Genomic DNA, 922746 nt, shown 5'->3' on the forward strand with positions numbered 1-922746 from the left:
GCGGTGTTTCTTCCACGGTGGAATATGCCGTGGTTGCCCTGGGCGTGCGTGACATCATCGTGTGCGGCCATTCCGACTGCGGCGCGATGAAGGCGCTGGCCGCCCCCGAACCGCCGCAGGGCATGCCCAACGTGGTGGCCTGGCTGCGCCATGGCGCAGCGGCAGAGCATGTCGTGTCGAGCTGCTCGCCCCACCTCCACGGCACCGAGCGCGTGCGCGCGGTGAGCCTGCAGAACATCATCGCCCAGATCGATCATCTGCGCACCCATCCGTCGGTGGCCACGGCGATTGCACGCGGCGAAATGTCGCTGCACGGCTGGTTCGTCGATATCGGCGCGGGCCAGGTGCTCGGCCTCGATGGCGATACCGGCCAGTTCGTGCCGTTGCGTGAAGACCGGCCCCTGCCGGTGGCGCTCGCGGCGCGCACCCGCTTCGCCAGCGAACCCGCTCTGGCGGAGGCGGCCGAATGAGCCAGGCAGCCACCGCTGCATCGCCCGAGGCTGCCCCCCAGAGGGGCGGCCTCGTTCGCGATTTCACCGCGTCGATCGTGGTGTTCCTGGTGGCCATGCCGCTGTGCATGGGCATCGCCATCGCTTCGGGCGTTCCACCCGAAAAGGGCCTGGTGACGGGCATCATCGGCGGCATCGTCGTGGGCCTCTTGGCCGGGTCGCCGCTTCAGGTGTCCGGTCCGGCCGCCGGCCTGGCCGTCATCGTCTTTGAATTCGTGCGTGACAATGGCCTGGCTGCGCTGGGCCCGGTGCTGCTGATTGCCGGCCTGATCCAGCTGGTGGCTGGCCTGGCACGCCTGGGCGGCGTGTTCCGCGCGATTTCGCCTGCCGTGGTGCATGGCATGCTCGCGGGGATCGGTGCGCTGATCGTGGTGGGCCAGTTCCACATCCTGTTCGATGCCAAGCCGATGTCCAACGGCCTGTCGAACCTGTCGATGATCCCGGCGCGTGTGCTGGGCCTGTCGCCGTTCGATTGGCAGGCCAGCGAAATGGCGCTGGTGCTGGGCTTGATCACCATCGGCGGCATGCTCGCCTGGGAAAAGTTCAAGCCCAAGGCGCTCGCCCTGGTGCCTGGCGCACTGATCGGCGTGGTCGCGGCAACGGTCGTGGCGGCGGTGTTCAAGCTGCCGGTCGCGCGCATTGCCGTGCCCGACTCGCTGGCAGCGGCCTTTGCCGCGCCGGGTGGCGCGTTCCTCGATCCGCTGCTGGCCAAGCCCGCGCTGCTGGTTTCGGCCGTGGCGATCGCGTTTATCGCCAGCGCCGAAACCCTGCTCTCGGCCGCCGCGGTCGATCGCATGCACAACGGCGTGCGCACCGACTACAACAAGGAACTGCGCGCCCAGGGCGTGGGCAACCTGCTGTGCGGCATGGTTGGTGCCTTGCCGATGACCGGCGTGATCGTGCGCTCTTCGGCCAACGTCCAGGCTGGCGCGCAAAGCCGTTGGTCGGCCGTGCTCCACGGCGTGTGGATCCTGGGTTTCGTGGCCCTGCTGCCCTGGCTGCTGCGTGAAGTGCCGATGGCGGCGCTGGGCGGCGTGCTGGTCGTCACCGGCTGGAAGCTCGTCAGCCTCAAGCATGTGAAGCACCTGTTTGCCAACTATGGCGCGCTGCCGGCGGCAATCTGGGCCGTCACGTTCGCCCTGGTCGTTTCGACCGACCTTCTCACCGGCGTGCTGGTGGGCATGGCGCTCTCGCTGGTGGAACTGCTGCCGCACATGAAGCATCTCAACCTCGGGGTGCATCGTCACGAACATGATGGCACCACCAATGTGGAGTTGAAGGGTGCGGCCACGTTCCTGCGGCTGACCAAGCTCAACGCCGTGCTGGAAGACCTGCCGGCCGATCGCCGCGTCCACCTCGATCTGGGCCGGGTCAAGGCGATCGACCACACCACCGCCGAAACCCTGGGCGAATGGCTGTCGCGCCGCCGCCAGCAGGGCAATGCGGTCACCGTGTCGGGGCCCGAGCCGATCCTGCGCGCGGTGCCGCACGCGGGATGACCTGACCAAACGCAGATTCCTTTGAGCCTACCCCCATCCGGGCTCTCAGGATGGCGCTACGCGCCCGCTGCCCCCACTGGCCCATGGCGCCGGTGGGGGCAGTTTCGTTGTCAGGAACGGGCGGCCAGTTCCTGGCGCAGCACGGCGATATGTTCAGGGCCAATGCCGCAGCATCCGCCCAGAATCGTCGCGCCCTCGCCGGCCCAGGCGCGGGCAAAGGCGGCATAGCCTTCGGGCGTCAGGTCGGCGCGAATGGGGCTGAGGCCGCTGTTCGCTTCGGCATCGGCGCCCTGCGGAGGAAAGGCATTGGCATAGACGCCGATGGCCACGTCGGTGCCCGCCAGCGCGGTTTTGGCCTGTCCCACCGCAGCGGCCATCACTTCGGGCTGGCTGCAATTGAACAGCAGCGCCTTGGCGCCCAGCCGCTGTGCCGCCGCCGCGGCATCGGCCACGCTTTCGCCCGAGCGCAATTGCACAGGCGCTGCCGGGTCTTCGTCGGCCAGGGTGAACGAAAGCCACAAGGGCTTGCCCGTGGGCGCGACCAGGTCGGCCACCAGTTCCGCTTCGGCAATGGCGGAAAGCGTTTCGGCCTGCCAGTGGTCGACATGGGGCGCAAGCGCGGTCACCAGCACCGACAGCACCGTGCGGCTGCGTTCCAGGTCGATCAGGTCGGGGCGGTACGATCCCGAAACCGGCGGCAGCGATCCGGCCACCGCCACCTGGCGCGGGGCGGCATCGGCCACGTCGCGCGCCAGGCGCCCGGCCAGCCCGGCCCATTCCAGGCCGTGCGCGTCGAACCGGTCCTGCTCGATATGAAACGGCACCACGGCATAGCTGTTGGTGGTGATCACGTCGGCCCCGGCATCGACATAGCGCTGGTGCACCTGGCTCACGAATTCCGGCGCCTCGATCAGCGCCAGGGCAGACCATTCGGGCTGCTGGAACGGCGCGCCGATGCGCGCCAGTTCGCGGCCGGTGCCGCCATCCAGGATCAATACGCTCACAGGCTCACCGTCAGGCGCAGGTAATAGGACCCGCCGTTGATGCCATAGGGCGCGACGTGCGAATAGCGGTCGTAGTTGAGCGCCTGGCCGGTCGCGGTGTCGATTGCGCGCGGGTGCACGTCGAACAGGTTGTTGGCACCCACCCCCAGCCGCACTTGCGGGCTGAAGCGATAGCCGATGTCGATATCGGTGATCACGCGGCTGCCAGTGTCGATGATGTAATAGGGTTCGGCATAGCCCTGGGCCTGGCGGGCATTGCTGTAGAACGTGTTGCGCAGCGTGAAGTCCCACTGCCCGCTGCTCCACGCCGCGGCAAGCGAGGCTTTCCACGAAGGCGTCGCGGTGGTCAGGTTGGTGCGCTGCACGGCGTCGACCAGGGTGAGCCCCGCATCGGCCAGCACGGCGGGCGCGGCGTGGACGCGGCGGATCGTGGTATCGACATAAGCCAGGCCCGCATCCCAGCGCACAGTGCCCAGCACGGACGTGGGCATCGTCCAGCTGGCGGTCACGTCCACCCCTTGCGTGCGGGTGTCGACGCCATTGGTAAAGAACACCGCGCTGACGTTGTCGGCTTCCAGCCCGGCGGGGATCGTCGTGCCGTTGGCGGCAATCGCCGCCTGGGCCAGATCGCCATAGAGATAGGCGCTTTCGATGATCCGGTTCTTCACGTCGATGCGATAGGCATCGACCGTGATGGCGAGGCCGCGCACCGGCTCCGCCACAAAGCCCAGGCTGGCGCTGGTGGAGGTTTCGGGCTTGAGCGCGGGGGCGCCCAGCAGGTTGGCGCCGGGCGAGCCGAGCGGCAGCTGGATCGAGGCATAGCCGGTGGTGACGGTCGTGGCCGAATAGTTCTGCTGCGCCAGGGTGGGCGCGTGGAACCCGGTGCTGACACTGCCGCGCAGGGCAAAGCCTTCGCTCACGTCATAGCGGCTGGCGATCTTGCCGTTGAGGCGGCTGCCCACGCCGTTGTAGTGCTCCCAGCGCAAGGCGCCCGAAAGCTCCCACGCCTTGACCGGGCGCAGCGTCAGGTCGGCATAGCCGGCCACGCTGTTGCGGTGCACGTCGGCCGCGTCCGAAGGGCGGAAGCCGGGGAACGCCTGCGGCCCGCCGGAATAATAGGAGTTCGCTTCGCCGGCGCGGATTTCGTAGGTTTCATAACGATTTTCCGCCCCGAACGCGAACGTTGCCGGCCCGGCCAGGCCCACGTCGAACTGCTTCTTGACGTCAATGTTGCTGGTCCATTCCGACGCGGCAAAACCGCCGACATAAAAGTCGGTCTGGGCATTGCCGGTATCGGCCAGCAGATCGGGGTTGATCGTGCTGATGTTGCGCAAACGCACCACGTCGCGGCCATAGGTGGTGGAGAGGTCCACGGCCCAGTCGCCATGGCTCTTGATCCCGCCGGTCACGCTGAAATCGTGCTCGTTCAGCGTTTCCTGCGGAGTGAAGCCGTTCGGATAGATTGCATCCACCGCATCGGAGAACCAGCCCGGCTGGCGGGGATTCTCGTTGGCGCGCGCCTTGCGCCAGGCATAAGTGCCGAAGCTGTAGAGATCGAGCGTCTCGCCCAGCGGGCGGGTGTAGTCATAGCCGCCGCTGATCACCACCGAACGCGGCAGGCCCTGCACCTTGGCCGGCTGTACCCCGCCGCTGTCGCCACTGCGATTGGTGAAATCCTGATAGCGATAGCCGGCCGACAGATGCAGCACGCTGCCATCCTTGAACCCCACGCCCTTGTCGGCGTTGGCCTGGATCGCCGTGCCGTCGCCGGCATAATACTTGCCGCCCTGCACCGAGACGCCGCCGGAATTGGCATCGTCCTTGAGGATGACGTTGATCACCCCGGCGATGGCGTCAGAGCCGTATTGTGCGGCCGCGCCATCGCGCAGCACTTCCACCCGGCCCACCGCGGCCAGCGGGATCATGTCGAGATCGACGACGTTCGAGCCCTGCGAGGGGTCGCTGTCGGCATAGATGCTGGATGAAAGGTGCCGCCGCTTGCCGTTGACCAGGACCAGCGTCTGGCTGGGGCTGAGGCCACGCAGGGCAAAAGTGCGCGCCAGGGCCCCCACGTCATAGCCCACTGCCGGCGCGCTGAACGAGGGCAGCACGTTGCGCAGCGAATCGACCAGGTTCGATTGGCCGGTGGCGGTGAGGGTATCGGCCTTGACCACGTCGATCGGGGTGGCGCTCTGCCGGGCCAGGCGGCCGCTTTCGCGCGTGCCGGTCACGATGATCGCATCGCCGCTGGTGCCTGCGTCCACCGCCGGCGCATCGGCCTGGGGTGCGGCAAGCGCGGGTAGACTGACGGAAAGGCCAAGCGAAACCAGCGCCAGGCGCAGCGGCATACGATGATAAGCTACGGAAAAAGCCACACAAACCCCAGATGCAACGGAGAGCGGAAAATTCCACCTAGGGACTTGAGTATTATTCGGTCAAATGAGCTCTGCAAAACTGGCCAATCCTTGCGCATACTGTGGCAATCGCGCACTAGGGACATTCCCGATCATGGCCCCCAGCCTTGAAAGTGCCTGCTTGACCACGTCCTCCCCCGCTCGCCCAACTCGCTCTGGCCCCCGCGCGCACCTGGGCGTGCCGCAGGCCATGCTCGTGGCCCTGGGCATGGTGATGTCCACCGACAGCCTCAAGACCGCGCCCACGGTGGCGGCCAATGCGCCGGGCGGCCACGTCCTGCTGCTGTGGATCGCGGGCGCGCTGGTCACCATGGTGGGCGCGCTGTGCTATGTCGAAATGGCCGCCGCCTTTCCGGATTCGGGCGGGGAATACAGCTTCCTGCGCCGGGCCTGGGGCGGGCGGCTGGCCGCACTCTATGCCTGGTCGCGCTTTGCCATCATGCACACCGGGTGGATCGCGCTGATGGCGCACTTGCTGGCCGATTATGCCGCCGCGCTCTGGCCACTGGGCCATGGCGGGCGGACCGTGCTGGCGCTGGCCATCGTCGCGGCGATGACCGGGCTCAACCTCGTTCACGTGCGGCTGGGATTCCTGACGCAGGCCCTGTTGGTGGCGACGGTCGCCGTCGGCTTCGCCTGCGTTACGGCGGCGGGGCTGCTGGTGCCCGCGCCCGCCTCCGCCCCGCTGGCCCATGGCGGCGGCAGCGTGGGCGTGGCGCTGATCTATGTGTTCCTGGCCTATGGCGGGTGGAGCGACATGGCCACGCTTTCGGGCGAAGTGCGCGGCGGCAAGCGGGCGATGCTGGCGGTGGTGATCGGCGCACTGGCGCTGCTCATGGCGATCTATTGCATGATGAACTGGGCGCTGCTGCGTGGCCTTGGCCTGGCGGGGCTGGCAGCCAGCACGGCCCCCGGCGCCGATCTTGCGCGCACGGCGTTTGGCCCGGCAGGCGCCTGGCTGACCGTGGGCATCGTGGCGATCTCGGCGATCAGCAGCATCAATTCCACGCTCATCGTCTGTTCGCGGGTCACCGCCTCGGCGGCGCGCGATCTGCCGGCGTTGAAGGCACTTGGCAACTGGCATGATCTTCGCGGCACGCCGGCGCGCGCCACCTTGGCGGTTGGTGGCTTTTCCCTGCTGCTCACCGCCATATCCGGCCTGTCGCAAAGCGGCTTTGGTGCCATGGTGGACTATATGACGCCGGTCTACTGGCTGTTCGTGATCCTGGGCATGGCCGCGCTGATCCGTCTGCGCCGCACCATGCCCGGCCATGATTGGCCGGTGCGCACCCCGCTGTTCCCGCTGTTCCCCGTGGCATTCATGGCCCTGTCGGCGGCGATGCTGTGGTCTTCGCTCACCCAACTGGGGCCCGGCGCCCTTGCCGGTGCCGGGGTGCTGGCCCTGGGCCTCGTGCTGGGGCGGATGGCCGAGCGCGGGCGGCCGCTTACCCGATCTGTCCAACAAACCTGAACAATTTGAAGCGTCATATCAGGATTTCCTTGAATGCTTTGAACGCCTAAATCGGGGGCACGGCCCGGCAAGGGCGCAAACGAGGAACTCTCCCATGACCATCCGCACCCCCGATGTGCCGGGCATCGAATTTGCCCTTTTGCCCCCGGTTCGCGATCTGGGCGAAGGCTTCAAGGTGCGCCGCGCGCTGCCTTCGGCCCACCGCCGCATGGTGGGGCCGTTCATTTTCTTCGACCAGATGGGCCCGGCTGCCTTTGCCGGCGGGGAAGGGCTGGACGTGCGCCCGCATCCGCACATCGGCCTCGCCACGGTGACCTATCTGGTGGAAGGCGAAATTCTCCACCGCGATTCGCTCGGCTCGGTCCAGGCGATTCGCCCCGGCGAGGTCAACTGGATGACCGCCGGGCGCGGCATCACCCATTCCGAACGCACCGGCCCGGAGATGCGCAGCCGTGGCGGCCCGCTGTTCGGCCTCCAGGCCTGGGTCGCGCTGCCCACCCATGCCGAGGAAACCGATCCCGCCTTTGCCCATCACAAGGCCGATGAAATCCCAACCGGCCAATACGATGGCACGCGGCTGACGCTGATCGCCGGGCAAGTCGATGGCCTGGCCTCGCCGGTCAAGACGCTGTCGGACCTGGTCTATGCCGAACTGGTGATCGCGCCCGGCGGCCGGTATCGCGTGGCGGCAGAGCATGTGGAGCGCGCGCTCTATGTGGTGAGCGGCGAAATCGCCGTGGGCGGCCAGACCGGCCAGTTCGCCACCAACGAACTGATCGTGCTCAAGCCCGGCGCGGAAGTGCTGATCGAAAGCACGGGCGGCGCGCGCGTGATGCTGATGGGCGGTGAGCCGTTTCCCGAAAAGCGCCACATCTTCTGGAACTTCGTCTCCTCCCGCCCGGATCGGCTGGAGCAGGCCAAGCTGGACTGGAAGGAAGACCGCTTCGATCACGTGCCCGAAGAGCACGAGTTCATTCCCCTGCCCGCGTGATCGGACTTTTTGGGTTTGCGGCCGGTGCCGCAGGCCTACCACTGTGGCGCCAAAGCCACAGCAGAAACACAGCAATACTTCGTCTCAATCGGGACAAGGAGCAGACAGCATCGCAGCCTAACCCCGGTCTCATCGGCGCAACCTGCTGCCGGAGATGACCGGGGTTTCCCTTGCCATCATCCGAGACGGGCAGGCGCCGATACGCAGGCGGAACCGTTTTCGATGACCGTGAGGGAAGGACGATTCCGATGATTCAACGCTCTGCACGCCGCCGGGCCGGCCGACTTGCCCTGGCCGCCACGCTGGCCGGTGCTTCCATGGCCGTGGCGAGCGCCGCCAAGGCGGAAGACACCGCGCCGCCTTCGGCCATCACCATTTCCGGCAGCGCTGCCGTGGTGACCGACTATCGCCTGCGCGGCGTATCGCAGTCGAACAATGGCTTTGCGCTTCAGGCCGGTGTGACGATCGCCCATGAAAGCGGCTTTTATGTCGGCACCTGGGGTTCGAACCTGGCCGGCTGGGGCACGTTCGGTGGTCCCAACCTGGAACTCGATGCCATCGGCGGGTTCAAGAAGACCTTTGGCGCGGCCACGCTGGACGTGGGTCTGACCTGGTACATGTATCCGGGCGGCGCCAACAAGACCGACTTTGCCGAACCCTTCGTCAAGCTGTCGGGCACCGTTGGCCCGGTCTCGGCCCTGGCCGGCGTGGCCTATGCGCCCAAGCAGCAGGCGCTGGGCCAGTGGTATGATTCGGGTGCCAGCTATGTCGAAGGCACGCCCGATCACCCCGGCGCCAAGAACGACAACCTCTATGTCTGGGGCGATGTCAGCGGCGCTATCCCGTCCACGCCGGTCACGCTCAAGGGGCACCTGGGCTATTCCAAGGGCAATCCCGGCCTTGGCCCCAATGGCACCAGCGTGGCGCCGACCGGTTCCTATTTCGACTGGCTGGTGGGTGCAGACCTGGCGCTGGGCAAGGTCGTGCTGGGCGTCGCCTATGTCGATACCGATATCAGCGATGCCGATGCGGCCTATCTGCGGCCCAACTTCACCAAGTTCCAGACGCAGGACGGCGCCTCGATCTCGTCCTCGCGCGTGGTGCTGACCGCTACGGTCAACTTCTAAAGCCAATTCTACCAGGTACGCACGACTGTCCCCCGCCCGGCATGCCAGGCGGGGGACTTTTTGTTCAGCCCAGCAGCGCCAGGAACTTGTCCAGCGGGCAAACCATGGGCTGGCCTGGCAGCGAGCAGGCGGGCAGCGGCACGGGCACGCTCACCGGCGCGCGCGGCGCCAGGGTGCGGATCGCGTCGAGCGTCTGCGCGCGATAGCGCACGCGCACCAGGGGCCGGCCGCCGGTGCCGCGCAGCCGTTCGATAATGAAGGCACCGCCCGGCGCCGGATCATCGGCGGCAAAGCCCGGCACCTGCCAGTGCGCGTCGATCAACCCGGCCAGGTTGGCCACGTTGGTATCGTGGCCGGCGATCATGGTGATCCGCGCCGGTCCGGTAAGGCCTTTCCGCACGATCGGCGCCAGCCCGGCAAAACCGGGCGCTGCCACCGCACGCGGGCGCGCCAGCAGCGCGAATTCCAGCGCATGGAATTGCGATAGCGCCGTCACGTCAGCCGCGCTGGCCCGGCCCCAGCCCACATCGTGCATCGGCTTGCCCTCGGCATATTCCAGCAACAGGATCTGCGCAGCAGTAGACGCGCGATCGAGCGTGCCGGCCAGCTTGGGCTTTTGCCCCGGCGTGGCCGGCGCGATGCTGGTGGGCTTGTGGTCCACGCCGCAGCCGGTCTTGGCCGCGCCGCACAGAATGGCATTGAGGCGCGCGGTCAGCGGCTGCATCTGCGCGTCGCGCGCGGCCAGGCCGCCAGGGCCCACGGCCTGGGCCACGCCGGCATCCACTACGGCTGGATCGAACGGGGCCAGGCCATGGGCAATCGCGTTGAAGCGCGGGTCTTCCACGTCCTGTGCCAGATGGTCCGCCTTTATGGCGCAGCCCGGTGCCAGGGTGCGCGTCCAGGCCTGCGCCGTGGCAATCGTGCGCTGGTCGCTATCGGCCACCACCACCAGGCGCCCCGGTGCGGGGCAGCCGCGCGCGGGCAGCAGGCCCTGGGCCTTGAACTGGCGCGCATCGGCCGTGCCCAGCAGGCCCACGGCGCGGGCACCGTGGGGCGTGAGCCAGCCGGGCGCCACGGGCCAGGCCGGCCAGGCCTGGCTGGCAAAGCCGGCGGGCATGGCCGGGTCCTTGGTCGGCGGGCGCACGCCATGGCGCATGACCACCACCACTTGCTCCACCGTGGGCGCGGGCGTGGGCGCCGGCGCGCGCGCGCCGGCTGCACCCGGCAGCGCGAGCAGGGCAAGCCCTGCCATCCAGCGTGCGCGCATCAGAAGTGCACCTGCACGCCGCCGCGCACCATCGATCCATAGTGCTCGCGTTCGATCAACTGGCTCTTCACGCCCTGATAACGGCGCCAGGGCGCATCGGTCAGGTTGGTGGCATCGCCGAACACCGTCACCTCCGGCTTGATCTGATAGGCCACATGCACGTCGAGCTGGCCATTGCCATCGGTATACTGGTCGGTTGCCGCGCTGTCGCCCAGGGTATCGAGGTACGACGAGCGGTAGTTGAACGCCACGCGCGCCGACAGGCCGTACTTTTCATAGAACACCTGGACGTTGCCCACGTTCTTGGACTGGTAGGCCAGCGGAATGGCCCCGCTGCGCACCTGCCCGCCATGCGCGTCGCCCCACACGTGGGTATAGTTGGCCGAGATGCCGAAGCCGCCGAGCAAGCCGGGCAACTGGGTGAACTGGTACTGCACGTTGAATTCCACGCCCGAAAGCTGTTCGCGGTCCACGTTGATCGGCTGGGTGACCAGCGCGCTGGCATAGAGCGTGCCGCCCAGCGTCACGTTGGTTTCGGTCTGGCCATAGCTGTAGATCGGGTTGTGGATATCCTTGTGGAAATAGCCCGCCGAAAGGATCGCGCCGGGCGCCGGATAGAATTCCACCCCGGCGTCATAGTTGATCGCGCGATAAGGCTGGAGATCGGCATTGCCGATCGAGACGGCCGGCACGGTGCCGCTGGTATCGGCAATCACATAGGGCGCGAGATCGGGATAGTTGGGCCGCCCGATCGAGGTGGTCACCGCGCCGCGGATGACCAGGCCACGCGCCGCATCGATGCGCGCGGTCAGGCCGGGGAAGAAGTCGGTATAGCTGTTGCGGCCATAGCTGTTGTAGCCATCGGCCAGCGTGGAGGTGGCATCGACGATCTTGGCATAGGCCTTGTCCACCGTGTGCTCCATGCGCACGCCCGGCACCAGGGTGAGTGCCCCGGTCTTGATCGTGGCCATGGCATAGCCGGCCACGATATCTTCCTTCACGCGATAGTCGCTGGAAAGACTGTCGGAAATCGTGCCGCTGCTATCCAGCGCATATTGCGTGGGATTGGCATCGAACCAGGCCTTGGCCGCGCTGTAGTCGATCCGCGTGCCGAACGGAAACTGTCCGCCCATGAAGCTGGTGTCGCCGGTATAGTCCACGTCGCTGAGCGCGCCGCCGGTCTTGCCGATCTTGCCGGTGGTCTTGTAATCCTGCCGGTCGTGGTCGTCGGTCTTGTCGCGCGAGAGCAGCTTGGCGCCCACGGCCAGCGTCATGCTTTCGCCCACCGGGTGGGTATAGTCGATCCGCCCCTGCCAGATTTCCTCGGCCGCGTGGCGCGTTTCGAAATTCACCTTGCTGAAGGTAAAGGCCGAAGGCGTGTTGAATACGTCGGTGGTGGCAGCCAGCGTATAGGGATAGGTGCTGCCGTTATAGGCCGTGGTCACGCCGCCCTTGGCCGTGGAATAGGTGAATTCGCTGCGCAGCGGGTCATTCTTCACCGCGCGTGTCCACCCGCCCGAAAGCGACAGGGTGCCGCCCGCCACTTCGGAAAATTCGCCACCCAGCGTGGCCGAGCGCGTGTTGTCGTTCTCGATCCGGCGGCGCACCAGCACTGTGGCCGTGGCGGCCATCGTGGTGGAATTGGTGATCGCCAGCCGGTTCTGGTCGCGGGTTTCGTTGTCCTTGTATTCGCTATAGCTGGTGCGCAGATAGATCTTGGCCGTGGGCGAAGGGTGCCAGTCGAAATTGCCGACCACGCCCAGGCGCGTGCGCGTCAGGTTGTAGTCACGCAGGCCATTGCCATCGGGCAGGCCGCCCGACCAGGCGCTCGACCCCTGGTAGTTCTCGCTCTCGATATTGCGGCGCGAATAGTTGACCGAGACCACCGCGCCGAACTGCTCATCGGCGCCAAAGCGGCCGCCCACGGTGCCGTCGGCTTCCCAGGCCGTCTTGTGATTGAGGCTATAGCGGCCCAGCGCGCCGCGCGCGTCGAACGTGAAAGGGGCCTTGCTGTCGAACGCGGTGCGCGTGCGGATGGCCACTTCGCCGGCAATGGCATTGGCATCCTGGTTGGGTAGCACCGACTTGGTGACAGTCACCGCCTGGATCATCGCCGAGGGCAGGTCGTCCAGCTTGACCTGGCGACCATCGGGCTCGGGCGCGGGCAGGGTCTGGCCGTTGAGCGTCACGTTGAGCAGGCCCGGATCGATGCCGCGCACGATCGCATAGCGGCCTTCGCCCTGGTCGTTGGCAACAGACAGGCCGGGCAGGCGCTTGATCGCTTCGGCCACGTTCTGGTCGGGCAGCTTGCCCACGTCGTTCGCGCGCAGCGTTTCGGTGGTGTTGAGCGCGCCCTGCTTTTCGGCGGCCGCTTCTTCCTGGGCGGCGCGCACGCCGGTCACGATGATGGAGCCTTCGGGCTCACCTTCGGCTGCGCCCGGCGCGATCGCGGCATCGGCGGCCGCGGGGATAAGGGCCCCTTTTTCGGCGACGATCACGAACACCCCTTCGCCAGTGCGCCGGGCGACCAGGCCGGTGCGGCCCAGCATGCGGGCAAGGGCAGTGGGCACGTCCATCGTGCCGTCCACGGCCACGCTGCGGTGCCCCTGGGCGACCGTCCCGGCCACCACGATCTGGACATGGGCCTGGGCGGCAAACAGGTGCACGGCGTCGGCCACGCCCTGGGCGGGAACATGCACGGTCACGGCCGGCATGGTGGCCGCCGGCAGCGGCATGCCTTGGGCTGCGGCGGAAATGGCGGAAAGCCCGGCCACGGCCAGGGCGAGCGTCGAAACGGAGCGAAACGGCGCAGACATCGTGGAAAACCCCTCATACGATCCCGCTCAGGGCAGGGACACTGGCGTGACGAAGGGCCGGGTCGGTTTCCTTAAGGGCGCTCGCAAAAAATGTGGTTCAGCGCTCGATCACCAGGCCATCGGTCGTCAGCCGCGCCCGGCCACCCACGCTTGCGGCCACCGCCTGGGCAAAGGCCACGGGATCGTTGAGGCGAAACGCGCCATAGAGCGGTTCTGCCCCCAAGGCGGGCGTGCCCAGCGCGATCTGCAACTGGTTGTGCCGGTTCATCTCCGCCACCGCTTCTCGCAGGGCTTCCCCGTTCAGGTCCAGCCGGCCTTCCGTCCAGCCGGCGGTGCGGGCAAGGGTGGCGGCGTCCACGGCCTGGGCCGGCGGGGGCGGCGCGCTGGCCGCAAAGCGGCCGCGCTGCCCGGCCACCAACAGGCGCGTGCCCAGCGGCGTTGCCACGCGCACTGCGCCTTCGCTGACGATCACGTCCACCGTCCCGGCATCTTCGTCCTGCGTCACTTCGAACACGGTGCCCACGTCGGTGATGGTCACGCCGCCGGCCACCACCTGAAACGGATGGGCGGCATCGTGCGTCACGCGAAACAGCGCGCGGCCGCCCGCCATGGCCACCTGCCGCCGGCCGCCACGCACCACGTCGACCGTCAGCCGCGATCGCGCGTCGATGGCCAGAGACGATCCATCGGCCAGGCCCAGCCGCCGTACTTCGCCCGTGCCGGTGGCCACGGCTATGCCCCCGCGCGGCAGCAGCGCCAGCGCCAGCGCGGCTGCCACCGCGCCCAGCCCGGCCAGCATGGCAATGCGGGGGTGGCGGCGCGGGGGTGGCGGGCTTTCCAGCGGCACCGGCTCGGCCGGCGCGGCTTGCGCATCGGGGGCAAACATCGCCAGCACGGCCCGCGCGCGCAGCAAGGCGCCGGCGTGGCGCGGATCGGCGTCCAGCCAGGCGGCCAGGTCAGGGTCGTGTGCGCTGTCGGGCTCTGCATCGATGCGGGCAGCCCAGTGGGCCGCCCAATGGGCGGTGCCGTCTTCAACCGGTTGTTCTGGCCCGCCCTTGATCAATTCCCGTCCATTCCTTGCCTTCAGGCCCAGTGCCTTCGCGGTTGCCGATGGCCCGTTGAATGGCCTTCAGTCCCTTTTGCACATCGTTTTCCACGATGCTTTCGCTGACGCCCAGGCGTGCGGCGATGGCCTTTTGCGGCAGACCTTCGATCCGCTTCAACCGGAAAATCGTGGCACAGCGCTCGGGCAGGGTGGCCAGCAGTCGCTCGACCAGCCGCAATTGCATCCGCGCCGCCACCACGGCTTCCAGCCCCAGTGCTTCTTCGGTGACGAACAGCGCGGCATTTTCCGTAATGTCTTCGAATTTTACCACCGCCGCGCGGCGCAAGGCATCGCGCCGCAGGTTCTTGACCATGGTCATGAAATAGGCGCCAGGCTCGGCAATGTGGGTCACGTCGGCCATTGCGGCAAAGCGGCAATAGGCTTCCTGGACAAGATCGTCCGCGTCGGCCGGGCTGACGCCGGCGCGCAGCAATGCTGCCCGCACCCGTGGCTCTGCCGGCACCACGTGCCGCGCCACCCAGGCGACAACTGTCGGCGGGGTCAGCGCGGCTCTGGCCGCAGCGCTGGGATGGGATACAGATTGGGCTGGCACGGGGGGCGTTCCTTCCGTGCCGGGGCGCTATAACCCCATCAAGACGTTTTCATGACAGGCGCATCACGCCGCCCCGTTCCCGCGCGGATAGACGATGATCGAAAGATAGCGCAGCGTGCCCGGCCCCATCGTCTCGGGCCCGTGCTGGGCCTGGCTGTCGAACAGCAGGGTGTCGCCCGGCGCCAGCTCGAACCGCCGGTCGCCGTGGCGATAGACCAGGTTGCCTTCCAGCATGTGGATCAACTCGGTCCCGGCGTGGGAAAAGCTGGTATACGGGCTGGCCCCGTCCGACAGGGTGATCAGATAGGGCTCCACCGCCACGTCGCCCGCGCGCAGATGGCCCAGCAATTGATAGACGTGGCCCGATTTGGTCCCCCGCCGCTCGATCTTCACGCCCTGGCTCGCCGCCACGAACGACACGTCGTGCCGCTCTTCGGCCAGCGCGAACAGCGACGAGATCGGCACGCTGAGCGCATGGGCGAGCGACTGGATCGAGGTGAGCGAGGCGGAAATCTGCCCGTTCTCGATCTTGGAGAGCATGCCGGTGGAAAGCCCGGCGGCCGCGGCCAAGTCCGCCACCGACAGGTCCTGCTGGCGGCGCAATTGCCGCACGCGCAGGCCCAGCGCCTTTTCCAGCGCACGCGGATCGTTGCTGGGCGCGCCCGAAAGCGTGGTGAAACCGTCGATCAGCCCATCGGCCACTTCGGTTTCGGCGTCGGGCTTGTCGTCTTTCTTGGCGCGTTTGGGCATATCTTCTCCTGGCGCCCTGCATGGAACGAGGGCGCGGCAAATTCAAGGCAACCCCATGGTCTTTTGACAAAGACCACTGGCCCGGCGCATGAGCGCGTCCATGCATCTTGCCCACTTCGACATCGCCCGGTTCCTGGCCACGGCCTGGCAGAAACAGCCGCTGCTGATCCGCAATCCGTGGGGTGATTGGGCCAATCCGCTCGAACCCGATGAACTGGCCGGCCTGGCGTGCGAGGCGGGGGTGGAATCGCGCCTGATCGTGCGCGGGCCGGCCGGGCTGACGCTGGAACACGGGCCGTTGGCCGAAGACCGCTTTGCCAGCCTGGGCGCCGATCCCTGGACGCTGCTGGTCCAGGCGGTGGATCAGCATGTGCCCGATGTCGCGGCGCTGATCGAACCGTTCCGCTTCGTGCCCGATTGGCGGATCGACGATGTGATGATCAGCTATGCCACCGACGGCGCCGGGGTTGGCCCGCACTATGACCAGTATGACGTGTTCCTGATCCAGGGGCTGGGCCGCCGCAAATGGCGCGTGGGGCCGCGCTGCAATGCCGCCACGCCGCGCCAGCCCCATGCCGATCTGGCGCTGATCGCCGATTTTGCCGCCACGGGGGAATGGGTGCTGGAACCGGGCGATATTCTCTATGTGCCGCCCGGCTTTGCCCACGATGGCGTGGCGCTGGGCGATGATTGCATGACTTATTCCATCGGCTTTCGCGCGCCGGCGCGTGGCGAACTGGTGGAAGGCTGGGGCGCCCACGTGGCCGATGCGCTGGAAGAGATGCCCGATGCCGCCGCCGATCGCTATGCCGATCCCGATCTGCCCTTGCAGGACCATCCCGGCGAGATCACCCCGGCCGCGCTCGACCGGCTGCACGCCATGGCGCTGGAGGCGCTGGCCGACCGTGCTGCCTTTGCCCGCTGGTTCGGGCAGATGAACACGCAGGCCAAGTATCCCGAAACCGACTGGCGGCCCGAGGAACCGGCCGATCCCGCCGAAGTGGCCGCGCACCTGGCGCAAGGCGGGGCGTTGCGGCGCAATCCCGCCCACCGCCTGGCGTTCATCCGCGATGGCGCGGCGGCGCTGCTCTTTGCCGATGGCCAGTGCCACGCGGGCGTGCAGCCTGCCCTGGCAGAGGCCCTGTGCGGCGGCGCGCTGGTGCTGCTCGATCCCGCGCTCGCCGGGGCACCGGGCACGGCGGCGCTGGTTACCGCGCTGATCAACCAGGGCACGCTGGTCCTCGATCATGGCGACGATGACGATGATGATTGGGCGGATTGACCGGCCATGGCGCTGATCGCGTTCAACAAGCCCTATGGCGTGCTGTGCCAGTTCTCGGCCGAGCCCACCGGCCCGGCGCGCCCCACGCTGGCCGATCACATCGCGATGCCCGGCGTCTATCCTGCCGGGCGGCTCGATCTCGATAGCGAGGGGCTGTTGCTGCTGACCGACGATGGCCGGCTCCAGGCGCGGATTGCCGATCCCCGGTTCAAGGCCGCCAAGACCTATCTGGTGCAGGTGGAGGGCGAGCCGGACGAGGCCGCGCTCACCGCGCTGCAACGCGGGGTGCGGCTGAAGGACGGGATGACGCTGCCCGCCGGCGCGCGCCGCATCGATCCGCCAGACCTGTGGCCGCGCGTGCCCCCGGTGCGCTTTCGCAAGAGCGTGCCCGATTGCTGGATCGAAGTGACCTTGCGCGAAGGCCGCAACCGCCAGGTGCGGCGGATGACCGCCGCCGTCGGCCACCCCACGCTGCGCCTGGTGCGCTGGGCCATCGGCGACTGGACCCTCGATGGCCTGGCGCCGGGCGAATGGAAGCAGATCGGCTGAGCGATCAAGGGGCCGGACTTGGGCCAAACCCGGCCGGCGGTGTCAGGCCATAGCCGGCCCAGGTCTTGTCCACGCCTGGCGAAAGGCTGCGCGCGCGGGAAAGATCGGCCAGTGCGCGGTCACGCTCGCCCAGCCGGGCATAGGCCAGGCCCCGGCCATAAAGCGAGGCGATCAGGTTGGGCGAAACGCGCAGCGCGGCATCGTAATCGGCAATCGCCGCCTTGGCATCGCCCTGGCGCAGATGCAGGAAGCCCCTGCTGTCAAGAAAGTCGGGCCGGGCAGGAGCCAGGCGCACGGCCGTGTCGCAATCCGCGCCAGCCGTGTCGAGCGCGGCGCCATGCGTCGCCTTGAACCAGCACACCAGGTTATAGGCCTCAGGATCCTTGGCATGCGTGGCTTGCACCTGGCTGGCAAGGCGCAGGGCATTGTCGATCTGCCCCTGATCGGCCAGGGCGTCCATCCGCGCAGAGGCCAAGGGCAGCGAAGCCGGCGCCAGTTTCGCCGCCCGCGCCAGGTCGGCATCGGCCGCCGCGCCATTCCCGGCATCGCGGTTGATCCGCGCGCGCAGGATCAGCGCGTCGACATGGTCGGGATCGATCTGCAAGGCCTTGTCCAGGTCGGCCAGGCGCGCGGCGCGGCCCTCTGCGGGGCGAAGCTGCGCGCGGCTGACGTAATCCCTGGCCTTGCCGTCATGAGCCACCAGCCAATCGGCATCGGCGAGCGCGCTGGTCGTGTCGCCTTCATCCTTGCGTATCTGGGCGCGCATGCCGCGCATCATGCGGTCATCGGGGTTGACGGCCAAGACATTGTCCGCCGTGGTCAGCGCTTCGGCGTTGCGGCCCAGCATGGACAGAGCAACCGCGCGCAACGGTTGCAAAGGCATGCTTGGTTCGAGTGCCAGGGCCGCGTCGGCATCGGTCAGCGCAGGGGCGTAATGGCCCAGCGCCAGATGCGCGCTGGCCCGGCCGGCCAGGCTGCGCGGGTTGCGGTTGTCCAGCGCGATGGCGCGGTCGAACGCACCAACCGCGTCGCCCATGCGGTTGTTCTGCAAGGCCACCAGCCCCTTTGCGGCCCAGGCCATGTCCTGCTTGTCATCGGCGGCCAGCGCGGCGTCTGCCTCGGCCAGGGCCTGCGGATCGCGCTTGGCGGCATAGGCAAAGGCCAGCAGGCTGCGGGCGTAAAGCTGCTTGTCGTCCGCCGCCAGCGCGGCCTTGAGCGACGGAATGGCGCCGGCCATGTCGCCCTTGTCGAACGCCACCGCGCCGCGCATCAGCCAGGCATGCGCGAGCGCCGGCTTGTCGTCGGCCAGCGCGGCCATATCGGCATCGGTCGCTTCATAGGACGTGGGCAGGCGGATGAACTGCCCGTGGTTGCCCAGCTCGGCCATGCGATCGCGCACTTTGGGCGCATCGGCGGCGGGCAATTCGCCTTTCAGCGCGCGGGTGTCGTTCTCCATCGTCACCGTGTCGCCCTTGAGCGCCACCTTGCGGTGAAACGTGTAAAGCCCGCCCACCGTCTCGTCCACGTCGCTGGCCTGCAAGGCAAAGTCCTTGCCGCCGCGCGGCAGGTGCACGGTTTCGCGGTTGGCCCACCAATCGGGATAGTCGAACGCAAACGGCGCATCGGCCAAAAGCGTGCCATCGCGCTCGATGTCGGGTTTCCACCCCACGCGGGCACGGTCCAACTCGTACCAGCGGGTCGTTCCGCTCGATACCCATTCCATCTTGGCGCTGCCGGTCATGGTCAGCACATAGTCGCCGGTGGCTTCTTCCAGGCCGGCGGAAACGGTCTGCGGGGTGATGAAATCATAGACATCGCGCCACAGCTTGCGCAGCTGGCGTTCGCGCTCAGCCGGGGCAAGGCCGGCATATTTCATGCGCCAGCGCGCCGCCGTCTCGCCGCGCCCGCGCATTTCCGCCTTGGCAGGGGCAGGCACTTCCACCCCGGCGCTGGCATCCAGGTCCAGCGTGGTCAGTACCGTTGGCGCGGTGGGCAGCGTGGGGGCCAGCGCCAGCAGCGTGCTGCCCTGCGCCGTGACCGGCAGGCCGGCGTGATAATCGGGCACTTCCAGCCGATCGAGCCGGGTATCGCCCTGGCGCGTGCCGTCCAGCCAATAGCTGCGCCCGCCGATCCGCGCTTCCACCAGCACGTGATCGAACAGGCTCATCGCCGGCAGCCGCGCTGGCACCGCATCGCCGCTCTCGGTATCGACATAGACCGGCCGCGCATCCACCCCCAGGCCCTTGAGCAGCGCCACCAGCAGCGCCGTCTTGCCCTTGCAATCGCCAAAGCGGCGCTGCCACGTCAGGTCGGCCGGTGCGGGGACAAAGCCGCCATCGTTCATGCCGATGAACAGATAGCGCACCTGTTCCTGCACCAGGATCAGCGCCAGTTCGGCGCGGCGCACCGGATCGGGCGTGGCAGCGGCGATCCGCGCGATCTCGGCCTTGAGCGGGCTGTCGGCCTTCAGCGCCTCGGCCGTGTCGAACAGGGCATGGCCGGTGCGCGAAACGCTGGGCCAATCGGCAAATTCGGTCAGCTCCACTAGGTTGACCAGGCCAAAGCGCGCCGGCGCCCCGGTGGGCGCGCGCTGGGTGACGAAATCGGTCTTTTCGGCCAGCAGTTCCATCGTGTCGCCCTGGCGGGTGAGCTTGGGCTGGACCATGCCGGGCCAGGCACGCCACTGCACGGCCCGCGAAGCCGGCCAGGTCACGCGCAGGCGATAGTGCCCCAGGGGAAAGCCATCGGGCGGCCCCAGCACCAGTTGCGCGCGCCCGCCGATCGCCGGATCGCGCCGCGTGAGGGTATAGGCAATGTCGATCACGTCGCCCACGCGCAAGTCGTCGGGCTGGAGCGAGGCGGTCAGCTTGCCGTCCAGCATCGCGTCTTCCAGGTTCTTTTCCCGCCGCACCACCGACAGCGGGCTGCCATCGCCCAGCAAGTCGATCACGCTGTCGCCGCGCAGGATGCGATAGCGGTGCAGGGTCAGCGTCTCCAGGCTGGGGTCCCAGCTCAGTTGCAGGGCGGCATTGTCCAGCCCTTGCGCCGTGGCGATGCGAAAGCGGTTGGCGCGATAGGTGCTGGTGCCGCCTTCGATCAGGCGGGCCTGCTCGTCCATCAACAGGTCGACCGTACCGGCACCTTGGGCGGCGCTTGGTTCTGGCGCGGCACCGGGAGGCAGCACCCATGGTTCGGGTGGGGCAATCGCCGGGCGGGCCAGCGTGTCGCGCGCAGGGGGCGTGCCATGCTCGGCCACGGGCGCGGCGCGTGCGGGCGCAATCGCCACCGGCAGCAGCGCCGCCAGCGGCAGTGCAGAAACCGCGGCCAGTGCCGCAGCCTTGTTGAAAACGCCCAAGCAACCCCCCGGAAGAACAGGGGCGGTCCCTTGCCCCTGTGCCCAAGCGTATCGCCTGGCCAAGCCGCCGTCCAGCAGGGCAAGCCCTCAAAATTGCTTCAAGTTTCGCGGCAAATCGGGCAGCAATGGACCAGCGCCCGGTGCGCGCGACAAGGAATTTTCCGGCATGGCCGTCTCTCATCTTCCCGCCCGCCCAGGTGGCCGGCCTGTCGGTCGGCCGATCGGCCGGGGCCGGCTGGTGGCGGGCATCGCGCTGCATTTCCTGGCGCCCAGTTATGGCCTGGTGCTGGTGGCCGATGCGGCGCTGGGCCATGCGCCGGGCACTTGGGCGGCGTGGCTGCCGCATGCGCTGGGCCTGGGCGGCTGGTTCCTGGCGGCCTATGGCGGCGGGGCAGTGGTGGCCAGCGGCCTTGCCGCGCTGACCGACCGGCGGGGCAGGGCCAAGGCCCGGTCCGATGCGCCCGATCTCTACGCCACCATGGCAGCGGCGCGCGGCCGCTTTGGCGCGGATGCCGATGCCCAGCTCGATCGCATTGCCGCGCTGGCGGCGCAGGCCGGCAACGGCCCGATCGCGGCCGACATCGTGCGGCTGCTGGCTGCCAGCAGCGCAGCGCCCGCACCCGATGCGGCCTTGCAGCGCCACACCGCACAGGCGCTTGCCACCTTGGCCGATGCGCTTGACGCGCAGGTGCGCGCGCAAGTGGGCCAAGCGCAGGATCAAGCGCTGGTCATGGCGCGCTACATCGATCTCAAGTACCGGGCCGATCACGACAGGCAGGATACTTTGTGACATTGCGATTCTTGTGGATTTCAACTTGAAACAGGCATAGAAGAGATGCCGGTCGCATTTCGCGGCTTTTATCAGGGCAACAGCACCCATGGGTGTGCACTTCTTCCCTTCGGCCTGGACGATCGTTCGGCCAACTTCCGCCAAGCACAAGTTTGAAAGCCCGGGCGCCTTGCGTCCTTAAGAGCTGAACTGCGCCTGGCGAGAGCCGCGCCGCGTGCGCGCTCCGCACCCCCTTACCGGTATTCCCCGCCAATCGGCGCGGTGTCATGCGGCCTTTGCCGCTGCACGCCGCGCGCGATGGGGTGCCGTGTGCCCCTGATTTTCCAGACACCACAGGATGTCCTTCATGCCAGATTCCATCATGCTCGGCAGCGGTGCCGTGCTCGTCGCGTTCGTCTTCGTGCTGTTCGTGGCCTCGCGCTGCGTGCGCTATGTCGGCAACAACCGCGTTGCGGTGGTTGAAAAGCTGTGGAGCGGCGCCGGTTCGATCACCGATGGCCTGATTGCGCTGCGCGGCGAAGCCGGGTTCCAGCCCGATGTGCTGCGCGGCGGCTATCACTTCTTCTTCCCGTTCCAGTATCGCATCCACAGCCAGCCGCTGGTGACCATTCCCCAGGGCCAGATCGGCTATGTCTTTGCCCGCGACGGTGCGCCGCTTGGCCCGACGCAGACCCTGGCGAGCAATGCCCGCACCGCCGATTTCCTCGATGTGCGCGCGTTTCTGTCGGGCGGCGGGCAAAAGGGTCCGCAACGCACGATCCTGCGCGAAGGCACGTATGCGATCAATTCCGCGCAGTTCGTGATCGTCACGCGCGATCGCATCTATGGCCTGATGCTCAGCGCCAACGATGGCGACCTGTTCGATCAGATGCAGGCGCTGATTGCCGGGCGCAACGGCTTTGAAGCCGTGGTGATCAAGGATTCGTCAGACCAGATCGGCATCGTCACCGTGCACGATGGCCCAGCGCTCAACGCCGATCACATCATCGCGCCCGAAGTGGGCACCGAACAATCCGATGCCGCCACGTTCCACAACTCGTTCCAGGACCCGGAAAAGTTCATTGCCGCTGGCGGCCGGCGCGGGCGCCAGCTGCAAGTGCTGGTGGAAGGCAGCTATTACATCAACCGCCTGTTCGCCACGGTGGAAATGGTGGCCAAGACGGTGATCGAGGTGGGCCATGTCGGCGTGGTGATCAGCTATACCGGCAACGACACGGCTGACACCTCGGGTGACGACTATCGCCACGGCGAACTCGTCGCGCGTGGATCGCGCGGGGTGTGGAGCGAGCCGCTGCTGCCGGGCAAATATGCGTTCAATACCTATGCCGGCAAAATCCTGATCGTGCCCACCACCAACTTCATCCTGAAGTGGGAAAGCGACACGATCGGCCAGCACAAGTTCGATGAAAACCTGTCCGAAGTCTCGCTGATCACGCGCGATGCGTTCGAACCCACTCTGCCGCTTTCGGTGGTGGTGCACATCGATTATCGCAAGGCGCCGCTGGTGGTGCAGCGCTTTGGCGATATCAAGAAACTGGTCGAACAGACGCTCGATCCGATGGTTTCGGCCTATTTCAAGAACATCGCCCAGAAGAAGACGCTGATCGAACTGCTGCAGGAACGCAGCGACATCCAGGAACAGGCTGGCGCGGAAATGCGCACCAAGTTTGCCACCTATAACCTGGAAATGCAGGAAGTGCTGATCGGCACCCCGCGCGCCAGCGCCGGCAACGACCAGATCGAGAAAGTGCTGCAACAGCTGCGCGAACGCCAGGTGGCCGAGGAACGCGTAACCACGTATGAAAAGCAGCGCATCGCCGCCGAAGGCGAAAAGGCCCTGCGCGAGGCTGAGGCACGCGCCAACCAGCAGACCGCGATCACCCAGTCCGAACTCTCGATCATCGTGCGCGAAAACGAAGGCAAGGCGGCCCTGCGCCAGGCCACGCAACAGGCCGAGCAGACCCGCACCCTGGCCAAGGCCGAAGGCGAACGCGTGCGCCTGATCGGCGAGGGCGAGGCGGCCAAGATGATCGCCCTTGCCGCCGCTGACGCTGAGCGCATCACCAAGACCGGCCTGGCCACGGCCGAAACCATCGCCAAGCAGGTGGAAGCCTCGGGCGGGGCGCACAACCAGCTGACCCGCCAGATCGTGGAACGCCTGGCCGAGGCGCTGGAAAAGTCGGGCGTGGACATCGTGCCCCGCATCCAGATCAGCACTGGCAGCGATGGTGCCGCCGGTGGCGGTCCTTTGGCGGCGCTGATCGGCATGATGCTGGGAGAAAAAGGCCAGGACCTGCTGGCCGAGCAAGCCACCGCAGAACCCGCGCAGACCCATTGACCAAAGCCTGCGGCCCTGTTCCGACAAAAACGGAACGGGGCCGTTCCATTTTTTTGCGGGTAATTTGGAAGAATGGCCGGGCTATCCGGCCAAGAGAGAAAGTGGCAGGAGAGGACTCGAAAATCGCGCTAGTGAATTGAGAAATAATCATTTTTTCATGACGTCATCAGCCGATACCCTCATCGATACCCCACGACTTTTTGTTTATGAGGTTCGAGTCCCTTTGCCGGCATTTTTAGCTGCCAGCTGTCTCGTTCACCGTGATTCGGATATCACGTTTCCGCATCAGATCCGGCCGCCTTCGTATCGTCCAATTGAAGTAGGCCCGCGCTGATCTCTCACAGTCGATCCGCATACTCCTGGATGCGCCCGAGGATGTCGTCGAGGCTGGGTTGCCCGCTATAATAGAGCGCAGACGTGGCGGCATAGGCGCGGGCGAAGCGATCCCGTATGCTCTGGTCCGAAAGATCGAATGCGGGATTTTCGGCGATCACTTTGTTATCTGCAGCCGGGAAGCGCGCGTCTTTGTGGGCCACATAGGCTTCGGTGCCGATGAGGTCCAGAAATCAACTCGCTGGATCGTCGTCCCTGACGGTCTGCTCGCGGCAATCCCGTTCGACACCCTCTTCATCAACGGGGCACCGATCGCTGCGCACACCGTCGTTTCGTACGCGCCGTCGCTTGGGCTCCTGATCGACCTAACCGATCGACTGAAAGCGCACCAGTCGCTGAGACGGGACGCGGTTATGGTCATTGGAGCACCGGCGTTCGACCGCACGCCGGCTGCGTCTCCCCTGCAGGCGTGGGGTGCCCTTCCAGGCTCCAAGACCGAGGTGTCGGACCTTGCTCGCCAATATCGGCTGACGCCGGGGAAGACCGTCTTCACTGGCACCGATGCGACGGAGGCGAGGCTCCGTCAGCTTGACGAGCGCGGCGCGCTCATGCGCTACAAGCTGATTATCTTCTCCACGCATGCGATCGTTGACCCGGCATCTTCCGAACGCAATGCGATCATCCTGATAGATGCCAGGCGCGTGCGCTCGCGGCTGATCCGCTTTGCGTCTTCGGCTTCTGGTGTTGGTACCGGTACAACCCGACAAACGCTGAGATCGCCAGCCAGGTAAGCGCGAAGGGTGAAAGTCATAGCCTCCACATCGATCCGGTCAGTCTTGGTCCGACGGCCGCGTCGTGACACAAGGAAGCTGGCAGCATCCAGTACAAAGACGTCGATGCCGCGATCACGAAGGAAACGCGCAAGCCAGAATCCGTCATACCCGGCTTCGAAGCAAACCTTCAATTCAATCCCCTGTCCGAACTCACGGGCAAGCCGGGTCTGGATCTTGTTGAGGTGTTGCACGAGACGATCGGTGTCACCGCCAGGTACCGCGCCGACGGAAACCTTGTTGCCCGTTGGCGGCAGAGCGCCGACTACCCAGCGCGCGCGGCTAAGCTCAATTGCGACAGTGCAAATCAGGGATGCATCGGTCATGACAGGTCTCCGGCTTTGCGCCGGACCGCCCGGCGCGCGTCCGAGTCGGACACCCATAGGATCTACAACGAGGATCGGCCGCACGGTGCCATCGGCAACAAGCCCCCGATCACGCTGATGAATTCCGGTGACGCACCCAGCCCGTCACCGTGACCCTGACCGGGAAACTCTAACCCGGAGTGGTCCAGAGAATGGTGGCGGATCACAATTGGCCAGAATCTAATCAAGTTAGGTGGAGAATAAGGGAGCGCGTCAACTGGACAAAAGAGCCTCCGCGCTTGAGATTGCACCCTTTCCCTCAATCTCCGAGGCCAAAAATCTAATAGAAGATGCGGTTTCCGTGGTGACCTATTTCTAGATAATTATATAATCGAGCCGGATCGCGACTTCCAAATCTTACGGAACTACCCTGAAAATCTCAATTTTTATATTAAATTATTAAATTTTCTGCGAATTTGTCCGCAACCCATTCTTCTGGCGATCCACAGGGAGGGTTGGCGATGCCACCACATTATTTCTCTACCAATAGCCGCCGCAACGCAGCGTGGGGATCGCTTTGCACGCGCGATTCCAGGTTGAATATCATGGTTTGGCGTCGTGCCAGATCATAGGCGGGCCAGGGCGGGATGCCAGCGTGTTGCGGGTTTCCGGTCTTGGCAAAGGCCACCCAGGCCGGGTGCATCTGCACGGCCATGCGATCGGAGCCAGGGCCGGGGCCGACGAAGTCGCGAATGTTGTCCTGCGTGCCGAAGACAAAAGACAGTTCGACCGCGTGTCCGGCCTTGAGTCGACCCCCAAATACCGGGGTTTCCCAGTCCATGCGATACATCCACACCGGTGGCCCCTGCCGCACCTTGCGCTCAGCCAGCAGAATGGTGTTGGTCCAGAACATGCGGTTGCCGTTGAACGCGGTGATCAGGTCGCCGGGACTATAGCCTGGATAGGTCTCGCGCAGGGTGGCGACCACTTCGCCGGCCTTGCGGGGCAGAACCTTGCGCACGGCAGCTTCAAGGTCTGTGTCCGTTGCGGTCGCCAGGCTCTTGTCGCCCAGGGCGAACATCGTGCCTTCGTCCTTGTTGGTGCCGATAAGCAGCGGAATATCGGCGCAGAGCGGCGAGGCATCGGGCGTGAAGGGGCCGCGTGGCAAGGCCTTGCCATCGATGCTGGGGGTGAAGTCCCCCGCCAGGAAGCCGGTGGGGGCGAGCTTGGCGACCGCATCGACAGCCGCTTGCTGGATGTCGAAGATCGTCTGGGTCGGCACGGCGGCGAGGCCCTGGACGTCGCCCGGCCTGACCCCGAGCTTGTCGATCAGCGCGCCGCCGAGCGCCGTGGCATAGGCGCGCGGCGTGGCGTCGAGATCGGCGCCGCTCTGGATCGCCGCCTTGTGGAACAGGCCCTTGGCATCGGGCATGCCCATGAGCAGCGAGACTTTCGCACCGCCACCACTTTCGCCAAACAACGTGACATTGGACGGATCGCCGCCGAACTGCGCGATATTGTCGCGCACCCAGCGCAGCGCCGCCACGATGTCGAGCAGACCAGCCACGCCCGACGATCGGTAATCGGGGCCCCAGCTCTCGGGCAGCTGGGCATAGCCGAAGACGTTGAGTCGATGGTTGATGCTGACCAGCACGACGCCATCGCGCGCGAAATGATCGCCCCAATAGGTCGGACGCGTGCCGGCGCCCGACGAAAAGGCACCGCCGTGCAGCCAGACCATGACCGGCTTGGGCTGGTCAAGCCCTTGCGTCCAGACGTTGAGGAACAGGCAGTCCTCGCTTTGCGTCTCATCGAACGGGGCATCGCGCTGGCCTTGGGCCTGGATTGCCGATGCCCCGAAGCGTCCGGCGTCGGCCACGTTGGTCCAAGGCTGGAGCGGCTGGGGCGGGCGGAAACGCAGCACGCCGACGGGTGGCGCGGCATAGCGCAGACCCTTGAAAGCCAGCGTCCCGCTCAATTCATAGCGGCCGCGCACCGGCCCGTTGGTGGTCTTCACGATTGGCGTGGCTGCGCCGAAGTCTCCGCCAAAAGCAGGGCTCGTGAACGAACGGCTGGCGAGGCTCGTGGCGAGAGCGGCCGTGGCGCCCAGCAGGTTGCGGCGGGAAACGGAAGATGTCATGCGAATGGGGTCCTCTCGCAACCGAAAGCGGCTTCTTTTATTTTCGAAGCGATCGAATATGAAGTTATTCGAAAGTGGTCAATCGGCTTTTCATCCGACGCCGCGGGCTTGGGATTGTGGCGGCCGAAGATTGCCGCATTCCGCAGATTCGTCGGTTTCAACAGACTGCGCAGGATGCGTGAGACGTCCCAGCGCAAATGACACCGTGGCGTCACGTCGCACGGCCGGAATAGGGACGATCGCGATGGATCGGTTGTCGCAAACGAAATCAAACGAAAGAATTAGTTGATCGATTGGCAACGAGTCGTTACGAGTCGCGACAGAAAGCACCCTTTTTCAAATGGCCAAAGCCAGGTGCGAACCAGGAGAGGAACTGCATGAAATCGCCACAATTTCGTGCCGCCGCGCTGTCAGGCAGCGCCATGGCGGCAGGGCTTTGCGTATCTGCGATGGTCAGCCCGGCTGCGGCCCAAGCCGTGCCTGCTGCCGATCCGCCAGCCGCCTTGCCGTCGACGGCTGCCAGCGCCGATGCGACCAGCGAAGCGGACAACACGCAAGTGCGCGAAATCGTCGTGACGGGCACGCTTATCCGAGGCGTCGCTCCGGTTGGCACCAATGTGATCGGCGTGTCCACCGCCGACATCCGCGCAACGGGCGCCTCTTCGACCAACAACCTGCTGGCGACCATTCCCCAGGTCAGCAATTTCAACTCGTTCCCATCCGGTTCAGCCAGTTTCGGCCAGCCCATCGCACAGACCAACTTGCGCAACCTGGGCGCTTCGGGCGGCACCACCACGCTGCTCCTGCTCAACGGGCATCGTTTGGTCGGCTCGGGCATTCTGCAGACGTACGCCGATCCCACGATCATCCCGCCCGGCATTATCGAGCGGGTCGAAGTCGTGCCCGATGGCGGTTCGTCGATCTATGGCTCGGATGCCATCGGCGGGGTCATCAATATCATCACCCGCAAGCGCAGCTCTGGTGTTGACATCGCTGCTAATTATGGTTTCGCCGATGGCTACGCCACGCTCGATGGCAACGTCACGGCGGGCAAGGATTGGGGCAGTGGCTCGTTCACGCTGTCTTATGCCTATGCCTGGCACAACAATATCCAGGGCATCGAGCGCGACTACGTTACGCAGAACAACACCGCCAATGGCGGTAGCGATCGCCGCGTGACCACGTGCGCGCAGCCCAATCTGATCGTGGGCGGCGTCACGTATGCCATGCCCGGTCTGGTGGCCGGCACACGCAACCTCTGCAGCAACACCGATTATGCAGACATCTACCCGCGCGAGCGTCGCCATACCGTCTTCGGCACACTCGACCAGGACCTGAGTGACAAGCTTTCGTTCAACCTTACCGGCTATTTCTCGGAGCGCGTCACGCATACCCTGACAGCGCCTCTGTCCACCAACAGCACGATCACGTCGGCCAACCCCTATTTCCGTCCGATCGGCACCGAAACCAGCCAGCAGGTGCTGTTCGATTACAGCCCGGTCTTCGGCAAGGGCACCGACAATCCCGCGCGCTTCAATTCCTGGGGCTTTACGCCGACTTTCACTTACAGCCTGCCGCACGACTGGAAGCTGCGCGGCATGCTCAATTATGGCCAGAGCTACAATTCCACGACCGAACGTTCGATCAACACCGATGCGGTCAATGCGGCGCTGGCTGCCATGACGACTTCGGCAGCGCTCAATCCCTATGATCTGAGCCAGACCAACCCGGCCGTGTTGACCGGCATTCGCGGTTACACCAACTTCTCGGAAGCCACCCAGAAGTTGGCCGAAGCGCGGATCGTGGCCGATGGCGCGGTGATGAGCCTGCCGGGCGGCGATCTTCGCCTGGCCGTGGGGAGCGAATATCATTGGGAAAAGATCGACGCCCACATTGCATTCGGCGCCGACGCCAGCCCCAAGCAGAACCGCGCCATTGCCTCGCGCAACGTCGCGTCGATCTATGGCGAAGTGCTGGTGCCGTTGGTCGGGCCCGGTAACGCCATGACCATGGTCCAGGCGCTCGATCTCACCGGCTCGGTCCGCTATGACCATTACGACGACGTGGGCGGCACCACCAATCCCAAGATCGGGTTCACTTATCGCCCGGTTCACGGCATTTCGTTCCGCGGCAACTGGGGCACTTCGTTCCACGCGCCCAGCCTGGCCGATACCACCGGCGCGGTTGACGCGCGCGTCTCGTCGATCCCGATCGTGCTGAACCTGGCGCCGGGCAGTTCGCCTGCCGATGTGTTCCGCCCCATTCTCTACATTTCCGGCGGCAACCCCAACCTGCGGCCCGAACGCGCCACGACCTGGTCGCTCGGCACCGATATCCAGCCCGATTTCTTCAAGGGCCTGACGATCAGCGCGACCTATTACAACGTCGATTTCAAGGACCAGATCAGCGTCAATATCGGCGGGCTGTTGGGCGGAGCCAGCTTCTATGCCGATCCCACCAATGCGCCGTTCTATATTCTCAATCCCACATTGGCCCAGGCAACGGCGTTTTCGGGCGGCGTTCGCGCGGACAATTTCACTTCGCTGGCCTCGTTCTTCGCCGCCAACAATCCTTATGCAATCTACGACTTGCGCCGCTACAACCGTGGCCGGCTCAAGCAGGACGGGATCGACTTCAATGTCACGCTGCGCCGTCCCGTCGGCTTCGGCACGATCAATGCCGGGTTCGCCGGCACCTACACGCTTCATCGCAAGACCAAGGATTCGCCGACTTCGGCCTATGTCGAGCGCCTCGACAACGGCGTCAGCCGCTTCAACTTCGTCGCCTCGCTGGGCCTCGATTCCGGAGCACTCTCGAGCCGAGTCTCGCTCAACCACTCGGGCGGCTACCCGATCATCGGCGAACCGCTGCAGCCGCGTGTCGGCGCATTCAACACGGTGAACCTCTTTGCCGCGCTCGATCTGGAAAAGCTGGGGCTGAAGCGGCCGGTGTCGCTGTCGCTGACGGTCAACAACCTGCTCGATCAGGATCCGCCGTGGCGCAATGCCGGTTCGGGCTATGCCAATGGCTCGACGCTGGGACGCCTGGTGCAGTTCGGGCTGCGCACGAAGTTCTAAGGAATGTCGGACGGCGGGGGCAACCCCGCCGAAAGACTCTAGGCCGGGGGCAGGCGGGACGGGGAAACCTCGCCTGACCCCGGCTTTTTGCGTGGCGCTATTCCGCGACGGTCACCACCACGCGGGCATAGTGGGCCAAGGCCGGCGTGCCATCATCGGTCGCTTCGGCAATCAGGTGTAGAGTCTGGCCCGGCTTGGCATCGGCGGGCACCTGAAAGCGCAAGGCAGGGCCGGTGCCGAGCGTGGCGGGCAGCGTCCCGGGATAGGTTCCGGCGGCGGCATAGGGCCACCAGCGCAAGGCCAGGCGATTGCCATCGGGATCGCTGGCTCGCACCGACAGGTCGAGCCAGGCACCGGCGCGCGCGCTGCGCTGGACCGGACCGGCAAGCTGCACCACCGGGGCATGGTTGGCATCGGCGCGGCGCGGCGTGACGGCCCAGAGGAGGCGCGCGGCAAAATCGTTCTGCACGGCGCGGAAGAAGGGTGACGTCGGCGCGCGCGGCACGGTGACCTGCGCAGCAGGATTGGCCAACATGGCCCGGATTGCCGCTGCGGCCTCTGGCGAGACACCGTACGTCTCGCTGTGGGAATGGACCCCGCCCCATCCGCCGAAGCTGCTGTCTCGCCAGCCTTGCAGGCCATTGTCGACCAGGTTGAGGAATGTGGGCGTATCGCCTTCGGAAATGAACGACCCGGGCGCCATGATCGGTGCCCAGACGTGATAGCCTTCGGCGCGCAATTGTGCTGCGGTCTCGCTGGCGATGCCGAAGTAATCGTACTTGTCGCCCGGCACCATCTGCTTGCCATCGCCCCAGACGCGATAGGCCGCGCCGATCGGGCCGCGCGATGAGATCCATCGGCGCGTCCAATCGGCGCCCAGCAGCGCGGCATCTTCGGCGCTGAGAGTCAGCTGCGAGAAGTAGGCCAGGCTCGCGCCATCGGATTGCTGGTTATAGCGGATCTCGGGCCAGTGCGGCTCGATGTATTTGGCATAAGTATCGTCCTGATCGCCCGAAGGCTGAATCACCGCCTTGCGGATAACCTTGGCGCGGATTGCCGCCCATTCGGGCTTGCCGGCATAATCGTCCTCGATCCGCTTGAGCGCGCGGGCGATCGTGCTCTGGCCGCCCCAGGCGTGAAGATAGACCGGCGTTTCCTGGTCATCGAGCAGCAGCTTACGGATCAGTTCACTGCCCGCGGTGTCTTCGCTTATGTCGCCATCGAACGCGACGTTGCCCCAGCGCACTTTGGCGCGCAGCGCGGCCGGGCTGGGATAGGCGGGGTTGTGGACGCGCAAGTTGGGCCAGGCCTGGGCATAGAGATCCAGCGCCTTGTCGATGAACCGCTCGCCCTTGGCCCAGCGCCACGAGGTGCAGGGGCAGGCATCCACCCCGCCACGGTTGTATTCACGACCGGGAAACGTGCGTGCGGTGCCCTTGCCGTCGCCCTTCCAGTGGAACTGGCTGCTGGCGTAGACCAGGCCTTCCACTTTGAAATCGGGCGCGTAGAGCAGGAAGCGCAAGAGCGAGTTGAAATCGTCCAGCTCGGGATCGGTGGTGATCACCACGCGCGGACGCGCGCCGGCGGGTGGCTCGGCATAAGTCGGCGCAGACGCTGCGGCATGCGCGGGTGTCGCGGCAAGAACGCTTAACGGCAGCAAGGCTGCCAGTGCGGTGCGGACCAGGGGGAATGCAGGCATCGGATGTCCTCTCCTTGCGACGGCGTCCACGGCCGTTCGTTGTTGTCGCGGGTTGGCTGGGGTCAGATCGGCGGTTCCATCGTGGCGCGCGCCACCGCCAGGCGCCACGCCGCGCGCGCGGCCTGGCGCAGTGCTGCGGAAAGTTCGGGCGCAAAGCTGCGGTCGCGGGCGCGCAGGCTTTCGGCCAGCGGCCGGCCGATTGTTTCGGCCGCGAGCATGGCGGCACCCAGCGCGCTCAACGCGGTCTGCGCGGGCCGTTCGACCGTGCGGCCCGACAGGTCGGCCAGCATCTGCATGAGAAGATCGTTGGCCGCGGCCTGACCATCCACGCAAATCGCGGCGAAAGGCTGGCCTAGGTCCGCTTCGAGCGCGGCAAGCACGTCGCATATCTGGTGTGCGATGCCTTCGAGCACCGCGCGTGCGACATGGGCCGGGCGCGATCCCAGCGACAAGCCGCAGACTAGGCCGCGCGCATCGGCCTGCCAGTGCGGCGCGCCCAAGCCCGCGAGCGCGGGCACAACATGGACGCCGCAGGCATCGGGCACGCTGGCAGCCAGGATGGTCAGGTCTTCCGGCCCGTTCAGCCCCAGCAATTGCGCGCCAAAGCTAGCGGCATGGCCCGACACGATGATGTTGCCTTCGAGGGCATGAACAGGCGTCTCGCCGCGCTGCCAGGCGATTGTGGAGGAGAGCCCGTGGGTCGAGCGGGTGCGGGTGACGGTAGGCGCCATCAGCGACGAACCAGTGCCCAGCGTGACCTTGACCCGGCCCGGTCCATCGATCGCATGGCCGAACAGGGCAGCGTGGGAATCGCCCATCATGGCGTGGATCGGAATGCCTTCGGGCAGTCCGGCAAAGCCGCCGGCAGTAAGGCCGAACAGCGCGTTCGAGGCACGCACCACAGGAAGGATGCCGGCGGGAATGCCGAACAGGTCGAGCAGGCGCGAGTCCCAGTCGACCATGTCGAGATTGAGCAACTGGGTGCGCGACGCATTCCCTGCGTCGCAAGCGTGGTCGGCGCCGCCGGTCAACGTCCAAAGCAGCCAGGCATCGACAGTGCCGGCGCGCAATTCGCCTGCGTCGGCCAACTGCCGCGCGGTGCCGCGTGGGCCGGCTCCATAGTCGAGCAGCCAGCGCAGCTTGCCTGCCGAAAACATCGGATCGAGCCCCAACCCCGAGCGCGCGGCCACATCGTCGGCATGGCCGGCCTGGCGCAAGGCATCACATAAGGGTGCGCTGCGCAGGCACTGCCAGATCACGCAAGGGCCCACCGCTTCGCCGCTCACTGCATCCCAGGCCACCACGGATTCTCGCTGGTTCGAAATGCCGATCGCCAGGATCGCGGCATCGCCCGCCTGCGCGCGGGCGGCCATGACCGCGGCGGCCACGCTGTCGCGGATCGTTTCCGCCGGGGTCTGCGCCCAGCCTGGCTCGGGATGATCGACTCCGGTGGGAACGGAGCCGGTGCCCAGGATCATGCCATCGAGGCCCACCACCAGGGCCTTGGTGTTGGTCGTGCCCTGGTCGATCGCCAGGATGGCTGGCGCGCTGGCCATCAGCGACCCAGCAGCGTGCGCACGGCCGAGGCGATCGACGGCCCGGTCAACCCGGCGCGTTCCATCAGGAATTCGGCCGAGCCGGTCGGCTGGAAGCCTTCGAAGCCCAGGATCTTCATGCGGCAGGGCTGGTTTTGCGACACGATTTCAGCAACGGCGCTGCCCAGGCCACCTCGCACGCTGTGCTCTTCTGCCGTGACGATCGCGCCGGTCTGGGCGGCGGCCAGGATCGCCTCGACATCGATCGGTGACATGGACGCCATGTTGATCACGCGCGCGGCGATGCCCTGTTGCGCCAGTTCTTCGGCAGCAGCGAGCGCGCGGCACACGACCGTACCATTGGCCAGGATCGCCGCGTTGTTGCCCTCGCGCAGCACTTCGGCCTTCCCGATCGTGAATGTGGCGTCGGCCGGGCGGGGTAGTGCGGGCACGCCCATGCGGCTGATGCGCACGAAGACCGGGCCATCGAGCGCGGCGGCGGCGCGAATTGCCTGTTCGGTTTCCCAGGGATCGGCCGGCACGATCACCGTAATGTCTCCCATGGTGCGCAGCCAGGCCACATCTTCGATCGAATGGTGCGTGGGGCCCAGTTCGCCATAGGCGACGCCGCTGGAAATCCCGCAGAGCTTCACATTGGCTTGCGAATAGGCGCAATCCGCCTTGACCTGTTCCAGTGCGCGGCCGGTGAGAAAGCACGCGGCGCCGCTGACGAACGCGATCTTGCCGCCATTGGCCAGGCCCGCGCCGACGCCGACCATGGCCTGTTCGGCAATGCCCACGTTGATCAGGCGCTCGGGAAACTTGTCACGAAAGCCGCCGAGCTTGCTCGAACCGACGCTGTCGTTGACGACGGCGACCACGCGCGGATCGGCGGCACCCAGGGCTTCGAGCGTGGCAACATAGGCATCGCGGCAGTCATACAGACCGGCCTTGGCCGGGGCGGGGCTGCTCATGCGTCGAGTTCCTTCATCGCTTGTGCGTACTGCTCGGCATTGGGCACACCATGATGCCAGCTGGCCTTGTTTTCCATGAACGAAACGCCTTTGCCCTTGATCGTGTTGGCCACGATGCAGAGCGGCCGGCTGCGGGCGACCGACCCATCCAGCAGCGGGATCAGCGCTTCGACATCGTGCCCGTTCACTTCGACCACGTCCCAGCCGAATGCGCGCCACTTGTCGCCCAGGGGTTCCAGACCGACCGTGTCCTCCGTGCCGGCGCCCTGCTGCAAGCGATTGCGATCGACCACCACGGTCAGGTTGGAGAGCTTGCGATGGCCGGCGGTCATCGCGGCTTCCCAGTTGCTGCCTTCCTGCAGCTCGCCATCGCCGGTGATCACGAAGACGCGATAGTCCGCCCTATCGATTTGACCGGCAATCGCGATGCCCACTGCCACCGGCAACCCGTGGCCCAGCGGACCAGTGTTGGTTTCGACGCCTGGGATCTTGACGCGGTTGGGGTGCCCATTGAGCCGCGAGAGCGGCTGCATGTAGGTGGTCAATTCTTCCTCGGGAAAGAAGCCGGCCTTGGCGAGGGTGCTGTAGAGCGCGCCGGTTGCGTGGCCCTTGGACATGATGAAGCGATCGCGCGCCGGGTCGGCCGGCTGGCCGGGATCGTAACGCATCGAATCGAAATAGAGGGTGGCCAGCACGTCGGTGGCCGAAAGGTCGCCGCCGGGGTGTCCCTGGCGGGCTTCGAATACCATCCGCAAGGCGCGCTTGCGGATCCAGCGAGCCATTTCGCGGACATGAAGGACGCGTTGTGCGAGGTCTGGGCGGCGTTCTGCCAGCGCTTGCGGCATGGACTCTAATCTCCCCTTTTGCCGGCTGGCCATTATCGTAACCGAAAGAGGGGGGCAAGGTTTACCCTTTCGATTTTTTTCGAATTTCTTTCATTTAGCGAGTCTGGCGCTTGAAGCCGCGGTGGAAACTCGGTAACGCCAACTCCAACGCGGCAGACGAAGGACCGCAAGGAGAGGTGGCTGGATGGCAAGCGCAGTTCCCCGGATGCAAGCGATGACGCGATCGGGGACACGATCGGGACGATTCGCGCTGGCCATGATTGCCGTGTTGTTGTCGGCCGGCTGCAAGGTGCTGACGGTCGAGGAAAACCGCCGCCTCAAGGCTGCGGCCGGACAGGGCTTCGATGCAGTCGCGCTGGTCGATCACGATTGGCAGAGCAAGATCATGCCCGCCGTCACCCAAGGTGCCGTGCCCTTTGCCGATCTGGCGAATGCTGCGCGCGCCGGGCAACTGAATGCGTTCGGCGCCGCCCATGGGCATCGTCCCTCCGATACCTCTGCCTACCGGTTTCTGGTCAAGGGCCAGGGCGTGGTTGCCAGCAGCGACCTGGCCGATCCGGCGGGCGGCATCGATCTGCGCGTGGACGGTGTGGGCGACGTCCGCCTGGAAATGGGCCCGGTGCTGATCGACACGGCGCTGCGCGATGCGCTGCCGCTCTATCCCTTCAACGACATGCCCGACCAGATGGCGTTCGGCGCGGTGGCGAGCCAGCTGAATCTGCATGCGCTGGGCCAGACCCGCCCGGTGGCGGCGCATCTTGCCCCTGGTTCGGCGGTCTCCTTTATCGGCGCGGTGCGTGCGCCAGAGGAGCCGGGCGACGGCTGGCGCGTGGTCCCCGTGCGCCTTGTGGCGGGCACCGCACTGTGAATCCGCTGACGCGGGCACAAGGCGGGGGTGAGCGCCCGCTGATGCGGGCGCAGGGCGTGGTTAAGCGCTATGGTGGCGTGACGGCGCTGCACGGCGTGGACTTCGTGGTGGAGCCGGGCCAGGTCCATGTGCTGATCGGCGAAAACGGCGCGGGCAAGTCCACGCTGATGAAGATTCTCGCCGGCATCGAGACGCCCACCGAAGGCGAAGTGCTGGTCGACGAGCAGCCCGTGCGCCTCGCCGGGGTGCGCGATGCCGCGGCGCGCGGCATCGGCATGGTCCACCAGGAACTCAACTTGTGCCCCAACCTGACAGTGGCGGAAAACATCTTCCTGCTGGGCACGGGCCGCGAAAGGCTGGGCCGGCTCGACCGCGCGCGTGAGCGCGACATGGCTCGCGCGGTGCTCGCCCGGCTGCGCCAGGACATAGATCCCGATCGCCGCGTCGACAGCCTGTCGATCGGCGAGCAGCAGATCGTGGAAATTGCCAAGGCGCTGGCCGAGGAATGCCGCGTGCTGATCCTGGACGAGCCCACTTCGGCCTTGAGCGAAGCCGAAGTCGAGGTGCTGTTCGAGGTCATCGCCGATCTCAAGCGGCAGGGCGTGGGGCTTGTCTATATCTCGCACCGGCTGGAAGAACTGCTGCGTGTGGGCGACCGCATCACCGTGATGCGCGATGGCCGCGTGGTGGCGACGGCCGCGGCGGCGGACGCTTCGGTCGCCTGGATCATCGGCCAGATGCTGGGCGAGGAAGGCCAGCTCGAACGCGCCGAATCCCTGCCCATCGATGGGCTGGCGGTTCTTTCGCTGGAAGGCATTCGCTCTCCCCGCGATCGGGTTTCGGCGGCGCTGCACGGCATCGACCTGGATGTGCGCGCGGGCTGCATCCTGGGAATTTATGGCCTGCTTGGCGCGGGCCGGACCGAATTGCTCGAAGTCGCTATCGGCGCGCGCAAGGCGGCCGAAGGCCGTGTCACGTTTCAGGGTGCGGACATCTCGCGCCTTTCGGTGGCCGACCGGATCGACCGCGGGCTGCTGTTCGTGTCGGAAGACCGCAAGCAGCAGGGCATTTTCGCCAATCTCGACGTGGGCCGCAACATATCGCTGAGCGACCTGGCAAGTTGCGCCCGCCACGGGGTCGTGTCCGATCCGGCCGAGGCCCGCGCGGTCGACGGGATGATCGCCCGCCTGGGCGTCAAGGCTGCCTCGCGCCTGTCGGCAATCACCGCGTTGTCTGGCGGCAACCAGCAGAAGGCGCTGATTGGCCGGGCCCTGTTGCCCGGGCCCAAGGTGCTGCTGCTGGACGAGCCGACGCGCGGCATCGATGTGGGCGCGCGCGCTGAAATCTTTTCGACGATCCGCGAGCTCGCCGCCTCTGGCCTTGCCGTGGTGTTCACCAGTTCGGACGTGCTGGAAGTGCTCGCGATTGCCGACCGCGTGGTGGTCTTGTCCAAGGGCCACCTCACGCTCGACCAGCCGGTGCGCCAATGCAGCGAAGAGATCTTAATCGCGGCGGCCAACCAGGCCGCGCCGGCGCTCGTGGCGCCGCAACCGGCAATCTAGGGATGAGTGCGAACGTGAAGGATCAAGTCGTGAACGGGAACGGCGCCATGGCGATCATGCTGCGGTTTCGCACCCTGCTGGCGCTGGCCCTGGTGCTGGCCATCTTTTCCGTGCTGGCGCCCAATTTCCTCACCGTGGCCAATGCCATGATCATGCTCAAGCACATCGCCATCGTGGCGATCCTGGCGATCGGCATGACTTTCGTGATCCTCACCGGCGGCATCGATTTGTCGGTGGGCTCGATCGCCGGGCTTTCGGGCATGGTCGCGGGCGCGCTGATCCTTGACGGCTTGCCGCTGACGGCGCTTGGCTATGTGATCTATCCCTCAATCCCGCTGGTGGTGGTTCTGGTGGTGGCGCTGGGCGCCGCGCTCGGGTTGATCAACGGCGTGCTGGTCAGCCGCCTCAAGGTGGCGCCGTTCATCGCCACGCTGGGCACGCTCTATATGGCGCGCGGCGCGGCGCTGCTGCTTTCGAACGGCGCCACGTTCCCCAACCTTTCAGGCAATCCGGCGCTGGGCAATCAGGGTTTCGGCTGGCTGGGCGCGGGCGTGGTGCTCGGCGTGCCAGTGCCCGTCTGGCTCCTCGCGGTGCTGGCGGTGGGCGCAGCGGCGGTGGCTGGGGCCACCACCTTTGGCCGTCGCGTCTATGCTGTGGGCGGCAGCGAGCGCGCGGCACTGCTTTCGGGCGTGCGGGTCGATCGGATCAAGTGCGCGGTCTATGCGATTTCCGGCGCGACCGCCGCGCTGGTGGGCCTGCTGGTCGCTTCAGACCTCGTTGCCGCGCATCCCGCTTCGGGCGAGGCTTTCGAACTCAACGGCATTGCCGCGGTCGTGCTGGGTGGCGCCTCCCTGGCGGGCGGGCGTGGTACGATCGGCGGCACGCTGGTGGGTGCCTGCGTGATCGGCGTGCTGGGTGACGGCATGGTCATGGTCGGCATCAGCGAATTCTGGCAGATGGTCATCAAGGGGGCCGTGATCGTGGCCGCCGTGGTTCTCGATCGTCTGCAGGAAAGGCTTGGTTGACAGATATGGCGCAGGGCAAGCGTGACACGGAAGGTTCTGTTGAGGCGCGTCGGGCCGATGGCAACGTGCGCTTTGCCGAAGGCCGCCGCGCGGAAATCCTCGAATGGATTCGCGAGGAAGGCAGCGCGCGCGTGCGCGAATTGTCCAAGGCTTTCGGCGTATCGGAAGTGACGATCCGCCAGGATCTCGAGCGACTTGAATCCGACGGCCAGATCGAGCGCGTACACGGCGGCGCGTTCCTCAAGTCCGTGCCCCAGCAAGTGCGCGCCATGGCGCTGCAGCATCACGAGAACATGGACGCGAAGCACCGGATCGGCCTGGCCGCAGCAGCGCTGGTGGAGGATGGCGAGACGATCACGCTCGACGCTGGCTCCACCACCACCCAGGTGGCGGCGAACCTGCTGGAGCGGCGCGACCTGACGGTGATCACCAACGGGCTCAACATCGCGCTGCTGCTTGGCGCGCAGCAGGGCGTTTCGGTCCACATGCCCAGCGGCCATTTCAAGGCGCCGACCCTGTCGCTCAGCGGGGAGGGATCGGCCGACTATTTCCAGGGCCTGTTCGTCAAGCGGCTGTTCCTGGCGGCGGCAGCGGTTTCGATCGAGGATGGCATGAGCATCCCTTCGCTGGCCGACCTGCCGATTAAGCGCGCGATGATCGCCAGCGCGGAAAAGGTCTATCTCGTCGTCGATTCCTCCAAGATCGGGCGGCGTTCGTTTTCATCGGTCGGGCCGATCGGCATGATTCATTGCCTGATCACCGACAGCGGCATTTCCGACAGCGACAAGGCGCGCTTCGAGGATGCGGGCATAGAGGTCATCGTGGCATGAAGCAGGTGCGGGGTGGTGTGAAAGCCTGGCTTATCGGCCTGGCCTTGGTCTTGGTCGCGGGCCTGACCTGGTGGGGCACCGCTGGGCACAAGGCATCGCGGCTGATCGTCATCATCACCCCTTCGCTCGACAATCCGTTCTTTGGTCAGGAAGCCGCCGGCGCGGAGGAACGCGCGCACGAGCTCGGCTATGATACGCTCAAGTTCTCGCATGGCGACGACGCCTTCAAGCAGAGCGAACTGATCGATACCGCCATTGCCCGCAACGCCGCGGCGATCATCCTCGACAATGCCGGCGCCGAAGCCAGCGTGGCGGCCGTGCAAAAGGCCCGCAACGCCGGCATTTCCGTCTTGCTGATCGACCGCGAAATCGCCGCGCGCGGCGTGGCGAGCGCGCAGATCGTTTCGAACAACTATCAGGGCGCGATGCAGGGCGCCCTGGCCCTGGCCCAGGCGATGGGCGGCAAGGGCCCCTATGTCGAACTCGTCGGCAAGGAATCCGATACCAACGCCACCGTCCGCTCGCGCGGGTTCCACGAAGTGCTCGACCAGTATCGCGGCCTTGTGCCGATCGCGCGACAATCGGCCAACTGGAGCCAGTCCGAAGCCTTTACCCGCATGCAGTCCATCCTCCAGGCGCACCCCGAAGTGAAAGGTGTGATCGCGGGTAACGACACCATGGCCATGGGCGCGCTCGCCGCGCTCCAGGGTGCCGGGCGCAGCGACGTGCCGGTTGTCGGTTTCGACGGTTCGAACGACATGCGCGACGCCATTCGTCGCGGCCAGGCCGTGGCGACCGTGTTGCAACCCGCCTGGCACCAGGCGCGCTATGCCGTCGATCTGGCCGATCGCCAGCTGCGCACCGGCAGTACCGGGCAGGCGGAAAAGCTGATCATGGACTGCGTGCTGGTCACGCGAGACAACGCGGCGCGCGTTGCCGATTTCGCTCTGCAGCCAGCGGCACAGTCTGCCGCTGCGCACTAGCTTTCCTTCCCACTTTCCAAGGGGATTCCCGATGAGCAAACTGACCTTCGGTGCCGGCATCTGGCACTTCGCCACGTATGTCGATCGTTATGCCACCGATGGCTATGGCCCGCCACGCAACCTGATCGAGATGATCGACCTGGCCGGCCAGGTGCGCGATCTCTCGGTGGTCGACATCAACTTTCCCTGGAGCGCCGACGTCTCGGTCGACGCGGTGGAAACTGCGCTCAAGCGCAACAATCTTTCGGTGATCGGGATCACGCCCGAAATCTACAACCGCGAGTTCTCGCGCGGGGCTTTCACCAATCCCGACGCCGGCGTGCGCCGCCGCGCCAACGAAGTGTGCAACCAGGCCGCAGACCTCGTGCGCCGTTTCGGTGCGTCCTACGTCAAGCTCTGGCCGGGCCAGGATGGCTGGGACTATCCGTTCCAGGTCGATCACCGCAAGCTGTGGCGCTTGTCCATCGACGGCATCGGCGAGCTGGCCAGCCAGAACCCTGACCTCAAGTTTGTGATCGAATACAAGCCCCGCGAACCGCGCGTGCACATGGCTTTCGATTCGGTGGCGCGCACGCTGCTGGGGATCGAGGCGATGGGCCTGCCCAACGTGGGCATCCTGCTCGATTTCGGCCACGCGCTGTTCGCCGGGGAAAGCCCCGCGGATTCTGCCCAGCTCGCAATCGACCATGGGCGTCTGTTCGGCATGGATGTGAACGACAACCTGCGCGCCTGGGACGATGACATGGTGGCCGGCACCGTGCATCCGATCGAATTGTTCGAGTTCTTCTACACTTTGCGCAAGAACAACTGGGAAGGCGTGTGGCAGCTCGACCAGTTTCCGTTCCGGGAGAACGGGGTGGAAGCGGCCGACATGGCGATCGATTTCCTCAAGCACATCGACACCGCGCTCGACCGGCTCGATTTCGAGGCCTTGCAGGCCGCGCAGGATCGCCAGGATGCGCTGGGCGCGCAGAAGCTGGCGCGCAAGGCCTTGTTCGGCATCTGAACCGTTTCATGTGAACGAGACTTCAAGGCGGGCGTCGGCTGGTACAGCTGGCGCCCCTCCTGATTCTGGCAATCGGGAGGGGCGGGGTGATGCAAAATAGACACGTTTCGGTATAGCGCTAAATTGTCTTTCGTTTACTTTCGATTTTAGCTTGTCTGCCCTTTCGTAGCGCGTATATCGGCCACCAAGCGCCGGGCCCGAGGGCGGGTCCGCAAGGTGCGCGTTACAAGGAGGGAGGGTGACATGAACTCTCGAATTCTGATGATCGGTGCATGCATGCCGGCTCTGCTTGCCGCCGTTCCGGCCCTGGCGGCCGAAGCCCAACCGCAAGACCAATCGCAGGCTGTCGATAGCCAGGAGATCGTCGTTACCGCGCAGAAGCGTTCGGAAAATCTTCGCGATACGCCGGCCGCCGTCGCTGTGGTGGCACCGGTGCAATTGACCCGCGCCGGCGTGACCACGATCGACGATCTGGGCAAGGCCGTGCCTTCGCTGGTCGCGCAGCCAGCTTCCACGACGCTGCGTCCCTTCTACACCTTGCGCGGCATCAGCACTGCGGTTGTGACCGTCGGTTCCCCCAGCGGCGTCGCGGTCATGCTCGATGGCGTCACGCTCGCTCCGGAATCGCTGGCCGCGCGCCAGCTGTCGGATATCGCCAGCGTGGAAGTGCTGCGTGGCCCGCAATCCACCCTGGGTGGCCGCGCCGCCTCGATCGGCGTGATCAACATCGTGACGCGCAAGCCCACTGACACATTCCAGGGCCAAGCCAACGCGACGATCACCGAAGACGGCGAATATCGCGGATCGGCCTTCATTTCCGGTCCTTTGAGCGAGACGGTTGGTTACACGCTGTCTGGCTTTGGCTCGCATACCGATTCGATCACGCGCAATCTCACAACCGGGCAGAAGGACTATTCCGAAAACTTCGGCGTGCGCGGCAAACTGCAGTGGCAGCCGCTCGACGGGCTGAAGGTGACGCTCTCGGGCAACTACATCGACACCCGCGATGTCGGCGCGTTCCAGGCCTATTCCTATGTCGATCCGGCCGCCAAGTTCCGTGGCACTTATGCTCAATCGGCAGCGCTTCCGGGCATCACGCCGAGCAGCAGCAACACCGACTATGCCACGATCACCACGCCGGGCCAGCACTCCAAGGATCAACTCTACAGCCTCGCGATCGAATATCGCACGGGCAAGGTGACGTTCACCTCGCTCAGCGCCTATTCCCGCGAAAAGCGCGACCTGCGCTATGATACCTATATGCAGGCGCTCGATTGGGCGTCGCTGGGCTCGGGCGGCACGTATAGCTGGAACAACATCCAGCGCTCGCAGCTGGACATTCGCGGTTTCAACCAGGAACTGCGCTTTTCGACCGACCAACTCGGCCCGGTGCGCCTGCTTGGCGGCGTGTACTATGACTATAGCAAGACCGGCTTCCAGTTCGACCGGCCGGCCTTTGGCACGGCCATTCCCTTCGGCGCCTATCGCGTGGCGGAAAACAATTCCTATGCTGCCTATCTGCGCGCGGATTGGACGCTGGCGCGGGGCACGACGCTGACCACCGGCCTGCGCTTCAACCGCGACAAGATCGCGTATCAGTATGATTTGCAATACAACACCACGCCCGCCAGCGCGACCAACCAGTTCAGCCGTACCGGTTCCGACAGCTTCAGCACGCTGGTGGGCGATGTCACGCTCAAGCAGCAGATGTCGCAATGGGTGAATGTCTATGCGAAGTATTCGCGTGGCTACAAGCCCAAGGTCTATAACCTCGATGGCACGTTCACGGCCACCAACACCATCACGCCCGTCAACAAGGAACGGGTCGATGGCGCCGAACTGGGCATGAAGGGCGACTTCTTCGATCGCCACCTGTCGCTCAACATCGCGGCATTCTATGCCGTCTACCACAACTTCCAGGTTCAGAGCGTCGATCCCACGGTTACCGTGCCCACGTTCCAGATGACCAACGCGGGCAAGGCGAGCACGCGCGGCATCGAAATGGACGCCACGGTGCGCGCCGGGCAGGGCCTGTCGTTCAATTTCGCCGGCGCCTATACCAATGCCCGCTATGACAGCTTCGTGGGCGCCAACTGCTATTCGGGCCAGACCGCGGCGATGGGTTGCACCACTTCGGGCGGCGCCAGCTATCAGGATCTGTCGGGCAAGCGCCTGCCCAGCGCCCCGCTGTGGAAGTTCAACGCCGGCGCCGAAAAGAGCGTTGCGCTGAACGATGCTCTCGATGCCAACCTGGGTGGTGTGCTAACCTACCAGTCGGCGATTGCGTTCAGCTCGAACTGGAACACCGGATCTGTGCAGGGCGCCTATGCCTTGCTCAACCTGTCTGCGGGCATTGCCGACCACGACGAGCGCTGGAGTGTCACGGCCTTCGTCAACAATGTCACCGACAAGCGCTATGCTTCGTCGATCTCCGATGTCGGCGGGCGTTGGGGTAACAAGCCAGTGTTCAATAGCTGGTATGGGCGAGACGCGCATCGTTATGCAGGACTTCGCCTTGAAACAAAGTTCTAGAAATATTTTGTAAGAAAAGACGCGATTTTTGGGGTTTACAAGGCATGAAATCGCGAATGCATAGTGAGCCTGTGTTCGAGCATACTAGTGATGGTGACCTGTAACGGGACTTTCTCCCAGCTCTGATTAGGGCCGCGGCGATTGTGGTTATGCCTTTCGGCGCGTTGTTTGCAAAGCGGGCAGGCATGCCTGCCCGCTTTGCCGCAATCCTTTCCGCGTAGCTGGCCGCGCGCTCGCGTCCGATCAATGAGTGCGGGCGGCAGGTGTTGTAATCGGCTGTCCGCTCTCGGATCACGGCGTGGGCGTGGTTGAGATCTTGAAACTGGGTTTCGTTCAACAGCTCTTCCCGCATTCGCCCGTTGAAGAAGTCCAGGTAGCCGTTCTTCATCGGCTTCCCAGGCGCGATGCCGTGCCACTCGATCTCGTTATCCTTGCACCATGCCAGGACAGCGTTCGCCGTGAACTCGGTGCCGATGGCACTGCCGATCAGTCCCGGCTTGCCACTCCTTGCGATGATGTAGGTCAGTTCGCGGCTGTACTCGGCGGCCAGAGATCGATGCGCCAAGGACCGCGGCGAGGCATAGCCTGGTCACTTCTTCGTCGATGCTAAGCACTCGGAACGCCGGGCACAGCAACTGGTTGTGGACGAAGTCCAGGCTTCAGCAGGCATTGGGGCGCGCTTCCACTAGGACCGGTGCCCGTGTGCCAACCGCCCCGTGCCGTGCCTGACGCCAGCGAACGCCAAGACCTTCCTCTCGCTAGAGCCGGTAAACACGGTTGACGCCTGAATGCTCTCCTTCCCGCCGCAGCAGGATGCGCGTCCGGCGATAGCCGAGCTAGCCGCGCTCGTTGGCAGGCTCGCGCAGGCGGGCGCGCCACTCCGTCTCCGGCGGGCCCAGGACTTGTAGCGCGTGCTCTTGCGATCAGCATCTATCACACCACGTGCCCGTTATTCCCTCATCCCTTGATGATCCCGGAGATAAGCAACCGCTTCCCGATGTGCGACGGGCGTCACCATTTTTTGCGACAAGGACCTTCAGCACCGCGTTGTCCAGGATGGCATCGGCCAGAAGGCGCTTCAGTTTCGTGTTCTCGTCCTCCATCGAAGGCAACCGCTTCGCCTCGGATAACTTCATGCTGCCATTTTTGCCATTCCAACTATAGATCGTCGCCTCGGATTTGCCATGCCGCCGGCGAGATCGCCGGTCTTGGCACCGGCCTCTGCCTCCTTCATCACACCGATGATCTGCTCTTCCGTAAACCGCTTACGCTTCGTCTCGTCCGTCCTCGTTCAGGCCGGACTCCAATCGCAACTTGAGGAAATTGTCCGTGGAAGGTCAAAACGGGCCGTGAATGGCGAAAGCTTGCAGGGCGCAGGAAAATCCGCCCGCTTGATCAGCCGGTAGATCATCGTCTTGCCGAGGCCCAAGCGGCGTTTGACCTCGTCGATCCTCAATAACTGATCACATTCCTCCGACGGCCGCGTCATTTTGACTTCTCGCGAGAGAGGGCTTCGCGGGCACGGAGGAAGCCGCGATCGCTGTCCAGAAAGGCGGATAGTATGGCCGGGATCAGCTCGGCGACGGGCTCCTCGCGGCCATAAGTGTCGGCGTAGATCCGGGCATAATCGGTCAGGGCAAGGTGCAGGTCGGGCATGACCATGACGGTCAGTTTCACCGGTGTGCGATCGGGGATGCGGGCCAGCTTGAGTTCGGGCATCTAAGGCCTCCTATGGCTTCCAGGGTGCCAGGATCAGATCACGATGCACGACAAGCCGGATGGGGGCTCCTGGGCGTATCGTTATCGTGGGTTGGATCTGCAGATTTCGGGATGTGATCTGGTCGCCGGCGCGCGAGACATTCTGTTGCGTCGATTCCCGGATCGCCTGGACGAGATCGCTTTCGCCGGTGAATGTCAGGTTTGCACCCACCCCGAGCACGGTTGAGACCGCCACTCCCTTGAGCAGCGACCAGGTGTGGTAATCGACTTTGTCCGAGAGGCCTGCATAGCCGGACGGATCGGTTGCCGGCACATTGTCGATCCGGATCGAACTGCCGTTTGGCAAGATGATCCGCTGCCAGACCACGAGCGCGCGGCTCTGCCCGAACGCCACCACCGAATCATAGCTGCCGATCAGCCGCGCCCCCTTCGGAATGAGCAGCATACGCCCGGTGGCACTGTCATAGGTGTTCTCGGTAACCTGCGCGGTGACCAGCCCCGGCAGGTCGGAGCGCAAGCCGGTGATCAGGCTCGCTGCAATCACGCTGCCGGCCGACAGGGTGTATGGTGATGGCGGTGGCGTCAGGACATGCGAATTGATGTCGCCACGCGGATCGAGGCTCCCGACGAACGCTTCCTTGCGTCCCTGCGCATTGGGATCGGTGACCGGATCGAGCGCCAGTTTCGACGGACTGGGCTGGGTGCCCTCGGTGGCAGGTACGCTTGCCGCGGTTGCCTCTGGAGCAGGGGCTGATTGCCGGTTCTGCACCAGCAAGCCGGATTCGCGCGCGGCTTTCACTTCGGCGAGCTGGCGCTCATGCTCGGCGACCTCGGCCTGCTGGCGTTGCTGGTCGCTCGGGTTGACGTCGGCCGCCAGTTGTTGCTGGCGATCGAGGATCGGTTTGCCGAGGTCACCAGGCAGTGGCGGCCCGAGCCGTGGCACATCGCCGTAGGTTGCCGGCAAGCCGTTGAGCGTGTCGCTGGAAGGGTGCTGGTCGGGTTGCGACAGTTCCTCCTGCTCCGAGGCGCCGTGGAACAGATGTGGCTTGAGCGCCAGCCAGGTCACCGTCACGAGGCCGATCGATCCCACGGCCGCGATGGCGATGATGACGCTGCGCTTGAATCGGATCGCGCGCGGTGGTCGCGAGCGCAGTGCCAGGCTCTCGGGGTCGAGCTTGGCAGGCGACGTCGCCGCCGCTTCGCTCACGACGGCCTCCGCAGGCTGGCCGCTTCACCCGTCCGGCTGATCCGCACCACATCCTGGTGCTTGAGCCCGAGGCGCAGCTCTGCCGCATCGAAGATCCGATCGACGATGTAATAGCGACCCTGCACACGGTAATTGACCAGTTGGGCGTCGCCCTTGGCGTCGACCAGGAACAGCGGCGGCGCCTCGCTTTCGCCGAGGTTGGCCGGGAACTCGATGAACGTCTGCCGTCCGTCATCGAACGCGCGCAGCGGCCGCCACCCAGGCTTGTCGCCGGTTATGACATAGCCGAAATGCAACTGGTCGACGGACAACCCCGAAGCCGCCGGCTGCGTCGCGCGCGCCGCTTCGGCCGCAGCCTTGAGCGCGATCAGCGCGTCCTGCGGATACGTCCACGATAATGCCGACATGGCGGTGCGCGCCGTGCTGGTCAGCGCGAGATGATAGGTCCGGCGATCGGTTGTCACGACGATGTTGGTGGCGAGCCCGGCCGAGAAGGGCTTCACCAAGACATGCGTGCGTTTGGCTTCGCCTGAATTGCTGACATTCCCTCCGGACGTCGTGTCGCCGATAACCCAGCGCACGGTGTCACCCGCCGCCACCGCCACCAGCGTCTCGCCAGGCTGTAGCGCGATGTCGGTGACTTGCCCGGGCGCGGCCAGCACGTGGTAGATCACGCCATCGCTGTAGGGAAAGACCTGAACCGCGTTGAGATAGCCGCCGGTTGTCGGCTCGAGCGTTGCAGCGCGATTGGCGGCGCGGACACGCCGTTCGGCTGGGGAAGGGAATAAATGCCGACGACGCGATACCGGCTTGGTTGCCTTCGGTGGTGGCGAGACGACCGGGGCACGAAGCGGCGTCGCCACCGCTGCCGTCTGCACCGCTGGCTTGGCCGGCAAGGATGGGACGCTCGACGGGGTGTGGACCGGCGTGGGAGCCGCGACGGCTAGGGCCGTTGCCGCGAGAAAGGCGATTTTCATGGCTGGGTCTCCTGGTTTGCGGCGCCGCCGAGGGTGGGATCGAGCGGCGATCCGGCGGGGATGCTGGCGGGCGGCGGTAGCGCCGCGCGCGCTGGCGCAACGGCGGTTGGCGTCGCTGGTGACGAACCGGTGGGCTCGAGCTCGCGGCTCCAGTCGATGGCGTCGACATAGATGCCGAGAGGGTTCTTCCGCAGCGTATCGGCGCTGGTCGGCGGTACCATCTGCACGGTCAGGATCGCGGTCCAATGCGAGCTTCCTGCCTGGGCGCCGCGCTCGTAAGCGGTCTCGACCCACTTGATCTGGAACGACTTGTCCGAGGCGCGCACCACGCTGGTGACCTGCACCGAGACGGTGCGCTCGCCGATATGAGCGAACGGATCGGCGGCGCGGGCGTAATCGCCAAGGAATAGGCTCCCGCGCTTCGTCGTGAAATCATACGCGGAAAGCCAGTCCTGCCGCATCAGCACCGGATCGAGCGAGACCGACCGGACATGCTCGATGAACCGGGAAAGGAACCAGGCCACCTGGCTGTCGGTCGGCTGGTAATCCTTGTCGGCGGGCTGGACCGCGCGCGCTTCACCCAGCTTGTCGACCTCGACCACATAGGGCACGACACGGCTTTGCAGCGACTGCCAGAGCAGGCCGCCCGACAGCACGGTGGCTAGGCCGAGGCAGCCAAAGGCCATCAGCCGCCAGTTGCGGGCCTGGACGCGGGCCGCGCCGATGCGCTCATCCCAGAGCTGTCCTGCCCGTTGATAGGGCGTCTCGGGCTCGGGTGTATGGCCGTATCGCTGCACGGCGCGTCGGAACAATGTCGAATGCGAAAGCATGGGGATCAGTCCTCCCTTTCCTTGATGTCGGGGGTCGCGCCGTGTCCGCCACGGTCGCCCGATTGGATGGCATGCAGGGCGGTCTGGCGGTGGTGGCGGGACCTCTGCTGGGCTTGCATCGCGCGCGCCCAACCGGGCATCGCCGACGCGCTGTCCGTGGTTTCCGGGGCAGTGGCGGTCGTCTGCCCGGTCATCGCGTTGAACGCGGCCCGGCGCCCGGACTCGGCCGCTTCGCCCAGACCGAACGCGGCGGAGAGGCGCGACTGCGCGGCACCGGCCGCAGCGCTTGCCATGCCCCCAATCCCAGCGCCGACGCTGGACGAGCCGGCGCCTTGCTGCCCAAGGGTGTAAGCGGTCGAGGCGGCCGAACCCATCGCGGTGCCGGCCCGCACGGCGCCAAGGCCGGCTGCGGCGAGACCGCGCGCCGCACCGGCCACCCCTGCGCCGCCGAGATACAGGGCTCCGCCTGCGCCAAGTGCGGTACCGAACGCTGCGCCCGCGCCTAGCTGTGGCGCACCGGCGACCAAGCCCGATGCGATACTCGGGCCAAAGATGCCAAGCCCGAGCAGAGCCAGGCTGGCCAGCACCAAGCTCATTGCCTGGCCGATGTCGGGTTCCTGGCCCTGCAGCGCGGTGGTGAACTGGGTGAAGTAGTTCGAGCCGATGCCGACGATGACCGCGAGCACCATGACCTTGATGCCCGAGGACACCACATTGCCCAGGACGCGTTCGGCGAGAAAGCTGGTGCGGTTCCACAGCGCGAAAGGCACGAGGATGAAGCCGGCGAGGCTCGTCAGTTTGAACTCGAGAATCGTGACGAACATCTGCACGGCGAGGACGAAGAAGGCGAGGATCACGATCAGCCAGGCGACCAGCAGCACGACTATCGTCAGGAAATTGTCGAAGAAGGTCGTGAAGCCGAGGTACTGGTTGACCTGCTGCAGCAGCGGCCAGGCAGCGGAGAAGCCGGTCCCGGCAAGGCGGCCGGGCTTGAGCAGATCGGCAGCGGTGATCGTGCCGCCGCCTGCGGTCACGCCGGCCTGGGCGAACGAGCGGAAGATGATATTCGACAGCGTCGCGAAGCTGTTGATGATGAACGCGAAAGCGCCGATGTAGAGGATCTTGCGGATCAGCCGGCCGAGCACATTGTCCTCGCTGCCCAGCGCCCAGAACAACCCGGCCAGCGTGACGTCGAGCGCGATCAGCGTGCGCGTCAGAAAGCTGACATCGCCGCCCAGGAGCCCGAACCCGCTGTCGATAAAGCGGATGAAGGCCGCCATGAACTGGTCGATGATGTTGAGGTCGCCCATGTGCTTCGCGTCCTGATGCTGGCTTCAAAAAGGTGCCGCGGGACCCAGTCTTGGGGAGCGGGAACCGGATCCCGCGGCGACGGCGGCGAGAGGTGCGCGGTATCGCCGCCGCCCTGGCCGGCCGTGCCTAGTGGGGGGTATAGGCACGGCCGGAGCCGAGGAATTTCGTCGAGGCACTCTGGGCATCGCTGCGCGACTGGGCCTGGTTCGCGCGTTCGATCGCCTCGGCGCGATATTGTGCTGCCATCAGCGTCTGGATCTGGAATTGCTGCTTGGCGACCAAGGCGAGGAGCTGGTTGGTCGCCTGGCTGGCCTGCAGCGCTCCTTCGGCACCTTGGCTGCGCGCGACGATGCCGGTCAGCGCCGCCTGGTCGGCGGCGATATTCTCGACGACCTGGGACTGCACGGCCATGGTCTGCGCGAAGGCTGCGCGCGCAGTGTCCATGCGCGTCCGGGCGCTTTGCACCTGCTGGCTGGTGGTCAGGCTCTGCGCGAAGCTGCCGGGGTAGAGCGAACGGAACTGCTGATCGAGGTTTGCGACCTTGAACTGGATGCCCTGCGCCTGGCCCATCAGCTGGTCGATCTGCTGCATGGTCTGCTGGAGCGCCTGCAACTCGGGGAAGCTGATCGTCGTCAGGTTTTTCGCCTGGTTGACCAAGCTCTGCGCCTGGTTCTGCAGCATGCGGATCTGGTTGTTGATCTGCTCGAGCGTGCGCGCGGCGGTGAGGATGTTCTGGCTGTAGTTCGAGGGATCGAACACGGTCCATTGCGCCCGGGCCGGCTCGCTTGGCGCGAGTGTGACGAAGCCGAGCGCAGCGATGACGGTGCTGCCGATTGCGCCAGCGATGAGGGTTTTCTTGATAGTCAGCATTCTGGCCATGGTCATTCTCCGGGGGCGGGAGTTCAGGAAGGGGTGGATGGGGCGGCGCCGGGAAACGCGCCGATCAGGTCGGCCGCCCAGGCTAGATCGACAGAGCGCAGGAAGTGGTCAGCGAAGCCCTCCGTGCCGTGTTCGGCGAGAATAGCGTCTATGCGCTTCTGGCTGGCGGGATCGGACGCGCCGCAGAGCGCCAGCGCAATCGGACCCAGGCCGAGTTCGAACAAGCGGTTGCCGCGTGCCGATTGCAGGTAATAATGTCGCTTCGGCGTGGCGCGGCTGACCAGTTCGATCTGTCGGTCGTTGAGGCCGAAGCGTTCATAAGCGGCGCGCGACTGCGGTTCGATGGCGCGGTCGTTGGGCAGCAATATCCGCTGCGGGCAGCTTTCGATGATGGCCGGCGCTATGCTGCTATCGGCGATGTCGGCCAGGCTCTGTGTCGCGAACAGCACCGCGACATTCTTCTTGCGCAGTGTCTTGAGCCATTCGCGAATGCGGGCGGCAAACAGCGGATGGTCGAGGAAAATCCAGGCCTCGTCGAGGATCAGCAGGGTTGGTCGCCCGTCGAAGCGTTCCTCGAGCCGGTGAAAGAGATAGGTCAGCACCGGCGCGACCGCTGCCCCCATGCCCAGCAGCGTCTCGGTCTCGAAGCATTGCAGGTCGGCGAACGCAAGCCGTTGCTCGGCGGCATCGAGCAGCCCGCCGTATGGTCCCTCCAGCGTATAAGGCTGGAGTGCGACGCGCAGCGCGTTCGACTGGAGCAGTAGGGCAAGCCCGGTCATGGTCCGCTCCTCGCGCGGTGCCGAGGCGAGACTGCCCAATGCCGTCCACAGAGCATCCTTCACGGCAGGATCGACGGCGACACGCTCGTGTTCGAGCAGCGCGGCGATCCATTGTGCCGCCCAGCCGCGTTCGGCCAGGTCGTCGATGCCGGCGAGGGGCTGGAAGGCGAGCGCATGCCCGTCGGTTTCGATGCTGCCGAGCGGATGATGCGCACCGCCCATCGCCAGCACCGCCGCGCGGGCCGAATTACCCTTGTCGAAGATGTAGACCTGCGCGCCGCGATAGCGCCGGAACTGTAGCGCAATCAGGCTGAGCAGCACCGACTTGCCTGCGCCGGTCGGCCCCACCACCATCATGTGGCCGACATCGTCGACATGGGTCGAGAGGCGAAACGGTGTCGATCCGGCCGTCTTGGCCAGCAGCAGGGGTGGGCCGGCAAGGTGGCGGTTGCTTTCTGGTCCGGCCCAGACCGCCGAGAGCGGCATGAGATGGGCGAGGTTCAAGGTATGGACGAGTGGCTGGCGCACGTTCGCGTAGACTTGTCCCGGCAGCGACGAGAGCCACGCCTCGACCGCATTCACGCCCTCGCGGATGCAGGTGAAGCCGAGACCGTTGACGATGCGCTCGACGCAGCGGACTTTCTCTTCGACGGCGCCCAGCTGCTCGTCGGTGACGGTGATCGTGGTGGTGAGATAGCCGAAAGCGACGTGATCGCCGCCCAGGGCCTGCAGCGCCGCGTCGGCATCGGCCACCTTGTTGTCGGCGTCGCTGTCGAGCAGCTGCGCGGGACTGTTGTAGAGCACTTCGCGCAGCAATGCGGTGATCGATTTGCGCTTGTTGAACCACTGCCGGCGCAGGCTCGTCAGGGTCTTGGTCGCGAGCGTCTTGTCCAGGGCAAGGAAGCGGGTGACCCAGCGATAACCGAAGTCCTGGTGATTGAGCGCGTCGAGAATGCCCGGGCGGCTCATGTTGGGAAAGCCGAGGATGGTAAGGGTCCGGACGTGCAGGCGGCCAAGCCGGGGCGCGAGACCGCCCGTGAGCGGCGTGTCGGCGAGCAGGCCGTCAAGGTACATCGGTATGTCGGGCGCGCGCACCGGGTGCGGTCGATCCGAGATGGTGCCGTGCAGGAATGTCAGCGTGGCGTCGTCGTCCAGGGGACGAACATCGGCCATGAACCCGGACAGCAGGTCGCACAGGCGATCGGTTTCGGCGATGAAGTGCGCGAGGGCGCCGCGCCAGTCACGCCGCTTCTCGGCTTCGGGACGTTCGACGAGCGAACGCCCGGCGCCGTCCTGCGCGTCGCCAGGTGGCAGCCATGTGAGCGTGAGATGGTAGCGGCTCTCGAAATGCGCGCCTTCGGCCTCGAAGGCCGCGCGCCGTTCCGCGTCCACCAGCCAGCTTGCGGCATCCGGAAAATCGCTTTGCGGGTAGGCGCAGCTTTCGCAGCGCTCGGCCTCGAAGAACAGGGCCCAGCCGCTGCCCAGCCGCTTCAGGGCGTTGTTGGCCCTGGCGCAGGCTGCGACCAGCTCGGCTTCTGTCGCGGACTCGAGATCGGCCCCGCGGAAAGCGAGCACGCGCAGGAAGCTGCCATCCTTGTTGAGGACGACGCCAGGTGCCACCAGCGCGGCCCAGGGCAGATGGTCGGCAAGGCGCTCCGCGCGGTCGCGATATTCCCGCAGGCTCAGCATGCCAGATAGCCCTTCTGGACAAGATGGCGGATAAGGACAGGGGCGAAGCTCGGGTCGCGGCGCGCGGCCATGACCGCGACGCTGTGCCCGACCGCCCAGAGGGCGAGGCCGGCAAGCCATTGCTGGAGACCCAGGCCGACTGCTGCCGCCAGCGTGCCGTTGACGATCGCGATCCCGCGCGGCGCGCCGCCGAGCAGCAGCGGACTGCCCAGGGCGCTATGGATCGGCACTTCGAAGCCGGCGATATGCGAGGTGCTGGCGGGGTTCGGGGCGATCATGCGATGAGCGCTCCGCCGCCGAAGCTGAAGAAGGAGAGAAAGAAGCTGGACGCGGCAAACGCGATCGACAGCCCGAACACGATCTGGATGAGGCGGCGAAATCCCCCGGCTGTCTCGCCGAAGGCTAGAGTCAGGCCCGTGACGATGATGATGATCACCGCCACGATCTTGGCCACCGGGCCTTGTACGGATTCCAGCAGCTTCTGGAGCGGTTCTTCCCACGGCATGCCCGAGCCGGCCGCCTGGACTTGGTTGGCAAACGTCAATGCGAGCGCGATGCACGCGGCACGCAGGCCATGGGTGCGTACTTGGGAAAGCGTCATGATCATGTCTCCTGGGTTGGGGGGATGTTGAGCTCGGTGAGTTCGTAGAGTCCGGTCACGTTCGAGAGGCCGGTAACTTCCGCGACGGTCGCGACGCGGCGGTCGATGCCGCGGCCGGCGATGAACACGATGACATCGATCGCTTCGGCAATAAGCGGGCGCGGGACGGTGATCACCGCCTCCTGGCACAGCTGTTCCAGGCGGGTGAGCGCCGCTGTCGCGCTGTTGGCGTGGATTGTCGCCACCCCGCCGGGATGGCCCGTGTTCCAGGCCTTGAGCATGTCGAGCGCCTCGGGGCCGCGGACTTCGCCCACGACGATCCGATCGGGCCGCAGGCGCAGCGTCGATCGGACCAGGTCGCTCATCGTGACGTGTGGCGGGCGGGTGCGCAGGGCGACCGTATCGGGCAGAGGGCACTGGAGCTCGCGCGTGTCCTCGATCAGGATGACACGGGCATCGCGCCCGGCCCGGCCCGGCGCCATCTCGGCGAGCAGCGCGTTGGCCAGCGTGGTCTTGCCCGAGCTGGTGCCGCCGGCGACAAGGATATTGCGGCGCGCGGTCACCGCCGCGCGAAGGGCATCGGCAACCGCCTTGCTCATCATGCCGTCCGCGACATAGTCGGCGAGGGTATGGAGGCGCCGCGCCGGCTTGCGGATCGCGAAGCAGGGCGCGGGCGACACCGGCGGCAGGACGCCTTCGAAGCGTTCGCCGGCGCGTCCTTCGCCATGGGGCGGCAATTCGGCCGAGATGATCGGCCAGTCGCTGTGGACTTCGGCCCGGGCGTGGCTGGCAACCAGGCGGATGATGCGCTCGACCTGATCGCAAGGCAGCTGGCGGCCCGTGTCCGTGCGCCCGTCGCCAAGCCGGTCGAGACGCAGGGCGCCATCGGGATTGACCATGATCTCCACCACGGCGGGATCGGCCATGGCACCGGCAATGTCGGCGCCGAGCGCGGTGACAAGCATGCGCCTGCGGCGCTGGGCAGACAGGCTTTCCGTCATGGCTGCTCGTCCGTCATCGGCTGGAGCGTGCGGCGTCCGGTGGCAACCTGGCGACGAACCTGGTGCACGAAGGCCTCGAAGCGCCTGGCCGCCAGCGCCCGGCCCGCCTGGTCGTCTTCGGCCAGCGGCGCCTGGATGGAGAGCTCGAAGCGGATGAACAGGGCGAGCGCCTCGAGGACGACGTGGGTGTCGCGTTCGATCCGCCCGATCGCCAGGCTCATCCGGTCCAGCCGGATCGCGAAGCGATCTTCCAGCGCGGAGGCACCGCGCCGATCGAGCCAGGCGGTGACGGCATCGGCGAGAATCGCGGACTTGGATGTCCCCGGCCTGGTGGCAAGCGCCTCGAGCCGCTCGCTCAGCGGCGCGGGCAGGAACAGCTGGTGTCGGACCTTCTGCGCCATCGTCAGAAATCCAGCCGCAGGTCATCGGGCCGGGCGCTGCCGGCATCGAGGCCGTAGACCGTGCGCGCGGCACCCGTGGCCTGCACCCGGTCCATGGTGTGGCGCTCGACAGTGCCGTCGCCATCGTCATCACCCAGGCCGAGGGGATCGACCGGCTCCGGCGCCGCCGGCGATGCCGGCCCGATCTCGGGCGCCGGATGGCGTGCTTGCTCCAGGCCGCCATCTTCGGCGGGGGCCTGCGTATCGGCTACGATGGCCAGGCGCTCGTCGGCCCCTCGCACCTGTCCGGCCCAGGGGTTGCCGCGGGCCGGCGGCAGGTCGGGATAGTCGCTGTGGTCCAGCGCCGGCGCGGCAAGTACCCGCTCGGCGAACGCTTGATCCTCATAATAGCGCAGCTTCCTGGCGCGGATCGGCGGATGCCCCGAAACCAGCACGAGTTCGTCCGCCGGGCTGAGCTGCATCACTTCGCCAGGCGTCAGCAGGGCGCGCGCCGTCTCCTGGCGGCTGACCATGACATGGGCCAGCCAGGGGGCGAGGCGATGGCCGGCGTAATTGCGCATCGCGCGCTGTTCGGTCGCGGTTCCAAGCGCGTCGGAAATGCGCTTGGCGGTGCGCTCGTCGTTGCTGGCAAAGGCAATGCGGACATGGCAGTTGTCGAGAATGGCGTTGTGCTCGCCATAGGCCTTCTCGATCTGGTTGAGGCTCTGGGCGATCAGGAACGCCCGGACGCCATAGCCGGCGAGAAAGGCCAGGCTGGTCTCGAAGAAATCGAGGCGGCCCAGTGCGGGGAATTCGTCGAGCATCATCAGCAGGCGGTGCCGCTTGGTATCGCCGCGGTGGTTCGGCTCGCCCGTGTGCAGCGTCTCCGTCAGCCGCCGCCCGATCTGGTTGAGGATCAGGCGGATGAGCGGCTTGGTCCGGCTGATGTCGGACGGGGGCACGACGAGGTAGAGCGAGACGGGATGGGGCGCTTGCGTGAGATCGGCAATCCGCCAGTCGCTGGCGGACGTGACTTCGGCGACGGTGGGATCGCGGTAGAGGCCGAGGAACGACATGGCGGTCGAGAGCACACCCGAGCGCTCGTTCTCGCTCTTGTTGAGCAGTTCGCGCGCGGCGGAGGCCACGACCGGATGAACCGCCGGCGCCTCTTCGCTGCCCAGGTGATTGGTGGTCATCATACGGCGAAGCGTTGCTTTAAACGGACGCTGGGGATCGGACAGGAACGTCGCCACCCGCGCCAGCGTCTTTTCTTCCTCGGCATAGAGGACGTGAAGGATCGCACCGACCAGCAGGGCGTGGCTGGTCTTCTCCCAATGGCTGCGCCGTTCGAGCGCGCCTTCCGGATCGACCAGGATATCCGCGATATTCTGGACGTCGCGCACTTCGTCTAGGCCCCGGCGCACTTCCAGGAGCGGGTTGTAGCGCGCCGAGCGCGCGTCCGTGGGGTTGAACAGCAGGCAATGGGAGAAACGCGACCGCCAGCCGGCCGTGAGTTCCCAGTTCTCGCCCTTGATGTCGTGGACAATGGCCGAGCCGGTCCACGACAGCAGGGTCGGCACGACGAGGCCCACGCCCTTGCCCGAGCGGGTGGGGGCGAACGCCATCACATGTTCGGGGCCATCGTGGCGCAGATAGTGGTCGCCGACGCGGCCCAACGCGACGCCCCTGCTGCCCAGCAGCCCGGCCTTGGCAATATCCTTGAGACCGGCCCAGCGCGCCGAGCCATAAGTCGTGACACTGCCCGACTGGCGCGCGCGCCAGAGCGAACCGAACACGGCCGCGCCGCAGCCGAGGAATCCGCCCGTGGCCGCCAAGGCCCCCGCCTTGTCGAAGATCGCCGGGGCGTAGGCGTCGTAGGAAAACCACCAGGGGAAGATCGACCAGGGGTGATAGATCGGCGTGCCGAGCAGCTCGAACCAGGGATGCCCGAGTTCGGATTGGTAGAGCAGCCGGGCGGCGGCCCATTGCGTGGCCGTCCACATGCTCGCGACGACGATCGCGAAGACGACGAGAATCTGGCCGATGAGCAGTTTGGTCGGGGTCATGCGTGCCTCCGACCGCACCCGAGATTCCATAGGGGCGGTCATGGGTGAGGATCGCACGGGCCGGCTGCCAGGGTGAGATGCTGGCAGGGGTCGCGAGCCTTCTCGCCGATGTCCGCCGCGACCCGGGCGCGGCGCCGCCACGGGCGAGGGGGTGCGCCACGTCTTGCTTGGCGCGGATGATTGCGTATCATGGTCGGCGGAGGCGTCGATCGCCGGCACCCGCCTTCCTCCTGTTCTGCCAGGCATCACTACATCCGACCCGGTGGTCGGATGGCAGGGGTTCTTTCGAAGACCTCGCGCGTCGCTCCGCTATCGCCAACTCCGGATTGTCCCGGGGCGCGATGCCTGCCGGCCCGTCGAGGTCTTGCGTTTCCATGCCAATGCGACATGCCCGGGCGCTTGCGGGCGAACGCCGACTTGCGGCGCCGGCCGCCGAGCCGGAGTCCGGGACCGCTCCGGATGCAGAGCAGGAGGGCGATGCCGGCCGGATCGACGGGCTTTACCGCACCGAAGCGCCGCGCCTCGCGCGCTTCTTCCGCCGCCGGCTTGGCGAGGCGGACGAAGCGCCCGATCTGGTCCAGGAGGCTTTCACCCGGCTTGCCGCTTTCATGGCGCGCGAAAGCCTTGCCCATCCCGCGCCCTATCTGCAGCGGATCGCGCGCAACCTGCTGTTCGAGCGAAGCCGGCGCCGCGCGCGCCGCATGGCGGCATCCCACATTCCCATCGAGGCGGCTGGCGAGATCGCCGTGGCGCCGTCGCAGGAGGACGGTCTTGCCCACGCCGATGTCATGGCGCGCTACGCGGCGGCGGTGCAGAGCCTGCCCGAGCGAACCCGCGCGGCCTTTCTGCTTCACCGCCTCGAAGAGCTGACCTATCGCGAAATCGCCGAGCGGCTCGGCATCAGCATTCCGACCGTCCAGTATCATGTCGGGCGGGCGCTGGCCCACATCTCCACGGCTCTTGAAAACGAATGACCCAGATCGATCGACTGCGGATGCGCGAATTGCGCGAGGATGCGGCCATGTGGTTCGCGCTCATGCGCGGACCCGAGGCCGAAGCGCAGCGTGCGCATTTCGAGACCTGGCTCTTGGCCGATCCGGCGCATCGCCAGGCCTACAACCATGTCAGCGAAGTGTTCAGCCTGGGAAAAGGGCTCAAGCCGTCATCCCCTGCGGCCGATCCTGGCAAGGCCGCCCGGCGTCTCGGCACTGCGAAGCTGGGGCGGCTCATCGGCAACCCGGTCCTCGTGCTGGTCCTCTGCGTGGTGGCCGTGCCTGTGGTGATCGCGCTGACCACGAGCGCCATGCGCGCCATCGGACCGCGCCATCCGTTGATCGCGGCGAGCAGTCCTGCAGCGCCGGGCAGTGAGGCCACCAGTCTCGTTACCGCACCTGGCGACGTGCGCGAATTCCGTCTTGCCGACGGGTCGCGCGTGATCCTCGATGCCGACAGCCGCGTGCAGGTGGCTCTCTCGGCGCAGCGGCGCGATCTGGCTCTGCTCCGCGGCCGCGCGCGCTTCTTTGTCGCGCACGAGCCGCGTCCTTTCGTCGTGACCGCCGGTGGAGGTTCGATCCTCGCTCGTGGCACGATCTTCGACGTGGCGCTGCGCGGCGCTACCGGTGCCAGTGTCAATCTGATCGAAGGCGTGGTGGAGGTTCGCCAGCCGCCCGCCGTCGGCACCACGGCCGTGTCGTCCCGGAGCGGCGGGGCGGTCATCCGGCTCAGCGCCGGCCATGGCCTCGCGATCGGCGGCGTTGGTGATAGCGCGCCACGCATCACGCCGCTGGCTCGCACGGATTGGCCAAGCCCGTTGCGCGATTTCACCGACGTACCGTTGCGCGAGCTTATCGCGGAAGCCAATCGCTACGCCGCCAGGCCGATAGAACTTGCCGACCCAGCGCTCGGCGATCTGCGCGTCTCGGGCACATTCCGCATCCGCGAGCCTGACCGCCTTGCCGGCAACCTCGCCGCCCTGCTCGATCTGTCGCTCGAGGAAAGCCCGTCCGGCATCGTGCTCGCCCACCGATGCAAGCGCGACACAAAAAATTCCTGCCCACCCTCATAAATTCCGCTGGGCCGGCATGGATACCCCCGAACGGCCTGCAATGGCGCCAGGGGGGTATCCATGAAACACCAGAGATCGAATGCATTCTTGCTTGCGGCGAGCCTGTGGGCGCTGGCCGTTCCTGCTGCGGCCCAGGAAGCGCGCCAAGAGCTGCACTTGCCCGCGCAAAGCCTCGGCGATGCGTTGCGCGCGCTGGGCAGCGCATCGCGGCGCGAGATCATTTTTACCCCCGAGGTGGTCGCCGGCAAGACGTCCGGCCCGATCGATGGTGCCTACACGTTCCGGGAGGCGCTCGACCTGCTGCTCGCGGGCAGTGGCCTCGTCATCGTGGAGCGCGACGGGAGTGTCCTTGTCGTGGGGCGATCGCAGGCGCCGCAAGCGGTAGCGGACCACGCGGGGGAAGCTGGCGCGATCGTGGTGACCGGCTCGCGCATCCGGGGGGCCCCGCCGGCCTCGCCGGTGATCACGCTCAGCAGCACCGACATCGCCCGGGCCGGCCAGAGCGATCTCGGCGAAGCGGTTCGCACCCTGCCGCAGAGCTTTGCCGGAGGACAGAATCCGGGGGTGGCGCCGGGCGCGCCGGGGAGCAACAACAACCAGAACTCGGCATCGAGCATCAATCTGCGCGGGCTCGGACCCGATGCCACGCTGACTCTGCTCAACGGCCACCGCCTGGCCTATGGTTCGTTCACCCAGGCGATCGACGTCAACGCGATCCCGCTGGTCGCGGTCGAGCGCATCGAGATCGTCGCCGACGGTGCCTCGGCAATCTATGGCTCGGACGCGGTCGGCGGCGTTGCCAACATCATCCTGCGCAAGGACTATGACGGGGTTTCCACCACGGCGCGGGTTGGCGGCGCGACCGATGGCGGCGATACGCAGCAGCAGTACAGCCTCGTGGCCGGAACCAAGTGGAACGGTGGCGGTCTCATCGCGACGTACGATTTCGAGAAGGACACCGCGATTACGGCGCGGCAGCGCAGCTTTACCCAGTACATGCCGGGCAATACCACGCTGCTGCCCGGCCTGACGCGGCACAGTGCCGTGCTGAGCCTCCACCAGGCCCTTGCGCCCGACCTGACGTTCAACATCGATGGACTCTACAACTGGCGGCGCTCGGCCACGGTCCTGCAGGTCCCCGGCAGCTCACGCTATACGACCGAGCCGACCAACCAGTCGTTCTCGATCGCGCCGTCGCTGACGTTCGCCGCGTCGCCTTCGCTCACCTTTGCCCTGAGCGGTGTCTATGGCGAGGACCATACCGACACCAAGCAGTTCACCATCACGGCCGCCGGTGCGGTCAGCGCCTATCCCTACTGCTACTGCAATTCGGTGAAGTCGCTCGAAGCAAGCGCGCAGGGCGACCTTGTCGATATTCCGGCGGGCGCGATCCGTTTTGCTGCCGGGGCGGGCTATCGCGACAATGGTTATCTCAACCGCTCCGTCAGCTTGCCTGCCCCGATCGACGCCCATCAGGACAGCTACTATGGCTTTGGCGAGATCTACGTCCCGCTGGTGTCGCCCGGGCAAGCGATCACCGCCATTCACCGCCTGTCGCTGAGCGGCGCCCTGCGCTACGAGAGATATCCCGGCATCGACGCGGTGCTGACGCCCAAGCTGGGTGCGATCTACGCGCCGAGCCCGGATATCGATGTCAAGGCATCCTGGGGCAAGTCCTTCAAGGCGGCCACGCTCTACCAGCAATACCAGCCGCAATATGCCTTTCTCTATGCCGCAACGACGCTCGGCGGCACGGGCTACCCCGCCGATGCCACCGTGCTGCTCATCAACGGCGGCAATCGCGCGCTCAAGCCCGAGCGCGCCACGTCCTGGTCGGTGACCGCGACGGCGCATCCGCGCGCCGTGCCCGGGCTGCAGGTGGAAGGCAGCTATTTCGAGATAGCCTATCGCGACAGGGTGGCCCAGCCGTTCCAGGGGACCGACTTCTACACGGCGCTCAGTGGTCAGACGCTCGCGCGCTTCGTCGATCCCTATCCTTCAGCTGCCGAGCAGGCCGCGCTGATCGCGGCAGCGCCGGTGCCGCTCTACAACTACTCCGGTCTCGCCTATGAACCCAGCGCTGTCGTCGCTTCTGTCTACAACGCCTTCTTCAATGTCGCCCGCCAGAAGATCCGGGGTGTCGATGTCACGGCGCGCTACGAGGCGGACCTTGGCGCGGATGAAAAGCTGGTGTTCAACGGCTCGGCGTCCTGGCTGCAATCGCGCCAGCAGCTCGACCCTTCGCTGCCGGTGACCGAACTGGCCGGGACGATCTTCAACCCACCGCACTGGCGCGGTCGCGCCGGCGCGACATGGACGCGCCGCTCCCTGAGCGCGTCGGCCTTCGCCAATTACACCGGCGCGGTCCAGGATACCCGCAGCAGTCCGTCTGTCAGAGTCGCATCGCAGACGACGTTCGATCTCGCGCTGGTCTATCGCGCATCCCCGCAAGGGCCGATCCCGGGACTGGGCTTTGCGCTCGCGGTGCGCAACCTGTTCAACGACAAGCCCGCCTATGCCCGTGCCGTGGCCGACTATTATGTCAGCTACGATTCCACCAACCAGTCCGCGATCGGGCGCTTCATCAGCGTTTCGCTGACCAAGGATTGGTAGGCGATGACCGACCCTTTTTCTTCGTGCGAGAGATCAGACCGGGTCCGCGGCCCAGCTTGGTGGCAGCGGGCGCAGTCCCATGAAAGGAGGATCACGCTGCACGCGGCGCTGGGCGGCCTTGCGCTTGGTCTGGCACTGGTCCCGGGGCTATCCTGGGCTAGCCAGGCGCCCTGCGACCTGATGCCGCCCGCGCCGACTTCGGCGCCCGCCGGGACGCAGCGTGCCATCACCGCGCTCGACCTCGTGCGGCTGCGCGATTTCGGCGGCATGCAGTTCGATGCCTATCCTGGCCCCCCAGCCGCGCTGTCGCCCGATGGCCGGCATATCGCGCTGCAACTCCGCCGTGGCGATCCCATCGCCAATCGCTATTGCACCGGCATTCTCGTCAAGGACACGGACAGCCCTGCGCCGGCGCGGCGCATCGCCGATGGCGGCGAAGTGATCAAGCTGTCCTTCGACAAGTATGGCTTTGCCGGACTGGTGACCGGGGCACCGGTGCCCTCGGTGCTGCGCTGGTCGCCCGATGGCGGCCGGCTCGCTTTCACCAAGGCGATCGGCGGTGTGATGCAGCTGTTCGTGATAGGAGCCGATGGATCGGACGAGACGCAGGTGACCCATTCCGGCGTGTCGATCGACGATTTCCAGTGGCTGCCCGACGGCCAAGCGATCGTCTATCGCAGCCGCGACGCCCTGCTTGATGCGGAAAGGCAGATCGACGCCGAGGGACTCCACGGTTGGCGCTATGATGGACGCTTCTGGCCGCTGGTCGGGGGCCGGCCGCATCCGCCATCGCCGGTCCCCAGCCGCGTCGAGGTGATAGGGCTGGCGGAGCGCAGCCTGCGCCCAGCGACGGAGCGCGAGCGCCTGGTGCTCGACCCGGCGGGCACCCCCGGTTGGCTCGATGGCGCCACGCAAGCGGTGCTGCTCGACACGGGGGACGATCGTGCCTGGCTGGCGCCTGCCGAGCCCCACGCCTTTTTTGCGCCCGACGCTCTGCATGTCATGGTCGACGGCCATGAATTGCCTTGTCCGCAAGCGCTTTGCACCGACGTCGTCGCGCTGTGGAAACGCGATGCCCACACGATTCTCTTCCTGCGCCGCCAAGGCGTCGCGCGCAGCGAGACGGCACTGCTGCGCTGGGATCTGGGCAAAGGCGCACCACAGCTGCTGCACCAGACCACCGACCCCTGGCTCGGTTGTCAGCTCGGCCCGCGCGAACTGGTCTGTACCGCGGAAGCCGCCACGGTGCCCCGCCATGTGATCGGCATCGATCCGGAAACCGGCCAGGTCCACACGATCTACGATCCCAATCCTGAATTCGCGGCGATCCGGCTTGGCCAGTCCGAGCGGCTGGCCTGGCGCAATGCTTTCGGGATCGACACTTTCGCCGACCTGGTCCTTCCCCCCGCATATCGTCCGGGCCATCCCGTGCCGCTCATCGTCGTGCAATATGATTCACGCGGCTTCCTGCGCGGCGGGACCGCCGATGAATTCCCGATCCAACTTTTCGCAGCCAGGGGGTTCGCTGTGCTCAGCTTCACCCGACCGCCATGGTATGCCCTGCGCGACAAGCCGCGCGACTTGTTCGGATTTCTCCAGGCCAATCAGAAGGACTGGTCGGACCGCCGCAGTGTCCAGTCCTCGCTGCAAATCGTCGTCGAGCGCCTGATCGCGCGCGGCATCGCCGATCCTGCCCGCATCGGCATCACCGGACAAAGCGACGGTGCCTCGACCGCAACGTTCGCCCTCATCCATTCGCGGCTGTTCAAGGCTGCCGCGCTCAGCACTTGCTGCGAGGACCCCGCGATGATGGCCAGTCTTGGGCCGGGGTTCGAGGACTGGTACGCCAAGTCGGGCTATCCCAGGTTCAACGCGGATCGGCCCGACTTCTGGAAGCAGGGATCCCTGGCACCCAATCTTGGCGCACTGCCGCCGGTCCCCTTGCTGATCCAGGCGGGGGAAGAGGAGTTTCGCCTGGCTTTGCCGACCTATACGGCCGTGAAGAATGCCGGTTGGCCGGCCGAGATGTACGTTTTTCCCGGCGAGGCCCATGTGAAGCTCCAGCCCGCGCATCGGCTCGCGGTCTATGAGCGCAACCTCGCCTGGTTCGAGCGCTGGTTTAAACCTGAGGAGACAGCAGCGCCATGACGTTGCGCCGCGTCAGCCGCGCCGTGCCGCCAGCCAGGCCTCGACATCGACGAACCGCATGACCCGCACATAGGTGTGATCCGCTGCCACCGGCGGCCTGGCCAGAGCGGCCTCGAGTGCCTGGCGGTCGACGATTCCCTGCGCGCAGAGTTCGCCGTCGAGCAGCATGCCGCGGATCTGGGCCAGGTTGTCGAGATAGAGGCTGCGCACCAGACCGGTAAACCCGCCTTTCGACGCGCGCTGGACGACTCTGCCGGGGAGCTTTTGCGCATAGGCGCGACGGATGATCGCACGGTTGATGCCGCCCTCATACCAGAGCCAGGTTGGCTGGCGCAGGCAGGCTTCCAATACCGGCTGCGACAGGAGCGGATAGACGGTCGGCAATCCGCCTGCACTGTCGAGATAATCGACCAGAGCGAGGCCGCGCATGATCGCTGCGACATGCTCGCGCTTGCCGACGGGCAGGTCGGCGAATTCGGCAAACCATGGGTGCGCCGGATGCGATCTGTGCGTCTCGAGCAGCGCGGGAGCAAGCAGGCGCTCGTCGCGTGGCCAGGTCCAGGCCTGGCGGCGGCGCAAAAGTTTTGCCAGCGATCGCCGGGCAATCAGGAACGGCGAGCATTCGGTCACGGCAGCGACCTCCATCACCGTCTTCCAATAACCCGCGCCCGGCCCTTGCACGGCCAGCCTGTCGCTGGCGGGCGTGGCCGAGCGCAGGAAGCAGAAGACGTTGTCGCCGCCACTGCCGTAGGCGAACGCCTTGGCGCCGACATCGTCGGCGAGCGCCAGGGCATGCCTGACCAGGCTCTGCGTGAAGGCACGCGCCGACGGTCGCGGGCGCTCCGCGGCCTCCGAGACGGATAAGCTGACGTCGGCGGGAGAAAGTTGCAGCTCATGCAATTGAAGATCAAAATGCCGGCATACGTCGCCGGCAAAGGCCCGCTCGTCGCCGCTGCCGCTGCCGCTGATCATCGTGACGGCATGACGAAGGCCGGGGAGCGTTGCCGCGAGCACCGAAGAGTCGAGCCCGCCGCTCAGCGTCAGGGCCAGCGGCCCGATATGGTGCGACCATGCCCGGCACGCATTGTCCACCGCCCGCGTGACCTCGTCCTGCGCCGCTTCGGACGAGGGCACGGCTGCCGCGTCGATGAATTTGGCCGGGCTCCACAGCGCGTGATGGGAGACTCCGGCCGGTCCGATGCGCAGGATTTCACCTGGCAGGACCTCCGCGATATCGCGCAGCGCGCTCGCCCGCCCGACAAGGTCCGGGTAGAGCAGCTCGTCGGCAACGACCGCCCAGTTGATGGCCTGGGCGCGGCCGGTCAGGGCCTCGATGAACGGCACGTGCGAGGCGATGACCACTTCGTCGCCCCAGCGCCGGTAGTAGCAGGGACAGCGTGCCGACGGATCGCGATAGACAAAGACCTCGCCGGTTGCTTCGCTGCTGGTCCAGGCCACGAAAGCGCCCCATTTCGCTTCGATCGTCTCGAGAAAATGGGCGGGGGCGGCGTTGCGGTCGATGGTCCCGACGAACGGGGAACCGCCGGGCGCGCGGGCGAACGCCGGTCCCACCACGTGGGTTGCTGCGGGAAAGCCGTCGATGGCTTCACCTGGACCGGCAGCGTAGAGGACGTGCCTGGTCGCTGCGGCACATGGTGCCAGGCCCAGTTGCGATGCGACGTTGCGCGACGCCGCTCGGGCCGGACCTGGCCGGTCCTGTCCGAGCAGGACCACGCCCAGATAGCGCGCGAGGCTCATAGTTGCAGGATCGGGGTGAAGCAGGCGACGCGCTCGTGGGTATCGCCGAGGATGGCATCGGCGCTCTGGATCCAGCAATGCGCTTCGAACGGATCGAGCCGAACGCCGAGCACCATGTGGCAGGCGATCCCGCGCGCGCGCAGGAAGTGCAGCAGCGCGATCGAGTCGGGCAGGCAGGTTCCTTGCGCGGGCACAAGCTGCCGCGCCCGGACGAACAGGACGGTCTGGACCGCTTCGCTGTCTGGCGGTCGGGATGCCGATGGTTGGGCCTGGAGGCGCCGGATCCACGCCACCAGCGCGCGCAGGGGGATGACGCGGACCGCGATACGCGCGATGACGATCCGGGCCAGCGCTGTCCCTACCGCCCATGGCGCGCGACATCGCGCGTTGATGCTGCGCGGCGGCAGGTCGCGTTCGGGCACGGCAAGGCTGGTCGGCGCCACCGGGCGGCCGAAATCCGGGTCGCAGAGGCCGATCCTGGCTAAGCACTCGAACCGATCAGCCAGTCCGTCGCCAAGGGCGCTGCCGCTTCGAAGCGCATGCAAGGCCTCGACCAGATGCGGTGATAATTGCAGATAGATATCGCGTGCAATGTCGATGACGACGATCCGCGCGCCGACCTGGCACCAGGCAATCTCCGGACGGGCCATGGGGCATTCTCGCTTCCGGCAGGCGGGCGTCGGCAGCGGCCGGCCGCGCCATTCGCAGTGGCACAAGGCTTGGCGCATCCGGTGAGGGATGCGCCAAGCGGTCGCTCAGTCGTCGAGGATGCCGGCATGGCCCTGACCGGCGGGCAGATCCACCTGGCCACCGGCGATGCCCTTGGTTTCGACGCTCACGGCGCCGAGTTCGACCACGTCGTCACGACGCTCTTCGCTGGTACGTTCCATTTCGTCTTCTCCTTTTCGCTGCCCTAATGCAGCACAGGAAAAGTATGATGACGCCGGTTCAGACGCGAACTTATATTGTCCCAGATTGAGAGTCGGTCGGCGGGAATGGGAGGTACTATTGCTGATCGGCAAGGCCGTATCTTGCGCCTTGTCCACGATACGATCGCTAAACATGTCCTGATGGTATCATCTTGTGGAGTGTTGGGCTCAGTCGGATGCGCTTGCGGTGATAGCGCGCCATCGCCTGGCGCGCCGCGCTCACAGCCTCGCCTTCGATTGTGACCATGAGCTGCGACAGCTCGTCGCGAAGACCGGGGAGCAGACGATGCTCCAGCGCCCGGGCGCGGGCGAGGGCCTGCGACGCTGCGGTGAGCGCGTCCTCGAGTTCCGCATTGCCGGCGTCCGATGCCAGAACGGCGAAGAGGGCGCTGGTCGCGGTGGCGAGCTGATCCGGCCGACCCAGGTCGCGCCGGAGCGCGCCGATGCGCGCCTTTGCCGGCTGGGAGACGCCGGTGCCAAGCCCAAGCTGCATCAGTTGGCCATGCCATTGGTAGAGGGTTGCCAGCCGCGCGGGACTGAGCGGCCGAACGCGGAAACCGCCCCCCGGCAGCAGGTCGACGAACCGCTCACCGACCAGCCGATTGAGAGCGTCGCGGACAGGGGTCGCACTGGTGCCGAATGCGTCCGTCAACTGGCCGAGCTTGAGCACCTGGCCGGGCAAGAGTGTGCCTTCGACGATCTCGCGCCGCACACGCCGATAGACGTGATCGGCCGTCGCAGGCTCAGGGGCCATCAAGCTGCTCCTTCGCGGATAACGATGCATCGGTGTTCTGTCTTGTGATCAGGCTGCCACCTGGCGGGCGCTTGCCACCGTCTCGCGCCCAGGTTGTGCCGGTCATGCCTGCTGCGCCGCTGATTTGCCGGCATGTGGTTGCGACCGCGTGCTATGGCGTCATACGGGTCGCGTCCTGTCGGCCGGTTCCGCTCCAGATCTGCAGCAACTGGTCCAGCAGCCGGCATGTCTTCTCCCGGCCTTCCGGTGTCAGGCGGACGCGCCTGTAGCGGTTGTCGCGCCGGGTCGCGCTGCCATCGCTGTCCGGGGCCGCGCCGCGACGGCTGCTCACCAGGCCGCGCCGCTCCAATTCGCCGATCTTGCGATGTGCTGTCGACGGCGGCGCCTGCAACGCGAGGCACAGGCTCCACGCGTGGAGCTGGCGATCTTCGCACTCGGCGAGATAGAGCTCCGCCAGCATGTCGAGGCGCAGGGTCGCGGCAAAACCGTTCCCAAAGCAGGCGCCGGTGGCCTCGCGCATCCTGGCAAGGATGCGACATGCCTCGGCTCGCATGGCCGGCCCTGGCGATCCGCTCAACGCGGCCATGCCCACGCCTCGTGGCCTGGCCAGCCAGGTTGCGTCCCGTCCTCGGACGCGGACGGATCGAATCGGGTGCAGTTGTCCGATCCGCGCTTCACTGTCGCGGCGTGGTTGGGTCCAGAGACGGCGAGCCCTGCCATCGCGCCGCTCTGGTCGCTTGCCCATCGACTGTGCCACGACGGCTGCGCCGATGGTGGCGCTCGGTCCCGATGACGAGCAGCGACAGCATCGGGTAGGCGAGTTTGCCGAGGATGAACCAATAGGCGAGCGGCAGGATATCGGACGCGAAGGCGCGCGATGCGTGGGCGCCAAGCGCCAGGCACTGGATCGCCGCGATCCACAGCGGCCAGAAGCGGTTCGCGGTGAGCGCGATGAAGAACAACACGGCAAAGAGCGCCGTGTCGATCCAGACCAACTGCCACTGCACGGTGCGGAACGGCAGCGGCGCCTTCAGGTTCGTCAGGCTTGTCGCGATGGCCGCCAGCAGCATGGCCACTGCCGCATAGCGTTCCGGCGCGCCTCCGCGCCAGCCGGCATGGATCGTGACCGCCGCGATCAGGAGGAGGAACACGATGATCTCGGTCATCGGGGACTCGCAAGGTCGGCACCACGCTCGCTCATCCGCTTCCCCCCGATGGCATTTTGAGCGTCGCACTCGCGGGGGGCTTGAGGACGTCGCCAAACGCATCCACGTCGATTCCCAGCTTGCGCCCCAGCGCTTCCAGCATGCGGTGGGCCTCGGCAATATGCCCGAGCGCATTCGAGGTCTGCAGCTGGGCATGGCTGATGGCGGTGAGGACCTGATGGCCGGCGAGGGGAGACAGATTGCCCCCGACTTGCGCGAGGATGGCCGAGGTCGACAGCTCGCCGCCTTTCGCGAACAGCGCCTGGAGCAGCTTCTCATAGGCGTGTAGGTCGCCCGCCAAGGCGGCAATGCCAGGTGCCGGGCCCGGTGCCGGTTTGCACTGGCCGGCCTCAGGCTTCCGCAAGAAGCCGGGAGAGGACTTCGAGCCCGACGGCGAGCATGCCGAAACTTGCGGCGCCGGCGAGGACGATGAGGATGAACCAGAACAGGCGGTGGATAGGTCCGAGGTCATTGCGCTGTGCTCCCTTGTAGCGGAAGGGCAGCAGGACATGCCATTCGCCGACCTGCATCCCTGGGTCGGGCAGTGGGGGATCGTCCAGGCTGGCCGCTACCCCCGGAGTTTCGCCCTCGATTTTCCCGGGGGTCGTCCCATCGCGGCCGCCGTAGAGCAGTTCGGCGGCGCGACGGCGGTTCGGCGCCCCCAGGATCGCCACCGCTTCGGCGATGTAGGAATCCACCGTGCCGACGCCGATGCCCAGCGCGATGGCGATTTCCTTGGACGTCCGCAGGTGAAAGACATGCCACAGGCATTCGCGGTGCCGTGGAGAAAGGCGAAGTGCGAGCGTGTCCACGGCGTCCGTCATTGCGGCGACCTTGGCACGTCGGGCCGGAGACGATGACAAGCGAGGGTCTGCGCAGGCGCGGCGATGGGCCTCCCAGGCATCTTGTCAGATGTCGTTCGCACCTGCTTTGCACCTCCTTCCGCCCGTCTGCGCGCAAGCGGTCTGCGGTATCTTTGGCAACCAAACCAACCCCTTGCCGCGAAGGACGAACACCATCGCGAGCCGGTGACGGATCGGGGAATTGCCCTTTTCCAACCCGCTCCCGCCGCCGCGCAAGGCCAGCGACACCCGCCGGACAAGGTCGCGCGCCCAAAAGTGGCAAGCTCGGGATGAGATGAGCCGAAGACTCGTCCTGCCTCCGTCGCTGCGGATGATTCGGGCTTGGGCGGTCGGCTCCCACCGCTCCGCAGCGACATGGCAACCGGAACGCGCGAGTGATGGGATCGGGACGGATTGCACCGTCGTTGGCTTCGCCTCCGGTATGCGCCGGGAGCGCGGCCGGTATCGGCGTGATCGGCCGCCGCAGACAGCCCGTGGGGAAATGCCCCACGATCTTCGGGGGGTGACGCGCGCCCGCCTCGGGGACGATGAGCGCATGCGGCGCGGGGCGTGCTGGGTGATGCGGCCGGCATCCCTAGCGGACCCTGGGCGCGTCATCACGGCAAAGGGGGGTGCATGCACGGGCTGTCTACAAGCCTGTTCTTCGCGATGGATGCCGGCGTCCTGCCGGTACCGCCGCCTTGCGCGTCTCGCGCGCGCCTGGTTGCGCGGTCGCGGGCTCTGCCTGGCCCAAGACCATGAGCGGCAGCGTCTTGGCGCAGCGCATCGCGGCTTTGTCACGTCGCGGGCGCGCCGGGCTTGCCTGGGAAGTCTTGCGACGCGACCCGGCCTATCGCGCCGCCTGGCACAGTGCGATGGGGCTGTCGCGTGGCTTGGCCGGTGGGATCGACCGATCGGCCGCTGCGCCCGGGACCAACCTGGCCCGCCGCTGGGGGCTGCACTTTTGCCGCTGATCCGGGGGCGGATTCTACCCAGGTCGTGCCGGTCTGGTCGGTCGAGGCGGATCCTTGCGTCCTGCGCGCACGGATCGTGTCGCAGCAAACGGGCGCGTCGTTGCTCTTCGACGCCCGGGCCCGCAGCGCGCGGCGCATTGCGGACGCGGAAGGGGAGCACATCGCTTTCGACTGCGAAGGCGATGTCGCCCGCATCGATCTCGTCGCGGGACATCTGCCCACACGCCCCGTGTTGCTTGGTTTCGAGATCGTCGCCGACGCACGGCTCGGGCGGCAGCTCGCCGCCCTGCGCCGCATCTATCTTTCGGCCAGAGCCTGCGCGCAGCCGCAGCGCCTGCGCCGCCAGCACCTGGCGCTGCTTGCCGCCGATGCCCGAGCTTCGGGTGCGAGCCTGCGCGAGATTGCCGACCTTGTCCTGGGACCGGGCGACTGGCCCGGGGCCGGCGAGCACCGCAAGTCGCTGGCCCGCCGGCTGGTGGCGGCCGGGTCCGCCCTCTGCGCCGGCGGGCCAGCCGTGATTCTGCAATCCTGGCCTGAGGGAAGCCCATGACAGGTCGGCAACCAACCTGACGCACGCCATGTCCCGGGGCGCTTGGCGGGCCTGCGTTGGGAAAAGGCCAGGGCCATGCCTTCGTTTGTCGCGGGAAGGCACGGTGCAAGGCCGCAGGGGGTCTTCGGCGGGGGCACATCGGCAAGGCGGCAGCAACAGGGCCAAATCGACAGGGCCACATCAACAGGGGTGGGGCGCCTCGCGGCATGGCCGCGACCGCGCTCCAGGGCTCACCGGGTTCGCCCCCGAGCCCCTTGGCGGGTCTCGGCCGGACGGTGGCGATCGCTGGCGCACGATCATGGACGCCGCGCGATCCGCGCGGCGGCGTTGTTCGCTTTGCCTCTCCCGGCGCGGCGGAGGTGGCCGGCGCTCCCGCCTAGGCCCGTCGCGGCCAGGGACAACCCCGCCCGCTGCGCTTTGCGCGGGGTGCTCCACGTCCGTTCCGCCCTGACGGTGTCCCTGTCCGCTGCAGCCGGGCCTCTTGGTCGCGTTTCGCCGCCCACCCCCGCCTTCGCGGGGAGGCTTCGTGCCTTTTTCAGGGTGGTTGGAAAGGAACGGTCATGCCGAGATCATCGCGCCACAGTGCGGCCCGCAAGGATCGCAGCGACAACAGGGACGAACGCGCCAGCCTCTATGACGAAGTGACCGCGCGCATCGTCGCGGAACTGGAGGCGGGGCGCTTCCCGTGGGTCCAGCCCTGGGCCAAGGCCGAACAGGCAGGGCTGGGCATCGGGCCCGGCTTGCCGCGCAATGCCGTGACGGCCCGGCCCTATTCTGGCGTCAACATTCTCATCCTGTGGTGCGCCGTCATCGCCAGCGGCTGGCCTTCGCAAGGCTGGCTGACCTTTCGCCAGGCGCGCGAGGCGGGGGGCTGCGTGCGCAAGGGCGAGCGCGGCGTGAGCGTGGTCTATTCCGACCGCTTCACCCCCAAGGCCGAAGCCGAACGCGCCGCGCGCGATGGCGACGAGGCCCAGGCGGTTCCCTTCCTCAAGCGCTTTACCGTGTTCAACGTCGCCCAGTGCGATGGCCTTCCAGCCGGCCTTGGCGGCGATCCCCTGCCATTGCCCGAGTGCGACATTCCGCCTCTTGCCCAATCGGTGATCGCGGCATCGGGCGTCGATTTCCGGGTGGGTGGGGACACAGCCTTCTATGCGCCCGATGCCGACCTTGTCGTCGTGCCGCCGCAGGCCGCCTTCTTCGAGCCGGTCAACTGGCACAGGACCGCGTTTCATGAACTGTGCCACCCGACGGGCCATGCCAAGCGGCTGAACCGCGACCTGACCAACCGCTTCGGCAGCAAGGACTATGCCCGCGAGGAACTCATTGCCGAAATGGGTTCGGCGTTTCTTTGCGCGGCGCTCGGCATTGTCCCGACGGTCCGGCATGCCGATTACCTCGGCGCCTGGCTCGACGTTCTGCGCGAGGACAACCGCGCCATCTTCCGCGCCGCCAGCGCCGCTTCCAAGGCGGCCGACTGGCTGCTGTCCCGCCATCATGCCGCCGCGCGGGCCCGGGAAGACGAAAGGATCGCGGCATGATCCTGCTGCCCGACGATCTGCGCGCGGCCCTGCGCGCCAACGCCATGCGCCATGACGCCGCCATGCGCGGCGGCCTTGCCGAACCCGATTTCCGGCCCGTGCTCAAGCTGTTCAACCCCATGGGCGCAGCGACATGGCTGGCGACCGAACTGGCCGAGGATGGCGATACGCTGTTCGGCCTCGCCGATCTTGGCTTCGGTTGCCCGGAACGCGGTTCCTTCAGCCTTGCGGAAATCGCATCCGTGCGGCTGCCCTTTGGCCTCGCCATCGAACGCGATTGCGCATTTTCGACCGCGCATCCGCTCTCGGTCTGGGACGCCTGGGCGCGCCGTTCCGGCTCGATCCTCGGCGCCCAGGCGATGCTCTGGCGCCTCGGCCCGGATGCGGGCGAGGCACCGGCGGCGCCCGAGTCTCCCCCGTCCTGACGGGGGATGACCCACGGCGGCGCACCGCGCCGCCATCCCCGTGCCGGTCCCGCCACAAACTTGGCAAATCGCGTGACCGGCACCTTGTGCAAGAAAGGTGATGACCCATGAAACTCGACCATATCCCGCTCGACAAGCTCTACGTCGACAAGACCAACATGCGCTTTGGCCGCAAGGCCCCCGATGTCTCCGACCTCCTGCCGACCATCCGCGCGCGCGGCGTCATCCAGGCGCTGCTGGTCCGCCCGCCCGACCCGGATGGCCGCTGCGGCATCGTCGCGGGCAGCCGCCGCTTTCACGGCAGCCGCATCGTCGCGGACGAACGGCGGGAAGCCGGTGACATCGATCCCGATGCGCTGCTCCTGCCGTGCGCGATCCTCGAGGAGGGCGACGATGCCGCCGCCATCGAGGCCTCGATGATCGAGAACATGGCCCGGCTCGATGCCGACGAAGTGCGGCAATGGGAAAGCTTCGCCCGGTTGGTCAGGGAAGGGCGGAGTGCCGCCGAGATTGCCCTCACGTTCGGCTTGCCCGAACTCTCCGTCCGGCGCGTCCTCGCGCTCGGCAACCTGCTCCCGCGCATCCGCGAGCTCTACCGCGCCGAGCGGATCGACCGCGTCACGGTGCGACACCTGACGCTGGCCAGCAAGAGCCAGCAAAAGGCCTGGCTGTTCGGCGGCCAGTCGATCCCGGTGCGCTTCGCGTTGTTCGACCTGGCTGATTTCGGCGGCGCGACCATCGCCGATCTGTTCGGCGAGGATCGCTACTTCACCGACCCCGATGCGTTCTGGGCCGCGCAGCATGCGGCGATTGCCGCCGCGCGCGATGCCTATTGCGCCGCAGGCTGGGCCGATGTCGTCGTGATCCCGCCCACCGAGCACTTCCACGCCTGGGAATACGAGAAGGCCGCAAAGCGCAAGGGCGGGCGGGTCTACATCGATGTGCGCGCAACCGGCGAAGTGACGTTCCACGAAGGCTACATGACCCGGGCCGAAGCCCGCCGGATCGCGCGTGGCGAAGCGGCCCTCTTGCCCGAGGCGCGCAAGCCGTCCCGTCCCGAACTGACCTCCACGCTCCAGACTTATGTCGACCTGCACCGCCATGCGGCGGTGCGGGCCGCGCTGATCGGTCAGCCCGGCCTGGCCCTGCGCCTCATGGTCGCCCACGCCATCGTCGGCTCGCCGCTGTGGAGCGTTCGGCCCGAACCGCAGGCAACGCGCCATGATGCCGTCCGCGAAAGCATCGCAACCGCTCGCGCCGAAGCGGTGTTTGGCGCCGAGCGGCGGGTGGTTCTCGACACGCTGGGCCTTGCTGCCGAAGAACCGACCGTCACCGGCGGCAACGGCGACGACTATGGCGTGGCCGGACTGTTCCTGCGTCTGGTCGCCCTGCCGGACGCGGCCGTGATGCGCGTCCTGCCCATCGTCATCGGCGAAACCCTCGCGGCCGGTTCGGCGGCGGTCGAGGCCGTGGGCGGCGAACTCGGCATTGCCATGGCCGACTGGTGGCAAGCCGATGACGCCTTCTTCACGCTGCTGCGCGACCGGGACGTGCTGGGCCGGATCACGGCAGAGGTGGCCGGCGAGGTGGTTGCCGCTGCCAACGCGGGCGAGAAGGCAAAGACGCTCAGGCAGATCATCGCCGACCATCTCACCGGCGCGCAAGGCCGGGACAAGGTCGCGCGCTGGGTGCCGCGCTGGATGCAGTTCCCGCCCTCGGCCTATACCGAGCGCGGCGGCGTCGGCACGGTTGCCGCCCATGCCCGGGTCGTCGCCGCGCGCCACATGGCTCGTGGCGATGGTTCGGCAGAGCCGGAGGCGGATGGAGAACAGCCGCTGCCCGAGGCGGCGTGATGGGGGCGGGCGGGAGGCATCCCGCCCGCCTTTCCCCTGCCGGAAATTTGCGCCGCGCGGCCTCGCCCAAAGGGCTCGGCCGCGCGGCGATGATGTGTTCGCACCCGCGCTGGATCAGCCGGTGCGGGCGCTTTATGCTGGACCGGCGGCGCTGGCGACGGGCGCGCGCGAGGGCACGGGAGAGCGGCGATGAAGCGGACGGACACCACGGAAATCGCGATGCGGATCGTGATCGACCGGCCCGTACCCGGCGTGCGGCACAGTCTGCAATCCAAAGATGGCCATCCGCTGGACGCCGCACAGTCCAGCGAGGGGGAAGCGCTTGCGTTCGACTTCGCCGTGCGCGTCGGACCCGGCCCCAGGTTCTTTGGTGATCAGGTGCGCGCCGAAGGGCCCATCCGACGCTTCGTCTATGTGCGCGTGGGCCAGGCGGCCGGCGATCCTGCCTCGCCCTGGTCGCGCCGGATGAAGATCGACATCCACGATATCGCGCCGGAGCTGCTCGCGCGCGCGAAGCAAGGTGGGATCATCGTCTCCACCGTCTGTGGCACCGGCAAGGATGGCAGCCCCGCTTGCGCCACGGTCCCCGTGCTGCACCGGGTGCTTGTCGCGCGCTAGGCTGCCGAAACCGGCCGCACGCAGAGCCTGGGAGCGTTCCCCGACGGGCCTTTCCTGAACGGGGATGGGCTGCTCTATCGTGCCAGCGGGCGGGTCCCTTTTTCGCCTGGCCAATGCCGCCCCTGGCCTCTCTTCATGGCTGGTCTGGCGGCGTGCGCGCCTTGTCCGTGCAACGGCTTCGCCCCGGTTTCTTCCCCGCCCTGGCGGGCTCCTCGCGGGCCAAGAAACAGGAGCTATGCCGTCCTGCGCTGGCGCTGCGGCCGTCCCGGTGCACGGCGGCGCGACGCCGCCCGATCGACCGCCATCGAGGCCGCATCGGGCGGCACTCGGATAGGCGAAAAAGGAGATATACCATGGCACAGATCGGCAGTTTCACCCGCAACGAGGACGGCGTCTACAACGGGGAAATCCGCACCCTGACCCTGCGCGCCAAGGCCACGATCCGGCCGGTCGAGCGCGAGCACGACAAGGCCCCCGACCACCGCGTCAGCGCCGGTGGCGTCGAGTTCGGGGCGGGCTGGACCAAGACCGCGCGCGAGACGGGCACCGACTATCTCAGCCTCAAGCTCGACGACCCTTCGCTTCCCGCGCCGATCTACGCGACGCTGACCCCAGGCGAAGGCGGCGCCTTCAAGCTCATCTGGTCGCGCTGAGCCCAACGATCCCCGCGCCGGACGCGGCGCGGGGATGCGGCGGCCCCTGTGTCGAATATGCAGGGGCCGATTGCGACACTCCCCGCGCAGTGTCGGTCCCCGCATCCTCGATATCGCGAACCGGCTGTTCCGGCTCGCATCGATCGAAGGATAGCGACCCATGACAGAAGACGACCAGATCGCCCGGGCGGCGCGCGCCAAGCGCGGCTCGCCTTTCCTCAACACCGAGCAGGCGGCGGCCTACCTCAAGATTTCCGCGCTGCTGCTGCGGCGCATGCGCCGCAACGGCACCGGCCCGGTGTTCCGCCGCCATTGCCGCTACGTCCAGTACCATATCGACGATCTCGATGCCTGGTCGCGCGCGCAGAGCTCGCGGGGACTTGCCAAGTGAGCGGGCGTCGCAACGCGGCACCGGATGCGCCGCTGCTCGCCTGGGGCGAGGCGCTGCGTGCGCGCAAGCAAGCGCGCCGGCGGCAGTGCCGCCGCCTGTTTGTGCTGGGTCTGGGGAGCGGACTGGTCGTGGGATCGGCCCTGCTCCCGCCCGTGCCGTGTCTCGTCTGGAACGCCAGCGCGAGCGCACCGGTCGGGCTCTACTGGCTCAGTCCCGGTACCTCCGCTGCAACCGGCGACATGGTGGTGGCGCGCGTGCCCGAACCGTTCCGCACGCTCGCCGCTACCCGACGCTATCTGCCCCGCAACGTCCCTCTCGTGAAGCGTGTCGCGGCGGAGGCGGGTGATAGGGTCTGCGCGCGCGGTGTCGAGGTCTTGGTCAATGGCAGGCCAGTCGCCACGCGCCAGCAACGCGATGCCCTGGGCCGGGTTCTGCCGTGGTGGCAGGGCTGTCGCGTGCTGCGGCTTGAGCAGGTCTTCCTGTTGATGGACAGCGCGGATTCGTTCGATGGGCGCTATTTCGGGGTGAGCGAGGGCGTCGATCTCATCGGCAAGGCGCGGCTGCTGTGGCGCCGCTGAGATGGGCTTTGGCGCTCCTGGCTTTGGCCGCGCAGGGCTCGGCAAGGGCTGAACCTGCCGGCCAGGACGTGTCACCCACCATCGCCGCCTGGCGGCCCTACACGCGCGAAGCCTCGCGGCGTTTCGGGGTGCCCCTGGCCTGGATCGAGCAGGTGATGCAGGCGGAAAGCCGGGGGCGCACCGTCCAGGGCGGCCGCCCGATCCGCTCGCGGGCCGGGGCCATCGGGCTCATGCAACTGATGCCCGCGACCTGGTCGGCCATGCGCGCGCGGCTCGGGCTTGGCCCCGATCCCGACGACCCACGCGACAACATCCTCGCCGGTACGTTCTTTCTTCGGCTGCTATATGACCACTTCGGCTATCCTGGGCTCTTCGCGGCCTACAATGCGGGACCAGCGCGCTATGCCGCCTACCTGGCGGGCGGTAAGCGCTTGCCGCCCGAAACCATCGGCTATCTCGCCAGTGTCGCACCACAGACGCAAGGGCCGTGGCAGGGCTCGGCAACGGCACGGCCTTCGGACGGGCTCTTTGCCATCCGCCGGCTCCCGGCATCGCTGCCTGCCATGGGCGCCGCGACACCGTCCCAAGCCTCGCTCTTTGTCGCCCTGTCGCAGGGGCAATGACCGGCGCACGCTGGGGCGGGGGAGTGGCCACATCTCAAGGATCTGAAAGGATCCTGCGCGCCAGTGCGGCGCGGGTGCTGCTTTGTCTTTCTCATTTGCATTGCCCCCGAAATCACTGCCTCTGAGCTGCGCCGTTCCGGCAGTTGTCGTCGTTCCTTGGCGCTAGCGGGATGAGGTCTTGTTCGGCACCTGCTAGCGTTTTGTGCTTGGCAAAGCGCCGTTTTCCCGCGATTCTGCACCCATGAAGAGCGACCTCGACCATCTGCCTGCCAGCAAGCAGCGCGACCTGGACCGCGTGGTCCAGATCCTGTTCGAGGAGTTCGCCGCCGCGCACGAGAACGCCACCGCACGGCGGCGCCGGGGGCGTATTCTCAAAGTCATTCTCTACGGCAGCCATGCGCGTGGCGGCTGGGTGGACGAGCCCCATACCGCCAAAGGCTACGTCTCGGATTTCGACCTGCTGGTGATTGTCAATCAGAAGGAACTGACCGACCGCGCCGCCCACTGGACCGCTGCCGACCAGCGACTGATCGAGGAAAAGATCGCCGGCACGCTGCGCACGCCCGCCAATTTCGTCGTCCATACGTGGCAGGAAGTCGGCGATGGCCTTGCCCATGGGCGCTACTTCTTCATGGACATCGCCCGCGACGGCGTCCTGCTGTTCGAGGCCGACGACAGGCCCTTGCCAGAACCCAAGCCGAAGACGCCAGAGCAGGCGCTCGCCATGGCGCAGGAATACTTCGACGAGTGGTTTCCAGGTGCAATGCGCCGGTACGATTTCGTTCGCTTTGGTTTGGAAAAAGGGCACCTCAAGGAAACCGCCTTTGAGCTTCATCAAACTGCTGAAAGTCTTTACCACTGCGTCCTATTAGTCCGCACCTTCTACACCCCACACAACCACAATTTGGCCTTTCTGCGCACGCAGGCCGAGGGGTTGGACATACGCCTCGTTGATGCTTGGCCGCGCGATACACGGCGCGAGCGGGCATTGTTCGAGAAGCTGAAGGACGCCTACGTCAAGGCGCGCTATTCCAAGCACTACAGCATCTCGAAAGAGGATTTGCTGTGGCTCGCAGGCCGGGTCGAGAAGCTCGGCCAACTCGTGCAGGAAGTCTGCCAGGAGCGGTTGGCGCTGCTCGCTGCGGAAGTCCGCGAGGCAGGCTAACTCGTTAGGCGAGGGGAGGTTCTTCGCTGCCTTGCCGAGGGCCCATCAAGCGTCCTCGCGCAACTCAATATCGAGCGTCACTTGCGGCACTTGCTCTTCACCAGCCTTGGCCTCCGGCTGCTGCGTCTGCGTGCCGCCGGACAGCGTGATCCTAGCAATGTTCCCGTCCAAATCGAGTGCCTCGCCCAACCCGTGAGGGGTAATCCTGATCGTCAGCGTACCCTCATTGACGATGCCGAAACGGCACGCATGGCCGCCCGGAATCCAGCGTCCAAGCACCAATGTTCCATCTGAAAACGCCAGCGAAAACCCTTCGACAATCCTGCCTGCCGATACGTCCAAGACCGTCTCGATGTCCCCCGACAATTGCAGGCGATGTCCCGCTTTGGCTTCGATCCGGATGGCCATAGACCGGTCCTCATAGCGACTCATCTGACCAGGCTTGCATAGAACGTGTCGCGAACATCAGGAAGGGCGATGATGGTCGAAGAGAGGGTGGCGGGCAGAGGTTGGCAGGAAGAAAGGCTATGGCAAGATAAAGGCCCCTATCTCGCGATGGGGACTAAGCTGTTGTCTGCACGTCGTTTTGTTTGGAGGTAGGCGGGGTATGCGCCACGTGACTCGCGCCGGTCGCGAGATTCGTGCCGAAGAAACCGTTTCCCTGCAGGCATTTGCCGCGAGACAAAGGTGGAGGCCCTTGCAGCCTCGCGCGCGCCACCCCTGATTGCTGGTTCCGGCAGGAATATCCAGCATCAAGGAAGCGGCAATGGACGATGGGTTCGACGTTTGGCTGGGTCACATCGGCAAGGAACGGCCCATGCGCCATGACCTGCGCCGCGCGGTCAACCAGGCCGGTGGTTCGCGCGTGGCGAAGGGGCAGGCCAAGCCCCGCTTTACCGGCGCCCGGACCGGGCGCGGCGTCGCTGCTGGACGGATGCTTGCCGGTGCGCCGCGTCAGGTAGGCGCGGGCACCCGCCGCGTGGTGGTGAAAGCCCGCTTCGTGAAGCTTGCCGGCAAGGGGTTGAAAGCGGCAAGCGCGCACCTGGCCTACCTGCAGCGCGACGGCACCACGCGCGAAGGTGAGCGCGGTAAGCTGTATGGGCCGGACAATGACCATGCCGACGGCAAGGCTTTCCTTGAACGCGGGGCTGGTGATCGCCACCAGTTCCGCTTCATCGTCGCGCCCGAGGACGGCGAGCAATATGCGGATCTGAAGCCGGTGACCCGTCGGCTGATGGAGCAGATGGAGAAGGATCTTGGCACCCGCCTCGAGTGGGTGGCGGTCGATCACTTCAACACCGGCCATCCTCATACCCATATCGTCGTGCGTGGCGTCGACGAGGCAGGCAAGAACCTCGTCATCGCCCGCGACTACATCAGCCAAGGCATCGCCGCGCGTGCCTCCGAAATCGTCAGCCGTGACCTTGGGCCTCGCACCGAGCATGAGATCGCCGTAGCTAACGCACGCGAGGTGACGCAGGAGTGCTTCACCCGCATAGACCGCCGCCTGCTGCGCGATCTCGACGGACAGGGGCTGGCTTCCGCATGGCATGCCGACCCGGCCGAGCAAGCCTTGCGCGCCGCGCGCCTGGGCACGCTGCACGCGATGGGCCTTGCGGAGAAGGAGGGCAAGGGTCGCTACCGCCTCAATGACGACCTGGAAGCCACGCTGCGGGCGATGGGCAAGCGCGGCGACATCATCGCCACCATGCACGAGCGGCTGCGCGGCCACCCCGAAGTCCTTCCCCAGGACTATGCGATCTACGCCCCCGCCGAGCGCAAGGCCATTGTTGGACGCGTGCTCGACCGTGGTCTCTCCGACGAGCATGGCGATCGCCATTACCTGATCGTCGAGGCGACCGATGGGTGCACGCATTTCGTCGATCTCGGGCACGATCTGGCGGAAGGGGCGATGAAGGATCGGCTGGTCCGGGTGTCTCCGACACCGGTGGCGGTGCGGCCTGCCGACAAGGCCATCGCCGAAGTCGCCGGCGCGAACGGTGGGCGTTACAGCGTGGACCTTCACCTGGCGCATGATCCTTCCGCTACCGATCGCTTTGCCCAGGCCCACGTGCGCCGTCTCGAAGCCCTGCGACGGGATGGCGCGGCCGTACAGCGCGAGCCCAATGGCACCTGGACGGTCGGCCCGGATTACCTCAGCGAAGCGCTTCGCCATGAAGAGCGGCAAGCGCTCCGGCGCCCGGTCACCATCGCGGTGCTGGCCGACCGGCCGCTCGAACAGCTGATCCATCACGATGGCGAGACCTGGCTCGACCGCCAGTGCGTCGCGACCAACCCCGAGCGGCTGCAAGGGCGCATCGGCACCACGATCGGCCAGTCGCTGCAGCAGCGGCGGCAATGGCTGATTGAGCAGGGCCTGGCGGTGCAGGAGGGGGATACGATCCGCTATCGGGCCAATTTGCTGGCGACGCTCCGCCAGCGCGAACTGAACCGTGTCGGAGCCCAGCTCGCGCAGGAGCTTGGCTTGCAGTTCACGCCGCAGCAGGGCAACCATGTCGAGGGCACCTACCAGCGCGCCATTGCCATAGGCGGCGAAAAGTTCGCCGTGATCGCCAAATCACGCGAGTTCACGCTGGTCCCGTGGCGTCCGGTTCTGGAGAAGCAACTGGGTCGTCAGGTCACCGGGACCATCGAGCGCGGCGGCAGCATTGACTGGACCTTTGGGCGGCAACGTTCGGGGCCGCAGATCGGCTGAGCCGTCAAAGCACCCGTCGGGATACCGGAGAGGGTCTGTTGCCAAGCCTATGCGCCGCGCATCATCGCCGGCATGCAAACGCGCAAGACCCGCCACCAGTTCTACCTGCCAGACCATCTTTCGGCGCGGCTGGATGCCATGGCTGCAGAGCCAGGGGCGTCGAAGACGACGATTCTGAGCAAGGCGCTCGGCGCATGGTTTGAGCAAGCCTGCGACGAGCAAACAGGCGCGCAATTCGGCAAAGCGCTTTCCCGGCAGGTGCGCGCCGTCGAGCGGCTCGAGCAACGGCTCGATTACCTGACCGAAGTGCTGGGCCTGTTCGTGCGGCACCAACTGACGCTGACCGCGCATCATCCCGCCTTCGATGCCGAGACGCAGCGCTTGGGCCAGCGCCGCTACGACCAATTCGTCAGGACGGCGGGTGAACTGGCTGCGCGAAAGGTTAAACCCCAGGCCAAGGCCGCCCCATCCAACAGCCAGGAGAACGAGCCATGAGCATTCCCTTCGGGCAGGCCAAGCCCGCTTCCTACAGAGTCGATCCGCTGACGGTCCGAATTCCCGAGGCGTGCCGCCTCACCGGCATCGGCCGTTCGAAGCTCTACGAGCTCATTACCGACGGCAGCATCGAGATCGTCAAGGTCGGGGGCATGACGCTCATCCCCTTCGAGAGCCTGAAGCGGCTGATTGCTGTTGGTCGCGAAGGGCATGGGCTATGACAAGGCGGATGATTCAGTTCAGCGTGTGTGGGATCTTGACGCTTCTCGCCGGCCCGGCGCAAGTAACTGCTGTGCGCTATACAGCGATCGGGGAATGAAGCCGAGCAGTTCGCGGGCGAGATAGCCAATCGGGCCCACCGCCGCGCTACAGCGCCGCCCCGCCTCGCCATGGACCCAGGCGCCCCACAAGGCTGCGTCCAGGCCGGTCGCGCCCCTAGCCAGTAAGGCACCGATGATCCCCGCCAGGACATCGCCCGATCCGCCCGTGGCAAGGCCTGCACTGCCGCCGTTGTATGCGAACAGGTGGCCCTTGGGCGTGGCAATGAAAGTCGTCGGTCCCTTCAGGACGGCGACCGCGTTGAATCGCTTTGCGGCGTGCCGCACCGCGCCGGGGCGATCGGCCTCGATGACGCTGGCTTTGCAGGCCAGCATGGCCGCCATTTCGCCGATATGCGGCGTCAGCACCACATGCCCTGGCGTGGCGGCAAGGTGCTCACGGTGGCACTCCAGCCATAGCAGTGCCGCAGCATCGAGAACGATTCCCTGCAGCGCGGTGACAAGGGCGAGCGTTTGGCGGGCCAGAATGGCTCCATGCTCGCCACACGACATCGCCGGACCGACAACGACGGCATCGGCAGCGCGCACCGCCTCCTCCAGCAGCGCCACCGTTGTTGCAATTTCACCTGCCGGGCTGATGGGCAGGGCCTGCACGGCGGCTTCGGGCACCAGGCAGCCAACTGTGACGGCCGCTGGCGCGATCGTGCCGATGCGGACTTTGCCGGCGCCTGCCCGCAATGCGGCTTCGGCGGTCAATGCCACCCCGCCAGGCACCTGGGCGGACCCACCCAGGACACAGACGCGTCCCCGGCTGTTCTTGTCTGCCGCTTGGGCAATTTCCGGCAGCGGCCTTTGCGCCAGCAAGTCCAGGTCGATACGCTGCGGCGTGGCATCTCGTGCATCAGCCACGCGCACCCACCATGGGATCGGGCGCGCAGGTGGCGGGCGTACCTTCGCGCAGCATGGGAGCCAGTGCATTGTATTTCTGCAAGACGAGACGGCAGGTCGCGGGATCGAAGCCGTACTCGGTCACGCTGCAGTTGGCGATGTCTCCCGCAGCATCGATTGCCAGGATCTGGGCTTCGTCCATCTGCTCCAGGATATAGCGCAGGCACAGGATCACCACCTGGTGGGCCACGATCATGACGCGCTGCCCCGCATAATGCAGCGACACCGTATCGAGCAGCGCCCGCAGGCGGAAAACGACATCGACCCAACTCTCGCCACCGGGCGGACGATGGTAGAATTTCCCAAGGACTTCCCGGAAGCGCGCCTGTTCGGGATGGCAGGCCCTGATGCCTTCCGCCGTCAACCCGTCTAGGATGCCGAATTCCTTCTCGCGCAGGCGCTCGTCGATGCAGATGCCGGTTTCGGGGCTGCAACCGCCAGCGTCGCGGAACAGCCGCGCGGTGTCGACTGCGCGCTTGTAGGGGCTTGCCAGAATGGTGTCCGGATATTCTCCCTCCTCGCCGCTGCCAAACCAGTGTCCCAGGGTTCGGGCCTGCTCCTCGCCCAGCGGGGAGAGCGGCACATCGACATCGCGCTGTGCCAGATCGATGCGGTGATGGCCTGCCTGAAGGGCGAGGGTTCGCGCCAGGTTGCCGGCGCTTTCGCCATGGCGAACCAGCCACAGGGCCTGCGGCCATCGCGCAGCCGAGGCATTTGGGCCTGGCGTGGTATCGTGGGGTGTGGTCATATTGTCCTGGCCGGTGCCTTGGGGCGCAGGAGACAGGAAGCGCGTGATCATGCTGGCCAACGACCCGCCGTGCCACGCGTTTCCCATAAGCCTAACCTTGGTTGGCGATTTGAAGCAGATAATTGAATAACAAGCATAAATCCCCCCAAACGACGGCTGTGACGCGGAAACCGTCCAAACGTCGCTGCGTTCTTCGTCCAACGTGGCATTGTGCCGGCACGGGGATTGCGATGGCAGGCGACACGCTTGACGATACATTGACAGCCGAGATTGCATCTGCCCGCGACTTTGTTTGCGCTCGCACGGGGTTGCAGCTCGTGCAAGCGCGGCAGGGCGGATTGACGATCGCGATCCGCTTCGGCGGTGGCGCCGTGTGGGTCGTTGTTCGGCGCGACGACGATGGCGGCATCGCGCTGCGCTTTCCTGTCTTCGGGCACGACGCGACCGCTCGGGTGCTGCCGCGCGAGGACCACGAGATTGCGGCCATCGAATGGCGATCTGGGGTGGGGCGCGCCACCCTGCGCCTGAGTGGCGACCCCATTGGCCTAGAGCAGTTGCGCGCGCGCTATGATTTCACGTCGTCGGTCGATCTGCGCATTGGGCGGTTGCCGCGGGACGTGATCGTTTTCGACCAGGACGGGCAACCCGCGCGCGATGGATTCTCGCTCGAAGCCCAGCAGCGCAAGATGAACACCGGGCTGCTCTATCTCAAGCTGGGCCGCCCGGCGCTGGGCGCGATACTCTATGTTCAGAACCTGTCTTCGCTAAATCCCTATTTCAATGCAACGGGTTCAAAGCCCGAAAACGCGGTGCGGTGCGATTGGCCGGAATTGGGCTATGCGCCGCCGCTCGATCCAGAGACCGGCCAGGCCATGCTGGCGCGGGGGAAACCTCTGGCCCTCTATGACACGATCCTGGCGATCCGTGCCTACCCGCAGTGCGAGGAGGGCGACAGCGCCTGGCAGTTCCTCGACATGATCGGGGCGATCTATCCCTGGCTTTCACCACCCCAGGCCGAATTCCGCGATTGGCCGGCACGCGCGCGGGCGACAGTGCAGGATCTGCTCCATGCGCCCGAGGCGCGGATCGAGCACTTTGGGCACACGTATTTTCACCCCTATACCGCCAGCGAATATCCCGACGTGATGGTGCAGCTGGCCATCGCCGCGGCGGTTGACGACTGGGCGCGCTGGCAGGGCTTGCGCCATCCCTTGGTGCGGGAAATCCTTGCCGGCCTGGAGGCGTTCCACGACCGTTCGCTGGGAACCTTGCGCCGCTACCTGCCCAATGTGGGCAAGGACAAGAACCCCAATGCCGTCGATAGCTGGTATCTCTACCACCCCATGCTCAACCTGGCGAATCTGGCGCTGGCCGGGCACGAGGACGCGCGCACGCTGTTTCTCGACACCATCGAATACGGCATCCGCGCGGCCCGGCATTTCTCCTATCGCTGGCCGATCCTTTACGATCTGCGCGACTTCTCGGTGATCCAGGCCGTGGCCGAGGCGGACCGGCGCGGGCAGACCGACGTGGGTGGGATCTACGCCTGGGTCATGCTGCAGGCGTTCGAACTGACGCTCGAGCGCCGCTATGTGGACGAAGCGATGCGCGCCATCGACGCGGCGCGCGGCATGCGCTTCGAACTCAACTACCAGGCCAATCTCACCGCCTGGGGCGCGGTGGCCTGCATTCGCCTGTGGCGGATCACCGAGCGCAAGGACTATCTCAAGCAGAGCTATGTCTACCTGGCCAGCTTTTTCCACAACAGCCAGATCTGGCAGAGCGACATCGGCCTGGCGCGGCACTGGCGCAATTTCCTGGGCGTGACCTGCCTGCAGGATGCGCCCTACATGGCGGCTTACGAATGCTTTGACAGCTTTGCCGCGTTCGAGCGCTATCTCGATTACGGTGGCCCCGACCTGATCCCGTCGGTACGCCTATTGCTCAACGAGTACTGCCGGCATGCATTGGACAGGGCTTGGTTCTATTACCCCGATGCCCTGCCGGAAGAAGGCGTGGCGCACAAGGACATCCGCAACGGCTTTATCAACCGCGCGCTGAATTTTCCGCTGGAGGATCTTTACCCGGATGGCCAGCCCGCCGGCCAGGTCGGGCAGGAAATCTATGGCTGTGGCGCCGCAATGATCTATGCCACGCGGGCCTTTCGCCGGATCGAGGGCGCGCCGTTCTTGGTGTGGTCCGACGTCTTCGTGCGCGCGCTGCACCAGATCGATGCCTCTACGCTGTCGCTGCGCATCGACGGGCCGGCGGGATCGGAAGCGCGCGTCGTACTGGTGCCGGTAGCCGGAGCCTTGCCGGCCGCGCTCGGGGCGCGGCTGGCGAGCGCCGATGGGCGCATCGTCGCATTCCATGCCCAGGACGGCCGGCTGGAAGCACGGGTTCCGGCCGATACTTCGCTCTTGTTGACCTGGCGCCAGGGGGTGGACTGACCAAGCTATTGGCTGAAAACGGCAGAAGGGAGACGGCGCGCCGTGTTGCACTGCGCCTTTCCCTTGCGTGCAAAAGCCCTGGCCTATTGGACAAGGCACAGGAGAGTGAAATCCGGTGGCATGGTCAGGGTCGCCTCGGTGCGCTTGTGCGCAGTGCGATGCGGCAGGAAAGGCCACGGGGCGCAAAATCGCGATCCAGCGTCCAGTGCTGTTGGACCGCGAACATGCGGCTGCCTAGGCCCCTGCGGCGGGGGGGTACCACCGGCGGACCATCGCTTTCGTGCCATAGCAGCACGCCATCGGCATCCCAGCAGATGGATACGCTGCCGCGCGGATCGGACAGGGCCCCGTGCTTGAGCGCGTTCGTGCAAAGCTCGTGCAACACCAGCAGCAAATGATAGGCGGGCGCGCGTTCGAGCAGGATGGGCGGGCCCTCAATCCGAAACGCCTCGTCCTTGTGAAACGGGGCTATCGCGGTGTGGATCAACTGGTCGAGTCCCATGCGGCCATCGGCCACCTGGCGCCCTTCCACCACGACACGGGCGCGAGAGGCGCCGGCCTCGCGCGGCGGGGAATCGAGCAGGCGATTGGCATTCGCCAGAGCCTGCACGCGGCCCAGCAGATCCTGCCGGAAGCGTTCGGGATCGTCACCGGCATGCGATACGCCGATCAGCGCCTGGACGACGCCCAGGGCATTTTGCACGCGATGATACATTTCGCGCGCCACGATGTCCTGCTCGCGGGCCAGGGCATCGAGCTGCCGCACGGTGCGGCGCAGCGTATCTCCCACCGCGATCAGAGCAAGGTTGGCCACCACGATCAGCAATGCCAGCGTGAGGCGATGGAGATCGAACAGGGAAAGCGATGCTGCCAGGAACATCCATTCCACCACCACAGTGGCCGCGATGCACACCGCCAGCGCGGCGCGCCAGCCCATGAACACGGCGGCAAGCAGCACGAAGGGAAAGAACGGGGCGAACGGCACCGCGCTGCCCAGGGGGCCCAGCAGCCAGCGCAGGGCCGCAGGCAAGGCAATGGCAAGGGCAATGCCCGCAAGCCGCTGCCAAGGTGAAAGATCCAACAGGATGGCACGGCGAACCGCTTCGATTCGCGTCACCTGACTGCCTTGCCGATGGCCGCGCCAGTCCCGGCAACAGGACTGACCGCGATCGAAACGCGCAAGACCGGCCCCACCTGGGGGCCGGTCCGCGTGATGGGAAAAAGCATCAGTGGCGGCTTTCCCATCCCTTTCGCGAGGCTTCGGAATGGCCGCGGGAATCGCCGAACCAGCCACCGTACCCACGATCGTCATCGCGGTCACCACGGCTGCGCCCGCGATCGTCGTCATCGTCATGGCTCATGCGGCGCGAGCGGCTGCGGTCATCGTCGTCATCACGGCTGCGGCTGCTGCGGCGATCGTCGTCGTCGTAGCGTCCGCCGCGCGAAGAACTGCCGCGTTCGTCCCAGCCCCGGCGCGACGCTTCGGAATGGCCGCGCGGATCGCCATACCAGCCGCTGCCTTCGTGGTCGGAATTTTCCCACCCCTTGCGCGAGGCTTCGGAATGGCCACGGGAATCGCCGTACCAGCCGCTGCCTTCGTGGTCTGAGTTTTCCCAGCCCCGGCGTGAGGCTTCGGAATGGCCACGGGAATCGCCATACCAGCCGCTGCCTTCATGATCGGACCGGTCCCAGCCCTTGCGCGATGCCTGCGAATGGCCTGCGGAATCGCCGAACCAGCCGCCCCGGCCCCGATCGCCATTGTCGTCGCGGTCGTCGCGCCCACGGCTGCTGGCACCGCGGCTGCGGTAATCGCGGTCGTCGCCCTCGCGGCCACGGCTCGAACGGCCGCGATCATCGCTCATGAAGCGGCCTTCCTCGTCGCGTGGGCGATCCTGGCTGCCGCGTCCACCGCGACTGTCATCTTCTTCGCTGCGGCGCCCGCCCTGTCCGGCAAACCGGCCACGGTCGCCGCGGCCACCGCGACCATAGTCGCCGTTTTCGCGTCCTTGATAACTTGCCATGGTTCTCTCCTGACTATTGCGGGCTTTTGCCCGTGGAAAGGCGTCGAACGAGACCGGCGCCTGGGGCGGAAGCCGATCTTCGGCTTCCAGTTCGCCACGCAGTTCCTTGAGCTGCGCGGCAAGCTCGGGGGTGTCGACGCCGGCTTCGCGTGCCTTGGCAAAGATGCCGTCGTCGCCTTCCTCTTCCTTCACGTGGTGCCGGATCTGTTCGGCCAGCACGGTGAACTTGGCATCGCGGAACGGATCGTCGCGCGATGCCTGCGCCAGATCGGCGATCAGCACCTTGGCGCTATCGTGCTCCACTTGCGCTTCGTCGAGATCGTCTTCATCGCGCGCCGCCTCGCGGCAGGCCGGGTAGAAGACTTCCTCTTCCAGCATGGTATGAAGCGTCAGGGCCTGACACGCCTCGATCACGATAGCGGCCTTTCGCGCGTCGCTGGCGCTTTCGAATTCCTTGAAGAGTTGTTCCACCTGGCGATGGTCGTTCTTGAGCATCGCGATGGCTTCGCCGTCACTCTTGCCAGTGCCGCCGTTTCGCTGGGTCTTGCGGCTTTGCCTCTCGGCGCTGCCTTTTGCTGCGGCATCCTGGCCGCGCCGTGCCTGCGCCGGCTTGGCGGCCTGGGTCTTTTCGCCATCGGCCTTCGCGCCCTCGGCCTTGCCGGCGTCTGCCTGGGCGGTCGTGGCCTGGCCCGAGGCACCTTGAGTACTCTGCGCGGGCTGGGAGGAGGGGGAAGGGGTGCTGTTGCTGGCCATCGGGCCGATCTCCTTCGCGTTGAAACTGGACTGTGCCGGAGGGCAAGCCCAACAGGCGGCTGGCACCCGTTGCGAAGGTAGGAGCGTGCGTCCGGCCCGGAATGTCCGCGCGGCTATCCCATGTATGCAACTTGCAATCTGTCTCTTCGGGCAATCTGCGGCCCGTCCGTCGCGCGCCACGGCTGGTCGAATGAAACGGCGAAAGCCAATCTATGTGAATTATCCACAATGAATGTAATTTAGAAATTCCACAGATCCGACAAAGGCATCGTTCCGCGACTCAGGGGAAAGGATATGACGCAGGATATGCAGCGCACGCCCAGTCAGGTGTGCACTTTCCGCCGCCACGAATTTCTCGCCCGCGCAGACGAACGCAAGGATTGCGTGCTGCGCATCGAGGAAGGCTGGGCGGCGCAATACCGCCTGCTGCCCGATGGGCGGCGCCAGATCATCACGCTGTTTCTGCCCGGTGACTATTGCGAGCCGCAATGGCTGCTGCAAGGTCGTGCGACTTTGCCGATCGTGGCGCTCACCCGCGTGCGAGCGCGGTTGCTGCCGCACAGAAGCATCCAGGCGCGCGCGCCGCACGAAGAAGACAGCATGACCCGTGTGCTCGATGCTGTGCTGGCGCTGCTGCGCAACCGTGAAAAGTGGATATTCATCCTGGGACGCATGACTGCGACAGAGCGCTTATGCAATCTGATCTGCGAACTGCAAAGCAGAATGGCAGCGCGCAACTGCGTGGCGGTCCAAGACCGCTACTCCGTGCCGCTGACCCAGTATGACCTTGCCGACATCGTCGGCATCTCGCCGGTGCACGTGAATCGGGTGCTGCAAAACCTACGCAACGATGGCTTGCTCGAACTAAGGAACCGTTGGATGCAGGTGCTCGATATGGTTCAGTTAAAGCGGTTGGGTGAAATCATGCCCGGTCAAGGTGAGCATGTGCCCCGCGCGGCATGAGTGCCAGGACCAAACAGCTACTCCCCAAAATCGGCAGCAGCACAGTGGTTATAAGGATCATCCTTTCGCGCCCGCATGGGCAATGAGCGCCAACATCCCATGCGCGAGGCGCCAACCAGCCTTTGCCAATTGCTCAGCCGCAACGCGCGATTGGGCGTCATAGCCGGCCGGAAGCGTGATCGGCGCGCGCGTGTCGTCGCAACTGGGCGGAAACTGCAGGGCTTACACAACTTGCTTGGCGAGGCCGAACGATTCGCTCGCCCAATGTTCGGGCGTGCCTGTTGACCAGGCGGGCATCTCCTGCCGCGTGATCCGCTTGCTCAGTTGCTTGGCCAGGGCTACGCAGTTGCCATCCCTATCGTGGTTGTCCGACGCATGCAGGGGCTGGTGCAAATCGCACACAATATGCAGCACGAACTTGAGCGCCAGCAGGCGCGCTTGCGGACGGGTGGCGGGCGCGGCCCGTCCGCAGGAGAACTTCTCGAGCTTGGCCACGATGCATGCTGTGGCCGGGCCGGCAATGGCCGGCGCGTCGCTGTGCGGTCTTTCGGGGCACACCTTGGTAACTTCACCGTAGTCGAGCTGGATTTCGGCGAAGTGGCCGTTCTCGGTATCCTTGTGCTCGCGGCGCCAAGCATCCGCCTAAGTGGCGCGCGCGGCCATATACAGGGCGGTCAACGTGTCCTCGTCGATGGCAAGGATCGCATCGACGCAGCGTCGCGCCTCTGGCTTGAGATACTGGCGCGCGATCAGCACGACGACCTGGTGTGATGTTGGGCGGAATGACCAGTGCGGCTGATCCATGCCATCCTGCCGCATCGAGAATGACCACGGCATGGGCACCTGGCGCGACGTGAAAGGCGATTTGCTCGAGATGCATCGTCATCGTGTCGCTATTGCAGGCTGGCATGACGATTTCGGCAGCCTTGCCCCCGGCGGGCAGATCGCACTGAAGATCCAGGCTGAGGATCGGCGCTGATCCCTCGGTAAAGGTCGAGTGTCGTGCTTCGCCCGGTGCCGGATCAACTTGGTCTGCTGGCCGATCCGCACCTCGTCTTGCCACCACAACTCTACGAGCGCTCCTTCAGGAAGGTGGTGAGTGATGCTTGCTAGACGGGTGGCAAAGCTTTATTAAAATTAGCGAAATCGCCAGTCTTTTGGCGATTGTGGCGCGGGCGCCGACAGCTTGCAGTAGCCCAGAGCGCCCATCTCCTGGCTCAGCGATCGCGGGGAATTCGACAAGCCGAACTCGTCCCGCACCGATTGTGGACCTGCGTGCAAAAGGCCCCCGTTAGTGGGGTGATCGGCGTCTAAAATTGGGTCTGACTCAAATTCCGTGCAAATTTGACATTTCCGCGCTGTGTCCGGCCCACTCCACCGGGGTTCAGCAAGGGGTGAACGTCGATGGCCTCGAAAGCATGGGACAGTAGCCTGCGGCTACCAGGCCTGATCTTGGAAAGCCGAACTGTGATCGACGGGATTGTCGAGATGTCGGGCCGATTGGCGGCGGAGGGGGCGAACTGCCCGGACTGCGCGACGCCCTCGAAGTCGCTCCACAGCCGATACGACCGCAGGCTGCCGGATTTGCCAGTCAGCGGCCGCACCGTCAGGCTGCGGCTGTCGGTTCGACGGTTTCGTTGTCTGCACACGCCTTGCTCACGGCGCACATTCAGCGAGCCGCTGGCTCCGCCTGTTGGCCGCCGATATGGCCGCAGGGTGGAGCGTTGCGACGCGCTGGTGTGCGCGGTGGCGGCGGCTTTGGGAGACCAGATCTAGGCGGCGTGCCGCCATAATTAGATGACATCTACATTGCGACGGTCCCGGGCAACGAATCGCCACCTATCCGAGTCCGTGGCAGTCCAATCGCAGCCGATGATTCCCGGGTTCAAATTGGGGGATTACATGAAATGGCGTTTTCACTAAAGAGCTGATTACGCTAGTTTAATTTCTTCCTGTTGGATTCCCGCTACCCGATGCTTAGGGCCGCCTCCAAGCGATTGGCAATATCGCGAATTTTGGGCCCGACTTTTCCTGCTGTTGAAAATTCAACGAGCTTCGCACGCGGGGGCGTATCAAGGGAAAAGGCGTCAGCGCAAAGCCCGCGACTGTCGCTTCCACTCCCGCTCCGGCGGCATCGGCAGCACCACCGCTGTGTTGCACTCATTCACCGTCTCGACCCGCACCGGCCGCACCTTCTGCCGCAGCCCGGCCATGCAGACGATACACCAGAACCGGCGGCGCACTTCGGGCAGGTGGTCATTCCATCCGCGCCGCTGGAAATGCCACCACAAGCCGTGGGGATCGAACGTCATGGAATGCCCGCAGCGACAGACCGGGCGCACGACCAGGCGCAGCGCGGCGGCATCGGTGAGCGAGGTGGGCTCCATCAGGCCCGCCGCATTCCAGCGCGGCATCTTGCGTCACAGTTTCAGGCCGAGTTGCTCGGCTTTGGGCGGCGCGGCCTGCAGGCGTTCGGCGATGGCGCCGGCGAGCTCGCGCGCAGCGTCCTCGCGCAAGCTGGGGGAAGGGGCGGTAATGCCGACGCGCGCCCAGCCTGGGGCCTCGAGGATCGCGTCCGCCATGATGTCGAGGTCGATTCGTTCCATGGCGATATTGGAACATAATAGGAACAAACGCGCAAGCCGGCCCGCGATTTGACTCTGCGCGGCGGGCGGCAGACACCGGGGCGATGTGCAATTTGTATCGCCTGCGCGCCAACCAAGCCGAAGTCGCCCATATCTTTGCGGCCGAGGCCGTGCCGGGCGTGAACCATGCCGAGGAGGTCTATCCGGGCTATCCCGGCCTGGTTGTCGCGCATGGTCGCGTGGGCGCGATGAATTGGGGCTTTCCCTTGGTGCTCAAGGGCAAACAGGGCCAACCGCTCAAGCCCAAGCCGGTCACCAATGCGCGCGACGACAAGCTGCACACGCCGTTCTGGCGCGACAGCTTCGCCCGGCGACGCTGCTTGATCCCGGTGAGCCAGTGGGCCGAGCCAGAAGGCGAAGCGGGCCGCATGACGCGCACCTGGTATGGCATGCCGGGCGGCGAGGTCTTTGCCATCGGCGGGATCTGGCGCCAGACCGCCGAATGGGGGCAGACCTATGCCATGGTCATGGTGGAGAGCAGCGCCTTGATGACCGACGTGCACGATCGCATGCCGGTGGTGCTGCGGCCGGATCAATGGGGCGCCTGGTTGGACGGCGAGCCCAAGGCGGCGTTTGCGCTGTGCCGAACCTGGCCGGGTTCGCTATCGATCGAGCGCACCGGGGATCGATGGGCGGGCAGATGAATGGATGCGCCCACTTTCAAACATCACGCGATCTTGGCTTTAAACTTCTGCCAGCGCCTCTCCAAGCCTGCATCAGTAAGCTTGGCTGACGGACGATCCATTGATGTTTGCCATTTAGCGACAGCCTCGCGTGCAAATTCTTTGCCTTCGGCTGTCAATTCGGAGAACTTGATGGTCAGCATGGGCGTAAGCTCGACGTTTGTCGTTCCGAGGATAAGCCCCTTTGCGACAAGAAACTTTGCAAGAATATAGTCAGTCTCAACGGCCCTTCGGTGCCACTCACCATCATCGGGAACTTGCCTGCCGGCACTGTCGTAGCTCGAAACAGGCGTGGCCAGCAGCGCTGGCACATCTATAATGTTGAAGTCGTGCATATCGCCTTTGTGCCAATACTCCATTGGGCGCGCAACTTCTGCTTTCCATCAAGTAGGTCAGCTGTGCGGAGCGGCGATGAGGGTTATCCTCTTGCACCGGCGTCCGCCACAGGCGCCAACGCCCGATTGAGTACCTGCGCGAGGCGCCAACCGGCCTTTGCCAATTGCTCAGCCGCAACGCGCCGCGCCTGGCCATCATAGCCGGCCGGCAGCGCGATGGGCGCGCGTGTGTCGTCGCAACCGGGCTGGGACTGAACCGTGTAGACAACCTGCTTGGCGAGGCCGAACGATTCGCGCGCCCAATCTTCGGGCGTGCCGGTTGACCAGGCCGCCATCTCCTGCCGCGTGATCCGCTTGCCCAGCTGCTTGGCCAGGGCTTTCGCGTCGGGATCGATCTCGCCGACCACCACGGTGTCCCAATAGCCGTGGAGGTTGACCGTGCGCGGGCCACCAAGGGCCAGGGCCACGCAGTTGCCGCCCCGGTCGTGGTTGTCCGACGCATGCAGGGGCTGGTGCAGATCGCCCACGAAATGCAGCACGAACTTGAGCGCCAGCAGCCGCTCCTGCGGACTGGTGGCTGGCGCGGCCAGTTCGCGGGTGAATTGCTCGAGCTTGGTCACGATGCACTCGGTGGCCGGGCCGGCGCTGGCCGGCGCGTCGCTGGGCGGGCTTTCGGGGCAGGCCTTGGCCAGGTCGCCATCGTCGAGCTCGATGTCGGCGAAGTGCCAGTTCTCGGAGTCCTTGTGCTCGCGGCGCCAGGCGTCGGCCCAAGTGGCGCGTGCGGCCATGTCCGGGGCGGTCAAGGTGTCCTGGTCGGTGGCAAGGATCGCATCGACGCGGCGCCGCGCCTCGGGCTTGAGATACTGGCGCGCGATCAAGGCGACGACCTGGTGCCCTTCGCTGCCCCAGGCAAGCGCTGGGGCGGGGGAAAGGATGAGGGCGGCAAGGCACGAGGCGAGCAGGGGGATGCGCATGGCGCCGCCCTGCCACAGCCCCGGCCGGGCCGCCTAGGGCCTTGCGACGGACTGCGCAGTGGAACGCCGTTGCCGGCGATCGTGACGGCCATGTCGACGAGATGCCGCAGGTCGCTGGGTCGGAGCTCAGGCGCGGCTAGAGCGCGGCTAGAGCGCGGCTGCGCCACAGGCGGGGCAGCGTCAACACCTTGGATCAAATGGCATAGCCAAAGGCAACTTGAGCACGATTGTGAAGCGCTAACGATCGCTTCAGTCTCAGGACAAATCCGCCGTGGCGTGGCATATCTTGCATAAATCTGAGCACTGAGGTTTCGGAGGGGCTATCCCGAGGCGAAAGACTTTTGGCCACCGAAGTTGGGCTTGAGCACCTTTGCGCCATTGCGCAAGCGGTCCAGCTCGTCCGACCAGAACTGCATCAATGCCACTCGCTCATTCCAGTACTCTCCCCGCGTATACGCGCGGCGGACCCCGTTGTTTTCCATATGCGCCAACTGGCGCTCAATCGCATCTGGATTGAAACGTCCGGTCTCGTTGAGAAGCGTGGCCGCCATTGCCCGAAAGCCATGCGCGGTCATTTCGTCTTTCCCAAACCCAAGGGCCCTCAATGCAGCATTGACCGTGTTTTCCGACATGGGCCGGGCAGAGGTGCGGAATGATGGAAAGCAATAGCGGCCTTGGCCTGTCAGGTCCCACAGGTCCTCAAACAGACCTGCAACCTGTGATGATAAAGGGACGCGGTGCGGCCGACGCATTTTCATCTTCTCGGCTGGAATATTCCACACGCTCCGGTCGAAATCGAACTCTGCCCATTCGGCCTGCCGAAGTTCGCCGGGGCGCACGAAGAGGTGTGCTGACAGCTTCAAAGCGAACAGCGTGATGGCATGCCCGGAATAGCCTTCGATCGCGCGCATGAGATCTCCGGCCCGATCCTCGGTGGTGATGGCGGCAAGATGTTTGGCTTTGGGAACAGCCAATGCGCCGCGTAGATCGCGCGCCGGGTCCCGCTCTGCCCGCGTTGTGGCGATAGCGTAGCGGAAGACTCTGCTGAGTACGCTACGCATGCGCCGAGCGCTTTCATGGCGGCCTGTCGCCTCGACCGCGCGCAGAACGGCTAGGACCTCTTGCGCATTGATCTTGGCTACTGGGCGATTTCCGATTCGTGGATAAGCCTTGTCGAGGAGCCAACGCAGTTTGCTGAGCGTTATCTCGGCCATGCCCTCGCGCACGTTCTTTGCCACCCACTCCTCGGCGACAATCTTGAAAGTGTCGTTTTCTTCGACGCGAGCGCGGGCGGCATCGACTTTCTGCTGGTGTGAAGGATCGATGCCTGCTGCGAGCAACCGCCGCGCGTCATCTCGGCGAGCGCGGGCGTCAGCGAGGCTGACTTCGGGCCAGGCTCCGAATGCAAGCGTACGATGCTTTTCAAGATAGCGGTAATTGAGGCGCCACAGCTTCGTGCCGTTGGGGCGGACGAGGAGATAGAGGCCACCGCCGTCCGACAGCTTATAGTCGCGCTCATGCGGTTTGGCGCTGGCGATGGTGGTGACAAACAGGGTTCCCATGAGGGTATCGTCCTAGCTAGGGACGAATATCGATACCCTCGGATATACCCGCATTGTTCCCGATTGGTGCCGAATTCGCCCGGATTTGATCGGACGATCATAGCACAAAATTTGGCTGATTTCAGCCACTTCACGGACGTTTGCGGACGTCCGTGGAATGCGAGATGGTGCCCAGGAGAGGACTCGAACCTCCACGCCCTTACGAGCGCCGCCACCTGAAGACGGTGCGTCTACCAATTCCGCCACCTGGGCACTTTCTCTTCGGAAGAGGCTGGAAGCGCTCTCCGTCGGTGGAGTGGGCCAATACGGGTGAGGCCGGGGGGTGTCAACACGGGTTTTGCCATTTCGCTGTCATCTTTTTTTCCACAGCCGCACAATTTTGCCGCTGGTGGGCACCCGCGTTGATACGGAGCATTGAAGCCGGGGGCGGGCCTGTGCCAAAGGCTGGCCATGTGTATTGCGGGTTGGCGGCTGTGCCGTTTCCCGTGGCGTGACATGAACTCGGCGAAATGGACAGGCAGGCAATGAGCAACGCAAATCCAGGCAAGGCAGGCGGGCGCGATCTGGCAGACAAGCTGGTGGTGCTGGTGGGTGGCAGCGGCTTTTTCGGCAGCCATCTGGCGCAGGAACTGCTGGCGCGCGGCGCGCGCCTGCGCGTGTGCAGCCGCCATGTCGAGCGCGGCTATGCGATCAAGGCGCTGGGCAACCTGGGGCAGGTGCAGTTCCTGCGCGTGAACGTGCAGAACGAACGCTCGCTCGCCGCCGCGTTCCTGGGCGCCGATGCCGTGGTCAACCTGGTGGGTGCGTTCAAGGGTGATCTCGATGCCGTGCAGGGACGCGGCGCCGGCCGCGTGGCGGCGCTGGCCAAGGCGGCCGGTGCCCAAGCGTTCGTGCATGTTTCGGCGATCGGCGCCGATCGCACGTCGAACGTGGGCTATGCCCGCACCAAGGCCGAAGGCGAAGTGGTCGTGGCCGAGGCTTTCCCCGGCGCGGTGGTGGTGCGCCCTTCGATCCTGTTCGGCCAGGACGACACGTTCCTCAACCTTTTTGCCAAAGTGATCAGCCAGTTCCCGGTGGTGCCGGTGTTCGGGCCGGACGCGCGGCTGCAGCCGCTGTTCGTGGACGACGCCGCCTGCGCGGTGGCCACGATCCTCGACGATTTTGCCAGCCATGCCGGCAAGACTTTTGAACTGGCGGGCCCCGAAGTGCTGACCATGCTGGAAATCAACCAGCGCATTGCCGCGGCCCAAGGGCGCAAGCCGGTGCTGGTGCCGGTGGGCGATGCCGCGGCTGGCCTTTTCGCCAGCCTGCCCGGCACGCCGCTTTCGCGCGACCAGCTGGCCCTGCTCAAGGCCGGTAGTGTTGCCAGCGGCACTCTGCCTGGCCTGGCCGACCTGGGCCTGCGCGCACGGCCGCTCGGGCTGCTGCTCGACCGCTGGATGCTGCGCTATCGCAAGGCGGGGCGTTTCGGTGTGAAAAGCCTGGGGTAAGAGGCGCCATGGCCGATCCTCCCTGCTGCGTAGCGGCGGGGAGGGGTACCGCCCGCGAAGCGGGTGGTGGAGGGGGCTCTTTCCCGCGTTGCGCGAGCGTTCACCCCTCCGTCAGGCCTGCGGCCTGCCATCTCCCCATCCGGGATGGGGAGGATCTTGGCGCATCCAGGCCCCTTACGCGTTCACATCGGCATAGTGCGCGGGCGGCTGGATCACGTCCATCCGTTCGGACAGCAGCGGGCGAAAGCTTGGCCGGCTTTTGAACACGGCATACCAGTCGCGCGCCTGTTCGTGGCCGTTCCAGTCGATGCCGCCCAGGTAATCGGCCACCGAAAGCTGGGCCGCGGCCGTCAGGTCAGCCAGGCTCATCGTCGATCCCGCCAGCCAGGGCCGGTTATCGATCAGGTGGTCGATATAATAGAGATGGTCGTGCGCCAGGCGCAGTGCTTCGCGCAGGGCGCGCGAATCGGGGGACTGGCGATAGACCAGCCGCTTCTTCATCCGCTCTTCCAGCAAGGGCATGGTCACGTCGGCGAAGAAGTTTTCATCGAACAGGGCCACGAGGCGGCGAATCTCGGCGCGGTTGGTGGCCGTGCCGTTGATCATCGGGTTCTTGTCGTTGGTCTCTTCCAGGTATTCGCAGATCGCCCGGCTATCGACCAGGGTGATGCCGCGCCCTTCGTCGCGCAGCACCGGGGTGCGCACGGCAGGGTTCAGCTTCTGGAATTCTTCGCGATAATCCCAGGGATTTTCACGGATCAGTTCATAGGGGATGCCCTTTTCCGCCATGAGCAGCCGAACCTTGCGGCTGAACGGGCAAAGGGGAAACTGGTAAAGTTGCCACATGCCATCTCCATGGACGAGGGGCACGGGCCAAGTCCAGCACCCTGGCGCGCCAGCGACGTTTTTTTACGCCGGCTGGCCTGCGCTGGGCACTGGCCGCATCAATGGAACATGCGCATGCGGTCGCGCAGCACGTCGATCCCGATCTGCTCGATCGCCTTGACCGGGCAGTCGGCTTCCAGCAGCTTGGCGAGCGAGCGCTGCTTTTGCGCGATCAGGTCGATCGCCTGAAGCACGTCCATGTGCCGCGTGGCGATCTCCATGTCGGTGCACAGGCGCCCGCCCAGGTCTTCCACTTCCAGGGCCAGTTCCTCCAGCACCACGGCGATCTGCTGGTGCGTGGCATCGCGCAGGTCGGCTGCATGCTGGTCGGTTTCGGCCTGGCTGGCACTGGGCACGGGCACGGCGTCGAAAGGCACGAAGCCGTCAGCATCGACCGCTTGCACGGATTGGCCGCCGGCCGCGGCTCCACCCGGATGCGCGCCCGGATCGGGCTCGGGCCAAAGGTCGGTCGTGTCGATGGGCATCGAAAGGCTCTCCGGGACGTCGCGTCAGATGGTGTCGGATCAGGCCGCTTCAGCCATGGAATCGCTGTCGGCCAGGGCCGCCAGGTTGAGCACCATGACCATCTTGTCCTCGATCGCGGCAAGGCCATCCAGGAACGGAACCACCGTGTCGCTGCCCGAAGAGGGCGGCGGGGGCTGCATCGCCTCGTCCGGCACGGTGACGATGTCGCTGACCGAATCGACGATCCAGCCGCCGATCTGGCTGCCCAGCTGGGTGACGATGATCGCGTGGCGCGGCGTTGGCTCGGTGGCGCGCCAGCCCAGCCGCGCGGCGAGATCGACCACCGGCAGCACGGTACCGCGCAGGTTGACGACCCCGGCCACATAGTGCGGCACGCGCGGCAGGCGCGTGGTTGGCGTCCATGCGCGAATTTCGCGAATGGCCATGATATCAAGCCCGAAGACCTGGCCTTCCACTTCGAAAGTGATCAGTTCGCGGATCATTGCATGTCTCCCATCGGGGTTGCGGTGACGGTCAGTGCGAGACGCGGCGCACGGCCGCGACCAGCTTGGCTGGATCGAACGGCTTGACGATCCAGCCGGTGGCCCCCGCCGCACGGGCGCGGGCCTTTTTCTCTTCCGAGCTTTCGGTGGTCAGCACCAGGATCGGGCGGTCGCGGTGGCGGCTGCCCTCGCGCAGGCGCTCGATGAGGCCGAACCCGTCAAGCCGGGGCATGTTGATGTCGGTGATCACCACATCGACTTCATTGAGTGCCAGCCAGTCGAGCGCGGCCATGCCGTCCTCGGCCTGGGACACGTCGAAGCCTTGCGAGGTGAGTGCGTGGTTGAGCAGGGCCCGCATCGACGGGCTGTCGTCTACGGTAAGGATCCGGGTGGTATTGGTCATGCCTGGACTCGCTTTTCCATTCAGAACAGTTCGACGTCGCCGAGCGATACGGCCGGACGTGCGGTGGGTTGGACAGGGGGCGCAAGCCGGTCTTCCACAGTGCGGAGGCGGACCTGGCCCGATGCCGGGCGGAAATCGACACGCCGCGCCTGCGTTCCGCCCAGGTCCTCGCGCATCAGCGCGATCCCTTCGTTGGCCAGGAACTTGCGCGCGAACTCGGCATTGACCGAGCCGATCTTCATCATGTTGCGGTTGACGTTGGCGCCGCCATAGAGGTGGGCCTTGAGCTTGGACTTGCGGGCACCCTTGGCCAGCATCTCGTTGACCAGAAGTTCCATCAGGAAAAGGCCATAGTGTTCGTCGACTGCCGTGTCGTAGCCGGCGGGCGGCTCGGCGAGCAGGAAGTGGTTCATGCCGCCCACCCGCGCATCGGGATCGAACAGGCATGTGGCCACGCAACTGCCCAGCACGGTGGAAAATTCCACGGTGCCGTCGGCACTGGCCAGCGCCTGACCCTGCATCACCGTGACGCGTTCGAGCCCACTGGGATTGGGCAGGATGGGTTTGTGGAACATGGCTCAGGCCGCCTTGCTGAATGCGTGGCGGGCGATATGCCCGATCGGCGCCACCACTTTGGCCGCACCCAGTGAGATCGCCGCGCGCGGCATGCCAAAGACGGTGCAGGTCGCCTCGTCCTGGGCAATGGTGCGCGCGCCTTTTTGCGCCATGGCCAGCAGGCCCTTGGCCCCGTCGGACCCCATGCCGGTGAGCAGGATGCCCACGGCCTGGGCGCCGACGACTTCGGCGACGGAGGAAAACAGCACGTCCACCGAGGGCAGGTGCCCCGAAACCGGTTCGCCCCGCCGCAGCTTGGCATGCAGGTTGGTGGTGCCGCCGATGCCCAGGTGCCGATCGTCGCCCGGTGCCAGGTAGACGTTGCCCTCGCGCAGCGGCATGTCGGGTTCGGCCAGCTGGATGCGGGGCGGGCAGTTCTGGTCGAGCGTGCGCGCCACGGCCGGGGCGAAGCGTTCGTTGATGTGCTGCACGATCAGCGTGGGCGGGCAATCGGCCGGGAAATCCGACAGCAGGATCTGCAAGGCTTCCACCCCGCCGGTGGACGAACCGATCGCGATCAGGCGCGGCCGATCGGCAATCGACAGGCGTGCCTGGCTGGCGATGCGGCTGGTCGGCACGGCCGGCGCGGGGGCACCGCGCGGGGCAAACCGCACTTTGGACGCGCTGCGGATCATGTTGGCCAGGCGCCCGCTGTCTTCCAGCGTCATGCCCTGGCCCATCTCGCTCTTGGCATAGCAATCCACTGCACCCAGCGCGAGCGCGCGGGCCGTGGTATCGTTGCCCTGCTGGGTGGCGCCCGAGACGATGATCACCGGGGTGGGTCGCAGCTGCATGATCTTTTCCAGGAAATCCAGGCCGTTCATGCCGGGCATTTCCACGTCGAGCGTGACCACGTCGGGGTCCAGCTCGCGGATCATCTGCCGCCCTTCGGCGGCATTGGCGGCGGCGGCCACCACTTCGATATCGGGTTCCTTGGACAGCCGGTTCATGAGGATGGCCCGCATCGTGGGCGAATCCTCGACAATCACCACGCGGATGGTCATGCTGCCCTCCTCGAATAGATCGTTGGTCCCATGTTGGACAGCGTCTCCAGAGCCGGGCCAGTGACCCGCTCGCTATGGCCGATGTAAAGATGGCCGCCACGCACAAGCTTTTCCGCAAAGCGCGCCACGAGCCGTTCCTTGGTTGGGTTGTCGAAATAGATCATGACGTTGCGGCAGAAGATCACATCAAAGGCGCCGGCCATCGGCCAATCGCCCAGAAGGTTGAGGTGGCGGAAGCGCAGCAGGGCTTGGGCTTCCGGGGCGATCGTGGCGTCGGTGCCGTCGGGCACCGTCCAGGCCCGGCGCAGCGGCTCGGGCACGGGCTTCAAGTCTTCCTGGCGATAGCGCGCCGCCTGCGCCTTGGTGATGGCGTGGGTGGCGATGTCGCTGGCGAGGATGCGGATGTCGCGCCGCGCCAGCTTGAGCCCTTCGCCCCGGTCGGGGCCCAGGAACGTCATGACCAGCGACCAGATTTCCTCGCCGCTGGAGCAGCCGGCCGACCAGATCCGCACTTTGCCGCCGCGATCGAGTTGCTCGATCAACTGCGGGCGCACCACTTCGGCAAAGTGTTCGAAATGATGGGCTTCGCGATAGAAGAAGGTGTGGTTGGTGGTGAGCGCGCAGATCGCCTTGGTGCGTTCGGCCGCATCCTCGCGGATGCGCAGGACATAGGCGCCAAAGGTCTGGCAACCCGAATCGCGCACCAGCGGGGCCAGCCGCGAATAGACCAGCATGGCCTTGCCCGGCGGCAGCACGATGCCGGCCTCGCGATGGGCGATCTCGCTCACCGCCTTGAAGTCGGCGGCGTCGTAGACCCCCGGGCTCACGCCGGGCAGGCTCGCTTCAAAGGCGGATTGAACGCTCATGCCGCTTCGGCCAGGCCATGCGGATGCGAGAGGTCCATCTGGCCGTGTTCGGCCAGGCTGCGGGCGACCAGGCCATCGACGTCGACGATCAGCGCGACGCGGCCATCGCCCAGGATCGTGGCGCCGGCCACGCCCTCTACCGAGCGGTAGTGCGTGTCGAGGCTCTTGATCACGACCTGGCGCTGGTCGACGATCGAATCCACCAGCAGGGCCGCGCGGCCCGCGCCTTCGGTTTCCACCACGATCAGCACGCCATCCTGCGGCAGTTCGACCGCGCCATTGGCGCCCACCGCCACGTGCAGCGGCACCACGGGGATGAAGCGGCCGCGCACGTTCATCATCGCGCGGTTGGAACCCAGTCCCTTCACGTCTTCCACCGAAGGGCGCAGCGATTCCACCACGTTGGCCAGCGGCACGACCAGCGTCTGATCCCCGACGTTGACGACCATGCCATCGGAAATGGCCAGGGTGAGCGGCAGGGTCAGCGTGAACGTGGTGCCCACGCCGTGTTCGGATTCGATGGTGATGCGCCCGCCCAGGTCCTTCACGTTCTGGCGCACCACGTCCATGCCCACGCCGCGCCCGGAAATGTTGGACACGGTCTGTGCCGTGGAAAAGCCGGGAGCAAAGATCAGCAGGTCGATCTCTTCCTTGGACAGCTGCGCATCAGGGGCGACCAGGCCCTTTTCGATCGCCTTGGCCAGCACGCGCTCGCGGTTGATGCCGCGCCCGTCGTCACCGATGCGGATGAGGATGCGGCCCGAACGATGCTCGGCCGAAAGGGTGAGCGTGCCTTCCGCGCTCTTGCCCGCGGCGATGCGTTCCTCGGGCTTTTCGATGCCGTGGTCCACCGCATTGCGGATAAGGTGGGTGAGCGGTTCGCCCAGGCGTTCGATCACCGTCTTGTCGAGCTCGGTGCTTTCGCCCGAAACTTCCAGCCGCACGTGCTTGCCGGTGCTGGCAGAAAGTTCGCGCATGATGCGCGGCACGCGGCTGAACACCGAGCCGATCGGCTGGGCGCGGATGGCCATGGCGCTTTCCTGGATATCGCGCGTGAGGCCGTCGAGCACGGCGATTTCCTCGCTGGCGGCCAGGCCCTCGCTCGACAGGCGCTGGGCCATCATCGCCTGGGCGATGACCAGCTCGCCCACGGCGTCGATCAGCTTGTCGAGCTTGGACAGTTCGATGCGGATCGATTGGCCGGGAGCAGGCGGCGCGGGCGGCGCGCCGGCGGCCGAAGGGGCCGCGGCGGCGGGCGGGGGCGGGGCTGCAGCCGGGGTGGCCGCAGCGGCCGGCGCGGCCGGCGCCTCGGCAGCCGGGGCCGCCGTTGCAGGGGCTGCGGGTGCTGCCGGGGCAGGCGCGGGTGCGGGGGGCGGCGCGGCCGCGGCCGGGGCCGGCGGCGGCGCGGCCGCGGGCAGGCGCACCGCCGGCATGGCGGCATCGGCACCGATCGCGATCTCGCAATCGTCACCCACGAAATCGAAGATGTCGCGCACCGCCGCGTCGTCGACGCTGGCGGGCATGCGGAACGTCCAGCCCAGATAGCCGACGCCGGGATCGAGCGCATCGAGATGGGGCACGGCGGACACATCGCATTCCGCGCAGACGCCGCCCAGTTCGAGCACTTCGCGCAGCATCAGCATCGGTTCGCTGCCATTGCGCATGGCGCCGGCATGGGGGCGGATCTTGACGATCCACGTCGACGCGGCCTGGTCGGCCTGGTCTTCGCCGTCGTCGTCGGCCGTGCCACCACCGGCCATGGCGCCGGCAATGCTGTCGAGCATCGAATCGAAATCGAGGCCCATGTCGTCGTCGAAGCTGCTGCTGCTGGCCGGTTCGGCCGGCGCCGGCTCTGCCGCCGGGGCATGCGCGGCCGGCGCTGCGCCACCGGCGTTGGCGGCCATGGCGGCGGTGAGTTCGGCCTGGAGCGCGGCATCGTCGGGCGTCTCGCCCTGGCCGCGCGCGGCCATGACATGGTCGCTGAGCGTGTCGAGCGCGCGCAGCAGCAGGTCGATCAGCGGCTCGGTAATCGCCACGGTGCCATCGCGCACGTCAGACAGCAGCGTTTCGAACGTGTGGGTATAGGCCTGCAGCGCGATGAAGCCGAATGCCCCGGCGCCGCCCTTGATCGAGTGGACGCCGCGGAACACCGCGTTGACGGTGTCGGCATCCTGGGTGCCTTCCTTGCAGGCGGCCAGGCCCTGTTCGGCCGCAGCGAGCGATTCTTCGCACTCGGCGAAGAAGATCGCCTGGATTTCCTCGGCGTTCATGCTTGGGCTCCATCGAACAGTTCGGCTTCCAGTCCGATCTGGCGGGCCGTTTCGCGCAAGGCGGGCGAGGGATCGATCACCGCGCCATCGCCACTGCGGCGGGCGCTGACCAGCACCTGGAACATGGCCTGGCCCACGTGGGTGCAGGCCGTGCCGTCGATCTGCATCGGGCCGGCGCCCAGCGCGGCAATCAATTCGGGCAGCAGCGCTTCGGCGGCCGCCCGGTCGCAGCGCGGTGGCAGGGTGATCGTGGGCATCGCGTCGGTTTCCCCTCGATAACGCAAGGACATCTTCATCGGCCGCGGCGTGGGCGAATCGGCCATGTGCCAAGGGTTTGGCGCGGGCCGTGGCGACACGGTGGCGGGCGTTCGACAAAGGCTTAGCGGGAATGGGGAAAGGCGCGCTTTCCGCCGACTTAGGGTGAGATACCTAGGGGCGCGGATGGAATTTGCACTGGCCTGCCTCTGTAAGGAAGTTGGGCAGATGGCGCCGGGCAGTTGGCGCCCAGACGAAGGTTTCACGATCCATGCACGAAGCTCGCGTTCTTGTGGTGGACGACTCAGCGGCAATGCGCGCGCTGTTTTCGGACATCCTCGATCAGACCAAGAATGTCGTCGTCGTCGGCGCTGCCTCCAGTGCGGCCGATGCGCGCGATCGCATCGCGGATCTCAAGCCCAACGTGATCACCCTGGACGTTGAAATGCCCGGGATGAGCGGCATCGAGTTCCTGGAAGAACTGATGGGCAGCAATCCGCTGCCGGTGGTGATGCTCTCCAGCCTCACGCAGGCCGGCACCGAAACCTCGCTCAAGGCGTTCGAGCTGGGCGCGGTGGAATGCTTTCCCAAGCCCTTGAAAGCCACGCCCGAACAGTTTGCCAAGACCGTGGGCAAGCTGGGCAAGATCGTGCTGGCGGCGGCCAACAGCAACGTGCGCGACCGCTCGAAGCTGCAGGCCAAGCGCGAAGCGGCTGCTGCCGAAGCGCCCAAGTTCAGCTGGAACGGCCGCTTCGTGGCGTTCAGCGCCTCGATGGGCGGGATCGACGCCCTGACCACGATCCTGTCGGAATGGCCCGACGAATGCCCGCCCACGGTGATCTGCCTGCAAACCGAACCGATGCTGGCCGAAACCTTCATCAAGCGGCTGGATACCGATCTGGGGTGCAGCGTGAAGATCGCCCGCGATGGCGCGGCGCTGGCGCAGGGCACGATCCATATTGCCGCCGACCCCGAACGCCACGTGGTGATCGAACCGGGCCAGCCGCCCAAGATCCGCCTGATGGAGCGCGAGCCGGTGGAAGGTTCGCGGCCTTCGGCCAACCTGCTCTATGGCTCCATCGCGCGGGCCGGCATCCCCGCGGTGGGCGCCGTGCTGACCGGCATGGGCAACGACGGCGCCAAGGGCCTGAAGCTGCTGCGTGACAGCGGCATGGACACGATCGTGCAGGACCCAAAGACCGCGCTGGTGAACGAAGCGCCCGCCGCCGCGATCGACCTGGGTGCCGCAGGCCGCCAGGTTTCGCTCGACGACCTGGGAGCGGCCGTCATCGCGCTGTGCAACCAGAACTGACCGCCTTCGCGTTTTCTGGCCAATCCCCCTCCTGGCCATAGCCGGGCATGGTCCGCCCCCGGACCATGCCCGGATCTTGCCCGGCGCTGCGTGCCCCCGCAGCGCCGGGCTTTTCTGTGGGCCGCCGCGCTGCATGTGCCAAGGCCCGGGGCAGGATCGCTGCACCGGGCCTTGGCCTGTGATCGGGGGATGAGGACGAGAGGGCGAGAGGGCCGGCGGGCGATCAGTGGCCCATCATGGCCTGGCGGATTTCCAGGAAATCCTTGCGGATGGTTTCCATCTTGGCACCGTCAAAGCGCAGTGCGCTGTCGAGCACGGTGCGGCGGGCCGACTGGTAGAGCTGGATCAGCGCCGGCCCGGCCGGGCTTTCGCCATCGACACCCATCTGCAACGCGGTGAGCGCGGAAACCGCGCGGGTGAGCGCGGCGCTTTTGGCGGCGTTGTCGCCGGTGCGTTCGGCATAGATCGCGCGGCCGAGCGAGCCTGCCACCTGTTCCAGGCACAAGTCCACCAGCTGGCGCGGGTTGGCGCCGCGCACCCGCGCTTCGAAATCGACGCGGCGATAGGCTTCCCCAGGATCGCGGTGATGGCGCATGTCAGCTCGACTTGTTGTTCCACGCCGTGATCTGGTTGGTCAGGAACGTCAGCGTGGATTGGGAATCCGAAACCTTGGTGGCCAGGGTGGCATAGCGCGTGACCAGCTGGGTGCGCAGCGTTTCCTGCTTGGTCTGCAGATCGGAAAGCTGGGTGGCCAGCGTGGTCTGCTTGGTGCTGAGCGACGCGATCACCCCGCCCAGCGAGCCCGGATCGGTGGTGGACGCCACGTTACGCGAAATCTTGTCGAACGTGGCGTAGACGCCATAGACGCCGTTGGTGAACATCGCCGTGACGCCGCTGGGGCTGTTTGTCATCGTCTTGGTCAGCACGTCGGTATCGAGGGCGAACGTGCCGTCGCGGTTGATCTTGAGGCCGAGGTCACCCAGCGTTTTCGGCTGGCCAGAGGCTGCATTGGGCATGACCACCGTGCTCGACAGCGTGCTGAGCGTCTGGCGCAGCGATCGCGCGCCGGCGTTGTTGTTGAGCGAGCCGCTGTTGGCATCGGTATCCGATGTCAGCGTGCTGACCACTTCGTTCAGCGCGCTGACCAGGTCGCTCATCGCCGTCTGGATCGCGCTGGACGGATCGGAAAAGCCGATCGTGGTGGGCGCGCCGACGTTGGTGCCGGTCAGCTTGAGCGAGACGCCGGGCGCGGCGTCGGTGATGGTATTGGACGTGGACGTGCGCGACACGCCATCGAGCGAATAGATCGCATCGGTGGCCGTGGACTTGATCCGCGTGGTGTCGCTGGGCGTCCAGGCCAGGGTGGACAGCGTGGTATCGCCCGCGTCGGGCGTGGTTTCGATCTGGAAGCCGTTGGCTGCGCCGTCCGCCCCCTTGATCACCAGCTGCGCGCCCGATGCCCCGGTGGCGACATAGGCCGAAACGCCCGCGTTCGCGGCATTGATCTTTTGCGCCAGGGTGGTGAGCGTGTCGCTGCTGGTCAGCGTGATATCCACCTGGTTGCGGCTGCTGTCGGCGGTAAAGGCGCCGCTGGCCACCGTGCCGAAGCGCAGCGTGAACGTGCCCGAACCCACCGCGCTGGCCGCCGAGGCCATGGTCGGGCTAACCAGCGTTTGCCCCTTGGCCAGCTGAGTCACTTCCAAGGTGGAGGTGCCGCTGCCGCTGAACGTGCCCTTGGTCACCGTGGCCACGGCCGTGTTGGTGATGGTGGGGGTGATCGCCAGATCGCCTTCGCGCACGCGCGTGCCCAGCGACGTGGCCAGCGAGTTGAGCATCGACTTGAGCGTCGAGGCATCGGAGATCTGCGTGGCGATCTTGTTCTGCTTGGCCGTGACCGCATCGATCCGCGCGGCGAATTGCGCGGCGGAAAGCTGTTCGGCAAGGCCGGAGCTGTCGATCGTGCTGCTGCCCAGCGACGCCAGCAGCTTGGCCGTGGCGGAGGACGACGAGGTGGACGACGTGGTGGTCGATGAGGTCGTGGTCATACCGCCAAGAACGGCCGTTTGTTGAGCGGATTAAGGGGTAATCGTCTCGGGCCGTCCATCGGCATCGAAACGCAGCGACACCGGCACATTGACCATCGGGGCAGGCGGCGTTTCCCCGCGCTTGAGCGACATGACGAAGGCCAGGATTGCCGCGATCGGGCCATAGAGTTCCTCGCGGATCACCTGGCGTTCGCGCGTGGTGTAATAGACCGAGCGGGCCAGCGCCGGATATTCCAGCGTGGGCACGGAAAGTTCGGCGGCCAGTTCGCGCATCGCCAGCGCCTTTTCCCCGCGCCCCTTGGCGAGCACGATCGGGGCGGGCGCCACTTGCGGATCATAGGCCAGCGCCACGGCAAAGTGGGTGGGGTTGGTGATCACGAACTGCGCATCGCGCATCGCCTTGTTGACGCCGGCCATGGCGATCTGGCGCTGGCGGCCGCGGATGGCGGCCCTCTTTTCGGGCGACCCTTCGCTTTCCTTGGTTTCGTCGCGAATGTCCTGAAGGCTCATGCGCAGGCGCATGAAGCGGCGCACGAACTGCACCGGGAAATCGATCAGCGCGATGATCACCAGCCCTGCCGAAAGCAGCACCAGCAGCGACAGCACCGCGTCCCAGGCATAGCCGAGCTGGCCTGCCAGCGCCCCTTGCGTGATCTGCCCGCCGCCCAGCCCGACCAGCGCTGCCAGCCGCCCACGCAGCCAGATGTAGGCCAGCACCCCCAGCAGCATTACCTTGGCCAGGCCCTTGCCCAGCTCGATCAGGCCCTGCATCCCGAACATGCGGGTGAGGCCCTTGAGCGGATCGAGCCGCGAACCCTTGGGCGCCAGGTTTCCCGCGTTCCACCGACCGTTGGAAAAGGCCAGTTGCGACACCAGCGCCACGGCCATCAGCGCCACGCCGAGCAGCAGGACCGGCGGCATCACCGCGATCAGCGCGCCGGCAATCCGCTGCGCCGGATCGAAATGGTCGAGCGTATCGCGATCCCAGGCAAAGCCGCTGCGCGTGACCTGGCCCAGTTGCCCCAGCATCCACGGCCCGGCCAGCCATAGCCAGGCAACGCCCGCCAGGACGCCGGCCGCCGTGCCCAGTTCGCGCGAGCGCAGGACATCGCCATTACTGGCTGCATCGCGTTTGCGCTTTTCGGTTGGGGCGAATGTCTTTTCGCCGCTGCCTTCGCCTTCGGCCATGGCGCTATTTCACCAGCAGGGCCTGCGCCTGGCCCAGGCCGAGCGCGACGAGATCGGTCAATGCATCGGCGACCAGCGGTGCCGAGGCGACGAGCGCGCCGATCCCCGCCAGCACGCCCAGCGGCAGGCCCAGCGCAAAGATGTTGAGGCTGGGCGCCGAACGCGCCAGCACCCCGAACGTCAACTGGACGAGCAGCAGCAAGAGCACCAGCGGCAGCGCGATGGCCAGCGCCGAAACGAACATCTGCGTGCCGAACCCGGCGATCAGGCCCATGCGATCGGGCGTGAACCACCCGCCACCGGGCGGAAACGCGCGATAGCTTTCCACCAGCAGGGCAAACCATTGCAGATGCGCGCCAAGGCCCAGGAAGATCACCGTCAGCAGGACCGAGAAATACTGTCCCAGCGCGGGCGAATGCGCGCCCGAAACAGGATCGGCGGCGGTCGCGATGCTCATGCCCATGCTTGCCCCGATCAGTTCGGCGGCAATGACCGGTGCGGCAAAGGCGAATTGCAGGACAAAGCCCAGCGCCAGGCCAATCACCACTTCGTCCGCCACATCGAGCAGGCCGGGCAGCGAGAACAGCGCCGGTGGCGCGGCAATCGCCGTCCAGTTGCACAAGAGCACCGCCAGCGCGCCGGCCAGCACCACGCGCACATTGGCCGGCACTTGCTGGCTGCCGAACAGCGGCACGGCGAACAAGGCAGCGCCGCAGCGCGTCATCAGGAAGACCATGCGCCAGAATTCCGCTTCCAGCGCGCCGAACCCGAAGTTGAGCGCAATCATGGCGCCATTGCCCCCTTATTGCCCGGTAGCCGCGATCTGGGCGAACACGTCTTTCATGAAATCGCCGATCAGGCCCAGCATGGCCCCGCCCAGCAGGACCAGGATCACGGCCGTGACCGCCAGTTTGGGCACGAAGGTGAGCGTCTGCTCGTTCACCGAGGTGGCCGCCTGGATAATCCCCACGACGAGGCCCACGGCGAGGCTCGCGATCAGCACGGGGGCGGCGACCAGCGCGGTGATCCACAGCATGCGATCAGCCAGGGCGAGGAGCGATGCGGTATCGTCCATGGTCTTGCGCCCCTATCCGAAGCTCGATGCCAGGCTGCCCATCAAGAGCGCCCAGCCATCGACCAGCACGAACAGCAAGAGCTTGAACGGCAATGACACCACCGTGGGCGACATCATCATCATCCCCAGGCTCATCAGCACCGAGGACACCACCAGGTCGATCACCAGGAACGGCAGGAACAGCATGAAGCCGATCTGGAACGCGGTTTTCAGCTCGCTGGTGACGAAGGCGGGCAGCAGGATGGAAAAGGGAATGTCGCGGCTGGCGGTGAAATGCGGCGCCTTGGCCATGTCGGTGAACATCAGCAAGTCGCGCTCGCGCGTCTGGTGCACCATGAAGGCGTGGAATTCCATGCCCGCCGCCCCGATCGCCTGTTCGGCGTTGATCTGCCCGGCCGAATAGGGCTGGATCGCGATGGCATTCACCCGATCGAGCGTGGGTGCCATCACGAACAGCGAGAGGAACAGCGACAGCCCGATCAGGATCTGGTTGGGCGGCGATTGCTGCAACCCCAGCGCCGTGCGCAGGATCGAAAGCACCACCAGGATGCGCGTGAAGCTGGTCATCATCAGGATCAGCGAGGGCAGGATCGTGAGCAGCCCCATGATCAGCAGGAGCTGCAACGAGAGCGACAGGCTGCCCTGCGACTGCGCCCCGGCAATCTGGCTGAACGCGCGATCGAGCGCGCCGGGGATGGCGGTTACGCCGGGGGTGCTTTGGGCCAGGGCCGGGGACGGGAGGAAGAGGAGGGCGAGCAGGATGCTCCCCCTCCTCTTCAGAGGACGGGGCTGGGGGGTGGTGAAGGCCTGACGCGCCGGCGCAAGGGCGCGCACCACCCCCCGACCCCCTCCTCTGAAGAGGAGGGGGAGACGATCGGCCGTTTTCGTGGAAGCGGGGTGGTCGAGGTTCATCGCGCTCACGCGTCCTGCTCCCGCGCGCGCGCGGGCGCTTCGGCCAGGCGGACGAGGCCGGTCTTGGAGGTGGAGACCAGAATCTCGCGGTCGTGGAATTCGATCACCGCCAGGCGCAGGGTGGGCGAGAGCATCTGCGTTTCGATCACCTTGACGGTGCGCTGCCCGGTGGGGGTGCCGAACTTGCCTTCGAAACGCTTGGCCAGGCGCAGCGAGCCCCAGGCGAGGCCGCCGATGAGCGGCAGCACGACGAGCAGCTTGAGAATGTACCAGACCATCACGCCACGTCCTTGCGCGGGGCGTTTTCGGTGCCGGCCAGCTCCACGATGCGCAGGCCGAAGCGATCGCCCTGGGCGACCACTTCGCCGCGCGCGATCAGCTTGCCGTTGACCATCACGTCGAGCAGTTCGTCGGTCAGCCGGTCGAGCATGACGACGCTTTCCTCGCCCAGCGCCAGCACGTCCTTGAGCTTCATCTCGGTGCGGCCCAACTCGACGGTGAGGCGCACGTCGACATCCTTGAGGAAATCGAAACCGCGCGGTTGAAACGACATTGTGAGAACCCCCAAAAAGAGAAAGCTAGAAAACCTGTGAAAGCTGCACCGCCAGGCGATCATCCACCGCGCCCACGGTGCCATGGGCGATGGTTTGCCCGGCCACGCGCAAAGGCACGGCGCGCGCCACCGGCACGGGCAGGATCTGGCCCACTTCCAGCGCCGAAATGGCCGCCAGCGGCAGGCGGATATCCACCAGCACCGCGCTGAGCGGCAGCGGCACATCGGCAAATGGCTGGTCACGCGGATCGGCCGGGGCGTGTTCGCTGCTGGCGGGCGGACGCTCGCCATTGGCAAAGAGCGCAGCCAGCGTATCGTAGGGAAACGCCATTTCGATCGCCCAGGCCGGGCGGCCCGGCTCGGTGATCGAAAAGACCAGGGCCACGATGTTCTCATCGTTGCCGAAGGGCGCCAGGTGATCGATATTGCCCTCGCGGCGCAGCGGGCGGATGGCGCCGGCATCGTCCGCGCCCAGCGCTGCGGCCAGGCGCCCGGCCAGCATCGCTTCCAGGCGCTGCACCATCAGCTCGGCCGACAGTGGCAATTCGCGCGGCAATTGTTGCGGGGCAATGCCGGCGCCGCCAAAGGCGCGATCCACCAGGCGCAGCACCGCTTCGCCCGCCACCATGCCCAGGATGCGGTGCTGCCCCGGGCCGGCACCAAACAGCGTGTAGGCGCCCAGGTTGCGATGCCCCATCACCTGCATCGTGGCATAATCGGAATAGACCGTGCGTTCCGGGCGGCTGCATTCCACCGACGGCTCTTCCCCGCCCAGCAAACCGGCCAGGGCCCCTGCCAGCTCGCGTGAGAACCGTTCGGCCGTGCGCGTCAATGCCGTCACCAGGTCTGCCTGGCTCGGGCCGGGGCGCAGCAGTTGCGCGCAGTGGCGGGCCACCACGCGCTCTGCCACGAATTCCCGTTCAGGCTTCATCGTCTTCGTTCCCCATTGCCCCCAGCGGGGGATTTCCCGTGTGTCACTGCACGATGAACTGCTTGAAATAGACCGCGTCCACGCCGCCAAAGCCTTCGGTGTCGGTCAGCACCTTGTTGATCGCGGCGGTCATGCGCGCTTGCAGGCGCTGCTTGCCCTGGGTGGTTTCCACATCGGTATCGGGCGTATCGGCCAGCACGGTGAGCAGCGCCGAACGGATCGCCAACTCGTGCTTCTTCATCCACATCACCACGCGATAGTCGCGCCGGGTGGATGCCGCGATCGAGGCCTGGATCAGTCGGTCGCTGTCCTTGAGATTCGAGGTGAAATCGTCGGAGAACGAATAATAGACGGTGCGGTATTCGCTGCCGCCTTCGCCTTCCACTTCCTTGGCGCCGCCTTCGCCTTCGCCGCCTTCCTTGGCCACGGGGGCATAGGGGTCTTCCTCGCCCTTGCGGATCAGCTTGGGCTTGTTGTCTTCGTGCACGATCACTTGCGGACCGCCCAGGATGTGCATGGCAAACAGGGCATAGACCCCGCCCCCGCCCAGCGCGAGGGTGGCCACGACCACGCCGATGAGCACCATCGGACCGCCCTTCTTCTTCTTGGGCGCGTCCTTGTCCTTTTCCTTCTTGTCGCTCATGCCGGATCCTTGATCTTCAAATCGCCATCGGGTTCACACCAGCCTTGCGGGTGCAAAGGGCGCGAGGGGCGCAGGGGCGGGTTCAGGCGAACACGCCGCCCTGCGCGGAATCGGTTTCATCGCCACTGCCGCTGCCACGCCGTGCGGACTGGCTGGTGGTTTCGGGTGCGGGCGCGCGCGGCGCCGGGCGGCCATCGCCCCCCTGGCTGCCGGCATTGGCCTGGCCTTGCGCCTGGCCCTGCCCGGGGGCCTGGCCTTGCGCGGCATTGCCGGAGGTTTGGGACCCGGCGGTTTGCCCACTGCCGTTCTGGTTCGCCAGGGTGCCGGTATCAGCCCGGCTGGCCGCCAGCACGGCCGGGGCAAATCCGGGATCGGCGCTCGCCATCGTCACCGTGAGGCCATCGTCTTTCTGGCGAAATTCCAGATCGATGCGCCCGAACGTGCCGTGGGCCAGGGTCGCGGCCACCGCAGCGCCAGGGCCATCCTCGCGGGCGCGGGCCACGGCATCGACCAGCGCGGCCACTTGCGCGCCAGGGATGGCGGCAGTGGCTGTTGCGGGCGAAGCGGCCGGTGCCGCGCCGAAATCTGGCGATGGCACGGTGAAGGCGGCGGCCGGCGCGGCGGGCAGGGCCGCCGTTGCGCTGGCGGGTGCCGGCGCTGCAGGCGTTTCCGGAGCATCGCCGGGGTCTGCCGCCGCCAGCGGCGGGGTGGCCGTGTCGGTAGCGGCCGCCATGGCGGGGAGGGTGGCTGCGGCAGGCTGCATGGTGGTTTCGGTGGTGTTGGTGGCCGGCCCCTTGGCCACGCGCGCGGCCAGCACCTGCTGGATCGATGGGATGGGCGCGGCCTGCGCTGGGGCCGGTGCCACAACCTGGGCCTGTACTTGTGCCGGCAACTGGCCCTGCAGCGGGGCGGCAGCAATGGTGCCGGCACTATCGGGCGTCAGCGCGATCGTTGCGGTCTGGCCCTGGGCGTCCTGCGCGGGCCGGAAGGTGGCGACGAGCGGGGCGAGCGGCACGGCGGCCAGGGTCGCTTCGACGGGATCGGCGGGGACCGCCGCCGTCTTTGCGGAAACCGGAGCCGGGGCGGCCACCGATGGCTCGGTGCGGGGTGATGGCACGCTTTGGGCAAGCGCGTTCGGCGCAGGCAGGTTTGCGGCTGGCGCGCTGGTGGTGGGCCCGCTGGCAGGCGCAGTGCCGGGCAGCGCTGGCGCGGCCTGCGAACCGGCCAGCACCAGGGGCACGGGCGCTGTGGCGGCGTCGGCCAGCGGCAGCAATGTGGCATCCTGCGTTGTCGTGGCAAGGCTTGGCACATCGGCCAGCGCTGCCGGTGTATCGGGCGCCTCGGGTGCTTCGCGCGCGTCGTCCGCCACCTTGGCCACGCCATGGTTGGCGGCGTGGCGGCTGGCAAGCACGCTGGCCATCGCCTGTGCCGGAGCGGCAGCCGGGGCTGTCTGGACCGCCGGGACGGGCGCGGGTGCAAGCACGACCGGGGCAGCCGGTGCTTCGCTTGGCGCGGGGTCTGCCACGGGCACGGGCGTTGTCACCGATGCCGCCGGCGCGGGCTTGGGCACGGGCAAGGATGTGGCCAGCGGCGCTGCGACGGGCAGCGTTGCCGCACCCGCAGCCGGCTGGGCCGGCGCGGCATTGGCCGGCGGCGTTGCGGGCAGGCTCGCTACAGGGGGGGCAATGGTGAAGGGGCTGCCGCTTGCCGGCAAGGTCTTGCCGCTTTCCGGCAAAAGGGTTGCCGTGGCGGTCAACTCTGGCTTGGTGGCAAGGGCGGCGTCAGCCAGGGGTGCGGGCAAGGCTCCCGGCGGTGCCTCGGCCAGGGCCGGGGCCGCTGGCGGCGCGGCGAAGGCGGGATCCGCATTGTCTAGAAACGCTGCAAATGCGCCGGTTTCGCCGGGCGGAGTCATGCCCGCCAGGGTTGACACGGTTCCACCCGCCAGGCTGGCAGACGGGGCAGAAGCGGCAAGTGGGGCAGCAATCGAAACCATCGCGGGGCAAGCTCCTGGGCGGGTTGAACACGGTTAATTCAAGAGCCGTGCCAATCGCGCGAAGGGGGCGTAGGGATGGTTTCGGATGAGGGCTCTTCGCGGTTGCGCGTGGGCCCCAGCGGGGTGCTTGCCTGGGCTTGCGCTCGCGCCAGCAGCCGCGCTTCGGCGGTGATGCGATCGGCGACGGCGGCACGGCGACGCTCGGCCGTGGCCACTTCGGCGGCGCGGGCATCGGCGATGCGGCGGGCGGTGTCGATCTCGCCGGCCGTGCTGCGCGCGATGTGCTCCAGACCGGCGCGAAATGCGCCCAGGTGCGCGAGCGCCGCACCATCGCGGGCATCGGTGCGCGCGGCATACGTATCTGCCAGGGCGCCAGTGCGGCTGGCCAGGTTCTGCAACTGGGCCAGCGTGCCTTCGGCCTGGCCGGCCGCGACCATGGCCTGCCGATGGCCGATCTCGCGCAAGCGCTCCAGCCGGCGCAGCCGCGCCAGCCTTTGGTGTTGGGCCTTGATCGACATGGGAGGATCAGCCGGCCAGCAACTGGGTCAACTGGGCAATCCCGATATCCATCGGCACGACTTCGCGCGCCTCCTGCATGAGGAAATCAGCCAGCGCGGCATGCATGGCGATGGCCTGGTCCAGCTGCGGATCGGCGCCCTGGCGATAGGCGCCCATCAGCACCAGGTCGCGGTTGGCCTCGTATGCGGCGACCAGCGCGCGGAACTGGCGAGCCAGGGCCTGGTGCTGCGGGCTGGTGATGTCGGTCATCACGCGGCTCAAGGAGGCGGGAATGTCGATGGCGGGATAGTGCCCGCGTTGCGCCAGATCGCGCGAGAGCACGATGTGCCCGTCCAGGATCGAACGTGCGGTATCGACCACGGGATCGTCCTGGTTGTCGCCATCGGCCAGCACGGTGTAGATTCCGGTGATCGAGCCGCCGCTCGCCGCCGAATTCCCGGCGCGTTCCACCAGCTTGGTGATCGTGGCCAGCGCCGAGGGCGGATAGCCGCGCGCCGCGCCCGGTTCGCCCAGCAGCAGCGCAATCTCGCGCCCGGCGTGGGCCACGCGCGTCAGGCTGTCCATGATCAGCAGCACGCGCCGCCCCTGGGCACGGAAATATTCGGCCAGCGCCGTGGCCATCATCGCCCCGCGAATGCGCAAGTTGGGGGCGTGGTCTGCCGGCACGGCGATCACCGCGCTGTGCGCGCGTTTCGATCCGGCCATGTGGCGTTCCACGAAGTCGGACACTTCGCGCGCGCGTTCGCCGATCAGGCCCACGATCACGATCTCGGCCTGGGCGCCGTGGGCGATCATGTCGAGCAGCACCGATTTGCCCACCCCCGATCCGGCCATGATGCCGATGCGCTGGCCCACGCCGAAGGTGGTCAGCGCGTTGAGCGCGCGCACGCCGGTATCGAAGGCCTGGCGCACCGGGCTGCGATCGAGCGCGCCGGCGCGCACGCCGCCCGCTGGCCATTCGTGATGGGTGGCGAGCGGTGGGCCGCCGTCGATGGGATGGCCTTCGCCATCCACGGCGCGGCCCAGGAACGCTTCGCCCACCGGCACCATGCCGGGCCGCCCTTCGGGTCGCACCCTTGCGCCGGGGCGCAGCAGGACCGGATCGCCCAGCAGCATCATCAGGCTGCGCCCGTTGCGAAAGCCGATCACTTCGGCGGCCAGATCGCCGCGCCCATGGACAATACGGCATTGCGTGCCGATCGGCACCGACAGGCCCGATACTTCCAGCAAGCCGCCATCGCACGCGCTCAGCAGCCCGAAACGGCGCGGCGCCAGATCGGGATGGGCACCGGCCAGCCGCGTCAGCAATGGCAGCGCCGGGTGCAGCATGGCTGCAGCATCGTCCTTGCGCATCAGCATTGGCGCAGGGCTTCATCCAATGCGCGGCGCCATTGCGCGGGCCCGTCTTCCACGCCGCCCATTGCGCCGTCCACCCGCACCGTGCCGCGCTCCAGCGTGGAATCGGGCTCGCAATGCCAGTCTTCGGGCAAGTGATTGCCCACCAGCGCCAGGTCTTCCGGATGCAGGCGGATCACGCGTGCATCTTCGGCGCGGGCCAGCATCTGCGCGGCCCGGCGCACGCGCGCCTCCAGCCCGACAGGATCGATCGCGGCATCGGCCAGCACCACGTCGCACAAGGCCAGCACGGTCTGGCGCAGGCGGCTTTCCAGCACGGCCACCTGGCTTTCGTCCATGCGGCGCAGCGCGGTGTCGATGCGATGGCGTTCGGCATCCTGCGTGGCGGCCAGGGCCTGCGCCTCGGCCAGGGCGGCGGCATGCCCGGCGGCAAAGCCATCGGCATGGGCGCGCTCGATCGGGTCCTCATGCTCGGGATCGGGCATGGGCGCGAAATCGGCGGGCGGTGCGGGCGCCTGGCGGGCAAAGCGCGGATCGAGCGTGAACCCGCCCGATTGGCCCGGCACCGCGCCCCAGGCGCGCAAGGCGCGCTCGGGCACGGGGATGCGCAGCAGATCAGACATAGTCATCGTCACCCGAACCGAACACGATCACCCCTTCGGCCGAAAGACGGCGGGCGGCGGTGATCATCGCCTTTTGCGCCTCGGTCACTTCGGCGCGCTTGAGGCGGCCACGCGCGGCGATTTCGTCGCGCACGCCATCGGCGGCGCGGCTCGACATGGCGCGGAAGAACACTTCGCGCTGTGGCTCGTCGATGCCCTTGAGCGCGGCGATCAGCGTGTCGCTGTCCACTTCGCGCAGCATGGCACCCATCGATTGCGGATCGAGCACGTAGAGATGTTCGAACTTGAACATCTCGTTCTCGATTTCCTTGGCCAGCGCTTTGTCCATCTTGGTGATTTCGGGCATGACCCGTTTTTCCACCGCCTTGGCCGCCGCGTTGATGATCTCGGCCGCCTCGCGCGGGCCACCCATGGTGAGCGCGGCGCGGCTGTGCACGGCCACGATGCGGCGGGTGAGCACTTCCTCCAGCATCACCAGCGCCTCGGCCGAAACCTTGCCCAGGGTGGCCACGCGGTGCACCACCTGGGTCTGGATGGTTTCGGGCAGGCCGTGCAGCACGGCGGCGGCCACATCGGGGTCGATCTGCACCAGCAGCACGGCGATGGCCTGGGGATGCTCGGCCTTGACCAGCGGGATCAGTACTTCGGGATTGAGCCAGCGCGCCAGTTCCAGCGCCGAGGTATCCTGCGCCGCTTCGGGCGCGATGCGGTGCATCAGGTTGTCGGCCTTCACCTCGCCCACGGCGCGGGTCATCAACTCGCGCACCTGGCCGACGCGATCGTGCGCGGTCAGGCCCAGGCGCTCGGTGCGTTCGACGAAACCGGCGATCGACTGGGCGATGGCAACCGGGCCGATTTCGCCCAGGGCACACATCTTTTCGCCCAGCAGGCGCAGTTCCTTGGGTTCCAGCTGGGCGAGAAGGTCGGCCGCCTGCTGGTCTTCCAGCAGCATGACCATGACCGCAGCCAGTTCGGGGTCGGTCAGGGCGTCGAGTTCGTCTTCCATGTCACTCGGCGCCTTCCTCGGTCGGTTCCTTCAGCATCTGGCGCAGAACGGCCACGGCGCTGTCGGGCTTTTCCTGGACGAGGCGCTGGGCCAGGCCCACCTGGCGGCTCAGCAACTCGGTATCGATCGCGCCGGTTTCATCCTGCGCGGGGGCGAGCATCGGCTTGATCACCCCGGTGGTGGGGCCTGGGCCGATGGTGCGGCTGGGGCGCGGGGTGTCCGGATCGTCGGCGGCGTCCTCATCCTCGTCCTCGTCGTCGTCTTCGGCGCCCTTGCGGCTGCGCGCGGCCTTGCTGCCGGCAGCGCCGGGCTCGCGGCGCAGCGCCTTGATCAGCGGGCGCACGCCCAGCAGCAGGGTGAGCAGCACGGCCAAGAGCGCCACGCCGTTGCGCACGGCCATGGCAAACCACGGCTGTTCATAGAACTGGGGCGGGGTAATGTCGGCCGGGTTAAACGCGCGCACCGCCACGGCCACCTGGTCTCCGCGTGCGGGATCGGCACCCACGGCCGCGCTGACCAACTGCTTGATCTGGTCGATCTCGGCCGGCTTGGCCTTGGCCAGCACGGCCGAAGACAGCGCCACGGCCACGGTCAGGCGACGGATCTTGCCGGGCGTGTTGTTGGTCACGGCCACTTCGCGGCCCAGTTCGTAGTTCTTGGAAGACGAGCTTTCGCCATTGCTGGGGGCCGCGCCCGATGGCGTGGGCGAGGGCGTGCCCTGCGGCGCGCCCACGGCGGCCGTGGTGGGCGCGGGTGGGGTGTTGGACAAGACGCCCGGCACACCCACCGCGCCGTTGCCGCTGGTTTGCGATGCGGACTGGGTCTCGCTGCGCACCGCGCCCTGCTTGTCATAGCTTTCGCGTGCAGACGTCACCTGGTCCATGTCGAGATCGACCTGGACTTCGCTGGAGAAGTTGCCTTCGCCCAGCATCGGGGTGAGCAGCTGGGAAACCTGTTCGCGCAGCTTGTCTTCCAGCCGGCCCTGGATTTCCAGGCGATCGGCGTCACCCGGCTTGGCGGCAGAGAGCAGCCGGCCATGCTGGTCGATCACCTTGACCGCATCGATCGAGAGTTCGGGCACCGATCCGGCCACCAGGTTGACGATGGCCGAAACCTGGCTGGTGGCCAGCTGGCGCCCCTTGGCCAGGCGCACCATGACCGAGGCCGATGGCGCCGCCGTATCGCGCACGAACACCGATTTTTCGGGCTGGGCCAGGTGCACGCGCACTGCCTCCACCCCATCGATCTGCATGATCGTGAGTTCCAGTTCGCGCTCGCGCGCGGCTTGCAACCGTTCGCCTTCCAGCGTGCGGCTGGCGCCCATCGGCAGCTTGTCGATCATCTGCTCGCCGGTTTCGGGCGTGGCGACGGCGCCATCCGAAGCGGCGACCATGCGTGCCTTGTAGAGGTCGTTCTCGCCCACGGTGATCGCGCCGGTGGAATTGTCGATGCGATAGGCGATCGCCGCCTTGTCGAGCGCGGCGGTCACTTGCGCGCGTTCGGCGTCCGACAGATCGGAATAGAGCATGCGTTGTGGCGCGGGCGCCATGGTCAGCCACAGCAGCCCGGTCAGGCCTGCGGCGGTAACGCCGCCGAACCACGGCAAGGCGCGGCGCAGCGGTGGCTGGCGCAGGAACGCGCCCATGCGGGCGGGCAAGGTGCCGCCGGCCGGATCGGTCAGCGGCGCCAGGAGCGAAGGTGGCGGGCTGCCGCCGGCCCCGGCGGGAACAAGGTCTGCCATCTATCAGACCCCCATCCGCATGATGTCCTGATAGGCGGTCAACAGCTTGTTGCGCACCTGAAGCGTGGCTTCGAACGCCACGCCGGCTTCCTGGCGGGCGAGCATGACCTTGGCGACATCGACCGTCTCGCCCTTTTCATAGGCTTGCGACAGGCCTTCGGCCTTGGTCTGGCTGGCGTTGACCGTTTCCAGCGCGGATTTGAGCGCATCGGTAAAGCCGCCCGCCGGCGTGCTGCCTTCGGCCGAGGTGCCCGGATCGGGCGTGCGGATCTGTTGCAGCAGGTTGGAACGATCGATGATCTGCTGGCGCATGGCCATGATCTGCTGGATGCCGCCGCCGGCACCGATGGAACTGATCCCGCTCATCGCCGGCCTCCTGCAACGGCGATGCCGGCTTCACGGAAGCTGGCGAGGCGATAGCGCAACGTGCGTTCGGAAATGCCCAACTGGCGTGCCGCGGCCACGCGGCTGCCGCCGCAGGCCTCCAGCGTGGCCAGGATTGCGCGGGCTTCCGAAAGCTGCACGATGTTGGACAGCTTACCCCCCTGCGGCGAATGCACTTGCGCCAGCGCGGCGTCGCTGGCCGGGCTGCGCGCGGGGCGATCGAACACGATGTGTTCGGGCCCGATCTCGGCCTGGTTGCCGGCGAGCAGCAAGGCGCGGCGCACGACGTTTTCCAGTTCGCGCACATTGCCGGGCCAGCCATGGCAGGTCAGCATGGCCAGCGCCGCATCCGACAGCCAGGGCAGCGGCCGGTCGGCCGGTGCGTGGCGCATCATCAGGGCAAAGGCCAGCGGGGCGATATCGTCGAGCCGCTCGACCAGGGCCCGCAGGGTCAGGGGGAAGACGTTGAGGCGGTAATAGAGATCGGCGCGAAACCGGTTTTCTTCCACTTCGGCGGGCAAGTCGCGGTTGGCGCAGGCAATGATCCGCACGTCCACCTTGATCGGCTGGGTCGCGCCGAGCGGCACCACTTCGCCTTCCTGAAGCGCGCGCAGCAGCTTTGCCTGGAGCGAAAGCGGCATTTCGGCGATTTCGTCGAGCAGCAGGGTGCCGCCATCGGCCGCGCGGAAAAAGCCTTCGCCCGCGGCGCTGGCGCCGGTGAACGCGCCCTTCTGGTGGCCGAACAGCAGCGCTTCGAGCATGGTTTCGGGCATGGCGGCGCAATTGACGGCAATGAACGGCTTGTCGTGGCGCGGGCTGGCGGCGTGGATGAACCGGCTCAACACTTCCTTGCCGGTGCCGGTGGGGCCGTTGATCAGCACGGGAATGTCGCTGGCGGCCAGGCGTTCGGCCAGGGCCAGGATCGACAGGCTTTCCGGATCGGCGGCAATCGGCGCACCGGGCGCGGCAGCGCAGGCGATCACCGCCGCCAGCGCGCTTTCGGAAAGCGGATCGGCATAGCGCACCACGTGCCGCTTGCCATTGGCCATGCGAGCCAACGCCGGATGCGCGCCGCGTTCGAGCACGATGGCGGGGCGGCGCGGATCGAGCGTGGCGACATCGGCCGTATCGGCGAGCATGGGCATCGCCCCCATGCCGGGCGCGGCCAGCACCGATGCAGCGCGCGCAACCAGCGCGCCATGGCGCGCCTTTGCTTCCCCGCTGATCGGCAATCGTTCGCCGCAATCGCTGCTCATCACTTTGACCCCCGTCTTAACCATATCCACGAGGGAGGTTTTCGCGCGAAACCGTCAAATGGTGTGAAACTTTAAGATCAGCGGACCTGCTAAGGGCAAACCACTAGGTCTGGCCGCCGAAAATCCCGCGGGCGGCAAGATTTTGCCCTTAAATTGCCGCCCATCCTGCCGGTCTTTGCCGTGCAGCCGGTCAATCCCTGGACTGGCGGCGATTGGGGTCTATCCCGAAAATCGGAGAAACATCATGGCGGTAATCAATACCAACGTCAGCGCCATCAAGGCAGCCAACGCTTCCAACTCGGCAAGCAAGCTGGCTTCGACTGCGATGGAGCGCCTTTCGACCGGCAAGCGAATCAACAGCGCCAAGGACGACGCTGCGGGCCTTGCCATTTCCACGACCATGACCGCGCAGATCACCGGCATGAGCCAGGGCGTGCGCAACGCCAACGACGGCATCTCGCTGGCGCAGACGGCCGAAGGCGCGCTGAGCGAAGTGACCAACATGCTCCAGCGCGTGCGCGAACTGGCGGTCCAGGCCAAGTCGGCGACCTACCAGGATTCGGACCGTGAAGCGATGCAATCGGAAGTGGGCAACCTCAACGCCCAGATTTCCGACGTGCTCAACAACACCAAGTTCAACGGCAACGCCGTGTTCAAGGTGAACTCGGGCGACGATGTCGACACCACCGACGATGCCAACAACGCCACGTTCTCGATCCAGACCGGTGCGAACACCGGCGATACCGTGACGCTGGTGAGCAAGGGCTTCTCGGGCGACAACCTCTTCGTTGCCGGTGACACTGCCTATGATGCCACGGCCGACGTGGCAGACCAGGCGCTCAACGTGACGGACACGACGTCCGCATCCACCACGATCGACAACGTCGATGCCGCGCTCAAGGAAGTGAACGCGACTCGCGCTACGCTCGGTGCCGGCCAGAACCGTCTGGAATCGGCGGTGAACAACCTGAACGACAACATCACCAACCTGTCCGACGCGCGTTCGCGCATTCAGGACACCGACTACTCGGCCGAAACCACCCAGATGGCCAAGGCCCAGATCCTGGCCCAGGCTTCGACCGCGATGATCTCGCAGGCCAACCAGAACCAGCAGAACGTGCTGACGCTGCTGCGCTGATCGACTGCCAAGTTTTCGGTTCTCCACGTTGCCGGCGGTCCTGCAAGGGATCGCCGGCTCTTGTGTTTCCTGGGCGCTCGGCAGCGTGGATGGGGCTGGCGCAGGGCGCCGTCGTTCAGCGCGCGGGGTTCAGCAGGCCGTGGGCAAAGATCCGCGCGGCATGGGCGGCATGGTGGCGAATCGTTTCCGGATCGGGCGGCGGCATCACGCCGATCGCCACGCGCATGTGCAGCTTGCCGCGCACCATGCCCAGGAACTGGTCGGCCGCAAGGCGCGGATCGGGCAGGGGCACCCCGCGCTGGCTGGCCATGCGCGCCAGGATCGCCGCCAGCGTCGTGCCGGCGCGCTCGGGCCCGCAGCGAAAGAACATTTCCGCCGCTTCGGGAAATTGCAGGCCGGCGGCATGCACCATGCGATAGACATCGAGCGAGCGCTGGCTGCACAGGCCGGTCAGGAACTGCGTGCCGAAATCGGCCAGCATCGCTTCCAGATCGTCCGAATCGCTTTGCGCCAGCGCTTCGAGCGCGCGCAGCACCACGCTGCACCCCCGCATCAGCACCGCTTCGAACAACTGCTCTTTGGAAGGAAAGTATTTGTACAGCGTGGCTTTCGATCCGCCCAACTCGGCCGCGATGGCCGACATCGACGTGGCGCCAAAGCCGGTCTGGGTGAACACTTGCGTGGCCACGGTCAGGATGTTTTCCCGCCGCTCGTCGGGCGAGCACCGTTTTAGCCGGCAGTTTGACGCGCTAGTGACCATTCCGTACACATAGCTGTTGACAGGCGCAGTGCAAGAGCGCAGTTGGAAGTTAGTGACCGGTCCGTACACGGTCATCCTCTCCCGATTGCGTAAAGGCCCTGAATGACTGCCTTCCCCGCCGGTCTTTTCCGCCGAGCGTCCGTCCTGTCCCTTGCGGTGGCATCGGGCATGCTGACGGGCTGTGCCGCCACGCCCGATCTGGGCCGGACGCCGGCCATGCGCCAGGCCGCTGCCAGTGACCTTGCCGCCAGCGATCTTGTCGCCGCCAATCAGCCCGCTGGTGCCACCATCCCCGCCGATTGGCCGGCAAGCGACTGGTGGCAAAGCCTGGGCGATGCCCAGCTTTCCGCGCTAATCGCCGAAGGTATGGCCAATGCGCCCAGCCTTGCCATTGCCGATGCCCGCCTGCGGGCGGCGCGCGGGCTGGCGCAGGCCAGCGGCGCTGCCTTGCTGCCGCAGGTTTCGGCAAGCGGCAGCGTGGCCGAAGCCAAGCAGAGCTACAACAACGGCATCCCCCCCGCCTTCGTGCCCAAGGGCTGGAACGATACCGGCAGCGCCTCGCTCAGCGTCAGCTACGAACTCGATTTCTTTGGCAAGAACCGCGCCGCCCTGCGGGCCGCCACGTCGGAAGCGCAGGCGGCCGGGTTCGAAGCCCAGGCCGCGCACCTGGCCATCGCCACGGGCGTGGCCGATGCCTATGCCACGCTGGCGCGCGCGGCCGCGGCGCGCGATGTGCGGGCGCAAGCGCTGCAACTGCGCGAGGATACCGCGCAATTGGTGCGCCAGCGCGTGCTCAACGGCCTGGATACCCGCGCCGAACAGCGCCAGGCCGAAGCGGCCATTCCCGTGGCCCGCGCCGATCTGGTGGCGGCCGACGAAGCGATCGCATTGGCCCGCCATGCCCTGGCCGTGCTGATCGGCGCGCCGCCTTCGCGCGGCGATGCGATTGCCCTGCCGCAGCCGGCCGCCCTGACCGCGCAGGCGCTGCCGGCCAACCTGGCACTCGACCTGGTCGGGCGCAGGCCCGATGTGGCCGCCGCCCGCGCCCGGGCAGAGGCCGCAGCCGCGCGGGTGCGCGTGGCGCGCGCCGCGTTCTATCCCAACGTCAACCTGATGGGCTTCATCGGCGTGCAGGTGCTGGGCCTGGGCAACCTGACGGCGAGCGGATCGGAGGCGGGCTCGGTGGGCCCGGCGATCAGCCTGCCGCTGTTTTCGGGCGGGCGCATCACCGGGAACTATCGCCAGGCGCGCGCCGGCTATGACGAAGCCGTGGCCAGCTATGACGATACGCTGCTCAAGGCGCTGCGCGACGTGGCCGACGCGGCCGCATCGCGCCGTTCGGTTGATGCGCAGCTGGCGCAACTGGGCGAAGCCGTGGCCGCTTCGCAAGATGCCTGGCGCATTGCCCGGCGGCGCTATGAAGCCGGCCTTTCCCCTTATCTGTCGGTGCTTTCCGCGCAGGATGCACTGCTCGCCAACCGGCGCTTGCAAGCCGATCTCCAGGCCCGGACGCTGGCCGCCCATGTCGCGCTGGTGCGTGCGTTGGGCGGCGGCTTTCGTGCCGGTTGACGCCGTGCCCGCTGCCCAGCCGTTTTCCTTCCTCATCTCCCTGATGCCGAGACACCCCGCCCATGGCTGATATCGACCCCAAGTTCACCGGTGCTGCCGACAGCGAAGCCGATGCCGATACGGCGCGCAAGGCCAAGCGCAAGCGTGGCTTCCTGCTCTTTGCCGGCGCGCTGGCGCTGGTGGCGGCGGGCTTTGGCCTTTACGAATGGATCGCGGGCGGGCGCTATGTCGATACCGACAACGCCTATGTCGCGGCCGAAGTGGCGCAAGTGACGCCCCTGGTTTCGGGCCCGGTGCGGCGCGTGGCGGTGAACGACACGCAAGTGGTGCGCCGGGGCGATATCCTGGTGGAGCTTGATCCCACCGACGCCAAGATCGCCCTGGCGGCGGCCGAGGCCGACTATGCCGATGCGCTGCGCAAAGTGCGCCAGACGGTGGCCACCGGCACCGCGCTTTCGGCGCAAGTGGGCGAGCGGCAGGCCGATATCGCCCGCATGGCCGCGCAGGTCCAGGTAGCCACGGCCGATTTCCAGCGCGCCGAGATCGACTTGAAGCGCCGCCAGTCGCTGGTGTCTGACGGCGCGGTGTCCGGCGAGGAACTGACCACCGCCCGCAACGCCTATGCCGCCGCCCAGGGGCAGTTGGCCGCCGCGCGCGCCAGCCTGGCTTCGGCCCAGGCGGCACGCGGCACCGCCAACGGCCAGGAAGCGGCCAACGCCGCGTTGGTGAGCGGCACCACGCCCGAAACCAACCCGCAGGTGCTGGTCGCCAAGGCGCGGCTTGACAAGGCGCGGATCGACCTGGCCCGCACCGTGATCCGCGCGCCGGTGAGCGGCGTTGTCACGCAGCGCAATGTCCAGGTGGGACAAAGCGTGGCCGTGGGGACAGTGCTGATGACTGTGGTGCCGATCGGCCAGGCGCACGTCGACGCCAATTTCAAGGAAAGCCAGCTTGCCCATGTGCGCCCCGGCCAGCCGGTGACGCTGACGTCTGACCTCTATGGCGACGATGTGGTCTATCATGGCCGCGTGGTGGGCTTTTCGGGCGGCACGGGTTCATCGCAGGCGGTGATCCCGGCGCAGAACGCCACGGGCAACTGGATCAAGGTGGTGCAGCGCCTGCCGGTGCGCGTGGCGCTTGATCCGCACGAGCTGGGCGCGCATCCGCTGCGCATCGGCCTGTCGATGACGGCCACGATCGATACGCGGCCGGAAAAGGACCAGACCGCACAGGGCGGCAACTGACATGGCCGGCGGACCGCCCATGGCCTTGGGCGCGGATGGGCCGCCGCCGCTGAAAGGCGCGCGGCTGGCGCTGGGGGGATTTGCCCTGGCGCTGTCCAACTTCGTCGTGGTGCTCGACATCACCATCGCCAATGTCTCGGTGCCGCACATTTCCGGCAGCCTTGCGGTTTCGCCCACCCAAGGCACCTGGGTGCTCACGTCCTACGCCGTGGCCGAGGCGATCTGCGTGCCGCTGACGGGCTGGCTGGCGCGCACCTTTGGTGCGGTGCGCGTGTTCCTGATGGCGCTGATGGGCTTTGGCATCTTTTCCATGCTGTGCGGCATTTCGGGCAGCCTGAGCGCGTTGATCGCGTTCCGCGTCTGCCAGGGGCTGTGCGGCGGGCCGATCATGCCGATGACGCAGACCCTGCTGATGCGCATCTTCCCGCGCGACAAGGGCGGGGCGGCGCTGGGCCTGTGGGCGATGACCACGGTGGTGGCGCCTATCGCCGGGCCGATCTGCGGTGGGATCATTTCCGACAACTGGTCGTGGCACTGGCTGTTCTTCATCAACATTCCGTTGGCGGTGTTCTGCCTGGTCGTGGCCTGGCGGTTGGTGCGCCGGTTCGAAACGCCCACGCAGAAATCCCCGATCGATTTCGTCGGCCTGGGGTTGATGGTGCTGTGGGTGGGCGCGCTGCAGATCATGCTCGACAAGGGCCGCGAGGAAGACTGGTTTTCCAGTGCGTTCATCGTCACCCTCGCCGTGGTCGCGGTGGTCGGCTTCATCGCCTTCCTGATCTGGGAGCTGACCGAGAAGCACCCGATCATCGACCTGTCGGTGTTCCGCAACCGCGGCTTTACCATCGCGGTGGTGACGCAGAGCGTGGCCTATGGCGCGTTCTTCACGTTCATCGTGCTGATCCCGATGTTCCTGCAGACCAACCTCAACTACACCGCCACCTGGGCCGGCCTGGCGATGGGCTGGGTGGGCGTGCTGGCGGTGGTGTTCTCGCCCATCGTGGCAAGGCTGGTGGGCAAGGTGGATACCCGCGCGCTGATCAGCTTCGGGGTGGCCTGGCTGGGCTTTGTTGCCGCGCTGCGCACGGTGTGGGTGACGGACATGGGCTATTGGACCATCGCCTTTCCGCAGATGATCCAAGGCATGGGCATGCCGTTCTTCTTCGTGGGCTCCACGGCGCTGGCCATGGCCTCGGTCAGGCCCGACCAGACCGCATCGGGCGCGGGGATCCAGAATTTCATGCGCACGATGGCCGGCGCCTTTGCCACATCGATGTCCACCACGCTGTGGGAGCACCAGGCCAAGGTCAACCGCGCCGAACTGGTCGGCCTGGTCCATCCGCCCATGCACACCGGCCTGCCGGTGGCCCAGGCGCGCATGGCCTTGAGCCAACTGGTCCAGACCGAAGCGGTGACGCTGGCCACGCGCCAGGTGTTCCTGTTGTGCACGGTGATCTTCTTCGTGGCGGCAGGCATGATCTGGCTGGCGCCCAAGCCGGGTAAGCGCAAGGGGTAGGCAGCCTAGGATAGGCTCTGCGCAACGGCGGGTGATTCTGTTGGCGTGCGTAGAGGCGCAGAGACGGTTCAATTCTCTGCGCCTCTGCGTGCATCAGAATTCGGCCAAGTCGTCTGCTTTGGGCTGGGCTGGCGGCATGGCCAATATTGGCGGGAATCGCCCCAGTTGCGGCCATTCGTGAAAAAAGCGAAACATGTTGCCGGAGGCGTCATGGCAAGCCGCGAATTTCGAATAGTTTCAAACGGCATTCACCCCCTGCTGCTCGGCATGACTCGTGAGCAGCTCGATCGCGTGATGCGCGAAGAGCCCAAAGTCAGCCCTTCGCGCATAGCTGGCGAGGAAGTTCTACAATTCGAGAGTGCAAATGCGCGCGTGGTGATGCGCAAGGGTCGGACTGTCGAGATTGCCGTAACTCCACCAGCGAACGTCATTTTCAAGGACAAGCCTCTTTTTCAAGACCCATCGGTCTGGCGCGCAGTCGTAGCAGAGGACGGCGACGCCCAAGAGTGCTTGGGATTTATCGTGCTGCAGAAATCTGGACTTACTCTGACAGGTTTCCACGACAACGACCCCGCGCAGCTTGCCATAACCGCTTTCGAGCGAGGACGATGGGACGCCATGCAAGGTCGGATGAAACCCCTTGGCATGCAAGCGAACGGAGGCTGACCATCACTTCTTGACGTCGCAACCCTCTGCTAATTCGTCCACGCCGCCCGCTCAATCCAGCAGCAGGATCGACATGCGGCGGTTGCGCGGGTCGTTGGGGCTGTCGGGCACCAGCGGGTCGCGGTCGGCCACGCCTTCGATGCGTTGGAAGCGTTTTTCGCCCACGCCGTTGCGCATCAGGGCCAGGCGGGTGGCTTCGGCGCGGCCAGCGGAGAGTGACCAGTTGTTGGCTGGATCGCCGGGTTTCCATTGCAGCGCATCGGTGTGGCCGCGCACCGTCAGGTTGCCCGGATCGGGGGCGATGGCCTGGCCGATGGCGCGCACCAGTTCCAGGGCATCGGGGGTGAGGATCGTGGTGCCCAGCCGGAACATCGAGAAATTGGCATCGTCGAGCATGTCGATGCGGATGCCCTCGGGCGTCATCGTCATGTGCACCTGCTTGGCCAGCTGGCGCAGCTTTTCGTTGGCTTCCAGCTTTTCCTTGAGGCGCTGCTGCATCACGGCGGTGCGCTTGACTTTCGATCCGCCGTCCTTGGGGCCGCCGGTGGCGTCGCGCGGGATGGTCATCGTGCGCGTGCCGGTCTGGCCGGCGCGGTGGGCATAGTTGTCGGCATCGGTCAGCGACGAGCCGCCGAGCAGGCCGTAAGACCCGGCGCTGCCCTTGCGCGTTTTCACCAGGGTGGGGGTGAAATAGTCGGCGATGCCCTTGCGCTGCTTTTCGGTGGTGGCGCCCAGCAGCCACATCAGCAGGAAGAACGCCATCATTGCGGTCACGAAATCGGCATAGGCCACTTTCCAGGCGCCGCCGTGGTGGCCGCCGGCCACCACGGTGATCTTCTTGACGATGATCGGCTTGGGCGCTTCCTTGCCCTTTGGCGGCTTGGCCATGGCACACCCTCCTTAGCGGCCGCGCAGCGCGTCGAGCAGTTCCGAAAGGCCGGGACGAAAGGCATGGCCCAGGCCCGAGCGCGCGCTTTCCACCACCAGCGGCTGCGGCCAGCCATGCAGCGAGGAGACGATCACCTGCTTGACCGCCTGGTAGATCATCGCATCCTGATCGAGCACCTGCTTGAGCCTGCCGGCCAGCGGCGCCACGATGCCATAGGCCAGCAGCACGCCCATGAACGTGCCGACCAGGGCCGAACCGATCATCGCGCCCAGCACCGTGGGCGGCTTGTCGATCGAACCCATGGTTTTCACCACGCCCAGCACGGCGGCCACGATGCCCAGCGCGGGCAGCGCGTCGGCCAGGCCCTGGAGCGCGTGCTGCGCTTCCTCTTCCTCGTGGAAATGGGTCTTCATCGCGTGGTCCATCACGTCTTCCACGGCGTGCACTTCCAGCGTGCCCGAAGACACCACGATGAGCGTGAGCGTATCGCAGATCAGCGAAACCAGCGCGCCATGGGCCAGGATGCGCGGATATTCGGCAAAGAGCGCCGAACTCTTGGGGTCGGCGACGTGGCTTTCCAAGGCCACCGGGCCATCGCTGCGCAGGATCTTCATCAGCTTGGCGCACAGCACGATGGCGTCCACATGGTCCTGCTTGTTGTGCTTGGGGCCCTTGAACACCTTGCCCAGGCCCGCGCCGATGCCTTTCAACTCGTGCAGCGAGTTCCCGGTGATGGTGGCGCCCAGGGCGGCGCCGCCGATGATCAGCATTTCATGGGGAATCGCCTCGGCCACCGGGCCGATTGCGCCCCCGGTGATGATGAACCCGCCAAACACCATGGCGAGCAGGACGACGATGCCGATACCAGCGTACATGAAGCGATAACCTTGTCGATAAACCGTGAGGGCCAAAGGCGCTGCTTGCGCCGTGCTGCATTGCAGAACGGCGCAAGCGCGCCGGCTTTCAGGACATCATGTTGAACAGCGACAGGCCGGATATCTTGGTGAAGCTGGCCTGGCTGGCCTGGAGCACGGTGGCCAGCTCCTGCAGCCGGGTATAGGCGGTGGGAATATCGGTGGCGCCGAGCGTGCTCTGGTCCTGGCTGCGCGCCTCGCTCATCGTGGTCTGCCGCTCGGTGTTGAGGTCGATCCACGACAGGCGCGCACCCACCACGGTCTGCCCGGTGGATACCGAGGTGATCGCATCGTCGAGCGTGGTAAGCGCGGTGCTTGCCGCGCTTTGCGCGCCACTGCCACCGGCGCTGATCGCGTCGGTGATGGCCTTGAGCGCGGCAAACACGTCGGTGCTGGTGGTGCCGGTGCTGAAATTGAGGAATTCCGGCCCGGTCAGGCTGCGCTTGACGCTTTGCCCATCGCCCAGTTCCAGGCTGCCCGCGCTGCCGCTGCCGACATAGCTGACCACCCCGGTGGTGGCGTCCACGCTATAGGCATCGCCAGAAGCATCGCCGCCGAACAGCGCATTGCCCGCGCTGTCGCGCGTGTTGGCCAGCGAAACCAGGTTGTTGCGCAGTTCAACCAGTTCGTTGCCGATGCTGGTGCGCTGGGCGTTGGACAGCGTGCCGGTGGCGGCCTGGTTGGCCAGCTGGCGTGCGCGCTGCAACGAGTTGATCATCTCGGTCATCGCCGAATCCGTGAGGTTCAGATCGGCCGTGGCGCGGTTTGCCGATCCGGCATCGACCTTGGAGATGGCGTCCTGGCGCTGCAGGTTGCGCAGGCGCGAGGCGGTCAGCGGATCGTCGGACGAAGCCGCCAGGCGGTTGCCGCTCGATATCTGGGTCTGCACCTGCTCCATCTGGGCACGCAGGCTGGTCAGGTCGAGCGAAGACCGCTCGTAAAAGGCGGAAGTCGTGGTCGAGACGCTGGTGGACATGATGGGCCTACTTGATTGCGAGGATGGTGTCGAACAGGTTGCTGGCAACCTGCATGACCCGGCCAGAGGCCTGGAACGCTTGCTGGAACCGGGTCAGGTTGATCGCTTCGGTATCGAGATCGACGCCGGCCTGGGCCGAAAGCGCGGTCTTGGCAGCATCGGAGATGGTCTTGAGCGCATCGCGCGTGGTGGTGCGCGCCTGGACCGTGCCCGAGGTCTGATACAGCAGGTTGTCCATCGTGCCGGCCGGATCGGCGCTGGTCAGCGCGTTGCGCAAGGCGGTCAGGTTGGTGGTGTCGCGGCTGTTGGCCGTGGCGCCCGCGGCAGCGGTGGCGATGGCGCTGCCATCGGTGGTCGTCAGCGCCATGTCTGCCGCGCCGGTGCCCGAAAGCAGCGCGGCGCCGGCACTGCCGTTCAGCGCGGCGCCATTGCCCTGCGCGGTGTTGACCGTGTCGATCACGGTCTGGGCCAGATCGTCGAGCTGGCTGTGCACATCGGCCACGCGCAGCAAGACCTGCTGCTGCCCGGCGAGCGAGCCGGCCGACAGCGTCACCGCGCCGGCTGCCACGGTGAAGCTGATCGTCCCGTCGCTGGCCGTGGTCATGGCCAGGGTCTGCGCGGTGTTGCCGGTCACCAGCGGCGCGCCCGAGGTGCCGCCCAGCGTCACCCCTACCGTGCCGTCGCTGGCAAAGCTGGTGGCGATATCGGCATAGCCCGACAGCTTCTGCAACAGCATGTCGCGCTGGTCCATCAGCCCGGTGCGATCGCTGGTGGCATCGGCCATGCGCGATAGCCGGCCATTGACCTTGGCCAGTTCGGCCGACAGCGTGTTGACCTGGGTGACGCCATCGGCCGCGCCGGTCTGCTGGCCCGTAGCCACGGCATCGAGCTGGTTCGAGGCGATGTTGAAACTGTTGGTCATGGTCTGCGCCGCCGCGATCACCGAGGCGCGCAGCGGCGTATCGGTGGGACTTTGCGCCAACTGGGTCAGTGCGGTTTCAAAGCCGGTGATGGCCGAATAGATGCCCGGGTCCTCCAGCGCGGCCTGCACGTCTTCAAGGCCGGTGACTTCGGTATCGACCCGCGCGGTATCGGCGCTGGTGCGGCGCACTTCGGCCTGGCGAAAGGAATCGGCATTGCGCTGCACCCCGGTGACGCGCACGCCCGAAAGCGACACGTCGCGATTGTTGGCGACATAGCCGGGCGTCATCACCTCTTCGGTGGAAACGCTGCGCCGGACATAGCCCTCGGTGCCCGCGTTCGCGATGTTCTGGGCCGTCACATCCAGCTGGATGCGCGCGGCGCGGGTGGCGCTGCGGGCGATGGAAAGAAGATCGGATGCCATGGCGATCAGGCTCCCTTGCCAGTGCTGGTGCCACTATTGGCGCCGGGGCCCGTGGCAGCGGCGCTCTGGCCGGCTGCCTGCGCGAGCTGGCTTTCCAGCCGGGCAGCCAGGCCCAGGGTACCGGCTTGCGCGGCGATTTCGGCAAAGCGTTCATCGCGCATCTGGGTAAAGGTATCGTCCTGTTTCTTGCCGAACAGATCGTCTCCACCCAGGTCGGTATTGCGCGCAGTGCTGAGCATCTGGCGCAGGAACATGGCTTCGAACCCCTGTGCGGCCTTGCGCAGCGCGGCGCGGTCGATCGGCGCCGATGCGGCCGAAGTGCCCGATACGGCAGCGGAATTGAGCGATTGCGCAGTCATCAGATCACCACCATTTCGGCCTTGAGGGCGCCGGCTTGCTTGAGCGCTTCAAGGATCGCCACCAGGTCGGACGGCGAAACGCCCAATTTATTAAGGGCATTGACCAGCGAAGAGAGCGAGGCGCCGGGCTTGAACAGGGCCACGTGGTTGCCTTCCTCGGTCACGCTGATCTGGCTGTTGGGCACCACGGCGGTCTGCCCGTTGGAGAACGGGCCGGGTTGCGACACGCGCGGCTTCTCGTCGATCTTCACCACCAGCTTGCCGTGGCTGATCGCGGCGGGCGACAGGCGCACCGCGCTATTGATCACCACCGTGCCGGTGCGGCTGTTGACGATCACCTTGGCGGCGGCTTCGGCCGGGTTCACTTCGATCGCCTCGATCGCGGCCATCGCGCTGGCGCGGGCATCGGCGCCGCTGGGCAGGCGCAGGGCCAGGGTTACCCCATCCTCCACGCTCGCGGTCTTGGGAAACTTGGTGTTGATCGCATCGCGCACGCGTGCAGCGTTGAGGAAATCGGCGTCGAACAGGTTCCAGCGCAGCACGTCGGCGCTATCGAACCCGGTATCGACTGCACGTTCCACCGTGGCGCCTTCGGCGATGCGGCCGACGGTGGGCACGTTGACGGTCAGTTGCGAGCCATCCTTGGCCGTGATGCCGAGGCCACCCACGGCCAGGTTGCCCTGGGCCATGGCATAGATCTGCCCGTCGGCACCATAAAGTGGGGCCAGCACCAGCGCGCCGCCGCGCAGCGACTTGGCCTTCCCGATGGTGGAAACCGTCACGTCGATGCGCTGGCCCGGCTTGGAAAAGGCCGGCAGATCGGCCGTGACCATCACCGCCGCGGCGTTCTTGAGCCCAGGCGCCACGCCGGCCGGCAATTGCACGCCCAGCCGCCCGGACACCCCGCGCATGGCCTGCGTCAGGTATTCCAGGTTGTCGTCCCCCGTGCCGGCCAGGCCCACGACGATGCCATAGCCGGTGAGCTGGTTCGAGCGCACGCCCTGGAATTCGCCCAGATCGCGCACGCGCTCGGCATGGGCGGCCTGGGCCAGCACCGGCAGGGTGGCCATGGCGGCCGCCAGCACCAGCAGCATCGGGCCGGGGCGAAGGATGCGGCGGCGCAACAGCGGCCGCACGGCAAGGCCGGCGAGCGCGGCAGCCGCCAGATCGGCCGCAAAGGGAAATTCCATGATCATGATGAAGGCCTAGAACGGGCTGACAAGGTTGAAGAACTTGGTGAGCCAACCCTGGCGCGCGGCGCGGCTGACATCGCCGTTGCCGGCATAAGTGATGCGCGCATCGGCCACCTGGCCCGACTGGATGCGGTTTGTGGTGTCGATATCGGCCAGGCGCACGATCCCCGAAACCTGCACCCATTCCTGGCCCTGGCTCAACGTCAGCCGCTTTTCGCCTTTGACCAGCGCGGTGCCGTTGGGGCGCAATTGCGCGATCGTCACCGAAACCTCGCCGCCCAGCGTGCTGGTCTGCGAGGCATTGCCGGTGCCGGAAAAGGCGCTGGCGCCCGAATTGTTGATGCCGTTCTGCGACAGGATCGACAGCGGCCCCTTGTTGGGCGGGGTAAACGTGAACGAGGACGACTTGGCCGTCTTGCTGGCCGCCGATTTCGACGTGGTGAGCTGTTCGGCCAGCACGATGACCAAGCTGTCTCCCACGGCATGGGCACGCGCGCCTTCCACCAGGCCGGCATAGCCATTGGCCAGGTTGAGAATGCTGCCATCGGCAGGCTTGGGCGTGCCGGCGGCCGGCAAGGTCGGGTCAAAGCCCGCGCCCGGGCGATTGCGCGCCTTGGCCGGCTGGGCCGCCACCAGCATGGCGGCGGTGATCAGCGCCGGTACGGCCAGAACGGCCAGCAGTTTGAGGCCCAGACCGGGGCGGGGCGCCAGACCGGTGCGGGAAAGTCCGCGCAGCCGTTCGGTGCGCAGGGCCTTGTCGAACAGGGCGTCGAAAGGGGAATCCATACAGATCAGCGCTTTCCCGCCTTACAGCGTCTGGTTGGCGTTCTTGAGCATGTCGTCGATGGCCGAGATCATCTTGGAATTGATCTCGTAGGCGCGCTGGCACTCGATCATGTCGACCAGCTCTTCCACGACGTTGACGTTGGACGCTTCGAGATAGCCCTGCTGGATATGGCCGCGCCCGGCATCGCCCGCATTGCCCACCTGGGCCGCGCCGCTGGCGCCGGTTTCCACCAGGAAGTTGTCGCCAATGGCCTTGAGGCCCTGCGGATTGGCAAAGCTGGCAATGGTGATCTGGCCCAGCGTGGTCGCCTCGGTGGCGCCGGGCAGCGTGGCCGTCACGGTGCCGTCCTGCGCCACGGTGATGGCGCTGGCGCCTTCGGGCACGGTGACCGCCGGCTGCAGGGCATAGCCTTGCGAAGTGACGAGCGTGCCTTCCGATGACCGGCTGAAATTGCCCGCGCGGGTATAGGCCAACTGGCCACCGGGCAGCGTCACCTGGAAAAACCCGTCGCCATCGAGCGCGAGGTCGAGCGCATTGCCCGTGCTTTGCAACTGGCCCTGGTTTTCCATCCGCGCGGTGCCCTGAAGCGAAACCCCGGTGCCCAGGTTGAGCCCCGTGGCATAGGCGGTTTCGTTGGACGATTGCTGCCCGGCCACGCGCGTGTCCTGATAGGCGAGCGTGGCGAAATTGGCGCGATCGCGCTTGAAGCCGGTGGTGCTGACGTTGGCCAGGTTGTTGGCGATCACGCGCATCCGCGTGTCCTGGGCTTCCAGGCCGGTGCGGGCGACGTGCAGGGCGGAACTGGGCATGGCAGGATCTCTCCGATTGGATTTTTCAGGTGTTCAGGCGCATCAGGCTGGCGGATTTCTCGTCCACCTCGCGCGCGGTGGAGGCCACTTTGGTGCGCATTTCGAACAGGCGCTGGGCTTCGACCATTTCCACGATCACCTGGGTGGGATCGACGTTGGATTGCTCCAGCGCGCCGGGGGTGAGGCGCGCTTCCTCGTCTTGCGGCAGGGTGCCCATGGTGTTGTTGGCGCCGGTCACGTGGAACAGCCCGTCCAGCCCCTTGCCCACCTGGCTGCCCGCCGTCGAAACCAGCTTGATGCGGGCAACGACCTGGGGCGGGGTGGAGGGGTTCTGCGGGTCGGCGGCCATCACGCTGCCATCGGGCGCGATGGTCACGATCGTGCCGGTGGGCACGGTGATCGGCCCCCCATCGCCGATCACCGGCCGCCCATCGCCGTTTTGCAGCACGCCATCGGCGGTGATCGTCAGATCGCCGCGCCGGGTATAGGCCTCGCTGCCGTCTTCGGCCTGCACCGCCAGCATGGTGTCGCCGCTGAGCGCCACGTCGAGCGGGTTGCTGGTGGCGATCGTGGCACCTTGCTTGCTGCTGGACCCCTGCACATAGCCTTGCGTCATCGCGCGCGCTTCGAGCGCTTGGCCCTTGAGCGTGATCGGCGTGGCGCTGAGCATTTCCTGGCGGAAGCCGATGGTCTGCGCGTTGGCCATGTTGCTGGCGATCACGCGCTGGCGCACCATCGACCCGGCCATGCCGGAATAGGCGGTGTAGATCAGCCGGTCCATGGCCGGTTACCCCCCTTAGCTGCGCAGGTTGAGAATGGCCTGGGTGGCCTGGGTGGCTGTGTCGATCGCCTTGGCATTGGCCTGGTAGGCGCGCTGCGCCACGATCAGGCCGACGAGTTCGTCCGACACTTCCACGTTGGAGCGTTCGAGATAGCCCGACATCAACTTGCCGTACTGGCCGTTGGTGGGCTCGCCATAGTTGGCGAGGCCGGACAGGTTGGTGGCGGTCCAATTGGCCGAACCCTGCTGGCGCAGCCCTTGCGCGTTGAGGAACGTGGCGAGGCCGATCTTGCCGATGATGGTGTTCGAGCCATCGGCATAGCTGGCCGCGACATTGCCGTTTTCCGAAACCGTGAATCCGGCAAATTCCGAGCCGGCAGCATTGGTTGTAGGCACCAGAGCGTCGGTCATCGTCGTGCTGGTCACGGCGCCGGTGGAGTCGGTGGGAAACATCTGCACGCGATTGCCCTGGGCATCGGTGACATAGCCGCCCGAATCCATCTGGAACGCGCCATTGCGGGTATACATCGTCTGGCCGGTGGAGGGCGAAACCACGGTAAAGAACCCATCGCCGCTGACTGCCAGGTCCAGCGAAGAGCCGGTGGAATCGAGCGCGCCCTGCTTGAAGTTCTGGGTGATCGCCTCGACCTTGGCACCGATCCCTTCGATCAGGCGCGGGTTGGTAAAGGCCGTGCCGGCGACCACGTCGGCAAAGCTGACGGTGCTTTTCTTGAAGCCGTTGGTTTCCGAGTTGGCGATGTTGTTGCTGACCACGTTGAGATCGGTCTGCGCATTCTTGATGCCGTTGAGCGACGTGTAGAACGACATGGGCTGGTTTTCCTGTCGGTTGGGGGAGGGAGGGTCAGGCGGTTGCCGTGGTGGCTGCCGTGCCGGAGGTAGATGCCGCCGTCTGCGCGGCGCTGATCGCGGCGAGTTGCTGCGAAATCGTCTGCAGCGTCGCGGCGATCTGGCTGTTCGAAGCGTTGGCGGAATTGAGCTGATCGAGCTTGTCGGAAATGTCGGTGAGCGTGTTGTTCATCTCCGTCGAGTTCGACAGCGAGGAAAACTGCGCGAGCTGCGCCACCATCTGGGTGTTGTCCACCGGCGAGGTGGGGTCCTGGTTCTGCAGCTGCGCGGTCAGCATCTTGAGAAAATCGGTGGCGCCAAGGCTGGCCCAACCGGTCTTGGCCGTGCTGGAGGAACCGGTGGTTGCGCTGGTTGATGTTACGGTGGTCATGTCACTTCATCCTCATCGTATCGAGCATCAGCTGCTTGGCGGTCTGCATCGCCTCCACCACGTTCTGGTATTGGCGGCTGGCTTCCATCATCTCGACCATCTCGGCGTTCTCATCGACCGGGGCGGTCCAGACATCGCCGTTGGCGTCTGCCAGTGGATTGTCGGGATCGTGGGTGCGCACGGCGGTGGTGTCGGTGCGGTAGACGCCCTGGACCTTGACCGTGGAAAGGCCGGTACGGCGATCGAGCTCTTCGGCAAAAACGGGGCGCAGCGGGCGATAGGCCGCCGCGTCGCTGCTGGCGACGTTGCCGGCATTGGCCAGGTTCGAAGCCGCTGCGTTCATCCGCACCAGCTGGGCCGACATGGCGCGGCCGGTCACGCCGAACAGGGTGAGGGGGGAATTGCCGTTGCCCGCCATGGTCAATCACCCTTGAGCGCGCGGGTCACTTCGCCCACGCGGCCCTTGATGAATTCCAGCGTGGCCGAATAGCCCACCGCGTTTTCGGCAAAGGCGGTCTGTTCCGTGGCCAGTTCTACCGTGTTGCCATCGAGGCTGGGCATCACCGGCACGCGATAGAGCGTGGCGCCCGCTTCAGCCTGGCCCTGGCTGGCGCCGGCAAGGCGTGCCTTGAGCGCGGCGCCGAAATCGATGTCGCGCGCCTTGTACCCGGGGGTGGCGGCGTTGGCGATGTTGGAGGCCAGCAGGCCCAGGCGCGTGGCGCGCAGTTCCAGCGCGGCGCCGTGGATGCCGAACAGGCCATCGGTTGATGCACTCTCGCTCATCGGTCGTGCTCTCGCTTTCCTTGGGCAAACAAACGATGCCGATGGTTCAGCAAGGGGCGTGCCAATTGCCGCAAAACCCGCAAACGCGGCGTTCCGGGGCGGCCGGCCGGCGTTGGCGCGGCAAGCCCTTGCCGATCGCGCTTGCCGATCGACGGCAGGCGCTGCCGCCCGCCCTGAAAGCGTGGCGGTCCCTGCCGTCCTTGCCGCCAAAGGTTTCGCGAAAAACCCGAGTTTCACGAAAGACAAGGCGCCGATGGATCCGACCCACCTGTTCGATGGCCAATCGGCCGTGATCGTCGTTGGCGGCACGCTGGTGGGCACCGTGCTGCGTTGCGGCTGGCGCGACAGCATGACCGCGCTGCGTGCCGTGCTGGCTTTGCTGCGCCCCGGCTTCGATGCCGATGCCATGCGCGCCGAACTGGCGCATGAAGTGGCGCTGATCCGCCAGGACGGTGTGATCCGCGCCAATCCGCGCCGGCTGGCCGATCGCGAATTCGATTCCGCCACCACGGCCTTGCTGCGCACCCGGTCGCTCGATGGCTTGATCGAACAGCACGAAGCCTGGCGTCGCACGCGCCTGCGTCGCGCCACGGCGGCGGCGCGCACCCTGGCCCAGGCGGCGGATCTCTCGCCCGTATTCGGCCTTGCCGGAACGCTTGTGGCGCTCAGCCAGCTCAAGGTAGAGAGCCTGGCCCACGGCAATTTCATCGGCGCCATTGCCATGTCGGTGCTGACCACGCTGTATGGCCTGCTGCTGGCGCATATCGTCATGGGGCCGCTAGGCCGCGCGGTGGAGCGCGCCTCTCAGGCCGAGGAAGAGGCGCGTGCCGAGGTCATGGCCTGGCTGACGCGCCAGGTCGGCCCGGCTTGCCCCGATCGGCATCGCAGCACACCCCAGGCGCCACACGGCACCCACGCGCCTTATCCCGTGACCGCACCCCCCTTGGCCGAGGGCACGCGGCCGATCGGGTCACCCCCCCACGATCCGCGCGAAGTGGCATGATTGCGCGGCCCGGGCAGACGGGATGGCAGACCATCCTGGCCGATCTGGCGCTGATCCTGTTCATGATCTGCGCTTCGGCCCTCTCCGTGGCGGAAGGGCCGGCGCCAGCGGCGGTCAAGGCCCAGGCCGCGCCCTTGCGCGCGCCCCCGCCACCCCCGCCGCATCCCGTGGCGCCCTCGCAGCAGGCAGAGCCGGTGGGGGTTTGGCGCGATGGCCCCGGCGCACCGCCGCTGGCGCAGTGGCTGGCCGACCAGGCCGCCGATCCGCGCCTGCGCCTGTCGATCGTGGTGCGCTATGGCGCCCGGTCAGCCAACCCGCAATCCGCGCGCGAGACGGCGCTGGAGCAGGCCGCGCGCCTTGCCCGCACCGCTGGCCCGCGTGCCGGCAGTGCCCGCGTGGTGGTAGAACCGGGCGCACAGCCGGGCGCCAGCGTGGCGCTGGGCTATGACGAGGAAAGCCTGTGAGGCAGGAAATGGCATGGCTTTTGCTGAAATCCGGGCAATCCGCCTCGTTTCAGGAAAAGCTCCATGCCCGCTGCCCCGTTCCGGCCCGTTCTTGCCGCCAGTCTTGCCGTCTCGCTTGCCGTTTCCGCCCTGGCGCAGGCCCAGGTGGCGCGCGCACCGGCCACCCGCTTTGCCGATATGGCCGCGATCGACCAAGCCGTGGCCCAGTTTACCGGCCGCGCCATCGGCGTGCCCGGTGGCGCGGCCCAGCCAGTCGACCGCCGCTTGCGCCTGGTGGCGTGCACGGCGCCGCTGGCGCTGGGTTGGCGGGCCGCTGCGCACGACAGCGTCTTGGTGCGCTGCCCCGATGCGGGCGGTTGGCGCCTGTTCGTGCCCGTGGCCGCGGCGCGGGCCGAGGCGGCCGCCACCCCCGCACCGCCCGTGGTGCAGCGCGGCGACGCGGTGACGATCGCCATGGTTGGCGATGGCTTTTCGGTGGAGCAGGGCGGCGAAGCTATGGATGCCGGCCCCTTGGGCGGCTGGATCCGCGTGCGCACCGATCCTGCCAAAGCCGGACGCAGCGATGCCCTGCGCGGACGCGTGGTGCGCCCCGGCCTGGTGGAAGTGCCGGTGGATTGAAGCCCGCCCGGCGCATGGGATCAGGCATCCCCAGCGCATCCGGCAAAATTCCGCCGCATGGCCTTAAACTCTCAGGACCGGCGCCGTTCTTCCCGGCATAACCCCCGAGGAGCTCGACCATGTCCAACATCGAAATCGGACCGTCGCGGCCGGTTGGTGCGGTCCAGGTCAAGATCGCCACTGCCGATACAGCGGCGCCCCAGGCCGTTGCCGAAGCGCCCGCCAGCCCAAGCGCCGCGGCCACTGCCGCGCCGTCTGCGCCGGCCGCGATCGCCAGCGCCGCATCTGCCACCGTCGCCACCAGCGGCGCCACTCGCGCCGGCGATGTGCCGGTGAGTAGCGATCGCGTTGCCCAGATCCGCAAGGCGATCGAGGAAGGCCACTATCCGGTGATCCCCGCCCAGATCGCCGATGCCATGATTGCCGCCGGCATGCTGCTGAGGACCCCCCAATGACCGTTGACGCACCGATTTGCCATCCCAACGATCTGCGCCAGGCCCTGGGCCAGATGATTGCTGTGCTGAATGACGAACGCCTGGCCCTGGCCGGCCTGGATATGGATGCGATCATGGGGTGCGCGGTGGACAAGGCGGCCCTGTGCAGCCGTCTGGAAGCGGTGGCCACCGATGCGATCGACGAGGAATGCCGCGGCATGGTGGATGCCGCGCGTCGCCTCAATGAAGCGAACCGCCGCGTGCGCAACCTGATTGCTGCCAATGTGGCCGCCCGGCTCGAAGCGTTGACCGGCGCTCCTGCGATCTATCGCGCCCGCGCTGGCGAAGTGCGGGCCCATCACGCCCGCACCGCCCGGGTGCGCTAAATCATCGGTTTGCCGGCGCGGCCAAGGGCTGTGCCGGCAAACCGGCAAATCCTCTCCGGCGCCGCGTGCCGTTGCCCTTTCAGGGCCGGCACGCGGCGCTTTTTTGCGCGGCAAATCGTTGAGAATAAGGGAATCCGTCCCAAGAATGCGAAACTGGCACAACCTTTGCTGAACCATCCTTGTCGCGGCACGCCAACCAAGGCGTGCTGCCGCCAGCACAAGGATACGGGCGTTGAGTTCAGTGCAAACTTCTGCCGCGAGCCTTGCCGATCCGGCAATCGGCACGATCGCGGCCAGCGCGGCAACCGCCAGCCCGGTGCATGCCGCCATTGCCAATGCGGCCAATGCCACGGGCGTGGACTTCGGCTATCTGCTGGCCCAGGCGCGGCTGGAATCCGGGCTCGATCCCCGTGCTCGCGCCCGCACGTCGAGCGCTGCTGGCCTCTACCAGTTCACCGGGCAGACCTGGCTCAAAACCCTGGCTCGCCACGGCGCCGATCATGGCCTGGATTGGGCTGGCGATGCGGTGGACGATGCCGCCGGCAATCCGGCGCTGCGCCGCCAATTGCTGGCGCTGCGCCACGATCCGCAGCTTTCCGCGCTGATGGCCGGTGACTTGGCCAACGACAACCGGGCGGCCCTGGCTACCACGCTGGGCCGTGATCCCGACAATGCCGAGCTTTATCTCGCGCATTTCCTGGGTGCGGATGGCGCGTCCCGGTTCCTTGCCGGCCTTGCCGGCAATCCCGAGGCCAGTGCCGCTGCGCTGCTGCCCAAGGCGGCCGCAGCCAATCGCACGATTTTCTATGACCGTAGCGGCGCGGCGCGTTCGCTGGGCGCGGTGATGGCCCTGCTGCGCAGCCGGTTGGAGGCGGCCGGCAGTGACGCGGGCGGCCTGCCGGCATTGCCTGGAACGCCGCTATCGGGGCAATGGCCGCTGGCCACCATGCCCTATGGCGATCTGTCCGGGCTGGATGGCCCCTGGGCCAACCTGCCTTCGGGCGCACCCGATCTGGGCGCGGGGCGGCAAAGCTATACCGGCGGCCCGGTGGCGCAGGAATTCCAGCAGGCCGCGGCTGCCGCAGGCCAGGCCAGCGGTGGCGCGGCCGGCAATGGGGGCCACACGTCGATGGCCGATACCCTGCGCGACACGTTTGCCCTGGCGAGCAGCGGCACGCCGGGCAGCGGCCACGTGGCCCGCGCCTATGGCCGGCTCAAGGCGATGGGGCTCTAACCCATCATGTTCAAGCGATTTGGCTCGCCCGGTGCCATGGCCCTTCCGGCCGGCATCCTCATGCTCATCGTGCTGATGATCGTGCCGCTTCCCTCGATGCTGCTCGACATGTTCTTCGTGCTCAACATCGCCTTGTCAGTGGCGATTCTGATGGCGGCGATGAACGCAGAAAAGCCGCTGGATTTCAGTTCTTTCCCGTCCGTCCTGCTGTTTGCCACGCTGTTGCGCCTGGCGCTCAACGTGGCGTCCACCCGCATCGTGCTGGTGCGCGGGCACGAGGGCGAAGCGGCGGCCGGCCACGTGATCGAGGCGTTCGGCGCGTTCCTGGTGGGCGGCAATTTCGCCGTCGGCCTGTTCGTGTTCATGATCCTGATGATCATCAACCTGGTGGTCGTGACCAAGGGTGCGGGCCGCGTTTCGGAAGTGTCCGCCCGCTTCACCCTGGATGCCTTGCCGGGCAAGCAGATGGCGATCGATGCCGATCTGGCAGCCGGCCTGATGAGCGCCGACGAGGCCAAGTCCCGCCGCCGCGAGGTTTCGACCGAAGCGGATTTCTATGGTGCGATGGACGGCGCCAGCAAGTTCGTGAAGGGCGACGCGATCGCCGCGCTGCTGATCCTGGGCGTCAATATCCTGGCCGGCTTTTGCCTGGGCATGATCACCCATGGCTTGAGCGCGGGCGAAGCGGCGCAACGCTATGTCACCCTGGCGGTGGGCGACGCGCTGGTGGCGCAAGTGCCCTCCTTGCTGCTGTCGATCGCGGCGGCGGTGATCGTCACCCGCGTTTCGGACACGCGCGACCTGGCCGGCCAGATCGGCCACCAGTTTGCCAACCCCTCGACCTGGCTGCCCGTGGCGGTGATCCTGGGCGCGATCGGCGCCATTCCCGCCATGCCGCAAACCGTGTTCCTGCCCGCTGCGGCGGGCGCGGGCTGGCTGTGGTGGGCCCTGCGCCAGCGCGCACGCCGCCCCGAGCCGGTGCTCGAACCCGAAGCGCCGCCGAGCGACCCTGCGCGCATCACGCTGGAGGAAGTGAGCGACCATACGCTTGTCACCATCGAGCTGGGCTACGGCCTGGTGCACCTGGTGGACGAGCGGCGCGGTTCGCCGCTGGTCACTCGGATCACCGGGGTGCGCAAGCAGTTGAGCCAGGCGTTCGGCTTTGTCGTGCCGCAGTTCCGCGTGCGCGACAGCCTGGATCTTGGCCCCAACGATTATCGCATCATGCTGGGCGGGGTGCCGCTGGGCGGGGCGACCGTGCGGGCCGATCGCGTGCTGGCGATCGACGCGGGCGAGGCACGCACCGATCACGGCCTGATGGGCGAGGCGACGCGCGACCCCAGCTTTGGCTGCCCGGCGCTGTGGATCGAGAACCACTTGCGCGACCAGGCCATCGCCGAAGGCTTTTTGACGGTGGACGCCAGTACGGTGATCGCCACGCATCTCAACCAGTTGCTGAGCGAACGGCCGCAACTGCTGCTGGGACCGGACGAAGTGCGCGCGATCCTGGAGGCCGTGCGCGAGCGCGCGCCGGGCCTGGTGGAAACGCTGCATCCCCAGCCGCTGTCGCTGGCAGCCCTCACCCGCCTGCTCCACGCCTTGCTGGAAGACGGGGTGACCATCGCGCACCCGCTGCCGATCCTCTCGGCGTTGAGCCAGGCGGTGCTGCAAACCACCGAGCACGAAAAGCTGGTGGACCTGCTGCGCGCCGAACTGGGCGGGCTGATCGTGGCGCGGGTGTGCGGCCCGGCCGAGCGGCTGCCGGTGCTGACGCTTTCGGCGCAGCTGGAAGGCATGATCGTGGGCGGGATGCACGATCCCGTCACCGGCCAGCCGGTGATCGAGCCAGATCTTGCGCGCACTATCGGCGAGCGCGTCAACCTGATCATCGCGCAGCGCGGGCCAGGCGCGATTTCGCCCGCGCTGATCGTGCAGCCGCGCGCGCGGCGGGCGCTCGCCGCGCTGATGCGCCAGCGCGCCCCTGCCTGCCTGGTGCTGTCGATCGCGGAATTGCCGCCCACCCAGCCGATCGAGGTGGTGGCCGTGATCGGCGAGGAGACGCCCACCGGCCCGCCGCAATTGCCGCCGCCAGAGCCAGCGATGGCGGCCTGATCCCTGCACCTGCCCCCTTCTTCAAAAAAGAAAACGAGCTTTCATGAAACACGATCACCGCAGCTTTGCCGCCTCGCGTGCCTATCGTGACGACACCGCCGACCGCATCCGCCGTTTCCTGCCGATGGTGCGACGCCTGGCCTGGCACGTTCACGGCTCTGGCCATGCGGGGGTGGATGTCGATGATCTGGTCCAGGCCGGCCTGGTGGCGCTGACCGAATGCGCGCAAAAGCATTCGGGCCCCACCGAGGATGGCTTTGCCGCCTATGCCAAGCTGCGCGTGCGCGGCGCGATGGTGGACCTGTTGCGGCGCACGATGCCGCTGTCGCGCACCTCGTCGGATCGGCGCCGCACCTTGCGGGAAAAGACCAACCAGCTGACCATGGAACTGGGCCGCATGCCCACCGAACCGGAACTGGCGCGTGCCCTGGGCCTGTCAGACACGGAACTGGCCGAACTGCGCGCGGCGAGCGAACCGGTGCGGATCGAGGCGATCGACGATGCCTATTCCGACAGCGACGCTGCCTTTGCCGACGACCGGCCCGATGCCTTTGCCCAACTCGCCGATGCCGAAAGCCGCCAGATCGTGGCCACCGCGATCGCTGCCCTGCCCGAACGGCTGCAACTGGTGATCCAGCTCTATTTCGTGGAGGAACTCAACCTGGCGGAAATCGCGCAAGTGCTGGAAGTTTCGGTGCCGCGCGTCCACCAGTTGAAAGCCCAGGCGCTCGACAAGCTGCGTAGCGGCCTGGGCAGCGGGTTTGATGTGTTGTGATCCTCCTCGTGCCGGGGAGGAAACGCCGCGCGAGTCAGCCCCCCGGGTTGATCGAACCGCCCACGCCCAGCCGCTTGCCATCAGTGATGATCACCTTGTCGCCCAGGCTGGCCACCTTGAACAGCCGCTTGGCGAATTCGTTGGGCACGCCGACGCAGCCATTGGTGGCATAGCCTTTTTCCACCTTGGACCCGTGGATCGAGACGCCATCGTTGGTCAGCCGCAGCATGTAGGGCATCGGCGCGTCATAGAGGTTGGAGACGTGGGTGGCATCTTTCTGGGTGATCGGAAACACGCCCAGCGGGGTGGGCTTGTCGCCATAGCCCTTGAGAATGGCGGTGGCGCCGATCTCGTGCCCGTTGCGAAATACAGAAAGCACGCGCGCCGTCAGGTCCACCGTGATCACCACCGGGCCGGGCTCGCCCTGGCTTTCGTCCCAATAGAATTGGCCAAAGCGGATGGGGCCGTCGATCTTGAGCACGGACTTGACCACGAAGGGTGTATCGACGGCGGCTGTCTGTGCGGGCGCCGGGGCGGCAGCCGGCGTTGGCGCAGGTTGGGCCTGGGCCAGCAGTGCCGCGGGCTGGGTGGCCTGTGCGTCGTCATCGCCGGCAAGCGCGCGCGCCAGGTCCTGTCCCACGTGAAAGGCCAGCAACATGGCCAGCCCTGTGGCGCTGACGCCCACGGCCAGTACCGCCAGGCGCTGCCATTGCGGCCTGCCTTTGCGTGTGGGCCATAGCGCCTTGCGCCACTGCGCCAGCTTTCCCGCCATGCCTGACGATCCTTTCATGCGTAAACGATAGCCGTTGCGCGCGTCTCGGCCAAGGCACGCGGCCACGCTGTCTCGGCTAGGGACACAGCATGGCGGTATCGTTAATCACCGTGGTTGCGAAATGGTTGCACTGCAAGATCCACCCCTCTCTGCGGGGAGGGGAACCGCCGCAAAGCGGTGGTGGAGGGGCCTGGGTCGCGCCTGACACCTCCCCATCGGTGATGCGGAGGATCATGCGGACGGGCGGCGTGTTTCAGCTTGGGGCAAGGTTGGCTATGCCACAAGCACGGCGATGATCGATCCGGCCCCCCTGCTCGGCGCGCTCCCGCCCTGGCTCACCAGCCCGCCGCCCCTGCTGGCTGCGGCCCTGGTGGCCATGGTGCTGGTCACCCTGGCCGGATTGGGCCACGGCGTGCTGGCGCGGCTGATGCGGTTTTGCGGCAACCTGGTGCTGGTAGCGGTGCTGGCGGTGGCGTGCCTGCGCTTCGTCCATCTCGATCCCTCGTTCGCGCACTTCATGCCGAGCATCGGCATGCCCGAAGCGCAGGTTTCCGGCGGGGAAGTGCGCGTGCCGCTGGCGGCCGACGGGCATTACTGGATCGAGGCGAACGTGAACGGCACGCGCACCCGCTTCATGGTCGATACCGGGGCCACGATCACCACGCTCTGCGCCGAAGGCGCGAGCGAGGCCGGCATTGCGCCTGATCCGCTGCGCCTGCCGGTGGTGATGCACACGGCCAACGGAGACGTGGAAGCACAGACCGCGCGCGTCGAAACCCTGAAGTTCGGCTCCATCGTGGCGCGCGACATGGACGTGATCGTGAGCGAGACCACCGGCGGCCTCAACGTGCTGGGCATGAATTTTCTCAACCGCCTGAAAGGCTGGCGGGTGGAAGAAGGCGTGCTGATCCTTACCCCGCGCCATCCGCAGAGCGTGTAACGCCGGCAAAAGTCAGCCGGCGCCACAGGGCTTCCAATGGTCCCTGGCCAAAGCGCGCCAGCCACGCCTGTGGCCAGGCCAGCATCAGCGCCCAGCCCAGCCCCACGAACAGCGGCAAGCTGCCGCGCTGCACTTCATGGGCATTCCCCCAGCCCAGCCCGGCGCCCCAGCCGCAAAACAGCGCGCTCATCACCAGGCTGGTGCCCAGGTAATTGGTAAAGGCACAGCGACCGGCGGCGGCCATGGCGCGGCCCGGCGCGCGGTCGGCCAGCGCCGGCCAGGCCAAAAGAAGCGCCGCGGCATAGCCCAGCGCCATGGCCAGGCGCGGCAGGGCGGCCATGTCGGTGGTGACGGCAAAGGTCAGCTGCGGCGGCCAGCCGGCATGATCGGCCCATAGCAGCAACGCGGCGGTGGCCGCGCCGCCCAGAGCCGTGCCGCCCAGCGCAACGGCCGCCATGGCCCGGCGGGGCCAGCGCGCGGTGAAGAAACCGCTTTTGAACAGGGCCATGCCGATCAGCATTAGCGGGAAGGTTTCGCTGAACGTGTTGAGCGCGGCGGTGATCGGGAACGTGGGCGTGCCGATCACCCGCAGCGCCACCGCCTGGCCCCAGCCGGCGTGCAGCACTTGGGCGTCGGCGGCCAGCGATTGCGCCACGCGCGTGGCGATATCGGCCATGGCGGCGCGATCGGCAGGCGTGCCCAGGCCGGCCAGCACGCGCTGCTCACCCGCAATCGCGGGCAGCGCGGCCAGGGCATCTAAGGCATGGGCCAGCACGAAGACCGGCAGGGCAATCGCCAGCAGCGCGCGGGGATCGAGCCGGCGCAGCGCCAGCGCCAGAAGGCCGCACAGCGCATAGGCGAACAGGATATCGCCCCACCACAGCAGCGCATAATGCAGGTAGCCGAACAACATCAGCCACAGCAGGCGGCGCACTTGCATGACATCGCTTGAAAGGCCGCGCCGCTCCACGCTTTGCGCAAACAGCACCATGCTGGCCCCGAACAGCAGCGTGAACAGGCCGCGCATCTTGCCATCGAACAGCATGAAGCTGACCACGAACCAGCCCAGCCCGGCGCCATCGGGCCGGGGCAGGGCCGGGCTCAGGCTGGCCAGCTGCGGCCCCCAGAACCCGGTGATGTTGATCGCCAGGATGCCCAGCACGGCAAAGCCGCGCAGGAAATCCAGCGCGGCGATGCGTGCAGGCGGGGAGGGCGCCGGGGAGACAGGATCGGGCGTGGTCATCCCCGCCGCCATGCACCGGGCGCGGCTGGCGGAAAAGCCAAAACCGTCAGGGTTTCAGGGTGATGCAATCCACGCCGGCGCCCTTGAGCGCGGCACAGGCGCGCGAAGCCTCTGCCTGGCTGGCAAAGCCGCCAGCCAGCACGCGGGTGACCGCGCCCTGCGCCAGATCGATACGCGGGTGCCCGGCCATTTCCGGCCGGCCGCGCACGCGCGCCCACAGGCTGTCGGCATTGCTCTTTTGCGCAAAGGCACCCAACTGGATGCGCCAGGCGCCCGTCGCCGGGCGCGGGGTCTTTTCCACCGCAGGACGCGGGGCAGACGCAGGCTTGGCCGGTGCCAGCTTTGGCGCGGGTGGCGTGGGCGGGGCCGGGCGCGGCGCGGGTGTTGCGCGCGGCACTTCCACCGGATTGGCATAGCTGGCTCCCGCCATGATCGGGCCATTGCCGTCTGCCGGCGTTCCCGGCTGCGATGCCGGCAAGTCCACCCGCGTCAAAGGCGTGGGGCCGGGCCGCGGCGTGGGCGCCGTGGGCGGCGTGGCGCTCGCCACGGCAACGGGCGCAGCGGCAGGGGCGGGGGCGGGGACGGACGGGCTGTCTGTCGCGGGCACACTCACGCCCAATTCGGCGGCCGCCAATTCGCGCGAGCGCTGCTCGCTGGTGCGCGATTCCAGGTCGCTGGCAAGAGAGGCGCCCATCTGGCGCTGTTCCAGCGGGATCACCTGGTTCATGGTCTTGAGGCTGTCGATCGCCTGGGGCAGGCCTACGGCGGCCGCCCGCGTCATCAGCGCATAGGCGCGCACCCAGTCCTTCGGCTGGAAATCGCCGTTGAACGCGGCCACGCCCAGCACATACATCGCGCGCGGTTCGCCCCGGTCGGCCGAGGCGTTGAGCCAGGGCAGCGCTTCGCTTTGCCGCCCGGTCTGGAACAGCAGGATGCCATAGTTGTCGGCAGCGCGGGCGTGACCCTGGCGCGCGGCCTTGTGAAACCAGTCTTCGGCCCTGGCCATGTCCTTGGGCATGCCGCGCCCCAGCTTGGCCGCCTGGCCCATGTTGAACTGCGCGTCGGCGTCACCCTTGGCCGCCGGCCCCTGCCACTGCCTGACGGCGGCGGCATAATCGCCGCGCGACCAGGCGTTCACCCCATCGCGCACATCGGCCCAGGCCGCGGTGGGCAACAGCGAGGCCGCCACAGCCAGGGCCGCCACGGTGCGAAAGGAACCGGTCTTGATGCGCGAATGAGTCATGACGAATGCGAATCTCTTGCCCAGGCGGTCCATTTGCGGGTTTCCCCTCAGATGTCTTGCGTGAAAAATGGTAAACAAGTTTTCCTGCATCGTCATCGCCGGCGTGAACTTGGCGGGTCTTTCGTTCTATTTCGGAACACGATTGCGCTGATGCTGTGGCAACTTTGTGCCGTGCCGGGTGCAGGGCCTGCAAAAGCGGGGGTGTTAACCAAAATTTCAGCGCAATCTGCGAATCCCTGATGCCTGACCGCACGGCAGTTTCAGGGGGACACATTGCGCGTACTGGCCTTGGCTTCGCAAAAAGGGGGATCGGGCAAGACCACCTTGTCTGGCCACCTTGCCGTGCAGGCGCAGCGCGCCGGAGCCGGGCCCGTGGTGCTGATCGACATCGATCCGCAAGGTTCGCTGGCCGATTGGTGGAACGAGCGCGAGGCCGATTTCCCCGCCTTTGCCCAGACCACCGTGGGCCGCCTGGCCCAGGATCTTCAGGTTCTGCGCCAGCAGGGCTTCAAGTTGGCGGTGATCGATACGCCGCCGGCCATCACCATGGCGATCCAGTCGGTCATCGCGCTGGCCGAGCTCATCGTGGTGCCCACGCGCCCTTCACCGCATGACTTGCGCGCCGTGGGGGCCACGGTCGATCTGTGCGAGCGGGCGGGCAAGCCGCTGATCTTTGCCGTCAATGGCGCCACGCCCAAGGCGCGGATCACCGCCGAAGCGATCGTCGCCCTGTCGCAGCATGGCACGGTGGCGCCGATCACGCTGCACCATCGCACCGATTTTGCCGCCTCGATGATTGACGGGCGCACGGTCATGGAAGTTGATCCCACCGGCCGGTCTGCGGCCGAGATCGCCCAGCTGTGGAGCTATATCTCCGAACGCCTGGAAAAGAACTTTCGCCGCACGGTGTTTGCCGTGCCGCAGCCGGGCCAGGCGGGCATGGCCCCGGTGCGCGCCCTGGGCGGCGCCGCGCCGCGCCCGGTCGGCAGCTTCGGCCGCCGCGTGATCGGCTCGTGAGCGAGAGGGAGCCTGCCATGACCACGCCAGAAACCAAGCCTTTTGCCTCGCTTACCGGTTCGCTGCTGGCGCGCAAGGGCGCCGCGCGCCCGGCGATGCGCAGCCATGTCTCGCTCGATTGGGCGGGGGTGGAAGCGGCGCCGGACGATCCGGCGCCGCTCGACGCGCCTTTCGACGCGCCTTGTGTGGCGCAAGCCCTGCCGCTGGCAGATGTCGTCGCCCTGGAAGAGGCTGGCGAGGAAGACAGTCGCCCTGAAGTGTTGCGCCAGATCGCGCAGCTTTCCGCCGTGATGGGCCGCAAGGTGGCCGCCAATCGCCGCGCAGCGATGGATGTGGAACAACTTCCGGGCAAGAAGGTCGCCTTTACCCTGCGCCTCGATCCGCGCCGCCATGCCTTGCTGCGCGCCTGCTGCACGGCAGAGCGGCGCAGCGCCCAATCCCTGTTGATCGAGGCGCTGGATCGCCTGGTCGATGCCACGCCGGGCTTGGACGATGTGCTGGCCCAACTGCCTGAAGCCGCAATTCCAACCGAACTTTCGCTCCCTTCGCGCTCTACTGCCGCGCACTCGCGGCAGCCGCGCTGATGACTTGTCGGGAAACGCCCATGACTGCCCATCGCATGATCCGCTCGCTTGCCACCACGGCGCTGGCCGCCGGCCTCCTGGCCGGTTGTGCCCAGGGTGCTTCCCATCCGGGGCAAACCGCCGCCCGGGCGCAATCCGCGCTGACCGGTGGGGAAGCGGTCAAGGCCGTGGCCCTGGCCGAACAGGCCGTGCTCGCCGATCCGCGCAACCCCGGTTATCGCGTGCTGCTGGGCAGCGCCTATATGCGCGCCGGCCGCTTCGCCTCGGCCCGTCAGGCCTATGACGATGCGATGGAACTGGGCCAGGATGATGGCAAGGTGGCGCTCAGCCTGGCTTTGACCGACATTGCTCTGGGGCATGGCGACGTCGCGCTCGACACGCTGAACGCCCATCGCCAGCAGATCCCCGTGGCCGATTATGGCCTGGCGCTGGCGCTGGCCGGCCGGGCGGACCAGGCGGTCGAGGTGCTGAGCGGCGCGGTGCGCAGCGCCGATGCTTCGCCCAAGCTGCGGCAGAACCTGGCCTATGCTCTGGCGATGGCCGGCCATTGGCGCGAAGCGCGCGAAATGGCGGCGCAGGATGTGCCGGCCGATCAATTGCCGGCGCGCATGGCGCAGTGGGCGCAGTTGAACGATCCGGGCAACACCCGGTTGCGCGTGGCCGGCGTGCTGGGCGTGCCGGGCGGAATCGAAGACGAAGGCCAGCCCACTGCGCTTGCCCTCGCCAATTTCCCCGCCCCCGCCACGGGCCAGCCGGCCGAGCAGGCCGCCCAGGCCGCCACGGCCCAGGCTGGCCAGGCACCGGTGCTGGCCCAGTTCGCCGCGCAGGAACTGCCCGCGATCGACAATGGCGCGGCCCAGCCGCAAGTGGCCGATGCCAGCGCCGCCCCCACGGTGGAAAAGTTGGCCACGATCGACATGCCGCCTTCTGCGGCAGCGCCCGCTGCCATTGGCGCTGCCACCCCTGCTTGGGCCCTGGCGCCGCGTCCCGGTGCGATCCCGGCCTCTGCCCCGCTTGCTGCGCGCAAGCTGGCCCGCGTTTCCCAGGCCGATCGCGCCCCCGCGCTGGTGGCCAAGGCTGCCCAGGCGCGCGCCGCCACCTTCGTGCCGCGCGCCGATGCCGTGCCGGTGGGCACGCACCTCGTGCAGCTTGGCGCCTTTTCCACCCAGGAAGGCGCGCACCGCGCATGGCGCCACTATCTGGCGGTGAACCCGGCGCTCAAGGGCTATCGCCCGGTCATTACGGCGGCCACGGTCAACGGCAAGCAGTTCTGGCGCACCCAGGCGGCTGGCTTTGCCAGCGCCAGTCCGGCTCGCTCGCTGTGCGGCTCGGTCAAGTCCAAGGGCGGCGTGTGCATCGTGCTGGCCAACCCCGCCAGCGGCCAACCCGGCGCCGCGCCGGCAATCCGGTTCGCCAGCAATCGCCGCTAAGGACCTGTAGATACTCTCCCACGTGTGGGAGAGATACCGGATAGCCGAACGGGCTGGGGCCGGACCAACTTGCCAGGCCACTCCTTGCGTGGCGGGCGTTGGCTCATGCCTCGTCGGCCTACATACGTTGCATCAACTTGCGTTACCGCTTTTGCGCAGCAGATGTTGGTATTTCGTCCCCAAGCATGAGCGACCAAGTCTGACTCATCGATTCTGTGCCAAAAAATGGCGCCGGTGCCTCATCCACAAGCTTGAAGCCCGCGCGCTGGTAGACCCGGCGTGCCGCCGCGAGCACATTGTCGGTCCACAAATCTAGACGTCCATATCCGAGCGCCCGTGCACGCGCGATGCAGGTCTCGACCAGCGATTTTCCGATCCCCAAACCTCGCGCATCTGGCTCGACATAGAGCAGGCGCAACTTGGCCACCTGGGGGTCGTCGGTATGCACGAGGAAGATCGAACCGACCATCTGGCCATGCATTTCCGCCACCCATGCATCATCCCGGGCGGGATCGAATGCCTGACGGAAATCAGCAACGATCTGCGCGATTAGCCCTTCATAGCTTTCATTATAGCCGTAATCGTCCCGATAAAGCACCGCCTGACGGTGAACGATGAGACCCAAGTCGCCGGCTTTCAGCGAGCGAAAGGTAACCTCAGGTTGAGCGTTCACGTCGAACACGCGGCTGATTGTGGCCGCCGCGTCCAGAAATTGCTGGCGCTGAATGAGCGGCAGGGAATTCAGCAACGAACGAACTGCCTCCTGGGTTGACGCTTCGAGCGCTGCGTAGGCCGCTCTTCCAGATGCGGTGAGCGAAAGGAGTTGATGGCGCCCATGGGAGGGGTCGTCCCTGGTTTCGACGACGCCTTGATCCCCGAGCCGCTTAAGCGTCCTACTCATTTGTCCGCGATCTAGGTCGAGTGCCCGCGCAATTTCCGCAGCAGTCGGACAATCCCGATTGACGATTTCATAGAGGATACGTGCCTCGCTAAGCGTGAAGACGCTATCGCGAAGGTGCGCATGGAGCAGACCGAGCCTTCGCGTGTAAACCCGGTTGAAAGCCCGAACTAGGGCAACCTGCTGTTCCGTGTCCTGAGACATGACTAACCTTAAATGTTGACATAATCAACAATATTCACATTGTTGATTATGTCAACATGTCTGTTGCCCGCATGGGCCCACTCTCTGCGTGGATGCGCGCTGCCCGCGTGGAAGCCGGCTCGGCCAGGCCGCGGCGGTGGGCTCTGCGCAGCCAGGCTTGCAGGGGGGCGTCGAACCAGCGGTTGGCGGCCCAGGCAATGGTGATGACGGCGCCGGCCTGGGCGAGGGCAAAGGCCGGTGCGGGCAGCGGTACGTGGCGGGCCAGTTCCACGCCCACGCGCAAGACCGGGCCTTGCAGGATATAGATCGGGTAGCTGAGCAGGCCGAGCCATTGGGCGACCTGGGCGGCGCGGCCGTGCAGCGGGATGGCGGCGGCCAGCCACACCAGCACGGGAAAGCCAGCCAGCGCCAAGGCGCCGTCGTAAAGCGCAGGATCGAGGCCGAAGGCTTGCGCCGGATTGGCAAGCAAGGCGGCTGCGAGCGCAGCGCAAAGCGCCAGGGCCAGCAGCGGGCGGGTTGTTCTGGCCGTGCGGCGCCAGCGGAATACCAGGATGCCGGCAAAGAACGGATAGATCACCCGTGCCGCGCCAAAGGCGAAGTTCGCCTTGTCCGTCCCGCCCATCAGCCGCCCGAAGTGGGCAATATCGGCCACCACCAGCACCGCACCCAGGCCGACGAGGCCGAGCAGCACGCGTTGCGACAGGAAGCGGGCGAGCAGGGCATAGGCCAGGTTCACATAGGCCTCGAACGCCAGCGACCAGGCCGCCATGTTGAGCGGGAAGGCGGTGGGCCATTGCGGGAACAGCGGGCAGGGCAGCAGCGCCAGGGCAAAGCCCAGCGCCAGCAGCGCATCGCCCAACGTCACCGTGTGGCGCAGGAACACCGCGCCCAGGAATACGGCAAAACCCAGCAGCGTGCCCAGCGCCAGCAAGGGATAGAGCCGGCGGGCCCGCGCCCGCGCAAACCCGGCGCGCGAGAGCCGCCCATCGCGCACTTGCGCATCATAGGCAAAGGCAATGACGAAGCCCGACAGCGTGTAGAAGAAGTCCACGGCCAGGCCTGCGTGGGGCAGCGCGGAAAGGCTGTGCTGCTGCATCAGGTGATAAGCCAGCACGACCAGCGCGGCGATGCCGCGCAACGCGTCGAGCATGCCAAAGCGCATGGGCGCCGTGTCTGCCGGCGTGCTGCCTTTCGCCGCGTTGCGCGGATTGCCTGCCATCTTTGCCGCCCCTGTCTGCCGTCTCATAACGGATCAGGCAGGGGCGCCGGGCGAGCAATGGCAGGTGGATCGGAATCCGAGATTTAGAGGCTGCGCGAACAAGCACCCTTCGCCGGACCTGTGGCCCGGCACCTCCCCCGCCATGCGGGGGAGGATCAAGGTTACTCGGCCGCGATGCCCGCGGCGCCGAACATGTCCACGTCAACCTCGGTGGTTTCGGTGGGGGTGTTGGCGGCCTTGGCCTTGCGGCGGCCGTCAAAGTTGGACCACACTTCGTTCCAGTTGCCGCGCGTGGCGGCCTTGGAATATTCGGTGGCACGGGTTTCGAAGAAGTTGGCATGCTCCACGCCGTTGAGCAGCGGGGTGAGCCAGGGCAGGGGGTGTTCCTCGATCATGTAGATCGGGTCGAAGCCCAGCTGGCCCAGGCGCCAATCGGCGATGTAGCGGATGTAGCGCTTGATTTCCTTGGGGCTCATCCCCGGCACCGGGCCTTGTTCGAAGGCCAGGTCGATGAAGGCGTCTTCCAGGCGCACGGTCTTCTGGCAGCAATCAAGGATGTCTTCCTTGACCGCCTTGGTCAGGCACTGGCGCTCGGCACAGAATTCCTTGAACAGGCGGGTGATGCCTTCGCAGTGCAGCGATTCATCGCGCACCGACCACGACACGATCTGGCCCATGCCCTTCATCTTGTTGAAGCGCGGGAAGTTCATCAGCATCGCGAACGAGGCGAACAGCTGCAGGCCTTCGGTGAAGCCGCCGAACATCGCCAGGGTACGGGCGATGTCTTCATCGTTTTCCACGCCGAAATTCTGCATGTAATCATGCTTGTCTTTCATTTCGGCGTATTCGAGGAACATGCCATATTCGCTTTCCGGCATGCCGATCGTGTCGAGCAGGTGCGAATAGGCCGCGATGTGGATCGTTTCCATGTTGGAGAACGAGGCCAGCATCATCTTCACTTCGGTGGGCTTGAACACCCGGCCATACTTTTCGTGGTAGCAATCCTGCACTTCCACGTCGGCCTGGGTGAAGAAGCGGAAAATCTGCGTCAGCAGGTTGCGCTCGTGGTCCGACAGCTTCTGCGCCCAGTCGCGGCAATCCTCGCCCAGCGGAACTTCCTCGGGCATCCAGTGAATCTGTTGCTGGCGCTTCCAGTATTCATAGGCCCAGGGATATTCGAAGGGCTTGTAGGTCTTGCGGGCTTCAAGAAGGGGCATGGCTGCTGTCCTGTTGGGATAGGGCTGATATGGGGTGCGTCAGGCGGCTGGGAAAGCCTGGCAAAAGGGGTGAGGCGCGGTTTGCGACGGTCTGGGCCGGCTTCGCTGCGAATGGCGCCGTGCATGGCGGGCGGACCAAAAATGCCCGCCGGAAAAACGGGAACGGCCTGCTTGGCGCGGCATTGTTGGGAAAGAAGCCTGCGGGTGCGCAAGACCCGCTCCCCCACTGCCATGAAAACAAGGAGGCTGGGCATGACCGGCAACGAAAGCAATCCCATCGCAAGCCAGATTCGCGAGCATATGGCCGTCATCGGCGCGGATGGTGCCCCGGTGGGCACGGTCGATCATGTCGACGGGCATCGCATCAAGCTGACCAAGGCCAAGAGCGGCGCCCATGCCGGGCACCACCACTACCTGTCGCTGGGCCTGGTGGCCGACGTGGAGGGCGATACGGTTCGCCTTTCGGCCAATGCCGATGTCGCCCTGACCTTTGAGGAAGAGGAAAAGTAAGCCTCCGCTTCCCATCTTGGGATCGAATTCAGGGAAAGCCGCGTCCCCTTCGCGGCCAGGTCGTCCCTGGCGACCGGAAGGCGCCTCGCTCCACGTCGTAAGTGGCGAGGCGCTTTTTCCGTTTTGGCGGCTTACTTCCAGAACCAGCCGGGCTTGAGCGCGCGATCCTTGCGGTTGCGCCACATCTGGATGTACATCCAGAGCCCCGAAAAGCTGAAGAAAATCATGGCAAAGCCCGACAGCGTGCTGACAGCCACGCCCACTGGCCCAAAGCTTTCGCCCGAGTGCAGATGGTGCAGCAGTCCCACGATCGATTTGCCGCCCTTGGGCTTGGGCCGGCACATATAGTCCGGCGGGCAGACGAAGGCGGGTTTGGCCGAGGCGCCGGCTGTGGCCACTGCCGTCTTGGGCGGCCCGTCGTGATCCCCGCCGCTGGCCAGCGGTACGATCTGGCTGAGCGTGCCGGTCACGGCGATCCACAGCAGGAAAACCCCGAAAAACACTGAAATCCAGCGATGCCACTTGCGCATTGATCGACCCCCTCAGGTTTCCTTGCCTGGTGCCAGCATGCACGCCGGCCAGGCAAGACTGGCCGTGCTCGGGCCGGTTGCGCTTGTGGGGGAACGATGCCTGCCGGAGCAAGCCACGAAATGTCGCCATATGTAACACGGGGATGTGTGACATGAGCAGGGTTTCGGCTTGGTCCGGCATGGCAACGATCACTGAAAGGATGGGCAACGCGGCGTGAGTGGGGCCGGGCAGGCGATGACACCGGCGGGCCCCGACAAGGGAATGGGGGCGGGGCAGGCTGCCGGCAAAGCGGCGGACCTGCCCGGCCCGGCCAGGCCCCTTATTGGCAGGCGAGACATTCCTCGTAATCGGTCTGCTTCACATCGAGTTCGATGCGGCGGGCCTGGGCGGTGTTGTCGGCCTCCACCCCGCCGGCGAAACCGGCGCGCTGGACCGACTTGGAGCGCAGGTAATAGAGCGACTTGATGCCCTTTTCCCAAGCCTGGAAGTGGAGCATCAGCAAGTCCCACTTGTCCACGTCGGCCGGAATATAGAGGTTCAGCGACTGCGCCTGGTCAATATAGGGCGTGCGGTCGGCCGAGAATTCGAGCAGCCAGCGCTGGTCGATTTCGAAGCTGGTCTTGAACACCGCCTTCTCGTCGGCCGAGAGGAACTCGAGGTGCTGGACCGAACCGCCGCGTTCCAGGATCGAGTTCCACACGTTGGTCGAATCCTTCGACTTTTCGCGCAGCAGCTTTTCCAGGTAGGGGTTCTTCACCACGAACGAGCCCGACAGGGTCTTGTGCGTGTAGATGTTGGCCGGGATCGGCTCGATGCACGCCGAAGTGCCGCCGCAGATGATCGAGATCGACGCGGTGGGCGCGATCGCCATCTTGCACGAGAAGCGCTGCATCACGCCCATGTCCGCCGCATCGGGGCAGGGGCCGCGTTCCTGGGCCAGCAGCAGCGAGGCTTCGTCGGCCTTGGCGGCAATGTGGCGGAACATCTTGAGGTTCCACGCCTTGGCCATGGCGGATTCGAAGGCGATGCCCTTCTTCTGCAGGAACGAGTGGAAGCCCATCACGCCCATGCCGACCGAACGCTCGCGTGCGGCGGAATACTTGGCGCGGGCCATCTCGTCGGGCGCGCGGTCGATGAAGTCCTGCAGCACATTGTCGAGGAAGCGCAGCACGTCTTCGACGAAGTGCTTGTCTCCCTGCCACTCGTCCCAGGTTTCCAGGTTGAGCGAGGAGAGGCAGCACACCGCGGTGCGATCGTTGCCCAGGTGATCGATGCCGGTGGGCAGCGTGATTTCCGAGCACAGGTTCGAGGTGGAAACCTTGAGGCCCAGATCGCGGTGATGCTTGGGCATCATGCGGTTCACCGTGTCGGAGAACACGATGTAGGGCTCGCCCGTGGCCAGGCGCACTTCGACCAGCTTCTGGAACAGCGAGCGGGCATCGACCTTGCCGCGCACCGACTTGTCCTTGGGGCTGCGCAGGGCGAATTCGGTGCCATCGCGCACGGCTTCCATGAATTCGTCGGTGAGCAACACGCCGTGGTGCAGGTTGAGCGCCTTGCGGTTGAAATCGCCCGAAGACTTGCGGATTTCGAGGAATTCCTCGATTTCCGGGTGCGAGATGTCGAGATAGCAGGCCGCCGAACCACGGCGCAGCGAGCCCTGGCTGATCGCCAGGGTCAGGCTGTCCATCACCCGCACGAACGGAATGATGCCGCTGGTCTTGCCATTGAGGCCGACGTTTTCGCCGATCCCGCGGACATTGCCCCAATAGGTGCCGATGCCGCCGCCGCGCGAAGCGAGCCAGACGTTCTCGTTCCAAGTCTTGACGATGCCTTCCAGGCTGTCTTCCACCGAATTGAGATAGCACGAGATCGGCAGGCCACGGCCGGTGCCGCCGTTCGAGAGAACCGGCGTGGCGGGCATGAACCACAGCTTGGAGATGTAGTCATAGAGCCGCTGGGCGTGGTCTTGGTCGTCGGCATAGGCATCGGCCACGCGCGCGAACAGGTCCTGATAGGTTTCGCCGGGCAGCAGATAGCGATCGTCGAGTGTGTCCTTGCCGAAGATGGTCAGCTTGGCGTCGCGCGCGGCGTCGGTCACGATGGTGAAGCGGCGCGGGTTGACCGCCTTGGAATCGAGCGGGGCGGCCTTGGTGGCAACGGCGCCGGCCAAGGCCGCTTCGCTCACCATCGCCGCGGCGGCAGCCACGAGATCCGCGCTGCCCTTGTCGTCTGCCTGCATATCGATTGCTTTCGATTCGGTCGGTTGCGGGGTGGCGTCCTGCGGGGCGGCCGGCTTGGCAGCGGCCTTGGCGCGGGCGGTCGGTGCCGGGGCAGCGGTCGCGTCCTGCGGCTCGGCGCCGCCATCAAGGGTGGAGTCGCGTTCGAGGGTGGACACGCCACCTTCCAGTCCCAGTTCGTCCTGCGCCATCAAAGCCGTTCCATCGTTCAGTTCTCCGGTCCTGAAATTCACGTCTCATTCCCCGCTTGCACGAGGCCCGCCGCAAGCGACGGACCGGATATTCCAGACACTGCCCGGGGCCGCGCGATCCGGCTTGCGCCGGCCCTTGCAGCCCCGTTCCTGCGGCCTGCCGGGCCGCGACTCATGTCAGCGCCCCGATCATGCCATGAATTGAAACAGAACGGGAACAAATTCCTGCCCTGCCCTTTCGCGCCGCCAAAAACCCAGCGACGTCAAGGGGTCCGCCCGAGTGGGCGGACTACGCGCTACCCAATGTGGGAAGCGGCCCGACGAATAACTAGGTTTGGTTGCCCTTGGCCGTTACGACCACAACCCATAGTGCTTGAAGCGGGTCTGGCAGGCAAGTGGGGCATGCCCATAAGGACGCTGCATTTCGTCGCACGCACGATTCGCTTCGTCGCTCCCACAATATGTTGCAGTGCAGCGACGCGCGAGGTTTCCAAGGCTTCAAGCGCAAAATGACAGGCCTGAAATATTTTTCGCGCCGCCGGGTTTGTTGTGGACAATAAAATGTCCAGAGGTGGTGGCAGGATATCCCCAGCCGGACTACCCCTAGTGGTTGTATCCTGGGGCCGGCATGGCTGCCCCATCTAGACGGAGACGCAGGCCTTGCGTGACATTCTCTCGATGCTGTTGTCGGGGCTCCTGGTCGGGATTGCTGCCCGGTTCCTCTATCCCGGCGCGGTGGAAATCGGCCTTGCCCGCACGATCCTGCTGGGCATTGGCGGCGCTTTGGTGGCGGGCCTGGCGTCGAGCCTGGCGGGGCGGGGCACAGTGGGCGAAGGTTTCAATCGCGCCGGTTGCCTGGCTTCGGTGCTGGGCGCGATGCTGCTGATCTACCTGGGCCGTCACTTCTGGTGACGGTGCCGGCGCCCCTTGCCTATGGCCTTGCGGCGCTTGCCGAAATTGCTGGTTGTTATGCGTTCTGGGCGTGGTTGCGCCTGGGCCGCTCGGCCGCCTGGATCATGCCCGGCATGGCCTCGCTCGCGCTGTTTGCGTGGCTGCTGACGCGGGTGGAGGCCGATGCGGCCGGGCGCGCTTATGCCGCCTATGGCGGGGTCTACATCGCGGTTGCGCTGGTGTGGCTTTGGCTGGCCGAAGGCATCCGCCTCGACCGCTGGGACATGGGCGGCGCCGCGTTGTGCCTGGCTGGCGCGGCGGTGATCCTGCTGGGGCCGCATCGCGGCGGTTGATCGGCCGCCAAGCCGCCACGCACCGCGTTCAGTCGGGCACCAGAATCGTTTCGCGCGCGGCCGGTTGGGCCTGGGGGAAATCCTGGTTGTAATGCAGGCCCCGGCTTTCGCGCCGGGCGCGGGCGCTTTGCACGATCAGGTCTGCGGCCTGGAGCAGGTTGCGCAGTTCGATCAGGTCGGCCGTGACGCGCACGTTGCCATAGTATTCGTTGATCTCGCTTTGCAGCAAGGCGATGCGGTGGGCCGCCCGTTCCAGCCGCTTGTTGGTGCGCACGATCCCCACGTAGTTCCACATGAACCGGCGCAGCTCGGTCCAGTTCTGCTTGACCACCACGTCCTCGTCGGAATCGGCCACGCGGCTTTCGTCCCAGCCGCGCACTTCGGGCGGCGGGGTGAATTCATCCCAGCGGTCGAGGATATCGCGCGCCGCGGCATCACCGAACACGAAGCATTCGAGCAGGCTGTTCGATGCCAGGCGGTTGGCTCCGTGCAGCCCGCTTTCCGAACATTCGCCCACGGCATAGAGCCCGGCCAGGTCGGTGCGCCCGGCGAGGTCCACCAGCACGCCGCCGCAGGTATAGTGCTGCGCGGGCACCACCGGGATCGGCTCGCGCGTCATGTCGATGCCCAGACCGAGCAGGCGCTCATAGATATTGGGGAAGTGGCCGCGGACGAATTCGGGGTCCTTGTGGCTGATATCGAGGTGGACATAGTCCAGCCCCAGGCGCTTGATCTCGTGGTCGATCGCGCGGGCCACCACGTCGCGCGGGGCCAGTTCCTCGCGCGGGTCGAAGCGGGGCATAAAGCGCTCGCCGCCGCCCGGGAAGCCCGGCGGGATCTTGAGGTGCCCGCCTTCGCCGCGCACTGCCTCGGTGATCAGGAAGTTCTTGACCTCCAGATTATAGAGGCACGTGGGGTGGAACTGCATGAATTCCATGTTGGAAACGCGGCATCCCGCGCGCCAGGCCATGGCGATGCCATCCCCCGTGGCGCCGCGTGGCGCCGTGCTGAACAGATAAGTGCGTCCGGCGCCCCCGGTCGCCAGGATCGTGGCGCGCGCCGTCAGGCATTCCACTTTGCCGGTGGCCGTGTTGAGCGCATAGACGCCCCACACGCGGCGATCACCCTTGGGGTGGGCACGGTGCCGGTCGGTGACCAGGTCGATCGCCACCATGTCGGGCTTCAGGGTGATGTTGGGATGGGCCGTGGCAGCGCGGATCAGCGCCTGCTGCACGGCCGCGCCCGTGGCATCGTCAACATGCACGATGCGGCGGTGCGAATGGCCGCCCTCGCGCGTGAGATGCAAGCTGCCGGCCTCTTCGTTGAACGGCACGCCGATCTGGGCGAGGCGGGCGATCGCCTCGGGCGCATGCTCCACCACGTGTTCCACCGTTTCGCGGCGGTTGAGGCCGCAACCGGCGATCATCGTGTCGCGCACGTGATCCTCGAAAGTGTCACCTTCGTCGAGTACGGCGGCAATGCCGCCTTGTGCCCAGGCGGTGGAGCCACCATCGAGCCGGCCCTTGGCCAGCACGACCACGCGGCAGCGCTCGGCCAGGACCAGCGCGGCCGTGAGGCCCGCCGCGCCCGAGCCGATGATGAGAACGTCGTGCGCGCTCATGGCCGGGCCTTGCGATGAAGGGGGCGATGGAGGGGGCGAACGAAGGGGGGAAGGGTGATCACGCGCGCCTCTTTGCCTCCGCCCGGGCAGTTTGAAAAGCCATTTGGCGCCAGCACGGCGATCGGCCAGGCTCTCGGGCGTGTGGCAGAGTTAACTTAAGATATAGAAAACTGATAATTTCACTTCGTGTTTTATCTACAGAATGTTATGACGCAGAAGCTCATAAAATGCCATTCGGAGTCGGGCGGAAAAAATGATATTCGGTCGCGTCCTTTGCCTGTTCAACCGCCATCGTCCCCAACGGGATAAGATCACCTGGGACGGCATTAACTATCATTCCGATTGCGCCCACTGCGGCAAGCGGATCTATCGCCGCCAAGGCGGCGGCTGGCGGGCCATGCGCGTGGCGCTGATCACTGCAAAGGACCCGCAGGCCCAATAACGCGGCGGGGAGGCCTTGGCCCAGCAAGAAGGGGCGGGTCCTTCGTGGACCTCGCCCCTTCTTGCTGGGCGTGCGTCAATCGCCGCGCCCGGCCCACCTGTGGTGGGCGGTTTCAGGCCTGGGTCGTCAGGCTGACGAACACGTCTTCCAGATCGGCCTCGCGGGTCGACACGTCGAGGATCTGCACGCCCAGCGCCTGGACCAGGCCAAGCACTTCGCCGGCGTTGCTGCGATCCTTGTCGTAAGTGATCTCTACCTGTCTTTCGTTAAGGGTAGACTTGATGAAGGCCGGATGCTGCGGGGCCTGTTCCAGCGGCTTGTCGAGCGTCAGCACCACGACCTTCTCCCGCGCCATGCCCACCAGTTCGCGCGTGGGCTTGTTGGCGATCAGCCGGCCGTGGTTGATGATGGCGATGCGGTCGCACAGTTGCTCGGCTTCTTCCAGGTAGTGCGTGGTCAGCACCACCGTCACGCCCCCGGCGTTGAGTTCGGCAACCAGTTCCCACAGCTGGCGACGCAGTTCCACGTCCACCCCGGCGGTCGGCTCGTCGAGCACGAGGATCGGCGGGGTGTGGACCATCGCCTTGGCGATCAGCAGGCGGCGCTTCATCCCGCCCGACAGCGAGCGCGAATAGGCCTTGGCCTTGTCAGCCAGGTGCACCGCGCGCAGCAGTTCCATCGACCGGCGCAAATGCTTGGGCACGCCATAGAGCCCAGCCTGGATATCGAGCACCTCGATCGGGGTGAAGAACGGATCGAACACGATTTCCTGCGGCACGATGCCGATCACGGCCTTGGCGTTGCGCCGGTCGGCATCGATATCGTGCCCCCAGATTTCCACCGTGCCCGAGGTTTTGAGGACAAGGCCCGCCAGCGTATTGATCAGGGTAGACTTGCCCGCGCCATTGGGACCGAGCAGGCCGAAGATCTGCCCGCGCGGCACATCGAAACTCACCCCTTCCAGCGCCAGCTTGGCCGGCGACTTGCCAGTGGCGGCATAGCGCTTGACCAGGTCGCGGATGCGGATCGCAGGTTCGGGCAGGGCGGCGGTAGAGAGTTCGGGGCTGGATGCAGGGGCGTTCATGGCGGGCTTCCTGCATCCCATTTTCGGCAAGGTAAAGGATTCAATCGGGGCAAAACGGCAATTGTGCGGCGCGGTGGCATTTGCTAGGCGGCGGGCATGATCCAGCCACCCGAAACGATCTTCACCGATGCCACCCGCGTGAGCTGCGACGGGTCGAGCGGCATCCGCACAACCGGCGCGTTCAAGCCTTCGGCGCTTGGCCATCCGCGCGTCTGGATGGAAATCGACGAAAAGGGCTACGTCGATTGCGGCTATTGCGACAAGCGCTTCGTGCTCAAGGGCGGCCCGGCCGACACCGGCGAGACCCAGGCCGCCTGATTTTGCGCGCCGCTTGAATTTCGGCGGCGATCCGCCCGCTGGCGCTGGCCAGCGGCGCGGGCGATGCCTATATCGGCAGCATGACGCTTTCTGCCGACACCCGCTCGCTGCTCTATCGCCCCGGCTTGCTCACTCCCGATGACGCGCAACGCCTTGTGCGCGGCGCACTGGGCGCTTGCGACGATGGCGAGCTGTTCCTGCAATTCGTGGCCAGCGAAAGCTTCGGCTTTGACGACGGTCGCCTGAAAACCGCCGACTATTCGCGCGATGCCGGCTTTGGCCTGCGCGGCGTTTCGGGCGAGATGACCGGCTTTGCCCATGCCAACGAGGTCTCTGCCGCAGCCATTGCCCGCGCCGGCGAAACGCTCAAGCTGCTCGATCCCGCCAAGGGCCAGCCCGCCCCACCGCCGCGCCACAACAACCGCCACCTCTACACCGATGCTTCGCCGCTCGACGGCGTGCCGTTCGAGGCCAAGGTGCGCCTGCTCGAACAGATCGACGCCGCCGCCCGTGCCCGCGATCCGCGCGTGGTGCAGGTTTCGGCGTCGCTCGCGGGGTCGTGGTCGGTGGTGGAAGTGGTGCGCGCCGATGGGTTTGTGGCCCACGATGTCCGTCCGCTGGTGCGCCTGAACGTGAGCGTGGTGGTGGAAGAGAACGGCCGGCGCGAGACCGGCTCGTTCGGCATCGGCGGCCGCCGGCTTTACGATGACTTGTTCCTGCCCGAAACCTGGAACCGGGGGATCGACCAGGCGCTGCACCAGGCGCTGGTCAACCTTTCGGCCGTTGCCGCACCGGCCGGCGAAATGACCGTGCTGGTCGGTCCCGGCTGGCCCGGCGTGCTGCTGCACGAGGCGGTCGGCCACGGCCTTGAAGGCGATTTCAACCGCAAGGGCACCAGCGCCTTTTCCGGCCGCATCGGCCAGCGCGTGGCCGCGCCAGGCGTGACCGTGGTGGACGATGGCACGCTGCTGGGCTTGGGGCAGCAGGGGCGGCGCGGCTCGCTCTCCATCGACGATGAAGGCACGCCGACCCAGGAAAACGTGCTGATCGAGGATGGCATCCTCAAGGGCTATATCCACGACCGCCTCAACGCCCGGCTGATGGGCGTGGCGCCCACCGGCAATGGCCGGCGCGAAAGCTATGCCCATGCGCCCATGCCACGCATGACCAACACCTTCATGCGCGGCGGGAACGACGATCCGGCCGAACTGCTTTCGCGGGTCAAGGACGGCATCTTTGCCAAGTCGTTCGGCGGCGGCCAGGTGGATATCACCAGCGGCAAGTTCGTGTTCACCTGTACCGAGGCCTATCGCGTCAAGGATGGCAAGCTGGGCGATCCGATCAAGGGCGCCACCCTGATCGGCGACGGGCCCAGCGTGCTCACGCGCGTGACCGGCATCGGCAACGATTTCGCACTGGACGAAGGCGTGGGCGTGTGCGGCAAGGGCGGGCAAAGCGTGCCGGCGGGCGTGGGCCAGCCCAGCGTGCTGGTGGCAGGGCTGACCGTGGGTGGCACGGGTTGAGACCCGATTTTCAGCACGCGTTCAGCGGGGACGTGGTATTCTCCCGTCATTGAGAATCGATTTTTCGAAGCAAGAGGCGAATCATGATGAAGCAGGCAAAAATGCTGGCTCTTTCGCTCGCCGTCGGCGGCATGGTGCTGGCCGGGACCGTGGCAGACGCCAAGCCCAAGCTGACCCCGCAGCAGGAACTGGACAAGCGCCTGGAAGGCCGCGTGCCGGGCAAGCCGGTGGATTGCATCTACATGCCCACCGTTTCGGGCAGCCAGGTCTACGACAAGACGGCCATCGTCTATGATTCGGGCCGCACGCTCTATGTCCAGAAGCCGCGCACCGGCGTCGAATCGCTGCGCAGCGATGATATCCTGGTCACCCGGCTGACCGGATCGGAGCTGTGCGCGATCGACACCGTGCAACTGCGCGATCGCACCAGTGGGTTCTGGCGCGGCTTTGTCGGCCTCGACAAGTTCGTGCCCTATACCAAGCCGGCCAAGGTCGCCCAGGCAGACTGAAGCGCATGACCCCGCGCTTGTGGGCGCAGGATCTCCTGCACTTCTGGTTTGTCGGGCTTTCGCCCCAGGCGCGCTTTGCCAGCGATCCGGCGATCGACGCGCTGATCGTGCGCCGTTTTGCCCCATTGGTGCGCGCGATGGCGACGCAGCCGCTGGCCAGCCTGGCGAGAGACCGCGATACCTTGCGCGCGGCCGTGCTGCTGTTTGACCAGGTGCCGCGCAACGCCTGGCGCGGCAGCGCGCGCGCCTTTGCCTACGATGCCCGCGCTGTCGCGCTGACCCGCCTGGCGTTGCGCCGCGGGTGGGATCGCGGCCTTGACCGCGAGGCGCGGCAATTCCTGCTGATGCCCCTGATGCACAGCGAACGCCGCGCGGACCAGCGCGAGAGCGTGGCTCGCTTCACCGCGCTGGGCGACAGCAGGATTCGCAGCTTTGCCTTGGCCCATGCCCGCATGGTCTTGCGCTTTGGCCGCTTTCCACATCGCAATGCCGTGCTCGGCCGCAGCAGCACGCCGGCCGAACAGCGCGCAGTCGCCGCCGGGAACCATTGGTAGAAATTGCCGCATGGTCGCTTTATGCAGCGGACATGACTACGCCCCATCCTGCCAAACTGCGCCTTGCCACCCCCGACGATGCCCTGCCGCTGGCGGCCCTGGCCCGTCGCGCCATTTCCGCCAAGTTCGAGCATCTCTATGCGCCCGAAGACTTTGCCGCCTTCATGGAAGAGGCGCATGCCGACGAGGTGACGGCGCGGCAGATCGTCGATCCGGGCATGCGCGTGGCGGTGATCGAGGACGATGGGCAACTGGTGGCATTCTGCAAGCTGGTCTTGGACAGCACCCTGCCGCGCGAATACAGCCATCCGCAACGGCCGCTCGAATTGAAGCAACTCTATACCGATCCCGATCGCGTCGGCGGCGGGCTGGGCCGCCAGTTGATGGACTGGGCCATGGCCACCGCTCGTGATCGCGGGGCCGACGAGATCCAGCTGACGGTCTATAGCGGCAACCCCGATGCGCAGCGCTTTTACCATCGCTTTGGCTTTGAAAAGATTGCCGATATCGAATTCTGGGTGGGCAACCACTGTGATCCGGAATTCCTCTATGCCTGCAAACTCTGACAGCCCTTCTTGGCGGGTGGCGCTGGGGCAAGGCTGCGGGTATAAGCCCAGGCCATGAGCGAGATCCGTCCCTGGCGCACCATCGTGCGCCGCCAGAGCCGCCAGATCATGGTGGGCAGCGTGCCGGTTGGCGGCGATGCCCCGATCACCGTGCAGACCATGACCAACACCCCGACGGAAGACGCGGTGGCGACGATCGACCAGATCCGCCGCTGCGAGGATGCCGGGGCGGACCTGATCCGCGTTTCCTGCCCCGACGTGGCGAGCACGGCGGCGCTGGGCAAGATCGTGAAGGCATCGCGCATTCCGATCATCGCCGACATCCATTTCCACTACAAGCGCGCGCTTGAAGCCGCCGACGCGGGCGCGGCGTGCCTGCGCATCAACCCCGGCAACATCGGTTCGGCCGATCGCGTGGCCGAAGTGGTGCGCGCGGCCAAGGCCAATGGCTGTGCCATCCGCATCGGCGTGAACGGTGGCAGCCTGGAACGCCATCTGCTGGAAAAGTATGGCGAGCCGTGCCCCGAAGCGCTGGTGGAATCCGCGCTCGACCATATCAAGCTGCTGCAGGACCACGATTTCCACGAATACAAGGTGGCGGTGAAGGCCTCTGACGTGTTCCTGGCGGTTTCGGCCTACATGGGCTTGGCCGAAGCGGTGGATTGCCCGCTGCACCTGGGGATCACCGAGGCCGGCGGGTTGATCGGTGGCACGGTGAAATCGGCGATCGGCATCGGCAACCTGCTGTGGGCCGGCATCGGCGATACCTTGCGCGTCTCGCTTTCGGCCGAGCCGGAAGAGGAAGTGCGCGTCGGCTTTGAAATCCTCAAGAGCCTGGGCCTGCGCACGCGCGGCGTGCGCGTGGTCTCGTGCCCCAGTTGCGCCCGCCAGGGTTTCGACGTGATCCGCACGGTAGAGGCGCTGGAAGCGCGGCTGCAGCATATCAAGACGCCGATCTCGCTCTCGGTGCTGGGCTGCGTGGTCAATGGCCCGGGTGAAGCGCGCGAAACCGACATCGGCCTGACCGGCGGCGGCAATGGCAAGCACATGGTCTATCTTTCGGGCGTGACCGATCACACCATACAGTCCGAAGAGATGCTCGATCACATCGTTGCGCTGGTGGAGGCCAAGGCGGCGGAAATGGAAGCGGCAGCCGATGCGGCAGCGGCGGCCAAAGTGGGTGAACCTGCAGAGTGAAGCCGCTGGCATGGCTGCTGGCTGCGCCGCTCGTCGCTGCGGCGGCGCCCGCTGTGGCGCAGGATGCCTTCCAGGCCGGCCTGGCCCGGTTCGAGCAGGGCGATACCAGCGTCGACGCGCGCGCCCTGCGCTGGCAGAACCGCGCGCGGCTGGGCGGCGCGGTGCCCGAATGGGACCAGGCCCAGGCCGCCTGGGCCACGATCGAGCGCGATCCGGCACGCAGCCTTGCCCTGGCGCAGGCGCAACGGCAGATCGACCCGCTCAATCTCAACGCGCTCTATCTGGAAGAGCAGGCCCTGCCGCGCCTGGGCCGCGCCGATGAAGCGCGCCTGCGCCACAGCCAGATCCTGATCCTACTGCGCGGGATCACCGGCGGCCAGGACGGCGCCACGCGTGAAAAGGCATGGAACGTGGTGAGCGCGGCGGAAAAGGATACCGCGCTGGCGCTGCTGGGCTTTCTCGTGACGGGCGAGAACACGGTGCGCGAAGCCGGTCATGCCTATGCCGTGATTACCGCCACGCCGCCAACCGGTGGACAGCCCATGACCATCTGGATCGGCGTGGATGGCCTGGTCGGCGCGCCATGACCGCCACATCGATCCGTCCGGCCACGCGCGCCGATCTGCCGCTGATCGCCCAGTTGATCCGCGATCTGGCCGCCTATGAAAAGCTCACCCACCAAGTACGTTTCGACGAAGCGACGCTGGGCGAGCATCTGTTCGGCCCGCGCCCCATGGCCGAAGTGCTGGTTGCCGAACGGGACGGGCAGGGCGAAGGCTTTGCCTTGTTCTTCCACAATTTCTCTACGTTCGAAGGCAAGCCCGGCATCTATCTGGAAGACCTTTACGTGCGGCCGCAAGCGCGCGGGGCTGGGCTGGGCAAGGCACTGTTGCAGGCGCTGGCCGCCCTTGCCGTGCAGCGCGGTTGCGCGCGGCTGGAATGGTCGGTGCTGGATTGGAACGCGCCGTCTATCGCGTTCTACCGGTCACTGGGCGCGCGGATGATGGACGAATGGCGAATCATGCGGGTAGACAGTGCTGCATTGCAGCAACTGGGGGCTGTGAGGCACGGTTGACTTGTGGTAACCTTGTTCAGCTTTCACCCACGAAAACCATGGCATCATCGCGAGCATGACGCAGAATTCGGCACAGGTTTCCAGCAGCATGCCCACCGCGGAGGTTTCCCGGCGCGTCTGGCTGCGTGGCGCGCTGGCAGCAGGTGGCGCGCTGATGGGCGCAGCTACGGCGCCGCGGGTCTTTGCCCAGGCCTGGTCGATGCCGGCGCAGCACCGTCGCGTGCTGGACGTGGCAGCCCAGCAGCGCGATCGCGTGGCCAATCTCTTGTGGCATACCGACGTGGTGGGCGTGGCGGATTTTTCGCTGCCGTCGTCGCTGCCGCGTTTCCACTTCGCGAACCTGGAAGCGGGGCGGGTCGATTCGATCCTGGTGGCCCATGGTCGCGGGTCTGATCCCGAACACGATGGCTTCCTGAAGTTCTTTTCCAACCAGCTCAACAGCCTGGCTACCTCGCGCGGCGCGTTTGTCACCAACGAGTGGTATCGTGGCAAATATGGCAGTTCGATCCGCCTGACCGGTGTGGACCCTGACAACAACATGGCCCAGGACCGGGCCATCGTTGTCCACCCGGCCTGGTACGCCAATCCCGACATGCTGGAAAAATGGGGCAAGCTGGGCCGTAGCGATGGCTGCTTCGCCATGCCCGAGGCCGATTTCGCCACGGCCTTGTGGCGGCTGGCGGCCGGGCGCCTGATCTATGCCGACCGGCTGGGATTTGCTTGAGACAGGGACCGGCGAACGTTCAGAAGTCGATCGCGATCCCGTTCTTTTCCCAATCGCCATAGCGGGTTGGGTCGAGCCCGTCGGGATCGTCGCCGCGTTCGACCACGCGCGGTGGCGGGGCCGGCGCGTCGGTCCAGTGGGCGGGCTTGGCAAAAGGCGCGGGGCGCTGAGTCGCGCGCTGCCGGTTGGCGGGAAGCGGCTTGTCCATGCCACCTGCCATGCGCTTTTGCCGCCGCGCGCGCAATTGCCAAATGGGGCATAAGGCGCGATAGGCGCGCAGATGGCCCCTACCCAGAACAATCAGGAAATCCCTGGCGTGCCCGCACGCCGCGCCGCGCTGCGCCTGCTCGATGCCGTGTTGCGGCGGGGCGATCCGCTGGACCAGATGGCGCCCCCGGTGCTGCGCGCGATCGAACGCGGCGATGACCGGGCTCTTGCCATGGCCATCGTCCAGGAAGCGTTGCGCTGGCTGCCCGACCTGGACGCGCTGATCGACAGCGCCACGCAGATCGTGCTGCCCGCCGATGCCAAGGCGCGCGCGGTGCTGCAATTGATGCTGGCGCAGGCGCTGCGCCTGGGCCTGCCGCCCCACGCGGTGATCGCCACCGGCCTGCCGTTGTTGACGGGCGGCCCGCGCCGCCTGGCCCATGGCGTGTTTTCCGCGCTGCTCAAGCGCGGCGTCGCGCTGCCCGATGCACCCACTTTGCCGCCGGCCGTGGCGCAGCGCTGGGATGCCGCCTGGCCCGGCCGCACCGCCGCGATCGCCGCCGGCATCGCCACGCCGCCGCCGCTGGACCTGAGCCTGCGCGATCCGGCGCAGACCGCGCATTGGGCGCAGGAACTGGGCGGCGTTTCGCTGCTGCCCGGCCATGTGCGCCTGCCGCGGGGCCAGGCGGTGGAAAGCCTGCCGGGCTTTGGGCAAGGCGAATGGTGGGTGCAGGACCTGGCGGCCAGCCTGCCTGCGCGCCTGCTGGGCGCGGGGGAAGGGCGCCGCGTGCTGGACTTGTGCGCCGCGCCCGGCGGCAAGACCATGCAACTGGCGGCAGCGGGTTGGGCCGTGACCGCGCTCGACAAGTCCGCCCGCCGGTTGGAGCGGCTTGTCGCCAACCTGGCGCGCACCAGCCTGGCCGTGCAGGTGGTGCACGGCGATGTCCTGACCTGGCAGGGCGATGCTCCATTCGATGCCGTGCTGCTCGATGCGCCGTGCAGCGCCACGGGCACCTGCCGCCGCCATCCCGATGTGCTGCACCGCCTGGCCGCGATCGACGATCTTACCCAGTTGCAGGCGCAGATGCTGGCCCGCGCGGCCGATTGGCTGAAGCCGGGCGGCACGCTGGTCTATGCCACCTGCTCGCTCGAACCGGCCGAGGGCGAGGGGCAGGCCGCTGCCTTTACCGCACTTTCGCCCGCGCCGATCGCGGCTGATGAACTGCCCGATGGCATTGCCCCCACCGCGCAAGGCTGGCTGCGCAGCGATCCGGGCATGCTGGCCGATGCCGGCGGGATCGACGGCTTCTTCGCTGCGCGCTGGCACAAGGCATGATCCTGCGCGCGGCCGCGGGCATGGTTTGCATGGCCGGCAATTCATTTTGCCGGCGCGCTTTTTGCCGGTAAGCGAACCTCATGTCTGCCGGCCACCACCATCATCATCATCACGACCACGCCCATGGGCACCATCACCATGGGCCGGGGCATAGCCATGCTCCCGCCAGTTTCGGGCGGGCCTTTGCGCTGGGCATCGCGCTCAACACCGGTTTTGTGCTGGTGGAAGGCGGCTATGGCATCGCCAGTGGATCGATGGCGCTGGTGGCCGATGCCGGCCACAACTTGTCCGACGTGCTCAGCCTGATCATCGCCTGGGCGGCCAGCGTGCTTTCGGCCCGCCCGCCCAAGGGGCGCTTTACTTATGGTTTCAAGTCCAGCTCGATCCTGGCGGCGCTGGGCAATGCCGCGCTGCTGATGGTCGCGCTGGGCGCGATCCTGGTGGAAAGCCTGCGCCGGCTGATGCAGCCCGAAGCCGTTGCGCCCGGTCCGGTGATGATCGTGGCGGGGATCGGCATCGTCATCAACACTGCCACCGCGCTGCTGTTCATGCGCGGCAGCAAGCACGATCTCAACTTGCGCGGCGCCTATCTGCATATGGCCGCCGATGCGGCGGTTTCGGCTGGCGTGGTGCTGGCGGGCCTGGCCATCGCCTTGACCGGCTGGGCCTGGATCGACCCGGCCACCAGCCTGGTCATCGTGGCGGTCATTGCCGTGGGCACTTGGGGGCTGGCGCGCGATTCGCTGAAACTGGGGCTGCAAGCCGTGCCTGAGGGGATCGACCCGGCGCGGGTGAGCGCCGCGCTTGGCGCCTTGCCCGGCGTGGCGCGGGTGCACGATCTGCATATCTGGCCGATGAGCACCACCGAAACGGCGCTTACTGCGCATCTGATCATGCCGGGCGGCCATCCGGGCGACGCGTTCCTGGCCGGCCTGGCGCACGACCTGGAGCACGATTTCGGCATCGGCCACACCACGATCCAGGTGGAAACCGATGACTGCGGGGGCTGTTCGCTGGGCGCTTAAGGCGCGGCGGAGGCGCTTGCCTCGACCGGTACGGTCGCATCGACCAGCGGCGGCGGAGCCGGGCGGCTGTCGAGCATGGCCGCCGCTTCGTCCAGCGCGCGGGCTTCCCCGCGGGTTACGCCCCCGGGGCCGGGGTCGCTGTCTTGCTGGCAGGCGGCCAGCAAAAGCGGCAAGGCAAGGATCAGGATAGGACGCATGAATGGCAGGGCGCGAGGGGCGATCGTGCCCCCCGCGCCACGGGCCTTACATCTTGGGATTGCTGGTGGTTGCGCCATTGGCGCCATCGGCCGATTCGGCCGCAGCAGCGGCGGCCTTGGCGGCATCGGCGGCGGCAGCGGCGTTATCGGCTGCGCTGCGCGCTGCGTCTTCGGGTGTCTGCGCGGCGGCGCTGGTGTCGGCAGCCGGGGCATCGACCGGGGCCGGGGCCGCAGCCGAAACATCCGTGGCGGGCAGTTCGTCGGCCGGCATTTCCACGTTGTCGGGCGTCGCATCGCTCGAAGCGTCGTCCGAATGGCCGCAAGCGGCAAGCGAAAGCGTGGCGGCGCCCAGAACGGCGCCAAAAACGGCCTTCGAGAGGAGCTTCTTCATCGTGGGGGCTTCCTTGTTCATCCTGTCGGCCTTGGGGCCGATCCGTACGCCATGGGTATTATCGGCGCGTCTGCGTCAAGCCAATGGCAAACTTGGTGCGGCATGCCGCCGTGCGACAGGCCGATCGGCCGGTTCGTAAGGGTTGCTTACGGATATAAAGAACTCTTTATATGGATTGACCGATATAAAGGTTGCTTTATATGGCTCATCTCATGAACCTGCTCGAATCCTTTCGCGCCCTGGCAGACCCCACGCGGCTGCGCATCATGCGGCTTTTGGCCAGCATGGAGCTGGCCGTGGGCGAATTGGCGCAGGTTCTGGGGCAAAGCCAACCACGCGTTTCGCGCCATGTGAAGATCCTGTGCGATGCCGGCCTGGCCCAGCGCCGCCGCGAAGGTGGCTGGGTGTTCCTGCGCGCGGCCATTGCCGAAGCCAGCGCACGCCGCAACGCGCCATCCGAACTGGGCAATGCCCTGGCCCGTGCCCTGGCCGCGGCCGAGGCCGAAGATGCCGAATTTGCCGCTCAGGTGCGCGAAGACCGCCAGCATCTTGATGCCATCCGCGCCACGCGCGAAGCGAGCGCGGCCGAATACTTTGCCCGCCACGCGGCCGATTGGGACGATCTGCGCAGCCTGCACATCGCCGATGGCCCGGTGGAAGCAGCGCTGATCGCCCTGCTGGACGCGGCCGACGCCGGCAAGCCGCTGGGCCACATGCTCGATGTGGGCACTGGCACCGGGCGCATGGCAGAACTGTTTGCCGCGCGCGCCACGCACGTGACGGCACTGGACAAGAGCCCGGAAATGCTGCGCCTGGCGCGCACGCGGTTGCAGGGGCTGCCGGCGGGCCAGGTCGATCTGGTGCAGGGCGATTTCCTGTCCTTGCCGTTTGCCGATGGCACGTTCGAAACCGTGCTGTTCCACCAGGTGCTGCACTATGCCCTGGCGCCCGAGGCGGTGCTGGCCGAAGCCGCGCGCGTCTGCGCGTCGGGCGGGCGCATCGCCGTGGTCGATTTCGCCGCACACGATCGCGAAGACCTGCGCCTGGCCCATGCCCACGCCCGCCTGGGTTTTTCCGATGCCCAGATGGCCAAGCTGTTGAGCGATGCCGGGTTCGAGCCTTTGGCCGAACGCGCGCTCGCCGGGCACGAACTGATCGTCAAGCTGTGGACCGCCCGCCGCCGCGATGCCGGCGCACTCGCCACTCCTGCTTCCGCCTTTACCAAGAGCTGAGACCCATGACTCGTTACGACCAGCTGCGCGAGGCGCGCACCGCGCTCGACACACCGCTTTTCGCCGGCTTGCCTGGCGATATCCGGGTGAGCTTTGAATTCTTTCCGCCCAAGACCGATGCGCTGATGGCGCAGTTGTGGGACGTGGTGCAGACGCTGGCCCCGCTGGCGCCCGAATTCGTCTCGGTGACCTATGGCGCGGGCGGTTCCACCCGCGATCGCACGCATGACACCGTGGCACGCATCATCCGCGAGGCGCGCCTGCCCGCTGCCGCGCACCTTACCTGCGTGGATGCCAGCAAGGCCGAAATCCGCGCTGTCGCCGAAGCATACTGGGAAGCGGGCGTGCGCCATATCGTCGCCCTGCGCGGCGACATGGGCGCGCCGGGCGTGCCGTTCACCCCGCACCCCGATGGCTATGCCAACGCGGCCGAACTGGTGGCGGGGCTCAAGACCATTGCCCCGTTCGACATTTCGGTGGCCGCCTATCCCGAAAGCCACCCGGATTCGCCCAGCCAGGACGCCGATATCGACAACCTGAAGCGCAAGCTGGACGCGGGCGCGAGCCGCGCGATCAGCCAGTTCTTCTTCGAGCCGGAAACCTTCTTCCGCTTTCAGGACAAGCTGGCCGCCGCCGGGATCACCGCCCCGGTGCTGCCGGGCATCCTGCCGGTGTCGAACTTTGCCCAGACGCGCAAGTTTGCCCAGGCTTGCGGCGCAGCGCTGCCCGAATGGCTGGAAAGCCTGTTTGCCGGGCTCGATACCCATCCTGCCTCGCGCCAGCTGGTGGCGGCCACGGTTTCGGCCGAATTCTGCCGCCGCCTCTATGCCGGCGGGGTGCGCGATTTTCACTTCTATACGCTCAACCGGGCCGAGTTGAGCTATGCCATCTGCCACCTGTTGGGCCGCCGCCCACAGGGCGGCGCGGCTTTGGAGAATGCCGCATGAGCAATGTGACCCCCAGCGCCGCGCGAGCCGCGCTCTTGGCCCAGGCCGCCCAGCGCATCCTGATCACCGACGGCGCGTTTGGCACCGAGATCCAGAACCGCAAGCTGACCGAGGCCGACTATGCCGGCAACCTGGGCCTTGGCCACGACCAGAAGGGCAACAACGACATCCTGGCCCTGACCCGGCCCGACGTGCCCGAGGCGATCCACCGCGCCTATTTCCAGGCCGGGGCCGACATTGCCGAAACCAACACGTTCTCGGCCAACCGCATCAGCCAGGCCGATTATGGCGCCGAGCACCTGGTGCGCGACATCAACGTGGAATCGGCCCGACTGGCGCGCCGCGTGGCCGATGAATTCGCTGCCGCCGATGGCCGCCCCCGCTTTGTGGCCGGTGCCATCGGCCCCACCAACAAGACGCTGTCGCTTTCGCCCGACGTGAACGATCCGGGTTATCGCGAGATCGACTGGGATTTCCTGGTGGAAGTCTATCGCGAGCAGGCCGAGGCCCTGGTGGAGGGCGGCGCCGATTTCATCCTGGTGGAAACGGTGTTCGACACGCTGAATTGCAAGGCCGCGATCATGGCGGTGAAAAAGCTGGAGCAGCAGCTGGGCCGCGAAGTGCCGATCATGCTGTCGATGACGCTGACCGATCTTTCGGGCCGCAATCTCTCGGGCCATACGGTGGAGGCATTCTGGTATGCTGTGCGCCATGCCAAGCCGGTGACGGTGGGGCTCAACTGCTCGTTCGGCGCCACCCAGCTGCGCCCCCATGTCAAGGCGCTGGCCGAAATCGCCGACACGCTGATCATGATCTATCCCAACGCCGGCCTGCCCAACGAACTGGGCCAGTATGACGAGGAACCCGAAACCACGGCGGGCCTGGTGGGCGAATGGGCGGTGGCCGGCCAGGTCAACGTGCTGGGCGGCTGCTGCGGCTCCACTCCGGCGCATATCGCCGCCATGGCGCAAAAGGTCTCTGGCCTCTCGCCGCGCCAGGTCGCCAGCCCCGAACCGCTGACTCGCCTTGCCGGCCTCGAACCCTTTGTGATGATCAAGTGATGACTCAACAGACCAATTCCGGCTCGCGTTTCGTCAATGTGGGCGAGCGTACCAATGTCACCGGCTCGGCCGCGTTCAAGAAGCTGATCCTGGCGGGCGACTATGCCAAGGCCGTCGAAGTGGCGCGCCAGCAGGTGGAAAACGGCGCCCAGGTCATCGACGTCAACATGGACGAGGGCCTGCTCGACGCGGTCGAGGCGATGACCACCTACCTCAAGCTGATCGCGGCAGAGCCGGACATCGCCCGCGTGCCGGTGATGATCGACAGCTCCAAGTGGGAGGTGATCGAGGCGGGCCTGAAATGCGTTTCGGGCAAGCCGATCGTCAATTCGATCTCGATGAAGGAAGGCGAAGAGGCGTTCCTGCATCATGCGCGGCTGTGCATGGCCTATGGCGCTGCCGTCGTCGTCATGGCCTTTGACGAAAAGGGCCAGGCCGACACCCGCGAACGCAAGGTGGAAATCTGCTGCCGCGCCTATGACCTGCTGATGGGCATCGGTTTTCCGCCCGAAGACGTGATTTTCGATCCCAACGTGTTTGCCGTGGCCACGGGGATCGAGGAGCACGATCGCTATGCCCTCGATTTCATTGAGGCGACGCAGGAGATCAAGGCGCGCTGCCCGCACGTGCACATCTCGGGCGGGCTTTCCAACCTTTCGTTCAGCTTCCGTGGCAACGAGACGGTGCGCCGCGCGATGCATTCGGTGTTCCTCTACCACGCCATTCCGGCGGGCATGGACATGGCCATCGTCAATGCCGGGCAACTCGACATCTATGACCAGATCGATCCGGTCTTGCGCGAGGCGTGCGAAGACGTGCTGCTGATGCGGCATCCCGATGCCACCGAGCGGCTGATTGCCCTGGCGGAAAGCTACAAGGGCAAGGACAAGGCGGCGGAAAAGGCCGCCGAGGAATGGCGCGGCTGGGACGTGGTGCGCCGGCTGGAACATGCCCTGGTCAAGGGGCTCGACCAGTTCATCGTGGAAGACACCGAGGAAGCCCGTGCGGCCATTGCCGAGCGCGGCGGGCGCCCGATCGAAGTGATCGAAGGCCCGCTGATGGAGGGCATGAACACGGTGGGCGACCTCTTCGGCTCAGGGAAAATGTTCCTGCCGCAGGTGGTGAAATCGGCCCGCGTGATGAAGAAGGCCGTGGCCCATCTGATCCCTTATATCGAGGCGGAAAAGCAGGCCGGCGCGCGCCCCAAGGGCCGCATCGTGATGGCCACCGTCAAGGGCGACGTGCACGATATCGGCAAGAACATCGTGGGCGTCGTGCTTCAGTGCAACGGCTATGAAGTGATCGACTTGGGCGTGATGGTGCCCTGGTCCAAGATCCTCGACACCGCGCGCGAGCACGATGCCGATATTATCGGCCTGTCCGGCCTGATCACCCCCTCGCTGGACGAGATGGTGACCGTGGCCGAAGAAATGCAGCGCGCCGGGATGACCATTCCGCTGCTGATCGGCGGGGCCACCACCAGCAAGGTGCACACCGCGCTGCGCATCGATCCGGCCTATGACGGCCCGGTGGTCCACGTGCTCGATGCCAGCCGCGCCGTGGGCGTGGCCAGCCAGCTGCTGTCCGATACCCAAGCCGAAGGTTTCATCAAGGCGACGGCGGACGAATACCAGCACGTGCGCGAGGCGCGAGCGGGCAAGGGCGGGTCCAAGCTGCTGCCGATCGAAGACGCGCGGGCCAATGCCTTCGTAGCCGATTTCGCGCACAAGCCGGCGCCGCCCGCGCAGCCGGGCCTGCACGTGTTTCCCGAATGGGACCTGGCCGATCTGGTCGAATGCTTCGACTGGACGCCGTTCTTCCGCGCCTGGGAACTGGCCGGCACTTATCCCGCGATCCTGGAAGACGCGGTGGTGGGCGAAAGCGCGCGCAGCCTCCATGCCGATGCCCTGGCGATGCTCGACAAGATCGTCAGCGAAAAGTGGCTGACCGCCAAGGGCGTCTGCGGCTTCTGGCCCGCCGCGCGCCATGGCGACGATGTGGTGCTGCACCCGGACGATGACGAGCGCATGGTGCGCCTGCCGTTCCTGCGCCAGCAGTTCGGCAAGAGCCGGGGCCGCGCCAATTTCTGCCTGGCTGATTTCATCGATCCGGCGGGCGATTGGCTGGGCGGCTTTGCCGTTGGCATCCACGGCATCGAGCCGCACCTGGAGCGCTTCCAGGCCGGGCACGACGACTATTCCGACATCCTCTTGAAGGCCCTGGCCGACCGCTTTGCGGAAAGCTTTGCCGAGCGGCTGCATCAATATGTGCGCACCACGCTGTGGGCCTATGCGCCGGGCGAGCAATTGACCAACCAGGCGCTGATCCGCGAGGAATATCGCGGCATCCGCCCGGCGCCCGGCTATCCGGCGTGCCCCGATCACAGCCTCAAGCCAGTGCTGTTCGACTTGCTCGATGCGCCGGGCAATGCCGGGATCGTGTTGACCGAAAGCCAGGCCATGCTGCCTACGGCGGCGGTTTCGGGCTTTTACTTCGCCCATCCCGACAGCCAGTATTTCGGCGTGGCCACCATCGGGCGGGACCAGTTGACGGACTATGCCGCGCGGCGCGGGGTTGATGTGGCCGTGGCCGAACGCTGGCTGCGGCCCAATCTGGACTGAGGCCAGCAACCTTTTGCCACAACAGGCGTTTTCACAGGCAGATGGCAACCATGCGGATGCCGCCCTTCCTGTGGAGACGCCTGATGGACCCCCGTCCTTTCCGGCCGCGGCTGACGATCGGCGGCGTGCCGGTCCATGCCATGCTGGTGCCCTTTCCCATCGCCTGTTTTACCGGAGCGATGCTGTGCGACATTGTTTATAGCCTGAGCCCGCAGGTGCAGTGGGCCAATTTCGCGCAGTGGCTGCTGGTGTTCGGCATGCTGTTCGGCGTGCCGGCGGCGGTGTTCGGGCTGGTCGATTTCCTGGGCAATCGTGCGGTCACGCGGCCGGGCACGGGCTGGCTGCACCTGGGCGGCAATGCCGTGGTCCTGGTCCTGGCGCTGATCAACAATTTCATCCACGCGCGTGACGGGTGGACCGGGGTTGTCCCCACTGGGATCACCCTTTCGGTGCTGACCGTGGTTGTGATGGTTGGCACCGGCTTCCTGGGGCACCGGCTGGCCTATGTCCACCAGCGGGGGGTGCGGCCATGACTGTCCGTCACACACTGCCCCGCGCCCTTGGCGCGCTCGCTCTGGCTTTGGCCGCAACGGCTTGCTCCAAGCCTGAGTTTCCCGCGCAGGAACAGTTCGGCAATACGCCGCGACTGCCCGCGCCCAAGCAGTTCCTGTTTCCGCCCATGGGCCTGGCCACGCCGATCGGCTGGAAGGGCAACGAAGCGCCCAGCGTGCCGCAGGGCTTTGCCATCCAGGCCTTTGCCCGCGACCTGGCCAATCCCCGTTCGGTACTGGGCCTGCCCAATGGCGATGTGATCGTGGTGGAAAGCGGCGATCCCGGCCTTGCTCCCACGCTGCGGCCCAAGGACATCGTCTTTGCGCTGACCATCGGCGCGGTCCACGGCAAGACCAAGCCGGGCAACCGCGTGCTCCTGCTGCGTGACAGCAACGACGATGGCGTGGCGGACCAGCGCTATGTGCTGGCGGACAAGCTGTTTTCCCCGTTCGGCGTGGCCGTGGTGGACAACACGCTCTACGTGGCGGCCACCGATGCGATCCTCGCCTATCCGTTCACGCCGGGCCAGACCCGCGTGAGCGGCCCCGCCCGCGTGCTGGCAGAATTGCCCGGCGGCCCGATCGACCACCATTGGACCAAGAGCCTGGTCGCCAGCCCCGATGGCACCAAGCTCTACGTGGGCGTGGGATCGAACAGCAATATCGTGGAAAACGGGCTGGAAGCCGAAAAGGACCGCGCCCGCATTTTCGAGGTGGACCGCGCGACCGGCGCGATGCGCCCGTTCGCCACCGGCCTGCGCAATCCCAACGGCCTGACGTTCCGCCCCGGCACCAACGACTTGTGGGCCGTGGTCAACGAGCGCGACGAAATCGGCAACAACCTGGTGCCCGATTACATGACGCACGTGAAACCGGGCGCGTTCTATGGCTGGCCGTGGAGCTGGTATGGCCAGCATGTGGACATCCGCGTGCAGCCGCAGCGCCCCGACATGGTGGCCCGCGCCACGCCGCCCGATTATGCCCTGGGGCCGCATGTCGCGGCACTCGGCCTGGCTTTTGCCGACGGCCCGGGATTCCCGGCGCCATGGCGCGGCGGCGCGTTCGTGGGTGAACATGGCAGTTGGGACCGCACGCAGCTCAATGGCTATCAGGTGGCTTTCATCCGCTTTGCCGATGGCAAGCCGGTGGGCCGGCCCGAGCCGTTCGTCACCGGCTTCCTCACCCCCGACCAGAAAAGCACCCATGGGCGCCCGGTGGGCCTGGGCTTTGATGCCAAGGGCGCGCTGCTGGTGGCCGATGACGTGGGCAACGCGGTGTGGCGCATCCGGCCGCGCTGACGGGGTGTGCGCCTCCCCCGCGTGGGGGAGGCGCGCGCCATTTTACGGATGCTTGGGTGTCTCGTCGGCGTAGATTGCCACTTCGGGCGCCTGCGTGCTGCTGATCGAGCCGCGGAACATGCCGGCGGTGTTGAGGGCAAAGCCCACGTGGCCGTCGCGGTCCATCGCGATCAGGCCGCCGTCGCCGCCGATCTCGGCAATCTCGTCGATCGTGTCCTGCGCGGCTTCGCCCACCTTTTCACCGCGCCAGGCAATGCGGTCACACACCTGGCGGCCGGCGGACTGGCGGATGAAGTATTCGCCAGTGCCGGTGGCGGAAACGGCGCAAGTGCCGTCGCTGGCATACGTGCCCGCGCCGATCAGCGGGGTATCGCCGATGCGGCCCCAGCGCTTGCCGGTAAGCCCGCCGGTGGAGGTGGCGGCGGCCAGGTGCCCGTGCACGTCGCGCGCGACGGCGCCCACCGTGCCATAGCGATGTTCGGGCCGGGGCGTGGCATAGAGCACGCGGGGCGAGAGCGCGCTGATCTTTTCCTTCTTCCACTCGAGATATTCATCCCAGCGCTTCTGCGTGAAGAAGTACTTGGGATCGACCTGCTCGATGCCCTGTTCGCGGGCGAACTGGTCTGCGCCGGCCCCGGCCAGAAGCACGTGGCGCGAATGCTCCATCACCGCGCGCGCGGCCATGATCGGGTTCCTGGTGGTGGTTAGTTGCGCCACGGCGCCGGCTTCGCCGGTGCTGCCGTCCATGATCGCGGCATCAAGCTGGTTCTTGCCCTCGGCATCGAACACCGCGCCGCGCCCGGCGTTGAACTGCGGATCGTCTTCCAGCACTCGCACCGCGGCTTCCACCGCGTCGAGGCTCGATCCACCGGCCTTGAGCACCGCCGATCCCGCGGCCAACGCGGCTTGCAACCCGGCGCGATAGGCGGCGTCTTGCGCCGGGGTGGTTTCCCCGCGCGGCGCGGCACCGGCACCGCCATGGATGGCGAGCGACCAGCCGGCATCGGCGGGATAAGGCACGTTGGCCAGCTTGCCGGCCTTGACGCTGGCAGTGCCGGCAAAGGCCGGGGAGGAAACCTTGAACGTGTTGAGGTCCAGGGTGCTTGCCGGGCCAATCCCGGTCACCTGCACCGCGGGCCAGTCAAGCGGCTGGCCGGGCTTGGCGGCGGGCGCATCGGTGGGTTGCACCAGCCAGGCATAGGTGCCCGCCGGGCCTTTGAGCCGCGCGATCCCCGCGCCATCGACGATCAGCGAAGCGCCTTCGTCCACGCCCAGGCCCACGGCGGCCTTGTCCGCCGTTGTCGCGCGCGTCTTGGCAACGAAGGCGATCAGCCGGCCCAGCCGATCGCGGCGGGTGAAATGGGTGTCGGTCACCACGTGGGCCATGCGCGGCAGGTGGAGGAAATCTTCCACCATGGTCACACCCGGCCCCAGCGGATCGCGCAGCGATGGCCCTGACGTGGCACTGCCGCCATCCATTGCGCCATAGACATGGCCGCCCAGCATGGCGAGGCCGGCGCTGGTGCCACCGATCGGCCGGCCATTGGCGACCAGCTTGTCGAGCGCGGTGGCCAGCGGCGTGCCCTGCCAATAGCGCACGTAGCGCGCCTGGTCGCCCCCGGCGATATAGACGCCATCGGCCTTCGCAACGGCGGCAAGCACGGCCGGATCGCTGGCGGCCTTGCGATCATCGAACACGAAGGTTTCCACCGAGGTGACGCCGCCGATGCTGTGCATGAACTCTTCGCCGGCGTCCCCGGCGCCAGAGGCCCGCAGCACCACGATGTGCCCGTGCCCGGCCTGGGCCACGAACCAGCGGAAGGCATCTGTATCCCATTCGCCACCGCCAGCCAGCAGCAGGCCGGGCGAAACCTTGGCGGGGGTGGGGGCGGCAAGATCGCCGATGACATAGCGGGTATAGCCCGCTTCCGAAGCGTGCGCCGCGCCACTGGCCAAGGCCAGCACCCCGGCCACTGTGATCACCCCCTTGCGCCAGAACTGCATTCCCGATGCCCTCATCTTGCCATGTGCCGCTGTGGTTAGCGTGTAACAGTTGCGATTGATACTGAATAAATTGGCGATTTGACGTTGCACCTGTGTGTCACTTGCAACCATAAGCAACATATAGAGGCGCGATCACAGGGGGCTGTCAATCATGCGCAAATCAAAAGCTGGGTTGGTTCTGGGCGGCGCGTGGAGCGCCTTGGCATTGGCGGGTGCGGGCTATGCCCAGGAAGCGCCTGCGGGCACGCCGGCGATCACCCAGTTGCCACCCACTGCTCGCGCGGACGATGTGCCCGCGCCCGAAAGTGCCATCGTGGTGCTCGGCAGCCGCATTCCGCGCGTGGAGCTGGAAGGGCCGGCGCCGGTCACCGCGGTGACGTCGCAGGACATCCTGCGCAACGGCTATCAATCGGTGCCCGACCTGCTGCGCGCCTTGACGCAGAACGGCGGCGAAACGCAAAGCCAGCAATCGGGCAACGGCGCGGCCTTCACCCCCGGCGCCCAGCAGGTGGACTTGCGCGGCCTTGGCCCCAACCACACGCTGGTGCTGGTCAACGGCCGGCGGATTGCCGACTTTCCCCTGCCGTTCAACGGGCAGAGCAATTTCACCGACATTTCCAACATCCCGGTCGGCCTGATCGAGCGGGTGGAAGTGCTCAGCGGCAGCGCTTCGGCCATCTATGGCTCAGACGCGATTTCCGGCGTGGTCAATTTCCAGCTCAAGAAAAGCGTCGATGGTACGCGGATCGACTATCGCTATGGCGATACGCAGCATGGCGGCGGCGCCTCGCATCGGCTGACGCTGACCACCGGGTGGGAAGCGGGCGCGTTCCACGGCGTGATCGGGGTGGAAGGGCTCTATCAAAAGCCATTGTGGCAATACCAGCGCGCGCGGCAGGATTCCGTGCTCGACGATCCCACCGGCGGCCTGGCGCGGCGCACGTTCCTGCGCACCGATGAATACACCGACTATCTCGATCCCGGCGCGGCCACTTGCGCGGGCCTGTCCAACCTCAACGGCGGCAGCACGATCTATACCAGCCGCCCGCGCTATGGCGCCGATGGCGGGCCGGGCTATTACTGCGGATCGAACAGCTCGATCGCCTATGGCACGATGATTTCCGAGAGGAAATCGGTGAACGCGTTCGGCGCGATCGGGCTCGACCTGCCCAATGGCATGGAATTGTTCACCGATTTCCAGGCCAGCTACAGCAAAGTGGCGCTGCTGCCCGATGTGCTGACCTGGTATTACGAAACCGCCGACGGCAACCAGGAGGGCACGTTCTACAACACGCAGATGCCCACCAGCCTCAATTCGACCAAGCTAGACAACTGGTATCGCCAGTTCACGCCCGAGGAAATGGGCGGGCTGCAGAACGGGATGACGCGCAACCGCTCGATCAGCTTTACCGTCACGCCGGGCCTGCGCGGCAAGTTCGGCAAGAACCAGGCCTGGTCCTATGAACTCTCGCTCAACCACTCGGAATACCGCAGCAAGGTTTCCTTCCCGCAAGTGGTGATCTCCAAGGCCAATGCCTTTTTCCTGGGCGCCCAGCAGGGCGTGGACGAAGACAGCGGCTATGCGATCTTTTCGGCCGATCCGACGCGGCTGTACACCCCGCTGACCACGGCCGAATACAATTCGATCACCGCCAACGCGATCTACAAGCCCCGTTCATACACGGACAACCTGGCTTTCAGTCTGACCAACGGCGAAGTGCTGCGCCTGCCGGCCGGGCCGGTGGGCGTGGCCCTGGTGGGCGAATATGGCGGGCAGGGCTATGACCTGCGCCCCGATCCCAAGGCGCTGGAGCACTATTACGTTGGCCTGACCGACAGCGACGGCAAGGGCAGCCGCCGCCACTGGGCGCTGGGCGGCGAACTGCGCGTGCCGGTCACCAGCTTCCTCCAGCTGTCGGGCGCGGCGCGCTATGACCATTTCCACGTGGTCGACAACAGCTTTGGCAAGGCCACCTGGAACCTGGGCGCCGAACTGCGCCCCACCAGCCGGCTCTTGCTGCGTGGCGCAATGGGCACCGGCTTCCGCGCGCCAGACCTGCACTATGTGTTTTCCGGCAATGGCGACACCCATCCCGATGGCACCGATTACCTGACCTGCCGCCGCGAAAACGCGGGCGCGAACTACAGCGATTGCGACGATTACGAAGTGGGCATCACCAGCCACCGCAGCGGCAATCGCAAGTTGAAGCCAGAAACCAGCAAGTCGATCAACGCCGGGGTGTTCTGGCAGCCGGATCGCGCGATCGACCTGTCGGTGGATTACTTCAAGGTCACCCTGTCGAACCAGGTGCTGGACCTGAGCAAGGATGAACTGCTGCGCCGCGAATCCGATTGCGTGCTGGGGGAAACCACTTCGGGCGCGGCGGTGAATGCCAATTCGCCCACATGCCTCGATGCCATCGCGCGGGTGCAGCGCTATGCCTCGGGCGCCTTTGCCGGGCAGCTCCAGGGGGTTTACGTCAACCCGATCAACGTGGCGCGCGAGCAGACTGACGGGATCGACGTGGCGCTGCACTGGCGCGCGTCAGAGATCAAGGGGCTCGGTTTCCTGACCTTCGGCCTGGGCTATACTTATGTGTTCAACCACACGTTCCGCCAGTACGAAGGCGACGCGCTGATCAACAAGCTGGCCTACGACAGCGGCTATGACATCCCGCGCGACAAGGGCACGGCCAGCCTGACGCTGGTGAGCGGCAAGCTGACCACCACGCTACAAGGCCAGCGCCTGGGCCGCCTGCCGAACTACGACGAAACCGCCTATATCGACGCGACGACCACGTTCAACCTGTCGGCCCAGTACAAGATCACCGATTATGTGCAGCTTTCCGGCACGGTGACCAACCTGTTCGACACCAGCCCGAACGTTGATCCCACTTATGGCAGCTATCCCTATTACGACATCTCGTGGTTCGATGGCGTGGGCCGCAGCTTCTATGTGCAGCTGACCTGGAAGCTGGGCGGCAAGGGGCTGTAACACCGCCAGTCCATCATGTGGCAGGGTGCGGCGCGCGCACCCTGCCATGAGCCTTAGCGGCAGATACGCACGCGTTCGTGATGGCGCCACACGATGCGGCAATTACGATGGTAATTGCGGCGTTCCCAGCGGCGATGCTCCCAGGCGCGGCGTTGCCAGCCGTGGCGGTCGCCCCGGTCCCAGCCGCGATGGTCGCGGTTGTCCCAGCGCTGCGCATGTTGCCACCTGTCCGGGTGGGCCTGCGCGGCAGCGGGGGTGAGCAGCGCGGCGGCCAGGGCCACGCCTGCGATCTTGGTCAGTTTGGCAAACATTGCTCTTCCTCCGTTAGGTCCTCAACGTTGGAAGAAATGTCTGCGCCTTTCGGAATGTTCCCTGTCTGAACGGGTTTGTGAGCCAAGGTTCATCGTCGTGGGCGTGGGCGTCTGGCCCGGTTTACCCGCACTGTCCGCGATGCAGCAGCTTCTGGTCGGCCAGGACCAGCGCCATCATCGCTTCCACCACCGGCACGCCGCGAATGCCCACGCAAGGGTCGTGGCGGCCCTTGGTGAACAGTTCGGTCGCCTCGCCCTCGCGGGTGATCGTGGGCATGGGGGTGAGGATCGAGGACGTGGGCTTGAACGCCACGCGCACGGTCACCGGCTGGCCGGTGGAAATGCCCCCGGCAATGCCGCCGGCATGGTTGGCCAGGAATTGCGGGCCGTGGTTGCCGCCATCGTCGCGCGGGCGCATCGGATCGGCATTGCCTTCGCCGGTGTTGGCCGCCGCGGCAAAGCCATCGCCGATTTCCACGCCCTTGACCGCGTTGATGCCCATCATCGCATGGGCGAGTTCGGCATCGAGCTTGGCATAGAGCGGCGCCCCCCAGCCGGCGGGCACGCCCGTGGCCACGCATTCCACCACGGCACCGAGCGAAGACCCGGCCTTGCGCGCCTTGTCGACCAGGGCTTCCCAGCGCACGGCAGCGGCCGCATCGGGACAGAAGAACGGGTTCTGGCCGATCTGTGCGGCATCGAAATTGGCCATGTCGATGGCGTCGCCGCCGATCGCACTGACCCAGGCCAGGATCGTCACTTCGGGGATCACCAGCCGCGCCACGCCGCCCGCAGCCACCCGCGCGGCGGTTTCGCGCGCGGAGGAACGCCCGCCGCCGCGATAGTCGCGAAAGCCGTACTTGGCGTCATAGGCATAGTCGGCATGGCCGGGGCGATAGGCCTTGGCCACTTCGGAATAGTCTTTCGAGCGCTGGTCGGTGTTCTCGATCATCAGGCTGATCGGGGTGCCGGTGGTGCGCCCTTCGAACACGCCCGACAGGATCTTCACCTGATCGGGTTCCTGCCGCTGCGTGGTAAAGCGCGATTGGCCCGGGCGGCGCGCATCCAGATAGGGCTGGATCATGCCTTCATCGATCGCCAGTCCCGGCGGGCAGCCATCGACCACCGCGCCCAGCGCGGGCCCATGGCTTTCCCCCCAGGTGGTGAAGCGGAACAGGTGTCCGAAGGAATTGATGCTCATGGCGCCCGGCTCTGTCCCAAGCCGCGCGAAAAGTCCACCGCTTCAGAATTCGTCCCAGTTTTCCCCGCCCACGGCCTTTGCCACGGTCTGGGGCGGCGGCGCTGGCGGCGCTGGCGGCGGGGGCAGGGCTGGCATGGCGGCCACCGGCGTTGCCGCCTCGGCACTGGAAACGCGCACCAGGCGGGGGCCTCCCACGGGGCGCGCGGTGCCCTGGATGACCACGCCGCTCAACGAATCGCGGCGGTCTTCGGGCCGCCCCTGGGCCCGGGTTTCCACGTTGCGGGTGCGGAAACTGCCGACGAGTTCGGACAGCTTGCCCGCCTCGGCGGCCAGGGCGCGGGTGGCGGCGCTGGTTTCTTCCACCATCGCCGCGTTCTGCTGGGTGGCGCGATCCATTTCGCCCACGGCATCGTTGACCTGGCCGATGATGTGGGCCTGCCCATCGACGGTGCCCGAAATGTCGGCCACCACGCGGTTGATGTCGCCCACCCGCTCCAGGATCTGGCCCAGGATCTCGCCGGTTTCGCGCACCAGCGCCACGCCATCGGCCACATGCGCGCCCGATTTGGCGATCAGTTCCTTGATGTCCTTGGCAGCATCGGCGCTGCGCTGGGCCAAGGCGCGCACTTCGGTGGCGACCACGGCAAAGCCCTTGCCCGCGTCGCCGGCGCGCGCGGCTTCCACCCCGGCGTTCAGCGCCAGCAGGTTGGTCTGGAACGCGATACCATCGATCACGCCGATGATCTGGCTGATTTCCTGCGATGATCCTTCGATCGCGGCCATCGCACCCACGGCGCGCGTCACCACTTCGCCGCCTTCGCTGGCCTGCTTGTGGGCTTGCTCCACCTGGCGGCTGACGTCGCCAGCGCGGGCGGCGGTGTCGCGCACCCCGGTGGTCACCTGCTGCACGGCGGCGGCGGTTTCTTCCAGGGTCGCGGCCTGGCGCACGTTGCGCTGGGCCAGATCCTCGGCGGCGCCGCTGATCTCGCGCACGGTCCGGGCAAGCGAGGATGCCCCCACGCGCACCGATCCCAGTGCCCCGGCCAGCGTGGCCTGGGTCTGGTTGAACGTGGCACGCAAGGGTTCGAAATCGGGCGCAAAGGGTTCGCTGATGCGGTATTCCAGGTCCCGCGCGGCCATGCGGTCCAACCCCTTGGCCAGGGCACCGACCACCTGCTCCTGCGCTGCATCGGTGGCGCGCTTGGACAGGGCGGTCTGGCGGAATACGGCGGCGGCAGCCTCGATCTGCGCCACTTCGCTCCCCATGGGATCGCCGGCGATGTCTTGCGAATAATCGCCGCCGGCCATGGCGCGCAGCATGGTGGTCACCCCGGAAAGCGGCTGCACCACATCGTGGCGCACGTGGCGGACAACCCACACCACGGTGGCGCCCAGCAGCACCACCAGCAGCCCGGTCAGCGCCAGGCCCACTTCCATCAGCCATTGCGATGCCTCGCCATCGGCGGCGATATCAACCTGCATCTGCGCACCCAGCTTGTCCTGCACCGCCTGGAACGCGTCGAACGCGTCGGTAAAGGTCTGCTGCGCGGTGCGCAGGTCGGTGTTGGCGCTGTCGATCTGCTCGACCAGCGCGCGCGCCGCGGCGGCATAGGCCTTTTGCCGGGTCTCGGTTTCGGTGAACAGCGCCTGTTCGTCCCGGCCATGCGCGGCCGCGAATACTTGCGCATAGGACTTTTCCAGCGCGGCGATATCGTTGGCGAAATTGGCCAGTTCGACCTTGTGCGCGGCAGGGTCGTTGCGGGCGACCGCGTCCTTGATGCGGAACACGTCGCTCTCGCTCGCATCGTGCTTCATGTCGCCATACATCTGCATGCGCAGCACCCAGGCCGAGGTGGCCAGGTGTCGGGCATGGGCCTGCATCAGCACTTGCAGCGTGGTGGAAGCGATGATCTGCACCAGGCAGATCCCCACCAGTGCCGTCACGCATATCATCACACTTTGCCGGATCGAGGCTGGCTTGGCAAAAGACATGCAGATTTCTCCCGAGACACAGGACACGCGAGGACAAGACACGGAGCGCGACACGGGTTTTGGTATTTGGCTTGTTGGCAGCGTGAACTAGCCGGAGTTGGCGAATTTCAGGCAAATGCCCGATCAGGATTTCATGCTATCATGCCAAGGTGATGTATCCGATCCGGCGGTATCGTTACGGCTGGATATGGCGGCCCAATCTGGCTATGCGCGCAACCCATGTACCTGGTCGTCTTTCGCAACCGCAAGCAGGCGGGCATCGATGCTGCCGCCTATTCCGCCGATGCCCAGGCGATGGAGGACCTGGCCCGCGTCCAGCCCGGCTTCCGCAGCTTCAAGTCCTACGTGGCCGATGATGGCGAAGTGATCGCCCTGTCGGAATGGGACAGCGAGGATGCCGCCCTGGCCTGGCGCAAGCAGGCTGATCACGCCCGGGTCCAGAGCCGCGGCCGCGCCGATTACTATCAAAGCTATACCCTGTTTGCCGGCACCCCCAGCCGCATCCACCATTTCGAGCGGAGCGAAGCATGAGCCTGACCCTCTACGGCATTCCCAATTGCGACACCGTGAAAAAGGCGCGCACCTGGCTTGACGGGCAGGGGCTGGCCTACGCGTTTCACGACTACAAGAAGCAGGGCGCCGATGCGGCCCAGGTTGCCGGCTGGGTGGACCAGGCCGGGCTCGACAAAGTGCTGAATAAGGCCGGGACCACGTTCCGCAAGCTGCCCGATGCCGACAAGACGGACCTGACCACCGACAAGGCCGTGGCCCTGATGGTGGCGCAGCCTTCGCTGATCAAGCGGCCGATCGTGGAGCATGAAGGCGGCCTGCTCGTGGGGTTCAAGCAGGCCGAATGGGAAGCCGCGCTCAGCCGCGCGTGACCGTCACGATATAGTTCAGCGCCAGGTCGTCAGACAGGTGCAGGCCCTTGGCCGGGCCCCAGGCTATGCCTTGCGGGTTGCCCATCTTGAGGCCGGCCGCGTCCAGCAGGTCGTGCAGTTCGATCGGGGTGATGAAATCGTCCCAATGGTGGGTGCCGCGGGGCACCATGCCGAGCCTCTCGGCCGCTTCCACCATCAGCAGGCGTGAGCCCGGCGTGCGGTTGGGGGTGGATAGCACCATCAGCCCGCCCTGGCCCAGCGTCGCCTCCAGCGCGGCAACGAAAGCCGCCTTGTCGGCCACGTGCTCGATCACTTCCATCGACGTGACGAGGTCGAAGCCGGTGAGGCCAAGCTCTGACAGTTCGCCGTGGCGATAGTCGATCGCCAGGCCCGCGCCATCGGCATGCGCGCGCGCCGCCGCGATGTTTTCCGCCGCCGCATCCACCGCCGTCACGGCTGCCCCCATGCGGCACAACGGCTCTGCCAGCAGCCCCGCGCCACAGCCCACGTCCAGCGCGCGCTTGCCGATGAGCGGCCGCAGCCCGCGCGGATCGGCGCCGAAATGGGCATCGATCGCGGCGCGGATGAAAGCGAGGCGCACCGGATTGAGCCGGTGGAGCATGGCCGATTGGCCCTTCGGGTCCCACCAGTCGGCCGCCAACTTGCCGAAATGGGCGGCTTCCTCGGGCCGGATGGTGTGCGCGTTCAAGGATGTTGCATTGCTCATGCCACCTCCCTAAAGCGCCGCTTTCGCATGGTCCATGGGCCATGCGTGCAAGATTCTTTCTTTTGGCAGGTGGACAGGAGCACAAGCGTTGGCCCGGATCGTGATGAAATTCGGCGGCACCTCGATGGCCGGAACCGAGCGAATCCGCCGCGTCGCGCGGATCGTGCAGCGCCAGCAGGCCGCTGGCCATGAAGTGGCGGTGGTGGTTTCGGCCATGGCCGGGGAAACCGACCGCCTCGTGAACTTCTGCCGCGAAGCCAGCGCGCTCTATGATCCGGCGGAATACGATGTGGTGGTGGCCAGCGGCGAGCAGGTGACGTCGGGCCTCCTGGCCATGCATCTCCAGGCGCTGGGCTGCAAGGCGCGCTCTTGGCTGGGCTGGCAATTGCCGGTGCGCACCGACGACGCGTTTTCCAAGGCGCGCATCGAAGGCATCGATTCGCCCGAACTGCTGGCCAGCATGGCGGCCGGCGAAATCGCCGTGATCCCGGGCTTCCAGGGCCTCACCGCCGAAAACCGCATCACCACGCTGGGGCGTGGCGGATCGGATACCTCGGCCGTGGCCGTGGCCGCCGCGATCGGCGCCGACCGGTGCGACATCTATACCGACGTGGACGGCGTCTATACCACCGATCCGCGCATCGTGGCCAAGGCGCGCAAGCTCAAGGCCGTGACTTACGAAGAAATGCTGGAACTGGCCTCGGTCGGTTCCAAAGTCCTGCAAACCCGCTCGGTCTCGCTTGCGATGAAGGAGAACGTGCGGGTGCAGGTGTTGTCATCCTTCATCGACGACGATGCCCCGGCGGCGGACACGATCCCCGGCACGATGATCGTTGCGGACGAGGAACTGGAAGGGTACGAAATGGAACGCCAGCTGATCACCGGCATCGCTGCCGACAAGAACGAGGCCAAGGTCACTCTCACGCGGATCGCGGATCGCCCCGGCGCGGTTGCCTCGATCTTTGCGCCGCTGGCCGAAGCCAATATCAACGTGGACATGATCATCCAGAACATCGCCAAGGACAAGGGCGAGACGGATGTGACCTTCACCTGCCCCCAGTCCGACCTGGCGCGCACGCAGGCCCTGCTCGAAGAGCGCAAGGACCAGATCGGCTGGTATCGCCTGATCGCCGACAGCAAGGTGGCCAAGGTTTCGGTGGTGGGCGTGGGCATGCGCAGCCACGCTGGCGTTGCCAGCACGATGTTCAAGGCGCTGGCCGATCGCGGCATCAACATCCAGGCGATCTCCACCAGCGAAATCAAGGTTTCGGTGCTGATCGATGCCGATGAAGTGGAACTTGCCGTGCGCGTGCTCCACACCGCCTACGGCCTCGACGCCCAGTAAAAACGGCAAAAAATAACCCCCTCCTCTCCAGAGGAGGGGGTTGGTGTCAGGCAAGGCGCGCCGGGGGCCGCCCTACGCCTTCACTTTGGCCGCAAAGCTCTTGCGCAGCTTCATCAGCTTGGGCGGGATCACTGCCAGGCAATAGGGATTGCGCTGGCCTTCGCCTTCCCAATATTCCTGATGGTAATCCTCGGCCGGATACCAGGTCGCCACGGGTTCGATGCTCGTCACGATCGGGGCATCGCGTTCGGCCTGCGCGCGCGCGATCGCCGCCTTGGCTTCCGCGTCCTGCGCTTCATCCAGCGGGAACAGCGCAGAGCGATATTGCGTGCCCACGTCGTTGCCCTGGCGGTTGAGCTGCGTCGGATCGTGCGTGGCGAAAAAGATGTCGAGCAGCTGGCCATAGTCGATCACGGCAGGATCGAACGTCACCCGGATCGCCTCGGCATGGCCGGTCGCGCCGCTGCATACTTGCTTGTACGTGGGGTTCTCGGTGGTGCCGCCGATATAGCCGCTTTCCACGTTCGACACGCCGATGACGTCGCGGAACACCGCTTCGGTGCACCAGAAGCAGCCACCGGCAAGGATGGCCTGATTGGCGGAAGTTGGCGCCATGGTTGGGGGATCCCTTTCTCAAAGATTTGCCCCCCAGATAGGAACGGGCAGGGCGCCTGTCATCCTCCCCAGGGGGAATCGCCTGCTGTCGGTGACCGCTGTCGTTGAATTGACACGCCCGACGGCATAGATGCTGCGCCATGACCCAGCTTTCCGTGGCCGCGCTCCAGCTTGCGCTCAATTCGTCCGATGCGGCAGACAACATCGCCGCCGTCTCCGCCCTCGTGGAGCAAGCCGCCGCGCAAGGCGCGCAAGTGGTGCTGCCGCCCGAACTCTTTGCCGGCCCCTATTTCTGCGTGACCGAAGACGAAGCGCGCTTTGCTCTGGCCCACACGCTGGACAGCGATCCTTCGGTCAAGGCCATGCAGGAGCTGGCCAAGGGACTGGGCATCGCCATCCCGACCAGCTTTTTCGAGCGCGAAGGCCCGCATTACTACAACACCCTGGCGATGATCGACGCGCAGGGAGAGATCTTGGGCACCTATCGCAAGAGCCACATTCCCGATGGCCCGGGGTACGAGGAAAAGTATTATTTCCGCCCCGGCAACACCGGGTTCAAGGTGTGGGACGTGTTCGGCACGCGCATCGGCGTGGGCGTGTGCTGGGACCAATGGTATCCTGAATGCGCGCGCGCCATGGCGCTGATGGGCGCACAAGTGCTGTTCTATCCCACCGCCATCGGCAGCGAACCCTATGACGCGGATCTCGATACCAGCCGGGTGTGGCGCCGCGCCATGCTGGGTCACGCCGCGTCCAACTGCATGCCGGTGGTCGCCGCCAACCGCATCGGGGTCGAGGAAAACGACCAGGCATTCTACGGGCACAGCTTCATCGCCAACGAATGGGGCGATTTCCTCGCCGAATATGGCGCGCAGGAAACCGGCGTGCTGGTCGCCACGCTCGATCTCGATGCCGCCGCGCGGCACCGCGCCGGGATGGGCTTCTTCCGCGATCGCCGCCCGCAGCTCTACACCCGCCTGGCGCAGGACATCTGAACCGGCCATGCCCGCCGCCACCGCTGCGCCGCACCAATACCTGATCGCGCTGGGCTCCAACGTGCGCCACGCGCGCCACGGGGCCCCGGCGCAGGTGCTACGCGCGGCGGCGCGCGCGCTCGACGATGCCGGCCTCGTGCTCCAGGCGCTCTCCCCGATCATCGCCAGCGCCCCGGTGGGTCCCTCGCGCCGCCGCTATGCCAATGCCTGCGCGGTGATCACCACGCCGCTGGAACCGGCGCAGGTGCTGGCCCGGCTCCAGGCGCTCGAACACAGCTTCGGCCGCGTGCGACGCGGCGCCCCCTGGCGCGCCCGCACGCTCGATCTCGATATCGTGCTGTGGTCAGGCGGCGCATTGGCCGATATCCATGCCAACCTGGTGATTCCCCACCCGGCCTGCCGCCAGCGGCCCTTCGTGATGGGCCCGGCCGTGCACGTCGCCGCCGATTGGCGCGATCCACTCACAGGTTTGGCGACAAAACACCTGGCTTCCCGCTTGACCCGCCGCCGCCCCGCCCCTAGGTGAGCGCACCAACCGCGCGCCACGCGGCGCCCCGGGGGCCCTTAGCTCAGTCGGTAGAGCAACTGACTTTTAATCAGTAGGTCGCTGGTTCGAATCCAGCAGGGCTCACCACGGTTGCATTCAATCGCGTGGCGGTTTTTCCATCCATAGGCCCTGCATATGGGCCCCGACGAATACCTGCGGCACCGACGGCGTGACTTGGTCGCCAGCTTCGCGCCTGGCGATGGCTTTACGGGCCGCATCGAAGCTTTGCTGCAGCGAGGCACCTTGCGCGAAGGGGCCGTTGAGGAAAGCCTCGCCAAAATAGGTAAGATCGTTGCCGGGACCGCAGCCGAACGACGTGCGGTCGTGTCGGGCCGCGGCGATGACGATCGTGTCGGGATTGGCGAGTGCCTTGATCCAGCTGCCGGCATAGCAGGCCGAAATCACGATCACGCGGCGGCGGATGCCGGCCTGACTCAGGGCTTGGTTGATTGTGTTCGCATCGATCGGAGTGAGATCGTCATATTCGCTCGTCTGGGTCAGCAACGCGGCGTCGCGCCCGCCATGCGAGACGAGGTACACGAACGTCCAATCGCGCGCCCGGTCACTGTGTGCTGCCACGGCCTGCACTGAGGCGACGAAGTTGGCGCGGGTGGCCAGTGGCTGACTCTCCAGCATCTGGGCGTTGTTGGATAGCAGAATGGCGCCGCCGAGCGCCTTGCCATAGCGCTGGCCCATCACGCCGAGTGCGCGGTTCGCCTCGTTCAGGAATTGATCCTGGGTCCCATCGGCGGCGATCGCCACCGCCCTTACGCGCGGCGCGGCGCCTTGTGGCGAAGGCTGCAGCCCTGCAATGGCCTTGGTCAGCAGAGCGGGCTGCATGCCCCACATAACATCGGCCAAGGGCGTTGGCGTGGCATGGTCATCGCCCTCATCCGGCGCGCCGCCGGTCAGATAGGGTTGCAGCGCGCGAGACAGGTAATAGGTGCTCGACTGCGCTTGTGGCATCAAGGCGACGCAGGCCAGCGTGCCCAGGCCCACCGCGATGGCGGCAAGACGCCGCCAGGCTGGCCGACCCACGTGCTCTCCCCATATCCACAGCGCCAGCCCGGTAACGATCATGCCAACCAGCCACAATCCCGGGTTCTCGGTGTTGCCCTGCAATGCCGCCACTATCGTGCCGATTTCCGCGACGATGGCCGCACCGAGGAAGGCGAGCGCCAACCGCAAGGTATCGGTGCGCCGCCCCAGCAACAGGCCGCCCAGCATCGCGGCAAGCACCGGGGCACCGGTGGCAGCGATGGCGTAAAACAGGCCGCCGGGCGACGGAAATATCACGCACCGCGCGGACGCGACCACGGCCAGAGCCAGCCACATCAGCGGGACCAGTGTCTCGCGTCGACGCCAGGAATGCGGCTGCCATGGTGCCGCCTGGGCCAGCCGCGTTGCAGTGCTGCTGCCGTCGCGCGGAATGCCAGCCGCATGCAGGGTGGTAATCAGATCTTCTCGCTGGCCTTGGGCAAAGGCGCGTGCCGGCAGCAACGCGGTGTCCACGTTGGTGGCGATGAGCACGATCCCATGGCGGGTATCGCGCCACCCGGCATAGTGGGACCAGGGCGATTGCGCGTGGACCATGTCGGTGCGCACGCTGATGCCTTGGTCGGTCCAGTTGATGTCCTGTGGACTCTGCCAGGGTCGCCGCTCCGTAAAGACGCGCCGGATCTGGTTGCGCGAGATCGCAAAGCACAAGGGCAGCACTGTCAATATGACAACGACCATGCCGATCGCGGCCAGCGATGCAGCCCGCGCCGCAGGGCCCAGGCCGTCATCGCGGCACGCGAAGAACGTGATAAGCCAGACAACGCCCAACACCACCGCGTCCGTCAGCAGCGCACGGCGTGACAGCACCTGGCGAAAGAACCGGATGCGCTGCAAAGCCAGCGAATCGCGCAGCTGCGGTGTGAATGTGATTGTGCCGGCCATGTGCCCCCCTGATGTGCAGGGGTGCGCTATCCGTGCTTACCAAATCATGGATTCAGATGGAAAAATCTGGTCCGATGCGGGTGCTTTCAAGCGTGCCGAGCAATTCGGACTGCTTCTGAGCTTCGTTGGCGGCTTTGGCCGCGGCGGTCTTGCCGGCACGATCGGCCAGGACCTGCCACGCGGCCTGCGAGCGCAAGTGTTTGTCGCGCTGGTTGGCCAGATCGGATTCGTCGGCCGCCTTTGCGCTAAGGGCAACCTGCCGGAGGTAGAAGTCCTGAGCTTCGGACATGGTCGTCTCCTTCGGGCAAGGTTGCCGGCCAAAATGGCCTGATTGCGATCAGCCCACCATCTGGGCGACGATCTCGCGCAGTTCCTGCCGGCTCAGCCCGCACGGGGCAGCAGCGGCGCGCATGGCGCGACGCGGGGCGGGCAGGGGATAGGTGGTATGCAGCTTGGATGTAGTGAACGTGTATTGCATAATCATGTAGGTTGTATTCTTGTCTTTTTATGGTCTTGGGCGGGTCTAGCGCCGTTTGCGAAGGGCAGCCGGGCCGCCCCCGATTTTTTCGCGATAGACGATACGCCCCTTGGTGAGGTCGTAAGGGGTCATCTCGACCCGGACCCGGTCGCCCACGATCGAGCGGATGCGAAACTTGCGCATCTTGCCCGCGGTGTAGGCGATGATCCGGTGATCGTTTTCCAGAAGGACGCCGAAGCGCCCATCTGGAAGGATCTCGTCGATTTGGCCTTCAAGGGTCAGCAGATCCTCTTTGGCCATGGAATCAAACCGACTGGAGGTTGACGGCAGCTTCCTTGCCGCGACGGTCGGTTTCCAGTTCGAAGCGCACGCGCTGGTCCTTGGTCAGCGTGGCCATGCCCGAACGCTCGACCGCGCTGATGTGCACGAAGCTGTCTGCGCCGCCATTGTCGGGCGCGATAAAGCCATAGCCCTTGTCGGAATTGAAGAATTTCACGGTGCCGGTAATCATGGGTGTTTCCTTTTCACGAAACAGGGGAACCCACCGGCAACAGCGCCGGCGGAGCTTGTAGCGAGAGAAGGGAAGTATCGGCGCGCAGACGTGGAAAAGCGCATGGGCTTTTCCTGGTCATAGGCTTCAAAATCCGTCGCAGGCGACGTTAGCAGAGCCTGATATGGACCATGGCGGTGAATTTGTCAATGTTATCCACCGACCATCCCGGCCAGGCGCTGGGCGATGATCGTCTCGGCATCGGCCACGATGCGGCCCACCAGTTGCGCCACGGTGGGGACGTCGTGGATCAGGCCCTGCACCATGCCGGCCGTCCAGATGCCGTGTTCAGGATCGCCCGAAAGCAGGCCTTCGCGGCCACGCGCGCCTTTTACAAGATGGGCGATGGCTTCGAACGGCTGGCCTTCCCGCTCGATTCGCACCGCTTCCTCTGCCACGCTATTGCGCGCCACGCGGGCGGTGTTGCGGTAGCTGCGAAACAGCAGCGCGGTGGCGCGTTCGTCGTTCGCCACGATCGCCTGCTTGATGCCGTCGTGGATGGGCGCTTCCTGGGTGGCGCAAAAGCGCGTACCCATGTTGATGCCTTCGGCGCCCAGCGCCAGCGCGGCAACCAGCCCGCGTCCATCGCCGAACCCGCCCGAGGCAATGATCGGGATCGTCACCTTGTCGGCCGTGGCGGGAATCAGCACCAGGCCCGGGATGTCATCCTCACCCGGGTGGCCGGCGCATTCGAACCCGTCGATCGAAATGGCGTCCACCCCCATGCGTTGGGCGGAAAGCGCGTGGCGCACGGCGGTGCATTTGTGGATCACTTTCACCCCGGCGGCCTTGAACGCGGCCACGTGCTCGTCCGGACGATAGCCAGCGGTTTCCACCGCGGTGATGCCGCTTTCGATGATTGCCTGGCGATATTCGGCGTAGGGCGGCGGGGTGATCGCGGGCAGGATCGTCAGGTTCACGCCAAACGGCTTGTCGGTCATGCTGCGGCAACGCGCGATCTCGCGCACCAGCGCTTCAGGCGTGGGCTGGGTCAGCGCCGTCAGGAAACCCAGCGCCCCGGCATTGGCCACCGCCGCCACCAGATCGGCCGTGCCCACCCATTGCATGCCGCCCTGGGCAATCGGGTGTTCCACGCCAAACAATTGCGTGAAGCGGGTCGTGATCATGGCGGTGGGCAATCCTTTTTTCGGGTGTTTGCGCTTGCACGCAGCCTGCCAGCGCGGGCCGGCGCTTGTCAATTAACCAATCAACTAAACCGCACGACCGATCCGGCCAATAGTCCAATATCGGCGCGGCCGTCGCCGTGGCAGTGGCGTGACGAAACAGACACGTGGAGTGGAGAAGTTATGTCGAAACGCCTGATTGCACCGGTTCTGGCCATGACGTTCGCGATGGCGGGCATGCCGCAGGCCGCCCATGCTGCGCCGCCGCCCGCGCCATCCACCTGGGCGCGCTGTGCCGTCTGCCACGACAACACCAAGGGCGGCCCCAACAAGATCGGCCCCAATCTTTATGGCGTGGTGGGCAAGAAGGCCGGCACGCACGCGCCCACGTTCAAGTATTCCGACGGCCTCAAGAAATCGGGCCTCACCTGGAATGCCGCCACGCTCGACAAGTGGATCGAAAACCCGCGCGCGCTGGTGCCCGGCACGATGATGGCGTTCCCCGGCCTGAAAGATCCGGCCAAGCGGGCCGAACTGGTCGGTTATCTCACCAGCCTGAAGTAAGCGTTCTTTCCGGGTCGCGATACCGGACGGGGCCGGGTGGCACGATGCCGCCCGGCCCTTTTTTGTGTTCGGCCATGGCCGTGCTTCAGGTGTACTGAATTGCCTTGTAGCGGCGCAGCCCGCGGCGACGAAATGGGCAACTGCGATGGATGTCAGTGACGTGATCGATGCGGCCGGGTTCCTTGTTCGGCCATTCGGCTGGTTGGCCTTGCGCGGCGCCGAACTGTTCGCCCGTCTCAGACGCAGGCCTTACCGCCGGGAAACGCGGGCCGATCGATTGCCCAGCCTGCGCCGTGGCAAGCCGGACTGACAAAAAAGGCCGGACAACCCGGGGAATTGGGTCGTCCGGCCAATGCCCGGCGCCTGGAGAGCCATGCGCCGGGGCGTGGATGATCGGTGCCGGGTAAAGGTCCGATCAGAAGAAGAGGATGCCGCCCAGGGCCAGCGTATCGGACTTGGCGCTGTTGCCGTTGTGGGCCTGCGCCTTGGCCGAGACATATTCGCCGATCAGCGTGACCCAGCTGGTCAGGCCATAGCGCACCTGGCCGACATAGCTGCTGTTCTTGGCCACCAGCGTGGGCGTGGTGGCGGCATCGAGGGCGTTGGCAAAGTTCAGGCGGCTTTCGCCATAGCTGCCGCCCACCGAAATCTTGCCGAAAGTGGCCATGGCCTGCGCATAGAAGCCATGGCTGTCCCGCGCATGGCCCAGGCCATCGCTGTCGAACAGGTTGAGCACCGTGGTGCCCAGGCCCGAGGCGGTGTAGTAATAGCCCACGGCCGTGACCGGGCCGGCGGTCAGCTTGGCGCCCACGTCCAGCCCCTTGCCGGTATAGGCCAGCGCGCGGTTGAGCGTATCGTGCTTTTGCGTGATGCCCGAGGCCCAGAGGTGCGCCGTCACGGGGCCCAGCTTGCCATCATAAGAAAGCTTGGCCTGGAAGCCGGGGCTGCCGTTCTGCTCGGCCGGGCCGGTCAGCGAACTCAAGGGCTGGAACACCCCGAACGCGGCCTTGAAGCCCGAAAGCGATGGCGTGGTATAGGTGATCTGCGGCTGGAAATCGGTGTAGATATAGCCCGATCCGATGCGGCCCAACGTGGTGTTGGCCGGCGCCACGTTGCCGCCCGGCGCGCCGGAAGACAGCAGCGTGATATCGTTCAGGATGGCGTCGGAGCCGAACAGGCCGATGTCGCGCCCGATCTTCACTTCGCCAAAGCCGGCGCGGCCGAACGTCAGGTAGGTCTGGCGGAAATCGATGCCGGCGGTGGCAAGGGCGGTGGGCTGTCCGCCGTTGTTGGCGCCCAGCGCGCCCCAGGCTGCACTGTTGATCCCCGGATACATGCCGAAGTGCGCGCCCACGTCCCAGCCGCCCTGGTGGGTGGTCGCTTCCACTTTCAGGAAGCCGGGCAGCAGGCCGTTGCGCACCGAGGACGTGCTGTTGCCACCCACATTGGCAATGCCGCCCGTCACTGCCGTGCGCGCCGATGCGGTCTGCGGATTGTCATGCACATAGAACCCGTTGACCGAGCCCGAGAAGGTCAGCGCCACATCGCCGATTTCCACCCCTACGCCGCTGGCCGTGCGGCGCACCAGGCGGTCGCTGTCGGCCACCGGTGCTGCGGCTGGCGCAGGCGCGGCGGCCGGTGCAGGCGCCGCGTTTTCGGCCTCGTCCTCGCGCAGCAATTGCTGGTATTCCTCGTCGGACAGGATGCCCTTTTCATGCAGCCGCTTGAGCAGCGCCGCCGAAGTGCCGGCCATGGCGGGCGTCGCGCCCAGCGTCATCCCGAGAGTCATCGTCGCGGCGAGCATCGCGCCCGCCAGCCCCTTGTTTGCCTTCATTGGTCCATCCCCTGCCATCGTTTTCTTGCCCCAAAGGGCAGGCCAAAACGATGCGCCGGCGCGCGCCAGCGCGAAATTGGACTATGGTTCTCGTTCCAAGGAACTACGCATGTCCGCTTCTTGCGCCGAGCAATCACCAACGCAAAAGCGCAGGGATTGGTCGTCAATCCCTCTGCGCCTCTGCGCGAAATCGATCATGCTGTCCGAACGGCTGCAAACGAGGTTTGCTGCGCAACCCCCGGAAGATCAGGAAAGGGGAGGTTAGCTGCCATTGATGTCTGCGGTGAAGACCGCTTCATACTGCCTTGCTATAGCGATTTGAAGCTGGGTCACTCGGACCAGAAAGTAAAATTACCAATAAAATCAAAGTCACAATGTAAAGAAGATTGCTCAGAAATATGGAGAAGAACAATGTCAGGTCGGGCTGGCCGCCCGTCCCGAGCGATGCGAATATTTTGGGCATTTGGATCGAAGAATAGCCAATAAATGGCTGAGGCATGAGTCCCCAAAATCCGGATTTTCCACGATCATGAAGACGCCGAGCCACTGCCGCAGCATAAAGGAGGATTGCCAAACCAAAAGTGACGCCGAGGAAATATGCAATAGACCTTGCGGGAATGAACTCGGGATGATTCCCTTGGATCGAAATCGAATATTGGCCTGGCCCGCTTGTGATGGTCGCTTGTTCGGGGTGCTGCGCCGCGAACTGCTGCATCGCCTGCAGGGAACTAGTCATAACCGGGACGAAAAAGAACATTCCCGCGACCATGGTGATAATGAACGCGACCGCAGCATATGGCCAGAAGCTTGCACGGTCTTCCCTCCCAGCGAAATCGAACAACTTCTTGAAATGATCGAAGATTGAAATTCTTGCTGACATGCCCGATCCCCTTTGGACGTATGGAGACTGCAAGCTCTTGAGCAATTGGTCAAATTTGAAATGCTTGCTTCAGCACCGTATCCGGAACGACCGCATCAAATCCATCCAATCCAGTTTCAGCCCCCTCAATCCCCCACCACAGCCCCCCAGGGCGCCACACCCGCCGGCACCGTGGCGATGGTCTGCCCCGCCACCAGGTCCACCACCGAAACGTCGTTCGACAGGCCATTGGCGGTATAGGCCCGCGTGCCATCGGCGTTGAGCGCCAGGTGCCACACGCGCTTGCCCACCGGGATCGTCGCTTTCACCGTGCGGCTGGCCACGTCGATCACGGCGATCCGGTCGGCGCGGCCCAGCGCGACAACGGCGGTCTTGCCATCGGGGGTGAAGCGGATGCCGCAGGGCATGATCTTGTAATCGGCCACGCCGGGAATCGCGAAATGGATCGTGGCCGTGATCGCGCGGGTCTTGGGATCGGCAATCTGCACCACGCCGCCCACTTCGGCCGCGATCCACAGTTCCTTGCCATCGGCGGTAAATTCCACGTGGCGCGGGCGCTTTTCGGTTTCCGTTGTGGAAACCACTGCCTGGGTGGCCAGGTCGATCCAGCTCACTGCATCGTCTTCTTCCGAAGTGACGACCAGCCACTTGCCGTCCGGGCTTTGCGCGATGCCTTCCGGTTCCTTGCCCACGGAAACCTGGAACGCCACGCGCCCGTTGGCGAGGTCGATCGCGCTCACCGCCGCGTCGTTTTCGTTCGCCACGAACACCGTCTTGCCATCCTGGCTCAAAAAGAACTGCTCGGGGTCTTGCCCCGCGCCGATTTCGCGCAGGATCTTGCCGGTCTGGCGGTCGATCACTTTCACCGCGTTGTCGTTGCTCACGCAGACCAGCACGAAATGGCCATCCTTGCTCAAGGTGATCCCGCGCGGGCGCTCGCCCACCGACCAGGTGGCGATGGGCTTGGCCGTCGCGCCGTCGATCACGCTGATCGAATTGCCACGCTCGTTGCTGACATAGACGGTCTGCGCCTGCGCGGCGGCCAGGGGCACCATCGCGGCGAATGCGACCAGGGCGGCCGCGCATGCAATCAAGCGCATCGCTATCATCCTCTTCCTGGACAACACGTTATCCGCCCCGTGCCCGCATGGGCATTCGACCAAAGGTCAATTTCTCACAGGCCCTGCATGGTCCACACCATGGCCAGACTATAAACACGAGGGAAAGGGATTGACGCGATGAAGTTCACCGGACGACTGGCGCTGAGCGCGGCAGCCGGGGTTTTTGCCCTCGCCGGCGCAACGCATCTCCTGGCCCATGGCGATGTGACGCCGCAGCCGGTCGATACTTCCGCGCTGCCCGATATCCAGCCCGACAACGATACCTGGGCACAGCACAATCCCTATCGCGGCAATGCCAAGGCGATCGAGATCGGCGAGCATGCCTATGCCCAGAACTGCGCGCGCTGCCATGGGATCGAGGCCATTTCCGGCGGCATCGCGCCCGATCTGCGCTATCTGGAACTGGGCGATTCGGGCGACGAGTGGTTCGTCCAGCGCTATCATCACGGTTCGGTGCGCGATGGAAAGGTCTATATGCCGCCGATGGGCGAAATCCTGGGGCAGAAAGCCGGCTGGGCGATCCGCGCCTGGCTTGAAACCGTGCACGAGGAATAAGCCGTGGGGCTGACCCGCCGTGCCATGCTGGCAGGCCTTGCCACCGCGGCCACGCTGCCCCGCCTGGCGCAAGCGGCACCGCTGGCCAAGGTCAAGGCCAACGGCGTGCTGCGCGTGGCGATCTACCAGGACAATGCGCCCTGGTCGTGGGAGGAAGGCGGCCAGATCAAGGGCATCGATGCCGATCTTGGCCGTGCCCTGGCTGCCGCGCTGGGCGTGAAGGCAGACCTGGCGATCTTTCCTGCCGACGAAAGCGTGGAGGACGATTTGCGCAACGCGGTCTGGCGTGGCGGGCTCCTGGGCTTCCAGGCGGCCGACGTGATGCTGCATGTGCCGTTCGATCCGGCCTTTGCCGCGGCGCAAGACCAGGTGGCGATCGTGGCGCCCTATGCGCGCGAGCGCTTTGGCCTGGCCTGCGCCACCGGAACGGGCCTGGAATGCGAAGGCCTGCCGGTGGCTTTCAAGGGGCACAAGCTCGCCGTGGAAGTGGCCACTATCCCCGATTACTATCTGATGGGGCAGTTCGGCGGCGCTCTGGCCAAGGACGTGGCGCACTATCCCAACGGCGCATCGGCGGTTTCGGCGCTGGTCAAGGGCGAAGCGGACGCTGCCATGGCCACCAATGCGCAACTGGAATACGGCCTGAAGGATGCGGGGCACGGCTTTGCCCGCCGCAAGGGCCCCCTGCCGATGATGACCAGCCCCGGCTGGGACGTGGGCATGGCGGTGAAGGAAACCAGTCGCACGCTGGGCGATGCGCTGGAAGAGATCGTGGGCCAGATGCACAAGGATGGCCGCCTAGCCGCGCTGTGCCAACCCTATGGCGTGACGTGGCAGGCGCCGCTGGCGGGTTAGCAACCTTCCCCCCTTCCTCTTTAGAGGAGGGGAGAAAGTCGCGCATCTTCCGTTCGCCCTGAACCCGTCGAAGGGCCGCCAGCGCAATCTTATGCTGCGCTAGCCCATCCGCAGCAAACCTAGTGCCAAGGTCCAATTGCCCGGCCCGCGCGAAGGAATAGGGTCTCACTTGCAAGGTGGGCGGGGCAGGGGGCACCGGCCGCAGCAAACCCACCATCTGCCCCCAAGACCAGATCAACGTGACCGGCCCGCGCGAGAGGCCGCAACGATCAACCGGAGGTGTGATGATGAAGGGATTTTTCAAGGCGAGCGCAGCCTGTGCGCTGGCTCTTGCCATGGCGGCGCCGGCGCTGGCCGATGGTGCACCAGCTGGTCCCGGCGATGCCGACCTGATGGCCGACGCCACCACCACGGGCGACGTGCTGACGTATGGCATGGGCCCGCAGGCGCACCGTTTCAGCCCGCTCGCCCAGATCAACACCGCCAACGTGGCCAAGATGGTACCGGCCTTTGCCGCCTCGCTCGGCGGGGAAAAGCAGCGCGGGCAGGAATCGCAGCCGATCGTCTATGACGGCATGATCTATGTCACCGGCTCTTATTCCCGCGTGTTCGCGTTCGACGCGCGCACCGGCGAAAAGCAGTGGGAATACGATGCCCGCCTGCCCGACGGCATCATGCCTTGCTGCGACGTGGTCAACCGCGGCGCGGCGATCTATGGCGACAAGATCATCTTCGGTACGCTCGATGCGCATGTCGTGGCGCTCAACCGCAAGACCGGCAAGGTCATCTGGAACAAGACCGTGGCCGATTACCAGGCCGGCTACAGCCAGACCGCCGCGCCCCTGATCGTCAAGGGCCTGGTCATCACCGGGGTATCGGGCGGTGAATTCGGCGCCGTGGGCGTGGTCGAGGCGCGTGACGTGAACACCGGTGAACTGGTGTGGTCCCGCCCGGTCATCGAAGGCCACATGGGCACGCTGCGCGGCCAGCCCAATGGCATGACCGGCAAGCTCAATGCCACTTGGCCGGGCGACTTGTGGAAGACCGGCGGCGGCGCCACCTGGCTCGGCGGCACCTATGATCCTGACACCAACCTGGTCTACTTCGGCACCGGCAACCCGGCGCCGTGGAACAGCCACCTGCGCCAGGGCGACAACCTCTACACCGCCTCCACGCTCGCCATCAATCCCGACAACGGCCAGATCGTCTGGCACTACCAGACCACGCCGCACGATGGCTGGGACTTCGACGGGGTGAACGAATTCATTCCCTTCGATGCCACGATCAACGGCAAGGCGATGAAGCTGGGCGCCAAGGCCGATCGCAACGGCTATTTCTTCGTGCTCGATCGCACCAACGGCAAGTTCGTCAGCGCCAGCAAGTTCGTCATGCAGACGACCTGGGCCAACGGCTTCAATCCCAAGACCGGCCGGCCCAACTACATCGACGAAAATCGTCCCGGCGCGCCCGACATCGCTGGCGGCAGCGAAGCCAAGGGCAAGACCGTGTTCGCCAGCCCTTCATTCCTGGGTGGCAAGAACTGGATGCCGATGGCCTATTCCGACCAGACCGGGCTGTTCTACATCCCGTCCAACGACTGGGGGATGGACATCTGGAACACGCCGATCGCCTACAAGAAGGGCGCGGCCTATCTGGGCGCCAGCTTCACGATCAAGCCGATCGTCGAGGATCACATCGGCGCCCTGCGCGCGATGGACCCCAAGACCGGCAAGATCGTGTGGGAATACAAGAACAAGGCCCCGCTGTGGGGCGGTGTGATGACCACCGCCGGCGGCCTCGTCTTCACCGGCACGCCCGAAGGCTATCTCAAGGCATTCGATGCCAAGACGGGCCAGGAACTGTGGAAGTTCAACACCGGTTCGGGCGTGGTCGGCTCGCCCGTCACCTGGGAACAGGATGGCGAGCAGTATGTCGCGGTCATGTCCGGCTGGGGTGGCGCGGTGCCGCTGTGGGGCGGTGAAGTGGCCAAGACCTTCAAGGAAATCAGCCAGGGCGGCGCGCTCTGGGTGTTCAAGCTGCCCAAGTCGTGATGGGCCGGGGCGGAAGCTGGGGGGCTTCCTGCCCCCTGCCCTTGGTCGGGGGGCTGGTACCAGCCTCTCGCCCGGTTGCGGGGCCTGCCGGGGAAGGCGGCGGGCCTCGCACGCCCCTGCCGGTGCGCAGCATGGCTGCGGCCCCTTGCTTTTCGCGCGGGGCGGCCGATAGTGCGGCCATGGCCAATGCCACGCCCGAACGCATCCTGGTTGTCGACGATCACCCGCTGGTGCGCGACGGGTTGCGCAGCCTTCTGGCCATAACGTTCGAATCCTGTGACATTCTCGAAGCCGCCGGGGTGGAAGAGGCTTGCGCCGTGCTGGCCAGCCACGGCGATTGCGATCTCGTCCTGCTCGATCTCAACATGCCCGATGCCACGCGGCTTTCAGGCCTGGTGCAGTTGCGCCAGGCATTTCCGATGGTGCCGGTGCTGATGGTTTCGGGCAGTTTCGACCGTGCCTTGGTGCAGGAAGCCCTATCGGCCGGGGCCGCCGGTTTCCTGCCCAAATCGATGAAGCGCGATGGCATCGTCGATGCGCTGCACATGGTCATGGCGGGCGAAATCTATATCCCCGATACCGGCCTGGAAGAAACCCCCGCCACGCGCGAGGAAGCGCAGATCCGCAGCCGGATCGACAGCCTCACGCCGCAGCAAAAGGTCGTGCTGCACCATCTGGTACACGGCCGGCTGAACAAGCAGATCGCTCACGATCTCGATGTTTCGCTCACCACGGTCAAGGCCCACGTTTCGGCCATCCTGCAAAAGCTGGGCGTGTTCAGCCGCACCCAGGCGGTGATCCTGGCCAACCGCGTGCATTTCGATTGAGTTTTGCGGCGGGTCTGGTGCGAAGCCTGACACCACGGTCCCGCGCGAGGGGCTTCGACAGGCTCAGCCCGAACGGGAATTCAGGCGAAAATCCAACCTTCCGCCGCTCGCCCTGAGCGTGTCGAAGGGCGCCAAGCGCTGCCCGATCAGTGCATCATGGTCTGCAATAAGGCCCGCAGTTGCGCCGGCTTTACCGGCTTGCCCAGCAAGGGCAATTTCTGCCCGGCCAGGCGCTCTTTCAATTCCTCGCTACGGTCGGCGGAAATGATGATCGCCGGCACGCTGCGGCCCAGATGGCTGCGCACATCGTGCACCGCCTGGTCGCCGGTTTCCGCATGGTCGAGGTGAAAGTCGGCAATAATCACGTCGGGCGTTTCGGCGCCCAGCCGGTCGATCGCGGCCGGCCCGCTGCCCGCCACCAGGACCTGGCAGCCCCAGCCGGTGAGCAGCGTTTCCATGCCCAGCTGGATCTGCGTCTCGTTGTCGATCACCAGGATGCGCCGGCCCTGGATGGCGCGGTCGCGCACCGGCTTGGCCAGGGCGGGGGCGCTGTCCGCCTGGCTTTCGCCCAGCGGTACCGTGACGGCAAAACAGGCGCCCGCGCCCGCGTCCGACGTCAATTCCAGCGGATGCTGCAACATTGCCGTGGCGCGGCGCACGATCGCCAGGCCCAGCCCCTTGCCGGGAATGCGGTGGCTGTGGTCCAGCCGGCGGAACTCCTCGAAAATCCGCTCCTGCTGGTCCTTGGGAATGCCTGGGCCAGTGTCCGACACGCTGATCCGCACCTGGCCCGGCGTGGGGCAATCGGTGGAAACGCGCACGGTGCCGCTGCCGGTATAGCGGATCGCGTTGGACACCAGGTTCTGCAAAATGCGGCGCAGCAGGCGCGCATCGCTGCGCACCCACACGGGCGCTGCTTCCACCGTGAACGTCAGCCCGGCCGCGCGGGCGGTCGGGGCAAATTCGGTCTGCAAGGTGCCGAGCAACCCGGCCAGATTCACGTCGGTAAGGTTGGGCGTGATCGCGCCGGCATCCAGCCGCGAGATCTCGAACAGCGTTTCCAGCAGGTCCTCGACCGAATTGAGCGAGGTGGAGGCCTGGTTGACCAGCGCCCGGGTGGGCAGCGCGAGGCGCCGTTCGGTAAGCGCGGCAATGAACAGGCGGGCTGCGTTGAGCGGCTGGAGCAGATCGTGGCTGGCCGCCGCGAGGAAGCTGGTCTTGGATCGGTTGGCCATTTCGGCGGCCGTCTTGGCTTCCAGCAACTGCCCCTCGATCGCGCGGCGCTCGGCCACTTCGGAGGCGAGGCGCTGGTTCAGCGCGGTCAGTTCGGTCGTGCGCTCGGCCACGCGGCGTTCGAGCGTTTCGGCGGTGTCCTGCAGGATCTGGCGGGCCGTGGTCGGCTCGGTCACGTCAAGGAAGCCCACCACCATGCCGCCCAGCGCCGTAGCCGTGGTGCGCACTTCCCAGATGCGATCGCCCACCTGGCACAGCCGGTTGCGCACGGTGCCTTCGGCTTCGGTGCGCCAGGCCAGCACGTCGGCCCCGTCCATCGCCAAGGTCTGCGTGCAGAAGCGCACCAGGTCTTCGTGCTGGTTGAGCGCGCCGCTGGCATCACCGGCCAGGCCGAGCAGGCGTTGCAAGGCGCCGTTCCAGGCGGTCAGCCGGCGCTCGGCATCGAACATGCACACGCCTTCGACCAAGTTGTCGAGCAGGGCCTGAAGCGCCAGGTTCTGCTGGGCCAGATCACGCGCGCGGGCACGGGCATCCTCGGCCTTGGCCTCGGTGATATCGGTATAGATGCCAACGATGCCGCCTTCGCTGGTGCGCAGCTCGTTGATCTGGATCCAGCGGCCGTCGGACAGCGCCTGGACATGGCCGCCCGATGCCACGGCGTGGCGGGCCAGCCGGTCGGAAACCCAGCGATCGGGCGCGGACAGCGCGCCGGCCGGCCGTCGCTGTTGCGCCACCAGGTTGATGATCTGGTGGAACGTGGGGTTTTCGGGCAGCAGTTCCGACACTTCGGGCCAGAAGCCGGTATAGGCCTCGTTATACAGCACCAGGCGGTCTTCGGCGTCGAACAGGGCAAAGCCTTCGTTGATCGATTCGATCGCATCGCGCAGGCGGGTTTCGGCCGCTTCGGCCGTGGCGTGGGCCTGGGCCAGCTTGGCATTGACGGTGGCCAGTTCGCCCATCGCCTGTTCCAGCGCGCGGGTGCGGTCGCGGACCAGCTGTTCCAGGGTGATGGCCCGCTCGAACATCGAGAACGCCGAATGCGACAGGTCGCTCGATCGCTCCACCCGGTCGACCAGTGCGGCGTTGATCTTGCGCAGCTTGCGCAGCTCGTTTTCCAGCCGCGCGATGATGCCGGCCTCGTCCTGCCCGGCTTGCGCAGCGGGCGGATCAGGAAGGGGCGGCCCGGAAAGAGGGGATGGGGCTGCCGTCATCGCCCGATGGCCAGCCCGCTGAATGTCTGGTTGACGTGCAGCGCGTGAAACTGCTCGCCATAGGTGTTGAAGCCCATCACCCCGTGGCGGCGATAGATTTCGGAAATCGGCCGGCCCAGTTGGCGCCGTTCGGCATTGATGCGGTTGAGCACGCAATCGAACGCGATGATGTGGTCGATCTCGCCCACTGCCGCGCGGATTTCGGCCATCGTGGCATTGAGGCTTTCCAGCTGGTCCACCGGTTCGCCCAGAGTCAGCACGATGCCTTCGTCGATCGCGCAATAGAAGGTCAGGCTGCCATCGGCATTGGCGCTTTGCACCGCGCGCACATGGTAATCGCCACCAGCGCGCACCATCGGCGGGCAGGCGGCAAACAGCGCCATGTCGGGCCGGGTCGGATCGATGCCACCGTGGATCGAGCTGGCCAGGCGCAGGTATTCGCGGGCAGCGGGCTCGGCGTTGATTTCGGTCACGCGGCGCGCGCCGGCATCGGCTTCTGTCACCACCATCTTGACCGCGCCGGGCTTGTAATGCTGCCGCCGGAACACATGCAGCGGCCGCGTGGTGGAAAGGATCGCCACCACCGCGCCGGCGGCGTGAAACGCGCCATCGGAATAGATCCCGGTTTCCTTGAACATCAGCCCGTCACCCGACGACCCACCGACCAGCGGTATTTCGCCCAGCGCGTCCTGCACCGTCATCGCCAGCAGTTCCTCGCTGTGCGACAGGCCATCGACCAGGAACAGCGCGGCATGATTGACCTTGTCGCCCAGCGACGCGCTGCCCACTTCGGCCCGCGCCACCAGGTCGCGCACGGCGGCGCGCGCCGCGCCGGCATCGAAATGGGCAAGGTCGTCAAAGCGGTGGCTGACCATGTGGAAACTGTCGGCCGGAAAGCCGATCAGGCTGATCGAATCCTCGTCATAGCCCGCCTCGGTCAGCTCGCCCGAACTGGTGCAGCCGATCATCGCAAAGCGTTCCATCGCCCAGCCGCGCGCCGCCCGTGCCAGGGCTTCGCGGTCATAGCGGTGCGAGCAGAACATCACGGCGCCGGCCAGGTGATCGGGATCGATGCGCCGGGTGATCTGGGCAAAGGCCTCGACAGGATCGGATGCATGGGATGATGCCACGCCAACCTCGCAGGTGCGAATATCCACGGCCCCTCTCCAATCGCCAATATTGTCTTGTTCTTGTGCCCATGTGTCTATCAAGGCGCAGGTACAATGCAATGCTTGGGCCACCGGCTGATGGGGCAGTGATACAAAAAGATGAGCAGGTCCTCAGGATTGTCCGCGGGGCGGCTCTCCTGCGGCGGCAAGGGCGGCCGCCTCGGCATCGCTGAACAGCCGCGAATGGGCAAGGAAGCGCACGCCTTCGGGTGTTTCGAGCGACATGCCGGCGCCGCGCCCCGGTGCCACGTCGATGGTCACCTGGGTGTGGCGCCAGTATTCGAACTGTGCCGCCCCGATCCACACCGGCACGTCGCCGGCAATATGGCCCAGCAGCACGTCCTGCCCGCCCACCTTGAACTCGCCGCGCGGATAGCACATCGGCACCGACCCGTCGCAACACCCGCCCGATTGGTGAAACATCAGCGGGCCGTGCGTGGCACCAAGCCGGGCGATCCACGCATCGGCCTGCGGGGTGGAAAGCACACGGGGGGGAAGGTCGGGCATCGCTGCTCCTTCAAAGGCCAAGCGGGGCGAGTGCCGGATGACACCCGCCCCGGAAACGACGCCCCTGTTGTCCGCCGGGGGCGCCTTTCGCGTGCCAGCCGCTCAGAAGAAGCCGAGCGCCTTGGTGCTGTAGCTGACCAGCAGGTTCTTGGTCTGCTGATAGTGATCGAGCATCATCTTGTGGGTTTCGCGCCCGATGCCCGACTGCTTGTAGCCTCCGAACGCGGCGTGCGCGGGATAGAGGTGATAGCAGTTGGTCCACACGCGCCCGGCCTGGATTTCACGGCCAAAGCGATAGGCGCGGTTGCCGTTGCGGGTCCACACGCCCGCGCCCAGGCCGAACTGGGTGTCGTTGGCGATGGCGAGCGCCTCGGCCTCGTCCTTGAAAGTGGTCACGGCCAGGACCGGGCCGAAGATTTCCTCCTGGAACACGCGCATCTTGTTGTGCCCTTCCAGGATGGTGGGCGTCACGTAATAGCCATCGGCCAGGTCGCCGCCCAGCGTGGCGCGGCTGCCGCCGGTCAGCACCTTGGCGCCTTCGTTGCGGCCGATGTCGATATACGAGAGGATCTTTTCGAGCTGTTCGTTCGAAGCCTGCGCGCCGATCATCGTGGTCGGATCGAGCGGGCTGCCCTGGCGGATCTTCTCCACGCGGGCCACGGCGCGTTCCATGAACTTTTCATAGATCGATTCCTGCACCAGCGCGCGCGACGGGCAGGTGCACACTTCGCCCTGGTTCAGGCCGAACATGGCAAAGCCTTCGAGCACCTTGTCGAAATAGTCGTCGTCGGCGTCCATCACGTCGGCAAAGAAGATGTTGGGGCTCTTGCCGCCCAGTTCCAGCGTGACCGGGATGAGGTTTTCGCTGGCATATTGCATGATCAGGCGGCCGGTGGAGGTTTCGCCGGTGAACGCGATCTTGGCGATGCGCTTGCTGGTGGCGAGCGGCTTGCCGGCTTCGATGCCAAAGCCGTTGACGATGTTGAGCGTGCCTTCGGGCAGGATGTCGGCGATCAGTTCGGCCAGCACCAGGATCGACATCGGCGTCTGTTCGGCGGGCTTGAGCACCACGCAGTTGCCGGCGGCAAGGGCCGGGGCGAGCTTCCACGCGGCCATCAGCAGCGGGAAGTTCCACGGGATGATCTGGCCGACCACGCCCAGCGGCTCGTGATAGTGATAGGCCACGGTATCGTGGTCGATTTCGCCCAGGGTGCCTTCCTGGCTGCGCACGCAGGCGGCGAAATAGCGGAAGTGGTCGATCGCCAGCGGCACGTCGGCGGCGGTGGTTTCGCGGATCGGCTTGCCGTTGTCGATGGTTTCCACCATCGCCAGCAGGTCAAGGTTGTCTTCCATCCGCTGCGCCACCTTGAGCAGCACGTTGGCGCGATCGGCGGGCGAAGTGCGGCCCCAGGCTTCGCGGGCCTTGTGCGCGGCGTCGAGTGCCAGCTCGATATCTTCGGCGGTGCCGCGCGCCACCTGGCATACCGGCTTGCCGGTTACGGGCGAGACATTGTCGAAATACTGGCCCCGAACCGGAGCAACCCACTTGCCCCCGATGAAGTTGTCAAACTTGGCCTTGATCGGGCTCTGGGCCGAAAACTTGGTCATGGCTTCCTGCAACATGGGGCCTCTCCTCGGTATGCTTTAAGGCGAAAACGACTGGACGAATGCATGCTGCGCGGTGCCGTGCCGGCCTGGCGGCATGCCCGCGTTCTGGCCAAGGATGCGCAAATGCACCCTGATCAAGCAATTGTACCTTGGGTCGAAGCGGCTGATTGCGCCGGCGTGCCTGTCCGATTTCGGCGTTTTTGTGCGGGTTTCGTCATTGACCGGCGCTACGCGGGCGCTAGGGGGCGGATATGGGCGGAAACCATTTGCAAAACGACCGCACGCTGCACGGCTTCCTGGCCGCGTCGGCGGCGCGCAGCCCGCAGGCCTGCGCGATCTTCGTGCCCGCCGGCAAGGGCCGCGACATCGATCAGGCGATCACGTATGCCGATCTTGCTGCGCAAAGCGATGCCCTGGCGCGCGCGATCCTGGCGCGTATTCCGGCCACCGCGGTGCGGGCCGGGGTGGGGGCGGCCGAGCCTGTCGTGGCGCTGCATCTGCCGCGCACGTCGCCGCTGCTCTATCTGGCGCAATTGGCCGCGCTCAAGGCCGGTGCCGCGTTCACCTGCCTCGATCCCGCCTTTCCCGATGGCCGCGTGGTCGATATTCTCGCCGATGCCCGGCCGGTGCTCGTCCTGGCCGAAGACGCGCAGCGCACGCGCCTTGGGCAACTGGTGGATGGCGCCTGCCCGGTGGAAAATCCGGCCCAATTGCTGGCCGCCGCGCCTGCGCCCGAAACCCCTCTGCCGCACGTCGCACCCGAAGCGCTGGCCTATCTGATCTACACCTCGGGCACCACGGGCAAGCCCAAGGGCGTGATGATCGAGCATCGCCACATCGCCAACCTGGTCGCCTCGGACCTGGCCGAATTCGCGCTGGGGCCGGGCGATCGCGTGGTCCAGGGCTCGTCGGTTGCCTATGACAGCTCGATCGAGGAAATCTGGCTGGCGCTGGCCAGCGGCGCCACCCTGCTGGTGATGGACGATGCCGCGGCCCGCCTGGGGCCCGATATCGTGGCCTGGCTGGCCGATCATCGCGCCAGCGTGTTCTGCCCGCCGCCAACCCTGCTGCGCAGCAGCGGGTGCAGCAATCCGCAAGAGGCGCTGCCCGATCTCAAGCTGCTCTATGTGGGTGGTGAGGCGCTGCCGGCCGATATTGCCGCGCTGTGGGCCAAGGGCCGGCGGCTGGTCAACGGCTATGGCCCCACCGAATGCGCGGTCACCTGCCTGCGCGGGGATATCGTGCCGGGCGGGCCGATCACCATCGGTCGCCCGGTGCCCGGCATGTATGCCTTCGTGCTGGACGAGGCGCTGGATGATGTGCCCGAAGGCAGCCAGGGCGAATTGTGCATCGGTGGCGCCGGCGTGGCGCGCGGCTATCTCGGCCGGCCCGATCTGACCGCGGAAAAGTTCATTCACCACCCGCGCCATGGCCGTCTCTATCGCACCGGTGACCTGGTGCATCGCGACGAGACCGGCAACCTGTTCTACCACGGGCGCATCGATGCCCAGGTCAAGATCCGCGGATACCGCGTGGAACTGGGCGAGATCGAGGCGCAACTGGCCGCTCTTGCCGGCGTGCGTGCGGCCGGTGCCACGATCCAGGATCGCGGCGGCGTGCCCGAACTGGTGGCCTATGTCGTGCCTACCGATCCGGCCGCACCCCCGCTGGGCGAAGCCTTGCGCCAGGCGCTGGCCGCCAGCCTGCCAGGTTATATGGTGCCGCGTCAGGTCGGGTTGATCGCCGCGCTGCCCACCACCGTGGGCGGCAAGCTTGACCGCAAGGCGCTGCCGCCGATGCACTTTGCGCCCCGGCGCGAGGACGAGGCGCAGGTTCCGCCCGAAAGCGAACTGGAAGCGCTGATCGCGCAAGCCATGGCCGATGTGCTCAAGCGGCCGGGCGGGGTCTCGGTCACGGCGGATTTCTTCGAGGGGCTGGGCGGCGATTCGCTGACCGCGGCGATGCTCGTCACCCTGCTGCGCGAGGATTGGCGCACCGACTGGGTGACGGTGAGCGACATCTATGACGCCCGCACCGTGCGCGCCCTGGCTGCCCGTGCGCCCGAACCGACGGAGACCACGGCTGACGCTGCCATGCCCCTGCTGCGCCAGGGCGTGGCGCGGCCGGCCCTGGCCAACCTGGTGCAGGTCACCTGGCTTGCCTTGAGCGTGCTGGTGGCCGGCTGGGGTTCCTGGCTCGTCGCGTTCCGCGTGGCGCCGCTGGCCTTTGCCCATCTGGGCCTCGCCACGCTGGTGCTGGTGGCGCCGCTGGTGGGCCTGGCCGGCTTTCTTTTGTACATGCCGCTGTCGGTGGCCTTTGCCGTGGCGGTGAAATGGCTGGCGATCGGCCGCTATCGCCCGCTGCGCGCACCGGTCTGGAGCCCTTATTACCTGCGCCACTGGATGGTGATGCAGGCGGTGCGGTTGATCCCCTGGCCGTTGCTGGCCGGGACGGAACTGAACAATGCCGTGCTGCGTCTGCTGGGCGCGCGGATCGGGCGGCGGGTGCATATCCACCGCAATGTCGATCTGCGGCGCGGCGGGTGGGACTTGCTGGACCTGGGCGACGACGTTTCGCTGGGCCAGGGCGCGCACCTGGGGCTGGTGGAGCTGGACCGCGGCGATATCGTCGTGGCGCCGATCACACTGGAAGCCGGCGCCGCGCTGATGGTGCGGGCTGGCTTGGAAGGCCCGGCGCGGATGGGGGCGGGCAGCGTGCTTACCGCGCTCTCGGTTCTCAATGCCGGGGGTGTGGTGCCGGCGGGGGAAATGTGGGACGGCGTGCCTGCGCAACGCGTGGGGCCAGCCCCTGCCGTGCCGGTGATCACCCGCGCGGCAACCCGCCATGGGCCGTGGCGCCATGCGCTGTTGATGCTGTTGGGCCAGGGGCTGTTCGCCGCGCTGGCCGCGCTGCCGGGTGAACTGCTGCTGCTGGGCCTGTGCCTGGCGGGCGAAGTGGATGCCCTGGCGATCTGGCGCTGGATGGCCGCGCCCAGCCTCGATCTGCGGGTGATTGCCGCTGTCCTGGCCACCACGGTGCTGGCCGTGCCGCTCAATGTGTTCTGGTCTGCCCTGCTGCTGCGCGCCCTGGGCCGGGTGCGGCCGGGCGTGATCGACCGCTGGAGCCTGGGCTACATCCGCGTGTGGATCAAGGCCGGCGCCGTGTTCGCCGCGGGCGAATGGCTTTCGGGCACCTTGATGTTCAAGCACTGGCTGCGCCTGGCCGGCATGAACGTGGGCGACAAGTGCGAGATCAGCACGATCTTTGACGTGACGCCCGAACTCGTCACGATCGGGGCGGAAACCTTCTTTGCCGACGGCATCTATCTGGGTGGGCCGGAACTGCGCCAGGGCACGGTGCGCGTGGCGCCGATCCGGCTGGGGCGCAACACGTTCCTGGGCAACCATGCGGTGATCCCGGCGGGCGAAACCCTGCCCGACGATATCCTCATCGGTATTTCGACCGTTGCCGATGCCACGCTGATCGCGCGGGGCCAATCGCGCTTTGGCCATCCCAGCTTCGATCTGCCGCGCCGCCAGGTGGTGGAGGCCGATCGCAGCCTGACGCACGATCCCGCGCTGATCCGCCAGGTCAACCGCTGGGTGTGGGAACTGGCGCGCTTTGCCCTGCCGGTGGTGCCGCTGGTGCTGGGCGCGCTGTGGTTTGCCGTCATCGGTGCTGCCGCGGCGCACGGGGCCGGGGTGGGGCTGATGGCTTGGGTGGTGGTGCCCGCTGCCACGCTGGGCACCATGGTGGCGCTGTGCCTTGTCGTCATGGCGCTCAAGTGGGGCCTGATCGGGCGGGTTAAGCCGGGGCAGCACGCGCTGTGGTCCTGCTGGTGCAGCCGCTGGGACTTCGTCTATGTCGCCTGGGCGCGCTATGCCAATTTCATCCTCCAGCAGTTGGAAGGCACGTTCCTGCTGCTGGTCTATCTGCGGCTTATGGGCCTCAGGATCGGGCGCCGCGCGGTGCTGGGGCCGCTGTTTGCCCAGGTCGTCGATCCCGACATGATCGAGATCGGCGATGGCGCCACCGTCCACGCCAATTTCCAGGCGCACACGTTCGAGGATCGCGTGCTCAAGGTGGACAAGGTGCGCATCGGCACGGGGGCGACGGTCCATGCCGGTACCGTGCCGCTCTATGGCGCGGTGGTTGACGCGGGCACTCGCGTGCTGGGCGGCAGCGTGATCATGAAGCACGAACACCTGCGGCCCGGCCTGGCCTACCAAGGCGTGCCCGTGCGCGTGGTGGGATAGGCTGAATCGACGATAGCTATCAGACCGGACCAAAAATCATGCCCGAAACAGGCGATTCTCGGTCTGAAATTGCTTCCCGATCAGATCGATAGCGGCAAAATTTACCAATTGGAAATTGGCCACCCGTAACCTTCCTCAGGTGGAGGGTCAGAATGCACGGGGGTCTTACCGGTAATACCAGGGCGATTGCCTGCCGCGCCGCGGCTGGCTTGCGCCACGCTGGCGCGCCGGCCCGGCCGCGCCGTGCCTGGGTTGCCGCGATGCCGGCCGTGGGCCTGATGCTGGCCGGCGTCGGCGCACTCGCCTGGGCTTCGCTGCCGCCGGTGCGCGCGGGTGAACAACTCGTGGTCATCGCTGCCCCCGGAACCTCCCGGATCGAAACCGTGGCCATGGTTGCCGGTGCGCAAGGCGCGCTGGTGGTACCGGGCCGCTTTGCCAACGTCGCCATCGCCACGTCCCCCCGTGTGGATTTTCCTGCCGCACTGCGCCGAGAAGGGGTCTGGTTCGTCTTTGCTTCGCCACGTCTGGCGGGCTGCCTCGGCGCTGCCAAGGATGATCCCGCCTTATGACGACCTCCCTATCCAGCCGCGCCCCATCGCTGCCGGCGAGCGAGCTTGACGATGTCCGTCGGCGTTTCGGCCGCTTCCTGGTCTTTCTGTTGTGGGCGCACGTGCCGCTGCTGGCCCTGGTCGGCGGGTTGAACGGACGATCGCCGCTGGCCGCCGCAGGGGCAGGGGCGCTGCTGGCGCTGGCCTATCACCTGATGTGGTGGCGCAACGGCATCGCCCCGGCCACGCGCTATCTTTCCGCGGTCGCGCTGGTGGGCGAGCCCGCGCTCCTCCTGTTCCTGCTGCAGGGCCATCCCTGGCAGATGGACATGCACATGTACTTCTTCGCCATGCTCGCACTCACCATCGCGTGGTGCGATCGCGGGGCGATCCTGATGGCGGCGGGGGCCACCGTGCTGCACCACCTCGTGCTGCTATATGCCTTGCCCTATGCGGTGTTTCCCGGCGAGGGCAACCTGGTGCGCGTGTTGATCCACGCGGTCATCGTGGCGTTCCAGACGGCGGTGCTGGTCTGGCTCAGCGCGCATCTGGTCGAAGCGGTGCAGCGCATCACGGCGATGGGCGAAGATATCCGCGCCAAGAATCTGGCGCTTGAAGAACGCACCCGCGAGGCCGAGCACGCCACCCGCGCCAAAGCCATGTTCCTGGCCAACATGAGCCACGAAATCCGCACCCCGATGAACGCCATTCTCGGCTTTTGCCATTTGGCACAGCGCACCGCGCTCGATGCGCGGCAACAGGTCTATGTCACGCGCATTGCCGATGCCGGCGCATCGCTGCTGCGGCTGATCAACGACATTCTCGATTATTCCAAGAACGAGGCGGGGAAGCTCACCTTGGAAGCACGGCCGTTCGAAGTGCGCGCCTGCGTGGAAAACCAGGTGCAGATGCTCGCCGTCGATGCGCAGGCCAAGGGCGTCGCGCTGCGCGTCACCATCGCGCCGCGTGTGCCGCAGATGGTGGTGGGCGATGAACTGCGCTTTGGCCAGGTCCTGCTCAACCTGCTCAGCAATGCGGTCAAGTTCACCGAAAAGGGCGTGGTCATGGTCGCCATGGACCTTGTCGCCACGGGCGAGGGCACGGTCACGCTGGAATGCAGCGTGCGCGACACCGGCATCGGCATGACCGCGCAGCACCGCGAAGCGCTGTTTTCCTCGTTCACCCAGGTGGACAGCTCGATGACCCGCCGGTTCGGCGGCTCGGGCCTGGGCCTGGCGATTTCGCGCCAGATCGTGGAGCAGATGGGCGGTGGCATCACCGTGGAAAGCACCCCTGGCCTGGGCAGCGTGTTCACCTTCCGCGTGGTGCTGGGCGATGCCGGCAGCCTGGCCCGTGCCGGCCTGATCATGCCACGGGGCCTGGCGGGCCTGCGCATCCTGGCGGCGGACGACAACGCCGCCTCGCGCGACATCCTGCGCGCGTTGTTCAACAGCTGGGGCATGACGATCGACCTGGCCGCTTCGGGCGATGAAGCGCTGGCCGCGATCGAGGCTGCTGCCGTTGCCGGGCGTCCGTTCGACCTGGTCCTGCTCGATTGGAAAATGCCGCGTCTTTCGGGAATGGATACGATCAAGGCGATGCGCAACCGGGTGCCGCGCGAAAACCTGCCGGTCACGCTGCTGGTCACGGCCTATGGCAACGACGAGTTCCTGAGCGAAGTGGAACGCGCCGATGTCGATGCCTTTCTGACCAAGCCGGTGCAACCGCGCGCGCTGATCGAAACGATCTGCCATCTCTTCCCCGAACGGGTGGATCGCGCGCCCGATGCCGTCGCGCCAACCCCGCCTGCCTTAGCCGAAACCGTGCGCCTCGCCCCGCGGTTCCAGGGTGCGCGGGTGCTGCTGGTGGAAGACAATGCGATCAACCGCGAGATTGCCATGGAATTGCTCGATGATGCCGGGCTAGATGTGGACTGCGCGGAAAATGGCCGCATCGCCTGCGCCATGGTGGCGGCGCAAAGCGGCGCTTACGCTGCCGTGCTGATGGACGTGCAGATGCCCGAGATGGACGGGATCGAGGCGACCACGCGGATCCGCCGCACCTGGGGCGCCGATGTCCTGCCGATCATTGCCATGACCGCGCACGCCTATGAGGATGAGCGTCAACGCTGCCTGGCCGCCGGCATGAACGACCACATCACCAAGCCGGTCGATCCCGCGCTGCTGGTCCGCACGCTGGAACAGTGGCTGCAGGTGGCTGGCGCCGATGGCGCGGCAAAGCCCTGGCACGCGCCCGTCGCCAATGGCGCAGCCGCATCCGATGCCATCCCCTTGCCCGATCACCTGCCGCCGTTCGGCATTCCCGCCGCGCTGGCCCGCGTGAACGGCAAGCGCGCCCTTCTGGCCAAGCTGATCGGCGACTTTGCCGATATCTATGCCGCCACCCCCGGTGCTCTTGCCAGCCTGGTCGACGAAGGGCGCCTGGCCGAGGCGCGGCGCCTGGCCCATTCGCTCAAGGGCGTGGCTGCGTCGCTGGAACTGCCGCAAGTAACGGCCGTGGCCGGCCGGATCGAGCGCCTGCTGGCGGCCGAGCAGACGTTCGGCCTCGATCGCGAGATCGCGTTGCTGGGCCGCGAACTGGAACCTGCCATCGAAGCCGCGCGCTCCCTCACGCCGCCGATCGCACCGGGCACGTTGCCGTCGCCCACGCCGGCCAACTCTGCGTTCGATCTTGCGGCGCAAGTCCAGGCGCGCGAAGGGCTGGTCGATCTGGTGCAGCGGCGCAGCCTGGCGGCACGGGCGGCCTTCGTCGTCTATGCCGAGGCACTTGGCCTGCCCGAAGCGGCCCGCGAGGCGCATCCGGTGCGCCAGGCCTTGGCCCGGCTCGACTATGGCCGGGCTCTGGCCTTGCTCGAGGCCGAGCGTGGCCCGCACCACGCCGTGGCCGGCACCGGCGCGCCAACGCCTGGCGGGCAGGGTGCCGTGGCCTGAAGCTGCGCCGGGTCGCGGCGTTGCCGGCAGGGCCGGCACGCCGGCGGCCCATTGCCCGCATCGCGCCGCAGAAGGCCGATCGTCAGCGGCGCGCGCGGCACGCCCACTCCCCCACTATTGCCCTTTGTCACGGATGATGACGGCAGGCGCTTGACAAAGTGAACGTTCACGCGCATTCGTTGCGCAAGTTGAGAACGTTCACAAACCGTGCGCCAAAGCGACGGGGTGAAAACGGGGAGAGGGATCTGATGAGCACAAGCTGCCATTCTTTGCGCGCGCGCCTGGTCTGGGGGGCTTCGGTCATGGCAATGGGCCTGGCCGCTGCGCCTGCCCTGGCGCAGGAAGCCGCGCCCAGCACGCCGGCCGCAGCACCGCAGGGCGCCACCACGCCCGAAGCGCCGGCCGAAAGCGCCATCGTCGTCACCGGCATCCGCGCCAGCCTTTCGGCCGCCGCCGATATCAAGCGCAGCGCGCAAGGCGTGGTCGATGCGATCTCGGCCGAAGACATGGGCAAGTTCCCCGATACGAACCTGGCCGAATCGCTTCAGCGCATCACCGGCGTATCGATCGATCGTTCCAACGGCGAAGGCTCCACCGTCACGGTTCGCGGCTTCGGCCCGGAATTCAACCTGGTGCTGCTCAACGGCCGCCAGATGCCCACGTCCAGCCTGGGCGATGGCGCCAGCGCGCCGTCCACCCGCAGCTTCGACTTTGCCAACCTCGCGTCCGAAGGCGTCGCCGGGGTGGAAGTCTACAAGTCGGGCCGCGCCACGCTGCCGACCGGCGGCATCGGCTCGACCATCAATATCAAGACCCCGCGCCCGCTCGATCGGCCCGGCCTGCACGGCAGCCTGGCGATCAAGGGCATGATCGACACGTCGCGCAACCAGGGCAGCCCCATCACGCCCGAAGTGTCGGGCATTCTCAGCGACACCTTTGCCGACGGCAAGATCGGCGTGCTGGTCACCGGCGTGTGGCAAAAGCGCAAGGCGAGCAACAACCAGGCCAATGTCGGCTGGCGCGACGGCTATCTCGGCTCGGAAAACAACTGGGGTTCGCTGCCGCAGGAAGGCGATCCGCGCTATGCCAATATCGTCAACCGGCCCGGTCCCAACGATGTCTACCAGGTGCCGCAGAACGCCAGTTATGACATCACCGACATCGACCGTGAGCGCATCAATGGCCAGCTCGTGCTCCAGCTGCGCCCCACCGACACGCTGACCGCCACGTTCGATTACACCTATTCGCAGAACACCGTCCGCGCGCGCACCAACAGCGTGGGCATCTGGTTCAATTTCAACGACGTTTCCAGCCAGTGGACCGATGGCCCGGTGGCCGGCCCGGTGTTCTATGCTGAACACTTCGGCGCCAGTGAGGGCAAGGACTTGTCCTACAGCGCGTCGCTGACCGAAAACCGCACGGTCAACCGCTCGATCGGCGGCAATCTCAAGTGGGACGGCATCGATCGCCTCACGCTGGAGCTGGACGCCCACCATTCGACGGCCGAATCCAAGCCCAACAATCCTTATGGCACCAGCGTCTCGGTGGGGACGGCGGTGTTCGGCGTGGCCGACCAGAAGATCGATTTCACCCATGATCTGCCGGTCATTTCGGTCGGGATGAACTCTGGCATCGACGCGCTCGATCCGGCGAACATCACGCCCACGGGCAATGCCTTCCGCAACGCCTATTTCCGCGACGAGATCAACGAAGCGCGCCTTTCCGGCCATTTCCAGTTCGACAGCGGCGTGATCGACAGCCTCGATTTTGGCGCCAACTATACCGAGAACAAGGTGCGGTCGGCCTATGGCTATATCCAGCACGATACCTGGGGCGGCTCGCTGCCGGCCAGCCAGACGCCCGACGACCTGTTCAGCCGCGTTTCCGTGCCCGACAAGTTCAGCGGCGTTTCGGGTGCCAACGATCCCAACATCATCAAGCAGTTCTACACCTTCAATTTCGAAAAGATGGTGAGCCTGCTCGACAGCAAGAACCAGATCTGCGGCGGCACCGGCAATTGCCTGGCGCCCTACACGGTCGATCGCCGCATCAAGGAACGCACCATCGCGCCCTTTGTGCAGGTGAATACCAAGTTCGACCTGCTGGGCCGCGAGGCGCATTTCCGCGCCGGCCTGCGCTATGAAAACACCCGCGTGACCTCGTCGGCGCTGGTGCCGATCCCCACCGGCACGCAGTGGGTTTCGGCCAACGAATTCGGCCTGATCTATGGCGGCAGCAGCGATTTCACCACGTTTGCCGGCAGCTATGACAATTTCCTGCCCGCGTTCGATTTCGACATGCAGCCGGCGCGCAACGTCAAGTTCCGCGCGTCCTACAGCCAGACCATCACCCGTGCCGACTATGCCAGCCTCCAGGGTGGCCGCACGCTCGACCAGCTGTTCCGCATCGGTGGCGGCACCGGCAGCCAGGGCAATCCCGGCCTGCTGCCCTACAAGTCCAAGAACATCGACCTCAGCCTGGAGTGGTACTACGCGCCGACCAGCTATGTCTCGGTGGGCTTCTTCAACAAGAACGTGTCGAACTTCATTTCCTCGGCCCGCGTCGATACCGGCGCCTTCGGCCTGACCAACCCGGCCAGCGGCCCGCGCTACCAGGCGGCCATCGCCGCGCTCGGTGCCGATGCCAGCACGGCCGCGATCCGCAACTACATCTTCCAGCACTACCCGGAATCCTCTCAGATCACCGGCACCGACGCGAGCGGCAACCTCACCGGCAACATCTTCGGCACGCCCCAGGATGCGGCGGTCAATTTCCAGATCACCACGCCGGTCAACTCGTCGCAGACCGCGCGGCTCTATGGCTGGGAATTCGCCATCCAGCACACGTTCTGGAACACCGGCTTCGGCACGATCCTGAACTACACGATCGTGCGCGGCGATGCGACGTACGACAACACCAAGCCGTCCAGCGTCACCCAGTTCGCGCTCACCGGCCTGTCCGACAGCGCCAACGCGGTGCTGTTCTATGACAAGCACGGCTTGCAGGCCCGCGTTGCCTACAACTGGCGCGCGCAGTTCCTCTCGGGCACGGGGCCAAATCCCTATTACGTGGAGCCCTATGGCCAGGTCGATGCCAGCGCCAGCTGGGAATTCCGCAAGGGCTTCACGGTCTTTGCCGATGCCATCAACCTGACCAACCAGGGCCGGCGTGGCCACTTGCGGTCGGACAACAACGTGTTCTTCGCGTCGAGCGGCTATGCCCGCTATTCCGCCGGTTTCCGCGTCAACTTCTGACGCGGCCCTCCCCGCCCGGCCGGCTTGCGCTGCCCTGCAAGCCGGCCGGGTGGTCCCTCCTGCCATTGGCTTGATCCCGCCAGCCGCAGGTGGAACAAGGGCGCAAACAGCCGTTGAACGAGGATGCCAGCACCGTGACCAGCAGCAGCCATGCCCTGCTCGACAATGCCACCCATCGCGACCTGACCGTGGCCACCGGCGCGGGCGCGCAGTGGGGCGATGGCGTGATGGGGTGCCTGGTCGTGCCGGCCGAATTCCGCGCGGTGGCCGCGCATTATCCCATCGTGTTCCGCCGCGATCCCGAAACCGGGCGCTTTGCCCCGCTCGCCCTGTTCGGGTTCGAACAGGCGGAAAACCTGTTCCTGGCCGATGATCACTGGGACGCGGCCTATGTGCCGCTGGCCCACGCGGTCCAGCCCTTCCTGATCGGCCGCACCGCCCATGCCGACGATGTGCCGCAAGTGCATATCGACCTGGCCCATGCCCGTGTCGGCATTGCGGAAGGACAGCGCCTGTTCGACGAGACCGGCGCGCCCACGCCTTATCTGGCGGCCAAGGCCGAGCAACTCGGTGCGCTCGACGCTGGCTGGCGCGCCACGCCCGCTTTCCTCGCCGCGCTCGAAACGCATGACCTGCTCGAACCCTTCGCGCTCGAAGTGCCCTTGGCCGAAGGCTCCACGCGCTCTCTCGTGGGCTACCACATCATTGCCGAAGAGCGCTTGGCCGCGCTCGATGGTGCGGCCTTGGGCGCACTCAACGCGCAAGGGCATCTCCTGCCCATCTACATGGCGGTGGCCGCGCTCGGCCGCTTTGCCGATCTCCTGGCACGGCGCTCTAATGCCTGAACATCCGCCATCCGTGCGCGAAGTGGCGGTGGCCGATGCCGCCGCGCTCGATGCCCTGCTGGCACAGGAAGACACACCGTTCGTGGTGCGCGGCCTGGCGGCGCATTGGCCGTTGGTCCTGGCCGGGCGGGAGAGCGCGGCCGCAGCCCGCGCCCATCTTGCCGCCCACGCCCGCTCGCGCGCGTTCACCGTCTCCCACGCCGGGCCGCAGGCCGGTGGCCGCCTGTTCTATGATCCGGCCATGCAGGTCAATTTCGTCACCGCCCAAGAACCGCTGGACGCCATCTGGGCGCGGTTTGACGCGGCCGAGGCGGCCGCCGATAGCCGCCTGGTCTACATGGGCTCGATCGACATTCCCGGCTGGTTCGACGGGCTGGACGCAGCCAACCCGATGCCGCTGGGCGAGCGACAGGCGCTGGCCAGCGTGTGGATCGGCACCGCCACGCGCGTGGCCGCGCACAACGATTTCCCGCACAACCTTGCGGTTTGCGCCGTGGGCGGGCGGCGCTTCACGCTGTTTCCGCCCGACCAGTTCGCCAATCTCCACCTTGGCCCGCTGGACAACACGCCGGCTGGCCGCGCCGTCAGCATGGTCGATCCCGATGCGCCCGACCTGGCGCGCCACCCCGGCTATGCCACCGCGCTGGCCCATGCGCAGCTGGCCGATCTGGCCGGCGGAGACGCGCTGTTCATCCCCAGCGGCTGGTATCACGCGGTCGATGCCACGGCGCCGTTCAACGTGCTGGTCAATTACTGGTGGCGCGATACCCCACGCTGGCTGGGCCAGCCCCAGGATGCGCTGATCCACGCGATCCTCGCGATCCGCGACCTGCCCGAAGCCGAACGCGCGCAATGGCGCGCCTTGTTCGAACACCACGTCTTTTCCGGCGGCGCAGCCGCGCGCGCCCATCTCCCGGCCCATGGGCAGGGCATCCTTGCCCCGCTCGACGCGGCCGCCGCCAGCCGCATCCGCGCTTTCCTGCTCAGGAGCCTCAGCCGATGACATCATCAACACCCCTGCACATCGTGGTGGCCGGTGGCGGCACCGCCGGCTGGATGGCCGCCGCCGCCCTGGCGCGCACGCTCGGCCCGGTGGCCACTGTCACCCTGGTGGAAAGCGAGGCCATCGGCACCGTGGGCGTGGGCGAAAGCACGATTCCCCCGCTGGTCACCTACAACCGCCTGCTCAATATTGCAGAGGCGGATTTCATGCGCGCCACCCAGGCCACGTTCAAGCTGGGCATCGCGTTCGAAAACTGGAAAGCGCAAGGGGCGCGCTATTTCCACTCGTTCGGCGGGACCGGGCGCGATCACTGGAGCGCCGGGTTCCAGCATTTCTGGCTGCACGGCCTCTCGCGCGGGCACGCCGCGCCCTATGACGATTATTGCCTGGAACTCATGGCCGCGCAGGCCGGCCGCTTTGCCCACTTGCCCGATGGGCGGATGAACTATGCCTATCAGCTTGATTCCGCGCGCTATGCCGCGTTCCTGCGCGGCCTGGCCGAAGCCGATGGCGTCACCCGCATCGAAGGCCGCATTGCGCAGGTGGAACTCGACGGCGAAAGCGGCGCCATCGCCGCGCTGCGCCTGGATGGCGACCGGCGCGTGGCCGGCGACCTGTTCCTCGATTGCACCGGCTTTCGCGCCCTGCTGATCGAAGGCGCGCTGCACACCGGGTTCGACGATTGGAGCCACTGGCTGCCCTGCGACCGGGCGATTGCGGTGCAGACCGCCAGCGTGCGCCCGCCCGTGCCCTATACCCGCGCCATCGCGCACGATGCCGGCTGGCAATGGCGCATCCCGCTGCAGCATCGCCAGGGCAACGGCATCGTGTGGTGCAGCCGCTATCTTTCCGAAGATGCCGCGCTCGAACGGCTGCTGGGAAGCGTGGAAGGCCAGGTCCTGACCGAACCCAACCGCATCCGCTTCACCACCGGCGCGCGGCGCCGGCAATGGGTGAAGAACTGCGTGGCGGTGGGTCTTTCGGGCGGGTTCATGGAACCGCTCGAATCGACCTCGATCCACCTGATCCAGCGCGCCGTGCTGCGCATCCTGCGCCTGCTGCCGGTGGGCACCCGCCCCGATCCGGCCGACATTGCCGAATTCAACGAACAGCAGTGGACCGACATGGTCCAGATCCGCGATTTCCTGATCCTGCACTACAAGGCCACCGAGCGGCGCGACAGCCCGTTCTGGCGCCACTGCGCAGGGATGGACGTGCCCGAAAGCCTGGCCCATCGCATCGACTTGTTCGCCCGCACCGGCCGCGTGTTCCGCAAGAACGAGGAACTGTTTGCCGAAAACAGCTGGGTCCAGGTGATGATGGGGCAGGGGATCATGCCGTCCGCCTATCACCCGGTCGCGGCCAAGCTGCGCGACGAGGAACTGGAGCGCCTGCTCGCCGGCCTGCGTCGCGAAGTGGCCGAAACCGTGCGCGGGCTGCCCGGCCATGCCGCCTACGTGGAAAGCTATTGCGGCGCGCAGGCGGGCGCTGCGGCATGAGCGTGGCATTGGCCCTGCTGGTATCCGCCGCCGCCGCCGCCGCCGCCGCCGCTGCCGCGCCAGAGGCGCCGGCGCCCGGCTGGCACCTGGTCTGGGCCGATGAATTCGATGGCACGGCGATCGATCCCGCGCGCTGGACCCTGGCCGACGATTGCTGGGGCGGTGGCAACCAGGAGCGCCAGTGCTACACCCCGCGCCGCGCCAACGCGCACCTCGCCGATGGCCATCTGGTTATCACCGCCCGCAAGCAAGCCTGGCGCGGTCCGGCCTATCCGCAAGACCTGCGCGAAACCCCCGATAGGAACGCCGCGCGCGCCGAAAAGCCGTTCACCTCGGCGCGGCTGAGCACCAAGGACAAGGCCGCCTGGCGCTATGGCCGGGTGGAAGTGCGCGCGCGCCTGCCCGGTGGGCAGGGCAGTTGGCCGGCGATCTGGATGCTGCCGGCGGAAAGCCGCTATGGCCGCTGGGCCGCTTCGGGCGAGATCGACATTCTCGAAACGGTGAACCTGGGCGTGCCCTGCGCCACGTGCGCCAGCGGGAAAGAGGATCGTGCGCTCGGCACGATCCATTTCGGCGGCGTGCCCCCCGCCAACCGGCATGTGGGTTCGGAGGCGCCGATCCCCGCGCCGGTCGACGGGTTTCACACCTATGCCGTGGAATGGGCGCCGGGCACGATCACCTGGAGCATCGATGGCGTGGCTTATGAAACCCGGCGCGCGGGCGAATGGTCCACCACCGGCAGCGCCGATCCGCTGGCGCCGTTCGATCGGCCGTTCTATCTGGTGCTCAACCTGGCGATCGGCGGCGGCCTGCCCGAAAGCCGCAACGGCGGCGGGGTGGACGAGCGCGGATTTCCACGCACGATGATGGTGGATTGGGTCCATGTCTGGCAAAGCGATGCCGACGCGGCCACCCGGCCGACCGCGAAGTAAGAGGATAGCTGCAGGATGGCGCGCCGTCGTCAGACCGTGACGATCAAGCACGTGGCCGCCGATGCCGGCGTCTCGCTGCAAACCGTCAGCCGGGTGATCAACAACGAACCCAACGTGCGCCCCGAAATGCAGGAGCGCGTGCGCGAAGCCATTGCCCGGCTCGGCTATGTCCCCTCGATCGCGGCGCAGCGGATGAGCGGCTCGCGCTCGTACCTCATCCTGGCGCTTAACGACCGCGATCGCACGATTGCCGATTGGCGCGCGCGCCAGGGCAGTGACTGGGTGGACCAGATGCTGCTGGGCGGGATGCTGCAATGCGCCGAACACGGCTATCGCATGATCTTCGAACTGGTCGATACCCACAACGACCATGTGGAGCGCGAACTGCTCGCCGCCATCGCCGCGCTGCAGCCCGATGGCGTGGTGCTGACCCCGCCCCATTCCGACAATCCGCTGATCGTGGGCGTGCTCACCCGCCAGGGCATTCCCTTTGCCCGCATCGGCTCGCTGGGGCAGGGCGGCGGCATCCCGCTGATCATGGACGATGAAGGATCGGCGCGAAAGGCAACGCAGGCCTTGATCGACCTGGGCCACCGCCGCATCGGTTTCATCGCCGGCAACCCGGAATACAGCCTCAGCCAGTGGCGCGTGGATGGCTGGCGCGCCGCCATGGGCGAGGCTGGCCTGCCCACCCACGGCCTTTTGGCGCACAGCGATTTCAGCTTCGCCACGGGCACGCAGGCGGCGCGGCAGTTGCTGGACCAACGCGACGCGCCCACCGCGATCATCGCCAGCAACGACCAGACCGCGCTGGCCAGCCTCGATGTGGCCCACGCCATGGGCCTGGCCGTGCCGCAAGACCTCTCGCTGATCAGTTTCGACAACACGCCCGTGGTGCGCTTTGCCCGGCCGGCGCTTTCGGCAGTGGACCAGCCGGTGGCGCAAACCGTGGCCCGCGCGGTGGACCTGATCATTGCGGCGCAGCGCGACGGCACCGTGCCGACAGCGCCCGTGGTGGTGCCCGCCGGGCTGGTCATGCGCGAATCCGTGGCCGGCCCCAAGGCGACGACGGGTGGCTGAAGCCTCTACCGTGGCCGGTGTGCCCGCGCGCCATGGTGATTGGCCGTTCCTCTTGTGCTATGCTCTTGCCTGGGCTGGTGCCACGGCGGGCTATGGCCCGCTGCTCACCCTGCTGTTGCCGCTGCGCGTGGCAGAGCTGGCCGGCCCGGCGGCCGTGCCCTGGCTCGCCACGCTGACCTTCCTGGGCGCGGTTTCGGCCAGTATGGCCAACATCGCCTGGGGCTGGGCCAGCGATCGCGCCGGCAGCCGCCGCGCCTGGGTGGCCGGCGGCCTGATGCTGTCGAGCGCGCTCTTGCTGGCCATGCCGCTGGCGACCACGCTGCCGGCACTGATCGTGGTGCTGGTCGCCTGGCAGGGCGGGCTCAACATGGTGCTGGGGCCGCTGGCGGCCTGGGCCGCCGATTGCGTGCCCGATCGGCACAAGGGCCTGCTGGGTGGGTTGCTGGCCTTTGCTCCGGCCTGGTCGGGCGCAGTGGGCGCCCTGGTCACTTTGCCCGATCCGCATCATGGCACCGGCAGCGGCTTTGCCGCGCGCGTCGCGGTGCTGGCGCTGATCGTGGCCGCATCGATCCTGCCGCTGCTGCTGATGAACCCACGCGCCATGCCCGCTGCAACGGCGGCGCCCGTACCGCTGGCCCCGGTGGTTCCGCCGCCGCCACGCCCGGTGCGCCGCATGTGGCTGGCGCGGCTGCTGGTGCAACTGGCTGAAGCGACGTTGTTCGCGTTCATCGCCTATTGGTTCCTGGCACTCGATCCCACGATGCACGCGGCCACCATGGCGCGCATCTATGGCCTGCTGCTGGCGCTCTCGGTGCCGCTGGCGCTGCTGGTGGGCCATTGGGCCGATCGCCGCGCGCGGCCCTGGCGCCCCTTGGGCGCGCTCGCCGGCCTGATCGCGCTCGGCCTGCTGGTCATGGCGCTGGCACCGGGCAAGGGCGTGGCGCTGGCCGGCTATGCGCTGTTCGCCCTGGCCATGGCGGTGTTTCTGGCGTTGCACAGCGGGCAGACCTTGCGCGTGCTGCCCCGGCCAGACCGGCGCGGGCGCGATCTTGGCCTGTTCAATCTCACCAACACCGTGCCTTCGCTGATTGTGCCCTGGCTCGCGGTGGTGCTGGTGCCCACCATGGGCTTTGGCGCCCTGTTCCTGGTGCTGGCCGCCTGCGCCGCGTTGGCCGGGCTGCTGCTACTGTTCATCCGAACCGGCTGACCCGCATTTGACACGGCAGTTGATCTGGCCGCCCGGCCATGTCACAAGTCACAATTGAGAACGTTCACAAGATCGCGCGAACGAGAGGATGATACCCATGACCAAGCGCCCCGCGCTGCTTGCCGCCCCTGCTTTCCTGGCCCTGCTGGCGCCTTTCACCCCCGCCGCCGCCGCGCCGGTAGAGGAGGCTGTCGCCCATCCCGCACAATGGCCCGCCGCGCACAGCCCGGCCGCCATCACCGATCCCGCCACCGAAGCGCGCATCACCGCGCTGATGAAGCGCATGACCCTGGCGCAAAAGATCGGCCAGATGATCCAGGGCGATATCAGCGCGGTCACTCCGGCCGATCTGGCGCGCTATCCGCTCGGCTCGATCCTGGCGGGCGGCAACAGCGGCCCTTATGGCAACGAGCGCGCCAGCGGGGCGGACTGGGCGCGCCTGGTGGGCGAATATCGCGCCGCTTCGGCCAAGGCGGGGGCGGGGATCCCGATCATCTTCGGCGTCGACGCCGTCCACGGCCACAGCAACCTGCCCGGCGCCACGATCTTTCCGCACAATATCGGCCTTGGCGCGATGCACGATGCCGCGCTGGTGCAGCGCATCGGCGCGGCCACGGCGGCCGAGATCGCGGCCACCGGCATCGAATGGACGTTCGCCCCCACGCTCGCCGTGCCGCAGGACTTGCGCTGGGGCCGCAGCTATGAAGGCTATGCCGCCGATCCGGCGCTGGTTGCCGCCTATGGCCGGGCAATGGTCACGGGCCTGCAGGGGCCGCTGCGCGCCGGCAAGGCGGTGGATGGCGCCCATGTCGCGGCCACGGCCAAGCACTATCTGGCCGATGGCGGCACCCACGATGGCAAGGACCAGGGCGATGCCCGCGTGTCCGAAACCGAACTCGTCGCCCGCCATGCCCAGGGCTATCCCGCCGCGATCGATGCCGGCGCGCTGACCGTCATGGCCAGCTTTTCCAGCTGGAACGGGGTCAAGAACCACGGCAATCGCAGCCTGCTCACCGATGTGCTCAAGGGCCGCATGGGCTTTGGCGGGTTCGTGGTGGGCGATTGGAACGGCCATGGCCAGGTCGATGGCTGCACGGTCACGTCGTGCGCGTCCAGCTTCAACGCCGGGCTGGACATGGCGATGGCGCCTGACAGCTGGAAGGGCCTGTTCGATGCCACCCTGGCCCAGGCGCAGCGGGGCACGATCCCCATGGCGCGGATCGACGATGCCGTGCGCCGGATCCTGCGCGTGAAGTTCAAGCTGGGCCTGATGGGCGCGGCGCCGATCCAGCGCGGCGCAGCGGGCGAACTGGGCGCGCCGGCCCATCTCGCCGTGGCGCGCGAGGCGGTGGCCAAGTCGCTGGTCCTGCTGAAGAACAACGGCGGCGTCCTGCCGTTGAAGCCCGGCGGCAAAGTCCTGATCGCCGGGCCGGGGGCCGATTCCATGGCGATGCAGGCGGGCGGCTGGACGATCACCTGGCAGGGCACCGACACCACCGCCGCCGATTTCCCGCGCGGCCAGACCATCGGGCGCGCCCTGGCCGATGCGCTGACCAAAGTGGGCGGCACGGCCACCCTCGCGCCCGATGGGCAGTTCGCGCAAAGGCCCGATGTGGCCGTGGTCGTCTATGGTGAAGCGCCCTACGCCGAATTCCAGGGCGACGTGGCCAACCTGGCGTTCCGCCCGCGCCATGGCGAAGACGCGCTGGTCGCCCGGCTCAAGGCCCAAGGCATTCCCGTGGTGTCGCTGTTCCTTTCTGGCCGCCCGCTGTTTGCCGGGCCACTGCTCAACGCCTCCGATGCCTTCGTCGCTGCCTGGTTGCCCGGCACGCAGGGGGCCGGGGTGGCCGATGTTCTGGTGGCCAGGGCCGATGGCCAGCCAGCGCGCGATTTTGCCGGCACCCTGCCGTTCCCCTGGCCCGCCGATGCGCGCTCTCCCATCGCCGCGCCGCTGTTCCCGGCAGGCTATGGCCTGACTTATGCCCACCCCGCACCGGTGGGCGCGGTGAACGAGGATCCGCGTGTCGATCTTTCGGCGGCGGCCAGCGACAACCTGTGGTTCAACCGTGGCGTGGCGCCGTCGCCCTGGCACCTGGGGCTGGACAATGCCGTCACCGCGCGCTCGGTCGATCTGGCCGCGCAGGAAGATGCGCGGCGCTTCACCTGGGCCGCACCGGGCGCGCTTGCCATCGACGGGCCGCCGGTCGATCTCACCCGCCAGGCTGATGAAGGCTTTGAAGTTCGGCTGGAATGGCGGATCGATGCCCTGCCGGCCGGGCCGATCAAGGTTTCGGTTGGCACGGGCAGCCTGGATGTGGCATCGCTCCTGCGTCTTGCGCCGCAGGGGGCCGTTACCCAGACACGCATTCCGTTGCGCTGTTTCGCCGATGCCGGTGCTGATCTGAAACAGGTCGGCACGCCGCTTCGGATCACGGCGCCGCAGGGGTTCGTCGTGACGCTCAGCAATGTGCGCGTAGAGGCAACTGGAAGCGTCGTTCCCTGCCCGCCAAAGGCGTGAGGGAGCGTTAGGAGAGAAATCATAATGGCCCTTGCCCCCGATCTTGCTGCGGGCGCCCATCCCGACGGCCCGGACGGAGCCGCCCATATCGACGCCCCGCAACTGCAGGTCTTCGTCATTGGGTTGTTCTTCATCTTCGGCGGGATCACGTCGCTCAACGACGTGATCATTCCCAAGCTCAAGGAGCTTTTCACGCTGAACTACACCCAGGCGATGCTGGTGCAGTTCTGCTTCTTCACCGCTTATGCCGTCATCGGCATTCCCGGCGCCCGCCTGGTCAAGCGCATCGGCTATATGCGCGGCGCCGTGGTCGGCCTGCTGACGATGATGGCCGGCTGCCTGCTGTTCATTCCTGCCTCGCAAAGCGCCACCTATGGCGTGTTCCTGCTGGCGCTGTTCGTGCTGGCCAGTGGCGTGGTGGTGGTCCAGGTCGTGGCCAACCCGCTGATCTCGCTGCTCGGCCCGGCACGCACCGCATCGAGCCGGTTGACCTTTGCCCAGGCGTTCAATTCGCTGGGCACCACGCTGTTTCCCTGGTTCGGCGCCGCGCTGATCCTGGGCAGCTTGGCCAAGGTTTCGGCGGCCGATCTCACCGGCCCCGCGCTCGATGCCTATCGCACGGCGGAAAGCGGCGCGATCGTCAAGGGTTACATCGGCCTGGCCATCGCGCTGGCGATCGTGGCGGCCGTGGTCTGGTCGTTCCGCAACCGCCTGCCCGTGGAAAAGCACACCGAAAGCGGCGGCCTTGCCGGGCTCGACCTGCTCAAGCGTCCGCGCTTCGGCTTTGGCGCGCTGTGCATCTTCCTCTATGTCGGCGCGGAAGTGTCGATCGGCTCGCTCATCGTCAACTATCTCCGCCAGGCGCATGTCATGGGCCTGGAAGAAGCCGCGGCGGGCAAGCTGATCAGCGTCTACTGGGGCGGGGCGATGGTCGGCCGCTTCATCGGTTCGGCCGTGCTGCGCCAGGTTTCGCCGGGCAAGGCGCTCGCATTCAACGCCATTTTCGCGATCGTGTTGATAGCGTTGTCTACTCACACCAACGGCGTGGTTTCGGGCTATAGCCTGCTCGCCATCGGCCTGATGAACTCGATCATGTTCCCCACGATCTTCAGCCTCGCCTGCGAAAAGCTGGGATCGCGCGCGGCCGATGGTTCGGGCATCATCAACGTGGCGATCTTCGGCGGTGCGGTCCTGCCGCTGCTGACCGGCGGCGTGGCCGACGTGACGCACAGCCTGGCGCTGGCGCTGGCCATTCCGGCCGCCTGCTATGCCGTGATCGCATCCTATGGTTGGTACGCGCGCCGCCCGGCCGCCTGACAAACCTGCCAGTTGCATGCACGGGAAGGGGGTACGACCATAGGGTCGTGCCCCCTTTTTTGCACAACCGATGCGACCAAAAAGGCATTTGTGCCCATACCCCCGCTGGGCCATGGTGCCGCCAAACAGAAACACCGCGTTTGATGCGGGAGCAGGAGCGCCCTTGATGTCTCAGGCATTTGCCCTGACCGAAGACCAGCTTGCCATTCAGGACATGGCGCGCCGGTTCACCGCCGACGCCATCACCCCCCATGCTGCCCGCTGGGACGAAGACCACACGTTCCCGCGTGACGTGATCCACGCCACGGGCGAACTGGGCCTGGGCGGGATCTATGTTTCCGAAGCAGGGGGTGGCGTGGGCCTGGGCCGGCTGGAAGCGGCCCTGGTGTTCGAGGCGATGTCCTATGGCTGCCCCACCACCGCCGCGTTCCTGTCGATCCACAACATGGTCGCCTGGATGCTCGACAGCTATGGTTCGGCCGAGCTCAAGGCCCAGCACCTGCCCGGCCTTGTGGCGATGGACAAGCTGGGGTCCTATTGCCTGACCGAGCCGGGTTCCGGATCGGACGCCGCCGCCCTTGCCACCACCGCGCGGCGCGATGGCGATGACTATGTGCTCAATGGAACGAAGCAGTTCATTTCCGGCGGCGGGGTGAACGATGTCTACCTGATCATGGTGCGCACGGGAGACGAGAGCCCGCGCGGCATTTCCTGCGTCCTGGTGGAAAAGGACACGCCGGGCCTGTCGTTCGGCGCGCCGGAACGCAAACTGGGCTGGAACGCCTCGCCCACCGCGCAAGTGATCCTGGAAAACGTGCGGGTGCCGGTGGCCAATCGGCTGGGGGCAGAGGGCCAGGGCTTCCGCATCGCCATGGCTGGCCTGGATGGCGGGCGGCTCAACATCGGCGCGTGTTCGCTCGGCGGGGCGCAGCGCTGCCTGGATGAAGCCATCGCCTATGTGAAGGAACGCCGCCAGTTCGGCCGCGCCATCGCCGATTTCCAGAACACCCAGTTCGTGCTGGCCGACATGGCCACCGAACTGGAGGCAGCGCGCGCGCTGCTCTATCTGGCGGCCGCCAAAGTCACCGCCGGCGCGCCCGACAAGACGCGCTTTTCCGCCATGGCCAAGCGCTTTGCCACCGATACCGGTTCCTCCGTGGTCGATCGCGCGCTGCAACTGTTTGGCGGCTATGGCTATCTGCGCGACTATCCGATCGAGCGGTTCTGGCGCGACTTGCGCGTGCACCGCATCCTGGAAGGCACCAACGAAGTGATGCGCATGATCGTGGGCCGGGACTTGCTGCAATGACCCCGGACGTTATCGTTCGTCGCGAAGGCTGCGCCGGCATTCTCTCGCTCAACCGCCCGCGCGCGATCCACGCGCTGACCCTGCCGATGGTCAAGGCGATGACCGATGCGCTGCTCGCCTGGCAAGACGATCCGGCGATCACCGCCGTGATCATCGACCACGCGCCCGCGCCCGATGGTGATCCCAAGCTCTCGCGCGGGTTTTGCGCCGGGGGCGACATCGCCCTGCTGCGCGGCTCCGCCCTGGAAGACGGCGGCGCCCGAGCGCGCGAATTCTTCTTCCACGAATATCGCCTCAACCACTTGCTGTTCACGTATGTAAAGCCGGTGGTGGCCTTCATGGACGGCATCACCATGGGCGGGGGCGTAGGCATTTCCCAGCCCGCGCGCTGGCGCGTGGCCACGGCCAAGACGCGCCTGGCCATGCCTGAAACTGGGATCGGCCTGTTTCCCGATGTCGGCGGCGGCTGGTATCTTTCGCGCCTGAAAGGGCGGCTGGGGCAATACCTGGCGCTGACCGGCGCAAGGCTCGATGGCGCGGAATGCCTGTGGGCCGGCCTTGCCACCCACTATCTGGAAGAACCGGCGCTGGCCCAGGCCAAGGCGCGCATTGCCGCCGGGGAAAACGTGGGCGAAGCGCTCGATGCGCTGGCCGGCACGCCTGGCCCGGCGCCGATCGCCGCGCAGGCCACTGCCATCGCACGCCATTTCCTGGCCAACAGCCTGCCCGAAATCCTGGCGTCCTTGGCGCGCGATCCAGCGCCGTTCGCCCAGGAAACCCTGGCCACGCTCGCCACGCGATCGCCGTTTTCCTGCGCGGTTTCGCTGCGGCAACTGGCGCAAAGCCTGGCGCTGCCCGATTTTGCCGCCAACATGGCGATGGAATACCGCGTGGGTGGGCGCATGATCATGCGGCCCGATTTTGCCGAAGGCGTGCGCGCGGTGATCGTTGACAAGGACAATGCCCCGCGCTGGAACCCTGCCAGCCCCGAAGGCGTGGCGGCGCCCGCGCTCGATGCGATCTTTGCGCCCCTGCCGCAGCAAGAGGAATGGACACCGCTATGAGCTATGAAACGATCCTGGTCGAAACCCAGGGGCCCGTCACGCTGATCACGCTCAACCGGCCCCAGGCGCTCAACGCGCTGAGCAGCCAGGTCCTGGCCGACCTGATCGCCGCCTTTGCCGCGTTCGAGGCCGATCCGGCGCAGCGCTGCGCGGTGCTGACCGGCAGCGGCGACAAGGCCTTTGCCGCCGGCGCCGACATCAAGGAAATGGCGGACAAGCCCGCTGCGCAATTCTTTGCCGAAGACTTTTTCGAAGGCTGGACCAGCAAGCTGGTCAAGGCCACGCGCAAGCCGTGGATTGCGGCAGTCAACGGCTTTGCCCTGGGCGGCGGTTGCGAATTGGCGATGATGGCCGATTTCATCATCGCCAGCGAAAATGCCAAGTTCGGCCAGCCCGAAATCAAGCTGGGCGTGGCGCCGGGCATGGGCGGTTCGCAGCGCCTGGCCCGCGCCGTGGGCAAGTCCAAGGCGATGGACATGTGCCTGACCGGCCGGATGATGGACGCCGCCGAGGCGGAGCGGGGCGGGCTGGTCAGCCGCGTGGTGCCCCATGGCGATCTCTTGGCCGAAGCGCTCAAAGCGGCACAGACCATTGCCGCCATGCCGCCGCTGGCCGCGCTGATGAACAAGGAAATGGTCAACCTGGCGTTCGAAACCACGCTGGACCAGGGCCTGCTGGCCGAACGCCGCATGTTCCAGGTGCTCACCGCCACGCAGGACAAGGCCGAAGGCATGAAGGCCTTCGTCGAGAAGCGTCCCGGCGTGTGGCAGGGGCGCTGAACCACAAAAAGACATAACGGGAGAGGCTGCCATGGCGGCAATTGCATTCATTGGCCTGGGCAACATGGGCGGCGGCATGGCCGCCAACCTGGCCAGGGCTGGGCACGTGGTCCGCGCCTTCGATCTTTCCGAAGCGGCCCTGGCTGCCGCGCAGGAGGCCGGTTGCACGGCCTGCACCACGGTGGCCGAGGCGGTCGCCGGGGCCGAAGTGGTGGTTACCATGCTGCCCAACGGCGCCATCGTGGGCCAGGTGATCGAGAACGAGGTCATCGGCAAGGCTCCGGCCGGCGCCTTGCTGATCGATTGCTCGACCATCGATGTCGCCACCGCCCGGCACCTGGCCGATGTGGCGGGTGCTGCTGCCCATCCCATCGTCGATGCGCCGGTTTCGGGCGGCATTGCCGCCGCGCGCGGCGGCACGCTCACGTTCATGGTCGGCGGCAGCGACGAAGCCTTTGCCGCCGCGCAGCCGATCCTGGCGGCGATGGGCAAGGCGGTGATCCATGCCGGCGGCGCCGGCGCCGGCCAGGCGGCCAAGATCTGCAACAACATGCTGCTCGGCGCCACGATGGTGGCCACCTGCGAAAGCTTCCGCCTGGCCGAGCGGCTCGGGCTGGACCTGCAGACCTATTACGACATCGCGTCCAAGGCCTCGGGCCAATCGTGGTCGATGACCAGCTATTGCCCGGTCCCCGGCGTGGGGCCGCAAACCCCGGCAGACAACGATTACCAGGGCGGCTTTGCCACGGCCCTGATGCTCAAGGATTTGCGCCTTGCCATGGGCGCCGCGCTGGACGCCGGCGCGCCCGTGCCGATGGGGCATTTGGCGGAAAAGCTCTATGCCGCCTTTGCCGCCGATGGCCACGCCGACAAGGATTTTTCAGCCATCATCAAGACGCTCTAGCGCACGCTGCGCCGCCTCAACCCGCCAGCGCGCGGCGGCGCTGCTTTTCGCGATACATTTCGGCATCGGCCAGGCGCAATGCATCGTCGGGCGTGGCGGCGCGCGGGTCCACGCTGATCATCCCCAGGCTGGCACCGGGATAGTCGAGGACGCTGCCCGCCAGGTCGAACCGCCCGCATAGCAGCGGCGCCAGGCGCCCCCGCCAGGCCTGGATCGCGCCCGTGGCGTCGCTATCGAGCGGCGCGCCCAGGCCGATCACCACGAATTCATCGCCGCCCAGCCGGCCGACATGATCGGTGCTGCGCAGCCCGGCTTTCAACCGCTCGCCGATCGCGATCAGGAAGCGGTCCCCGGCATCGTGGCCATAGCTGTCGTTGATCAGCTTGAACCCGTCGAGATCGATGAACGCCACCAGCACCCCGCGCCCAACCCGCGCCGCCATGGCAAACAGGCCATCCATTTCCTTGAGAATGGCGCGGCGGTTGGGCAGCCCGGTGAGGGGATCGGTGTGGGATTGCCGCTCCAGTTGGCGATTGGCGGCGTGCAATTGCACAAGCAGGTCTTCGCGCTGGATCTGGCGCAGGATCAGCGCGCCGAACAAGGCCAGGATCTGCCGCCCTTCCTCGGTCACGGGCGTGGGCGTGCTGCTGGCGGCGCACAGCGTGCCGATCAGCGTGCCATCCTCTTGCCGCAACGGGGTGGTGACATACGTGCAGATGCCCAAGGCGCGCGCCGCCTCGCTTTCGGGCCAGCAGGCGGCGGCATCGGTGCAGACCAGGTGCCCCTGGTCCAGCGCGCGCTTGCACAGCGTATCTTCCCAAGGGACCGACAGGTTTTCGGGAATTTTCATCGCCTTGGCATTGCTGGCATAGAGGACGGTCTGCACGCCCGCCACCTCGTCCACCCGCGTGAGATAGGTGCTTTCCAGCCCCGTCACCTTGTGCAGCAGGTCCAGCAACGGCCGAGTCAGTTCCTCGGTGGTGGCGGCACCCGCAACGGTTTCGGAAAGGCGGCTGAAAAGGCTGTCCATCGCGCGAGCCTCAATTCATCGGCAGGGTGACCCGCGCCTGGGGCGCATCGCGCAGGCGCAGGTGCAGTGCGCCATCGGCCGGGCGCGGCACTTTCAGGCTCGATCCGGTAAAGCCGGGCTGCACGGTCACCGCGCGGGCGAAATCGCCATCGGCACCCACTGCGTCGAGCAGGAACAGGTTGCGCCCGGTCAGCGTGCAGGGCAGCGATCCGCCGCTGTCGCAGGCAAGGCCCGTGATGCGGGGCAGGCGGGCGAGCGTGGCCAGCGGTTGCCAACTGCCCAACTGGCCATCGCCCTTGACCAGGCGAAAGCGCAATGGACCAAAGCTGGCCGGGGGCAGATCGGCCGCGCGCATCGTGGCGACGAACACGGTGGGATCGCTGGCCATGAGGCCCTTGGCCGTGGTCAGGCGCAGGCCGGTCTGGCTGCTGGCCGGGGCCACCTCGATCGCGTCGTCGTTGGCAAGCTTGGTGTTGGCCCCGGCGCGCACGGAAAAGACCAGTTCGGCGTCTTCGGGCAGCAGGTCGTCGGCGGCAAAGCGCAATGAACGGATGCCCGCCGGCACCGGCGCGGCATTGACCGTGCGGCCGATCAGGTCGATGCGCGGCCGGGCCGGGCCGATCTTGATCGAAACGGCCTGCACGCGGCCATCGTCCAGCTTGATCTGCGCCTTGGCGGCCGTGCCGGCGTCGCCCGTGCGCGCGCCGTTGGCCGTGCTCAGGTGCAGGCGGTCGATCCGTCCGTCGCGGGTCAAGCCATCGGGCCGGAATTCCACGTCGCCCAGGCTCAGCGCGACCACTTGTTCCAGCCGCTGCCCGGTGATCATCGCCTCGCTGTCGCCGGCGCGGATATCGACCGCGTCGATCCGGCTGGTTTCCGCCCGCGCGCGCAAGGTGACGCTGGCCGGCGTGCCCATGCCCTGCTGGCGCACATCAAGGTGCAATTCGCCGGTCTCGCCTTCTGCCAGCGGCACGGTGACGACCAGGTGCGTGGCATCGACGGCGCGGAACGTGACGCTGCGCGCCACTGCACTGTTGCCCACGCGCAGGCTGACATCTTCGACGCAGCCAGGGGCCGCGCCTTCCAGTGTTACGTCATTGTCGCGCCCGGCCACCAGCGGGCCGCTTGCCCCGGTCGCGGTCTTCCAAGGGCCGCCATCGGGGCGTTGCACCACATAGTCGGGCCCATCGAACGGATCGAATCCCCAGCGGCCGTGCATGTGCATGCCCAGCGTCGCGCCTGGCGGCAGGGCGTCGGCCACCACGGCATAACCGCCCAGGTCGGCGCGCGAGCGCAGTGGAAATTCGCGCGTGGAGCCATCGGGCGCGGTCACTTTCACCGCCATGTCGTGGGCATAGCCGGTGGCAAAGACCAGCGGGGCCCCTTCGACCGGCAGCACCAGGTTGTTGTCGCGCGCGCAGATCGGCCCCTTGGTGGGATTGCGCAGTTGCGGCGGGCTGTCTGCGCCGATTGCCGGCATCGCCATGACCATGACCGACTTGGGCTTGTTGAACGAAGGCGCGGTATTGAGCTTGAGCGAGGCGGTTGGCCCGTGCAGTTCCGACAGGGTGGGCAGGTAGTTGAACTGCGGATTGCTGAACGCGCCGAACACCTTGGCCAGATCGCGCACCACGCCGATATAGGGGCTGTAGACCCCCGCGCCGCCCTGCGTGGTGGTGCTGAGCGAAAGCGCCAGCGTGGTGGGCGCGCCGGTCAGCGTGTCGGTCAGCGAATTGGTGTGGATGTCGCTCAGCACCAGGGTGTCGCGGTCGTCCACCAGGCACGAGGCCTGCTGGTCCACCACTTTCGACAGGCAATCCTCGTTGAGCTTGATCGACAGGCTGCGCGCCAGCGTGGGCGCCATGCGCTTGAGGTCTTCGGGATGGGTGGCATTGTCGCCATTGACCGCGCCGACGAACGCCATGAGGCGCGCATGGTCGAGCGAGGCCTGGTTGAGATCCTGGCTGGCGCGCACGAATTCGCCCGGCTTGCCACGCACCGCATCCACCAGCGTGCCTTGCGCGCCATTGGTTTCGGGCACGATCAGCACCACCATCTGCCGCGCGCCCTTGGGCACGGTCAGGTTCAGCGAATGCTCGGTCGCCTTGTCTTTCCAGGTCCGCGCAACGCCGATCCATTCGCGCGGTGGCGGATTGGTGGCCCCGCGCAGAAACGCCGAAACCACCATCAGGTGCGCGCCCTGGTCGCCCGGCAGCGCGGCCGAAATCGTGAGGGAGTCGCCCTCGGCCAGGCTGGGCACGCTGCCCAGCGGCAGGTCCTGGCCGTTGCGGGTGACGATGACTTTCATATCCGGCCCGATCAGCTCGAACCGGGAATCGGCCGCCTGGGCACCGCCCGACGGCCAGGCGGCAGCCAGCCCGGCCAAAGCCAGTGCCGAAGCGGTCGGTTGAAAACGCGTGAGGCCAGCGGCACGGCAACGGGAGGCAAGGAATCTGGCAAGCATCATCTGCGATTGTGTCCGCTATCGGGGGAAGGTCAAGGCTTTATGGTCCGGTCCACTGCCCGTCACAGCGCAAGGCGCGTGTTTTGCGCAAGAGCCAGGTTTCGGCCACCTGCTGCCCGCGCCCGCCGCCGCCCGCCCCCGCCCGCGCCACGAACGCCAGCGAAAGCCGGCCCCGGCTGGTCAGGCCTGCGGGAATGGGCACTTCGACATAGGCCGGGTTGGCGGCGCGGTTTTGCGGCGGCAGAATTTCCTGCCCGTTGGCCCGGACCGCCATCGATCGCCAGTAATCCTCGCCCGCCCAGGTAAAGCGCAGGCACCAGGCGCCCCCGCGCGGCAGGCGATAGGAGAGGCGCAGCGGATTTTCGTAAAGCGTTTCGGCATAGGTCAGCGTGGCGAGCGGCCAGCCATCGGCGGGCAGGTGATCGGCCACGCCGATGATGCTGCTGGCCCGGCCTTGCGGATCGGCCCGTTCGCCTGCGCCGCGCAGCAGGTGGGGCTGCGCGCCGGGCATGCCCAGATCGTCATAGAGCGCGCCGTGGCGCCGGTCGGCGCGGTCTGCCAGTGCGGCCAGCGCCGCCGCTCGCGCTGGCTCGGTGGGCAGGGCCAGCGCCGCGGCCATGCGCGGGGCGAGCGCCACGCGGTCGGTCAGGTCGGCCATGGCGCGGTCGAGATTGGCGCCGCGTTCCCAGTTGGACGCGCCATAGCGCGGGACGCTGAGCTGCATCCGCGCCTTGTCCCACAGCCGCGCGGCCAGCGCTTCCAGTCGGTGGTACAGCGCCAGGGTGGCGGGCGCTTCGGGCCGGGCAAAGGCGCGGCGGGCTGCGGCAACCGCCCGCGTGCTGCCTGTGCGTGGGGCTTGGGCCAGCGCCGCGCGCGCCAGTGCATCAGCCGCTTGGGCGGCGGCCCAGCGGCGCGCCACCAGGGCATCGTAGACCGCGCGATAGCGGTAGAGGTCGATCCGCCAATCGGCCCAGCGCGCGGGGCGCAGCGCGGTGGTGGCGGCCAGAGTCCGGCCGATTGCGCGATTGCGCGCCGGATCGCTGCGCCAGCCCTGCTCCAGCGCCAGGGGCAGGGCGGCAAAGCGATCGTCGCCGATGAAGCGGCGCGCGTGGGCAAGGGCGATGGCGCGGGGCAGGGCGCGCGGGTTCCACGCCAGGGCCAGCCATTGCGCCAGGTTCCAATCGTCGTTCACCCCTTCGGAATACGCGACGAAGCCACGCGTGCCGGGCGCCTGGTCGGCAAAGGCGGCGGCCATGGCGTGCGGGCGCGGGTTCACCGGCTCGCGCCCTTGCGTCAACGCAAAGGCCGGGTGCCAGCGTTGCAACGGCAGTTGCGCGTGCATGGCGTGGGCGGTGTCGGGATAGAGCTCCAGCGGCACTGTGCCGGCCAGCAGGGCGCGGTGCTGCGCGATGGTGGCGCGGGTCTGCGGCCCGACGAAAACCGCCGAAAGCCAGGGCGGGCGGGCGCGGACTTGCGCCACGAAGGCAGCGAAGCCCTCTGCATCGAAGCCTTGCGAGGATACCAGCATTTCAGCCTGCCGGAACCGCGCATGGAGCGGCACGGCCAGTTGCCCCAGCAGCGCGAACAGCGGCGCGGGCGCCGTGTGCCCCGGATCGCCACCGGGAAAATAGACCGCATCGAGCGCGGGAAAATCTGCGATCAGCGCGGCGAAATCGGCCCGTTCGGCGGCCACGTCCGCCGGTTTGGAGTAATCGCGCAACAGGGGATAATAGAGCGCCACTTGCAAGCCCAGGGCCTGGGCAGCGCGGGCCGTGGCCAGGATTGCGTCGCGCGCGGGCACCGGGGCCAGCGGGCTGGCGGCGGCATCGTCGGAAACGGGGGCAACCAGTTGCACGCGGTTGGCGCCCATCAGCGCCAGGTCTTCCACCTGGCGCGCCAGCATCGCCGGGGTCCAGGCATCGAAGCTGTTGTTCTTGGCGCGGATGCCGATCTGGTCGCCGCGCACAGCCATGGCCGGGGCGCTGTGCACCGGGCCGGAGAGCGCCAGCTGCGTTTCCTGCATGTGGCCAAGGATCCACCCGGCGGCATAGGCGGCGCTGCGGGCCTGGCCCACCTGCACCATGATCGTGCGCCCGTGGCGGCCTATCGCAAAGCCTTCGCCCAGCGCGGGCATGGTTTCGAACCGCAGCGTGACCGGGCAACCGGGCGCGGGATCGATCCCGCGCTCGTGCAGCCGCCGGGCGAGCAGGTCTGCCCCCGCCCGCGCCGGCCCGTCTGCCACCACGCAGGCGCCGGCGATACTGGGCGCCGCCGCCAGCGCTAGCAGAGTGAGCGCGGCGCTCACGAGGCGGCTTGCGGCCTGCCTGCCGGCGCGCTGGCAAAGCGCTTGTCCGGCTCTGCCTGCATGTGGAACACCAGGGTGCCGCCCGCGATCAGTTCGGCATGGTGCAGCCAGCACCGGTCAAGCGGCTGGCCGTTCCATTCCACTTTGCCGTAATAGGGCTTGTCCGGCCCCTGGCCGCGCGCCTCGATCACCAGTTCCTTGCCCGCGCCAACGGAAACGCGTGCTTCGTCGAACAGCGGGCTGCCCAGCACATAGACCGCGCTGACCGGATCCACCGGATAGAAGCCCAGCGCCGAAAGGATGAACCACGCGCTCATCTGCCCGCAATCGTCGTTGCCGATGATCCCGTCGGGCTTGTCGGTGTACATCGTGGTGAGCAGGCGGCGCACCATCGCTTGCGTCTTCCAGTGCGCGCCGCACCAGGCATAGAGATAGGCAACGTGGTGCGAAGGCTCGTTGCCATGAGCATATTGCCCGAGCATGCCCGAAATATCCGGCGGGGCGCCCTTGGGCAGGGTGGAAGGCGCGGCAAACAGCGCGTCGAGCTTGGCCTCGAACCCTGCCTCGCCGCCCATCGCCGCCATCAGGCCAGGCACGTCGTGCTGGTTGAGGAACGTCGCCTGCCAGCCGTTGCTTTCGGTATAGTCGCGCCATTTGGACGAGTGGCCCAGCTGCACCGGGTCATAAGGGCTGGTCCAGCTGCCATCGGACAGGCGCGGGCGGGCAAAGCCCACGCTGGCGTCGAACACATTGCGCCAGTTGCCGCTGCGTTTTTCCAGGTGCGCGGCATCCTGCACCGCGCCGGCGGCCCGCGCGATTTTAGCGGCGGCATAATCGTCATAGCTGTATTCCAGCGTGCGGCTGACGCTTTCAAACAGCAGGTCTGCCGGCACATAGCCCAACTGGTCATAGAGCGGGATGCCCAGCGAATTGTCCTGCGTGGGCGTGGTGAAATCCAGCGCGCGGCGGCGGATGCCGGGCCAGGCGGCGGCGTAATCGGCGGGGATGCCCTTGGCCATGCCTTCGGCCATGACCGGCACCGCATGCCAGCCGATCATGCAGCCGGTTTCCACCCCCTGCAGCGGCCAGACCGGCGGGCCATAGGGGCTTTGCTGGGTCTGGCGGATCAGGTCGGCCATCATCGTGGCGGCGTGGGCCGGGCGGATCAGCGTCTGCAACGGATGGAACGCGCGATAGGTGTCCCACAGCGAATAGGCGCTATAGGCCGCTTCGCCCTGGGCCAGGGTGTGGACCTGGCGGTCGAGGCCGATGGTGCGCCCATCCACATCGCTCAGCAGTGTGGGGCCGAGCGCGGCATGGTATTGCGCGGTCGCCATGATGGTCTGTTGGGCCGCGGTGCCGCCCTTCACGGTGATCCGCGCCAGTTCTGCGTCCCAGGCCGCTTGGGCCGCCTTGGCATAGGCATCGAAATCGAAGTGCGCGGCTTCGGTGGCCAGGTTGGCGCGGGCGCCGGCTACGTCCACCGCCGAAATGCCGGTGCGCACCACGATCGGCGCCGTGCCGGCATCAGGGAACCAGGCCACGGCTTTCAGGCGCTTGCCGGTGATGGCGCGCGTGCCGGGCGGGCAGGGGGCGTTGTCGTCGGCAAAGAAATCGATGCGCGCGGGCGCGCGCGAGAATTGCATGGCGAAATAGATCTGCCGCCCCTTGGCCCAGCGCCACAAGCGGCGCGTGCCCACCAGCGTGCCATCGTCCAGCGATTCCAGCGCGGCGGCATCGATCAGCGGGGGAAAGTCCGAACTGTCCTGCACCAGGTGCGACAGGTCGATCAGCAGGTGCCCTTCGCCAGCGGGATAGGCGTGACGCTGGATGCCGGTGCGCAAGGTGGCGGTGAGTTCGCTGGTCACCCCGTTTTCCAGCGCGACGCGGTAATAGCCGGGCCGCGCGTCTTCGCGGGCATAGCGCAGGCGATAGCCCTGTTCCGGCTTGTCGAGCGGGCCGGGATCGAGCCGCAGCGCACCGCGCGCGGGCACCACCAGCACGTCGAGCATGTCGCCAATGCCGGTGCCCGAAAGATGCGTGTGGGAAAAGCCCAGCAAGGACGCATCGCCATGGTGATAGCCAGAGCACGTGTCCCACCGCGCGGTGTCGGTATCCGGGCTCACCTGCACCATGCCGAACGGCAGGCTGGCGCCGGGGAAGGTGTGCCCATCGCCGCCCGTGCCGATGAACAGATCGGGCGTGCCGGGCGCGCTGCGGCCGCCGCCGTGCCGGCGCGGCGCGGCCAGCGCGGGAGCGCCGGTGCCGGCCAGCAGGGCCAGGTGGCACGAAGCGCGAAGCAGACTGCGGCGGGCCACGGGGAGCTTTGCTGGGGGGATCATGGCGTATTCCATGGCTGGATGATCATGACACGACAATGCCTGCCGGTGCATTGCATCCGGCAGGCATTGCGAGGGGGCGCATGGCAAGGGAGGAAGCATGCCATGCGCCGGCGGGGTCTGGGGTTACGGCTCAGTAAGCGAACTGCAAGGTGGCGGCGAACACGCGGCCGTTCTTGTAGAACGCGGTCGGCGCCGACTTGGTGCCGCTGTACGAGAAGTAGGTGGAGTCGAGCAGGTTCTGGGCATTGGCCTGCACGGTCAGGTTCTCGTTGATCTTGTACCCGATCGAGGCGTCGAGCTGGTGATAGCCGGCGGTCTTGTCCACCGAGTTGAGGCGGCCCACCCCGGTGAAGTAGTCGCTGCGCCAGTTCCAGCTGACACGCGCCTGGAACCCGTCCTTTTCGAAGTAGGGGATCACGTTGACCGTGTGCTTCGACAGGTAGGGCAGGTTGACCACGTTGCCATCGGCATCCACGCCGCTCTTGGCATCGGCGAAGGTGTAGTTGGTGAGAATGCCAAAGCCACCCCAGATCGGCGTCTGGAAGCCCACCGACACGCCGTTGACCTTGGCGTTGCTGGCGTTGACCGGCTTGGTCACCTGGTATTCCTGCGCCGTGGTGCTGCCCAGCGGGGTGAGCATTTCCGACACGGTCTTGGTCACAATGTACGAGCTGATCTCGCGGCGGAAGTATTCCACCGACAGCAGCGAACCGGGGCGGAAATACCATTCGGCCGACAGTTCATAGTTGGTCGACTGATAGGGATCGAGATCCGGGTTGCCGGTGCTCGCCGTCAGGTTCGTGTCGCTGCGGCTGAATGCGCCGGCCAGCTGGGCATAGCGCGGACGGGCGATCACCTGGGCCACGGCGCCGCGCAGCTTGAAGGTGTCGCTGATGTCCCACGACAGGTTCAGGCTGGGCAGGAACTTGAGGTAGTCCTTGTTCGACACCGTGGGGGTATAGGTGTTGCCGCCGTCGGTGGTGGCGTAATAGTTCGACCGGTCGCTGGTATAGACCATGCGATAGCCGCCCGAACCGTGGATCGGGCCCGTGCCGAAGTCGAGCTGGACATAGGCGTTGGCGACCTTTTCGCGCACCTTGTAGGTGGAGCTCTTGTCGATGCCGGTGTCGACATAGATGCCGGCGTTCAGCGCGTCGATCACGCCCTGCTCGGTCAGCGTGGCGAACTGGTTGGAGTTGCCGTTGTCATTGAGGCCGCTGAACAGGCCCGAGGGCGTCAGGTGGGTGGTGAAATCGCTGAGCGAGACCTGGTCGGTGTAGAACACCTTCGAGCCCGTGACGGTCAGCGCGTTTTCGTGGCTGGAGGCCTTGATGCCCATGCGCACGTCCTTGAAGAACGCGTCGCTCACGTCCCACTTGCCGTCGAGCTGGCCATAGAATTCCTCGTCCTTCTGGCGCGAGGTGGCGATGCCGCCGATCTGGTAGCCGGTGATCGTGCTGCCATCGGGCAGGGTCTGGGTGGAGGTGGAGAAGCGGCCCCAGCTGCTCGTGTTCGTCGGCGCGGTATTGTAGTTCACGCTGGTGGACGAGCCGGTGTAGTCGAACGTGTAGCCGCCGTTGGAATAGAGCGACATCAGGTATTCGGGGTTGGTGCCGCCGGTCGCCTTGCTCCAGCCGCCGTTGCCCGACAGCGTGAAGCTGTCGCTCAGGCGCCAGGTGCCCGCCAGGTTATAGCTGTCGTTGGTCACCTTGGTCTTGCGATAGTTCATGTCCAGCTCGGCCTGCGTGCTGGTGCCATCGGCCATCGTCGCCTTGGAGATCAGGCCGTTGGACAGCGTGACCGACGAGATGTTGCCGGGGTTGTAGTTCGGATAGATGAATTCCGACTGCGAGAAGTTGTTGTAGGTGCCCTGGATGTGCATGCCCGTGGCGATCAGCTCGAAATCGCTGCTGGGGGCATACTGGATCGCGAACTGGCCGCCGATGCGCTGGCGCGTCTGCTTGAAGTAGGCGTGGTTGATCCCGGCGGGATAGCGCGAGTTGGCCAGGTCGGAAAGGCTGCCGCCATTGACCTGGAGCGCCGAATTCTTGGGGATGTAGTTGCCGCTGGCGTCGGTCAGCAGGTTGCCGTCGGCATCCTTCTGCAGGAAGTCCTTGCCGGTGGAATAGCCGAAGTATTCGATCCCGGCGCGGGCCAGCGAGTCCTTGTCATAAGTGCCGGCAACCAGGATGCCGAACGTCTCGTCCTTGTTCTTCCAGCTGTACATCAGCGAGCCGCGCGGATTGGCGATCTTGGAGCGGTCGTTGTAGTTGACGCCGATCGAACCGGTCAGCGAGTTCGCCTTCATGTCCAGCGGTTTGCGCGTGCGCACGATCACCGTGCCGCCCAGCGCGCCTTCGTCGATCCACGGTTCGGGCGACTTGTAGACTTCCACGCGCGAGATCACTTCGGGCGCGAGCAGCGAATAGTTGAACGTGCGGCCGGTCACGTCGCCCGGGCTACCGCCCCAGTCGGCCGAGGCGATCGAGTGCCCGTCGATGAAAATGCGGTTGAGCGCCGGATCAGTGCCCTGGATCGACACGCGCTCGCCAATGCCGAACTGGTGGTCCACCGCCACGCCGGGAATGTGCGAAAGCGATTCGGCCACGTTGCGATCGGGGAACTTGCCCACGCCTTCGGCGGTGATCACGTCCATGACAGCAATCGCGCTGCGCTTGACGTCGATCGCGTTCTTGAGCGAGGCACGGATGCCGGTCACGGTGATGGCATCGGCGGGCGTCGCGTCTGCACTGGTGGAAGCGGCGTCGGCGCTGGCCGGTGCGGCGGCCTGGGTGTCCTGTGCCATGGCCGGCGACGAAACGATCGACGCTGCGGTGGTGGCAAGCAGTGCTGCGCGGAAGAATGACATCTTAGAACCCCCAATCCCACCCGGTCGTCCGGGTACGATGCTGTTGAACCCTGAAACGGTGTTTGCTCACCTTGCTGCGGCTGTTCACCTCATTTTGGTTTGTAACCAATCTAAGTCCAACCGCCGTGCAATATGTCACTTAAATGAAACCGCATGTCCACCAAAACTTCACGATCGGCGGCGCGGCACAGCGTTCCGAAATACCTTGAAAAAATGTGGGAAAATTAAGGGGTTCTGCGCAATCTGTGCGATGGGTGGTGCGGCATATCGGCCGCGCCGCGAAAATTTTTTCGGTTTGCCGTGGTCATGACCAAAACAAAGCCACATCAGGCAAGGTGTGATTCGCGGTGCCGGCAGGCATGGCGCAACCGATATGGCGGCAGGGAGGCACGATGCTGGAAGTCTGTGTAGAAGATGCAGCGGGGCTGGCTGCGGCGCTGGCGGGCGGTGCGGCGCGGGTGGAACTGTGTGCCGCGCTCGATCTGGGTGGATTGACGCCGCCCGCCTCGCTGGTGGCCCTGGCGGCACGCCAGCCTTTGCCGGTCCATGCCCTGGCTCGGCCGCGTCCCGGCGATTTCCGCTATGACGCGCAAGACCGCGCGCTGGTGCGGGCCGATCTGACCAGCTTTGCCCAGGCCGGGCTGGCCGGTGCGGTGATCGGTGGTGGTGGGCCTGAAGGCCTTGATTGCGCGGCATTGTCGGGCTGGGTGGCACATGCGCACGAACTCGGTGCCGCCCGTGGCTTTCCCCTTTCGCTTACCCTGCATCGCGTGTTCGACCTGCTGGACGATCCCTTGGCAGGGCTGGAAGCGGCGGTGGAACTGGGGTTCGATCGCATTCTCACGTCCGCCGGCGCTGTCCGCGCGGGCGACGCCGTCGATCGCTTTGCCGCCCTGGTACAGGCCGCGCGCGGCCGCATTGCGATCATGGCTGGCGGCGGGCTGGATCCGGCCGTCGTGGCCGCGTTGCGCGCTGTGGGCGTGACGGAATTCCACGCTTCGTGCCGCGTGGCGGTATCGCGGCCGGGTCCGGATGCAGACCTTGCCCGCCTCGTCGCGCTGGGCTTTGCCGCCGACCAGCCCGCGCGGCGGACTGATCCTGCCCGCGTGGCCGCATTTCGTGCTGCAACAGATTAAAGTGGTATTATAAAGGCATCGTTTTGAAACCGGTGCCGATCGCTTGTCTTACGGGGCAAGATCCACGCTGCCGGTCAGGCCGGCAGGGCGGCCGGTCTCTGCCTGGATCAACACCACGAGTTCGCGCGGCTTGTTGCCCGGCGGTACCGTCACGGCCAGCGCCGCGGGCGCTGGATCGGTCTTGCGCGCCAGCAGCGTGCCATCCAGCCAGATTTCCGCTGCCCCGGCCAGCCCGGCAAAGCGCAATTGCCCGCCACGCGCCGCCACTGCGCGCCATGGCGTGATCGTGGCGCGATAGCTGCGCCAGCCCGCCGGGCCGCTTTCCATGGCTGGCGTGCCCACGGTGTCCCATGAATTGTTGTCGCCCGCCGCCGGGGCCAGGGTGGCATCGGGCCGCGCGGGCAGCCGGGGCGAACGCAGCCAGCGTTCCACGCGCTGGCGCGGTGCCTCTGCCGCCATGGCGGGCGGCGCGGCGCGCGCCTCGCGCGGCAAAGTGAGCCGGGCGGGGGTGAGGCCGGGCGTGTGCGCTTCCAACACCAATGGCACCAGGCCGGCATCGCCCTGGACGATCGCCTGGGCCAGGCCGTTGAACAGGCTGCGCTGGGTGCCTTTCTCGCTTTCGTGGCTGTTGGGATCGCCATTGCCCAACCCGATGATCGCGCCGCCGCGTATGGACAGGCCGATGCCATGTTGCGCCACCGGCACATGGCGGCCACCGGCATCGATCGCATCGATGGTGATCGCCATGGCATCCGCCCCATCGCGCGCCAATGCCGTGCGCGCCGGGGTCAGCCGCAGGGCCATGGGGCGGCCCGCGGTTTCGTGCGCCATGCGCGCCACCACGCGGCCGCCATCAAGGGCCAGCGCTTCGATCCGGCCGGGCTGATAGGGGATGTGGAACGTGTGGCCCATGATCCGGTCCGCCTTGTCCACCCGCGCCACGGTCTTGCCGTTGAGGCGCAATTCCAGTGCGGGCGCGTTGGTCACGGCGAAGACTTCGATCGGTTGCCCTTCGCGGCCGGGCCAGGTCCAGTGCGGATCGATCCACACCATCGGCGCTGTATCCAGCCACTGCGCCTGGCGGATGCCGAACGCGGTCTTGGGAAACCCGCACAAGTCCATGATGCCAAAGAAGCTGCCCACGCTGGGCCAGGCATAGGGCGTGGGTTCGCCATGGTAGTCAAGGCCCGTCCAGACGAACCCGCCCGCCACGAACGGGCGGCTGGCGATGGCCTGCCACGACTGGCGATGCGTGGCGCCCCAGCCTGCCGCTTCCTTGTCCAGCGACGTGATCACGTGGGCGTCGGGCGCGCTGGTGAACGCCCCACGCGTGCCATAGGCGCTGGTGTCTTCGCTGCTCAGCATGGGCTGATCGGGATGCAGCGCGTGATAGCGATCGTAATCGCCCTGGTAATAGTTGAAGCCCATGAGATCGACCGCCTGGCCGACGTTCTCGGGATTGAAGAACCCGCCGCTCATCGCCGCGGTCACCGGGCGGGCCGGATCGAGCCGGCGCACGGCCGCGCGCAGGCGGCGCACCATTTCCTTGCCGGCATGGGTGCCCTGCATCGGTTCTTCGTTGAACACCGACCAGGCAAACACGCATGGGTGGTTGCGATCGCGGCGCACCAGCCATTCCAGCTGCGCCAAATAGTCGGGCGCGGGGTTGAACAGGCGGTTTTCGGCCATGACCAGGAAGCCCAGCCGATCGCACCAGTCCATCACTTCGGCAGAGCAGGCGCCGTGCGTCATGCGGATGGCGTTGCAGCCCAGTTGCTTCAAGCGCTGCAACCGCCACAGCACCACGGAATCGGGCACGGCAACGCCCACCCCGGCGTGGTCCTGATGCAGGCACACGCCCTTGATCTTGGTGGCCACGCCATTGAGGAACATGCCGCGCGCGGGATCGAAGCGGATCTGGCGAAAGCCGATCGCCACGGTGCGGCGGTCGATCACCTGGCCCGTCGCTGGGCCATCGTGTTCCAGTTCCACCACCAGATCGTGCAGCACCGGATCATCGGGAGACCACAGCGCGGGCGCGCCCCGTGGCGCCAGCACCATGCTCGCTTCGGCCTGGTCCAGGCCGGCCACTTGCGCGCTCGCCGTGCCCTGGCACAGCAGACGGCCCTGCGCATCGCGCACCATGGCGCGCACCCTGGCGCCGGCCGGAGCATCGGCAAGGTTTCCCAGCGTGACGGTTATGGGCACCTGCCAGGTGCCGTCGGCCGCCTGCACCGGATGGCCATGCACGCCATCGGCGGCGATATGCAGCGGTGGGCGCACCACCAGCCAGGCATGGCGATAGATCCCGGCGCCTTCGTACCACCAGCCTTCGCGCACGGTGGCATCGGCGCGCACCGCGATCCAGTTGAGATCGTCGCCATAGCGGGCAAACGGGGTGAGATCGATGGTGACGCCGGTATAGCCCGACCACGAATGCGCCACTTCGCTGCCGTTGACCCAGACCGTGGCATGGCTGGCGATGCCATCAAAGCGCAGTTCGAGTTTTTGGCCCTCCAGCGCCGGATCCAGCCGCACGAGGCGGCGATACCAGCCGATCCCGCGCGCGCGATAACCTTGTGAAACATTGGCCGTGCGATCAAACGGTTGTGCGCTGGCCCAATCGTGCGGCAGAGTGACGCTCTGCCAGTCGGATGCATCGAAATCGAGCGCTGCCGCGCCGCTTGCGTTGCCGGCCTTGACGGAAAGATAGGTGGCGTTGTGATCGGCCGGTTCGGGAAAGGGAATATCGCCCAGGTGAAACAGCCAGCCTTGATCGAGCGACAGGCGCCCCGGCTCACCCACCGGCAGGCGTGGCGCGGCGCCGGGCAGGGGCGCGGGCATGCGCAGGCCGCCGGGCAGGGTGGCGGTGGGCGGCAGCAGGCCCCAGGCGGTGTCCGCCGCAAAGGGGCGTGCGGGCTTCGCCTGGCCCGGCGCAACCCAGCCCAGGCCCTGCACCATGGCCCAGCCCGCCACCCCTTTCAGCAGGGTGCGGCGGGATGGCAGGGCACAATCGGCTGGCGGCATGGCGGCGGAGTCCCGGGTTTGGCGGCAAGGGTGGAACAGGATTTACATTGGTAATGTATTTCCGGCAACGCCCGACATGGGGCGAATGCGCTGGATCAGGCGATGTGTGCTTTGTGTGCTTTGCCGGGCGGATTTTTTGCCATGCGCTGCACAATACCTGTTGTCGTATTGGATATATTTTGGTTACCTCTCGGCCGAGATGAACATGCGGGCGAAGGCAAGGGACAAAGACATGGTGGCACGCTTGGACGGCAAGGCTCGCAGGCACGGTTGGCAGCGGCGCGCCGCCGTGGTTGTCGCGGCCGGCCTGGTGGCGGCCGCCTCATCCGCCGCCGCCGCGCCCGTCCTGCCGCTGGTGCCCTGGCCCGCCCAGGTGGCGCCGGGCAAGGGCGCGCTGCTGATCACCGACGGCGCCACCTTGGCCGTGCCGGTGGGCGATGCCGGGGCCAAGGCCGTCGCCACGCTGCTTGCGGCGCGGCTGGCGGCCCAGCACGGCCTGTCGTTGCGGGTGGTGGAAGGCGATACCGGCACCGTGCGTTTCGCGCGGGCCGCCGCCGGCAAGGGTGGCGATGAAGCCTATGCCCTGACCGTGACGCCGGGCGGCGCGGTGATCACTGCCGCGGGCGATCACGGCCTGCTCTATGGCGCGATGAGCTTGGAGCAATTGGCCGGCGCACCGGGCAAGGGTATGGTGCGCATTCCTGCCGTCACGCTCAGCGATGCGCCGCGCTTTGCCTGGCGTGGGCTGATGATCGACACGGCGCGCCATTTCCAGCCGCTCGCTTCGATCCGCGCGGTGATCGACGGGATGGTGGCAGTGAAGCTCAACGTGCTGCACCTGCACCTGACCGATGACCAGGGCTGGCGGTTCGAGGTGAAGAAGTATCCGCGCCTGACGCAAGTGGGGGCCTGGCGCACCGAGCCCGAGACCGGCCAGGGGCCCGGCCCGCGCAGCGGCGGGTTCTACACCCAGGATGAATTGCGCGCGCTGGTCGCCTATGCCGCTGCGCGCGGGATTACGATCGTGCCGGAAATCGACCTGCCCGGCCATGCCCAGGCGTTGGTGGCGGCCTATCCCGATCTGGGTGTGCTGGGCGGCACTCCGCCGGTTTCGGGTGACTGGGGCGTGAACCCGTACCTGTTCAACCCAGGCCCGCAAGGCATGGCTTTCGTCAAAGACGTGCTCGATGAATTGATGGCCGTATTCCCGTCGACCTATATCCACCTGGGTGGGGACGAGGCGGTGAAGGACCAGTGGGAGCGTGCGGCCCAAGTGCAGGCACAGATGCGCGCGCTGGGCATCAAGACCGAAAACGGCCTGCAAAGCTGGATGATCGATCAGCTTGGCGCCTATCTCGCGCAGCATGGCCGCCGCCTGATCGGCTGGGACGAAATCCTCGAAGGCGGGCTGCCGCCCTCGGCCTCGGTGATGAGCTGGCGGGGCGAAGCCGGCGCGGTCGATGCGGCCAACGCCGGGCACGATGTGGTCTTGAGCCCGGCGCCCAATCTCTATCTCGACAATCTTCAGTCCGATCGGGGCGACGCGCCGCCGGGGCGCATCGCGATCCAGACGCTGGAAGCGGTCTATCGCTATGACCCGATGCCCAAAGGCATCGGCGCGGACAAGGCAGGCCACGTGCTGGGCGCGCAGGCCAATGCCTGGGCCGAATATCTTGTCACCCCCTGGCAAGTGCAGCACAAGATCTTCCCGCGCATCGGCGCCTTGGCCGAAAGCGTGTGGAGCGATCCGGCGCGGCCCAAGGATTACAAGGATTTCCTCGCCCGGCTCGATCCGCAGATGCGGCGCTGGCGGGCCGGCGGCCTGGAAGTGGCCGACAGCGCGCTGGCGGTGGATTTCAAGATTGCGCAGCCGCGCGGGGCTGCGCTCGATGCCACGCGGCTGACCGTGGCGCTGGCCACGCAGGCGCCCTATGGCACGATCCGCTATACGCTCGATGGCAAGGCGCCCACCGCGCGTTCGCGCGCCTATGCCGCGCCGCTGCAAGTGGCGCCGGGTACGGTGATAACCGCCGCCGATTTCGCGCCCGATGGCGTGGCTCTTTCCACCCCGCGCCGGTTCGACGTGACGCGCGACGCGCTGCTGACCACTGCCAACAGCGCGCTTTCGGCCTGCCCGCGCGGCGCGCTGGGCCTGCGCGTGCCGTTGAATGCCGATGCCACGGCCAATGGCCCAGCCTACAACGTCAACATCTTCGATGCCTGCATGGCCGATGATCACGCCCCACTGGCCCATGCCAAGGCGATCACGGTGCAAGTGGCGCGGCTGCCGCGCAATTATGGCCTGGCGCATGACCAGCACGCGGTGATCGCGCGCTATGCCACCAGCCCCTTTGGCGAACTGGTGGTTTCGGCCGGGTGCCGCGCGGCGGAAAAGGCGGCCGACGATCGCGCCAAGGAGCATGATCCCATGCCCGGTGCCAAGGTCCTGGCCACCTGGCCGCTGCGCGATCCGGCCAAGACTCCGCAGCAGTTTTCGCTCAGCGCCACGCTGCCGCAACTGGGACTGGCCGATGAAAGCGACGTCTGCTTCCAGTTCACCGCATCGACCGCCGGCCCGTTCTACACCGTGGAGCAGGTGAAGTGGGCGCAATGAGCCGGCTTTCGCTCTTCGCGGCTTTGGCGCTGGCCACCGTCTCCACGCCGGCGCTGGCCGCGCCCGAGGCGTTGTCGCTCGATGCCGGCTGGCAGGCGCGCATTGCGCCAGAGGATGCGGCGGCCAAGACCCACCCGCGCGAGGCGCAATGGTTTGCCGTGCCGGTGCCCGGCACCGTCCAGCAGGCGCTTGTGGAACAGCACCGCGTGCCCGATCCCTTCCTAGGCACCAACGAAGCCGCGATCCAGTGGGCCGGCCTTTCCGGCTGGGAGATGCGCCGCACGCTCAACGTGACTGCGGCGATGCTGGCGCACGGCCATCTCGACCTGGTGTTCGACGGGATCGACACCTTCGCCACGGTCAGCGTCAACGGGCAGGACGTGCTCAAGGCCGACAACGCCCATCGCAGCTGGCGCGTGCCGGTGCGCGGCCTGCTCCACGCCGGGGCGAACGAGATCGTGTTGCGCTTTGCCTCGCCCATCCGCGCCTTGCAGCCGATGGTGCTGAAGGAAGCTCATCCGCTCCCCGGCGAATACGATTCCGCCTTTGGTGACGAGCCCAAGGGCGTGCAGACCTCGCCCTATATCCGCAAGCCGAAGTATCAGTACGGCTGGGATTGGGGGCCGCGTATCGTCAATATCGGCCTGTGGCACGGCGTGCGGCTGGAAGGCTGGGACGGCGCGCGGCTGGCCACGCTCGATATGCAACAGGATGCCCTGGGAGACCGGGAAGCGCGGCTGACCGCGCGGCTGGCGGTGGAGGCCGATAGCCCCGCGCCGCTGACCGTGGAACTGGCCGTCACTGCGCCCGATGGCACCGCGTTGCCGCCGGTCAAGCGCCAGGTCCCGGTCGATCCGGGCCACAATGTGGTGACGGTGCCGATCACGATTCCCGCGCCGCAACGCTGGTGGCCGGTGGGCCTGGGCGCGCAGCCGCTCTACAAGGTGGCCGCGCGGATAGTCGATGGCGCCGGGGCCGGGCAGGCGGCCAGCCGCACCCTGGGCCTGCGCACCGTCGAACTGATGCGGGGCAACGGCGCCTTCGGCTTCAAGGTCAACGGCGTGCCGGTCTTTGCCAAGGGCGCCAACCTGATCCCGTTCGACAGCTTCCCCTCGCGCGTGACCGCCGCCACGATGGACCGCATGCTGGCCGATGCCAGGGCGGCCAACATGAACATGATCCGCGTCTGGGGCGGCGGCACGTACCTGGACGATGCGTTCTACGACAGCGCCGATCGCCTGGGCCTGATGATCTGGCAGGATTTCATGTTCGGCGGCGCCGTGCCTCCGCCAGACGCGGCCTATCGCGCCAGCGTGGCGGCCGAGGCGGACGAGCAGGTGGCGCGCCTTTCCAGCCATCCCTCCATTGTGGTGTGGACCGGCGGCAACGAAGTGCTCTCGGGCTGGGCCAACTGGTCGGACCGCAAGGACTTCAAGAGAGCCGTGGGCCCTGACGAGCAGGAGCGCATCGCCACGAGCATGACCGTGCTGTTCGACCGCGTGCTGCGCGATGCCGTTGCGGCGCATAGCCCACAGACGCCCTATTGGCCGGGTTCGCCATCGACCGACTATGAAGGCCCGGTCGATACCGATGCGGCGGGCGATCGCCATTTCTGGGATGTATGGTCCGGCTCCAAGCCGGTGGAAAACTACCTGGACACCTGCCCGCGCTTCATGTCGGAATATGGGTTCCAGGCCATGCCAGGCATGGCGACGATTGCCGAATTTGCCGGGCCGAAAGTCTCCGACCCACAAAGCCCGGTGATGAAGGCGCACCAGAAATTCCTGGCCGGCGAAGGCAACAGTCGCTTGGCTTTCTATCTCGATGCGCGGTTGCGCCCGGCGCAGGGCAGCGGCCCGGCGCGGCTGGCAGACTTTGTCTATCTCACCCAGGTCAACCAGATGCAGGCGATCGACATGGCCGCGCGCCACCATCGCGCCTGCGCGCCGGTGACGATGGGTTCGCTCTATTGGCAGCTCAACGATGTCTGGCCGGCGATCTCGTGGTCGAGCATCGACCATGCCGGGCGGTGGAAGCTGCTGCACTATGCCGCGCGGCGGTTCTTCGCGCCCCAGGCCGTGGTGGCCGAGCATAAGGGCGGCACGACGCGTGTGGTCTTGGTGTCCGACGCGCAGGCGCCGCTGGCCGCCCATTGGCGGCTGACCGGTCGCGGCATGGACGGCGCTGTGTTGGGCAGCGCGGAAGGCGACGTGACCCTGGCGGCCAATGGCGTGACCGAGGCAACCCAGGTTGTGGACGCGAAAGTCTTCGGCGCGGCGGCGCCGACGACGTCCTATGTCGTGGCCGAACTGTCCATCGGCGGCAGCGTGGTCAGCCGCCAGATCGTGGAACGCGCCTTGCCCAAGACCATGGCCTACCCCGATCCGGGCCTGTCCGTGGCCTGGCACGGGCGCCAGGTCACGCTGACCGCGCGCAACCTGGCGCGCGCGGTCATGCTCGATTTCGGCACGCTCGACGCGGCGGCCGACGACAACGGGTTCGATCTACTGCCCGGCGAAAGCCGCACTCTGTCCATCACCAGCGCGGCACCCGATGCCGCCCTGCGCCGCGCCCTGGTGCTGCGCACCCTGGCCGGGAGCCACTGATGCGTTCGTTGCTTGTGTCCACCGCGCTTTGCCTTGCCCTTTCGACGGCGGCGCACGCCGATCCGGTGGAGGAAAAAGTCGCCGCCGCGCTCAAGGGCGTGAGCCTGGAGCGCAAGGCCGCCCAGTTGCAAAACACGGCGCCCGCCGATCCGGGCCTGGGCTTGCCGGCCTATGACTGGTGGAACGAAGGGCTGCACGGCCTGGCGCGCAATGGCGTGGCCACGGTGTTCCCCCAGGCCATCGGCCTTGCCGCCACCTGGGACCCGGCGCTGATGGAGCGGGTGGGCACGGTGATTTCCACCGAGGCGCGCGCGCGGTTCAACGCCCATCCCGTCGCTGCCGACCGCCGCATCTACCAGGGCCTGACGATCTGGTCGCCCAACATCAACATCTTCCGCGATCCGCGCTGGGGCCGGGGGCAGGAAACCTATGGCGAAGACCCGCTGCTGACGGGCACCCTGGCGGTGGGCTTCATCAAGGGCTTGCAGGGGCCGGACCTCGCCCATCCCCGCGTGATTGCCACGGCCAAGCACCTGGCCGTCCATTCCGGGCCGGAAGCCGGGCGTGACAGCTTCGATGTCGATCCCAGCCCGCAAGACCTGGAATGGACCTATCTGCCCGCCTTCCGCATGGCGGTGACGCAGGGCCACGCCCTGTCCTTGATGTGCGCCTACAATTCCATTGCGGGAACGCCCGCCTGCGCCAACGATGCCCTGCTCAACCAGCGGGTGCGCAAGGACTGGGGTTTTACCGGGTTCGTGGTGTCGGATTGCGATGCCATCGGCAATATCTGGCAGTTCCACCATCATGCCTTCGACGCGGCAGAAGCCTCGGCAGCGGCGATCAGGGGCGGCACCGATTTCAACTGCGGCAGCGCCTATGGCGCGCTGCCCGATGCCGTGCGGCGCGGGTTGGTGAGCGAGGGCGAAGTGGACCGCGCGCTGGTGCGCTCGCTCTCTGCGCGCGCCAGGCTCGGCATCGCCTTTGGCCAGCCCAACCCCTGGGCGCGGATCAAGCCTGCGCAGGTCGACACGCCCGACCATCGCGCCCTGGCGCTGGAAGCCGCGCGCAAGGCGATGGTCCTGGTACAGAACGAGGGCGGGGTGCTGCCCTTGAAGCCGGGCGTGAAATTGGCGGTGATCGGCGCCAATGCCGATGACCTGGCTGTGCTGGAAGGCAATTACCACGGCACCGCCGCCGCGCCCGTCACGCCGCTCGATGGCCTGCGCGCCCGCTTTGGCGCCGATCACGTGGTCTATGCGCAAGGCTCCGTCCTGGCCGAAGGCGCGCCGGTGGTCCTGCCCGAAACCGCGCTTTCCGCCGAGGGCAAGCCGGGGCTGGCCGGCGAATACCGTGATGCGGGCGGCAAGCTGGTCTTGGCGCGGCAGGATCGCCGGATCGATTTCAATTTCACCCGCGCTGCACCCCAGGGTCTTGATCCCCAGCGCTTTTCCGCACGGTGGACGGGCACGCTGGTGCCACCCGGCCCCGGCGCCTGGCGCCTGGCGATCGACGCGCCGCAATGCTGGAAGGATTGCCACCGCCACGATGACGTGGCGCTGTGGCTGGGCGGCAAGCCGCTTCATGCCGGCCCGCTGGGCAATGCCCGCGTCGAATTCGCGCTCGACAGCGATGGCACGCCGCAGCCGATCCGGCTGGAGCTGGATCACTATGGCGACGACGAAGGCCTGCGCCTGCTGTGGCTGCCGCCTGCCGGCGCGGAAGAGGCCAAGGCCCTGGCCGTGGCCAGGGACGCCGACGTGATCGTGGCGGTGCTGGGCCTGTCGCCCGATCTCGAAGGGGAAGCCTTGCAAGTGCAGGTGCCCGGCTTCGTTGGCGGGGACCGCTCGGAAATCGAACTGCCGCGCCCCCAGGCAGACTTGCTGGCCCGCTTGCGCGCCACGGGCAAGCCGGTGGTGGCCGTGCTGGCCACGGGCAGCGCCGTGGCGATGGACCCGGCGCTGGCCGATGCCGTGGTGGTGGCGTGGTATCCGGGGCAGGCGGGCGGCACCGCGCTGGCCGATACCCTGGCTGGCGCCAGCAATCCTTCGGGGCGCCTGCCGGTCACGTTCTATCGCCGCACCACCGATCTGCCGGCCTTCGTGGACTATGGCATGAAAGAGCGGACCTATCGCTTTTTCTCCGGCAAGCCCCTGTGGGGCTTTGGCCATGGCCTGTCCTACACCCGCTTTGCCTATTCCGCGCCGGCGGTGAAGGCCGGCGATACCACCGCGCCGGTCACGCTCTCGGTGCGCCTGCAAAACGTGGGCGCGCTGGCGGGGGCAGACGTGGTCCAGGCCTATGTCGTGCCGCCGGCTGTGGCGCACGAAGCGGTTTTTACCGAACCTGTGCTGCAACACCAATTGGCCGGTTTCGCCCGCGTTAACCTGGCCCCTGGCACAATGCAGACGGTGACGCTGACGCTCGATCCGCGCAACCTGGCGGTGGTGGACCGCCGCGGCACGCGCCGGGTTCTTCCCGGCACGTACAAGGCGTGGATCGGCGACGGCCAGCCCGAAGACGGGCCGGGCACCTGGGTGAGCTTTACCCTGTCCGGCCAAGCGCAGGAGATGCCCAAGTGACGGCCAAGGTGAGCCAAGACGTGACCAAAGCCCCTCTCACCCCCGCAGCGCTCGATCGGCGCTCGCTGGTCAAGGGTGCGGCGGCGCTGGCCACGGCTGGCCTGGTCGCGGGCGAACCGGCGCGCGCGGCCGTGGCGGCCCAGGCCATTCCGTCCGTGGCCGCTCCGCCCACCCCGGCGGCGCAGGCGCCGGCAAACCCGGCCCCGGGCCCTGCGGCCCGCCCGCCCAAGTTGCAACGCCGCTTTGCCAGCCCGGCGGTGGAGGCGGAGATCGCCCGCGTTTCCGCGATGATCGCCGATCCCAAGCTGCGTGCGATGTTTGCCGCCTGCTATCCCAACACGCTTGATACCACGGTGGAACTGGGCCTGGTCGATGGCCGCGTCGATGCCTTCGTCATCACCGGCGATATCCCCTGCATGTGGCTGCGCGACAGCAGCGCGCAATTGCTGTCTTACGTGCATCTGGTGCGCAAGGATGCGCACCTTGCCACGCTGTTTCGCGGCGCCATCGCGCGGCAGGCCCGCTCGATCCTGCTCGATCCTTATGCCAACGCGTTCATGCGCGATGCCACGGCCAAGACCAATCTGCCCTGGGCCCTGAACGACCAGACGCAGATGAAGCCCGGCGTCGCCGAGCGCAAGTGGGAGGTGGACTCGCTGTGCTGGACCATGCGCTTGGCCTTTCGCTATTGGCAGGCTAGCGGCGATACCAGCCCGTTCGACAGCATCTGGGTTTCCGCCCAAGCCGCGATCGTGCGCACGTTTCGCGAACAGCAGCGCAAGGACGGGCGCGGCCCCTACAGCTTTCGCCGCAACAGCGACCGCCCCACCGAAACGCTGGGCCTCGATGGCTATGGCGCGCCCACGCGGCCCGTGGGGCTGATTCACAGCGGGTTTCGCCCGTCGGACGATGCCTGCATCTATCCGTTCCTTATCCCCTCCAATCACTTTGCCGTGACCACGCTGCGCGAAATGGCGCTCGTCGCCGAAGGCGCGGCCCAGGGTGTCGATGGCGCGGCAGACCTTGCCGCCGATGCCCGCGCCCTGGCCGCTGAAGTGGCTGCCGCCCTGGCGCAATGGGGCACCATGCGGCTGCCCGATGGGCGGCAGGTCTGGGCCTATGAAGTCGATGGCTATGGCAACGCCGTGTTCATGGATGATGCCAACGTGCCCTCGCTGCTGGGCTTGGCCTATACCGGCTGCGTGGCCGCCAACGATCCGTTGTGGCAGGCCACCGCAGCGGCCTGCTGGTCGGATGCCAATCCCTATTTCTTCAAGGGTTCGGCGATCGAGGGGATCGGCGGGCCGCACGTGGGGCTGGGCCAGGTCTGGCCGATGAGCCTGATCGTGCGCGCGCTTTCGTCCAGCGATCCGGCGGTCATCGCGCCGCTGCTGCGCCAGTTGCGCGATAGCGACGCGGGCACCGGCTTCATGCACGAGGCGGTGGACAGCAACAATCCCGCGCAGTTCACCCGCAGCTGGTTTGCCTGGGCCAACGGCCTGTTTGGCGAAATGATCGTGGGCCTGGCCGATCGCCTGCCCGCCGTTCTCGCCAATCCCCTGTAAGTCTTTCGCGCTTTTCCCAAGGAATCCCCATGGACTTCTCCCGCCGTCGCTTCCTGTCGCGCTCGGCTGCCGCCGGCGCGGTCGCCCCAACGCTTGCCACCGCTCCCGCGCTTGCTGCCGGCCCGGCTGCCGCGGCGCCCACGCCGTGGGGGGCCACGCCTTTGCCGCGCCAGTGGAAATGGCATCAGCGCGGCATGTATGCCTTCGTCCATTTCTCCATGAACACCTTCACTGGCAAGGAATGGGGCTATGGCGATGAAAAGCCCGAATGGTTCAACCCCACCGATTTCAGCGCAGACCAGATCGTGCTGGCGGCCAAGTCTGCGGGCATGACCGGGGTGATCCTCACCGCCAAGCACCACGACGGGTTCTGCCTGTGGCAGACGCAGTTGACCGAGCATTCGATCCGCAACAGCCCCTACAAGGGCGGCAAGGGCGATATCGTGGCCGAAATGGGCGAGGCCTGCCGCCGCCACGGTCTGTCCTATGGCCTCTACCTGTCGCCGTGGGACCGCAACCATGCCGAATATGGCCGCCCGGCCTATGTCGAATACTATCGCGCGCAATTGACCGAGCTGTGCACCCGCTATGGCCCGCTGTTCGAAGTGTGGTTCGATGGCGCCAATGGCGGCGATGGCTATTACGGCGGCGCGCGCGAAACCCGGCACATCGACGCCCCGCGCTATTACAACTGGCCCTCGATCATCGCGCTGGTCCACCAGATGCAGCCCGATGCCTGCACGTTCGATCCGCTGGGCGCCGATATCCGCTGGGTGGGCAACGAGGATGGCGTGGCCGGCGATCCCTGCTGGCCGACGATGCCGAACAAGCCTTATGAGCAGGACGTGGGCAATGCCGGGTTGCGCGGCGGGGAAATCTGGTGGCCGGCCGAAACCGACGTGTCGATCCGGCCCGGCTGGTTCTATCACCCCGATGAAGACACCAAGGTGAAAAGCCCGGATCGGCTGGTGCGGCTCTACGATGAATCCGTCGGGCGCGGTACCAACCTCAATCTCAACCTTCCGCCCGATCAGCGCGGGCGCCTTGCCGATCACGATGTTGCGGTGCTGCAATCGTTCGGCGATGCCATGCGCGCCACCTTGGCGCGCGATCTGGCCAAGGGCGCGGTTGCCCATGCCAGCGCGGTGCGTGGGGGCCGCTTTGCCCCGGCCGCCGTGCTCGATGGCCGCAGCGAAACCTATTGGTCCACGCCCGATGGCGTGCACACCCCCACGCTCACGCTCGATCTGGCGCCGGGAACGCGGTTCGATCTGGTCCGCGTGGCCGAATACCTGCCGCTCGGCGTGCGCGTCACGCGCTTTGCCATCGAGGCCGAAGTGGCGGGGCAGTGGCAGCGCCTGGCCGAAAAGGACTGCATCGGCGCGCAGCGCGTGGTGCGCCTGCCCGCGCCGATCGCGCCGCGCCGGGTGCGGCTGGTGATCCTCGATGCGCCGGCCTGCCCGGCGATCCGCGAATTCGCGCTGTTCCACAGCGTGGCGCCGGTCCCGGTGGCAGCGCCTGTCCCGCGCGCCAGCGATGTGCTGAGCACCCTGGGCTGGCGCGTGGTCGATGCCAGCGCGCCGGGCGCCGAGGCGCTGCTCGATGGCGATGTCGCCACGCTGTGGACGCAGGGCGTGCCAACGCCGGGCCATCCTGCCACGCTGACGCTCGATCTGGGCCGCGCGGTCACGCTGGGCGGGTTCAGCCTCACTCCGCCGCGCCATCTGGCGGCCGATGCCACGCCCCCGCGCGGCTATCGCGTGGCAACCAGCGCCGACGGGCAAAGCTGGCAGGACCAGGGCGAGGGCGAGTTTTCCAACATCGCCTATGCCCTTGCCACCCAGCGCATCGGCTTTGCCGCCCCGGTCCAGGCGCGCTACTTGCGCCTCACGTTTGCCGAGCCGGCGCTGCCCGGTCGCGCCGTGCTGGCGATTGCCGGCATCGGCGGGTTCAGCGCCGCCCTGCCGCGCTGACCGGCTCACCGGGCGTCTGCAGCCACAGCAGGCGCTCGGCGCCGTCGGGATCGTTCTCGACCACGCTGACCCGGTCGAACACCATGGTCGCGCGGGTGGCGCTGTCGAAGCGCGGCCAGGCCGGCATGCCGGGCGAAGCCGGCGCGCCGCCCCGGACGAACGCGAGGATGGCCTCGTGCCAGGCCGTGGCAATCGGCTGGTCTGCCCCAGAAAGGCCGAACATCTGCGCCATGGATGGCAGCGTCACGTGGTCGAACGTCAGCGGCAGGTCCAGCACATGGGGGCTATGCCCCTTGTAGGGCCCGCCCGGCGCGGGCCAGGCCAGGCGATAGCGCCACACCGGCGCGCCACGCGCGGCCTGCGCCTCGGCCAGCCTCAGCGTGGGGATGCCGTATTCCTCGGCCGTCAGCAGGCGCCAATGGCGCTGCGCATCGGTGAATTCGGGAAAGGCGCGGGCATAGGCGCGGTTGAGGGCGGCCATGCGCGCCATCGTCTCGTTCGACACGCTTTGCGACCATAGCGGCCGGCCAGCCTGCGCTTCGCTCAGGAACAGGCGGCTTTCGTTGGCATTCGATCCGGCCAGCAGCGGCACGCGAGGCGCCTGGCCGGCCAGCACGCGCGCCAGCGGCACCTGGGGCAGGAAAGCGCCATCCACCGTGGGGCGGAACGGCAGGTTGCGCGGCCAGCCGCGCCGCGCGGCCACTTGGGCTTCGATCAACGCGGGGAAGGGCGCCACCAGCAAGCGGTCTGCCCCGCCCAGCCGTGCCACCACGCCATTGGCAAAGGCGGCGGCTTCGGCCGGGGTGTGCACGGTCTGCGCGCCGCCGCTGAACACCATCGCGCGGGCATAGAGCCCGTCGGCCGCCGGCAGGCCCAGCAGCGCGCAGACATTGCGCGCGCCCGAGGATTCGCCCGCCAGCGTCACCGCGCGGGGATTGCCCCCGAACGCGGCGATATTGTCCTTCACCCAGCGCAGCCCCAGCACCAGGTCGCGCAAGCCGTTGTTGCCGCTGCCGGCATAGGCGCGGCCCAGCACATGGCCCAGTTCGACAAAGCCCAGCGCCCCCAGGCGATAGTTCAGCGTTACGCAAATCACGCCATGGGCGGCAAAGCGGTTGCCCGCGATTACCTCCCACCCGCTCCACCCGGTTTCGTTGCTGCCGCCGTGGACGAAGACCATGACCGGATAACGGCCCGGCGCAGCGGGCGCCCAGATGTTGAGTTGCAGGCAGTCCTCGGCCTGGATCGCGGGCAAGGGGTCCATGCCGGGCGGCTGCGGCGCGGCGCGTGCCGGGCGCGTGGCATCCCATTCCCCGGTCCATGGCCGCGCAGGGCGGGGCGGGGCAAAGCGCGCCGCCGTGCCATAGGGAATGCCGGTGAACACGCGCACGCCATCGGCCAGGTGCCCGCGCACCACGCCCCCGCGCGTGGATACGCACAAATTGTCGGTGCGCGTGGATACGCGCAAATTGTCGGCGCGCGTGGATGCGCGCAGGCTGTCGCGCGCGGCCAAAGCGGCCTGGGGCAGCGCCAGCGTGGCGGCCATGCCGCCCAGCGCGCCGCGCCGCGTGATCAGGGTCATCCGCTTGCGATCCTTTGCCCGTCCGTCTCGGGCTTCCTACACGAAAGGATCGGAAACGTTCCAGTGCTCTATCGCGGCGTTTCTAGCGCGACCAGGCCAGCTTGATGCGCAGGCCCCAGACCAGCGCGGATTGCACATCGGGGTCCCAGCCGGGATGGATCACGTATTGCATTTCAGGTTGCAGCGTCAGCCATGGCGTGACGGGCCGCGCCGCCGTCAACTCCATCGATGTTTCATGGGTTCGTGCCTGGCGATCGGCCAGCATGGTGGCGCGCGCGCGGGCGCCCAGGCGGGCATGGGCCATCGCCACGCCCAGTTGCCAGGGGCCGGCCTCGCGCACCAGGCCGGTGCCCAGATAGGCGCTGATCGGGTTGGTGCGCGCATCGGCCAGGCCAAATCGCACCCAGCCGTGCCAATGCGGCGCCAGCGGTCCTTCTACCAGCACATAGCCGCCCTGCGATGCCGCGCGCGCCGCCTCGTCGTCCACGCGCGCGGAAGGGCGGGTATAGCGCCACAGGCCCATCTGCACTTCGCCTTCGCCCAGCGGCACTTCCACTTCGCCGATGAGCAGCGCGCCGGTGGTGCCGGGCAGGCGAAAGGCGGGCAGGCGGTCGTTGGCCATGCTGCCGGCCTGGCCATCGAACGCGCCCATCCGCAGCGTGACCTTGCCCGCCGTGCTGGCCGTGATCATCGCGCCACTGGCCGCCATGGGAAAGATGCCGGGGCCGTTGGGGCCGCTTTGCGCCAGTTCCGGCCCGATGCCATGGCTGGCGTGCACGAACAGCGCCGCCACGCTCTGCACGTCGAATTCGGTGTTTACGTCGATCAGGCCGGCCTTGGTCGCGATCGCCAGTGGCGCGGCGTTGTCGCTCACCTGCCAACGCACCCATGCTTCGTAAAGGTGCTGGCGGGTGGGCGCCTGGACGCTGCTGATGCCTTGCGAATCGCCCACCCAGCGATCGGAAAAGATCGGCCCGTGCACCGCGATGAAATCGACATGGGCCGTCAGCCGCGAAGCGCCCAATGCTGCGCCGTTCACATCCACCCAAGCATCGGCCCGCCCCGCCACGCCGCCGCCCCGGGCCAGCCCGCCATCGGCCACGTCCAGGGCATCGGCCACATAGCTTGCGCCCAGGCCGATCAGCCGTGGCGGTGGCTCGTCAGCGGCCAGCACGGGCTGCGGGGCGGCCGCCATCAGGCACGATGCCAGGCACGCGGTCCATGGCGCCATGGGCCGAAAACGCCGGCGGCACGGGGGCCGCGCAAGGGACGGGGAGCGATGCATGACAGGCACTGTGCACCGCGCCCGGCCAAGCCTGGATGGACGCTGGCCTGCGCAGAAACGCGCATCGCGCCAATGCGCATTGCGGCATTAAGCTGCCGTTGACCGGCAAGTGGCCGCCACCACCGGCAATGATCTGCCGCAATTCGCCATGCGGACAGGCGATGAACCGGGCATGAGTGTTGCAGGACTGCATCAGATCTTGTCAAAGAATAGGTATGCACTTTTGGGCTGGCACGTCGTGCTTGAGCCGCTATGATGAGAGTGCATAAGACAGGATAAGCCCGGCGCGGCGGTGGGAGAGGACGCCGTAAAAAATCCCTGCGCCGGGCGAACCTGTCATGCCGCCAAATCGGCGGATTTCTCCCAAAATCCATCGCTTTACCGCAGGTGCCACGGCGCCTGCGACGCGTTGTGCCGGGCACACGACTCGTGATGCCGGCGCCGCGCTTGCGGCCCTGTGCAAACGACAGGGGCGGACCCGCAGGCCCGCCCGTCATCAGGCGTAAAGCGCCCGGTTCAGGCCGTGGCCAGCACCGGCCGATTGGCGATCAGGTTGTCCACCACCGAAGGATCGGCGAGGGTCGAAGTGTCGCCCAGCGAGCCCAGGTCATTCTCGGCGATCTTGCGCAGGATGCGGCGCATGATCTTGCCCGAGCGCGTCTTGGGCAGGCCTGGCGCGAACTGGATCACGTCGGGCGTGGCAATCGGGCCGATCTCGTGGCGCACCCATGCGACCAGCTCGCGGCGCAGCGCCTCGTCCGGCTCCACTTCGGCGTTGCAGGTGACATAGGCATAGATGCCCTGGCCCTTGATCGCGTGGGGCATGCCCACCACGGCGGCTTCGGCCACCTTGGCATGGGCCACCAGCGCGCTTTCGATTTCGGCCGTGCCCATGCGGTGGCCCGACACGTTGATCACGTCGTCGATGCGGCCGGTAATCCAGTAATAGCCATCCTCGTCGCGGCGGCAGCCGTCGCCGGTGAAGTACCAGCCCTTGAACGTGGTGAAATAGGTCTGGAAAAAGCGCTCGTGATCGCCCCAGACAGTGCGCATCTGCCCCGGCCAGCTATCACCGATCACCAGGCAGCCATCGGTTGCCCCTTCCAGCACCTGGCCATCGTTATCCAGCAGCGCGGGCTTTACCCCGAACATCGGCTTGCTGGCCGAACCGGGCTTCAATGCCGTGGCGCCGGGCAGGGGGGTGATCATCGCGCCGCCGGTTTCGGTCTGCCACCAGGTGTCCACGATCGGGCAGCGGCCTTCGCCCACCACCTTGTGATACCATTCCCAGGCTTCGGGATTGATCGGCTCGCCCACGCTGCCCAGCAGGCGCAAGGATTGGCGGCTGGTCTTGTGCACCCAGTCATCGCCCTCGCGCATCAAGGCGCGCAGCGCGGTGGGGGCGCCATAAAAGATTTCCACGCCGAACTTGTCCACCACCTGCCAGAACCGGCTGGGATCGGGGAAGTTGGGCACGCCTTCGAACATCACCGTGGTGGCGCCATTGGCCAGCGGGCCATAGACGACATAGGAATGCCCGGTGACCCAACCGATATCGGCCGCGCACCAATAGATCTGGCCGGGCCGGTAATCGAACACGTATTGGTGCGTCATCGATGCCCACACGGCATAGCCGCCGGTGGTGTGCAGCACGCCCTTGGGCTTGCCGGTGGAGCCGGAGGTGTAGAGGATGAACAGGGGGTCTTCCGCGTTCATTTCCTCAGGCGGGCAATCCGCGCTCTGCTCTGCCACGCTGGCAGCCCAGGGCAGATCGCGCCCTTCCTGCATCGGCACGTCGGCGCCGGTGCGCGCCAGCACCACCACGGTATCCACCGCCGGGCAATGCGTCAGCGCCTCGTCCACGTTCTTCTTCAGCGGCACGCGCTTGCCGCCGCGCAGGCCTTCGTCGGCGGTCAAGACCACGCGGCTGTCGCAATCCTCGATCCGCCCCGCCAGGGCATCGGGAGAGAACCCGGCAAAGACGATCGAATGGATCGCGCCGATGCGCGCGCAGGCCAGCATGGCCACGGCCGCTTCGGGCACCATCGGCAGGTAGATCGTCACCCGGTCGCCGCGCTGCACGCCGCGCGCTTTCAGCAGGTTGGCCAGGCGGCAGACATCGCCATGCAGTTCGCGATAGGTGATCGCGCGCGATGCGTCCTTGGGGCTGTCGGGCTCCCACAGGATCGCCACGTCGTCGCCGCGCGTGGCCAGATGGCGATCGAGGCAATTGGCCGAAAGGTTGAGCGTGCCGTCCTCGAACCAGCGGATGCCGAAGTCTTCCTCGTGGAAGCTGGTGTTCTTCACTTTGGTGAAGGGCTTGATCCACTCGATCCGCTGCGCTTCCTGCGCCCAGAAGGCATCGGGTTCTTCCACCGACCGACGGTGCATTTCCAGATAGCGCGCCTCGTCGATCAGGGCGGTCTGGGCCCAGTCGGCGGGAACGGGATAGATGGCTTCGGCCATGTGCGGAACCCTCTCGATAATTGTCGCGGCGGTTGCGACCGGCGTGATGCTTGAGAGCTACGCTAGCCGCTTGGACGTCTCTATGCCAGTTGGATATAAGTCTACCATGGCGCCGGTGCGAGGGGGCACAGCGCCGGTCCATCGCGCCGTTTCGGCCATGTGTCGCAACAGCGAAACACCCGTCCGCGCCGATCTGCGTGGGAGGCCCCGCGCCACAAACACAGCCCACCAAATCGGCATGCAACTCCCAAATGGAAGGTGTGTGTTCGCCACCCATCGTGCACAAAATGCACCAGCGGCTTATGGTTTCTGCCATGTCGCTGATTAACAAGAAAAATTCGTAGAAATCGGGTAGTTTTGGCAGGGGGCGGCATGTTGACAGATTGCTATGGCGCATTCCATTCCGTGACTGAGATCGCAGCGTATTGCACCGCGCGCTTCCCCACCGCGAACACGAGGTTGCCATGAAATCCCCGTTTGCCCGGCGCCTGGCCGGCGCTGCTTTTGCTGCCGGTGCCATGCTTGCCCTGGCCGCGCCGGGCCTGGCCCTGGCCCAGGCGCAAGTGCCGGTCGGCACTGGCACCGCGCCCGATGAACTGGCCCCGCCGGTCAAGCACCAGGCGCCGTTCTTTGCCCGCCGCATCACCGGCTACCTGCCCACCCGCGATGGCACGCAATTGCGCTTTTCCGCCCTGCTGCCCAAGGGCAAGGGGCCGTTCCCGGTGATCGTCAACTACAGCGGCTACGATCCCGGCTCGATCGGCGGCGCGGCTTATATGGACGACAACACGGCGATGTCGGTCAATCTCGATCGCGCGCTGGTCGAGGCCGGTTATGCCGTGGTCGGCATCAACGCGCGCGGCACGGCGTGCTCGGAAGGGCAGTTTGAATTCCTCTCGATGCGCTATGGCCAGGATGGGCGCGACGCGATCGAATGGATCGCCATCCAGCCCTGGGCCAATGGCGCGGTCGGCATGGCCAACTGGTCGTGGGCGGGCATGTCGCAGATCGCCACGGCGGCCGAGCAGCCGCCGCATTTGAAGGCCATCGCGCCGGGCATGGTGCTGGGCGATGCGCGGCTCGACAGCTGGTTCATCGGCGGCATTCCCGCGCCCGGCTTCGTCGATGGCTGGTGGGGCTATCTTCATTCGCGCTGGGATGCCGCACGGCACAGCGCGCAAGCCGAAGGCGACCAGCGGTGCCTGGCGCAGATTGCCCAGAACCTGCAGACCGCCGAAAAGAACCGCGTCCCCTCGATCCTCATCCGCCACCCGGTGCGCGACGACTATATCGAGATTCGCAACATGGCGGCGCGCACGCACCAGATCCAGGTGCCGGTGTTCTCGATGGAAGCGTTCCAGGACGAAGCGGTGATCGCCCGAGAAGGCTATTACCAGGAAACGCTCGATCCCGCGCGGCTGTGGTTCCTGCAGACCAATGGCGCGCACGATGTCTATGTCTCCACCCGCTTTCGCCGGCAGTTGATCGCCTTCTTCGACCGCTTCGTGAAAGGCAAGGCCAATGGGTTCGAGGCGACGCCGCACGTGCAGGTGTGGACCGAAGCGGCGCTGACCGGCCCGGCCCAGGGCATTTTCGAGAATCTGACGCCGGGCGTGACGCTCAAGAGCGATGTTTTTCCGCTGCAGGTCACCCCGCGCGCCTTCGCGCTCGATGCCGGGGGCAAGCTGGTGGCCGATGCGCCCGCCGGCACGGGGCAGGACGATTACGACTATCCCCTGCGCGGCCCGGCGGTGCAGCACGAATTCACCCGCGATAGCTGGGAAGGGCTCAAGCCCGGTTGGGAAAAGGCCACGCTGGCCTATACCACGCCGGCCCTCGATGCCGATTTCATCGGCTATGGCTCCGGCGCGGCAGGCTTGTGGATGGCGGCCAGTGGCGCCGATGCCGATGTGCAGGTGACGCTGACCGAAGTGCGCCCCGATGGGCAGGAAGTCTATGTCCAGCGTGGCTGGCTGCGCCTGTCGGATCGCGCGCAGGATCCGGCCAGGTCCACGCCGCTGCGACCCTGGCCGCTGGACCGGCCCGACAGCATGGCCGCCATGGTGCCGGGCGAGCCGGCGCTGGCGCGGATCGAGATCCAGAAGTTTGCCCATGTCTTCCGCACGGGTTCGCGCATCCGCCTGTGGATCGACACGCCCAGCCAGTTCGGCGGCAACCTGTTTGCCCCGCAATCGGTCCCCACGCGGCTGACCGTGCTGCACGATGCCGCGCACCCCTCGCGCCTGATGCTGGGCCAGGCGCCGGCCAGCACGGTGGTGGGGGCCATTCCCGCCAGCGCGCCGGCCTGCGGCACCGTGCTGCACCAGCCCTGCCGCGCCGATCCGCTGGCCGGCAATGCGATCACGCTGGGCTTGCCCCAGCCGCAAGGAGAGAAGTGATGACCGTCTCACGTCGCAATGCCCTTGGCGCCATCGGCGTTGGCCTGCCGCTGGCGGCCGCTGCCACCCGCGCGCTGGCCGCCCCGGTCGTGCCGCCCGCGCCGCCGCCGATGCCCACGGGCGCTGCCATCCACGAACCCTCGGCCCCGCCGCTGCCGCCCGGCGGCGCGCCGGAGGTGTTCGACAAGGTCGGCCTGGAATGGGTGATGAACATCGTGCCGTTCTGTTCCGAGCCGGAGTACATGGGCAGCGCGCAGGACCAGGTGGCATCCGACGGCTATCGCAACGATGTCTGGCCGGTGATCGGCGGGGTGTTCTATGGCCGCGGGATCAAGGGCACGGTCATTCCCGGTGGCGGCGATTTCCCGGTGATCCGCCCCGATGGCGTGGTGGTGGTCGATGCGCTCTATCGCCTGAAAACCGACGACAACCAGCAGATCATCATCCACAACAAGGGCCTGGGCTATACGGAGGAAAAGTATCGCCTGCTGCCCACGTTCGAAGTGCCCGGCGCCAAGTATGCCTGGCTGCGCGAATCCGTGTTCGTCGCTACGCTGACGTTCCCGGTGCCACCCTCGATCAAGACGCCCGATTTCGGCCCCAAGGCCAATGGCCGCCTGATCCAGGTTTTCCGGGTAACCTGAGGCGAAATGCACTCCCCACGCGGCGATGCAGGCGATAGGGTGGCAGGCGATGTTGCGCTCCACCGTCCTGCTCGCCGCGCTTTGCGCCACCGCCTCTCCCGCCCTGGCCGAAACGGTCTATGTCCGCGCCGGGCGGCTGGTTGACCCGGAAGCGGGCAAGGTGCTCACCGCGCGCCTGATCCGCGTGGAGGATGGCCGCGTGGCGGCGATCACGCCCGATGGGCCAAATGCGCCGGTTTTGCCGGCCGGCGCCAAGGTGATCGACTGGAGCGGCTATACCGTGCTGCCCGGCCTGATCGACATGCACGTGCACCTGGCCGACATGGACCAATCGGAAAACGTGGCCGAGCCGCTGCTCCATTCGGCTATGGAAATCGCCTATGTCGGCGCGCGCAATGCCCGCACCACGCTGATGGCCGGGTTCACCAGCGTGCACAACTGCGGCAATTTCCGCGCCTATGCCGATGTCGAACTGCGCAACGCGATTCTCCGGGGTGACGTGATCGGCCCGCGCATCAGCGCGGTGGGTGCCTATGTGACGATTCCCGGCGGCGGCGGCGAAGTGACCGGCTTTGCCCCTGATGTGGACGTGCCGGCCGACATGCGCGCGGGCGTGGTGAACGATGCGGCCGATACCACGCGCAAGGTCAACGCGCTGTTCCAGCACGGCGCGGATTCGATCAAGCTGATCGCGACCGGCGCGGTGCTGGCGCAAGGCACCGAACCGGGCCAGCAGGAACTGAGCGAAGACGAAATGCGCGCCGCCGTCACCGTGGCCAAGGCGCGCGGATCGTGGGTGACGGCCCATGCCCATGGCGCGGAAGGCATCAAGTCGGCCATGCGCGCCGGGGTCAAGGCGATCGAGCATGCCAGCCTGATCGACGATGAAGGCATCGCCATGGCCAAGGCCAAGGGCGTGTGGCTCGACATGGATATCTACGACGGCGACTATATCGCCGACTATGGCCGCGCCCACCACTGGCCGGCCGACATGCTGCGCAAGAACGACGATACCACCCAGGCCCAGCGCGACGGCTTTGCCAAGGCGGTGAAAGCCGGCGTGAAGCTGTCGTTCGGCACGGATGCCGGGGTTTACCCCCACGGCCTCAACGCCCGCCAGTTCAAGTACATGGTGCGCTATGGCATGACGCCGATGCAGGCGATCCAGGCCGCCACCACCGTTTCGGCAGACCTCCTGGGTTGGAGCAAGGACGTCGGCGCGCTTTCACCCGGCCACTATGCCGACATGATCGCGGTGAGCGGCGATCCCCTGGCCGATATCACCGTGCTCGAGCATGTCGACCACGTGATCAAGGGCGGCGACGTGGTGAAGTGAGGGGTTGAGCCTCTGCAACAGAGCCTTGGACAGACACCGCGTAAGTCCCTATTCCAACGCCCGATTCCTTCCCCCACGGAAAAAGCGCGCCCAACATGACCGACAAGCCCAATGGCCCCGCCCTAGACCGCCGCAGCCTGCTGGCCGGACTTGCCATCACCGGTGCTGCTGCCGGGGTAGAGGCGCAAGCCGCCGCGCCGCGCAGCCGGGCCAAGGCCGATGCGGCCTTGCGGGCCAAGATCGACACGGTCGTGGTGATCTATGCGGAAAACCGCAGCTTCAACAATCTCTTCCCCGATTTTCCGGGCCTGGCGCAGCCGCTTTCCGCCGTGCCGCCAGAGCGTGCCCGGCAAAAGGACCGCGATGGCCGCATGCTGGAAACCCTGCCCAAGATCTGGGAAGGCATGGTGCCCGACAAGCAGGTGGTCGAGCACGCCGAATTCCAGATCGGCGAGGATGCCATCACCGGCCTGCCCAACGCGCCCTTTGCGCTCAAGACGCCCGAAGGCGATCCGCTGCCCCACGGCGTGGTGACGCGCGACCTGATCCACAGCTTCTACAACAACCAGTGGCAGATCAACGGCGGGCGCAACGATGGCTTTGTCGCCTGGGGCGATAGCGGCGCGCTGGTCATGGGCCACTATGGCGATGTGCGCGCCAATCTGCGGCTGTGGCAAGTGGCGCGCGAATTCACGCTGTGCGACAACTTCTTCATGGGCGCGTTCGGCGGCTCGTTCCTCAACCACCAATACCTGGTGGCCGCTACGCCACCCTATTATCCCGATGCAGACAAGAGCGTTGCCAAGGATCGTGTGGTCAAGCTGGACCCGGCCTATAGCGATCCGCCGCGCCCGCTGCTCAAGGCCGGCACCCCGGCCAGCGCGATGGACGGGCCAGTGCGCTTCGTGGCGGATTCGATCACGCCCGATCACCGCGCGGTCAACACCATGCTGCCGCCCTATCTGCCCACCTACCAGGCCGATCCCGAAAAGCCGGGCATGGCGCTGGTCACGGCGCAGACCCTGCCGCCCCAGACCCATGCCCATATCGGCGACCGGCTGAACGAAGCGGGCGTGGATTGGGCCTGGTATGCCGGTGGCTGGGCCGAGGCGATGGCCGGGCGCGCCAACAGCGCGGCGTTCCCCTCGCGGCCCAATTTCCAGCCGCATCACCAGCCGCTCAACTACTTCGCCAATCTCGCCCCCGGCACGGCCGCGCGCGAACACCACTTGCGCGATGGCGGGCTGGGCGAAACCGCGCGCACCAACCTGTTCCTGGCCGATGCCGCGGCGGGAAAGCTGCCGCCGGTCACGTTCTACAAGCCGCAGGGCAATCTCAACATGCACGCCGGCTATTCCGATGTGGATGCCGGCGATCGCCATATCGCCGGGGTGATCGACGCGCTGCGCCGCTCGCCGCAATGGGGCAAGATGCTGGTGGTGATCACCTTCGATGAAAACGGCGGCTGGTGGGACCATGTCGCCCCGCCCAAGGGCGATCGCTGGGGGCCGGGCACGCGCATTCCCGCGCTGATCGTCTCCCCCCATGCCAAGCGCGGCCATGTCGATCACACGATCTACGATACCGGCTCGATCGCGCGGTTCCTGGTCCGCCGCTTTGGCCTCAAGACGCTGCCCGGCCTGGTGGAACGCGACAAGGCGATACTGGCCGCCGGCGGCCCCCCGCCGGGCGATCTGACGGCTGCACTCGATATCTGATCCTTCCCCCGCTGGGGGAAGGGATCACCGCACGGCGGGCGGGGCCAGCGCGGCAACCGGGCCGGGCGCGGCCGCCGTATCGGTCTGCGGTGTCGGCGATGCCTGCGGCTGCGGTGCAGATTGGGGTGCAGGTTGGGGTGACAGCGGCTGCGGCGCGGGCAGCACCATCGCGGCGGTTTCCAACTGGTCCAGGGCGTGCTGCGCGGCCACCCAGTCGCGGGCGTGGGCCAGCCATTCGGTGGCGGCATCCTTGCCCGGCATGCGTTCCACGTCGCTGATCGCGGCATCCACCCGGCCACCGGCCAGCGCCAGGCGGGCATGATCGGCGCGTGCTTCGGGGGTGGCGTTGGGGCCTTCGTCGTGGCGGATCACGAACAAGCCGGCGATCTGGCCCGAAAGCCAGTCCCAGGTGTTGCCCTGCGGCGCCTTGCCCATCAATTGCGGCTCGATCGCGGCGAGTTCTTCCGACAGGCTGCCCAGCGTGATCGGATGGGCAGAGGCGGCAATCACCCGGTCCACCGCGCCGGGCTGGCTGTCGCCAAAGCGCACGCGCAGCTGGTTTTCCAGAATGCCCAGCGGCTGCCCGCGCTCGATCGCGCGGCGGGTGGCAAAGGCCACCAGCAGCGCCTCGGCCCGCGTGGCCTGGCCTGCGGCGGCGCTGGCTTGCTGGTTCAATTCGGCCAGGCGCTGCTCCAGCGCGGAAACCTTGGCCGATGTGCTGGCCAGGACGGCATCGCTGGCCGCGCTGCTGGCGGCGGCCACCACCGCTTCAGAGGCCACGGCGGCAGGCACGTCGCCGCTCGCGCTGGCCATCGGGCCCAGGTCAAGCCGCAGCCAGCCTTGGCGAGCGGCCAGCCAGGCCCCGCCGCCAGCCAGCGCCAGAATGACGATCAGGGCCAGCCCCACCGCAAGCCGACCACCGCCACGGCGGCCACCGCTTCGGTTACCGGGCGGAATTGCTTGTCCGTATGGCGTGTCCTGCATCAATCTTTTTCGCTTGTTCGTGGCCCCGAAGTCACAGGTTCTGGCACATTTGCCGGGCCAGCGCCAGCAATGGTTGATCGCGGCGCTTGGCAGATATTTCAACCGCTTGCCATCCAGGGCCAGCCATGGGCCCGATTCGTGGGGCCAGGCACGCCAGCGCCACGTTGCCACGTGCGAGGCCCAAGCGTGCGCATTCTGCGGCAAAATGGCGCGCCGCTTCGCCCGAATGCAGCGCCACCACGCAGGGCCCCTGCAGCAGCGCTTGCGCCGCCGGATCGAGCGGCAGGGGCCGCGCGGCATAGACCGTGATCGTTTCCACCGCCACGCCCGGCGGGGGCACCAGCGGCGCGGGATCGGCGCCCGACAGGCGTAGATAGCGCCCCGGCGCCAGGTTTCGCGCCACTTCGGCCAGGCCCCCTTCGCCCACTTGCGCCACGGCAAAGCCGGCATCTTGCGCTGCCTGTGCCGTTTCCGCGCCCACCGCCAGAACGGGCAGCCGGGCAAGCCGCGCCAAGCCCGGCCCGGCCAGGCGGAACAGGTTGGCGCTGCCCGCCAGAATGCCGGCAAAGGCCGCGGGATCTGGCACCGTCCACGGCACGGCGTCTATCGCAAACAGGGGGGTGCCCAGCACGGTCAATCCCATGGCACGCGCGGCGGCAACGCTTGCCGCGTTGCCCGGCTCGGGCCGCAAGACCAGCAGCGGGCGCATCAATGTGCCGGGGAATCATCACCGTGGAAAAACGCGGCAATGCCTTCGGGGGCCTGGGCCAGCAGGCGCTGTGCCAGGGCAAGCGGCGCCTGGGCATCATCGGCGGCAAAGCGCGCGGTGTCTTCCACACGCAGGGCGCCGTCGGGGCTGAACAGCGCGGCGCGCAGCACCAGATCATCGCCCGCGGTGGTGGTCAGCACGGCAATAGGGCTGTGGCACGTGCCGCCCAGGCCCGCCAGCAAGGCGCGCTCGGCACGGATCGCCGCGTGGGTGGGGGCGTGGTCGATGGCGCCAAGCAGCGCGCGCACATCCTGGCGCGCGGCCAGGCATTCGATACCGATCGCCCCTTGCGCCGGGGCCGGCAGCCATTCCTCTGCCGGCAGGACATGGCCCACCCCGGTTTCGCCCAGGCGTTGCAGCCCAGCGGCGGCCAGCAGCGTGACATCGGCCTCGCCCGCCTGCAACTTGGCCAGGCGCGTGGCCACGTTGCCGCGAAACGAAACGATTTCCACGTCGGGCCGCGCGTGCAGCATCTGCGCGGCGCGGCGCGGCGCGCTGGTGCCCACCCGCGCGCCTTGCGCGATCGCGGCCACGCTGGCCGCACCCACCAGCACATCGCGCACGTCGGCGCGCGGCAGCACGGCGGCAATGATGATCGCCTCGGGACGGACGGTTTCCACGTCCTTCATCGAATGCACGGCAAAGTCGATCTCGCCATGCAGCAGGGCCGCGTCCAGCTCCTTGGTCCACAGCGCCTTGCCGCCGATCTCGGCCAGGGGGCGGTCCTGGATACGATCGCCACTGGCCACTTGCGGGCACAGTTCCACCGCGTCTTCCGGCCAGCCGTGGGCGGCACACAGGCGCGCGCGGGTTTCCTCGGCCTGGGCCATGGCCAGGGGGGAGCGGCGGGTGCCAAGACGCAACGGCCGGTCGAGCGTCTGCGGTGGGTTGTGCGACGGGTTGTTCATGCGTGGCTTGCCGTAAACGGGATTATCTCTAAGGGGAAGCTCCGCATGGCCCTGATCCTTGGCATCGAATCCTCGTGTGACGAAACCGCCGTTGCCGTTATCGACGGCAGCGCGACGACGCTTGCCACCCGTATCGTGGCGCAGCGTATCGCATCGCAGGACGAAGCGCACCGGCCCTATGGCGGTGTCGTACCCGAAATCGCCGCCCGCGCCCATGCCGATGTGATCGCCCCGATGGTGGCCGCCACGCTGACCGATGCCGGCCTCACGCTCGATGACATGGACGCCATTGCCGCCACCGCCGGCCCCGGCCTGATCGGCGGGGTGATGGTCGGCCTGGTTACCGGCAAGGCGCTCGCCATGGCCAGCGGCAAGCCGCTGATCGGGATCAACCACCTGGAAGGCCACGCGCTTTCCCCGCGCCTGGCCGATCCCGGCCTTGCCTATCCCTATTGCCTGCTGCTGGTATCGGGCGGGCATTGCCAGATCCTGGAAGTCATGGGGCTTGGCCAGTATCGCCGCCTGGCCACCACGATCGACGATGCGCTGGGCGAAGCGTTCGACAAGACCGCCAAAGTGCTGGGGCTGGGCTATCCCGGCGGCCCGGCGGTGGAGCGCCTGGCGCGCGAGGGCAACCCGCGCGCGGTGCCGCTGCCACGCCCGCTGGTCGGCAGTGGAGAGCCGCATTTCTCGTTCGCCGGCCTTAAAAGCGCGGTGCTGCGCGCGCGCGATTCGGGCCAGTATTGCGCGGCAGACCTGGCCGCCTCGTTCCAGCAGGCGGCGATCGACTGCGTGATCGACCGCACACGCGGCGCGCTGGCGCAGTGTTCGCCAGGCATGACCGCGCTGGTCGTGGCCGGGGGCGTGGCTGCCAACGCCGCGCTGCGCGGGGCGCTGGAAACGCTGGCCGGGGAAGCCGGCCTGCCGCTGGTGGCGCCGCCGGTAAAGCTGTGCACTGACAATGCCGCGATGATCGGCTGGGCCGGCGCCGAACGCTTTGCCACCGGCCAGGCCGATCCGCTCGACCTGCCGGCCCGGCCGCGCTGGCCGCTCGACGATGGTGCTGCGCCCGTGCGCGGTGCGGGAGTGAAGGCATGAGCGTGGCTGATGTGGGGGCGCCGGGGGTCGGCGTGATCGGCGCGGGCGCCTGGGGCACCGCGCTGGCCCAGATGGTGGCAAGCGACGGGCGGCGCGTGGTCCTGTGGGCGCGCGAGGCGGCGCTGGCCGAAACGATCAACCGCGAGGCCCGCAATCCCACCTATCTGCCCGGCGCCGCGCTGGCGCCACAGATCGCCGCCACCAGCGACCTCGCCGCGCTGGCCCACTTGCCCGTGCTGCTGCTGGTCACCCCGGCGCAGTTCCTGGGCAGCGTGATGGCCGGTCTGCCCGATTATGCCGGCGATCTGGTGCTGTGCGCCAAGGGGATCGAGGCAGGCACCGGGCGGTTGATGGCGCAAGTGGCGCAAGACGCCGCGCCGCGTGCGCGCGTGGCGGTGCTTTCTGGCCCGACCTTCGCCCACGAAGTTGCCGCCGGCCTGCCCACGGCCGTCACGCTCGCCTGTTCGGGCGGGGACGCGCAGTGGCAGCGCCTGGCCCCGGCCGTGGCGCGGCCCACGTTCCGGCCCTATTATTCGGCCGATGTGATCGGCGCGGAGATCGGCGGCGCGGTCAAGAACGTGCTGGCGATTGCCTGCGGCGTGGTCGATGGGCTCGGCCTGGGGCAGAATGCGCGCGCCGCGCTGATCAGCCGCGGCTTTGCCGAAATGCAGCGCTTTGGCCTGGCGATGGGCGCGCAGGGGGAGACGCTCTCGGGCCTTTCCGGGCTGGGAGACCTGGTGCTGACCTGCTCTTCGCCGTCGAGCCGGAATTTTTCGCTGGGCAAGGCGCTGGGGGAAGGCCAAACCGCGTCTCAGGCGTTGTCAGGCCGCAGCAGCGTGGCCGAAGGGGCGTATACCGCGCCCGTGCTGGCCGATCTTGCCCGGCAGAAGGGAATTGCCATGCCGCTGGTCGATGCGGTCGTTACCCTGGTTCAAGGGCAGGCCCCGGCCCGCGACGTTGTCGCCAGCCTGCTGGCCCGCCCCTTGCGTGCGGAACGCCCGCTTGGCTGAACCCACTCTTTCCGCAGGCCTTCCCGCCGATCGGGTGGATGCGCAGGCCGAACAGGCCGATATTGCCGCGCTGGCCAAGGGCGGGCGCACCAACTTTTTCGGTTTCGTGCTGCGCCTTGCGGCCAGCGTGCCGTTCCTGTTCATCGCCGGCCGGCTTTACGGCGCGGCCACGCTGGGGCGCTATGCTTCGGCCACGCTGGTGGTGGAACTGGCCGCGCAGCTGGCCACCCTGGGGCAGAAGCGCGGGCTGGCGCAGCAACTGGCCAAGGAAGACCGGCCCGGCGCCTGCATCGTGGCCGATGCCCTGCTGCTGTCGGCCCTGGTATCGGCGCTTTGCGCGCTGCTCTTGTGGCTGGTGCCGGTGCTGATGTTCCCCAGCGGGGACTATACGCGCGTGGACCGCCTGCTGCCGCTGGCGATCCTGCCGCGCGCGCTGGGCGATGTCGCGTTGGCGGCGCTGGCCTATCGCTTTGATGTGGGTGCCACGGTGCGCGCACGCGCGGTGGTGGAACCGTGGACGCAGTCGCTTGGCGCTGGCGGCCTGTGGCTCGCGGGTATGTGGTGGGCGCCGCTGCGCGATAGCGGGCTGATCCTGGCCTATGCCCTGGCGATGCTGGCCGCGATGGTCACTGCGTTCGTGCCGCTGCTCAAAAGCTATGGCCTGCCGCGCCAGTGGGAGCCGCGCCTGCGCGACCTGCTGCGCTTGGCCAATCGCAACTTGCCGCTGGCCGGCGCCGATGCGGTGGAATGGGGCACGCGCAAGCTTGACCTGTTCATCCTGGGCACTTTCGCCCCGGCCGAGGCAGTGGGCATCTATTACGTGGCGCAGCAGGTGGCGACGCTGCCGCAAAAGCTGAAAACCAGCTTCGAACCGATCCTGGGCCCGGTGATCACCCGCAACCTGCGCGAAAACAATTTCGGCGCGATTGCCCGCCAGGTGTGCCAGGTGGGTTTCTGGATCACCGCCGCGCAGGCCGGCATCGCCCTGGCGCTGGGCCTGCCGGGCAAGGGCGTGATGGGCCTGTTCGGCCCCAATTTCGTGGCGGGCACCGGCGCCCTGGCGCTGTTGCTGGCGGCCGAAGTGGTGGCCGCGCCTGCGGTGGTGAGCGAAGCGGCGCTGATCTATGTGGCGCGGCTGCGCAACTGGTGGATCAGCCTGGGCACGATCGCGCTGCAGGCCGGGCTGACCGTGGCCTTCATCCTGGCCGCGCGCGAACTGGGCGGTGGCGGCATGGTCGAGGCGATGGGCGCGGCGCTGGCGCTGGTCGTGTCGCTGGGCCTCGCGTCCCTGCTCAAGTCGCGGCTGCTCGGCTCGATCCTGAAACAGAAGATCAGCAACTGGCGCTGGGCGCTGGTCTGGGCCGCGCTGCCCGCGCTGGGCGTGGGCCTGCTGGCGCGGTTCTTGCCCGAATGGGCCGAACTGGCGCTGGGCGTGCCGGGTATCCTGGGTGTCTATGGCTTCGTCATCTGGCGCCGCGGCTTTGGCCCGGAAGACCGGGTGCTGTTCCGCAAGCAGAAGGGGTAGGGGGCTTGGCCCCAATTGAACGGCTTCGTTCTATTTCTTGGATAGTAACCCGGCGATCGCCACGAAATCACCCACGCTCAGCGTTTCGGCGCGGCGGGCGGGATCGATGCCCAGCGTGTCGAGCGCGTCGAGCGCGCCGGGCAGTCCTTTCAGCGACTGGCGCAGCATCTTGCGCCGCTGGCCAAAGGCAGCCTCGGTCACGCGTTCCAGCATGCGTGCGGAAACCCCTTCGGGCATGGCGGCAGGCGTCACGTGGACCACGGCCGACATCACCTTGGGCGGCGGGGTGAACGCGCTGCGGTGCACTTTCATGGCAATGCGGGCGGATGCGCGCCATTGCGAAAGGATCGCCAGCCGGCCGATGGCATCGCTGCCGGTGGCCGCGACGATGCGTTCGGCCACTTCCAGCTGGAACATGAGCGTGAGCGAAAGCCAGGCCGGCGGCCAGTCCTGGCCCGAAAGCCAGCCGGTGAACAGCGCGGTGCCAACGTTGTAGGGCAAGTTGGCGACTACGTGCCAGGGGCCGTCGAACAAGGTTGCAGGATCGATCTTGGTGGCGTCCCCCTCGATCACGCGGAGCTGGCCGGGAAAGGCCTCTGCCAGTTCGGCCAGCGCCGGCAGGCAGCGCTTGTCCATCTCGATCGCGGTGACGTTCGCGCCAGCGCGCAGCAGGGCGCGGGTCAGCCCGCCGGGGCCGGGGCCCACCTCCAGCACGTTGGCGCCCTTGAGCTTGCCCGGAATGGCCGCGATGCGCGCCAGCAGCTGTTCATCGAACAGGAAGTTCTGGCCCAGTGCCTTGGACGCGAGCAACCCGTGCCGGTTGACCACATCGCGCAAGGGGGGAAGATCGGGCAGGCTGCTCATGCCAAAGCGGTGGCGCGCCGCACCGCGCATTCGCCGGCCAGGCGAATGGCCGCGATCATCGCGCCGGGGCGGGCCTGGCGCGTGCCGGCAATGCCGAAGGCAGTGCCGTGATCGGGCGAAGTGCGGATGATCGGCAGGCCCAGCGTGACATTCACGCCATCATCGAAATCGAGCACTTTCAACGGGATCAGCGCCTGATCGTGATACATGCAGATGGCCACGTCATAGGTGCTGCGCGCCTGGGCGTGGAACATCGTATCGGCCGGCAGCGGGCCGCGCGCGGCAATCCCGGCGGCCTGGAGCGCGGCGACGGCGGGCGCGATGTAGCTCTGGTCCTCGTGCCCCATGCGGCCATCCTCGCCGGCGTGGGGGTTGAGGCCGGCCACGGCCAGGCGCGGATCGGCAATGCCGAAATCGCGCACCAGCGCCCGCGCGGCGATCGCGCTGCGCCGGGTGATCAGTTCGGCGGTGATCAGGCCCGGCACGGCATGGAGCGGCACATGGACGGTGATCGGCACCACCTTGAGCGAGGGGCCGGCGAGCATCATCACCGCATCTTCATCGGCCACGCCGCTGGCCTGGCCAACGAATTCGGTTTGCCCCGGATGGTTGAAGCCCACGCTGGCGAGCCGGCTCTTGGACACCGGCGCGGTGACCAGGGCCGAAGTTTCACCCGCAATGGTCAATTGCGTCGCAGCGTCGAGCGAATGGAGCGCGAGCAGCGCGCCCTGGTTGGTCGGCTGGCCGGGGGTGTATTCCGCGTCGCCCAGATCGAGCACGGGCAGGGCGCGATCGAACGTGGCGACCGCTTCTTCCAGGCTGCCCACCGGGCGCACCGGCACATCAAGCCCGCGATGCCGCGCCGCTTCATCGATCACGCGGCGGCTGCCCACGGCCACGAAAGGCTCCAGCTTGGCCATGCCGCGCAGGATCCACGAGGCCGCGATCAATTCGGGGCCGATGCCGGCGGGATCACCCTGTGAAATGGCAATGGGGTTCATGGGCTTTGCGTTATCGGGCTTTGCGGGTGGGGGGTAGTGGGTGATGTTGCGGGTTCGGGTGGGTTTTGGATTTTTTGGGCCGGGCTGGGTTTTGCTTCTCACCACCCCCAACCCCCGTCTCTAAAGCGGAGGGTGTGGGGGGTGGTGGAGGCCTTGCTCCAACAAATCAGTTATACTCGATCACCGCATCGCGGCGCAGGTCGCGCAGGTAGGTTTGCGCGCGCTTGTTCACGCGGTCGTCTTCCATCTGCGACTGCATTTCTTCAAAGCTCGGGCCGTCGGCCACCTTGGGATCGTCGCGGCCGCACAGCATCAGCACGCGCACGCCGTCTTCGATCGAACCGAACGGCGGGGTGACTTCACCGATCGACAGCTTGAGCATCGAATCCTGCAGCGCGGCGGGCAGGTCGCGCGCCTTGACCTGGTCGTTGGTGACGACCGAGGCGCCGATGCTGGCGGCCGCAGCATCGGCCTGGCCGCAGCCATGGATGCCCTTGACCGTGCTGGCAAAGGTGGCGGCCTTGGCGGCGGCATCCTTTTCCGTGGTGCCCTTGGGGAAGGTGAGCGAGATCTGCTTGAGGCTGAGCACCGCGTCGCGCGGGTCTGCGGTCAGCACCTGGCGCTTGTCGATCAGGTAGAGGATCGAATAGCCGCCGGGAATCTCGACCGGCCCGGCGAGCTGGCCGGGCTGCATCGAAGCGGCCACGGTCGAAAGATCCTGCGGCAACTGGCCCAGGCGAATCCAGCCCAGGTCACCGCCCACCGCCGCCGTGGAGGCTTCGGAATACTGGCGGGCATAGGCGACGAAGCTGCCGCCCTTCTTCAACTGTTCCACGATCTGGTTGGCGTTGGCCATGACCTGGGCACGGTTGGTGTCGTTGGCGGAGAGATAGATTTCGCCGATGCGGTATTCCTCGGTGCCCTTGGCAGCCTTGAGGCGATCCATCATTTCCTTCACTTCGCCGTCGGACACGTTGATGAACGGCTGGACGTTGCGACGCAGCAGGCGCTGCCACGACAGCTCGCCGCGGATCTGCCGCTTGAGCGAGGCGGGCGAAGAGCCGATCGACACGAGATACTTGTCGAGTGCGGCCGGGTTCTGGCCGAAGTTCTGCTGGGCAACGCGCTCGTAGGTCTGGTTGACCTCGTCGTCGTCCACGTCGACCCCGGCCGACTTGGCTTCCTGGATCTGCAGCGTCTCGTCGATCAGGTTGCGCAGCACTTGCAGGCGCAGGCGTTCCTGTTCCTCGGCCGAAACCTTGCCGCCGTTGGCATTGACGATCAGCGCGAGGCGCTGGTCGATATCGGTTCCGGTGAGGATTTCGCCATTCACGATCGCGGTGGCGCGGCGCACGTTGGGATCGCTCTTGCCGAAGATCTGCACGTTGGCCGGAATGTTGAGCTGGCCCGAAGCATCGGGCGCGCCGCCCTGGGTGCGGGTGTCACCGGCCTGGGCCCCACCGGCCTGAGCTTGCGCGACGCTGCCGGCCACCGGCAGGGCTGCCGTGGCGACCAGGCCCAGTGCCAGCGTGGCCCGGCCAGCCAGATGGCGCATCCGATAAAGTGGCAGCCGGTTGATGGACTTCATGGCGATCCGAACTTCCTGTCAGGCATGCAGCATGCAAAACTTGGCAGCATGCGAAATATTGCGTCGATCCGGCGTGCAGTGACCCGGCTTAACCCACGCTGAGTGGCGGCAAGCGGGCGGGAATGCAACGCCGGAATTGGTCGTGCAGGGGAAAACTTTGCAACAAACGTGGCTCGTGGCGGGATTCTGCCGACCGGGTTTTGCGCTCTGCCCTCAACCCGCGCGCACCTGGGTCATCGCCTGCTCATAGCGGCTGTTGATCTCTTGCCCGCGATAGCGCGAGTATTCGCATCGCGCCAACGCTTCGGCCGGCGGGAAGATCACCGGGCTGTTGCGATAGTCATCGGGCATCAGCGCCAGCGCCGCCTGGTTGGGCGTGGGATAGCGGATGGTGCGGGCAATGTCGGCCCCGGCCTGCGCGCCCAGGACGAAATCGATGAAGGCATAGGCCAGATCGGGATTGGGCGCGTTGTGCGGGATGCACAGGCTGTCGCTGGCGATGATGCCGCCTTCGCGCGGGACCACGAAAGACAGGTCGGGATCATCGCGCATCACTTGGGCGATATCGCCGTTGTATTCGATCACCAGGTCCACGTCTCCGCCCAGCAGCAGGTCCTGCCCGTTATCGTCATGGAACGCGGCGATATTGGGCTTTTGCTTCAAGAGCATGGCCTTGACCTGGGCAATCACGGCAGGATCGTTGGTGTTGGCCGGGTGGCCCAGGTATTTGGCGCCGATCTCGAACAGCTCGCTCGCTTCGGCCAGCAGCGCGATGCGGCCCTTGTAGCGATCGGAATCGAGCACCCACTTCCAGCTGTCGGGCACGCCATCGACTTTGGATTTGCGATAGCCGATGCCGGTGACGATCCAGGTATAGGGCACCGAAAAGCGCCGGCCGGGATCGAACGGCGGATTGGTGAACTGGGGCGCGATGTTCTTGAGATTCGGAATTTTCGCGTGATCGAGCGGGGCCAGCATATTGGCCGCGGTCATGCGTTCGACGAAATCGTTGGACGGCACGATCACGTCATAGCCCTGGTTGCCGCTGCGCAGCTTGGCAAACAGCTCGTCATTGTTGGCAAACAGGCTGATGTTGACGCCCGCGCCCGCCGCCTTGGTGAAATCGGCGACGGTGTTCTTCCCGATATAGGTATCCCAGGTATAGAGATTGAGCGCGCGCGAGGGCTTCCCGCGCGAACAGGCGGCGAGCGCCCCGGTGAAGGACAGGCCAATGCCGGCAAGGCCAGCCTGGCGCAGGAACATGCGGCGGGAATGGGCCATCTTCGTTCAATTCCTGAAGGCAAGTGCAATCCGCGGGCGGGGATGGCCGCAGATCAGGCCTTGAGCAAGAGGTGATCGCGTTCCCACGAGGAGATCACCTCGTCATAAGCGGCCAGTTCGTTGAGCTTGATTTCGTAGAACGCCTTGATGAACTGCTCGCCCAGCAAGTCGATCACCGGCTGGCAATCGATCATCTGCTTGAGCGCGGCATCGAGGTTGCGCGGCAGGGTGCGTTCCTCGTCATAGGCGTTGCGGGCCATCAGCGGCAGTGGTTCGATCTTTTCCTGCAGGCCGATATACCCGCAGGCCAGCGTGGCGGCGATGGCGATATAGGGATTGGCATCGGCACCGGGCAGGCGGTTTTCGATGCGCGTGTTGTTGGGCGAACTGACCGGAATGCGCAAGCCGCAGCTGCGGTTGTCCAGCCCCCATTGTACATTGATCGGCGCGCTGTGGGCGGGGCGGATGCGGCGGAAGGAATTGACGTTGGGCGCGAACAGCGGGACCACTTGCGGAAGGTAGCGTTGCAGCCCGCCCACGAACCAGCGGAATTCCTGCGTCAGCCCTGCTTGCGTACCGAAGAGGTTGGCGCCGTCCTGGTCCACCGCCGAGATGTGCAGGTGCATCGCGCTGCCCGGCTGGCTTTCCATCGGCTTGGCCATGAAGGTGGCATAGACGCCGTGCTTCAAGGCCACCTGGCGCACGATGCGCTTGAAGATCACCACCTGGTCGCACAGCGCCACGGGATCGCCGTGGTTGAAGTTGATTTCGAGCTGCGCGGTACCGCCTTCGTGGATCATCGTATCGAGTTGCAGCGAGGCGATTTCCGAATTGTCGTAGATTTCCTCGATGATGTCTTCGTATTCGGTTACCGATTCCAGGCCATAGGGCTGGGGCGAGCTTTCCGCGCGGCCCGAACGCCCGCGCGGCGGCTGGATCGGCAGGTCGGGATCGGAATTGACCTCGGTCAGGTAGAATTCCAGTTCCGGGGCCACCACCATCTGCCAGCCCATGTCGGCATATTTGGCCAGCATGCGTTTGAGCACGTGGCGCGGCGCCACTTCGAACGGGCGGCCATCGCGGTGCAGGGCATCGGCCACGACGAAGGCGGTGGGGGTGCGAAAGCCTGGCGCCACGCAGATCGAATGGATATCGGGCAGCAGGGTCACATCGGGATCGCGATAAAGGAAATCATCCTCGTCGGTATCGGCATAGTCCCCGGTGATGGTGACGGAAAAGACCGAAGAAGGCAGGCGTAGGCTCATGTTGCCGACCGAGGCGATGAACTTGTCGGCCGGCCAGACCTTGCCGCGCACCACGCCGTTGATATCGGGGACGAGGCATTCCACCTCGCTGATGCGTTTTTCGCGGATCCATTCGGCAAAGGCTGAAGACATGGGCGATTCTGGCATGGGATCACTCGTGTGAAGAGAATGGGGTCAAAGGCGGTCGCGTAAGGCAAAGAAAGTCATGGCAGCGGCCATCGTCGGCCAGCGCAGCCACGTGCCCCCAGGAAAGCGCGGCGTGGGCAGCCGCTGCACCAGGTCCAGCGCCGGAGAGGGATACCCGGCCATGGCCGCGCCGATTTCCGACCCCAGCCACGGCGCGAGCACCACGCCCAGCCCGGAAAATCCACTGAGCGACCACAGCCCCGGTGCCACCTGCGCGGCATAGGGCAGGCGATGCGGGGTGATGGAAAGCGTTCCGCCCCAGGCGTGGTCGATCGGCACATCGGCCAGTTGTGGAAGCACGCGCAGCATGTGCGGCCGCACGAACGCGGCCATGTCGGCCGGCAGGCGATAGGAATAGCGCTCTCCCCCACCGAACAGCAAGCGGCGATCGGGGGTGAGGCGGAAGTAATAGACCACGAAGCGCGAATCCGACACCGCATGCCCGCCGCCGATCAGCGCGGCGGCACGCGCGGGCGGCAGCGGGGCCGTGGTGGCGATGAAATTGTTGATCGGCAGCACATGCGCGTCGACCTTGGGCACCAGCCCCTGGGCATAGCCGCCGGTGGCCACCAGCACGCGGGCCGCGCGCACCGTGCCGCCCGGCGTGGCGATGCGCCAGCCTTCCCCTTCGCGAGCGATGCCGGTGCAGCGGCTGTGCGGATGGATCACCGCACCCGCGGCCTGGGCCGCGCGGGCCATGGCCAGGGCCAGCTTGAGCGGGTTGAGATGGCCACCAGCCAGATCGAGGCTGCCGCCGAAATAGGCCTCGCTCGCCACCAGCGCGCGGATGTCGTCCTGGCCGAGCGGGGTGAGCGCGGCGTGGCCATAGGCCTCGCGCATGAAGCGCACCTGATCGTGCGTTTCGCGCACCAGGCCGGGCTTGTGATCGGCATGGATCAAGCCGGGACGGAAATCGCAAGCGTCGGGATCGTGGGCGATGAGGCGATCGAGGTCGTCGCGCGCGGCGCGGGCCATGGACCACATCGCCCTGGCCCCATCCTCGCCCAGGTGGCCCGCCAGCCAGTGCTGGTCCTGGTTCCAGCCCAGGTGCACCTGGCCGCCGTTGCGGCCCGATGCGCCCCAGCCCAGAGGCCCGCTTTCCAGCAGGACGACCGATCGCCCGGCTTCCGCCAGCCGCAATGCGGCACCCAGACCTGTGTAGCCCCCGCCAATGATGCAGGCATCGGCCTGCACATCCCGATCCAGCACGCGGCCGTCAAAAGGCGCGGAGATCGTGGCGGCGTAATAGGAAGGCGGATAGGCCCGCACATCCTCGCCGGTTGGTCCTGCCCGCTCGATGGATCGAGGCGTTAACATTGCCGTCGTTCTACCCCATGCCCGGAGGGGCGACAAGCGAGCGGGCTGGGGGTTTGGTTGTCAGGGTGGTGTATGGAATGCACCGTTTCGGGGGGAGATTGCTTGAGGTTTCCACCACTCCCAACCATCCTTACGACGAGGAGGGGCTGCTCACGTGGAGTCAGGGGCCGGGATCGCCCAGCGTCGCGCCGTCCCAATGCTCGTCGGCCTTGCCATCGACAAAGCGCCACATGTCGAACCAGGTGGTGGTATAGGTCTTGGCCGGGTCCTTGGGGTCCTTCTGGGTCCTCACGAAGCTGACCACCACGCGGTCACCCTCCGCGGTGACCGAGACGACCGGCGTGGCCATGTGGGCGGGGCAGACCTTTGGCTTTACCTTGAGCACCTGGGTAAAGAAATGCACGACGGTGTCGCGGCCCGACGGCACCATCGGGTTGTGCTGGTGATAGGCGGGCGTCAGGAACAGATCGGCCTTGTTCCATTCACCGCATTCCAGCAGGTCTTTCACGATATGCAGCGCGGCCTGCTTGTTGCGGTGGAGCACCGGATCGGGGCTGGTGAACAGGCTTTCGGGATCGGGCGCGGCCACCACGGCTTCCTGGGCGTGGGCGGCGGGGGCAAGCAGCAGCAAAGTGGGCAGCAGCAGGCGTTTCATCGATGTCTCTCCCGTGTCTGGCCGCGACGATAATGCAGGACCGGCCCCTTCGCCAGCCTGTCGCTGGCCCGGGGGCCTAACCCAGCAGCACCACCGGCGCAGTGGGAGTCCAGCTCAGCCACACCGGCTCGCCCACGGGCAGGCTGGGCGCCAGGGTGCGTTCGCCATTGGCGCGGGCCACCTTGAACGTGGCGCCGCTGGCGGTTTCCACGTCATAGAGCGTCTCGCTGCCCAGATAGGCCGAGCGGACGATCGTGCCCTCGACCACGTTGGCATCCGGAAGGGCGTCGGGCCCGGCTGGGCGGCCTTCGCTGGTGGGCGTCATCACGATCTTCTCGGGGCGGATGCCGGCCCACACCGGGGTATCGGGTGCGCCGGTCACGCCGTGGCTGACATAGATCGGCACGGCCAGATCGGGCGCGGTGACGGCGGCATGGTCGGGTTCGTCCACGCTCAGGCGGCCTTCGAACATGTTGATCGTGCCGATGAAGTCCGCAACGAAGCGGTTGGCCGGATATTCATAGAGATCGCCCGGCGCGGCCACCTGCTGCAACCGGCCGCGGTTCATCAGCGCGCAGCGGCTGGCCATGGCCAGCGCCTCGTCCTGGTCGTGGGTGACCATCACGAAGGTGACGCCGACATCGTGCTGGATCTGCGCGAGTTCGGCGCGCATGGCATCGCGCAGCTTGGCATCGAGTGCCGAGAGCGGCTCGTCGAGCAGCAAGACCTTGGGCTTCTTCACCAGGGCGCGGGCCAGGGCCACGCGCTGGCGCTGGCCGCCAGAAAGCTGATCGGGCTTGCGATGGCCGAATTCATCCAGCTTCACCAGGCGCAGGGCGTCAGCCACGCGGGCTTCGCGCTCGTCCTTGGCGACGCGGTCGATCTTGAGGCCATAGGCGACGTTTTCGGCAACGGTCAGGTGCGGGAACACGGCATAGGACTGGAACACCATGTTGACCGGGCGCCGGTTGGGCGGGGTGGTGCTCATGTCCACGCCGTCGATCAGGATGCGCCCTTCGGTGGGCGTTTCAAGGCCCGCCAGCATGCGCAGCAAGGTGGTCTTGCCGCAGCCCGAGGGGCCAAGCAGCGAGAAGAATTCGCCGCGATGAATGTCGAGGCTGACATCGTCCACCGCGATGAACGAGCCGAACCGCTTGGTCACGTTCTCGAATTGGATGAGAGGCTGGGTCATGGGGAATTCCTGTGTGAAATCAGTGGCCCTGCGCCAGGTCGCGGCCCTGGAGCTTCATGCCGATGGCGGTCAGCGCAATGGTGATGAGCATCAGCACGGTGGAAGCGGCGTTGACCTCTGGCGTGACCGAGAAGCGCACCATCGAATAGATCTTGACCGGGAACGTCACCGTGTTGGGCCCCGACGTGAAGAACGTGATCACGAAATCGTCGAGGCTGAGCGTGAAGGCGAGCAATCCGCCCGAGATCAGCGCCGGGCGCACGTGGGGCAGCAGCACGTCCCACAGCGCGCGCAACTCGCTGGCGCCAAGGTCGCGCGCGGCTTCCTCCATCTCGCGGTTGAAGCTGGCCAGGCGCGCGCGGACGACGACGGCGACGAAGGGGAAGCTGAAGGTGATATGCGCGATGATGATCGCGCCCAGGTCAAACGGCCAGACCAGGTCGCGCGGCCAGGGCACGATCTGGCCGAAGAACACCAGCATCGCCACGCCCATGCAGATTTCGGGCACCACGATCGGCAGCGTCACCGCGCCATCGAACAGGCCCTTGCCGGGAAAGCGGAAGCGCCACAGCGCAATGGCGGTGAGCGCGCCGAGCACCACGCTGAACAGCATCGAGATGAACGCGATGGTCAGCGAATTGGTGAAGGCATCGATTAGCGCGGCATCGTTCCACATCGTGCCGTACCAATCGAGGGTGAAGCCCTCCCAGCGGATGGTGCGGCGGCTGTCGTTGAAGCTGAACACCACCAGGCTGGCCAGCGGCACATAGAGGAACAGGATGACCGCGCCCACCCACAGGCGCAGCGGCCAGCGGCGGGCGTATTCGAGCGGGCCGGGCTTTGCGTCGAGCGGTTTTGCCATCAGGCGTCTCCGTGGCGTTGGGCGCGGGTGGCGCGGCGATCCTGGATCGCGCGCACGGCCATCGCCAGAAGCGTGAGATACATCAGCATGAACGAGAGCGCGGCGCCAAACGGCCAGTCATTCGCGCGCTTGAACTGTCGCTCGATCACGCTGGCGATCATCTGGCTGTCGGGCCCGCCCAAAAGGTCTGGGGTAAGGTAGGAGCCGAGCGCGGGAATGAACGTGAGCATGATCGCCGAGAGGATGCCCGGCTTGGCGATCGGCACGATCACCTTGAAGATCGTAGCAATGTGCCCGGCGCCCAGGTCGAGGCTGGCCTCGATCAGCGAGCGGTCCATGCGATCAAGCGTGGAATAGAGTGGCAGGATGATGAAGGGCAGGTGGACATAGACCAGGCCCACGATCACCGCGAAATTGGTGTGCAGCATCTCGAACGGGCCAAGACCGACGAGGCCGAAGGCATCGTTGATATAGCCCTCGGTGCGCATCACCGCCATGAGCGCATACGTGCGCACCAGCAGGTTGGTCCAGAACGGCAGCATGATGCCGAGCAGCAGCAGGATCTTGCCGCGGTCGGTGGCAAAGGTCATCGCCAGGGCATAGGGAAAGCCGATCACCAGGCACACCGCCGTGGTCACCCCGGCAAAGACCAGCGATTTGGCAAAGATCATCAGGTAGACCGGATCGAACACCCGCACATAGTTGTCGAGCGTGCCGGTCACGGCCACTTCGGTGAGCCCCAGGGTGCGGCCAAAGCTGTAGGCCCAGATCACGCTGAGCGGCACCACGAAGAACAGCGTGATCCAGGCAGCCGGCGCGCTCAGCACGGCCAGGAACGCGCCCTTGCTGCTGTTTGATGCGCTGTTCATCGCGGCAAGATCCTCATCGGTGGCAATTTCCCCAAAATCATCGGCGCAAGACCAAAGGTTGCCTCTGGCGCCGCCTGATCGGCGCCCGAAGCGGTGGTGTGGACATGCCTGCCTGCGTGACGTCTTGTTTATATCGTTGCGGGGTTTTTCCCGTTATCTGCGATCACACTTATGCGCCAGCACGGGCGCGGTCAATCGCAAATCATTCCTGTGCCACAGGGCCAATCTGCCCCTGCGCCAGGGGCCTCGTCAACCACCGCGCAGCACTTGCCCCAGCCGGTTGAAGAACCAGGCCGAAGCCGGGTTGGTATCGGCATCCCATTCCGGGTGCCACTGCACGGCGAGCACCTGGGCCTTGCCCACTTGCGCCGAAAATGCCTCTACCAGCCCATCGGGCGCGATCGCTTCGACGGTGAGGCCTTGGCCGAGCGTGGCCACGCCCTGGTAGTGAACGGTGTTGACGGTGATCGTATCGCCCAGCGCGGACGCGAGAATGCCGCCGGGCGTGAGGCTGACGGGATGCGTGGCGGCAAACATCGCTTCCAGGCTCACCCCGTCGGGCGCGTGGTGAGCAACCGGGCCATCGGCGGGCAGGGTTTGCAACGTGCCGCCAAAGGCCACGTTCAATTCCTGAAACCCCCGGCAGATGCCGAACACCGGCTTGCCCGCGCGCAGCATGGCATCGCCCAGCGCCAGCGTGGTGGTATCGCGTGCGGGATCGAACGGGCCGTCCCCGCTGCTGGCGCCATAGCGCCAAGGCTCCATGTTGGAGGGGCTGCCCGTGAGCAGCAGCCCATCGAGCCGGCTGGCCAGCGCGGCCCAATCGGTAAGGCCGGGCAGCGCCGGAACCAGCACCACGTCGGCATCGGCATGGGCGGCGGGCGCGCGCAGATAGCGGTCGATCACGCCGTGCACCGGCTCTGCCCCGCCCGGGCGCAGGCAGCACGACACGCCGAGCAGTGGGCGGGTCATGCCGGCAGCACGCCCAGCGATGACAGGGCAGGGGTGGAGATGGTGACCGATTTCATGTCGGCATACTTGTAAAGCGCATGGAGGCTGCGGTCACGGCCAAAGCCGGATTGCTTGAACCCGCCAAAGGGCATCGTGATGTCGCACGCGTCCCACCCGTTGACCCAGACCAGGCCCGCCCGCAGGCGCCGGGCAAAGGCGTGGGCAATGTCGATCGAGCCGGTCCACAGGCCCGAAGCAAGGCCGTATGGCGTGTCGTTGGCCAGCGCCAGCGCCTGTTCGGGCGTGTCGAACGGGACCACCGCCAGGACGGGGCCGAACACTTCTTCCTGCGCCAGGCTGCTGGCGTTGCTGACCGCGTCGAACACCGTGGGATCAAGGTAGAAGCCGCCGCTTTCGCTGCGCGCGCGGCCCCCGCCCAGGCGCAGCGTGGCGCCTTCCTGCTGCGCGCGGGCAATGCGGGTGAGCACGCCTTCCAGCTGCCTTTCGCTGATCACCGCGCCCAGTTGCGTGGCCGGATCGAGCGGATCGCCGGGGCGGATGGTCTTGGCCACGGCCAGCACTTTCTCCACGAATTCGGCGTGGATCGAGCGCTGCACCAGGAGGCGCGAGCCAGCGGTGCAGACCTGGCCGGCATTGTAGAAGATGCCCCAGGCGGCGGCCTGGGCCGCGCGATCGAGATCGGGGCAATCGGCAAAGACGATGTGCGGGCTCTTGCCGCCCAGTTCCAGGCTCACGCGCTTCAAGTTGCTGTCGGCCGAATAGCGCATCAACTGGCGGCCCACCGGCCCCGAGCCGGTGAAGGTGATCATGTCCACGTCGTTGTGCAGTGCGAGGGCCGCGCCGGCATCCTGGCCCGTGCCGGTGACGACATTGAGCACGCCGTCGGGAATGCCGGCTTCCAGCGCCAGTTCGGCAAAGCGTAGCGCGGTGAGCGAGGACAGTTCCGAAGGCTTGACCACCATCGAATTGCCCATGGCGATGGCTGGGGCGATTTTCCACATGGCCATCAGCAGCGGGAAGTTCCACGGCACGATCGCGCCGATTACGCCGAGCGGATCGTGCACGGCATAGGAGAACTTGTCGGGCCCGGTGGGGCCGACCTCGCCATGGATCTTGTCCACCGCTTCGGCATAGAAGCGCAAGGTGCCCAGCGCCAGGGGCACGTCGACGCCGCGGGTGTCGCCGATCGGCTTGCCCGAATCGATGGTTTCGAGCACCGCGAATTCTTCCGCCGCTGCTTCCAGCTTGTCGGCCAGGGTGAGCATCAGCTTCTTGCGCTGGGCCGGCTTCATGTCGCGCCACTGGCCGCTTTCGAAGCGGGCCCGGGCGGCGGCGACGGCGCGGTCCACATCCTGGGCATCGCCGGCGGGCAGTGTGCCGATCACCTGGCCGGTGCCGGGGTTGACGGTGTCGAGCGTGGCGCCCGATGCGGCCGGCACGCTGGCGCCGCCGATCACGTGGTGGGCCGGCAGGCGAGTGGGCAGGATGGGGGGCGCACTGGTCATGGCTATGATCGATCCGGCTTTTGCAATGTGTGATCACTAATAGTGATTGTGACGCGCCGCGCAAGGTGGCTCGGCCCATCGAGTCGGGGCTTTCGTGGCAGGAAAATGACCGGATCGGCCGGAAAAGCCAGATCGGGCGGTGCGATCCGGGCTGGACAGGCAGGCCGGGTTTTCATATGTGATCACACCATGACGCAAGAAACCGTATCCTCCTTTGCCGACTGGCTCGCCGCTCATCCTGAAGTCACGCGGGTGGAGGCTTTCCTCACCGACGTGAACGGCGCGCCCAAGGGCAAATGGCTGGTGCGCGACAAGGCGTTGGCCCTGGCGGCCAAGGGCCTGCCGATGCCGCTGTCGGTCTTTGCGCTCGATGCCTGGGGTTGCGATGTGGCCGGCGCGGGCCTGGCGTTCGGCACGGGCGATCCGGACGGGCTGTGCTGGCCGGTGCCGGGGCGTTGGAGCAAGGCGCCTTGGCTGGGCGAGGACAGCGCGCAAGTGTTCCTGGGCATGGTGGACAAGGACGGCGGCCCGGTGGTGGCCGATCCGCGCGGCATGCTGACCGCGCTGCTGGCCCGCTATGCCGCGCGCGGGTTGACCCCGGTGGTGGCGACGGAGCTGGAATTCTATCTCTATCGCCTGGAAGGCGGCGTGCCGGTGCCGCCCGATGGCAACCTGCGCCGCAACGACACGCTTTCGACCACCGCGCTTTCCGCCCATGCCGCGCTGTTCGACGAGATCATGGCCCTGGCCCACGCCATGGGCATTCCGGCTGATGCCGTGATCAGCGAGGCGGGGCCGGGCCAGTATGAGCTGAACCTGCTGCACCGCGCCGATGCACTGGCGGCGGCCGACGATACCGTGCTTATGAAGCGGATCGTGCGCGCGCTGGCCGCCCACCACGGCCTGGGCGCCACGTTCATGGCCAAGCCCTATGGCGAATGTTCGGGCAGCGGGATGCATATCCACGCCAGCCTCAACGATGCCGCCGGCAAGAACGTGCTGGCCCGGCCCGAAGGTGGCCCGGCCGATATGCTGCTGCACGCCGTGGCCGGGCTTTTGGCGGCGATGCCCGAAACGATGCTGGCCTTCGCACCCAACTACAATTCGTTCCGCCGTTTCCGCCCCGATGCCCATGCGCCGGTTTCGGCCAGTTGGGGCATCGACGACCGATCGGCCGCGGTGCGGGTGATCGTGGGCGATGCCAAGGCGACGCGGATCGAGCATCGCATTTCCGGGGCGGACGTGAACCCGCACGTGGCCATGGCGGCGATGCTGGGCGCGATGCTGCAAGGGATCGAGGAAGGCGTGATGCCGCCGCCCGCGCAAGACCCGCTTCACCCCGGCGCAGGCGCGCCGCTGCCGGTGGAATGGGGCGTGGCACAAGCTGCCTTTGCCGCTTCGGCGCGGGCCGAGGGCATGTTCGGCGCGCGCTTCCGCGATATCTTCCTGGCGTGCAAGCAGCAGGACCGCGCCGCGTTCCTGGCGCAGATCGACCGGTTCGAATACGACACCTACCTGGGCCTGCTGTAATGGGGCAGGCTATGCCCTCCTACGCCGGCATGCCCACCTGGTATGCCGCGAGCGCCAATCCCGCGCCGCAGCGGCCCGTGCTGCAAGGGGCGCACAGGGCCACGGTCTGCGTGATCGGGGCCGGATTTACCGGGCTTTCGGTGGCGCTGGAACTGGCCGAGCGTGGCATCGACACGATCGTGCTGGAAAGCGAGCGGGTGGGCTGGGGCGCATCGGGCCGCAATGGCGGGCAATTGATCAACGGCTATTCGCGCGGGCTGGATGTGCTGGAGGCGCGGCACGGGCCCGCCGTGGCGCGCGAGCTTGGCAAAGTGGCGCTGGAAGGCGCGGCCATCATCCGCGAACGCGTGGGCAAATATGGCATCGCTTGCGACCTGGTGGATGGCGGGCTGGGCGTGGCGCTGACGGCCAAGCAGATGCGCGGGCTGGAGGAAGAGGCCAAGGTATGGGCCGCGCATGGCCACAAGACCATCGCGGTGCTCGATCGCGAAGGGCTGCGCGCCCATGTGCAGAGCGACCGGTATGTCGGCGGCATTCTCGATCCCTTGCGTGGCCATTTCCACCCACTCAACTACCTGCTGGGCGAAGCCGCCGCGTTCGAGGCGCTGGGCGGGCGCCTGTTCGAGCACAGCCAGGTGTTGCGCGTGGACGAAGCCGGGCCGCGACCGCGCGTGACGACGGCGCAGGGCGAGGTGGTGGCCGACACGCTGGTGGTGTGCGGCAATGCCTATCTGGGCAAGACCATGCCGCGGCTTTCGGGGCAGATCATGCCGGTGTCGAGCCAGATCGTCACGACCGAGCCGCTGGGCGACCTGGCGGCGCAGCTTCTGCCCAGCGATGCCTGCGTGGAAGATGCCAACTACATCCTCGACTATTTCCGCCGCACGGCAGACGGGCGCCTGCTCTATGGTGGCGGGATCGTCTATGGCGGGCAGGACCCGGCGAGCGTGGAAGCCAAGATCCGCCCCGGCCTGGTCAAGACATTCCCGCAGTTGAAGGACGTGAAGCTGGACTTTGCGTGGAGCGGCACCTTTGCCATGACGCTGAGCCGCATGCCGCAGATCGGCCGGCTGTCACCCCACGTCTATTATTCGCACGGCGACAGTGGCCATGGCGTGACCACCACGCAGTTGCTGGGCCGCCTGCTGGCCGAGGCGATCGGCGGGCAGCATGCGCGCTTCGACGTGTTCGGCAATCTGCCGCACCTGCCGTTTCCCGGCGGGCAGCGCTTGCGCGCGCTGCTCTCCACGCTGGGATCGCTGTGGTACACGCTGCGCGATCGGCTGGGCGTGTGAGGCGCGCAGGCCTGCCTGAATCGATGGACCTTTGCCAGCGGATCGTGCACAATCATGGCGTTGGCAGCGGCCGGAAACGGCCAAGTCTTCGATCCCAGTTTACGATCCCGGTGCCAGGCGGTGCCGGGATTTTCGCGATCAAAACCTGAAGGACGATCGATAATGCGTCGTATCCCAATGTTTGTTTCTGCCCTGATCGGCCTGGCTGCAAGCGTGACGGCGCCTGCGGCCCACGCCCAGAACGCCGGCGCCGGGGCCGCCACGTTCAAGCAGCAGTGCCAGATGTGCCATGTGAACACCGCCGGCGCCAAGGGCTTTGCCGCGCCGAACCTGTGGGGCGTGGTGGGCCGCAAGGCCGGCTCCACCCCGTTTGCCTATTCCACCGCGCTCAAGAATTCGGGCAAGACCTGGGACCCCAAGACGCTGGACGCGTTCCTGACCGCGCCGGGCAAGCTGGTGCCGGGCACGCGCATGGTCGTGGCCATTCCCGATGCCAAGAAGCGCGCCGACGTGATCGCCTACCTCAAGACCCTGCACTGATCGCCTAGATCAGGTTCCAGGCTGGAGCACTGCACATGCCCGTTTCGCTGACGATCGATGGTAAGCAACGCACGCTGGCCGTGGCAGACGACATGCCACTGCTGTGGGCGCTGCGCGACATCGCCGGGGTAACCGGCGTGAAGTTCGGATGCGGAGCGGGCCTGTGTGGCGCGTGCAGCGTGCTGGTAGACGGCGAACGCCTGTTCGCCTGCCAGACGCCGGTTTCGGCCGTGGCCGGCAAGGCCGTGACCACGGTGGAAGGCCTGACCGGCCAACCGCTGGGCCAGGCCCTGGCGGCGGCCTGGGAAGAGCTGGACGTGGTCCAGTGCGGCTATTGCCAACCCGGGCAGATCGTGGCGGCCGCTGCGCTGCTCAAGGCCAATCCCAAGCCCGACGATGCCGCGATCGACGCCGGGATGAGCGGGAATATCTGCCGCTGTGGCACCTATAACCGTATCCGCGCCGCGATCCATCGCGCCGCCGATACGCTTCCGGCGTGAGGGGGAAGACGATGACCGTATCTGCCGCCACCTCGCGCCGCGGTTTCCTGGCCGGCTCTGCCGTGCTGGCGGGCGCGCTGGTCGTGCCGTTGCACCGTGCGCTGTCGGCCGCGCCGACGCAGCTTTCGGCCAATGGCTATCTGGCGGTGCTGCCCGATGGTGCCGTCTCGCTCGCCCTGCCCAAGACCGAAATGGGCCAGGGCATCATGACCGCGCTGACCATGCTGGTGGCCGAAGAGCTGGGCCTGGCGCCCAGCGCGGTGAAAGTTTCGATACCCGAGGCGGACAAGGCCCGGTTTGCGCCGATCGACACAGGCACGGGCGGTTCCACCTCGATCCGCGAGTTGTGGAAACCGCTGCGCCAGGCCGCGGCCAATGCGCGCGCGGCGCTGGTCGATGCCGCGGCCAGGGCGTGGAAAGTGATGCCTGACGGGCTGACCCTGGCCGATGGCGCGGTGGTAAACCCCGCATCGGGCAAGCGCCTGCCGTTTTCCGCGCTGGTGGCCGATGCCGCCGCCCATGTGCCTACCGATGCGACGCCCAAACCGGCAGCCGCCTGGCGGGTGATCGGCAAGGACACCAAGCGTCTCGATTCGGCCGACAAAGTGCGGGGCAAGGCCCTGTTCGGCATCGACGTGACGCTGCCGGGCATGAAAGTTGCCACGCTGGCGCAATCGCCGGTGTTCGGGGGCAAGCTGGCCAGCCACAATGCCGCTGCCGCCAAGGCTGTGCCGGGCGTGGCCGACGTGATCGCGCTGGACGATTGCCTGTTCGTGACGGCAGACAGCCTGTGGACCGCGAAGAAGGGCCTGGAAGCGGCCGCACCCACCTGGAACGAAGGCGCCAATGCCGGCGTAAGCCAGTCGCAGGTCGTGGCTGCGCTCGACGCGGCCGTGGCCAAGCCCGGCGTGACGGCCAAGACCCAGGGCGATCTGGCCGCCGCGCGCGCCGGCGCCGCCAAGACGGTGGAAGCGGTCTATCACCAGCCGTTCCTGGCCCACGCCACGATGGAGCCGGGCAATTGCACCGCCCACGTCACCCCGCAGGGCGCGCAAGTATGGACCGGAACGCAAGTGCCGAGCGACGCGCGCGCCGCTGCGGCCCGCGTGCTGGGCCTGCCCGAAGACAAAGTGCGGCTGCACAACTTCCTGATGGGCGGCGGCTTTGGCCGGCGGTTGGAAACCGACATGGTGGAACGCGCCGTGAGCCTGGCGGCCAAAGTGCCCTATCCGGTGAAGCTGGTGTGGACGCGTGAGGAAGACATCCAGCACGATGTGGTGCGCCCGGCCTATGCCGATCGCATCAGTGCCAGCCTGGACAACGGCGGCAAGGTCCTGGCCTGGGAACACCGCATCGCCGGCTCTTCGGTGATGGCGCGCCTGCTGGGCGAGAAGTTCAACGGCGTGGACGACGATGCCGTGGATGGCGCGCTGGCCCCGCTCTATGCCGCGCAGGCGCAACTGGTCACCTTCCGTCAATCGGAAAGCCCGATGCCCACCGGCTGGTGGCGCGGCGTGGGCGGCCTGCGCAACACCTTCGTGATCGAAAGCTTTGCCGACGAACTGGCACTGGCGGCGGGGCGGGACCCGCTGGCCTGGCGCCTGGCGCAGATTACCGATCCGCGCGCGCGGGCCGTGCTGCAAAAGGCGGCGACAGAGGCCGGCTGGGGCAAGGCCCTGCCCAAGGGCGAAGGGCTGGGACTGGCCGTGCTGCACATCTGGGATACGTGCCTGGCGGCGGTGGCCCATGTCAAAGTGGGCGCGGACAAGCAGATTGCCGTGCCGCAGGTGACCGTGGCGGTCGATTGCGGACCGGCGGTAAATCCGCTGGGCGTGAAAGCGCAGATCGAGGGCGGCGTGACCTTTGCCCTGTCGGCCGCGCTCTATGGCGGGGTGACGCTGGACAAGGGGCGCATTGCCCAGTCCAACTATCACGATGTGCGCCCCTTGCGCATGAACGAGGCGCCACGCGTGATCACCCACGTGATGCCGACGGACAATGCGCCGGGCGGCATGGGCGAACCACCTGCGGCCGTGATTGCGCCGGCGGTGGCCAACGCAATCTTTGCCGCCACGGGCAAGCGCATACGCCAGGTGCCGTTGCAGGCGGGGTTCGAGGCGGTTTGAACTGACACGCCGGCGTAGGGCCAGAGCCGGCTGGCTCAGCCATTGGCCGTGGGAACTAGATTCCCGCCTGCGCGGGAATGACGAAGGGAAAGTTGCGGCTTGGGAGCATGCAACAGAACCGTTCCTGCCCTCCGTTCGATAAACTTCGTCATTCCCGCGCAGGCGGGAATCCAGTCAGCGCAACGGGTCGAATCCCAGATCGGTGGCGAGGTCGCGCCACGCTGAATTGGCTTCCTCGATCAGTTTGAGCTTCCACGCGCGGTTCCATTTCTTGATCCGCTTCTCGCGCAAAATCGCCTGTTCCATCGTCGCATGCATTTCGAACCAGACGAGCGTCTTGGTTCCGTAGCGGGAGCTGAAGCCATCGAAGTGGTCAGCGCGATGCTGCGCCACGCGGCGGATAAGGTTTGACGTGGTGCCCACATACAAAGTGCCGTTTCGGGCTGACGCAAGAATGTAAACCGCTGGGGCGAAGTCATCCTTCATGCCTGGGTGCTACTGGATTCCCGCCTGCGCGGGAATGACGAAGGTGGGGCAATTCACCAACCCCCGCCCAGGGCCAGGAACAGGTTGATCTGGTCGTTGGCGATTTCCGCGCGCGAATTGAGCACGGCGGCTTGCGCGCCGATCACGCCTTGGCGACCGCCGATGTCGGTGGTGATCGCGGCGCGGCCGGCCTCGCGCAGGCGGCGGGCCTGGTCGGCCTGGGTACGGGCGGATGCCAGCGCCTCGTCCAGCGCGGCGTGGCGATCGTGGTTTTCGGCGTACGTGGCCAGCGCCGTTTCGGTTTCGCGCAAGGCACCCAGCACCACGCCGTCGAAATGGGCGAGCGCGGCATCGGCATTGGCATCGGCGGCCTTGACCCGCGCGCGCGCCCCGGCGCCGGGGATCGTCCAGTGCAGCAGGCCGCCGATCGACCAGCGATTGGCCGCAGGCAGGCCGAGGTCTTTGACAAAGCCGGTGGACCCGCCCGAGAGGCCAATGCCGATGGAAGGGTAGAGATCGGCCGTGGCCACGCCGATGCGCGCGGTGGCACCGGCCAGTTGGCGTTCGGCGGCGCGCACATCGGGGCGGCGGCGCAGCAGTGCGGCGCCATCGCCCACCGGCAGGGGCACGCGCAGTTCGGGTACGGCGCGGCAGCTTTCCGCCTCGCGCGGGTAATCCGCCGGCACTTTGCCGGTGAGCGCGGCGAGGCGATAGAGCGCGGCGCGCGCGGCGGCGCGATAGGTGGGCAGCAGGGCCTGGGCCTGGGCGAGGCGGCCTTGCGCGGCGGTGACATCGGGCGTGGCGCTGCGCCCGGCAGCGACCAGGCGGCGGTTGATATCCACCAGGTGGCCTTGCAGGGTGATCGCGCGCTGGGCCAGATCCTCGGCCTCGTGCGCGGCGCAGACGCCAACATAGGCGCGCGCCACATCGGCCGCGACGGTGACTTTCACCGCATCCTGCGTGGCGGCAAGGGCCGCTTCGTCGGCGCGGGCGGCCTCGATCTGGCGGCGGATGCGGCCGAACAGATCGACCTGGTAGCTCATTTCCGCGCCGACATCGCCAATGTTGGCCACCGGCAATTGCTCTTCCTGAAGATAGGATTCGCCCGAAAGGCGGGCGTGCTGGGCACCGGCCGAAACGCTGAAATCGGGTTCCTTGCCGCCTTCGGCGACAGCCGTGACAGCGCGGGCGCGCGCCAGGTTGGCGGCGGCCACGCGCAAGTCGGTGTTGGCGGCCAGCGCCTGTTCCTCCAGCCCATCGAGCACGGGATCATCATAGAGATGCCACCAACGCGCCGGCAGGGGATCGGCGGTGGTCAGCGTCGCCGGGGCAGACTGGAACGCGCCCTGCGCCGCGGGGCGCTGGATCGCGGCATCTTGCGGCAGGTGGTAATCCGGCCCCACCGCCTTGCAGCCGGCCAGCGCGAGCAGACCGGCACCGATCAGCAGTGTGCGCTTCACCGGGCGTGCTCCTTCCGATCATTGGTCCGGTCATCGGGCGCCAGCGTGACCGAGGCGGTGCGCCCGGCGATCAGCGCGACATCGGCGGGGCGTTCATCCAGCGCGATGCGCACCGGCACGCGCTGGGGCAGGCGCACCCAGGAAAAGCTTGGGTTGATCGAGGGCAGCATGCTGGCGCTGCCGGTGCGATCGTGATCCTCGATCGCCATGGCGATAGAGGTGACATGGCCCTTGAGCAGGCGATCCTCGCCCATCAGGCGTACCGTGGCCACCTGGCCCACATGCACATGGGCCAGCTTGGTTTCCTCGAAATAGCCCTCGATGCGCAAGCTGCTGCTATCGACCAGGGCCATGACCGCCTTGCCCGGCGCGACATAGTTGCCAGGCCGCAGTGTCTGGTCGGAAATCGTACCATCGACCGAAGCGCGCACGGTGGTGCGCGACAGGTTGAGCCGGGCCAGTTCGCGTTGGCTCAAGGCGTTTTCGCGCATGACTTGCGCGGTGGCGAGCTGGGCCTGGGCATCGGCAACCTTGGTTTCGCTTTGCTGGGTCACTTCCAGCGGCACCAGGTCACCCAGGCTACGGTTGCGCGCCGCCTCGCGCCGGGCTTCGGCCAGGGCAACGCGGGCGCGGGTGATGCCGGCATCGGCCTGGGCAATCGCGTCTTCGGCCTCGCGCACGGCCAGGGCATAGCGGGCGGTGTCTATCTGGAACAGCACGTCACCCTTGTGCACCGGCTGGTCGTTGGCCACGGCCACGCGGGTGACCAGGCCCTGCACATCGGGCGCCACCTGCACCACGTCGGCGCGCACGCGGCCATCGCGGGTCCAGGGATCGGCCTGGTAATGCAGCCAGAGATTGCGTGCGCCGATGGCGGCGACGACGAGGATCGCGCCAGTGACACCGATCTGCACGGTCTTGCGAAAAGCGGGGGAAGCAAGCAGCGACATCAGAGCCATCCATTGATCAACTGGGGAAAGCGCACAAGCAGCGCCCAGAACGCCACGAACATGGCAGTATCGAACAGGACCGGGTGCCAGACCCAGCGATAGAAGCGCAGGGCCACCAGCACGCGGTGCACGATCAGCGCCAGGATCAGCGCCACGGTGGCCGTGACCGGCGCGGAAGCCACGAAGACTTCGCCGAACATGTATTCGGAAAAGGCGGGGTGCGGGGCGTTCATGCCGATGGCTCCACCACGGGGATAAAGGTTCCTGGGGCCGGCAGGGCCGGGCCTGGGCTGTTGGGGAAAAGATTGCGGCGCAACGCGATCAGCGCGGCGATGGCGTGGGGCGCATCGGGCGCGTCGGGGTGGCCGAACGGCAAGGGCGGCGGAGTGACGGCCGCGTTATCCTTGAGGATCAGGCGCAGGGCGCGATCGATGCGGTGCTGCAGGCGGGCGTCGGGCGGCGGTGTTCCATCGGGCCGCCACGCGCGGAAGTAACGCGCCGCTTCGCGCAGCAGGCTGGATAGCGCGCGTTGCTGGTGGAGCGGTGCGGCCGCGCGGGCGTGCTGGATCGCCACCAGGTTGATCGCCAGGCGCACTTCGCGCAAGGCGGCCTGCGCAGCCAGCGCACCGGTGGTATCGGCGCCCAACCGCTGGGTGAGCAGCGCCGTCTGGTCGATCACGCGGGCGAGCGCCAGGCCTGGATCGGGCGGGCTGCCCGTGGTGGACAGGCGCACCAGATCGCGCTGCAGCGCGCGCAGCAGCCGCGCGATCGCCACGTCGGTGCCCAGGTTGCGCAAGCCGGCGGTGAACCCGGCGGCCAGCACCACGGCCAGGACCTGGCCGATGTTGCTGTTCACGAACCGCTCGAAATCGGGGTGGAAACTTTCCTGGATGGCCAGCGCGCTGCAAAAGCCCATGGCCATGGCGGTGGCCTGGCCGCCCAGGCGCGGATGGGGAATGAATGCGGCAATCAGCAGCAGCGGCGGCGCCATGACCAGCGCCATCGCGGCAAAATCGCTGACATAGGGCAGCACGCCGAACAGATAGATGCCCGCGAGCGGCACCCCCGCACAGATCGCCACGCCAAAGCGCAGGATCACCGGGATCGGATTGTCCATCGCGGCAAACAGGCAGCAGAACACCGCTGTCATCGCCGCCGCGCCGGCGCCATCGGCCCAGCCGGAATAGATCCACAGCGCGCAGCAGGCAATCACCGCCACGGTGGCGGCAAGGCCGGCCATCAGCGCATGGCCCAGATCCTGGTGCAGGCGCAGCGCGGCGCGCGGGCTGCGCAACGAGGCCGGCAGCGGCAGGTGCGGATCGCGCAAGTGATCGAGTGCCTGGCGGCAATCGGCCAGCAGCGTGACCACTTGCGCCAGACGCACGCGATAGCTGGTGGCGAGCAGATCGTGCCACACGGCGGGGCGCACGCTTTCGGGCACGGCAATCGCGGGGCGATCTTGCGCGGGGCAGCCAGCCGCGATCCATGCGCGGGTGGCGGTCTGCGCGGCGGCCAGATCGGGATCGAGGCAGGGTTCGCCATCATGATCTTCGGTGGCGATGGCGCTGCGACGATCGGCCAGGCCCGAAAGCAGCGGCAGCAACAGGATCATGCGTTCGAGCAGCGCGCGCAGGGTGCCGGTCGCCTCGCGCCAGTGCGAGGTATCATAGGGCACGTGAATGGCCATCAGCGCGCAATCGACCACGTCGACCGCCAATTGCTGCTGCTCGCGCACGGATTGGCGCGGGGGGCCGCTTTCGCGCACGCAATCGGCCAGCCAGGCTTGCGCATCGCCCAGCCAGCGTTCCAGGCGCGCACCCAGCGGCACGGCCACCGATTGCGGCAGGAACAGGCTGTGGGTAAGCGTGGCGGCCACGATGCCCAGGGTGATTTCGGTGACGCGGGCAACACCGGTGTCGAACACGGCTTCGGGATGATTGACCGAAGGAAACGCGATGATCGCCGCGGTATAGCCCGCCAGCATCAGGGTGTAGGACCGCGCCGAGCGATCGAGCAGCGAGACGGTGAGGCACGCGCCCACCCACAGCGCCAGGACGCTGGAAAGCACCATCGGCGTATCGACCAGCACCGGCACCACCGCCACGGCAAAGACCGCGCCCAGGAACGTGCCGATCACGCGGTAGATCGCCTTGGAGCGGGTGGCCCCGGCGAGCGGGTTGGAGACGATGAACGCGGTGGTCATCGCCCAGAACGGCATGGGCAGCCCGACCCACAGCCCGATCCACAGGGCAAGGAACCCGGCCGATACGGTTTTCACCGAGAACAGCATCGGCGCGAGCCAGCGTGTGGGAACGAGGGACATGGGATCGGGCTGCTTTCGTTCAGGCCGCTTGCAACTGGCGCAGCAGGATGCGCGCCACCGCTTCGGAACTGGCCGGGTTCTGCCCGGTGACGAGGTTGCCGTCTTCGAGGGTGAACACGCCCCAGTCCGGCCCCTTGCGATAATCGCCGCCCTGGGCCTTGAACTCATCCTCGATCAGGAACGGCACCACATCGGTGAGGCCGACAGCGTCTTCCTCGCTGTTGGAAAAGCCGGTGACCGGGCGCCCGGCGACGATCGGGCGGCCATCGGCGCGCTTGACATGGCGCAGCACGCCCGGGGCGTGGCACACCAGGCCAAGCGGCTTGCCGGCGCGATCGAATGCTTCGATCAGGTCGATCGATACCGCGCTTTCGGCCAGATCCCACAGCGGGCCATGGCCGCCGGGATAGAACACGGCATCGAAATCGGCGGGATCGACATCGGCCAGCGGCCGGGTGTGGGCAAGCGCGGCCTGTGCGGCCGGATCGGCGCGGAAGCGGGCGGTGGCTTGGGTCTGCGCATCGGGTTCGTCGCTGCGCGGATCGAGCGGCGGCTGGCCGCCGGCGGGCGAGGCAAGGACGAGTTGCGCGCCCGCGTCGCGGAAGACGTAATAGGGCGCGGCGAATTCCTCCAGCCAGAAGCCGGTCTTGTGCCCGGTGCTGCCAAGATCGCTATGCGAGGTGAGGACCATAAGAATCTTCATGGACGTGCTCCGGATCGGCCGATCGGCGAATGCGATCATGCCAAGGAAAGGTGAACAGGGACATTGCCCGCGATCGCCCGGCTATAAGGGCAGGCGCCGTGGGCGGCCTCCATCAACGCCTGGGCGCGATTTGGATCCATGCCCGGCAAGGAGACCAAAAGCGTGATCGCCAGGCCGAAACCCCCTTCGGGGCGGGGGCCAAGCCCGACCGTGGCCGTGACGCGGGCATCGCTCGGTGGCAGCGCATGTCCCTGGTTCTTAAGCGTTTTCATCGTGCTGAGAAAACACGCGGCATAGCCTGTGGCAAAGAGCTGTTCGGGATTGTTGCCGTGGCCCCGCCCGCCCAGTTCGGCCGGCAGATCGAGCCAGACATGCAGCGATCCGTCGCTGGTCGAAGCCTGGCCTTCGCGCCCGCCGGTGGCGGTGGCACTGGCCTGGTAAAGGCAATCGGTGAGCATGGGCGGGTTCCTGAAAGGCTTGGCGGAGGGCATCGGGCGTGGCCAGAGGGCATCTAGGCGCACGGTCCGGGCCGCGCCAACAAGCGGTGTGGCCAACAGCCATAAATTTGCTTATGGATGGCGCCATGTCGCTCAACCGCCTGCGCGCCTTTGTCGAAGTCTATCGCCAGCGATCGTTCACCACGGCGGCGCGCAACCTGGGGCTGACCCAGCCGGCCATTTCCCAGCAGATCGCCAGCCTGGAGGAGACTATCGGCCGCCCCTTGTTCGAGCGGCACGGACGCGGCGTGGTGCCCACCGGCACGGCGGACGAACTGGCATCCGATATCGGCGACCGGCTGGACCAGGCCGAAGCCGCATTGGCGCAGGCGCGCGCGCGTTCGGCGCACCTGGCCGGATCGATCCAGATCGTGGGGCATCCCGATTTCCTCTCGGAAGTGGTGGCGCCGCAATTGGGCGCCCTCCTGGAAAGCGGTATTCGCGTGCGCCTGCACGGTGGCACGCGGGGCGAGATCGAGCGGATGCTGATCCATGGCGAGGCAGACCTTGGTGTTTCGGGCTTTCCCGCCGCGGACCGGCGCCTGCGCGGCGAACACTTGCGCGACGAGGCGACCCGCGCCGTGGCAGCGCCTGCCGTGGTGGAGCGCCTGCGCACCGCGATTGCGGCGGGCAGCGACCTGGCGACTTTCCTGGCAGGGCTGCCGCTGCTCTCGTACGGGCTCGATTATCCGTTGATCGACAACTGGTTGCGGCACAATGGCCTCAATCCCGAACTCACCACGCCGGCGATGGTGGGCCTTGATGTGCGCAGCTTGCGCGGGCTGTTGAGCGGCGGGCATGGGTGGACGGTCTTGCCCGAATACCTGTGCCGCGATCATCTCGATGCCGGGGACCTGATGGAAATTCCCGGCACGGCGGCCGAGCAGGACCATCTGAGCTATCACCTGCTGTGGTCGCCCGCCGCGCTGCGCCAGCCGCGCGTGGCCCATGTGCGCCACGCCCTGATCTGGCGGCTGTACCAGCGATAAGTGGCTTGCCTTGGCCGATGAATACGTCATGATACTGCGATCACAGGATTGCAGCCGGGGGGCATCATGTTGACGATCCACAGCGACGCGCATCGCCTGCACCATGGCGCGGGCGAATTCTATCGTGGGCGGATCGTGCCGTGCTTTGAAATGCCGGCGCGGGTGGAGCAGATCCTGGCCAGCGTGACCGCCCGCGCCCTGGGCCGGGTGGTGGCGCCCACGCCGCATGGCCGTGGCCCGCTGGAAAGGGTTCATGCCCCCGATTACCTCGATTTCCTTGCCAGTGCGTGGGATGAATGGAGCGCGCTGGGCGAAACCGGCGATGCGCTGCCCTATGCCTGGCCGGCGCGCGACCTGCGCCAGGACCGCCCCCCGGCGCATATCGATGGCAAGCTGGGGTTCTACAGCATCGATGCCGCAGTGCCGATCACCGCGGGCACCTGGGCCGCCGTGCAGGCCAGCGCCGATTGCGCGCTGACCGGGGCGAGCGCGGTGCTGGGCGGGCAGCGCGCCGCCTTTGCCTTGTGCCGGCCGCCGGGCCATCACGCGGGGCCGCGGGCGATGGGCGGCTTTTGCTATCTCAACAACGCCGCCATTGCCGCGCAGGCGATGCGTGACGCCGGGGTGGGGAAAGTGGCGGTGCTCGACGTGGACTATCACCACGGCAATGGCACGCAGGCGATCTTCTATGACCGGGCCGACGTGTTCTTTGCCTCCATCCATGGCGATCCGGCGGTGGAATATCCGTTCTTTGCCGGCTTTGCCGACGAGACCGGCAGCGGCGACGGGCTGGGCTGCAACCTGAACCTGCCGCTGCCATGGGGCACGCGGGCCGATGCCTGGCTGGCCGCGCTGAATACCGCCTGCGCCGCGATTGCCGCCTTTGGCGCGCAGGCGCTGGTCGTCTCGCTGGGCGTGGACACGTTCGAGGAAGATCCGATCAGTCATTTCAAGCTGGCCAGCCCCGATTTCACCCGCATCGGCGCGCGCGTGGCGGGGCTGGGCCTGCCCACGCTGTTCGTGATGGAAGGCGGCTATGCCGTGGGGGACATCGGCACCAACGTGGCCAACGTGCTGGAAGGGTTTGCGCGTGGTTGAGGCGCGCGGGGGTAGGGCCGGTGCGTTGCATGGGCACTTGGGGTTCTGGCACCTGGTCGGCTATGGCCTGGCGCTGATCGCGCCGACGGCGCCGCTCAACACGCTGGGCGTGGTCTGGGGCAAGGCGCATGGGCTGATCGCGCTGTCCTATATCCTGGGCGGGCTGTGCATGGCGTTTACCGCGGCCAGCTATGCCGTGATGGTGCGCGAGGTGCGCAGCGCCGGATCGCTCTATGGCTTTGCCCGCGCGGCGATGGGGCCGTTTGCCGGGTTCATGGGCGGGTGGATGATCCTGCTCGATTACCTGATGATCCCCTCGCTGGTCTATGTGATCATGGCCGTGGCGCTGGGCCAGTTGATGCCGCAGGTGGACCGCGCGGTGTGGGTGGTGGCGCTGTTGGGCTTTACCACGGCGGTCAACTGGTTCGGGATCAAATCGACCAGTGCGTTCAACGCGGTGAGCGTGGTGGCGCAGATCGTGGTGATGGCCGTGATGGTGGCGGCCGCGATCGCGTTTATGGGCTGGGCCCGTGCGTTTTCCCCCGCGCCGGTCTGGGCCGATCCGCTGCCCTGGCACGGGGTGCTGGCGGGCACGTCGGTCTGCGTGCTCAGCTTCCTGGGGTTCGATGCCGTTTCCACCCTGGCCGAGGATACCGCTGATCGCAGCGGCCGCACGCTGGGCCGGGCGATCCTGGCGGTGCTGGCGCTGGCCACGGTGTTCTTCGGGCTGTCCACCTGGGTGCTGGGCAATGCCATGGTGGGCCAGCGCTTTACCAGCCTGGACGGGGCGCATTACGATATCGCCGCGCTGATCCTGGGCGGCTGGGCGCGCGCCGGCCTTGCCTGGTTCACCGCGCTGGTGGTGGGCTTTACCAATGCCCTGCCGATGCAAGTGGGGGTGGCGCGCGTGCTCTATGCCATGGGCCGCGACGGGCAGGTGCCGGCGGTGTTTGCCCGGCTGCATCCGCGCCACAACACGCCGTGGGTGGCAATGCTGGCCACCACGGCGCTGTCGCTGGTGGTGGCGCTGGCCTTTCGCGATGCGCTGGATTTCCTGGCCACGCTGGTCAATTTTGGCGCGTTGACCGGGTTTGCCCTGCTGCACGTGTGCGTGTTCGTGCATTTCCGCCGCCATGCCCGGCGCAACCTGGCCTTGCACGTTGCTTCGCCCATGGTGGGCCTGGCGGTGATTGCGGTGATCCTTACCGGGATGGGCGCCTGGGCGCTCATGCTGGGGACGGGGTGGTTGGTGCTGGGGCTGGGCTGGTGGTGGGGGGCAGCGCGCCATGCGCCGCCCCCGGCAGACGATCTGGCCTATTCGGTATAAGTGCGGCGCAGCGCGGCAATATCGGCGGGGCTAACGCCCGCCACTTGCGCCAGATAGGCTTCGACCGAGCCATAGCGGCTGTCGATCTCGTCCAGGGCGCTGGCCAGGAACGGGCGGCCATCGGGATCGTGCAACGGCTGCGGCCGGGCCATGGCCGGATTGGCCTGGTATCCGGCGAACATCTTCGCCACGGGATCGGTGGCCTTGGCCGCATCGATTTTCGGCATTTCCCATTCCGGGCGGCGCAGCGCGGTGGAGAGGTCATAATCGCGCAGGATGACATCGCGCGGCGTGCCGAGCGCGGACAGGATCAGCGCGGTCATGAACCCGGTGCGATCCTGCCCGGCCGAGCAGTTGTATTCGATCGGGCCGGCATGCACTTTCAATCGGTCGAACACCAGCTTGACCTGCGGCGCCAGCAACGTGGGGAAGTTGCGATAGAGCGCGCCCCCGTTGCTGGGCATCTTGCCGCCCTGGGCCCCGGCGAACAGCGCCATCATCGAATAAGCCACGGCATCCTGGTGCACCTGGCCAGCCAGACGCGTGGGTGCCAGGCGGCGCTCTTCATCGGAACGCAGATCGACCATGCTGGTGAGGCCAAGGCCGCGCACCAGGGCCACGTCGCGGTCAGACAAGAGCGGGGTGGCGCCCGAGCGATAGAGCAGGCCCCAGCGCACGGTCTTGCCATCGGCGGCGGGATAGCCGCCCAGATCGCGGAAGTTCGATCCCTGCGCCAGCGGCAGCAGGCGTTCGGCCACCGTCACGACCGTGCCATCGCCGCGATCGCGCAGGCGCAGGTAGGGGCGCGGGCTGGCCGGCGCCATGAACCCGGCATGGCCGTTGCGCACGCCTGCACGCACCAGCCGCGCCGCCTTGAGCGGGGCATCGGGCCGCGTGGCGAGATAGACATCGACCGGCCCCTTGGCCTGCCAATCGACCACCAGTGCACCGCCATCCACCCGGCTGACGATGGCATCTTGCACGCGCGCCAGCGCCGGGCTTGCCGTAAGGGCAAGCCCGAGGCCGAGCGCAAGGAAGCGCCCGGCGCGCATCAGAACCGCACCTGTGCTTCCACGCCCCAGGTGCGCGCTTCGTTGAAGAAGCCGTAGGTGCCCACCAGCGCGCTCGCCGCCTTGTAGAACATGTGCTGTTCGTTGAAGAGGTTGCGGCCCCAGACCGAGACCTGCATCTGGGCGCCCGAATTCCCGAGCGCAATGTCGGCCAGGCTCACACGGCCGTTGAAGGTGACGCTGGCATCGCCCTTGGGCTGGGCCAGCGTGACTTGGCCTGTCGTGGTGTTGAAGCCGGGATCGACATAGTTGGCGTAGAACCCGCTGTCATAGTTGGCATCGAGGTGCACGCGCAGTTCCGATGCGGCAACCGGCAGGACCACGTCCACCGTGCCGCTGGCGGCATGCTTGGGCGTGTAGACCTGGGTGATCGGGATCGGCGTGGTGATGATCACGCCGTTGGCCTGGGGGAAGGGGTTGGAGGTGTTGGGGATCTTGACGCTGGTATAGGCATAGCTGGCGCCCAGCGTGAGCTGTGGGATCGGCTTGACCGTGAAATCGGCCTCGATCCCCTTGAGGCGGCCGGTGCCCGGCGCATTGTGGGTTTCGGTGGTGGTGCGGGTGGTGTTGAGCAGGTTGCCCTGGGCATCGTATTGCAGGTAGTTGGCGCTGAAATCCAACTGGATGTTCTTGTAGCTGCCGGTGTAGGCGGCCACGTTGAAGCGCGCGCGCTTGCCCCAGAATTCGGTCTTGGCGCCCAGTTCGAACATCGAGACGGTTTCGGGGTTGAACGGCGCATACGTCAGCGAGCGCGAGTTGGCGCCGCCCGACTTGTAGCCCGTGCTCCACTTGCCATAGACATGCACGTCCTGGCTGGCATCGAGTGCCAGGTTGACCATGGGATCGACGCGCGACCAGCTGGCATCGAGCACGCGCGGCGCGGTGACGCCGTTGACCGAAGGCGTGGCGCCGTTGACGGTGAAGAGCTGGCCTTCCTTCTTGTCGTGCGTCCAGCGCGCGCCGACGGTCAGGTGCAGGCTGTCGTTCATCACCGCCGGAGTGTAGGTGCCCTGGCCGAACACGCCCACGCTGGTGGTGGTGACATGGCTGGCGCGGTCGATCGTCACGCCGTCATAGTTCACATAGGGGATCACCGTGGTGGCGCTGCCGGCGGCATCGGTGAACTTCATGCTGTAGAACGCCTGGGCGTTGTCCTGCACCTTTTCCTGATACCACATCGCGCCGGCCACGAACTTGATCCGCGCATAGTCGCCCAGCAGTTGCAGTTCCTCGCTCGCCTGGTTCTGGCGGAACTGCGCCAGCGAATAGCGGGCAAAGCTGCTGCCGGTGAAATTGCCCGTGGCGCTGATCGCACTGGTGGTGGCAGAGCCGTTGTCATACTGCGACTGGGTGAGTTCGCGGTAGGACGCGATCGACTTGACCTGCAGGTTGGGATTGAGGTGCCATTCCAGCAGCAGGCGGTGGCCGTGGGTCTTGCCCACGCTGGGCTGCTGCACCACGCCCACGGCGGCCACGTCCACCCTGTTGGGTTCCAGCGGGTAAGCCGACGGGCGCTTCAACGTGCCAGCCGAGATGGTCTGGGCATAAAGCGGGCTCGATGCGTCGTACGACGTGTCATAGGCATAGTCGGCGCTGAAATCGGGCGTGGGGGTCCACAGCACTTCGCCGCGCAGGCCGCGCTTGGTGTAGAAGTTGAAATCGGTCTGCCCGGCCAGCGGGTTTTTCACCATGCCGTCGCGGTGCGAGACGACGCCGTCGATCTTGGCCGCGAGGTTGCCCCACTTGGGCAGGTCGAGGTGAATCTCGCCCTTGTAGCTGCCATAATTGCCGGCGCCGACCAGGGCGTTGGCGTGAAATTCGCCGCTGGGCTTCTTGGTCACGATGTTGATCGCGCCGCCTTCGGTGTTGCGGCCGAACAGCGTGCCCTGCGGACCCTTGAGCACTTCGATGTTCTCGATGTCGTAAAGCGCGGTGCCCAGGCCCTGGGCGCGACCGAGATAGACGCCATCGACATAGACTCCCACGCCCTGGTCGCGGGCGGGCTGGTTGCTGTCTGACAGCACGCCGATGCCGCGGATGTTCATGATCAGCGCCGAATTGCGCGAATAGAACGGCGCCACGCGCAGGCTGGGCACGCCGCCCGATTGCAGATCGACCAGCGACTGGATGTGGCGATCGGCCAGCGCTTCGCTGCTGAGCACCGAAATGGCGATCGGGGTCTTCTGCAGGTCGGTCTTGCGCTTTTGCGCGGTGACCACGATCTGGTCGAGCGTGTTGGTGAGCGTGGGATCGGCCACCGGTCCGGGGGCGGGTTCTGCGGCACTTGCGAAAGCGGGTGCGGCCAACACGGGCAGGGCCATGGCCGCGCCGGCCAGAAGCAGGGCAGAAGTGCGCGCGCCACGGCGCGCCGCGTTTTGACAAAACATTGAACAGGTTCCCTCACTGGTGTTGGCGCGGCCACTAGGGTGGGGGAAAGTCAAACCGGTGACGCTGTTTCAGCGTCCGTCATTGCATTGCAACAAGGCGCACATTTTTTCGCACATGCACATGCCGCCAACGCGAAAGGCCGCCGTGGCAGGAGAACCACGGCGGCCCATCGGGAAACGGCATCGGGGGCTGCCGCCTGACAGTGCCGAAACGCGCGTTCCGGCTAAGGACGATCAGAACCGGATCGTCAGCGCGGTCTTGCCGCCATAGCTGGAAGCAGTGCCCACATTGCCTTCGAACGTCCAGCTGATCGCGTCGGACAGGTCGATCTGTCCGCCCAATCCCAGCTTGGCGCGGGTGCGGGCAAAACCAGGGTTGTGCACGGTGAAGAGCGTGTCTTCCACGGCCACGCGGGCCTGCACCGCGGGCAAGCCGCTGTCGAGATCCTGCACGGCCGAAACGTTGGCAAAGCCCTGAACCCGCGGGGCCAGGCGATAGCCCAGCTTGATCCCGCCCGAAAGCGCGGTGAACGCGTCGCGCTGGGCCGCCACGGCCAGGCTGTCGAGCGTGGGGGCGCCGCTTTCGGCAAAGCCATCGACCTTGTTGACCATGGCCAGCACTTCCCCGGTCAGGTCGAGCGAGAGCTTGCCGGTGACGCGGCGATATTCCAGGCCACCGCCATAGAGGCTGGACGAGCCGTGGACATCGCCGAAGCTGGCCGTGCCTGCGTTGGTCACGCGCGTGCCCTTGAACGTGTAGTCGGCAAAGGCGGCGCGAGCGGTCAGGCGCAGCGCGCCATCGTGGGTGACAGGCACCGAGACGCCGAAGCTGTACTGATCGCCCTTGGCATCGCCCCGCATGAGCGCGGTGGACACATGGCCGTCGCTGTGGGTGAAGCCGAACTGCGCGCGGGCAAACGGCACTTGCGCCGCGACGCCCAGGTTGAAGCGGTGGTCGGTGCTGGCCAGGCGGCTGTAGCCCGCACCATCGCGGCCCTTGGCCTGGCCGGTGCCGAACCCGCCGGTGACGGCAAAGCTGGGCTTGTCGACCATGTCATAGCCCGAAAGATCGAGCAGGTTGTCGAGCAGCGAGACGCGCAGATGCTGGGCCAGGCCGGCATAGGCTTCGGGCGAAGCCTTGGCGAAGACGCTGGCCACGGCGGCATCGGCGTTGCTGCCGCTGCCCAGTGCGGTGGCGGCGTATTCGATCAGGCGGCCGCCGTAATACTGGTTGACCCCGCCGGCCGAAGCCACGCGCAACTGTTCGACCATCGCTTTCTGGTTGGCGTTCTTGCCCAAGGCGGCTTCGAAGCTGGCCGGGGTATAATCGCCCAGGCCGACCAGCGTGCCGGTGGCCAGGTTGAACGCCACGGCCTTGCCCATGGCGCTGCTGACCGTGCCGAAATGGCCGGACACGGCGCCGGGGGCAAAGCGGAACAGCGTGACTTTCTGGCCCAGCGCCAGGGTGAAGCCGGTGCTGTTGGCAATTTGCAGGCTGGCGCCCTGATCGATTGCCAGCGTGCCGGAAACCACGACCTGGTCATAGCCGCCATCGGCCGCCGAGAGTCCGGCGCCGGCGGCGCCTTCCACGTCCATCACCGCCACGGCGTGGTTTGCCAGCGCCAGATTGGTGAAGTGGATCACGCCCGGCGAATTGCCCGGTGCCAGTGTGCCGGTGCTGGTGCCGCCGAACTGGGCGCTGCCGCCCACGCTGCCCACACCCGTGAGGGTGCCCTGGTTATCGACCACCAGCGTGGTGGTGTTGAGCGTGCCGCCGGCGCTGCCATTGGCATTGCCCAGGTGCAGCGTGCCGCCGTCGTCCACCGTGGTGGCGGTGGCATTGACCGTGCCGGTCAGGTTCATCACGCCGCCCACGGCCACTTGCGGGGCATTGAGCGTGCCGCTGGACAAGACGTTCATGGTGCTGCCGTCCTGCACCTGGAACGTGCCGGAGGCCGAGGTGATGGTGTTGGCCAGGTTGAACGTGCCGCTGTCGAGCGCAACATCGCCCGCGCCCGTCACCGTGCCGGCAAAGTTGCCGCCATTGGCCAGGATCAGGTGATTGCCGTTGAGCGCCAGGGTGCCCGTGCCGGTGAGGTTGTTGATCGTCTGGTCCCCGCCGGTCAACGAAAGGCGTGCCGGCGTGGCGACATAGACCTGGAGCGCATGGTCGAGCACGTCGGCGCCCGCCACGGTGATGCCACCATCCATGATCGCCAGGGTGGCCGGGGCAAAGCTGCCCGCTCCGCCGGCCAGGGTAAGCGTGGCGCTGCCGGTCTTGACCACGGCGGCGCCGCTGCCATCGGGGTTGCGCGCGGTATCGATGCTGCCGGCAAAGGTGGCATCTTCGGTCTGGTTGATGGTCAACACGCTGGCCGCGCCCAGGTGGAACGCGCCGCCGCTGCCCGAAAGCGTGCCCGTGGCATAATTGGCCGTGGTGGTGATCGATCCGCCGGCCATGACCGTCTGCCCCGTCACCACGATATCGGCGGCGCTGGTGATCGTGCCCAGGTTGCCCAGCGCGCCGAAATGGTTGACCGATCCGGCCGAGAACGTGGCCGTGCCGGCGTTGCCGAAGCCCAGCGACAGGTCCAGCGTGCCATCGTTGTAGACCGTGCCATAGCTTTGCAGGCCATAGCCATCGAGCGTGGCGCCCTGGGCAATCGCGATCGTGCCGTCTTCTCCGTTCGAACCCAGGTCACCCAGGGTGAGGTGATCCCACACGTTGACCTGGCCGCTGTTGGCGATGGTGGTCACGGTGCTGTGGGCCGCGACGTGGACCATGCCGGCGTTGGTCAGTCCGGCGATGGCATCATCGGTGCCGATCACGAACGTGCCCGCGCTGCCCACGTTGACCGTGGCGCTATCGGCCAGCGTGCCGCCGCCAAAGGTGTTGAGCGTGCCGCCATCGACCACCAGCGTGCCGGTAAAGGTGTTGGCGCCGGTCAGGAACAGTTCGCCATCGCCGGTCTTGGTAAAGTTGCCGCTGCCGCCGATCACGCCGGCAAAGGTGGTGTCTGCCGCCTGGTCCACGGTGAGCGTATTGGCGCCAAGCGCGATCGTGCCATTGCCCGAAAGCCAGCCGATCGTCTGGTTGCCATTGTCGAGGCGCAGCGTGGCGGCCTGGTCGATCGACACGCGCAGCGCGTGATCGAGCGTGTCATCGCCATCGACCGCCACGGTGCCGTTCCACAGGTCCATGCTCCAGGTGGAAAAGCTTTGCGGGCCGCCCGCCAGGGTCAGCGTGCCGGTGCCATACTTGGCAAAGATCGCCCCGGTGCCGTCTTCGCGGCGCGCGGTATCGACCACGCCGGAATAGGTGCCATCGGCTTCCTGGTTGACTTCGAAATAGGCGCCGACCCCCAGGTGCACTGCGCCGCCCGCGCCCGAGAACGTGCCCACGAACAGATTGCGCGTGGTGGTGAGGCTGCCGGCATCCTGGGTATAGACGCCATAGTCGCGGATATCGGCCTCGGCGGTGATGATGCCGGCATTGGCCAGGCCGCTCAGCACGGTCTGCGCGGTGGCGGCGAAGGCCATGGTGCCGGTCGCTTCGTTGGTGGTCATCCCGTCAACGAACAGCATGCCGGCGCTGCTGAAATTGCCGGCATTGCCCAGGGTGCCGGCATAAGTGCTGGCGCTGGCGGTCAGTTGCATGGTGCCGGTGGCGGTATTGCCGAGCAGGCCGGCCACATCGAGCAAGCCATCGCTGTGCAGCGTGCCGCTGTTTTCCAGGCTGCCGAGCACGGCGCCGGCCTGGTCGCTGACGAGGACCGTACCACTGCTGGTCATCGCACCCGAAACGCCGAGCGTGCCATCGAGCTGGACCAGCCCGGCATTGTCGAGCGTGGCCGCTGTGGTCTGGCTGCTTGCGGCAAGATCGAGCAGGGCTTCGGCCTGGTTTTCGATGCGGGCGGCCACGGCCAGCGTGCCCAGGTTGCGCACCGTGCCGCCGGCATTGACCAGATCCTGCATCCACGCGCTGGCATCGGTGGCGATCAGGGTGAGGCCGGTGTTGGTGGCCAGGTGGTTGACGATCAGGCGCCCGTCCACGGTGGTCTGGCCGCTGTTGGCATAATCGTCCAACGTGATGGTGGTGGGGGCGGTGACAGTGGTTTCGCCCTGGTTGTCGAGCGCGGCAAAGCTGTCGGTGGTGCCCAGGCGCAGCGCGGCCCCGTCTGCCACAGTAACCGCCAGGCTATCGGCCAGCGTGCCGCCGCCGGTGGTGTCGATCCCGCCCGCGGCCACGGCAAGGCCACCGGTGAAGCTGTTTTCGCCCGTCAGGGTAAGCCAGCCCGCGCCGCGCTTGATCAGGCTGCCTGCGCCGATGAAGACGCCGGCATAAGTGCTGTCACCCGATTGATCGAGATCGAGCGTGTTGGCCACGGTGCCGCTCATCCCGCCCAGCTGGGTCACGCCGGTAGGGTCCTGGAAGCCGGTGGTGACGAGGTGGCGGACGGCGGCCAGTTCGGCGCCATCGCCATCGGTGTCACCCACCACGACCATCACGCCGTCGTTGGTGAAACGGCCCGAGGTGGTGATATCGCCCACCATGTGGAACAGGCCGCCATCGACATTGGTGAAGCTGCCGTTGACGCTGAGGTGATCGGTGGCAATCATCCAGCCGCTGTTGACTACGCTGCCGGTGGCGCTGTCGCCCCCGGTCAGGCCAAGCAGGCCTGCGTTGGTGATCGTGCCGGTGGTGGCGCCGCCCAGGAAAGCGAGCAGGCCGGTGTTGACGATGGTCCCGGTCTGCGCTGCCGCGTGGAAGGTGATCTCGCCGTCGTTGGCAATGGCGCCGGTGGAAACCGTGCCATAGGCATTGAGCGTGCCGGCTTGCGCCACGGTTACGGTGGTGAGCTTTTCTGCGACACGCAGGTTGAGCGTGCCGCCCGAAATCGTCACGAACCCGCCGCTGGTGGCATTCATCAGGCGCCCGCTCGTGCCGTCCAGCGTGGTTTCCAGCAGGCCGTTGTGCAGGGTTACGCCATCAAGGCTGTTCTGCGCCGTCATCGTGAGCGTGCCGGCATAGCTGGTGTCGTTCACTTCCAGCGTGCCATTGCGCCACACGCCCGAAAGCACGGCGGCATCGCTATCGGCGTCGGCATTGTCATAGACCGCGACGCGGCCGTTGAGGCCGGCCAGATTGACCGTGTTGACCAGGGTGACGACGCCGGTGCCATAGTCCGAACCGAACAGCAGCGTGGCATCGACCGGCACGAAGCCGCCCGCGTTCCACGTCAACGATTGGCCGGTGGTGCTGGTCAGCGCGCCGAAGTTGAGCGTGAGGCCATCGTCCCCCGCGGCAAAGCCACCGCTGCCCGACCACGAAAGCTGGTGCGGCAGGCTGCCCACGCGGCGCACCATGGTGCCCGAGGTGAGCAGGACGCCGGCGGTATCGTTGGACAGGTCTGCCCCGATCGTGCTCGATCCGTTGAACAGGATATGGCTGTTGGTGTTGATGCCCTGGCCATCCTCGGCCTGGAGCGTGGCGCCTTCGATGTAAGTGTTGCCGGTATAGGTGTTGGCGCCCAGGAACTGCACCAGGCCGCCGCCGGTGACGTGGATGTCTGCCCCCGCGCCCGGCGCATAGCTGGCCCCGCCGATCGAGGCGGCGCTGTCATCGGCGATCGTGCCTTCAAAGCGGATGGTATGGCCGGCGCCTGGCGCCAGCGTGACCATGCTGCCTTTCATCATGAACAGATCGGACCCGGCCGATTGCCCGGCTTCGCCGCCGTTGTTGGAAGAGCCGGCCAGCACCGCGTTGTTTTCGAACAGGGCATTGCCGGTGATGTTGAGGCTGCCACCGGTGCGCACGAAGATCGCCCCGCCATAGCCCGAACCGCCACCGCCGCCGGTGCCATCGTCCGAAGAGCCCACGCCGCCGCCAAAGCCGGCCGTGCCGCCCGCGCCATCGCCGCCATCGGCCGAATTGCCGCCCCAGCCGCCCGCGCCGCCGGCACCGCCAGAACCGCCGCCCGCGCCAAAGCCGCCCGCGCCGCCATCGCCGCCATCGCCGCCGGCGCCGCCATCGGTGCGCACCGTGGCGCCATCGCCGCCGCTGCCGCCCGCGCCGCCCTGGCCGCCGCCGAAGAAGGTATCCCCATCGCCGCCGGCGCCGCCCGAGCCGCCATCGCCGCCGTGGGCCACCAGGCCCAGGCCCAGTTCCACCTGCCAGTTGACGAGGTCCACCCCGGTCTGGATGACGTTGACGATCTTTTGCACGGTGTTAGCGATCTTGGCCGCCGCCACCGTGGGCTTGGGCAGCGGATCAGGTGCGCCTTCGGCCGCCGCTTCGACGAAATCGGCGTTGATATCGATCACCTGGCTGGCGAACGAGAGCATCAGGTCCATGTTGTAGGGCAGGCCGCGCGTGCCGTTGCCGCCCATGCCGCCCTTGCCGCCGCTGCCCCCGGTCGGCGTGGCGCCCGCATCATAGCCATTGGTGCCCGAAACGCCTTCACCATCGTGGAAGATGGTGTTGTACATGCTGCCGCCCTGGCCATTGCCGCCGGTGCTGCCGCTGCCTGCGGCCACCAGCCCGTTCATCGCGCCGCCGGTGTTGAGCGAGCTGGCCGAGGAATCGATCCGGTACGACACGACGCCGGTGACCTGGTTGATCGCGGTGATCACTGCATTCTCCGGCACGCCATCGCCGGTCATCAGCATCCCCACCTTGAGCCCGGCGGTCGAGGCCAGGGTGAGCGTGGAATTGCCGCTGGAAATGACTTTGCCGAACGAGAGGAACAGGCTGCCATCGGCAATGGCATCGACCGACGCCTGGCTGAGCGGGTTGGACAGGGTGATGACCCCACCATCCACCGCCAGCACCACGGTGCCATCGGGAATGCCGGTGCCGGTCACGGTCATGCCCACGGCCAGCGTGGCATTGGCGCCCGACAGGCGGATCACGTTCGATCCGGCAGTGCCGCCTGCGGTGCTGGCCGAAAAGCCCGACATGCCATCCACCGGATCGGCAAAGGTGATCGTGCCGTCGCTGGCGATGGACTGGATCGAGGTGGTAAAGGTGCTGCCGTCGAACCGCGCGGCAGTGACTTGCATGCCCGCCTGCAACCCGGCCAGTTTCACGCCCGTGGCCTGGATGCTGTTGGCCGTCACGCTCTTGAAGCGCGAGGCCTGGTATTCACCGGCGCCGATCACGTCAAAGCTGGCTGCCTGGCTGGCCTGGCCGGGATCGGCCCGCACGATGGCGTTGGACAGCGTGACGCTGGTGACGGCGTTGTTGGTGCCATAGGTGACGGCGGTAATGGTGGTGCCGGCGGGAATGCCATCGCCCACCACCGCCATGCCGATGCCGAGCTGGCTGGGGGTGAAATGGCTGCTGCTCACGTCCACCACGTTGCTGCTGGTGGCAGCGCCGCTGAAGCTGACGGTGCCGCCGCTCACGGCCGCGACATGCGACGCGTCGACCGCTATGCCCTGGCCGGCAAAGGTTACCGCAGCGCCATTGACCGCTGCGATCGTGCCGGTGCTTTCGGTGCCCTTGATCTGCACCGTGGCGCCCGCGCCCAGCATGCCGTTGGCCGACGACATGGTGACGCCGGTGATGTAATAGGTGCCGCCCACCTTGGTGACCGTGGGCGTGGCTTGCTGGATCGAGGTTTCCTGCGCTTCCACCGTGAGATTGGCCAGCGGCACCACGACCGGTGCGATCTGCGCCACGGCGATGCCGCCGCCTTCGCCGCCCTTGGCGGTGTTGCTCTTGAACTGCACGTTGTTGAGCGTGAGCGTGCCGCCCTGGTCCACGAAGAACACGCCGCCCAGGCCACCGCCGCCGCCGCTGCCCGCGCCGCCTTCGGTGAAGAAATTGGTGTAGATGGTGGTGCCGTCGGCACTGCCGGCGGTCTGGCTGGCGCCCGATGCCACGATCACGCCCGCCGCGTCGGACCCATCGACAACCGTGACGGTGTTGGAAGGCGCGGCCTGCGCGCCCGAAGCCAGCGCGAGGCTGGCGGCCAGAGTCGACGAGGATAGCCGCAGCAGCGAAGCGATTTTCATGTGGTCTGCTCCCAAGGGATCCGCATGAGGCCGCTGTCAGGCATGATTCTTTACCATGCTGGACGAAGTGGGTTGGCCGTGACGGATACAAAAACGGACGAATTTAATTCGGAATATTACGCATGGCTGACGTGCGAAGGGGCCGTGCGTCGCTGGGCAGCTGTCTAGAATTAACCGTCTTGAGAAAGGCTGGGAGCGGAACTAGCCGCAAATGCGTAGCGCGGCCCGGAAGACCGGACCGCGCTGCAGGACGTCGTCAGAAATGATGCAGGGCGCGCGCCGCGCCGGCGGCACCTCAGCCGCGGGGCTGGAACGCCACGGTGATCCGGTCCGGGCTGGCGCCGCCCAGGCCGGTGAGCGCCACGGTGCAGGCTTCCTGCCAGCGGTGCGCGTCGCAGCGCGCCTGGGCCACGGTTTCGGCGCTGGCGCCGCTGGCGCGATAGCGGGCGATAAGCTGGCCCTGCTGCACCTTGGCGGTCTGGACGTTCTGGCGCACCATCGTCACCACCGCCAGGTGATCGCCATGCCGGACCAGCCGGGGCGGCGCCAGGACCACGCCGGCCGGCGGGGGTGCCAGTTCCACCGCAGGAAGGGCGGCGGGCGGCAAGGTGCCGGTGGCATGGGCGGGAACCGCGCCCAGCACGAGGGCGGCGAAAGCGAGCCGGGGCAGGGAAAACAGGGGCAGGGTGTTCATCAGCGGCTTCCAATATGCGGGGGCGATCGGACTTGCCCTTCCAAGCCGGTGCCGGCACGCGAGTCAAATTCGCTAACCATACTGCAAAAGCGCTGCTCCGTTGCGGGACAGCGCATGCGGCAAAGGTTCACGAGGGATGCTCGTCGGTGTCCTCGTCCGCCCAGATGACGTGGGAATCGATTTCCAGCTTGATCAGGCTGCGGATCGCCTCGCTGCGCGCGGCCACTTCGAGGCGGGCGGCTTCGTGCGCCTGGCGGCGGGCGAGCAGGGCATCGGCCAGGTCGATCGCGCCCAGTTGCTGGCCACGCGCGGTGCGCGTGGCGGCTTGCGCGGTGGAACGGGCCGAAGCGGCGATCCCTTCCCAGGCGGCGCGGCGGCCGCGGGCGTTGACCAGATCGCCATCGGCCATTGCCTCCACCTCGCGCCGCACGTTGGCCAGATCGAGCAGCCCGGCGCTGGCCTGGGCGCCGGCTTCCTCGGCCAGGGCCTTGCGATAACCGCCGCCCAGCGGGATCTGCAGCACCAGCCCGCCGCCGCGCTCCATCCCGCTGCGCTCGCTGAACGCGCGGAAGCCCACGCTGGGATCGGCGGTGCGGTCGCGTTCGGCGCGGCGGGCGAGGGTGCCCAGCCGCGCCGCCTCGCGGTCGGCCGCGCCGATCTCGTGGCTGCGGGCGATGACCAGATCGCGCAAGGTGGCCAGATCGTTGGCCGGGGTGGGCACATCGCCCAGCGCCGGTGGCGAATCGGGCAGGGGCAGATCGGGAAAATTGGCGGCGAGCAGCGCACGGGCCTGGGCCATGTCGGCCGCGCTCATCGCTGCGGTGCCCTGGGCCTGGTCGCGCGCGGCGCGGGCCTGGTCCACATCGAGCGTGGCGGCATCGCGCAATTGTTGGCGCCGCGTGACGGCGGCCAGCGCCTCGTCCAGCACGGCCACGTTGGCCTGGTCCACGCGATAGAGCTCACCTGCGGTGAGCCAGTCGAACCACAGTTGCGAGAGCAGCAGGGCGGCCTGGTGGCGACTGTCTTCCATGCGGTTATGCGCCACGTCCACCCCCAGGGCGCCAGCCTCGCGATCGAGCGAGGCCTTGCCCGGCAGGCGGATGGGGCGCAGCACCTGGGCATCGAATTCCTGGTAGCGGCGCTCGTTGGTGACGTCGCGCGCCTGGATCGTGCCCGAGATCAGCACTTCATGGCTGCCCCTGGCCAGCGCGGTGGCGGCCGAGCGTGCCGCCGCAACGCGCGCGCCGGCGGCCGCGACGGTGGGGTGATTGTCCAGCGCGGCCACCACCGTGGCTTCGGGCGGCAGGTTGGGCGGCGGGGTTTCGGCCACCGGCGCGGCCAGGGCTGTCGTGGACAGCAGGGCCGGCGCGAGGAAGAGAGAGGCCAAGCGGCGCATCAGGCGATCCTGCCCTGGGAGTGAACGGGAACCGCGTGCCAGCGCACCGGGGCGCGGCAGCGCGCATCGCGGGCAGTATCGACCAGCGCGGTGGCGCGGCTTTCCGGCACGATCAGGGTGAGCGCGGTGCGGCGCAGCAGGCCTTCGACCTGTTCGCCGGTGCCGGCGTCGGCGTAATCGTGGCCCAGCACGACTTCATCCTGCCAATGCACCGGGGCATCGGCCAGGCCGCGCAGGGCCAGGGCCAGGCTTTCCGCGTCGCCACGCGCGCAATGGAACGTGAACAGCAGGTCAGCCATGGTGCGCCTCCGCCGGCATGTCGGTCTGGCTTGATCGTCCGGTTTCGGCACGCTCGGCCGCGCTTTCCCCGAAGCGGGCGAAGAGGATCGGCAGCAGCACCAGGGTGAGCAGCGTGGAGGTGACGAGGCCGCCGATCACCACGATGGCCAGCGGGCGCTGGATTTCCGAGCCCGGCCCACTGGCAAACAGCAGCGGCACGAGGCCGAACGCGGTGATGCTGGCCGTCATCAGCACCGGGCGCAGGCGGCGCTGCGCGCCCAGCCGCACCACCTCGGCTAGGGCCATACCTTCCTCGCGCAGCTGGCGGAAATAGGCGACCAGCACCAGCCCGTTGAGCACGGCAATGCCGAGCAGCGCGATGAACCCGACCGAGGCCGGTACCGAGAGATATTCCCCCGACACCCACAGCGAAACGATGCCGCCGACCATGGCAAAGGGAATGTTGGCCAGGATCAGCGCCGAAGCCCGCAGCGAGCGCAGCGTGGCGAGCAGCACGCCAAAGATCAGCAGCAGCGCCATCGGGATGACCAGCATGAGCCGCGCGGCGGCGCGTTGCTGGTTTTCGAACTGGCCGCCCCATTCGATGCGATAGCCCGCGGGCAGCGGTACGCGCTGCGCCACCTGGGCCCGTGCATCGTCGACATAGCCCACCAGGTCCCGCCCCGAGACGAAGGCCTGCACCAGGGCAAAGCGCGAGGCGTTTTCGTGATCGAGTTTCACCGGCCCGGCCGTGCGCGAAACCTGTGCCATATCGGCCACGCGGGCCACCGCGCCCGATGGGGTGAGCATCTGCATGTCGGCAAAGCGGGTGGGGTCGCTGCGCAGGGCGTCTTCACCCCGGATCACGATCGGCACCCGGCGCTGGCCCTGGGCGACGATGCCGGCCGGCATGCCTTCCACCGCCGCGCGCAGGGTGTCCTCCAACTGGTCCACCGGCATGCCCAGCCGCCCGGCGGCCACGCGATCGACATTCAATTGCAGGTAATCGACATTGTCGTTGGCGACGGTCAGCACTTCGCTGGCGCCGCGCACGCCCTTGAGCGTGGCCTGGATGCGCGTGGCAAGGTCTGCCAGGACGCGCGTGTCGGGCCCGAAGATCTTCACCGCCAGGTCGCCGCGTGCGCCGGTGAGCATTTCCGAGACGCGCATTTCGATCGGCTGGGTGAAGGTGGTTTCCACGCCGGGCAGGCCATCGGTGGCGCGGCGCAACTGGTCCACCACGAAATCCTTGTTGCCGCGCCATTCCGATTGCGGTTTCAACACCACGAAGCTGTCGGTTTCATTGAGGCCCATGGGGTCGAGGCCGATCTCGTCGGTGCCGGTGCGCGCGATCACGTCGGCCACTTCGGGCACGGATTTGAGCGCGCGCTGCACCGCCATGTCCACCTGGGTCGATTGCGCCAGGTTGATCGTGGGCAGCTTGGTCAGCTGCACGATGACCGAGCCTTCGTCCATCGTGGGCATGAAGGTCTTGCCGACGGCACCATAGGCCAGCACGGCGAGCGCCAGGCCACCGGCCGAAAGGCCATAGACCAGGCCCTTGCGGGCAAAGGCGCCATCGAGGAGGCGGCGATAACGCGGGGTCAGCCAGCGCATGATCCAGGGATCGCCATGGTGACCTTGGCGGAGGCCGAACGACGCCATCACCGGCACCAGCGTGAGTGCCAGCAGCAAGGAACCGGCCAGTGCGAAGACGATGGTGAGTGCGACGGGCGCGAACAACTTGCCTTCCAGCCCCTGAAGCGAGAGCAGCGGCAGGAATACCAGGGCAATGATCAGGATGCCGGCCGAAACCGGCACGATCACGTCGGCCGTAGCGCGGAACACCTGGTTGAGGCGGGGCAGGCCATCCTCGCGCGCTTCGCCCAGCCGCTCCACCACGTTTTCCACCACCACCACTGCGCCATCGACCAGCATGCCGATGGCAATGGCCAGGCCCCCAAGGCTCATCAGGTTGGCAGATAGGCCGAACAGGTGCATCAAGAGGAACGTGATCAGCGCCGCCATCGGCAGCGTGACCGCCACGATCGCCGCCGCGCGCCAATCGCCCAGGAACAGCACCAGCAGCACGATCACCAGGATCGTTGCCTCGATCAGCGCCTCCTCCACGGTGAACACCGCGCGGCTGACCAGGTCCGACCGATCGTAGAACGTGTGGATGGTGGTGCCGGCGGGCAGGCTGGCTTGCAAATCGGTGAGCCGCGTCTTCACGCCGGCCACCACCTTTTGCGCGTCGGCGCCGCGCAGGGCGATGACCAGGCCTTCGACCGCCTCGCCCTTGCCGCCGCGCGTCACCGCGCCATAGCGGGTGAGGCTGCCGGTGCCCACGCTGGCCACGTCGCCCAGGCGCAGCACGCGGCCTTCGGGATTGGCAATCACCAGTGCAGCCAGGTCTGCCTCGGTCTGGATCGCGCCGACGGTGCGCACGATCAGCGCTTCCTCGCCCGTCACCAGGCGGCCGGCGCCATCGTTGCGGTTGCCGCTTTCGATCGCGGCCTTGATCTGCGCGATCGAAAGGTGCGCGGCGGCCAGCGCGGTGGGATCGGGGCGCACTTCGAATGTGCGGACATAGCCGCCCAGCGCGTTGACATCGGCCACGCCCGGCACGGTGCGCAGGGCGGGGCGGATCGTCCAGTCGAGCAGCTCGCGCTTTTGCTGAAGCGAAAGTGGTCCGTCGATCGTGAACATCAGCACGTCGGACAGCGGCGTGGAAATCGGCGCCATCCCCCCGCTGACCGAAGAGGGCAGATCGGCGAGCACGCCTGAAAGCCGCTCTGCCACCTGGTTGCGCGCCCAATAGATGTCGGTCCCGTCGACGAAATCGATCGTCACGTCGGCAATCGCATACTTGGCGGTGGAGCGCAGCACAGCCTGGCCCGGAATGCCCAGCATTTCGGTTTCGATCGGGGTGATCACCCGGCTTTCCACTTCCTCGGGCGTCATCCCCGGCGCCTTGAGAATGATCTTCACCTGGGTCTGCGCGATATTGGGATAGGCATCGACCGGCAGGCCGAGGAATGCCCAGGTGCCGAGCGCGGCCACCGCCAGGGCCAGTCCCAGCACGAGCAGGCGATACGACAGCGAGAGCGCGACGAGCTTGCGCAGCATGGGCCGGCGCCTTTCAGTTCGCTTCGGCCAGCGCTTTCAGAGCGCTGGTGCCGGCAACGACCACGGCTTCGCCTGCGCGCACGCCGTCCTTCAGGATGATCTGGCCATCGGCCGCGCCCAGCCGATGCACGGTGCGGCGCTGGTAGCCGCGGGGCGTGGCGACGAAGACCACGTCATCCGCGCCGACCGTGGTCAGTGCATCTTCCGGCACCGCCACCGCGCCACCCGCTGCCGGGCCCCACACCGTGAGCGCGCCCACGCGCCCGGCCACGATGCCGGGATCGGCCGGCAATTGTGCCTTGAGCGTGGCCGAACGGGTGGCAGGATCGATCGCCCCGCCCACTGCCGTAACGGTTCCCGCAACCGATCCCAGGCGCACGGTCTGGCCCACGCGAACCTGGCCGATCAGCCGCTCGGGCACTTGCGCGGTGGCTTCATAGCGGCCGGCCGCGTCGATCACGAAAGGTGCCGTGGTGCCATCCACCGGCATGCCGGCCTGGATATCGGCCTTGGTCACGCGGCCGGCGATCGGGGCCGTCAGCGTGTACGTGCCGCTGCCGCCTCGCGCGCCGACCAGCGCCAGGATGCGGGCCTTTTCGCTGACGTCGGCACCGGCTTCGGCGGCCAGGGCCTGCGCTTCGTCGGCGCGGGCGCCCGCCACGATGCCTTCGCGGCTCAATTGCGCCAGTCGCGCCGCGCTCGATTGCGTCACGCCGGCACGGGCATGGGCTCGCGCCAGGTCTGCCGAAAGGGTCATGACCTCGCGGCTGGATACCACGGCCAGGGCCTGGCCGCGCTTTACCGCATCGCCTTCCACCACCAGGGTGCGCAACACGGTGCCGGGCAGAGTGGCGGCCACCGCCACGCGGGCATTGGCGGGTGGGGCGATCATCGCGGGCAGTTCGGCCAGGGGCACTTCGCCGGCCGGGCGGGCCAAGGCCGTGGCGATGCCCAGCGCCGCGGCCTTGGCCGGATTGACCGCAAGCAGGCCATTGGCGGCAAGCGGCGCTGCCGGGGCGGGCGCGGCTTGCTCGGCCGGCGCGCGCGTGAACCACCAGCCGCCTGCGGCCACCAATGCCAATGCGGCCGCGCCGCCCAGAATCGCCCTGTGAATTGCCCTGTTCATCACGCCCGGTTATCGCGCCGGCCTGACGAAAACCTGACGGCACGCGAATACGACAAATCGCGACAATTTTATGAAGCGTGGCCTCCGCGTGATTGCGGGGTGGGAAAGCGCAGGGTCAGCGTTCGTCGGCCCGCGTCGCTGGACAGCGTGCCACCGTGGGCGGCCATGATCCGCTCGACGATATTGAGACCCAGCCCGGCGCCCTGGCGGCTGGCGTGATCGGCGCGGGCGTGGCGGCGGGTGAGGCTGGCCAGCGCCTCGGGCGCCAAGCCCGGGCCTTCGTCGGTCACGTGCAGGCAGGCACCGGGACCGGCGGCCACCCGCACCAGCCCGCCAGGCGGCGTGACGCGCACGGCGTTTTCCACCAGGTTGCGCAAGGCGGCGGCCACCGCCTCGCGATGGCCCCAGACCGTTGCAGGGGAGTGCCCGGCCGGTTCGTCCAGCGCGATTTCGCGCCCTTGGGCAATCACCTGGGGCGCCAGCGTGGCCACCACGTCTTCCGCCACCGCAGTAAGCGAAAAGCCCTGGGCGCGTTGCGGCGTGGCGGTTTCGGCCTCGATCTGCGCCATCAGCAGAAGCTGGTCGACCAGGCGGTGCATCGCGGTGATCTCGCGCCGCAGATGCGCGCGGTCGAGCGCGTCGGGGCTGTCAAGTTGCATCGCCATGATCGCCAGCGGCGTGCGCAATTCGTGCGCCACGTCGGCGGCAAAGGCTTCGTGGCTGGCAGCGACGCTGTCGAGCCGAGCCAGCAGGTCGTTGATCGATCCCACGAACGGCGCGACTTCCACCGGCAGTTCCTCGTGCGGCAGGCGCAGGCCGCGCTGGGCCGGGGTGGTGGCGATGGTGCGGGCCGATCGCGCCAGGGGGCGCAACGCGCGGTCGATCACCCAGGTCGTGGCGATCAGCGTGGGCACGATCAGCACCAGGATCGGCAGGATCACGTGATCGCGCACTTCGCGCCAGGCCGCGCTGTGGTCGGGCCCGGTCAGGTCGCCGGGCGTGATGTCGTATTCCCAGAACAGGGTGAAGACCAACGTCGCCACGGCAAAGGCGCAGATGATGCCCAAACCCACCGAAAGGCGCAGGCGGATCGAGCCCCTGCCGATGCCGGTTCTTTCAGCCGGCATCACCGGCGGTCTTCCAGCAGGTAGCCCAGGCCGCGAATGGTGTGGAGCATGGCGCCCAGCCCCTTTTCCTCCAGCCGGCGGCGCAGGCGCGATGCGGCGGCATCGACGGCGTTGGGGGAAACCGCCTCGTCGAAATTGTAGAGCGCGTTCTCGATCTGGCTGCGCCGCACCACGCTGCCCGCACCGCGCATCAGCAGTTCGAGCAGGTCGGCCTCGCGCCGGGCCAGGTCCAGCCGCGTGCCGGCGATGCTGGCCTGGCGGGTGGCGGTGTCGAAGACCAGCGGCCCCACTTCGATCACGGCGCTGGCGCGGGGGCCGGGCCGGCGCAGCAGGGCGCGCAGGCGGGCCGCGATCTCGGCGGTTTCGGCTGGCTTGACCAGGTAATCGTCGGCCCCTGCATCCAGCCCGGCCACGCGGTCGTCCAGCCCGCCGCGCGCGGTCAGCACCAGCACCGGCAGCGCCAGGCCGCCGGCGCGGCGCCGTTGCAGCCAAGCACGGCCATCGCCATCGGGCAGGCCCAGGTCGAGCAGCAGCGCATCGAACTGCGCGAGAGCAAGCGCGGCATCGGCGGCATCGAGGCTGGCCGCGCCATCGCAGACGATCCCGCTGCGCGCGAGCGCATCGGCCACGAGATCGGCCAGCCGCACATTGTCTTCCACGATCAGCACCCGCATGGCGCCCACGTGTAGCGTCTGATCTCGCGAAATGCACCAGCGGGGGAGGGGAGTGCCACGCAATTGCAACATTTCCCTGCTGGAGCAGAATTGGCCTGGCAGGCTTGTGCCGCCGACAAATCGCACGGGGGGTTATGACCAATTCTTGACGATACACCCGTGCAGCCTCTAGCGCCCGCATAGCTTTGTCCTGCCGGAGTGCGTCCCGTTCGCCAGATTGCCGCCTTGCCCTATCGCACCATCGGTGATGGCCTTTCCGCCCCCATCGAAGTCCTGCTCGTCACCTCGCGCGGGACAGGGCGCTGGATCATTCCCAAGGGCAACTTCGGCAAGAACGAAGCCGCCCATGCCGCCGCCGCGCGCGAGGCAGAGGAAGAGGCCGGCGTGATCGGGGCCGTCTGCCCGGCAGCGCTGGGCCGTTTCGAATATCGCAAGACCCTGCGTTCGGGCGCGGCGGTCATGGTCCAGGTCCAGGTTTTTCCCTTGGCCGTGACCGATGAACTGCCGCGCTGGGCTGAAGGGGAACAACGCAAGCGCCAATGGTTTTCGCTTGCTGCCGCCGCCGATGCGGTGGACGAGCCAGACCTGCAGGCATTGATTCGCAGCTTCCGGGCCACGGAATTCCGGGCCCTTGCCACAACCGCACCGCTGGTCCGCAGCCTGGGCCACGTGAAAGAAAGACTGGGCATGTTTCACTGGTTCCAGAACCTGTTGCCGCGCCAGGGCAACTTCTTCGAACTGTTCGAGGCGCACGGCCAAACCCTGATCGCGGGCAGCAATGCGCTGGCGCGGCTGCTCCAGGGCGGGGCCGGCATGGCCGACCATGTGCGCGAGATCGCCGAGCGCGAGCACGACGCCGACGCGATCACCCGCGAAGTGCTGGTGACGGTGCGTCGCACGTTCCTGACGCCCTTCGATCGCGGCGCGATCACTTCGCTGATCAGCGCGATGGACGATTCGATCGACCAGATGCACCAGACCTCCAACGCGATCGCGTTGTATGAAGTCTCGGCATTCGAGCAGGAAATGAGCGACATGGCCGCGATCATCGTGGAATGCGCACGCGTGATTGCCGAAGCGCTGCCGCTGCTGCGCTCGATCCACGCCAACGCCGCGCGCCTGCATGAACTGACCGAGCGCCTGGTCCGCCTGGAAGGCAAGGCTGACGAGATTCACGATGCAGGCTTGTCCAAGGCATTCAAGGCCCATGGGCAGACCGCGCCGATGCAGTTCTTCGTGGCGCGCGAGATCTACAGCCACCTCGAGCGCGTGGTGGACCGGTTCGAGGATGTCGCCAACGAGATCGACGGCCTGGTCATCGACCACGCCTGATGTTCTGGGCCTGAGGAACTACGTTTCATGAACCATGTGGCCGTGGCCCTGCCCCTGATCATCGCTCTGGTGATCATGGCCTTGGCGTTCGATTTCATCAACGGGCTCCACGACGCGGCAAATTCGATTGCCACGGTGGTGTCTACCCGGCTGCTCACCCCGGTTCAGGCCGTGCTGTTTGCCGCGTTCTTCAACTTTGCCGCCTATTTCACCTTCGGCCTGAAAGTGGCCGAAACGGTGGGCAAGGGCATCATCGACAAGGACGTGATCACCCCGCAGGTGATCTTTGGCGCGCTGGTCGGCGCGATGACCTGGAACGTGATCACCTGGTGGCGCGGCATCCCCTCGTCTTCCAGCCACGCGTTGATCGGCGGCCTGCTGGGCGCCGGCACGCTGCACGCCGGCACCAATGCGATCGTTTGGAAGGGCGTCACCTCCACCACCTCGGCCATCGTGCTTTCCCCGGTGATCGGCCTGGTCGTCTCGATGCTGCTGATGCTGCTTTCGTCCTGGGCCTTTGCCAAGACATCGGCACGCACCGCCGAAGGGGCGTTCAAGAAGCTGCACCTGCTTTCCGCCGCCGCCTATTCGATCGGCCATGGCGCGAATGACGCGCAAAAGACCATGGGGATCATCGCCGTGCTGCTCTATTCGCAAGGGCTGCTGGGCGGCACGTTCCATGTGCCGGGCTGGGTGGTGCTGTCCTGCTATGTCGCCATGGGCCTGGGCACGCTGTCGGGCGGGTGGAAGATCATCGAAACGATGGGCAGCCGCATCACCAAGCTCTCGCACCACCAGGGCTTCTGCGCCTCGGCCGGCGGCTCGATCATGCTTTTCGCCGCCAGCGCCTTTGGCATTCCCGTTTCCACCACGCACACCATCACCGGCTGCGTCGTGGGCGTCGGCGCCGCCCGCCGCGCCTCGGCCGTGCGCTGGAGCGTCGCCCAGCGCGTCGTGATCGCATGGCTGGTGACGATCCCCGCCTCGGCCTTCGTGGGCGCGGTGTTCTATGAGGTGGCGAAGGTTTTTTGAGGGGGCGCCGGGAGCCGTAGCCCGCCTCGCGCGTTGCGCGGCCATGAACTACTTCGAGCATCCGTTGGCGGCCCTCGCCATCCAGCTCCTCGTTCGCCGATTGGGCGGGAGCTGGTGGCTGGGGGCGGCCATCGGCTCCGCCTATTTCCTCGGCCGCGAAATTGCCCAGGCGGAATATCGCTGGATCGAACTGTTCGGCCATGGCCTGCGCGCCAATATGCCATGGTGGGGGCCTTTGGACTTGCGCGTGTGGCCCAAGCTGGACCAGTGGGTCGACTGGATCGGTCCGCTTGTGGTGACCTGCGGGTTGGCATCCTTGGTGCAGCGCAGGGGCTGACGTGTCGATGCCGAACTTGTCTTTGCCGCAGGTGACGCTGTGTGCGGTAACCTCGGTCAATCTGCAATCCACCATTTGGGCGCTACAAACCTGCCTCGATCAGATAGATTTCGGCCAGTGCCTGCTGCTGACCGACAAGGTTATCGAGGTGGACGATGCGCGCATTACTCGCGTGCCGATCGCGCCGCTGCGCTCCTCGCGCGCGTATTCGGATTTCATGCTGAATGCCCTGGTCGATCACGTCACGACCAGCCATTGCCTGGTGGTCCAATGGGATGGCCATGTGCTGGACGCGCAGCGCTGGCAGGACACGTTCCTGTCCTACGATTATGTCGGGGCGAGCTGGCCACAGTTTGGCGATGGATACGATGTTGGCAATGGCGGTTTTTCCCTACGCAGCCGGCGTTTGATGGAAGCGTGCCGCGCGGCCGGATTCACGCCGCTTCATCCCGAGGATCTGGCGATCGGCCGCGAGAATCGCGCGCGGCTTGAACAGCAGGGCATGCGCTTTGCTCCCCGTGCGCTGGCAGACCAGTTTTCGGCAGAGCGTGCCAGCCGGCCGGAAACCGCGTTCGGTTATCACGGCGTGTTCAACATGCCCCGGGCCTTGGGCGTCGATCGCTTCTGGAAAATCTACCGGGGGTTGGACGAGACCACCACCATCGGCCCAGACTTCTGGACCTTGTTGCGCACGGTCGGCAAAGGAAAGGGCGGTTGGACGAGGGCCATGACGATGATTGTCGACCGTTGCAGAGCCCGGCGGAGAAGCTGATGGCGGATTTGATCGATGCTCCCTTTGATCGATCGATCCCCCCGGATCGAGCCGGCTTTTCACGTCTTGCCAGTCTGTGGCTGACCGGCCAGGTGCATTTCGATGCGCTTCGCGCCGCGCCACGACGTTATATGGTGGCGCTCAAATGGCGCGTACTGGGCAAGAAGGTGCGCGCGCGTGGGCAGATGGCGCCGCTGCTGGCGATGTCGCCACGGGCCTATCGCCTGTGGGCGATGCATGCGGACCGCGCCGCGCGACAGGCTAGCTTGCCCGATCCCGCCCGCCCGATCATTGCTCTGATCGATGCAGGCACCAATAATGACCCGGGGGATGCGGCGTTGCTGGCCCGCACCCAGGCCAGCCTACGCGCCGAAGGCTTGCCGTTTTTCCAGGTTGGCGGTGCGCATTCGTCCAGCCTGTCGGACGTGGCGGCGGCCATCGATTGGCAGGCCGATCCTTGGATCATGCCGGCCCTGGTAGGCGACACCGTCGCAGTGGGAACGGCTGCGGCATATCGGGCGGCCATGGCGGAAACCAAGGCCCGGGTGATCTATGCCGATGACGATGTTTTCCTCAAAGGCCGCTTCCGCGACAGTCCGCATTTCAAGCCGGACTGGAACAGTGCCCTGTTCGAGCATTTCGACTACCTGACCGGCGCGTGCATCGTTCGCGCGGGACGGGATGCGCTGTCCGCCGTGGCGGACAGGGCCGATTGGGCGCAACGGCTGGTATCGGGCCAGGCCGCAGGCTCCCCGGTGGCACCTCTGCATCTGCGGGCCGTGTTGCACCACCGCCGCGTCAGGCCAAGCCCGGCCGTGCCGGCACGGCCGCTGGCCCTGCATCCCGAATTGCCTTCGCTGTCGGTCATCGTTCCCACCCGCAATCGGCGCGATCTGCTCAGCACCTGCCTGGATGGGCTGGAAAAGACGCACTATCCCGACTTGGAAATCATCGTTGTCGATAACGACAGCGACGATCAGGAAACGCTCGCCTATCTGGCAAGTCTGGAGGCACCGCGATATCGCGTGATCCGGCACTCCGGCCCGTTCAACTATTCGGCAATCAACAACCGTGCGGTGGACGCGGCGCGCGGCACGCTGATCTGCCTGCTCAACAACGACATCGAGATCATCGAGCCCGACTGGCTGCGCATCATGGCGACATCGGCTCTCCGTCCCGACGTCGGCGCGGTCGGCGCGCGACTGCTCTATCCCGATGGGCGCATTCAGCATGCCGGCGTCGTGATCGGCGTGGGCAATGCCGCTGGCCATGCCCATCGCTTCCTCCGGCCCGAGCAGGCCGGTTATTTCCAGCGGCACAATCTGCCGCAGTTCACCGCCGCCGTCACGGCGGCCTGCCTGGTTGTGGCACGAGACCGCTTCCTGGCCGTGGGCGGCCTTGACGAACAGAACTTTGCGGTCGCGTTCAACGATGTCGATCTGTGCCTGCGCCTCAATGCGCAGGGCTGGCAGTCCTTCTATGAGCCACGCGCGACGCTCTTTCATCACGAATCCGTGTCGCGTGGTCTGGATCGGGATCCTATCGGCGCGGCCCGCTTTGCCGGGGAACTCTCGGCGCTGCAACGCCTGTGGCAGACCAACGTGATCGTCGATCCGTTTCATCATCCGCAGTTGAGCCGGGCCAGCGAACAGTTTTCGATCGGGCTGTAGCGCAGGCCGGCCCGCCTGCCCGGTGCTGCCGGAACGTCCTGCAAACTCCGGAGGTGGTCTTTTTCCACCAAGTAACTGATAAAAAATTGGCAGACGAGAAGAGGCCAGTAACTTTATGACAGGCTAGGCGTTGTGCAATCCAGGCGTGCTGCCTAGAACAGCCAGCCAAGCTCACAGGAGCCGTTGATCCGTGAACAACCCCCTTCCCGGTATGCCTCTGGTCGAGTCACCGTTGTTTCCGGCGCAACGGGCGGCGCTGAACCTGTCGCCCGAGGAAGAGCGCATTGCCATTGCCCTGCACGAGCGTGGCTATGCGGTGTTCGATTTTGTCGATGCTGACCTGGACGCACGGATCGAGCGCCTCAAAGCCAACCTGGGTCCACGCTACGGCATCGATCTGGCTGATCCGCTTAGCGACAAGACGATCGGCGAACGCCGCGTGCAGGACGCTTGGATGTTCGACGAGGATGTTCGCGCCATTGCCGCCAATACCTTTGTCCTGGATATTTTGGGCAAGCTTTACGGGCGCCGGGCCTTCCCGTTCCAGACGTTGAACTTTCCCGTGGGTACGCAACAGGAAGCGCACACCGACATCGTGCATTTTTCCAGCGTTCCCGAACGCTTCATGTGTGGGGTGTGGCTGGCGATGGAAGATATTGGGCCGGATGCCGGGCCTCTGTTCTATTATCCCGGCTCTCACCGCTGGCCGATCATGAGCAACGCGCTTGTCGGGCGGCGGGGCTATGGCAACCCGCTCAATTCTGCGCAGGATCCCTATGCGCAAGCCTGGCGTGCGCTGGTCGAGGCGCAAGGCGTAGCGCCGGAAACGTTCCTGCCCCGCAAGGGCCAGGCGCTGATCTGGGCGGCCAACCTGCTGCATGGCGGCAGCCCCCAGGCTGACAGGCGCCTGACGCGCTGGTCTCAGGTGACGCACTACTATTTTGATGATTGCCTGTACTATACCCCGGCGTTCTCGGACGAGCACTTGGGGAAACTACAATTGCGGCAGATTAGGTCGATTTTGGACAATAGTCCGCGTAAAAACGTATATCTTGGCGAGGAATTGAGTGAGATAAGGGCTGTTCACCAGTCGAAGAAAAAAACTATTTTCCTATCTAAAATTTTTCGATAAATTGATAAAAACTGGAGGATTTGGTGCATATATCGGCATTTTATATTGGCGGTAGCGCAATGGATCTCTATTGCAATCTCGACAATGCCGATATAATGGAGGTCGGGTCTTGCAACGTCAACGGTTCATTGCGGGATCATGCACGCACCGGCACACGCTATGTCGGCGTGGACATGGAAGCGGGACCCGGCGTGGACGTGGTCATCGATCCTGATCAACCGCTGCCGTTTCCTGATCAAAGCTTCGACTTGGTACTCTCCTCTTCGGTATTCGAGCATGATGCCTTTTTCTGGGAAAGCTTTGTCAACATTGCGCGAAAGACCAAGCTTGGTGGCTATATCTATATCAGCGTGCCGTCGAATGGGCTGATTCATCGCTATCCGGCCGATTGCTGGCGTTTCTACCCCGATGCGGGAACCGCGCTGGCGTGTTGGGCGCAGCGACAAGGGCTGGATGTCAATCTTGTCGAAAGCTTCGTGGCGAACCGGCAGAACGATGTGTGGAACGACTTTGTCGCTATCTTCCGCCATGGGCCGCTGGATGACACGCTGCCGGCAACGTTTGTCTACCAGCGCTTTCCATGTGCGAACGTGAAGACGTGGCAAAGTGCCGAATTGCTGTTCCCGCAGGAGCAGAGCGAAGACATGTTGATGCTGGCGCAGGCGCGGCGTGGCGATTTGACGATGCGGCTTGGGCGCAGGTTGGCCGGACAGCGTCTGGAAACGGAAAGCTTGCGCAAGGCCCTTACTACCGCGCACGAGGAAGTGCGCCAGTTGCGATCGGCGCTGCGTCACGGTGGCCCGGTCGGCGCTGGTCCGATCGATCGGGTGGAAGCACACGGGGCCCGGTTGAATATCCAGACCGATTTCGCGTTCGACGTTGGCGTTGCGGTGGAGGAAGCACAACGGTTGGCGAACGAGGCGGTCGGCCTCGATCTGGATTCCCTCGATTATGGCGCGGTCAGCGCCGATGGCGCGGCGGTCATCGGGCGGGATGGGTTCGCTTTCATAAGCGGCGGTTCCAACGCCTGGAGCGAGCAGATCCGCGGCGAAGCAATGATTTCTGACGGACTGTTGGCGCAATCTGTTGCGGATATCGCAGCGATGCAGCGGGAATGCGCGGCACGGGCAATTCCCCAATGCGTCATTGTCGTTCCCGAAAAGGATATCGTCTACCCTGAACTCAGCCCGAATTGCGATGGTGTTGTCCTGGGTAGAAGATCGGTTCATTATCTGCAGGATCTGCAGCCAGCCGTGATCTACCCGCTGGATGACATGCTTGCCGCCAAGTCCGATGCCTTGGTCTATCATCGTCGTGACAGCCACTACAACGCCTTCGGTGGCCTCATCGTCGCCAATGCGGCTTTGCGGGCGATGAATTTAGAGCAGATCGATTACCGTGACGTGCCCTTTATCCACCGCCCATTCCAAGATGACCTTGCGGTGAAGTGGGAGCCGTTTCCGACCCTGCGCCGCACTGTTCCGTTCGACTATCACGAGGAAGTCCTGCAGCCGGGCAACCCACTCACCGGATTACACATTTGTTTGCATTCCAGCGCGGCGCAAAATGGCCGGACGGCGATTATCTTCGGGGATTCCTATTCCTGGAATCCGGATGGCGGGCTGAGCCGCTTCCTGACGCGCAAGTTCGAGAGGACCCACTTCATCTGGGGCCGACACATCGACTGGACTGTTGTGGATGCGATTGCCCCCTCGGCCATCATCATGCAGACAGCGGAGCGGTTTCTGATAGGTGGGCTGGTCTACCGCAAGCCCGCCCGAGCGGATTCTGAGACGGCACAGGTATAGGCACAGACCCTAGTCGATCTTGAGCCAGGCGTTCCCGGTCCAGTTGGCCGTGCTGGAAGACGAGGTGTTTCGCACGGTGATGCGGACCTGACGGTTGGCCAAAGCGGCTTCGTCCTCGGCATCCCATGCCAGGGCTGTCGGCGGATGATCCTGCGGCAGGATGCGGATGGCTTGCGGGGCCGCCGCCGACAGAACGCCGGCATAGGCATAGAAGCTTGCCGATGCGCCCGGTGCCAGGGCGGGAACGGCAAGGCGCACCGGTATCGTGCGAGCGAGGCTTCCTGCCCCCTTGGCAAAGCGCGCCTCGCCTGGTTGCGAGGCCAGCGGCAAAGGGGTTTTCGGTTGGATTACGAACGGTAGGCGCACGTCATTGGCACCGGCATCGCGGACGCGGGCCACGGTGTCACCATCCGCAGCGCTGCCACCGGGCAGATTGCCCAGATCGCTGGCAACGCCGATGCTGATCCGGTTGTTGCTGCTGTTCCAGTAGCCGAGCGTGGCATGGCCATCGGTGTGGGTGCCATTCGATGGTGCCGACCCGGCGAGGTAGGGCAGTTGCAGGGTACGAGGCGTGTCTCGCGGGCTGTCACTGGGGCTGAAGCCGGCGTAGCACCAGAGGATGTCGATCGATGAGGTGACCAGGTTGCCGCCATTGCCGAAAACGCACGCCCCGTCGGTTTCATTGGTGAACGCCTGGCCCGTGACCCTGACATTGACCTGGCCGACCCCGTGGCGCGCAGTGTCGAAGTAGACCGGGTACTTTGCGAACACCGTGTTCATCTCGATGATGATCGCGGCCATGGTGCCGGCATCGGCGGGGCCGCCGTTGATCTTCACGCCATATTCTAGGATATCGGCGGTGTTGATCCTGAGATTGACGTTGTTGGGCGCGCTGGCACCGCTATGCGCGTCGTGCGTCGCTTCGATGGTGACCCCGGCGCGGAAGCCGAGGATGTATTTCACGCCGAGATCGATGCGCGAGCCACCGCGGATCGTTACGGCGTCGCACGCGGCGCGGTCTGTGGTTGACCAATTTCCTGGGTAGCCGGGGAAATGGAACGCGCGGTCCACTGACGGCGCATAGAGCCCGCCCAGTTCGATCGTGTTGAGCCCGTATCGGGCCGCAGCCGCTGTCAGATCGACAACCAAGCCGCACGCGGCCGGGTTCGTGAAGCGAAGGTTGGAACTGGCATCGGCGTCAATGTCGATCGGCTGGCTCACCACGATCTGGCGCCCGATCGCATAGCTGCAGCGTGGCAATCGCAGCCGCACGCGATAGGTGCCGGCATAATCGATCGCGGCTTGTAGGGCCTTGCCATCGTCCGTGGCATTGTCGCAGACGGCGCCGAAATCCTGGGGCGTGATCGCGCCATCCCGGTTGCCCGATACTGCCAGCGGTGCCCCCGGTGAGGCGGCCGGTGTTTGGGCCGGACTGCTGGCGACCGGCCGCGCCAGCAACAAGGCGATCATGCTGCACCTGGCCAAAGCAGAGGTGAGATCCGTGGTCATGGCTGGCATTAGAACGTATCGTAGAGCGCGAGCGCGGCTTCCATGTCATCGAACTCGTGCGCCTTGCCCTGGTCCAGCACCACCGCCCGATGACAGAAGTTGCGGACGATATCGACGCCGTGGGATGCGAGGAACAGCGTACGGTCGGTGCGCTTCTCGAACAGTTCATAGTGGCATTTGCGCTGGAAGCTCTGGTCGCCAACCATGATCACCTCGTCGATCAGATAGCAATCGAACTCGATCGCCAGCGACAGCGCAAAGGCCAGCCGGGCGCGCATGCCCGAGGAATAGGTCTTGGTCGGCTGCTTGAGATGGGCACCAAGCTCGGAAAAATCTTCGACGAAGTCGCGTAGCTCGCGGTAGTCGCGGCCATAGATGCGCGCGATGAAGCGGGCGTTGTCCAGGCCGGTGAGGCTGCCCTGGAACCCGCCGGCAAAGCCTAGCGGCCAGGACACGCTCATGTTGCGGATCACGCGGCCCTTGGTGGGGTGTTCCACGCCACCGATCAGCTTGATCAGCGTGGTCTTGCCCGCGCCGTTGCGGCCGAGCAGGCCGATCCGCTCGCCCTTGCCGATTTCCAGATCGACCCCCACTAGCACATCCTTGCGGCGGTGACCGGACTTGTAGGACTTGTGGAGGTTCTTGCAGATGATCATTCGACTACCAGATGGCGGCGGATGCGGCGGCAAAGCGCGAAACCGATCACCGTGAAGACGATCGGCGCGCCAATGGCGACGGGCATGTTGTAATATGGCGTGACCAGATCGCCGAACAGGCCGGCGCGCATCAGTTCCATCGCCGTGACGAAAGGCGAATAGAGCAGGACTTCCCGCACTTCTGGGCTGAGCCAGGAGGCCATGTTGAACGTGCCAGAAAACGGGATCATGATATACGTCACAACCGGCATGAACTTTTCGAGCACCTCGGACATTTCCGAAAGCGGCGCGATGATCAGGCACAGCGACAGGGTGATGAACGAATAGAGCAACCACCCGAAGATCAGCAGGCCGAAGTCTGCCGGCATGGGGAAATAGTCCAGGATGAACAGCACCAGGCCCACGAACAGATAGGCCATCATCGATCCGATCATCTCGATCAGGAAGCGGACGAAGATGAAATCGTAGATGCCGATCTGCCGATGGTACATCAGGCTGTTGTTGGCAACGAACAGGGCGATGCTTTTCGATACCGCGTGGCGAAACATGGTCAGCGGAATATAGCCGCTGACCACGAAGGCCATGACGCTCACACCATGTTCCTTGGAGCCGTGCAGCAAGCTCCACATGATGCCCACGAGAATGGCGAACAGCAAAGGCTCGCCCATGATCCACAGGAACCCGATGTTCTCGCGGCCAAACCGCGTCGTGATCTCGCGCAGCATGAGCGCGCCGATCACGCGCTTCTGGATGGCCCAGGCGGTGCGCAGGGATACCATGGCTCAGTTCTCCGGCGCGTGTTCCATGATACCCACCACAAGCATCCAGCCGATGAAGTACAGGCAGACGGAAGCGGCAAAGATCACAAGGATCTTGTAAAGCCGCTTGGGCAGCAGCGGCATGTCGGGCTTGTTGGGCTTCACCACGGTTTCGAGATAGAACTGCTGCTTCTGCGCTTCCACGCGTGCCTGCTCCAGCGAGGCGCTGGCGCTCTTGAGGTTCTCGGTGGCCAGCTCCTGTTCGACCATCAGGCTTTCATAGCCCACGAGCTTGGACGCGAGGGCCTTGCTCGAACCGTAGGCCTGGCCGTTCTGGCTGGCGATTTGCGCATCGAGCGCCGCGATCTGTGCGGCCAATGCGGGCAGGGCGGGATTGCGCGGCGCCTTGGCCCGAATCTGGTCATATTGTGCCTGGAGCGCGCCGCGCGTCGCCACGAACTTGTCGGCAATGTCGAGCGTGCCCGCGGCCTGCTTTTCAGGGTCGATGATCTGCTGGCGGTTGCGGAACGTGCGCATCGCGATCCGCGCGTCCAGCACCCGCTGCTCCGCCTTCTGCACGCGGTTGCCGGCTTCTTCGATGGCCTTGTCCTGCGCGCGCTGGTTCAGACGGTTTACCAAGGCTTCGCTGATTTGCAGGATATTGTCGTTCAGGGTGAACGCGGCCAGCGGGGAATAGGCCTTGACTGACAGCGTGGCGATGCCCGTATCGGAGTCAAGGTTCACCGTGACCATCGAATTGTAGAACTTGTAGAGGTTTTCGAAGCTGTCCTGCTCGAATGGTGCGGGATAGCGCGAGAGCGTGTCGGCGTGGGGATCGGCAAAGGCCGCTTTCACGTTCGTGCGCGTTGCCAGTTCCGATAGCGCATCGCGCGAGCGCACATAATCGACCACTTCGCTGGCCTCGTCATGCCCTCCGGAAAGCCCCGAAGACTGTACCATGCCGGCAAGGCCCGACAGTTGCGGCCCCTTGCGATCGGGCGACTTGATGACGAAGCGGGAATCCGAAACGTAGATGTCAGCCGCCACGAAGCCGTAATAGGCGATCGCCAGCAAAGTCGGCAGCCCTACCACGACGAGGAACCACCGGCGCTTGTAGAGCCACCACGTCCAAGCGCGACCGGCAGACAGGGAAGTACCTGCTGCTGTGTCCATTGCGCTTATAGAATTTTGATAATTCATGTAAATTCCGTTCCAAATGTCCCAGTCTGGCGCCACGGTCCAGGCTGGGCATCGAGCGTTTCCTAGGCATTAGGGGATCGGGCGGCGGTAGGGAAGCCATTCCACCAGCCAACATGATCTGCTGGTCCCTGGGAAAGCCAGGCCGTGCCCGATCCGATCGCGGGCCGGTCATGGCCGGTCAGATAAGCCTCGCGCAGGATATGGGCATAGCTCGCTTGCATCTGCTCTATCGTAGGAAAGCGATCGAGAGAGAGATGCCCCATGGCCGCGATGCGATCCCGCAGATCGGGTTCGCGGGCGACACGGGCAATCGCGTTGACCAACCCGTCGATGTCCCCCGGTGCATAGAGCAGCCCGCTCTGACCATCGCGCACCTGCTCGGAAATGCCAAACACCGGCGTCGAAACGATCGCCAGGCCGCGATGCATGGCTTCCTGGATCACCCGGGGAAAGCTTTCCAGCCGCGAGGTGAAGGCCAGGGCGTCGGCAGCCGCATAATAGCGCCAGATTTCCGGTGTTTCCTTGATGACGGTGATGGTTTCCCGCCGTCCGGCGGGAAGGCCATCGATAAGGCGGTGCATCTCGCGGCTGTATTCGCCGTCGCGATCGCCGGCGATGACGAATCGGCAGTGCGCCGCCACATCCGCCGGCAATCGCGCGACGGCCTGGACAAGATCCTTCTGTGCCTTGCGCTCGCACACCGTGCCGGGCAGCAGGAACAGCAGGTGTTCAGGCGAGATGCCGAGCCAGGCGCGTTCCGCCACGCGATCGTAGCGCGCCATCTGCACATCGGCACCGCGCCGGTCGAAGCCGTTGTAGATGACTTCCACATTGCCCTTGGTGGCAAGCGGTTCATACAACTGCCGGGTGGCGTCGCAGACAAACACGTTGAGATAGGCATTGGCGAAGCAGCGCCGGCCGATGGCGACATGGTGCTCGCCGTGCTCCCGCAGGTGGTGGAACGGTGGTTCGCTTTCGTGGATCAGCCAGATCCCCGGGATGCCAGCCATTTCGGCTGCCTTCATCCCCCAGTGCGCCACGATGGTGTTGGCCAGAACGACATCGACCCCAGATCCGTGCAGGGCATCGACAATGCGCGAAAGCTCGCTTTCCAGCTCGACTTCGGATCGCGTGCCGAAAACGCCCACGTCGGTCTGCACCACCACCCGGCAGCCCGCTTCCTCGAAGCGTTCCCGCAACGGGCCATCGACCAGGCTGAACACCACCACCTGCGTCATCTCTTCCACCAGTCCGCGCGCGATATCGAGCAAGACCAGCGGGGCGCCTTCATAATTCAGGTTGTGGGCAAACAGCCCGACGGCAAAGCGCGCCTGCCGTTCGGCCTGACCCAGGTTGACCCGGCGCGCCGGCGTAAAGGTGAAATGATCCTTGGACAGGTTGGCGTTGTAAAGCGGATCGGTCCACTGGCCATACTGCCGCACGAACGACACCTCTTCAAAGATCTTGTCGTTGCCGCGCCCGCGGCCACGGCTGCTACCCTCGTAGTGATACAACTCCACCGTGGGCACGCACACATGGCGCCACCCGGTCTGGCTGAGCCGAAAGCCATAGTCGCAATCGTTGTACGCAACGGAATAATTTTCGTCGTTGAAGCCGCCGGTTTCGGTGAACAACCGGCGTGGCGTGAGCATGCACGCGGCAGTGACAGCCGAATAGTTGCGCACGGTGATGTCCTGCCCGTGCGGGCCGATCGACTGGCGCCGGGTCAGCTTGAATGCGGGTGCTGGCAAGACCTTGTCGAGGAGCTGGTTGACCAGCCCGTTGTGCTGGACGATGTCATCAGGAAAATAGAGCCGCGCACCGACCGAGGCAATGCCGGGTACCCGCGCCCATCCCACCATCTGCGACAGCCAGTCGGGCCGGATCACTTCCGTGTCGTCGTTCAGGAACAGCAGGAATTCGCCGTCGGCATGCTTGGCTGCTTCGTTGTTGATGTAAGAGTAGCTGAAGCCGGTGCTGGGAGAGGCAATCGAGATGACTTTGACGTGGGCCGGCGGCGATGCGATTAGACTGTCGATATAGGCGACGGTGTCGGGTTGGTCGCTCTTGTTGTCGATGACGATCGCCTCGAAGTTCCTGTACGCGGTCAGGGCCAGCGAATCCACGCAACGCTTGAGCACGCGCCAGTTGTTCTTGCTCGGGATCAACAGCGACACCTTGGGGCCGTCGTCCTCGAAGGCGAAGTCGAACGTCATTTCGCCTAGGCGTCGCGCCCAGTCCGGCCGCCGGGCTTGCGCGGCGATGCCCATGGCGGCGAAATGGGCTTTAAGCATGGCAGCAGCGCGTAGCTCGAGGTCGGCCAGCGCGGCCCGCGGCGGCGTTGCCAGGAGCGCGATCGGCCTCTCTACCCGCGCCACGGCTTCGTTGGGAAGATGCCGCTGATCAAGCCACAGGCCCCACAAATCCACTGCATCGAATGCCGCCGGCAGGCGCGTGCGGGCCAAGGCATCGGTGCGGATCGCGGCACGGCCAATGTAATTCGTGCCTAGCAGGAATTCCGGCGACCACGCAGGTTTAAAGAACGGCGTCGGCGCGTCTGCCCCGAAGGCGGCGATGTGATCGCCGTAGATCAGCGTGGGCGCCTGTTCAGCCTGCCCGATATGGAGAGCCAGCAAGGCCAGGGCATCGGGCAGCAACTCGTCTCCGGGCAGCAGCGGTAGCGCGTAGAGCCCTTCGGCCGGCGTGATCGAAAGCGGATTTCCGCTCAGGGCGACGACGCGATCGTGCCCCAGGAAACGCGCCATTTCTGCCACCTCGGCTGTGGTTGCGCCCGGAAGATGGACCGTCCAGTTGGTGTAGATCTGGTCGCGCAGGGCCAACACGGTCTGTCGCGCTTGGGCAAGGTGGATGTGGGGGACAATGATCGCGAACCGTGCATCGGTCATGCAACTACTTTCCAAAGGATATTGCTTCATGCCCGAAGCGCATTTCGGGCCTCATGCTCAGGCCAGGGTCGCGCCCGAGACCGTTGTGATGCCCTCGAACCGGTCTGGTGTATCGTTCAGGCGTCCGCGGGCCTCGCCGGAAAGCGCGTTCTCGTTGTCTCTCCACAGCGCGAGCGTGCCTTCCTTCCAGCACGAACCGGCGAAGGCCTTGGTCATGTCGGAGGCCTGCCCTTTGGCTATGACCAGGGCGCGGGTCTCACCACCGAACAGGTCTTCAAACATGTGGTCGGCCAGACCTTTGACCACGATGGCGGGCGGCGCCATGAAGAATTCGAATGTCGTGGCAAGCGCCTCGCTGCCGATCGGGCTGTCGGCCGCAGCCAGGGCCGGGCAGGAGCGCAAGACATCGTCCATGAATTCCAGCGCTCCGCCGCGCAGGGCATTCAGGGTGTGGCGCGCTTGGGGATGGGTGTCGGTCTCCAGCATGACCGGGCCGCTCTGGCCGTTCGCATCCATCGCGAAATGCGAGATGCTGCCATGCGTGGCCGACATCAGCAGTTCGAGCAACTGGACATAGCGCACCATCGGATCGTCAGGTGTGCCGCCGCTGGCAATGAAGGTGCTGTAGCGCAGACCCTTGCTCAACAGGGCCGATACCGCCGGCCAGGTGACGAAATAGAGTCCATCGATCGGCTTGCCGAGCATGTCGCTTAGATTGTGCTGCACCGTTCCGCGGTAGCCGATGTCGACAATCGCGGCGCCGTGCTGGTCCAGGCCGATCTGGCGCAGATAGGCGTCGTAGGCTTCGCGGTGATCGTCACAGCGCTGCTGGATGGTGGACGAGAGTTCCTTGATCACGCGATGCAGGTCGGCGTCCGTCCTCGCATCGCGGACGACACGATTGAGACGCGCCGGATCGATGGTCTTGATGTCCGCATCGGTCAGCAGCAGCCGGATTTGCAGGAACTGCCGGACAGGCATCGGATAATGGTCGATCGCCGCAATATCGAGCATGTCTTCCAGCGAGGTGACGCCGGCCGACCGGCAGACCTTGCGGGATGCGAGGAGGTAGGCGGTTTCGGGCAGCTCGGGATCGTGGCGGCGCAGCAGGTCGAACGCTTCCTTGAGGTAGAAGCCATCGCGCGCGGCAAAATAGAGCCGCTGGTATCCCAGGATCCGCGCCCGCCGGCCCAGCCACTGGGCGAAGGCTAGTAGCGCGGGGCCCAGCGCTTGCGCGCCATACATGCGCACGGCCCGGGCGGTGCGATCCGCCTCCATGCTGCCATGCAGCGTGCCTTCGCGATGGATGAGGTTGCCCGAGACCACCGACTTCCAGAAACCGTCGGTGCGCGCTGGGTCTGCCGCGAACCATTTCCCGAGTGCGGCCGAAGCCGTCATGGCATCGCTCTTCTGCAGCAAGAGCGCGTGCATGCCCTTGGATCGGGGCACGGAAACATCGGAGTGAGCATTGTCCCCGATATGGAGGATATGCTCGGGCGCGATGTCGAGCCGGTCGATCAAGTGGTCGAACATCGTGCCATAGTGCTTGGTGGCGCCGATTTCCGAAGAGACCAGCAGCCGATCAAAGCCGCTGATCCCTGCCTTGGCGACAATCGCTTCGACCGTCGCCTGCGGCATGTAGATGTCGCTCAGCAGATGGATGGGAAGCCCCCGGGCCTGTGCGGTTGCAAATAGCATGCCGCCGATCGCCTTGCGTTCGCACAGATCGATTTCGAGGGCGCACTCGGCGTCTGCCAGCGCAAGCGATTGTTCCAGCGGAATCCGCGCCAATCGCGCGAAGGCATCATAGATTTCCGCAATGGTCACTTCGCGCTCGCCGGCCAGCGCTCGGGCGTCGAGTTCGGCAGCCTTGCGCACGGCAACGAAATCCTCGCCGACAAAGCCTGCTTCGCGTGCCCGCGGGTCAAGGATGGCAAACACGGTTTCCGGCTTGCCGGTGCGTCGCTCCACCAGGGTATCGAAGATATCGAATGTCACGCACCGGGCATTTGCCGATGCCTTGAGGAATGCCGTGAGCGCGGCTTCTTCAGGGCGAGGCACACGGCAGTTGGCGCCGACGGCCGAGACAAGCAGGTTGGTGCGGCGGCGAGACGGCGCATTGAGCACCGACCACTCCTGCATAGCCGGGTCGCTGCCCATCTGCACATCGGGGTGCGGGCGGCGGCGCTCGAATTGCCCGTTCTCCAGGAAATGGGCCAGCGGCTCCACGGCACCGGCGATGTCGGGGTTGTTTTCCAGGTAATAGACAGGGTCGAACCGTGGCCCGGGCCAGTTGCCATGCGCGGCGCCAACGGTCTGGTAATGCAGCAAAGGATGGCGCTGGTCGAGGGCGTCGGACATGTAGCGTGTCCGGTACCAGTGCGTGTCAAAGAAAGCGTTGGGATTGCGGCCGTTTTCCCCATGGCCATAGACCATGTAGTGCATCATCGGCTCGATGCCCGCAGCGCGGATGTCCGGGTTGGCTTCCAGATAATGCCGGGGGTCGAAATAGGGGGAGGGCGTGCGCCCCTCTTTCCAGCCAAACATCACATAGTGCCAAAGTGGTTCTACATTTGCTTCGGCAACATCGGCGTTGTGCGAGAGATACCAACTCGGCGAAAAATAGGGGTTGGGTGCGTGCCCCTGGCGCCAGCCCGACTGGAGGTAGTGCTCCACCGGATCCTGATCTAGAAATCCGTCGAGATATGTATTTATGTAAAATGTAGTGTCAAAATAAGCGCTTGGCTGGCGAGCCTCGAAGCGGCCATGACGCTTGAAATGGACTTTGGGGTCCAGGCCTTCGGTAGCGACGTCGGGATACTGCGTCAGATACCAATCGTGGTCGAACAGCGGAAAATCTGCTGTAGTGCCAATCGCAGCACTTACCTTGGGTTCATTGCCCCGCGCGCGGTTTCCATCAATCCATCCACGAATACGGGAAATCGACGGTGCAATCTTGCGCGTTGCATCGGACAAATTCTTCGACGTCATACCGTTTCGTTACCCGAAAACTGTGATGGGGACATTTACGCACGCGGGGAGTTTGCGAATCATTTGGGGACAGAGCGAATCAACTGATCGAATACATCCAGCGCGAAGCCATGATGCCGCCGTCCTCTATGATCGCGGAACGCCCGTGGAACAGCCGCGTGTGCATGTCGCAGGCAGCGGATGCTCTCATGCAATTATGAACCAGTTTAACTAGATAGGATTATTGTGCAACGCAAAATTGCCGTGCTTGCCGTGTGCCAAAGGCAGCGTCATACCAGGCATCACCGGGGTCTGCCCAGGCGATGCGGGCCTTGTTAGATAAACCTTTGACAAAGCTTGAAACTCCATCGCTCATGGAGCCAACTCGCAGTCGCGCAACGCAAACAGAGAGGTGGCCGGCCAGAGTCGGTCCTCCACCAGCCTTTGCGCCTATAACACACTAAAAGACGTTGGGTTCCGGCGCTTTACTCTGCCTTGCCGCGAAATTTTGTAATACATTGTATCGCATGGGAAATTTTTCAGAATTTTTGCGTTTGCAGAAATTTTGCTGTATATCCGGCTTGACAGAAGCCGGCGGTTGAGAGCACCTGACCGCATTGCAGCATGCCTGATTTCATTCCTTCGCCGCGTTTGAAAAGTCAGGCTCTGGGCTTATAATCTGCCTGAAAATCTTGATCTTAGCCTCAGAAAATTGGTGGTTGTACGATGCGGCGCTGGTGTCATGGGACTCGCTCAGTGTGCAATGGCCGCTGGACTCGGCGGCGTCGCTCGGCGACTTCTGATTTAAACATCTGAAGGCCAAAAATATCATCTCGATTAAGAGTAAAAAATGCAGGTATTATCTTATGACATTCCCGGTGTCCGGCTATTCGTTCCTCGTCATATTGGCGACGATCGTGGCTATTTTGCCGAGACCTTTCGTCAGGATATTTTTGCAGAGCACTGCGGTGGCGCCGTTTTCTTGCAGGACAACGAGTCCATGAGTGTGCGCCCGGGCACTGTTCGTGGGCTGCACTTTCAAAGCGCGCCACACGCCCAGGGCAAGCTTGTACGCTGCACAGCGGGAGGTCTTTTTGACGTTGCTGTTGATATTCGGAATGGTTCGCCGACGTTTGGCCAGTGGGTCGCGGAGATGCTCACGCCTGGCAATGGCAAGCAGTTGTGGGTGCCGTCCGGCTTCGCCCATGGCTTCTGCACGCTCGAACCCGAGACGGTTATCGCCTATAAGGTGACGGATTATTATAGCGCCGAGTGCGACAAGGGGTTGTTGTGGAACGATCCTGCCTTGGCCATTGCCTGGCCCGATCTAGCCGATCCCGACACGCTGTCGGGCAAGGACAGGCGGCAGCCAAGGCTGGCCGAACTGCCCGCGTATTTCGGCATGGAATGCGCCGGCTAAGTTGTTGCATCCGTTTCGGAGCATTTTCTCATGCGCGTAATCGTTACCGGCGGTGCCGGCTTCATCGGATCGGCTCTTGTCCGGTTCCTTGTCCTGGAAAAGGGCTATGAGGTCCTGACCATCGATGCTTTGACCTATGCCGGGTGCGAGGCGTCGCTTCGTGCGGTTGAGGGCAGGCCGAACCATCGCTTCTTGCAGGCAGACATCCGTGACGGTGGCGCGATGGCAGCGGCGATCGGCGCGTTCAGGCCTGATCGCATCATGCACCTGGCGGCTGAAAGCCATGTCGATCGATCAATCACCGGAGCAGCGGATTTCATCCAGACCAACATGGTGGGAACGTTCGTTCTGCTGGAGGCGGCGCGCGCCTATTGGAACGATCTAGACAGCGCGGCCAAGGCTGCCTTCCGTTTCCTCCACGTGTCCACGGACGAGGTCTACGGCTCGCTCGGGGATGCCGGGCTGTTCACGGAAAGCACGTCGTACGATCCATCTTCCCCCTATTCCGCGTCGAAGGCGGCTTCGGATCACCTCGCCAAGGCCTGGCAGCGCACTTATGGGCTGCCAGTGGTGGTGTCCAATTGCTCCAACAACTATGGCCCTTACCACTTCCCCGAGAAGCTCATTCCGCTGACCATTCTCAACGTCCTGGAAGGCCAGCAACTGCCGGTATACGGCAAGGGTGAGAACGTGCGGGACTGGCTCTATGTGGAAGACCACGCCCGCGCGCTGGACCTGATCATCGCGCGCGGCCGGGTGGGGGAAACCTACAACGTTGGCGGTCGCAACGAGCGGCGCAACATCGACGTTGTGCGGCGGATTTGCGCGGTGCTTGATCGCCTGGTGCCGGGGGAGGCACCGCGTGAAGACCTGGTTGCCTTCGTAACGGATCGCCCCGGACACGATGCCCGCTATGCAATCGATGCCACCAAGTTGGAAATCGAACTGGGCTGGCGCGCGCAGGAAACGTTCGACAGCGGGATCGAAAAGACCGTGCAATGGTATCTCGACAACGCATGGTGGTGGCGCCCCTTGCGCGATCGCTACGACGGCGCGCGTCTGGGCCTTGAAAGCAAGTCGAAGGTGGGTGCATGAGAATTGCGGTCACGGGCCGCTCCGGCCAGGTCGTGACAAGCCTGATCGAGCGCGGCGCGGTTGCCGGGCACGAGATCGTGCCGCTCGGGCGGCCCGAACTGGACCTGGGTGATCCGGATTCCGTTCACCACACTATTGCTGCCTGCGCGCCCGATTTGGTCGTGTCGGCGGCAGCCTACACAGCTGTGGACAAGGCGGAAAGCGAACCCGAACTGGCCTTTGCCGTCAACGCCCAGGGAGCGGGGGCCGTGGCTCGCGCGGCGGCGGCGTGCAATGCTCCGGTGATCCACCTTTCTACCGACTACGTGTTCGATGGCCTGCTTGGACGGCCCTACGCGGAAGGTGACCCGACCGGCCCGACCGGGGTCTATGGCGCGTCCAAGCTGGCGGGCGAAACCGCCGTCCTGGATGGCCACCCCGGTCAGGCAACCGTGCTGCGGGTCGCCTGGGTCTACAGTCCGTTCGGTGGTAATTTCGTCAAGACGATGCTGCGCCTGGCCGCCGATCGCGACGAGATCGGCGTGGTGGCCGATCAGATCGGCAACCCGACCAGCGCGCTGGACATTGCCGATGGCGTGCTGACAGTGGCGGACAATCTTGTGCGCCGTGCGGACCCTGGCCTGCGCGGTGTGTTTCACATGACGGCCGCCGGCGAGGCAAGCTGGGCCGAGTTCGCCGAAGCCATCTTTGCCGCATCGCCCCCTCTTGACGGCCCACAGGCCCGTGTGCGGCCGATCGCCACGCAAGATTACCCTACGCCCGCCCGGCGACCGGCCAATTCCCGCCTGGACAGCCGGCTGCTCGCCCAGGTGCATGGCGTGGCTCTGCCGTCATGGCGGGATTCGATGAACACTGTGGTTGGCCGCCTGCTCAGGGCCTGACGGCAGGGGCCACCAACTCGAACAAGGAAGCGATGGCATGAAGGGTATCATTCTGGCGGGGGGGAGCGGGACCCGGCTCTATCCCATGACGCTGGCCACTTCCAAGCAGCTCATGTCGGTCTATGACAAGCCGATGATCTACTATCCGCTCAGCACCCTGATGCTCGCGGGCATTCGCGAGGTGCTGATCATCTCCACGCCGCGCGACCTTCCCGCGTTTCGGGCGCTGCTGGGCGATGGAGCGCAATGGGGCATGCAGCTCGAATATGCGGAGCAGCCCAGCCCGGACGGACTGGCGCAAGCCTATGTGATCGGCGCAGACTTTGTGAGCGGCCAGCCATCGGCGCTCGTTCTGGGCGATAACATCTTCTATGGCCATGGCTTGCCCGCGCTGCTGGCATCCGCCTCATCGCGCCAGCGTGGAGCCAGTGTCTTTGCCTATCACGTGTCCGATCCGGAGCGGTACGGCGTAGTCTCGTTCGACACCGACATGAAAGCCATTTCGATTGAGGAAAAGCCGGTGCAGCCGCAGTCCAATTGGGCAGTCACCGGGCTCTACTTCTATGATGCGCAAGTCGTCGACATTGCCGCTGACCTCAAGCCGTCGGCCCGTGGCGAGCTGGAGATCACCGACGTCAATCGGGTCTATCTCGAGCGCGGCGAACTCTCGGTGGAGATCATGGGGCGGGGCTATGCGTGGCTCGACACCGGAACCCCGGACAGCCTGCTCGATGCGGCGGAATATGTGCGAATCCTGGAAAAGCGGCAGGGTTTCAAGATCGCCAGCCCGGAAGAGATCGCGTTCCGCAGCGGGTTCATCGATGCGGCCGGCCTGGAAAGGGCGATCGATAAGCTGGGCAAATCGGATTATGGGCGCTACTTGCGCACCGTATTGTCAGGGCGTGGCGCGCGGTGACCGGCGCGGCGCCCCCCCGTCGATTGATCGATGCCATGGGTCGGCGCGGCCTATCTTGCGGAATTCGTTGATGAAGCTCCATAGTTCCCTTTTCCTTGGCTCCACCTTGCTGCTGGGTGCCTGCGCAACTCTGCCTTCGAGCGGCCCGACGGCAGGGCAGGTGACTAAGAGCGCGGCCACGGAAGCGCAGCTTGGCCTCACGCTGGTGGAAGTGGATACGGCAGCGGCCGTACCACCGCCGCCGCGCGAGCCCGAGGCGCAGCTGATGGATCGCCCGCCGCCGCCGACCGACATGATCGGGCCGGGCGACGTGCTCAACGTTGCGATTTACGAGGCCGGAGTGACCTTATTTTCCAACGCGCCAGGCGCGGCCGGTGCCGCCATGGCCGGTGGCGGCATGGACACCGGTGCACGCGCCCAGACGCTGCCGGAACTGCGTGTAGACGACAACGGCGACATCACGCTGCCCTATGCCGGCAAATTGCGCGTGCTGGGCGAAACCCCGGCCGAGATCGAGCAACAGATCCGCCTGGCCCTGCGCGGCTATTCGCAGAATCCGCAGGTGTTGGTCACGCGGCGGTCGGTCATCACCAATTCTGTGATGGTGGGCGGCGAAGTGGCCAAGCCCGGGCGCCTCGTGCTCGACACCAATCGCGAATCCCTGTCAGACGTGGTGGCGATGGCCGGCGGCTATCGCGGCAAGGCGAGCGATATCGTCATGCGGATCAAGCGCCGGGACGAGACCGCGAACTACCGCCTCAGCACGCTCTTGGAAGATCCCGCGATCGATGTGCGGGCCTATCCGGGCGATCGCCTCACTCTGATTTACGATCCGATGTCGTTCTCGGTGCTGGGCGCGGCCGGCCGGATGGAGCAGATCCCGTTCGCCACCGCGTCGATGACCCTAGCGCAGGCGATTTCCGCCGCAGGCGGGCCGAACCCCAACCTTGGCGATCCGGCGGCCATCTTCGTGTTCCGCTATGTCGATGATCCGGCCAACGCGGGCCAGCGCAAGCCTATGGTCTACCATATCAACATGATGCGCACGGGCAGCTATTTCCTGGCGCAGAACTTCTGGATGCAGAACAAGGATGTGCTGTACTTCGGCAATGCCCGCGCCAACCAACCGAGCAAGGTCATCCAGTTGATCAGCCAGCTGTTCTCGCCAGTGGTTGCGGTGACCAGCGCGGTTTCCGTGGTCAAGAACTGATAGTTTGCGCATGTGCGGCCATTCGAGCCGTGCGTGCGCAGACAGTCACCCCTGCTTCACCACCGAGTCGATCGCCAGCAGCCGTTTCCACAGTTCCTCGAAATCGGCCAGGGGCAAGGCGTTGGGGCCGTCGGACAGGGCCTTGTCGGGATCGGGGTGGGTTTCCATGAATACCCCGGCCACGCCCGCCGCCACTGCCGCGCGGGCCAGCAGGGGCACGAATTCGCGTTGGCCGCCCGAGCGTTCGCCCAGGCCGCCGGGTTGCTGGACCGAGTGCGTCGCATCGAACACCACCGGGCAGCCGGTCTGGGCCATGATCGCCAGGCCGCGCATGTCGGACACCAGAGTGTTGTAGCCGAACGAGGTGCCCCGTTCGCACAGCAGGAAAGCGTCGGGATCATGCCCGGCGGCGGTGGCCGCGTTGCGCGCCTTGTTGACCACCTGCTGCATGTCGGCCGGGGCCATGAACTGGGCCTTCTTGATGTTGACCGGCTTGCCGCTGGCAGCCACCGCTGCGATGAAATCGGTCTGCCGCGCGAGGAAGGCGGGCGTCTGCAACACGTCGACCACTTCGGCCACGGCGCTGACCTGGCTAGCCTCGTGCACGTCGGTGATGACCGGCAGGCCGGTCTCGCGGCGCACTTTTTCCAGGATGCGCAGGCCTTCGTCCATGCCCAGGCCGCGGAACGATTTGTCGGAACTGCGGTTTGCCTTGTCGAAGGAAGCCTTGAAAATGAGCATCAACCCCAGGCGTTGCGCGATCGTTGCCAGCGTTTCGGCGATGGAAAACGTCATTTCCTCGCTTTCTATGACGCATGGTCCCGCAATTGCGAATAGAGGGGAAGTGGGATGAATCTCATGTCCGCAAAGGTTCATATGTGAGGGCTCGCCTGCCAGAATGGAGCAACATTTACTTTCATTCCGGACCAATTTTATCGGTTCGGGTGAACCAGGTGGATGGGCAACCCTTGGCCGGTATTGAAAAATCTGGCAACACCTTGTCGACAAAACGACAGCTGCATGCCCAGCGCCGAAGGACATCATGTGCATTTTAGAAAACTTCAGGCGGATATGTCCAGCAAGCTGATCGACGTGCGCTATGCTGCATCTGCACTCAAAACCATCGACATCGAGCTGGATGCCTTGCAGACCTTGCGCAGTGCCTTGCGCGCGCCCGAACTGCGCCGCTCGGTAGAGCTGGCGATCGAGGCGTTGGCAACCACGCGGGGCCAGGTGGTGGTCACGGGCATGGGCAAGAGCGGGCATATTGCGCGCAAGATCGCCGCGACGATGCGGTCCACTGGAACTTCGGCGGTCTATCTCCATCCGGGCGAAGCGAGCCATGGGGACCTGGGGCTCATCACGCCCGACGACGTGGTGCTGGCGATCACATGGTCTGGCGAGACGAGCGAGTTGGGCGACGTTTTCCGCTATTGCAACCAGTATGGCGTGAAACTGATCGTGGCCACGTCGTTCCCCGACAGCACGGCCGGGCGCGCGGCGGACATCTGCCTGTCGATGCCGCCAGTGCGCGAGGCTTGCCCCAATGAATTGGCGCCCACGTCGTCCACCACCCTGCAACTGGTGCTGGGCGATGCACTGGCCGTGGCCCTGATCGAGGCGCGCGGGTTTACCTCCACCGATTTCCGCGTATTCCATCCCGGTGGCAAGCTGGGTGCACAACTGTGCACGGTGGGGGAAATCATGGGCACCGGCGATTCGATCCCGAAAGTGGGCAGCGACGCTTCGTTGACCAGCGCGACGATCGAGATGAGCCGCAAGCGCTATGGCTGCACTGCCGTGGTGGACCAGAACGAGCGGCTGATCGGGGCGTTTACCGATGGAGATCTGCGCCGTTGCATTGCCGCCTACGATCTGAACGACAACATCGGCCTGCACATGTCGCCCAATCCGCTGAGCGTCACGCCCGATACCCTGGCGTCTGATGCCCTGCGCATATTGAACGACAACGCCGTCTCGGTGCTGTTCGTGGTGGACGGCGAGCGGCTTGCCGGCATCGTCCACATCCATGACATCGTCAGGGCGGGTGCTGCCTGACCGGCACGGCCATGTCTTCCCCGGCCCAGGCCCTGATCGTGGTTCCGGCGCGCTTTGGTTCCAAGCGTTTGCCGGGCAAGCCCTTGCTGCCTATCGCCGGCCGAACTTTGCTGGAACGCGTCCATGCGGTGGCGCAGGCCGCAGCAGCCCTGGTCAATGATTGTAGCGTTGTGGTGGCTACGGACGACGCCCGCATAGCCGATCATGCCCGTGCCATCGGCGCGGCCGTGGTGCTGACCGACCCGGCGCTCGATTCCGGCTCTGCCCGCGCCTATGCCGCTGCCATGGCGCAGCCCCAGCGCCCCGATCTGGTGATCAACCTGCAGGGGGACGCGCCGTTCGTTCCGCCCGCCGTGGTTGCTGGCTTGGTTGCGGAACTGCGCGATGGCGAGGCCGATGTGGCGACGCCGGTCTATCGGCTCGATTGGGCGCGGCTCGACCGCTTGCGCCAGCACAAGGTGACGGCCCCGTTCAGCGGCACGACGTGCGTTCGCGATGCGCAAGGCCGGGCCTTGTGGTTTTCCAAGACGATCCTGCCCGCAATGCGCGATGAAGACCGGCTGCGCGCCAGCCAGTCAATGTCGCCGGTGTGGCAACACCTGGGCCTTTATGGCTATCGCCTGGCGGCACTCGAATGGTTTGCCCGCGCGCCGCAAAGCCCGGTCGAACTGCTCGAGGGGCTGGAGCAACTGCGCTTCCTGGAAGCGGGGCGGACGATCGCCACGATTGCGGTCGATCCGCCGCTTCATGCCATGTCGGGCATCGATACCCCGGCAGACCTGGCCCTGGCCGAGGCCGCCATTGCGCGGTTGGGCGATCCGTTTCCGACATGACATCGCCCGCTGCAAGATTCGTGATCGTGCGCCATGGCAATACCTTTGCCGCCGGCGAACCGCCGCGCCGGATCGGCGCGCGCACCGATCTGCCGCTGACCGCGGCGGGGGAAACGCAGGCGGCGGTGCTCGGCCGGCATTTCGCCCAGGAGGGCTGGCACTTCGCGCAAGTGCTGGTTTCACCCTTGCTGCGCACCCGTGCGACCGCCGCGGCGATCATCGCGCATCAGCCCGGCGGTGAAGCCCTGGTGGCCCAGCCGTGCGAATGGTTGCGCGAGATCGACCATGGGCCGGACGAGAACCAGAGCGAGGAGAGCGTCGTCGCGCGCATTGGCGCCGATGCGCTATCTGCCTGGGATGAACGCGCCATGCCGCCGCCTGGATGGATCGTCGATGGCGTGCGGCGCCTGGCCGCCTGGCGCGCTTTCCTCAAAGAGGCACAAGGCGACGTGCTGCTGGTCACTAGCAATGGCGTCGCGCGCTTCGCCTTGCTCGCCGCCGGAGCGGGGGCTGGCCAATCGCTCAAGCTCGCGACGGGCGCCTATGGTGTGATCCGTCGTGATGCTGGGGATGTGCTTCATATCGAAAGCTGGGGCATCCGGCCATGAGCGGGGTGCCATTGCTGCGCGCGCCGCCCTTTCCCTGGGCGGACGCGACGGTTGCGCTGCCACAGGTGTCGTCAGTGGGCATGGACGGGCCCTTGCCGGTGTCGCGGGCCCAGTTTGCCGATCTGCGCGCGGCGCGGGTGGGTGGCTGTTTCTGGGCGCCGCCGGTCGTCGGGGATGACCCGATCGCGGTGGTGCTGCGGCCCGGTAGCGCGGCCGAAGTTGCCGCCCTCCTTGCCTATGATGAAGATGGGGCTGCGCTGTGGCTTGTGCCGCAATCGCCGGCCGGGTGTGGCCATGTGCTGGCCGGGCGCAACATGCAGCCGGACGCGGTGGACCCGTGGTCGGTGCTGGATCGCGCGCGGTTGCTGGTGGCCCATGGCGACGATGAGTGGATCGCACTGGCCCGCATCGCCGGCGTTGCCGTGAAGGTGCTTTCGCCGGGCCGGTTTGGCGCGCCGGGCGACAGCGCCGATGCGCTCGACGCGCGGGCGGCGTTGGCGTTGGCGCAGGCGCACTATCGCGACCCGTTTGGCGGTGGGGCCACGGGCCTTGCCGAAACGATCGATCTGTTGGCGACTTGGCGCGCCGCGCTGGATGGCAATCGGTCGATCGCCGTGGCCAGCGGCATGGCTTGGTGGAAGAAGGCGGAGATCCGCCGTTTCCTCTGGCACCCAGCGCGCCCCTTGCGCTTTGCCCGCACCCCGGCGCGCGCCCTGGCGCTGGCCGAGCGGGCTGGCGCAGCCGTGGCGATCTGGCCATCGCGCGTTTCGCCGGGCCTGATTGCCCAAGCCCGGCAGCAGGGCGTGCCGCTGGTGCGGGTGGAGGACGGCTTCGTACGCTCGGTGGGGCTGGGGGTGGATCTGGTGCCACCATCGTCGGTCGTGGTCGATGCGCTGGGCATTCATTTCGATCCCGCCGGGCCCAGCGACCTGGAAGCGGTGCTGGCCAATGCAGCCTTTTCGCCGCGCCTGCTGGCGCGGGCACGGGCGTTGCGCGAAACGATCGTGGCCGCCGGGATCAGCAAGTATGCGGCCGATACCCAGGCCCCCGTGCCACCGCGCGCCGTGCCGGGGCGGCGACTGGTGCTGGTGCCGGGGCAAGTGGAAGACGACATGTCGGTGCGGGCCGGCGGGCATGGCCTGGCTTCCAACCTGGAACTGGTGCGCCGCGCCCGCCTGGCCGAACCCGACGCGGAGATCTGGTTTCGGCCCCATCCTGATGTCGATGCCGGGCATCGCAAGGGCGCCGTGCCAGACGCGCAAGTGCTCGCCCATGCCGATCGCGTGGTGCGGGGCGGGGGCATGGCGCCGCTGCTCGATGCCGTCGATGCGGTGCATGTGCTGACCTCGCTCGCCGGTTTCGAAGCGCTGCTGCGCGGGCGCGAGGTGGTGTGCCACGGCACGCCGTTCTATGCCGGCTGGGGACTGACGCGTGACCTGGCGCCGGTGCCCGATCGGCGCGGCCGGGCGCTGTCGCTCGATGCGCTCGTGGCTGGCGTGCTGATCCTCTATCCGCGCTATCTCGATCCGGTGACCGGTTTGCCCTGTCCGCCCGAAGTGCTGGTGGGCCGCATGGCTGGCGCGCGGGCCACCAATCGCCTGCGCTGGATCGCGCCCTTGCGCCGCATCCAGGGCAGGCTCATGGCGGCGCTGCGATGACCCAGATGATCCTTGACGTTTCCCGGCTGATTTCCCGCATGCATTATTCCACCCCGTCCGGGGTCGATCGGGTGGAAATGGCCTATGCGCGAGGCTTGCTCGCGCGCTTGGGCGAGGGGCTGGCGTTTGCTGCGGTTCACCCCACCGGCCTCTATGGCCGCCTGCGCCGCAGCGCCATCCTGCCCTATCTGGACGAATTGGAGCGGCGCTGGTCGAGCGAGGAGAACGGGCCCGAGCGGCGCTCGGTGGTGTCCAACCTGCCGCAACTGTTCCAGCTTCTGCCACAGCGTCCGGCGGGCAGGGGGCAAAAGTCGGTCTATATCCAGGTTTCGCCGCACCATCTTGCCAAGGTGGCCAAGATCCGGCGCATCCTGGACCGGGAAAATGCGCAGTTCGCCTGCCTGGTGCACGATCTTATTCCCATCGAATTTCCCGAATATGCCCGGCCCGATGGCGCGGCACTGCATCGCCGCAGGATCGAGGCGGTGACCAGCCTGGCCGATCTCGTGATCGTCAATTCCGCGGCGACCGGCCGCGCCATGCAGCCGTGGATCGACCGGTCGGGCCGATCCATCGCCATGGCCGTGGCGCTGCTGGGCACCGTGCCGATGGTCCCCACCGCGCCATGGCAGGGTGACGGGCGCCCCTATTTCGTGTGCCTGGGCACGATCGAGCCGCGCAAGAATCACCTTCTCCTTCTGCACATCTGGCGCCATCTGGCAGAAACCCTGCCAGCGGGCCGCGTGCCCAAGCTGGTGATCATCGGGCGGCGCGGCTGGGAAAACGAACAGGTGGTGGACCTGCTGGAACGCTGCCCGGCGCTCGATGGCCATGTCGAGGAACTGAGTGGCTGCCCGGATCGCCAGCTTTCCGCCGTGCTGCGCGGCGCCAAAGGACTGCTGATGCCTTCGTTTGCCGAAGGCTATGGCATGCCGGTGGCCGAGGCGCTTTCGGTCGGCACGCCCGCGCTATGCAGCGATATCCCCGCCTTGCGCGAAGTGGGCGGGGCCGTGGCGGACTATCTCGATCCGCTCGATGGTCCGGCCTGGGTCAGGGCCATTGTCGATTTTGCCGGCGATGGCCCGATGCGGCAGGCGCAGTTGCAGCGCATCCCCGCCTGGCACAATCCCACCTGGGACGAACATCTCGATACGGTGGTGACGGCGCTGGCGGGCCTGGAGCGCTGATCGATCAAGCCGGGTGGATGTTGCGCGCGGCTGCCTCGCGATCGATCGCGCGCTTGATGTCCTTGACGAAGCGGGAGTGGCGCACCGCCCCCAGGAAGATGTTCTGGATCAGGTTGCCGACAAAGCGGCAGGGGCGCTTGATCTGGATCAGCAGGATGTAGCGATCCTCGTCCGTCTCGTTCCACACTTCGTGATTGAACATGTCGTCGAACAGGAAGGACTGGCCGTCTTCCCAATGGAGGACGTGCAACCGCTCGCCCTCTTCAAGATGCATCCGGCATTTCTCGCGCTCGCGCGGGGCCTTGAGCGCGAGGTGATAGGTCAGCATGCCCTTGGTCATGCCGAAGTGGCGGGGAATGTGCCCGCCTGCTTCCATCACCGAGAAGTTGGCCGTGACCAGGCCGGGAACAGCCTCGATCAGGCGTGCGGTAACCGGCGCGCGCGCCGCGTTGCCGGTCATGCGATAGCCATAGCCTTTGAGGAACAGTGTGCGCCAACGGCGATCCTTGGCGATGCGGCCGTGATCGAACGAGATATCCCCAAGCGAGGGAATGTCCTTGGCGCGAATCGCCAGTGCTTCGTCGCGAATGGCTTCCCAGTGGCGTTCCAGCTCCGCAATCCAGGGGAAGAACGCCTTGTCCTGAACTGCCGCATCGGGAATGCGCGAATTGCGCATGATCACGCGGTCGATGCCCGGCCGCAATTCCTTGCCGATCTGGTATAGCGACTTGCCGACGAACGGGACTTTCCAGCCGCGCGCGTTGACGGTCTGCTGCCATTTCGACGGTTGCTTGCCAGCTGTCATCTGCGTCACTTCAGCGATTTGATCCTGCTGGCAAACACGCGATCCCAAAAGATCGCCGAGATGGCGTAGTTGCCATGCCCGTCGACGAAGTGATGGCGCATGTGATGGCGCTTGATCGCCGAAGCGAAGCGCCCGCGCATGGGCCACTGGTGGCAGGCATAGTGCAGAAGGTCATAGGCGACATAGCCGCTGATGAAGCCCAGGAACAGCCAGCTTCCGGCGGGCCCGATCGCCAGGACCGACAGCAGCCAGACCGCCGCGGCGATAGGCAGGCTCACGGGCAGCGGCATGAGATCGCGCAGCGCGTCGTTGGGGTTGTCGTGGTGGTTGCCGTGAATCAGGAACACGAACCGTCGCACCGCCGCCATGTTGACGTGCCAATGGAACAGGAAGCGGTGCATCGCATATTCGAACAGCGTCCACACCAGCAGGCCCGCCCCCACCAGCGCGAGCGCTGGAAGCGGTTTGGCGGTGCCCCACGCGGCCCACGCAATGGATGGCAGAAGAACCGCCCATGCCAGCGCAAAAGTACGCCAAGAGATCAGCGTAAGGCGCTCAAGGCGGTCGTTACGAAACAGCCTGATGCGCTGCGGTATGTTTTCGGAAGAAAGCATCTTGATCATGCAGGACATGATGCGCCATCGCTTGTCAAGCCTCCATGCTACTGGATGTAGCCTCTTTGCGACGATTGGATGGCCAGATAAAAAGGACGTATTACCGTTGGTTAATCCCACCATTTCGGTTCTAGTTGTCGGGGCGTCGGGCGGCTTGGGCAGTGCCATCGCACGGCGCTATGCAAGCCCCGGCACCTACCTGTCGCTGTGGGGAAGGGATCTGAAATGTCTTGAAACGGTCGCTTCCTTGTGCGCTGCAAAAGGTGCCGTAACGCAGGTGCGTTCGCGTGACCTGATGGACATTCCGGCGGCCGTCGCGGCGATCGTGGCCGAAGATGCCGCCATGCCGTTCGACATCGTGGTGTTTGCATCGGGCCGCGGCGATATTCGCGCGGCTGATGACAGTGTGGAACAGCCAGCGCTGGTGGCAGAGCTGGCACTGGTCAATTTTGCCGCGCCGGCTGCGTTGGCGGCGGCCGTGGCACGCGCGATGGCGGCACGGGGGCGGGGGCAGATCGTGCTGATCGGATCGGCGGCGGGGTTCCACTCGCTGCCCTTCGCCACCGCCTATTCCGGCACGAAGGCAGGCCTTGCCCGCTTTGCCGACGCGCTGCGCCTGGCCATGCGCAGCCACGGGGTGGGGGTTACGCTGGTGTCCCCCGGCTTCATCGATACGGCGGCCGGCAGGCAGGTGCCGGGGCCCAAGCCGATGCTGATGGCGCCCGATGCCGTGGCAGACCGAATCGCCCGCGCGGTGAACCGACGGCAGGCGCACCTTGTCCTGCCCTGGCCTTTCGTGGCGTTGCGCTGGTTCGATCGCATCCTGCCGCGCCGCTTGCGCGATCGCCTGCTGGTCTCGCTGGCGCCGCCGCGCTGATCCGGCGGTTTCAGGTCTTGCCGGTGGGCGTGCCCAGCGCCAGATCCAGCACGGCGTGGTGCAGGCCGGCTGGCGTGAGATCGGCTTGGGGCGCAGCGCCCTTGATCGGCTGTCCGGCGCAATCGAACCGCACGATCGCATAAGGGGTATGGCGGTCGCCGCCCGGCGCGGTCGCGCCGGGAATGCTGGGGCAATGATCGCCGAAGAACACCAGCGCCACCGGCTCTGCCCGCTCGCGCGCCAGGTCCGACAGGCTGGCGGCAAGGCGGGCAAGCATGGCGTCGCTGTTGCGCACCAGGCGCAGATAGCCCGGCACCAGGCCCTGCTGGCCATCCCCGGCCCACGGCCCATGGTTTTCGATAGTGACGGCATAGAGCAGCGTGGGCTGCCTGGCTGAAGCGGCCATGGCCAAGATCACGTCGGCCATGGCGGCGTCCGTCACATAGCGCCCCTGGCCCGGGGCGGGGGGCGCGAAGTCTGCTTCGCCCACCAACCGGGCAAAACCGCCTGCCGGCATGATGCGATCGCGGCCGTAAAAGCGCATGTCGTGCGGATGGAGGAACGCGCTGTCCCACCCCGCGCCGCGCAGGCGGGCGGGCAGGGCCCAGGACCCTTCGCCTTCGGCTGTCAGGAACGGATCATAGCGACGGAAGCCCAGTTCTTCTTCCTCGCGCCCGAACAGCACGCCGTATTCGGTGCGCATGGTATAGGCGCCAAAACCGCTCACGTTGAGGCGCCCGTGCTGCCACGCATCGCGCCGCGCCGCCGCCAGGCCGGGCAGGGCGAGCGCGGGATCGCCAAACAGTTCGGCTGGATCGGCAAAGCTTTCGCACTGGATCATCACGACCAGGCCGGGCGCATCGACCGGGGCATGGCGGCCGATCGGTGGGCAGGCGGGCGGGTCCACGCTTTCGCGCCAGCGCCGCCAATAGAGCAGGATAACGGGCATCAACCCATGCCGCGCAACATCGGCCGTGGCGTCGGGACGGGTGATCGCCCGGCGGAACGCCGCGCTGCGCAGCGCCAGAACCAGCGCGCCCAGCCCGATCAGCACGAGCGCGAGCCCGGCCAGGTGAAACACCGGCGTGGCCACGAACAGCGCTTCGAACAGCCCGAGTAGCGCCAGCGCCACCAAGGCCGCCACGGCGCGCTGCCAGGGGGCAACCGCCGACAGGTAGAACTGTGGATGGCGAAAGATCGCCCCGATCAGTGCGAGATCGGAAAACAGCAGCGGTTCGCCCAGCATGGCGTTCTTGGCGTTGGATGCCACGGCAAACAGCGCGGCCAGGCCCAGCGCTAGCGCGCAGGCGACCATGGCGTTGCCGCAAACCGCCAAGACCGCGCCGAACACGGCAACGAGCACGGCGGCGTTGAGGCACAGCCCCTGCCAGCTGCGCAGGCTCCGCGCGGGGCGAGGCCGAACCAGCGCATCGAGCAGGACACCGCCGACCAGCAGGAGCAGGGCAGGCGGCAGGATCTGCAGTGTAAGTCCTTGCAACGTCACGCGTGTTCCATATCCGCCAGATCGTGAATCGGCAGGAAAGGTAGATGGGCAGAAAAGCGCCGGCGCGGCTCATAGCCGGGGCCGCGCGCGCTGTCATCCGTCATGCAACCGGCTTCGGGCCACTGGGAATTGATCCATTGCGGCAAGTCGATCTTGTCCACGGCGCGCGTGGCCACTAACGCTCGGGCCAGGTGCATGGGACCGCCTGCCCAGGAGTTTTGCTTTCGAATGCAAGAGTTGCCCAATTCGCCGCCCGTGCCGCCGCATTTGGATTTCCCTGCCGCCGCCCCCTCCGCCACGATCCCATCCGACAACGATTCGGGCCCGCGCACGATCCTGCTGCTGCAAGGGTTGATGGGCCCGCTGTTTCACGAGCTGGGCAAGGCGCTGCTGCGCGCCGGCCACACCGTGTACAAGGTCAATTTCAACGGTGGCGACCGGCTGTTCTGGCGTTTGCCCAACGGCATGGACTATCGCGATTCGCTCGATCGCTGGCCGGCGTTCTTTGCCGATCTGGTTCGGAACAAGGGTGTAACCGATGTGGTGCTGTTCGGCGATTGCCGCGACCACCACCGCCCGGCGATTCGCGTCTGCCAGGACCTGAGCGTGGCGGTCCACGTGTTCGAGGAAGGCTATATCCGCCCTGACTGGGTCACGCTGGAACGCGGCGGAGTGAACGGCAATTCGTCGCTGCCCAGCGATCCGGCCTGGTATCGCGCAACCGCCGCGGCCCTGCCGGCGGTTCCGCCCCACGCGCAAGTGCCGTCTTCGTTCCGCCGCCGTGCGGCCGAAGGGCTGGCCTACAACTTTGCCGACGTGTTCACCCGCTGGTACTACCCGCATTGGACCAACCACCGCCCCTGGCATCCGCTGGTGGAGGCGATGGGCTGGTGGCGCAAGCTCTCGCGTCGCAAGGCGCGCCAGCGCGATGCGGGGGCCTTGCTCCATCGCCTGGAAACACGGGAAGAGCGGTTTTTCCTGTTTCCGTTGCAGCTCGATTCGGATGCGCAGATCCGCCTGCATTCGCCCTTTGCGGGGATCGCCGACGCGCTGCGCTTGATCGTGGGGTCGTTTGCCGCGCATGCCCCGGCCGATGTGCGGCTGGTGGTCAAGGAACACCCACTGGATAACGGGGTGCGCGATTGGCAGCAGGAAACCGCCGACATGGCGCGCCTGTTCGGCGTGGCCGACCGCGTCGATTACCTGAGCATGGGCGATATCGTGCCGGTGATCCGCCGCTCGCTGGGGGTGGTGACGATCAACAGCACCAGTGGCACGCTGGCCCTGGCCGAAGGCGTGCCGGTGGTGGCGCTGGGCCACGCGGTCTACGATATGCCGCAGATCACCTGCCAGGACGGGCTCGACGCGTTCTGGCAGAATCCCGTTGCGCCCGACGTGGATACTTTTGCCGCGTTCCGCCGCGTGCTGATCGAGCGGTGCCTCATTCCCGGCGGATTCTTTTCCGCCCCGGCGCTGGAAAAGGTGGTGCGCCACGCTGTCGCCCGGTTGGAGCGCCGGCCGATCGCCCCAGAGTGATTTCATGCGTTTCGTGCAAGTGACGCATGGGGAAAGCGGGGGTTGACGGAGGGGTAGGACCCCCGACGCCCCGCCTTTCGCTTTGGCGCGCATGCAGCACATCGCGTCGGCGAGGCGTGCAAAAAAAAGGCCGGTCTTGCGACCGGCCTTGGAAAGTTTGGGAGAGGATGCCTGAAAGGCCCGCTCTCAATGGGGTAATTTCCCGAGTCTGACAAATGCGAATAACGGTACCATAGTTGCGTTTCATGCAACTGCGCACCCCAGGGGCCGCTTGGGGCTTGGTCAGCGCGGCCGGTTCACGCTAAGACCTGGTGCACCGATGGCGGGGAGGCACAAGGCATGAGCGAAACCACGGCATGGCCCAGCCTGCGCCAGCTGCGCTACCTGGTGGCGCTGGCCGAATGCGGCAACTTCACCCGCGGCGCGGCGGCTGTGGGCGTTTCGCAGCCCTCGTTTTCGCAACAGATCCATCTGCTTGAAAGCCTGCTGGGCGGCGCCGTGGCCGAACGCGGCGGGCGCGTGGTGCTGACGCCGCTGGGGCGCGAGGCCGTGGCCGCCGCGCGCCGCGTATTGGCCGAAGCGGAAGGCTTTGCCGATCTTGCCCGGCGCCACCGCGAGGGCGAACTGGCCGGCACGCTGCGCCTGGGCGTGTCGCCCACGCTGGGGCCCTATATCCTCCCGCAACTGGTGGCGCGCCTTCATGCCACGCACCCCACGCTCAAGGTGCATGTGCGCGAAGGCCTGCCCGATGCGCTGCTCGAACACTTGGCCGAAGGGCGCCACGATACCGTGCTGGTGCAGCTGCCAGTGGCCGAGCAGGGATTCCACATCGAGCGCCTGTTTCGTGAACCGATGTTTCTGGCCATGGCGGCGGACGATCCGATGGCGGCAGTGGCGCAAGTGCGGCCCGAACATCTTGCCGGACGCGGGCTGTTGACCATGCAGCCCGAATACCGCCTGAGCCAGCAGGTGGCTGCCCTGGCCGAACGATCCGGCGCACACGTGCTGCGCGATTACGAGGGCACGAGCCTGGATGCCGTGCGCCAGATGGCCGGCATGGGCATGGGGCTGGCGCTGCTGCCCCAGCTTTATGTGCGGCAGGAAATCAGCGAAGGGGGCGACGTGATCGTGCGGCCGTTTGCCGGTGGCCGGCCCTATCGCGAAATCGGACTGGTGTGGCGCGCTGGGGCAGGGCGTTCGCGCGACCTCGTGCTTCTGGCAGAGACGTTGCGGAGCATTGCCGAGCGATAGGAAAAACCTATCGAAAGCATAGGTGCACACCGTATTGGCGCAATGCGCGGCGAAATCCACCTTAGCGGGCAGCACAATCCACGCCCGGCAAGGAAGGCCGCCTTTCATGGACGCAAGCGCCCAAGACCCATCCCACCCCCACCATGCCCCTGGCGGGCAGGCCGGCCACGGCCACCGGTTGACCATGCGCGACTTGCGCCGCTGGACCAGCCTGGTGCTCTCGCCCGACAAGGCCTTCATCCGCCTGGCGCTGGTCTATGGCGCGGCGATTTCGCTCTTGTCGCTGGCCACGCCGATCTCGGTGCAGCTGCTGATCAACTCGGTGGCCAACATCGCGCTGCCCGCACCGTTGTTTACCCTGGCACTGGTGCTGTTTGCCCTGTTGCTGCTGGCCGGTGCGCTGATGGCGTTGCGCGTGGCGATCATGGCGCGTTTCGAGCAGCGCTTTTTCGCGCGCCTGGTGGCCGAGATCACCACGCGGGCGATCCATGCACAGAACCCGTTCTTCGTCGACGCACGGCACGGTGACTTGTTCAACCGCTTTTTCGACATGGGCACGGTGCAAAAGGCGCTGACCAGCCTGGTGATCGGCGGCTTTGCCATCGTGCTGCAAAGCCTGGTGGGCCTGGTCGTGACGAGTTTCTACCACCCGTTCTTCCTGGCGTTCAACGTGGTGCTGGTGCTGGTGGTGCTGGTGATCTGGCGCGCCTGGCTGCTGCCCTCGCTGGGCAGTGCCGTGGCCAAGAGCCATGCCAAGCATGCCGCCGCGCATTGGCTGGAAAGCCTGGGCGCTTCCAACGGGTTCTATAAGTCGGGCCGCCACATCAACTTTGCCATCGACCGCAGCGAGGCGATGACGGCCACGTATGTCGCCGCGCACCGGCGCCATTTCCGCCACACCTTCAGCCAGACGCTGTGCCTGTTGCTGGTCTATGCCCTGGCCAGCGCCGGGCTTTTGGCGATGGGCGGCTGGCTGATCCTGCAGGGCGAGCTTTCGGTGGGGCAACTGGTTGCGGCCGAACTGATCCTGTCGGGCGTGTTCTATGGTATCGCCCAGTTGGGCGGCTATCTCGAGGTGTTCTACGACCTGGCCGCCGGGCTGGAAGAACTGGCGCTGTTCTGGGACGTGCCGCAGGAAGCCGCGCCGGCGGCCGATGCCCTCGCGCTGCCCCATGGCGCCATCCGTTTCCAGGGTGTGGTGCTGGGCGATCACCGCCTGGACTTCGCGATCGAAAGCGGGGAGCACGTGGGCGTGCTGGCAGCGCCGGGGGTGGAGCGCAGCGTCACCACCCTGCTCAAGCGGTTGGCCACGCCCGAACGCGGCCTCGTGCGCGTGGGCGGCGCTGACCTGGGCACCTTCGACATGGTGCGCCTGCGCGCCGATGTGGTGGTGCTCGATCGCCCGACGATCGTGGAAATGACCGTGCGCGATTACTTGCGCCTGGCCGCGGCGGGCCAGCCTGACGGGCGCGGCGGGGGCGCGCTCGATGCCCTGGCACTGGTCGGGCTGGAAGAGCGGGTGGGCGCCTTGCCCGCAGGCCTGGATACCATGCTGTCCAGCTCTGGCTGGCCGCTGGCGGTGGGCGAAACCATGTTGCTCAAGCTGGCCGGGGCGATCCTGGCTTGCCCGCGGGTGCTGGTGCTGTCCCCGCTCTACGACATGCTGGAGCCCGAACGGCTGGGCCAGGTGCTGGCCGTGTTGCGCCCGCACGGCACCACGGTGCTGCATTTCACCGGCCGCCCGGGGGCGGTGGCGCACGATGCCTGGCTGCATCTGGGCGAAACCGTCCAGCGGCACAGCGCCAGTCTGCAAGATACCGGAAAGGAGGGCTGAACCATGGCAAGCCGTGCGCAGGAGATGTTGCGTTTCCCCACGCTGGCCAGTCTGCGGCCGCCGCGCATCGCCGTGGCGCTGGGCTGGATGATCGGCATCGCCATTCCGCTGGTGGTGCTGGGCGCTCTGCTGATCCCCTGGGTGCAGACCGCGCCGGGTACGGGGCAGGTGGTTGCGCTCAACCCCGCAGACCGCGTGCAGCAAGTGACCGCGCTGGTGCCCGGCCGGGTGGAGCGCTGGTATGTGACCGACGGGCAAAGCGTGAAGGCGGGAGACCCGATCGCGCGGGTGGTGGACAACGATCCCGGCCTGCTGGAGCGGCTGGCGGCCGAACGCGCCCAAGTGCTGGCGCAGATCGTGGCCAGTGAACAGGCCATGGCCGTCGCCCGGATCGACGTGGGCCGCTCTGCCCAGTTGCTGGCCGATGGTCTTGCCGCGCGGCGCGATTTCGAAAACGCGCAGATCAAGGTGGCCGAACACGGGGCCAAGCTGGCCGAGGCGCGCGCCAAATTGAGCCGCGTGGACATTGCCCGCACCCGGCAATCGGCCCAGTTGGTGCGCGCGCCGCGCGATGGCCGCATCCAGGCGCTCAACACCGCCGCCGGGGCCACGCTGGTCAGCGCGGGCGACTGGCTCGCGTCGCTGGCACCCGAACGCCCCGTGCGGGTGGTGGAACTGATGGTCGACGGACGCGACGTGGCGCTGGTGCGGCGCGGGCAGGGCGTGCGGCTGCATTTCGAAGGCTGGCCGGCGATCCAGTTCAGCGGCTGGCCTTCGGTGGCGCAGGGCATGTTCGATGGCCGGGTGCGCAGCATCGATCCGTCGGCCCAGGCCAATGGCCTGTTCCGCGTTCTGGTGGAGCCCATGCCTGGCAAGCCGGCCTGGCCCGAAGACCATTTCACCCGCCTGGGTTCGCGCGTGCGCGGCTGGATCCAGATGGAAACGGTCAGCGTCGGCTATGAATTGTGGCGCCAGCTCAACGATTTTCCGCTGGAATTCCAGCGCCCGGTGGAAACCGGCCCGCGCAAGGGCGCCGGCAAGGGCCTGGCTGACAAGGATGCGGCCAAGGCCAAATCGGCCAAGGCGGGCGACTATGCCGGCGGCAAGGACGGCGGGGAGGAGGAAAAGTGATCCGTGCCCTGATCGCCGCCTGCGCCCTGCTGGTCAGCCAGGGCGCGCTGGCCGCCGAACTCACGCTCGATGCGGTGCTGCGCGCTTCGGCCCGGCACCAGCCACTGGTGCTCGAAGCCATGGCCCGGCAGCGCGCCGCCGATGCCCGCACCCTGGCCGCGCAAGGCCTGTTCGACATGGTGTTCGAAACCGAAGCGCAGGCGCGGCCACTCGGCTATTACGACAATGCCCTGGCGGACGTGAAGCTGACGCGGCCGATGACCAACAATGGCGGCCAGGTCTATGGCGGCTATCGCATCTCCGCCGGGCGCTTTGCCACTTACGACGGCAAGAACGTGACCAATGGCCTGGGCGAAGTGCGCGCCGGCGCGGTGTTTTCCCTGCTGCGCGACCGGCTGGTGGACGAACGCCGCACCAAGCTGGCCCAAGCAGAGGGCGATGCCGCGATTGCCGATCTCGATCGGGTGATGGTGGCGATCGGCGTACAGCGCCGCGCGGCCGATGCCTATCAGCAGTGGGTGGCGGCCGGCCTGCGCATGCGGACCTATCGCGACCTGCTCGATCTGGCGCGCCAGCGCCAGGCCTCGATCGAGCGACAGGTGCAACTGGGCGCCCGGCCGGCGATGCTGGCGGTGGAAAACCGCCAGAACATCGTGCGGCGTGAAGCCTTGCTGGTGCGCTCGGAACAGGACCTGGCGGTGGCGGCCCAGGCGCTGTCGCTGTTCTGGCGCGATGATCTGGGCCAGCCGATCGTGGCGCGCGGCGAAGACCTGCCGGCCGCGTTTCCCGATGGGGTGGCGCCGCGCCTGGCCGATACCGCCACGGTCCTGGCCGGGCGCCCCGATCTGCAGATCCTGCTCGCCCGGGTGCAGCAGGCGCAGTTGCGCGGCGATCTGGCCAGCAACGACATGCTGCCCAAGCTGGACCTGCGGGTGGAAGCGGCCAAGGATTTCGGCCCCGGCAGCCCCACGCGCGCACCGGGCGAAGTGTTGTTCGGCGTGCGCCTGTCGATGCCGTTGGAACAGCGCGCCGCGCGTGGCCGCCTGGCCGAAGCCCAGGCCGATGCCGATGCCCTGGCCCATCGCCTGCGCCTGGCCGAACAGCAGATCACCGCAGACCTGGCCAGCCTGCGCGTGCAGGTCACCGGGTCGGAACGCCTGGCCACCCTGGCCGCCGACGAAGCCCAGCTGGCGCGCCGCATGGCCGAAGCCGAGCGCCGCCGCTTTGCCCTGGGCGCCAGCGATTTCCTGCCGGTCAACCTACGCGAGGAAGCGGCGGCCGATGCGCAACTGCGCCAGATCGACGCGCTCTACCGCCACGCCGCGGCGCGCGCGGAACTCGCCGCCAGCCTTATGGACGGAGCGAGCCTGGGCCTGGAATGAAGCGGGCGGGAAAATGTCGAGGAAGGAAGTGGTGCCCGGGGACGGAATCGAACCGCCGACACCGTGATTTTCAGTCACGTGCTCTACCAACTGAGCTACCCGGGCATGCCGCTGGCGGGCCGTTGGGCCGGCGCCTTGCGTTTGGTGAAGCGCCCTATGGCGAGGCCGCCGGGGCTTGTCCAGCCCTCTAATGCATCTATTTTTCCACAATCGGGATTTTTGGGCGGGCGGCCGGCGCGGTCAATCGGGGCCTTCTTCCTCGGCATCGGCCGCGGGGCCGGGCAGGGCATAGCCGTCTTCCAGCCAGCGCACCAAGTCACGGTCGCGGCAGCGGGTGGAGCAGAACGGTTTGTGCGCATCGCTGCGCGGCTTGCCGCAGATCGGGCAGCGTTTGGGCGTGGTGGTCATGGGCCTGGTGGTCATGGTTGAGTCGCCTGGGCAAATCCGGCGGTGGGTGCAAGCGTTTCGTCCAGCGACCAGTTTACCACGCGCCCGGCGCGGCGCACCAGTTCGGCTTCCCACGCGGGCAGAACGGCGCGGCGCAAGGCGGGGTGGCAGGTCAGCAGTAGGGCGCCGGGCTCGCGCACGCGTTCGGCGCGCCGCAGCAGGCACCGCGCCGCTGCGCCCAGCGGCTGGCGCGCGAACAGTGCGGGAAGGGACGGGCGTTCCAGGCGCGAGACGATCTGCACGAAGCCGAAGCCATTCATCGCCGTGCGCTCCCCGCGCCAGCCGGTGTGGGCACCCAGCAGGGCCAGTTCCTCTGCCAGGGCAGCGTCCACCGCCTGGCGATCGCGCTTTTCCGCAAGGGTGGGAAAATCGATGCCGATCGAACCGCCGATATCCATGCGCATGATCGCGGAGGCAATCGCGGGCACGGCGGCCAGCGCCAGGGCTGGCAGCGGCGGGCTGCCATCCACGTCGATCAGGGTCATCGCCGGGGTCGGGCTGATGCACAAGGCGCCGCGGGCAAAGGCGATGTCACCGGTCATCGCTTCGTCCACCAGGTCTTCCCAGCCGGCCTGGTCCAGCGCGGGATCGGTGGCGTGGATGGTCCGCACCGGCAAGCCGGTGGTGGTCAGTTGCTCGGCCAGGGTGGGGGCGGGACGTGCTTCTTCGGCAGGGCCGGCGGGGCGAGCCATGGGCAGCTTGGTGCGGCCTTTTTCGGCAATGGCGGCGCGCGTCACGCGGAACAGGCCGGATGCGCCTTCGGGCAGGGCCGGCGTCAGGCCATCGACCAGGGCGATAGCGCCATCGGCAAACTGCACCGTGCCGCGCCGGGTGCCGGCAAGGCGGCTGGCCACGCGCGCCGTGGCGATCAGGCCGGGGGCCAAACCACCAGACCATTCCACCCGCGCGGCCAGGATCGTGCCGCCATCGACCAGCGCGGCGCGGGTTTCACCGATGCCTTGCTCCACCAGCCAGGTGGCAGTCATGGCCGCTTCAGGCCAGCAGGCCGGCGGCCACCAGCAGCCGGCGGGTTTCGTACAGCGGCAGGCCGATCACGCCCGAATGGCTGCCGGCCAGCCAGGCGCAGAACCCTTCGGCGCTGCCCTGGATGGCATAGCCGCCGGCCTTGCCGTGCCATTCGCCCCCGGCGATATAGGTATCGATCTCGGCCGGGCTCAGCCGCTTGAACCGCACGATGGTCTCGCTCAAGGCTTCGCGCAGGGTGCCATCGGGCATCAACAGGGCCACGGCGGAGAACACGCGGTGGCGCCGGCCCGACAGCAGCGCCAGGCAATCCCGCGCGGTCGCCTCGTCTTCGGCCTTGGGCAGGATGCGGCGCCCGGCACCGACCACCGTATCCCCAGAAAGGATCGCGGCGTCGGGCGCAAGCCGGGCTGCGGCACGCGCCTTTTCGGCGGCCAGGCGCACGGCATGGGCGCGCGGCGTTTCGGCCGGCAGCGGGCTTTCATCGATGTCGGTGGCGAGGATGCGATCGGGCACCAAGCCCAGCCGTGCGATCAGGTCGCGCCGACGCGGGCTGGCCGATGCCAGCACCAGCGGCGGAAGCGGCACGCGCGATGTGGGCTGTGGGGCGGCGCCCACGGGTGCGTTCATCAATAAGGGCCGGGGCCGCCTCGGCCGGGCATGAAGCGATAGGTGATGCGCCCCTTGGTCAGGTCATAGGGCGTCAGTTCCACCAGCACTTCATCGCCCACCAGCACGCGAATGCGGTTCTTGCGCATCTTGCCGGCGGTGTGGCCCAGGATCTCGTGATCGTTTTCCAGGCGCACGCGGAACATGGCATTGGGCAGCAGTTCCACCACCGTGCCGCGCATCTCGAGGAGTTCTTCTTTCGCCATCGGCGGGTTCAGTAGCCTTTTGTCTCGGATGGCCGGAACGTCAACCGGCACCGGCAAGGCACGAGTTGCACAGCCATGGGATGGGAGGTCGCTAAAACGACGCGCGTGGCGCCCATAGCGTTCCGGCTGCAAAAAGAAAAGCCCTGCAATCGCGCCCTTGTTTTCGCCGCGGCGACGGGCATTTTCGCACGTGCGAGCGCGGCACACGCAGCGGCAGATTGCCCGGTGGCGTGGCAGAGACGACAAATTGATACGATTTGCGAGTTGTTTCAACCCATGGCACAGGCCAGCTAGGCCTTGTCAGACCTTGGGTCTGGTCTTGGCTGGTCGCATGCTGCGCCACGGCAAGGTCGGTCCCTGCACGTCCATTTTCCGGCCGATCGTTCCGGCCGCAACCATCGGGATTATTGCGCGTGTCTTCTCGTTTTGCCTTGCTGTCTGCCGTTTCCGTGGTTGCCGTGATCGGGGGGGCGAGCGCCCATGCCGCCGTCACGCCGGCCGGCGCAGACGTGGCGAGCGACCAGGCGGCCACGGCCCCTGCGCCGGCGCAGGACGCGACCGTTGCAGGCGGTGGTACGCAGATGGTCACCAGCGAGGGCCAGCCCGGCGTGGATGCCAATGGCGATGGTATCGACGATGTGACGGGGGAAATCCTGGTCATCGCCACGCCGCTCAAAGGTGTGGTCAAGGCCGATCAACCGCCGATCGTGACTCTGGATGAAGAGGCGATCGCATCCTACGGCGTCAGTTCGATCCAGGAACTGCTTGCCGTGCTGGCACCGCAGACCGATTCCGGGCGTGGCCGCAGCAGCGACGGACCGGTGATCCTGCTCAACGGCCTGCGCATTTCCAGCTTCCGCGAAATGCGCGGGCTTCCGCCCGAGGCGATCCGCCGGGTGGAAGTGCTGCCCGAGGAAGTGGCGCTGAAATACGGCTATCGCCCCGACCAGCGCGTGGTGAACTTCATCCTCAAGGATCACTACAAGAGCCTGAGCACCGAGACCGAAGTCGATCTGCCCGGCAACGGCAGCTATGCCGCGCTGAGCGAGGAAGCCACGCTGGCCAAGATCGCCAACAAGGCGCGCATCAACGTGACCGGCACGGTTTCCACGCAGAGCGCCATTACCGAGGCCGAGCGCGGGATCAGCCAGCAGAGCACGACCAGCGGCAGCACCGTCGCGGGCGATCCCGCCCAGGCCGATTACCGCACGCTGCAAGCCAAGGCCGACAGCGCCGCGCTCAACGCCACTTGGTCCAAGCCCATCGGCCTGGGCACGGGCCTGACGCTCAATGTCTTGGCCCAGCGCGATTACAGCCGCAGCTGGAACGGCCTCAACACCGTGACACTCACCGACAACGGCACCGATGTGACGCGCACCACCACCGCGCCCGAGCCGCTGACCACGCGCACTTATACCACCACGCTTTCGGCCGGGGCGGGGCTCAACGCTGGGCTGGGGGCCTGGCAGCTTTCGGTTACGGCCGATGGCAGCCATGTGGAAACCGACACCCGGATCGACCGGTCGGCCGATCTGTCCGGCCTGCAATCGCTGGTCGATGATGGCAGCCTGAGCGCGACCGGCGCGCTTCCGGCCAGCGCCATCGTGGCCGGCGGGATCGACCGCGCGCTCAGCCGCACCAACACGCTGACCTCGCTGGCCACGCTCAACGGCCAGCCGTTCCGCTTGCCGGGCGGCGCTGCCTCGCTCACGGTCAAGACCGGCTTTGCCTATTCCGGCATCCACAGCACCGACACGCGCACCACGACCGGGGCGATCGACCTCAACCGGGGCGACGCGCAAGTGGGCTTCAGCCTGGATCTGCCGATCACCAGCAAGCGCGAGAATTTCGGCGGGTTCCTGGGCAACCTGTCGCTCAACCTCAATGCCGAGGCGCATCGCCTGTCCGATTTTGGCGGGCTCTATGATTTCGGTGGCGGGCTGACCTGGCGCCCGACCAACAAGCTGAGCTTCACCGCCACGTTCATCGGCGCGGAAACCGCACCCACGCTCTCGCAACTGGGCGCACCCACCACCACCACGCAGAACGTGGCAATCTATGATTTCATCAAGGGCGCCACGGTGCTGGCCACGGTCACCAGCGGCGGCAATCCCGACTTGCTCAAGGAACGCCAGCGCGACGTGAAGCTGGCGGGCAACTGGACGCTGCCGTTCCTGACCAATTCCACGTTCATCGTCGAATACTTCCGCAACCGCAGCTTCAACACCAGCAACAGCTTCCCGCTGCTGACCGCCGAAGTGGAAGCGGCCTATCCGGGGCGGGTCGTGCGCAATGCCGCCGGCGATATCGTCTCGGTGGACGAAAGCCCGGTGACTTTCGCGCGCGAGGAAAGCAACAGCCTGCGCTATGGCATCAACCTGTCGGGCAGCTTTGGCACGCCAGATCCCAACATGCGGCGTTCTGGCGGCATGCGCGGCATGGTGCCGGGGGGCTTTGGCCCCGGTGGGCCAGGTGGCCCAGGGGGCGGGCCGCGCATGGGCGGCGGCATGGGCGCGGCCGGCGGCGGTGGGCCGGGTGGTGGCCCGGGCGGACCGCCGCCTGGTGGTCCCGGCGGGCCCGGCGGGTTCGACGGGCGCGGGCGCTGGAACCTGTCGCTCACGCATACGATCATGCTGATGGACCGGGTGCAACTGACGCCGGGCGGCACCGTCTACAACCTGCTCGGCGGCGATGCGCTGTCGAGCACGGGCGTGGCGCGGCACAGCATCGAGCTGGAAGGCGGCGGTTTCTATCGCAGCTTCGGCGTGCGCTTTACCGGCACTTATACCGGGGCGGCCCATGCCGATTCGGGCACCACCAGCCTTGATTTCCACCCCATCGCCAAGTTCAATCTGCGCCTGTTCGCCGATCTCGGCCGCCGGCCGGGCGTGGTCAAGGCCGTGCCGTTCCTCAAGAACGCGCGCGTTTCGCTGGCGGTGAACAACCTGTTCGATGCGCAGCAAAAGGTGACCGACCAGAACGGCGATATCCCGCTGCGCTATCAGGCCGGCTATCTCGATCCCACGGGCCGCGTGTTCAAGATCGAGTTCCGCAAGCAGTTCTGACGCCGTCTATACGAACCGCCGCCCCTGCACGAATTCGCGGGCGGCGGTGCGTTCCTGTTCGCGGCGATGCTCGGTGAAATGGTCGGCAAACTGGCGCAGGTCTACCACCTGTTGCAGGGCCAGCGGCTCGTCGAAGTGAAAGCCGCAGCGCGCACCCTTGATCCACACCGCCGCGCCAAAGCCCTCGATGCGGTTGATTTCGAGGATGCCGGTTTCACCCAGCGCGGGCATATCGCGCAGCATCAACCGGGCGCCGGTGCGCGAAAGGTCCTCCACCAGGCACTCGACCACGCCGCGACGCAGGATGATCCTGCCCGGAATGTTGAGCCGCGCGCGCGGGGCGGTGCGGCGCCCATGCGTGCCGATCGCGCGGGAATCGCCGAAGACGGGGCCATGGAACATGGCTCGCAGCATCGGCGCGGCGCGGTAAAAGCGGGTTTGGCAGCGCGATAGGGACAATTGCGCAGCAGTTTGTCCACCGTCGGCGATCTTTCGGGCTCTCCCCAAACCGCGCCGCAACCCCTATCTGGCAGACATGGCCCGCAAGAGCGCATCCCCACCACCCGATCGCGATACCGAGCGCTTCCACGAAGATGCCGCCATTTCCACGATGCGCGGCAGCGACCAGCCCGATCTGGAACGCGGGGTGGAGACGATCCGCGACGTGGTCCGCACGCTCAAGCCCAAGCCGGGCGTCTATCGCATGCTCGATACGCGTGGCGACGTGCTCTATGTGGGCAAGGCACGCGCGCTGAAAAACCGCGTGGCGAATTACACCCAGGTCGATCGCCTGCCCAATCGTCTGCGCCGCATGGTCAGCCAGACGCGGTCGATGACGATCGTGACCACCAATTCCGAGGCCGAGGCGCTGCTGCTCGAAGCGCAGCTGATCAAGCGCTACCGCCCGCCCTACAACGTCCTGCTGCGCGACGACAAATCGTTCCCCTTCATCCTGTTGCGGGCCGATCATGCATTTCCCCGCATCATGAAGCATCGCGGCGCGCGCAAGGCCAAGGGCAACTATTATGGTCCCTTTGCCAGCGCAGGATCGGTCAACACCACGATCAACGCGCTGCAAAAGCTGTTCCTGCTGCGCAGCTGCAACGATGGCTTCATGGCCCGGCGCGACCGGCCCTGCCTGCTCTACCAGATCAAGCGCTGCTCGGCCCCTTGCGTCGATCGCATCAGCGAGGGCGACTATGCCGAGCTGGTGCGCCAGGCCAAGGATTTCCTCGGCGGCAAATCCGGCGCGGTGCAGCGCGAAATCGAAGTGCAGATGAGCGAGGCGGCCGAAAACCTCGATTTCGAGCGCGCGGCCATGCTGCGCGACCGGCTGCGCGCGGCCACGTTCATCCAGGGCAGCCAGGCGATCAACGCCGAAGGCGTGGGCAATGGCGATGTCTTTGCCATGGGATCGAAAGGCGGCCAGATCGCGATCCAGGCCTTCTTCATTCGCGGCGGCCAGAACTGGGGCCACCGCGCGTTCTTCCCCACCCACACCGAAGGGCTGGAAGAAGCCGAAGTGATGACCGCGTTCCTCGCGCAGTTCTATGAAGAAGTGCCGCCACCGCGCCTGATCATGGTGGACCGCGCGCTGCCCGAGGCCGAGCTGCTGGCCGAGGCGCTGCAAGGCGCGGCCGGGGGCAAGGTGGAGATCAGCGTGCCGCAGCGTGGCGATCGGCGCCGCCTGATGGAACAGGCGCAGCGCAACGCGACAGAAGCGCTGGACCGCCGCCTGGCCGAAACCGGCACCAAGGCCAAGATTCTGCGCGAGCTGGCCGAATTCCTCGAACTGCCCGACGTGCCGCAGCGGATCGAGGTTTACGACAACAGCCATATCCAGGGCACCAACGCCCTGGGCGGCATGGTCGTGGCCGGGCCGGAAGGGTTCCAGAAGGGGCAGTATCGCAAGTTCAACATCAAGCGCGCCGAAACCCGCCCCGGCGACGACTTTGCCATGATGCGCGAAGTGATGGCCCGCCGTTTCGGCCGCGTGCAGGAAGAAGACCCCGACCGGCAGGGCGGGACCTGGCCCGACCTGGTGCTGATCGACGGTGGCAAGGGGCAGATGACCGCCGTGCGCGAAACGCTGGAGGAACTCGGGATCGAGGACGTGCCGCTGATCGCGGTATCCAAGGGCCCCGATCGCAACGCCGGGCGCGAGCATTTCCACTTCCCCGATGGAAGGGAAAAGCTGCTGCCGCTCAACTCGCCGGTACTGTTCTATCTACAGCAATTGCGCGACGAGGCGCACCGATTCGCTATCGGCGCGCACCGTGCCAAGCGCAGCCGGGCGATCACGGCGAGCCCGCTGGACGAGATTCCCGGGATCGGACCATCGCGAAAACGTGCGCTGCTGTTGCATTTCGGCACCGCCGGCAAAGTACGCGCCGCCTCGCTGGAAGACCTCATGCGCGCGCCGGGCGTCAGCGCGGCCGTGGCGCAGACCATTTACGATTTCTATCACCCCGGCGGATAAATCCCTGTCTGCACTGCTAAAAGCGGTGCGCCATGGCCAGCCGGCGCGTCGCTGCCGCGCGCGCCGTGCTTTGTAAAAGGTTGCCGCGCGGTGCAAAGACCTTAAGCGACGCCCGTAATCCTTCCCTTTCGATAACCTTGCTTGCCAACGACTTTGCACAATACTGGATGCGATAGTGGTGGCATCGCGTTTGGCTTGCGGGCAACTGTAGTTTGCCTAGGCGTGGGCAACCGCGCTGGCAGAGTCGCATGGGGAAACGGTGGATCGCCGCCGGGGGTGTGATGAGGCATTGGAATTGGGGGGCGTGGGGGCAATCCCTGCGCGGGGTTGAAACGGGCAAAGCGCTGCGTGCAAACGCGCGGCAACGCGGGGCCGCGCTGTGGGCGCTGGCCGGCCTTGTGCTGGCCGCGGCGGGCATGGTGCCGCCATCGGCCCAGGCACAGGCCGCGCCAGGACCCGATGCCACCGACAAGACGATGGAGCTTGAGTTCTGGCGGGGCGTGGCGGGCAGCAGCGATCCGGCGCTGTACGAGGCCTATCTCCAACAGTTTCCCAACGGCACTTTTGCGCCGCTGGCGCGGGTCAAGCTGATGGCGCTGCATCGCGTGGCCACGCCGGGGCAGGCGCCTGCCCAGGGGGCCCCGGCTCCCGTTCCTACCCCGGCTCCGGCCCCAGCGCTGCCCGCCGCAGCGGCCGTGCCGCTTCCGGTGCCAGTGCCCGCGCCAGTTCCGGTGGCAGCAGCGGCGCCGCCGGTTGTTGCCTTGCCTGCCCCGCCCGTTGCTGCCGCGCCTGTCGCTGTTTCCGCGCCCGTTCCGGCTGGTGGTGCGGCAAGCGGGGATAGCGCCGATGCCAAAGTGCTGGCCATGCTTGCAGCGATGCAGGAAACGCCCGCCGTCGCTGCATCACAGCCTGCGCCGCCACCGCCCCCGCCGCCACCGATCGAACTGCCGCTTACCGCCGCGCATGATTTTACCGCGGATCGGCCGCAGCTTGCGGCAGTGCCGGCGGTGGTCTTGCCGGCGCGCTTTTGCAGTGCAGAAGAGCGCAACGCCTTCCACGCGCAGGTCTATTCCCCGGCCAACGACGTGGCCCAGGCCAACCTGCAAAAGGCCAACGCCTATCTCCAGGCGATCCAGTCCCGTTACGATGCCATGGCGATGGGCGATGCCGACACGCGCAACGCGCTGTCGAAGGAAGGCACCGAGTACAAGCGGCTGGCCGATGCCGCCTTTGCCCAGCAGCAGGCCCTGGTGCGCCAGTTCAGCGCCATCATGGCCGTTCCGATCACGCCTTGTGGAGACGCGAAATGACCAGGCGCCTTCTATCGACCCTGGCCGCGCTGGCCGCCGTGACGGCAGCGCCCCTGGCCCATGCCGCGCAGACCAGTGCAGAATGCCTGGATCGCCTCACCATGGAAGCCGCGCGGATCCACCAGTTCCAGACCATGATGATGACCGTGTCGTTGCGCTGCAAGGCCCATGGCGTGGACGTGGAGGGCAGTTTCGCGCGGATGCTTGATGTGCACCGCGCCGCGTTCGGCGCGGCCGACCGCGTGATGCACGCCTTCGTCAGCCCGGCCCATGGCTTTGTCGATCGGCGCGCGTTCGACACCTATCTGACGCAAGTGGCCAATCGCTATGGCGGCGGGGCAAGCAATCCCACCGCCTGCACCGCGATCGATCGCACGCTCCAGACCGTGATTGCCGATGCCAGCGGCCGCCGCCTGCATTTTGCCGCCACGGCGATGATCGCGCACCCGGAAATGGAGCGCCTGGCCTGTTCGGTGCCCGCGCAGAAGCCCGCGCCTTCCGCTGGCGTTGGTGCCCCCGCACGGGCAGCGTCGCCCGCCACGGTCGCATTGGCCGCCCCGCCGGCCCGGCCGCAGAAATAGCGCGGGCCGATCGGATCAATCCAGCTTGTGGACCAGGCCTTCCTGCGCAGTTTGGGCCACCAGGCGGCCGTCCTGGGTAAAGATGCGGCCACGGCTGAAGCCGCGCATCTGCCCCGCCCAGGGGCTGTCGCAGGCATAGAGCAGCCATTGGTCCGCGCGGGCATCGGCATGGAACCATAGCGCGTGGTCCAGGCTGGCGCCTTTGGCGGTGCCGGCCTTGCCGCTGATGCCATGGGGCAACATGCTGGTGCCCAGCAGAGTCATGTCGCTGATATAGGCGATCACCGCGCGGTGCAGGGCGGGGTCATCGGGCAGGGGCGCCACGCAGCGCAGCCAGGTGTGGGCCACCGGCTCGGCCGGGGTATCGCGCAGCCAGTTGAGCGGCTCGGCCGGGCGCATCTCGATCGCGCGCGGGCGGGCCAGCAAGGCGCGGCGCTGGTCCGACAGGCGATCGGCATAGATCGTCAGCAGGTCTGCCTCGCTCGGCAGGTCGTCTGGCGCCGGCACGGCGGGCATCGGCAGGCCGTGCTGCACCCCTTCGCCGCGCCGGTGGAACGACGCGGTCATCGTGAAAATCGGGTCTTCGCCCTGGCTGGCCACCACGCGGCGGTTGGCAAAGTTGTTGCCATCCAGGTCGCGCAGCACGGTGTAGCGGATTTCACGGTCTTCGCTGCCCGGCCGCAGGAAATAGGCGTGCAGCGAATGCACCGGGCGATCGGCGGCCACCGTGGCCTGGGCCGCTGCCAGTCCCTGGGCCACGATCTGCCCGCCAAACACGCGGCCCACCCCGCCGGGCTTGCGCGCGCCCAGAAATGCGTCGGGCGTCCCGGCCTCGGGTGCCACCGTCAGCAGGCGGGCAAGGCCAGCGGCGATGACGGCGGGATCGTGAGAATCGGAAAGCAGAGTCGTCGACAGGGGGTGGAGCATGATGGTGCGCCTATTCCACGCCTTCCCGAACCGTCAACGCATCGCGGCCACTCGTCACAAATGTGACACGGGCCGCGCCAGACTGGCCGGTGGCCGGGCAAAGAACAGGCCCCGCCCGGCCTTGCAGCCAGACGGGGCCTGTCCCGCTCCTCCCCAACCTCGGGCCCATGCGGGCGGGGTTTTCCCCGCTTTTTCCGCGTTCTGCCGCGGGCGATGCTGGCCTCGCCGGCCTGCCGCCCGCGGAAGCCGGCTTCAGCCTGCGGCGTGGCTGGCCAGCGCGGCCAGCAGCAGCAGGGCAACGATATTGGTAATCTTGATCATCGGGTTGACCGCCGGGCCGGCGGTGTCCTTGTAGGGATCGCCCACGGTATCGCCGGTCACCGCCGCCTTGTGCGCGTCTGATCCCTTGCCGCCGTAATGGCCATCCTCGATGTATTTCTTGGCATTGTCCCACGCGCCGCCGCCCGATGTCATCGACAGGGCCACGAACAGCCCGCCCACGATCACGCCCAGCAGCAGGGCGCCCAGCGCGGCAAAGGCATTGGCCTGCCCCGCCACGGCCAGGATCACGAAATAGACCGCGATCGGTGCCAGCACCGGCAACAGCGAGGGAATGATCATTTCCTTGATCGCCGCGCGCGTGACCAAGTCCACCGTGCGGGCATAGTCGGGGCGGCTGGTGCCGGCCATGATGCCCGGGTCGGCGGCAAACTGTTCGCGCACGTCCACCACGACGTCACCAGCCGCGCGGCCCACGGCGGTCATCCCCATGGCGCCGAACAGATAGGGCAGCAGCGCGCCCAGCAGCAGGCCGACGATGACATAGGGGTTTTCCAGGCTGAAGTTGACGGTCAGGTCCGGAAAGAACTCGCGCAAGTCGGTGGTATAGGCGGCAAACAGCACCAGCGCGGCAAGGCCGGCCGAACCGATGGCATAGCCCTTGGTCACGGCCTTGGTGGTGTTGCCCACCGCGTCGAGCGCATCGGTGCGTTCGCGCACTGCGTCTTCGAGGCCCGCCATTTCGGCAATGCCGCCGGCATTGTCGGTCACCGGGCCATAGGCGTCGAGCGCGACGACCATGCCGGCCAGCGCCAGCATCGCGGTGGCGCCATAGGCAATGCCGATCAGGCCAGCGAGTTGATAGGCCACGATAATGCCCGCGCAGATCACCAGCGTGGGCAATGCCGTGGCTTCCAGGCTGACGGCCAGGCCCTGGATCACGTTGGTGCCGTGGCCGGTGACCGAAGCCTTGGCGATCGAGCGCACCGGGCGATAGGCCGTGCCGGTGTAGTACTCGGTAATCCAGATGATCAGCCCGGTGATCGCCAGGCCAACCAGCGCGCAGTAGAACAGCGTGCGGCCGGTAAAGCCCTGGTCGCCGATCGGGGCTTCCATGTTGCCGAGCGCGGCCTGCGTGGCAAACCAGATCGCCGGGATCGACAGCACCGCGGTCACCAGGAAGCCCTTGTACATGGCGCCCATGATGTTGTTGCTGCGGCCCAGCTTGACGAAATAGGTGCCGATGATCGAGGTGACGATGCACACCCCGCCGATCAGCAGGGGCAGCGCCATCAACGGCAAGAGCAGATCGCCCACGCCCTTGATCAGCAGCGCGGTGAGCACCATCGTGGCGCCCACGGTGACGACATAGGTTTCGAACAGGTCTGCCGCCATGCCGGCGCAGTCACCCACGTTGTCGCCCACGTTGTCGGCGATCACGGCGGGGTTGCGCGGATCGTCTTCGGGGATGCCCGCTTCGACCTTGCCCACCAGGTCGGCGCCCACGTCGGCCGCCTTGGTGAAGATGCCGCCGCCCAGCCGCGCGAAGATCGAAACGAGCGAGGCGCCCAGGGCCAGCGTGGTGAGCGAGGTGACCACGGTGCGGTCGCCTGGAGCATAGCCGGCCAGATTGACCAGGTACCAGAAGAAGCCGGCAATCGCGAGCAGAGCCAGGCCCGCCACCAGCATGCCGGTGATCGCGCCAGCCCGGAACGCCAGGGTAAGCCCTTGTTGCAGCCCGCTTTGCGCGGCCGCCGCCGTGCGCACGTTGGCCCGCACCGACACGTTCATGCCGATGAAGCCGGCCACGCCCGAAAGCACCGCGCCGATGATGAAGCCCACCGCCGGCAGCGGGTGCAGCGTCATCGAAACGATCGCGGCCACGACCACGCCGACCAGGGCGATCGTGCCGTACTGGCGTTTCAGATAGGCCTGCGCCCCTTCCTGGATGGCGCCGGCAATGTCTTGCATTTTTGGGTTTCCGGCCGGGCTTCCCAGCACCTGACGGCTGGTTATGAAGCCATAAAGCACAGCCAGTAACCCCAACCCGATGGCGGTTACGACAAGGTTCACGATGGCATCCCCCTAACTCCCCATGCCCCGGCTTGTCTTGGCGTGCCGGGTGCATGGTGTTTCCGCAAGGTTGCTGGAAACGAAGAGGAAGCTAAATGATTTGCCGCTAGTCGCAAGCGGTATTGTACGCCTGTTCGGTTATTGTTGGTGTTGGTAACCCAGCCGTCCTTGCGGGCCGGTACCGTCGAGCAATAGGGGCGCCGCGCCGGCAGGCTGGGCGTGGCCGATGCACGTGGCCGCGCACGGCGGGGCCTGGCCAGCGGGCAGGGTGAACAGCAGTTCGTAATCGTCCCCCCAGGCCAGCGCATCGCGCCGGCGGGTGGCGGGCAGGTCTGCCGGCACGGGGCAGGCGGCGCTGTCGATCGCCAGGGTCACGCCGCTGGCAAGCGCCATGCGCGTGGCGTCGAGCAGCAGGCCATCGGACACATCCATCATTGCGCCAACCAGCGGCGCCAGGGCCTGCCCTTCGGCAAGGCGCGGCACCGGCCGGGCAAACCGCGTGGTGTCGCGATCGCTGCGCGCGTCGCGCAGCGCTTCGAACCCGAGCATGGCATCGCCGAGCATGCCCGTCACCCACAAGGCATCGCCGGGGCGGGCGCCGCCGCGCGTGGGCACGGGCAGGCAGGTGGCGCGGCCCAGCGCGGTCAGCCCGTGGGCGGCCGCACCGGCGCGGCGCACGGTATCCCCGCCCAGTAGCGGCACGGCAAAGGCCAGCAGCGCTTCGCCAAGGCCAACCAGGAAGCGCTCTTCGCCGCCGCCCAGGCCATAACCCAGTAATACGCCCAGCGGCTGCGCGCCCTTGGCCGCCAGATCGGAAAGGTTGGTCGCCACCAGTTTCCACGCCACGTCGGCCGGGTCCTGGCCCGGCAGCCAGTGCACCCCTTCCACCATCATGTCGTGGGTCAATATCAGGTGCTCGCCCCCCAAGGCGATCACGGCCACGTCGTCGTCCAGCCCGCGCGCGGCGGGATCGGGCGCCAGGGCGCGCAAGGCAGCGATGAAGGCAGCTTCGTCCATGCCGGCCTGCGGTAGTGGCAAAGGCATGGTTTGCAAGCGGCTTGACCCTGGTCGGCCGCCCCGCCTAATCGATCGGTTGAAAGGGATCGGCCAGGCATGACCACGTCAGGACCACATTTGGAGCGCGACGGCACGGCCGGCCCGGCGGGGGAGGGCAGCGGCACCGCGCGCGACCTGCTGCTCGCCGCTGCCTCTGCCCTGATGCGCGAGGGCGACCAGGTCGACATCTCGCTGTCCGAACTGTCGCTGCGCTCGGGCCTCAATTCGGCGCTGGTGAAGTACTATTTCGGCAACAAGGCCGGCCTGCTGACGGCGCTGCTCGACCGCGACATGGCCGAAATCGTCCGCTCGGTCGATGCGCTGCTGGCCAAGGACGACATGACGCCGCAGGACAAGCTGCGCCGCCACATCTCGCGCTGCATCGACACCTACTACCGCTATCCCTATCTCAACCGCCTGCTCATGCGCCTGGTGCGCGACAGCGACGAGGCCGAGGCGCAGCGGATCGCCGACAAGTACTTGCGCCCGATCAGCCGCGCTTATGACCAGCTGATCGGGCAGGGGGTGCACAGCGGCGCGTTTCGCCCGATCGACCCACAGCTGTTCTATTTCACCGTCAGCGGCGCGGCAGACCGGTTCTTTTCCGCCCGGCTCGTGCTGCGCCATTGCTTTGGCCAGGATTCGTTGACCGAGGAGCTGCGCGACCGCTATCGCGAGCACACCGTCGATTTCATCATGGCAGGCATTCTTGCAAACTGAACAGAATACACAGCAAGGCAACCCGGGCGGGCATAACGGGGCGCGCTGGCGCATCGGGGTGATCGGCGGGTCGGGCATCTACGACCTTTCCGTGCTGGACGAAGTGCAGGAAATCGCCGTGCAATCGCCGTTCGGCCAGCCCAGCGGCCCGGTCACGCTCGGGCGTATCGGCGGGCAGGAATTCGTGTTTCTGGCGCGGCACGGCGCCGGGCACCGCATTTCCCCCGAAAGCATCAACCACCGCGCCAACATCGACGTGATGAAGCGTTGCGGGGTGACGGACCTGGTGGCGATTTCTGCCATTGGTTCGCTGCGCGAGGAACTGGCGCCGGGCAGTTTCGTGGCGGTGGACCAGTTCATCGATCGCACCCATGGGCGGGCAGACAGCTTTTTCGGCGAAGGGCTGGTTGCCCATGTCTCGCTGGCCGATCCGGTCTGCGCGCGGCTGGCCGGCCTGGTGGCTGATGCGGCGCAGGCGGCAGGCGCTGCCGTGCATCGCGGCGGCTGCTATCTTGCCATGCAGGGGCCGCAGTTTTCCACCCGCGCGGAAAGCCGGCTCTATCGCCAGTGGGGCGCCGATGTGATCGGCATGACCGCGATGCCCGAGGCGCGCCTCGCCCGCGAAGCGGAACTGCCCTATGCGCTGATCGGCATGGTCACCGATTACGACGCCTGGCGCGATGGCGAGCATGTGGACGTGGCCGAAGTGCTGCGCGTGATGCGCGGCAATGCCGCCACCGCGCGCGCCACGGTGGCCGCCCTGGCCGGGCTTTTACCGCAAGTGCGCACGCCCAGCCCGGTGGACCGGGCGCTGGAGGGCGCGATCATGACCGCGCCGGCACAGCGCGATCCTGTGTTGGTGGCACGACTTGGAGCGGTTGCCGGCCGCGTGCTCAAACCATGATTTCAACGCGATGATGTTGCACTGCAGGGAATGTCGATAGTTGCGCTGCGATAGCTTGTCTTGCACGATTGCAAGACTTGATCGCGAATAAAGCGCAATATCGTTGTTGCCATCGGCGCTGGTTTCCGTAGATACGAAACCATGCCTGGAACCCAGACCCGTCTTGCCGAATTCGTGCCTTATCGCATGGCCATCACGTCTGGCGCCGTCAGCCAGGCGATTGCCAACGAATATCGTATGCAATTTGGGCTCAAAATCTCGGAATGGCGGGTGATGGCGGTGCTTGGCGATGCCGGCCCGCTGACCCAGCGAGACCTGGTTCGGGCCACCCAGATGGACAAGGTGGCGGTCAATCGCGCGTGCAAGGTGCTGGAAGACCGCGCGCTGGTGCAACGCAGTCCCAATGTGGCCGACGGGCGCTCCCACCATCTCGAACTGACGACCCAAGGGCGCGATATTCATGCCCAGATTTGGCCACAAGCACTTGAAATTTACGAAGAAATTTTCTCCGCGCTAACCCCGCGCGAAACCGAGAAACTCCGCGCCCTGCTCGACAAGCTGCTGGGTGCGGTGCGCCGGTTCGAATCGCGCGTCAAGTAACGGGAAAGACAATAACAAGACCAAGATAATACCAAGGCAATATCGTCGCATCAGCAACAGGAGAGGTCGACATGAAACTGGCATCGTTGCCGCAGGGGCGGGATGGGCGCCTGATCGTGGTGTCCGATGATCTGGCCTGGTACGCCGATGCCGATCACGTGGTGCCGACGATGCAGCGGCTGCTCGACGAATGGCATCGCCATGCCGATCTGCTGGAAAGCCTGAGCATCGAACTCGCCCATGGCGCCATCCCGCGCAAACGCTTTCACGAGCGCGAAGCGGCGGCGCCGCTGCCACGCACGTTTCACTGGACCGATTCGGCCGACGCGCTGCGCCACCAGCCCGGCGACGGGTTGATGGGCGCGCGCGATCCACTGCGCCGCCCCGGCGCCTCGGCCGTGGGCCTGGTGGCGATGACTGCCGATGTGCCCCAGGGCGCAGATCCGGCCGAAGCGCTGGGCCGCGTGCGCCTGGTCGGCCTGGCCCACGCCGTGGCGGCGCAAAGCGCGCCTGGGGCAACCGGGCATTTCTCGCCGGTCTTCGTCACGCCCCACGCGCTGGGTGAGGCATGGGCCGATGGCGCGCTGGCCGTGCCGCTCAAGGTGACGCGCGGTGACCACACCCACGATGTGACGCTGCCGCCCACACTGGGCGAAACCATTGCCGGGCTGGCTGCGGAACGCGCGCTGGCCGCCGGCACGCTGGTCAGCCTTTCGGCCGCGTTGCCGGGCGATCCGCTGGGGCCGGGCGAAACCATCCGGGTAGAGGCGCGCAATGCCGCAGGCCGCAGCCTGTTTGGCGCGATCGAACAGGCGGTGCGCGTTCCGGCTTGAGACAAGCGCCTGCGTGCAAAAGAAAAGGGCCCGGATGGCAGCACGCCATCCGGGCCTTTCCCTTTTGCCCGATGCAGGCACTTACGGCGTGGGCGTTTTGCGGTTGATGAACTGGTCGCTGATCGAGCAGGCAGCCGGGCCGAGAATGACGATGAACAGCGTGGGCAGGATGAACAGGATCAGCGGCACGGTCATGATCGCGGGCAGGCGCGCGGCCTTTTCCTCGGCCCGCATCATGCGCTCGTTGCGGAATTCGGCGGAGAGCACGCGCAGGGCCGAGGCCAGCGGCGTACCATAGCGTTCGGTCTGGACCATCGTGGTGGTCACGCCTTTCACCGAATCGAGATTGACGCGATAAGCCAGGTTTTCAAAGGCTTGGCGCCGTTCGGTGAGGAACGAAAGCTCGATCGCGGTCAGGGCGAATTCGTCGCCCAGTTCGGGATAGGCGCGGCCCAGTTCGCGCGCCACGCGGCCAAAGGCGGCGTCCACCGTCAGGCCCGCTTCCGCGCAGATCACCAGCAGATCCAGCGCATCGGGCAGCCCCTTGCGGATGGCGTGGGTGCGCTTGGACACCAGGTTGGCAATCCAGATGTCGGGCGCCTTGTAGCCGAAGATGACCATTACGGCGAAGCCCATGAAGCGCTTGAACGCGCCCCATTCAGGAAAGAATTGCAGGACGTAGATCCACAGGATGGCGATCCCGCCCAGCACGATCGGGCCGATCATCCGGCCAAAGATCACCGCAACGGCCCATTCCTTCTTGCGGATGCCGGCCTGGGCCAGCTTCTGCTGCACCACCGAAAGCTGGCTGTCCTGCAGCACGCGCAGCTTTTCCAGCACCCCGCGGATGGTGTCCGTGGTCTGGTTGCGGCGCACGATCGAATTGCGCTTGCGCGCGGCCGAGGTGATGATCCCGGCCTTGAGCTGTTCGCGCCGTTCGGTCAGCGCCTTCACGCGCTTGGCCATGGGGTCGCGCACGGTGATCGCGGCATAGATCGCCAGCAACATCGCGGCGGCGGCCACCATCATCAGCAACGATCCGGCGTGGATGACGTTGATGCCGAGCAGCGTGGGGGCGGGATGCTGGTCCATGGTCCTTGCTCTTTCCGCTCAGATTTCGAAGCTGACCATCTTGGCCATGATGAACGCGCCAAGGCCCAGCCAGCACAGGCCGCCCAGGCCCGCGATGATCAGTCGCTCGTCCACGAAGAACTTGCCCATGTAGGTGGGGTTGATCCAATAGATCAGGCCGAAGACGATAAACGGCAGGGCACCGACGATATAGGCCGATGCCTTGGATTCCGAACTCATCGCCTTGATCTTGAGCTTCATCTGCGCGCGCTTGCGCAGCACGTCGGCCAGATTGGCCAGCGTTTCGGCCAGGTTGCCGCCGGTCTCGCGCTGGATCGCCAGGGTGATGCAGAAAAAGCTGAACTCGGCCATGTCGAGGCGGTCGGCGGTGTCCTGGAGCGCTTCCTCCATGGTCTTGCCCACCTTGATGCGGTCGGTCACCAGCTTGAATTCCTCGCCCACGGGGCCGGGCAATTCGCTGGCCACCACTTGCAGGGTTTCGGTGATCGGCAGGCCCGAGCGCAGGCCACGCACCAGCAGTTCCAGCGCATCGGGAAAGCGCACGACAAAGGCATTGGCGCGCTTGTTGATCGCGCGGCCCACCACCCAGTGCGGAATGCCGGCGCCCACCAGCAAACCGGCGGGCACCGCCAGCAGCAGAGAGCCGGACTTGAGGAAGATCAGCGCCGCCACGCCCAGACCCAGGCCGAGCGAGGCATAGAGGTATTGCGAGAGCGTCCAGCCCTTGCCGGTGCGGTGCAGGCGCAGCGCCAGCGCTTCGATGCGCGAGGCGGAGCCGGCAACACGATAGCTTCGTGGCGTGCGCGAGGCGATCGCCTTGCGATACTGCGCCTCCACCTTGTCCACCGCGCTGTCGGAATGCCGAAAGCGCACCTGCTGCAGGCGCCGCGCGCTTTCCTTGGCCGCATTGGGGCCGGAAAAGGCCGCCAGCCCAAGCAGAACCACCAGGGTGATCCCGCCAAGGATGACGATCAGCTGGGGTGTGAGCATCGAAGGATCTGCCTGGTTGGAAGGAAAGCGGGGCTGGGGTGGACGTGGGATCAGGGCGCCATGGCGTCAGGCCGGGGCGCCGGCCTTGGCCTTGCCGGGCTTGGCGTTGGGCAGCATCTTCTTGAGATCGAACTTGCCCAGTAGCGAGGCGCTCTTGGCCTTGGGCTTGGCCACGGCATCGTCGCTGTCATCGGAAAGCCGGGCAATGGCCTGGGCCACGTCCTTGATTGCCAGCGCGGCCTTGGCCGTGCGATTGGCGCCCAGGAAGGTTTGCCCAAGCTTGGCCGCGTTGGCCGCGGCCTTGGCGTCGAAAGGCACGATGTAGCCCAGCTTGCGCTCGATCGAGGATTCGAAATCGGCGCGGCTGATTTCGCCCACCCCCTGCTGCACCTTGTTGGCGACCACGTGGATATGGGCGTGGCTGGCATTGGCCTTGAGCCAGGCAAGCAGGCGGATGGCATCGCGCGCACCGGCCAGGGTGAGTTCGGTGGCGAGCACCACCGCGTTCACGTCAGACAGCAGGTGCGGGAAATTGATCAGCATGTTGCGCGGCATGTCGATCACGGTCATTTCGAACGCGTGGCGGAATTCTTCCTGCAACTGCACGAAGGCGCTGCCATCGGTCATCAGCGGCGCGGTGACCGGCGCTTCGGCCGAAAGGATCGCCAGGTGATCGTTGGCGCGGATCATCGCACGCTCGATGAACAGCCCGTCGATGCGGCTGGGGTTGTCGATCGCGTCGGTCAGGCCACGGCCCGGCTCCAGATCGAGCGTCAGCGCGCCGGTGCCGAAATGCACGTCCAGATCCAGCAGCGCGGTTGAGCGCTTGAAATCGGTGCTGAACGACCAGGCGAGCGAAGTGGCCAGCGTCGATGCGCCGACCCCGCCGCGCGTGCCCACCACGGCGGTGGTGACATGGCGCTTGGTGGCGCCGCCATCCTGGTTCTTGGGGGCGTTGAAGATGGCTTGCGCCTGGCTCAGCGCGTCGCGCACTTGCCCTACCGACAGCGGCTTGAGCAGATAATCCTGGATGCCCGAGGCAACCAGATCGCGATAGAGCCGCACATCGTTGACCTGGCCAACCGCAATGACGACCGTGCCCGGCTCGCACACTTCGGCCAGGGCATTGATATCGTTGAGCGGATCGCCGCTTTCCGACAGATCGACCATCAGGATCGCCGGGCTGGCGGTGATCGAAAGCGATTGCACGGCATTGCGCAGGCCACCGCGCGCGCACTTTTCCGGCGCCCAGCCCATGTCGGCCGCCACGGCGCGCACCACGTCGAGCGCGGCGTCGTCGCACAGGAAGGCGGCAAAGATGTCGCGGTTGCCGGATTTCCAGGGTGCGGTCATGTCAATTGCTCCCCGAGTTGGACGTGTTGACCTTCTTGACCGTCGAACCGCCACCGCCGCTGGGCGCGGTTTCGCGATAGGCCTGGATTGCCTTGTTCGAGCTCATCACCGTGGTGCGTCCATCGCCGGTCTGGCCGTGGACGAGGTCTTCCTTGTTGGCGACCATTGCCGCGATGTTGGAATTGACCGCGCAGCCATAGTTGGTCGAGGTCGCGTTGCGCCCGTTGCCATCGTTGTGGGTCGACCAATCCGGGCAGCCCGGCACCGAGGCGGTGGTGCGCAGGATCACCAGGCGCGCCGTGCCGGGCGCCAGGTTTCCAGCCGTGACCGGCGGGGTATCGGCCAGCATCAGGCCGTGTGCGGAAAGCACCGCCTGCACTGCATCGCGCGTGGCCGGGGCCCCTGCCGGATCATCCAGCGCCACCTTGTCGCCATAGCCAAGGCCAAGCGATTCGAACCAGCCGGCGAGGCGCCGCTGCTCGCTCACCGGCACGCCGCCGCCGGGCAGGGTGTTGATGTCGAGCGTATAGCTCGAACGCTCCACCACCGGCTGGTGGACGCTGTAAAGCGAGGCATTGCTGGGCTGGCCGCCGACGCAGCCGGCCAGGGCCGTGGTCAACGCGGCGGCAAGAACCAGACGGGCAGCGCGATTGCGAGGAGTGGACATGGCGTGGTTCCCAGTCTCGAAAAGGGTCACGAAGGCATTCGGGGCGGCGCTCACAGGCTGAAGCCCGGCTTGACGTCGGCGCTGGCCTGGCGATTCTTGCCGCCCTGCGCGCCGCTGGCGTCACCCACCTTGGGCGCGGCCGGCGTGGCCTGCACGGTGCCTTCCTTTTCGGTGGGCATCGGCCGGGTTTCGCCGTTGGACGGCTTGCTTTCCTGGTTGCCCAGCACCTGCTGCAGCGCATCGGCGGCGCGGAAGCCATCGGTGGGCAGCTTGATGTCCTTGGGGTCGTTCACCGGGCTGACCAGGAACGGCGTGACCACGATCACCAGCTCGGTCTCGCCCTTCTTGAACGAGGTGGAGCGGAACAGCGAACCTAGGATCGGCAGGTCACCCGCGCCGGGCAGCTTGGTGATGGTATTCTGCGCCGAATTGCTGAGCAGGCCGGCGATCATGAAGCTCTGGCCCGAACCCAGCTCCACCGTGGTTTCGGCGCGGCGCACTTTCAGCCCCGGGATCGAATAGCCGCTGATGGTGATCGACCCATCGGAAGACAGTTCCGACACTTCGGGCCGCACGCGCAGCGAAATCCGGCCATTGGCCAGCACCGTGGGCGTATAGGCCAGGCTGACACCGTACTTCTTGTATTCGATGCTGGTGGTGCCCAGGCCCTGCGACAAGGGAATGGGGAATTCGCCGCCGGCCAGGAACTCGGCGGTTTCGCCCGACAGCGCGGTGAGGTTCGGTTCGGCCAGCGTGTTGGCCAGGCCGATCGTTTCGCCCAGGTCCAGCGCGCCCAGCACATCCAGCCCGAACAGCTTGCCGTTGAGCGTCAGGCGGGTGCCGGTGGTGGCCGACGGCGAAACCGTGGTGGTGGTGGTGAGCGCGGTGTTCATGCCGGTAATCAGCGGGCCACCGGCCACATACTGCGTGGCCGCCGTGCCCTGGCCGATGCCGAACTTCATCCCGCTGGTGGTGTCGGCGCTTGCCCAGTTCATGCCGATGGCGCGGGTCAGCGTGCGGCTCACTTCGGCGATGCGCACCTGCAGCATGACCTGCAGCGGCGTCGCCATCTTCAGGCGGCTGATCACCTGCATCTTGTCGCCAACGAAGGCTTTCACCAGGCGTTCGGCCTCGGCGGCATCTTCGGGCGCGGTCACCGTGCCGGTGAGCAGCACGGTGCTGTTCATCGTGGCGGCCTGGATCTTGGCATCGGGCATGGCCAGGTGCAGCATCTGGTCCACGCTGTCGATATTGGTGCCTACGCGCACGTTGGCCGACCAGATCACGTCGCCCTTGGCGTTGCTGGCATAGACCGTGGTTTCGCCCGGCCCCTTGCCGAAGACATAGAGCTGGTTGGTGGATTTCACCTGCACGTCGGCGATCTTGTCATCGGCGACAAAGACATCGGCCATGCGCGAGGGCAGGGTGACGAGTTCGCCCCGGCCCAGGCCCACCGCGATCGAGCGCGCCGGGCTGGTGACGCTTTGTGCATGGGCGGCCTGGGCGCCGGCCACGAGCGCCAGCGGGGTGGCCACGACCATGGCGGTGAGCAGCGCGGAGGAAATGCGGTTCGTCATGCTCTGGCCCTTGCTGGCAACTGGCTGGCGGATGGAGAAAGCGGTGCTCATCTCACTGCGCTCCCACGCTGACGGTCACGGTGTCCTTGCCACGGGTGATGTTGACCACCGGGCCACGCGGACGGATCGGTGCCACCGGGCCGGCCATGGCCGCCGGGGCCGGGGCGGGCGGGGCGGTGAACCCGGCGCTGGCGCCGCCGTTCATCGGCGGCATGGACTTGCGCTGGAACCGCGAGACATCGCCACCGGTGGCAAAGCTGGTGCCGCCGTCGAGCGGGTGGGCCAGCGCCTGCTTGAGCAGCTTTTCCTCGTCCTGCGGCGTGGCGCCGGCCGGAACCTTGACATCGCCCGAGGCGATCGCCTGCTCCAGCTCGGCCGAATTGTCGGCCAGCGAGCGCAGCGAGAGGCTGAGCGTGCCGATGGTCTGCGCCACGGCGATCTTTTCGGCGATCTTGGGCGTCACTTCCACGGTCACGGTGCTGAACGCCTTGACCTTGGTCTTGCCTTCGACCTGCTCCTGCGTGGCAGACTGGTCGGTGGCGAGCACGCGCAAGTTGCGGATGATGGTTTCAGAGGCCTTGAGCGGCTGCGTGTCGTTGCCCTTGACGGTCTGCGTCAGCACCAGGTCGATATGGTCGCCGGGGAACACGAAGCCGGCGACGCCGGTGCGGGCGGAAACCGGAATGGTGACGGCACGCATGCCAGGCCCAAGCGCGGCGGCGAGGAAGCCACGGTCGCCTGGCGCCACCAGCGAACCCTGCGTGATCGGTTCGCCTGCGGTGATCGGATTGCGCACCACGGTGCCGAGCATCTTCTGCATGTCGGCCTCGCCTTCCAGGAAATAGGCGTCCTGCACCATTTCCTTGGGCCAGGCCTTGAACCCGATGGAGTCGGCGGTGATGATCGTGCCCACGGGCAGGGCGCGTTGCGCCACCAGCACCTTGGAGCCCATCTCCACCTTGGCTGCGGCAATCGCCTGGGGCGAGCCACCGCCACCCATCATGCTTCGGGCGGCCAGGGCCGTGCCGACCGCAACGATCAGCGCCCCCACCAGCAGCATCAGCTTTCTCTTGTCCATCGCCAGTTTATCCCGCCCTTACAGAATAGCCCGTAGCCATCCGACAAATTGGTTAAGATTGGCCTTAGCCAGCCGCCACGGCCTGAAGCGCCGCGCCATATGTGGTGCCAAGGACACACAGCCCCGCCGTGGCGATCGCCACGCCGTAGGGGATCTTGAGGTGGTCCTTGCGGCGGCGCGTCACGTGCCACACGCCCATGGCGATGGTCAGCACGCCGCCCACCAGCGCCATGATCAGCAGCAGCTTGGCAAACAGCACCGGGCGCAGCCACAGCGCGAGCGCGGTGAGCAGCTTGACGTCTCCCCCGCCCATCATGCGCAGGGCAAAGAGCCCGGCCAGAACGACGAATGCGGCCAGCGCCACGCCCAGTTGCAGCGCCACGTCGGGCCACAGGTGCAGCCCGCAGGCCCACCAGTAGACCGGCGCCAGCGCGGCAATGCCGGCGTTGAGCCAGTTGTCGATCTGTCTGCGCCGAAGATCGGTGAACGCTGCAAACAGCAGCGCAATTGCCAACACTCCGGCCAATCCGTAAACCATGGAAATCCCCCTCGATGGGATGGGGATACCGGACAATCACTTACCAAACGGTAACCAAGCCAAGCGGCGGGATCGGGCGTGAAACAAGGCGTCGCAAGCAATGGTTAAGCATGTCTGGCAGGAATCCCGAGGGCGCGAGATCCCCGCTGGGGTGGCCGAATCGACCTGGGCGGCGGCCGATGGCATGCCCATCCGCCGGATCGACTGGCGACGCACCGAGGGGGCGCCCAGGGGATCGATCCTGTTTTTGCCCGGGCGTGGTGACTTTTATGAAAAGTATTTGGAAACGTTCGATTACTGGGCGTCTAAGGGCTGGTACGTAACCGCTGCCGACTGGCGCGGGCAGGCCGGCTCTGGCGGCCCGCCGCCGGGGCCGGCGGTGGGTGACATCGCCGATTTCTCGGTCTGGGTGGATGACCTGGCGCATCTTTACCAAGTGTGGCGGGCGCAGACCCCAGCGCCGCATGTCGTGGTCGGACATTCGATGGGCGGGCACCTGGTGTTGCGCACCCTGGCCGAGGGCCGAATCGATCCCTGCGCCACGGTGTTGAGTGCCCCGATGCTGGGCTTTGCGACCGTCCTGCCGCGCTGGGTGCAGCGAATCTATGCCGCGGTAATGAACCGCGTGGGCGATCCCGCGCGCCCGGCGTGGAAGGCCAGCGAAAAGCCCGGCGCCCGTGCCGCGTTGCGCGCCAACCTGCTGACCCACGATGCTGCGCGCTATGCCGATGAGCAGTGGTGGCGCGCGCAACGCCCGTGGCTGGCCTTAGGGCCGGCCAGCTGGCGCTGGCTGAAGAAGGCCAGCGAATCATTCGACCTGCTCGATTCGCCGGGCGTGATGGAAGCGGTGAAAGGCCCGGTGCTGTTGCTGGCCGCGCGCCATGATGCGCTGGTTTCATGGGGCGCGATCGCCCGCGCCGCGCGGCGTTTGCCCCATGCGCAACTCGCCGCCTGGGGGCGGGAAGGCCGCCATGAATTGCTGCGGGAAAGCGACGCGGTGCGCGATCGGGTGCTTGCCACGATCGACGAATTCCTGGAACGGGAAGCGCCGGCCCGGTCAAACCGATGACTTCGGGCGAATGAAGCAGTGGCAAGGCGCGAGCATGGAAGAATTCGACATCGCGATCATCGGCGCTGGCATGGCCGGCGCCAGCCTGGCGGCGGAATGCGGCGCCCATGCGCGCGTCCTGCTGGTGGAGGCGGAAGACACGCCCGGCTATCACACCACCGGCCGGTCCGCCGCGTTCTGGGACGAAGTCTATGGCGGGCCAGCCGTGGTGCCGCTGACGCTCGCCTCGGGTAACTACCTCGCGGACAATGGCTTCCTGCAGCCGCGCGGCTCGCTGGTGATCGGCCGGGGCAGCGATCGCGTCGCGCTGGAAGGCTTCGTCGCGGAATATTCCGCGCTGGGCGCGCGGGTCGAACTGATGGCGCGCGCCGGCATGGTCGATCTGGTGCCGGGCCTGCGCCCCGACTGGTGCGTGGCGGCGTGGCAGCCGGGTTGCGCCGATATCGATGTGGCGGGCCTGCACCAGCATTACCTGGCGATGGCACGCCGCACCGGCAGCGTGGTGCGGTTGCGCGCGCGGGTCGACGCCCTGGTGCCTGAGGGCGCCGGCTGGCGCATCGCATGGAACGCAGGTGGGCGCGAGGGCGCGGCCCGCGCGGGGCTGGTGGCCAACGCCGCCGGCGCCTGGGCCGATGATGTGGCGCGCCTGGCGGGGGCAGCGCCGCTGGGCATTGCCCCGTTGCGCCGCACCATCACGCAGTTGCGCGTCGATCCGCCGGTGCCCGCCACGCTGCCGCTTACCTTCGGCCTCGCCGGAGACTTTTACTTCAAGCCGGCGGGTGATCGCCTGTGGCTGTCCCCCCATGATGAAACGCCCGACGTGGCGCACGATGTGGCGCCCGAGGAAATCGACGTGGCCCTGGCGATCGACCGGCTGGAACGTGTGGTCGATTGGCAGATCGCGGCGGTGGAGCGGCGCTGGGCGGGCTTGCGCAGCTTCGCGCCCGATCGCGCGCCGGTCTACGGCTTCGATCCGCATGTGCCCGGCTTCTTCTGGTTTGCCGGGCAGGGCGGCTTTGGCATCCAGACCGCGCCCGCCGCGGCAAGGCTGGGGGCGCAACTCCTGCTGGGCCAACCGGCCGACGGCATGACTGCGGCGCTGGACCCGGCGCGCTATGCCCCGGGGCGGCTGGCCATGGCCCAGGCCTGACACACGGCCGGCCGCCGGCGGCTATCGGCAGATGGTTATCCGGCAGGGTTAACAATGCCGCAGGGTTAACGCCGGCCGCCTATTCCTTGATACGCTTTTCCTTCACCCGCTTGTCGTGCAGCGGGGGGTGGCGCGGTGGCACGCGGCGCCATTGGCGCACCGGCACATCGACGGTGCGCGTGGTCGTGACTGTGCGGGTTTCGCCGCAGGGCTGGCACGCCGCGTTGCCCACCGGCACGGGCACCATCACCACGCCCGCCACGTAATAGCCCGGCGGCGCCGTCCACGCGCCGCTATAGACCGGCACCTGTCCCTGGTAGTAGGGCGCGGCGGGATAGCCCGGCGCCGGATAGGCGGTGATCGGCGCATTGCTGCACGCCGGGGGCCAGCCGTGCCGATCCGGTTCACCCGGCGCCGTGCAGGGCGCAGGCGCCTGGCCATAGGGAACCATCATGGGTGGCAAGGGTGCGGGTTGCACCGGCGGTGGCGGGGCTTCGGCGTGCCGCGCGAGGGCCGGCGCTGCCAGCGCGGCCAATCCGGCACAGGCCAACCCCAGGCGAACAGTGGCATGGCGAATCACGGCAAATCCCCCGGTTGCGGCCAGGCCAGAGCCGAGCCATCAACCAGATGTTTACCATGATGCCGCGCCGCGCCAAAGCACGCCGCTGTCTGGCCGCAGCGCCGTTGGTGTCCCGAAACGGATCAGCCGCTAGTGTGCGTCACGCCGCGCGGGCGGCGTCGCTTGCCAGCTTGTCCACCCGCTCGTTTTCGGGATGGCCATCGTGCCCCTTGACCCAGACCCACTCGATCTTGTGCGGGCGTGCCGCCGCGACCAGCGCGCGCCACAGGTCTTCGTTCTTGACCGGCTTGTTGTCGGCGGTTTTCCAGCCGCGCTTCTGCCAGCCGAAGATCCACTTGGTGATGCCGTCCAGCACATACTTGCTGTCGGTGTGCAACGTCACCTGGCAGGGCTGCGTCAGCGCTTCCAGCGCGCGGATCGCGGCCATCATTTCCATGCGGTTGTTGGTCGTCTCGCGCTCGGAACCGACCAGTTCCTTCTCGTGCTCGCCCATGCGCAGCAAGGCGCCCCAGCCACCCTTGCCGGGATTGCCCTTGCAGGCGCCGTCGGTGAAGATCGCCACGTGCTTCATGCTGCAAACACGCCCGAATTGGCCGGATCGGCATAGAAGTGCAGCCGTCGGGCAAAGGCCATGGGATCCTTGCGCGTCACCAGGGCATCGGCCGGCGTGTTGAGCCAGTCATAGGCGCGGCTCATGGCAAAGCGCATGGCCGCCCCTTGCGCCAGGAGCGGCAGGGCCGCCCGTTCCTGGGCGGACAGCGTCCGCACGCTGGCATAGCCATCGAGCAGCGCCGCCGAAAGATCGGGGCGGAACGTCTCGCCGCTCGCGTCAAAGCACCACGCCGCATGCGTCACCGCCAGATCATAGGCGATCACGTCGTTGCAGGCGAAGTAGAAGTCGATCAGCCCGGTGACCGTTTCGCCCTGCATCAGCACGTTGTCGGGAAACAGATCGGCGTGGATCACGCCGCTGGGCAGGCCGGTGGGCCATTGCGCGGCCAGGCGCGGCAGATGATCGGCCACTGTCTGCGCCAGCGCCGGATCGATGCTGGCCAACCCTTCGGGCCCGCAGGCATCGGCCAGGCGCTGCCATTCGGCCAGCCCCATGCCATTTGCGCGGGTCGCGGGATAATCGGCGGCGGCATCGTGCAGGCTGGCCAGCGCTGCGCCCACCGCGCGGGCCTGGCCGGCGGTCGGCTCACCCAGCGAAACACCGGGCAGGAATTCGATCAGCGCCAGCGCGCGATCCCCCCGCGGCGTTTCGACCACGCGGTAGAGATTGCCTGCGCCATCATGGATCGAGCGCGGGACGGGGCAACCCTTGGCCGCCAGATGATCGAGCAGGCCGAGGAAATAGGGCAGGTCGGCAATCTCGATGCGGAATTCATACATCGTGAGGATGTAGCGCGTGGTGCCCCCGGGCGTGGCGGTGTCGGCCGTCTCGATCAGCCAGTTGCTGTTCGAGACGCCTTCGGCAATGCCCTTGGCGGAAACCAGGTCACCCAGGTGATAGGGCGCGAGCAGCGCGGCCATGTCCTCCGCGCCGAGGTGGGTATAGACAGCCATGAGTCAGGTCTTTCAGCCGATCAGTTGGCGGGGCAGCTTGAACACCATGTGCTCTTCAGCCGTGGTGATCGGCTCTTCGGCCACCTGGCGCCATTCGCCCAGCCGGGCGACCACTTCGCGCACCAAGACTTCGGGGGCAGAGGCGCCCGCCGTCAGCCCGAGGGTTTCCACCCCCTCCAGCCAGGCTGGATCGATCTCGCTCGCGCGCTGGATCAGCCGGGCGTTGGCGCCTTCGCGCTCCGCCACTTCGACCAGGCGCAGCGAATTGGAACTGTTGGGCGCGCCGATCACCAGCACCAGTTGGCAGCGCGGCGCGATCGCCTTGACCGCGGCCTGGCGATTGGACGTGGCATAGCAGATGTCTTCGGCGCGCGGGCCCACGATGCTGGGGAACCGGGCCTTGAGCGCGGCGACGATCTCGGCGGTGTCGTCCACCGAAAGGGTGGTCTGCGTCAGGAACGCCAGCGGCTTGTCTGCGGGGATGTCCAGCTTGGCCACTTCGTCCACCGTTTCCACCAGGGTCATGGCGCCTTCGGGCACCTGGCCCATGGTGCCGATCACTTCGGGATGGCCGCGATGGCCCACGAACAGGATGTGCCGCCCCGCTTCCACCTTGCGTTCGGCCTGGCGATGCACCTTGCTCACCAGCGGGCAGGTGGCATCCAGCCAGTCCAGGCCGCGCTCGGTCGCGGCCACGGGCACCACCTTGGGCACGCCATGGGCGGAAAATACCACCGGCTTGCCATCGGGCACTTCGTCCAGTTCCTCCACGAACACCGCGCCCTTGGCCTTGAGGCTGTCGACCACGAAGCGGTTGTGCACGATTTCATGGCGAACATAGACCGGCGCGCCATAGCGGTCGATCGCGCGTTCCACGATCTCGATGGCGCGGTCCACCCCGGCGCAGAAGCCGCGCGGTGCAGCGATCAGGAGATGCAGCGGCGGCAGGCCCGTATCGGGCTGCGGGGTGCTGGTGGCGGATTCCGGAAAGGTGGAGTTCATGGCCATGCCCTTAGCAGCGCCAGACGCTCTCGTAAAACAAGCCTGCGTTTAAAACATCCCGTAAAACATGAAGGCCGTCCGGGCAGCGCCATTGCCCAAGCGGCATGGGCTGGGTAGAGGAGAGCGCTGTATTCGATCGGGCGGCGTCCCCTGCCGCCCGTGTTCGCGCCTAAGGAAGTTGCCCTGATGATCGCCAAGAGCCGCCGTCTCTCGCTTGCCAAGGCCGTGATCGGCACCACTGTGCTGGCAGCTGCCCTGGCCGGCTGCGCCAAGAACAAGGGCGAACTGGTGGTGGAAGATGGCGTCGGCGTGACGGCGCTGCGCACGGCCTGCCCGCTGGTGGAAATCCCGGAAATGACGGGCGACGTCACGCTGTTCAGCGCGCCCGGCCGCACCGATTCGCAAGGTATCGACCTGGTCGCCTCGATCACCAACTTGCGTTCCACCTGCGCGGAAGGCACCGATCCGGTGAACAGCGAGGCCACGTTCGACGTCCTCGCCCGCCGCACCGACACGCGCGGCGCCCGCCATGTCGAACTGCCCTATTTCTCGGTGGTGATGCGCGGCGGCACGGCCGTGGTGGCCAAGCGCCTGGGCACCGTGGCCCTGGACTTTGCCGATGGCCAGGACCGCGCCACGGGCCACGCCAAGGCCGCCGCCAGTGTCGATCGCGCCGCTGCCAGCCTGCCCGACGACGTGCGCCGCCGCCTGTCGCGCAAGCGCCGCGCGGGCGAGGCCGATGCCGCCGTCGATCCGCTCTCGCTGCCCGAAGTGAAGAAGGCTATCGCCTCGGCCACGTTCGAGCATCTCATCGGTTTCCAGCTCAGCGCCGCCCAGCTGGAATACAACGCGCGCCGTTGAGGCGTTTGCTGGTGCTGACATAAAAGTCCCCTCCTCTTCGGAGGAGGGGTTGGGGGCGGTGCAACCTGGCGCTTCAACCTCAGCGCGAACCCAGCCCGCGCAGCGAAACGCTGAACAGGAACGAGTTGCCGGCCGTGGCGTCACCCGTCGTCACGTAATCGCGCTTCCACGTCACCGACAGGTCGAAGCAATCGTCGGTATAGGCAACGCCCACGCGGTGGCGCAGCATCTGGAACCCGTCCGATCCATAAGTCGGATCGTCGGCCTTGGTGGTGAGGTTGACCACGCCCGAGGCGAAGACCGAGAAGTAATGGGCAAAGCCCACGCGCGCGGCAGCGCGCAGTTCTTCGCGATCGCGCAGATCCTCGAACGTGATCGGAATGTTACGGTTCAGCCGCAGATAGCCGATTTCGGCATAGGTGCGATGATCGCCGATCGTCGCGTCGATCTCGTTGCGGCGCAGGACGAAGTTGTCCTTGTCCAGGCGATAGCGATGCGTGAACTGGATGATGTCCTTGATGCGCAGGTCGGTACGGCCCACGATATCGGACAGGCGATCCGACAGGCCGGTGCCCGGCGGCAGCAGGCTCTGCTCTTCCGACAGGCGATAGCTTTGCCCAACGGTCGATGAAATGCGCCAGCCCGGCCGGGTCAGCTGCCAGTCAAAGCCATAGGTCACGCGCACGCCGTCTTCATAGCGGTCATAGCCGTTGAACCGGTTGAGCGAGAACAGGTTGGATTCGTCAAGGTCTGCCGCGCGCGAATCCTCGTTGGGGATCGAGGTGTTGCGCACATGGGGCGTGGCCACCAGTTGCACGCGCGGGGTCAGCACCTGGCTGCCGCCGAACAGGGCGCCCACCAACGGCCATTTCACGTCGATCGCGGCCGTTGCGATGCCGCGCGCCTGCCACCCGGCCACGCCGCGGTAAAGGTCCACCGTGGTCAGGGCATTGGCATCGCTGTGATAGACATCGCCGCGCACCAGCGCGGTAAACGTCACTTCCTGGCCCATGCGGGTGATCGTGCGCAGGTCCCACTGCGCGCGGGCAAAGGCGCGCTGGGTATCCTGGCCGGCGGACCGGCTGATCGCCAGGGTATTGGCTTCCAGCTCCAGATGGCCGCCGATGCCCGGGGTGGCGATGCGATAGCGCCAGTCGAGCGCGGGGAGCGCGATCGGCACCTGGCCCTGCTCGTCGCCCACGCGCAGCGTCTGCACCGCCCAGCCGGCCAGGCTGAAATAGCTGTCGTCGCCAATGCGCTCCAGGTTGATCGAGGAACGCAGCCGGTCATCGCGGCTGATGTCATAGCGGCGCAGGAACGTGCGGTCGCTGGCATAGCGGCCATAGGCGGTCAGGCTCCAGTTCTCGTCGAACTGCAGCTTGCCATTGGCTTCCAGGTAGCCGCGCCATTGGCTGGTGCCCACGCCCGAACCGGCATCGATCGCCGAATAGACCGGAATGGCCGAGGACCGCGTGAGATAGCCGGTGATCTGGAACGCCCCGATCCCGGTCAACTGGCGATAGGTGCCCGACAGCATCGGCAAGGCGCCGGTATAGACATGGCCGGTCACCGACAGGTCCTTGTTATCGGCGATGCGCCAATAGAACGTGTCGGCAAATTCCACCCCGTTGGCGGCGGTGGAGCGGATATCGGGAATCAGCAGGCCGGTTTCGGCGCGAAAATCGCTGGTATGCGCCAGGCCCGGCAGGGGCAGCAGCGGAATGCCGAAGACACGCAGGGTCGCGCCGGAATAGCGCACCTTCTTGGTCTTCTCGTTCCACGTCACCTTGACGGCGGTGACTTCCCAGCTCGGCTTCTTGGGGCAGCCTTCCTCGTTTTCCACCGCGCAGCCCGAAAACGCTGCGTCGTGCAAGGTGAGGTTGCCATTGCCGTCGCGCGTGCCCTCGCGCGCGGCCAGGCGCCCGCCTTCGCGCAGCACCACCAGCAGGTCCTGCATGGCGCCGGCTTTCAACTCGTCGGTCAGCTCCACCTTGTCGGTGTAAAGCACGTTGCCGCCTTCATCGACGGCGCGAATATTGCCCTGTGCCTCGATCTTGCCGGTCTTACGGTTCCACGTCACGGCGTCGGCGCGCACGGTCTGCTCGTCGCGCCGCAGCACGACATTGCCGGTCGCGGTCACCACGTCGGGATCGCTGGCATATTGCAGCTTGTCTGCCTCGAACCGCACTTCGTCGCTTTGGGCGGTATCGGCCGATGTCCCCGTGCCGGTACCGGCGTTCGGCGCGGCGGCTGGCGGCGTGCCCACAGGGGCATCTTGCGCCTGCGCCGGCAAAGCCCAAACGCTTGCGCCAAGCCCCATGGCCCCGGCCAGCAAGGCACTGCGGGCGCTGCCAAGCGGCAGGCAACGGGAAAAATGGCGCCGATTTCGAGCAAGGAAGGGGGCGGAAAGCGGCTTAGCGGGGGACATGCGGTTGCCTATCGCATTGGTCGGTCTTAACTGCAAACCCACAATTGCAGCCGGGTTTCCCTTGCGGGCAACCTGTTGCCGCTTTCGGACAGGAGTTTGATGATGAACATCGTATTTGCCCCCAGCCGAACCGATCTGCCGCGCCTGGTGGGGCGGATCGTGGGCGAGGGGCCGCTGCCCGAAGGCACGCCCGCCCTGGTGGCAGAGGCCGCCGCCGCCGCGCGCTTTGCCGGCAAGCCTGGCCAGACGTTCGAAGCTTTCGTCGCCGGCCAGGCCGGCCTGTCACGCCTGGCCTTTGCCGGGGCGGGTGACCTGTCGGCCGCAGGCCGCCGCGCCGCGCTCGAACGGGCAGCCGGGGCGCTCGTCGCCAAGTACCTCACGTCGGGCGAGGAAGCGCTGGCGATCGACTTTGCCGACAGCGGCCTTTCGGCCCAGGACGCGGCCGCCGTGCTGCTCGCTGCGCGGCTGCGCTCGTGGCAGTACCTGGTCTATCGCACCCGCCTGAAGGACGAGCAGAAGCCCTCGCTCAAGACGATCGTGGCGCTGTCCGCGCCGGAAGGCACGGAAAGCGTGTGGGACATCGAAAGCGCCGTGGCCGAAGGGGTGGAATTCACCCGCGAGCTGGTTACCGAGCCGGCCAACGTGATCTATCCCGAAAGCTTCGTCGCCCGCTGCCAGGAGCGCCTGGCCGGCACCGGCGTGGAAATCGTCGTGCTCGATGAAAAGCAGATGGCCGAACTGGGCATGGGCGCGCTGCTGGGCGTGGCGCAGGGCTCGGTCAAGACGCCGCGCCTGCTCGCCATGCGCTGGAAGGGCAAGGCCGGTGCCCGTCCCACCGCGTTTGTCGGCAAAGGCGTGTGCTTTGACACCGGCGGGATCAGCATCAAGCCCGCCGCCGGGATGGAAGACATGAAGTGGGACATGGGCGGGGCAGCCGCCGTTGCCGGCACCATGCTCACCCTGGCACGACGCAAGGCAGAAGCCGATGTGATCGGCGTGTGCGGCCTGGTGGAAAACATGCCCGACGGCAATGCCCAGCGCCCCGGTGACGTGGTCACCAGCATGAACGGCCAGACGATCGAAGTGATCAACACCGACGCCGAAGGCCGCCTGGTGCTGTGCGACGCGCTGACCTGGGTGCAAAAGGAATACCAGCCGGCCACGATCGTGGACCTGGCCACCCTGACCGGCGCGATCATCATTTCGCTGGGTCACGAGCACGCCGGGATGTTTGCCAACGACGATCTGCTGGCAAGCCAGCTCGATGCCGCGGGCAAGGCCTGTGGCGACACGCTGTGGCGCATGCCGATCGGCCCGGCCTATGACAAGCTGATCGACAGCCCGATTGCCGACATGAAGAACGTGGGGCCGCGTTATGGCGGGTCGATCACGGCGGCGCAGTTCCTCGCGCGCTTCATCGACAAGGGGGTGGCCTGGGCGCACCTCGACATCGCCGGCACGGTGTGGATCGACAAGGCCGGCGCCACGCACGACAAGGGCGCCACCGGCTTTGGCGTGCGCCTGCTCGACCGCTACGTGCGCGACGTGCTGGAAGCCTGAACCCATGCCCAGGATGCGGCGCAAGTCTGACCTGCCAAGCAAGACCTGCGCCGCATGCGGCCTGCCGTTCACCTGGCGCAAGAAATGGGAGCGGGACTGGGACAACGTGCGCTATTGTTCCGACCGCTGCCGGCGCGCAAAGGGCGGGGCGGGGGCGGTCTAGGCCGCCAACAATCCGCAACGCCATGCGCAAAAAGGAAAAACCATGCGCGTCGATTTCTACCAGTTGTCCCGCGATCCGGCCGAACTGGTCGTGCCGCTGATCGCGCGCAACACGCTGGGCGCGGGGGAGCGGCTGCTCGTGGTTTCGGAAGACGATGCGCAACTCGACCGCATCGGCGAGGCGTTGTGGACGCGTCTGCCCGATACGTTCCTAGCCAACGGCCGCGCCGGAGGGCCGCACGATGCGCGCCAGCCGATCCTGCTCTCCACGGCGGTGGAGCCGGCCAATGGCGCGCAGTTCGTGGCCCTGGCCGATGGCGGCTGGCGCGAGAGCGAAGCGGCGCGCGTGTTCCTGCTGTTCCCGCCCGACCGCATCGACGAAGCGCGCGCCACCTGGCGCCTGCTGGGCACGCGCGAGGGGGTAGAGCGCAAGTATTGGCGCCAGGATGGCGGCAAGTGGCGCGAAGGACCGTAAGTTTTGCCCCGCGCCTTGCGGATGCAGCCCATTCCGGCTAGGGGCGCGCCCAAAGCAACGCCCACCTTTGCAAGGAATGCAACCATGGCGGTTACCCGCACCTTTTCGATCATCAAGCCCGATGCCACCCGCCGCAACCTGACCGGCGCGGTCACCAAGATGCTGGAAGAAGCCGGCCTGCGCGTCGTCGCGTCCAAGCGCATCCAGATGACCCAGGAACAGGCCGAAGGCTTCTATGGCGTGCACCGCGAACGCCCGTTCTTCGGTGACCTGGTCTCGTTCATGACCAGCGGCCCCGTGGTCGTCCAAGTCCTGGAAGGCGAAGACGCCGTGAAGCGCAACCGCGACATCATGGGCGCCACCAACCCGGCCAATGCCGATGCCGGCACGATCCGCAAGGAACTGGCCGAATCGATCGAAGCCAACACCGTCCACGGCTCGGACTCGGAAGAAAACGCCGCGATCGAAATCGCGTTCTTCTTCAAGCCCGAAGAAATCGTCGGCTAACCAGCCGATCCTCCCCCTCGCAGAGGGGGAGGGGGACCGCCGCGCCGCGGTGGTGGAGGGGGCAAGACCCCAAACAAAAAACCTCCCGCCGTTGGGTCGGGAGGTTTTTTGTTGTCACAGCAGCGGGCTCATCATCGCCAGCAGGTTGCGCCACAGCCGTTTGACCAGCGGGGTGCGTGCCGCCATGTCCGGGGTGATCGCTCTGCTCTGCGCCAACCATTCGCGTTGCTGCGCGGCCAGGGCGCGGGCGAGGTCGGCATCGGCGAACAGGATGTTGTTTTCGAAATTCAGCTCGAAACTGCGCCGGTCCAGGTTGGCCGAGCCAATGATGCCGGCACTGTCATCGGCCACCATGGTCTTGGCGTGGAGCAGGCCGGGCTCGAACTCAAAGATCGCGACGCCCGCCTCCAGCAACGAGGGGTAGGAACTGCGGCTGGCCGCGGCCACGAAGCGGCTATCATTGCGGCGCGGCACGATCAGCGTCACGGCCACGCCGCGCCGGCCGGCGCTGACCAGGGCAGACAGCACTTGTTCGCCCGGCACGAAATAGGGCGTGGTGATCGTCAGGCTGCGCCGCGCGGCATGGATCAGCGCGGCAAAGCAGGCGTTCATCGCGCCATAGGCCACGGTCGGCCCCGTGCCGATGGCCTGGGCCACGATCCCGTCCGTGCCAGGGGGCAGGGGGGCTGCGAGCAGGGCCGACAGATCGTCGCCTCCTTCGGCCATCCAGTCTGCGGCAAACAGGAACTGCCACTGCCGCGCGATCGGGCCTTCCCAGCGGGTCATCACGTCAACCCAGGGGGCAAAGCGCGGCTTGATGCGAAATTCGGGATCGGCGGCGTTCTGGCTGCCGCACCAGGCGATGGCGTTGTCCACGATCAGCGCCTTGCGGTGGTTGCGCAAGTCCACCCGCCCACGGATCAGGGTCCAGGCGAGGTTGCCCACTGGCAGTGCCTCGCGCGCGTCCACACCCGCGCTGCGCATGGCTTGCCAATGGGCCGAGCGCAGGAAGCGTCGCGAACCCAGGGCATCGGCCAGCACGCGCACCGCCACGCCGCGCTGGCCGGCGCGGATCAGCGCCTGTGCCAGGGCGGCGCCGCTGTCATCGTCCAGCCAGATATAGAAGCACACGTGCACGCTGGCCTGTGCGGCATCGATATCGGCGATCATCCCGGCAATTGCGGCGCGGTTGTCGGCCGCCAGCGTGGCGCTGTTGCCGGTGGTGGCGGAAAGCCCGTTGACCGCCGCGGCCAGGGCAAAAGATGGTTGCCACGGGGTGGCCGCAACAGTGGCCGGCCCGGCCGGATCGGCCGGTGGGCGCGGCAGGGCGGCTTCCACGGCCAGGCCATGCAGCCTTCGGCGGCGGATCAGGCGGGTATCACCCCACAGGATATAGGCGGGAATGCCCAGGCCGGGCAGCACCATGACCACCACCAGCCAGGCCAGGCGCGAGGCCGGATCGCGGTGCGGCCGCAGCACCACCCGCAAGAGCGTGGCCGCTTCGGCCAGGGTGGCCAAGGCCAGGAAGATCCAGTGGTAAATGGTCACGGCGGGCTTCGTCCCACCCCCGCGCCGGTTTGTCTAGGCCGCAAGTCCTTGGCGGCCATACCACAATGCCAGCATGCGCCAGATCGCCGCCACGGCCAGGAGGCCGAGCAGGATCGGCACTCGAAAGCCGGCGCCCGCCTCGAGCAGGCCGGCCGCGATCAGGCAGGCGAGCGAGCAGCCCAGGTCCCACCCGCCTTCGGTGGCCATGTTGAAGCGCAGCGTGCACGAGGATGCGCGCGCCATGGCATAGAGCGGGGCAAGCATGGCGGTGGCCGCCATCGGGGTGACCAATGCGCCCAACGCCGTCGCGCCCACGGCGGCGAGCGGCGTGGCAAAGGCCAGGGCCTTGGCCGCAAGCGCCAGGATCGCTGCGCCATAGGCCAGCGCCAGCGAATGCAGCGGCCGCCCGCCATCGATCAGGTGGCCGATCAGCAGGCTGCCTGCCGCCGCGGCCACGCCGGCCACGGCTATAGCCCCGCCAAAAGCGTCGAAGTGCTCACCCAGGGTAACAAACAGCGCCAGGTTCCAGATCACCGTGGCGCAGCCGGCATGAAACCCTTCGGACAGATAGAGCCGCCGGGCAAAGACCGTCAGCGGCCGGTCCAGCGTGGCCTCGCGCGCTACACCCGGATTGGGCGCGCCGATCAACGGCAGCACGGCCGCCAGTTGCACCAGCGCGATCGCGCCAAAGCCGATCAACGGGCCGGCGCGGGCGATGAGCAGCCCGCCCACCAGCGGTGCAACGATGCCCACCACCGCGGTAGTGGCCTGCTGGATCGAAACCTGCCGCCCACCTCGCGCACCATCGGCGAGCGCGGAAACAAAGCTGTGCCAGCCGGTCCAATAGAGCACGCTGCCCAGCCCGGTGACCACGATGAACAAGGCCAGCATGCCTGCCGCGGGCACGGGCCCGGCGCCCGGCACGAAAGGTAGCAGCAGGAAGCTCACCGCCCGCACCAGCACGCCGATCAACACCACGGTGCGCAAACCCGCGCGCCAGGCCAGCGGCAGGACCAGCCCACGCAGGGCAAAGCGCGCGAGCAGCGTGCCGGCAAAGGCGGCCAGCGCCATGCCATGGGAAAAGCCCTGCGCCACCAGGAAGCCGGCGATGAACAGCCCGCCGCTCGATTCAACAAACGATTGCAGTCCCACGTGCAGATAGACGCGGCGCATCGGATCGGCGGCCATGGTGCTTAGAACTCCAGCATCGCGGCGAGGCGGCGCGGCGCGACGGCGGCCCAGCTGCGCTGCAGCCAGGCGGCGATGTCGTCCCAGTCCACGTCGCCTTGATCGAGCCGGATGGCGATCCAGCCATCGCCGAAATAGGCGGGGCGATAAAACCGCGCGGGGTCGTTCTCGATCAGTTGCGCCTGTTCTTCCACGCCGCTGATCTTGACCAGCAGGGCCACGCGCCCATCGCCATGATGGTTGCCGCTGACATAGGCGAACTTCTTGCCCTTGATCACGCCAAAGCAGGCCATGCCATGGCTCGAAACTTCGTCGGCCTCGGGCAGGGCCAGGGCGCGTTCGCGCACTTGCTGCGCCAGCCAGTCGGCGCTGGTTTCGCGGCTGACAAGCTGTTCCAGGCAGCGCGAATAGAGCTGGTGTTCGGCAAACAGCACGCGCGCGGCCAGGGTTTCGGGCGTGTCGCCCGGCAGGATCGCCACGCGCGTCTGCCCCAGGATCGGCCCATCGTCCAGCTCGGGGGTGACCAGGTGCACGGTGCAGCCACCGTGGCTGTCCCCGGCGGCAATCGCGCGTTCGTGGGTGTGCAGCCCCTTGTAGAGCGGAAGCAGCGATGGGTGGATGTTGAGCATCCGCCCGTCCCACCGCGCCACGAATGCGGGCGAAAGGATGCGCATATAGCCCGCCAGCGCGATATAGCGCGCGCCGGCCGCCACCACTTGCGCTTCCATCAGCGCGTCGTGCTCGGCACGTGGTATGCCCTTGTGCGGCAGGGCAAAGGTGGGCACGCCTTCGGCCGCGGCCAGGGCCAACCCCTTGGCTGCCGGATCGTTGGAAAGCACCAGCGCGATCTCGTAAGGGCAGTCTGCGGCGCGGCTGGCATAGAGCAGGGCGGCCATGTTGGTGCCGCTACCCGAAATGAAGACCGCTACCTTTGCCTTGGCCACTTTGTTCAATCCTTGGCACGCTACGTGGGAACTTGGCCCTTCGACAGGCTCAGGGCGAACGGAAGTTGGGGGAATAGCCCCACCTTATCCACCCACGTTCGGGCTGAGCTTGTCGAAGCCCCTAAGCCCCAAGGCCCAACGCCTCAACCGATATGCACCGCTTCCCACGGCTCGCGGGCAGACCAGGCTTCGGCGCTGCCGAACACGGTGCAGCCCTTGTCGCCTTCCACCACGGTGCCGATGGTAAACACGGTTTCGCCCGCCGCGGCCAGATCGGCGGCCAGGCTTTCCGCTTCACCCGCTTCCACCGCCAGCACCATGCCGATGCCGCAGTTGAAGGTGCGCGCCATTTCGCCCGGCTCGATATGGCCCTGCGCCTGCAGGAATGCCATCAGGCGCGGCTGTTCCCAGGCATCGGCATCGATCCGCGCATGCAGGCCCTTGGGCAGCACGCGGGGCACGTTTTCCAGCAACCCGCCGCCGGTGATGTGGGCCAGGGCGTTGATCCGGCCCGAACGGATGAACGGCAGCAGCGTCTTGACGTAGATGCGCGTCGGCTCGATCAGCACGTCGATCAGCAGGCGTTCGTTGTCGAACAGGGCGGGACGATCCAGCTTCCAGCCCTTGTCGGCGGCCAGGCGCCGCACCAGCGAATAGCCGTTGGAATGCACGCCCGACGAGGCGAGGCCGAGCAGCACGTTGCCGGCCGCCACCTTGTCACCGGTCAGTTGCTCGCCGCGCTCCACCGCGCCCACGCAGAAACCAGCGAGGTCATAGTCGCCATCGGCATACATGCCCGGCATTTCAGCGGTTTCGCCGCCGATCAGTGCACAGCCAGCCAGCTTGCAACCATCGGCAATGCCGGCCACGACTCGCTCTGCCACGCCGTTGTCCAACCGGCCGGTGGCGAAATAATCCAGGAAGAACAGCGGTTCGGCGCCCTGCACGATCAGGTCGTTGACGCACATGGCGACAAGATCGATGCCGATCGCATCGTGGCGGTCATGATCGATCGCCAGCTTGACCTTGGTGCCCACGCCATCGTTGCCGGCCACCAGCAGCGGGTCTTTGTATCCCGCCGCCTTGAGATCGAAAAAGCCGCCGAATCCGCCCAGTTCAGCGTCGGCGCCGGGGCGTGCGGTGGCTTTGGCAAGCGGGCCGATGGCCTTTACCAAGGCGTTGCCGGCGGCGATGTTGACGCCTGCCTGTTCGTAGGAATAGCTCTGGGGCTTGGAAGTGTCGTTGGCCATGATGATCGGCGCCTAGCCGTTTCCGACTTGGATTTCCACTTGCCTTTGGGCAAAAGCGCCCGGCACCCTTTGTCCGGAGTTCCCTTGGCCGTTCTGCGCCTGTCTTTCCCGCCCCGCCTGTCTCGCTCATGGTTGACGCTGGGCGCCGCCGGTGCCGCGACGGCCGCCCTCGCCGTTCTGGTCGGGCCGCAGATCGTGGCGCAGATCGCGGGCGATCGCGGCATCGCGCCCATTGCCAGCACCGGCGATTTCGAAGTGAGCGGGATCGAGGTGAACGTGCAGGGCGCCTCCGCCGCCGATGCCCGCGCCAAGGGGTGGCAGGAGGCCGAAAAGCTGGCCTGGCAGAAACTTTGGAAAACCAATGGCCTGGGCGGCGGCGAGGCGCCCGCGCTCGATCCCGCGACGTTGGATGGCATGGTTGCCGCCGTCGTAGTGGAGCAGGAGCAGATCGGCCCGCATCGCTATATCGCGCGGCTCGGTGTCACGTTCGATCGCGCCCGCACCGGTGGATATCTTGGCATGCATGGCCAGGTCGCGCGCTCCGCGCCCTTGCTGATCATTCCCGTGCTTTACGAAGGCGGCGTCGCCTCGGTCTATGAAACGCGCACGCCCTGGCAGCGCGCCTGGGCCGAATTCCACACCGGCGAAAGCGCGATCGACTATGTGCGGCCCAACGGCGGCGGCGCCGATTCGCTGCTGCTGACGGAAGGCCAACTCACCCGCCGCAGCCGCAACTGGTGGCGCCTGGTGCTGGATGAATTCGGCGCGGCCGACGTGATCATGCCGATCGCGCGGCTGACGCGGGAATTTCCCGGCGGGCCGATCCATGGCACGTTCACCGCGCGCCATGGGCCCGACAACCGCTTCATCGGCCAGTTCGAATTGACCGCGCCCAGCGACGACCAGTTGCCGCAGATGCTCGCCGATGCCGTGCATCGCCTGGACGCGCTTTACACCCAGGCCCTGCAGCAAGGGGCACTGGCGCCCGATCCTTCGCTCAACATGGCGCCCCAGCTCGATCCCAAGCTGATCAACCAGATTCTCGATTCGCTGGGCCCGGTGCGCCAGGCCACGCCCGGCGCCGCGCCGGTGGCCGGCGTGCCCGTGCCCGGCGCTCCCGCGGCGGCGCCAGGCGCCGGCGCGCCTGCCACGTTCACCGTGCAGGTGGCGACGGCCGATGGCGCCGCACTCGATGCCGGGCTTGCCGCCGTGCGCGGCGTGGCCGGCGTGCAGGGCGCGGCGACCACCAGCGTGGCGATCGGCGGCACATCGGTCCTGCGCGTCACGTTTGCCGGCGATCTGGAAGGTTTGGCCGCCGGCCTGCGCGCGCAAGGGTGGAAAGTCACCCAGGGCGCCAACGCGCTATCGATCCGCAAATAGGCGGTTATCCCCGCCCAAGATCCCGCGATCCACAGGGTAGCCCCCAGATTCGGCCCCCAAAGCGCAGGATCGCGGTGGTCTTGCCGTTCCCTTCACGTTCCCGTGTTCCTATATGCCACCCATGACAAGCCAGATTGCCCTTCCTCTTTCCCCTGTCCACGGGGCCGAAAACATCGTGGTTGGCCCCTCGTTGCAGCCGGTGATCGATGGCCTGGTTGCGGCCCATGACTGGCCTTATCGCAGCTGCATCCTTTCCGGCCCGACGCGCTCGGGCAAAAGCCTGCTGGCCCGCTGGTTCGAAAGTTCCGGGCTGGGCGATGCGCTCGATGGCGCCGATCGCCTGCCCGAAGACGATGTGTTCCATGCCTGGAACCGCGCCCAGGCCAGCGGCCGGCCGCTGCTGCTGGTCAACGATGCCGGGCCGGGCCAATGGCGGGTCAAACTGCCCGATCTGGCTTCGCGCCTGGGCGGGTCGATGGCCCTGACCATTCCGCCGCCCGATGAAGAGCTGCTGGTCCAACTGCTTGAAGAGCATGCGGCACGGCGCGGCCTGGCGCTGGGCGATGCGGCGTTGGCGTTCCTGCTGCCCCGGATCGAGCGCAGCCATGCCGCCGCGCAGACCGTGGTCGAAACCATCGACCGCCTGAGCCTGGAGCGCAAGGCACCGGTCACCACCGCGCTGGTGCGCGATGCCCTGGCCCAGGTGCAGGGCCCGGACAAGGTTGAGGATTGACCGATGGTGGCGCGATGAGGAACGTGGCATGATGCTTTCCGGCCTGATCGCCTATCTCGATTCCATTCGCGCCCGCGATCCGGCGCCGCGTTCGCGCTGGGAAATCCTGCTCTACCCCGGTCTTTGGGCCGTGGCGCTGCACCGCGTGGCGCATTGGCTGTTTGAAGGGCGGATGTTTTTCCTGGCGCGGCTGGTCAATCACATCTCGCGCTTTCTGACCGGGATCGACATCCATCCCGGCGCCACGATCGGCCGGCGGCTGTTCATCGACCATGGCTTTTCTGTGATCGGGGAAACCGCGCAGATCGGTGACGATGTCACGATCTATCAATGCGTTACCCTGGGCGGCACGAACCCGACCAATGGCGTTGCCGGCAAGCGGCATCCCACCCTGGCCGATGGCGTGATCGTGGGGTCTGGCGCGCAGATCCTGGGGCCGATCACCGTCGGCATCGGCGCACGCGTGGGTGCCAATGCCGTGGTTACCGAAGACGTGGCGCCGGGCACCACGATGGTCGGCTGGAAATCGCGCCCCACCGACGTGCCGATGGCCGATTGGCTGCGCGATTTCCTGCCTTATGGCACGCCCTGCGCGGAGCCGGTTGCAGAGCCGCTTTCGGCCGCCGATGCGGCGCGGATCGCCGTGCTGGAGGCTGAAGTGGCGGCGCTCAAGGCACAAGTGGCAGCGCTGCTGGCCCAGCGCACGGTGACGCCCTGAGCGCGCCCGTCAACGGACCGGGCGATGCGCCGGGGAATGTGGTGCCGCTGGTGCCGGCCATGCGCGCGGCGGCCCAGGTGGCGTTCGACCGGCTGGAACTGCTGCGCATCCTCGATCTTTATGGCCGCATGGTGGCGGCGGGGCTGTGGCGCGACTATGCGATGGATTTCGGCAAGGAAGCGGCCAGTTTCTCCGCCTTTCGGCGCACGGCCGAGCGGCCCACCGCCCGCATCGAAAAGCGTCCCGCCCTGCGCGGACGCCAGGGCATGTGGGCGCTCTATGGCGAAGCGGGCCAGGTTCTCAAGCGCGGGCACGAACTGGCTGGCGTGCTGTCCCCGCTCGAGCGCCGCCTGCTCAAGCTGGTGGAGGACTAGCGCCGTCCTGGGGCTGGCCCCGATGCTGACTATGCTCGCAGCCTGTCAGCAGGCTCCGGTGGCGCGCCAGCGGGCCGAGCACGAACAGCCGGTGCTGCGCGTGCTCTATCGCGATGGACACGACAGCATGCTGCGCACCCTGTCGCGCGACGGGGGCCCCGCGCCCGACGACGAATGCCATGCCGCCTTGCTCATCGACGGGCAGACCGGCGCGGCGCGGCGCCTTTCGCGCGCCGAAGCGGACGCCCGCACGGCAACCATGCAACTGGCTGGGGCCACGCCGGGAACCTGTCCCGGATAGGGAAAGCGCCGGATACCCTGCTTACCAAAGCCTTGCAGCGGGCACGCTATGCCGCCTGGTGAAAGGCAGGCACTGCATCGGCCTGCCAGGTTGCAAGGACAAGGGTACGATACATGGCATGGGCAAGCGGGCTGGCGGGCAGGCTGGAAGACAAGTCGATCGATGCGCGGCTCAACATCCAGGCGCGCGCCGCGGTGATTTCCGCCGTCGTCGTGTTTGCCACGATCATCACCAGCTCGCTGTTCGCGCTGGACCGGCAGCGCCAGGCCCACATCTACAGCCAGCAGGCGGTCCGCGCCGCGATGCTCGAGAAAGACTTCACCTCGCTCGCGCGTGACGTGTTCCGCCATGCCGCGATCAACACGGCCGACAGCCGCAAGGATGTCGACGGGAATATCGGCGATATGAAGGATTCGATGGCGGCTGCAAAGGCCGAACTCGATGATTCCGAAGACGCCGTGGTGGATCAGGTGGGCCAGAAGTTCGAAACCTATAGCGCCCTGGTCAACCAGGCCTTTGCCAATGGCCAGGTGGACCACGCCACGCTCACGCGGGCCGAGGCGGTGGGAGACGAACTGGACGACACGATCGAGAAGATCCGCAATCCGGTGATCGCCAAGGCCGAGGCCGTGGCCCAGCAGCAGACCATGCTGGCCTGGGTGACCCTGGCCGTGACCGGCGCGATCAGCCTGGTGATCGGCGCATTCTCGTTCCTGCTGGCGCGCCGGGTGCGCGGTTCGATCTCGGGTGAGCTGGGCGAACTGGCCAGCACCATCGCCCGCATCACCCAGGGCCACTACAACACCAGCGTGCCGTTCGACGATCGCCACGACGACATCGGCCAATTGGCCCGCGCCGCGGTGAACCTGCGCGAAACCAGCAAGGCGCGCGAGGAAGCCGATCACGAGATGCGCGAACTGGTCAATGCCATGGTCAGCGCGCTCGATCGCCTGGCGCAGGGTGACCTGACCGTCACGATGCCCCAGGTTTCCCCCGCCTTTGCCAAGCTGCGCACCGATTTCAACGGCGCGGTCAAGGCGCTGCACGATGCGATCAACTCCGTTTCCATCGCCGCCGCGGCGATCGAGAACGGCGCGCGCGAGATCGACGCGGCCAGCGACGATCTGTCGATCCGGTCCGAAGCGCAGGCGGCCGATCTCAGCGCCGCCTCGGTCAAGCTGGGCGAAGTGACCGTGACCGTGAAGGATACCGCCAACAGCGCCACCGAGGCCGCCGGCGTGGTCAGCACGGCCGTGCGCGAAGCGGGCGAGGGTGGGCAGACCATCCGCGAGGCGGTGGCCGCGATGGGCAACATCGAAAAGGCTTCGGACGAAATCAGCCAGATCATCAGCGTGATCGACGGGATCACGTTCCAGACCAACCTGCTTGCGCTCAACGCCGGGGTAGAAGCCGCGCGCGCTGGCGAAGCGGGCAAGGGCTTTGCCGTGGTGGCCAGCGAAGTGCGCGCCCTGGCGCAGCGTTCTTCCGATGCCGCCAGCCAGATTCGTAGCCTGATCGAATCCTCCGGCCGTGAAGTCTCGGGCGGGGTGCAACTGGTGCGCCGGGCGGGTGAGGCGTTCACCGCGATCGGCCAGCGCATCGCGCAGATTACCGCGCTGGTCGAACGCATTCGCGACGGATCGGAAAACCAGTCGGAAAGCCTGGGCACGATCAACGTGGCGGTGAGCGGAATGGATCGCACCACGCAACAGAACGCCGCCATGGTGGAACAAGCCACTGCCGCGGCCAAGAGCCTGGCAACCGAGGCGCGCCAACTTACCGACCTGGTCGACCGGTTCGGCATCGAAAACCGCGCCAGCGCCTATCGCCCGGCCAGCGCGCCGTCACGGCGTGCCGCACCGGCCCCCGCCTATAGCGGCAACCTGGCGCTGGCCCATTCCGACGAAGGCTTCAACGAGTTCTGATCGCCTCTGCCGCCAGTTCGCGAATCGGCACATGCGCGCGCATGCGCACGGCCAGCAGGGCGGTCCCGCTGACCTTGCGCTGTACCAGCAGCGTCTGCACCGGCGGCACATGCCAGGCGGCGCGGTCTTCCGCGATCGGGCGGCCGATCGTGCGGAGCTGCTCCACAAAGCGGCGGTCTGAAAAATCCAGCGGGCCGGGCCGCGAAAGGTGCTCCATCAACACCGCGATCATCGCATCGATGCGCGTGCCGTGCCGCTCCAGCAGGGTGGGCGAAACGAAGCCCACGTCGAGAATCGCCGCGCGCAGGGCGGTGGGGTCTTCGGCCAGCCCGGCGGCCAGCACTGCGCGATAGGCAGCGGCTGTCTCGGGCGGAACGGCGCGGGCGGCGCCGAAGTCGAGCAGGACCAGCCGCCCGCTGTCGGGTTGCCAGCGATAGTTGGCAAAGTTGGGATCGGTCTGCATGAAGCCGAACACGAACAGTTCGCGCAGCACCAGGTCGAGCAGCGCCGCCAGCATGGCGTCGCGCTGGTCCTGGGCTGCATCGGCCAGCGTGTCGATCGGCCGCCCCGCCACGAAATCCATCGCCAGCACGCGGGTGGTGGTCAGGTCTTCCACCGGCGTGGGCACGACGAAGCGCGGATCATCGGCCAGCAGGTCGCGGTAGCGCCGCATCTGTGCCGCCTCACGCACATAGTCGGCCTCTTCGTGCAACTGGTGCTTGGCCTCGGCCAGCAGAGGCGCGATGTCGAGCGAGGCCGGCAGCAGGTTGGACAGGCGCAGCAGCGTGGCGACATTGTCCACATCGGCATCGATACTGCCGGCAACGCCAGGATATTGCACCTTGATCGCCAGTTCGCGCCCGTCGGGCAGGCGGGCGCGGTGCACCTGGCCGATTGAGGCGGCGGCCAGCGGGCGCGGATCGAAATGGGCAAAGCGGCGGCGCCAATCGGCACCCCATTCCGCGTTCAACACCTTTTGCAGCTGGGTGGGTGGCATATGGTGCGCCGAATCGCGCAGCCGCGCGAGGATTGCGGTCAGTTCAGCCGGCAGCATGTCTCCGGCATCGAGCGAGAGCATCTGCCCCAGCTTCATCGCCGCGCCGCGCAGGCGGGACAATTGCTCCGTCACGCGCAGGGCATTGGCCGGGGTCAGCACCAGATCGCCCAGTTGCGGGCGTTCGCCCCGCGCCAGGCGCCGCGCGCCTTCGGCCACGACGCCGCCGGCCAGGCCCCCTGCCAATTGGCCAAAGGCAGCCAGCCGGGCCAGCCGCCCGCTGGGCACCTTGCGTCCCGCGCTATCGCTCATGCCAGTTGCTTCAACAACGCGGGAATCTCCTGTTTCAGGGCAAAGAAACCGCGCCGGCAATGCGGCCAGACGGTCTTGTCCCAATGGCGCAGATGCTCGGCCAGCCCAAGGCCGGATGCCTGCAAAGTGGCTCTGATCGTGGGCAATGCATCGGTGAGTGGGCCTGCCGGGATATAACCGGTCACGATCTGGCGGGTTCCGGCCGCTTGCGCCGCTTCGCCCAGGTCGGTCGGGCTGTCGATCCACTGCGTGGGGACCTGCCAGCGGTCTGCCGCGCGCGCCAGACCATCGGCGAGGGCGGCGCGGTCGGCTTCGTTTAGCGCATGGCTGCGACAGGCCACGACACCGCGCAGCGGCAGGGCCGCGAAAGTCGCTTCCTGTTCCAGCCCGGCGTCCTCGGGCGTGATCCAGGCCAGCGCGGGCACCGCCGGATCGGGCGGCGTTACCGTGCGCCAGGGCGCGGCCGAAGGCGCGGCGGCTTCGACCGGGATGGTCGCCTGGGTGGCAAGCCCTTGAGGGGCAAAGCGGCCTTCGGTCATCGCAGCGATGCGCGTGCCATCGGCCAAATAGGCCTTGCCCGCCGTGTGCAGACCCGCCACCCAGCGCCACGATAGCGTGTTGGACGCCGGATCGCCGTCGCGCAGCCGGTCCAGCATATGCGCGGCGCCCAGTTCCCAAGGCAGGCCCAGCGTGAAGATCCAGATCGACGCCACCTGCATCCGCGCCCAGTTGTGCAGGTATCCCGTCTCGCCCAACTCGCCCATCCAGTGGTCGAACGCGTCGATCCCGGTGTGTCCGGCCACGGCATCGCCATGCCGCCCCGCCAGATCGGGATCGCGCAGCAACGCCTGGCGCGCCGCATCGCGCCCAGCCAGATAGCGTGTCCAGATCGCCGGGCGCTGCTCCAGCCAGCCTTTCCAATACGTGCGCCAGAACACTTCGCTGATGAAACTGGCCGCTGCCTCTGGCCCATGCGCGGCCAGCACGGCCTGCACCACCTCGCCTTCGCTGATCGTGCGCCGCCGCAACGCCGCCGACAGGCGCGAGACGCGATCATGTTGCCCCGGCCCGCAATCGAAATTGCGCCCCTTGGCATAAGCGGCGCCCGCCAGCGGCACGAACTGCGCCAGGCGAAAAAGCGCATCGGCGCGGGTGACGGGAAACGTGGGGGCACTGGCCATGTTCGCCCTATCGGCGCGAACGCCGGTGCGGGCGAGCCGTCCCTTAGGTCAGGCGAACACTGCTGCGTCGGCCAGCCCATGCTGCGCCGTGTTCACTTCGCGAATCAGCGTGCGTAGCGCCAGCGTGCTTGCGGAAAAAGCGGCCAGCGCCGCGACGGTGACGATCACGGCCACGCCTTTCGCTCCGCCGCCCAGGGTTAGCGTGTCGGCTATCCGAAACAACACCGTACTGACGATCCACCCGCCCCACCACAAACCCAGTTGCGAAGGGCTGGGCGCGGCAAAGCTGTCGGCCAGGCGGTGACTGTCCACCCAGATTTCGCGCAGCACCTGATAGGGTTTGAACAAGTTGGCAATCGGCACCAGGAACCATATCCAGGCCATATGGGGCCCATGGTTCATGGCAATGCCCGCATCATGGAGGTTGGCATTGGCGCGATGGAACCAAATGGCGACCATTATCGCGCACACCGGAAAGGCTGCCAACAGCAACACGGCGAATAGGCCGGCGATAGCTGGGGGCAACCCGACTTCCACCGTGCCGATCGTCAACACCATCAGGATGGCCGTTGTTGGCAACAGCCACGAAAGCGCCCGCGTCAGTCGATCCAGCCGGAACCGGCCTTGTTCCAATGTCAATTGTGCCATGTGCATCCCCCGCCTTTTCCCACGGGGATAGGCAGGGGTACGCGTGACGGCAAGCGCGATCAGGCGATCTGCTTGACCCAGCCGTGGCTGTCGGCGGCCTCGCCGCGCTGGATCGCCACCAGGCGCTGGCGCAGCTTCTGCGTCAGTTGACCAGGGCCGCCCGATCCGATGACGAATTCGCCATTGTGGTCGGCCACCTTGCCCACCGGGGTGACGACGGCGGCGGTGCCGCAGGCAAAGGTTTCGACCAGCTTGCCCGAGGCGGCGTCGGCGCGCCACTGGTCGAGGCTATAGCGTTCCTCGCGCACGGTCAGGCCTTCCTCGCGCGCCAGCGCGATCAGGCTTTCGCGGGTGATGCCCGGCAGGATCGTGCCCGACAGCGGCGGGGTGAGGATCGAGCCATCGTCGAACGCGAAGAACAAGTTCATGCCCCCCAGTTCCTCGATCCACTTGTGCTCGGCCGCGTCCAGGAACAGCACCTGGTCATGGCCACGGGCAAAGGCTTCGGCGGTGGGCACCAGGCTGGCGGCATAGTTGCCCCCGCACTTGGCCGCGCCCGTGCCGCCCGGCGCCGCGCGGGTATAGTCGCTCACCCAGATCGACACGGCGGGCGAGCCTGACTTGAAATAGTTGCCGGCGGGACTGGCGATGACCATGAAGCGATAGGTCTTGGCCGGGCGCACGCCCAGGAACGCTTCGGACGCGAACATGAAGGGACGCAGGTAGAGCGAGCCGCCTTCGACCGTGGGGAACCAGTCGCGGTCGGCCAGGACCAGCTGCTCCACGGCTTCCACGAACAGCGCTTCGGGAATTTCGGCCATGGCCAGGCGCCGCGCCGATGCGTTGAAGCGCGCCGCGTTGGCTTCGGGACGGAACAGGGCGATGCCGCCGTCGGCCAGGCGATAGGCCTTGAGCCCTTCGAAGATTTCCTGGGCATAGTGCAGCACGGCTGCCGCCGGATCGAGCGCGATCGGGCCATAGGGCAGGATCTGTGCGTTGTGCCAGCCTTCCGCCTCGGTCCAGTCGATGGACACCATGTGGTCGGAAAACTTGGTGCCGAAGCCGGGGTTGGCCAGTACCTGCGCGCGCACCTCGGCCGCAGCCGGCGCGGGGTGGGGAACGCGGGTAAAGGTCAAAGCAGGCGCGGCGGTGGTCGCCATGGCACAATCATCCTTGCACAAAAGGGAACTGGGCAAAAACAGGAATCGGTGATTCGCCCGTTGAACGATTGTTGCGCCAATGGCAAGGAAAAAGAAATAAATGTGAAGGGCCGCCTCGGCAATCCGAAGCGGCCCTTCGCATGGTCAGCGGCCGGAAGTGCCGCTCACGAAGCCTTTATCACTGTGCTGGAAATCAGTGATAATGCCTCGCGCTGCGGAATGCCGACCTCTCTGCTGAACCATGAGACATCGGATCACCTCCTTTCGCGCTGTTGAGCCAAAGTCGCTGCCCGGGGCGTTCCGAACAGCTGGGCCAGGAGGGTTTTCCATCCGCTCACCGGCCTTGTGATCTATGTGCGCAATTGATCGCCAAACAACAAGACTTGCATTCAATTATTTTGCCGTCAAAATCGCTGCTTCGTGCCGGTATCCAGGCGGATTTGAACCGATCTGCCCGGCGGTTTCGCTGCGGCTTTGCGCCCCCAATGTTCAGGCTTGCGTGCCCGCTTGGCAATCAGCGGCAATCTTCCACCACGCGGCCCACTTCGGCCCAGGCCGGCAGGATCAGCGTGGGCAACCCGTTGACTTCCACCATGAAGCGTCCACGGCTGAAGGCCATGGCATCGAGCAGATTGTCGCGCGCCGGCAGCGTGATCACCAGCGCCGCCGGGCCAGCCGGCGCTGCGCTGAGTGCGCGCTGCTGGCTGGTGGTGGTGATGGCGGCGGGCACGGGCTGCGTGGCGCTGCCCGCGATCGTCAGGGCAACCTGGCCCTGGCGGCATTCCATCGCAAAGACCGGGCCCGCGCCGGCCACGCCGAATTGCGCCTGCCTGGCGGCATAGCGCCAGGTGCCCGGTGTTTGCGGCTGGTCGCGCCAATCGAGCGGCGCGCTGGCCACGGGCGGCGGGGCGGGTTGCGGTGGTGGTGGCGGTGCCTGGCGGACAGGCGCGGGCGGGATCACGGCCTGCGGCGCGCAGGCCGTGGCCAGCGCGGCCAGTACGGCCACGATCAGGGAATTTCGCGGCGGAGAAATGCGCCCTTGCCGGGCGGCGCGGTTGATCTTCATGCCCGGCTTATGGAAGGAAGCGTGCGTGACCACAACCCGAACCCCTTCGCCCGATCCGGCAGCCCGTGCGCAATCGTCGGTCAAGGCCCCGGCCAAGACCAAGCCCGCGCCCAAAACGCGCGTGGACCAGTTGCTGGTGGAGCGTGGCCTGGCCGAAAGCCGCGCCCGCGCGCAGGCGCTGATCCTGGCGGGCCTGGTCTATGTGGGCGAGGCCAAGGTGGCCAAGGCCGGCCAGACCGTGCCTGCCGATGCCGCGCTGGATGTGCGCGGGCGCGATCACCCCTGGGTTTCACGCGGCGGGATCAAGCTCGCCCATGCGATCGACCATTTCGGCATCGATCCGGCGGGCGTTACGGCAATGGACATCGGCAGCTCCACCGGCGGGTTTACCGACGTGCTGCTGCAAAAGGGCGCGGAGCACGTCTTTGCGGTGGATTCGGGCACCAACCAGCTGGCCTGGAAATTGCGCCAGGACCCGCGTGTCACCGTTCTGGAGCAAACCAGCGCACGCATTCTCACGCCTGCCCACATCGATCGCCCGGCCACCTGGGTGGTGTGCGATGCCAGCTTCATCGCCCTTGCCAAAGTGCTGGAAGTGCCGCTGGCGCTGGCAACCCGGCCCACGCGGCTGGTGGCGCTGATCAAGCCGCAATTCGAAGTGGGCCGGGCCGAAGTGGGCAAGGGCGGCGTGGTGCGCGATCCGGCGCTGCACGCGCGGGTCTGCGGCGAAGTGCGCGAATGGCTGGAAAACGCTGGCTGGGACATCCAGGGGATCGTCGAAAGCCCGATCACCGGGCCAGAAGGCAACGTAGAATTCCTTATATCTGCGTTTCGGAATGAGATTCCCTCGCCAATTGCCTAGAGCCACGACACTTGCCATACCGAACCACGGAGCCGGGTTCACCGGAACCAATTGCTTGAGGCAGACGTAAAACCACACCATGCGTTATCTTGCTTCGCCCGCGCAGCTTCGCGCCAGCCTCGTGCGCTGGTCGCTCTTCACCATCCCCCTGGTGCTGGGGCTCGGCTTCCTGTCGGGCCGGTCGGCCGGCAGCGGGCCAAGCAACCCGTGGTTTGCCGCGCTGGTCAAGCCGGCAACGTTCCCGCCGCCTGCCACGTTCGGCATCGTGTGGAGCGTGCTTTACCTGCTGATGGGGCTGGCTCTGGCGATGATCCTGGCCGCACGCGGTGCGCCCGGGCGGCCCGGCGCCGTGGCGGCCTTCGTGGTGCAACTGCTGCTCAATCTGTCGTGGAGCCCGGTATTCTTTGCGCTGCACCGCATGATGATCGCCCAGGGCATCATCCTGGCGATGATCCCGCTGGTGGCGCTCACCATCTTCCTGTTCTGGCGGGTGCGCCCGGCCGCGGCCTGGCTGCTGGTGCCCTATCTGGCCTGGATCTGCTTTGCCGCGTTCCTCAATTTCCAGTTCATCCAGCTCAATCCCGATGCCGATGGCGCGGCCGTGCCGCAGTCGACGGTGCATATCGATTTCGGCCAGGGGTAATTGCCCCGAGATAATTGCAGGTGGCGCTTGCGGTTCGCGGGCGCCCACACCATGTAGGCGGCAAGATTTCCAACCCCAGGATGGGCCGCCATGCAGACCGAAAACCCGATGATCGCCGATTTCGTCAAGGTGCTCAACAGCGCCGCGGGCACGCTGGCCGGCCTTGGCCGTGAAGCGGGCGAAACCGCGCGGGAAAAGGCGCGCGAAGTGTTCGGTGGCTTCGACTTCGTCAGCCGCGAGGAATTCGCCGCCGCCAAGGAAATGGCCGCCACCGCACGCGAAGAAGTCGAAACGCTCAAGGCCCGGATCGCGGCGCTTGAAGCCCGGCTGGCCGGTGACGCACATCCTGCCGGCGAAGGGCAGGGCTGACGGCCCTGTTGCCTGCGTTATGACGCCAGGGTGCGCGCCAGGGTGGCATCGCACTCCAGGCGCCAGGCCAGGCCATCGGGCGCATAGTCCAGCGTCACGTCGGCTTTCAGGCTGCGCGCCGGAATATGCCGGATCAACGTGGTGCCAAAGCCGGAGTTCTGCGGCGGCTCCACGCGTGGGCCCCCGCGCTCGCGCCATTCCATTACAAAGCGATCGCCGCGCTCTTCCCACCAGAGCCAAACCTGGCCAGTGCCCTGGGACAGCGCACCGTACTTGAGCGCGTTGGTCGCCAGCTCGTGCAGCGCCATGCCGACGATTTCAGCCGTTCGTGGCGATAGCAGCAGGTCGGGTCCACAGACCTTGACCAACGCCCGGCTGTCGCGGTCCAGGATCGCCAGTTGCGCATCAACCAGTTCGGCCATGGGAATGTGTTGCCACCCGCGCCGCACCAACAGGTCCTGGTTTGCCGAAAGGCTGGCCAGGCGGTTTTCGAAGCGGGCCAGGAAATCGGGATCGCCGCCACCCGATCGGCGGGCCAGGGCCTGAACCACGGCCAGCATGTTTTTGGACCGATGGTTCACTTCCATCAGCAGCAGCCGGATCTGCTCTTCCTTTTCCAGCATTTCCGTCACGTCGGTGTTCGTGCCGAACCAGTTGACGATGTGGCCGGAATGGTCGCGGATCGGCTTGGCCCGTGACAGGAACCAGCGATAGGCGCCATCGCGCCCACGCAAGGGAAAGGTGTCTTCCCATTCGCGTCCGGCGGCCAGGTCGTCGTGGAATTTGGTCATCACGCGATCGACGTGGTCGGGATGGTGCACCGGCACGTGGTTGACCAGCGAATCCGCTTCGGTCAGCCCCGTGTAATCATACCAGCGCTTGTTGAACCAGATCAGGCTGCCATGTGGATCGGTAACCCAGGCCAGCTGTGATATGTTGTCGGCCAGCATGCGCAGGCGGTGTTCGCGTTCTGCCAGGGCGGCCTCGGCGGCCTGGCGTTCGCTCACATCGCGCACGATCTTGCTGGCGCCCACCACCGTGCCATCGGCATCCAGGATCGGCGAAATGGTCAGCGAGGCGCAAAACCGCGTGCCGTCCTTGCGCTGGCGAATCGTTTCAAAGGTCTTGACCCGTTCACCGCGCGCGATGCGGGCGATGATGCTGTCTTCTTCGGTCTGGCGATCGGCAGGGATGAGCTTGCGGACCGATTGCCCGATCATCTCATCCTCGGTGAAACCGAAGATGCGCGTGGCGGCGGGATTCCAGGAAAGCACGATGCCCACCAGCGACTTGCTGATGATGGCATCGTCCGATGATTGAACGATGGCCGAAAGATGGGCTTCCGCCAGCAATGGTACGCTCCGGTCTATAGCCCCGCCCGGCGCACTTGTAAGCGCTTGGCGGAGCAATTCAATGGCCAGATGCGTGCCTTGGGCTGGCGGTTTCGGCTCAAAGCCCCGCGGCTTTGAGCGCCTGGTCCAGGTCCTCGATCACGTCGTCCGGGTCTTCCAGTCCCACGTTCAGGCGCAGCATGCCTTCGCCCACGCCCATGTCGGCGCGGCCCTCGGGGCCCACGCCATGGTGGGTGGTGGTGGCGGGGTGGCACATCAGCGAACGCGAATCGCCGATGTTGTTCGAAATGTCGATCAGCTTGAGCGCGTCGAGCAGGGCATGCGCCTGGGCCCGCCCACCATCGAGCACGATCGAAAAGATCGTGCCGCCCGTGCTCATCTGTCGCATCGCCAGGTCATGCTGGGGATGGCTCGCCAGGCCCGGGTACAGGATCGTGGGTACGCGCTTTTCCACGAATTCCGCCACTTTCTGGGCATTCACGCTTTGCCGATGAATGCGCAGGTCCAGCGTTTCGAGGCCCTTGAGCACGACCCAGGCGTTGAACGGCGCCAGGTTGGGGCCGGTGTTGCGCTGGAACGGCAGCAGCTTGTTCTCGATGAAATCGTGGCTGGCGCACACTGCGCCGGCCAGCACGCGGCCCTGGCCATCCATCATCTTGGTGGCCGAATAGGCCACCACGTCGGCGCCGAATTCCAGCGGCCGTTGCAGGGCATAGGTGGCAAAGGCGTTGTCCACCACCGTGGTGATGCCGTGCGCCTTGGCCAGGCCGCAGACATATTCCATGTCCACGATGCCCAGCGTCGGGTTGGCTGGTGTCTCGAAAAAGAACACTTTGGTGTTGGGCCGGATCGCGGCTTCCCACGCGGCATTGTCGGTCGCGTCGATCAGGGTGCCTTCCACGCCAAAGCGCGGCAGCAGGCTTTCCACCAGCCAGCGGCACGAACCGAACGCCGCCTTGGCCGCAACGATGTGATCGCCGGCCGAAAGCTGGCAGAGCAGCGCCGTGGTCATCGCCGCCATGCCGCTGGCCTGGGTGCGGCAGCTTTCCGCCCCTTCCATCAGCGCGATGCGCTCTTCCAGCATGGCCACGGTGGGGTTCTGCAGGCGGGAATAGGTCATGCCGTCCTGCTCGCCGGCAAACCGCGCGGCCACGGTGGCGGCGTCGTCATAGGTATAGCCAGAGGTCAGGAACAGCGCTTCGGACGTTTCGCCCATTTCCGAACGCCAGGTGCCACCGCGCACGGCCTTGGTGGCCGGGCGCCAGGATTGGGTGATCGAGCGGTCTTGTCCGGTTGCGCGTTTCATGGCGCGCAGCCTTAGTTAACAGGGGCGGCGCGCGCAAGGCGTCCCATTGCGCCGGTGCCATTGCGTGCCTGGGGGCATCTGGCGTATCGCGCGCCTTGCATGAACCAGCCCATTCCGCTGCCGCCGCGCGCGTCCGAACCCGATCCGATCCGTGGCGTGCTGGCCATCGTGGCGGTCTTTGCCGTGCTGGTGTTCTGGCGCCTGGGCACGCCATCGAAGATCATGTTCGATGAAGTGCATTACCTGCCTGCCGCGCGGCACCTGATCGCGCTGTCCAGCCGGCTCAATCCCGAACACCCCCTGCTGGGCAAGGAATTGATCGCGCTGGGCATGATGCTGTTTGGCGACAATCCGTTCGGCTGGCGGTTCTGCAACGCGCTTTATGGCGTGATCGGGCTTTACGGTGCGATCCGGGCGTTCTGGTGGGCCAGCCTTTCAGGCCGTGGCACCCTGCTGTTCGGCGTGTTCCTGGCGACCAATTTCATCTGGTTCGTGCTGTCGCGCATCGCCATCCTCGACATGGCAATGGCCGCCTCGCTGGCTCTGGCCTTCTGGCAATGGGCGCTGGCGGCGCGCAAAGGTGCGCGCGTGCACCTGGTGCTGGCGGGCCTGTTCATGGGCCTGTCGATGGGCGGCAAGTGGAACGGCGTGCCGCTGATGGTCTTTCCCGGCCTGTGGTATGCCCATGCGCGTTGGCGGGCCAGTGCGGGGCAGGCCAGCGCGGGGCAGGCAAGCGCAGGCCGCCCGCATCGCGCCCTGGCCTGGCTGGTCGGGCGTGCCGGCGGCCCGGTGCCGGGCGTGTGCCTGATCGAGGCTGCACTGTGGCTCGGGATCTGGCCGGTGCTGGTCTATTTCGCCACGTTCACGCCGGCGATGTTCTATGCGGTCAATCCGCTAAGCCCCTGGCACCTGGTGGAATGGCAGCAGACCATGCTGAAATTGCAGGACAGCGTGGTGAAGCCGCACCGCTACATGAGCCACTGGTACCAGTGGATGCTCAACGCGCGGCCGATCTGGTTCTTCTATGAAAAGTGGGACGGCGCCCAGCGCGGCGTGCTGATGATCGGCAATCCCTACACGATGTGGGCGGGGCTGCCCGCGCTGCTGTGGTGCGCGGCCGACGGCGCGATGGCGCTGGCCCGCCGCAGCCTTGCGCTGCCGGGCAAGTGGTGGCCCACCGGGCGCGATCGCCTGTCGGCGCTGAGCGGCATGGCGGCGCTGTTCTACGTTGGGTCGCTGTTCTTCTGGGCGATCAATGGCAAGCCGGTCCAGTTCTATTACCACTACCAGCTTGCCGCCGTGTTCCTCGACGCGGCGCTGGCGCTGGTGCTGGCGCAGCTCTGGCGGCGGGGTCTGCGTTGGCCGGCCTGGACCAGCCTGGCCCTGGCCTTGCTCGGTTTCGTCTATTTCTTCCCGATCCTGGCGGCCTCGCCCTTGCCAAGCGTCAAGTCCTTCCGCCTCTTCACCTGGATGCCGGTGTGGAAGTGACGGGCATTTCGGCCGGGCAGGGATACTAGAAACCAGTTGTCTCAATCCGTTCGGGCTGAGCCTGTCGAAGCCATTTTCGACGCCATGCGCCGCGCCACGATGACCGCCCCCGCCACGATCGCGCCGGCGCTGGCGCAGGCCATGTCCTTTTGCGAATCCCACAGGTCGCCCTGCTGCCCGTTGTAGGCATCGGCATCCGTGGTGGCCATGATCACGGTCAGCAGCCATTCGAAGATCTCGTAAAGGCAGCTTCCCGCCATCACGAATTCCACGGCGACATAAAGCGACAGGCGCGGCCCCACGCCGCCCTGCCGCATCAGTGCCTGGCGGATCGGGTGGACCATCAGCAGGCCGAACGCAAAGTGCACCAGCCGGTCATAGGAATTGCGCGGCAGGCCGAGCAGCCGGTTGGGGCTGGGCAGGGCCAGGTCTTGCGCCCAGCGTTCATAGGGCACGTAGGAATAGATGTATTTCCCGCCCAGCGCATGCAGGGCGAGGAACGCGCAAAGGCATGCCACGGCCGAAGTGGATTGCGGGCGGCGCCAGGCCCATATGGCAACGCCGCCCAGAATGGCCAGCGTGGGGCCATTCTGCAGCGGCGCATAATAAGGATAAGGTGATGTCAGCAGGCAATAGACCGTCCAGATGCCGGTTGCCGCCACGATTGCCAACTGCAAGCGGGCCAGCGCACCGGCACCGGAACCATCAGCCATACTTGCCCCATACGAACTTGCTCGACAGCGCGAAATTCCACACCGAGGCGAGCACGATGCCTACCAGCGCGGCCGAGATCGGATGGAAGCCGACGCGCACCAGCGCAGTGGAGACGCCGATGTTGGCGAGCATGCCGAACGCGCAAGTGGCGGCGAATTTCAGCCAGCCGCGCGTGAGCGGCATGAACCCGCGCAGCCGCTTGTCGGCATAGGTCAGTTCGTTGTTGAGCACGAAGTTGAAGGTCATCGCGGTCAAGGCAGCCAGGGTCTGGCCGACGATGAACGCGGCTTCCTTGGGATAGTGGCTGAGCGCGAATTCCGCGCCGAACAAGTGCAGCACCACATAGAGCACGGCCAGGTGCACCAGTGCGCCCAGCGCGCCGACCGTGCCGAACAGGGCAAAGCGGGTGGGGATGATGCGGCCAAGCCACTTGTCGTAAAGGCCGATGAGGAATTCAAACACGACGGTACGGTCCAGTTTCGATTCGCCTTCGGCCCGGGCGGCGAAGTGCAGGGGAAATTCCTTTACCCGCAGCGGCGCGTCAACCGTGGCGAGAATATCGAGCAGGATCTTGAAGCCCACGCCCGACAGACGGTGCGCATCGGCGCGCAGCACCGTGGCGGGCAGCATGAAGAACCCGCTCATCGGGTCGGTCAGCTGCACGCCCGTGACCTTGCGGGCGATGGCGTTGGCGAGGCCCGAGGCTTTCACCCGATCGGGCCGGCCCCAGGCTTCGGTGCTGGCCCCTTCGGCAAAGCGCGAGGCATAGGCCACGTCGCACTCGCCGCTGGTGATGGCGGCCAGCATCTGTGGCAGCAGCGCGGGATCGTGCTGGTGATCGCTGTCCATCACCGCCACGATCGGCGCGGCGGTGGCGCACATGCCCTCGATCGCGGCAGAGGCCAGGCCCCGCCGTCCGATCCGCTCGATCACGCGGATGCGCGGATCGGTGCGGCCGATGGCACGCGCCACATCGGCGGTGCCATCGGGGCTGTTATCGTCGACGAAGACCGCTTCCCAGGCGATGCCGGTGAGCGCCTTGTCGAGCCGTTCGACCATCGAGGCAATGTTCTTGCTCTCGTTGAAGGTCGGGAGAATGACTGCCAGTTGCAACATGGGGCGCAGCGCTTACAGCTTTGCGATCACGGCGTCACCAATTTCCGCAGTTCCGGCGGTGCCGCCCAGGTCGCGGCCTAGCACGCCATCGGCCAGAGTGGCGGCAACGGCTGCTTCCACGCGGTCGGCCGCATCGGCCAGGCCCAGCGAATGGCGCAGCAGCATGGCGGCCGAAAGGATCGTGGCCATCGGATTGGCCAGGCCCTGGCCGGCAATGTCGGGCGCGGAACCATGGATCGGCTCATAGAGGCCGAAGGTGCCGTGCGCGGTCTGGCGTTCACCCAGCGAGGCCGAGGCGAGCAGTCCGATCGAACCAACGCACATGCTGGCCTGGTCGGACAGGATGTCGCCAAACAGGTTGCCGGTCACCACCACGTCGAACTTGCCCGGTGCGCGCACCAGCTGCATCGCGGCGTTGTCGACATACATATGTTCGAGCGCGACGTCGGGATATTCCTTGGCCACTTCCACGATCACGTCGCGCCACAGCTGCGAGGTTTCGAGCACGTTGGCCTTGTCCACCGAGCATAGGCGCTTGCCCCGGCCCAGCGCGGCGCGGAACGCGACATGGGCAATGCGGCGCACTTCGCTTTCGCTGTATGACATGATGTCATAGCCTTCGCGCTCGCCGCTGGCGGTCTGGCGGAAGCCCTTTTCGCCGAAATAGACGTCGCCGTTCAATTCGCGCACGATCAGCAGGTCGATCGCCCCGGCCACTTCGGGGCGCAGCGCGGAATGGCTTTCCAGGCCGGCAAAGACCTTGGCCGGGCGCAAGTTGGCAAACAGCGTCAGTTCCTTGCGCAGGCCCAGGATCGCCTGTTCCGGCCGCAGGTGGCGTTCCAGCGCGTCGCAATCGGGATCGCCCACCGCGCCGAACAGGATGGCATCGGACGCGCGGGCCAGCGCCAGTGTCTCGGGCGGCAGGGGGTGGCCGCTGGCCTTGTAGGCGCTGCCGCCGACCAGCGCTTGTTCCATCGCGATGCCAAGGTCGAGTGCCTCGATCACGCGGACCGCTTCACGCGTCACTTCGGGGCCGATGCCGTCGCCGGGCAAAACCGCAATTTTCATGTTCTGGCCTTCTCAATCCGATCCGATGCGCTTCAGCCGTTCCAGCAGAATCGCGCGGGCCGCCATAACATCGCGCCGCCGTTCGGCAAGCAGTTGGCTTGCAATCGCCGGCCCCTGGGCATCCAGCCGGGCCAGCAGGGCGGGCCAAGTCTCGTTGGCGACGGGCAGGGGCGCCAGGCCGTGCCCGCCTTCGCGCAGCAGCAAGGCTTCATAGCCGGCCAGCGCGCGCGCCCAACCGCGTGCCGATGGCGCCAGGCAAATGGCATCGAGCAAGGCGACAAGCGCGGCATGGATCGCCGGCAGGGGCAAGCCCTCGGGCAGGGCGGCGGCGGTCAGCGCGCAGGCCCAGGCCAGGCCGGCGCTGGCCAGTGGCTCGCCCAGCCAGGGGCCGCGGCTGGCGATCAGTTCCACCCGCGCGGTGGGCAGGCGCGTATCGCCGCGCCGCGCCAGGTCTGCGGCCACCAGGTTTCCGGGGATCAGCACGGGGCGCAAGGTCCGCCCGCGCGCACCCGCCACATAGACCGCGACGAGTCCCGTCTCCTCGCCCAGCAGGCGTACCACCGCGCCGGTTTCCCCATGGGGCAGCACGGCGCAGACGATGAACGGGGGCGGTGGCAGGTCAGTCATCACATTCCTGCCTGTGCCGTGCCCGCCCTGCTGCAGCAAGGGCGTTGGCGCAGATGGTCCATTTCGGGCATTGGAACGAACGCCCAAGTGCGTTAGTCTGTGGCGGATGAAGCAGCTTTTCCAGCATGCCGCGATCACGCATGGCATCACCGTCCGGGTGGCGGTGAACTTTTTGCCTGAGCAATCGCGCGTGGCGGCCGGCAAGTGGTTCTGGGTCTATCACATCCGCATCGAAAACGATTCGAACGAGCCGGCCCAGCTCGTGACCCGGCATTGGCGCATCACCGACGGGCGTGGCCATGTCAGCTTTGTCGATGGCGAAGGCGTGGTGGGCGAACAGCCCCGGCTGGAACCGGGCCAGGCGCACGACTATGTCTCGGGCTGTCCGCTGGGCACGCCCACGGGCAGCATGGAGGGGCATTACACCATGCGCCGCGACGATGGCTCCTTGTTGGAAGTGGCCATCCCCTTCTTTCCGCTGGCCGCCCCGGCCACGGCCAATTGACCGCCAAGAAGAAGGCAATCACCTCATGAAGCGGACCCATCTCCCGCTCAACGGGCTGCGCGTGCTCGATGCCGCCGCCCGCCACCTGTCCTTCACCCGCGCTGCCGACGAACTGGCCGTGACGCCCGCCGCCGTTGGCCAGCAGATCCGCGCGCTGGAAGACCTTTTGGGCGTGGTGCTGTTCCGCCGCACGTCCAAGGGCCTGGAACTGACCGACGAAGCCGCCGCCGGCCTCGATGCCATCCGCGAAGGCTTCCTGCGCTTTGAAGAAGGCGTGCAGGCGATGCAGGCCGGCCAATCCAGCCACGTCTATACCATTGCCTGCCCGCGCGATTTCTTTGCCGCCTGGTTCAGCCAGCGCCTCGCCGCGTTCCGCGCCGAAAACCCCGCGCTGCGCTTTTCGCTGGTGGGCGGCGATGGCGACATCGACTTTACCGAGGCCAACCTCGATCTCGCCGTGCGCTGGGCCGAAGGGCCGGGCGAACTGGAAGGCATCCCGCTGGGCGCGCCGCAGACCGTGATCGTGGCCGCGCCCGGCTTTGCCGAAGGAAACCCGGAGAACAGTGTTGGCGCCAACAGCGACGGCGCGTGGATCGGCTGGCCGGGTGACCCGGTGCCGGCGGGCGAAGGGCGCGAAGTGGCCTTTTCGGTGGGCGATGCGGGCACCGCGATCAGTGCTGCCGCCGCTGGCCTGGGCAAAGCGCGCGTGCCTTTGCTGCTGGCCGAATATGCGCTTTCCACCGGCCGCGTGGTTGCGCTGGGCGAAGTGGAAATCGGCCGGCGTGGCTATTGGCTGGTAGCCCCCCTGCCGCAGTGGCGGCAGAAGAAAGTCAAGGCCTTGGTGGCGGCGCTGGCCGAGGGCTGACGGCGCCGGGCGCACTGGTTTCCGCGCGCGAGGGCAATCGCTTGGGTGGGCGCGCATACCACCTGTTAACTGCCTTGGCCCTATGGCCGCCAGATGGAAGTCCTTAGCGGAAACCCTCAGGCAGACTACGATGTGGAGGCAAGCCCAGCGCCAGTGCCGGGCAAGCCAACGCGCCGTCGCGGCCGAGGGCGGACGGCACGGGCATTGGTCGGTTCGGTCCTGGGCGCTTCGCATTGGCGCAGCCATCGTGGCGAAACCATGGTGGCGTCCTACGCCCACAATCTGTCGCGGCGCCTGCCGCTGCTGTCGCTGCTGGTGATCCTGGGCGTGGGCCTGGTGATCATGCGCTTCATCGGCACGGTCCACTGGCCGGTCTTGTTGCCGGGCGTGGCGATGATGGCCTTCGCCGCCGAGCGCGGCTGGCACTGGCTGCCTTCCCAGGTGGCGCAACGCCCCCTGGCGCGGCGGCGCAAGGATATCGTCACTTTGCCGATGAGCGTGGGGCTTTCGGCGCTGTTCGCCGTGTCGTGGGCGCTCTCGCTCTATTGCGTGGGCAACGATGCGCAGCGGGCGCTGGTGCGCGTGCTGCTCTCGGTGGTGTCGGTGGCGGGCGTGCTGGGCCTGGCCCATGCGCCCGCCGCGGCCCTGCGCCTGGCGCTGACCTGCACGGTGCCGGCTGCCATTGTCTACCTCGCCGTCGATGGGGCGGGGGTTTGGCCGGTGGTCGTGGTCCTGACGATGGCCAATCTCACCGTGCTGATGATGACGTTCGGCTTTCACGCCGATTTCGTGCGGCTGGAGCTGTCGCGTCAGCAACTTGCCCGGCGCGAACGGCTGGCCGCGCGGCTGGCGCAGACGAACTTTGAGCAGGCCTCGCGCGATCCCCTGACCGGCGGTCTCAACCGCCGCGCGATCCTGGCGCGGCTGGCCCAGGAAGTGACCCGGTACGATGCGCCGCAACCCTGGCTGGCGCTGCTCGATCTCGATGGGTTCAAGCATATCAACGACACCTATGGCCACGCTGCGGGCGATGACGTGCTGCGCGCGGTTTCGCGCCGCATCGATGCGATCGGCGGGGTGGTGGCGCATGGCCGGCTGGGCGGCGATGAATTCGCGATCCTGTTCGATGGCGCGCTCGACGGGCCGGGCGTGGCAGCGGCTGCCCATGCCCTGTCACAGGCGGTGCGCGCGCCCGTGGTGCACAATGGCGTTACCTTGCGCCTGCATGCGTCCACCGGAATTCACCGGATGCGGGGGGCCAATGCCGGGGCGGCGAATGTGGGCGGGCACGCCGTGGGGGCCTGCCTCGAACGAGCCGATGCCGCGCTCTACAAGGCCAAGAAGCGGGGCGAAGGCGCGATCGTTCTGTTCGGCCCGGAAGACGAAGTGGCCCTGCAGCATCGCAGCGCGATGACCCGCCAGTTCAACGGTTGCCGCCTGGATGACCGGCTGCGCCTGCTTTACCAGCCGTTCTACGATGTCGACAGCGGCGCCGTGCTGGGGTTCGAGGCGTTTGCCCGCTGGTCGCCCGATGGGCAGACCTGGTTGGCGCCCGGCGAATTCATGCACCTGGCCACGGCCACCGGCCGCACCGGCGAACTGACCCGCGCGGTGATCGCGCGCACTTTGGCCGAATGCGATGCCTGGCGGCGCGGGTTGACCGTGGCGATCAACCTCAGTCCGCGCGATGTCACCCGCGAGGGCGCGGTCGAATCGCTCGATCGCCTGGTGCGCGATGCCGGCGCGGACCCTGCCCGTTTCCTGCTGGAAATGAACGAAGCGGCGCTGCTGGCCGATCCGCGCCGCGCCCGCACCCAGTTGGAAGCATTCCGCGCCGCCGGCTTCCGCCTGGCGCTCGACGATTTCGGTGCCGGCTGGTCAAGCCTGTCGCAGTTGCGCGATCTGCCGCTGGACATGGTCAAGATCGATCGCGGGCTGGCGGCCGCGCTGTCGAGCGATCCTGGCGCGCGGGCGATCGTGGGCACGATCGTGTCGTTCGCCTGGCAACTGGGCATCGAATGCATGATCGAAGGCGTGGAGGACGAAGCCCAGCTGGCCACCGCCCGCGCGCTGGGCATCCGCCTGATGCAAGGCTATCACCTGGGCCGGCCCGAGCGGGCCGACGTGGCCCTGGCTGCCATGGACCGCGCCGTGGCCTGATGCGGCAAGGTTGCGCTGGGTGCGAGGCTTTACGCCTGCGTCAGTGCACGTCCACCAGCACCCGCTCTCCGCCCGGCGGGATCAGGCGGCGAAACAGGCGGCCGCGTTCCGAGAACAGCACGAGGCCCAGCGACAGCAGGCCGCAGGTGACGAAGGCGATCGAGAGCGGACGCGCCGTGCCGTCGTAAACCTGGCCGATGGCGATGCCGATCAGCGAGCCGATCAGGGTGCGCATGAACATCTGCATCGAACTGGCAGCGCCCGCCGTGCGGGCAAAGGGCTGCAGCGCGATCGAGCTGAAATTGGCGCCGATGAATCCCATGGCGCAGATGTTGGCCGCCATCACCGGCATGAAGCGCAGCAGCGTCTGATGCGGGCTGAACGCGAAGTGGACTTGCAGCAGGCTGAGGCCGATGCATGCCAGCAGCGCGGTTTGCGACACGCGCCGCGCGCCAAAGCGTTCGACGATGCGCGCGTTGAAGAAGTTGGAGAACGACAGCGACAGCGCCGTGGCCCCGAAGATCAGCGGGAAATAGCGCCCGGCGCCAAAGTGTTCGGCCACCAGCTGTTGCGAGCAGTTGATATAGCCGAACATCGCCCCGAACACGAGCGAGGCGCCCAGCACATAGCCCGCCGATGAGCGCTCCATCGCCGAATTGGCCATGTTGCGCGCGATGGTCAGCGGCATGATCGCTTGGCGGTTGGCGGGATCGAGCGTTTCGGGCAGTCGCTGGAACACCCACACCCCCATGATCGCGCCCAGCACCGCCAGCACGCCGAAAATCCAGCGCCATCCGGCAAACAGCAGCACGAATTGCCCGACGCTGGGCGCCAGCATCGGCACCACCATGAACACCGTGGACACGGTGGACAGCGTGCGCGCCATCTGGTCCCCGGCAAAGCGATCGCGCACGATCGCTGCCGGCAGCACCGCCACCCCGGCGCTGGCCACCGCGTGGAGCGCGCGGAGAATCAACAAGCTATTGAAATCGGGCGCCATCGCGCAGCCCAGCGCCAGCACCACATAGAGCACGATGGTCACCAGCAACACCGGCCGCCGCCCGTGGCGATCGGCCAGGGCACCGGGGATCAGCGCGCCCAATCCCGCCGAAACCAGGAACACGCCCACCACCAGTTGGCGGCGATTGGGATCGCTCACGCCCAGATCGGCGGCAATCTGGCCAAGGCCGGGCAACATGGCATCGATGGCCAGCGCCTGAAGCGCCATGAGCAAGGCCATCATGGCAATGAATTCGCGCCCGCCCAGCGCCTGGATCTGGCGCCGGCCGGCTGGATAGTTGGGTTGCATAACGATCCTATGGCAGGCGGGGGACGCCAATCCAAGGTTTTGTTGCAGCCTTTGCCAGGCCTTTGTGGCATGATCGCGTCGCGTCATGCCCGTGCCCGAACCTCCGATTTTCGATCCTGCCGCTGCCGATGGCGCCGATACGGCGCCGGGCCTGCGCAAGATCATCCATGTCGACATGGACGCATTCTATGCCAGCGTCGAACAGCGCGATGCCCCCGAATTGCGCGGCAAGCCGGTGGCGGTGGGCGGCAATGCCGCGCGCGGCGTGGTGGCGGCGGCCAGCTATGAGGCACGCGCCTTTGGCGTGCGTTCGGCCATGCCGTCGGCGCGCGCGGTGCAACTATGCCCGGACCTGATCTTTCGCCGCCCGCGCTTCGACGTCTATCGCGCGGTGTCTCAACAGATCCGCGCGATCTTCCTGGATTATACGCCCGATGTGGAGCCCCTCTCGCTCGACGAGGCCTATCTTGATGTGACGCGCGATGCGCGCGGGATCGGTTCGGCCACGCGCATCGCCGAATTGATTCGCCAGCGCATCCGCGCCGAAACCGGGCTGACCGCCAGTGCGGGGGTGTCCTACAACAAGTTCCTGGCAAAGCTGGCGAGCGACCAGAACAAGCCCGACGGCCTGTGCGTGATCCGCCCGGGCGAAGGCGCTGCGTTCGTTTCGGCGCTGCCGGTGGCGCGGTTCCACGGGGTGGGGCCGCGCGGGGCGGAAAAGATGGCGGCGTTGGGCATTGCCACCGGCGCTGACTTGCGCCGCCTCGACCTGGCCAGTCTGCGCCAGCATTTCGGGGCCCAGGCCGATTATCTCTATCGCGCCGCGCGCGGCATCGATCTGCGCGCGGTAACGGCCGATCGCCCGCGCAAGTCGGTGGGGGCAGAGCGCACGTTCGACCGCGATCTGTCATCGGGCACCGTTTTGCGCGAAACGCTGGAAACCATCATCGACCTGGCGTGGGAGCGCGTGGCGCGGGCCGACGTGACCGGGCGCACCGTCACGCTAAAGCTGAAATTCAAGGATTTTTCGGCAATGAGCCGGGCGCGTTCCATTTCCACCCCGGTGTCGAGCCGCGACACCCTGGCCGAGGTGGCGCGTGGCCTGCTCGACCAGGTGCTGCCGCTGCCGCAGCCGGTGCGGCTGATGGGCGTGATCCTCTCGGCGCTGGATGAGCCTGGCGAGGCGCCCGCCGTTGCGCCGGGGCAGGCCGAGTTACCGTTCTGAGGCTTGCGCCGTCTTATGCTGCCAAAGCGCGATCATCTCGCGCGTGGCCGGGCTGGTGGTGGGCGGCAGGGCATCGAGGGCAAAGAACGCCGCCTCTTCCAACTCGCGCCCGTCTGCGCGCGGGGTGCCGTGGGCCAAGCCGGACACCAAGGCGATCTGGTTGAGCCAGCCGCCGCGATCGCGCAAGTGATCGGCAAAATGCACGGCTTGCACCAGGGTGCAGCCGGTTTCCTCCGCCAGTTCGCGCGCGGCCGTGGCCACCGGGCTTTCCCCGCGCGCCAATCCGCCGCCCGGCAGCATCCACAGCGTGCTGTGGTGATAGCTGTGCCGCACCAGCAGGACATGCCCCGCCGCGTTGCGCGCCACCACCATGCAGCCCAGCACCGGCACTTGCCGCCAGCGCCACCAGGCCACGCGCAACCGATGCGCCACGCGCAGGGCGGCACGGTGAAGCGGTTTGGGAAGCGCGATCATCGGCCCGATCCTAGGCGCTAGCGGAACCGAAATCGAGGCTTTCCCGCACTCTGGGCGCGGCAGACTGGATTACCCTGCGCCAGGCGAGGGGCAAGGCAATCATGGGCAAGCGGGCGCAAGGGATGCACGGATCGGGAGGGCGTATACAAGGGCTGGTTGCGTCGCGCGCCAGGCGGCCGCGCTCCATGCCGACCTCGCCCATCGCCGCGCGCCTGGCCGAAGTGGCGCTGCTGGGCAGTGCCGGGGCGCTGCTGGCGATGTTGTGCTGGGTCGTCCTGGCGCCGCTCGATTCTGCGGTGGCCGACGATGTGGGCGGGCTGGTGGTGCTCGATGCCCCGGTGCGGGCCGGCCTGTTTGCCCAATTCGATCCATTTGCGCGTGAAAGTGGCGGCGGCTCTGGCGATGCCGGGCCGCTGCGCTTGCTCGGCACGCGCTCCACGCCCGACGGGCAAGGCGGCAGCGCGATCCTGGCCGGTGCGGATGGCGTGCAGCATGTCGTGGCACAGGGGGAAGAGGCCTTGCCCGGCGTGCGCCTGGCGCAAGTGGCGTTCGATCACGTGGTGCTGTTGCGCGTGGGCGGGCGGGTGACGCTATCGCTCGCCCCGCAGGACGGCACCGCGCCAGCGGCGGCACCATCCGCGCCGCAAGAGCTTGCGCCGCAAGACTTGGGCGGCCGGTTTGCCCTGGTCACGGCTGACGGAAAACCCGCGCTTTCGCTCACCGGCGGGGCCGGGCAAAGCTGGGGCCTGCTGCCCGATGATCGCATCGTCGCGATCGGCGGCGCGCCGGTACGTGGGCAGGAGGATGCCGCCCGGCTGGATACCGCGATCGCCAATGGCCGCGCCCTGGCCGTCACCGTGCGGCGCGGCGGGCGCGACCTGGCGCTATCGCTGGGGTCGCAAGGGGGCGGGCAGTGAGGCGTGCGATCGGGTGGCGCGCGTGGCTGGCCTGCCTGGCGCTGCCGATGCTTGGCTTGGCCGCGCCACAGGCCGCGCAGGCGCAATATCGCCTCAACGTGCGCGAGGCCGATATGCGCGCGTTCATTGCCGATGCCGCCGAAGTGACCGGGCGTACGTTCATTGTCGATGCCCGCGTGGCCGGCAAGGTGAGCGTGGCGAGCGAGCGAACCTTGAGCGCCAGCGAATATTTCGAGGTATTCCTGGCCACCTTGCGCGCCAATGGCCTGGTCGCGGTGCCCACCGGCAACGGCGCGTTCCGCATCCAGCCGACGGAGGGCGCGGCCAGCCAGCCGACCGGCATCCCGCGCGGTGGGGCACGCAACCAGATGGTCACCGAAGTGATCCGCCTGCGCGCCGCCGACGCCGCCCAGGCGCTCGACACGCTGCGCCCGCTGGTCAGCAAGGATGGCTCGCTCACGGCCAACAAGGCCGGCAATTCGCTGGTGGTGGTCGATTACGCCGACAACGTCGCCCGCGTCCGCGCGCTGGTGCGCCAGATCGACCAGGACCGGGCCACGGTCTTGACGATCGACCTTGCCCATGCCGGTGCGCGCGAAGTGGCCACCGCGCTGGCTCAACTGGTCGCGGCGGGTGAAGGCGGGCGCACCCCGGCCAGCGTGGTGGCGGTGGACAGCGCCAATGCCGTGGTGTTGCGCGGCGATCCGCCCACGCTGGCCCGCCTGGCCGAGGTGGCGCGGCGGCTGGACGCGCGCGCCGGGGAAGGTGGGGCGATCCGCGTGCTGTGGCTCGACCATGCCGATGCCGCGTTGCTGGTGCCGGTGCTGGAGCGCCTGGTCGGTGGCAGCGGCGGGGAAGCCAGCGCCGGGTCGGCCGCGCCGGTTTCGCTGGGTGGCATGGGCGGCGCAACTGGTGCATCGGGCGCCAATCCCGCCGCTGGCCCGCCGCTTTCTGCCGGGCAGGGCAACGGCGCCCCGGCCAATCCATCAGGTGGCACCATGGGCAGCCTGGGCAGCGGGCCGATCCGGCTGGACGGCGGGCGCGGCACCGCCACGATCACGCGCTATCCCGGCGCCAATGCCGTGATCATTGCCGCCCCGGCGGATGAACAGCGCCGTCTCTCTGATCTCGTCCACGCGCTCGATCTGCCGCAGCAGCAGGTGCTGGTGGAAGCCATCATCGTCGAGGTGTCGGACGACGTGGCGCAAAAGCTGGGCGTACAGATGCTGATCGGGGGCAAGGACGCGCCCTTTGCCGTCACCAGCTTTTCCAACGGCGCGGCCAATATCCTCGATCTGGCTGGCGGGCTCTATGCCGATCGGCTGGACCAGACGACCACGGTGATCAACGGCGCGACGGTCACCACCTCCACCACCAGCGCGACAGCCGATCTCTTGCGCCAGAACGCCGCGCAGGCGGCGTTGGGCGCGCGTGGGGGGATTGCCGGGTGGGCCACGACCCTGGGCGGTTCGGGCTTCTTCGGCACGCTGATCGATGCCGTGCGGGCGGACAGCAATTCCAACGTGCTGTCCACCCCGCATATTGTCACCAACAACAATGTCCCGGCGTCGATCCTGTTCGGCAAGGAAATCCCGGTGGCGACCGGAGAAGCGCTGTCCAATTCGCTGTCGGGCGCCTTTCGCACCATCGCCCGCCAGAACGTGGGGATCGAACTGGACGTGACGCCGCAGATCAACGCCGGCAACGCCGTCCGGCTCGATCTGCGCCAGCAGGTAAGTTCGGTGGCTGGGCCGGTTTCGGCCAGCAACGGCGAACTGGTGGTCAACAAGCGCGAGATCCGCACCACCGTGACCGTGGGCGATGGCGAGATCATCGCGCTGGGCGGGCTGCTGGACGATGCCGAGCGGCGCACGCTGGAAAAGGTGCCGCTGCTGGGCGACGTGCCGCTGCTGGGCGAACTGTTCAAATCGCGCAGCAAAAGCCACGTGAAGACCAACCTCATGGTCTTCATCCGCCCCACGATCCTGCGCGGCGGGGCCGATCGCGCGGTGTTGACCGCGCGCCGGATGGAGGCGGTGCGCGGCGCGCAGTCGGCATTCGCACCGGGCCGCGAACCTTCGATCGATGAACTGGTGGTGGATTACCTGGGCGCGGCACGCCCCCGCACGCCAGCGCCCGGTGACATGGTGATCACGCCGCCGCCGCGCGCCGGCGCCGTGGGGGAGACACGGCCATGATGTTCGGCGGCGATGCCGCGCCGGCCTGGCGCCCGGACTATGCCGTGGCGCGCGATCGCGGCTTCCTGGTGGAAGGGCAGGGGCCGGGCGGCCTGGCCGTGGTGCTGCGCGAGGATGCCAATGCCCTGGCCCTCCTGGAACTGCGCCGGGTGGCGGGGCCGATCGCGCGTTGGCGGCGCGTGGCTCCGCCCGCGTTCGAGGCGCTGCTGGCCCAGGCCTATGCCGATGGTGCGGCCGCGGCTGCCGATGCCCTGGCGCGCGGGGATCCGCAGCCCGCGCTGGACCTGCCCAGCGCCGAAGACCTGCTGGGCAGCACCGACGACGCGCCGGTGATTCGCCTGATCAACGGCTTGCTGGCCGAAGGGCTGCGCCAGGGCGCATCGGACATTCACCTTGAGCCCTATGAGCAGGCCTTGGTCGTGCGCCTGCGCCGCGACGGGCAGCTGGCCGAGATGCTGCGCCTGCCCGCCCATGTCGCGCCGATGCTGGCCAGCCGGATCAAGGTGATGGCTCGGCTCGACATTGCCGAGCGGCGCCTGCCGCAGGATGGGCGCATGGCGCTCGATCTGGCCGGGCGGCTGGTGGACGTGCGCGTGTCCACCCTGCCTTCGCGCGCCGGGGAGCGCGTGGTGCTGCGCCTGCTGGACAAGGCGCGCGCCGGAATCGATCTGGTCGCGCTGGGCCTTGATCCCGCCGCAGACGCGGTGCTGCGCCGTGCGCTGGCCCAGCCCAACGGTATCGTGCTGGTCACCGGCCCGACCGGATCGGGCAAGACCACCACGCTTTATGCCGCGCTGGGCCTGCTGGGCGATGGCACGCGCAATATCCTGACCGTGGAAGATCCGGTGGAATATGCCGTGGACGGCGTGGGGCAAACGCAGGTGAACCCGCGCCTGGGACTGACCTTTGCCGCCGGGCTGCGCGCGATCCTGCGGCAGGACCCCGACGTGGTGATGGTGGGCGAGATCCGCGACGCGGAAACCGCGCAGATCGCGGTGCAGGCGGCACTGACCGGGCACCTCGTGCTGGCGACGGTCCACACCAACGACGCCGCCGGCGCGGTGACCCGGCTGCGCGACATGGGGGTGGAGCCGTTCCTGCTGGCCGCCACGCTGCGCGCGGTGCTGGCGCAGCGGCTGGTGCGGCGGCTGTGCCCGCAATGCCGGACGGGCGAGCCGGTACCACCGCGTCTGGCTGCGGCGCTGGCGCTGGAATCCGGCGCCATGGCCATGGTCGCGCCTGGTTGCGATGCTTGCGGCCAGACCGGGCATGCCGGCCGCATCGGCGTGTTCGAGGCACTGTGGGCCGACGATGGCCTGCGCCGCCTGATCCATGACGATGCCGATGAAGATGCGCTGGCGGCCCATGCCTTTGCAGCGGCGCCGCGCCTTGCCGATGCCGCTCGTGCGCTGGTGGTGGCAGGCACGGTGAGCGCGGCGGAGGCGGCCCGCATCCTGCGCCAGGACCAGGGCGGATGACGCCGGCCTTTCTCTATCGCGCGGTCGATCGCCAGGGGCGCGAGCGGCAGGGCCGCATCGCCGCGCCCGATGCGGCCAGCGCGCAGGCACGCTTGGTGGCGCGGCACTGGCAGGTCATGCGGATCCAGCCCGCACCGGCAGTGGCACGGGCACCCGGGCGGCTCGGCCTGCGCAGCCGCGCACTGTTGACCAGGCAACTGGCCGCGCTGGTGGCGGTGAGTCCGGTGGAAGAAGCGCTGCGCATCATGCTGAGACAGGCCGGCAGCACCCGCGAAGGCGCGGTGATCCGCGCTGTGCACGCCGGGGTGTGCGAAGGGCTTTCGCTGGCAGAGGCGCTTGCCCGCGCACCGCACGCCTTTCCTCCGGTCTATCGCGCGATGGTGGGGGCGGGGGAAAGCGCCGGGCGCCTGCCCCAGATCGCCGCGCGCCTGGCCGACCTGATCGAACGGCAGGCGCAGGTGCGCGCGCGCCTGGCCGGGGCGCTGGCCTATCCCGCGGCGCTGGCGGTGGTGGCGATTGCCGTGGTGACCGGGCTGATGGTGGCAGTGGTGCCGCGCGTGGTGGAACAGTTTGACGCCGCCAGCCGGCAATTGCCGTGGCTGACGCGCATGGTGATCGGCCTTTCGGGCTTTCTCGCCGCGTGGGGCTGGGCCGTGCTGGCCACATTGGCGCTGGCGGCGGTGGGTTTTGTTCGCGGCCTGGCATGGCCGCCGTTTCGCGCGGCGGTGGATGGCGCGCTTTTGCGCCTGCCACTGCTGGGGCCGCTGTGGCGCGATGCCCAGGCGGCGGCCCTGGCACGAACCCTGGCCACCATGATCGCAGCGCGCCTTCCATTGCTCGACGGCCTGCGCCTGGCCGCGCAGACCGCGCAAAATACCCTGCACGCGCGTGCTCTGGGCCAAGTGGCGCAAGGCGTGCGCGAGGGCGGCAGCCTGGCCGCCGGCTTGGCGCAGGCCGAGTTGGGCCGCGCCGGGCTGTTTCCCCCGCTGTTGGTGGCGATGGCCGCCAGTGGAGAGGCATCGGGCCAGTTGGGCGCCTTGCTCGAAAGCGCGGCCAACGCGCTCGATCGCTCGTTCGAAGCGGCCGCTGCCACCGCGCTCGCCCTGCTGGAGCCGGCGATCATCGTGGTGATGGGCGGCATCGTGGCGCTGATCATCCTCGCGATCCTGCTGCCAATCCTGCAATTGCAAACGCTTACCGGAACCTGATCGATGGTTGTCTCTTCCGCTTCCCGCCGCGCCTCTTTTGCTGTGCCCAACGGGTTCAGCCTGGTGGAACTGATGGTGGTGATCTTCATCTTGGGCCTGCTGACCACGGTGGTGCTGATCAACGTGCTGCCCAGCCAGGATCGCGCCATGGTGGTAAAGGCGCAGAGCGACATCGCCACGCTGGAGCAGGCGCTGGAGATGTTCCGGCTGGACGAAGGCGTCTATCCCACCCAGGCGCAGGGGCTGGCCGCGCTGCGCCAGCCGCCGCCGGATCTGCCGGTGCCGGAAACCTGGCGCAAGGGCGGCTATATCAAGGACTTGCCAAAGGACCCTTGGGGACGATCCTATATCTATCGCGTGCCCGGTGCCGATGGGGCGCCCTTTGCGATTTTGTCGCTCGGCGCCGATGGCCAGGCGGGTGGCAGCGGCGCGGCGGCCGATGTGACATCGGCTGGCCAGGCTGCGGCGCCCGCGGCGGGCACGGATGGCGGCAAGGGCAGTTGACATGCCGGATGCCGGGCTGATCCTGCTCTTGCCCGAAAACGGCGGGCCGCCATGCGCCGCCTGGCGCGTGGCCGATGGCGTGGCGCAGCCGCTTTCCCCAGGCGAAGCCTTGCCCGCCATGCCCGGCTGCGTGACCGCGCTGGTGCCGTCGGGCGCGGTGCCAGTGCTGGTCCAGCCGTTGGAGGCCACGGCCACGCCCGCACAAACCCTGGCCCTGGCGCGCCTGGCGGCGCAGGACGGCGCCTTGGCTGCCGGCAGCGAGGCGGTGGCTGCGCTGTCCGAAGGGCAGGCCTTGATCGCGCTGGTCGATCCTGTTCGCCGTGCAGCGTGGCAGCAGGCGGTCTCGGTCGCGACCGGCCAAGTGGCCGATGCTCTGGTGCCGGCGGCGCTGGTGCTGCCGCCGCCGGCGCCGGGCACGGTGCACTGCGCAACGCTGGGCGGTGTGGATCTGGCCCGCACTGCGACGGCGGCCTTCGTGGCCGAGCCGCCGCTGTGGCAGGCCTTGCTTCCCGCCGACGACCGGGTGGTGCGCTGTGACGCGTCGGTTCTGGCCGAGCGCCTGGCGCAGGGCCACGCGCAACCTTGGATCGACTTGGCGGACCATGCCGCCCACCGCGCGCCTTGGCCCATGCGGCGGCTGGCGCGGCTGGCTGCTCTCGTGGGTGTTCTGGCCCTGGCCGTGCCCGTGGCGCAGATTGCGCGCTGGCGCACCGACAGCGCGCGGATCGTGGCGACGGCGGTCGCGCAGGTGCGCACGCGCCATGCCGACGTGGCGGACCTGGCCGGGGCGGAACGCGCCGTGCGCATCGATCGGATGCAGCAACAGGCCGGGGCCGATGGTTGGGCGCCACCCACCGCTGCCTTGTGGCAAGCGCTGCGTGCTGCGCCGGCGGTACGGCTGGCGGCGCTGGCCCATCAGGAAGACGGCGCCTTGCGTTTTACCTTGGCCGCGGGCGATGCGCCGGCGATCGATGCCGTGTTGCTGGCGCTGCAACGCGATGGCTGGCGCGTGGCACAGCCGCCGGTGCCGGTGCGGGATGGCGCAGGGATCGTGGCCACGGTCACGATGCGCGCGCCGTGATCGCGCGCGTGCAGGCTTGGTTTGGCGCGCTGACCGGGCGAGAGCGGGGCATGGTGTCCCTCGCGCTTGCTCTCGCGCTGCTCGTCGGGCTGGGGCAGGGCGTGCTGCTGCCGCTCCGCCACGCCTGGCTTGCCGCGCGCGACGATCATGCCTTGGCCCTGGCACGCAGCGCGCGCCTGCTGCGCCAATTGGCCGAAACGCAGCCGCGCGCGCGCCTCACGTCCCACCCCGATGCAGAGCGCCTGATGGCCGCTGCCGCGCGCGCTGGCGTGCGGCTGCAGCCGCCCGTGGTGCAGGTGAATGGCTTTGCGCTTGCCGGGCAGGGGCCAAGTGCCGCCGTGCTGGCCTGGTTGGAATCCCTTCGCGATCAGGGCCTGGTGGTACGCCGCGTGGCGCTGGTGCCGCTGCCGGAAGGGGGCATTTCATGCGAGGCGCGCGTGGTGCCGGCGGGGGGCTTCGACAGGCTCAGCCCGAACGGGGAGTGATGGCGGGTTGTGGTGGAAAGCGGACAGGAACGGCAGTAGCCATCAATGATGATGCTTTATTCGGAAGTCGAAGAGGTCTCTGCATTGCCGCGGAACGTAAACAGCGGTGGGGACGGCTGGGGTTTCAAAGCATGGAGTGACCTGCTTGATGACGAGGCTCCGCACCGGAAAATCTTAGAACGCTTCGCTGCCGTTCACCCGGAGGCCGGCCTAGAGCTTCCCCCGTATGATCGGTACGAAGATTATGTGGAAGCGGATGCGGCATGGGATGGAGCGAAGGTCTCGGTGTATTACGAGACGATCCTTAGTTACCTACTGGTTTGGTCACCAAGCCGCGACGCGGCAACCTCGTTCCGAGCAGCTCTTCTACAAAAAATTTACTGAGCGATTGCCCGCTTTCGACGTTCGCCGGTGCGGCTCTGGACGGCAGATATTGGGGCGTTAACAGCCCTCCCGCACCAAAAAGGCCCGCCGCGCAAACGATGCGCGGCGGGCCTTTGGCATACAGCAGCGGACGGATCAGGCCAGGATCTGGCTGAGGAACCACACGCGCTGCTGGGCCTGGTCGGTCCAGTCGTCGGCTGCGCCTTCGGTGGCGTTGTCGCCGGCTTCGGTGGCGGCGGCCTTAACCGCGCGGATGGTTTCGACCAGGGCAGCGTTGTCGTCGCGCAGGGCCTTGACCATGTCCAGCGCGTCAACCTTGGCGCGGTCATCGTCCTTGACGCTGGTCTTGGCCGCGATGGCGCCGATCGAGGTCAGCGTATTGCCGCCGTTCTTGCGCACGCGTTCACCCACGATGTCGGTCAGGGCGAAGATCTCGGCAGCCTGCTCATCGAACAGCAGGTGCAGATCGCGGAACTGCGGGCCGGCCACGTGCCAGTGATAGTTCTTGGTCTTGAGATAAAGCGCGAAATAATCGGCGAGCAGCCCGTTCAGGCTGTCGATCAGCGCCTTGTTTGCGTTGTCGCCCGGCATGGTAAACCCCTTTCCTTTGCTTGGCTTTGCGCTCTCATACGCCACAATCGTGCGAAAGTTTCATGCAATTGGTGGCTTGGACATATCGATTTTCCCGATCAAGGCAGGCGCGCCGGCGCCATTCTCAGCACGAGCGCGCCGGCCAATGCCGACAGCAGCGATCCGCCCAGAATGCCAAGCTTGGCCTGCTCCACCAGGTCGGGATCGGCCGGGAACGCCAGCGCGGCGATGAACAGGCTCATGGTAAAACCGATGCCACACAGCAGCGCCATGCCCCAGATGTGCAGCACCCCCGCGCCCGCTGGCCGGGGTGCCAGGCCCAGCCGCTCTGCGCCCAGCACGGCGCCCAGCACGCCAGCCTGCTTGCCCAGGAACAGCCCGGCGGCAATCGCCAGCGGCAACGGCGCGAGCACGCCGGCCAACCCGGCCTGGCCCAGCGCGACACCGGCGTTGGCCAGGCCGAACAGCGGCACCACGACAAAGCCGTTGAACGGCACCAGGCCGTGTTCCAGCCGCAGCAGTGGGCTGTCGCCATGGCGATCGAGTTTCATCGGCACGGTCAGCGCGGCCAGCACGCCCGCGACGGTCGCATGGACGCCCGATTGCAGCACGCAGACCCACAGCAGGACGCCCAGTGCGGCATAGGGAGCAACGCGACTCGCCCCCGCGCGATTGAGCGCCAGCAGCACGCCGAACACCGCCGCGGCACCCGCCAGCCAGGCCCAGGCGACACCAGAGGTGTAAAAAAACGCGATCACGAGCACCGCACCCAGGTCATCGACCACGGCCACGGTCAGCAGAAACAGGCGGATCGACGAAGGCACGCGGCGTCCGATCAGGGCCAGCACGCCCATGGCAAAGGCAATGTCGGTGGCCGCTGGAATGGCCCAACCGCGATGCAGCATGGATTGCCCCTGGCTTACCGCCAGGAACACGATTGCCGGAACCGCCATGCCGGCCATCGCCGCCAGCACCGGCAAGCGCCGCCGCCGCGCGTCGGACAGCGCGCCCGAAACCGTTTCGCGTTTGATCTCAAGCCCCACGACGAAGAAGAACACCGCCATGAGGCCGTCGTTGATCCACGCGTGCACGGTATCGAGCTTGGCCAGGGGTGCGGCAGGCAGCGGCGTGTGCAATGCGGCATGAAAAGCATGGTGCAGTGGCGAATTGGCAAGGGCGATCGCGAGTGCAGCGCAGGCCAGCAAGAGGATGCCGGGTGTGGCTTCGTGGCGCATAAGCCGGCGCCAGGGCGACCGCGGCCGAGAGGGAGAACCGCGCTTTTCCGCCATATCCGAATCATTCCTGATGGTTGGTAGCGTTGCCACGGGCCCCGCTGACCCGTAATTTGCCAGTGGGGTTGTTTGCCGTCAAACGGGGTGAGGGCAAATTGGGTATGATATCGCTGTCCACAGTCTGGCTGTGGCTGGACATGTTGCAGCGCGAACTTCTGCTTTTCGCGGCAGTGTGGCTGGCCATCGGAGCCTGCGAGGAGTGGGGAATAGACGCGCTGTGGGCCTGGCTTAGGGCCACGGGCCGCACACGCACCGCGCACCTGCCGCAAGGCTGGGCCGCACGGGCCGATTGGCATGCCCGCGGGGCGCGTGGGGGCGCGCTGCGCGGGGTGGCGGCGGTGTTCGTGCCGGCCTGGGCCGAAGCGCCGGTGGTGGCCACCATGGTGGAGCATTGCCTTGCGGCCTGGCCGCATGCGGACCTGCGCCTCTATGTGGGGTGCTATCGCAACGATCCGGAAACGCTGGCGGCGGTAATGCGCAGTGCGCACGATCCGCGCCTGCGCATCGTGGTGCACGATCGTGACGGCCCAACGACCAAGGCGGATTGCCTCAACCGGCTTTACGCTGCGCTGCTGGCCGACGAGGCACGCAGCGGTGCGCGGGTGCGCAGCGTGATCGTGCACGATGCGGCCGACATGGTGCATCCCGGCGCGCTGGGCCTGCTCGATGCGGCGCTCGACCACGCCGATTTCGTGGCCCTGCCGGTGCGGCCCGAACCGCAACCGGGATCGCGCTGGATCGCCGGGCACTATTGCGACGAATTTGCCGAATACCAGGCCAAGACCATGGTCGTGCGCGGCTGGCTGGGCGGTGGGTTGCCGGCCGCGGGGGTGGGATGCGCCATCGCGCGCCCGGCGATTGCCGCGATGGCGGCGCTGGGTGCCGACGCGGGCGGGCGCGGCGGCCCCTTTGCCGCGGACAGCCTGACCGAAAACTATGAATTCGGACTGGCCCTGGCCGAAATCGGCTGCACCTCGCGGTTCTTGCTCGTGCGCGACGAGGCGGGCCAGTTGATCGCCACGCGCAAGTTCTTTCCCGCGCGGCTGGACGCCGCGCTGCGCCAGAAGACGCGGTGGATGCACGGCATTGCCCTGCAGGGTTGGGACCGCATGGGTTGGCGGGCCAGCCTGCCGGACTTGTGGATGCGGTTGCGCGATCGGCGGGGGCCGATGGTGGCGATGGTGCTGGCAGTAGTCTATGCCTTGCTTGTCCTCACCCCGATCCTGTCGCTGGCGCGCAGCCATGGCCTGGTGCCCGTGCACCGGCGCGATCCGGCGGTCACGGCTCTGCTCGTCTTTGATGGGGTGGCGATCGCCTGGCGCATGGCGCTTTGCGCGCTGTTCACCGCACGCGAATATGGCTTGGCCGAAGGGCTGCGCGCCATCGTTCGCATCCCCTTGCGCCATGCGATTGCCATCGTGGCGGCGCGGCGCGCGGTGACGGCCTATCTTGCCACGCTGAACACCGGCACCGTCACCTGGGACCACACCGCCCATTGCGCGGTGCCAGCGCAGGCCGCGATCGCATGATCGGCTGGGGTCCTGGCACCGGCACTGGCACCGCCTGCCGTCGGCGGGGCCGCCCGCTGCGCATGCTGGGGCTGCTGCTGGGTGGCTGGGTGGCGCTGCGCCTGGTCATGTTGTGCCTTGCCGTGCCGGCAGGCGCAGACATCGCCCCGCCCTGGCATACCGGCCGCGCATCGATGCTGGCGGTTCGCCCTGCCGGCGGGGATGGGGCGCAAGGGCGCTATCCCGCCCATGGCCGGGCGCGGCGCAACACCGGCGCGCGCCCGGCGGCGGCGCACCAGGAAAATCTGCTAACGGTTTCGGCGCGCATGGCCGATTTCCAGAATCGGCATCCGGCGGCGCGCACCTGGCATGCCGGGCTGCTGGCCTTGCTGGACGAAGACCGGATGACGCGGCTGCGCAATTGAACGCGCGGCGCCAATTTTCGTGGCGGTACGCATCGGCGGCGGTTCCTTTGCCTCGCCACCTGCGCTAGGACGATGGGCGATGGATGTGTATCTTCCCATCGCCAACCTGGCGGTCAACGGCCTCGTGATCGTGGGGCTTGGCGCGTTGACCGGGCTGTTATCGGGCATGTTCGGCGTGGGCGGCGGATTCCTGACCACGCCGCTGCTGATCTTCTATGGCGTGCCGCCGACAGTGGCTGCCGCCTCTGCCGCCAGCCAGGTGACCGGCGCCAGCGTTTCTGGCGCGTTTGCCCATGCGCGGCGCGGCGGCATCGATTATCACATGGGCGCCGTGCTGGTGGCCGGCGGCGTGCTGGGCACCGGGATCGGCGCGTTGCTGTTCCGGCTGCTCCAGTCGCTGGGCCAGATCGATACGGTGATCAATATCCTCTATGTGCTGCTGCTGGGCGGCATCGGCGGATTGATGGCGCATGAAAGCCTTTCGGCCCTGCGCGCGCAGCGACGCGGCCTCGCCCAGCCGGCGCGGCGCCGGCGGCACCATCCGCTGGTGGCCAGCCTGCCGCTGCGCTGGCGGTTCTATCGCTCGGGCCTGTATATCTCGCCCCTGGCGCCGCTCTTGCTGGGCATGGCCACCGGCATCCTGACCATGCTGATGGGCATTGGCGGCGGGTTCATCCTGGTGCCGGCGATGCTCTATATCCTGGGCATGAGCACCAATGTGGTGGTGGGCACATCGCTGTTCCAGATCCTGTTCGTGACCATGGCCACCACGATGATGCACGCGCTGACCACCCATGCGGTGGACATCGTGCTGGCCGGGCTCTTGCTGGTGGGCTCGGTTTCGGGCGCGCAGGTTGGCGCGCAATTCGCGCAGAAGGCCAAGCCCGAGCAATTGCGCCTGATCCTGGCGGTGATCGTGCTGGGCGTGGCGCTGCGCATGGCGCTGGGGCTGGGCTATCGGCCCGACGAAATCTTTACGGTGGTGCCGCTGTGAAGCGGAACCTGGCGCTGGCGCTGATCGCCCCGGCTGCCCTGCTGCTGGGCGGCGCGCGGGCGCCGATCCTGGTGCCGGAAATCTCGCAACACAAAGTGGAAGTGCGGCAGGGGTTTACCGGGGCGGATCTGTTGCTGTTCGGCGCAATCCTTGATCCGGGTGGCACGCGGGCGGCGCAGGATTACGATATCGTCGTGGTGCTCAAAGGCCCGGTGCAATCGATCGTGCTGCGTGAAAAGCGCAAGGTGGCCGGCATCTGGATCAACGCGGCAAGCAGCGAGCTGCGTTCTGCGCCCAGTTTCTTTGCCATCGCTTCGTCGCGCCCGGTGCGCGAGATCGTCGATGACAAGACCGCCGCGATCTATGAACTCGGGCTCGATCGCCTGCAGCTTTCGCCGATCGGCGCGATCGATCCGGCGCGCCAGCGGCACTTTGCCGATGGCCTTGTCGATCTGATGCAGCGCCAGGGCCTTTATCGCGAGGACGGCCATGGCGTGACGATCAGCGGCCAGGTGCTGTACCAGGCGCGCATCACGCTGCCCTCGCAAGTGCGCACCGGGACCTATACGGCCGAAACCTTTGCCATCCGCCAGGGCCGGGTGATCACCTCGGCCGTGACGCGGGTGGACGTATCCAAGCAGGGCTTCGAACGCTTCGTGGCCGACCAGGCCGAAGGCAACGGGCTGCTCTATGGCCTGTTTGCCGTGGTGGTGTCGGTGGCGATGGGCTGGATCGCCGGACGCCTGTTTGCCCTGGTGTAATGCCGTTCCCGGCCTGGCGGCGGGTCTTTAGCCCAAAATTAACCCTGTGCCCCCTAGCCTGCCGCGCAACAACGGGTTGGGGCAACAACAGGCATGAGTGACATGAGCAGGCAGGTTTTCATTCCAGCAGATCCTGCCCGGCCCGCAGACCTGGCCCCGCTGGGCCCGATGGCCGAAGCGGCGATCGGCGCGCCCCAGGCCCGGCACGACATGGCCGCGGCAGAGCCGGAGGACCTGCCGCCTTCGGAATGCGCGTTGATTCCGATCGGCGTGGTAGTGGACGTGGCCGGCTCGGGCAGCGGGATCGCGCTCGACCTGCATCGCCTGGAAGACTGCATGGACGATCCCGATCCCACCGTGGCGCTTTCGGGCCAGGTCGGCAGCCAGATCAAGGTGCGCGTGGGGCGTGGCTGGGTGCTGGGATCGGTGCGCAACCAGCGCCGCGATGGCAAAGTGGACGGCGGCGCGCTGGCCCACCTCGATTTCCTGGGCGAGGGCGAGGAAGATCCGCGCACCGGGCGCATCTTCGGCTTTCGTCGCGGCGTCACCCGCTTTCCGGTGCCCGGCGCCCTGGTCTATCCCGCCACCAGCGCCGACCTGCGCCAGATCTATGCCAGCGACGGGCGCCCGCACGTGACCGTGGGCACGGTCTTCCCCACGGCGGACATTCGCGCCGGGCTCTATATCGATCCGCTGCTGGGCAAGCATTTCGCGCTGCTCGGCTCCACCGGCACGGGCAAATCGACGGCTGCCGCGCTGATCCTGCACCGCATCTGCGACATGGCGCCCGAAGGCCATATCGTGATGATCGACCCGCATGGCGAATATCTCTCTGCTTTTCGCCAGACCGGCCAACTGCTCGACGTGTCGAACCTGCAGATGCCCTATTGGCTGATGAACTTCGAAGAGCACTGCGAAGTGTTCCTGACCGCGACGGGCGCGGAGCGGCAGATCGATGCCGATATCCTGGCCAAGTGCCTGCTGATGGCACGGCAGAAGAACCGCCTGGCCGAACAGGTGGGGCGCATCACCCAGGATTCGCCGATCCCCTATCTGCTCTCGGACTTGTGCAACATCCTGCAGAACGAGATGGGCAAGCTCGACAAGGGGCACAGCTCGATCCCCTACATGCGGGTGAAAAGCAAGATCGAGGAAATCCGCAACGATCCGCGCTACCAGTTCATGTTCTCGGGCATGCTGGTGAGCGACACGATGACCGAATTCGTGGGCAAGCTGTTCCGCCTGCCCGCCCATGGCAAGCCGATCTCGATCATCGACGTGTCGGGCGTGCCTTCGGAAATCACCTCTACCGTGGTGGCGGTGCTCAGCCGCCTGGTGTTCGACTATGCGATCTGGTCGCGCCAGGAAACCACGCGGCCGATCCTCTTGGTGTGCGAGGAAGCGCACCGTTATGTGCCCAACGAGCGCAATTCCGATGGATCGTCGGTGGGGCGCATCCTCTCGCGCATTGCCAAGGAAGGGCGCAAGTACGGTGTCTCGCTGGGCCTGATCACGCAGCGCCCGTCAGACCTGGCCGAAGGCGTGCTGTCGCAATGCGGCACGATCATCTCGATGCGCCTCAACAACGACCGCGACCAGCAGTTCGTGCGCGCGGCGATGCCCGAAGGCGCACGCGGCTTCCTCGATGCCATTCCTGCGCTGCGCAACCGCGAATGCATCATCTGCGGCGAGGGCGTGGCCATTCCGATCCGCGTGGCGTTCGACGATCTGGACGAAGCGCGGCGCCCGGCTTCGGCCGATCCCTCGTTCAGCGACCTTTGGGGCAAGAGCGGCGGCGAAGAGGACAGCGTGGTGCGCACCGTGCACCGTTGGCGTGCGCAGAGCCGGTTCTGATTTCGCGGGCTTGGCGCTTGCCTGCCAGGGGGCTGCGACAGGCTCAGCCCGAACGGGTTTTCAGGGAATTGTTACGGCATCCCGTTCGCCCTGAGCCTGTCGAAGCCCCTGTCCTGAGCTTGTCGAAGGGCGGCTGGCGCAACGCTTAGTCGGCTTTCAGCGCATCCGCCAGCCAGTGCGGCGCGTGGGTGATGGCGTCCACGCGCAAGTGGTCCACGGCCATGCCCAGGTCGGGATAGGCGGCGCGCTGGCGCGCCGGGTCTGACTGGGCGAGGGGGACGACCGCCAGGCGGCGGTTGACCTTCTGCCGCCAGTTCATCCGCGCGGTGTTTTCCTGGCCGACATAGCAGCCCTTGGTAAAGCTCACGCCGTTGAGTTCGGCGGCATTGGCTTCCAGCCACAGCGTCTGGTCGCTGCCCAGCTCGGCCTGGCCTTCGGCCACGCCCAGCTTGAGGCGATGTTCGCGCCATTGGGCGTCCACGGCCACGTCATCGTCGCCGACATGGCCGATCCAGCGCTGGCCCAGGGCGCCCAGGCGCGGGTCGGCCGCGCCGCCATCGCCCATGTGCCCTTCCCAATAGACGCCGAGTTCGGGGGCGATGGCGATGGCGATCTTGCGGCGCAGGCGATAGAGCGACAAGCGCTTGACCAGTGCCTCGGCAACGGCAGCCTCGCAATCGATCAGCAGCGCGTCGGTGCCATCAGGCCAGACGATGAAGTCGAACAGCGCCTTGCCCTGGGGCGTGAGCAACCCGGCCCAGACCGGCAGCGGCCCCTGCACATCGTTGGTCACCAGGCCTTGAAGGAAGGCGGCCACGTCCTCCCCTGGCGCGGTGGGGGAGAGGCGCACGAGCGCACGATCGAAAAGACGGGGATTGCTCATGGGTGACAGATAGGAAGCGATGCGCTTAAGGGGAAGCCATGACGACGCAAACGACTCTCACCATCCGCCGCCCGGACGATTGGCATGTTCATTTGCGCGATGGCGCGATGCTCGAAGGCGTGGCGCCCTATACCGCGCGCCAGTTTGCCCGCGCCATCGTGATGCCCAACTTGTCGCCGCCGATGACCGACGTGGCGGGCGTTTCGGCCTATCGCGACCGCATCCTGGCGGCCCTGCCGGCGGGCAGCGACTTCACGCCGCTGATGACGCTGTACCTGACCGATCATACCGACCCGGACGAAGTGGAGCGCGGCCATGGCGCGGGCGTGTTCACGGCGGCCAAGCTCTATCCCGCCCATGCCACCACCGGCTCGGCCCATGGGGTGACCAGCGTGGCGACGATCTATCCCCTGCTGGAGCGCATGCAGAAAATCGGCATGCCGCTGTTGATCCATGGTGAAGTGACGGATTCGCATGTCGATATCTTCGACCGCGAGGCGGTGTTCATCGAACGCACCCTGCAAAAGCTGGTGGCCGATTTCCCCGCGCTCAAGATCGTGTTCGAGCATATCACCACGGAAGAAGCGGCGCAGTTCGTGGAAAGCGCGGGGGCCAATGTGGGCGCCACGATCACGCCGCAGCACCTGCACATCAACCGCAATGCCATGCTGGTGGGCGGCATGCGCCCGCACGCCTATTGCCTGCCGGTGGCCAAGCGCGAGAAGCACCGCCTGGCGCTGCGCAAGCTGGCCACCTCGGGCCACGCCCGCGTGTTCCTGGGCACCGACACCGCGCCCCATGCGCGCCACCTGAAGGAAAGCGCCTGCGGCTGCGCCGGGCTGTTCAACGCGCCCTATGCCCTGGAAAGCTATATCGCCGTGTTCGACGAGGAAGGCGCGCTCGACAAGTTCGAGGCCTTTGCCAGCGAGAACGGCCCGCGTTTCTATGGCCTGCCGCTCAACGCAGGCACGGTGACCCTGGAGAAGAGCGGCGTTGTGGTTCCGGGCGAGATCGCGGCTGGCGGCACCACGCTGGTGCCGTTCCACGCCGGCGAAACCCTCGCCTGGCGGCTGATCTAAGATCCTCCCCCTCCCCGTTCCGGGGAGGATCACGCCTTGCGGCGGCGGAGCAGGTCATAGCTGAACAGTGCGATCGCGCACCAGATCAGCAGGAAGCACGTGACGCGCGCAGGATCGAGCGGTTCGCCATAAAGCAGCGCGCCCAGCACGAAGAGGATCGTGGGCGCAATGAACTGGGCAAAGCCCAGCGTCGACAGATCGAGCTTGCGCGCGGCCACCGCGAACAGCAGCAGCGGCACGGCGGTGATCACGCCCGATCCGACCAGCAGCCAGGGCACCAGGCCGCCTTGCGTCAAGGCTGATCCAGCCGGCAGCGTGGCGGCATGGAACACGGCGAACAGCGCCGGAACGAACAGCACGGCGGTTTCCACCGTCAACCCGATGACCGACGGCACGGCCACGAATTTGCGCACCAGGCCGTAGAGGGCAAAGCTGCCGGCCATGGCCAGTGCCACGCCGAGCATCGACAGCGCGCCGGCCAGCAGCACCGCGATCCCGCCTGCCGCCAGCGCCACCGCCGCCCATTGCAGGCGGTTGAGGCGTTCCTTGAGGAAAAGCACGCCGATCAGCACATTGAGCAGCGGGTTGATGTAATAGCCGAGGCTGGCTGCCAGGACCTGGTGCGTCTCGATCGCCACCAGATACATCAGCCAGTTGCACCCGATCGCCGCCGCGCTCAGCACCAGGCGGCCGAGCACTGCCGGGGTGGTGAGCGCCGCTCGAAGGGCCGCGCCCTGGCCGCTGAGCAAGACCACGACGAGGCAGACCGGCAGGGTGAACACCACCCGCCAGCTGACCAGTTCCACCGCCGGTACGCCCAGCAACGGATGGAAGTAGATCGGGAAGAAGCCCCACAGCACATAGGCCAGCACCGCAGCGCCCAGGCCGCCCGCGCCCCTATGCCGTGCCTGGTTGGTCTGGTCGGTCATGGCCGCGCCTGTGACAGGCGCCCGGCCCGGAGCCAAGAGGCAATGTGCGAAGCTGCAAGGGCGGGACCAAACTTTTTTCGTTTCCGGTCAATTCTGACGAAGGCGTTGCATGTCGTTCAGGTTGAGTGGGGTAAACATGAACCAACACGACGGATCAGGAGACCAAAGATGATCGCAATTCGCAAGACCCTGCTGGGCCTGGCCGCAACGGCCACTCTGGCTGCCGGGATCGCCCCGGCTTCGGCAACGGTGGCCATGACGCCGCAGGCCGCATTGGCCGCCCCGGTTGCCCACGATGGTTGGGATGGCCGTGGCGATGGTGGCTGGAACCACGGCGGCCGTGGTGACTGGCGCGGCCGCGACGATTGGCGGGGTGGCGGCTATGGCCGCGGGCCCAGCGACTATCGGGGCGATTATCGCGGTTATGATCGCGGCTATTATGGCGACGTTGCCTATCGCGGGCAGAGCTGGCGCGGCAATGACGGCCGCTATTACTGCCGCCGCAACGACGGCACCACCGGCCTGCTGGTGGGTGGCGTGGCCGGCGCGCTGATCGGCCAGGGCGTGGCTGGCCGCGGCGATCGCACCCTGGGTGCCATCCTGGGCGCCGCCGGTGGCGCGCTGCTGGGTCGCTCGATCGACCAGAGCAACGCCCGCTGCCGCTAAAGCGCTAGATCCCGCTCGGCTGGGGGACCAGGTCGAGGGACCAAGTCGGGGAACGGGCGGGACCGGGGGCCTGTACGCGTGGTGGCGTGCAGGCCCCCTTTCGTTTGTGCGGATATGGTTCATGCGCCAGGCATGTTAACATGGCGCTAACCAAGCTCTGCGCATGAGGTGGCGATGGTTTGTAACCCCGTCTTGCGCATCGTTGCACCGCTGGCCGCCTTGGTGTTGGCCGGTTGCGCCGGGGATGATACGCGCAAGGCGCAGACCGATCACGACCCGGCCATGAGCGCCGCGCTGGAAGGGCCATTGCTGACCGATCCCGATCTTTCCCAGCAGAACATGCGCAACGCCGCCGTGGTGCCGGGCGGCCCGGTCGATCCGGCCACGCCCCCGCCCGACGGCAAGTAGGCTTATCCCGACAGGCCTATCCCGATAGGCCGATCCCGATCGAGGCGCGCGGCTGTTCCATTTCGGCCGACGCGACCGGATAGGCGCAATAGTCTGCGGCATAGAATGCGCCGGGGCGGTGGTTGCCCGAAAGGCCCACGCCGCCCAGCGGCGCGGCAGGCGAAACCCCGTTGGTGGGCCGGTTCCAGTTGACCACGCCGGCGCGCACTTGTGCCCAGAAACGGTTGTAATCCTGGGGTGAACCGCCGATCAGCGCGGCGCAGAGGCCAAACCGCGTGGCGTTCGCCTCGGCCAGGGCCTGGTCGAAATCGTCCACCTTGATCACTTGCAGGATCGGGCCGAACAGTTCGACGTCGGGGCGCTGGGCCATGGCCGTCACGTCGATGATCGCCGGGGCCAGGAAGGGCAAGTCGCCGCGTGGCCGCGTCAGGTGGCGGATCGGTCGCCCGCCGTTGGACAGCAGGTACAGGAAACTTTCGGTGAGGCCATCGGCCGCGGCATTGTCGATCACCGGCCCCATGAACGGCGCGGGTTCATCCAGCGGTGCGCCCACGATCAGGCGATCGGCAAGGGCTTTTACCTCGCCCACCACGGCATCATAGAGATCGGCCTTGACGATCAGCCGCCGCGCCGCCGTGGCGCGCTGGCCGGCGGTGGTGAACGCCGACTGCACAACCAAGGCAGCGGCATCGGCAATCTTGGGCGTGTCCCACACCACGATAGGATTGTTGCCCCCCAGGTCCAGCGCCAGGATCTTGCCGGGCTGGGCGGCCAGCCGCCGTCCCAGCGCGACGCCGGTGTGGGTCGATCCGGTAAACAGCACGCCGTCCACGCCTTCGTGGGTGGCCAGTGCCTTGCCTTCTTCCCCCGCGCCCACCAGCACTTGCGCCAGGGCGGCGGGCACGCCGGCGCGATGCAGGCATTGCACCAGTGCCAGGCCGGTGGCCGGCGCCTTTTCCGATGGCTTGAACACCACGGCGTTGCCCGCGATCAGCGCGGCAATGATATGCCCGGCGGGCGCCTGGGCAGGCAGGTTGAACGGCCCGATCACCGCCATCACGCCATGCGGCTTGTGGCGCAGCGCGGCCGTGCCCTGCAAGGCGCTGTCCAGCCGGCGCTGGGCCGTACGCTCGGCATAGCTGCGCACCGCGATTTCCACCTTGGCCAGCACGGTATCGACTTCGCCGCGCGCTTCCCACAGCGGTTTGCCGGTTTCGCGCGCGATCAGGCTCGCCAGGCTTTCGGCATCCTTGCGCACTTCGTTGGCAAAGCGGCGCAGCAGTTCGATGCGGGTGGACAGCGGCTGGGCCGCCCACGCCGGCCAGGCGCGCCGGGCACGCGCCACCGCAGCATCGACATCGCCGATCGCCCCGCGCCAAAGCTCGTCGCCGGTGGCCGGTTCAGTGGAAATGATCTCTCCGGCGGCCACGGGGCTGGCGTCGATCCTTTGGGTAAGGCGGGATGTCACGGGGCTGGGTAAACCAAAAGCGTTACGAATGGGTCAGCGATCGGCTCTGGAGCCTGTCGGATTGCTTAATGGGCTCCGGCTCCGGCACCGGCAGCGTGGCCGGCGGGCACGGGCGGGGTGCCAAGTGCCTTACCCAACTGGCGGATCGCCGCGATCTTGGCATGCAGGACGCTCCAGTCATCGTGCTCGGCAATCGGTGCCCAGATGCTCTCCACTTCCTCGATCAGCAGGCTTTGCGGCGGCTGCCCGTGCCAGTGCGGATGATCCTCCCCGGCGGGGGCATAGCCTGCCAGCGCGGGCAGCGCTTCGGCGCCGCGGCCGCCGCGGTGGGCATGGAAAAAGGCGTCCGGCCCGATTTCCTGCGCGCGCATCGCCGCTTCGCACGCTTCAACCAGCGCACTGTCGTGCTCCGGCCCGCGCGGCGCCACGCCCAGGCGCCAGCACCAGCGGCGTGCCATCGCCGCCTGATAGAGCGGGCCGAAGGTTTCCAGCGCGGCGATCAAGGGCGGCGCCTCTTCCACCAGGCGCAGCGCCACCGCCAGTTGGCCGCAGTTCCACCCGATCACTTCGGGCTGGCGGCCAAAGGCATAGCGGCCCGCCTCGTCGAAATAGGCCGCGACGAAACGCGCGTCCCAGCGCGGCAGCCAGCGCCATGGGCCATAGTCGAAGCTTTCGCCCGTCACGTTCATGTTGTCGGTGTTGAGCACGCCGTGGACGAAGCCGGCGACCATGTAGCTCGCCGCCATGTCGGCCATGCGCGCCACCACCTGGTGCAGCAGCGTGGCTGCCGGGCTCGCGCCCGCCGGCGCGGCGTCCGGCGCGCCGGGAAACTGCTCCAGGCAATAGGCGATGAGCTGGTGCATCTCTTCGGGCTTGTCGAGCGCGAGCAGGCGCTGGAACGTGCCGATGCGGATATGCCCGTGGCTCAGCCGCACGAGCACGGCCGCGCGGGTGGGCGAGGGCTCGTCACCCCGCCACAGGCTTTCGCCGGTCTCGACCACCGAAAAGGTGCGGCTGGTGTTGACGCCCAGCGCTTCGAGCATCTCGGTGGCGAGAATCTCGCGCACCGCGCCCTTGAGCGTGAGGCGCCCATCGCCGCGCCGGCTCCACGGCGTTTGGCCCGAACCCTTGGTGCCCAGGTCCAGCAAGCGGCCGGCGCCATCGCGCAATTGCGCAAAGGTAAAGCCCCGCCCGTCGCCCAGTTCCGGGTTGTATACGCCGAACTGGTGCCCGTGATAGCGCAGCGCCAGCGGGCCGGCCAGATTGCCAGGCAGGGGCGCGAAACGGCCGAAATGGGCGATCCATTCCGCATCGCTCAGGTCCGCCAGCCCGACTTGCGCCGCGGCACGATCGTTGCGCCAGCGCAGCACGGTTTGCGGGAACTCGGCCGCCTCAACCGGGTCGCCCAGCCAGGGCGCCAGCGCCGCCAGTTGCGGATCGGGGCGATAGGGAATGGCATGGCCCGGCTGCGGGGACACGGACACGGCTTGCGGGACAGGCTCCATTCTTTCATTAGTGGGGTGCTTGGGCGCCGCACACAAGGCGCCATGTTGCCGCACATCGTTACAGCACACGGGAAAACGCGCTTGGCCATTGTTGACGCCCACGCCGCATTCGAGATTCGCAGCTGGACCAGCACCGACGGGTTGCGCCTGGCCTATCGCGCCTATGCGGGGGACAATGCGCGGCTGCCGGTGATCTGCCTGCCGGGCCTGACACGCAATGGCCGCGATTTCGAGGATCTGGCCGCGCATCTGGCCGCAGGCGGCCGCCGCGTGCTGTGCCCCGACCTGCGCGGGCGCGGGGAAAGCGATTACGCCCGCGATCCGATGACCTACCAGCCGCCCGTCTATGCGCAGGACCTGGCCGGGTTGCTTTCTGCCGAAGGGATCACGCGCTTTATCGCGGTCGGCACCTCGCTGGGCGGTATTCTCACGATGATGCTGGCGGCCGGCCAGCCCGGCCTGGTGGCCGGCGCCGTGCTCAACGACATTGGCCCGGTGATCGAGGCGGACGGCCTGGCGCGGATCAGCGACTATGTCGGCCAGGGGCGCAGCTACCTGACGTGGATGCACGCGGCGCGGGGCCTGCGCGAGACGATGGGCGACATCTATCCCGATTTCAGCATCGAGGATTGGCTGCGCCTGGCCAAGCGCCTGATGGCCCTGGGCACGGGCGGGCGCATCGCGTTCGATTACGACATGAAGATCGCCGTCCCGATCGAGGCGGCGAACGAAGCCAAGGAAGAAGCCGAAGCGAAAGCGCGCAGCGGCGGCGATCCGGTGCCGCCGGCAGCGGACCTGTGGCCCCTGTTCATGGCGCTGGCACCCGTGCCGCTGGTGGTGGTGCACGGCGCCTTGTCCGACATCCTTTCGGGCGAAACCGCGGCAGCCATGGCCACGCGCCACCCCGATTGCGATCTGGTCAGCCTGCCACGCGTGGGCCATGCCCCAACGCTGGACGAGCCCGAGGCCCGCGCGGCGATCGATCGCTTGCTGGCGCGGCTGGATTGACGCGCGCCAGTACCGGGGAATCGCCATGACCCAACCTGCCAGCCCGGCTCGCCGCCTGCATGTGCTGCACCTGCATTCCACGTTCGATGCCGGGGGCAAGGAACGGCGCAGCGTCGCGCTGATGAACCGCTTCGGCAATGCGCTCGATCATTCGGTGGTTTCGGCACAGCCTGGCGCACTGGGCGCGCGCAGCCTGCTGGCGCGCGGGCTTTCGGTGCATTTCCCGCTGGGTTTTCCGCCTCTGGCGGGCAAGCTGGGGGTGCGCCGGCTGCAAACCCTCGCTCGTGGGATGCAGGGGTTCGATCTGATCTGCACCTACAACTGGGGGGCGATGGACGCGGTCATGGCCCATGCCCTGTTCGCTCCGCTCTATGGCCTGGCGCCGCTGGTGCATCACGAAGACGGCTTCAACCAGGACGAGGCAGAGCGGCTCAACCCCCGCCGCAACTGGTTCCGCCGCATTGCGCTCGCCCGTGCCAGCGCGCTGGTGGTGCCTTCGCGCCGACTGGAAGCCGTGGCACAGGACGCCTGGCACCAGCCGGCGGGCAAAGTGCATCGCATTGCCAACGGGGTGGACACGGCCGCCTATGCCCGCAAGGCTCGCGCCGACGCCCTGCCGCGCGTGATCAAGCGACCGGGGGAAAAGTGGGTGGGCACCCTGGCGGGCCTGCGCGCGGTCAAGAACCTGCCGCGCCTGGTGCGCGCGTTTCGCGCCCTGCCGGAAAACTGGCACCTGGTGATCCTGGGCGAAGGGCCGGAGCGCGAGGCGATCCTGACCCAGGCGATGGACCTGGATATCGGCCACCGCGTGCACTTGCCCGGCCATGTGCCCGATCCGGCGCTGGCCGTGGGCCTGTTCGATTTCTTCGCCCTGTCGAGCGACAGCGAGCAGTTCCCGCTTTCGGTGGTGGAAGCGATGGCCGCCGGCCTGGCCGTGGCCAGCCCCGCCGTGGGCGACGTGGCAGAGATCGTTTCGGCCGAAAACGCGCGGTTCATCACCCCGGTGGGAGACGAGGCGGCCCTGGCCGCGGCCATGCTGGAACTGGCGCAGGACGAACTGGCCCGCCGCCGCGTGGGCGCGGCCAATCGCGTGCTGGCGACCCGCGATTACGATGAAAGCGTCATGGCGGCCCACTATGCCCGCATCTATGCCGCCGCCCTGGGACACGGGCAATTTCCATGATGCAGGGGACATGTGTCGCGATGTTGCGCTTAACCGGCGGTTCAGCGGGGGACAGGCAGCATCATAGGCGTTGAAAAGGTGGCTCCATCCGCTAAACACCGCGCCCATTGCCGTGCAATTATTGCCCATCCCTTGCCCTTAACCGCCGAAAGCGCAGCCTTGGCCCTGAGACCGAACCGCCCGCAAAACCGATCCGAACAGCTTGCCGCCGCACGCGCCGCCCAGGGCGACGTGTTTGCCCGCGAGGTGGACGATGCCCTGCGCCAGGAAGAAGCGATGGACGCGATCCGCCGCTGGGGCTTGCCGATTGGTGCGGCCGTGCTGCTCGGCCTGGCCGGCCTGGGCGGCTGGCTGTGGTACAGCAACCACCAGGAAAGCCTGCGTGGGCAGCAGGGCGAACAACTGACCCTGGCGCTTGACGATACCGAGGCGAACAACGCCAAGGGCGCGCAGGGCCTTCTCGATACGCTTGCCAAGGACGGTACGCCGGGCAACCGCGCGGCCGCGCAGCTTCTGCTTGCCGGCAAGGCGCAGGACGATGGCAAGGCAGACCAGGCCGCCAAGAGTTTTGCCGCCGTTGCCGCCGATGGCAACGCCCCGCAAGCCTATCGCGATGCGGCCACCGTGCGCGAAGTGGCGCTGACGTTCGACAAGCTCTCCCCCCAGCAGGTGATCGACCGCCTGATGCCCCTGGCCGTGCCGGGCAGCCCGTGGTTCGGCAGCGCGGGTGAGCTGGTGGGCCTGGCCTATCTCAAGCAGGGGCGCAACGACCAGGCCGGGCGCCTGTTCGCGTCCATCGCCAAGGACAAGGACGTGCCCGATTCGATCAAGCGCCGTGCGCGGCAAGTGGCCGGCAGCCTGGGCGTTGACGCGGTGGACGATGTCTCGGCCGTGGTCAGCCAGGCGCAGAGCCAATAAAGCGCACAAGCGTTGCCCGCGCGATCGGGCGCACAGGAATTGCCCACCGCTGCCCCATGGTCGGCCGTGGCATGACAGGACAAGGAAGACAGGCATGATCCGCATTTCCAGCCAGGGCCAAGCGAGCCAGGGCACCGGGCGCCGCCGTCCGGCGATGCTGGCCCCGGCGGCCATGCTCCCTGCAGCGGTATTGGGCCTGGCTCTGGTTCTGGGCGGTTGCGCCGGGCACAAGTCCAAGGTCAAGGCCACGCCCACGGTGGGTGAGCGCGTTCCGGTGCTTTCGCGGATCGAAGCGGGCACCAAGGTAGATGCCACGCTGGCTAGCATGGACGTGGTCGTGCCGGCACCGGTGGTCAACACCGAATGGGCCCAGGGCGGCGGCACGGCCAGCAAGGCATCGGGCCACCTGGCCCTGGCCGATGCCCCGCGCAAGCTGTGGACGGTCCGCATCCCCGGTTCCTCGCCCAAGCAGCGCCTGGCAGCCTCGCCGGTGGTGGGCGGCGGCACGCTGTTCGTGATGGACACCGACGGCATCGTCCATGCGCTGGACGAGAACACCGGCCACGAAAAGTGGAAGCAGGGCTTCCGCGTGCCGGACAAGAACGATTCGATCTTTGGCGGCGGCGCGAGCTATGATGATGGCAGCGTCTATGTCACCACTGGCCTTGGCGAAGTGGCCGCGCTCGATGCCACCACCGGCAAGATCAAGTGGCGGGTCAAGCCGGCCGGCCCGCTGCGCGGCGCGCCCACCGTGGCGTTCGGCGCGGTCTATGTGATGACGCAGGATAACCAGATCTTTGCGCTCAACGTGGCCGACGGCGCGAACTTGTGGAACCAGTCTGCCTCGGTCACGCAGAGCGGCGTGTTCGGCGTGGCTGCCCCGGCCGCTGGCCAGGGCACGGTGATCGCCGGTTACAGCTCGGGCGAACTGGTGGCCTATCGCTATGAAAACGGGCGGCAGCTGTGGTCCGACGCGCTGGCGCGCACGTCGATCGCCACCAGCGTTTCCACGCTGACCGATATCGATGCCGACCCCATCGTGGAACGCGGCCGGGTCTATGCCCTCGGCCAGGGCGGGCGCATGGCCGCCTATGAACTGGTCAGCGGCCAGCGCATCTGGGAACTGAACCTGGCGGGCATTTCCACCCCGGCTGTGGCCGGTGAGTGGATCTTTACCCTCACCGACGAAGCCAAGCTGCTGTGCATCGCCAAGTCCACCGGCAAGGTGCGCTGGATGAGCCAGTTGCCCCGCTATATGAAGCCCAAGAAGAAGGAAGCCCCGATCTTCTGGACCGGCCCGGTGCTGGCCGGCAACAAGCTGTGGGTGGCCAATTCGCGCGGCGAGGTTTCCACCGTGACGGTGGGCGATGGCACGCTGGCGCGCATGGCCAAGGTGGCCGCTTCGGTCACCCTGGCGCCGATCGTGGCCGACAAGACGCTGTTCGTGCTGGACGACAGCGGCCAGATCACCGCTTGGCGTTGATACCTGGGCGTTAACCTTCTTCACCGAATTTCCACTTCTGGCGGTATAAGCGGGCGGGCATGACAGAAACGCCCACCCGCGCCGTTCCGCCAGACCTGCCGCGATCCCGGCCGCCCAGCGACGTTTCCGCCTGGGTCGGCCTCGCGGGCCTTGCCGGCCTGCTGCTGTGGATCGCCATTTGCCGGTCCTGGCCGCAGATCGTCGATGCGCTGGGCCTGCCCGGGCCGCGCGCGCGGCTTTCGGGATCGAGCGCGGCGGTGTTGGCGCTGGTTTTTTCCGGCACGCCGATGGTCGCCTGGTCGCTGCTGGTGGACAAGGTCCATCGCCGTCCCTCTACCGGAATCGACTGGTCGGCGCCGCGCCCCTGGCGCAGCGGCATCGAGGTGTCGATCACCAAGCTGGCGGGGCTGTGGGCCACCTGGGCGATCATCGCTTTCGTCTATTGCCTCGGGCGCTGGTATTGGCGCGGGCCCTATCTCTTTGCCATGGACCTGCTGGAGCAGGCGGCGCCGTTCCTGTTCCTGGGGGCCATTCCCTATGTCCTGTGGCTCGATCGGGTTCTGGTAAACCCGCGCGACGGGGCCTGGCATTTCGGTGCCATGCTGATCGGGCGCGAGCCTTATGACATCGCGCAAGTGTGGCACCATGCCCGCGCCTGGGCGGTGAAAGGCTTTTTCTGCGCGTTCATGATCTCGATCCTGCCCGGTGGCTTTGCCGCCGTGGTGGAAGCGGATTGGACCGGGCTGGCCCACGATCCGGTGCGCTGGTCCTATACCGCGATCGAAGCGATGTTCATGATCGACGTCCAGATCGCCATGGTCGGCTATCTGCTGACGATGAAGCCGCTCGACGCGCATATCCGCACCGCCAATCCGTTCCTGGCGGGTTGGGTGGCGGCGCTGATGTGCTATCCGCCGTTCGTGCTGATGGGCGGGGGCGGCGTGCTCGATTACCACCAGAACACCGCTGAATGGGCGTTCTGGTTCGATGGCCACCCGGCGCTGCTGTGGATCTGGGGCATCGCGCAAGTCGTGCTCACCGCGATCTATGCCTGGGCCACGATTGCCTTCGGCCTGCGCTTTTCCAACCTCACCTATCGCGGCGTGCTGACCAATGGCCCTTATGCCTTCACGCGCCACCCGGCCTATCTTTCCAAGAACCTGTTCTGGTGGCTGGTGACGATGCCGTTCCTGGCCACCACCCATTCCAAGGTGGATGCCGTGCGCAACACGGTGACGCTGGCCCTGGTCAGCGCGGTCTATTTCTGGCGCGCCAAGACCGAGGAAAAGCACCTGCTGGCGGAAGATGCCAAGTATCGCGAATACCACGCCTGGATGGCGCAGCACGGGCTGATCACGCGGCGGCTGGTGCGGCTGGGGCGTCTGGTGTTCGGGCGGTCGGCGCTTGGTATCCACCAAACCCCATCCCCCTCCTCTGAAGCGGAGGGGGAGAAGCTGCAGGCATAAAAAAACCCCCTCCGCTTGAGAGGAGGGGGTTGGGGTGGTGCGAAGCCTGACGCAAAGGCGTCAGACCGCGACGCCCTCGTCGCTTTCGTAAACGCGGATGTTGCGCTCGCTCAGGCCCAGGGCTTTGCGCTCTTCGGCCCAGGTGGCCATGTGCGCGGTCTTGAAATGGGCGTCGATCGCGGCGCGGTCGCGCCACTTTTCGCTTACGTGGATCAGTTCGGGATCAAGCGCATCGTGCGAATAGGCATAGGCAAGGCAGCCGTCTTCGGCGCGAGTGGCCTCGATCACCTTGCGCATCAGCGGTGCCGCGGCCTCGAACGAAGCGGTCGGCAGGCGGAACGTACCCATCACCAGGATCATGGCGTGCAATCCTCTCAAAAGCTCTTGGCGGCATAGACCTGGGACAGATCCCCGGCCCAGGCACCGTGATAAAGGTCGAGCAGGCGCTCGGCCGGGCTCTTGCCCGATGCGACGATCTCGTCGAGCGGCAGAAGATAGCCGGTCTCGTTGTCACCCGCGTCGTTGAGACGCCCACGCGCGGCAAGGCCGGAACGGGCGATTTCGAGCACGCGGGGCGCGATGTCGCGCAAGCTGCCGCCGCCCGGCAGCGGCGCATCGAGGCCCAGCTTGGGCACGCTGGCGCGCAAGGTTTCGCGGCCCGCCATGTCCCAGTCCTTGACCAGGTCCCACGCCGCGTCGAGCGCACCCTGGTCATAGAGCAGGCCCACCCACAGCGCAGGCAGCGCGCAGATGCGGCTCCACGGGCCGCCATCGGCGCCACGCATTTCGAGGAACGACTTCAGCCGCACTTCGGGGAAAGCGGTGGAGAGGTGATCGACCCAGTCGCTCCGCCGCGGCTTTTCGCCGGGCAGGGCAGGCAGCTTGCCATCCAGGAAATCGCGGAAAGATTGGCCGGCCGCGTCGATATACTTGCCATCGCGGAACACGAAATACATCGGCACGTCGAGCATGTAGTCGACATAGCGTTCATAGCCGAAGCCGTCTTCGAACACGAACGGCAGCATGCCGGTGCGCGCGGGATCGGTGTCGGACCAGATGTGGCTGCGATAGGAAAGGAAGCCGTTCGGCTTGCCTTCCAGGAACGGCGAATTGGCGAACAGCGCGGTGGCCAGGGGCTGCAACGCCAGGCTGACGCGGAACTTCTGCACCATGTCTGCTTCGCTGGCATAGTCCAGGTTGGTCTGGATGGTGCAGGTGCGCAGCATCATGTCGAGGCCCATCGTGCCCACGCGGGGCATGTGGCGCAGCATGATCTCGTAGCGGCCCTTGGGCATGATCGGCAGATCGGCGCGCGCCTTGTCGGGCCACAGGCCCAGGCCAAGATAGGCCAGGCCAAAGCGATCGCCGATGGTCTTTACCTGGGCAAGGTGGCGCCCGGTTTCGGCGCAGGTTTGGTGCAGGCTTTCCAGCGGCGCGCCCGACAGTTCCAGCTGGCCCGCCGGTTCCAGGCTGACCGTGCCATCGGGGCCGGCCATGGCGATGACCTTGCCGCCTTCCATCACCGGCTCCCAACCGAATTCGGTCAGCGCCATGAGCAGGTCGCGGATGCCGCCGGGCTCGTCATACGAAGGGGCGGCGTGATCGGCCGTGCGATAGACGAACTTCTCGTGCTCGGTGCCGATTCGCCAAGCCTCGCGCGGTTTTTCCCCGCGCTGCATGGGTATCACCAGCTGGTCCCGGCTCTCGATGAGGGGATCGTTGCTATCTGAAACCTGTCTCGTGCTCATGCGCGCATCCGTTAGTCGGCAAAAGGGCTTTGCGCCAGCGCTAAACGCAGGATGAACAATTGCAGGACAGCAACAATCAAGAACAGGTCTCTTTTGCGCAAGCAGGGCCTGGCCAGCCGCCCGCCTATCGCCCGCAGGCCTCGTAATATCCGGCGCGGCAATCGGCCACGGCCTGGCGCCAGGCGGCCAGGTCACGCTGGTATTGCGCCTGGGCCTGGGCATAGCCATCGTCGCCCCGCGCATAGCCTGCACCATAGCCATAGCCATAGGCATCGGGCGCGGCCGTCGATTCCCGGTATTGCCGGGCATAGCGGGCGTCCCGTGCCCGCACGTAATCGAGCTGGGCCTGGTTCATGCGGCGGATCGCCTCGTGATCGCGGGCCCGGGCGGTGCTGCTGCGCATCGACGGATCGGCAGGGTCATCGGCGTGCGCCGCAACCGGCAAGGCCACCGCGATCAGCGCGGCGGCAAACAGTGGATTGACCCTCATGGCATGCGTCCCTTTGCTGTTCCCGGCAATGGCATAGCAACCGCGCGGGGCAGCGGGCAGGGGCCTTGCGACGAATGGTTCCGCAGCTTGCCTCAGGTTCCGCGCGTGTCGCCGTAGAGATGGATGTGCAGCCGGTCGCTCATGCGCCAGCCGTGTTGCAGCGCCAGGGCCGAAAGCCATTTTTCGCGCGATCTTACGGTGTCGCTGTCGGTCCCCTCGGGCATCACGAACAGGCGTTCGCCGGGGATGCCGTAAGTGGCCTGGAGCGCGGCCACTTCATCGCAGTCCTCGGGGCTTGCCACCACGAACTTGAAGAAGGCGCGGGGCTCGGCCGCCCAGGCGGCGAGCCGGGCCGGGATGAGCGCCAGGTCGGCCGGATTGCCGGAATGGGCGAGCTTGGGCGAGACATTGAACTGGTCGATCAGCGGATCGATGGCGGGCGCAGGCGCCACGGTGCCGTTGGTTTCGATCTCCACATGCAAGCCCGGCCGCGCGGTTTTGAGCGCGGCCAGCACGCGGGCCAGGGCCGGGGCCTGCAACAGCGGCTCCCCACCGGTCACCACCAGCCGGTCCTGCGGAAAAGCCAGCAGGCGGGCAACGATGTCGTCTTCTTGCAGGACCAACTGGTTGGCCTGGCGCTCGAACGCCAGGCCATCGCGGTGCGGGCGATTGTCGCCGGTAAAGCGCCAGGTATAGGCCGTGTCGCACCACTGGCAGGCCAGGTTGCAACGCGACAGGCGGATGAACAACGAGGGCCGCCCGGCCGATGGGCCTTCGCCCTGGAGCGAGGCGAAGATTTCCGGCTCGCCCGGCGTGGTCGTGGCAAGGGCGATGGTCAAGCCATCCTCCCCGGCACGGGGAGTATCTGGGGCGCATTATAAGCCCCCTCCTCTTCAGAGGAGGGGGGTGGGGGTGGTGAGCACAACGCTGCGCCCGTGCCGGGCGCCACCACCCCTCGATCCCCTCCTCTGAAGAGGAGGAGAGGAAGAAGGCCTTGCGCCACCGTTACCCCAGCCGCGCCAGGGCCGCGCTCAATCGCTCGGCTTCGGCGCTGTGGTGGGCGTGGTCGGCGCGGGCCTTTTCTACCGCTTCGGGCTTGGCGCGTTCGACGAACGAGGGATTGCCCAGGCGGCCTTCCAGCGCCTTTGCTTCCTTTTGCGCGGCGGCCAGGGCCTTTTCCAGGCGGGCCTTTTCGGCGGCGATGTCGATCACGCCGTCAAGCGGCACCACCAGCGTCGCGTCACCGGCCACGATCTGCATCGCCGCGCCGGCGGGTGCTGAGGCGAAATGGATCGCCGAAAGGCGGGCGAGGCGCTCGATCGCGGCCGGGTTGGCGGCGATGGTCGCGGCGGTCTGTGCGCTCGGCTCGGCCAGATAGGCCTCAAGACGCGCACCGGGCGCGATGCCCAGTTCGTTCTTGGCGGTGCGCAGGGCCGAAACCAGCGCGATCAGCCACTCCACTTCGCCTTTGGCGGCGGCATCGACCGAGGCCTGCGGGGCGGGCCAGCGGGCGACGATCAACTCGTTCTGGCGGGCGCCAAGCGCATGCCAGAGTTCTTCGGTGACGAAGGGCATGAACGGGTGGAGCATGACCAGGATCTGGTCGAGCACCCAGCCGGCCACGGCACGGGTTTCATCGTCGAACGATCCCTTGATCAGTTCGATGTACCAGTCGCAGAACGTGTCCCACACGAAGTGATAGATCGTGTTGGCCGCCGCATCGAAACGCAGATCGGCCATGGCCTGATCGAGCGCGGCGACGGTTTCCACCACTTCGCCCACGATCCAGCGGTTGACCGCGCTCGTCGCGGCCGGCGCTTCGAGCGTGGTGGACGCGGTGATGCCGTTGGCCTGGCAGAAGCGCGCCGCGTTCCACAGCTTGGTGGCGAAGTTGCGATAGCCCTCCACCCGCTTCTCATCCATCTTCACGTCGCGGCCCTGGCTTTCCATCGCAGCCATGAAGAAGCGCAGCGCGTCGGCGCCGTACTTGTCGATCAGGCCCAGCGGATCGACCACGTTGCCCTTGGACTTGGACATCTTCTGGCCATCGGCCGCGCGCACCAGCCCGTGGAGATAGAGCCGCTTCCACGGCACTTCGTCCATGAAGTGCAGGCCCTGCATGGCCATGCGCGCATCCCAGAAGAACAGGATGTCGAAGCCCGAAACCAGCAGATCGTTCGGATAGTGGCGCTTGACCAGTTCGGTCTCGTCCGGCCAGCCGAGCGTGGCGAAGGGCCAAAGGGCGGAGGAGAACCAGGTGTCGAGCACGTCTTCGTCGCGGGTCAGCGGCTTGTTGCCGGCGAGCGCCTGTGCTTCTTCCTCGGTCTCGGCCACATAGGGCGTGCCTTCCGCATCGTACCACGCCGGAATGCGGTGGCCCCACCACAGCTGGCGGCTGACGCACCAGGGCTGGATGTTTTCCATCCAGTTGAAGAAGGTCTTTTCCCACGACTTGGGCACGATCTCGATGGCGCCCGAACGCACCGCCTCGATCGGGCGGCGCGCGAGGAACTCCGCGTTCACATACCACTGGTCGGTCAGCCAGGGTTCGATCACCACGCCGCCGCGATCGCCGAACGGCGTCTGGATCGTGCGCGGCTCCGCGTCGTGCTCGGTCTCGTTGCCTTCCTTGTCCTTGGTGACATGGGGCACCAGCAGGCCTTCCGCCTTGAGCGCCTCGACCACGGCCTTGCGCGCGAAGAAGCGGTCCTGGCCCAGGAACTCTTGCGGGATCAGGCCATCGGCGGTCTGCACCACCTGCGCTTCGGCGTCGAGCATGTTGAGCATGTCGCGCGCTTCGATGCCCGCGCGGCGGCCCACTTCGAAATCGTTGAAATCGTGGCCCGGCGTGATCTTGACCGCGCCCGTGCCCAGCGCCGGATCGGCGTGTTCGTCGGCCACGATGGGAATGCGCCGGCCGGTCAGCGGCAGCACGACGTGCTTGCCGATCACGCTTTTATAGCGCTCGTCGTCGGGGTGCACGGCCACGGCCATGTCGGCCAGCATGGTTTCCGGGCGCGTGGTGGCCACCACGATGTGATCGGCGCCGCTATCCAGCGTCACGCCATCGGCGAGCGGGTAGCGGAAGCGCCAGAAGTGGCCCTGGACTTCGCGCGTTTCCACTTCCAGGTCGGAAATCGCGGTCTTGAGCTTGGGGTCCCAGTTCACCAGCCGCTTGTCGCGGTAGATCAGGCCCTGCTTGTGCAGATCGACGAAGACCTTGACCACGGCGCGGGTGAAATGCGGGTCCATGGTGAACTGTTCGCGGCTCCAGTCCATCGAACAGCCCAGGCGGCGCAGCTGGCGCGTTATCGTGCCGCCGCTTTCCGCCTTCCATTCCCACACTTTCTCCACGAACTGCTCGCGGGTGTAGTTGGTGCGCTTGTCTTGGGCGGCTTCGAGCTGGCGCTCCACCACCATCTGCGTGGCGATGCCGGCGTGGTCGGTGCCCACCACCCACAGCGCATCCTTGCCTTTCAGGCGCTCGTGGCGGATCACGATGTCCTGCAGCGTGTTGTCCAGCGCGTGGCCGATGTGGAGCGAGCCGGTTACGTTGGGCGGCGGGTTCACGATGGTGAACGGCGTGGCATCGGCGCGCTCGGGCCGGAAAAGCCCCTGGCTTTCCCAATGGCTGTACCAGCGCGCCTCGATAGCGCCCGGTTCGAACGTCTTGGCCAGCTGCGCTTCGTTCAGCTGCTCCTGGCCCGATTCCTGCTGCGTATTCGTCTCGCTCATGGCCGGCGCCTTGCCAGTTGCCGCCGGGCATCGCAAGCGCGGGAAGGAACGGAAACGCCCATTCATGCGTTCCGCCGCACGTGATGCACTTGTCGCCCCTTCTGTTTTCCCCCATGAAGTGGGCAGGATGAGAGCCTTAGCCGATTTCACGATAGAGCCGGGCCAGGCGGAGCACGGTGGTGTGCTGCGTTTCAGCGGCCCCATGGTGGTATCCTCGCTGGGGCTGGTGGACCGGCGCCTGCGCCACATTTCCGAGTCCGTTGACGAAATCGACGTGCGCGACGTGGAGCGCATGGACACGGTGGGCGCATGGACGGTGTGGCGCCTGTCGCAACAGCTTGGCGCGCGCATCGTCAATTGCCGGGACGAGGCCGAGCGCCTGATCAAGGCGATCAGCGACACCGACGAAAACCGCGAGAGCATTCGTGCCCCGCGCCTGCCGCTGCTGCAGCGGGTGCCCGATGAAGTGGGCAAAGTGGTCATCGCGCTGGGTGTCGGGTTCCTGCAAGTGGTGGGGTTCCTGGGCCAGGCGGTTTCGGCCGGTGGCACGATCCTGCGCCATCCGCGCCGCTTCCGCGCCCTGGCACTGATCCACCAGATGGAACTCGTCGGCGTCAACGCCCTGGGCATCGTCGGGCTGATGAGCTTTCTGGTCGGCGTGGTGATCGCGCAGCAAGGCGCGGTGCAGCTCCAGCAGTTCGGCGCTGAAATCTATACGATCAACCTGGTCGGCCGGCTTACCTTGCGCGAACTGGGCATCCTGATGACCGCGATCATGGTCGCGGGGCGTTCCGGCTCGGCCTTTGCCGCGCAGCTGGGCACGATGAAGCTGACCGAGGAAGTGGACGCCATGCGCACGATCGGCGTTTCGCCGACCGAGGCTCTGGTCCTGCCGCGCATCATCGCCACGATGATCATGCTGCCGCTGCTCGGCATCTATTCTTCGGTGCTGGGCATCATCGGCGGCGCCTTCCTTGGCTCGGTGAGCCTTGGCATTCCGTTCCTCACGTTCCTGGCGCGCATCCAGGAAGTGGTGCCGATCCACGACGTGTGGGTGGGCCTGGTCAAGGGGCCGGTGTTCGGCCTGATCGTGGCGGTGGCTGGCTGCTACCAGGGCATGCAGGTCAAGACCAATGCCGAGGAAGTGGGCACGCGCACCACCTCGGCCGTGGTGCTGGCAATCTTCACCGTCATCGTGCTCGACGCCTTCTTTGCGGTGTTCTTCACCAAGATCGGCTGGGGCTGAGCCATGAACGACTCGTCAGCCCATCTGGCCGAAATTCCCGACGAATTCGAAGGCGATTTCCCGATCCGCGTGCGCGGGTTGATCAATCGCTTTGGCGACCATGTGATCCACGACGGGCTCGACCTTGACGTGAAGCGCGGCGAGATCATCGGCGTGGTGGGTGGATCGGGGACCGGCAAATCGGTGCTGATGCGCTCGATCATCGGGTTGCAGATCCCGGCCGAAGGCTCGATCGAAGTGCTCGGCCGGTCGATCACCGATGCGCGCGACGACGAGGATATCGACATCCGCAGCCAGTGGGGCGTGCTGTTCCAGGGCGGCGCCTTGTTTTCCACGCTGACCGTGGCGGAAAACGTGGAAGTGCCGCTGCGCGAATTCTATCCCGAGATTACCGACGAACTGCGCCACGAGATCGCGCGCTACAAGGTCTTGCTTTCGGGCCTGCCGGCGAACGCCACCAGCAAGTATCCGTCAGAGCTTTCGGGCGGCATGAAGAAGCGCGCCGGCCTGGCGCGCGCGCTGGCGCTCGATCCCGAATTGCTGTTCCTGGATGAACCGACCGCCGGGCTGGATCCGATCGGCGCCGCCGCGTTCGACAACCTCATCCGCAGCCTGCAGGAAACCCTGGGGCTGACCGTGTTCCTGATCACCCACGATCTCGATACCCTTTACGAGATCTGCGATCGGGTGGCGGTGCTGGCCGACAAGAAAGTGATTGCGGTGGGCACGATCCCGGAATTGCTGGCGCTGGATCATCCCTGGATCCAGGAATATTTCAATGGTCCGCGCGGCCGGGCGGCCAAGGATGCGCAAGACCGCGAATCGGCCAGTGTGGTGCAACCAAGTCTCCTGGCGGACACTGGCGCGATGGAACAGGAATAAGCGATGGAAACGCGGGCAAACCATATCTGGGTCGGGGCGGTCACGCTGCTGCTGCTGATCGGCGCGGCGGTCCTCACGATCTGGATCGCGCGGCTCAACCAGCATGCGCAGAACGAATACGACATCTTCTTCAAGCAATCGGTCGATGGCCTGGCCAAGGGATCGGAAGTGTCGTTTTCGGGTGTGCCTTCGGGCCAGGTGAAGGACATCGAGCTGTGGGAGAAAGACCCCGAGTTCGTGCGCGTGCGCATTGCCATCGACAAGCGCGTGCCGATCCTGATGGGCACCACCGCCAGCATCCAGGGCAGCTTTACCGGCGTTTCCACGATCCAGCTGGCTGGCGCGGTGAAAGGCGCCCCGCCGATCGACCAGCCGGGGCCGGAAGGCGCGCCCGTGATCCCGACCAAGCGTTCGGGCCTGGGCGAAATCTTGTCCAACGCGCCGCTGCTGCTCGAACGGCTGGCCACGCTGACCGAGCGGCTCACCATGGTGCTGTCGGACAAGAACCAGAAGTCGATCGAGAATATCCTGGCGCACACCGACAAGATGACCGCGAACCTGGCCGATGCCTCGCCCCAGGTGCAGCGTACCTTGTCTGAACTGCAAGCCACGCTGCGCCAGGCGACCTACACGCTGTCCGCCTTCGAAAAGGTGGCCGGCTCTGCCGACAACCTGCTCAACGACCAGGGCAATGGCCTGGCCAAGCAGCTGCGCGACACGCTCAAGTCGGCGCAAGGGGCGGCCGATGCGCTCAACGCCACGGCCAATGCGGCGCAACCCGGCCTCAAGCAGTTCGATGAAAAGACGCTGCCGGCGGCCGAAGCGGCGATGCGCGATCTCCAGGCCACCACCCGGTCCTTGCGCGAATTGACCGATCGCATCAACGATCGCGGCGTCAGCAGCGTGTTTGGCAGTCCCAAGCTGCCCGATTACAAGCATTGATCGCCGCCAGGGGAGTTTGACATGACACTGCGTTTGCTCTTCCCCGCGCCGCGTCCGGCCCTTGCCGTGCTGCTGGCTGCCAGCGTTGGCCTGTCGGGCTGCGTCAGCATCGGCGCCAAGGCGCCGGCCAGCCTGCTGGCGCTCACCCCCGAGGCCACCGTGCCTGCCGGCCAGGGCGCCACGGGCACGCTGGCCAAATCGGTGGTGGTAATGGAGCCGGCCGCCGATGCGCGCGTATCCGTGCTGCGCGTGCCGGTGCAGATCGACGCCAGCAACGTGGCCTATCTCAAAAAGACGCAGTGGGTGGAACGCCCCGCCCGCCAGTTCCAGCACCTCATCGCCGAGACGCTGCGGGCCAAGGGCGGCCACCTGGTGGTGGAAAGCGACGTGAACCAGTGGGAACAGCGGCTGTCTGGCCGCTTGCTGGCGATGGGCTATGACTTGCCCAGCCGCAGCGCCGTGGTGCGCTTTGACGCGGTCAAGGAAGCACCCGGCGGCCGCATCGAAACGCGCCGCTTTGAAGCACGCGTGCCCAATATCGACGATGATGCCCAGGCGATCGGGCCAGCGTTGAACCAGGCCGCCAACGACGTGGCGCGCCAGGTGGTGGACTGGCTGGGCTGAGCTGGCAAGAAGCGAACCCCGGATCAAATCCAGGGTTCGCTGCTATCGGGCAATCAGCCCTTGCGGCCCGAGCCGGATTTCTTGCCGCCACCGTCCTGCTTGTTGACCGTGGCCCAGGCGCGCTTTTCCGCTTCGTCCTTGCTCAGCCCACGATCCTCATAGCTTTCCTCGATATGTTCGGCCTTGCGCTTCTGCTTGTCGGTATAGGCGTCCTTGCTGCCTTGGGGCATGGCATGTCTCCTGGAACGTGAGGCTCTTGCTGCGTCCAAGGGGCAGGGCCGGGGGATGGTTCCCGAAATTTGCCGCATTTGATCTAGCGCACCGACGCGTGCGCGGCGCGGGGGTAGAGCATGCTCACCCACGAGGGATCGCGCGATAGTCCGCCGCGCGGCGTTTCTTCCGGGGCGTTGACCCACGCGTCCAAGGAGGTTCGATCGATGTTGCCCAAGTTTCTCCGCCTGATTCTGGCGCCCGCCTTCGCATGCGCGGCCCTGGTGCCCCTGGCTTTCGTGCCGGCACCGGCGCAGGCCGCGACGCATGCCGGATCGGCCGACGCCCAGGCCCTGCTCACCCGCGCCGTGGCCGAACTGAAAGGCGTGGGCCCGCAAAAGGCCTTTGCCGAATTCAACGATCCGGCCGGCGCGTTCCACACCCGCGAACTCTACGTCTTCGTGTTCAGCATGACCGGCCGCTATGAAGCGTCGGGCGCCGATCCCAAGCTGGTGGGCAGCGATGCCACCGACATGACCGATGCCGAAGGCAAGCCGCTGGTGCGGGACATGATCGCGCTCGCCAAGGCCAAGGGTGGCGGCCGCGTCGATTACGTGTGGCTCAACCGCGCGGACAACCGCGTGGAGCACAAGCGCTCGCTGGTGCAGCGGGTGGGCGATCACATTGTCGGCGTGGGATATTACGCCGGATAACGCGGGCGGGGCACGTTTGGCCGCTTGGCGGGTTTGACATCCATGGCCCAGCCGCGCCATCGCGCGGTGGGGGCCAGATGCAAGGATGTCAGGCCCCGTGTTCCAGGAAAGCGAGACGTTTGCCCAAACCCGTGTGCGCACCTCGCGTGCGATCGGCCTGGCTCGCGTTTTGTGCATCCTGGGCATCGTCTATGTCCACGCCTGGACGGGACTCTATGGCCCGGCGCTGACCGCGCTCGACCATACGCCGCAGGGATTGCTGCGCTGGGGGCTGATCGAGTTGCTGGCGCGTTCGTCGGTGCCGCTGCTCAGCCTGGTTTCGGGCTGGCTGGTCGGCCCTTCGCTGGTCCGGCGCGGCGCGCGCGCGTTCCTGGTGGGCAAGGCGCGCACCGTGCTGGTGCCGATGCTGGCGTGGAATGCCATTGCCATCGTGGTGGTTTCCGGCGCGGCGTGGCTCGGTTGGCTCTATGCGCCGCAGCCCACCTCGTGGGGCTGGCTGGCCAATGAACTGACCGGTCTTGTCCATCCCAACGAAATCAACGTGCAGATGCCGTTCCTGCGCGATCTGTTCCTGTGCTTGCTGATGGCCCCGCTGCTGGTGCGGCAGGGGGATCGCACGCTGGCGGTGGTGGCGGTGGCTGCGCTGGCTTGGAGTCTGGCGCCGCCGGTCTTCCCGCTGTTGCAGCGCCCCTCGATCCTGGGCTTCTTCGTGCTGGGCATCCTGGTGCGTCGCCGCGACGCCGCCGCGCGCATTGCCAGCGGGCCGCTAGCGCTGATCGTGACGCCCTATCTGGTGCTGGCCGGGGTGAAGATCTGGCTGGAACTCTATGGCGAGGCGCAGGGCTGGGCCTCGCCGCTGCTGATCGCCGGAGTGGACCTGGCGATGCGCTGCGCCACGGCGCTATGTTTCTGGGCGCTGGCCTGGCGCCTGGCGGAAACGCGCGTTGGCGCCGCACTGCAAACCCTTGAGCCAGCCATGTTCCTGCTGTTCTGCTGTCACCTGATTCTGATCTGGTGCGCCGGGCCGGCGATCGGCACCCTCACCGGGCCGCTGGGGGCACCGCTCTATCCGCTGTTCCTGCTGGCTCAGCCGCTGCTGGCGCTGGGGGCGACGTTGCTGCTCGGCCGCGCCTTGCGCGCGATCAGCCCGCCGCTGGCGCAATGGCTCAGCGGCGGGCGTCTCGCGGCGCGGGATTAGTCTTCTTCTTCCTCGTCCTTGAGCAGGGCGTCTTCGTCCTCGTCCCAGCCCTTTTCGTCCTCTTCCTCTTCCTCGTCTTCTTCCAGCGCGTCGATCAGCGCCTGGGCAAAGGCGGGAATGTCATCGGGCTTGCGGCTGGTGATCAGGTTGCCGTCGATCGCCACGGCCTGGTCCACCACATCGGCCCCGGCGTTTTCCAGGTCGGTGCGGATCGAGGGCCAGCCGGTGACGGTGCGGCCATCGACGATATCGGCTTCCACCAGCAGCCAGGGGCCGTGGCAGATGGCCGCGATGGGCTTGTCCATGTCGTCGAATTCCTCGACCAGCTCGATCACCCGCGGCTCCAGGCGCAGGGCATCGGGGTTCATCTGGCCGCCGGGCAGCAGCAGGGCATCGAAATCGTCTGCTTCCACGGCATCGAGGCGGGCATCGACTTTCACGCTTTCACCCCAGTCGGTGTGGTTCCAGCCTTTGATCGAGCCGGTCTTGGGGCTCGCCACGACGGTTTCGATACCGGCGGCTTCCAGGGCCTTTTTCGGATCGATCAATTCCGATTGTTCAAAGCCGTCGGTGGCGAGGATCAACACGCGTTTGGCCATGGCATTTCTCCGTCAATTCGGGGGTACCTGCCCACAATGGCCCGTGGGGGTGACAGTTCCGGCGGTTTCGTTTTGTTCACGACAGTGCGTTGCGAAATCGGCCGGCGCGGCCTAAACCCTGCGGGCCATGGCCGATGATTTCAAAGATCCGTTCGACGCTATCGTCGATGCCCCGTTCGACTCCGCCCTGTCGGAGCGTTACCTGGTCTATGCCCTGTCCACGATCACCGCGCGCTCGCTGCCCGATCTGCGCGATGGGCTCAAGCCGGTGCATCGACGCCTGCTCTGGGCGATGCGGCAATTGCGGCTCGATCCCACCGGCGGTTTCAAGAAATCGGCGCGCGTGGTGGGCGATGTCATCGGCAAATATCACCCGCATGGCGATGCCAGCGTCTATGACGCGATGGTGCGCCTGGCGCAGGATTTCGCGCTGCGCTATCCCTTGGTCGATGGCCAGGGCAATTTCGGCAATATCGATGGCGATAACGCGGCCGCCTATCGCTATACCGAAGCGCGGCTGACGCCCACCGCGATCCGCCTGATGGCCGGGCTGGACGAAGGCACGGTCGATTTCGTGCCCACCTACAATGGCGAGGAGCAGGAGCCGGAAATCTTCCCGGGCCTGTTCCCCAACCTGCTGGCCAATGGCGCCAGTGGCATTGCCGTGGGCATGGCCACCAACATTCCCAGCCACAACGTGGCCGAGATCGTCGATGCCACGCTGATGCTGATCGACAATCCCGGCGTCGAACATGCGCAGTTGATGGAAGTGTTCCATGGCCCCGATTTCCCCACCGGCGGCGTGGTGGTGGACAGCCCCGCGGTCATTTCCGCCGCCTATGAAACCGGGCGTGGTTCGATCCGCGTGCGCGGCCGCTTTTCCAACGGGCGGGGCCAGGATGGCGCCTGGGAGGACACCGGGATCGAGCGGCTGGGCAGCGGCCAATGGCAGCTGGTCATCTCCGAAATTCCCTACATGGTGCAAAAGGGCAAGCTGATCGAACAGATCGCGGCCCTGATCGCCGACAAGAAGCTGCCGATCCTGGAAGACGTGCGCGATGAAAGCGACGAGCACATCCGCATTGTGCTGGTGCCCAAGAGCCGCAACGTCGATCCCGAACTGCTCAAGGAATCGCTCTATCGGCTGACCGACCTGGAAACGCGCTTCGGCCTCAACCTCAATGTGCTCGATGCGCATCGCACGCCGGGCGTGCTGGGCTTGAAGCTGCTGTTGCAGGAATGGGTGATCAGCCAGATCGACATCATGCTGCGCCGCACGCAGCACCGGCTGGACAAGATCGCCGCACGCCTCGAACTGCTCGAAGGCTATATCATTGCCTATCTCAACCTCGACCGGATCATCGAGATCATCCGGACCGAGGACGAGCCCAAGCCGGTGATGATGGCCGAATTCGGCCTGACCGACCGCCAGGCCGAAGCCATTCTCAACATGCGGCTGCGTTCGCTGCGCAAGCTGGAAGAGATGGAACTGCGCAAGGAGCGCGACGCGCTGCTGTCAGAGCAGGACGATCTCAATGCGCTGCTGGAAAGCCCGGCGCGCCAGCGCACGCGGCTGAAGCGCGAATTGAACGCGCTGCGCAAGGACTATGGCCCGCACACCGCGCTGGGCCGCCGTCGCACCACGATTGCCGAAGCCGCGCCCACGCGCGAATTCTCGATGGACGCGATGATCGAGAAGGAACCGGTAACGGTGGTGCTGTCCGCGCGCGGCTGGATCCGTGCGGCCAAGGGGCACTTGCCGCTCGATACCGAATTCAAGTTCAAGGAAGGCGATGGCCCGGCCTGGGTGCTGCATGCGCAGACCACCGACAAGCTTCTCGTCGCGCTCGACAATGGGCGGTTCTATACCCTGGGGGCGGACAAGCTCCCTGGCGCGCGCGGCTTTGGCGAGCCGATCCGCACCATGGTGGACATCGATCCCGACGCGCACATCATGGCGCTGGTGGTCTATCGCCCCAAGGGGCAACTGCTGTTGGCGGCCAACACCGGGCGCGGCTTTGCCGCCGAGATGGACGAACTGCTGGCCGAGACCCGCAAGGGGCGCGGCGTGGTTTCGACCAAGCCGGGCGTCACCCTCAAGATCGTGCGCGAAATCGCGCCCGAGCATGATCACGTGGCCGTGGTGGGCGACAATCGCAAGCTGGTGATCTTTGCCCTCTCGGAAGTGCCGATCCTGGCCAAGGGGCAGGGGGTGACGCTGCAACGCTATCGCGACGGCGGCTTGTCGGACGCGATCACGCTCAAGCTGGACGACGGGCTGACCTGGACGATGGGCGGCGAAACCGGCCGCACCCGCGTGGAAAAGGACCTGCTGCCCTGGAAAGTCGCGCGCGGCGCGGCCGGACGGCTGCCGCCGGTGGGCTTCCCGCGCGACAACACGTTCTAGGTTTCGGCCCCCCGTCAGGCCTGCGGCCTGCCACCTCCCCATTTCATGGGGAGGGTCGCTACGTTTCGCCCTGTTCCTTGGCCGCGTCTACCAGCCAGTCGTGGAATTTCACCAGCCCTGGGTGGTCGCGCCAGTCGGGGCGGAGCACGAGGTAGTATTGGCCTTCGTCCACCAGCGCGGTGGCAAAGGGGGTTACCAGCGAGCCGGATTGCAGTTCGGGTTCGATCAGGAAGCGCGGGAGCAGGGCGGCGCCCGATCCGGCCGCGGCGGCCTGGGCCAGCATCAGGAAGTGTTCGAAGGTCGCGCCCTTGAGCGGCGGCAGGCCTTCGATGCCGGCCATGGCAAACCAGCGGTTCCAGGCGCTCCGCCGCGAAATCTGGAATAGCAGCGGCTTGTCCAGCAGGTCCTGGGGTTGTGTCACGCCTTCGGCCGCCAGCCAGGTGGGCGAGCAGGCGACCACGGCCTGTTCGGCAAACAGCGGCACCATTTCGGCATCGGCCCAATCGGCGGCGCCGAAGTGGATCGCGGCATCGAAGCGCTCTTCGCGCAAGTCGAACGGAAACGAGCGTGCCGCAAAGTTCACGGTCAATTCCGGGTGGCGCGCGGTCAACCCCGGCAGGCGCGGCGCCAGCCAGCGCATGCCAAAGCTGGGCAGCGTGGCGATGGCAAGGTCGCGCCGGCTGCCACGGTCCATCGCCTTGGCCGTGGCCATGCGGATGCGGCGCAGCGCCGGCTCGATATCCTCGGCATAGGCGCGGCCGGCTTCGTTGAGCGTGACGCGGCGGCCATGACGCTGGAACAGCGGTGTTTGCAACGCTTCTTCCAGCAGGGCAATCTGGCGGCTGACCGCGCTTTGCGTCAGACCGAGCTGCTCGCCGGCGCGGGAAAAGCCACCTTCGCGCGCTGCGGTCACGAAGCAGGCCAGCGCGGTCATCGAAGGGAGTTCACGACGCGATTCGCTCATTCCAAAACCCGATCAACAGATGATGCTTCCCCGTTTTGAAGCACGGCTTTCCTATCATAAATAGCATGTCCAGACGATATTAGATCGAAAGGGCGCATTATGCCGAACTTGGCAACCATCGAACAAAGCAGCGGCTCGGACCTTGTCGAAAATGTCCTTGGCGATGCCGAGGCCGCGCGGATTCGTGCGCTGGCCGCGCCGATGGTGCCGGTGGGCAGCCATGCTCCGGTCAATGGAATCGATGCCCTGCGCTTTGCCGAGGCACTCAACCTCGTGCTTTTTGCCGATCTGCTCGACCGCGTGCCCGAAGGCGCCGAGTATGTGGCGCAATGCGCGGCCCAGGGTCGCCGCATCGTGCTCGACCATGGCGCGCTGCGTACGGTGGCCCTGCCGCAAGGCGCGCGCTGCGCCATGCCCAACGGGGTGGAGGCGTTCCGCCGCGTGCTCGAACCCCTGGGCTATGTCGAAGTGGGCGTCTATCCCCTGCCGCGGCTCAAGATGACCGGGCATGTGTGGTGCCACGCGCGCTTTGCCGAAACGATGCCGCAGTTCTTTGTGAGCGAACTGCATGTGGACCAGTTCTCGCCCGCCTTTTCCAAGGCGGCGGTGCGGGTGTTCGGCTCCGCGCTCGATCGGCTCGATGCTGCGACGGCGCAAGTCCTGGCCCGCTTTGCCGCAGGCGGCAGCGTGCCGCAGGAAGACGCGGCCGCCGCGCTCAAGGTGGTGATGCGGCTGTTCGATCGCCAGCATCCCGTGCCGTTCGAGCGCGACTATGAAATCCTGCGTGCCGAAAGCGCCGAAGCCGCCTGGATTTCCACCGAAGGCAATGCCTTCAACCATGTGACCGACCGGGTGAGCGACGTTGAGGAAACGGCCCAGGGCGAGCGCGAGGCCGGGCGGAGCATCAAGGACAAGGTGGAAGTCTCGGCCTCGGGCCGGGTGCGCCAGACGGCATTGCGCGCCGCGCAAGTGAAGCGCTCGTTCCGCGCCGACGATGGCACGCTGACCGCGCAGACCGTGCCGGGATCGTTCTTCGAATTCATCACGCGGCGGGTCGATGCCGCCACGGGCAAGCTCGACCTTACGTTCGACAGCGGCAATGCCACGGGCATCTTCAAGATGACCGCCGCGGCCTGATCCCGTTTCGCCCCCCGCCCGCAATCGCGCGGGGGGCGGGTCAAACCCAACAGAAACACAAAATCCGCGATCTCGTTTGCGGGGAGAAATCGTCATGTCTGAAGCTCTGATGCCGCTTTATGCCCGTGCCCAGATCGAAGTGGAACGTGGGGAAGGCGTGTGGCTGGAAGCCCGCGATGGCCGTCGCTTCCTCGATTGCGTGGCCGGCATTGCCACGTGCAGCCTGGGTCACGCGCATCCCGCGCTGGTCGAGGCGCTCACCGCGCAGGCGCACAAGCTGTGGCACGTGTCCAACATCTTCCGCATTCCCGGCCAGGAGGAACTGGCCGACAAGCTGACCGGTGCCACCTTTGCCGACCTGGCCTATTTCGCCAATTCGGGCACCGAGGCAGTGGAAGCCGCGCTCAAGACCGCGCGCCGCTATCACTATGCCAAGGGTAACGCCGAACGCATCGACGTGATCGGCTTTGCCGGATCGTTCCACGGCCGCACCTATGCGGCGATCAACGCCTCGGGCAATCCCACCTACCTCGAAGGGTTCGGGCCGCGCCTGCCCGGCTATGTGCAGTTGTCGATCGACGACATGCCCGCCCTGGCACAGGCGATTGCCAGCCCCACCACGGCGGCGGTGATCGTGGAGCCGGTGCAGGGCGAAGGCGGCGCGCGGGCGCTGTCGGGCGAGTTCCTGCTGGAACTGCGCCGCCTCACGCGCGAACACGGCGTGCTGCTGATCCACGATGAAGTGCAAAGCGGGATGGGCCGCACCGGCAAGCTGTTTGCCCACCAGTGGTTTCCCGGCGCAGAGCCCGATATCATGGCCATTGCCAAGGCGCTGGGCGGCGGCTTTCCGATCGGCGCGTGCCTGACCACGGCCGAAGCGGCCAGCGGCATGGTGACGGGCGTGCATGGCACCACCTTTGGCGGCAATCCGCTGGCGATGGCCGTGGGCCTCGCCGTGTTCGACGTGATTGCGCAAGACGCCACGCTGGCGCATGTTGCCGCCATGTCCGACCGTTTCTACACCGGCTTTGCCCAGCTTGCCGGGCGCTATCCCGATCAGATCGTGGAAACGCGCGGCAAGGGCCTGCTCATGGGGCTCAAGCTGCATGCCAACAACCGCGAGGTGATGGCCCTGGCGCGCGAGCATGGCCTGCTGGTGGCGGGCGGCGGCGAGAACTGCATCCGCATGCTGCCTTCGCTGCTGATCACGGCGGCTGAAGTGGACGAGGCGCTGGCCCGCCTCGACGCGACGCTGGCCGATGCGCGCGGGCGCGGCTGGGGCTTGGGTCACGCCGCCAGCGCGGTGGCGGCCTGATGCTGGTGGTGCGGCCGGCCGGGCCGGCCGACATCGATGCCCTGCTCGATCTGGCGTTCCTTTCGGGCAAGGGCTTCACCAGCCTGCCCGAAGACCGTGGCTTGCTGGCCGAGCGGCTGGCGCTTTCGGCGCAGAGCTTTGCCCGTGAAGTCGCCCCGGCCGAGGCGTGGTATACGCTGATGCTGGAAGATCTCGACACCGGCATGATCGAAGGCGTGGCCGGGATCAAGGGCGGGGTCGGGCTGCACCGGCCACACTTTTCGTTCCGCGTCATGACCTTGGCGCAGTATTCGTCGGCCACGGGCACGCGGTTCGATCACCAGGCGCTGGTGCTGGTCAACGAATGCACCGGCGCTTCGGAAGTGGGATCGCTGTTCCTGCGCCCGCGCAAGCGGCAGGGCGGGGCGGGGTCGCTGCTGGCCCGCGCGCGCTATGCCCTGATCGGCGCCAACCGCGATCTGTTTGCCGCCACGATCATGGCCGAACTGCGCGGCTGGTTCGACGAGCGTGACGAAAGCCCGTTCTGGCATGGCATCGCCGCCAAGTTCTTTCGCCTGCCGTTCGAGGATGCCGACCGGATGATCACCGCCACCGACGGGCAGTTCATCCTGGACCTGGCGCCGCGCCACCCCATCTATCTGGAACTGGTGGATCCGGCCGCGCGCGAGGCGATCGGCAAGGTCCATCGCCATGGGGAGCGCGCGCTGGCGATGTTGGAAGACGAAGGCTTTACCCGTTCGGGGCTGATCGACATCTTTGACGGTGGCCCCACCGTGACTGCTCCGCGCGACCAGCTGCGCACCATTCGCAATGCGCGCAGCCTGCCCGCCGCCGCCGGCGTGGTGGAAAGCGGGCCCGATGATCGGCTCCACCTGGTGGCAACGCCGGGCCTGGCCTCGTTCCGGGCCACGCTGACGCCGGCGCGCATCGGCGAAGACGCGCTGGTCGTTCCCGAAACAACCCTGGCCGCCTTGGGCATTCGCCCGGGCGACGCCCTGATCGTGAGTTGACTGCCGTGACCCAAAGGCTCCAGTCGTTTGATCCGGCCCATGGCCGCGTGGTGTGGGAAGGCGATGTGGCCGATGCGGCCGCCTGCACCGCCGCGCTGGACAAGGCCCGCGCTGCGTTCCCGGCCTGGGCCCGCACCCCGCTGGAAGAGCGGGTGGCGATTGCCCAGCGCTATGCCACCCTGGTCAAGGCCAGCCCCGCGCTTGCCGAACTGATCAGCGCGGAAACCGGCAAGCTGCTGTGGGAAACCCGCACCGAGCAGGCCGGCATGGCGGGCAAGGTGGCCGTATCCATCGCCGCCCAGGCCGAGCGCACCGGCATGCGGCAGGCTGAAATGCCGTTCGGCAGCGCCACGCTGCGCCATCGCCCCCATGGCGTGATGGCGGTGCTGGGCCCCTATAACTTCCCCGGTCACCTGCCCAACGGGCACATCGTGCCGGCGCTCCTGGCCGGCAACACCGTGGTGTTCAAGCCATCGGAGCTGACGCCGGCGACCGGTGCTGCCATGGTCGGCCTGTGGCGCGAGGCGGGGCTGCCCGATGGCGTGCTCAACATCTTGCAGGGCGGGCGCGAGACGGGTGAAGCGCTGCTCAAGGGCCGTATCGACGGCCTGCTGTTCACCGGCTCGGCCACGGCCGGCCAGATTTTCCGCCGCCAGTTTGCCGACCGGCCCGACGTGGTCCTGGCGCTGGAACTGGGCGGCAACAATCCGCTGGTGGCCTGGGATGGCGATCCGGCTGCGGTGGCCAGCCTGATCGTGCATTCGGCGTTTGTCACCAGCGGCCAACGCTGTTCGTGCGCGCGGCGGCTGATCCTGCCCGAAGGCGCCTGGGGTGACAGCGTGGTCGATGCGCTGGCAGACCTGGCGCAGCGCCTGCCGATCGCCGCGTGGGACGAGCCGGGCGAGGCGTTCATGGGCCCGCTGGTGGGCGACGCGCAGGCGCGTGGCGCACGCGCTGCGGTGCGCGACCTAGTGGCAGGCGGCGCCCGCACCATCCTGGCCGAAGCGGCGCAGGACGGGCGGCGCGAGGCGTTCTTTGCCCCCGTGATCCTGGATGTGACCGGGCTTGCCGTGCCCGATCGCGAAGTGTTCGCGCCCGTGCTGAGCGTGCGCCGGGTGCCCGATTTTGCCGCGGCACTGGCCAGCGCCAACGACACCGCATTTGGTCTTTCGGCCGGCCTGATCTCCGCCGATCCGGCGCTTTGGGATGAATTCCGCCTGTTCGTGCGCGCCGGGGTCGTCAACTGGAACCGCCCGACCACCGGGGCTGCGGCCAACATGCCGTTCGGCGGCCTTGGCGAAAGCGGCAACCACCGCCCCAGCGCCTATTACGCTGCCGATTATTGCGCCTGGCCCATGGCCAGTTTCGAAGCGCCGGCCATCGCGGCCCAACCGGTACCCGGCGTGCCGGCCTGAAAAACCGCACGGGTGCCGGATTTTTCCGGCACCTTTTTTGCATCCGTGCGTTATGCGCAGCACGGATGACCAAACACTCTGAATCGGACGGCCAGGTTCCCGGCAATGGGGCGGGAGCCTTTGCTGTAGATCTCAGCAATTGTGATCGCGAGCCGATCCATGTCTTGGGCATCATCCAGCCCTTCGGCTTTCTGGTGGCGGTGACGCCCGATTGGATGGTGGCGCGGGTTTCGGAAAACCTTGCCGAATTCACCGGCACATCGCCCGAAACCGCGCTGGGCCAGCCGCTTTCCGACCTGATCGATCGCGAGGCGATCCACACCATTCGCAACCGCCTGACCACGCTGCGCGGGCCCGACGCAGTGGAGCGGATCTTTGGCGTGCCATTGCTGGCCGATCGGCCGCCGTTCGATGTGGCCGTGCATTTTTCCGGTCGAGAGATCGTGATCGAGGCGGAGCCGGCAGCAGCCGAACCGCTTGAAGCGACATCGGTCGTGCGCAGCATGATCGCGCGGTTGCAGCAGGTGGATGGCCTGCCTGCGTTCCTGCGCGAAGGCGCGCGCCAGGTGCGCGCGATTACCGGTTTCGACCGGGTGATGGTCTATCGCTTCGATGCGCAGGAATCGGGTGAAGTGGTGGCCGAGTCCGTGCGCCACGGCGTCGACAGTTTTCTAGGCCTGCACTATCCGGCCAGCGACATTCCGTCCCAGGCCCGCAAGCTCTATCTGCGCAACACCTTTCGCGTGATTGCCGATGTGGGTTCAACCCCGGTGCCGCTGATGCCGCAGCGCGATCCCGACGGCAAGCTGCTCGACCAGTCGCTGTCGCTGCTGCGCGCGGTCTCGCCGATCCACGTCGAGTATCTGCGCAACATGGGCGTGTGCGCCTCGCTATCCATCTCGATCGTGGTGGGGGGCAAGCTGTGGGGCCTGTTCGCGTGCCACCACTATGCCCCGCGCCTGCCCAGCATGGCGGCGCGCAGCGCGGCCGAACTGTTCGGCCAGATGTTCTCGCTGATGCTCGACGCGCGCGAGAATGCCCAGGCCCGCGAATACGAAGCGCGCGGCCGCGCCGTGACCGACCGCCTGCTGGCCACCGTGGCGCAGGACAACGACCTGCTCGACAATCCGCAATGGCTGGCCGACGTGATCGACGATGCCATTCCCGCCGATGGCATCGGTGTCCACGTGCGCGGTCAAACCTCGCTGGTGGGGCTGACGCCCAATCCTGCGCAGTTCGAAGACGTGGTGCGGCTGCTCAACCGCGTGTCGTCGGGCCAGGTCTTCGCCACCGAAACCATCGCCGCGCAATTGCCTTCGGCCGCCGCGCATGGCGATGTGGCCGCCGGCATGCTGGCCATTCCGCTGTCTCGAGAGCCGCGCGACTACATCGTGTTGTTCCGCGCCGAACGCCTGCGCGAAGTGCGCTGGGGCGGCAAGCCGGAAAAGGAAATCGTCTACGGCCCCAATGGCCCGCGCCTTACCCCGCGCAAGAGTTTCGAGGCGTGGGCGGAACTGGTCAAGGGCACCAGCCAACCCTTCACCCCGGCCGAGCGCCGCGTGGCCGAGGCGCTGCGCGTGGGCATGCTGGAAGTTCTGGTGCGCCTGGCTGAAACCGCCGGGGCGGAGCGCGCGCGCGCCTCGGAACGGCAGGAACTGCTGATCGCCGAACTCAACCACCGGGTACGCAACATCCTGTCGCTGATCCGCGGGCTTATCGCCCAGACCCGCGATGGTGCCGCCGACGTGGCCGGGTTCATCACCACGCTGGATGATCGCATCCGCTCGCTCGCCCGCGCGCACGACCAGATCACCGCCGATCGCTGGGGCCCGGCGCGGCTGGCCGATCTGGTGGAAATAGAAGCCGGCGCCTATCTGCGCGCGCAGTCCGAACGCGTCGTGGCGCAGGGCGAGAACGTGCTGCTCTATCCCACGGCCTATGTCACCATTGCCCTGGTGATCCATGAATTGATGACCAACGCCGTGAAATACGGCGCGCTTGCCGGGCAGGGCACCGTGCATCTCTCGTGGGAGCGCGACGTGCATGGCGGGCTGGCGCTGGACTGGCAAGAGCGCGACGGCCCCCCCGTCGCGACGCCCACCCGGCGCGGCTTTGGCAGCACCATCATCGAGCGATCGATCCCCTATGACCTGGGCGGCACGGCGCAGATTTCCTATCTGCCGGCCGGGGTACACGCCCGTTTCACGCTGCCCGAACCGTGCGTGGCAGGGGTGACGGCGGCGCGCCACAGCGGGCCCATGCCGATCAGCCTGGGCGGCGCGACCACCCCGCTCGACGGGTGCAACGTCCTGCTGGTGGAAGACAGCATGATCATTGCGCTCGATGGCGAGGATGCGCTGCGCGAACTGGGCGCTGCGGCGGTGAGCACCGCGCCCACGGTGCGTGACGCGTTGCGCATGCTGGACCAGGGTCCGTTCCACTTTGCCTTGCTCGATTTCAACCTGGGCGTGGATACCAGTGCGGCCGTGGCCGACAAGCTGATCGAGCTGGGCGTGCCCTTTGCCTTTGCCACCGGTTATGGCGAGGGGATCGGCGTTGAGCGCTGGCCCGGCGTGCCGGTGATCAACAAGCCCTATGGGCTCAAGGAACTGCGCGCCGCCGTCAGCCAGGGCCAGGCCGCGCCCCCGGCGGACTCTGCCGCGCAGCAATAAGCACGCCCCCGCCACGATCGGTCCACGCGGGCACTTGACCGGCAGGGCCGCTGCCGGGCACACCCCGCAACGCGCGGCAGCGGCATGCCGCAACCGGGGAGACGAAAGCCAATGTTCAGCCACCTGATGATCGGCACGAACGATATTGATCGTGCCAAGACATTCTACGATGCCACTTTTGCCACGTTCGGCGGGCCCGAGGGCATCGTCGATCGCAAGAAGGGGCGGCTGATCTATGTGCACAACGGCGGCATCTTCATCCTGACGTTGCCGATCAACGGCGAACCCGCCACGTGCGCCAACGGCTTTACCGTGGGCTTTGCCATGACGCCCGAACAGGCCGATGCCTGGCATGCGGCCGGCCTGGAGCATGGCGGCACGCCGTGCGAAGATCCGCCGGGGCCACGCCAGGGCAGCCCCTATTATCTGGCTTACTTGCGCGATCCTGATGGCCACAAGATCTGCGCACTGCACAACTATGGACAGGTGCAATGACGTTGGAAACCGTTTCGACCAGCCGGGCCCACGGCGGCGTGCTGGGGGTGTACAAGCATGCCTCTACTGCCACGGCCACGCCGATGACCTTTTCGGTCTTCGTGCCGCCCCAGGCGCAGCAGGGGGCCAAGCTGCCCGTGCTGCTCTATCTTTCCGGGCTCACCTGCACCCACGCCAATGTGACGGACAAGGGCGAGTATCGCCGGCTTTGCGCTGAACTGGGCCTGGTCTTCGTGGCGCCCGATACCTCGCCCCGCGGCGAAAACGTGCCCGACGATCCGGCCGGCGCCTATGATTTCGGCCTGGGCGCTGGCTTCTATGTCAACGCCACGCAAGAACCCTATGCGGCGCACTATCGCATGTGGGACTATGTGTCGCAGGAACTGCCCGCCTTGCTGGGAGCGCATTTCCCGGTGGACCTCGATCGCATGGGGATCACGGGCCATTCGATGGGTGGCCATGGCGCGCTCACCCTGGGGCTGACCTATCCCGAAACGTTCAAGTCGCTTTCCGCCTTTGCGCCGATCGTGGCGCCGGGCCAGGTGCCCTGGGGGCACAAGGCGCTGGGTGGATACCTGGGCGAAGACCGCGCCGCGTGGCGTGCGCACGATGCCACCGCGCTGGTGGAAGACGGCAAGCGCCCGGCCGGCGCGATCCTGGTCGACCAGGGCGATGCCGATGGCTTCCTGGCCGAACAACTGCGCCCCGAACTCTTCGCCAGCGCGTGCGAGGCGGCGGGAGTCGACCTCACGCTGCGCCTGCAGCCGGGCTATGACCACAGCTACAACTTCATTTCCACTTTCATGGAAGACCACTTGCGCTGGCACGCCGAGCGCCTTTGAGCCTGTCCGTGTCGTCACCCCGGGGCTGAGTCCGGGGTGACGACAAAGGGGCCTACCGCCCCCAATCCCCCGCAACTCCCATCCACAATGCCAGACCGGCGAGCGCGGCGGTTTCGCCCCGCAGGATGCGCGGCCCCAGCGTGATGGCGCGGGCGGCAGGATGCGCGCGGACGAGCGCGCGCTCGGCTTCGTCAAAACCGCCTTCCGGCCCGATCAACAGCGCCGCCGGGCCATTGTGCGCGGCAAAGGCTGCTGCGGCCGGGTCTCCGCCCTGCTCATCGGCAAAGAACAGCGCGCGGTCTTCGGGCCAATCGCGCAGCAGCGCCTCCAGCTTCACGGGATCGGCCAGCGCGGGCAGGGCGGTGCGTGCGCATTGCTCGGCCGCCTCGGTCACGATCGTGGTGGCGCGTTCGGCATTGAGCTTGTCGGCCACGCAGCGGTGGGTGATCACGGGGCGGATCTGCGCCGCACCCAGTTCGGTGGCCTTTTCCAGCACCCAGTCGAACGCCTGCTTTTTCAAGAGCGCCGGGCACAGCCACAAGTCGGGCACAGCCTCAAGGTCGCGCAGTTGCCGCTCCACGGTCAGGGCCATGTCGCGCTTGCCGGCGTGCGCCACGCGGGCCAGCCATTCGCCGGTCTGGTTGTCGCACAGCACCACGGCATCGCCGGCGCCCGCGCGCATCACTTTGCCCAGATAGTGTGCCTGCCCGCCTTCCAGCAGCACGCTGGCGCCTTCCTCCAGCCGTTGCGGCACGAACAGGCGGGGGGCGGAACGCGGTGGCCAGGCGGGGGTGGCGGGCAGGTGATCGGTCATCGGCCGGTTCATAGGCAGGCGGGCGGCTTCGGGCAATCTGTCCCCTTGCGGGCCCATCCCCTTGCAGCCAAGCTCAAAGCGGCGCAGGAACCGGCGGGCATGACCACCGCAACCGACCAGATCGTCCCCGACAGCGAGCATCGCGGCCTTGTCGCGCGCCTGCCGCAACCCTTGCGCGATTATGCGTTGCTGGCCCGGCTGGACCGGCCGATCGGCTGGTGGCTGCTGTTCTGGCCTTGTGCCTGGGGCGTGTTCCTGGCCGGCGGCGCGCGGCAATGGCACCTGGTGGCGTGGATGCTGCTGGGTTCGATCGCCATGCGCGGGGCAGGCTGCGTCTACAACGACATCGTCGACGCTGATCTCGACGCGCAAGTGGCGCGCACCGCGCAACGCCCGGTGGCCAGCGGCCGCGTGCGCAAGAAAGCGGCCTGGGCCTGGCTCGGCCTGCTGGCCGCCGTCGGCCTTGTCGTGTTGCTGCAATTGCGCTGGCAGGCGCAGATCGTGGCGCTGGGCAGCCTGGCGCTGGTCGCCGCCTATCCGTTCATGAAGCGCATCACCTGGTGGCCGCAGGCCTGGCTCGGCCTCGTCTTCACCTGGGGCGCGCCCACCGGCTGGGTGGCGGTGAGCGACACCGGCCTGGGCGCCCTGGCCGCGCTCTATGCCGGCGCGATGTGCTGGTGCATCGGCTATGACACGATCTACGCGCTGCAAGACCGCGAGGACGACGCGATGGTCGGCATCCGCTCCAGCGCGCGCGCGCTCGGCAACAAGGTGAAGCCCGGCGTCACCGCGTTTTACGCTGCCGCCGTGGCACTCTGGGCGCTGGCGTTCTGGCTGGTCAGGCCCGATCCGCTGGCCCTGCTCGCCCTCTTGCCGGTGGCGCTGCACCTTGGCTGGCAGGCCTTGAGCCTGGAGGTTGACGATGGCGACAATGCCCTGGCGCGGTTCCGGTCGAACCGGACGGCAGGGTTTCTGATGGCGCTGGCGTGCCTGGTGGTGGGGAGTGCGGGGTAGGGGGTAAATTGCAAAAATCTGATATTCTATTGGAATTTTATCTGTTGTAAATTTCATTGGATCGGAATTAATATTGTATATTACTGCGAAAGCCATAGTGATATATGAAATCATCCTATGAAGATCTTATAGTTTTTAATCCGAATGAGCGCGACCTACGCTGGCGATATGCTCCGGTGGGGCAGTGTATCTATTGCGGTGCCCGATCATATTCGCAGAGCCAACCTGATCGTCGGCTTGGTCTTGAACATATCATTCCCGAAAGTTTAGATGGTAGGTATCTTCTCCCCGAAGCATCTTGTGCAAAATGTGAGGGGATCACATCATCATTTGAGCAGAAGGTTGCTAAGCGGGTTTTTGGACCCTTGCGCGCGCACTTCAACCTTCCCTCGAAGCGGCCGCGTGAAAGGCCTTCAACGTTCCCCGTTAGTGCGTATTTCGAGGGTGCTGAAATCCCTGTTTCTGTCGAAGTCCCAGTGGCTCAGCACCCTCTTTCCATTGCCCTCGTAAAAATGGCGCGGCCGTACTTTTTTCGTAAGAAAAAATGGGATGAGGCGTGGGAGCGCAGACTTATAGTGATTTATCCGGGGGGGATGGCCGTGGCCAACGCCCGAATGAATGAGATCGCGAAAAGGCTGGGTGCTCGCCGCATTGAAATACGATGTGGCGTTGCATTTCAAGAGCTGGTTCTTCTTTTGGCCAAAATAGGTCACAGTATGGCCTGTGCTATGTTGGGTTTAAATGCATTCTATCCATTTTTACCGGAACTAATTATTCGTAAAGATTCGGATTATTTGAGAATGTTTGTAGGAGGTTGCTCTGAGATAATTACTCATGATAGAGATTCTATGCACGATATAATTTTATATCGTGTAAAAAGGGGTAAAAATATATTCTTGGTTGCAGATATTTCGCTTTTTTCAAATTTAAATGCACCGTACTATTCGGTTGTTGTAGGTAGAATGTATTGAGATATATGTAATGAAATAATTACAGTAATTTCAATATTTTTAGTTATCTAATTTGAGTATTCATCAGTTCGGCCGCGGCTCTACCGGGAAAACGATGAAATCGGCCTGTACGACCTTGACCGGCGTGTCGCCCATGCCGTCCACCACCTTCACGAGTTCGGCAATCGCGGCCGGGGATAGGGCCAGGCCGTGTTCGGCCGGATGCGTGGGGGCTTCGTTCGGATAATCCAGGCCCGGCGTGGTGGTCATCTCGATATGGGCGCCCAGCAGGGCGCGGATCGGATGCGTTTGCGCGAAGGTGGCCAGGCGGTGGGCACTGGCGCGGAATTCGGCGAAGTGGTTTTCCGGCACATAGAGCCGGCCAGGATAGAGCATGTCCCCGGAAAACAGCAGGCGGGTGCGCGGGTCATAGATCATGACATGCGCCGATTGGTGCCCGGGCGTGGGAATGGCGCGCAGCACGCGGCGGCCCAGGTCCAGCGTGCCGATGCCGTTGGGCCAATCGGCGACGTGGAACGCGCTGGCCACGTCGGTCGGGGCGAGGCCGACCACGGTGGTATCGGGCCGGCCGGCGAATTCGCTGTCACCGGCGTGGTGGTCGCCATGGCTGTGCGAATGGGCCACGGTGAGGTGCAGTGGGCGGCCGCCGTGGGCCTGGCGCCATTGCGCGATGACCTTTTCCACCGTCGGCCGCACGGCAAGCCCGCCGGCACCGGTATCGATCAGCAGGGCGCCCTTGTGGCCGAACAGCAGATAAAGGAACGGCGCTTCGAAATTGGTCTTCACCGATTGGCGGATGACGAAGGTATCGGCGTCGATCGCCTGGACCTGGGTTTGCGGCTCGCTTGCCGTGGTGCCGTCGATCCAGTGCGCGAAGGGCGGGGGATTGAACGCCGGGGCGGGGGCTGCCCCGATCAAAGCGAGGGCGGCGATCGCAAATGCGGGGCGAAAACGGCGTGCGGCATCCATCCTGCCCTGATGCCACGCGCCCGCGCGCGCGACCATGACGGCGCGCGCCCGCGTTCTTGATCCTGCGCGCCTCAAACCGCGCTGGCGAGCAAGTCTTCCGCCCCGCCCAGGTCCACGCTGACCAAGCGTGAGACGCCGCGTTCCACCATGGTTACGCCGAACAGGCGGTGCATCCGGCTCATGGTCACCGCGTTGTGCGTCACGATCAGGTAGCGCGTCTGGGTTTCTGCCACCATGGCATCCAGCAGGTCGCAGAAGCGTTCGATGTTGGCATCGTCGAGCGGGGCATCCACTTCGTCCAGCACGCAGATCGGCGCCGGGTTCGTCAGGAACAGGCCGAAGATCAGGGCAACGGCCGTCAATGCCTGTTCGCCGCCCGAAAGCAGGGTCAGCGATTGCAACCGCTTGCCCGGCGGCTGGGCCATGATTTCCAACCCTGCTTCCAACGGGTCATCGCTGTCCACCAGTGCCAGATGGGCTTCCCCGCCGCCGAACAGGCGGGTGAACAGGCGGCGGAAATGGCCATCCACCGCTTCGAACGCGGCGCGCAGGCGTTCGCGGCCTTCGCGGTTGAGATTGCCGATAGAGCCGCGCAGGCGATTGACTGCTTCGGCCAGTTCCGCCTGCTCGGCCAGGCTTTCGGCCTGGCGCGCTTCGGCCTGGGCCAATTCATCGGCGGCCACCAGGTTGACCGGGCCAATACGCTCGCGCTCGGCCACGAGGCGCTCGTGCGCGGCGCTTTCGGCACTCGCTTCGCCCACGTCGGCGCCGGCAAAGGCAAAGCGTTCGGGCAGCAGTGGGGGCGGGCACTGAAAGCGCTCGCCGGAAATGCCGGCCATTTCCTGGCGGCGCTGGTCTTCATGGGTGGCCTTGGTGCTGGCCGTGGCACGTGCTTCACGCGCAAGGGCGAGCGCTTCGTTGGCCTGGGCCAGGGCCGCATCGGCCGCCTTGCCTAAGCTCTCGGCCTTGGCCAGCGCCGCCTCTGCCGCGGCGAGTTCGCGGGCAAGGCGGTCGCGGATCGTTTCGCCCTGTTCGATCTCGGCGATCAGGCCCGCGGGCTTGGCCGCAGCGATCGTGCGTTCGGTGGCCAGCTCGTCTGCCCGGCCCGCCATCTGCGCCAGCCGCTTGGCGGCATCGCCAGCGCGGGCCTGCCAGTTGCGGACGTCGGCCTTCATGCCACCCAGCCGCTCGTGTCCCACGGCAAGACCCTGTTCCAACGCGGCATGGGCGGCCATCGCCTGTTGCAGGCTGGCGCGCGCGGTTTGGTGCGTGGCGCGAGCGGCATCGACCGTGGCGCGCCCGGCGGCCGGATCGGGCAGGGCAGCGTGGCGGGCCCGCGCGGCCTCCGCCTCGGCCTGCGCAGCCTGGATCTGCTGCGCCAGCGCGGTTTCCTGGCGGGTGAGATCGGCCGCGCGTGCCTCGCGCTGGGCGCGGGCAGCTTCGGCCTGGTCCAGCGCGCGCAGGGCGCTGCGCTCGGCTTCGGCAGCCTGGCCAATGGCGCGCTCCACCCCGCTCCATTCTGCCTGGACCTGGGCCAGCCCGTCGCGCGCGGCATCGTGGCTGGACTGTGCGTCCTGCACGGCCGCTTCCAGCGCGGGGCGGCGCGCTTCGAGTTCGGCAAGGCGGTTGTCCGCCTCCAGCGCGGCGGCCTCTGCCGCGCCTTCGCCACGCGCGACAAAGCCGTCCCAGCGGCGCAAGTGCCCGCCACGCGTGACCAGCCATTCGCCTGGGCCCAGCGGCTGGCCCTCGTCGGCATCTACCGCGCGCACCAGCGCCAGCCGGGCAGCCAGTTCGGGCGGATAGGTCGGCACATGGTGCAACAGCGCATCGGGCAGCGGTTCGGGCGCGTTGGCCCCGGTCCAGAAGCGCCCTTCGCCCGCTTGCGGGGCCGGGCCCAGTGGCGCCATGGCATCGCGGCCCAGCACGGCGGCCAGGGCGCGTTCCCAGCCTGGCGCCACGCGGCAGCCCGAAAGCGCCGCCGGCCCGCGCCCACGTGCGGCTGCCGCCTTGGCGCGGGCGGCCTTGTCGCGGGCCAGGGCCTCGGCCTCGCGCGCCACACCCGCCAGTTCGGCCCGCGCCGTGGCCAGGGCATTGGCGGCAGCATCGCGTGCCTGGGTCAGGCTTTCGCGCGTTGCGGTCAATTCATCGCGGCGGGCACGCTGGCTGGCGAGAGTGGCGGCCGCTTCCGTGCGCCGCCGTTCCGCCTCGGCCAAGGCCAGGGCGGGGTCGGGTTCGCCCGCCAGCGCTGCCTGCTGGGTGGCAAGGCGCTGCCCTTCGGCTTCAAGCCTGGCAAGGGCCGCCTGCGCGGCAGCCAGCGCGGCCTGGGCCACGCGCCAATCGGCTTCCACCCCGGCCTGTTCTGCTTGCGCCTGGGCCTGGGCCAATTCGGCAACGCGCGCGGCGCGCTCGGCATCGTCCAGCGCGGCGGCCAGCAGCGGCCGGCGCGCCTCGTCGGCCAAAAGCGTGGCTTGCGCGGCTGCCAGGTCGCTTTCCAGGCGGGACAGGGCCTGTGCCGCCTGCGCGGTAAGCTGGTCGGCTTGGGCGCGGTCTTCGGCAATGGAGCGCAACTGCCGGTCGATGTCGGCCACGCGCTGCTCGGCCGCTTCCAACTGAGCGGAAAGGGCGGCCATGCGCTGCCCATGGGCAGAAGCGTCCTGGCGCCGGTCGAACAGTTCCTCGCGCGCGGCGGCAAGCGCCGTGGCGGCGCCGTGCTGCGCGCCCTGGGCGGTGACGGTGGCGGCCTGGGCGCCGGCCACGGCCGCTTCGGCGCGGGCGGCTTCGTCGCGCGCGGCTTGCGCGGCGGCGGCGGCATCGCGCCAGCGGGCAAAGACCAGCCGCGCTTCGGCCACGCGGATGCGCTCGGTCACGGCCTTGTAGCGTTCGGCCGAGCGGGCCTGGCGGCGCAGCGTGGCGATCTGCCCGTCCAGCCCGGCCATCAGGTCTTCCAGCCGGGCGAGGTTCGCCTCGGTCGCCCGTAGCTTCTGCTCGGCGTCGCGGCGGCGCACGTGGAGGCCGGCGATGCCCGCCGCCTCTTCCAGCATCATCCGCCGCTCGGCCGGCTTGGCGGCGATCACGGCGGCGATGCGCCCCTGGCTGACCAGCGCCGGGCTATGCGCACCGGTGGCGGCATCGGCAAAGATCAGGCCCACGTCCTTGGCGCGCACGTCGCGGCCGTTGACGCGATAGGCCGAACCGGCGCCGCGCTCGATCCGGCGCACCACTTCCAGTTCGCCGCCCCACTGGTCGTCCGCGTCGGTTTGGGCTGTCAGGGCCACTTCGGCAAAGGCGCGGGCCGGGCGGCTGGCGCTGCCGGCAAAGATCACGTCGTCCATCCCAGCGCCGCGCATGGCCTTGGCCGAAGCCTCGCCCATGACCCAGCGCAGCGCTTCGAGCAGGTTGGACTTGCCGCAGCCGTTGGGGCCGACCACGCCGGTCAGCCCCGGTTCGATGCGCAGTTCGGCCGGCTCGACGAAACTTTTGAAGCCGGCCAGTTTCAGCCGCTGGAAATGCATTGCCCCCGGCCCCCCAATCCCTGCACGACCAGCCCCCGCCGGCGCAGGATCAGCGCGCGCCGGCGCGCTGCAGGATCGGTTCCAGCTGTTCCCAGGTGGCCACGTCCACGTTCTTGCCATTGACGATGAACGTGGGCGTGCCGGTGATGGTGTACTTGTCACCCGCGGTCTGGGTGTCGCTGGCCAGCGCTTCGGCGGTCTTGCTGTTGGCAAGGCACGCGTTGGCCTGGTCGCGCGAAATGCCGCGCGCGCCGAAGAAATCGATCAGGCCGCCCTTGTCGGCCATCACGCCGAACATCTTGGCCGGCGGCAGGTTCATGCCCTGGATTTCCTTGGCAGCGGGCTGCAGCTTTTCAAAGATGTCCTTCTGGTTGGCATAGACCTGCTGTGTCAGCGCAAAGAAGCTTTCCGGCGCGCCGCAGTGGGTCAGCATGGCCATCGTGGTGTCGAACGGATCGCGCACGAAATTGCGGAATTCCAGGCTTACCCGGCCGCTGTTGACATAGGTGTCACGAAGCTTGGGAAAGCCCTTTTCCTCGAACTCGGCGCAGTGCGGGCAGGTGAGCGAGCCGAATTCGATCAGCTTGATCGGCGCATCGGGGTTGCCCATGACATAGCCGCCTTCGGTGGTCTTGCTGACCACGTCGCTCCACGCCTTGCCGGCGGGCGCGGCCACGGTGGGCAGGGCGGCGGCGGTTTCGGTCGAAGGGCCTGCTGCATCGTCCTTCTTGCTGCAGGCAGCAAGACCCAGGGTGAGCGGCAGAGCCAGCAGCGCAAGGCGGGTATTGGCAAATTTCATCGCGTGGGTTCCCGTGTGATGGGGCAGTGAACCGGTGGGTGGCCGATCAGTTCATGCGGGCTTCGAGCTGCGGCTTGAGCGCGGCCCAGCTGGCCGTGCCGGCCAGCGGCAAACCATTGATCATGAAGGCAGGCGTGCCTTCGACATAGTCCTTGTCGGCCGCTTCCTTGGTGCCGGCGGCCAGGCGATTGGCCAGGGCTTCGTCAGCCAGGCAACGATCGGCGGCGATGCGGCTCACCCCGCGCGAAGCCATCATGTCATAGAACTTGAAATCGCTGGCAATGGCGCGGGTGCGGCTGGCCAGCGGGCCGGTGATCCAGCGCTGGCGCTGGGCCTGGCTGGCGGTCATTTCCAGGCCGATCCAGTCTTCCTGACGCGTCAGGAACATGAGGTGCGTCTGCCAGAACTGGGCCGGCGCCACGCAATGGGTCAGCAGGGCCACCGTCAGGTCGATCGGGTCGCGCACGAAGTTGCGCACTTCGATCGAACCTTTGCCGGGCGCGATGAAGCCCAGGCGCAGCTGGCCATCGGCTTCCTGGGTGAAATGGGCGCAGTGCGGGCAGGTATAGCTGATGTATTCCACCAGCTTGACCGGGGCATTGGGATTGCCCAGCACGAAGCTGTCACGTGGCGTGCGCACCACGGTCTGGTTCCAGTTGCGGCCGGCCGGGGCGGCCGGCGCCTTTTTCGGCGGGGCAGCCAGGGCCGGGTTCGTGGCGAACATGCCAAGGGCAGCGGCAAGCGAAAGGGCCAGCGCCCTGGCAGCGGAACGAAGTTTGATGGTCACTTCCGATTGTCCCTGTTGTCCGTGTCTTGTCTGGCGCTGGCTTCACCCAGAGAGCGGGCCAGCGATTCGAGCACCGCGCGCAATTCCGGATCGCCGATGGCGCGCAGGCTGTCACCCAAGTCCATCGGTACCGGCTTGAGTGAGGGCGGCGCCAGCGGCGCAGGGCCTGTCGGGCGCGGCGCCTGAACCACGCCTTGACGCAGTTTCACCTTGGCCACGGCACGATAGCCGAAGAAGCGGTTCACCCGCTCCATGATCTCGGGCACGACGTGCTGGATCAGCGGGGCATGGGCCGGCGTCACCACCAGTTGCAGGATGCCGTCCGACTTTTCGCCCGGCGCAAAACGGATCGATTCGGGCATGCAGTGGCGGGCATGCGCGGTACCGACGATTTCGGGCCAGCGGGTGACGACCGAGCTTTGCACGAAGCCGAAGCGGCGGAATGCGGTACGCCCGATGGCGGGCATCAGGTCGGCAATCTGGCGCGCATCGCCGCCGCGCTTGCGCTCGAACGCCTTGGGCGCAGGCTTGCTGGCTGCGGCCTTGGGGGCGGCCTTTCGGGCAGGACGTGATTTTGGCGGATCGCTTTCCATCTTGGCGCCTGCCATGCCATAGCGGCGCCATGCAAGCCAGTGGCCATCCTGACGATTTCCCCGCCCGCAACACGGAAACCGGCGATGGCGTGGCGCCTGCGCTACTGGGCTGGTACGATGCCAATGCCCGGCGCCTGCCCTGGCGCAGCCATCCCGGAACGCCCGCGCCCGATCCCTATCGGGTGTGGCTGTCCGAAGTGATGCTGCAACAAACCACGGTGGCCGCGGTTGGCCCTTATTTCGAGAAATTCACTCGCACCTGGCCCACGGTGCACGATCTGGCCGCGGCAGACGACGCGACGGTCATGGCTGCCTGGGCGGGGCTTGGCTATTATGCCCGTGCGCGCAATCTGCTGGCCTGCGCCCGGGCCGTGGCGCGACTGGGCGCCTTTCCCGATAGCGAAGAGGGATTGCGCGCCTTGCCGGGGCTGGGGGCCTATACCGCCGCAGCAGTGGCCGCGATCGCGTTCGATCGGCGGGCCGTGGTGGTCGATGCCAATGTGGAGCGCGTGGTGGCCCGGCTCTTTGCCATCGATACGCCGCTGCCCGCTGCACGCCCGGCGATTCGCGCCGCCACCGACACGATCACGCCCGCTGCCCGTGCCGGCGATTTTGCCCAGGCGATGATGGACCTTGGCGCCACGATCTGCACCGTGAAGGCGCCGCGCTGCCTGCTGTGCCCCTTGCGTGGCGCGTGCCGCGCCGAGCGCGAGGGCCGGGCCGAAACGCTGCCGGTCAAGGCGGCCAAGAAAGCCAAGCCGCAGCGCCAGGGCCGCGCGTTCTGGATCGAACGGACCGGCCCGGACGGCGCGGCACAAGTGCTGGTCGTGACGCGGCCGGACAAGGGCATGCTGGGCGGCATGCGCGCACTGCCCGACGATGGCTGGAGCGCGCGGGCCGATGGCCATGGCCAGCCGCCGCAGGATGGCACGTGGCGATCGGCGGGGGTGGTGCGCCACGGTTTCACCCATTTCGATCTCGATCTGCAATTGATGGTGGGCGAAGGCGGTTCTGCCGCTAATATCCCCGGCGCTCATTGGTGGCCCCGCGCCGACATGGAAAATGCCGGGTTGCCAACGGTTTTTGCCAAGGCGGCGCGGCTGGCGCTGGCCGGTGCGCAAGAGGTTTGAAGAAAGGGTTTGCTCGCGATGCACGATGGCCAGATGCACGATGGAATGACACTTCCGCGAACCCCGGCGCTCAGCCGCCGCGCTCTGTTGGGCGGGGCAGGCATGCTGGGCGGCGGCCTGCTGCTGCGGCGCTGGGCCCATGCCGCGCCCACCGATCCGCGCTTGCCCGCCCTGTCTGCCTTGCTTGATAACTACGTCGGCTCTGGCAAGCTCGTGGGTGCCGTGGCCACGCTGGGCTGGGGGCAGGGCGCCCCCGAAGTGGTGGCGCGGGGCGTGGGCACGCGCGGTGATGCACGCGCCCTGGATGAAAACAGCCTGTTCCGCGTCTATTCGATGACCAAGCCGATCACCGGCATGGCCGCGATGATGCTGATCGACGAGGGCAAGCTCAAGCTTGACCAACCGATTGCCGATTTCCTGCCGGGCTTTGCGCACATGAATGTGCTGGTCGATCCGGCTGGCCCGGTGGACAAGGTGGTGCCGGCCACGGCGCCGATCACCGTGCGCAACCTGCTGACCCACACGGCTGGCCTGGGCTATACCATCGTGCAGACCGGCCCGATCCGCGAGGCTTATGCCGCAGCGGGCATCACCCCCTATGCCGTGAGCCGCGTGCCCGTGCCCGGCTTTGGCGAATCGCATCCCGCACCCAGCCTGGCCGCCTTTGCCGACAATCTCGCCAAGCTGCCGCTGGTATATCAACCCGGCACGCGCTGGTCCTATTCGGTCGGCCTCGATCTGATGGGGCGGATCATCGAGCTGGCCTCGGGCCAGGATTTTGCTTCGTTTCTGCAAGCGCGGCTGTTCGATCCGCTGGGCATGGCCAGCACCGGCTTCCGCCTGGCGCAGGCCGACGTGGCGCGGTTCACCACCAATTATGCCGTCGCCAACGGCCGCCTGCTGCCGATCGATGTGGCCGCCAACTCGGTCTATCTCGATCCGCCGGCTTTCCCCTTTGGCGGGGCCGGGATGATCAGTAGCCCACGCGATTATGACCGCTTCCTGGCCATGTTGCTGGGCGGCGGGGTCTTTGCCGGCAAGCGGGTGATGAGCCAGCGCGCGGTGGACCTGGGCACCAGCAACCTGCTGCCGGCCACCGCCAGCACGGCGGGCACCTGGATTGCCGGGCATGGTTTCGGGGCCGGCGGCCGCGTGGGGCTGGGCGAATCGGCCGGCACTTATGGCTGGTCGGGCGCGGCCGGCACGATCGCGTTCATCAGCAAGGTGGGCGGGGTGCGCGCCGGGTTCTTCACCCAATACATGCCCAGCACCGCCTATCCGTTCAGCGATGCCTTTCCCCAGGCCGTGCGCAGCGACGTGCGCGCGCGGCTGCTCGCCCAACACAAGGTTGCCGCATGACCGATACTGCCACGCTGACCGCCGGCTTGCACAAGGCCTTGCCGCCGATTGCCTATGCCGGCAATCCGCTCGACCGGGCCGATGCCGTGCGCACCGATCCGGCGCGGCTGGCGGCGGTGCAGGCCGCGGCCGGGGCGCGCCTGCTGGTGCTCGATGGCCTGTCACCCGAATTTTCGGCCGAGGGCGGGCTGGTCTGGGCGCCGCTTGCGGCCGCGCCAGAGGGGGCCGATCTCGTGTTCCTGGGCCTTGATCCGCAGGGCCACGGCTGCTTTGCCGCGGTCGCGCCTGCCCTGGGCGGCAGCACGGCGCCCGCCGCGCCAAACTTGCGCGCCATGCTCGATGCCATGCCGGCAGCAGACCTGGCGATCTATGGCGGCGCGCGCAGCCTGGTCGATTGGCATGCCCGCCACCGCTTTTGCGCGCGCTGCGGCCATGCCACGCGCGCGGCCAAGGGCGGGTGGCAGCGATCTTGCGCCAATGCCGCATGCGGGGCGGAGCATTTTCCGCGTGTCGATCCGGTCACGATCATGCTGGTCGAACACGATGGTCGGCTTCTGCTGGGGCGCCAGCCGCGCTTCCCCGCCGGGCGCTATTCCGCGCTGGCCGGGTTCGTGGAACCGGGGGAAACCGTGGAAGAGGCTGTCGCCCGCGAGGTGCTGGAAGAAGCAGGCGTGCGCGTGCGCGACGTGCGCTATGTCGCCAGCCAGCCCTGGCCCTATCCCTCGTCGCTGATGATCGCCTGCCACGCCCTGGCCGACGATCCGGCGATCGCGATCGACCATGCCGAACTGGAAGACGCGCGCTGGTTCACCCGCGCCGAAGTGACCGCCGCGCTGGAAGGCCGGCCCGATGCCCCGTTCGGGGCGCCCACGCATACGGCGGTGGCGCGGCACCTGCTGGAATGGTGGATGGTGGCGCGGGGATAGGTTGCGTCAGGCATCGCAAGCAACCCCGCTTCAAACCAGCCCCAGCTTGGCCAATTCCCCGGCAATCTCCGCTGGCAAGACATCGCCCGCCTCGCCATCGCCCAGATCGGCCGGCGCATCGCCTGGTTCCAGATAGCGCCAGCCCTGGTGGGCGCGGCGCGGCTTGGGCACCACGTCGATCAGGCGGGTGGACACCAGGATGTTGGTGCGGCCGCCTTCGGCCTCTTCAAAGCCCAGGATCTCGCTGCGGGCGACGAGCTGATGCTTCAAGATCCAATAGAGCGAGCCGCCGATCATCTCGGCATGGCGGCGCGGGCAATTGCGCGTGGTCAGGCGCGCCACGCCATCGGCACCGTGCCGCCGCCCGGCGGAAAACCATTCGTGGACTTCGGCCAGCGACTGGGCGCCATAGGCCACCTTGGTCATGTGCAAGGGCATTTGCAGGTCTTCCGATCGGTATCAGGCGGCAAGTCCGGTAACGACCGCCAGCCCCAGGAACGAGAAGAACCCCATGACATCGGTCGCCATCGTGACGAATACGGCCGAAGAGACAGCCGGATCCACGCGCAGCCGATCGAGCGTGACGGGAACCATGATCCCGGCCAGCCCAGCCACCAGATTGTTGATGACCATGGCTGCCGCGATCACCGCGCCCAGGTGCGGGTTGCCGAATATCAGCGTGGTGCCCACCCCGATCAGCACGCCCAGCGACAGCCCGTTGGCCAGCGCAATGCGCAATTCGCGCAGGATCATGCGCACGGTGTTGGAACTGGTCAGCTGGTTGGTGGCAATCGCGCGCACCACCACCGCCAGGGTCTGCGTGCCGGCATTGCCGCCCATCCCCGAAACGATCGGCATCAGCACGGCGAGCAGGGCAAAGCGGGCGATCGCGCCCTGGAACAGGCCCACCACCGACGCGGCGATGATCGCCGTGCCCAGGTTCACCACCAGCCACGACAGGCGCGTGCGCACGGTCAAGGCGATCGGCTCGTTGATGTCGCCATCGCCCGCGCCCGAAAGACGCAGGATGTCTTCGCTGGCTTCTTCCTGGATGATGTGGACCACGTCGTCCACCGTGATCTGGCCGACCAGGCGGCCGCTGTCGTCCACCACGGCGGCCGAGATCAGCGCGTATTTCTGGAAGCGCAGCGCCACTTCTTCCTGGTCCATGGTTACGGGAATCAGCGTCTGGTCGCGCTTCATCACATCGGCCAGGGCCACGCTGCGCGGCGCGCGCAGCAGCCAGGACAGCATGCAGGTGCCCACGGGGCGGTGCTTCACGTCAACGATGAACACTTCCCAGAATTCGGTGGCAAGGTCATCATCGTCGCGGCGCAAGTAATCGATCAGGTCGCCCACGCTCAGGTGTTCGGGCACCGCGATCACGTCGCGGCTCATCAGGCGGCCGGCGGATTCTTCCGGGTAGGACAGCGCGCTTTCGATCGCGGCGCGGTCTTCCGGCTCCATCTCGGCCAGGACCGCAGCCTGGTCTTCCTCGTCGAGATCTTCGATCAGGGCGACGGCGTCGTCCGTCTCCATCTGCTCGGCAAGATCGGCAACTTCGTCCGGCTCCAGATCGTCGACCAGCGCATCACGCACCCAGTCGTTCAATTCGGCCAGCACTTCCGACCCCAAAAGGTCGTTGATCGCGCGGGCGAGCGGCGCGCGATATTCCTGCTCGATCAACTCGAACAAGTCGGCAATGTCGGCCGGATGCAGCGGCTCGACCAGGTTATAGACGGTTTCCTGGTCGGCCTCGTCCAGCGCTTCGGTCACCTTGCGCAGGAACGAGGGGCGCAGCGTGTTGTCTTCCTCGTCCAGCTCCTGCGAATTGCGCACAGGATCGGGCGCCGCCACCATCACGGTGTCGGTGTCGATCTGCGGTTCGTCGTCCCGGTGCGCGGCTTCATCCATCATGGGCCGGGATAGGCGATCATCCGGCAAATGCAATGATGCAGTGCAGCGTGACTTTGCCGGCAGATTGCCTATATCGGCGGCATTGTTTGCCAAGGAAGAGTGGTCGATGTCTGAAGAAAAACTGGTCCTGTCGCTGGATTCGGGCGATGTGGTGATCAAGCTGCGTCCCGATCTGGCCCCCGGCCACGTGGAACGCATCAAGGAACTGGCCTCGGAAGGCTTTTACGATGGCGTGAAGTTCCACCGCGTGATCCCCGGCTTCATGGCGCAGGGCGGCTGCCCCCAGGGCACCGGCATGGGCGGTTCCGACAAGCCGGACCTCAAGGCCGAATTCAACGACCAGCCGCACGTGCGCGGCGTGTGCTCGATGGCCCGCACCAGCTATCCGCACTCGGCCAACAGCCAGTTCTTCATCTGCTTTGACGACGCGCGCTTCCTCGATCGCCAGTACACCGTGTGGGGCGAAGTGGAGAGCGGCATGGACCTGATCGACGCGCTGCCCAAGGGCGAGCCGCCGGCAAACCCGGGCGTGATCCGCAAGGCGACCGTTCAGGCGGCCTGAGCCAGAGCGACGACCGGGCGCTGTCTCGGTTCTGAGACGAAACCTGTATCATATCAGGGAAAGGCGGGGCTGGTCCCCGCCTTTTTTGCTGCCGGAATGGGCGCATCGGCCTAGGGGCAAGGGCAGACCGAACCCGAGAGGAGCCCCCCATGAACGCCCCCGTTTCGTCAGCACCCGTTTCCACCGCGCGCATTGCTCATCCCGATTATCGTGCCCGCCTGATGAGCGCGGACGATGCCGCCAGCCTGATCGGCCCTGGCGCGGTCGTGGGGATGAGTGGCTTTACCGGCGCGGGCTATCCCAAGGCGGTGCCCCAGGCCCTGGCGCGGCGGATGGAAGCGGCGCATGCGGCGGGCGATCCCTATGCCATCAAGGTGTGGACTGGCGCATCCACGGGCCCCGAACTCGATGGCGCGCTGGCGCGGGCCAAGGGCATCGATTTCCGCCTACCCTACAATTCCGATCCCTTGGTGCGCGAACAGATCAACGCGGGCACCGTGCAGTATTTCGACATGCACCTGAGCCAGGTGGCGCCGGTGGCCTGGCAGGGCTTCCTCGGCCCGCTCGACGTGGCGCTGGTGGAAGTCTCGGCAATCCTGCCCGATGGCAGCGTGGTGCCGTCCTCTTCGGTGGGCAACAACAAGACCTGGCTGGACCGCGCGGGCAAGATCATCCTCGAGGTCAATTCCTGGCAGCACGAAGCGCTGCACGGGATGCACGACATCTATTACGGCACGGCGCTGCCACCGCACCGCCAGCCGATCCCGCTGACCCATCCCGATGATCGCATCGGCCAGCCCACGTTCCGCATCGATCCGGCCAAGGTGGTGGCGGTTGTTGCCACCGACACGCCTGATCGCAATGCCCCGTTCAAGGCGCCTGACGATGCCGCCCGCGCCATTGCCGGTCATCTGCTGGCGTTCCTGGAGCACGAAGTCACCGTGGGCCGCCTGCCGCGCAGCCTGCTGCCGATCCAGTCGGGCGTGGGCAATATCGCCAATGCCGTGCTGCACGGGCTGATGGACAGCCCGTTCGAACCAATGACCGCTTATACCGAAGTGCTTCAGGACGGCATGCTCGAACTGCTGGCATCGGGCAAGCTGGCGATGGCTTCGGCCACGGCCTTTTCGCTCAGCCCCGATGCGGCCGAAGCGCTCAATGCCGAAATGCACCGCTATCGCAATCGCATCGTGTTGCGCCCGCAGGAGATTTCCAACCACCCCGAACTGGTGCGCCGCCTGGGCTGCCTGGCCATGAACGGCATGATCGAGGCCGATCTCTATGGCAACGTCAACTCCACCCACCTGATGGGCTCGCGCATCCAGAACGGCATCGGCGGCTCGGGCGACTTTGCGCGCAATGCCTATATCTCGATCTTCATGGCGCCTTCGGTGGCCAAGGGCGGGGCGATTTCCACCATCGTGCCCCAGGTCAGCCATGTCGACCATATCGACCAGGACGTGCAGGTGATCGTCACCGACCAGGGCCTGGCCGACTTGCGCGGGTTGGCGCCCAAGCAGCGCGCGGAAAAGGTCATCGCCAACTGCGTCCACCCGCTCTACCGCGACCAGCTGGCCGATTACTACGCCCGTGCCCTGCGCGATTCCTATGGCAAGCACTCGCCCTCGCTGCTGCGCGAGGCGTTGTCATGGCACCAGCGTTTCGTGGAAAAGGGCACGATGCTGGCGGGGTGAGGGAGTACCCCTCCGTCGGCCTGCGGCCGCCACCTCCCCATCGGGGGATGGGGAGGAACTTCCGGTTCCTCCCTGCCGAAGGCGGGGAGGGGGACCGCCGCGAAGCGGTGGTGGAGGGGCGTGGGCCTAAAGCCCCGCCTTCAGCATCCAATCATGGAACAAGCGCACCGGGCGCGATTGCAGCGCGCGCGGGCGGCAGACGAACCAGTAGGAATAAGGGCTGTCCACCTCGATATCATAGACCCGGGCCAAGCGGGGATCGTGGCTGCGGCTGAAGTGATCGTCGTGCATGATCGCGATGCCCAGCCCTTGCGCGGCGGCTTCCAGGATCAGCTGGCCCGAATCGAAATGGTCGATCGCCGCCGGTTCCAGCGCTTCCAGGTGCAGCGTGCGCTTCCACGCTTCGAAGCTGGCGGGCAGGTCGTTGTGGACCAGGAACGTCTGCTTGGCGAGCTTGGCCATGTCGGGCCGGTCGCCCAGTTCCTCGGCCAGTTGCTTGCTGGCGATGGCATAGACGCGGTTGTGATCAAGCCGCACCGAATGCAGCGTGGCATCGGGCCCTTCGGAAAGGACGATGGCCGCGTCGATCGTATCGCCCAGCTTGGTTTCGGCCGCGGTGGAGCTGTCGATGTCGATGTGCAGTTGCGGGTGCAGCTTGCGCAATTCGCCCAGGCGCGGGAACAGGCGCTGGCTGCCGAACAGCGGCAGCACGCCCAGGCGCAGGCGCATGACCTTGCCGGTGTCGATCATGCGGTCGATGCGGTCGGCCATCTCGTCGATCAGCGGGGCCACGGCATCATACAGCGTCTGCCCGTCTTCGGTCAGCTTGAGTGCCTGGTGCTTGCGCTCGAACAGCGGCTTGCCCACGAATTCTTCCAGTGCCGCCAGCCGCCGCGACAGGGCCGAGGGGCTGAGCGCCAGTTCCGCCGCCGCCGTCTTGGCAGATCCCGCGCGCACCACGCGGATGAAGGCTTCCAGCGAACGCAGCGGAGGCAGGCGGCGGATCATCAGGCGTCTTCTTCTTCTTCGGCAAGGGCAGTGGAGGGGGCATGCAGGCGGATGCGTGTCAGGCGGCGTTCGTCGCCCCCGGTCACTTCCAGGCGCCAGCCGGATTCGTGTTCCAGCACACGGCCCACCGGCGGCACTTCGCCGGCCAATACCACGGCCAGGCCGCCCAGCGTGTCGACATCTTCCTCCACTTCGGCGAGGCGCGGGTCGATGGTCTGGGCCACGTCTTCCAGTTCGGCGCGCGCATCGGCATCCCAGGTATCGGGATCGAGCTGGTTGAGCAGCACTTCGGGCGCGTCGTCGTGCTCGTCTTCCACGTCGCCGACGATTTCCTCGACCAGGTCCTCGAACGTGACGATCCCGTCGGTGCCGGAATATTCGTCGATCACCACGGCCAGGTGGGTGCGGCTGCTGCGCATGTCGGCCAGCACGTCGATCGCGCCGCGTGCCTGGGGCACGAACAGCGGCTGGCGCATCAGCGTGGTCCAATCGGCCGGCGCGGGTGCGCCTTTCAGGGCCATGTCCGCCAGGAACGGGAACACGTCCTTGATGTGCATCATGCCCTGCACTTCATCGAGCGATTCGCCATAGACCGGCAGGCGGCTGTGGCCATGCTCGGCAAAGGCGGCGACCACCTCGGCAAAGGTGGATGAGGCCGGAATGGCGATGATCTGCCCGCGCGGGATGGCGACATCGTCGGCATCGCGTTCGCTGAAATGGAGCAGGTTCTTGAGCATCTGGCGTTCCACCGGCACCAGGTCGCCATCGGCGCCCTCGATGTGGCCGGGTTCGTGCTCGTGCTCTTCGATCGCTTCCTCGATCTGCGCCCGCAGCGATTGATCATGGTCGGGCCCCTTGAAAAAGGCCTTGATCACGCGCCACAGCGCGCCGCTACTGTCTCCTTCGCCAGAACGGCCTTCGCCGCTTGGCCCATTGCCCTCGGGCACGGACATCGTTCCTTTCCCCGTTTCAGAAACCATCATGCATATGGGTCGGCCAGGCCCAGCAAGGCAAGCGCCTTCCGCTCCAGGTCTTCCATTTCCTCGGCCTGGGCCTCACCCTCTTCGTGATCGTAACCGGCCAGGTGCAGCAGCCCGTGGACCACCAGGTGGGTGGCGTGGGTTTCCACCGAAACACCCTTTTCGGCCGCCTCGCGCGCGCAGACGCCCTGGGCCAGGATCAGGTCGCCCAGCATGCCCGGCGCGCCTTCATCGGCTGCGGCACGCAGCACATCCTCGCGGGCAAGCATCGGAAACGAGAGGACATTGGTCGGCTTGTCCTTGGCCCGCCACTGCTTGTTGAGTGCGTGCACTTCTTCGTCGTCGGCCAGGACCAGGCTGACCAGCAGGTTGGGATGCGCCAGTTCGGGTGCCACCTTGGCGGCCGCTTCGGCGGCACGGTTGGCCAATGCCTCCCAATCGGTGGCGTCTCCCCAGATGGGATCGATGTCGATTTCCAGAATCGGCGCGGTCATGCGGGGGCCTGTACAATTGGGGGGAGGCGATTCGCTTTGGCATGGTGGCGCAGGGTGCGCCAGCCGCCATGTGCAAAAAATGCAAGATCGGCCTCGCGCGAGGTTTCCACCACCCCCTCGCCCCCTCCTCTTCAGGGGAGCGGGTTGGGTGTGGTGGAGCCACAGCGCAAGATCAGGCCTCGTTCCCCTCATAGGCTTCCACGATCCGCCCCACGATCGGGTGGCGCACCACGTCGGCGCGGCTGAAATGAACCACGCCGATCCCGTCCACGCCCTCCAGCCGGCCCACGGCATCGGCCAGGCCGCTGGCCGCCACGCCGCCGGGAAGATCGACCTGCTTGGGATCGCCGCACACCACCATGCGGCTGTTCTGGCCAAAGCGGGTGAGGAACATCTTCATCTGCGCCGGCGTGGTGTTCTGCGCTTCGTCCAGGATGACAAAGGCATCGGCCAGCGTGCGCCCGCGCATGAATGCGATAGGGGCAATCTCGATTTCGCCGCTGGCGATGCGCCGCTCCACCTGTTCGGGCGGCATGCAGTCATAGAGCGCATCGTAGAGCGGGCGCAGATAGGGATCGACCTTTTCCTTCATGTCGCCCGGCAGGAAGCCCAGCCGTTCGCCCGCTTCCACCGCCGGACGCGACAGGATCAGGCGCTGTACCGATCCGGTCATCAACTGGGCCACGGCCTGGGCCACGGCCAGGTAGGTCTTGCCGGTGCCCGCCGGCCCCAGGGCAAAGATCACGTCGTTCTTCACCAGCGCCTGCATATAGGAGATCTGCGTGGCCGAACGCGGCACGATCGTCTTGCGGCGGGTGCGGATCATGATCGGCGGGGCATTGCCGGGCGTGCCGGTGATGATGCCTTCCAGGGTGGGTTCCGCGCTCATCGCAATAAGGGACTCCAGTGCGCCGCTATCGATTTCGTGTCCGGTGTTGAGGCGCTGGTACAGGCCCTTGAGCACGTCGCGGGCGCGGGCCACGGCGTCTTCTGGCCCTTCGATCAAGACCTTGTTGCCGCGCGCGGAAATATACACGCCCAGGCGGTTTTCGATCTGCACCAGGTTGGTATCGAACTGCCCGAACAGCGCACCCAGCATCGTCTGCTCTTCAAATTCCACTTCCACGCGCGCGCGCCGTGGACTTTCCGGCCTGGCCCCGGTCCTTGCCCCGGCATCTCCGGTTATTCCGGCACGGTGCCCGGGGCGGTCGAAGGTCATGTCGCGATGCGCCTCTTCGTGGGCGCGGGGGAATTTGCGAGCCATGGGATGGGGTTTTCGCGCTCCTTTCATCGAACTCTCTATGCAAGTGTAAGGTGTGATCGGCGCGGTGCAAGCGCCGCAATCGTAAAATGCCTGTCATAGGTAACGAGACCGCGACACTTTGCTGCCAGGGCACGACAAACCTGAGCGGTTTCTTGCGCAATCCTTCGGCACGCGTTCAGCCGCTGCGCGCCATAACCGCTTCATGGCCGACGGACACGCCAAGGCGCTCTGCCCCAAGTGTCTGCCAACCTCGGCCGATCAAGGAGTTACCCCCATGCGCAAGTTCGTCCTCGCCATTGTCGCTGCCGCCGTTCTCGCTCCCGTGGTTGCCCCGGCCATGGCCAATGCCCAGCCGGTCCAGACCCCCGCAGTTGCCGCCGCCCGCCACGAAGTGCGCCATGACCGCGCCGAATTCCGCCACGATCGCGAACGCCTGGCCGTCGCCCGTGCGCATGGCAACGAACGCGCCGCCCGCGTTGCCCGTCACGAAGTGCGCCATGACGCCCGCGAACTGCGCCATGATCGCAAGGTGATGCACCACAAGATCCGTCACGCCTACCGCCACCATCACCACCATGGCTGAGGCCTGGCGCTGAGCTGACAAAGCAAAGGCCCCCGTCGCGTGATGCGGCGGGGGCCTTTTCATGCCGACAAGCGCCGGCGTTCAGGCCACCAGTTGGCCGGCGAGCGAATTGGGCCCGGCTTCCACCAGATCGACCGTGACGAGATCGCCGATCGCCACCTCTCCGGTGAAATGCACCGATTGCAGCCAGGGGGACTTGCCCAGCCACTGGCCGGGATGGCGCCCGCGCCGTTCCACCAGAACCTGGCAGCGCCTGCCCACGCTGGCCTGGTTGAACGCGGTGGCATCGCGCACCAACGCGGCCTGCAGCCGTTTCAGCCGCTCGTCCATGACCTCGGCTGCGACCTGGCCGTCCATCGTCGCGGCCGGGGTGCCGGGGCGGGGCGAATACTTGAAGCTGAAGGCCTGGGCATGGCGCACCGTGGCCACCAGATCGAGCGTGTCCTGGAACTCGGCCTCGGTCTCGCCGGGAAAGCCGACGATGAAATCGCCCGACAGCGCGATGTCGGGCCGGGCGGCGCGCACGCGATCGAGGATCTTCAGATAGCTTTCCACCGTGTGGCTGCGGTTCATCGCCTTGAGTACGCGATCGTTGCCCGCCTGCACCGGCAAGTGCAGGAACGGCATCAGCTTGTCGATCTCGCCATGCGCGGCAATTAAACCGTCGCTCATGTCGTTGGGATGGCTGGTGGTATAGCGGATGCGCGCCAGGTCCGGCTCTGCCGCCAGCACGCGGATCAGGCCGTCCAGGCCGATGGCGCGGCCCTTGTCGTCCTGCCCGCTCCAGGCATTCACGTTCTGGCCCAGCAGCGTGATCTCGCGCGCGCCACCGGCCACCAGCAGCTTGGCTTCCTCCACCAGATCGGTGAACGGACGCGAGATTTCCGCGCCGCGCGTATAGGGCACCACGCAATAGGTGCAGAACTTGTCACAGCCTTCCTGCACGGTCAGGAACGCGCTGGGGCCGGAACGGCGGCGCTTGGGCAGCGCGGCGAACTTCGCCTCTGCTGGCATATCCGTTTCGGTGCCGCTCTTGCCTGCGGCAGCGTCGGCCACCATGTCGGGCAGGCGGTGATAGGCCTGCGGCCCTACCACGACCTTGACCGACGGCGCGCGCTTCATGATTTCCTCGCCCTCGGCCTGGGCCACGCAGCCGGCCACGGCGATCAGCGGCACGCTGCCATCGTCCCGGCGCAGGCGGCCGATGTCGGAATAGACCTTTTCGGTGGCCTTTTCGCGGATGTGGCAGGTGTTGAGCACGACAAGGTCGGCGCCATCGCGTTCTGCGGTCGCAGTCATGCCTTGCGCGGTCAGCAATTCGGCCATGCGCTCGCCGTCATAGACGTTCATCTGGCAGCCGAAGCTCTTGACGTGAAACGTCCGGGGGGGATTCTCTGCGGGCATAAGCCGCGCCCCATAAGGCAATCGGGCGGCAATTGGAACTGCCTTGCGCGCGTGCGAAGCACCCGCGCCAGCCGCATCATGCCGCGCGGTCGTGCTTCTCGCGGCTATAGCCCACTTGCGGCACGTCCAGGTGGAACGGGCGCAACGGCTTGCCCAGGTTGCGTTCCATCGCGGGCACGATGCGGTTGCGCGCTTCGGCGGCAATGGCCTTGCGGCCGGGGAAATCGCGCGGATCGAATGGGTCGAGGAAATGGATGTCCAGGCGGAACGCGCCGCGCCGGGCCAGGATGCGCATGGCATTGGCCATGCCGCCCTCGGTGCCGATCCAGCCGATCCATTCCGCCACGGCGCCATAGTCGAGCACCACCGGCTGCACCAGCACGCCGGGCGGCGGCGGTTCCAGCACGCGCAGCATCGAGGTCTTGAACGGCAGCAGCGATTGCCCGTCGGTGGTGGTGCCTTCGGGGAAAACCGTGATGGCCCAGTTGTCGGCCAATGCCTCGCGCAGGCGGTTGATCTGTTCGGCCACGCCCAGGCGGTCTTCGCGGCTGACGAAGACCGTGCGGTTGAGCCGCGACAGCCAGCCCACCACCGGCGACTGGCCGATTTCAGCCTTGGACACGAATGCAGTGCCGCTCGCGCCGCCCAGCGCCAGGATATCCACCCACGACAGGTGATTGCTGATATAGAACACGTCGCGCCGCAGCGGCGTGCCGTGGACCCGCACCCGCGCCCCGCACAGGCGTGCGGTCAGGTACAGGAACACCCGCGGCAGCGGGGAGCCGTAGTGGATGGTGCGCCACACATAGTGCAGCGGCACGCAGACCAGCAGCGTCAGGATGATGCCAAGGGCACGCCAGAAGATGCGCAGCTTGCCCAGCGCGCCGATGGGGGAACCGCGTTCCGGTCCGATGCTGCGTGGGCGGGGCATGGGAGGATCAGCTCTCTCGGCCGAGCTTCACGCCGTAGAGTTCCATGCGGTGATCGACCAGGCGATAGCCCAGCTTTTCCGCGATCTGCCGCTGCAACTGTTCGAGTTCGGGATCGACGAATTCGATCACCTTGCCGGTTTCCACGTCGATCAGGTGGTCGTGGTGCGCTTCGGGTGTCGCTTCATAGCGGGCGCGGCCATCGCCGAAATCATGGCGATCGAGAATGCCGGCCTCTTCGAACAGGCGCACGGTGCGATAGACGGTGGCGATCGAAATGCGCGGATCGCGGGCAGAGGCCCGCTCGTGCAGCTTTTCCACATCGGGATGATCCGTGCTTTCCGACAGCACTTGCGCGATCACGCGGCGCTGGTCGGTAATGCGCAGGCCACGTTCGGCGCAAAGGGCTTCGAGATCGATCACTCGGTGCACGCTGTTCTCGTCATTCTGATTGCTTCGCCACCCATATAGGGGAATTGGCAGGGCTTGTTAACCGGCCAAGCGGCCAGAACCGCAGGGGCCGTGGCAAGGCGCTGTGGAAGAGCGCAAAATCGATCACCCACGGCCCAATTCAAGCAACCTTTCCGGCATGCAAAAGCCCGGCGGACATGCAGCGCCATGCGCCACTGCCCGCCGGGCCGAAATTGCCGGTAGGGCGAGCCGGAAACGGCCCGCACACCCGATCAGGCCGTTGCAGCAGCCTTGCGACCGCGCTTGGCGGGGGCAGGGGCAGCGGCCGGCTTGCGACCCAGGCCAATCTTCTTGGCCAGTTCGCGGCGCTTTTCGGCATAGGCCGGGGCAACCATGGGATAATCGGCCGGCAGGTTCCAGCGGGCGCGATACTGTTCGGGCGTCATGTTGTAGCGCGTGGCCAGGTGACGCTTGAGCATCTTGAGCTTCTTGCCGTCTTCCAGGCACACGATGTGGTCGTTCTTGACCGAAGCGCGGATCGAAACGGCAGGTTCGGGCGCGGGTTCGGCCACGGGTTCCGACGGCTTGAGGCCGGCGAGCGCCGAATAGACATTGGAAATGAGGACCGGCAGGTCACCCACCGAGACGCTGTTGTTGCTCACATGGGCGGCAACGATGTCCGAGGTTAGCGTGATCAGGGTTTCACGCATATCATTTTCGATATCACTCATTGCGATCCGGCTTTCGTTCTATGTTGCTGTGCGACACGTTTTGACGGCAGCCCGACTAGTCAGGCGCGTGGCCTGTCTATACGCCATTGTATTCGAGAAACAACCACAGGATGCTACGGTATTCGACAAAATGACCGAAATTTCACAAAATGCTGATTTGCCAAAATTTCAAATCACAGTCTTAGTTCCTGGCTGATTGCTGCAATCCTTTCGCCTGCCGTGCTGCGATAGTAACCCGGTCTAATTCCAATGGGTTGGAATCCGTGCTTGCGATATAGATAGCCGGCCGGATTGCCTTCGCGCATTTCCAGGAAAAGCCGCGTCATGCCCAGCTCGCGCGCTTGGGCGATAAAACGGGTCAGAAGCGAGTCGCCCAGGCCGCGCCGGCGGTATTGCGGTGCAACAGCGAACAGCAACAGTTCTTCTTCATCGAATATACTGCGCGACAAGAAAAAGCCGGCTGTCGATTCCGCGTCTAGAGGATATTCGCTGCCATCGGCACCGATCAGGCCATAGCGGGTGCGCCCGATCAGCAAGGCATCGCCCACCTGCCGGCGATTCCACGCTTCGCCATAGTCGGGGGGGAAAGCCGCGGTCATCACGGCCATGATCCGGTCGAGATCGTCCACGGGTGCCGTCATGCCGGCTTCGTCACGCCAAGGCCATCATGCGGGCAGGGCAGCAGCCGCGGCGGGCAGGCGCGCATCGGGCGCCCGGCCATAAGCTGGCGCCGCGCCATCGGACAGCAGACCCGGTGCGAGCAGGCCGGCGCTGCGCGCATCAGGCCACAGCGCGCGCGCTTCCACGCCGGGCCGCGCCGCGGCGCAGGCATCGGCCTGGCTGCCGGCAACCAGCGGTGCGGCAAGCCGAGCCAGCACGTCTTGCGGGGGCAGGGAAACCAGGGGGGCCAGCGGCTGGCCCGCGGCATCGAACGGACGGAAGAACCATTCGCCGTGGCCGCCGGTCATGATCACATCGACCGGGGTGGGGCTGTCCTGCCCGGCATGCGCCATGGCGGCCACCAGGGCCAGGCTCTGGTAACCCAGAACCCGGGCGTTCCAGGCCAGGGCCAGTGCGCGCGCTGCGGCCAGGCCGACACGGATGCCGGTAAAGCTGCCCGGCCCGCTATCGACCCAGATCGTGCCGGCGCGCCCCTTGTCGGGCAGGGCGGCGATCATCGGCACCAACCGTTCGGCATGGCCGCGCCCGAGCATCAGGCATTCGCCGGCCAGCAGCACATCATCTTCGAAAAGTGCCACCGAACAGCTTTCGGTGGCACTGTCGATCACCAGTCGGCGCCTGTTGAACCAAGCAGGGTCGAACGGAGCGGGATCGGCCATCGTCGGGTCGCTGCGCTCAGGCCGCGCGCACTTCGGTCACTTCGGGCACGTAGTGCTTGAGCAGGCTTTCGATCCCGTGCTTGAGCGTGGCGGTGGACGAAGGGCAGCCCGAACAGGCGCCCTGCATCTTGAGGTAGACCACGCCTTCGCGGAAACCCTTATAGATGATGTCACCACCATCGTTGGCGACGGCCGGACGCACGCGGGTTTCGATCAGGTCCTTGATCTGGTCCACGATATCGGCGTCGGCCGGATCGTCGCCCAGGTCCTCGTCCTCGCCGGGCACTGCGATCTCGGCCGCGCTGCCGCCGGCAAAGAGCGGCGCCTGCGACACGAAGTGATCGAGCAGGATCGCCAGCACCTGCGGCTTGGCATCGGACCACTGCGCGCCCGGGGCGATCGTCACCGCCACGAATTCCTGGCCGAACAGCACTTCGGTCACGTCACCCAGGGAAAACAGGGCCTGCGCCAGGGGCGAGGCCTCGGCCTCTTCGGGCGAGGTGAACGAGCGCGTGCCGCTGGCCATCACCCGTTCTCCCGGGAGGAACTTGAGCGTGGCCGGATTCGGCGTGGTTTCGGTTTCGATGAACATGGTCTGCATTTAGGGCGGGGGGGGCATGGGTCAAGGGGCGAGAGGGGTCAGAGGGCCCCTGGAACCGCGATTGGCGCGCTATTTCGCTGGAATGGGCCCGGCTGGCTGCTATGAACCGCGCCATGATCACTGCCTTCTCGCGCCGCGCGCGCTTCGCCACGCTCGTTTCCGCTGCCTTGCTCGCCCTGCCGGCGCTTGCCGTCCCGGCCCTGGCAGTGCCTGCCAAGGCCCCGGCCAAGGCCGCTGCCCGCCCGGCCGCCGCAGCGGCGCTGTCCACCGCGATCCTGCCCGTGCCGCTGATGCCGGTGGTGCCCGCCGGCCAGCGCCGGTGCAGCGCCAAGACCGCCTCGGGCCTGGGCACCGTCACGCTCAAGCCTTCGGCCGAAGCGGCGCATCCGGCCAAGGGCGATTACGTGCTGGTCAACTATATCGGCTATCTTGCTGCCGACGGCCGCGTGTTCGACCAGAACACCGCCGCCGCCTTTCCCGTGGAAGGCGTGATCCCCGGCTTTTCCGAAGGCCTGCAACTGATGGCCAAGGGCAGCACCTGGCGCTTCTGCGTGCCGGCCGCGATCGGCTATGGCGCGCAAGGGGCGGGCGATACCATCCCGGCCAACGCCGATCTCGTGTTCCAGGTCGAACTGGTCGATTACAAGACCGCCGCCGAAGTGGAAAAGATGCGCGCCGCCGCCGCTGCTGCGCAAGGTGGCACCGGCCCGGCCGGCGCTGAACAGCCCGCGGCCCCCGCCACCCCGGCGGCTCCTGCTCCCGCTGCCACGCCCAAGCCATAACGGCGTAAAATAGCGATACGATCTCGCTGAAGGGCCAGTCTATTCACTGGCCCTTCACAAACCCCCTCCCTATAGATGGCGGATGCGATCGAACACCTGGCGCTCGCGGCGCTTCGCTTTTCTCGTTCTTTCCCTGCTCGCCACCACGGCGCCGGCCGGCTTTCCCGCCCAGGCCCAGGCGCGTGCCGCCCCGATGGCGACGGCGGTGGACAACACCGCGCAGAACTGGCTCTACGTCGGCAGCGACGTGCCGCAGGACAAGGAATGGATCTTTGGCCGGCTGCCCAATGGCCTGCGCTATGCGGTGCGCCACAACGGGGTGCCGCCCGATCAGGTTTCGGTGCGCGTGCTGGTCGATGCCGGATCGTTCTATGAAACCGATGCGCAGCAGGGCTTTGCCCACCTGATCGAGCATCTCACGTTCCGCGATTCCAAGTATCTCAAGTCTGGCGAAGCGATCCCCACCTGGCAGCGCCTGGGCGCCACGTTCGGCAGTGACACCAACGCCGAAACCAGCGGCACGCAAACCGTCTATAAGCTCGATCTGCCTGGTGCCACGCCGGCCAAGCTCGACGAAACGTTCATGCTGCTGTCGGGCATGATCGCCGCGCCGATCTTTACGCCGCAGGGGGTGAAGACCGAAGTGCCGATCGTGCTCGCGGAAATGCGCGAGCGCTCCGGTCCGCAAACCCGCGTTTCCGATGCCACCCGCGCGCTGTTCTTTGCCGGCCAGCCGGCCGCCACGCGTTCGCCCATCGGCACGGTCGAAACGCTCCAGGCCGCGACGCCCGAAAGCATCAAGGCGTTCCACGACAAGTGGTATCGGCCCGACAACACGATCATCGTGGTGGCCGGCGATGCCGATCCGCAGGCGATGATCGAGCAGATCAAGAAGTGGTTCGGCCCGTGGACGGGCAAGGGGCCCAAGCCCGCGCCGGTCGATTTCGGCAAGCCGGTGGCCCCCAAGGGCACCGATCCGGCCAATCCGGTGGACGGCGCCAAGGTCATCGTCGAACCCAGCGTTCCGTTGCAGTTCAACTATGCCATCGTGCGCCCGTGGAAGCGGCACGCCGATACCATCGCCTATAACCAGGGGCTGATGATCGACCGGCTGGCCATGGCGCTGATCAATCGCCGCCTGGCGGTGCGCGCGCGGGCCGGCGGCAGCTATCTCTCGGCTTCGATCGACCAGCAGAACTATGCGCGCTCTGCCGATACCACGCTGGTTTCGGTCACCCCGCTGGGCGACGATTGGAAGGCCGCCGTGGCCGATGTGCGCGCGGTGATCGCCGATGCGCTCGCTTCGCCACCCTCGCAGGCCGACATCGATCGCGAAGTGGCCGAATTCAACTTGTCGTTCAAGGTGCCGGTGGAAACCCAGCGGACCCAGGCCGGCTCTGACCTGGCGGACGACATCACCCAGGCGGTGGACATCCGCGAGACGGTGGCCAACCCCGATACCGTCTACACCATCTTCCAGAAGTCGATCCCCCTGTTCACGCCCCAGGCCGCGCTGGAACACACCCGCGCGCTGTTCAGGGGCACCGCGATCCGCGGCATGCTCACCACCCCGCGCGATACCGGCGCCACCGATGCCGACGTGCGCGCGGCGCTGACCGCCAAGCCGGTGGTGGCCAGCAGCATCCGCCTGCCGACCGACAAGCTGACTTTTGCCCAACTGCCCGCGATCGGTGCGCCGGGCACCGTGGCCCAGGCCGAGCAGACCGGCGTTCTGGGCATCGAGCGGCTTACCCTGTCGAACGGGGTCAAGGCGCTGCTGTGGGCCAACGATGCCGAACCGGGGCGGATCATCATCCGCATCCGTTTTGGCGGCGGCCTGGCCGCGATTGCCCCCAAGGACGCAGTCTATGCCCCGCTGGGGGATATGGCGCTGATGGAAACCGGCTTTGGCCAGGTCGATCGCAATGCGATGGACGAACTGGCCACGGGCCGCAAGTTCAACCTCAATTTCAAGCTCGACGATACCGCGTTCGAGTTTTCGGCCGATACGCGCCCGTCCGACCTGAAGGACCAGCTCTATCTGTTCGCGGCCAAGTTGGCGCAGCCGCGGTGGGACGCAAACCCGATCATGCGGGCGGTGGCCGCGGCTAAGCTGCAATATGCCGCCAGCGGCTCGTCGCCCCAGGCGGTGTTGCAGCGGGACATGGGCTGGCTGCTCAAGGACAAGGATCCGCGCTACAAGATCCCCGATCCGGCCGCGCTCGATACCGTCACCGCCGACGATTTCCGCCGCGTGTGGCAACCCCTGTTGGCGCAAGGCCCGATCGAGGTGGACATGTTCGGCGATTTCACGCGCGAACAGGCGCTCGACGCGCTCAACGCCACGTTCGGCGCGCTGCCCCCGCGCGTGGCCGCCACGCCGCCGCCGCTCGATCCGCATCTGCCCGCCCACAACGAAACGCCCGTTGTCCTCACCCACAGCGGTGATCCCAACACGGCGGCGGCCATGGTGGCGTGGCCCACGGGCGGCGGGCGCACGGGGGTCCACGAATCGCGCCAGCTCGAAATCCTGGCGCAGATCGTCAACAATCGCCTGTTCGATGAAATGCGCGAGAAGATCGGCGCGTCCTATGCGCCGCAAGTGGAATCGGTGTGGCCGATGGACTTGCCTTCGGGCGGATACCTGGGGGCCACGGTGCAGTTGCGGCCGCAGGATCTTACGGCCTTCTTCGCCTCGGCCGACAAGATCGCATCCGACCTTGTCGCCTATCCGCCATCGCCGGACGAGATCGCGCGCGTGACCGAACCGCTCAAGCAGTTGATCACCCGTGCCAGCACGGGCAACAGCTTCTACATGTCGCTGCTGGGCGGCGGCGCGCAGGAACCGGGCAAGTTCGACGATATCCGCTCGATCCTGGTCGATTACAGCAAGACCACGCCCGAAGCGATGCAGGCGCTGGCCGCCCGCTATCTCCAGCACGACCGCTCGTGGCGTGTCGAAGTGGTTCCCCAACCCAAGAACTGACAACGGATCCTCCCTCCGCATCGCGGGGGGAGGTGGCGGCCACAGGCCGTCGGAGGGGGGCACGCGCAACGGCGCGGCCGCAGGCCGCCGTGAGGGGGATTTGCTTCCACCCACGCAACAAAATGTCGATCACAGTGTCCGCAAGGCTTCCTTTGCAATCCGGCGTGGCAGCGCCTATGTCCGCGCGTCTTGAAAGGAAAGAGGACAGTGGCACAGAACTGGAATGCAAAGAGCTGGCGGGATCAAGAGGCGCGGCATCTGCCCGTCTATCCCGATGCGGAGAAGCTGAACGCGGTGGAAAGCACCCTGACAAGCTTTCCGCCGCTGGTCTTTGCCGGCGAAGCACGCGCGCTCAAGGCCGATCTGGCCCAGGTGGCGGCGGGCAAGGGTTTCCTGCTCCAGGGCGGGGACTGCGCCGAAAGTTTTGCCGAGTTTCATCCCAACAACATCCGCGACACGTTCCGGGTGCTGTTGCAGATGGCCGTCGTCCTCACCTTTGCCAGCAAGCAGCCGGTGGTGAAGGTTGGCCGCATGGCCGGCCAGTTCGCCAAGCCGCGCTCTTCGCCGGTGGAACGCCAGGGCGATGTGGAACTGCCGAGCTATCTGGGCGACAACATCAACGGCATCGATTTCACGCCCGAGCAGCGGATTCCCGATCCCGACCGGATGCTGCGCGCCTATAGCCAGGCGGCCGCCACGCTCAACCTGCTGCGCGCCTTTGCCGGCGGCGGCTATGCCAACTTGCGCCAGGTCCACGGCTGGACGCTCGATCATATCGCCAAGAGCCCCTGGGCCACCAAGTTTGGCGAAATGGCCGACAAGATCGGCGAAGCGCTGGACTTCATGGAAGCCTGCGGGGTCAACCCGTCGAGCGTGCCGCAGTTGCAGGGCACGAACTTCTACACCAGCCACGAAGCGCTGTTGCTGCCGTATGAAGAGGCGATGACGCGGCAGGATTCGCTGACGGGTGACTGGTACGACACCAGCGCGCACATGCTGTGGATCGGCGATCGCACCCGCTTCGAAGGATCGGCGCATGTCGAATTCCTGCGCGGCGTGGGCAATCCCATCGGCATGAAGTGCGGCCCGAGCCTCACCCCGGATGCGCTGCTGCGCATGCTCGACACGCTCAACCCCGCGCGCGAAGCCGGGCGCATCACCCTGATCAGCCGCTATGGCCACGACAAGGTGGAAGCCGGCCTGCCCGCGCTGGTGCGCGCGGTGAAGCGCGAAGGGCACCCGGTGGTGTGGAGCTGCGACCCGATGCACGGCAACGTGATCAAGGCCGACAACGGCTACAAGACCCGTCCCTTCGACCGCATCCTGGGCGAAGTGAAGGGCTTCTTTGCCGTGCACCGCGCCGAAGGCACCCATGCCGGCGGCATCCACATCGAAATGACCGGTCGCGACGTGACCGAATGCACCGGCGGCGCCGTGGCGATTACCCAGGAAGGCCTGGCCGACCGTTACCACACCCACTGCGACCCGCGCCTCAACGCCGCGCAGTCGATCGAACTGGCGTTCCTCCTGGCTGAAATGCTCAACCTGGAACACGCCGAAAAGAAAGCCGAAGCGGCGTAAGCTGCCCCTGAAAGCCCCCTCCTCTTCGCAAGGAGGGGGTTGGGGGTGTTGGAAGCGTGGCGCCACGCTTCCAACAAGCAGGACCCCGGATCAAGTCCGGGGTGACGAGCAAAAAACACATGTATTCCATCGTCACCCCGGACTTGATCCGGGGTCCCGCTTTTCTTCTGAATCGGCCGCAACTCGCGTTGACGACGCTCGCGTATCTACGTGACGATGCACCATGGATCGCGAAATCTACGGCGGTTGGGTCTACATGATGGCAGACCGCTATCGCGGCACTCTGTACATTGGCGTGACAGCGGATCTCGCCCGCCGGGTCATGCAGTATCGCGGTGGCGCCGGCTCTGATTTCTGCGCACGCCATGGCTTGCATCGCTTGGTCTGGGCGGAGCGAGGCGAGCCGATCGACGCGTGCATTGCGCACGAAAAGCGGTTGAAGCGCTGGCGTCGGGAATGGAAGTTTGCGTTGGTGGAAAAGGCCAATCCTGATTGGGAGGACCTGTTTCCGCTGCTGGTGTGACAAGCTTCCAAAACAGCGGGACCCCGGGTCAAGCCCGGGGTGACGTTGGTAGAGAAAAGACCGAAGATTTCTCGTCACCCCGGACCTGATCCGGGGTCCCGCTTCCTGATGAAAACGCTGCGCCAGCGACTTTTCCGGGGACATCGCCACACCGCCACTTCCCCCCGGCCGCCCCATCGCGCACAACGCGGGCATGAGCCAGCCCAACGCCCAAAAGCCCATGGACCCGCTTGCCCAGCGCGCGCTGTTTGCCCGTGCGGTGGACTTGTTGGGCGGGATCAAGGCGGCCGGGCAGGCGATCGGTGAGAGCGAGCTGGGCATGGCCGCGCTGCTGTCGGGCGCCGAACCATTGCAGCCGCGCGTGCTGGAGCGGGCGAGCAAGGCGCTGATCGCCCATGCCGATGCCTGCCGTGCGATGGAGCGGCGCATTTCCCCCGCCTTTACCGCGAATCTCACCAACGCCCAGATCGGCAAACCCTGACGGCCCGCAACCAAGCGGCAACATTCGTCGGCTGCGGTTTGTCGTTCGTCGAACGGCGCAGGAACGATTGCTTGACACCGCCATCCGCGCGGGTTCGATGCGCGCCAATCTGGTTTCGCCTGAAAAGGAATTGCCCCTTGCGCCGCACTCTGTCGCTCGCTGCCGCCGCCGTTTCGCTGCTTGCCTTGCAACCCACGCTGGCCCTGGCCAAGGCCGAGGTGAAGGCCGATGCCAAGGCAGACGCAGCCCGCAGCGATGATCCCGACGGCGTGCCCGATCCCGATACCGCCACCACCACGCGCTTCTTCCAGCCGCGCAAGGTGCAGTCGGCCGGCACGGTGACGGTGGGCGGCCAGCGGATCGACTATACCGCCGAAGCCGGCACCGTGGTGGTGCACCAAGGCGATTGGGACGATGCCGATTGGCGCGAAAAGGCTGCGGCCGGCAAGGGCAAGGACGAGGCCAAGGACGCCCCGGCCGAAGCCTCGATGTTCTACACCGCCTATTTCAAGAAGGGCGCGCCTTCGGCCGATCGGCCGATTACCTTCCTGTTCAACGGCGGCCCCGGTTCGGCCACGGTGTGGCTGCACATGGGCGCGTTCGGCCCGCGCCGGGTGATCACGGCGAATGACAGCCACACCCCGCCCGCGCCTTATAACCTGGTGGACAACGCCTACAGCCTGCTCGACGCGTCGGACCTCGTGTTCATCGACGCGCCGGGCGCGGGCTGGTCGCGCATTGCCGGCAAGGACAAGGAAAAGGCGTTCTGGGGCGTGGACCAGGACGTCCATGCCTTCCGCGAATTCATCAAGGCGTTCCTGTCGGACCATGGCCGCTGGAATTCGCCCAAGTTCCTGCTGGGCGAAAGCTATGGCACGCCGCGTGCCTCGGCCCTGGTTAACGCGCTGCAATCGGACGATTCGGTCGATTTCAACGGCGTCGTGCTGCTTTCGGCGATCCTGAACTTCGATCTGTCGGCCGATGGCCCGCAGAACAACCCCGGCGTGGACAACGCCTATGTCGTCAGCCTGCCGACGGTGGCCGCCACGGCGTGGTATCACAACCGCCTGGCCGGCACGCGCCCGGCGGAACTCGAACCGTTCCTGCGCGAAGTGGAACACTTTGCCACCACCGACTATGCCATGGCCCTGATGCAGGGCAGCACGCTGCCCGATGCCCAGCGCCAGGACATGGCCAAGCGCCTGGCCGGCTACACCGGCATTTCGGCGGATTACTGGCTGCGCTCAAACCTGCGCCTCAATGTGGGGCAGGTGATGCAGCATATGCAGGAAGAGCAGGGGCTCACGACCGGCCGGCTCGACACGCGCTTTTCGGGCCCCACGCTCGATCCCACCGCCAAGGAAGCCGGCTACGACCCGCAAAGCGCGGCAATCAGCTCGGCCTATATCTCGGCCTTCAACGCCTATGCGCGCGACAGCCTGCATTACACGACGCAGCAAACCTACAAGCCCTTTGCCGGCAACGAGGAATGGGACATGACCCATCGCCTGCCCGATGGCAGCCGTTCGGAAAGCGGCCCGCTCAACGTGATGCCCGATCTTGCCAATGCGATGAAGCAGAACCCGGGGCTCAAGGTGCTGCTGGCCGGTGGCTATTACGATCTTGCCACGCCCTATTTCGAAGGGTTGTTCGAGGCGCGTCACCTGCCGATGGCGCCGTCGCTGCAGGCCAACATCAGCTATGCCTATTACCCTTCGGGCCACATGGTCTATGCCAACGAAGCCTCGCTCAAGGGCTTCCACGATGCGACAGCCGCTTTCATCGCCCGCAACAGCGGCAAGCACTGATCGCAATCAATAGAACGCGGTCACGTTGAACGAGCCATAGGTGGTGGATTGCCCCGGTTGTGCATTGGGCGCGGTCTGCATGAAGCCACCTTTGGCCAAGTATACGCCGTCGAATTCCAGGCGCAGCCGCTTGGGCACGGCCCAATAGCGCAGGCGCGTGTCGAACTGGTGGCCGGCAAAGGTGCCGCTGGTGCCGGCCGCGTTCTTGACGCCCGAACTGCCGAACGCGTCACGCGCATTGGCCAGCCACATCGGGTGCCAGGTCAGCAGATAGTCGAACCGCTTGGACGGGGTGCCTTCCAGCCGCAGCCCCGGCGCCACGATGTTGGCGCGATAGGGCACGTTATATAGCCCGCCTGGCGAAAAATCGTTGCGCCGCGTGGCATAGAGCGGATCGTACCGGGTGATCGTGCCGCCCGGCGTATCGCCGGTGGCATAGTCCAGCTCTGCGGTGAGGTGGGTCTTGGCGTGATCGGCAAAGGTATAGCCCAGGCGGACGTGCAGGTTGGCCGCGCTGACCGGGAGCAGCGGGGCATTGGCGGCGGTGACGGTGGCTTCCTCGCCCCACTGGTAATTGCCCTCCAACTCGTAATCGAGGTGGGACGACGCCGGGTCTGCCGCCAGGCGCAGGCTTGCGGTGTTGAGCGAACGGTCGCGCGTGGGGGTGTCCGGGCGATCGCGCTCGCCCAGGTGCAAGAGGCCCGCTTCCACCAGCGTGACCGGCGCGCCCTTGGGTGAAATCACCTTGCCCACGAAACCGCCCCACAATTGCAGGTCGAAGCCTTCGTGGTCCCAGGCGAAATGCTGCGATTCCATGCCACGCCGGTCGAGCGGCAGGCGCTGGTCGGGCAGGGTATAGACCAGCGACGCGCGCCAGCCGCTGGGCCAGGACGCTTCGGCGTGCAGGCCGGTATAGCTGTTGATGGTGTTGCGATAATCGTCAGCGGCGATCAGCCGGCGCGATCCGATGTTGAGCGTTTCGCGCCCCAGCTTCACGTTCAGCTTGCTGCCCTTGCCCAGCGCATTGGGAAGGTCGAGCCCGACATAGCCCTGCACGAGTTCGAACGCGTTGACTTCGCCCGTGGTGATCGGCGTGCCGGGGTTTTCGTTGAACACGCGCGCGTCCCACACCTCGCCCACCACTTGCCAGGGGCCTTTGGTCCACACCGCCTTGAGCGTGGCACGGGTGTTGATGATCTGGTCGGTCAGGTTGGCATTGGGCCGCGCCTGGCCGTCGATCACTTCATAGCGCACGCGCACCTGGCCCGAGATGGCCAGGCCATCCTTGGGCCCGTTTTTCGCCTGGGCTTCGGCGCCATGGGCGGCGGGCACGGCAAGCGCCAGCGCCGGCAGTAGTGCGCAGGCATGACGGCGAATGGCAGGCATCGGTTTCCCCTGTGGCACATGCATGCCGCAGGGATAGGCCGCGCGCCGCCAATCCTGCGTGAAAGCGGGGTTAAGCGGAATTACGGCCCATCGAACAGCACCACCGCCCGCGCGCCATCGCCCTGGCGCATCGCGGCAAAGCCTTCGTTCACTTGGGAAAGCCCGATCCGCATGGTCAGCATCGTGTCGAGTTGCAGCAAGCCGTTCATGTAGAAATCGACCAGGCGCGGCAGGTCCACCGGGAAGCGGTTCATCCCCATCAGCGCGCCCTGCAGTTTCTTGCCCGAAAGCAGGTCCATTGCCGAAAGGCCAACCTGGTGATCGAGCGGCATCATGCCCAGGATCGTGGCCGTGCCGCCACGGCGCAACACGTTCACCGCCAGCGCGCCGGAGTCCGGGCGGCCCACCGCCTCGATCGCGTGGTCCACTCCGCCCCGGGTCAGTTCCACGATCGTGCCGGCCGCGCCATCGATAGTGGGATCGATCGTGTCGGTGGCGCCCATCTGCCTGGCCAGCGCCCGCTTTTCCGGCGAAGGATCGGCCGCAATGATGCGGCCCGCCCCGGCAATGCGCGCGGCATTCACCGCCGCCAGGCCCACGCCGCCGCACCCGATCACCGCCACGCTTTCGCCCGGCGTCAGCTTGCAGGCATTGAACACCGTGCCCGCCCCGGTCGTTACCGCGCAGCCCAGCAGGGCCGCCCGGTCGAGCGGCATGTCGGGCCTGATCGCCACGCAGGCGTTCTCGTGCACCAGCATCATTTCGGCCAGCGCCGAAAGGTTGAGCATCTGCTGCACCGGCGTGCCATCCGCGCGGGCCAGGCGCGGCGGCTCCCTGCGCGAACGCCGCGTGCCGCTGCCCAGGCACAGCGCCATGCGGCCCGAAACGCAGAATTCGCAGGTTCCGCAAAAGGCAGAAAGGCACGTGACCACCGCATCGCCCTTTTTCAGCCGCTGCACATGGCTGCCCACCGCTTCCACGATACCCGCCGCCTCGTGACCTGGCACGGCGGGCAGGGCGTGGGGATAGGCGCCGTCGATGAAATGCAGGTCGGAATGGCACAAGCCGCAGGCGACCGTGCGGATCAGCACTTCGTGCGGGCCCGGCTGGTCGATCACCAGGTCCTCGATCGCCAGCGGCTGGCCCTGTTCCACGATCACGGCGGCTTTCATTGCAGGTGCCCTCTCATCATCGCCCGGTAAAGCGGATCATCCAGAAATCCGGCCGCGTACCGATGCGCAGCGGGAACGACCCTGATCCCACGCCGCCGCTAACCAGCACGATGCGATTGCGCCAGCGGACCAGTCCGCAGCGGAAGCGCGGGTTGTAATAGGTGGTGCCGGTGATGGGATTGCGGCCGCCGGTCCAGCCGGGCAGACGCACCTGCCCGCAATGGGTGTGCCCGGCCAGGATCACCGGCACATCGGGCGCCAGCAGGCGCAGCAGGCTGGGCGCATGCTCCATCACCACCAGCGGGCGGCCCGTGGCATGGGCCTGGGTCATCAGGATCGGCAGCCGCGCGCGCTTGGGCAGGGCATCGTCCACCCCGATCAGCGTGATCGGGCCCAGCGCAGCCAGTTGGTCCACCAGCACTGTCACCCCGGCGCGGGTCAGCGCGGCCTGCACGGCAGCAGGGTCGGTGATGCGATCGTGGTTGCCCAGCACTGCAAACACCCCGAGCGGGGCATGCAGCCGCGCGAGCGGGGCAGCCAGCAGATCGACGCGCATGGCCGGATCGCCGGGATATTCGCCGTTCACGAAATCGCCGGCCAGCAGGATGGCATCGGGCCGCCGCGCCATGATCTGGTCCACCACCCGGTCCAGCCGGGCGGCAGTCATGCCGTGATTGCCCACGTGGATATCGGACACCAGCGCGACGTTGAGCGATCGGCCGCGCAGCGCCGGATCATCGAACGTGATCGTGGTTTCGCGCACTTGCGGGTCCCACGTCGGCACCCACAGGCCCCAGGCCAGCACCGCCAGGGCAAAGCCCAGCACGATGCAAAAGCCATGGGCCAGCCCAAGCGACCCCGCCTGGACCACGATCCGCCAGGGAGCGGGCAGGGGCGTGCCCAGCGCCATGGATTTAGTGCCGGGTCAGTTCGCGGACAAAGCCGATCAGCCCGGTCTGGCGCGCGCGCTTCAGGCGCTCGGCCGCCAGGATCTGGCTGATCTGGGCATAGCAGGCATCCACGTCGTCGTTCACCACGACATAGTCATAGCCGTCCCAGTGGCTGATTTCGGCCTGGGCGCGGGCCATGCGCGCGGCGATCACTTCGGCGCTGTCGGTGCCGCGCCCGGTCAGGCGGCGGCGCAGTTCCTCGATGCTGGGCGGCAGGATGAACACGCGCACCACATCGGCTTCAGCCTTTTGGTACAATTGCTGCGTGCCCTGCCAGTCGATATCGAACAGGGTGTCGAAGCCCTCTTTCAATCGCGCGCGGATGTGGGCCTTGGGCGTGCCATAGCAATGGCCGAACACTTCGGCCCATTCATAGAATTCACTGGCTTCCACCATGCGGTCGAACGTGGCGCGGTCGACGAAGTGATAGTCCTTGCCATCCACTTCGCCCGGCCGGATCGGCCGGGTGGTGGCCGAAACCGATGCTTCGATCTGCGAATCATGGGCCAGCAGCCGCTTGGCGATCGTGGTCTTGCCGGCGCCAGAGGGCGACGACAGGATCAGCATAAGCCCGCGGCGATGCAGGGCATCGGCGGAATGAACGGGCTGGGTTGGGTGGGTTGCGCTTTCGGCCATGGTCGCAGATGGACCATGGCCGCCCCGCCGGTCAAGCCGGGGCATGTTGCGATTGCGAAGATTTTCGGCGGATCAGCGGGTGACGGGGGGTGGTCCAGCGGCCGCCTTGGCGGCCTTGCGCGCGCGCCGGGCCTTGCGCCGGTCATAAAGCGCCTTGGCGACCAGGCCGCCGCCCACCACGATCGCGCCCGGAACCGAGCGGGTGGCAACGCGGGCAATCGCCGTTCCGACCAGGCTGCCCGCCAGCGAAGGCGCCTTGATCAGGCCGCCGGGGCTGCGCACCGGCAGGGCCCGGCCCAGCACGCGGCCAGCCAGGCCCCGGCCCGCAACGCCGCGCGCCAAAAGTGCGCTTCCCGCGCTCAGCGCAATGTCGGTAAGGATAAGCGTGGTCAGCGGGCTGGTGGCGGGCGGTTCGCCCTTGGCCGGCGCGGCCTGTGCCTCAGCCGGCGTTTCGGCGGCGTTGGTGCTGCCATCCTTGGTGTCTTGCCCGGTCTTGGAAACCATCTGCGGATGCCCCGTTGGCTTGATGGCCTGCGGCAAACGAAGACCGGGCTGATGGCCGGATCGGGGCTTGCGGCAGGCAGTTACTTCTTGCGGCCGAAATCGACCGTGACAACGTTCGATCCGTCATCGCTGCGTTCAACGGCGGGCTTGTCGGAAGTTTCCCCGTCGATGACCGAAGAATCGTTTTCCGCGTCTTCGTGCGTTTCGTCGTCCAGATCGTCGGCCGCCTGGAACTGCAGGCCAAAGTCCACCGCCGGATCGACGAAGGCGGTGATCGCGCGGAACGGGATGATCAGGGTGGAGGGCACCTGGTTGAAGCTGAGCCCCACCGAAAAGCCTTCTTCCTCAACCTTCAGGTCCCAGAACTTGTTCTGGAGCACGATGGTCATCTCGTCGGGGAAGCGTTCCTTGAGCCGGTTGGGAATCGAAACCCCCGGCGCCCCGGTGCGGAAAGTGATGTAGAAGTGGTGTTGGCCGGGCAGCATCCCGCCGGATGCCTCCACCTGGCCCAGGACACGGCCTACCACGGCGCGCAGGGCCTCCTGCACGATTTCGTCATAGGGGATCAGGCTGTCGGGCGTTTCGCTCATATCCAGCACAACTGGCGCTGGCACGGGCGCGGGTCAAGAGGGAGAGATTGATTCTCGCCCCTTGGCGCGTATAGGCATGGCCCATGCGCACCGGATCGATCACCCGCACCACCGCCGAAACCGATATCAAGGTCAGCGTCAACCTGGATGGCTCCGGGGTTTATGACGTGAACACCGGGATCGGCTTCCTCGATCACATGATCGAGCAGCTTTCGCGCCACGGGCTGATCGACATCACCTTGCACGTGAAGGGTGACCTTCACGTTGACGAGCACCACACCGTGGAAGACAGCGCCATCGCGCTGGGCCAGGCGATCGCCCAGGCGCTGGGCGACAAGAAGGGCATCACCCGCTACGGGTCCACCTACGCCCCGATGGACGAGGCGCTAGCCCGCGTGGCGCTGGATATTTCCGGCCGCCCGATCCTGGTGTGGAAGGCGCGCTTTTCCCAGCCGCGCCTGGGCACGATGGACACCGAGATGTTCGAGCACTGGTTCCACTCGCTGGCCCAGGCCGCCGGAATCACGCTGCACATCGAATGCCTCTACGGCACCAACAACCACCACATCATCGAAGGCATCTACAAGGCCTTTGCCCGTGCCCTGGCGCAAGCGATCACGATCGATCCGCGCAAGGCCGATGCCGTGCCCTCGACCAAGGGCATCCTCGGTGGCTGAGGTGCTGGCCCTGATCGACTACGGCGCGGGCAACCTGCGCTCGGTGGCCAATGCCCTGAAAGTGGCGGGCGCCGAGCATGTCACGCTCACCGCCGATCCCGATGTGGTGCGCCGCGCCGATCGCATCGTGTTGCCCGGCGTGGGCGCCTATCGCGCCTGTGCGGGCGCGCTGCGTGGCGTGACAGGCATGATCGATGCGCTGGAAGAGCGCGTGCTGGTCGATGCCGTGCCGTTCCTGGGCATTTGCGTGGGCATGCAACTGCTTGCCTCGCGCGGGGTGGAATATGGCGTGACCGAGGGGCTGGACTGGATCGCGGGCGAAGTGCGCCTGATCGAACGCACCGACCCGGCGATCAAGGTGCCGCACATGGGCTGGAACGATGTTTCGCCCACGCTCCATGGCGATGGCGCCGCCCTGATCGAAGGGGGCGAGGCCTATTTCCTGCATTCCTACCACTTTGCCGCCGACAACGGCGCCGATGTGGCGGCGATGACCGATCATGGCGGCGGGCTGGTGGCGGCCGTTGCGCGCGACAACATCCTGGGCGTGCAGTTCCACCCTGAAAAGAGCCAGGGCTATGGCCTGCGGCTGCTCTCGCGCTTCCTCGACTGGAAGCCCTGAAGAAAGGGCAGGCCGCGGAACCACCCGCTGCCCCCGCGCTTTCCCTTTCCTGATACCCGCAGGAAAGGACAAATCATGGCAACAGGTTATGCCGCAACGGCGGCCAAGCCGGGGCACACCGCGCAAACGCCCCTTGCCGGGCGGCGCATCGCCATTACCGGCGGCACCACTGGCATCGGCCGGGCGACAGCACTGCTCCTGGCGGGCGAAGGTGCGCAGATTTTCACCTGCGGCCGCGATCCCGAACACCTGAACGATTGCCTGGTGGCCGTGCGCGAGGCGGGCGGCACGATTGATGGGCTGGCGCTCGACCTGGCACACGAAGGGGCGGTCGATCGCTTTTTCGGTGCGGCCGAGCAGGCCATGGGCGGGCTCGACGTGGCCGTGATCAACGCGGCCGTCCCTGCGTCCGGCTTGACCGAGATGGACGAGGCCGGCCTGCGCTATGCGATCGCTGCCGATTTCACCGCCTATCTCGTTTCGGCCTGGCGCGCCGCCGCCGCGCTTTCGGGCAAGGGCGGCGATATCGTGCTGGTTGGTTCGATGAGCGCGCATGTGCTGGGTGGGCATTCCACCGTCTATGCCGGGATGAAGGCCGGGATTGCGGGTTTTTCCGAGGCGCTGCGCCGCGAAATGGGCGGCAAGGGCGTGCGCGTCGGGTTGGTGGAGCCGGGCCTTGTCGGCACCGATTTCCAGTATCCCGACATTCCCGCCGACAAGCAGCGCGACATGATCGCCGCTGAAAAGATGCTGCGCGCCGAGGATATCGCCGTTGGCATCCATTATTTCCTCACCCAGCCCAGCCGCACCGTGGTGCAGCAGCTGGTCATCGTTCCCAGGGTCAACGAAGAATGAAATTTCCCCACGATCGTCTCGTCATCACGCCCCACGTGATCGACCTTTCGCGCTCGCCGCTGGCCGGGCATTTCGATGCGGAAACCTATGTGCTGGGCGCGTTCAACCCAGGCATGACCGTGCTGCCCAATGGCAATGTGCTGCTGATGGTGCGCGTGGCCGAGGCGCTGCGCGAACCGGTGCGCGACGGCAAGGTCCACGCGATCCGCTGGGATGGCGACGGGCGCACCGTTGGCGGGCAGGCCTTTGGGCGTTACGTGCTCGATGCCTGGCCGCTGGAACTGGCCGACACGCGCGATCCGCGCAAGTTCGTGGTGCCGGGCGGTGGTTGGAAAGTCATGGCGCTCACCTCGCTGTCCTGGTTGCTGCCGGTGGAAATGACGCCCGATGCGATGGACATCGTGGCGGTGCATTACGACAAGGCGATCGCGCCCGAAGGGCCCTGGCAGTGCTATGGCCTGGAAGATGCACGCATTTCGCGCGTGGCAGACGGGCAATACCTGATGACCACCTGCTCGGTCAGCCCCGAACGCCATTCCACCACGCTCTATTCCTCTGACAATGGGCTGGACTGGACGTTCGAAGGCCTGGTGCTCGATCACCAGAACAAGGACATGTTGATCTTCGAAGGCCTGATCGATGGGCAATACTGGGCGCAGACGCGGCCCTTGGGTGACTTGTGGTTTGCCTATCCGCCCGGCAGCCCGTGGCGTGCGGGCCCGTCGATCAACCTGGCCACGTCGCCCGATGGCCGCCACTGGAAGCCGCACCTTTCGCCCCATATCCGCCCCCGCACCGATCGCCCGGCCAGCGCACGCATGGGCGGCGGCGCGCCACCGATCCTGACCGAGGTGGCCGGCCAGCGCGGCTGGCTTTCGCTGTGGCACGGGGTGGAGCCCAAGGAGATCGTGGGGATCTATCGCACGTTCTGGACGCTGCTCGACGAAGCTGATCCCACCCGGATCCTGGCGCAGGGCGAGGGGCCCCTGCTTGAACCCGACGCCGAACTGACGCACCCCCTCGAAGACTTGCTCTACTTGCGCGACGTGGTGTTCACCACCGGCGTGATCGACCAGGGCGATCGCTTCATTGTCGCCTCGGGCGAGGCAGACCTGGCCTGCCGCGTGACCCACGTGCCCAAGGATGCGTTTGGGTAAGTGGGTGAAGGGGCTTCGACAGGCTCAGCCCGAACGAGATGCAAGCATGAATTTCCCAGCCCGTTCGCCCTGAGCTTGTCGAAGGGCATCATGCGCTACGGTTGCCGGATGAGGCGCTAGCAGGGCACGCGCAAAACCCATTGGACATGCCCGCGCGCGATGCTAGGCGCGCGGGCATGATCGTGTTTCCCGCCATCGACCTCAAGGGAGGTCAGGTCGTCCGCCTTGCTGAAGGCGATATGGATCGTGCCACCGTCTATGGTGACGATCCCGCCCACCAGGCCACGCTGTTTGCCCAGGCCGGCTCGCAATACCTGCATGTCGTCGATCTCGACGGCGCCTTTGCCGGCGAAGCGCGCAACCGTGGCGCGGTGGAGGGCATTCTCAAGGCGTTCCCCGGCCATGTCCAACTGGGTGGCGGCATCCGCAATCCCGTGGCGGTGGATGGCTGGTTCGATCTGGGCGTCTCGCGCGTGGTGATCGGCACCGCCGCGCTGAAAGATCCGCAGTTCGTCAAGGACATGGCCAAGGCCTATCCCGGCGGCATCGTCGTGGCGGTTGACGCGCGCGATGGCATGGTGGCCACGGCCGGCTGGGCCGATGTGTCCGACGTGTCGATCGTGGAGATGGCCCGCCGGTTCGAGGATGCGGGCGTTGCCTCGCTGCTGTTCACCGACGTGGGTCGCGACGGGCTGCTCAAGGGCTGCAATATCGAGGCGACGGTCGACCTGGCGCGCGCCACGCGCCTGCCGGTGATCGCCAGCGGCGGGGTGAAGGGCATTGATGACATCGCCATGCTCAAGGTGCATGAAGCCGATGGCATCGAAGGCGTGATCACCGGCCGCGCGCTTTACGATGGGCGGCTCGACCTTGCCGCCGCGATCCAGATCGCCGAGGGCTGAAAGGCCGAAACCGCTGAAAGGCAAAGCCATGACCGTTCGCGTCCGTGTCATTCCCTGTCTCGACGTGGCCGAGGGCCGCGTGGTCAAGGGCGTCAATTTCGTGGACTTGCGCGATGCCGGCGATCCGGTGGAGCAGGCCCGCGCCTATGACGCGGCGGGCGCGGACGAGCTGTGCTTCCTCGACATTTCCGCCACGCACGAAGGGCGCGGCACGCTGCTCGATGTGGTGGCGCGCACGGCCGAGGTCTGCTTCATGCCGCTGACCGTGGGTGGCGGCGTGCGCGCGGTGGACGATGCCCGTGCGCTGCTGCTGGCCGGGGCGGACAAGGTTGCCGTCAACAGCGCGGCGGTCGCCCGCCCAGAACTGGTGCGTGATATTGCCGAGAAATTCGGCGCGCAATGCGTGGTGGGCTCGGTCGATGCGCGGCGCGTGGGGCCGGGCAAGTGGGAAATCTTCACCCACGGCGGCCGCAAGGGCACCGGGATCGACGCGCTGGTTCATGCAGAGCGCCTGGCCAAGCTGGGGGCGGGCGAATTGCTCGTCACGTCGATGGATGGCGATGGCACCAAGGCGGGCTATGACCTGGAACTGACCCGCGCGATTGCCGATGCGGTGCCCGTGCCGGTGATCGCCAGCGGCGGGGTGGGCAACCTGGACCATCTGGTGGATGGGGTCACCAAGGGCCATGCCAGCGCCGTGCTGGCAGCGTCCATCTTTCACTTCGGCACCCATTCCATTGCCGAAGCCCATGCCGCCCTGCGCGCCGCCGGATTGCCCGCGCGGGGTTGACCCTCGCGCCGCGCCGTTCCATGCCGCAGCCCATGGACCAGAGCACGCTTGCCCGCCTTGAAGCGACCATTGCCGCGCGCCGCAGCGCCGATCCCGATGCCAGCTATGTCGCGCGGCTCCATGCCAAGGGGCTCGGCAAGATCGCGCAGAAAGTGGGCGAGGAAGGCGTGGAAACCGTGATCGCCGCGCTTTCGGGCAGCGAGAGCGAACTGGTGGGCGAAGCGGCCGACCTTTTGTTCCACCTCATGGTATTGCTGGGCGCGCGCGACGTGCCCTTTGCCCAGGTCCTGGCCGAACTGGACCGGCGCGAGGGCCTTTCGGGCCTGGCGGAAAAGGCCGCGCGCCCACGCGATTGAGCCGGAATTCACCAGTCTGAACAATCCACATATCTGAAAACCCAACGGTTTCAGCGTTCTGCGGAGAGCCATTCCATGCCGATCGATGCCACGCTGCCCTATGACGATCAGAACGTCTTTGCAAAGATCCTGCGCGGGGAGATCCCTTCGAAGAAGGTCTACGAAGACGAATTTGCCCTGGCATTCCATGACATTGCGCCCCAGGCGCCGGTCCATGTGCTGGTCATCCCCAAGGGGCCATACGTGGCGTGGGACGATTTTGCGGCCCATGCCCCCGCTGACCTCATCGCCGGCTTCGTGCGCGCGGTGGGCAAAGTGGCGCGCGATCTCGGGCTGGTGGAGCCGGGCTATCGCGTGCTCGCCAACCTGGGCGGCCATGGTGGTCAGGAAGTGCCGCACCTGCACGTCCACCTGTTCGGCGGGGCGCCGCTTGGCCCGATGCTGGCGCGTTAATCCTTTCGCAGCGCAGCAGAATAGGTTAACACAACCTTGTCATTCCGTCGCAAGGCAGCCACGCTTCGTCCATGAACGGCCCGGATTTCCCTGCTGGCTGCCTTGATGGCAAGACGCATCGCTTTGCGGTGCGGGTTTATTATGAAGACACCGATCTATCCGGCGTTGTCTATCATGCCAATTACTTGCGCTGGTTCGAACGCGCCCGATCGGATTTGTTGCGGCTGATTGGTATCGATCAGCGCGCGGCCCATGAAGCCGGTGAGGGCGCCTTTGCCGTGGCCGACATGGCGCTGCGCTATGCCAGCCCCGCGCGCCTGGATGACGGCGTCGTGATCGAATCGCGGCTCGCCGCACTGCAAGGTGCGAGCGCTACCCTGCTTCAGCAGGCGTTCAGGCAAACCACCCTTCTTTGCACCGCGCGCGTTCGCGTTGCTCTCGTCACGCCGGGAGGGCGGCCGCGCCGTCTACCGCCCGCCTGGCACCACGCATTTGCCGCCCTGATTGTTTCCGAACAGGACCTTGAGAAAGCCCGCCCATGACATTGGCCCTTCTTGCCGCCGCCGCAAGCGTGACTGCCGGCGCACCCACCCGGCTCAACCCGGTTGCCCTGTTCCTTCATGCCGATATCGTGGTGCAGATCGTGATGGGCGCGCTGGTTCTGGCCAGCGTGTGGGTGTGGATGATCATCGTATCGTTCAGCCTGCGGATGGCCGGCGCCCAGCGCCGTTCCAACCGCTATGAGCAGGGCTTCTGGGAAGCGCGCGACATCGACGCCTATCACAAGGACAACGGCAAGGGCGACGTGCCCGCCGCCCGCGTGGTGAGCGCCGCCCTGGGCGAATGGCGCCGCTCCACCGCCGGCAAGAACGTGGACCGCGAAGGCACGCGCCAGCGCCTGTCCGTGGCGATGGACAGCGCCGTCGCGGCCGAGACGGACCGCCTTTCGGGTCGGCTCAATTTCCTCGCCACGGTGGGTTCGGTCGCGCCGTTCGTGGGCCTGTTCGGCACGGTCTGGGGCATCATGGACAGCTTCTTCAATATCGGTGCGCAGGCCAATTCCTCGCTCGCCGTGGTGGCGCCGGGGATTTCCGAAGCGCTGTTCGCCACGGCGATCGGCCTGGTCGCGGCGATACCCTCGGTCATCGCCTACAACCGCTTCAGCAACGCGGTGAACCGCTTCGAGGCGCGCCTGTTCCGTTTTGCCGACCGTTTCCACGCCACCTTGAGCCGCGAGCTGGAGCAATAAGCCATGGCCATGAACCTGGGCCAGGGTAGCAGCGGTGGCGGGCGCAGGCGCCGGTCGCGCGGCGCGCCCATGGCGGAAATCAACGTGACGCCGCTGGTGGACGTGATGCTGGTGCTGCTCATCATCTTCATGGTGACCGCGCCGATGCTGACGGCGGGCGTGCCGATCGACCTTCCCGACAGCAAGGCCGAAGCGCTGCAGGAAAAGAAGAACGAGATTACGCTGAGCATGGATGGCCAGGGCCGGCTGTTCCTGGATGACCAGGAACTGGCGCCGGGCGAACTGGCCGACCGGCTGGCCGCGGTGCGCAAGCCCGATGGCAAGGCCCCGCTGGTGACGCTGCGCGCGGACAAGGCGCTCGATTATGGCCGCGTCATGGCGGTGATGGGCGAATTGAACGCCGCTGGGTTCAAGCAGATCTCGCTGGTCAGCAATGGCACGGCGGGCGGTGGGGAAAGCGCCGCCGCGCCCGCAGCGGAAAGCCAGCCCTGATCCCCATGGCCACGCGCGATCCCCTTGATACGCCTCCATCCGGTTTCCGCCGCGAAGAAGCCGTGGCGCTGGGCATTGCGGCCGCTGCCCATGTTGCGCTGATTGCCGCGCTCACGCTGTCGCCGCCGGGCAAGAGCATCAAGCCGCCGCCCGAGCGCATGGTGGTGACGATTGCCGACCAGGTGGCCGATACCGCCACCTCGCCCGATCCCAACGCCCAGGCCGCGCCCGACGTGGCACCGGATCTGGGCGAGCAGCAGGCCGCCGCCGAACCCGAACCCGCGCCGCCAGCGCCGGTGGAAAAGCCGCAGCCCGCGCCGCCGCAACCGGCGCCGCCCAGGCCCGCCCCACCCAAGCCTGCGCCGCCACAGCCGGCCCCCCGGCCCCAGCCAGCGCCGCGACCGATGCCCCGGCCCGAGCCGCGGCCGCAGCCGGCCCCGCCCAGGCCCGCGCCCGCCAAACCCGCGCCGCCCAAGCCGGCCCCGCCCCGGCCTGCGCCGCCCCGGCCCGCGCCCGCCAAGCCGACACCGCCCGCGCCGCGCCAGGCGGAGCATGCCCCCGGCCGCGCCAGCCCGGCGCCCACCCCGCCGCGCAAGGCGCCGCAAGGGGGGAACCGCATCGGCAGCGATTTCCTGGCCGGCGTGCCCAGCAACAGCAATCCGGGCACCTCGCGCAACCCTCCGGCGCAAACTGCCGGGCCGGATGTGCGGGCCTCGCTCGGCATGGCGCTGTCACGCCAGATCAAGCCGCACTGGGTGGGGCCATCGGGCGTGGATGTGGACAAGCTGGTGACGGTGGTGGCATGGAACCTCAATCCCGACGGTTCGTTGGCCGCAAAACCGGTGGTGGTTTCGCAAAGCGGGATCACCGATGCCAATCGCGCCCAGGCCCGCCGCCATGCCGAACTGGCCATCCGCGCCGTGGAACTGGCCGCTCCGTTTGACTTGCCGCCGCAATACTACAACAGCTGGAAGCGCGTTTCCGCGTTTCGCTTTGACTGGAAACTGTCGCAATGAAGCGTAAGCCCCCCGCACGCCTTGCCCCCGCTCTGATTGGCTTGGTCGCCCTGACACTGGGCGCCGCGCCGGCGTTGGCTCAACAACAGCCTTTGCCGGCTTCCAACGCGCCCCAGGCCGCACCGACCACGGCCGCCCCGGACGATGGCGGGCTGACCGGCTCTGTCACGGGCGAGGGCGCCTGGCAGGACCTGGGCGTGGCGATCCCCGCGTTTCCCACCGACAATCCTGTGCCGACGGCCGCCGAAGGGGGCAACACAGCGGCGCTGGGCAAGAGCCTGGCGCGGGTGGTCTATAACGATCTCAAGAACAACGGCCTGTTCAAGCCGACCGGGCCAGATGCGCTGCCGGGCGTGGCCTATCCCCAGGTTTCGGCGCCTGATTTCGGCGGGTGGCGCGCGCGTTCGGCCGAAATGCTGGTGCAGGGCTTTGTCCGCGCCGCGCCCGACGGGCGGCTGACGGTCGGTTGCTATCTCTATGACGTGGCGCTGGGCAGCGAACTGGCGCGCCAGGGCTATGTGGTGCAGCCGGCGGACTGGCGCCGCGCGGCGCACAAGTGCGCCGACATGGTCTATTCGCGTCTTTCCGGCGAAAGCCCGTTCTTTGACAGCAAGATTGCCTATATCGCCGAAACCGGCCCCAAGGACCATCGGCGCAAGCAGCTGGCGATCATGGATTCCGATGGCGCCAACCACCGCTTCATCACCAATGGCCAGGCCACCGCGCTGACCCCGCGCTATTCGCCCGATTACCAGCAGATCGCCTACCTTTCCTATCTCAACGGCAATCCGCGCATCTATGTCTATGACATCGGTACGGGCACGCAGCATCTCGTGCTGCAAAGCCGCAACCCCACGTTTGCGCCGCGCTGGTCTCCCGATGGCAAGAGCCTGCTGTTTTCCATGGCGATCGGCGGCAACACCGATATCTATCGCATTCCCGCCACGGGCGGCACGCCGGTGCGGCTGACCAACACGCCGGGCATCAACGTGGGCGGATCCTATAGCCCCGATGGCAAGCGCATCGTGTTCGAAAGCGATCGTTCGGGCAGCCAGCAGGTCTATGTGATGAACGCCGATGGCACCGACCAGAAGCGCATCAGCTTCTTTGGCGGGCGCGCGGCCACCCCGGAATGGAGCCCGCGCGGCGACCAGGTGGCGTTCACCTGCATCTGTGGCAACTTGCGCGTGGCGGTGATGAACCCCAGCGGTGGCGACATGCGTTTCCTGACCAACAGCTGGCAGGATGAAGCACCGACCTGGTCGCCCAACGGCCGTATCATCCAGTTTTTCCGTACCGAAAAGAACACGGGCCGCACGTCCATCTGGCAAGTAGACCTGACGGGTCGCAACGAACGCAAGCTCAATACCCCGGTCGATGCATCGGACCCTGCCTGGGGCCCGGTGCTGCCGTGATGGCGCCGGCCGGATTTACTTGGGGGCGATGAGCCCTTCGCAATTCATTTGCCGATTCGCCTTGTGCAATGCAACATCCTGAAACACGCCTGAGGAGACACCCCATGAATCGCAAGCTTCTTGTCGTGACCATGCTTGCTGGCAGCCTCTCGCTGGCGGCCTGCTCGTCCAATTCGGCCAAGAACCGCTCGGCCGCCGAACTGCCGCCGCAGCCCAGCGCCGGCACGACCACGACCACGCCGCCTCCTGCCGGGCCCAGCGGCCCGACCGCCGGCAGCCAGGCCGATTTCGTCGCCTCGGTGCAGTCCGACACGATCCACTTCGATCTCGATCGCTACAATGTCGATGCGCAGAGCCAGGCGATCCTGCAAAGCCAGGCGCAGTGGCTGGCGCGCTATCCCGGCAAGCTGGTGACGATCGAGGGCCACTGCGACGAACGCGGCACGCGCGATTACAATATCGCGCTGGGCGAGCGCCGCGCCAATGCGGCCAAGGCCTACCTTGTCAGCCTGGGCATCGACGCCAGCCGCATCACCACGGTGAGCTATGGCAAGGAACGCCCGATCGCACTGGGTTCGGACGAAGCCAGCTATGCCCAGAACCGCCGCGCGGTGACCGTGACGGTCCAGTAAAAGCGGGGGCAGTAAGGACAGCTTGCGCCGGGGCGCACCCGGCGGTTAAGAGCGAATCCGTTTGAGAGGGGGCGCTTTGTGCGGCATCGCCGCGCGGGGCGCCCCGTCTGCTTGAGGAGCGAACGTTAGGGCCGATGGCACGGCAAGGGCGATCTACTGATTGGGGCTTTCCCCGCTGGCGCGGCTATGGCAGCGCCCGCGAGGCCGTGAACGTGCGCCTGTGCGACCGCGCCGGGTGCAGCGAGCCGGGCAATTGCCCGGCGCCCAAATCGCCCAATAGCCCCGATCGCTGGTACTTCTGCGAAAAGCATGCGGCCGAATACAACGCCGGCTGGGATTATTTCGCCGGGCTCGACAAGGAAGAGGCCGCCGCGCGCGAGCAGGCCGAGCGCCGCACCAACGAAGGCTATACCGATTCGTCGTGGAAAGCCTGGGCCGGGCCCGGCGATGGCACCCGCAGCCGCGACGAACTGCGCGCACTCGAAGCCCTGGGCCTCGATCCCGATGCGCCGTTCGAAGACGTGCGCAAGGCCTGGCGCACCCGCGCCAAGGAAGTGCACCCCGATGTGCGCCCCGGCGACGAGAAAGCCGCCGCCGAATTCCAGAAGCTGCAACTGGCCTATGAAGTGCTGCGCGCCGCCGAGGATCGCCGTACCTGGAAGGGGTGAGGGCGGGCGCCAGGCCGTCAGCCTGTCAACGCCGCCACCGCGCCGGGCGGGGCTTGCGGGCTGGCCAGCGTGACCAGGTCCACCGTGGCGGCATGGTCGGCCAGGGGGCGAAACACCAGGCCTTCGAGATGGAGCCGTGCCAGGCTGGCCGGTGCCAGGATCACGCCCTGGCCGGCAGCGGCGAGGCTGGCCGCCGTGATGAAATCGGCGGTGCGGCGGATCGGCGGCGGGGGCAGGCCAGCGGCCTTGGCCAGCGCGGCAACGGTTTGCGCCAGGCCCACTTCTTCGTGAAATTGCGGGGTCAGGAAGGTTTGGCCTGCCAGGTCGGCCGCACGCAGCGGGCTTGCCGCGGCCAGTGGGCTGGTCTCCCCCATGGCAACCAGCAGCCCTTCGCGTTGGCGCGCCACTTCCACGCAACCGGCCGGCCATGACGGGCGCGGCCGCACGATCGCCAGATCAATCCGGCCATCGGCCAGCGCCTTGAGCTGGTCGGGCGTTTCCATCAGCGCGGGCATGACCTCCACCCCCGGCAGCACTTGCGCCAGCGTGGCGATCAGGCGCGGCAGCACGCCGGCCATGGCCGCGGAAAAGACATAGCCTACTTGGATCGGCCCTGCTTCGCCGCGTGCCAATGCCCGGCCGACGCGCTGCGTGCGGGCAAGCGTTTCCAGCGCGGCGCGGGCCTGGGGCAGGAACAGCATGCCTGCCCGCGTGGGCGCCACGGCCATGCGGCTGCCGCGTTCGATCAGCCGGGCACCCAGCGCATCTTCCAGCCGTTGCAACCGCTTGCTGGCCACCGACTGGGCAATGCCCAGGGCATCGGCGGCACGCTGGAAATGGCCATGATCGGCCACGGCCACGAACACGGCGAGGGTATCGGGATCAAGCACGGCCAGCTATTCCAAAACGCGATCAAAATCGCCGTTTCGTGGAATTGATGCGATTGCCGGGCTCTGTCAATCCTGCGGCAAAAGGAGAGCAGCGATGGCCAAGGCAAGGTTCGACTGGGAAGATGCCCTGGGGCTGGAGAGCCAACTGACCGACGAGGAGCGGATGATCCGCGATGCGGCCCGCGCCTTTGCACAGGACAGGCTGCAATCGCGGGTGATCGATGCCTTTGCCAGCGAAACCACCGACCCTGAAATTTTTGCCGAAATGGGCGCGCAAGGGTTGCTGGGCGTGACTCTGCCCGAGCGCTTTGGCGGGGCGGATGCATCCTATGTGGCCTATGGCCTGACCGCGCGCGAAGTGGAGCGGGTGGATTCGGGCTATCGCTCGATGATGAGCGTGCAATCGAGCCTGGTGATCTATCCGATCCATGCCTATGGCTCTGACACGCAACGGGAAAAGTATTTGCCCAAGCTGGCCAGCGGCGCCGCGATCGGCTGCTTTGGCCTGACCGAGCCAGACGCCGGATCAGACCCCGGCGGGATGCGCACCCGCGCGCAGAAGGTGGACGGCGGTTATCTGCTGAGCGGCACCAAGACCTGGATTTCCAACGCGCCGATTGCCGATGTCTTCGTGATCTGGGCCAAGAGCGATGCCCATGGCGGGGCCATTCGCGGGTTCATTCTGGAAAAGGGCATGAAGGGCCTGTCTGCGCCCAAGATCGCCGGCAAGATCTCGCTGCGCGCCTCCATCACCGGGCAAGTGGTGATGGAGGATGTCTTCGTGCCAGAAGACGCGCTGCTGCCCGGCGTGGAGGGGCTGAAGGGACCGTTCGGCTGCCTCAACCGCGCGCGTTATGGCATTGCCTGGGGGGCGATGGGCGCGGCGGAGTTCTGCTTTGCCGCCGCGCGGCAATATGGGCTGGACCGGCACCAGTTCGGCCGCCCGCTCGCCGCCACGCAGCTTTACCAGAAAAAGCTGGCCGACATGCTGACCGAGATCACCCTGGGCCTGCATGCCGTGCTGCGCCTGGGCCGCATGATGGACGAGGGTGCTGCGCCGCCCGAGGCGATTTCGATCCTCAAGCGCAACAACGTGGGCAAGGCGCTCGATATCGCCCGCATGGCGCGCGACATGCACGGCGGCAACGGCATTTCCGGCGAATACCAGGTGATCCGCCACATGGTGAACCTGGAAACGGTCAACACTTATGAAGGCACGCACGATGTGCACGCGCTGATCCTGGGCCGTGCGATCACCGGGATCGCCGCGTTTTGAGCGCGGAGGCAGCGCCGCCACTGGCGGGCATAAAGGTGATCGAATTTGCCCGCGTGCTGGCCGGCCCCTGGGCCGGGCAGGTGCTGGCAGACCTGGGGGCAGAGGTGATCAAAGTGGAAAGCCCAGCCGGCGACGATACCCGCGCCTGGGGCCCGCCGTTCATTGCCAACCCGGATCGCAGCCAGGATGCGGCCTATTTCCACGCCACCAACCGGGGCAAGCGGTCGCTGGTGCTCGATCTTTCCAGTGCCGAGGGCCAGGCGCGCGCGCGCGAACTGGTGGCCGGGGCCGACGTGGTGATCGAGAATTTCAAGCTGGGCGGCATGGCCAGGTTCGGGCTGGATTATGAGACCCTCGCAGCCATCAATCCAGGGCTGGTCTACTGCGCGATCACCGGGTTCGGCCAGGATGGCCCCTATGCCGCGCGCGCGGGCTATGATTTCATCGTCCAGGGAATGAGCGGGATCATGGACCTGACCGGCGTGCCCGAGGGCCCGCCGCAGAAGATCGGCGTGGCCTTTGCCGATATCATGACCGGGCTCTATGCCGTGATCGCGATCCAGGCCGCGCTGGCCGAACGCGCGCGATCCGGGCGCGGGCAGATGATCGACATGGCGCTGCTGGACGTGATGACCGGGGTTCTCGCCAACCAGGCGATGAACCATCTGGCCGGTGGCACAACGCCCATGCGCATGGGCAATGCCCATCCCAATATCGTGCCTTATGCGGTGTTTCCTGCGGCCGATGGCTGGCTGATCCTGGCGGTGGGCAACGATGGGCAATTCGCCCGCCTTGGCGCGGTGCTGGGCCTGGCCATGCAGCCGGGGTGGGAAACCAACCCTGGCCGCCTGGCCGACCGCTTCACGCTGACCGCCGCGATCGAAGCGGCAACCGCCCGGTGGGCGCGGGACGACCTGCTGGCCGCGCTGGAGGCACAGGGCGTGCCGGCCGGGCCGATCAACACCGTGGCCCAGGCCTTCGCCGATCCCCAGATCCGCCATCGCGGACTGGAACTGGCGATGCCGCGCGAGGCGGATGGCAGCACGGTGCCCGGCGTTGCCTTGCCGATCCGCTTTTCGCGCTCCCCCCTGGCGGCGCCGCGCCCTTCGCCCGGATTGGGTGACATGAACTGAAACCATCTGCTGGACGGTGCGCCGCTGCGGCAGGCCGCACCGCCAGGCGGTTGACAGGGACGGCCCCAGACCGCGATGCTGCCGCCTGCAGGGACAACCGCGGGGCAGGAAAGCATGGGGTTGCAATGAACAGGATTGGTGTTGGTCTGGCGCTGGCGGCGGGCCTGCTGGCGTTTCCGGCCCTGGCGCAAGCCCAGGGGCTGGGCGTGGAAGCCACCGGCGGCAAGGCGGCTGGCGAATGGGGCGCCGAACTGGGCGCCAGCTATAGCATGGGCTTTGGCCCGTTCACGGTGCGCCCGGTGGTGGGTGCGTTCATCCCCACCGAAAGCGGCGCCAGCACTTCGGTCTATGCCAAGGGCGAGGCGACGTTCACCATTCCGGCCGTTGCCGAAGTGGGCCTGGGCGCGCGCCTGGCGCATGAAAAGGTGCGGGCCTATGCCCTCGCGGCCTTTCCCATCCTGCCCAAGTTCAAGCTGACCCTGCAGGGCGGGGAACACTATGGCGCGGCAGGGCTTCGGTTTTCATTCTGATGCGATAGCCTGGCCCAGACCCGGCTCGAACACCGACCAGCCGGTTGCCTGGACCAGGCGCTCTAGCGCCAGGGTTCCGGCCAGCGAATTGCCGCGCTCGTTCAAGCCGGGTGACCACACGGCAATGCTGGCCACCCCCGGCGCAATCGCCAGGATGCCGCCGCCCACGCCCGATTTGCCGGGCAACCCGGTGCGAAACGCGAATTCGCCCGATCCGTCATAGTGCCCGCACGTGAGCATCAAGGCGTTGATGCGCCGCGCGCGCTGCGGTGAAACTACACTGCGCCCCGTGTCCGGATTGCGCCCGCGTGCCATGAGATAGCGCCCGGCCATCGCCAGTTGTTGGCAACTCATCGCCAGGGCGCATTGGTGGAAATAGAGGCCCAGCACCTTTTCCACCGGGTGGCGGATATTGCCGAAGGCGCGCATGTAGTTGGCCAGCGCCATGTTGCGATAGCCAGTTTCCTGCTCGCCCCGCGCCACTTCCTCGTCGATAACGATGCTGTCGTCGCCCGCGAGGGCACGCACGAAGCGCAGCATCTCGCCGATTGCCTCGCGCGGTTCATAGCGGCCCAGCAGGATGTCGCTCACCACGATGGCCCCGGCGTTGATGAACGGATTGCGCGGGATGCCGTGTTCGCTTTCCAACTGGACGATGGAGTTGAACGCGCTGCCCGAAGGTTCGCGGCCCACGCGCTGCCACAACTGGTCACCCACCGCGCCCAGCGCCATGGTGAGGGCAAAGACCTTGGAAATGCTCTGGATCGAAAAGGCCTGTTGCGCATCGCCCGCCATGTGGCAGGTGCCATCGGCCATCACCACCGCGATGCCGAAGCGTTCCGGGGCGATGGCGGCCAGTGCTGGGATATAGTCGGCCACCTTGCCCTTGTAAGCGTGCTCGCGCATTTCTTCGGCAATGTCGCGCACGATGGCGCCCAGATCGGGCATGGCACTCTCCTTTGCGCTGTGTCGTTCCACAAGTGGCGGGGGCTGGGCAAGTGCGGGATAGCCAGCGGGGGCATTTACAGTTTAGGAGGCCGCGCCATGGACCAGATTACCGTTGCCGCGCTTTACCAGTTTGCCCCATTCGTCGATCCGGCGGCCTTGCGTGCGCCGCTCTTGGCGATGTGCCAGGAACAAGGCGTCAAGGGCACGCTGCTGCTGGCGGGCGAGGGGATCAACGGGACGATCGCCGGCACGGGTGAGGGCATCGCCGCCGTGGTGGCCCACGTCCGCGCGCTGCCCCATTGCGACGGGCTGGACGTGAAGTATTCCACGGCCGCCTCGATGCCCTTTGCCCGCATGAAAGTGCGCCTCAAGCGCGAGATCGTGACCATGGGGGTGGAAGGGATCGATCCGCTGGCGAGCGTTGGCACTTATGTCGATCCCCAGGACTGGAACGCCCTGATCAGCGACCCGGACACAATCGTGATCGACACGCGCAACGATTATGAAGTGGCCGTGGGCACCTTTGCCGGGGCGATCGATCCGCACACGCGCACCTTTCGGGAATTTCCCGAATGGTTCCGCCGCGAGCGCGCGGTGCTGCTGGGCCAGGGGCGCACGCCGAAAGTGGCAATGTTCTGCACCGGCGGCATCCGCTGCGAGAAATCCACCGCTTTCCTCAAAGGCGAAGGAGTGGATCAAGTCTATCACCTCAAAGGCGGCATTCTCAATTACCTGGAAAAGGTGCCGGCGCAGGACAGCCTGTGGCAAGGCGAATGCTTCGTGTTCGACGAACGCGTGGCGATCGGCCATGGCCTGTCACCGGGCAGCCACGTGCTGTGCGGCCCTTGCGGACGACCGGTAGATGCCGCCGGCCAGCAATCACCGCAATACCGGCCCGGCGTTTCGTGCCCGGCTTGCTGCGAGAGCGTGGATTGAATGAATAAGTGGTCGGGGAGACAGGATTCGAACCTGCGACCCTCTGCTCCCAAAGCAGATGCGCTACCAGGCTGCGCTACTCCCCGACAGGCACGCCCTTAGGTATGCCCTTCGCTTCGTGCAAGCGCGAAGTGCGTGGTGGGGTCAGGCGGCCACGCTGAAACGGGTGGCATAGCGCTGGCTGATCTGCTCCACGGGCAGCACCACGCACACGTCCACGGTGTTGAATGCGTGGTCGATGAACGCGCCGTCGCCAAACCGTGCGCCGCAGCGCAGGTAACCCTTGATCAGCGGAGGCAGAGCCAGCATCGCGCGGCGTTCGTCATAGCTGCCGCGCGGCAGGCGTTCCAGCGCCACGCCGTGGTGCACGCGCGGGCGCTGGCCGGCCGGTGCCAGGCACGTGTGCGCCAGCAGCGACAGCGCCGGGGCGTGGGCATCGGGATCGGTGCCGGGGAAAGACGCACAGCCGAACATCAGGCCGATATCGTGCGCGGCGATGTAATCGGCGATGCCGCGCCACAGCAGGGAAATCGTGGCGCTGGTGCGAAACGCGGGCAGCACGCACGAGCGGCCCAGTTCGAGCAATTCGCCGCCCACGCGACCTTCGCCCGCCAGCAGCGGCGCCAGGTCGAATTCGCCGGCGCTGTAAAACCCTTCGGCCGCGCGGGCCACGCTTTCACGCAGCAGGCGGTACGTGCCCACGACCTGGCCATCGGCAACCAGCGTGCCGGGTTGGTCTTCGTCGATCACCAGCAGATGATCGCACAGCGCATCATAGGGGTCGGCATCGATTTCATCCAGCAGGCCTTGCGCCTGGGCGCCCATTTCCTCGAAAAACACCTGCCAGCGCAGCCGCTGTACCGCCGCCAGATCCGTGGCATCGCGCGCCAGGCGCACGGCCAGGCGGCGCTGCCGCTTTTCGATCCCGATCACATCGCCCATAAAACTCGCGCCCTCCGTTCGGAACGGCATAGCGTGCGGGCGTGACGTGGGTTTTGCAGAACGATGATGGTCTTGCGTCAATTGCCGGGGCGCTGTCGCACAGCTGTCGCAATGACGGGGAAGGAATGGTAGGCCCGGCAGGATTTGAACCCGCGACCTAGCCGTTATGAGCGGCCAGCTCTAACCACTGAGCTACGGGCCCCCGTTGCGCCAGTTGCCGTTAAAGCGCCGCTGCGCACTTGGCAAGAAAGCGTGTTGGCGCGTGGTGTCTTGGAACACGTCAGATCAGCGCGGCCTGCATGATATCGTGAACGCCGGCCGGCTTGATGCCGCAGCACGCCAGGTGCGTGAAGACAACGCGCCACCAGTCATAGAGCTGGTCGAGCTGGCGCGCGTCGCGCACGTAAGGGGTATGGCCGGGGCGCAGCGAGGGGCTGTGGAACGAGAACACCAGGACAGGCAGGCCATCGGCCAGCGCGAGGTCGATGCAGCGCACCGCTTCGGCTGCGGTGACGCCTTCGGGTGTCAGCGGCACCCGATTCATCATGCCCGCGCGCGCCATCCCGCCGCGCAGGCGCGGCACCCGCCACAGGCGCGGGAACAGCCAGGGCCCCTGATGGCGCAACAGGCCCGAAAACACCGTGGTCAGCGGCAGTTCCATCAACCCGCCCTGGCGATCCACCCACCAGGGATGCAGCGGCAGCCCGGTGAAATCGGGGCCACCCTGGCTGGAATAATCGAAATGGGTGCGCACCGAGGTATCGATGGCAATGCCCGATTCGGCCAGGATCCGCGCCGTGGCCGGGCCCACGCCATAGCGCCCGGCGCGATAGATGCGCGGCGCATCGCCAAAGGCCGCGGCAATCGTATTGCGCAGCTTGACCAGCTTGGCGCGTTCCAGCGCGGGGGGCAGGTTGCCGGCAAAGCTGTTGAAGGTGTTGAGCTCTTCCTGGTGTGGTGGATTGACCCAGGGATGCAGCTGCACGCCGATTTCGGCGCGGCCATCGCGCACCGCCTGGCCCAGCGCGTCGCCCACGGCCGGGTCGCTGGCGATGGGATAATCGATCAGGTAGATCGGGGCGACGCCGAACCCCTCGCAAAACTGCTGGAACTTGGCCAGGCGCGGTACATGGCTCAGGCCATGGCCGGTCCGTTCGAACGGCTTGGCCCAGTCGAACTCTTCCTCGGTATCGACCGTGACCACGAAGCGCTGTCCGAAATCAGGCGCAAAGCGCACCCGCGCGGCTGCAGGCGGCGGACAGGTGATCCGCGCATCGGGGCCAGCGCCGCCGGCGTCGCGCGCAACCGGGGCAGGCAACGTGATCAGCCCGCTTGGGCCGGGGCGATGCTGCCCTCGTCTGGATGATCGCCCTGCGCGCCCGCTGCGGGCAACTGCACGACCAGGCGGGCCGCCTCGCGCCGCAACTGGCCGCCCATGGCGCGCAGTTCGGCCGCAGCCAGGCGCAGGGCAAAGCCGTTACCCATCATGCCACCTGGCCCCAGCGCGCCGCCTTGTGCCCTGGCGCCATCGGCGGCGAACAGGGTGGCATCATCGCGCATGGCGAGCGCGGCGGGCAAGGGCAGGTCGAGCCGCACGGCCCCGCCCGTGGCCCCCGGTTCGAGCGCGATCGCCAGCCGCTCGCCAGGCGCTGCGGTGCTGGCGATCACCGCCAGCAGCCGCCACATGGCGTGTTCGAGTTCGGCAGCCGGTGCTGCCACGGCAACCGGGGCGGCGGGCGCCTGCCAGCGCAGCCGCACTTCACGCGGGCCGATCACCGGATCGAGCTGCGCCACCAGGCGGGCGAGCAGCGCGGCAAGATCGGTGGCATCGCCGGCCACCGGCATATCGGCCGCGCCGGTTTCCAGGCGGGCCAACCGTTCCAGATCTTCAAAGCCGGCCAGCATGCGCGCGGCATCGGCCGCGATGCTGGCGGCCAGGCTGCGATACTGGTGCGGCGTGGCGCCGAACACCTGCTGCTGGATCATTTCGGCAAAGCCCTGGATCGCGTTGATCGGGGTGCGCAACTCGTGCAGCGTCTGGCGCAGGCGGTCAGCGCCCTGGGCCACCGGGGCCGGTTCGGGGGCAGCGGCGGCCATTGCCTGCGCCGGGCGGCGCAGGCGGGCGCGATAGCCGGCAAAGGCGCCACCGGCCTGGGCGAACACCGGCACCGCATCGATCTGCCATGCGCCGGCGACCGCTGCGGCGCCATCGATCAGCAGCACCCCGGCACTGATGGGAAGGCGCGCGGCAAAGGCGCGGGTGCTGCGCGCATCGAGCCGGGCCGGGGCATGCGGCTGGCCGGTAAACGGGCGATGCCCCACCAGCATGGGCGCCCAATCGGCATCGGCGGCCACCACGGTGCCCAGCGCATCGATCGCCAGGTCTATGCCCAGCGGGCGCGGCGCGTCGATCGCTGGCTCATCGGCAAAGGGCAGGCGCGGGTGGGGATCGGCGGCCAAGCCGGCACGGTCGGCCGGGCTGGCGATGGCGGTCGGCCCGCCGGGCCGCGCTTCGCGATCGCGGCGGAACGCTTCGATCCGACGCACGATGGCGCCGATGCCCTCGCTGGCGGCAGGCGACAGCAGCGGGGCGGGCGGCGGGCCAGCGTCGATCGTGTCTGCCGAAGGCAGTGGGGCCGGCGGGGCGGCTGGTTCAGTCGCCGCGGCGACCGGTTGGGGCACGTCAACGACCTCAGGCGCGACCGCCACGGTGGCGGCGGCGTGGTCGCCATCAGGTTCGGGTGCGGACAGCGCGAAATCGTCGATGCCCAGCCGCGCGAGCAGCGCTTCCACTGCCGGGCCCAGATCGCGGCGGTGGCGCAGGAAACCGCGGGCATGGATCGGCAAGCGCGGTACCAGGTTCAGCCAGGCTGCCTCATCAAGCCGGGCGGCGCGAATGGCGGCGAGCGCCAGGCGCGGCGCCTGGGCAGCGAAATGTGCCACCAGACGCGGATTGGCCAGCGGCGTCCCGGCAAGCAGCGCGGCGGCGCCTTCGTGCCCGCCCGGTGCAGCGGCAATGGCCTGGAACAACGAGTCGAGCCGGAAGAGGCCATCGTCGTGCCGCTCTGTCCAGGCGGCCTGGTCCACGCGGCCCAGCAGATCGGCCAGCTGGCGAAACTGCACGCGCATGCCAGCAGGCCCGGCGGCGCGCGTGCGCAGCACCGTTTCCAGGCGATCGTCCACGATCATCTGGAGACCGGGCATGTGGAGACCGGGCGCCCGGCCGCCTGGCGCCAGGCGGCCGGGCGCGGGCGCGAAGGGAGGATCAAGATCGGCAGGCATCGCTCTCGCCGGGACATCCTTGTGCACGGCCTTTTCACATGGGGCATTGCCCTGCCGGAGGCAAGCCGGTTACGGACCGTTTCGAAACTCATCCCTCTGCCTTTAAGCCCCAGGCTTTTAAGAAAGTGTGGCGATGCATCGGGGGCCGTGCAGAAGCGGTTCGTTCATCCTGGAGCGGGTTTTTGCAGGCTATGCACCGCCTTTGGTGCTGGCTGTTGTGATGGTGCGTTGCATTGTAGGACAATTGCGATATGAGCTAATAATATTAGCTTCACTGCCAGCGGTGACGCACAATCTTGCGGATCGAGCGGCTAACGAACACGAACATGGCAACACTGGACGGAATTGACAGGCGGCTGCTGGCCGAACTTCAGGACGAGGGCCGCGTCACCAACGTGGAATTGGCCCAGCGCGTGGGATTGACCGCGCCGCCTTGCCTGCGCCGCGTGCGCGCGCTGGAAGAGGCTGGCGTGATCCGCGGCTATCACGCCGATCTCGACCCGGCCAAGCTGGGCTTTGCGATCACGGTCTTTGCGCTGGTCAGCCTGAAGAGCCAGGCCGAAGAATCGCTGCGCCAGTTTGAAGAGCACATGCGCACGCTGCCCGAAGTGCGCGAGTGCCACATGCTAAACGGCGAGATCGACTTCATCCTCAAGATCGTCAGCCGCGACCTGCAGAGCTTCCAGGAATTCCTGACCAGCAAGCTGACGCCTGCGCCCAACGTGGCAAGCGTGAAGACCTCGCTCACCATCCGCACGGCCAAGCAGGTGCCCGGGGTGCCGTTCAGCGAGTGACCGCCTCGGCGTTTCGGGCCGGGCGTGTGGGGCTTTGACAAGCTCAGCCCGAACCGACCCTGGGATGGTAAACCCCATCTCCGTTCGCCCTGAGCCTGTCGAAGGGCGCTGGCGCCGCGCTTGTGGCGCATGGCCCACCCTTTCGGGCAGGGCACGCGGCGTGGTTCAGCCTTCCGCCTTGGCCTGCTTGTGGTGGCGGATCACTTCCTCGATGACGAAGCGCAGGAATTTTTCGGAAAATTCCGGGTCCAGCCGTGCTTCTTCGGCCAGCTTGCGCAGGCGCGCGATCTGGCGTTCCTCGCGGCCCGGATCGCTGGCCGGAAGGGCGTTTTGCGCCTTGTAGGCGCCCACCGCCTGGGTAATGCGAAAGCGTTCGGCCAGGATGTGAATCATCGCGGCATCGATGTTGTCGATGCTCTGGCGATAGCCGGCCAGAACCGGGTCTTGCCCTTCGGCAGGTGCGCTCATGTGCCTGTCTTGCCTTTTCGTCGATCGCGTTCAAGTGCTCCGCTTGCCGCTACCGTGCAACTTGCGACTTGCCAAGCCGTGCCCCACACGCCAAGCGGGCAGCGATGACTGCTACCCTCCATACGCTCCCCCGCAAGGCCGAACCCTCGCTGGCGCCGCTGATGGCGCTGGTGGCCGATGACATGAACAGCGTCAACGCGGTGATTCTCGACCGGATGCAATCACGCATCCCGTTGATCCCGGCCCTTGCCGGGCATCTCATTGCCGGTGGCGGCAAGCGCATGCGCCCGATGCTCACGCTCGCCGGGGCGGCGCTTCTGGGCTATGGCGGCAGCCGCCATTTCAAGCTGGCAGCGGCCGTGGAATTCATCCACACCGCCACCCTGCTGCACGATGACGTGGTCGATGGATCGGACATGCGGCGCGGCAAGAAGGCCGCCAACATCATTTATGGCAACCCGGCCACGGTGCTGGTGGGCGATTTCCTGTTTTCGCGCAGTTTCGAACTGATGGTCGAAGACGGTTCGCTCAAAGTGCTGCGCATCCTCTCCAATGCCTCGGCCGTGATTGCCGAGGGCGAGGTGGACCAGCTTGTGGCCCAGCGCCAGGTGGAAACCAGCGAAGAACGCTATCTTTCCATCATCAACGCCAAGACGGCAGCGCTGTTTGCCGCCGCCTGCCGCATCGCCGCGGTGGTGGCCGAGCGGGGCGAGGCCGATGAACTGGCGCTCGATGCCTATGGCCGCAACCTGGGCATAGCATTCCAGCTGGCCGACGATGCCATCGACTATGATTCCGATGCTTCGGAAATGGGCAAGGACCAGGGCGACGATTTCCGCGAAGGCAAGATGACCCTGCCGGTGATCCTGGCCTATGCGCGCGGCAACGAGGAAGAGCGCGGGTTCTGGCGCGATGCGATTGCCGGCAACCGCAACAGCGATGCCGATCTGGCCCAGGCGATCGCCCTGATCCGCAAGCACGATGCCGTCAACGCCACGCGTGAGCGTGCGCGCCATTATGCCCAGCGCGCGATCGATGCGATTGCCGGCTTCCCCGCCAGTGCGGCCAAGGCGGCGATGGGCGAAGCGGCCGAATTCGCGGTGGCGCGCCGTTATTAATTCCAGGAGGCCTAGTGCAGCAACTGCGCCAGGCCTTCGACCACCGAGGATCCGGCCAGCGGGCCGATCAGCAGAAACAGCAGGTTGACCGCCACGATCAACACCACGATGCGCTGGCGGCGCGGCGTGAGGCGGGGCGCGGAAGCGGGCTGCCGGTTGGGTGGTGCCGGCGGCCACGGGTCTTTCAGGTCGAGAAACATGGCGTCCTCTTGGGGGCTGGGCCGTGCCCCAGGGGCACCTGCGAACAAAGAGTATCACGCTTTGCCCGTCACCGCACGGGCCCTCATGGGCAGTTCGGATGCACTTGGCCGCGCGCAGGCGGCTGCGCACCTTGCCAGCCGCGGGGGCCGGCGTGCTATGGCGGTGCACCCATCCTTTCCCCCATCGTGACAAAGGCCTGCCATGACCGCCACGCCCTTTCGCCCCGTTCTCTACCTCAAGCGCTCGTGCCCGTTCTGCCTCAAAGTGGCGGCGCTGTTGCGCGAGGTGGGCGCGTTCGACACTGTCGACCTGCGCGCGTTCTGGCCCGGTGATGAGCACGAAGCACCGATCCGCGCAGCGCTTGCGCCACATCTTGAGAAGATCACGTTTCCCGCCCTGGAAGTGGAGCCGGGCCGCTTCATTGCCGATTCCGATGCGATCGTGGCGCTCTATGCGCAAAAGGCCGGCGTCGATCCGGCGAACCTGCCGTTCTATCAGTATGTCATGGCCGGCCCGTTCCGTCGCATTCGCGAAGCACACGTGGAAACCCTGGAACTCAAGAAGCGGCTGGGCGAGGCCTGACGGCCATTGCACCGGTGATGGCCAAGCGTCGGGCAAGACGATAAAGGCAGCGGCGTGACCGACCTGCCCATTCATGCCGTCTTGCCCGATCTGCTGGCTGCGCTGGCCAGCCAGGCCCCTGCCGCTCTTCCCAATGCCGTGCTGATCGCCCCGCCCGGCGCGGGCAAGACCACCACGGTGGCCACGGCGCTTTTGGGGCAGGATTGGTGCCGCGGCACGGTGATCCTGTTGTCTCCGCGCCGGGTGGCGGCGCGCGCCGCGGCCGAGCGCATGGCCGACTTGCTGGGCGAGGCGCCGGGCGAGACGGTCGGCTATCTCACCCGCCTGGACAGCAAGCGTTCGGCGCGCACCCGCGTGCTGGTGATGACCGAGGCGATTTTCGTCGCCACGATCCTGTCGGACCCCGAGCTTTCGGGCATTTCGGCGGTGCTGTTCGACGAAGCGCACGAACGCCATCTCGATTCCGACCTGGGCCTGGCCTTGGCGCTGGAAGCGCAAGGCGTGCTGCGCGAGGATCTGCGCGTGGTGGTGATGTCTGCCACGTTGGATGGCGCGCGCTTTGCCGCGCTGATGGGCCGCGATACGCCGGTCATCGAAAGCGCGGGCAAGGCCCATCCCTTGCGCATTCGCTGGCTGGGCAGCAACCCGCAACTGCGCACCGAACAGGCCATGGCCAACGCCATTGCCACGGCCTGGGCCGAGGAAACCGGTGATATCCTGGCGTTCCTGCCCGGCGTGCGTGACATCGACCGCACGGCCGATATCCTGGCGCAGCGCCTGCCCACAGCGCTGGTGCTGCCGCTGCACGGCCAGGTGGAACCGGCCGGCCAGCGCGCCGCGATACGCCGCGATGCGCAAGGGCGCCGGCGCGTGGTTCTGGCCACGGCGATTGCCGAAACCTCGCTCACGCTCGATGGCGTGGCCGTGGTGGTCGATGCCGGCCTTTCGCGCCGGGCCGAGTTCGACAAAGTGGCCGGGGTGACGCGCCTGGTCACCACGCGCGCCAGCCAGGCCGCCGCCGCGCAGCGCGCCGGGCGCGCCGCGCGCCAGGGGCCGGGCGTGGCCTATCGCTTGTGGGAAGAAGCCGCGCACGCCGGGCGCGCGCCGTTCGATCCGCCCGAGATGCTCACGTCCGATCTGGCGCCGCTGGCACTGACGCTGGCGCAATGGGGCGCGGGCGATCCGGCGGCGATGGCCTGGATCGATCCGCCGCCCGCCGCTGCCATGGCCACCGCGCAGGCCAGCTTGCAGGCGCTGGGCGCGCTGGACGAGGAACGGCGGATCACTGCCCACGGCCGGGCCATGGCGCGCCTGCCGATGGAGCCGGCACTGGCGCACATGCTGATCTATGCGGCGCGCCATGGCGCGGCCGGCGACGCTGCGCGGCTGGCGCTGCTGTTGCAGGAACGTGGCCTGGGTGGTAGCGGCGAAGACCTGGCGCGGCGGTTCGACCGTTGGCAAGGCGATCGCAGCGGCCGTGCCGAAGCCTCGCGCAAGTTGGCGGCGCGCTGGGCCGGTCTGGCGGAGCGGGCGGCTTCGGGGAGCTTCGACAAGCTTAGCCCGAACGGACTTTCGGAAAGAAACAATCCCTCCACCCCCGTTCGTGCTGAGCCTGCCGAGGGCCGCCAGCGCAACGCCGGCCGGCCCCCGCTGGCCGTGCTCTTGGCCGAAGCCTTTCCCGATCGCATCGCCCGCGCGCGCAGTGCGAGTGGCGAGGAGTGGCTCGCTTCGGGCGGGCGGGGCTATCGCCTTGATCCGGCTTCGCCGCTGGCCACTGCGCGCTGGCTGGTGATCGGCGAGGCACAAGGGGAGGCCAAGGGCGCGCGGATCATGAGCGCCCTTGCGCTCGATGAGGAGGATGTCACCACCTGGCTGGCCCATCGCATGGACCAGCGCCACACCCTGTCATGGAACGCCGCGGAAGGCCGGGTGGAAGCGCGGCTGGAGCGGCGCCTGGGCGCCATCGTGCTGGCGCGCGTGCCCGATCCGGTGCCCGATCCGGCAGCGATGACGGCGCTTTTGCTCGATGTGGTGCGGCGCGAGGGGCTTTCCGCCCTGCCGCTGGGTGGCGCGGCGCAGGCACTGCTGACGCGGGCGCGCTATGCCGGCCTTGCCGCGCTGGATGAAGCTGCGCTGCTCGCCGATCTGGATGCATGGCTCGCGCCGCTGCTCTCTGGGCGGCGCGATCTGGCGGTGTCGCCAGGCAAGCTGCACGAAGCGCTGGAGAACCGGCTGGACTGGAACGAGCGGCAGGCGCTCGACCGCCTTGCCCCTCCGCAATTCCGCTCGCCCGCAGGCACAACCCACGCGATCGATTATGGCCACGAAGGCGGCCCGGCGGTGGAACTGCGCGTGCAGGCGCTGTTCGGCCTCGACCGCCACCCCATGATCGGCCAGCCGCCGCGCCCGCTGCTGCTCTCGCTCACTTCGCCGGCCGGGCGGCCGATCCAGACGACGGCCGATCTGCCCGCGTTCTGGCGCGGATCGTGGCGCGATGTGGTGAAAGACATGAAGGGTCGCTATCCGCGCCACCGCTGGCCCGACCAGCCCTGGGCCGAAGACCCCAGCCTGAAAACCCGCAATGCGTTCGAGGCGACACGCAAGGGTTGAGCCGGTGCGCCCGATGCACCGGTGGCCGTCGATTTTGCACTCTAGGCGCGCCGCCTGCCGTTTTGCAGGATGGCGCCGGCCACAAGGGGAGCGCGCCATGGACACCGATCGCCAGCTGGGCATGGATTGCCCGATCAGCCGCCGCCAGTTCGTCAATGGCGTGGCCGTGGGCCTTGGAGCGTTGAGCGTCGGGCCACTGGGCCTGCCAGCATCCGCCGCAGAAGTTCCGCTGGCGGCCTATCCCCCGGCGCGCACCGGCATGCGCGGGTCGCACCCCGGCGCGTTCGAGGCGGCCCATGCCCTGCGCGATGGCACGCTCAAGCTGGCCGATGCGCAGGATGCCGGTGAGGACTATGACCTGGTGATCGTGGGTGGCGGTCTTTCGGGCCTGTCCGCTGCGCACTTCTTTCACCAGCGCATGGGGGCGGGGATGAAAGTCCTGATCCTCGACAACCACGATGATTTCGGTGGCCATGCCAAGCGCAACGAATTCACCGTCAACGGCCGCCAGCTGGTGGTCAACGGCGGAACGCTCAACATCGAAAGCCCGTCGCGCTACAACCGCTGGGCCCAAGGCGTGCTGGACGATCTGGGCGTGGATCTGGCCCGCTTTCGCGCCGCCAACACGGCCGAGGCGGGGCTCTACCAGAAACTGGGCCTCAAGCACGCCTGGGGGTTCGACAAGGAAACCTTCGGGGCCGATCGCGTGGTGCCATCGGCCGCAAGTGGCTGGCACGGCCCGGATGCGGCCACGGTGGCGGCGGCGCCGCTTTCTGCTGCGGCCAAGGCGGGCCTTACCCGGTTGCTGGCAACAGACCAGCCCGATTACCTGCCTGGCATGGACCGCGCGGCCAAGCTCGATTGGCTGGCGCGCCATTCGTTCCGGCAGTTCCTGATCGAGAAAGTGGGGCTGGACCCGCAGGCCGAATGGTTTTTCAGCCAGATGGGCTGCGCCAGCTTCTGCGTGGGATCGGATGCCACTCCGGCGCTCTACGCCTGGGTCCAGGGCTATCCCGGCTTTTCCGGCATGGGCCTGGGCGCGGTGCCGGATCAGCTTTTTGCCGATCTGCCCGGCGGCCAGCACGGGCGGCAGCGCGAAGGCGATCTTTCGGTGCACTTTCCCGATGGCAACGCCACGGTTGCGCGCTTGCTGGTCAGCCGCCTGGTGCCCGCCAGCACCACCGCGCGCACGCAGGAAGACATGGGCACCGCGGTGTTCGACTATGCCGCGCTGGACCGGCACGGCCAGCCCACGCGCATTCGCCTGTCCAGCATCGTCGTCAACGTGGCGCACCTGGGCGATCCGGCGAGGGCCGGCGAAGTGGCGGTGCGCTACATGGCCGGGGGCACCTTGCGCCAGGTGCGCGGCGCGGCGGTGATCCTGGCCAGCTGGAACATGATGATCCCCTACCTGATGCCCGAATTGCCCGAGGCGCAGAAAGCCGCACTGCATTACGCGGTGAAAGGCCCGCTGGTTTACACCAGCGTCGCGCTGACCAACTGGCGCGCCATGGCCAGGCTGGGCGTGTCGCGCTTTACCACGCCGACCATGTTCCACCAGGACGTGGGCCTGACCGAGGCGGTGAGCCTGGGCGGATTGAAGCATGCCGCCAATCCCGATGAACCGGTGGTGCTGCACCTGGCGAAATACATGACACGCCCGGGCTTGCCCCGTCAGGACCAGCATCGCCTGGGCCGGGCAGACCTGCTCGCGCTCAGCTTTGCCGATTTCGAGCGTGAGACCCGTGCGCAACTGGTGCGTTTGCTCGGCCCCGGCGGCTTTGACTCACGGCGCGACATTGCCGCGATCACTGTCAATCGCTGGCCGCACGGCTATGCCTATACCTACAACTCGATCACCGATCCGGTGGAGTGGGTCTATTCCGAAAGCCCCACGCGCCCTTGCGTGATCGCGCGCCAGCCGTTCGGCCTGGTCAGTATTGCCAACAGCGATGCTGCGGCCAGCCCGCATACCGATGCCGCGATGCTGGAAGCGCACCGCGCGGTCCAGGAAGTGATCGCGCGGCGCACTTATCCCTTCGTGCCGCGCCGGGTCTCCTGACGATCAGCTTTCCTGGGCTTGCGGCTCGGTGATGATGCGGTCGCGCGCGGCGCGCATGTCGCCCCCTTCGATCTGGAGAGTCAGCCGTTCCTTGTCGCGCGCGCGGTACATGTCTTCGGCGCGGGTGATGATTTCCTCGCTCACCCCGGTTTCGGCCAGTGCCAGGCGAGCCATTTTTACTGCCGATTCCATCACTTCGCGAATCACCCACTTGGCCGGGGAGCCGCGCAGGCGCACCACGGCGCGCCGATCGAATGCGCGCACGAAGATTGCCGCCTGGGGGAAGGCATGCTGTACGGCTTCCAGCGCCGCGGCATCCATCTGGTCCCCATCCATGCAGAACAGGATCAGCGCGGCTTCATCGGCCCCGGCCTGGCGCAGCAGGTCGAGCCGGGTGCCGTCGCCGAAATAGACCTTTGCGCCAAAGCCGCCGGCGATGTCGATCATTTCCACGTCGGTGTCGATCAGCGTGACCGTCAGCCCACTGGCGTTGAGCATCTGCGCCACGGTCTGGCCAAAGCGGCCATAGCCCACGATCAGCGCATTGGCCGCGTCGCCGGTCGGTCCCTGGCGCTCGCTTTTCACAGCACGCGGATCGGCGCGCAGCGGCTTGGTCAGGGCCATCAGGAAAGGCGTGGTGGCCATCGACAGCGTGACGATGGCGCCGAACAGGCTGGCGGCCTCGGGCGCGATCAGTTGCGCGTGCTGCGCCTGGGCAAACAGCACGAAGCCGAATTCGCCGCCCTGGCTCAACAGCAGGCCCAGCGCCAGCGCCCCGCGCCAGGCCATGCGGAATGCCAGGCCAATGCCCATGATCACCCCGGTCTTCACCGCCACCAGCGCCAGCGCCATGCCCATCACGAACAGCGGGCGTTCGGCAATGGCATGAAGATCGAGCATCATGCCCACGGCCAGGAAGAACAGGCCGAGCAGGATGGAGCGGAACGGCTCCACATCGGCTTCCAGTTCGTGGCGATAGGGGCTGTCGGCCAGCATGACCCCGGCGATGAACGCGCCCAGCGCCGTCGAAAGCCCGAGCGCCTCCATCACCGCGGCCGAAGCCATGACGGTGAACAGCGCGGCGACCACGAACATCTCGCGCTCGCCCAGGTTGCCGATCAGGCGGAACAGCGGCCGGATGAGATAGCGTCCGGCCAGGATCAGGCCGGCGATGGCCAGCACGGTGTAGAGCGCGAGCTGCCATCCCGGCGGGCCATTGGCTTCGGCCGGGTTGCGGCTCAATGCCGCGATCAGGGTGATCATCGGGATGATCGACAGGTCCTGGAACAGCAGGATGGCAAAAGTGCGCTCGCCAAACGGGGTGCGCAGCCGGCCCGAGGCCTGGAGCATCGGCAGCACCTGCGCGGTGGACGACAGCGCCAGCGGCAGGCCCAGGGCAATCGCCGCTGTCAGGCTGAAATCGGTGCCGAAGTTGATCACCGCGGCGATCGCCGCGCCGCACAGCACCACCTGCAACAGGCCCAGGCCCAGAATGTCGCGCTTCATCCGCCACAGGCGCGTGGGGTTCAGTTCCAGGCCCACCAGGAACAGCAGCAACGTGATGCCCAGTTCGGCAATGCCCAGCTTCTGCTCCGCCTCGCCCACCAGGCCCAGCACTTGCGGCCCCACCACCGCGCCCGCCACGAGATAGCCCAGCGTGGCCCCCAGCCCGGCGCGGCGAAACGCCAGCACAAAGACCATGGCAAAGCCAAGCAGCAGAAATCCATCATGAAGCATCGAGGGGGGCTGGTTCATGCCCCCTGCCTCGCGCGTGGGGGGCGGGGCGTCAAGAGGCCCGAGGTATGGGGCCAAAGCCGCGGCATTTGTCGGGACGGGCCGTTGCCACCGGCAAATTGCGCGGTACTGTTGTGGCATTCGGGGGAAATCGCGCGATTTTTGCTGCAACGGACCATGCCGGATTCACACGGCGGGGCGGAGCGACCACGGCGGGGAAGGGGACACCCGGTGTTGATCGACGATATTTACGAGGCCGCGTTCGATGCCGCGCACTGTGGTACGATGCTGGAAAGATTGGCGGAACTGGTTGGGGCCGACAGCGCGTTCATCGCCTGGCACGATACCCGCAAGTCCGCCCATTTCCGCGCGCATTGGGGCGATGATCCGCACTGGCAGCAGCGCTATGTGGAGGAATTCGTCCACCATGACATCCTGCGCCCGGTGCTGGCCGCGCAGCACGAAGGCATGCTGGGCACCGTGGCCGAAAAGCTGGACGATCCCGATATCCGGGCGAGCTATTTCTACACCGGCTACATCGCGCCGCAGGGCATTGTGGACAACATGGCCTGCAACCTGATCAAGCAGCCGACCGTGCACGGCATCGTGGCGTTCATGCGCCGTGCGCCGCGGCCGCGCTTTGGATCGGAAGAGGTGGCGGCGATGCGGCCCCTGGTGCCGCATCTGCGCCGCGCGGTGCTGATCCAGAGCCAGTTGATCGCCGCCGCCAACGTGGCCGAGGCGCACCGGCAGATCGCGCAATCGAGCCGCGCGCACATCGTGCTGCTGAGCAGGACGCTCGACGTGGCCGATGCCGATCCGCGCGTGGCCGCGATGCTGGGCCTGCGCGTGGGCCAGCCCTTGCGCGCTTCCACCCATGGCCGCGCGCTGGCCACCGCCGTGGCCGATGGCCAGCCGCTGGTGGTAACGCTGGTGGACGAGGACGGCACCATGCAGCACTTGCTGTGCGAACCGCAGGCGCTTGGCAATGATCCGTTCGGCGATCTGGCCTTGCCCGATCGGCCCGCCCATGCCCTGCACGTTTCCGAAGTGGAGCGGCCCCACGCCATCGCTTACGACGCCATCGCCACGCTCTATCAGTTGACTCCCACCGAACAGCGCGTGCTGCGCGCCATGCTCGACCATGGCGATGCGGCGGGGCTCAGCGCGGCGCTGGGCATGGGCCGGGCCACCGTGCGCACCCATCTCCACAATGTCTATGCCAAGACTGGCACCGCCGGTTTCAGCGCGCTGTGCAACTTGGCGCACCGGTTTTCCCGCGCCGTTCTGCCGCGCGGGGACGACCTAAACAGATGATGGATGTTGGTTGCGTAATGTTGCGATAACCCACGGGAACAGGGGCACGGAGCCGGATGGTGGTGGCCCCCGGTGCCGGGCTGAACGGGCCCTGGCGCGGATTTTCGCAACGTGGGGGATTTATCGTCATGCAACGATCCATCGGGCATGCGGCCTTGGCCGTGGCCATCGTCACATCGGCCAGCGGGGCTGCTACGGCGGCCAGGGCGCGTGAAGTGCTGGTGGGTGCCGATCTGCTGGCCGGCGCCGTGCGCGACCGCAGTGGCAATCCCGATCGCAACGGTTTTTCTGGCGGTGCGCTGCCCAGCGTGCAGGTGCGGGGTGATGCCTGGCTGCTTCAGGGCGATGGCGTGGTCTTCAGCCATGCCGGTGAAGGGCAGTTCGGTGGCGGGGCGCACTTGGGCGCGCGGCTGGGCGAAGGGGGCTATCTCGGCGTCTATGGCTCGGCCGTCTCGTTCCATCGTGGCCGCACCACCAGCGCGGGGCGGATCGGGGCGGAAGCACGCTTGGCGCGCGGGCCGTTCACCCTGGCCGCGATTGCCGGCTATGAAAGGATCGGCAGTGCCCAGATGCTGGTGGCCACCACTTCCACAGACAGGGTCTATGACCGCTATGGGCACGATGGCCGGTTCTTCAGCATTGCCGATCTGCGCTATGCCCCCGGCGATCGTTTCGCCGTCGCGGCGGGCCACCGCTATATCGGTGGGCGCCATGCCGCCGCGCTGGGCGCGCAAGTGGGCCTGGGCCGCCATGTGGCGCTGGTGTTCGAGGGGCGCCTGGGCGAAGGCGATTATCGCGGCGTGCTGGGCGGATTGCGGGTGCGCTTTGGCGGGGGCACGGTGAACAACGGGCTGCTGGAAAACCGCCTGGTCGAAGACCTGTTCGCGCCGGGCAACAGCCGCAGCCAGTTGCTCGATCCGCTGCCGCCGCCCGACAATGGCGGGGGATGCGGCACCTGCGGGGGCTATTGCGAGCAGTGAAGCGCGCGGGCGCAGCGTGGCGGGGATGAGCCCGCGCATTCTCCTGGCATGGGAAGGGGGTGCCGGGCGCGGCCACGTCGTCACGCTGGGGCGCGTGGCGCGGGCCATGGCCGGCGTGGCGCAGTGCGATGCCGCGCTGGGGTGGATGACCCACGCGGCGGAAATCGCGCCGTGGTGCACGCAGGTGTTCCCCGGCGTGGCGCTGCCCTATGACCGGGCGGGGCGGGCGGCGCGGGGGGCGCCGCCCAATGCCACCTGGGCCGATTATCTCCATGATTGCGGGCTTGGTGATGGCGCGCGCCTGAAAGCCAACGTGGCCTGGTGGCTCGATACCCTGGCGCGCCGCGCCATCGACCTGGTGGTGGGCGACTATGCCCCCTGCGCGCTGTTGGCGGCGCGCATTGCGGGCATTTCGGCGCTTGCGATCGGCACGGGATACGGCATTCCGCCGCCCGGCCTGCACCAGTTCCCGGTGTTCCTGCCCGATTATGCCGCGCGCGAGGCCGACGAGGCGGCAATGGTTGCCACGGTGAACGCAGCGCTTGGCCCGCTGGGTTTGCCGCGCCTGCACCACTTGCCGGAAATCTATGCGGGATCGGGCGCCATCGTGCGCTCGTTGCCGTTCCTCGATCCCTATGCCGCGCTGCGCGATGCCGCTGCCTATCTGCCGCCGGTGGCCAGCTATGTGCCGCCGGGCGCGGCCGGTGCGGGCACGCGGGTGTTCTGCTATCTTTCCACCACCGAACTGGCCCATGCCGGGCTGGTAGAGGCGCTGGTCGGCTGTGGCCTGCCGCTGCTGTGCTATCTGCCCGGCGCCGATCCGGCCATCGTGGCGCAATTGCGCGCGGCGGGCGCAGAGGTGGCCGATGGGCCGGTGCCGGTGGCCACCATTGCCGCTTCGGCGAGGCTGATGCTCAACAGCGGGCAGCATGGCACGGTGTGCATGGGGCTGGGCGCGGGCCTGCCGCAAGTGTGCATTCCCCAGCATCTCGAACAGCTCCATGTCGCCCGGCGGCTCGCCGAAACCGGGGCCGCGCGCGTGATTGCCCCGCGCCATGCCCCGGCCGAAGCGATCATCTCCACCTTGCACGCCGCCTGGCATGACCAGGCCATGGCCCGGCGCGCCCGCGAACTGGCGGCAGACCTGGCGCCCGTGCTGGCGCAGGACGATGGCCCCTTGCTGCGCGCGCGGCTCATGCCCTGGCTGCCCACGGCGGCGCGCGGCTGACCTTTCCGCCGGCGTTGCAGTGTGGCAAGCGCGTCAGTCTAGGCGATGGAACGTGGTGGTTTCCAGCCGGGGCATCGCGGTGCCGGCCCAGACGATGGTTTCGGTCATCGTCCGGCCGTCCTTGGCCACGGCATAGACACGGGTGGAAACCGGCGTGCCGTTCTTGCCCAGAGTCATCACCAGGGTGTTGGGCGCGGGCTGGCGCAGCGAGACGCTGTCGATGAAAGCCATGTTGCCGTGGATCGGCACCGGCACGCCATCGAGCGCGGCCGTCGATTCCGCATGCTGGGTGCTGCCATCGGGTGTCACGATATCCACCACGGTGGTCCAGGTCTGCTCGCCCGCAGGGTGGAATGCCATGGTGACCTGGCGGGGTCGTTCGTCCGCCGGAATGCGCGCCACGTCGAGCGACCAGCGCCCGGCCAGCGGCAGGGCACGCGGCGTGGCGGCGGCCAAGGCCCGCTCGTGTTGCAGGGAAGATGCGGTGGGCAGGGGGGATGAAGCGGCCGGGCCGGCGCGATCCACGGTGGCCGCCAGCAGGCCGGCAGCGGCAACGGTCAGGGCAAGAAGCATGGCAAGCATTCCTTTCGACGAAGCGCGCCCCGTCGCTGGGGCAGCCGCATCGTCGTGCGCCGGATGGCCCGGCGCCGGAAGATCAGGAAAATCGTCCCGATTTTCCTGTGGTGCGCCGGGGCGCGCGGAATCCTTGTGCGCATCCACCAGCCGCGCCAGCTCGCGGCTGCTGCCCACCCCGGTCTTGCGCCGCGCCTCGCGCAGCCGCTCGTTGATCGAGGCTTCGCTGCGGCCCAGCAGCGCGGCGATGGACTTGATCGTGTGCCCCGCCGTCAGCAGGCGCAGGATCTCCAGCTCCTTGTCGCTGAGCGTCGCCAGCGCGGCAGGTGGGCGTTCCGGGGCCGACATGCCGTCTGGATCACCACAAGGCGCGCCGGGCGTCCATCCCAAATTTCTTGGGCCCACATTTGCCTGGCAGGATGCAAAGGCGCTGGCATGGAAAGGGGGGAATGGTGCCGGCTACAGGATTCGAACCCGTGGCCCCCTGATTACAAATCAGGTGCTCTACCAACTGAGCTAAGCCGGCGCTGGGCCATGCGCATAGCCTCAAGTGGCCCCGAACGTCCAGCCCTCGGTGCGGGCAATTTCCGGGGTCAGCCCGGCCGGATGCCACAGCGCGGGATCGTGGGCGACCTGGCGCAGCCACGCGGCGGTGATCAGGGCGTCGCTCTGGTGGTCGTCGATCGGGCCGGCTTGGCGCGCGGGCGTACTGCGCAGGGCTTCGAGCGCCAGATCGAGCGCGGCGCCATCGCGGATTTTCGAGCGGCTGGCGGGGCGGCCGGCGGCCATGGCGGCGATGGTGGTATAGATTTCGCAGACCACGCTGCCGCGTTTGGGCAGGGGATCGATCGGCCAGACGGCAAGGTTTCTCTCCAGCCGGTGCAGCAGGCGCATGCCCGAGAGGCTCGACTTGCCCACCTGCGCTGCGCCGACGAGGTTGAAATTGCTGGTGGGCTTGCAGCCCATCGCTTCCTGCGCGCGCTCGGTCTGGCGCAGGCGGCCGCGCCCGGCGGGAAACAGATCGCCGCAGCGGCCGCCGTGGCGGCGGAAATGGCGGGAAGGCTCGGCGGCATCGACGAAGGCGTTGACGCCCAGGTGGGGTTCATCGGCGCAGAGGCGATCGACCATGGACCACAGCGCGCGGGCGTCGGGCGGGCTTTCCGGCCAGCCGGGAAAGAACGCGCCGCAATCGGCAAAGGGCAATGACTGGCCCAGGTCCATGCCCACCAGGCTGTCGGGCGGCAGGTGATGTAGCAGCCAGTCGAGCACTTCGCCGCGCGACCAGCGGTGGCCGGGGCGCACCAGCATGGGGGCTTCCTGGCCGCGCGCGCACTGCGCCAGCGCGATGCCCTTGTGCCGCTCGCCGGCCGCGCCCGACCAGTCGATCGCCACGAAATGGGCAAAGCGGTTCATTCTTCCGTTTGGCCCACCTCGGCCCGGCGCTCGCGCCGCTTGCGCTCCCACCAATCCAGTCGCTTGGCGATCTCGCGCTCGAACCCGCGCTCCACCGGGCGGTAGAAATCCTGGGCGCGCATTTCTTCGGGCCAATAGTCCGCGCCGGAAAAGCCATCCTGCGCATCGTGGTCATAGGCATAGCCCTTGCCATAACCGATGTCCTTCATCAGCTTGGTCGGCGCGTTGAGAATGTGCGCAGGCGGGCTGAGCGAGCCGGTTTCGCGCGCGGATTTCCACGCCGCCTTCATCGCGGCATAGGCGGCGTTGGATTTGGGCGCGGTGGCGCAATAGAGGCAGGCCTGCACGATCGCCAGTTCGCCTTCGGGCGAGCCGAGAAACTCATAGGCATCCTTGGCGGCCAGACACTGCACAAGCGCCTGGGGATCGGCCAGGCCGATATCCTCGCTGGCAAAGCGCACCAGGCGGCGCAGCACGTAAAGCGGTTCCTCGCCAGCCACCAGCATCCGCGCCATCCAATAGAGCGCGGCCTGCGGATCGGACCCGCGCAGAGATTTGTGCAGGGCGGAAATGAGGTTGTAATGCCCGTCGCGGTCCTTGTCATAGACCGCCACGCGCCGCATCAGGAACTTGCCCAGGCCTTCGGGATCGAGCGGCGCAGGCAGATCGACATCGAGCAGCGTTTCCACCTGGTTGAGCAGGAAGCGCCCGTCGCCATCGGCCGATGCGATCAGCGCCTCGCGCGCAGGCGGGGTGAGCGGCAGGGCCAGGCCGGTCTCTTCCTCGGCCCGGCGCAGCAATTCGCCCAGCGCTGCCGCATCGAGACGGTGGAGGATCAACACTTGCGCGCGGCTGAGCAGCGCGGCGTTGAGCGCGAAGCTGGGGTTTTCGGTGGTGGCACCGACCAGCGTGATCGTGCCGTTTTCCACCACGGGCAGGAAGCCATCCTGCTGGGCGCGGTTGAAGCGATGGATCTCGTCCACAAACAACAGCGTGCGCCGGCCGGTGAGCGCCATCGCCTCTGCCTCGGCAAACAGTTTCTTGAGATCGGCGACGCCGGAAAAGATCGCGCTGATCGCGATGAAGCGCATGCCTACCGCATCGGCCAGCAGCCGCGCGATCGAGGTCTTGCCCGTGCCGGGCGGCCCCCACAGGATCATCGAGGACAGCTTGCCCGCCGCCACCATGCGGCCGATCGCGCCATCCGGGCCGGTAAGGTGGCCCTGGCCGATCACCTGGTCGAGCGCGGCCGGGCGCAGCCGATCGGCCAGCGGGCCATGTTCCAGCGGCTGCGGGCGCGGGGTTTCCTGCGGAGTGGGGGCAAACAGATCGGCCATCTTTCACCGAGATAGGGGGCCGCGCAGAAAATTTCTCGAAAAATTTTGTGAGGGGGCTTGCAGAGATGCAGTTAAGATATATCTTAGCTGCATCGTGATGAAAGGAATATCGATGCGATTTGATAGCAACCGCCCCGAATGGGGCATGTTCGGCGGCTGGCGCGGTGAAGGCCGTGGCGGGCGCCATGGCGGCCGCTGCGGCGGCGGCAATTTTGGCGAACGCCTTGCCAGCAAGTTTGCCGGCCGGTTCGATGATGAAGGCGGTCCCTTTGCGGGCGGGCCTTTCGGCGGCGGACCCTTTGGCGGCGGTCCGTTCGGCGGTGGCCGGGGCGGGCGCGGCGGTGGCCGCGGTGGCCGGGGCCGGATGTTCGCCACGGGTGAACTGCGGCTCCTGGTCCTCAGCCTGGTGGCCGAGCAGGACCGCCATGGCTATGAACTGATCAAGGCCGTGGAAGACCTGACCGGCGGGCAATATGCGCCCAGCCCGGGCGTGGTCTATCCCACCCTGGCCCTGCTGGTGGACGAAGGCCTGATTGCTGAAGCCGCCGGCGAAGGCACGCGCAAGGCGTTCACCGCCACGGCTGCCGGACGCGAGGAACTGGCCGGCAAGGCTGCGGAACTCAAGGTGATCGTCGATCGCCTGACGAGCCTGGCCCAGGCCGGTGCGCGCGAAGCCAGCCCGCCGGTGCGGCGTGCCTTTGCCAACCTTGCCCTGGCCCTGCGCCAGCGCGTGGCGGCCGGCGAATTCGACAACGAAACCGCCCTTGCCGTGGCCGACATCCTGGACGAAGCCGCGCGCAAGATCGAGCGGCTTTGATCGAGGTAGCCCCCAAGGGCGCCGGGCGGAATGCCATTCCGTCTCGGCGCCGGGGGCAACCGAGACGATTAGCAATTGCCACGAAGTTTGCGTCACTCTAAGTCCGCGATCACTTGAAATGACGTGATCCTGCTCGTGACGCATGTGACCGACGATCCCATGGCCCGGTTGCACGCAGCCGTTGTGGTGAGACACACTTCCCCGGACGATTGCGGCGCCAGCGATGCGCCCGCAGCATGGCTGCAATCATCGTGGCTGTGGCTTGTCGCCATGGTGCTGGCGGCCCTGCCACTGGTGCTGCCGCCGGTGGCTCCGCTCACCGATCTGGGCGGGCACCTGGGTCACTATGCCGTGCAGCTCGATCATGGGCGGTCGGCCGATCTGGCGCGTTGGTACAGTTTCCGCTGGAATCTCGTTCCCAATCTCGGGGTCGATGTGCTGATGGAGGCGCTGGCGCCGGTCCTGGGACTGGAGCCTGCCCTGCGTCTGGTGGCTGCGGCCATTCCGATGTTGCAGGTGCTGGGCATCCTGTGCCTCGCCCGCGCGGTGCAGGGGCGGATCACGCCGCTGGCGCTGTTCGCCCTGCCTTTGGCCTATTGCTATCCGCTGCACTTCGGCTTCCTCAACTTCGTGCTGGGGCAGGCGCTCGCCACCCTGGCGCTGGCGTTGTGGATCGCGATGGGACGGCGCGGGTGGATCGCCGCGCGCTGGGCGCTGTTCGTGCCGCTCTCGTGCCTTTTGTGGGCCTGCCACCTGGTGGCCTGGGCCATGCTGTGCGTGTTTGCCGGCATGGACGAACTGGCGCGGCTGTGGCGCCCGGGCCAGTGGCGGGATTGGCGCGTCCTGCTGCGCGCGGGCGTGGCGGCGAGCTGCCTGGTGGCCCCGCAGATCCTGCGCCTGCTGGTGCCCCTGCCGCCGAGCGGCCACGGCGCCACCGAAGACTTCTTCAACCCGGCGATGAAGCTCACCTACCTGCTGATGCCGCTGCGCGATCGCTGGCTGGTGTGGGACGTGGCGGGCGCCGTGGTCCTGCTCGTGCTGGTGGGGTGGAGCATCCGCCGCCGTGCGAGCGGCATCCTCACGGGGCCCTCGCGTGGCCTGTGGTGGGCGATCGCGCTGCTTTGCGTGGTCTATCTGCTGCTGCCGGCCACGCTGATCGGGGCGAGCCTGGTGGACATGCGGCTGGTGCCTTTGGTGCTGATTGTGGCGCTAGTGGTGGCGAGGCCGCGCTATGCCGATAGTGGTGCGCTATCCTGGGCTGGGTTGGCACGATGGGGCGCGGCCTTTGCCATGGCGCGCATGTTGGGCAACGCGCTCAGCCTGTGGCTGGCGGGCCATGAACTGGCCGCCGATCTCGTCGCGCTCGACAGCGTGCCCCGGGGCAGCCGTGTCGCCTCGCTGGTGGTGGAGCCGTGCGTGGTTTCGATCCTGCCGTGGCAGCGCGAGCGGCGCACGCATCTGGGCGGCTATGCGATTGCCCGGCGGCATGCCTTTTCCAACGAACAGTGGATGGTGCCGGGCGGCCATCTGCTCAAGGTCAACGCGCCGCTGGCCGGCGCCTTTGCCACCGACGATTCCGAATTTGCCAAGCTCGACAGCTGCGACAAGCCCAACACGATCAGCCGTCGCCTGGCCGCGCTGCCGCACGATGCGTTCGATTACATCTGGATTCTCGATACCGACCGCGTGCGTGCCGTGGCCGGTGCGGTGCCCGTGCGCCGCACCCGTGCCAGCGTGCTCTATCGCATCATCACGCCGCCGCGCGCGATTTATAAGTTCTCGACCTAACGGCGCGCGCGTTTCTGCCGCAGCAGGCGGACGTAAGTGTCGGCCACCGCCTGGTTGATCTTGTCCCAGCTGAATTCCTGGGCGCGGCGTTCGCCGGCGGCGCCATGCTCGGCGCGCAATTGCGGGTTTTCCACATAGGCGCGCAGCGCTTCGGCAAACTGGTGCACCGCGCCCGGCGTGATCAGGCGGCCCGAAACATGATCGTCCACCAGGCTCTGGCTGCCGGTGGCGGCCGATGCCACCACGGGCAGGCCGCAGGCCATGGCCTCCAGCGTGACATTGCCGAACGTCTCGGTGACGGAGGGGAAGAACAGCACATCCATGCTGGCCACGCCCTGGCCCAGGTCTGCGCCCGACAGGAACCCGGCAAAGACCGCTTCGGGCAGGCGGGTTTCCAACCACTCGCGCGCCGGGCCTTCGCCGATCACCAGCACGCGGAATTTGGTGCCGCGGCGCTTCAATTCGTCGATGGCGTCGGAAAAGACGTCGAGCCCCTTTTCCATCACCAGGCGGCTGAAGATGCCCACGACCACGTCATCGTCGGCCAGCCCCAGCGAGCGGCGCCATGCCATGTTGCGCCGTTCCGGCGTGAAGATCTCGCGGTCCACCCCGCGCGACCAGATGCCGATGTCATAGTTCATGCGCTGTTCGCGCAGCACCTGGGCCATCGATTCCGATGGCGCCACCAGCGCGTCGCAGCGGCGGTAGAACCGGCGCAAGATCGCCTCGATCACCGGCTCCAGCCAGGCGAGGTTGTAATAGCGGAAATAGGTTTCGAAGCGGGTGTGGACCGAAGCCAGCACCGGCAGGCCCCGCCGGCGCGCCCAGGTAACGGCGCGATGCGCGGCGCCATCGGGCGAGGATACGTGCACGACGTGGGGATCAAAGCGGGCGAGATCGCGCCGTACCCGCGGCGAAAGCGCGATCGGCACATGGTATTCCGCGCGGCCCGGAACGGTAAGCGCGGGAATGCCGATCAGCGTTCCGGTCGGCTCGAACGCCGGCTTTTCCACCTTGGGCGAATAGACGCGCACATCCGCACCCTGGCGCAGGAGATAGCCCACCAGCCGGTTGAGCGCCTGGTTGGCGCCATCGCGCACATAGTTGTAGTTGCCGCTGAACAAGGCGATGCGCAGGCCATCGAGGCGGCCGGTCGCAGCCATCGCCTTATAGTCGGGCCCCGTATCATCGGGTTGGGTCTGGTTCACGATTGGGGAACTCGTCATGGCGCGCGCCATAGCGGGCGAGGGCCAGGAAGGCGAGAGGGGCAGCGCAAATGCCCCACGAAGAAACCGGGTGCGCAAAAATGCGCAAGCCCGCCGGACAGGGTCCGACGGGCTTGCATGGTTCAGGCGGGCGAGGCTGGATTACCAGCCGCGATGCCAGCGATTGTAGCCATAGCCATAATAGCTGGGGCCGCTGCGATAGACTTCGCGATAGACATAGGTGCGCGGCGGGGGCGGCGGCGGGGCGTAATAGCCGCCACCGTAATAGGCCGGGCCTTCATAGTAATAGGTCGGCGGGGGCGGCGGGGGCGCATAGCGCTCTTCCACCACATAGCCGCGATGCGGGTGATCGGACGCGATCGCGGCGCCCACGGCCAGGCCGAGAATACCCGCGCCGATCGCCACGGCAGCACCATCGCCGCCACCACGGCGCCAGCCATGCGCCTCTGCCGGGGCGGCAGTGGCCATCACGGTGGCGCCCAGTGCGCCGGCCAGCAGAACCTTGCTCAAAAGCTTCATGGCTCGTCTCCAACCCGCCGGCTTGTCCACAAGAGCCTCATGCTCCCGACGGGATTTGTTGCAGCAACCTTATGCAACACGCGCTGAACCGGCGATGAAACCTTTGTTCAGGGAGCAATCGCCACAAAAAAAGAGCGCCCCGTTGCCGGAGCGCCCCTTTTCGAGCCTGGCTCTGCCCCCCTTGCGGGGGCGGTGCGATCAGGCGTTTTCCTTCTTGCGGCTGGCCTTCTTGCGCTCGTTGGGATCGAGGATCGCCTTGCGCAGGCGCACGGTTTGCGGGGTCACTTCGACCATTTCATCGTCATCGATATAGGCGATGGCCTGTTCCAGCGTCATGATGCGCGGCGGAGTCAGGCGGATCGCATCGTCCTTGCCGGTCGACCGGAAGTTCGTCAGCTGCTTGGACTTCATCGGGTTGACTTCAAGATCGTCGGGCTTGGCGTTTTCGCCGATGATCATGCCTTCATAGACCTTGTCCTGCGGGCGCACGAACAGCACGCCGCGGTCTTCCAGGCTGTTGAGGGCATAGGCCACGGCTTCGCCGGTGGCGTTGGAGATCAGCACGCCGTTCTGGCGGCCTTCGATCGCGCCCTTGTGCGGACCATACTTTTCGAACAGGCGGTTCATGATCCCGGTGCCGCGCGTGTCGGACAGGAATTCGCCGTGGTAGCCGATCAGCCCGCGCGAGGGGGCCGAGAAGGTAATGCGGGTCTTGCCCGCGCCCGAGGGGCGCATGTCGGTCAGCTCGGCCTTGCGGCGCTGCATCTTTTCCACGACCGTGCCCGAGAATTCATCGTCCACGTCGATCAGCACGGTTTCATAAGGTTCGGTGCGGCCGCCCTTTTCATCGGTGCCGAACAGCACGCGCGGACGGCTGATGCCGAGTTCGAAGCCTTCGCGGCGCATCGTTTCGATGAGCACGCCCAGCTGGAGTTCGCCGCGGCCGGCCACTTCGAAGCTGTCCTTGTCGGCGCTTTCGGTGACTCGGATGGCCACGTTGGTTTCCGCTTCGCGCAGCAGGCGGTCGCGGATCATGCGGCTCGTCACCTTGTCGCCCTCGCGGCCGGCAAACGGGCTGTCGTTCACCGAAAAACGCATGGCGAGCGTGGGCGGATCGATCGGCTGTGCGGCGATCGGGGTGCTGACCGAAGGATCGGCCACGGTGTTGGCCACGGTCGCCTTTTCCAGGCCCGCCAGCGCGATGATGTCACCCGCGCGGGCTTCTTCCACCGGCACGCGTTCCAGGCCACGGAACGAAAGAATCTTCGATGCGCGGCCCACTTCCAGCACCTTGCCATCGCGGTCGAGCGCGTGGATCGGCTGGTTGAGCTTGATCGTGCCCGACTGCACGCGGCCGGTCAGCACGCGGCCCATGAAGTTGTCGCGATCGAGCAGGGTGGCCAGGAACGTGAACGGCCCATCGACATCGAGCGAGGGGGCGGGCACGTGGCTGACGATCTTTTCGAACAGCGGCAGCAGGTTGCCTTCGCGCACGGTTTCGTCGTTGCCGGCATAGCCATTGCGGCCCGAAGCGTAGAGCACCGGGAATTCAAGCTGTTCGTCGTTGGCGTCGAGGCTCACGAACAAGTCGAACACTTCGTCCAGCACTTCCTGCGGGCGGCCATCGGGGCGGTCGATCTTGTTGACCACCACGATCGGCTTGAGGCCGAGCGCCAGCGCCTTGCCGGTGACGAACTTGGTCTGCGGCATCGCGCCTTCCGAGCTGTCGACCAGCAGGATCACGCCGTCGACCATCGAGAGGATGCGTTCCACTTCGCCGCCGAAATCGGCGTGGCCGGGGGTGTCGACGATGTTGATTCGCGTGGTTTCGTCAGTGGCCGGGTTGGTCCATTCCACCGAAGTGCACTTGGCCAGAATGGTGATCCCGCGTTCCTTTTCCAGGTCGTTGGAATCCATGGCGCGCTCTTCCACGCGCTGGTTGTCGCGGAAGGTGCCGGACTGGCGGAAAAGCTGGTCCACCAGCGTGGTCTTGCCATGGTCGACGTGGGCGATAATCGCGATATTGCGCAGAGGCAGGGACATGAAGGGCTTTCTTCGGAAACCGGGATATGGAGCTAGCAGCAGCCGGTTCCGGGAAAATCCCGTCTTCTCGGTTTGGGCCGCACTTGGGCGCGCGCTTACTCGTTATTGTGCGTTGCCACAAGAGTGGGCGGCAAAAGAGCCTGTCCCACCGATGTGGCGCCCACGCCACAGTGCGCCAAAAAGTCCGGCTGCGGCAGGCGATTGATCCGTGGTGAAGCGGATTGCGGTTTATGGCCGAATGTATCCGCGCTAGCTAGGGCACGCGGCGAGGCATGCAGACACGGGGGTGTGGCATGCCGGGCCAAGACGGGGCGCGCTTACAAGCAAGACATGGCATTGGCAGGCGAACAGAGCGGATCGGCATGGGCGCGGCGCGTGGCGCCGGGCCGCGTGGTGGCCGGCGCATTGCTGGCGCCGTGTGCACTGCTGGCCGGGCCGTTCGCCAGGGCCGCTGCGCTGGCCGACAGCGACCTTGCGCAGGCGGTTGGCGCGGACGATTCGATCGTGGTGACCGCCACCAAGCGTGTCGAAAGCCTGCAGGATGTCTCCGTTGCGGTGAGCGTCGCGAACGCCGACACCATCGCCCGCGCCCAGATCCGCGACCTTAAAGACCTGACCAGCCTGGTCCCCTCGCTCTCGATGCAGCAGCTGCAAAGCCCGGCCAACGTCAACATCTATATCCGCGGCTTTGGCAATGGCGCCAACAACAGCGGGATCGAGCCTTCGGTCGGCGTGTTCGTCGATGGCGTCTATCGCTCGCGCACGGCGGCGCAGATTGCCGACCTGCCCGATGTGGAGCGGGTGGAAGTGCTGCGCGGCCCGCAGTCCACGCTGTTCGGCAAGAATGCTTCGGCCGGGGTGATCTCGATCGTCACGCGGCTGCCGCAGTTCAAGCCGGGTGCCGATTTCGAGGCGAGCTACGGCAATTATGATGCGCTCGTGCTCAAGGGGCTGGTTACCGGCCCGGTGACCGATACCCTGGCGGTGAGCGTGGCTGCCGGCCGCAACCGGCGCGACGGATACATCGTCGATCCCGATACCGGCCATCGCAGCAACGGGCGCAATCGCTGGTTCGCGCGCGGCCAGGCGCTGTGGCAGCCAGGCGAAGACTTTTCGCTGCGCGTGATCGGCGATTACGGCCTGATCAACGAGGTGTGCTGCGCGCCGGTCAACGTGCAGTCTTCCGCGGCGACGCAGGCCGTGCTGGCCGTGGGCGGCAAGGTCAATGCGCCCGATGCGATCTATGCCGACCAGGCCTGGTGGAATTTCGATTCCTCCAACCGCATCGCCAACTATGGCTTTTCGGGCCAGATGGATTTCAAGGCCGATGCCTTCAAAATCACCGCGATCTCTGCCTGGCGCCGGCTGATGTCGTCAACCAACCAGGATTCCGATTTCACCAGCGGGCAGATGCTGGGTCGCAACGCGCAAGACCTGAAGATTTCGACGTTCACCGAAGAAGTGCGGGTGGCCAGCGATTTTGCCGGGCCGTTCAACGCCATTGCCGGCGCCTATTACTTCAACGAGACGCTGGACCAGCGCAACGCCATCGCCTTTGGCCAGGACATGCGCGCCTATGCCAATCTGCTGGTGCAGGGCGCGACGGGCGGCGCGTTGAGCATTCCGGCGCTGGAGCAGGTGCTCGGTGGGCTGGAAGGCGATCCCACGCGCTATACCGGGCGGTTCTTTGCCGCCGGGCAGGGTTCCAACGAGCGCTACCGCCTGCGCAATGAAGCGTTCTCCGCGTTTCTCCAGGGTGACCTCAAAGTGGGCGGGGGCATCACGCTGACCGGCGGCGCCGCGTTTACCAGCGATGCCAAGCGTTACGAAATCGCCGGGCAGACCTCGGACGCCTTTGCCGGGGTGGACCTCGACGGGCGGCCCTATGCGCCGTTCCGCCAGCAATTGCTGACCGCCGCGGGTTTTCGCGCAGCGGGCGTCAATCCGCAGGACCAGGCCGCGATTGCCGCCTATGCTCAGGCCAATCCGCAGGGTTATGCCAATGTGCTGGGCCAGGCTGCCGCCAATGCCAACAATCCGGCGGCCAATCCGCTTGCACCCTTGCGCAGCCTGCAACTGTTCCCAGCCGGGCTCAACGTGCCCAATGCGGTGGAGCCGGGCCGCACCCACGATTCGCGCCTGACCTGGACCGCCCGCGCGGCCCTTGCGCTCAACAAGCACGTGCGCGCCTATGTCAGCCTGGCCACCGGCTTCAAGGCGAGTTCGATCAACCTGTCGCGCGACAGCCGGCCCTTTGCAGCCGACCAGGCCGCGATCGAGGCGGCGGGCCTGGCGCAGGTGAACCAGACATATGCCACGCGCTTTGCCGGGCCGGAACGCACCACGGTCTATGAACTGGGGATCAAGGCGGATTGGGGGCTGGCCACCGCCAATGTGGCAGTGTTCCAGCAGACGATCAGCGGGTTCCAATCCAACGTGTTCACCGGCACTGGTTTTGAGCTGGTCAACGCCGGCAAGGAACGCGTGCGCGGGGTGGAAGTGGAAGCGGCGCTGCGCCCGGCCGCTGGCTTGTCGCTCTCGGCCAGCGCCACCTGGCTCGATCCGCTCTACCAGGATTTTGCCGCTTCGGCGGTGGGTGACCTTTCGGGCCGGCGGCCAGCGGGCATTCCGGCGCTTTCCCTATCCCTGGCCGGGCAATACGAACGCCGCCTGTCAGGCGGTGCGCGGTTGTTCTTGCGGGGCGATTTCCACCATGAAAGCCCGGTGGTGATGGAAGAAGGGCTGCCCGGCTTCCTGGACCAGGGGACTGCCGCGGCGATTGCTGCTTCGGCGCAGTACAAGCGGCGGATCGACGAACTCAACGCCAGCCTGGGCCTGGCCCTGGCCAATCGCACCGAACTGGCGGTGTGGGGCCGCAACCTGACCGACAACCGCACTTTGACCAAGATTTTCGATTCGGTGGCCCAACCCCACGGGATTTCGGGTTACACCAACCAGCCGCGCACCTATGGTGCATCGGTGCGTTATCGCTTCTAACCCGGACGCGAAGCGCAAGACTTGGAAGGGGGCTGCCTCGCGGCCCCCTTTTTCTTGTCTTTTCGATATTTTTCTGGCTGTTTTGCCCAATGCAGAGCGCTGGGGGTGAGCGCGGGACGGGGGGATGCCGATGCACTGGATGATTTTGCCGTACAAGCGGATGCTGGATTTTCGCGGGCGCTCTGGGCGCCCGGAATACTGGATGTTTCAGTTTTTCCTGATGTTGCAGATCGCCGTGATGGTGGCGCTGATCGTTGCCTTCGCACCGTCCGATGGCGGCTCTTTGCCGTGGACATCTCCGGTCACCATGCTGTTGACGGTTCTGGGCACCGCAGCGGCAGTGGGTTGGCTGTGGGCGGGCCTTGCCCTCTCGGTGCGCCGGTATCATGATCAGGACCGGTCCGGCTGGTTCGTTCTGTTGGGCGCCATCCCTTATGTGGGCGGGTTGATTGCCTTTGTTTTCATGTGCATGCCTGGAACGGTCGGACCAAACCGCTTTGGCCCCGATCCGCGGAACCCCTACATGACAGACGTGTTTGACTGAACGTTACCGGGAGAAAAGCCGATGTACTGGATGCTGCTGCCCTATCGCCGCTATTTCGAGTTTTCCGGTCGTTCGCGGCGCAAGGAATACTGGATGTTCACCTTGTTCGGGTTCCTGGTGAACGTGGCTATCGCGATCGTGTTCGGTCGCACCACCTATACCGCCATGGGCTGGTATGTGGGGGCGAACACGCAGCTAAATGGCCTGGGCGATGCGCTGTCCGGGCTGTTCGCGCTGGTGAACCTGATCCCGGGCCTGGCCGTGTGGATCCGTCGCCTGCACGATATCGATCGATCGGGCTGGTGGGCCTTGCTGATCTTCCTGCCGATCCTGGGCTGGTTCGCGCTGTTCGTGTTCGCCTGCCTCGACGGCACGCGCGGATCCAACCGCTTTGGCCCCGATCCCAAGAACCCCTACGAAGTCGACGTTTTCCAGTAATTACAATTCTCTGAGCGCCTGGGCGGGCCGCGTGCGCAACACCGCCAGCGATCCGCCCAGCGCCATGAGCAGTACCAGCAGCAAGGCCCCGCCGAGCACGGCCAGGATCGTGCCCCAGCCGGGCAGCCAGGCAAATTCGAACAGTTGTGTCACCACGGCCCAGGCGCCCGCGGTGCCCAGTGCCAGTGCCACGCCGGCCAGCAGCACTGCCAGCAGCGCCTGTTCGGCCAGAACCAGCATCAGCAATTGGCCCGATCCCGCGCCCAGCACGCGCAGGACCACGGCATCATATTGGCGCTGCGCCCGCGCGGCGGCGATCGCACCCGCCAGCACGGCCATGCCCGCCAAGATCGCCACGCTGGCGGCGGCAAAGATCGCCACGGCCATCTGTCCCAGCAGGCTGCGCGCTTGCGAGAGCACCGGCCCCACTTCGATCACGGAACTGGACGGCAAGGCGCGCACCAGGCCCGAAAGGATGGCGCGCGACACCGCCGGCTTGCCCTGGTCCTTGCCCAGTTCGATCGTGGCAGCCAGGTTATAGGGAGCATCGGCCAAGGCATTGGGGCTGAACACCAGCACGTAGTTGAAGCCATAGCTGTCCCAATCGATGCGCCGGAACGAAGCCACGCGTGCGCTGCGTTCCACGCCCAGCAGGGAGACGGTGATGCGGTCTCCCAGCTTGAGATGAATGGCCTGGGCCAGCTTCTCGTCCACCGAAACCAGCGGTTCGCCGGTATAGCCCCGGGGCCACCATTGCCCTGCGGTCAGCACGTTGCTTTCGGGCAGGGTATCGGCAAAGGTCAGCCCGCGATCGCCGCGCAGCGCCCAGGCATCATCGGGAATGCGGGCAAGATCGGCCACGCGGATCATGTGGTCGGCCGGGCCGAACGCGACGATGGCGCCGCGCATCGCCGGCACGGTGCGGATGCGCGCGGCCGGCGCCGCGCCACGCACCACGCGGTTGAACGCAGGCAAGCCGGATGGCGGCACGTCGAGCACGAAATAGTCGGGCGCGCGCTGGGGCACACGGGCGGCGATATTCGCGTCGAGGCTGGTCTGCACCCCGGCCAGGAGCACGAAGGCGGCCAGGCCAAAGCCCAAGGCCGTCACCAGCGCGCCGGTCTGCGCGCCGGGGCGGTGGAGGTTGGCGAGCGCCATGCGGGCGATGGGGTGGCGTGGGCGCGGCAGGCGGGCCGCCAGACGCACGATGCCCCAGCCCAAGGCCGCCAGCAGGGCAAGCACGCCGCCCGCCGCGCCGAGGAACCCGGCGGCGAGCCAGGGTTGTTCGGCGCCGACGATGGCGATCGCGGCAATCGCCGCGAGCCCTGCGCCCATGGCCAGCGCCCGGGTGCGCCAGCCTTCGCGCGGCGGCACGAGCCCTGCGCGCATCAGCGCCATGGCCGGCACCGCGCGGGCCCGCAGCAAAGGTGGCGCGGCGAATGTGGCAGCGATCAACAAGCCTTGCCCCGCCGCCAGGGCCAGCGCGCGCGGCGAAAGCACCACGCCTGCCGGGATTGGCAGCAGGCTCTTGAGCGCCAGGGCGATCAACGGCGTGGCCGCCAGGCCCAAGGCGAGGCCCACGGCAATCGCCAGCGCGGTGGCCAGCCCCAGTTGCAGCAGATAGATCCGCGCCACATCGGCGCCCGTGGCACCCAGGATCTTGAGCGTGGCGATCGCCCCGCGCCGCGCTTCCAGATAGGAGGCGACGCCATTGCCGATGCCGATGCCGGCGATGAGCAACGCGGCCAGCGCCACCAGTGCCAGGAACTGGCCCATGCGCGACACGAAGCGATCGAGGCCGGGGGAGGCCTTGTCGCGCGTGCGCAGTTCCAGGCCCGCGCTGGGAAATTGGCGGGTGAGCGCGTCGGCCACGGTCTGTGGCGCCGCCGTTTCGGGCAGGCGCAGGCGGTATTTCCACCGCACCATCGCGCCCGGCTGCACCAGGGCCGTGGCATCGAGCCCGGCGCGGCTGATGATCACCGTGGGGCCCAGGGCAAAGCCTTCGCCCAGCCGATCGGGTTCGTCGCCAATTACCCCGCCGATGCGGAACGTGGCCTGGCCGATGCGCAGGCGATCCCCGGTGTTGACGCCCAGGCGCTCGGCCACGCCGGGCGCAATCCAGGCGGTATTGGCAGGCGGCGCGCCGGCCGTGTGTCCATCGGCCAGGGTGAAAGCGCCATAAAGCGGCCAGGCGGCGTCCACCGCCTTGAGTTCGATCGGCACGGCCGTGTCATCGGCGCCGGGTACCGTTGCCATGGCCCGCATGCGCGCGCCGACGGACAGCGCGCCGGCACGGGCAAAGGCGGCTTGCTCTGCGGCAAAGGCCTGACGCCCGGCCACTTCCACTTCCACATCGGCGCCCAGCATCGCCTGGCCGCGGCGGTCGAGTTCGCCGCGCACCGCATCGGTCAGCGTGCCGATCGCGGCCAAGGCCGCCACGCCCAGCACCAGGCAGATCACCAGGATGCGCAGGCCCCGGAATTTCCAGTCCAGCCCGCGCCGGGCCAGGGCCCATGCACCCTTCCAGCCAAGGCGCGTGGCAGTGCCGGCGTTCATCGCGTTTCGTCGGCCACGATGCGGCCATCTGCCAGGCGCAGGATGCGGCCGCAACGCTGGGCGAGTGCCTCGTCGTGGGTGACCATCAAGAGCGTGGCCCCGGCTTGGGCGGCGCGGGCAAACAGCAGGTCGGCCACGGCGGTGCCGGTCGCGGTGTCGAGATTGCCGGTGGGTTCGTCGGCAAACAACAGCGCCGGGCGCGGCGCCAGCGCGCGGGCAATCGCCACGCGCTGCTGCTCTCCGCCGGAAAGCTGGCCGGGATAGTGATCGAGCCGGTGGGCCAGGCCCACGGCGGCAAGTTCCGCCTCGGCCCGCGGCAGGGCATCGGCCATGCCCGCCAGTTCCATCGGCGTTGCCACGTTTTCGCGCGCGGTCATCGTGGGCAGCAAGTGAAAGGCCTGGAGCACGATGCCGATGCGTCCGCGCCGGGCGGTGGCCAGGCCGTCTTCATCCAGCGCCGAAAAATCCGCCCCGGCGACGAACAACACGCCGCTGCTCGCACGCTCAAGCCCGGCAAATACGGCGAGCAGCGAGGATTTGCCCGAACCCGATGGCCCCAGCAATGCGACGGTTTCCCCGGCCATCACGTCCAGGTCCAGACCTTTGAGAATATCGACGCGGGCGGCATCGCGGCCCAGGCAAAGCGTGAGGGCGCGGGCGGAAATGAGCGGGGCAGGGCTTGTCACCGCGCGGGAGTGGCATAGAGGGCATGCACCTTGCAACCGGCCATTCCACCAACGACATGGGGCCGACATGCACTTTGGGGAAATCCGATGCGCGCGCCCGTTGTTGTTGCCCTGTCCCTGATCGCATTGGCCGGTTGCTCGCGCGAAAAGGCGCCTGACGCCCTGGAGACACGCCCCGCCGCCGCAGCGGCAGCTGCGCCGGTGCCGGGCGATGCTCCGGTCATCCTGGCATTTGGTGACAGCCTCTATGCCGGATATCAGCTGGAGGCGGGGCAGAGCTATCCGGCCCGGCTGGAAGCCGCGCTGAACGCGGCAGGGATCAAGGCGCGGGTGGTCAACGCCGGGGTTTCGGGTGACACCACCGCCGCCGCGCGCCAGCGGCTGGCTTTCACCCTGGACAACCAGCCGCAAAAGCCGGCGCTGGTTCTGGTCGGGCTTGGCGGCAATGACATGTTGCGGGGCTTGCCGCCCGAGCAGACGCGTGCCAATCTCGATGCGATCCTGGCCGAACTCAAGCGTCGCAACATTCCCGCCATGCTCACCGGCATGCTGGCCGCCCCCAACCTCGGCCCCGAATACGTCACCGCGTTCAACCCGATCTGGCCGGCGCTGGCCAAGAAGTATGACGCCGCGCTGGTGCCGTTCTTTCTCCAGCCGATCTTCGGCCAGCCCGCCCTGCAATTGCCCGATCACATTCACCCCAACGCGCAAGGCGTGGACAAGATCGTGGCCGCGACCGAACCGGCGGTAGCGCAGGCTTTGGGCAGAGCGCTCAAACAAAAATGATATTTCGTGAGCGTCCGCTCTTTACCGTCGGAACGCAGGCGGCTGATGGGGTGGCCATTGCGGCGTTTCCGTTTGTCAGACATGCTCAGCGGCAATGAATCTTTATCTCTCATCCTACATGATCGGCGATCATGTTGATCGTTTGCGCGAAATGGCAGGCGGGCGCGGTGCCCGCATGGCAATCATCACCAATGCGCTTGATGGTATTGCAGCTGAAGCTCAGTTGGAGTTCGCTCGAAACCGATTTGATCCCGATGAATATTTCGCATCTTACGGGTTCGATCCATCCTTGATCGACCTTCGGCGCTACGGTGGACGTCAGGAAGCGTTACGTGCTCTGTTGCAGCGGCACCGCGTCATCTGGGTGCTGGGCGGCAATACGTTTCTGCTGCGTCGCGCGATGTGCGAAAGTGGGTTCGATCAGATAATTGGCGACCTGCTGGCAAGCGGCATCGTTTATGGAGGATGGAGCGCAGGGGCATGCGTAGCCGGCGACAGCCTGAAGGCGGTGGGCATTATGGATGAGCCGCATGCTGAAGCGGCAGGCTATCTCAGCAGCGAAGTGATTTGGGAGGGGTTGGGCTTGGTCCCATTCACCATTGTGCCGCATTTTGAATCCGATCACGCGGAAGCCCCATTGGCAGCGAAAGCTGTTGCGTGGGCTGTAGATCAGGACATTGAGTTCCGCTCACTGCGTGATGGCGAGGTTATTGTCGTGGAGAAAAATGGGCCGCCGATGGTTCTGCCGCGCGCAATTTAGGGCTGGGTTTTCGAGCTGCCGCTTACGATACTTCGTCCCGCCGGAGTTGATCCGGGTCCAACTTGATAGCTGGCACAGTGATTTGAAAAAGAAGCGGGACCTCGGGGCAAGCCCGGGGTGACGTTGATGTTGGGCCTCGGGCATCGTTCAATCCCGCGTCACCACCCCATCGTGCACGTGCCATAGCGCGGCCTGGCCGGCGATTTCGGCAAAGGGGGCCGCTTCGGTGCCGGTCATCCACACTTGCGCGCCCGAGGCGGCGAGCCGCTCGTAAAGCGCGGCGCGGCGCAGCGGATCGAGGTGGGCGGCGATCTCGTCGAGCAGCAGCAGGCGCGGGCGCGGGCCGGCGGTGAGCTGGGCATGGGCAAGGACGATGGCGATCAGCATCGCCTTCTGCTCCCCGGTGGAGCAGTCCGCAGCCGGCGCATCCTTGGTGGCCAGCCGCACGGCCAGATCATCGCGGTGGGGGCCGACAAGGGTGCGCCCGGCGGCCCTGTCGCGGCGGCGGCCTTGGCGCAGCGCGGCGCGCAGGGCTTCCTCGTCGCTCGGCACGTCGCTGGCATAGGCCAAAGTGGGGCGGGCAAACGGTTGCTCGGGCAGCGTTTCGAGCACCAGGCCGAGATCGTGGACCAACCGGCCGCGCGCCGCCGCAATGGCCGCGCCGGTTTCCGCCAGTTGCGCCTCCAGCGCATCGAGCCAGGCCGGGTCCGGCTCCCGCTCGTCGGTCAACAGGCGGTTGCGTTCGCGCAGGGCCGTTTCATAGCGGGCGCTGACCTGGGCATGGCCGGGCAGGCGGGCCAGCACCAGCCGATCGAGGAAGCGGCGGCGGTTGCCCGCGCTTTCGGCAAAGAGCCGGTCCATCGCCGGCGTCAGCCAGGTGAGCGACAGCCATTCCGCCAGGCGTGCCGCCGGCCCTTGCGCGCCATTGATCCGCACCAGGCGCCGGCCGGGCGCGGCGGGCTGGGTCTGAGTGCCCAGCACCACTTCGCCATGCTCCATCTCGGCCACCACGGCAAAGCTGCCGTCGCCAGCCCGCGCGGCCATTTCGGCTGGCTGGGCGCGGCGCAGGCCGCGGCCGGGCGCCAACAGAGACAGCGCTTCGAGCACGTTGGTCTTGCCCGCGCCGTTTTCGCCCACCAGCACGTTGAACGCCGCCATGCCATCCAGCCGCGTGGCGGAATGGTTGCGGAAATCGTGCAGGGTCAGGCGGGTTAGCGGCATGGGTGATGCCTGGCGTGGCGCAAGGCATCGCACCACCCCCCAACCCCCTCCTCTGAAGAGGAGGGGGCTTTTCCTGCCGCGCTCTCCCTCCTCTTCAGAGGAGGGGGTTGGGGGTGGTGGAAACCTGAAGCAACGCCTGAAAACATCACCCCTGCCCACGCTCCAGCAGCCCGTGCTTTTTCAGGCAGTGGCGCAACTGGTCATAAGTCACGCCCAGGGCCTTGGCGGTCTGGCGCTGGTTATAGCGATTGCGGCCGAGGTGGTGTTCCAGGATGGCGCGTTCGTGTGCGTCGACTGCGGCGCGCAAGTCCTGAATCGTATCGAAATCGGCGCGGTTGGCGGCGTGTTCCAGCACCGTGGTGCAATCATCCGCTGGCACGGCGCGGGGAGGGCTGATCGGCGCGGCGGGTTTCCACGGGCTGTCGAACGGATCGAACTGGACATGGCCGATAGGCCGGTCGGGATCGTCCCAGCGATAGACCGCACGCTCCACCACATTGCGCAATTCGCGCACGTTGCCTGGCCAGGCATAGCTTTCCATCTGCGCCGCGGCGTGCGCGGCAAAGCCGGGCCAGGTGTCCCACTGCAGTTCGGCCGCCATGCGCCGCCCGAAATAATCGGCCAGCACGGCCACGTCGCCATCGCGCACCCGTAACGGGGGCAGGGTGATCACCTCGAAGCTCAACCGGTCGAGCAGGTCGGCGCGGAAGCGGCCTTGCGCGGCCATCCTGGGCAGGTCTTCGTTGGTGGCAGCCACGATGCGCACGTCCACGCGGATCGGCCGGCTGGCACCGATGCGCGTGACTTCGCCATATTCCACCGCGCGCAACAGGCGTTCCTGCGCGCCGGTAGACAGCGTGCCCAACTCGTCAAGAAACAGGGTGCCCTTGTCCGCCTCTTCAAAGCGGCCGATCCGGGCGCGCGTCGCGCCGGTAAAGGCGCCCGCCTCGTGCCCGAACAATTCCGCCTCGATCAGGGTTTCGGGCAGGGCCGCGCAGTTCATCGTGACCAGCGGTTCCTGCCAGCGCGTGGACAGCCGATGCAGCCGTTCGGCGATCAGTTCCTTGCCGGTGCCGCGTTCGCCGATCACCAGCACCGGGCGGCGCATGGGCGCGGCGCGGCTGGCACGCTCCACCGCATCGAGGAAGGCCCCTGATTGGCCGATGAACTGCACTTCGCGATCCATGACCAACATTTGGCACAATTTCCCAAGCCTGGGCAAGATGCGCTAAATTCCCAGCCACTGTTTTTGTGAAAAAGCCTGGAAATCCGCCATTTCCACAGTTTGGCACGGGCCTTGCTGAACATGGGACAACCGCACTGGAGTATCCCCGATGACCACCGCCCCGTTCTTCACCACCCGTCTTGGCCGCGCCGCCCTGGTCAGCATTGCCGCGATGCTGGCGATGAACGCCGTGGTGCTGGCCCGCCACATGCCCGAGTTTCCGGGCATGGCAAGCGCCATGCAGGCAGCCCCTGCCGGCCATGCTGGCGTGACCACCTCGGTTGCCGCGATCACGGGGGGCCTGGCATGAATTCCATTCTCGAACCCGTGCCGCCCTTTGCATCTGGCGGCGGTTCTTCGCGCTTTGACGAAGCGTTGCGCGCAGCCCGGCAGCACCCCTCGCAGGGCAGCGGTCAAAGTGATACGAACGCCGCAAGGCCCTTTTTCAACGGAGCAAACCTGATGGGCATCTTTTCGCGCACGCGCGATATCATTGCCGCCAATTTCAACGACCTGTTGGACAAGGCCGATGATCCGGCAAAGATGATCCGCATGATCATCATGGAAATGGAAGAGACGCTGGTGGAAGTCCGCGCCTCGGCCGCGCGCACCATTGCCGATCAGAAGGAAATGCTGCGCCACGTGGCCAAGCTGGACCGGCTCCAGGCCGATTGGGCCGACAAGGCGCAGCTTGCCCTGTCCAAGGACCGCGAGGACCTGGCCCGCGCCGCCCTGATCGAGCGCAAGAAGGCCGCCGACATGGCACAGCAGCTGCGCGGTGAAGTGGCGGTGCTCGACGATTCGATGCGCGCCTATGAGCAGGACATCGAGAAGCTGCAGACCCGCCTGCGCGAGGCCCGCAGCCGCCAGACCGCGATTGCCGCCCGCCTGGAAAGCGCTGAAAACCGCGTGCGCCTGCGCACCTTGATGACCAGCGAGCGCGTGGACGAGGCGCTGGCTCGCTTCGACCAGCTCGAACGCCGTGTCGACTATGCCGAAGGCCGCGCCGATGCGCTGACCATTGCCGAAAGCGGCCCGCCGAGCCTCGCCGATGAAATCGCCGCGCTGGCCGGGCAGGACAAGATCGACGAGGAACTGGCCGCGATGAAGCGCGCCATGGGTAAGGAAGGCTGATCGCCATGGATATCGAAAGCGTGATGGTCCTCGTGGCGCTGTTCATCGGCCTGCCCTGGGTGATCCTGCATTACATAACCAAGTGGAAGACCGCCTCCACCCTGACGAGCGGCGACGAGCAACTGCTGGAAGAACTCTATCGCCTGGCCCGCCGCCTGGAAGAGCGGATGGACACGGTCGAGCGCCTGGTCGCCAGCGAAAACCCGCAGTTCCGCCCCGCGCGCCTGGGTGCAGAACGCGACAGCCACCAGGCCGACCTGTCGGAACTGGACCGTCTCATGGCGCAGACCAAGGGGACTGTGAAATGACCGCTACCCGTACCCGTTTCTATCGCGACAAGGCCAATGGCAAGTTCATGGGCGTGTGCGCCGGGATTGCCGACTATACCGGGGTCGATGTGCTGTGGGTGCGCTTGGCGGTGATCGTCGGCACGCTGTGCGGCCTGGGTTTCCTGCCCATCGTCTATTTCGGGCTGGGCTTCCTGGCCGAAAAGAAGCCGGCCGCGCTCTATGTCGATCGGCAGGAGCAGAAGTTCTGGCAGGGCGTGCGCCAGTCGCCTGCCCGCTCGGCCCGCGAAGTGCGCGCCAGCCTACGCGACATCGACCGCCGCCTGGCCGAAGTGGAACACTTCTACGTGCACAGCAACCCGCGCCTGGCCCAGGAAATCGAAAGCCTGCGTTAAGATATAAATCCCGGCACTTCGAAGGGGACTGCTGCCATGGATCAACACACACTTGTTCTGCTTATCCCGTTTGCCCCGTTCGTGATTGCGGGCCTGGCGATCTGGACCAGGCACAGCCGCCGCCTGGCCGAAATCCAGGCCAATGCCACCGCCGAAAAGGCTGCGCAGTATGCGGCGCATAACCAGGCGCTGGAAGACCGGGTGCGCGTGCTGGAACGCATTGTCACCGATGGTGGCTATGACGTGGCGCTGCAGATCGAGGCGCTGCGCGATGTCAACCGCGTGACCGACGGCGAACGCGCCAGCGTTTCGGACAAGCTGCAATGACCGCCGCCGGTGCCATCGTCCTGCTGGCCTTTGCCACGCTTGCGACCTTGCTGGTCGGGCTGGTGATGGCAGCGCAGGCCTGGTCGCGCCGGATGGACCAGCGCGAACGCGAGATTATCGCGACCACCCGCGCCACGGCCGAGCAGGCGGCGCAATACGCCGCCCAGACCGCCCGCCTCGAGCAGCGCGTGCGCGTGCTGGAAGGCATGATGCAGGGCCGCGAGCCCTCGGCCTTTCCGCAGTTCAACTGACCACCCTGTTTCCAGGGCCCAGCCAAGGATATCCCCCCGTGAGTTTCGGAGCCACTCTCGTTGCCATCGTGGCGATCCTGGCCTGGGCCAGCCTGCGCCACCGCCGCCACAGCGCCGGCCAGGCCGCATTCCCTGCAAGCGATCCGGCCGAAAACGCCGCCTTGGCCCGCGAAGTGGCCGCCTTGCGCAACCGCGTCGAGGTGCTCGAGCGTATCCTGACCGACCAGCGCGGTTCGATCGACCTGGCGCGCGAAATCGAATCGCTGCGCGAGCGGTGAGGTCAAAAGCGGGTTGAGAAGGGGTGGTTCCCGCTTTAAGGCCCAAGGCCATGCGCACCCTTTCCGACATTCTCGAAGAATATGAATTCAGCGATGGGGACGAACGCTATCGCCTGCTGATCGAACTGGGGCGCGAGCTGGAGCCCATGCCCGATGCGCTGAAAACCGATGCCACGCTGGTGCGTGGTTGTTCGGCGGCGGTCTGGGTCTATCCCACGGAAAGCGAAGCGGGCCGCCTGCATTTCCTGGCAGACAGCAACGCGGCGATCACCAAGGGCATCATCGCCCTGGTGCTGGCCGCGGTGCAGGACCGTCCCGCCGCCGAAGTGGCCGCGATGGACGTGGCCGAAGCGCTCGCACCCTTCAACCTCAAGAACCAGCTTTCGTCCAACCGCACGCAAGGGCTGCCGAACATGATCGCGCTGGTGCGCGAACACGCGGCGCGGCTGGCTTCGGCGGGCTGAGGCGGCATGGTCCGCCGCCATCTCTGGACCGGCGCGGGCCTGTTCTTCGTGGGGTTGGGCACGGTGGGGGCATTCCTGCCGCTGCTGCCCACGGTGCCGTTCCTGTTGCTGGCGGTGTTCTGCTTTGCCCGCGGCAATCCCGCGTGGGAGCAGCGCCTGCTCGATCACCCCAAGTGGGGGCCGCCCTTGCGCGAATGGCGCACGCGCCGGGCCATTCCGCGCCGCGCCAAGAAAGCCGCGCTGGCGACGATGGCGGTGAGCGTGGCGGTGACGGCTTTTACCGCCGGATGGCCCTGGGTGCTGATCCCGGCCGGCGTCATGGTGCTGAGCGGCACATGGATATGGACCCGCGCGGAATAGGACGCCCCATGAGGATCACGCACATCTATCGCTATCCGGTCAAGTCGATGGGCGGGCAGGCGATGGAACGCGCCAACCTGACGTTGCAGGGGCTGTCCCAGGACCGGCGCTGGATGATGGTCACGCCCGAGGGGCGCTTTCTCACCCGCCGCGAATTGCCGGCCATGGCGCTGGTGCGGGCGCAGCCGCATGACGATGGCGGCGTGATATTGCACCATGCCGATGCGTCCTCACTGTCGGTTGCCGTGCCGACCACGGCCGAACGCCGCCTGGTCAAAGTGTGGAGCGACAGCGTGGCGGCAACACCGGCCGATGCAGCCGCCCACGACTGGCTCTCGGCGCGCTTTGGCCGGCCGGTGCACTTGGTCCACATGGGCGAGGATGTGGTGCGCGGGGTCGATCCCGCTTATGGCCGTCCGGGCGATACCGTCGGTTTTGCCGATGGATTTCCGCTGCTGGTCACGACCCAGGAATCGCTCGACGCGGTCAACGCGCAATTGCCCGCCCCCATCGCCATGGCGCGCTTTCGCCCCAACCTGGTGATCGCCGGGGCACCCGCTGCCTTTGCCGAGGATGGCTGGACCCGCTTGCGCATCGGCGCCATCACGCTGCGCCTGGTCAAGCCATGCACGCGCTGCGTGATCACCACGCAAGACCCCGAAACCGGCGAAAGCGAAGGGCGCGAGCCGCTCGCCACTCTGCGCAAGATGGGCCGGCTATGGCAGCGCCAGCCGATCTTCGGGGTGAATGCCATTCCCGATGGCGTGGGCGAGGTGGCTGTGGGGACTCTGGTGGAACTGGCCTGAGGCCTATTCCACCGCCTCGCGCAGCACGGCAATCCCCGCCGCGCGCTGGGCTTTCAGTTCCTGCTTCAACACCGCCGGATCGCGCGCGACGACAAAGCCGAAGCTGACGCCGCCTTCCTTGCCGATGGTGGCGTGGTGCAGCTTATGCGCCTGGACCAGTCGCTTGGCGTACCCGCGCTTGGGCACCCAGCGGAACCAGCGTTGGTGCACCAGGCCATCGTGGATGAACGTGTAGATCAAGCCGTAGACCAGCACCCCCAGGCCGATCCACGTGCCCGGCCACCAGGCATGCGCACCCAGAACCAGCGGGCTGCCCACGGCGAACATCGAGATCGAGATCGCTGCGCCGACCACGGCATAGAGGTCGTTCTTTTCCAGAAAGCCATCGTGCGGTTCGTGATGATCGCGGTGCCAGGCCCAGCCAAAGCCATGCATGATATATTTATGGCTGGCCCAGGCGACCAGTTCCATGGCGGCGGCGGCGGCCAGCACGATGGCGATGGCAAGCAGGATGTCCATGGGGTTGCCCTATAGCGCCCTGCGCGCGTGGGGGCGATGCGTTTTATCGTGCATTCTTGCTGCAACCCGAACGATGCGCTCGCGTTTGGTTCAGCATCACTTTGCAAGAACCGCGGCGTTGCAGCGGAATGTTCCAGGAACGCCGCCCGCAAAGAAGGAGTGCATGCCATGAAGAAGCTGATTCTCGCCGCTCTCATCCCCGCCACGATGGGCCTTGCCGCGCCGGCCTTTGCCCAGATGCCACCGCCGCCCCCGGGTGGCTGGCACCATGGCCCTGGCGATGGCGGGTGGATGAACCCCCAGCGCAACGACGCGATTCGCCGCGATATCGATGGCCTGAGCATGGCCATTGATCGTTCGCAGCAGAATCGCACGATCTCGTACCGTGAAGCCAATGGCCTGCGCCGCGATGTCTATGGCATCAAGCGCGCCTATCGCATCGCCGCGCGCAACGGCCTGTCGCGCCAGGACGTGCACGATCTGGCGCGTCGCGTGAACGTGGTGCGCATGAAGCTGCATATGGAACGCGCCGACTGGGATCGCGATCGCTGGTGATCGCAGGCCGCCTTGCGCGGCCTCAGATAGAAAATGACATGTCGCCCCGGCCATTCTTGCCCTTTCATGCTTGAAATGCGCCGGGGCGATGCTTAACCGCACTAGCATGACCAGCACCGGCAAGACGCTCTACGAAAAGATCTGGGACGCGCACGTTGTGGAGAACCGCGACGATGGCACGAGCCTGATCTATATCGACCGCCACCTCGTTCACGAAGTGACGAGCCCGCAGGCGTTCGAAGCCCTGCGCCTTGCCGGGCGCAAGGTGCGCCGCCCCGATCTTACGCTGGCGGTGCCCGATCACAACCTGCCCACCACCGCGCGCCGCGATGCCGCGGGCAACCGCATTCCCATTGCCGATCCCGACTCTGCGCAGCAGTTGGCCATGCTGGAGCGCAATGCCCCCGAATTCGGCATCCGCTATATCGGCGATGCCGATGCCGCGCAGGGCATCGTCCACGTCGTCGGCCCGGAACAGGGCTTTTCGCTGCCCGGCGCCACGATCGTGTGCGGTGACAGCCACACCGCCTGCCACGGCGGGCTGGGTGCGCTGGCCTTTGGCATCGGCACGTCGGAAGTGGAACACGTGCTCGCCACGCAGACCCTGCTGCTCAAGCGCAGCAAGACCATGGAAGTGCGCGTCAACGGCACGCTGGCGCCGGGCGTTTCGGCCAAGGACGTGGTGCTGCATATCACCGGCGTGCTCGGCGCATCGGGCGGCACCGGCTATGTCATCGAATATACCGGATCGGTGATCCGCGACCTGTCGATCGAAGGACGGTTGACCGTATCGAACATGGCGATCGAGCATGGCGCCCGCGCCGGCCTGATCGCGCCTGACGAAAAGACCTTCGCTTATGTGAAGGGCCGCCCCTATGCGCCCAGGGGCGCCGACTGGGACACGGCCGTGGCCTGGTGGAAGAGCCTGGCGACGGATGCGGATGCACAGTACGACAAAGTCGTGGTGATCGATGCGGCGGACATCGCGCCTTCGGTCACTTGGGGCACCAGCCCCGAAGACGTGCTGCCGATCACCGCCAGCGTGCCCGCGCCCGACAGCTTTGCCGATCCTTCCAAGCAGGAAGCTGCGCGCAAATCGCTGGAATACATGGGTCTTGAGCCGGGTACCGCGCTCAATTCGGTGGAAATCCAGAACGTGTTCATCGGCAGCTGCACGAACAGCCGGATCGAGGACTTGCGTGCCGCCGCCGCCATCCTGAAGGGCCGTCACAAGGCAGACAACGTGCGCTGGGCGATCGTCGTGCCCGGCTCTGGCTTGGTCAAGGCCATGGCCGAGGATGAAGGCCTGGACGTGATCTTCAAGGACGCGGGCCTGGAATGGCGCGAGCCGGGCTGCTCGGCGTGCCTGGGCATGAACCCGGACAAGGTGCCCGCCGGTGAGCGCTGCGCATCCACCTCCAACCGCAATTTCGTCGGCCGCCAGGGGCCGGGTGCGCGCACCCACCTGGTCAGCCCGGCGATGGCGGCTGCCGCGGCCGTTACTGGCCGGTTGACGGACGTGCGCGAGCTGGTCTGATCGACTTTCGCAAGTCCGCCTTTGCCCCGGTGGTCAATGCGCAGACCCGTGTGCTGGTCTGCGGCAGCCTGCCGGGGGAGGCGTCGCTCGCTGCGCAGCGCTATTACGCCCACCCTGCCAACCAGTTCTGGCGGCTGATCGGCGGCGTAATCGGGCAGGATCTCGTGCCGCTGGATTATCCCGCGCGGCTCGACGCGCTGCTGCGTGCCGGCATCGGCCTGTGGGACACGGTGGCGAGCGCGACACGCGCCGGTAGCCTCGATACCGCGATCCGCGCAGCGCAACTGGCGCCCTTGGCACAGCTTGCCGCCAGGCTGCCGGTCTTGCGCGCGATCGGTTTCAACGGCGCCACCGCCGCGCGCCATGGCCGCGCACAAATGGCAGATTTGCCTGACATTTCATTCATTCAACTGCCGTCAAGCAGCCCGGCCTATTGTGCCGTTACACTGGCGCAAAAGCAGCAGGCGTGGAGTTGTCTTCAGACATTCCTCGATTGAACGTTGCATTGTGCGGCAACCGGGCCAATTCTTGCGGCCCGTAACAAGGAGGAAGGCGTGTCCAAGAAGGAAAACTGGGCCGGAACGGCTGTCCTGGCAGGGGCTGCAGCGGTCGGTTCGGCGGCGCTCGCAGCCGCGCTGCTCTATAGCAACCGTCGCAAGGACCGGGCCAACAAGCCGGCCAAGGAATCTCCGCTGGGCGACAATCCCGAAACCGATTGAGCGCAGCCTTGCCCGACACGCTATTTCCGCCGTTGCGCCGGGCGCGGCGGCGGCTATAGCGGGGGCATGGAACCGGTAAACCACATCGAAGGCCGCGCCATTCCGTTCGGCCGCAAGAACATCGACACCGACGTGATCATCCCGGCCAAGTGGCTCAAGACGATCAGTCGCGAGGGGCTGGGCCGTGGCGCCTTCGAATCGCTGCGTGCCGATCCCGACAACCTGTTCGACAGCGAAACCTTCAAGGGATCGCCGATCCTGATCGCGGGCGACAACTTCGGTTGCGGTTCCAGCCGCGAGCATGCCGCCTGGGCGCTGCTCGACCTGGGCATCAAGGCGGTGATCGCGCCGTCGTTTTCCGACATCTTTTCCGGCAATGCCTTCAAGAACGGCATCCTTACCGTGGTGATGCCGCAGGAACAGGTCGATCGCCTGCTCGAAGTGGCGCAGACCGACCCAATCTCCATCGATCTCGATGCGCAGACCGTGACCACGCCGTTCCAGGATCGCTTTGCGTTCGAGATCGACGCGTTCCGCAAGCATTGCCTGCTCAACGGCCTCGACGAAGTGGGCCTGACCCTGGCGCGTGGCGACGCAATCGGTGCGTTCGAAGCGCAATTGGCCGATGCGCGGCCGTTCCTGGCCCAGGGCACTGGCGTCCCTGCCTAAGGGGTAGCCGCGCAGCAAGCGCGCGCGGGCCATCAGTCGACTGGCTCCTCCACCGGGGCCACGTCGACGCAAACCCGCAGGCGCTGGCCGCCTCCACCATGGAACACGCCATCCATCGGCGCGACATCGGCATAGTCGCGCCCCATGGCCGTGAACACGTGGTCGGTCGAAGCGAGCACCGCGTTGGTGGGATCGAACCCGACCCAGCCCAATTCGTCGCCGCACCACAGCGCGGCCCAGGCGTGGGTGGCGTCGGCACCCACCAGGCGGGGCTGGCCGGGCGGGGGCAGGGTGCGCAAATAGCCGCTGACATAGGCGGCTGGCAGGCCATGCCCGCGCGCCGCCACGATCATCACATGGGCAAAATCCTGGCACACCCCATGGCGGGCGCGAAAGGCTTCCGCAGGCGGGGTGTCGGCCGTGGTCGCGGTGCCATCATAGGTGAATTCGTCGTGGATGGCGTGCATCAGCGCAAGGCCTGCGTCCATCACGCTGCGCTTGCCCGCCAGGATACTGCCGGCCCAGCCGACGATCTCGGGGGAAAGCGGCGTCATGGCCGACGGATAGATATAGCTCGCCGGGCCCAGCGCCGAAAGGTCGCGATGCGCGGCGGCGCAGGCACCGATCTCTGCCACGCTGGGCGTGACCGCCTGGGCCAGGTCGGCCGCAGCCGGCGTCACTTCCACGCGGAACGTGCTTTCCACGTCCAGCCGATCGAGCGGCTCGCGAATGAACAGGCGGCTGCGGTTGACCAGGAAGGGTCCGGCTTCCTCTTCCATGGTCCAGGGTTGCGGCGAGACGGAGAGGCGGAACTGGCTAACCGATTGCGTGGGCCAGGGCGCGGGACGCAGGCGCAAGTTGAACCGGGCGAGGCGGACAGGCGCGTCGTAATCGACGCGTGTTTGATGGCGAATATCGTAGATCACGCGAGCAGGCTGCCACCGGCCGGGTTTCCGGCCTTTTCGAATTGCAGGAAATAGCGGGTGGATATCGTGTCGGACAGGGTCAGCAGCCGCTGCTCCACATCAGCCAGCCGCGCGAGGTTCCAGCTGGCCACGGGCAGGCTGGACAAGGGCGCCAGGATGGCACGCGCTTCCAACAGCGGGGCTTCGGGCAGGTTGTCTTCGCCCAGCGAAGGCAGCGCTTCGATATGGCCGACCAGGGTCTGCGCCTGAAACGCCAGCGAGCGCGGATTGGTGGGGTCGAGCAGCAGCAGGTCGAGCACCGGCGCCGTGCTGGGCGCGGCCAGATAGCGCGCGCGATAGGTGATCTGGCTGTCCGACAGGTCGAGCAGCACGCCCAGCGCTTCGGGTGTCTCGATCTGCGCAGACAGCGCCCGCAGCGTCTGGCATAGCGCCACTGCGCGTTCAAGGCGGCGGCCCATGTCGAGGAAATGGCGCGATGGGCCCAGCGTGAAGTTTTCCGCCAGCAGGCCAGACAGCGCGGACAGGCGCTCGATCAATTCGCGCGCGGCCCGCAACAGCGCGCCCGGGCGGTGGCCGTCCATCGGTGGCAGCGGGCGGCTGGCGATGCGCCAGAAATCGGTGGTGAAGCGATCGCGCAGAGTCAGCGCCGTGGCGCGGATCGCGGCAAACAGCGCGCCGACCGAACCGTTCATCGCCGTGTCGGCCAACGCCGCGCGGCAGGCTTGGGGCACGCCCAACCCGGCATCTTCGCGCTCGATTGCGCCCCAGCTTACCATCAGGTCTACCAGCCGCGCGATCACCTCGGGATTATGCCCGGCGGCCGCGTCCACTTCGATCGAACTGCCAAGTACGGCGCGCACCACGCGCACGGTGGTTTCCGCACGCTCCATATAGCGGCCGAACCAGAACAGATTGTCGGCCGCCTGGCTCGCCAGGATGCCCCCGCCGCGTCGCACCGCCGGCGGGGCGCCCAGTACCGAAGGCGTGGCGCTGACCGTGGCGACATCGACGGCGGTGTCCACCACGCAGACATCGGCGGAAATATCGCCTTCGCCCATCATCGTCGTGACCATTTCGCCCGACGAGGACAGGCGGGCAAAGCCGCCGGGCATGACGCTCCATTCCCCTGCCGCATTGCGCGCCAGGAAAGCGCGCACGGTAAAGGCGCGCGGCACGAACGCTTCATCGATCAGCGCCGGCGTGGTGGAAAGAGTAACGATTTCCTGGCCGCAATAGTCCACCGGGCGGCGCTCCATCGCAGCGAGCAAGGCCCTGCGTTGCGCGGGGCTCAGGCTGCGCCCGGCCACGGGGCGGCCCTGGGGCAGGCCGGCCACTTCCACCCCGAACGCCGCGGTGATCATCAACTGGTCCAGCCGCGCGGCGACGTCCTGCGCTTCGCGGGGTTGGCCGCACCACCAGGTGGCGACGTTGGGCAGGATGGGCTCTTCGCCCAGCAGGGCCGAGAACAGGCGCGGCATGAACGCGGCAAAGGCCGGCGCTTCGAGCACTTCGGCCCCCGGCCAGTTTGCCAGGGTCACGCCGCCACGGTCCAGCGCCTCGAACAGGTCGGGCACGCCGATTGCCGATCGCGCATCGAAGCGCAGCGGATCGAGCGCGTTGGTATCGATCCAGCGCCACAGCGCGTCCACCCGCTTGGGCCCGGCGATGGTGCGCACATAGAGCCGGTCGTCGCTCACCGTCAGGTCGCGGCCTTCGACCAGGGGGAAGCCCAAGTAGCGCGCGAGATGGGCCTGTTCGGGATAGGACTGGTTGAAGCGGCCGGGCGTGAGCAGGGCGATGCGCGGGTTTTCGCGCTGGCATTCGCGGGCGATGCCGCCGCGCAGATCGGAAAAGAACTGGGCCACGCGACGCGCGCGCATGTCGGTGAGCAGGCTGCCGGTCACGCGCGAAAGCGCCAGGCGGTTTTCCAGGGCATAGCCGATGCCGTTGGCCAGGCGCAGGCGATCGCCCAGCACGCGCCACTGCCCGCGCGGGCCGCGCGCCAGGTCTACCGCATAGACGTGGATATGCGGGCCGCTGCGTGGGCCCACGCCCACCATCGATCGGGCGAAATAGCGGCTGCCGGCAATGAGCGCGGCAGGCAGATGGCCATCGGCCACCAGGCGCCCTTCGCCATAGATGTCTTCCACCACGGCTTCGAGCAGGCGGGCGCGTTGCACCAGGCCGCGTTCCACCTGGGTCCATTCCTGGGCGCCGACGATCAGCGGCATGGGCGAAAGCGGCCAGTCGCGCTCCTCGTCCTCGCCGGTCAGGCGGAACGACATGCCCAGATCGAGGATCTGGCGGCCGACCAGTTCCTGCACCGCGACGCCGGCTTCCTCGCGCAGGGCCATCAGCCCTTGCGCCGCCTGCTGCCAGGCCTGGGCCACATCGGGCGCCGCATGGCGATAGAGATCGCCCGCACCCACATCCACCGGATAGCCGGCCAGCCCCACGGGCGGGCGCCGGCCCGCCGGCGATGGCGGGGTTTCGGGCAGGGTGGCCACCGTGGTCAGGCCAGCCCGGCGGGGCGGCGCAGGTCGAGCGTCATCGGGAATTCCCCAGGCATTTCGGCCGGCGGCACCGGCAGGGGGCCGGGCGAATGGCCATGGTCCTGAAACCGTGCGCGCCGCCGCGCTTCGGCTTCATAGCCGTTGATCGGCACCGAATCGTAATTGCGCCCCCCCGGATGGGCCACATGATAGACGCAGCCCCCCAGCGAGCGCTGGCTCCAGGTATCGAAGATATCGAACGTGAGCGGCGCATGGGGCGGCAGCATCGGATGCATGCAATTGGCCGGCAGCCAGGCCTTGTAGCGCACGCCGCCCACCGCTTCGCCGGGCGTGCCGGTATAGCTCAAGGGCACGCGGCGCCCGTTGCAGGTGATTACGTGGCGGCCCGGCACGAGGCCGGCCGCGCGCACTTGCAACCGCTCGGTCGAACTGTCGACATAGCGCACGGTGCCGCCGATCGCGCCGGTTTCGCCCAGCACGTTCCAGGGTTCGAGCGCATGGCTCACTTCCAGGTGCACGCCGCCCCCTTCCACCGCGCCGTGTACGGGGAAGCGGAACTGGCGCTGCGCTTCGAACCACACGGGATCGAAATCATAGCCTGCGCCGCGCAGATCGGCCAGCACATCGAGGAAATCGGTCCACACGAAATGCGGCAGCATGAACTTGTCGTGCAACTGCGTGCCCCAGCGCACCAGCGGGCCATCCACCGGCTGGCGCCAGAACCAGGCACATAGCGCGCGCAGCAGCAATTGCTGGGCGAGCGACATGCGCGCATCCGGCGGCATCTCGAACCCGCGAAACTCGACGAGGCCCAGCCGCCCGGTGGGGCCATCGGGCGAAAACAGCTTGTCGATGCAGATTTCGGTGCGGTGGGTATTGCCCGTCACGTCTACCAGCAAGTTGCGGAACAGGCGATCGACCACCCAGGCGAGCGGCTGGGGCTGATCCGGGCCGGGCACTTGCGATAGCGCGATTTCCAGCTCGTAAAGCCCGTCGTGCCGCGCTTCGTCGATGCGCGGCGCCTGGCAGGTGGGGCCGATGAACATGCCGGAAAACAGATAGGACAGGCTGGGATGGCGCTGCCAATAGATCACGAACGACTTGAGCAGATCGGGCCGGCGGATGAACGGGCTGTCGAGCAGGGTCGGCCCGCCCAGCACGATGTGGTTGCCCCCGCCGGTGCCGATGGCGCGGCCATCGACCATGAACTTGTCGGCCGTCAGCCCAATTTCGCGGGCGCAGCGATAAAGCGTTTCGGTGATGTCCACCGATTCCGCCCATGAGCCGGCAGGCTGGATGTTCACTTCGATCACGCCGGGATCGGGCGTGACTTTGAGCACCATCAGCCGCGGGTCGGGCGGTGGGGGATAGCCTTCGATGCGCACCGGCAGGCGGGTTTCCTCGGCCACGGCTTCCACGCTGGCAATCAGGTCGAGATAGTCTTCCAGCGTTTCGACCGGCGGGATGAACACGCACAAGTGATCGCCGCGCGGCTCCACGGTGATCGCCGTGCGCACCGCGCCTTCGATGGCGATGGTCTGTTCCACGCGGCTCTGCCGCACCGGATCGGCACTGTGCCGCTCATGCCCCTGCGCCCGCGCCTCGCGGCTGCGATCCTCGTGGGACATCTCGCCGGGCGTGAGCGCATCGCGCGTCTGCACCGCGCGTTCCACCACTTGCGCGCGGAAATCGGCCAGCGGTTCGCGTGGCTCGGCCGTGTCGCGTGGGTGAATATAGGGATAGGCCGAGGGCGGCACGTAGGGCAGCGAATTGAGCGGCAGGCGATAGCCCAGCGCGCTGTCGCCCGGCACGGCAAACAGCGCGCCGCGGCGCAGCTTCCACTTTTCCGAATACCAGTGGCCGGCGGCATGGGCGCGGCGCGTCTGCCAGGGCTGTTGCCGCTGGATCGGCAGGACATGCCCCACCGGCTTGGTCAGCCCGCGCTGGAACGTGCGGACAAAGCGCTGGCGCACTTCGGGATCGTCCAGCTTGGGATCGGTGGGCTCGGTGTTTTCGGGCAGGTCCGCCTCGCGCACGATCCATTCCAGTGCGTCTTCGTAGACCGGGGCGACATTCTCGGGGGCCACGCCCAGCACGGCGGCCGTCTCGCGCAGGAACAGCGCGGCGTCGTCGGCATCCACGCCGGTGACGCTGTCATCGGGCAGGCGATCGCCGGCGATCAGGCTTTCATCGCGCCAGATCGGCACGCCGTCCTTGCGCCAATAGATCGAATAGCCCCAGCGCGGGAGGCTTTCGCCCGGATACCACTTGCCCTGGCCGTGGTGCAGCAGCGATCCCGGCGCAAAGTGATCGCGCAGCTTGCGGATGAGCCGGTCGGCGTACCAGGCCTTGGTGGGCCCCACCGCGCTGCTGTTCCATTCGGGCGCCTCGAAATCGCCATCGGCCACGAACGTGGGTTCGCCGCCGATCGTCAGGCGCACGTCCTGGTTGGCAAGGTCGGCATCGACTTGCTGGCCCAGCGCATCGAGCGCGTCCCAGCGCGCATCGGTGAACGGCTTGGTGATGCGCACCGCTTCGGCAATGCGCGAAACCTGCATTTCGAAATGGAAATCGGAATGCACCGGTTCCAGCACCACACCTTCGATCGGCGCGGCGGAGCGATAGTGCGGCGTGGCGCAGAGCGGAATGTGTCCTTCGCCAGCAAACAGTCCCCAGGTGGCGTCCAGTCCGATCCAGCCCGCGCCCGGCAGATAGACTTCGGTCCAGGCATGCAGGTCGCACACGTCCTGCGCCACGCCGGCCGGGCCATCCACCGCGGCGACATCGGGCGTCAGCTGGATCGAATAGCCCGAGACGAAACGCGCGGCAAAGCCCAGGCGGCGCAGCAGATGCACCAGGAGCCAGGCCGAATCGCGGCACGATCCGCTGCCCACGTCGAGCGTTTCCTCAGGGCTTTGCACGCCCGGCTCCATGCGGATGACATAGCCGACCGCCTGGTTGACCGCCTGGTTGATCGCCACCAGGAAGTCGATCGTGCGCCCCTGGTGGCCGGTAAAGCGCGCCAGCAATTCATCGAACAGCGGGCCTTGCGCTTCGGTTTCAAAGCAGGCGGCCAGATCGGCTTTCAGTTCCTCTGCATAAACAAAGGGATAGGTTTCGGCATATTCCTCGACAAAGAAATCGAACGGATTGATCACCACCAGATCGGCAAGCAGGTCGACCGAGATTTCGAAGTGATCGATCGGATCGGGAAAAACCACCCGCGCCAGCCAGTTGCCATAAGGGTCCTGCTGCCAGTTGATGAAGTGATTGGCCGGGCTGATCTTCAGCGAATAGTTCGGCACGGCAGTGCGGCTGTGCGCCGCCGGCCGCAATCGGATCACCTGCGGGCCCAATCGAACCGGCTTGGAATAGGTATAGCGCGTGAGGTGATGGAGGCCCGCCTTGATCATAAGACGGGAGGGTGCCCCAATTCATGCTGCGCTGCAACGCACAATCCGCTGGCGTGCGATCAATCCGTGTCTGCGTGGGCAGGGCGGCCGCCATAGGCCGGGATCGCCAGTTTCCAGCGGATCGCGGCGGCACGCAGGGCAAACCCGGCCAGTGCCGATACCGCCCAGACCCAGCCCTTGGGCAAGTGCAGCGCCTGTCCTGCCGAACAGAGCGCTGCGGCCAGGGCTGCGGCGGTGACATAGAGTTCGGGCCGCATGATGATCGACGGGCGCCCGGCAACACAATCGCGGATCACCCCGCCCACGCAGCCGGTGATCACGCCCATGATGAAGGCCGGAACGGGAGGGATGCCATAGGCCAGCGCCTTGGTCGTGCCCAGCACGGCATAAGCGCTGAGCCCCACGGCATCGGCCCATTCCAGCGCGGCGCCGCGCCACCAGCGGTGCGGCGTGATCCAGCACACCACCGCCATGGCCAGGCAGACCAGCGCCACCCAGCGATCGTGCACCCAGAACACTGGCGCTCCGATCAGCAGATCGCGCACCGAGCCGCCGCCCACACCGGTGATCACCGCGAAAAAGCACATCGTCACCAGAGTCTGCCGCATCCGCGCGGCTACCAGTGCGCCAGACAGCGCAAACAGCGCAATTCCCGCCAGGTCTGCCACGCCGATCACGGCGGGCAGGGCCGGGGCCACCGCGTGGGGCAACGCGCTGGGCAGGGACGATGGCAAGGACGTGGGCAGCGAGGGGACCAGCGGCATGGACCATGCCATGCCTTGTGGTTCACCGCATGTCGAGGCTGACCGTCGCCGTTCCCGTTCCTTCCACCGGCAGGTAGAGACCCTGGCCCGCGGCCTTGAGACGGCCGGTGCGCACATCCTCGATCCGTGCGCGGATCACGAAATCGCCGGTGCGCTTGTCCGTCAGGGCGCGGTCGATCTTGGCCATCAGCTTGGCATAGTCGCGCTCGAAGTTCTGGGCGAGCGCGGCAGCGATGGTTTCCGAAAGACCTGGCGCGTTGGCCAAGCTTAGCAGCACGTCGGTCCCGGTGCTGTCGGTCACGCCCGAAACGGCAAGGTCGGCAAAGCTGACGACGCGCGAATTCGGCGCGTTGACCGGGGTGCCGGTCAGCCAGACGGTGCCGTGCGCGCCATTGGCGGCAAACTGCACGCCCACCGCCACCTTGCCGCCGGTGGTGCCATAGCAGGTCACCTTGCCGAACTGCGCCGTCACCGCCCCCAGGCCGGGAACATCGAACGGGCGGGCCGATCGCTTGACCAGCGCCCGCGCGATGACCGGTTCCAGTTCGCGATAATCGGCGATCACCGGAATGACGAACAGCATCCGCCCTGGCGCGCCATCAAGGGTGTGCAGCGGCGGCAGCGGGGCCGGGGTGGGATCGGGCGGACGGTTGCCGACGAAGGTTTCGGTTTGCGCCTGCATGCCCAGCTTGAGCACCAGTTGCCGCCCTTCCACCGCATAGCCGCCATAGCGCAGATCCTTGGGCGTGACGCGCATCCACACCGGCGGATTGGCGTGGTTGAGTTCCAGCGACGTAAACGCGCTGGCCCAGGCCTTGCCGATCTGGCGATCGAGATGCAGCTTGTCCAACTCGCTGGGCAGGGTGCGTTCCAGTTTGTCGATCACGCCCTTGAGCTTGGCATCGGCCTTGCTGGTGAACGTGATGCGCTGTCCGAGAAAATCGATGCCCGGCGCGTTGGTCCAGTCATAGTGGATATCGAGCGTGGCGCGTGGCTTCCAGTCGCGCGTCAGCGACAGGCGCACATGCGCGCGCACCACGGCGTCGCCGGTGGCGGTTTCCTGCTTGAGCACGCCGGCAATGTCGCGCGCGCGCACCGTTGCGTGCATCGGCAGCGTGATCACCAGGTCCTGCCCTTGTCCGGCCAGCGTGATCGGACCGCGCACCACGTTGCCCACGACGCGGCATTCCACGCGAGGCGTCTTGATCTTGACGCCCAGCACTTGGACTCGCTTCGACGCCAGGCAATCCTGGCCAGGCTGGTCGATCGACCACAATTCGCGCGGCACGGCCTGTTCGAGCGCAGCGCTGAGTTCATCGAGCCGGGCAACGATCGGCACGGCAATGGTGGAGGCCTGGGGCGGCAGGCTGATGGCGTCTGTGGCCCGCGGCGGCGCCTGGTTGGCCGGGCGGTGATGGCAGGCGACAAGCGGGATCGATGCGGCCAGCGCCAATGCGCTGCCGATCAGGAGAGAACGTTTCATGTGCAGTTGCCCCGTTTGGGCAGGACTACGCGCCAACGCCGGGCAAAGTTCCCGGCGCCATGATCGCGCCACAATCGACGTTCAGTTTCAGCACGTTGCGGATGGAGCCAAGCCGCCATGCCTATCGATGCACCACCTGTCGCACCGATTTCTGCCCCGGCCCCGTCCGCACCGCCTGCGGCGCAGGGCCAATCCTTCGACCTTGCGCGGCTCAAGCCGGAAGAGGCGCGCTGCGGCAGTCCGGCGGCCGATGGCGCGATCGTGGTCTGTGCGGTGGATCGGGAAAAGTTTCGCGTCCATCCCCTGACCGGCCCTTTCGCTGATCAGGCGCCACCCGTGGCGCAACTGCAATTGGCGCCTGGCGTCAAGGCCCAGGCCGAAGCGGAACAGCGCGCCGTGGGCGGCGGTGTCAGCGTTCCTTCGGCCATGGTTCGGATGAAGATAGATTTCTAGCGTGCGATGACAAAAAGTGGGTGCCGGTTTTTGGCAGTAAATCGCACGATAACAAAAACCTAGATCACGATGACGTTTCCGTGAAACGTTATCGTGCTCTAGCGCTTGGAAGGGCTGCCTGGCGTCGCACGACGTGGCAGGTGGCGGGCCAGGCAGCCCTTCCTGCGTCAGGTCAACGCGGGCACTTCACGAACTTGCCCTTGTGGCCCTTGCAAACCTTGCGGGGCGCCGGCTTGGCTGGCGGGCACTTGATGAACTTGCCCCTGGCATCCTTGCACGGCGCGGCCTGGGCGACCATCGGCGTGGCGGCAAGCGCCATAGCGGCGGCAAAGGCGATCGTCAGACGGTTCATACGATGCTTCTCCTTGGTAAGCTCCCCTGCTTGCCTGCCTCGTAGAAGGGCAGCCCCAGAAGTCACGTAAACAACTGTCAAGCATAGCCTATTTTACAAAGCTGCATGTCTTGTTGCGGCGCGTTGCCAGGGGCGTGCGCAAGCGGCCCAAGAAAAAGGCCGCGCCCGGTTGCCCCGGCGCGGCCTTGTTCAATGCGCTCGCCGCCCAAAGGCGGTGCGTCGATCAGATGTGGATCGGCTTTTCGCGGATGCCCATCGCCGCTTCCTTCAGCGCTTCCGAATGGGTCGGGTGCGCGTGGCAGGTATAGGCGATGTCTTCCGAGGTTGCGCCGAATTCCAGGGCCAGGGCCGCTTCGGCAATCATCGTGCCGGCCACCGAGGCAATCGCCCACACGCCCAGCACGCGGTCGGTCTGCGCATCGGCGATCACCTTCACGAACCCGTCGGGCTCGTGATTGGTCTTGGCGCGGCTGTTGCCCAGCATCGGGAACTTGCTGACCTTGATCTTGGACTGGTCGCCGCCGGCCTTTTCCAGCGCGGCTTCCTGCGTCAGGCCCACCCCGGCAAATTCGGGGAAGGTGTAGACCACGCCGGGGATCACGTCGTGGTTCACGATGCCCGTGAGCCCTGCGATGTTCTCGGCCACGGCAATGCCTTCGTCCTCGGCCTTGTGCGCCAGCATCGGACCGGGAATCACGTCGCCGATCGCCCACACGCCATCGACCGCGGTGCGGAAATCGTGGTCGGTCTCGATCTGGCCGCGCGCGTTGGGCGCAAGGCCGATCTTGTCGAGGCCCAGGCCCTCGGTGTTGGGCCGGCGGCCGATGGCCACCAGCACGCAATCGGCCTCGATGGTTTCGGCAGCGCCACCGGCCGAAGGCTCGACCGTCAGCGTCGCCTTGCCACCGTCCACCGCCACGCCGGTGACCTTGGTCGAAAGCTTGAGCGCCATGCCCTGCTTCTTGAAGATCTTGGCCGCTTCCTTGCGCACGTCGCCGTCCATGCCGGGCAGCAGCTGGTCAAGGTATTCCACCACGGTGACCTTGGCGCCCAGGCGACGCCACACCGAGCCCAGTTCCAGGCCGATCACGCCGCCGCCGATCACCACCAGGTGATCCGGCACGCGGGTCAGCGCCAACGCGCCGGTCGAATCGACCACCACGCCCGCGTCGTTGTCCACGCTCACGCCCGGCAGCGGGGTGACCGAGGATCCGGTGGCGATGACGATGTGCTTGGCCGAAACCTTCTGGCCCGCGACGGTGACGCTGTGTGCGTCTTCGAAGCTGGCATAGCCCTTGAGCCAGGTGACCTTGTTCTTCTTGAACAGGAATTCGATGCCGCCGGTCAGGCTCTTGACCGAATCCAGCTTCTGCTGCTGCATCGTGGCCAGGTCCAGCTCCACCGGGCCGGTCTTGATGCCATAGCTGGCAAAGGTGCCGTTGACGGCTTCCTCGAACTTTTCCGAACCGTGCAGCAGTGCCTTGGACGGGATGCAGCCCACGTTGAGGCACGTGCCGCCCAGGGTTTCGCGCCCATCGGCACAGGCGGTCTTGAGGCCCAGCTGGGCCGCGCGGATCGCCGCGACATAGCCGCCAGGGCCAGCGCCGATCACCAGGACATCATAATCGTATTCAGCCATTGCGGCCTCCTGTTCGCGCGCCCCTGAAACTGTGGCGGGACTGGCGCGACTTATCACACAAGTTCGCTGCTATGCACGCCTGCGCGCCCGGCACTGGTCGCCGGGCGCGGCACGCTTGGTCGATCAGAGATCGATCAGCAGGCGGGTGGGATCTTCGATCGCTTCCTTGATGGTCTTGAGCGCGGTAACCGCTTCGCGACCGTCGATGATGCGGTGATCGTAGGACAGCGCGATGTACATCATCGGGCGGATCACGATTTCGCCATTACGCACGACCGGGCGGTCTTCGATGCGGTGCAGGCCGAGCACGGCTGACTGGGGCGGGTTGATGATCGGGGTGGACATCAGGCCGCCGAACACACCACCGTTGGAGATGGTGAAGGTGCCGCCCTTCATGTCTTCCATGGTCAGCGCGCCTTCGCGGGCCCTCTTGCCGTAATTGGCAATCGCCTTTTCGATGCCGGCGAACGAGAGCTTGTCAGCATCGCGCACCACCGGCACGACCAGGCCGTTCGGCGCCGAGACGGCCACCGAGATGTCGACATAGTCGTGATAGACGATCTCATCGCCCTGGATCTGGGCGTTGACGGCCGGAATGTCCTTGAGCGCCAGGCACGAAGCCTTGGCGAAGAACGACATGAAGCCCAGCTTCACGCCGTGCTTCTTCTCGAACACGTCCTTGTACTTCTCGCGCGCGGCCATCACGGCCGACATGTCCACGTCGTTGAACGTGGTGAGCAGGGCGGCGTTTTCCTGCGCGCTCTTGAGGCGCTTGGCGATGGTCTGGCGCAGGCGCGTCATCTTGACGCGTTCTTCGTTGCGGCCAGGCGCGGCCACGGCGGCAGGCACGGCAGCGGCGGTGGCCACCGGTGCGGGCGAAGCGGCCTTGGCCTGGGCTGCGGCCAGCACGTCTTCCTTGGTCAGGCGGCCGTCCTTGCCGGTGCCCTTGACGGTGGAAGGATCGATGCCGTGCTCCAGCACCGCGCGGCGCACTGCCGGCGAGAGCGCGGCAGCACCGGCATCGTCACCGGCCGGCGCAGCCGGGGCTGCGGCAGGCGCGGCTGCAGGCGTTGCCGGCGCGATCGTGTCGGATGCGGGCGGCACCGGCTTTTCCTCGCGCGGGGCAACCTGGCCGTTGCCGGCTGCGGCCACGCCGTCTTCCACGGTGCCGAGCAGCGCGCCAACCGTGACGGTTTCGCCTTCGGCAACCAGGATCTGGCCGAGCACGCCGGCCACGGGCGAGGGCACTTCGACGGCGACCTTGTCGGTTTCGAGGCTGACGATGGGCTCGTCCAGAGCCACCGCTTCACCGGGCTTCTTCAGCCACTGGCCGACCGTCGCTTCGCTGACGCTTTCACCGAGCGTCGGAACCTTGACTTCGATGGACATGACTTGGTGTTCCTTGGGGAGAATTCAGGTGGACGAAACGGCCGGGTCAGGCCTTCTTCTTGCGGCGGATTTCCTCGCGCACCGACAGGGCCAGCGCATCGGCCACCAGGGCGGCCTGCTCGGCATTGTGGCGCTTGGCCAGGCCCGTGGCGGGCGAAGCAGAGGCGGCGCGGCCGGCATAGCGGGCGCGGGCAACCTTGCCCTTGGCGGCCTTGAGCGATTCCTCGATCAGCGGCTCGGCAAAGAACCACGAACCGTTGTTCTTCGGCTCTTCCTGGCACCATACCACGTCTTCCAGATTGGCCATGCGCGAAAGACGCAGGGCCAGCGGCTCACCCGGGAAGGGATAGAGCTGCTCGATCCGGATGATCTGGGTGTCGGTGATGCCGGCAGCATCGCGCGCCTCGATCAGGTCATAGGCCACCTTGCCCGAGCACAGCACGACGCGGCGGGTGTCCTTGTCGTCGGGTGCCGAAGGATCGGACAGGATGCGCTTGAACTGTGCCTCGCCGATGAAATCGGCCGCGGTCGACTTGGCCAGCGGGTGGCGCAGCAGCGACTTGGGCGTCATGATGATCAGCGGCTTGCGGAACGAGCGGTGCATCTGCCGGCGCAGCACGTGGAAGTAGTTGGCCGGGCTGGTGATGTTGCACACCTGCAGGTTGTCTTCGGCGCAGAGCTGGAGATAGCGCTCGAGACGGGCGGAGGAGTGTTCCGGACCCTGGCCTTCATAGCCGTGCGGCAGCAGCATGACGAGGCCGTTGGCGCGCAGCCACTTGGCTTCGGCAGCGGCCACGTACTGGTCGATCACGATCTGCGCGCCGTTGGCAAAGTCACCGAACTGCGCTTCCCACAGCACCAGCGTCTTGGGATCGGCGCTGGCATAGCCGTATTCGAAGCCGAGCACGCCATATTCCGATAGCGGGCTGTCGAGCACTTCGAAGCGGCCATGGGGCAGCGTGGCGAGCGGCACGTACTTGTGCTCGTCGGTCTGGTCCACCCACACGGCATGGCGCTGGCTGAATGTGCCGCGCCCACAGTCCTGGCCCGAAAGGCGCACGTTGTAGCCTTCGGTGACGAGGCTGCCATAGGCGAGCGCTTCGGCCGTGGCCCAATCGAACCCGTTGCCCGACGCGAACATCTCGCGCTTGGCATCGAGCACGCGGCCCAAGGTCTTGTGGACGGTGAGGCTTTCGGGAACCGTGGTCAGCGTGCGGCCCAGACTGTCGAACAGCTTCTGCTCGATGCCCGTGGCCACGTTGCGGCGCGCGGTGACCGGGTCTGCCGGCTTGTTGAGGCCTGCCCAGCGGCCGCCGAACCAGTCGGCTTCGTTGGCCTTGTAGCTCTTGGCGGCTTCGAACTCGCTTTCCAGCGTGGCGGTGAAGCGGTCTTCGGCTTCGCCCTTCCAGTTCTTGTCGATCACGCCTTCGCCCACCAGGCGATCGGCATAGAGCGACGAGACCGCGGGGTGCTTGCGGATCTGGGCGTACATCAGCGGCTGGGTGAACGAGGGCTCGTCGCCTTCGTTGTGGCCAAAGCGGCGGTAGCACCACATGTCGAGCACGATGTCGCGGCCGAACTGCTGGCGATAGTCGATCGCCAGCTTGCAGGCAAAGGTCACCGCTTCGGGGTCATCGCCGTTGACGTGGATAATCGGCGCCTGGACGCCCTTGGCCACGTCCGAGGGATAGGGCGAGCCGCGCGAGAACTGCGGGCTGGTGGTGAAGCCGATCTGGTTGTTGATGATGAAGTGGATGCAACCGCCGGTGTTGTAGCCCTCCACGCCGGAAAAGCCGAAGCATTCCCACACGATGCCCTGGCCGGCAAAGGCCGCGTCGCCGTGGATCAGCACCGGCAGGACCTGCTTGTGCTTGCCATGGCCCACGTCGTCGCGGAACTGCTGCTGCGCCAGGGTCTTGCCCAGCACGATGGGGTCCACCGTTTCCAGGTGCGACGGGTTGGGCAGCAGGCTCATGTGCACCTTGGTGCCGTCGAACTCGCGGTCGGTGCTGGTGCCCAGGTGATACTTCACGTCGCCCGAGCCGCCCACGTCTTCGGGATTGGCGCTGCCGCCCGAGAATTCGTGGAAGATCACGCGATAGGGCTTGGCCATCACGTTGGCGAGGATGTTGAGGCGGCCGCGGTGGGCCATGCCGTAGATGATTTCCTTCACGCCGCGCTGGCCGCCGTACTTGATCACCGCTTCGAGCGCAGGGATCATCGACTCGCCACCGTCAAGGCCGAAGCGCTTGGTGCCGACATACTTCTTGCCGAGGAACTTTTCGTACTGTTCCCCGCGCACCACGGCGGAAAGGATCGCCTTCTTGCCTTCGGGCGTGAAGTCGATCGACTTGTCGCCGCCCTCGATGCGGTCCTGCAGGAACTTGCGCTCCTCCACGTCGGAGATGTGCATGTATTCCAGGCCGATCTTGCCGCAATAGTTGCGACGCAGGATCTCGACCACTTCGGGCACGGTGCCCCATTGCAGGCCCAGCGTGCCGCCCAGGTAGATCTTGCGATCCATGTCCTTGGCCGTGAAGCCGTGGTATTCGGGGCTGAGGTCGGCCGGCAGGTCCTGCTTGGACAGGCCGAGCGGATCGAGGTTGGCCGCAAGGTGGCCGCGCACGCGATAGGTGCGCACCAGCAGCATCACGCGCAGGCTGTCGTTGGCGGCCTGTTCCAGCGCCGCTTCGTCGAGCGCGGCACCGGCCTTCTTGGCAGCCTTGGCCACTTCGACCTTGAGCGCCATGGGATCGAGCGCACGGGTCAGATCATCGCCGGCCAGCGCGTCGGTAATCGGCCAGCGCTTCGATTGCCAGGATGGACCCTGCTGCGGCGCATCCTGTGAAGGATCGACTTCGAACTCGTGCACTTCTTGTCCCATCGTCAGTTCACTCCTTTGCCCCCGGGGAGGGGAGGGGCTTCGGAAAGAGGCATGAGGCAGACCGCGAAACCCAAGGCGGCCTGTCTGTGACTGTCATCGGTTGCCCGACGCCATCGCTTGGATCGGCAGCCAATCTGCGGCGCGGTGCGCGTGGATGGGCCAGGTATCCTTAATGGCGTTCGGTCAACGCCCTCCGAAGAGGGCCTTAAGGGTATTGCCAGCGCCACCGTGGCGGCCCTGGCCGATAACATGCGGTGCAAGGCCCGTGGCCGCCCCGAAAGGCAAGCCGCGGGCCAGGCATTCAATCAGGCAAGCGAAGGATCGATACCCTTGCACGCCACCAGAAGTTCCTTCACCGCGTCGACCGAAACCTGCAGGTTGGCCTTGGCGGCATCATCGAGGTTGATTTCGATGACCTTTTCCACGCCGCCTGCACCGATCACCACCGGCACGCCGACATAGAGGCCGTCAACGCCATAGGCGCCATCGACATAGGCGGCGCAGGGCAGGACGCGCTTCTGGTCCGACAGGTAGGCTTCGGCCATGGCGATGCCCGAGGCGGCCGGGGCATAGAACGCCGAACCGGTCTTGAGCAGGCCGACGATCTCGCCGCCGCCCGAACGGGTGCGCTGCACGATCGCGTCGATCTTGTCCTGGGTGGAAGCGCCCATCTTGACCAGGTCGGTGACGGGGATGCCGGCAACGGTGGAATATTCCACAACCGGAACCATGGTGTCGCCGTGGCCGCCGAGCACGAACGAGTTCACGTCGCGCACCGAAACGCCGAATTCCCAGGCCAGGAAGGTGCTGAAGCGGGCCGAGTCGAGCACGCCGGCCATGCCCACCACCTTGTTGTGCGGCAGGCCGGAGAATTCGCGCAGCGCCCAGACCATCGCGTCGAGCGGGTTGGTGATGCAGATCACGAAGGCGTCGGGCGCGTTGTCGCGGATGCCTTCGCCAACGGCCTTCATCACCTTGAGGTTGATGCCGAGCAGGTCATCGCGGCTCATGCCGGGCTTACGCGCCACGCCGGCCGTCACGATGATGACGTCCGCGCCTGCGATGTCCTTGTAATCGTTGGTGCCGATGATCTTGGCGTCGAAACCTTCGACGGGGCCGCACTGCGAGAGATCGAGAGCCTTGCCCTGGGGAACGCCTTCCACCACGTCGAACAGGACGATGTCGCCCAGTTCCTTCTGCGCGGCCAGATGCGCCAGAGTGCCACCGATGTTACCCGCGCCGATCAGCGCGATCTTCTTGCGTGCCATGTGCTTTACGGTCCTTTCCCGGAGACGTCGCGGGACAAGCGTTCAAGCGTTGCCGACTCAAGCCCCCGGATGGAGGTCCCCCCGCGCCCGCGAGACGGGAAGGGTTGCCGACAAGTGGAGGGGCACGTAGGCCTGCCCGGCAGGGATTGCAACCGCAAAAAACCCCGCATTTGCGGGTTTCTTTGATAAGAGTTCGCAATAGCATTAAACCGTAAATCGGCCGTTCATACGAATGCGACGGGCAGGCCAGTGCCCGCCCGCCAGAACGGCACCGGGTGGCCGGCTTTCAGGGCAATTCACGCCAGGCCGGCCAGTTCCCGTTCCAGGGCGTGGCCCTTGCGGCGATCGAGCGTATGGCACACTTGCGCCCACCAGGCGGCGCCATCGTGATCGCCCGCCACGGCGGCACCCTTGGCTGCTGCGGCAGCCTGCCCGGCGGCGGCGTGGCCGTGGCTGGCAAACAGGCGCAGCGCCTGGGCCAGGAGGGCATCGTCGGCAAGATTGTCAGCCACGCGCGCGGCCATCATCCGGCCCGGCGAAGCGTGTGCGGTGCCATTGGCCTGGCGCAGGCTGGCCCAGCCGGGATTGTCGTTGGCCGCATGGGCCGGCCGGCCGGCGGGCCGGCGGAGACAGGGCGAGATCATGCCATAGCGAGGGGCGAAACGCAGCATGCGCAGATGGTCTCCATTGTTCGTTGCGACACCGAAATTTCGCGTAAATTCGGCTTTTTCCTTGTTGAAAGCGGCAAGCGGGCTGAAATCCGCAGCAGCTCTGCCGTCCTTCTAAGGGGGTGCGCGCTAACAGGGGATGAGACGAGACGGTAAACGACCCGTTGATGCTGCCATGGCGGTGGAAATGAAGTGGCCCGGCGTGGCCGTGCCGCAGCGGCGCGTGGGTTCAGCCGTGCGGCTGGGCAATCCACTTGCCCGCGTTTTCATAAGCCTCGCTCGCTTCGGGGCGCAGTTGCCCGCTCGGCGCGCCGGGCAGGGGCGTGCCCGACAGCGCGGGGCCGGCCGGTGCCGTGCCGCGCAAGGGCGAATCGACCGCACGCAGGCCCGTGCCTGCCGGTTGTCCCAGGGGCGTCCCGCCCGGCCCGGCGGTCGTGCGCTCCAGTGCGGCCATGCGGCCATCCTCGAACGCTTTTTCCAGCGTCAGCGGATCGGCCAGATCCGCCGCGACGGGCACCCAGCTGCGCGGATGCGGGGCGGCGAGCGGCTCTGCACCGCGATACGTGCCGGTGAAAGCAGCCGGCAGGCCGGCCGTGCCGGCCCAACGATAGAAGCGATGCGCCCCGATCGTGCCGATGAAGGCAAGCTTGTCTGCCCACAGCGGATGCACCGCGCTGGTATGGTAATGCGTGGCGAGGCCAACCGGGGCAAAGACATTGCCGGCCAGGGCATCGGCGGCCACGCGCCGCGCGCGGTCCCAGAACTGCTGCACCGGGCGGCGCGCCATGGCGCCGTCGCACGCGAAGCTGAACTGGCAGCCGGGCCGTTCCGATCCCTGGTAGACCACGCCGCACACGGTCTTGGGAAAAGCGGGATGGGCCACGCGGTTGAGCACGACTTGCGCCACCGCGCGCTGGCCGGCATCGGGTTCCGAAGCGGCTTCGTAATAGATCGCGGTGGTCAGGCATTGCAGCGCGCGCCAGCGGTCTTCGCCGCTGCCCGAGGCAAACAGCGGCCGCGCCGCGGGATTGCGCGCCCAGGCCGCAAGCGTGGGCGCGTCGTCGGTGTCGCCATGGATCGCGGCCACCTGCCGGTCCCAGGCGCGCGCGGCGTCCTGCGGGGCCAGCAGGCCGCTGTCCTGGGCCGAAACGTAATAGAATGCCGAGCCGGGGAAACTTTCGCCCGCGCGCTCGAATGGTTGCAGGCCGTTGCGATCGTGTGCGGCCGCGGCATCGATCCCCGGCGATCCCCAACCCACCGCGCCCAGCACCAGGCCGAGCGCGCCGACCGCGGCAATGCCGGCAGCGCGCTCTGCCAGGCGCGAGCCTGCGCGGTGCTGGTGCCGCCACGATGTCATGTCGCGCCGGCGGATGCGTGCGGCAAAATCGCGTGGCCGGACCGGGGCCAGGGTCAGCGCCTGAAGCAACGCGCCATCGGCCTGCCGCCGCTGCGCCAGCATCGCGCGCTCTTCCGGCCCCGGCGGCGGCATCAGCGCTTCGGGTGGCAGGGTGGGCGTGGCGCCGGTGAAGGGAATCGGGTCTGGCATAAGGGCGGGCAGGGGCCTGATCTTGCAATGGTGCGTTAGTCGCTGCGCGGCAACCATGCACGGGGGTAAATGGCTTCGTCCCGATAAGGCACACCCCGCTACCGCTTGGTTAAATTCTGCCGCGGGCTTGCCCCATGGTACAGGGGGCGCTATCGGCCGCGGCAGACGCCACCGGTGCCCGCGCAAGCGGGCTAAGAGGGAAGCCGGAACGAAAGCCGGCGCTGCCCCCGCAACTGTTTCCGGACGAGCGCCACGCCCTTTGTGCGCCACTGGCCCCCACGCGGGCTGGGAAGGCCGGCGTGTCGCGATGACTTCGGATGAGCCAGGAAACCTGCCGGTGTGTGGTCGTTCCGCGGCCGGGCGGGGTGTACCGGGCGCAAGCGTGACGAGTTTCCGCCCGGGGCCCGGCGGACCCTCGCGCCATGGACGGCAAGACTGTCCATGGGCCGGGAGGAAAAGACCATGAAGACTTCGCTGTTTGCGCTGGCCGCCACGCTCGTGCTGGCCATGCCTGCCCATGCCGAGGAAGCTGCACCATCCGATGGCGCAGAAATCACCGTCCTGGCCACCGGCAGCGCCCTGTCGCTCGACCAGACCGGCCAGGCGATCAGCGTCGTGCCGCTGCAAACGATCGAGGCGGTGCAGGGTGTCGATATCACCCGCGTGCTCGAACGCGTGCCGGGGCTGACCTATTCGCGCACCGGCGGGCTTGGCGCGCAAACCGCCGTGCGCCTGCGGGGCGGAGAAGGGCAGCACACCCTTGTCCTGGTCGATGGCGTGCGGGTGGAAGACCCGTCCGCGCCTTCGGGCGGGTTCGATTTCGGCACGCTGACCAGCGGCGGCATCGAAAGGATCGAAGTGCTGCGCGGCTCCAACTCGGTCATCTGGGGCAGTTCGGCCATCGGCGGGGTGATCGCGGTGACCACGCGCGAGATCGACGGCGCAGAAGCTTCGGCCGAAGCCGGCTCGCGCGGCAGCTATGATGCCGAGGCGGTCGCCGGGGTGAAGCGCGATCGCTATGCCTTCTCGCTGGGCGGCGGCTATGCCACCACCGATGGCGTCTCGGCCGCGGCCAATGGCACGGAACGCGATGGCTATGACCAGTGGCGCGTGGGCGGCAAGGGCCGCGTCAACCTGACCGACACGCTTTCGCTGGTGGCCAGCGCCCGCTATGCCGATGGCAAGACCCAGATCGATGGCTATGACGCCGATTTCAATTTCGGCGATACCCCCGAATATACCACCACCCGGCAGTTCTTCGGCCGTGCCGGGGTGCATTACGCGGGCGGCGCCCTCACGCTGGACGCCGGCTATGCCCTGTCGGACACGCGCCGCCGCTATTATACCGGCGGAGCGGACGACACGTTCGAATACGGTTACAACGGCCGCAGCGAGCGGGTGGAACTCAACGGCCGCTATGCGCTGCCGGCCGATTTCGCGCTCGATTTCGGCGCGGATCGCGAATGGACCCGGTTCGACAGCACTTTTGACGCGCAACAGCGCTCGCACCTGACCAGCGGCCATGCCATGCTCGGCTGGTATGGTGCCAAGGCCAGCCTTGCCGGCGGCGTGCGCTATGACGAACAGAGCCAGTTCGGCAGCAACGTGAGCCTGGGGGCCAACGGCACCGTGGAAGTGCTGCGCGGCCTGCGGTTCAACGCCAGCTATGGCGAAGGCTTCCGCGCGCCCACGCTTTACCAGCTGCTTTCGCCCGATTACGGCAACGCCAATCTCAATCCCGAACGCAGCCGCAGCTATGATGCCGGCTTGGCCTATACCAGCGTCGACGGCACGTTCCACGCCGGGCTCACGCTGTTCCGCCGCGATACGCGCAACCTCATCACCTACGTCTCGTGCTACATGGTGGAAAGCGCGCTGTGCACCGGCCATGCCTATGGCGTGTATGACAACGTGGGCAAGGCGCGCGCGCAGGGCGCCGAACTGGAAGTGGACGCCACGCTCAGCCCAGGGGTCAAGGGGCAGATCGCCTATGCCTATACCGAAGCGACCGATCGCACCCCTGGCGCGGCCACGTTCGGCAAGGACCTGGCGCGCCGTCCGCGCCACGCGCTGACCACCTCGCTGGACTGGGCCACGCCCTGGGCCGGCCTGGCCCTGGCCGCGGATATCCGTTTTCAATCCGAAACCTTTGACAACGCGGCCAATTCGATCAAGCTGTCGGGCGGTAGCGTCACCACGCTGCGCGCCAGCCTGCCGATCCTTCATCAGGCCGAACTGTTCGGCCGGGTGGAAAACGTGTTCGATCGGCCGCTGGTGACGGCAGCGGGCTATGGCGCGCTGGGTCGTTCGGTGTTTGGCGGGGTGCGCTTGCGCTACTGATCGCGCGCCGCGGCACCAGCGAAAGGAATGACCTTGACGTGATCGGCCGTGTGCTGCCCCGCTTGTCTTGCCGCCGCCTGCCTGCATTGCTGGTCCTGGCTCTGGTGGGATGCGCGCGGGTTGCCCCGGCCGATGAGGCGGCGCATGGCGCAGGTGCCCTGCCGCGTATCGTCTCGCTCAACCCATGCAGCGACGCGGTGCTGGCGCAAGTGGCCGACCGTGCGCAGATTCTGGCGCTGTCCTTCTACAGCCGCGATCCTGCGCAAACCTCGATGGACGTGGCCGAGGCGCGCCGCTTTCCCTCCACCGATGGCGCCGTGGAAAGCGTGGTTGCGCTTCATCCCGACCTGGTGGTGACCAGCACTTATGCCGATCCGGCCACGCTGGCGGCGCTGCGCAGCATGGGGCTGCGCGTGGAAACGGTGGGCATTGCCGATTCGCTGGCTGCGGCGCGCGCGCAGGTCCGCAGCCTGGCCGCCTGGGCCGGCCATCCAGAGCGCGGTGCGGCACTGCTGGCGCAGATCGATCGCGCCGTGGCAGAGGCTGCGCCGCCGCCCGGCCATGTTCCCATTCCGGCCGTGTTGTGGGAGCCGGGCGGGCTGGTGCCGGGCCAGCACACGCTGGTCTCTGACCTGATGAGCCAGGCGGGTTTTGCCAATTTCAGCGCGCAGCGCGGGCTGGGCCAATCCGAACGCCTGCCGCTGGAACGCATGCTGGCCGATCCGCCGCGCGTGATCCTGGCGGTGGGCCCGGCACCGGGCACGATCGTGCCAGGTACCGGCCCGGACGAAGATCGGCTGCTGTTCCACCCCGCGCTCGCTGCGTTGACGCACACCGCGCGCGCCCCGATCGCGCCCAATCTCATCTATTGCGGTGGCCCCACGATTCCGCGCCTGCTCGATCGGCTGGTGGCGGTGCGCCGCGAACTGGAAGGCCCTGCGTTGGACAAAGCTTTGGGTAGGCCGCAATGAACCGAGCCGCTCTGCCCGTGGTGCTGGCCACGCTGCTCCTGCTGCTGTTTCCGCTGTGCCTGATGGCGGGGCAGGTGTGGATCAATCCGTTCGATCCGGCCGGGGCCCCATACAGTGCCAATGCCACGGTGATCCTGGCGCAACTGCGCCTGCCGCGCGCGGTGCTGGCGGTCGTGGTGGGCGCCGGGCTGGGCGCGTCAGGCGCGGCGATGCAGGGATACTTGCGCAATCCGCTGGCCGATCCCGGCCTGTTCGGGGTGGCGCCGCTGGCTGCATTGGGCGCTGTATTGTCGTTGTTCATGGGCTTTGCGGTGCAGCCTTTCGCGCTACCGGCCATGGCCCTGGCAGGCGCGGCGGGCGGCATGGTCCTGCTCGCCCTGATCGCTTCGGGGCCACGCACCGGCCTGGCCGGCGGGGTGGCGCTGTTCACCCTGGCGGGGATGATGCTTTCCAGCCTTGCCGGCGCGCTCACCAGCCTGGCGATCAGCCTGGCGCCCAATCCCTTTGCCCTGACCGAGATCGTGACCTGGCTGATGGGCGCGCTCACCGACCGCAGTTGGCACGATGTCGCGCTGGCCGCGCCGCTCACCGCGCTGGGCCTTGCCGTGCTGTGGCGGGCAGGGCCCTCGCTCGATGCGTTGACGCTGGGCGAACTGGCCGCGCGGTCGATGGGGCTCGATCCCGCGGCCTTGCGCTGGATGATGGTGCTGGGCGTCGGGCTGGTGGTGGGCGCCGGGGTTTCGGCCGCCGGGGTCATCGGCTTTGTCGGGCTGATGGTGCCGCACATTGTCCGCCCGTTCACCGATCGCCGCCCGTCCAGCCTGCTGCTGCCCAGCGCGCTGGCCGGTGCCCTGCTGTTGCTGGTCGCCGATGCGCTGTGCCGCTGCCTGCCGCTGGCGGGCGGGGAACTGCGCCTGGGCATCGCGCTCAGCCTGCTGGGCGCGCCGTTCTTCCTGCACCTCCTGCTGCGCCTGCGGCGTGGTCTCGCCTGAAAGGGGCGCGCATGGAACTTGTTGCCGAAGCCGTAACCGTGGTGGGCCGCCTGCGCGAAGTGCGCGCAGGCCTTGCGCCCGGGCGCCTGACGGTGATCTGCGGGCCGAACGGCGCGGGCAAGTCCACCCTGCTATCCGCCCTGGCCGGACTGGTAGAGCCTGACGCGGGCCGCGTGTGCCTGGGCCAGCATCGCCTGGGCGAATTGACCGGGCGCGAGCGGGCCATGGCGATCGGCTATCTGCCCCAGGCCGGCGAAGTGGCATGGAACGTGACCGTGGAAACGCTGGTGCGGCTGGGCCGCCTGCCGCACCGCACCCCGGCCAAGGTGGACGCCGCGGCCACCATGGCCGCACTCGACGCACTCGATCTCAATGCCTTGGCAGGGCGCGAGGTGGGCACGCTTTCGGGCGGTGAGCGCGCCCGCGCCCTGCTCGCCCGCGTGCTGGCCGGGCAGCCGCGCTGGGTCTTGGCGGATGAGCCGCTGGCCGCGCTCGACCTGGCGCACCAGCAGGCGCTGCTTGCCCATTTTCGCCGCCTGGCCGGCCAGGGCGTGGGCGTGGTGGTGGTGGTGCATGATCTAGCGCTGGCGATGAACCATGCCGATCACGTCATCGTGCTCGATCGCGGCACCGTGGCGGCCAATGGCCCGCCGCACGTGGCCCTGGCCGAAGAGGTGCTGGCCAGCGTGTGGGGGGTCAAGGCGCGCTGGGTGGGAGACGGGCGCAGCCGCGCGCTTGCGATCGGCTGACCGGCTTCCCACATTCCAGATCAATCGTCCTTGCCCACGCAGCCATCTTGCGCGGCTATTGCTGCGCTGCGACAGGCTTGCGTGAATCGAACAAATCTGGAACACCGCCCTTCATGTCGACCGCATCCACTCGTGCGCGTAGCGCATTGACCACCCTTTCCGTGCGCGGCGCGCGCGAGCACAACCTGAAGGGCATCGATGTCGATCTGCCGCGCGACAGCCTGGTGGTGATCACCGGCCTTTCGGGCTCGGGCAAGTCCAGCCTGGCGTTCGACACGATCTATGCCGAGGGGCAGCGGCGCTATGTCGAATCGCTTTCGGCTTATGCGCGCCAGTTCCTGGAAATGATGCAGAAGCCCGATGTGGAGCACATCGACGGCCTTTCGCCCGCCATTTCCATCGAGCAGAAGACCACCAGCCGCAACCCGCGCTCCACCGTGGCGACGGTCACCGAAATCTACGACTACATGCGCCTGCTGTGGGCGCGGGTGGGCATTCCCTATTCGCCGGCCACCGGCCTGCCGATCAGCGCGCAGACCGTCAGCCAGATGGTCGACCGCGTGATGGCCCTGCCCGAAGGCACGCGCGCCTATCTGCTCGCCCCCGTGGTGCGCGGCCGCAAGGGTGAATACCGCAAGGAACTGGCCGAGTGGCAGAAGGCGGGCTACACCCGCGTGCGCATCGATGGCGAGATGTTTGCCATCGAAGACGCCCCCGCGCTCGACAAGAAGTACAAGCACGACATCGAAGTGGTGGTCGACCGCATCGCGGTGAAGGACGGCATCCAGACGCGCCTGGCCGACAGTTTCGAGCAGGCGCTCAAGCTGGCCGATGGCCTGGTCTATATCGACCTGGCCGACACCACCGTGGCGGAACTGAATGGCGAGGCGCCGCCGGAAAAGGCCAAGAAGGGCGCCGCCAAGGGCCAGTTGAAAGGCGCGGGCCTGCCCGACAACCGCATCGTCCTGTCCGAAAAGTTCGCGTGCCCCGTCTCGGGCTTCACGCTCGACGCGCTCGAACCGCGCCTGTTCTCGTTCAACGCGCCCCAGGGGGCCTGCCCGGCCTGCGATGGCCTGGGCGAAAAGCTGCTGTTCGATCCGCAACTGGTGGTGCCCAACGAGCATCTCAGCCTCAAGCAGGGCGCCATCGTGCCCTGGGCCAAGTCCAACCCGCCCAGCCCCTATTACATGCAGGTGCTCGCCAGCCTGGCCGGGCATTTCGGGTTCAGCCTGGACACGCCATGGGACAAGCTGCCGGGCGAAGTGAAGATCGTGATCCTCCACGGCACCGCCGGCAAGGCCGTGCCGCTCACCTTCATCGACGGCAAGAAGAGCTACACGGTCTCCAAGGCGTTCGAAGGCGTGATCGGCAATCTCAACCGGCGCATGCTGCAGACCGAAAGCGCCTGGATGCGCGAGGAACTGGGCAAGTTCCAGACCGCCCAGCCCTGCGAAACCTGCAACGGCGCGCGGTTGAAGCCCGAGGCGTTGAGCGTGAAAGTGGCCGGTAGCGACATTTCCACCGCCACGCACCTGTCGGTCAGCGATGCGCTGGAATGGTTCGCCACGCTCGACGGCAAGCTGACCAGCCAGCAGAGCCAGATCGCCAAGGCCATCCTCAAGGAAATCAACGAGCGGCTTGGCTTCCTCAACAATGTCGGCCTCGATTACCTCAATCTCGATCGCACCTCGGGCACGCTGTCGGGCGGGGAATCGCAGCGCATTCGCCTGGCCAGCCAGATCGGCTCGGGCCTTTCGGGCGTGCTCTATGTGCTCGATGAACCCTCCATCGGCCTGCACCAGCGCGACAACGACCGCCTGCTCGAAACCTTGAAGCGCCTGCGTGACCTCGGCAACACGGTCATCGTGGTGGAGCACGACGAAGACGCGATCCGCACCGCCGATTATATCGTCGATCTCGGGCCGGGCGCGGGCGTGCATGGCGGCGAAATCGTGGCGCAGGGCACGCTGGACGATATCCTGTCCAGCGAAGACAGTCTGACCGGCCAATACCTGACCGGCGCGCGCCGCATCGAAGTGCCCAAGAAGCGCCGCAAGGGCAATGGCCTGTCGATCGTGGTCGAAGGCGCGCGGGCCAACAACCTCAAGAACGTGACGGCCAAGATTCCGCTCGGTACGTTCTGCTGCGTCACCGGCGTGTCCGGTTCGGGCAAGTCGAGCCTGACCATCGACACGCTCCAGGCCGGCGCCGCGCGCATGCTCAACGGCGCGCGCGTGGTCGCGGGCGCCCATGACGCGATTCTGGGCCTCGAACACTGCGACAAGGTGATCGAGATCGACCAGTCGCCCATCGGCCGCACCCCGCGCTCGAACCCGGCCACCTACACCGGCTCGTTCACCCTGATCCGCGACTGGTTCGCCGGCCTGCCTGAAGCCCAGGCGCGCGGCTACAAGCCCGGCCGGTTCAGCTTCAACGTCAAGGGCGGGCGCTGCGAAGCCTGCCAGGGCGATGGCCTGATCAAGATTGAAATGCACTTCCTCCCTGACGTTTATGTGACGTGCGAGGAATGCGGCGGCAAGCGCTACAACCGCGAAACGCTGGAAGTGAAATTCAAGGGCCACTCCATCGCCGACGTGCTCGACATGACGATCGAAGACGCGGTGGAATTCTTCAAGGCCGTGCCCCCGATCCGCGAGCGCATGGCCATGCTCCACGAAGTGGGGCTGGGCTATGTGAAAGTGGGCCAGCAGGCCACCACCCTATCGGGCGGCGAAGCCCAGCGCGTGAAACTGGCCAAGGAACTGGCCCGCCGCTCCACCGGCAAGACGCTCTATATCCTTGACGAACCCACCACCGGCCTGCACTTCGAAGACGTGCGCAAGCTCCTGGAAGTGCTCCACCGCCTGGTGGACCAGGGCAACAGCGTGGTGGTGATCGAACACAACCTGGATGTGATCAAGACCGCCGACTGGATCATCGACATGGGCCCCGAAGGCGGCGTGCGCGGCGGCGAAGTGGTCGCCGTGGGCACCCCGGAGCAAGTGGCCAAGACCAAAGCGAGCTTCACGGGGCACTATCTGGCGCCGCTGCTGAAGCGGTGAAGGCTGCTCGATCCTCCCCGCTCCGCGGGGAGGGGGGGCACGCGAAGCGTGGTGGAGGGGAAGGCCGCCGAAGTCTGCTATTTCTTGTATTCGACCAAGCGCAGCCCATTCACAAAGCTTTCTTCATCGGCATTGTGAAAGTTGAAGCCGATGGCAAAGAGACATCTGCTGGGCGTGGTGAAAATAGGCACGATCTTCCAATCCTCATATCCCATCGCACCAGTGAGCGACAAGACAATAGCGCGGTATTTCACAAAGTTCTGCCACATCCGGTTGAAATTCGTGCCTACATTCCAGAAAATGCAATCGAGATCACCACTATCGGTGAGCCGATACACCACCAGTTCGTGAACTGCGGATTCTATGATTGTTGCAATTTCCAGATGAGGCGTTCCGAAAATAATCCGTAAATGGCATTTTGAAATGTAATTGTATCGCTCGTCAAGATGGTCATCGTAGTATTCTTTTGGATCAATGACGCTGAAGGCATGATTTGCATTTTGAAGGTACGCAGGCATTCAGAGATCCTTTATGACGGCGAGTACAATCTTGTGCATTACTTAGTATTTCGGAACAGCGTCGAATTTTTTTGACCCTGTTCCAAAATCATGGCCGTCGGAGAAGAGATAAGTATGCTGTCCCCGGCACTTCCCCTGCCCCCGGAGCTTCAAGTGCCTCGCGCCGCTTGAGGATCTCTTGGCCAGCTGCGTCAAGGCAATGGACCTGGAGCATATGCTTGGCCAAATCGAGGCCGGCAACCGTGACAGACGACAGATCGACTGCTACTTTGCTCATGGACGGTGTTACCTTTGGGTGGACCTTCGACCGTTAGGCCGATTCAGGTGATCCGCTCAATGCGAATCACTTGCCCCGTGGGGGCGCCATTCACACCATCATCGTAATTGCTAATTTCAACAGCAAAGTTTTTGGATTGCGGGCACTATCGTGCGTGTTTATGTTTCCTGAACCTAGGGGAAAGTCTGGACATAGAGCATGAAGTACTGGTTTGCGGCTGCAATCTTCGTGGTAGGTAATAACGCATATTCAAGTCAAGCCTGCGCTTCGGACGTATTTTTTTCTTGTGATGGCTTGAGGAAGCCTGGGCCCAATGATGACCAGCTGGCAACCGATCCTGAACGCGGCCAGACTGTATCATGGTCCGAACCTAGAGCTGAGGTTCGCTCATTGAATGAGCAAGGTGTTGCCGCGTGCGATTCCGCTTTGGCGGATCCGCGCCTCAAAATGACTTACGTGCAAAGACATGCCAATCTATTACAGGCAAAGGCGGCCCACCTCTTGGGTAGTGGTCGTATTGACGAGGCCTTGGTCACTTTAGAGGCCTCGGATCGTATTGGATCCACATACCCAGCAAAGCAGTTCGCGCAAGGGATCGGCTTGGGCAATAGGATTCTGAAAGGCATCGCGCTGTCATTAGCAGGAAAAAAAGAAGATGCGGATGTCGAACTTGACCAGGCGCGGCTTACACGACCGTGGGCAAGCAGTGTTGGAATGCAAACCCTTCGTGGACGCTTCACATATTCCAACACCGCGCAGCGCCTCAAATTGTTGAGAGAGGCGGCCGTGTTGAACCCCGAAGTCAATGTTGTCGGGATGGCGATGGCCCTGCAGTTGGGTGATTTTCAGACCGCCAATGCCATGGGTGCAGGACCGGCTCCCGAACCTTTGCCTAAGTTCCAAGGCTACTACGATCCGGCAGATGCAGAGGCGGGGAGGTTATTGGGCAATGCAGAACGTGTTGGCATGCGTGCTTATGCTTTATGTGCCTTGGCACGTTGCGCCGAGGGGCAAACCGAATTGGAGATTTTTGAACAGTCGCTAAATCGGCCTCAGGCATCGTCGGCCTCCCGCCAAGATTCTAACTCCAATGCGCTTTCAATGGCACGTCAGGGCAGCTTGGAGAAGATTGCGGCATGGCGGAAAATTATTGAATTGAGAAGAGGTATTGCAGACTTCTCAATCACTCCTGATCAGCTGATTACGAAAATTAAAGTAGCGCCACCGCAGGTGAAAATCGTACTGTCCGACTTGCTGCATTACTCCTCCAAAACGGGTAGCAGCGGGAGCGATCCCACACTGTTGGCAATAATTGAGGCGAACGAGACTGCCCTAAAGAACGTCGATTTGGTGTCAAGCCATTTAAATGTTCCTGCCGAGTATAACCTTCTACCAAATGTTGAAACGTCGATCATCCGTGTAAGATACCGCCCGACCACGAAGGGAGCCTTCGCACTCGGCAGCGGCTTTACCATCTTTGACACTGGGAAAGGCGATGAGTTCGGAATCTACTTTGTTGACTTTGCCGCATCAACAGCGTCAATCGAAGAGGCTGCTCTATATGCTGCAGCGGTACTAGCGAAGTCTAAAGGGTTCGACGCAATTGTCGTAACTTATAATCGTACAGTCAGTCGGCAAGTAGCAGGAAACTTTGTGCGCGCAGATATGGGCCGCGCCGCTTACCTCCGATTTAAATGCCTTCATCGCACATCTAATGATGTGGCTGTCGCAGATTATGGTTTCCGGATTATCGCAGTTGATGATGTAATGCTAGGTGTCGAAAATAATCTTAGATCAAATCAATAATGGTGGTGACAGCCTGAAGCAAAAAACTCCGCCACAGTACGCCCGCCTTCCACCGCGCCGCCCCTCCACCACCGCTTCGCGGTGGTCCCCCTCCCCGATTCGGGGAGGAGTTGTTAGTCAGCGGAGCTTGGCGTTACGGCAAATGCGTTGCCGTCAGTCTTGAGGCCGCGCCTCGCGGCGGACAAACCACAGCGCCATCACCGCCAGCGCCACCAGCACGCCGCACAACAGCCACGCCGCATTCACCGCCGGAACGAGCGCGGCCTTTTCCACCAGGGGCCGCACCATCTCGGTGGTGAAGTCGTCGAGGGGGTGGCCGCGTTGTTCCAGGAAGGCGTCGCGGGGGATGCCGATGCGGACGGCGGTGGCCACGTCGCCGGCGCGGAGTTGGTCGGCGATGTGGGTGCCGGCGCTCGCGGCGCGGGAAAAGATCGTGGTGTCGATCAGGGCGAGGCCCACGGCGCCGCCCAGGTTGCGCATCATGTTGAACAGGCCGCTGCCGTCCGCCACCAGGGTATCGGGCAGGCGGCCCAGTGCCATGCGGGTGGGCGGCAGGAGGCAGAACATGATCGCGGCGCCGCGCACGATCTGCGGCAGGATCATCGCGCGAAAGTCGGTCTGTTCGGTCTGGCCGGTGCTGAGCAGCAGGCCGATGGCGAACAGCACGAAGCCGAAGCCGGTCAGCAGGCGCGGGTCCATCCGGCGTTCGGCATAGACGGCGATGGGCGCCACCAGCAGTTGGGTGCAGCCGGTCACCAGCATGATCTCGCCGATCTGCAGCGGCCCATGCTCGCGCACCAGGCCCAGGAAGAACGGCATCAGATAAGTCGAGCCGAACAGCCCGAAGCCCAGCACGAAGCTGAGCAGGCAGCCGATGGTGAAATTGCGATCGGCAAAGCAGCGCAACTCCACCAGCGGGGCGGAGGACAGCAACGTGCGCCACACGAAGCAGGCGGCGCACACGGCCGCCCCGGCCAGCAGCCCCAGCACGCGCGGGCTGGCCCAACCGAGCGTGGGCGCGTCTTTCAGGCCAAGCTGCAACGCCACCAGCCCGGCGGCGAGCAGGACCAGCGCCAGCAGATCGACCCGGCGGCCCGCCTGCCGGCCCGTCGATTGCCCGCGCAGAAAGATCAGCACGCCCAGGCTCGCGATCACGCCGGGCAGGATGTTGACGCGAAACAACCAGTGCCAGGAATAGGATTGGGTGATCCACCCGCCCACGATCGGCCCCACGGTGGGCGCCAGCACCGCCGCAACGCCGGCAATCGTGGTCGCCAACCCCTGGCTGCGCGGGGGAAACAGCAGGAACACCGCCGCAAACACCGCCGGGATCAGGGTTCCCCCGGCAAAGCCCTGAACCACCCGCCATGCGATCAACTGGCCAAAGCCGCTGCTGGCCGCGCAGCCCGCCGATGCCAGCGTGAACAGGCAGGCGGCCGCCACGAACAGCCAGCGCATGCCCAGCCGCGCGGTGAGAAAGCCGGTGAGCGGGATCGCCACGATTTCCGCGGTGAGATAGGCCGTCTGCACCCACACCATCTGATCGGGCGCGATGCCGAGGGCCGCCTGGATGGCGGGCAGCGACGTGGCGACGATCTGGATATCGAGGATGGCCATGAACATGCCCAGGCACATCAGGATGAAGCCGATCCATTCGCGATAGCTTGCGCCGTCATGTTCGCTTAGGCTCGGGGCGTCAGTGCCAACCATGCGTCCAGCCATCGATTCTCCTGTGCGAGCCCGCGCCCATCATAACGCAGGCTAAGGAACTCGCTCTCGACAAATTCGTTTCGGGGCTGGGACATTTGCTGCCGGTTCGCCGGTCTTTCAGGCGACATCCGTGATGCACCCCGTTTCGATTCTCTCGCTTTGCACCCAAACCCCCGCCAATATCCTGCCCCAGGCCGAAGCGATCGCCACCGCGCGGGAACTGATCGGCGGGCATTTTGCCGACTTCGAGCGATTGGCCGCCGTCTATACCAACGCCGGCGTCCACACCCGCCAACTGGCCATGCCGGTGCAATGGTATCGCAGCGAGCGCAGCTTTGCCGAACGGAGCGAAGTCTATCTCTCCGTCGCGCTCGATCTGTGGGTGGCGGCGGCCGAGCAGGCGCTGGCGCAAGCCGATCTGCGCGCCGAGCAGGTGGATACGATCGTCACCGTGTCTTCCACCGGCATTGCCACGCCCAGCCTGGAAGCGCGGGCCATGGCGCGGCTGCCGTTCCGCAACGACGTGGCGCGCGTGCCGGTGTTCGGCCTGGGCTGCGCCGGTGGCACCACCGGCCTTGGCCTGGCAAGCAAGCTGGCACGGGCCACGCCGGGTTCGCATGTGCTGTTCGTTACCGTCGAGCTGTGCAGCCTGGCCTTGCGCACTAACCGCGCCGACAAGGCCGATATCGTCTCCACCGCGCTGTTTGGCGATGGCGCGGCGGCCTGCGTGCTGCGCAGCGGCGAGGGCGGTTTCGTGCAGATCACGGCGAGCGCGGAAAAGACATGGCGCGACACGCTCGACATCATGGGCTGGCAGGCCGAGCCGACCGGGCTTGGCGTCGTGCTCAACCGCGCCATTCCCGCCTTCGCCCGGCAAGAAATGCGCCAGGCGATGCAGGAAATGCTGGCGCCGCAAGGGCTGAAGATCGAAGATGTGGATCGGTTCATCTGCCATCCCGGCGGGGCCAAGGTGGTCGATGCGCTGGAGCAGGCCCTGGCGCTCAACCAGGGGGCGCTGGTCAAGGAGCGAGAGGTCTTGCGTGATCATGGCAATATGTCTGCGCCCACGGTGCTGTTCGTGCTGGACCGCTATCGCCGGGAAGGGCTGCCGCCGCTCAGCGTGATGAACGCGCTGGGGCCGGGCTTTACCGCGTCGTCGCTCACGCTGCGGTGCGCGGCATGAACGCGGCCTATGCCATCATGGCCTTTGTCACGCTGCAGCGGTTGAGCGAACTGGTGATCGCCCGGCGCAACACCGCTCGGCTGCTGGCCGCCGGCGCGCGCGAAGTGGGCGCGTCGCACTATCCGGTGATGGTGGCGATGCACAGTGCCTGGCTGGCCGTGCTGTGGTTCACCGTGGGCGATCGACCGATTTCGCTCCCATTGCTGGCGGTGTTCGCCGTGCTGCAATTGCTGCGGGTGTGGGTGCTGGCCACGCTGGGGCCGCGCTGGACCACGCGGATCATCGTCACGCCCGAAGCGCCGCTGGTGAAGCGGGGGCCATTCCGCTTTGTGCGCCATCCCAACTATATGGTGGTGACCGCCGAAATCGCGGTGCTGCCGCTCACATTCGGCCTCGTCTGGGTGGCGTTGCTGTTCACCGTTCTGAACGCGGCGATGCTGACGGTGCGGATCGGGGCAGAAAACCGCGCGCTTTACGGCAATGCCAAAGTCAGTGCCTAGCCGCCGCCTCGCGCTCGGCCTTGATGCGCAGCATGGCGGCGTGGCACACCGGTGACGTCTGCTCGATCTTGGTGATCATGCAGGCTTCCACCTTCTTGCGGCTCAACGATTTCATCTCTGCTGGGCACAGCCGCCGCGCTTCCTGAACGCAGGCCTTCTTGCCCGGATCGGGCTGGGGCGATGCAGCGGCCTGGCCCATGCCCAGCACAATGGCACCCAGGGCCAGAACAACGCGGGCAGCACGTGACAGCATCGATGCATTCCTTGCGACAGGGGCAGGCTTTGCCCGGATGTTGCCGATTGGACTCATTCTTGCGATGCTTGTCAACGGCTTGCCGTACTTGGGGCGTAGCGGGTCAGCGCAGTTTGGCGATGCTCAGTCCGTCTGCCTTGGCGCGATCTTTCACCGATTCCTCGGTACGGGTGAGGGCCTTGGCGATGGATTTCAGGCCCATGCCTTTCTTGGCAAGGGTGTGAAGCTTCTGGATTTCCGCAGGAGTCCAGGGCTGGCGATGACGTTCGAACTTTTCGGCCATGGCGCGGGCGGTAGTGCACGGCGGGCAGGCTGTCCAAGGAAACGAGACCCGGTGCGGTGTGGGCGCGCGGGTGGGCGCGCCCGGTTGCCGGCATCACTGGTGCAGGTAGATCGCGCGTTCGTGGCTGAAGCACTTGAAGCCGAAGTAGCCGTGATAGCTGCCCATGCCGCTGGTGTTCACGCCGCCGAACGGCAGGTTGTTTTCCAGATAGTGCGAGAACACGCCGTTGACCGTGACCCCGCCCGAAGAGGTGCGGGCAAGGACCTTCTCGACCGTCGCGTCGTCCTTGCTGAACACATAGAGCGCCAGCGGCTTGTCGCGCGCCTCGATATAGCCGATCGCCTGGTCGAGCGTGTCATAGGTCATCACCGGGATGACCGGGGCAAAGATCTCGTCCTGCAGGATCGCCATCTGCGGCGTCACGTCGGTGAGCATGGTGGGGTGGATCGTCAGGTCATCGGCGTCGAACTGGCCGCCCACGGCCACCGTGGCGCCCTTGGCCACGGCATCGTCGAACATCGCCTTGACCCGGTCGAAATTGGCTTTGTTGACGATCTGGGCAATGCCGTCCTTCTTCAACTGGCCGGCTTCGTCATAGAGATTGGCCTGCACGCGGGCGCGGAATCCATCGACCAGCGCGGCCTTGGCGTCTTCGGGCACGAAGACATAGTCCGGGCTGATGCAGGCCTGGCCGCCGTTGAACTGCTTGGCTGCGGCCAGGGCAGCGGCGATCGGCGCGATATCCGCGCCGGCATCGATGATCACCGGAGACTTGCCGCCTAGTTCCAGCGTCACGCTGGTAAGGTGGCGGGCGGCGGCGGCCATCACGATCTTGCCCACGCGCGGGCTGCCGGTGAAGAAGATGTGGTTGAACGGCAGGTCGAGCAGCGCGGTTGCCACCGAAACGTCGCCTTCGAACAGGGCCACGTCCTTTTCATCGAAGGCTTCGCGGATGATCTTGGCGGCAACGCGTGCTGTGGCCGGGCACAGGTCGGTCAGCTTGACGATGCAGGTGTTGCCGGCGGCAATCGCGGCGGCCACCGGGCCCAGCGCCAGGCCCAGCGGGAAATTCCACGGCCCCAGCACCAGGCACACGCCGCGCGCTTCATAGCGGATCTGCGCGCGATCCGCCGGGTTGAGCGAGGTGGCGACTTCCGTCGGCTGCATCCAGGTTTCGAGATTGTCGATGTTGCGCTGGATGTTGCCGGTAACGTTGAGCACTTCGGTCACGCGGATTTCGCCCACCGGCTTGCGCGTGTCTTCCTGCACGGCGGCCACGATGGCATCGGCATGGGCTTCGACCGCGGCTTTCATGCGGGCCAGCTTGTCCTTGCGCTCCGCCGCGCTGGAGGCCTTCGCCTCCCACTGGTGGGCCTGCTGCAAGGCAAAGACGCGCGCGATATCGGCCGAAAGGTCGGCGGCGGTGGGAACGGCAATGGTCATGGTCCGTGGCATCCTGCTGGCTTTTTATTCGTTAGTTAAACTAACGATAATTCTGCAGGAAGCAAATGCCATGTTGCCAGCGTGGCCCTGCACGAAGGGGCAGGCCCCGGCGCAGGCAAAGTCTGCCCCAGACGCCGCGCATAAAACGAGGGCCGGCATTGCTGCCGGCCCTCACGAACGCCTGTGACCGGCCAAGCCGGTCTTGGGGAAGCGGGCGCTGACCAACGGTTGCGGGCGAGGGCCGTTCAGGACATCAAAGCCCCTGGGCCGTTGGCGGCGCCCGGCTGGTCAGGCGGCGTCAAAGCTCTCGTGCGCAGTCCGCATTCGCTCGCCCGGGGAAGGGCGAGGCCAGAACCCTTTTCCGCAACACCGCACGGTGCGCAGCATCACGGGCGTGGCCTTTACACCGAAGCACCGCTCCCACGCGCGCCGATCATGAACGCACGGGACGGACCCCACCGGGGCAAAGGCACCGGCAAATGGCGCCGTGGGCACAATTCCTGGCCGCGTGTTTCGACACGGGCATGTGCGAAATTGCTGCGCACAAAAACCATTGCCGCAAGCCCCCTCGCGGGCGCCACATATCCCCCTCACCATGCCGTGAAGGCACGAGCGGAATGCATGGTGTTCCGTTTGGCAAAAGGCTTGCTCTTCAGGTAAAGAGCTTTGCAAATCAGGGGCTTGCGCCTGCTGATTGGCGGCACTTCATCCTGTCGATTTCCGGATGCTGCGCCTGTCTTTCGAGTCGCGCAAGAGGGAATTTTGCGGATGGTTTGACGGGCGGGACGAGGCGAGTTTGCGGTGTTGTGCAAGGTTTCGCACCACCCCCCGACCCCCTCCGCTGAAGAGGAGGGAGAGTATGCAGAAAATGCCCCTCCACTGAAGGGGAGGGGGGTATTGCGCAGGCACAAAAAAGCCCCCTCCTCTTCAGAGGAGGGGGTTGGGGGTGGTGGAGGCCATAAGCAGCCTCGAAGGGAGATCAGCGCCCCTGCTGGGCCAGCAGGCGCAAACGCAGGGCGTTGAGCTTGATGAAGCCTGCCGCGTCCTTCTGGTCATAGGCGCCGGCATCGTCTTCGAACGTCACGTGGCGTTCGGAATAGAGGCTGTCGGGCGACTGGCGGCCGACCACCGAGGCGAGGCCCTTGTAGAGCTTCAACCGCACGGTGCCGTTGACCTTGGCCTGGCTGTGGTCGATCGCGGCCTGGAGCATTTCGCGCTCGGGCGAGAACCAGAAGCCGTTGTAGATCAGCTCGGCATACTTGGGCATCAGCTCGTCCTTGAGGTGTGCCGCGCCGCGATCGAGCGTGATCGATTCGATGCCGCGATGCGCCACCGCATAGATCGTGCCTCCCGGGGTTTCATACATGCCGCGGCTCTTCATGCCGACGAAGCGGTTTTCCACCAGATCGAGGCGGCCGATGCCATGCTTGCGGCCCAGCTCGTTGAGCGCGGTAAGCAGAGTGGCCGGGCTCATCGCCTCGCCATTGAGCGCCACGCCATCGCCCTTGGCGAAATCGATCGTGATATATTTGGGCACGTCCGGCGCGTCTTCCGGGTTGACCGTGCGCGAGAAGACATAGTCGGGCACTTCCTGCCACGGGTCTTCCAGCACTTTGCCTTCGGACGAAGTGTGCAGCAGGTTGGCGTCGGTCGAGAACGGGCTTTCGCCGCGCTTGTCCTTGGGCACGGGGATCTGGTGCGCTTCGGCCCAGGCGATCAGCGCGGTGCGGCTGGTCAGGTCCCATTCGCGCCAGGGGGCGATCACCTTGATGCCCGGCTCCAGCGCATAGGCCGAAAGCTCGAACCGCACCTGGTCGTTGCCCTTGCCGGTGGCGCCATGGGCCACGGCGTCGGCGCCGGTTTCGCGGGCGATCTCGATCAGGCGCTTGGAAATCAGCGGCCGCGCGATCGATGTGCCGAGCAGGTAATCGCCTTCATAGCGGGCATTGGCGCGCATCATCGGGAAGACGAAATCGCGCACGAATTCCTCGCGCAGGTCGTCGATATAGATGTGCTCGGGCTTCACGCCCATCAGTTCGGCCTTGGCGCGGGCCGGTTCCAGTTCCTCGCCCTGGCCCAGGTCGGCGGTGAAGGTCACGACTTCGCAGCCGTATTCCACCTGCAGCCACTTGAGGATGACGGAGGTATCGAGCCCGCCCGAATAGGCCAGGACGACACGCTTGATCTCGGACATGGGCGGGCACTCCTCAACTGAAAGACGCGACAATGCCCGGACAGGGCAAGGACGGGGCGCGCCTAACAGGCAGGGGGCCATATCGCAAGGCGCGCGGGGGATTTTCGCCCCCCGCGCCCGCGCTCAGTTCATGAACCAGCCGTGGCTGGCCACCAGCGACTGGCCGGTGAGGGCATTCGTCGGGAAGGCGGCAAAGAACAGCGCCACTTCGGCAATATCGTCCACCGTGGTGAATTCGCCGTCCACGGTCTGGCCGAGCATGACCTTCTTGATCACCTCGTCCTCGCTGATCCCCAGTTCCTTGGCCTGTTCGGGAATCTGCTTGTCCACCAGGGGGGTGCGGACAAAGCCGGGGCAAATCAGGTTGGTGCGCACGCCCTTCTTGCCGCCTTCCTTGGCGATCGTGCGGGCCAGGCCCTCAAGCCCGTGCTTGGCCGTGACATAGGCGCTCTTGAGCGGAGAGGCTTCCTTGGAATGGACCGAACCCATGAACAGGATCGCGCCGCTGCCCTTGGCATACATGTGCGGCAGCACCGCCTTGCTGGTGAGGAAGGCGCCATCGAGATGGATCGCCAGCATCTTTTTCCAGTCAGCAAAGGCGAAATTTTCCACCGGGTTGACGATCTGGATGCCCGCGTTTGACACCAGGATGTCCACCCCGCCCCAGGCGTCCACCACTTTGGCAACGCCGGCGTTGACCTGATCCTCGCTGGTCACGTCCATTTCCACTGCCATCGCCGCGCCGGGATGATCGGCGTTGATGCCATCGGCAGCGGCCTGCGCCGCGTCCAGCTTGAGATCGGCAATCGCCACGCGCCCGCCGGCCTGGGCATAGCGCTTGGCAATGGCCAGGCCGATGCCGCTGGCCGCCCCGGTGACGATGGCGATCTTGTTGTCGAGGTTCATCTTTTCAAACTCCAGGTCTGGTCGGTCCCCAGAAGGTGGGCCGGCCCTGCCGTCAGGCAAGGTCGAGCGTGACGATGCCGCGCTGCGGGCGCTGGCGATGTTTCCAGCGCGGGCTGGCAAACGAGCGTTCCACATCGCGGCGGCCATTTTCCCAATGGCCGTTCACCGTCATGCGCGAAAACTCGTAATCCTTGCTTTGGGTTTCATAATCCTCGCCGCGATTGATCAGGTGCAGGATCGTCACCGGCCCATCCTGGGCGTGGGCGGTCAGCGTGGCGAGGTCTTCGTCCTTGGCAAATTCGGGTGGCAGGCGCTCGGCCAGCCGTGCCGCGGCGGCTTCGAGCGCCTCGATCCGCTTTTGCATGTCGGTGTTGAGCCGGGTGCGGCTGGAAAAGCGGATGTCCTTTTCGCGCTGCGCGCTTTCGGCCAGGCTGCGCGGCATCATCCCGCGTGCGGAGAAGAGATCCACCTGGAACACCAGCACCGGATCGCGCGCGGCCTGCGCACGGGCGCTGTCGTGCCGGTCTGCCTCGCGCGCGCGCTCGTCCAGCACGAATTGCAGCGGCGTGTTGGAAACGATGCCGCCGTCCCAATAGGGTTCGCCATCCACCATCACCGGCGGGAAGCCCGGCGGCAGGGCGCCGCTGGCCATCACGTGTTCTGGTTCGATCAGGCGGTCGCGGTTGTCGAAATAGGCGAAATTGCCGTTGAGCACGTTGACCGCGCCAACGCTGAACCGAACTTTGCCGCTGTTGATCAGGTCGAAATCCACCAGTTCGAGCAGCGTCTGGCGCAGCGGGCTGGTGTCGTAGAGGCTGATCGAATCGGGCGAGCCGGGCAGGGCCAGCCACGGCGGCGTGGTGCGCGGTGTGAAGAAACCGGGAATGCCGGTAAGCGCAACCGACGCGGCGGCCCATTCGTTGAACAGGCGGCGGCCCCAGCCATCGGCGAACGGTGAAGGGTAAGGGATGCGCGACGATGCCTGTTCCCAGAACGCGCGCAAGTTGCGCACGCGCCGCTCTGGCGGGTTGCCCGCAATCAGCGCGGCGTTGATCGCGCCGATGGAAATGCCCGCCACCCAATCGGGGCTATAGCCTTCGCCAGCCAGTGCCTCGAACACTCCGGCCTGATAGGCGCCCAGCGCGCCGCCGCCCTGGAGCACCAGAACACATCGTTCGCGCGTTGCATCGGCCATCGTGGTCTTTTTCCGCCTTGTCATGCGCCGCCTGCGTGCAGTGCAGCGCGGTGCAGTGTGGGAGGGCAACGTGAAACTGGCAAGACGGGTTCCGCCACCCCCGTTCCGATTGTTGGGGCGCCACTTGCAGATTTCGCATGTGCTGGGCGGCCGCGTGGCGGAGAAACTTGCGCGGCTTTGGAATTCGCCTGCTTTCCATGCGGGCAATCCCACCCTACATGGGCTGCATCATGGCAAGACCAACTCCCCAGGCCTTCGACAAGAAGAAGATCGTCGCCGAAAACCGGCGCGCGCGGTTCGAGTATTTCATCGAAGACGTGTACGAGGCCGGCATCGCCCTGACCGGCACCGAAGTGAAATCGCTCCGCTTTGGCGAAGGTTCGATTGCCGAATCCTATGCCGAGGTGAAGAACGGCGAGGTTTGGCTGGTCAATTCCAACGTGCCCGAATTCAGCCACGGCAACCGTTACAACCACGAGCCCAAGCGCCCGCGCAAGTTGCTGTTGAAAGAGCGTGAAATCGCCAAGTTCCATGGCGCGGTAGAGCGCAAGGGCATGACGCTGGTGCCGCTGTCGGTCTATTTCAACGGCCGGGGCCGGGCCAAGGTGGAACTGGCCCTGGCCAAGGGCAAGAACGCGGCAGACAAGCGCGCCACGATCAAGGATCGCGATTGGCAGCGCGACAAGGCGCGGATCATGCGCGAACATAACTGAACGCGATTCTTGGCGCGCGGCTTCATCGCTTGGCAAGCTGGGCGGGTGCAGGATCGCGGCGAACGCCTTGGCCGCCACCATTGCTGCCACAACCACCAGGAACTGCCGTTTCGATGCATCAGAAGATAGCCACGATGGTCCGCTCCTCGATGCCCACGCGCGAGCAGATGGAGCGCAACCGCTTTACCGGGCCGCTTGCGGCGCGGGCGGAACTGTGGCGCTTCACCCGCCGCTCGGTGCCGCGCGGCGTGGCGATCGGCCTGCTGGTGGGCATCTTCGCGATGATCCCGGGTGTGCAGATCGCGGGTGCTGCGGCCATGTGCCTGCCGTTTCGCGGCAATATCCCGATTGCCGCGGGGATGACCTTCCTCTCCAATCCGGCGACAACGCCGCTGTTCATTGCCGCCTCGCTCGCGCTAGGCAACTGGTTTGGCTTCCACGCCGATGTCCCCACGTTCATGGGGCTGTTCGAACGCGGCGCCAGCCTTTCGGAATGGACGGGCTGGCTGCTGTCCGATGCGGCCCCCGCGCTGGTGTTTGGCCTGTTCGTGATCTCGGTGGTGGCTGCCGCGCTGGGCTATGTCATCGCGGCGTTTGCCTGGCGCTGGTGGACGGTGCACAAGCGGCGCACGCGCCTGGCCATGCGCGCCGGGCATTGATGAAGTGGGCGGGCTTTGCCGCCTGCAGGGGTGAAGGGAGCGAGCGTGCCGGCCGCAGCGGGCGACATCGAGGGGGAGAGCGACCGCTCGGCCACGCAGGCGGGTGCAGGCCCGGCCTGGCGACGCGATGCCATTGCGGTGGCCGCGGCAGCGGCGCTCGGCGCTCTGGTGCTGTGGCTGGTCGCGGGCGATGCGGTTCTTGCGCTGGCCTATCTCGTCGGCCTTGGTGCGCTGGTTCTGGCGGCGCGGCTGGTGGTGCGGTTCGTGCCCCAACGGGCCGATTCCGCCTTGGCGGCGCCCGATTGGTCGGTCACTTTCACGGCGATCGAACGGCCTGACGAAGCGCTGGCGATCATCGACCGGGCCGGGCGCCTGGCTTGCGCCAACAGCCGCTTTGCCCAATGGTTTGGCCATGCCGCGCCCCCGCGCGTGCCGCTCGATGGGCAAGACGCCGATGCGCTCGATGGCGCGGTGCGGGCCGCATGGCGCGATGGCCGGGCGCATCTGGACCAGGTTGCCTCGCCCAAGGGGCGCTGGCGGGTAGACCTGCTGCGCGCCGGGCGCGGGCAGGATCACCTCGTCTGCCGTTTCGTGCCGCTGGCGCAGGTCGATCTGGTGGCCGACATGGCCGGCCATGTCGCGGGCAAGCTCGGCCGCGCGCTGGCGCGCGAGGGTATCCAGGCCGCCGTGGTCATGCCTGATGGGCGGGTGCGGGCGGCCAACACCGCCTTTGCCGCCCGCGCCAATGGCGAGGGCAGCGCCGTTGTGGGCAGCGATTTCGTTTCCTGGTTCCGCGCCGATGATAGCGAGCGCATCTTCTATGCCCGCGAAGGCGCGCGGGGCATGCCGGTGCGCTTTGTCCATGTGCCGGTTGTCGATCCCGATGGCGTGGCAGGCACCGGGGCCATTTCCGATCCGGCACGGGTGCCCTCGCTGTTCCTGATCATCGACAACGATGGCGCGCTCGGTGATGCGCGCGCGGGGCTTCCGCAGATCGAGGCGCTGCTTTCGCGCCTGCCGCTCGGCTTGGCGATGACCGACCGCGATGGCCGTTTTCTCTTTGCCAACCGTGCGTTCCTGCGCGCCGCGGGCCACGACGATACCGTCCCGCCGCCCTATCCGTCCGACCTGGTGATCCGCGAGGACAAGGGCGCCCTGGCCGATGCCGTGCGCCGCTATACCCAGGGCGCGCCCACGGCCGGAGACGTGGCGGTGCGGCTGCGTGCTTCGCCCGAAGAGCCGGTCTCGCTCAGCCTGGCTGGTGTGCGCGGCATGGGTGAGGGGGCGGTGCTGCTGTCCCTCAAGGATTCGACCGAGGAAGCCCGCCTCAAGCGCGAGATCGCGCAGGCCACCAAGATGCAGGCCGTGGGCCAGCTCGCTGGCGGCGTGGCGCACGATTTCAACAACGTGCTCACCGCGATCATCGGCTATTGCGACTTGATCCTGATGCGCCACACGCCCGGTGACAGCGATTACGACGATATCCAGCAGATCAAGGCCAATTCCAACCGTGCCGCCTCGCTCACCCGGCAATTGCTGGCGTTCTCGCGCCAGCAGACGCTGCGCCCCGAAGTGCTGCAACTGCCCGATGTGGTGGCCGAGGTTTCCACGCTGTTGAAGCGCCTGCTGGGCGAGAAGATCCAACTCGACGTGACGCACGACCGCGATCTGGGCCTAGTGCGCGCCGATCCGGTGCAGTTGGAGCAGGTGCTGCTCAACCTGGCGGTGAACGCGCGCGACGCGATGACCGCCAATGGCACCGATACCAAGGCCGGTGGCAAGCTGCGCATCGCCACGCGCCGCGTCACCGCGAATGACGTGCGCGCAATGAAAAGCGAAATCCTGCCGATCGCGGATTACACCGCGCTGGTCGTGGAGGACACCGGGCACGGCATCAAGCCTTCGCAGATTGGCAAGATTTTCGAACCGTTCTTCACCACCAAGGAAAAGGGCAAGGGCACGGGCCTTGGCCTGTCCACCGTCTATGGCATCGTCAAGCAATCGGGCGGGTTCATCTTTGCCGATAGCGAGGTGGGCAAGGGCACGCGCTTTACCATCTACCTGCCTGTCCACGTGCCCGATCCGGCCGAGGCGGCCGAAGCCGCGCGGCCCAAGGCCGAAACGCGCCGCACGGAGTGGACCGGCGGCGGGCGCGTGCTGCTGGTGGAAGATGAAGACACCGTGCGCGCCGTGGCCGAACGGGCCCTGGTGCGCCAGGGCTATGAAGTGACCACGGCCGCCGATGGCGAAGACGGGCTGGAAGCACTCGCCCGCATCATGGCCGCGGGCAACGACATCGACCTCGTGGTGTCCGACGTCGTCATGCCTTCGATGGACGGGCCCGCCATGGCGCGCGAGATTCGCCGGGTGAAACCCGATCTGCCCGTGCTGTTCATGTCCGGCTATGCCGAGGAACAGCTCCGCCGCGAGATCGACATTCCCAACATGCATTTCCTGGCCAAGCCGTTTTCCGTGGCGCAGATCGTGGCGGCGGTGGAACAGGTGCTGCGCGGCGGCTGATTGCCCCTCCACCACCCGCCACGCGGGCGTTCCCCGTTCCCATCGCTGCGGGACAGGGAAGATCAAGCAGGTCCTCCCCCTGCTGGGGGAGCGTGGCAGGCCGCAGGCCTGACGAAGTGGGCAAGGAACAAAGCCACCCTGAGTCGCCAATGCTGCCACGATGGAAGCAATTCCCGATATTCGCAAAAGACCATGATTTCGCGTTTGTTGCGGCCCGCTTCAGCTTGCAAACAGGCCCGGAAATCCCCATGATTCCAAGCGACGGCAGGAATTGTCGCCAGTCTGGAGTGAAATTTATGTTCCCCTCTTGTTCCTATGGAACAGAGTGAGTACATTGTTCTGCGTGTTGACGGTTCGTGTCAGCCATCTCTAGGCAAGGGGAAGCAGCCATGGCGGCGCAGCTCAAGCTCATTCAGGAAGGCAAAGAAAAGGACATGGATCGTCAGAAGGCGCTAGACGCCGCGCTGGCCCAGATCGACCGCGCATTCGGCAAGGGCTCGGTGATGAAGCTGGGCTCGAAAGAGACGATGCAGGTGGAGGCTGTTTCCACCGGCTCGCTCGGGCTTGATATTGCGCTGGGCATCGGCGGCCTGCCGCGCGGCCGCATCATCGAAATCTATGGTCCGGAAAGCTCGGGCAAGACCACGCTGGCGCTGCACGCCATTGCCGAGGCGCAGAAGACCGGTGGCACCGCTGCCTTCGTCGATGCCGAACACGCGCTTGATCCGGTCTATGCCAAGAAGCTGGGCGTCAACATTGACGAACTGATCGTCTCGCAGCCCGACACGGGTGAGCAGGCGCTGGAAATCGTCGACACGCTGGTCCGTTCCAACGCGATCGACATCCTGGTGGTGGACTCGGTGGCCGCGCTGGTCCCCCGCGCCGAAATCGAAGGCGAAATGGGCGATAGCCATGTCGGCCTTCAGGCCCGATTGATGAGCCAGGCGCTGCGCAAGCTGACCGGCTCGATCAGCCGTTCGCGCTGCATGGTGATCTTTATCAACCAGGTGCGCATGAAGATCGGCGTGATGTACGGCAACCCGGAAACCACCACCGGCGGCAACGCGCTCAAGTTCTATGCCTCGGTCCGTCTCGATATCCGCCGCACCGGCCAGATCAAGGATCGTGACGAAATCACCGGCAACACCACCCGCGTGAAGGTGGTCAAGAACAAGGTCGCCCCGCCGTTCAAGCAGGTGGAGTTCGACATCATGTATGGCGAAGGCATTTCCAAGATCGGGGAAATCCTCGATCTGGGGGTGAAGGCCGGCCTGGTGGAAAAGTCGGGCGCATGGTTCAGCTATGATTCCGTGCGCATTGGCCAGGGCCGTGAAAACGCCAAGAACTTCCTGCGCGAAAACGGCGAGCTGCGCGATCGGCTGGAAGCCGCGATCCGCGCCCGCACCGAGCAGGTGGCCGAAGGCCTGATGGCCGGTCCTGACGCCGACGACGACAACTGATCGGCGCGGCAGGCGCCCGGCGCGCCTGCTGGCCTTTCACCCGATATCCTGATCGGCGCGCCACCCATTGCGGGCGGCGCGCCGATTACGTTTTGTTTCCCGGTGTTTGCGCTGCCCGCCTGGCGCGTTTAAAGCGCGATGAGGCACAGTGGGAACCAGCTCCCGTCGAAAAATCGCACGGCAGCAAAGCCTTGGTTCGCTTCACCACCATGGAGGCACGGCATTTCGATCCATACAGACACGACACTACAGCCCGTCCTGAACGCAGGCGGTTGGCGCGCGCGCTGGGCGGCCTGGATGACGGACGGCGTCGATCATGATGCCACGCTGCGGCAGGTGGTCGAGGATTCGGGATGGTCGGGCCGCTATGCCTTCCTGATCGTGATTTCGGCGATGCTCTCACTGCTTGGCCTGCTGATGCCGTCGGTGGCGGTGCTGATCGGTGCCATGCTGCTTTCGCCGCTGATGATGCCGATCATTGGCCTGGGCTTTGGCATCGCCACGCTGGATTTTGCCGAAATGCGCCGTTCCGCCTTTGCGCTGGGGGCCGGATCGGTGATCGCCGTGGTGCTGTCCATCGTGCTCGTCCGGCTCTCCCCGATCCAGACCATCACCACCGAGATTGCCGGCCGCACGCATCCCACCCTGTTCGATCTGCTAGTGGCGCTGCTGTCCGCAGTTGCCGGTGCCTATGCCCTGATCCGCGGGCGGGGCGGCGCGGTGGTGGGCGTGGCCATTGCCATTGCCCTGATGCCGCCGCTGGTCGTCGTGGGCTTTGGCCTTGCCACCGGAAACGCCACGGTGTGGGGCGGGGCGCTGCTGCTGTTCGCGACCAACGCCGTGACCATCGCATTGACCGCCGCGCTGGTCGCCCGCGTCCATGGGTTCGGCAGCCACCTTTCGCCCCACCACACCGGCCTGCAACTCACGATGTTCCTGGCCGCGCTTGGCCTGCTGTCCGTGCCGCTCGGCGCGGCATTGCGCCAGATCGCGTTCGAATCGCTGGTCCAGCGCCAGGTGCGCGACACCATTCGCGAACGCTTTCCCGACAGCGCCCGCCTTGGCCAGTTGGACATCGATTACAGCGCCCGGCCGATCCGCGTGCGTGCCATGATCCTCACCCCCACGGTCGATCCGGCGGCCGATGGCCATCTTGCCGATGACTTGCGCGCACGGCTGGTGCAGCCGGTCGATATCCATGTCGATCAATTGCGCACGGCGCAGGAAGTGGGTGCGGCCGAAGCGGCGCAGATCGCCCACGCCGCCGATGGCGATGGGGCCTATGGCGACGGATTGAACGCGGCCGTGGCGCGCCTGGCGCAAGTGGCCGGGGCGGCGCCCGATGTGGTGAGTGTCGATCGCGCCACTCGCACGCTGACCGTCGCCGCCGCGCCGCTTCCGGGGCTGAGCATGGCCGGCTACCGCGTGCTGGAACAGCGTGCGACCGCGCCCGAACCGGGCTGGACGGCGCATCTCGTGCCGCCACCGGGCGCTCCGCTGCCCGCCATCGTCCCGGTTGACGGCGTGATCGATCCCGCCGCGCTGGATGCTGCCGCCTGGGCCGCGCAGCGCCGGGGCCTTGCGCTCAGCGTGCGGGGCGGTACTGCGCGCCAGCGGCAGGCCGTGGCCGCTGCCCTTGCCGAAAACGCGGCCAGGGCCGATGAAGGGGACGCTGGCGGTCCGCTCCGCCTGGTATGGGGCCAACCGCAGGAAGACAGGCAACGATGACCGGGACAAGCGATTGGCAGGGTGGCGTCGGCCGTGCCTGGGCCGAAGAGTGGCAGCGCACCAATCGCTCGTTCTCCGCGCTCACGCCGGTGCTTCTGGCCGCCATCGCCGCGCAACCGGGTGCCCGCATCCTGGATATCGGCTGCGGCGCGGGGGAACTCTCGCTCGCCGTGGCGCAGGCGCGCCCGGCCGCGCAGGTGCGCGGCATCGATGTCTCGGCTGACCTGATCGAGGCAGCCCGGCAACGCGGGCAGGGCTGCGCCAATGCCCGGTTCGATCTGGCCGATGCCGGGGGCTGGTCCGATCCCACGTTCGTGCCCGATCTGCTGGTCTCGCGCCATGGGGTGATGTTCTTTGCCGATCCGCCCGCCGCGTTTCGCCAGTTGGCCGCTTCCGCCGCGCCGGGTGCGCGGCTGGTCTTTTCCTGCTTCCGTGCGCCGGCACACAATGCCTGGGCCAGCACGATGGCCAGCCTTGCGCCGCCGCCGGCCAGCCTGCCCGATCCCCGCGCTCCAGGCCCATTTGCCTTTGCCGATCCCGATCATGTCCGCGCGATGCTGGCCGGATGGACCGACCTGGCATTCACGCCCCACGATTTCCGCTATCGTGCCGGGGAAGGCGCCGATGCAGAAGCACAGGCGCTGGCTCTGTTCCGGCGCATCGGCCCGGCGGCCTCTGCCCTGCGCCAGGCGGCAGAGGCCGATCGCGCCGGTATCGAACACCGGCTGCGCCAGGTGATTGCCGCGCATCATCGGAACGACGAAGTATCCTTCGCCGCTGCCGCCTGGATCGTTACCGCCACGAAAGCGTAAAGCGATCACGGTTAGCGATGAATCCCGCTTGTTCCGCAGCCGCGCCTCGCCTAATCGCCGGGTCATGACTTCGACGAACGAAATCCGCCGGTCCTTCCTGGAATACTTCGGCTCCCAAGGCCACGAAGTGGTGCCGTCCGCGCCGCTCGTTCCGTATAACGACCCCACGCTGATGTTCACCAATGCGGGCATGGTCCCGTTCAAGAACGTCTTCACGGGCCTGGAAACGCGCGCCATTCCCCGCGCCACATCTTCGCAGAAGTGCGTGCGCGCCGGGGGCAAGCACAACGATCTGGACAACGTGGGCTATACCGCGCGGCACCACACGTTCTTCGAAATGCTGGGCAATTTCTCGTTCGGCGATTACTTCAAGGAACAGGCGATCACCAACGCCTGGACCCTGCTGACCAAGGTGTGGGGCATCCCGGCTGAAAAGCTGCTGGTGACGGTCTATCACACCGACGAAGACGCTGCCGCGCTGTGGCGCAAGATCGCCGGTTTGAGCGATGACAAGATCATCCGCATCGCCACCAAGGACAATTTCTGGGCCATGGGCGACGATGGCCCATGCGGCCCATGCTCGGAAATCTTCTACGATCACGGTGCGCATATTCCCGGTGGCCCTCCCGGCAGCCCGGACGAGGACGGCGATCGCTTTATCGAGATCTGGAACCTCGTGTTCATGCAGTTCGAGCAGGCGGCCGGCGAAATCGTCGGCAATCTGCCCAAGCCCTCGATCGACACCGGCATGGGCCTGGAACGCATCGCTGCCGTGCTCCAGGGTGAGCACGACAACTATGACACCGACACGTTCCGCGCGCTGATCGCCGCTTCGGAAAGCCTCACCGGCGTCAAAGCCATGGGCGAAAACACCGCCAGCCACCGCGTGATCGCCGATCACTTGCGCTCGTCCAGCTTCCTGCTGGCCGATGGCGTGCTGCCCTCGAACGAAGGGCGCGGCTATGTGCTGCGCCGGATCATGCGCCGCGCCATGCGCCACGCCCATCTGCTGGGCGCCAAGGATCCGCTGATGCACCGCCTGGTGGGCTCGCTGGTTACGGAAATGGGCCAGGCCTATCCCGAACTCGGCCGCGCGCAGCCGCTGATCGAGGAAGTGCTGCAGCGCGAGGAAACCCGTTTCCGCCAGACACTGTCCAACGGCTTGCGCCTGCTCGACGAAGCCTCGGCCGGGCTGGGCGAGGGCGACAAGCTGCCGGGCGAAACCGCGTTCCGCCTCTACGACACGTTCGGCTTCCCCTATGACCTCACCGAAGACGCCCTGCGCGCCCGTGGCGTGAGCGTGGACCGCGCCGGTTTCGATGCCGCCATGGCGCAGCAGAAAGCTGCCGCCCGCGCCGCGTGGAAGGGGTCGGGCGACGCTGCATCGAGCGAAGTGTGGTTCGACATTGCCGAGCGCGAAGGCGCGACGGAATTCACCGGCTACACCGCCACCAGCGGCGAAGGCGTGGTGGTTGCGCTGGTCAAGGACGGCGCGGAAGTGCAGGTGGCCCAGGCCGGCGACAGCGTGACCGTGCTGACCAACCAGACGCCGTTCTATGGCGAAAGCGGTGGCCAGATGGGCGATACCGGCACGATTGCCGGCGCTGATGGCCTCAAGATCACCGTGACCGACACCGCCAAGCCGCTTGGCCGCCTCCATGCGCACCAGGCCGTGGTGGACGCGGGCACGATCAAGGTGGGCGATGCCGTGCAACTGGTCGTCGATGTCGCGCGCCGCGATGCCACGCGTGCCAACCATTCGGCCACGCACCTGCTGCACCAGGCGCTGCGCAACCGCCTGGGCGGGCATGTTACGCAGAAGGGCTCGCTCGTCGCGCCCGATCGCCTGCGCTTCGACTTTTCGCATCCCACCGCGCTGACCGCCGACGACATCACCGCGATCGAAGCCGAAGTGAACGCGGAAATCCGCGCCAACGAGCCGGTGACGACGCGCCTGATGACGCCCGATGATGCCATCGCGGCCGGCGCCATGGCGCTGTTCGGCGAAAAGTATGGCGATGAAGTGCGTGTGCTCTCGATGGGCCGCCACACCACCGACAAAGTCTATTCGGTGGAACTGTGCGGCGGCACCCACGTGCGTGCGCTGGGGGACATCGGCGTGTTCCGCATCGTGGGCGAAAGCGCGGTATCCTCGGGCGTGCGCCGGATCGAGGCGCTCACCGGCGAAGGCGCGCGGCAGTGGCTGATCGGCCGCGAAGACGCGCTCAAGCACACCGCCAGCCTGCTGCGCACCACGCCCGATGAAGTGGAAGCCCGCGTGGCCGCCCTCATCGACGAACGCCGCAAGCTGGAACGCGAACTGGCCGAAGCCAAGAAGGCCCTGGCCCTGGGCGGCGGCGGCGCCAAGGCCGAGACGGCCGACGAAGACGTGGCCGGCACGAAGTTTTCCGGGCAGGTGCTGGAAGGCCTTGATCCCAAGGAACTGCGCGGCCTTCTCGACCAGGCCAAGCAGCGCCTGGGCTCGGGCGTCGCGGTGATCGTGGCCGTCAACGAAGGCCGCGCCTCCATCGCAGCCGCAGTGACCGAAGACCTCGCTGGCAAAGTCAGCGCCGTCGATCTGGTGCGCGCGGGCGTGGAAGCGCTGGGCGGCAAGGGCGGCGGTGGCCGTCCCGACATGGCCCAGGGCGGCGGCCCCGATGGCAGCAAGGCGGCCGATGCCCTGGCCGCAGCCAAGGCCGTGCTGGCCCGCTGATCGGCAAGGCAAGGCAGGATTAAAAAGGGCCGGTGCGCGCGCGCCGGCCCTTTTTGCTGGTCAGGCCTGGGCCAATGGCAGTTCCACCCGAAAGATCGCGCCAGATCGATCCTGACGGTTGCTCGCCACGATGCGCCCGCCGTGCGCCTCCGCCAATTTCTCTGCGAGGGCGAGGCCGAGCCCGCTGCCCGGCCGGCCCGCCACCTTGTCGGCGCGCGATCGCCAGAATGGCATGAACAGGCGCTGGGCATCCTGCGGGGCAAACCCGCCCCCTGCATCGATCACTTCGATGATGGCCCGGTGCTCGTCGCTGCGGCTGCTCACCTGGATACGGCTGCCCACCGGCGCATGCTTGATGGCATTGGTCAGCAGGTTGAGGAAAATCTGGCTGAGCCGCACGGCATCGCCATGCACTTTGCCCCCGGCATAGTGTTCGGCAAATTCCACCTCGGCGGCCACGGCGCTGCCGCGCAGGTCGGTCACGCACACGCGCAGCACGTCGTCCACCATCAGGTTGCGCCGATCCAGCGCCAGTTCGCCGGCATCGGCGTGGGCCAGGGTTTTCAAGTCCTCCACGATCCGTCCCAGGTGCTCCACCTGGCGCAGCAACCGATCGGCTTCTGCCGCGGAAGCAGGCACCATGCCATCGGCAATGCCATGCAGCCGTCCCTTGAGGATGGTCAGCGGCGTGCGCAACTCGTGCGTGACGCCGGCGGTGAACACCGTGCGCTCGCGCTCATAGGCCTCGATGTCGGAAGCCATGCGGTTGAAGCTGTCGATCAAGGTGCCCACTTCGCCCGAAACCCGCCCCTTGGCGACCCGAACCGAGCGATCGCCGGCGGCCACGGCTGCGGCCGCCTCGGCCACGGCGATGATCGGTTGGCTGATCCGCCGTGCCAGCAGGACCGCAACCGTGCCGCCGGCCACGATCGACGTGATGCCGATCGCCAGGATGAAGCCGGCATCGCTGATATCGAGTGCGCCGCTGCCATAGCGTTCGAACAGCGCGAAATAGCGTGGGCTGGCCTGCTGGCCATGGGCGATCAGGCCGGCCAGTTCCTGCCGCGCTTCGGGCGGCATGTGCTTCATCATCACCTGCAGATGGAAGTAAGCTGCGCCGTAATAGGCGATCAGCCCCACCGCCATGGTGATGGCGATCATCACCCCGGCCAGCGCGATCAACCGCGCGACGATGCTGTTCAACGCTCGGCCCACAGCCGATAGCCGATGCCGCGCACGGGCTCGATGATGTCGGGGCAACCGGCCATCATCAGCTTCTGGCGCAAGTTGGAAACGTGGCTGTCCACCACCCGGTCATAGGCATCGCTGTCGGGCGAAATCGCCTCCAGCAGTTCCGCGCGCGAAAAGGCCCGGCGCGGATGCGCGGCCAGATGGGCCAGGATGCCGAATTCGCTGGGCGTAAGCGGCAGGCGTTGGCGGCTCTCGGCCGGGCCGCAACTGGCGGTGCGGGCATCCAGGTCGATTTCCACCGGGCCTGCCGCAAACAGGCGGCGCAAGCGGCCGCCCCGCGTGCGGCGCAGCACGGCGCGGATGCGCTCCACCACTTCGGACGGGTTGAACGGCTTGACCACGTAGTCATCCGCGCCGATCCGCAAGGACGACAGCTTGGTGACTTCATCGTCCACCGCCGTGACCATGATCACCGGCGTATCCACCCGCCGGCGGACCGAACTGAGCACGTCGAGCCCGTCGCCGCCGGGCAAGCCGATGTCGAGCAGGACGAGATCGGGGGCAAACTGCGCATGCTGGCGCACCGCCTCTTGATAGCTGGTGGCGCGGGCCACGGCGAATCCGGCATTTTCCACGTACAGCGTGAGGATTTCTGCAATCTCGCGCTCGTCTTCCACGATCAGGATGCGGTCGGTCATCGGTGTGCCTCTTCACCCGATCCATGGCACGGCAGTGTTGAGAAATGGTCGAGAGCGCCTCGATCGTTCCTTGATCGCTTGCCCATCGGCCCTTGATCGCGCCGGGCTAGCTGCCGTGGCGGAGCCGGCGCCCCCTGCCGGCGATGCACAAGGAAGCGCATATGTTCCGTCCTCACCATCTTGCTGCCCTGGCCATGGTTGCCGCGCCTTGGGCCACCAAGGCCCACGCGCAAGACGCCGAAAAGGGGATCTATGCCGTGGCGCGCGCCGGCGGCGTGATCCAGCCCGATCAGAAGCTCGATCGCAATGGCCTGCCCAATGTCACGATCGACGACAACACCAAGTATCGCACCGGCGTGACCGGCGAAATCGGCGGCGGTTATGATTTCGGCATGTTCCGCCTGGAACAGACCATCGGCTACACCGATCTCAAGCTCAACCGCGATCGCGCCGAGGCCGGTGGGTTCCTGGCCGATGGCCGAGCCAAGATGTTCACGATGAGCGTGAACGGCTATGTCGATATTCCGCTCGGCCGCGTTTTCGTGCCCTATGTCGGCGGTGGCGTGGGCATGGCGCGGGTCGATGCCGATCTTTCGCGCGTGGATGCCGTGACCGGCGCGGGCAGCAGCTATTCCGGCAAGGACTGGGGCTTCCTGTGGCATGCCGATGCGGGCCTGGGCATCACGGTGTCGCGCAAGGCGACGGTCGAAGTCGGCGCGCGCTACACCCGCGTCAGCAGCCTGGCGTTCGACGGCCAAAGCGATGGCGTCGCCACGCAGTTCGCGCCGCAACTCAATGGCATTTCCGGCACCGTGGGCCTGCGTTATCGCTTCTGATCACGGGCAGATTGGCGGGGTGGCGCGCCGATCGGCGTTGCCGCCCGCTGCGCGCGCAGCCAAGCCGATCAGGCGGGGCGATCGCGCAGCCGGCTGGCCTTGAGGCGGGGTGGAGTGGCCAGTTCGCCTTCGGCCATGATCTGTTGGCGAAACTGGTCGCGCTTTTCATGGATCGAGGCGATCACCGGTCCCATCGGCACGCCCAGGTCTACCAGTACCGCTTCCGAAAGTTGGAGCGAACTTTCCAGCGTTTCGGGCACGGCATGGCTGGCCCCGGCGCGATAGAGCTGGGCGGCATGGCCGGCATCGCGCGCACGCACGATGATCGGTACATCCGGCGCCAGGCTGCGCAGCTTGCGCACAATGCGCAGGGCCAGCACCGGTTCGTCCATCGTCACGATCACTGCGCTGGCCTCGGCCAGGTTCAGCCGTTCGATCACCGATGCGCTGTCGATATTCCCGAACAGCACCGGCAGCCCGGCCGACCGCGCGGCGCGCACCACCGCCGGTTCGGCATCGAGCGCGAGGTATGGGCGGCCATGTTCGGTCAGCATTTCGCCGATCAGCCGGCCGACGCGGCCAAAGCCCAGGATCACGGTGCGATTGCCCTCGGGTTCGTCCACGGCAACCTCGTCCGGGCGCACGCGGTTGCGCACGCGGCCCGCGCCAACCTGGCCCACTTTGGCCAAAAGCGGCGTGATGGTGAGGCCGATGGCGGTGACGATTTGCCAGAATTGCGCGGTGGCCGGCTGGATCAACTGGGCCTGGGCCGCCGTGCCCAGCACGATCAGCGTGGTTTCCGAAGGGCTGGACATCAGGATGCCGGTTTCCAGCGCGGTGGAACGCTCCTTGCCCCAGAACAGCAGCAGCAGCCCGGTAACGAGCGCCTTGGCCACCACCACGCCGGCCACGCCGAGCGCCAGCGGCCAGAAATTGGCCACCAGCACGCGCAAGTCGATCCCCATGCCCACCGTGATCAGGAACACGCCCAGCGCCAGGCCCTTGAACGGCTTGGTGATTGCTTCCACCTCACCATGGTATTCGGTTTCGGCGATCAGCAGCCCGGCGAGAAGGGCGCCCATGATCGGCGACAGGCCGGCCGCCCCGGTGGCGAGCGAGGCAACGATCACCACCAGCAGGCTGGCGGCCAGGAACAGTTCCGGGCTCTTGGTCTTCGCCGCCTGGGCGAACAGCGGCGGCAGGCCAAAGCGGCCGAACACCAGCAGTGCAATGATGACCGCGCCGCCCTTCCACAGCGTTTCGACCATGCTTGGCGCGTTGGCCGCTGCCACCGGGGCCATGGCGCCCAGCAGGAAGATGATCGGCACCAGCGCGATGTCTTCGAACAGCAGCATGGAAAGCGCGGCGCGGCCCACCGGACCCTGCGTGCCGGAAATCGGCAGCACCAGCGCGGTGGACGAGAGGGCGAGCGCCAGGCCCAGGCCAAGTGCACCGGCCACTGGCTGGCCCAGCAGCATCAGCCCCAGCCCCACCAGCAGCGCCGAACCGACCAGTTCCATCGCGCCCAGGCCAAACACCAGCCGGCGCATCGACCAGAGGCGATTGAACGAGAGTTCCAGCCCGATCTCGAACAGCAGCAGGATAATGCCGAATTCGGCAAAGGGCTCTATCGCGTGGGGATTGGATATCGTGACGTAATGAAGCCAGGGCACGGCCTGCGCCAGCGAACCCAGGCCATAGGGGCCCACGAGCAGCCCGACGAGAATGAAGCCGATGATCGGCGTAATGCGGAACCGCGCAAAGGCGGGAATGACGATACCCGCCGCGCCCAGGATCACCAGGGCATCGGACAGGGCGGACGTGGATGCGAACTGGCCTGCCATCGGCCCAGGCTAGGGGTTATGGTCGCACTTGGCCACCCCCGGCTCTCGTAAGATTGTGTGACTGGGGCAAAAGAATGCCGCCGATCCGGATCAAGGCGGTGAAATTTCCTTGATCTAGACAGCCGGTGCGATCATTTCGGCGGTCTCGAACCGGCGCTCGGCAAGATCGTCCGGGGCGATCCAGAATTGCAGCACGTGATCGCCCAGGTGATGACCCAAGGCTTCATCGGCGGACAGTTCCAGCAGCAGCAACTCGCGGCCGGTGCGGTCGGACTGGTCGATCTCGGTTTCCGACGGCGCGGCCAGCAGGCGATCGGGTACGCGGGCGTGCACCCGTGCGGCGGTGCGCACGGCCAGGGCGTGGCGATAGGCCAGCCTTGCCACCAGTTCGTCCGGGAACGGAGCCGTGCTGCCGGGCAAGGCATGCAGCGTGGTTTCCACTGCCGTCACGCACCCGCGCGGCGCAACCAGCCGGGCGAGCGGGGCATACCCGGAAAACCATTCCCAGAACGCCTGGCGCACCGGCTCGGTCACGTCGGCAAAGGCGGGTTTCGTGCGGGCAAGCGCGTGCCATTCGCCGCATTCGCTCGCGATTCGGGCCAGCAGGGCGCGGCGTTCGTCTTCGCCCGCCTGGGGCCACAGCGTGCGTGCGGCGGCCGGCATCGTGCGTCCCGCTTCGCGAGACAGCATGGCCACCAGCGTCTGGATCGCCAGCCAATCGTGTGGAAAGCCGGGCCAAGGGCGGTCCATCAGCCCATCGTCGCCCACGTTGAAATCGTTGGGGGACAGCGCAAAGACCGCAACGGGCGATCCCTGCGCGGCCAGCAGGGCATCGGCCGTTGTGCTGCCTTCGGGCCAGGTCAGCGGCGGGGCGGCAGGATCGTGGGCGGCGGCGGTGAGTTCGATCACCGCCGGGGCAAAGGGCCATCGCGGCAAAACCTGTGGCGCATCGGCAGCATCGAGCGCCCAGGGCCAGGCTTGCGCCGTGGCATCGCCATAGGCCGGGGGCAGGTCGCCCGGCGGGTCGGCCTCGGTCCAGGTCGCGTCGTCTGCTTCGTCCAGCCAGATCACGCGCCCGTGCGCCGGGTGACCGGTGCCTGGTGCGGCGGCCAGATCGGCAAAGAACAACAGCGCCCCGCTGCCGGGCAGCACGCCCAGCCGGGCGCGAGGCGCCACGGCGGCGCAATCCACCTGCAACAGGAAATGCAGGGGCAGGCCGGTTCGGGGCGAGCGCGGCCAATCGAGCGGGGCGGGGGTGAAGGGAACGCCGCCATAAAAGCTGCGTGCGCCGGCGGGCGCGGGGGGAAAGGCCTGGCGAAACACCACCGCCTGGCGCAGCGCGCCGGCAATCGTGGCGGGCAACCGTGCAGGCGCGGCGGTCTCGGCGGCGGGCGGCGCAGTGGCCGCTTCATGCGCGGCGGCGGCCTGGGCGGCGGCCACGAACGCGGGCAGGTCGGGTGCCGCATCGGCTGCGGGAGACTGACTTTGCGCAACGGCGCTGCCGGGGCCAAAGCTACGACGGCGCACGATCGGGGCAGGGGCATCCTCGGCCAGTTCGGGCTCTGCCAGGGAAGCAGCCTTGCGGCGGCGGATGATCAGCAGCACCACAAGCGCGCCGAGCGCTGCCACCAGGGCCAGCCCGATCCCCGCCAATGCCGCCAATTCCCGCATGCTACCCCCTTGTGCGCAGCTCCGTCACCCGAAACCGCATCTGTTCGTGCTAGCCGGTTCCCACCCCAAAAGAAAAGGCCCCGGCGAGAGCCGGAGCCTTTCTTTTTCATGCGAAATGGCGCGGGTTCAGGCCCAGCTGGCCATTTCCTTTTCCAGGTTCTCGACGATCGCCTCGAAGAACTTTTCCGTGGTCATCCACGGCTGGTCCGGGCCGATGAGGATCGCGAGGTCCTTGGTCATCTTGCCGCTTTCCACGGTCTGGATGCAAACGCGCTCCAGCGTTTCGGCAAAACGCACCACTTCGGGGGTTTCGTCGAACTTGCCGCGATACATCAGGCCGCGCGTCCAGGCGAAGATCGATGCGATCGGGTTGGTGCTGGTCGCCTTGCCCTGCTGGTGCTGGCGATAGTGGCGCGTCACGGTGCCGTGGGCCGCTTCGGCTTCCACGGTCTTGCCGTCGGGCGTCATCAGCACCGAGGTCATCAGGCCGAGCGAGCCGAAGCCCTGGGCCACGGTGTCGGACTGCACGTCACCGTCATAGTTCTTGCAAGCCCAGACGAACTTGCCCGACCACTTGAGCGCGGAAGCGACCATGTCGTCGATCAGGCGGTGCTGGTATTCGATGCCGGCGGCGGCGAACTTTTCCTTGAAGCCTTCGCTGTCGAACACTTCCTGGAACAGGTCCTTGAAGCGGCCGTCATAAGCCTTGAGGATGGTGTTCTTGGTCGACAGGTAGACCGGCCAGCCCAGGTTCAAGCCATAGTTGAAGCTGGCACGGGCGAAATCGCGGATCGAATCGTCGAGGTTGTACATCGCCATGGCGACGCCGGCCGACGGGAAATCGAACACGTCGAGATCGATCGATTCGCCGTTCACGCCGTCGAACACCAGGCGCAGCTTGCCGGGGCCGGGGATCAGGGTGTCGGTCGCCTTGTACTGGTCACCAAAGGCATGGCGGCCGACCACGATCGGGTCGGTCCAGCCCGGAACCAGGCGGGGCACGTTCTGGATCACGATGGGTTCGCGGAACACCACGCCGCCCAGGATGTTGCGGATCGTGCCGTTGGGCGACTTCCACATCTTCTTGAGGCCGAATTCTTCCACGCGGGCTTCGTCCGGGGTGATCGTGGCGCACTTCACGCCCACGCCGTACTGCTTGATGGCGTTGGCCGAATCGATCGTGATCTGGTCGCCGGTCTCGTCGCGCTTTTCGACCGAAAGGTCGAAATACTTGAGGTCCAGGTCGAGGTAGGGAAGGATCAGGCGTTCGCGGATCCATTCCCAGATGATGCGGGTCATCTCGTCGCCGTCGATCTCGACGATCGGGTTCTTCACCTTGATCTTCGCCATAGCCGTCCTGTTGCCTTGCCTGGGGAGTTGAACTTACCGCCCCCTTAGCAGGTGCGGAACGCGGCGCAAGCACGGGGCCGGTGATTCTTGGCGGGGGTTGCGGTTTTCACGGCGCGGCCCGCAGGTCATAGATTGCCTCGCCCACGCGGACCCTGTGGCGCCGCACGATGTGCCAGCCGGCGTCTTCGAGCAGGCGGGCAAAGCGCAAGGGGCCGTGGCGGTGCAACCAGATCACTTCCTTGCGACGCAGGTGCAGCGCCCACAGCACGTCCTGGACCGAGGCGTGGTTGTAGGACAGCACGACCCGATCGAATTGCCGCAGTTGCGCAAACAGGCGCGGCAGATCGGTCACGTACTCCACCACGCCCAGCATGGCGGCGGCGCGTTCGGCAAAGGGGGGCAGGGGATCGGCGTTGAGATCGGTCAGCACCGTGCCCGGGCCGCGATCGACGATATCCACCGGCACATAGCGGGTGGCGGCGGGCAGATGATCGCGCAGCGGCATCAGTCCGCAGCCGATGTCCACCACGCCCGGTTCACCCGCCAGCCAGGTGGCGGCCTGGCGCGTGCGGCGGTCCCACCGGTCTTGCAGGGCAGACCAGTACAGGCGCTGGCAAGCCAGTGTCGCATCGGTGGGGGCATCATTCATCCCGGGCAGGTGGCCCGCCTGGCGTGGCAACATCAAGCGCAGTTGGCTCGCATGTGGCGCAATTGCCGAGGAAACCCGCCCAAGCCGGGCTATGCGTGGCGCTCAATTAATTTTGTAGACAATGTTGCACGCCCGGCCGAACTCTCCGCCACCATTTCCCAAGCCTCGCATTGGCGTTCGCCATTGCCGATCAAGGAGCCTTGCCATGTCATCCTCCCGCTTGTCCCGCCGCGCTGCCCTCGCCGGTCTTGCCGCCGGGGGCGCGGCCCTGGCATCGCCCACGCTGGCCGCGCCCGCGGGAGCATCAGCGGGCAAGAGGCTGAATTTCCTGTATATCATGGCAGATGACATGGGGTATGCCGATGTTTCTTGCTATGGCCGGCGCGACTATGCCACGCCCGCCATCGATGCGCTGGCAGCGCAGGGCGTGCGCTTTACCCAGGCCTATGCCAACAGCGCGGTGTGCACGGCCACGCGCGTGGCGCTGATCACCGGGCGCTATCAGTATCGCTTGCCGGTGGGCCTGGAAGAACCACTCGCCCAGCGCGCGGTGGGCCTGCCGCCCAGCCAGCCCACTTTGCCCTCGCTGCTGCGCAAGGCCGGCTATGCCACCGGCCTGATCGGCAAATGGCATCTCGGCAGCCTGCCCGATTACGATCCGCTCAAAAGCGGCTATGACGAATTCTGGGGCATCCGCAGCGGGGCGGTGGACTATTACACCCATGCCAATTCGGGCGGAAAGCCGGATCTGTGGGACGGGGCCACCCCGGTGCAACAGGCCGGATACCTGACCGACCTGATCGGGGACCATGCCGTGGCGGCGGTCAAGCGCAACGCCGGGATTGCCAAGCCCTGGCTGCTCAGCCTGCATTTCACCGCGCCGCACTGGCCGTGGGAAACGCCTGATGACGACAGCGAATCCAAGCGCCTGGCACAGTCGAAAGACCCCGAAGCGTTGATGCATTTCGATGGCGGCAGCCAGAAGACCTATGCCGCGATGGTACAGCGGCTTGACCTGCAGGTTGGCCGCATTCTCAAGGCGCTGGCCGAATCCGGCCAGGCAGACAACACCGTGGTGGTGTTCACCAGCGACAATGGCGGCGAACGCTTTGCCGATACCTGGCCGTTCACCGGCAAGAAGACCGAACTGCTCGAAGGCGGCTTGCGCATCCCCGCCATCGTGCGCTGGCCGGGCCTGGCCAAGCCCGGCACCACCAGCGAGGCGCAGATCATCTCGATGGACTGGCTGCCCACCTTCGTGGCGGCAGCGGGCGGCGCGCCCGATCCGGCGTTTGCCCCCGATGGCATCGACATCCGCGCCGCGATCGCCGGCGGCACGCTGCCCGAGCGCACGCTCTACTGGCGCTACAAGCTGCACGACCAGCAGGCCGCGCGCAGGGGTAAGTGGAAATACCTGAAGATCGGGGACAACAGCTTCCTGTTCGACGTGGAAGCCGACCCGCTGGAGCGCGGCAATCTCAAGGCGCTGCATCCCGATGTGTTCGCTGCGTTGACGCAGGACTGGAACCGGTGGAACGCCACGATGCTGCCGCTCGATCCGCAAAGCTACAGCCACGGGTTCACCGCGGCGAAGCTCGCCGATCATTTCATCGCGGTGGATTGATCATGGGCGGAAGGGGCGGCCCCGGCCGCCCCTTCACCGACAACAAAAAACCCCGCCGAAGCGGGGTTTTGCCGATGGTGGGCGTAGCAAGGATTGAACTTGCGACCCCTACGATGTCAACATAGTGCTCTACCACTGAGCTATACGCCCGGCACCATCGATTTTCCGTCAGCCGCTCGGCGTCGGGAGCGCCCCACTACCTTTGCCGTTTTGCCTTGGCAAGGGGGCAAATGTGGTTTTTTACGCAGCGTTGGCAAAGATGCGGTCGACCTCCATCACCAGGTCGCGCAAGTGGAACGGCTTGGACAGCACGCGGGCCTGCGGTGCCTCGCGGTTGGCCTTGAGGGTGACGGCGGCAAACCCGGTGATGAACATCACTTTGGTGGAAGGGCTGATTTCGTTGCAGCGCTGGGCAAGCTCGATCCCGTCCATTTCCGGCATGACGATATCCGACAGCAGCAGGTCGAAACGCTCGCGTTCCAGCAGGGGCACGGCCGCGGTGCCCCGATCGACGGCCACCACGCTGTAGCCGGCGTTTTCCAGCGCGCGCGCCAGATAAGTGCGCATGGCTTCCTCGTCTTCGGCCAGCAGGATGCGGATCATGTTACCCTTCTGATTTTCCATGTCGTTTTCCAGATGCACCCGGCAGTCGCGCGTCGCCGTTGCCGGCGGGGCACGCAGCCGGGGTGCTGCTATAGCGCCCGGCGGGTTAACAATCTCCGGCCGCCAGCATCGGCTTTATCGGCCGCGTCCTTTGCCCGCTTTTGCACCCGTGGGGTTTTGACAGAACGCGCAAAGCATTGCAGCCAATGGGCATGGATGCAACCGATGGTCCCGCCCCTGATTCGTGCCGCGATGGGGCAGTGCCTGCATCCCATTCCTGTGTGCCTGCCACAAGCCAGGATAGCGTGACCCAGGCCGAAGGCGGCGCGATTCCCGGTGATGCAGGGCCGGCCTTTGTCCTGCATCGCCCGATGCCCGCGCCGATCCCTGTGGTCATTGCCGTGCCCCATGCCGGCCGGGCCTATCCGCCAGGCCTGCTTGCCGCGATGCGCCAGCCCGCGCAGGCGGCGCAACGGCTGGAAGACCGCCTTGTCGATCTGGTGGCGCAGGCCGTGGCGCGGCAGACCGGCGCGGCCTTGCTGATCGCGCGGGCGCCCCGCGCGATGATCGATCTCAATCGCGCGCCCGACGATCTCGATCGCGAGATGATCCTGCCCGATCCCGCCCTGCCCGATTTTCCGCCGGTTGCGCGCGGGCCGATGGCGGCGCGCCGCGCGCATAGCGGGCTGGGCCTGGTGCCGCGCCGCCTGGCCGGGCTGGGCGATATCTGGCGCCAGCGCACCCCGGCAGCAGAAATCCAGGCGCGAATCACCGGCATTCATGCGCCTTATCACCTGGCCCTGGCGCAAGTGCTGGCCGACCTGGCATCGCGCTGGGGTGCGGCCCTGCTGATCGATTTGCATTCCATGCCACCCCTGGCGCGGCGGGAAGAGGGGGAATTGCCACCCACCTACGTGCTGGGGGACCGATTCGGCGCGGCCTGTGCCGGCCCGCTGATGGCGGCGGCCTTTGCCCATCTGGCCGCCTGCGGCGCGCGGGCGGCACACAATCGCCCTTACGCCGGCGGTTATGGCCTGGAACGCCAAGCCCGGCGCGAGGCGGGGGTGCATGCGGTGCAAGTGGAAATCGACCGCAGCGCCTATCTCGATGCGGCGCTGGCCGAACCGGGCGCAGGGCTCGCCGATGTGGTGGAAACCGTCACCGGGCTGGTGCGCGTGCTGGCGGGCGAAGTCGCCGCTCTGGGCCAAGCAGCGCAGCGATGGCCGCGCGCGGCCGAATAAGGCCAAGAAAAAACCACCTGGAGACGTATCTCCAGGTGGCCAAGGTTCAGGGAGGAGGTGCACCAAGTGCACCAATCAGACCGGGCCATGAGGGGAGCGCCGGCCTGATGTGATGAAGATAGGCAACACTTCCGAACCATGCAAGGGGGTGATGCAGAAATTTATTGCATTTGCCGAAAATCTTTGTTTGCTAGGCAGCCCTTTCCTGAACGGGCAATACATTTGCGGTTCAGTGAACGCACCAAGCACCCTGATTCTCACCATTTTTTGCAGAAAAGGCATCGCCGCGGCGCGTGCCGGGTGATCATCGCGCGTGCCATCGAGCACGAAAAAAGCCCCAGCCGTTGCCGGCGGGGGCTTTCTCGTTTGGGCTTTGGCGCCGGTCATCCGGCACCAAAACGCACCAATGGCGTATTACAGCGCCGGCACGGCCACCGGGGCCGGAGCCTTGCCCTGTTCGGCCTGGATGCCGAAGATCGTGCTCATCAGGTCGAGCGAGAAGATGTGGGCATAGAGCAGCGGCAGCAGGCCGCTCTGCGCCCAGCCGCGCAGCACGTCGCCGCGGATTTCGCGCAGCTTTTCCTGGTTCACCATCTGGAACCCGCGATAGATGAACGGCTGGTCCACACCGGTCTGCTGGATGGCGACTTCGCCTTCCATCAGCAGGTTGTGCTTCTTGAGTTCATCGATGAACGCCTGCGTGCGCTGCCCGGCCTGTTCGAACTGTTCGCAGAACTGCAGGGCCTGCTTGGTCGCTTCGCTCGGCTGGTCGCCGTCGAACAGCGGCTCGCCATCCTCGAATTCGCCGACCAGGCCGCTCGACGGATCGAAGCACAGCGACAGCTCTTCACTGTTGGGCGTGAGCTTTGCGAGCATGAAGGGATAGCGGCGCGCATAGGCGGGCAGGTAGATCGGTTGGTCGATCTTGCCTTCTTCGTTGACGAAGACATTCACGCCTTCGTTCAGGCCCATCAGCGCCAGCGGCACGGGATTGTCGCCCGAAGCGAAGATGATCGGGAAGTGGCGCGCAGCCTGCGGGAATTCTTCCACGGTCAGCGGCACGGCATGCTGGCCGATCAGCCACGGGGCCGATTGGGCGCCGCGTGCGCGCCACGTGGCGTGGTCGCGCGTGTTGAGCGGCATGAGGTCCTTGTAGAACAGGGGCAGGTTGGCTTGCGGCGCGCTGGCCATGAACTCTCTCCGAAAACGATAATGGGCCCGTGGCCAGCACGGGCGCGCGCCGGGCATAAGGCCTCAAGGGTGCAGTGACAAGCGCGAGGCCGCGCGGGACTGGGGGTTTATCGGCCGAAACGTGCCCGTTTCGGTGCTGGATACGAATGCCGTCCCCCCAGTGCGCCGCTTCAGATCAGCTTGCCGGGGTTCATCAGGCCTTGCGGATCGAGCGCCTGCTTCACTTGCCGGAGGATCGCCAGCGCCACCGGATCGCCCAGCCGCGCCAGTTCGTCGCGCTTCAACTGGCCGATCCCGTGCTCGGCCGAGATGGAGCCGCCCCACGCGGTGACCATGTCGTGAACCTGGTGGCTGATTGCCTTGCCATCGCCGGCTTCCCACGCGGCGCGATCGGCGCCCTGGGGCGCGATCACGTGGAAATGGATGTTGCCGTCGCCCAGGTGGCCAAAGCCGATGGCGCGGGTGCCGGGCCATTGCGCTTCCAGCAGCGGAACGGCTTCTTCCACAAAGGCAGGCATCTTTTCTACCGGCACGCTGATATCGTGCTGCACCGCCGGGCCCAGTGCCCGTTCGGCCGGTGCAATGGATTCGCGCAGGTTCCAGAACGCTTCGGCCTGGGTTTCATTGGCGGCCATCGTCGCATCGTCGATCAGGCCGGCCTCGAACGCCTCTTCCAGCACCCGCTGCGCCAGTTCGGGCAGGCGTTCGGCGCCATCGGCATCGGCAACCATCTCGATCAGCACGTGCCAGGGGTGGTCTTCGGCCAGCGGCTGGCGCGCGCCCGGCAGATAGTCGCGCACCGCGTCAAGGCTGTGCTGGGGCATCACTTCAAAGCCTTCCAGCGCCTGCCCGGCCAGGCGTTCGGCCAGCAGCAACAGCTCACGCGCCTTGGACAGGCTCTGCGTGCCGGCCCACAGAACTTCGCGCGCGGCCACCGCCGGCTCCAGCTTGAGCGTGGCGGCCGTGACAATGCCCAGCGTCCCTTCCGAGCCGATCAGCAATTGCTTGAGATCGAAGCCGCGGTTGTCTTTCTTGAGCGGGACCAGCTGGTTGAACACGCTGCCATCGGGCATCACCGCTTCCAGCCCCAGCACCAGTGCGCGCATCGAGCCATGACGCAAAACCTGGGTGCCGCCGGCATTGGTGGAAACAAGGCCGCCGATCGTGGCCGAACCCTTGCCGCCCAGCGACAGGGGGAAGCGCAAGCCCTCGGCCTCGGCCGCTTCGTGCAGCACTTGCAGGATCACGCCGGCCTCGCACGTGGCGCTGCGGTTGGCGGTATCCACCTGGCGGATGGCATTCATGCGCCGCAACGAGAGCACCACTGCATGGCCGGTCTCGTCAGGGGTGGCCCCGCCCGACATGCCGCTGTTGCCGCCTTGCGGCACGATCGGCACGCCGTGGGTGGCGCACAGGCGCACCAGGGCGGCCACTTCCTCGGTATTGGCAGGCGATGCCATCCCCAAGGCGCGGCCCGTGAAGCGCTGGCGCCAATCGGTCAGCCAGGGGGCGATCGTGTCGTGATCGGTGGTAAAGCCCTTGGCGCCCAGCAGGGCGGCGGCGGCTTCCAGGAACGGCGCGGTTTCCGCGCGGGGTGCAAGCGTTTCGACCATGGCCACCGGCTACGCGCCTGCGCGCCCGGCAGCAATTCCTTTTTCATCGCGGGCGGGTTAAGGCGCTGTTCAAGCGTCGGCTGCAAGGCAGGGCGCCAATCGGTTCGGGTCGGGTGCCAAGGGGGGCGCCGGGCCACGGACATGAGGGATCGTAGGTTCGTTGCCGATTTGCTGATGCCTGGTCTGGTCCATCCTCTCGTGGCCATGGCGGCGCTTCTGGGCGTTGCCGTTGGGCCTGATGCCGTGCCCGTGGCGCCGGCGGGACGGACTGCGCCGATCGTTCAGGCCGCGCCGGCCGCCATCGCACCGCAGCCCTTGCGCGATGGCGCCAGCGGCCCGATGAGCGAGGCCGCCCCCGATCTTCGCGATGGGCAGGGCACCTTGGCCGATAGCCTTTCGGAAGAACCTTGGCGCCAGGTGCGGATCGAGCAGCGCCTGATCATTCGCATCACCCCCGGCTTTGGCCGCGACTTGCCGCCGCCACCGCCCTTGCCCCAGCCATTGCTGGTGCCGCGAGGCCGCCATGGCAACAGGGCCTGCGTGGCGCTCGGCGGGATCGGCGCAATCGCGCCGTCGGCATCGGATAGCCAGATCGTGCTGATGCTGCGCGATCGCCGCCAGGTGGTGGCGAGCCTGGAAAAATCGTGCAGTGCCCGTGACTTCTATGTGGGATTCTATGCCGAACGGAGCAGCGACGGCATGCTGTGCGCGGGCCGCGATTCGATCCATTCGCGGGCCGGCGCCACCTGCATGATCACGCGGCTGCAGGAAATGGGCCACTGAGCCACTCGCCGCTGGCGGCTTTCCTTGACTTTCCGGCAGGTTTCGGCATAGCGAGCCCGCAACGAGTGTCGGGCCGCGCATGGTCCGTCCTGGTGGCCCGGACCCATGGTGGCGTCGCGCGCACGGCGCTTCGTTGCCAGAAGGGCGGGCCATCCTGCTTTCGGAACATAATCTGCATGAAGTTTGCCGATCTCGGCCTCTCTGACGAACTGCTTAAGTCGGTTATCGACGCCGGCTATGACGAGCCGACTCCGATCCAGGCACAAGCCATTCCTTCCGTCCTGATGATGCGCGACATCATCGGCATCGCCCAGACCGGCACCGGCAAGACCGCCGGTTTCGTGCTCCCGATGATCGACATCCTGGCCCATGGCCGGCGCCGCGCGCTGATGCCGCGCTCCCTGATTCTGGAGCCGACTCGCGAACTGGCCGCCCAGGTTGCCGAAAACTTTGAAAAGTACGGCAAGAACCACGATCTCAAGATGGCCCTGCTGATCGGCGGGGTCCAGATGGGCGATCAGGTCAAGGCGCTGCAGGAAGGCGTCGACGTGCTGATCGCCACGCCGGGCCGCCTGATGGACCTGTTCGAGCGCGGTAAGATCCTGCTCACCGGTTGCGAACTGCTGGTCATCGACGAGGCCGATCGCATGCTCGACATGGGGTTCATTCCCGATATCGAGACGATCTGCTCCAAGCTGCCGGCCCAGCGCCAGACATTGCTCTTCTCGGCCACCATGCCGCCGCCGATCAAGAAGCTGGCCGATCGCTTTCTGTCGAACCCCAAGTCGATCGAAGTGGCGCGCCCCGCCAGCACGAACACCAACATCGTGCAGCACAAGGTCAAAGTGGCTTCCCGTGCCAAGCGCGAGGCGCTGCGCCACCTGCTGCGCACCGACAACGTCACCACCGCAATCGTCTTCTGCAACCGCAAGACGACCGTGCGTGAACTGGCCAAGAGCCTCAAGAGCCATGGCTTTTCGGCCGGCGAGATCCATGGCGACATGGACCAGTCCTCGCGCAATGCCGAACTGCAGAAGTTCAAGGACGGGGTGATCAACATTCTCGTGGCGTCCGACGTGGCCGCACGCGGGCTCGACGTGAAGGGGGTGAGCCATGTGTTCAACTTCGACACGCCGTGGCACCCGGATGATTATGTCCACCGCATCGGCCGCACCGGCCGGGGTGGCGCCTTTGGCCGCGCGTTCACGCTGGTGAGCCCCGAGGATGCCGAAGCGATCGACAATGTCGAAAAGCTGACCGGCACCAAGATTCCGGTGATGGAGCTGAATATCGGCGGGGCCGAACCGGCCGAGCGCACGGAGCGCGCCGAACGCCCCGCGCGCAAGAGCAGCCGCGCCGAAAAGCCCGCCCGCGCCGAAAAGGCGCCCCGTGCGGAAAAGCCTGTCCGCGCCGAAGCGCCCGCCCAGGAAAAGCCGGCCCGTCGCCGCAAGGATGCCCCGGCATCCGAAGCGCCGCGCCGCGCCGAACCCGCGCCGCGCGAATCGGTTGCCCGCGAAGAGGCGCCGCGCCAGCAGGCCGAGCGCCGCCGCGACTATCGCGCCGATCCGCCCAGCGCACCGGGTGACTGGAACGGCCCGATCCCCGGCTTCCTGCACGTTTCGGCGCTTTGACCCGCACGCGCCGTTTCCACGCGGCGCGGCTGGCTCTGATCCTGGTGGCCCTGGCCGCCGGGGCAAGCGTTTTGGCCTGGTCGATCGGCCAGGGCCACACGGATGCTGCATCCGTCCCGGGGGCAGCGTCCGCACCTGTGGCGATCACCCTGGCTGGCCGCGTTACCGATGCAGCCCATGTGCTGTCACCGGACGAAGTGGCCCAACTCGATCGTGCGCTTGGCGATTTCGAGCGGCGCACCGGCCATCAGATGGTGGTGGTGACCGCACCCGGCCTGGGCGGCGCAGACATTGCCACGTTTACGCGCGCCCTGGGCAATGCCTGGGGCATTGGTCGCAAGGGCGTTGACGATGGAGTGATCGTGCTGGTGGCCCCGGCCGAGCGCCAGGCGCGGATTGCGGTGGGCGACGGGCTGCGCAGCGCGCTCAGCGATGCCGATTGCGCCACGATCATGCAGCAGCACATGGTGCCCCAGTTCCGCGCCGGCCATTATGGCGCGGGCGTGATTGCGGCCGTGGCGGCGATCCGGGCCAAGCTGGCCTGAACGGCCGGCTGGTGCCGCGGCGCATAGGCTTCCCCGTTGTGAAATAATGAGAAAATGAGACTGGCTGACGCGAAATCGCGGGCTGGTTTCATGATGCTGTCACCAATCGGTGGCGGGGAAGGGCGGCGCGTTGGGCCGGCATGGCTCAACCGGAACCGATGGGGGTCTCATGCGTCGCCTTGCTCTTTCCCTGCTGGCAGCAGCCAGCACCTTGCCGTTCGTGAGCGTTTCAGCCCTGGCCGCCGCACCCGCCGCGTCGGGTCCAGCCGATACGGCCAGCGCCGATCCTGCCGGTGCCACGGGCGAAGCCGTCAATGTCGTCCAGGGCGATATTGTCGTGACTGCGCAAAAGCGGGAGCAGAAGCTCAAGGACGTGCCGCTGACCGTCTCGGCCGTCACGCAGGACCGGCTGAATCAGCTTGGCGTATCCGAACTGGGCGAGATGGCCGCTTTCGTGCCGGGCCTGCAGATCCAGAAGCAGAGCGCCAACAACCCCGGCTTCGTCATTCGCGGGATCACGTCGGACAGCGGCTCTGCCCAGGCCGGTTCGCGCGTCTCGGTCTATTACAACGGCGTGGATATCAGCCGCGCGCGGGGCGCCTGGCAGGATCTGTTCGATATGGAGCGGATCGAAGTGGTCAAGGGGCCGCAGGCAACGCTGTTCGGCACGGCGGCCGAAGTGGGCGCGGTCTCGATGATCTCGGCCCATCCGCGCGCGGGCTTTTCCGCCGGGCTCAACGCCAGCTACGGCAATTACAACAGCACGCGCATGTCGGGCTATGTCAACGCGGGCAACGATACGCTGGCTGGGCGCGTGGCCTTTTCGCACAAGTATCGCCACGGCTACACCACCAATATCCAGCCCGGGCAGGATGACCTGAACGGCGAAAACGATTGGGGCGCGCGCGCTTCGCTGCGCTGGACCCCGACCGCCGCGGTCAAGGTCGATCTGGTCTATACCTATGACCGCCAGCGCGACCCGGGCACCGGCTTCACCAGCCTGGTCTATCCCACCAGCCAGGGTGCGTCCGATCCGTTCGGCACCACCCAGCTGTCCGGATCGCCTTACAGCGCCAGCGCCCTGGGCGCAGCCAAGCTGGGGATCAACCGCGACGTGCACGACGTCAACCTGACGGGCACGGTGCAACTGGCGCCGGGGCTGACGTTCACCACCGTCAACGGCTTCCGCACGTTCCATTCGCACGAAGTGTTCGATGCCGATGGCAGCCGCGCGTTCTATCTCGAATTTGCCGAAGACGCGCAGGGCGAACAATATAGCCACGAAGGCCGCTTCAACTACGACAGCACGCATTGGCGCGCCACGTTCGGCTGGAATGCCTTTGTCGAAAACAGCTTCCAGAAAGTGCCGTTCTCGACCGACGAAGGCACCTACCTGGCCTGCGCCGCGATCAGCAGCTTCGCCGCGTTCCAGAAAGTGCTGTCCGCCTATGGCGTGGGCACGGGCACCGGTTGCGTGAATGCCAACGGCGTGGCCACCAACGCGGCCGGCCAGACCGCGACCTATCTGCTGACCGGGGGCAAGGCATCGAGCCTGCCTTACACCTCCAGCTACATGAACAAGGGCGTCAACAAGACCTTTTCGGTGTTCGGCGACGTGACGTTCACCCCCACGCCGCGCCTGGAAATCACTGCCGGCGCGCGGTTCCTGTTCGAACACCGCAAGTCGGAATACAGTTCGGTCCAGCCCAATTCGACGATCCTGGCTGCCTATGGCGTCAACACCAGCCTGCTTGGCGTGGTCAGCACCAATGGCGGCCTGTTGATGGCGGATCGCAACTATCACGCCGTGCTGCCGCGCGTGAACGTGCTCTATCGTCTCAGCCCGGATGTGAACCTCTACGCCACGATCAGCGAAGGGCGCTATTCGCCGGTGCTGCAGGTTACGGCCAAGACGGCGACCACGGCCAATGTCCTGCCGATCCCGGCGGAAAAGCTGTGGAACTATGAAGCCGGCATCAAGGGCCGGATCGGGCCGTTCAGCGGTGCACTGTCGGCGTTCTATCAGGTTTACAGCGGCTTCCAGGTGACCGTGACCACCAATGGCGTCACCACCACGCAATCGGCGGGCAGCGCGCACAACCCTGGCGTGGAATTCGAAGGGAACTGGCAGATCAGCCCGATCCTGTCGGTCAACGGCATGGCGGCTTGGCTGCACGGCCGCATCGATGGCAGCAATGCGCTCAGCGCCTATGCCGGCAATCATTTCCGTCTCCAGCCCGATTTCAGTGCGGCCCTGGCGGTGAACCTGCGCGTGCCGCTGGGCCAGGATCGCCTGTTCTATTTCGCGCCCAACTGGAACACGCGCTCCAGCGTGTTCTTCGAAATGCCCAACAAGGCGGCGATTTCGCAGGGGGCCTATTCGCTCACCAACTTGCGTGCCGGCTTCGAACTCGGGCCACAGGGGCGCTATGCCGTGGGTGGCTATGTGCGCAACCTGTTCAACCGCCACTACCTGCTCGATGCCGGCAACACGGGCGGCAGCTTTGGCGATCCCACCTATATTGCGGGCGAACCGCGCATGTACGGGATCGAAGCCAGCGCCCGCTTCTGATCACGCCGCACCTTGGCCATACAGGACAACGACCATGCAATTTCACCGTCGTGATATCATCAAGACTGCCATGCTGGGTGCCGGCGCACTGCTGGCGCCGGATTGGGCACGGGCCGCCGCGCTGATTGGCGCGCGCGGGTTCACCCATTCGGTGGCCAGCGGCGAACCCGGCGCCCACGAAGTGCTGCTCTGGACGCGCTATGTGCCCACCGATGGCGGCGTCGCCGATCTGCGCGTCGAACTGTCCGAGACCGAAGATTTTGCCCGCGCCTTCGCCGGTGGCACGATGCAGACCGGGCCGTGGCGTGATCATACGGTCAAGATCGTCGCGACCGGCCTCGCCCCGGCGCGGCGTTATTTCTATCGCTTCATCGCGCCTGATGGCACCCGCTCGCCCGTGGGTCGCACGCGCACGCTGCCCGCCGATGGCCAGCAGCCCTGGCGCGCCGCGGTGTTCTCGTGCTCCAACCTGCCGTTCGGCTGGTTCAATGCCTATGCCCATGCGGCTCAGAATGATGCGTTCGACTGCACCATTCACCTGGGCGACTATTTCTATGAATATGCGCCGGGTCACTATCCCGAAGGGGTTGATGCGGTCGCGGGTCGTGCCATCCTGCCCGATGCCAACACCGTGCACGTGGCCGATTACCGCCTGCGCTTTGCCAGCTATCGCGCCGATCCCGATCTGCAGGAATTGCATCGCCGATTTCCGATGATCGCACAGTGGGACGACCATGAAAGCGCCAACGACAGTTGGTCTGGCGGCGCGCAGCACCACGATCCGGCCACCGAAGGCGATTGGGGCGTGCGCAAGGATGCCGCGATGCAGGTCTATCGCGAATGGATGCCGGTCAGCGAGGCGCCGTGGAAGGCCTATGATATCGGCGGGTTGGCCACGCTGTTCCGCACCGAAACGCGGCTGCTCGGCCGCACCCAACAGCCCGATGTGGCGCCGCTGTTCAAGGTGGCCGATCCCATCGCCGCGCTCAAGGCATTTCGCGATGGCGCCTGGCAGGATCCGGCGGCCACGATGATGGGCAGCGAGCAGGAAGCCTGGCTGGCCGGCGCCATGCAAGCCTCGGTCAAGAGCGGGCGCCCGTGGCAGATCGTGGGCTTTGGCACGATCATGGGGCAAACTGTCATGCCCGCCAGCGCGCAGGATTGGCTGGCCAACGAAGTGGCGCCGGTTGCCGCCTACCTCAAGAGCGGGATGGCGCAGGCCAAGCTGGGCCTGCCGTTCAACTATGACAGCTGGGGTGGCTATCCGGCGGCGCGCGCGCGGTTCCTGCGCAGCGCGCAGGCGCTGGGTGGCAACACCGTGGTCATTTCCGGCGATAGCCACAACGCCTGGGCCTATAACCTGCGCCAGGATGGCCATGCCGCCGCCGTGGAATTTGCCGGGCATTCCGTCACCTCGCCCGGATACGAGCACGACGTGCGCACCGCGCCCGATACGGTGGCGCGTGGCCTGGTCGGCGCCAATCCCGAACTCGCCTGGTGCGATACGGCGCGGCGCGGTTACATGGCGCTGACCGTGACGGCGCAGGCGGTGACCAACGAGTGGATCATGGTCGATACCATCCGCCAGCGCAGCACGGCCGCCAGCGTGGGCCATCGCGCCACCGTGCGCTTGGGTCGCAACGCGATGGAGGCCTGAGCGTTTCGGATGGTTCGGCGCCGGCCCGCTCCCCCACCCGGCCTCCCAACGATAGTACCCTATGGGAGGCCGGGTGGGGGAGCGGGCCGGTGCCGAACTTCACATTCGCCGATCGGCGAATGTGAATTGGATTCAGCGCTTCAACTGCTTGGGCATCAGGAACACGACATAGCCCTTGAACTGCGGTTCGTGGGCCAGGGCAGGGGGCGGTGTCCAATCGCCGCCTTCGGCCAGGGCCACGCGGAACGGCAGGGGGAAATGCGCCATCTTGCGGAAATAGGCGTCATACCCCGGTATCGTGCTGCGCCCCTGATAGGTCTGCACCACCACTTCGTCGATCACCGGCTTGAGGCGGGCCAGCGCGGCCGGATCGCCATTGGCGCTCCAGTCCATCAGCCCGGTGATGGAAAGGCGCCAGGGGCGGGGCAGATGCGCGCGGGCATCGGCCAGGAACATGGCATAGCGATCGAGGCCTTGCGTCGCCGCGTCGAAATCGATTTGCAGGCCGGCCAGGTGGTTGCCGGCGGCTTGCCATCGCTCCATGTCCGCCACGATCATCGCCCAGGTGCGCGGGTTCAGGTCCAGCCGGTCGATCCGCACCACCAGCCACAGATCGGCATCGGGCAGGCGCGGCAGCCCTGCGCGCAACCGGGTGAAGCGCGCCGGGCCGGGCCGGCGGCGCACTTCGCCATCGAGCAGGTAGAGTGTGTGGGCGTGCAGATCGGCGGCCGGGCGCACGCCGGGCCACACATAGAACGCGTCGAAGCCGTGGGCGTCGACCTTCGGTTCGTCCGGCTTGGTTGCCGGCGTTTCCACCGGCTTGGGTTGCTGGCGCTGGCAACCCGCCATCAGGGCGAGCGCGGCCAGCGCAAGGGCGCGCCGCTTCACCAGTAATACCGCAGGCTCTTGGCCCAGCGGCTGGTGGGATAGCGGGCCTTCAACTCGTCATACCAGGCCTTGCGCTGCGCCTTGGAGACCTGCTGCGCCTGGTAAGCGGCGTAATCGGGCGTCGGCCCGGCGCAGCCATTGGCACCTGACGGCGCATAGCACATTACCGCGCGATAGAGCGCATAGGCGCGCAGATCGGCCGCTGCGCTCTTGTCGGCAATGATCGCGGCATAGATCGCGTCGCGCGCCAGCATGGGCCCACGAAACTGGTCCTTGCCCCGGCCCAGTTGCTCCACCTTTTCAAATGGGGTGTAGAGCGCGAAGCCGTCGAACCCGTTGAGGCGGTAGAATTCGCCCAGGCACAGCCGCGCGGTCTGGTTGGCCGGATCGCGTGCCAGCGTGGCGGCGGTCTGCACCAGCGGCGGGCAGGGCAAGACATCGGACCATTGCCCTCGCGTAAAGCGCTGCGCGGGCGGCGTCGGCAGGCCGGCGCCATACCACGCCGTCAAGTCGACTTTGGGATCGGCCGGCACCAGCGCCAGGTCGCGGGTGAAATCGGCATAGGCGCCGCGCGTCAGGCCTTTGTACAGCAAGGTGAATCGCGCCACGTTGCGTTCCTCGTCAGGGCGTGTGGCATCTGCTGCATTGGCGCGCAGCGTGGCCGGCGCGGCCATGGTCTGCAGCATCAGCTGGCGCAGCGTCGTGTCCTTGATCGGGGAGGCGCTGGCCAGGGCCTGGTCGATCCGCCCGTCGCGCTGCCAGCGCAGGGCGAGGCCCAGTTGCGCCAGTTGCCCCTGCCACAGCCCCTTGGCCCCGCCCATCAGTTCCTGCCAGAAGCCGGCCTCGTTGGTATCGTGCGCCTTGGCCAGCGCCATGCCGCGCAAGACCTGGCGGCTGAACGCCAGCGGCGTGTAGCTGGCGCTGCGCGCCGCATCGGGCAGGCGGGCCAGGATCGTGCGCGGCGCTTCCCCGGCGTAATAGGCGCGCGTGGCGCCGAGCAGGCCATAGAGATCGTCATGCCCGGCAAAGGCCGGCGCCTGTGCCGCCAGCGTTTGCGCGTCGAGCGGCATGGGTTTGGCCGGATCGAGCGGGCGCATCGCCTTGAGATCGGCAACGGCCATGAGCAGCGGCGTCTTGCCACCGCCGACCACGGCTTTCACGCCATCCTCGCGCTGGAGCAGCGTATTGTCGATTTCCTCGGCCAGATCGGCAGCGGCCTCGCTGTTGCCAGGCGTGGCGCGCAGCATGGCCTCATAGCTTTGCGCCAGCGCGGCGTCCTGCCCGGTCAGCCACAGGACGCGGCGCCGCAGCCCTTGCGCCGAGGCGGCATAGCGGCCTTGCGGATAGGACGTCAAATAGCGGTCGATCGCTTCGCCCGCCGCTTGGGCTGCGGTCTTGTCGATTTTGTCCAGGCCGGCAAAATCGCCGTACTGGTCAATGGCTTTGGCTACCGCTTGGCGCAGGGCCACGCGGATGACCATGTAGTTTCCGGTTTCCTGCAACCACGGAGAGGCGCTGCGCGATGCACTCGCAAAGCCGACCAGCGCAGCGGGATACTCACCCTTGTAAAAGGCATCGGCGCCCAGCAGGTAATCCAGATAGCCGCGCCCGGCGGCACTGGTGGTCTTGATCGCCATGTCGGCATCCGCGCAGCCCGCCTTGGTGCGCAGGGTCATCAGCAGTGTGCGATCACTCTCGGCAACGGCCTTGTCGGCCAGCAAGGCAGCGGCAAAGGCATCCTGTGCGGCCTTGGGTGCTGCGCACTCGCTGGCCGGTTCAGAGGCGGCGGTTTCCGGCTCGGGCGCTTGCGGCCACAGCGTTTCGCGCAGGCCCTTCCAGCTGAAGAACACATGGCCCAACTGGCCATCGTCCCAGTCCGGTTTGGCATAGCTCGCGCCCGCGTCGCTCACTGGCGCCAGGCTGCGCATCAACAGCAGCAGGTTGATCCGCGTGTCGTTGCCGGGGCTGAGCATCGCGCGGCCTTCGCAGGCGTAATCGGGCGCATCGAGCCGCCAGACCGGCGAACAGGACGAATCCGCGCAGGCCCAGGCAACGGTTGCCGCCAGCCCGCTTGCCCCGACCAGGGCCGCTGCGCCAACCCATGTTCTGGCCGCCCCCCGCTGCCATCCCCGCATCGCTTGTCCCCTTGCGGCCTGGCTCAGGCCGGTTTCACGAAACTGTCGAGCACGCGCTTTTCCCCGGCGCTGTCGAACAGGATTTCCAGCTTGTTGCCTTCCTGGCCCTGAACCGTGCCGTAACCGAACTTGTCGTGAAACACGCGCGCCCCCACGGCCACATCGCTGCGCGGCTTGCTGGCGAAACTGGCAGCGCTGCGCGTCGATTCGGCAATCTTGCGCGGCTTGGGATCGAACATCTGATTGGCCGCGCGCTGCCAGCCCGGCCCGCGCGTGCTGGCCTTGACCGGATGGTTGCGCGCCACGTCGGCAAAGGGATCGCTCGCCTCGCTCCAGTTGGCCCGCCACATCGAAGCGCCACCCGACAACGTGGTTTCCTGCTCGATATGGTCTTCGGGCAGTTCCTCGATAAAGCGCGAGGGGATGGCGCTGGTCCATTGGCCATAGATGCGGCGGTTGGCCGCGTGCAGGATGGTGCAGCGCCGCCGCGCCCGCGTGATCGCCACATAGGCGAGGCGCCGCTCTTCCTCCAGGCTGGCCAGGCCCCCTTCATCGAGCGCGCGCTGCGAGGGGAACACGCCCTCTTCCCAGCCGGGCAGGAACACCTGGTCGAATTCCAGGCCCTTGGCCGCGTGGATGGTCATGATCGTGACCTTTTCCTCGTTGGCCGCCGCCTCGTTGTCCATGACAAGGCTCACATGCTCCAGGAAATCGCCCAGCGTTTCATATTCTTCCATCGCGCGGACGAGTTCCGAAAGGTTTTCCAGCCGGCCATTTGCCTCCGCGCTCTTTTCCGCCTGGAGCGCGCCGGTATAGCCGCTTTCGTCCAGGATCGTGCGCGCCAGTTCGGCGGGCGAGAGCGTCGCCACCTGGTCGCGCCAGCGCAGGAAATCGCGCACCAGCGCCAGCAGCGTGTTGCGCGCGCGCGCGGGCAATTCGTCGGTATCGGCAATGTCATAGGCCGCACGCAGCAGCGGCACCTGTTGCGCTCGGGCAAAGCGGAACAGCTTCTCCAGCGTCTTGTCGCCCAGGCCGCGCTTGGGCGTGTTAAAGATCCGCTCGAAAGCCAGGTCGTCCGAAGGCTGGCCCACCAGCCGCAGATAGGCGAGCGCATCGCGCACTTCGGCGCGTTCGTAAAAGCGGAAGCCGCCGACGATGCGATAGGCGAGGCCGATCTGGATGAAGCGGTCTTCGAATTCGCGCGTCTGGAACTGCGCGCGCACCAGGATCGCCACGCGATCCAGAGGGCAGCCCTCGCGCTCCAGCCGCTCGATCTCCTCGCCCACGCGGCGCGCTTCCTCCGGCGCGTCCCACACGCCGATCACGCGCAGCTTGTCGCCGCCGTCCTGCTCGGTCCACAATTGCTTGCCCAGCCGCTGCGCGTTCTCGGCAATCAGGCCCGATGCCGCGCCCAGGATATGCGGGGTGGAGCGATAGTTCTGCTCCAGCCGGATCACCTTGGCGCCGGGAAAATCCTTTTCGAAGCGCAGGATGTTGGCGACTTCCGCGCCCCGCCAGGAATAGATCGACTGATCGTCGTCCCCCACCACGCAGATGTTCTTGCGCACTTGCGCCAAGAGCCGCAGCCACAAATACTGCACCGCGTTGGTGTCCTGGTATTCGTCCACCATGATATAGCGGAAGCGGTCCTGCCAGGTTTGCAGCACATCGCGATGCTGGCGAAAGATCGTCAGCATGTGCAGCGTCAGGTCGCCGAAATCGCAGGCGTTGATGGTGCGCAGGCGGTCCTGATAGAGGCCATAGAAATGCGCGCCGCGCCCGTTGGCATAGGCTTCGTTTTCCCCGGCATCCAGGTCGGCCGGGGCAAGCCCGCGATTCTTCCAGCGGTCGATCAGCCCGGCCAGTTGCTTTGCCGGCCAGCGCTTGTCATCCACGCCTTCGGCCTGGATCAACTGCTTGAGTACGCGCAACTGATCATCGGTATCGATGATGGTGAAGGAACTGGTCAGCCCGACCAGTTCGGCATGGCGGCGCAGCATCTTGGCCGCGATCGAATGGAACGTGCCCAGCCACGGCATGCCTTCCACCGCCGGGCCGATCAGATGCCCCACGCGCTCGCGCATTTCGCGCGCCGCCTTGTTGGTGAAAGTGACGCACAGGATTTGCGAAGGATAGGCCAGGCGCTGGCGCAACAGGTTGGCAAGACGTGCGGTCAGCGCGGCGGTCTTGCCCGTGCCGGCGCCGGCCAGCATCAGCACTGGCCCGTCGGTGGTCAGCACGGCCTCGCGCTGCGGCGGGTTCAGGCCGGAAAGCCAGTCGGGTTCTGTTCCAGCGGCATGGGAAGGGGGGGCAAAGCTCGTCACCGTGGAACAAGTAGGGAACTGGATGCGCGCGCGCAAGGCGGATTTGCCCCGAGCCATTTGCCATCGGACGCGGTGATTGCCGGTTATTCATCTGTCATACATCAACAAAAACACGGTTTGTCGCATGCCAGGGGCAAGTCGATCGGCTGATCGACGCAAGATCACGCCTTGCCGATTGGACGGAAACGAAATGAAGGGATGGGGCGTAACTTGGACAAATTCTGATCTTGGGAACAGGAGAAGATCCCCATGCGAAAGATCATGTCTATCAGCGCTTTTGCGCTTGCCGTTGCTTCGATCCCGGCTGCACTGCACGCCCAGTCGGCCGCTACCACCCCGCCCGCGACTGCGGATGCGGCCGCTGCCGCAGCGCCTGCCGGGCCGTTTTCGATGACCACCGAGCAGAAGGGCCAGTATGATGCCTGGCCGGCCGATCTGAAGGCCAAGTATGATGCTTGGCCCTCGGCCCAGCAGGAATACTTCTGGTCGCTCAATGCTGACCAGCAGAAGGGCTGGTGGGCGCTGAACGATACCCAGCGTGGTCAGGTCTATGCGATGACGCCCGACCAGCGCGCCCAGATCTGGCCGTCGATCGTGGCGCAGGTCCAGGGCCGTGCCACGGCATCGGCTGCCGGCAGCACGCCGCCGGCGCCCGCCGCCGGTGCTGACGCCCAGGCCAGCACTTCGGGCGGCATGGCGGCCAACACGGCGCCTTCGCCCGCTCCGGCGGCGGATGCTGCCACGGACAGCGGCAGCAGCGCGACGGCCGGCAGCAACAGCCAGTACGCTGCGAACAGCGATACCAGCGCGATGCCCGCCAAGAAGTATCCGGTGTGTTCGCGCACCGTCACGGACAACTGCCGCAACCGCGGCGGCGTGTAACCGACAAGCCCTGAAGGGTCGCAACACTGTTGCCCTGACAATGGGACGGGCCAACGGGGAAGGGGTGCCGGGAAACCGGCGCCCCTTTTGCGTGCGGTGCACAAGATCATTGTTCGCTTGACAACGCACCGGCCGGCGGGAACGTCGCGTGCGTTATGACCGCGCCCACCCCGCTCCACGCCGTCCATCCCATCCGCCAGCACGCCCGGATTCTTGCTGCCAGCCTGGTTGGTACGGCGGTCGAATTCTATGACTTCTATATCTATGCCACGGCTGCGGCCCTGGTGATCGGGCCGCTGTTCTTTCCGGCCCAGGCGCCCGAGGCGCAAGTGCTGCTTTCGTTCATGACATTTGGCCTGGCCTTCGTGGCGCGGCCGGTGGGGGCCATCGCGTTCGGCCATTTCGGCGATCGCGTGGGGCGCAAGTCGACCCTGGTGGCCAGCCTGATGCTGATGGGCGGATCGACCATGCTGATCGCCTTCCTGCCGACTTATGCCATGGCGGGGCCGGTGGCGCCCGCGCTCTTGTGCCTGTTGCGTTTCGGCCAGGGCTTTGGCCTGGGCGGCGAATGGGGCGGGGCTTCGCTGCTGGCGGTTGAAAATGCGCCCAAGGGCTGGGAAGCGCGCTTTGGCGCGGCGCCGCAATTGGGCGCGCCGCTCGGCTTCCTGTTTGCCAACGGGCTGTTCCTGATCCTCGGACTGACTTTGCCCGAAGCCGCCTTTGCCAGCTGGGGCTGGCGCGTGCCGTTCCTGGCCAGCGCGCTGCTGGTCGGCCTGGGCCTGTGGGTGCGGCTCAAGATCGGGGAAACCGCCGCCTTCCGTGAAGCGGTGGAAGCCGCGCCTCCGCCCAAGGTTCCGGTCGGTCGCCTGCTGGCCGATCATCCCGGCGCGGTCTTGGCCGGCATCGCGGGCGTCGTCGCCTGCTTTGCGATCTTCTATCTCGCCACCACCTTCGCGCTTTCATTTGCCACCACCAAGCTCGGCTATGCCAAGCAGGAATTCCTGGCGGTGCAGCTGGCCGCCAATTTCTTCCTGGCTGCGGGCATCGCGCTGGCTGGCTGGTGGGCAGACAAGCGCGGGCCGGCCGCCGTGCTGCGCGTGGGCGCGGGGCTCACGGCGCTGGTCGGGCTGGTCTTCGGCCTGGGGCTGGGATCGGGGCATCTGCCGGTGGTCTTTGCCACGCTGGCCCTGGCGCTGTTCGTGATGGGGCTGGTCTATGGCCCGCTCGGCGCCTGGCTGCCCACGCTCTATGCCGTGCCGGTGCGCTACACCGGCATTTCGATCGCGTTCAACGTGGGCGGGATCATCGGCGGCGCGCTGGCGCCGTTCGCGGCACAATTGCTGGCGGCGCGCGGTGGCACGGCCAGCGTGGGCCTGTTCCTGACGGTGGCAGGGGCGGTGACTTTGGCGGGTGTGCTGCTGGCGCCCAAGCCAGCGCGCTAGGGGCCTGTCCTGAGCCTGTCGAAGGGCGCCGGCGCTGCCCTTGTCAGGCCTTCAAGCGCAGCAACGTGAGCCGTGCCTTGCCCACCTTGCGTTCGCTTTCCACTTCGCAGGCCTTGATCTGCGGCGCTTCGTCGGCGTGGGTTTCCAGGCTCACCCAGGTGCCTTCGCCGATCCAGCCCAGCCGGACCAGTTTGTCCACCGCCACCGCGCCCGCGCCGGTGCCATAGGGCGGATCGAGCAGGATCAGGTCCAGCGGTTCCTTGACCGGTCCCAGTGACAGGACGGACGAGGCGCGCACATCGGCCTGGGCCTGCACGCGGAAGGCGGTGAGGTTGGCACGGATCGCGCGGATAGCGGCCGCGTCCTGCTCCACGAACAGGCAATGCGCCGCCCCGCGCGACAGCGCTTCCAGCCCCAGCGCACCCGATCCGGCAAACAGATCGGCCACTTTGAGGCCTTCGAAATCGCCCAACCGGCTGGTCAGCATCGAAAACAGCGTCTCGCGCGTGCGGTCCGACGTGGGGCGGGTGGTGTCTCCGGCGGGCGCGTTCAGCTTGCGTCCGCGCCATTGCCCGGCAATGATACGCATTCGTTCAATTTTCCGTGTTGGGCGTGGCCGGCTTGGCGGGCTGGGCACTCTGGGCCGGCTGGGCTGCCTGCGCGGGCTGGGTCTTGAGCGTCTTGCGGAAGCGCTCGACCAGAACCTGCGGCACTTCCTCGGCCCCGCCGCGGGGCAGGTCGGCCAGCTCGAACGGGCCATAGGCGGTGCGCAGCAGGCGCGAGACCTGCAGGCCCAGATGCTCCAGCACGCGGCGCACTTCGCGATTCTTGCCTTCGGTCAGGGTCATTTCGATCCACTGGTTGCGGCCGGTGCGCCGCTCCATGTTGGCGTCGATCTGGCCATAGTGAATGCCTTCGATCTCGATTCCCTCGATCAGCTCTTCCAGCTGGTTCTGCGAGATGTCGCCAAAGGTGCGGGCGCGATAAGTGCGCGGGATGCCCGTGGCGGGCAGCTCCAGTGCGCGCTTCAATTCGCCGTCGTTGGTCAGCAGCAGCAGGCCCTCGGTGTTGAGGTCCAGCCGTCCCACCGGCATCACGCGCGGCGTGCCCGGCGGCAGCGCGTTGCGCAGCGCGTTGTAGATCGTGGGCCGACCCGAAGGATCGCGCTCGGCCGTGATCAGGCCGGCTGGCTTGTGAAAGCGGAACACGCGGGTGGGGGCGGCGGCGGCGATCAGCTTGCCATCCACGCTCACACCCTTGAGGTTCTTGAGAATCGTGGCGGGCGTGGTGACGAGTTCATCGTTCAGGCGCACGCGCCCTTCGGTGATCAGGCGCTCCACTTCGCGGCGCGAGGCAACGCCGGCGCGCGCGAGCAGCTTGGCAATGCGCTCGCCCTCGCGGCCTTCCTCGCGCGGCTGGGCCGGCGCGGCGGCGGGCTTGGCTGCGGGCCGGGCAGCCGCCTTGGCCGGATGGTTGGCGATGCGGAACGGGCGTTCGCCCTGCTGCGGGCGGGTGAGCGAGCTGGCCTGGGCCATGCCGCTCGGCCGATCGTCGCGCCGCGCAGCGGGCTTGGGCGCAACCGGCTTGGGGCTCAGCTTGCCTTCGATCTTGGCCGCAGGCCGGGCCTGCGGCTTGCCCGCCGGCTTGGCGGCGGGCTTGCTGCCGTCACGCGGCGCGGCGCGGTCTGCGCGCGGCGCCGGCTTGCCATCGGGACGGCGTGTACTTGCGGCCTTGTTGGAAGCGGCGGGCCGTCCCGGGCGGCCGCTCCTGCCTTTTGGGGGAAGTGTCATCGCCGGCCCATAGACCATTGCCGCCTTTGCGTCAAAGTGGCGGCGGATGGGGGTGCTTGGGGCTTCGACAGGCTCAGCCCGAACGGCACCTCGGTCGTGAAATCCGTTCGCCCTGCGCTTGTCGAAGGGCCTTCCCCGCGCCTAGGGTGCCCAGCGAGCAACCAGGAGACCACGATGGCATCGGCCCCCGCGCCACAGAAACCCAAGGGCTGGCGCCTGTTCAAGCTGGCGCTGCAATCGCGCAAGTCGGCCACGATGCTGGGTTTCGGGTTCTCCTCCGGGCTGCCCTATGCGCTGCTGATCGGCACGCTCAACGCCTGGCTGGGCGAAGTGAAGATCGACCTGGCCACCATCGGCGTGCTGTCGTGGATCGGGCTGTCCTATTCGTTCAAGTTCCTGTGGTCGCCGCTGGTCGATCGCCTGGCGCTGCCGGGGCTGGAGCGGCTGGGCCGCCGCAAGAGCTGGATCGCGCTGTGCCAGGGGGTGCTGGTGCTCAGCTTTGCCGGGCTGGCCGCCACCGATCCCACCCGTGCCATCGGCACATTTGCGCTGTTCGCGTTCCTGGGCGCGCTGGCTTCGGCCACGCAGGACGTGGCGATCGATGCCTGGCGGATCGACGTGGCCGACGAACAGGCCAGCGTCGAGCTGCTTTCCTCGATCTATCAGTTTGGTTATCGCATCGCTTCGATCGTGGGTGGGGCGCTGGCACTGGTCATGGCCGGGCGGATGAGCTGGCCGCTGGTCTATCTGTTGATGGCCGGGCTGATCGGCCTGGTCTTCGTGGTCACGCTGCGCGCGCCCGATACGCCGCGCGCCGAGCAGGGCGCCTTGCACGCCACGCTGGGGCAGGTGGGTGAACTCAACGCGTCCGCCCGCACTGCCGCGCTGGCGGTGGTGGGGGCCAGCTGGGCCTGGGCGATTGCCACGATCGTGCTGTTCATGGTCAAGATGCTCAGCCCGCTGGGGCCGGGGGAAAAGCACCCCTCCGTCGCCAGCTTCACGCGCGAAACCGGGCCGTTGATCGTGCTGGCCACGGTGGCCGTGCCGCTGCTGGTTTCGGCGGTGGTCAACGCGCTCAAGACGCGGCAGGTGGCCGTACTTGCCGCGCCCGACATGGACCATGGCCCGGTACGCACGGCGATGAACCATCTCTACGTGGCGCTGGTGGCGCCGCTGGCCGAACTGGTCGGCCGCTTGCGCTGGGGCGTGCTGATCGTGGTCGGCATGATCCTGACCTACACCTTGTGCTACAACATGTGGGCCAGCTTTGCCTTTCCGTTCTATCTCGAATTCCTGCACTATTCCAAGGACGAGGTGGCTTTTGCCTCGAAGCTGTTCGGCATTTTCATGACCATTGCCGGGATCAGCCTGGGTGGCTTCCTGTTCGTGCGGCTGGGGCGCATGCCCACGATCCTGATCGGTGCGGTGCTGCCCATCCTGGGCAATTTCGTCTATGCCGATCTGGCCGAAGGCGCCCCGTTGATCGACCGGGTGGGCCATGCCATTGGCCTCCACGCCCTGTTCGGCGCGTTCGGGTTCGATGATCGCATGGTGCGCCTGCTTCTGGCGATCAGCTTTGAAAACATCTCCACCGGCATCGCCGGGGCGGCATTCGTCGCATATATGTCGGGCATCGTCAGCCGCAGCTACACCGCCGTGCAATATGCGCTGCTGTCCTCGCTCACGTTCCTGATCGGCTCGCTGGGGCGCGGGATCGCGGGCGAGGCATTCGACCTTTATGGCTATGCCACGGTGTTCCGCTATGCCGCGCTGGCCGGCGGGCTGGCGGTGGTCTTCGTGCTGCTGGAATGGGCAAGGGTGTCGCGCGGGGCCTTGCGCGTGGCTTCGCACCACCCCCCAACCCCCTCCTCTGAAGAGGAGGGGGAGTAAAGAATTGATATCTAAGCCCCCTCCTCTTCAGAGGAGGGGGTTGGGGGTGGTGGAAATCACGCCTGCCGATTCAATCCGGCACTTCGCCATTCCGCCGCAGCACGTCGCCGGCCAGATAGAGCGAGCCGACGATCAGCACGTCGCCGCCCGGCGGCAGCGCGGCCAGGGCCGCTTCCACATCGGCAAAGCTGCGCACGGGCAGGGCGCTGTGCGCGGCGAAATCCTCGGGCCGGTGGGCATCGTGGCCGGGCGCGGGGACGACCGAGATGGACAGCGCATGATCGCCCAGCGGGGCGAGGATCGCGCCGGGGTCCTTGTTTGCCAGCATGCCGATGACCACGTGCACCGGGGGCTGCGCGGCGAGGTGGCGGGCGATGGCAAGGCCGGCATCGGGATTGTGTCCGCCATCGAGCCACACCGTGCGGCCCGGCACTTGCACCGTCAGCGGCCCGGCACCCAGCCGTTGCAGCCGGGCAGGCCAGCGCGCGGCGCGGATGCCATCGGCCATGGCCTGCGGGCTTACGTCAAGGGCGCTCTGGTGGCGCAGCATGGCCACGGCGAGCGCAGCGTTTTCTGCCTGGTGGGCGCCCGCCAGCGCGGGTAGCGGCAGGGTAAGCGATCCGCGCTCATCGCGATAGACGATTGCGCCATCCACGCTGGCATCCCACGCCGCGCCGCGCGGCACCAGGATACCGCCTTGCGTCGCGGCCGTATCGGCAACCACCTGCGCTGCGTGGGGCGGATAGGCCAGCGTGACCAGCGGCACGCCCGGCTTGGCGATGCTGGCCTTTTCAAAGGCGATGCGCGCCAGCGGATCTTGCGCCGCGGCGGCGGGAATGCCGGGATCGGGTGAAAGCAGGAACGCCTCGTGATCGAGGCCCAGCGTGGCAAGGCCGGCGCAGGCCGCTGTTGGCAGGATGTTGGTGGCATCCAGCCGCCCGCCCAGACCGGTTTCGATCACGCAGGCATCCGCCGGCACGCTGGCAAAGGCCAGGAACAACGCGGCGGTGGTCACTTCGAAAAAGCTCGGCTTCAGGTCTGGCTCTGCGGCGTCGAGCGCCCGCTTGAGCAGATCGGCCAGCAGCGCATCGTCGATCAACTGGCCGGCCAGGCGAATACGCTCGTTATAGCGCACCAGGTGCGGCTTGGTGGCGGTGTGCACGCGCAGGCCCTGCGCTTCCAGCATGAAGCGCAGGTACGTGCAGGTCGAACCCTTGCCGTTGGTGCCGGCCACGTGGAACACGGGCGGCAGCCGGTCTTGCGGGTTGCCCAGACGCGCGCAGAGCTCGCGCACGGTGTCGAGGCCCAGCCGTCCTTGCGGCAGCGACAGCGCGCCCAGCCGATCGAGCTGGGCCTGCACTGCCGGATTTTCGGAAATCGCGAAGTCCTTCACGAAACCCCCTCCCGCCGATCCACCCCCGCGCGGGCGCGGGGGTGGGGCGCGTTCGTGTCAGGCGGCCTTGGCGGCCATCAGGTAATCGATGGTTTCGGCCAGGGTGGCGCGCAGGTTGTGGCGGTGCACCACCATGTCGATCATGCCGTGGGCGTGCAGGTATTCCGCGCGCTGGAAGCCTTCGGGCAGCTTTTCGCGGATCGTGTCCTGGATCACGCGCTGGCCGGCAAAGCCGATCAGGGCACCCGGCTCGGCAATCTGCACGTCGCCCAGCATGGCATAGCTGGCGGTCACGCCGCCGGTGGTCGGATCGGTGAGAACCACGATATAGGGCAGGCCCGCCGCGTGCAGGCGGCTGATCGCCACGGTGGAACGCGGCATCTGCATCAACGACAGGATGCCTTCCTGCATGCGCGCGCCGCCCGCCGCCGTCACGGCGACATAGGGGCACTTTTCGCGGATTGCGCGCTCGGTGCCGGCGATGAAGGCATTGCCAACGGCCATGCCCATCGATCCACCCATGAACGCGAATTCCTGCACGCCGACCACGGCCTTCTTGCCTTCGATCCGGCCCACCGCGTTGGTCAGTGCATCGGGATGCGGGTTGGCGGCGCGGGCGGCCTTGATGCGATCAGCATACTTCTTGGTGTCGCGGAACTTGAGCGGGTCTTCCTTCACCTTGGGCGCGGGCAGCAGGACGAAACCGGGGTCCATCAGCTGTGCCAGGCGCGCATCGGCGCCGATGCGGCCATGGTGGTCGCAGCGCGGGCAGACCGACTGGTTGTCTTCATACTCCTTGGTGAACAGCATTTCGCTGCACGAAGGGCACTTGATCCACAGGTTGTCGGGCGTATCGCGCTTGGGGGTGAAGGGCAGCGCGTTGCGAACGCGGTTGATCCAGCTCATGCAATGTCCTTTCGCGCCGCGTGCACGGCCGCGCTCAGTGCAGCGACCAGGTCGCGCACCGGGCCGGCGGCATCGGCGCCGTGTTGGGCCACGAGATCCACCAGCGCGGAACCGACGACGACGCCATCGGCCACGGCGGCAATGCCACCGGCCTGTTCGGGCGTGCGCACGCCAAAGCCCACGGCAACGGGGATCGTGGCGGTCTGCTTGATCCGCGCCACCGCCTCTTGGATCGAGGCGAGCGCGGCCGATTGCTTGCCGGTGATGCCGGCAACCGAAACGTAATAGAGGAACCCGCCCGAGCCATCGAGCACGGCGGGCAGCCGCGCCGCATCGGTGGTGGGCGTGGCGAGGCGAATGGGCGAAATGCCGTGCGCGCGCAGCGCCGGGCCCAGTTCCGGGTCTTCCTCGCTGGGAATGTCCACGCAGATCACGCCGTCCACGCCGGCATCGGCGCAGGCATCGGCAAACCACTGGGCGCCGCGCGTGATCATCGGGTTGGCATAGCCCATCAGCACCAGCGGCACGTTAGGGTGACGGGCGCGAAAGCCCTTGGCGATGGCCAGGATATGCGCGGTCTTGGTGCCTGCGGCCAGCGCGCGCAAGTTGGCGTTCTGGATCGCTGGGCCATCGGCCATGGGATCGGTGAACGGCATGCCCAGCTCGATCACGTCGGCCCCGCCAGCCACCAGCGCATCGAGAATCGCGGGTGTCGCTTCGGGCGTCGGGTCCCCGCCGGTGACGAAGCAGACCAGCGTGGCGTGGCCCTTGGCAAAGGCGGATGAAAGGCGGGACATGGTCAAGCCCTCTCCCCTTCGGGGGAGAGGGTTGGGAGAGGGGCAAGCCGCGCATCTGCCAACGCCTGCGAGAGCATTTTCAAAACACCTTCCATCGTCTTCGTCACTTTCGGGCAGCGCACTACGTTATTCCCTGCTGGATGCAAAGGGGCGCACCTTTATCGTCGTCACCCCGGATCAAGTCCGGGGTGACGATGCATGAGGAGGCTAGGGCGTTCCGCCCTTACAGCTCTACCCCCAGGTGCTTGGCGACGGAGAAGATGTCCTTGTCGCCACGCCCGCAAAGGTTGGCCAGGATGATCTGGTCCTTGTCCAGCGTCCGCGCGAGCTTGGCGACAGCGGCGATGGCATGGCTGGGTTCGAGCGCGGGAATGATCCCTTCGGTGCGGCAGAGCAGCTGGAAGCCGTCGAGCGCCTCGGTATCGGTCACCGAGGTGTATTCCACCCGGCCGATATCCTTGAGCCAGGCGTGCTCGGGGCCGATGCCGGGATAGTCCAGGCCCGCGCTGATCGAATGGCCTTCGGTGATCTGGCCATCCTCGTCCTGCAACAGATAGGTCTTGTTGCCGTGGAGCACGCCAGGGCGCCCCCCGGCAAGGCTGGCCGCGTGTTCCTTGTCCAGCCCGTGGCCGGCCGCTTCCACGCCCAGCATCTTGACCGAAGGATCATCCAGGAACGGATGGAACAGGCCGATGGCGTTGGAGCCGCCACCGATCGCGGCCACCAGCACATCGGGCAGGCGGCCGACGCGCGAGAGCATCTGCGCCCGCGCTTCGCGGCCGATCACGCTTTGGAAATCGCGCACCAGTTCGGGATAGGGGTGCGGGCCCGCGGCGGTGCCGATGATGTAGAACGTGTCGTGCACGTTGGCGACCCAGTCGCGCAGCGCTTCGTTCATCGCATCCTTGAGCGTGCCCGCGCCCGAGGTGACCGGCACCACTTGCGCGCCCAGCAGCTTCATGCGGAACACGTTGGGCGCCTGGCGCGCCACGTCGGTGGCACCCATGTAGACCACGCAGGGCAGCCCGAAACGCGCGCAGACGGTGGCCGTGGCCACGCCGTGCTGCCCGGCGCCGGTTTCCGCGATGATCCGCGTCTTGCCCATGCGCATGGCCAGCAGGATCTGGCCGATGCAGTTGTTGATCTTGTGCGCGCCGGTGTGGTTCAACTCGTCGCGCTTGAACCAGACCTGGGCACCCTTGCCTTCCGGCGCGCTCTTGGCCAGTTCCTCGGTCAGCCGGGGCGCGAAATAGAGCGGGCTCGGCCGGCCGACATAGTGTTCGAGCAGATCGTCGAACTCGGCCTGGAAAGCCGCATCGGCCTTGGCCTTGCGGTATTCCGTCTCGAGATCGAGGATCAGCGGCATCAGCGTTTCGGCAACATAGCGGCCCCCGAACTGGCCGAAGTGGCCACGCTCGTCGGGCTGATTGCGGAAGCTGTTCGGGTTCTGGACAGTCATGGTCCAGCCGATTGGCAGAGGGCGCGGCGCTTGTCCAGATTCATGGCCCAACGGGCGGTTGCGGGCCATGGGCCCCCACGCGATGTGCCCGGTTCACGCTTCGGATTTATGCAATTCCATTTCCGCAATTTGCATCATTGCGCGTTCATCCTGGCGTAATGTGCCGGCGTTAGAGAGCGTTTTGCAACGTCGTGAAGGCGGTCCTGTAATGGGGCCGCCTTTTTGCGTTTTCAAATACTGCAACGATACTTTCTGTCTATTTGTTCAGAAAAGAAGAATCCTTTCACAAATGACAGAAACTGTGGCAAAAATGCCATGTGTACTATGTTAGAGTCAGAAATGTCATTTTTCTGACTTGTTGAGGATTGAGGCGCGGACTACTTGCCCACTCGACCGCCGCGCAAAACGGCGGCTTGAATGCAAGGAGGTTTATTATGCGTCTCGTTCTTCTCGCGCTCGCCGGTACCCTGGCTGCAGCTGCCCCGGCTATGGCCAACGAGGTCCGCGTCGAAGCGCACAGCGGCGTGCTGTGGAATCACGACAGCACCGATGCCACGGCTGGCGTTGCTGCCGGTTACGACTATGACCTTGGCCCTGCCGCATTCGGTGGCGTCGAAGTGTCGGCCGACAAGATCCTGAACAGCTATGCCAAGCGCGTTTCGGTTGGCGTTTCGGGTCGCCTGGGTGCCAACCTGGCCGGCACCAAGCTCTATGCCGTGGGCGGCTATGCCACCACGCCGTGCTCTGACTGCGGCGGCGCATGGAACTTCGGCGCCGGCGTGCAGAAGTCGTTCCTGCAGAAGTTCTACGGCAAGGTGGAATACCGCCACTACATCGCCGACGAAGGCCTGGGCAACCGCGACGCGGTGACCGCCGGCGTGGGCTTGAAGTTCTGATCGCACCGATCCGAACAGCGGGAAAAGGGCGGCGCGCGAGCGTCGCCCTTTTTCGTTGCGGCACCGGCCCGCTCTCCCACCCGACCTCCCAACGATAGTACCCTATGGGAGGTCGGGTGGGGGAGCGGGCCGGTGCCGCAAATCCGGCGAAGCCGGACCTTCAATTAGCCGAACGCGCGGCGCGGCAGAAGGCCTGGATGCGGCTTTCGTCCTTGACCCCGGGCGCGCTTTCCACGCCGGACGAGACATCGACCAGTTCGGCGCCGGTCTGGCGCACCGCATCGGCAACGTTATCGGGTGAAAGACCCCCGGCCAGGCCCCAGGCGGTGGCGCCGCGATAGGTTTTGAGCAAGGTCCAGTCGAACACCAGGCCCAGGCCACCGGGAATGGCAGCGCCCTTGGGCGCCTTGGCATCGAACAGCAGCAGATCGGCCGCGCCGGCATAGCGGGTGGCGGCGGCAACGTCGGCAGGGGCGGCGATGGACAGCGCCTTCCACACCGGCAAGCCAAACTGCGCCTTGAGCTGGGCGGCGCGTTCGGGCGTTTCCGCGCCGTGGAGTTGCAGCACGTCCAGCCGGGCGGCGCGCACGGCCTCGGCAATCGTGGCGTCATCGGCGTTCACGAACAGCCCGACCAGGCGCGCACGCCCGGCGTTGCGCGCGCCAAGCGTGGCGGCATCGCGCACCGATACGTGCCGGGGCGAAGGGGGGAAGAACACGAGGCCGGCGTATTCGGCGCGCGCGGCAAGCGTGGCGTCGAGCGCGGCACTCGTGTTGATTCCGCAGATCTTGATAGCAGGGGCTGGCATGACCAGCCCATGTGGCGGCTTGCTTACTGCGGTGCAAGCTCGAACGTGATGGTGACCGATGCGCTCACGTCCAGTTCGCCGGCGGCAACCGGGCTTGGTGCGGCGCTCATCATCATCTTGTCGGCGCGGGCATAGAGCATCGGCGGCTGGGGCGACCAGCCGCCGGTTTCGCTGATGGTCAGAATGCGTACCACCTTGAGGCCGGCAGCGCGGGCATAGAGTTCGGCGCGGGCGCGGGCCTTGCTCACCGCGTCGACTCGCGCTTCGTCCTGGGCCACGTCGGGCTTGTCGAGCTGGAAGCTCGGGCCGTTCACTTCGTTGGCGCCGGCTTTCACCAGCGTGTCGATCACCTGGCCATAGCGGGCAAGGTCGCGCTGCTTGACCTGCACCTGGTTGGTGGCGCGATAGCCCACGATCACCGGATCGCCTTCGGTGCTGCCATCGGGCAGGCGCTTTTGCTGGCCATAGACCGGGCTGACCGAAAGATTGCTGGTCTGAATGTCACGCGCGGCCACGCCGCTGGCCTTGAGCGCGGACAGCGTGGCATTCATCGCGCGGGCATTGGCGGCCAGCGCTTCGCTCGCCGTCTTGCCTTCGCTGGTGACGCCGGCGGAGAACACCGCCAGATCGGGCACGCGCGTGGTGCGGCCTTCGGCCTGGACGGTCAGGACGGTAGCGCCGGGGCTGACGACAGGGGCGGTCTGCACCGATTGGGCATGGGCGGGAACGGCAAGCGCGGCCAGCGGCAGGGCGGCAATGCTGGCGGCAAGGATCAGGCGCTTCATCGGGGACGGTCTCCGTTTGTTACGGTTCAGGCATGGCCGAAGCGAGCTTGCGGCGCGCTGAACCGTTGCAGGGGAAACCGTTCAGGTAAGCGGGCGTTCCAGCACGACCATGGCAAAATCGACCGCCATGGTGCCGGGGAACGGGCGGGTTTCACCGGTGCGGACATAACCGCGGCGCTCGTACCAGGCGATCAGTTCAGGGCGGCGGTCGATTACGGTCATTTCGATGGCGCGGGCGCCCAGTTCTGTCTTGGCCATGGCATCGCACTGCGCCAGCAGCGCCCGCCCCAGGCCACCGGCCTGCACATCGGGATCAACGCAGAGCATGCCGAGATAGGCCCTGCTGCCGGGCAAGCCCACCAGTGTGACCGTGCCCACCAGTGCACCATCCCCGGCTTCGGCCACGATCACGCGCTTGTCGGCGGCGGCAAGCGCGGCGGCGAGTTCTGCGTCCGACGTGCGTTCGTCATCGAGCAGATCGGCCTCGTGCGTCCAGCCCTGGCGCGCGGTATCGCCGCGATAGGCACGTTCCACCAGGGTGCGCAGCGCGGGCAGGTCGGCCAAGGTGGCCAGCCTGAACTTTGGCTCCACAGCGGTCGGCATGGTGCTTACAGCGTGGCTTCGATGGCGCGAGCGGCGGCCACCGGGTCTTCGGCGCGGCTGATCGGGCGGCCGATCACCAGGCACGATGCGCCGGCATCGCGCGCGGCGCGCGGCGTCATGGCGCGCTTCTGGTCGCCCAGTGCGGCGCCCTTGCCTTCGGCCGGGCGCAGGCCGGGCACCACGAAATAGCCATTCTTCCAGCGGCGGTGGACTTCGCCCACTTCGTGGCCCGAACAGACGATGCCATCGAGGCCCGCTTCCTGGGCAAGGTCGGTCAGGCGCAGCACCTGGTCGTGCGGGGTGCCGGCAATGCCGGTGCGGGCCAAGTCGGCATCGTCCAGGCTGGTCAGCACGGTTACGGCCACCACCTTGCACGCTTCGCCGGCCGCCGCCTTGGCGTCTTCCATCATCGCCCGCCCACCAGCGGCGTGGATGGTGACGATCGCGGGCTGCAGCACATGGATCGACTGCATCGCGGCCGCGACCGTGTTGGGAATGTCGTGCAGTTTCAGGTCGAGGAAGATCGGCAACCCGATCTTGGCCATTTCGAGAACGCCGTGGTGACCATGCGCGCAAAAGAATTCCAGACCCAGCTTCAACCCGCCGACGTGCCCTTTCACCTTTTGCCCCAGCGCCACTGCGGCATCGAGGCGGGGAAGATCGACGGCAAGATAGATCGGGTTGCTCACGGGTGGATGTCCGGCTGGGCCGCATCAATGGCGGCATCGGTGGCGGGATAGGTGCCGGCCTGGCTCACCAGGCTCGACTCCAGAGTGGCGATGCGGCGCTTGAGGCGCCAGCGGCGCAGGCGGCCCGCCGCCCAGGGCGGCAGGAACCCGGCCAGGAAAAAGACCAGCGCGACAAATCCCACCGGCCAGTCGAAATGCAGATACCCGGCGCCATAGGGCCAGAAATTCACCCGCGCGGTTTCCGCGTTCATCACGATGAAAGCGGCAAAGGCCGCAACGAGGGCGAGCCACAAGACGATGCGGATCTGCTTCATGTGTGGCGCTTCACCTTCAACCTGCCGTGCCCCATGCACGGGTGGCGGACATTAGGCAGATTGTAAACGAAGCGCCAGCACTTGCATTATTCGCCGAACACGCGGGCGAAGATCGTATCCACAGCCTTGAAGTGATAGTCCAGGTTGAACTTTTCCTCGATCTGCTGCGCGGTCAGGGCCTTGGTCACGTCCTCGTCGGCCTTGAGCAGTTCGAGCAGCGAAAGCTGGCCGTCGGATTCCCACACCTTCATGGCGTTGCGCTGCACCAGGCGATAGGCCTCGTCGCGCGTCACGCCGGCCTGGGTCAGGGCCAGCAGCACGCGCTGCGAGTGGACCAGGCCGCCCATGCGATCGAGGTTCTTCTGCATCCGCTCAGGATAAACCACCAGCTTGTCCACCACCGAAGTCAGGCGGGCGAGGGCGAAATCGAGCGTGATCGTGGCGTCGGGGCCGATGAAGCGTTCCACCGACGAGTGCGAGATATCGCGCTCGTGCCACAGCGCCACGTTTTCCAGCGCCGGGGTCACGGCCGAACGCACCACGCGGGCAAGGCCGGTGAGGTTTTCGGTCAGCACCGGGTTGCGCTTGTGCGGCATGGCGGACGAACCCTTTTGCCCCGGCGAGAAGTATTCTTCCGCTTCGAGCACTTCGGTGCGCTGCAGGTGGCGCACTTCGGTGGCCAGGCGCTCGATCGAGCTGGCGATCACGCCCAGCGTGGCAAAGAACATCGCGTGGCGATCGCGCGGGATCACCTGGGTGGACACCGGCTCGACGCTCAGGCCCAGCTTTTCGGCCACGTATTCTTCCACGGCCGGATCGATGTTGGCAAAGGTGCCCACTGCGCCGGAAATGGCGCACGTGGCGATTTCGGCCCGGGCATTGACCAGGCGCGCGCGGCAGCGCGAAAATTCGGCATAGGCCTCGGCCAGCTTCTTGCCGAAGGTGGTCGGTTCGGCATGGATGCCGTGGCTGCGGCCGATGGTCGGGGTATACTTGTGCTCTGTCGCCCGGCGCTTGATCGCGGCAAGCAGGGCGTCGATGTCATCCAGCAGGATATCGGCGGCGCGGGCCAGCTGCACCGCCAGCGTGGTGTCGAGCACGTCGGAGCTGGTCATGCCCTGGTGCATGAAGCGCGCCTCGGGGCCAACCTGCTGCGCCACCCAGTCGAGGAAGGCGATCACGTCGTGCTTGGTCACCGCTTCGATCGCGTCGATCGCGGCCACGTCGATCGTGGGGTTGGTCGCCCACCAGTCCCACAGCGCCTTGGCGCCGCTTTGCGGCACCACGCCCAGGTCACCCAGCTTCTGCGTGGCATGGGCCTCGATCTCGAACCAGATGCGATAGCGCGCTTCGGGTTCCCAGATCGCGGTCATCGCGGGGCGGGCATAACGGGGGACCATGGTTCGACTCCGGAGTTGACAGGTTTGCTGGTGCTCGCCCGCCCGCTACGGGCGTGCGGCCGTTAAGGCAAGGGGCAGGGGCGCCAGCGTGCCGGATCGGCCCGCCCTGCCACGCCGTTCCCCCCGGTTCGGCATGGCAAGGCGGGCCGGCCCCGTGCGCGCCGCCGGCGGCTGCACGGGGATCGACGAACGATCGGGGCAGCCGGGGAAAGAGGCGCCAGCCGGTCGAAGCGTCGAATCGCGCGGAAATTACAGCGCGAGAGTAAGCGCCACGGAGGCGACGTGGTCGCTGCTGTCGAGCTTGCCGGGGCGGATGCCGTGCTGGTTGAGATAGCCGGCTTCGACCGATAGCGTCTTGGTGATCGGCGCATTGACGCCGATGAAATTGCGCATGCGCTCCTCGCCGTTGACGGTCTGGAACGTGGTCTTGTTCAGGTCGATAAAGCTTTCGTGGCTGGCCACGATCATGACCTTGCTGTCTTTGGCCACCGGCAGGCTGGCCTTGATGAACGGGCGCAGGCGCCAGCCGGTGCCGGGCATGTTGTCGCGCCAGCGTTGTTCCAGACGCATGCGGCCGTTGAACCGCACCGGGCCCAGGTGGGCGAAATTGTCGAACGAGACCTGCTGGCGGAAACGACGCTCCATCACCGCGAAATCGCCGTGCAAGTAGTTGGGATCGTGGGTGTAGCCGAGCCACACGGTGAAGGTCTTGTCCAGCTTGTAGCCGACCATGAAATTGTCTTCGAGTTCGTAGAACCCGCGCGTGTTGCCGGTGCGCAAGATGGTTTCGTTGGACACGCGCCAGTGGGGCCCGGCCTTGGCGGTGACGGTCAATCCGCCCCAGCCCTGCGTGTCGGTGTCTGCGCGGGCGGCGCCGGGGGCAAGCATACAGGTAGCGGCCAGGGCGGCGCCGAAAAGGCAAGGCAGGATACGCATGAGGCGAAGTGTCCGTTCAGGGCTGTTGGCCGCCCCTATGACGTTTTGATGACACATTCGTGACAAAGGATTGACGCAAAATAGACGGAATTGATGGCGAGGGGCGCCGCATTTTCGGGGGTTTGGGATGATCCTTGCGCTATGCTGTGTTTCATGAAATATAGCCTGGGGTGACAAAATATGACACTGCGGCTTGGCCGCGGTGCAGTATCCAGGGGCAATAGATCCATGAATTCAGCGACGAAACGCCACTTGTGCAAAGTGGCGCCGGCCGGGCTCGCCCTGGCGGCACTCCTGGTCATGCCGGACGGGGCGCGGGCGGATTCGGCTGCCGATCCGCAACCTTTGCCAGGGCCGGCCAACGATATCGTCGTGACGGCGCGCCAACGGCCCGAACCGGCGCAGCGCGTTCCCGCGGCGTTGAGCGTGGTGGGCGGCGCGTGGCTCGATCGGTCGCTGGCGGTCAACACCCAGGCGCTGACCACGCTGGTGCCTGCGCTTGCTTATTCCTCAGCCAATCCGCGCAACACGGCCTTTACCATTCGCGGCCTGGGATCGAGCGTCGTGGCGGTGAGCCAGGCCAACGACGGGCTGGAGCCGGGCGTGGGCTTTTATGTCGACGGCGTGTACCACGCCCGCCCGGCGACGGCGGCGTTCGACTTTTCCGATATCGAGCGGGTGGAAGTGCTGCGCGGCCCGCAAGGCACCTTGTTCGGCAAGAACACCACGGCCGGGGCGATTTCCATCACGTCGCGCCTGCCGTCCTTCACGCCGGCCGCCAGCGAGGAAGTCAGCCTGGGCGAGCGCCGTTATGTGCAGGCGCGGGCCATGGCCACCGGGCCGCTGGTGGACGATGTGCTGGCCTATCGTGTCTCGGGCCTGCTCACGCGGCGCGACGGGGTGATCCACAACGTACGCACCGGCGCAGACCAGAACAGCGTGGACAACCAGGCCCTGCGTGGCCAGCTGCTGTTCACGCCTTCGGCCAGCGTGCGGCTTCGGCTGGTGGCCGATTATGCCCGCTTTGGCGGCGAATGCTGCACCCAGGTTTACCTGCGCGTTGGCACCAGCCTGCGCAGCGCCTCGCGCCAATATGCCGCGCTCGCCGCCGCTGCCCACTATGCCCCGCCCAGCACCAATCCTTATGACCGGTTGACCGATATCGACGCGGCGTTGGGGGTGAACACCAACGAAGGGGGCGTTGCCGCAACGCTGGACTGGAACCTGGGCGCCGCCACGCTCACGTCGGTCAGTGCCTGGCGCTTCTGGAACTGGGACGCGGCCAACGATCGCGACTATACCGGCCTGCAGATCCAGACCACGCAGCACATCCCCTCGCGCCAGGATCAGATCAGCCAGGAACTGCGCCTGGCTTCCAACGGCGATCATCGCGTCAGCTATGTGGCCGGGCTATATTATTTCCGCCAGGTCATCACCGGGCACCCGATCTCGATCTATGGTTCCTATGGCGCGCCGTGGCTGCTGGGCACGACCACGAGCAACGGCACGGCGATCCCCGCCAACCTGCTCGACGGCTATGGCCAGACCGGCAACACGCGCTATGCCGTCAGCAGCTATGCCGCCTTTGCCGAGGCGAACTGGAAAGTACTGCCGCGCGTGACGCTGACCGGCGGCCTGCGCCAGACCTGGGAAGACAAGAACGGCCAATATGCCACCACCGTGTTTGGCGGGCCGGCGACCAGCAACGCCGCGCTGATCGCCGCGCAGCTTTCGGTGCTGCGGCCCCAATCCTATACCGCGCGCAACAGCGATGCGAGCCTTTCGGGACGGGCCAACCTGGCCTGGCAGGTGACCCCCTCCATCATGGCCTATGCCGGCTATGCCCAGGGGTTCAAGTCGGGCGGGATCAACATGTCGGGCCTGCCGCTCGACAGTGCCAACCAGCCGGTGCTGGCCACCGCGGTGATCCGCCCCGAACGCAACGTGACGTGGGAAGGCGGGATCAAGAGCCAGTGGTGGGACCACCGCCTGACGCTCAACCTGGCGGCCTATCGCACCACGGTGCGCGATTTCCAGGCGACGATCGTCGATTCCAGCCAGACCGTGGCCCTGCGCGGCTATCTTTCCAACATTCCACGCGTGCGCGTGCAGGGGGTGGAAGCCGATGCCGCGGTGCACTGGGGCGGGCTGACGCTGACCGGCGCCCTGGCCTATGCCGATGGCCGCTATACCGATTATCCCAAGGGGCCGTGCCCGCTGGAAGTGCAGACGGCGGCCACCACGGCGTGCGACCTCACCGGCAAGACGCTGACCGGTCTGTCGCGCTGGACCGAGACGCTGGGCCTGGACTATCGCCTGCCCATGGCGCGGGGCGAATGGGTGCTGCACAGCGACACCGCCTGGCGCACCAGCTATAACGGCGATCCCTCGCTCTCGCGCTATACCATGATCGACGGCTATGCGCTGACCAACGCCAGCCTCGCGTGGCGCAGCCGCCGCGATGGCGGGCCCGGCGTGGAACTGGGGGTGTTTGCGCGCAACCTGTTCAATGCGGACTATATCCAGAACCTGACGATCCAGGCGGGCAATTCCGGCTTGATTCTGGGCACGCCAAGCGATCCCCGCACCCTGGGCGTGACGTTCCGCGCCTGGCAGTGAGGGGGCACGGCGGCGCGCCTTGCCCCTCCGTCAGGCTTGCGGCCTGCCACCTCCCCATCAGGAATGGGGAGGAGTAGTTCCCCTGATCCTCCCTGCCGCACAGCGGTGGGGAGGGGGACCGCCGGCATTGCCGGGTGGTGGAGGGGCACCTTCCCGTCGGCACCCCGCGTCCCGGCATCGGCGCACATTTCTCCCCGCAAGGCAGGGGGCAAAGAGCGTGAAACAGTGGCCGATGGATCGGGCAGGAAAAGCCGCGCCATGCCGCAAGGGCTGGGCGCGTGGGTGGGCGGGTCGGGCGGCGACACCGCCCGACGGATAGCAGATGCCACGACTTCCCCAGCCTGTGGCAACCCTCCGGAGCTATGGCCAATCCGCCTGCTCCCGGCCTTGTTCCATCGATGCCAATGTCGCTTCCCTTACACCCCCTGCTAAGTGAAGACCTGTAGAGCAGGGCCAGAAGCGGGCGGCGAAGTCATCCCGCAATGCCTTGGGTTTCGACCGACATTGGGCGGTTTGGGCGGGCAGGCGCGTTTGTGTTGCCAAAAATTACACTGCTTTTCGGTGGTTGCCGCGCTGCCGCAATCGCTCGGTTTCGGACCGATTGGCAACGCTCGGTTTTTCCGATTGCTGCATCTGTTTCGGTTTGCAGCGAGGCGTGGTCCATGGCACCCCATGGCCATCCGAAAAGCCTTGCAAGAGGATGCCCCCATGCTGCCTTATCCCGCGCTTTTGCGCCTGCGCCGTGCCATGCTCGCCGGCGCCATGCTGGCCACACCCCTGGCACTTGCCGCCCCTGCACGGGCCGACGAAGGGATGTGGACGTTCGATGCCTTTCCCGCCGCGCGGATGAAGCAGGATTATGGCTGGGCGCCCGACCAGGCGTGGCTTGATCGCGTCCGCGCCTCGGCCGTGCGGCTGACGGGGGGCTGTTCGGCCAGCTTCGTTTCGGCCGAGGGGCTGATCCTCACCAACCACCACTGCGTGGTCGATTGCGCGCAGAACCTGTCGAGCGACAAGGAAGACCTGGTCGCGAACGGCTTCATTGCTGCCCGGCGCGAGGATGAGCGCAAGTGCCCGGGGCAGCAGGCCGAAGTGGTAACGGCCATCACCGACGTGACCGCCGCGGTGAAAGGCGCGATCGGCACGCTGGCGGGTGAAGCGCTGGTCAAGGCGCGCGACGCCAAGATTGCCGAGATCGAGAAGGCCGGGTGCAAGGACACGGCCACCACGCGTTGCCAGGTGGTAACGCTGTTCGGCGGCGGGCAATACAAGCTTTATACCTATCGCAAGTATTCCGACGTGCGGCTCGTGTGGGCGCCCGAATTCCAGGCGGCGTTCTTTGGCGGCGATCCCGACAATTTCAACTATCCGCGCTATGCGCTCGATGCCGCGTTCCTGCGCGCCTATGAAAACGGCAAGCCGGTGAAAGTGGCCGCGCACCTGAAATGGAGCGCGCGGGCGCCCCAGCCGGGCGAGGCGACGTTCGTGGTGGGCAATCCCGGCTCTACCCAGCGGCTGTTCACGATGGACCAGATCGCGTTCCAGCGCGAGGTTTCGCTGCCGATCACCAACACGGTGCTGTCCGAATTGCGCGGCCGGCTGATCACCGCGATGGAGCAGAGCCCCGAGCGCAAGCGCGAGGGCGGAGACAGCCTGTTCGGTTTTGAAAACGCGCTCAAGGTTTATATCGGGCGGCAGAAGGCGCTCAACGACCCCGCCTTCCTGAAGATGCTGGCCGATAACGAGGCGACGCTGAAAGCCAAGGTGGCCGGCAATGCCGCGATCGGCGATCCCTGGACGCAAGTGGGGCAGGCGGTGGCCGCCTATCGCAACATCTACGCCGCCTATCGCTTTACCCAGCCGATGGGCGACCTTTACGGCTATGCTGAAACGCTGGTGAAAGCCGCGATCGAGCGGGGCAAGCCCAATGGCGAGCGCCTGCCCGGCTACACCGACAGCGCGCTACCGCTGCTGGAAAAGCAAGTGCTCGACGCCAAGCCGACCTACCCCTGGCTCGAACAGCTTGAGCTGGAGTGGAGCCTGTCCAAGGCGCGCGAATACCTGGGCGCCGACGATCCCGACACGCGCCTGATGCTGGGCAAGGAAAGCCCCGAAGGCCTGGCGGAACGGCTGGTTTCGGGAACGAAGCTGGCCGATCCCGCCGTTCGCAAGGCACTGTGGGAAGGGGGCGCGGCCGCGATTGCCGCCAGCACCGATCCGCTGATCGTCTATGCCCGCAACCTGGAGCCGCGCCAGCGCGAACTGCAAAAGGCAGTGGACGCGCAATACCAAGGGCCGCTGGTGGCGGCCGGGGCCAAGCTCGCCGATGCGCGCTTTGCCGCCTATGGCGCGACGCTCTATCCCGATGCCACGTTCACGCTGCGCATCAGCTATGGCAAAGTGGCGGGATGGAAGGAACGCGGGGCCGACGTGGCGCCGGTGACGACCATCGGCGGCGCGTTCGACCGCGCCACCGGCGCGCAGCCGTTCCTGCTTGCCAAGGGCTTTACCGCGCACGAGGCACAGATCGCCAAGGCCACGCCGTTCGATTTCGTGACCACCAACGATATCATCGGTGGCAATTCCGGCTCACCGGTGGTCGACAAGGACGGCGCCGTGATCGGCGCCGCCTTTGACGGAAACATCCATTCGCTGGGTGGGAACTATGGGTACCAGGGTGACGTAAACCGCACCGTGGTGGTCAGCACCGCCGCCGTGCAACAAGCGTTGGAAACGATCTATCCGGCGCCCGCGTTGGTGCGCGAACTGGCGTCGAAGTGAAACACCTTGGCCCCGTCGGCGCCAGCCTCGGCGCCGGCGGCGGCCAACCGCCGCGCGCGCAGCCCGTTCTCTTCCCGGCCGATATAGTCGCGGGTGAGGGGCAGCGTGTCGCGATGGCGCACCAGTTGGAACTGGAAATTCACCATATCGGCATGTTCAAACGCGGTGGCGGCACCGGCCAGGTAGAATAGCCACATGCGATAGAAGCGCGCATCGAACAGCGCCTCGATCTTGTCCTTGTTGGCCACGCAGCGATCGTACCAGGCGCGCAGCGTGGGCGCATAGTGGCGGCGCAGCACTTCCACGTCGGTGATCATCAGGCGGTTGGGTTCGACCGCCGCCACCGTCTCGCTCATTGCCGGGATATAGCCGCCCGGGAAGATATACTTGCGCGTGAAATCGTCGGTCACGCTGGGCGGGCCGACGCGGCCGATGGTGTGCATCAGCATCACCCCGTCGTCGCCCAGGATATTGTGGCACTGACGGAAATAGGCGCTGAAGTTGGGCACGCCGACATGCTCGAACATGCCCACCGAGACGATGCGATCATACGTATCGGTCACGTCGCGATAGTCGGTCAGGCTGAAGGTAACGTCGCCGTCCACCCCTTCGCGCCGCGCCCAGTCCTGGGCATAGGCAAGCTGTTCCTTGGACAGGGTGATGCCGTGCACGCTCGCGCCGGTCAGCTTGTGCAACTGGATCGCCAGGCCACCCCAGCCGCACCCGATATCGAGCACGCGCAGGCCTGGGCGCAGTGCCAGCTTGGCGGCGATATGTTCCACCTTGGCGTGCTGGGCTTCTTCCAGCGTGGTCACCCCTTCGCCCCAATAGGCGCAGGAATACTGGCGCAGCGGATCGAGAAACAGATCGTAGAGGCGATCATCCAGATCGTAATGATGGGCCACGTTGCGGCGCGAGGCGTTGCGCGCGTTCAACTGGTCGATCCGGCCGGCGATGTTGAGCCACAGCTTGCGCAAGGGGCCGGGATTGTCGATGTCTCCGGCGCGTTCCCACGGGTTGTTGGCGCGCACGAAGCTGATGAAATCCATGATGTCGCCGCCCTCGATGCGGACGCGATCATCCATGAAGGCCTCGCCCAGGCCCAGGCTGGGGTTGCGGGCCAGATAGCCCGGGACCTTCTTGTCCATCAGGCGCAGGGTAAGATCGGGCCAGCCTTCCTGGGCCACGCCAAACACCCGGCTGCGGCCATCTGCTTCGATTACTGTCAAGGTACCGTGGCGGATCAGGCGTTTGAGCACCGGACCCAGGATCAACATGGACATCGTTAATAAAGCTCCGACGGACCCTCCCCGCATGTCCACTATGCACAAGCGCGGCCCGCCTGCAAGCGGGCCGCACCGATTATTCAATATCCTGATTTTTCAGGATGTGTGCGTTGGAGTCTGATCCAAAATTCGCCGCTGGGCGAATTTTGGGTTCGGCGCCGGCCCGCTCCCCACCCGGCCTCCCAAACGGTACGCTTGCGTGGGAGGCCGGGTGGGGGAGTGAGCTGGTGCCAAACCAGCCGGGACTACATCATCGACGTAGTCCCGGATCAGAACCTTAACGGCAGCGTGCGTTGCCGCGATCGATTTCGCGGCCAAGCAGACCGCCACCCACGGCGCCCAGCAGGGTGCCCATGGTGCGATCGCCACGCGTGTCGATCGCGCGGCCCACCAGGGCGCCACCGGCGGCGCCGATGATCAGGCCGGTCGTGCCGTTGCTGCGCTTGCAGTAGTAGCGGCCGTCGCGGCCACGCCAGATGCGCTCGTCGCGGCCGATCGGACGGGGCTCGCGATAGCGGCCGCGATCGTCGAAGCGGTCGTGACGGCCATAGCCATGGCCACGGCCGTGGCCCGGATCGGCCATGGCCGGTGCGGCGGGAAGAACGATGGCGGCCATGACCGCGGCGAGAATGGTCTTCTTCATGGGGTATGCTCCCTGCTTGGTCCGAAAATTCGTGACGGTGAACCCGGTTTTGAGCGATGCGATCCACAACCGGCGATGAACGTCTCGTTGTCTTTCATGTTCCGGGGCAAAGCGAGCCGCTTGCGCGACGGGTTGTGCCTTGCCGGGCGCGGGGCTGGTCGATAGTCATGGTCGAATGTTGCTCGATCTTGTCGATGTTTTCGTTTCGGGCCCGCTTTCGGGCAATCCCCTGGCCGTGGTGCGCGGGGGCGATGCCCTTGATGCCGATGCGATGCTGGCGTTGACGCGCTGGCTGGGCTTTTCGGAAACCACCTTTCTGCTGCCACCCACAGACCCTGCCGCCGACTATCGGGTGCGGATTTTCTACCCGGCCGGCGAATTGCCTTTTGCCGGCCACCCCACGCTGGGCACGGCCAAGGCCTGGCTGGCGGCGGGCGGCGTGCCGCGCACGCCTGGGCTGGTGATCCAGGAATGTGGCGTGGGGCTGGTGGACGTGCGCGTGGAAGACGATGTCCTGGCGTTTCGGGCCCCGGCGCTAAGGCGTGGGGGGCCGCTTTCGCCCGAAGATCGTGACGAGGCGATCCGCGTGGCCGGCGTGCCGGAAAGCGCGGTGGTCGATGGGGTGCATGCCGATAACGGTCCTGGCTGGCGCCTGTTGCGGCTGCGCAGCGCAGCCGATGTGCTGGCTGCCGTGCCGGTTGCGAGCGCGCCGGTGCCCACCGATGTGGGCCTGATTGGCCCCTGCGCGCCCGGCGCCGACAGCGATTTCGAACTGCGCGCGTTCTTTACCAACCCGCAGGGCAAGATCGTGGAAGATCCGGTGACCGGCAGTCTCAACGCCGCCGCGGCGCAAGTCGTGTTTGCCGCGGGCCTGGCCCAGCACCGCTATGTCGCCACGCAAGGGCGCCGCACTGGCGCCGACGGGCGCGTGGTGCTGACCCAGGATGGGCAAGGCGCGGTCTGGGTGGCCGGCGGCGTGCGGATGGTGAGCCGGGGTGGGGTGGTGGAGGCCTAAGGCAGCCTCCTACCCCAATGCAGCCTGCTTTTCGGCGGCCAAGCGGTCCATCTCGGCGCGGCTGCGGCGTTCGGCAGCGGTCTTGAGTTGGCCGCAGGCGGCATCGATGTCGCGTCCGCGCGGGGTGCGCACCGGAGCGGAAATGCCCGCTTCGAACACGATTTCGGCAAAGCGCTTCACCCGTTCGGGGGTGGAGCATTCATAAGGCGCGCCCGGCCAGGGGTTGAACGGAATGAGGTTCACCTTGGCGGGCAGCTTGTACTGCTTGATCAGCCGCACCAGTTCGCGCGCGTCATCGTCGCTGTCGTTGCGATCCTTGAGCATCACATATTCGAAGGTGATGCGCCGGGCGTTGCTGGCGCCGGGATAATCGGCGCAGGCCTGGAGCAGTTCTTCCAGTCCGAACTTGCGGTTGATCGGCACGATTTCGTCGCGCACGTCCTTGGTCACGGCGTGGAGCGAAACCGCCAGGTTGACGCCGATTTCCTCGCCCGCGCGGGCCATCATCGGCACGACGCCGGCGGTGGACAGGGTGATGCGCCGCTTCGACAGGGCAAGGCCGTCGCCGTCCATCACCAGCTTGAGCGCATCGCGCACGTTGTCGAAGTTGTAGAGCGGCTCGCCCATGCCCATCATCACGATGTTGGTCAGCAGGCGACCATCGGCTGTATAGCTGCCTTCGTCCTCGTCCAGATCGAGGTCGTCCGCGGCGCTGGCCATCGATCCCTTTGGCCATTCGCCCAGCGCATCGCGCGCCAGCATGACCTGGCCGACGATTTCGCCCGGCGTCAGGTTGCGCACCAGCTTCATCGTGCCGGTATGGCAGAACCGGCAATTGAGCGTGCAGCCCACCTGGCTCGACACGCAAAGCGTGCCGCGGTCGGCATCGGGAATGAATACCATTTCAAAGTCATGGCCATCGGCGGTGCGCAGCAGCCACTTGCGCGTGCCATCGGTGGACACTTGCGCTTCCACCACGTCTGGCCGGCCGATCACGAACCGTTCCGCCAGCCACGGGCGCATGGTCTTGGCAATGTCGGTCATCGCCTCGAATTCGGTCACGCCACGGTGATAGAGCCAGTGGAACACCTGCTTGGCGCGCAGCTTGGCCGCCTTGGCATCGAGCCCGGCGTCCTGGAACAGCGTGGCGATCTGCGGGCGGGGCAGGCCGATCAGATCGGTCCGGCCATCCTCGCGCGGGGTAACCGGGCGCGGCACGGGCACGGGATCGATATGGCCGGGAATCGGCATGGACACGGGAAGCGAAGTAGGGGCGTTCATGCCCCGCCATATACGCATTTGTGGGAAAATCGCCAGAGGGCGTCGTTTCCCGCTGCACGCAGCGATTGTTTGGAAATCCGGCTTTGCCGGATTTGCGGCACCAGCCCGCTCCCCCACCCGACCTCCCAGCGATAGTACCCTATGGGAGGTCGGGTGGGGGAGCGGGCTGGTGCCGCCCATAAAATGCGCCATGGCGCATTTTTCAAACGGACTCTCAGCGGCGCAACCACCCGGTAATCGCCAGGCGCGGCGCCCCGGCAAAGGGCGTGACTTGCGAAACCGAATGGCGCTGCGGCACGCGGAACAGGTGCAGCGCGTTGTGACGCGGCGCCAGCGCGCGCTGCACATCGCCGGCATCATCGTGGAACATCAGCAACCCGCCCCATTCCACCCGCCACTGTGGCGTGAGATTGAGGACATAGGCCGCGACCCGGTTTTTTCCGGCGACATTGTCATCATGGCAGGTGAGAAAGTGGCCAGGCAGATAACGCGTGGCCTGGCCATCGACCAGCCGGATGGCCGGTTCGCCGGTCAGCGTGCGAAAGAGATCGAGCCATGGCGGCGTGTTGAACGCGCTCACCAGCCGGTCCACCGGCCAGTTGCGCGCGGCCCGCTCGGCCGGATCATCGGACACGCGCAGCGAATCGAACAGGAACTGAAAGCCATCGCGGGCCTGGGCATGCACCGCATCGAGCAGGGCGGCCTGCCGCTGCGGATCGAGCGCGGCGCGGGCCTTGGCATCAAGATCCCAGACCTTGTCCCCCTGGTTGAGCACGCGGGAAAACGCTGCTTCTTCGCTCATCCAGCGATGCAGGGCATCGGCAGTTGCGGCGGGCAAGACCGGGGCCAGGCGCACATGGCCAGACGCGGCCAAAGTGGCCGTGGCGGCCTGGCACGCGGCAGGGGTGATGGCGGGCGAAAACGGGTTGGCCATGTCGCCTCCTAGCGCGATGCACGCTGTGGCGCAAATGCCACAGTTTTCTTGTTGTGCTGTGTTCATGAAACCGGATCGCCTCTGAGGCCGTTCGTTGCAGGTCTGTCGGGTCGCAGCAAGGTTGCCAAATTGGAATGTTCCAAAAGGAACTGGCAACCGGCCGACAGAAAAGAACAGTTCGCATGGAGTTGAACCGCTATGAAGACCATTCTCGCCAGCGTCGTCGCCGTTTCGGCGCTTGCCGTTGCCGCCCCCGCCTTTGCCCAGGACACTGCGGGAACGCCTGACGCACCGAACCGCACCTTTGTCGGCCCGCGTGTTGGCGCCGTTCTGGGCTATGACATCAGCCGTTCGGGCAGTTCGGTGGACAACGACAGCACCCGCGACCAGAAGCAGTCGATCGACGGCCTGCTCTATGGTGGTGAAATCGGCTTTGACGTGCCGGTTGGAACCAATCTGGTTGTCGGCGTGGAAGGTGAAGCGACCGGCAGCACCGCCAAGTGGACCAATCGGTTCGAACCCAACACGTTCAACCTGGGCCGCGTGAGCGCCGGCCGTGACCTCTATGTCGGCGGTCGCGTTGGTTATGCCATGTCGCCCAAGGCCATGCTCTACGTGAAGGGCGGCTACACCAACATGCACTACAAGCTGCAGGGCACCGACGGCACCACCTCGGAAGACTACCGCATCACCACTGACGGCTATCGCGTCGGCGGCGGTCTGGAATATGCCTTCAGCCCCAAGACCTTCGGCAAGATCGAATACCGTTATTCGAACTACAGCCGCGCCAACTTCAACTTCAACGGCAACACCAGCGACCGGTTCGACATCGATACCGATCGCCACCAGATCGTGGCCACCTACGGCCTGCGCTTCTGATCACGGGTTGATCGTCTGTTGCAAGGGCGGGCCGGGGGAAACCCCGGCCCGTTTTGCTGTGTCACGCGCCGATGCAGCCAAGCGTTGCCGCGTCCATGGCCGAAGCGGCGCCGGCCAGGCGATAGCTGTCGCGAAAGGTGCGCCCATCGCGGCCCTTGCCGCTGACGCTCAGCGTGGTGGCAGTGCGCAGCTTGGCCACCACCGCGGCATCCATCCGTCGGTCCTGTGCCCAGGCAGCCGCTTCGCCGGCGACAAGATCGAAGCGCGCGTCGCCCAGGCTCAGGGTTACTTTGCTGCCTGGCGCAATGCGGTGTGACAGGCGCCAGTGCACTTGTCCTTGCAGGTTGCGGCGCGGCCAGGTGCCGATCGTCATGTAAGGGACCATGTCGCGCGGGCGGCTGCTGGGCGCGGGCATGGCAATGGCATAGCAGCGCGGCACCGCAGGATCGCGAAACGCCGCCCAATCGTCCCACACGCCCAGTGCATCGCGCGCGCCGGCCGGCCCAGGCAGCAGCACGCCGGCCATGACCAGCGCCAGGATCAGCCTTCGGCCAGGTCGAGCCATGCGATCACGTCGTTGTCGGTGGCGATGAACAAGTCGGCCTGGATCTCTTCGCTTTGCTGGGCGGCCAGGGCCATCGCCTCTTCGAGCGGGCCATAGAACAGGGTCTGCGCCGCGCCGCCCTCGGGCCCGTCGGCCAGGTGATAGAGCCGCACGGTCGCGCTTTCATACGTGGTGCGCATCAGGCTTCGTCTCCATCGCGGCGGTGGCCATCGAGATGGCGCTTCGCCTGTTCCTCGCGCATTTGGTCGGCGGCCTTTTCGGCCTTGGTGCGGCCAAAACGGGCGCGATTGGTTGCTGCCTGGGCCTCAGCCGCCTGGCGGGCGCGGGCCTTGCGGGCTTGGCGCAAGTTGATCACTTGCGCCATCAGGCGTGCTCCGTCCCGCGCGAAGAGCCGAAGAACACCGTTTCTTCCCCGTTCTCGATCAGCGCGATGGAGCCTTGCACCAACGACGGCGCGATCGGTGCGCCATGATCGGGGTGGGGCGCCAAGCCGGCCAGCAACCCGCGCAGCACGCGGCTGGAAATGCCGTGCATCACGACGATATGGGTTTCGCCGGTGTGCCCCACGGCATCGATCCAGCGTTGCAACCGGGCGGCGATCGCCGGATAATCCTCGCCATCGGGCGCCGGGCGCAGCAGGTGGTCGGCCAGCGTGATGGGGCCATGTTCGGCTTCGACATCATCATACCCACGCCCGATCCACGAGCCCATGTCGATTTCGAACAAGTCGGGCGTGCGGTGCGCGGCAAACCAGTCGATCCCCAGTTCCTCGGCAATCAGCGAGGCGGTCTGCAGCGCACGGCCGGTATCGGAAATGTGCAGGCGCACGGCCGGTCGCTCGCCCAGTTCGCCGCGCAGCGCCTGGCCCATCATCACCGCCTGTTCAAAGCCCTGGCGGGTAAGCGGGGTGTGCATGGCGTTGGATTGCAGGCGGCGTGCGGCGTTGAACACGGTTTCGCCATGACGCAGCACGAAAAAGCGGCCGGGCAGGGGCGTGTTCCGGTTTTCGGGGCCGTTCATGCCGGCACCGGATAACTGATGGCCATGATTTCCCATTCCTTTTCCCCGCCGGGCAGGCGCACCACGCGCAGATCGCCCACCCGCGCCCCGCGCAGCGCCCGCGCGATCGGCGCGCTCCACCCGATCAGGCCTTTGCTGGCGTCCTGCTCGTCATCGCCCACCAGGGTGAGCGTGCGGCGGTTGTCGTCCTCGTCGGCCAGTTCCACCGTGGCACCGAACAGCACACGGCTCTGGTCTTCCTGGCGCGCCGGATCGACCACGCGCGCCGCTTTCATCCGCCGTGCCAGCCAGGCCAGCTCGCGGTCGATCTCGCGCATGCGCTTGCGGCCATAGAGGTAATCGCCGTTTTCCGAACGATCGCCGTTGCCGGCAGCCCAACTGACGATCTCGACGATGGCCGGGCGTTCGGTGCCCAGCAGGTGGTCATAGCGCGCGCGCAGGGCAGCAAGGCCGGCGGGCGTGATCGGATTGCCATCGGGTTTCATTGTCGTGCGTCTTTAGCGTGCAGCGTTGGGTTCCACCACCCCCGACCCTTTCACTCACCCCGGCGTGGGCTTGCCCAGGATGTGGCTCATCGGGTTGGGCCCGTGCCATTCCGCCTTGTCAGGGTTCATCGCGTCATAGACCACGGCGTTTTCCAGCACGCGCTGCACATAGTTGCGGGTTTCCGACAGCGGGATGCGCTCGATCCAGTCAACCCATTCGACCGACCCGGTGCGCGGATCGCCATTGGCGCGCAGCCACTTGTTCACGTTGCCCGGCCCGGCGTTGTAGGCAGCCACGGCCAACGGGGTGGAACCGCCATAGATGTCCATCAGCCGGCCGAAGAAGGCGCTGCCCAGCATGATGTTGAAACCGGCATCGTCGGTCAGCGCCTGGGTGGAATAGGCCAGGCCCAGCTTGCCGGCCTGCTCGCCCGCCGTGGCCGGCATCAACTGCATCAGCCCGCGCGCGCCGGCGTGGCTCATCGCATTCTGGGCAAACTGGCTTTCCTGGCGGGTGATGGCGTGGATCATCGTCCAGGACTGCTCGGTGCCAGGGGGAACCGGGATCAGCGGAAAGGCGATGTGCTGGAAATCGAGATAGCCACGCGCGCCGGCCGCCTGGCCCACGATCACGCCAAGGTCCCTTCGGCCGAGTTCGCGGGCCAGTTCGGCCACCAGCATGTGCTGGCCCTCGGTCTGCTGCTGTTCGGAAATTTCCTTGAAGAAGCGCACGGTGGTGCGCCACTGCCCGCTGCGTGCCACTTCGCGCACCGCCAGGGTCAGCGGGCTGGCGTTGAAGCGGGCGCGTTCGTCCGGCGTCGGGATGGCGCGCGAATCATAGGCGAAATTGGGCACGCTCTGGCCCAGCCGTTCCAGCGCGAGCAGGCCATAGAACTGATCGGCATAGCGCGCGGCCATGGCGAAATAGCGCTGGGCATCGCCCGTCAGCCCGGCCTGCGCGGCGGCGCGGCCGGCCCAGTAAAACCCCTTGGCCCGCGTGCCCGGCGTGCGCGCGGCATTGCCATAGCGCCAGAACAGCGGCGCGGCGTTGGCCGCATCGCCGAGCTTCCACAGCGCCTGGGTTCCGCCCAGCCAGACCAGCGAGGTGTAATCGTCGCGCAAGTCATAGGGCAACTGGCTGATGTCTTCGCCCGCGTCGAAGGCATCGTCCACCCCGCGTGCGATCGCCACGGCGCTGCGCGCATCGCCGCCGTTGGCGGCGCCCTGCGCGTTGGCCAGCAGTTCCTCCACCCACTTGCCGCGCGCCAGCGGTTTGGCCCGCAGCGGCGGCCGGTTGGCCAGAAGCTGCTGCGCCAGCATGCCTTGGCCCTGCTTGCGCAGCTGGCGCGCCCGCAGATAGAGAAAGCCGGGATCGCCGTTGAGCATGTCTGCCGGCGTTCCGGCGGCGGCAGCATAGGGATCAAGTCCCTGCAAGGCCATCAGGCGCGCGCCATCGATTCCGCGCCGCAGGGGGGAAACCGCGCCGAACGCGCGGTTGGCCTGGTCGGTAGCGCCGGCCCACAGCAGCGCGTCCATTCGCGCGTCGGCATCGTCGGGCGTGAAGGTGGCGCCCCACATGGCCTGGATCGCGGCTTCGTCGGCATCGCTCATCGGCCCGCCGCGCCAGGCGGCTTTGGCCATGGCATCGGCATCGGGCCGGCCCAGGGTGCGCAAGGCCAGGGCATAGCGGGCGCGGCCGGGATTGGTGAGCGGTGGCTGGCGATCGAAATACGATACGATCGTGCGCACGTCTCCGCCGGCACCGGTGCCGGTTTCGCGGGTCAGCGCACCTTCGGCATAGCGACGCAGGCGTTCTTCGTCGGGGAAGCCGGGGTATGACAGCAGGAAGCCGGCATAGTCGGAAAAATTGAAGCGATTGGAAGACGTCAGCAGTTCCCAGCGCGAAATGGCCAGGGCCATCGGCCCCTGCTGCCCGGCGATCAACTGCGCGCGGGCACGGTCCCACGCGCTGCCATCGGTATCGGGCCCGGCATCGCTGGCGCGCGTGGGCATCGATAGGGCAACGAGCGCGGCGAGGCCGCACAGTCCATTGCGCAGGGCGTTGCGCAATGGGGGGGAAACCGGGGTTCGGGGCATGTCCATGCTGGACATCGTCTATGCCGCCTCCTTATCAGGCGCTGAATATGGCTTTGCAGTGGCAAACTGTGGTTTGACGCGGTATGCGCCGCGCGGCAAGCGTCCAGACCTGCCCAGACCCGCATTGTGCGACAAGACGAGGGATAATGTCCATGTTTTCCGGCTCCATTCCGGCTTTGGTGACACCGTTTCGCGATGGAGCCCTTGACGAGAAAGCATTTCGTCGTCTGGTCGATTGGCAGATCGAGAACGGTTCGTCGGCGCTGGTGCCTTGCGGCACCACGGGCGAGGCATCGACCCTGTCCAACGCCGAACACCACCGCGTGATCGAGGTTTGCGTGGAGCAGGCCGCCGGCCGCGTGCCGGTGATTGCAGGCTGCGGCAGCAACGACACGATGAACGCGCTGCTGCACATGACCTTTTCCAAGAAGTGCGGCGCCCAGGCGGCGTTGTGCGTGGCGCCCTATTACAACCGCCCTAGCCAGGCTGGCCTGATCGCGCATTTCAGCTATCTGGCCGAAAACAACGACCTGCCGATCATTCTCTACAATGTGCCGGGCCGCACGGTGACCGATATCCTGCCCGAAACGGTGTGCGAACTGGCCAAGCGCTATCCCGACAAGATCGTGGGCATCAAGGACGCGAGCGGCGATTTGTCGCGCGTGACCGATCACCGCATGGGCATCGGCAAGCATTTCTGCCAGCTTTCGGGTGACGATGAACTGGCGCTCCCGGCCAATGCCGCGGGCGCGGTGGGCTGCATCTCGGTGACGGCCAACGTCGCGCCCAAGCTGTGCGCCGAATTCCAGGCGGCCTGCGCGGCCAACGACCTGGCCCTGGCGCGCGAGCTGAACGACAAGCTCTATCCGCTGCACTATGCCATGTTCGAAGACGCTTCGCCCGGCCCGGTCAAGTATGCGCTTTCGCGCGTGCACGACTGGATGGGCGAGGAACTGCGCCTGCCGCTGGTGCCCTGCAGCGACGCCGCGCGCCGCGCGGTTGATGCCGCCCTGGAGCATGCCGGGCTGGTGTAAGTTTCGAGAAATATGTAAAATTCCCCCCTCCTCTAATGAGGAGGGGGAGTATCAAATCAAGCCCTTGGCCTTGAGCGAGGTGTGGCCTTCGCGGCCGATGATCACGTGATCGTGCACGGTCACGCCCAGCAGCCGTGCCGCTTCCATGATCTTGTGGGTGATCTGGATATCGGCGCGGCTGGGCTGGGTGCTGCCCGAAGGATGGTTATGCACCAGGATCAGCGCGGCCGCGCCGATGGCCAACGCCTTGGCAATGATCTCGCGCGTGTAGATCGCGCTTTCGTCCAGCGTGCCGTCGCTCACGATCTGGTCGAGCAGCAGGCGGTTCTGGGTGTTGAGATAGAGCACGCGCACGCGTTCGTGGTTGAGGTGCGCCATGTCGATGGTGAGATAATCGATCAGCGCCTGCCAACTGGATAGCACCGGCATTTCCTGCACTTGGGCGCGGGCCAGGCGCCGTGCGGCGACCCCGGCGATGCGCAGCGCGGCGGCGGCGGCTTCCTTGATGCCGGGCACCGATTGCAGCGCGCGTGGATCGGCATTGAACACGCCGGGCAGCGAGCCGAAGCGCTGCAGCAGCATGCGCGCCAGCGGTTTCACGTCCATGCGCGGGATAACGGTCATCAACAGCGCCTCGATCACCTCGTGATCGGCCAGGGCATCGTCGCTGCCACCCAGCAGGCGCCGGCGCAGGCGGGCGCGGTGGCCGGAAGGATCGTGCGCCGCCTCGCGCACGCGGTCGGGCACCAGATCCGGATCGGGCGCGCTTCGTTCAGGAAAGAGTCCGGGTTCGTCCTGCATGACCTCGTGCGTGGGCAAGAAGGTGGGCACCGGGCAGGCCGGCGCGCGTTGCGAAATGCATGTTACGGCGATTTGCATTGCCCAAGCGCGGGCCATGCGCAAGAAGGGGGCGAATGGCGGATACGACCGATTTGGCGGAACCTGAAGGTCCGGCGCCCATGCGGCGGCGGCGTCGCTGGCGTGTGGCCCTGCTGGGCGCAGGCGCGGCGGCGTTGGTGGTGGGCGGTGGCCTGTGGCTGGCGCGCAATCGCATTGCCGACGGGGTGATCGCGGGTGAACTGGCGGCGCTTGGCCTGCCGGCGCGCTATACCATCGTTTCGATCGGGCCGGGGCGTGAAGTTCTGGCCAACGTGGTGGTGGGCGATGCCGCCCGGCCCGATCTGGTGATCAAACGCGTCGAACTCGGCCTGGCGTGGAGCCTGACCGGCCCGCGCATCGGCCAGGTCACCCTGGTCCGTCCGCGCCTCTATGGCACCGTGCACGCCGGCCATGCGAGCTTCGGCACGCTCGACAAGGTGATCTACGCCCCGTCCACCAGCAAGGAGCCGTTCCGGCTGCCCGACTGGCGGTTGACCATCGTCGACGGGCGCGGACTGGTCGATGCCGACCAGGGGCGCGTGGCGTTCAAGGCCGATGGCGCAGGCCCCTTGCGCGATGGCTTTGCCGGCACGCTGGCCGTGGTCGCGCCGCGCCTGGCGCTGGGCGCCTGCACCACAGGCCGCGCCACCGCGTTCGGCCAGGTGATGGTGAGCAACGAGCAACCGCGCTTTGCCGGCCCGGTGCGCGTTGCCAACCTGGCTTGTCCCGCCAATGGCCTGGCGGTGGGCGGGGCAGACCTGCAGCTTGAAGCGCAGTCCGATCGCGATCTGGCGGGACTGAGCGTCAAAGGGCGCGCGCGCTCCAGCGCGTTTCGCGCCGCTGCCGTTTCGGGCCAGACCCTGGGCCTGGATGCCGCGCTAGCCTGGCGTGGCGGCGCGCTGAGTGGCCGCGTGGCGGCAACGGCGGGTGGCGTGCGCACAGCACAAGGGTCGGTCGGCCTGTTGGAATTGGATGGGCTGGTCAAGGCCCGGCCGGCCGCGGCGCCGGGCCGGGTGCCTGTCGCTGGGGCCGATGCCGAGTTTCGCGGCACAATTGACGCACGAGGGCTGCGGCGCGGGCCGGCCTTGGACCAGGCGCTGGCCTCGGCGCAGGCGGCCGTGGCCGGCACGCTTGCCGCGCCGATGATGGCGCAAGTGCGCCGCCGCCTGGGCGAGGAAGAGCGCGGCAGTCGCTTTGCGGCCGATCTCACCGTGCGCCACGGGCATGATGGCGCCTGGGACGTGGTGGTGCCGCAGGGCACCCTGCGCGGAGGCAGCGGGCAGGCGCTGTTGACGCTGGGCAAAGTGCAGGTGGCGGGCAAGGGCGCGATCACGCCGCGCTTTGCCGGCAACTTTGTCACTGGCGGCAATGGCTTGCCGCGCATTTCCGGCACGATGGAGCGGCGCGGGCGCGCTGGCGCGCAGTTCCACCTCGCCATGGCCGATTATGCCGTGGGCGGCGGGCGCCTGGCCGTGCCCGAACTGGTCGTGGTGCAGATGCCCGATGGCGCGATGGGCTTTGCCGGCCAGACACGGCTTTCGGGCGCGATTCCCGGCGGACGCGTGGAAAACCTGCGCCTGCCGGTCAGCGGTGCTTATGGCCGGCACGGCGCGCTGGCGCTGTGGCGGCGCTGTATCGAGCCGCAATTCGATTCGTTGCAGCTCGGGCAGATGACGCTCGATGGCCAGGCGTTGACGCTGTGCCCGGTGGGTGGACAGGCGATCGTTTCGGCCGGCGGGTCAGGTCCCTTGCGCGTGGCGATGGGCACATCGGCCCTGCACATGACGGGGCGGATGGGCGAAACGCCGCTCAGCCTGCAAACCGGCGCGGTGGGCCTGGCCTGGCCTGGCACGCTGACCGCGCGCGGCGTCAATGTTGCGCTGGGGCCGGAAGCGACCGCCACGCGGCTGACCCTGGCCGACCTGACCGCCCAACTGGGCAAGGACTTTACCGGCCGCTTTGCCGGGGTGGAGGCGCGCATGGCCGCGGTTCCGCTCGACATCACCGGCGCCACCGGCACCTGGCACTATGCCGCGGGCAAGTTGATGCTGGCCCAGACCGCGTTCGACGTGACCGACCGCGCCAGCCCGGCCCGGTTCGAAAAACTGACCGCGCAAGATGCCACGCTCACGCTGGCCGACGGGCGAATCACCGCGCAGGCGCTGTTGCGCGAAGCGGAGAGCAAGCGCCCGGTCACCGTGGTGAGCGTGGAGCACGATCTTTCCCACGCCACCGGCCATGCCGATCTCGCGGTGGACAAACTTGTGTTCGACAAGGATTTCCAGCCTGCGCAGCTCACCCGCCTGGCACTGGGCCTGGTCGCCAATGCGAGCGGATCGATCAGCGGCAAGGGGCGGATCGACTGGCAGGGCGACCGTGTCACATCGTCTGGCCGGTTTGGCAGCCAGGGCCTTGATTTTGCGGCGGCGTTCGGCCCGGTGAAGGGGCTTTCGGGCACGCTGGACTTTACCGACCTCTTGGCCATGGAAACCGCTCCGCACCAGATCCTGAAAGTCGCCTCGATCAACCCGGGCGTGGAAGTGACCGACGGCACGGTGGACCTGCAACTCAAGCGCGACATGGTGGTCCAGGTCAACGGCGCGCAGTGGCCGTTCATGGGTGGGCGCCTCTCGCTCGATCCCACGACCTTGCGCTTTGCCCTGGCTGAAGAGCGCAAGTTCACCCTGGTGATCGACGGGCTTGATGCCGCGCAGTTCGTATCGCGCATGGAAATGGCCAATATCTCGGCCACCGGGGTGTTCGACGGGCGCCTGCCGGTGGTGTTCGATGCCAATGGCGGGCACATCGTGGGCGGCACGCTGGCCTCGCGCGGGGGCGGCAATGTCTCCTACGTCGGCGCGCTGACCTACAAGGACCTGTCGTTCATGGCCAACTATGCGTTCCAGGCGCTGCGCTCGCTGGACTACAAGCGCATGACCATCGCGCTGCGTGGCGACATTGCCGGCGATTTCGTCACCCAGGTGCAGTTCGGTGGGGTGAGCCAGGGGGCAGGGACCAAGCGCAACTTCTTCACCCGCCAGATCGAAGGGCTGCCGATCCAGTTCAACCTCAACGTGCGGGCGCCGTTCTACAGCCTGCTGGGTACCTACAAGTCGATGTACGATCCTTCGGTCGTGGCCGATCCGCGCACGGTCGGGCTGCTCGATGCCAAGGGCCGCATCGTGCCGCGCGTGCCGGCCGGCGCCCAGCCCGCCGCTGCGCCGTCGGCCGGCGAGAAACCCGGCAAGCCCGCCATTCAGCCTTCAGCAAGTGGAACCATGCCATGAACGCTTTCGTGCAATGCCTTCTCTTGCCAAGCCGTGGCTTGACCGTGCATCGCGGCGCTGCAACGATTGCCGGCTGTGACGGCCAAAAGAGGGGGGCAGACGTGAAGCGCAAGGTTGTGGCCGTGGGATTGCTGGCGGGCGCTGCCGCCGCGCTGTCCGGGTGTATTTCGGTCAAGGCGCCTGACAAGCCGATCGTCATCGAATTGAACATCAATATCAAGCAGGAAGTGGTCTATCGCCTGGCCGGAGACGCCAGCCAGACGATCGACAAGAACAAGGACATCTTCTGAGATGGCACGCAACGCTGCTTTTTCCGCCCCTGTCGCCTTCGCGCTCGCCGCTGCCGTGGCCTTGCCGCTGGTGGCCGCGCCGGTCGCCGCGCTGGCGCAACGCGATCCAGCCTATGCCTCGGCGCGCGCGGCCGGCCAGGTGGGCGAGAAGATGGATGGCTATCTGGGCTATGTCACGCCGCCCAGCCCGGCGCTGAAGTCTGTCGTGGACGATATCAACCTCAAGCGGCGCGCGGTCTATTCCGAAAAGGCCCAGGCGCAGAAGGCGACTGTGGAGGAATACGCCTTCACGTCCGGCTGCCTGTTGATCGCCCAGACCCAGCCGGGCGAGATGTACCAGGCGCCCAATGGCACCTGGACCAAGCGCACCAGCGCCCCGCCGCAGCGCGATTCGCGCTGCCTGTAAAAGCCCTGGAATTCCGGGCGCTCAGGGCCGCGCTGTCGCAGGATTGACGCAAACGTATGCGCGCAACTGGCGCAAGTTCGGCGCACGGCGGTTGACTCGGGAAAACCCCCCGCCTAAGGGGCAGGCGCCCTCGGCGGGATGCCGTTGCGCATGACCTGCCCCGATGGGGGAGCGAGCACCCGTGTTCGATCCAGCGACGGAGCATGCCATGAGTGACGAACAGACCGACGCAGAGCCCATCGGTGAGGATGCACGTCTTTCCCGTCTGAACGCGCGGCTCGATGCCGCCCGCCAGAAGGAGCAAGCGCGCAAACCTGCGCCAGACCGGGAAAAGTCCGATGCGAACTATCGCTTGGGCAACCGGGTTCTGGCCGAACTGATCGGCGGGCTTGCGGGCGGCGCGTTCATCGGCTGGGTCATCGACCAGTTTGCCGGTACGCGACCATGGGGGCTTCTGGTGATGCTGTTTGTGGGGATGGGCGTAGCCTTCCGCAATGTCATCAGGATCTCGAACGGGCGCTCCTGATCGGGTCTTTGCATCCGATGGGTTTCCGGCCAAAAGAATGGCCGGGGCAGGGGTGCCTTGGTGTTTTTGCGCGTAACGGGGACAAGCACTGTGGCCGAAGGTAAGGTCGATCCGGTACACCAATTCACGATCGAGCCGCTGTTTGGCACCGATCATTGGTCCATCGCCGGGCACAACATTGCTTTCACCAATTCGGCCCTGTGGATGGTCATCACCACGCTGGTGCTGATCGTGTTCGTGGGCGGTGGTGCCAAGAAAGCGCAAGTGCCGGGCCGCTGGCAGATGGCTGTCGAAGGGCTGACCGGCTTTGTCGACACCCTGCTGCAATCCAACATCGGCGATGCGGGTCGCAAGTACCTGCCTTACGTGTTCTCGCTGTTCACGTTCATCCTGTTTGCCAACCTGCTCGGCCTGCTGCCGCTGGCGCTGGTGGGCATCCATCCTTTCACGGCCACCAGCCACTTCACGGTGACGGGCGTGCTGGCGATCATGAGCTTTGCGATCGTGCTGATCGTGGGCTTTGCCAAGCATGGCTTCCACTTCTTCTCGCTGTTCGTGCCGCATGGCACGCCGGCGGTGATGGTGCCGGTGATTTTCCCGATCGAGCTGATCTCGTTCCTGGTGCGTCCCTTCTCGCTTGGCCTGCGTCTGTTCGTGGCCATGATGGCAGGGCACGTGCTGCTCGAAGTGCTCTCGGGCTTCGTGATCTCGGGCACCAACGCGGGCGTTGGCACCTTCTTCCTGGCGGGCGTGCCCAGCTTCCTGCTGATGATCGGCATCTGCGCTCTGGAACTGCTGGTTGCCGGCATCCAGGCCTATGTCTTTGCCCTGCTTACCTGCGTCTATCTCAACGACGCGGAAAACCTTCACTGACCGTCACCACCACCTGATACCGCTTCACACCGGTTTACGACAAAGAGGGAGTTTTTATCATGGACGCACAGAGCGCAAAGCTTCTCGGCGCTGGTCTCGCTGCCATCGGCGCCGGTCTGGCCTCGCTGGGCGTGGGCAATGTCTTCGCCAAGTTCCTCGAAGGCGCGCTGCGCAACCCCGGCGCCGCTGACGGCCAGCAGGGCCGCCTGTTCATCGGCTTCGCCGCCGCCGAACTTCTGGGCCTGCTCTCGTTCGTCGTCGCGATGATCCTGATCTTCGTTGCCTGAGGCAGCGAAGCGGACCATTGATTGACATCCGGCCGGGGTGATCCCCGGCCGGCCAGAACGATAGACAGGAAGCGCGGACCAACGCGATGCCCCAGATAGCCCAACTCGCCGATACCTATGCCAGCCAGGTGTTCTGGCTGCTGGTGTGCTTTGGCCTGGTCTTCTTCGTCATCGGCCGGGGCTTGCTCCCGGGCGTGGTGTCGACCATCGACCAGCGCAACAAGCAGATCGCCGACGACCTTGGTGCGGCTGAAGCTGCCCGGGCCGCCGCCGACGCCGAAGAACAGGCCTGGCGCATTGCCGAAGGCAAGCAACGCGCCCAGGCCCATGCCCTGATCGCCGCCGCCAAGGCCGACGCTGCCCGCAACACGCAGGCCGCACTCGAAGCCGCCGCCGCGCGGATCGAGGAAACCACTGCCGCCGCCGAGGCGCGCATTGCCGCCGCCCGCGCTGCCGCGCAGGGGGAAGTGCAAGACGTGGCCGCGCAGGCTGCGCAGGATATCGTCAGCCGCCTCGCGGGGCTTTCGGTTTCGGCCGAAGACGCGCGCGGCGCCGTGCAGGGAGTGCTCGCCCATGGCTAATGTCAGCGCAACGACGGCAACGGTCGAACAGCACGCTGCTGGCCATGAAGCGGCCGAACCCACCATCAACGGCATCGGCGCCGGCGCGATCGTCGCCGCTGCCATGTTTGTCTTCCTGCTGATCCTGGTGTGGAAGAAGGTGCCCGGCACGATCACCAAGGGCCTTGACGGGCAGATCGCCGCGATCCGCCGCGAGTTGGCCGATGCCAAGGCGCTGCGCGCCGAAGCTGAAGCCCTTCGCGCCGAATACCTTTCCCGCATTGCCAATGCGGAAAAGGATGCGGCCGCCATGCTCGATCACGCTCGCACCGAATCCAGCGCGATCGTGGCCAAGGCCGAAGCCGACACGCGCGATATCATCGCCCGTCGCGAAAAGATGGCGTCGGACAAGATCGCCGCGGCCGAGCGCGCCGCGGTTGACGATCTGCGCGCCACGGCCGCTGCGGCCGCTGCCGCTGCCGCCGGCCAGATTATCGCCGCCCGTCACGGCGCCGATGCCGACAAGGTGCTGGTTGACAGCGCGATTGCCGGGCTCACCCACTAAGCAAGCTTTCCGCAAGGATTGCCAGAAGGCCCCACCGGGAAACCGGTTGGGGCCTTTTTCTTGTGCCCGGCAGGTCTTGTTTCCAGGGCACAGCAAAAGGCCCGGAAACCCTGTTGGGCTTCCGGGCCATGCGCCACGCTGCTGGCTACGATGTCCTAGCGGGGCAGGGTCAGCGCAAAGGCTGCGTCCTGCGCATCGCGGCCCACCACCAGCGACACGGGCTCGCTACCGGGCACCGCACGCAGGATGTAGGGGCTGGGGGTGATCGTCGCCGTGGCCGTTTCACCCGGTTCGAGGTGCAGCTTGGCAAAGCCGACCAGCGCGAACGGGCTGTGCGCGAGATAGGCCTGGATCACTTCGCTGCCGGGGCGGCTGCCGGTGTTGGTTACCTTGACCAGCACCTGGCCATCCACGATGCGGGCGTCATCCAGCGTGAAGCGGGTGTAGCCCTGGCCGGCACCCAGCGGGAACAGGGCCGCCTTGCCCTGTGCCTTGAGGCCGCGATAGCCCACGAGGACGCCATCATCGTATGCCAGGTTGCCATCGGCATCGGGGGTGAGGTTCAGCGCGGGATAATCCGCCTCTGCCGCGGCCAACGTCATCGGCAGGCGGCCGCCTGGTTCGCGCGTACCGGCCAAGACATCGGCCAGGGCCTTGCCAAAGTTCTGGCCCGGATACCACGCCACCAGCAGCGCGGCGTCATCGGCGGCAAAGCTGGCATCGAAGGCGTGGCCAACGTTGACCACCACTGCCGTGCGCGGATTGGCAGCGCGCACGGCTTCGGCGAGGCGCAACTGCGCAGGATCGAGCCGGGTATCGGCGCGGTCCTTGCTTTCCACGCTGGCATCGGCGGTTTCACCCAGCATCAGCACCACGGCATCGGCCTGGCGCGCGGCGTCAACCGCCCGGGCGAGCATGGCGTCGGGCGTATCGGGTGCGCGCACGCCATACCACAGGCCTTGCACGCGGGCCGGCGCATAGCGGAGTTCCAATTCCACCAGCACGCGCTGCCCGGCGGCCAGGGTCACCACGCCGTCATCGGCATCGCCAGCCTTGAGCACACCCATGATGTCGGAAGCGGGGGGCTGGATCGCGCGGTCCACCACGTCAACTCCGTCCACCTTGAGCACGACAGGCCCCGTGGCCCCGGCATAGAAGCGATGCGGTCCATCGGCCTGGGCCGTGAACCAGCCGCTGGCGCGCACTGCGCCGGCTTCGTTGAAGCGGCCCTGATCGTGCACGCCGTGGAACCATACCAGCGAATTGGTCGCCCGCGTCTCGCGCGAGAGGGGCGTGGCTGTCAGGTCGTGCCCGGCGAAATATTCCACCGTCAGGCCGGTGGTATAGCCATCGCCCAGGTCCATCGCCGGGGTGACCGGCATGGATGGCAGGCGCGGCTGCGGATCGACGCCAGGTTCATGGACGATCGCCATGGACTGGCCCAGCGTTGCCTCGATCGCCTGGAGCGGGGTGAGCGCATCAGGCGTGACGGCGATGCGGGCAAACGTGCCGCCCTGATAGCAGGGCGCCGTGGCATTGGGGCCGATCACTGCCAGGGTGCGAATCGTGGGGGCAAGCGGGAGCAGCCCATCGTTGCGCAGCAGCACGAAGCCTGCGGCGGCTCCTGCCGTGAGCAGTTCCTCTGCGTCGAGCGTCGCCGGGGTCTTGGCCCCGCCAAAGCGCTGATTGAAGCGCACGACACGCTCGGCTGCATCCTGCACCCGCTCGGCGCTGACGGCACCTTGCGCCACGGCGTCTTCTGCCTTGGCGCCCAGGAACCGTGCCGGCCCGGGCATTTCCAGGTCGAGCCCGGCATTGAGCGTGGGCGCGGTGGAGTGGGTGGCGAAGAAATCGCTCATCAGCACGCCGCCATAGGCCCATTCGTTGCGCACGATGGCCAGCGGCCCTGGGCCTTGCGCGCACCAATCGCCGTTGACGCGGTTGTAGGCGGTCATGATCCCGCCGCAGCCGGCGGCGCAGGCCATTTCGAACGGCAGCAGGTAGACCTGGCGCAGCGTGGCATCGTCCACCACGGCGTTAATGGTGTCGCGCTGGGTTTCACTGTCGTTGCACACGAAATGCTTGGCGACTGCCCCCGTGCCGGTGGACTGGATGCCGCGCACCCAGGCCGCACCGCACAGCCCGGTCAGCAGCGGGTCTTCGGAATAGTATTCGAAGGCGCGGCCGGCCAGCGGGCTGCGCGCCAGGTTGACATTGGGTGCCAGCAAGGCATCCACGCCCATGGCAATCGCGTCATTGCCCACCAGCGCGCCCATTTGCGCGACGAGATCGAGATCCCAGCTCGCCCCTTGCGCCACTGGGGCGGGCGTAAGCACCGAAACGTCGCGTTCGTCCACGCGCCCGCTGGCCACGCCCATCGGGCCATCGGCCATCATCACGCTGCGCGCGCCACGTTCGGGAACGGCGCCCGTGGTCCACATCGTGGCTCCGGCGGTGAGGCGGGCAGCGTCGGTCAGGGACAGGGTCATGCCGCCACTCCTGCAAATTGCATGATCTGGCGCGCCTGGGCGGCCACCGCGCCGGCAATCTCGGCATCGGCGATCGTGCCGTCGGGGCCGAACGGCTTTTGCGCCACGGTGTTGACGGCAATGCCCAGCGGCGTTGGCCAGCCGCGCATGGCATGGGTGATGCCGCGCAGCGCCGCCAGGGTGACCCCGGTGGCCTGCCAGCCGGCCGCGCTCACGACCAGGCCCACCGGGCGCCCGTCGAAATAGGGGCGCGCGTCCTTGGCCAGGTCTTCCAGCAGGTCGATCGCGTTCTTGACCAGGCCCGAAACCCCGCCATGGTAGCCGGGCGAACCGATCACCACGGCGTCGGCCTGGCGCACGGCTTCGACCAGGGCGCGTTCGCCGTCGGTCCGTTCCGGGCTTTCCGGGTTGAAATGGGGCAAGGCCTTCAAGGCGCTGCCGCCGAACATCTGCGTCTGGGCGCCCATGCTTTCGCAACTGGCCAGCACCGCCGCCACCAGGCGTTCGGTGCTGGAACCATCGCGCAGGGTTCCGCCGATCCCCACGATCTTCATGGTGTTCAAGCCCCCTTCAGCGCGGGCAAGACCTTGCGACCCATGAGGTCCAGCGTCTGGTTGCCCAGGCGCAGCCGTTCCTCGGTCAGCGGGCCGGTAGTGGTGCCGCACAGGACGTTGCCGATGCCGAGTTCGGCGTAGGGCTTGAGATGCTCGATCACCGTTTCGGGCGAGCCGTAAAGGCACCAGGTGCCGATCCAGTCTTCGGTGAGCGCGTTGGGGGTGCGATCGGTCTTGGTGTTGGCTTCGTCGCTTTCGGCGCGCGCGTTGAATTCGGCCTCGCGCTCGATCGCATCCTGATAGGCGCGCAGGATCGTCATCATTTCATCGCGCGCCTGCTCGTCGGTTTCGGCCACGTGCACCAACTGGTAGGTGTGCGTGGTCCACGACAGCGCATCGCGCACGGTCGCCTCGCTGTGCCCGGCTTCGAGCAGCAGGCCCTTGTAGATGTCGAAGTACTTTTTCACATGGGTGAACGGTTCGGTGCCGCCGATCTTGGGCGGGGTGAAGGCCGGGATGAACGCGGGCCAGCCATGCTGTGCGGCGCGGCGCGCGCTGGCTTCCTTCATCGCCACCGGCATGAGGCGGGCATGCTTTTCGCCATAGGGCGCGGGCGTGATGCGCTGGAGCACGCGGCCCTGGTAGGGCCCGTTGTCGATCGTCACGGCCGGATCGTCCATGCGCTTGGCCCACAGCTCTTCGGCAAGGGCCAGGTTGCGCTCTGCCAGGGAGCCGGCTTCTTTGTAGTTGACGTTGAAGCCGATCATTTCCTCGGGCGTGGTGCCCGAACCCACGCCCACCAGCAGCTTGCCCTTGGTCAGGTGATCCAGCACGTTGACGCGCTCGGTAAAACGCACGGGGTGGTGCAGCGGCACCGACACCACCGAAAAGCCGATGTGCATCTGCGGCAGCCGCGCGGCAAGATAGCCGGCCAGGATGAAGCTGTCGCTGGCCACGGGCATGTAGCCGTTGAAGTGGTGGTCGGGCATGAACACCGCTTCAAAACCTTGCGCGGCGGCGTTCTCGGCATGACCGATGAGGTCTGTGATCAGTTGGCCATCTTCGGCCGGGCTCATCGAGCGAGCGTTCAGGAACACGGAAAAGCGCATTTTCTCTCCCCTAAAGGTCCGGGCAGGCGCGTTGATTGTCGGGAAACCAGCTTGCTCCCCGGATCGCGCTGCGGTACTATTTCGAATTAGAACTGCAATTATATTTTGTCCAGCCGGATTCTCGCTTTGCCCCCTGCTGCACTGCGTTTCCCGGCTGTGGGGATGGGCGGGTTGGCGGCGCTGTGCGCTTGGCCAGCAAGAGGATCGGCACTTGGAAGAAGCACATTTGGCACCATCGGTGCGGGTACCCCGGCAGGGCCGCAGCAAGGCGTCCTACGAACGCATGCTGGTTGCGGCCGAGGAACTCCTGGTGACCAAGGGCGGGGAGGCTTTCACCCTGAGCGAGGTGAGCCGTCTGGGCCAGGTTTCGATCGGTTCGATCTATTGCCGGTTCGAAAGCAAGGACGCGCTGGTGCAATCGGTGCAGTTGCGCGTGCTCGACCGCGTGGACACGCGAATGCTCACCCAAGTGGTTGCCGCGCGCGAAGCGGCAGGAAGCCTGGTGGCGATCGTGCCCCTGCTGGTCGAAGCGGTGGCCGAAACGCTGCGCGAACACGCCCCCCTGCTGCGCCCGCTGATGCAGCGGGCAACCCACGATCCGATCGTGGCGCAAACCGGCAAGGCATCCTATGCCAGCACGGCGGCGGCGGTGCGCAGCGCGTTGCTCGCCCATCGGGCCGAAATCCGCCAGGACGATCCCGAGCGCGCGGTCGATTCCTGCTTTCGCGTGCTCTACGCCGCGATCGCGCGCTACCTTGGTTTTGGCTCAGCCAAGGAAGCGGCGTGGGAAGGCCGCTGGGACGTGCTCAAGCAGGACCTGGGCCGCATGCTCGCCGCGTTCCTGATGATGCCATCGGCCTGATCAGGCCGGCCGCCTCACGTCGATGCGCGCCGGGGTGCCGGTGCGGGCCGCCGGCGCGATCCAGAAATCGAACGCGCCGCTGCCCGCCACCACGCGGCAGGCCTGGTCGAGATGGGCGAGCATGGCCGGCGTGATGGCAAACCGCACCGTGCGGGTTTCCCCCGGGGCCAGCGCCAACTTTTCGAACGCGACCAGCTTCTGCACCGGTTGCACCACTTCGCTGGCCACGTCGTGGAGATAGCACTGCGCGACTTCTTCCACCGCGCGGCTGCCGGCGTTGGTCACGCTTGCTGACACCACCACGCCTTCGCCAGCGCGCGCTGCCTGCACCGGGCCATAGCGCACATCACCATACGTCAGCCCGTGGCCGAACGGGTAGAGCGGCGCATCGGACAGCCCGATGAAGTGCGATTTGAACAGTTCATCAGGCGCGCCCGAGGCCGGGCGTCCCGAACGTTCGCGCGCATAGTAATAGGGCTCCTGCCCGGTGGCCTGGGGAAACGTGACCGGCAAGCGCCCCGATGGGCTGACTTTGCCCAGCAGCACCGCCGCCAGGGCATGGCCGGTTTCCGTGCCCAGGAACCATCCCGCCAGCAAAGCGGGCGCCTCTCGCACGGCACCCTTGAGCGCGAGGGCCCGGCCATGGCGCAGCACGACGACGAGCGGCTTGCCCGTGGCGGCCATCGCTTCGGCCAGCGTCTGCTGCGCGGGCGGAATGACGATATCCACGCGCGAGGAACTTTCGCCCGACATGCGCTGGCTTTCGCCCAGGGCGAGGATGACCACGTCGGCATTCTGCGCGGCGGCGCGTGCCGCTTCGATCCCGCCGGGCAGGGCGGCGTCGATCGCGCAACCGGGCACCACGGTCAGCAGGGCGGGATCGGGCAGGGCCGCGCGCAGGCCTTGTTCGAGCGAAACCGGCGGGGCGTCGGGCGTGAACGTGGACCATGGGCCGTGGCAATTGTCCACATCAGGTCCGAACGGGCCGACCAGGGCAATGCGCTGGCCGGCACGGAGCGGCAGGAGACCGCCTTCGTTGCGCAACAGGACGATGGACTTGATCGCCGCCTCGCGCGCCAGTTCGCGGTGCGCCGGCGGGGCCGGGCGCCGGCTGCGCGCAGGATCCAGCCGGCGGAACGGATCGGCAAACAGGCCGGCCACCTGCTTGACCCGCAGCACGCGGCCCACCGCGCGATCGAGCGTGGCCAGGGAAATCGCGCCTTGTGCCACCAGGGCGGGAATGTGCAGCGGAAACAGGCCGCTGACCATGCCCACGTCGCACCCGGCATTGAGCGCCAGGCGCACCGCGTCCGCGCCGTCTTCGGCCTGGCCGTGGGCGATCAGTTCCTCTTCGCTGCGGAAATCGGAAATGACCGCGCCGCCAAAGCCCATCTGGTCGCGCAGGATTTCGGTCAACAGGTGGCGGTTGCCCGTGGCCGGGACGCCATCGACAGTGTTGAACGCGGCCATGACGAGCAGCGCGCCGGCGTCGAATGCGGCCTGGAAAGGCGGCAGGTACACTTCGTGCAGCACCCGTTCCGACAGGGCGTTGCCCTGGTAATCCAGCCCGCTTTCCCCCGCGCCATAGGCGGCAAAGTGCTTGACGCAGGCAAGCAGGCTGTCCGCCGCGCCCAGCTTGCCCTGGAAACCGGCCACGCGCGCCGCAGCAAACAGGCGCGCCAACAGCACATCTTCGCCCGCGCCTTCGACCACGCGGCCCCAGCGCTGGTCGCGGCCCACGTCCACCATCGGGGCAAAGGCCGCATCCAGCCCGCGCGCCGATGCTTCCACCGCGCAGGCCCGCGCAGTGCGGCGCGCCAGTTCGGGGTCGAAACTCGCCGCTTCGGCCAGGGGCACCGGGAACACGGTGCGATCGGAATGGATGATGTCGGCTGCAAACAGCACGGGGATTTTCAGCCGCGATTGCTGCACGGCCGCCTTCTGCCCCAGGATCATGGATTCAACGTCCATCGGCGTCATGATCCAGCCCACGCCGCCTGCGCGGATGCGCGCCAGTTGCTCGGCAAATTGCGCACGTGCCTGTTGCGGCGTAACGGGCGGCACAAAGGGGTTGAACTGCGCCACCGCCGGCTCGGCCTGGCGATAGGACAGCGCGGCTTCCATGTGCAGCTGCCCGGCCTTTTCGGCCACCGTCATGCTCGCCACCAGGGCATCGAGCGCGGCATCGGGGGCCGGCGCGGCTTCAAGCGGACCGGCAAGGGCGGAAACGGCCCCGGTCACCAGCGCTGCGGCCAGGAACTGGCGGCGATCGATGACGGCCGACGCCGGCAGGAGCGAGGTGGCTTGGCTGGACATGGCGCGGGCTTTCGATCGGGTCAGAACATCGGGTGCGTGTTGGCGGACTGCTCGGGAATCGGCTGTATCACGTCCCAATGCTCCACGATCTTGCCGTCTTTGAGGCGATAGAAATCGGCCACGGCCGCGCCGCGCGCTGCCGGATCTGGTTTGACGAAGATGTGCACCGCGGCCAGATCGCCGTCCACCACAATGTGCCGAATGGCAAAGCTGTGGCCGCGATCGGCAAACATCGGGGCCAGCATGGTGATCGCTGCATCTCGTCCATCGGCAAGGCCGGGATTGTGCTGGATGTAATCGGGCGCGACATAAGTTTCGAACGCCGATCGCACCTGGCGCAGGGTGTAGAAGCGGTGGGCGAAATCGGTGATGATCGCGCGGTTGCGCGCGGTTTCGCGCGCGTGCTGGCCGCTGTCGTGGTGCGGGTTGGGCGCGGGCCGCCCCCAAGCGATGATCGGCCCGGCGGCACCAGACACCGCCAGCGCCAAGGCCAGCGCCGGCTTGAGAATATGGCTCACGCTTGCTCTCCCGTTCGCGGTCTCGTCGTTCGGGCAATGCCGGCGCGCCGGGGTGCCGCAGGCCCCGGCGCGCGCATGGTCAGGCGGCGCTGACGGTCTTTTCGTCGGTGTTGAACGCGGGGAAGGGCAGGTACGAAACCCGCAGCTTCTGGCGCAGGCCCAGCTTGTGCTCGCCCGTGCCCAGTCCGCCGGGGTGGCTGACCAGGATCGTGGCAGGCGTGCCGAACGCCCAGCGCCGGTCATAGGCGGTTTCCATGGCATCGAGCGCGATCGGCCCCGCGCCTTCATCGAACTGCAAGGCATCGCGCGGCAGTTCGGTACCGTCGAGCGTGACGGCGAGTTCTTCGATCATCGAAAGGGTCAGGCCACGGTAATAACCCAGCTTGGCTTCAAAGGCGAAGCCGGTGGGGGCATCGGCCGGGCCGGTGTTGCGCACGGTGGCCGGGTCGATCAGGTACTTGTCGAACATCACACGGTCTCCTTGGCGCCATACTTGGCTTCGGCCTGGCTGATCAGCCGTTCGAACATCACATGCTGGCGCCGGACCTGCTCGCGGCTGTCCACTTCGTGCACGTCCTGGATCCAGCGATTGCCTTCGTATTCGCTCGAAAGCGTACCTTCCCAACCGCACTTGACCAGTTCGGGAATCACTTCGTCATAGGCGATGGCAGGATCGGTGCAGTCCTCGTTCATTTCATAGAACTTGGCCTGGATGTGGCGGAAATAGGGGGCATAGTCGCCGATGCGCTTGGGATTGGCGAACGGCGCATGGCGCAGGGTTTCGGCCATGGCCACTTCGGCCTTGTTGCCGCCCATCTTCACCGCCACTTCATAGATCGTGTATTCGCACATGATCTTGGCTTCGTGCTGGTCGACGATGAACTGCGCCACTTCGGGCCGGGCGCCCTGGCGTTCGAACCGCGCGCGGAAGGCGGGCGGGTAGTGCTTCATGAAGATGCCCATGTCGGGCAGGATGCCGAGATGGCGCGTGCCCAGGCGATCGGCCTCTTCGATCGTGCGCAGGATCCAGGCATGTTCGAGGTGCCAGGGCGCGTGGACTTCCACGCCCAGGTGCACGTCGTACTGTTCGGCAAACGGCACGCAGCGGGCCAGGATATCGGGGCGCACGAAGACCAGCACGCGCATGTTGCGAATGCCCAGCCGGCTGGCCAGCTTGATATCTCGCACGATGCTGTCCACCTGCTCGTCATCGCTCAGCAGGCTGTCCTTGCGCAGCTTGGTGTCGAGGAACATGTCATAGCAGGTGAAATGCGCGCCGTGCCGGGCAAGCATGTCCTGCCAGCGCGCCACATCGGCGTCGGTCACGTTGGGGAATTCGGGCATGTTCTGCTCAGGCAGAATCTCGATGCCGTTGGCCCCGATGGAACTGGCAAAGGCAACGCAGTCTTCAACCGACATGCGACCCAGGAAGAGCTCTTCCTGGAAGGAATAGAGGCTTACGCCCCGCTGGATTTTGGACATGGCTTTCATGGCTCCGTCAGGAGAGGCGGCCGGCGCGGGGTGCACGCCGGGGATGCGAAAGGAATGGGAAGAGCGGCAAGGCCCGCGGCGCCATGAAAGCGCCGACGCTCACGCGCGCAGAGCCCGCAGCGCGGCTGCCGGCCCTTGGTGCGCCCGATGTGGCGATGGCTGCGATCATGGCTCTCCCCCCAAGCGCGGCAGGTTGAATATCCTGCTGCAGATGGTTTGCTAAAAATAGAATTATGGTTCGTATTGTTTGCGGTATTGCCGCAAGGCGCGGCGCTGTCAAGCGGCCGCGTTCGGCAGGCCGCAAAGGCCCCTCGGCCTGGGCACAAGTGTCAGTTTGTAGTGAGCATTCCAAATAGGCTTGACCAGCCCGGTTCGCCGCGATAATCAGAACGAGCATTTTGATTCAAAAGCAGCGAGTCGTGTTCTCGCTGCAACGATTGGGGAGGAAAATCGGATGAACCGCTTCATCGCGGCGCTGTTGATCGGCGCGAGCATGCCCGCCATCGCCACCGTTGCCCATGCCCAGGACGGCGCCACGCCGCAGCCCGCCGCTGCGCAGGGCGCGCAGGCCGAACCCAATGCGGGTGGCCTTGCCGAAATCGTGGTGACCGCCAACCGCGCGGAAAGTTCTGCCCAGAAGACCGCCGTTGCGCTGACCGTCTACACCGGCGCCGATCTGGCGCAGAAGGGCATCAGCAACGTCCAGTCGCTGGCCACCATGGACCCCAGCGTCAACGTCACCAGCAGCACCGGCGCAGCCTATGTGGCCGTGCGCGGCATTGCATCGACCGACGTGACCGAAATTGGCGATCCTTCGGTGCCGATCGCCCGCGACGGGTTCTACACCAACCGCTCGTTCTCCATCGGCACGTCGATGTACGACATCGCCCGCGTCGAAGTGCTCAAGGGCCCGCAAGGCACGCTCAACGGGCGCAATTCCACCGGCGGCCTGATCTCGCTGATCACCAACCGGCCCAGCGACACGGCCGGCGCCTATGGTTCGTTCGAAGTGGGCAACTACCGCGCGCTCAACGTGGAAGCGGGTGGCAACGTGCCGCTGACCGATACCCTGGCCGTGCGCTTCTCGGGCATCCATCGCCAGCACGACGGCTATCGCCACCTCACCGGCATCAACATCGACGGCGACGATGAAAACACCTCGTCGGGCCGTGTGCAGGTGCAGTGGAAGCCCACCACCAACGTCAAGCTCTGGGCTTCCTACCAGCATGACGATATCAACAACGTGGGTGACGTCGCGCTGGTCTCCGCGCCGCTCGGCACGCGGCCCAGCTTTGGCGATGCCAAGAGCTTCCCCAACCAGGCCGCCACGTCCAACCGCGTGAAGGGTGACCGGGTGCGCTGGGAAGGCACCGTGTCCGATATCCTGGGTGACCTGTCGCTGACCTACGCCGGTGGCTGGGACAAGCAGACCTGGAACCACAAGCTTGATGCGACGGGCCCGGCCTATCCGGCGATCCGCAACTTCCTGCAGAACGAATCGCCCACGACGTGGAACCACGAAGTGCGTCTGTCGAACGGGCAGAACAATCCGCTGTTCTTCCAGGTTGGCCTGTTCCACTTCCAGGAAACCAACACGATCGATTCGGGTATCTACAACCTAGCGATGACCGGTGACTACGCAACCGGCGGCCCGCTCTCGTTCCTCGATTTCTCGAACACGTACGGCATCCACTTCAACTACCACGTCAAGACCAAGTCCGACGCTGTGTTCGGCCAGGTGGCCTACAAGCTGAACGACCAGTGGAAGCTGACGGTGGGCGGCCGCTATACCCGCGACGAAAAGGTGCGCACTGGCGGAGCGGCGCTCAACTATCCGGCGCTGGCGTTCCCCGAATGGGGCTTCGTGTTCCCCTTCACCACCGGGTACACCGATGGCGCGGGCCGCATGACCAAGTCGCAGCCGACCTGGCACGTGGGCCTGGACTACACCCCGGCCACCAACTCGCTGGTCTATGCCAAATACGATCGCGGCTACAAGTCGGGCGGGTTCAACTCCAACGGTTCGGCCGCATCGATCCCCTATGGCCCCGAAACGCTCGACGCGTTCGAAGTGGGCACCAAGAACCGCTTCATGGGCAACCGCCTGCAACTCAACGCGGCCGCGTTCTACTTCAACTATCGCGGCTACCAGGCCTCGCAGACCGCGGACTCGCTCAACGGCGCGGCCGGGACGTTCAACGTCGGTTCGGCCAAGATCTATGGCGCCGAATTGCAGGCCGTGGCCCTGTTCGGTGCAGGCGGGCGGATCGATTTCAACGCGGCCTGGCTGCACACCCGCTTTGGCGACAACATCACCGTCAACGATGGTGGCGGCACGGCGCAGAACATCGGTGGCAACCAGCTCCCCAACGCGCCCAAGCTTTCCGCATCGGGCGGCATCGAATATGCGATCCCGGCCTTTGGCGGCACGCTGACCCCGCGCGCGGATGCCAAGTACAGCTCGTCGTTCTACTATTCGGTGTTCAACACCTACGACACCCAGTCGCGCCCCTACGTCACGGGCAACCTTTCGCTGCAATATGCGCCCGACGGCGGCGCCTGGAACATCCAGGCCTTCGTGCGCAACGTGGGCGACAAGGTGGTGCTGGCCAACGGTGTGCAGAACTTCAACTCGCGCACCAACACCTATCAGTTCCAGCCGCCGCGCACCTATGGCGTGCGCTTTGGCTTCAAGATCTGATCGGCTGACACGAAAAGGCCAGTCCGGGGCAAGCCGGACTGGCCTTGGAGTGCGGCATGGGGCCGGGACAGCGGCCCCATGCCAGCGTGAGAGAGTTGGCGACGCCGGGAGGAACGGCGCCGCCGGAGGGATCAATCGAACTTGAAGCGCGCGCCCAGGGCAAACGTGCGCGGACGCAAGGTGGAGCCCAGGTTGAACTGGTCCTGGTTCCCGGCGTTGCCGTACTTGTAGTAGTTCTGCTGCATCTCGCTGGTCAGGTTGACGGCATCGAACGTGATGCCGATGCGGTTGTTGACGTTGAGTGTCAGCTGGAAATCCAGGCTCTTTTCCGGGCGGAACCACACACCGATGGGGTTGGCGAACAGCCGCGCTTCGTTGTTGTGCAGGAAGGCCTGGCGCCAGATGTAAGACAGGCGGGCCGAGATCGGACCCTTGTCGTAAGCCAGCGTGGCATTGTACGAGAACTTCGAGACGTTGAAGAACTGCGACTGCGTTTGCGTGATATTGCCGGCCGCGTCGCTTTCGGGAATGTTCTGCTTGGAATCGAGCACGGTGGCGCTGCCGGTCAGGCCCAGGCCGTTGAGCGGACCCGGCAGGAAATGCGGGAACCAGGTCAGGCCCACTTCCACGCCCTTGAGCACGCCGTCCGAGGCATTGACCGGGCGGCTGATCACGAAATGGTCGGTCGCGCCGGCGGTGATGCCGTTGTTGGGAATGTATTCCAGCGCCGAAAGCGGCACGACGAGGCCATCGATTTCGCGGCGGAAACCGGTGACGTAGATCGCGCTGTCGCGGTCGAAGTACCATTCGACCGCCGCGTCGAAATTGCGCGAATGGGTCGGGCGCAGGGCCGCATTGCCGGCAACGCCGCTGCCATAGCCCACGTTGGTGAGATCGCCGGTGAGGGTGGGGTTGGGGTTGAGATCGGAAAAGTTCGGGCGGCGCAGCGTTTCGCCATAGTTGAAGCGCAGGCGCAGCTTGTCGGTCACGTCAAAGCGCGCAGTGAACGAGGGCAGGAAGCGTTCCGCCCCCACCGAACCACGCACCGGCAGGCCCTTGTTGGCGCCGAACGTGGCCATGAACACCGTGTCCGTGTCCACCGTGACAAAGCGTACGCCCGCTTCCAGGCGCAGCGGCCGGCCGAACAAGTCGATCTGGCCGTCGGCCTGGACATAGGCCGCCATGGTGCGCTCGTCGATGTCGAACACATGGTCGAGCGAGAGCTTGTCTGACGTGGGCATGCCATAGAGACCGCGCACGGTATCGGCGTTGTCGTTCAGCCACCAGCCGCTGGGCAGAGTCCAGCTGGTCGGCACGCTGGCGCGGCCATCGAAGAAGTTGCTGTTGGTAAACAGCGCTTCGCTGGGCAGGGTGGACAGGTTCCGGCCCAGGCCGTTGGCGCTGGCGGTGCGGCTGTAGCTGGAGGCCTTGCGATCGTCATAGCGCATCCCCACTTTGATCTGGCGCAGGAAGCCGCTGTCCCAGGTGTAATGCCCATCAAGCGTCAGCGTGATCGCATTGCCGCTGGTCTTGCCGGCATTGTCGTAAAGCTGCGCGACGTTCCACTGCGTGGGGTCGGTCAGCAGCGCGTCGTCGTTGAAGTGATAGGACGCGACGCCGCCGCCGGCATTGAAATCGGCCGTGATCTGCTTGGCCACGCGATCGGTGCGCATGGCGATGAACGTGGTTTCATTCGTGCTGGTCTGATAGGCGACATCGGCAACGATGCCCCCGCGATTGCCCAGGTCCCACTTGCCGTTCAACGCATAGACATAGCTGTCGGTGCGGTTGGTGGTGAAATCGGCGCTGTTGAAGCCATAGACATCGTCCACCGTGCGCGACTTGACGATGTTGGTGCCGTCATAGAGCGAGACCGGCCCGGGATTGCCCCACCAATCGACGAAGCTGAACATCAGGCTGTTGAACGTCTCGCCCCGGAAGCCGGCGTAGAACGCTTCGGCGGTATAGGTCGAGCTGGGGTTGGGCGACCACTGCAGCGCGATATTGGCCGAGGGCCGCTCCCGCTTGCCATAGAGGTCGGAGCTGAACACCGCGTCGCGGCTCAGGTAATAGGGCGTGGCCACGCCGTTGATATTGAGCGTGGAGCCGGGCGCCGTTGGCAGGCCGGCATTGAGGCCCGGCGTCCAGTTCACGTTGTCGTCGCCCGGGAAAATGCGTTCGAGCGGCGATAGGCCCGAGCCGGCGGGCGGCGTTTCGGTGGCAAAGGGCACCAGCGCGCCGGCAGTGACCGACATGGTGCGGTACTTGCTGCGGCTCCAGCTCCCGTTGACCAGGATGCCCACGTCGCCGATCCCGGTTTCCCAGCGATCCGACACCAGCAGCGCCACGTTGGGGTTATAGCTGTTGGCCTGCTCGTCATAGATCCCGCGCACCAGGCCCGAGATGGTGAAGCCCTTGAAATCGAACGGGCGCCGGGTCTTCACGTCGATCTGGCCAGCCAGGCCCGTCTCGATCTGGTCGGCCGAGCGGGTCTTGTAGACATCGACCTGGCGGATGAGGTTGGCCGAAATATCCTGGAGCGCGAACGATTGGCCCGCGGCGGTAAAGATGTTGCGGCCGTTGAGCGTGGTGAGCGGATCGGCCAGGCCGCGGATGGTCACGGTGCCGGCTTCGCCGCTGGCGCGGTCGGTCACCTGGATGCCGGTCACGCGCTGCAGGGCTTCGATCACGTTGTTGTCGGGCAGCTTGCCCACGTCTTCGGCGACGATGGAATCGATGATCTGCGTAGCCTGCTTGCGCACGTTGACCGCACCCACGATCGAGGCACGCACGCCGCTGACCACGATGGCACCGGCGACATCGCTGTCCGCCTGTGCATCGCTGGGCGTGGTCGGTGCTGCGGCGGGGGCGGCGTCTTGCGCGTGCGCAACGCTGCCCAAGGTGAGGGCCAGCACCGAAGCGGACGCGCATACAAATGTTCTGATTGCCATGAAACACCCTCCCTGGTGGGCGGGCTGGTTGCCTCGCCCGATTTAGTCGGAGTATTTATTACTCCGACTAATTCATGGCAAGAGATATTTTGTCAGCCGTGGCAACATTCAGAATAGGCTCTAGCACCAAGGCGGCGGCGCAAACCGGCCGCGACCTTGGCGATATTCTGGTCTGACAAATCAGTTGAGCGTCCACAGGCAGATGCGCGCATGGCGCGGCGCCAGGCGCAATGCCTGCCCTTGCGCCGCAAGGGCCTGGCCCGGCACGGCCAGCGAGTCGAAGCGCCACTTGCCCTGCGGCAGTGCCACTGCGTGAAACAGCGCGGTGGGCGGAACTGCCTGGCCCGGCGCCAGCTCTACCAGTGTGGCGCTGCCGTCGCGTGCCACGGCCAATGCGGCATGGGGGCGCAGGATCGGCATTAGGCACACCGCGCCGGCCTGGCCGGGCAGGGGCGCCGTGCCCGGCGCCAGTTCGTTGAGCAGCGCGGGCAGGGGCACCTGGCGGAACTGGGTTTGCGCAAGGGGCGCGGTGCCCACCGCCACGCCGCCATCGCCGTGCAACAGGAAGCGGCCCGGCGCGCCGGCCGGCACCAGCCGATCGGGCAGGGCGCCGTTGCCCACCGGCACGCCGAAATCGGGCGTGCCATCGGCGTGGTAGTAAAGGCGTTGCACGCGGGTGTGGCGGTTGGGATCGAACAGCGGATCGCCCGTGATCGCGGCATAGTCGCGGCCGTGGTAGACCAGCATGTCGTGGCCGTGCTCGTCCACGGTGAAGCTGTTGTGCCCTGGCCCATAGACGCTGGTTTGCGGGCACGAGGTGAACACCGGGTGCTGGCTCTTGGCCCAGGCGCGCGGATCCATCAGGTCGGCATCGGTGTCGGCCGTCAACATGCCCAGGCAATAGCGCGCATCGGTGGCCGCCGCCGAATACGTGAGGAACAGGCGCCCGTTGCGGGCCAGCACCGCCGGCGCCTCGTTCACCTTGAAGCCGGGAATTTCCCAATCGAGCGTCGGCACCGACAGCCGCACCGGCGCACGGGCCGGCGTCAGTGCATCGGCCAGGGGCGCGAGGTAGAGATTGGAGTTGGTCTCGATCCCCGGTTCGCGCTGCGCCCAGCAGACATAGCGCACGCCCTTGTGCACGAACAGCGTGGAATCGAGCGTGAAGCTGTCCCACGGCCCCTTGAACTGGCCCAGCAGATGCCAGGTTCCCGTCAGCGGATCGGCATCGCGGCTGGTGAGCACATAAGTGCGGATGTGGAACGGATCGTCGCTGTCACCGGCGGCGAAATAGATATGCCAGGCGCCATCGAACCAATGCAGTTCGGGCGCCCAGATATAGCCGCCCAGCTTGCCGTTCGCGGGCCGGCGCCACACCACGTGCTCGCTGGCCGGATCGGCCAGTCCTGCCAGCGTCGGCGCGCGGCGAATGGCCAGCCGATCGTATTCCGGCACCGATCCCATCATGTAATAGTGGCCATCGCCGTGGCGGAACACCTGGGCGTCGGCGCGCTGGCGCACCAGCGGGTTGCGTGGCGCAGGCAGGGCGCTGGCGTTGCCCCGCCCGGTGCCACGCCCGATGCCCCTTATCGCCGCGTGCGCCGCCATCGGGCTGGCCATCGAAAGGCCGGCCGCGCCCAGGGCAAAGGCGCGGCGGCTCAACACGGGGGTGCGGCCCATGGCTCAATAATCCGCCACGGGCCAGCCATCGGCATCCCAGCGCACCGGCGCCAGGCGCATGGTGGATGCGCCGTTGTTGGCCTTGTCATAGGCGTGATAGACCACGTAGGTCTGCCCGTCCTTGTCGGTGAACGCGCCGGCATGGCCAGGGCCGCGGAAGCGCTGCTGCTCCTGAAGATCGGCGCGCAGGAACACGGTGCCGCCGCCCTGCATCATGTCGCTGCCGTCCTTGCCCAGATAGGGCCCGGTGATCTGCTTGGCGCGGCCGGCCACGGTGTAATACGTGCTTTGCGTGCCCTTGCAGCAATAGTCGTAGCTGGCGAGCAGGAAGTAATACCCGCCGTGCTGGAGGATGAACGGCGCCTCGATCGGGCCGGGTGCGCCGGCCGGGGCTGGGCGGCGGGCAATGCTGTAGGGCAGGGTGCCGGGCGCCGGCTTGCCGGTCTTGGGATCGAGCGGGAACAGCTTGATCCCGGTCCAGAAGCTGCCCAGCGCCAGCCAGTGCCGCCCCTGCGCATCGATCACGAAATTGGGATCGATGGCGTTGAAATCATCCGCCTGGGTCGACATCACGACCAGGCCCTGGTCTTTCCAGCCATAGTCCCTGGCCTTGGGATCGAGCGTCTTGCCGGTGAACAGCCCGATGGCCGAACGGTTCGATCCGAACGTCGAGACCGCATAATACAGCCGGTATTCTCCGTTCACGAACGAGATGTCGGGCGCCCACATCTCGTGCGTGCCCGGCACCGCCTGCTTGGCCCATTCGGGAATGGCCGTGAACAGCGGGCCGGTGGCCGTCCAGTGCCTGAGATCGGTGGACGTGCGCGAGAGGATATAGTGCCCATCGTCACCCGGCACGCCGGTGCCATAGACGTGATAGGTATCGCCTTCGCGGATGATCACCGGATCGTGGGTGGGAACAAGGTCGCCGGTCAACTGGCTGTTGAGCGTTCCGGCAGCCTTTTCGCCCACTTGCTGTGCCACGGCCGGCGCGGCGAGCATCTGGGCGGGAAGGGCCAGGGCGGCGGCTGCCGCCAGCAGGGTTTTCGCGTTCATGCAATCCTCTCCTCTTGCCCGCGCTCAGCGCAGGTCGAGCACCACGACCGACTTGGCCGGCAACGTGACGGTGAGCGTGCCGCCCTGGATGGTCGCGCCGGTGAACGGCGCGGGCTTGACCGCATCGGGTGTGCCAAAGGTGTTGTGCGCGTCCATGGTGGCGGCGGTCACCACCTGCCCGGCGGCGCTGCTGGCGGTCACCCCGTCCAGCTTGACCGTCACCGTGTTGGCCTGGCCCGGATCGCGGTTCGACAAGGCGACGTGGACCACGCCGGCCTTATCGCGCACGGCCGAGCCGCTGACGGCCGGCATGGTGAATTCGTCCTTGGCATACCATGGGCTGGCAATGTCGATCGGCAGCACCGTGGCATCCTGCCACGGCCGATACATCATGAAGACATGATAGGTGGGGGTGAGCACCATCTTCTTGCCTTCGGTCAGGATCATCGCCTGCAGCACGTTGACCATCTGGGCGATCGCCGAAAGCCGCACGCGATCGGCATGGCGGGCAAAGATATCCAGCGTGGTGGAGGCAACCAGCGCATCACGCAACGTATTCTGCTGCAACAGGAAGCCCGGGTGGCTGCCCGGTTCCTGGGCGTACCAGGTGCCCCATTCGTCCACCGCCAGGAACACGCGCTTTTGCGGGTCATACTTGTCCATGATCGCGCTGTGCCGCGTGACCAGTTCGTCCATGCGGCGCGCACCGGCCAGCGTCTCGGCCCAGCCGTGCTCGTCAAAGCCGGTGGCCGTGGCGCGCGGCGGCCAGCCGCCGGGAATGGTGTAATAGTGCAGCGATAGCCCGTCGATTTGGTCGCCAGCCAGGCGCATGACCGTTTCGGTCCAGTTGTAGTCGTCCATGTTCGGGCCCGAGGCGATCTTGAGCACGCGGGTGCCCGCTGGCGCCTTGATGAACGTGGCAAAGCGGCGGGTCTCGTCGGCGGCATATTCGGGGCGCATGCTGCCGCCGCAACCCCACAGCTCGTTGCCGATGCCGAACAGGGGCAGTGCCCAGGCGCCCTTGTGCCCGTTGCGGGCGCGTTCTTCGGCCAGGCTACCGGCCGGTGACGTGATGTATTCCACCCATTCGGCCATTTCGCGCGCCGTGCCATTGCCCACGTTGCCCGAGATATAGGCTTGGGAACCCACTTGGCGCAGCAACTCGAAATATTCGTGCGTGCCTACGGCGTTGGGTTCGGTCACGCCGCCCCAGTTGGTGTTGATCTTGACCGGGCGCTTGGCCTGCGGGCCGATGCCTTCGCGCCAATGATATTCATCGGCAAAGCAACCGCCCGGCCAGCGGATCACCGGCACTTTCAGTTCGCGCAGCGCGCCGATCACGTCGTTGCGGAAGCCGTTGGTGTTGGGGATCGACTTGTCGTTGCCCACCCACAGGCCGCCATAGATGCCGTTACCCAGATGCTCGGCAAACTGCGTAAAGATACGCGCGTCATACGTCGGCCCCGGCTTGTCGGCGTGGAGCGTCGCCGTGGTCGGCTGGCCGGCGGTATCGGCCAGCGCGGGCACAGCAAGGGCGCTCGCTGCCAGCAGTGCAGCGGCAGCGGTGTGGCGAATTGTCTTGATCATCGTGTTCTTGTCCTCTCCCAAAAAGGGGTGGGTCAGTCGAAGAAAGCGTCTGTCACCAGCCGTTTGCCGCGCAAGAATGCGTCAGCTACCAAGGTCAGCGGCGCCAGGTCGACATCGCTGCGGCCGCTGCGGATCAGGGTGGCAAAGCGGGCATAGAGGCCAGGGTATTCGTGGTCCTCGTTGTGTAGCGTCTCGCTCGGCAAGGTCAGCACGGCGCCGCCCTGGGCCAGGCGCAGCGTGCCGGCGTCGGTTTCCACCACGATGTCCCAGCTTTGCGGGCCGGTCTGCCGCCAATCCAGGTCCATGTGGATGGCCGCCCCGGCCGTATCGCGGAAATGCAGGTCTGCAGCGATCGGTGCCGCGCGGTTTTCGGGAATTTCCAGCGTCGCTTCGGACAGGAAGAACGGGCGCGGCAGGATATGGGTGATGATCGAAAGGGCGTTGATGCCCGGATCGAACACGCCCAGCCCGCCTGGCTGCCAGATCCAGGCCTGGCCGGGGTGCCACACGCGCACGTCTTCGCGCCAGATCACTTTCACGCTATCGATGCGCCGCTCCGCCAGCCACGCGCGCGCCGGGGCAACCCCGGCGGCAAAGCGCGAATGCCACGAGGCAAACAGCGTTGCGCCCACGCGATCGGCCTGGTTGGCCAGGGTATGGACTTCCGCCAGCGTCGCGCCCGGCGGCTTTTCCAGGAACACGTGCACGCCCTTGGCCAGGGCTTGCGCCGCCAGGTCATAGCGCACCTGGGGCGGGGTGCAGAGCGCCACGGCATCGACCGCCGGCCCTTGCGCCAGGAGATCGTCCAGGCTGCGATGGTGCGAGATGCCCTCCACGCCGGAATCGCGCGGGCTGACCGTGGCGGCCAGGCTGAACGCCGGGTTTCCGGCAATGGCCGGCAGGTGCTGGTCACGGGCGATCTTGCCCATGCCCACCACGGCAATGCGGATCGGGTCCATCGGCTTAGAGCGCCTTTACCGCAAAGGGCACCGGGCCGGCCGCGGCGCGGGCCAGCGGATTGTGCAGCGGCAGGGCAAAGGGCGCGGCGCTGATTTCAAAGGCATCGCCTTCGCGCGTTGCGATCCCGTCGCTGAACGACAGCGTGGCCGTGCCGAAGAAGTGCACGTGGATGTCGCCCGGGCGGCGGAACAGGCCGTACTTGAAGTGGTGATGCTCCAGGTTGGCCAGGCTGTGCGACATGTTGTCCTCGCCCGAAAGGAACGGCTTTTCCCACAGCGTGGCGCCGTCGCGCAGCACGCGGCTGGTGCCGCGCACGTCGGCCGGCGGGGTGCCCAGCAGCAGTTCGGCGCCAAGGGCTGCCTGGCGCAGCTTGGAATGGGCCAGCCACAGGTAGTTGTGGCGCTCGGTCACGTGGTCGGAAAACTCGTTGGCCAGGGCCAGGCCCAGGCGCCAGGGCGTGCCGTCCTCGCCGATCAGGTAGATGCCGGCCAGTTCCGGTTCCTCGCCGCCATCCTTGGCAAAGGCGGGCATGGTCAGCGGCTGGCCGGGGCCGACGAGCTGCGTGCCATCCCCCTTGTAGAACCATTCCGGTTGCTGCCCTTCGGCGCCCGGCGCGGGCTTGCCGCCTTCCAGCCCTTCCAGGAACATGCGCATGGAATCGGTCTGCTTTTCCGCCTGGGCGGCATCGCGGTGCATCTTGTCGCGCCCTTCGGCCGAACCAAGATGGGTCAGGCCCGTGCCGGTCAGCCAGACACGCGCCGTGTCGCTGTGGTCGATCGCGGGCAGCAGGGTGCCGGCGGCAAGCTCGGCCGCGATGTCCACGCTCTGGCTGCTGGCGCGGGCTGCGGCAGCTTCGGCCAGGCTCTGCCCGGCGGCGATGGCGGCCTGCGCCAGTTCGCGCACGGTGGCGGGCTGTTCCAGGAACACGGCGGTGTCATCGGTGGCCAGGATCACGCGGCGCACGCCATCGGCGCTGCGGTGTTGAAGAAGGCGGGTTGCCATGGATCGGATGCTTTCTGCGAAAAGGGAAGGGATCAGAGCGTGAGCGTGCCGTCGATCAGGCGCGGCGCGCCATCGCCGCGCGCAGCGTCGGTCAATTCTGCCGGCAGCACCGCCGCGCTCAGGTTCTGGTAGCTGACCGGACGGAGGAAGCGATCGATCGCCAGGCTGCCGACCGACGTGGTGCGCGGGTCCGACGTGGCCGGGAACGGACCGCCGTGGACCATGGCGTGGCACACTTCCACCCCGGTGGGCCAGCCATTGGCCAGGATGCGGCCAGCCTTGCGCTCCAGGATCGGCAGCAGCCGGGCGGCGAGCGGTTCGTCGGCCGCGTCCATGTGCAGCGTGGCGGTCAGCTGGCCTTCCAGGCCCTTGAGCAGGCTGGCCAGTTCGGCTTCATCGGCGCATTTCACCACGATGGAACTGGCGCCGAACACTTCGTGGCCCAGTGCCTTGTCGGCCAGGAAGGCCTGCGCGGTGGTGACGAACAGCGCGGCGTTGCCGCAGGGCCCGTCGCCCGCCGGGCCGGTTGCCACGGTTTCCACGCCGGGCGCGGTGGCCAGGGCCTTGACCCCCGCTTCATAGGCGGCGTGGATGCCGGTGGTCAGCATGGTCTGCGGCGCGGCTGCGCCCACGCCTTCGCGCGCGGCCGCCAGGAACGCGTCGAGCCCGTCGCTGTCGATTGCCAGCACCAGGCCGGGATTGGTGCAGAACTGCCCGGCGCCCATGGTGAGCGAGCCGACGAAGGCCTGGCCCAGGGCCGCACCACGCGCGGCAAGCGCCTCGGGCAGCAGCAGCACGGGATTGATGCTCGACATTTCAGCATAGACCGGGATCGGCACGTCGCGCGCCTGCGCGATGCGGGCCAGCGCCAGGCCGCCCCCGCGCGAGCCGGTGAAGCCCACCGCCGCAATGCGCGGATCGGCCACCAGCGCGGCGCCCAGATCGTTGCCGGGGCCGACCAGGTGGCCGAACACGCCTTCGGGCAGGCCACGGGCCGCCACCGCGCGGGCAATCGCCGCGGCCACCAGCGCCCCGGTTTCGGGATGGGCGGGGTGGCCCTTGACCACCACCGGGCAGCCGGCCGCGAGGGCCGAGGCGGTGTCACCCCCGGCCGTGGAAAACGCCAGCGGGAAATTCGATGCGCCGAACACCGCCACCGGGCCCAGCGGGATCATGCGCAGGCGGATATCGGGGCGGGGCAGAGGCTGGCGATCGGGCAATGCGGGATCGATGCGCAGCTGCTGCCAGCCGCCCGCGCGCACGACGCCGGCAAACATGCGCAACTGGCCCACGGTGCGGCCGCGTTCACCTTCCAGGCGCGCGCGCGGCAGGCCGCTTTCGCGCATCGCCGCCTCGATCAGCGGATCGCCGATGTCCAGGATTTCCTGGGCGATGGCTTCCAGGAACAAGGCGCGCTCCTCGCGCCCGGTGGCGCGATAGCTGTCGAACGCCGCTTCGGCCGCGGCACAAAGCCGCGCCACGTCTTCCAATCCGTGCACGGCCAGGGCGGGGCCGTGGGGCAGCCCGGTGCGGGCGTCGATCGAGCGGAATTCGGTCATCGGATTCTCCATATTTACTCCGACATATTCCGGCTTGGCGGCAAACGCAATAATAGTCATTTCGCCCTTGCGCGCTCCCTGCTAACCACATTGGCCAGGAGGCGGCACAAACAGTGACGGAACGGCATATTCCCGGCAATTCGGCAGACGGCAGCGCTGCCCCGGCCGATCGTGAAGAGGCTCTGCGGGGGCTTGGGCGCGGCCCCGGACGGCGGCTGCACGGTGCCATTGCGCACAAGTTGGGCACGGCGATCTTGTCTGGCCAATACCAGCCCGGTGACATCCTTTCGGGTGAAGTCGCCTTTGCCGAGGAACTCAAGGTTTCGCGTAGCGCCTATCGCGAGGCGATCCAGGTCCTGACGGCCAAGGGCCTGGTGGCGAGCCGCCCCAAGGCGGGCACGCGCGTGCTGCCGCGCGAGCGCTGGAACCTGCTCGATCCCGAAGTGCTGGCCTGGGCCTTTGCCGGCGAGCCCGACCTGCAATTCGTGCGCGACTTGTTCGAATTGCGCGCCGTGGTCGAGCCGGCCGCCGCGCGCCTGGCCGCACAGCGCCGCGACAAGGCCGATCTCAAGGCCATGCGCGATGCCCTTGCCGCCATGCGCCGCCACACCCTGACCAACGATGCCGGCCGCGCCGCCGATCGCGATTTCCACGATGCCATCCTGCGCGCCAGCCACAATGCGGCGCTGCTGGTGCTGTCGGCCAGCATCGGCGCGGCCGTGCACTGGACCACGCAGTTCAAGCAACGCGCCCGCGAACTGCCGCGCAATCCCATCCCCGATCACGCGCGGGTCTATGACGCGATTGCCGATGGCGATGGCGATGCTGCCGCCCAGGCAATGGGCGTGCTGGTGCAACTCGCGCTCGAAGACACCGCCAGCGCGATCGAAGCGGCAGTGCAAGGCTGATTGTTCCTCCCCGGCACGGGGAGGGGGCCGCGCTAAGCGTGGTGGAGGGGATTGGCCGCCTGCAGCGGCGCTCAAGGCTCACAATCCCCTCCGCCAGCCTGCGGCTGGTTCCCCTCCCCACGAGTGGGGAGGGAGCAATCAGTCCGCTGTCTTGGTTTTCGCGCCCCACAGCGCATAGAACACGATGTAAAGCTCGCAAGCCGCGGTCAGCAGGAACGAGGTCTGCAGGCCAAAGGCATCGGCCAGCTTGCCCTGCACCACCACCAGCGCGCCGCCGGCAATGGCCATGATCAGCAGGCCCGAGGCTTCCTCGGTCAGCGGGCCCAGGCCCTTGATCCCCAGCGTGAAGATCGTGGGGAACATGATCGAGTGGAACAGGCCCACCAGGATCAGCGCCCACATCGCCACCGGGCCATGGGTGAGCACGGTGATCATCATCACCACGAAAGCGCCGACGGCGGCTAGCGCCAGCACGGTTTCGGCGCGCACCTTCTGCATGATCGCGCCGCCGGCAAAGCGGCCCACCATCATCCCGCCCCACAGGAACGTGAGGTAACGCCCGGCTTCCTCGTGCGTGAGGTTGGCGATGTCACCCTGGCTGACGAAATTGACGAAGAGGTTGGCCACGCCGATTTCGGCGATCAGGTAGATGAAGATTGCCGGAATGCCGAACACCAGGTTGCGGTGCGACCACAGCGAGTGATGCTTGCGTTCCTCGCGCGCCATGCGGCTGGTGGCGCTGCCCATGGCGGGCAGGGGATAGCGTGCGATCACCACGGCCAGGACCACCAGCACAACCGCGACCAGGCCATAGGGCAGGATCACCGAATGCGCGTCGGCCAGGCGTTCCGCCGGGGTCAGCACCGTGCCGGCCACGGCTGTCCCGCTCTTGGACCTGCCCAGGATGAGATAGGCGCCGAACAGCGGCGCCAGCATCGTTCCGGCCGAATTGAGCGCCTGCACGAGGGTGAGCCGCGACGAAGCGGTTTCCGCCGGGCCGACCACCGCGACATAGGGATTGGCCGCCACCTGCAGCAGCGTGATGCCGCTGGCGATCACGAACAGCATGACCAGCGTGACGCCGTAGGACGGGATCGATGCCGCCACCATCATGCCCAGTGCGCCCGCCGCCATGATCAGCAGCCCGGTGACCATCGACAGCTTGTACCCGATCTTCTCGATCAGCTTGGCCGAAGGAATCGACGCCACGAAATAGGCGATGAACCACACGGATTCGATCAGTGTTGTCTGGGTATAGTTCAGATCGAACACGGCGCGCAGATGCGGCAGCAGCGTGTTGTTGATGACGGTGATGAAGCCCCACATGAAGAACAGTGTGGCCAGCAGCGCCAGTGCGCGACCATAGCTGGCGCCAGCAGGCAAGCCTTCGCCAGGGGTCGCGGATAGCGCGGCCGATGAAGCAACAGGGGGCATGTCCATCCTCTCTTCCAAGGTTTGTGCAAGAAGAGAACAATGAACGGGCGTATGCCAGTGGACAGGCGCCACGCGAACCGGCTTGCACTCTTTCTATTTGTCGGACTATATGCGATGCCACGGCCGCGTCAATGGCTGCACACGTGTTTTCACGTGGCTCCCCAGGGCAGAACGGGTCGATCATGGAGAACAGGATGAACACGAAGGCCGCTTCCCTTGCCGCGCTTCTCGCGCTTGCGCCCTTTTCGGGTGCCCACGCCGCGCAGGCGAGCCAGGAGGCCGCCGGCACGCTGGCCGATGGGCAGAAGGTTGTCGCGGTCACGCTCAAGGCCGCCAATGGCGTTTCGGCCCGCATCCTGAGCTATGGCGCCACGCTCCAGGCGCTGGTCGCGCCCGATCGCCAGGGCAAGCCGGCCGACGTGCTGCTCGGCTACGACGATCTGGCCGGCTATGTCGATCATCCCAACTATTTCGGCGTCACTGTCGGCCGCTATGCCAACCGCATTGCCAGCGGCAAGTTCGCGCTTGATGGCAAGACCTATCAACTCCCGCTCAACGACAACAAGATCAACAGCCTGCACGGCGGCGGCAAGGGCTTCGACAAGCAGGTCTGGCAGGTTGTCTCGGTCAAATCCGGGCCGGTGGCGAGCGTCGTACTCAGCCACGTCAGCCCCGATGGCGATGCCGGCTATCCCGGCACGGTCAAGGCCACGGTCACCTATTCGCTGGACGAGGCGGGCAACCTGACCATCGCGTTCGAAGCGGCCACCGACAAGCCCACGATCATCAACATGACCAACCACGCCATTTTCAACCTGGCCGGCGAAGGCGCGTCGCAAGGGGCGATGGACCATGTGCTGACCATTCCGGCCAAGGCCTATACCCCGGTCGATGCCGGTCTCATCCCCACCGGCGAACTGCGCCCGGTGGCCGGCACGGTGTTCGATTTCACGCAAGGGCGCCGCGTGGCCGATGGCCTGCGCGACGGGCGCGACCAGCAGATCGTCTATGGGCGCGGCTATGACCACAACTTTGCCCTCGACAAGGGCGTGACCGCCCAGCCCGAACTGGCCGCGCGCCTGGAAGACCCTGCCTCGGGCCGCGTGCTCGAAGTCTTGACCACCGAGCCCGGCGTGCAGTTCTATGCCGGCAATTTCCTCGATGGCACGCTGGTGGGCAAGCAGGGCCACCTCTATCGCATGGGCGATGGCATCGCGCTGGAACCGCAGAAGTTCCCCGATGCACCCAATCACCCGTCGTTCGTTTCCGCGCGCGTCGATCCCGGCAAGCCCTATCGGCATGTCATGATCTATCGCGTTTCCACCTCGCGCTGACAGGCAGACATGACCGACCACCAGACCCCCAAGCTGCGCAGCCGCGCCTGGTTTGATAACCCCGACAATATCGACATGACCTCGCTCTATCTGGAGCGGTACCTCAATTTCGGGATCAGCCTGGAAGAGCTGCGCAGCGGCAAGCCGATCATCGGCATCGCGCAGACCGGCAGCGACCTTTCCCCGTGCAACCGCCACCACCTGGTGCTGGCCGAGCGTATCCGCGAAGGCGTGCGCGAGGCAGGCGGCATCGTCTTGGAATTTCCGGTCCATCCGATCCAGGAAACCGGCAAGCGGCCCACTGCCGGGCTCGATCGCAACCTCGCCTATCTCGGCCTGGTCGAAGCGCTCTATGGCTATCCGATCGATGGCGTGGTGCTGACCACCGGGTGTGACAAGACCACCCCCGCGCTGCTGATGGCGGCGGCCACGGTCAACATTCCCGCCATTGCCCTCTCGGTCGGCCCCATGCTCAACGGCTGGCACAAGGGCGAGCGCACCGGTTCGGGCACCATCGTGTGGAAAGGCCGCCAGTTGATGGCCGCCGGCGAACTCGATGCCGAAGGGTTCATCAAGCTGGTCGCGTCTTCGGCGCCATCCACCGGCTATTGTAACACCATGGGCACGGCCACCACGATGAACAGCCTGGCCGAAGCGCTGGGCATGATGCTGCCCGGTTCGGCCGCGATTCCCGCGCCCTATCGCGATCGCCAGGAATGCGCCTATCACACCGGCAAGCGCATCGTTGACATGGTGCGCGAAGACCTCAAGCCTTCCGACATCCTCACGCTCGATGCGTTCCACAACGCCATCGTGGTCAATTCCGCGATCGGCGGATCGACCAACGCGCCGATCCACCTGGCCGCGATTGCCCGCCACGTGGGCGTGGACCTGCCGCTCGACGACTGGCAGCGCCTGGGCCACAAGGTGCCCTTGCTGGTCAACCTGCAGCCAGCGGGCGAATACCTGGGCGAGGATTACTATCGCGCCGGCGGCGTGCCGGCCGTGGTCGGCCAGTTGATCGACCAAGGCCTGATCCGTGAGCAGGCGATGACCGTCAACGGCCGCACCATGGGCGAAAACTGCCGTGGCGTGGAAATCGAGGACGAGCGCGTGATCCGCCCGTTCGCCCAGCCACTGGTCGAAGAAGCCGGCTTCCTGGTGCTCAAGGGCAACCTGTTCGACGCCGCGATCATGAAAACCAGCGTGATCAGCGAGGAATTCCGCGCGCGCTATCTTTCGAACCCGGCCGATCCCGACGCGTTCGAAGGCCCCTGCGTGGTGTTCGACGGGCCGGAAGACTATCACCACCGCATCGACGATCCGGCGGTGGGGATCACGCCCGAAACCTTGCTGTTCATGCGCGGCGCCGGGCCGATCGGCTATCCGGGCGCGGCCGAAGTGGTCAACATGCGCCCGCCGGCCTACCTCATCACCGAAGGCGTCAGCGCGCTGCCGTGCATCGGCGACGGGCGTCAATCGGGCACCAGCGGCAGCCCCTCGATCCTCAATGCCAGCCCGGAAGCGGCGGCGATGGGCGGCCTGGCGCTGCTCGAAACCGGGGACCGGGTGCGCATCGATCTCAACGCCGGCACGGTGAACGTGCTGGTTGCCGACGATGTGCTGGAAGCGCGCCGCGCTGCGCTGGTGGCCAAGGGCGGCTATCCCTATCCCGCCAGCCAGACGCCGTGGCAGGAAATCCAGCGCGCGCTGGTGGGCCAGATGAACACCGGTGCCATCCTGGAAGGCGCGGAAAAGTACCAGCGCATTGCCCAGACCCGTGGGCTGCCGCGCGACAACCATTGAGCGATGATGGGAAGCGTGGGCCTGGCCCCGCGCTTCCCCCTGAACGAAGCGAAAGGATGACGGCCGCGATGGCACCCTGGCGCAAGATCGAACGCGACGTGGCCGATACCCTGGGCGAGGGCACGCTGTGGTGCCCGCGCGACGGCGCGCTCTACTGGACCGATATTCTTGCCCCGGCGCTCAACCGGCTGGATCTGGCCAGCGGGGCGATCCACCGCTGGGCCATGCCGGAACCTCTGGGCTGGGTGGCCGCAAGCCGCGCGGGCGGCCTGGTCGGCGGCTTTCGCAGCGGCGTTGCGCGCATCACGCTGGATCCGCTGCACATTGCCGAACGCAGCGATCCCGAGCCGCACTTGCCAGGCAACCGCATGAACGATGGCAAGGCCGATGCCCATGGCGCGATCTGGTGCGGCACGATGGACATGGCCGAAACGCAGGACAGCGGCACGCTCTATCGCCTCGCTCCCGATGGCACGTTCCAGGCGATCGACACCGGCTATGGCGTGCCCAATGGTCCGGCGTTTTCGCCTTGCGGCCAGTGGCTCTATCACGCCGACAGCGCGCGGCGCGTGATCTATCGCTTCCCGCTCACGGCCGACGGCGTGGGGCAGCGCGACGTTTTCGTGCGCTTCGAGGAAGCCGACGGCTATCCCGACGGGATGACGTGCGACGCACAAGGGTTCCTGTGGCAGGCGCACTGGGATGGCGGGCGGATCAGCCGCTTTGCCCCCGATGGCCGGCTCGATCGCACGATCAGCCTGCCTGCCCGCCGCATCACCAATATCGCCTTTGCCGGTAAAAGGCTCGATCGCATGTTCGTGACCAGCGCGCGCGTGGGGCTGGATGATGCAAACGAATTCGACGGCGCCCTGTTCGAAGTGGATGCTGGCGTCACCGGCTGCGCACCGGGTACATACGCCTAGATTTGCCCCACCGTGCCGATGGTGGAGGGGCTGCAGCCCCTCTCAATCCGGTCAATCGCTTTCCACCCCGGCATAGCCGGGCAGGTGCCGCGCCGCGCGGCTGCGGGCCAGTTCTATTCCCACCCGCAGCGCCTCGTCGAACTTGTTGGCCAGCTTGCGCGGGCCGATATGGTCGCGCAGGAAATCGGCCCACAGGAATTCGGCATAGGGCCGCGTGGTCTTGGCATAGCCACCGGCCCGCCGCACATCGCTTGCCAGCGATCGCCAGGGATCGTCTTCCAGCTTGCCGACATGGTGGGGCAGGGCTTTCCATTCGCGCCGCCGCCCGCGCGCGTCATAGGGATGCAGCCAGTTGTTGGCGTCCATGAACGCCAGGAAGCGCTTGCGCGGCAAATGCGCCAGCCGCGCGACCACCGAAACCAGCACCTGCTCCACCCCTTCGAGATGCAGCGCCAGGGCCAGGTGGTGATGGTCGAGCATCCACAGCTGATCGTCCGGGCCGATCACCGCCGGAATCATGTGCGCGCCCAGGAATTCGCCTGCGGCGCTGGCCTCCTGGCGGCGCGTCCAGTCGCGGCGCTTGCGCTCCACTTCGCGCAGGCCGATCGTCATCTGCGTGGGGCGCAAGTCGGCAATGGCCACGGTCTTGAGAATCGGTTGGATCGGTCCGGCCAGTCCCATGATCTATTTCCCACCGTCTTTGCCCAATGGACTCAGTGCCCGGCAGGCGCAGTCTGCGCCAAAGCCACCGCATCAGCAACGCTGAAGGTGGCATTGCGTGCCAGGTCATCGAGACCGGCTGCCGCCAGCACCGCCCGCGCGCGATCATGCGTGCGCGCCAGGATCAGACGGCCTTGGCGCGCGGCCAGGGTCTTGTGCAGCTCGCCGATCACTTCGGCCGCCGTGCTGTCCAGGTCGTCGCTTTCCTCCAGGCTGAGCACCACCACGACCGGTGCGCCCGGCCGCTGGGCACGGCGTGCCACCAGGGCCAGCACCGTTTCGGCATTGGCAAAGAACAGCGGCGCATTGGGGCGATAGATGGCCACGCCCGGCACGGCGGCAGCTTCCGGATGGGCGGCGCGATCGACGAAATCGTGGCCCTGGCTGATCTGGCCCAGTTCGCTGAGCGAGGGATGCGCCAGGCGATAGAGCAATTGCGCCAGGCTTAGCCCCACGGCCAAGAGCAATCCGTCGAGCACGCCCAGCGCCAGCACGCCCAGCGCGGCCGCTGGTGCCGTCCAGCGATCGCGGCCCAGCTTCCACGGGCGCAGCAAGGGCTCGGGCGACAGGGCATGGGCCAGCGCGGCCATCACCACGGCGGCAAGCACCGGCTGAGGCAGGCGCGCGGTCAACGGCCCGGCCCACAGCGCCAGGGCAAGCAGGGCGAGCGCCGCCATCACCCCGGCCGCCCGGCTGGTGGCGCCACTCGCCGCGTTGGCCGATCCGGCGGAAAAACCCGCGCCCACCGGCATCCCCTGGGCCAGGGCTGCGGCGGTGTTGGCCAGGCCCAGCGCGGCCAGTTCGCGATTGGCGTTCAGCGCATCGCCGCGTGCCAGCGCCAGGCTGCGGATCGTGCCCCAGCTTTCGGCAAACAGGATCAGCACCAGTGGCACAGCCAGCGGCACCAGGCGCAGCCACTGTGCGGGATCGGCCGGCAATACCGGCACCGATAGCACCAGCGGCGTTGGGCCGGCCTGGGCAATCCCCAGCCGGGCAAAACCGGGCAGGCTGGCCCCGGCAATGCCCAGCACCAGCACGATCAGCGCGCCGGGCACCCCCGGCCAGCGCCGCAGCAGCAACAGCAGCACGAGCGCACCCAATCCGCAGGCGAGCGTCGCCACATGCCAGTGCGGCATCTGTTTCAGCACGGCCCAGGCCACGACACCCACCGTGCCGGGCGGGGCAGGCACGCCGGTCATCGCGGGCAGTTGGCGGATGATGATCGTCAGCGCCAGGCCAAGGGCAAAGCCGCGCAAAACCGGCCGCGCGATAAAGCCGGCAAGGCTGCCCAGCCGTGCCGCTGCCAGGGCGATGAACAGTCCCCCGGCCAAGAGCGTGAGGGCTGTGGCATTGGCGGCCGTTGCAGCAGCACCGCCTGGCCCCGCCACCAGGCTGCCAAGGCTGGCCGCCAGGATCGCGGCCGAGGACGAAGTTGGCGAGACGACGGCGAACCGGCTGCGCCCCACCAGAGCATAGGCAAGGCCGCCCGCCACGGCAGCAATCAGCGCGCGCCCTGGTGCCAGCCCGGCAATCCCGGCATAGGCAACGGCCTCGGGCAGCATCAGGCCGGCCATGGCCAGCCCTGCCAATGCGTTGCGCACAGTGAAAGCCATCGTCACCCTCCCGCGCCTCTCGCTGCGCCTGGCCTCGATCACGAACCGGCCGGGCGTGGTTCGTCGGCGCGGCGCCAGGGCGATTTCACAGCGCCCTATCCAGCATTGGGCGGTCGATCTCACCGCTGTAGATATGTTCAACCGGGCCGGCGAGGCGAACGCCACCCGTGCCGTCCCATTCCACCTCCACCGGTCCCCCGTCGCACACAACCACGACGCGCTCGTCCAACAGGCCCCGGCGGATACCGCCGACAACTGCGCCACACGAGCAAGAGCCCGATCCCAGGGGGATGCCGCCGCCGCGTTCCCAAATCCGCAGCCGGATATGGCTGCGACTTAGCACCTCGACAAAATGCACGTTTGTTCGTTGCGGGAACAAGGGGTGCATTTCCATCGCCGGGCCAACCGTTGGCACATCGACGCGCGACAGGTCGTCGACGAAGAACGTGCAATGCGGATTGCCCATGCTGCAGGCGGTGGGATCGCCCGCCAGGGGCAGGGCGAGCGTATCCGCCTCTCGTGCCAAAGGCACATCGCGCCAATCGAGCGATGGTGTGCCCATATCGACGGAGATGGTGCCACCTTGCCTGCGTTCACACCGCAGCAGCCCCCGTTTTGTTCGGATGAAGACAAAATTCTGCGCCGTCTCGCGCATGAGAAGATGGGCGACGCCGCGCGTTGCACTGCCGCAGGCATCCAATGGCGTGCCGTCGGCATTCCAAAACGCCAGTTCGACGTGCCCGTCCTGGCCGTCCGACATCATGGCGAGCTGATTAAATCCAATGCCGCGATGGCGGTTTCCAAGACGGCATGCGAGTGCGCTTGTCATGGCGATTGACCTGCCGCGCGCATCAACGATGACGAAATCGTCGCCGTTGGCATGCATCTTGTGGAATTCCATGGGCATCCTTTGGCTACAAGCGATCCTGCGGGCTGTGGCGCATTGGGCGATATCCTGTTCGCCAGGGCCGGGAAACACCTCTTTGCTTCGACGGGATTTTGGCTCGATCGCGCCCATCGATGTCTGGCAATAGGGAAAGTCCAGGCGCGTCGTTTCGACCAGCACGCGGCGAACTGATCCGGCCACTCCATGATGCCGACCCAACGCGGCGCGAGGCCGCCGTAGATGGCGCCCGGCAGCCACCCGTGCGCGGCAGGGTGGTCACTGGAGGTTTTTCGCGCGCAGCCTGTCAGACATCAGCCGACCCAGGTGCACATCCAAAGATCAGCCGGTTGCATCTCCCCGGCCGTTCAGTTGACCGCCAACCCCTGCCGCTGTCCCGCCGGCGGCAGGCATTGCGCCTTGTCGCTGCGGGGCGTGGCGGCGCAATCCCACCAGGCGCCTTCGCCGCCGTTTTCGCGGTTGCGGCGGTAGGCGAAGGCGAGAGTGTCCATTCCCCCAGTCGTTCCGCGCCAGCCCAGCACCACGCACCGTGGGCGGTGGCCGCAGGCCTCCAGCGCGAGGATGGCATAGCGGCCGGGAAACAGCGCGGGGTCGAACGTCAGGCGGATCGCACTTTCGTCCGCCGTGCCCCCGCCGCTGGCGGGCGCGGTGTGCATGGCCATCAGCGCGGCACGGCCAGGAGCGAGCGCGGCTGACGGGCTGCCATCGCGCGGGGCCAGGCCTGGGGCGCCCACCGTGCCATCGCTTCCAGCCAGCCGGGTATCGGCCGTCACGCCTTCGTCGCTGTCGGCAAGGCTGGCGAGCAGCGCACCATCCTGTCCCGCCGCGGCGGGATCGTGCGTGGGTGAAAGCGTCGCCAGCTTGGGTTCCAGCGGTTCGGTGGCCATGTTGGCGCCGCCGCGGCGAAAGGCGGGGGTCGTGCCCCACCAGCCTTGCCAGCGATAGAACAGATGTGCGCCAACCTGGGCCAGCTTGGTCAGCGAATCCCGCCACTTGGGCACCACGTAATCGGCATGGTAATGCGTTGCCCAGCCCACGCGGGGATCGACGGCGCCGGCCAGCGCCGCCCCGGCAATTGCCCGGGCCCGCGCCCAGGCTCCCGGGCCGGGATGGCGCGCGGCCAGGCTGCCATCGCAGGTGAAGGTGAATTGGCAGCCGGTCTGGCGTTCGGACCCCTGGAATACCACGCCGCATACGCTGCTGGCGAAAGCGGGATGGCGCGCACGGTTGAGCACGACCTGGACCACGGCCCGCTCGCCCGAGGGATCGTCGCCCGCTTCGTACCACGCAGCCGCAGCCAGGCAATCGCGCGCGCGTTCGTGGTTGGGCGAAAGCGGTGCGGGCAACACGAAGGGCGTGGCCGGCACCGCCGCCTCGGCAATCGGCACGGCAGCGTTGGAAGTGCGCGCGCCCTGGCTGCTCAAGTCGAGCAGCGCGGCGGGATCGGGCAGCGCCGGCGGCGGGGCGGTGGGACTGGCAAGGTCCACCCGCAGGGCGGCTCGGTCCGGGCCTGGCGCCAGCAAGCGCAACGTGGCCGCCAGTGCCACCATGAACAACAGCGCCATCGCGGCGCGCAGCGCAAGCTCGGCCCGCCTTGCGGCCGTATCGACGGGTGCCGCATCGGCGTCTGACGGCGCAGCGGCGGCGGTTTCGACAGGATCGAGCGGGATGCTGGCCATCGCGCGCGCGCCGCTCAAAACACGTATTTCAAAGTGATGGTGGCGCGGTTCTGGTCATATTCGCGTGGCTTGGCCACCAGGGCGGAAGACCGCCCCAGCGCGTGGCGCAGCGTGCCTTCGACCATCAGGTGCGGGGCCGCCTCCCAAGTGGCTGAGAGACCCACGCTGGCATAGCGATCCACCCGCGCACCGCCGCGAAAGCGATTGACGGTATAGCTGGCGGTGGGGCGCAGGATCAGCGTGCGCAGCAATTCATGCGCCGCGCCAAGGCTGAACTGCTGCTGTTCGATCCCCGCCACGTCCACGATCGGCGAACGCTGGATGGTCTTGTCGGCCGCCAGCGAAAAGGTGGTGAGCGGGGTAACATGCCAGCGCAGGTTGGCGTCATAGGCCACGCCCGCAATCGTGGGATAGGCCGGACTGGTGAAGCGCTGGTGCAGGTAACCCAGCGCCAGTTCCCCTTCCAGCAGGCGATCCTGGCCAAAGGCCACGCCGGCCATCACGGCATAGCCATGCGCGCGGCGGGTGGCCTCTGCCGGGTTTTCATGGGGATAGCGCGTGGCGTTGAGGCGCACCGCAACCGAAACCGCCACTGCCGACGAAATCGGCCGGATCACTTTGGCGCCACCGGCCAGCGCCTGGTAATCGCGCTGCGAGAGGACGATGGTGCTGTCGCCATCATGGCGGTTGAAATAGTGGAACCGGTCGAACCGCAAATCGAATGCCAGGTGCGTGGCGCCAACCTGCTGTTCCACGCTGCCGCCCAGGCCAACCTGGCGATAGGCGATCGGCTTGACCCCGAACAGCGTGTCGCCGGTGGTGCCGCGCGCTTCGATCCGCCGGTCTATTGCCGCGTCCAGGTTTATCCGCGTGTCGCGGCCGATGTCGATGCGGCCGCCGATTCCGGCGCCATAGCGATCGGTGCCTTCCGCGCCGTGGCGGGCATAGCGTTCGAACAGCCCGTCGGCGCGCAGCGTCAGCGCATGGCGATCCCATCGCGATTGCACGGCGAGCGCCGGGGCAAGGCTGGCACCCACATCGGACACACGGGGAACGCAGCGAGCATAGAGATCGTCCGTGGCAATCGCGCCGAAGGCCACGCTGGGCAGGATGCGCAGCGATCCTGCCTCGAACCCGGTGCCTTCCAGCCCCGGCCGCACGCGATTTTCCACGGTTTCCGGCCCGGCGCGACGATCACCGGCGTTTTGCCCGGCGGCCAGCATCGGCCACGAAAGGGCGCCGGCCAGGGACCCCCATTGCATGGCCATGCGGCCCCAGCGGCAGCGGCGCAGCCCGTCTGCCCCCGGCCTTGCGCGCGTGCCATCCCCCTTGCGATGCTGTTGCACCTCGCCTCCTGCCACCATTGCCCCAGTCACCATTGCCATGGCGGTGTCGTATCATCGCGGCGCAGGCGCGGCGGCAGCAATTGACGCCATTACTGAGGCACTTTCCGGCCGCGCGCATCGGCATTTGCTTCACCATGGCCGGCATGGCCTTGCCAAGAGGCCGGCAGGCGCTTGCCAGGCCAGGCAAAATCGTGCCGGTTCAACATCATGATCCATCGTGCCGTAATCGCACCAGATTGCCGCCAAAGCCGGGATATTTTCCCTCAGGCATTGTGCGGATCGGGTTTGCCGGCGCGTTAAGGATCGCGCGCAAGCATTCGTTGAGGGCTGTTATGTCACGCACCAAGGCGTGAACCGCTTGCTCGCCCGCTTTGCCCCTGCGCAGGTCGTCCGTTTCGGGCGCATCCTGGCGCTGTTGACCGCCACGGCAATGACGTTCGGCTATGTCACCGGACGGGCTACGGCCGAAAGTACGGCAGTCATGGCCTATGTTCTAGGCCTGCTCATCCTGCTTTCCGCACCGGGCCAGCGCAGTTCGGAATTGCTCGGCGCGCAGGCAGTGTGGATGACGGTTGCCGAATTCCTGGCGGCCGCGCAATCGGGCCAGATGCTGTTGTGGCGCTGGGCGGTGTCGGTTGCGGCGCTGGCGGTGGTCATGGTGCCGCTCAAGATCCAGCATTTGCGCAGTCTGGCCTGCCGGCACCCCTATTCGCCGTTGCGAGACCTGGAAAGGCGAGCGCCGGCGGCCAGTTCGGCCGTGCTCGATGGCCGGGCGCGGCGGGTACGGCCCCGGCCCGGCCAAACGCCCGAAGCCGATGCAGATGGCGTGGCGGGGCATTCATCCTCGCGCGCAGGATAAGGCGCCGGGCCGCCCGACACCGCCGACGCAGCCAGCCGCGCGGCATAGAAATCGAGCAGACGGGCGATCCACGCATTGGGTGACAGCGCCAGGTCATCGGGCAGGGCAAAGGCCGCCTCGCTCATGGCGCGCACGCGCGCATCATCTTGCGCCAGGGCGGCCAAGTGCTGGGCAAAGCCGGCGGTGTCGCGCGGGTCGATCGCCACGCCGGCGCCATGGCGCACCATGTCATCGGCCAGCAGCGCCGTGCCAGGCAGGATAACCGACAGGCCGGACCGTGCGGCCTCCATAGCCACCAGGCCATAGGGTTCGGGATAGCGGCTGGGCATGACCAGCAGCCGCGCCCGCCGCGCCACCCGCGCAATCTCTGCCGGAGAAAGCCGGCCGCTGAAGCGCGCTTCGGGGTGGCGGGCGCGCAACATCGGCTCCATCGCGCCGCTGCCGACCAGGCGCAGCGGCACCCCGGCGGCGCGGGCAGCGGCAGCGGCGAGGTCAGGCCCCTTGGTTTCCTCAAGCCGGCCCACGAACAGCACTTCGCGGTTTTCCTCGGCCGGAATGCGCGTGGCAGACCATGGCTCAACCGGATTGGGCAGGGCGTGGATCGCATCGGCGGGAATGCCGGCGCGGGCCAGAAGCGGCGCCATGGCGGCATGGATTGCCAGCACCGGCGGCGCATGGGCCGGATCGAACACGCGCGTCTGGATGGCGTGGCGGACCACGCGCAACAGCTTGTGGCTGCGGCTGTGGCGGTCGCAGTCGGCCATCACGCAGGCGCGCGAGAGCGGTACGAGCGGGCAGGGTCGCCCGGTCTTGAGATCGGCAAATGCCCCGTTGGGGCAGGCCAGGAAGAAATCGTGCGCGGAAATCACCAGCCTGTCGCGCACCGGGGCCAAGGCGTGGAACACGGCGGGCGAGAGGATCTGCAACCAGCCATGCAGGTGATAGACCGTGCGTGGCGTATCGTGGGTTGCGATCCAGCGGGATACCATGCGGGCGGCGCTGCGGTTCCACAGCGCAGCCAATGTCGCTTCGATCCTGGGCCGAGAGAGCAGGCGGCCCTGGCCCAGCGCCACGCAGGCAATGCCCGCGGCCGCCAGGCTGCCATCGTCACCGGTATCGCCCGCCAGCAGCGTCACCGCGTGGCCTTGGGCGCGAAACGCCCGGGCAGAGGCCAAGGCCAGCGCGCTCGCCCCGCCCATCGGCCGGGCCAGATCGTTGATCACCACGATGCGATCGATCGGCACGCCGCGCATCAGGCCAACACCGCACCGGCTGGGGCGGTTGTCGCGTGTGGGGCGCTGGCCGTTGCCACCTCGGCCGCCTGCCGGGGCACCTCGTGCTGGGCGGCCGAGGCAAGGCGGATGCCCAGCGCGGCCACATCGGCGCGCGTGCGCTCGATCAGGCTGGTCAGCGCAGCGCGGTCCACCCCCTCGGCCAGCGCTGCCTGCGCCAGTTCGACAATGGCGGCGGGGGCCAGGGCCGGCCCGTCGACGGCATATTGGCTTCGCCCTGCCAGCGCAAAGAAGCTGGCCAGCTTCTCGTCCCAGGTCAGCCCGATGGTGGGCACGGCAAAGGAATGGGCGGCGATGCAGGCATGCATGCGATGGGCAATGACCAGATCGCAACCGGCAACGAACCCGGCGAGATCGGCCGGGGTGGCAAAGGGCGCGGCCATGCTGATCCGGCCCTGGCCCTGGCGCGCAATGCCGCCGCGCCAATCGGCGGCCGGGCGTTCGGCCGTCCAGCGCGGCGCGTGGCGCACCAGGCAGGCGCGGTCTTCCGGGCTGCCGTTGGTGAACAGGATCACGTGCAGTCCCTGTTGCGCCAGGGCCTGGGCGAGGGCGCCATACCATTCGATCACTGCGCCATCGTGCAGTGCGCCTGCCCCGCCCGTGGCGGCGGATTCATGATGCTGGCCCACGTGATAGCGCAGCGCCAGGGGCGCCGTGATGCACAGGCCCACGCGCCGCCCGGCATCGCCGCGTGGCACGCCGGGCTTGCGCGGATAGTGCAGGCTGGCGAGCAGGCCGGGATCGCCCGACACTGCCGCCGCGATTGCGCCGAGCGGCTCGAGCTGCCGGGCCCAGGCCTGGCGGCTGCGTTCGTCCCGCACGGTGGCATGGGCCAGCGGGCGGCGTGCCAGGGCACGGGCAAACAGCGCGCGGCCCCGCGCAGACCACTGCGCACTGGCCCCCACGGCGTGGACGGCAAGGGGCAGGCCACGCCGCGCCACTTCGGCCGCCGCGCCCGCCAGCTTGATCGGAAAGTTGAGATCGGCGTCGGTCAACAAGTTGCCCCCGCCGATCACCGCCGCATCGCACCGCGCAAGGCCGGCGCGTACATGGCGGCGCAGGGCCAGCCGGCTCAGCAGCGTGAGCGCCGCGCCCGCGGCCATGCGGCGCAGCGCGGGGGGCACGGCTTCGAGCAGGGCCATGGCAAGACGCCGCCGCCCGGGTCCGCCATTCCATCCGGTGCGGCCGGCAATGTCGATCGAAAAGACCTCTGCCCCGCCCAGCGCCTGGGCCAGTTCGCGCTCAAGGCATTCGGCCAGCAGTCCATCGCCCAGGTTCGGGCTGTATTTCACATTGAGCAGCGCCACGCGCATGGACGCGCGCGGGGCCGGGTTGGCAGAAGAGGGCGACATGGCGGGCACGCATCCTTGGCCGGAAACAGCAGGGCACCGGAATGGCCGCCGCTGGCGCCATTGCCGATGCCCTTAGTGTTCCCGTCCTGCCGCGCTGCGGCAAGGAACGATGCAGCCGGAACCCAACCGTTACGGAGCGATCCGCGCCGGTTTATGCCGCAACGCGGCCATCAGGGCGTGAGGCCACCGCCCAGCACTTCATAGAGCGTGACCATGTTGGTCGCGCGTGCCAGCCGCGCCGTGACCAGCGCCTGGCGGGCAGTATAGGCCGTGCGATCGGCGTCGAGCGGCTCCAGGAACGTGTCGATCCCGTTCTGATAGCGGGCCAATGTGATCTGCGCCGCCTTTTCCGCGTTGGCGGCATAGCTTTCCTGCGCGGCCACCTTGTCGTCGATCGTGCCGCGCCGGGCCAGGGCATCGGCCACTTCCCGGAACGCTGTCTGGATCGCCTTTTCATAAGACGCCACGGCCGCATCGCGGCTGGCCTTGGCATAGGCCAGGTTGCCCGCGTTCACCCCGCCATCGAACAGCGTCTGGGTGGCGCTGCCACTGGCGCTCCAGGCAAAGGTGCCGCCGCTGAACAGGCCCGACAGGCTGGTGCTGGCAAGGCCGAGCAGCCCGGTCAGCGAGATCGACGGGAAGAACGCGGCGCGGGCTGCGCCGATGCGCGCGTTGGCCTCCTTGAGCGTATGTTCGGCCTGCAGCACGTCGGGCCGGCGCAGCAGGACGTCGGATGAAAGCCCCACGGGCAGGCTGGCCAGGGTCTGCCGCCCTTCGCCCAGCGTCTTGGGCAACAAGGCTTCGGGCACGGGCGCGCCGGTCAGCAGTTCCAGGGCGTTGCGATCCTGCGCCACATAGGTGGTATAGTCTGCCACGTCGGCCCGCGCGGTGTCGAACGCGGTCTGGGCCTGGGCCACGGCCAGCTTGGTGCCAACGCCATTGGTTTCGAGTTGCTGCGTCAATTGCAGCGTCTTGGTGCGCGAAGCGAGCGTGGCCTGGGCCACGGCCAGCGCGTCGCGGTCGGCAGCCAGCGTGAGCCAGGCCGTCGCGGTTTCGGAAACCAAGGTGATCTGCGTGGCCTTGCGGCCTTCGTCGCTGGCCAGATAGGCTTCGAACGCCGCCCGGCTGGTGTTGCGCAGCTTGCCGAACAGATCGACTTCATAGGACGATACGCCGCCGCTGAGCTGATAGCTTTCGCTGGTCACGCCGTTGCTGCGCGAGCCGGAGGCGATCGGCCCGGCCGTGACCGTGGGCACCAGCGCGGCGCGGTCCACCTTGTAGGTCGCGCGGGCCTGGGCCACGGCAGCCACCGCGCTGCGCAAGTCGCGGTTGCTCGACAGCGCCAGGGCGATGGTGTCCTTCAACTGCTGGTCGGTGAAAAACGCCTGCCAGCCGATGGCATCCACGCCGCCCGCGCCGTCGGCCAGCGTGGGATAGCTGGTGCCCTGGGGCAGGCTGGGGGCCACCGGCAGGTCGGGACGGACGTACTTGGGCGCGAGGTTGCAGGCGCCCAGGGCCAGCATTGCGCCCCCGGCAAGCGCGGCGCGCGCGATCTTCACGTGTGGCGCGCTCATGCCTGCGCCTCCCCGTTGGGTTCGTGGTTGTCGGATGGCTCGCGGTGCCGGAACACGCGCTTCACCAGGACGAAGAACAGCGGCACCAGGAAGATGGCCAGCAACGTGGCCGACAGCATCCCGCCCAGAACGCCGGTGCCGATGGCGCGGCGGCCATTGGCACCCGCGCCGCTGGCCACCGCCAGCGGAATGACGCCGGCGATGAACGCCACCGAGGTCATGATGATCGGGCGGAACCGCAGCCGCGCCGCTTCCATCGCTGCGTCGGCCGGCTTGAGCCCGCGATGCAGTGCCGCCTCGGCAAATTCCACGATCAGGATCGCGTTCTTGGCCGAAAGCCCGATGGTGGTGAGCAGGGCCACCTGGAAATAGATGTCGTTGTTATAGCCACGCAGCGTGACCGCCAGCACCGCGCCGATCACGCCCAGCGGGATCACCAGCAGCACCGACACCGGCACCGACCAGCTTTCGTAAAGCGCGGCAAGGCACAGGAAGATGAAGAAGATCGATGCGCCATAGAGCAGCCCGGTCTGGCTGCTGGCGGCACGTTCCTGATACGACAGGCCCGCCCACGCCACGTTGTAGCCACCGTTCATCTTGCTCGCCAGGTCCATCATGGTCTGCATCGACTGGCCCGAGCTGACCCCGGCCGCGGGATTGCCGACCACTTCCTGCGCGGCAATGCCGTTGAAGCGCGGCAGCACGGGGGCGCCCACGGTCCAGTCGGTCTGCGCAAAAGCCGCGAACGGGGCCATCGCGCCGTTGGTGCCGCGCACATACCACTGGCCCAGGTCCTGCGGCTTGCTGCGATAGGGCGCGTCGCCCTGCACGAAGACCTTCTTCACGCGGCCACGATCGACGAAGTCGTTGACGTAGGTGCCGCCCCAGGCAGTGGACAGGGTGGAGTTCACGTCGGACGGCGCGATCTGGAAGGCCGTGATCGCTTCGTCGTTGAGCGAAACCTTGAGCTGCGGGGTGTCTTCCAGGCCCTGCAGGCGGGCCTGGGCGACGCGGCCGCTGCTGTTGGCATCGTCCACCAACTGCTTGCGGGCGTCGGTCAGCGCGGTGCGACCCTGGCCTTCGGCGTCCTGCAGGTACATGTCGAACCCGCCCGAATTGCCCAGACCGCGAATGGCCGGCGGCGAGAGCACGAAGATCTGCGCCTGGTTGCCCAGCTTCATCGCGAACAGCTTGTTGAGCCGCGCCGAAATGGAAGACGCGCTGGCATCGCTGCCCGGACGATCGGCCCAGTCCTTGAGCAGGACGAAGCCCATGCCCGTGTTCTGGCCCGAGCCGCCCTGGCCGCGCCCGGCAATGATGAACACGGCGCGGATATTGTTGCCTTCGGTCTTCTGGATCAGGTCTTGCGCCTGCGCTGCCACGGCCTGCGTCTGCTCCATGGTGGAGCCGACCGGCAGGGTATAGCTGAGCATGAGCTGGCCCTGGTCTTCGTCGGGCAGGAAGCTGGTGGGCAGGCGGGTATAGAGCAGCACCATCGCCGCGATGATCGCCACGAACGCCAGCATCCACACCAGCGGGCGCCCGAGAATGCCGGTCAGGCGGTTCTGATAGCCTTCCTGCAGCCGGTCGTAACGGCGGTTGAACCCGGCAAAGAACCGGCCCTTGGGCTTTTCGGCCTGCTTGAGCAGCGTGGCGCAGAGTGCCGGGGTCAGCACCAGCGCGACCAGCACCGACAGACCCATGGCCGAAACGATGGTGATCGAGAACTGGCGATAGATCGCCCCGGTGGAGCCGCCGAAGAACGCCATGGGAATGAACACGGCGGTCAGCACCAGGGTGATGCCGATCAGCGCCGAGGTGATTTCGCCCATCGACTTGACCGTGGCATCGAGCGGCGAAAGATGCTCCTCGTGCATCACGCGCTCGACGTTTTCCACCACCACGATGGCATCGTCCACCAAGAGGCCGATCGCCAGCACCAGGCCGAACATGGTCAGCGTGTTGATGGTATAGCCCAGCAGCGCCAGGATGCCGAACGTGCCGAGCAGCACCACCGGCACCGCGATCGCCGGGATCAGCGTGGCGCGCCAGTTCTGCAGGAACAGGAACATCACCACCACGACCAGCGCGATCGCCTCGAACAGGGCCTTGACCACCTCTTCGATGGAGATCTTCACGAAGGTGCTGGAATCGCGCGGATAGGCGATCTGATAGCCTTCGGGCATGTCCTTGGCGAGTTCGTCCACCTTGGCCTTGACGGCCGTGGCGGTCTTCATCGCGTTGGCGCCCGAGGCAAGGCTTACCGCGATCCCCGTGGCGGCATTGCCGTTGAGCGTGTTGATCGAAGAATAGCTTTCCTGGCCCATTTCCACGCGGGCCACGTCCGACAGGCGCACTTCGCCGCCGTCGGCATTGGTCTTGAGGATGACCTTCTTGAAATCGTCCACCGTCTGCAGGCGCGATCGCGCCGTCACCGTGGCATCCAGCCGCTGGCCTTGCGGCGCGGGCAGGGCGCCCACTTCGCCGGCCGCCACCTGGGTGTTCTGCGCGGTGATCGCGCTCGTCACGTCCGACGGCATCAGGTTGACCGCGGCAAGCTTGGCGGGATCGAGCCAGATGCGCATGGCATAGGACGAACCGAACACGTCGGCCGAGCCCACGCCTTCCACGCGCGAGAGCGGGTCCTGGATATGCGTGGTCAGGTAGTCGGCAATGTCGGCGTTGGTGCTGCGCCCGGTGGTGTCGTACAGCGCCATGACCAGCAGCTGGTCGTTCTGCGCCTTGGTCACCGTCACGCCTTGCTGCTGCACCACGGTGGGCAGGCGGCTGGTGGCGCGCGAGATGGCATTCTGCACCTGCACCTGCGCCGTATCGGGATTGGTACCCTTTTCGAACGTTGCCGTGATGCTGGCCGAACCATTGGAACTGGTCGACGTGAAATAGAGCATGCCGTCGATGCCCTTGAGCTGCTGCTCAAGCACCTGGGTCACGCTGTTTTCCACCGCCGAGGCATCGGCGCCGTTATACGTGGCGCTGATCGAGACGGTGGGCGGGGCGATGTCGGGGTACTGCTCCACCCCCATGGTGGTGATGGAAAAGGCGCCCGTAGCCATCACGACGATCGCGATGACCCAGGCAAAGATCGGGCGGTTGGCAAAGAAGCGCGACAGCATGGGGCGTTACTTCGCCCCCCCGGCATCGGCGGTGTTGGCGGCTGCGGCCGGCGCGCTGCCGGCCGGGCTTGCCTTCACCTTGGCGCCGGGCTTGGCCTTGATCAGCCCTTCGGTGATCACCTTGTCACCGGCCTTGAGGCCGCTGGTCACCAGCCAGTTGGTGCCCACCGGGGTTTCGGCGGTCACGTCGCGGGTTTCCGCTTCGCCCTTGGCATTGACCACCAGCACCGTGGCCGTGCCGCGCGGGGTGCGGCTCACGGCGGCCTGGGGGACCAGGATGCCATTGGGCACGATGCCTTGCACCAGCTGCGCTTTCACGAACAGGCCGGGCAGCAGGTCGCCCTTGGGATTGGGCACGGTCATGCGCAGGATCACCGTGCCGGTTTCGCTGTTCACATCCACGTCGGCAAAGTTGAGGCGGCCTTCGACCGGCCATTCCGTGCCATCGGCCAGGATCACCTTGACCGGGGCCGAGCCATCGGCCGACAGCTTGCCCGATTGCAGTGCGCGGCGCAGCGCCATGTAATCATTGCTCGATTGCTGGATGTTCACCCACATCGGGTCCAGCTTCTGGATCTTGGCCAGGGCATCGGTCTGGCTGGACGTGACGAGCGCGCCCTTGGTCACGCTCGAAACGCCGATGCGCCCGCTGATCGGGGCAAGGATGCGGGTGAAGCCCAGGCTGACCCTGGCCGCCTGCAGCGCGCCTTCATAAGCCATGACCTGGCCGCGCGCCTGATTGTAACTGGCAAGGGCATCGGCCGCATCCTGGCGGGAAATGCCGCCCTGGTCGGCCAGCACTTTATAGCGTTCGGCCTTGAGCCGCAGCGATTCCACCGTGGCGCGCGTCGCCGCCAGGTTGCCCGCTGCCTGGTTGGCCGTGGCGGCATAGCTGCGCGCGTCGATCTGGTAGAGTGGCTGGCCGGCGCGCACCATGCTGCCTTCGGTAAACAGGCGATCCATGATGATGCCGGTTACCTGCGGGCGCACTTCGGCGATCTGGCTCGCCACGGTGCGGCCGGAAAGCTCGGTGCTCACCGGAACCGCCGTGGGCGTTGCCACGATATAGCCGACGACCGCGTCCTGCGGGGGTGGGCCGTCCTGCTTGCTGCCACAGCCCCCCAGCGAAAGCGCGGCGAGCGAGAGTGTGGCCAGTGCCAGGGGCGCCATGGCCCTGGCCCGGTAAAGCTGGGAGAACCGGAAGGAGGAGGCAACCGGATGACTGTGCAACATTCTTTCACCGACTTGTGTGATTCGAAGGCGGCCTAGCACAGCTTGCTGTTTGGCGCGGCGCGAAAGCCTGTTTGCACAAGCCCTGCGACACTTTGAGACAAGTACCGGCAACCCACGGGAGATAGTCCCGTCGGGATCACAGATCGGCAGGGAAGGCAAGCATTAACGCGCGCAAAAACCCTTTCGGGCCGTTGCGGGAACCACCGGCGTGGCGGGGCGTTTCAAGGGGTTGGCCGGGCCGGTGGCTTGATGCCAGGGCCGTGGCGGGCGGTGCGGCGGCAAGGCAGCGTCACGGCTGCCCCGGCGCGCCGCACTGGCGTTACCGCGCGGCGTAAAGCAGGCGGCCTGGCCCCAGCAGGCCGAGCACATGATCGATATCGCTGCTTGAAACGGCAAAGCAACCCTGGCTGCGGCCGACCCGGCCCTGCATGCTGGCAATGTCGGGGCCGACATAGCTGGCCGCGTGGATCACGATGCCGCGCACTTGGGCCAGGTTGTTTTCCGGGTCCAGCCCGATCAGCCGGCGCGAGCGACCATGGCGGCCGTAATAGGTGTCGCCGGTCAGGAAGCTGCCGCTGCACGACGCTTCCGAGCCGTAATCGTTGGACAGGCGCTCGACCCAGCCCTTGTTGGACGGGTCCGATCCCTTGCCATGGGCGACCAGATGCGACGAGAGCACGCGGCCGCTGGCCACATCCACCAGCTGCATCCGCGCCTCGCGCGAGGGGGCGGAAAAATCGACGATGCCGATCACGTCGCGGGCAGCCACATGGTTGCCATGATCGCGCAGCGCGCCAAGAGCACGGGTCAGCAAGGTCGGGCTGTCGGCCACGGAGGAGGGCGGAGGAAGCGTGGCTGCGCCAGGACCGAGGCCCGGTGCCCAGGCACCGTTCGAACCCTGGACGGGCGCAATCGCTTCTGCCGCCGCGCGCGGAAACAGCGCCGAGGCCGCCGATCCGGCAATCGCGCCAAGGAACTGGCGCCTGCCAAATGTCATGATTGCGAGACCCCGAAACAAGTAATGCGTTATGCTATGGGTCTCAAACTGGCGTTGGTTCCCGCTGCTGCCAAGGGCCGCTGGCGGGGCAATGCGACGAGATGTGCATCACACGCCACTGGCCGTTGTGCAGCGCGGGAACCGAATTCCATCTATCGTATCAGGCGGGCAGATCGCCGAAAGTGCCTGCCACGGCCACTTCGGCCACCGGCTTGCGGCCGCTCGGGGCTTCGCGTTCCTTGAGGAAGTCGGGCAGCTTTTCCGGGCTGTCCTGGCGACCGATGACCACGGCCGCTTCCACGCGCCAGCCTTCGGGCACGCCCAGCACGTCGCGCGCCTTGGCAAAATCAACGCCGGTCATGCCATGGGTGTGATAGCCCAGGGCAGTGGCCTGCAGGGCCAGCAGCGCCCAGGCAGCGCCGGCGTCAAAGCTGTGGCTGTGGTTGGGATTGGCAGTGCCATCGTCCTTGCGCATCGATTCGTCCGACACGATGAACACCAGCGCGCCGGCATCCTTGGCCCAGCCCTGGTTGAACGGAATGAGGATGTCGAGGAACGCGGCCCAGTTGGCGTCGCCCGGCACGGCATAGAGGAAGCGCCACGGCTGATAGTTGAACGCCGAAGGGGCCAGGCCCGCTGCTTCGAAAATAACGGCCAGGTCCTGGGCCGGCACGGCCGTGCCGTCAAAAGCGCGTGGCGACCAGCGGTCGACGATCAGGGGCAACACGCGGGGATCGGCAGTACGGGTGGTCATGGGATCGAATCCTCGTTTGGGAATCACGTCGGCGCGCGGTCTGAAGGCTTTTGCGCATTTCGAAAATCCCTATAGTTCGGATAAGAATGTTCAAGTCTGTTGAACGGAGTGGCATGGCATGGATGTGGGGCAGCCCAGCATCGACCAGATTCGCATTTTCCTCGCGGTGGTTGACGAAGGCACATTCAACGGGGCAGCCCGAAGGTTGGGGCGGGCGATTTCGGTGGTCAGCTATGGCATTGCCAACCTCGAAGCGCAGCTGGGCGTGGCGCTGTTCGACCGCGAAGGCTCGCGCAAGCCGCAGTTGACCGAGGCCGGGCGCGCGGTTCTGGCAAGTGCCCGCGCTGTGGCCGACGATGTCGACGCGCTGATGGCCCGCGTGCGGGGGCACAACCAGGGTCTCGAGGCGGAATTGACCGTGGTGGTGGACGTGATGTTCCCGACCCAGAGCCTGGCCCGCCTGCTCGAGGATTTCCTGCTCGCCTTTCCCACCGTGGACTTGCGCCTGCATGTCGAGGCGCTGGGCGCGGTGGCGGCCCAGTTGCTGGATGGGCAGGCCGAACTGGCGATCACCGGCGCGGTGCTGGTGGACCATCCCGCGCTCGATCGCATGGCGATTGGCGCTGTAGAACTGGTGCCGGTGGCCGCGCCCGGCCATCCGCTGGCGGGCATGGCGCAAGTCACGCCGGGGCTCGGCCGGCAATACCTGCAACTCGTGCTGACCGATCGCTCTTCGCTCACCCAGGGGCGTGACTTCTCGGTCTTGGCCGCGCGCACGTGGCGGCTGGGCGATCTGGGGGCCAAGCATGCCTTGCTGCGCCAGGGCATCGGCTGGGGCAACATGCCGCGCCATGTCGTGGCCGATGACCTGGCGAGCGGGCGGCTGGTGCACCTCGCCATGGCGGAATCGCCCACCATCACTTATCCCATCCATGCCCAGTGGCGGCGCGACAGCCCGGCCGGCCCGGCGCGCGCCTGGCTGCTCGACCGCCTGCTTTCGGGCGAATGCCGTTCCCATGCTGCGGCGTTCCATGACCGATCGATGACGCTGAAATCCCGGGATTGAAGCCAAACTGTCATCGAAACGGCATCAATCTGAAACGGCAGGGGGCTAGGCGCCGCGACGCACGTCTCCCGATTGCACGGGAGCATAGCCATGAGGGATTTCCATGCGTCGCGTTTCTGCCCTGCTTGCCGGCTGCGCCGTGCTCCTTGCCCATCCCGCCCTGGCCGCCGCGCCGGCTGATGCGGCCGCTGCACCCGATGCCGCCGCTTCCGACGTGGCTGGCGAAAGCGGCCCGGCCATCATCGTCCTCGGCACCGGCCAGACCCGCCAGACCCAGGAAATCAAGACGGCCGACCTGGCCGTCCTGGCTTCGGGCACCAGCCCCCTGAAGGCGATCGAAAAGCTGCCCAGCGTCAATTTCCAGTCGGCCGACGCGTTCGGCAACTATGAATGGTCCACGCGCGTGACCATTCGTGGCTTCAACCAGAACCAGCTCGGCTTCACGCTCGATGGCATTCCGCTGGGCAACATGAGCTATGGCAACAACAACGGCCTGCATGTCAGCCGCGCGATCAGCCCCGAAAACATCGGCGTCACGGCGGTCAGCCAGGGTTCGGGCGCGATCGATACCCAGTCCACCAGCAACCTGGGCGGCACGCTGGAATTCAAGTCGATCGACCCGGCCGAACTGCTGCGCGATCACCATGTCGCGCTTGATGCCAGCGGTTCCTATGGCTCGGCGCAGACCTGGCGCGGCTTTGGCCGCGTGGCCGTCGGCACGCCCGATGGCGTGCGCGGCTTTGCCTCGCTGCAATACCAGGATGGCAACAAGTGGAAGGGCGATGGCCAGCAGCGCACGCTGATGACCAACGTCAAGTTCATTGCGCCGGCAGGCAGCGTCAACCTGGAAGGCTGGTACAGCTATTCCGACCGCGTCGAGCAGGACTACCAGGACATGTCGCTCGAAATGATCGGGCGCCTTGGGTATGACTGGGACAACTTCGGTCCGCACCAGTATGCCCTGGCCGTCAAGGTTGCCGATGTCGGCGCCAACACCGGCTACACCGGCGTGACGCCGACCAATCCCTCGGCCGGCACGACCTACCCGGGCAAGATCACCTCGGCCGACGATGCCTATTACGATGCCGCCGGCCTGCGCCGCGACTGGGTCTATGCGTTCGGCGCCAGCGGCCCGCTCAACGACAAGATCACCTTCAACATCAAGACCTACTACCACCACAACCGTGGCCAGGGCCTGTGGGGCACGCCTTATGTCGCCAGCCCCAGCGGCGTGCCGATGTCGGTGCGCACCACCGAATACGACATCAAGCGCGAAGGCGTGTTCGGCGATGTGTCGGCCGATCTGGGCAAGAACAAGATCACCGTGGGCGGCTGGGTCGAAAACAACGATTTCCAGCAGGCGCGGCGGTTCTATGGCCTGACCAGCCGCACGGTCGCGGGGATCGATTTCCACCACTTCCTGACCAACCCGTTCTACACGCAGTGGGCGATGGCCTATAACACCAAGACGTATCAGTATTACGTCATGGACGATGTCGATCTCGGCGCGCTCAAGCTCAACCTGGGCTGGAAGGGCTTCGACGTGGAAAACAAGGCGTCCAAGCTCGCTGCGCAGAGCACGCTGGCGACCGGCAGCCTCAAGGCGCGCGACTGGTTCCAGCCGCATGCCGGCCTCACCTACAAGCTGGGCGGCGGCGCCGAACTCTTCGCCGGCTTTACCCAGGTGACCCGCGCGTTCACGGCGGATGCCACCTCCAGCCCGTTCTCCACCACGCAGGCGGCGTTCGGAGCGATCAAGGCCAATCTCAAGCCCGAGGAATCCGATACCTACGAAGGCGGCCTGCGCATCAACCAGGGTCCGTTCAACGCCGTGCTCGGTGGCTACCTTGTCAATTTCCGCAACCGCCTGCTCACCATTCCCACCTCGCTCGGCATCGTCGGCGCGGCCAACGTGGTGCAGAACGTGGGCAACGTGCGTTCCTATGGCCTGGAAGCGGTGGCGAACTACAAGCTGCCCTACGGCTTCGCGCTGTTCGCGTCCTACAGCTACAACAACTCCACCTACCGCGACAACGTGGTGACCACCTCGGGCACCAAGCTGACCGCCGGCAAGACCGTGGTGGACACGCCCAAGCACCTGGCGCGTGGCGAAATCTCGTATGACAGCAGCACCTTCTTCGGGCGCGTGGCGGTCAACTACATGTCCAAGCGCTATTTCACCTACCTCAATGACCAGTCGGTGCCCGGCCGGGCCTTGGTCGATGGCACCATCGGCTACCGCCTCGACGTGGGCCAGCGCACGCCGCTGGAACTGCAGGTCAATGGCACCAACCTGCTCAACAAGCGCTATGTCGCCACGATCGGTTCGAACGGCTTCGGCTTCTCGGGCGATGCCCAGACCCTGCTGGCCGGTGCGCCGCGCCAGGTCTTCGTGACGCTCAAGGCCGGCTTCTGATCCACCCGCCTCGGGCCGCCCCGGCGGCGCGATTCGGCCTCTTGTGCCCCGCTTCGTATGGCGAAGCGGGGCGCTTTTTTTATGAGCAACGCTTTGTGGCAAAGCGCACGAAAGCGCGGAAATCCGCCAAAAATGCCGCGATCAATGTCAGGTTTCGGTCAAATGTGACAATGGCTGACATATCTGCGTCACAAAAGTGCAGCCATGCCGACCTAGGGGGAGGCGCGAAGGGGCTGTCAGCCTCACCAGTGAGGGAAATCCGATGTTGAAGAACACTGTTCGTGCCGGCCTGCTGGCCGGGGCGGGCGCGCTTGCGCTGAACGCCATGCCGGCTTTCGCGGCCGAAAATGCTCCGGCTGCCGATGCTGCTGCAGAAGCGCCAGCCAGCGATGCTTCGTCGGGCGAGAAGGGTCTGACCGAAATCGTCGTGACCGCGACCAAGCGTGAAACCAACCTTCAGAAGACCCCGATCTCGATCAACGTCGTCACTGCCGATACGATCAAGGATCGCCACATCCAGAGCCTGCTCGACCTCGCCGATGGCGCGGTGCCGAGCTTGCGCGTCGTGACGTTCGAAGCGCGCCAGACCGCGCTGACCATCGGCATTCGCGGCATCGTGCCGCTCGATGCCAACCAGCCGGCGCGCGAACAGGGCGTGGGCGTCTACATCGACGGCGTCTACATGGGCCGCCAGCACGGCCTCAACGCCGCGCTCTTCGACATGGAACGCGTCGAAGTGCTCAAGGGCCCGCAGGGCACGCTGTTCGGCCGCAACACCGAAGGCGGCGCGCTCAGCCTGGTGTCCAAGGCGCCCTCGGGCGAGTTCGGCGGCCGTGTTTCGGGCGGCTTCGGCAACTACGGCTCGTACAACGGTGAAATCCACCTCGACCTGCCCGAATACCACAACTTCTCGGTCAAGCTCGACGGCGTTGCCCAGTACCAGGGCGCCACGACCAAGAACCCGATGGCAGGCCAGACCGGCTGGAACTATTTCGATCGTCGCGGCGGCCGCATCGCCGTGCGTTGGAAGCCCAGCACCAGCATCACCAACGATTTCAGCTATGACAACGGTTGGGACAGCAACTCGCCGTTCTACAGCCAGCTGCTGAACTACAACCCCAACAACTGCGTCGCCGGCGCCGTTACCGCCGCCTGCAACACGCCCGGCACCAACTTCACCACGCTGTCGGGCACGGTCAAGACGCTGCCCAGCCAGGTCGTCGTCAACGGCACCACGCGCATGAAGTTGGCCGACATCGGCGTGCCGCAGCAGCCCAGCGTCGATCGCACCCACGGCTTCACCAACACGCTCAAGTGGAAGGTTTCGCCCGAACTCGAACTGCGCTCGATCACCGCATGGCGCGGCGTGACCAGCGAGCAGTGGGACAACTCGGGCGGTGCGCACCGCGTGCCGGTCTATTCGGCCAATGGCGTGTTCAGCCGCTATTCGCTGGCCAACCTGTGGCAGCACCAGTTCAGCCAGGAAGTCCAGGCTGTCGGCACCGTGGGCATCGTCGATTACGTGGCCGGCGTGTTCTATTTCAACGAACACGTTTCGGATAACGCCGCGACGCCGAACTCCAACATCTGGACCACGGACGCCAACGGCAACGTGACCGGCTACACGATCAACACCGCCGCGCTGCTCAATCCCTTCGCGTCGATCGACCGTGCCTCGGTGGCCAACTCCAAGAGCCTGGCCGGCTATGCCCAGGCCACGATCAACCCCACCGACGCGCTGCACCTGACCGTCGGCGGGCGTTACACCCACGACAAGAAGACCGGCACCCTGGTCACGTTCCGCAACGCCGCCAACGGCGCCACGCTGGACAAGACCTGGAACAAGTTCAACCCGATGGCGACGCTCGCCTATGACGTGAACAACGATCTGCACGTCTATGCCAAGTATGCCACCGGCTATCGCGCCGGCGGTGCCTCGTCGCGCTCGCCCACGTACCGTGGCTTCGATCCGGAAACGGTGACGTCCTACGAACTCGGCCTCAAGTCCGACTTCTGGGATCATCGCGCCCGGTTCAACATCGCCGGCTACATCATGGACCGCAAGAACAGCCAGGTGGACTTCAACGCCATCTATGTCTCGGGCAGCTCCAACGTGAACGTGCTGGAAACGGTCAACGTGCCCGGCATCACCAAGATCCGTGGCATCGAGGCCGACCTGACGGTCAAGCCGGTGGACGGCCTGACGCTGACCGCGTCGTATGCCTACACCTATACCAAGATGCCCACCGTGACGAACCCGTTCACCGGCATCACGCAGAACGTCTATATCGTCTACACCCCGCGCAATGCCGCCAGCGGTTCGGTTGATTACGAACTGCCGCTCGGCGTCAACGGCACGCGCCTGCGCGCCCACATCGATGGCAACTATTCGCAGGCCACGCAGACCTTCGACCAGTATGCCACCAAGAACGACTCCAGCCTGGTGTTCAACGGGCGTCTCTCGCTGGCCGACATCCCGGTTTCGGGCACCGGCCAGAAGTTGACCGTGGGCCTGTGGGGCCGCAACCTGTTCAACACCGCCTATGTCTATCGTCGCGATCCGTCGAACTCGATCCCGGGCTTCTCGACTTCGTCGACCGGCAGCATCAACAACGTGCTGGGTGACTACGGCAACTTCAACGCGCCGCGCACTTATGGCCTGGATGCCACGATCAACTTCTGATCGCACAAGCGCTTGATATGAAATGGGGCGGCGGGGAAACTCGCCGCCCTTTTTCTTTGCGGCTTGCGTCAGACTTCGCACCACCCCCCGACCCCCTACTCTGAAGAGGAGGGGGATTTAAGGCATTTATAGAAAAGCCCCCTCCTCTTCAGAGGAGGGGGTTGGGGGTAGTGGAAATCTGAAGCAACTTTGGCAGTCAAGCCGCCTGGCGCGCCCCGGCCAGCACCGCTTCATAGCTGGCGAAAAGCTCGCGGAAATGATCGTCCATCGTGCGCGGCGGGGGCAGGTCGGCGCGCGGGCCGTCCAGGCCGCTCTCGCGGGCCAGGCAGTATTGCGCCACCGCTTCGGTCGCGGCGGCAGCGTTGGCGGATTCATAGATCCACCCGCCCGAGGCGCGGGCCTGGTCGCTGGCGCCGCCCTGGTCGGGTGCGATCAGCGGCAGGCCGCTGGCGCGCGCTTCTGCCGCCACCATGCAGAACGTTTCGGCCTCGCAGCCATGCAGCAGCGCATCGGTGCTGGCCATCACGCGGGCCAGTTCGTGGCGCTTGGTGATCGGGGCGAGCACGCGGATATGCGGGTTGCCGCCGATGCGCCGCTCGATCGCCTTGCGTTCGCGCCCCTGGCCGGCCAGCACCAGCCCCACCGGACGGCGGCTGCCGGCGGCAGTCACCGCGTCGACCAGCATCGGCCAGCGCTTTTCCGGGGCAAAGCGCCCCACGCCCAGCAGCAACGTGGCATCCTCGGGCAACTCACACAGCTCCAGCATGCCCTTGCGCAGGGCAAGGTCGCGGAACGTGGGCGAAAACACGCCGGGATCCACGCCCATCGGGTTGGTCACCACATGGGCCAGGCCGCCGCCGGTCAACCGTTCCGACAGGCTGGCACTGGCGCTGACGATCATGTCATAGCGCTCGTCGAGCCGGCGCAAGTGTCGCCAATAGCGTTCGAACGCCTTGTCGATCGTGGGGCGCGTGGCCACGCCGTCGAACCAGCGATAGGCATAGGCCGACAGCGGATCGGCATGCATGATCAGCGCGCGCGGGGCATGCCCGGGCCATTCGGCAATCACGCTGGCGCTGCGCCAGGGCGAAGATGCCTCCACGAAATCGGGCGCTTCCTCGTCCAGCGCGGCATAGAGCGCGGGAATATCGGAGAACCAGCGGTAGTTGAAATCGAGCGGGAACAGCTGGCTTTTCAACCAGCGGATGCGCGCGTTCGGCCCGCGTTCCTCCACGTGGTCGTGCTGGCCAGGGGCAATGACGGTGACATCATGCCCCAGCGCGGCCCCGGCCTTGAGCTTGCGATCGACATAGGTGCGCACCCCGCCGCCCTTGGGGGCATAGAATGCGCAAACATCGACAAGCTTCATCGCGCGCCCTTGAGTGGCCCCACAGACATCAACCCGTTACGGTAATTCATCACGATCCGCAACGTGGTCGGGCCATTTCCGGCCGAAACGGTGGCGCTGGCGGCCTTGGGCTTGGACCAGCCCAGGCGTGGGTTGCCGGAAAAACCGATGCCGTCGCGCTGCCAGTTGAACTTGCGGTTGTTGTCGCGGTCATGCAGCACCGAGACGGTGTATTGGCCCGGGCCGGGCAGGCGCACGCACAGGCGTGGCGTCGGTTCCGCCGGCGTTGGCACTTCGACGCGGCGGAACGTCTTGCCCGCGCCCACCAGCACGTTGTCGTCGGCCAGGAAATCGGTGTCGTTGGCGGGATAGACTTCCAGCTTGAGCTTGCCGGTATGGTCTTTCAATCCCAGGATATCGACCATGAACGAGGGACCATGTTCGCCCGGGCGGCACTGCCCTTCGGCCTTGCCCAGGTCGGGCGTGGAGGGCGGCAGCGGGCCAGCCCCGCCCAGCAGCAGGGCGGCGGGAAGCAATGATGCACCTAGCAAGGCAGTTGGGGCCAGAACAGCCAGCTTGTTCACGCATTCTTCTCCTTCTGCACGAGATCCAGCAACATCAGGCCGATGAACAGGATCACGTGTGTGGCAACGATCAGCATCGATATCATCGCGATCATGACATCAGTCTGAACTCCCTTGCCCACGATCAGCGGCGTGATGCCGGCAAACGCGATATCCTTGTTGGGGATGAAGGGAAGGCGTGCCACCAGAAGGCGGATGGTGGAAAAGAGGATCCAGGTGCCGATCGAAACCTCGGGCAGGATCAGGTGCCATGACAGGGCGGTAAAGCCCATGCCGGCGGCGATACGCAGGCAGTGCACCACGAACACGAACCACAGGTCCGGCCCCGAGAGGCTGAAAATGCCCTTGCGCAGGAAGGTGATGACCAGCGACGTGGCGAGAGCAAAGCCGATGGCCGAGACGATCAGCCAGGTGTTCTGGCCGAAATCGACCCGCCCGCTGACATACCAGGTGATGCCCATCATGCCGATGGTGATGATGTTGCCGGCCAGCGCCGAAAGGATCGCCACGTCCTTGACCGCGCCGAAGGGCGAGCCTTCCATTTTCACATGGCGGCGCGCCCAGTCGTAGAAATAGACTTCACCGACATAGCCGAGCAGCAGTTCGTTGCCGACCAGCTTCTTCAGCAACGGCGCCAGCCCCGAAAAGGGAATGCCCCACAGCTTGCGGAAAATCACCCAGTCGGCCACCGGCCCGGCGAAATAGCTTGCGGCCAGCACCAGCCAGATCAGCGGCGAGCGCGGGATGATCGACACCACCATCAGCCAGTTGAGCTGGCGCAGCTGCCACAGCACGGCGCCCAGGATGGCCACCGACACGGCGGGGCCAAGATAGGCGCTCCATCTGCGCAGGCCGCTGGCTTGGGGAGCGGTCTCGGGAATCGCGGGTGTCGTCATTGTGTCTCGTTCAGGCCCGGGCGCGGCGTTACCGCGAACGAAGCCGCCGCGCCATCCGCTTTATGCAGGATGGCCCAAGCGGCGGGTTCGCCCGTGCCGGGCAGCGGGTGGTCAGCCATGGGCCAGTCGCTGCATTTCAACGACATAGCTTTGGGCGGCAATTTCTACGGTAAAACGGCGTGCCTGGGTACGCGCCGCGGCCGAATCGAAGGGCAGGGCAGCGATACCGTCCATCGCGGCGGCCAGCGCGGCCTCGTCGCGCACCGGCACCAGCAGGCCAAAGCGGCCATGACCCAGCAGGTCTGCCATGCTCACGCTGCAATCGGTGGAAACCACGGGCAGGCCGGCGGCCAGCGCTTCGGGCACCACGGCGGGCACGCCTTCATAATCGGATGACATGACCAGCGCATCGGCGGCCAGCAAAGCGTCGGAAACCGGATTCACGTGGCCGGGCATGTCCACCCGGTCGGCCACGTCCAGGCTGCGCGCCAGGGTTTGCAGCGTCTTGCGTGCGCCCCCTTCGCCCAGGATGGTGAGCCGGTCCGTTGGCCGCGCGATCCTGGCAAAGGCGCGCAGCAGCAGGGGGAAGTTCTTTTGCGCGGCCAGCCGACCGATCGCCAGGAAGCGGCGGCCCGCTGCGGCCGGGCGGGGCGGGCGCGGCAGGGTTTCGAGATGGGCGATCTGGGCTTCATCCAGCGCGGGATCGTCGATGATCGCCACGCGATCGGCTGGCACGCCCATCAGGTCCTGCAATTCGGCGCGCATCGGTTGCGCCATGCCCACCACGCGGTGGAGCATGCGGCCCTGGATGCGCAGCCACAGGCGATAGAACGGGCGTGCCGGGGCGGGCAGGTCGGCCCGCGTCAGGTCGTTGCTGATCTTGGCCAGGATCGGCGGGCAACGCTTGCCCAGCACCAGGCGCATGACCACGGCCACCACAGTATAGGAATTGCCGGCGCAAAACAGCACGTCGGGACGGTGGCGGCGGATCGCACCTGGCAGACGCAGCATCATCCACAGCGTTTCCCACGCCGCCGTGGGCACGCCGTGGCTGTCGAACACCTCGGCTTCAAGCCCGGGCCATTCGCCACGCATCGCGCCTTGGGTGCGCCCCAGCACCAGCCGCGCGTCGATCCCCTGCGCCAGCCACGCACGATGCAGGCGCAGCGCCACGCGCTCCACCCCGCCCGGCTCGAAGCTGTGCAGGAAGGTCAGAACGCGCAAGGGTCTTGGCGCGGTTGCAGTCAAAACAGGCTCGCCGGGCCGGTCAGGCTGGCATAGCGGGCGGGCGCGTGGCTCTTGGCAAAGCGCGCCAGCGTCTTGTCGATCGAGCGCAGCAGCGCGGGCACGGTGGTATCGCCGGGGTGCACCGCCACGCGCACCGTGCGGGTGGCGGGCAGGGCCTGCCGGGCCAATGCGGAAAACCACAGCGAGGAACGGATGCGGGCCTTGCTGCGGCTGGCCCAGGTGATCACCGGGCCCTTGGCCAGCACTTCGCCGGTCTGCGGCCGCCACACTTTCATGTGGTCTTCGGCCAGGGCAAAGCCCACTTCGCCCATCGCCTGGTGGGCGCCGGCGCCATAGAGCCAGGCCGGCGCGATAAAGCCGGTGACCGGGCGGCCCAGGATATCTTCGACCAGCGCCTTGCCCTCGCGCATGCGGGCCAGCGCCTGGTCATGCGGCAGGTTGAGGAACTCGCCTTCGCCCGCGGTCATGTGCTTGCCCTTGAAGCCGGCAAGACCCTGATCTGCGGGCGTTTCGTCCTTGTGGCACCAGCCGTGCAGGAACATCTCGATGCCCATGTCGGCCCATTGGCGTAGCCGCGCCTGGAACGCGGCGTTGCCAGCCAGCGGCGCGCCGCGCCAATGATCGGGGATCACCAGCATGGCAAAGCGGCCGGTACCCAGATGGCCGGAAAGCCGTTCGGCCAGCGCGTCCACTTCGCGCTCGAAACGCGGGCTCACGTCGTGGATCGAGGCCAGCAGCCGCTTGCGCGGGGCGTCTTGGTTGGCTGGTGCAGTCATGCCGGAAACGTCCGTGATCCCTTTAGAGTGCGATGACAAAAAGTGGGCACCGGTTTTTGTCCATAAATCGCATGACAACGAAGAACCCAAAGCCTGCTGGCGCTTCAACCCAACGCCCGCAAGCTTCAGGGCGCCAAGGCCCCCCTTGCGCCGGCCCCCGCCAGCTTGCACCGGTTCGGGCCTGTCGCAATTGGCGGCAAAATGCAACGGTGTTCCAGCGCCTTCCCACCGGGCGCAAACGGCTGTCGTTTCATCGCCGGCCTATTGTCTATCGCAAAGATTGAGTTATCTCTTGTTCATGTCGGGACGTAGACCGAGTCGACCGGCCGCTTCCTTGGTGGGAGAACTTGTATGGCCCATGAACATTCCTTCGCGCGCAATGCCGATCCGATCATCCTGACCGTGCCGGGGCTGGACAACTCCGGCCCGGATCACTGGCAAACCCTTTGGGAACAGACACTTCCTGATTGCCACCGGGTAGACCTGGGGCTGTGGAACGATCCGCACCGCAACACCTGGGTCAACAAGCTCGCGCTGGCGATTCAGCGCGCCCATGAAGGCACCGGTCGCCCGGTGGTCCTGGTGGCGCACAGCCTCGGTTGCCTTGCCGTGGCGTGGTGGGCGGAATACGAACGGCTCGCCAATGCCTCGCGCGCCCATGCGCCGGCCATGCCGGTGATCGGCGCGCTGCTGGTTGCCCCGCCCGACGTGGAAGACGGGGTCAAGGATCGCCGCCTCACCCGCTTTGCCCCGGTGCCCGATGCCGATCTGCCGTTCCCCGCCATCGTCGTGGCCAGCCGTGACGATCGCTATGCCGCGTTCGGCGCCACCCGGCGCCTGGCGCAGCGCTGGGGCGCGCGCTTTGCCGATGCGGGCGCGGCCGGCCACATCAATGCGCAATCGGGCCTGGGCGAATGGGCTTTCGGCCGCCTGCTGCTCAACCGCCTGCTGCCACGGCCGCTGTCGCTTGATGATGGCCAGGCCAACTATATCCCGGCGCCGCGCCGCTATATCGATCCGGCCTTGCGGCGGCTGGGGGCTTGAGGCTGCGGTTAAGGTGCTGTTCTTCCCTCCTCTTCAGAGGAGGGGTTGCGGGTGGTGCGAACCCGTGCGCCAGGTTTCCACCACCCCCCGACCCCCTCCTCTGAAGAGGAGGGGGAGCGATATTCCCATTCTCCGTTCGCCCTGAGCCGGTCGAAGGGCCCGTCAGCCCAGCGCCACCCCGTCGGCCCGGCTCACCCGAAAGCCGGGCCTGATCCCGGCGGGATCGTGCCACGCCACGCCGGGCGTCGCCGGGTCTTCCCACCGCGCGCTATCCATCGGCGCGCCATCCAGCGCCAGCCATTGCCCGTCTTCCGGAAACCGTGCCATGTCGCCGCCCGCGCGCTTTGCAGCGAGCTGCGCGACGAAGTTCTCAAGATCGTGGTCGCGCCCCTGCCAGTCGATCCAGGTCAATGCGTTGTCCTGGGCATAGGCGTTGTTGTTGCCCTGCTGGCTACGGCCGAATTCATCGCCCGCGGTCAGCATGATCGTGCCGGTTGAGGCAAACAGCGTGCCCAGCAGCGCGCGCAGCGCCGCGCTGCGCCGCGCTTGCACGGCCGGATCGTCGCTCGACCCTTCGACGCCGTTGTTCCACGAGAAATTGTCGTCATGCCCGTCGCGGTTGTCCTCGCCATTGGCGTGGTTGTGCTTGCGGGCAAAGGCCACGCAATCGGCCAGGGTAAAGCCATCGTGCGCCGCCAGGAAATTCACGCTGCGGCAGGGCGTTGCATCGCATGGGCCAAACACGTCGGCCGATCCGGCCAGCCGCGTGGCAAGCTCGCCCAGCGCGCCATCGCCGCGCCAGAACCGCCGCGCATCGTCGCGAAAGCGGTCGTTCCATTCCAGCCAGTTGGCGGGAAACCGCCCCAGTTGATAGCCATCGGGCCCGATGTCCCAGGGTTCGGCAATCAACACGCGGTCAGCCAGCAGCGGGTCGGCCGCGATCTCGGCAAAGATCGGCGCATCGGCGGCAAAGCCTGGCCCGCGCGCCAGGATCGGCGCCAGATCGAAGCGGAAGCCATCCACGCCGGCATGGGCAACGAAATGGCGCAGCGCATCCAGCGTCAGGCGGCGCACATGCGGATTGGCAAAGTCCAGCGTGTTGCCACAGCCGGTATCGTTGATGAGTTGCCCCGCCGGATCGTGGGCATAGGCCTGGTTGTCCAGCCCGCGCAGGCCCACGATCGGGCCGGCCAGATCGCTTTCGCCGGTGTGGTTGAACACCAGGTCCAGGATCGTGCCGATACCCGCTGCGCGCAAGGCGGCCACCGTTTCGCGCAATTCGGCCAGGCCACCGGGGCAGAGGCCAGGATCGAGCGCCATGAAGCCCACCGGGTTATAGCCCCAGGCATTGGTCAGGCCCAGCGGGGGCAGGTGCCGCTCCTCGATCCAGGCGACGATCGGCATCAGTTCCACCGCGTTTACGCGCAGCTTCTTGAGGTGGGCCACAACCGCCGGATGCGCCAGGGCCGCTACCGTGCCGCGCAAATGCTGCGGCACGTGCGGATGCAGCATGGTGAAGGCGCGCACGTTGACTTCATAGATCAGTCCGCCCGGCGCGAAGAGCGGTGGGGCAGGAGGCACCGTGGGCAGATCGCCGGGCACCACGGCCTTGGGCACCAGCGCCGCCGTATCCGCGCCCAAGGCAGATAGCGCTGGCTCATAGGCAAAGCGCTGGTCCAGTTCCACCGCATAGGGATCGACCAGCAGCTTGGCCGGATCGAACCACAGCCCGCGTTCTGGCGCCCATTCGCCCCCCGCGCGATAGCCATAGCGCACGCCGGCCTGGCTGCCCGGCAGCGTCAGCGTCCAGTCATCACCATCGCGCACCATCGCATGGCGGGTTTCGGCCGCGCCATCGAACAGGCAGAGCCAGACGGCCTCGGCCAGCGGCGCGCGCACCCGCCAGGCGGTGCCGCCGGGGCAGGCGTGCGCGCCGTATGGCATCAGGTGATCACGTCGGGCGCGGTGCGGCCGGTGTTGGCCACGATGCCCGCCACGGCGTCGGCCGCGGCGATCAGGTCGGCCAGCATGTCGCCCGTTTCGCGATCGAGATAGCCATCGGCCGGTTCATAGCGTTCGAGGTAGACGCGCAGCGTTGCCCCTTCGGTCCCCGTGCCCGAAAGGCGGAACACGATGCGCGATCCGCCCTCGAACAGCACGCGCAGGCCCTGGTTGGCGCTGGTGCTGCCATCGACGGGATCGAGGTAGGAAAAGCTGTCCGCCGTGGCCACGGTGAGCGCGCCAAAGCTCTGGCCTGGCAGGCTGTCCAGCTTGGCCTTGAGCGCCGCGATCAGGGCATCGGCCTGTTCGGTGGGCAGGCCTTCATAGTCGTGCCGCGCGTAATAGTTGCGGCCATATTTGGCCCAATGCTCGCGCGCCAGTTCGTCCACGCTGATCTTGCGCACGGCCAGGATGTTGAGCCACAGCAGCACGGCCCAGAGGCCATCCTTCTCGCGCACGTGGTCCGATCCGGTGCCGGCGCTTTCCTCGCCGCAGATCGTCGCTTTGCCGGCATCGAGCAAGTTGCCGAAGAACTTCCACCCGGTGGGCGTCTCGAACGCAGGGATGCCCAGCGCCTCTGCCACGCGATCGGCCGCCGCGCTGGTGGGCATTGAGCGGGCAATGCCAGCCAGGCCACGGGCATAGCCGGGCGCCAGGTGTGCATTGGCCGCCAGCATCGCCAGGCTGTCGGACGGGGTGATGAAGCGTCCCTTGCCGATGATCAGGTTGCGATCCCCGTCGCCATCCGATGCCGCCCCGAAATCGGGCGCGTCGGGGGCAAACATCGTGTCGAACAGGGCCTTGGCGTGCACCAGGTTGGGATCGGGATGGTGCCCGCCAAAGTCTTCCAGCGGCACGCCGTTGCGCACCGTGCCGGCGCCAAAGCCCAGCCGCTTTTCGAGGATTTCCACCGCATAAGGCCCGGTTACCGCGTGCATCGCGTCAAACGCCATGGTCAGGCCATTGCTTGCGGCAGCACGGATCGCGGCGAAATCGAACAGCTTTTCCATGAGGTCGGCATAGTCGGCGACGGGATCGATCACCGAAACCTGGCAGCCGCCCACGTCCACGCTGCCGCAGCTGTCCAAGTCGATATCCGGCGTATCCACCGCCAGCCAGCGGTCGATGGTCTGCGTGCGGGCATAGATCGCTTCGGTCACGCCTTCCGGCGCAGGGCCGCCATTGGCGATATTGTACTTGATGCCGAAATCCTCGTCCGGCCCGCCGGGATTGTGGCTGGCCGAAAGGATCAAGCCGCCGCTCGCCTTGTACTGGCGGATCACGTTGCTCGCCGCCGGGGTGGACAGGATGCCGCCTTGGCCCACCAGCACCTGGGCATAGCCATTGGCCGCCGCCATGCGGATCGCCTGCTGGATCACCGTGCGGTTGTGATAACGCCCGTCGCCGCCGATCACCAGCGTGCTGCCGGCCGGGCGCGCCACCACGTCGAACACCGCCTGGATGAAATTCTCGGCATAATTGGGCTGCTGGAACACGCGCACTTTCTTGCGCAGGCCCGATGTGCCCGGTTTCTGCCCGGCATAGGGCGTGGTCTGGTGAGTCGTGATCGTCATTGTGCCCCCGCAAGTTGGCGATAGAGCGCAGCATAGGCCTGGCCGCTGCGCTTCCACGAAAAGTCCGTCTTCATGCCTGTTCGCTGCATCTGCGTCCAGACATCGCGTTGCCCATAAAGGGCAATCGTGCGCGTTATCGCAGCTGCGAAAGAAGGATAGGTGACGCCGTGAAACGCCACGCCGGTCGCGGCCTGGCTGTTGATCGCGGCCAGGTTGGCGTCCACCACGGTATCGGCCAGGCCCCCGGTATGCGCCACCACCGGCACACAGCCATAGGCCAGGCCGTAAAGCTGGGTCAGCCCGCAAGGCTCGAACCGGCTGGGCACCAGGATCGCGTCGCCACCGCCCTGCATGCGGTGCGAGAGCGCTTCGTCATAGCCGATGCGCAAGCTGACCCGGCCGGGATGGCGCGCGGCGGCGGCGTGCAGTCCCGCTTCCATCGCGGCGTCGCCCGAACCCAGCAGCGCCAGCCGCCCGCCCAGCCCAACGAGATGGTCGATCACTTCGAGCAGAACGTCGATGCCTTTCTGCCAGGTCAGTCGCGTGATGCACACGAACAGCGGCCCATCGCTCTGGTCCAGGTGAAATTCCCGCTCCAGCGCGTGCTTGTTGGCCTGGCGTCGCGACAGCGAGCGCCAGGAATAGGTCTGCAGCAGGTGGGCATCGGTTTCCGGGTTCCACACCGCCGGATCGATGCCGTTGACGATGCCGCTCACCCGGTCCGCCTTGGCGGCGATGAGCCCTTCCAGCCCCATGCCGAACGCGGGATCGCGAATCTCGCGGGCATACGTCGGGCTGACCGTGGTAATCGCGCTCGCGCTTTCCAGGCCGGCTTTCAAAAATCCCACGCCGCCGTGGTATTCCACCCCGTCGATCGCCCAGGCCCACGACGGCAGTTCCAGCAAGGCAAAGATATCAGAGCCATAGTGCCCCTGGAACGCCATGTTGTGGATGGTCATGATCGAAGGCACCGTGCCCACGCCGGCCGGGGCAAAGCGCAGATAGGCCGGGGCCATCGCCGCCTGCCAATCGTGCGCATGGGCCACATCGAACGCCAGGCCTTTCACCGCGCCGCCCGCCACGTCGGCTGCGGCACGGGAAAACGCGGCAAAACGCCGCCAGTTGTCCCCCCAGTCGCGCCCGGCCAGATCGGTATAGGGCCCGCCTTCGCGCGCAAACAGGTTGGGGCTGTCCACCACCAGCAACGGGTGGCTGCCCAGGTTACCGGCCAGCCTGCCGGCCAGCAACCGGGCCGGTTCACCCAGCAGGCCGTCCCACTGGTGGATCGCCTTGGCTTTACCGACGGCTTTCAGCACGGCTGGATAGCCGGGCAGGATGGTGGTCATCGCCACGCCATGGGGCGCAACGGCATCGGGCAGGGCGCCAACCACGTCGGCCAGCCCCCCGGTCTTGATCAGCGGCACCGCTTCGGACGCGATGGAAAGAACGCGCAAAGTCATTCCAATCTCCCCCTCCCGCCTGCGGACGGAAGCAGGGGGAGGGCATGTTATGCAACAATGGCGTTAAACCAGCCTGTCGATCATCGCCTTGGTGATGAGGCACACCCCATTGTCGGTGCGACGAAACCGCCGGGCATCGAGTTCGGGATCTTCGCCCACCACCAGGCCCTCGGGAATGCGCACGCCCGAATCCAGGATCACCCGCTTCAACTGCGCGCCGCGCCCGATGTTGCAATAGGGCAGGATCACCCCTTCCTCCACGCTGGAGAAAGAGCCCATCTTCACGCCGGTGAACAGCAGGCTGCGCTTGGCCAGCGCGCCCGAGACGATGCAGTCCTGGCTGATCAGCGAACAGATCGCCATGCCGCGCCGGCCATCCTCGTCGTGCACGAACTTGGCCGGGGCGGCCACGATCTGGTCGGTCCAGATCGGCCATTCGCGATCGTACATGTTGAGCGCGGGCACCGTGTCGGTCAGGTCGAGGTTGGCATCGAAATAGGCGTCGAGCGTGCCCACGTCGCGCCAGTACTCGCCGATCTCCTCGGCCGCGCGGATGCAGCTGTCGGTAAAGCGGTGGGCCACCGCCTTGCCGTGCTTGACGATGTAGGGGATGATATCCCCGCCAAAGTCGCGGTTCGATCCCGGCGTGACGGCATCGCGGCGCAGTTGGTCGAACAGGAACTGCGTCTCGAACACATAGATGCCCATCGAGGCCAGGGCGTGGTCCGGATCGCCGGGAATGGTCGGCGGATCGGCCGGCTTTTCGACGAAGCTGGTGATCACGCTGTTTTCGTCCACGCCCATCACGCCAAAGCCGGTTGCCTCGGCCTTGGGCACCACCAGGCAGCCCACTGTCACGTCGGCGCCCGAATTGACGTGCTGCTGCAGCATCAATTCGTAGTCCATCTTGTAGATGTGGTCGCCCGCCAGGATCACCATGTGCTTGGGCGCATGGGCCTGGATGATGTCGATGTTCTGATAGACCGCGTCGGCCGTGCCTTCATACCACAGCAGTTCGGAAATGCGCTGCGAGGCGGGCAGGATGTCGAAGCTTTCGTTGCGTTCGGGGCGCATGAAGTTCCACGCGCGGTTCATGTGGCGGATCAGCGAATGCGCCTTGTATTGCGTGGCCACGCCGATGCGCCGGATGCCCGAATTGATCGCATTCGACAGGGCGAAGTCGATGATGCGGCTGACTCCGCCGAAATAGACCGCCGGCTTGGCGCGGTTGTCGGTCAACTCCTTCAACCGGCTGCCGCGTCCCCCGGCCAGGACATAGGCCATGGCATCGCGGGCCAGCGGTTGCCCATAGGTTTTGCGCATTGTTCCTCCTGACCGATTATTCGGGTTGGTCCTGCAATTCGAACATCATCGTGGAAAGCGGCGGCAGGATGACAAAGGCCGCGCCATCGCGCGCCACGATCTTGCCGGCGTTGCCCTGGCCGCTGCCGCCATAGATCGCGGCATCGGAATTGAGCACTTCGCGCCATACCCCATCCTGCGGGGCGGGCAGGCGATAGTGATCGTGCAATGCCGGGGTCATGTTGCACACCACGATCACCGGGGCGTGGCCGGGCGTGCGGCGCACCCAGGCAAACACGCTGGCCAGCGCATCGTCCACCACCAGCCATTCAAAGCCTTCGCCCTCGCAATCGCGCGCGTGCAGCGCCGGCAGGGCGGCATAGGCGCGGTTGAGGTCGCGCACCCAGGCCTGCATGCCGGCGTGGGGGGCATGTTGCAGCAGGTCCCAATCGAGCTCGCGCGCTTCGCTCCATTCGCGCGATTGGGCAAATTCCTGGCCCATGAACAGCAGCTTCTTGCCGGGATAGCCCCACATCAGTCCGTAATACGCGCGCAAGTTGGCAAACTTCTGCCATTCGTCGCCGGCCATCTTGCCCAGCAGGCTGCCCTTGCCGTGCACCACTTCGTCATGGCTGATCGGCAGCACGAAGTTCTCGGTGAACGCATACATCAGGCCGAAGGTGATCTCGTCGTGGTGATAGCGCCGGTGCACGGGTTCGCGCGCCATGTAGCGCAGCGTGTCGTTCATGAACCCCATGTTCCACTTGAAGCCAAAGCCCAGGCTCGATGGGCGCTCCCCCTGGTCCAACGCCGGCTGGGTCACGCCGGGCCAACTGGTCGATTCCTCGGCCACGGTGATCACGCCGGGGCAGGTGCCATAGACCGCCTGGTTCATCGTGCGCAGGAAATCCACCGCTTCCCAGTTCTCGCGCCCGCCTTGCGCGTTGGGCACCCATTCGCCGCTCTTGCGCGAATAGTCGCGGTACAGCATCGAGGCGACCGCATCGACGCGCAACCCGTCGACGTGATAGCGCTCCGCCCAGAACAGCGCGTTGTTGACCAGGAAATCGCGCACTTCGCGCCGCCCGAAATTGTAGATCGCGGTGTTCCAATCGGGGTGGAACCCCTGGCGCGGGTCTTCATGTTCATAGAGCGCGGTGCCGTCGAACCGCGTCAATCCGTGGGCATCGGTGGGGAAGTGCGCCGGCACCCAATCGATCAGCACGCCCACCCCGGCGCGGTGCGCCCCATCGACGAAGCGGGCAAAGCCCTGCGCGTCGCCGAACCGGGCCGATGGCGCATAGAGCCCGGTGGTCTGGTAGCCCCAGCTTGGATCATAGGGATGCTCTGACACGGGCAGGAATTCGATATGGGTAAAGCCCATGTCCACGGCATAGGGGATCAGCCGCGCGGCCAGTTCGTCCCAGCTGTAGAATTCGCGCCCATCGCCCGGCTTGCGCCAGGATCCGGGGTGCACTTCATAGATCGAGATCGGCTGGCGGCGCGGATCGACTGTGGCCCAATGCGCGCGGTGGGCCGCGTCGCCCCATTCATGCGGCGGCTCGTCCAGCGTGATCGAGGCCGTATGCGGGCGCAACTCGGCGGCAAAGGCAAAGGGATCGGCCTTGTAAGGCTGCACCGTGCCATCGGGCCCGACGATGCGATACTTGTAGGCGCGCCCGCCGCCGATTTCGGGCAGGAACAGTTCCCAGATGCCGGTGTCGGTGCGCCGGCGCATGGGATGGCGGGCTGGGTCCCAATCGTTGAAATCGCCCACCACGCTCACCAGCCGCGCATTGGGCGCCCAGACGGCAAAGTGGACGCCGCGCGCGCCTTCGTGGTCGATCACGTGGGCGCCCAGCTTGTCGAACAAGCGATGGTGGGTGCCTTCGCCGATCAGGAAATCGTCGACCGGCCCCAGCACCGGCCCGAACGAATAGGGATCGGTCACTTCCCAGGTATACGTGCCCGCCTGGCAGGCATAGCGCACCGGCTGGCGCGGGCCGGCCACCGGCCCTTCGAACAGGCCGCGCGGATCGACGCGCGACAGCACGCCAAGCGGCGTGCCATCCAGGGCAAAGGCTTCGGCGCGCTCGGCGCCGGGCAGGATGGCGCGGGCAAAGGCACCCTGCGGACCGGGATGCACCCCCAGCAATGAAAATGGGTCGGCGTGGGTGCCGTCAAGCAGCGCGGCAATCGCCTGTGCCGGGGGGTGCATGGTCAGGATGTCAAACTCCCCAGATGTCGCGGGCATATTCGCCGATCGTGCGATCGGACGAGAACCAGCCCACGTTGGCGATGTTGCGGATCGCGCTGGCGCGCCAGGCGGCCTGGTTTTCCCAGCGCTTGTCCACCCCGCGCTGCGCGGCGTGATAGGCATCGAAATCGGCCGCCACCAGGAACCAGTCGCTGTCGTAAAGCCCGCCCATCAGGCCGGCATAGCGCTGCGGATCGTCGGGCGAGAACACGCCGCTGGCAATCGCGGAAATGGCCTGCTGCAATTCGCGGCTGCTCTCGATCACCGCGCGCGGGTTATAGTTTTCGCGGGTCTGGGCCACTTCGTCTGCCGTCAGGCCGAAGATCACGATGTTGTCATCGCCCACGCGGTCCTTGATCTCGATATTCGCGCCGTCGAGGGTGCCGATGGTGAGTGCGCCGTTGAGCGCGAACTTCATGTTGCCCGTGCCCGATGCTTCCATGCCCGCGGTGGAGATCTGTTCCGAAAGATCGGCGGCCGGAATGATGCGTTCGGCCAGGGTCACGTTATAGTTCGGCACGAACACCACCTTGAGGAGTCCCCCGACGGAAGGGTCGGAGTTGACGCGGCGGGCAATGTCGTTGGCCAGTTTGATGATCAGCTTGGCATTGTGATAGCTTGGCGCGGCCTTGCCCCCGAAGATCTTTACGCGCGGGGTCCAGTCGCGTTCCGGGTGGCTGCGAATTTGGTCATAGAGCGCAACGGTTTCCACCAGGTTGAGCAACTGGCGCTTGTATTCGTGGATGCGCTTGATCTGCACGTCGAACAGCGCATCGGGATCGATGCGGGTGCCGGTCAATTGCTTGATATGCCCGGCCAGCGCCACCTTGTTGGCGCGCTTGACCTCGGCAATGCGTTCACCCAGCGCGGCGTCATCGGCCAGGGCATTGAGTTCCGAAAGCTTTTCCGCGTCATCCAGGAATGCGTCGCCGATCGCATCCTTGATCACGCCCACCAGACGCGGATTGCACTGCTGCAGCCAGCGGCGCGGGGTGACGCCATTGGTCTTGTTGTTGATGCGCGTGGGATAGAGCGCGTGCAGATCGGCAAAGACCGTGCTTTTCATCAGCTCGGTATGCAGCGCGGCCACGCCGTTGATCGAATGCGCGCCCACGAAAGCCAGGTTGGCCATGCGCACGCGCCGCTCGCCGCCTTCGTCGATCAGGCTGATCGCGGCAATTGCGCGGTCATCCAGTCCCGCCTTGCGCGCTTCGCGCAGCACGCGGCTGTTGATCGCATAGATGATCTGCATGTGGCGCGGCAGCAGGCGTTCGAACAGCGGCAGCGGCCAGCTTTCCAGTGCCTCGGGCAGCAGGGTGTGGTTGGTATAGCCCACCGTGCGCTTGGTCACTTCCCAGGCTTCATTGAATTCAAGGCCATGCACGTCCACCAGCAAGCGCATCAGCTCGGCCACGGCCACGCTCGGGTGCGTGTCGTTGAGCTGGATCGCGGCCTTGTCGGGCAGGGTGCGCACGTCGCCATGGTATTGCGCGTGGCGGCGCACGATGTCCTGGATGGAAGCAGAGGTGAAGAAGTATTCCTGGCGCAGGCGCAGCTCCTGGCCTGCCGGGGTGCTGTCGGCCGGATAGAGCACGCGCACCAGCGCATCGGCGCGCACTTGTTCGGCCAGCGCCCCGGCATGGTCGCCGGCGTTGAACGCATCCAGGCGGATGGGATCGAGTGGGTTGGCCGTCCACAGGCGCAGGGTGTTCACCCGCTTGCCCTTGTAGCCCACCACTGGCGTATCGACGGCGTTGGCTTCCACCTTTTCATGCGGATGCCATTCCACGCCATCGCCATTGTCGATCACTTCCCCGCCAAAGCCGATCATGTAGGCGCTTTCGCGGCGGTCGAATTCCCAGGGATTGCCGTGGCTCAGCCAGGTTTCGGGCAATTCCACCTGCCAGCCATCGTCGATGCGCTGGCGGAACATGCCGTTTACATAGCGGATGCCATAGCCGTAGGCGGCAATGTCCAGGCTGGCGAGGCTTTCCATGAAGCAGGCAGCCAGGCGGCCCAGGCCACCGTTGCCCAGCGCGGCATCGGGTTCCAGCTCTTCCAGCGCTGCCAGGTCAAAGCCATGGCTGGCCAGCGCCTTTTCCATCTCGCGGGTGAGGCCAAGGTTCGACAGCGCATCGCGCAGCAGCCGCCCGATCAGGAATTCCAGGCTGAGGTAGTAGACCCGCTTGCCGCCTTCGTCATAGGTCTTGCGGGTGGATTCCATCCAGCGGTCGATGACCACGTCGCGCAGCGCCAGGCAGGTGGCGGTATACCAGTCATGCGGCTTGGCGGCGCGTTCGTCCTTGCCCACGCGGTGACGCAGCACATCGATGATGTGGGCGTCGATTTCGGCAACCTTGGACGTGATTTCGAGGGTCATGGCTACTGGCTCCACCTGCTTTGGGCCGTGCCATGCTGCGTGCCCAAGGGCGCAACATGGATCGGGCCGGTTATCCCGGCCTTTCGCTGGCTCCTGCCCCCGTATCGCGTGACGCCGTTGCCGCCCCCTTGCGACATGCGACCACGGCCAGCGGCTTGTTGTCGCCGCCCGAATTGCCCCCGGCTGCGACCTCCCGATGCAAGGGGTAAGCTAGGCCAGCCCCTGCCGACAAGCGCAGAGTTGCAAACAATGTAAGAACGGCGCCGCCCGCCCATCGAATTGTGCGTGAACGCCTGCCCCATTGCGCGCATCCCCCCATGGCCCCGCACGCTGTGCTGCGCGTCTGGCCTGCAACAGGAAGGCTAGGCGCAAATCCTGCGCCTGTCTGCCTGCTTGGGGATTGAATACGATTGCGAGGGCGCGCGCAACTGGGGGGCTTCGACAAGCGCAGCCTGAACGGAATTCGAGAGATGGTACCGAATTCCGTTCGCCCTGGGCCTGTCGAAGGGCTCTTCCCGAAAACGCGGCGCCAGATCCTTACTTCAACCCGATCCGCAGCCCCGCCCACAGCGTGCGCGGCGTGCCGATGTCGATCGTGCCGCCCGAATTGCGCGTGACGATCGTGGTGTCGAACAGGTTCTCCCCGCGCAACACCAGGCTGGCCCAGGGCGCCAGCGGCACTTGGGCAAAAGCATCCAGCGTGGTCGCTGCGCGCAGCGGCGCGGTCTGGAGATCGTCTTCATAGGCCAGGCCCACGTGGCGCAGCGTCACCGCGCCGGTCCAGCGCGGGACAGGGTGCCAGGCCAGCGTGGCGCTGCCGGCAATGCGCGGTGTTTGCGCCGGGCGCATGCCGTCCAGCGCCGTGCCGGGCGCTTCCACCTTGGCGTCGGTCCAAGCCAGGCTGCCGTTGAAAGACAGCGTGCCGGCGGTGACTTCACCGCCCAGTTCCAGCCCGCGCGCGTGCACGGCGGCCACGTTCTGGCGCTGGCGCACCGTGGTGGTGCCGCTGGACGACAGCGTCACGTTGGCGATCGCGTCCTTCACCTTGTTGTCGAACGCCGTCAGCGTCAGCTTCACGCCCTTGGCCGGGGTCAGGTCGATCCCGCCTTCAAAGCCGATCAACCGCTCGTTCTTGAGCGCCGGGTTGCGCTGGGTGGTGGTCAGCGAAACGCCGCCACTGCCATTGGGCGCGGCGAGCGTGAACGAGCGATAGAGTTCGTTGAGCGTGGGCAGGCGCAGCCCGGTATAGGCCGCCCCGCGCAGCGCGGCCCAGCTTGCCGCCTGCAAGACCGCGCCACCGCGCCAGCTGCCCTGCCAGCCCGTGCGCGAGGCAACGGCAGGATCACCGACGGAGGTGACGGTCGTGGTCCCGGCCGCGTTCAATTCGCCATAGTGGCCCTGGGTGATCGCCCAGCGATCGGCGCGGCCGCCCGCGGTCAGCACCAGCGGGCCCAAAGTCCAGTCATCCTCGATAAAGAAGCCCACGTCATCGCTTCGCCCGCCGGCATTGCGCCGCGCGGTGACCAGGCCGGTGACGGCGGAGATGGCGTTCTCCTTGGTTACGCCATCGGCCCGGCGCCAGTCTGCCCCCAGCTTGAGGACGTGGCCACCGCCCACCGGCGGGCGCAGTTCCAGCTTGCCGCCAAGGCCGGTGGACGGCGTGGCGTATTGGTCCAGCGTCTTCTTGAAACTCGTTGAACTCACCGTAACGGCGTGGAAATCGCGCGCCTGGACATACGCCAGCGCATCGAACTGCCAGGCGCCGCGGCCCACCAGGCGCAAGCTGGCATCCTGCCCGCTGATGCCATTGTCCGCCCCAGCAAAGCGCAAGGTGCGGTTGTCTTCGAACGCGGCCACGCGGGCCTGCAATTCCACGCTGCCCGTCAGGGGCGCCACCGCGCGCACGCCGGTTGACCAGCTTTCATAGCGGGCCCGCACGCTGGCGGCCACGCGCTGGCTTTCCGGCGTCGTCCAAAAACCCTGACCGCGGTCCCACCGTCCGGTCACCACGGCAAAGCCTTGGCCCAGCTTGGGCGCCAGCGCGCCCGAAACCGTGGTCTCGCCGCGATCGTCCACCAGGCCCTGCGCGTTGAGCAAGCCCAGATCGGCCTGTCCGGCGCTGGTCATGTCCACCGTGCCGGCCACCGCGCCCGCGCCGAATGCGCCCGATCCGCCGCCGCGCTGCACGCGCACGCTGGCCAGGCGCTCGGGATCGATCGCGTTCATGGGGATATAGCCAAAGAACGGATCGGCCATCGGTACGCCATCGAGCAACACCAGCGTGCGGCTGGTGGCATTGCCGCCCAGCGCGCGCAGGGTGATGCCCTGGGCCGATGGATTGGACGCGCGGCTGTCGGAACGGCGAAATTGCTGCACGCCGGCGGCCGAAAGCAGGGCGTCGTCGATTCGGCCCGATGCGGTGGCGTTCAACTGCGCGGCAGAAATCGTCTGCGTGTCATAAGCCGGGGTGGCGGGCGTCGCCGCCAGGCCCTGTCCGGTCACCACGATCGTGCGCCCCGCGCCACTGGCGTCGGCTGCGTCAGGGGCTGCGTCAGGCGCATCTGCTGCCATCGCCGGCGCAGCCAGAGCCAGGGCAAGTCCCAATGCCATGGCCGAGGTAGATGGGAATTTGGTATGCAATGCGCGCACTTGGCTCGTCCTCTCCTGACAGTCCCTGCCCATTGCGCCCCTTATGGTGAGGCCCCCTGGCGGCGTCATCCGCGATTGTTCTGGTTATCGTGCGTGGCGCGTTTGCTGCGGCTTTGATGCCACATGCCCCCGTGCCCGCGGGGCGACGATGGCCGTTGCTTTGTCCTGGCGCCATTGCACGTTAGGCCAATGACGCACGCCGCGGGCGGAGGCAGAAGGCAAAAAAAAGGCCGCACCAGATGGGCGGCCCTTCGAAAGTTTGGGAGAGGATGCCTGAAAGGCCCGCCCCTTTTGTCTGCCGCAGCGCAAATGTGCAAGTGCGAAATGCGGAACCAATCTTGCAAAAAATGCAATTGTTAAGCGCTCAGCAAGAAACACCCTTTCCCTACCAGAATACATGCATTCCATTATAGATTTGAAATTTATGGATAAAAGGCGATAAGAGCATCTGCAACCAATCTGCGCTGATGCGGAAATTGCAAATCACCCCGTATGTTTGCCTAGGCGAAATAGCAGGTGCCCCAAGGGGCATAACCGCCCGCGATGGGCCTGTGGCGGCACTGCCCGGTTGCGGCTGCCTGCGATGATTGCTATAAACCATAACATAATTGGGAGACTCACGATGCAGTTCGAACGGCTCAATCCCCTTGATGGCTCGGTGGCATCTTCGGCCCCGGCCATGCAGGCTGCCGATATCCCCGCCATTGCCGCCGAGGCCGGTGCCGCGTTTCCGGCCTGGGCTGCCCAAGGCCCCAATGCACGGCGCGCCGTGCTGATGAAGGCGGCCGCCGCGCTCGAAGCCCGCGCCGATGCCTTTGTCGAGGCGATGATGGGCGAAATCGGCGCCACCAAGGGCTGGGCGCTGTTCAACCTGGGCCTGGCCGCCAGCATGGTGCGCGAGGCTGCCGCGCTCACCACCCAGATCGCCGGCGAAGTGATTCCGTCCGACAAGCCCGGTTGCCTGGCCATGGCCCTGCGTGAACCGGTCGGCGTGATCCTGGGCATCGCGCCGTGGAATGCGCCAATCATCCTGGGCGTGCGCGCCATTGCCGTGCCACTGGCCTGCGGCAACGCGGTCATTCTCAAGGCATCGGAACAGTGCCCGCGCACCCATGCCCTGATTATCGAGGCTTTTGCCGAAGCCGGCTTCCCCGAAGGCGTGGTCCAGGTCGTCACCAATGCCCCGGCCGATGCCGGCGCGGTGGTGGGCGCGCTGATCGATGCGCCGCAGGTCAAGCGCATCAACTTCACCGGCTCCACCGCGGTTGGCAAGATCATCGCCACCCGCGCAGCCGGCCACTTGAAGCCCTGCCTGCTCGAACTGGGCGGCAAGGCGCCGCTGATCGTGCTGGAAGATGCTGACCTGGATGAAGCGGTCAAGGCCGCGGCCTTTGGCGCGTTCATGAACCAGGGCCAGATCTGCATGAGCACCGAGCGGATCATCGTGGTCGAAGCCGTCGCGGACGAATTTGCCAAGCGCTTCAAGGCGAAGGTCGAAACGCTCGCCGTGGGTGACCCGCGCGAGGGCAAGACCCCGCTGGGCGCGGTGGTCGATGCCAAGACCGTGGCGCACTGCCAGGGCCTGGTGCAGGACGCGCTTGATCACGGCGCCACGCTGCTGGTCGGCGGTGAAACCACCCACAACGTGCTGATGCCCGCCCATGTGGTGGATGGCGTGACGCAGGCCATGAAGCTGTTCCGCGATGAAAGCTTCGGCCCGGTCGTCGGCGTGATCCACGCGCGGGATGAAGCCCATGCCATCGCACTGGCCAACGACAGCGAATATGGCCTCTCCGCCGCCGTGTTCACGCGCGACACCGCGCGTGGCCTGCGCGTGGCGCGCCAGATCACTTCGGGCATCTGCCACGTCAACGGCCCCACCGTGCACGATGAAGCACAGATGCCGTTCGGCGGTGTCGGCGCCTCTGGCTATGGCCGCTTTGGCGGCAAGGCCGGAATCGACAGCTTCACCGAACTGCGCTGGATCACCGTGGAAACCCAACCCGGCCATTTCCCGATCTGATTTTCCGAAACAAGAACACCGAAAGGACAATATCATGGCAGAAGAACAGGCCGTGCGCGCGGAAGAGGATACCGTTGCCGTCACGATCGAGAACCGCATCGCCTGGGTGCGTTTCAACCGCCCGGAAAAGCGCAACTGCATGAGCCCCAAGCTCAACCGCCAGATGCTCAAGGTCATCGAGGAACTGGAATTCCGCGAAGACGTGGGCGTGCTGGTTCTGTCGGGCGAGGGCGATGCCTGGTCGGCCGGCATGGATCTCAAGGAATACTTCCGCGAAACCGAAGCGCAGGGCCTGTGGGCCGTGCGCAAGGCGCAGCGCGAAGCCTATCGCTGGTGGAACCGCCTGCGCTGGTATGAAAAGCCCACCATCGCCATGGTCAATGGCTGGTGCTTTGGCGGCGGCTATGGCCCGCTCTATGCGTGCGACATCGCCGTGGCTTCGGATGATGCGCAGTTCGGCCTTTCCGAAATCAACTGGGGCATCCTGCCCGGCGGCGGCGCGTCCAAGGTGGCGGCCGATCTCATGCCGCTGCGCAAGGCGATGTACCACGCGATGATGGGCGAAAACCTCACCGGCCAGCAGGCTGCCGCGCAGGGTCTCGTCACCGAATCCGTGCCGCATGACCAGCTCAAGGCGCGCGTCCAGGCCGTTGCCGAAGCGCTGCTCAAGAAGGACGGCCATGCCCTGCGCGCCACCAAGTGGGCCGTGCGCCGCATGATCGACATGACCTATGAAAACGCCGAAGACTATCTGATCCGCGCCCAGGAAGCGCTGCACAGCTTTGGCGGCGTGGCCGCGCGCAAGGAAGCGACGCGCCAGTTCCTCGATGAAAAGAGCTTCAAGCCCGGCCTGGGCACGTTCGACACGTCGAAGATCAAGGACTGATCGCGCGTTCCTTTGCGACGTAATGCCAGACCCCGGTGCCTTCGCGGCGCCGGGGTTTTGCACATCTGGCATCGCAAAAAGAGGTTGTGCGCGAAACCAATCGGGACCAGTTTCCGGCGCGAAAAGGAGTGCCCCCCATGACACCGCCGATGAAACTGACGTTGCCCCTGGTTTCCCTCGCTGCCCTGGTCGCCACGCCCGCCCTGGCTGCCCCTTCCGGCCATGCCGAGGCGGAAGCCCAGACGCTCGACTTGTCCAAGCAGACCATCGCCATGCGCTCGGTGCAGGGGCCGGGCAACGAAACGCCCAAGGTTGCCGCGCTCTATCGCGACACGCTGGTCAAGGCCGGCTGGGCACCGTCTGACATTGAGATCGTGCCGGTGGACGATACCGCCTATCTGCTCGCCACCTGGAAAGGCAGCGACCCCAGCCTCAAGCCGCTGGTGCTCTCGGGCCATATGGACGTGGTGGAAGCCAAACGCGCGGATTGGGAACGCGATCCTTTCGTGCCGGTGGTGGAAAACGGCTACCTGTTCGGGCGCGGGGCGCTCGACATGAAGTTCAACGCCGCGCTCGCAGTCTCCACCCTGATCGAAATGCGGCACAAGGGGTTCAAGCCCAAGCGCACGATCATCATCGCTTTTTCGGGTGACGAAGAAACCACCATGAAGACCAGCCGCCTGATCGCCGAACGGCTGAAAGGGCAGGCGGGGCTGGTCATCAACGTCGATGGTGGCGGCGGCATGCTAGCCGAAGACACCGCCAAGCCGCTCGCCTGGACCTGGGACGGCGCGGAAAAGAACTATGCCGATTTCCAGCTGGAAGTGACCAATCCCGGCGGCCACAGCTCGGCCCCGCGCAAGGACAATGCCATCGTTCAGCTCAGCCAGGCACTGGTGGCGATCGGCGCCTATCACTTCACCCCCGAACAAAGCCCGCTGACCAAGGCGTTCTTCGAAAGCGCGGCCAAGATCACGCCCAACCCGCAAGTCGCCGGCGCGATGCGCTCCTTCGCCGCCGATCCCACCGATGCCGCTGCCATCGCCACGCTGCGGTCCTTGCCCGAATTCATCGGCCGCATCGAAACCACCTGCGTGCCCACCATGGTCAATGGCGGCCACGCGCTCAACGCCCTGCCGCAACGCGCCACGGCCAACATCAACTGTCGCATCTTCCCCGGCCACAAGCGCGAAGATATCATGGCCGAGCTGGCCAAAGTGGCGAACATGCCGGTGGTCAAGTTCACCGACGTGACCGAAGGCTCCACCCCGTCGCCGGCCAGCCCGATGCGCCCCGATTTCGTGAATGCGGCAAACAAGGCCATTCACCTGGCCTATCCCGGCATTGCCGTGATCCCGGCCCAGGCCTCCGGCGCGTCGGACTCGATGTGGTACCGCGTCAACGGCGTGGATGCCTATGGCGCCAGCCCCGTGCTGATCAAGGACAGCGAAGAATTCGCCCACGGCCTCAACGAACGCGTGCCGTTGTCGAACATCGCCCCCGGCGTGGTCTACTTCACCAGCCTCTTCACCGACCTGTCGAAGTAAATCGACCAAAAAAACCCCCTCCTCTTCAGAGGAGGGGGTTTGGGGGTGGTGGAGGCAGAGCGCGACTTACGCAAAAGAAGCCGAACCCCGGATCAAGTCCGGGGTGACGTAGCGTTCGAATACTACCCGGCCACATCCCCACAAACCGTCCCCAGAAACCGCCGTGCAATCGCGCCGGCTTCCTCGCCGGAAAAGCACTGCGGCGAAAGGCACAGTTCCAGCCACAGCCCATCGACCAGCGCCGTCACCGCAATCGCGGCGTGGCGCAAGTCGGCCTCGGCCACGCCGGCTTCGCGCAGCAAGTGCTCCAGCCGGGCGCGATAGCCGGCGTATTGGTCGTCGTGCTGGCGGGCGATCTGCGGCTGGCTGGTCACCAGGCTCCAGAACGCGATCCAGGTGGCCAGCAGCGCGGGCTGCGCGATCGGCGCGGTGAAGCTTGCCGTGACGAACGCTTCCAGCCGGGCGCGGGGCTGGGGCGGGGCGGCCGCCACGGCAGCGTCCAGCGCGCGGGTCACCATGGCATCGACGTGGGTATAGGTTTCGGCGATCAGCGCATCGATCCCGGTGAAGTAATGCCCGACCAGGCCCGGCGAAACGCCGGCTTCCTGCGCAATCGCGCGCACGCTCGCGCCATTGGCCCCGGCGCGCGCCAGCACCCGCATCGTCGCCTCGATCAGGCTCTGCCGCCGCGCATCGGGTTCGGCGCGTCGGCGCGTGGCCCCGCGCGGCGCGGCTTCACGAACCTGCGGAGGACGGGGCGAGCGCCCTGTCCGGGCATCGGCACCTTGCATCTTGCACTTCCCGATAGTTGTTGTACGATCGTCCAATAAGGCGATGTGCGGGGAGTCACCCATGGCCGATCTTGCTCTTGATGAACACCGCCATTTGGTGATGGCGCAATGTGCTGGTCAAGCGGGCACGCCCGATCCGGATGCGGATTGGAGCCTGCCCGGCTGGATCTATCGCGATCCCGAATTCGCGGCGTTGGAAATGGAGCGGATCATCCGCCCTTCGTGGCAGATCGTGTGCCATGAAAGCGATCTCGATCAGCCCGGCGCCTGGCGCAGCCTGTCTTACTGCGGCGAAAACGTCATCGTCGTGCGCGGCGAGGATGGGCAGGTACGCGCGTTCCACAACCTGTGCCGCCACCGCGCCATGCGCCTGGTGGAAGGCGCGGCGGGCTGCGCGCGCAAGCTGGTCTGCCCCTATCACGCCTGGACCTATGAGGTCGATGGCCGGCTCACCGGCGTGCCGATGAAGCGCGATTACCCTGCGCTCGATTTGGCGCAGAACGGCCTGTTTCCGGTGGACCTCGAAGTGTGGCACGGCTTCGTCTTCGTCCGGCTGGAGGATCGCGGCTTTCCTTCCGTGGCCGAAATGATGGCGCCCTATGAAGCCGAAGTGGCGCCCTATCGCCTGGCCCAGATGCGCCGCATGGGCGATGTGCGCGAACGCCCCCGCGCGGTGAACTGGAAGAACGTGGGCGACAATTATTCCGACAACTTGCACATTCCCGTGGCGCACGACGGGCTAAGCCGGATTTTCGGCAAGTCCTACGAGATTTCCGCGCAGCCCTGGGTCGATCGCATGAAGGGCGATCTGGTCGATGCGCCGAGCCCTCATTTCTGGGAGCGGTTCTATCAAACGCACCTGCCGCGCGTTCCGCACTTGCCCGATGCGGCACAGCGGCGCTGGCTCTATTACAAGCTCTGGCCGAACATGGCGTTCGACATCTATGCCGACCAGGTCGATTTCATGCAGTGGCTGCCCACATCGCCCACCACCTGCACCTTGCGCGAAATGGTGTTCAGCCTGCCCGACAGTGCCACGCCGCCGGGGCAGGAGCGCACCATGAAGCTGGTGCGCTATGCCAATTGGCGGATCAACCGCGTGGTCAATGCCGAGGATACCTGGCTGATCGAACGTGTGCAGCAAGGCATGCATTCGCACCGCTATGGCGCCGGCCCGATCGGCCGTAGCGAAGTGTGCCTGCGCAGCTTTGCCCGCAAGATCCGCACCCTGATCCCTGAGGCCAGACTGCATCACCAGCCGGCCGAGGGCTGGAGCAAACGTTAGCACCAACGTCACCCGGACTTGATCCGGGGTCCCGCTTGAACCCATGCACGGCGCTGGCAAAGAAGCGGGACCCCGGATCAAGTCCGGGGTGACGAAGCAGAGACGCATTCCCTTTTACGATCCCACGAAGGAAACCACACGATGAGCAACCGCTACGACGCGCTGATTATCGGCGGCGGCCACAACGGCCTGGTCTGCGCGTTCTATCTGGCCAAGGCCGGCATGAAAGTGCGCGTGCTGGAACGGCGCGACATCGTGGGCGGCGCCTGCGTGACCGAGGAATTCCACCCCGGCTTCCGCAATTCCACCGCCAGCTACACCGTCAGCCTGCTGCGGCCCAAAGTGATCGCCGACATGAAGCTGGCTGATCATGGCTATCGTGTGCTCGAACGCCAGATCAGCAACTTCTTCCCCTTTTCTGACACCTATTTGAAACTCGGCGGCGGGGCGGAACGCACCCAAGCCGAATTCGCGCGCTTCTCGCAAAAGGATGCTGACGCTTATCCGCGCTATGACGCCGCGCTGGAAAAGGTGGCGCAAGTGCTGCGCGATCTGGCCCTGCAATGCCCGCCCAACATCGGCGGCGGGCTCCATGCCCTGGCCGCGGCGGCCAAGCAGGGCTGGCCGCTCGCCAAGATGGACCTGGCGGCGCAGCGCGACCTGCTCAATATCTTCACCCGCTCCGCGCGCGAGTTCCTCGACGCCTGGTTCGAAGACGATCACGTCAAGTCCGCCTTCGGCTTCGACGCGGTGGTGGGCAACTTTGCCGGCGTCTCTACGCCCGGTTCGGCCTATGTCCTGCTGCACCATGTCTTCGGCGAAGTGAACGGCAAGCTCGGCGCCTGGGGCCACGCGGTGGGCGGCATGGGCGCGATCACCCAGGCCATGGCCAAGGCCTGCGAACTGGCCGGCGTTGAGATCAGCCTGGACAGCCCAGTGGCCAAGGTTCTGGTCAACAACGGCAAGGCGGCTGGCGTCAAACTGGCGGGCGGCGAGGAACTCTATGCGCCCATCATTGCAGCCAATGTCGGCCCCGCGCTGCTCTATCGGCAACTGGTGGACCGCAGCGACCTGGCGCCCGATTTCGCCCAAGCCATCGATGGCTACAAGACCGGCTCGGGCACGTTCCGCATGAACGTGGCGCTGTCGGAACTGCCCGATTTCACCGTGCTGCCGGGCAAGGCCCAGGCCGAACACCACACCGCCGGCATCATCATCGCGCCGGGCATGGACTATATGGACCAGGCCTATGACGACGCGCGCGTCCACGGCTGGTCGAAAAAGCCCATCGTCGAAATCAAGATCCCCAGCACCGTGGACAAGACCCTGGCCCCCGAAGGCGCCCACGTGGCCAGCCTGTTCTGCCAGCAGTTCAGCCCGGAACTGCCCGACGGCCGCAGCTGGGACGACGTGCGCGAGGAAGTGGCCGACCACGTGATCGACACGATCACCGAGCATGCGCCCAACTTCAAGGATGCGGTGATCGCGCGCCAGATCCATTCGCCGCTCGATCTGGAGCGCAAGTTCGGCCTGATCGGCGGCGATATCTTCCACGGTCGCATGAGCCTCGAACAACTCTGGGCCGCGCGCCCGGTGCTCGGCCACGGCGACTATCGCGCGCCGATCAAGGGCCTCTACATGTGCGGTTCGGGCACCCACCCCGGCGGCGGCGTGACCGGCGCCCCCGGCCACAACGCGGCGGCCGAAATCATCCGCGACCGCTCGCTCCTGTGGAAAATGCTGCACCGCTAGAAGCGCAGCATAAAAGTGGGGAACTAAGCCCCCTCCTCTTGAGAGGAGGGGGTTGGGGGTGGTGGAAACCCCGCGCAACACTATGAAAAAGCTGGACCCCGGATCAAGTCCGGGGTGACGAAGTGGTTGCGTTGCGGTGCTTTCCCCACCGCACCGCCAGATAGACAGGCAGCCCCAGCGCCACCAGCACCAGCCCATAGGCAATCGCTTCCAGCCCCAGGCCCCACAGCGCCCAGGCGTTGAACGCGCCCGCCATCATGGCCACCACCACCACCGCCCATTCATCACGCAGCAGGCGCATTGCCGCTGCCATTGTCGCCACATAGGTCAGCATGCCGGCGGCCAGGCTGATCGAGGCGATGAAGGTGAACAGGTTGCCCATGTCGCGCCCGAAATTGAGCAGCGTGATCACGGTGAGCAGCCCCGAGGACACGAGGTGCGCGTTGATCGGCGTGCCGGCGCGGGTTTCCTTGCCGAACCATGCGGGAAACAGCCCGTCGCGCGCCATGGCCCAGGGCACTTCGCCTTGCACCAGGATAAAGCCGTTGAGCGTGCCGAACGCGCTGATCGCGGCAAACACCGCGACGATCCCCGAAACGTCCCCACCCAGCCGCGATCCCAGGAACTGTGCCACCGGGGAAGGGGAGGCGCCCGCCGCTGCTTCTGGCATATAGGCCCGAAAGGCCAGCGCGATGCCCAGGTAGATCGCGCCGGCCAGGGCCACGCCCCACAACGTGGCGCGCGGCACCACGCGCGCGGCGTTTTCCACTTTGTCCGAAGGCACGGTGGCCGATTCCAGCCCGAGGAAGCCCCAGAACGTCAGGCCGGCCGCGGTCGCCACCAGGCTGGGCGACAGCGGCAGGGCGGGCTGCACCACGCGCGGCGCACCCGATAGCCACAGCCACAGTGCCAGCCCGATCAGCAGCGCCAGCGGCAGCAACTTGAGCACGGTGGTGATCACCTGCACATCGCCCGCGCTGCGCACGCCGCGAATGTTGATTGCCGTCAGCAGCCACACCGCGCCCACAGCAAGGGCCGCCGGCGCGCCGGGCGTTTTGCCCAGCGGTGGATAGAGCAGGCTGAGATTGGAAACCACCGCCACCGCCACCGCGCCATTGCCTGACCACAGCATCGTCCAATAGGCCCAGGCCGCGGCAAATCCCGCGCCCGGCCCGAACCCTTGCATGACATAGGCAAACGGGCCGCCCGGCGCCGGCATGCGCGCGGCCAGCCGGGCAAACACGAAAGCCATGCACAACGAGCCGGCGATGGTCACGCCCCAGCCGACTAACTGGTTGATGCCCAGCGGCGCCAGCGTGGCCGGCAGCAGGTAGATGCCCGATCCGATCAGGTTGCCCACCACCAGGGCGAGCGTCATCCAGAAACCCAGGCCCCGTCTTTTGGCATCACTCACGCGGCGCATCCCCTGGTTCACCTGGCATCGCACAAGACTAACGCTTGATCGCGCGGCGTCACCATGTTTGTTGTGGCGCGATGACCACCGTGACCCTGCCCTTGCGCCCCGCCTACGATCCCCGCCTCGTCGCTGCCGCCGCCGCGATGAACGCCAACGATCTGCCGCGCGCCGAACCCTTGCTGCGCGCGCTGCTCAAGGACGATCCCTTCGATGCCCGCGCGATCCGCCTGTTTGCCGAACTGGCCGGGCGCATCGGCCGCTATGGTGACGCGGAAAACCTGCTACGCCGCGCGATCGAGCTGGACCCGGCCTTCACCCCCGCGCGCGCCAACCTGGCCTTGGTGCTCTATCGCACCAACCGCGCGGCAGAGGCGCTGGAACAGTTGCAGCAAGTCACCCTGGAAGACCCCGAAAACCTCGGCCACGCCAATCTGGCCGCCGCCGCCAATGGCCGCATCGGATCTTTCGATGCAGCGCTCGCGCTCTATGAAAAGGTGCTGGCCCAGGCGCCCGACCAGCCGCGTGTGTGGATGAGCTATGGCCACATGCTCAAGACCGTGGGCCGCCAGGCCGACGGCATTGCCGCCTATCGCCGCGCCATCGCGCTGATGCCGGGGCTGGGCGAGGCGTGGTGGAGCCTCGCCAACCTCAAGACCGTGCGCTTTGCCGATGAAGATATCGCCGCGATGGAGCAGGCGCTGGCCGATCCCGCGCTTGGCGCCGAAGACCGCTGGCATCTCGATTTCGCGCTGGGCAAGGCGTTCGAGGATCGCAAGCAGGCCCAGGCCGCGTTCGATCACTATGCCGCCGGCAATGCCCTGCGCCGCCGCCGCATTCCCTACAAGGCCGATGAAACCACCGCCACCGTCGATGCGATCATCGCCACGGCCACGCCGGCGCTGTTTGCTGCACGCGCCGGCGCGGGGTGCGCGGCGCCCGATCCGATCTTCATCCTCGGCATGCCGCGCGCCGGTTCCACCCTGGTCGAACAGATCTTGGCCAGCCACAGCCAGGTGGAAGGCACCAGCGAACTGCCCGACATCGCCCAACTGGCCCGCAAGGTGCCCGATTATCCCGTCGGGCTGGCGGGCCTGTCGCCCGAAGAGTTGCGCAGCATGGGTGAAAGCTATCTGCACACCACGCGCATCCAGCGCCACACCGCACGCCCGCTGTTCATCGACAAGATGCCCAACAACTGGGTGCATGTGCCGCTGATCCGCCTGATCCTGCCCAACGCGCGGATCATCGATGCGCGGCGCCATCCGCTGGGCTGCTGCTTTTCCAACTTCAAGCAGCATTTCGCGCGGGGGCAGGGCTTTACCTACGATCTGGCGGACATGGGGCGCTATTATGCCGATTATGTCCGGCTCATGGCCCATGTCGATGCGGTGCAACCGGGCGCGGTCCATCGCGTGATCTATGAACGCATGGTCGATGATACCGAAAACGAAGTGCGGGCGCTGCTCGATGCCTGCGGCCTGCCGTTCGAGGCGGCGTGCCTGGCGTTCTACCAGACCGAGCGCGCCGTGCGCACCGCCAGTTCCGAACAAGTGCGCCAACCGATTTTCCGCGAAGGCACGCAAGGCTGGAAAGCCTTCGAACCCTGGCTCGATCCGCTCAAGGCGGCGCTCGGCCCGGTGCTCGATACCTATCCCGATGCGCCGCAAGGTTTTGTCTGACAGCGGCAATGCGTTGCAAAACTGCCACGCTCATCTGTGATCGATTGGTGAAGATTGTAACCGCTTGACGCAATATCGCACGGCGGCGCACACCCTTGCGCACAAGAATTGCAACAGGGTGGGTTCAAGCATGCGTATTGCCACGGCGGGTCTCTCGCGGTTTCTCCTGATGACGAGCACCGCGCTCCTGGCGCCGGCCAGCATCGCGATGGCGCAGGATGCTGCGCCCCAAGCCGAACCGCAGGCGGCCGATGGCGGCAACGTGATCATCGTCACCGCGCAAAAGCGTTCGGAAAACCTCCAGAACGTGCCGATCTCGATCCAGGCCCTGGGCACGCAAAAGCTCGACCAGCTTAACGTGTCGAACTTCAACGGCTATACGCAGCAATTGCCCACGGTCGTGGCGCAAAGCTCGGGCACGCCGGGCACCAACATCATATACATGCGCGGTGTCGCTTCGGGCGGCGATGGCAACCACTCGGGCTCGCTGCCCTCGGTGGGCGTCTATCTCGACGAACAGCCGGTCACCACGATCGGCGGCAACCTTGACGTGCATGTCTATGATATTGCCCGCATCGAAAGCCTGGCTGGGCCGCAGGGCACGCTCTATGGCGCCTCGTCCGAAGCCGGCACGATCCGCATCATCACCAACAAGCCCGATACCTCGGGCTACTACGGCCGCATGGATGTGGAAGTGAACAAGGTGCACAAGGGCGGCACCGGCGGCAAGGTGGAAGGGATGGTCAACATCCCGCTGTCGCAAAAGGCCGCGCTGCGCATTGTTGGCTTCTATGAAAAGGATGCCGGTTATATCGACAATGTCGCGGGCACGCGCAGTTTCGAGCCCAAGCCCGGTGGCATCACCATCAACAACAGCAAGTACGTCAAGAAGAACTACAACGACACCGAGATCGCCGGCGGCCGCGCCCTGCTCAAGGTGGACCTTGACGACAACTGGACCGTCACGCCCGGCGTGATGTACCAGGATACGCGCAGCCACGGGTCCTACGGCTATGACACCAGCCTGGGCGATCTTCAGGTGCAGCATTTCCTGCCCGAATATCGCCGCGACATCTTTGCCCAGGCTTCGCTCACCATCGAAGGCAAGATCGGTAGCTGGGATCTCACTTATGCCGGCGCCTATCTCGATCGCAAGACGTTCTCGTCGAGCGATTATACCGACTATGCCGAAGCCTATGACTCGCTCTATTCGGGCGTTGGCGGCCTCGCCGGCTATTTCTATTACAAGGACAATGCCGGCAACCAGGTCACCCCGATCCAGCAGGTGATCGGGCAGGATCACTTCAAGAAGATGAGCCACGAACTGCGCATCGCTTCGCCCACCAGCGAGCCGCTGCGTTTCGTCGGTGGCCTGTTCTACCAGCGCCAGTCCAACCTGATCCACCAGGATTACCAGGTCGCGGGCCTGGCCGATCTGCTGTCGGTCAACGGCAAGCCCGGCACGCTGTGGCTGACCCAGCAGCACCGCGTGGACAAGGACTATGCCGCGTTCGGGGAACTGAGCTACGACATCCTGCCCAATCTCACCGCCACGGCCGGCGGCCGCTATTTCAAGTATGACAATTCGCTGATCGGTTTCTTCGGTTTCGGTCGCAACCCGGCCTATTATCAGGGCGCTGACGGCAATCCGCCGCCCAATGCGGCCGGTTCCTCGCGCACCGGGGTCGCCGGTTGCTACACCACCGATGGGCTCACCTTGCGCAATGCGCAGCTGGCGGGCGAAACCAACATCACCCTGCTGCCGGCGGCCGTGGGTGGTAGCCCGTGCACCAACCTCGGCGATTACGTAAACGGGGGCGTGGTGCCCAAGCGCGCCAAGGGCGATGGCGGCACCTATCGCTTCAACCTGACGTGGAAGCCCGATCGTGACGTGACCGCCTATGCCACCGTCTCGCGCGGGTTCCGCCCCGGCGGCATCAACCGCCGTGCGGATGTGGCGGCCTACAAGCCGGATTATCTCACCAATTTCGAACTGGGCCTCAAGACCACGCTGTTCGATGGCCTGCTGCGCTTCAACATGGCAGTCTACCAGCAGAACTGGAAGAACTTCCAGTTCTCGTACCTGGGCGCCAACAGCTTCACCGAAATCCACAATGGCCCCGATGCGCGCATTCGCGGCGTGGAATTCGATGCCAATGTGGTCAAGGGTGGGTTCTCGTTCAATTTCGGCGGCGCCTATACCGACGCGGTGATGCGCAAGAACCTCTGCGCGGTGGACGATCTGACCTACAAGTGCACCGGCGATGGCAATTTCGTCGCCGCCAAGGCCGGCACCCGCCTGCCGATCACGCCCAAGTGGAAGCTGGCGAGCACGCTGCGCTACAGCGTGCCCGTGGGCGCGGCCAAGGTCTATGGCCAGGCCAACGCCACTTATCAAAGCTCGGCCGCGTCCGACTTGCGCACCGCAGCCGTGCAGACTGGGACAGGCAACATCATCAATCCAGCCGAACTGCTCGGCCGCATCGAAGCCTTTACCCAGGTCAACTTTGCCATCGGCAGCGAGTGGGACAAGTATTCGCTCGAACTGTTCGCCACCAACGCCTTTGACGAACGCGGCCAGCTCTCGCGCTACGTCGCCTGCGGCAGCTGCTACAACCGCGTCTATATCGTTCCCAACCAGCCCCGCACGATCGGCATCCGCGCCGGCGCCAAGTTCTGAACCGCTGACAAAAAACCCCCTCCTCTTCAGAGGAGGGGGTTTGGGGGTGGTGGAAGCCACGCGCGGCGCTCGAACTTAAGCTGGACCCCGGATCAAGTCCGGGGCGACGAAGCTGATTTGAACAAATCTTTGGTTATCAAGGCTTGTCCAGCACATACCCCAGCGCGCGCACCGTGCGCAGCGGATAACCGGCCCCGGCGTCGCGCAGCGCGCGGCGCAGGCGGCTGACCCAGGCGTCAACGGTGCGCTCGTCGATCGGCTGGCCCTGTTTGCCCAGTGCCGCGATCAGTTGCTGGCGGGAAAAGACCTGGCCCGGCTGCTCCATCAGGTAGCGCAGCAGGCGCAGTTCGTTGGGCATCAGCGCGATGGCCTTGTCCTTCCACCGCGCCTGAAGCGCCGTCAGGTCCAGGCTCAATTCGCCCAGCCGCAGCGTGCGGGCCACGGTTTCGCGTTCGGGCAATTGCACCGAAAGCACGCGATCGAGCACGGTGCCACGGTCGATCGGCCCGACGATGTAATCATCCGCCCCGGCGCGCATGGCGCGGCGCTTGGCCTCGGGATCGTCTTCTTCCAGCACCATGGTGACATGGGCCGCTTCGGTCTGCATGTCGCAGCGCAGGCGCCGGCACAGCTCCAGGCCCGAAAGTTCGGGCAGCAGCCAATCGACGAAGGCCCAAGGCCGCCCGTCGAGCAGGGGCAGGGGGCCCGCGCCACGCCAGGGGTGAAACACCACTTTCAGGTCGCCATGGGCAAACGGGTCGTGGCCGCCTTCCAGCGGGTTGGTCAGCAGAATGTCGATCTGGCGCATGGGCCTGCCTGTTGGGGGAAACAACAGGCGCCTTGTGTCTGCGCTTTATGACGGCCTTGTGACGACACTTGGCGAATTGTCACATTGCGGGGAAAATTCGCTTCTCGTCTGGCAAGGGGGTGGGGGAGAGAGGCCCGCCCACCCCCTTGCCAAGCTAGTCAAAGGGCCAAGGGGTCAAACCGGAAGCCCCACATAGTTTTCGGCAATGCTGGTCTGCGCGGCACGGCTGGTGGCGATGTAATCCAGTTCGGCCACCTGCATCGCCCGCTCGAACGGGCCATCGTCGGGGAAGCGGTGCATCAGCTTGGTCAGGGTCCAGCTGAAGCGTTCCGATTTCCACACCCGCGCCAGCGCCTTGGCGGCATAGCTGGCAATCGCGTCGGCATCGTTCGCCTTGAAAAAGCCGGTCAGCGCCTGCGCGGCATAATGCACGTCGCTGGCTGCCAGGTTCAGCCCCTTGGCTCCGGTTGGGGGCACGATATGGGCCGCATCGCCGCACAGCAGCAGGCTGCCGTGGCGCATCGGCTCGAACACGTAGGACCGCAGCGGTGCGATCGACTTTTCGATCGACGGCCCACGCGTGATGTTCGCGGCTGCATCGGGGCCCAGGCGGATGGCCAGTTCGTCCCAGATGCGCTCGTCGCTCCAGTCCTCGATCTTTTCGGTCAGCGGCACGTCCACGTAATAGCGGCTGCGGGTGTGGCTGCGCATCGAGGCGAGGGCAAAGCCGCGCTCGTGGTTGGCATAGATCAGCTCGTGGTTGCACGGCGGCACGTCGGCCAGGATGCCCAGCCAGCCGAACGGATAGACGCGCTCGTATTCGCGCGCCACGCTGGCGGGAATGGCCTTGCGCGATGGGCCGTGAAAGCCGTCGCAGCCCACGATGAAGCGCGCGTCCAGCCGCTCTGCGCGGCCTTCGTGGGTAAACGTCAGGTAGGGCGCATCGCTTTCGATGTCGTGCAGCGCCACGTCGCTGGCGCCATAAAGCACCGGCAACCCGCGTTCGGGCGCGGCATCCATCAGGTCGCGCGTCACTTCGGTCTGGCCATAGACAGTCACGGTCTGGCCGGTGAGGCCGGCCACGTCGATGCGGATCAGGCGCTCGCCATCGGCCAGGTTGAACCCTTCTTCCACCAGGCCTTCAGCCTTGAGGCGGGCATCCAGGCCCAGCCGCTCCATCAGGTTGACGGTGATCGATTCCAGCACGCCGGCGCGGATGCGGCCCAGCACATAGTCACCGGTCTGGCGTTCCACCACCACGCACTCGATCCCTTCGGCGCGCAGCAGGTGGCCCAGCAGCAGGCCGGCGGGGCCAGCGCCCACGATGGCAACTTGGGTTTTCATCGCTTTTCTCTCCCGCGGGCGGCCCGTCCGTCATGGCCGCCGCTCACGCCCTTTCTTGACATTGGCCGGCCCGTGCGGGAAGGCATCAGCCTGACATAAGATGGCACTTTCAGGACAAGTCGATGGCGCAAGGCAGCATCCCCAGCTATGCCCTCTATGGCGAGGAACAGGCCGGAATTGCCAGCGGATTTGCCCATATCGAGACGATCGCAGCGCGTTCCTCCTTGCACGATTGGGAAATCCGGCCGCACCGCCACGCCGATTTCGTGCAATTGCTGCTGGTGCACACCGGACAAGTGCGCATCACCTTCGACGGTGCAGAACAGGCGCTTGACGGGCCCGTGGCGGTGATCGCCCCGGCCGGCGTGGTCCACGGCTTTCGCTTTGCCGCCGATGTGGTGGGCCATGTCGTCACCTTGGGTGCCGATTTCCTGGCCCGCGCCCCGGCGGCGGCCGATCCGCTGCATCGCGCGCTCACCCAGGGGCAGGCCGCCCCGCTGGCGGCCGAGCCGGCCCGCCGCGCCGCCTGGCTCGCGGCCGAAATGCTGGCGCTCCAGGCCGATCGCACCACGGCCGATCCGCTATTGCTGGCGCTTGCCGAAACCCTGGCCCGCTGCGTCGCCCAGGCCTTGCCCGCCGCCGGCCCGGCGCCCGACACGCGGCTCGATCGCTTCCGCCAGTTGGTCGAAGTCCATTTCCGCAGCCACCGCGATCTGGCGTTCTACGCCTCGGCCCTGGGCACTACCCCGCGCACGCTTTCGCGCCTCACCGCCGCGCGCCTCGGCTGCTCGCCCATGGACGTCGTCCACCGCCGCCTGGCGCGCGAGGCGCATCGCCTGCTGCGCTACACCAACGCCACCGCCGCCCAGGTATCCGCCGAACTCGGCTTCGAAGACCCTTCGTACTTCTCCCGCTTCTACTTGCGCCTCACCGGCCGCCGCCCGGCACAAGATCGCGCTGGGGCGGCGTAATGGCGCTTGCACGCGGCCGCCCAGCCGCTATGAAATCTTCACAAGTGTGAAATTGCGCAAGGGAGAGGCCCTGTGGCCCATATCAAGACCAGCCATGTCGGCAGCCTGCCGCGGGGCGAGGAACTCACGCCGCTGTTGCTCGCGCGTGATGCGGGCAAGCCTTATGACGCGGACGAATTCGATGCCAAGGTGGGGGCGGCCGTCAAGGCCGCCGTGCAGGCGCAAGTGGACGCGGGCGTGTCCATCGTCAGTGATGGCGAGCTGGGCAAGGTGGGCTATTCCACCTACATGATCGAGCGCCTGTCCGGCTTTGGCGGGCATATCGATCGCAAGCCGGCGGCAGACCTGGCCGAAGTGCCGAACCTCGCCAAGAAGCTTTCGGCGATCATGGGCAGCCAGGAGTTCGTGCGCGCCTCGTGCATCGGGCCGGTCAAGCTGGTTACGCTCGAGCCGCTGCATGACGACATCCGCCGCTTCCGCGCCGCGCTCGACGCGCATGGTGCGCCCGAAACGCAGGCGTTCATGAACGCCGCCTCGCCGGGGCTGATCACCGCGTTCCAGGTCAACCGCCACTATCCCAGCCATGAAGCCTATCTGGCGGACCTCGCCGATGCCATGCGCGAGGAATACGAGACGATCGTGAACGCCGGGTTCTTCCTGCAACTCGATTGCCCCGATCTCGCGATGTCGCGCCACACCGGTTACCAGGACCTGAGCGAGGCGGAATTCCTGAAAGTGGCGGCCGCCAACGTAGAGGCGCTCAACGCCGCCACGGCCAACATTCCGCCCGAAAAGATGCGCATGCACGTGTGCTGGGGCAATTACGAAGGCCCGCACGATCACGACATTCCGCTCGAACGCGTGATCGACATCGTCATCGGTGCGCGGCCTTCCACGGTGCTGTTCGAGGCGGCCAATCCCCGGCACGAGCATGAATGGAAAGTCTGGGCCGATGCCAAGCTGCCCGATACCAAGATCCTCGCGCCCGGCCTGATCGACACCTGCTCCAACTATATCGAGCATCCCGAACTGATCGCGCAGCGGGTGGAACGCTTTGCCGGCATCGTGGGCGCAGACCGCGTGGTGGCCAGCACCGATTGCGGGTTCGGCACCTTTGCCGGCTATGGCAAGATCGATCCCATCGTCACCTGGCGCAAGCTCAAAGCCCTGCGCGAAGGCGCCGACATCGCCGGAGCGCGCCTGTGATTAACGAAGACGAACGCCGCGCGATCGAGGCGGACTGCGCGCGCCTGATCGCGCTCTATGCCAACTTGAACGACGAAGCGCGCTGGGAAGACGTCGCCGCCCTCTATGCCGCCGATGGCCTGATGACCCGTCCCACCGCGCCCGATGCGCCGATCGTGGGCCGCGCCGCGATCCTCGCCGCGTTCCAGTCGCGCCCGCCGCGCACCACGCGCCATGTGTGCAGCAACGTGGTGATCGACGTGGAAAGCGCTGACACCGCCCGTGGCACCAGCGCAATGCTGCTGTTCAACGGCGGCCCGGCGCCGCTGGTCGGCTCGTTCCACGATCGCTTCGTGCGCACGGCGCAAGGCTGGCGCTTTGCCGAACGGCGCGGCACTCTCCTCTTCCAAACCTGACCAGACAAATAGCCCCCTCCTCTTCAGAGGAGGGGGTTGGGGGTGGTGGAACGCTAACACCGCCGCCCCGCAAAAAGGACAAGACACCCATGGCCTCCGCCCCCTCTGCTCCCGCTTCGGCCAAGACCGGCCCGGTCAAGTCGGCGCTGCGCACGCTCGACGTGATCGAATTCGTCGTGGCCCATGCCGGCGGCGTGGTGGCGCAGGACGTGGCGCAGGCGCTGGGCATTCCGGTGTCGAGCCTGTCCTACCTGCTCGCCACCCTGGTGGAGCGGCAATACCTGGCGCGGGACGGGCGCCGCTATCTGCCCGGGCCGGGGCTGGAGCGCCTGCGCGTGGCCCCGGCGGCCTTGCCCCTGGCCGACCGCGTGGCGCCGCTGGTCCGCGCGCTCAAGGCCGAACTTAACGAAACCGCCAGCTTCATGGTCCGCGTGGGGTGGGACGTGGAAGCCGTGGTGACCGAAGCCAGCGACCAGACCCTGCGCTATGCCATCGAACCCGGCGCCCGCCGCCCGCTGCACTGCCTCGCCGCCGGCAAAGTGATCCTCGCCTATCTCTCGGACGCAGACCTGCACCGCTACTTCGCGGAAAGCACGCGCCTCGCCATGACCGAACACACCCGTGTGCGCGACGAAGACCTGCGCGCCGACCTCACCCGCATCCGCGCCGAAGGCATCGCCACCGCCTGCCACGAAGCCACCCTGGGCATCTGCGGCACCGCCGTGCCGGTGCGCGTGGGCGGCCAGATGGTCGGCGTGCTGAGCGTGGCCGTGCCGGAAGTGCGCTTTGATGCGGCGCTGGCGGCGCGGGTGCGTAGTGCGCTTAAGCGGGCGGCGGGGGCGGTGGGGTGAGAGTGGGGGTGTGGCTGATCGCCGCTAAAGTTGCCGTTCCCGCCTCCCGTCGTGAGCGCAGAAAGCGGACCTCGTTCATTCGGCATTCCCGAGTTAAACCGTCCGGCAAAACCGTTGCTGTCCAAGCCAGTGCATTGAAATATTTTTACATCTCACTTGCCTACCTCCAGCGGCACAATGTATTCCATCTCCGGGGATGGAGGTGCGACTACAGTGGGGCCCCGTGGAACTAAGTGAACTAAAGAAACAGCTTCAAGGGCACCTTGGCGATGGCCTCGTTCTCGTAGTCGGTTCCGGACTGTCATGTGCAGAAGGCGTTCCTGGCATGGGCGCGCTTGGGCGCCATCTTGTAACCCACATACCGGCCAGCCTGTCCCCAGAAGACACGAAGCTTTGGGAGGACATCCATCCTCTCATTGAAACCGATGGTCTGGAAGCCGCGCTGCTGAAACATGCGCCCACAGCATCCCTCGAGGCTGCCATCGTGCAGAGCACCGGCGACTTCATCGCTGCCTCCGAGGCGAGCATCATCGCGGAGGTCTTCAATAACACTAGAACGCTTCGGCTCACTAAGCTCATCCCGCATCTGCTGAAGCCAAGCACCGGCATTCCAATCGTCACGACGAACTATGATCGTCTTGCCGAGCTTGCCTGCGAGGAAGCCGGGCTGGGCGTTGACACGATGTTTTGCGGCCATTTCGCTGCTCGGCTCGATCCCGAAGACAGCTATTGGAGCTTCTGCCGCCAAGTGAAGTTGGTGGGCAGGAACGTTCGATATAAATTCGCCCCAAAGGCAATTGTCTTCAAGCCGCACGGCAGTCTCGACTGGTATCATCGCGAGGGCAATCCTGTACGTTACGCTGGAACACTGCCCTTGCCGCGGCTGATCATTACGCCAGGGTTGAACAAGTTCCGTAGTGGCTATGAGAGCCCGTTCGACAAGCATCGTGAAAAAGGGAACGATGCCATCGACAAAGCCCGCCGCTTCCTCATTATAGGCTATGGCTTCAACGACGATCACTTGGAAACCCATCTCACGCCACGCATCAAATCGGGAGTGAAGACAGTGATCCTGACATATGCGCTTTCCTTCAAGGCGCGAAAAATAGCTATCGAAAACAAGAACGTAATTGCAGCGGAATTCTATGAACAGGGTGGATCCGTCGGTGCCCGCTTCATCATCGATGGAACGGAAATATTCTACCCAGGTATCGACTACTGGGACCTTGATGGATTCGTAAAGGGAGTTCTATCGGCATGACTAGCTCGGCGCTTGATTTCATGGAAAACGATCAGATCGGGCGCGTGGCCGGTGTCGATACCAGTCGCGTGGCAATAGACGTCACCAATTCCGATATGCTGACGCGCGTCGGTATTGGTCAACTGATCGCCATCAAAGGTGCTACACAGTCAGAATTCCTGATCGGAATGACCGACCGGGTCACCCGCTCGCTGCGGGAAGAACTCCCTGATCCCGAAGGTGGCGAATTCGGCGCACTAACAGTCTCCCCTACTGATCACATGCAGGCCTTCGTGATTGGTACCTATCGAACTGTCGATGGTGATAGGACCGATACCTTCAAGCGCGGTGCAGATAGTTTCCCGCAGATCGATCGGGATTGTTTCGTCATCGAAGGCGGCAATCTTCAGCGGTTCATGGGAATTCTGGGCGCAGGTTTCTCCGCTAATGAGCGTTTGAAGCTCGGTACTTTTGTCGCCGATCGGAGTGCTGAAGCGATCGCAAGTGGTGATCGCTTCTTCCAGCGCCACGCTGCAATTCTCGGCAGTACCGGTTCTGGTAAAAGCTGGGCGGTCGCTCTCATCTTGGAGCGGGCCGCCAAGCTGAAGTTCCCCAATATCGTCGTTTTCGACATGCACGGGGAATATGAACCACTTGCGGACAAGGGTAAAGGCGGCTTCGCACAACGCTTCCGGATAGCGGGCCCCGGCGACCTCGCAGATCCTAAAGATGACGTGCTGTTTCTGCCATATTGGCTCCTGAACCGCGACGAAATGCTGTCAATGATTCTTGATCGTAGCGACCAGAACGCTCCAAATCAGGCGTCCCGTTTCACGCTTCACGTGCGCGACCTAAAGGGCGCAACTCTGGATGCGTCGGCGAAAGCCAAGGTCAAAGAAACCTTTACCGTTGATTCGCCTATCCCCTATGCCATTAAGGATCTGGTGTCGCGCCTGAAAACCGACAATACCACCAAGGGTGTCGGTAAAACAGGACCCGTAAAAGGAGAATGGGAAGACAAGCTGACCCGATTCATCTCGCGTCTGGAAGCTAAGCTCGATGATCGCCGGTATGGGTTTATGTTCTCTCCGCCTGCTGAGGCACTCGATTATGGGTGGCTTGCGAAACAGATCGTAAAACTGCTCCGGGCAGACTCCGGCAATGGTATCAAGATCATCGACTTCTCGGAGGTTCCGGCCGACGTCCTCCCAGTCGTCACCGGTACGCTTGCCCGCCTGCTCTACGACATTCAATTCTGGATGAAAGCGGAGGCGCGCACACCTATCACACTGCTGTGCGACGAGGCGCATCTGTATCTTCCGGTGAAGGACGATGCTGACGCCGTGCAACGGCAGGCGCTGTGGTCGTTTGAGCGCATTGCCAAGGAAGGCCGAAAATACGGTTTCTCCTTGCTTGTGGTGAGCCAACGCCCTTCCGACGTAAGCCGAACAATCCTGTCCCAATGCAACAACTTCCTTGCTCTCAGGCTAACGAATGATAGCGATCAGAACGTCATCAAGCGGCTTATGCCGGACTCTCTCGTCGGTTTGACGGCAATGCTCCCGTTACTCGATACAGGTGAAGCGCTTTTGCTCGGCGACGCGGTCCTGCTTCCCACGCGGATCAAGCTCGATCAGCCCCAAGTAAAGCCAGACAGTGCCACGCGAGACTTCTGGAAAGAATGGGGAACACTGCAACCTGACGAGACGCTGCTTGAAGCAGCGGTCGAGTGTTTACGCAGTCAAGCGCGGTCGAGCTGATACGCCCCGAATATGACTGCCTACAACTTCCCAAGGGCGCCCGCTGGGAACGGAATCGTCATTGCCTGAGGAATACCGGGTGATACAGTTCGAGGAGAACGCGTGAACGAACGTCAACCAAGACCGGTTGGCAGGGTAAAGGAGACTAAGCGGACCGTCCGCCATTCCCGACGTCGCATAGCCAATGCACAACCCCTAAAACTTCCGCGTAACCCCAAACGCCAGTTCCACATCCGGCGTATCCCTGTTCAACCCAGCCGTCGCCTGCACATCAAGTTGCAGCATCTTCGCCGGCTGCACATCGAACGAGAGCGCCGCCCGGCTCATCGTTGCATGGCCCGACGGGTCCTGGTCGCGCAGGAATTGCAGTTCCGGGGTCAGGCGGGTGGCTTTCGACAAGTGCACCTGCACGCCCATCGCGGCGCCATAGGCGAGGTGGCGGCCTTGGCCGCTTTCGTTCACGGCGGCGTCCACTTCGGGGGAGAGTTCCAGCGAGACGGTGTCGTCGATCTTGTAGCTGGTCGGCACGATCAGCCCGGCGCCCCAGTCGCCGGCGCCCACTTCGCTATGGCCGGTCGGCAAGGTGACGAAGGGCAGCACGGCCACGGCGAGGCCGGTCTTGCCTTCGGCGGGATGGCGCAGGTTCTGCTTCACGCCCAGGGTCACGTCGCCCACGCCCTGCGCGGTGTCGATCTGGCCCGATGGCACGTCGCGGGTGCGCACGTGGCCATAGGCGGTCCAGCCGAGCCGCACTTCGGTTGTGGCCGTCACGCCATAGCGCAGCAGAATGTCACCACTCTCGATCGTGTCGGTGCGCTGGTCGGCCTGCTTGTCGAGCGTCCAGTCGCCCAGCCCGATTTCAACCTGAATGCGGCCGGGATCGACAGTGCAGGCCGGGGTGTCGAGGCCCGGCCGGTCGCTGCACAAGTCGCGCAGGGCAGGGTGGTGGGTGCTGTCCTGGGCCACTTCGTCGGGCGTGCCGGTGTCCTGTGCCGCCGCCGGCGTGGCAGCCAGCGCCAGCGCCCCGATGATCATTGCTCTCATGGCTTTGCCCCCTTGGTGATACGGGGGGCAACGTGCGCCCATCCGGCCGGTTCCCCCGGCGCGGACATGCGACTCAGCGTGGCGCCAGCACCGGCGCGCGCCGTGCGTGGGCCGCTTGTTCAAAGGCATAGCCATAGGCGAGCACGCGCGCATCGTCCCACGCCGTGCCGATGATCGAAAGGCCCACGGGCAGGCCGGAAACCTCGCCCATCGGCACGGTGAGGTGGGGATAGCCGGCCACCGCCGGCAGGCCGCCCGCGCCGCCGCCCACGAAATTGTCTTTCAGCACCGGGTCGATCAGCCAGGCCGGGCCGAGCGTGGGGGCGACCAGCGCGGTCACCTTGTTGTCGGCCAGCATGCGGTCGATCCCCTCGGGCCCGGCCATGCGCCGCGCCTCGGCGGCGGCGTTCACATAAGCCGGATCGGCCAGGCCCTTGGTCTTGTCCGCATCCTCGAAGAAGTCCTGCCCGAACAGCGCCATTTCCTGCGCGGCATGGGCTTGGTTGAACGCGATCAGGTCTGCCAGCGTGCGGCTGGGCACTTTGGCCGGATCGGTGGAAGCGAGATAGGTGGCGAGGTCCGCCTTGAGTTCGGTAGACAGCACCAGTTGCTCGCGCTCGCCCACGCCTTTCGTGGGGGGCGGGGGCGCCTTGATCTCCACCAGCGTGGCGCCGGCCGCGCGCAAAGTGGCCAGGGCGCGTTCGAACACGGCATCGGTTTCGGGGTGGAACCCGGCGGCAAAGCGCATCACGCCGATGCGCGCGCCTTTCAGGGCATTGGGGGAAAGTGTGGCGGTGAAATCGTGGCCCAGCGCATCGGCGCGGGCCGTCGCCGGATCGGCCGGATCGCTGCCGGCCATGGCGCCCAGCAGCAGCGCGGCATCGCGCACGCTGCGCGCCATCGGGCCGGGCGTATCCTGGCTGTGGCTGATCGGCACGACATGGGTGCGCGAGACGAGGCCGACGGTGGGCTTGAACCCGACCAGGCCGTTGACCGCCGAAGGGCAGGTGATCGAGCCATCGGTTTCGGTGCCCACGGCCGCTGCGGCGAAACTGGCGGCGGCGGCCGCGCCCGAACCGGCGCTCGATCCGCAGGTGCTGCGGCGCGGATCATAGGGATTGCGCGCCTGGCCGCCCGTGGCGCTCCATCCGCTGATCGAATGGTTCGATCGGATATTGGCCCATTCGGAAAGGTTAGTCTTGCCCAGGATGATCGCGCCCGCCGCGCGCAGGTGCGCCACCAGCGGGGCATCGCGGCCGGTGACGTTGTTGGCCAGCGCCAGGCTGCCGGCGGTGGTCGCCACGGGATCGGCGCTTTCGATATTGTCCTTGATCAGGATCGGAATGCCATCGAGCGGCAGGTGCGTGGGCCTGGCCTTGCGCGCCGCGTCGGCCGCGCGGGCCTGCTCCAGCGCGCGCGGATTGAGCGCGATCACCGCGTGCAGCGTGGGGTCGATCCTGGCGATGCGCGCTTCATAGGCGGCCACCAGCTCTGCCGAGGTCACCCGCCCGGCATCAAGATCGGCGCGCAGTGCATCGATGGACTTTTCCGCCACGTCATACGCATGGGCCGGCGCGGCGCAGAGGGCCAGGGCCGGAAGAGCAAGGGCAAGCGGGCGCACGAATCGCATGAGGGTCCCCCGGTATGTCGCCCGCCAAGCTTGGCATGCGGGCCGGGGTTGGGCCAACCGGCATTTGGCGCATGCGCGCGCGAGACGGGATGGCACTATCCGCCCATCTCGCGCATTGTGCCATCATGGCCGACACGATCCAGACCCTGACCGCCCGCATGGAAGCCGCCGTTGCTGCGCTCGATTTCGAGGAAGCAGGGCGCCTGCGCGACAGGATCACGCTGATGCGGGGTGGGGCGAGTGCGGAACAGGCGGCAAAATCGGATACGGCGGGGCTGATCCGCCAGGTGCCCGGCGCCATGGGCCTGGGCACCAGCCAGCAAGCCATGACGCCGCCACCCGGCTGGCGCCCGCCCCCCAAGCCCGATCTGATGACCCGGGGGACGAAGCGCAAGCGGTGAGGGCGGTGGCCGCCGGTCAGGCCGGCTGCTTCATCCCCTGGGTGATCTTCTGCGTTTCGGCCTGGGTGGAAGCAGGGCCGGTGTTGCGCTTGTAGATGCCGCCAAGGCCCGCCGCGCGGTTGAATGCGGGCACGTCGCCCTCGCGCTCTTTCAGGCCGAACAGCGGGAACAGGCCGGGATGGCGGCCCAGACCGCCATAGAGATCGAGGCAGCGATCAAGCCAGCCGCGCAGCGGATCGTCTTCCACCAGCACCGGCGTCTTGCACACCGAGGACGTGAACAGGAAGCCGCCCAGGATGCGGTAATCGGCATAGTTGGGCGTGGCCCCGCCCAGCCACGCGTGCTGCGACAGCGTGGAGCGCAGCGGTTCGAGCGCGGCGGAAATGCCGGCCAAGCGATCTTCGCGGCCGGCCTGGATATCCTCCAGCTTGCGGCCCAGCATCTTTTCGCGCGAATGGGTGATGTATTCGTGGTCCTGCGGCAGCGACAGATCGCGATAGTCCGCGCAGAAGCAGCGCATCCACGGGCCGACTGCCGCCGCCCAGAACCAGTGGTCCAGCGCCTTGAGCGTGGCCGCCACGCTTTCATGCGGGATCAGCGCGGGGCGATCGGGGTAGGTGGCATCCAGGTATTCGACGATGCCCCAGCTATCGAGCACCCACTTGCCATCGTCGACGATGGCCGGCAACCGCTCGGTCTGCCCGCCGGTGCGCTCCAGGATGCCGGTAAAGCCGCCGGGCACCACATCAAGATCGAAACCCTTGTGCTTCAAGGCATATTTGGTCGCCCACACGAACGGACTGATCGTTGCGCCGGTGGAAATGGCCAAGTCGTAAAAGGTGATCTTGTTGTCTTTTGCCATGGCGGCATCCTCTCCTTTGTTGCCGCGATCATGCCATGAATTGTTAGCAAGGCAAACAAAATATCTGCGCAAACAGAAAGCGCCGGCCTTCGTCGGGAGAAGGCCGGCGCCGCGTCCGGGATGTGCTTCCCGGGCGCTTACCTGTGCGGGCTTACTTCTGCGTGCGCCACCCTTCGGCATAGCTGTCGCGCGCCACTTCCGAATAGGGCACGGGGCTGACCACGGCCTTGATTTCGGTCTGCACGTGGGGTTCCACGGTGGGCTTGGTGGTGCCGCCATTGGGTTCGCCCCACAGCAGGCTGACTTCGCCGCCGATCGTTTCGTGGCCCGGATCCAGCATCGCCAGGGTCAGGAACTTGCCCTCGTTGGCGGAATAGCCGATCCAGGTGGACAGGCCCACCTGCTTGCCGTCCTTGAGCACCTGGTCGAAGGGATGCATCGCATAGACCGCGCTGGGATATTCCATGAACTTGGCGCGATCGCCCTTGCTCAGCGCCGAAGACTGCACGCGCATGACGTCTTCGTTGTCGAGCGCCAGGGTCACCTTGGTGCGGTGGTTGCCGGCAGCCGCCATCTTTTCCAGCGCGGCGCGGCCGATGAAGTCATGGTCGAACTTGACGAACGGGCCATACCCCAGGTCCCACGGCGTGGTGTAATAGCCTTCCACGGTTTCGGGCACATAGCTGCCACCCACCGAGCACTTGGCTTCATAGGAATTGGCCGAAAGCCATTCGCGATAGGGCGCCAGCGCCTCGCCGGTGTAGATCGCCGGAAGCGGGGAGGGGATCCAACCCGATTCGAGCGTGTTGGACGAGTAGGCACGGCCACCCACCAGGGCGAGGCCGAATTCCTTGCCCGCTTCCACCAGCGCGGCATGGACCGCGCCATAGTCTTCCCACGGGCCGAACAGTTCGAAGCCCGGCTGGCCGGCCATGCCATGGCGCAGCGCACGCACGTCTTTGCCGCCGATGGTCATGCGGGTCATGTGGAAGAACTTGAGTTCGGGCGGCGTCTTGCCGGTGGCCTTCTCGATGATCTTCATCGCGTTGGGGCCCTGGATCTGGAAGCGATAGCTGTTGCGCTTGCCATCGTTGCGCATGGCCCAGCGCTCGTCGCGCTCGACGGTCACGTTCCAGTTGCCGGTGGCGGCGTGGTATTCCACCCATTCGATGGTGGGCGCGCGGCCAACCAGGTTGAATTCGTTCTCGTCCAGGTAGAACAGGATCACGTCACCGATGACATAGCCATCGGGCGTGACCGGCACGAACTGCTTGGCGCGATCGGGCTGGAAGTTCTTGAAGCTGTTGATGCCCAGGTATTCCAGCATCTTGAACGCATCGGGCCCGCGCACGGCCAGGTCCACCATGTGGTAGGACTGGTTATAGAGCACGGCGGTGTGGCCCCAGGCCCACTGCTCGGCCCGCCAGTTGGAATATTCCGCCGGCACGCCGGGATAGACATTGGGGCCGACCTGCTGGTTGCGCAGGAAATCGACGAGGTTGGCTTGTGCGCCGATCACATTGGCCAGGGTTTGCGTCATGACAGGTATCTCTCCCTTGAGCGTTGTCGGGGTGCTTCATGCCTCAAATTCACGCTGGTGAAAAGTTCACAAACATGAATTTGGCAAAAAAGTTCGTGCGGCTTACAATGTGGCATGCCTCAGCGGGTTGACAACGTGCGACAACATGCTGTGATCGGCGCATGACCTGCTCACGACGCGCTGCCCTGCTCGGCCTTTCCGCCGGTGCCCTTGCCCCCATGCTGGCGCGCGCGGCGCCGGTCCTGCCCGACGCGCCGCCGCGCATGCGGGTGATCGTGGACAACGACCTGGCGGGCGACCCCGATGGCCTGTTCCAGCTTGCCCATGCGCTGCGCAGCCCTTCGGCCGACGTGCGGCTGATCGTGGGGTCGCATCTCCATTCCCCCCAGGATGCCGAGCCCGACGACGGCCACCAGGCGGACAAGGCGGCAGCCAGGGCGCGGGAATTGCTGGCCCTGATGGGGCTGGCCGGGCGGGTGCCGGTGGTGCGCGGGGCCGAGGGCGCTCTGGGCCGCGCGGATCGGCGCAATTCGGCCGAGGCGGTGGCCGCGATCGTGGCCGAAGGCATGCGCAGCGATGTGCAGACGCCGCTGTTCTATACCGCCGGGGCCGGGCTGACCGATCTGGCCGCCGCGCTCCAGGCCGAACCACGCCTGGCGCAGCGGATGACCTTGGTGTGGATCGGCGGGGCCGAGCATGACGGCGTGGCACTGCCGCCACCGGGCGGCACGCCTGGCGAATACAATTTCACCATCGATCCGGCTGCGGCGCAGTTCGTCTTCGGGCAAAGCGCCATCCCGATTTGGCAAGTGCCGCGCAACGCCTATCGCCAGATGCTGGTGAGCCTGGCCGAACTGCGCGTGCTGGCGCAAAGCGGGCCGGTGGGCGCCTGGTTGGTGGCACAACTGGATCACATGCGTGGCCAGTTGACCCGGATCGGTCGAAACTTGGGCGAAGTCTATGCCTTGGGCGATAGCCCCCTGGTGACGCTCACCGCGTTGCAGGCCGCGTTCGAACCCGATCCCGCCTCGTCGCGCTATCACCTGGTGCCAACCCCGCGCCTGGGCGAGGACGGCGCATATCTGCCGCGCCCCGACGGGCGGCCGATGCGCGTCTATGACTGGATCGATACGCGGCTTACCTTTGTTGACATGTTTGCCAAGCTGGAGCACTGAAACGCAAAAAGGGCCAGCGCTGCGAGAGCGCCGGCCCTTTTTGGCCCATCCGTGGGATGAAAGCGTCAGCCTTCGACGTGTTCGGCCAGAACCGTGAGGCCCTTGGCCGACACTTCGGCAAAGCCACCCTGCACCTGGATTTCCTCGGGCTGGGCGCCTTGGGTGCGGTAAATCTTGATCGTGCCGTCCTTGACCGTGGACATGAACGGCGCGTGGCCTTCCAGCACACCGAATTCGCCTTCGGTGCCGGGAACGACAACCTGCCACACCGCTTCGGAGCGGACGAGGCGGGCCGGGGTGACGAGTTCAAAGTGGAGCATGGACCGTCTCTGCGCTCCCCTCCCGCTGGCGGGAGGGGCTGGGGGAGGGGCGGTTAGCCGGATGTTCGAAGAAGGGCGCCCCTACAGGCCCTCCGCCGACCCCTCCCGCAAGCGGGAGGGGAGCATTTGGCCTCAGGCTTCGGCAGCCAGCTTCTTGGCCTTTTCGACGGCTTCGTCGATGCCGCCGACCATGTAGAACGCCGCTTCGGGCAGGTGGTCGTATTCGCCGTCGACCACCGCCTTGAACGAGCGGACGGTGTCTTCGAGCTGCACGAACTTGCCCGGAATGCCGGTGAACACTTCGGCCACGTGGAACGGCTGGCTGAGGAAGCGCTGGATCTTGCGGGCGCGAGCCACTGTCAGCTTATCTTCTTCCGACAGTTCGTCCATGCCCAGGATGGCGATGATGTCCTGCAGCGACTTGTACTTCTGCAGGGTTTCCTGAACGCGGCGGGCGGTTTCGTAGTGCTCGGCACCCACGATGCGCGGTTCGAGAACGCGGCTGGTCGAGTCCAGCGGGTCCACCGCCGGATAGATGCCGAGTTCCGAGATCGCGCGGTTGAGCGTGGTGGTGGCGTCGAGGTGGGCGAACGAGGTGGCCGGCGCAGGGTCGGTCAAGTCGTCGGCCGGCACGTAGATCGCCTGGACCGAGGTGATCGAGCCCTTGTTGGTCGAGGTGATGCGTTCCTGCAGCGCGCCCATGTCGGTGGACAGGGTGGGCTGGTAACCCACGGCCGAAGGAATACGGCCGAGCAGCGCCGACACTTCCGAACCCGCCTGGGTGAAGCGGAAGATGTTGTCCACGAAGAACAGCACGTCCTGGCCTTCCTGGTCGCGGAAGTATTCGGCCATGGTCAGGCCCGAGAGCGCGACGCGCGCGCGGGCGCCCGGCGGTTCGTTCATCTGGCCATAGACGAGCGCAACCTTGGAGCCTTCCGAGGTGGCGTTGCCTTCGGCGTCCTTGGCGATGACGCCGGCGTCGAGGAATTCGTGGTAGAGGTCGTTGCCTTCGCGGGTGCGTTCACCCACGCCGGCAAAGACCGACACGCCGCCGTGGCCCTTGGCGATGTTGTTGATCAGTTCCTGGATGAGCACGGTCTTGCCCACGCCGGCGCCGCCGAACAGGCCGATCTTGCCGCCCTTGGCATAAGGCGCGAGCAGGTCGATCACCTTGATGCCGGTGACCAGGATGGCCGCTTCGGTCGACTGGTCGACGAATTCGGGAGCCTTGGCATGGATCGGGGCGAACTGGTCGGCGCCAACCGGGCCGCGTTCGTCGATGGGATCGCCCACCACGTTGAGGATGCGGCCCAGCGTCTTGGGGCCGACCGGAACCGAGATCTGCGCGCCGGTGCTGGTCACGGCCTGGCCACGGGTGAGGCCTTCGGTCGAGTCCATGGCGATGGTGCGCACGGTGCTTTCGCCCAGGTGCTGCGCCACTTCGAGCACCAGGCGGTTGCCGTTGTTGCTGGTTTCGAGCGCGGTGAGAATGGCCGGAAGTTCGCCGTCGAACTGGACGTCGACGACGGCGCCGATGACCTGGCTGATCTTGCCGGTCGAAGTGATGACAGGTGCGGTTGCCATTTGTGTCTTTCCTTGCCTGCTGGTCGTCGTCAGAGCGCTTCGGCGCCGGCGATGATTTCGACGAGTTCGGTGGTGATCGCGGCCTGGCGGCTGCGGTTGTATTGGATGGTCAGCTTCTTGATCAGTTCACCGGCGTTGCGCGTGGCGTTGTCCATCGCGGTCATCGAGGCGCCCTGTTCGCTGGCCATGTTTTCGAGCAGCGCACCGAACAGCTGGACGCGCAGGTAGCGCGGCAGCAGGTCAGCGAGGATCGCTTCCTCGTCGGGTTCGTAATCGACCACGGCGCCGCCATCGTTGGCCACGGCCACGGTGGGCGCCGGCACGGGGATGATCTGCTGCGTGGTGGGAATCTGGGCCAGCGCGCTGCGGAACCGCGAATAGAACAGATGCGCCACGTCGAACTGGCCGGCTTCGTACATGGCCAGCAGTTCGTTGGCGATCTTCTCCGCTTCGGCAAAGCCGGCTTCGCGCACGGTGGTGGTGTCGAACCCGCCGGCGATCGCGCTGGGGAAATCGCGCCGGATCGGGGCGCGGCCCTTGCGGCCGACGAGGTAGAACTTCACCGTCTTGCCTTCGGCGATCAATTCCTGCGCCTTGGCCTTGGCGGCCTTGACGATATTGGCATTGAACGCGCCGCACAGGCCGCGATCGGAATTGGCGACGACCAGGAGGTGAACCTGGTCCTTGCCGGTGCCGGCGAGCAGCTTGGGGCTGCCTTCGCCAACCTGCACCTTGGAGGCGAGGCTGGCCATGACAGCGGCCAGGCGGCCGGCATAGGGGCGCGCGGCCTCGGCAGCGGACTGCGCCTTGCGCAGCTTGGCCGCGGCGACCATCTGCTTGGCCTTGGTGATCTTCTGGGTCGATTTGACCGAGTTGATCCGCAGCTTGAGTTCCTTGAGCGAGGCCACTCGTCTTTTCTCCACTTCATCCCCCCCGGCACGCCCGCAAGGGGCCACCGGGGGGATGAGTCATGCGTTGGTCAGGCGAACTGCTTGGCGAAAGCGTCGAGCGCTTCCTTGAGCTTGGCCTTGGCGCCGTCGCCCAGATCCTTGGTGTCGCGGATTTCGGCCAGCAGGTCGGCCTTCTGCGTGCGCAGGAAGCTGAGCAGTTCGGCTTCGTATTCGGTCACCTGGTCAACCGGCACGGCGTCGAGGTAACCCTGGGTACCGGCGAAGATCACGCAGGTCTGCTCTTCGAAGCCCTGCGGCGAGAACTGCGGCTGCTTGAGCAGTTCGGTCAGGCGCGCACCGCGGTTGAGCAGCTTCTGCGTCGAAGCGTCGAGGTCGGACCCGAACTGGGCGAAGGCCGCCATTTCGCGGTACTGCGCCAGCTCCAGCTTGATCGAGCCGGCCACCTTCTTCATCGCCTTGGTCTGGGCCGAGGAGCCCACGCGCGACACCGAGAGGCCGACGTTGATGGCCGGACGGATGCCCTGGTAGAACAGGCCGGTTTCAAGGAAGATCTGGCCGTCGGTGATCGAGATCACGTTGGTCGGAATGTAGGCCGACACGTCGCCCGCCTGGGTTTCGATGATCGGCAGGGCGGTCAGCGAACCGGCGCCGTTGTCGTCGTTCATCTTGGCGGCGCGTTCGAGCAGGCGGCTGTGCAGGTAGAACACGTCACCCGGATAGGCTTCGCGGCCCGGCGGACGGCGCAGCAGCAGCGACATCTGGCGATAGGCGACGGCCTGCTTGGACAAGTCGTCGTACACGATCACGGCGTGCATGCCGTTGTCGCGGAAGAATTCGCCCATGGTGCAGCCGGTGTAGGGCGCAAGGTACTGCAGCGGAGCCGGTTCCGAAGCGGTGGCGGCCACGACGATGGTATATTCCATCGCGCCGTTTTCTTCGAGCTGGCGCACGATCTGCGCCACGGTCGAACGCTTCTGGCCGATTGCGACATAGATGCAGTAGAGCTTCTTGCCTTCGTCCGAACCGGCGTTGGCGGCCTTCTGGTTGATGAAGGTGTCGATGGCGACGGCGGTCTTGCCGGTCTGGCGGTCACCAATGATCAGCTCGCGCTGGCCACGGCCCACGGGCACCAGGGCGTCGATAGCCTTGAGGCCGGTCTGCACGGGTTCGTGCACCGACTTGCGCGGGATGATGCCCGGCGCCTTGACTTCGACGCGGCGACGCTCGGTGTATTCGATCGGGCCCTTGCCGTCGATCGGGTTGCCCAGCGCGTCGACCACGCGGCCCAGCAGGCCCTTGCCGATCGGCACGTCCACGATGGTGCCGGTGCGCTTGACGGTGTCGCCTTCCTTGATCTCGGAGTCCGAGCCAAAGATCACGACGCCGACGTTGTCGGCTTCGAGGTTGAGGGCCATGCCCTTGACGCCATTGGCGAATTCGACCATTTCACCGGCCTGGACCTGGTCCAGCCCGTGAATGCGGGCGATGCCGTCACCGACCGAGAGCACGGAGCCGACTTCCGAGACCTGGGCCTCGGTGCCGAAGCTGGCGATCTGGTCCTTGATGACCTTTGAGATTTCAGCGGCGCGGATTTCCATCGTTCAGCCTTTCGTGCAAACTTTTTGGCTTCAGCCCTTCATGGCCTGGGCGAGCGAATTGAGACGGGTGCGGATCGAGCTGTCGATCATCTGGCTGCCGATCTTGACGACCAGCCCGCCGAGAATTTCGGGATCGACCGCAGTCTTGAGCTTGACCGACTTGCCGGCGCGCGCGGCCAGCTTTTCAGCCAGCGCGGCAACCTGCGCATCATCGAGCGGGTGGGCGCTGGTGACCTGGGCGGTTACTTCGTTGCGCGCTGCCGCGGCGATGGCGGCATAGGCGCGGGCCACATCGGGCAGGGCAGCGAGGCGGCGGTTGCCGGCCAGCACGCCCAGGAAATTGGCCGTCAGCGGGGTGATGCCGAGCAATTGGCCCACGGCAGCGATGGCGCGCGCGGCTTCTTCGCGGCCCACCTTGGGGTTGCGGATCAGCGCAGCGAAATCGGCCGATTCGCGCAGGGCGTCAGCCAGGCGTTCGAGATCGCCTTCCACGGCCGCAGCAAGGCCCTGTTCGTTTGCCAGCTCATAAAGCGCAGAAGCGTAACGCCCTGCCAGGCTGGCGGTGATGCCGCTGGAAATCTCCACGCGCCTCAGTCCCCCTTCGTCCAAGGATTTCAAGCAAGGCACATGACGCGCAAAAAATGCACGTGACGGCCCGCAGTCCCGGCGCGCCTAGCAACGTCACCGCCATATGACAAGTCACCAGTTGGCTCGCGCTGTTGAACGTTGGCCTCCAACACGCAAACGTATGCGTATAACGCCAGCGAAACGTCTCAAGCGCGGGACGGCGGGGCGGTTTGCAGCGCGGGGGTGATTCGGTTTTCGGCGGGCGCTTGCGGGGTTGCTATCTCCCGTCCTCTGAAGAGGAGGGGAGATTGTTGTGCCGCGCTCCCCGTTCAAGGCACCGGCTGGCAGTTGTAGCGCATGCGCTCGTTGGGTTCGGCAGGGAGCAGGGCGCGGATGGCCTGTTGGTCCTGGCCGAAGCGGCGGGCTTCGGTGTCGCCTGCGCCACAGGCCGGGGCGACGATCTTTTGCCGGGCTTCGCGCGCCTTGGTCATCGCGTCGAGCCCCATGAGGAAGCGCTCTACCGTATAGGTGCGACTGTCCGGATCGAAATGGGTGACGGCGATGGTGTCTTCACCGTTGGGCACCAGCACGCGCGACCAGCCGTCGCTTGCCAGGCCATATTGGCTGCGCTCGTTCATGCAGCCATCGCCGCTCCAGGTGATCGGCACGTCGGTCATGTCGGACACGGTCACGCGGCTGCGCTGCGCGTCGATCACGCAGATGAACTTGCCTGCGCGCGCCGGGCTGGCGGCGCCCGCGCTGGCCGGTGCCTCGGGCGTGCCGCTGGCTGCGGCAAGGTCTTCGGCGCGAGCATCGATCGATTGCAGGCTGGGGCGCAGCGCCCAGGCCGCCACCGTGCCCAGCAGCAGGGCGAGCGCGCTGCCGCCGGCGATCCGCGTGGCGCGAGGGTTGCTGCGCTGGGCATAGATGAACGCGGCACCGCCGGCGCCCAAGGTGGCAACCAGCAGGAGCACGGCGATCGCCATGCCATTGTCGCGCTGGGTCAGCACGTCGATCTCGGCCTGGCGGCGCGCCAGTTCGAGGGTGCGGGCGCGAGCGATCTGCTTGGCCTGCGCTTCGGCCGCCTGGCGCGCCTGGTCGCTGGCGGCGCGCTCGCTTTCGGCGCGATCGAGATCGGCGATCGAGGTGCAGGGCAGGTCGCTGGCATGGGCCTGCACGCCGTTCTGTTGGAGGAAGCGCGAGAGCTCGCGCATCGAGATGGCGAAGTAGAATGCCGAATCGGTGCCGTTGTCGCTGATCGTGCCGAACGAATTGACCCCCACCACGCGGCCGCAGGCATCGAGCAGCGGGCCGCCCGAATTGCCCGCGCCGATCGGTGCAGTGTGGAGGATCGTGTCGAATTCCTTGGAACTGCGCCCGGCCGAGACATAGCCGCGCGTCTTCACCGCCGCTTGCGGGCTGACCAGGTCGGACAGCGAGAGGCCCTGCGCCAGATCGACGTTGCCCGGATAGCCCACCGCGCTGACATCGGCGCCGTCGCTGACCTGGCCGGCATAGAGCGAGAGCGGGGACAGGCGCCCGCCGCCATCGATCTTGAGCAGGGCCAGATCGTTGCGCGGGGAATAGGCGACGACTCGCGCTTCATAGCCGCCGCGCCCCTCGGGCGGGACGACGCCGGCGATCAGCGTGTCATCCTGGCGCAGCGCTTCGACCACGTGGGCATTGGTCACGACATATTCGGGCGTGACGGCAAAGCCGCTGCCATGGCCGATCAGCGTGGAACTGCGCCCTTCGCTCTGCACGATGACCACGCGCACCACGCCACGACTGGCCGCCGCGATGTCGGCCGGGTCAGCCAGCGCCGCAGGCACGAGCAGGAACGAAACGATGAGCGAGGCGATGAGGCGGCGCAACATGGCGCCGGTCATTGCCGGGATTTGCTTTGATCGCAAGGCGCGGGATGCGTGGGGGCTGCAACGATGGCATGAAGGGGCCACCAAACAGACTCAGGTCCAGACGCAGGAAACGCCATGACCGATGCCCCAACCCTTGATCAACAAGCCTGCTGGCAGGCCGTGCTGGCGCGCGATCGCGCGTGGGACGGGGTGTTCGTCACCGGGGTGCTGACCACCGGGATCTATTGCCGGCCATCGTGCCCGGCGCGGCATCCGGCGCGGGGCAACGTGCAGTTCTTTGCCGATGGCGCGGCGGCGCGTGACGCGGGCCTGCGCGCCTGCCTGCGTTGCCGGCCGGACGACCTGGCCCGCGATGCGCAGGCGGTGGCCACGGCGATCGCCGCGATCAAGGACGCGGAAGACGCGCCCAGGCTGGAACAGCTTGCCGCGCAGGCCGGGTATTCGCCCGCGCATTTCCAGAAGCTGTTCACCCGCCATACCGGGCTTTCCCCGGCGGCCTATGCCCGCGCGCTGCGCCAGCGGCGGATGGGCGAGGCGCTGAGCGAGGCGGACAGCGTGACCGAGGCGATCCACGCCGCCGGTTATGGCGCGCCTTCGCGCTTCTATGCCGAAAGCGAGCGGCTGGGCATGGCGCCCTCGGCCTGGCGCAATGGCGGGGCGGGGGTGACGATCCGCTGGGCGCAAGTGCCGACCTCGCTGGGGCCGATGCTGGTGGCGGCGACCGACAAGGGCGTGTGCCGGCTTTCGTTCGGCGAGGGCGAAGCGGCGCTGCGCCAGCGTTTCCCCCGGGCGACGCTGGTTGCCGGCGGGGCAGACTTTGCCTCCCTGCTCGATGACGTGATCGCCGCCGTGGAAGTCCCAGGACGGGCCGATCACATCCCGATCGACGTGGCCGGCACTGCGTTCCAGGAAGCGGTATGGCGCCAGCTTCGCGCAATTCCGCCTGGCGAGACGCGCAGCTATGCCCAGATTGCCGCTGCGGTGGGCAAGCCCGGCGCCGTGCGCGCCACCGGCAGCGCCAATGGCGCCAACCACGTTTCGGTGCTGATCCCCTGCCACCGCGTGGTGCGCAGCGATGGCAGCCTGGGCGGCTATGCCTGGGGCCTGGAGATCAAGCAGGCGCTGCTGGAGCGGGAGCGGCGGTAGGCCGGCTCAGGGTTTCAGGATCACCGTGTCGGACTGCTGCCAGGCGGGCGTGGCGGAGACGTAGAACGTCAGTTGCGAGAGGGCGCTGATGCGGTGGGGCACTTGCGGGGGCAGGTAGATCACGGCGCCGGGCTTGAGCGGCTGCACGGCGTCACCGATCTGCACGGTGCCTTCGCCGCTGGTCACGAACATCACTTCGTGGCCCTGCTTGGTCATCATGCTGGGCATGGCGGTGCCGGCGGCCATGGTGAAGCGCGCGGCGCTGATCTGGTCGGTGCGCTGTGGCGCGGTGCGGCCGACGAGTTCCTCCAGCTTGATCGGCGGCGGCGGCGGCGTGGCTGCGGCGGGTGCCGGCTTGGCCGGGCCGTCCTCACGCGTCAGCTGTTTGATCGTGCGGGCAAACTTGGGATAGCGGGCCAGCAGGTCCTGGCGATGGCCGGCTTCGTAATCGGCATATTCGAAGCCGGGCGAGAGCGTGTTGGCGCCAAAGCTGTAGGCGGTTTGCGGCGCGCCGAGGGGGATTGCGCCCATCCAGGTGCCGCGCGGCACCAGGATCTGCGGCTCTTCCCCGGCGAGGACGTGGCTGCCCCAGACTTTGGTTTCGCCATGGCCATCGGGATAGAGCAGCAGCAAGAGCGCCGGGCTGCCGCCGTAGAAGTGCCACATCTCGTCGGTGGCCAACCGGTGCATGGCGGAAAAGTCACGCTGGGTGAGGATCAGGTAGGTTGCCGTATAGGCCCAGCGCGGACCGGCATAGCGTTCGGCCAGCGGGCCGCCGATCGCGTCCTTGCTTTTGAAGGTCTGGATGAACCAGGGGCCTTCGTGCGGGATGTTTTCCATGTGGAAATGCCGGATCAGCGCGCGGGCGCCCGCCGGAATGCCGTCGGTGGCGGCCGGACGGGCCACGGCGGACGGTGCGGCGCAGCCCAGCAGCAGCGCGGCGCCCAGCGCGATCGCGGTTTTCATGGTCGTTCTCCATCGCTTGCCGGCAAGCCCCCTGCCGGCGCGGCGCATGGCGTTTAAGCAGAAGTGACGGCCCTGGCCCAGCCTTTGCGCGCGGGTTTCAGTGTCTTGAGGAACGCGGCGGCGCTGTCGCGGTATTCGGCTTGCTTTTCGGCGCTCATGCGGCGCCAGGTGGCGTAAGGATTGGCAAGACGCGGGTTTCCGGCCAGCTTGTCTTCGTTGCGGGCGAGGAAATCCCAGTAGAGTGCGTTGAACGGGCAGGCTTTCTCGCCGGTCTTGCGCTTCACGTCATAGGCGCAAGTGCCGCAATAGTCGCTCATCCGGTCGATATAGGCGCCGCTGGCGGCATAGGGCTTGGATGCCAGCTTGCCGCCATCGGCGTAGAGCGCCATGCCCGCCACGTTGGGCAGTTCCACCCATTCGAAGGCATCGGCATAGACCACCAGGAACCAGTCGGCCACATCCTGCGGAGACAGTCCCGCGAGCAGCGCGAAATTGCCCATGACCATCAGTCGCTGGATATGGTGGGCATAGGCATTCTTGTGCGTGGCGCGCACGCAATCGGCCACGCAGGCCATCTGCGTTTCGCCGGTCCACCAGAATTCGGGCAGGGGGCGGGTGGCGTCCAGTTCGTTGGCCTGGGCCAGATCGGGCATGGTCAGCCAATAGATGCCGCGCACATATTCGCGCCAGCCGATCACCTGGCGGATGAAGCCTTCCACCGCCTCGATCGGGGCGCGGCCTTCGCGCCATTCGGCCTCGGCCAGGCGGCACATCTCCACCGGGTCGATCAGCCCGATGTTGAGCGCGGGGCTGATCACCGCGTGATACATCGTGTCCGTGCCGGCCACCATCGCGTCCTGATAGCGGCCGAACAGCGGCAGGCGGGTTTTGAGGAAGCGGTCGAACGCATGCTCGGCTTGCGCCGCCGTGACCGGCCAGGCGAAGTGATCCAGGCTGCCGAAGTGATCCTCGAACCGCGCAGCGACCAGATCGAGCACTTCGCGCGTGATCGCATCGGGCGCAAAGTGCGAAACAGCGGGCGGGCGGCAATCGGCATCGGGGCCGCCGCGGTTTTCCGCGTCGAAATTCCACTTGCCGCCGACCGGTTTTTCGCCGTCCATCAGCAGACCGGTCTTGCGGCGCATGTCGCGGTAGAAGAATTCCATGCGCCATTGCCGGCGCCCGGCGGCCCACTGATAGAAATCGGGCAGGGGGCAGACGAAGCGGGTATCGGGCAAGACGCGCACGCGCACGCCCAGGCTTTCGCGCCAGGCATCGATCATCGCGCGCACCCGCCATTCGCCCGGCTCGGTCACCTGCACGCCGCGCGCGCCGTGGCGCTTCACCGCGCGGGCCACTTCGCCGCTGAAATTGCCGGTGTTGGCGGGATCGTCCAGCGTGACGTAATCGACCGTGAAGCCCTTTTCGCGCAGCTCTTGCGCAAAATGGCGCATGGCCGAAAAGATCATGGCGATCTTGGCCTTGTGGTGGCGGACGTATTGCGTTTCGTCCCACACTTCCATCATCAGCACGACAGTATCGCCGGGCGCGCGGTCGGCCAGGCTGGACAGGCCATGCGAAAGCTGGTCGCCCAGCACGGGGACGAGAACGGGACCCTTTGTCATCCCGCTTAAACGAAGCTGTAGGGGTCGATATCCACGGCCACGCGTACCCCTTGGGGAAAGCGGAACGGTTCGAGCCACTGGCGGATGACTTTCTGCACTTCGCTCGACCGCCGCGCATTGACCAGCAGGCGATATCGATAGCGCCCACGCAACAGCGAGAGCGGGGCAGGGGCAGGGCCGAGGATCATTACGTCATCGAGCCGGGGCGCAGTGCCGCCGATAGCGCGGGCGGCGTCGCGCGCTTCGGCTTCGTCCTCGCTCGACACGATGATCGCTGCCCAGCGGCCGAAGGGCGGGGCATGGGCGTCACGCCTGGCTTCGGTTTCGGCGGCATAGAACGCGTCGCGCTCCCCGCTGGCCAGGGCGGCGATCACCGGGGCATCGGGATGGCGCGTCTGGATCAGGACTTCGCCCGGCTTCTCGCCGCGCCCGGCGCGCCCGGCGACTTGCGCCACCTGCTGATAGGTCCGCTCGGCCGCGCGCAAGTCGCCCCCTTCCAGGCCCATGTCGGCATCGACCACGCCGACCAGCGTGAGATCGGGGAAGTGATAGCCCTTTGTCACCAATTGCGTTCCCACGATCACGTCGATGGCCTTGTTTTCCGCTTGGGCCACGAATTCGGCCGCTTTGGCCGCGCTGGTCAACGTGTCCGAAGTGACAAGGGCCACGCGGGCCTCGGGCAGGATCGTGGCGACTTCATCTGCAATCCGCTCCACGCCGGGGCCGCAGGCGACCAGGCAATCGGGCTCTCCGCATTCGGGGCAGGCGCGCGGCGTGGGCACCTCATGGCCGCAATGATGGCAGGCGAGGCGCTGCGACAGGCGGTGCTCCACCAGCCAGGCCGAGCAATTGGGGCACTGGAAGCGATAGCCGCAGGTGCGGCACAAAGTGAGCGGGGCATAGCCGCGCCGGTTGAGGAACAGCAGGCTCTGCTCCCCCTTGGCCAGCCGATCGCGCAATCCTTCCACCAGCGGCGGGGCCAGCCAGTGGCCACGCTCGGGCGGCTGTTCGCGCAAGTCCAGAATCTTGATGTCGGGCAGGCCGGCCCCGCCAAAGCGGCTGGGCAGCACCAGCCGTTCATAGCGCCCGGTGCTGGCCATGTGCAGGCTTTCCAGCGCAGGCGTGGCACTGGCCAGCACCACCGGCACGCTTTCGAAATGGCCGCGCATGACCGCCACGTCGCGCGCGTTGTAGCGCACGCCATCGTCCTGCTTGAACGAGATCTCGTGCGCTTCGTCCACCACGATCAGGCCGAGCGCGGCGAACGGCAGGAACAGCGCCGAGCGCGCGCCGACCACCACTTGCGCGCGGCCTTGCGACACCGCTCGCCAGGCGCGCCGCCGTTCCGAGGATTTGAGCGAGGAATGCCAGGTGACCGGCGCCACGCCGAAGCGCGCCTCGAACCGTGACAGGAAGCTTTGCGTCAGGGCGATTTCGGGCAGCAGCACCAGGACCTGGCGGCCCTGTTCCATCGCGGCGGCGATGGCTTCGGCATAAGTCTCGGTCTTGCCAGAGCCGGTCACGCCATCGAGCAGGAAGGTGGCAAAGCGCCGCGCGCCCACGGCGGCCACCAGCCGTCCGGCCACTTCGGCCTGGGCCGGCGTCAATTCCGGCACGGCATGGCGCGGATCGGCAGCGGGATAGGGGCGGTCGGCATCGACGGTGACCGGTTCGAGCAGCCCGGCATTGACCATGCCGCGCAGCACGCCATCGGAAACCTCGGCAATTTCCGCCAGTTCGCGGATCGTCGCCTGCTGGTCGATCAGCAGGTCCATCGCCTGCGCGCGTTGCGGCGTCAGCCGGCCCGGTTCGCGGCCCGACAGGCGATATTCGGTCACCGTGCTGCCGCCCTGGAGCGCGGCGGTACTCGACAGTGCCATGCGCGCCACGGCGGCGAGCGGCGCCATGTAGTAATCGGCGCACCATTCGATCAGGCGGCGCAAGGGGGCGCCCAGCGGCGGCACCGGCAGCACGCCCAGGATCGGGCGCAGCTTGTGTTCGGGCACGTCGGCGCTGGGCAGGCGATCGGCTTCCCAAACCACGCCCAGGATCTGTCGCGGACCAAGCGGGCAGACCACCACCTGGCCGGGCACCACGTCGAGATGGGCGGGCACCTTGTAATCGAGCGGACCCAGCGCGGCATTGAAGACCACGCAGCGAATGCGGCGGGCCGTGCGTTGTGGAGGCGGCTGGGTCATGCCAGGTGCATATAGGGTGCCAGGCGCAGGGGGCAAATGGGGAACGGCGTTTGCCCGGCCACGGGGAACAGGGCCAAGGGCGCATCGTTGATCAAATGGCGCACACAACCGCACCTGACAGCGCGGCATAGCTGCCCTATAGCCCGCGCCAGATTCGCCGTTATCAAACCATAACCCACCGCGCAGGAAGCATCCCATGAAGTTCTTTGTCGACACGGCCGATACCGCCGAAATCGCCGATCTGGCCGCCACCGGCCTGCTCGATGGCGTGACCACCAACCCCAGCCTGATTGCCAAGTCGGGCCGTGACTTCATCGAAGTGACGAAGGAAATCTGCCACCTCACGCACGGGCCGGTTTCGGCCGAAGTGGTGGCGCTCGATCACCCGACGATGATGCGCGAGGCCGAGATCCTGCGCAAGATCGCCGACAACGTGTGCATCAAGGTGCCGCTGACGATCGACGGCCTCAAGACCTGCAAGAAGCTGACCGCCGATGGCACCATGGTCAACGTCACGCTGTGCTTCTCGGCCAACCAGGCGCTGCTGGCGGCCAAGGCTGGCGCCACGTTCGTTTCGCCGTTCGTGGGCCGCCATGACGACAACGGCTTCGATGGCATGGACCTGATCCGCGACATCCGCCTGATCTATGACAACTACAATTTCGAAACCGAAATCCTGGTCGCTTCCGTCCGCCACGGCATCCACGTGCTGGAAAGCGCCCGCATCGGCGCCGACGTGATCACCGCGCCGCCGGCCGTGATCAAGGGCCTGTTCAAGCACGTGCTGACCGAAAAGGGCATCGAAGGGTTCCTTGCGGATTGGGCCAAGACCGGCCAATCTATCGGGTAAGGATGAACCCGCGCCCCGGTTTTCGCAGCCGGGGCGCTATTTTGCGAAACTGGATTGATTCTTGGCTGCCGAATCCCCGCTCGATACCTTCCGCTCGGTTCTCACTGGCACGTCCCGCGCGCTTGCGGAACAGCCCGAAGTGGAAGTGGCCTGGACATCGGACCAGGCGAGCCAGACCGGCAAGCTGATGCGCGTGCCCATGCCCGGCCGCGCGCTGCCGGCCGACCAGGTGGCCCAAGCGCGCGGCGCGGCCGATTCGATGGCGCTCCGCCTGCGTTTTCATAATGAAGCCCTGCACAATGCCGGCGCGCCGGGCGAAATGCTCGCCCGCGCCTGTTACGATGCGGTGGAGCGAGTCCGCTACGAAGTGCTCGGCTCCGATGGCTATAGCGGGATGCGCGGCAATCTGGACGCCGTAACCGCGCAGCGCGTGGCCGCCGATCCGATCAGCCGCGCGACCAAGCCCGAGGAAGTGCCGCTGCCGACCGCGCTTTCGCTGCTGCTGCGCGAAAAGCTGACCGGCGCGCCGATCCCGGCGCTGGCCAAGCTGGGCACCGACATGGTGCGTAGCTGGATCGAGGCCAAGGCGGGCGACGACATGGCCGGCCTGGCGGGTAGCCTGGAAGACCAGAAGGCGTTCCAGAAGCTCGCCCTCTCGATGCTTGGCCATCTCGATCTCACTCAAGTCTCTGCGCCCGAGCAGAACGAGAGCGAGGACGAGGAAAGCGAGGACGAGGACGACGGCACCGAAAAGCCCGAGGACGCCGAATCCAGCGCCGACGACCAGCAGCCGATCGAACAGGCCGGTGACACGTCGGACGGGGAAGGCGATGGCGAGGACCAGGAAGAAGTCGAGCGTCCCGACGATGCCGCCGACGCCGACATGGCCGACGAGGGCGAGGAAGGCATGCTGCCGACCCGGCCCAACCGGCCGTGGACCGACTTGCCCGAAGACTTTGATTACAAGACCTATACCACCCGCTTCGACGAAGTGATCGCGGCGACGGACCTGTGCGACGAGGAAGAGCTGACGCGGCTGCGCGCTTATCTCGACAACCAGATGAAGGGCCTGCAAAGCGTGGTCACGCGGCTGGCCAACCGGTTGCAGCGCCGGCTGATGGCGGCACAGAACCGCAGCTGGGATTTCGACCAGGAAGAAGGCCTGCTCGATGCCGCGCGGCTGGCGCGGGTCGTGATCGCGCCGGGCCACTCGCTGTCGTACAAGATCGAGCGCGAAGTGGAGTTCAAGGACACCGTCGTCACGCTGCTGATCGACAATTCCGGCTCGATGCGCGGGCGGCCGATTTCCATCGCGGCGATCAGCGCCGACATTCTCGCGCGCACGCTGGAGCGCTGCGGCGTGAAGACCGAAGTGCTGGGCTTCACCACCCGCGCCTGGAAGGGTGGCCAATCGCGCGAAGCATGGCTGGCCGGCGGCAAGCCCGCGCATCCGGGGCGGCTCAACGACTTGCGCCACATCGTTTACAAGAAGGCCGACGAACCCTGGCGCCGCGCGCGCAAGAACCTGGGCCTGATGATGCGCGAAGGCCTGCTGAAAGAGAACATCGACGGCGAGGCGCTGCTCTGGGCACACACCCGCATGCTCGCCCGCCCGGAAGACCGCCGCATCCTGATGGTGATTTCCGACGGTGCGCCGGTGGACGACAGCACGCTGTCGGTCAACCATGCCGGCTACCTGGAACAGCATTTGCGCAAGGTGATCGACTGGATCGAAAAGCAGAGCCCGGTGCAACTGGTGGCCATCGGCATCGGCCATGACGTGACCCGCTATTACCGCCGCGCCGTTACCATCATGGACGTGGAGCAACTTGGCGGCACGATCGTGGAGCAACTGGCCGACTTGTTCGAGGTGGATTGAGAGCGGGGCTGCCGGGGTTTGACAGGCTCAGCCCAAACGGGGTTTTGGGCCAGTTAAGCCCCATCCTCTTTAGAGGAGGGGGTTGGGGGTGGTGCGAACCCTTGCGCCAGGCGTCCACCACCCCCCGACCCCCTCCTTGCGAAGAGGATGGGGAGATAAACCAGCAACCTTGACCTTGCGCCCGGATGCAAGGCAAAGCGCGCGCCATGACCGACCAATCCGCCCCGCTCACGCTGTTCAACAGCCTTACCCGCGCGCTCGAACCTTTCGTGCCGGTTCATCCCGGTGAAGCGCGGGTCTATTCCTGCGGGCCGACGGTCTATAACTATCCCCATATCGGCAACATGCGCGCCTATGTCTTTGCCGACGTGCTGGGCCGCACATTGTCGTGGAAGGGCTATGCGCTCACCCATGTGATCAACATCACCGATGTGGGCCACCTCACCGACGATGCCGACGCGGGCGAGGACAAGCTGGAAAAGGCGGCGAAGGCCAATGCCCAGTCGATCTGGGACATCGCGCGGCATTATACCCAGGCCTATTGGGCCGATATCGCGGCGCTCAACATTCGCCAGCCGGCGCACTGGTCGATCGCCACCGACTATGTGCCGGCGATGATCGAATTTGCCCAGAGCATCGCCGACAAGCACTGCTACGAATTGCCCGGCGGCCTCTATTTCGATGTTTCGACCGTGGCCGACTATGGCAAGCTGGCGCGCGCCGCCACGGACGAGGGCGAGGGCCGGATCGAGCAGGTGGAAGGCAAGCGCCACCAGGCCGATTTCGCCATCTGGCGCAAGACCCCGCCGGGCGAGACGCGGCAGATGGAATGGGACAGCCCCTGGGGCCGCGGCGCGCCGGGCTGGCACCTGGAATGCTCGGTCATGTCGGGCAAGCTCCTCGGCTTTCCGTTCGATATCCACACCGGCGGGATCGACCACCGCGAGATCCACCACCCCAACGAAATCGCGCAGAACCAGGCGTTCTGCTGCGCCGGCAGCCTCACCGATCCGGCCAATTCCGGCGCGCGGATGTGGATGCACAACAATTTCCTGGTCGAACGCTCAGGCAAGATGAGCAAGTCCTCGGGCGAGTTCCTGCGGCTGCAACTGCTGATCGACAAGGGCTACCACCCGCTGGCCTATCGCCTGCTGTGCCTCCAGGCGCATTATCGCAGCGAGCTGGAGTTCTCCTGGGAAGGCCTGGGCGCGGCGCTGACGCGGTTGAAGCGGCTGGTGATGGCCGTGGCGCAACTCAAGGAACGGGCCGAGCCGGGCGTGGATGTTTCGGGCTGGCAGGCGCATGCCAAGCTCGCTCCGCTGGTGGCGCGTTTCGACGCGGCGATTGCCGAAGACCTCAACACCGCCGTGGCGCTCACCGTGCTGGACGAAGCCGTGGCGCTCAAGAAGATTGATCCCGCGCTGAAACTGGCGGCAATCGGGGCGTTCGACAGTGTGCTGGGCCTCAACCTGCTCACCCTGTCCCGCACCGATCTGCGCCTGCGCCCCAAGGCGGCGACGGTGACCGAGGATGAAATCGCGCAGAAGATCGCCGCCCGCCACGAAGCCCGCGCCATCAAGGACTTTGCCCAAAGCGACGCCCTGCGCGACGAACTGGCGGCCCAAGGCGTGGACGCGATGGACGGCGATCCGCTGGGCTGGGACTGGCGGCTGGGCTGACTCCGCGGACGGGCCAGATGCCCTTCGACAGGCTCAGGGCGAACGGAAGTTGCAGAAAAGTCTGTGAAATCCGTTCGGGCAGAGCTTGTCGAAGCCCCAGGCGGTTTCGCGCCGAGCGCTCATCGCTTGGGAACGACCGTCAGCTTGTAGGGGATGTAGAGCAAGACGCCCGTCAACCCGTCGCGCGCCCATTCCACCGGGCGGCTGAGGCCTTCCACTTCCACGGCATAGTCCGCGCCAAAGGCTTCACTGGTGGCGTGGGCATCGGCCGCCACGGCGCGCGCGATGGCAGGGCGGTATTGGTCGGGCGCGACGACAGACAGCGTCAAGTCGCCATCTTCCTCCATAAGTGCGCGCCCAACCGGCTTCACCATCATGATGAATGCGGTAATTCGCGCCTGTGCGCTCCGCGCGTCTACCTTGTCGGACAGCGGCACTTTGACCAACACGGTCAGCGCCTGGCTATCGGGACGGTTGGTGCGTTTGAGCGTCAGGCTGCGATAGTTGGCCGTGGTCACCGGTTCTACGACCGTTTCGCCATGGGCCAGGCTGACACCGGCCTTGTCCGCCGCCGCGATGGCGCTGGCGAGCATGGCGTAGATTTCATCGGCCCGCTGCGTGGCATCGCGGGTGTCGCCGGTGATGCTGACTGGCATGACGGCGAAATCCGCCATGCGATGCAGCCCCACGGCGGGGCGATCGGCACTGTAATCGTCGGCGTCACGGCGCTGGGCCGTGACGATAACTTCCCCGCTGCCGGATTGGGCCTGCGCCGGGCTGGCTAGGCTTCCAAGCGCCAGGGCCAGCCCCAACGTGCCGCGATACGAACGTGTCATCCTCAGGCCCTCCCGTTTGACCAGAGGGTTGCGAGCGAATGACGCGACCGTCAACCCAGCTCGGCCTGCTTTGCCGATCACCCCTGGTCGAGCAGCAGCAGTTCCAGTTCCACTTCCAGCGTGCGTTGCGGCAGCACGGTTTCGTCGGTGCGCACCACGGTCACGTCCGCGACCAGGGCGCCAGGGACAGTGAATTCGTGATCGGGCAGGGCGGCGATCAGGGCTTCGCCGTCGTCGCAGGCTTCCCAGCCGGTGTAGCGCAGCACCACGGTGTGGCGGGCGCCGGAAAACGTGACGCTGGCCCAAGGCTGCTCGCGGTGGTCGATCAACTGCGCGCTGCGGCCGGCGAGGGCGAGCACGCTGCGCACCACGCGGGGGGCGAGTCCCGTGCCGACTCGGCGCTTGCGAGGGGCGGTGGCTTGGCCGAATGGATCGTGATCGCGCAGCATCGAAGGCAATCCTCTGTTTGAATTTCAAAGAAGTTCATGAAATGTTCCGCATGCCCTTTGCCAAAACGGCGGCAGCGGTGGCTGGTCTGGATGGTTAAGACCCTGGTTTGAATCGTGGCATGAAATTTCCTCGGTTTCCGGTGCAGTCCTGTGGACAAATCCCGATAAAAATCCTATAACCATGGCTCAGGACCTAGTGTCTAGGAAAAATCCTTCGAGTTTGGACGCACCATGGTGAAGTCTCTGGAATCGGTTGAAAGCGCTGCGATGGCGGGCAAAATCGGCAATGCCGAACCGCTCGATCCGGCCCGCGCACGATTGGTGGAACTGGCCACTGCGCGGGGCGTGTCGCTCTCTGCGCTGTCGGGCCTGATCGGCCGCAACGCCAGCTACTTGCAGCAGTTCGTGCGCAAAGGATCGCCGCGCAAGCTGGAAGAGATCGACCGGGGCACCCTGGCGCGATTCTTTGGCGTGGACGAGGCCGAACTGGGCGCGCCCGATCCGGCCGTGCATGTGCCGGCTTCGCTGGCGCGGCGCAGTGGTGAGGGCGCGGTGCCGGCCAGCGCCTCTGCCCCGCGCAGCGCGGCCGAATGGGCCGACATTCCGCGTCTGGCGCTGGGGGCGTCGGCCGGGCCGGGGGCGCTGGCGGCCGATGAAGTGCCGGTGGGGCGGCTGCGTTTTTCCAGCCGCTGGCTCAAGGCGCAAGGCCTCGATCCGGCGATGCTCAGCGTGATCGAGGTGGAAGGCGATTCGATGGAACCGACGCTGCGCGACAGCGACGAGATCCTGGTCGACCGCACCCCGCGCCCGCTGCGCGCGGGCATTCACGTGATCCGCGTGGACGATGTGCTGCTGGTCAAGCGGCTGGAAGCGGGCGCGGCCGGCATGATCCGCGTGATCAGCGACAACCCCGCCTATCCGCGCATGGAGCGCCCCATGGCCGATGTGGACGTGGTGGGCCGCGTGGTGTGGAAAGGTGGCAAGATCTAACCACTGCGCGGCATGGCTTGCCATTTGGCCCGGCGCTGGCCATTTCAGGGGGCATGAGCCAAGCCCTCGCCAGCAACCAGCCGCCGATGAAAGTGGCGATCCTGCCTGTCACGCCGTTGCAGCAGAACTGCACCCTGCTGTGGTGCACCGCCACGATGAAGGCCGCCGTGGTCGATCCCGGTGGTGACCTGGATCGCATCAAGGCGCTGATCGCCAAGGCCGGGGTCACCGTGGAAAAGCTGTTGATCACCCACGGCCACCTCGATCATTGCGGCGGTGCAGCGCAGCTTTCGCGCGACCTTGGCGTGCCGATCGAGGGCCCGCACGAGGCGGACCTGTTCTGGATCGCCAAGCTGGCCGAAGACAGCGGCCGCTGGGGCGTGCCGGCAGAAATCTTCACGCCCAGCCGCTGGCTGGACCATGGCGACACCGTCACGGTGGGCAACCTCACGCTCGAAGTGGCGCATTGCCCCGGCCACACGCCGGGCCACGTGGTGTTCTTCCATGAACCATCGCGCTTTGCCATGGTGGGCGACGTGCTGTTCCAGGGCGGTATCGGCCGCTGGGATTTCCCGTTGGGCAATTTCGACGATCTGGTCGGCTCGATCACCGGGCGGCTGTGGCCACTGGGCGATGACGTGACGTTCATTCCCGGCCACGGGCCGCACAGCACGTTTGGCCAGGAGCGCGCCACCAACCCTTACGTGGGCGACGCGGCCCTGGCCTGATTCGCGGCCGAATCGGCGCCTGCACGGTTCAGGCGTCGGCGGCGATGGAAATGGCCCAGATCGCCAGGCCCAGCAGCGTCAGCATGGTCGTCAACGCGCCGACCGAGCGCAGCTTTGCAAGAAGGCCGCCGTCCATGCCCACGCCATGGGCCACGCGGCCCAGCAGATAGATCGCCATCGCACCCAGCAGCCAGGGGCTGCCGGGGCGGGCCAGTTCGACCACGCCGGCCAGGATCAGCACGATCGGCGCACTTTCGATGAAATTGGCCTGGGCGCGCATCCGCGCAACCAGGGGGGGATGGCCGCCATCGCCCAGCGAAATCTTCGCCGCGCGCCGCACCATGCCGATGCGGATCATCAGCCAGATGTTGAGAATCGCCGCGGCCCCGGCAGAAGCCAGGGTGATGGGCAGGACCGTCGGCATTGTCATTATCCCCTCTCGTCAAGCCGGCGTGGGCGTTTCTTGTGCGAACGCCCCGGCAGATGCTGTGCAACCTAGCGAGGGCATGCTTGCAAAGCACCAGAAAATCCGTATAGGCGCGGCCTTCGCCCGTGATAGGCGATGCCGGTCCACCCGCTCTCATCCAGAACGGAAGCCGTATGAACCCTTCGTCGTGAGATGCGGGGTTGTGCGGTGGCACGGTTTTCCCTATCGCGCCCGCAACCGATGTAATTTTCAGGAACAGGTGCCGAAATGGCCGTCCCCAAGAGAAAGACTTCCCCGTCCCGCCGGGGCATGCGCCGCAGCCACGATGGCCTGAAGGCCGAAGCGTTCCACGAATGCTCGAACTGCGGTGAACTCAAGCGTCCGCACAACCTGTGCAACGCCTGCGGTCACTACAACGGTCGCGAAATCATCGCCGTCGGCGCCTGAGCCGATCTGACGGAGGGATGATCGGATCATGAGCTTGCCCAGAATCGCCGTCGATGCGATGGGCGGCGACGAAGGCGTGCGCGTGATGATCGAAGGCGCCGCGCTTGCGCGTCGGCGCCACGATCGCTTCAAGTTCCTGCTGGTCGGGGACGAGGCGAAGATCGTTCAGGCCCTTGACCATCATCCCAACCTTCGTGGCGCGTCGGAAATCCTCCACGCGCCCGAAGCCGTGGCCGGCGATGAACGGCCCACCCAGGCCCTGCGCCGCGCACGCACCACTTCGATGGGATTGGCCATCGACGCGGTGAAGCGGGGCGAGGCCGGCGCTGCCGTGAGCGGTGGCAACACCGGCGCGCTGATGGCCATGGCCAAGCTCGCCCTGCGCACGATGCCCGGCATCGACCGCCCGGCACTGGCCGCGCTGCTGCCCACGCTTGGCACGCACGATCTGGTGATGCTCGATCTGGGCGCGAACACCGATTGCGATGCACGCAACCTGTTTCAGTTCGCCCTGATGGGTGCGGCTTATGCGCGCATCGTCAACGGGCTCGACAGCCCGCGCGTGCGCCTGCTCAACATCGGCACCGAGGAAACCAAGGGCACCGACGACTTGCGCGATGCCGCCGCCCTGCTCAAGCAGGCTGCCGCCTCGCTCGCGCTGACGTTCGATGGCTTTACCGAATCCGACAAGCTGTCGCGCGGCGATTTCGACGTCGTGGTGACCGACGGATTTTCCGGCAACATCGCGCTCAAGGCGATGGAAGGGGCGGCGCGTTTCGTGGGCGACCTGCTGCGCCGCAGCTTTGCCTCGTCGCTGCGGTCCAAGATCGGCTTCCTGATTTCCAAGCCGGCGACCGAAACGCTCAAGCATCATCTTGATCCCAACAATCACAACGGGGCGGTTTTCCTCGGCCTCAACGGCGTGGTGGTGAAAAGCCACGGCAGTGCATCGGCCATGGGGGTGGCCAATGCCGTGGCCGTGACCGCGCGCCTGCTGGAAGAAAACCTGATCGAACGCATCGCCGCCGACGTGGCAGCGGTGGACCCGGACACGATTCGCCAGCCGGCCCGGCGCCGCGCGGCCAACACGGAAGGTGAAACCGCGCTGTGACTGTGCGCTCGGTTATTACCGGCAGCGGCTCTGCTCTGCCAAAACGCGTCGTTTCCAATGCCGAAATGGCGCAGATGGTGGATACCACCGACGAATGGATCGTCGAGCGCACCGGCATCCGCATGCGCCACATTGCCGGGGAGGGCGAAACCACGGCCACCCTCGCCACTCTCGCCGCCCGCCGCGCGATCGAAGCCGCCGGGATCGAGGCATCGAGCATCGACCTGATCGTGCTGGCCACGGCCACGCCCGACCAGACCTTTCCCGCCACCGCCACGATCGTGCAGGACAACCTGGGCTGCAACGGTGGCATGGCGTTCGACGTGGCGGCCGTGTGTTCGGGCTTCCTCTATGCGCTGGGCACGGCCGATTCGATGCTGCGCACCGGCATGGCCCGCCGCGCGCTGGTGATCGGCGCGGAAACGTTCAGCCGTATCCTCGATTGGGAAGATCGCACCACTTGCGTGCTGTTCGGCGATGGCGCGGGCGCCATGGTGCTGGAAGCGCGCGACGTGGACGATGCCGACCCGGCCGCGCCCGGCATCCTGGCCACGCGCCTGCATGCCGATGGCGCGCACAACCAGCTGCTTTACGTGGATGGCGGCGCATCGACCACCGGCACCGTAGGCAAGCTGCGGATGAAGGGGCGCGAAGTGTTCCGCCACGCGGTGACGAACCTGGCGTCGGTGCTGGAAGAAGTCTTGGTGGCCACCGGCCACGTTCCGGCCGATCTCGATTGGGTCGTGCCGCATCAGGCCAATTCCCGCATTCTCGATGCCACCGCGCGCAAGCTGGGGCTGCCGGCGGAAAAAGTGGTGGTGACGGTGGATCGCCATGCCAACACCAGCGCCGCTTCGGTGCCGCTGGCTTATGACACAGCGGTGCGCGATGGTCGCATCAAGCCGGGCAGCCTTGTCGTGTTCGAAGCGATGGGCGGCGGCTTTACCTGGGGTGCCTGTATCGCCCGCGTGTGATTCGCACACGAAAGCGATGCAGGAGGGATCGGTTCAGCGCGTGGGGATGCCTGAAACGATCCGAAACAGTCCGATTGGAACTGGATTTTTGCTGCGCGAAAAATCCATCAAGGTTTCAGCGGAATGGATGGCATTGCCTGTCCGGCAAAACGCGCTATTGTGTAGGACGGGAAGGGATTTTTTTACCGGGGGGTAAAATATACCATGCGTTCTGTAGGTACGCTGACACGGGCCGATCTGGCCGAAAGCATCAATCGTCGGGTTGGCCTCTCGCGGGCGGACTCCCTCGAAATGGTCGAGGCGATTTTGCAGCATATGAGTGGCGCGCTGGCCGATGGCCAGAACGTCAAGATTTCCGGTTTCGGCACGTTCCTGTTGCGGGACAAGGCCGAACGCATCGGGCGCAACCCCAAGACCGGGGTGGAAGTGCCGATCACGCCACGTCGCGTGCTCACCTTCCGGGCCAGCCAGATGCTGAAGGATCGCATCAGCGACGGTTCCTGATAGATTGGATGCATGACGGATAAGGGCCATCTCGTTTCTCCCGATGGTGTGATTGATGATGGCAAGGCACCCGATGCCTTGCGCACGATCGGAGAGGTGGCCCGGATCCTGGGCGTGAAACCGCACGTGCTGCGCTATTGGGAAGAACAGTTCCCGATGCTGCGTCCGCTGACGCGTGCTGGCAACCGGCGTTACTACCGGGCGCAGGATGTCGCCTTGGTGGCCACGATCGATCGCCTGCTCAACCGCGAAGGCTACACCATTCGCGGCGCCCGCCAGGCGCTGGAAAGTGGCTTGCGCCCCGATGCCGCGCCGCCTGTCTCCGTGCCCGCACCGTCCACTGCGGTGACGCAAGCCGCGCCTGCGCCGCAGGCCGCGGCACATCCGGCTGCAGCGGGTGCACCCGCGCTGGAAACCGAACTGGTGGCCGCCATCGCGCGCCTGCGCGTTCATCTTGAGCGCATTCGCAGCGGCCTGGCCGTGGCGCTGGACGAAAGCTGATTTAGAGTGCGCTGACAAAAAGCGGGAACCGGTTTTTGTCTACCAATCGCACGAGATGGAGCACGATCACGTTTCCATGAAACGCCATCGTGCTCCAGACACGCCCCAAAGGGCAGGTTTTGTCTGCCTTATCGGCAAAAATCCTTTCCATGCAGTTTGTTGCCTTCCCGCTTGCCCTTGTGGGCACGGCGGCGCTGCGGAACCGCGCCGCACAGGCATGGTTTCACCCGCGGCAATTATGCCGCAGTGGAGAGTTTCCCATGCTGAAAGGCAAGTTCACCGCATCGATCGCCGCCCTCGGGCTGGCGCTGGTGATGACCCCGGCCGCGCAGGCCGCCGCGTCCAAGATGGTTGGCGGCGCCGCGATGGTCGGCACCAAGACCATCGTCGAAAATGCGTCCAAGTCGTCCGATCACACCACGCTGGTGGCTGCGGTCAAGGCCGCGGGCCTCGTCGACACGCTGAACGGCAAGGGTCCGTTCACGGTGTTCGCCCCCACCAATGAAGCCTTCGCCGCGCTGCCCGCCGGCACGGTGGACACCCTGCTCAAGCCCGAGAACAAGGCGCAGCTCACCCAGGTGCTGACCTATCACGTGGTGGCCGGCAAGGTTACCTCGGCCGATCTCGTCGCCAAGATCAAGGCCGGCGGCGGCAGCGCCAGCCTCACCACCGTGGAAGGCGAACCGCTGACCGCCAGCCTCGATGGCAGCAACGTGGTGCTGACCGACGCCAAGGGTGGCAAGGCCACCGTGACGATCGCCGACGTGCCGCAGTCGAATGGTGTGGTGCACGTGGTGAACGCAGTGCTGCTGCCGTAAGGCACGCCACCATGTGCTTGATCAGGCCCCCTTCCGCACAGCGCGGAAGGGGGCTTGTTTCATCGAAACGTGTCGCTTTCGTCGATCGGCGTTTTGCGCGCGATACGCTTGCCCAGAAAGAAGAAGCCGAGGCCGAACGCAAAGGGTATGCCGCCGAAGAGGGCGACCAGCAGCAAGAGGCCCGGCAGTGGTCCGAAATCGCCGCTGGTTCCCATCATGATCGTGAACCAGGCGGAGCAGAGCCCGCTCGCGCCGGCAATCAATAGCCCAACCGCCTGGAGGATGGCGCCGATCAACCGGGTCATGCCCGCTCTCCCGCCAGCGCGCGATGCCGTGCGACAACGCCGGCGCCCTCGGCCCCGCTGCGATAGAACGTGTTGTAGGTATCGAAGGGGATGATCTGCCCCGCTTCGGTCACGAAGTGAACGCAACTGCGCTTCACCGTTGCCAGATCGAAATTGTAGCGATCGAGGAATTGCAGGATCACGACGCGAAAGCTGTGCTCATAGCCCAGGTCTTGCGGCACCATCGCCTGGGGCAGGCAGCACAGCACGCCGGCCAGCTTGTCGGTGGTGTTGGCCTGCGTGGTGGCCAGCGAGAGCAGATCGAGCAGCCCGGCGCGCAATTGCGGATAGGCTTCATAGCTGATCGTGTTCGGCCCGGCGAGAATCACCTCGCGCGGGAGGAGGCGGGTGATCGGCGTGACATCCGCACCCTGGCGCAGGCCATAGCCGATGGAAATCTGGTCCGGATTGCAGGGCAGGGGAATCATGTCTTGCGTATCGAACACGCCAGACTTGCCCACTTCGTGCCGGATCTGTGTGAGCAGCACACGGTTTTCCGCCGGATCGAAACCTTCGTTGCGCCCTGCATCCTGCACCGGCTGGAACGTGACGCCGCGCACGCAGCGCCAGGTCAGCGCGTGCTGGATGATCGGCGCAACCTGATCGTCGTTCACCCCGCGCTTCACCACGCAGACCAGCGTGGTCGCAAGGTTTACCGCCTCCAGCGCGGCCAGCGCCTGCTGCCGGATGCGCGCCAGCCGGGCGCCGCGCAGGTTGACCAGGGCATCATCGTCCAGTGCGTCGAACTGAAGATAGACTTCCAGCGCCGGGGCATAGCTGGCCAGCCGCGCCACGAAGGCGGCATCCTGGGCAATGCGCAGGCCATTGGTATTGATCATCACGTGGCGGATCGGGCGGGCTTTCACCGCGTCGAGAATGGCGAAGAAATCGGGGTGGAGCGTCGGCTCCCCGCCGGAGATCTGCACCAGGTCCGGCTCGCCCTCGCTGGCCACCAGCGCGTCGAGCATGCGCTCGATCTCTGCCAGGGGGCGATGGCTGCCGTGGGCATCGGCCGCATCGGCAAAGCATACCGGGCAGGCGAGGTTGCAGGCGCTGTTGACCTCGATGATGGCCAGGCACGAATGTTGTTCGTGATCGGGGCACAGCCCGCAATCGAACGGGCAGCCGGCCTCGGTTCGGGTCTGCGCGGTGAGTGGGCGATCGCCCGGTTTCAGCCACAGCTTTTGTGCGCGCCAATAGTCCAGATCATCGCTGATCAGGGTTTTCTGGACGCCGTGGTCGCGGCAGCGTTTGAGGTAGTAGACCCGCTCGCCTTCGATGATAACTTTGGCGGGAACGGGTTCAAGGCAGGTTTCGCACAGGCTCGTCGTCTGGCTGTGAAACACATAAGGCGCCACCTTGCGCACCGCGTCTTGCGTCGTTTCGCCAATACACGATGCCATAGACGACCAGTCCCCCGCAGATCAGGTGGAACAGGTTAAACGGGCCGACAAGATTTGGATAGGGCTTGAAAAATTCCCACACGAAGCGTTGCGTGCCATACCAGATGGCAAAGGCGTGGAACGCGTGGTGCCGCGCCCAGCCTGCGCCGCGCCGCCGCGCCACCACGAAAACGGCGATGAACAGCGCCATGGCCGCGCTTTCGTAAAGCTGCACCGGATGCCGGCCCGTGCCATCGCCCAGGTCCACCGCCCAGGGCAGCGTGGTAGGGGTGCCATAGGTGAGATCGGGCAGCCCGGCAAACAGGCAGCCCAGGCGGCCGACCATGATGCCCGTGGCCATCGGCAGCACGAACGATCCGCCGGTGGAGCCGCGCACGCCGTGGCGCCACTTCCACAGTTCCACCGCCGCGATGCCCCCGGCCAGCGCGCCGGCGACACTGTGCGAGGGTGCCCAATGCAGCGGCAAGGCGGTCAGGCGCAGGGTGTTGAGCGTGCCGGCCAGCCAGGCGCCGATCAAGGCGCCCACGGCCAGCCAGCGATAATAGCCCGGCGCCGTCAACCGCAGCAGGGTTTGCGTGCCCTGGGGCCAGGCGCGGTGCTGGCGCCAGGCAACCAGGCTGGCGCTCGCCCAGGCGGCCAGGTCGAACGCGATATGGGCAAAGGGCGCCGTAGGCAGGTGGATCATGCCGGGCGCCCCGTGCTTGCGCGGGGCCTCAGCCCTCCAGCGCCTCGGCAATCAGCTTGCGCGTGTTGCCAACGCCATAGAGCGCGATGAAGCTGCCCATGCGCGGGCCCTGGGGCGAACCCAGCAGGGTTTCATAGAGCGCCTTGAACCAGTCACGCAGGGTTTCGAACCCATAGTGCGGGTCCTTGCCGATTTCATAGACGATGTTCTGCAGTTCTTCTGCGGTGGCATCGTCGCTGGTGGCAGCCAGTTCCTCGTCCAGCGCGGCGAGCGCGGCGGCTTCGCCGGCCTCGGGCTTGCGCCGCACCAGGGTGGGGGCGATGAAATCGCGGTTGTAGGCCAGCGCGCGGGTGACCAGGGCATCGAGCGCGGGGTGCGCAGCAGGGTCTGCATTCTCGACATAGTTGGCCAGGTACGACCAGACCTGCTCGCGCGTGGCATGGGCGCCGAGCACGCCGACAAGGTTGAGCAGCAGGCCATAGGTGACGGGCAGCTTGTCGCCCGCGCCGACTTGTTCGCCATTGGTGCGCAGCAGGTGCCACACCGGGTTGCCCAGCTGCTGCTCGATCGGCTGGCTGGCGAGCTTTTCGCGGAACTGCCAGTATTCGTCCACCGCGCGCGGGATCACGCCAACGTGCAGCGACTTGGCGCTCTTGGGCTCGCGGAACAGGTAGAAGCTTAAGGATTCCTCGCTGCCATAGTCCAGCCACTGTTCGATGGTCAGGCCATTGCCCTTGGACTTGGAGATCTTCTCGCCCTTTTCATCGAGGAAAAGCTCGTAGATCAGGCCTTCGGGGCGGCGCCCGCCGAGCACCTGGGCGATGCGGCCCGACTGGGTCACGCTGTCGGTCAGGTCCTTGCCGCACATCTCGTAATCGACGCCCAGGGCGACCCAGCGCATCGCCCAGTCGACCTTCCATTGCAGCTTGGACTTGCCGCCCAGCACCGATTGTTCGACCATCGCGCCATCGGCGTCGGTAAAGCGGATCGTGCCGGCCTCGGCATCGACCACTTCGATCGGCACTTGCAGCACCTGGCCATTGCTGGGCGAGATCGGCAGGACCGGCGAATAGGTCTTGCGGCGTTCCTCGCGCAGGGTGGGCAGCATGATGCCCATGATCGCGTCGAAATGGCGCAGCACGTTCTTGAGCGCTTCATCGAACGCGCCGGAATTGTAGCGATCGGCGCCCGAGACGAATTCATAGTCGAAGCCGAAGCGATCGAGGAATTCGCGCAGCATGGCGTTGTTATGGTGGGCAAAACTTTCGAACTTGCCGAACGGATCGGGAATGCGGCTCAGCGGCTCCTGCAGGTGGGCGGTGAGCAGGTCCTTGTTGGGCACGTTGTCGGGCACCTTGCGCAGCCCGTCCATGTCGTCGGAAAAGGCCACGAGGCGCGTGGGATGGCCGCCGGTCAGCGTTTCATAGGCGCGGCGCACCAGCGTGGTGCGCAAGACTTCCTGGAACGTGCCGATATGCGGCAGGCCCGAGGGGCCGTAGCCGGTTTCGAACAGCACCGGCACCAGATTGCCGCCTGCATCCTTTTTGCCGCCGGGATAGCGCTTGACCAGCTTGCGCGCTTCCTCGAACGGCCAGGACTTCGACACTTGGGCGGCGGTGGTGAGTTCGGTTTGGGTCATGGTTCCCGCCCTTTCGCGCTTGGCGGGCGGGAAGGCAAGGCATTTGGGCGCGTGCTCTGTTTGGCCGACGCGAAAATGCGACACAGCCCGAGGGAGGACTGTGCCGCATTTCCGTGGAGGCTCCAGAAGCGAGGTGTGGATGGGGGTTCTTACTTCAGGAGCGTCAGGACATTCTGCTGGTTCTGGTTCGCCTGCGAGATCATCGCAGTCGACGCCTGGGCCAGGATCTGCGCCTTGGCCATGGCGGTGGTTTCAGCAGAATAATCGGTATCCAGAATGCGGCTGCGCGCATCGGAAAGGTTGGTGACATTGTCGGTCAGGTTGTTGACCACCGACTGCAAGCGGTTCTGGCCGGCGCCAAATTCGGCGCGGACGGCGTTGACCTGGATGAGCGCGGAATCCACGTTGTCCATGGTGGTGGCGGCGACCGAAGAGTCGCTCACGTCGAGCGCCTGCGTGGCCGTTTCATCATAAGCCGACAGGCCTGAGCCGAACAGGACCTGCCCGTCGAACGCGACCGAGCGCAGGGTGACGACGTTGTTGGTGTCGGCACCGGCCTGGATGTCGAGCGTGAGGTCATCGCTGCCGTCGGCGGCGGGCGTGCTGGTCATCACCTTGAACATGTTGTTGCCGTTGAACAGCGAGTTGTTCAGCACGTCGGAAATCTGCGCGGTCAGGTTGCTCACTTCCGACTGCATCGCGGTGCGGTCGGAGTCCTGATAGGTGGCCGACTTGGCCTGCACGGCCAGTTCGCGAATGCGCTGAAGCATGTTGGTCACTTCGTTCAGCGCGCCGTCTGCGGTCTGCGCCATCGAGATGCCGTCGTTGGCGTTGCGCACCCCCTGCTGCATGCCCTGGATCTGCGAGGTCATGGTGGTGGTGATGGCGAGGCCCGCCGCGTCGTCCTTCGAGCTGTTGATGCGCTTGCCGGTCGACAGGCGCTGCATGGCGACGCCGGCTTGGGCCGACGCGGTGATCGAAGCATTGGCGGCACGGATCGCCGCAATATTGGTGTTGATGACTGCCATTTTCCCATTCTCCACTATGGGTTGAGTGACGATCCGGCGGTTCCCATCCGGCTCGGGAGCAAAGACGGCGCGGGGCGGGAATGTTTAAGTGCAACGTGGGTGACCTTGCGCGATCTTGCCCCGCGTTCCATTTTCGTTCACAGGGTGGAAGATGGCCGATCCTGCTGTTCCAGACCCGGGCAATCCTGCCCCGCCGGCGCTTGACCTGCCCGCCATTCACGCCAGCCACGGCGGTTGCTGGCTGCGCGGGGTGGACCTGTTCCCGTCCACCCGCACGGTCGGCAAGGGCGAGGCGATCGTGGCGGCAGCCGATACGCCGCTGCTCATGCTCAATGCGCCGCTGGTGGCCAACCGGCTGGGCTATCCCGATCTTTCCGGCCTCGATCTGCTCGAACTCTACGCCTTCATCCACCCGGCGCGGTTCGTGGTGCCCACCCCCAAGGGGCTGGCCAATGCGCTTGGCCTGCCGCAGCCGGCGGGCGACGCCGATGTGCCGCTGCTGCTGCAACAGGCAGCCGAGGCGCTGCTGGCCACCACCGCCGCGCCCGATTGGGCGGAGCGGGAAGGGGCATGGAGCGCGCTCCAATCCATGATCAAGCTGCGCTGGCCCTGGTCCACGCTGCTGAGCGGGTGCATTGCCCGGCCCGAACGCGCCGAACGCTGGCTGTTTTCGCGCCTGCCCGAATGGGACGAGGCGGGCGAGCGGCCGCAGCCGGCGCAAGTCACGCTCGATTCGCAGGCGGTGGAAGCGCGCTTGGCCAATCTGACCGGGGCGGGCGCGGAAGACCGGCCGGGCCAGCGCGCCTTTGCCACCCAGGCCGCGCAGATGTTTGCCCCGCGCCGCGGCGCGCGCCAGCCGCACGTGGTGCTGGCCCAGGCGGGCACGGGCACCGGCAAGACGCTGGGCTATCTGGCGCCGGCTTCGCTGTGGACAGAGCGTTCGGGCGGCACGGTCTGGGTATCCACTTATACCAAGGCGCTGCAACGCCAGCTCCGCCGCGAAAGCCGGCGGGCCTTTGCCCAGCCTGCACCGGGCAGCAAGGCGGCCGCGCCGGTGGTGGTGCGCAAGGGGCGCGAGAATTACCTGTGCCTGCTCAACCTGGAAGACGCGTTGCAGGGCGGGTTTACCGGGCGCCCGGCGATCCTGGCACACCTGGTGGCGCGCTGGGCGGCCTATAGCCAGGATGGCGACATGATCGGCGGCGACCTGCCGGGCTGGCTGGGCACGCTGTTCCGCAAGCGCGGGATCGCGGCGCTGACCGACCAGCGCGGCGAATGCGTCTATGCCGGCTGCCCGCACTATCGCAAATGCTTCATCGAGCGGGCCGCGCGCGCCAGCGCCGAGGCCGAACTGGTGATCGCCAACCATGCGCTGGTCATGGTCAACGCCGCGCGCGGGCGCGATGCGGCGCAGCGGCCCACGCGCATCGTGTTCGACGAAGGGCACCATGTGTTCGATGCGGCCGACAGCACGTTTGGCGCGGCGCTGACAGGCGCCGAAACGATCGAGTTGCGCCGCTGGGTGATCGGCCCCGAAGGCAAGTCACGCGGGCGGCGGCGCGGCCTGTCGGCGCGGCTGGCAGACGTGGCCAGCTATGACGAGGACGGCGCCATTGCGATCACCCAGGCGCGCGAGGCGGCCGAACTGCTGCCGGCCGATGGCTGGCTGGCGCGCATTGGCGATGGTGCGCCCGATGGGCCGGTGGAGCGGCTGCTCGCCGCGGTGCGGGCCACCGTGCTGGCGCGCGACGAAAGCGGCGGCACCGAGGCAGGCTATGGCCTTGAGACCGAGGCTGCGCAACTGGACGGCCCGCTGTTGGAAGCCGCCGCTGCCGCTCTTGAAGCGCTGGAAGACTTGCGCCAGCCGTTGTTGCGCCTGTCCTTGCGGTTGGAAGCGATCGTGGAAGAAGGGCCGGACTGGCTCGACGGGCAGGCCCGCGCGCGGATCGAAGGCGCCCGCAGTGCGATCCAGTGGCGCACCGATCTGCTGGCCGGATGGATCGCCCTGCTCGGGCGGCTGGGTGGCCCGACCGATCCCGATTATGTCGATTGGCTCGCGCTAGACCGGTCGGACGGGCGCGAATGGGACATGGGGCTGCACCGCCACCACCTCGACCCGATGAAGCCCTTTGCCGAAGTGGTGCTGGCGCCCGCGCACGGCGTGCTGATGACGTCGGCGACGCTGACCGATGGCGGGGATTGGAGTGGCGCGATTACCCGCAGCGGCGCGCCGCGCATCGACGTGCAGCCGCAACTTTTCGCCGCCAAGAGCCCGTTCGACTATCCCCGGCAGGCCGAAGTGCTGATCGTCACCGACGTGCCCAAGGGCGACATCGCCGCGCTCGCCGGCGCCTATGCCCGCCTGATCGAGGCGAGCGGCGGCGGCGTGCTCGGCCTGTTCACCGCGATCCGCCGGTTGCGCGCAGTGCATGGCCGCATTGCCGACCGCCTGGCGCGCGGCGGGCTGCCGCTCTATGCCCAGCATGTCGATCCGATCGACACCGGCACGCTGGTGGACATCTTTCGCGACGATCCGCGCGCTTCGCTGCTCGGCACCGATGCCCTGCGTGACGGGGTGGACGTGCCCGGCCAGTCGCTACGCCTGGTGGTGATGGAGCAAGTGCCCTGGCCCAAGCCCTCGATCCTCCACCGCGCCCGGCGCCTTGCTGCCCCGCGCGAGGAAGGCGGCGCACAAGGGCACGATGATCGCATCATCCGCGCGCGGCTGGCGCAGGCCTTTGGCCGGCTGATCCGCTCGGCCGACGATCGCGGCCATTTCGTCGTACTGTCGTCTGCGTTCCCATCCCGCCTGCTGTCGGCCTTCCCCGAAGGCACGCCGGTCCGCCGGGTAAGTTTGGAGCAGGCTTTACAATCCATCGCCGGGCGTGTTGATGAACGCGTGTTGGCAGCCAAAGACGAGAACGTGCCGTGAAGACGCTTGCCCTGTTCCGCCATGCCAAATCGGATTGGAGCGATGCCCGCGCCCGCGATTTCGATCGGCCCTTGAACGAACGCGGCCAGCGCGGCGCAGTGGCCATGGGCGAGCACGTGCGCGCCAGCGGCCGCCGCTTCGACCGCGTGATCGCCTCACCAGCCGTGCGCGTGGCCGAAACCATCGAATGGGCAAGCAAGGCCTGGAACCGCGTGTTCCCGGTGGAATGGGACCGGCGCATCTACCTCGCCAGTTCGGCCACGCTGCTGGACCTCTTGCGCGAATTGCCCGGCGATCCCGGCAGCGTGCTGATGATCGGCCACAATCCGGGCCTGGAAGACCTGATCTTCGACCTCGTGCCCGACGACGGCACCAGCCCCTTGCGCGACGTGGTGGAAGCCAAGTTCCCCACCGCCACTTTCGCCGTGCTGGAACTGGACGTGGCCCGCTGGGCCGACGTGGACGCAGGCTGCGCCCGGCTGGTGGCGCTGACGCGCCCGCGCGACCTCGATCCCGCGCTGGGGCCGCAGTTGTTGGGGTGAGGGTTGGAGGTGTCCTAGCGTCGAATTTCGGCCAGTTGCGGACATCCGAGTAGGGTGGCACTTTGTTGCCGTTAGCTGACGGATTTCAATGCAATGGACGACGGTACGGACATCTACAATGAGATTGATCCACCGAAGCAGCTTTTTGCGATTGGCACGGTTGCCGTCTTAGTGGTGTTTATCGGAACCGCGTGGGTCAGAGAAGATGCAGCGCCACTCTTTGCTGCTTTCTCGGTTGGTGTCCTCTGCCTGCTCGTCGGACTGACGTGGCAATTGCGGCGCCGTAAAATGCTTTGGGTGATTTTGACCGCCATCGGCTTGCTACACGTTGCAGCGATCACGATGGTCAGATTTCCTGATAGGATCTCATACGGCGTGCTGTTTGCGCCGCTGGTCTGCCTTGATACCTACATCTTTTGGAAGCTCACCGTCTCTGTTCTGAAGGTGCTCGATTAGTTCACATAGTGACGTCCACTTTCCACCAATCACGTTCGTTCCAGCGGGCTCCGCGAAGGGGTATTTTATGTGAACTTGGCGCGCGCAATCGAGACGTCAGTTCCGTTTCCGAAAATCCCACACAAAGCCACAAAGACACAAAGAGAGGGCTTTTCTTCGTGTCTTTGTGGCTTTGTGTGAAATCATTCTGGAAACCACCCGCGCCTGGTTCTGGTATGGCATTGCAGGATAAAGCGGGACCCCGGATCAAGTCCGGGGTGACGTTAAATATCTAAATCAGCTGAAAATTTCGTCACCCCGGACTTGATCCGGGGTCCCGCTGCCTTCTGCGCGATCAACGCGCCGCCTGTTCCGCTATCCAGTCTCGCACTTTGCTTTCCAGCACCGGCAGCGGAAGCGCGCCGCTGCCCAGGACTTGCGCATGAAACGCGCGCAAGTCGAAGCGGGCGCGCAGGCGCGCCTCGGCCTCGCCGCGCAGGCGCTGGATGGTCAGGGCGCCGATCTTGTAGGCCACGGCCTGGCCGGGATCGGCGATATAGCGATCCACTTCCGCCTGGGCGTCACTGCGGCCCATGCCGGAATTGGTCAGCATATAGTCCAGCGCCTGTTGCCGGCTCCAGCCCTGGCTGTGCAGCCCGGTATCGACGACCAGGCGCATGGCGCGCAGCATCTCGTCGTCCAGCGTGCCCCAGTGCTGCATCGGATCGTCGAAGAGCCCCATGGGATAGCCCAGCGTTTCGGCATAGAGCGCCCAGCCTTCGACATAGGCGGTGTTGCCGCCATAGCGCTGGAAATCGGGCAGGTTCGGATTCTCCTGCGCCAGGCTGATCTGGAAATGGTGGCCCGGTGCGCCTTCGTGCAGATAGAGCGTGGCAATGCCGGTCAGAAACCGGCTCTTGAGATCGAACGTGTTGTAATAGAACACGCCCGGCCGGGTGCCGTCGGCGCTGCCGGGGCTATAGCTGCCGCCCGCCTCGAACCGCGCGCGATAGGCGGGGTGCGGCAGGATCAGCAGCGGCGTGCGTGGCATGGTCACGAAAAAGCGCGGCGCCTGGGCCGCCACCACTTGGGCCACACGCCGATAGCCTTGCGCCAGATCTTCGGCCTTGCGCGGATGATAGCGTGGGTCGACACGGATCGCATCGAAGAACGCACGCAGCGGCCCGGCAAAGCCCAACTGTCGCTTCACCGTATCCATCTCGGCCTGGATGCGCGCCACTTCGGCCAGGCCCAGGGCATGAACCTGCGCAGGATCGAGATCGAGCGTGGTGTGATGGTGCAGCAGGGCGCGATAGAGCGTCGCGCCGCCGGGCAGGGCGGCCAGGCCCACGCTCTCGCGCGTGGCGGGCAGATATTCGTCGGCCAGGAACGCGCGCAGGGTGCGATAGGCTGGATAGACTGCCTCGACCGTGGCGGCGCGATATTCGGCGCGCAGGCGCGTGCGGGCGAGCACGGCGGTCTTGCCCCCGCCTTTGCCGCTTTCGGCCAGGCCCAGCGGCTGTTGCGCCGGGCTCATGAACAGGGAGTGTTCGGGCGGGCGGGCCAGCAGTGCGTCGATCTGCCCGATCAGCGTTTCGACCACGGCACGGGGGCTGGTTACCCCGCGCGCCAGGCCTTCGCGATAGCGCGCGATCGCGGCGGCAAAGACCTGGGGCAGCGCGCGGTCGCGCGCCAGGTTGGCGGCGTGATCGGCTGCGGTTTCCAGCGAGGCCGGCCCGCCGGCAGAAGCCAGGCCGGGATATTCCACCTGCAACCCGCCCACCGGGTTGAGCGGCATCATCGCCAGCATATCGGCCACCTCGGGCGAGAGCATGGCCTGTTCATCGTCGAGCACCGCGGCATAGGCCCGGGCCGAGATGCGGTGCGGGGCATCGAGCGTGGCCAGGTCGATCCGCGCCAGGGCATCGCGCGCGGCCGCGTTGCGCGCGCGCTGCATCGTGGTGAGCGCCGGATCGAACACCATGCGAAAGCTGCTGGCGGCAAGCGGTTCGCCCCGTTCGAGCGTATCGAGCGGGTCAAGCGCACGGCGGGCTGCGTCGTCCTGCGCCAGCAGCGCATCGAGCGCGGCATTGGGCGAAACGGTGGTGGAAGCCGGCGCCGAAGCCGGAGCGGGCTGGGTGATCTGGGCCTTGGCCCCAACCGGAGCGCCGACCAGCGCAAGCAGCAACAGGGCATGAAGCGGCCGCGTCGCGGGCATCAATTCCACGGGCGCGACCGATACCACTTGGTCAGCACGTATTTCACGCCCCGGATAACCGGCGTGCCGGCATGGAGGCTCTTGGCATTGGGGCGGCCATCGGGGGACATGTTGTTCCAGATCAGCAGGGCACCCTGCTGGGGCGGGATCGACAGGTTCACTTTGGGAAAGTCGGTCGAGCCGCCTTCCTCCACCGCGTTGAGATAGGCCATTGCCGTCCAGCTGCGCTGGCCGCCGTTGCGCATTTCCTCCGCCCACATCGGGTCAGACGGGCGGAAATGATCGAAGTGCGCCTTGAATTCCTGGCCCGGCGTATAGCGTTGGCCCTGGATGGTTTCGCCATAGGCGGGGTCGAGGCCGATCAGGTCGTCGATCCGGCGCTGCAACATGCGAATGAACGGATCGTGCGGATTGACGTCGCCGCTATAGCTCGTGCGGCCACCATCGTTGCTGTAAGTATCCGACGGGCGCGCCACGGAATCGACAACCCCGATCAGGCGCTCGCATTCGGCGCGGGTGAAGAATTCGCCCACGGCATAGATCTCGAAATCTTCGACGGGAATGCGGTAGGCGGCCGGATCTGCATCGAGTCGCGCGCGGACCTGGCTACCGATGCGCTTGAGGTCGGCCATGTCAGGATGACGGTCGGAACGGAACAAAACCATGATCGGATCGTCATGACGCAAGGGCGCGATGGCGGCAAGCCGGCTTGGCCGAATGCCAGGAAAACCCGGTGGAATTCGAGTTCACCAAGTTTTGGTCCGATGTGGACCGAAATCGTTGATAATTCATGCGAAATATTGTCGATAGTGGGTTATTGCAAGATGTAGTTAACCTGAAGCTGTCCTGCGGTTGGGGCCTGGGGGGCCCAACAGAAGGCCTCGCGAAACCAACGGTGTCAACTGTGCCGCACATGTCATTCGCGCCTGCACTCCCCTTAGACAGTAAAGCCATTCCTGATCTGGGAGGTCGCGTTCCTTTGGATGCCCTAGTCGATGTCGAGGCGGAGGCCTTCCGCGTTGCCAAGGCGCTTTATGCGCTCCGCCGTCGCCGCGACGGGGCTACGCCGGTCAAAGGCCTGTTTGGAGAGCCGGCCTGGGACATTCTGCTCGACTTGTTCATCGCCTACAACAGCGGGACGGAACTGCAGGTTTCGAGCGTGTGCGTGGAAGCGGGCGTGCCTTCGACCACGATCCTGCGCTGGATCGCCCGGCTTGAGCGCGAGGGCTTGCTCTATCGCCAGGCCGATACCGGCGACTTGCGCCGTCGCTATGTCAGGCTGACGAACGACGGGCTGACCATGATGCGCAATATCCTCACGGCCATCGGCACGATCTGACCAACACGAAAACGGCGCATGGCCTTTCTATGGCCACGCGCCGCTTGCCAGGTCAACGGGGCCAACCCACCGGGCTGGCCCCGCCTTAACCATCTTACCAGAAGAAATCGTAGATCACGTCCACGACTTGGCCGGTATAGGTATCGATCAGGACCACGTCGTCATAATAGCGCACCCAGCGATAGGGCGGGTAGGCCGGCGGCAGGCGATAGGCCCACGGATCGGTGATCCAGTACTGCTGCGAGAAGAACGGCGCACCCAGATAGATGCCGATATTCAAGCGGTTGTAGCGATAGTTCGGCAGCGGGGCGAAATAGCGCGGGCCGCGGAACAAGTCGCGGTGGCCATTGCGCCAACCCTGCCAGTCATACCGGCGATCCTGGCGCCAGTCGCCCCGCCACGGGCTGCGATCGTTGTTCCAACCCGGACGACCCGGTCCGCGATCGTTGTTCCAGCCGGGACGGCCAGGGCCACGGTCGTTGTTCCAACCAGGGCGACCCGGCCCGCGGTTGTCATTCCAACCGGGGCGATCCGGCCCGCGGTTGTCGTTCCAGCCGGGACGGCCGGGACCGCGATCGCCACCCTGCCAACCGGGCTGCGGCACGGGGCGGGTTGACGGGTTGCCGCCGCCGGGCCGATCGCCGCCGGGACGGTCGCCACCCGGACGCCCGTTGCCGTTGTTCCACGAAGGCTGCGGCGCCTGGCCCGGTTGGGGTACGGCATGGCCGCCGCGCCAGCCGCCGGGCTGGTTCTGATAACCGCCGCCAAAGCCGCCCTGCGGACCGCGGGGAGGCTGCGCCTGGGGTGGCGCCTGGGGTGCGGGGCGTGCCTGTTCGCCGCGCGGGGCGCCGCCACCGCCGCCGGGGAAGCCCCCGCCGCGGTTGCCGCCGCCACGATTTTCACCACCACCGCGGTTTTCACCGCCGCGATGCTCGCCGCGTTCCTGGGCAAAGGCCGTGGCCGGAATGGCGGCGGCCAGAGTGGCGACGGCCAGGGCCGCGCCGATCTTCGATTTCCACTTGCTGCTGGCGGCCATGGCCGTCTCCCTTGGTTCACCTACTCGAAACGTCGGGCGGTGGCGGTTTGTTTCCCATCGCTTGCTGATGTTTCTAAACCTGCGCCGCTGTCGCATCGCTGAACCGGCTTGGTGCCCCCACGTTCATCTTGGCAGACCCCGGCCGTCCGCGCCACAGCGCTGCGATGGACAGCCTGGAACAGACGATCGCCGACGCGCAGGCCCGGTTGGAAGCGGCCGTTGCCGATCGCACTGCGGCGATGCATGCGCCGGTGGTGGGCACGCCCGATGGCGAAATGCGGATCATGGTTTTGCGTGCGGTGGGCCCGGCGCTGTCGGCGCTGCGCTTCCACACCGATGCGCGCAGCCCCAAGGTGATGACGGTTGCCACGCATGGCCGTGCCAGCGTGCTCGCCTATGACCCTGTCGCGCGCGTGCAATTGCGTTTGTCTGGTCCGGCGCGAATCGAGCAAGCGGGGCCGACGGCGGATGCGGCATGGGACAAGGCCGCTGCGTTCAGCCGGCGTTGCTACCTGGCCGAGGCCGGCCCCGGCGCACCGCTCGATGCACCGGGCAGCGCTTTGCCCGCCGATCTCCTTGCCCGCCGGCCCACCCTGGCGGAAACGGAGGCCGGCCGGGCCGCCTTTGCCGTCCTGCTGGTAGAGCCGGAGACCCTCGATTGGCTCAGGCTCGATGCCCATGGGGGCGTGCGGGCGCGGTTCGCGCGCGGGCCGCAGGGTTGGGAAGGGGGTTGGGTGGCGCCTTAGGGGGGTGCGGCTGGTTTCCACCACGCCCGGCCCGATCCTCTTCGCAAGGAGCGGGCCGGGGGTGGTGCGAACCCTAGCGCAACCTCAGCGCGTCAGCTTCTTGTAAGCCAGGCGCGTGGGCCGGTCGGCCGCATCGCCCAGGCGGCGGCGCTTGTCTTCTTCGTACATGGCAAAGTTGCCTTCGAACCATTCGACGTGGCTGTTGCCTTCGAAGGCCAGGATGTGCGTGGCGAGACGATCGAGGAAGAAGCGGTCGTGGCTGATGACCACGGCGCAGCCAGCGAAGTTTTCGATGGCTTCTTCCAGCGCCGCCAGCGTTTCCACGTCGAGGTCGTTGGTCGGTTCGTCGAGCAGCAGCACGTTGCCGCCCTGCTTGAGCATCTTGGCCATGTGCACGCGGTTGCGTTCACCGCCCGAAAGCTTGCCGACGTTCTTCTGCTGGTCCTGGCCCTTGAAGTTGAACGCGCCGACATAGGCACGGGTCGAGGTGTCGAACCCGTTGACCTTCATGTAGTCGAGCCCGTCGGAGATTTCCTCCCACACGTTCTTCTTGGGATCGAGGTGGTCGCGGCTCTGGTCGACATAGCCCAGGCGCACGGTCGAGCCGATGTCGATCTCGCCGCTGTCGGGGGTTTCCTGGCCGGTGATCAGCTTGAACAGCGTGGACTTGCCCGCGCCGTTCGGCCCGATCACGCCGACGATGCCGCCGGGCGGCAGCATGAACGAAAGGTTTTCGAACAGCAGCTTGTCGCCATAGGCCTTGGAGATGTTCTTGGCCTCGATCACCTTGCCGCCCAGGCGCTCGGGCACCTGGATGACGATCTGGGCCTTGCCGGGCGAACGGTTTTCCTGGGCAGAGACCAGTTCTTCGAACTTCTTGATACGCGACTTCGACTTGGTCTGACGGCCCTTGGTGCCGGCGCGGATCCATTCGAGTTCGTCGTTGATCGCCTTCTGGCGGCCGGTCGCCTCGCGGTCTTCCTGCTCCAGGCGCTTGGCCTTCTTTTCCAGGTAGGTCGAATAGTTGCCTTCGTAGGGGAAGTACTTGCCCCGGTCGAGTTCGAGGATCCAGCCCACTACGTTATCGAGGAAGTAGCGGTCGTGGGTGATCATCAGCACCGCGCCGGCATATTCCTTGAGGTGGTTTTCCAGCCATTCGACGCTTTCGGCGTCGAGGTGGTTGGTCGGTTCGTCGAGCAGCAGGATCGACGGCTTTTGAATAAGCAGACGGGTCAGCGCGATGCGGCGCTTTTCACCGCCCGAGAGGCTTTCCACCGACCAGTCACCCGGCGGGCAGCGCAGCGCTTCCATCGCGATTTCAAGCTGGTTGTCGAGCGTCCAGCCGTCAACCGCGTCGATCTTGCCCTGCAGGTCGCCCATCTCGTCCATCAGCGCGTCGAAATCGACGTCTTCGGGCGGATCGGCCATGATGTTGGAGATCTCGTTGAAGCGGTCGACCAGGTCGGCCACTTCGCGCGCGCCGTCCTTGACGTTTTCCAGCACGGTCTTGGTGGGATCGAGCTGCGGTTCCTGCGGCAGGTAGCCCACGGTGATGTTTTCGCCGGGCCACGCTTCGCCGGTGAATTCCTTGTCGATGCCGCCCATGATCTTCATGAGCGTGGACTTGCCGGCGCCGTTGGGGCCGACGATGCCGATCTTGGCACCCTGGTAGAACTGCAGGTTGATGTTGTTGAGCACCGGCTTTTGCGCGCCGGGGAAGGTTTTCGTCATGTTCTTCATGACGTAGGCATATTGGGCGGCCATCGAAGGGTCCTTGCGCGAGACGGAACGTTTGGCAAAACGTGCTAAATTGCCCCGCGCTCTACAGGGCGCGCGTGGGCCGCGCAAGCGTGTGCCGGGCAGGCCGGTGGCGCGTCAGGCTGCCTCGGCCGGGCCTGGCGCCAGGGCAAAGGCCTGGGGCCCGAGGACTTCCCATGTCTGGTTGGCGCGGCAACGGATCGTGGCCGCGGGCAATTGCCGGCTGGTCCCTTGGGCGCGCAGGGACTGGAGCGGGACGCGCTCGACCGAACAGAGCATGTCGGCCAGGAACGCGCGGCGTTGGCCTTCCATGCCGACCACGACCATGATCGCGGCCGCCGTGCTCGCTTCGCACGGGCAACCCAGCCGGGCGCCCAGGTCGATCAGCGGGGTGGGCCTGTCGCGATGCAGGAACACGCCGGACAGCGGGAATTGCCCGGCGACCGAAAGCATCGGCTGTTCGCCCGGCAAGACCGCCTCGACCGCCGCCAGTGGCAGGGCATAGCGGGCCTGGCCCAGGCGGAACGTCAACCACGCGTCGCCGGTGCCGGTCACCGCGCCGGTGATCGCATCGGCAGCGGCGGCCGATGCTGCCGCCGAAGCCGTCTTGCCCAGGCCAGCGGCACCCGCCACGGCATCGGCCGGGCTGGCCAGCGGCACCTGCATGGCCGATACTTCGACCAGCCGGGGATCGCCAGCAAGCGCGGTGGGCTCGAGATGCAGCACGGGTTGCCCGGCCACATCGACCAGGGCATGGGCGCCACCCGCGCCCCCCACGCCGATCGTGCCCAGCGGCGCGGGGGCATGGCGCGGCAATTGGCGGATATCGTCGACCCCGTCGATCAGCAGCGCGACGCGCGCGCTGGCGCCGCTGCGGTCCTGCGGCTCGCCGGCTGACGTGCCGACGTGGATGACCACGGCGGCACTGCGCCCCACGGTGCGGCCGATGCTGCCGATGCCGATCAGGCGCAACGTGTCCACCGCGGGCACGGCCAGGCCGTTCCACCCCAGCGTGCCGAGCCACAGCTCGTTCTCCACTGGCGGCGTTGCCAGCGCGGATTCGGGCAGGGTTGCCACGATGGCGTGGGCATCGAGCGCCAAGCGCTGCCCGCCGGCGCGAAACACCAGGCACGTGGCACGATCGCCACTCCGGTCGCTCAGCCGGTGGCCTGGCTCGTCTGCCTGGGCGGCCGAAGCGCCCTGGTGTTGGGCCTGGCTCTGGCGCTGCCCTGCCAGACTGTCGGGCACCATTGGCAGGCCGGGCATCGCGGTCAGTTGCGCAATGTCGAGCACCACGCCGCGCGTTGCGCCGTGCAGGAAGCCGGCGGCCGACAGGCGGTGCAGCGGTGCATCATCGGGATAGTGCAGGGCCCCCAGCGCCGTTGCCGGCAAGCGGGCAATACCATCGATCGCGTCGAGCAGGATGCCCGTGACGCGGCCTTCGTGGCGCAGGATCGTCACGATGCCGTCGGCCGCCTGCGCCGGTCCCAGGCCCAGCAGCAACCCCATGTCGATCACCGGAATGATCGCGCCGCGCACTTCGATGGCACCGGCCAGGTCTGGCCGGGTCACGGGAAACGGCAGCAGGGTGGCCGGGCGCGGCACCACTTCGCGGATCGCGGCCGCCTGGATCGCCAGGGTGATGCCGGCCACCTGCAGCAAGCCGTGCAGCCCGCCCGCCGGGCCTGCCCCTTGTCCCTCGGCAGCGGGCGCTGGCGCCGCGCGATCAGGCAGGTTCATGGGCGGTGGCCGCCAGTTCCTGGATCAGGGTGACGATGTTGCGGGCCACTTCGTCCTGCGCCAGCGCCGAACGGGTGATCACTTCGATGGCGGTGCTGGTATCCCCCACGCTGGCGGCAATCGCGCTGAACGCGCTTTGCGCCGCCTGGGCGCGCTCGGTGCCCATGCCGATGCGCACCAGGCTTTCCTCGATCAGGCGGCTGATGTCGCGCGCGGCGGTGCTGCTGCGCTCGGCCAGCTTGCGCACTTCGCCGGCCACCACGGAAAAGCCGATGCCGTGTTCGCCCGCGCGCGCCGCCTCGATTTCGGCGTTGAAGGCCAGCAGGTTGGTCTGCCCGGCAATTTCCGAAATCACCCGCACGATCTCGGCAATGCCGGTGGCTGATTTCTGGATCAGCTCGATCGATTCCAGCGCGGACTTGAGCGCCACGCCACCTTCATCGGCTTTCATCTCGGTCTGGTTGGCCAGCTTGTTGGCGGTTGCGGTGGAGCGGTTGATCTCCTCGATCGTGCGGCCCAGCCGATCGGCGACGCCGGCGGTTTCCTGCGATCGTGCGGCGATCTTCTGTTCCAGTTGCACCTGCTCGGTCACGTCGGTGGCGTATTTGACGATGCGGCGCGGCTTGCCGCGCAAGTCGAGCACCGGGTTGTACGTGGCCTGGATCCACACGTCGCGGTTGTGCTTGCCCACGCGGTGAAAGCGGCCGGACTGGAACTGGCCCTGGTTCAACGAAATCCAGAAATCGGCATATTCGCGGGTGCGCACGTATTCGGGCAGGCAGAACATGGCGTGGTGCTGGCCGATGATCTCGCGCGGGGAATAGCCCATGACCGACAGGAAGTTGTCGTTGGCGGTGATCACGTTGCCATCCAGATCGAATTCCACCACCGCCATGGCGCGATCGATCGCTTCCAGCTTGGCTTCGTATTCGGCCGTGGCCAGCCGCTGGGCCGTGATGTCATAGGCGATCTTGAGAATGCGCTGCAGCCTGCCGTCGGCCCCGCGGATGGGGGTGTAGGAGGCATGCACCCAGATATCGGACTCGTTCTTTCCGAAACGCTTGTAGGCGCCGTGGCACGATTGGCCGCGGCGCAGCGTGTTCCACAGTTCGCGATAGGCATCCGACGACGCCGTCTCGGCATCGCAGAACAGCGTATGCTGCTCGCCCAGCACTTCATCCAGGGTATAGCCGGTCAGCTTGAGGTAGTTTTCGTTGGCAGCCAGCACCTGGCCGTCCATGTTGAATTCCACCAGCGCCACGGCGTGGTCCAGTGCGTCCAGCTTGGCTTCGGCATCGAAGCGGGCCAGGCCGTCGCGGCTGATGTCGATCCCCACCGCCAGGATCCGGGCCGGGGTGCTGTCATCGGCGTCGAGCCGGGAAAACGCCAGGCGCACCCAGGCCGGTTCGCGGTCTCCCACCGCCAGGCGCACGGCCGTGACCTGGGCGTGCCCATCGGCCGCCCGCTGCCAGAATGCCGGCGCGGCGCTGTCTTCGACCGCGCCCTTGTGGCACAGGTTGACATAGCGCCGCCCGACGAGGTCTTCGGGCCGCTCGCCGAGCAGTCGCGCGAAATTCTCGTTGGCGCTCACCAACTGGCCGTCGGCGGTGAATTCGCACAGCAGCAGGGCGCGCTCCATCGCCGTGATGCGGGCTTGGGCCGCGCCCTCTTGCGCGCGCTTGCGCTCGCTGGCGGAAATCGGTGTCTGGTCGGTCATTCCTGCAAACCCCCTCACGGCCGCTACTGCAGCCCGCGCCCCTGGCGCCATCCGCCTGCCGTCCTAGCCCAGGCGTGGTTGCCCGCGTTTAAGGGCCCCACTGCGCATTTTTGCGCAGTATTGGCAGCATGGCCCGGACCATTCCGGGCTTGATTATGTCAATTAAATAAGTAGACAATAGGAAAAGCCGTCTAGCAACCGAGGATGTCATGACCGATAGCAAGCCTGCCGCTTCCCGCCCCGAAACCCTGGCCCTGCACGCGGGCTGGCGCGCCGATCCGGCCACGGGCGCAGTGGCCGTGCCGATCTACCAGACCACGTCCTTCCAGTTCGACAGCACCGAGCAGGCAGCCAACCGCTTTGGCCTCAAAGAGCTTGGCCCGATCTACACCCGCCTGGGCAATCCCACCACCGATGTGCTGGAACAGCGCGTGGCCGCGCTGGAAGGCGGGGCGGCGGCGGTGGCGGTGGCATCGGGCCAGGCCGCGTCGACTTATGCCGTGCTCAACCTGGCGCGCGCGGGCGACAACATCGTCAGTTCGACCGATCTCTATGGCGGCACCTGGAACCTGTTTGCCAACACGCTCAAGGATCTGGGCATCGAAGTGCGCTTCGTCGATCCTGCCGATCCCGAAGGCTTTGCCCGCGCCACCGACGATCGCACCCGCGCCTATTACGCCGAAAGCCTGCCCAATCCCAAGCTGGTGGCCTTTCCCATTGCCGAAGTGGCGGCGATCGGCCGCAAGCTGGGCGTGCCGCTGATTGTCGACAACACCGCCGCCCCGCTGCTGATCCGCCCGTTCGATCATGGCGCGGCGGTGGTGGTCTATTCCTCCACCAAGTATCTGGGCGGGCACGGCACATCGATCGGCGGGCTGATCGTGGACGGCGGCAATTTCGCGTGGGACGAATTTCCCGAACGCCAGCCTTTGTTCAACCTGCCCGATCCCAGCTATCACGGTGCGGTCTGGGCGCGGGATATCAAGCCGCTGGGCCCCATTGCCTATGCCATCCGTGCCCGCGTGATCCTGCTGCGCGATATCGGCGCCGCGCTTTCCCCGTTCAATGCGTTCCAGCTGATTCAGGGGATCGAGACGCTGCCCCTGCGGATCGAGCGCCACAGCCAGAACGCCGCCGCCGTGGCGCAATGGCTTTCAGCACATGCCAAGGTGACGCGGGTGATCCACCCCAGCCTGGCGCAGGGCCGCGCGGCAGAGCTTGCCGCCAAATACCTGCCGCGCGGGGCAGGGGGGCTGGTCGGTTTCGAACTCGCCGGTGGCGCCGATGCCGGCCGCGCGTTCATCGATGCGCTCAAGCTGTTCTACCACGTCGCCAATATCGGTGACGCGCGCAGCCTGGCGATCCACCCGGCTTCCACCACCCATTCGCAGCTTTCGGTGCAGGAACAGGCCGCCGCCGGGGTCAGCCCCGGCTATGTCCGCCTGTCGATCGGGATCGAGCATATCGACGACATCCTGGCCGATCTGGAACAGGCGCTGGCAACCGTCTGAATTGCCGGATTTTTGGGGTGGGCGGTTGACTTCGCGGGGGTGTGCGCAAATGTGGCGGCCCCCAATGCCTTTCGGGATTTCGCCATGTCCTTGTTTACCGCCCGCCTGCCTGTTGCCGCCGCTGCCCTGGCGATCCTGCCTGCTTTTGCCGCGCATGCCACAGCCCCCACCACCGATGTGGCGTGGGACCTGGTGCGTGACCTGACCACGCAGATTGGCCCACGCCCGGCCGGCAGCCCGGCCGAAGCGCGCGCGCGCGAATGGGCGGCAGCCCGGCTCAAGAGCCTGGGCTTCCAGAATGTCGCGATCGAACCGTTCACGATGCGGGCCTATCGCCGCGGGACGGACAAGGCCGAACTCGTCGGCTTTGCCGCGCAGCCGCTGGCGATCACGGCGCTCGGCTATTCCGGCGCCACGCCCGATGCCGGGATCACCGCGCCGCTGGTCTATTTCCCCACGCTTGCGGCACTCGAAGCCGCGCCCGATGGCGCGCTGGCGGGCAAGATCGCATTCATCGACCATGCCATGGTCCCCACCCAGGATGGCAGCGGCTATGGCCCTTATGGCAATGTGCGGCGCAAGGGGCCGGGCGTGGCCGTGGCCAAGGGCGCGCTGGCGGTGGTGATCCGCTCGGTCGGCACCGACAAGCACCGCAACCCGCACACCGGTGCGATCATGTGGCCCAAGGGCATCAAGCCCATTCCCGCCGGCGCCGTGGCCAATCCCGATGCCGACCAGATCGCCCGGCTGGCTGCCACCGGCCAGCCGCTCCGCCTGCATCTCACCCTGACCGGCCAGATCATCGACAATGCGCCTTCGGGCAATGTCGTGGCCGATCTGCCCGGCCGCGATCCCACGCTGCCGGTCGTGCTGGTGGCCTGCCATCTCGATAGCTGGGATCTGGGCACCGGGGCCATCGATGATGGCGCGGGCTGCGCCATCGTGACTGCGGCCGCCCTGCGCGCCCAGAGCGGGGGAGCGCCTGGCGGGACGCTGCGCACCATCCGCGTGCTGTTTGCCGGCAGCGAGGAACTGGGCGGCTTTGGCGGAGAGGCCTATGCGCAAAAGCACGGCAAGGAGCCCCATGCCCTGGCGATGGAAAGCGATTTCGGCGCCGACCGGGTGTGGCGGGTGACGACCAATTTCGCCCCTGCATCCGATGCGGTGAAGAACCGCATCATCGCCGCGCTCAATCCGCTGGGCGTGGTGCCGCACGATGGCCCGGCCGATGGCGGGGAAGACGTCGGTGCGATCATCGCTGCGCAGAAATTGCCGGTGGTGGATCTGAACCAGGACGGCACCCACTATTTCGATCTGCACCACACGCCCGATGACACGCTCGACAAGATCGATCCGGCGCTGCTGGCGCAGAATGTGCAGGCGTGGGAAAATACCCTGGCGATCGTCGCCAACGAAGCCGGGCCGATCGCCGCGCGCTGAACCGGTCCAGGGTTGGCGGGGCGCCCGCCGCGTCAACCCTGGATGTCGAGCTTTTCCGGAAAGATGACGGTGGTGGTCACGCCGGGGGATTGGCCTTCACCAGCGTGGGCATGGGTGTTGCGCGTGCGGTGGCTGCCACCCAACTGCGCCACCAGCCCGGCGATGATCGCAGTGCCCAGGCCCCGGCGCGGCCGCACGCCACCGCCAACGGCGCTGTCCTGGGGATCGGCGGCGGGCAGGCCGCGGCCGTTATCCGCCACCGTCAGGCACAGGGTACCTGCCTCGGCCCGTTCCAGCCGCACTTCGATCTGCCCGGTCTCGCCCGGCGCAAAGGCATGCTTGAAGCTGTTGGCCAGAAGTTCGGTGATCAGCAGCACCAGCGGTAGCAACCGGCCCACTTCCAGCCTTACGTCGTCCACCGTCAGGCGCACGTCCACGCCATCGGCATCGGCCATCTCGCGCGCCTGCGCCACGGCATGCGCCAGGATATCGGCCAGCGGCCGGGCCTGCGCGGCGGGATCGTAAAGCTGGCGGTGCACGCGGCCCATCATTTCGATCCGCTCGTCGGCGCGATCGATCAGCGGCAACGCCAGCGCCGGGTTGCGTTCGATCTGGCGGCGCTGCAACCGCAGCATCGAGGCGACCGAGGCCAGGTTGTTGGCCACGCGGTGCTGCAGTTCCTTGAACAGCAGCGCCTGGTGTGCGGCCATTTCCGCCAGGCGCGCCTCGCTGTCTTCCAATTGCCGCTGGCGCCGGGTCAGCCCGTCGATCAGGAAGATGTCCACCGCCACCACGCCGGTATAGAACAGCATCGCGGTGGCCACCTGGGTGTTGATCGCAAAGCTGAGCAGCGGCGGCACGAAGAAGTACCAGGCCGCCAGCCCGCTCAGGACGGCGCAGACGATGCCCGGCCCGCGCCCGGCAATGAAGGTCGCCACGATGACAGCGGGAAAGAACGTCAGGAACGGAAAACCCGGCGGAAACAGCGCATCGGCGATCCAGCGCAGGAACAGGGCCAGGGCGAACAGCGCCACCCCCAGCGTGTAGCGGGCGGCGCGGCCGCGAGATTGCAGGCCCCGGATCGACCAGGGATGATGGCGCGGCGCAAAGGTCATTCCCACCAACGTTGCCTGATAGCGTTCGCAAGTGCAACCGCTTCCGCTTTGGGAAACCGCTGCGGATTTCGTACCGTAGATGTACCGTAAAATTTTTTGGCCACATGGGGAACCGCGAGGGGGCAAGAAGCATTTTGGCGCCATTGGGTGGCATTGTGCTACGGGTCGCTAAAGGTCGGGAACAAACGTTTGTCGAGTGACAGGGCAGATCAGGCGCTAGGCCGCCCAGACGATGCCAGGAAGGCTGGTGAAGCCACGAGCGGCGCGAGCGAAGCGCGTCACGAGGCCGGTGGTGCCGGCCAGGCCGCCGGTCGCAGGCGCGCCAGCCAGGCCGGCGGGCAATACGATGACAGCGCAGAGCGCTTTCTTGCCAACCATCCGGATGACATTTTCCCCGGTGCCTCGGGTGTCTTGTTCGAACAGGCAATGGCGCAGACGCGCATGGCGGTATGCCTGTGCGATCCCCATGCGCCCGATGCGCCGATCGTGTTCGTCAACCGCGCGTTCCGCTGGTTGACCGGCTATGACGAAGACGAGATCATCGGCCGCAATTGCCGCTTTCTGCAAGGGCCGGGCACCGATCCCGCTGCCGTTGCCCGCATTCGCCAGGCGCTGGTGGGCCAGGATGTCGTCGTGGTGGAAATCCTCAATTACCGCAAGGACGGCACGGCGTTCTGGAACGCCTTGCACCTGGGGCCGATCTATGATGCCGAGGGCCGGCTGATCTATTACTTCGGCAGCCAGTGGGACGTGTCCGACGTGCGCGCCGCGCGCGCCGACGAGCGCCACGCCCGCGAACTGGCCCGCGAACTGTCGCATCGCATGAAGAACATGTTCGCGGTGATCGGCGGCATCGTCAATTTCACCGGTCGCTCGCGCGGCATCGAAGCCGAAGCGCGCGAGATCAACGATCGCATACAGGCCTTGGGCCGCGCCTATGAAACCACGCTGGACGAAGCTTCCAGTGGGTCGATCGAAGTGGGCCAGGCGATCCGTTCGGTGCTTTCGCCATATGATCCCGACGGCCGGCGCATCCTGTTCAAGGGCAATGGCTTGCGTAGCGATTTCTCGGCCGTGTCGGTGCTGGGCCTGTCTTTGCACGAACTGGCGGTCAACGCGGCCAAGCACGGTGCACTCAGCAGCGAGGATGGCCAGGTGACCGTCGCCTGGCAGAAGAACGGCAGCAGCGATGCGCCGACGATCGTGATCGACTGGATCGAACAGGGCGGACCGGCCGTTGTGCCGCCCGGCAACGATGCGGAGGCCCCCGCCGGGGGCATCGTCGACCGCATGCTGCACATGGCAAGGGGGAACATCATGCGCGACTGGCATCCGGATGGGCTGCGAGCGAGACTACGGGTGCCGCTGCGCGAGGACGCGGTCTGATGGCACAGGCCTGTTGCCAACCTTCCGGCTGTCGCGTGCTGGTGCTCGACGATGAACCGCTGATCCTGCTCGATCTGGAATTTGCGGTCGAAGACGCGGGCTGTGTGCCGCTCACCGCGCTGGAATTGGCAGAGGCGCTGGCCATTGCCGAGGGCGAGGAAATCGTTGCCGCGATCCTCGACGTGTCGCTGTCGCAGGGCCAGACCTGCGCGCCCGTGGCCAAGGCGCTGGCCGAACGGGGCGTGCCTTATGTGCTGCACACCGGCGACCTTGATCGCATGGATGAAGCGGTGCGCAAGCTTGGCGGGGTTCTCGTGCCCAAGCCCACGCCCGCAGCCGTTGTCGTCAGCCGCGCGCTGGAAGGGGTGACGCAGCGCCAGCAGGCGTGAGGCCGGCCGGGCAGTTGGCCAAGCGGTGGGCCGCTGGCCGATTTGCCGGGGGTGAAGTTTTACTTGGGCTGGCGTTTCGGCCCTCCAGCGCCTATCTCGCGCGCCATCGGAAGGAGTTTCCATGGCGACGACGCACAAGACCCGCATGCTTATCATCGGTTCCGGCCCGGCTGGCCTGACGGCCGCGATCTATGGCGCACGCGCCGGGATGGAGCCGATCGTGGTGCAGGGGCTTCAGCCCGGCGGGCAGCTGACCATTACCACCGATGTGGAAAACTATCCCGGCTTTCGTGACGTGATCCAGGGCCCCTGGCTGATGCAGGAAATGCAGGCCCAGGCCGAGCATGTCGGCACGCGGATGATCTGGGACACGATCACCGACATCGACCTGTCGGGCCCGCCGTTCCGCGCCACCGCCGACAGCGGCGACGTTTTCGAGGCCGACACCCTGGTCATTGCCACCGGCGCCCAGGCCAAGTGGCTGGGCGTTCCGGGCGAACAGCTGCTTTCGGGCAAGGGCGTTTCGGCCTGCGCCACTTGCGACGGGTTCTTCTATCGCGGCAAGAAGGTGGTGGTGATCGGCGGCGGCAACACCGCCGTGGAAGAAGCGCTCTACCTCACCAACCATGCCGAGCATGTGACGCTGATCCACCGCCGCGACAGCTTGCGCGCCGAACGCATCCTGCAACAGCGCCTGCACGCCCATCCCAAGATCAGCGTCTTGTGGAACAAGGCCGTGGCCGCGTTCGCCGGCGATCCGCTGGCAGGCGGCCTCAAGGCGGTGGAACTGGTCGATACCGTCACGGGTGAAGGCAGCCGCGTGGAAACCGACGGCGCATTCGTCGCCATCGGCCATGCCCCCGCCACCAGCCTGTTTGCCGGCAAGCTGGAACTGGACGAGAGCGGCTATATCGTGGTGCAGCCCGGCACGCCCAAGACCGCCATTCCTGGCGTGTTTGCCTGTGGCGACGTGATGGACCACACCTATCGCCAGGCGGTGACGGCGGCCGGCACCGGCTGCATGGCCGCGCTCGACGCGGAACGCTTCGTGGCAGAGCTGGACTTCGCCACGGCGCAATTGACCCAAGCCTAACGCAGCGTTTCAAGCACCTGCTCCACCAGCCAGTCCTGTGCATCGGCAAAGGAATGGCTGGTGCTGGCATGGCCGATCACGCGGCTGTCCTGGCCCCAGTGGCTGGCAAAGAGCTGCGCGGTGCGATCGCCTTGTGCCAAGAGGATCGTGACCCGCCCGGCATAGCCGGCCAGCCCGTTGCGCATGTCCTCGGCCAGGGCGGAACGCGCCTGTGGCCCGGCGGCGGTGCGCAGGCCGCCGGCCAGCTTGCCCAGCGCAACCTTGCCCGCGAGCAGCCGCACCCACTGGCGCGGATCGGACAGCCGGCGCAAGTAGTGCCGGCGCAGCGCCGCGGCGGAATGGACCGGTGCCGTTTCGTTTTCCGCGTCGACCGTCCAGGGATTGCACCCGATCACCCCATCGAGCCCGGGCAGCGTGGCAGCATTGAGCATCAGCGCGCTGGCCGCGTCGCAATTGCCCATCGCGAACACCCGCTTCACATGCGGCGCAGCGGCCCGAAACGCGGCCAGGGCGGCGGCAATGTCGGGCGCGCTGGCGCGAAAGCCTTGGTTTTCACCCGCACTGTCGCCCACCCCGCGCCGGTCGAAGCGGAACGTGGGCACGCCTTCGCGCGCCAGGCGGGCCGAAAGAGTGGACTGGCCGCCCCAGGCCCCGCTGCGGATTTCATTGCCGCCCGAAACGATCAGCACGCCCACCGCGCCGCTGGCCGTGCCCATGTCGAGCGTGCCGAACAGCTGGCTGCCCTGGCAGGCAAAGGCGATGACGTGCCGGTTCATGCGGCAAGGTCTGCCACGATGCGCGCAGCCAGCGCCTGGGCCAGGGCGGGCGCCGGGGCCGGTTCCTGGCGAACCCAGGGGGCAGGACCGGCCGCGCCCAGATCGGATAGCGCAATCGCCTGCTGCCCTTCGCCGGCCGGCAGCGCCCCGTGCAGGCCCGCGATGAGCGCCGCGCCGCACGGGTAGCCGGCCAGCACCAGGCCCTGCGTGCGCCCTTGCTCCAGCAGGGCGGCGGGGCTCGCGTCTTCGTTCCTGGCCCTTGCGGCCAGGCTCGCGGCGCGCAGCAGCGGGCGCAGTACGGCATCGCCGCTGACCGGCGCCAGCGCCCAACCGGGCAACGTGGGCGGGGCCACCAGTGCGCCGCCGCGCAGCGCAAGCACATGGCTGGCGGCAAAATGGCGCGCGGCGGCGATCATCGCGGCCCGCCAGGCGTTGAGGCTTTGCGCGGCGAAATCCTGCACGCTTTCCCCGCAGCCGGGCAGATCGGGCAGCACCGCCGCCACGCCGGCTGTGGCCAGATGGCGCATGACCGCGGCCAGCATGGCACGGGCGCGGTTCATTTCATCGAACAGCGGCGGCACGATCAGCACGCGCGCCGCATCGCCACTCTGCGTCACCAGCGCCCATTCGCCGTCTGCCCCGGCACCGGGGCAGGGCCAGCGCATGGGGGCCAGCGCTTCAGCCATGGCCCTGCTTGCGCGCCACGAAAGCCAGCAGCGCGCCATAGGTTTCCAGCAGGTCGCCGTCGATTTCGTCTTCTTCCAGAACGAAGCCGAAGCGATCTTCCAACGCGGTGAAAAGGCCCGCGACGGCCATCGAATCGAGTTCGGGCAGCGCGCCGAACAGCGGCGTCTGCACGGTGAAGCCAGCAGCGCGCGCCGGGGTGAGGCCCAGCACATCGGCCAGCAGGGCGCGCAAGTCGGCGTCGAGCGAAGCGGGGATCGTTTCAGACATTGTCGGCGCCTTAACCATCCGCCGGTGGTGGAGCAAGCCGGCTGCGCCCGGCCGCGCGCCGCACCAGGCCGCGCAGCAGGGCCGGCCAATGCCGCCAGGCGGCGGGATGGTGCGCGCGCAGGCGCCAGCGGGTGCGGGCCTGGTCCATCCAGTCTGCCTTGTAGGGATCGTCGCCCGTGCCGAAATCGATGGCGCGCACGCCATCGCGGTCGATCACATGGGCAAACATCGCAGCCGAAAGCAGCGTGCCGGGAGAGGCGCCACGCGCATCCTGGCGGTGGGCCAGCTTGTGGATGAAGGCGGTGCCGGCCTCCACGCTCCACATTTGCGCCGCCACCGGTTGTCCGTTCAACGTTGCCACGCCCAGTCGCAGCGCGCCGGCCGCGCTTTCGCCTTGGGCAAAGGCGCGCAGGAAAGCCGGGTCGCCCTCGGCCGGTTTCCAGCTGGCGGCATAGACCGCTTCATAGGCCGCCCAATCGCCCGCATCGAACGCGGTGCCCACGCGGCATTGCACCGCCCCGCTTGCCCCCTTGCGCCGCACCGTGGCGCGCAGGGCGCCCGGCCGCGTTGCCCACCAGGTGGCAAAATCCTGCCCGTCCAACGTCATATGCCGGTTCACATGGGCCGGTTCGACCGCCACCACCCAGCCGGCGGTGCGAAAGGCACGGGCCATCCAGCCAGCCTCCCGCGTGGGGAGCGGCACAAAATCGAGCGCGCCATGGCGGGCCAGATCGCGGGCAAGGGCCACGAGCATCGCTTCGGCCCGCTCGGGCGCATCGGTCAGCGGCCGCGCCCAGAAACTGTACCAGTTGGCCAGTGCGCCAAGGCCATGGCGTGTGGCCACCAGGGGCAGGGCCAGCACCGCGCCATCGCCGTCTTCCGCCACGGCCAGGAAGGCACGGGCACCGGGAAAGGCGTGGCTTGCCAACAAGGCCAGCCAATCGGCGCGGTCAAACGGGCCATCCGTATTGCCGCGCGCCAGCAGGGCTGCCAGGCGCGGATGGTCTTGCACTTGGGCAAGTTCGGCATGATAGACCCGGCACGCCACGCTTGGCCCTGGTTCCCTTCGCTCGATCCGTCAGGAGTGCCGTGACCGTTCCGCCCGACCCCACCGTGCATCCGCTGGACCATCTCGCCTTGCGGGGCAAGGCCGATGCACCAGCCTTGGTGCTCAAGGACGAGGTGCTAAGCCACGAGGGGTTAAATCGGCGTGTAGGGCAATTGGCTGCCTGGCTGGCGGCGCAACCGGGCATCGTGCCCGGGGCACGCGTGGCGACGTGGCTGGGCAAGGGGCTGATCGCGTGCCTGATGCCGCTGGCCGCGGTGCGCGCGGGGCTGGTCCATGTGCCGATCAATCCGGTGCTGCGCCGCGCGCAGGCCGCGCATATCCTGGCAGACAGTGGCGCTGCCCTGCTGCTGGCCAATGCCGGGCGGCTGGAAACGCTCGATCCGGGCGATCTGGGCGGAGCGGCAGCGCACGATGAAGCCGTTGTGCTGGCTGCGCTCGATGCTCTGGCGCCGCTGCCGCCCAGCGCAGCCACGCCCGAAAGCCTGGCTGCGCTGCTCTACACCAGCGGCTCCACCGGCCGGCCCAAGGGCGTGATGCTCAGCCAGGCCAACTTGTGGCTCGGCGCGATCAGCGTGGCGCATTACCTGGGCCTGGCGGCAGACGATCGCGTGCTGGCGGTGCTGCCCCTGGCGTTCGATTATGGGCAGAACCAGTTGTTGTCCGCCTGGGCGGCGGGGGCCTGCGCGGTGCCGATGGATTACCTGATGCCGCGCGATGTGGCGCGCGCGGTGGCCCGCCACGGGATCACCACGCTGGCTGCCGTGCCGCCGCTGTGGCGCCAGCTGCTCGACGTGCCCTGGCCCGATGGCGCAGGGGCCAGCTTGCGCCGCTTGACCAACAGCGGCGGCGCGCTCACCCCCGATCTGGTGCACGGCTTGCGCGGGCAATTCCCCCAGGCGCGGCTGTTTGCGATGTACGGTCTGACCGAGGCGTTTCGCTCCACCTTCCTCGATCCCGCGCTGATCGACGACCATCCCACTTCCATCGGCACGGCGATTCCCTTTGCCGAAGTCATGGTGGTGAACGACGCGGGCGGGGAAGCCGCACCGGGCGAGGAAGGCGAACTGGTCCACGCCGGGCCGCTGGTGGCGCAAGGCTATTGGCAGGACGCCGTGCGTACCGCCGAACGCTTTCGCCCGGCACCCCCCTTTGCCAAGCTGGGTGGCATGGCGGTGTGGTCTGGCGACAGGGTGCGGCGCGATGCCTTGGGCCTGCTCCATTTTGTCGGACGGCGCGACGCGATGATCAAGACGTCGGGCCATCGCGTCAGCCCGCAGGACGTGGAAGAGGCCGCGCTCGCGACCGGCCTGGTGGCCGAAGTGGTGGCGCTGGGCCTGCCCGATGCGGCGCTGGGCCAGGCGATCCATCTGGTGTGCCGCGCCATGCCGGGCGCGGCGCTGGACGAGGCGGGGCTCCGCGCGGCCATGGCGCAGGACCTGCCCGCCTTCATGCTGCCTGCGCGGGTGCATTGGCGCGATGCCTTGCCGCTTTCGCCCAATGGCAAGCACGATCGTGCCGCTCTTTACCGGGCCTTGACCGGTGAGCGATAAGGCGAAGTCCATGAAACCGCTTGGCCCGATCCCGCCCCATTTCCACAGCCAGGGCGCTGACCTGCTGATCGCCGGTCGCCCGGCGCGCGATTGGGCGCAGGCCCATGGCACGCCGCTGTTCGTCTATGATGCCGGCGCCGTTCGCGCCCGCGTGGCGCAGCTGCGCGCCGCGCTGCCGGCGCGGGTGCGGCTGCATTATGCGGTGAAGGCCAATCCATTTGGCCCGCTGCTGGCTTTGCTGGCGGAATTGGTGGACGGGTTCGACATCGCCTCGGCCGGAGAACTGGCGCTGCTCAAGGCGCAGGGCATCGATCCGGCGCGCGCCGGCTTTGCCGGGCCGGGCAAGCGTGACGCGGAAATCGCCGCTGCGCTCGCCGCCGGGGTGACACTGCACTGCGAATCCGCACGCGAGGTGGAACGCGCGCTCGCCCTGGGTGCGGCGGCGGGGCACAGGCCCAAGCTGGCGATTCGCGTCAATCCCGATTTCGACTTGCGCGGATCGGGCATGAAAATGGGCGGCGGGGCACGGCCCTTTGGCGTGGACGCGGAGAATGTGCCGCCGTTGGCGCGGCGTATCGTGGCATCCGGGGCCGATTGGCGCGGCCTGCACATCTATGCCGGCAGCCAGGCGCTCGATGCCCAGGCGGTGATCGCCGCGCAGGCCGCCACGCTCGATCTGGCGGCGCGCCTGGCCGGTGAAGCCGGGGTGCCGCTGCCCACGCTCAACCTGGGCGGCGGCTTTGGCATTCCCTATTTTCCCGGTGACACGCCGCTCGATCTGGCGGCCGTGGGCGCGGCGCTTGGCGCGCGGCTGGCCGAGTTGCCCGCGGTTCTCCACGACACGCAGCTGACCGTGGAACTGGGCCGATACCTGGTGGGCGAGGCCGGCGTCTATCTGGCGCAAGTGGTGGAACGCAAGGAAAGCCGGGGCGAGGTGTTCCTGGTCACCGATGGGGGCTTGCATCACCAGTTGGCCGCCAGCGGCAATTTCGGTACCGTGGTGCGGCGCAACTATCCCGTGGCGATTGCCACGCGGATGGATGCCCCGGCCACCGAGATCGCCAGCGTGGTGGGCTGCCTGTGCACGCCGCTCGATCGGCTGGCGGACAAGGCGGCGCTGCCGCGCGGGCAGGAAGGCGATCTGGTGGCGGTGTTCTGCGCGGGGGCCTATGGCGCCACGGCCAGCCCGGCGGCGTTCCTGGGGCATGGACCGGCCAGCGAAATCCTGGCCGAAACCCCGGTGGACAGGGCGGGTTAATCTTTGCCGGGGCACCCGTCCCGAATTGGGACCGGGGCCGCCAAGCGCCTTGCCGCCCAAGGCGCTTGGCAACAAGACTAACCGTATCTTCACCCTTTTTGTCGATAGCCGAAGGTGAAGGTCGCAGGCCCCGATGGTCCCGATAGGGGACACTACGTAGGGTCGGCGCAAGAGTCAGACAAAGGAACTGTCCGCGATGCCGTCCCATTCCGGCCCAATCCCGAACGCCGCCCGGAGCGCTGCGCAGAGCGTCGCCCGGATTGCCGCTGGGCGCGGACGTCTCGCCCGTACGAGCCTGGGGGTGGCGTGCATTTCGCTGTTGCTCACCGGCTGTGCCGGCGGCGCGCACGGTCCGCAGTTGCCGCCCGCCTCGTTCGTGGCCCTGCAAGAGGGGCCGGGCGAGGAATACGTGATCGGCCCGCTGGACGAGCTGACCATTTTCGTATGGCGCAATCCCGAGCTTGGCGCGCAAGTGCAGGTGCGGCCCGACGGGCGCATCACCACGCCGTTGATCACCGACATGCCCGCCGTGGGCAAGACCCCCTCGATGCTGGCCGAGGATATCAAGCTGCAGCTTTCGCAGTATATCCAGGAGCCGATCGTTTCGGTTATCGTCAACAAGTTTGCCGGCACGTTCAGCCAGCAGGTGCGCATCGTGGGGGCCACCGAAAAGCCCGCTTCGATTCCCTACCGCGCCAACATGACGCTGCTCGATGCCATGATCGCGGTGGGCGGGCTGTCGGAATATGCCGCCGGCAACCGCGCGCGGCTGATCCGGTTCGACAAGACCACCGGCAAGCAGACCGAATATGCCGTGCGCATCGGTGATCTTTTGCGCAAGGGCGATACCAAGGCCAATGTCATGCTGATGCCCGGTGACGTGATCATCATTCCGGAAAGCACGTTCTGACGATGGCTGCGACGGATCCCATCCGCGCGGGCCACCAGCCATTGGAGCGCGCGCCGCGATGACCAATCTTATCGATGAAGTGCGCATTGCGCTCTATGGCATCTGGCATCGCCGCTGGATGGCGCTGGGCGTGGCCTGGCTGGTCTGCCTGCTGGGTTGGCTGGTCGTGGCCATGGTGCCCAATTCCTATGAGTCCAAGGCGCGCATCTTCATCCAGATCGACGATGTGCTGTCCGACCAGATCGGCATCAACGGCAATGCCAAGCAGGATATCGAGCGGGTGCGCCAGACGCTGACCAGCACGGTCAACCTGGAAAAGGTGGTGCGTGCCACGCGGCTGGGCGACAAGGTTACCAACGACAAGCAGATGGAATCGGCCGTGGCGGGCCTGGCCACCCAGATCAAGGTGGTGAGCCAGCAGGACAACCTGTTCGAGATCAGCGCCACATCTGGCCGCAGTTCCTATACCGACGCGCAGAATGCCAAGCTGGCGCAGGACGTGGTGCAGAAGATGATCGACATCTTCCGCGAGGAAAACCTGGCCGGCGGGCGTGGCGAAATGACCGACAGCCTGGCCTTCATGGACCAGCAGCTGGCCGATCGGCAAAAGGACCTCGAAGCGGCCGAGCAGAAGCGCCAGGAGTTTGAAGCCAAGAACGCCGCGCTGATGCCGGGCACTGGTTCGGTTTCCGCCAAGCTGGAAGGCGCGCGCAGTGAGCTGCGCGGGGTGGAATCGGATCTGCTGGCGGCGCAAAGTGCGCTGGCCTCGATCAACGGGCAGCTTTCGGGCACGGCACCCACCATCACCATTCCCGGCGCCCAGGGCGGCGCGCGCGGCGCCCTGGCGCAGGCGCTGGCAGACATGGCCTCGATGAAGGCGCGCGGGCTGACCGACAGCCATCCTGATGTGCTGGCGGCCAAGGCCCAGATTGCCAGCCTGCAACGCCAGGCTGCGGCCGAAGGCGGCCATGCCGGCACGCCCAACCCGGCCTATGCCTCGCTCCAGTCGATCAAGGCCGATCGCGAGGCCAGCCTGGTTTCGCTGCAATCGCGCAAGGCCTCGCTCCAGCAGGAAATCGGCCAGCTGACCGGCCAGCAATACAGCGAGCCTGCCGTGGCCGCCGAAGCATCGCGCATCAACCGCGACTATGACGTGCTCAAGGACCAGTACGACAAGCTGCTGCGCGATCGCGAGCAGCTGCGCCTGCGCGGCCAGGTGGAAAGCGAGCACAACTCGGTCAAGTTTGACGTGATCGACCCGCCCAGCACGCCGCGTGGCCCTTCGGCGCCCGATCGCCCGCTGCTGTTGATGCTGGTGCTGATCGTCGGGCTGGCGGCGGGCTGCGGCGTGGCCTTTGCCATGGCGCAACTGCGCTCCAGCTATGCCACGACGGGCCAGCTCGAACGCGCGACGGGCATGATCGTGCTGGGATCGGTCTCGCTGACCCAGACCGCCGCCGCCCGCGCGCGGCAGTGGAAGCAATTGAAGCTGTTCGGCGGTGCCACGGCTGGCCTGGTGCTGGTATTGATGGTGCTGTTGGCGGTGGAATTCATGAAACGGCGGATGGTGGCGTGAAGGGGCAGGACATGACCGACCAGAGCGATACGCCCCAGCCGCCCCGGGAAACCCCGCGCCGCGCGGCCCCCTCGCTGATCGAGCGGGCGGCGGGCACGTTTGATTTCCGCCAGCACATGCGTGCACCGGCGGTGCCGCCGCTGCCCGCCAAGGCAGCGCCACCGCCCGCCGCGACGCCGGCGCCCACACCCACTGCCGAGCCCACGCCTGCGCCGGCCAGCGAACCCGCGCCAGCGCCTGCTGCGCCGGATCCTGTCGCCGCGCAATCGGCTGAGCCAGACCCGATCGTGCCCGAACCGCCGGCGTTTGCGCCGGAAGGGGCGCAAGTGTTCATTCCGGCCCCCGCCGAGGCCGCGCCGCCGGAAAGCGACGCGACGCTCGATGGCATTCCCTCGCGCCAGCGGTTCAAGAAAGCGGCCCAGCCGATCGACCGCCGCCTGTTGCGCGAGCAATGCCTGATCGAACCCGAAGGGCCGGTCAGCGCGCTGCTGGAAGAGTTCCGCATCGTCAAGCGCCAGCTTTTGCTGACGGCGGCGGATTCGCGCGCCGGGCGCACCGGCCGCCATGGCGAGCGCATCCTGGTCTGCTCGGCCCATCCGGGCGAGGGCAAGACATTCTGCGCGGTAAACCTGGCGCTGTCGATCGCGGCGGAAAAGGACAACGAAGTCCTGCTGGTCGATGCCGACTTTGCCAAGCCTTCGGTGCTGTCCACGCTGGGCCTGCCCGGCGGGCCGGGGCTGATGGATGCGCTGGCCGATCCCGAAGTCATGGTCGAGGAATGCATCATTCCCACCGATATTCCGGGCCTGTCCGTGCTGCCCGCCGGCAACCAGACGGGGTCCGATACCGAATACCTCGCCTCGGTGCGCACCCGCGCCATCCTGGATCGGCTGACCGCGCAGTCGCCCAGCCGCATCGTGATTTTCGACAGCCCGCCCGCGCTGGCCGCTTCGCCCGCATCGGAACTCGCGATGCACGTGGGCCAGGCGCTGATGGTGGTGCGCGCCGACGTGACCGGAGAAGCCGCGCTGCGCGATGCAGTGGGCATGCTTTCGGGCTGCGCGGACATCAAGCTTCTGCTCAACGGCACGCGCTTCTCGCCCACTGGGCGGCGCTTTGGCACTTACTATGGATACAAGGAATGAAACGCACTCGTTCCATTATCCTCACCGGCTTGCTGGCCGGGTCCGGTCTGGCAGTTGCGCCGGGGGCCCTGGCGCAATCGTTGCCCTATCAGGTGGGCAGCGACGATGGCGCCGCAGCGTCTGACGCAGAGGGCGCCGCGCCGCGCAGCGGGCACAGCGCGCGCGGTGCAGGATCGGGCGTGCGCACCACGATCCGGCCCTATCTGGAAGTGACGCAGAACCTGCTGGCGCAGATCACCCCCGGCAATGACGTGGTGACTTATACCACGTTGGCGGCCGGGGTGGATGCCACGCTGGCCGGGCGGCGCACGCAGGGCCAGATTTCGGTGCGCTATGAACGCCGCTTCGTGGAAAAAGGGCGGGTTGGCGATTCCGACACCATTTCGGGCATGGCGCGCGTGTCGCACCAGCTCGTGCCCCGCACGCTGAGCATCGAGGCCGGCGGCCTTGCCGCGCGCACGCGGGTGGAGGCGAATGGTTCGGCCACGCTCAATCCGCTGTCGGTCAACGATGCGGTCAGCCAGGTCTATTCGGTCTATGCTGGGCCCGCATTGACCACGCACGCGGGCGAAGTGGCGATCAATGCCAATTACCTGGCCGGCTATACCAAGCTGACCCAGAAGAATGCCTACCAGCCCGCCGCCGGGCAGCCGCGCGTGGACCTGTTCAACCATTCGGTGGTGCAATCGGCGCAAGTCTCCGCCGGGACCAAGGCCGGCACGGTGCTGCCGGTGGGCCTGACCGCCAGCGCCGGGTGGGACCGCGAAGACATCTCCAATCTGGACCAGCGCATCGACGACAAGCGAGTCGGCCTTCAGGCCACGCTGCCGGTCAGCCGCACGGTGCAACTGGTGGGCGACGTGGGTTGGGAACATATCCGCGTCTCTTCGCGCGATGCGCTGCGCGATGCCAGTGGCAATGCGGTGGTGGGCAGCGATGGCCGCTATGTGACCGACACCAGCAAGCCGCGCCAGATCGCCTATGACAGCAATGGCCTGACCTGGGACGTGGGCGTGATGTGGCGGCCCAGCCGGCGCACCTCGCTGTCGGCCTTCGTCGGCCGGCGCTATGACAGCACGACCTATTTCGGCAGCTTTTCCTATGCGCCCAACACGCGCAGCTCGTTCAACATCTCGGTCTACGATGGCATTTCGGGCTTCGGATCGAGCTTGTCGAACGCGTTGAAGCAAGTGCCGACCGACTTTGCCACTGGCGGCGCTTCGGGCTGCGGCATTGGCGCCACGGGTGGATCGTGTGTCAATGGCGCGCTGTCTTCGGTGTCTTCGTCGGTGTTCCGCCAGCGCGGGGTGAGCGCGACCTATGGCTTTGCCATGGGCCGGCTGCGGCTGGGCGTGGGCGCGGGCTATGTTCGCCGCCGCTTCATTGCCGCGCCGGGCACCGTACTCGCCCAGGCCAATGGCACCGTTGACCAGAGCTGGTACGTGACCGGCGGGGTTTCGGGCCAGCTGGGCCGCGACGCGAGTTTCAGCGTGGCGGTCTACGATGCCTGGTACGACAGCGGCACGGCGTTGCTGGGCAATACCAATTCTTATGGCATCTATGCCTCATACTATCGGCGCCTGGCCGATCGTCTCACCGCAACGGCTTCGGTTGGGCTTGACGGGGTGAGCCGCGATCTGGCTGCGGACCAATTGGAAGCGACAGGCCTCATCGGCTTGCGCTACACGCTCTGACGGTTCAGGAGGCGACACGCCCATGTACGATGATTTCTACCGCCTTTCGGCCCGTCCGTTCCAGCTGACGCCCGATCCGGATTTCTATTTCGAAAGCGCCACGCACAAGAAGGCGCTGTCCTACCTGGGCTATGGCCTGGCGCAGAGCGAAGGCTTCATCGTCATCACCGGCGAAGTGGGCGCGGGCAAATCCACCCTGGCGGCGCATCTTCTGGCCAGCATCGACCCGGCGCAGCTGACGGCCGCGCAGATCGTGACCAGCAAGCTCGATGGCCAGGAACTGGTGCACATGGCCGCGCGCGCGTTCGGCCTGGATGTGGCCGGCCATGACAAGGCCGCCGCGCTCGCCCGGATCGAAGCCTTCCTGCATGACGAGGCCCGCGCGGGGCGCCGCTGCCTGCTGGTGGTGGACGAAGCGCAGAACCTGAGCGTGGAAGCGCTGGAAGAACTGCGCATGCTGTCCAACTTCCAGTTGGGCGCGCATCCGCTGTTGCAGATCCTGCTGCTGGGCCAGCCCGAATTCCGCACCCTGGTGCAGCATTCGCCCCGGCTGGAGCAATTGCGCCAGCGCGTGATCGCCACGCACCACCTGGCGCCGATGGAGCCGGATGAAGTGGGCCCCTATGTGGAGCATCGCCTGGCCCGCGCCGGGTGGAACGGCAACCCGGCATTTGAGCCGCGCGTCTATGCCGATCTCGCCCGCGCCAGTGGCGGCATTCCCCGCCGGATCAACCAGATTTTGAGCCGCGTGCTGCTGGCCGGCGCGCTGGAGCAAACCAACCGGATCGAGGCCGGGCTGCTCCACGCCGTGCTGGACGATATGGCTGCCGACAGCGCGGCACCGGCGCCGGAAGCCGCTGCCGAACCAGCACAGGCCCCGCAAGCCGCGCCCGCCATGCCGCAGGCCGCATCGGCGCAGGCGCTGGGCCTGACCACCGACACGTTCCACGGCGAGGGCGAGGCGCAGCAGCCCGCGTCCCAGACGCAGACCCACGCCTTTGACCTGGCCGCGATCGAGGCCGCCATGGCCAGCCGCGACGAGCAGATTGCCGAATTGCAGCAGGCGGTGATCGAAGTGGCGGAAATGCGCGCCGCGATGGGCGACCAGGCCGCTGCGGCCCAGGCCGATGGCGAAGCCCGCACGGCGGCGCTGGAAGCCGCGCTGAGCGATGCCGCCGCGCGCATCGGCGTGCTGGAACATCGCCTGGCCGAGCAGGAGCAGGCGATCCGCCACGTGCTGACCATGCTGATCGAATGGTTCGAAACCGACCGCCCCAAGCGCGCGGCCTGAACGAAAGAGCGGCCATGCCATTGCCTGTCATCAACGGCCTTTCCGTCGACGTGGAGGAATGGTTCCAGGTCGGCGCGTTCGAAAAGGTCATCGCTCGCGCGCAATGGGACGGCCTGGATTCGCGGGTGGAGCGCAATGTCCGCGCGATCCTGGCGATGTTTGCCGCGGCCGATGTGAAAGCCACGTTCTTCACGCTGGGCTGGGTGGCGCAGCGCCATCCCGCGCTGGTGCGCGCCATTGCCGATGCCGGGCATGAGGTGGCGAGCCACGGCTGGGATCACCAGCGGGTCTTCACCATGGACCCGGCGGCCTTTGCCGCTGACCTTGCCCGCGCGCGCGATGCGCTGGAACAGGCAAGCGGCCAGGCGGTGACCGGCTATCGCGCGCCGAGTTTCTCCATCGATGCGCGCAATCCCTGGGCGCACGATGTCCTGGCGCAGGCTGGCTACGCCTATTCCTCGTCGGTAGCGCCGATCGTGCACGATCACTATGGCTGGCGCGAGGCGCCGCGCTTTGCCTTTCGCCCGCTGGCGAATAGCGCGCTGTTGGAAATTCCGGTGACCACCGCGGAAATCGCCGGGCGGCGCATGGCAGCGGGCGGCGGCGGGTTCTTCCGCTTGCTGCCCTATGGCGTTTCGAGCTGGGCGATCCGCCAGGTCAATGCCGCAGGGCGCCCGGCGGCGTTCTATTTCCACCCCTGGGAGATCGATCCCGATCAGCCGCGCCGCAACGACGCACCGTGGCGCTCGCGCTTTCGCCATTACACCAATCTGGCTGTGATGGCGCCCAAGCTGGAGCGGTTGGTGCGTGATTTCGCCTGGGGGCAGATGGACGAACTGGCCGCACGTGAAGCCGCCTGGGTGGATAGCGCGCCCGCGCCGCTTCCGGCTGCGGCATGAACGCGCCGTTCCGCCTGGGCGCGCCGACCGTGCGCGAGGCCGGGCCGGATGACCGCGCCGCCTATGACCGGTTCCTGGCCGGGCACGACGACGCATCGGTGTTTCACGATCCCCGCTGGCTCGATGCCGTGGCGCAGGGCAGCGGCCATGCCAGCCGGCTGTTGCTGGCCGAACAGGCCGGCGTGATCGTGGCGGCGCTGCCTTTGCATGCGGTTTCGTCGGTACTGTTCGGGCGGGCGCTGGTGTCCACCGGCTTTGCCGTGGGCGGCGGGATCGTGGGCGATGCGGCCGCGGCGCCCGCGCTGGTGGCGGCTGCGCAAGACCTGGCCCAGCGCCTGAAAAGCCCGACGATCGAACTGCGCGGTGGCGTGCTGCCTCAGGCGCCGGGTTGGCACGTCAAGCAGGACAGCCACGCCGGCTTCGTCATGCCGTTGGCGGCCGATGACGCCGCACAGTTGCAGGCCGTGCCGCGCAAGCAGCGGGCCGAACTGCGCAAGGGGCTGGCCCAACCGCTGGAAATCCGCACCGGGAATGGCGCGCAGGACCGCGCCTGGCACTATCGCGTTTACAGCGAATCCGTGCGCAACCTGGGCACGCCGGTGTTTCCGCGCCGGCTGTTTGCCCGCGTACTCGATGCCTTTGGCCAGGATGCCGATATCCTGACCGTGCTGCACGCGGGGCAACCGGTGGCCAGCGTGCTCAGCCTTTATCACGGCGGCGCGGTCATGCCCTATTGGGGCGGGGGCGTGCTGGCGGCACGCGCCCTGCGCGCCAACGACGTGATGTATTATGCGCTGATGAACCACGCGCGCGGGCGCGGCATGGATCGCTTCGATTTCGGGCGGTCCAAGGTGGATTCGGGGGCCTATCACTTCAAGCGCAACTGGGGTTTCGTGCCCCAGCCGCTGTCTTATGCGCACTGGACCGCCGACGGCCAGGCGCCGCGCGACGTGAATCCGCTCAGCCCGCGCTACCAGGCCAAGATCCGTCTGTGGCAGAAACTGCCGTTGCCACTGGCCAACCTGATCGGGCCGATCATCGCGCGCGGGCTGGCCTGACATGGGCGAAATCCTGTTCATCGCGCATCGCATCCCGTTTCCGCCCGATCGCGGCGACAAGATCCGCTCGCACCACATTCTCAAGGACCTGGCCGCGCTGGCGCCGGTGCATGTGGCATGCCTGGCCGACGACGCGCAGGACATGGCGCACGAGGGCGAACTGGCGGCGGTGGCGGCCAGCCATTGCCTGGTGCGGCGGCGGGGATCGCTGGCGAGCGCGGGGCTGGCGGCGCTGCTGGGCGGCCGGCCAATCAGCCTGGCCGCCTTTTCCAACGGCAAGCTGGCGCGCTACGTGAAGCGGACCCTGGCAAGCCGGCCGATCACCACGATCTTCGTGTTTTCCGGGCAGATGGCGCAATATGTGCCCGCCGGTTTCACTGGCCGCGTGGTGATGGATTTCGTCGACGTGGATTCGGCCAAGTTCGGCCAATATGCCCGGCGCCCCGGCCTGGCTGCGCCCGTCTATGCGCGCGAAGCCTGGCTGCTGCGTCGCTATGAAGCGCGCATTGCGCGCCGGGCCACGACCAGCCTTTTGGTGAGCGAGGCGGAAGCCGCGCTGTTTCGCAGCCGCCTGGGGCGCGGGGCCATGCCCGACGTGCGCAGCCTGGGCAATGGCATCGACACCGCCTATTTCGATCCGGCCGGCATTCCCATTGCGCCGCAGATGGTTATGGCCGGGCCGCAGATCGTGTTTACCGGGCAGATGGACTATCCGCCCAATGTGGACGCGGTGATTTCCTTCGCCCGCCAGGTCATGCCCCTGATCCGGGGGCGGTTTCCCCGTGCCGAATTCAACGTGGTGGGCCGCGCGCCCACGCCCGCCGTCCAGGCGCTCGATGGCGTGAACGGCACCCGCGTGACCGGCGCCGTGGCCGATGTGCGCCTCTGGCTGGCCGGGGCAGACCTGGTCGTCGTGCCGCTGACGCTGGCGCGCGGGGTGCAGAACAAGGTGCTCGAAGCCATGGCCATGGCGCGGCCCGTATTGCTGACACCAGAGGCCGCCACCGGAATCGCGGCGACGGATGGGCGCGAATTTGCCATTTCGCCGGCCGCCAGCGAGGAACTGGCCGCGCGCGCGGTTGGGCTGCTGTCCGACACGATCCGCGCCGATGCGCTGGGCCGTGCGGCGCGCGCTTTCGTGATCGCGCAATGCGGATGGGATCGCGTGCTGGCGCCATTGCCCGCGTTGGTTGGCCTCGATCGCCGGTTTGGCCGCCGTGCGGCTTGATATTTTTACCAGATCCTCTCCCGCAAAGCGGGGGAGGGGGACCGCCGGTGGTGGAGGGGGGGGAGTGCCCAATGCCCCCTCCGTCGGGCCTGTGGCCCGCCACCTCCCCCACGGTGTGGGGGAGGATCTTGGGCCTTGGGCCATTCTGGCGCTGTGCTGGCTGGGGCTGATCGCGCTGTTCCATGCCGATTGGGCGGCGATGGCGGGGCAGTGGTGGGAGAGTTCCACCTATAGCCACATCCTGCTGGTGCCCTTGATCCTGGCCTGGCTGGTGTCGCTGCGCTGGGCCGCCTTGCGCCAGATCGCGCCGCAGGGCTGGTGGCCGGGGCTGGTGCTGTTTGCCGGGGCTGCGTTCCTGTGGATGCTGGGCGATTTCGCCGGTTTTTCGCTGGTGACGCAGACAGCCTGCGTGTTGATGCTCCAGGCCAGCCTGCTCGCACTGATGGGGCCGCGCGTGGGGGCGGCCTTGCTGTTTCCCCTGGCTTACATGCTGTTCCTGGTGCCGTTCGGCGATGAACTGGTGCCGATGTTGCAGCTGGTGACGGCGCGTATCGTCATGGCGCTGCTGCATGTGGTGGGCATTCCTGCGACGCTCGATGGCGTGTTCATCACCACGCCGGCGGGCTATTTCAAAGTGGCCGAAGCCTGTTCGGGCGTGAAGTTCCTGATCGCCATGGTCGCCTATGGCGTGCTGGTCTGCCAGGTCTGCTTTCGTAGCTGGCCGCGCCGCGCCGGGTTCATGGTGCTGGCGCTGGTGGTGCCGGTGCTGGCCAACGGGGTGCGCGCCTGGGGCACGATCGTGCTGGCGGGCAAGCTGGGCATCCAGTTCGCCGCCGGGTTTGACCATATATTTTACGGCTGGGTGTTCTTTGCCGTGGTCATGGCACTGACGATGCTGGCCGGCTGGCGCTTTTTCGATCGTGGGCGCGACGATCCGCCGGTGCGGGCCGCCGTGATCCTGGCCGACGCGCGCCTTGCCCGGCTGGCACGGGCGCGCCTGGGGCAGGGTGTGGTGCTGGCCGGGCTCGTGGCCCTGGCGCTGGGCTTCGTTTTATGGGGAGAGGCGGCGGGCCGGCTGGCTGCACCCCTGCCGGCGCGGATCGACCTGCCGGCCGTGCCGGGGTGGCACCGTGTGGCAACGCCGCCGGCCTGGCCATGGCAGCCGCGTCACCAGGGCGCCGATCATCGCCTGCTGGGCCGCTTTGCCGATGGGCAGGGCCATGTGGTCGATGTGTCATTCGCGCTCTATGCTGGGCAGGGCGAGGGGCGCGAGGCGGGCGGTTTTGGCGAAGGCGCCGTGCCGCCGGGCAGCGGCTGGGCCTGGGAAAAGCCCGCTCCGGCGCTGGAAGGAGCCAAGGGTGACATGATCCAGGCCCCCGGCCCGGTCCATCGCCTGGCGCTGACCTGGTATCGCACCGATGGCTGGCTGGGTGGCAGCAATATCCATCTCAAGCTGTGGAACATCGCCGACCGGCTCTTGCTGCGTCCGCGGACCACGGCCACGCTGATCCTGTCGAGCGAGGACAAGGCCAATGCACCGGCAGCGCCGGCACTGGCCGCCTTCGTGGCCTCCGCCGGGCCGCTCGACCGCTGGATCGACACCATTTCGCGCGGGCAATAAGGGGCTGGTTTTCACGGCATGTGCGGCATTGCGGGGATTTTTCACACCCAGGGGATGAAGCCGGTCGATCCGGTGCGCTTGCGCGCCATGGGCGACGTGATCGCGCATCGCGGCCCCGATGGCGATGGGGTGTGGACCGCGCCCGGCGTGGGCCTGGGCCACCGCCGCCTGTCGATCATCGACCTGGCCGGATCGCCCCAGCCCATGGCCAGTGCCGATGGCGCGGCCATGCTCGTGTTCAATGGCGAGATCTATAACTACCAGGACTTGCGCCGCGAACTGGTCGCGCTCGGCGCGCGGTTCCGCACCGACGGCGACAGCGAAGTGATCCTGGCCGCCTGGCAGCATTGGGGCGTGGACTGCCTGGCGCGGTTCAACGGCATGTTTGCCTTTGCCCTTTACGACTTGCGCGCACGCACCCTGCTGCTGGCCCGCGACCGGTTGGGGGTGAAGCCGCTGCACATGGCCACGCTTGCTGACGGCAGCGTGATCTTCGGATCGGAACTCAAGCAGTTGCTTGCCCATCCCATGCTGCGCCGCACGCTCGATCCGCTGGCGGTGGAAGACTATCTGGCCTGGGGCTTCGTGCCCGATAGCCGCTCGATCCTGGGCGGGGTGGAGAAACTGCCAGCGGGGCATTATCGCCTGCTGCGCCACGATGCCCCGCCACCGGCACCGGTGCAGTGGTGGGACGTGTCGTTTGCCGAGCGTGACCGCGCCAGCGAAAAGGACCTGGAAGCGCACCTGCTGCACCGCCTGCGCAAGGCGGTCACGTCGCGCATGGCGGCCGATGTGCCGCTGGGCGCATTCCTGTCGGGTGGGGTGGACAGTTCCACCGTGGTGGCGCTGATGGCCGAGGCGAGCCGCGACCCGGTCAAGACATGCGCGATCGGGTTTGACGTGGCCGCGCTCGATGAAACCAGCTGGGCGGGCGCGGTGGCGCAGCGCTTTGCCACGCAGCATCATGCGCGTACGGTTTCTGCCGACGATTTCCAACTCGTTGACCGGCTGGTCGCGATGTTTGACGAGCCCTTTGCCGATGCTTCGGCGCTGCCCACCTTCCGGGTGTGCGAACTGGCGCGCAGCCATGTGACGGTGGCGCTGTCGGGCGATGGCGCGGACGAGGCCTTTGCCGGCTATCGCCGCCAGGTGTTCCATCATCGCGAAGAGCAGGCGCGCGCGCTTTTGCCCGCCGGCCTGCGCCGCCCGGTGTTCGGCGCGCTGGGCCGGCTCTATCCCAAGGCGGACTGGGCGCCGCGCCCGCTGCGCGCCAAGGCCACGTTCCAGAGCCTGGCTCAGGATGGCGAGGTGGGCTATGCCCGCGCTCTGGCGGTGACCGCGCCCGAGGCGCGTGCGGCGCTCTATTCCCCCGAATTTGCGCGGCTGCGCGGCGATTACCGCGCCGAGGAGCCGCTGGTGGCGCTGATGCGCGGCGCCCCGGCGCAAAGCGGGCTGGACCGCGCGCAATATGCCGATCTCAAGTTCATGCTGCCCGGCGACATCCTGACCAAGGTGGACCGCACGAGCATGGCCGTGAGCCTGGAAGCGCGCGAGCCGTTGCTTGACCACCGCCTGATCGAATTCGCCGCGCGCCTGCCCGAAACCATGCGGGTGCATGGAGCCACCGGCAAATGGCTGATGAAGCAGACCATGCGCCGCTACTTGCCCGACGATGTGCTGTTCCGGCCCAAGATGGGCTTCGTCACCCCGATCGCGGCCTGGCTGCGCGGGCCATTGGCGAGCGCGGCACGCGGCGTTGCCCACGGTGGCGCGCTGGCGCGCACGGGCTGGTTCGATGCGCAACGCATGGCCGCCCTGGCCGAATCGCATATTGCCGGAAGGGCCGACAACAGCCGCGTCCTGTGGCAGTTGCTGATGCTCGATCGCAGCCTGGCCCGGCTGGATAGCTCTTTGGCACCATAGCCTTACCCCGGGCCTAGGGCCTTGCGCGTTACCACCGATGGTAAACGGTAAGGTGATCTAAACCATTTCGGACTAGCTCAGTTAGGTAACCCAACTGCGCCGATGGTCCATGCGAAACTTTCTGCGATCCCCGATCGGAATATCGCTGCTGCTGAGCCTGGCGCTTTGGCTGCCCCTTTTGGGCATCACGGACATTCCCCGCCACGTATATTGGAACACTGCCTTTCACTTCGTGACGCGGCCTGCGCCCTCTTCGGTAGTGGTCGTTTCCGTGGATGGGATGCCCGAACTCGACACCGCTACCGAAGCCCGCGTGCTCGAAGGCGTGCGGCGGCAGATGCCGATGCAGGTGTTCGTCGATCTGCGCATCCCCTACGGGCTCGACGCCGACGGTGACAGGCAACTGAAATCGATCATCGATAGCTATGGTACCGACATCGCGTTCGTCGCGCGTGCAAGCGAGGCGAACCGCAAGGACAAGGGCGCCTTCACGTTTCCGGCGCCCGAGATTGCCGGCACGCATCCGATCTACGTGTCTTCGTGGAACGACAATTTCATCCACGCCGCCGTGTCCGCACCTTACGCCGTGGAAATCGGCGGCAGGTCGTATCCTGCATTGTCCGCAGCGCTGGCGGGTGTGAAGTCTGTGCCGGACGGCACGTTTTATCCCGATTTCACGGTCGATCCCAGCACCATCAAGCAGATCAGCGCGCGCACGCTGCTGGAACATTCCTATACCGCGGGCCTGCTGTCAGGGCGGACGGTTATCATCACGGCATCGAACGGCATCGCGCCCATGCGATACCTTGGCCACGGTATCAAGCCGCCCGTCTCGCTGGACATCGCCGGCGCGGAAGGGCTGAAGCGGCCGCTGAACGCCGATCTCTCGTTCTTGCCCTTGCTGATGCTGGCGGTGGGAACCGTGCTCTTGGCCAGGCGCATGCAACGCCGTGCTGCTAAGAATGCTGCTTACGTCGCCTTGATGGTGATCCTGATCTTCTTGCCGATCACCATTCGGTTCATCGGTCTCGTGATCCATCCCGATGTCGCGCTGACATTCATGGGCATATATGGAGCCATCCGGCTCTGGCAGCGACGAACGCGGCGGATCCAGCACACCAGCACGTCGGGCCTTCCCAACTTCCTTGCACTGTCGTCTCATCCAATCGACGTCGGCCGCGATGTAATCGTCGCGGTTGTCGCACGCTACGAGGAAATTCTCGCGACGTTGCCGCGCGACCTTCATGGCGAATGCGCCAACCAAATTGCACGTCGGCTGTCGGTTGGGTCAGGGGCTGGGCAAATCTTTCACGGCGACGGCGGCCATTTCGCCTGGGCGGAAGAGGCACGGCCGATCGATGTGCAATTGAGCCACCTGGAAGGTTTGCGCGCGCTGTTTTCGGCGCCATTGCAAATCGGCACGCACACGTTTGATACCAACATTCACTTCGGGTTGGACCGCAACGAAGGCTTGGACGCGTTGACGCGCGTGAATTCGGCCCTCGCGAGCGCGAACGATGCGTTGAGCAACGGGCGACCCGTGGAGGTTTTCGAGGCGCATCGACTCGCTGAAGCGCCATGGGAGCTTTCGCTGCACGCGCGCATCGACGAAGGCCTGCGCAATGGCGACATCTGGCTGGCGTTCCAGCCGCAGTGGGATTACCGCACCGGGCGCGTCTCGGGCGCGGAAGCCCTGATCCGTTGGAATCACCCGACGCGCGGGTTCATCGCACCGGATGCTTTTATCCTGCAGGCAGAGCGGGCAGGACGGATCGACGCGCTGACGTATTGGGTGCTTGAAGAGGCCATTACGGCGGCGCAGGCCGTGAATGCCCTTGGGCCGCGTTTCCAGATGAGCATCAACCTTTCGGGCCAAATGGTCGACAAGCCTGATCTGGTCGGAAACTTTCGTGAGATCGTGACCCGGCGCGGTATCAATCCCAGTCTGCTGACCATCGAGATCACCGAGACGTCAGGCATGAACAATCGCGCTGATGCCGTCCGCAACCTCTCGCGCCTTCGCGACCTGGGTTTCCGCCTGTCGATTGACGACTTCGGCACGGGTGAGGCGAGTCTTGCCTATCTGGCCGACCTGCCGAGCGATGAGTTGAAGATCGATCGGCGTTTTGTTTCGCGCTTGCTGACCAGTGACCGTGACCGGGCGATTATCACCAGCACCATTGGTCTTGCGCATGCTCTCGGGCAGGCGGTGGTGGCCGAAGGGATTGAGGACGAGGCGACGTTCCAATTGCTCGCCGCCTTGGGATGCGACCATGCGCAGGGGTATTACCTGAGCAAGCCCCAGCCTTTCGACATCATGTTTCGCGACTACCAGGCGCGCATGCAGCCGCAGAGCAAGGCTGTCTGATTTAACAATCTGAGCCGAATTGGTGAGCGCAGGCCGCCTTGAGCTGGCTGCGTTTCGTTGCGCTGCGTCAAATTTCCCTATGTTTATATACGGTTGGTTGTTCTGAAATGGGACAGGTGTCCCTTCGGGAGGCGAATTTGCAATTGTTTACTTCTTGTTAACCAAGGAACTTAGTGATATCTCGAGGCCTCTAACCGTGGATGGAGGTTCTCATGCTGCTTCGCCTGCTGTTCGGCTAATGCCGATACGGGAACTCGCTGTAGCGTAGGCATTTTTTAAATGTTGTGCGTATCAGGTCAGTAAAGCCCTTTAAAAAGCAAAAGCCCGCGATGAATAATCGCGGGCTTTCGTCTTTATAATGACTTTAAGTTTTATTGGATTATGGCTCACTCATTGCCGTGTCCGAGCGCCAGATAGTCTTGGCTTTGCATTTCCATCAGTCGACTCACGGTGCGCTCGAACTCGAATCGGCCGTCGCCCGATTCGTAAAGGTTAACGGGTTCGGCATCGGCCGTGGCGATCAGCTTGACCTTGTGTTCGTAGAGCGCGTCGATGAGGGTGACGAAGCGGGCGGCTTCGTTGCGCTGTTCCGGGCCGAGTTGCGGAATGCCGACGATGATCACGGTGTGATAGGCGTGGGCGATCGCGAGGTAATCCGAGGCACCGCGCGGCTGGGCGCAAAGGCGCTTGAAGCTGAACACGCCAACGCCCTTGAGGCTTTTGGGCACGTGCAGCGTGCGTCCTCCGCCCACGTCGAGTTCTGCGCTCGGCACGTTGGCGCTGTCTTCGGGGGCAAAGTCGGTCATGCGGAAGAACGCTTCGCGTACGGCTTCGGTCGCGGCCGGGCCATTGGGCACGTGCCAGGTGCCCACGCCCTGCAGGCGTTCGAGCCGGTAATCGACCGGCCCGTTGAGCGCCAGCACGTCGAGCCGGCTTTCGACCAGCGCGATGAACGGCAGGAAATGCTCGCGGTTTAGGCCGTTCTTGTAGAGTTCCGACGGCGCGCGGTTGCTGGTGGTGACCACCACCACGCCATGTTCCACGATCAGCGCGGTGAACAGCCGGCTCATGATCATCGCATCGGCGCTGTTGTTGACGACCATTTCGTCAAAGCACAGCACCCGGCATTCGGCGGCGATACCGGCCGCCACCGGCACGATCGGATCGCCGCTCTCGCTCTTGCGCGCTTCGCGCAGGCGGGCGTGCACATCCAGCATGAAGGCATGGAAATGGGCGCGCCGCTTGGCCGACACGGCGAGATTGTCGTGGAACAGGTCCATCAACATGGATTTGCCGCGCCCGACGCCGCCCCACATGTAGAGCCCGCGGGGCGGAGGCGGAGCCTTGTTGCCGAGCAGGCGGCCAAAAAGACCCGGCGCGGGCGGGGGGCTTTCCAGTTCCTGCTGCAGCCGGTCGAGCCGGGTGGCGGCCGCGGCCTGTTCGGGATCGGGGCGCAGTTCGCCCGAGGCGACGAGTCGCGCATAGCGCTGGGTGATGCGAGTCATGAAAAAGGAACGGGCCCCTGGAAAAGCAGAACGCCGGCCGGAAGGGACCGGCCGGCGTTCGGGATAACGCGAGAAGGAAAGCCGGCGCTGCGCGTCAGATCGCGCGTTCGGCCTGCATCTTCTTGATTTCGGCAATGGCGCGCGCCGGCGAAAGACCCTTGGGGCACACGTTGGCGCAGTTCATGATGGTGTGGCAGCGATAGAGGCGGAAGGGATCTTCCAGCTCGTCGAGACGCTCGCCGGTCATCTCGTCGCGGCTGTCGGCCAGCCAGCGGTAGGCCTGGAGCAGGATCGCCGGGCCAAGGAACTTGTCGGAATTCCACCAATAGCTCGGGCACGAGGTGGAGCAGCACGCGCACAGGATGCACTCATAGAGGCCATCGAGCTTTTCACGCTGTTCCGGGCTCTGCAGGCGTTCCTTGCCCGAAGGCGTGGGCGAGACGGTTTGCAGCCAGGGGCGGATCGACGCGTACTGCGCGTAGAAATGGGTGAAATCGGGAACCAGGTCCTTGATCACCTGCATGTGCGGCAGCGGGGTGATGCGGATTTCGCCCTTGAGATCCTCGATCGCGGTGGTGCAGGCCAGGCCGTTGCGGCCATTCATGTTCATCGCACAGGAACCGCAGATGCCTTCGCGGCACGAGCGGCGGAACGTGAGCGTCGGGTCCTGCTCGCCCTTCATCTTGATCAGCGCGTCGAGCACCATCGGGCCGCACTGTTCGAGATCGATCTCGAACGTGTCGTAGCGGGGGTTCTCGCCGCTGTCCGGATCATAGCGATAGACCTTGAACTTCTTGATCTTGCCGTTGGTGGCGGCGGCGTGATGGCGCGCCTTGCCGGTGATCGTGGAGTTCTTGGGGAGCGTGAAAGTCGCCATAAAACCGGGTCCTGCTGCACTGGGCCGCTGGCCGGCAAGGCCAGATCGGCTTCAACGAGTCGTCCTTAGCGCAAACGCAGCATGGGGCAAGGGGGGAGTGGGGCGCTTGCCCCATGGTATGCCCGAAACCGTTGGCCTCGCTCGCTGGCGGGGCATGTTGCCAGTGCGAAAAATTCCCGGGCGTGGCGGGTGGCGCGATAAATCCCATCCAGGATGGTGACAATTGGACGGTGGGAGGCTGGATTATCGCCCTGATTGTGCAATAGCTTGAAATAGTGGGCTATATAGGGGGACAGATGCGGTACGAGCAGGCGCGCGTTGGGGTAATCGGCGTGTGGGCATGGGGTTGTGGCCTGGCGGCATTGCTGGCGACGCCGGCCTTTGCGGAAACGGGTGCGTCACCGCAGGGGGCACCGCCGGCCGCCGCGTCTGCCGCCGCTGCCGCTTCGACGCCCAGCGCAACCGTGCCCGACGCCGATGCCTTTGCCCGGATTCCCTTCTTCGCCGATGGCGCGCTTTCGCCCGACGGGCAGCGGATTGCCGGCAAATTCGGCGTGGGCGGGATGCAGGTGATCGGCGTGCGCAGCCTGTTCGATCCCAAGGAAAAGCCGGTGCAACTGGCCGTACCCGACATGACCGAGGCGGACTGGGTGCAATGGGTCGGCAACGATTATCTGCTGGTCAAGCTGCGCGCGCTGGTGCCGCTGGGCCAGGGCGATCGCGGCTATGTCTCCCGACTGATTGCGGTGGAGCGTGCCACTGGCAAAGTGACGCGCATCCTGTGGTCGCTCAACGGGCAGAATACCGCCTCGGTGATCTGGACAGCGCACGACGGCACCCCCGAAATCCTGGTTTCGGCGCAGCACTCGATGTATCTGGACGAAGGTTTTTTCCCCACTGTCCACCGTGTGAACCTGGCCAACGGGCGCGATCGCATCGTGCAGAACTGGCGCGCCGGGGTGGTGGAGTGGCAGGCCGACGGCAACGGCGTGGTGCGCAGCGGCGTTTCCTTCACCCAATCGGGCCGCCAAGCGCAGTTGGTCTATCGCGGCGCCGATCCGGCCCAGGCGCTCCGCACGATCGACCGCGCCAGTTCGCGCGCCCATGAATCGCTGATTGACCCGATCGTGTTCCTGCCAGGCGGCGACAATGCAGTGGCCGTGTTTACCGGTGACGATGGCCGCGACCGGCTGTTCGAAGTCAACATGCTGACCCAGCAGACCGGGCGGATGCTGTTCGAAGCGCCGGCGGGGACCGAGATCGACCACACGGTGCTTTCCACCGATCGCACCGCCGTGCTGGGCGTGGCCACCACCGATGCGCCGGGCCGCGTCCACTGGCTCGATCCCGAGATGGCGGAAATCCAGGGCGCGTTCGACAAATCCGTGGCGGCGCAGGGCGTGAGCGCGGAAATATCCAGCCTCAACGCCGACCGCAGCGCCATGCTGCTCACGCTTGCCCGGCCCGAAAGCCCGGGCGGGCTCTATTACTTCAGCCTCAATTCGGGCCAGATGCAGCGCATCGCGGTGTTCAACGATGCGCTCAAGCAGGTGCCGCTCTCCCCGGTCAAGACCATGCGCTACAAGGCGCGTGACGGGCTGGAGATCGAGGCCGTGGTGACGGTGCCCAAGGGGCACGAGGCGCACAAGTTGCCCGTGGTCATGCTGCCCCACGGCGGGCCCTGGGCGCAGGACGTGGCCAGTTGGGACTATCTGGCGCAATATATCGCCAGCCGCGGCTACTTGGTGATCCAGCCTAATTTCCGCGGTTCCACCGGCTATGGCGTGGGTTTCTTGCGCAAGGGCGAAGGGCAGATGGGCCTGGCTATGCAGGACGATATCACCGATGGCCTGGCCTGGGCGGTGGCCCAGGGCATGGCGGACCCCAAGCGGGCGTGTATCGTGGGCGCATCCTATGGCGGCTATGCCACGATGTGGGGCCTGGCCAAGGACCCGGACCTCTACCGCTGCGGCATCTCGATTTCCGGCGTGGCCAGCCTGCGCCGCGAAGTGAACGATTTCGGCGGCTATTACATGCAGGGCAAATACAGCGACGACTGGAAAGCGATGACGCCCGATTTCCCCGCCGTCTCACCGCTGAACGCGGTGGACAGGATCAAGGCGCCGCTGCTGCTGATCCACGGCCGCAAGGACGTGACCGTGGCTGCCTCGCAATCGGACTCCATGGCCAGCCGCATGCGCGCAGCCGGCAAGACGGTGGATTATGTCAGCCTGCCCAAGGCCGACCACTATTTCACCCGCGCCGAAGACCGCAAGGCGATGCTGGACGCGATCGGGGCATGGCTGGCGAAGTATAATCCTTCTTGAGGATGCGCTTGGGCTCTTGTCCCCGATGGCCGCTGACGAACGTCGCCGCCCAGCCGCCTAGGCTGCGGCGCAGCGATTGGTTCGCATTCGATCCAAACATTGCGCGCGACCGTCGCCGTATTTGATCACACTGCGGCGGACGGGGCGGCAGCGGGAGCCGTCGGCACAGCCAACAAAAAAATGCAGGCGTGACGGCCGTCACGCGTAGGCGGGGCGCGGCCCCGGTAGTCAATCCCTTGTCAGGCACGAACGCCTGGACAGACTTTCATAGGGGGAATGACCATGATCCGGACTGCCAACTTCGCCAAGACCGTTGCACTCTCGCTGGCTGCCGTGGCCGCCATCAATGCCATGCCTGCTGCCGCGCAGAACGCGACCACCGACATCCCGCATGCCGACCTGGATGTTGCGCACATCGACTTCACGTCGCCCAAGGCGGTAAAGGCGCTGCAGATGCGGCTGCGCCGCCTGGCCACCAAGATCTGCACGCCGTTCACTGATGGCAGCGGTCACATGACGAGCGACGAAATGCATTGCTTCAACACGGCAATGAAGGGCGGCCTCGCCCAGATCGAAACGCACCGCCAGCTGGCCCTGGCCCGCGCGCCGCACACCACCGTTGCCGTCAACACCGACGTGCGCCCGGTGCATTGATCGGGCCGGTATCGCCCTTTCACGGCCAGGTTTCTTCCACTTTATCAGACCGAAGCGCGCGACGCCTATGCGGTGGGGGCGTGCGCTTTGAGGCTGCCGCGCATGCGACCCGCGCGGATCGGCCGCCGGCAGGTGCCTTCTTCCACAGGCACCTGCCGGTTTTTTCTGGAGTCAAAGGCCAACTGCGCAGCTGTGGTGTGGAGGAAGGCTTGTCGCTATGATCGGAAGGCATGACACGACCGCGCGCCGAGGAACCCCGTTGCCGATGATCGCTGCCCCTCCGGTGCGGACCAGCCTGGCCGCCATCATTACCGCCGCGCGCGCCGGCAGCCTGGGCTTTGCCATGGCGATGTTCGAGGCGGGTGGCTGGAGTGCACGGGGCGACGATCCGGCGGCGCTGGCGACGCAGGCGCGCCTGTTGAAAGAGGCGGCGCTGCGTGCGCGCGGCGCGGCGCGGACCGGGGCGCTGGTGGCGGCGGCGGATGCCTTTGCCGCCGCCGCCGCGTTGAACCCGCAGCCGTGGCTGTGGATCGACGAGGCGGTGCTGCGACGGCTGGCGGGCGACTGCGACGCGGCCGAACGCCTGGCACGCAGGGTCTTGGCCGCGTTGACGGCGGAGAATGAATGGGCCGAGACGCCTTATTTCATCGCCGCGGCGCGGGCGCAGGCCCATCTCGTGTGTGGTGAGGCCACGGCGGCGCGGGCGGCTTTTGCCGCGGCCTGCGCGGCCGATCCCGATGGCTGGGCCGATCGCGCGGCGACCTTGCGGCAGATGGCGCTGGTGCTGGCGGCGATGGGCGCGGACGCCGGGTGGCTCGATGCGTTCCGCCCGCCGCGCTCGCTGAACTTTGCCGGGCATCTGGGCGTTTCGGCGGCAGCGGGGGACCGCCTGCGCGACGTGGTGGGCGAATGGCTGACCGTAGAGGGTGTCGGCTTCGGGTTCGGTGCGTTGGCTGCGGGTGCAGATATCGTTGTGGCCGAGGCCTTGCTGGCGCGCGGGTCGGAATTGCATGTCGTGCTGCCGATCGGGGTGGAGGCGTTCATCGCGCAATCGGTGATGCCCTATGATCCGGCGTGGTTGCCGCGGTTTCACGCCTGTCTCGATGCGGCGCAATCGGTGCGCTGCCTCACCGCGCTGCGCGGCGCCTATGAGCCGCTGGCGACGCGGCTGGCAGCAGATGTGGCGATGGGCGCGGCCGTGCTCAATGCGCGGATGCTGGCGAGCGGGGCTGCGCAATTGCTGATCACCGATGGTGGAGCGGGGCGGTTTGGCGCGGGCCTTTCGACCGCCTATCTGGGCGAGCGGTGGCGCGACGCAGGGCCTCAGCACTGCATCGCGGCGGTGCGTGATGCGCCGGTGGTGGCTTCGGGCGCGCTTGGTGCGCCCGAAGGCCGGGTCGACCGGCGGCTGGCGGCGATGCTGTGGATCGGTTTTGCCGGGCTGGACGATCTTGACGAAGATGGGTTTTCATCTGCGCTCGACGCGGTGATCGCGCCGTTTCGCGCGGCCTGTGCGGCCTTGCCAGTGCAGCCCGAGCTGACACTGCCGGTGGGCAACGCACGGCTGGTGGCCTTTGCCGATCCCGACGCGGCCTGGGCCTATGCCTGTGCCTTGCTGGCGATGCCGCCACTGGGCGCGCCGGGGGTTAATGTGCCTTTGCGCGTTTCGGGGCACTATGCGCTGGCGCACTGGCTGGAAGCGCCCGCGGCGCTGGTTGGGCGCGGGATCGCCGAGCTCGGGATGATCGCCGCAGCCGCGCTGCCCGGGGTGTTGACGGCGAGCGAGACGCTGGCCGCGGCGCTGTGCGTGAACCAGGGTGACCGGATTTCGCCCGAGTTGGTGGGCGAGGTTGACGATATCCGGCTCTTCGCGATTTCGGCAGTCGGGGATTGAGCGCTGGTGCGCGTGATCAGTAGATCAGTTCTTCGAGGCGGTGCGGGGCGACAACAGCGAGGCCTTGCGCGTCGCGGCGGATGATGCCGCGTTTTTCCAGCGCCGAGATTGCGCGGCTGACCGTCTCGCGCGTCGATTGCACCTTGAGCGCAAGTTGGCTGAGCACCGGTGGCGGGCTGATCGTCATGGCGGTGCCGGCCTGCGCCTGGCGCAGGATTTCGGCATGGATGCGGCCGTTGGCTGAAAGCGTGGCACCCTCGACCATGCGGCGGGTGATCCTGGACAGGCGCGCGACGAGGCGGCGCGAAACCGCCAGCGCGACGCAGTTGTAGTTGGCCATCAGATCGAGAAAGGCGGCGTTGCCGATCGCTGCAGCGCAGCTGGGGGCGATCGCCGAAATGTCGTGCGCGGCGCGTTCGGTTTCGAACAGGCCGTTTTCGCCGAACAGGTCGCCACGGCCATAGTCCTCGACCGCGACGAGGCGGCCGTCGAGCCCGAAGGCCTGCATCCGGGCGTTGCCCGCAACCATGACGTGGACGGCATCGAACACGCTGTCACAGGCAACGATTACCGCCTTGGCGGGGTAATCGCGCAAGTGCGCCTTGCCGTTTATCGCCGTGGCGACAGCGGGTGGGCAGGCAAAGGTTTCGGCCAGCACGGCTTGGGCATCGTGGCGGGCGGGGGTGTCCATATGCCCAGCGTATCAGGTGCAGGGCTCGCCCGAAAGGCCCACCAGCGGGACAATGAACAGGCAGCCGTTGCGGATGCGGCGTCTTCGGCCGCTGGACACGGCTATTTGCGTCAGAATGTAAAATTGCCTTGGAATGTAAAATCGGGCAATTAACTGGCTGCGCGGATACGGCCGCGTCGCAAGAAAAAGCGATATGGGGCATAGCAGGCGTCAGTATTGGGGGGCGGTAGCACGCGGCTGCCGGTGCGGTCTTGCGGCAGTGATACTGGCGCTGGTGGCGGCATGGCCGGCGCAGGCGCGGGATCGCGGTGCAACCGCGGCGACGATCAGTGGGCCCCAGGTGGCGACGCGGGTGGTGGCGGTCGGCGTGCGGCGGTACAAGATCACGGACGGCATGGCCGAGCGGATAGAAGCGGACGGCGGCCTTACGGACTTGCCGCAGGTGACCGTGACCCATCGCGAGCTGGTGCGCGATGGCATTCGCTACCGATTGTACACGTCGGCACCGCAGGTGTTTGGTGAAGAGACGATTCCCGCGCTGGCGTCGATAACGCTGGTGCCGCCGCAACGGCGATGCCCGTTGTCGCCCCGGCCCGACACGATGGGTATCTGGCAGGTGTCGGCGGCAGGGCGGGCCTTGCCCGACCGCACGATCAACGGGATGCGGCTGGCAAGGCGAACACGGCTGGCCTGGCGGTGTATGTTGCTGCGGCGGCCGCACTCGGTGGGGGTGGTCGGCGGGACGCGGGTGCGCGACTTGCAGCAGGCGACGCCATGGCAGGCCGAGTTCTATTCGACCGCGCGCTACGTGCGGCAGGATTTCGTGGCCGACGCGGCAATGGTGCGCGCGGGCAGCCCCAATGCCGAATACCTGAACCAGCGCCACGCGTACGAATTCCATCATCATTGCGGCGGGGTGCTCATCGCGCCGCAATGGGTGCTGACCGCACAGCATTGCATCATCAATGCCGATGGCGCGATCGATCCCGACTATGTGCGGCGCTGGCAGCGGATTCGGCTGGGAACGCAGGATCTGGTCCAGGGCGGCGCGACTTATGCGATTGCCAAGGTGGTGCTGCACCCGGATTTCAACGAGCGGCGCTTTCGCAACGACATTGCGCTGTTGCGGATCGCCGCCGATGCCGAGACTGTGCCGATGGACGATCCGAAGCGGATTGCGCCCTTGCGCATATCTGGTGTGCGCGCCGACGATCCCTTGCCCGACGATTGGGTGATCATGGCGGTTTACGGCTGGGGAACGATGACCGCGCACGGCGACGACACCGCGCCCCACCTGGATGACAAGGGCCATCTGCTCCACGAGGCGCGCGAGCTGCGCATGGTGCGGCTCGATCCGGTGCCGCGCGCTGTTTGCGCGCGCAACCGCCACTATCGCGGGGTGGTGACCGATGGCGTGGTCTGTGCCGGCTATGGCCCGGGCGGGCGCGATTCGTGCCAGGGAGACAGCGGTGGGCCGCTGGTGGGCATGAACGGTGACGATCCCGAGGCGCTGGTGGGGATCGTTTCGGGCGGATATGGCTGCGCCTTGCCCAATGTGCCGGGGATTTACACGAACGTGGCGCATTACCTGCCGTGGATCCGCAAAGTGGTGGGTGCTGGAGCGCTGGCGCCATGAGCGAAGTGGCAACGGCAGCGGACGATATGGGCACGACCACCGGGGGCGGCTCTGGGGCTGGCGGGCCAACGGTGTTCGTTTCCTATGCGCGACCCGATCGGGCGCGGGCCGAGCAGCTTGTGGTGGCGTTGCAGGCGGCGGGGCTGGATGTCTGGTGGGACGAGCTGATCGCCGGGGGGGCGGCCTTTGCCCAGTCGATCGAGGCGGCGCTGGACGCGGCGGAGATGGTCGTGGTCGCCTGGTCTGCAGCCTCGGTGGCGTCGGACTGGGTGCGCGACGAGGCGGCGCATGGGCGCGACCGCGGGCGCTTGGTGCCGATCTCGCTGGACGGGACGCCGCCGCCGCTGGGGTTCCGGCAATATCAGGTGATCGATTTTTCACGCTGGGACGGCAGCAGCGACGCGGGTGAAACGCGGCGGCTGTTGGCGGCGATCCGCGCAGGGGCGCAGGGGCGGGCGGCAGCGCGCGGGCAAACGGTGCCGGTGGTGCCGCCCCCGGGGACAGCAGACCGGGCCGGGGTTTCGCGAAGGTCCTGGCTGGCCGGTGGCGCCGCGATCGGGCTGGCGGCGGTGGGCGGTGCCGGCTGGTGGTGGCGGCGCGGGGGCACCCACGCCGAAAACAGCATTGCGGTGTTGCCGCTGACCAACCTGAGCGGCGATCCCACGCAGGCGTGGTTTTCCGATGGCCTCTCCGACGAGTTGCGCGCGCGCCTGGGGCAGACCGGGCTGTTTCGCGTGGCGGCGCAAGTCTCTTCCAACCAGTTTCGCGGGCAGGCGGTAGATGCCCGCAGCGTGGCGGCAAAGTTGGGCGTGGCCTATCTGCTCGATGGCAGCGTGCGGCGCCAAGGGGCCGCGATGCGGATCACGGTCGAACTGGTAGAGGCCGGAACGGGCCTGGTGAAATGGTCGCGCGATTACGATAGCGGGCTGAGCAATGTCCTCGCGGTGCAGGCCGATATCGCCGCTATGGTGACGCAGGCGATCGCGGGTACGCTCAGCCCTGTTGCGCGCGCGGCGGTGCAGGAGGCGGGGACCACCAGCGTCGATGCCTATGACGCATTCCTGAAAGGGCGGGCGGCCTATCAATCAGATATCGGCGCCGAATCGGACCGCGAGGCGGCACGCTTGTTCGATGTCGCGATCCGGGCCGATCCGCACTACGCCCAGGCTTGGGCCGCGCGGGCCAGCGCATTGCTCGATATCGGCGCGAACTATGCGACCGCGGCCGAGATGCGCGATCTCTATACCCAGGCGGTGGTATCGGCGCAGCGCGCGGTGGAACTGGCGCCGCGGCTGGCCATGGCGCAGTTGGGCATGGGCGATGCTCTGTTCACAGCGCGGCTGGACGCGCGCGCGGCAGCGCCATGGTTCGCGCGGGCGCGCGATCTGGGCAGCGAGGATGCGGCGATCCTGGTGCCTTACGCGTTCTTTGCCGCCAAGACTGGACGCAGTGCCGCGGCGCTGACGGCGATCGAGACGGCGATCGGGCTCGATCCGCTCAACCCGCTGGTGCCGCGCGCCAAGGGCCGGATGCTCTATTACGCCGGTCGGTGGGATGCGGCGATCGCGGCGGCGCGCCAGGCGCTGGGCATGAATGCGCAGCTTTCGGGCGCGCATGGCGACATTGGCCGGGCACTGGTGATGCAGGGGCAACTGGCCGAAGCGGCTGCCGCCTTTGCCCAGGAGCCACGCGCCGACGTCCGCCTGACCGGGCAGGCGATCGTCGCGGGGCGGCAGGAAAATCGCGCCGCCGGGGCCACGGCGATGGCACAACTGCAGGCGCAGTTCGGCGAGACGATCATGTATCAAATCGCGCAGATCCACGCACAGTGGGGCGAGCCCGGCCCGGCTATCGCCGCGCTGCAGCGCGCTTATGCGCTGCTCGATTCGGGGCTGTCGCAGATGGCGTGCGATCCCCTGCTGGCAACATTGCGCGGTGACCCGCGCTTCGTGGCCCTGCGCGGGACACTGGGTTTGTGAACGGTCCGACGGCGGACCGCAATCGAGGAGAAACAGACATGCGCGTTCTGATCATGGCCATGGGGGCGGCCGCAATGCTGCTGGCGCCGGCAACAGCCGAGGCGAAGCATCCCCGCCACCATCATCACAAGAAGGTAAAGCCGCCCAAGAAGCACGCTCAGGTAAAGAACGATGGCCACGGAAAGAACGACGGCCATGGAAAGAATGACGGGCACGGCAAAAACGACGGCCACGGCAAATAACATGCCGGCGTGACGGCCGTCACGCGCAAGCCAGGAGTGGTCCGGGTAGTCATCCCTTGTCAGGCAGGAACGCCTGGACAGACTTTGACAGGGGAATGACCATGATCCGGACCGCCAACTACGCCAAGACCGTTGTTCTATCGCTCGCCGCCGCGGCCATCGCCGGCGCCATGCCCGCTGCCGCGCAGAACGCGACGGCCGACATCCCGCATGCCGAGATGGATATCGCGCATGTCGATTTCACCTCGCCCAAGGCGGTGAAAGCGCTGAAGGCGCAACTGCGCCGTGTGGCCGCCGAAATGTGCACGCCGTTCAATGACGGCACTGTTCACATGGCTACCGAAGAGATGCAATGCTACAACAGGGCGGTAAAAGGCGGCCTCGCCCAGATCGAAACCCGCCGCCAACTGGCTCTGGCCCGCGCGCAGCAGATCACCGTTGCCGCCAACACCCAAGTGCGCCCGTAACCAGCCATGCCTACCCCATGGTACTGCGCGATCGTGGACAACGGCGCTTTTGCAAGGTGACTGTCCGCAACCGGACATACTTCGTTCTGCCCGTTCACGCCGTTCTCAGCGTGGGTCACCATTTGCGCCACCTATGAAAAGACCCGCCATCGGTTAGCGATGGCGGGTCTTTTGGATGGGCCTTCAGGCCCCAGGCTTAGGCGCCGAAGGTGCGTTGCCACCAGCCGCGGCGGGGGGCGTTGCCGTCTTCGCCTTCGCCTTCGCTTTCCGCGTCACCGGCGGGTGCCGGGGCGGTGGCGCTGGGCTCGGCCGCTTCGGGCTGGGCCAGAGCAGCAGCCGGCGCAGGTTCGGTGGTCGCTTCGGCCGGGGCTTCGACGACCTTCTTCTTGCGCACGCGCTTGGGCTTTGCCGGGGCTTCCTGGGCCGGGGCTTCCTGGGCGGGAGCTTCAACAACGGGCGCAGGTTCTGCGGTCACTTCGGCCGGGGCTTCGGCGACCTTCTTCTTGCGCACGCGCTTGGGCTTTGCAGGGGCTTCCTGGGCCGGGGCTTCCTCGGCGGGAGCTTCGGCAACCGGCGCAGGTTCGGCGGTCACTTCGGCCGGGGCCTCGGCAACCTTCTTCTTGCGCACGCGCTTGGGCTTTGCAGGGGGTTCCTGGGCCGGGGCTTCAGGGGCCACGGCTTCGGTCGCCGGGGCTTCTGCGGCGGCCAGGGCCGCAGCAGCCGGTTCGGTCGCGGTGTCCTCGGCCACGGGGGCCGGGGTTTCCTCGCCGGCCGCATCGGCCTGGGCTTCTTCACCCTGCACGTCGGCAGCGTCGTCACGCTGGCCACCGCGACGGCGACGGCTGCGGCGGCGGCGCTTGCGCGGGCCACGGTCGGCGTCGTCGTCAGCGTGGGCTTCGCCCGCGGTGTCTTCGGTGCTGTCGGCGTCTGCTTCGGCTTCGGCGCCATCGGCAGCGATGGCCGTTTCGTCGGCTTCGCCTTCGCCTTCATAGGCTTCGCCTTCGCCGTCTTCACCCGCTTCGCCGTTCACACCGTCTTCGCGGCGATCGCGGTTACGGCCACGCCGGCGCTTGCGGCGCTTGCGACGACCACCGCCTTCGCCTTCACCTTCGCCACGGCTTTCACGCCGTTCCTCGCGCTCGCGGCGTTCCTCGACGACTTCTTCTTCCTCGTCGTCATAGGAATCCTCGATCTCATCGTCTTCTTCGGGTTCGACGATGGGTTCGAAGCGGGGCACGAATTCCGGCTTGGGCCCGCGCGAGGCAACGCGCATCTTGGCGCCTTCGTTCTCGCCTTCGGGGATCACTTCCACGGTCACGCCATAGCGCAGTTCGATCTCGGCAAGATCGGCGCGCTTGGTGTTGAGCACGTAGATCGCCGCTTCCTGGCTGGCATAGAGCGTGATGACGTTGCCCTTGCCCTTGGCGGCTTCGTCTTCGATCATGCGCAGCGCCGAAAGGCCGGCGGACGAGGCGGTGCGGACTAGGCCCGAACCATCGCAGTGCGGACAGGCGCGCGTCGTGGCTTCGAGTACGCCGGTGCGCAGGCGCTGGCGGCTCATTTCCATGAGGCCAAAGCCCGAGATGCGGCCCACCTGGATGCGGGCGCGGTCATCCTTGAGGGCGTCCTTCATCGCCTTCTCGACCTTGCGGATGTTCGATCCGTATTCCATGTCGATGAAGTCGATCACGACCAGGCCGGCCATGTCGCGCAGGCGCAGCTGGCGGGCGATTTCGCGCGCGGCTTCCAGGTTGGTGGCCACGGCGGTCTGCTCGATGCCGTGTTCCTTGGTGGAGCGGCCCGAGTTGATGTCGATCGAGACGAGAGCCTCGGTCGGGTTGATTACCAGGTAGCCGCCCGACTTGAGCTGCACCACTGGATCGTACATCGCCGAAAGCTGGTCTTCGGCGCCATAGCGCTGGAACAGCGGCACGGGATCGGCATACTGGCGCACCCGCTTGGCGTGGCTGGGCATCAGCAGCTTCATGAAGTCCTTGGCGGCGCGATAGCCCGCTTCGCCTTCGACGACCACTTCCTCGATGTCGCGGTTATAGATGTCGCGGATCGCGCGCTTGATCAGGTCGCTGTCGGAATGGATCAGCGCCGGGGCCGACGAGCGCATGGTGCGTTCGCGGATCTCGTCCCACAGGCGGGCGAGATAGTCGAAATCGCGCTTGATCTCGGGCTTGGTGCGCTGCAGGCCGGCGGTGCGGACGATGCAGCTCATCGAGCGGGGCAGTTCCATGTCGGCGATGATCTGCTTCAACCGCTTGCGATCTGAAGCCGAACTGATCTTGCGGCTGATGCCGCCACCGTGGCTGGAATTGGGCATGAGCACGCAATAGCGGCCCGCGAGGCTGAGATAGGTGGTCAGCGCAGCGCCCTTGTTGCCGCGCTCTTCCTTGACGACCTGGACGAGCAGCACCTGGCGGCGCTGGATCACGTCCTGGATCTTGTAGCGGCGGCGCAGGGCCATGCGCTTGGCGCGCAGTTCTTCCGCTTCCTTGCTCTGGCCGCGGCCCTGGCGGCGCGGACGGCGCTGGCGGCGGCCGCCTTCACCGTTGGATTCTTCCGCTTCGCCATCGGCGGCGTCTTCGCCTTCGTGGTCAAAGCCGTTTTCGACCACGCCACCTTCGATCGTGGCGACCTGGTCCTTTTCCGAAGTGTCGACCTCGGTCACGCCCCGGCCGTCTTGATAACCGCCGTCTTCATAACCGCCGTCGTCGTAACCGCCTTCGTAATCCTCGTCGTCACCGTCTTCGGCGGCGCGCAGGGCGGCTTCTTCCTCGGCGTGGGCGGCTTCTTCAGCCAGCAGCGCCTCGCGGTCTTCCTTGGGGATCTGGTAATAATCCGGGTGGATCTCGCTGAACGCGAGGAAACCGTGACGGTTGCCCCCGAAATCGACGAAGGCCGCCTGGAGCGAAGGCTCTACGCGGGTAACCTTGGCGAGGTAGATATTGCCCTTGATCTGCTTGTGATCAGCAGATTCAAAGTCGAATTCTTCAATACGATTGCCCTTGAGCACAGCCACCCGGGTTTCTTCCTGGTGGCGCGCATCGATCAGCATGCGCGTGGTCATTCCGTTGTCTCCAGCCGCGCGGCCACGGGGCAGGGCCCGGGTGAATGGCGCGGTTTCTTGTAGTGAGGCAAAGGCCTGGCGTGCGCCCCTTGTCCTTTTGAAAAAGGAAGCTGGGCCAGTGGCGCTTTGCAAATGCGGGTTTGCCGGATCGGAGCATGGACAGGTTGCCCTGCGGCATGGCGCCGCAATGCAGGGGGCCATGGTGCTCGCCGCCCGGCGGCGGTTGGTGTGCGTCTGCGGTGGCAAAGACGTGCAACGAATGCCCCGCGCGGGGGCCCCGGTCTGCAAAATTGTCTGCAAAAGTACCGGGATATTCGTGCGTGCCGGCATCCGTCCAAAACGCAAAGGCCCCGGTGGGGCGCTTTGGCTGGAACGGTACGCGGCTCTTCATCACGGCATCAACCTCAAGCGCGGGCGAGGGTGGCGTCCTGCCTTGTCCCTTCTGCCCGCCAGGACCAAGCCCGACCCCTTCCATCCCCTGCCATTGGCGCGTGTGCCGTGGGCGTTGCGGCCGGGCGCACCATGCGGGCGCAGCGACAACGCGGCGGGAAAGGCAGTTGGTCGAACTGCTCCGTTAGATGGGTGCTAGCACCCCAATCGCAAAGCAGCAATTAAAACCGTGTCCCGAAACGCTCCGTCATCATGCGGATAGGCATTTGCCCCGGTTTTTGCGCTGGACCAGCCGGCCTGCGGCGCGGCATAGGCATCTGCAATATGGTTAAACCTTGGCCGATACCTGCGCGCACGCTGGCAATTGCCGCGCTGTTTGTCGTGCCGCTGCTGGTTCTGCTGGTGTGGGCGCGGGTGGTGCTGGGCATCGGGCCGGGCGCGGGCGCAAGGGTGCCGGCCTATGTCGTGCGCCTGGCGCTGCCCGACGGCACGCGCGCCGTCGATCTGCCGCCGGTGCTGGGCCCGGCCGATGCCAGCCGCCCGCTGGTGGTGATTGATGCCGGCCATGGCGGGCACGATCCGGGCGCCAGCGGCGAGGGATCCTTGCGCGAAAAGCAGTTGACCCTGGCGCTGGCGCTGGCGCTGCGCGATGCATTGCTGGCGCAGGGGCATGTGCGCGTGGCCCTGACCCGCAGCGACGATCGCTTCCTGGCGCTGGACGAGCGTTCGGGCATTGCGCGGCGCCTGCATGCCGACCTGTTCCTGTCGATCCATGCAGATTCCGCGCCGAGCGCCGATGCCGGCGGGGCAACGGTCTATACCCTGTCCGATCGCGGCTCGGATGCGGTCGCCGATGCCCTGGCGCAGCGCGAAAACCGTGCGGATACGATCAACGGCGTTAACCTTGCCGGCCAGTCGGGCACAGTTTCCTCCATTCTGGTCGATCTTTCCCGGCGCGCGATGCGCGGTCGCTCGCTGCGCCTGGCCGATCTGATCCTGCGCGAAGGGCAGGGCGCCGTTCGCTTCCATGTCGATCCGCGCCGTGAGGCCGCGTTCGTGGTGCTCAAGTCGCTCGATCTGCCATCGGCGCTGCTGGAGGCTGGCTATATCAGCAACGCGGCCGATGCGCGTGCGATGACCGACAAGGCCTGGCGCAACGGCTTTGCCCATGCCGTTGCGCGCGCCATTGCCATTTTCCTGGCCGAGCAGGAAAGCCGCCCCCTGGGCGCATGACGGGCGCCTGACCGACGCGCGCTCAACATAGGCACTGGTGCGCGCGCAAACCCCCGTGCTAGAGCGCGGCCACGATGGCCGACGACTTGCCCCCGATCATTGCGCGCGGCGATGCGCCCGAACCTGACCGCAATCCCGACGGTGATCCCGAACGGCGGCGCTTTCGCATAAGGCGGGGGGGCAATCTGTGGGGCCGGGCCAAGGGCCTATGGCAGCGTTCCAAATGGGTGCGCCGTGCCGGCTGGCTGGTGCTGGTGCTGCTGATCCTGCGCGGGCTGCTGTGGGTGACGGTGGAGCGCACGCTGCCATCGGCCGATACGCTGCTGACCTATCAACCGCCGCTGCCGACCATGGTGCGCGGCGCGGATGGGCAGATCGTGTCGAGTTATGCGCGCGAGCGGCGCGTGCAATTGCGCTTCGTGGATTTCCCGCCGCAGCTGATCAACGCATTCCTTTCGGCCGAGGACAAGACGTTCTGGAGCCATGGCGGCGTGGACCTGACCGGCCTTGCCGGTGCGGTGGTGGACTATGCCACCAAGCTGGGTTCGGGCGAGCGCGCGCGGGGCGGTTCTACCATCACCCAGCAGGTTGCCAAGAACATCCTGATCGGCAACGAATATTCGGTCACGCGCAAGCTCAAGGAAATGCTCCTGGCGCGGCGCATCGAAAGCGTCTTGACCAAGCAGCAGATCCTGGAGCTGTACCTCAACGAAATTCCCCTCGGCCGCCAGAGCTTTGGCGTGCAGGCGGCGGCGCGCGCCTATTTCGACAAGGACGTGGGCGACCTGGCTTTGCACGAAGCCGCTTTCCTGGCGATCCTGCCCAAGGCGCCCGAAACCTATAGCCGGGCCAAGTTCGCCGAAAAGGCCATCACCCGCCGCAACTGGGTTTTGGACCAGATGGCCAAGAACGGCTGGGCCAGCGCGGCCGATGTGGCCCAGGCCAAGGCACAGCCGCTCGGCCTGGTGCCGCGCCGCACCGAAAACTACACCGCCGACGCGGGCTATTTCCTGGAGGAAGTGCGCCGCCAGTTGATCGACCAGTTCGGCGAGCAGGCCAAGGACGGGCCCAACAGCGTCTATGCCGGCGGCCTGTGGGTGCGCACCTCGCTGGACCAGCAATTGCAGACCGCGGCCCAGGATGCGTTGCGCGCCGGGCTGCTGCGCTATGCCGCCGGGCGCGCCTGGCATGGGCCGATCGCGCATATCGACATGGATGATGGCAACTGGCAGGCGCAGTTGATCAACAGCAACCTGTCGATCCGCTATCTCGACTGGCGGGTGGCGGTGCTGGTTTCGCGGCGCGGCAGCAGCGGGCAGGTGGGCTTTGCCGATGGGCAGACCGGCACGCTCTATGGCGTGCCCGACGCGATGAAAGTGGGCGACGTGATCACCGTGGCCCCGGCCGGCAATGGCATCTGGGCGGTGCGCGTGGTGCCCGAAGTTTCGGGCGGCATGGTGGTGGAAGACCCGCAGAGCAGCCGCATCCTGGCGATGCAGGGCGGGTTCGATGCGCGGCTCGGTTCATTCAACCGCGCCACCCAGGCGCAGCGCCAGCCTGGCTCCACGATCAAGCCGTTCGTCTATGCCACGGCGCTCGACAACGGGATGACACCGGCCTCGATGGTCGTCGATGGCACGTTCTGCGTCTATCAGGGGGCTGCGCTGGGGCAGAAGTGCTTCCGCAACTTCGGCAACGAGGGCGGATCGGGCAGCCACACCATGCGCTGGGGGCTTGAGCAATCGCGCAACCTGATGACGGTGCGCGTGGCCAACGACACCGGCATGGACAAAGTGGTGCGCACGATCAAGGCCGTGGGTATCGGCGATTACCAGCCGTACCTTTCCATGGCGCTGGGCGCGGGCGACACCACGGTGACGCGCATGGTCAACGCCTATGCCACGCTGGCCAACCACGGCCGGCAGCGCGACGCGACGCTGATCGACTATGTCCAGGATCGCAACGGCAAGGTGATCTGGCGCGCCGACAACCGCGCGTGCACGGGATGCAACCTGCCCCGCTGGGATGGCACGGCGATGCCGCGGCTGCGCGCCGCGGGCAAGCAGGTGCTCGACCCGCGCACGGCATATCAGGTGGTCCACATGCTGGAAGGCGTGGTGGTGCGCGGCACGGCCGAAACCCTGCACGACCTGGGCCTGCCGCTGTTCGGCAAGACCGGCACCACCAGCGGCCCCACCAACGTGTGGTTCGTGGGCGGATCGCCCGACATCATCGCGGGCATCTACATGGGCTATGACCAGCCGCGCAGCCTGGGCGGCTATGCCCAGGGCGGGCGAATCGCCGCGCCGATCTTCAAGCAGTTCGTGCTGGCCACGCGCCCGCGCTGGGCCGACATTCCCTTCACGGCGCCAGCGGGCGTCTCGATGGTCAAGATCGATCGCGTCTCGGGCAAGCGCGTGTTTGGCGGGACGCCGCAGGACAACGAGCGCAAGGCCTCGATCATCTGGGAAGCGTTCAAGCCCGATACCGAACCGCGCCGCACGGTGCAGCCATCGGAAATCACGGCCAAGGAAGCCGTGCTCGATGCCCTGCGCAAGGCGCGAGCGGCGCGCGGGAGCACGACGGCCCCGAACGCCAAGCCGGCGGGCAGCAACTTCGTGGAGGACCAAGGGGGCATCTATTGACGCGTGCTGCGCTGTGCTAGGCATGGCTCATGAACACGCGCTCCCCTCTTGCCGCGTTGGCGGCCTTCGCCCTTTCCCTCACCCCCATGGCCGCGGCAAATGCCGCGTTGCCGCAAGGCGCCCGCGCGCCAGATTTCACCGCGGCCGGTGCACTGGGCGGCAAGCCGTTCAGCTTCAACCTGAAAAAGGCTCTGAAGCGCGGCCCCGTGGTGCTCTATTTCTATCCCAAGGCGTTTACCCAGGGCTGCACGCTGGAAGCCCACGCCTTTGCCGACGCCACCGCCGATTTCGCCAAGGCTGGCGCCACCGTGATCGGGATGTCGAACGACGATGTCGCCACGCTGACGCGCTTTTCGACCGAGGAATGCCGCAACAAGTTTGCCGTCGCCGCCGCCAGCCCGGCCGTGGTCAAGGCCTATGACGTCGATCTCCAGCAGGGTGGCAAGTCCACCGGGCTGACCACGCGCACCAGCTATGTCATCGCGCCCGATGGCCGGATCACCCTGGTCCATTCCGACATGGACTATCGCGATCACGTCAAGCTCACGCTCGCCGCGGTGCAGGCGATTCGACACAAGCACGGTTGATCGCGCCGGCCGCTGCCCGTCCGGGAAGGCGCTTTCCGGGCGGGCGGGCCAGTCTGCGTCATTACAAGGCGGGCACACCTTTACAAACGGCCCCGCTTCGCTAAGCGGCCAGTTCGTTTGTATGGAGTAAGACCGTCATGCGTGCCGAAGGGCAGGCTCATATCGACCGCATCGAGGCAGCGCTGGCGCTGGTGCGCAAGTTCCTCGACTGGGACCGCGCCGTGCGCCGGCTCGACGAACTCAACGCGCGCGTCGAAGATCCCAAGCTGTGGGACAACCCGAAGAACGCCGAAGCCGTCATGCGCGAGCGCCGGCGGCTGGAAGCCTCGATCGGCACGGTCAACCAGATCGGCCGGGAAATGGCCGACGCCATCGAATTCGTCGAACTGGGCGAAGTGGAAGGCGACGATGCCACGATCGCCGAGGGGCTGGCCACGCTGGCCGCCCTGGCTGAGCGCGCCGATGCCGACAAGGTGCAGGCGCTGCTGGCGGGCGAAGCCGATGCCAACAATGCCTATCTTGAAGTGCACGCCGGCGCTGGCGGCACCGAAAGCCAGGACTGGGCGGAAATGCTGCAGCGCATGTACACGCGCTGGGCCGAACGCCATGGCTACAAGGTGGACCTGGTGGATTACCACGCGGGCGAAGCGGCCGGGATCAAGAGCGCCACGCTGCTGATCAAGGGCGAGAACGCCTATGGCTATGCCAAGACGGAAAGCGGCGTGCACCGCCTGGTGCGCATCAGCCCCTACGACAGCTCTGCCCGCCGCCACACGTCGTTTTCGTCGGTCTGGGTCTATCCCGAAATCGATGACAACATCGAGGTGGAAATCAACCCGGCCGACCTCAAGATCGATACCTATCGCGCTTCGGGCGCGGGCGGGCAGCACGTCAACACCACGGACTCGGCAGTGCGTATTACCCACGTGCCCACCGGGATCATCGTGGCCAGCCAGAACGACCGCAGCCAGCACAAGAACCGCGCCACCGCGATGAACATGCTGAAAGCGCGGATCTATGAAGCCGAACTGGCCAAGCGCGAAGCGGCCGCTTCGGGCGAATACGCCGCCAAGACCGAGATCGGCTGGGGGCACCAGATCCGTTCCTATGTCCTGCAGCCCTATCAGCAGGTCAAGGATCTGCGCACGGGCGTGGTCAGCACCAATCCCACCGACGTCCTCGATGGGGCGCTCGATCCGTTCATGGCTGCGGCCCTTTCGCAGCGCGTGACGGGTGAAAAGGTCGCCGTGGAAGACGACGATTGATGGTTTGCCACCGGTTCGGAGCGGGTTTTTGATGGGCGGCAGGCCCATTTCGGCGCGCTGAACCGTCAAAACCGCCACACCGGACTTTCGCTTGGCCGCGTTTCGCCGTAAGCCAAAGCATTCGGGTTTTCATGTCCGGTACGCCAGGCCGGGCACGGACGATCGACAAGGGAACGATCGGCCCGTGCTCGGGGCAAGCCGGCAAATGTCACGCGCCTGAGCGCGTCGAGGGAATGATATGTCTGCGTTCAAGGGGTTGAAGCCGATCCTCTATGGTGGCCGGGAAGTGTGGCCGCTGGTGGAAGGCGGCAAGGGGGTTGCCGCCACCAATCACATGAGTTCGGGAGCCTGGGCTGCGGCCGGGGGAATCGGCACGGTGAGCGCGGTGAATGCCGACAGCTATGACGCCGAAGGCAAGATCGTTCCCCAGGTCTACAACGCGCTGACCCGCAAGGAACGCCACGAGGAACTGATCCGCTATGCCATCGACGGCGCGGTGGAACAGGTGCGCCGCGCCTATGACATTGCCAGCGGCAAGGGCGCGATCAACATCAACGTGCTCTGGGAAATGGGCGGCGCGCAACAAGTGCTCGAAGGCGTGCTGGAACGCACCCGCGGGCTGGTTTCGGGTGTCACCTGCGGCGCCGGTATGCCCTACAAGCTTTCGGAAATCGCGGCGCGGTTCAACGTCAGCTACCTGCCGATCGTTTCGTCGGGCCGGGCGTTCCGCGCGCTGTGGAAGCGCGCCTATCACAAGGTGGCGCACCTGATGGCCGCGGTGGTCTATGAAGACCCGTGGCTGGCCGGCGGGCACAATGGCCTGTCCAACGCGGAAAACCCGCGCAAGCCGGAAGATCCCTATCCCCGCGTCAAGGCGCTGCGCGACACGATGCGCGCCGAGGGCGTGAGCGACGACGTGCCGATCGTGATGGCTGGCGGCGTGTGGTTCCTGCGCGAATGGAACAACTGGATCGACAATCCCGAACTGGGCGCGATTGCCTTCCAGTTCGGCACGCGCCCGCTGCTGACCGAGGAAAGCCCGATTCCCCAGGCGTGGAAGGACCATCTGCGCACGCTGGAGCCGGGTGATGTGCTGCTGCACAAGTTCTCGCCCACCGGGTTTTACTCCTCGGCGGTGCGCAATCCGTTCCTGCGCGCGTTGGAAGCGCGGTCCGAACGCCAGGTGCCTTATTCCAAGGTGGCGGCGGGCGAACACACCGTGCAGCTGGACGTGGGCGTTAAGGGCAAGAATTTCTGGGTTACGCCGGCCGATCTGGACCGCGCGCGCGCGTGGTTCGGCGCCGGTTTCACCACCGCGCTGCGCACGCCCGACGACACGGTGATCTTCGTCAACCAAGCCGAGCGCGACGAGATCCGCAAGGACCAGGCCGATTGCATGGGCTGCCTGTCGCACTGCGGGTTCTCGTCGTGGAAGGACCACGACGATTACACCACCGGGCGCCTGGCCGATCCGCGCAGCTTCTGCATCCAGAAGACGCTGCAGGACATCGCCCACGGCGGGGACATCGACCAGAACCTGATGTTTGCCGGCCATGCGGCCTATCGTTTCAAGCAGGACCCGTTCTATTCCAACAACTTCACCCCGACGGTGAAGCAACTGGTGGATCGCATCCTGACCGGCGACTGATCGGCCTGGACAGAACAGAAAAAGCCCGGGTTTTCCCGGGCTTTTTTGTTGCGGTTGAAAGGTTTGGCGGGGCTTCCTCAGTCGGGCTGGTAAGCGTCTTCGCCGTGGCTGGTTTTGTCCAGCCCCGCCAGTTCGTCTTCGCGGGTGACGCGCATGGGCAGGGCCATCGATACCATCAGCGCGGCAATGGCCGTGGCGATCGCGCTCCACGCTGCCACGGTCACCACACCCACGACCTGGCCCATCACCTGGTGGGCAAGATCCATGCCCGGACCATAGCCGGTGCCGCCGAACGCCGGGTTGAGCACCAGCGCGGTGAGCACCGTGCCGGCCGCGCCGGTAACCCCGTGGCCGGCAAAGACCCCAAGCGAATCATCGATTTGCAAGTGGCCTTGCACCACCCGTGCAGCGCCCTTGGCAAGCACCGCCCCAAGGATGCCCAAAACCACGGCCATGCCGGGGCTGATATAGGCCGCGGCCGGCGCCACGATCGCCAGACCCGCCACCACGCCGCGGGCAAGCCCCGTGGGCCCTGGTTTGGCCCCCTTGAGCCGATCCAGCAGCAGCCAGGCCAGCGCCGCGACGGCGGCTGCGACATGGGTGTTGACCAGCGCCATGGCTGCGTCGTCACCGGCGGCAAAGGCGCTGCCGCCGGCCAGGGCCAGGCTGCCCGCCCAGACCAGCGCGGCGCCGGTGATGGTCAGCAGTGGGCTGCTGCCGGTGCTGGCGAGGGCTGTGGCAAAGCGTTCGCGCCGGCCAAGCAGCAGGGCAACGACCAAGGCAGAAACCCCCGCGCTGACATGCACGACCAGGCCGCCGGCGTAGTCCACTGTGCCCAGCCGGGTGGCCAGCCAGCCGCCGCCCCACACCCAGTGGGCGATCGGGGCGTAGACGATCAGGCTCCATAGCGCGGCAAAGCCGATGACCCAGCCAAATCGCGCGCGATCGACCCATGCGCCCACCAGCAAGGCCGGGGCGACGAGGGCGAAGACCATCTCGAACAGGGCATAGGCGCTTTCAGGCACCAGCGTATCTTGCCGCACATTGCCCAGATCGATCAGCATCCAGGCATTGCCGCTGCCCAGCCAGCCGTTGCTGACCGTGCCGAACGCCAGAGTATAGCCGACCACGATCCACAGCACCGAGACCAATGCCACCACCGCAGCGGTCTGCGTCATCACCGAGGCCAGGCTTTGCGCCCGGGCACGGCCGGCGTGGAACAGAGCCAGGCCCGGCAGCACGAGCAGCAGGCCAAGCAGCGTGGCGGCCAGCAGCCATGCGGTGTCGCCGCTATCGGCGGGATCGAGCGCGGCATCCTGGGCATGGGCGAGGGCGGGCAGGCCAAGCCCGGCGATCCACATCAGCGCCTTGGCAGCGCGCATCCGAAGCGATTCGTTCATGGCCCGCACCCTAGGCCCAAGTCTTTGACAAATCCAAAATGGTTAGCGCCCTGGCGGAGGGGGCTTCAGGCCCAGCCTTCGATGACCTGATCGGGTGGCCGATGGCCATCGGCCCAGAACCGGATGTTGGCGATCACCTTGTCGCCCGAGGCCAGGCGCCCTTCGAACGTGGCGCTGCCCATGTGCGGCAGCAGGACGACATTGGGCAGGCGGCGCAGGCGCGGATCGACTTGCGGTTCGTGGGCAAAGACATCGAGCCCGGCCCCGCCAATGGCCCCCGCTTCCAGTGCCGCGACAAGGGCGGCTTCCTCGATCAGTTCGCCGCGCGCGGTGTTCACCACATAGGCGTGCCGCTTCATCATGGCGATGCGCCGGGCGTTGATCAGGTGGTGGGTTTCGGCTGTGTGCGGGCAGTGCAGCGAGAGAATGTCCGCCTCGCGCACCAGGGCATCGAGATCGGGTTCATAGCGCGCGCCCAGCGCCGCTTCGACCGCGGGGGGCAGGCGGTGGCGGTTGTGATAGACCACCGCCAGGCCAAAGGCGCGGGCACGCAGGGCCACGGCCTGGCCGATTCGGCCCATGCCCACGATGCCCAGCATCTTGCCGCCGAGCCGGTGGCCCAGCAGGCTGGAAGGCGACCAGCCCTCCCACGTCTGCTCGCGGATCACCCGCTCGCCATCGGTCAGCCGGCGGGGCACGGAAATGATCAGCGCCATCGTCATGTCGGCGGTGTCGTCGGTGAACACGCCGGGCGTGTTGGTGACGATGATCTTGCGCGCGCGGGCGGCGGCCAGGTCGATATGCTCGATCCCGGCGCCGAAATTGGCAATGAGGCCAAGGCCAGGGCCAGCTGCGGCGATCAGATCGGCGTCGATGGCGTCGGTCACTGTGGGGACGAGCACCTGTGCCTGCGATACCGCATCCAGCAGTGCCTGGCGCGACATTGGCCGATCATCGGCGTTCAACGTCACGTCGAACAATTCGGCCATGCGGCGTTGGGTTTCGGGCAGCAGGCGGCGGGTGACGACAACGCGAGGCTTGCCGTCGATGCGGCGCGTCAGGCGCAAATCTTGCGGGCGGGCGTGCTGGCTCATCGCCACCATGGCTATGCCCATGGGGCATGGCCGGTCAAGCCGGACATGGTCGAACATGGTCTGGCATTGCGCCGGACATGGGCGCATCTGCCCCAATCTCGCGCCACTGCGCCGCGATCCGCCGGGGACAGCGCCGGATGCATGCGACGAGACGGTTGCCGCGGTGGTTGCCCTTGGCGATCAATCCTGTATCGCAGGGGCGTTGCGCGCCCCGCCGTGGGGCGGGAGAAGTCTTACCGTGATCCAGTTTCGCTTCATGATCCGAGGGGCCGTCGCGCTTGCCATCCTGGGCGGCGCCGCGGGGCTGGCCGGGCAACCGGCGCGGCTGCAGGCGGCGGACGACGGCAACGCCCGTTACTGGGCCTCGCTCGCCAAGGATGAGACCAACATGCGCGTTGGCCCGGGGCGCGAATATCGCATCAACTGGGTCTATGTGCGGCACGGCCTGCCGGTCAAAGTGCTGCGCGTGATGGGCGGTTGGCGCCTGATCGAAGACCCCGATGGCGCGCGTGGCTGGGTGCTGGCGCAATTCCTCAGCCGTACCCGCACCGCGCTGGTAAAAGGTGCGATCACCGCGATCCGCGCCAACAAGGATGGCAGCGGCCCGGTGCTGTGGCGCGCGGCGCCCGGCGTGCAGGCGATGCTGGGGGAATGCCGTGACGGCTGGTGCCCGGTGGACGTCGATGGTCGCCGGGGCTTCGTGGCGCAAGATGCGCTGTGGGGCGCGGGCACGCCCTGATCATTTCGGGGATTGCCGGGGTTTCCGCCGCTTCTTGAGGCTTCCACCATCCCTGTCCCCTTCGTCTGAAGAGGAGGGGGTTGGGGGGTGATGCATTGCCCACCCCCCTGATTTCACATCAGATCAATTCGACAGCCAGTGCCGTGGCTTCACCGCCGCCGATGCACAGGCTGGCAATGCCCTTGGTCTTGCCGTGGCGCTTGAGCGCCGCGAGCAGCGTGGTGATGATGCGTGCGCCCGAAGCGCCGATCGGGTGGCCGAGCGCCGTGGCACCGCCGTGGACGTTCACCTTGGCATGGGGGATGCCCAGGTCGTGCATGGCGAACATCGCCACGCAGGCAAAGGCTTCGTTCACTTCGAACAGGTCAACGTCGTCCACGCTCCAGCCGGCCTTTTCCAGCACCTTGTTGATCGCGCCGACCGGGGCCGTGGTGAAGTCCTTGGGTTCCTGGGCATGGGCGGCCAGGGCAACGATGCGGGCCACCGGCTTGAGGCCCTTGGCATCGGCCACGCTCTGGCGCGTGAGCGCAAGGGCCGCCGCACCGTCGGAGATCGAGGACGAGGTGGCCGCGGTGATCGTGCCATCCTTGGCAAAAGCGGGCTTGAGCGCCGGGATCTTGTCGGGGCGGGCCTTGCTGGGGGCTTCGTCGGTGTCCACCGTCACTTCGCCGGCGCGGGTCTTGATCGTCACCGGCGCGATTTCTTCCACGAACGCGCCCTCGTCGATCGCGGCCTTGGCACGGCGCAGCGATTCGATCGTGTATTCGTCCTGGTTTTCGCGGGTCAGGCCATAGTCGTTGGCGGTGTCCTGGGCGAACGTGCCCATGGCGCGGCCAGCTTCATAGGCGTCTTCGAGGCCGTCGAGGAACATGTGGTCATAGGCGGTATCGTGGCCGATGCGCGCGCCCGAGCGGTGCTTCTTGAGCAGGTAGGGGGCGTTGGTCATCGATTCCATGCCGCCGGCAACGGCCACGTCGATGCTGCCGGCCGCCAGGGCTTCGGATGCCATGATCACCGTCTGCATGCCCGAGCCGCAGACCTTGTTGACCGTGGTGGCCTGGGCCGACTTGGGCAGGCCGGCCTTGATCGCGGCCTGGCGCGCGGGCGCCTGGCCCAGGCCAGCGGGCAGCACGCAGCCCATGTAGACACGTTCCACATCGCTGCCGTCCACGCCGGCGCGGGCCACTGCGGCCTTGACGGCGGTCGCGCCAAGATCGGTCGCGGCGACGTCGGCGAGCGCGCCCTGCATGCTGCCCATCGGCGTGCGGGCATAGCCGAGGATGACGATCGGATCGGCGGCGGAGAACTGGGCCATGGTAACAGGTCCTTCCTGTGCTAAGCAGCCGCCACGGCAGCGGTCGGGCGGCGGAATCTTGTCGTTGCCTGCGCCGATGTAGAGAGCAGGCGGGGCGATTGCAATTGAAGGCGGCGTCACATTGCCGTTTCATGACGCATTGCAGCATTGTCGCGCGCCTTGGTCCGGGCCGAGGCGCCGGGGCAAGCGGGGGCAAAACTTGGAAATTCCGGCTCAGATCGTCGCGCTGGGGCTGCCATGGGAGCTGGCCTTGGCAATCGGCACCATATTGGGGGCAATCGTCGGCTCGTTCCTGGGCACGGTGGCAGTGCGGTTGCCCGCAGGGCGCTCGATCGTGCACGGCGCATCGGCGTGCGACCGGTGCCACCGGCAACTGCGCGCGGCGGAGCTTGTCCCGATCGTGTCCTGGCTGGCCCTGCGCGGGCGGTGCCGGCGTTGCGACGGATTTATCGGCTGGGGCCAATTGGCGGCCGAGGCGGGCGGCGCCGTGGTTGGCGCGCTGGCCTGGTGGGCGCCGGATGGATTGATCGTGCCGGCGCTGGCGCTGGGCTGGCAACTGCTGCTGCTGGCGCTGCTCGACGCGCGCTGCCTGTGGCTGCCCTGGCGGTTGACGGCGGCCCTGGCGGCAAGCGGCCTCGCGCTTGCGCTGTGGCAGGGCGCCGACGCGCTGGTGCCGGCCCTGCTTGGCGCCGCGCTGGGCTATGCCCTGCTGGGCAGCGTCGCCTGGGCCTATCGCAAGGCGCGCGGACGTGAAGGGTTGGGCGGGGGGGACCCCTGGCTGCTGGGCGCGATCGGTGCCTGGGTGGGCCCGCTGGGCGTGGTGCATGTCTTGCTGGTGGCCGCGCTGCTGGGGCTGGCCGTGGCACTGGTGCTGCACCTGTCGGGCAAGCGGATCGATGCGCAGACCGCCCTGCCGCTGGGCACCTTCATGGCGCTTGGCGCCTGGCCGGTGTTCCTGCTCCGGTAGGCACCGCGCGCCGCCAACTGGCTTGCGTCTCATGCAATCGTGTGCGCAATTCGTGCAAGGGCGTCTCGCGTTGCGGCATCGCCGCCGTGCGATCGCAGGCTTTCGGGCGAAATCGGGGGGGGTTTGCCTCGGTATTGTCACGGTCTTGCCCAAATGGGCGCGGTCAATCCCCTTTATTGCGCTGCACCCCACTTGCACATGCGCCAAGGGGGGACTAGTGCCCCGTGCCAAGTGCATTCCATCGCGAGTCAGCCCCTTGGTCGACCTCATCCAATATCTGCCGATCCTGATTTTTCTCGGGATCGCGCTCGCGCTTTCGACGGCTTTCGTTTTTCTGCCGATGGGGGCAGCCCGCCTGACGGGCACCTACAACCCCACGGCGGACAAACTGGCCGAATACGAGTGCGGCTTTCCCGCCTTTGAAGACCCGCGCAGCCAGTTCGACGTGCGGTTCTATCTCGTGGCGATCCTGTTCATCATCTTCGACCTGGAGGCAGCGTTCCTGTTCCCCTGGGCGGTGAGCCTCAAGCAGACCGGTTGGGCCGGTTGGGCGACCATGATGGTCTTCCTGGCGGAACTGGTGCTCGGCTATATCTACGCCTGGAAAAAGGGCGCGCTGGATTGGGAATGAACCACATGGCTACCACCCCTGCTGTCTCGCCAGTTGCCGGATCGCCCATCGTGGCACCCGACCAGGCGTTTTTCGAAAGCATCAACGCCGAAGTTTCGGACAAGGGCTTTCTCGTCACCTCGACCGAGGAACTGTTCCAGTGGGCGCGCACCGGCTCGCTCTGGTGGATGACCTTTGGCCTGGCTTGCTGCGCCGTGGAAATGATCCACGTCAACATGCCGCGTTATGACATGGAGCGCTTCGGCGTGGCCCCGCGCGCCTCGCCGCGCCAGTCCGACGTGATGATCGTGGCCGGCACGCTGTGCAACAAGATGGCCCCGGCGCTGCGCAAGGTCTACGACCAGATGTCGGACCCCAAGTACGTCATCTCGATGGGTTCGTGCGCCAACGGTGGTGGCTATTACCACTACAGCTATTCGGTGGTGCGCGGCTGCGATCG

The 922746-nt window shown here is 66.6% G+C and carries 803 protein-coding genes, 7 tRNA genes, 4 pseudogenes and 1 riboswitch (2 of these 815 running past the window's edge); of the genes and pseudogenes, 400 read left to right on the plus strand and 414 right to left on the minus strand.

The window, feature by feature from the left end:
* Window positions 1-470, plus strand: partial view of a carbonic anhydrase gene (locus FHT19_RS00235; protein WP_168553806.1) — the 3' portion only. Its footprint begins 226 nt before the window's first position; 470 of the gene's 696 nt are visible here — the last part of the coding sequence; its start codon lies off the left edge, out of view; it ends in the stop codon at window positions 468-470.
* Window positions 467-2008, plus strand: a complete 1542-nt coding sequence (locus FHT19_RS00240) for a SulP family inorganic anion transporter (RefSeq protein ID WP_169473214.1) — start codon at window positions 467-469, stop codon at window positions 2006-2008. Before FHT19_RS00235 ends, FHT19_RS00240 begins: the two co-directional genes overlap by 4 nt.
* A 110-nt stretch (window positions 2009-2118) precedes the next feature.
* Here FHT19_RS00240 and FHT19_RS00245 read toward each other — a convergent pair whose 3' ends face one another.
* Together FHT19_RS00245 and FHT19_RS00250 are read right to left on the minus strand one after the other, a co-directional pair.
* Complete coding sequence (locus FHT19_RS00245) at window positions 2119-3012, minus strand: homocysteine S-methyltransferase family protein (RefSeq protein WP_169473216.1); 894 nt, start codon at window positions 3010-3012, stop codon at window positions 2119-2121.
* The gene (locus FHT19_RS00250) at window positions 3009-5360 is read right to left on the minus strand and encodes a TonB-dependent receptor (protein WP_169473218.1); all 2352 of its coding nucleotides are present in this window, start codon (window positions 5358-5360) and stop codon (window positions 3009-3011) included. Before FHT19_RS00250 ends, FHT19_RS00245 begins: the two co-directional genes overlap by 4 nt.
* Window positions 5361-5547: 187 nt before the next feature.
* Between FHT19_RS00250 and FHT19_RS00255 the strand changes: the two genes are divergently transcribed.
* The 3 genes from FHT19_RS00255 (at window position 5548) to FHT19_RS00265 (ending at window position 9015) form a co-directional block, all read left to right on the plus strand.
* The gene (locus tag FHT19_RS00255; protein ID WP_248290206.1) at window positions 5548-6897 is read left to right on the plus strand and encodes an APC family permease; all 1350 of its coding nucleotides are present in this window, start codon (window positions 5548-5550) and stop codon (window positions 6895-6897) included.
* Between the two features lie 94 nt (window positions 6898-6991).
* Window positions 6992-7888, plus strand: coding sequence for a pirin family protein (locus FHT19_RS00260; RefSeq protein ID WP_169473222.1), 897 nt, complete (start codon window positions 6992-6994; stop codon window positions 7886-7888).
* Between the two features lie 248 nt (window positions 7889-8136).
* The gene (locus tag FHT19_RS00265; protein ID WP_168553811.1) at window positions 8137-9015 is read left to right on the plus strand and encodes a TorF family putative porin; all 879 of its coding nucleotides are present in this window, start codon (window positions 8137-8139) and stop codon (window positions 9013-9015) included.
* Window positions 9016-9079: 64 nt separating this feature from the next.
* Here the strand turns inward: FHT19_RS00265 and FHT19_RS00270 are convergent, their stop codons facing one another.
* The 5 genes from FHT19_RS00270 to FHT19_RS00290 all read right to left on the minus strand — a co-directional run bounded on the left by FHT19_RS00270 (window position 9080) and on the right by FHT19_RS00290 (window position 15506).
* Entirely contained in the window at window positions 9080-10282 is a 1203-nt protein-coding gene (locus tag FHT19_RS00270; protein WP_169473224.1) for a histidine-type phosphatase, read from the minus strand.
* Entirely contained in the window at window positions 10282-13098 is a 2817-nt protein-coding gene (locus tag FHT19_RS00275) for a TonB-dependent receptor (protein ID WP_248290207.1), read from the minus strand. Before FHT19_RS00275 ends, FHT19_RS00270 begins: the two co-directional genes overlap by 1 nt.
* A gap of 97 nt (window positions 13099-13195) precedes the next feature.
* A complete protein-coding gene (locus FHT19_RS00280; protein WP_169473226.1) occupies window positions 13196-14161 on the minus strand; it encodes a FecR domain-containing protein in 966 nt (321 codons plus the stop codon).
* Complete coding sequence (locus FHT19_RS00285; protein ID WP_248290208.1) at window positions 14130-14756, minus strand: sigma-70 family RNA polymerase sigma factor; 627 nt, start codon at window positions 14754-14756, stop codon at window positions 14130-14132. Before FHT19_RS00285 ends, FHT19_RS00280 begins: the two co-directional genes overlap by 32 nt.
* Window positions 14757-14819: 63 nt before the next feature.
* Entirely contained in the window at window positions 14820-15506 is a 687-nt protein-coding gene (locus tag FHT19_RS00290) for an XRE family transcriptional regulator (protein WP_169473228.1), read from the minus strand.
* A 100-nt stretch (window positions 15507-15606) separates the two neighbouring features.
* On the opposite strand from FHT19_RS00290, the gene FHT19_RS00295 reads away from it, so the two are divergent.
* Both FHT19_RS00295 and FHT19_RS00300 read left to right on the plus strand, forming a co-directional pair.
* A complete protein-coding gene (locus FHT19_RS00295) occupies window positions 15607-16788 on the plus strand; it encodes a cupin domain-containing protein (protein WP_169473230.1) in 1182 nt (393 codons plus the stop codon).
* Window positions 16789-16794: 6 nt separating this feature from the next.
* Entirely contained in the window at window positions 16795-17337 is a 543-nt protein-coding gene (locus FHT19_RS00300) for a pseudouridine synthase (protein ID WP_169473232.1), read from the plus strand.
* Between the two features lie 4 nt (window positions 17338-17341).
* Here FHT19_RS00300 and FHT19_RS00305 read toward each other — a convergent pair whose 3' ends face one another.
* Window positions 17342-20692 carry a DUF3857 domain-containing protein gene (locus FHT19_RS00305; protein ID WP_248290209.1) on the minus strand — a complete coding sequence of 1117 codons (3351 nt, stop codon included), beginning with the start codon at window positions 20690-20692 and terminating at the stop codon, window positions 17342-17344.
* Window positions 20693-20858: 166 nt separating this feature from the next.
* Here FHT19_RS00305 and FHT19_RS00310 point away from each other — a divergent pair, with 166 nt between their 5' ends.
* Both FHT19_RS00310 and FHT19_RS00315 read left to right on the plus strand, forming a co-directional pair.
* On the plus strand, window positions 20859-21482 hold the full coding sequence (locus tag FHT19_RS00310; RefSeq protein ID WP_169473233.1) for a hypothetical protein: 624 nt from the start codon (window positions 20859-20861) through the stop codon (window positions 21480-21482).
* Window positions 21483-21828: 346 nt separating this feature from the next.
* Window positions 21829-23820: an SPFH domain-containing protein gene (locus FHT19_RS00315; RefSeq protein ID WP_169473235.1), complete on the plus strand. Its 1992-nt coding sequence runs from the start codon at window positions 21829-21831 to the stop codon at window positions 23818-23820.
* Between the two features lie 338 nt (window positions 23821-24158).
* On the opposite strand, the gene FHT19_RS00320 is transcribed toward FHT19_RS00315, so the two are convergent.
* From FHT19_RS00320 to FHT19_RS00330, 3 genes are all read right to left on the minus strand, one after another.
* The gene (locus FHT19_RS00320; protein ID WP_169473237.1) at window positions 24159-24356 is read right to left on the minus strand and encodes a hypothetical protein; all 198 of its coding nucleotides are present in this window, start codon (window positions 24354-24356) and stop codon (window positions 24159-24161) included.
* Between the two features lie 410 nt (window positions 24357-24766).
* Window positions 24767-25309 (minus strand): hypothetical protein, encoded by a 543-nt coding sequence (locus FHT19_RS24325; RefSeq protein WP_248290210.1) that lies wholly within the window; start codon window positions 25307-25309, stop codon window positions 24767-24769.
* Between the two features lie 511 nt (window positions 25310-25820).
* Window positions 25821-27428, minus strand: coding sequence for a carboxylesterase/lipase family protein (locus FHT19_RS00330; RefSeq protein WP_169473241.1), 1608 nt, complete (start codon window positions 27426-27428; stop codon window positions 25821-25823).
* 377 nt (window positions 27429-27805) lie between these two features.
* Here FHT19_RS00330 and FHT19_RS00335 point away from each other — a divergent pair, with 377 nt between their 5' ends.
* Window positions 27806-30505 (plus strand): TonB-dependent receptor, encoded by a 2700-nt coding sequence (locus tag FHT19_RS00335; protein ID WP_169473244.1) that lies wholly within the window; start codon window positions 27806-27808, stop codon window positions 30503-30505.
* A 97-nt stretch (window positions 30506-30602) separates the two neighbouring features.
* Here the strand turns inward: FHT19_RS00335 and FHT19_RS00340 are convergent, their stop codons facing one another.
* The 4 genes from FHT19_RS00340 to FHT19_RS00355 all read right to left on the minus strand — a co-directional run bounded on the left by FHT19_RS00340 (window position 30603) and on the right by FHT19_RS00355 (window position 35495).
* Window positions 30603-32204, minus strand: a complete 1602-nt coding sequence (locus FHT19_RS00340) for a DUF1593 domain-containing protein (RefSeq protein ID WP_169473246.1) — start codon at window positions 32202-32204, stop codon at window positions 30603-30605.
* 62 nt (window positions 32205-32266) lie between these two features.
* Window positions 32267-33760 carry an FGGY family carbohydrate kinase gene (locus tag FHT19_RS00345; RefSeq protein ID WP_169473248.1) on the minus strand — a complete coding sequence of 498 codons (1494 nt, stop codon included), beginning with the start codon at window positions 33758-33760 and terminating at the stop codon, window positions 32267-32269.
* Window positions 33760-34713: a transketolase C-terminal domain-containing protein gene (locus FHT19_RS00350; RefSeq protein ID WP_169473250.1), complete on the minus strand. Its 954-nt coding sequence runs from the start codon at window positions 34711-34713 to the stop codon at window positions 33760-33762. The genes FHT19_RS00345 and FHT19_RS00350 overlap by 1 nt, the downstream gene beginning before the upstream one ends.
* Window positions 34710-35495: a transketolase gene (locus tag FHT19_RS00355; protein WP_248290211.1), complete on the minus strand. Its 786-nt coding sequence runs from the start codon at window positions 35493-35495 to the stop codon at window positions 34710-34712. The genes FHT19_RS00350 and FHT19_RS00355 overlap by 4 nt, the downstream gene beginning before the upstream one ends.
* A 319-nt stretch (window positions 35496-35814) precedes the next feature.
* Between FHT19_RS00355 and FHT19_RS00360 the strand changes: the two genes are divergently transcribed.
* The 7 genes from FHT19_RS00360 (at window position 35815) to FHT19_RS00390 (ending at window position 44364) form a co-directional block, all read left to right on the plus strand.
* Complete coding sequence (locus FHT19_RS00360; RefSeq protein ID WP_169473254.1) at window positions 35815-36426, plus strand: DUF2291 family protein; 612 nt, start codon at window positions 35815-35817, stop codon at window positions 36424-36426.
* Window positions 36423-37988 (plus strand): sugar ABC transporter ATP-binding protein, encoded by a 1566-nt coding sequence (locus FHT19_RS00365; protein ID WP_211184806.1) that lies wholly within the window; start codon window positions 36423-36425, stop codon window positions 37986-37988. The genes FHT19_RS00360 and FHT19_RS00365 overlap by 4 nt, the downstream gene beginning before the upstream one ends.
* A gap of 29 nt (window positions 37989-38017) precedes the next feature.
* Entirely contained in the window at window positions 38018-39013 is a 996-nt protein-coding gene (locus tag FHT19_RS00370) for an ABC transporter permease (RefSeq protein ID WP_211188999.1), read from the plus strand.
* A gap of 5 nt (window positions 39014-39018) precedes the next feature.
* Window positions 39019-39843: a DeoR/GlpR family DNA-binding transcription regulator gene (locus FHT19_RS00375; RefSeq protein WP_169474849.1), complete on the plus strand. Its 825-nt coding sequence runs from the start codon at window positions 39019-39021 to the stop codon at window positions 39841-39843.
* On the plus strand, window positions 39840-40826 hold the full coding sequence (locus FHT19_RS00380; RefSeq protein WP_169473258.1) for a D-ribose ABC transporter substrate-binding protein: 987 nt from the start codon (window positions 39840-39842) through the stop codon (window positions 40824-40826). The genes FHT19_RS00375 and FHT19_RS00380 overlap by 4 nt, the downstream gene beginning before the upstream one ends.
* Window positions 40827-40857: 31 nt before the next feature.
* The gene (locus FHT19_RS00385; RefSeq protein ID WP_169473260.1) at window positions 40858-41832 is read left to right on the plus strand and encodes a TIM barrel protein; all 975 of its coding nucleotides are present in this window, start codon (window positions 40858-40860) and stop codon (window positions 41830-41832) included.
* A 243-nt stretch (window positions 41833-42075) separates the two neighbouring features.
* Window positions 42076-44364 (plus strand): TonB-dependent receptor, encoded by a 2289-nt coding sequence (locus FHT19_RS00390; RefSeq protein WP_169473262.1) that lies wholly within the window; start codon window positions 42076-42078, stop codon window positions 44362-44364.
* A gap of 115 nt (window positions 44365-44479) precedes the next feature.
* On the opposite strand, the pseudogene FHT19_RS00395 reads toward FHT19_RS00390, so the two are convergent.
* The 14 genes and pseudogenes from FHT19_RS00395 to FHT19_RS00460 form a co-directional block, all read right to left on the minus strand.
* Window positions 44480-45598: pseudogene (locus FHT19_RS00395) on the minus strand (IS3 family transposase); the annotation flags it as partial.
* 57 nt (window positions 45599-45655) lie between these two features.
* Window positions 45656-45853, minus strand: coding sequence for an AlpA family phage regulatory protein (locus tag FHT19_RS24555; protein WP_169473264.1), 198 nt, complete (start codon window positions 45851-45853; stop codon window positions 45656-45658).
* Entirely contained in the window at window positions 45850-46083 is a 234-nt protein-coding gene (locus FHT19_RS00405; protein WP_169473266.1) for a DUF2274 domain-containing protein, read from the minus strand. The genes FHT19_RS24555 and FHT19_RS00405 overlap by 4 nt, the downstream gene beginning before the upstream one ends.
* A 10-nt stretch (window positions 46084-46093) precedes the next feature.
* Window positions 46094-47290, minus strand: coding sequence for a TrbI/VirB10 family protein (locus tag FHT19_RS00410; protein ID WP_169473268.1), 1197 nt, complete (start codon window positions 47288-47290; stop codon window positions 46094-46096).
* Window positions 47287-48267, minus strand: a complete 981-nt coding sequence (gene trbG, locus FHT19_RS00415) for a P-type conjugative transfer protein TrbG (protein ID WP_169473270.1) — start codon at window positions 48265-48267, stop codon at window positions 47287-47289. The genes FHT19_RS00410 and trbG overlap by 4 nt, the downstream gene beginning before the upstream one ends.
* Entirely contained in the window at window positions 48264-49097 is an 834-nt protein-coding gene (trbF, locus tag FHT19_RS00420) for a conjugal transfer protein TrbF (protein WP_169473272.1), read from the minus strand. Before trbF ends, trbG begins: the two co-directional genes overlap by 4 nt.
* Before the next feature lie 5 nt (window positions 49098-49102).
* Complete coding sequence (gene trbL / locus FHT19_RS00425; protein ID WP_169473274.1) at window positions 49103-50407, minus strand: P-type conjugative transfer protein TrbL; 1305 nt, start codon at window positions 50405-50407, stop codon at window positions 49103-49105.
* 127 nt (window positions 50408-50534) lie between these two features.
* Entirely contained in the window at window positions 50535-51293 is a 759-nt protein-coding gene (trbJ, locus tag FHT19_RS00430) for a P-type conjugative transfer protein TrbJ (protein WP_169473276.1), read from the minus strand.
* Window positions 51294-51310: 17 nt separating this feature from the next.
* Window positions 51311-53755: a conjugal transfer protein TrbE gene (trbE, locus tag FHT19_RS00435; protein ID WP_169473278.1), complete on the minus strand. Its 2445-nt coding sequence runs from the start codon at window positions 53753-53755 to the stop codon at window positions 51311-51313.
* Window positions 53749-54033 (minus strand): VirB3 family type IV secretion system protein, encoded by a 285-nt coding sequence (locus FHT19_RS00440; RefSeq protein WP_169473280.1) that lies wholly within the window; start codon window positions 54031-54033, stop codon window positions 53749-53751. Before FHT19_RS00440 ends, trbE begins: the two co-directional genes overlap by 7 nt.
* Window positions 54030-54362, minus strand: coding sequence for a TrbC/VirB2 family protein (locus FHT19_RS00445; RefSeq protein WP_169473281.1), 333 nt, complete (start codon window positions 54360-54362; stop codon window positions 54030-54032). The genes FHT19_RS00440 and FHT19_RS00445 overlap by 4 nt, the downstream gene beginning before the upstream one ends.
* Window positions 54359-55357, minus strand: a complete 999-nt coding sequence (gene trbB / locus FHT19_RS00450) for a P-type conjugative transfer ATPase TrbB (protein ID WP_211184804.1) — start codon at window positions 55355-55357, stop codon at window positions 54359-54361. The genes FHT19_RS00445 and trbB overlap by 4 nt, the downstream gene beginning before the upstream one ends.
* Complete coding sequence (locus tag FHT19_RS00455) at window positions 55354-55758, minus strand: CopG family transcriptional regulator (RefSeq protein ID WP_169473283.1); 405 nt, start codon at window positions 55756-55758, stop codon at window positions 55354-55356. Before FHT19_RS00455 ends, trbB begins: the two co-directional genes overlap by 4 nt.
* A gap of 2 nt (window positions 55759-55760) precedes the next feature.
* Window positions 55761-57803, minus strand: coding sequence for a conjugal transfer protein TraG (locus FHT19_RS00460; protein ID WP_169473285.1), 2043 nt, complete (start codon window positions 57801-57803; stop codon window positions 55761-55763).
* 380 nt (window positions 57804-58183) lie between these two features.
* Between FHT19_RS00460 and FHT19_RS00465 the strand changes: the two genes are divergently transcribed.
* From FHT19_RS00465 to FHT19_RS00480, 4 genes are read left to right on the plus strand one after another with little or no spacing between them, the layout of a single operon-like run.
* Complete coding sequence (locus FHT19_RS00465; protein ID WP_169473287.1) at window positions 58184-58777, plus strand: sigma-70 family RNA polymerase sigma factor; 594 nt, start codon at window positions 58184-58186, stop codon at window positions 58775-58777.
* Complete coding sequence (locus tag FHT19_RS00470) at window positions 58774-59868, plus strand: FecR domain-containing protein (RefSeq protein ID WP_248290212.1); 1095 nt, start codon at window positions 58774-58776, stop codon at window positions 59866-59868. The genes FHT19_RS00465 and FHT19_RS00470 overlap by 4 nt, the downstream gene beginning before the upstream one ends.
* Before the next feature lie 60 nt (window positions 59869-59928).
* Entirely contained in the window at window positions 59929-62481 is a 2553-nt protein-coding gene (locus FHT19_RS00475; protein WP_169473289.1) for a TonB-dependent receptor, read from the plus strand.
* A gap of 3 nt (window positions 62482-62484) precedes the next feature.
* Window positions 62485-64629, plus strand: a complete 2145-nt coding sequence (locus FHT19_RS00480) for an Atxe2 family lasso peptide isopeptidase (RefSeq protein WP_169473291.1) — start codon at window positions 62485-62487, stop codon at window positions 64627-64629.
* Between the two features lie 12 nt (window positions 64630-64641).
* Here FHT19_RS00480 and FHT19_RS00485 read toward each other — a convergent pair whose 3' ends face one another.
* From FHT19_RS00485 to FHT19_RS00520, 8 genes are all read right to left on the minus strand, one after another.
* Window positions 64642-66387 (minus strand): asparagine synthetase B family protein, encoded by a 1746-nt coding sequence (locus FHT19_RS00485; RefSeq protein ID WP_169473293.1) that lies wholly within the window; start codon window positions 66385-66387, stop codon window positions 64642-64644.
* On the minus strand, window positions 66384-67037 hold the full coding sequence (locus tag FHT19_RS00490; RefSeq protein ID WP_169473294.1) for a lasso peptide biosynthesis B2 protein: 654 nt from the start codon (window positions 67035-67037) through the stop codon (window positions 66384-66386). Before FHT19_RS00490 ends, FHT19_RS00485 begins: the two co-directional genes overlap by 4 nt.
* A gap of 105 nt (window positions 67038-67142) precedes the next feature.
* Complete coding sequence (locus FHT19_RS00495; protein WP_169473295.1) at window positions 67143-67277, minus strand: benenodin family lasso peptide; 135 nt, start codon at window positions 67275-67277, stop codon at window positions 67143-67145.
* Window positions 67278-67443: 166 nt separating this feature from the next.
* Entirely contained in the window at window positions 67444-68070 is a 627-nt protein-coding gene (locus tag FHT19_RS00500) for a GntR family transcriptional regulator (protein WP_169473297.1), read from the minus strand.
* Between the two features lie 151 nt (window positions 68071-68221).
* Window positions 68222-68590 (minus strand): MarR family transcriptional regulator, encoded by a 369-nt coding sequence (locus tag FHT19_RS00505; protein ID WP_248290213.1) that lies wholly within the window; start codon window positions 68588-68590, stop codon window positions 68222-68224.
* A gap of 154 nt (window positions 68591-68744) precedes the next feature.
* A complete protein-coding gene (locus FHT19_RS00510; RefSeq protein ID WP_211184803.1) occupies window positions 68745-69236 on the minus strand; it encodes a hypothetical protein in 492 nt (163 codons plus the stop codon).
* Between the two features lie 31 nt (window positions 69237-69267).
* Window positions 69268-69576: a hypothetical protein gene (locus FHT19_RS00515; RefSeq protein ID WP_169473298.1), complete on the minus strand. Its 309-nt coding sequence runs from the start codon at window positions 69574-69576 to the stop codon at window positions 69268-69270.
* Window positions 69577-69625: 49 nt separating this feature from the next.
* On the minus strand, window positions 69626-70099 hold the full coding sequence (locus FHT19_RS00520) for a sigma factor-like helix-turn-helix DNA-binding protein (protein ID WP_169473300.1): 474 nt from the start codon (window positions 70097-70099) through the stop codon (window positions 69626-69628).
* Between the two features lie 776 nt (window positions 70100-70875).
* Between FHT19_RS00520 and FHT19_RS00525 the strand changes: the two genes are divergently transcribed.
* From FHT19_RS00525 to FHT19_RS00575, 11 genes are all read left to right on the plus strand, one after another.
* On the plus strand, window positions 70876-71091 hold the full coding sequence (locus tag FHT19_RS00525; protein ID WP_169473302.1) for a DUF6499 domain-containing protein: 216 nt from the start codon (window positions 70876-70878) through the stop codon (window positions 71089-71091).
* A 25-nt stretch (window positions 71092-71116) separates the two neighbouring features.
* Window positions 71117-71641, plus strand: coding sequence for a DUF2285 domain-containing protein (locus FHT19_RS00530; RefSeq protein WP_248290214.1), 525 nt, complete (start codon window positions 71117-71119; stop codon window positions 71639-71641).
* Window positions 71642-72201: 560 nt separating this feature from the next.
* Window positions 72202-73179, plus strand: a complete 978-nt coding sequence (locus FHT19_RS00535) for a zincin-like metallopeptidase domain-containing protein (RefSeq protein ID WP_169473304.1) — start codon at window positions 72202-72204, stop codon at window positions 73177-73179.
* Entirely contained in the window at window positions 73176-73604 is a 429-nt protein-coding gene (locus FHT19_RS00540; RefSeq protein ID WP_169473306.1) for a DUF2958 domain-containing protein, read from the plus strand. The genes FHT19_RS00535 and FHT19_RS00540 overlap by 4 nt, the downstream gene beginning before the upstream one ends.
* Window positions 73605-73711: 107 nt before the next feature.
* Window positions 73712-75457 carry a ParB N-terminal domain-containing protein gene (locus FHT19_RS00545; protein ID WP_169473308.1) on the plus strand — a complete coding sequence of 582 codons (1746 nt, stop codon included), beginning with the start codon at window positions 73712-73714 and terminating at the stop codon, window positions 75455-75457.
* 189 nt (window positions 75458-75646) lie between these two features.
* On the plus strand, window positions 75647-76075 hold the full coding sequence (locus FHT19_RS00550) for a DUF5990 family protein (protein ID WP_169473310.1): 429 nt from the start codon (window positions 75647-75649) through the stop codon (window positions 76073-76075).
* 353 nt (window positions 76076-76428) lie between these two features.
* A complete protein-coding gene (locus tag FHT19_RS00555; protein ID WP_169473312.1) occupies window positions 76429-76728 on the plus strand; it encodes a DUF736 domain-containing protein in 300 nt (99 codons plus the stop codon).
* 160 nt (window positions 76729-76888) lie between these two features.
* Window positions 76889-77119 carry a helix-turn-helix domain-containing protein gene (locus FHT19_RS00560; protein ID WP_169473314.1) on the plus strand — a complete coding sequence of 77 codons (231 nt, stop codon included), beginning with the start codon at window positions 76889-76891 and terminating at the stop codon, window positions 77117-77119.
* Window positions 77116-77697, plus strand: coding sequence for a S26 family signal peptidase (locus FHT19_RS00565; protein WP_169473317.1), 582 nt, complete (start codon window positions 77116-77118; stop codon window positions 77695-77697). Before FHT19_RS00560 ends, FHT19_RS00565 begins: the two co-directional genes overlap by 4 nt.
* Complete coding sequence (locus FHT19_RS00570) at window positions 77685-78320, plus strand: lytic transglycosylase domain-containing protein (protein WP_169473319.1); 636 nt, start codon at window positions 77685-77687, stop codon at window positions 78318-78320. Before FHT19_RS00565 ends, FHT19_RS00570 begins: the two co-directional genes overlap by 13 nt.
* A gap of 241 nt (window positions 78321-78561) precedes the next feature.
* Window positions 78562-79485, plus strand: coding sequence for a HEPN domain-containing protein (locus tag FHT19_RS00575; RefSeq protein WP_169473321.1), 924 nt, complete (start codon window positions 78562-78564; stop codon window positions 79483-79485).
* A gap of 45 nt (window positions 79486-79530) precedes the next feature.
* Here the strand turns inward: FHT19_RS00575 and FHT19_RS00580 are convergent, their stop codons facing one another.
* Window positions 79531-79893, minus strand: coding sequence for a hypothetical protein (locus tag FHT19_RS00580; RefSeq protein WP_169473323.1), 363 nt, complete (start codon window positions 79891-79893; stop codon window positions 79531-79533).
* 358 nt (window positions 79894-80251) lie between these two features.
* Between FHT19_RS00580 and rlxS the strand changes: the two genes are divergently transcribed.
* The 3 genes from rlxS (at window position 80252) to FHT19_RS00595 (ending at window position 82917) form a co-directional block, all read left to right on the plus strand.
* Window positions 80252-82201, plus strand: coding sequence for a relaxase/mobilization nuclease RlxS (rlxS, locus tag FHT19_RS00585; protein WP_169473325.1), 1950 nt, complete (start codon window positions 80252-80254; stop codon window positions 82199-82201).
* 72 nt (window positions 82202-82273) lie between these two features.
* The gene (locus FHT19_RS00590) at window positions 82274-82696 is read left to right on the plus strand and encodes a CopG family transcriptional regulator (protein WP_169473327.1); all 423 of its coding nucleotides are present in this window, start codon (window positions 82274-82276) and stop codon (window positions 82694-82696) included.
* Window positions 82693-82917 (plus strand): helix-turn-helix domain-containing protein, encoded by a 225-nt coding sequence (locus tag FHT19_RS00595; RefSeq protein ID WP_169473329.1) that lies wholly within the window; start codon window positions 82693-82695, stop codon window positions 82915-82917. The genes FHT19_RS00590 and FHT19_RS00595 overlap by 4 nt, the downstream gene beginning before the upstream one ends.
* 18 nt (window positions 82918-82935) lie before the next feature.
* On the opposite strand, the gene FHT19_RS00600 is transcribed toward FHT19_RS00595, so the two are convergent.
* Window positions 82936-83883, minus strand: a complete 948-nt coding sequence (locus tag FHT19_RS00600; protein WP_248290215.1) for an NAD(P)H-hydrate dehydratase — start codon at window positions 83881-83883, stop codon at window positions 82936-82938.
* Complete coding sequence (locus FHT19_RS00605; RefSeq protein ID WP_169474854.1) at window positions 83876-84670, minus strand: histidine phosphatase family protein; 795 nt, start codon at window positions 84668-84670, stop codon at window positions 83876-83878. Before FHT19_RS00605 ends, FHT19_RS00600 begins: the two co-directional genes overlap by 8 nt.
* A gap of 308 nt (window positions 84671-84978) precedes the next feature.
* Here FHT19_RS00605 and FHT19_RS00610 point away from each other — a divergent pair, with 308 nt between their 5' ends.
* Window positions 84979-87120, plus strand: coding sequence for a hypothetical protein (locus FHT19_RS00610; RefSeq protein ID WP_169473333.1), 2142 nt, complete (start codon window positions 84979-84981; stop codon window positions 87118-87120).
* Window positions 87121-87244: 124 nt separating this feature from the next.
* Here FHT19_RS00610 and FHT19_RS24725 read toward each other — a convergent pair whose 3' ends face one another.
* A complete protein-coding gene (locus FHT19_RS24725; protein ID WP_169473335.1) occupies window positions 87245-88237 on the minus strand; it encodes an HWE histidine kinase domain-containing protein in 993 nt (330 codons plus the stop codon).
* Between the two features lie 109 nt (window positions 88238-88346).
* On the minus strand, window positions 88347-89894 hold the full coding sequence (locus tag FHT19_RS00620; protein WP_248290216.1) for a hemerythrin domain-containing protein: 1548 nt from the start codon (window positions 89892-89894) through the stop codon (window positions 88347-88349).
* Between the two features lie 294 nt (window positions 89895-90188).
* Between FHT19_RS00620 and FHT19_RS00625 the strand changes: the two genes are divergently transcribed.
* A complete protein-coding gene (locus FHT19_RS00625) occupies window positions 90189-90857 on the plus strand; it encodes a Crp/Fnr family transcriptional regulator (protein ID WP_168556768.1) in 669 nt (222 codons plus the stop codon).
* 222 nt (window positions 90858-91079) lie between these two features.
* Here FHT19_RS00625 and FHT19_RS00630 read toward each other — a convergent pair.
* Both FHT19_RS00630 and FHT19_RS00635 read right to left on the minus strand, forming a co-directional pair.
* Window positions 91080-91487, minus strand: a pseudogene (locus FHT19_RS00630) (S1/P1 nuclease); the annotation flags it as partial.
* A 12-nt stretch (window positions 91488-91499) separates the two neighbouring features.
* On the minus strand, window positions 91500-91694 hold the full coding sequence (locus tag FHT19_RS00635) for a hypothetical protein (protein WP_169473337.1): 195 nt from the start codon (window positions 91692-91694) through the stop codon (window positions 91500-91502).
* Between FHT19_RS00635 and FHT19_RS00640 the strand changes: the two genes are divergently transcribed.
* Together FHT19_RS00640 and FHT19_RS24350 are read left to right on the plus strand one after the other, a co-directional pair.
* Complete coding sequence (locus FHT19_RS00640; RefSeq protein WP_168556766.1) at window positions 91693-91836, plus strand: hypothetical protein; 144 nt, start codon at window positions 91693-91695, stop codon at window positions 91834-91836. The genes FHT19_RS00635 and FHT19_RS00640 overlap by 2 nt on opposite strands.
* Before the next feature lie 542 nt (window positions 91837-92378).
* Window positions 92379-92537, plus strand: a pseudogene (locus tag FHT19_RS24350) (transposase family protein); the annotation flags it as partial.
* A 407-nt stretch (window positions 92538-92944) separates the two neighbouring features.
* On the opposite strand, the gene FHT19_RS00650 reads toward FHT19_RS24350, so the two are convergent.
* Window positions 92945-93271: a hypothetical protein gene (locus tag FHT19_RS00650; protein ID WP_169473341.1), complete on the minus strand. Its 327-nt coding sequence runs from the start codon at window positions 93269-93271 to the stop codon at window positions 92945-92947.
* A 6-nt stretch (window positions 93272-93277) separates the two neighbouring features.
* A complete protein-coding gene (locus tag FHT19_RS00655; protein WP_169041937.1) occupies window positions 93278-93463 on the minus strand; it encodes a DUF6771 family protein in 186 nt (61 codons plus the stop codon).
* Between the two features lie 83 nt (window positions 93464-93546).
* On the opposite strand from FHT19_RS00655, the gene FHT19_RS00660 reads away from it, so the two are divergent.
* Window positions 93547-94146: an SOS response-associated peptidase family protein gene (locus FHT19_RS00660; RefSeq protein ID WP_169473343.1), complete on the plus strand. Its 600-nt coding sequence runs from the start codon at window positions 93547-93549 to the stop codon at window positions 94144-94146.
* A gap of 23 nt (window positions 94147-94169) precedes the next feature.
* Here FHT19_RS00660 and FHT19_RS00665 read toward each other — a convergent pair whose 3' ends face one another.
* From FHT19_RS00665 to FHT19_RS00680, 4 genes are all read right to left on the minus strand, one after another.
* Window positions 94170-94520, minus strand: coding sequence for a hypothetical protein (locus FHT19_RS00665; protein WP_169473345.1), 351 nt, complete (start codon window positions 94518-94520; stop codon window positions 94170-94172).
* Window positions 94521-94603: 83 nt separating this feature from the next.
* Window positions 94604-95494, minus strand: coding sequence for a S1/P1 nuclease (locus FHT19_RS00670; protein WP_169473348.1), 891 nt, complete (start codon window positions 95492-95494; stop codon window positions 94604-94606).
* A gap of 320 nt (window positions 95495-95814) precedes the next feature.
* On the minus strand, window positions 95815-97056 hold the full coding sequence (locus FHT19_RS00675) for an integrase arm-type DNA-binding domain-containing protein (RefSeq protein WP_169473351.1): 1242 nt from the start codon (window positions 97054-97056) through the stop codon (window positions 95815-95817).
* Window positions 97057-97221: 165 nt separating this feature from the next.
* Window positions 97222-97308: transfer RNA gene (locus tag FHT19_RS00680), tRNA-Leu, on the minus strand.
* Between the two features lie 272 nt (window positions 97309-97580).
* Here FHT19_RS00680 and FHT19_RS00685 point away from each other — a divergent pair.
* Window positions 97581-98546 (plus strand): complex I NDUFA9 subunit family protein, encoded by a 966-nt coding sequence (locus FHT19_RS00685; protein WP_169473353.1) that lies wholly within the window; start codon window positions 97581-97583, stop codon window positions 98544-98546.
* A gap of 174 nt (window positions 98547-98720) precedes the next feature.
* Here the strand turns inward: FHT19_RS00685 and FHT19_RS00690 are convergent, their stop codons facing one another.
* The 9 genes from FHT19_RS00690 to FHT19_RS00730 form a co-directional block, all read right to left on the minus strand.
* The gene (locus tag FHT19_RS00690) at window positions 98721-99392 is read right to left on the minus strand and encodes a glutathione S-transferase family protein (protein WP_168553885.1); all 672 of its coding nucleotides are present in this window, start codon (window positions 99390-99392) and stop codon (window positions 98721-98723) included.
* Window positions 99393-99490: 98 nt separating this feature from the next.
* Window positions 99491-99916 carry a hypothetical protein gene (locus tag FHT19_RS24355; RefSeq protein ID WP_246865834.1) on the minus strand — a complete coding sequence of 142 codons (426 nt, stop codon included), beginning with the start codon at window positions 99914-99916 and terminating at the stop codon, window positions 99491-99493.
* 39 nt (window positions 99917-99955) lie between these two features.
* Window positions 99956-100399 (minus strand): chemotaxis protein CheW, encoded by a 444-nt coding sequence (locus FHT19_RS00700; RefSeq protein WP_168553886.1) that lies wholly within the window; start codon window positions 100397-100399, stop codon window positions 99956-99958.
* Between the two features lie 31 nt (window positions 100400-100430).
* Window positions 100431-100802: a response regulator gene (locus FHT19_RS00705; RefSeq protein ID WP_168553887.1), complete on the minus strand. Its 372-nt coding sequence runs from the start codon at window positions 100800-100802 to the stop codon at window positions 100431-100433.
* Window positions 100803-100822: 20 nt separating this feature from the next.
* Complete coding sequence (locus tag FHT19_RS00710; RefSeq protein WP_168553888.1) at window positions 100823-101377, minus strand: chemotaxis protein CheD; 555 nt, start codon at window positions 101375-101377, stop codon at window positions 100823-100825.
* A gap of 3 nt (window positions 101378-101380) precedes the next feature.
* Window positions 101381-102421, minus strand: coding sequence for a chemotaxis response regulator protein-glutamate methylesterase (locus FHT19_RS00715; RefSeq protein WP_168553889.1), 1041 nt, complete (start codon window positions 102419-102421; stop codon window positions 101381-101383).
* Window positions 102418-103287 (minus strand): protein-glutamate O-methyltransferase CheR, encoded by an 870-nt coding sequence (locus FHT19_RS00720; protein WP_168553890.1) that lies wholly within the window; start codon window positions 103285-103287, stop codon window positions 102418-102420. Before FHT19_RS00720 ends, FHT19_RS00715 begins: the two co-directional genes overlap by 4 nt.
* Window positions 103284-105557, minus strand: a complete 2274-nt coding sequence (locus FHT19_RS00725) for a chemotaxis protein CheA (protein WP_169473355.1) — start codon at window positions 105555-105557, stop codon at window positions 103284-103286. Before FHT19_RS00725 ends, FHT19_RS00720 begins: the two co-directional genes overlap by 4 nt.
* A complete protein-coding gene (locus FHT19_RS00730) occupies window positions 105554-105814 on the minus strand; it encodes an STAS domain-containing protein (RefSeq protein ID WP_168553892.1) in 261 nt (86 codons plus the stop codon). Before FHT19_RS00730 ends, FHT19_RS00725 begins: the two co-directional genes overlap by 4 nt.
* Before the next feature lie 269 nt (window positions 105815-106083).
* Between FHT19_RS00730 and FHT19_RS00735 the strand changes: the two genes are divergently transcribed.
* The gene (locus tag FHT19_RS00735) at window positions 106084-107124 is read left to right on the plus strand and encodes a chemotaxis protein CheB (RefSeq protein WP_169473357.1); all 1041 of its coding nucleotides are present in this window, start codon (window positions 106084-106086) and stop codon (window positions 107122-107124) included.
* A 223-nt stretch (window positions 107125-107347) separates the two neighbouring features.
* On the opposite strand, the gene FHT19_RS00740 is transcribed toward FHT19_RS00735, so the two are convergent.
* The 18 genes from FHT19_RS00740 to FHT19_RS00825 form a co-directional block, all read right to left on the minus strand.
* Window positions 107348-107719 (minus strand): flagellar protein FliS, encoded by a 372-nt coding sequence (locus FHT19_RS00740; protein ID WP_168553894.1) that lies wholly within the window; start codon window positions 107717-107719, stop codon window positions 107348-107350.
* A 1-nt stretch (window position 107720) separates the two neighbouring features.
* On the minus strand, window positions 107721-109169 hold the full coding sequence (gene fliD / locus FHT19_RS00745; protein WP_168553895.1) for a flagellar filament capping protein FliD: 1449 nt from the start codon (window positions 109167-109169) through the stop codon (window positions 107721-107723).
* A 30-nt stretch (window positions 109170-109199) separates the two neighbouring features.
* Window positions 109200-110357, minus strand: coding sequence for a flagellar type III secretion system protein FlhB (locus FHT19_RS00750; protein ID WP_169473359.1), 1158 nt, complete (start codon window positions 110355-110357; stop codon window positions 109200-109202).
* Between the two features lie 4 nt (window positions 110358-110361).
* Window positions 110362-111144 (minus strand): flagellar biosynthetic protein FliR, encoded by a 783-nt coding sequence (gene fliR, locus FHT19_RS00755; protein WP_169473361.1) that lies wholly within the window; start codon window positions 111142-111144, stop codon window positions 110362-110364.
* A gap of 15 nt (window positions 111145-111159) precedes the next feature.
* Window positions 111160-111432 carry a flagellar biosynthetic protein FliQ gene (locus tag FHT19_RS00760; protein WP_169473363.1) on the minus strand — a complete coding sequence of 91 codons (273 nt, stop codon included), beginning with the start codon at window positions 111430-111432 and terminating at the stop codon, window positions 111160-111162.
* Window positions 111433-111444: 12 nt separating this feature from the next.
* A complete protein-coding gene (gene fliP / locus FHT19_RS00765) occupies window positions 111445-112158 on the minus strand; it encodes a flagellar type III secretion system pore protein FliP (RefSeq protein WP_282435882.1) in 714 nt (237 codons plus the stop codon).
* Window positions 112159-112349: 191 nt separating this feature from the next.
* Window positions 112350-112622 (minus strand): flagellar biosynthetic protein FliO, encoded by a 273-nt coding sequence (locus tag FHT19_RS00770; RefSeq protein ID WP_168553899.1) that lies wholly within the window; start codon window positions 112620-112622, stop codon window positions 112350-112352.
* Window positions 112622-112897, minus strand: a complete 276-nt coding sequence (gene fliN, locus FHT19_RS00775) for a flagellar motor switch protein FliN (protein WP_169473365.1) — start codon at window positions 112895-112897, stop codon at window positions 112622-112624. The genes FHT19_RS00770 and fliN overlap by 1 nt, the downstream gene beginning before the upstream one ends.
* Window positions 112898-112922: 25 nt before the next feature.
* Window positions 112923-113828, minus strand: coding sequence for a FliM/FliN family flagellar motor switch protein (locus tag FHT19_RS00780; protein ID WP_168553901.1), 906 nt, complete (start codon window positions 113826-113828; stop codon window positions 112923-112925).
* Between the two features lie 43 nt (window positions 113829-113871).
* The gene (locus FHT19_RS00785) at window positions 113872-114471 is read right to left on the minus strand and encodes a flagellar basal body-associated FliL family protein (protein ID WP_168553902.1); all 600 of its coding nucleotides are present in this window, start codon (window positions 114469-114471) and stop codon (window positions 113872-113874) included.
* 82 nt (window positions 114472-114553) lie between these two features.
* Window positions 114554-116464 (minus strand): hypothetical protein, encoded by a 1911-nt coding sequence (locus FHT19_RS00790; RefSeq protein WP_169473367.1) that lies wholly within the window; start codon window positions 116462-116464, stop codon window positions 114554-114556.
* A 38-nt stretch (window positions 116465-116502) separates the two neighbouring features.
* Complete coding sequence (locus FHT19_RS00795) at window positions 116503-116982, minus strand: hypothetical protein (protein ID WP_179506274.1); 480 nt, start codon at window positions 116980-116982, stop codon at window positions 116503-116505.
* Window positions 116983-116989: 7 nt separating this feature from the next.
* Window positions 116990-118312, minus strand: a complete 1323-nt coding sequence (locus FHT19_RS00800) for a FliI/YscN family ATPase (RefSeq protein ID WP_169474857.1) — start codon at window positions 118310-118312, stop codon at window positions 116990-116992.
* Window positions 118313-118335: 23 nt separating this feature from the next.
* Window positions 118336-118968 carry a FliH/SctL family protein gene (locus tag FHT19_RS00805; RefSeq protein WP_248290217.1) on the minus strand — a complete coding sequence of 211 codons (633 nt, stop codon included), beginning with the start codon at window positions 118966-118968 and terminating at the stop codon, window positions 118336-118338.
* Window positions 118955-119968, minus strand: coding sequence for a flagellar motor switch protein FliG (gene fliG / locus FHT19_RS00810; RefSeq protein ID WP_168553905.1), 1014 nt, complete (start codon window positions 119966-119968; stop codon window positions 118955-118957). The genes FHT19_RS00805 and fliG overlap by 14 nt, the downstream gene beginning before the upstream one ends.
* A 1-nt stretch (window position 119969) precedes the next feature.
* The gene (gene fliF / locus FHT19_RS00815; RefSeq protein WP_168553906.1) at window positions 119970-121709 is read right to left on the minus strand and encodes a flagellar basal-body MS-ring/collar protein FliF; all 1740 of its coding nucleotides are present in this window, start codon (window positions 121707-121709) and stop codon (window positions 119970-119972) included.
* 3 nt (window positions 121710-121712) lie between these two features.
* Window positions 121713-122075: a flagellar hook-basal body complex protein FliE gene (gene fliE, locus FHT19_RS00820; protein WP_168553907.1), complete on the minus strand. Its 363-nt coding sequence runs from the start codon at window positions 122073-122075 to the stop codon at window positions 121713-121715.
* Complete coding sequence (locus FHT19_RS00825; RefSeq protein WP_248290218.1) at window positions 122072-123349, minus strand: sigma 54-interacting transcriptional regulator; 1278 nt, start codon at window positions 123347-123349, stop codon at window positions 122072-122074. The genes fliE and FHT19_RS00825 overlap by 4 nt, the downstream gene beginning before the upstream one ends.
* Window positions 123350-123593: 244 nt before the next feature.
* On the opposite strand from FHT19_RS00825, the gene FHT19_RS00830 reads away from it, so the two are divergent.
* Complete coding sequence (locus FHT19_RS00830; RefSeq protein ID WP_168553908.1) at window positions 123594-124487, plus strand: flagellin; 894 nt, start codon at window positions 123594-123596, stop codon at window positions 124485-124487.
* A 115-nt stretch (window positions 124488-124602) separates the two neighbouring features.
* Here the strand turns inward: FHT19_RS00830 and FHT19_RS00835 are convergent, their stop codons facing one another.
* Complete coding sequence (locus FHT19_RS00835; protein ID WP_169473369.1) at window positions 124603-125247, minus strand: TetR/AcrR family transcriptional regulator; 645 nt, start codon at window positions 125245-125247, stop codon at window positions 124603-124605.
* A gap of 102 nt (window positions 125248-125349) precedes the next feature.
* On the opposite strand from FHT19_RS00835, the gene FHT19_RS00840 reads away from it, so the two are divergent.
* From FHT19_RS00840 to FHT19_RS00855, 4 genes are all read left to right on the plus strand, one after another.
* Entirely contained in the window at window positions 125350-126816 is a 1467-nt protein-coding gene (locus FHT19_RS00840) for an efflux transporter outer membrane subunit (RefSeq protein WP_211184802.1), read from the plus strand.
* A gap of 62 nt (window positions 126817-126878) precedes the next feature.
* Entirely contained in the window at window positions 126879-128060 is a 1182-nt protein-coding gene (locus FHT19_RS00845; RefSeq protein ID WP_169473371.1) for an HlyD family efflux transporter periplasmic adaptor subunit, read from the plus strand.
* Window position 128061: 1 nt separating this feature from the next.
* A complete protein-coding gene (locus FHT19_RS00850; protein WP_169473373.1) occupies window positions 128062-129576 on the plus strand; it encodes a DHA2 family efflux MFS transporter permease subunit in 1515 nt (504 codons plus the stop codon).
* A gap of 210 nt (window positions 129577-129786) precedes the next feature.
* Entirely contained in the window at window positions 129787-130242 is a 456-nt protein-coding gene (locus FHT19_RS00855; protein ID WP_169473375.1) for a hypothetical protein, read from the plus strand.
* Window positions 130243-130293: 51 nt separating this feature from the next.
* Here the strand turns inward: FHT19_RS00855 and FHT19_RS00860 are convergent, their stop codons facing one another.
* The 13 genes from FHT19_RS00860 to flgB all read right to left on the minus strand — a co-directional run bounded on the left by FHT19_RS00860 (window position 130294) and on the right by flgB (window position 140315).
* Window positions 130294-131130, minus strand: a complete 837-nt coding sequence (locus FHT19_RS00860) for a flagellar motor protein MotB (RefSeq protein ID WP_168553912.1) — start codon at window positions 131128-131130, stop codon at window positions 130294-130296.
* 12 nt (window positions 131131-131142) lie between these two features.
* Entirely contained in the window at window positions 131143-132006 is an 864-nt protein-coding gene (motA, locus tag FHT19_RS00865) for a flagellar motor stator protein MotA (protein ID WP_168553913.1), read from the minus strand.
* 88 nt (window positions 132007-132094) lie between these two features.
* On the minus strand, window positions 132095-133021 hold the full coding sequence (locus tag FHT19_RS00870) for a flagellin (RefSeq protein WP_169473377.1): 927 nt from the start codon (window positions 133019-133021) through the stop codon (window positions 132095-132097).
* A gap of 7 nt (window positions 133022-133028) precedes the next feature.
* Window positions 133029-134366 carry a flagellar hook-associated protein FlgK gene (gene flgK, locus FHT19_RS00875; protein ID WP_169473379.1) on the minus strand — a complete coding sequence of 446 codons (1338 nt, stop codon included), beginning with the start codon at window positions 134364-134366 and terminating at the stop codon, window positions 133029-133031.
* A 5-nt stretch (window positions 134367-134371) separates the two neighbouring features.
* Window positions 134372-134725, minus strand: coding sequence for a rod-binding protein (locus FHT19_RS00880; RefSeq protein ID WP_169473381.1), 354 nt, complete (start codon window positions 134723-134725; stop codon window positions 134372-134374).
* Window positions 134725-135819: a flagellar basal body P-ring protein FlgI gene (locus FHT19_RS00885; protein WP_179506704.1), complete on the minus strand. Its 1095-nt coding sequence runs from the start codon at window positions 135817-135819 to the stop codon at window positions 134725-134727. The genes FHT19_RS00880 and FHT19_RS00885 overlap by 1 nt, the downstream gene beginning before the upstream one ends.
* A 111-nt stretch (window positions 135820-135930) precedes the next feature.
* Window positions 135931-136704 carry a flagellar basal body L-ring protein FlgH gene (locus FHT19_RS00890; RefSeq protein WP_168553917.1) on the minus strand — a complete coding sequence of 258 codons (774 nt, stop codon included), beginning with the start codon at window positions 136702-136704 and terminating at the stop codon, window positions 135931-135933.
* A 21-nt stretch (window positions 136705-136725) separates the two neighbouring features.
* The gene (flgG, locus tag FHT19_RS00895) at window positions 136726-137514 is read right to left on the minus strand and encodes a flagellar basal-body rod protein FlgG (protein WP_168553918.1); all 789 of its coding nucleotides are present in this window, start codon (window positions 137512-137514) and stop codon (window positions 136726-136728) included.
* A 25-nt stretch (window positions 137515-137539) separates the two neighbouring features.
* Window positions 137540-138295, minus strand: a complete 756-nt coding sequence (gene flgF, locus FHT19_RS00900) for a flagellar basal body rod protein FlgF (RefSeq protein WP_169473383.1) — start codon at window positions 138293-138295, stop codon at window positions 137540-137542.
* A gap of 15 nt (window positions 138296-138310) precedes the next feature.
* A complete protein-coding gene (locus tag FHT19_RS00905) occupies window positions 138311-139123 on the minus strand; it encodes a flagellar hook basal-body protein (protein ID WP_168553920.1) in 813 nt (270 codons plus the stop codon).
* A gap of 34 nt (window positions 139124-139157) precedes the next feature.
* Window positions 139158-139532 (minus strand): flagellar hook capping FlgD N-terminal domain-containing protein, encoded by a 375-nt coding sequence (locus FHT19_RS00910; RefSeq protein WP_169473385.1) that lies wholly within the window; start codon window positions 139530-139532, stop codon window positions 139158-139160.
* 1 nt (window position 139533) lies between these two features.
* Window positions 139534-139950, minus strand: coding sequence for a flagellar basal body rod protein FlgC (gene flgC, locus FHT19_RS00915; RefSeq protein WP_168553922.1), 417 nt, complete (start codon window positions 139948-139950; stop codon window positions 139534-139536).
* A 2-nt stretch (window positions 139951-139952) separates the two neighbouring features.
* Window positions 139953-140315 carry a flagellar basal body rod protein FlgB gene (flgB, locus tag FHT19_RS00920; protein ID WP_168553923.1) on the minus strand — a complete coding sequence of 121 codons (363 nt, stop codon included), beginning with the start codon at window positions 140313-140315 and terminating at the stop codon, window positions 139953-139955.
* Between the two features lie 253 nt (window positions 140316-140568).
* On the opposite strand from flgB, the gene FHT19_RS00925 reads away from it, so the two are divergent.
* From FHT19_RS00925 to FHT19_RS00960, 8 genes are all read left to right on the plus strand, one after another.
* Entirely contained in the window at window positions 140569-141318 is a 750-nt protein-coding gene (locus FHT19_RS00925) for a MotA/TolQ/ExbB proton channel family protein (protein ID WP_169473387.1), read from the plus strand.
* Window positions 141315-141782: a hypothetical protein gene (locus FHT19_RS00930; RefSeq protein ID WP_169473389.1), complete on the plus strand. Its 468-nt coding sequence runs from the start codon at window positions 141315-141317 to the stop codon at window positions 141780-141782. Before FHT19_RS00925 ends, FHT19_RS00930 begins: the two co-directional genes overlap by 4 nt.
* A 63-nt stretch (window positions 141783-141845) precedes the next feature.
* Window positions 141846-142400, plus strand: coding sequence for a flagella basal body P-ring formation protein FlgA (locus FHT19_RS00935; protein WP_169473392.1), 555 nt, complete (start codon window positions 141846-141848; stop codon window positions 142398-142400).
* A 119-nt stretch (window positions 142401-142519) separates the two neighbouring features.
* Window positions 142520-142855 carry a flagellar biosynthesis anti-sigma factor FlgM gene (locus tag FHT19_RS00940; protein ID WP_169473394.1) on the plus strand — a complete coding sequence of 112 codons (336 nt, stop codon included), beginning with the start codon at window positions 142520-142522 and terminating at the stop codon, window positions 142853-142855.
* Window positions 142852-143220, plus strand: coding sequence for a flagellar protein FlgN (locus tag FHT19_RS00945; protein ID WP_169473395.1), 369 nt, complete (start codon window positions 142852-142854; stop codon window positions 143218-143220). Before FHT19_RS00940 ends, FHT19_RS00945 begins: the two co-directional genes overlap by 4 nt.
* Window positions 143221-143461: 241 nt before the next feature.
* Window positions 143462-144454 carry a lytic transglycosylase domain-containing protein gene (locus FHT19_RS00950; RefSeq protein ID WP_248290373.1) on the plus strand — a complete coding sequence of 331 codons (993 nt, stop codon included), beginning with the start codon at window positions 143462-143464 and terminating at the stop codon, window positions 144452-144454.
* 6 nt (window positions 144455-144460) lie between these two features.
* The gene (locus FHT19_RS00955; protein ID WP_168553929.1) at window positions 144461-146566 is read left to right on the plus strand and encodes a flagellar biosynthesis protein FlhA; all 2106 of its coding nucleotides are present in this window, start codon (window positions 144461-144463) and stop codon (window positions 146564-146566) included.
* 43 nt (window positions 146567-146609) lie between these two features.
* Window positions 146610-147341, plus strand: coding sequence for a sigma-70 family RNA polymerase sigma factor (locus FHT19_RS00960; protein ID WP_169473397.1), 732 nt, complete (start codon window positions 146610-146612; stop codon window positions 147339-147341).
* A 34-nt stretch (window positions 147342-147375) separates the two neighbouring features.
* Here the strand turns inward: FHT19_RS00960 and FHT19_RS00965 are convergent, their stop codons facing one another.
* Window positions 147376-147999, minus strand: a complete 624-nt coding sequence (locus FHT19_RS00965; protein ID WP_211184880.1) for a L,D-transpeptidase family protein — start codon at window positions 147997-147999, stop codon at window positions 147376-147378.
* Between the two features lie 406 nt (window positions 148000-148405).
* On the opposite strand from FHT19_RS00965, the gene FHT19_RS00970 reads away from it, so the two are divergent.
* The gene (locus FHT19_RS00970; protein WP_168553932.1) at window positions 148406-149053 is read left to right on the plus strand and encodes a TIGR02281 family clan AA aspartic protease; all 648 of its coding nucleotides are present in this window, start codon (window positions 148406-148408) and stop codon (window positions 149051-149053) included.
* On the opposite strand, the gene FHT19_RS00975 is transcribed toward FHT19_RS00970, so the two are convergent.
* Window positions 149025-150296 carry a DUF418 domain-containing protein gene (locus FHT19_RS00975; RefSeq protein WP_169473401.1) on the minus strand — a complete coding sequence of 424 codons (1272 nt, stop codon included), beginning with the start codon at window positions 150294-150296 and terminating at the stop codon, window positions 149025-149027. The genes FHT19_RS00970 and FHT19_RS00975 overlap by 29 nt on opposite strands.
* 46 nt (window positions 150297-150342) lie before the next feature.
* A complete protein-coding gene (locus FHT19_RS00980) occupies window positions 150343-151539 on the minus strand; it encodes an SPOR domain-containing protein (RefSeq protein WP_169473403.1) in 1197 nt (398 codons plus the stop codon).
* Window positions 151540-151590: 51 nt separating this feature from the next.
* Between FHT19_RS00980 and FHT19_RS00985 the strand changes: the two genes are divergently transcribed.
* From FHT19_RS00985 to FHT19_RS01000, 4 genes are read left to right on the plus strand one after another with little or no spacing between them, the layout of a single operon-like run.
* Window positions 151591-151779: a hypothetical protein gene (locus FHT19_RS00985; protein ID WP_169473405.1), complete on the plus strand. Its 189-nt coding sequence runs from the start codon at window positions 151591-151593 to the stop codon at window positions 151777-151779.
* A gap of 33 nt (window positions 151780-151812) precedes the next feature.
* Window positions 151813-152556, plus strand: a complete 744-nt coding sequence (locus FHT19_RS00990) for a ParA family protein (protein ID WP_168553935.1) — start codon at window positions 151813-151815, stop codon at window positions 152554-152556.
* Between the two features lie 17 nt (window positions 152557-152573).
* Complete coding sequence (locus FHT19_RS00995) at window positions 152574-153140, plus strand: hypothetical protein (protein WP_169473407.1); 567 nt, start codon at window positions 152574-152576, stop codon at window positions 153138-153140.
* Window positions 153141-153160: 20 nt separating this feature from the next.
* A complete protein-coding gene (locus tag FHT19_RS01000) occupies window positions 153161-154570 on the plus strand; it encodes an SPOR domain-containing protein (RefSeq protein WP_169473409.1) in 1410 nt (469 codons plus the stop codon).
* A 142-nt stretch (window positions 154571-154712) separates the two neighbouring features.
* Here FHT19_RS01000 and FHT19_RS01005 read toward each other — a convergent pair whose 3' ends face one another.
* The 3 genes from FHT19_RS01005 to FHT19_RS01015 all read right to left on the minus strand — a co-directional run bounded on the left by FHT19_RS01005 (window position 154713) and on the right by FHT19_RS01015 (window position 158108).
* The gene (locus tag FHT19_RS01005; protein WP_169473411.1) at window positions 154713-155672 is read right to left on the minus strand and encodes a helix-turn-helix domain-containing GNAT family N-acetyltransferase; all 960 of its coding nucleotides are present in this window, start codon (window positions 155670-155672) and stop codon (window positions 154713-154715) included.
* A 46-nt stretch (window positions 155673-155718) separates the two neighbouring features.
* Window positions 155719-156891: an acyltransferase gene (locus tag FHT19_RS01010; protein ID WP_169473413.1), complete on the minus strand. Its 1173-nt coding sequence runs from the start codon at window positions 156889-156891 to the stop codon at window positions 155719-155721.
* A gap of 161 nt (window positions 156892-157052) precedes the next feature.
* Window positions 157053-158108 (minus strand): ribonucleotide-diphosphate reductase subunit beta, encoded by a 1056-nt coding sequence (locus tag FHT19_RS01015; RefSeq protein WP_168553940.1) that lies wholly within the window; start codon window positions 158106-158108, stop codon window positions 157053-157055.
* Window positions 158109-158360: 252 nt separating this feature from the next.
* Here FHT19_RS01015 and FHT19_RS01020 point away from each other — a divergent pair, with 252 nt between their 5' ends.
* The gene (locus FHT19_RS01020; RefSeq protein WP_168553941.1) at window positions 158361-158618 is read left to right on the plus strand and encodes a DUF2171 domain-containing protein; all 258 of its coding nucleotides are present in this window, start codon (window positions 158361-158363) and stop codon (window positions 158616-158618) included.
* Between the two features lie 131 nt (window positions 158619-158749).
* Here FHT19_RS01020 and FHT19_RS01025 read toward each other — a convergent pair whose 3' ends face one another.
* Window positions 158750-159148 carry a PepSY-associated TM helix domain-containing protein gene (locus tag FHT19_RS01025; protein ID WP_169473415.1) on the minus strand — a complete coding sequence of 133 codons (399 nt, stop codon included), beginning with the start codon at window positions 159146-159148 and terminating at the stop codon, window positions 158750-158752.
* Window positions 159149-159468: 320 nt separating this feature from the next.
* On the minus strand, window positions 159469-161391 hold the full coding sequence (locus FHT19_RS01030) for a ribonucleoside-diphosphate reductase subunit alpha (protein ID WP_246865950.1): 1923 nt from the start codon (window positions 161389-161391) through the stop codon (window positions 159469-159471).
* An 849-nt stretch (window positions 161392-162240) separates the two neighbouring features.
* Between FHT19_RS01030 and FHT19_RS01035 the strand changes: the two genes are divergently transcribed.
* Both FHT19_RS01035 and FHT19_RS01040 read left to right on the plus strand, forming a co-directional pair.
* Window positions 162241-162492 carry a GlsB/YeaQ/YmgE family stress response membrane protein gene (locus FHT19_RS01035; RefSeq protein WP_168553943.1) on the plus strand — a complete coding sequence of 84 codons (252 nt, stop codon included), beginning with the start codon at window positions 162241-162243 and terminating at the stop codon, window positions 162490-162492.
* 2 nt (window positions 162493-162494) lie between these two features.
* The gene (locus FHT19_RS01040) at window positions 162495-162824 is read left to right on the plus strand and encodes a YnfA family protein (protein WP_169473417.1); all 330 of its coding nucleotides are present in this window, start codon (window positions 162495-162497) and stop codon (window positions 162822-162824) included.
* 28 nt (window positions 162825-162852) lie between these two features.
* Here the strand turns inward: FHT19_RS01040 and nadB are convergent, their stop codons facing one another.
* Both nadB and FHT19_RS01050 read right to left on the minus strand, forming a co-directional pair.
* Window positions 162853-164445, minus strand: a complete 1593-nt coding sequence (gene nadB / locus FHT19_RS01045) for an L-aspartate oxidase (protein ID WP_168553944.1) — start codon at window positions 164443-164445, stop codon at window positions 162853-162855.
* Window positions 164446-164999: 554 nt separating this feature from the next.
* The gene (locus FHT19_RS01050; RefSeq protein WP_169473419.1) at window positions 165000-165971 is read right to left on the minus strand and encodes an ABC transporter ATP-binding protein; all 972 of its coding nucleotides are present in this window, start codon (window positions 165969-165971) and stop codon (window positions 165000-165002) included.
* Window positions 165972-166067: 96 nt separating this feature from the next.
* Between FHT19_RS01050 and FHT19_RS01055 the strand changes: the two genes are divergently transcribed.
* The 9 genes from FHT19_RS01055 (at window position 166068) to FHT19_RS01095 (ending at window position 172437) form a co-directional block, all read left to right on the plus strand.
* Entirely contained in the window at window positions 166068-166289 is a 222-nt protein-coding gene (locus FHT19_RS01055; RefSeq protein WP_168553946.1) for a zinc-finger domain-containing protein, read from the plus strand.
* Window positions 166290-166369: 80 nt separating this feature from the next.
* Window positions 166370-167812, plus strand: coding sequence for a metalloprotease TldD (tldD, locus tag FHT19_RS01060; RefSeq protein WP_169473430.1), 1443 nt, complete (start codon window positions 166370-166372; stop codon window positions 167810-167812).
* A gap of 83 nt (window positions 167813-167895) precedes the next feature.
* Window positions 167896-168321 carry a hypothetical protein gene (locus FHT19_RS01065; protein WP_179506298.1) on the plus strand — a complete coding sequence of 142 codons (426 nt, stop codon included), beginning with the start codon at window positions 167896-167898 and terminating at the stop codon, window positions 168319-168321.
* 5 nt (window positions 168322-168326) lie between these two features.
* Complete coding sequence (locus FHT19_RS01070) at window positions 168327-168875, plus strand: DUF924 family protein (RefSeq protein WP_169473432.1); 549 nt, start codon at window positions 168327-168329, stop codon at window positions 168873-168875.
* Window positions 168876-168907: 32 nt separating this feature from the next.
* Window positions 168908-169441 (plus strand): GNAT family N-acetyltransferase, encoded by a 534-nt coding sequence (locus FHT19_RS01075; RefSeq protein ID WP_169473434.1) that lies wholly within the window; start codon window positions 168908-168910, stop codon window positions 169439-169441.
* A 54-nt stretch (window positions 169442-169495) separates the two neighbouring features.
* Window positions 169496-170638 carry a flavodoxin-dependent (E)-4-hydroxy-3-methylbut-2-enyl-diphosphate synthase gene (gene ispG / locus FHT19_RS01080; protein WP_169473436.1) on the plus strand — a complete coding sequence of 381 codons (1143 nt, stop codon included), beginning with the start codon at window positions 169496-169498 and terminating at the stop codon, window positions 170636-170638.
* Window positions 170635-171225 carry a hypothetical protein gene (locus FHT19_RS01085; RefSeq protein ID WP_169473438.1) on the plus strand — a complete coding sequence of 197 codons (591 nt, stop codon included), beginning with the start codon at window positions 170635-170637 and terminating at the stop codon, window positions 171223-171225. Before ispG ends, FHT19_RS01085 begins: the two co-directional genes overlap by 4 nt.
* On the plus strand, window positions 171222-171713 hold the full coding sequence (locus FHT19_RS01090) for a GNAT family N-acetyltransferase (protein ID WP_169473440.1): 492 nt from the start codon (window positions 171222-171224) through the stop codon (window positions 171711-171713). Before FHT19_RS01085 ends, FHT19_RS01090 begins: the two co-directional genes overlap by 4 nt.
* A 55-nt stretch (window positions 171714-171768) precedes the next feature.
* Window positions 171769-172437, plus strand: coding sequence for a murein L,D-transpeptidase catalytic domain-containing protein (locus FHT19_RS01095; protein ID WP_248290219.1), 669 nt, complete (start codon window positions 171769-171771; stop codon window positions 172435-172437).
* A 19-nt stretch (window positions 172438-172456) separates the two neighbouring features.
* Here FHT19_RS01095 and FHT19_RS01100 read toward each other — a convergent pair whose 3' ends face one another.
* Window positions 172457-172645, minus strand: a complete 189-nt coding sequence (locus tag FHT19_RS01100) for a DUF1674 domain-containing protein (protein ID WP_168553952.1) — start codon at window positions 172643-172645, stop codon at window positions 172457-172459.
* Between the two features lie 72 nt (window positions 172646-172717).
* Here FHT19_RS01100 and FHT19_RS01105 point away from each other — a divergent pair, with 72 nt between their 5' ends.
* Together FHT19_RS01105 and FHT19_RS01110 are read left to right on the plus strand one after the other, a co-directional pair.
* Complete coding sequence (locus FHT19_RS01105; RefSeq protein WP_169473442.1) at window positions 172718-173980, plus strand: methyltransferase domain-containing protein; 1263 nt, start codon at window positions 172718-172720, stop codon at window positions 173978-173980.
* 80 nt (window positions 173981-174060) lie between these two features.
* Window positions 174061-175005, plus strand: coding sequence for a cation diffusion facilitator family transporter (locus FHT19_RS01110; RefSeq protein WP_169473444.1), 945 nt, complete (start codon window positions 174061-174063; stop codon window positions 175003-175005).
* Here FHT19_RS01110 and FHT19_RS01115 read toward each other — a convergent pair.
* Together FHT19_RS01115 and FHT19_RS01120 are read right to left on the minus strand one after the other, a co-directional pair.
* Window positions 175002-175202: a hypothetical protein gene (locus tag FHT19_RS01115; protein WP_169473446.1), complete on the minus strand. Its 201-nt coding sequence runs from the start codon at window positions 175200-175202 to the stop codon at window positions 175002-175004. The genes FHT19_RS01110 and FHT19_RS01115 overlap by 4 nt on opposite strands.
* A 46-nt stretch (window positions 175203-175248) precedes the next feature.
* Entirely contained in the window at window positions 175249-175614 is a 366-nt protein-coding gene (locus FHT19_RS01120; RefSeq protein WP_248290220.1) for a hypothetical protein, read from the minus strand.
* 179 nt (window positions 175615-175793) lie between these two features.
* Here FHT19_RS01120 and FHT19_RS01125 point away from each other — a divergent pair, with 179 nt between their 5' ends.
* The 6 genes from FHT19_RS01125 (at window position 175794) to FHT19_RS01150 (ending at window position 183303) form a co-directional block, all read left to right on the plus strand.
* Window positions 175794-176825, plus strand: coding sequence for a metalloregulator ArsR/SmtB family transcription factor (locus FHT19_RS01125; protein WP_169473448.1), 1032 nt, complete (start codon window positions 175794-175796; stop codon window positions 176823-176825).
* Window positions 176826-176830: 5 nt separating this feature from the next.
* Window positions 176831-177772, plus strand: a complete 942-nt coding sequence (gene metF / locus FHT19_RS01130; RefSeq protein WP_169473450.1) for a methylenetetrahydrofolate reductase [NAD(P)H] — start codon at window positions 176831-176833, stop codon at window positions 177770-177772.
* Window positions 177769-178833, plus strand: a complete 1065-nt coding sequence (locus FHT19_RS01135; protein WP_169473452.1) for a homocysteine S-methyltransferase family protein — start codon at window positions 177769-177771, stop codon at window positions 178831-178833. Before metF ends, FHT19_RS01135 begins: the two co-directional genes overlap by 4 nt.
* Window positions 178833-181454 carry a methionine synthase gene (metH, locus tag FHT19_RS01140; RefSeq protein WP_169473454.1) on the plus strand — a complete coding sequence of 874 codons (2622 nt, stop codon included), beginning with the start codon at window positions 178833-178835 and terminating at the stop codon, window positions 181452-181454. Before FHT19_RS01135 ends, metH begins: the two co-directional genes overlap by 1 nt.
* A gap of 83 nt (window positions 181455-181537) precedes the next feature.
* On the plus strand, window positions 181538-181987 hold the full coding sequence (locus FHT19_RS01145) for a DUF2231 domain-containing protein (protein WP_168553960.1): 450 nt from the start codon (window positions 181538-181540) through the stop codon (window positions 181985-181987).
* Window positions 181984-183303, plus strand: coding sequence for a sorbosone dehydrogenase family protein (locus FHT19_RS01150; protein WP_169473456.1), 1320 nt, complete (start codon window positions 181984-181986; stop codon window positions 183301-183303). Before FHT19_RS01145 ends, FHT19_RS01150 begins: the two co-directional genes overlap by 4 nt.
* Window positions 183304-183345: 42 nt before the next feature.
* Here the strand turns inward: FHT19_RS01150 and FHT19_RS01155 are convergent, their stop codons facing one another.
* Window positions 183346-185307, minus strand: a complete 1962-nt coding sequence (locus FHT19_RS01155; RefSeq protein ID WP_211184801.1) for an isoaspartyl peptidase/L-asparaginase — start codon at window positions 185305-185307, stop codon at window positions 183346-183348.
* Window positions 185308-185458: 151 nt separating this feature from the next.
* Between FHT19_RS01155 and FHT19_RS01160 the strand changes: the two genes are divergently transcribed.
* Complete coding sequence (locus FHT19_RS01160; protein WP_169473460.1) at window positions 185459-188302, plus strand: TonB-dependent receptor; 2844 nt, start codon at window positions 185459-185461, stop codon at window positions 188300-188302.
* A 53-nt stretch (window positions 188303-188355) separates the two neighbouring features.
* On the opposite strand, the gene FHT19_RS01165 is transcribed toward FHT19_RS01160, so the two are convergent.
* From FHT19_RS01165 to FHT19_RS01175, 3 genes are all read right to left on the minus strand, one after another.
* The gene (locus tag FHT19_RS01165) at window positions 188356-188613 is read right to left on the minus strand and encodes a hypothetical protein (protein WP_168553964.1); all 258 of its coding nucleotides are present in this window, start codon (window positions 188611-188613) and stop codon (window positions 188356-188358) included.
* A gap of 121 nt (window positions 188614-188734) precedes the next feature.
* The gene (gene aroC / locus FHT19_RS01170; RefSeq protein WP_169473462.1) at window positions 188735-189814 is read right to left on the minus strand and encodes a chorismate synthase; all 1080 of its coding nucleotides are present in this window, start codon (window positions 189812-189814) and stop codon (window positions 188735-188737) included.
* Between the two features lie 42 nt (window positions 189815-189856).
* Window positions 189857-191806: a methyl-accepting chemotaxis protein gene (locus tag FHT19_RS01175; protein ID WP_169473465.1), complete on the minus strand. Its 1950-nt coding sequence runs from the start codon at window positions 191804-191806 to the stop codon at window positions 189857-189859.
* A 219-nt stretch (window positions 191807-192025) separates the two neighbouring features.
* Here FHT19_RS01175 and FHT19_RS01180 point away from each other — a divergent pair, with 219 nt between their 5' ends.
* On the plus strand, window positions 192026-192337 hold the full coding sequence (locus tag FHT19_RS01180) for an antibiotic biosynthesis monooxygenase (protein WP_168553967.1): 312 nt from the start codon (window positions 192026-192028) through the stop codon (window positions 192335-192337).
* Window positions 192334-192687 (plus strand): arsenate reductase, encoded by a 354-nt coding sequence (locus FHT19_RS01185; RefSeq protein WP_169473467.1) that lies wholly within the window; start codon window positions 192334-192336, stop codon window positions 192685-192687. Before FHT19_RS01180 ends, FHT19_RS01185 begins: the two co-directional genes overlap by 4 nt.
* Here FHT19_RS01185 and ubiG read toward each other — a convergent pair.
* Entirely contained in the window at window positions 192674-193414 is a 741-nt protein-coding gene (ubiG, locus tag FHT19_RS01190; RefSeq protein ID WP_169473469.1) for a bifunctional 2-polyprenyl-6-hydroxyphenol methylase/3-demethylubiquinol 3-O-methyltransferase UbiG, read from the minus strand. The genes FHT19_RS01185 and ubiG overlap by 14 nt on opposite strands.
* Window positions 193415-193517: 103 nt before the next feature.
* Between ubiG and FHT19_RS01195 the strand changes: the two genes are divergently transcribed.
* Window positions 193518-194759, plus strand: coding sequence for an aspartate kinase (locus FHT19_RS01195; RefSeq protein WP_179506710.1), 1242 nt, complete (start codon window positions 193518-193520; stop codon window positions 194757-194759).
* Window positions 194760-194831: 72 nt separating this feature from the next.
* Here FHT19_RS01195 and msrA read toward each other — a convergent pair whose 3' ends face one another.
* Window positions 194832-195374, minus strand: coding sequence for a peptide-methionine (S)-S-oxide reductase MsrA (gene msrA / locus FHT19_RS01200; protein ID WP_168553971.1), 543 nt, complete (start codon window positions 195372-195374; stop codon window positions 194832-194834).
* Window positions 195375-195514: 140 nt separating this feature from the next.
* Between msrA and aguB the strand changes: the two genes are divergently transcribed.
* The 3 genes from aguB to FHT19_RS01215 all read left to right on the plus strand — a co-directional run bounded on the left by aguB (window position 195515) and on the right by FHT19_RS01215 (window position 197003).
* The gene (gene aguB, locus FHT19_RS01205; RefSeq protein ID WP_169473474.1) at window positions 195515-196369 is read left to right on the plus strand and encodes an N-carbamoylputrescine amidase; all 855 of its coding nucleotides are present in this window, start codon (window positions 195515-195517) and stop codon (window positions 196367-196369) included.
* Window positions 196370-196376: 7 nt separating this feature from the next.
* Window positions 196377-196895 carry a 2-amino-4-hydroxy-6-hydroxymethyldihydropteridine diphosphokinase gene (gene folK / locus FHT19_RS01210; protein ID WP_169473475.1) on the plus strand — a complete coding sequence of 173 codons (519 nt, stop codon included), beginning with the start codon at window positions 196377-196379 and terminating at the stop codon, window positions 196893-196895.
* A gap of 32 nt (window positions 196896-196927) precedes the next feature.
* A tRNA-Lys gene (locus FHT19_RS01215) sits at window positions 196928-197003 on the plus strand.
* Between the two features lie 9 nt (window positions 197004-197012).
* On the opposite strand, the gene FHT19_RS01220 is transcribed toward FHT19_RS01215, so the two are convergent.
* From FHT19_RS01220 to FHT19_RS01245, 6 genes are all read right to left on the minus strand, one after another.
* The gene (locus FHT19_RS01220; RefSeq protein WP_169473477.1) at window positions 197013-198857 is read right to left on the minus strand and encodes a C13 family peptidase; all 1845 of its coding nucleotides are present in this window, start codon (window positions 198855-198857) and stop codon (window positions 197013-197015) included.
* Between the two features lie 52 nt (window positions 198858-198909).
* Window positions 198910-199146 carry a hypothetical protein gene (locus FHT19_RS01225; protein WP_169473479.1) on the minus strand — a complete coding sequence of 79 codons (237 nt, stop codon included), beginning with the start codon at window positions 199144-199146 and terminating at the stop codon, window positions 198910-198912.
* A gap of 48 nt (window positions 199147-199194) precedes the next feature.
* The gene (locus FHT19_RS01230; RefSeq protein WP_168554017.1) at window positions 199195-199341 is read right to left on the minus strand and encodes a hypothetical protein; all 147 of its coding nucleotides are present in this window, start codon (window positions 199339-199341) and stop codon (window positions 199195-199197) included.
* Between the two features lie 39 nt (window positions 199342-199380).
* Complete coding sequence (gene infA / locus FHT19_RS01235; protein ID WP_168554018.1) at window positions 199381-199635, minus strand: translation initiation factor IF-1; 255 nt, start codon at window positions 199633-199635, stop codon at window positions 199381-199383.
* A 4-nt stretch (window positions 199636-199639) separates the two neighbouring features.
* On the minus strand, window positions 199640-199846 hold the full coding sequence (locus FHT19_RS01240; RefSeq protein WP_168554019.1) for a cold-shock protein: 207 nt from the start codon (window positions 199844-199846) through the stop codon (window positions 199640-199642).
* A 191-nt stretch (window positions 199847-200037) separates the two neighbouring features.
* The gene (locus FHT19_RS01245; RefSeq protein ID WP_168554020.1) at window positions 200038-201012 is read right to left on the minus strand and encodes a nitronate monooxygenase; all 975 of its coding nucleotides are present in this window, start codon (window positions 201010-201012) and stop codon (window positions 200038-200040) included.
* A 180-nt stretch (window positions 201013-201192) separates the two neighbouring features.
* On the opposite strand from FHT19_RS01245, the gene FHT19_RS01250 reads away from it, so the two are divergent.
* Both FHT19_RS01250 and FHT19_RS01255 read left to right on the plus strand, forming a co-directional pair.
* Window positions 201193-201573, plus strand: a complete 381-nt coding sequence (locus FHT19_RS01250) for a c-type cytochrome (protein ID WP_246865840.1) — start codon at window positions 201193-201195, stop codon at window positions 201571-201573.
* 160 nt (window positions 201574-201733) lie between these two features.
* Window positions 201734-201883 (plus strand): hypothetical protein, encoded by a 150-nt coding sequence (locus FHT19_RS01255; protein ID WP_168554021.1) that lies wholly within the window; start codon window positions 201734-201736, stop codon window positions 201881-201883.
* A gap of 105 nt (window positions 201884-201988) precedes the next feature.
* Here FHT19_RS01255 and FHT19_RS01260 read toward each other — a convergent pair whose 3' ends face one another.
* The 3 genes from FHT19_RS01260 to FHT19_RS01270 all read right to left on the minus strand — a co-directional run bounded on the left by FHT19_RS01260 (window position 201989) and on the right by FHT19_RS01270 (window position 205387).
* Complete coding sequence (locus FHT19_RS01260; protein ID WP_169474863.1) at window positions 201989-203377, minus strand: porin; 1389 nt, start codon at window positions 203375-203377, stop codon at window positions 201989-201991.
* Between the two features lie 325 nt (window positions 203378-203702).
* Window positions 203703-204287: a DUF805 domain-containing protein gene (locus tag FHT19_RS01265; RefSeq protein WP_169473481.1), complete on the minus strand. Its 585-nt coding sequence runs from the start codon at window positions 204285-204287 to the stop codon at window positions 203703-203705.
* Between the two features lie 125 nt (window positions 204288-204412).
* On the minus strand, window positions 204413-205387 hold the full coding sequence (locus tag FHT19_RS01270; RefSeq protein WP_169473483.1) for a PQQ-dependent catabolism-associated beta-propeller protein: 975 nt from the start codon (window positions 205385-205387) through the stop codon (window positions 204413-204415).
* Between the two features lie 138 nt (window positions 205388-205525).
* Here FHT19_RS01270 and pedF point away from each other — a divergent pair, with 138 nt between their 5' ends.
* From pedF to FHT19_RS01290, 4 genes are all read left to right on the plus strand, one after another.
* Window positions 205526-205963, plus strand: a complete 438-nt coding sequence (gene pedF, locus FHT19_RS01275; RefSeq protein ID WP_168554024.1) for a cytochrome c-550 PedF — start codon at window positions 205526-205528, stop codon at window positions 205961-205963.
* Between the two features lie 24 nt (window positions 205964-205987).
* Window positions 205988-206818, plus strand: a complete 831-nt coding sequence (locus FHT19_RS01280) for a transporter substrate-binding domain-containing protein (RefSeq protein WP_169474864.1) — start codon at window positions 205988-205990, stop codon at window positions 206816-206818.
* 287 nt (window positions 206819-207105) lie between these two features.
* The gene (locus FHT19_RS01285; protein WP_168555385.1) at window positions 207106-208869 is read left to right on the plus strand and encodes a methanol/ethanol family PQQ-dependent dehydrogenase; all 1764 of its coding nucleotides are present in this window, start codon (window positions 207106-207108) and stop codon (window positions 208867-208869) included.
* Window positions 208870-209048: 179 nt separating this feature from the next.
* On the plus strand, window positions 209049-209696 hold the full coding sequence (locus FHT19_RS01290) for a response regulator transcription factor (protein ID WP_246865957.1): 648 nt from the start codon (window positions 209049-209051) through the stop codon (window positions 209694-209696).
* A gap of 146 nt (window positions 209697-209842) precedes the next feature.
* On the opposite strand, the gene FHT19_RS01295 is transcribed toward FHT19_RS01290, so the two are convergent.
* The 4 genes from FHT19_RS01295 to adh all read right to left on the minus strand — a co-directional run bounded on the left by FHT19_RS01295 (window position 209843) and on the right by adh (window position 215439).
* Window positions 209843-212140, minus strand: coding sequence for a NahK/ErcS family hybrid sensor histidine kinase/response regulator (locus FHT19_RS01295; protein WP_169473485.1), 2298 nt, complete (start codon window positions 212138-212140; stop codon window positions 209843-209845).
* Window positions 212137-213291 carry an FIST N-terminal domain-containing protein gene (locus tag FHT19_RS01300; protein ID WP_179506712.1) on the minus strand — a complete coding sequence of 385 codons (1155 nt, stop codon included), beginning with the start codon at window positions 213289-213291 and terminating at the stop codon, window positions 212137-212139. Before FHT19_RS01300 ends, FHT19_RS01295 begins: the two co-directional genes overlap by 4 nt.
* A gap of 129 nt (window positions 213292-213420) precedes the next feature.
* Window positions 213421-213816 carry a DUF779 domain-containing protein gene (locus tag FHT19_RS01305; RefSeq protein WP_169473487.1) on the minus strand — a complete coding sequence of 132 codons (396 nt, stop codon included), beginning with the start codon at window positions 213814-213816 and terminating at the stop codon, window positions 213421-213423.
* A 102-nt stretch (window positions 213817-213918) separates the two neighbouring features.
* Entirely contained in the window at window positions 213919-215439 is a 1521-nt protein-coding gene (gene adh, locus FHT19_RS01310) for an aldehyde dehydrogenase (protein ID WP_168554028.1), read from the minus strand.
* Between the two features lie 236 nt (window positions 215440-215675).
* On the opposite strand from adh, the gene FHT19_RS01315 reads away from it, so the two are divergent.
* The 16 genes from FHT19_RS01315 (at window position 215676) to mmsB (ending at window position 240890) form a co-directional block, all read left to right on the plus strand.
* Window positions 215676-219680 carry a non-ribosomal peptide synthetase gene (locus FHT19_RS01315; RefSeq protein WP_169473488.1) on the plus strand — a complete coding sequence of 1335 codons (4005 nt, stop codon included), beginning with the start codon at window positions 215676-215678 and terminating at the stop codon, window positions 219678-219680.
* A gap of 152 nt (window positions 219681-219832) precedes the next feature.
* Window positions 219833-220249 (plus strand): hypothetical protein, encoded by a 417-nt coding sequence (locus FHT19_RS01320; protein ID WP_169473490.1) that lies wholly within the window; start codon window positions 219833-219835, stop codon window positions 220247-220249.
* Window positions 220246-223179, plus strand: coding sequence for a hybrid sensor histidine kinase/response regulator (locus FHT19_RS01325; protein ID WP_169473492.1), 2934 nt, complete (start codon window positions 220246-220248; stop codon window positions 223177-223179). Before FHT19_RS01320 ends, FHT19_RS01325 begins: the two co-directional genes overlap by 4 nt.
* Window positions 223180-223427: 248 nt before the next feature.
* On the plus strand, window positions 223428-226433 hold the full coding sequence (locus FHT19_RS01330) for a TonB-dependent receptor (RefSeq protein WP_169473494.1): 3006 nt from the start codon (window positions 223428-223430) through the stop codon (window positions 226431-226433).
* A 113-nt stretch (window positions 226434-226546) separates the two neighbouring features.
* Window positions 226547-227278: a SapC family protein gene (locus FHT19_RS01335; protein WP_211184800.1), complete on the plus strand. Its 732-nt coding sequence runs from the start codon at window positions 226547-226549 to the stop codon at window positions 227276-227278.
* On the plus strand, window positions 227271-228281 hold the full coding sequence (locus FHT19_RS01340; protein ID WP_169473496.1) for a cupin-like domain-containing protein: 1011 nt from the start codon (window positions 227271-227273) through the stop codon (window positions 228279-228281). The genes FHT19_RS01335 and FHT19_RS01340 overlap by 8 nt, the downstream gene beginning before the upstream one ends.
* Window positions 228278-229780, plus strand: coding sequence for a tryptophan halogenase family protein (locus FHT19_RS01345; RefSeq protein ID WP_169473497.1), 1503 nt, complete (start codon window positions 228278-228280; stop codon window positions 229778-229780). Before FHT19_RS01340 ends, FHT19_RS01345 begins: the two co-directional genes overlap by 4 nt.
* Entirely contained in the window at window positions 229777-230712 is a 936-nt protein-coding gene (locus tag FHT19_RS01350) for a glycoside hydrolase family 16 protein (RefSeq protein WP_169473499.1), read from the plus strand. The genes FHT19_RS01345 and FHT19_RS01350 overlap by 4 nt, the downstream gene beginning before the upstream one ends.
* A gap of 15 nt (window positions 230713-230727) precedes the next feature.
* A complete protein-coding gene (locus FHT19_RS01355) occupies window positions 230728-231792 on the plus strand; it encodes a LacI family DNA-binding transcriptional regulator (protein ID WP_169473501.1) in 1065 nt (354 codons plus the stop codon).
* Window positions 231785-232999, plus strand: a complete 1215-nt coding sequence (locus tag FHT19_RS01360; RefSeq protein WP_248290221.1) for an MFS transporter — start codon at window positions 231785-231787, stop codon at window positions 232997-232999. The genes FHT19_RS01355 and FHT19_RS01360 overlap by 8 nt, the downstream gene beginning before the upstream one ends.
* Window positions 233000-233096: 97 nt before the next feature.
* Entirely contained in the window at window positions 233097-235517 is a 2421-nt protein-coding gene (locus tag FHT19_RS01365; RefSeq protein WP_169473503.1) for a glycoside hydrolase family 3 protein, read from the plus strand.
* Window positions 235518-235541: 24 nt separating this feature from the next.
* A complete protein-coding gene (locus FHT19_RS01370) occupies window positions 235542-236834 on the plus strand; it encodes a sugar MFS transporter (protein WP_168554038.1) in 1293 nt (430 codons plus the stop codon).
* Window positions 236835-237000: 166 nt separating this feature from the next.
* Entirely contained in the window at window positions 237001-238143 is a 1143-nt protein-coding gene (locus FHT19_RS01375; RefSeq protein WP_169473505.1) for an acyl-CoA dehydrogenase family protein, read from the plus strand.
* Window positions 238140-239207 carry an enoyl-CoA hydratase/isomerase family protein gene (locus tag FHT19_RS01380; protein ID WP_169473507.1) on the plus strand — a complete coding sequence of 356 codons (1068 nt, stop codon included), beginning with the start codon at window positions 238140-238142 and terminating at the stop codon, window positions 239205-239207. Before FHT19_RS01375 ends, FHT19_RS01380 begins: the two co-directional genes overlap by 4 nt.
* Window positions 239204-239986 (plus strand): enoyl-CoA hydratase-related protein, encoded by a 783-nt coding sequence (locus FHT19_RS01385; protein ID WP_168554041.1) that lies wholly within the window; start codon window positions 239204-239206, stop codon window positions 239984-239986. Before FHT19_RS01380 ends, FHT19_RS01385 begins: the two co-directional genes overlap by 4 nt.
* A 13-nt stretch (window positions 239987-239999) precedes the next feature.
* The gene (mmsB, locus tag FHT19_RS01390) at window positions 240000-240890 is read left to right on the plus strand and encodes a 3-hydroxyisobutyrate dehydrogenase (protein WP_348981776.1); all 891 of its coding nucleotides are present in this window, start codon (window positions 240000-240002) and stop codon (window positions 240888-240890) included.
* A gap of 16 nt (window positions 240891-240906) precedes the next feature.
* Here mmsB and FHT19_RS01395 read toward each other — a convergent pair whose 3' ends face one another.
* From FHT19_RS01395 to FHT19_RS01415, 5 genes are all read right to left on the minus strand, one after another.
* A complete protein-coding gene (locus FHT19_RS01395; protein WP_169473508.1) occupies window positions 240907-241920 on the minus strand; it encodes a sensor domain-containing diguanylate cyclase in 1014 nt (337 codons plus the stop codon).
* A 10-nt stretch (window positions 241921-241930) separates the two neighbouring features.
* Window positions 241931-244387 carry a hypothetical protein gene (locus tag FHT19_RS01400; RefSeq protein WP_169473511.1) on the minus strand — a complete coding sequence of 819 codons (2457 nt, stop codon included), beginning with the start codon at window positions 244385-244387 and terminating at the stop codon, window positions 241931-241933.
* Between the two features lie 37 nt (window positions 244388-244424).
* Window positions 244425-246689 carry a hypothetical protein gene (locus FHT19_RS01405; protein ID WP_169473513.1) on the minus strand — a complete coding sequence of 755 codons (2265 nt, stop codon included), beginning with the start codon at window positions 246687-246689 and terminating at the stop codon, window positions 244425-244427.
* Window positions 246686-249031: a GH92 family glycosyl hydrolase gene (locus tag FHT19_RS01410; protein WP_211184799.1), complete on the minus strand. Its 2346-nt coding sequence runs from the start codon at window positions 249029-249031 to the stop codon at window positions 246686-246688. The genes FHT19_RS01405 and FHT19_RS01410 overlap by 4 nt, the downstream gene beginning before the upstream one ends.
* A 130-nt stretch (window positions 249032-249161) precedes the next feature.
* Entirely contained in the window at window positions 249162-251837 is a 2676-nt protein-coding gene (locus FHT19_RS01415; protein WP_169473517.1) for a TonB-dependent receptor, read from the minus strand.
* On the opposite strand from FHT19_RS01415, the gene FHT19_RS01420 reads away from it, so the two are divergent.
* Window positions 251836-252210, plus strand: a complete 375-nt coding sequence (locus FHT19_RS01420) for a hypothetical protein (protein ID WP_169473519.1) — start codon at window positions 251836-251838, stop codon at window positions 252208-252210. The genes FHT19_RS01415 and FHT19_RS01420 overlap by 2 nt on opposite strands.
* 82 nt (window positions 252211-252292) lie before the next feature.
* Window positions 252293-253036, plus strand: coding sequence for a copper homeostasis protein CutC (locus tag FHT19_RS01425; protein ID WP_169473521.1), 744 nt, complete (start codon window positions 252293-252295; stop codon window positions 253034-253036).
* 48 nt (window positions 253037-253084) lie between these two features.
* On the opposite strand, the gene galA is transcribed toward FHT19_RS01425, so the two are convergent.
* The gene (galA, locus tag FHT19_RS01430; RefSeq protein ID WP_248290222.1) at window positions 253085-256063 is read right to left on the minus strand and encodes a beta-galactosidase GalA; all 2979 of its coding nucleotides are present in this window, start codon (window positions 256061-256063) and stop codon (window positions 253085-253087) included.
* Between the two features lie 232 nt (window positions 256064-256295).
* Between galA and FHT19_RS01435 the strand changes: the two genes are divergently transcribed.
* From FHT19_RS01435 to FHT19_RS01455, 5 genes are read left to right on the plus strand one after another with little or no spacing between them, the layout of a single operon-like run.
* Complete coding sequence (locus FHT19_RS01435) at window positions 256296-258677, plus strand: family 20 glycosylhydrolase (RefSeq protein ID WP_169473522.1); 2382 nt, start codon at window positions 256296-256298, stop codon at window positions 258675-258677.
* Complete coding sequence (locus FHT19_RS01440; RefSeq protein WP_169473524.1) at window positions 258674-261283, plus strand: glycoside hydrolase family 2 protein; 2610 nt, start codon at window positions 258674-258676, stop codon at window positions 261281-261283. Before FHT19_RS01435 ends, FHT19_RS01440 begins: the two co-directional genes overlap by 4 nt.
* A complete protein-coding gene (locus tag FHT19_RS01445) occupies window positions 261283-263865 on the plus strand; it encodes a glycoside hydrolase family 3 C-terminal domain-containing protein (RefSeq protein WP_169473527.1) in 2583 nt (860 codons plus the stop codon). The genes FHT19_RS01440 and FHT19_RS01445 overlap by 1 nt, the downstream gene beginning before the upstream one ends.
* Before the next feature lie 20 nt (window positions 263866-263885).
* A complete protein-coding gene (locus tag FHT19_RS01450) occupies window positions 263886-265430 on the plus strand; it encodes a glycoside hydrolase family 125 protein (RefSeq protein WP_248290223.1) in 1545 nt (514 codons plus the stop codon).
* Window positions 265431-265459: 29 nt separating this feature from the next.
* Window positions 265460-267403, plus strand: coding sequence for an alpha-L-fucosidase (locus FHT19_RS01455; RefSeq protein WP_169473529.1), 1944 nt, complete (start codon window positions 265460-265462; stop codon window positions 267401-267403).
* Here the strand turns inward: FHT19_RS01455 and FHT19_RS01460 are convergent.
* Window positions 267381-268985, minus strand: coding sequence for a carboxylesterase family protein (locus tag FHT19_RS01460; RefSeq protein WP_169473531.1), 1605 nt, complete (start codon window positions 268983-268985; stop codon window positions 267381-267383). The genes FHT19_RS01455 and FHT19_RS01460 overlap by 23 nt on opposite strands.
* An 82-nt stretch (window positions 268986-269067) precedes the next feature.
* Window positions 269068-270216: a carbohydrate porin gene (locus FHT19_RS01465; protein ID WP_169473533.1), complete on the minus strand. Its 1149-nt coding sequence runs from the start codon at window positions 270214-270216 to the stop codon at window positions 269068-269070.
* A gap of 163 nt (window positions 270217-270379) precedes the next feature.
* Between FHT19_RS01465 and FHT19_RS01470 the strand changes: the two genes are divergently transcribed.
* The gene (locus FHT19_RS01470; RefSeq protein WP_169473535.1) at window positions 270380-270526 is read left to right on the plus strand and encodes a hypothetical protein; all 147 of its coding nucleotides are present in this window, start codon (window positions 270380-270382) and stop codon (window positions 270524-270526) included.
* A 260-nt stretch (window positions 270527-270786) separates the two neighbouring features.
* Here FHT19_RS01470 and acs read toward each other — a convergent pair whose 3' ends face one another.
* Entirely contained in the window at window positions 270787-272736 is a 1950-nt protein-coding gene (gene acs, locus FHT19_RS01475) for an acetate--CoA ligase (RefSeq protein ID WP_169473537.1), read from the minus strand.
* A 464-nt stretch (window positions 272737-273200) separates the two neighbouring features.
* On the opposite strand from acs, the gene FHT19_RS01480 reads away from it, so the two are divergent.
* The 4 genes from FHT19_RS01480 (at window position 273201) to acpA (ending at window position 278833) form a co-directional block, all read left to right on the plus strand.
* Window positions 273201-275135 carry a CocE/NonD family hydrolase gene (locus FHT19_RS01480; protein ID WP_169473539.1) on the plus strand — a complete coding sequence of 645 codons (1935 nt, stop codon included), beginning with the start codon at window positions 273201-273203 and terminating at the stop codon, window positions 275133-275135.
* Window positions 275135-275779 (plus strand): DUF3237 domain-containing protein, encoded by a 645-nt coding sequence (locus tag FHT19_RS01485; RefSeq protein WP_169473541.1) that lies wholly within the window; start codon window positions 275135-275137, stop codon window positions 275777-275779. Before FHT19_RS01480 ends, FHT19_RS01485 begins: the two co-directional genes overlap by 1 nt.
* 49 nt (window positions 275780-275828) lie before the next feature.
* Window positions 275829-277115 (plus strand): amidohydrolase family protein, encoded by a 1287-nt coding sequence (locus FHT19_RS01490; RefSeq protein WP_169473543.1) that lies wholly within the window; start codon window positions 275829-275831, stop codon window positions 277113-277115.
* A gap of 95 nt (window positions 277116-277210) precedes the next feature.
* Entirely contained in the window at window positions 277211-278833 is a 1623-nt protein-coding gene (acpA, locus tag FHT19_RS01495) for an acid phosphatase (protein ID WP_169473545.1), read from the plus strand.
* 24 nt (window positions 278834-278857) lie between these two features.
* On the opposite strand, the gene FHT19_RS01500 is transcribed toward acpA, so the two are convergent.
* The 3 genes from FHT19_RS01500 to hemC all read right to left on the minus strand — a co-directional run bounded on the left by FHT19_RS01500 (window position 278858) and on the right by hemC (window position 281494).
* Window positions 278858-279739 carry a hypothetical protein gene (locus FHT19_RS01500; RefSeq protein WP_248290224.1) on the minus strand — a complete coding sequence of 294 codons (882 nt, stop codon included), beginning with the start codon at window positions 279737-279739 and terminating at the stop codon, window positions 278858-278860.
* Window positions 279740-279848: 109 nt separating this feature from the next.
* Window positions 279849-280526 (minus strand): uroporphyrinogen-III synthase, encoded by a 678-nt coding sequence (locus FHT19_RS01505; protein WP_169473547.1) that lies wholly within the window; start codon window positions 280524-280526, stop codon window positions 279849-279851.
* The gene (gene hemC, locus FHT19_RS01510) at window positions 280526-281494 is read right to left on the minus strand and encodes a hydroxymethylbilane synthase (protein WP_169473549.1); all 969 of its coding nucleotides are present in this window, start codon (window positions 281492-281494) and stop codon (window positions 280526-280528) included. The genes FHT19_RS01505 and hemC overlap by 1 nt, the downstream gene beginning before the upstream one ends.
* Before the next feature lie 45 nt (window positions 281495-281539).
* On the opposite strand from hemC, the gene tsaD reads away from it, so the two are divergent.
* Genes tsaD through FHT19_RS01525 form a run of 3 tightly spaced genes read left to right on the plus strand, consistent with a single transcriptional unit; the run spans window position 281540 to window position 285127 of the window.
* Window positions 281540-282592, plus strand: coding sequence for a tRNA (adenosine(37)-N6)-threonylcarbamoyltransferase complex transferase subunit TsaD (tsaD, locus tag FHT19_RS01515; RefSeq protein ID WP_169473551.1), 1053 nt, complete (start codon window positions 281540-281542; stop codon window positions 282590-282592).
* Window positions 282589-283602, plus strand: coding sequence for an NAD(P)H-dependent glycerol-3-phosphate dehydrogenase (locus tag FHT19_RS01520; RefSeq protein ID WP_169473553.1), 1014 nt, complete (start codon window positions 282589-282591; stop codon window positions 283600-283602). The genes tsaD and FHT19_RS01520 overlap by 4 nt, the downstream gene beginning before the upstream one ends.
* A gap of 34 nt (window positions 283603-283636) precedes the next feature.
* Window positions 283637-285127, plus strand: a complete 1491-nt coding sequence (locus FHT19_RS01525) for an oligosaccharide flippase family protein (protein ID WP_248290375.1) — start codon at window positions 283637-283639, stop codon at window positions 285125-285127.
* 30 nt (window positions 285128-285157) lie between these two features.
* On the opposite strand, the gene rsmA is transcribed toward FHT19_RS01525, so the two are convergent.
* From rsmA to FHT19_RS01585, 12 genes are all read right to left on the minus strand, one after another.
* Window positions 285158-285982 (minus strand): 16S rRNA (adenine(1518)-N(6)/adenine(1519)-N(6))-dimethyltransferase RsmA, encoded by an 825-nt coding sequence (rsmA, locus tag FHT19_RS01530; protein WP_169474871.1) that lies wholly within the window; start codon window positions 285980-285982, stop codon window positions 285158-285160.
* Between the two features lie 5 nt (window positions 285983-285987).
* Entirely contained in the window at window positions 285988-286992 is a 1005-nt protein-coding gene (gene pdxA, locus FHT19_RS01535; protein ID WP_169473557.1) for a 4-hydroxythreonine-4-phosphate dehydrogenase PdxA, read from the minus strand.
* 166 nt (window positions 286993-287158) lie between these two features.
* Window positions 287159-288580: a peptidylprolyl isomerase gene (locus tag FHT19_RS01540; protein ID WP_168554065.1), complete on the minus strand. Its 1422-nt coding sequence runs from the start codon at window positions 288578-288580 to the stop codon at window positions 287159-287161.
* Window positions 288581-288793: 213 nt separating this feature from the next.
* On the minus strand, window positions 288794-289861 hold the full coding sequence (locus FHT19_RS01545; RefSeq protein ID WP_169473559.1) for a spermidine/putrescine ABC transporter substrate-binding protein: 1068 nt from the start codon (window positions 289859-289861) through the stop codon (window positions 288794-288796).
* 53 nt (window positions 289862-289914) lie between these two features.
* Window positions 289915-291273: a glutamine synthetase family protein gene (locus tag FHT19_RS01550; RefSeq protein ID WP_248290225.1), complete on the minus strand. Its 1359-nt coding sequence runs from the start codon at window positions 291271-291273 to the stop codon at window positions 289915-289917.
* Between the two features lie 27 nt (window positions 291274-291300).
* Window positions 291301-292629, minus strand: coding sequence for an FAD-binding oxidoreductase (locus tag FHT19_RS01555; RefSeq protein WP_169473561.1), 1329 nt, complete (start codon window positions 292627-292629; stop codon window positions 291301-291303).
* A gap of 160 nt (window positions 292630-292789) precedes the next feature.
* Window positions 292790-293284 (minus strand): nuclear transport factor 2 family protein, encoded by a 495-nt coding sequence (locus FHT19_RS01560; protein WP_168554068.1) that lies wholly within the window; start codon window positions 293282-293284, stop codon window positions 292790-292792.
* Window positions 293285-293360: 76 nt separating this feature from the next.
* Window positions 293361-294476, minus strand: a complete 1116-nt coding sequence (locus tag FHT19_RS01565; protein ID WP_168554069.1) for an ABC transporter ATP-binding protein — start codon at window positions 294474-294476, stop codon at window positions 293361-293363.
* A 19-nt stretch (window positions 294477-294495) separates the two neighbouring features.
* Complete coding sequence (locus tag FHT19_RS01570; RefSeq protein ID WP_168554070.1) at window positions 294496-295338, minus strand: ABC transporter permease; 843 nt, start codon at window positions 295336-295338, stop codon at window positions 294496-294498.
* Window positions 295338-296207 carry an ABC transporter permease gene (locus FHT19_RS01575; protein WP_169473563.1) on the minus strand — a complete coding sequence of 290 codons (870 nt, stop codon included), beginning with the start codon at window positions 296205-296207 and terminating at the stop codon, window positions 295338-295340. The genes FHT19_RS01570 and FHT19_RS01575 overlap by 1 nt, the downstream gene beginning before the upstream one ends.
* A gap of 249 nt (window positions 296208-296456) precedes the next feature.
* Window positions 296457-297179 carry a gamma-glutamyl-gamma-aminobutyrate hydrolase family protein gene (locus FHT19_RS01580; RefSeq protein ID WP_169473565.1) on the minus strand — a complete coding sequence of 241 codons (723 nt, stop codon included), beginning with the start codon at window positions 297177-297179 and terminating at the stop codon, window positions 296457-296459.
* A complete protein-coding gene (locus FHT19_RS01585; RefSeq protein ID WP_168554073.1) occupies window positions 297176-298684 on the minus strand; it encodes an aldehyde dehydrogenase in 1509 nt (502 codons plus the stop codon). Before FHT19_RS01585 ends, FHT19_RS01580 begins: the two co-directional genes overlap by 4 nt.
* Window positions 298685-298873: 189 nt before the next feature.
* On the opposite strand from FHT19_RS01585, the gene FHT19_RS01590 reads away from it, so the two are divergent.
* The 5 genes from FHT19_RS01590 (at window position 298874) to FHT19_RS01610 (ending at window position 304675) form a co-directional block, all read left to right on the plus strand.
* On the plus strand, window positions 298874-300214 hold the full coding sequence (locus tag FHT19_RS01590) for a glutamine synthetase family protein (protein WP_168554074.1): 1341 nt from the start codon (window positions 298874-298876) through the stop codon (window positions 300212-300214).
* Between the two features lie 11 nt (window positions 300215-300225).
* Window positions 300226-301509, plus strand: a complete 1284-nt coding sequence (locus FHT19_RS01595) for an FAD-binding oxidoreductase (protein WP_169473567.1) — start codon at window positions 300226-300228, stop codon at window positions 301507-301509.
* Between the two features lie 162 nt (window positions 301510-301671).
* Entirely contained in the window at window positions 301672-302049 is a 378-nt protein-coding gene (locus FHT19_RS01600) for a c-type cytochrome (protein WP_168554076.1), read from the plus strand.
* Window positions 302050-302084: 35 nt separating this feature from the next.
* Window positions 302085-302549 carry a (2Fe-2S)-binding protein gene (locus tag FHT19_RS01605; RefSeq protein ID WP_168554077.1) on the plus strand — a complete coding sequence of 155 codons (465 nt, stop codon included), beginning with the start codon at window positions 302085-302087 and terminating at the stop codon, window positions 302547-302549.
* Between the two features lie 11 nt (window positions 302550-302560).
* Window positions 302561-304675 carry a molybdopterin cofactor-binding domain-containing protein gene (locus FHT19_RS01610; RefSeq protein ID WP_169473569.1) on the plus strand — a complete coding sequence of 705 codons (2115 nt, stop codon included), beginning with the start codon at window positions 302561-302563 and terminating at the stop codon, window positions 304673-304675.
* Window positions 304676-304849: 174 nt separating this feature from the next.
* On the opposite strand, the gene FHT19_RS01615 is transcribed toward FHT19_RS01610, so the two are convergent.
* The 7 genes from FHT19_RS01615 to FHT19_RS01645 are packed head-to-tail and all read right to left on the minus strand — an operon-like array spanning window position 304850 to window position 311055.
* A complete protein-coding gene (locus FHT19_RS01615; protein WP_169473571.1) occupies window positions 304850-305161 on the minus strand; it encodes a GIY-YIG nuclease family protein in 312 nt (103 codons plus the stop codon).
* A 53-nt stretch (window positions 305162-305214) separates the two neighbouring features.
* Window positions 305215-306621 carry an efflux transporter outer membrane subunit gene (locus FHT19_RS01620; RefSeq protein ID WP_169473573.1) on the minus strand — a complete coding sequence of 469 codons (1407 nt, stop codon included), beginning with the start codon at window positions 306619-306621 and terminating at the stop codon, window positions 305215-305217.
* Window positions 306618-307571: an HlyD family secretion protein gene (locus tag FHT19_RS01625; RefSeq protein WP_211184797.1), complete on the minus strand. Its 954-nt coding sequence runs from the start codon at window positions 307569-307571 to the stop codon at window positions 306618-306620. The genes FHT19_RS01620 and FHT19_RS01625 overlap by 4 nt, the downstream gene beginning before the upstream one ends.
* Window positions 307571-307804, minus strand: a complete 234-nt coding sequence (locus FHT19_RS01630) for a DUF1656 domain-containing protein (protein WP_248290226.1) — start codon at window positions 307802-307804, stop codon at window positions 307571-307573. Before FHT19_RS01630 ends, FHT19_RS01625 begins: the two co-directional genes overlap by 1 nt.
* Complete coding sequence (locus tag FHT19_RS01635) at window positions 307801-309894, minus strand: FUSC family protein (protein WP_169473577.1); 2094 nt, start codon at window positions 309892-309894, stop codon at window positions 307801-307803. Before FHT19_RS01635 ends, FHT19_RS01630 begins: the two co-directional genes overlap by 4 nt.
* A 19-nt stretch (window positions 309895-309913) precedes the next feature.
* Window positions 309914-310597, minus strand: coding sequence for a type 1 glutamine amidotransferase domain-containing protein (locus tag FHT19_RS01640; RefSeq protein WP_169473579.1), 684 nt, complete (start codon window positions 310595-310597; stop codon window positions 309914-309916).
* A 35-nt stretch (window positions 310598-310632) separates the two neighbouring features.
* Window positions 310633-311055, minus strand: a complete 423-nt coding sequence (locus tag FHT19_RS01645; RefSeq protein ID WP_168554083.1) for an organic hydroperoxide resistance protein — start codon at window positions 311053-311055, stop codon at window positions 310633-310635.
* A gap of 125 nt (window positions 311056-311180) precedes the next feature.
* Here FHT19_RS01645 and FHT19_RS01650 point away from each other — a divergent pair, with 125 nt between their 5' ends.
* The 3 genes from FHT19_RS01650 (at window position 311181) to FHT19_RS01660 (ending at window position 314508) form a co-directional block, all read left to right on the plus strand.
* Window positions 311181-312083, plus strand: a complete 903-nt coding sequence (locus FHT19_RS01650; protein WP_168554084.1) for a LysR family transcriptional regulator — start codon at window positions 311181-311183, stop codon at window positions 312081-312083.
* Window positions 312084-312149: 66 nt separating this feature from the next.
* Window positions 312150-313181, plus strand: coding sequence for a histone deacetylase family protein (locus FHT19_RS01655; protein ID WP_169473581.1), 1032 nt, complete (start codon window positions 312150-312152; stop codon window positions 313179-313181).
* Window positions 313182-313218: 37 nt separating this feature from the next.
* A complete protein-coding gene (locus FHT19_RS01660) occupies window positions 313219-314508 on the plus strand; it encodes an APC family permease (RefSeq protein WP_248290227.1) in 1290 nt (429 codons plus the stop codon).
* Here the strand turns inward: FHT19_RS01660 and FHT19_RS01665 are convergent.
* From FHT19_RS01665 to FHT19_RS01710, 10 genes are all read right to left on the minus strand, one after another.
* Window positions 314496-315560 (minus strand): tyrosine-protein phosphatase, encoded by a 1065-nt coding sequence (locus FHT19_RS01665; protein ID WP_169473585.1) that lies wholly within the window; start codon window positions 315558-315560, stop codon window positions 314496-314498. The genes FHT19_RS01660 and FHT19_RS01665 overlap by 13 nt on opposite strands.
* Window positions 315560-317965, minus strand: a complete 2406-nt coding sequence (locus FHT19_RS01670; RefSeq protein ID WP_169473587.1) for a TonB-dependent receptor — start codon at window positions 317963-317965, stop codon at window positions 315560-315562. Before FHT19_RS01670 ends, FHT19_RS01665 begins: the two co-directional genes overlap by 1 nt.
* 234 nt (window positions 317966-318199) lie before the next feature.
* The gene (locus tag FHT19_RS01675; protein WP_169473589.1) at window positions 318200-325984 is read right to left on the minus strand and encodes an autotransporter-associated beta strand repeat-containing protein; all 7785 of its coding nucleotides are present in this window, start codon (window positions 325982-325984) and stop codon (window positions 318200-318202) included.
* A gap of 295 nt (window positions 325985-326279) precedes the next feature.
* Window positions 326280-326678: a hypothetical protein gene (locus FHT19_RS01680; RefSeq protein WP_169473591.1), complete on the minus strand. Its 399-nt coding sequence runs from the start codon at window positions 326676-326678 to the stop codon at window positions 326280-326282.
* A gap of 127 nt (window positions 326679-326805) precedes the next feature.
* Entirely contained in the window at window positions 326806-328074 is a 1269-nt protein-coding gene (locus FHT19_RS01685) for a TolC family protein (protein ID WP_169473593.1), read from the minus strand.
* On the minus strand, window positions 328074-328373 hold the full coding sequence (locus FHT19_RS01690; protein WP_169473595.1) for a DUF3240 family protein: 300 nt from the start codon (window positions 328371-328373) through the stop codon (window positions 328074-328076). Before FHT19_RS01690 ends, FHT19_RS01685 begins: the two co-directional genes overlap by 1 nt.
* Window positions 328366-331482 (minus strand): CusA/CzcA family heavy metal efflux RND transporter, encoded by a 3117-nt coding sequence (locus FHT19_RS01695; RefSeq protein WP_169473597.1) that lies wholly within the window; start codon window positions 331480-331482, stop codon window positions 328366-328368. Before FHT19_RS01695 ends, FHT19_RS01690 begins: the two co-directional genes overlap by 8 nt.
* A 13-nt stretch (window positions 331483-331495) precedes the next feature.
* The gene (locus tag FHT19_RS01700; RefSeq protein ID WP_169473599.1) at window positions 331496-332608 is read right to left on the minus strand and encodes an efflux RND transporter periplasmic adaptor subunit; all 1113 of its coding nucleotides are present in this window, start codon (window positions 332606-332608) and stop codon (window positions 331496-331498) included.
* 68 nt (window positions 332609-332676) lie between these two features.
* The gene (locus FHT19_RS01705) at window positions 332677-333735 is read right to left on the minus strand and encodes an ATP-binding protein (RefSeq protein ID WP_169473601.1); all 1059 of its coding nucleotides are present in this window, start codon (window positions 333733-333735) and stop codon (window positions 332677-332679) included.
* A complete protein-coding gene (locus FHT19_RS01710; protein ID WP_169473603.1) occupies window positions 333735-334409 on the minus strand; it encodes a response regulator transcription factor in 675 nt (224 codons plus the stop codon). The genes FHT19_RS01705 and FHT19_RS01710 overlap by 1 nt, the downstream gene beginning before the upstream one ends.
* Before the next feature lie 198 nt (window positions 334410-334607).
* On the opposite strand from FHT19_RS01710, the gene FHT19_RS01715 reads away from it, so the two are divergent.
* The 7 genes from FHT19_RS01715 (at window position 334608) to FHT19_RS01745 (ending at window position 342492) form a co-directional block, all read left to right on the plus strand.
* A complete protein-coding gene (locus tag FHT19_RS01715; RefSeq protein WP_248290228.1) occupies window positions 334608-335741 on the plus strand; it encodes a DUF47 family protein in 1134 nt (377 codons plus the stop codon).
* Window positions 335742-335768: 27 nt separating this feature from the next.
* A complete protein-coding gene (locus tag FHT19_RS01720) occupies window positions 335769-336773 on the plus strand; it encodes an inorganic phosphate transporter (protein WP_169473605.1) in 1005 nt (334 codons plus the stop codon).
* Window positions 336774-336816: 43 nt separating this feature from the next.
* On the plus strand, window positions 336817-337110 hold the full coding sequence (locus FHT19_RS01725; protein ID WP_169473607.1) for a hypothetical protein: 294 nt from the start codon (window positions 336817-336819) through the stop codon (window positions 337108-337110).
* A gap of 31 nt (window positions 337111-337141) precedes the next feature.
* Window positions 337142-337882, plus strand: a complete 741-nt coding sequence (locus FHT19_RS01730; protein WP_348981775.1) for a DUF5672 family protein — start codon at window positions 337142-337144, stop codon at window positions 337880-337882.
* Window positions 337882-339552 carry a glycosyltransferase family 2 protein gene (locus FHT19_RS01735; RefSeq protein ID WP_169473611.1) on the plus strand — a complete coding sequence of 557 codons (1671 nt, stop codon included), beginning with the start codon at window positions 337882-337884 and terminating at the stop codon, window positions 339550-339552. Before FHT19_RS01730 ends, FHT19_RS01735 begins: the two co-directional genes overlap by 1 nt.
* A 190-nt stretch (window positions 339553-339742) precedes the next feature.
* Window positions 339743-340684 carry a phytanoyl-CoA dioxygenase family protein gene (locus tag FHT19_RS01740; RefSeq protein WP_248290230.1) on the plus strand — a complete coding sequence of 314 codons (942 nt, stop codon included), beginning with the start codon at window positions 339743-339745 and terminating at the stop codon, window positions 340682-340684.
* Window positions 340685-340743: 59 nt separating this feature from the next.
* The gene (locus FHT19_RS01745) at window positions 340744-342492 is read left to right on the plus strand and encodes a methyltransferase domain-containing protein (protein WP_169473613.1); all 1749 of its coding nucleotides are present in this window, start codon (window positions 340744-340746) and stop codon (window positions 342490-342492) included.
* 9 nt (window positions 342493-342501) lie between these two features.
* On the opposite strand, the gene FHT19_RS01750 is transcribed toward FHT19_RS01745, so the two are convergent.
* The 6 genes from FHT19_RS01750 to FHT19_RS01775 form a co-directional block, all read right to left on the minus strand.
* Window positions 342502-343962: a hypothetical protein gene (locus FHT19_RS01750; RefSeq protein WP_169473615.1), complete on the minus strand. Its 1461-nt coding sequence runs from the start codon at window positions 343960-343962 to the stop codon at window positions 342502-342504.
* 47 nt (window positions 343963-344009) lie between these two features.
* Complete coding sequence (locus tag FHT19_RS01755; RefSeq protein WP_169473617.1) at window positions 344010-344657, minus strand: ABC transporter ATP-binding protein; 648 nt, start codon at window positions 344655-344657, stop codon at window positions 344010-344012.
* Window positions 344654-345436, minus strand: a complete 783-nt coding sequence (locus FHT19_RS01760) for an ABC transporter permease (RefSeq protein WP_169473619.1) — start codon at window positions 345434-345436, stop codon at window positions 344654-344656. Before FHT19_RS01760 ends, FHT19_RS01755 begins: the two co-directional genes overlap by 4 nt.
* 3 nt (window positions 345437-345439) lie before the next feature.
* Window positions 345440-346588: a capsule biosynthesis protein gene (locus tag FHT19_RS01765; protein ID WP_211184796.1), complete on the minus strand. Its 1149-nt coding sequence runs from the start codon at window positions 346586-346588 to the stop codon at window positions 345440-345442.
* Between the two features lie 89 nt (window positions 346589-346677).
* Complete coding sequence (locus tag FHT19_RS01770; RefSeq protein ID WP_169473621.1) at window positions 346678-349521, minus strand: glycosyltransferase; 2844 nt, start codon at window positions 349519-349521, stop codon at window positions 346678-346680.
* A 57-nt stretch (window positions 349522-349578) separates the two neighbouring features.
* On the minus strand, window positions 349579-352068 hold the full coding sequence (locus FHT19_RS01775) for an HAD-IA family hydrolase (protein ID WP_169473623.1): 2490 nt from the start codon (window positions 352066-352068) through the stop codon (window positions 349579-349581).
* Between the two features lie 1273 nt (window positions 352069-353341).
* Between FHT19_RS01775 and rfbC the strand changes: the two genes are divergently transcribed.
* The 5 genes from rfbC (at window position 353342) to FHT19_RS01800 (ending at window position 358013) form a co-directional block, all read left to right on the plus strand.
* Entirely contained in the window at window positions 353342-353911 is a 570-nt protein-coding gene (gene rfbC / locus FHT19_RS01780) for a dTDP-4-dehydrorhamnose 3,5-epimerase (protein WP_169473625.1), read from the plus strand.
* Between the two features lie 30 nt (window positions 353912-353941).
* Window positions 353942-355006, plus strand: coding sequence for a dTDP-glucose 4,6-dehydratase (gene rfbB / locus FHT19_RS01785; RefSeq protein WP_169473627.1), 1065 nt, complete (start codon window positions 353942-353944; stop codon window positions 355004-355006).
* Window positions 355003-355887, plus strand: coding sequence for a dTDP-4-dehydrorhamnose reductase (rfbD, locus tag FHT19_RS01790; protein ID WP_169473629.1), 885 nt, complete (start codon window positions 355003-355005; stop codon window positions 355885-355887). The genes rfbB and rfbD overlap by 4 nt, the downstream gene beginning before the upstream one ends.
* A gap of 37 nt (window positions 355888-355924) precedes the next feature.
* Window positions 355925-356803 carry a glucose-1-phosphate thymidylyltransferase RfbA gene (rfbA, locus tag FHT19_RS01795; protein ID WP_169473631.1) on the plus strand — a complete coding sequence of 293 codons (879 nt, stop codon included), beginning with the start codon at window positions 355925-355927 and terminating at the stop codon, window positions 356801-356803.
* A gap of 160 nt (window positions 356804-356963) precedes the next feature.
* Window positions 356964-358013, plus strand: a complete 1050-nt coding sequence (locus tag FHT19_RS01800) for a polysaccharide biosynthesis/export family protein (protein WP_348981768.1) — start codon at window positions 356964-356966, stop codon at window positions 358011-358013.
* A 45-nt stretch (window positions 358014-358058) separates the two neighbouring features.
* On the opposite strand, the gene kdsA is transcribed toward FHT19_RS01800, so the two are convergent.
* Entirely contained in the window at window positions 358059-358889 is an 831-nt protein-coding gene (gene kdsA / locus FHT19_RS01805; RefSeq protein ID WP_169473635.1) for a 3-deoxy-8-phosphooctulonate synthase, read from the minus strand.
* A 195-nt stretch (window positions 358890-359084) separates the two neighbouring features.
* Here kdsA and FHT19_RS01810 point away from each other — a divergent pair, with 195 nt between their 5' ends.
* From FHT19_RS01810 to FHT19_RS01830, 5 genes are read left to right on the plus strand one after another with little or no spacing between them, the layout of a single operon-like run.
* Entirely contained in the window at window positions 359085-360071 is a 987-nt protein-coding gene (locus FHT19_RS01810) for a KpsF/GutQ family sugar-phosphate isomerase (protein ID WP_169473637.1), read from the plus strand.
* Window positions 360072-360082: 11 nt separating this feature from the next.
* The gene (locus tag FHT19_RS01815) at window positions 360083-360904 is read left to right on the plus strand and encodes a manno-octulosonate cytidylyltransferase (protein ID WP_169473639.1); all 822 of its coding nucleotides are present in this window, start codon (window positions 360083-360085) and stop codon (window positions 360902-360904) included.
* Window positions 360901-361512, plus strand: a complete 612-nt coding sequence (locus FHT19_RS01820) for a phosphoglycerate mutase family protein (RefSeq protein ID WP_169473641.1) — start codon at window positions 360901-360903, stop codon at window positions 361510-361512. The genes FHT19_RS01815 and FHT19_RS01820 overlap by 4 nt, the downstream gene beginning before the upstream one ends.
* On the plus strand, window positions 361509-363170 hold the full coding sequence (locus tag FHT19_RS01825) for a beta-3-deoxy-D-manno-oct-2-ulosonic acid transferase (protein WP_169473643.1): 1662 nt from the start codon (window positions 361509-361511) through the stop codon (window positions 363168-363170). Before FHT19_RS01820 ends, FHT19_RS01825 begins: the two co-directional genes overlap by 4 nt.
* A complete protein-coding gene (locus FHT19_RS01830; RefSeq protein WP_169473645.1) occupies window positions 363167-364357 on the plus strand; it encodes a glycosyltransferase family 1 protein in 1191 nt (396 codons plus the stop codon). Before FHT19_RS01825 ends, FHT19_RS01830 begins: the two co-directional genes overlap by 4 nt.
* 4 nt (window positions 364358-364361) lie before the next feature.
* Here FHT19_RS01830 and FHT19_RS01835 read toward each other — a convergent pair whose 3' ends face one another.
* The gene (locus tag FHT19_RS01835) at window positions 364362-365162 is read right to left on the minus strand and encodes an aspartyl/asparaginyl beta-hydroxylase domain-containing protein (protein ID WP_169473647.1); all 801 of its coding nucleotides are present in this window, start codon (window positions 365160-365162) and stop codon (window positions 364362-364364) included.
* Window positions 365163-365167: 5 nt separating this feature from the next.
* Window positions 365168-365785 (minus strand): sterol desaturase family protein, encoded by a 618-nt coding sequence (locus tag FHT19_RS01840; protein ID WP_348981767.1) that lies wholly within the window; start codon window positions 365783-365785, stop codon window positions 365168-365170.
* A gap of 10 nt (window positions 365786-365795) precedes the next feature.
* Between FHT19_RS01840 and FHT19_RS01845 the strand changes: the two genes are divergently transcribed.
* On the plus strand, window positions 365796-366653 hold the full coding sequence (locus tag FHT19_RS01845; RefSeq protein WP_169474877.1) for an SDR family NAD(P)-dependent oxidoreductase: 858 nt from the start codon (window positions 365796-365798) through the stop codon (window positions 366651-366653).
* Window positions 366654-366663: 10 nt separating this feature from the next.
* Here the strand turns inward: FHT19_RS01845 and FHT19_RS01850 are convergent, their stop codons facing one another.
* Together FHT19_RS01850 and FHT19_RS01855 are read right to left on the minus strand one after the other, a co-directional pair.
* Window positions 366664-368157 carry an LTA synthase family protein gene (locus FHT19_RS01850; RefSeq protein ID WP_248290231.1) on the minus strand — a complete coding sequence of 498 codons (1494 nt, stop codon included), beginning with the start codon at window positions 368155-368157 and terminating at the stop codon, window positions 366664-366666.
* Complete coding sequence (locus tag FHT19_RS01855) at window positions 368154-368354, minus strand: hypothetical protein (RefSeq protein WP_169473649.1); 201 nt, start codon at window positions 368352-368354, stop codon at window positions 368154-368156. Before FHT19_RS01855 ends, FHT19_RS01850 begins: the two co-directional genes overlap by 4 nt.
* 31 nt (window positions 368355-368385) lie before the next feature.
* On the opposite strand from FHT19_RS01855, the gene FHT19_RS01860 reads away from it, so the two are divergent.
* From FHT19_RS01860 to FHT19_RS01880, 5 genes are all read left to right on the plus strand, one after another.
* On the plus strand, window positions 368386-369693 hold the full coding sequence (locus FHT19_RS01860; RefSeq protein WP_169473651.1) for a capsular biosynthesis protein: 1308 nt from the start codon (window positions 368386-368388) through the stop codon (window positions 369691-369693).
* Between the two features lie 339 nt (window positions 369694-370032).
* Entirely contained in the window at window positions 370033-370944 is a 912-nt protein-coding gene (locus FHT19_RS01865; protein ID WP_169473653.1) for a hydrogen peroxide-inducible genes activator, read from the plus strand.
* A gap of 106 nt (window positions 370945-371050) precedes the next feature.
* A complete protein-coding gene (locus FHT19_RS01870; protein ID WP_248290232.1) occupies window positions 371051-372778 on the plus strand; it encodes an ABC transporter transmembrane domain-containing protein in 1728 nt (575 codons plus the stop codon).
* A 3-nt stretch (window positions 372779-372781) separates the two neighbouring features.
* Complete coding sequence (locus FHT19_RS01875; RefSeq protein WP_211184795.1) at window positions 372782-373909, plus strand: HlyD family efflux transporter periplasmic adaptor subunit; 1128 nt, start codon at window positions 372782-372784, stop codon at window positions 373907-373909.
* Window positions 373906-375291 (plus strand): TolC family protein, encoded by a 1386-nt coding sequence (locus FHT19_RS01880; protein WP_169473655.1) that lies wholly within the window; start codon window positions 373906-373908, stop codon window positions 375289-375291. Before FHT19_RS01875 ends, FHT19_RS01880 begins: the two co-directional genes overlap by 4 nt.
* A 29-nt stretch (window positions 375292-375320) precedes the next feature.
* Here the strand turns inward: FHT19_RS01880 and FHT19_RS01885 are convergent.
* From FHT19_RS01885 to infA (FHT19_RS01905), 5 genes are all read right to left on the minus strand, one after another.
* Window positions 375321-375396: transfer RNA gene (locus FHT19_RS01885), tRNA-Phe, on the minus strand.
* A gap of 135 nt (window positions 375397-375531) precedes the next feature.
* Window positions 375532-375699: a DNA gyrase inhibitor YacG gene (yacG, locus tag FHT19_RS01890; RefSeq protein WP_168555406.1), complete on the minus strand. Its 168-nt coding sequence runs from the start codon at window positions 375697-375699 to the stop codon at window positions 375532-375534.
* An 11-nt stretch (window positions 375700-375710) separates the two neighbouring features.
* Window positions 375711-376724, minus strand: a complete 1014-nt coding sequence (locus FHT19_RS01895) for a ribonuclease E/G (protein WP_169473657.1) — start codon at window positions 376722-376724, stop codon at window positions 375711-375713.
* A 7-nt stretch (window positions 376725-376731) separates the two neighbouring features.
* Window positions 376732-377352 (minus strand): Maf family nucleotide pyrophosphatase, encoded by a 621-nt coding sequence (locus FHT19_RS01900; protein WP_169473659.1) that lies wholly within the window; start codon window positions 377350-377352, stop codon window positions 376732-376734.
* Window positions 377352-377597 carry a translation initiation factor IF-1 gene (gene infA, locus FHT19_RS01905; RefSeq protein ID WP_100866134.1) on the minus strand — a complete coding sequence of 82 codons (246 nt, stop codon included), beginning with the start codon at window positions 377595-377597 and terminating at the stop codon, window positions 377352-377354. The genes FHT19_RS01900 and infA (FHT19_RS01905) overlap by 1 nt, the downstream gene beginning before the upstream one ends.
* Window positions 377598-378010: 413 nt before the next feature.
* On the opposite strand from infA (FHT19_RS01905), the gene FHT19_RS01910 reads away from it, so the two are divergent.
* Window positions 378011-380662, plus strand: a complete 2652-nt coding sequence (locus FHT19_RS01910; protein WP_169473661.1) for a TonB-dependent receptor — start codon at window positions 378011-378013, stop codon at window positions 380660-380662.
* Window positions 380663-380668: 6 nt separating this feature from the next.
* Here the strand turns inward: FHT19_RS01910 and FHT19_RS01915 are convergent, their stop codons facing one another.
* Complete coding sequence (locus FHT19_RS01915; RefSeq protein ID WP_168554123.1) at window positions 380669-381064, minus strand: PilZ domain-containing protein; 396 nt, start codon at window positions 381062-381064, stop codon at window positions 380669-380671.
* Window positions 381065-381197: 133 nt separating this feature from the next.
* Here FHT19_RS01915 and uvrC point away from each other — a divergent pair, with 133 nt between their 5' ends.
* From uvrC to FHT19_RS01930, 3 genes are all read left to right on the plus strand, one after another.
* Window positions 381198-383141, plus strand: a complete 1944-nt coding sequence (gene uvrC, locus FHT19_RS01920) for an excinuclease ABC subunit UvrC (protein ID WP_169473663.1) — start codon at window positions 381198-381200, stop codon at window positions 383139-383141.
* Window positions 383142-383389: 248 nt separating this feature from the next.
* Window positions 383390-384451 carry a hypothetical protein gene (locus tag FHT19_RS01925; RefSeq protein ID WP_169473665.1) on the plus strand — a complete coding sequence of 354 codons (1062 nt, stop codon included), beginning with the start codon at window positions 383390-383392 and terminating at the stop codon, window positions 384449-384451.
* Window positions 384448-385032: a hypothetical protein gene (locus FHT19_RS01930; RefSeq protein WP_169473667.1), complete on the plus strand. Its 585-nt coding sequence runs from the start codon at window positions 384448-384450 to the stop codon at window positions 385030-385032. Before FHT19_RS01925 ends, FHT19_RS01930 begins: the two co-directional genes overlap by 4 nt.
* A gap of 15 nt (window positions 385033-385047) precedes the next feature.
* On the opposite strand, the gene FHT19_RS01935 is transcribed toward FHT19_RS01930, so the two are convergent.
* From FHT19_RS01935 to thiL, 3 genes are all read right to left on the minus strand, one after another.
* Complete coding sequence (locus FHT19_RS01935) at window positions 385048-385959, minus strand: acyl-CoA thioesterase II (protein WP_169473669.1); 912 nt, start codon at window positions 385957-385959, stop codon at window positions 385048-385050.
* A gap of 252 nt (window positions 385960-386211) precedes the next feature.
* The gene (locus FHT19_RS01940) at window positions 386212-388311 is read right to left on the minus strand and encodes a sodium-translocating pyrophosphatase (protein WP_169473671.1); all 2100 of its coding nucleotides are present in this window, start codon (window positions 388309-388311) and stop codon (window positions 386212-386214) included.
* 138 nt (window positions 388312-388449) lie between these two features.
* Window positions 388450-389328, minus strand: a complete 879-nt coding sequence (gene thiL / locus FHT19_RS01945) for a thiamine-phosphate kinase (RefSeq protein WP_169473673.1) — start codon at window positions 389326-389328, stop codon at window positions 388450-388452.
* A gap of 96 nt (window positions 389329-389424) precedes the next feature.
* Here thiL and FHT19_RS01950 point away from each other — a divergent pair, with 96 nt between their 5' ends.
* The 4 genes from FHT19_RS01950 (at window position 389425) to FHT19_RS01965 (ending at window position 392424) form a co-directional block, all read left to right on the plus strand.
* Entirely contained in the window at window positions 389425-390087 is a 663-nt protein-coding gene (locus FHT19_RS01950) for a TetR family transcriptional regulator (RefSeq protein ID WP_168554130.1), read from the plus strand.
* On the plus strand, window positions 390077-390991 hold the full coding sequence (gene mtnP / locus FHT19_RS01955) for an S-methyl-5'-thioadenosine phosphorylase (protein WP_211184794.1): 915 nt from the start codon (window positions 390077-390079) through the stop codon (window positions 390989-390991). The genes FHT19_RS01950 and mtnP overlap by 11 nt, the downstream gene beginning before the upstream one ends.
* A 141-nt stretch (window positions 390992-391132) precedes the next feature.
* Window positions 391133-391591: a MarR family winged helix-turn-helix transcriptional regulator gene (locus FHT19_RS01960; protein WP_168554131.1), complete on the plus strand. Its 459-nt coding sequence runs from the start codon at window positions 391133-391135 to the stop codon at window positions 391589-391591.
* 71 nt (window positions 391592-391662) lie between these two features.
* Entirely contained in the window at window positions 391663-392424 is a 762-nt protein-coding gene (locus FHT19_RS01965; protein WP_168554132.1) for an FAA hydrolase family protein, read from the plus strand.
* Window positions 392425-392505: 81 nt separating this feature from the next.
* On the opposite strand, the gene FHT19_RS01970 is transcribed toward FHT19_RS01965, so the two are convergent.
* The 7 genes from FHT19_RS01970 to FHT19_RS02000 form a co-directional block, all read right to left on the minus strand.
* Entirely contained in the window at window positions 392506-393516 is a 1011-nt protein-coding gene (locus FHT19_RS01970) for a type II secretion system F family protein (protein WP_168554133.1), read from the minus strand.
* Window positions 393517-393534: 18 nt separating this feature from the next.
* Window positions 393535-394506, minus strand: coding sequence for a type II secretion system F family protein (locus FHT19_RS01975; protein WP_168554134.1), 972 nt, complete (start codon window positions 394504-394506; stop codon window positions 393535-393537).
* A 66-nt stretch (window positions 394507-394572) separates the two neighbouring features.
* Entirely contained in the window at window positions 394573-395859 is a 1287-nt protein-coding gene (locus tag FHT19_RS01980; protein ID WP_168554135.1) for a pilus assembly protein CpaE, read from the minus strand.
* 1 nt (window position 395860) lies between these two features.
* Window positions 395861-396526: a CpaD family pilus assembly protein gene (locus tag FHT19_RS01985; RefSeq protein ID WP_169473675.1), complete on the minus strand. Its 666-nt coding sequence runs from the start codon at window positions 396524-396526 to the stop codon at window positions 395861-395863.
* 50 nt (window positions 396527-396576) lie between these two features.
* On the minus strand, window positions 396577-398154 hold the full coding sequence (locus FHT19_RS01990; protein WP_169473677.1) for a type II and III secretion system protein family protein: 1578 nt from the start codon (window positions 398152-398154) through the stop codon (window positions 396577-396579).
* Window position 398155: 1 nt separating this feature from the next.
* Entirely contained in the window at window positions 398156-399181 is a 1026-nt protein-coding gene (gene cpaB / locus FHT19_RS01995) for a Flp pilus assembly protein CpaB (protein WP_169473679.1), read from the minus strand.
* A 64-nt stretch (window positions 399182-399245) separates the two neighbouring features.
* Entirely contained in the window at window positions 399246-399719 is a 474-nt protein-coding gene (locus FHT19_RS02000) for a prepilin peptidase (RefSeq protein ID WP_168554138.1), read from the minus strand.
* 100 nt (window positions 399720-399819) lie between these two features.
* Between FHT19_RS02000 and FHT19_RS02005 the strand changes: the two genes are divergently transcribed.
* Both FHT19_RS02005 and FHT19_RS02010 read left to right on the plus strand, forming a co-directional pair.
* Entirely contained in the window at window positions 399820-400788 is a 969-nt protein-coding gene (locus FHT19_RS02005; RefSeq protein ID WP_169473681.1) for an alpha/beta hydrolase, read from the plus strand.
* A gap of 34 nt (window positions 400789-400822) precedes the next feature.
* Window positions 400823-401938, plus strand: a complete 1116-nt coding sequence (locus tag FHT19_RS02010; RefSeq protein WP_169473683.1) for an FAD-dependent oxidoreductase — start codon at window positions 400823-400825, stop codon at window positions 401936-401938.
* Window positions 401939-402017: 79 nt separating this feature from the next.
* Here FHT19_RS02010 and FHT19_RS02015 read toward each other — a convergent pair whose 3' ends face one another.
* From FHT19_RS02015 to ispH, 4 genes are all read right to left on the minus strand, one after another.
* Entirely contained in the window at window positions 402018-402518 is a 501-nt protein-coding gene (locus FHT19_RS02015; RefSeq protein WP_169473685.1) for a hypothetical protein, read from the minus strand.
* A gap of 139 nt (window positions 402519-402657) precedes the next feature.
* Window positions 402658-403089: a ribonuclease HI gene (rnhA, locus tag FHT19_RS02020; protein WP_168554142.1), complete on the minus strand. Its 432-nt coding sequence runs from the start codon at window positions 403087-403089 to the stop codon at window positions 402658-402660.
* Complete coding sequence (thrB, locus tag FHT19_RS02025; RefSeq protein WP_168554143.1) at window positions 403086-404084, minus strand: homoserine kinase; 999 nt, start codon at window positions 404082-404084, stop codon at window positions 403086-403088. The genes rnhA and thrB overlap by 4 nt, the downstream gene beginning before the upstream one ends.
* A gap of 12 nt (window positions 404085-404096) precedes the next feature.
* Window positions 404097-405086, minus strand: a complete 990-nt coding sequence (gene ispH, locus FHT19_RS02030; RefSeq protein WP_169473687.1) for a 4-hydroxy-3-methylbut-2-enyl diphosphate reductase — start codon at window positions 405084-405086, stop codon at window positions 404097-404099.
* A gap of 186 nt (window positions 405087-405272) precedes the next feature.
* Here ispH and FHT19_RS02035 point away from each other — a divergent pair, with 186 nt between their 5' ends.
* A complete protein-coding gene (locus FHT19_RS02035) occupies window positions 405273-405947 on the plus strand; it encodes a hypothetical protein (RefSeq protein ID WP_168554145.1) in 675 nt (224 codons plus the stop codon).
* 79 nt (window positions 405948-406026) lie between these two features.
* Here FHT19_RS02035 and lptD read toward each other — a convergent pair whose 3' ends face one another.
* Window positions 406027-408213 carry an LPS assembly protein LptD gene (lptD, locus tag FHT19_RS02040; RefSeq protein WP_348982484.1) on the minus strand — a complete coding sequence of 729 codons (2187 nt, stop codon included), beginning with the start codon at window positions 408211-408213 and terminating at the stop codon, window positions 406027-406029.
* Between the two features lie 264 nt (window positions 408214-408477).
* Here lptD and FHT19_RS02045 point away from each other — a divergent pair, with 264 nt between their 5' ends.
* The 4 genes from FHT19_RS02045 to ndk all read left to right on the plus strand — a co-directional run bounded on the left by FHT19_RS02045 (window position 408478) and on the right by ndk (window position 411079).
* Window positions 408478-409935 carry a leucyl aminopeptidase gene (locus tag FHT19_RS02045; protein WP_169474882.1) on the plus strand — a complete coding sequence of 486 codons (1458 nt, stop codon included), beginning with the start codon at window positions 408478-408480 and terminating at the stop codon, window positions 409933-409935.
* A gap of 4 nt (window positions 409936-409939) precedes the next feature.
* Window positions 409940-410098 (plus strand): DUF2256 domain-containing protein, encoded by a 159-nt coding sequence (locus FHT19_RS02050; RefSeq protein WP_169473691.1) that lies wholly within the window; start codon window positions 409940-409942, stop codon window positions 410096-410098.
* Window positions 410099-410140: 42 nt separating this feature from the next.
* Entirely contained in the window at window positions 410141-410572 is a 432-nt protein-coding gene (locus tag FHT19_RS02055; protein ID WP_169473693.1) for a DNA polymerase III subunit chi, read from the plus strand.
* 84 nt (window positions 410573-410656) lie between these two features.
* Window positions 410657-411079, plus strand: coding sequence for a nucleoside-diphosphate kinase (gene ndk, locus FHT19_RS02060; protein WP_168554149.1), 423 nt, complete (start codon window positions 410657-410659; stop codon window positions 411077-411079).
* Between the two features lie 114 nt (window positions 411080-411193).
* Here the strand turns inward: ndk and cls are convergent, their stop codons facing one another.
* The 4 genes from cls to purM form a co-directional block, all read right to left on the minus strand.
* Complete coding sequence (gene cls, locus FHT19_RS02065) at window positions 411194-412627, minus strand: cardiolipin synthase (protein ID WP_211184793.1); 1434 nt, start codon at window positions 412625-412627, stop codon at window positions 411194-411196.
* 33 nt (window positions 412628-412660) lie between these two features.
* Window positions 412661-413815 carry an MFS transporter gene (locus FHT19_RS02070; RefSeq protein ID WP_169473695.1) on the minus strand — a complete coding sequence of 385 codons (1155 nt, stop codon included), beginning with the start codon at window positions 413813-413815 and terminating at the stop codon, window positions 412661-412663.
* 5 nt (window positions 413816-413820) lie between these two features.
* Entirely contained in the window at window positions 413821-414759 is a 939-nt protein-coding gene (gene purN / locus FHT19_RS02075) for a phosphoribosylglycinamide formyltransferase (RefSeq protein WP_169473697.1), read from the minus strand.
* A gap of 143 nt (window positions 414760-414902) precedes the next feature.
* A complete protein-coding gene (gene purM, locus FHT19_RS02080) occupies window positions 414903-416009 on the minus strand; it encodes a phosphoribosylformylglycinamidine cyclo-ligase (RefSeq protein WP_168554152.1) in 1107 nt (368 codons plus the stop codon).
* Window positions 416010-416093: 84 nt separating this feature from the next.
* On the opposite strand from purM, the gene FHT19_RS02085 reads away from it, so the two are divergent.
* From FHT19_RS02085 to FHT19_RS02110, 6 genes are all read left to right on the plus strand, one after another.
* Entirely contained in the window at window positions 416094-417389 is a 1296-nt protein-coding gene (locus FHT19_RS02085) for a heavy-metal-associated domain-containing protein (RefSeq protein WP_248290234.1), read from the plus strand.
* 121 nt (window positions 417390-417510) lie between these two features.
* Window positions 417511-418122, plus strand: coding sequence for an ATPase (locus FHT19_RS02090; RefSeq protein ID WP_169473699.1), 612 nt, complete (start codon window positions 417511-417513; stop codon window positions 418120-418122).
* A 31-nt stretch (window positions 418123-418153) separates the two neighbouring features.
* Window positions 418154-418840, plus strand: coding sequence for a serine O-acetyltransferase EpsC (epsC, locus tag FHT19_RS02095; RefSeq protein ID WP_169474884.1), 687 nt, complete (start codon window positions 418154-418156; stop codon window positions 418838-418840).
* Window positions 418841-418899: 59 nt separating this feature from the next.
* Window positions 418900-419214 carry a DUF2794 domain-containing protein gene (locus FHT19_RS02100; protein WP_169474885.1) on the plus strand — a complete coding sequence of 105 codons (315 nt, stop codon included), beginning with the start codon at window positions 418900-418902 and terminating at the stop codon, window positions 419212-419214.
* Between the two features lie 22 nt (window positions 419215-419236).
* A complete protein-coding gene (locus FHT19_RS02105; protein ID WP_169473701.1) occupies window positions 419237-419515 on the plus strand; it encodes a hypothetical protein in 279 nt (92 codons plus the stop codon).
* Window positions 419516-419628: 113 nt separating this feature from the next.
* Window positions 419629-421440, plus strand: coding sequence for a methyl-accepting chemotaxis protein (locus tag FHT19_RS02110; RefSeq protein ID WP_169473703.1), 1812 nt, complete (start codon window positions 419629-419631; stop codon window positions 421438-421440).
* Here the strand turns inward: FHT19_RS02110 and FHT19_RS02115 are convergent.
* Genes FHT19_RS02115 through FHT19_RS02130 form a run of 4 tightly spaced genes read right to left on the minus strand, consistent with a single transcriptional unit; the run spans window position 421427 to window position 425735 of the window.
* Window positions 421427-422746, minus strand: coding sequence for an AarF/ABC1/UbiB kinase family protein (locus FHT19_RS02115; RefSeq protein ID WP_169473705.1), 1320 nt, complete (start codon window positions 422744-422746; stop codon window positions 421427-421429). The genes FHT19_RS02110 and FHT19_RS02115 overlap by 14 nt on opposite strands.
* The gene (locus FHT19_RS02120; protein ID WP_169473707.1) at window positions 422743-423927 is read right to left on the minus strand and encodes an FAD-binding domain-containing protein; all 1185 of its coding nucleotides are present in this window, start codon (window positions 423925-423927) and stop codon (window positions 422743-422745) included. Before FHT19_RS02120 ends, FHT19_RS02115 begins: the two co-directional genes overlap by 4 nt.
* 48 nt (window positions 423928-423975) lie before the next feature.
* Window positions 423976-424575, minus strand: a complete 600-nt coding sequence (locus FHT19_RS02125) for a DUF4328 domain-containing protein (protein ID WP_169473709.1) — start codon at window positions 424573-424575, stop codon at window positions 423976-423978.
* A 59-nt stretch (window positions 424576-424634) separates the two neighbouring features.
* Complete coding sequence (locus tag FHT19_RS02130) at window positions 424635-425735, minus strand: branched-chain amino acid aminotransferase (protein WP_168554159.1); 1101 nt, start codon at window positions 425733-425735, stop codon at window positions 424635-424637.
* Between the two features lie 48 nt (window positions 425736-425783).
* Here FHT19_RS02130 and FHT19_RS02135 point away from each other — a divergent pair, with 48 nt between their 5' ends.
* A complete protein-coding gene (locus FHT19_RS02135) occupies window positions 425784-426011 on the plus strand; it encodes a hypothetical protein (protein ID WP_168554160.1) in 228 nt (75 codons plus the stop codon).
* Between the two features lie 238 nt (window positions 426012-426249).
* On the opposite strand, the gene FHT19_RS02140 is transcribed toward FHT19_RS02135, so the two are convergent.
* On the minus strand, window positions 426250-426801 hold the full coding sequence (locus FHT19_RS02140; RefSeq protein WP_169473710.1) for a hypothetical protein: 552 nt from the start codon (window positions 426799-426801) through the stop codon (window positions 426250-426252).
* Window positions 426802-426826: 25 nt separating this feature from the next.
* Here FHT19_RS02140 and FHT19_RS02145 point away from each other — a divergent pair, with 25 nt between their 5' ends.
* The 3 genes from FHT19_RS02145 (at window position 426827) to FHT19_RS02155 (ending at window position 428675) form a co-directional block, all read left to right on the plus strand.
* Window positions 426827-427663, plus strand: a complete 837-nt coding sequence (locus FHT19_RS02145; protein WP_169473712.1) for a TlyA family RNA methyltransferase — start codon at window positions 426827-426829, stop codon at window positions 427661-427663.
* Window positions 427664-427742: 79 nt separating this feature from the next.
* Entirely contained in the window at window positions 427743-428306 is a 564-nt protein-coding gene (locus FHT19_RS02150; protein ID WP_168554163.1) for a TspO/MBR family protein, read from the plus strand.
* 90 nt (window positions 428307-428396) lie between these two features.
* The gene (locus FHT19_RS02155; RefSeq protein ID WP_168554164.1) at window positions 428397-428675 is read left to right on the plus strand and encodes an accessory factor UbiK family protein; all 279 of its coding nucleotides are present in this window, start codon (window positions 428397-428399) and stop codon (window positions 428673-428675) included.
* Window positions 428676-428692: 17 nt separating this feature from the next.
* Here FHT19_RS02155 and FHT19_RS02160 read toward each other — a convergent pair whose 3' ends face one another.
* Complete coding sequence (locus FHT19_RS02160; protein WP_169473714.1) at window positions 428693-430027, minus strand: PAS domain S-box protein; 1335 nt, start codon at window positions 430025-430027, stop codon at window positions 428693-428695.
* Between the two features lie 97 nt (window positions 430028-430124).
* Window positions 430125-431333 carry an aminotransferase class I/II-fold pyridoxal phosphate-dependent enzyme gene (locus tag FHT19_RS02165; protein ID WP_168554166.1) on the minus strand — a complete coding sequence of 403 codons (1209 nt, stop codon included), beginning with the start codon at window positions 431331-431333 and terminating at the stop codon, window positions 430125-430127.
* A 99-nt stretch (window positions 431334-431432) separates the two neighbouring features.
* On the opposite strand from FHT19_RS02165, the gene FHT19_RS02170 reads away from it, so the two are divergent.
* Window positions 431433-432821: a glycosyltransferase family 39 protein gene (locus FHT19_RS02170; RefSeq protein WP_169473716.1), complete on the plus strand. Its 1389-nt coding sequence runs from the start codon at window positions 431433-431435 to the stop codon at window positions 432819-432821.
* A gap of 41 nt (window positions 432822-432862) precedes the next feature.
* Here the strand turns inward: FHT19_RS02170 and FHT19_RS02175 are convergent, their stop codons facing one another.
* Genes FHT19_RS02175 through FHT19_RS02190 form a run of 4 tightly spaced genes read right to left on the minus strand, consistent with a single transcriptional unit; the run spans window position 432863 to window position 436346 of the window.
* Entirely contained in the window at window positions 432863-433534 is a 672-nt protein-coding gene (locus tag FHT19_RS02175) for a DUF2238 domain-containing protein (protein WP_169473718.1), read from the minus strand.
* Window positions 433527-434651, minus strand: coding sequence for a glycosyltransferase family 2 protein (locus FHT19_RS02180; RefSeq protein ID WP_168554169.1), 1125 nt, complete (start codon window positions 434649-434651; stop codon window positions 433527-433529). The genes FHT19_RS02175 and FHT19_RS02180 overlap by 8 nt, the downstream gene beginning before the upstream one ends.
* Before the next feature lie 12 nt (window positions 434652-434663).
* Complete coding sequence (leuB, locus tag FHT19_RS02185) at window positions 434664-435719, minus strand: 3-isopropylmalate dehydrogenase (RefSeq protein WP_169473720.1); 1056 nt, start codon at window positions 435717-435719, stop codon at window positions 434664-434666.
* 12 nt (window positions 435720-435731) lie between these two features.
* Window positions 435732-436346 carry a recombination protein O N-terminal domain-containing protein gene (locus FHT19_RS02190; RefSeq protein ID WP_169473722.1) on the minus strand — a complete coding sequence of 205 codons (615 nt, stop codon included), beginning with the start codon at window positions 436344-436346 and terminating at the stop codon, window positions 435732-435734.
* A 106-nt stretch (window positions 436347-436452) separates the two neighbouring features.
* Here FHT19_RS02190 and apaG point away from each other — a divergent pair, with 106 nt between their 5' ends.
* From apaG to FHT19_RS02205, 3 genes are all read left to right on the plus strand, one after another.
* Window positions 436453-436851 carry a Co2+/Mg2+ efflux protein ApaG gene (apaG, locus tag FHT19_RS02195; protein ID WP_168554172.1) on the plus strand — a complete coding sequence of 133 codons (399 nt, stop codon included), beginning with the start codon at window positions 436453-436455 and terminating at the stop codon, window positions 436849-436851.
* A gap of 25 nt (window positions 436852-436876) precedes the next feature.
* Window positions 436877-437716, plus strand: coding sequence for a LysR family transcriptional regulator (locus FHT19_RS02200; RefSeq protein WP_169473724.1), 840 nt, complete (start codon window positions 436877-436879; stop codon window positions 437714-437716).
* 204 nt (window positions 437717-437920) lie between these two features.
* Window positions 437921-439876, plus strand: a complete 1956-nt coding sequence (locus FHT19_RS02205) for an EAL domain-containing protein (RefSeq protein WP_246865853.1) — start codon at window positions 437921-437923, stop codon at window positions 439874-439876.
* Window positions 439877-439916: 40 nt separating this feature from the next.
* Here the strand turns inward: FHT19_RS02205 and FHT19_RS02210 are convergent, their stop codons facing one another.
* Window positions 439917-441185 carry a multidrug effflux MFS transporter gene (locus tag FHT19_RS02210; RefSeq protein WP_169473726.1) on the minus strand — a complete coding sequence of 423 codons (1269 nt, stop codon included), beginning with the start codon at window positions 441183-441185 and terminating at the stop codon, window positions 439917-439919.
* Window positions 441186-441270: 85 nt separating this feature from the next.
* On the opposite strand from FHT19_RS02210, the gene dinB reads away from it, so the two are divergent.
* Window positions 441271-442410, plus strand: a complete 1140-nt coding sequence (dinB, locus tag FHT19_RS02215) for a DNA polymerase IV (protein WP_169473728.1) — start codon at window positions 441271-441273, stop codon at window positions 442408-442410.
* Here dinB and FHT19_RS02220 read toward each other — a convergent pair.
* Window positions 442399-442884, minus strand: coding sequence for an NUDIX domain-containing protein (locus FHT19_RS02220; protein ID WP_169473730.1), 486 nt, complete (start codon window positions 442882-442884; stop codon window positions 442399-442401). The genes dinB and FHT19_RS02220 overlap by 12 nt on opposite strands.
* A gap of 185 nt (window positions 442885-443069) precedes the next feature.
* On the opposite strand from FHT19_RS02220, the gene FHT19_RS02225 reads away from it, so the two are divergent.
* From FHT19_RS02225 to FHT19_RS02260, 8 genes are read left to right on the plus strand one after another with little or no spacing between them, the layout of a single operon-like run.
* Entirely contained in the window at window positions 443070-443801 is a 732-nt protein-coding gene (locus FHT19_RS02225; RefSeq protein ID WP_169473732.1) for a type II secretion system protein N, read from the plus strand.
* Window positions 443798-445999, plus strand: a complete 2202-nt coding sequence (gene gspD, locus FHT19_RS02230) for a type II secretion system secretin GspD (protein ID WP_248290235.1) — start codon at window positions 443798-443800, stop codon at window positions 445997-445999. Before FHT19_RS02225 ends, gspD begins: the two co-directional genes overlap by 4 nt.
* The gene (locus tag FHT19_RS02235; RefSeq protein ID WP_169473734.1) at window positions 445996-447477 is read left to right on the plus strand and encodes an ATPase, T2SS/T4P/T4SS family; all 1482 of its coding nucleotides are present in this window, start codon (window positions 445996-445998) and stop codon (window positions 447475-447477) included. The genes gspD and FHT19_RS02235 overlap by 4 nt, the downstream gene beginning before the upstream one ends.
* Complete coding sequence (locus tag FHT19_RS02240) at window positions 447474-448685, plus strand: type II secretion system F family protein (protein WP_169473736.1); 1212 nt, start codon at window positions 447474-447476, stop codon at window positions 448683-448685. Before FHT19_RS02235 ends, FHT19_RS02240 begins: the two co-directional genes overlap by 4 nt.
* A gap of 3 nt (window positions 448686-448688) precedes the next feature.
* The gene (gene gspG / locus FHT19_RS02245; protein WP_169473739.1) at window positions 448689-449189 is read left to right on the plus strand and encodes a type II secretion system major pseudopilin GspG; all 501 of its coding nucleotides are present in this window, start codon (window positions 448689-448691) and stop codon (window positions 449187-449189) included.
* Window position 449190: 1 nt separating this feature from the next.
* On the plus strand, window positions 449191-450270 hold the full coding sequence (locus FHT19_RS02250) for a hypothetical protein (protein ID WP_169473741.1): 1080 nt from the start codon (window positions 449191-449193) through the stop codon (window positions 450268-450270).
* A complete protein-coding gene (gspM, locus tag FHT19_RS02255) occupies window positions 450267-450755 on the plus strand; it encodes a type II secretion system protein GspM (protein ID WP_169473743.1) in 489 nt (162 codons plus the stop codon). The genes FHT19_RS02250 and gspM overlap by 4 nt, the downstream gene beginning before the upstream one ends.
* 45 nt (window positions 450756-450800) lie before the next feature.
* On the plus strand, window positions 450801-451139 hold the full coding sequence (locus FHT19_RS02260; protein ID WP_169473745.1) for a hypothetical protein: 339 nt from the start codon (window positions 450801-450803) through the stop codon (window positions 451137-451139).
* 135 nt (window positions 451140-451274) lie between these two features.
* Here FHT19_RS02260 and FHT19_RS02265 read toward each other — a convergent pair whose 3' ends face one another.
* Together FHT19_RS02265 and nhaA are read right to left on the minus strand one after the other, a co-directional pair.
* Entirely contained in the window at window positions 451275-451730 is a 456-nt protein-coding gene (locus FHT19_RS02265) for a DNA starvation/stationary phase protection protein (protein ID WP_168554184.1), read from the minus strand.
* A gap of 98 nt (window positions 451731-451828) precedes the next feature.
* A complete protein-coding gene (gene nhaA / locus FHT19_RS02270; protein WP_169473747.1) occupies window positions 451829-453019 on the minus strand; it encodes a Na+/H+ antiporter NhaA in 1191 nt (396 codons plus the stop codon).
* Window positions 453020-453123: 104 nt separating this feature from the next.
* On the opposite strand from nhaA, the gene FHT19_RS02275 reads away from it, so the two are divergent.
* From FHT19_RS02275 to FHT19_RS02295, 5 genes are all read left to right on the plus strand, one after another.
* Complete coding sequence (locus FHT19_RS02275) at window positions 453124-454551, plus strand: glycosyl transferase family protein (RefSeq protein WP_169473749.1); 1428 nt, start codon at window positions 453124-453126, stop codon at window positions 454549-454551.
* Window positions 454548-454955 (plus strand): hypothetical protein, encoded by a 408-nt coding sequence (locus FHT19_RS02280; protein WP_169473751.1) that lies wholly within the window; start codon window positions 454548-454550, stop codon window positions 454953-454955. The genes FHT19_RS02275 and FHT19_RS02280 overlap by 4 nt, the downstream gene beginning before the upstream one ends.
* Window positions 454956-455034: 79 nt before the next feature.
* Entirely contained in the window at window positions 455035-455949 is a 915-nt protein-coding gene (locus FHT19_RS02285) for a sulfite exporter TauE/SafE family protein (RefSeq protein ID WP_169473753.1), read from the plus strand.
* A complete protein-coding gene (locus FHT19_RS02290) occupies window positions 455946-456710 on the plus strand; it encodes a TIGR02186 family protein (RefSeq protein ID WP_168554189.1) in 765 nt (254 codons plus the stop codon). Before FHT19_RS02285 ends, FHT19_RS02290 begins: the two co-directional genes overlap by 4 nt.
* A 210-nt stretch (window positions 456711-456920) precedes the next feature.
* Complete coding sequence (locus FHT19_RS02295) at window positions 456921-458564, plus strand: DUF87 domain-containing protein (RefSeq protein WP_246865970.1); 1644 nt, start codon at window positions 456921-456923, stop codon at window positions 458562-458564.
* 145 nt (window positions 458565-458709) lie between these two features.
* On the opposite strand, the gene FHT19_RS02300 is transcribed toward FHT19_RS02295, so the two are convergent.
* Complete coding sequence (locus tag FHT19_RS02300; RefSeq protein WP_169473755.1) at window positions 458710-459447, minus strand: folate-binding protein YgfZ; 738 nt, start codon at window positions 459445-459447, stop codon at window positions 458710-458712.
* A 38-nt stretch (window positions 459448-459485) separates the two neighbouring features.
* Here FHT19_RS02300 and pyrC point away from each other — a divergent pair, with 38 nt between their 5' ends.
* A complete protein-coding gene (pyrC, locus tag FHT19_RS02305; protein ID WP_169473756.1) occupies window positions 459486-460526 on the plus strand; it encodes a dihydroorotase in 1041 nt (346 codons plus the stop codon).
* A 29-nt stretch (window positions 460527-460555) separates the two neighbouring features.
* Here pyrC and rarD read toward each other — a convergent pair whose 3' ends face one another.
* Complete coding sequence (gene rarD / locus FHT19_RS02310; protein ID WP_169473758.1) at window positions 460556-461455, minus strand: EamA family transporter RarD; 900 nt, start codon at window positions 461453-461455, stop codon at window positions 460556-460558.
* Between the two features lie 168 nt (window positions 461456-461623).
* On the opposite strand from rarD, the gene FHT19_RS02315 reads away from it, so the two are divergent.
* A complete protein-coding gene (locus FHT19_RS02315) occupies window positions 461624-462121 on the plus strand; it encodes a glycine zipper 2TM domain-containing protein (RefSeq protein ID WP_246865855.1) in 498 nt (165 codons plus the stop codon).
* 192 nt (window positions 462122-462313) lie between these two features.
* Window positions 462314-462529 carry a hypothetical protein gene (locus FHT19_RS02320; RefSeq protein WP_169473760.1) on the plus strand — a complete coding sequence of 72 codons (216 nt, stop codon included), beginning with the start codon at window positions 462314-462316 and terminating at the stop codon, window positions 462527-462529.
* 16 nt (window positions 462530-462545) lie between these two features.
* On the opposite strand, the gene FHT19_RS02325 is transcribed toward FHT19_RS02320, so the two are convergent.
* Together FHT19_RS02325 and FHT19_RS02330 are read right to left on the minus strand one after the other, a co-directional pair.
* Window positions 462546-463958, minus strand: a complete 1413-nt coding sequence (locus tag FHT19_RS02325; protein ID WP_168555417.1) for a succinylglutamate-semialdehyde dehydrogenase — start codon at window positions 463956-463958, stop codon at window positions 462546-462548.
* A gap of 104 nt (window positions 463959-464062) precedes the next feature.
* Window positions 464063-465502: a protein adenylyltransferase SelO family protein gene (locus tag FHT19_RS02330; protein ID WP_169473762.1), complete on the minus strand. Its 1440-nt coding sequence runs from the start codon at window positions 465500-465502 to the stop codon at window positions 464063-464065.
* A gap of 81 nt (window positions 465503-465583) precedes the next feature.
* Between FHT19_RS02330 and FHT19_RS02335 the strand changes: the two genes are divergently transcribed.
* The 5 genes from FHT19_RS02335 to FHT19_RS02355 all read left to right on the plus strand — a co-directional run bounded on the left by FHT19_RS02335 (window position 465584) and on the right by FHT19_RS02355 (window position 471560).
* Complete coding sequence (locus FHT19_RS02335) at window positions 465584-466510, plus strand: alpha/beta hydrolase (protein WP_246865856.1); 927 nt, start codon at window positions 465584-465586, stop codon at window positions 466508-466510.
* Window positions 466511-466535: 25 nt separating this feature from the next.
* On the plus strand, window positions 466536-467693 hold the full coding sequence (locus FHT19_RS02340; protein ID WP_248290237.1) for a glycosyltransferase family 4 protein: 1158 nt from the start codon (window positions 466536-466538) through the stop codon (window positions 467691-467693).
* Between the two features lie 159 nt (window positions 467694-467852).
* A complete protein-coding gene (locus FHT19_RS02345) occupies window positions 467853-468611 on the plus strand; it encodes a tetratricopeptide repeat protein (RefSeq protein ID WP_169473764.1) in 759 nt (252 codons plus the stop codon).
* Between the two features lie 94 nt (window positions 468612-468705).
* Window positions 468706-470094 (plus strand): PQQ-binding-like beta-propeller repeat protein, encoded by a 1389-nt coding sequence (locus tag FHT19_RS02350; protein ID WP_169473766.1) that lies wholly within the window; start codon window positions 468706-468708, stop codon window positions 470092-470094.
* 59 nt (window positions 470095-470153) lie between these two features.
* Entirely contained in the window at window positions 470154-471560 is a 1407-nt protein-coding gene (locus FHT19_RS02355; protein ID WP_169473768.1) for an isoprenylcysteine carboxylmethyltransferase family protein, read from the plus strand.
* A gap of 60 nt (window positions 471561-471620) precedes the next feature.
* On the opposite strand, the gene FHT19_RS02360 is transcribed toward FHT19_RS02355, so the two are convergent.
* The 5 genes from FHT19_RS02360 to FHT19_RS02380 form a co-directional block, all read right to left on the minus strand.
* A complete protein-coding gene (locus tag FHT19_RS02360; protein ID WP_168554199.1) occupies window positions 471621-471920 on the minus strand; it encodes a putative quinol monooxygenase in 300 nt (99 codons plus the stop codon).
* A gap of 14 nt (window positions 471921-471934) precedes the next feature.
* Window positions 471935-473308, minus strand: a complete 1374-nt coding sequence (locus FHT19_RS02365; RefSeq protein ID WP_169473770.1) for a glutamate--cysteine ligase — start codon at window positions 473306-473308, stop codon at window positions 471935-471937.
* Window positions 473309-473432: 124 nt separating this feature from the next.
* Window positions 473433-473798: a hypothetical protein gene (locus FHT19_RS02370; RefSeq protein ID WP_169473773.1), complete on the minus strand. Its 366-nt coding sequence runs from the start codon at window positions 473796-473798 to the stop codon at window positions 473433-473435.
* Between the two features lie 92 nt (window positions 473799-473890).
* A complete protein-coding gene (locus FHT19_RS02375) occupies window positions 473891-474637 on the minus strand; it encodes a 7-carboxy-7-deazaguanine synthase QueE (RefSeq protein WP_169473774.1) in 747 nt (248 codons plus the stop codon).
* Window positions 474638-474803: 166 nt separating this feature from the next.
* A complete protein-coding gene (locus tag FHT19_RS02380; protein ID WP_169473776.1) occupies window positions 474804-477533 on the minus strand; it encodes a valine--tRNA ligase in 2730 nt (909 codons plus the stop codon).
* Between the two features lie 127 nt (window positions 477534-477660).
* Between FHT19_RS02380 and FHT19_RS02385 the strand changes: the two genes are divergently transcribed.
* From FHT19_RS02385 to FHT19_RS02400, 4 genes are read left to right on the plus strand one after another with little or no spacing between them, the layout of a single operon-like run.
* The gene (locus tag FHT19_RS02385; RefSeq protein WP_168554204.1) at window positions 477661-478779 is read left to right on the plus strand and encodes an ABC transporter permease; all 1119 of its coding nucleotides are present in this window, start codon (window positions 477661-477663) and stop codon (window positions 478777-478779) included.
* 3 nt (window positions 478780-478782) lie between these two features.
* Window positions 478783-479661, plus strand: coding sequence for an ABC transporter ATP-binding protein (locus FHT19_RS02390; protein ID WP_169473778.1), 879 nt, complete (start codon window positions 478783-478785; stop codon window positions 479659-479661).
* A gap of 3 nt (window positions 479662-479664) precedes the next feature.
* Window positions 479665-480603, plus strand: coding sequence for an MlaD family protein (locus FHT19_RS02395; protein WP_168554206.1), 939 nt, complete (start codon window positions 479665-479667; stop codon window positions 480601-480603).
* 21 nt (window positions 480604-480624) lie between these two features.
* Window positions 480625-481227, plus strand: a complete 603-nt coding sequence (locus tag FHT19_RS02400; RefSeq protein ID WP_168554207.1) for an ABC-type transport auxiliary lipoprotein family protein — start codon at window positions 480625-480627, stop codon at window positions 481225-481227.
* Between the two features lie 62 nt (window positions 481228-481289).
* On the opposite strand, the pseudogene FHT19_RS02405 reads toward FHT19_RS02400, so the two are convergent.
* Window positions 481290-481457, minus strand: a pseudogene (locus tag FHT19_RS02405) (plasmid stabilization protein); the annotation flags it as partial.
* A gap of 207 nt (window positions 481458-481664) precedes the next feature.
* On the opposite strand from FHT19_RS02405, the gene FHT19_RS02410 reads away from it, so the two are divergent.
* Together FHT19_RS02410 and FHT19_RS02415 are read left to right on the plus strand one after the other, a co-directional pair.
* Window positions 481665-482150, plus strand: a complete 486-nt coding sequence (locus tag FHT19_RS02410; protein WP_168554209.1) for a cache domain-containing protein — start codon at window positions 481665-481667, stop codon at window positions 482148-482150.
* 97 nt (window positions 482151-482247) lie between these two features.
* Window positions 482248-483348 carry an acyltransferase gene (locus FHT19_RS02415; RefSeq protein ID WP_248290238.1) on the plus strand — a complete coding sequence of 367 codons (1101 nt, stop codon included), beginning with the start codon at window positions 482248-482250 and terminating at the stop codon, window positions 483346-483348.
* On the opposite strand, the gene FHT19_RS02420 is transcribed toward FHT19_RS02415, so the two are convergent.
* Complete coding sequence (locus tag FHT19_RS02420) at window positions 483345-483947, minus strand: type 1 glutamine amidotransferase domain-containing protein (protein ID WP_168554211.1); 603 nt, start codon at window positions 483945-483947, stop codon at window positions 483345-483347. The two genes, FHT19_RS02415 and FHT19_RS02420, sit on opposite strands and share 4 nt — an antisense overlap.
* Before the next feature lie 127 nt (window positions 483948-484074).
* Here FHT19_RS02420 and parC point away from each other — a divergent pair, with 127 nt between their 5' ends.
* The gene (parC, locus tag FHT19_RS02425) at window positions 484075-486354 is read left to right on the plus strand and encodes a DNA topoisomerase IV subunit A (RefSeq protein ID WP_169473782.1); all 2280 of its coding nucleotides are present in this window, start codon (window positions 484075-484077) and stop codon (window positions 486352-486354) included.
* A gap of 58 nt (window positions 486355-486412) precedes the next feature.
* On the opposite strand, the gene FHT19_RS02430 is transcribed toward parC, so the two are convergent.
* The gene (locus FHT19_RS02430) at window positions 486413-487318 is read right to left on the minus strand and encodes a LysR substrate-binding domain-containing protein (protein ID WP_169473784.1); all 906 of its coding nucleotides are present in this window, start codon (window positions 487316-487318) and stop codon (window positions 486413-486415) included.
* 99 nt (window positions 487319-487417) lie between these two features.
* Here FHT19_RS02430 and FHT19_RS02435 point away from each other — a divergent pair, with 99 nt between their 5' ends.
* From FHT19_RS02435 to fghA, 7 genes are all read left to right on the plus strand, one after another.
* Entirely contained in the window at window positions 487418-488455 is a 1038-nt protein-coding gene (locus FHT19_RS02435) for a DUF1338 domain-containing protein (protein WP_169473786.1), read from the plus strand.
* A gap of 94 nt (window positions 488456-488549) precedes the next feature.
* On the plus strand, window positions 488550-489770 hold the full coding sequence (locus tag FHT19_RS02440; protein ID WP_211184791.1) for an aspartate aminotransferase family protein: 1221 nt from the start codon (window positions 488550-488552) through the stop codon (window positions 489768-489770).
* Window positions 489770-490780, plus strand: a complete 1011-nt coding sequence (locus FHT19_RS02445) for an arginine N-succinyltransferase (protein WP_168554215.1) — start codon at window positions 489770-489772, stop codon at window positions 490778-490780. Before FHT19_RS02440 ends, FHT19_RS02445 begins: the two co-directional genes overlap by 1 nt.
* Before the next feature lie 5 nt (window positions 490781-490785).
* Complete coding sequence (astD, locus tag FHT19_RS02450; protein WP_169473788.1) at window positions 490786-492195, plus strand: succinylglutamate-semialdehyde dehydrogenase; 1410 nt, start codon at window positions 490786-490788, stop codon at window positions 492193-492195.
* Between the two features lie 65 nt (window positions 492196-492260).
* Window positions 492261-494867: an HWE histidine kinase domain-containing protein gene (locus FHT19_RS02455; RefSeq protein WP_169473790.1), complete on the plus strand. Its 2607-nt coding sequence runs from the start codon at window positions 492261-492263 to the stop codon at window positions 494865-494867.
* A 111-nt stretch (window positions 494868-494978) separates the two neighbouring features.
* Window positions 494979-495362 (plus strand): VOC family protein, encoded by a 384-nt coding sequence (locus FHT19_RS02460; protein ID WP_168554218.1) that lies wholly within the window; start codon window positions 494979-494981, stop codon window positions 495360-495362.
* Window positions 495359-496204 carry an S-formylglutathione hydrolase gene (gene fghA, locus FHT19_RS02465; RefSeq protein WP_211184789.1) on the plus strand — a complete coding sequence of 282 codons (846 nt, stop codon included), beginning with the start codon at window positions 495359-495361 and terminating at the stop codon, window positions 496202-496204. The genes FHT19_RS02460 and fghA overlap by 4 nt, the downstream gene beginning before the upstream one ends.
* Window positions 496205-496256: 52 nt before the next feature.
* On the opposite strand, the gene FHT19_RS02470 is transcribed toward fghA, so the two are convergent.
* Window positions 496257-497006: a 16S rRNA (uracil(1498)-N(3))-methyltransferase gene (locus FHT19_RS02470; protein WP_211184870.1), complete on the minus strand. Its 750-nt coding sequence runs from the start codon at window positions 497004-497006 to the stop codon at window positions 496257-496259.
* Window positions 497007-497117: 111 nt separating this feature from the next.
* Here FHT19_RS02470 and ubiA point away from each other — a divergent pair, with 111 nt between their 5' ends.
* Together ubiA and FHT19_RS02480 are read left to right on the plus strand one after the other, a co-directional pair.
* A complete protein-coding gene (ubiA, locus tag FHT19_RS02475) occupies window positions 497118-498032 on the plus strand; it encodes a 4-hydroxybenzoate octaprenyltransferase (protein ID WP_169473794.1) in 915 nt (304 codons plus the stop codon).
* Between the two features lie 104 nt (window positions 498033-498136).
* Complete coding sequence (locus tag FHT19_RS02480) at window positions 498137-499003, plus strand: hypothetical protein (protein WP_169473796.1); 867 nt, start codon at window positions 498137-498139, stop codon at window positions 499001-499003.
* A gap of 63 nt (window positions 499004-499066) precedes the next feature.
* On the opposite strand, the gene FHT19_RS02485 is transcribed toward FHT19_RS02480, so the two are convergent.
* The 5 genes from FHT19_RS02485 to FHT19_RS02505 all read right to left on the minus strand — a co-directional run bounded on the left by FHT19_RS02485 (window position 499067) and on the right by FHT19_RS02505 (window position 505678).
* Complete coding sequence (locus FHT19_RS02485) at window positions 499067-499921, minus strand: MBL fold metallo-hydrolase (RefSeq protein ID WP_348981764.1); 855 nt, start codon at window positions 499919-499921, stop codon at window positions 499067-499069.
* A gap of 122 nt (window positions 499922-500043) precedes the next feature.
* Window positions 500044-503484, minus strand: coding sequence for an AAA family ATPase (locus FHT19_RS02490; protein WP_169473800.1), 3441 nt, complete (start codon window positions 503482-503484; stop codon window positions 500044-500046).
* A 49-nt stretch (window positions 503485-503533) separates the two neighbouring features.
* Window positions 503534-504283, minus strand: a complete 750-nt coding sequence (locus tag FHT19_RS02495; RefSeq protein WP_169473802.1) for a thioredoxin domain-containing protein — start codon at window positions 504281-504283, stop codon at window positions 503534-503536.
* Window positions 504284-504329: 46 nt separating this feature from the next.
* Window positions 504330-505070 (minus strand): thioredoxin domain-containing protein, encoded by a 741-nt coding sequence (locus tag FHT19_RS02500; protein WP_169473804.1) that lies wholly within the window; start codon window positions 505068-505070, stop codon window positions 504330-504332.
* Window positions 505067-505678, minus strand: coding sequence for a DUF721 domain-containing protein (locus FHT19_RS02505; RefSeq protein WP_179504259.1), 612 nt, complete (start codon window positions 505676-505678; stop codon window positions 505067-505069). Before FHT19_RS02505 ends, FHT19_RS02500 begins: the two co-directional genes overlap by 4 nt.
* 14 nt (window positions 505679-505692) lie before the next feature.
* On the opposite strand from FHT19_RS02505, the gene FHT19_RS02510 reads away from it, so the two are divergent.
* The 3 genes from FHT19_RS02510 to nudC are packed head-to-tail and all read left to right on the plus strand — an operon-like array spanning window position 505693 to window position 509078.
* On the plus strand, window positions 505693-506793 hold the full coding sequence (locus FHT19_RS02510; protein ID WP_169473806.1) for an A/G-specific adenine glycosylase: 1101 nt from the start codon (window positions 505693-505695) through the stop codon (window positions 506791-506793).
* Window positions 506794-506838: 45 nt separating this feature from the next.
* Window positions 506839-508152: a serine hydrolase domain-containing protein gene (locus tag FHT19_RS02515; RefSeq protein ID WP_169473808.1), complete on the plus strand. Its 1314-nt coding sequence runs from the start codon at window positions 506839-506841 to the stop codon at window positions 508150-508152.
* A complete protein-coding gene (gene nudC, locus FHT19_RS02520; protein WP_169473810.1) occupies window positions 508149-509078 on the plus strand; it encodes an NAD(+) diphosphatase in 930 nt (309 codons plus the stop codon). The genes FHT19_RS02515 and nudC overlap by 4 nt, the downstream gene beginning before the upstream one ends.
* A 30-nt stretch (window positions 509079-509108) precedes the next feature.
* Here the strand turns inward: nudC and FHT19_RS02525 are convergent, their stop codons facing one another.
* Both FHT19_RS02525 and mgtE read right to left on the minus strand, forming a co-directional pair.
* Window positions 509109-509516, minus strand: a complete 408-nt coding sequence (locus FHT19_RS02525; protein WP_168554227.1) for a DUF1489 domain-containing protein — start codon at window positions 509514-509516, stop codon at window positions 509109-509111.
* A gap of 21 nt (window positions 509517-509537) precedes the next feature.
* Window positions 509538-510938: a magnesium transporter gene (gene mgtE / locus FHT19_RS02530; protein ID WP_168555423.1), complete on the minus strand. Its 1401-nt coding sequence runs from the start codon at window positions 510936-510938 to the stop codon at window positions 509538-509540.
* Between the two features lie 163 nt (window positions 510939-511101).
* Here mgtE and FHT19_RS02535 point away from each other — a divergent pair, with 163 nt between their 5' ends.
* Both FHT19_RS02535 and FHT19_RS02540 read left to right on the plus strand, forming a co-directional pair.
* On the plus strand, window positions 511102-511557 hold the full coding sequence (locus FHT19_RS02535) for a peptidylprolyl isomerase (protein ID WP_168554228.1): 456 nt from the start codon (window positions 511102-511104) through the stop codon (window positions 511555-511557).
* A 149-nt stretch (window positions 511558-511706) separates the two neighbouring features.
* On the plus strand, window positions 511707-513251 hold the full coding sequence (locus FHT19_RS02540; protein ID WP_169473812.1) for an acetyl-CoA hydrolase/transferase family protein: 1545 nt from the start codon (window positions 511707-511709) through the stop codon (window positions 513249-513251).
* A gap of 126 nt (window positions 513252-513377) precedes the next feature.
* On the opposite strand, the gene FHT19_RS02545 is transcribed toward FHT19_RS02540, so the two are convergent.
* The 4 genes from FHT19_RS02545 to FHT19_RS02560 form a co-directional block, all read right to left on the minus strand.
* Window positions 513378-514259, minus strand: coding sequence for a LysR substrate-binding domain-containing protein (locus FHT19_RS02545; RefSeq protein ID WP_168554230.1), 882 nt, complete (start codon window positions 514257-514259; stop codon window positions 513378-513380).
* Window positions 514259-515212: a hemolysin family protein gene (locus tag FHT19_RS02550; protein WP_168554231.1), complete on the minus strand. Its 954-nt coding sequence runs from the start codon at window positions 515210-515212 to the stop codon at window positions 514259-514261. Before FHT19_RS02550 ends, FHT19_RS02545 begins: the two co-directional genes overlap by 1 nt.
* A 26-nt stretch (window positions 515213-515238) precedes the next feature.
* Window positions 515239-515733, minus strand: a complete 495-nt coding sequence (ybeY, locus tag FHT19_RS02555) for an rRNA maturation RNase YbeY (RefSeq protein WP_168554232.1) — start codon at window positions 515731-515733, stop codon at window positions 515239-515241.
* Between the two features lie 172 nt (window positions 515734-515905).
* Window positions 515906-516997 (minus strand): PhoH family protein, encoded by a 1092-nt coding sequence (locus tag FHT19_RS02560; protein WP_211184788.1) that lies wholly within the window; start codon window positions 516995-516997, stop codon window positions 515906-515908.
* Window positions 516998-517271: 274 nt separating this feature from the next.
* Here FHT19_RS02560 and FHT19_RS02565 point away from each other — a divergent pair, with 274 nt between their 5' ends.
* Complete coding sequence (locus tag FHT19_RS02565; protein ID WP_168554234.1) at window positions 517272-517580, plus strand: hypothetical protein; 309 nt, start codon at window positions 517272-517274, stop codon at window positions 517578-517580.
* 81 nt (window positions 517581-517661) lie between these two features.
* Here the strand turns inward: FHT19_RS02565 and miaB are convergent, their stop codons facing one another.
* The 7 genes from miaB to FHT19_RS02600 all read right to left on the minus strand — a co-directional run bounded on the left by miaB (window position 517662) and on the right by FHT19_RS02600 (window position 522987).
* Complete coding sequence (gene miaB, locus FHT19_RS02570; protein WP_168554235.1) at window positions 517662-518984, minus strand: tRNA (N6-isopentenyl adenosine(37)-C2)-methylthiotransferase MiaB; 1323 nt, start codon at window positions 518982-518984, stop codon at window positions 517662-517664.
* Between the two features lie 76 nt (window positions 518985-519060).
* Window positions 519061-519915, minus strand: coding sequence for a lysophospholipid acyltransferase family protein (locus FHT19_RS02575; protein ID WP_168554236.1), 855 nt, complete (start codon window positions 519913-519915; stop codon window positions 519061-519063).
* 7 nt (window positions 519916-519922) lie between these two features.
* Window positions 519923-520345 (minus strand): Fur family transcriptional regulator, encoded by a 423-nt coding sequence (locus FHT19_RS02580; RefSeq protein ID WP_168554237.1) that lies wholly within the window; start codon window positions 520343-520345, stop codon window positions 519923-519925.
* A gap of 251 nt (window positions 520346-520596) precedes the next feature.
* On the minus strand, window positions 520597-521055 hold the full coding sequence (locus tag FHT19_RS02585) for a MucR family transcriptional regulator (protein ID WP_168554238.1): 459 nt from the start codon (window positions 521053-521055) through the stop codon (window positions 520597-520599).
* A 173-nt stretch (window positions 521056-521228) separates the two neighbouring features.
* Window positions 521229-521696, minus strand: a complete 468-nt coding sequence (locus FHT19_RS02590) for a GNAT family N-acetyltransferase (RefSeq protein ID WP_168554239.1) — start codon at window positions 521694-521696, stop codon at window positions 521229-521231.
* A 24-nt stretch (window positions 521697-521720) separates the two neighbouring features.
* The gene (gene tsaB, locus FHT19_RS02595) at window positions 521721-522395 is read right to left on the minus strand and encodes a tRNA (adenosine(37)-N6)-threonylcarbamoyltransferase complex dimerization subunit type 1 TsaB (RefSeq protein WP_169473814.1); all 675 of its coding nucleotides are present in this window, start codon (window positions 522393-522395) and stop codon (window positions 521721-521723) included.
* Window positions 522396-522411: 16 nt separating this feature from the next.
* Window positions 522412-522987, minus strand: a complete 576-nt coding sequence (locus FHT19_RS02600; RefSeq protein WP_169473816.1) for a NifU family protein — start codon at window positions 522985-522987, stop codon at window positions 522412-522414.
* Between the two features lie 122 nt (window positions 522988-523109).
* On the opposite strand from FHT19_RS02600, the gene FHT19_RS02605 reads away from it, so the two are divergent.
* The 6 genes from FHT19_RS02605 (at window position 523110) to FHT19_RS02630 (ending at window position 531157) form a co-directional block, all read left to right on the plus strand.
* Complete coding sequence (locus tag FHT19_RS02605; RefSeq protein WP_169473818.1) at window positions 523110-523778, plus strand: FKBP-type peptidyl-prolyl cis-trans isomerase; 669 nt, start codon at window positions 523110-523112, stop codon at window positions 523776-523778.
* An 82-nt stretch (window positions 523779-523860) separates the two neighbouring features.
* Entirely contained in the window at window positions 523861-526764 is a 2904-nt protein-coding gene (locus FHT19_RS02610; RefSeq protein ID WP_169473820.1) for a M16 family metallopeptidase, read from the plus strand.
* A gap of 207 nt (window positions 526765-526971) precedes the next feature.
* Window positions 526972-528345: a 3-deoxy-7-phosphoheptulonate synthase class II gene (locus FHT19_RS02615; protein WP_168554244.1), complete on the plus strand. Its 1374-nt coding sequence runs from the start codon at window positions 526972-526974 to the stop codon at window positions 528343-528345.
* 223 nt (window positions 528346-528568) lie between these two features.
* Window positions 528569-528868 carry a GIY-YIG nuclease family protein gene (locus tag FHT19_RS02620; protein ID WP_169473822.1) on the plus strand — a complete coding sequence of 100 codons (300 nt, stop codon included), beginning with the start codon at window positions 528569-528571 and terminating at the stop codon, window positions 528866-528868.
* Between the two features lie 193 nt (window positions 528869-529061).
* A complete protein-coding gene (locus tag FHT19_RS02625; RefSeq protein ID WP_168553768.1) occupies window positions 529062-529349 on the plus strand; it encodes a hypothetical protein in 288 nt (95 codons plus the stop codon).
* A 137-nt stretch (window positions 529350-529486) separates the two neighbouring features.
* Entirely contained in the window at window positions 529487-531157 is a 1671-nt protein-coding gene (locus FHT19_RS02630) for a peptidase S10 (RefSeq protein WP_168554245.1), read from the plus strand.
* A 6-nt stretch (window positions 531158-531163) separates the two neighbouring features.
* Here the strand turns inward: FHT19_RS02630 and FHT19_RS02635 are convergent, their stop codons facing one another.
* The 6 genes from FHT19_RS02635 to FHT19_RS02660 form a co-directional block, all read right to left on the minus strand.
* The gene (locus FHT19_RS02635) at window positions 531164-532543 is read right to left on the minus strand and encodes an alginate export family protein (RefSeq protein ID WP_211184787.1); all 1380 of its coding nucleotides are present in this window, start codon (window positions 532541-532543) and stop codon (window positions 531164-531166) included.
* A gap of 80 nt (window positions 532544-532623) precedes the next feature.
* On the minus strand, window positions 532624-533715 hold the full coding sequence (locus tag FHT19_RS02640) for a Zn-dependent alcohol dehydrogenase (protein WP_169473824.1): 1092 nt from the start codon (window positions 533713-533715) through the stop codon (window positions 532624-532626).
* Between the two features lie 16 nt (window positions 533716-533731).
* Window positions 533732-534625, minus strand: coding sequence for a metallophosphoesterase (locus tag FHT19_RS02645; protein WP_169473826.1), 894 nt, complete (start codon window positions 534623-534625; stop codon window positions 533732-533734).
* A 4-nt stretch (window positions 534626-534629) separates the two neighbouring features.
* Window positions 534630-535301: a guanylate kinase gene (gmk, locus tag FHT19_RS02650; protein WP_168554249.1), complete on the minus strand. Its 672-nt coding sequence runs from the start codon at window positions 535299-535301 to the stop codon at window positions 534630-534632.
* 72 nt (window positions 535302-535373) lie between these two features.
* Complete coding sequence (locus tag FHT19_RS02655; RefSeq protein ID WP_169473828.1) at window positions 535374-535805, minus strand: hypothetical protein; 432 nt, start codon at window positions 535803-535805, stop codon at window positions 535374-535376.
* 80 nt (window positions 535806-535885) lie between these two features.
* Entirely contained in the window at window positions 535886-536395 is a 510-nt protein-coding gene (locus FHT19_RS02660) for a ClpXP protease specificity-enhancing factor SspB (RefSeq protein WP_168555424.1), read from the minus strand.
* Between the two features lie 83 nt (window positions 536396-536478).
* On the opposite strand from FHT19_RS02660, the gene hisB reads away from it, so the two are divergent.
* The 15 genes from hisB to FHT19_RS02735 all read left to right on the plus strand — a co-directional run bounded on the left by hisB (window position 536479) and on the right by FHT19_RS02735 (window position 547679).
* Window positions 536479-537072, plus strand: a complete 594-nt coding sequence (hisB, locus tag FHT19_RS02665; protein WP_169473829.1) for an imidazoleglycerol-phosphate dehydratase HisB — start codon at window positions 536479-536481, stop codon at window positions 537070-537072.
* A complete protein-coding gene (gene hisH, locus FHT19_RS02670; RefSeq protein WP_179504276.1) occupies window positions 537065-537694 on the plus strand; it encodes an imidazole glycerol phosphate synthase subunit HisH in 630 nt (209 codons plus the stop codon). Before hisB ends, hisH begins: the two co-directional genes overlap by 8 nt.
* Before the next feature lie 75 nt (window positions 537695-537769).
* Window positions 537770-538549: an SDR family oxidoreductase gene (locus FHT19_RS02675; RefSeq protein WP_168554253.1), complete on the plus strand. Its 780-nt coding sequence runs from the start codon at window positions 537770-537772 to the stop codon at window positions 538547-538549.
* A complete protein-coding gene (locus FHT19_RS02680) occupies window positions 538546-539706 on the plus strand; it encodes a glycosidase (protein ID WP_169473834.1) in 1161 nt (386 codons plus the stop codon). Before FHT19_RS02675 ends, FHT19_RS02680 begins: the two co-directional genes overlap by 4 nt.
* Before the next feature lie 176 nt (window positions 539707-539882).
* Window positions 539883-540608: a 1-(5-phosphoribosyl)-5-[(5-phosphoribosylamino)methylideneamino]imidazole-4-carboxamide isomerase gene (gene hisA, locus FHT19_RS02685; RefSeq protein ID WP_168554255.1), complete on the plus strand. Its 726-nt coding sequence runs from the start codon at window positions 539883-539885 to the stop codon at window positions 540606-540608.
* 28 nt (window positions 540609-540636) lie between these two features.
* A complete protein-coding gene (hisF, locus tag FHT19_RS02690; protein ID WP_168554256.1) occupies window positions 540637-541398 on the plus strand; it encodes an imidazole glycerol phosphate synthase subunit HisF in 762 nt (253 codons plus the stop codon).
* A gap of 20 nt (window positions 541399-541418) precedes the next feature.
* Window positions 541419-541754, plus strand: coding sequence for a phosphoribosyl-ATP diphosphatase (locus tag FHT19_RS02695; protein WP_110764273.1), 336 nt, complete (start codon window positions 541419-541421; stop codon window positions 541752-541754).
* Between the two features lie 75 nt (window positions 541755-541829).
* A complete protein-coding gene (locus tag FHT19_RS02700) occupies window positions 541830-542207 on the plus strand; it encodes a histidine triad nucleotide-binding protein (protein ID WP_169473836.1) in 378 nt (125 codons plus the stop codon).
* A 71-nt stretch (window positions 542208-542278) separates the two neighbouring features.
* A complete protein-coding gene (locus FHT19_RS02705; RefSeq protein WP_169473838.1) occupies window positions 542279-542749 on the plus strand; it encodes a YbgC/FadM family acyl-CoA thioesterase in 471 nt (156 codons plus the stop codon).
* Window positions 542746-543456 (plus strand): protein TolQ, encoded by a 711-nt coding sequence (gene tolQ / locus FHT19_RS02710; RefSeq protein WP_168554260.1) that lies wholly within the window; start codon window positions 542746-542748, stop codon window positions 543454-543456. The genes FHT19_RS02705 and tolQ overlap by 4 nt, the downstream gene beginning before the upstream one ends.
* A gap of 3 nt (window positions 543457-543459) precedes the next feature.
* Window positions 543460-543948 carry a protein TolR gene (gene tolR, locus FHT19_RS02715; protein ID WP_168554261.1) on the plus strand — a complete coding sequence of 163 codons (489 nt, stop codon included), beginning with the start codon at window positions 543460-543462 and terminating at the stop codon, window positions 543946-543948.
* Between the two features lie 5 nt (window positions 543949-543953).
* On the plus strand, window positions 543954-544964 hold the full coding sequence (locus FHT19_RS02720) for a hypothetical protein (protein WP_169473840.1): 1011 nt from the start codon (window positions 543954-543956) through the stop codon (window positions 544962-544964).
* Window positions 544961-546379, plus strand: coding sequence for a Tol-Pal system beta propeller repeat protein TolB (tolB, locus tag FHT19_RS02725; protein WP_168554263.1), 1419 nt, complete (start codon window positions 544961-544963; stop codon window positions 546377-546379). Before FHT19_RS02720 ends, tolB begins: the two co-directional genes overlap by 4 nt.
* A gap of 104 nt (window positions 546380-546483) precedes the next feature.
* Window positions 546484-547011 (plus strand): peptidoglycan-associated lipoprotein Pal, encoded by a 528-nt coding sequence (gene pal / locus FHT19_RS02730; protein ID WP_168554264.1) that lies wholly within the window; start codon window positions 546484-546486, stop codon window positions 547009-547011.
* 134 nt (window positions 547012-547145) lie between these two features.
* On the plus strand, window positions 547146-547679 hold the full coding sequence (locus tag FHT19_RS02735) for a J domain-containing protein (protein WP_168554265.1): 534 nt from the start codon (window positions 547146-547148) through the stop codon (window positions 547677-547679).
* 17 nt (window positions 547680-547696) lie between these two features.
* On the opposite strand, the gene FHT19_RS02740 is transcribed toward FHT19_RS02735, so the two are convergent.
* Entirely contained in the window at window positions 547697-548569 is an 873-nt protein-coding gene (locus tag FHT19_RS02740) for a LysR family transcriptional regulator (RefSeq protein ID WP_169473842.1), read from the minus strand.
* Between the two features lie 94 nt (window positions 548570-548663).
* Here FHT19_RS02740 and FHT19_RS02745 point away from each other — a divergent pair, with 94 nt between their 5' ends.
* The 3 genes from FHT19_RS02745 to FHT19_RS02755 all read left to right on the plus strand — a co-directional run bounded on the left by FHT19_RS02745 (window position 548664) and on the right by FHT19_RS02755 (window position 551508).
* Window positions 548664-549845 (plus strand): acyl-CoA dehydrogenase, encoded by a 1182-nt coding sequence (locus FHT19_RS02745; protein WP_169473844.1) that lies wholly within the window; start codon window positions 548664-548666, stop codon window positions 549843-549845.
* Window positions 549842-550978 carry a CaiB/BaiF CoA-transferase family protein gene (locus tag FHT19_RS02750; protein ID WP_169473845.1) on the plus strand — a complete coding sequence of 379 codons (1137 nt, stop codon included), beginning with the start codon at window positions 549842-549844 and terminating at the stop codon, window positions 550976-550978. Before FHT19_RS02745 ends, FHT19_RS02750 begins: the two co-directional genes overlap by 4 nt.
* Window positions 550979-551103: 125 nt before the next feature.
* A complete protein-coding gene (locus tag FHT19_RS02755) occupies window positions 551104-551508 on the plus strand; it encodes a hypothetical protein (protein WP_168554269.1) in 405 nt (134 codons plus the stop codon).
* Here FHT19_RS02755 and FHT19_RS02760 read toward each other — a convergent pair.
* Complete coding sequence (locus tag FHT19_RS02760) at window positions 551500-552456, minus strand: glutaminase (protein WP_168554270.1); 957 nt, start codon at window positions 552454-552456, stop codon at window positions 551500-551502. The genes FHT19_RS02755 and FHT19_RS02760 overlap by 9 nt on opposite strands.
* A 96-nt stretch (window positions 552457-552552) precedes the next feature.
* On the opposite strand from FHT19_RS02760, the gene FHT19_RS02765 reads away from it, so the two are divergent.
* Window positions 552553-553392: a rhodanese-related sulfurtransferase gene (locus tag FHT19_RS02765; RefSeq protein WP_169473846.1), complete on the plus strand. Its 840-nt coding sequence runs from the start codon at window positions 552553-552555 to the stop codon at window positions 553390-553392.
* Between the two features lie 9 nt (window positions 553393-553401).
* Here the strand turns inward: FHT19_RS02765 and FHT19_RS02770 are convergent.
* The 5 genes from FHT19_RS02770 to FHT19_RS02790 form a co-directional block, all read right to left on the minus strand.
* A tRNA-Pro gene (locus FHT19_RS02770) sits at window positions 553402-553478 on the minus strand.
* A 58-nt stretch (window positions 553479-553536) separates the two neighbouring features.
* Window positions 553537-554334, minus strand: coding sequence for a GNAT family N-acyltransferase (locus FHT19_RS02775; RefSeq protein WP_169473847.1), 798 nt, complete (start codon window positions 554332-554334; stop codon window positions 553537-553539).
* A gap of 126 nt (window positions 554335-554460) precedes the next feature.
* A tRNA-Ile gene (locus FHT19_RS02780) sits at window positions 554461-554536 on the minus strand.
* 78 nt (window positions 554537-554614) lie between these two features.
* On the minus strand, window positions 554615-555601 hold the full coding sequence (locus FHT19_RS02785) for a polysaccharide deacetylase family protein (RefSeq protein WP_169474892.1): 987 nt from the start codon (window positions 555599-555601) through the stop codon (window positions 554615-554617).
* 56 nt (window positions 555602-555657) lie between these two features.
* The gene (locus tag FHT19_RS02790) at window positions 555658-557616 is read right to left on the minus strand and encodes a histidine kinase dimerization/phospho-acceptor domain-containing protein (protein ID WP_169473848.1); all 1959 of its coding nucleotides are present in this window, start codon (window positions 557614-557616) and stop codon (window positions 555658-555660) included.
* 326 nt (window positions 557617-557942) lie between these two features.
* Between FHT19_RS02790 and FHT19_RS02795 the strand changes: the two genes are divergently transcribed.
* Window positions 557943-558410 (plus strand): Lrp/AsnC family transcriptional regulator, encoded by a 468-nt coding sequence (locus FHT19_RS02795; protein WP_168554274.1) that lies wholly within the window; start codon window positions 557943-557945, stop codon window positions 558408-558410.
* A 165-nt stretch (window positions 558411-558575) separates the two neighbouring features.
* On the opposite strand, the gene FHT19_RS02800 is transcribed toward FHT19_RS02795, so the two are convergent.
* Window positions 558576-558878, minus strand: a complete 303-nt coding sequence (locus FHT19_RS02800) for a chorismate mutase (protein WP_168554275.1) — start codon at window positions 558876-558878, stop codon at window positions 558576-558578.
* A gap of 104 nt (window positions 558879-558982) precedes the next feature.
* Here FHT19_RS02800 and FHT19_RS02805 point away from each other — a divergent pair, with 104 nt between their 5' ends.
* A complete protein-coding gene (locus FHT19_RS02805) occupies window positions 558983-559996 on the plus strand; it encodes a polyprenyl synthetase family protein (RefSeq protein WP_169473849.1) in 1014 nt (337 codons plus the stop codon).
* An 11-nt stretch (window positions 559997-560007) separates the two neighbouring features.
* Here the strand turns inward: FHT19_RS02805 and FHT19_RS02810 are convergent, their stop codons facing one another.
* Window positions 560008-560196 carry a hypothetical protein gene (locus tag FHT19_RS02810; RefSeq protein WP_168554277.1) on the minus strand — a complete coding sequence of 63 codons (189 nt, stop codon included), beginning with the start codon at window positions 560194-560196 and terminating at the stop codon, window positions 560008-560010.
* A gap of 202 nt (window positions 560197-560398) precedes the next feature.
* Between FHT19_RS02810 and FHT19_RS02815 the strand changes: the two genes are divergently transcribed.
* The 3 genes from FHT19_RS02815 to FHT19_RS02825 all read left to right on the plus strand — a co-directional run bounded on the left by FHT19_RS02815 (window position 560399) and on the right by FHT19_RS02825 (window position 565451).
* A complete protein-coding gene (locus FHT19_RS02815) occupies window positions 560399-560779 on the plus strand; it encodes a glutaredoxin (protein ID WP_169473850.1) in 381 nt (126 codons plus the stop codon).
* A gap of 54 nt (window positions 560780-560833) precedes the next feature.
* Window positions 560834-563389, plus strand: a complete 2556-nt coding sequence (gene hrpB / locus FHT19_RS02820) for an ATP-dependent helicase HrpB (protein WP_169473851.1) — start codon at window positions 560834-560836, stop codon at window positions 563387-563389.
* Between the two features lie 97 nt (window positions 563390-563486).
* Entirely contained in the window at window positions 563487-565451 is a 1965-nt protein-coding gene (locus FHT19_RS02825) for an FAD/NAD(P)-binding protein (protein WP_248290240.1), read from the plus strand.
* A gap of 3 nt (window positions 565452-565454) precedes the next feature.
* Here FHT19_RS02825 and FHT19_RS02830 read toward each other — a convergent pair whose 3' ends face one another.
* Window positions 565455-567206, minus strand: coding sequence for a cation:proton antiporter (locus FHT19_RS02830; protein WP_169473853.1), 1752 nt, complete (start codon window positions 567204-567206; stop codon window positions 565455-565457).
* 213 nt (window positions 567207-567419) lie between these two features.
* On the opposite strand from FHT19_RS02830, the gene FHT19_RS02835 reads away from it, so the two are divergent.
* From FHT19_RS02835 to FHT19_RS02845, 3 genes are all read left to right on the plus strand, one after another.
* Window positions 567420-568502 carry a hypothetical protein gene (locus FHT19_RS02835; protein ID WP_169473855.1) on the plus strand — a complete coding sequence of 361 codons (1083 nt, stop codon included), beginning with the start codon at window positions 567420-567422 and terminating at the stop codon, window positions 568500-568502.
* A gap of 128 nt (window positions 568503-568630) precedes the next feature.
* Window positions 568631-569482 carry a hypothetical protein gene (locus FHT19_RS02840; protein WP_169473857.1) on the plus strand — a complete coding sequence of 284 codons (852 nt, stop codon included), beginning with the start codon at window positions 568631-568633 and terminating at the stop codon, window positions 569480-569482.
* Window positions 569483-569507: 25 nt separating this feature from the next.
* A complete protein-coding gene (locus FHT19_RS02845; protein WP_169473859.1) occupies window positions 569508-570710 on the plus strand; it encodes a nucleotide disphospho-sugar-binding domain-containing protein in 1203 nt (400 codons plus the stop codon).
* Window positions 570711-570743: 33 nt separating this feature from the next.
* Here FHT19_RS02845 and FHT19_RS02850 read toward each other — a convergent pair whose 3' ends face one another.
* The 4 genes from FHT19_RS02850 to FHT19_RS02865 form a co-directional block, all read right to left on the minus strand.
* On the minus strand, window positions 570744-571631 hold the full coding sequence (locus FHT19_RS02850) for a helix-turn-helix transcriptional regulator (RefSeq protein ID WP_169473861.1): 888 nt from the start codon (window positions 571629-571631) through the stop codon (window positions 570744-570746).
* Between the two features lie 102 nt (window positions 571632-571733).
* Window positions 571734-571809: transfer RNA gene (locus FHT19_RS02855), tRNA-Thr, on the minus strand.
* Between the two features lie 20 nt (window positions 571810-571829).
* Window positions 571830-572696, minus strand: a complete 867-nt coding sequence (locus tag FHT19_RS02860; protein WP_169473863.1) for a hypothetical protein — start codon at window positions 572694-572696, stop codon at window positions 571830-571832.
* Window positions 572693-574033 carry a replication-associated recombination protein A gene (locus tag FHT19_RS02865; RefSeq protein WP_168554286.1) on the minus strand — a complete coding sequence of 447 codons (1341 nt, stop codon included), beginning with the start codon at window positions 574031-574033 and terminating at the stop codon, window positions 572693-572695. Before FHT19_RS02865 ends, FHT19_RS02860 begins: the two co-directional genes overlap by 4 nt.
* A gap of 112 nt (window positions 574034-574145) precedes the next feature.
* Between FHT19_RS02865 and FHT19_RS02870 the strand changes: the two genes are divergently transcribed.
* Together FHT19_RS02870 and FHT19_RS02875 are read left to right on the plus strand one after the other, a co-directional pair.
* Window positions 574146-574850 (plus strand): PadR family transcriptional regulator, encoded by a 705-nt coding sequence (locus FHT19_RS02870; protein WP_248290241.1) that lies wholly within the window; start codon window positions 574146-574148, stop codon window positions 574848-574850.
* A gap of 123 nt (window positions 574851-574973) precedes the next feature.
* The gene (locus FHT19_RS02875; RefSeq protein WP_169473865.1) at window positions 574974-576638 is read left to right on the plus strand and encodes a hypothetical protein; all 1665 of its coding nucleotides are present in this window, start codon (window positions 574974-574976) and stop codon (window positions 576636-576638) included.
* On the opposite strand, the gene FHT19_RS02880 is transcribed toward FHT19_RS02875, so the two are convergent.
* The 3 genes from FHT19_RS02880 to typA all read right to left on the minus strand — a co-directional run bounded on the left by FHT19_RS02880 (window position 576635) and on the right by typA (window position 580426).
* Complete coding sequence (locus FHT19_RS02880) at window positions 576635-577801, minus strand: glycosyltransferase family 1 protein (protein ID WP_210425527.1); 1167 nt, start codon at window positions 577799-577801, stop codon at window positions 576635-576637. The two genes, FHT19_RS02875 and FHT19_RS02880, sit on opposite strands and share 4 nt — an antisense overlap.
* A gap of 204 nt (window positions 577802-578005) precedes the next feature.
* Window positions 578006-578383, minus strand: coding sequence for a hypothetical protein (locus tag FHT19_RS02885; RefSeq protein ID WP_168554289.1), 378 nt, complete (start codon window positions 578381-578383; stop codon window positions 578006-578008).
* A 198-nt stretch (window positions 578384-578581) separates the two neighbouring features.
* The gene (gene typA, locus FHT19_RS02890; protein ID WP_168554290.1) at window positions 578582-580426 is read right to left on the minus strand and encodes a translational GTPase TypA; all 1845 of its coding nucleotides are present in this window, start codon (window positions 580424-580426) and stop codon (window positions 578582-578584) included.
* Between the two features lie 330 nt (window positions 580427-580756).
* Between typA and FHT19_RS02895 the strand changes: the two genes are divergently transcribed.
* From FHT19_RS02895 to FHT19_RS02905, 3 genes are all read left to right on the plus strand, one after another.
* Window positions 580757-583423 (plus strand): TonB-dependent receptor, encoded by a 2667-nt coding sequence (locus FHT19_RS02895; protein WP_169473869.1) that lies wholly within the window; start codon window positions 580757-580759, stop codon window positions 583421-583423.
* 130 nt (window positions 583424-583553) lie between these two features.
* Window positions 583554-583967, plus strand: coding sequence for a DUF805 domain-containing protein (locus FHT19_RS02900; protein ID WP_169473871.1), 414 nt, complete (start codon window positions 583554-583556; stop codon window positions 583965-583967).
* Window positions 583968-583988: 21 nt separating this feature from the next.
* Complete coding sequence (locus FHT19_RS02905; protein ID WP_168554293.1) at window positions 583989-584405, plus strand: DUF805 domain-containing protein; 417 nt, start codon at window positions 583989-583991, stop codon at window positions 584403-584405.
* Here the strand turns inward: FHT19_RS02905 and FHT19_RS02910 are convergent, their stop codons facing one another.
* Together FHT19_RS02910 and FHT19_RS02915 are read right to left on the minus strand one after the other, a co-directional pair.
* On the minus strand, window positions 584406-586961 hold the full coding sequence (locus FHT19_RS02910; protein WP_169473873.1) for an FtsX-like permease family protein: 2556 nt from the start codon (window positions 586959-586961) through the stop codon (window positions 584406-584408).
* Window positions 586958-587647, minus strand: a complete 690-nt coding sequence (locus FHT19_RS02915; protein WP_169473875.1) for an ATP-binding cassette domain-containing protein — start codon at window positions 587645-587647, stop codon at window positions 586958-586960. The genes FHT19_RS02910 and FHT19_RS02915 overlap by 4 nt, the downstream gene beginning before the upstream one ends.
* An 87-nt stretch (window positions 587648-587734) precedes the next feature.
* Between FHT19_RS02915 and FHT19_RS02920 the strand changes: the two genes are divergently transcribed.
* Together FHT19_RS02920 and FHT19_RS02925 are read left to right on the plus strand one after the other, a co-directional pair.
* Window positions 587735-588433, plus strand: coding sequence for an arylesterase (locus FHT19_RS02920; protein ID WP_169473877.1), 699 nt, complete (start codon window positions 587735-587737; stop codon window positions 588431-588433).
* Window positions 588434-588527: 94 nt separating this feature from the next.
* The gene (locus FHT19_RS02925) at window positions 588528-589193 is read left to right on the plus strand and encodes a Type 1 glutamine amidotransferase-like domain-containing protein (RefSeq protein WP_169473879.1); all 666 of its coding nucleotides are present in this window, start codon (window positions 588528-588530) and stop codon (window positions 589191-589193) included.
* A 147-nt stretch (window positions 589194-589340) separates the two neighbouring features.
* Here the strand turns inward: FHT19_RS02925 and recF are convergent, their stop codons facing one another.
* Window positions 589341-590414 (minus strand): DNA replication/repair protein RecF, encoded by a 1074-nt coding sequence (recF, locus tag FHT19_RS02930; RefSeq protein ID WP_169473881.1) that lies wholly within the window; start codon window positions 590412-590414, stop codon window positions 589341-589343.
* A 145-nt stretch (window positions 590415-590559) separates the two neighbouring features.
* A complete protein-coding gene (pspF, locus tag FHT19_RS02935) occupies window positions 590560-591600 on the minus strand; it encodes a phage shock protein operon transcriptional activator (protein WP_169473883.1) in 1041 nt (346 codons plus the stop codon).
* 148 nt (window positions 591601-591748) lie between these two features.
* Between pspF and FHT19_RS02940 the strand changes: the two genes are divergently transcribed.
* The 10 genes from FHT19_RS02940 to FHT19_RS02985 are packed head-to-tail and all read left to right on the plus strand — an operon-like array spanning window position 591749 to window position 595941.
* On the plus strand, window positions 591749-591949 hold the full coding sequence (locus tag FHT19_RS02940; RefSeq protein WP_169473886.1) for a hypothetical protein: 201 nt from the start codon (window positions 591749-591751) through the stop codon (window positions 591947-591949).
* Window positions 591946-592773, plus strand: a complete 828-nt coding sequence (pspA, locus tag FHT19_RS02945) for a phage shock protein PspA (RefSeq protein WP_168554299.1) — start codon at window positions 591946-591948, stop codon at window positions 592771-592773. Before FHT19_RS02940 ends, pspA begins: the two co-directional genes overlap by 4 nt.
* Before the next feature lie 5 nt (window positions 592774-592778).
* Window positions 592779-593081 (plus strand): envelope stress response membrane protein PspB, encoded by a 303-nt coding sequence (gene pspB, locus FHT19_RS02950; protein WP_169473888.1) that lies wholly within the window; start codon window positions 592779-592781, stop codon window positions 593079-593081.
* The gene (gene pspC, locus FHT19_RS02955; RefSeq protein ID WP_169473890.1) at window positions 593078-593455 is read left to right on the plus strand and encodes an envelope stress response membrane protein PspC; all 378 of its coding nucleotides are present in this window, start codon (window positions 593078-593080) and stop codon (window positions 593453-593455) included. Before pspB ends, pspC begins: the two co-directional genes overlap by 4 nt.
* Window positions 593456-593491: 36 nt before the next feature.
* Window positions 593492-593782 (plus strand): hypothetical protein, encoded by a 291-nt coding sequence (locus FHT19_RS02960; RefSeq protein WP_169473892.1) that lies wholly within the window; start codon window positions 593492-593494, stop codon window positions 593780-593782.
* Window positions 593779-594033 (plus strand): hypothetical protein, encoded by a 255-nt coding sequence (locus tag FHT19_RS02965; protein ID WP_168553769.1) that lies wholly within the window; start codon window positions 593779-593781, stop codon window positions 594031-594033. The genes FHT19_RS02960 and FHT19_RS02965 overlap by 4 nt, the downstream gene beginning before the upstream one ends.
* A gap of 38 nt (window positions 594034-594071) precedes the next feature.
* Window positions 594072-594311, plus strand: coding sequence for a hypothetical protein (locus FHT19_RS02970; protein ID WP_169473894.1), 240 nt, complete (start codon window positions 594072-594074; stop codon window positions 594309-594311).
* A 50-nt stretch (window positions 594312-594361) separates the two neighbouring features.
* Entirely contained in the window at window positions 594362-594775 is a 414-nt protein-coding gene (locus FHT19_RS02975) for a SufE family protein (RefSeq protein ID WP_168554304.1), read from the plus strand.
* A 6-nt stretch (window positions 594776-594781) separates the two neighbouring features.
* On the plus strand, window positions 594782-595135 hold the full coding sequence (locus tag FHT19_RS02980) for a YbaN family protein (RefSeq protein ID WP_169473896.1): 354 nt from the start codon (window positions 594782-594784) through the stop codon (window positions 595133-595135).
* Window positions 595136-595143: 8 nt separating this feature from the next.
* Window positions 595144-595941, plus strand: coding sequence for an MOSC N-terminal beta barrel domain-containing protein (locus FHT19_RS02985; RefSeq protein ID WP_169473897.1), 798 nt, complete (start codon window positions 595144-595146; stop codon window positions 595939-595941).
* 3 nt (window positions 595942-595944) lie between these two features.
* Here FHT19_RS02985 and FHT19_RS02990 read toward each other — a convergent pair whose 3' ends face one another.
* The gene (locus tag FHT19_RS02990) at window positions 595945-596460 is read right to left on the minus strand and encodes a sterol desaturase family protein (RefSeq protein ID WP_168554307.1); all 516 of its coding nucleotides are present in this window, start codon (window positions 596458-596460) and stop codon (window positions 595945-595947) included.
* Between the two features lie 168 nt (window positions 596461-596628).
* Here FHT19_RS02990 and FHT19_RS02995 point away from each other — a divergent pair, with 168 nt between their 5' ends.
* The 5 genes from FHT19_RS02995 to leuD all read left to right on the plus strand — a co-directional run bounded on the left by FHT19_RS02995 (window position 596629) and on the right by leuD (window position 599940).
* Window positions 596629-597015: a hypothetical protein gene (locus FHT19_RS02995; RefSeq protein WP_169473898.1), complete on the plus strand. Its 387-nt coding sequence runs from the start codon at window positions 596629-596631 to the stop codon at window positions 597013-597015.
* Window positions 597016-597121: 106 nt separating this feature from the next.
* Window positions 597122-598552, plus strand: coding sequence for a 3-isopropylmalate dehydratase large subunit (leuC, locus tag FHT19_RS03000; protein ID WP_169473899.1), 1431 nt, complete (start codon window positions 597122-597124; stop codon window positions 598550-598552).
* A gap of 29 nt (window positions 598553-598581) precedes the next feature.
* Window positions 598582-599049: a DNA-deoxyinosine glycosylase gene (locus tag FHT19_RS03005; protein ID WP_248290242.1), complete on the plus strand. Its 468-nt coding sequence runs from the start codon at window positions 598582-598584 to the stop codon at window positions 599047-599049.
* A gap of 57 nt (window positions 599050-599106) precedes the next feature.
* The gene (locus FHT19_RS03010) at window positions 599107-599271 is read left to right on the plus strand and encodes an isopropylmalate isomerase (protein ID WP_248290243.1); all 165 of its coding nucleotides are present in this window, start codon (window positions 599107-599109) and stop codon (window positions 599269-599271) included.
* 66 nt (window positions 599272-599337) lie between these two features.
* On the plus strand, window positions 599338-599940 hold the full coding sequence (gene leuD / locus FHT19_RS03015; RefSeq protein ID WP_169473900.1) for a 3-isopropylmalate dehydratase small subunit: 603 nt from the start codon (window positions 599338-599340) through the stop codon (window positions 599938-599940).
* A 32-nt stretch (window positions 599941-599972) separates the two neighbouring features.
* Here leuD and FHT19_RS03020 read toward each other — a convergent pair whose 3' ends face one another.
* Genes FHT19_RS03020 through FHT19_RS03040 form a run of 5 tightly spaced genes read right to left on the minus strand, consistent with a single transcriptional unit; the run spans window position 599973 to window position 609039 of the window.
* On the minus strand, window positions 599973-600866 hold the full coding sequence (locus FHT19_RS03020; RefSeq protein ID WP_169473901.1) for a transglutaminase family protein: 894 nt from the start codon (window positions 600864-600866) through the stop codon (window positions 599973-599975).
* Window positions 600863-603373, minus strand: coding sequence for a circularly permuted type 2 ATP-grasp protein (locus FHT19_RS03025; RefSeq protein ID WP_248290244.1), 2511 nt, complete (start codon window positions 603371-603373; stop codon window positions 600863-600865). Before FHT19_RS03025 ends, FHT19_RS03020 begins: the two co-directional genes overlap by 4 nt.
* Window positions 603374-603378: 5 nt before the next feature.
* Window positions 603379-606792 carry a transglutaminase family protein gene (locus FHT19_RS03030; protein WP_169473902.1) on the minus strand — a complete coding sequence of 1138 codons (3414 nt, stop codon included), beginning with the start codon at window positions 606790-606792 and terminating at the stop codon, window positions 603379-603381.
* A gap of 59 nt (window positions 606793-606851) precedes the next feature.
* Entirely contained in the window at window positions 606852-607556 is a 705-nt protein-coding gene (locus FHT19_RS03035; protein ID WP_168554312.1) for a trimeric intracellular cation channel family protein, read from the minus strand.
* 22 nt (window positions 607557-607578) lie between these two features.
* Window positions 607579-609039: a DUF4403 family protein gene (locus FHT19_RS03040; protein ID WP_169473903.1), complete on the minus strand. Its 1461-nt coding sequence runs from the start codon at window positions 609037-609039 to the stop codon at window positions 607579-607581.
* 117 nt (window positions 609040-609156) lie between these two features.
* Here FHT19_RS03040 and FHT19_RS03045 point away from each other — a divergent pair, with 117 nt between their 5' ends.
* Window positions 609157-609492, plus strand: coding sequence for a hypothetical protein (locus tag FHT19_RS03045; RefSeq protein WP_168554314.1), 336 nt, complete (start codon window positions 609157-609159; stop codon window positions 609490-609492).
* A gap of 172 nt (window positions 609493-609664) precedes the next feature.
* On the opposite strand, the gene FHT19_RS03050 is transcribed toward FHT19_RS03045, so the two are convergent.
* The 7 genes from FHT19_RS03050 to FHT19_RS03080 all read right to left on the minus strand — a co-directional run bounded on the left by FHT19_RS03050 (window position 609665) and on the right by FHT19_RS03080 (window position 619238).
* Window positions 609665-609844 (minus strand): hypothetical protein, encoded by a 180-nt coding sequence (locus FHT19_RS03050; protein WP_169473905.1) that lies wholly within the window; start codon window positions 609842-609844, stop codon window positions 609665-609667.
* A gap of 223 nt (window positions 609845-610067) precedes the next feature.
* Window positions 610068-611483, minus strand: a complete 1416-nt coding sequence (gene lpdA / locus FHT19_RS03055) for a dihydrolipoyl dehydrogenase (RefSeq protein ID WP_168554316.1) — start codon at window positions 611481-611483, stop codon at window positions 610068-610070.
* 123 nt (window positions 611484-611606) lie between these two features.
* Entirely contained in the window at window positions 611607-612872 is a 1266-nt protein-coding gene (odhB, locus tag FHT19_RS03060; protein WP_169473907.1) for a 2-oxoglutarate dehydrogenase complex dihydrolipoyllysine-residue succinyltransferase, read from the minus strand.
* 46 nt (window positions 612873-612918) lie between these two features.
* Window positions 612919-615756: a 2-oxoglutarate dehydrogenase E1 component gene (locus FHT19_RS03065; RefSeq protein ID WP_169473909.1), complete on the minus strand. Its 2838-nt coding sequence runs from the start codon at window positions 615754-615756 to the stop codon at window positions 612919-612921.
* 305 nt (window positions 615757-616061) lie between these two features.
* A complete protein-coding gene (gene mdh, locus FHT19_RS03070; protein WP_168554319.1) occupies window positions 616062-617024 on the minus strand; it encodes a malate dehydrogenase in 963 nt (320 codons plus the stop codon).
* Between the two features lie 296 nt (window positions 617025-617320).
* Window positions 617321-617695 carry a hypothetical protein gene (locus FHT19_RS03075; RefSeq protein WP_168554320.1) on the minus strand — a complete coding sequence of 125 codons (375 nt, stop codon included), beginning with the start codon at window positions 617693-617695 and terminating at the stop codon, window positions 617321-617323.
* 226 nt (window positions 617696-617921) lie between these two features.
* Complete coding sequence (locus tag FHT19_RS03080; protein WP_248290245.1) at window positions 617922-619238, minus strand: cell wall hydrolase; 1317 nt, start codon at window positions 619236-619238, stop codon at window positions 617922-617924.
* A gap of 155 nt (window positions 619239-619393) precedes the next feature.
* Window positions 619394-619592, plus strand: a riboswitch (cobalamin riboswitch).
* 108 nt (window positions 619593-619700) lie between these two features.
* Between FHT19_RS03080 and FHT19_RS03085 the strand changes: the two genes are divergently transcribed.
* The 5 genes from FHT19_RS03085 to uvrA all read left to right on the plus strand — a co-directional run bounded on the left by FHT19_RS03085 (window position 619701) and on the right by uvrA (window position 627352).
* Window positions 619701-621578: a TonB-dependent receptor gene (locus FHT19_RS03085; protein ID WP_169473910.1), complete on the plus strand. Its 1878-nt coding sequence runs from the start codon at window positions 619701-619703 to the stop codon at window positions 621576-621578.
* A gap of 38 nt (window positions 621579-621616) precedes the next feature.
* Complete coding sequence (locus FHT19_RS03090) at window positions 621617-622549, plus strand: ABC transporter substrate-binding protein (protein ID WP_248290246.1); 933 nt, start codon at window positions 621617-621619, stop codon at window positions 622547-622549.
* Window positions 622546-623541 carry an iron ABC transporter permease gene (locus FHT19_RS03095; RefSeq protein ID WP_168554323.1) on the plus strand — a complete coding sequence of 332 codons (996 nt, stop codon included), beginning with the start codon at window positions 622546-622548 and terminating at the stop codon, window positions 623539-623541. The genes FHT19_RS03090 and FHT19_RS03095 overlap by 4 nt, the downstream gene beginning before the upstream one ends.
* An 11-nt stretch (window positions 623542-623552) precedes the next feature.
* Window positions 623553-624290 (plus strand): ABC transporter ATP-binding protein, encoded by a 738-nt coding sequence (locus FHT19_RS03100; RefSeq protein WP_169473912.1) that lies wholly within the window; start codon window positions 623553-623555, stop codon window positions 624288-624290.
* A gap of 113 nt (window positions 624291-624403) precedes the next feature.
* A complete protein-coding gene (gene uvrA / locus FHT19_RS03105) occupies window positions 624404-627352 on the plus strand; it encodes an excinuclease ABC subunit UvrA (protein ID WP_169473914.1) in 2949 nt (982 codons plus the stop codon).
* 77 nt (window positions 627353-627429) lie between these two features.
* Here uvrA and FHT19_RS03110 read toward each other — a convergent pair whose 3' ends face one another.
* Window positions 627430-627870, minus strand: coding sequence for a hypothetical protein (locus FHT19_RS03110; protein WP_169473917.1), 441 nt, complete (start codon window positions 627868-627870; stop codon window positions 627430-627432).
* A 475-nt stretch (window positions 627871-628345) separates the two neighbouring features.
* On the opposite strand from FHT19_RS03110, the gene FHT19_RS03115 reads away from it, so the two are divergent.
* On the plus strand, window positions 628346-629953 hold the full coding sequence (locus FHT19_RS03115; protein ID WP_169473919.1) for a hypothetical protein: 1608 nt from the start codon (window positions 628346-628348) through the stop codon (window positions 629951-629953).
* Between the two features lie 153 nt (window positions 629954-630106).
* On the opposite strand, the gene FHT19_RS03120 is transcribed toward FHT19_RS03115, so the two are convergent.
* Window positions 630107-631663 carry a DHA2 family efflux MFS transporter permease subunit gene (locus tag FHT19_RS03120; RefSeq protein WP_169473921.1) on the minus strand — a complete coding sequence of 519 codons (1557 nt, stop codon included), beginning with the start codon at window positions 631661-631663 and terminating at the stop codon, window positions 630107-630109.
* 133 nt (window positions 631664-631796) lie between these two features.
* Between FHT19_RS03120 and FHT19_RS03125 the strand changes: the two genes are divergently transcribed.
* Together FHT19_RS03125 and FHT19_RS03130 are read left to right on the plus strand one after the other, a co-directional pair.
* Window positions 631797-632846 (plus strand): 3-oxoacyl-[acyl-carrier-protein] synthase III C-terminal domain-containing protein, encoded by a 1050-nt coding sequence (locus FHT19_RS03125; protein ID WP_169474899.1) that lies wholly within the window; start codon window positions 631797-631799, stop codon window positions 632844-632846.
* Window positions 632843-633346: an isoprenylcysteine carboxylmethyltransferase family protein gene (locus FHT19_RS03130; RefSeq protein ID WP_168554328.1), complete on the plus strand. Its 504-nt coding sequence runs from the start codon at window positions 632843-632845 to the stop codon at window positions 633344-633346. Before FHT19_RS03125 ends, FHT19_RS03130 begins: the two co-directional genes overlap by 4 nt.
* Here FHT19_RS03130 and FHT19_RS03135 read toward each other — a convergent pair.
* The 6 genes from FHT19_RS03135 to FHT19_RS03160 all read right to left on the minus strand — a co-directional run bounded on the left by FHT19_RS03135 (window position 633336) and on the right by FHT19_RS03160 (window position 639620).
* The gene (locus FHT19_RS03135; protein WP_169473923.1) at window positions 633336-633599 is read right to left on the minus strand and encodes a hypothetical protein; all 264 of its coding nucleotides are present in this window, start codon (window positions 633597-633599) and stop codon (window positions 633336-633338) included. The genes FHT19_RS03130 and FHT19_RS03135 overlap by 11 nt on opposite strands.
* 103 nt (window positions 633600-633702) lie before the next feature.
* Window positions 633703-633882 (minus strand): SANT/Myb-like DNA-binding domain-containing protein, encoded by a 180-nt coding sequence (locus tag FHT19_RS03140; RefSeq protein WP_169473925.1) that lies wholly within the window; start codon window positions 633880-633882, stop codon window positions 633703-633705.
* A 93-nt stretch (window positions 633883-633975) separates the two neighbouring features.
* Complete coding sequence (locus tag FHT19_RS03145; RefSeq protein ID WP_169473926.1) at window positions 633976-635325, minus strand: aldehyde dehydrogenase family protein; 1350 nt, start codon at window positions 635323-635325, stop codon at window positions 633976-633978.
* 979 nt (window positions 635326-636304) lie between these two features.
* Window positions 636305-637519, minus strand: coding sequence for an argininosuccinate synthase (locus tag FHT19_RS03150; protein ID WP_169473927.1), 1215 nt, complete (start codon window positions 637517-637519; stop codon window positions 636305-636307).
* 123 nt (window positions 637520-637642) lie between these two features.
* Window positions 637643-638425: a 3-hydroxybutyrate dehydrogenase gene (locus FHT19_RS03155; RefSeq protein ID WP_168554332.1), complete on the minus strand. Its 783-nt coding sequence runs from the start codon at window positions 638423-638425 to the stop codon at window positions 637643-637645.
* Window positions 638426-638477: 52 nt separating this feature from the next.
* Window positions 638478-639620 carry a patatin-like phospholipase family protein gene (locus FHT19_RS03160; protein ID WP_169473928.1) on the minus strand — a complete coding sequence of 381 codons (1143 nt, stop codon included), beginning with the start codon at window positions 639618-639620 and terminating at the stop codon, window positions 638478-638480.
* Between the two features lie 230 nt (window positions 639621-639850).
* Here FHT19_RS03160 and smpB point away from each other — a divergent pair, with 230 nt between their 5' ends.
* The 7 genes from smpB to alaS all read left to right on the plus strand — a co-directional run bounded on the left by smpB (window position 639851) and on the right by alaS (window position 650225).
* A complete protein-coding gene (gene smpB / locus FHT19_RS03165; protein ID WP_168554333.1) occupies window positions 639851-640333 on the plus strand; it encodes an SsrA-binding protein SmpB in 483 nt (160 codons plus the stop codon).
* A 113-nt stretch (window positions 640334-640446) separates the two neighbouring features.
* Window positions 640447-640992 (plus strand): DUF2062 domain-containing protein, encoded by a 546-nt coding sequence (locus FHT19_RS03170; RefSeq protein WP_169473929.1) that lies wholly within the window; start codon window positions 640447-640449, stop codon window positions 640990-640992.
* Window positions 640993-641130: 138 nt separating this feature from the next.
* Complete coding sequence (locus FHT19_RS03175) at window positions 641131-643512, plus strand: ATP-binding protein (RefSeq protein WP_248290377.1); 2382 nt, start codon at window positions 641131-641133, stop codon at window positions 643510-643512.
* A gap of 389 nt (window positions 643513-643901) precedes the next feature.
* Window positions 643902-644972 (plus strand): recombinase RecA, encoded by a 1071-nt coding sequence (recA, locus tag FHT19_RS03180; protein ID WP_168554335.1) that lies wholly within the window; start codon window positions 643902-643904, stop codon window positions 644970-644972.
* A 297-nt stretch (window positions 644973-645269) separates the two neighbouring features.
* Window positions 645270-646700, plus strand: a complete 1431-nt coding sequence (locus tag FHT19_RS03185) for a DUF389 domain-containing protein (RefSeq protein WP_169473930.1) — start codon at window positions 645270-645272, stop codon at window positions 646698-646700.
* Entirely contained in the window at window positions 646697-647512 is an 816-nt protein-coding gene (locus FHT19_RS03190) for a class I SAM-dependent methyltransferase (RefSeq protein ID WP_169473931.1), read from the plus strand. Before FHT19_RS03185 ends, FHT19_RS03190 begins: the two co-directional genes overlap by 4 nt.
* Before the next feature lie 64 nt (window positions 647513-647576).
* The gene (alaS, locus tag FHT19_RS03195; RefSeq protein ID WP_169473932.1) at window positions 647577-650225 is read left to right on the plus strand and encodes an alanine--tRNA ligase; all 2649 of its coding nucleotides are present in this window, start codon (window positions 647577-647579) and stop codon (window positions 650223-650225) included.
* A gap of 60 nt (window positions 650226-650285) precedes the next feature.
* On the opposite strand, the gene FHT19_RS03200 is transcribed toward alaS, so the two are convergent.
* Both FHT19_RS03200 and FHT19_RS03205 read right to left on the minus strand, forming a co-directional pair.
* Window positions 650286-651428: a HAMP domain-containing sensor histidine kinase gene (locus FHT19_RS03200; protein WP_169473933.1), complete on the minus strand. Its 1143-nt coding sequence runs from the start codon at window positions 651426-651428 to the stop codon at window positions 650286-650288.
* Window positions 651425-652114 carry a response regulator transcription factor gene (locus FHT19_RS03205; protein WP_168554340.1) on the minus strand — a complete coding sequence of 230 codons (690 nt, stop codon included), beginning with the start codon at window positions 652112-652114 and terminating at the stop codon, window positions 651425-651427. The genes FHT19_RS03200 and FHT19_RS03205 overlap by 4 nt, the downstream gene beginning before the upstream one ends.
* 161 nt (window positions 652115-652275) lie before the next feature.
* On the opposite strand from FHT19_RS03205, the gene FHT19_RS03210 reads away from it, so the two are divergent.
* Entirely contained in the window at window positions 652276-652950 is a 675-nt protein-coding gene (locus tag FHT19_RS03210; RefSeq protein WP_169473934.1) for an outer membrane beta-barrel protein, read from the plus strand.
* Between the two features lie 68 nt (window positions 652951-653018).
* Here the strand turns inward: FHT19_RS03210 and FHT19_RS03215 are convergent, their stop codons facing one another.
* From FHT19_RS03215 to FHT19_RS03230, 4 genes are all read right to left on the minus strand, one after another.
* Window positions 653019-654794 (minus strand): cation:proton antiporter, encoded by a 1776-nt coding sequence (locus FHT19_RS03215; protein WP_168554342.1) that lies wholly within the window; start codon window positions 654792-654794, stop codon window positions 653019-653021.
* A gap of 114 nt (window positions 654795-654908) precedes the next feature.
* Window positions 654909-656465 carry a DUF1963 domain-containing protein gene (locus tag FHT19_RS03220; protein WP_169473935.1) on the minus strand — a complete coding sequence of 519 codons (1557 nt, stop codon included), beginning with the start codon at window positions 656463-656465 and terminating at the stop codon, window positions 654909-654911.
* A 126-nt stretch (window positions 656466-656591) separates the two neighbouring features.
* Window positions 656592-657815, minus strand: coding sequence for an NADP-dependent isocitrate dehydrogenase (locus FHT19_RS03225; protein WP_168554344.1), 1224 nt, complete (start codon window positions 657813-657815; stop codon window positions 656592-656594).
* A 106-nt stretch (window positions 657816-657921) separates the two neighbouring features.
* A complete protein-coding gene (locus tag FHT19_RS03230; protein ID WP_168554345.1) occupies window positions 657922-658464 on the minus strand; it encodes a class I SAM-dependent methyltransferase in 543 nt (180 codons plus the stop codon).
* A gap of 205 nt (window positions 658465-658669) precedes the next feature.
* On the opposite strand from FHT19_RS03230, the gene FHT19_RS03235 reads away from it, so the two are divergent.
* Window positions 658670-660088 (plus strand): sulfatase-like hydrolase/transferase, encoded by a 1419-nt coding sequence (locus tag FHT19_RS03235; RefSeq protein WP_169473936.1) that lies wholly within the window; start codon window positions 658670-658672, stop codon window positions 660086-660088.
* Between the two features lie 75 nt (window positions 660089-660163).
* Here FHT19_RS03235 and FHT19_RS03240 read toward each other — a convergent pair.
* Both FHT19_RS03240 and FHT19_RS03245 read right to left on the minus strand, forming a co-directional pair.
* A tRNA-Val gene (locus tag FHT19_RS03240) sits at window positions 660164-660238 on the minus strand.
* Between the two features lie 90 nt (window positions 660239-660328).
* Entirely contained in the window at window positions 660329-660691 is a 363-nt protein-coding gene (locus tag FHT19_RS03245; RefSeq protein ID WP_168555437.1) for a response regulator, read from the minus strand.
* Window positions 660692-660996: 305 nt separating this feature from the next.
* Between FHT19_RS03245 and FHT19_RS03250 the strand changes: the two genes are divergently transcribed.
* Window positions 660997-661932: an N-formylglutamate amidohydrolase gene (locus tag FHT19_RS03250; protein ID WP_248290247.1), complete on the plus strand. Its 936-nt coding sequence runs from the start codon at window positions 660997-660999 to the stop codon at window positions 661930-661932.
* Between the two features lie 75 nt (window positions 661933-662007).
* Here the strand turns inward: FHT19_RS03250 and FHT19_RS03255 are convergent, their stop codons facing one another.
* The 3 genes from FHT19_RS03255 to FHT19_RS03265 all read right to left on the minus strand — a co-directional run bounded on the left by FHT19_RS03255 (window position 662008) and on the right by FHT19_RS03265 (window position 664736).
* Window positions 662008-662319: a hypothetical protein gene (locus tag FHT19_RS03255; RefSeq protein WP_169473937.1), complete on the minus strand. Its 312-nt coding sequence runs from the start codon at window positions 662317-662319 to the stop codon at window positions 662008-662010.
* A 27-nt stretch (window positions 662320-662346) separates the two neighbouring features.
* Complete coding sequence (locus FHT19_RS03260; protein ID WP_168554348.1) at window positions 662347-663123, minus strand: SapC family protein; 777 nt, start codon at window positions 663121-663123, stop codon at window positions 662347-662349.
* A gap of 170 nt (window positions 663124-663293) precedes the next feature.
* Window positions 663294-664736: an FAD-binding oxidoreductase gene (locus tag FHT19_RS03265; RefSeq protein WP_169473938.1), complete on the minus strand. Its 1443-nt coding sequence runs from the start codon at window positions 664734-664736 to the stop codon at window positions 663294-663296.
* A 204-nt stretch (window positions 664737-664940) separates the two neighbouring features.
* Between FHT19_RS03265 and FHT19_RS03270 the strand changes: the two genes are divergently transcribed.
* The 5 genes from FHT19_RS03270 (at window position 664941) to FHT19_RS03290 (ending at window position 671924) form a co-directional block, all read left to right on the plus strand.
* A complete protein-coding gene (locus FHT19_RS03270; protein WP_169473939.1) occupies window positions 664941-665519 on the plus strand; it encodes a hypothetical protein in 579 nt (192 codons plus the stop codon).
* 176 nt (window positions 665520-665695) lie between these two features.
* Window positions 665696-667150, plus strand: coding sequence for a DEAD/DEAH box helicase (locus FHT19_RS03275; RefSeq protein ID WP_169473940.1), 1455 nt, complete (start codon window positions 665696-665698; stop codon window positions 667148-667150).
* Window positions 667147-667695 (plus strand): TPM domain-containing protein, encoded by a 549-nt coding sequence (locus tag FHT19_RS03280; RefSeq protein WP_169473941.1) that lies wholly within the window; start codon window positions 667147-667149, stop codon window positions 667693-667695. The genes FHT19_RS03275 and FHT19_RS03280 overlap by 4 nt, the downstream gene beginning before the upstream one ends.
* A 169-nt stretch (window positions 667696-667864) precedes the next feature.
* The gene (locus tag FHT19_RS03285) at window positions 667865-670267 is read left to right on the plus strand and encodes a TonB-dependent receptor (protein WP_169473942.1); all 2403 of its coding nucleotides are present in this window, start codon (window positions 667865-667867) and stop codon (window positions 670265-670267) included.
* Window positions 670268-670301: 34 nt separating this feature from the next.
* Window positions 670302-671924 (plus strand): alkaline phosphatase D family protein, encoded by a 1623-nt coding sequence (locus FHT19_RS03290; protein ID WP_169473943.1) that lies wholly within the window; start codon window positions 670302-670304, stop codon window positions 671922-671924.
* A 132-nt stretch (window positions 671925-672056) separates the two neighbouring features.
* Here the strand turns inward: FHT19_RS03290 and FHT19_RS03295 are convergent, their stop codons facing one another.
* The 3 genes from FHT19_RS03295 to FHT19_RS03305 are packed head-to-tail and all read right to left on the minus strand — an operon-like array spanning window position 672057 to window position 677271.
* Window positions 672057-672812, minus strand: coding sequence for a DUF3142 domain-containing protein (locus FHT19_RS03295; protein WP_248290248.1), 756 nt, complete (start codon window positions 672810-672812; stop codon window positions 672057-672059).
* Window positions 672809-674947 (minus strand): hypothetical protein, encoded by a 2139-nt coding sequence (locus FHT19_RS03300; RefSeq protein ID WP_169473944.1) that lies wholly within the window; start codon window positions 674945-674947, stop codon window positions 672809-672811. Before FHT19_RS03300 ends, FHT19_RS03295 begins: the two co-directional genes overlap by 4 nt.
* 23 nt (window positions 674948-674970) lie before the next feature.
* Window positions 674971-677271: a UvrD-helicase domain-containing protein gene (locus FHT19_RS03305; RefSeq protein WP_248290249.1), complete on the minus strand. Its 2301-nt coding sequence runs from the start codon at window positions 677269-677271 to the stop codon at window positions 674971-674973.
* 261 nt (window positions 677272-677532) lie between these two features.
* Between FHT19_RS03305 and FHT19_RS03310 the strand changes: the two genes are divergently transcribed.
* Window positions 677533-678153, plus strand: coding sequence for a hypothetical protein (locus FHT19_RS03310; protein WP_169473946.1), 621 nt, complete (start codon window positions 677533-677535; stop codon window positions 678151-678153).
* A 155-nt stretch (window positions 678154-678308) separates the two neighbouring features.
* Complete coding sequence (locus FHT19_RS03315; RefSeq protein WP_169473947.1) at window positions 678309-679595, plus strand: MFS transporter; 1287 nt, start codon at window positions 678309-678311, stop codon at window positions 679593-679595.
* Window positions 679596-679638: 43 nt separating this feature from the next.
* Here FHT19_RS03315 and rsmD read toward each other — a convergent pair whose 3' ends face one another.
* On the minus strand, window positions 679639-680184 hold the full coding sequence (gene rsmD, locus FHT19_RS03320) for a 16S rRNA (guanine(966)-N(2))-methyltransferase RsmD (protein ID WP_169473948.1): 546 nt from the start codon (window positions 680182-680184) through the stop codon (window positions 679639-679641).
* 4 nt (window positions 680185-680188) lie between these two features.
* Window positions 680189-681385: an RNA pseudouridine synthase gene (locus FHT19_RS03325; protein WP_248290250.1), complete on the minus strand. Its 1197-nt coding sequence runs from the start codon at window positions 681383-681385 to the stop codon at window positions 680189-680191.
* A 174-nt stretch (window positions 681386-681559) separates the two neighbouring features.
* Here FHT19_RS03325 and FHT19_RS03330 point away from each other — a divergent pair, with 174 nt between their 5' ends.
* Window positions 681560-683275: an MFS transporter gene (locus FHT19_RS03330; RefSeq protein WP_248290251.1), complete on the plus strand. Its 1716-nt coding sequence runs from the start codon at window positions 681560-681562 to the stop codon at window positions 683273-683275.
* Between the two features lie 70 nt (window positions 683276-683345).
* Here the strand turns inward: FHT19_RS03330 and FHT19_RS03335 are convergent, their stop codons facing one another.
* The 4 genes from FHT19_RS03335 to trpB all read right to left on the minus strand — a co-directional run bounded on the left by FHT19_RS03335 (window position 683346) and on the right by trpB (window position 687830).
* Window positions 683346-684668, minus strand: coding sequence for a folylpolyglutamate synthase/dihydrofolate synthase family protein (locus tag FHT19_RS03335; protein WP_169473949.1), 1323 nt, complete (start codon window positions 684666-684668; stop codon window positions 683346-683348).
* Window positions 684669-684725: 57 nt separating this feature from the next.
* Window positions 684726-685574 carry an acetyl-CoA carboxylase, carboxyltransferase subunit beta gene (accD, locus tag FHT19_RS03340; protein WP_168554362.1) on the minus strand — a complete coding sequence of 283 codons (849 nt, stop codon included), beginning with the start codon at window positions 685572-685574 and terminating at the stop codon, window positions 684726-684728.
* Complete coding sequence (trpA, locus tag FHT19_RS03345; RefSeq protein WP_169474903.1) at window positions 685571-686371, minus strand: tryptophan synthase subunit alpha; 801 nt, start codon at window positions 686369-686371, stop codon at window positions 685571-685573. Before trpA ends, accD begins: the two co-directional genes overlap by 4 nt.
* 223 nt (window positions 686372-686594) lie before the next feature.
* The gene (gene trpB, locus FHT19_RS03350) at window positions 686595-687830 is read right to left on the minus strand and encodes a tryptophan synthase subunit beta (RefSeq protein ID WP_169473950.1); all 1236 of its coding nucleotides are present in this window, start codon (window positions 687828-687830) and stop codon (window positions 686595-686597) included.
* A 434-nt stretch (window positions 687831-688264) separates the two neighbouring features.
* Here trpB and FHT19_RS03355 point away from each other — a divergent pair, with 434 nt between their 5' ends.
* Entirely contained in the window at window positions 688265-688726 is a 462-nt protein-coding gene (locus FHT19_RS03355; RefSeq protein ID WP_168554364.1) for an outer membrane beta-barrel protein, read from the plus strand.
* Window positions 688727-688886: 160 nt separating this feature from the next.
* On the opposite strand, the gene FHT19_RS03360 is transcribed toward FHT19_RS03355, so the two are convergent.
* The 7 genes from FHT19_RS03360 to FHT19_RS03390 all read right to left on the minus strand — a co-directional run bounded on the left by FHT19_RS03360 (window position 688887) and on the right by FHT19_RS03390 (window position 694213).
* Window positions 688887-689534 (minus strand): phosphoribosylanthranilate isomerase, encoded by a 648-nt coding sequence (locus tag FHT19_RS03360; RefSeq protein ID WP_168554365.1) that lies wholly within the window; start codon window positions 689532-689534, stop codon window positions 688887-688889.
* Window positions 689535-689557: 23 nt separating this feature from the next.
* On the minus strand, window positions 689558-690319 hold the full coding sequence (locus FHT19_RS03365) for an SIMPL domain-containing protein (RefSeq protein ID WP_169473951.1): 762 nt from the start codon (window positions 690317-690319) through the stop codon (window positions 689558-689560).
* Window positions 690320-690400: 81 nt separating this feature from the next.
* On the minus strand, window positions 690401-690883 hold the full coding sequence (locus tag FHT19_RS03370) for a GNAT family N-acetyltransferase (protein ID WP_248291633.1): 483 nt from the start codon (window positions 690881-690883) through the stop codon (window positions 690401-690403).
* Window positions 690884-690927: 44 nt separating this feature from the next.
* A complete protein-coding gene (pyrF, locus tag FHT19_RS03375) occupies window positions 690928-691611 on the minus strand; it encodes an orotidine-5'-phosphate decarboxylase (RefSeq protein WP_169473953.1) in 684 nt (227 codons plus the stop codon).
* On the minus strand, window positions 691608-691925 hold the full coding sequence (locus tag FHT19_RS03380) for a LapA family protein (RefSeq protein WP_179504402.1): 318 nt from the start codon (window positions 691923-691925) through the stop codon (window positions 691608-691610). Before FHT19_RS03380 ends, pyrF begins: the two co-directional genes overlap by 4 nt.
* 86 nt (window positions 691926-692011) lie before the next feature.
* Complete coding sequence (purB, locus tag FHT19_RS03385; RefSeq protein ID WP_169473954.1) at window positions 692012-693325, minus strand: adenylosuccinate lyase; 1314 nt, start codon at window positions 693323-693325, stop codon at window positions 692012-692014.
* A gap of 249 nt (window positions 693326-693574) precedes the next feature.
* Window positions 693575-694213: a DUF2490 domain-containing protein gene (locus FHT19_RS03390; RefSeq protein WP_248290252.1), complete on the minus strand. Its 639-nt coding sequence runs from the start codon at window positions 694211-694213 to the stop codon at window positions 693575-693577.
* A 348-nt stretch (window positions 694214-694561) separates the two neighbouring features.
* Between FHT19_RS03390 and FHT19_RS03395 the strand changes: the two genes are divergently transcribed.
* The gene (locus FHT19_RS03395; protein WP_248290378.1) at window positions 694562-696880 is read left to right on the plus strand and encodes a TonB-dependent receptor; all 2319 of its coding nucleotides are present in this window, start codon (window positions 694562-694564) and stop codon (window positions 696878-696880) included.
* A gap of 708 nt (window positions 696881-697588) precedes the next feature.
* Window positions 697589-699661, plus strand: coding sequence for a S46 family peptidase (locus tag FHT19_RS03400; protein WP_248290253.1), 2073 nt, complete (start codon window positions 697589-697591; stop codon window positions 699659-699661).
* On the opposite strand, the gene FHT19_RS03405 is transcribed toward FHT19_RS03400, so the two are convergent.
* Both FHT19_RS03405 and FHT19_RS03410 read right to left on the minus strand, forming a co-directional pair.
* Window positions 699619-700938, minus strand: a complete 1320-nt coding sequence (locus FHT19_RS03405; protein WP_169474905.1) for a cyclopropane-fatty-acyl-phospholipid synthase family protein — start codon at window positions 700936-700938, stop codon at window positions 699619-699621. The two genes, FHT19_RS03400 and FHT19_RS03405, sit on opposite strands and share 43 nt — an antisense overlap.
* Window positions 700939-701224: 286 nt before the next feature.
* Complete coding sequence (locus FHT19_RS03410; protein WP_168554372.1) at window positions 701225-701590, minus strand: glycine zipper 2TM domain-containing protein; 366 nt, start codon at window positions 701588-701590, stop codon at window positions 701225-701227.
* A 175-nt stretch (window positions 701591-701765) separates the two neighbouring features.
* Between FHT19_RS03410 and FHT19_RS03415 the strand changes: the two genes are divergently transcribed.
* Window positions 701766-702605 (plus strand): PhzF family phenazine biosynthesis protein, encoded by an 840-nt coding sequence (locus FHT19_RS03415; RefSeq protein WP_169473957.1) that lies wholly within the window; start codon window positions 701766-701768, stop codon window positions 702603-702605.
* A gap of 9 nt (window positions 702606-702614) precedes the next feature.
* Here FHT19_RS03415 and rlmN read toward each other — a convergent pair whose 3' ends face one another.
* Window positions 702615-703886: a 23S rRNA (adenine(2503)-C(2))-methyltransferase RlmN gene (gene rlmN, locus FHT19_RS03420; RefSeq protein WP_169473958.1), complete on the minus strand. Its 1272-nt coding sequence runs from the start codon at window positions 703884-703886 to the stop codon at window positions 702615-702617.
* 214 nt (window positions 703887-704100) lie between these two features.
* A complete protein-coding gene (locus FHT19_RS03425) occupies window positions 704101-704820 on the minus strand; it encodes a 2OG-Fe(II) oxygenase family protein (RefSeq protein ID WP_169473959.1) in 720 nt (239 codons plus the stop codon).
* Between the two features lie 198 nt (window positions 704821-705018).
* Between FHT19_RS03425 and FHT19_RS03430 the strand changes: the two genes are divergently transcribed.
* The gene (locus FHT19_RS03430; protein ID WP_168554376.1) at window positions 705019-705699 is read left to right on the plus strand and encodes a porin family protein; all 681 of its coding nucleotides are present in this window, start codon (window positions 705019-705021) and stop codon (window positions 705697-705699) included.
* A gap of 61 nt (window positions 705700-705760) precedes the next feature.
* On the opposite strand, the gene FHT19_RS03435 is transcribed toward FHT19_RS03430, so the two are convergent.
* Genes FHT19_RS03435 through FHT19_RS03460 form a run of 6 tightly spaced genes read right to left on the minus strand, consistent with a single transcriptional unit; the run spans window position 705761 to window position 709782 of the window.
* Window positions 705761-706264, minus strand: a complete 504-nt coding sequence (locus tag FHT19_RS03435; RefSeq protein WP_169473960.1) for a hypothetical protein — start codon at window positions 706262-706264, stop codon at window positions 705761-705763.
* Window positions 706240-706443: a hypothetical protein gene (locus FHT19_RS03440; protein WP_168554378.1), complete on the minus strand. Its 204-nt coding sequence runs from the start codon at window positions 706441-706443 to the stop codon at window positions 706240-706242. Before FHT19_RS03440 ends, FHT19_RS03435 begins: the two co-directional genes overlap by 25 nt.
* A complete protein-coding gene (locus tag FHT19_RS03445; RefSeq protein WP_168554379.1) occupies window positions 706443-706628 on the minus strand; it encodes a DUF4169 family protein in 186 nt (61 codons plus the stop codon). Before FHT19_RS03445 ends, FHT19_RS03440 begins: the two co-directional genes overlap by 1 nt.
* Window positions 706628-707284 (minus strand): histidine phosphatase family protein, encoded by a 657-nt coding sequence (locus tag FHT19_RS03450; RefSeq protein ID WP_168554380.1) that lies wholly within the window; start codon window positions 707282-707284, stop codon window positions 706628-706630. The genes FHT19_RS03445 and FHT19_RS03450 overlap by 1 nt, the downstream gene beginning before the upstream one ends.
* Window positions 707281-707769, minus strand: coding sequence for a transcription elongation factor GreB (greB, locus tag FHT19_RS03455; RefSeq protein ID WP_168554381.1), 489 nt, complete (start codon window positions 707767-707769; stop codon window positions 707281-707283). The genes FHT19_RS03450 and greB overlap by 4 nt, the downstream gene beginning before the upstream one ends.
* A 54-nt stretch (window positions 707770-707823) precedes the next feature.
* Window positions 707824-709782, minus strand: coding sequence for a lytic transglycosylase domain-containing protein (locus FHT19_RS03460; protein ID WP_248290254.1), 1959 nt, complete (start codon window positions 709780-709782; stop codon window positions 707824-707826).
* 236 nt (window positions 709783-710018) lie between these two features.
* Here FHT19_RS03460 and dapA point away from each other — a divergent pair, with 236 nt between their 5' ends.
* The gene (dapA, locus tag FHT19_RS03465; protein ID WP_168555446.1) at window positions 710019-710900 is read left to right on the plus strand and encodes a 4-hydroxy-tetrahydrodipicolinate synthase; all 882 of its coding nucleotides are present in this window, start codon (window positions 710019-710021) and stop codon (window positions 710898-710900) included.
* A 51-nt stretch (window positions 710901-710951) separates the two neighbouring features.
* Here the strand turns inward: dapA and radC are convergent, their stop codons facing one another.
* Window positions 710952-711701 (minus strand): DNA repair protein RadC, encoded by a 750-nt coding sequence (gene radC, locus FHT19_RS03470; RefSeq protein WP_168554382.1) that lies wholly within the window; start codon window positions 711699-711701, stop codon window positions 710952-710954.
* Window positions 711702-711814: 113 nt separating this feature from the next.
* On the opposite strand from radC, the gene FHT19_RS03475 reads away from it, so the two are divergent.
* The 8 genes from FHT19_RS03475 to FHT19_RS03510 all read left to right on the plus strand — a co-directional run bounded on the left by FHT19_RS03475 (window position 711815) and on the right by FHT19_RS03510 (window position 718573).
* Window positions 711815-715066, plus strand: coding sequence for a YdbH domain-containing protein (locus FHT19_RS03475; protein ID WP_169473961.1), 3252 nt, complete (start codon window positions 711815-711817; stop codon window positions 715064-715066).
* Between the two features lie 101 nt (window positions 715067-715167).
* Window positions 715168-715356: a YnbE family lipoprotein gene (locus tag FHT19_RS03480; protein WP_248290255.1), complete on the plus strand. Its 189-nt coding sequence runs from the start codon at window positions 715168-715170 to the stop codon at window positions 715354-715356.
* A gap of 1 nt (window position 715357) precedes the next feature.
* The gene (locus tag FHT19_RS03485; protein WP_168554384.1) at window positions 715358-715762 is read left to right on the plus strand and encodes a YdbL family protein; all 405 of its coding nucleotides are present in this window, start codon (window positions 715358-715360) and stop codon (window positions 715760-715762) included.
* Window positions 715763-715970: 208 nt separating this feature from the next.
* Window positions 715971-716288 (plus strand): AtpZ/AtpI family protein, encoded by a 318-nt coding sequence (locus FHT19_RS03490; protein WP_168554385.1) that lies wholly within the window; start codon window positions 715971-715973, stop codon window positions 716286-716288.
* Between the two features lie 90 nt (window positions 716289-716378).
* Complete coding sequence (locus tag FHT19_RS03495) at window positions 716379-717161, plus strand: F0F1 ATP synthase subunit A (protein WP_168554386.1); 783 nt, start codon at window positions 716379-716381, stop codon at window positions 717159-717161.
* A 59-nt stretch (window positions 717162-717220) separates the two neighbouring features.
* Window positions 717221-717448, plus strand: coding sequence for a F0F1 ATP synthase subunit C (locus FHT19_RS03500; RefSeq protein WP_022677864.1), 228 nt, complete (start codon window positions 717221-717223; stop codon window positions 717446-717448).
* Between the two features lie 86 nt (window positions 717449-717534).
* Window positions 717535-718029 carry an ATPase gene (locus FHT19_RS03505; protein ID WP_168554387.1) on the plus strand — a complete coding sequence of 165 codons (495 nt, stop codon included), beginning with the start codon at window positions 717535-717537 and terminating at the stop codon, window positions 718027-718029.
* Complete coding sequence (locus FHT19_RS03510; RefSeq protein WP_168554388.1) at window positions 718022-718573, plus strand: hypothetical protein; 552 nt, start codon at window positions 718022-718024, stop codon at window positions 718571-718573. The genes FHT19_RS03505 and FHT19_RS03510 overlap by 8 nt, the downstream gene beginning before the upstream one ends.
* 155 nt (window positions 718574-718728) lie before the next feature.
* Here the strand turns inward: FHT19_RS03510 and FHT19_RS03515 are convergent, their stop codons facing one another.
* Genes FHT19_RS03515 through FHT19_RS03525 form a run of 3 tightly spaced genes read right to left on the minus strand, consistent with a single transcriptional unit; the run spans window position 718729 to window position 722725 of the window.
* The gene (locus FHT19_RS03515) at window positions 718729-721062 is read right to left on the minus strand and encodes a glycoside hydrolase family 3 C-terminal domain-containing protein (protein ID WP_169473962.1); all 2334 of its coding nucleotides are present in this window, start codon (window positions 721060-721062) and stop codon (window positions 718729-718731) included.
* Window positions 721059-721616 (minus strand): NADPH-dependent FMN reductase, encoded by a 558-nt coding sequence (locus FHT19_RS03520; protein ID WP_169474907.1) that lies wholly within the window; start codon window positions 721614-721616, stop codon window positions 721059-721061. Before FHT19_RS03520 ends, FHT19_RS03515 begins: the two co-directional genes overlap by 4 nt.
* A gap of 5 nt (window positions 721617-721621) precedes the next feature.
* The gene (locus FHT19_RS03525) at window positions 721622-722725 is read right to left on the minus strand and encodes an LLM class flavin-dependent oxidoreductase (RefSeq protein ID WP_169473963.1); all 1104 of its coding nucleotides are present in this window, start codon (window positions 722723-722725) and stop codon (window positions 721622-721624) included.
* 211 nt (window positions 722726-722936) lie between these two features.
* Here FHT19_RS03525 and FHT19_RS03530 point away from each other — a divergent pair, with 211 nt between their 5' ends.
* Window positions 722937-723587 carry a TetR/AcrR family transcriptional regulator gene (locus FHT19_RS03530; protein ID WP_169473964.1) on the plus strand — a complete coding sequence of 217 codons (651 nt, stop codon included), beginning with the start codon at window positions 722937-722939 and terminating at the stop codon, window positions 723585-723587.
* Here FHT19_RS03530 and FHT19_RS03535 read toward each other — a convergent pair whose 3' ends face one another.
* From FHT19_RS03535 to FHT19_RS03550, 4 genes are all read right to left on the minus strand, one after another.
* Window positions 723588-725903 carry a glycoside hydrolase family 3 N-terminal domain-containing protein gene (locus FHT19_RS03535; protein WP_169473965.1) on the minus strand — a complete coding sequence of 772 codons (2316 nt, stop codon included), beginning with the start codon at window positions 725901-725903 and terminating at the stop codon, window positions 723588-723590.
* 20 nt (window positions 725904-725923) lie between these two features.
* A complete protein-coding gene (locus FHT19_RS03540) occupies window positions 725924-726421 on the minus strand; it encodes a nuclear transport factor 2 family protein (protein ID WP_248290256.1) in 498 nt (165 codons plus the stop codon).
* Window positions 726422-726500: 79 nt separating this feature from the next.
* Window positions 726501-726890, minus strand: coding sequence for a DUF6379 domain-containing protein (locus FHT19_RS03545; RefSeq protein ID WP_169473966.1), 390 nt, complete (start codon window positions 726888-726890; stop codon window positions 726501-726503).
* Complete coding sequence (locus FHT19_RS03550; protein ID WP_169473967.1) at window positions 726890-727903, minus strand: TIM barrel protein; 1014 nt, start codon at window positions 727901-727903, stop codon at window positions 726890-726892. The genes FHT19_RS03545 and FHT19_RS03550 overlap by 1 nt, the downstream gene beginning before the upstream one ends.
* A gap of 463 nt (window positions 727904-728366) precedes the next feature.
* Here FHT19_RS03550 and FHT19_RS03555 point away from each other — a divergent pair, with 463 nt between their 5' ends.
* A complete protein-coding gene (locus tag FHT19_RS03555; protein ID WP_169473968.1) occupies window positions 728367-730613 on the plus strand; it encodes a TonB-dependent receptor in 2247 nt (748 codons plus the stop codon).
* A 131-nt stretch (window positions 730614-730744) separates the two neighbouring features.
* On the opposite strand, the gene FHT19_RS03560 is transcribed toward FHT19_RS03555, so the two are convergent.
* The 7 genes from FHT19_RS03560 to FHT19_RS03590 all read right to left on the minus strand — a co-directional run bounded on the left by FHT19_RS03560 (window position 730745) and on the right by FHT19_RS03590 (window position 741408).
* Window positions 730745-733564: a TonB-dependent receptor gene (locus FHT19_RS03560; protein WP_169473969.1), complete on the minus strand. Its 2820-nt coding sequence runs from the start codon at window positions 733562-733564 to the stop codon at window positions 730745-730747.
* A gap of 180 nt (window positions 733565-733744) precedes the next feature.
* Window positions 733745-735244, minus strand: coding sequence for a family 43 glycosylhydrolase (locus FHT19_RS03565; RefSeq protein WP_169473970.1), 1500 nt, complete (start codon window positions 735242-735244; stop codon window positions 733745-733747).
* Window positions 735245-735247: 3 nt separating this feature from the next.
* The gene (locus FHT19_RS03570) at window positions 735248-736300 is read right to left on the minus strand and encodes an arabinan endo-1,5-alpha-L-arabinosidase (protein WP_169473971.1); all 1053 of its coding nucleotides are present in this window, start codon (window positions 736298-736300) and stop codon (window positions 735248-735250) included.
* 24 nt (window positions 736301-736324) lie between these two features.
* Complete coding sequence (locus FHT19_RS03575; protein WP_169473972.1) at window positions 736325-737887, minus strand: alpha-L-arabinofuranosidase C-terminal domain-containing protein; 1563 nt, start codon at window positions 737885-737887, stop codon at window positions 736325-736327.
* Window positions 737888-737919: 32 nt separating this feature from the next.
* Window positions 737920-738846, minus strand: coding sequence for a Gfo/Idh/MocA family oxidoreductase (locus FHT19_RS03580; protein WP_168554401.1), 927 nt, complete (start codon window positions 738844-738846; stop codon window positions 737920-737922).
* Window positions 738847-738850: 4 nt separating this feature from the next.
* Entirely contained in the window at window positions 738851-739849 is a 999-nt protein-coding gene (araD1, locus tag FHT19_RS03585; RefSeq protein WP_169473973.1) for an AraD1 family protein, read from the minus strand.
* A 32-nt stretch (window positions 739850-739881) separates the two neighbouring features.
* Window positions 739882-741408 (minus strand): aldehyde dehydrogenase (NADP(+)), encoded by a 1527-nt coding sequence (locus FHT19_RS03590; RefSeq protein ID WP_169474909.1) that lies wholly within the window; start codon window positions 741406-741408, stop codon window positions 739882-739884.
* Window positions 741409-741590: 182 nt separating this feature from the next.
* Here FHT19_RS03590 and FHT19_RS03595 point away from each other — a divergent pair, with 182 nt between their 5' ends.
* Window positions 741591-742316, plus strand: coding sequence for a FadR/GntR family transcriptional regulator (locus FHT19_RS03595; protein ID WP_248290379.1), 726 nt, complete (start codon window positions 741591-741593; stop codon window positions 742314-742316).
* 138 nt (window positions 742317-742454) lie between these two features.
* Here FHT19_RS03595 and FHT19_RS03600 read toward each other — a convergent pair whose 3' ends face one another.
* Complete coding sequence (locus FHT19_RS03600) at window positions 742455-743750, minus strand: sugar MFS transporter (RefSeq protein WP_169473974.1); 1296 nt, start codon at window positions 743748-743750, stop codon at window positions 742455-742457.
* 182 nt (window positions 743751-743932) lie between these two features.
* Here FHT19_RS03600 and FHT19_RS03605 point away from each other — a divergent pair, with 182 nt between their 5' ends.
* From FHT19_RS03605 to FHT19_RS03615, 3 genes are all read left to right on the plus strand, one after another.
* Window positions 743933-745084: an aldose epimerase family protein gene (locus tag FHT19_RS03605; protein WP_169473975.1), complete on the plus strand. Its 1152-nt coding sequence runs from the start codon at window positions 743933-743935 to the stop codon at window positions 745082-745084.
* 9 nt (window positions 745085-745093) lie between these two features.
* On the plus strand, window positions 745094-746890 hold the full coding sequence (locus FHT19_RS03610; RefSeq protein ID WP_168554406.1) for an IlvD/Edd family dehydratase: 1797 nt from the start codon (window positions 745094-745096) through the stop codon (window positions 746888-746890).
* A 68-nt stretch (window positions 746891-746958) separates the two neighbouring features.
* Window positions 746959-747813: an SMP-30/gluconolactonase/LRE family protein gene (locus FHT19_RS03615; RefSeq protein ID WP_169474910.1), complete on the plus strand. Its 855-nt coding sequence runs from the start codon at window positions 746959-746961 to the stop codon at window positions 747811-747813.
* Between the two features lie 51 nt (window positions 747814-747864).
* Here the strand turns inward: FHT19_RS03615 and FHT19_RS03620 are convergent, their stop codons facing one another.
* The 12 genes from FHT19_RS03620 to FHT19_RS03675 form a co-directional block, all read right to left on the minus strand.
* Complete coding sequence (locus tag FHT19_RS03620) at window positions 747865-748494, minus strand: ParB-like protein (protein WP_168554408.1); 630 nt, start codon at window positions 748492-748494, stop codon at window positions 747865-747867.
* Between the two features lie 32 nt (window positions 748495-748526).
* Window positions 748527-750146 carry a SulP family inorganic anion transporter gene (locus FHT19_RS03625; RefSeq protein ID WP_169473976.1) on the minus strand — a complete coding sequence of 540 codons (1620 nt, stop codon included), beginning with the start codon at window positions 750144-750146 and terminating at the stop codon, window positions 748527-748529.
* 85 nt (window positions 750147-750231) lie between these two features.
* Window positions 750232-751212 carry a diaminopimelate epimerase gene (gene dapF / locus FHT19_RS03630; RefSeq protein WP_211184784.1) on the minus strand — a complete coding sequence of 327 codons (981 nt, stop codon included), beginning with the start codon at window positions 751210-751212 and terminating at the stop codon, window positions 750232-750234.
* Window positions 751213-751397: 185 nt separating this feature from the next.
* Entirely contained in the window at window positions 751398-752729 is a 1332-nt protein-coding gene (locus FHT19_RS03635; protein WP_169473977.1) for a cell wall hydrolase, read from the minus strand.
* Between the two features lie 14 nt (window positions 752730-752743).
* Window positions 752744-754075: an outer membrane beta-barrel protein gene (locus tag FHT19_RS03640; protein ID WP_169473978.1), complete on the minus strand. Its 1332-nt coding sequence runs from the start codon at window positions 754073-754075 to the stop codon at window positions 752744-752746.
* 705 nt (window positions 754076-754780) lie between these two features.
* Window positions 754781-756187 carry a glycosyltransferase family 4 protein gene (locus FHT19_RS03645; protein ID WP_169473979.1) on the minus strand — a complete coding sequence of 469 codons (1407 nt, stop codon included), beginning with the start codon at window positions 756185-756187 and terminating at the stop codon, window positions 754781-754783.
* On the minus strand, window positions 756187-757578 hold the full coding sequence (locus FHT19_RS03650) for a polysaccharide pyruvyl transferase family protein (RefSeq protein WP_248290257.1): 1392 nt from the start codon (window positions 757576-757578) through the stop codon (window positions 756187-756189). The genes FHT19_RS03645 and FHT19_RS03650 overlap by 1 nt, the downstream gene beginning before the upstream one ends.
* Window positions 757579-757748: 170 nt before the next feature.
* Window positions 757749-759152, minus strand: a complete 1404-nt coding sequence (locus FHT19_RS03655; RefSeq protein ID WP_169473980.1) for an efflux transporter outer membrane subunit — start codon at window positions 759150-759152, stop codon at window positions 757749-757751.
* Window positions 759149-762286, minus strand: coding sequence for an efflux RND transporter permease subunit (locus FHT19_RS03660; RefSeq protein ID WP_169473981.1), 3138 nt, complete (start codon window positions 762284-762286; stop codon window positions 759149-759151). The genes FHT19_RS03655 and FHT19_RS03660 overlap by 4 nt, the downstream gene beginning before the upstream one ends.
* Window positions 762287-762292: 6 nt before the next feature.
* On the minus strand, window positions 762293-763456 hold the full coding sequence (locus FHT19_RS03665) for an efflux RND transporter periplasmic adaptor subunit (protein WP_169473982.1): 1164 nt from the start codon (window positions 763454-763456) through the stop codon (window positions 762293-762295).
* A gap of 382 nt (window positions 763457-763838) precedes the next feature.
* Window positions 763839-764516: a murein L,D-transpeptidase catalytic domain-containing protein gene (locus FHT19_RS03670; RefSeq protein WP_169473983.1), complete on the minus strand. Its 678-nt coding sequence runs from the start codon at window positions 764514-764516 to the stop codon at window positions 763839-763841.
* Between the two features lie 160 nt (window positions 764517-764676).
* The gene (locus FHT19_RS03675; RefSeq protein WP_168554417.1) at window positions 764677-765270 is read right to left on the minus strand and encodes a nitroreductase family protein; all 594 of its coding nucleotides are present in this window, start codon (window positions 765268-765270) and stop codon (window positions 764677-764679) included.
* 118 nt (window positions 765271-765388) lie between these two features.
* Between FHT19_RS03675 and FHT19_RS03680 the strand changes: the two genes are divergently transcribed.
* The 3 genes from FHT19_RS03680 (at window position 765389) to FHT19_RS03690 (ending at window position 771435) form a co-directional block, all read left to right on the plus strand.
* Window positions 765389-766336 carry a LysR family transcriptional regulator gene (locus FHT19_RS03680; protein ID WP_169473984.1) on the plus strand — a complete coding sequence of 316 codons (948 nt, stop codon included), beginning with the start codon at window positions 765389-765391 and terminating at the stop codon, window positions 766334-766336.
* A gap of 103 nt (window positions 766337-766439) precedes the next feature.
* Window positions 766440-768752, plus strand: a complete 2313-nt coding sequence (locus FHT19_RS03685; protein ID WP_169473985.1) for a TonB-dependent receptor — start codon at window positions 766440-766442, stop codon at window positions 768750-768752.
* A 262-nt stretch (window positions 768753-769014) separates the two neighbouring features.
* A complete protein-coding gene (locus tag FHT19_RS03690; protein ID WP_169473986.1) occupies window positions 769015-771435 on the plus strand; it encodes a TonB-dependent receptor in 2421 nt (806 codons plus the stop codon).
* 196 nt (window positions 771436-771631) lie between these two features.
* Here FHT19_RS03690 and FHT19_RS03695 read toward each other — a convergent pair whose 3' ends face one another.
* From FHT19_RS03695 to FHT19_RS03715, 5 genes are all read right to left on the minus strand, one after another.
* Window positions 771632-772804 carry a glycosyltransferase gene (locus FHT19_RS03695; protein WP_169473987.1) on the minus strand — a complete coding sequence of 391 codons (1173 nt, stop codon included), beginning with the start codon at window positions 772802-772804 and terminating at the stop codon, window positions 771632-771634.
* Window positions 772801-773319 (minus strand): DUF2141 domain-containing protein, encoded by a 519-nt coding sequence (locus FHT19_RS03700; RefSeq protein WP_246865985.1) that lies wholly within the window; start codon window positions 773317-773319, stop codon window positions 772801-772803. The genes FHT19_RS03695 and FHT19_RS03700 overlap by 4 nt, the downstream gene beginning before the upstream one ends.
* Window positions 773320-773363: 44 nt before the next feature.
* On the minus strand, window positions 773364-774263 hold the full coding sequence (locus FHT19_RS03705; protein WP_168554422.1) for a hypothetical protein: 900 nt from the start codon (window positions 774261-774263) through the stop codon (window positions 773364-773366).
* Window positions 774264-774374: 111 nt separating this feature from the next.
* The gene (locus tag FHT19_RS03710; protein ID WP_169473988.1) at window positions 774375-775487 is read right to left on the minus strand and encodes a glycosyltransferase; all 1113 of its coding nucleotides are present in this window, start codon (window positions 775485-775487) and stop codon (window positions 774375-774377) included.
* Window positions 775488-775507: 20 nt separating this feature from the next.
* Window positions 775508-776287, minus strand: coding sequence for a polysaccharide deacetylase family protein (locus tag FHT19_RS03715; RefSeq protein WP_169473989.1), 780 nt, complete (start codon window positions 776285-776287; stop codon window positions 775508-775510).
* Window positions 776288-776638: 351 nt separating this feature from the next.
* Here FHT19_RS03715 and FHT19_RS03720 point away from each other — a divergent pair, with 351 nt between their 5' ends.
* The gene (locus tag FHT19_RS03720; protein ID WP_169473990.1) at window positions 776639-777331 is read left to right on the plus strand and encodes an alpha/beta hydrolase; all 693 of its coding nucleotides are present in this window, start codon (window positions 776639-776641) and stop codon (window positions 777329-777331) included.
* A 162-nt stretch (window positions 777332-777493) separates the two neighbouring features.
* Here FHT19_RS03720 and glgX read toward each other — a convergent pair whose 3' ends face one another.
* The 7 genes from glgX to FHT19_RS03755 form a co-directional block, all read right to left on the minus strand.
* A complete protein-coding gene (gene glgX, locus FHT19_RS03725) occupies window positions 777494-779275 on the minus strand; it encodes a glycogen debranching protein GlgX (protein ID WP_169473991.1) in 1782 nt (593 codons plus the stop codon).
* Window positions 779275-780906 carry an alpha-D-glucose phosphate-specific phosphoglucomutase gene (locus FHT19_RS03730; protein WP_169473992.1) on the minus strand — a complete coding sequence of 544 codons (1632 nt, stop codon included), beginning with the start codon at window positions 780904-780906 and terminating at the stop codon, window positions 779275-779277. Before FHT19_RS03730 ends, glgX begins: the two co-directional genes overlap by 1 nt.
* A complete protein-coding gene (gene glgA / locus FHT19_RS03735) occupies window positions 780903-782366 on the minus strand; it encodes a glycogen synthase GlgA (protein ID WP_169473993.1) in 1464 nt (487 codons plus the stop codon). The genes FHT19_RS03730 and glgA overlap by 4 nt, the downstream gene beginning before the upstream one ends.
* A 63-nt stretch (window positions 782367-782429) precedes the next feature.
* Window positions 782430-783689: a glucose-1-phosphate adenylyltransferase gene (gene glgC, locus FHT19_RS03740; protein ID WP_169473994.1), complete on the minus strand. Its 1260-nt coding sequence runs from the start codon at window positions 783687-783689 to the stop codon at window positions 782430-782432.
* A 16-nt stretch (window positions 783690-783705) separates the two neighbouring features.
* Window positions 783706-785886, minus strand: coding sequence for a 1,4-alpha-glucan branching protein GlgB (gene glgB / locus FHT19_RS03745; protein ID WP_169473995.1), 2181 nt, complete (start codon window positions 785884-785886; stop codon window positions 783706-783708).
* Window positions 785887-785896: 10 nt separating this feature from the next.
* Window positions 785897-788305 carry a glycogen/starch/alpha-glucan phosphorylase gene (locus FHT19_RS03750; protein ID WP_169473996.1) on the minus strand — a complete coding sequence of 803 codons (2409 nt, stop codon included), beginning with the start codon at window positions 788303-788305 and terminating at the stop codon, window positions 785897-785899.
* Between the two features lie 537 nt (window positions 788306-788842).
* On the minus strand, window positions 788843-790915 hold the full coding sequence (locus tag FHT19_RS03755) for a TonB-dependent receptor (protein ID WP_169473997.1): 2073 nt from the start codon (window positions 790913-790915) through the stop codon (window positions 788843-788845).
* A gap of 661 nt (window positions 790916-791576) precedes the next feature.
* Here FHT19_RS03755 and FHT19_RS03760 point away from each other — a divergent pair.
* The 3 genes from FHT19_RS03760 (at window position 791577) to FHT19_RS03770 (ending at window position 795410) form a co-directional block, all read left to right on the plus strand.
* A complete protein-coding gene (locus FHT19_RS03760; protein WP_169473998.1) occupies window positions 791577-792977 on the plus strand; it encodes an aldehyde dehydrogenase in 1401 nt (466 codons plus the stop codon).
* A 34-nt stretch (window positions 792978-793011) separates the two neighbouring features.
* Window positions 793012-793863, plus strand: coding sequence for a p-hydroxycinnamoyl CoA hydratase/lyase (locus FHT19_RS03765; RefSeq protein ID WP_168554433.1), 852 nt, complete (start codon window positions 793012-793014; stop codon window positions 793861-793863).
* A 137-nt stretch (window positions 793864-794000) separates the two neighbouring features.
* The gene (locus FHT19_RS03770; protein WP_248290258.1) at window positions 794001-795410 is read left to right on the plus strand and encodes a M20/M25/M40 family metallo-hydrolase; all 1410 of its coding nucleotides are present in this window, start codon (window positions 794001-794003) and stop codon (window positions 795408-795410) included.
* A gap of 122 nt (window positions 795411-795532) precedes the next feature.
* On the opposite strand, the gene betI is transcribed toward FHT19_RS03770, so the two are convergent.
* Complete coding sequence (betI, locus tag FHT19_RS03775) at window positions 795533-796201, minus strand: transcriptional regulator BetI (RefSeq protein WP_169473999.1); 669 nt, start codon at window positions 796199-796201, stop codon at window positions 795533-795535.
* Between the two features lie 100 nt (window positions 796202-796301).
* Between betI and FHT19_RS03780 the strand changes: the two genes are divergently transcribed.
* Together FHT19_RS03780 and FHT19_RS03785 are read left to right on the plus strand one after the other, a co-directional pair.
* On the plus strand, window positions 796302-797486 hold the full coding sequence (locus FHT19_RS03780) for an aromatic ring-hydroxylating dioxygenase subunit alpha (RefSeq protein WP_169474914.1): 1185 nt from the start codon (window positions 796302-796304) through the stop codon (window positions 797484-797486).
* 141 nt (window positions 797487-797627) lie between these two features.
* The gene (locus FHT19_RS03785) at window positions 797628-799238 is read left to right on the plus strand and encodes an NAD(P)/FAD-dependent oxidoreductase (protein WP_169474000.1); all 1611 of its coding nucleotides are present in this window, start codon (window positions 797628-797630) and stop codon (window positions 799236-799238) included.
* A gap of 103 nt (window positions 799239-799341) precedes the next feature.
* Here the strand turns inward: FHT19_RS03785 and FHT19_RS03790 are convergent, their stop codons facing one another.
* The gene (locus tag FHT19_RS03790; protein WP_169474001.1) at window positions 799342-800661 is read right to left on the minus strand and encodes an amino acid permease; all 1320 of its coding nucleotides are present in this window, start codon (window positions 800659-800661) and stop codon (window positions 799342-799344) included.
* 71 nt (window positions 800662-800732) lie between these two features.
* On the opposite strand from FHT19_RS03790, the gene FHT19_RS03795 reads away from it, so the two are divergent.
* Window positions 800733-802334 (plus strand): sulfotransferase, encoded by a 1602-nt coding sequence (locus tag FHT19_RS03795; RefSeq protein WP_169474002.1) that lies wholly within the window; start codon window positions 800733-800735, stop codon window positions 802332-802334.
* Between the two features lie 130 nt (window positions 802335-802464).
* Window positions 802465-805014 carry a TonB-dependent receptor gene (locus tag FHT19_RS03800; RefSeq protein WP_168554439.1) on the plus strand — a complete coding sequence of 850 codons (2550 nt, stop codon included), beginning with the start codon at window positions 802465-802467 and terminating at the stop codon, window positions 805012-805014.
* A gap of 136 nt (window positions 805015-805150) precedes the next feature.
* On the opposite strand, the gene FHT19_RS03805 is transcribed toward FHT19_RS03800, so the two are convergent.
* Together FHT19_RS03805 and pobA are read right to left on the minus strand one after the other, a co-directional pair.
* Window positions 805151-805822: a response regulator transcription factor gene (locus FHT19_RS03805; protein ID WP_168554440.1), complete on the minus strand. Its 672-nt coding sequence runs from the start codon at window positions 805820-805822 to the stop codon at window positions 805151-805153.
* Between the two features lie 174 nt (window positions 805823-805996).
* The gene (pobA, locus tag FHT19_RS03810) at window positions 805997-807166 is read right to left on the minus strand and encodes a 4-hydroxybenzoate 3-monooxygenase (RefSeq protein WP_169474003.1); all 1170 of its coding nucleotides are present in this window, start codon (window positions 807164-807166) and stop codon (window positions 805997-805999) included.
* 122 nt (window positions 807167-807288) lie between these two features.
* Here pobA and FHT19_RS03815 point away from each other — a divergent pair, with 122 nt between their 5' ends.
* From FHT19_RS03815 to FHT19_RS03840, 6 genes are all read left to right on the plus strand, one after another.
* Window positions 807289-808137 carry a helix-turn-helix domain-containing protein gene (locus FHT19_RS03815; protein ID WP_169474004.1) on the plus strand — a complete coding sequence of 283 codons (849 nt, stop codon included), beginning with the start codon at window positions 807289-807291 and terminating at the stop codon, window positions 808135-808137.
* Between the two features lie 72 nt (window positions 808138-808209).
* Entirely contained in the window at window positions 808210-809343 is a 1134-nt protein-coding gene (locus tag FHT19_RS03820) for a cobalamin-independent methionine synthase II family protein (protein WP_169474005.1), read from the plus strand.
* A complete protein-coding gene (locus FHT19_RS03825; protein ID WP_248290259.1) occupies window positions 809340-809738 on the plus strand; it encodes a nuclear transport factor 2 family protein in 399 nt (132 codons plus the stop codon). The genes FHT19_RS03820 and FHT19_RS03825 overlap by 4 nt, the downstream gene beginning before the upstream one ends.
* 89 nt (window positions 809739-809827) lie before the next feature.
* The gene (locus FHT19_RS03830) at window positions 809828-810589 is read left to right on the plus strand and encodes an IclR family transcriptional regulator (protein ID WP_169474006.1); all 762 of its coding nucleotides are present in this window, start codon (window positions 809828-809830) and stop codon (window positions 810587-810589) included.
* A gap of 325 nt (window positions 810590-810914) precedes the next feature.
* Window positions 810915-811850 carry an SIR2 family protein gene (locus FHT19_RS03835; RefSeq protein ID WP_211184783.1) on the plus strand — a complete coding sequence of 312 codons (936 nt, stop codon included), beginning with the start codon at window positions 810915-810917 and terminating at the stop codon, window positions 811848-811850.
* A complete protein-coding gene (locus FHT19_RS03840) occupies window positions 811847-813589 on the plus strand; it encodes an ATP-binding protein (RefSeq protein ID WP_169474008.1) in 1743 nt (580 codons plus the stop codon). The genes FHT19_RS03835 and FHT19_RS03840 overlap by 4 nt, the downstream gene beginning before the upstream one ends.
* A gap of 195 nt (window positions 813590-813784) precedes the next feature.
* On the opposite strand, the gene FHT19_RS03845 is transcribed toward FHT19_RS03840, so the two are convergent.
* Together FHT19_RS03845 and FHT19_RS03850 are read right to left on the minus strand one after the other, a co-directional pair.
* Window positions 813785-814633 (minus strand): transporter, encoded by an 849-nt coding sequence (locus FHT19_RS03845; protein ID WP_169474009.1) that lies wholly within the window; start codon window positions 814631-814633, stop codon window positions 813785-813787.
* A gap of 73 nt (window positions 814634-814706) precedes the next feature.
* On the minus strand, window positions 814707-816263 hold the full coding sequence (locus tag FHT19_RS03850; RefSeq protein ID WP_169474010.1) for an amidase: 1557 nt from the start codon (window positions 816261-816263) through the stop codon (window positions 814707-814709).
* 125 nt (window positions 816264-816388) lie between these two features.
* On the opposite strand from FHT19_RS03850, the gene FHT19_RS03855 reads away from it, so the two are divergent.
* Window positions 816389-816664, plus strand: coding sequence for a UvrB/UvrC motif-containing protein (locus FHT19_RS03855; RefSeq protein WP_169474011.1), 276 nt, complete (start codon window positions 816389-816391; stop codon window positions 816662-816664).
* 16 nt (window positions 816665-816680) lie between these two features.
* On the opposite strand, the gene FHT19_RS03860 is transcribed toward FHT19_RS03855, so the two are convergent.
* Together FHT19_RS03860 and FHT19_RS03865 are read right to left on the minus strand one after the other, a co-directional pair.
* Complete coding sequence (locus FHT19_RS03860) at window positions 816681-817526, minus strand: beta-etherase (protein ID WP_169474012.1); 846 nt, start codon at window positions 817524-817526, stop codon at window positions 816681-816683.
* A gap of 151 nt (window positions 817527-817677) precedes the next feature.
* Window positions 817678-819066 (minus strand): aminomethyltransferase family protein, encoded by a 1389-nt coding sequence (locus tag FHT19_RS03865; RefSeq protein WP_168554450.1) that lies wholly within the window; start codon window positions 819064-819066, stop codon window positions 817678-817680.
* Between the two features lie 161 nt (window positions 819067-819227).
* Here FHT19_RS03865 and FHT19_RS03870 point away from each other — a divergent pair, with 161 nt between their 5' ends.
* Window positions 819228-820241, plus strand: a complete 1014-nt coding sequence (locus FHT19_RS03870; RefSeq protein WP_169474013.1) for a nucleoside hydrolase — start codon at window positions 819228-819230, stop codon at window positions 820239-820241.
* Window positions 820242-820306: 65 nt separating this feature from the next.
* Here FHT19_RS03870 and FHT19_RS03875 read toward each other — a convergent pair whose 3' ends face one another.
* The 6 genes from FHT19_RS03875 to FHT19_RS03900 all read right to left on the minus strand — a co-directional run bounded on the left by FHT19_RS03875 (window position 820307) and on the right by FHT19_RS03900 (window position 827098).
* A complete protein-coding gene (locus tag FHT19_RS03875; RefSeq protein WP_168554452.1) occupies window positions 820307-820561 on the minus strand; it encodes an ATP synthase F1 subunit epsilon in 255 nt (84 codons plus the stop codon).
* 132 nt (window positions 820562-820693) lie between these two features.
* Window positions 820694-822145 (minus strand): F0F1 ATP synthase subunit beta, encoded by a 1452-nt coding sequence (gene atpD, locus FHT19_RS03880; protein ID WP_168554453.1) that lies wholly within the window; start codon window positions 822143-822145, stop codon window positions 820694-820696.
* A gap of 29 nt (window positions 822146-822174) precedes the next feature.
* On the minus strand, window positions 822175-823053 hold the full coding sequence (locus FHT19_RS03885; RefSeq protein ID WP_168554454.1) for a F0F1 ATP synthase subunit gamma: 879 nt from the start codon (window positions 823051-823053) through the stop codon (window positions 822175-822177).
* A gap of 71 nt (window positions 823054-823124) precedes the next feature.
* Window positions 823125-824654 carry a F0F1 ATP synthase subunit alpha gene (gene atpA, locus FHT19_RS03890; RefSeq protein WP_168554455.1) on the minus strand — a complete coding sequence of 510 codons (1530 nt, stop codon included), beginning with the start codon at window positions 824652-824654 and terminating at the stop codon, window positions 823125-823127.
* 30 nt (window positions 824655-824684) lie between these two features.
* Complete coding sequence (locus FHT19_RS03895; RefSeq protein WP_168554456.1) at window positions 824685-825239, minus strand: F0F1 ATP synthase subunit delta; 555 nt, start codon at window positions 825237-825239, stop codon at window positions 824685-824687.
* A gap of 311 nt (window positions 825240-825550) precedes the next feature.
* On the minus strand, window positions 825551-827098 hold the full coding sequence (locus FHT19_RS03900; protein ID WP_248290260.1) for a trypsin-like peptidase domain-containing protein: 1548 nt from the start codon (window positions 827096-827098) through the stop codon (window positions 825551-825553).
* 114 nt (window positions 827099-827212) lie between these two features.
* Here FHT19_RS03900 and FHT19_RS03905 point away from each other — a divergent pair, with 114 nt between their 5' ends.
* Window positions 827213-828244, plus strand: a complete 1032-nt coding sequence (locus tag FHT19_RS03905; RefSeq protein WP_169474015.1) for a methylated-DNA--[protein]-cysteine S-methyltransferase — start codon at window positions 827213-827215, stop codon at window positions 828242-828244.
* A 6-nt stretch (window positions 828245-828250) separates the two neighbouring features.
* Here FHT19_RS03905 and FHT19_RS03910 read toward each other — a convergent pair whose 3' ends face one another.
* The 3 genes from FHT19_RS03910 to FHT19_RS03920 are packed head-to-tail and all read right to left on the minus strand — an operon-like array spanning window position 828251 to window position 833033.
* The gene (locus tag FHT19_RS03910) at window positions 828251-829210 is read right to left on the minus strand and encodes a cupin domain-containing protein (RefSeq protein ID WP_169474016.1); all 960 of its coding nucleotides are present in this window, start codon (window positions 829208-829210) and stop codon (window positions 828251-828253) included.
* Between the two features lie 53 nt (window positions 829211-829263).
* Window positions 829264-830835, minus strand: a complete 1572-nt coding sequence (locus tag FHT19_RS03915) for a cryptochrome/photolyase family protein (RefSeq protein WP_169474017.1) — start codon at window positions 830833-830835, stop codon at window positions 829264-829266.
* Between the two features lie 5 nt (window positions 830836-830840).
* Complete coding sequence (locus FHT19_RS03920; protein WP_169474018.1) at window positions 830841-833033, minus strand: primosomal protein N'; 2193 nt, start codon at window positions 833031-833033, stop codon at window positions 830841-830843.
* A 196-nt stretch (window positions 833034-833229) separates the two neighbouring features.
* On the opposite strand from FHT19_RS03920, the gene fsa reads away from it, so the two are divergent.
* The 3 genes from fsa (at window position 833230) to cysS (ending at window position 837441) form a co-directional block, all read left to right on the plus strand.
* Complete coding sequence (gene fsa, locus FHT19_RS03925) at window positions 833230-833883, plus strand: fructose-6-phosphate aldolase (RefSeq protein WP_168554462.1); 654 nt, start codon at window positions 833230-833232, stop codon at window positions 833881-833883.
* Between the two features lie 61 nt (window positions 833884-833944).
* The gene (gene cobT / locus FHT19_RS03930; RefSeq protein ID WP_168554463.1) at window positions 833945-835762 is read left to right on the plus strand and encodes a cobaltochelatase subunit CobT; all 1818 of its coding nucleotides are present in this window, start codon (window positions 833945-833947) and stop codon (window positions 835760-835762) included.
* Window positions 835763-835968: 206 nt separating this feature from the next.
* Window positions 835969-837441 (plus strand): cysteine--tRNA ligase, encoded by a 1473-nt coding sequence (gene cysS, locus FHT19_RS03935; RefSeq protein WP_169474019.1) that lies wholly within the window; start codon window positions 835969-835971, stop codon window positions 837439-837441.
* A gap of 119 nt (window positions 837442-837560) precedes the next feature.
* Here cysS and FHT19_RS03940 read toward each other — a convergent pair whose 3' ends face one another.
* Together FHT19_RS03940 and FHT19_RS03945 are read right to left on the minus strand one after the other, a co-directional pair.
* Window positions 837561-838277 carry a TonB-dependent receptor gene (locus FHT19_RS03940; protein ID WP_169474020.1) on the minus strand — a complete coding sequence of 239 codons (717 nt, stop codon included), beginning with the start codon at window positions 838275-838277 and terminating at the stop codon, window positions 837561-837563.
* Window positions 838278-838354: 77 nt separating this feature from the next.
* Complete coding sequence (locus FHT19_RS03945; RefSeq protein WP_248290261.1) at window positions 838355-838726, minus strand: hypothetical protein; 372 nt, start codon at window positions 838724-838726, stop codon at window positions 838355-838357.
* Window positions 838727-838993: 267 nt separating this feature from the next.
* Between FHT19_RS03945 and FHT19_RS03950 the strand changes: the two genes are divergently transcribed.
* Together FHT19_RS03950 and FHT19_RS03955 are read left to right on the plus strand one after the other, a co-directional pair.
* Window positions 838994-839716, plus strand: a complete 723-nt coding sequence (locus FHT19_RS03950; RefSeq protein WP_169474916.1) for a S24 family peptidase — start codon at window positions 838994-838996, stop codon at window positions 839714-839716.
* A gap of 86 nt (window positions 839717-839802) precedes the next feature.
* Window positions 839803-840444, plus strand: a complete 642-nt coding sequence (locus FHT19_RS03955) for an MBL fold metallo-hydrolase (protein WP_169474917.1) — start codon at window positions 839803-839805, stop codon at window positions 840442-840444.
* A 28-nt stretch (window positions 840445-840472) separates the two neighbouring features.
* Here the strand turns inward: FHT19_RS03955 and FHT19_RS03960 are convergent, their stop codons facing one another.
* Window positions 840473-840874, minus strand: coding sequence for an MAPEG family protein (locus FHT19_RS03960; RefSeq protein WP_348981761.1), 402 nt, complete (start codon window positions 840872-840874; stop codon window positions 840473-840475).
* A gap of 264 nt (window positions 840875-841138) precedes the next feature.
* On the opposite strand from FHT19_RS03960, the gene rpmF reads away from it, so the two are divergent.
* The 6 genes from rpmF to FHT19_RS03990 all read left to right on the plus strand — a co-directional run bounded on the left by rpmF (window position 841139) and on the right by FHT19_RS03990 (window position 845226).
* Window positions 841139-841318, plus strand: a complete 180-nt coding sequence (gene rpmF, locus FHT19_RS03965; protein WP_168554466.1) for a 50S ribosomal protein L32 — start codon at window positions 841139-841141, stop codon at window positions 841316-841318.
* 28 nt (window positions 841319-841346) lie between these two features.
* Window positions 841347-842429, plus strand: coding sequence for a phosphate acyltransferase PlsX (plsX, locus tag FHT19_RS03970; protein ID WP_168554467.1), 1083 nt, complete (start codon window positions 841347-841349; stop codon window positions 842427-842429).
* Window positions 842426-843403 (plus strand): beta-ketoacyl-ACP synthase III, encoded by a 978-nt coding sequence (locus FHT19_RS03975; protein WP_169474021.1) that lies wholly within the window; start codon window positions 842426-842428, stop codon window positions 843401-843403. The genes plsX and FHT19_RS03975 overlap by 4 nt, the downstream gene beginning before the upstream one ends.
* Window positions 843404-843607: 204 nt before the next feature.
* Entirely contained in the window at window positions 843608-843907 is a 300-nt protein-coding gene (locus tag FHT19_RS03980; protein WP_168554469.1) for an integration host factor subunit alpha, read from the plus strand.
* Window positions 843908-843919: 12 nt separating this feature from the next.
* Entirely contained in the window at window positions 843920-844408 is a 489-nt protein-coding gene (locus FHT19_RS03985) for a MerR family transcriptional regulator (protein WP_169474022.1), read from the plus strand.
* Window positions 844409-844722: 314 nt separating this feature from the next.
* Window positions 844723-845226, plus strand: a complete 504-nt coding sequence (locus tag FHT19_RS03990) for a fasciclin domain-containing protein (RefSeq protein WP_246865987.1) — start codon at window positions 844723-844725, stop codon at window positions 845224-845226.
* Between the two features lie 59 nt (window positions 845227-845285).
* Here FHT19_RS03990 and FHT19_RS03995 read toward each other — a convergent pair whose 3' ends face one another.
* The 5 genes from FHT19_RS03995 to FHT19_RS04015 form a co-directional block, all read right to left on the minus strand.
* The gene (locus FHT19_RS03995; protein WP_168554472.1) at window positions 845286-845531 is read right to left on the minus strand and encodes a hypothetical protein; all 246 of its coding nucleotides are present in this window, start codon (window positions 845529-845531) and stop codon (window positions 845286-845288) included.
* The gene (locus tag FHT19_RS04000) at window positions 845528-846973 is read right to left on the minus strand and encodes a radical SAM protein (RefSeq protein WP_169474023.1); all 1446 of its coding nucleotides are present in this window, start codon (window positions 846971-846973) and stop codon (window positions 845528-845530) included. Before FHT19_RS04000 ends, FHT19_RS03995 begins: the two co-directional genes overlap by 4 nt.
* Window positions 846873-847658, minus strand: coding sequence for a prolipoprotein diacylglyceryl transferase family protein (locus FHT19_RS04005; RefSeq protein WP_169474024.1), 786 nt, complete (start codon window positions 847656-847658; stop codon window positions 846873-846875). The genes FHT19_RS04000 and FHT19_RS04005 overlap by 101 nt, the downstream gene beginning before the upstream one ends.
* Before the next feature lie 28 nt (window positions 847659-847686).
* Window positions 847687-849297, minus strand: coding sequence for a lysine--tRNA ligase (locus tag FHT19_RS04010; RefSeq protein WP_169474025.1), 1611 nt, complete (start codon window positions 849295-849297; stop codon window positions 847687-847689).
* 149 nt (window positions 849298-849446) lie between these two features.
* A complete protein-coding gene (locus FHT19_RS04015; RefSeq protein ID WP_169474026.1) occupies window positions 849447-850325 on the minus strand; it encodes a flagellin in 879 nt (292 codons plus the stop codon).
* Window positions 850326-850476: 151 nt separating this feature from the next.
* On the opposite strand from FHT19_RS04015, the gene FHT19_RS04020 reads away from it, so the two are divergent.
* The 3 genes from FHT19_RS04020 (at window position 850477) to FHT19_RS04030 (ending at window position 854255) form a co-directional block, all read left to right on the plus strand.
* Entirely contained in the window at window positions 850477-853257 is a 2781-nt protein-coding gene (locus FHT19_RS04020) for an ATP-dependent DNA helicase (protein ID WP_169474027.1), read from the plus strand.
* Window positions 853254-853799 carry a histidine phosphatase family protein gene (locus tag FHT19_RS04025; protein ID WP_168554478.1) on the plus strand — a complete coding sequence of 182 codons (546 nt, stop codon included), beginning with the start codon at window positions 853254-853256 and terminating at the stop codon, window positions 853797-853799. The genes FHT19_RS04020 and FHT19_RS04025 overlap by 4 nt, the downstream gene beginning before the upstream one ends.
* Window positions 853800-853892: 93 nt before the next feature.
* Window positions 853893-854255 (plus strand): hypothetical protein, encoded by a 363-nt coding sequence (locus FHT19_RS04030; protein ID WP_168554480.1) that lies wholly within the window; start codon window positions 853893-853895, stop codon window positions 854253-854255.
* Window positions 854256-854589: 334 nt separating this feature from the next.
* On the opposite strand, the gene FHT19_RS04035 is transcribed toward FHT19_RS04030, so the two are convergent.
* Both FHT19_RS04035 and FHT19_RS04040 read right to left on the minus strand, forming a co-directional pair.
* The gene (locus tag FHT19_RS04035; RefSeq protein WP_169474028.1) at window positions 854590-856452 is read right to left on the minus strand and encodes a DUF885 domain-containing protein; all 1863 of its coding nucleotides are present in this window, start codon (window positions 856450-856452) and stop codon (window positions 854590-854592) included.
* Window positions 856452-857117, minus strand: a complete 666-nt coding sequence (locus FHT19_RS04040; RefSeq protein ID WP_168554482.1) for a 2OG-Fe(II) oxygenase — start codon at window positions 857115-857117, stop codon at window positions 856452-856454. The genes FHT19_RS04035 and FHT19_RS04040 overlap by 1 nt, the downstream gene beginning before the upstream one ends.
* Window positions 857118-857431: 314 nt before the next feature.
* On the opposite strand from FHT19_RS04040, the gene FHT19_RS04045 reads away from it, so the two are divergent.
* Complete coding sequence (locus FHT19_RS04045; RefSeq protein WP_169474029.1) at window positions 857432-857791, plus strand: winged helix DNA-binding protein; 360 nt, start codon at window positions 857432-857434, stop codon at window positions 857789-857791.
* Between the two features lie 94 nt (window positions 857792-857885).
* Here FHT19_RS04045 and FHT19_RS04050 read toward each other — a convergent pair whose 3' ends face one another.
* Window positions 857886-858827, minus strand: a complete 942-nt coding sequence (locus FHT19_RS04050) for an RcnB family protein (RefSeq protein WP_169474030.1) — start codon at window positions 858825-858827, stop codon at window positions 857886-857888.
* A 164-nt stretch (window positions 858828-858991) separates the two neighbouring features.
* Here FHT19_RS04050 and FHT19_RS04055 point away from each other — a divergent pair, with 164 nt between their 5' ends.
* Entirely contained in the window at window positions 858992-859573 is a 582-nt protein-coding gene (locus FHT19_RS04055) for a flavin-binding protein (protein ID WP_168554485.1), read from the plus strand.
* Window positions 859574-859657: 84 nt separating this feature from the next.
* Here FHT19_RS04055 and ettA read toward each other — a convergent pair whose 3' ends face one another.
* From ettA to FHT19_RS04070, 3 genes are all read right to left on the minus strand, one after another.
* Complete coding sequence (gene ettA, locus FHT19_RS04060; protein ID WP_168554486.1) at window positions 859658-861337, minus strand: energy-dependent translational throttle protein EttA; 1680 nt, start codon at window positions 861335-861337, stop codon at window positions 859658-859660.
* Between the two features lie 111 nt (window positions 861338-861448).
* Window positions 861449-863071, minus strand: coding sequence for a chemotaxis protein CheW (locus FHT19_RS04065; RefSeq protein ID WP_169474031.1), 1623 nt, complete (start codon window positions 863069-863071; stop codon window positions 861449-861451).
* On the minus strand, window positions 863058-864788 hold the full coding sequence (locus FHT19_RS04070) for a PAS domain-containing methyl-accepting chemotaxis protein (RefSeq protein ID WP_168554488.1): 1731 nt from the start codon (window positions 864786-864788) through the stop codon (window positions 863058-863060). Before FHT19_RS04070 ends, FHT19_RS04065 begins: the two co-directional genes overlap by 14 nt.
* Before the next feature lie 209 nt (window positions 864789-864997).
* Between FHT19_RS04070 and FHT19_RS04075 the strand changes: the two genes are divergently transcribed.
* On the plus strand, window positions 864998-866299 hold the full coding sequence (locus FHT19_RS04075) for a PLP-dependent transferase (protein ID WP_169474032.1): 1302 nt from the start codon (window positions 864998-865000) through the stop codon (window positions 866297-866299).
* Window positions 866300-866383: 84 nt separating this feature from the next.
* Complete coding sequence (locus FHT19_RS04080; RefSeq protein ID WP_168554490.1) at window positions 866384-867739, plus strand: M28 family peptidase; 1356 nt, start codon at window positions 866384-866386, stop codon at window positions 867737-867739.
* Window positions 867740-867771: 32 nt separating this feature from the next.
* Here FHT19_RS04080 and FHT19_RS04085 read toward each other — a convergent pair whose 3' ends face one another.
* Window positions 867772-868854, minus strand: a complete 1083-nt coding sequence (locus tag FHT19_RS04085; RefSeq protein ID WP_169474033.1) for a DUF4118 domain-containing protein — start codon at window positions 868852-868854, stop codon at window positions 867772-867774.
* A gap of 189 nt (window positions 868855-869043) precedes the next feature.
* Between FHT19_RS04085 and FHT19_RS04090 the strand changes: the two genes are divergently transcribed.
* The 3 genes from FHT19_RS04090 to trxB all read left to right on the plus strand — a co-directional run bounded on the left by FHT19_RS04090 (window position 869044) and on the right by trxB (window position 871722).
* On the plus strand, window positions 869044-870240 hold the full coding sequence (locus FHT19_RS04090) for a PAS domain-containing protein (protein WP_168554492.1): 1197 nt from the start codon (window positions 869044-869046) through the stop codon (window positions 870238-870240).
* On the plus strand, window positions 870240-870629 hold the full coding sequence (locus tag FHT19_RS04095; protein ID WP_168554493.1) for a response regulator: 390 nt from the start codon (window positions 870240-870242) through the stop codon (window positions 870627-870629). Before FHT19_RS04090 ends, FHT19_RS04095 begins: the two co-directional genes overlap by 1 nt.
* A 121-nt stretch (window positions 870630-870750) precedes the next feature.
* The gene (trxB, locus tag FHT19_RS04100) at window positions 870751-871722 is read left to right on the plus strand and encodes a thioredoxin-disulfide reductase (protein WP_169474034.1); all 972 of its coding nucleotides are present in this window, start codon (window positions 870751-870753) and stop codon (window positions 871720-871722) included.
* Here trxB and FHT19_RS04105 read toward each other — a convergent pair.
* From FHT19_RS04105 to FHT19_RS04120, 4 genes are read right to left on the minus strand one after another with little or no spacing between them, the layout of a single operon-like run.
* On the minus strand, window positions 871719-872498 hold the full coding sequence (locus FHT19_RS04105) for a hydrolase 1, exosortase A system-associated (protein ID WP_169474035.1): 780 nt from the start codon (window positions 872496-872498) through the stop codon (window positions 871719-871721). The two genes, trxB and FHT19_RS04105, sit on opposite strands and share 4 nt — an antisense overlap.
* Window positions 872495-873184, minus strand: coding sequence for a hypothetical protein (locus FHT19_RS04110; protein WP_169474036.1), 690 nt, complete (start codon window positions 873182-873184; stop codon window positions 872495-872497). The genes FHT19_RS04105 and FHT19_RS04110 overlap by 4 nt, the downstream gene beginning before the upstream one ends.
* The gene (locus tag FHT19_RS04115) at window positions 873177-873452 is read right to left on the minus strand and encodes an acyl carrier protein (RefSeq protein WP_169474037.1); all 276 of its coding nucleotides are present in this window, start codon (window positions 873450-873452) and stop codon (window positions 873177-873179) included. Before FHT19_RS04115 ends, FHT19_RS04110 begins: the two co-directional genes overlap by 8 nt.
* A gap of 10 nt (window positions 873453-873462) precedes the next feature.
* On the minus strand, window positions 873463-874500 hold the full coding sequence (locus tag FHT19_RS04120) for a GNAT family N-acetyltransferase (RefSeq protein WP_169474038.1): 1038 nt from the start codon (window positions 874498-874500) through the stop codon (window positions 873463-873465).
* A 41-nt stretch (window positions 874501-874541) separates the two neighbouring features.
* Between FHT19_RS04120 and FHT19_RS04125 the strand changes: the two genes are divergently transcribed.
* The 13 genes from FHT19_RS04125 to FHT19_RS24730 all read left to right on the plus strand — a co-directional run bounded on the left by FHT19_RS04125 (window position 874542) and on the right by FHT19_RS24730 (window position 893042).
* Complete coding sequence (locus FHT19_RS04125; protein ID WP_169474039.1) at window positions 874542-876071, plus strand: acyl-CoA ligase (AMP-forming), exosortase A system-associated; 1530 nt, start codon at window positions 874542-874544, stop codon at window positions 876069-876071.
* Window positions 876072-876081: 10 nt separating this feature from the next.
* Entirely contained in the window at window positions 876082-877329 is a 1248-nt protein-coding gene (locus FHT19_RS04130) for a pyridoxal-dependent decarboxylase, exosortase A system-associated (RefSeq protein WP_169474040.1), read from the plus strand.
* A gap of 295 nt (window positions 877330-877624) precedes the next feature.
* Window positions 877625-878239, plus strand: a complete 615-nt coding sequence (locus tag FHT19_RS04135; RefSeq protein ID WP_179506429.1) for an XrtA/PEP-CTERM system exopolysaccharide export protein — start codon at window positions 877625-877627, stop codon at window positions 878237-878239.
* A 58-nt stretch (window positions 878240-878297) separates the two neighbouring features.
* The gene (locus FHT19_RS04140; RefSeq protein ID WP_168554500.1) at window positions 878298-879815 is read left to right on the plus strand and encodes an XrtA system polysaccharide chain length determinant; all 1518 of its coding nucleotides are present in this window, start codon (window positions 878298-878300) and stop codon (window positions 879813-879815) included.
* A gap of 11 nt (window positions 879816-879826) precedes the next feature.
* On the plus strand, window positions 879827-880960 hold the full coding sequence (locus FHT19_RS04145; protein WP_169474041.1) for an AAA family ATPase: 1134 nt from the start codon (window positions 879827-879829) through the stop codon (window positions 880958-880960).
* Entirely contained in the window at window positions 880957-882654 is a 1698-nt protein-coding gene (locus FHT19_RS04150) for a preprotein translocase subunit YajC (protein WP_169474042.1), read from the plus strand. Before FHT19_RS04145 ends, FHT19_RS04150 begins: the two co-directional genes overlap by 4 nt.
* 22 nt (window positions 882655-882676) lie before the next feature.
* Window positions 882677-883945, plus strand: coding sequence for an XrtA/PEP-CTERM system-associated ATPase (locus tag FHT19_RS04155; RefSeq protein WP_169474043.1), 1269 nt, complete (start codon window positions 882677-882679; stop codon window positions 883943-883945).
* Between the two features lie 14 nt (window positions 883946-883959).
* The gene (locus FHT19_RS04160) at window positions 883960-884844 is read left to right on the plus strand and encodes an XrtA system polysaccharide deacetylase (RefSeq protein WP_169474044.1); all 885 of its coding nucleotides are present in this window, start codon (window positions 883960-883962) and stop codon (window positions 884842-884844) included.
* Window positions 884841-885902: a FemAB family XrtA/PEP-CTERM system-associated protein gene (locus tag FHT19_RS04165; RefSeq protein ID WP_169474045.1), complete on the plus strand. Its 1062-nt coding sequence runs from the start codon at window positions 884841-884843 to the stop codon at window positions 885900-885902. Before FHT19_RS04160 ends, FHT19_RS04165 begins: the two co-directional genes overlap by 4 nt.
* 1 nt (window position 885903) lies before the next feature.
* Window positions 885904-887130, plus strand: coding sequence for a TIGR03087 family PEP-CTERM/XrtA system glycosyltransferase (locus FHT19_RS04170; protein ID WP_169474046.1), 1227 nt, complete (start codon window positions 885904-885906; stop codon window positions 887128-887130).
* Between the two features lie 91 nt (window positions 887131-887221).
* Window positions 887222-888751: an exosortase A gene (xrtA, locus tag FHT19_RS04175; protein ID WP_248290262.1), complete on the plus strand. Its 1530-nt coding sequence runs from the start codon at window positions 887222-887224 to the stop codon at window positions 888749-888751.
* A gap of 18 nt (window positions 888752-888769) precedes the next feature.
* Window positions 888770-890674 carry an XrtA/PEP-CTERM system amidotransferase gene (locus tag FHT19_RS04180; RefSeq protein ID WP_169474047.1) on the plus strand — a complete coding sequence of 635 codons (1905 nt, stop codon included), beginning with the start codon at window positions 888770-888772 and terminating at the stop codon, window positions 890672-890674.
* A 259-nt stretch (window positions 890675-890933) separates the two neighbouring features.
* Window positions 890934-893042, plus strand: a complete 2109-nt coding sequence (locus FHT19_RS24730; RefSeq protein ID WP_248290263.1) for an EAL domain-containing protein — start codon at window positions 890934-890936, stop codon at window positions 893040-893042.
* A 386-nt stretch (window positions 893043-893428) separates the two neighbouring features.
* On the opposite strand, the gene zapE is transcribed toward FHT19_RS24730, so the two are convergent.
* Together zapE and FHT19_RS04195 are read right to left on the minus strand one after the other, a co-directional pair.
* Window positions 893429-894547 carry a cell division protein ZapE gene (zapE, locus tag FHT19_RS04190; protein ID WP_169474048.1) on the minus strand — a complete coding sequence of 373 codons (1119 nt, stop codon included), beginning with the start codon at window positions 894545-894547 and terminating at the stop codon, window positions 893429-893431.
* Between the two features lie 94 nt (window positions 894548-894641).
* Complete coding sequence (locus FHT19_RS04195; protein ID WP_022675959.1) at window positions 894642-895424, minus strand: succinate dehydrogenase iron-sulfur subunit; 783 nt, start codon at window positions 895422-895424, stop codon at window positions 894642-894644.
* 296 nt (window positions 895425-895720) lie between these two features.
* Between FHT19_RS04195 and FHT19_RS04200 the strand changes: the two genes are divergently transcribed.
* The 3 genes from FHT19_RS04200 to FHT19_RS04210 all read left to right on the plus strand — a co-directional run bounded on the left by FHT19_RS04200 (window position 895721) and on the right by FHT19_RS04210 (window position 900299).
* On the plus strand, window positions 895721-897751 hold the full coding sequence (locus FHT19_RS04200; protein WP_169474049.1) for a S9 family peptidase: 2031 nt from the start codon (window positions 895721-895723) through the stop codon (window positions 897749-897751).
* A 282-nt stretch (window positions 897752-898033) separates the two neighbouring features.
* Window positions 898034-898405: a UrcA family protein gene (locus tag FHT19_RS04205; RefSeq protein ID WP_169474050.1), complete on the plus strand. Its 372-nt coding sequence runs from the start codon at window positions 898034-898036 to the stop codon at window positions 898403-898405.
* 265 nt (window positions 898406-898670) lie between these two features.
* Window positions 898671-900299 (plus strand): hypothetical protein, encoded by a 1629-nt coding sequence (locus FHT19_RS04210; RefSeq protein ID WP_169474051.1) that lies wholly within the window; start codon window positions 898671-898673, stop codon window positions 900297-900299.
* Between the two features lie 16 nt (window positions 900300-900315).
* Here FHT19_RS04210 and FHT19_RS04215 read toward each other — a convergent pair whose 3' ends face one another.
* Entirely contained in the window at window positions 900316-900990 is a 675-nt protein-coding gene (locus FHT19_RS04215; RefSeq protein ID WP_169474052.1) for a Crp/Fnr family transcriptional regulator, read from the minus strand.
* Window positions 900991-901264: 274 nt separating this feature from the next.
* Between FHT19_RS04215 and FHT19_RS24735 the strand changes: the two genes are divergently transcribed.
* The 4 genes from FHT19_RS24735 (at window position 901265) to FHT19_RS04235 (ending at window position 905314) form a co-directional block, all read left to right on the plus strand.
* The gene (locus FHT19_RS24735; protein ID WP_169474053.1) at window positions 901265-902626 is read left to right on the plus strand and encodes a serine protease; all 1362 of its coding nucleotides are present in this window, start codon (window positions 901265-901267) and stop codon (window positions 902624-902626) included.
* Window positions 902623-904605, plus strand: coding sequence for a TIR domain-containing protein (locus tag FHT19_RS04225; RefSeq protein ID WP_169474054.1), 1983 nt, complete (start codon window positions 902623-902625; stop codon window positions 904603-904605). Before FHT19_RS24735 ends, FHT19_RS04225 begins: the two co-directional genes overlap by 4 nt.
* Before the next feature lie 38 nt (window positions 904606-904643).
* Window positions 904644-904847, plus strand: coding sequence for a hypothetical protein (locus FHT19_RS04230; protein WP_169474055.1), 204 nt, complete (start codon window positions 904644-904646; stop codon window positions 904845-904847).
* A gap of 95 nt (window positions 904848-904942) precedes the next feature.
* Entirely contained in the window at window positions 904943-905314 is a 372-nt protein-coding gene (locus FHT19_RS04235) for a UrcA family protein (RefSeq protein WP_169474056.1), read from the plus strand.
* Window positions 905315-905510: 196 nt separating this feature from the next.
* Here FHT19_RS04235 and FHT19_RS04240 read toward each other — a convergent pair whose 3' ends face one another.
* Complete coding sequence (locus tag FHT19_RS04240; RefSeq protein ID WP_169474057.1) at window positions 905511-908393, minus strand: ribonuclease E/G; 2883 nt, start codon at window positions 908391-908393, stop codon at window positions 905511-905513.
* A gap of 714 nt (window positions 908394-909107) precedes the next feature.
* Here FHT19_RS04240 and FHT19_RS04245 point away from each other — a divergent pair.
* The 5 genes from FHT19_RS04245 to FHT19_RS04265 all read left to right on the plus strand — a co-directional run bounded on the left by FHT19_RS04245 (window position 909108) and on the right by FHT19_RS04265 (window position 916161).
* Window positions 909108-910016: an N-acetylmuramoyl-L-alanine amidase gene (locus FHT19_RS04245; protein WP_168554512.1), complete on the plus strand. Its 909-nt coding sequence runs from the start codon at window positions 909108-909110 to the stop codon at window positions 910014-910016.
* A 74-nt stretch (window positions 910017-910090) separates the two neighbouring features.
* Window positions 910091-912661 (plus strand): transglycosylase domain-containing protein, encoded by a 2571-nt coding sequence (locus FHT19_RS04250; protein ID WP_169474058.1) that lies wholly within the window; start codon window positions 910091-910093, stop codon window positions 912659-912661.
* A gap of 29 nt (window positions 912662-912690) precedes the next feature.
* Window positions 912691-913248 (plus strand): peroxiredoxin, encoded by a 558-nt coding sequence (locus FHT19_RS04255; protein WP_168554514.1) that lies wholly within the window; start codon window positions 912691-912693, stop codon window positions 913246-913248.
* A gap of 137 nt (window positions 913249-913385) precedes the next feature.
* Window positions 913386-914513 (plus strand): peptide chain release factor 2, encoded by a 1128-nt coding sequence (gene prfB / locus FHT19_RS04260; protein WP_168554515.1) that lies wholly within the window; start codon window positions 913386-913388, stop codon window positions 914511-914513.
* A 238-nt stretch (window positions 914514-914751) separates the two neighbouring features.
* Entirely contained in the window at window positions 914752-916161 is a 1410-nt protein-coding gene (locus FHT19_RS04265; RefSeq protein ID WP_168554516.1) for a nitronate monooxygenase, read from the plus strand.
* 77 nt (window positions 916162-916238) lie between these two features.
* Here the strand turns inward: FHT19_RS04265 and FHT19_RS04270 are convergent, their stop codons facing one another.
* On the minus strand, window positions 916239-917561 hold the full coding sequence (locus FHT19_RS04270; protein ID WP_248290264.1) for an ammonium transporter: 1323 nt from the start codon (window positions 917559-917561) through the stop codon (window positions 916239-916241).
* Between the two features lie 65 nt (window positions 917562-917626).
* A complete protein-coding gene (locus FHT19_RS04275) occupies window positions 917627-918655 on the minus strand; it encodes a D-glycerate dehydrogenase (protein WP_168555464.1) in 1029 nt (342 codons plus the stop codon).
* Window positions 918656-918893: 238 nt separating this feature from the next.
* On the opposite strand from FHT19_RS04275, the gene FHT19_RS04280 reads away from it, so the two are divergent.
* On the plus strand, window positions 918894-919394 hold the full coding sequence (locus FHT19_RS04280) for an SH3 domain-containing protein (protein ID WP_248290265.1): 501 nt from the start codon (window positions 918894-918896) through the stop codon (window positions 919392-919394).
* Between the two features lie 118 nt (window positions 919395-919512).
* Here FHT19_RS04280 and FHT19_RS04285 read toward each other — a convergent pair whose 3' ends face one another.
* Complete coding sequence (locus tag FHT19_RS04285; protein WP_168554517.1) at window positions 919513-920709, minus strand: acetyl-CoA C-acyltransferase; 1197 nt, start codon at window positions 920707-920709, stop codon at window positions 919513-919515.
* Window positions 920710-920908: 199 nt separating this feature from the next.
* On the opposite strand from FHT19_RS04285, the gene FHT19_RS04290 reads away from it, so the two are divergent.
* The 3 genes from FHT19_RS04290 to FHT19_RS04300 all read left to right on the plus strand — a co-directional run.
* Window positions 920909-921676 (plus strand): A24 family peptidase, encoded by a 768-nt coding sequence (locus FHT19_RS04290; RefSeq protein WP_248290266.1) that lies wholly within the window; start codon window positions 920909-920911, stop codon window positions 921674-921676.
* Window positions 921677-921932: 256 nt separating this feature from the next.
* Entirely contained in the window at window positions 921933-922307 is a 375-nt protein-coding gene (gene ndhC / locus FHT19_RS04295; protein ID WP_168554518.1) for an NADH-quinone oxidoreductase subunit A, read from the plus strand.
* A protein-coding gene (locus FHT19_RS04300; protein WP_168554519.1) for an NADH-quinone oxidoreductase subunit B crosses the window boundary here: on the plus strand, window positions 922304-922746 show its 5' portion. Its footprint extends 115 nt past the window's final position; only the first 443 of its 558 coding nucleotides appear in the window; the start codon lies at window positions 922304-922306; the stop codon falls past the right edge of the window. Before ndhC ends, FHT19_RS04300 begins: the two co-directional genes overlap by 4 nt.

This window comes from Novosphingobium sp. SG919, from assembly GCF_012932495.1.
GTDB lineage: Bacteria > Pseudomonadota > Alphaproteobacteria > Sphingomonadales > Sphingomonadaceae > Novosphingobium > Novosphingobium rhizosphaerae.

Bases quoted from the DNA above. Each gene is read 5' to 3' on its own strand.
- galA (WP_248290222.1), bottom strand. From the start codon at position 256,063: ATGCCGCCAGCCGATTGTGCCCTGCCATCCCGCCGCACCCTGCTGAAA.
- FHT19_RS03645 (WP_169473979.1), bottom strand. From the start codon at position 756,187: ATGCGCGGCGTGCCGATCGATCGCATCGTGGTGATCAACGATCTGGCC.
- FHT19_RS02990 (WP_168554307.1), bottom strand. From the start codon at position 596,460: ATGGACATCCTGCTTGCCATCGCCATCGTGCTGGCCGCCGCCGCCGCC.
- FHT19_RS00985 (WP_169473405.1), top strand. From the start codon at position 151,591: ATGTCTTGCGTGAAAAATGGTAAACAAGTTTTCCTGCATCGTCATCGC.
- FHT19_RS00965 (WP_211184880.1), bottom strand. From the start codon at position 147,999: ATGTTGCTGGCCTTTCACGTGGGACAGGACCTGGCGCGCGCGCTTGCC.
- FHT19_RS00845 (WP_169473371.1), top strand. From the start codon at position 126,879: ATGGCTGATATCGACCCCAAGTTCACCGGTGCTGCCGACAGCGAAGCC.
- FHT19_RS00780 (WP_168553901.1), bottom strand. From the start codon at position 113,828: ATGAAGCCTGAACGGGAATTCGTGGCAGAGCGCGTGGTGGCCCGCCAC.
- FHT19_RS00390 (WP_169473262.1), top strand. From the start codon at position 42,076: ATGAACTCTCGAATTCTGATGATCGGTGCATGCATGCCGGCTCTGCTT.
- FHT19_RS01845 (WP_169474877.1), top strand. From the start codon at position 365,796: ATGCGCCATCGCTTGTCAAGCCTCCATGCTACTGGATGTAGCCTCTTT.
- FHT19_RS02600 (WP_169473816.1), bottom strand. From the start codon at position 522,987: ATGTTCATCGAAACCGAAACCACGCCGAATCCGGCCACGCTCAAGTTC.
- FHT19_RS03360 (WP_168554365.1), bottom strand. From the start codon at position 689,534: ATGCCAGCCCCTGCTATCAAGATCTGCGGAATCAACACGAGTGCCGCG.
- FHT19_RS01010 (WP_169473413.1), bottom strand. From the start codon at position 156,891: ATGGCAGGCAATCCGCGCAACGCGGCGAAAGGCAGCACGCCGGCAGAC.
- FHT19_RS03610 (WP_168554406.1), top strand. From the start codon at position 745,094: ATGACCGACCACCAGACCCCCAAGCTGCGCAGCCGCGCCTGGTTTGAT.
- FHT19_RS00265 (WP_168553811.1), top strand. From the start codon at position 8,137: ATGATTCAACGCTCTGCACGCCGCCGGGCCGGCCGACTTGCCCTGGCC.
- FHT19_RS01150 (WP_169473456.1), top strand. From the start codon at position 181,984: ATGACTGTCCGTCACACACTGCCCCGCGCCCTTGGCGCGCTCGCTCTG.
- FHT19_RS03355 (WP_168554364.1), top strand. From the start codon at position 688,265: ATGCGTCTCGTTCTTCTCGCGCTCGCCGGTACCCTGGCTGCAGCTGCC.
- trxB (WP_169474034.1), top strand. From the start codon at position 870,751: ATGGCGACGACGCACAAGACCCGCATGCTTATCATCGGTTCCGGCCCG.
- FHT19_RS03665 (WP_169473982.1), bottom strand. From the start codon at position 763,456: ATGGCGCCCCTGGCACTGGCCACACTCTCGCTCGCCGCGCTTTCGCTG.
- trbJ (WP_169473276.1), bottom strand. From the start codon at position 51,293: ATGACCATGGCCAGAATGCTGACTATCAAGAAAACCCTCATCGCTGGC.
- FHT19_RS04130 (WP_169474040.1), top strand. From the start codon at position 876,082: ATGAAACCGCTTGGCCCGATCCCGCCCCATTTCCACAGCCAGGGCGCT.
- FHT19_RS02150 (WP_168554163.1), top strand. From the start codon at position 427,743: ATGCGTTATCTTGCTTCGCCCGCGCAGCTTCGCGCCAGCCTCGTGCGC.
- FHT19_RS01735 (WP_169473611.1), top strand. From the start codon at position 337,882: ATGGCGGATTTGATCGATGCTCCCTTTGATCGATCGATCCCCCCGGAT.
- FHT19_RS01240 (WP_168554019.1), bottom strand. From the start codon at position 199,846: ATGATTACCGGCACCGTGAAATTCTTCAATTCCGACAAGGGCTATGGC.
- FHT19_RS02605 (WP_169473818.1), top strand. From the start codon at position 523,110: ATGATCACTGCCTTCTCGCGCCGCGCGCGCTTCGCCACGCTCGTTTCC.
- FHT19_RS01100 (WP_168553952.1), bottom strand. From the start codon at position 172,645: ATGGACAAGCCGCTTCCCGCCAACCGGCAGCGCGCGACTCAGCGCCCC.
- FHT19_RS02765 (WP_169473846.1), top strand. From the start codon at position 552,553: ATGGACCAGATTACCGTTGCCGCGCTTTACCAGTTTGCCCCATTCGTC.
- FHT19_RS01675 (WP_169473589.1), bottom strand. From the start codon at position 325,984: ATGAAAATCGCTTCGCTGCTGCGGCTATCCTCGTCGACTCTGGCCGCC.
- FHT19_RS03865 (WP_168554450.1), bottom strand. From the start codon at position 819,066: ATGACGCAAACCCTGGCCAATGTGATCGGCGCACAAGCCAACCTCGTC.
- FHT19_RS00380 (WP_169473258.1), top strand. From the start codon at position 39,840: ATGAAGCAGGTGCGGGGTGGTGTGAAAGCCTGGCTTATCGGCCTGGCC.
- FHT19_RS02340 (WP_248290237.1), top strand. From the start codon at position 466,536: ATGACCCAACCTGCCAGCCCGGCTCGCCGCCTGCATGTGCTGCACCTG.
- FHT19_RS03415 (WP_169473957.1), top strand. From the start codon at position 701,766: ATGTTGCTCGATCTTGTCGATGTTTTCGTTTCGGGCCCGCTTTCGGGC.
- FHT19_RS02640 (WP_169473824.1), bottom strand. From the start codon at position 533,715: ATGAAAGCCGCCGTGATCGTGGAACAGGGCCAGCCGCTGGCGATCGAG.
- FHT19_RS03390 (WP_248290252.1), bottom strand. From the start codon at position 694,213: ATGCTTGCCCCCGGCGCCGCCCGCGCAGACACCGACACGCAGGGCTGG.
- FHT19_RS03690 (WP_169473986.1), top strand. From the start codon at position 769,015: ATGTTGAAGAACACTGTTCGTGCCGGCCTGCTGGCCGGGGCGGGCGCG.
- FHT19_RS01555 (WP_169473561.1), bottom strand. From the start codon at position 292,629: ATGTTAACGCCTCGATCCATCGAGCGGGCAGGACCAACCGGCGAGGAT.
- FHT19_RS04205 (WP_169474050.1), top strand. From the start codon at position 898,034: ATGATCCGGACTGCCAACTTCGCCAAGACCGTTGCACTCTCGCTGGCT.
- FHT19_RS02350 (WP_169473766.1), top strand. From the start codon at position 468,706: ATGATCCGCATTTCCAGCCAGGGCCAAGCGAGCCAGGGCACCGGGCGC.
- FHT19_RS03235 (WP_169473936.1), top strand. From the start codon at position 658,670: ATGTCATCCTCCCGCTTGTCCCGCCGCGCTGCCCTCGCCGGTCTTGCC.
- FHT19_RS00910 (WP_169473385.1), bottom strand. From the start codon at position 139,532: ATGACCACCGTAACATCAACCAGCGCAACCACCGGTTCCTCCAGCACG.
- FHT19_RS01305 (WP_169473487.1), bottom strand. From the start codon at position 213,816: ATGCCCGACCTTCCCCCCCGTGTGCTTTCCACCCCGCAGGCCGATGCG.
- FHT19_RS01775 (WP_169473623.1), bottom strand. From the start codon at position 352,068: ATGTTTGGCTGGAAAGAGGGGCGCACGCCCTCCCCCTATTTCGACCCC.
- pdxA (WP_169473557.1), bottom strand. From the start codon at position 286,992: ATGAACCCCATTGCCATTTCACAGGGTGATCCCGCCGGCATCGGCCCC.
- FHT19_RS03805 (WP_168554440.1), bottom strand. From the start codon at position 805,822: ATGCGCCAGATCGACATTCTGCTGACCAACCCGCTGGAAGGCGGCCAC.
- FHT19_RS03985 (WP_169474022.1), top strand. From the start codon at position 843,920: ATGACGGATAAGGGCCATCTCGTTTCTCCCGATGGTGTGATTGATGAT.
- FHT19_RS00490 (WP_169473294.1), bottom strand. From the start codon at position 67,037: ATGGCCCGTCCGGAGATTGCCTGGTGCCAGGTCGGCGCGCGGATCGTC.
- FHT19_RS00855 (WP_169473375.1), top strand. From the start codon at position 129,787: ATGGCAAGCCGCGAATTTCGAATAGTTTCAAACGGCATTCACCCCCTG.
- thrB (WP_168554143.1), bottom strand. From the start codon at position 404,084: ATGGCTGTCTATACCCACCTCGGCGCGGAGGACATGGCCGCGCTGCTC.
- FHT19_RS04010 (WP_169474025.1), bottom strand. From the start codon at position 849,297: ATGACCCAAACCGAACTCACCACCGCCGCCCAAGTGTCGAAGTCCTGG.
- rpmF (WP_168554466.1), top strand. From the start codon at position 841,139: ATGGCCGTCCCCAAGAGAAAGACTTCCCCGTCCCGCCGGGGCATGCGC.
- FHT19_RS01260 (WP_169474863.1), bottom strand. From the start codon at position 203,377: ATGCTCGCCGCGACGATGACTCTCGGGATGACGCTGGGCGCGACGCCC.
- FHT19_RS04225 (WP_169474054.1), top strand. From the start codon at position 902,623: ATGAGCGAAGTGGCAACGGCAGCGGACGATATGGGCACGACCACCGGG.
- trbF (WP_169473272.1), bottom strand. From the start codon at position 49,097: ATGCTTTCGCATTCGACATTGTTCCGACGCGCCGTGCAGCGATACGGC.
- recA (WP_168554335.1), top strand. From the start codon at position 643,902: ATGGCGGCGCAGCTCAAGCTCATTCAGGAAGGCAAAGAAAAGGACATG.
- infA (WP_168554018.1), bottom strand. From the start codon at position 199,635: ATGGCCAAAGAGGATCTGCTGACCCTTGAAGGCCAAATCGACGAGATC.
- FHT19_RS03815 (WP_169474004.1), top strand. From the start codon at position 807,289: ATGGCGCAAGGCAGCATCCCCAGCTATGCCCTCTATGGCGAGGAACAG.
- FHT19_RS01375 (WP_169473505.1), top strand. From the start codon at position 237,001: ATGTCTCAGGCATTTGCCCTGACCGAAGACCAGCTTGCCATTCAGGAC.
- cysS (WP_169474019.1), top strand. From the start codon at position 835,969: ATGACCGACCAATCCGCCCCGCTCACGCTGTTCAACAGCCTTACCCGC.
- FHT19_RS01400 (WP_169473511.1), bottom strand. From the start codon at position 244,387: ATGATGCTTGCCAGATTCCTTGCCTCCCGTTGCCGTGCCGCTGGCCTC.
- FHT19_RS01725 (WP_169473607.1), top strand. From the start codon at position 336,817: ATGAACTACTTCGAGCATCCGTTGGCGGCCCTCGCCATCCAGCTCCTC.
- FHT19_RS03300 (WP_169473944.1), bottom strand. From the start codon at position 674,947: ATGCGGGGATGGCAGCGGGGGGCGGCCAGAACATGGGTTGGCGCAGCG.
- FHT19_RS00930 (WP_169473389.1), top strand. From the start codon at position 141,315: ATGATTGCGCGGCCCGGGCAGACGGGATGGCAGACCATCCTGGCCGAT.
- FHT19_RS01835 (WP_169473647.1), bottom strand. From the start codon at position 365,162: ATGACAGCTGGCAAGCAACCGTCGAAATGGCAGCAGACCGTCAACGCG.
- rfbA (WP_169473631.1), top strand. From the start codon at position 355,925: ATGAAGGGTATCATTCTGGCGGGGGGGAGCGGGACCCGGCTCTATCCC.
- trbE (WP_169473278.1), bottom strand. From the start codon at position 53,755: ATGCTGAGCCTGCGGGAATATCGCGACCGCGCGGAGCGCCTTGCCGAC.
- FHT19_RS03405 (WP_169474905.1), bottom strand. From the start codon at position 700,938: ATGTTGATCCTGGGTCCGGTGCTCAAACGCCTGATCCGCCACGGTACC.
- FHT19_RS02940 (WP_169473886.1), top strand. From the start codon at position 591,749: ATGACCACCGCCCCGTTCTTCACCACCCGTCTTGGCCGCGCCGCCCTG.
- fliN (WP_169473365.1), bottom strand. From the start codon at position 112,897: ATGTCGTTTCAACCGCGCGGTTTCGATTTCCTCAAGGATGTCGACGTG.
- FHT19_RS00835 (WP_169473369.1), bottom strand. From the start codon at position 125,247: ATGGTCACTAGCGCGTCAAACTGCCGGCTAAAACGGTGCTCGCCCGAC.
- trbB (WP_211184804.1), bottom strand. From the start codon at position 55,357: ATGACGGAAAGCCTGTCTGCCCAGCGCCGCAGGCGCATGCTTGTCACC.
- FHT19_RS01680 (WP_169473591.1), bottom strand. From the start codon at position 326,678: ATGAACACCCTGCCCCTGTTTTCCCTGCCCCGGCTCGCTTTCGCCGCC.
- FHT19_RS02400 (WP_168554207.1), top strand. From the start codon at position 480,625: ATGACACTGCGTTTGCTCTTCCCCGCGCCGCGTCCGGCCCTTGCCGTG.
- metH (WP_169473454.1), top strand. From the start codon at position 178,833: ATGACTCAACAGACCAATTCCGGCTCGCGTTTCGTCAATGTGGGCGAG.
- FHT19_RS02225 (WP_169473732.1), top strand. From the start codon at position 443,070: ATGCCGACCTCGCCCATCGCCGCGCGCCTGGCCGAAGTGGCGCTGCTG.
- FHT19_RS02995 (WP_169473898.1), top strand. From the start codon at position 596,629: ATGAAGAAGCTGATTCTCGCCGCTCTCATCCCCGCCACGATGGGCCTT.
- FHT19_RS03650 (WP_248290257.1), bottom strand. From the start codon at position 757,578: ATGTCGCCCTCTTCTGCCAACCCGGCCCCGCGCGCGTCCATGCGCGTG.
- FHT19_RS00880 (WP_169473381.1), bottom strand. From the start codon at position 134,725: ATGACTGCGCAATCGCTCAATTCCGCTGCCGTATCGGGCACTTCGGCC.
- FHT19_RS01765 (WP_211184796.1), bottom strand. From the start codon at position 346,588: ATGGACACAGCAGCAGGTACTTCCCTGTCTGCCGGTCGCGCTTGGACG.
- FHT19_RS00550 (WP_169473310.1), top strand. From the start codon at position 75,647: ATGAAGCGGACGGACACCACGGAAATCGCGATGCGGATCGTGATCGAC.
- flgK (WP_169473379.1), bottom strand. From the start codon at position 134,366: ATGGCATCCGATCTTCTTTCCATCGCCCGCAGCGCCACCCGCGCCGCG.
- FHT19_RS03840 (WP_169474008.1), top strand. From the start codon at position 811,847: ATGACTAGCTCGGCGCTTGATTTCATGGAAAACGATCAGATCGGGCGC.
- lpdA (WP_168554316.1), bottom strand. From the start codon at position 611,483: ATGGCTGAATACGATTATGATGTCCTGGTGATCGGCGCTGGCCCTGGC.
- FHT19_RS03460 (WP_248290254.1), bottom strand. From the start codon at position 709,782: ATGCCCACGCGCGCCAGCGATGCCGGGCCCGATACCGATGGCAGCGCG.
- FHT19_RS04270 (WP_248290264.1), bottom strand. From the start codon at position 917,561: ATGAACGAATCGCTTCGGATGCGCGCTGCCAAGGCGCTGATGTGGATC.
- FHT19_RS02260 (WP_169473745.1), top strand. From the start codon at position 450,801: ATGATGATGCTTTATTCGGAAGTCGAAGAGGTCTCTGCATTGCCGCGG.
- cpaB (WP_169473679.1), bottom strand. From the start codon at position 399,181: ATGGACAAGAGAAAGCTGATGCTGCTGGTGGGGGCGCTGATCGTTGCG.
- FHT19_RS04235 (WP_169474056.1), top strand. From the start codon at position 904,943: ATGACCATGATCCGGACCGCCAACTACGCCAAGACCGTTGTTCTATCG.
- FHT19_RS03570 (WP_169473971.1), bottom strand. From the start codon at position 736,300: ATGAACGCGAAAACCCTGCTGGCGGCAGCCGCCGCCCTGGCCCTTCCC.
- yacG (WP_168555406.1), bottom strand. From the start codon at position 375,699: ATGACCACCACGCCCAAACGCTGCCCGATCTGCGGCAAGCCGCGCAGC.
- FHT19_RS02985 (WP_169473897.1), top strand. From the start codon at position 595,144: ATGAGGATCACGCACATCTATCGCTATCCGGTCAAGTCGATGGGCGGG.
- FHT19_RS03430 (WP_168554376.1), top strand. From the start codon at position 705,019: ATGAAGACCATTCTCGCCAGCGTCGTCGCCGTTTCGGCGCTTGCCGTT.
- FHT19_RS00805 (WP_248290217.1), bottom strand. From the start codon at position 118,968: ATGACTATGTCTGATCTGCTGCGCATCCCCGTGCCCGAGCGCGCCTTG.
- FHT19_RS04145 (WP_169474041.1), top strand. From the start codon at position 879,827: ATGACCGACCAGAGCGATACGCCCCAGCCGCCCCGGGAAACCCCGCGC.
- FHT19_RS01655 (WP_169473581.1), top strand. From the start codon at position 312,150: ATGTTGACGATCCACAGCGACGCGCATCGCCTGCACCATGGCGCGGGC.
- FHT19_RS01615 (WP_169473571.1), bottom strand. From the start codon at position 305,161: ATGAAGGATGACTTCGCCCCAGCGGTTTACATTCTTGCGTCAGCCCGA.
- FHT19_RS03270 (WP_169473939.1), top strand. From the start codon at position 664,941: ATGGCGGCGCTTCTGGGCGTTGCCGTTGGGCCTGATGCCGTGCCCGTG.
- FHT19_RS03910 (WP_169474016.1), bottom strand. From the start codon at position 829,210: ATGAAAACCGCGATCGCGCTGGGCGCCGCGCTGCTGCTGGGCTGCGCC.
- FHT19_RS02535 (WP_168554228.1), top strand. From the start codon at position 511,102: ATGTCTGAAGAAAAACTGGTCCTGTCGCTGGATTCGGGCGATGTGGTG.
- hisF (WP_168554256.1), top strand. From the start codon at position 540,637: ATGACCGTTCGCGTCCGTGTCATTCCCTGTCTCGACGTGGCCGAGGGC.
- FHT19_RS00970 (WP_168553932.1), top strand. From the start codon at position 148,406: ATGATCGATCCGGCCCCCCTGCTCGGCGCGCTCCCGCCCTGGCTCACC.
- FHT19_RS03765 (WP_168554433.1), top strand. From the start codon at position 793,012: ATGGCAGAAGAACAGGCCGTGCGCGCGGAAGAGGATACCGTTGCCGTC.
- FHT19_RS02525 (WP_168554227.1), bottom strand. From the start codon at position 509,516: ATGCCCTTGCACATGACCAAGGTGGCCTATGGCGCCCAGTCGCTGGCC.
- FHT19_RS03315 (WP_169473947.1), top strand. From the start codon at position 678,309: ATGACCGCGCCCACCCCGCTCCACGCCGTCCATCCCATCCGCCAGCAC.
- FHT19_RS03795 (WP_169474002.1), top strand. From the start codon at position 800,733: ATGACCACCGTGACCCTGCCCTTGCGCCCCGCCTACGATCCCCGCCTC.
- FHT19_RS03785 (WP_169474000.1), top strand. From the start codon at position 797,628: ATGAGCAACCGCTACGACGCGCTGATTATCGGCGGCGGCCACAACGGC.
- FHT19_RS02295 (WP_246865970.1), top strand. From the start codon at position 456,921: ATGGCCGCGGCAGAGCCGGAGGACCTGCCGCCTTCGGAATGCGCGTTG.
- FHT19_RS02445 (WP_168554215.1), top strand. From the start codon at position 489,770: ATGCTGGTGGTGCGGCCGGCCGGGCCGGCCGACATCGATGCCCTGCTC.
- FHT19_RS24355 (WP_246865834.1), bottom strand. From the start codon at position 99,916: ATGCCCATCGACACGACCGACCTTTGGCCCGAGCCCGATCCGGGCGCG.
- FHT19_RS04240 (WP_169474057.1), bottom strand. From the start codon at position 908,393: ATGACCACGCGCATGCTGATCGATGCGCGCCACCAGGAAGAAACCCGG.
- FHT19_RS02120 (WP_169473707.1), bottom strand. From the start codon at position 423,927: ATGGCCAGTGCCCCCACGTTTCCCGTCACCCGCGCCGATGCGCTTTTT.
- pyrC (WP_169473756.1), top strand. From the start codon at position 459,486: ATGACGACGCAAACGACTCTCACCATCCGCCGCCCGGACGATTGGCAT.
- FHT19_RS03720 (WP_169473990.1), top strand. From the start codon at position 776,639: ATGGCCCATGAACATTCCTTCGCGCGCAATGCCGATCCGATCATCCTG.
- FHT19_RS01245 (WP_168554020.1), bottom strand. From the start codon at position 201,012: ATGATCACGACCCGCTTCACGCAATTGTTTGGCGTGGAACACCCGATT.
- FHT19_RS02360 (WP_168554199.1), bottom strand. From the start codon at position 471,920: ATGATCCTGGTGATGGGTACGTTCCGCCTGCCGACCGCTTCGTTCGAG.
- FHT19_RS01575 (WP_169473563.1), bottom strand. From the start codon at position 296,207: ATGAACAGCGCATCAAACAGCAGCAAGGGCGCGTTCCTGGCCGTGCTG.
- FHT19_RS00555 (WP_169473312.1), top strand. From the start codon at position 76,429: ATGGCACAGATCGGCAGTTTCACCCGCAACGAGGACGGCGTCTACAAC.
- FHT19_RS03490 (WP_168554385.1), top strand. From the start codon at position 715,971: ATGAGTGACGAACAGACCGACGCAGAGCCCATCGGTGAGGATGCACGT.
- smpB (WP_168554333.1), top strand. From the start codon at position 639,851: ATGGCAAGACCAACTCCCCAGGCCTTCGACAAGAAGAAGATCGTCGCC.
- atpA (WP_168554455.1), bottom strand. From the start codon at position 824,654: ATGGAAATCCGCGCCGCTGAAATCTCAAAGGTCATCAAGGACCAGATC.
- FHT19_RS04000 (WP_169474023.1), bottom strand. From the start codon at position 846,973: ATGGCATCGTGTATTGGCGAAACGACGCAAGACGCGGTGCGCAAGGTG.
- FHT19_RS03265 (WP_169473938.1), bottom strand. From the start codon at position 664,736: ATGGTCGAAACGCTTGCACCCCGCGCGGAAACCGCGCCGTTCCTGGAA.
- FHT19_RS00480 (WP_169473291.1), top strand. From the start codon at position 62,485: ATGACCGACCCTTTTTCTTCGTGCGAGAGATCAGACCGGGTCCGCGGC.
- FHT19_RS01395 (WP_169473508.1), bottom strand. From the start codon at position 241,920: ATGGACAGCCTTTTCAGCCGCCTTTCCGAAACCGTTGCGGGTGCCGCC.
- trbG (WP_169473270.1), bottom strand. From the start codon at position 48,267: ATGAAAATCGCCTTTCTCGCGGCAACGGCCCTAGCCGTCGCGGCTCCC.
- FHT19_RS02870 (WP_248290241.1), top strand. From the start codon at position 574,146: ATGCGATTTGATAGCAACCGCCCCGAATGGGGCATGTTCGGCGGCTGG.
- FHT19_RS03790 (WP_169474001.1), bottom strand. From the start codon at position 800,661: ATGCGCCGCGTGAGTGATGCCAAAAGACGGGGCCTGGGTTTCTGGATG.
- FHT19_RS01840 (WP_348981767.1), bottom strand. From the start codon at position 365,785: ATGATCAAGATGCTTTCTTCCGAAAACATACCGCAGCGCATCAGGCTG.
- FHT19_RS03325 (WP_248290250.1), bottom strand. From the start codon at position 681,385: ATGACACTTCCCCCAAAAGGCAGGAGCGGCCGCCCGGGACGGCCCGCC.
- FHT19_RS03850 (WP_169474010.1), bottom strand. From the start codon at position 816,263: ATGCGATTCGTGCGCCCGCTTGCCCTTGCTCTTCCGGCCCTGGCCCTC.
- FHT19_RS02090 (WP_169473699.1), top strand. From the start codon at position 417,511: ATGACAAGCCAGATTGCCCTTCCTCTTTCCCCTGTCCACGGGGCCGAA.
- fliR (WP_169473361.1), bottom strand. From the start codon at position 111,144: ATGATTGCGCTCAACTTCGGGTTCGGCGCGCTGGAAGCGGAATTCTGG.
- FHT19_RS00665 (WP_169473345.1), bottom strand. From the start codon at position 94,520: ATGCACGACTTCAACATTATAGATGTGCCAGCGCTGCTGGCCACGCCT.
- FHT19_RS02565 (WP_168554234.1), top strand. From the start codon at position 517,272: ATGCGCAAGTTCGTCCTCGCCATTGTCGCTGCCGCCGTTCTCGCTCCC.
- FHT19_RS01110 (WP_169473444.1), top strand. From the start codon at position 174,061: ATGTCTGCCGGCCACCACCATCATCATCATCACGACCACGCCCATGGG.
- FHT19_RS03085 (WP_169473910.1), top strand. From the start codon at position 619,701: ATGAAGACTTCGCTGTTTGCGCTGGCCGCCACGCTCGTGCTGGCCATG.
- msrA (WP_168553971.1), bottom strand. From the start codon at position 195,374: ATGGCGCCAACTTCCGCCAATCAGGCCATCCTTGCCGGTGGCTGCTTC.
- ispH (WP_169473687.1), bottom strand. From the start codon at position 405,086: ATGAACTCCACCTTTCCGGAATCCGCCACCAGCACCCCGCAGCCCGAT.
- FHT19_RS01930 (WP_169473667.1), top strand. From the start codon at position 384,448: ATGACCAGGCGCCTTCTATCGACCCTGGCCGCGCTGGCCGCCGTGACG.
- dapA (WP_168555446.1), top strand. From the start codon at position 710,019: ATGTTTTCCGGCTCCATTCCGGCTTTGGTGACACCGTTTCGCGATGGA.
- FHT19_RS03945 (WP_248290261.1), bottom strand. From the start codon at position 838,726: ATGCTGCGCGATCACGATCCATTCGGCCAAGCCACCGCCCCTCGCAAG.
- FHT19_RS03425 (WP_169473959.1), bottom strand. From the start codon at position 704,820: ATGGCCAACCCGTTTTCGCCCGCCATCACCCCTGCCGCGTGCCAGGCC.
- FHT19_RS03900 (WP_248290260.1), bottom strand. From the start codon at position 827,098: ATGTTGCGCCGCCTCATCGCCTCGCTCATCGTTTCGTTCCTGCTCGTG.
- fliE (WP_168553907.1), bottom strand. From the start codon at position 122,075: ATGAGCGGGATCAGTTCCATCGGTGCCGGCGGCGGCATCCAGCAGATC.
- FHT19_RS01030 (WP_246865950.1), bottom strand. From the start codon at position 161,391: ATGCAGGCAGACGACAAGGGCAGCGCGGATCTCGTGGCTGCCGCCGCG.
- FHT19_RS01050 (WP_169473419.1), bottom strand. From the start codon at position 165,971: ATGAACGCCCCTGCATCCAGCCCCGAACTCTCTACCGCCGCCCTGCCC.
- FHT19_RS00690 (WP_168553885.1), bottom strand. From the start codon at position 99,392: ATGTGGCAACTTTACCAGTTTCCCCTTTGCCCGTTCAGCCGCAAGGTT.
- FHT19_RS02700 (WP_169473836.1), top strand. From the start codon at position 541,830: ATGCCGATCGATGCCACGCTGCCCTATGACGATCAGAACGTCTTTGCA.
- FHT19_RS01490 (WP_169473543.1), top strand. From the start codon at position 275,829: ATGTTGCGCTCCACCGTCCTGCTCGCCGCGCTTTGCGCCACCGCCTCT.
- FHT19_RS01750 (WP_169473615.1), bottom strand. From the start codon at position 343,962: ATGATCGCCTTGTTGCTGGCGCGGCCGGTCGCCAGCAGTCCGGCCCAA.
- FHT19_RS02370 (WP_169473773.1), bottom strand. From the start codon at position 473,798: ATGAGGGTCAATCCACTGTTTGCCGCCGCGCTGATCGCGGTGGCCTTG.
- FHT19_RS01860 (WP_169473651.1), top strand. From the start codon at position 368,386: ATGCAAGAGTTGCCCAATTCGCCGCCCGTGCCGCCGCATTTGGATTTC.
- FHT19_RS03770 (WP_248290258.1), top strand. From the start codon at position 794,001: ATGACACCGCCGATGAAACTGACGTTGCCCCTGGTTTCCCTCGCTGCC.
- FHT19_RS02235 (WP_169473734.1), top strand. From the start codon at position 445,996: ATGATGTTCGGCGGCGATGCCGCGCCGGCCTGGCGCCCGGACTATGCC.
- FHT19_RS03960 (WP_348981761.1), bottom strand. From the start codon at position 840,874: ATGACAATGCCGACGGTCCTGCCCATCACCCTGGCTTCTGCCGGGGCC.
- FHT19_RS00270 (WP_169473224.1), bottom strand. From the start codon at position 10,282: ATGCGCGCACGCTGGATGGCAGGGCTTGCCCTGCTCGCGCTGCCGGGT.
- FHT19_RS24555 (WP_169473264.1), bottom strand. From the start codon at position 45,853: ATGACGCGGCCGTCGGAGGAATGTGATCAGTTATTGAGGATCGACGAG.
- FHT19_RS03575 (WP_169473972.1), bottom strand. From the start codon at position 737,887: ATGATCAAGACAATTCGCCACACCGCTGCCGCTGCACTGCTGGCAGCG.
- FHT19_RS02775 (WP_169473847.1), bottom strand. From the start codon at position 554,334: ATGGGCGATGTGATCGGGATCGAAAAGCGGCAGCGCCGCCTGGCCGTG.
- FHT19_RS03685 (WP_169473985.1), top strand. From the start codon at position 766,440: ATGCGTCGCGTTTCTGCCCTGCTTGCCGGCTGCGCCGTGCTCCTTGCC.
- FHT19_RS01180 (WP_168553967.1), top strand. From the start codon at position 192,026: ATGTACCTGGTCGTCTTTCGCAACCGCAAGCAGGCGGGCATCGATGCT.
- FHT19_RS02100 (WP_169474885.1), top strand. From the start codon at position 418,900: ATGCGCGCGGCGGCCCAGGTGGCGTTCGACCGGCTGGAACTGCTGCGC.
- FHT19_RS01265 (WP_169473481.1), bottom strand. From the start codon at position 204,287: ATGTCAGCAAGAATTTCAATCTTCGATCATTTCAAGAAGTTGTTCGAT.
- FHT19_RS00375 (WP_169474849.1), top strand. From the start codon at position 39,019: ATGGCGCAGGGCAAGCGTGACACGGAAGGTTCTGTTGAGGCGCGTCGG.
- FHT19_RS02760 (WP_168554270.1), bottom strand. From the start codon at position 552,456: ATGCCCGATCTGGGCGCCATCGTGCGCGACATTGCCGAAGAAATGCGC.
- FHT19_RS00510 (WP_211184803.1), bottom strand. From the start codon at position 69,236: ATGACCGAGATCATCGTGTTCCTCCTCCTGATCGCGGCGGTCACGATC.
- FHT19_RS02545 (WP_168554230.1), bottom strand. From the start codon at position 514,259: ATGATCCGCCGCCTGCCTCCGCTGCGTTCGCTGGAAGCCTTCATCCGC.
- FHT19_RS00705 (WP_168553887.1), bottom strand. From the start codon at position 100,802: ATGACCAATACCACCCGGATCCTTACCGTAGACGACAGCCCGTCGATG.
- FHT19_RS03330 (WP_248290251.1), top strand. From the start codon at position 681,560: ATGGCATCGGCCCCCGCGCCACAGAAACCCAAGGGCTGGCGCCTGTTC.
- FHT19_RS01895 (WP_169473657.1), bottom strand. From the start codon at position 376,724: ATGACTGCCACCTGGCTGGTGGAGCAAGGCATCGGTGAAACCCGCGCC.
- FHT19_RS00905 (WP_168553920.1), bottom strand. From the start codon at position 139,123: ATGTCGTTCTACACGTCGCTCAACGGCATCAAGAATGCGCAGACCGAT.
- FHT19_RS01270 (WP_169473483.1), bottom strand. From the start codon at position 205,387: ATGCGCTTGATTGCATGCGCGGCCGCCCTGGTCGCATTCGCCGCGATG.
- FHT19_RS02705 (WP_169473838.1), top strand. From the start codon at position 542,279: ATGAACGGCCCGGATTTCCCTGCTGGCTGCCTTGATGGCAAGACGCAT.
- FHT19_RS03245 (WP_168555437.1), bottom strand. From the start codon at position 660,691: ATGATCCGCATCCTGCTGGCCGAAGACGAGGAAGCCATGCGCACTTAT.
- FHT19_RS01865 (WP_169473653.1), top strand. From the start codon at position 370,033: ATGAGCGAAACCACGGCATGGCCCAGCCTGCGCCAGCTGCGCTACCTG.
- FHT19_RS03875 (WP_168554452.1), bottom strand. From the start codon at position 820,561: ATGCTCCACTTTGAACTCGTCACCCCGGCCCGCCTCGTCCGCTCCGAA.
- fliF (WP_168553906.1), bottom strand. From the start codon at position 121,709: ATGGCAGACCTTGTTCCCGCCGGGGCCGGCGGCAGCCCGCCACCTTCG.
- FHT19_RS03855 (WP_169474011.1), top strand. From the start codon at position 816,389: ATGGCCGACACGATCCAGACCCTGACCGCCCGCATGGAAGCCGCCGTT.
- FHT19_RS00340 (WP_169473246.1), bottom strand. From the start codon at position 32,204: ATGCCTGCATTCCCCCTGGTCCGCACCGCACTGGCAGCCTTGCTGCCG.
- typA (WP_168554290.1), bottom strand. From the start codon at position 580,426: ATGTCCCTGCCTCTGCGCAATATCGCGATTATCGCCCACGTCGACCAT.
- FHT19_RS03035 (WP_168554312.1), bottom strand. From the start codon at position 607,556: ATGCCGCTGGTCCCCTCGCTGCCCACGTCCTTGCCATCGTCCCTGCCC.
- FHT19_RS00650 (WP_169473341.1), bottom strand. From the start codon at position 93,271: ATGCCGCGCTGGAATGCGGCGGGCCTGATGGAGCCCACCTCGCTCACC.
- FHT19_RS01570 (WP_168554070.1), bottom strand. From the start codon at position 295,338: ATGGCAAAACCGCTCGACGCAAAGCCCGGCCCGCTCGAATACGCCCGC.
- rsmD (WP_169473948.1), bottom strand. From the start codon at position 680,184: ATGCGTATCATTGCCGGGCAATGGCGCGGACGCAAGCTGAACGCGCCC.
- FHT19_RS02590 (WP_168554239.1), bottom strand. From the start codon at position 521,696: ATGACGGCACCCGTGGACGATCTCGACCGGATCATGGCCGTGATGACC.
- FHT19_RS02005 (WP_169473681.1), top strand. From the start codon at position 399,820: ATGGTTAAGCATGTCTGGCAGGAATCCCGAGGGCGCGAGATCCCCGCT.
- FHT19_RS00735 (WP_169473357.1), top strand. From the start codon at position 106,084: ATGCACGAAGCTCGCGTTCTTGTGGTGGACGACTCAGCGGCAATGCGC.
- hemC (WP_169473549.1), bottom strand. From the start codon at position 281,494: ATGAACAACCCGTCGCACAACCCACCGCAGACGCTCGACCGGCCGTTG.
- FHT19_RS00505 (WP_248290213.1), bottom strand. From the start codon at position 68,590: ATGCGCGAGGCCACCGGCGCCTGCTTTGGGAACGGTTTTGCCGCGACC.
- FHT19_RS01440 (WP_169473524.1), top strand. From the start codon at position 258,674: ATGAGCCGGCTTTCGCTCTTCGCGGCTTTGGCGCTGGCCACCGTCTCC.
- FHT19_RS04095 (WP_168554493.1), top strand. From the start codon at position 870,240: ATGGCACAGGCCTGTTGCCAACCTTCCGGCTGTCGCGTGCTGGTGCTC.
- FHT19_RS01165 (WP_168553964.1), bottom strand. From the start codon at position 188,613: ATGTTTGCCAAACTGACCAAGATCGCAGGCGTGGCCCTGGCCGCCGCG.
- FHT19_RS00500 (WP_169473297.1), bottom strand. From the start codon at position 68,070: ATGGCCCCTGAGCCTGCGACGGCCGATCACGTCTATCGGCGTGTGCGG.
- FHT19_RS00885 (WP_179506704.1), bottom strand. From the start codon at position 135,819: ATGCTGCTGGTGCTGGCGGCCGCCATGGCCACCCTGCCGGTGCTGGCC.
- FHT19_RS03705 (WP_168554422.1), bottom strand. From the start codon at position 774,263: ATGACGACACCCGCGATTCCCGAGACCGCTCCCCAAGCCAGCGGCCTG.
- FHT19_RS00635 (WP_169473337.1), bottom strand. From the start codon at position 91,694: ATGCCGTGGTCATTCTCGATGCGGCAGGATGGCATGGATCAGCCGCAC.
- FHT19_RS03835 (WP_211184783.1), top strand. From the start codon at position 810,915: ATGGGCGCGCTTGGGCGCCATCTTGTAACCCACATACCGGCCAGCCTG.
- FHT19_RS03560 (WP_169473969.1), bottom strand. From the start codon at position 733,564: ATGGCAATCAGAACATTTGTATGCGCGTCCGCTTCGGTGCTGGCCCTC.
- FHT19_RS00335 (WP_169473244.1), top strand. From the start codon at position 27,806: ATGAAATCGCCACAATTTCGTGCCGCCGCGCTGTCAGGCAGCGCCATG.
- FHT19_RS03410 (WP_168554372.1), bottom strand. From the start codon at position 701,590: ATGAAGAAGACCATTCTCGCCGCGGTCATGGCCGCCATCGTTCTTCCC.
- FHT19_RS01960 (WP_168554131.1), top strand. From the start codon at position 391,133: ATGCCTGGAACCCAGACCCGTCTTGCCGAATTCGTGCCTTATCGCATG.
- FHT19_RS02925 (WP_169473879.1), top strand. From the start codon at position 588,528: ATGAATCTTTATCTCTCATCCTACATGATCGGCGATCATGTTGATCGT.
- FHT19_RS02795 (WP_168554274.1), top strand. From the start codon at position 557,943: ATGGCAACACTGGACGGAATTGACAGGCGGCTGCTGGCCGAACTTCAG.
- FHT19_RS04050 (WP_169474030.1), bottom strand. From the start codon at position 858,827: ATGGCCGCCAGCAGCAAGTGGAAATCGAAGATCGGCGCGGCCCTGGCC.
- motA (WP_168553913.1), bottom strand. From the start codon at position 132,006: ATGTACGCTGGTATCGGCATCGTCGTCCTGCTCGCCATGGTGTTTGGC.
- FHT19_RS02495 (WP_169473802.1), bottom strand. From the start codon at position 504,283: ATGAAATTTGCCAATACCCGCCTTGCGCTGCTGGCTCTGCCGCTCACC.
- pspA (WP_168554299.1), top strand. From the start codon at position 591,946: ATGAATTCCATTCTCGAACCCGTGCCGCCCTTTGCATCTGGCGGCGGT.
- nhaA (WP_169473747.1), bottom strand. From the start codon at position 453,019: ATGGCGGAAAAGCGCGGTTCTCCCTCTCGGCCGCGGTCGCCCTGGCGC.
- FHT19_RS02165 (WP_168554166.1), bottom strand. From the start codon at position 431,333: ATGAAACGCGCAACCGGACAAGACCGCTCGATCACCCAATCCTGGCGC.
- FHT19_RS03150 (WP_169473927.1), bottom strand. From the start codon at position 637,519: ATGTCCGAGATCAAGCGTGTCGTCCTGGCCTATTCGGGCGGGCTCGAT.
- FHT19_RS02550 (WP_168554231.1), bottom strand. From the start codon at position 515,212: ATGTCCGTGCCCGAGGGCAATGGGCCAAGCGGCGAAGGCCGTTCTGGC.
- FHT19_RS01755 (WP_169473617.1), bottom strand. From the start codon at position 344,657: ATGATCATCTGCAAGAACCTCCACAAGTCCTACAAGTCCGGTCACCGC.
- gspG (WP_169473739.1), top strand. From the start codon at position 448,689: ATGGTTGTCTCTTCCGCTTCCCGCCGCGCCTCTTTTGCTGTGCCCAAC.
- FHT19_RS01425 (WP_169473521.1), top strand. From the start codon at position 252,293: ATGCTGGAAGTCTGTGTAGAAGATGCAGCGGGGCTGGCTGCGGCGCTG.
- FHT19_RS00360 (WP_169473254.1), top strand. From the start codon at position 35,815: ATGATTGCCGTGTTGTTGTCGGCCGGCTGCAAGGTGCTGACGGTCGAG.
- FHT19_RS02620 (WP_169473822.1), top strand. From the start codon at position 528,569: ATGGATCGCGAAATCTACGGCGGTTGGGTCTACATGATGGCAGACCGC.
- FHT19_RS03040 (WP_169473903.1), bottom strand. From the start codon at position 609,039: ATGAAACGTTCTCTCCTGATCGGCAGCGCATTGGCGCTGGCCGCATCG.
- FHT19_RS03170 (WP_169473929.1), top strand. From the start codon at position 640,447: ATGCATCAGAAGATAGCCACGATGGTCCGCTCCTCGATGCCCACGCGC.
- kdsA (WP_169473635.1), bottom strand. From the start codon at position 358,889: ATGAACCTTTGCGGACATGAGATTCATCCCACTTCCCCTCTATTCGCA.
- FHT19_RS02430 (WP_169473784.1), bottom strand. From the start codon at position 487,318: ATGAGCGAATCGCGTCGTGAACTCCCTTCGATGACCGCGCTGGCCTGC.
- FHT19_RS02220 (WP_169473730.1), bottom strand. From the start codon at position 442,884: ATGATCGCGCTTCCCAAACCGCTTCACCGTGCCGCCCTGCGCGTGGCG.
- FHT19_RS03510 (WP_168554388.1), top strand. From the start codon at position 718,022: ATGGCTAATGTCAGCGCAACGACGGCAACGGTCGAACAGCACGCTGCT.
- FHT19_RS01950 (WP_168554130.1), top strand. From the start codon at position 389,425: ATGACCACGTCAGGACCACATTTGGAGCGCGACGGCACGGCCGGCCCG.
- FHT19_RS02155 (WP_168554164.1), top strand. From the start codon at position 428,397: ATGCAGACCGAAAACCCGATGATCGCCGATTTCGTCAAGGTGCTCAAC.
- FHT19_RS03545 (WP_169473966.1), bottom strand. From the start codon at position 726,890: ATGTTCGACAAGTACCTGATCGACCCGGCCACCGTGCGCAACACCGGC.
- FHT19_RS02390 (WP_169473778.1), top strand. From the start codon at position 478,783: ATGAACGACTCGTCAGCCCATCTGGCCGAAATTCCCGACGAATTCGAA.
- FHT19_RS02490 (WP_169473800.1), bottom strand. From the start codon at position 503,484: ATGCATTTCCAGCGGCTGAAACTGGCCGGCTTCAAAAGTTTCGTCGAG.
- FHT19_RS02435 (WP_169473786.1), top strand. From the start codon at position 487,418: ATGCCGAACTTGGCAACCATCGAACAAAGCAGCGGCTCGGACCTTGTC.
- FHT19_RS01435 (WP_169473522.1), top strand. From the start codon at position 256,296: ATGGTGGCACGCTTGGACGGCAAGGCTCGCAGGCACGGTTGGCAGCGG.
- FHT19_RS02200 (WP_169473724.1), top strand. From the start codon at position 436,877: ATGAAGCGGACCCATCTCCCGCTCAACGGGCTGCGCGTGCTCGATGCC.
- FHT19_RS01625 (WP_211184797.1), bottom strand. From the start codon at position 307,571: ATGTCGCTGCTTGCTTCCCCCGCTTTTCGCAAGACCGTGCAGATCGGT.
- FHT19_RS01365 (WP_169473503.1), top strand. From the start codon at position 233,097: ATGACCAAGCGCCCCGCGCTGCTTGCCGCCCCTGCTTTCCTGGCCCTG.
- FHT19_RS01640 (WP_169473579.1), bottom strand. From the start codon at position 310,597: ATGAAGATTCTTATGGTCCTCACCTCGCATAGCGATCTTGGCAGCACC.
- FHT19_RS00605 (WP_169474854.1), bottom strand. From the start codon at position 84,670: ATGACCACACCCCACGATACCACGCCAGGCCCAAATGCCTCGGCTGCG.
- FHT19_RS00640 (WP_168556766.1), top strand. From the start codon at position 91,693: ATGGGCACCTGGCGCGACGTGAAAGGCGATTTGCTCGAGATGCATCGT.
- FHT19_RS01385 (WP_168554041.1), top strand. From the start codon at position 239,204: ATGAGCTATGAAACGATCCTGGTCGAAACCCAGGGGCCCGTCACGCTG.
- pspC (WP_169473890.1), top strand. From the start codon at position 593,078: ATGACCGCTACCCGTACCCGTTTCTATCGCGACAAGGCCAATGGCAAG.
- FHT19_RS00470 (WP_248290212.1), top strand. From the start codon at position 58,774: ATGACCCAGATCGATCGACTGCGGATGCGCGAATTGCGCGAGGATGCG.
- FHT19_RS00720 (WP_168553890.1), bottom strand. From the start codon at position 103,287: ATGAGCGTTCAATCCGCCTTTGAAGCGAGCCTGCCCGGCGTGAGCCCG.
- FHT19_RS01345 (WP_169473497.1), top strand. From the start codon at position 228,278: ATGACATCATCAACACCCCTGCACATCGTGGTGGCCGGTGGCGGCACC.
- FHT19_RS02885 (WP_168554289.1), bottom strand. From the start codon at position 578,383: ATGAAGCTTTTGAGCAAGGTTCTGCTGGCCGGCGCACTGGGCGCCACC.
- FHT19_RS03120 (WP_169473921.1), bottom strand. From the start codon at position 631,663: ATGGTTGGCACTGACGCCCCGAGCCTAAGCGAACATGACGGCGCAAGC.
- FHT19_RS02505 (WP_179504259.1), bottom strand. From the start codon at position 505,678: ATGGCAGGCGCCAAGATGGAAAGCGATCCGCCAAAATCACGTCCTGCC.
- FHT19_RS03190 (WP_169473931.1), top strand. From the start codon at position 646,697: ATGACCGGGACAAGCGATTGGCAGGGTGGCGTCGGCCGTGCCTGGGCC.
- FHT19_RS00935 (WP_169473392.1), top strand. From the start codon at position 141,846: ATGCCCGCTGCCCCGTTCCGGCCCGTTCTTGCCGCCAGTCTTGCCGTC.
- FHT19_RS00345 (WP_169473248.1), bottom strand. From the start codon at position 33,760: ATGGCCAGCGCGCCAGCCATCCTGGCGATCGACCAGGGCACGACCAAC.
- FHT19_RS01975 (WP_168554134.1), bottom strand. From the start codon at position 394,506: ATGCTCACACCCCAGCTGATCGTCATCCTTGGCGGGATCACCCTGGTG.
- FHT19_RS01720 (WP_169473605.1), top strand. From the start codon at position 335,769: ATGAACCATGTGGCCGTGGCCCTGCCCCTGATCATCGCTCTGGTGATC.
- FHT19_RS02140 (WP_169473710.1), bottom strand. From the start codon at position 426,801: ATGAAGATCAACCGCGCCGCCCGGCAAGGGCGCATTTCTCCGCCGCGA.
- adh (WP_168554028.1), bottom strand. From the start codon at position 215,439: ATGTTGCAGGAAGCCATGACCAAGTTTTCGGCCCAGAGCCCGATCAAG.
- FHT19_RS04180 (WP_169474047.1), top strand. From the start codon at position 888,770: ATGTGCGGCATTGCGGGGATTTTTCACACCCAGGGGATGAAGCCGGTC.
- FHT19_RS03260 (WP_168554348.1), bottom strand. From the start codon at position 663,123: ATGGCCAGCGCGCCGCAAGCCAACCTGCCCCTGTTCTACAAGGACCTC.
- FHT19_RS01965 (WP_168554132.1), top strand. From the start codon at position 391,663: ATGAAACTGGCATCGTTGCCGCAGGGGCGGGATGGGCGCCTGATCGTG.
- tsaB (WP_169473814.1), bottom strand. From the start codon at position 522,395: ATGGCCGATCCCGCTCCGTTCGACCCTGCTTGGTTCAACAGGCGCCGA.
- apaG (WP_168554172.1), top strand. From the start codon at position 436,453: ATGAAGCAGCTTTTCCAGCATGCCGCGATCACGCATGGCATCACCGTC.
- FHT19_RS03110 (WP_169473917.1), bottom strand. From the start codon at position 627,870: ATGCCTGCGTACCTTCAAAATGCAAATCATGCCTTCAGCGTCATTGAT.
- FHT19_RS01225 (WP_169473479.1), bottom strand. From the start codon at position 199,146: ATGTCCGAAGCTCAGGACTTCTACCTCCGGCAGGTTGCCCTTAGCGCA.
- miaB (WP_168554235.1), bottom strand. From the start codon at position 518,984: ATGCCCGCAGAGAATCCCCCCCGGACGTTTCACGTCAAGAGCTTCGGC.
- FHT19_RS01410 (WP_211184799.1), bottom strand. From the start codon at position 249,031: ATGATCCCCCCAGCAAAGCTCCCCGTGGCCCGCCGCAGTCTGCTTCGC.
- FHT19_RS00730 (WP_168553892.1), bottom strand. From the start codon at position 105,814: ATGCCCACGATCACCCTGCCACCGCGCTGCGACCGGGCGGCCGCCGAA.
- FHT19_RS02170 (WP_169473716.1), top strand. From the start codon at position 431,433: ATGAACCAGCCCATTCCGCTGCCGCCGCGCGCGTCCGAACCCGATCCG.
- FHT19_RS01520 (WP_169473553.1), top strand. From the start codon at position 282,589: ATGAGCGTGGCTGATGTGGGGGCGCCGGGGGTCGGCGTGATCGGCGCG.
- FHT19_RS02300 (WP_169473755.1), bottom strand. From the start codon at position 459,447: ATGAGCAATCCCCGTCTTTTCGATCGTGCGCTCGTGCGCCTCTCCCCC.
- FHT19_RS03080 (WP_248290245.1), bottom strand. From the start codon at position 619,238: ATGCCAGACCCGATTCCCTTCACCGGCGCCACGCCCACCCTGCCACCC.
- FHT19_RS02275 (WP_169473749.1), top strand. From the start codon at position 453,124: ATGATATCGCTGTCCACAGTCTGGCTGTGGCTGGACATGTTGCAGCGC.
- FHT19_RS00260 (WP_169473222.1), top strand. From the start codon at position 6,992: ATGACCATCCGCACCCCCGATGTGCCGGGCATCGAATTTGCCCTTTTG.
- pspB (WP_169473888.1), top strand. From the start codon at position 592,779: ATGGATATCGAAAGCGTGATGGTCCTCGTGGCGCTGTTCATCGGCCTG.
- FHT19_RS01115 (WP_169473446.1), bottom strand. From the start codon at position 175,202: ATGCGTCCTATCCTGATCCTTGCCTTGCCGCTTTTGCTGGCCGCCTGC.
- FHT19_RS01970 (WP_168554133.1), bottom strand. From the start codon at position 393,516: ATGGACCAGCATCCCGCCCCCACGCTGCTCGGCATCAACGTCATCCAC.
- FHT19_RS01370 (WP_168554038.1), top strand. From the start codon at position 235,542: ATGGCCCTTGCCCCCGATCTTGCTGCGGGCGCCCATCCCGACGGCCCG.
- FHT19_RS02515 (WP_169473808.1), top strand. From the start codon at position 506,839: ATGACACTTCCGCGAACCCCGGCGCTCAGCCGCCGCGCTCTGTTGGGC.
- trpA (WP_169474903.1), bottom strand. From the start codon at position 686,371: ATGTCCCGCCTTTCATCCGCCTTTGCCAAGGGCCACGCCACGCTGGTC.
- FHT19_RS01595 (WP_169473567.1), top strand. From the start codon at position 300,226: ATGCCCTCCTACGCCGGCATGCCCACCTGGTATGCCGCGAGCGCCAAT.
- FHT19_RS00290 (WP_169473228.1), bottom strand. From the start codon at position 15,506: ATGCCCAAACGCGCCAAGAAAGACGACAAGCCCGACGCCGAAACCGAA.
- FHT19_RS03255 (WP_169473937.1), bottom strand. From the start codon at position 662,319: ATGACCGGCGCCAAAGCCCAAACGAGAAAGCCCCCGCCGGCAACGGCT.
- acpA (WP_169473545.1), top strand. From the start codon at position 277,211: ATGACCGACAAGCCCAATGGCCCCGCCCTAGACCGCCGCAGCCTGCTG.
- FHT19_RS00675 (WP_169473351.1), bottom strand. From the start codon at position 97,056: ATGGGAACCCTGTTTGTCACCACCATCGCCAGCGCCAAACCGCATGAG.
- tolQ (WP_168554260.1), top strand. From the start codon at position 542,746: ATGACATTGGCCCTTCTTGCCGCCGCCGCAAGCGTGACTGCCGGCGCA.
- FHT19_RS00330 (WP_169473241.1), bottom strand. From the start codon at position 27,428: ATGACATCTTCCGTTTCCCGCCGCAACCTGCTGGGCGCCACGGCCGCT.
- FHT19_RS02175 (WP_169473718.1), bottom strand. From the start codon at position 433,534: ATGGCTGATGGTTCCGGTGCCGGTGCGCTGGCCCGCTTGCAGTTGGCA.
- FHT19_RS01935 (WP_169473669.1), bottom strand. From the start codon at position 385,959: ATGCTCCACCCCCTGTCGACGACTCTGCTTTCCGATTCTCACGATCCC.
- FHT19_RS04115 (WP_169474037.1), bottom strand. From the start codon at position 873,452: ATGTCTGAAACGATCCCCGCTTCGCTCGACGCCGACTTGCGCGCCCTG.
- FHT19_RS02210 (WP_169473726.1), bottom strand. From the start codon at position 441,185: ATGCAACCCAACTATCCAGCCGGCCGGCGCCAGATCCAGGCGCTGGGC.
- rlmN (WP_169473958.1), bottom strand. From the start codon at position 703,886: ATGAACGCCCCTACTTCGCTTCCCGTGTCCATGCCGATTCCCGGCCAT.
- FHT19_RS03755 (WP_169473997.1), bottom strand. From the start codon at position 790,915: ATGGCATTGGGACTTGCCCTGGCTCTGGCTGCGCCGGCGATGGCAGCA.
- FHT19_RS01295 (WP_169473485.1), bottom strand. From the start codon at position 212,140: ATGACGGCAGCCCCATCCCCTCTTTCCGGGCCGCCCCTTCCTGATCCG.
- glgX (WP_169473991.1), bottom strand. From the start codon at position 779,275: ATGCCATACGGCGCGCACGCCTGCCCCGGCGGCACCGCCTGGCGGGTG.
- FHT19_RS04210 (WP_169474051.1), top strand. From the start codon at position 898,671: ATGATCGCTGCCCCTCCGGTGCGGACCAGCCTGGCCGCCATCATTACC.
- FHT19_RS00560 (WP_169473314.1), top strand. From the start codon at position 76,889: ATGACAGAAGACGACCAGATCGCCCGGGCGGCGCGCGCCAAGCGCGGC.
- FHT19_RS02455 (WP_169473790.1), top strand. From the start codon at position 492,261: ATGACCAAACACTCTGAATCGGACGGCCAGGTTCCCGGCAATGGGGCG.
- FHT19_RS02105 (WP_169473701.1), top strand. From the start codon at position 419,237: ATGCTGACTATGCTCGCAGCCTGTCAGCAGGCTCCGGTGGCGCGCCAG.
- FHT19_RS02850 (WP_169473861.1), bottom strand. From the start codon at position 571,631: ATGTCGGCCCCGGAACGCCCACCTGCCGCGCTGGCGACGCTCAGCGAC.
- FHT19_RS01105 (WP_169473442.1), top strand. From the start codon at position 172,718: ATGGCCCCTACCCAGAACAATCAGGAAATCCCTGGCGTGCCCGCACGC.
- FHT19_RS02610 (WP_169473820.1), top strand. From the start codon at position 523,861: ATGCGATCGAACACCTGGCGCTCGCGGCGCTTCGCTTTTCTCGTTCTT.
- FHT19_RS02745 (WP_169473844.1), top strand. From the start codon at position 548,664: ATGGCCAAGGCAAGGTTCGACTGGGAAGATGCCCTGGGGCTGGAGAGC.
- FHT19_RS01875 (WP_211184795.1), top strand. From the start codon at position 372,782: ATGGCAAGCCGTGCGCAGGAGATGTTGCGTTTCCCCACGCTGGCCAGT.
- FHT19_RS03500 (WP_022677864.1), top strand. From the start codon at position 717,221: ATGGACGCACAGAGCGCAAAGCTTCTCGGCGCTGGTCTCGCTGCCATC.
- FHT19_RS04075 (WP_169474032.1), top strand. From the start codon at position 864,998: ATGACCGATAGCAAGCCTGCCGCTTCCCGCCCCGAAACCCTGGCCCTG.
- FHT19_RS01560 (WP_168554068.1), bottom strand. From the start codon at position 293,284: ATGAAACGCCTGCTGCTGCCCACTTTGCTGCTGCTTGCCCCCGCCGCC.
- FHT19_RS00870 (WP_169473377.1), bottom strand. From the start codon at position 133,021: ATGTCCACCAGCGTCTCGACCACGACTTCCGCCTTTTACGAGCGGTCT.
- FHT19_RS04055 (WP_168554485.1), top strand. From the start codon at position 858,992: ATGGACAGCCTGGAACAGACGATCGCCGACGCGCAGGCCCGGTTGGAA.
- purB (WP_169473954.1), bottom strand. From the start codon at position 693,325: ATGGTCCCCCGTTATGCCCGCCCCGCGATGACCGCGATCTGGGAACCC.
- FHT19_RS03445 (WP_168554379.1), bottom strand. From the start codon at position 706,628: ATGGCGCAAGTGATCAACTTGCGCCAAGCCCGCAAGGCCCGCGCCCGC.
- FHT19_RS01635 (WP_169473577.1), bottom strand. From the start codon at position 309,894: ATGTCCCTCGTTCCCACACGCTGGCTCGCGCCGATGCTGTTCTCGGTG.
- FHT19_RS00980 (WP_169473403.1), bottom strand. From the start codon at position 151,539: ATGACTCATTCGCGCATCAAGACCGGTTCCTTTCGCACCGTGGCGGCC.
- alaS (WP_169473932.1), top strand. From the start codon at position 647,577: ATGACTTCGACGAACGAAATCCGCCGGTCCTTCCTGGAATACTTCGGC.
- FHT19_RS02010 (WP_169473683.1), top strand. From the start codon at position 400,823: ATGGAAGAATTCGACATCGCGATCATCGGCGCTGGCATGGCCGGCGCC.
- FHT19_RS01055 (WP_168553946.1), top strand. From the start codon at position 166,068: ATGATCCAGCCACCCGAAACGATCTTCACCGATGCCACCCGCGTGAGC.
- pobA (WP_169474003.1), bottom strand. From the start codon at position 807,166: ATGAAAACCCAAGTTGCCATCGTGGGCGCTGGCCCCGCCGGCCTGCTG.
- FHT19_RS04255 (WP_168554514.1), top strand. From the start codon at position 912,691: ATGAACACGCGCTCCCCTCTTGCCGCGTTGGCGGCCTTCGCCCTTTCC.
- FHT19_RS02680 (WP_169473834.1), top strand. From the start codon at position 538,546: ATGAAATTTCCCCACGATCGTCTCGTCATCACGCCCCACGTGATCGAC.
- FHT19_RS02460 (WP_168554218.1), top strand. From the start codon at position 494,979: ATGTTCAGCCACCTGATGATCGGCACGAACGATATTGATCGTGCCAAG.
- FHT19_RS02825 (WP_248290240.1), top strand. From the start codon at position 563,487: ATGGACACCGATCGCCAGCTGGGCATGGATTGCCCGATCAGCCGCCGC.
- recF (WP_169473881.1), bottom strand. From the start codon at position 590,414: ATGCCGCTAACCCGCCTGACCCTGCACGATTTCCGCAACCATTCCGCC.
- thiL (WP_169473673.1), bottom strand. From the start codon at position 389,328: ATGGACGAAGCTGCCTTCATCGCTGCCTTGCGCGCCCTGGCGCCCGAT.
- FHT19_RS03125 (WP_169474899.1), top strand. From the start codon at position 631,797: ATGCACCCCGTTTCGATTCTCTCGCTTTGCACCCAAACCCCCGCCAAT.
- FHT19_RS01145 (WP_168553960.1), top strand. From the start codon at position 181,538: ATGGACCCCCGTCCTTTCCGGCCGCGGCTGACGATCGGCGGCGTGCCG.
- FHT19_RS02130 (WP_168554159.1), bottom strand. From the start codon at position 425,735: ATGGCGACCACCGCCGCGCCTGCTTTGACCTTTACCCGCGTTCCCCAC.
- FHT19_RS01350 (WP_169473499.1), top strand. From the start codon at position 229,777: ATGAGCGTGGCATTGGCCCTGCTGGTATCCGCCGCCGCCGCCGCCGCC.
- FHT19_RS02645 (WP_169473826.1), bottom strand. From the start codon at position 534,625: ATGGCGCTGGGCACGCCCCTGCCCGCTCCCTGGCGGATCGTGGTCCAG.
- leuC (WP_169473899.1), top strand. From the start codon at position 597,122: ATGACCAGCACCGGCAAGACGCTCTACGAAAAGATCTGGGACGCGCAC.
- mdh (WP_168554319.1), bottom strand. From the start codon at position 617,024: ATGGCACGCAAGAAGATCGCGCTGATCGGCGCGGGTAACATCGGTGGC.
- FHT19_RS00525 (WP_169473302.1), top strand. From the start codon at position 70,876: ATGAGCGGCAGCGTCTTGGCGCAGCGCATCGCGGCTTTGTCACGTCGC.
- FHT19_RS01325 (WP_169473492.1), top strand. From the start codon at position 220,246: ATGACGACCTCCCTATCCAGCCGCGCCCCATCGCTGCCGGCGAGCGAG.
- FHT19_RS01605 (WP_168554077.1), top strand. From the start codon at position 302,085: ATGCCCGTTTCGCTGACGATCGATGGTAAGCAACGCACGCTGGCCGTG.
- FHT19_RS03675 (WP_168554417.1), bottom strand. From the start codon at position 765,270: ATGACCACCCGTACTGCCGATCCCCGCGTGTTGCCCCTGATCGTCGAC.
- FHT19_RS00355 (WP_248290211.1), bottom strand. From the start codon at position 35,495: ATGGCTCGCTGGATCCGCAAGCGCGCCTTGCGGATGGTATTCGAAGCC.
- FHT19_RS04250 (WP_169474058.1), top strand. From the start codon at position 910,091: ATGGCCGACGACTTGCCCCCGATCATTGCGCGCGGCGATGCGCCCGAA.
- FHT19_RS00740 (WP_168553894.1), bottom strand. From the start codon at position 107,719: ATGCGCCATCACCGCGATCCTGGGGAAGCCTATCGCCGCGTCGATTTC.
- FHT19_RS02180 (WP_168554169.1), bottom strand. From the start codon at position 434,651: ATGTTGCAACTGGCAGTCATTCTCCCGACCTTCAACGAGAGCAAGAAC.
- flgF (WP_169473383.1), bottom strand. From the start codon at position 138,295: ATGGACCGGCTGATCTACACCGCCTATTCCGGCATGGCCGGGTCGATG.
- FHT19_RS03565 (WP_169473970.1), bottom strand. From the start codon at position 735,244: ATGGGCCGCACCCCCGTGTTGAGCCGCCGCGCCTTTGCCCTGGGCGCG.
- FHT19_RS04080 (WP_168554490.1), top strand. From the start codon at position 866,384: ATGTCCTTGTTTACCGCCCGCCTGCCTGTTGCCGCCGCTGCCCTGGCG.
- FHT19_RS02540 (WP_169473812.1), top strand. From the start codon at position 511,707: ATGAACGCCCCCGTTTCGTCAGCACCCGTTTCCACCGCGCGCATTGCT.
- FHT19_RS03285 (WP_169473942.1), top strand. From the start codon at position 667,865: ATGCGTCGCCTTGCTCTTTCCCTGCTGGCAGCAGCCAGCACCTTGCCG.
- FHT19_RS01710 (WP_169473603.1), bottom strand. From the start codon at position 334,409: ATGCGGGTGCTGATCGTGGAAGACAATGTGCGGCTGGCCGATCTCGTG.
- FHT19_RS02895 (WP_169473869.1), top strand. From the start codon at position 580,757: ATGGCATTGGCAGGCGAACAGAGCGGATCGGCATGGGCGCGGCGCGTG.
- FHT19_RS00960 (WP_169473397.1), top strand. From the start codon at position 146,610: ATGAAACACGATCACCGCAGCTTTGCCGCCTCGCGTGCCTATCGTGAC.
- FHT19_RS00625 (WP_168556768.1), top strand. From the start codon at position 90,189: ATGACGCAGGATATGCAGCGCACGCCCAGTCAGGTGTGCACTTTCCGC.
- FHT19_RS04035 (WP_169474028.1), bottom strand. From the start codon at position 856,452: ATGCCCGCGACGCGGCCGCTTCATGCCCTGTTGCTGCTTGCGCTGGTC.
- FHT19_RS01280 (WP_169474864.1), top strand. From the start codon at position 205,988: ATGCTGGCAGGCCTTGCCACCGCGGCCACGCTGCCCCGCCTGGCGCAA.
- FHT19_RS01480 (WP_169473539.1), top strand. From the start codon at position 273,201: ATGAAATCCCCGTTTGCCCGGCGCCTGGCCGGCGCTGCTTTTGCTGCC.
- FHT19_RS00310 (WP_169473233.1), top strand. From the start codon at position 20,859: ATGGCCGTCTCTCATCTTCCCGCCCGCCCAGGTGGCCGGCCTGTCGGT.
- dinB (WP_169473728.1), top strand. From the start codon at position 441,271: ATGCCCGTGCCCGAACCTCCGATTTTCGATCCTGCCGCTGCCGATGGC.
- FHT19_RS02860 (WP_169473863.1), bottom strand. From the start codon at position 572,696: ATGAACCGCTTTGCCCATTTCGTGGCGATCGACTGGTCGGGCGCGGCC.
- rfbC (WP_169473625.1), top strand. From the start codon at position 353,342: ATGCAGGTATTATCTTATGACATTCCCGGTGTCCGGCTATTCGTTCCT.
- uvrC (WP_169473663.1), top strand. From the start codon at position 381,198: ATGGCCCGCAAGAGCGCATCCCCACCACCCGATCGCGATACCGAGCGC.
- FHT19_RS01015 (WP_168553940.1), bottom strand. From the start codon at position 158,108: ATGCCCCTTCTTGAAGCCCGCAAGACCTACAAGCCCTTCGAATATCCC.
- FHT19_RS00455 (WP_169473283.1), bottom strand. From the start codon at position 55,758: ATGGCGCAGAAGGTCCGACACCAGCTGTTCCTGCCCGCGCCGCTGAGC.
- flgB (WP_168553923.1), bottom strand. From the start codon at position 140,315: ATGAGCGAGAGTGCATCAACCGATGGCCTGTTCGGCATCCACGGCGCC.
- FHT19_RS02410 (WP_168554209.1), top strand. From the start codon at position 481,665: ATGTTGCCCAAGTTTCTCCGCCTGATTCTGGCGCCCGCCTTCGCATGC.
- glgA (WP_169473993.1), bottom strand. From the start codon at position 782,366: ATGACTTTGCGCGTTCTTTCCATCGCGTCCGAAGCGGTGCCGCTGATC.
- rfbB (WP_169473627.1), top strand. From the start codon at position 353,942: ATGCGCGTAATCGTTACCGGCGGTGCCGGCTTCATCGGATCGGCTCTT.
- FHT19_RS00315 (WP_169473235.1), top strand. From the start codon at position 21,829: ATGCCAGATTCCATCATGCTCGGCAGCGGTGCCGTGCTCGTCGCGTTC.
- FHT19_RS02110 (WP_169473703.1), top strand. From the start codon at position 419,629: ATGGCATGGGCAAGCGGGCTGGCGGGCAGGCTGGAAGACAAGTCGATC.
- FHT19_RS03535 (WP_169473965.1), bottom strand. From the start codon at position 725,903: ATGTCCAGCCAAGCCACCTCGCTCCTGCCGGCGTCGGCCGTCATCGAT.
- FHT19_RS00790 (WP_169473367.1), bottom strand. From the start codon at position 116,464: ATGGTTTCGATTGCTGCCCCACTTGCCGCTTCTGCCCCGTCTGCCAGC.
- prfB (WP_168554515.1), top strand. From the start codon at position 913,386: ATGCGTGCCGAAGGGCAGGCTCATATCGACCGCATCGAGGCAGCGCTG.
- aguB (WP_169473474.1), top strand. From the start codon at position 195,515: ATGACCCAGCTTTCCGTGGCCGCGCTCCAGCTTGCGCTCAATTCGTCC.
- fliG (WP_168553905.1), bottom strand. From the start codon at position 119,968: ATGGAAGACGAACTCGACGCCCTGACCGACCCCGAACTGGCTGCGGTC.
- FHT19_RS03230 (WP_168554345.1), bottom strand. From the start codon at position 658,464: ATGAATGATGCCCCCACCGATGCGACACTGGCTTGCCAGCGCCTGTAC.
- FHT19_RS01990 (WP_169473677.1), bottom strand. From the start codon at position 398,154: ATGAGCACCGCTTTCTCCATCCGCCAGCCAGTTGCCAGCAAGGGCCAG.
- FHT19_RS03920 (WP_169474018.1), bottom strand. From the start codon at position 833,033: ATGACCCAGCCGCCTCCACAACGCACGGCCCGCCGCATTCGCTGCGTG.
- FHT19_RS02575 (WP_168554236.1), bottom strand. From the start codon at position 519,915: ATGCCCCGCCCACGCAGCATCGGACCGGAACGCGGTTCCCCCATCGGC.
- FHT19_RS00945 (WP_169473395.1), top strand. From the start codon at position 142,852: ATGACCGTTGACGCACCGATTTGCCATCCCAACGATCTGCGCCAGGCC.
- FHT19_RS04015 (WP_169474026.1), bottom strand. From the start codon at position 850,325: ATGGCAGTCATCAACACCAATATTGCGGCGATCCGTGCCGCCAATGCT.
- FHT19_RS03380 (WP_179504402.1), bottom strand. From the start codon at position 691,925: ATGAAGCAGATCCGCATCGTCTTGTGGCTCGCCCTCGTTGCGGCCTTT.
- FHT19_RS03680 (WP_169473984.1), top strand. From the start codon at position 765,389: ATGGATGTGGGGCAGCCCAGCATCGACCAGATTCGCATTTTCCTCGCG.
- ubiA (WP_169473794.1), top strand. From the start codon at position 497,118: ATGACCACCGCAACCGACCAGATCGTCCCCGACAGCGAGCATCGCGGC.
- FHT19_RS02635 (WP_211184787.1), bottom strand. From the start codon at position 532,543: ATGCCTGCCATTCGCCGTCATGCCTGCGCACTACTGCCGGCGCTGGCG.
- FHT19_RS03275 (WP_169473940.1), top strand. From the start codon at position 665,696: ATGAAGTTTGCCGATCTCGGCCTCTCTGACGAACTGCTTAAGTCGGTT.
- FHT19_RS01195 (WP_179506710.1), top strand. From the start codon at position 193,518: ATGAAATTCGGCGGCACCTCGATGGCCGGAACCGAGCGAATCCGCCGC.
- FHT19_RS03830 (WP_169474006.1), top strand. From the start codon at position 809,828: ATGGCCTCCGCCCCCTCTGCTCCCGCTTCGGCCAAGACCGGCCCGGTC.
- FHT19_RS00770 (WP_168553899.1), bottom strand. From the start codon at position 112,622: ATGGTCTGGTACATTCTCAAGCTGCTCGTCGTGCTGCCGCTCATCGGC.
- FHT19_RS04200 (WP_169474049.1), top strand. From the start codon at position 895,721: ATGCGGTACGAGCAGGCGCGCGTTGGGGTAATCGGCGTGTGGGCATGG.
- nudC (WP_169473810.1), top strand. From the start codon at position 508,149: ATGACCGATACTGCCACGCTGACCGCCGGCTTGCACAAGGCCTTGCCG.
- FHT19_RS01665 (WP_169473585.1), bottom strand. From the start codon at position 315,560: ATGCGCGCCGGGCGCTTCCTTGCGCTCGGCCTCGGGCTTGCCCTTACG.
- FHT19_RS01175 (WP_169473465.1), bottom strand. From the start codon at position 191,806: ATGTCTTTTGCCAAGCCAGCCTCGATCCGGCAAAGTGTGATGATATGC.
- FHT19_RS01980 (WP_168554135.1), bottom strand. From the start codon at position 395,859: ATGACCGCACCCTGGAAATCCGGCAACCGCGACATCTTTGCCGCCTTC.
- FHT19_RS02365 (WP_169473770.1), bottom strand. From the start codon at position 473,308: ATGAGCACGAGACAGGTTTCAGATAGCAACGATCCCCTCATCGAGAGC.
- FHT19_RS04245 (WP_168554512.1), top strand. From the start codon at position 909,108: ATGGTTAAACCTTGGCCGATACCTGCGCGCACGCTGGCAATTGCCGCG.
- FHT19_RS24325 (WP_248290210.1), bottom strand. From the start codon at position 25,309: ATGACCGATGCATCCCTGATTTGCACTGTCGCAATTGAGCTTAGCCGC.
- FHT19_RS03695 (WP_169473987.1), bottom strand. From the start codon at position 772,804: ATGAAGCTTGTCGATGTTTGCGCATTCTATGCCCCCAAGGGCGGCGGG.
- FHT19_RS01545 (WP_169473559.1), bottom strand. From the start codon at position 289,861: ATGGCCCATTCCCGCCGCATGTTCCTGCGCCAGGCTGGCCTTGCCGGC.
- FHT19_RS04085 (WP_169474033.1), bottom strand. From the start codon at position 868,854: ATGACCTTTGCGCCGCGCCATCATCCCTGGTCGATCCGGGGCCTGCAA.
- FHT19_RS04070 (WP_168554488.1), bottom strand. From the start codon at position 864,788: ATGACCGACCAGACACCGATTTCCGCCAGCGAGCGCAAGCGCGCGCAA.
- FHT19_RS03155 (WP_168554332.1), bottom strand. From the start codon at position 638,425: ATGAACCTCGACAACAAGATCGCCATCGTCACCGGGGCGGCCAGCGGC.
- FHT19_RS03045 (WP_168554314.1), top strand. From the start codon at position 609,157: ATGCCTATCGATGCACCACCTGTCGCACCGATTTCTGCCCCGGCCCCG.
- pal (WP_168554264.1), top strand. From the start codon at position 546,484: ATGAATCGCAAGCTTCTTGTCGTGACCATGCTTGCTGGCAGCCTCTCG.
- metF (WP_169473450.1), top strand. From the start codon at position 176,831: ATGACTCGTTACGACCAGCTGCGCGAGGCGCGCACCGCGCTCGACACA.
- FHT19_RS02900 (WP_169473871.1), top strand. From the start codon at position 583,554: ATGCACTGGATGATTTTGCCGTACAAGCGGATGCTGGATTTTCGCGGG.
- FHT19_RS00800 (WP_169474857.1), bottom strand. From the start codon at position 118,312: ATGCTGCACCCGGCGCTGCCATTGCTGACGCGGCTGGCCGGTGCCCAT.
- FHT19_RS00545 (WP_169473308.1), top strand. From the start codon at position 73,712: ATGAAACTCGACCATATCCCGCTCGACAAGCTCTACGTCGACAAGACC.
- FHT19_RS03750 (WP_169473996.1), bottom strand. From the start codon at position 788,305: ATGACCCTCGAAATCACGTCCAAGGTTGCCGAAATCGACGCCCACATC.
- FHT19_RS02975 (WP_168554304.1), top strand. From the start codon at position 594,362: ATGCGCACCCTTTCCGACATTCTCGAAGAATATGAATTCAGCGATGGG.
- FHT19_RS01250 (WP_246865840.1), top strand. From the start codon at position 201,193: ATGTCGAAACGCCTGATTGCACCGGTTCTGGCCATGACGTTCGCGATG.
- epsC (WP_169474884.1), top strand. From the start codon at position 418,154: ATGCTTTCCGGCCTGATCGCCTATCTCGATTCCATTCGCGCCCGCGAT.
- FHT19_RS03475 (WP_169473961.1), top strand. From the start codon at position 711,815: ATGGCGGATACGACCGATTTGGCGGAACCTGAAGGTCCGGCGCCCATG.
- FHT19_RS01340 (WP_169473496.1), top strand. From the start codon at position 227,271: ATGCCTGAACATCCGCCATCCGTGCGCGAAGTGGCGGTGGCCGATGCC.
- pedF (WP_168554024.1), top strand. From the start codon at position 205,526: ATGAAGTTCACCGGACGACTGGCGCTGAGCGCGGCAGCCGGGGTTTTT.
- FHT19_RS03515 (WP_169473962.1), bottom strand. From the start codon at position 721,062: ATGACCCTGTCCCTGACCGACGCTGCCCGCCTCACCGCCGGAGCCACG.
- FHT19_RS04155 (WP_169474043.1), top strand. From the start codon at position 882,677: ATGTACGATGATTTCTACCGCCTTTCGGCCCGTCCGTTCCAGCTGACG.
- FHT19_RS03185 (WP_169473930.1), top strand. From the start codon at position 645,270: ATGACGGACGGCGTCGATCATGATGCCACGCTGCGGCAGGTGGTCGAG.
- FHT19_RS00655 (WP_169041937.1), bottom strand. From the start codon at position 93,463: ATGGAACGAATCGACCTCGACATCATGGCGGACGCGATCCTCGAGGCC.
- FHT19_RS01485 (WP_169473541.1), top strand. From the start codon at position 275,135: ATGACCGTCTCACGTCGCAATGCCCTTGGCGCCATCGGCGTTGGCCTG.
- FHT19_RS03145 (WP_169473926.1), bottom strand. From the start codon at position 635,325: ATGACCATTGCCGTTCCCACCGCCGCCGACCTTTCGGCCGATATCGCG.
- infA (WP_100866134.1), bottom strand. From the start codon at position 377,597: ATGGCGAAAGAAGAACTCCTCGAGATGCGCGGCACGGTGGTGGAACTG.
- hisA (WP_168554255.1), top strand. From the start codon at position 539,883: ATGATCGTGTTTCCCGCCATCGACCTCAAGGGAGGTCAGGTCGTCCGC.
- FHT19_RS01550 (WP_248290225.1), bottom strand. From the start codon at position 291,273: ATGCCAGAATCGCCCATGTCTTCAGCCTTTGCCGAATGGATCCGCGAA.
- FHT19_RS00725 (WP_169473355.1), bottom strand. From the start codon at position 105,557: ATGAACGCCGAGGAAATCCAGGCGATCTTCTTCGCCGAGTGCGAAGAA.
- glgC (WP_169473994.1), bottom strand. From the start codon at position 783,689: ATGCGCAAAACCTATGGGCAACCGCTGGCCCGCGATGCCATGGCCTAT.
- trpB (WP_169473950.1), bottom strand. From the start codon at position 687,830: ATGACTGTCCAGAACCCGAACAGCTTCCGCAATCAGCCCGACGAGCGT.
- FHT19_RS02845 (WP_169473859.1), top strand. From the start codon at position 569,508: ATGAGCCCGCGCATTCTCCTGGCATGGGAAGGGGGTGCCGGGCGCGGC.
- FHT19_RS00685 (WP_169473353.1), top strand. From the start codon at position 97,581: ATGAGCAACGCAAATCCAGGCAAGGCAGGCGGGCGCGATCTGGCAGAC.
- FHT19_RS00405 (WP_169473266.1), bottom strand. From the start codon at position 46,083: ATGCCCGAACTCAAGCTGGCCCGCATCCCCGATCGCACACCGGTGAAA.
- FHT19_RS01445 (WP_169473527.1), top strand. From the start codon at position 261,283: ATGCGTTCGTTGCTTGTGTCCACCGCGCTTTGCCTTGCCCTTTCGACG.
- aroC (WP_169473462.1), bottom strand. From the start codon at position 189,814: ATGAGCATCAATTCCTTCGGACACCTGTTCCGCTTCACCACCTGGGGG.
- fliD (WP_168553895.1), bottom strand. From the start codon at position 109,169: ATGACCACGACCTCATCGACCACCACGTCGTCCACCTCGTCGTCCTCC.
- rnhA (WP_168554142.1), bottom strand. From the start codon at position 403,089: ATGAAGCACGTGGCGATCTTCACCGACGGCGCCTGCAAGGGCAATCCC.
- FHT19_RS02125 (WP_169473709.1), bottom strand. From the start codon at position 424,575: ATGGCACAATTGACATTGGAACAAGGCCGGTTCCGGCTGGATCGACTG.
- FHT19_RS03760 (WP_169473998.1), top strand. From the start codon at position 791,577: ATGCAGTTCGAACGGCTCAATCCCCTTGATGGCTCGGTGGCATCTTCG.
- fsa (WP_168554462.1), top strand. From the start codon at position 833,230: ATGAAGTTCTTTGTCGACACGGCCGATACCGCCGAAATCGCCGATCTG.
- FHT19_RS03590 (WP_169474909.1), bottom strand. From the start codon at position 741,408: ATGACCGAATTCCGCTCGATCGACGCCCGCACCGGGCTGCCCCACGGC.
- FHT19_RS00440 (WP_169473280.1), bottom strand. From the start codon at position 54,033: ATGATCGCCCCGAACCCCGCCAGCACCTCGCATATCGCCGGCTTCGAA.
- FHT19_RS02790 (WP_169473848.1), bottom strand. From the start codon at position 557,616: ATGCCTGCCGATCTTGATCCTCCCTTCGCGCCCGCGCCCGGCCGCCTG.
- FHT19_RS00955 (WP_168553929.1), top strand. From the start codon at position 144,461: ATGTTCAAGCGATTTGGCTCGCCCGGTGCCATGGCCCTTCCGGCCGGC.
- FHT19_RS00670 (WP_169473348.1), bottom strand. From the start codon at position 95,494: ATGCGCATCCCCCTGCTCGCCTCGTGCCTTGCCGCCCTCATCCTTTCC.
- nadB (WP_168553944.1), bottom strand. From the start codon at position 164,445: ATGAGCGCGCACGACGTTCTCATCATCGGCTCGGGCGCGGCGGGCCTC.
- FHT19_RS01830 (WP_169473645.1), top strand. From the start codon at position 363,167: ATGACCCAGATGATCCTTGACGTTTCCCGGCTGATTTCCCGCATGCAT.
- FHT19_RS01065 (WP_179506298.1), top strand. From the start codon at position 167,896: ATGATGAAGCAGGCAAAAATGCTGGCTCTTTCGCTCGCCGTCGGCGGC.
- rarD (WP_169473758.1), bottom strand. From the start codon at position 461,455: ATGACCGACCAGACCAACCAGGCACGGCATAGGGGCGCGGGCGGCCTG.
- FHT19_RS02800 (WP_168554275.1), bottom strand. From the start codon at position 558,878: ATGAGCGCACCTGCCGAAGGGCAAGACCCGGTTCTGGCCGGCTATCGC.
- FHT19_RS00760 (WP_169473363.1), bottom strand. From the start codon at position 111,432: ATGGACGATACCGCATCGCTCCTCGCCCTGGCTGATCGCATGCTGTGG.
- FHT19_RS03950 (WP_169474916.1), top strand. From the start codon at position 838,994: ATGGCGGGCAAAATCGGCAATGCCGAACCGCTCGATCCGGCCCGCGCA.
- FHT19_RS00275 (WP_248290207.1), bottom strand. From the start codon at position 13,098: ATGTCTGCGCCGTTTCGCTCCGTTTCGACGCTCGCCCTGGCCGTGGCC.
- FHT19_RS01005 (WP_169473411.1), bottom strand. From the start codon at position 155,672: ATGTCTCAGGACACGGAACAGCAGGTTGCCCTAGTTCGGGCTTTCAAC.
- FHT19_RS03715 (WP_169473989.1), bottom strand. From the start codon at position 776,287: ATGACTGCACCAGCCAACCAAGACGCCCCGCGCAAGCGGCTGCTGGCC.
- mgtE (WP_168555423.1), bottom strand. From the start codon at position 510,938: ATGGTGGCGGCGCCCGATCCTGTGCGCAATTCGCAGGAGCTGGACGAG.
- purM (WP_168554152.1), bottom strand. From the start codon at position 416,009: ATGGCCAACGACACTTCCAAGCCCCAGAGCTATTCCTACGAACAGGCA.
- FHT19_RS00825 (WP_248290218.1), bottom strand. From the start codon at position 123,349: ATGAGCAGCGATTGCGGCGAACGATTGCCGATCAGCGGGGAAGCAAAG.
- FHT19_RS02830 (WP_169473853.1), bottom strand. From the start codon at position 567,206: ATGAACCAGCCCCCCTCGATGCTTCATGATGGATTTCTGCTGCTTGGC.
- FHT19_RS01075 (WP_169473434.1), top strand. From the start codon at position 168,908: ATGACTACGCCCCATCCTGCCAAACTGCGCCTTGCCACCCCCGACGAT.
- FHT19_RS01315 (WP_169473488.1), top strand. From the start codon at position 215,676: ATGGGCGGAAACCATTTGCAAAACGACCGCACGCTGCACGGCTTCCTG.
- FHT19_RS03845 (WP_169474009.1), bottom strand. From the start codon at position 814,633: ATGAGAGCAATGATCATCGGGGCGCTGGCGCTGGCTGCCACGCCGGCG.
- FHT19_RS03600 (WP_169473974.1), bottom strand. From the start codon at position 743,750: ATGCCCCCTGTTGCTTCATCGGCCGCGCTATCCGCGACCCCTGGCGAA.
- FHT19_RS00660 (WP_169473343.1), top strand. From the start codon at position 93,547: ATGTGCAATTTGTATCGCCTGCGCGCCAACCAAGCCGAAGTCGCCCAT.
- rfbD (WP_169473629.1), top strand. From the start codon at position 355,003: ATGAGAATTGCGGTCACGGGCCGCTCCGGCCAGGTCGTGACAAGCCTG.
- FHT19_RS03130 (WP_168554328.1), top strand. From the start codon at position 632,843: ATGAACGCGGCCTATGCCATCATGGCCTTTGTCACGCTGCAGCGGTTG.
- FHT19_RS02250 (WP_169473741.1), top strand. From the start codon at position 449,191: ATGCCGGATGCCGGGCTGATCCTGCTCTTGCCCGAAAACGGCGGGCCG.
- FHT19_RS03730 (WP_169473992.1), bottom strand. From the start codon at position 780,906: ATGACGATCACGACTCACCAGACCACGCCCTATGCCGGGCAGAAACCG.
- FHT19_RS03620 (WP_168554408.1), bottom strand. From the start codon at position 748,494: ATGGGACTGGCCGGACCGATCCAACCGATTCTCAAGACCGTGGCCATT.
- FHT19_RS01540 (WP_168554065.1), bottom strand. From the start codon at position 288,580: ATGAAGTCCATCAACCGGCTGCCACTTTATCGGATGCGCCATCTGGCT.
- FHT19_RS03135 (WP_169473923.1), bottom strand. From the start codon at position 633,599: ATGCTGTCACGTGCTGCCCGCGTTGTTCTGGCCCTGGGTGCCATTGTG.
- FHT19_RS01630 (WP_248290226.1), bottom strand. From the start codon at position 307,804: ATGAACGCCCCGCACCCCGCCTTTTCCGAATACATGTTCGGCGAAGTC.
- FHT19_RS03555 (WP_169473968.1), top strand. From the start codon at position 728,367: ATGAACCGCTTCATCGCGGCGCTGTTGATCGGCGCGAGCATGCCCGCC.
- FHT19_RS03660 (WP_169473981.1), bottom strand. From the start codon at position 762,286: ATGCTGTCGCGCTTCTTTGCCAACCGCCCGATCTTTGCCTGGGTCATC.
- FHT19_RS02625 (WP_168553768.1), top strand. From the start codon at position 529,062: ATGAGCCAGCCCAACGCCCAAAAGCCCATGGACCCGCTTGCCCAGCGC.
- FHT19_RS04110 (WP_169474036.1), bottom strand. From the start codon at position 873,184: ATGGCTGAAGCGCTGGCCCCCATGCGCTGGCCCTGCCCCGGTGCCGGG.
- FHT19_RS02355 (WP_169473768.1), top strand. From the start codon at position 470,154: ATGACAGAAACGCCCACCCGCGCCGTTCCGCCAGACCTGCCGCGATCC.
- FHT19_RS03550 (WP_169473967.1), bottom strand. From the start codon at position 727,903: ATGTCCAAAATCCAGCGGGGCGTAAGCCTCTATTCCTTCCAGGAAGAG.
- tolB (WP_168554263.1), top strand. From the start codon at position 544,961: ATGAAGCGTAAGCCCCCCGCACGCCTTGCCCCCGCTCTGATTGGCTTG.
- FHT19_RS02070 (WP_169473695.1), bottom strand. From the start codon at position 413,815: ATGGCCGCCGATCCGATGCGCCGCGTCTATCTGCACGTGGGACTGCAA.
- FHT19_RS01590 (WP_168554074.1), top strand. From the start codon at position 298,874: ATGACGCAAGAAACCGTATCCTCCTTTGCCGACTGGCTCGCCGCTCAT.
- FHT19_RS02440 (WP_211184791.1), top strand. From the start codon at position 488,550: ATGTCTGAAGCTCTGATGCCGCTTTATGCCCGTGCCCAGATCGAAGTG.
- araD1 (WP_169473973.1), bottom strand. From the start codon at position 739,849: ATGGCAACCCGCCTTCTTCAACACCGCAGCGCCGATGGCGTGCGCCGC.
- FHT19_RS03625 (WP_169473976.1), bottom strand. From the start codon at position 750,146: ATGGCTTTCACTGTGCGCAACGCATTGGCAGGGCTGGCCATGGCCGGC.
- FHT19_RS04265 (WP_168554516.1), top strand. From the start codon at position 914,752: ATGTCTGCGTTCAAGGGGTTGAAGCCGATCCTCTATGGTGGCCGGGAA.
- FHT19_RS01155 (WP_211184801.1), bottom strand. From the start codon at position 185,307: ATGCAGTTCTGGCGCAAGGGGGTGATCACAGTGGCCGGGGTGCTGGCC.
- hisB (WP_169473829.1), top strand. From the start codon at position 536,479: ATGCGCACCGGATCGATCACCCGCACCACCGCCGAAACCGATATCAAG.
- parC (WP_169473782.1), top strand. From the start codon at position 484,075: ATGGCCGATGATTTCAAAGATCCGTTCGACGCTATCGTCGATGCCCCG.
- FHT19_RS03655 (WP_169473980.1), bottom strand. From the start codon at position 759,152: ATGAGCGCGCCACACGTGAAGATCGCGCGCGCCGCGCTTGCCGGGGGC.
- flgG (WP_168553918.1), bottom strand. From the start codon at position 137,514: ATGCCCAGTTCCGCCCTGCACGTCGCCCGCACCGGCCTGGAAGCCCAG.
- FHT19_RS02560 (WP_211184788.1), bottom strand. From the start codon at position 516,997: ATGGCTCGCAAATTCCCCCGCGCCCACGAAGAGGCGCATCGCGACATG.
- FHT19_RS03140 (WP_169473925.1), bottom strand. From the start codon at position 633,882: ATGGCCGAAAAGTTCGAACGTCATCGCCAGCCCTGGACTCCTGCGGAA.
- FHT19_RS03905 (WP_169474015.1), top strand. From the start codon at position 827,213: ATGACCGATGCCCCAACCCTTGATCAACAAGCCTGCTGGCAGGCCGTG.
- FHT19_RS02315 (WP_246865855.1), top strand. From the start codon at position 461,624: ATGATCGCAATTCGCAAGACCCTGCTGGGCCTGGCCGCAACGGCCACT.
- FHT19_RS00795 (WP_179506274.1), bottom strand. From the start codon at position 116,982: ATGTCGATCAAGGCCCAACACCAAAGGCTGGCGCGGCTGCGCCGGCTG.
- FHT19_RS01650 (WP_168554084.1), top strand. From the start codon at position 311,181: ATGTCGCTCAACCGCCTGCGCGCCTTTGTCGAAGTCTATCGCCAGCGA.
- acs (WP_169473537.1), bottom strand. From the start codon at position 272,736: ATGGCCGAAGCCATCTATCCCGTTCCCGCCGACTGGGCCCAGACCGCC.
- FHT19_RS02035 (WP_168554145.1), top strand. From the start codon at position 405,273: ATGATCGCCAAGAGCCGCCGTCTCTCGCTTGCCAAGGCCGTGATCGGC.
- FHT19_RS01355 (WP_169473501.1), top strand. From the start codon at position 230,728: ATGGCGCGCCGTCGTCAGACCGTGACGATCAAGCACGTGGCCGCCGAT.
- FHT19_RS01135 (WP_169473452.1), top strand. From the start codon at position 177,769: ATGAGCAATGTGACCCCCAGCGCCGCGCGAGCCGCGCTCTTGGCCCAG.
- FHT19_RS04160 (WP_169474044.1), top strand. From the start codon at position 883,960: ATGCCATTGCCTGTCATCAACGGCCTTTCCGTCGACGTGGAGGAATGG.
- FHT19_RS03395 (WP_248290378.1), top strand. From the start codon at position 694,562: ATGCCGGACGGGGCGCGGGCGGATTCGGCTGCCGATCCGCAACCTTTG.
- FHT19_RS00300 (WP_169473232.1), top strand. From the start codon at position 16,795: ATGGCGCTGATCGCGTTCAACAAGCCCTATGGCGTGCTGTGCCAGTTC.
- FHT19_RS01900 (WP_169473659.1), bottom strand. From the start codon at position 377,352: ATGAACGCACCCGTGGGCGCCGCCCCACAGCCCACATCGCGCGTGCCG.
- FHT19_RS04195 (WP_022675959.1), bottom strand. From the start codon at position 895,424: ATGGCGACTTTCACGCTCCCCAAGAACTCCACGATCACCGGCAAGGCG.
- FHT19_RS04275 (WP_168555464.1), bottom strand. From the start codon at position 918,655: ATGAGCCAGCACGCCCGCCCGCAAGATTTGCGCCTGACGCGCCGCATC.
- FHT19_RS02240 (WP_169473736.1), top strand. From the start codon at position 447,474: ATGACGCCGGCCTTTCTCTATCGCGCGGTCGATCGCCAGGGGCGCGAG.
- FHT19_RS02115 (WP_169473705.1), bottom strand. From the start codon at position 422,746: ATGAGCGATAGCGCGGGACGCAAGGTGCCCAGCGGGCGGCTGGCCCGG.
- FHT19_RS02840 (WP_169473857.1), top strand. From the start codon at position 568,631: ATGCAACGATCCATCGGGCATGCGGCCTTGGCCGTGGCCATCGTCACA.
- FHT19_RS00460 (WP_169473285.1), bottom strand. From the start codon at position 57,803: ATGACCCCGACCAAACTGCTCATCGGCCAGATTCTCGTCGTCTTCGCG.
- FHT19_RS04005 (WP_169474024.1), bottom strand. From the start codon at position 847,658: ATGATCCACCTGCCTACGGCGCCCTTTGCCCATATCGCGTTCGACCTG.
- FHT19_RS00830 (WP_168553908.1), top strand. From the start codon at position 123,594: ATGGCGGTAATCAATACCAACGTCAGCGCCATCAAGGCAGCCAACGCT.
- leuD (WP_169473900.1), top strand. From the start codon at position 599,338: ATGGAACCGGTAAACCACATCGAAGGCCGCGCCATTCCGTTCGGCCGC.
- FHT19_RS02920 (WP_169473877.1), top strand. From the start codon at position 587,735: ATGCGCGCGCCCGTTGTTGTTGCCCTGTCCCTGATCGCATTGGCCGGT.
- FHT19_RS01220 (WP_169473477.1), bottom strand. From the start codon at position 198,857: ATGGCCGGCACAATCACATTCACACCGCAGCTGCGCGATTCGCTGGCT.
- FHT19_RS02865 (WP_168554286.1), bottom strand. From the start codon at position 574,033: ATGGCCGATCTGTTTGCCCCCACTCCGCAGGAAACCCCGCGCCCGCAG.
- ispG (WP_169473436.1), top strand. From the start codon at position 169,496: ATGAGCGAGATCCGTCCCTGGCGCACCATCGTGCGCCGCCAGAGCCGC.
- FHT19_RS00495 (WP_169473295.1), bottom strand. From the start codon at position 67,277: ATGGAACGTACCAGCGAAGAGCGTCGTGACGACGTGGTCGAACTCGGC.
- FHT19_RS01600 (WP_168554076.1), top strand. From the start codon at position 301,672: ATGCGTCGTATCCCAATGTTTGTTTCTGCCCTGATCGGCCTGGCTGCA.
- FHT19_RS03780 (WP_169474914.1), top strand. From the start codon at position 796,302: ATGGCGCAATGTGCTGGTCAAGCGGGCACGCCCGATCCGGATGCGGAT.
- FHT19_RS01455 (WP_169473529.1), top strand. From the start codon at position 265,460: ATGGACTTCTCCCGCCGTCGCTTCCTGTCGCGCTCGGCTGCCGCCGGC.
- FHT19_RS03505 (WP_168554387.1), top strand. From the start codon at position 717,535: ATGCCCCAGATAGCCCAACTCGCCGATACCTATGCCAGCCAGGTGTTC.
- FHT19_RS00710 (WP_168553888.1), bottom strand. From the start codon at position 101,377: ATGTTCCACAAACCCATCCTGCCCAATCCCAGTGGGCTCGAACGCGTC.
- FHT19_RS03980 (WP_168554469.1), top strand. From the start codon at position 843,608: ATGCGTTCTGTAGGTACGCTGACACGGGCCGATCTGGCCGAAAGCATC.
- FHT19_RS03990 (WP_246865987.1), top strand. From the start codon at position 844,723: ATGACCCCGGCCGCGCAGGCCGCCGCGTCCAAGATGGTTGGCGGCGCC.
- FHT19_RS03995 (WP_168554472.1), bottom strand. From the start codon at position 845,531: ATGACCCGGTTGATCGGCGCCATCCTCCAGGCGGTTGGGCTATTGATT.
- FHT19_RS01580 (WP_169473565.1), bottom strand. From the start codon at position 297,179: ATGACCCGCCCACTGCTCGGCGTGTCGTGCTGCCTGCGCCCGGGCGGG.
- FHT19_RS01815 (WP_169473639.1), top strand. From the start codon at position 360,083: ATGTCTTCCCCGGCCCAGGCCCTGATCGTGGTTCCGGCGCGCTTTGGT.
- FHT19_RS01230 (WP_168554017.1), bottom strand. From the start codon at position 199,341: ATGATTATGCAATACACGTTCACTACATCCAAGCTGCATACCACCTAT.
- FHT19_RS00940 (WP_169473394.1), top strand. From the start codon at position 142,520: ATGTCCAACATCGAAATCGGACCGTCGCGGCCGGTTGGTGCGGTCCAG.
- FHT19_RS03075 (WP_168554320.1), bottom strand. From the start codon at position 617,695: ATGCTGCGTTTCGCCCCTCGCTATGGCATGATCTCGCCCTGTCTCCGC.
- gmk (WP_168554249.1), bottom strand. From the start codon at position 535,301: ATGGCCGAAAGCGCAACCCACCCAACCCAGCCCGTTCATTCCGCCGAT.
- FHT19_RS00520 (WP_169473300.1), bottom strand. From the start codon at position 70,099: ATGACGGACGCCGTGGACACGCTCGCACTTCGCCTTTCTCCACGGCAC.
- FHT19_RS02510 (WP_169473806.1), top strand. From the start codon at position 505,693: ATGCAAGCCAGTGGCCATCCTGACGATTTCCCCGCCCGCAACACGGAA.
- FHT19_RS02285 (WP_169473753.1), top strand. From the start codon at position 455,035: ATGGATGTGTATCTTCCCATCGCCAACCTGGCGGTCAACGGCCTCGTG.
- FHT19_RS03365 (WP_169473951.1), bottom strand. From the start codon at position 690,319: ATGAAGCGCCTGATCCTTGCCGCCAGCATTGCCGCCCTGCCGCTGGCC.
- FHT19_RS02965 (WP_168553769.1), top strand. From the start codon at position 593,779: ATGACCGCCGCCGGTGCCATCGTCCTGCTGGCCTTTGCCACGCTTGCG.
- FHT19_RS03115 (WP_169473919.1), top strand. From the start codon at position 628,346: ATGAAGTACTGGTTTGCGGCTGCAATCTTCGTGGTAGGTAATAACGCA.
- FHT19_RS01870 (WP_248290232.1), top strand. From the start codon at position 371,051: ATGGACGCAAGCGCCCAAGACCCATCCCACCCCCACCATGCCCCTGGC.
- FHT19_RS00295 (WP_169473230.1), top strand. From the start codon at position 15,607: ATGCATCTTGCCCACTTCGACATCGCCCGGTTCCTGGCCACGGCCTGG.
- FHT19_RS01120 (WP_248290220.1), bottom strand. From the start codon at position 175,614: ATGAACAAGGAAGCCCCCACGATGAAGAAGCTCCTCTCGAAGGCCGTT.
- FHT19_RS01420 (WP_169473519.1), top strand. From the start codon at position 251,836: ATGGCCGGCGACGAAACGATCGACGCTGCGGTGGTGGCAAGCAGTGCT.
- FHT19_RS00840 (WP_211184802.1), top strand. From the start codon at position 125,350: ATGACTGCCTTCCCCGCCGGTCTTTTCCGCCGAGCGTCCGTCCTGTCC.
- FHT19_RS00445 (WP_169473281.1), bottom strand. From the start codon at position 54,362: ATGATCATGACGCTTTCCCAAGTACGCACCCATGGCCTGCGTGCCGCG.
- FHT19_RS01505 (WP_169473547.1), bottom strand. From the start codon at position 280,526: ATGCGCCCGCTGCTGGTCTTGCGGCCCGAGCCGGGCAACGCGGCAAGC.
- ybeY (WP_168554232.1), bottom strand. From the start codon at position 515,733: ATGACCGCGCCGATTCTGGAAATCGACATCGATCCCATCTGGGGAGAC.
- FHT19_RS01825 (WP_169473643.1), top strand. From the start codon at position 361,509: ATGAGCGGGGTGCCATTGCTGCGCGCGCCGCCCTTTCCCTGGGCGGAC.
- FHT19_RS01855 (WP_169473649.1), bottom strand. From the start codon at position 368,354: ATGCACCTGGCCCGAGCGTTAGTGGCCACGCGCGCCGTGGACAAGATC.
- FHT19_RS02675 (WP_168554253.1), top strand. From the start codon at position 537,770: ATGGCAACAGGTTATGCCGCAACGGCGGCCAAGCCGGGGCACACCGCG.
- FHT19_RS01160 (WP_169473460.1), top strand. From the start codon at position 185,459: ATGCGCAAATCAAAAGCTGGGTTGGTTCTGGGCGGCGCGTGGAGCGCC.
- FHT19_RS03210 (WP_169473934.1), top strand. From the start codon at position 652,276: ATGTTCCGTCCTCACCATCTTGCTGCCCTGGCCATGGTTGCCGCGCCT.
- FHT19_RS02055 (WP_169473693.1), top strand. From the start codon at position 410,141: ATGCGCGTCGATTTCTACCAGTTGTCCCGCGATCCGGCCGAACTGGTC.
- FHT19_RS00240 (WP_169473214.1), top strand. From the start codon at position 467: ATGAGCCAGGCAGCCACCGCTGCATCGCCCGAGGCTGCCCCCCAGAGG.
- ettA (WP_168554486.1), bottom strand. From the start codon at position 861,337: ATGGCCGCCCAATATGCCTACGTCATGAAGAACATGACGAAAACCTTC.
- uvrA (WP_169473914.1), top strand. From the start codon at position 624,404: ATGTCGACCGCATCCACTCGTGCGCGTAGCGCATTGACCACCCTTTCC.
- FHT19_RS04285 (WP_168554517.1), bottom strand. From the start codon at position 920,709: ATGGCCCAGTTCTCCGCCGCCGATCCGATCGTCATCCTCGGCTATGCC.
- FHT19_RS03290 (WP_169473943.1), top strand. From the start codon at position 670,302: ATGCAATTTCACCGTCGTGATATCATCAAGACTGCCATGCTGGGTGCC.
- FHT19_RS03870 (WP_169474013.1), top strand. From the start codon at position 819,228: ATGACCTGCTCACGACGCGCTGCCCTGCTCGGCCTTTCCGCCGGTGCC.
- tldD (WP_169473430.1), top strand. From the start codon at position 166,370: ATGACGCTTTCTGCCGACACCCGCTCGCTGCTCTATCGCCCCGGCTTG.
- FHT19_RS04105 (WP_169474035.1), bottom strand. From the start codon at position 872,498: ATGAACCGGCACGTCATCGCCTTTGCCTGCCAGGGCAGCCAGCTGTTC.
- FHT19_RS01610 (WP_169473569.1), top strand. From the start codon at position 302,561: ATGACCGTATCTGCCGCCACCTCGCGCCGCGGTTTCCTGGCCGGCTCT.
- FHT19_RS02695 (WP_110764273.1), top strand. From the start codon at position 541,419: ATGCCGCAGCCCATGGACCAGAGCACGCTTGCCCGCCTTGAAGCGACC.
- FHT19_RS02815 (WP_169473850.1), top strand. From the start codon at position 560,399: ATGACCGCCACGCCCTTTCGCCCCGTTCTCTACCTCAAGCGCTCGTGC.
- plsX (WP_168554467.1), top strand. From the start codon at position 841,347: ATGAGCTTGCCCAGAATCGCCGTCGATGCGATGGGCGGCGACGAAGGC.
- FHT19_RS00385 (WP_169473260.1), top strand. From the start codon at position 40,858: ATGAGCAAACTGACCTTCGGTGCCGGCATCTGGCACTTCGCCACGTAT.
- FHT19_RS00750 (WP_169473359.1), bottom strand. From the start codon at position 110,357: ATGGCCGAAGGCGAAGGCAGCGGCGAAAAGACATTCGCCCCAACCGAA.
- FHT19_RS04040 (WP_168554482.1), bottom strand. From the start codon at position 857,117: ATGGTTTTGTTCCGTTCCGACCGTCATCCTGACATGGCCGACCTCAAG.
- FHT19_RS01070 (WP_169473432.1), top strand. From the start codon at position 168,327: ATGACCCCGCGCTTGTGGGCGCAGGATCTCCTGCACTTCTGGTTTGTC.
- FHT19_RS03205 (WP_168554340.1), bottom strand. From the start codon at position 652,114: ATGACCGACCGCATCCTGATCGTGGAAGACGAGCGCGAGATTGCAGAA.
- odhB (WP_169473907.1), bottom strand. From the start codon at position 612,872: ATGTCCATCGAAGTCAAGGTTCCGACGCTCGGTGAAAGCGTCAGCGAA.
- accD (WP_168554362.1), bottom strand. From the start codon at position 685,574: ATGAGCTGGATCAACCGCGTTCGCAACGCGCTGCCCTTCACCCCCAAG.
- FHT19_RS00580 (WP_169473323.1), bottom strand. From the start codon at position 79,893: ATGGCCATCCGGATCGAAGCCAAAGCGGGACATCGCCTGCAATTGTCG.
- FHT19_RS00620 (WP_248290216.1), bottom strand. From the start codon at position 89,894: ATGGCCAGCAACAGCACCCCTTCCCCCTCCTCCCAGCCCGCGCAGAGT.
- FHT19_RS03955 (WP_169474917.1), top strand. From the start codon at position 839,803: ATGAAAGTGGCGATCCTGCCTGTCACGCCGTTGCAGCAGAACTGCACC.
- fghA (WP_211184789.1), top strand. From the start codon at position 495,359: ATGACGTTGGAAACCGTTTCGACCAGCCGGGCCCACGGCGGCGTGCTG.
- FHT19_RS02810 (WP_168554277.1), bottom strand. From the start codon at position 560,196: ATGTTTCTCGACCTGAAAGACCCGTGGCCGCCGGCACCACCCAACCGG.
- FHT19_RS02720 (WP_169473840.1), top strand. From the start codon at position 543,954: ATGGCCACGCGCGATCCCCTTGATACGCCTCCATCCGGTTTCCGCCGC.
- betI (WP_169473999.1), bottom strand. From the start codon at position 796,201: ATGCAAGGTGCCGATGCCCGGACAGGGCGCTCGCCCCGTCCTCCGCAG.
- FHT19_RS02385 (WP_168554204.1), top strand. From the start codon at position 477,661: ATGAGAGCCTTAGCCGATTTCACGATAGAGCCGGGCCAGGCGGAGCAC.
- FHT19_RS02265 (WP_168554184.1), bottom strand. From the start codon at position 451,730: ATGCCGGGCGACAACGCAAACAAGGCGCTGATCGACAGCCTGAACGGG.
- FHT19_RS02045 (WP_169474882.1), top strand. From the start codon at position 408,478: ATGAACATCGTATTTGCCCCCAGCCGAACCGATCTGCCGCGCCTGGTG.
- FHT19_RS02000 (WP_168554138.1), bottom strand. From the start codon at position 399,719: ATGGTTTACGGATTGGCCGGAGTGTTGGCAATTGCGCTGCTGTTTGCA.
- FHT19_RS01690 (WP_169473595.1), bottom strand. From the start codon at position 328,373: ATGGCTGACCTGCTGTTCACGTTCCATTGCGCGCGTGGCGACGCGGAA.
- FHT19_RS04150 (WP_169474042.1), top strand. From the start codon at position 880,957: ATGAAACGCACTCGTTCCATTATCCTCACCGGCTTGCTGGCCGGGTCC.
- FHT19_RS03095 (WP_168554323.1), top strand. From the start codon at position 622,546: ATGAACCGAGCCGCTCTGCCCGTGGTGCTGGCCACGCTGCTCCTGCTG.
- FHT19_RS00595 (WP_169473329.1), top strand. From the start codon at position 82,693: ATGAGCATTCCCTTCGGGCAGGCCAAGCCCGCTTCCTACAGAGTCGAT.
- FHT19_RS02880 (WP_210425527.1), bottom strand. From the start codon at position 577,801: ATGGCTGCGACCGGCCGCCTCGATGGCCTGCGCATCGCCTTGTTCAGC.
- FHT19_RS03225 (WP_168554344.1), bottom strand. From the start codon at position 657,815: ATGGCGAAGATCAAGGTGAAGAACCCGATCGTCGAGATCGACGGCGAC.
- FHT19_RS00925 (WP_169473387.1), top strand. From the start codon at position 140,569: ATGGATCCGACCCACCTGTTCGATGGCCAATCGGCCGTGATCGTCGTT.
- FHT19_RS01700 (WP_169473599.1), bottom strand. From the start codon at position 332,608: ATGAACAGGGCAATTCACAGGGCGATTCTGGGCGGCGCGGCCGCATTG.
- FHT19_RS00350 (WP_169473250.1), bottom strand. From the start codon at position 34,713: ATGAGCAGCCCCGCCCCGGCCAAGGCCGGTCTGTATGACTGCCGCGAT.
- ndk (WP_168554149.1), top strand. From the start codon at position 410,657: ATGGCGGTTACCCGCACCTTTTCGATCATCAAGCCCGATGCCACCCGC.
- atpD (WP_168554453.1), bottom strand. From the start codon at position 822,145: ATGGCAACCGCACCTGTCATCACTTCGACCGGCAAGATCAGCCAGGTC.
- FHT19_RS00485 (WP_169473293.1), bottom strand. From the start codon at position 66,387: ATGAGCCTCGCGCGCTATCTGGGCGTGGTCCTGCTCGGACAGGACCGG.
- FHT19_RS01020 (WP_168553941.1), top strand. From the start codon at position 158,361: ATGACCGGCAACGAAAGCAATCCCATCGCAAGCCAGATTCGCGAGCAT.
- FHT19_RS02805 (WP_169473849.1), top strand. From the start codon at position 558,983: ATGACTGCTACCCTCCATACGCTCCCCCGCAAGGCCGAACCCTCGCTG.
- FHT19_RS00995 (WP_169473407.1), top strand. From the start codon at position 152,574: ATGACCACGCCAGAAACCAAGCCTTTTGCCTCGCTTACCGGTTCGCTG.
- FHT19_RS01925 (WP_169473665.1), top strand. From the start codon at position 383,390: ATGGGGAAACGGTGGATCGCCGCCGGGGGTGTGATGAGGCATTGGAAT.
- FHT19_RS01285 (WP_168555385.1), top strand. From the start codon at position 207,106: ATGAAGGGATTTTTCAAGGCGAGCGCAGCCTGTGCGCTGGCTCTTGCC.
- FHT19_RS03605 (WP_169473975.1), top strand. From the start codon at position 743,933: ATGGAGAACAGGATGAACACGAAGGCCGCTTCCCTTGCCGCGCTTCTC.
- FHT19_RS02585 (WP_168554238.1), bottom strand. From the start codon at position 521,055: ATGAGTGATATCGAAAATGATATGCGTGAAACCCTGATCACGCTAACC.
- FHT19_RS01645 (WP_168554083.1), bottom strand. From the start codon at position 311,055: ATGCTCACCGATTGCCTTTACCAGGCCAGTGCCACCGCCACCGGCGGG.
- FHT19_RS00465 (WP_169473287.1), top strand. From the start codon at position 58,184: ATGCGACATGCCCGGGCGCTTGCGGGCGAACGCCGACTTGCGGCGCCG.
- FHT19_RS03030 (WP_169473902.1), bottom strand. From the start codon at position 606,792: ATGATCAAGGCGGGCCTCCATCACCTCACGCGCTATACCTATTCCAAG.
- FHT19_RS01670 (WP_169473587.1), bottom strand. From the start codon at position 317,965: ATGTTTTGTCAAAACGCGGCGCGCCGTGGCGCGCGCACTTCTGCCCTG.
- FHT19_RS03050 (WP_169473905.1), bottom strand. From the start codon at position 609,844: ATGAACCGTCTGACGATCGCCTTTGCCGCCGCTATGGCGCTTGCCGCC.
- FHT19_RS03800 (WP_168554439.1), top strand. From the start codon at position 802,465: ATGCGTATTGCCACGGCGGGTCTCTCGCGGTTTCTCCTGATGACGAGC.
- pspF (WP_169473883.1), bottom strand. From the start codon at position 591,600: ATGGATCGCGAAGTGCAGTTCATCGGCCAATCAGGGGCCTTCCTCGAT.
- FHT19_RS03220 (WP_169473935.1), bottom strand. From the start codon at position 656,465: ATGCGGGAATTGGCGGCATTGGCGGGGATCGGGCTGGCCCTGGTGGCA.
- FHT19_RS01985 (WP_169473675.1), bottom strand. From the start codon at position 396,526: ATGTCCACTCCTCGCAATCGCGCTGCCCGTCTGGTTCTTGCCGCCGCG.
- FHT19_RS00715 (WP_168553889.1), bottom strand. From the start codon at position 102,421: ATGACCATCCGCGTGGTGATTGTCGAGGATTCGCCCACGATGCGGGCC.
- FHT19_RS03400 (WP_248290253.1), top strand. From the start codon at position 697,589: ATGCTGCCTTATCCCGCGCTTTTGCGCCTGCGCCGTGCCATGCTCGCC.
- FHT19_RS02910 (WP_169473873.1), bottom strand. From the start codon at position 586,961: ATGAACGCCGGCACTGCCACGCGCCTTGGCTGGAAGGGTGCATGGGCC.
- flgC (WP_168553922.1), bottom strand. From the start codon at position 139,950: ATGGCGGGCAACGGCAATTCCCCCCTCACCCTGTTCGGCGTGACCGGC.
- FHT19_RS03100 (WP_169473912.1), top strand. From the start codon at position 623,553: ATGGAACTTGTTGCCGAAGCCGTAACCGTGGTGGGCCGCCTGCGCGAA.
- FHT19_RS01320 (WP_169473490.1), top strand. From the start codon at position 219,833: ATGCACGGGGGTCTTACCGGTAATACCAGGGCGATTGCCTGCCGCGCC.
- FHT19_RS01095 (WP_248290219.1), top strand. From the start codon at position 171,769: ATGACGCAGAATTCGGCACAGGTTTCCAGCAGCATGCCCACCGCGGAG.
- FHT19_RS03615 (WP_169474910.1), top strand. From the start codon at position 746,959: ATGGCACCCTGGCGCAAGATCGAACGCGACGTGGCCGATACCCTGGGC.
- FHT19_RS00700 (WP_168553886.1), bottom strand. From the start codon at position 100,399: ATGATCCGCGAACTGATCACTTTCGAAGTGGAAGGCCAGGTCTTCGGG.
- FHT19_RS03525 (WP_169473963.1), bottom strand. From the start codon at position 722,725: ATGCGCTTTTCCGTGTTCCTGAACGCTCGCTCGATGAGCCCGGCCGAA.
- FHT19_RS01695 (WP_169473597.1), bottom strand. From the start codon at position 331,482: ATGCTGCGCAAGCTCGTCGCGCTCTCGCTGTCGTATCGCCTGCTCGTG.
- FHT19_RS03160 (WP_169473928.1), bottom strand. From the start codon at position 639,620: ATGGCCGATGCAACGCGCGAACGATGTGTTCTGGTGCTCCAGGGCGGC.
- FHT19_RS00860 (WP_168553912.1), bottom strand. From the start codon at position 131,130: ATGGCCAAGCCGCCAAAGGGCAAGGAAGCGCCCAAGCCGATCATCGTC.
- FHT19_RS04020 (WP_169474027.1), top strand. From the start codon at position 850,477: ATGGCCGATCCTGCTGTTCCAGACCCGGGCAATCCTGCCCCGCCGGCG.
- FHT19_RS01770 (WP_169473621.1), bottom strand. From the start codon at position 349,521: ATGACCGATGCACGGTTCGCGATCATTGTCCCCCACATCCACCTTGCC.
- FHT19_RS00975 (WP_169473401.1), bottom strand. From the start codon at position 150,296: ATGACCACGCCCGATCCTGTCTCCCCGGCGCCCTCCCCGCCTGCACGC.
- FHT19_RS02980 (WP_169473896.1), top strand. From the start codon at position 594,782: ATGGTCCGCCGCCATCTCTGGACCGGCGCGGGCCTGTTCTTCGTGGGG.
- radC (WP_168554382.1), bottom strand. From the start codon at position 711,701: ATGCAGGACGAACCCGGACTCTTTCCTGAACGAAGCGCGCCCGATCCG.
- tsaD (WP_169473551.1), top strand. From the start codon at position 281,540: ATGGCCCTGATCCTTGGCATCGAATCCTCGTGTGACGAAACCGCCGTT.
- rlxS (WP_169473325.1), top strand. From the start codon at position 80,252: ATGGACGATGGGTTCGACGTTTGGCTGGGTCACATCGGCAAGGAACGG.
- FHT19_RS03215 (WP_168554342.1), bottom strand. From the start codon at position 654,794: ATGGCAGGCCAGTTCGCATCCACGTCCGCCCTGTCCGATGCCCTGGTG.
- FHT19_RS01705 (WP_169473601.1), bottom strand. From the start codon at position 333,735: ATGCCGGCTGAAAGAACCGGCATCGGCAGGGGCTCGATCCGCCTGCGC.
- FHT19_RS03450 (WP_168554380.1), bottom strand. From the start codon at position 707,284: ATGAACGGCCCCGAAAACCGGAACACGCCCCTGCCCGGCCGCTTTTTC.
- FHT19_RS02660 (WP_168555424.1), bottom strand. From the start codon at position 536,395: ATGAGCGAAACGCCCGACAGCCTGATCCCCTATGACGAAATCGTGCAG.
- FHT19_RS01565 (WP_168554069.1), bottom strand. From the start codon at position 294,476: ATGACCCAGCCTCTCATCCAATTCGAGAACGTGACCAAGCGGTTCGGC.
- FHT19_RS02050 (WP_169473691.1), top strand. From the start codon at position 409,940: ATGCCCAGGATGCGGCGCAAGTCTGACCTGCCAAGCAAGACCTGCGCC.
- FHT19_RS03485 (WP_168554384.1), top strand. From the start codon at position 715,358: ATGGCACGCAACGCTGCTTTTTCCGCCCCTGTCGCCTTCGCGCTCGCC.
- FHT19_RS01460 (WP_169473531.1), bottom strand. From the start codon at position 268,985: ATGACCCTGATCACGCGGCGCGGCGCGCTGGGCGGCATGGCCGCCACG.
- FHT19_RS01185 (WP_169473467.1), top strand. From the start codon at position 192,334: ATGAGCCTGACCCTCTACGGCATTCCCAATTGCGACACCGTGAAAAAG.
- FHT19_RS03435 (WP_169473960.1), bottom strand. From the start codon at position 706,264: ATGGCTCGACCTGGCCGAAGGCTGATCCTGGCGCTGGTCATGGCCGGC.
- FHT19_RS00475 (WP_169473289.1), top strand. From the start codon at position 59,929: ATGAAACACCAGAGATCGAATGCATTCTTGCTTGCGGCGAGCCTGTGG.
- leuB (WP_169473720.1), bottom strand. From the start codon at position 435,719: ATGAAAATTGCGGTTTTGCCCGGCGACGGCATCGGCCCCGAAGTGACG.
- FHT19_RS01025 (WP_169473415.1), bottom strand. From the start codon at position 159,148: ATGCGCAAGTGGCATCGCTGGATTTCAGTGTTTTTCGGGGTTTTCCTG.
- zapE (WP_169474048.1), bottom strand. From the start codon at position 894,547: ATGACTCGCATCACCCAGCGCTATGCGCGACTCGTCGCCTCGGGCGAA.
- FHT19_RS01290 (WP_246865957.1), top strand. From the start codon at position 209,049: ATGGCCAATGCCACGCCCGAACGCATCCTGGTTGTCGACGATCACCCG.
- FHT19_RS01465 (WP_169473533.1), bottom strand. From the start codon at position 270,216: ATGGCGCCATGGACCGCGTGCCTGGCATCGTGCCTGATGGCGGCCGCC.
- FHT19_RS03635 (WP_169473977.1), bottom strand. From the start codon at position 752,729: ATGGCCAGCATCCCGCTCGATCCTGTCGAAACCGCCGCCGCTGCGCCG.
- ubiG (WP_169473469.1), bottom strand. From the start codon at position 193,414: ATGAGCAATGCAACATCCTTGAACGCGCACACCATCCGGCCCGAGGAA.
- FHT19_RS03670 (WP_169473983.1), bottom strand. From the start codon at position 764,516: ATGACATTTGGCAGGCGCCAGTTCCTTGGCGCGATTGCCGGATCGGCG.
- FHT19_RS02655 (WP_169473828.1), bottom strand. From the start codon at position 535,805: ATGGTTTCCAAGACCGGGCAAGACACCAAGGATGGCAGCACCAACGCC.
- FHT19_RS03860 (WP_169474012.1), bottom strand. From the start codon at position 817,526: ATGGCAAAAGACAACAAGATCACCTTTTACGACTTGGCCATTTCCACC.
- FHT19_RS00590 (WP_169473327.1), top strand. From the start codon at position 82,274: ATGCAAACGCGCAAGACCCGCCACCAGTTCTACCTGCCAGACCATCTT.
- FHT19_RS00785 (WP_168553902.1), bottom strand. From the start codon at position 114,471: ATGAGCGACAAGAAGGAAAAGGACAAGGACGCGCCCAAGAAGAAGAAG.
- FHT19_RS00850 (WP_169473373.1), top strand. From the start codon at position 128,062: ATGGCCGGCGGACCGCCCATGGCCTTGGGCGCGGATGGGCCGCCGCCG.
- FHT19_RS01380 (WP_169473507.1), top strand. From the start codon at position 238,140: ATGACCCCGGACGTTATCGTTCGTCGCGAAGGCTGCGCCGGCATTCTC.
- FHT19_RS00535 (WP_169473304.1), top strand. From the start codon at position 72,202: ATGCCGAGATCATCGCGCCACAGTGCGGCCCGCAAGGATCGCAGCGAC.
- FHT19_RS02420 (WP_168554211.1), bottom strand. From the start codon at position 483,947: ATGGCCAAACGCGTGTTGATCCTCGCCACCGACGGCTTTGAACAATCG.
- FHT19_RS03915 (WP_169474017.1), bottom strand. From the start codon at position 830,835: ATGACAAAGGGTCCCGTTCTCGTCCCCGTGCTGGGCGACCAGCTTTCG.
- FHT19_RS00890 (WP_168553917.1), bottom strand. From the start codon at position 136,704: ATGGATTCCCCTTTCGACGCCCTGTTCGACAAGGCCCTGCGCACCGAA.
- FHT19_RS02905 (WP_168554293.1), top strand. From the start codon at position 583,989: ATGTACTGGATGCTGCTGCCCTATCGCCGCTATTTCGAGTTTTCCGGT.
- FHT19_RS02755 (WP_168554269.1), top strand. From the start codon at position 551,104: ATGAACAGGATTGGTGTTGGTCTGGCGCTGGCGGCGGGCCTGCTGGCG.
- FHT19_RS03580 (WP_168554401.1), bottom strand. From the start codon at position 738,846: ATGGACCCGATCCGCATTGCCGTGGTGGGCATGGGCAAGATCGCCCGT.
- FHT19_RS01685 (WP_169473593.1), bottom strand. From the start codon at position 328,074: ATGCGCCGCTTGGCCTCTCTCTTCCTCGCGCCGGCCCTGCTGTCCACG.
- FHT19_RS01915 (WP_168554123.1), bottom strand. From the start codon at position 381,064: ATGTTCCATGGCCCCGTCTTCGGCGATTCCCGCGCGATCGGCACGCAT.
- FHT19_RS04215 (WP_169474052.1), bottom strand. From the start codon at position 900,990: ATGGACACCCCCGCCCGCCACGATGCCCAAGCCGTGCTGGCCGAAACC.
- FHT19_RS03520 (WP_169474907.1), bottom strand. From the start codon at position 721,616: ATGAAGATCGTGGGGATCGGCGGAACCCTGCGCGATGGTTCCAGCACC.
- FHT19_RS00250 (WP_169473218.1), bottom strand. From the start codon at position 5,360: ATGCCGCTGCGCCTGGCGCTGGTTTCGCTTGGCCTTTCCGTCAGTCTA.
- FHT19_RS03940 (WP_169474020.1), bottom strand. From the start codon at position 838,277: ATGACACGTTCGTATCGCGGCACGTTGGGGCTGGCCCTGGCGCTTGGA.
- tolR (WP_168554261.1), top strand. From the start codon at position 543,460: ATGGCCATGAACCTGGGCCAGGGTAGCAGCGGTGGCGGGCGCAGGCGC.
- trbL (WP_169473274.1), bottom strand. From the start codon at position 50,407: ATGGGCGACCTCAACATCATCGACCAGTTCATGGCGGCCTTCATCCGC.
- FHT19_RS02280 (WP_169473751.1), top strand. From the start codon at position 454,548: ATGATCGGCTGGGGTCCTGGCACCGGCACTGGCACCGCCTGCCGTCGG.
- FHT19_RS04140 (WP_168554500.1), top strand. From the start codon at position 878,298: ATGACCAATCTTATCGATGAAGTGCGCATTGCGCTCTATGGCATCTGG.
- FHT19_RS01330 (WP_169473494.1), top strand. From the start codon at position 223,428: ATGAGCACAAGCTGCCATTCTTTGCGCGCGCGCCTGGTCTGGGGGGCT.
- FHT19_RS02735 (WP_168554265.1), top strand. From the start codon at position 547,146: ATGGCACGGCAAGGGCGATCTACTGATTGGGGCTTTCCCCGCTGGCGC.
- greB (WP_168554381.1), bottom strand. From the start codon at position 707,769: ATGAAACCCGATGGCAATCCGATCACGCCCGCCGGCCTTGCTGCCCTG.
- FHT19_RS04170 (WP_169474046.1), top strand. From the start codon at position 885,904: ATGGGCGAAATCCTGTTCATCGCGCATCGCATCCCGTTTCCGCCCGAT.
- FHT19_RS01810 (WP_169473637.1), top strand. From the start codon at position 359,085: ATGTCCAGCAAGCTGATCGACGTGCGCTATGCTGCATCTGCACTCAAA.
- FHT19_RS04165 (WP_169474045.1), top strand. From the start codon at position 884,841: ATGAACGCGCCGTTCCGCCTGGGCGCGCCGACCGTGCGCGAGGCCGGG.
- FHT19_RS04065 (WP_169474031.1), bottom strand. From the start codon at position 863,071: ATGAACCTGCCTGATCGCGCGGCGCCAGCGCCCGCTGCCGAGGGACAA.
- FHT19_RS00575 (WP_169473321.1), top strand. From the start codon at position 78,562: ATGAAGAGCGACCTCGACCATCTGCCTGCCAGCAAGCAGCGCGACCTG.
- FHT19_RS01000 (WP_169473409.1), top strand. From the start codon at position 153,161: ATGACTGCCCATCGCATGATCCGCTCGCTTGCCACCACGGCGCTGGCC.
- FHT19_RS00540 (WP_169473306.1), top strand. From the start codon at position 73,176: ATGATCCTGCTGCCCGACGATCTGCGCGCGGCCCTGCGCGCCAACGCC.
- FHT19_RS03440 (WP_168554378.1), bottom strand. From the start codon at position 706,443: ATGCGCACCACGTATGAAAGCGCGACCGTGCGGCTCTATCACCTGGCC.
- FHT19_RS04030 (WP_168554480.1), top strand. From the start codon at position 853,893: ATGGACGACGGTACGGACATCTACAATGAGATTGATCCACCGAAGCAG.
- FHT19_RS02190 (WP_169473722.1), bottom strand. From the start codon at position 436,346: ATGACTGACCTGCCACCGCCCCCGTTCATCGTCTGCGCCGTGCTGCCC.
- FHT19_RS04230 (WP_169474055.1), top strand. From the start codon at position 904,644: ATGCGCGTTCTGATCATGGCCATGGGGGCGGCCGCAATGCTGCTGGCG.
- FHT19_RS02480 (WP_169473796.1), top strand. From the start codon at position 498,137: ATGAAATCATCCTATGAAGATCTTATAGTTTTTAATCCGAATGAGCGC.
- FHT19_RS01125 (WP_169473448.1), top strand. From the start codon at position 175,794: ATGGCTCATCTCATGAACCTGCTCGAATCCTTTCGCGCCCTGGCAGAC.
- FHT19_RS01090 (WP_169473440.1), top strand. From the start codon at position 171,222: ATGACCGCCACATCGATCCGTCCGGCCACGCGCGCCGATCTGCCGCTG.
- FHT19_RS02395 (WP_168554206.1), top strand. From the start codon at position 479,665: ATGGAAACGCGGGCAAACCATATCTGGGTCGGGGCGGTCACGCTGCTG.
- FHT19_RS03065 (WP_169473909.1), bottom strand. From the start codon at position 615,756: ATGGGACAAGAAGTGCACGAGTTCGAAGTCGATCCTTCACAGGATGCG.
- glgB (WP_169473995.1), bottom strand. From the start codon at position 785,886: ATGCACCCCCCGGCACAGGCGATTGCCGCGCTGCTTGACGGCACCCAC.
- FHT19_RS01415 (WP_169473517.1), bottom strand. From the start codon at position 251,837: ATGGCACAGGACACCCAGGCCGCCGCACCGGCCAGCGCCGACGCCGCT.
- FHT19_RS01760 (WP_169473619.1), bottom strand. From the start codon at position 345,436: ATGGTATCCCTGCGCACCGCCTGGGCCATCCAGAAGCGCGTGATCGGC.
- FHT19_RS02380 (WP_169473776.1), bottom strand. From the start codon at position 477,533: ATGAGCGAGACGAATACGCAGCAGGAATCGGGCCAGGAGCAGCTGAAC.
- FHT19_RS01820 (WP_169473641.1), top strand. From the start codon at position 360,901: ATGACATCGCCCGCTGCAAGATTCGTGATCGTGCGCCATGGCAATACC.
- folK (WP_169473475.1), top strand. From the start codon at position 196,377: ATGCCCGCCGCCACCGCTGCGCCGCACCAATACCTGATCGCGCTGGGC.
- FHT19_RS01585 (WP_168554073.1), bottom strand. From the start codon at position 298,684: ATGACCAGTGCGCCCCCCATCCTGCCCACTCGCCTGCCGGCCCACCAC.
- FHT19_RS01745 (WP_169473613.1), top strand. From the start codon at position 340,744: ATGGATCTCTATTGCAATCTCGACAATGCCGATATAATGGAGGTCGGG.
- FHT19_RS02960 (WP_169473892.1), top strand. From the start codon at position 593,492: ATGGATCAACACACACTTGTTCTGCTTATCCCGTTTGCCCCGTTCGTG.
- FHT19_RS03310 (WP_169473946.1), top strand. From the start codon at position 677,533: ATGTCTATCAGCGCTTTTGCGCTTGCCGTTGCTTCGATCCCGGCTGCA.
- FHT19_RS02330 (WP_169473762.1), bottom strand. From the start codon at position 465,502: ATGGAGCCTGTCCCGCAAGCCGTGTCCGTGTCCCCGCAGCCGGGCCAT.